Source organism: Peribacillus sp. S4 (assembly GCF_046715815.1).
GTDB classification, from domain to species: domain Bacteria; phylum Bacillota; class Bacilli; order Bacillales; family DSM-1321; genus Peribacillus; species Peribacillus frigoritolerans.
Window position 1 is genome coordinate 934,387 of the sequence record NZ_CP175708.1, and the last position, 922,746, is coordinate 1,857,132.

Consider the following 922,746-nt stretch of genomic DNA (forward strand, 5'->3'; position numbering starts at 1 on the left):
TCATTCTAATAGGAATCCTGATTTCCCTTATCTTTTCCAGACAGCTCACCATACTTAGCTTAAGTGAAGAAGTGGCCGTAGGCTTAGGGCAAAAGACAACACAAATAAAGGCGGTTCTCTTCGTGGTCATCATCCTCCTGGCAGGGGCTGCCGTTGCGCTTGTCGGAAATATGGTGTTCATCGGGTTAATGGTCCCACATATCGTTAGGGCTATCGTGGGTACGGATTATCGATTCATCCTCCCTATGTCTGCGATTTTGGGAGCCACTTTCATGCTGCTTGCCGATACGATCGGCCGTACGATCAATTCTCCATATGAAACACCTGTGGTAGCGGTTGTTGCGATGATAGGTTTACCTTTCTTCCTCCTAATCGTGCGTAAAGGAGGTAAAGCATTTTCATGATCCAGTCAGCTTTAGTCAAAAAACAGCGTTGGATAATAGGTGCATTGAGTGTACTCATCATCATTACGATCATTATAGGGACGTGTTCGGGATATTCCAATCTTTCTATAGGACGACTGTTTCCAACGCTCTTCGGGCAAGGGACGTTTAAAGAGGAATTCATATTATTTTCCGTCCGCTTACCGCGTATCATCATCACCCTTTTAGCAGGCATGGCCCTTGCACTGTCGGGAGCCATTCTACAAGGGATCACACGTAATGATTTAGCCGATCCCGGAATCATCGGGATCAACTCAGGAGCAGGTGTTGCCATTGCCGCATTCTTTCTGTTTTTCCCGCTTGACGCTGGTTCTTTTGTTTATATGGTTCCCCTTGTTGGTTTTATCGGAGCGTTACTGACGGCCTGTTTAATATATATCCTCTCATACAAGAGGAAGAGTGGACTTGAACCCGTCCGGTTAGTGTTGATCGGCGTAGGTTTTTCAATGGCGCTTTCAGGCCTGATGATTGTCCTCATTTCGTCAGCGGAACGAGCGAAGGTCGATTTCATCGCAAAATGGTTGGCAGGAAATATATGGGGCACGGATTGGCCTTTCATTTGGGCAATCATTCCATGGTTAATCATCCTCATTCCATTCACCTTATATAAAGCAAATCGTTTGAATCTGCTTGGTTTAAGTGAACCGGTCGCAATTGGGGTCGGTGTATCGATTGAAAAGGAGCGGATCGTACTGCTGATCACGGCTGTGGCACTGGCAGCGGCTGCCGTTTCTGTTACAGGCGGGATTGCATTCATTGGACTTATGTCCCCGCATATAGCAAAATCCTTGGTAGGACCTCGAAATCAACTATTCATTCCGGTTGCCATTTTAATCGGTGGATGGCTATTGCTGCTTGCCGATACGATAGGCCGAAATATAATTGAACCCGAGGGGATTCCCGCAGGTATCATGGTTGCATTGATCGGTGCACCTTATTTCATGTATTTATTGTTGAAAAAATAAGATATTGTTAAAATCCCTTGAAATCATTCAGGGGATTTTATGTTTTTTGGTTCTTCCGTAATTTTTCGTATTTAATCATGTATTATCTATATCTATTTATTTCATCAGGATTCAATCGTTTCGCTTCGAAATAAAATACTTGAATAAACTTTTTTGTATTTACCCGGGTAGGTGTAAGAACGATTTTTGAATCATTTTGCAGTTCTTTCATCTTTTGGCGAACGACTGTGAAATCAAAAAATTTGGAAGCGTAATTTTCAAACTTCGGATTCGAAAAATCCGTTAAACCTAGCGAAGCGAAATGATTTAACGAATGGTTAATCGTTCTGCGTATTCTCTGTTCGGCAGCTTTTATTTCCCGATTGATATCAACCGGCAAAGCTGCTGTTCCGAGCTTTTTTTTGGTGATTTCTACAAAGATTTCTTTAAGGGTGGGGAATTGCTTTCCAAAAGTAAAAGTCCGTTCATACATAAATAAATACTGAAGCATTTCCATTAAATCTTTTGCGCCATTTTCTCCAACGACCCCTAATTCCGATAAAAGGAATTCACCCACCTCCCGTATACTTTTTTCATTAAAACTATTGGAATTATCAACTTTTAGCTGTTCAAAGTTCAATACACTATTTAAAGAGGCTTGGATATTAGTGATCGATCTTTCTAAATGGATGCGTTCCATGACTTTTCGAATGACTGTCAATATCTCAATCCGATTGATTGGTTTAGTAATATAATAATCAATTCCGAGCGAGTAAGCCTCGCCAATCAACTCCTTGGATTCTACCTGCGAAATCATTATTATTTTCCCGTTAAATGTACTTTTTATATGACGAAGTGTCTCAATACCATCCCGGATGGGCATTAATAAATCAATAAATAATATATCAATTTGTTTTAAATTCAAAATATGCCCTTCCAATAGACTGCCATCTTCCGCTTCCTCCACCACTTCACCTAAATCTTCGTTTTCTATAATTTGGCTTAAGTTTGAACGTATGGCACAATCATCATCTGTTATAAAAAAACGCATGGAATCACCCTTTCTGAATCAACTTCTGGATTGGTAACTTTATTGAAAAAACAGCGCCATTAAAACTATTCTCAAATAGGATTTCCCCTCCCAGTTCTTTCACGACTTCTTTAACATATGAGAGTCCAATCCCTGTTGAAGGTGTCCCGAACTGATCATACTTTGATGTAAAACCAGGTTTGAATATGACAGTCTGGTATTTTTGAGGAATTCCAGGTCCGGTATCAGCAACTTTAAATTCTACATTGTCACTAATTTCAAACAAACTTAAACGGACGATTCCCTTTTCTTTAATTGCTTCCACTGCATTGGCGACTAAATTATTGAAAAGAGATAACACGGTATATACATGATAAGGTGAATCGTTTTTTCCTTCCAATGAGTATTCAAATTGAATGTCCTTTCCTAATGATAAGGCATATTTTTCATTAATTCGGATAATTAAATAAAAAAGTTCAGCAGCATTCATATAATCTTTAAAACTCTCATTGGAGATCAATTTGGAGAGACCAGCAAAAATCCGTTGATTATCTTTCTTGACTTCATGCATTTCACCCGCGATGCGTAATGCTTTTTGACTATATGGCTCTGTAAGATCATGAAGTTGCTTTTCCCGTTTTTCCAATGCTTTTAATTCGCGATACAAATCATATGATTTCTTTGTAATATTCTCAGCATTTTTTAATGTTTTTTTTAAATGAATCGTTTCCTCGTATAAATTGGAAATGAGCATCAGCATATGTTCATTTTGTTTTCTGATTTGCCTCTCCCTTGATTGTGCTTCATAAAGTTTCATCATATTAAAAAAGCTCAAAACGATAAAACTGTGGCCGAATGCGATCACGATCATCTCATTTAGTGAACCAAACGTAATCGTTGTTTCCAACACAATATATTGAAAGATTAATTCTACGGAGTCGGACAATATTTCGATAATGAGACCAATAAATCCAATAATCAAAGTTCGGCTTTGAAAGCGGTTGATTTTCGCAAAATAGAATAGAACGGAATAGGTAAAATAAAAGAAAAAACTAGGATAATGAGCGTGAAATGCGGAAATCCAGGAGAAATTATCCTGCATGAAAAAGTCGATTAGAATGCGAAATATCACAACCATTGTTCCTGTCAAGATGCCCGAAAATATGGCAGGCGTTTTTTGTAATAATAGTAAAAAGAAGAAAAATGCAGGCACACCAAAACTTACCCGAAACGTTTCATTGAAAGGATAAAAACTCAATTCGCCTGCTAATGGCACAGTTAACAACATCAAAGCAAGGACATAGACCTCTTTTTTCATTAACGTACTGAGATACAAGTCGTCACCTCCTAATTTGTTTAAAAAATCAGTATACAGTTTCATCGGCTTCAATACAACGCTTACTTTTTCCTGAATAGAACGGCTTATAATCAATTATGGCAAAACCAAATTGTTTTTCTATCCACAAAAAATGGTAACGGGACATGTGAGATGATCACGTTTTTTTAGTGGATTTTTATTTTTTAGATTTTGTAGGTTTTTGTATGATTATGTAGTTCCCAATTTAAAATTAAGCAGAAAGAAATTTTTGAAAGCGCTTAACAATTTTTAGAATATTCATTATTTTTTCATCGAATCTAGTAATGGCATTCGGTAAAACGCTCATATTGAAAATATAATGATACAACAACTGAAGAGGTGGAAGAATGTGATTGAAGAATTGTCAAAAGAGTATGACATTCACGTTAATAGTCAAAGAAAATCCGACTTAGATGAATGGGTAGCATATTACAGATCCTTTGCTATTGAAGGACAAACCGCTAATTATATACCGGCATTGAGAAATGCACATTTATCGCAATTGGGCATTACCATACTGGAGCCGGGTGGAACAATGATCAAGTCAGGGGATTGGGAAGTTCCTTTCACGCTGCAAAGTATTTCAAAAGTGCTTAGCTTTATAGCCGCATGTTTGGGTCGCGGCATTTCTTATGTGTTAGAGAGGGTCGATGTGGAACCGACTGGGGATGCTTTCAATTCAATTATTCGTTTAGAAATGCATAAGCCGGGAAAGCCGTTCAATCCTATGATAAATGCCGGGGCGATTACAGTAGCTTCGCTTCTCCCAGGGGATTCTTCACAAAATAAATTGGAATTTCTCTATGAGCTATTTGAAAATTTGTTAGGGAAGCGCCCGACAATCAATGAGGAAGTGTATCAATCTGAGTGGTTAACCTCTCATAGAAATAGAGCTTTGGCTCACTATTTGAAAGAGACGAATTATTTGGAATCGGAAGTAGAGGAAGCTTTAGAGGTTTACCTCATGCAATGTTCCATAGAAGTGACCACAGAAGACATAGCCCTCCTTGGACTGATTCTTGCTCAAGATGGTTACCATCCCGTTCGTAAAGAACAAGTAATCCCTAAAAAATTGGCTAAGCTTGCCAAAGCATTAATGCTTACTTGCGGTATGTACAATGCTTCGGGGAAATTTGCGGCTTTTATTGGGGTGCCGGCCAAAAGCGGAGTATCTGGCGGGATTATGGCACTAGTTCCTCCAAGTGCCAGAAGCGAAATGCCTTTTCAAGATGGATGTGGCATTGGTATTTATGGACCAGCCATCGATGAATATGGGAATAGCGTAGCAGGTAGTCTGTTATTGAAACAAATGGCACAAGAATGGGATTTAAGCATTTTCTGAAATGCAGAAAAATTTGGTTCCGGTGTAATTAATAGAAGCAATAAGGGGAGATCCTTAAGGTTTCCTCATCAATTTTCAAACTTTTACAAGAGGTGATGTAAATGCAGCAATTACTTTAAGATGTAATTGGGCGCACTACACGAATCATTAATCCAGTTACTTTTAAACGTAAAGAATAATTTTAGAAAGCATGGTGAAAAATGTATGAATAATATGCAGCGAAAGATGGGAACATTTTCGTTAATGATGGTGGGACTCGGGTCAATTATTGGCTCAGGTTGGTTATTCGGAGCTTGGAGAGCGGCACAGATTGCAGGACCCGCTGCCATTATCTCTTGGATTATCGGGATGGTTGTTATTTTATTTATCGCACTATCTTACAGTGAATTAGGGTCTATGTTTCCTGAAGCTGGGGGAATGGTAAAATACACGCAGTACTCTCATGGTTCTTTTTTAGGGTTTATTGCAGGCTGGGCAAACTGGATTGCAATCGTTTCCGTAATTCCAGTTGAAGCGATTGCTTCTGTTCAATATATGAGCTCATGGCCATGGGAATGGGCACGGTGGACACATGGTTTAGTAGAAAATGGAAGTCTTACTGGGGGAGGCTTAGCAATTGCCTCTGTATTGCTGATCGTCTACTTTTTATTAAATTACTGGACAGTCAGTTTGTTTTCGAAAGCTAATTCATTCATTACAGTCTTTAAGGTTATTATTCCTGGACTTACGATTGGCTCACTTTTATTTGCCGGGTTTCATGCATCCAATTTTACATCTGCAGGAAGTATCGCTCCTAATGGATGGGCAAGTGTACTTACTGCTGTAGCAACTTCTGGTATCATCTTTGCATTTAACGGTTTTCAAAGTCCAATTAACATGGCAGGTGAGGCAAAGAATCCTGGACGTTCGATCCCAATTGCAGTAATTGGCTCCATTTTAATTGCAACGGTCATCTACGTTCTATTACAGGTTGCATTTATTGGAGCCGTTGACCCGTCCATGATTGTGAATGGATGGCAACATTTGAATTTCAATTCACCGTTTGCTGACTTAGCAATTGTTTTAGGCATAAACTGGTTGGTTATTTTACTATACGTAGATGCTTTTATTTCTCCTTCGGGGACAGGAATAACATACACGGCGACAACGTCACGAATGCTTTATGGAATGGAAAAGAATAAATATTTACCAAGCGTGTTTGGAAAACTGCATCCTCTTTATGGTATCCCGCGTCAAGCCATGTTTTTTAATCTAGGCGTATCTTTCTTATTTTTATTCATGTTTAGAGGCTGGGGCGTATTGGCAGAGGTTATTTCAGTTGCGACTTTAGTCTCTTATATTACAGGTCCAGTTACTGTAATGACATTAAGACGCACAGGTCAGAACTTGTACAGACCATTACGTTTAAAAGGATTAAGCATCATTGCACCACTGGGCTTTGTTTTTGCTTCTTTGGTTCTATATTGGGCAAGATGGCCGCTTACAGGTCAAGTATTATTTATCATTATGGCTGGTCTTCCCGTTTATTTCTATTATCAATCAAAAATAAAATGGAAGGGATTCCGCCAAAACTTTTCAGCAGGGCTTTGGATGGTTGTTTACTTACTCTGTATGATGACCATTTCATACTTAGGCAGTGAAAAGTTTGGTGGACTAAATATAATCCCATTTGGTTTTGATATGGTCATCATTACATGTTTATCACTAATGTTTTATAGTTGGGCATTAAAGAGTGGTTTCCAAACGGAATATTTGGAACAAGGACAAAAAGTAAATGAAGACTTGAGATCGATGGAGAACAACGTTTCAGCTCAAACTGATAAAAAGAACGCTGTATAAATGATGAAGCTTATTCGTTTGGCATGCTCAATAAGCCATTCGTGAATGACTTCGAAAGTGCTTCTATATTTATATAGATGAGGAATAAAAAAAGGGACGGCAAATTTAATTTGCTGTCCCTTTTTTTGGAGTTTTGGAAAAGGCTGTTATTTTTTATTTCACACCTGGTTTATCGTCATACCCGGCAGTGAAGATAGCGGCTAAAAATGTTAAAGCAACTCCAACGATAATAACTGTGCCCATGTTGTGACCTCCCTTTACCCATATTGTCCCACTTAAGTATAGGCTTAGTATACCCTAATTTTTAGCAGGAGTGCACACAAATTTTCTTGCCAGCATATTTGTCATCAATTCTCAATGATTAAGCCCTTTTCGATACATGGAGAGTCAAGGGGGATTCGAAACAATGCCCGTCCACTTTTTAAAGTCTGACATGTTTGTCAGACTTGGAGCATAGATTTAAGTATTCTCTGAAAGTGACAGGGGGAGGTTCCTTAATGGATATTTTAAAGAAAATCGAAAAATTTAGAGAAGATGAACAGAAGCTGAAGTGGGAAGGCACCTTCGCAGAGTACTTAGAAATATTGAAAGAAACGCCTTTAGTTGCTCAATCTGCTCATTCACGTGTATACAACATGATCAGAGATGCAGGGATAGAAGAAGTAAATGGGACAAAGAAATACAATTTTTTCAGCGGTCAGTTATTTGGCCTTGAAGATTCACTGGAAAGGCTCATCGAGGAATATTTCCATCCGGCAGCAAAACGGCTGGATGTCCGTAAGCGGATATTGCTTCTCATGGGTCCGGTGTCAGGTGGGAAGTCCACACTCGTTTCTTTACTGAAGCGTGGACTTGAAAATTATTCGTTAAAAGACTCTGGTGCGATTTATGCAATAAAAGGATGCCCGATGCATGAAGATCCACTGCATCTCATCCCGCAGTATTTACGGGATGATTTCTTTGAAGAATATGGCATCAGGATTGAAGGAAATCTTTCGCCGCTGAATGTAATGAGATTAGAACAGGAGTATGGAAGCAGGATTGAAGATGTTATGGTCGAACGTATTTTCCTTTCGGAGGATAAGCGTGTTGGAATTGGAACATTCAGTCCTTCTGATCCTAAGTCACAGGATATTGCTGATTTGACGGGCAGCATCGATTTTTCGACCATTGCCGAATACGGTTCTGAATCAGATCCGCGTGCCTATCGCTTTGATGGCGAGCTGAACAAGGCGAACCGCGGGATGATGGAGTTCCAGGAGATGCTGAAATGTGATGAGAAATTCTTATGGCATTTGCTATCATTAACACAAGAGGGGAATTTTAAAGCTGGCCGTTTTGCATTGATCAGTGCAGATGAACTCATTGTGGCTCATACGAATGAAACGGAGTATAAAGCGTTCATTTCCAACAAGAAAAATGAAGCATTGCATTCCCGTATCATTGTCATGCCTATTCCATATAACTTGAAGGTTACCGAGGAAGAGAAGATTTATGAAAAAATGATTCGTGAAAGTGATGTCTCGGATGTTCATATAGCCCCGCATACATTGAGGGTGGCGGCAATCTTCAGCATCATGACCCGCCTGAAAGATCCCAAAAAGGGCGATATCGATTTAGTGAAAAAGATGAGGCTTTATGATGGGGAAAATGTTGAAGGATTTAATTCCGCAGACATCAATGAATTGAAAAAAGAATATCAGGACGAAGGCATGAGCGGAATCGACCCGCGTTACGTAATTAACCGGATTTCCTCTACGATCATACGTAAGGAGAATCCGTCCATTAATGCATTGGATGTACTTATGTCATTAAAAGCAGGTCTTGACCAGCATCCGTCCATTACGAACGAACTCCGGGAGCGGTATTTAAATTTCATTTCACTGGCACGTAAAGAATACGATGCCATTGCAAAAAATGAAGTGCAAAAAGCTTTTGTATATTCATATGAAGAGTCGGCGAAAATCCTCATGGATAATTATCTGGATAATGTCGAAGCATACTGCAATAAATCAAGGCTGCGCGATCCATTGACTGGAGAAGAAATCAACCCAGATGAAAAATTGATGCGCTCGATAGAAGAGCAAATTGGAATTTCCGAGAATGCAAAAAAAGCATTCCGCGAAGAAATATTGATTCGAATTTCAGCATATGCCCGTAAAGGGAAGCGATTTGATTATAATTCCCACGATCGTTTACGGGAAGCGATCCAGAAAAAACTATTCGCTGATTTGAAGGATGTCGTTAAGATCACCACTTCAACGAAGACACCAGACGAAAGGCAACTGAAGAAAGTGAACGAGGTCATCACGAGACTTATAGACGAGCACGGATATAATTCGACTTCAGCCAATGATTTGCTGCGCTATGTGGGCAGCTTGTTAAATCGGTAATCCATAGTTTTTTTGCTCCTGCCCCCTCATCGGGCAGGGGTTTATTACCGTTTACGGTAGGTTGGATGGATGAAAGGTGGATTAGAGGAAATCCAGAATTTCTATTGAAATCATGAATCTTTTGAAAACGGTGATTATAGTAGGCATGGGAGATTATAACTCAACAAAGCATCGGGCCCTTCTGAATGAAGGAAACCCGGTGCTATTGATTTCTATTTAGTTACATTCAAGCCATACTGTTCAATAAGTGTAATAAGTTGATTCGGTGAGAGTTTTTCTTCGCTATGGTCGATTTTAATTTCCCCATCATCAACATCGATGATCGCACGTTCCACACCTTCCGTTTTCAAAAGTATGGACTCCAGATTTAAAATAGGGCCTTCTGACGTTGCTTCCTTTACATAAAGGGTTGTTGTTTGCATAGATCTTGCACCTCCTTACATTTGCTCATAATGTTTTATCTATACCCCATATTTCCATTAGATATGTTACGTTTCGGATTTGGTAAAATTGGGTATCAATAAGTAGAGGTGATGGCAAATGAGCAAAGAGGAACTGAAAAAAGAACATGTACCGGAAAATAGCTCCATGGCTAAGGATTATGAAGAGATGAAAGAACTTGGAAAGCAGATGGAAAATCAAAGGACGAATGAAGAATTGAAAGAGTGGGATAAACGCCCAGGTACAGTTCAACATGAAATAGAGGAAGAGAAGGATTGACGAATACCACAACCAGAATCATTCTATCTGTGTAAAAGGGGTGTCCAGAAAAACTGCTGGGACACCCTTTTTGTTGTGTTCCATTGCTTTTTTTAAATGTCCTTGGAAGTCTTTTGCTGCTCCATTACTTCTGGCTTAAAGCGATCTATTACGAATGAATGAAAAAACGAACAGACCTGAAAATCATCAGGTCTGTTCGTTTTGTTAAATTCCTTATTTAGAAATAACCTTAAAGGGCTTTAACGCCCCTGTCAGGACTTGTCTAGTTCATGGGCAAACATCCATTATTAATTTTGTTGTAAATTATCCTGCGTCGCTGCATAAGATAGAGTAATACTTTTCTTTTCATCCGTTTTTTCGCACTGTATTTTTCAATGGAAAACCGGAATGATGTGGGCATTCCCACACTAACTTATTATATGAAGGAATGATGAAAAGCGTGCAAACATTTTTAAGGGGGGAAGAGAATGTCGGAAGAGAATAATCAACAGTATGTAATCTCACAGGAAAATTGGACCCTCCATCGGAAAGGCTATGATGATCAACAACGTCATCAGGAAAAGGTGCAGGAAGCGATCAAGAATAATTTGCCTGATCTAATTTCAGAAGAAAGCATCGTAATGTCCAATGGCCGGGATGTCATCAAGATCCCCATTCGCTCCTTGGATGAATACAAAATTCGTTATAACTATGATAAGAACAAACATGTAGGGCAAGGCGATGGAGACAGTAAAGTAGGGGATGTAGTCGCAAGGGATGGCTCACCGTCCGATGCCGGAGCCGGTAAGGGTCAAGGTGCAGGTGACAAGGCCGGCGAGGATTATTATGAAGCCGAAGTGTCGATGATGGAATTGGAGGAGGCCCTGTTCAGTCAACTGGAACTCCCTAATCTTCAGAAGAAAGAACATGCGGAGCACACTCTCGAACATATTGAATTCAACGACATCCGCAAGACAGGCCTAATGGGAAATATCGATAAAAAGAAAACGATGATATCCGCTTTCAAACGGAACGCCTTAAGGGGGCACCCCGGTTTTCACCCTATTTATAAGGAAGACTTTAAATTCAAAACCTGGAATGAGGTTCAGAAACCTGATTCCAAAGCAGTTGTACTGGCAATGATGGATACTTCCGGAAGTATGGGGTTATGGGAAAAATATATGGCTCGAAGCTTTTTCTTTTGGATGAACCGTTTCTTGCGGACAAAATATGAAACCGTGGAAATCGAGTTCATTGCCCATCATACAGAAGCGAAAGTCGTTCCGGAAGAGGATTTCTTTTCAAAAGGGGAAAGCGGCGGTACGATTTGTTCGTCCGTATACCGAAAAGCATTAGAACTTATTGATCATAAATATGACCCTGCGAAGTTTAATATCTATCCGTTTCACTTTTCCGATGGTGATAACCTAACATCCGATAACGTCCGATGCGTTAAGCTTGTTGAAGAACTCATGAAGGTTTCCAATATGTTCGGATACGGGGAAGTCAATCAATACAATCGCCATTCGACATTGATGACAGCTTATAAGAACATCGATAATGAAAAATTCAGGTACTATATCCTTAAGCAAAAGGCTGATGTTTTCCATGCAATGAAGAGCTTTTTTAAAGATGAGGAAAGTAAGAAGTATGCTTAAAATAGGAAGAGTGGAGAGTAATTTTTTTTCAATTCAATATAGTTGAAGGTAAAAAGGCGTACGGTTCACATCGGACGCCCTTTTCGGAATATTCGGTTTTATTTCGCGTTAAGGAAATACACAAAGGCCATTGCTCAACACTAAGCAATGGCTTTTTCGCATGCACATCATTCGGATATTGAGCGAGGATCCAAAGAATGTAAATGAGTTATCGGAATCACTTTGTACTTTAACCCAATGATAATGAACCATAATATGCAGCAACCTCCTCTAAGTATAGGTCATTTCTTTTTCTCCAAATGGAGAAGGTGAAACTTTCTTATCTGACAGAGTTTGAGGTTGATAATTTTTACTAAAGATAAGGGAGCCGCGAAATGACCGAAACGAGAAGCGAGAACGCCATATATTCCTTCTCTATTTAAACCAAAGACCACTCTCTACTTATTCGAAATTAAAATCACGGAATAGGAACCTGTCGTAACGCTATCAGTGGCTGGTATGTAAATGGCCCCGGTACAATACCGGGGCCATTGCCGTTTAGAACCTTTTATACCTTTACTGGCTTTATTGAGTCGTTACATATTCATTATTTCCTGCACGCATTCCAACAATGAAAATAAGTGCCGATATAGCGGCCAACATCAGTAAGGGAAGAGTCCAGCTGTGTGTAATGTCATGAAGCAATCCGAATAATACCGGTCCAATGGCAGCTAAAAGGTACCCGAATGATTGTGCCATTCCTGATAATTCCGTCGCTTCATGGGTGCTTTGTGTTCGAAGACTAAAGAACATCATCGATAAACTGAATATGGTTCCGACTCCAATCCCAATCAATATCATGCATACTGGGATGAAGAGAGTGCTTCCGGATAATATTCCGAATATCCCTGATATAAGGAAGATGACAGGCGGGACCACTAACAGACGCTGACTTTGTAAGCGCCCTGCTAAAATTGGCACAAGGAATGTTATGGGAATGACTGCAAGCTGCATGATGGAAAGCATCCAGCCAGCTTCATCAGCATTCAGGCCTTTTTGCTCCAGGATTTCAGGCATCCAGGTAATTACTGTATAGAAAATAAACGATTGCAAACCCATAAAAAATGTAATTTGCCAGGCTAAACCAGAACGCCATAAGTTAATCTTTTTATCCTCTTGCGCCGTTTGTACATCCTTACCTGAGTTGAATGGCCGTCTTAATTGCGGCATCCATAAGAAAACTGTAATAAGTGATAAAATCCCCCAACATCCAAGGGCACCAGCCCATCCCAATCCGGATGAAGAAGCAAGGGGAATGCTGATCCCAGAACCTATTGCGCCGCATAAATTCATGGAAACAGCATAGGTTCCTGTCATCAAACCGATGTTCCTGGCAAAGTTATGTTTAATCAGACTGGGTAACAAAACATTGCCTATTGCAATGGCTAACCCGATTAAAATGGTCCCTATGAACAATGTCGGCACTCCGCCAACTGAGCGTATCCCAATTCCGATCGTTAATAATACCAAGGAAAGGAAAAGTGTGAGCTCCATTCCAAAACGCCGTGCTATCCTAGGTGCAAACGGTGATAATAAAGCGAAGGAAAGCAAAGGCAATGTCGTTAATGAACCTGATAATGTATTGGAAATCCCCAAGGTATCACGGATCGAAGTGACAAGGGGTCCAACCGATGTTAAGGGAGCCCTCAGATTTGCCCCAAGAAGAATGATTCCGATGATGAGCAGTCCTAATCTAGGTTTAATATCCACTTTTCTTTGTTCTAGTTGATTTGCCGCTTGATGAATGCCCATAATCTCCTCCTTACTTACTCTAAAGATTTTTTGAATTGTGCAATGTATTCATTCACTGTTTCGATTGCCCGGTTCACATCTTGTTCGATGATGGCATCCACAAGTTTGCAATGAATGTTCAAATGAAAGTTCACATCAGAACTCATCACCACTATCTGATGGATGGATTCATGCAGGGAGTGTTCCATATGTTCGTACAAATCAATCAATAAATCATTATGTGATGAAACCATAATCGATTTATGTAACTGTATATCCGCTTCTTCGTAGGCCTTGATATCCTTTGCTTCGGCAGCTCTACTGCAGGCTGATATATGAAACCGTAATTGTTCTATATCTTCTTGATTACGTCTTAATGCCGCCAACTGGGCTCCTTCTCTTTCAAGGGCATGACGGACCTCTAACGTTTCTAATATACTTGACTGCTGGATCCTTCTTTCAAATGCTGCCCCCAAGGCACTTGATGACCTTACGAATGTCCCCTTTCCTTGTTTCGTTACTAAAAGCCCTGCATAAACAAGTGATCGTACAGCTTCCCTTAATGTATTTCTGCTTACATCGAACTGTTGGATCAAATCCATTTCAGGGGGAATTTGATTTCCTATTTTCCATTCACCTGATTCGATTAACGATTCGATTTGGGAAACCACCTGCTCTACAAGTGATAAGCGATTTGTTTTGGATATGGTCAAGATACACACCTCAAATTTGTAGGATGATTGGTTCATTGGTTATTTTAACATATGTATGTTGAAAATGGGTGTAAGGAGTATTTTAAATCCAAATTTGTTTCCCTTTTATTCTTCAGAAAAAATTGCAGTTGATTTCAGAAATCCGCTCCCTTTCCGCCGACTGTCTGCCAAGCCGCATCCAAGCAAGCGCCTGCGGGGTCTCGGCTAGCCAGTTATTCGGCAGGAGTGTCGCAAATATCTTCAATCCAATAAGGATTACAAGAAAAAAACATGAAGGATAAATCGGGATGAGACCAACTCTCAGTTTTTCTTTGAAAAAATTGCAGTTGATTTCAGAAATCCGTTTCCTTTCCATCGTCGGTGTTAGAGTATTCCGATTCTCCTTTATTATTAGTTTGTAGACAAAAGGTGTTATTTCTTTTAAAACAAAGTTGATTGGAGCGGGTGTTCGAGACTCCTGCGGTAAAAGCGAGTCCATGGAGACCCCACAGGCGCAAAAGCGCCGAGGGCGGACCGCCTGCGGAGCGAGTTTCTTGAGTGGAACGTCCAATCTGTACTGACACTAAAAAGACTGAAGGCAAACCCGATTTTCATCGAGTTTGCTTTCAGTCTGAAATCCCTAATAAAATTCAGGGGGATAATATTTCTATTTTTTTTGTTTGACAATAAATGAGAGAAGGATGAATATCACTAACGTGACAAGACATACTGTAGTCCCGATGATGTTTTGCTTATTAAAGAGAAATGCCAAAAAGATAATGCTTAAAGCCGTGATGGCTAATATAGTTGTATATGGATACCATTTTACCCGGAATCCTGGTTTGCCAGTGTATTGCTTACGCAGTTTCAATTGCGCGGAACAAATACTGATCCACAATAATAAAATCGTGAATCCAGGAATGGCCATAAGGTAGCTTAAAATCAGGTCGGGATACAAATAGGATAAAAACACACCAGCCAATATGCATAATGTAGTTAAAAATATACCATTAAGCGGAATACCCTTTTTCGTTGTTTTTAAAAATGCCTTGGGCGCTTCCCCGTTCTGGGAAAGAGTGAACAGTGTTCTTGAGGTAGCGTATATACCTGAATTTGCAGCTGATAAGACAGCGGTTAACAGAACGAAATTCATGATATCGGCGGCTCCGGGAAGACCCGATAAGCTGAAAACCTGAACGAAAGGACTTACTTCGGTGCTGTTCCTTTTATGATTTTTGGTATGACTCGCTGACTATCTTTTGTTTCCGTGACGGCTACACCAATTAATTCTGCACCCCCATATGAAAACATGACCACTAAAAGTGCACTTAACATTCCGTCAATTCCTTTTGGAAAAAAACCGCCATGTTCCGTGTAATTAGAAAATGAAGCCGAACTAGGAAAAAGTCCTAGCATGATCAAAGCTCCTAAAATGATAAAAGCAATTAAGGTTATTATTTTAATTCCTGCGAACCAAAATTCGAGTTCTCCATAGTATTTTACTTGAAACAAATTAATTCCTATTATTACTGAAGCGCAAAGTATGCTTAACAGCCATAATGGTACTGTAGGAAACCAATATTGTAGAAAACTGCCGGCTGCAACTATTTCTACAATGATTACGATAATCCAATTGAACCAATAGAGCCATCCGACAATGAAGGATAGTTGAAACCCAAAAGCTTTATTAATGAGATGTTGGACGTTCATATTAGGAAAAGCGGTTGCCATCTCCCCTAGTGCGGCCATTACAATGAATAACAATAGCCCCCCTATTAAATAGGCTATTACAACACTTGGGCCTGCCATATTTAAATTTATGAAATGAATCAAAGCAAAAAACTGCTAGGTGATTTTTTAAGGGATGAATTAACAATTCTTCATTCTTTAAAATACATATTGAAAAGAGAGAAATATAATCCTGTTTAATTGCATTATTACTGTCATTTGTTTCGTAGTAAATAAGTTGATGGAATCAGTTTCAATCCTTAATAGTTGAAGTCTCTTAGTTTTCCTATCAGGTTTGTCGCAGCCAGCATTTGGGGCTGCGGGGGCCAGGGTTATGGAACATACTGCAGAATTACAAAAAACCGACCTTTCAAGGTCGGTTTTTCTTTAATAATAGGTACGAAGCGGGAAACTATCCGTTCCCATTTGAAAATGGGAGCGGCGCCTGTAGGTACTCGGTTTCTTGTTTCGGTTCAATTTCGCTTAAAAATTGCAGATAACCGGTATATACCTGTGAAGCCATTCCTAAATAGTGCAATTCAGTGTGGATGATTCCCTTTCGTGGTGAATGGAGCAAATACATTTTTTCATCCCTCCTTTTAAAAGGGTAGGCCAGTTAGTACAACGATATTTATTAGGGGAAAAACCCCCTATTACTAAAAATTGGATGCACCAGGTTCAAAGGCTTCTGCAGCTCTTTCTTCTAACACCATGCGCAGTCCATTCTTGGGTCTGAGTGTAAGGGAGGGAAGGGGAGTTACATCATGATGGTCAGGTGCAAGCTTTATCCTATATCTCTTTGCAATGCAGGCCAGGACAAACACCGCTTCCATCATGGCAAAGTGATTGCCAATACAAACCCGCGGCCCTCCGCCAAATGGAAAGTAAGCGAACGCAGGTAGGCTTTTCATAAAGTTATTTTCAAATCGCTCAGGGATAAATGATTCCGGTTGATCAAAATACTCTGGATTATGCTGCATCACATAAGAACTTATTAGTATCATATCGCCTTTTTTAAAGCGATATCCTCCTATTGTGACATCCTCCGTCACATCACGGGATAAGATATACAGTGGCGGGTAAAAGCGAAGTGTTTCATGAATGATATTTTGAGTGTATTGTAATTTCATGAAATCTTCAGGCTTGGGTGTCCGTTGACCGATTATGCTATGGACTTCATTGAAAAGCTTGACTTGAATTTCCGGATGCTTCGAAATTGCATACAGTGCCCAGGAAAGAGCATTTGCTGTCGTTTCATGACCGGCAAGAAAAATAGTCATTAATTCATCACGGACCTGATGGCTTGACATGCCTAACCCGTCGTCGGCATCACGGGCGTCCATCAAGATCCCTAGCATGTCTTCATGTTTTACTGTGTCGTTCTTCCGTTTTTCAATAATTCCGTATATCACTTTATCAAGCCTTTGTATCGCCTTTTTATATTCACGGTTGATTTTAGTCGGTACCCATAATGGCATACGGAAAATCTTTCTCATCCTTTTGACTGTTATTCTCAATGCAGTTTCCAGAGGTTTCCCAACGATTTCATATCCATCCTTGAATTCCATGCTGAACATGGTCTTGCTGATTATCCCGAGAGTGATGTTCATCATATCCTTCGTTATACTCCGTTCATCATCATGTTGCCAAGTTGATATATAATCCATTGTGACATCAATCATATCCTTGGCATATTGGCTAATATGAGTCTTTTTGAAAGAGGGTTGGATAAGCCTTCTCTGTCGCATATGAAAGTCTTTTTCGCTTGTAAGCAGACCTTCGCCGATAAGCGGTTTTAATAGATTGAAGTCACTGGATTTGACGAAAGATTGTTGTTTTGTTACAAGTATTTGTTTGATTAAATCAGGATTTAAAACGTGATAAACAGTTTGGAATGGTCCTAAACGGAATTTAGCAACTTCCCCATATTCCTTGGACAATCGGGTCAGGAACCCAATCGGATCTGTTTGGAACTCTTTTGTATGTCCGGAAACCAGCCTTCCTTTTGGAACCATTTGAGAAGTGCGGAAGACATCATCAGCGTGGCTCAATGAAGTTTTTCCCCTTTCTTTAAAATACTTACATGTAATCATTGTATGAGGATAAGCTAAATTGGTTTGGACAAGTCGTTAAAGAAAGGGCTGATAATTCTATTGAAGAAATAAAGTTACAGCGAAAAAACCCTGGATGAATATAGCCAGAGTTTTTCATGAGAGCTTTAGATTAATGATGGGGGGATTCAATTCAACTTCTTTCATCATCGCCCCTATGTTGGAAACGATCATTTTTTTCATTGATGGGCCCGCCAAATTGTGCATTGATCTCCTTAACCACTTTTTCTAAAAATTCATCAGATATTATTGGATTATTTGCTTTATTGTGCATGTGTTTCTCTACAATCCTTTCTGGATATCGTGTATTAGGAACAATCATGAAGGATATGTTATCAACATAACCTCACTTATAGAAAACTATTCTTTCTCTGTTCAACTTTTTCTGCTGTAACATTTTACGGAAGCATAAACAGTTATATTTTACTTAGAGGATTATGGTAAGTGGATCATTTTACAACCAAAGGGGTCAATCCGATGTGGAAATGGCCCAATCACCTCTTTTTGGTAATTGGGCATGGTCTATATTAACTTCATTAAGGAAACAACTGCCTTAAATATTTTATTAGCTGATCACGAAGTTCAGGTCGTTTCATGGCGAAATCTATTGAAGCTTGAAGGAAGCCGAATTTATCGCCGACGTCATAACGATTTCCCTCGATGATATACGAATATAATGGTTCCTTTTCTAACAAAAGGTCTAAAGCTTCGGTAAGCTGGATCTCCCCCTTACGATCAGGCTGTACGTTTTCAAGGATTTCAAAAATCGCAGGTGATAAAATATATCGGCCAATTATCGCCTGTGTTGATGGTGCATCCTCCACTTTTGGCTTTTCCACCAAGTTTCTTACCAGAAATAAATCCTCATATCGTTCTTGGAAGTTTACGATCCCATACTTGGAGACATCGGCTGGTGATACTTCCTTACATCCGATAATGCTCGCTCGAACCTTGTTATACCGTTCCATTAACTGCTTCAAGGCTGGAACCTGGCTATCCACGATATCATCCCCTAACAGGACGGCAAAAGGTTCGTCTCCGATAAAAGTTTTGGCACATAAAACTGCATGACCCAGACCTAAAGGTTCCTTTTGCCTTACATAGTGGATATCGACCATGTTGGAAATGTTCTCCACGATCTTAAGCAGATCATTTTGACCTTTCATTTGCAGAAGCATTTCAAGCTCAATCGATTTATCGAAATGATCTTCGATGGCACGTTTGTTTTTACCCGTAACGATGATAATATCCGTAATCCCTGATTGTACCGCTTCTTCGATAATATATTGAATGGTCGGCTTATCGACAATCGGCAGCATTTCCTTTGGTTGAGCTTTCGTAGCAGGCAAAAATCGTGTTCCTAAACCGGCTGCTGGAATCACCGCTTTCCTTATCATAGCCCAGCCCCTTTTTAAGGTTCTTTTATATGCTTATTGCATTTTATGTGGTCATTGGTTGACCTATATCAAAATAGGTTAAAATAAATCCCTTAAAAAGAATAGATTTACCTCCGAAGCCAAATATTATGGATATATGAATTTAATCAAGAGGTGGATATTTTGCCAATTGAAAATAAAGAGAGAAAACAAATCCTTTTTGCCTTACTCGTCATTGTTTTATATCTTTCGCCCTTAATCATCCTTGGAGAAAATGCGCATATTCGCGTACATGATAATTTGGATTCCAACCTTGCCTGGTATAAAGTCCTTTCAGAAAGCGGTGAGTTATTCGGTGCAATTGACGCCAGAATTCCTCAGATTATGAATGGGCTGCCCCGTAATGCTTTTGGCAGTGAGTTCAGTATTATCGTGTGGCTTCATGCTCTTTTTCCGACAATGGTCGCATATGCAATAAGCCAGGCATTAACAAGGTTTATTGCATTCTTTGGTATGTATATCTTATTGAAGGAACATTTGGTTACAGGAAGACAATCAGGTTGGATTAGGGTTGGAACATCCTTAGCCTTTGCCCTTACCCCATTTTGGCCATCGGGAATGCTCAGTACACTTGGGATGCCTTTAGCCCTTTGGGCTTTTTTGAATATCCGCAGCAAGGATCATTCTTGGAAGAATTATTTGGTCCTTACACTTTTACCGCTTTATTCAAGCATCGTGCTTGGCTTTTTCTTTTTCCTTGTTGCAATGGGCTTTCTTTGGCTAACAGATGTAATCAGGGGAAAAGGATGGAATATAACGTTTCTTCTTTCAATCGTTTATATGACCGTCATTTTTGGTTTGGTGGAGTATCGTTTAGTCGCTTCATTCATTTTTGATTCGGAGCCAAACAGCAGAGATGAATATTTTCACGCAAGGCTGCCGCTCGATTGGGTCATTAAGCTTACTTTCAAAAGTTTCGTTCTTGGACATACGCATGTCATGACTGTACATGCGCTTATCATCCTGCCGATTACAGTCTTTGCTCTTTATATTATTCTGACAAAAAAATTGTGGAGACAGGAAAAGGTATATGTTTTTTTATTCGGCTTGAATTTCATGCTCTCAGCGTGGTACGCATTTTGGTTTTATAAAGGCTGGCTTCCTTTAACGGAAAGGTTCCACACACTGGATACTTTTAACTTTGCCAGATTTCACTTTTTAAGGCCGATGATCATTTACTTGGGGTTTGCCCTTGCGATAAAAATCATTTGGGAATACAGCGACTATGCTAAGAAAACCCTTTCTATTTTCATCGCCGTTCAAATACTGATTTTAATCGGTTTCAATGAGGAAATCACTCACAATGAAAAGCCAACTTTTAAAGAGTTCTATTCAGAAAGCCTTTTTCAGGAAATAAAAGATCATATTGACCGTCCACAAGAAGAATATCGTGTTGCCAGCATTGGGCTGCATCCCGCAATCGCTCAATATAATGGATTTTACACGCTCGATAGCTATAACAATTTTTATCCGCTTTCTTACAAACATCAATTTCGTCAAATAATTGAAAACGAATTGGCTAAGAATAAAAACATCAGAATCTATTTTGATGAATGGGGAGGACGTTGTTACCTATTTACCGATGAGCTTGGGAAGCATTATATGTTCAAGAAAGGCTCGAAGAAAGAGCTGAAAAATTTGGACCTCAACATGGATGCGTTTAAAGGATTAGGCGGAACGTATATATTTTCTGCCATCCCAATCAACAACGCGAAGGAAAACGGATTGGTGCTGGATAGGGTTTTCACTAAAAAAGGAAGCGTATGGAAAATTCATTTATACAGAGTCATGTGAAAAGGGGGGAATAGAATGAATTCACCGATTGTAACGATTGTTGTACCTTGTTATAACGAAGAAGGCGTTTTGCAGGAAACCATTTCCCAGCTTTGTGGATTGATGAGGGGGTTGGTCGATGAAAACGTTGTTTCCGGTCAAAGTAAAATTTTGTTTGTCGATGATGGGAGCAAGGATCAAACTTGGAAGATCATTTACAAAGAAACGATTAATAATGAATATGTTCGCGGGCTAAAGCTTTCCCGGAATGCTGGACATCAAAATGCACTTCTGGCTGGGTTGTTTACAGCCAAGGAAGCCTCAGATTGTGTGATTTCCATTGATGCAGATTTACAGGATGATATTCAAGTCATCCCGGAATTCATTCGTAAATTCAATGAAGGATGTGAAATCGTATATGGTGTCCGCCAGAAAAGGGACCTTGATTCATTCTTTAAACGAACATCTGCAACAGGTTTTTATAAATTGATGAACAAGATGGGGGTTAACCTTGTCTATAATCATGCCGATTTCCGGCTAATGAGCAAGAGGGCGATCATGGAGTTGGAACGCTTTGATGAAACGAATCTTTTTTTACGGGGGATTGTACCGCTCATTGGGTTTAAGACGGACTCTGTTTATTATGACCGTAAAGAAAGATTGGCCGGGGAAACGAAATATCCATTTAAGAAGATGGTTGCTTTTGCACTTGATGGCATTACTTCCTTTTCAGTTACACCGATCCGGCTTGTATTATGGCTAGGATGTCTTTCCTTTTTCATTAGCTTACTCTTTGGGTCTTACTTTTTATGGTTGAAATTTTATGGGCAGACCGAAACTGGCTGGACCTCATTGATCACCTCCATATGGTTGATCGGTGGACTACAGTTGATTGCTGTCGGGTTGATTGGGGAGTATATCGGAAAAATCTATAATGAATCCAAACGCCGGCCTAAATATATTGTTGATCTTGATCTATTTAATCCGCTCGATTTAAAAAAACGGGAGCAACTAGACAATGAACGGAACAGTATTGAAAAACTATCTAAAACAAACTAACTCCTTTATCCGCTTTTTATTGGTTGGAATAGTCAATACAGCGGTTGGACTTTCCATCATGCTTTTTCTCATGAATGCTCTTGAATTATCTTACTGGATCTCCACCTTTATCGGCAATGGTACGGGAGCTGTAACGAGTTTTCTTTTGAACAGGACTTTTACCTTTAAAAGCGATATAGAATGGCGGCGAGGAGTTGCCCGTTTCTTTTGCGTCATCCTGATTTGTTATTCCGCCGCTTATTCTATAGGCCAAGCCATTGCAGAATCACTGGAAGGAACCGTTCATTTATCCATACAACAAAATTTGGCTGTTCTGATAGGAACAATCTTTTATACAGTGCTTAACTATCTTGGCCAGAAATACTTTGTCTTTAAAAAAAGCAATTTGAGGCCAATTCAAGAAGGAAGGAACTAATTGGCGTAGATCAGTGGAATAATGCCCCCGAATGGACGGGAATTAAAAATGGAATCGGAAAGCGAAATTCTGATTTTATGACTATCCAAGCTGGGGCAGATCTGTTTTACTTAATCCACCACGTTACTTCATTTTTCCTTTTGGGGAATCTATCTTTTGTTCATTGTCTTCTTGAATATCTTCCTTTCAGACGTTTACTTTCCTTCTTTCCTACCATCGAATCATGTGTTTGCATGACTTTTGTTATATAAGTCAAGAATAAAACCTCGCTTATAAATAATAATTCTATTTCTGTGCAAAATTTTCATTTACTTTTCCATTTCACGGGAGTATGATAATCAACAGTTTCATATTTCTAAATCGCTTAAACCTTATGGTGCGGGGGACCCGTTATTGGGATTGTCTTTAACAATCCAAGGGGTGAATCCTTTATAAGGTAGGGCTACTCTTAGGTCCGAATCCGACAGCTAACCTCGTAAGCGTTATATGAGAAGGAAGGTGGAGCTTGTTAGACAAAAAAAATTGATGTCTACAGGTCTATTTAGCTATGACTTGTAGGCATTTTTCTATTTAGTCTCGTTTTTTTTAGACAGCTGGGAAATATAAACTTATAAATTACATGGTGGTGAATTCTTGATGTTATCTTCTATAAAGAGGTTCTTGATTGGGAGACCTTTAAAATCAAATGCACTTGGTGAACAAAAGCTTAACAAAACAAAGGCGTTGGCGATATTATCTTCAGATGCATTGTCTTCGGTTGCATATGGGCCGGAGCAAATATTGATTGTCCTGATCACGGTCGGTGCTGCGGCATTCTGGTATTCAATCCCTATCGCGATTGGAGTATTGATCCTGTTAACCGCTTTGATTTTGTCCTACAGACAAATCATTTTCGCTTATCCACATGGCGGGGGAGCCTATGTGGTTTCAAAAAACAATTTAGGTGTCAATCCAGGGTTGATAGCTGGAGGATCCTTATTGGTCGATTATATATTAACTGTCGCGGTAAGTGTTTCCGCTGGTACGGATGCCATCACGTCCGCTTTTCCCGGCCTGCATGATTATAATGTCCTCATAGCCATTATTTTCGTCATCCTACTTACTATCTTGAACCTTAGGGGGGTTACGGAATCGGCATCTGTCTTGGCCTATCCGGTGTACCTATTCGTTTTAGCCTTGTTCATCTTGATTGGGGTTGGAATTTACAAAATTCTGACGGGAGGAGTCTCACCGGAATTGCATGCATCAATCGGGACTCCGGTAGCAGGCATCAGTTTATTTATACTGCTAAGAGCATTTGCATCAGGAAGCTCCGCATTGACAGGAGTCGAAGCGATTTCAAATGCAATCCCGAACTTTAAAGATCCAGCACCGAATAATGCTGCGAAAACATTAATAGCGATGGGTTCCTTACTAGCTGTTTTGTTTTCGGGAATCGTATACTTAGCCTATTATTTAAGCATTGTTCCTAGCGCAGAGGTAACGGTCGTCTCCCAGATTGCTGAAGAGATCTTTGGACGGAATTTCATGTATTTCTTCATTCAAGGTACAACTGCATTGATCTTGATACTTGCGGCAAATACTGGATATTCGGCTTTCCCTTTGCTTGCGGTAAATCTGGCGAAGGATAAATTCATACCAAGGGCGTTTACGATCAGAGGGGACCGTTTAGGGTATTCCAATGGAATTATCATACTTGGACTTGCATCCATCATCTTGATAGTCGCAGTTGAAGGACATACGGAAAATCTCATTCCGCTTTATGCGGTTGGTGTATTCATCCCATTTACGTTATCCCAGACCGGGATGATTGTTAAATGGATTCGCGAAAAGCCAAAAGGCTGGATGATGAAATTAACCATTAATTCAATTGGTGCCATAATTAGCTTTATCGTCACGATGATATTCTTTTTAACCAAATTTATTCAGGTTTGGCCTGTTTTGATTTTTTTACCTATCATCATTTTAATTTTTCATCGAATTAGAAAGCATTATGAAGCAGTTGGAGACCAACTAAGGATTACAACTTGTGAGCCGATCTTGCCAATTGAAGGAAATATCATTATCGTACCTGTGGCCGGTATAACTCATGTGGTTGAGAACTCTTTAAATTATGCAAAATCTCTATCTGCACATCAGGTCATTGCCGTTTATGTCGCTTTTGAAAGAGAAGATGAAAAGAAATTCGAAGAAAAATGGAAAAAATGGCAGCCGGATGTAAGGCTCGTTACACTGAATTCGTATTACAGAAGTATCATTCAGCCACTAACTAAATTTGTGGACACAGTAGAACATAAGGCTAGTGAATCCAACTATAAAGTTACGGTAATAATCCCCCAATTCATTCCGAAGAAGGGCTGGCACAATATTCTTCATAACCAATCAAGTTTACTGATTAAGGCCTACTTGCTTTATAGAAGAAATGTGGTTGTTACGACAGTGCCCTATCATTTGAAGAAGTAAGTTCCATATCTAAGAAATATAGAAGCAGAATGTAGACAAATTCGATTTTCATCGAGTTTGTCTACATTTTTTTATGGCTTATACAATTTGGACGTGGATTTCCGCTCAAGAAACTCGCTATCCGCGGGCGGTGGGCGAGCCTCCTCGGCTTGCGCCTACGGGGTCTCCCAAGACGCGCTTTCCCGCAGGAGTCTCGTACACCCGCTCCACTCAACCTTGTTATAGTATGTAGTAAGGAACCATACTTGAGGGGTTGAAGTTGTGTTGGTTTGGGACCATCATTTGATGAAAGATAAATTTTCCGTCTACAAATAATGTGGGTCCCGGTTTACATGATTGGGCCTACGTATTTTTAATGGATTATACAATTGGACGTTGATTGGAACGTAGGGCACTCGCTTTCCGCGGGCGGTCCGCGAGCCTCCTCGTCTAACGCCTGCGGGGTCTCCCAAGACGCGCTTTTCCCGCAGGAGTCTCGTACCTTCCGCTCTACAATCAGCTTTGTTATAGCATTTAGTTAGAAACCATACATGAGGAGTTTGGGAACATCATTTGATAAAAGATAAGTTTTCCGAACCCCTTTTGTCTCAAACTGGAGGAGCAAGCCTACATAAGGTTTGCTTTCTTATAATCTTAGAATTAAAAAGACTGCCCCTACATCGGTCTTTCAACAAGCGTCCCCGATGGTTGAAGAATAACATTAATTAAAAACTCATTAAATTTGCCATCACGATCATTGCTGATGAAGCCCATACAAGAAAAAGGATTGCAGTGAGATGTGGGGATACTTCATCTTTTATAGCTTTAATTAAGGTAAATATAAAACTATAGCCAAAAATGAAAAATAAAATTACATATAAGTAAACCAATATATACATTCCTTTCGTAACATAGAGGCTAAAAACTGGATTTGACTAGAACATTTTACCATATATTTCAGTATTCTTGACCAATAGTTAAACAAGAGCTTTTTCTCAGAGCCTTTTATTTTCACCGAAGGTAAAAGAGAACCCAAGTGTTCTGTAAGTTGGGTATTGTTTTAAATCTTTCAGTCAAAAGGGATTTGGAAATACTTGTCGAAAATTATAAAAACAACGCTCATATGGATAATGGCCAGGGGTGGGAAGATTGATGAACGGCTCTCCCGCCAAATGTAGTGATGCGGATGACCACTCATCCCAAACGATTACTGTAGTAATTGTGCAAGCTTATTGCAGTGGTAAAAAGGCTTTGGTGACAGTGTAATATAAAAGGAGCGTGATGGTAGCTGAGCATCATTCAGGGTTTCAATAACTTCGACTATTTTCCATTTCAACCGGAATTCGAGATTCTATCAGATTATTATATAGAATATAAACAAAGAAATTCTGACCATTCCACTACATTGTTCTATCAATTTAAAATCAATCGGGATTTAATGAATCCAATGTCCGTCATTCCGGATGGGTGTATCGACATATTATTTTATTGCGATCCCGAAAGACCTTCCGCAGATGTGTACGGGACTGTCCTCAAGTACAAAACGATAAACTTTCAGGCTAATTGTGAATATTTCGGTGTGAGGTTTATGCCTAAGCAGGAAACCCAGCATTTTAAATATTCCATGAAGGAGGTAATCGATCGCCAAATCCCTTTAGCTGATATGTTAAAAATTGAACCTACCATTATGGAAAGGTTAATAACTGAACGGGATTTTCATGGAAGAATAAAGCTGTTCAAAGAAGAAATAGGGATTAATATTTTTACGTGTAACGGTTTGCCGGCAATTATAGAATATTCCTTGAACAAAATATATTCTTCTAAAGGAAATGTAAATATGAATCAATTAGCTGCTGAGACCGGATACTCTACAAGATACTTGCGAAAGCAATTCGATGCCCATGTAGGGATGCCGCCCAAATTATTCAGCCAAATAGTGAGGTTCCAAAACTCCCTGCATATGTTATTGAATAAACAGGCCTTTACAGTTTGGGATGTGATTAATGAGAATGGGTATTTTGATCAATCACATTTAATTAATGAATTTAAAAAATTTGGTTATCTGACTCCTACTGAATTCATCGATGCTGTTTCAAAGAAATTTTCAAACCCAATATAACGTTCTTGTTTTATAGTGATTACATTTGAAGGATCCCGTTCATGGTGACGAGGATCTTTTTTTTGGTTTTAATGCATACAAAAATATTCTGAATGTTCCGTTTTTTACAATAAAAAAATAGTGACCAGCCTTATTGTGTTAATAGATATGTGATTGTTGTTTTGATTGTCCAATAGAAAGGGGAAACGATGATGGGGAAAAAATATCGATTGTTCATTGATGGGAGATGGGTTGATTCAATATCTGGAAGAACATTTGAATCATTTAATCCTGCAACTGATGAAGTGAATGCTATAGTTGCCGAGGCAGGTCCGGAAGATGTTGATTTAGCGGTAAAAGCTGCACGAAGGGCGTTTGAATCTGGCCCGTGGGCTGAAATGGCACCGGGGGATAGAGGGAGGTTATTGAATAAAGTCGCACAGGCACTGTGGGAGAATGCCGATATGCTGGCCGAAGTCGAATCAAAAGATAACGGGCTGCCAATCAATGAAACAAAATTCATTGCGATGCCAGCCATGATTGATGTACTCGAATTTTATGCGGGATTAGCCAATAAAGTCCAGGGAAGTACCCTTGCCTCACCCAATAACCGGTTCAATTTTACTTTGAAGGAGCCAATCGGTGTCATAGGGGCCATAGTCCCTTGGAACTTTCCGCTTATGCTGACGATGTGGAAGCTTGCCCCTGCTTTAGCGGCAGGCAATACGATTGTGATAAAACCAGCTGAGCAAACTCCTGTTAGCATTCTGGAATTGGTTAAAATCTTTCAAGAAGTCGGAATTCCAGATGGAGTCATCAATGTCATTCCGGGATACGGGAAGATAGCGGGTGATGCCCTCTCCTCCCATCCTGACGTCGATAAAATCGCTTTTACGGGTTCAACGAATACTGGCCGCCTAATCATGCAGGCAGCAAGTAAGAACTTAAAACCAATTAGCCTTGAATTAGGGGGGAAATCACCAAATATAGTTTTTGATGATGCTTCAATTGATAATGCAGTGAATGGATCCATGTTTGGTATCTTCTTCGCACAAGGTCAAGTATGCGCCTCGGGTACAAGACTTTTTGTGCAGGAAAGCATATATGATCGATTCATGGAATCATTCGTGAAGAAAGCGCGATCCATCCGTGTAGGGAATCCCTTAGACCATACGACCCAAATGGGACCGCAGGTTTCCTTGCAGCAACTTGACAAAATTCAACAATATGTAGCGGCCGGTCTGGAACAGGGAGCTAATCTTGTCATGGGAGGAGAAAGAAACACGGAGGCAGGAAATGGCTATTTCTTCACGCCTACTGTTTTTGAGAACGTTACCAATGAAATGACAATTGCCCGCGAAGAAATTTTTGGGCCGGTTTTGTCGGTTATCAAGTTCAAAGATGAAGAGGATGCATTGAACAAGGCGAATGACAGCTTGTATGGATTGGCTTCAGGTTTATGGACCAATGATTTAAAACGGGCGCACCGGATGGTAAGGGGGTTAAAAGCGGGGACGGTATATGTGAACACGTTTAGCATGCTTGATAGTGCAGCACCTTTTGGCGGCAGGAAGCAAAGCGGTTTCGGAAGGGAACTGGGTATCCAAGCGATGGATATGTACACGGAAACAAAAAATGTGTGGATCGATTTGAATGAGCAGGGTTTGAACTGGTATGGAGTTTAAGGGCAGGGAAGCGTCCTCATGGGCAGCTTGATTGAGTTGGATTTCCTGCTATCAGCTTGATAAATCGGTATGAGTGGGATGTGTTTTCTGATATTGGCTATCTTCATCATATTGAGTATTGTTGGGCCAAAGAGTCGACACCAGTTTCCGGGGAAGATGATGAGGTAGGCAAATGAAATTTTGCACTTTATGAACGAGGCACTTCGAGGAAAGTTTACTTAATGGATAGAATGATATTTTACCAAAAAGGGAGAGGTTAAGATGGAAAAAACTTCTAGCATGAAAGTAACGAGGGAAAATCACCCGCTTGATCCATTAACGGCAGAAGAACTTAAACTTACGGTCCAGATTTTAAAACGTGATAAAGGATTGGATGACCATTACCGCTTCGCTAACATCAGCTTACTTGAACCTGCAAAATCCATTGTTCTGGATTATCGTGATGATGAACAAATCAAGAGAGAAGCATTCTGCATCATTCTTCATAATAAAGAGGGAAAAACATATGAGGCTGTTGTTTCCATAACGGAAGGAAGCATAACGTCATGGAAACTGATTCCTGGAGTGCAGCCATCCATAATGGCCGATGAATTCATGGAGTGTCAGGAAGTTGTGAAAAGCCACCCTGAGATGATAAAAGCCTTTGCCAAAAGGGGGCTTACGAATATGGACAATATCATGGTCGACCCATGGTCAGCAGGGAATTTTGGAATTGAAGAGGAAATGGATGTACGAATCGTCAGGGCTTTATGTTATTACCGTTCATCATTATATGATAATGGGTATGCACGTCCCATTTCGGGATTATATGTCCTTGTCGATTTAAATAAGATGGAAGTCATCAAGATTGTGGATAAAGGTGTCATACCATTTCCGCCGCTTGATGGAAATTATACACCCGATCAAGTAGGTAACATGAGGCAGGATGTTAAGCCTTTGGAAATTGTTCAGCCTAAAGGACCAAGTTTCACGACGGAAGGACATGTGATCGATTGGCAGAAATGGAATATCCGCTTTGGTTTCAACTCCCGTGAGGGTCTTGTTCTTCATACGATCAGTTACAATGATGATGGAGTGCAACGGCCAATCCTGTATAGAGCTTCTTTATCTGAGATGGTGGTGCCTTATGGTGATCCGACTGATCCGGTTAATAGGAACAATGCTTTTGATGCAGGGGAATACGGCATTGGCATGTTGGCGAATTCACTTGAACTTGGGTGTGACTGCCTAGGTGAGATCAAGTACTTTGACGCGAACCTGGTGGATAGTAAAGGGAATGTAATTCAAATTAAAAATGCAATTTGTCTGCATGAGGAAGATTTTGGAATTGGGTGGAAACATACGGATTGGAGGACAGGTCATGTTGAAGTCCGCCGTTCAAGAAGATTGGTCTTATCGAGCATTTCGACAGTTGGAAATTACGAATACGGATTTTATTGGTATTTCTTTCAGGATGGGACTATACAGTTTGAAGTGAAATTGACAGGCATATTGCATACACAAGCCATCGAACCTAACCGGAAGCACCCGCATGGCAATCTAGTCGCACCTCAATTATTTGCTGCACATCACCAGCATTTCTTTAATATGAGGCTTGATATGATGGTTGATGGAATGAATAATTCAGTTTATGAAGTCAATACAAAAAGCATGGAAAAGGGGCCGGACAACCCATATGGAAATGGTTTTTATCCGGTTTCTACTTTGCTTAAAAATGAATCCGAGGCTGTCCGGGACCTTGATTTGCATACTGCGCGCTTCTGGAAAATCGTCAATCCCTCAAAAACGAATATATTGGGGGAACCGGTTGGTTATAAATTGTTTGCTGGGGAGAATTGTTTCCCGTTCGCCCATGATGATTCGCCTTTATTAAAACGGGCTGGATTTTTAAAACACCATTTTTGGGTGACGCCATTCGATCCTGAAGAACAGTTTGCTTCAGGGCGATACCCAAATCAACATGCAGGGGGAGAAGGGTTGGAAGATTGGGTTAAAGCCGATCGCTCCATTGAAAATGAAGATGTTGTGGTCTGGTATAACATGGGACACCATCATATAACACGACCTGAAGATTGGCCAGTCATGCCGACCGCTTATATAAGCTTTATTTTAAAACCGACGGGCTTTTTCAATCGGAATCCAGCTCTTGACGTGCCTCCATCAAAAACAAAGAATTCAGCTTGCCAGATGGACGGTCATTCTTCCTGTCATTAAAATCAGTCGTTTCACTAACTATTGCTCGAAAAGGGGGAAACGAATCGAATGCTGCTGCTGACCAGTTTTATGATAGTCGTGGCTTATACAATTTACTTTTCTAAAATAGCCCATCGGAAAAAAGAGAATATTGGTGTTGGCCTAGGTAAATGCATGGTCATGATGTTAAGCATGACGACAAGTTTAACCTTAAGTTTAATGCTGTCATTCCTGATGCCCGGCAAGCTGGCGGTTTTAACCGTTCTAGCCATCGCAATATGTGCAGTGGCAGGCTTCATCATCGGAAAACCATTCGGTCTAACAGCGGTTATGGAGTCTCTGTCAACAACTCTGATGGGGGCAATGATGGGAGCCATGCTTGGGGTCATGCTGCCTCTTGATTCACAAACTTTCATGCTCGTTTCGATGGATCTAATTTACCTATGCAGTATATTCTTTGTGACTTTTTATATAAAAAGAGAGGATGTAAAAGAGACAAAATGTGGGAGGGGGGTTGCTCCTTTCTTTCTGACCCTCTTGTTCTCCATCATCATTATCGGAACGTCGGCTGTTTGGGAACGTGATTATTTCAAGGTTGGTGGAGATTCGGAAATGGACATGCAACATCATCAACATGGCGGGTAGCTGTTACAAGAATATCAATATCATCAAAAGGGCTGCTTCTGCAGCTCTTTTTGTGTTGAACAATTCTTTTAGGGAAACACTTCATAAAATTACCAAGGGTCATTTCAAATAATGCGAACATATTAAAAGAATACAAAATGAAATATCCTGCTTAGTTTTGTACTTACATATATGGGGGTTGAAAATGGATATACTATTAGCTCTCTTGCCAGCATTATTCTGGGGAAGCATCGTTTTATTTAATGTGAAACTCGGGGGTGGACCCTATAGTCAAACACTAGGTACAACGATTGGCGCCTTGATTTTTTCAATTGGTGTTTATATTTTTGCCGATATTAAGCTGTCACTTTTGGTGTTTGGTGTCGGAGTCGTATCTGGATTGTTTTGGGCCGTTGGACAAGCTAATCAGCTTAAGAGCATTGATTTAATGGGAGTTTCTAAAACAATGCCGATTTCAACAGGATTGCAGCTCATTTCAACCACTTTATTCGGGGTCATAGTTTTTAACGAATGGTCTACAATGAAGGCGATTATTTTAGGCGTATTGGCATTGATCTTCATTATTATAGGAATCATCTTGACCTCCTTGGAAGATAAAGAATCGAAAGAGGGCAAGTCGGGAAACTTGAAGAAAGGAATTGTTATTCTCCTCATCTCGACATTCGGTTATTTGGTTTATGTGGTCGTGGCCCGTCTTTTTGATGTTGACGGGTGGTCAGCGTTGTTCCCTCAAGCGATTGGGATGGTGATAGGCGGTCTGTTATTGACTTTTAAGCATAAACCGTTTAACAAATATACGATTCGTAATATCATTCCGGGATTGATATGGGCTGCAGGGAACATGTTTTTATTCATTTCCCAGCCACGTGTGGGAGTGGCCACTAGTTTTTCACTTTCGCAGATGGGCATAGTCATCTCAACCCTTGGCGGGATCTTCATTTTACGTGAAAAGAAAACGAAGCGCCAACTAATTGGAATTGTAATTGGGATTATCTTGATCATCATAGCTGGGATTATGCTGGGATTGGCAAAAAGTTAATTGGAGGGTGATTACATGTATACAGATTTAGAAGGTAAAGTCGTTGTTATTACCGGATCATCCACTGGTTTAGGAAAAGCGATGGCCATTCGCTTTGCTAAGGAAAAGGCAAAAGTCGTGGTTAATTATCGCACCAAATCAGAGGAAGCGGATAGTGTAATGGAAGAAATCAAAACAAATGGCGGGGAAGCCATTGCCGTAAAAGGCGATGTCACCAGTGAACAAGATGTCATTAACCTTGTTCAATCAGCGATAAAGAATTTCGGGAAACTCGATATATTCATCAATAATGCTGGAATTGAAAATCCGGTTCCATCTCACGAGATGCCGTTAAGCGACTGGAATAGGGTAATCAATACTAACTTAACCGGAAATTTCCTAGGCTGCCGTGAAGCTATCAAGTATTTTGTCGAGAACGGTATTAAAGGGAATGTTATAAACATGTCCAGTGTACATGAGATGATTCCCTGGCCTTTATTCGTTCACTATGCAGCTAGCAAGGGCGGGGTGAAGCTGCTTACGGAAACCCTAGCTCTTGAATATGCACCAAAAGGGATCCGTGTGAACAGCATTGGTCCTGGAGCCATCGCCACGCCAATAAATGCCGACAAGCTTGAAGATCCCGAAAAGAAAAAAGACCTTGAAAGCATGATTCCGATGGGGTATATCGGAAAGCCTGAAGAAATTGCTGCGGTTGCTGCATGGCTGGCATCTTCAGAGTCCAGCTATGTAACGGGCATCACTCTATTCGCTGACGGAGGAATGACAAAATACCCTGCATTCCAAGCGGGAAGAGGATGAAATGAGTTTAATTCCTCTTTTATGATGCAACAAGAATCCCAGCAGGATCATTCCTGCTGGGATTCTTGTGTAAAGCATTAACGAGTATGATGATTATACCAGCTAATGAAATTATCGACGACCGTATCGATAAACTGGACAGTTGACTCATGTGTAAGCCTGCCTTCGTTATCGATTTTGTCATGCACTGCACCAACATATACTTCATTCCCAGGAAGGAGTGGGGAGGAGATGCCTATTGCGAATAAGATTTCACGCAAATGCAATTGAGCTTTTACCGTCCCTAATTGCCCCATTGACGCACCCATGATCCATGATGGTTTGCCGATCAAGACTTTATCGACACGTGATAACCAATCAATTGCATTGCCCAATACACCTGGAATCGTCCCGTTGTATTCAGGTGTTACCCACAAGACTGCATCTGCTTCGGCCACTTTGCTTTTAAATTCTTTTACAACCAATGGAGGATCATTTTCAATATCTTGATCATAAAAAGGTAAATCCCGAATGTTCAAGATTTCGAGATCAAAACGATCTTGATATTTAGTTTGAATATATTTGGCTAGCTTAAGGTTGTATGACTCTTTACGGATACTTCCCACTATGGCAACAACTTTCATCTCCAATACCCCCAATGATTTTATAATGGATAATCATGTAAATATGTTCCACTTCCCTATTATAATTGGAATGTAATTGAAAGGGAAAAAGGATGCTTGGGAAATAATCATTCGGCGGATGGCCCTTCAATCACACCACGATGAAAATGTCTTTCCATGACATACCCAAAAAAGGAGGCAAGCATTTGTTGAAACAGCATGCCAAGTACAACGGGTACCGCAACGGCAGCAGGGAAATAGGTGGTTGCAAGAACGGCTCCAGCACTGATGTTTCGCATACCGCCTGTAAATGTCAAGGTGATGATATCCGCCTTTTCCCATCTTAAACATGCACCGACCATCCAAGAAAGGGCATAACCTGAAGCGGCTATGAACAAAACCAAGAAGGCCATGATCATTATTTTCTTATCGAAATGGGTTAAGAAAGGCGCTATTTTTGAACTGTTCAATATGACTACGATTCCAACGCTTATCTTGGAGAATGGAGCTAATCGGGGAGTTAGTGAATATTGAATCTTTCCTTTTGTAGCCTGATTCAAGAACATGGCAAGCATGGAGGGCAGAACGACCATTCCGATTAATCCTTTCACTATCGACCCCAAATCCATTTCGATCGAACCGCCTCCGAAAAAGGAAATGCTGTAAGGGACGATGAATGGCGAGAGTAGGGTGTCGATTAAGATGATGGTTAGGGCAAGTATGGCATTACCCTTATAAATGGATACCCAGATCATACTGGTGACACCGGTTGGAATCACTACTGCGAGGACTAGGCCGGTAATTGTGAAAGCATCACCATGAAACACTAAATGACCTAGGCCAAAAGCCCAAATTGGCATAAGCATATGAAGGATGATCAATACGATGAAAACGGGTAAAGGGTGGGTGACTGCCTGTTGCAGAGATTTAAAGTTAGAGCCTAAACTCCCGGAAAATGTAATGAAGGCAAATATCCATGGAACAAGAAAGGTGTATTCCATTAGATGTTCGGACAATAATACCCCAATAATCACGCTTATCGGCGTGATGAGAGGCATGACTTTATCGAGTTGTTCATTTATTGTTTTCAGCATCATTCATCCACTTCCTCATCCATTCTATTAAGTAAGTTTACCATATTCCAAAACATATAATTTGTAAGACAAGAATTTTGTCAATTTATTTTTGAAGATGGTGAAATGCATTTAATGTAAGACTATATAAAATAGGCCAAGTGGGATGCTAATATATCCATTCTTTTTGTGTTCTCCATTACTTTCGCTGCTATGAAACAAAAAGGGCTGCAAGCTTTCCCTGATGGATGGTTTTATAAGGAGGTTTTTAGGCAGGAATGTTCGATGTAACGTTGTATATTCAATGAAAAATAGTTTAAAGTAGAGGAGAGAGGTGAAAGAAATGGCAGAAAAGGTTTCCAGTATAATGTGGTTTAGTCTTGCAGTACAAGCCCTGCTTGTTCTTGCTGATCATGATGGATTATGCAATAGTAATAAATTGGCCGTTAAGCTTGATTCGGAGTCAGGTTTTCTTAGAAAAATATTAAGTAATTTAGTGAAGGCAGGGCTGATTCAAGCGAAGGAAGGAAGAGATGGGGGATATTCACTTGCCAAAAATCCCGAACAAATCATTCTTGCAGATATATACTCTGCAATTAAATCCGAACCTTTTTCAAAAGGCTTTCTTGATGTGAATGCTAAAAAATGCTTTCAACCATCTTCCCGCGAAGCTTTATGCGGCTTGAAAAACGAGATGGAGAGCTGGATTATACAAGGCTTGGAACAAAAGACGATTGCTGATTTACTTTCAAAATCCTGATTTGAAAAACGAAACTGCCAGGGTTTCGTTTTTCTTAAACTGTATTTGACAAAAGAACAGTATGCGTTATATACTGTTCCTGTAATGATTACAGTTAAATGGAGGTCATTATCAATGACAAAAAATATAATGAGTAAAGAAGAGTACCTGAATAAAGCTAAAGAATTGAATGTACCGCTTGAAAAGCCGAAAGTCCTTAATGATACGGATTTCATTACGGTAGCAAAAGAACGGAGATCTGTTCGCCAGTACGACGCTGAATACGTGATGACTGAAGAGGAAATTCGTGAAATCTTGGAGATTGCGATTCAAGCGCCGTCTTCTTCCAACTTACAGCCATGGAGATTCCTTGTGATTCAAGATAAGCAAACCCAACAAGAATTGCTACCCATCGCAAATAACCAACAACAAATCGTCGATGCATCTGCTGTCATTGCCGTTTTAGCTGATATAGAAGGTTACAAAAATGCAGAACGGATTTATGGTGAATTAGTCAATAAAGGGATCATGAAGAATGAAATCAAAGAGCCATATGTAGCCTCTATTCTGCATAATTACGGCAACTTTTCCGCTGAGAAGGCTTTAAGCGTAGCCATGATTGACGGTGGCTTGGTTTCCATGCAGATCATGTTGGCTGCAAAAGCAAAAGGATACGATACAGTCCCAATGGGAGGGTTCGATGAAGCCAAATTTGTGGATGCGTTCAATGTACCGGAAAACTTCAAACCTGTCATGTTGATTTCCCTTGGAAAAGGAACTAAAGCAGGCTTTGAAAAAGTCCGTTTGCCACTCGATGATATATTGACTTGGAATAAATTCTGAGGAACAAACTAAGAAAAAGGATAGCTAAAATCGCTATCCTTTTTCTCATGGTTTGAGATTTGCTCTGAAAAATCATTTATTCTCGCGAGCAATAAATGAATGTGTTACAATTTTTCCAGATATTTCTTTGGAATGTTTCCTCTAAAAATCACCGACCGGCAAATTAAGCTAATGAATTCTTTTTGGCGCTGCTAGCCAAAATACAGCAATTATCGTGGGTTTAGCCGTTGACAATGGATGGGAGGGAGTCCGTGTGAAGAATATGAAAAGTGAAGTGTTTTCGTGGTTGAAAGCTATCTTATTCGCTTTAATGATCGTGTTCATTTGCCAACAGTTTTTATTTACGCCAGTCACGGTAAAAGGTGAATCAATGGAGCCGACTTATGAAAATGATGACCGGATCGTGGTAGCTAAAATCGGAAAGCCGGAGCGTTTCGATATGGTCGTATTTTATGCTCCGGACGCGGAAGAGAATTATATAAAAAGGGTGATCGGTTTACCAGGGGACAGCGTCGAAATGAAAGATGATGTCTTATATATCAATGGGAAAAAGTATACAGAACCATATTTGAATACAAAAAAAGGAGAAATTCCACCTGAAGAGAACCTGACGGAGAATTTCACCCTAAGTGATTTACTCGGGAAATCCAAGGTACCTGTCGGTCATTTGTTTGTCATGGGGGATAATCGAAGGAATAGTTGGGATGGAAGAAGATTTGGTTTTATTTCTGAAAAATCACTTGTGGGCAAGGTGAAATTTCGCATCTACCCTTTAAAGGAAATGGGAGTGCCGAAGTGAAACGACCACAGTGAATATAAGTGAAAGCTTGGATGATAATGATATGGACTAAGTTGTATTTATAGCAGATGATGGATAAGAACCTTTTCCTATGGTTAAGGTTTTTATTTTGGATTGTGGGGGATTAATATGAAGAATGGTTTATCTGCCATTTCCATCCCGATGCTGGATGAAGAAATGGGACGTCAGGTTAAAGGACATGTCGATTCGCTGACGGTTCCTCAGGGAAGCTTAGGACGGCTGGAAGAATGGATAATTGAACTGGCCAAGATGACAGGGGAGGCATTTCCGGACATTTCGAAACCGGGGGTGATCGTGTTTGCAGCCGACCACGGAATTACGGAAGAAGGGATTTCCGCGTATCCAAAAGAAGTGACGGAACAAATGGCACTTAATTTCCTGAATGACGGTGCTGCCATCAATGTATTAAGCCGTGCGATAGATGCTTACTTGGACATTGTCGATATAGGGATCGATGCAGATATCGAAGCACCGGGGTTAACTTCCAGAAAAGTCCGTAATGGAACTAGAAACTTTTATAAGGAAGAGGCTATGACAAAGGAAGAAGTAAATCAAGCGCTTGACATTGGGTATGACCGTGCAGAGAAAATGATTGCCCGTGGGGTGAACTGCCTGATTCTTGGTGAAATGGGAATCGGAAATACGACATCCAGTACCGCCATCATCTCCATCATAAGCGGGAAAAGCGTCGAATCACTAGTGGGGCAGGGAACAGGATTGAAGTCAGAAGGCATTTTACATAAGCGAAGAATAATTGAAGAAGCGATTTTATTAAGAAATCCTAATCCTGATGATCCAATCAACATTTTGATGAATATCGGTGGATTCGAAATTGCAGGTATGGCAGGGGCCATGCTTGCTGCAGCGAATAACCGTATACCCATTCTTGTTGATGGTTTCATTACAACAACGGCTGCTGTATTGGCAAACCTGATTTCCGGCCGTGCAGCCGATTATATGTTTGTTGGACATCGATCTGCAGAACCTGGTCATAGAGCGGCCATAGAACTGCTTGGCAAGGAACCGATCCTCGACCTGGGAATGAGAATCGGGGAAGGAACAGGGGCTGCCCTATCATACCCCATTCTCAAGGCGGCGACATTGGTCATTAAAGAAATGGCAACATTTGAATCTGCGGGCGTGTCAAATAAGTAAGAAAAAGGAGACCTCGATAACGCTGGTCTCCTTTTTATACAGGTAAAAAATTGGATACTGCATTGAAACATTCTTCTATTCCGCTGTTATTTAATAGGCAGATGATCTTTATATTTCTTCATTTTCCTGACGACGGAAGGCTGGCTGATACCTAAGAATTTAGCCATTTCATATGTGGACTTGCATTGTTTACTCGCTTTCATCAACATCCATTTTTCGACTTGTTCGAGAGCAGTATTGAGATCACTATCATCAACCATCATATTGTCGATCATTAGGGTATCATCTATTTTCTCCAAAGATTCTTGTCCATGGAAATGGGAGGGGAGAAAGCCTGGGAAAATGATGGAGTCTTCCGAGGTCAAAATGAGCCGTTCGATCAGGTTTTCCAATTCACGCACGTTTCCTGACCATTTATGCTGAATCAGTATTTCGTAAGTGGAAGGGTGCAATTTCTTATCCGACTTGTATTTCTTATTGATGATTTCGAGATTATGATTGATTAAGATGGCAATGTCTTCTTTTCTTTCTCGTAACGGCGGTATTTGGATGGGAATCACATTTAAGCGATAATACAAATCGAGCCTGAATGTTCCCTTCTCCACCATTTCCTCAAGGTTTTGATTGGTTGCCGTCACAAGCCGGAAATCAATTTTATGCTCTTTTTTTCCTCCCACTCTTTTAAAGGTCTTCTCTTGCAGGACATTTAATAACTTCACTTGCATATCGAGGGGAAGCTCCCCGATTTCATCCAGAAATAAGGTTCCGTTATCTGCTTGTTCGATCAGCCCTTGCTTCCCCTGCTTCTGCGCTCCGGTGAAGGATCCCGCTTCATATCCAAACATTTCGGATTCAAAGAGACTTTCTGGGATGGTACTGCAGTTGACTTCGATGAATGGCTCTTTGCTGCGGTAACTCTGATTGTGCAGCCGGCGGGCGAAGACGCTCTTTCCCACACCGGATTCCCCAAGTAGCATGACTGTCGCATCCGTTTTGGAAACACGGTGTATCGTTTTGGCGATTTGCCGCATTTCCTTGCTGCGATAGATCAACTCCTCCTGTTCCCTTAGTTCCTCGACCTCCGATTGGTATTCTTGAATCTTTTTCTCCAATTGACCGTACTGATCCTGGAGGTTCCTGATTTCAGTTTGATCTTGGGCATAGCTGACGACACGAATCAATTCACCATCATCATCAAAGATGGGATAGGCAGTCGACATGACGATTTTTCCCGTCTTCGTTTGCTGCATGATCTGGATAGGCGTTTTCTCTTTCAATACCATGGCGGAAATCGAAGGTGAAAGGATTCCTTCCGTTTCGAGCTGGTAAACGGATTTTCCAAGGTAATGTTCTGGTTCGATTCCATATATCCACCAATGGTTAGGATTCGTGAATAAAATGAATCCTTTTTCATCGGTCACGGTAATATTATTATTGGATGTGTTGATAATGCATTCCAAAACTCTTTTGACGTTGTTATCACTCATCATTTTCCCCCTTATCACTGTGCCGGTGATTCAAATATAAATCAAAAACAGAAGCGAAATCAAGAATTTTCAGATATTTCGATTTGGAATTGAATCATTTTTTATAAGAATCATGCCTGAGATAGTCTCACTCACTTCATTCATCAAGCTAAAACTAGAATAATAGAGACGCCACCTACATTAAAGCAAATGGATACTTATACGGTTAACCTACTTATGTTTGGGTATAAATAAAGTAGAGAGTAATCGATTGAAGGAGTGATTGACTTGGCTGAAAACACAACCTTGGGACAATATTTATACGACTGCTTAAAAGCAGAAGGCATTACAGAGATTTTTGGTGTGCCTGGAGACTATAATTTCTCATTGCTAGATACTTTGGAAGATTACGATGGGATTGAGTTTATTAATGGACGAAATGAACTCAATGCTGGTTACGCAGCGGACGCATATGCCCGGGTGAAGGGCATGTCGGCACTGATAACCACCTTTGGTGTCGGTGAAATGAGCGCATGTAATGCAATCGCTGGAGCGTACAGTGAAAATGTGCCGCTCATCCATATTGTCGGCTCGCCAAAGACCATGATGCAGCAGGAAAAGGAGCTTGCCCACCATACGTTAATGGATGGAGATTTTGATGTTTTCCGTAAGGTTTATGAGCATATTACCGGTTATACAGCAATACTTACACCAGAAAACGCGGCTAGGGAGATACCGGCTGCAATCAAAATCGCGAAAGAAAAGAAAAAGCCCGTTTATTTGGTAGTGGCTATCGATCTCGTTGAAAAACCATTGCTTTCTCTCGGTAAGACATCAGAAAACATGACAAAAACGAATGTCGATGCTTTGCAGTCAGCAGTGAAGCATATAAAAGGCATGTTAGAACATGTAAATAAAGCCGTTCTGCTTGTCGACGTGAAAACACTTCGTTATAACTTGCAGAAACCCGTACTGCAGCTCGCTGAGAGGTTAAATGTTCCAGTTGCTTCATTGATGCAGGGGAAAAGCGGGTTTGATGAGAGTCATCCCCAGTATATTGGTGTATACGGCGGAGCTTTCGGAAGCAAGGATGTAACAGAGACTGTTGAAGAAGCGGATTTGATCATAGCCGTTGGTACTGTTTGGTCAGACGTCAATACTTCCAAAGGTACAGCAAAGCTTAACCCGTTGAAAATGGTGGAAATTCAACCTGACACATTAAAAGTGGGGGAAGCCAGCTATATGAATGTCAAGGCGGAGGAAATACTAAAAGCGCTCCAGGACATTGGCTACCGTCAGAACGAATCTGTCGGAAACATCTCGTTTCCGTTTGACACAATGGTGGAAGACCCATCTGCACCACTGAAAGCGACTTCCTATTATCCTCGAATTCAGCAAATGTTGAAGGAAAATGACATTGTGGTCACGGAAACAGGAACATTCTCTTATGGCATGTCACAGGTCAGATTGCCGAAAGGGGCGACCTACATAGCCCAGGGAGGCTGGCAAAGCATTGGTTATGCGACGCCTGCAGCTTTCGGTGCTTGTATAGCGGATAGAAACCGGCGTGTCCTTTTGTTTACCGGGGACGGATCGATACAGCTGACAGCACAGGAAATAAGCTCGATGCTGGAGAACGGCTGTAAGCCCATCGTGTTTATCCTCAACAATAACGGCTATACGATAGAAAAATTCTTAAACGTAAAAGTCGATATAGAAAAACAGAAATACAACGAGATACCAGAGTGGAATTATACAAAACTGGCTGAAGCATTTGGTCAAGAGGCATTCACAGCAAGAGTCGAGACGAATGGTGAACTGGATGAAGCCATTACAAATGCCCAAGATATGAACGCCGATAAACTTTGCCTTATAGAACTGGTCGTGAAAGATCAGATGGATGCACCGGATTATTTGAAAAAAATAAGGCAGTACCTTGAAGAGCAAGAGAAACTAAAGTAATTCCATGATCGAAATGCAATCACACCTGATTAAACACTAGAATATACTTTAATGTTTTGTTTATAAACCTCATTAGATTGAAAAATTATGAAAATACTCCTGCCGAATAACCGGTCTAGCCGAGACACCACAGGCGTTTGCTTTGAGGTGGATTGGCAGAAAGCCGGCGGAAAGGGAGCGGATTTCTGGAATCGACTGAAATCAAATTTAAGAAAAACCGTAGTCTAGGCTCATCCCGAACCAAGTTTAAGACGAGGTGATCCTTGAGTTTTTTTTACATTAGTCCTTAAAGGATGGAAGAAATTTGCGACACTCCTGCCGAGTAACTGGCTAGCCGAGACCCCGGAGACGTTTACGTCGAGGAGGCTTGGCAGACAGTCGGCGGAAAGGGAGCGGATTTCTGGAATCGACTGGAACTTTTTTGAAATAAAAAAGCTCAGGCAAACTTACTCTTCTTATTAGTATACTTTCTGAAAAGGTCTTCTGTGATGAAGGCCTTTTTTTGTTGGAAATGTAGATAATGTACTTACTTATATCTGCACGGCCCGATCAAGGACAAGAATGCTAGTTGAAAAAGTGAACAGGATATACCCAGAATGACAATACCGATATTGGTAACGGTCATTTCAAAATTGAAACCAAGAATTTTTAAACTAAGAGTATTATGAAAATATCATGAAGTAATAGGAAAAATATTCTTCCTTAGCAGAGAAAACCATTCTTTTTCCTGCTAGCAATTTCTGTAGAGAAGGAGGTCCAAAAAATGCGTAAAAATGTATCATTAGCGCGGTTAATAGAGTCTAATAAAGAAAATCTCAACAATAATCAGATGTTCATAGATCTTATAGAAGAAAAAGTCCATAGAAAGCAGGTTGAAATGCAGGAAAGACAAGGAAGGATGAAATAGGCCACGAAAGGAATTATTAAGCTTGTATCAGTAATCAACTGAATTATGCGATTGTGGAAATGCAAGGTTAATGCGCCAGGTATGAGGAAAGAGAGGATAAAAAAGGTTAGCTTAACTTTATATTTTATTCTACCTATTGATAAAGAGTAATTATTGGTATTATAAAATATTTTTAACGGGTGTGTTTATCATTGCTGCGAGTATCTATTATACATTTGGGTTTACTAGTGAAGGTTTAGTTTATTTTGTATATTTTAATGTGTTTTGAGTATTTTTAATCGTAAAATCAATTATAAAAAAAGACTTAATACTTTAACGAATTATAAGCATATTTTAATGCGAGAGTTAGGATGGCTTCAAAAAGAAGGGGTATAAGCCATAACACCAGTTGGCGGCTAGTTAACATTATCATAAGCAAAAAAGCGTGTATGATCATTTATCGAAACACGCTTTTTTGCTTTTTATCGTATACTGCCACCATCATTTAGTTTAGGACTCGGACTGCCTTCACAAAGCTTGGTCCCCAGTAGGAATTGTTAATGTTAGCGTAGGATACACCTTTAGATGTCGAAGCATTCAGCATTTGACCGTTACCGGCATAAATTCCTACATGATTGATTACTCCATCGTTATTGGTATCGAAAAATACTAAATCCCCTTTTTGCAGGGCCTTTGAGGATACAGCTTTACCAACGTGTGATTGGGCCACTGAATTTCGAGGCAAGGAAATACCTGCACTTTGGAATGCTCTTAATGTGAATGAAGAGCAATCAAATACATCAGTGCGTGAAGTGCTCGCACCGTAAACATACTTGGCTCCCAAGTATTTAGCGCCAGCTGCCAAAACTTGATCTGCCTTGTTGGATTTGGACGGTTTATTAATTGCAGATGCCGAGGCCTTCCCTGAAACCCGGATGGTTTGGCCGATACGAATACGATCTGAATTGGAAATGTTAGGGTTTATTTTAAGTAAGGCACTAAGGGAAAGGTTATATCTTTTAGCGATTGTTGATAAGGAATCCCCTAATTTAACGACATAAACGCCTGTTGTATTTTTACCTTTATCCGGATTGCTGGTAATGGCATTAACCTTCAAGACCTGACCTGGAAAAATCAGAGTGCTAGTCAAATGATTCATAGACTTTAATTGTTGGACAGTCATATTATTGACTCTGGCAATTTTGCCCAGGGTATCCCCGGATTTGACTTTATATGTAGCATTTGAACGATTTTTAGCCGTAGAGCTGGATCCGGCCGTTTGTCCGGAAACCCGGATGGTTTGGCCAATATATATCCGGTCCGAACTAGAAATATTAGGGTTTAATTTAAGTAGGGCACTAACGGATACATTATATTTATTGGCAATTTTAGATAAAGAATCCCCAAGTTTAACCACATATTTTTCGGTTTTATCTTTACTTTTATCTGTATGGTTGTTAAGGGTATTAAATTTCAAGACTTGGCCGGGAAAAATAAGGTTACTAGTCAAATGGTTTTGAGATTTTAAGTGCTGGACAGTTGTATTATTGGCTTTAGAGATTTTATCCAGGGTGTCCCCTGATTTAACTTGATAAGAACCAGCATAAGCAGAAGTGCCGGCGATTAGGGTACCTATAATGGTCCCCGCAAGAATGAAAGAGTTTTTAGAATTGTTCATTTAGGAAAGTTCCTCCTGATGTGGTAAAAAAATATCTAGCATTTATATTATAAAGGTATGGAATATAAAAAACATGACCCATATAAATAAAATTCAACTTTTTCGTCATTTTTCGGGTAATCTTGCTACAGGGAAATGGGCATTTATGGGATTTAGGTGGAGTGTAAGAGGGCCATACTGTAATTTCGCATAAATGGATAAAAAGGGCATTTCATAAAAATGGAGGTTTTAGGTGATTAAAAAGAAAGGTAAGGATGGCATATCCTTACCTTTCCATGATTCATTTTTTTAATATTGTCTATAAACGTAGGGATCATCCGGTTCAGCGATTTTACTATGTGATGATACTTTGAGCAGGGGAATGGTTTTCTTGAATGGCTGATAATAAATGGATTCCAATTCACCTGTCACGGAATACCACTCATCATTTTTAGGATGCATTCCTTCAGGAAATTCGATTAACATACCGAATACCCCAGAGTCAGCGACACAGTGAATGACCCCAAAACGAAACAGGAATACCTGGTTTTTGGCTAGCTCATCTGAATTGTACGAAAATCCGGTTAACGTTATTTGTTTGCCAGTGAACTTTCCAGGAGAGTAATAGATGGCTTCTAAATCGTTTAGATAGTTTTCATCTGTTAATTGGAGACTATCACGATCGACCAGGCCTTTGAGAGAGTTATCCATTAAAGTTAAATAGTCATCCTTGCCATAATAAAGACTCGTATCCGGCTGCAGGAATTGATGCTGGCTATATTCATCCGAGTCTTCATATACAGGGAAATGAAAACCTTTTTTTTCTACAATATTGGAGTCCATAGTGGCAACAGGTAAAAAGAGACCGGTTAAAATGGGAATGAAGTATAGGAAGTAAGTAAGGTTGCTTTTCCATTTCTTATTTTCCCGGGAGTGATCATGTCCGCACTGACAATCAACACCTTCTTCTTGATTACCTTCCTTAAAATATAAGTAAGATCCCATTAAAGTGAATATTGCCAGTATATAGATAGCAATCTGTGAAACATATGAATATTCCATATTAATGTATTTCGATATATTCCCTGAGGCGTGTAAATGCATGAATAAAAAAGTAAGTCCAAGTAATATGAATAATCTTCCCATATAAAACACCCTCTTTAAGAAATAAACAATAAAGTTAGGCCTAAGACGGAAATAAATATATAGGCCATCAAACATAAAACGAATTTTGTTTTGAAGGTACCTAAAAGCATGATCGTATTTTTAATATCAAACATGGCCCCAAATACAAGAAAAGCAACTAGTGAAGAGGGAGAGAAGGTACTTCTAAAAGAACTTGCAACAAAGGCGTCCGCTTGGGAACACAAGGACATGACATAGGATAAAGCCATCATGACTGCATTCCCTGATAGTTTTCCTTGACCGATTTCAAGCAATAGGGATGTTTTCAAAAAGGTTTGAATGGCAGCCGCCAGCAATGCGCCAATGATTAAGTATTTTCCAACAGAAAAGAACTCTTCAATCGAATGTTTGAACATCCCCGTTATTTTGTCATTAAATGTAAGTTTATGGTGATGTATATGTTCGATATGTTCCTGTTTAAGCTGATTTGTCTTAAATTGAAAAGACAGGATGAATGCAATGATCAGGACGACCGCGAATGCAATTCCGCCACGATAGAAAACCATGCTCCAGCTATTGCCAAACGCTATATAGGTGGAAAACAGGACGATCGGATTGAGAATGGGTGCAGAAAGCATAAAGGCAATGGCCGCTGAAAGAGGAACCCCTTTAGCGATCAAACGGCGGGTGATCGGGACGATTCCGCACTCGCAGGCAAGAAAAAAGACTCCTGCACCTATTGCGGATAGAACAGATAAGATCGGATTTTTCGGAATGATTTTTGCAATCATCTCTTCCGACACAAAAATTTGGATGATTCCAGATATAAGGACTCCCAGTAAAATGAAGGGAAGGGATTCAATTAGGATACTAATAAAAATTGTATTCATTTGCAAAAGGGCCTGAACGTTCATCATAAACCACCTTCCATATTGCTGACTTAACTATATTAGGTTCGTAATAGAAGGAAGTCAATTTATTATTACTGGGAAAATAGGCTGGAAGATGAATGGGTAAGGAAATTTTGGAAATTGAATTATGGGATATTGAGGGGACTTGAATAATCTAATGTATAAGTTTGGCAGAAATTAAACTTCAATTAAAGTCTTGTTCCTTTTGAGGCTAGGGCTGTCATTAGCTTTATTCATAATACTTTCATATACGATACTTGATATGGATTTCGGGATGCTTACCGACAAAGCAAAATCCCCTCTAAGTTGTGTAACATACACAGAATTACAATGTTCGCTTAGAGGGGAATAACATCATGGAGACTATTTTGGTCCCCTTTTATTAATTAAGTTCTTACGGGATATAAATGGATTGTCGGTAACCCAGAAACGCCAAGGGTAATCCTTTGCTTCCCTGGAGTTGTCGATTCCGACGCGGGGACCGCTGGATATGTGGCCAGGCTTTTTTCCGGCAGCCAGATATAGCGGGGGATCGGTAAAGGATCGGCCATAATCATCCATGGTGATGCCTAGTGCCTTTGTTAGCTTCCCTGGTCCATCGGTCCATTTACGAATATCGGCAATTCCGCGTCTTTCATGCATTAACTCGAGCCCTGAATACGGTTCAATCGCACGAATTAAAATGGCTTCCGGATTTTCAGGTCCGCCGCTTACGACATTGACCAGTGTATGTGTGTGCATGACGTATGTATAGATCAAACCGGAATTTCCGAACATCACTTCCGTCCGTTTTGTCCGTCTATTTCCAAAACTATGTGCGGCCCTGTCCCCAGGTCCCATGTAGGCTTCTGTTTCAACAATGAATCCAGAAGCGGTTCCTTCCGCTGTTTCTTTTACGATCAGGCAGCCAAGAAGCGATTTCGCCAGTTCAAGTGTGGGCTGCTGATAAAAATCAGCAGGCAAAATTGAATCGTTTATCTTGTCCATAGTATCACCCCATTTAGTCTCATACAGGTAAAATGCCCTTATCAAATGAAAAAGAAACATAGGATTGAAGGGATGAAAAAGGCCGGCTGATTATATCAGCCGGTCCCGAGCCTATTTTAGCTTAATTCTTTTTCCGTTTCTTGATCTCTTTTGATTCGGCCCGAACCCACGGAAAGTGCCACTAATATCCCTGCGGAAACGAAAAAGATACCGGTGATGAAAACACTGGAGAATGCATCGATCCAAGCATTTTCTATCGTTTTAACAAGGACATTGCTGACTTCTGCGGGCATTTTTAGGTTTTCGGGATAAAGCATGATGTTGAATAACGTATCCGTTTTATCGGCTAATGCTTTCAGTGCCTCATGCAATATAGGGTTCTTTTGACTTACGACCGCATCATCCATATTTTGCTGGAGATTGTGATTCATGACAGCATTCAAAATCGTGATGCCCATCGTTCCACCTATTGAGCGGAAGAAGGTTGAAGCCGCTGTAACCGACCCTAGCTGCGATTTTGGAAATTCGTTTTGAACGGCAATCATCAATGTCGGCATGACAAGCCCCATACCTATCCCAAGGATGGCCATGAATGAGTACGCAGTGAATATAGTCGTACTGCCGTCCATCATACTCATTAGGAAAAAGCCAAGCGTCGCAAAGGCCATTCCAAAGGTAAGCACGGTACGAAAACGGAATTTCAAAAGTAACCGCCCGCCAATGATGCTGGAAAGAATCATACCAATCATCATCGGAGTCATGGTCGATCCCGCTTTTGTTGGTGAAACTCCCAAAACGCCTTGCATGAACAGCGGGACGAACATGATTGCCCCAAACATGCCAAGGCCAAGCAGGAATCCTAAAATATTCGTGGTGGAAAAAACTCTATTTTTAAAAAGGGATAAATCAAGGATCGGTTCGACCGCTCTTCTTTCAAAAATGATGAATAGGACAATGAAGACAATGGTGCTGCCGAAAATCAAGATAGATTCCAGTGATAACCATTCGAATTTATCACCACCGAAGGTCAAGCCAAGCAATAACAGGACAATACCAGGAATCAAAGTGAAGATTCCTAGATAATCGATATTCACTTTCTCAGTTTTCCTTATCGCTTCATGTTTCAATCCTACATAAATCAAAATGGCCGATAGTAAGCCCGTCGGTACATTGATCAAAAAGATCCAATGCCAGCTGATATGGTCAACGATCAGGCCGCCCAGAAAAGGGCCGATGACAGAACTTAATCCAAAAAGGGCTCCGAATACACCCTGCCATTTGGCTCTTTGTTCCGCAGAGAATATATCGCCAATGATCGTTTGGGATAAAGGCATGATCATTCCGCCGCCGATTCCCTGCAGACCTCTGTAGATGATCAATTGCTCCATCGAAGTGGCTGTGGCACATAAAAACGAACCGATCGTAAATATGATTGTGCCAAGCAGATAAAGGGAACGCCTGCCATATAAATCAGATAGCTTTCCAACAATGGGTACAACAGTCGTTGAGGCTATTAAATAGGCAGTCGTTACCCATGCAAAGATGGTGAAACCATTCAATTCCCCGATAATTGTCGGCATGGCCGTACCGACGATCGTCTGTTCCAATGAACTGAAAAACATTCCTATGATCAATCCTGTTAAGACAAGCTTGGTATTGACCGCTTTTTTTTCCATTTGCATAGCATTTCTCCATTTCTATAACTGTATTTCTTATTCGTTTGTGACTAATAGGTCAAAATTATAAATCTCTAATGACCAATTAGTCAACATTTTTTTTGCAAAAGAATTCAATTACTTGACTATAGTGGGTAAAGGTGAATATACAAATTCATCCATATCACTTTAAGTAATTCGACCAGAAACCACCAAATCCTTCCTGTTTAATATCTCCAACGTGTTTCCATTTATCATATCCGATATAATAAAGTGGGAACATAGATGAACTTATGATTGGAAGTGTAAGATATGAATAAAAAAATCGGGTTTATTGGATGCGGCAAAATGGGTGAGGCAATGCTTGAGGGCATGCTGCATGCAGAGGTCATTTCACCTGAAGGAATAATGGTCAGTACTTCGAGTGCGGAGACCAAAACTAAAATCACCACGAAATATAACGTTAGAGGTACTTTGGATAATAAAGAGGTTGCCGGTTTTGCCGATTTTCTCTTTCTGGGGATCCAACCTGCCATGCATAAGCAAGTACTTGAAGAAGTGAAGAATCATGTTAAAGAAGACACCGTTATCATTACTATGGCAGCAGGGATCACTGTATCTCTAGTTGAGAACAGCTTCGAAAAAAGAGTGAAGGTAGTCCGGACGATGCCAAACACTCCTTCGCTTGTCGGTGAAGGCATGACTGCTATGTGCATCAATGATGAAATTACCGATGCTGATATAGAGGATGTGACTGCACTGCTGAATAGTTTCGGTAAAACGGAAATCCTGCATGAAGATTTGATGGACGCAGTTCCGGCCATCAGCGGTTCGTCGCCTGCTTATGTTTATATGTTCATCGAGGCGCTGGCTGATGGAGGGGTCCGTGATGGCATTCCACGAAAGCAAGCATACCGAATGGCAGCACAAGCTGTAATGGGAGCTGCTAAAATGGTACTGGAAACGGAAAGACATCCTGCTGCTTTAAAGGATGATGTCTGCACGCCGGGCGGATCAACGATTTCTGCGGTAGCGGCTTTAGAAGAGAATCAGCTAAGATCCAGCATTCTGCAAGCAATGAAGGCCTGCACGGATAAAACGAAAGGTTTCAGTAAATGAAGAAAGATGGATTGCCTATTAGCGGGCAATCTCATTCGCGAACCATTTTCAGAATGTTTGGAGAAAAGAGGAGGCTGTAATAATGAAAGGCTATATAGAAGAATTAAGGAAGATACTTTCGGAAGAACAAGTAACGGTGAATGAAACTTTATTGGAACAGCACAGCCATGATGAATCATATCACAGCCCGCATTTACCGGATATGGTCATATATCCAAGGGATACTGCAGAAGTAAGCGCAGTCATGTGTTATGCGAATGAGCGTGAAATACCAGTCATTCCTTTTGGGTTAGGATCAAGTTTGGAGGGACATGTCGTTCCAGTCAAAGGGGGTATTTCCCTGGATTTGTCCTTGATGAATCAAATATTGGAAATCAGGGAAAATGATTTCCTTGTTAAGGTCCAACCGGGTGTGACAAGGACGCAACTTAATAAAGAATTAAAAAAATACGGTTTGTTCTTTTCCGTCGATCCTGGCGCCGATGCTACATTGGGTGGGATGGCAGCTACGAATGCAAGTGGGACGACCTCGGTCAAATATGGGATAATGCGCGATCAAGTCAGGGATTTGGAAGTGGTTTTAGCAAACGGTGAAGTGATTCATTCCGGAAGCTTAGCGACAAAATCATCTTCAGGCATTCATTTGAATGGCTTGTTTGTCGGCTCTGAAGGTACGCTGGGTGTATTTACTGAACTGACATTGAAGGTATATGGCATCCCTGAAGTCACAATGGCCGGAAGAGCCTCATTTCCAACCGTCGAACAGGCTGTATCTGCGGTTAATGGGATCATGCTTGCTGGAATCCCGATTGCACGAATTGAATTGGTGGATGCCGAGTCCATAAAAAAAGTTAATCAATTCATGGACAAATCCTATGATGTCCGACCAACTCTATTCCTCGAGTTTCATGGGAATTTTGCCGGACTGGAACAGGACGTCAAATTTGCCAAGGAAATCGTAAATGATTTTGGCTGTGGAGATATCCAGTTTGAAACCGATTCAAAAGCACGGAACGCCTTATGGGAAGCGCGCCATAATCTCGCGTACGCTTTCATTCATAGTGCACCCGGAAAAAAGCTGATGGTGACCGACGTAAGTGTGCCACTACATGCATTATCGAATGCCATACTGGATACAAGGAAGAAAGTCGAACAATCCAAAGTGGAGGGTGCGATTGTAGGACATGTAGGTGACGGGAATTATCACGTATTGTTCATGATTGATTTGAAAAATCCTGAAGAAGTTAAAGAAGCGAAGAGGTTAAATGAAGAAATCGTCGAATATGCATTAACAAAAGGCGGTACATGTACGGGTGAACATGGGGTAGGACTTGGAAAATCGAAGTATCAGCGAAGGGAGCACGGAGCTGCTTATGAAGTGATGAAAACAATCAAACAGGCTTTGGATCCGAAAGGAATAATGAATCCAGGAAAGATTTTCATAGATTAAGAGGAATATTCAATTTTGTATGATTAGTAAGAACATCAACCGGGGAAAGGGCAGACTTGATCAAGAAGTGGCATATCTTATATCTCCGGAAAAATCGCCCGTCCGAGCAGATAATCCAACCCATATGAGGATAATTCGACCCTTGTGCGGAATATCCTGGCCTGATCCAGATATCATACGAAGAAGCTCAGCTTCATCGAGGCCCTCGTCCAAAAAAAATAAGACTCCAGACAAGATTCTGGAGTCTTATTTATATTAAGCGTTAATGTTATTCGGGTTTAAGGCGTTTTCAACACTTACGTAATTGTAGCCAAGGTCTGTGGCAACTGCTTCGAACGTGATTTCACCGTTAGCCACATTGACGCCTTTTGCAAGAGCATCATTTTCAAGGATCGCTTTGATGGCACCTTTATTTGCAATTTGAAGTGCAAATGGGACTGTTACGTTAGTTAAAGCTACTGTAGAAGTTTGAGGCACTGCCCCTGGCATATTCGCCACTGCATAATGAACTACTCCATGTTTAACATAAGTAGGGTTATCATGTGTTGTTATGTGGTCGACAGTTTCAAAGATACCGCCTTGGTCGATTGCAACATCGACAATGACTGAGCCTGGAGACATCGTTTTAACCATTTCTTCAGTAACGAGCTTAGGAGCTTTAGCACCTGGAATCAATACGGCACCGATTACTAAATCGGCATCTTTGACTGCTTCTGCAATATTATAAGGGTTGGAGATGAGTGTAGTCAGTTCATTTCCGAAAATATCATCAAGCTGACGCAGGCGGTCAGGGCTTAAGTCAAGAATGGTAACATCTGCGCCTAAACCAATAGCGATTTTAGCAGCATTCGTTCCAACCATTCCTCCGCCGATTACAGCGACTTTACCGCGTTTAACTCCAGGAACTCCGCTTAAGAGTATTCCTTTACCGCCGTTATTTTTTTCAAGGAACTGAGCACCGATTTGTGCAGCCATGCGGCCTGCAACTTCACTCATTGGTGTCAATAATGGAAGTGTGCGGTTTACTGCAACCGTTTCATAAGCAATGGCCAAGACACCGCTTTCTTTTAGTGCCTGGGCTAGTGCCGGTTCTGCCGCAAGATGTAAATATGTGAAAAGGATTAAATCTTTTCTGAAATATTTATATTCAGATGAGATAGGTTCTTTTACTTTCATGATCATTTCTGTACTTGCCCAAACGCTAGCAGCGTCCTCGACTATAACAGCACCAGCTTCTTGATATGCTTCATTTGTGAAACTGCTTCCTAGACCTGCGTTCATTTCGATTAATACTTCATGTCCTGCATTGACTAATGCCACGACCCCAGCTGGAGTGATAGCTACACGATTTTCATTGTTTTTAATCTCTTTTGGAATTCCTATTCTCATCTTAATCCCTCCAATAATATGTTTTACTATTTGTATCACAAGTATAGTTGGAAAAAGAAACAGTTAGTATGTGGAAATCAGAAAAATGAAAAAGGTGTATTTGTGAAATTCCACAAACGCAGTTTCAAAAACCATGGACTTGCGAGGATCAAGACCTTTGTAAAGCTGAAATCAATTCTTTGCAATAGGTTCTTGAATGCGCTCTAAAATCCTTCTTTTCTTGTAAAGCATGATTCCCGTATCGGCGATATCGGCAATCATCGAACGATTTGTAATGGCGCCAAATATTATTCCGGCAACAGGAACCATTTGCAAAAGCTTTTTCCAGCCAAACTGATCGCGGTATGTATAAACGACTTCTCGCCATCCCTGGAGTTCGGATGCTATTTCCCTTTTTGGTTGGGAATCAGTCTGGTTCATTTTCGACAATTCATTTAATAGAGCCTTTTTGCCGACAACATCCGATGTTGTAAATTGCAGACATTTGACGATGAAAATACGTTCTTGGCGGTCTCTAGGATTGAAGCCATATGTGATGGCGATATCCTGAAGGGTTTTGATGGACATCCCGAGAAGAAGTGGGATGTCGATGGCCAAGGTGAAGATTCCGCCAATCCCGGTAGTGGCACCTTGAACCGTTGCCAATTTTCTGCCAGAAGTTTTAATATCCTGACTCACGCTATCCATGATATGGAGGGGGATGCTTGAAACATCTTCCAGGTCATTAATATTCAACTCGGGAACCTTGGCTTGCAGCTGACTAAGAATATGGGCTTCTTTCGTTAAATATTTTCCGCCATTCTGAATGTAGCTGCCGATTTCATCAAGCATGACACCCAATTTTTTTTGAATGAAATCTGGTGTCAACTTATCCAATAGCTTGAAGGGGATGCGCCCAATCCGTTCCCAAAACCATAGTCCTTTCTGATCTTTCTCCCATTTTTCAATGATTGTTAATTCTTTTTCAAGTTCTTCTTTTGTTTCTAATTTCATATGATCAACCTTTCCACACTTCTTTTAGTATTCCATATCTGGGAATATATCATTAATTTTTTTTGAAAAATTCATCATATTGATTAAGTTTAATGTTAAGAAAGAGGGACATTTTTTGAATTGGATCTTTTAATCGAATATTTCCCACTTCAGAGATTCTTTTTAATCGGTAATTCAATGTATTTACATGAATATGAAGATTTTTTGAAGCTTCATTTGGGTTGCAGTCTTTCTCTAGATAGACGGTGAGTGTTTGCAGCAATTCCGTCTGGTTTTTCATATCGTATGCTTTAAGTTTAAGGATGGAAGGATGAACACGACGCTGTTTGTTGCTTGCGAGTGATTCAATCATTTGAAACATGCCAAGTTCTTCATAATGTAAAATGAGTACCATGTCATCAGGGAATATATTCTTCATTTTTAGGGTGTATAGAGCTTCTTCGTAACTTGATTTAACATCCATTAAGTTTTTATACATATTGCCAGCCGTTCCAAGGATATGCTCAACACCGAAACGCCGTTTCATCTCCAGAATGAAAAAAGGAATGAACTCATAAATCGATGAAGTGAAAGAAGGGCTGTTTTCCTGGTTGGCTCCCGCGAAAAGAATGAGCTTGTTATGGTCAATGGCAAATAAGGAACTGTTTATCTTTTGAGTGGTCGTTAACATGTATGAAATGTAGCGCTCCACTTCGCGATTGATCTCTTTAGGAAATTCGAATACCAATATGGAAAAAACCACTGGAACATGGATTGAGAATTTCTTGTAATTTTCAATTATTTCCGATTCTTCTTGGTAGTGCCCGGTCAACATGCGCCATAGGAACTCTTGATGACCTGCTTCTTTCCTTTTCTTTTTCAATTGCAATTGCTGTAACTGGTTCTTTGCCTCCTTGGCAGCGAATTGCAGAAATTTCATATCTTCTTCGGTGAAAGGTTCATTTACTTCCAAGGCCCAAATGAATCCAAGTACTTCATTATTTTTCCGGATGGAAACCGCAACCCTGTTACCAAGACCGACATCATTGATGGCCCCGATTTTAATGGGGGCATCTTCCTTCAATAACGCAGGGATGAAGCCATCTTTCCATAAACTGTTGATGACCTTTTCAGGGACACGTCTTCCGATTATGGTCATGATACGGGCCTGATCCGTAGTATCATCGTGAGTGCTATATGCAAGTAAGCGGTGGTTACCGTCCTCGATTGTAATGGGGCAACCTAAAACAGAACTGATTCTATCGGCAAACTCCATCATATCTCCATAAAGGTCTTTAAAAATATCTCTATTTTTTTCGAATTCCTTCATTTTTATTTTGCCCCTCGCTAAAAAAAATTCCTTCTCCTTGAATTTTAAACGATTTCCTATTGATAAGCATAGATAAATCCTTGTAAAACAGAAAATCCCTACCGATGGAAACCGGAAGGGATTTTATTTTAGAATAAGAAGTTAATTAAAAGATAAAGCAAACCAGCTAATGTTGCCGAGATGGGAATGGTAATGAACCAAGTGATGATCATTCTTTTTGCCGTTCCCCATTTTACGCCCTTGACACGATGCGCAGACCCAACACCAAGGATTGAAGACGAAATAACATGGGTTGTACTGACTGGCATGTGTATTACAGTCGCGCCGAAAATGATAAAGGCTCCGGTTATATCGGCTGCAACACCATTGACCGGGCGGATTTTCATGATTTTGCCGCCAACGGTTTTAATGATTTTCCATCCGCCGACGGAAGTTCCAAGTCCCATTGCGAGAGCACAGGAGAACTGAACCCATAAGGCGATATCGGTACTTGATGCATAACCATTTGCAATAAGGGCCATCGTGATGATACCCATCGCTTTTTGTGCGTCGTTCGTTCCGTGGGTATACGATTGAAGTGCTGCAGTAGCAATCTGTATAGTCCGGAATTTTTGGTTTGTTTTTGTCAGGTTATTGTTTTTAAAGACAACTTTAAAGATGCTGTATACGATAAACCCGATTACAAAAGCAATTAACGGGGAGAAGATCAAAGCTTGAAGAATTTTCATGAAACCTTCCCATTTAATTCCAGCGAATCCCGCTGCAGCAATGGCTGCACCAGCAATCGAACCGATCAATGCATGGGAGGAACTGCTTGGTATTCCGTAATACCAGGTTAGAAGGTTCCATATGATAGCGGCAAGTAGAGCAGCCATAATTACATATGAACCATTCGGAAGCGTGAACGGATCCACGATATCCTTCGTTATGGTCTTCGCCACTCCAGTAAATGTCATGGCACCGACGAAATTCATGACGGCTGCCATGATGATGGCATGCCTCGGCTTCAAGGCCTTTGTTGAAACGGCAGTCGCTATTGCATTGGCTGTATCATGAAAACCATTAATGAAGTCAAATGCTAAAGCAAAGAAAACGATTAATATTGTTATAATTAATAAAGTATCCATTTATTGGGGTACTCCTTAGGCGTTTTTCATTATGATTGTTTCAAGTGTATTGGCCACCGCTTGACAGTGATCGGCAATCTCTTCAAGGCTTTCGTAAATTTCTTTATATTGAATGATCCTGATTGGATCTTTTTCAACTGTAAACAAGTTTTTGATTGATTGACGTTGGATTCCGTCACAAACGGATTCAAGATCTTTAATTTTGATTGCATGTTCACGTATCAATGGCAATTTTTTAGTGGATAGTGTATCGACAGCATTTTCAATCTCATAAGTACACTGCTTGATTGCATCCACAAACTTAAGCATATACTCATCTGCATTTACAATTGAGTACATTTCGAATAATGCCGCACAGTGTTCCAAACCGTCTATGACATCATCCATTCTCATGGTTAATTCAAGGATATCCTCCCGTTCGATAGGAGTGATGAAAGCATTGTTCAGCTCTTTGATCACATTATGAACCATTGAATCGCCTTTATGCTCATAGTCTTTCATCGTATCTGAAAATACTTTTAGATCGGAGATATTTTTGAGTTTATAATCCGCGAAATAGTCAGCACCTTCTTTAAGGTTTTGAGCGATGTTAAAAAGCATTACAGCGAATTTGTCTTTTTTTGATTTAAAAGCCATGTTAAAGCCTCCCAATTAGTCATGCAAATTTACGCACTTTAGTCGTACGCTTAGTATTAACAAATTGATTGTAACGAATTCATGTAGGATCCGGGAAGGTTTTTCGACGAAAATTTACAAAATCTTAATAAAACTTTACATAAAAAAACAAGGAAAATTAAAAAAAGGGAAAAACCTGCATTTATAAGGGGGTATTTGTAAAAAAAAAGCCTTTCCGATATGGAAAGGCAAAAGGTTCTATAAAAATAAAGCAATCAAATAGTAAATGACTCCAGCTAAGGAAGCAGAAATTGGCAATGTAATGAACCAAGTGACCAACATGTTTTTTGCGGTTCCCCATTTTACCCCTTTGATGCGGTGCGCAGAACCGACCCCAAGTATTGAAGAGGAAATGACATGAGTCGTGCTGACCGGCATATGCAGGAAGGTTGCACCGAAAATGATCGCTGCTCCAGTCATATCGGCAGCCACACCATTAACCGGGCGGATTTTCATGATTTTACCGCCAACGGTTTTGATGATCTTCCAACCTCCGATCGATGTACCAAGCGCCATGGCTATTGCGCAAGATAATTGTACCCAGAAAGGAACTTCAGAGGTAGAGGCATATCCGTTAGCGATCAAAGCCATCGTGATGATACCCATGGATTTTTGAGCATCATTCGTCCCATGTGTATAAGACTGGATGGCCGCCGTGACAATTTGTATTCTCCTGAATCGTGTATTGGTTTTTCCTAAATTATTATTTTTGAATACTACCTTGAAGATACTGTAAACAATGAATCCAAGCGTAAAGGCAAGGATGGGAGATAGGATCAATGCTTGTACAATTTTAGTGAATCCATTCCATTTAATAGCATCGAATCCACTGGCCACGATGGCCGCTCCAGCTATTGAACCAATGATCGCATGGGAGGAACTGCTTGGAATGCCAAAATACCAAGTGATTAAATTCCATATTATTGCCGAAATTAGTGCAGCAAGGATAACATAAGAACCATTATTCAATGTGAAAGGATCGACGATATCCTTTGTAATGGTATGCGCTACACCGGTAAAGGTCAGTGCTCCCAATAAATTCATGACCGCAGCCATGATGATTGCATGACGTGGTTTAAGTGCCTTGGTTGATACGGCTGTAGCGATGGCATTAGCCGTATCATGGAAACCATTGATAAAGTCAAAGACCAAAGCAAAAATAATAATTAGCGCGGTTAAGATGAGAATGCTATTCATACATGGAGGACTCCCTTGATTTCAAGTATGTAAAGTGTATCTAGATTATGGCCGATGAATGGGCACAGGACAGCTTGCACTCCTCAATATATAGCATGGGAGTTTTAGTTTTGATTATTCTTAAAAGATGGCACCTTCTTTTTTACATGGTTTAAAGTCGAACTATACTATTGTAACGAATTACATACCTATTAGGATAGATGTTTCGTCATTTTTTTACAAAATATTTAACTTAATGAATGATTAAAAGGTAAAAATGTATCCTTTAATACATTAAATGGTATTTAAGTGTTGTTTTCGCGCTCAAGGGACTTTATAAATCCCGATGCTTATGGTTAGAAATAGAAGGTGGAGGGATGTATAATTGGTAAATAAAAGTAAGGGGGAATGATGGAATGATTTCGAATATTGGGGAAACGATCACCTTACATAATGGAGTTAAAATGCCACAGTTGGGTTTCGGTGTATTTAAAGTGAAAAACGGCAATGAAACGGTTGAGTCCGTCAAAAAAGCGGTCGAAGTCGGTTATCGTGCGATTGATACAGCGGCCATTTATGAAAATGAAGAAGGTGTAGGCCAAGCGATACGGGAATGCGGAGTGCCACGTGAAGAATTGTTCATAACCTCCAAAGTGTGGAATACCGAGCAAGGATATGATACGACGCTCAAGGCATTTGAAGATAGTTTAAATCGACTTGGATTGGAATATTTGGATTTATACCTGATCCACTGGCCGGGAAAAGATAAATATCTGGAAACCTGGAGGGCCTTGGAGAAGCTTTATAAGGATGGAAAGGTGAAATCAATCGGTGTAAGTAATTTCCATATTCATCATTTGGAAAATTTACTTGCAAACAGTGAAGTGAAGCCGGTCGTCAATCAAATTGAATTGCATCCACTTTTGACTCAAGCCGAAATTCGTGATTACTGTGCAAAACATGAAATAAAGGTAGAATCTTGGAGCCCGCTAGGCAGAGGGAACCTTTTGGAAGAGCCGACAATTAATCATATAGCAAAGAAGCACGGGAAAAGTCCAGCACAAGTGTTGATTAGATGGCATTTGCAACATGATCTAGTTGTAATACCTAAATCGATTACGCCATCCCGTATCAAGGAAAATGCACAGGTATTTGATTTTTCATTGAGTTTAAATGAAATGAATCAAATAGATGCCTTGAACAAAAATGAACGTTTCGGCAGCAATCCCGATGAACTTTTGTTCTAAAAAGAATACTGCAAATGATAGGAGGGTGTCCCGAAAATGGGGCATCCTTTTTCTTTTTGCTTTATGAACATAATTGAGACGAATGCTGCTTATACTAACTATGTGACAAAGTTAAGCCTATGGTATACCCGTTTAATATATCTGATAATCCTGTTTTTATTGCCAAATATTTTTAAAAAAAATTAGGTTTTAGATTAATTAAACGGGGAAAATAATGAGTACAGCAGCAAACAAAAAGAAAAAATTCACTAACATGAGGATTGTTCAATCAGTTACTCAAGGGCTATAGCTAGCTAACACTACCCAATAACTAAACATTCACATTCATTAGATATTGTGCGAATCGGCATCATACCATTTGAATGTAAAGGTTAAAAGTACTGAAAAAAAGCATGACAATATGGAAGTGATTTAATTTCTTGGAGTCTGCTGCAGAAAATCAAAAAATAACTAATTTGAAGGAGGAAATATATTATGGGATTTTTATGGTCATTAATTATCGGAGGTATCATCGGTTGGTTAGCAGGTATGATTGTTGGACGTGACGTACCATTTGGAATTATCGGTAACATTATCGCTGGTTTTGTTGGTGCATGGTTAGGTTCATTAATTCTTGGGAACTGGGGACCTTCAGTGGCAGATTTCGCTATAATTCCAGCATTGATTGGTGCAATCGTATTTGTCTTCATCTTAAGCCTTATCTTAAAAGGCATGAGAAAAGCTTCATAAATACAAAAATAAAGCTGGCCCAAGTGGCCAGCTATTTTTTTATGCCAAAATGAACGGATTTCGTCCCAACATGTGTATATTTCGGCCGTGTAGCGTAAAAAAAACTCGACCCAACATGCAGAAAATCTGTCCGCTGAAAAAAAGTATGAGCGACAATTGGGATAATATTAATGAAGAAATAAGAACACCGTCCCGGTATGTTACGATATTTCAGACTGTCACAAATTCGAAATTAATGGAGTTTGCAAAAAAGTGTTGATCTCCACTTCAGGCACTCGCTTTCCGCGGGCGGTCCGGGAAGCCTCCTCGGCGCACTTGCGCCTGCGGTGTCTCCCCTGGACACGTATTCCCGCAGGAGTCTCGTACCTTACGCTCCAATCAACTTTGTTTTACCTTTTAGATAGAGCTCCATTTGACTAAAAACTCGATAATAATTGATTTTTCCTACAGCACATTTTTGAGTATTTATATAATTGAAATGTTGATTTCCTCTCCAGGCACTCGCTTTCCGCGGGCGGTCCGGGAAGCCTCCTCGGCACTTTGCGCCTGCGGTGTCTCCCCTGGACACGTATTCCCGCAGGAGTCTCGTACCATACGCTCCAATCAACTTTGTTTTACCTTTTAGATAGAGCTCCATTTGACTAAAACTCGATAATAAATGATTTTTCCTACAGTATTTTTGAGTGTTTATAGAATTGAAATGTTGATTTCCTCTCCAGGCACCCGCTTTCCGCGGGCGGTCCGGGAAGCCTCCTCGGCGCACTTGCGCCTGTGAGGTCTCCCCTGGACACGATTTCCCGCAGGAGTCTCGTACCATACGCTCCAATCAACTTTGTTTTGAAATTTAGCTAGATCTCTTTTGTACAAGCTCGAACAACGTCCGAAATGGCACGGTGTTTTATTTCTGTTTAAATGTTGAGATTGAATATTTCAGGTCTATCAATGAAAGGAGCTTCAACGATCATTTTTTCTTCTGAAATGGGATGGATGAATTCGATTTTCCTTGCATGCAGGGCTTGACGTGGAAATGTCTTTTTTCCGCCATACAATGTATCTCCGGCCAAGGGATGGTTCAAATGACTGAAATGCACCCTGATCTGGTGGGTTCGGCCGCTTTCCAGGGTGCAGCTGACGAGGGTCAAGTTTTTCTTGGAATCACGGTTAAGCACCCGATAATGGGTGACTGCCGTCTGGCCAGTAGGGGAAACCCTTCGTCTAGTGGCATGGTGGCGGTCACGTCCAATTTTTTCTTTAATTTCTCCTTCATCCTTTTTAATGTTTCCTTCGACTAAAGCTAGGTAAGTCCGCTTGATTTCCCTTTCTTCCAACATTCTATCCAGCATGGACCCAATGAGGCGGTTTTTGGCAAAAAGGACCGCACCGGTGGTATCTTTATCAAGCCTATGAATATGCTTGATCATACAGGTCTGGCTGGTTTTTTGAAGATGGTGTGCGACTCCATTGAGGAGGGAGTGTGCGTCACCCGGTTGAGAAGGGTGGGTTTCCATTCCAGCCGGCTTATTGGCTATCAACAACACATCATCTTCATATAAGATGGTAATTCCTAAGTCTGCGGCTTGAACTGTTTCATTTTCAGCGTGATCCAATAAGGGGATGCTGATCGTATCTCCTTCATTGAGGATAGTTGACCAGGTGACGTAATTCCCGTTCATTGACACTTCTTTACTCATCCTCCATTCATGCACTAATTTTTTCGGGGCCTTCCATCGCTCCCTGAAAAGCTTTTCCAATGTTAATCCATTCCAACTTTGGAGAACATCAATTATTAAATGTTGGTTAGTTATTTTGAAATTTTCCAATTTAACTCCTACTTTCGACTCGTTTGGTTGTGCTTGAATGAAAAAAATCTATAATAATTATGGATATGGTATAAAAAAGTAACCTTGGGCCTATTGCTAAGATTTTCAGTGGTGGAAATTACCACATATTTTTTACAATATTTATGTTATTCTATGGGGAAAGAAATCCCTTGTCCTAGAATATACATATAATAGATAGGTCTAACGGATCTGAAAAAAGGTGGTTTTTTTAGTGAAGACGGTCTTTTCTTCAACGGAAGAACAAGAGCAAGAAATAGCGAGTCTCGTGTCTCGTTTCTACGAATCTGTATTTCCAAAGTACTTTACGGAAAGTGAAATCCTTCATTTTCGTGAGATTGGCGTTTTAGAGCCCAATCAAAGTTCTTTTACTTACTTGGCAACATTAAGAGACGCATTTCAAGTAATGACATGTCTTCAAGTCCTTATGTCGATATTAGACAAACAAAAGAGGGTGATGGAACCTAAGTCTGAAGAATTGTTCCAACATAACATCACTCTATTGAATGAATGCGGAATATTCTTCCCCTTTTATTATGACCATTTTTCAAGTATAAACCTTGAAGCGAATAATGAAATGCAGATGATGGACATCCAGGTGGCGAATCAATATTTAGTATAAGGCAAAAAAAATGAGCCGGCTATAACGGGAGAAGCATTTCCGTTAGGGCCGGCTCATTTTTTCATCCTTAATTAATATCGTGGTCCTCGAACCATTTCTCGAACGTTACTTCATCTTTAAATCCGACGATTCGTTCTTGTTCTTTGCCATTTTTATAATGAACGATGGTAGGAGTCTTTTTGATGCCATAGTCGCTCCATCCTTGTTCAAACTCCAAAAGATTGAATTGAACAAGATCAATACCCAATTTCTCTGCCAAAGGTGCCACGACTGGTGTGGTTTTTTGACTGATTGAGTTCGTAGGACTATAGAAATAAACGGTCATGTCTTTACTATCTTGGAGGTCCTGCTCCAACTCTACAGGAAGAATCAAATTTTGATAATTGGGGTCATCCAGCTGATCGACAGTAGCGGGTTTAAGCTTATCCTTGCCGTATGGATTTCCTTTTGATTTTTCTTCTTTTTTCAAGTTTGTAAAAACGCCCAGCAGGACAAAAAGGGCGACGATTATCACTAAAAATATAGCCATTTTCTTCATTAAGCTGCAACCTCCTTGGATCTTGTCCATACGATGTAAAAATAATGACGAATGCAGTCAAGGCTAGAACGTGATGGTGATGAAACCAATACGTTTATATATTGTCCTGTACCTGGAACCCTTCTCATGCAAGGGTGTGGTCGGGAAAGAATGAATCCTTTTTTATCAAGTAATGGTACGTGGAAATGAATGCACCGATAGCGGACGATATCATGGTATAAAAACTGATCCAATAATCTTTTCGAATGATTGCAATTCCTGATATGACCGTAAAAGGATACATGATGATCCGCTGATACCAACAGAGTGCACAAGGTTCGTATTGCTTAATTTCAGAAAAATATAAGCTTCCAAACATCGCAATGATGGAAGCAGCCCAGGCTGCAAATAATAAGTTTTCCACACTGCGTTTTGTATTGTTCATGGTTCCTCTTCCCCATCTCTTTTTACTCTCATGAAAAGTATAGTATGTAAGGACCGCGTCTGTAAAATATATATTCTTTTAACGGACATTCAGAATGTTATTATTTGAAATCAATGGGTAGGTTCGGTTGTTTTAATTTTTGAATAAGGGGTATAATTCTTATGGAAGAGATTAAAGGAGTCTGAGGAAAATGCCTAATTTGGACCTGCATAAATATGAAAAAATAATGGAAATACGTAATACGAGGCTAGGAGACATAGATGAAATAATTGCTTTGCAGTCGAGTTGCTTTCCGGGAATGGTTCCCTGGAAGCGAGATCAGCTTGAGAGCCATCTGGCAATTTTTCCAGAAGGGCAGTTTGTGGCTGAATATGATGGAAAAGTGATTGGTTCATGTTCCAGCCTCATTATTAATTTTGACGAATATGATGACCGCCATACATGGGATGATGTAACCGATAATGGGTACATCACGAATCATAATCCGGACGGTTATAATTTATATGGAATCGAGGTCATGGTCCATCCTGAGTTCCGCAGGATGAAAATTGGTCAAAGACTATATGATTCAAGGAAAGAACTTGTTGCCCACTTGAATTTAAAAAGCATCATTATCGGGGGCAGGATTCCCAATTACCATAAACATGCGGAGGAACTCTTACCAAGGGAGTATGTAAAAGAAGTTCAATTGCACAAAATATATGATCCGGTTCTTTCGTTCCAGCTTTTAAATGGGTTCACGCTTATGAGGATCAATCCGAATTATTTGCCGGACGATCTGCAATCCAATAAGTATGCTACGCTCATGGAGTGGAATAACGTTGATTATCAGCCGAAAACAAAACGTTATTATAAAACATCGGAACCGGTACGGATTTGCGTCGTGCAATACATGCTGCGTAAAATCGATTCATTCGATGACTTCGCTAACCAAGTCGAGTATTTCACCGACGTTGCTTCGGATGCCAATGCGGATTTCGCCGTGTTCCCGGAATTGTTCACAACCCAGCTGATGTCTTTCTTGAATGAAAGATCACCAAGCTTGGCTGTCAGGAAACTGTCGGATTTCACGGAGCAGTACATTGAATTGTTTACCACTTTGGCTGTAAGGTATAACGTCAATATCATCGGCGGTTCCCATTTCGTTAAAGAAGATGATGATAATATCTATAATATCGCTTATTTATTCCGTCGCGATGGAACGATTGAAAAGCAATATAAAATTCATATTACACCGAATGAAAGAAAATGGTGGGGTATTAACGCAGGTGACCGCGTTCGTGTCTTTGATACGGATTGTGGTAAGATCGCCATACAAATTTGTTATGATATTGAGTTCCCGGAACTCGCCCGGATTGCTACCGACATGGGAGCCAAAATCATATTCACTCCATTTTGTACAGAAGACAGGCAAGGCTACCTGCGAGTTCGCTATTGTGCCCAGGCACGTGCCGTGGAAAACCAAATTTATACCGTCATTTCCGGAACGGTTGGAAATCTCCCGCAAACGGAAAATATGGATATCCAATATGCCCAATCGGGAATCTTCTCTCCTTCGGATTTCGAATTTGCACGTGACGGCATAGTCGGGGAAACAAGCCCGAACCTTGAGATGGTCCTGATTGGCGATGTCGATTTGGAGATTTTAAGGCGGGAGCGTCAGTCCGGTACTGTAAAGCAATTGAAAGATCGCCGTCATGATATTTACCATCTGCATTACAAAGATGGCGGGAAATAAATAGGAAGAAAACAGCTCGTGATGTGAAGAACACTGGATTAGGTTCTTTTCATTACGAGCCTTTACTTCATTTATTGGAATAAATATGATAATTTTGTATATGTAAGGCAGATACATAATAATTACAAATAAGGCGTTTGGGAGGAGATGTTGGAGATGGATTGGAAATCTTTATACACTACTTGGGCAGGGTACCAGAATTTAAATGGGGAATTACGTGTCCTCCTTGAGGAAATGCAGCGGGATGAAGCACAACTCGAAGATGCCTTTTATAAAAATTTAGAGTTTGGCACAGGCGGAATGCGTGGGGAAATCGGAGCGGGAACGAACCGGATGAATCTTTATACTGTAAGGAAGGCAACGGTTGGGTTAGCTCAATATATCTCTTCGTTTGGGGAAGAAGCAAAAGGAAGAGGGGCTGTGATTGCTTATGATTCGAGACATAAGTCCCCGGAATTTGCACTCGAAGCGGCTAAAACCTTGGCTACATTTGGGGTGAAGGCTTATTTATTCGATGAATTGCGTCCAACTCCAGAATTGTCATTTGCGGTTCGCGAGCTGAATGCTTTTGCTGGAATCGTCATCACGGCGAGCCACAATCCGCCTGAATATAATGGTTACAAGGTTTATGGGTCAGATGGGGCACAATTGCCGCCGGAAGCAGCGGATCAGGTGATCGGCTATGTGAATGCCATTGAAAGTGAGCTTGAAATTCAGGTTGAAGAAGCTGAAGTCCTTAAAGGGCAGGGCCTCATCGAAATGATTGGGGAGGAATTGGACGCTGCCTATAATCGTGAGCTGCTGACGGTTCCCGAGAACCCGCAGCTTGCCGAGGAAATAGATGTGTCAATCGTCTTTACGCCGCTTCATGGAACGGCAAATAAATCCGTCAGGCGGGCACTTCAAAGCTTAGGATATCAAAATTTGCATATCGTTAAGGAACAGGAATTGCCGGATCCGGATTTTTCGACAGTTCAGTCTCCAAATCCAGAGGAACCAGCTGCATTTGAAATGGCCATTGAGCTTGGAAACAAGGTGGAGGCGGACTTATTGATAGCAACGGACCCAGATGCCGATCGGCTTGGAATTGCCGTTAAAAACGAGATGGGTCAATATGTTGTCCTGACTGGAAATCAAACAGGTGCACTTTTCCTGGACTATTTACTGTCCCAGAAAAAAGAGAAAGGAAAGATTCCCCAAAATGGAGTCGTCTTAAAAACCATCGTCACTTCGGAAATCGGTCGGACGATTGCCGAGTCATATGGCTTGAAGACGGTTGATGTACTTACCGGGTTTAAGTTCATCGCCGAGAAAATAAATCAGTATCATGAAAGCGGGGAAAGTAGCTTCTTGTTCGGATATGAAGAAAGCTACGGTTATCTGATTAAAGACTTTGCACGTGACAAGGATGCCATTCAAGCTGCAGTGCTTGCTGTCGAGGTCTGTGCCCATTATAAAAAGCAGGGATTGACACTATATGAAGGGTTGCTGAATGTGTTTGAAAAGTACGGCTTTTACTTGGAAGGTTTACGTTCATTGACTTTAAAGGGCATTGAGGGAGCGAAACAGATTCAAGGAATATTGAATCAAATCCGTCAAAATCCTCCTTCCCGAATAGCTGGCATTCCGGTAGTCATTGAAGAAGATTACCAAAGCAGCAAGAAGCGGACATTACTTTCAAATGATGAAGAATTGATCGAGCTTCCGAAATCAAATGTATTAAAGTATTTCCTTGAGGATGGTACATGGGTTTGCCTGCGTCCTTCAGGCACCGAACCGAAAATTAAATTCTATTTCGGTGTCCAAGGCAAATCAATGCAAGAAGCTGAGTCCAAGTTATCGGGAGTCATGGAAGATTTCATGAGCAAGATTGAAGCATTGGTTTAAATGTATGAAAGCTAAACGAAAGACTTCTTCGGTCTTTCGTTTTTTTTGATTTTTAGTTGAATGAAAAATCAAAATTCTAGGAAATTCCGTTTCGGTTTTGGTATACTGTATTGGCGACTGATCTCGGAAACATCGGGAATAATGGAGGTTTAATTCATGAAATTAGTAATCATTAATGGTTCACCACGTAAACAAGGGCGTACAGGGATTGCTTCACGCTACATATCCAAGAAATACGGAGCGGAACTTATTGATTTAAGCAATAGCGAAATCCCTTTATATTCAGGTGAAGGTGAGCAATATCAATTGGAAGTGATTCAAGGGCTCCGGAAAAGCATCGAGGAAGCTGATGGCGTAATTCTTACCACCCCGGAATATCATGGTTCCATGAGCGGAGCCTTGAAAAATGCCTTGGATTTTTTAAGCAGTGAACAATTCACGCATAAACCTGTCGCCCTATTGGCTGTCTCCGGGGGAGGAAAAGGCGGGATCAATGCCTTGAATTCCATGAGGACAGTGGGTCGAAGCCTTTATGCAAATGTGATCGCCAAACAATTGGTTCTGGATCCGCATTGCTTCGATTACGAAAATGATGGTTTATTTGAAGAGTCTGCGGTACTTGTTGAAGGTATGATCGAAGAGCTTAAAATGTATTCAACTGCATATGCTACAATGAAAAAGTGATGAAATGAGGGTCAGGTATTCAATACCTGACCCTTCCTTGTTTTTATAGGGTTTCACCAGCCAAAGTTATATCCCCGATAATTAATCCTCTTGTATAAATTTTCCCGATTTGCAAAAACTATAGTTGATTTTAGCTTGGAAGTTCACTTAAATAATCACTTGTTTTTTCTGCCGCATGATCCAGATAACGAAGCAGTGCATACAGCTGGGATTGAACGATTTGATAATCATGCTCAAACCTGTAAGCGTGCAAGAAATGTTCTATTTTTTTCGAAAGAAAGTGATCTTTCGTCCGAACCATCAATACTAACAAGCTGTCCCAATCAGAACGGTGTGTGTGAAACAATGCCTGATCATAATCCGCAATCCTCATGTTCTTCTCCCCCTTAATAAGGAGCTATTTGTATTTTGTTCAGATCTGACAGAACATTTCCTTACAATAAGTGGCGATGTATTTGGACCGCGGTTGTTGCTTTTTACCTGAATAAAAATAAAAGGTGAGTACATGAGAAAAATAATGGTAATTGGAATATTAGTGCTTCTTTTTTTCACTGAACCATCGCTGGCAGCAGAAGTGTATTCCCCTGAACAGATGGAAATGGATTTGCAAGGAATCCAAAAGCAGTATGAATTGGACGTTCGAATAATCGGACAAACTGAAAAGGGGAAAAATATAAAGGCAGTCAAGTTAGGGAAAGGAAAAAAATCGATTTTGCTGGTGGGATCACATCATGGACGGGAATGGCTCAGTTCCATACTTTTAATGCGTATGCTTGAAGAGTATGCAGCCGCCTATCGAGCGGGCAAACCTATTGGAGAATTTCCGTCGGAATCATTGGATGAAGTGAGCATCTGGTTCATCCCGATGCTTAATCCAGATGGCGTGAGCATCCAGCAAGGAGATTTATCCAATTTAAATGTTCTTGAAAAGGCTGCAGTATGGAAAATGAACCGATATAGCAGGAATTGGTCCAGGTGGAAAGCCAACGCTAAAGGCATTGATTTGAATAGGCAATATCCGGCTGGATGGAAAGAAGTAATGAGTCATGAAACAAAACCGACGTATCAATTTTATAAAGGCCGACAACCACTGGAAGCAGCCGAAGTAAAAGCGCTTACGGATTTCACGAAGGAGATCGATCCACTTATTGCTGTTTCCTATCATACCTCAGGAAGGGAAATCTTTTGGCATTACAAAAATAAACGGAAAAATATGGTGAGGGATTATGGGATTGCCAAAAAGACTGCCGAAATGACGGGGTATGAACTGACCTTTCCGGAGAAAGAAGCGGTAGGAAGCGGATTTACTGATTGGTTCATAACTGAATTCAGCCGCCCGGGAATGACGATCGAACTTAGTTATTTAGTGGATGAAACCAATCCGCCGTTGACTGTGTTTCCTGAGGAATGGAAGAGGAATCGATTAGTTGGCATCATGCTTGTAAAAGAAGCGGAGCAGCTGCATAACAACTGAACATTTTTACATAATAATACTAAGCGGAAAGTATGAGGAGGAAAAGATTTTGAAAAAAGTCATCGTGATGCTAATGGGGATTTTTTTAATCATACAAGCAGGATCCATTTCAGCACAGGCCCAAAAACCCGATTACGAAAAATACGGAAAGATTGCGATTACGGTAGTGCAGGCAGATTATCCTGAAGTTGAGATTACTGACTACGAATATAAAGGCAGAAAAACTGTAGCGAAAAATCTCGTCGAAGACGATTTCAGATTTTTGGTCGAAGATAAAGGTCAGGACTTCAATGTCATCGTGACCGTACAACATGATTTGAAAAATGAAAAATTACTTAGTTTGAAGGTTACGGAGCAAAGAGGAAAATGAGATCAGGACAAAAACCGAAATTCCAGGTAGGCATCTTACCGAACATCTTCACCTCGAGAAGATGTTTTTTTCTGATTTCTTTTAAAAGTAGTCCGGAAAAGGGGGATATCGGATTCGTAGTTATTCCAATACGGTCAGCTGCCATGAAGTTTTCATTGCATTTATGGGCAGCTAACCAGTATAGTTAGTATCAGATTGAAACAATAAGCTTGATTGTAGGGGTATTAGAAAATGAGAAAGTTTAAGAAAGTTTATGTGGAAATTACGAATATATGTAATTTGAAGTGTAATTTTTGCCCAAGTTCCAGCTTGCAAAGGACCCTTAAATTCATGGATCCCGAAGGGTTTACGGATGTTATCAAGAAAATCAAACCACACACCGATCATATTTATTTTCATCTGATGGGTGAACCGTTTTTAAATAAAAATTTGGGTACATTCCTGGATATCAGTGCTGAAAATGACCTGAAGGTTAATATTACAACGAACGGTACTTTGATTCAAAAGGTCAAAGACAAACTGCTCTCCAAAAAAGCCCTCCGGCAGGTGAATATTTCACTTCATAGCTTTGAGGCAAACGATACGACCAATAGTCTTGACTCTTATGTCAGTAATATTGCCGATTTTATAAATGAAGCAAATGAAAAAAGTGAAGTGATCTGTGCCATTCGTTTATGGAATATGGATACGGCTGAATTAAAAGCGAGTAATGGCCTGAACGATGATATTCTGAGCATGCTGGAGGAGAAGCTTTCATTGGACATTCGCTTAAGTGAAGCTCTTCAGCAAAAGAATAATATTAAGTTAAGGGACCGGGTTTATATAAACATGGCCGAAAAATTCGAGTGGCCGGAATTGGACCGTGACATTATCGATGAAAATATTTTCTGCTATGCTCTTAGAGATCAGTTAGGTATCTTGGTGGATGGTACAGTCGTACCTTGTTGTTTGGATAGTGAAGGGAAAATACCGCTTGGAAATATATTCGAAACATCACTTGAAGACATTTTAAATGGTGAACGGGCTAAAAATATGTATGATGGTTTCTCAAGAAGATGTGCAGTTGAAGAATTATGTAAACGATGTGGCTACGCAAAGCGTCATAAAAAATAAATGAAGGAAAATTACGGAGTTCACCTTCGTGGTTTCAGACTGCAGGCAAACTCGATGAAAAATCAGTTTGCCTGCAGTTTTTTTATTAAAGTTCAGGTGATTGCAGAAATCCGCTCCCTTTTCGCCGACTGAAAAAACCATCCTCGTACTCCGAACCCCATCTTATTTCGCCAAACTGAAACTATGGAGTCCATCTCTGTTTTTTTGTGCTTGAAGGACATTGCCACCATCTTATTATAAAAATTCAGAATATTATTGTTTTATTAAAAGTCCCGTGATAAAATACTCACTATTATTAATGAAGTTTATACTTCATATTGTCATATAAAAAGTATCAGATTCATATCTTGCTTCAGAGGGGATGTTTTATGGATTTACAGCAAAAAGTTAAAGAAGTATTCCCTGGTTTATCTACTGGTCAAAAAAAGGTAGCAAAATACTTGTTGGTGCATTCACATACATTTGCAGTCACTTCAGCGCAAAATCTCGGAAAAGACATTGGGGTGAGTGAAACGACCATCATCCGCTTTTGCTATTCATTGGGGTTAAGCGGATATGCAGAGCTTCAAAACCTTATACGAAATCAGTTGATATACGAGAGCAGCAGTTTGAATGAATATCATTCTTCAAAACTTGAAGCCGCGAGTCAGCCAAACTTCATGGCTCAGGTGATGGGGCAGGATATCATCAGCATCGAAAAGACCATGAAAAATTTATCAACTGAAGATTTCGCCAAAACAGTCGATAAATTGGCGGCAGCTGACAATGTTTTGATTTCCGGACACCGTTTATCATTTTCGGCAGCACATTGGTTAACCTTTACGCTTAGGCTTGTTAGGGAAGAGGTTCATTTATATCGGCCTGATACTGATGATATATTTTTAATGTTGAATAAAATGACTGAAAATTCCGTTTTTGTAGCCATTTCATTTCATCGCTATGTTAAAGAGACTGTGAAAATAACCGAAATGGCCAAAAAAGCGGGTGCATTTGTAATTGGGGTTACGGATTCCGAACTGGCTCCGATTGCGGAATACACTGACATTTTATTGCCTATTTCAACACCAAGGACTTCCACGATCGATACGGCACCAGTGTTATTCTCTTTATTGAATAGTTTAGTCGCTGGTGTAACGATTAAGGATGAACAAGGGTTCAAAGAAAGAAAAGCTATATATGATGGGTTCAATCAAGACGATTATTTCTTTTGAGATAAAACATCCATCAGTTGGTGAACATGCCCATTAAACCGGTAAGGGGGAGACAGAAATGGATATCACACAAACTATCGAAAAATTAAGACCGCGTATACTCGATATTTTTGACCATTTACACGCAAATCCAGAAACGAGTTGGAATGAGGTGAATACGACAGCTTTCATTTCAAGTATTTTAACGGGGAATCAGTGTACGGTAAAAACATTCGAGGACTGTACAGGTGTGGTAGGCGAAATCGGGGATGGGGATTTCACGGTCGGATTACGATCGGATATCGATGCACTTTGGCAGGAGGTGCAAGGGACGTTTCAAGCCAATCATTCCTGTGGACACGATGGTCATATGACCTTGGCACTGGGAGTATTCCTTGTATTGAAGGAAATGGGCTTTCGTCCAAGAGGCAAGCTGAAATTCATTTTCCAACCTGCTGAAGAAAAAGGTACGGGCGCCTTGAAGATGATTGAAGAAAAAGTATTGGATAATGTCGATTTCCTTTATGGAGTGCATCTAAGACCGGTTGAGGAAGTGAAAGATGGGCAAGCGGCGCCAGCCATTGTGCATGGAGCCGCTCAGTTCATTAAAGGTGAAATAGCGGGAACTGATGCGCATGGGGCCAGACCGCATCAAGGGCAGAATGCCATCGAGATAGGAGCGGCATTCATCACTTTGTTAAATGGAATCCATCTAAATCCGTCCATCCCTTATTCCGTAAAAATGACGCAGTTTTTTGCTGGCGGTGAAAGTTCCAATATCATCCCGGGGAGAGCCACTTTTTCATTGGATTTACGGGCACAGGATAATGCAGTGATGAACGAGCTCACCAAAAAGGTGGAAAAGGTTGCAGAATCTTTGGCCATTGTCCATGGAGTCGAAGTGAAACTCGAACCGGGAACCTGTGTTGCTGCAGCAACCGTGAACGATCAAGCCCAGGAAATAATGTCTGAAGCGATAGCCGATACACTTGGAGAAGAAAATTTGGTAGCGCCTGTCATTACAACAGGAGGAGAGGATTTTCATTTTTATACGTTGAAAAGACCTGAACTCAAAGCGACGATGCTTGGATTGGGCTGTGATTTGGCACCAGGGCTCCATCATCCGAACATGACATTCAACAAGGAAGCTTTGTTATCGGGAATTGAAATCCTGGCCAAAGCCATCATACTCACTTTCGAGAAATATGGAGGGGAGGGCCACTTACATGACTGAAGAATTCATCATAAAATCCCTTTCCGGACTAGAGGATCTACAAGAAGTGCAGCGGCTGGAAGCCCTTGTATGGGGCATGGATTGCGTTCCCATCCATCAGACGATTACGGCTGTCAAAAACGGCGGGCTTGTATTAGGCGGCTATATCAATGGCCAGTTAGTCGGGTTTCAATACAGTTTCCCGGGATTCAAGGACGGAAGGGGATATCTTTGTTCACATATGTTAGCCATCCATCCGGCCCATCAAAAGAAGGGCTACGGCAGATTACTTAAACTTGCACAAAAAGAAGAAGCACTTAAAAAGGGCTACGACTTGATCACATGGACATATGATCCATTGGAAAGTGTGAATGCAAACTTGAATATCGGTAAGCTAAAAGCTGTTTGCTCTACATATATGGAAGATTGTTATGGAAATATGAAGGATACCCTCAATGAAGGACTTTCCACTGATCGATTCATGGTGGAATGGAATATACGGCAGGAAGCAAAGGAAGAGACTCCGCTTCTTGATAAAGCCATACACATCGTAACGACAGGAATGAATGACCAAGGCTTTCCTTACATCAAGGATTATCATTTCGAAACCAATGCCGAGGTGATCGCAATCCCCATTCCGACGGATATTCAACAAATCAAAAAATCTGATCTTCGCCTTGCGATTGATTGGCGGTTAAAAACCGGTGAATTATTCAAAGTTCTTTTTGCCAAAGGATATGTTGCAGCCGGGATTGAACGGGAACAAGGTGAAAACATTCAAAACTATTTATTAAAAAAACAAGAATAAGAGGGGAATCGGGATGAAAATAACGGAAGTGCGTTTACGTCATTTAAATATGGATTTGGTAGCTCCCTTTACAACAAGCTTTGGAACGTTTTTGGATAAGGAGTTCATTCTTGTGGAAGTGAAAAATGGAGAGGGACTTTCAGGCTGGGCTGAATCTGTGGCATTTTCAGCACCTTGGTATAACGAAGAAACGATAAAAACCAATTGGACCATGCTGGAGGATTTCCTGATTCCGCTTGTATTGGATAAAGAAATAGAGCATCCTCGTGATGTATCGGATATGTTTTCGCATATCCGTAAAAATAATATGGCAAAATCGGCTATCGAGGGAGCCATCTGGGATTTATACGCAAAAGAAAAGAATATCCCTTTAAGTATGGCTTTAGGCGGGGAGCTGGAAAAAATCGATGTTGGGATCAGTATCGGCATCCAAAAAACGGTACCTGAATTACTGGCAAAGATAGAAGCTGGATTGAGGGATGGATATAAAAGAATCAAAATGAAAATTCAACCAGGTTGGGATGTAGACGTAATCAAGGAAGTGCGCAATCGATATCCCGATATCCCGATCATGGCAGATGCAAACTCCGCTTACCGGCTGAAAGACATTGAATTACTCAAACAACTTGATCAATTTGATTTAATGATGATCGAGCAACCTTTGTCATCGGATGATATTGTCGATCATGCCACATTACAAGCGGAAATCAAAACACCGATTTGCTTGGATGAAAGTATACATTCCGTCGAAGATGCTAGAAAAGCCCTTGAATTGGGAAGCTGTAAAATCATTAATATTAAGATTGGCAGGGTTGGCGGTTTAACGGAAGCAATGAAAATACATGAATTATGTAAAGAAAGGAATGTACCGGTTTGGTGCGGTGGCATGTTGGAATCTGGTGTGGGTCGTGCCCATAATATCGCATTGACAACACTTGATAACTTCACGATGCCTGGTGATACGGCAGCATCCGCGAATTATTGGCATAAAGACATCATCCAACCAGAGGTTACAGTGAATGATGGGGTCATAACCGTTCCAAAAGCGGCAGGCATTGGCTATGAAGTCGATTACACAGCGGTCGATGAATTCACTTCCTATAGTAAAAGATATACCAATAAATAAGAGTTGGAATTAAAGGACCTTCCGGCTTCATGGGCAATTGCCCCTGAAGCCGGAAGGATAATGAAGAAAAGAAAGATATTCTCATAACTTGAATTGTCAGAATAATCATATAATTAGGGTGGTATTTGATATGAAAAACAGTATAAATCTTGCGGGAGCATATATTGGAATCATCATTGGAGCAGGTTTTGCTTCAGGACAAGAAGTGTTACAGTTCTTCACGAGTTTTGGAATCTACAGTGTATTGGGTATTGTGGTGGCGACAGTTTTATTCGCGTTTTTGGGCATGCAAGTTACCCAGTTGGGGAGCACTCTCCAGACACGTTCCCATAAAAGCATCATCGATCATATTTGCGGCCGCTTTATAGGCAGGGTGGTCGATATTATCATCACGTTTTTCTTGTTTGGCGTTACGGTCATCATGATTGCCGGCTCCGGAACGATTTTTGAGGAACAATTCGGGATTCCAAGCATGGTCGGTGCAATCGTCATGACGGTGCTCACGATTGGTACACTTTTACTTAATGTTAATAAAATAATGTCCATCATTAGTGCCGTCACACCGTTTTTATTCGTTATCATGATCATTATTTCAGGTTATTCATTTTTCACATCCAATCTAAGTTTCAATCAAATCATTTCATCTTCAAGTAAAGGAACGGCTGCTACCGGAAATTGGTTGATGGGTTCATTACTTTATATTTCATATAATATGACTGCCGGAATTGCAATGCTGGCCGTAATGGGCGGGACCTTCAAGAATAAGAAACAGGCTGGAATGGGTGGAATCCTGGGGGGGATCGGATTGGGGATCCTGTTATTTTTAATCAATTTGGGGATGATGTCCGACTTGAAGGGCATAGAAGGCTCTGGTATGCCTACCCTTCATTTAGCGAATCAGATTTCTCCATGGTTGGGATATATCCTATCAATCATCCTTTTAGGAATGATTTATAATACAGCTGTCGGGATGCTGTATGCATTCACCGCCAGGCTGGTGCCTGCGGAAACGAAACGATTTAAATTATCCGTGATTATAGTCGGGATTATCGCCTTCCTTGCAAGTTTCGTTGGCTTTATTAAATTGGTTGGGACGGTATACCCAATCACAGGATACTTAGGTTTTGTCATCATTGCAGCGCTCATCATTTCCTGGATCCGTTCAAAAATGAAAAAAGAGGCTGTGAATCCGGAATTAGCAAAATTTTAATATCAAAGGGATTGAGTGCAGAACTGCATGAAACATTTGGCCTGACATCTTCTTCATGGAGGTGTTTTTTTTCTGTTATCGAGGACCTTTACTCATGATCACGGCATTTTTCCTCCTTTTTTTCATACATTAGTTTAAAGGCGGAAGACAAGGGGGATATCGGATGAATGAAGCGGAGCAAAAGGCTCTGGAATATGCCATTAGTGAAATTACAGAAATAGCAACGGGGTTCGGGTTGGATTTTTACCCGATGCGCTATGAAATTTGCCCTTCAGAAATCATTTATACATTTGGTGCCTACGGGATGCCGACCCGTTTTTCTCATTGGAGCTTTGGAAAGCAATTTCATAAAATGAAGCTGCAGTACGACTTTGGATTAAGTAAAATCTATGAACTGGTCATTAACTCTGATCCTTGTTACGCTTTTCTGCTGGACTCCAATTCACTTGTACAAAATAAATTGATTGTTGCCCACGTTTTGGCGCATTGTGACTTCTTTAAGAATAATGTACGTTTCAATAATACCAAGAGGGATATGGTAGAAAGTATGTCGGCAACGGCAGAAAGAATCCGTGAATATGAAATCCTTCATGGCAAAAAGGAAGTGGAAACCTTCCTGGATGCACTTTTAGCCATTGAAGAACATATCGATCCGTCGCTGATGAGACCGAAGCTTGCCTGGACGATGGAAGATGAGGAAGAAGAAGAGGAAATAAAACCGACAGCCACACAATACGATGATTTATGGAATCTTGATAATAAGGATAAACCGCAGAAATCCAACATTAAAAAAAGAAAGAAATTCCCGCCAAGGCCAGAAAAGGATATTATGCTTTTCATAGAACAGTACAGCAGGGATTTAACCGATTGGCAGCGGGATATCATGACGATGATCAGGGAAGAGATGCTGTATTTCTGGCCGCAGCTGGAAACGAAAATCATGAACGAAGGCTGGGCATCCTACTGGCATCAGCGCATTATCCGTGAATTGGATCTATCCTCAGGGGAAGCCATTGAATTCGCGAAACTGAACGCAGGTGTCGTGCAGCCTTCACGGACCAGCATCAATCCTTATTATCTTGGATTGAAAGTGCTTGAAGATATTGAAGAACGCTATGATAATCCGACCGAAGAAATGATCAGGCTCGGCGTCAAGCCAGGATCTGGCCGGGAAAAGATGTTCGAGGTCAGGGAAATCGAATCGGATATTTCCTTTCTCCGCAATTATTTGACGAAGGACCTGGTCATGCGGGAGGATATGTACCTATTCCAAAAGCAGGGCAAGGATTATAAAATCGTCGATAAGGCATGGGAACATGTTCGTGATCAACTCGTGAGCATGAGGGTTAACGGAGGTTTCCCTTATATCACAGTTAACGATGGGGACTTCATGCGTAATGGGGAACTTTATCTAAAACATTGGTATGAAGATATTGAGCTGGATCTGAAATATCTCGAAAAAGTCATGCCATATATCCATCAGCTTTGGGGCCGCTCCGTGCATATGGAATCAGTCATAGAAGGAAAAGAAGTCCTGTTTTCCTATGATGGCAAAGGCATTCACCGTAAATATTTATAAAGCTGATAAAACTGCCGGTCATTCGGCAGTTTTCTTGTTTCAAGCACTTTTATTCGTATAGTGATCCTGTAAAAAACAAAATATTTGCAACTTGCAACTATTGATGTTATAAATCAACTAAGAATATTAAAGAAATCATTTGGCAAACGAAAGGAGAAAGGCATGTTATGATCATTCGTGAAGCGATTGAAGCAGACTTGGACTCGGTCAAAGATATATACAATCAGGGGATTGAGGATAGAATTGCCACGTTGGAAACGGAAACGAAGGATCAAGCCTACATGGAGGAATGGTTTGCCAAGCATATCGGGCGATATAAGCTGATTGTCGCCGAGCAAGATGGGGAAATTGTCGGTTGGGCTTCCTTGAATCAATATAACAGCCGTAATGCTTATAAAGGGGTTGCCGATTTATCCGTATATATCTCGAGAGATCATCGAGGAAAAGGGATTGGCGGTTTATTGCTGCAATCAATCGAAAAGCACGCAAAAGAAAATGACTTCAATAAGATTGTGTTATTCACTTTCCCCTTTAACCAGATTGGGCAAGGATTGTACAGAAAACGGGGGTATAGAGAAGTGGGAGTGTTTAAGAACCAGGGAATATTAGACGGTGAATTTGTCGATGTGATGGCTATGGAGAAATTACTGTAAACAATTAGGGGGTAGGAGTATTATGACAGTGAACCATTCAAGCATATTGTCTGTCAGTTATTTTGATGCCTATTTCAATCTTGTTTTAGCATTGCGTGAACCTGTGGCGGATAATGCAAAGAAATACATCGAAAAGAACTTTTTCAAAGGAGAAGCGTGCTATTACGGCGAGCAAACTCACCGAAATTTCATGACGGCTTTTAATAAGCTAAAAGGATCAACATAAAAATAGTTGAATCGAATAGTTGCAAAATGCAAATAATTAGCGTATAAATAAAGTGAGGTGAAAGTAATGGAAAATGAAAACCTTAGAGGTCTCTTCCAACTCTTGACTAGACGTTTTGGATTATTGAATAAAAATTGTTGCAGCGCTGATGGAATTGAGATATCCCTCGTTCAAAGCCATATTCTGTACGAAATAAACCGACAAAATAAGGCTTCCATCCAGCAAATTGCAGAAACCCTGGGAACGGATATTACGACGTTCAGTCGACAAATCCAATCCCTAATAAAATTGAATTTGGTCACAAAAACGCAAGATGCTGAAGATCGGAGAATTTTCATCCTTTCTTTGACCGATGAAGGCGTGAAAGTCAATCAAACCATCGATCAGCAAATGAATGATTACTTGAATGAGATTTTCAAGACGATGAATGAGTTTGAAAAGGAATCCGTCGTGCGTTCCCTGAAATTGCTTAATGATAAAATGCTGAAGTCTTCCGTATGTTGTACTACTCCTTGGGGGTAGTATAATTTTTCGACAATACTTGCAAACTACAACCTTTTTTAAGAAATGAAAATATAGGAGGGAATAATGATGGGTCAATTCGATAAAAGTGCATTACCAGTAGCAATTATAGGTGGAGGTCCTGTGGGGCTGGCCGCTGCCGCTCATTTACTAAAAGAAGGGGAGAAGTTTATCGTATTGGAAGCGGGCGAATCGGTTGGTTCCAGCATGTTGGGGTGGGGACACGTTCGCATGTTTTCTCCATGGCAATATAACATCGATAAAGCAGCAAAGGATTTACTGGAGAACGCTGGCTGGATGTCACCTGACGAAAATGCTTTGCCAACAGGTCGTGAACTGGTTGAAGAGTACCTTCTGCCGCTAAGTAACCTTCCAGAAATAAAAGAACGGATTATGTTACAGGCAAAAGTAGTCGGTGTTGCCAAAAAGACTCACGATAAATTAAAAACAGGAAAACGAGACACAGTTCCCTTTCAACTCTATTTAGAAGTGAATGGTGACACAAAAGTCATTGAAGCAAAAGCAGTGATTGATTCCTCAGGTACCTGGACCAATCCAAACCCGATCCTTTCAAATGGAATTTGGACGAATGCGGAGAGACAATTACACAATCAAATCCACTATGGCATTCCTAACGTCGAACAACTGGAAAACCGATATCAAAATAAAACCACCATGGTGATTGGAAGCGGTCATTCTGCCATAAATGCTCTATTGGATTTGGCCACTTTACAGCAAAAATATTCGGATACAAAGATCTACTGGGTTCTTCGTAAAAAACAGATTCATGAAGTGTCCGGTGGGCAAGAAAACGACGGGTTGGCGGCTCGTGGAGAGTTGGGCATAAGAATTCAGCAATTAGTGGAGTCTGGACGAATCAATATTCTTACTCCCTTTCATATTAATGAAGTGTATCCAACAAACGATAAAATCACGGTAGTAGGAGAACTAAACGGAGAAGAATTCACAATCGGTGACATCGATGAAATGGTGGTGAGTACGGGTTTCAGGCCCGATACAAGCTTTTTAAAAGAAATAAGGATAAACCTTGATTCAGCTGTGGAAAGCATAGACACGCTTGCTCCGCTAATTGATCCCAATATTCATAGCTGTGGAACGGTGAGACCGCATGGTGAACAGGAATTACGGCACCCTGAAAAGAACTTCTACATTGTTGGGATGAAGAGTTATGGAAGAGCACCTACATTCTTACTGGCAACAGGCTACGAACAAGTCCGTTCCGTGGTGGCTTATCTCACAGGGGATGTAGAGGGGGCAAAAGAAGGACACTTGGAACTGCCTGAAACAGGAGTTTGCAGTGTGAATCTTGCATCTAATTCCTGCGATTCTGATATTCCTGCAACTGAAACAAACGATCGTTCTTGCTGTGGCAGCCACGTTCTAGCGAGATTGGAAATGAAAAATAATTCCTGTTGTGAATAAACCAAAAGACCAGTCAGATGAATCAGGCTGGTCTTTTTATAGGCCTTGTTAAACATTTTTTTTTGAACAAATAGAAGAGAAAACTTATTGTGGGCTTTTTTCGTGCCCTATGGATGTTAGGATTTCCTGAATAGAGTTAATAAAACAAACCACTTAAGGGGATTTCTTTATGTATAGTTTTTACTTTTAGTTACAAAATGAAGAATGGTTGTTAACGAAACTCTTGTGTTCCAATCAATAATTATTCTTTATCAATAGGGGAATGAATATGATCCCTAAATGTATCAACATACAAATTACCATTGGCAGCCAGTACTGCATAAACAACATCATGTTTTAATAAATTACGTTTTATTAACTCTGATTCTAACCATGAAAACGTTATATTATTTTGTTCTAAATTCTCTTTAATTATTTCTCCATCCATAATAAGTTCAATAGGTAACTTCTGTTCAGGCATTACTGGAACCATCAAATCCTGTTTTGTAACGTTCCTAAATTGCGGCTTTTTTAGTACTGTTAACGTTCCATTTGTTTCAACTATGGCAAATAGAACCTCTTCAATGTTAAAAATATCCCTTTCCCTTAGTTGTTGATTTAAATAATCCAATGTATATCGCATTTTATTCATGTTTCCTTCTAAAATTTTTCCATTTTGCATCACAATTGTGGGATCTCCAGCCAGAAATTTTCTTCCTTTACTATTTTTTAATGAAATAAGTGCCATCAGGAAAATAATTGCTATATATATAGTAAATGCAATGATTGTATGATGTACCTTAATAGAAGTATTGAAGGCTAAATTCGCTGCAATAGCTCCTAGCGAAATTGTTGCAACAAAATCAAACATTGTCATTTGAGATATCGTTTGTTTACCTAATATTTTTGTTCCTACTAGTAATAAACTGAAAGAAGTAATTGACCTCAAAATTACTTCGATATGTTCAGGCATTTTCCCACCCCGATTTTATCTATTGTTAGTTATATTATATCCTTGATTTTTTTTATTTATTTCACATTGTATTAACCGCTTTCTAGATAAATAAGAAAAAGACAGGTTTCCCTGTCCTCAATATTAGTATATTTCATATTAACTTTTCGATATATTCATTATTAATAACAATTTCTATTTGTGATCGGTTCACCATGATAATTCTGATTCTACCCGTGGTCTTTAAAAGGGCTAAGGGAACTGTCCTCAGCTTGCATCATAATAGTTTTCACTCTATTTATACATATTTTTGCTTTGCTGAAGAAGTTTGGATTCTCCTGTACGTTCCCATTCCTCTACTGTTTCATATGCTCTTTCAGGAGAATATCCTTTCCCTACAAGAACTCCCATTAGAATAAATTCTTGAAGAATGTGCGTGGAATTTATTCCTCTTTTAACATCCTCTAATCCTTCCTTTACCAAAAATTCCGTGTACTGTATCCATTCATCTGGGGTCATACCAACTGTTTTTCCATTGCCATTTCCGTCTTCCGCAGCAAATGCATCTGCTTTGGTAACATGAACAGTACCAAATGGATGGTTAGGAGGAGCATATATTGCGTAAAGTTTAAGAGGAATATTACCTGTATTGATTAGATTATGCCATGTACCAGCAGGTATCATTATTGCAGAATCATCATAGACATTTCTTTCAAAGTTTAAATTTTCTTTAGTCGTGCCCATTTGAACAATGCCCTGGCCTTGTTCAATGCGTAAGAATTGGTCAACATTAGGATGTATTTCCAAACCGATATCTTCGCCAACGTTCAGACTCATCAAAGTAACTTGTGAATGTGTTCCTGTCCATAAAGCAGTACGATAGGTATTGTTTTGCTTCGTTGCTTCATTGATATTAACGACAAATGGATCTGGTCCATAATCTGTTAAAAAAACACTTCCATTACTGTTGGAAGAGCGAAAAGAATCATATCTGTTTGCATACTCTAACTCATTAGGAAAATTCCAGTAAACAGACGGTCTTCCATAGTTATACATTGGTACATTGACATAATCAAGATATTGATACGGATACATATAGGGAACATAGTACATTTTTCTCAATCCCTTCACAGTTTATAAAATTACCCTATGCAATTGGTAAGGGAATGTACTTATCATTCAGGTCATATTAACTAAAATCCACTGTTTTATTAAATAGCCCGATTGTTGAACAAAGACCAAACATTATTATTCAACTATAAACTTTCCCTTTAGTTGAACCTACTTCCTTAAGGGGAATTTTGGCGGTGTTGAACTGTCGTAATTTTTACATTTGAAGAAGAATATACACAATGATAATTTACTTTGTTCTCACGCCTCTTTTTGTTAATACATTTGTTAATTTGTCAATTTGCTGTTGCATTTTTTCAAGCTTCTCATCTAATTCTTTTTGATCTTGTTTTTCTTTTTCTGAATCAATGATTGCCTCATCCATAGCAGTTAAAATTGCTAATGCTGACAGACCGTCTGCAATAGTGGTAAGAATAGCAGCTGTTAGCCCAAGTCTGAGACTAGGACTTATTGGCGATTGTTCATTTTGTTCTGATTTTGAATAGGTGTTATTCATACAATTGCTCCCTCATTCAACAATGTTAGAAAAGTTAAAATTTAACTTATGTTCAAGGGTTTTTGGTAATACATTTTCTTGCAATCAGACTTTATTCGTTCTCTTCTTATTTCAGAATGAGCTAAATATGGCCTCTGTCAACGGTACCGAACCGAAGGGAGGATAAGGAGTTGACAGATTCACTGCACCAATTCCCTCTTGGTGTCTAAAAAACACTCTAACTACTCCTTTAAAAAACAGCTACAACATGAGTTCGTTTTTTTAAAATGCACTATTTCCGTAGGGTGTGGCAAATCCAGCGCTATAACCATAAACACCCGCATAAGCGATTACTAGGCAGAACCTTCATCAAATCCCCCACAATCGCCAGTAACACGAGACATACAATTACTCCTTATAAGTTTTAAGGAGGGTTACTTACATTAAGTTATGTTCCACATAGGTAAATGACACAATTTTTTTAAGAGTAGCTTTGCAGTACTCTAACGTATGCCTGCAACTATCCTGCTCCGTTAGTTCATCAAGAAAATCAACAACACCCTTTATGAAACATCTTTTTAGCATACTATAAATTATTTTGTTAAATATTTAATGGTTGATTAAATAAGAATATGCTTATAAAATAATGTTGAATAATCACATAAGCATATACTTATTTAATTTGGGCCAGGAGGGGGGAAGGCAATGAATGGGGCGTTGGATATAGAAACCACGGCAAACATTCTTAAATTATTAGGAGATAAAACCCGTTTGACCATGATTAAGATCATGTCTGAGCATGAATGCTGTGTCTGTGAATTTGTGGATCTATTCGAGATGAGCCAGCCGGCTATAAGCCAACATTTACGAAAGTTGAAAGATAGCGGAATTGTGAATGAAGCGAGAAGGGGACAATGGATATTCTACTCGTTAAACCAATCATCCTCGTATTACTCATTTATTCAAACGGTCATCAAGGACTTGCCGAGTCAAAACTTTAAATTAGAAGAATTAACAGCACAAGGAAAACGGATTTGTTGTGACTAACGAGGAGGAGAACATCAGTGGGTACAGTTATATTAGCTAGTATCATCTTTTTGCTGACGTTGACATTCGTCATCTGGCAACCCAAGGGATTGTCAATCGGCTGGTCAGCATGCGGGGGGGCGGTACTTGCCTTACTATTTGGGGTTGTTGACTTCAACGATGTAATTACTGTTACAGGTATTGTATGGAACGCGACGTTGGCGTTCATTGCTATTATCATTATTTCTTTGATTTTAGATGAAATTGGTTTCTTTGAATGGGCTGCCTTGCATATGGCTAGAGCGGCTAAGGGAAATGGAGTAAGGATGTTTGTGTATGTGAGCATTCTCGGTGCTCTAGTTGCTGCGCTCTTTGCAAATGACGGAGCCGCTCTCATTTTAACTCCGATTGTATTGGCGATGGTTCGAAACTTGAAGTTAGAAGAGAGAATGATCTTCCCATTTATCATCGCGAGTGGGTTTATTGCAGACACTACATCCTTACCGCTTGTGGTAAGTAATCTGGTCAACATTGTTTCTGCGGACTTTTTTGATATCGGGTTTATTGAGTTCGCATCTAGAATGATCGTTCCCAACCTGTTTTCATTAGCAGCAAGCATCCTGGTATTATATTTGTACTTCAGAAAGAGCATTCCGAAGAATTATGATATGGCTCAATTGAAGAAGCCAGTCGATGCCATTCGGGATGTGAAAATGTTTCGCCTGTCTGGGATTGTTTTAGGCATTCTTTTGGTAGGCTATTTTATCAGTGAATTTTTCAACATTCCTGTATCCATCATTGCAGGTGTTATCGCCATTTTCTTCTTGTTTATGGCAAGACGGAGTCCAGCGGTCAACACAAAAACCGTTATCAAAGGTGCACCATGGGCGATTGTGTTTTTCTCCATTGGAATGTATGTCGTGGTGTATGGATTGAGAAACGTTGGATTGACGAACATTTTAGCTGACCTTATACAAGTAACAGCTGATCAAGGATTATTCGCTGCTACTGTCGGGATGGGCTTCATCGCAGCTATCCTTTCATCACTTATGAATAACATGCCAACCGTAATGATTGATGCACTGGCGATATCAGATACGAATACAACTGGGGCAATAAGAGAAGCCCTGATTTATGCAAATGTCATCGGTTCGGACTTGGGCCCGAAAATTACACCGATTGGTTCTTTGGCTACGTTATTGTGGCTGCATGTCCTTTCATTAAAAGGCGTGAAAATCTCATGGGGAACTTACTTTAAAACGGGAATCATCTTAACCATCCCAACATTGTTCATCACATTGGCCGGCTTATATATATGGCTGCAAATTATTCATTAAACCTTACTTTACAATCAAAGGAGAGAAACCGCATGGCTAAGAAAACGCTATACTTTTTATGTACTGGCAATTCTTGCAGAAGCCAAATGGCAGAAGCATGGGGGAAGAAATATTTAGGTGACGAATGGCAAGTGCTTAGTGCAGGAATCGAGGCCCATGGGTTAAATCCCAAAGCAGTAAAAGCAATGAATGAAGTTGGATTGGACATCTCCAATCAAACATCGGATATCATTGACCCAGATATATTGAATAATGCTGATTTTGTCGTTACATTATGTGGCGATGCGGCTGACAAATGTCCTATGACACCACCGCATGTTAAACGTGAACATTGGGGCTTTGATGACCCGGCAAAAGCGGAAGGAACAGATGAAGAGAAATGGGCAACCTTCCAACGTGTTCGAGATGAAATAGGTGAAAGAATTGCTCGTTTCTCTAGAACTGGTGAATAAATAATTGAAAAAGCGTGGATGTTAGCAGGGGGACCAAAGACCATAAAGAAAGAGCTGCCAAATTCGGCAGCTCTTTTCATCATTAAATCTTAATATCGACTTTAGCATTTTTCTGAAGTTCTTCGACATGCTTCACAAGCTTTTCTTGTTTCTTTTGCTGCTCTAGTTGTTCCTTGATTTGCGGCTTCATTTCTTCGAGTTTCTGTACCTTCTGTCCGCTTGTTTTAGCTTGCTCCGCAACCTGGTCGTAATACTTTTGGATTTCTTCATCAGTTGCTTCTTCTACTTTAATCTCTTTTTCAACGTACTTCGTATATGGGATGTTCTCTGCGATCTGCGCATTCAGCATTTCCGAATTCAGACCTGCTTGCTTCAATGCCGCCTTGAATTTCTCTTCACTCTCATATTGCTTCTTGATTTCGGCAAGTTGCTTTTCAATTTCAGCCTTGGAAGCTGTGTAGCCCTTTTTATCAGCTGCTTGAAGCAGCAATTTTTGTCCCACTAAAGAGGTGAGCGTTTGCTCTTTAATTTGTTTGGCGCCCTCCTTGGATGTTGGGTCTTGTCCGAATTGCTGCATCTGCATTTGTGTGGTGGATAACACGGTATTATATTCCGCACCTGAAATTTTTTCGTCATTGACGATGGCTACCGTTTTCTTTTCATCAACCTTTTGCTTGTCTAGTTTCTTTTGCATTTCTTCCATCTGTTTTTGCTGTTCCTCAGTTGCTTTAGCCGTTTCTTTCTCAGTTGTTTTAGTCTCTTTCTCGTCATTTTTCTTATCAGCTTCATCGTTCGAACCACAAGCCGTTAGAACAACTGCCAATAATCCAATGATGATTGGGTACAATAGTTTCTTCATATTTCAGTCTCCTCTCGAATTCAATGCTAAAAAATCATCTAATGCGCATTATAAAGGAATTTCCCATTAAAACACAATAAATTCATTCTTTTTTCCAGAAAACAGGAAGATAGTATAGGCATCATCTCATTATATAAGTGTAACATTCGCGGAAATGAACCCATTTACCCTTCGTCATGCAAAATTCTTAATGGGAATGCGAAGGCTTGATACCTGGTGGGCAGTCAGAAACTTGTAATCAATCTCTTAATCACAAAACGTAACTACTGTAAATTGGTTTAGTAAAAGAAAGACTCGTCAGAAAATTCTTTGTTACTCTTCTAGGAATTAAGCGGTTTAAATCTCTACTTAATTTCCACATGTGTGTTTTCATCATCGATCCATATCAGCGGTTACGCCAGCATTTTGACAAAAAACCTAGTCGACAGAACCCTTGTATAAGTAGTTTATTATAAATATACATTTGATTGAAGCTTCCTGTAGGAGATTTTAGAGATAAGTAAATCCCTCGATGAATCTCTTTTGAAAAGAAGGGAATATGTTCTCTTCCAGGTTAGTATTCAAAACATACAAAAACACATTTCCTTTTTCCTACAGAAAGCGGCTAACAATTTTACACGCAAGTTATTAATATAAAGACAAGGAAAAAATTGCAATTTAATAAGAGACTATCTGTTGATTTGTCGGCGCTTCCATTACAGTTTGGTCCTAATAAAGGAGGGTACAATTCATGGACTTGGTTGAGTAAGAGTGTAGATTAAGTAAGCGTTCAAATAAATCAATACATCCTATGGGTTATTATAAAAATATTCTAGGAGGATAATTGAATGAGAATAAAAAAGGCTCCCTTTCTTTCTTTACTAATGGTTGGTATTCTTGCTGTTGCTACTCCACTTGCTAGTGCAGCTGACAACAAGGCTAAAATGTTAGAAGTCCCTATTAAGGATCCTTCTGTTAATTTAATTTCAGATGTTGTTTACTCTCAGCAACCTATTTATGGTGATTCCAATGTTCCACTAGAAATGGATATATTACAGCCTGAAGGTGAAAAACCACTTCCTGCAGTTGTATTTGTACCAGGAGGTGGATTCATGTCAGCTAATAACGATAAGTCTGTACAACAAAGAATGACCATTTCAAAGGCAGGTTACGTTGTCGCTAGTATTGAATATCGGGTTACGCCTCAGAGTACCTTCCCTTCACCACTTGAAGATGTGAAAGCGGGTATTCGCTACCTGCGTGCCAATGCTGAAAAATTTAATATCGACCCTGAGAATATCGTTGTAATGGGTAGTTCAGCTGGCGGATATCTTGCTGCGTTTGCTGGAATAACAAATGGTTTGGCGGAATTCGATAAAGGGGAAAATCTAGATCAAAGCAGTGATGTGAAAGCGGTTATCGATTTATATGGGCTTTCTGACTTAACGAGAGTTGGAGAGGGCTTTTCAGAAGAGATTCAGACCCTTCACAAATCTCCTTCCGCACCAGAAGGTATGTGGGTAAATGGTCCTTCCGTAATGAGCCCTGGTGGTTCGATTTTTGATGATCTTGAAAAAGCAGCCAAAGCAAACCCCATAACATATATCACTAAGGATGCACCCCCGTTCTTAATCATGCACGGAGATAAAGATACACTTGTTTCACCAAATCAAACTGAAATATTACACGAAAATTTAATTAACAAAGGGGTTGATTCAACTTATTATGTTGTAAAAGGTGCTGGCCATGGTGGAACTCACTGGGTGCAACCAAAAGTCATGAAAATCTTGATTAACTTCTTAGATAAACACGTAAAAGGTAAAGAAAATAAAAAGAACTAAACTAAAGAGAGAAAAATGAATTGAAGCCAAATCCTTCCGTGAATCATACGGAAGGATTTCTTAGTGTGCAGTGGATTCCAATGGAAATACGAAATTTTTATCTCAGTAAAACAAGAAACGAAAAAGTAGAAAGAAAAAACTCTACATAAACATCAATACGAAACTAACAAGCAAATTTTCAAATGAATAGTAGACTCGGTAGAAGATACTGATAAGGCCATAACAAACAAGGCTAGTAGCCATAGGGGGCTCGCCCTTTATAAATTGTTAAGGAATCGAAAAAGATCAATATCAAGGGAGATTTGAAAACGGAGTTCCTTGCTTTTCTAAAACAATATAAATATTAGTCGAATGATTGAAGTCTAAGAAGAAAACTGTGCAAATTAAATTAGCGAACGTCTTCTTTCTTATATATCACTAAGCTGTTTTACTAGTTAGGATAGGTTGCACTATCCGAATAGACTACATAATAACTGAAAATAAACTTCTTTTTTCCTACATTAAGTGGCTAACAATCCTTACCGCCAGCTAATAAAATTAGATTACGGAAAAGTCAGATACTAAAAAAGGAGGGAACAGAGGTTGCAAAAAAAATGAAAGCGTTTCCTATTGGGGCAGGGTACGATTTGTTAAATGAAATCTAAATTTAAAGGGGGGCAATAATAATGAAGTTGATTAACCCAATGAAAGTAATTGACGGAAGCCGCATCCATTCATTCCATATTTGGCTTGTTTTCTGGCTTTTTCTCGTCATTTTGTTTGATGGATATGATGTTGTCATTTACGGGGCTGTCGTTCCATCCCTTATTAAGGAATGGGGAATATCGGATGTGACAGCAGGTGCAATTGGTAGTTATACGGTAATGGGTACAGCGGCCGGCGCGATCATATTCGGGTTACTTGCAGACAAATTGGGCAGGAAGAAAATTATCTTGTTGACCATTTTCCTCTTCAGCTTTTTCACACTGCTATCTGGGTTCGCCAATGGACCGACAATGTTTATAATTTTTCGGGTCATTGCAGGTATTGGCCTAGGGGGAGTCATGCCAAATGTTATTGCCTTGACCACTGAATTTGCACCTAAGCACATCCGTTCTGCTCTCGTGTCATTCGTTTTTTGTGGTTATTCGGTTGGAGCTATAGCGGCTGCACTTACAAGCCGGTCGCTTCTGCCGACTGTTGGCTGGGAGCCCGTTTTCTGGCTCGCGGGAATCCCTCTTTTGTTCTTTCCATTGTTAATCAAAATCATACCGGAATCTGTTAGCTTCCTAATTCAAACTGGTAGAGTGGAAGAAGCCAAGAGCGTTCTTGCCAAGATTGATCCAACAATAAACTTGAAAGAGGCAATAGAACTTAAGAAACCTGATGAGAGAACACCAGGTTCACCTGTTATAAAATTGTTTGAACAAAAACGTGCAATAAGCACCGTAATGTTCTGGATTTCCTGCTTCAGCGCATTTATTTTGATTTACTCGATGAATACTTGGCTTCCACGCCTTATGATGCAGGCTGGTTATGACCTTAAATCAAGCCTCACCTTTATTGCGGTCATGCAAATCGGAGCTATTGTAGGGACCATCGTATTTGGCCGATTGGTGGATAAACTGGGCTTTAAGAAAGTACTTGTTCCCCTGTTCTTCTGTGGTGCGATTGCCCTATCGCTCATCGGCTTCACGAACAGGCCATTTATCGCATATGGCCTTATTTCAGTAATAGGTGCTGCATCGGTGGGTGTACAGAATATGTCAAATGCATTTGTTTCCCAGTATTATCCTACGGAAATGCGTTCCACGGCTCTAGGCAGTACCATGGCTTTTGGACGTATGGGGGGGATAGTGGCTCCAACATTCGTAGGTATTCTTCTTACAATGAACTTGCAGCCCCAGTATAACTTCGCGGCAATTGCAAGCGCCGCTGTGCTTGGGGGATTCGCGATGCTGTTCGTTCAGGAGAAGCATGGTAATTATAATAAGGAAACGGACAAACCTGAATCGGCAGAAGATCGTTTGAATGCCGCTAAATAATAGTCGTAAATCCCGATGAGATACTCTCTTCGGGATTTACGACTGAGAGGAAGGGGAAGAGGAAATGAGCATAAACCTGAAGCATATTTTTACGGCAAACATACATGTGGACGATCCTATTGAAGTAGGGGATGTGGGAACGGGTATAAGAAGAGTCATTCCTATAATGGGTGGAACGTTTTCCGGGCCTGGGATAAAAGGAATTGTTTTACCGGGTGGCGCGGATTACCAGATGATTCGATATGACGGCATGACGGAGGCACTTGCCCATTATACGATTCAAACAGAGGAGGGGGTGCTTATTTATGTTGTGAACAAAGGTTACCGGCATGGTCCTAAAGAAATTATTGACCGTATCATCCAAGGGGAAGAGGTTCCAATTGGATCTTATTATTTTAAAACGGCTCCCCTGTTTGAGACAGGGAGTAAAGAATATGCTTTTTTAAATCGAAATATTTTTGTAGGAGAAGGCATAAGAAGACCTTCTGATGTGCAGATGAAATTTTATCAGGTACTATGATTTTTGTTTTTCCCTCTTTCATTATGTTTTTCTTCATTTACAATAGGATTAGGGAGAATTAGGAAGGGGGGATGGGTTTTGTCTAGCAGTAAAAGAGAGAAATTAATGAGAAAAGTAGATAACCATTTGCGAAAGACATCACGTTATCTGATTAAGATTGACACCGAAGAAGAGGCACTGCAGTACTTGACCGATTCCTTTCGTTCTGAACTATACTGCGATTTTGTTGGTGTCGTGTTAGAAGAGGGCGGGCAGCTTTTACCGAAAGCGTGGAGCGGCAACATACCTTCTGTAACCGAGGCCTTTCCATTTTCCACAGATGACTGTTCCTCCAAATTATTTCGTCAAAGTATGACGTATAAAACAGCGGAAGTGCCGGAAAAATGCCAGATGGCAAAAGTATTGAAGAAGGCCAACATTAAAACATGGTTTACTGTCCCCCTCAAAGACGACATTCACCATTTTGGCTTCTGCATAGTTGGTTTCTTAAGCTTCGTCCCGCTTTTGGATATGGAAGTTCACTTCGAGGAATTTGGAAAGGACATGGCAGTTGCCATGGCAATGGCGAGGGAAAAGGAAACACAGCTGAAAAAAATAGAAGGTATTGAATGGATTAGCAAAAACCTCTCACTCGATGCACCTCTTGAACAGCATATCGCCGAACTGACGTCTAGGGCAGGAAAAGGGACCAATGCCGATTTTGCGTGCATTTATTTATATAATGAAAAAGAAAACTGTTTTGTTTTCCAACAACCTGCTTACGGGAAGATGGAATACGCACACAAAATCATGATCCAAGACAATTATATGCTGAAAGACTACTTTCCCTTTCTGGAAACACCTGGTGGGAATCAGCTAACGATTCCTCTTTTCAATGATCTGAAACCAATAGGAGTCCTGCATGTTGGGAACGAAGGGACAGGTGTATTTTCAGAAGATGATTTGAGAATGTTGGAGCTGTTGTCCAAACACGTTGCTGCTTTGCTCGAAAATGCTCGTTTATATCATAGCGAAAGAGATCATAAACACAGGCTTCAATTTCTTTTGGATTCTCAGCAAGCGCTTGTAAAAGAAACCGTTGAAGTTGACAATTTTGATGGCATCACAACCATGCTCGGCGGAATATTTCAAAGTTCGGTCATCCTATTTGACCGGTTCATGCGGGAGTTATCATTTCTCGACTATGGACATGAAGGTGGTCCGCTATATACAAATCAGCTGGCTGAAAGAGCAAAGGAAGAACTCGGTAATCAAAAAGGGAACGAGCTTATCACTATGCAAGATCCCACTAGCACAGACTATTATTTTTCATTCTGGCCAGTTAGTGGCGGTGGCAATTTACTGGGCTACCTAGCCATTCGCAGGTCTGGTGTTGAAATGGATGAGTTCGACCGTCTGACGGTCGATTTGGCTCGGAATATTTGCTCAATCCAGTTTATAAAGCAAAAGCTCGTCCTGGATGCAAAAGAACAGGCAAAGGATAGCTTCATTAGCAAATTGCTGACAGAAAAAATTGATAATGAAGAAAGCATTATCCAATATGCAAACTTATTTCAATGGGACCTGTTCAGCCGCCATCGGTTGGCTGTATTGTCCATAGAGCTTGATGGAAGTGAAATGGAAGGAAGCAATCTTCTTGAACAGCAGACGAAAAAAACGCTTGTTTGGGATTCGATAAAGTCTCATCTTTCGGAGCTCGATCGTACTTTTATATCTGCATCACATGACGAAAAGTTTGTTCTACTTGTTTCAACTGAATTGGAAGGGGATAAGCCTAAAAAGTTTTGGGCCACGCTTTTTGAAAGTATTCAGCGCTGGGCCGCGAAGGGATCTATCGAATGTAAAGTACTGATGGGGATCGGGAGTGAAACGGAGAATATCCAGGATTATTATGTGAGCTATCAGCAGGCCGTTCAGGCATTGAATATAGTAAGTAGTCGGTTCGAAAACACTGGTTATTCACTTTTTAAAGACCTCGGTTCCTATACCATTCTCCATCATTTGGGTCATTCAACTGCCATTGATTTATTTGTGAAGAGTCAACTAGGGCCTCTTATCAAATATTCAGAAGGGAAAAACATCGATTTGTTCAATACTCTCCATGTTTTCCTTCAAAATAACGGGAATGTAAAAGGCACGGCTGAAGAACTCTATATTCATCGGAGTTCCCTCATATACCGGCTTGAAAGGATCGAATTGCTTCTGGATGCCGAATTAAATGACGCTGAGGTCCGGTTCAATTTGATGATGGCTTTAAAGCTTTATGATATGAATGGTGGACTTATCTGAAACAGCCTTTATAGGCTGTTTTTTTATCCTACAAAATAGCTTAAGTAATTATAGTTTTTTCCCTCATTTTGTAGGTACAAACCTAAGATTACCAAGGTTATAATTAATTTACAGAATATTTATAATTTTATATAGTCGGGAGATGGAGAGATGGCAATTCAAACAATCGGGGTAGTTGGTGCAGGTTCAATGGGTTCAGGTATAGCGAATCTAGCGGCAATGAATGGGTTTACCGTTATCTTGTGTGACATTGAAGACAGCTATTTGGAAAATGCAATAAAACGTATTGGAAAGTTTATGGATAAAAGTGTTTCAAGGGGAAAAATGACCGAAAACCAAAAACAGGAAACACTTGGACGCATTCAAACCACGACGCGCCTCGAAGAAATGAAAGACGCCGACGTCGTGATTGAAGCCGTTCTGGAAGACCTTAATCTAAAAAAGGAAGTGTTCTCTGCACTCGACCAAATCGTCCGTGAAGGCGTGATTCTGGCAACTAACACATCATCGATGTCGATTACAGAAATTGCAGCAGCGACACAACATCCGGAACGGGTGGCCGGTATGCATTTTTTTAATCCGGCACAATTAATGAAACTTGTAGAGGTGGTTCGTGGATATCAGACAAGCGATGAAACTGTAGAGGAATTGAAAGCGCTCTCTAAACAGCTGACCAAAGAGCCGGTGGAGGTGAAAAAAGATACGCCGGGATTCATTGTCAACCGGATCATGATTCCACAGTTTATCGAGGCGATCAAGCTGCTTGAAGAAGGCGTGGCTTCTGCTGAAGATATCGATAAGGCCGTTACGCTAGGCCTGAACTATCCTATGGGTCCATTCACACTGCAGGACTTTGCGGGTGTGGATATTGGTTACCATGTGATGGAGTATTTCAAAGAGGAATTCAACGATGATCATTTTGCTCCCCCTCTTCTTCTGAAACAGCTAGTCAGGGCGGGGAGACACGGTAAGAAGACAGGCGCTGGGTTTTACGACTACGAATAATAAGAATGGGGTTGAATTGAATGTATAAATTTTTATTGTGTGAAATCGAAGATAAAATCGCGGTTGTAACCATTAACCGGCCGCCCGTCAATCCATTGAATACAAAGGTATTCCAAGAACTTTCAATCGTATTTGATGAGCTTGAAGCCAATGAAGATGTTCGAGCGATTGTCCTTACTGGCAGCGGAGAGAGAGCATTCGTTGCAGGAGCTGACATCAATGAAATGGCAAGTCTTGATCTTGTCGGAATCAATATGATGAACAAGACATCCAGAACGGTATTTACGAAAATTGAGAATGTGACAAAGCCGGTCATTGCTGCGTTGAATGGAATGGCGCTGGGTGGTGGTCTCGAGCTCGCGCTTGCCTGTGACCTGCGTATAAGTTCCGATCGTGCGAAGTTTGCTTTTCCGGAAGTTGGCCTCGGTATCATTCCAGGGGGAGGCGGTACCCAGCGGCTACAGAAGATCGTCGGACAGGGTGTTGCCAAAGAACTGCTTTATTTCGGCGATATGATCGATGCGCAACGGGCATTGGATTTGCATATCGTCAATAAATTGGTCCCAGCTGGTGAGGTGCTGGAGACAGCGAAGGAATGGGCCGGGAACTTGGCAAAAAAACCACCAGTTGCTCTTCAAATGGTGAAGACTGCAGTCAATGCAGGAGGAAATACTGACCTTGAATCGGGTTTGATTATCGAAAGCGTTTGCTTTGGCAATGCATTTTCAACGGAAGATCGGAAGGAAGGACTTAAGGCTTTCGTTGAAAAAAGAGAACCAATTTATTCAGGAAGATAAATAGTGAAGCAACACTAGATAAGTAAAACCCATAAACGTAGATATGAAGGCAATTAAAGAAGTTTTCAACTGTAGATTCCAGGACATTTAATGGTGGTAGCTAGGAACATGAGGCAAATGATACGCCCAAAACTACGAGTATTGATTATCAGGTTTAAAATGAAAAATTAAAATGAGGTGAATGAAGTGAAGGAAATCTTATTGTTAGAAGGAGCAAGGACGCCATTTGCTGAAATTTCCGGATCATTCCGTGATATCACAGCAACGGACTTAGGCGTCTTTGCCGCAAAAGAAGCCATACGGCGAGCCAAAATTTCTGGTGAAGATATCGATCAAGTTGTATTCGGGAATGTGCAGCAATCAAGCAAAGATGCCCATTTGCTGGCGAGACATGTTGGGTTAAAATCTGGCACCCCGATTCACGTCCCTGCATTGACCATTAATAGACTGTGTGGAACGGGTGTTGAATCTATTTTAACAGCGGCGCGTTACATTTTAACAGGGGAAGCGAATGTCATATTAGCAGGTGGAACTGAAAGCATGAGTCAGGTACCGCATGTAATTCGCGGAATGAGATGGGGAAGTCAACTAGGGGCGCCTGTTGTAGAAGACTGGGTATGGGACGGCCTATACGATACTTATGGAGAATGTACAATGGGTGAAACCGCTGAAAACTTGGCTGCTAAATATAATCTGTCCAGGGAAGAAGTCGATCAGCACGCTCTTGCAAGCCATGAACGTGCCCTTGCTGCAAGAGAAAAAGGCTATTTAAATGAAGAAATCGTACCTGTGAACGTGAAAGGCAGAAAGGGCGATAAAGTCATAGAAGACGATGAACACATTCGGGAAACTAGCATGGCACAGCTTGGGAAACTGAAGGCGAGATTTGTTGAAAACGGGGTAGTTACACCTGGTAATGCGAGTGGCATGGTTGACGGAGCGGCGGCAGTCATTGTCGCCTCAAGTGACTATGCAGAAGTAAAAGGACTGAAGCCGATTGCTCGACTTGTTTCCTGGGACGTAGTCGGAGTAGAGCCAAAGTACATGGGGATTGGACCTGTTCAGGCCATTCAAAGTGCATTAAAAAAAGCTAACTTAACAATCGCGGACTTAGATCTGATTGAAATCAATGAAGCATTTTCAGCTCAGTACCTTGCTTGTCAAAAAGAATTAGGCTTTGACCTTGAAATAGGAAATGTAAACGGTGGGGCAGTTGCAATGGGACATCCGCTAGCGGCGAGCGGAACAAGAATCGTAACCGCACTCATTTATGAATTGAGAAGACGCAATAAAAATTATGGGGCAACAGCTGTTTGCATTGGCGGGGGTCAGGGAATTGCGGCAATTTGGGAAGCATTATAAGGTTGTGATTTATAGAACCGTATAATCAAAGTTTAATGTAGTCCTTTTCCAGGGATTGAAAGGATTTTGTGTACAAATGACGAAATAACTGATGAAAATGCAGGGATTCATGGTCATTGGGATTAGGATTCCATAACGAGGCGTTCATGCTGAAAATAGAAGTTAATGTAGGCTAAAGTTAAAAGGGAAAACAAGTTTCTGGTTAAAAAAATCACATTTAGAGGCAGGAAAAATGGCGAGATTTTTAGAAACATACGGGAGCGAGTGAGTATATGGAAAATGATCGGAATCTTTTGACAATTTACGGCTTATTGGAGCGTGCTGTTTCAGCTAATGGGGATAAAGAAGCGATATATGATTTGAAGAGGCGGGTCTCCTACCATGAAATGAAAAAGGATGTGGAACGGTTTGCCGGGACACTCTACAATCTGGGCATAAAAAAAATGGACCGGATTGCTGTCTCATTGCCCAACTGGTATGAAACAGCGGTTATATTTTTTGCTGCAGCCAAAATTGGGGCGGTGATCGTCCCCTTTAACCATAAATATCGAACACATGAAGTCGAATACATCTTAAAGAATTCCGAGCCGAAAGCGTTGATAGTGACGGAAGAATTTGATCAAAACTTTGGGTTAAAAGAAGCGCAGTCGATTGTGCCGTCATTGATCTCTGTACGGTTCACACGGGATGGCCTCCATCAATATGAGGACCAAACCGATGGTGATGTCATGGAAGCAGAAATTGATGTGAATAACGATCTATTTTGTATTTTATATACGTCCGGGACAACCGGCGTGCCAAAAGGCGTTATGATCACGCATAGAGGTGTGGTGCAATCCGCGAATACTTTGGCAGGGGAACTTAGATGTACTGAAGAGGACGTTTTTGTTGTATCAGCGCCGCTGTTTCATATCTTTGGCATGGCATGCAACTTGTTTTGCGGCGTATCCGCCGGGGCACGAATGGTGTTACAGGAAAAATATCATCCCCGTGAAACTCTTAAACTGATTGAACAAGAAAAAGTTACGATAAAGATGGGTGTTCCGACAATGTTCATTAAAGAAATGGAACTGGAGGATTTTGATAGTTACGACTTGTCGACATTGCGTACAGGCATGGTGGGATCTGCTCCAATTCCACCAAGTAAAGTTAAGGAAATACGAGATCGCATGGGCATAAAACTTTGTCAATCATTTGGGATAACGGAAACGGTTACGGTTACATTGACTCCTTATGATGATGACGAACAGAAAATAACGAAGACACTGGGAAAACCGATTCCTGGGGTTGAGTTGAAAATTGTTGATGAAAACCGACTTGAAATCCCATTAGGGCAAACAGGAGAGATAGCCCTCAAAAGCTTTGGGATAATGAAAGGCTATTACAAAATGCCAGAACATACGGAAGATGTTCTCGATCGGGAAGGCTGGTTCTATACCGGTGATCTAGGTGTCCAGGATGAAGAAGGATATCTGCATTTTGTAGGCAGAAAAAAAGAAATGATAATCCGTGGGGGCTATAACATATATCCCCAGGAAATTGAAAGTGTGCTGACCAAACATCCAAACATAATGGTTGCTGCAGTCGTGGGCATTCCAGATGAAGTGCTTGGTGAAGTGGTGTGCGCGTTCATTCAGCTAAAAAAAGGAACAGAAATTTCAGAAGGTGAAATTAAATCCTTTGTAAAGAAACAAATAGCAAATTATAAAGTCCCTGAAAAACTCATGTTCATTGAGGATTTTCCAATGACGGCTAGCGGAAAAATCCAAAAATCGAGACTTGTTGATCAGATGGATGCGAAGGTCAGTCGTCCCGTCTGAAATTGAAAGGAGCATATCTAACATGATAGCAGAATATTCGTTCCAGGTAAGATGGGGTGACACGGACGCAGCAGGAATAGTGTTTTATCCCAACTTTTATAAATGGATGGATGAAGCCACTCATGAATATTTGTCAGCCCTAGGGTTTCCATCCTCCAAACTTTATGCAGAACAGCAAATTGGTGTCCCTTTATTAGAAGCTAACTGCATTTTCAAATGTCCTCTTTTCTTTGAGGATAGCGTGGTTGTACAAAGTACAGTTGAAGAATTACAAAACAAAGTATTTAAATTGCGGCATGCTTTTATTAGAGGCGAACAAATAGTAGCTGAAGGGTATGAATTACGTGCCTGGACATCATTTGAGGGTAAACCGAAGGCGCTACCGGTTCCTGAAGATATCCGGAAAAAAATGATGCCGAAAACCCACCAGTCTATGAAGAGGTGAATACATGCTTACGGAAAAAAAGGAAATCAAATATTTTTTGAATACTGACATCCTTCCTGACGAAATTTTCACACCCGAAGACTTTAGTGATGAACATATTATGCTGGAAGAGATGACCGGGAAATTTGTGAAGAACAGAGTTTATCCTGCATTAGGAAACATAGAAAACCAGGAGTTTGATGAAACAGTGCGTCTTATCAAAGAGGCAGGTGAACTCGGGCTGATCAGCGCAGATATTCCAAAGCAAGATGGCGGGCTAGAACTTGGCAAAGTCAGTGCGTCCATCATATCTGAAAAAATGGCGCTTGGACGTTCGTTTTCCATTACATTTGGAGGACAAACCGGAATTGGGGCGTTGCCAATTGCCTATTTTGGAACTGTGCAACAAAAGGCGATGTATCTCCCAAAAATGTTATCTGGTGAGACTATAGCTGCATATGCATTAACCGAACCTTCATCCGGCACGGATGCAATGAGTGCAAAGACAACAGCGGCACTTTCAAAATGTGGGAAATATTACATTCTAAATGGAGAAAAACAGTGGATTACCAACTCTTCTATCGCTGGCCTATTTATTGTGTATGCAAAAGTGAACGATGAAAAGTTTACTGCTTTCATTATTGAAAGAGATTACGAAGGAGTCTCCATTAGTCCTGAAGAAAAGAAAATGGGATTGCGGGGGTCTTCCACATGTTCTCTTATTTTGGATAATGTAAGAGTACCTTCTGAAAATGTTATTGGAGAAGTAGGGCGTGGGCATATTATTGCGTTTAACGTATTGAATATCGGCCGCCATAAGCTTTCAGCCACTTCATTGGGAACTGCAAAGAGATCGATTGAGCTAGCAGTTAGCTATGCCAATGAAAGGAAGCAATTTGGCCAGCCTATTTCCAGCTTCAACTTAATCAAAAATAAACTGGCTGATATGGCTATAAAAACATACGCTAATGAAAGTTCCGTGTATAGAACTGCAGGCGCGATGCAGGAAGGGTTTGCAAATATGAAACAAACTGGCCCCGATGACTTTTGTGAAACGATTTCCCGTTATACTTTAGCATGTTCGATCAACAAAGTTATGTCCACGGAAGTTCTTGACTTTATCGTAGATGAAGCCTTGCAGATCCACGGTGGATATGGATATATGGAAGATTATGAAATAGAGTCACTATATCGTGATTCCAGGGTAAATCGGATTTTTGAAGGTACGAATGAAATTAATAGAACCCTGATTGCTTCAACATTACTAAAAACCTATGAATTGCCAAGTAAGAAAGGAAATGTTGACGAAGGTACGCTGCTACGTGAAAAGCAGACACTTCAGCTGATGAAAAAGCTTTATCATTCTACAATAGAGTCTGTTCGGAAGAACGGCCTGATAAATCTAAATCAAGAACAGGAAACAGCTGCATTTATCGCGGACCTAGTCATCGGAATTTATTCGGCGGAAAGCTCCATTTTACGAACGGAAAAAGCAGTACAGATAACAGGGAAAGATAAAAACAGCCAAAAAATTGCTTATACGAAAGTATTTATACATGAAACATCCCAAATGGTCGCCATCAGAGCCTTAAATATTCTAAATCATCTCGGTGATGATGAAGCATTTTCGCGGATTGCCGGCCGTCTTATCATGAGTTGCCCGGAAGATATTGTGGAAGTGAAGCGTAAAATAGCGGATGTAATTATTGAAGCTGAAAAATATGTTTCTTAGATATTAGTGCAGATACCAGATCAGCTACCGAGATAATTGGGAGCGGTAAATAAAGTTCGATTATTAGATTTAATTATGGAATCGCTTTCAAATCATGAATTTATTTTAAAAGGAGTGAATTGAGTGCCTAAAAGTGAAGTTTATACACAGGAAAAGCTAGATCAGTATTATGAAGGAATGAAGAAAGGAAATCTTGGCCCTCTATGGTACGACCTTGGCCATATGGTAACGAAAGAGCCGGTACATGATGTAGAGCCGTATTTATGGAAGTGGAAATCCATCCGTGAATATGTGCTGACTGCAGGGGAATTGCTGGAGCCGGGGAAAGACGCAGAACGCCGTGTAGTGTATCTTCAAAATCCGAGCCTGCTGAAGCGAGGTCTTGTTGGCTATGGGACACATACTTTATATGCAGGCATTCAGCTACTGTTACCTGGTGAGAGCGCCCCCTCCCATCATCACTCGCAATCCGCGATCCGTTTTGTTATTGAAGGGGACGGGGCATACACGGCGGTTAATGGAGAGAAAACGTATATGGAACGTGGAGACATGATTTTGACGCCGGCCTGGACTTGGCATGAGCACAAGCATGAAGGGACAGAGCCGATGTTTTGGATGGATGGGCTAGATGTCGGTCTCGTCCGCACGATGGCTGCATCGTTTTTTGAACCGTATGAGGAAGAGTCTTACCCGATGGAAGCACCAGAAAACTATGCTAATCAGCAATTTTCAATGGGAGCGTTTAAAAAGCTAAATGAAAAATCAAACCCTGATTATCCATCACCTATTTTCGGTTACAAATTCGATCGTGTTAAATATTTGCTTAATCAGATGACAGAAGCAGATTTTGACCTGTTTGACGGCTATGCGATTGAATATATTAACCCAACCACAGGTGGCTCTGCCGATTCCCGCATTGGCACAATGATGCAAAAGCTGAAACCTGGTCAGCAAACGAAAGCGCACCGACATGTTCACAGCGCAATTTTTCATGTTCTTGAAGGTACAGGCTATACGGTCATTGATGGTCAGAAGTTTGAATGGGAAAAAGGGGATTTCTTTATTCTGCCGCCATGGAGCAATCATGAGCATGTGAACACGGGATCAGAAGATGTGTTCCTATTCTCCTTCAATGACAAACCCGTCATGGAAAAATTAGAGCTTGAATTCAGCGAGGGATACCAAGAAAATGATGGACACCAGGTAGTGGAAAAAGTCTTTATTCCTGACGGAACCGTTTGAAAAGAGAAGGGGGAGGCATTGTGAAGATTGCTATTTTTAATGACGATTTACTTGGAGTGGTAATGGGAGACCGTGTAACAGATGTATCAAAAGTAGCAGGGTGGGATAAAGCTGACCCGAATTCTTCTTTCCTCAAGCTCGTTGAAAATTATAATGAACTAAAAGAGGAAATGAATCGGGAAGCGGAAACAGGAACTTCTTATTCATTGAACGAGGTGACATTGAAGTCCCCTGTACCAAGTACACGGAAAATTTGGGCTGCACCTGTGAACTATCGAAAACATCAAGAAGAAATGAATGAAATATTCAACAACGCACCTAGGACAATCGAAGAAATTGCCTTGTTTCTGAAATCACCTGAGTCCTTATCTGGCCCCTCCGATCCCATTTTACTTCCTTATAAGGATCGTCGTACTGACCATGAGGCTGAGCTTGGATATGTGGTCGGTAAAAAGGCGAAAAATATAAAGGTGGAAGAGGCAAAAGATTATATCTTTGGTTACTTTGCCTTATTGGATATTTCCATTCGGGGCAATGAAGAGCGGACCTGGCGAAAGTCGTTTGATTCATTTACTCCGATTGGACCATGGATTGTGACTTCCGATGAAATCGAAGATCCAAATGACTTGGCCATGACATTATGGGTCAACGATGAAGTGCGTCAGGATGGAAGTACAAAACATCTCATATACGATTGTTACAAATGTTTTGAAGTGGCATGCGATAATATGACGCTCCTTCCTGGAGATATTGTGGCAACGGGTACCCCTGAAGGAGTTGGTCCGATTGAAGAGGGGGATTGTGTCCGCATTAAAATTGACAAAATTGGTGAATTCACCGTAGATGTTAAACTGGCCGGTGAAGTTTAAGGAATTGTAAAACTGAAAATGTCTATTTTGCCTTATAATTCTAACCACAAATAATCATAAAATATTAAATAAGGAGAATCTCATCTATGGAAAAAATAAATAAATGCGATGTAATAGTTGTTGGCGCTGGCCCGGTTGGTTTAGTTGCAGGTCTTGCATTGAAGCAAAAAGGAATTTCTTCTGTAGTTATAGAAGCCGATCCGCACGGACGTCCTCGTCCGGGTAGCCGGGCGATCTATATGCACAGTGCAACTCTAAAACTTTTGGAAGAAATTTCGAAAGGACTGGGGTTCACACTGGGGCGCAATGGGATCATTTGGCCTGTTAAGCGAACACTTTATAAAGGAAAAGAAGTATATGTCCGTAATTATGGATTTACGGATAATACCGATCAAAATAAATTACCCCATTTCACGGCATTGCACCAAGATGATATCGAAAATCACATTTATGATGCCTGTCTTGACGCTGGTGTTGAGTTCGTTTGGGATTCACCAGTGAAAAAATTGGATATAACCGGTGCTGGGGTGAGATTGACTACAAAATCCGGTGAAGTGTGGGAAGCACAATACATTATTGGCAGTGACGGATCACATTCAGTTGTAAGAGAACAGGCTGGTTTAAAATTTGAAGGACCGCGAACGGCAGATACATTCCTTGTAGTTGATGTAAAAGAGGATGAGGAAAATCCCCTGCCGCTTGAGCGTACATTTCATTATCAACATCCAGCAATGGGAGGAAGGAATGTGATGTTTGTTCCGTTTAAAGGTGGCTGGCGGGTGGACCTTCAGCTTTTAGAAGGTGACAATCCGAATGACTATACAAATATTGAGGGTGTCAAAAAGTGGCTTCCAAAAGTGATGGATGCTAAATATGCTGAGCGTATTACATGGGTATCAACATACCGTTTCCATCAGGTCGTTGCCAATTCTTTTACAGATGAAAAAAGGCGAGTTCTTCTCGCCGGTGAAGCAGCCCATTTATTTGCACCTTTTGGTGCCCGTGGATTGAACTCCGGAGTTCCGGATGCAATTATTTCTGTACGGGGGATTAAGAAAGCGCTTCAATCTAACTCTGAAACGGAGCGAAAAGAAGCAATTGATGCAGCTGCCACCGAAAGACGTATTGCCGCAAAGTGGAACCGTGACGGATCAACCACTGCATTACATCACCTTCAAGGAGATGCCCCTGAAATGAACCTAAAGCGTGAACTTGCAGCATCCCTCGTATCCATAGTTCCAAGACTGGGACGCTGGCTCGATGAAGGCCCATATGGACCGAAATTTGGTCCTCCAGAACTGACAACAAAATATTAACAGACATTGGTCGACAGGGAAATCCCAGTCAGCCTGATAAAACGGAAGGTATGAAAGGAGCGGACTAATATGGCTTTAGTCGGAATAATCAATGAAGAAAAGTACGGTACGGACGCACGGCCTGCCAATGAAATGATTGTGCGACTTACTTCCATAGACTGGTATTCACAAGTCGGGGTGAAGTGTAATGAAGCAGAGAGAAAAGTAGATCAGTTTATGAACGCAATTGGCGTCAGTGAATATAAAATAAAGTGGCTTTCGGCAACTCAGGTTTCAGAGGCAATCAGCTGTCTTTCGTTTGAAAGAAGTACACTTTGGGAAGTTCTAAAGGAATTACCAGATCAACTTAAGGAAAAGATCGATGCCGCTGGAAATGAAAAACTGCTTGCAGATATCGTGGACAAAGTGCCGGAGGCCGTTTTTCATGGAGCATATAAACATGCATTCAACGCATTTAGGGATGAAAAAGCAATAAAGTTCCTCGTTGGACATGCCATGTATATAAGTGTTCTTGCTTGTACAGCTGAACTTGCTGGTGAAGAAAACCCATTTTCCTTTATTGTAGAATTGCTTGAAGATGGACATCTGCCGCTCGGTCCTGAAGGAAATACATTTTATCTTCTATAATTTAAGAAGCAAACATGATAGGATGTTTGCTTGCTAATATCACCTACTCACACATACCGGATAACACATATAGTAGTGTTAAGATACTATTGCAAACAAAGACTTTTGAAGACTACCATCTTCCAATAAGAAAACAAGGTAGCCAGAAACGGAAAATCTGGTGCAGCCTTGTTTTCGTTTCAGTTTTATATACGAATAGTTATTTGCCTAAGAACAACTTGTTAGATTTCGGATTATAACTTATTTCTATTAAAGTAATAAAAGACTGCGATTACCAGAATCAACAGTATCAAAACAATCCTTAAATCGTCCGATGCCTTCATTACCTGTGTTACCGAATAGGCCTCGACAAGGAGGGCGGGCAGTTTTCCGATGGATGTCGCGAGGAAGAAAATCATCATTCCCGTCTTGCTTAATGCTGCTGTAAGGTTGATTGCGCCGGATGGTATAAAGGGAAGGAGCCTAAGTATCAGGATCATCCAAAATGCATGAAACCCTTGTGACTTTTGCAGCTTCTTGACCCACCGGTGCTTCATGAACTTGGGTTTGAGTGTTTGAAAGCCCTTTCGATATAACCAAAAGCTAACCACTGCACCTGCAATTTCTCCCATGTAAGAAAGGATCAATCCCTTTTCAAATCCAAATACGCTGATATTGGCGGCCGTGATGAATACACTTGGAATAATACCAAGCACGCTGATCAATATATTGAATACTAAACTTACAGCAATGGAGAAAGGGCCGCTGGATAGTAATGCCTCAGAAATGAAATCCATATCAATCCCCAGAACTCCATTTATACCCGATGCCCCAGACTGTTTTCAAATGTTGATCTGCTGGAAAACCGGCATGACGCAATTTCTCTCTAATATTTCGAATATGGGAATCGATTGTCCGATCTTCGGTATCCGTTTTAAATCCCCATATGGTCGAAAGCAGGTGGTCTCTGGAATACACTTGATCTGGGGATTTTAAAAACAAGCACAGCAGTGAGAACTCTTTCGGTGTAAATGGAATTGTTTTGGTATCATAATGTGCTTCATAAGCGGATTCATTTAATTTTAGCCCCCTAAAGGTCAAAGAATCATCCTGATTATGCACCCGCCGCGTCACTGTTTCTATTCTGGCAAGTAAAACATCTTCATGAAAGGGTTTCGTAATATAATCATCTGCACCCTTTTTCAACCCTTTCACCATATCTTGTGCAGCATCCCGGGCGGTGAGCATGATTATGGGAATGCTGGAAAACGCACGGATCCTTTCGCACGTTTCCCACCCATCCATCTCAGGCATCATTACATCAAGAAGTACTATGTCCGCATGTTCATGCGCTAAGAACTGTAAGGCTTCATGTCCAGATTTCATCTTCAGGCATGTATATCCGTGAGGTTTAATGTATAGCTCTAATAGATCAAGCATTCTCTGTTCATCATCAACCAGAACTACTGTCTTCATTTGTTATCTCCTTAAATGTGATAGTGAAGCACGTTCCTTGCTCCAAGTTGCTTTTAACCGAAATGATTCCACCTTGTATCTCCACTAATTGCTTGACAATGGAGAGCCCCAATCCGAATCCGCCGGTATCTCTGGCACGTGATTTCTCGACACGATATAAACGATCAAAGATATGGGGGACATCTTCAGGTGGAATGCCAACCCCTTGATCGATTATGGAGATGGAAATCCAGCCATTGCATTCAGTGGCTTTGATGGTGGTGACTGTATATTCGTTCGAGTACTTCAGCGCATTATCCAACAGGTTAAGAATGACTTGCTCAAACCGTGAGGGATCTATATCTATAAATAAATCATCCTTGCATTCCAGATTCAATTGAATTCTTTCATTTGCAAAAGCCGGTAACACTTTTTCATGAATGTTTTGCAGGAATGAAGAGAGCTGAACGATTTCTTTTGATATGGTGAATGTATTTACATCCATTCTAGCCATATTGAATAGTTCGTCCAATAATTTGTTTAATCGTTCGGATTCATCATGGATGATCTCTAAGTATCTTGTTCGTTCGGATGCATCCAACTCTTTCCGGCGGGTTATATCAGCGTATCCCTTGATATAAGTTAGCGGCGTGCGCAGTTCATGGGAGATACTTGCCAAAAATTCATTGCGTTCCTTCTTTAAATAGTTCAATTCATTAGCCAAGCTTTGAATGGATTGGGCAAGCTCCCCGAGTTCATCATGTGATCGTACAGGCACAGCCACTGAAAAATTCCCTTTGCTGAGTTTGGTTGTCGCTTCCTTCATCGAAATAAGCGGTCTAGTCAAAGCCTTTGATAGAAAATAGATGGTGATAAGCATGAATAAAAGGAGCAATGCAGTCGCAAAAAGGAAATGCCTATTCAATTGTGCGATTAAATCCTCAACATCTCTAGTATCTTTGAACATATAAACATAGCCTTTATTTTCTTTATCACTGATAAATGGCGTTACGGTGGCTATATATCTTTCATCCTTCCAACTTGATTGGAGGACCATACCTTTTCGGGGTACTTGCGGGATCTTTTTTGCCAAGATTTTGTTCATTCCCCCATTTACCTTTGCGGAAGATATCAGAATATCTCCTCTAGTGTTCGTAATCACGACATCTGTATCGGTATGGTATTCCATCAGTCCGATATGCTTAAGGGTAGAGTCGGAATACGTGATTTCCAACACATCACGATGACTATTTCCACGGGCCTTCAGTGATTCCAATTCTTGATTGATACGGGAATGGATCACTTTATTATGCAAGTAAATCATGGAGACGGTTTCCATCAAAAAAATGCAAATAAATATAGATAGTCCGAGTTTAAAGGAGATTTTCAGGATTATTCACCTTCTTATTGAATAAAGTCAGTTTAGCGAAAAAGTATGAAGAAAGTATGCAGATTTTTTCAATTTCTTTGCATCTATTAAACAACGATAATCCGAATGGTGACTTGTTGCAAGAGAGACAATAGGTTAATGGGCCAAAACTGTCACTTTTTTAAGTCCTGTGCAGGGGGAATCAGGTAGTATTTAGCCACTCCTCCCAATGAACATATACGTAAGATTATGCGGCAACCGTGGAAAAACATAAGTTTCCACGCGAAACCATTAAACATAACACTTTTCGAAGTTGTTACTAATTATTGATATAGAACTTATTTTAAGTACACCTCTAACGAATGGAAACTGCCGGGAAATGGACCGTTTCTTTACTTAGTTTATACAAAATGTTTTGTATTAAGGAAACATTTTGTCGTGAATGAATACTATGTAAAAAAGGAGCTGATCCATATGAATTGTACAAACCGTACGCAGAAAAAAATAATGGCATATTCCGCATTATTCAAAAAAATGGGCATTATCAATGATGAGGAATACAAAAATATCGCAAAGACCTTTCAATCAAAGGGTTGAGGAAGTGCCCCTTGGATATTCATAAACTTTTAACCTGCAGTATACGGTCTGTAAAACCCCCGCCTTTCAATCTTAGAAAAGGAGGGGGACTGCAGACTATTAGGATATCAAGGAAGTGTGGGCGATGTTGTCAATTTGTCGGGCTCTAAGTCTATCGATCTTTTTGGCGGCTGCACCCAGCTGGTTGAATTGATGCACCTTAAGTTTGAAAACTACATAAACGATGGACATTTCTTGGCAAATAGGAGGGAGTTCATTGAAAAGGGATACGAAAAAATTTCTTGCGTTAAGAGAAGTGAAAAGGAAGATTGTTGTGATCCGATGGTGTTCTCTGCGATAATGGAGTAAAGAAATTGAAAAGGAGTTACGTAAGATGGCGGAGGACTTTAAGATTCCCAGCTTGAAAGTTGATGAGATCGATAAGAAAATCATATCGGTTTTACATGAAGATGCACGAATTTCATATACCGACTTAGCGAAGAAAGTGGAGCTTTCCAGAGTTGCGGTTCAGATGAGGATTAATCATCTAGTTGAAAACGGTGTGATCGAGAGGTTCACTGCGGTCATAAATCCAGCTAAGGTCGGCATCCATGTTTCGGCATTCTTTAACGTGGAGGTTGAGCCAAAATATCTGGAATCGGTCGCGCAGCAATTAGAAAGTGAACCGGCTGTTACGAGTTTATATCATATGACCGGTCCGAGTAAACTCCATATGCACGGAATCTTTACTGATAATCAAGAGATGGAACGCTTTCTTAATGAGAAACTGTATGCGGTCGTCGGTGTTGTCAGCGTTGATTGCCAAATTCTCATTAAACGTTATAAAAGCCGGATGGGCATGAAGCTTTAATAAAAAAATCCCCCTAAATAGGCGGATTTTTTATTTATGTGAGCGGGATGATAAAGCCGCCATACGCAAAGGCAAGAATGATTACGAATGCAGGGTGGATCTTGAATTTACCTAAAGCCAAGAAGGCCAATCCAGCGATGAAGATTGAATGGATGTAGCCGATGGACCCGACCGCGTCCGCGGCCATATTCCAGGTGAGCAATAACATCATGATCGCGATCACGGGCTGTACAAGTAGTGACATGCCTTTTACGATAGGCGATTGCTTGTATTTTCGCAGGATTTTTAATAGATATATCAAAGCCACGGCTGAAGGGATGATCGTGCCTGCCAATGCAGCTAGAAATCCTGGCCAGCCATATACATCATATCCGACATATGCGGCTATTTTCGTGGCGATGGGTCCAGGGAGTGAATTTCCTAACGCGAGCATTTGTGAGAACTCGGTATTATCTAGCCAGCCATAACGGGTGACGATTTGATCATACATAAGCGGAATCGAAGCTGGACCTCCGCCGTAACCAAGAATATTGGCAATGAAAAACGCTAGAAAAACAGTAACTCCTATTGGGATAATAATACCCATTAAGAGGATTCCTCCTTCCTATCAGTCTTTTTATTTTTCAATCTATCCTTTAATTTATAATGAAACGCCCCATATAAAAGAAACATCATAATGACGATACCCGGATGCAGGGAAATGACCTGCAGAAGCAAAAAGGAAATCGCAAAAAAGGTGATTCCGAGCACCTTTCCTAACCCTTTTACCGCCTTTTCGCCAAACTCATAAGCCATTTGACCAAGCATGACAGCGACAACCGGCATGACAGCAGCAATCATATTACTGATCATTGCCGAATTACTTAGAACATTAATGAACGCAATCAAGAAAACCATTGCAATGCATGAAGGTAACACGTGAGCGGCCACACTTACGATGGCTCCCGGCCAGCCTTTTAATTTATAACCAAGATATGCTGCCATCTTCGTGGCAATCGGTCCAGGGAGTGTATTGGCAATCGCCAATGTGTCCCCGAATTCATCATCGTCAAGCCAGTGATAACGGGAAACTGCTTCGTGGCGGATGAGCGGGATGACAGAGGGCCCGCCGCCGAATCCTAATATCCCCGTTCTCATCATTCCAATCGTCAATTCCGTATATGGATTTTTCAAAAACGATTCCTCCTTTGTTATAAAATTCAGCATTCATTTCCAAGATTATGAATTAATGATAACAAAAATTCTTTCGAAATGTACATGAAATTATGATAATAATTACGTAATGAATGTATTTTAAGGGATTTTCGATATAATGGGTTGAAATAAACAAAAGAAAGTATCTTTTTGCCTTGAGGAAGGAAGTTTGGATTACATTAGACAAACAAGCTAGTATAATGCTATTCACTCTAGTGCGATGGGTTATTGGATTCCGCCTTATTAAAGGGGGATAAGAAGGAGAAAATATAAACAAAAAACAACTTTTCTGCAAGCCCCCTTTTTTAAACCTAAAAAAGAACCCTATAGGCAGCCTGTTTCAGAGTGACTGCTCTATAAGGTACATTTTTTAATATATAATTCTAATAAACTTAATGTGGGTCATTCTTCCCGAATGACTAATAGCACACCGGTAAAAATTAAGATTGTACCGATCCAAAAGGACAAGCCGATTTGTTCACCTAGTATTAACCAACCTAAAAAAGTACCGACTATAGGCTGTAAAAAGAAAAATAGTCCGCCACTTGAAGCGGTAAGCATTTGCAGTCCGCGATTCCACAGTAAAAAGGCACATGCTGTTGAAATAACGCCCAAGTATAGAAGGCCGCCCCATATGGATGGATGCATGATGGCTTGAAAATCAAGCTCACCCAATCGACTAATCGTTAAAGGGGTTAAAAGGACAATTGCCACAAGCACGGCATAGGTCGTTATAACAATTTGTGAATATTGTCCTGGTACACGTTTGATTAGAACAGACATAAGGGCCCAAGTTAACGCAGCAATAAGCAGTGATACGCCTCCAAGTTGGTGAGATGAGCCAATATGGGCATTTCCGACAATGATACCGACACCGATTGTCGCTAAAATAACAGAAATTGATTTTTTTAAAGTGATCTTTTCTTTTAAAACGATACGTGCAAATATCACCATGAATGCAGGTGTTGTTGAAGTGATGATGGCTCCCATTTGCGCAGAAGAAAGTAGTGTACCAACTTCCTGGGTTACGATGGAAATGGTGTTCCCAACAAGTCCTATAATGAAAACCAAAAGCCAGTCCCGTTTGTCGATCCGCCAAGATTGTTTTGTTATTAAACCAATTGTCAGCAATGCTAAAATCGCAATTACATATCGTAATAATACTAATTCAAGCGGCGGAACAACGTCTACCACAACTTTTACCACAACATACATCCCGCCCCAAATGCTGGCAGCGAGTGATAAATATAAAGAACCTATTATCGTGTTTTTCATTTTTGTACCCTCCGTTTTAACTTAACATTTCCAGTCCTTAACGGAGATGCAGTTTTTCTGCCGTTAAGGAAGAAAAACTGCAGGTACATCATTTTCGAATAGTGGTGACCACAACATCAGCTTTCAGCTCACTTTCCAAAAATATTTATTTTCAATGATGTTAGCTAATTAAAAAGCTATTCGGAGCTGCTACCGATCATTCGTTTCAAACGTCAGTAAGTTATTACCATACTCATTTAAATATACAAGATTTTAGATTAATAAAACAACAAATTATAGTATTTAACCTAGCGTACCATTAAGATCATTCGCATTATACTAAAACTTAAAACACAGGAAAAACCCCAACCTTAAAAACTGGTCGGGTTTCTTTTGGTTCATGGATTCTAGTTGGAATAGAAAGAGGGAATTTTAGGGAAGGGAATCAAATGGTACAGTAATTATGCTGATCAAATTGCCGGCAGCGGTAATGATGTAAATAATAATCTGGAAAGAAAAGGTGGATTAGGATTAATAGTCCCTTTAAGAGTTTAATCCTGATCCACCGTTAAGGTGAATTTAGTGTATGTCCTTTCCGGAAGCATCACTATCCGTTATATTTTCTTTCGATTTTCCTGAACTCATCTGATAGTTCAAATAACGTGTGTAAGACGGCTGTTTGAATATATAGATTCATATAATTATCATTGCTCTTCTTTTGAAAAGATAAATCATGTTTTTCATTGATTTTCCGAGTTATACATTCATTAATTTCGCTCCACATTTCTTTCGTTCCTTCTTTAAATTTAGTCTCCATAATCTCCCACTCCTTTTTTATTAGTTTATCCAATCTATTACATTCTTATACTTATTTTTTGGCCAAACTGGTAAATTTTTTATCTTAAAATTAATGTATTCAGTTTTTTTGGGTATCCTTCTGTTTGAGTGCACACTCGAAAAATAGGAGAGGTCATCACCCAAAAGGAACGCTTCGCTCAGTTTTTAGACAAAAGGGCTCTATCTAAAAGTTAAAAAAGTTGATTGGAACGGATGGCTGCCCCCGCGGAAAGCGAGTGCCTGGAGGCAACGTTCGAATTGTACAATCCCTAAAAGGGGGCAGGGTGTCACTATCGCATTCCTTCTCTATAGTTACTTTAATTGAGCCATATTCTTGAGTGATGTATTGTACAAATGACAGGAGTTTGGAATAATTAGCATAATGATATTAAAGAACATGTAAACCTTTATCGATTCATGAATAGGAGATCGTTATGTTTAAAATTATGATAGTTGAAGATGATGAAAAAATTAGAAAAATTGTGGCTGATACGCTAACAAAGTGGAAATACGACGTTGTGGGTATTGAAAGATAAGGAATAAATTCAAATTTTCTACAAAGAATACTTCTATTAATTACAAATTAGGAGTGTGGATATGGAACAAACACTTTATGAAAAAGTCGGCGGAGAAGAAGCGATAGCAAAAGTTGTGGACTATTTTTACTCCGAATTGGTCCTTAAAGATGAGACAGTTAATCATTTTTTTGAAAAAACGGATATAGAAAAGCAACGAAGTCATCAGACAAAATTTATTAGTTTTGCATTAGGCGGCCCAAAACAATATTCTGGACAATCCATGGCAAAGGCGCACCAAGGATTGAATCTGCAACCTGCCCATTTTAATGCCATTGTCAAACATCTTAATGATGCACTTGCTCACTTTGGAGTGAATGAAGCTGACAGAGATACAGCTTTGACTAAAGTTGCTTCACTAAAAGATGATATTTTGAATAAATAAATAGTGAGTTAACAGATGCTTTACCAGGAGTTGCTTGGCAACTCCTTTTTGTATGAAAACACAATAGTAAAAAAGCCATGCTAAAATAAACCCTCCATATTCTCATTTTTTTGATGGGGGTAAATGTACTATGTTGTTATTTAAGTTATGCAGTTTGTTGTTCAGATGGAGCGATTGTATAGCCTTTCTTTTTTAGGTATTCGATCATTTTTAATTCTTTGTTATTTTGTTTTTCTTCAAGGTAATTTGAGCCTAGTTCATGATAAGGTTCTCCTGTTTTTAAGATGTTGTAAGTAATCGTTAATAGTAAATGGGCAGATGCGATTCGTCCCTTCATTTTCCCCTGTCGTTTAGTAATCCTTTTTCGATGTGAAGCAATTCGATTATTTTGCCTTGATGTTGCTAATACACATTCTACGGCCATTGTTTTTAAAGCTTTATTTCCTTGTGTGGTTTTACTCGTTTTTTTTTACCAGCACTTTCGTAATTTCCAGGACTCACACCAGCCCAAGAGGCAAGATGTTTAGCTGACTTAAATACGGACATATCAACACCCATCTCCGCAATAAAAGTGGCTGCGGCAGCTTTGTTCACACCAGGTATACCATCCAATAATTCTACTTCCTTACGATAGGGGGACAGGAGTTGATCGATTTGTTTTTCCAATTCTTCTATGGTTTGTTCTAAATAACCCATATGATCCCAATGGTAACGCAACATATCACGATGATGACGGCGAATACGACCATTAATTGCACTGGCAATGTCAGTTATACTTGCTTTTGTTCGCCAATCCACCATTTTTCGAAGACCATCGGTCTCTATTTTTTCACCATTTAGAATCGCTTCAAGGATACGACGTCCCGATAAACCAAAAATGTCTGATAGAACGGATGTTAGCTTGATATTAGCATCTTGAAGGATTTTGTGAATGCGATTCTGCTCTGATGTGCGATGATGAATCAATTTTTTTCGATAACGAGTAAGATCTCGTAAATCACGAATATCCTCTGGTGGGACAAAATTGTTTTCAATAAGTCCGCATCTTAGAAGCTTGGCAAGCCATTCGGCATCTTTCACATCAGTTTTACGCCCTGGAACATTTTTGACATGTCTGGCATTGGCAAGAACAAGGTGAAAAGAACCTTCGAGTATATTCCATATTGGTTTCCAGTAGACTCCGGTACTTTCCATCACAACATCGGATACCTGAAGGGTAGCGAGCCAATCACTTAAAGCCAAGAGTCCTGTTGTTGTAGTTGAAAAAGTTTCAATAGAGGTCTTTGGCTTTTTATCTAATGGACCAAATAATACACAGGCTACTACAGTTTCTTGGTGTACATCTAGGCCAGCACACCGTTCAATCATTGCTTCCATAGGAGAAATCACCTCAAAAAAGATTAACAATACATATGACAGGGGATTTGTTACAAAAATTTTTGTATACGTACTAGCAGTACACTAAATGGTTCTTCCATACTGTCACAACCAGTTTCTTATACAGGGTATCTTCCTTAAGATCCACCAAAAAAAGTTCAGCCTGGTTGTATTGTTATTTTCAATTATTGTCAAGGGGTTAATGGGTTAGACTCTATTTTGAATTTAGATTTTCGTAGTAGATGGTGGCGGCGGAGCGCCGCCATAGGAGTTTCTTATGGAACTAAACGGGCAGTTTAGTTGTATAAGAAATTATTTAAATATATCCTTATCTGAATTTTTCATGTTAAACTTATGCTTTGTTATACCAAAAGAATTAAACCTAAAAAGCTACTCCAGATTGTATCTCTGGAGTAGCTTCTACTTTATAACTTTCTATACTTTTCCGGTACTCTGGAATCGAATATGGGAACATCTTTCCTTATTTGAGGTACTTTTTCTAAATTTAAAGTTGCCTTTAATTCACCAACTTCTTGATCTAATTTTTGAACAATGTCTCCCCATGGATCTACAATTTGTGAGCAACCTGCGAATTCCACTCCTAACTTTGTTCCCGTTACATTTGATGCAACAACATACATTTGGTTCTCAATTGCGCGCGCACGAAGTAACGTATTCCAATGTGTCTCCCTTGCGAGTGGCCATTCTGCTACGATATGTAACACTTGAATACCTTGTAATGCTAAGTCACGAATAATTTCAGGGAATCGTAAATCATAACAAATAATAATCCCCATTTTCACACCTTCAAGTTCAAATACTTCCACTTGATTATGACCGCCTGTTAAAAACTTGGGTTCATCTAACATCGGAACAAGGTGCATCTTGTCATATGTATGAACAATCTCACCCATTCGATTTACAATAACTGCACGATTAAAGATATCTTGTCCTTCTAGTACGGCAATCGAGCCACCCACCAAGTTTACAGTAAACTTCTTAGCCAGTGATTGTAAAAATTCAATTGATTGATTACCATCCACTTTGCAGATTTCTTTCAATTCTTCTAACGCATAACCCGTAGACCACATTTCAGGAAGTACTACAACGTCCAAATCATCACTGTAGTTAGCTTCTAACCAGCGTTCAATGATTTTCCTATTCTCTTCTGGATTCCCAACTTCTAATTCCATTTGAAATACCAAATAATTCACATTATTCCCTCCTCAATATTATTTAGTAATGAAGTATCTGGTTTTACAAACAACCATAATATAGCTGCAATAAACACAGGGTTTACAGTTACTCCCAGTGTGATATTCCATCCGAAATTTTCTGCTAACCATCCACATAATAACGGTGATACAAATGCGCCTAGATTTCCCCATAAGTTCATCCAACCTGAAACGGAACCTGAAAAGTTTCTGCCTAAGTCTGTAGCAGAAGCCCATGAACACACTACTGTGAATCCTAGTGAACCTAAGCATAATGATAACCATAAAACATTCATATAGGGTGAAATTGTCATAACAGCAAAGTACATTGAAATAATAAATACTATTAAACCTGATATGACTAAAGAGGATCTAGATATTTGTTTTGAAAAAACTTTACGTACTAAGTAGTCAGAAAGGATACCACCAGTCATTACAGTTATCAGTATTGCTAACCAAGGTAGGCTTGCAGCAAATCCCATTTTACTTAATGAGAATCCTCTATCTTCCAGTAGATAGGTAGGTAACCAAACTAAAAAGAAAGTAATAATATATAAAACAACAAAATATTGCAATCCTAACGCCCAAAATCTATATCTTTTCAGAAAAGTATTTCATAGTGCTCTATCTTTGGCAGTATCAACAATTTCTCTGTCTTCAAGTATATATTCTTTTTCTTGATTATTCACTAATTTGTGAATTTCAGGATAGTCTCGGGCTAAAACGTACCATACACCCGCAATGATTATTCCGATTAATCCAAAAATATAAAATACAGCTTGCCAACCAAAATATTGATATATATAAACCGTAACGATTGGGGCTATAACTGGTCCAACATATGAACCTGCCAATAAAGCACTAGATGCTCTGGCCTTTTCATCTCTTCTAAACCAGTTTGTATTAAATGTGGCGTTAGCTGGAAACATCTGGCCTTCACCTATTCCAAATAAGAATCTCACCATATACATTAGGCCGTGAGATTTAACTACAGCCGTCAATCCTGTAAATACTGACCACCATACTAGAGCAAAAGTGATCATTTTTCTTGGACCAAACTTCTCTGCCATAAGCCCTGCTGGAATTTGAACTAACGGGTAACCTAATGAGAATAATGATGCAAGCATACCAAACTAAACTTTATCTAAGCCTAAATCATCCATCATTGGTTTTGCTATTATTGAAATATTTGACCTATCCATGTAAGCGATTATACCGATTGTGAAGAAAAAGAATGCTAGTCCCCATCTAACTTTTGTAGGAACTATGCGCTTGATTAAAGTAGAAGTACCCGACACTGAGAACCGGATAGAAGAAATAAAAGAAGAGATAAATAAAGTTATCCAAAGTGAAGAATTAGATTCCTACAAAATTGAAATCGATAAAATTAACTTGAATTAGGGAACAAGAATTTTCTTATAGAGCTAATGTAGCATTTAGTCCGATTCCTTAGTGTTTTAAGAAATTTGTTTTTCATTTGGGATTATCAAAGTCACCATTGATCAATGGGAGATAGAATCAAATATGGGAGAAATCATAATAGAACTATGCTTTTGAGGCACCATAAAATGAAAAGAAATAAAAAGGATGCAAAGCGAGGAATTTTATGAAAAAGGTTGTAATGTTTTTCTTATGTCTTCTTATCTTAATTCTTCCATCACAAGTTTTTGCTCAACGAAAAGTACCTATTTTAATTTATCACTCGATTGACGATTTTACTGGGCAGGGTTCTAAGGAGCTATATGTAACTCCTGATAATTTCCAGAAACAAATGATTTATTTAAAAGACCATGGCTACACATTATTAACTTTTGATCGTTGGCAAGACATTTATAAAGAAAATAAACCCATTTTCATTACCTTTGATGACGGATACAAAAACAATCTGAATGCATTTGCTATCTTTCAAAAACTTGAAAACGAACGTTTTAAACCAAGTGGTACCATTTTTGTTATTTCTGACTTTATCGGTCGTTCAAACCGATTATCGAAATCGGATTTAAAAATGATGGCTGATTCGGGTATAATCTCAATCCAGTCTCATACGGCTACACATCCTGATTTGACGGAAATAAAAAATTATGAATATGAACTGAAAGGGTCCAAAGATAAAATTCAAAAAATAACAGGCAAACCAGTTAATGCTCTTGCGTATCCATACGGAAATTTCAATGACAAAGTCGTAGAAGAAACGAAGAAATATTATTTGTTTGGACTTACGACAACTCCTGAACTATTTTCTGAGAAGGGCATTAAAGACGAACTTTATCTTTTACCACGAATTTATATCAAGTATTCAACTACTCTTGATGACTTTGCAAAGATAGTTGAAGGCGGTTCCTATACCAGGTAATCGCTTTTTCTTTTGGAACCAAGGGAAAAGTACTTAATATTGTATATAAGTAAATGGGTACGGAAAAGGAAAACATCAATTATAACTCAAAAGTTAAAGGGATTGAAGTTCTTTAAAAACAATGGAGTTGATGAATACCACCTTCGTGTGTCACCAAGTAACAAGCAAGCAATAGTTTTTTTTAAAAAAGCAATGCTAGAACTTAAATCTGAGTTAGGTGTGAAAGTAATTAGAATGAAAGGTACAATTTAACTTTTAAATGACTTTATTGTTGCTGACTTTGATAAGTTAAACACCGTCCGTTAATAGGACGGTGTTATGTGTGCATTTTGATTCCTTCATCAACTTTTTCCCTGAATCCTTAATGCAGCGAGGGCATTAGTAAAATAATAAACGGCCCAGCTAATTTTTTTTCCTTAATATATGACCTAATGAATAGAATTTCTTACATATACGATAGTGAGCGCCGAGGACGGCTAGCTGAAGAAGAAAAGTATTGAATAATGGGTTGCCATATCCCGTCACAGGACGACTGATTATGCAATATTTAATAATTGATGTAGAATTGCATAAACCTTTTAATTAATCAAATAATCTGTATATTGCAATTGTTGGGAAAATGACATTAATACCCACTTGGTATGGTATTTGCATATAAATTAATTAATCACGAATAAGGGTGGAGTGATACATGGAGAATGCAAAATTAAGACGTTCGTTAACAGTATTTCCCTTAGTGCTATTTGGATTGGCTTATATGGCACCTACAACAGTTTTTTCAACTTATGGGGTTGTTGCGGAAATAACGAAAGGGATGGTGCCGGCTGCTTATATCATAGCTTTGGTAGGTATGTTGTTTACAGCCTATAGTTATGGTCAAATGGTCAAGGCCTACCCTGTTGCCGGTTCTGCTTATACATTTACTCAAAAGGCCCTTAATCCTCACCTTGGATTCTTAGTGGGATGGGTCATCCTATTGGACTATTTATTTTTGCCAATGATCAATGGATTATTGATCGCCATTTACTTAAACGCGTATTTTCCATCCGTTCCCTTTTCCGTCTGGTTAATTGCCTTTGTCATTTTAATCACCGCTGTAAATATAATTGGAGTGAAAATAGCAACAAAAATAAATCTATTATTAGTTGCCTTTCAATTCTTAATAATCGTTATATTTACATTCCTCTCGATTAAAGGGTTACTGTACGGAATGGGTTCAGGAACATTATTCATGAGTTCTCCATTCGTGAATGGCGATATACCGCTATCTTTAGTATTGGCAGGATCCTCCATTTTATGTTTATCTTTTTTAGGATTTGACGCTGTTACCACATTTTCGGAGGAGACCATTAATCCGAAAAAAATGATACCAAAGGCCATTTTTCTCGTCGCATTAATAGGAGGAGGTCTGTTTGTCGCCATCTCATACATCAGTCACCTTGTTTACCCGAATTTCCAAGCCTTTAAAGATCCAGATTCCGCTTCCTTGGAAATTGCCATGTACATCGGGGGGCATTTATTTCAATCTATTTTTCTAGCAGGATACATTACCGGGGGGCTGGCTTCCGGTTTATCAGCTCATGCAAGTGTTTCGCGGCTTTTGTATGCGATGGGGAGAGATGGAGTTCTTCCAAAGAAAATATTTGGTCATATTCATCCGAAATTTCAAACTCCAACATACAACATCATCTTGGTGGGTATTTTTGCTTTATCTGCTTTATTTGTTGATTTAGTGACAGCCTCATCCTTTATTAACTTTGGGGCGCTTGTTGCATTTACTTTTGTAAATCTTTCGGTTATCTCCCATTATTTTATTAGAGAAAAACAGCGAAAAGGAATTAATGCACTTAAATATCTAATACTTCCAATTATTGGTACGAGTTTCACAATTTGGTTATGGACCAGTCTTGATTCAAAGGCACTTTTACTCGGACTAGGATGGTTCGGAATTGGTGTCATCATGCTGCTTTCAAATACGAAAATGTTTAGTAAGCGGCCGCCAGAGCTTTCTATTGATAGTGCGATTGAAAAAGAAATTCAAGCATAAAAGCTTTATGCATCAAGGAGGATAATAATGGTAAATGCAGATATCATTCTTTCTGGTCAACATGTTTTTACTGGATTACAAGATGAGCCTATACAGGCAGCTATCGCTATTAAAGATAATAAAATGATTAAAATCGGTTCTAAAGAAGATATAATGTCATTCCTTGGAGATCAAACAAAGGTGTATGACTTCGAAGAAGGGCTGATCATTCCGGGATTTCATGATTTTCATATGCACATTATGATGGGAAGCATTTTACAGAAGGATAGTGCCAAATTATTTGATGCAGCTTCAGAAGAAGATGCAGCCAAAATAGTAGCCGAATTTGCAGAAACGAGACCAAATGATGAGTGGATATTCGGTGTTGGCTGGGATCATACCAATTGGAAGAATAAAGTGCTGCCGCATAGAACGACACTGGATAAATATATTTGTGATCGTCCCGTTTTATTATTCAATGCGGAAGTGCATTACGCATGGATCAATAGTAAAGCGATGGAAATGATCCAATTAACGAAGGATACCCCAAATCCGGAATATGGGGAAATTGGAAAAGATGAAAATGGGGAACTGACAGGCCTTCTATTTGAACAGGCAATTGGATATGCATCAGAACATGCATACAAATTACCGAAAGAAAAACGTGTAAGCCTATTCCAAGATTTTCTTAATGAAACAAAAAGGTTGGGAATCACATCCGTAAATGATTTATACGGAGCTAAAATTGCTCCGAATCCATTAGACGACCTTGAAATTTTTAAGGAATTTGAGAGAGAAGGGTTACTAACAACCAGAATTCACTTTTCGCCGGAGTTAAAAATGGATGTAGCTGCCGCCAAGGAATTACAAAAAAATTATCAGTCAGACAAGCTTACCTTTTCTGGATTAAAACAATTTATAGATGGTGTCGTGACTAGTCATACTGCTTTTTTATTGGATCATTACAAAGACCGTCCTGAAACAAAAGGCGGGACCACTTTTCCAGCTGAAACAATTAAACAATTAGTAAAAAAGGCAGATAAGGAAAAATTTCAAATTCGTTTCCATGCTATTGGCAACGGTGCTGTCCGCTTAGCATTGGATGCATTTGAAGAAGCGAGAAACGTAAATGGGGAAAGAGACGCCAGACATGTCATTGAACATGTGGAGGTATTGCATCCAGACGATGTTCATCGCTTTAAGGAATTAAATGTAATCGCCTCATTTCAACCTAAACATATTGAATTAATGGAAAGTGAGGCATATACGGCCAGAATCAGTGAAAAACAACAACCACTCTATTATCCTATCAAAACACTCATGGATACTGGTGCAAAAATTGCCTTTGGTACAGATTTTCCTGTAGTGCCCTTAAATCCCATGATGGGCATTTATCAGGCAATCACGAGAAAAGATTTAACCGGGAAGGCATGGCAAGAGTCGGAAGGAGTAACATTAGCAGAAGCGTTAAAGTATTACACGGCTACACCGGCATTCGGGTCTTTCAGAGAAAAGGAATTAGGCACATTGGAAGCAGGGAAGATAGCGGATATCGCAGTATTAAATAAAAATTTATTTAGCATATCAACAGAGGAAATTCTTGAAACAGAAGTAAAGATGACGATCATGGATGGAAAGATCGTATATGAAAACCAGGTCGTCACAACCGTATAAGATAAAAAATGATAAGGTAGTGAGAAAATGTCAAAAGTGAAAGTTGGGCTTATTCAAATTCATTGCGGGGAATTCATTGCGGAAAATATTCAAAAAACGATAGGGAAAATAAAAGAAACAGTAAATAAAGGCGCACAAATCGTTTGCTTGCAGGAATTATTTTCTTCGCAATATTTTCCGCAAACGGTTAGTGTGAAAAATTATGATTTAGCAGAAGATGTAGATAGCGGTACATTGGCCGCAATGGGTGAATTGGCTAAGGAATTGGCCATTGTCTTGATTGTCCCTTTTTACGAAAGAGCAGGTGCTGGTATTTATTTTAATAGTGCAGCTGTATTTGATGCTGATGGGGAATGTTTAGGGATTACAAGAAAAAATCATATTCCGGATGGTCCCCAGTATCATGAAAAATATTATTTCGTTCCAGGCAATACTGGATATCCTGTCTATGAAACGGCTTATGGAAAAATAGGAGTCGGGATTTGCTGGGATGAGTGGTATCCAGAAGTTGCCCGAATTTTGAGCTTACAAGGTGCAGAAATATTATTCTATCCTTCTGCTATTGGTTCAGAGCCAGATCATCCCGAGATATCAACAAGATCATCCTGGGAAAAGGCAATTTCCGCTCATGGCATTTCTAATGGTGTATTCGTTGCTGCGACAAATCGAGTGGGCCAGGAAAAGGACATGAATTTTTACGGCGGTACATTCATTAGCGATACATTCGGGAATATTTTAGCTTCACTTGATGAGGAAGAAGGAATTATTGTCCAAGAAATTGATTTAAAAGAAATAGAAGAGACCAGAAAAATTCTGCAATTCTTTAGAGACCGTCGTGTCGATACATACGGTCCTATATTACAAAAAGAAATACTCCCGACCCCATCCCCTTCAAAAAAGGGAACAAACAAAGCGCTGTTTAGTTGATATGTAAGAAATAGCAGGCCGGAGTACCTGCTCAGACTGTAGGCAAACCTGATAATCATCGAGTTTGCCGAAATCAATTCATTTTCCACTCTAGACACTCGTTTTCCGCGGGCGGTCCGGGAGCCTTCTAGGCACGGCGCCTGTGGAGTCTCCCTTGGAGAGGCTAAATTTTAGGCGAAGCTATTAGTGGCAGAACTAAATACACTGTGCTTGCAGCAGTTACAAATAATGACTGACTGCATTGCTTGGATAATCTATCGTTGAAATGATAAAAACCAATTTTCCTATATGGAGAGTTGGTTTTTTACGTTATTCATCGGTCGTTAATGTAACAGGCATTCTATTTCTTGCTTTATGATCGGAGCTGTCGCTAAGGCGGCTTTTTCTTATAAGACGGTTAGCTAAGAACAATATGGGAAATACTAAGAGAATGAAATTCTTACCGAATTTTCAGAAAAATACATTGACGGGAAAACAAGGTTGTTATATATTATTAATAAGTTAAATTTATTGTTATATAACAGAAGGAGGAATCTAGATGATGAACATTTATGACAAAGCTTATGAAAGTTATTTAAAGATTTGTGAAAGGTATGAAATCGAGTCGATAAACATTGACCATTTCATCAAAAATTTAACTAAAGATCAGTTGGATGAATACAGTAAATTAGCCGTTTAAACGAAAGGACGTGATTGCAAAGATGGACCTCCCGGTTGATGTAGATGTAGAAGCCAGTTAGAAACCCCACCAGTTGCTATGGGAACCAGGTGGGGTTTTGTCATATGTTTTAAGAGCTTATTTTTAATAGGATAACTCGGCATGTTGCATAGATGTTGCTGGCGATTTATACCAACGATGGCCCTCTTTATTTGTTGTTGAGCACTTTAATAGCTCGCCCGATGACAAAGGTAACTATCAATATGTTCATCGTATTCATAGTCATGTTTGCGAAAGAACCTTCTATTGTTCGAGGACGTGTATAGGGTAAAGCCAGTATTATTGTAATTGCTGGTGTTTTATTAGTTCATCTGATCTTATAAAATCAAAGCAATAAAATATCAATTACTATTACATTACTAGTAAAAGAGAAAGGCTGTGTCATAAACTTTAGGGGGGAAGGATGTAAAATTCAGAATTTTCTTGAAAGTGGTTCATGCACATGTTAGAATTCATTTCAGGTAAGAATATTATAAATAAGATGATTTTGATTTTTTGTTGAAACTATGTTTCCTAATAAGCAACGATAACTGATAATGAAGGGACTAAAGAATCTATCTAGGAAATAAAGTCTATGGCGACGCCTTCTTGCCTAGTACTTTAAAACAAAAAATCAGTACAATGATTGTTATACAGTTCGACATAACTAATCATTCTTTTTATACAAAATTTTTTGGTTATAGAAAGGAACAGTGTTGCTTATTAGGAAACCGGAAGTGTTGATTAAACATCTTCAGTTTTAATATTCTTCAAATCTATTTATAAGGGGGGAGAAAGATGATTTGAAGTGCTTCATTGGACGGGAAATAATAGGTAATAAAATTAGTTTACAGCACCGGTAAAAAGTTATGGCGATGTATGTTAATGATTTATTTTGTGGAATGGAAGAAATGTAAGCGCTTGTATAAAGGTTATCAGTTGGTAATGTACCGTGTTTTTACTGTAACACCGTAACTAGTTTAGAAAAGGCACAACTTTACATGATGGAAATGAAATCATTCAGGAGGTTTTTGTTTAATGAACAAACAACTGCAGCTGAAAAAGAAATCTAAATGGAAAGTTCGTTATACTGTCTTATTCGTATTATGGTTATGTTGGCTGTTTTCTTTCCTGGACCGAATGGTAATCACTATTGCATTGCCATATATTGGTGAAGATCTTAATCTTACGGCAACAGCTCAAGGGTTACTGTTAAGTATTTTCTTTGCGGGGTATGCACTGTTCCAAATTCCAGGCGGGATGTTATCAGATAAATTTGGCTTTCGTCGTGTGATGAGCATTGCGATTGTTTGGTGGTCAATTTTCACATCATTGACTGGTTTTATTTTTTCTTATCCACTTATGTTACTTATTCGATTCGTTTTCGGTTTAGGTGAGGCATGTTTACCAGGTGCTGCTTATAAAGGAATAGCTAACTACTTTCCCAGTAAACAACGAGGAACAGCTACTGGAATTCAGTCAACAGTTAATACTTTAGGACCGGCTATTGCTGCTATTGCTGCTGCAGCAATTATTGGGGCATTTGGATGGCGTACCGTTTTTATCGTAATGGGTATTCCGGGCATTATACTCGGTCTGTATATCTGGTTTAAATTCAAAGATAATCCGAAAGATCATCCTAAAATGACGAAAGAAGAGCTTGCAGAATTAGAGGAAGACATTGAGAATGAAAAATCGAATGAAGAAAAAAACTCAGGAGTTTCCTTTAAGGAACTATTTAAAAAACCGATTTTATGGCAAATGGCGTTCATTTGGTTCTTCTTTGATATTACTTTCTGGGGCTTCACTTCTTGGCTTCCATCTTATCTGATAAATGTTAGGGGGCTTTCTTTAATGGATACTGGCATTTTCAGTGCCTTACCGTATTTAGTAGGTACAGTCTCCATTATTCTTGGTGGGTACTTGTCAGATAAAGTAAAAGGAAAGAGGAAATGGGTGTTTATCCCTAATGCTGTAATTAGTGGGCTGGCATTATTATTAATGCTTCAATCTACTTCCACTGCAGTGGTCATTACGTATCAATGTGTTGCTGCATTCTTCATGTTCTTAGCTCAAGGAGCATTCTGGGGACTGGTTGTTGACACGCTTCCTGCGAAAATAATGGCTGCAGGTTCATCTACTGTTAACTGTTTCGGATCGATTGCAGGATTTATCTCCCCGTTATTAATGGGTTATATGATTGAAAGCAGCGGTGGTTCTTACAATTCAACTTTCATATTAATGATTGCAGCCATCATTGTAGCAGCAATTATTGCCCTTACGATTGGCAATAATACCGAAAAAGAAAATTCATTAAAGTCAGGAACAATAGTGGAAGCCTAATTTGAATTGCTAATTTAGTAAGTAAATGGATTCATTTATCTTTGTTGAGAATGTTTTTTTACGTGGTAATAGCATTATATTTAGAAAACCCTTGTTGAAAAGAGGCTGTCAGATGCCGAATCCTGTACATTGAAATACAGACGCTTTTTTTCAGATAGTGGGTAAGAAAGAGGGGGAAATGTTGGATTTTCAGAAAAGTATTTAAAATCAAAAGGGAACACTGTTGCTTATTAGGTAACTTAAAGGGCGTGAATGAACGAAATAAGTTAAATCATCTTTAAGGGAGTTTGAATGAATGAAAGTAAATATAAAACCAAACAATGTTAGTTCATTAACAAAGGTACTTGCAGTAGCTACGCAAAATCAATTTGCTGTCGGTTCGTTTACCCCTAGAGCTACAAAGATGGTAGCTCCTATACTTAGAGCGGCCCAAGAAAAGAAATCTGCGGTTATTGTTCAAACTTCTGAGAGGGAGCAGGAACGATATGGAATTAATTTAGCGGAATTTAGCCGAGAGTTTTATCGTGTGATCCAAGAGGAGAATATTACGATCCCTGCTGTGTTACATTTAGACCATACGAAGGATTTCAATGTAATTGCAGAAGCCATCGAAGTTGGTTTTACATCCGTTATGATTGATGCATCAGAGCAACCATTCAATAAAAATATTGAGATAACAAAAAAGGTTGTTGAGTATGCACATTCAAAAGGCGTAACTGTAGAAGCTGAATTAGGCAAGATAGGGACAACCGACTTTATTGAAACCGACGTTGATGAAGAGCTATTTACAGAGCCTGAAGAAGCAAAACAGTTTGTTGAAGAGACCTGTATTGATGCATTAGCGATTTCTATCGGAACTTCACATGGGGTTTATCTCGTTAAAGATCCAAAAATTGATATTGATCGATTAATGGAAATTCGTGCATTAACATCTGTACCTTTAGTGTTACATGGCGGTTCAGGCACTCCTTCAGAGATGATAAAGAATGCAATTCAAATTCCTAATGGTGGAATCAGTAAAGTGAATATTGCAACAGATTTAGAACATATGATGATAAAAACTCTTAATCGAGAAATTCATGTTACAGAAAAAGAGTGGTCGGAACTACCGACTGAAACATTGACTTTAGTCCAAAACGCAGTTCAGAACGTAGTAAAAGAAAAAATTGAAAACTTTTTAATAAGTAGTGATAGTGCTTCTTACTATGATTAAGGAGTAATATGATACGAACCTTTGAACAGTACCCCATATATTAGATACATGCATAAACCCTTTAACCACATAATTTATGGCTATACTACTTATCGTTGAAGATAACTTTTTTTAGAAGAATTGCTAAGGTAATAGGAGGAAAAATAATATGTCTATAGAAAGATCAAGTATAGTAACATTTGCTGGAAATCCAGTTACGTTGATTGGGAGTGAAATTCGTGTTGGGGATAAAGCGCCAAATTTTGAAGTGTTAGCAAACGATCTCTCAAAAGTTACACTTGAAGATTCAAAAGGGAAAGTCCGCCTAATCTCATGTGTTCCCTCTCTTGATACAGGAGTATGCGACGCACAAACACGGCAATTTAACCAATCAGCTAGCAATCTAGGAAATGATGTAGAAGTGTTAACAATTAGTGTAGATCTTCCATTTGCACAAAAAAGATGGTGTGGAGCAGCAGGAATAGAAGAAGTCCAAACCCTTTCAGATCATTTTAAGATGTCATTTGGAACAGCTTATGGCACATATATAAAGGAACATCGTTTAGAATGCCGTGCAGTATTCGTTGTAGATGAAAATGATATCGTACAGTATGTTGAATACGTTCCGGAAATTACGGAACATCCGAACTATGAAGCAGCTATAAAAGCAATTAAATCATTTATAAAAGTTAAAAAGTGATATAAGTAAGGAATATACACCATGTTTAAAGATCCTAAGAAGTAAAATGTTACTGCATTAAAATCTTTTTTCTCAGTAGATAGGCTGCCTTTCAAAAGGTCAGCCTTCTTCTCCTATATGGTTATTAATAATGGGGTGGTGAGGTGCAAAAGTTGTTATTACCTTAAAGAAATAGTCTTAAGTAGAAAAATTGCATCCTGCTATAATAGTATTTATTTTATGTAAATAAGGAGATAAAAATATTCTGAATTTTGAATTTTTTTGTTGAAAAACTAAATTAGTGGTGATAGTATAAAAAATGTGAAATATAGAATAAAATGTTATATTTTACTCACTTATTGAAACGATGTTGCTTATTGAGGGACAGGAAGGGCAGCTAGATCTTTTGAGATTTGGCAATGTTCTTTGAAAACAGACAGATTGAAGCAACTTAAACAACTTAATTTAAATGATCAATCATATAAAATTTAGTACAATAATCCAGTTCAAATTTTTTTACCCAGTATTGTATACAATACTGCATTCAATTTTGAATTCTTCATTGAGGGGAGGTATAAAGTGTTGAATAGTTTAGAAATGGATATCTATAAAAAAATCAAGCAAGCTATTATCCAGCAAAAGCTTCGGCCAAATATGCAACTCATAGAAAAGGATCTTGCTGAATCGTTTGGCGTAAGCCGTACCCCTGTTCGAAATGTTCTGCGCAGATTGGAATATGAAAAATTAGTGAAAATTAAAGAGCATAAAGGTACCTTTGTCTCCTGTTCAACAATTGAAGAAGCAAAAGAAGTATTTGAAATGAGGAGAATCTTAGAAGGGGAAGCAGTGCGAAGAGCATGCAGACTCTATAATGAGGAACAATTAAAAGAACTAGAGACTCTGGTAGAAGAAGAACGACATATTTATGGTAGTCTGGATTTTTATGAATCTTTAAAAGTCTCTGGGGATTTTCATTTGAAAATAGCTGAAATCGCAGGGAATTCGTATTTTTATCAATATCTGGAAGACTTGATTTCCCTAACTTATGTGATTATAGCAATCTATGGAAGAGGTAAAATGGAAACATGTGGTTCTCACGATCATTTGCAAATTTTTAATGCCATTAAGCAAAGGGATGGTGATCTTGCAGAACGCTTATCTCTCATTCATCTTAGTGAAATTGAGTCGAATCTTCATTTTAATGAGGAATTACAGATTTCTTCTTCCTTGTCAGATATATTTCTTTAATTGTAATTTGATATACAGTTAATGAAAGCGTTTACCATTAGAGTTTTTAAGGAGGTGATACAGCCCTTCGAAAGCATTTTCAGATTTAAAGTGTTGTCATGTGTTTTTTTTTTTGCAAATTCAAAGAAACTACGTTGCTTAATACGCGACAATACATCGAGTGATGGAAAATAGTACTTTTAACAAAACAAATTCGTATTTTAATTCCTGTGAATGATGACGGAAAAGACCACTTAGAAGGAAGTTTGTAACATATCATAGCCTTGGCAAACATCTAAGACCTAACTTGTTAACCAATGCATTAAAATGCGGCAAACAATAAAAAAGGGGTTGGATGTATTATGTCTACAAATTTAGAAAGTTACGTTCCACAAGAAACGCAGATCCAACATGATACGGGTGTGGATGAATCACTTAATCCGAAAACCGAGGAAGGTAGGACGGTAAGTCCGGTAGACTATATTTTCATGTGGGTTGGTGACGGTGTTAATCTAGGTAATATGACGCTTGGAGCCAGTATGATTGTAGCGGGAATCGCTACGTTAAACATCTTTCAGACATTTGCCGCAGCTATCATGGCAATTGGTATCATTTCAACTGTTTTTGCTTTAAATGATAGGCTCGGATACAGAACGGGTATCCCATATGTTGTACAGCTTAGAATGTCCTTTGGCCTGAAAGGTTCCGTAATATCATCACTGATGCGCGGTATTCCCGCCATCGTTTGGTACGGTTTTCAAAGTTGGATTGGCGGTACTGCCTTGAATGAAATTGCGAAGATTATGACGGGGGGAGCCTTTGATAATGTTGCCATTTGCTTTGTCGTGCTGCAGTTAGTGCAAATTGGACTTTCGCTGTATGGATTCCATGCCATTAAATGGGTGGAAACGCTTGCGTCTATTGTTATTGTACTTGCGCTTCTCTATGTATTTGGCGTTCTACTAACCTCCTATAGCGATGTTATTGCAGAAAAATGGGTTCATGCAGAAGGATCATGGGGCTTACCTTTCTTTGCATTGATCATGATGTTTATGGGGAATTATGCGGCTATCTTTTTAAGTGCAGCGGACTATTCAAGAGAGCTAAAAACCGGTATTAGCGACAAAAAACGCGGGTTTTTGTACTTTCTTCCTATTTTAACAGCGTACGGCTTGACACTTACAATCGGTGGAATGCTTGCTTCCGCAACCGGCATCAACAATCCTGTCAAAGCATTTGCGGTCGTGGTGGATAACTCGTATATTACCCTCTTTGTATCCGCATTTATTGTTTTGGGTGCGGTGGCAGTAAACATGGTTGCCAATATCATTCCGCCAACCTATGTTATTACATTGCTTACAAAAATGAAATATAAACCTGCAGTTACCATAACCGGACTGCTTGCATTTTGTTCATTCCCTTGGGTTCTTGTGCAGGATTCTTCGGCAAAGGGTCTTGGAATCTTCATTCTTATATATTCGGCATTTTTAGGACCGATTGTTTCTATATTATTAGTCGAATATTATATATTAAGAAAGCAGAAGGTGAATGTTGCAGATTTGTATAAGGAAGACGGTCCATTTGCCGGGTATAATCCAGCAGCGGTGCTTGCATTGCTAATCGGCGCCGGTGCAGCCTGTTTGAAAGTGGAGCTGGCATGGATTATCGGCGTTGTTGTGGGAGGCAGTGCATATTTGCTTTTGATGAAATTTGCATTTAAAGATTCAAAATTCAAAAAGGGTACAATTTTTGAAAAGTAGACTTGTATTTCTATGTTTCCGGGGGCTATTCTCTCTGTCTATTTATAATGGATTGATGCAATCTGAGGAGGAAATGAACAAGGCAATTGAACAATGTCAATATACTGAAAATTGCAAAAAGGGGTTGGGAGAATGAAGTTTGATTTAGTTATAAAGAACGGAAATGTAGTAATTGAAAATACAGTGGAACAACTAGATATCGGTATACTTCATGGTAAGATTGCAGAAATTTCAATAGAAATAACCGGAGAATCTGCTGAAATCATAGATGCTGCTCATCAATATGTCATGCCTGGGATGATAGATGCCCATGTCCATATTTGCGAGCCAGGCAGAACGGAGTGGGAAGGGTTTGTAACAGGAACTCAAGCACTGGCTGCAGGAGGAACAACATCATTTGTAGATATGCCATTAAACGCTTTGCCGGCAACGACTACAAAGAGTTCACTGCATTTAAAATTAAGATCTGCTGAAAATAAGGCGTATGTTGATTATGCTTTGTATGGTGGATTAGTTCCTGATAATCTCCAAGATTTAGAGGACCTTTCTAACGAAGGCGTTGTGGCTTTCAAATGTTTTATGGCAACATGTGGCAGTGAGGAAATTGGAGATTTTAAAAATGTTGATGATTTTACTTTATATCAAGGTATGAAAAAACTATCGGAATTGGGGCATATTTTATCTATACATGCTGAGAATGCAGAGCTTACCGATAAACTGGCAATTGAAAAGAAAAAACAAGGGAAGACAACAGCAAGGGATTATGTAGAGTCCCGCCCCATTTTTACTGAGGTTGATGCTGTAAAACGTGCTTTGTTATTGGGGAAAGAGACTGGATGCAAATTGCATTTTGTTCATATTAGCAGTGAAGAGGCTATTGAAGAAATCCTTAAAGCACGTAAACTAGGCCAAGAGGTTACGATAGAATCGTGTCCTCACTATTTCACGTTGGATATGGAAACCTTTGAAAGGATAGGACCTGTTGCGAAATGCGCCCCGCCGCTTCGTACTAAAGCAGAACAAGATAAATTATGGGAAGCTCTTAAGGAAGGGAAAATTGATATCCTGGCCTCAGACCATTCCCCATGTCCTCCAGAAATGAAGCAGAGCAACACGAATAATATGTTTGATGTGTGGGGAGGGATTAGTGGCTGCCAAAATAATGTTGATTTAATGTTTGACGAGGCTGTTAAGAAACGTGGTGTTTCTGTAAGTGATTTCTCAAAGATGATTGCGACTAAACCTGCAGAAATATTTAACTTAAGAAATAAAGGAAGCATTAAAGTTTCCTATGACGCTGATATCATTCTTCTTGATCCAAATAAATCATACACCATTCAGCCAGAAGATTTGTATTACCGTCATCAACAAAGCCCTTATGTTGGAAGAAAGATTAACTGTCGAGTGACGAAAACGTTTGTAAGAGGACAACTAGTATTTGATTTTGAGAAAGGGATTGTAAGTCATCCAATTGGGAAGTTCATTTCGGCAAAAAATAGTTTCGTACAAGCATAAAGTTATGTAAAGAAGGTTGACCCAAAAGGGCACTTTAGTTGCCCTTAATGGCGTCATACCTTCTTTTTTGGTTTATTTTTTGACTGGTATTATGTCTGGGTATTGCTCTTGTGGTAAGATAAAGACAGGATCAGTAATATAGGATTTAATCGGAGGTTAATATAAATGGTTAAGTCAGTAGATAGGGCATTAACAATTATTTCATTAGTGAGCAAGCGTAAAGAAGGGATTGGGGTTACTGAGCTGGCCTCCAACCTAGATTTAAATAAAAGCTCTATATTCAGACTATTAAGTACTCTTGTAGATCATGGATTCATCGAACAAAATCCTGAAACTAAAAAATATAGATTAGGCTATAAATATTTAGAATTAAGTTCGATGCTGCTTGAATCTATTGACTTGAGAACTCAAGCTAAACCATTTCTGGAAGAGTTAGAATCACATATTAATGAAGTGATCCACTTGACCGTATATGATCAAGGAGAGGTAGTCTATATTGAAAAACTTGAGGGAAGTGAAACCCTTAGAACACATTCACAAGTAGGGAGACGTGCCCCAATGCATTGTACGGCAGTTGGGAAGGTAATCTTGGCCCATCTGCCATTAAATGAGATCGTAGATATAATTGACAAGCATGGTTTACCAAAACATACTGAACAAACGATTACCGATAAAGAATCCTTTTTTAAAGAATTGGGAAAAATAAGGAATGAAGGTATTGGTAGGGAAATTGAAGAAAATGAACAAGGAATCACCTGTATTGCAGCGCCAATTTTTGATAATCGTAAGAAAATAACAGCTGCTGTTAGTATATCAGGACCAAGCATCCGAATGACTGAAGAAAGATTAACTGAAATTAAACCAATTATAATGGATATTGGTAAAAAGATTTCCAAGAGGCTTGGTTACACGGATAATTAAATAATGTGAAAAAGAATTGGTATAATGCCAATTCTTTTTTTGTGAACAAAAGGGGTTCGGGATTTTTCCTTCCTTATCAAATTTATCAGGTGGAAAAGGCTTCTTTCCATGGTTTGTCCAATCCTTGATTTAATTCATTTGAAGGCATCCTACCTCTTAATACAAACCTTTCACCAAGTCATAAATGAAAGTGAAATCAATGGCAGCCTCCATTTTACGACTAATGGTTCGGTGGCACCAGTTGATCTAAATAATCATTTCAAGTTGATCTCGCTGAATGGAATCATGTTTGGAAAGCATCCTCATCACCTCAAGTATTAATACTTCTATTTTAAAACAAATATGACTCTAGGCAAAAGTGTTCTATCTAAAAGGTAAGACAAAGTTGATTGGAGCGGGTGTACGAGACTCCTGCTTAGAAAAGCGCGTCTAGGGGAGACCCCGCAGGCGAAAGCCGAGGGCCGACCGCCCGCGGAAAGCGAGTGCCCGGAGAGGAGAACGTTCAAATTGTCTACAGTCTGAAAGAATGTATAAGACCAATTCTTTTTTTGTGGAAGTTTATTGAATCAAGTTTATCTTTGAATAGGAACTTTGGTGTTTTGCCCTGCGAAAATTTTTATAAAAAATTTAATGGTAAAATACTTGAAATATTCAAAAAACGATGATAATATCAAAATAAGAAACAAGGTTAGTTAATAAGCAACAGATTACTTATTTTTATTTTTTTAATCATTTAATGAAACGACGTTGCTTATTGTGCGACTAAAAGGAGGAGTAAATAGTGGATTTTTCTAAAGAGAAAGGCGAATTTTATAATAATCTAACGAAAACGATTCGCCGGCACATAGTTAAAATGACGAACCATGCTGGAAGTGGTCATCCTGGTGGTTCTTTATCGGCAACTGAATTAATGTCCGTCCTATTTTTTGAACACATGAATGTTGATCCTGACAACCCAGATTGGCAAGACCGAGATTGTTTCTTCTTATCTAAGGGGCATTGTACACCTGTATTTTATTCAGTATTAGCTGAAAAAGGTTTCTTCCCGGTCGAAGAATTAATGACATTTAGGGATGTTGACGGTAGGTTACATGGACATCCATGTGGAGAGCATATTCCAGGTGTAGACATATCTTCAGGATCACTTGGTCAAGGATTATCGGTAGCTAATGGCGTTGGATTAATTGCAAAACTGGATGGCAGCAATAGAAGATCCTATTGCATGATAGGTGATGGAGAATTACAAGAAGGTCAAGTTTGGGAAGCGGCAATGACAACAGCACATTACAATCTAGATAACGTTTGTGCGATTATCGACTGGAACAAAATTCAACTTGATGATTTTGTTGAAAATGTAAAAGGTGTAAAAAATCTTGGTGATAAATTTAGAGCTTTCGGTTGGCACGTTGTTGAAATTGATGGTCATGATATTCATGCAGTTAATGAAGCGTATAAAGAAGCTAAACGCACTAAAGGCAGACCTACTGCAATTCTAGCTCATACGGTTAAAGGCAAGGGAGTTTCATTTATGGAAGATACCCATGATTGGCATGGAATGGCTCCGAATGATGAGCAATTAGAAATCGCTTTAAAGGAGTTGGCTTAAGATGGCAAATCAAGAAGCACCACGTAAAGGTTTTGCTGATGCACTAATTAGACTTGGAGAAAAACATGACAATTTAGTGGTACTTGACGCGGACTGCGCAAAATCGAATATGACAAATCTATATAAAAATAGATTTCCAGAACGCTTTTTCAACATCGGTATTTCTGAATGTGATTTAGTAGGTACCGCAGCCGGTATGGCAGTGGCGGGTAAAGTACCATTTGCCAATGCTTATGCAAACTTCCTTACTGGGCGCGCATTTGATCAAATGAGAATTTCAGTATGTTATTCAAATAACAATGTGAAAATTGTCGGTCATAACGCTGGTACATCAGCTGCACAAGAAGGTGCAACACATTTACCGCTTGAAGATATTTCTTTAATGCGCTCACTTCCACGTATGACGGTAATTGTTCCAGCTGATGCGGTTGAAATGGAAAAAGCAGTAGAAGCTGCTTATTACCATGAAGGACCAATTTATCTCCGTGTTGGCAAATTACCAGTACCGATCGTTACCAAAAAAGAAGAACCATTCAAAATAGGCAAAGCAATTAAATATCGTGAAGGAACAGATATAACAATCATCAGTACTGGGATAATGCTTGATGAATCACTAAAAGCAGCAGGTGAATTGGAAAAGCAAGGTGTAAGCGCCGAACTTTTACACATCCATACAATTAAACCTATTGATAAAGAAGCCATTATTGCCTCTGCTGCGAAAACAAAACATGTCATCACAGTTGAAGAGCATTCAATTATAGGTGGATTAGGTAGTGCTGTTGCTGAAGTATTATCGGAAAACCAACCAGCTAAATTAAGAAGAATCGGTACAAATGACCGTTTTGGGGTTTCTGGAAAAATGGATGAATTACTTGATTTATTTGAATTAAGAGCACACCGAATTATTTCTACTGCAAATGAATTATTAGGGCATAGAGTAACTAGCTAATCACATTTTTAGATAATGAAAGGGGGAGGGTTTTTGTCAAACGCAACCCAATATCTAAGTTTAAAGGATACTTTAGACCTCTTCTCTAAATCGGATGACAGCCTTCGTGCTGAAATCAAAGCTCATTTAAATCAAACAAAACATAAGTTTATCGTTTTAGATGATGATCCAACCGGTGTCCAAACGGTACATGATATTTTTGTCATCACGGACTGGGGAAAAGACTGGATTAAAAAAGGATTATCTGATGAGAGAAGTGTACTTTATATTTTAACAAACACAAGAAGTTATAATGCAGAAAAGACGGAAAACATCAATAGGGAGATTGTCCAAAACATTGTTGACGTTACTAAGGAAATGGGAATCAATTATTCAATTATCAGTAGAAGTGACTCAACATTAAGAGGGCATTATCCACTTGAAATTAATGTGCTCCAAGATGAATTATTAAAAACTGCTGATGTACAAATTTCAGGTCATTTAATCATTCCGGCTTTTTTTGAAGCACACCGTTACACCATAGATAATATTCATTATTTAGGTGTGGACGGCCAGCTTGTACCAGTAAATGAAACAGAATTCGCGAATGATTCCGTTTTCGGTTTCAAAACCGCTAATTTGCCAAGATGGATTGAAGAAAAGACAAATGGAAGCGTAGCTTCAGAGTCAGCATTGATCATTTCACTGGAAGATATTCATAATGGCGGCATTGATAGAGTTTATGAGATATTACTATCTGCTAACAATAATGCTCCTATTATAGTAAATGCTAAATCTTATTATGATTTGGACATCGTTTCATTAGCTGTTCTTAAAGCAATTGATTCTGGCAAGCAATTCTTGTTTAGAACTGCAGCATCTATTGTAAAATCGATTGCGGGAATTCAGGATCGTCCATATTTATCAGCTAATGAGATTGTTTCAAATGATGAAAGCCAAAACAATGGTGGCTTTATTATAGTAGGTTCTCACACGAATAAAACTACGGAACAAATTAAGGAACTAATGAGTAAATACCCGATTGAACAAATCGAAATGAGTGTTGTGAAAGTTCTAAATAAAGAAACAAGAATTGAAGAGCTAACACGAGTATGTCAATTAGTAGATCAAAATATTTCTTCTAATCGCGATACGCTTGTATATACGAGTAGAGATTTAATTAGTGCGGAAGATAAGGAAGAAAACTTAAAGATTAGTCAAACTGTTTCAAGTTCTTTAGTTAAAGTTATTCGCTCACTAAAAGTAAAGCCGAAATTCATCATCGCAAAAGGTGGTATAACTTCGAGTGATGTGGCAACTGACGGCTTAGATATTAAATATGCAAAAATTTTAGGGCAAGCGATCGCCGGTGTTCCAGTATGGTTAACCGGAAGTGAAGCTAAGTTCAAAGATACACCTTATATCGTATTTCCGGGCAACGTTGGGGATAAAGATTCAATTGCTCAAATCTTTGAAAATATAAAAAAGGATCAAAAGGGAGAGATATAAATGGCTAAACAAAAAATGACAGCTGCTGAGTTAATTGCCTTGTATTTAGAAAAAAGAGGGGTGAAACATGTTTATGGTGTACCGGGAGCTGCGATTTTACCATTCTATGATGCAGTAAAAGAATTAACTAAAATTGAATCATATATTGTTCGTCACGAACAAACGGGTGCTTTCATGGCTGATGGATATTCAAGAGCAACTGGTGAAGTAGGCGTATGTGCTGCCACATCAGGTCCTGGCGGAACTAACTTCTTAACTGGCCTTTACGGTGCATGGATGGATTCCATTCCAATGATAGCCATTACCGGTCAACAAAAAAATAGTTTAATTGGAACCATGCAATTCCAAGAAGCGCCTATCGTTGAAATGGCAAAGCCTGTAACGAAAGCTGCATACCGTTTAACTGACGGTTCGAAAGCTGCTGAATTTATCCATGAAGCATGGGTAACAGCTACTACTGGCAGAAAGGGTCCAGTTCTTCTTGATTTACCAGTTGATCAACAAAAAGTTGAAATAGAAGTCGACTTAGATGTACTTATCGGTTCTACTCCAGTCGATAACTTACCACAAGCTTCTGACGCTGATATAGAGAAAACATTGGAATTATTAAAAGATGCTAAAAGACCGGTCTTACTATCTGGTGGAGGGGTCAACATTGCAAACGCTACCATTGAATTGAAAGCGTTAGCTGAAGAATTGCAAATCCCTGTAGTAACTTCTGGCATGGGGATGGATACCTTCCCTAACGATCACCCTTTATTCGCTGGACGTATGGGAACGATGCTTGATACTCCATTCGGTAACAAAACAATTGTTGAAGCTGACTTAGTAATCAACCTTGCCGGACGTTTCGCTGATCGTTCAACTGGTAATGTTTCTGTATTCACACAAAACGGTAAGAAAATTATCCACGTAAATCTTGATAATAAGGAAATTGGTAAAGTTGTACCAACGATTTTAGGTATCGTTTCTGATGTTAAAACATTTATGGTTAAACTTGCAGAAGCCCATAAAGCACTTGGTGCTCAAGTAGCTGCAACTGCCGAAGTAGGTACTAGAGTCAACTTAACTGAAGAGCGTAAGAAATGGGCACGAAAAACAGATTACACAACACTTCCAATCAGACAAGAACGTGCATTGCGAGAACTTCGTGAATTCTTAGATCGAGATGCCTTCGTATCACATGACTGCGGTATCAGCCAAATCTGGTCTTCTCAATTATTTGAAACGTATGTACCAAGAACTTACTTATTAACTGGTGGTGCGGGGACAATGGGTTGGGGCCTTGGTGCAGCAATGGCAGCGAAACTTGCATTTCCTGAAAGACAAAGTGTAAACATCCTTGGTGATGGAAGCTTGGGGATGTCATTACAAGATATTGCTACAGCTGCAAAGCATGATATTCCGGTCATTATTTTCTGTATGAATAACTCATTAATGGGATTAATTCGTCAACAACAAAACTGGTTCTATAATGGACGTCAAATTTCTACGGACTTAATTTACAAAAATGAATTATGTGATAATGAAGAGCGCGGAATCGACTTTGTTAAAACGGCTGAAGGTATGGGTGTTCGTGGTGAGCTTGTTACACATTATGATGATATCAAACCAGCTCTGCAACGTGCAGTTGACTCAGGTAAACCATATTTAATCGAAGTTATAGTTGATCCAGATCCTAAGAACGCATGCGAATTCTCTAATAACGGTGCACTTAACGGCTTCAAATACTCCGAAAAGATTGATTATTCTAAATAATAATCACTCTCGATGGAAGTGTTTTTTGAAGCAATGGGATATAACCTATTGCTTCAAAAAATATATTAGTAATGAAAAGCAGTCTTGACTGTACTTAAATAATGGGTTCATTAAAGGAGGGAAGCCGAAAAATCGGCGAAACAATGTCAGCAAATCTTCATAATTCTATGAAAGTCGGAATTGTTCACTTCATGGCTTATCCGGAAACAATGGGTGGAGATGGCCCAGCTGTTGAAACAATTAAGAAAATTGTACAAGATGATTTTTTCTCTGGAATTGAAATTACATCTATTAACAATCCTGAAGAACGTAAAGAGGCTGCTCAAATTTTACAATCCGGTGGAATGAATGTAGGATTTGGTGCACAACCGATTCTATTAAGAAACAAAGGTAACCTTAATTCTTTTGATGAAGCTGAGCGTAGAAGGGCTATCGATTTAGTAAAAGGCGGAATTGACCAGGCTTACGAAGTAAATGCTGCTAAACTTGGTTTCTTAAGTGGGGCTAAACCAGATACTCAACAAGATGTTGCCTTACAATTACTAACGAATTCTATCAAAGAATTATGCGATTATGCAAAATCTAAAGGTGATTTAGTACTCTCACTTGAAACATTTGATGATGAGACTGATAAGAAATGTTTAATCGGTTCGAATAAACTTGCTGTTGAAGTTGCAAAAGAAGTTCGTAAAGTAGATCCCACTTTCGGTTTAATGCTTGATTTAAGTCATTTACCAATGCAGCGTGAAACGTCTCATGATGCATTAACGTTAGCTCGTGATTATATTAACCATGCCCATATCGGAAATTGCTATATTAAAGATGCTTCTGATCCTGCTTACGGCGATCAGCATCCGCGTTTCGGATATCCAGGAAGTGAAGTTGATGTTCCTGAATTAGCGGAGTATTTACGATCTCTATTAGAAATTGGTTACATCGGTGAAGGTATAAAGAATATAGTCGCTTTTGAAGTAAAACCTGTCGGTACAGAATCATCTGATATTGTAATTGCACAGTCAAAACGTACTCTCGTTGATGCATGGTCATTATTACATTCAAAAAAAGGGCGTTTAGTTAGTTAGCCTATATATATGTACGATATGTATTAAACGGTGACAAGTGCTTTTGCTTGTCACCGTTTAATCTAACTTTTAATTAGCTTATCATGTAGAATTCCTATTGAGCAAAGACTAAATAAAGTGTTAATATGACTTTGCATATTAAGTAACTGGATTTAAATAACAAAATTTTTACTTAGAGATTAAATTGGCAGGGAAGTGATCGATTGGTTAAACTTCAGAAGGATGTTGATGCTATAAGAATCAACACTAGAACCGAAGAACTTGCTGCTTGTTCATCCACAACTGTTGGTGTCACTAGACTACCTTTCACAGTGGAAAGTTTAAAAGCAGAAAGTCTAGTTGAAGAGTGGATGAAAGCAGCTGGGATGACGGTAAGAAAAGATGCTCTTAATAATATAATCGGACGTTATGAAGGGAAAGATCCTACAGCTCCAGTTTTAATGATTGGTTCACATTTAGATAGCGTGATTGAAGCAGGTAAATATGATGGGATTCTAGGAGTTATAACTGGAATAGAAGTTGTTCAAACTCTTAAGGATAATGGCATTATATTATGCAATCCAATCGAAGTGGTAGGTTTTTGTGATGAGGAAGGAGTAAGGTTTCACTCAACTTTCCTTGGTAGTAAAGCGATTGCAGGAACTTTTACTGCTGAAGATTTAGAAAGAGCAGATGAACAAGGAATAACAATTGCTGAAGCGTTAAAAGGAATTGGTATTGCTGACCCATATGCTTATAAAGACGCTAGTCGTACTCCAGAAGAACTTCTCGCTTATTTGGAACTTCATATCGAACAGGGGCCTGTGCTTGAGAAGGAGAATGAACCTGTCGGCATAGTTCGTGGGATTGCTGGTGCTACAAGATTTTATTTTGAAATTATCGGGAAACCTGGACATGCAGGGACAGTTCCTGTTGCCCTTAGACAAGATGCGCTTTTAGGAGCTAGTGATCTCATTTCCTACATTGAGAACATCGCTATCCAAAATGAACCATTAGTGGCGACCATCGGAAAACTTACTGTAAGTCCGGGTGCTAGTAATGTAATACCTGGCCTTGTAACAGGAACGCTGGATATCCGTGATTTAAATGTGGATCGTAAGAAAAAAGCCATTGATGCCATATTAACTGAAGGTGAAAGAGTAGCAAAAGCTAGAGGACTCCAAATTCATTTTGAACAGGTCATGGAAGCCGATCCTGTATACTGTGATGAACAATTGATTAAAGTAATCGAGGAGTCCATTAGCGAATTGGATGGCAGTCCTATCAGTCTTGTAAGCGGTGCTGGTCACGATGCAATGGCTATGGCGGAGGTAACGAATGTTGCAATGATTTTCGTTCGTTGTAAAGATGGTCTTAGTCATCACCCAGATGAATTCGTGACTGTAGAAGATATGGGTGCAGGAGCTAGAGTCCTTTACTCTACAGTGATTAAGATAGCCACAAAACAATATTGAGGAACTTATAAGTTTTAGCTATCAACTAAAAGAGAACTTACAAAAAAACTCGTGATCCGACTGTATCGGAACACGAGTTTTTTCAAAATGAATACATTTCAATTATAGGACAAAGATCCTTCATTCGATGAAACAGTCATGCGTATCGACAATGATCCAATGTAATTTAAAAAAGCCACTGAAATTCCTGGATTCCTCCATAATCCAAGACACTTCCAGAAAATAAAGTCGAGATTTACTCTTTATATTGATCTCTGTCTGCGTGGAGCAGTTTACCTTCAGTCAATATCTGCTTTAGTAGTGATTACAATAACTTATTAATCACTATTACCCCTGAAAATTGAACTCATGAGTAAAGCTATCCGTAAATGAAGTGAGTTTTTTGCATCATGAACTGAATAATTCAACATGTCCTCACATTTGGCAATTCGGTATTTAACGGTATTACGGTGAACAAACAGTTTCCTGGATGTAATAGCAAGTTCACAATTATTATCCAAATATACCAATAAGGTATTAACTAAGTCTTTTTCATCTTTATTTTTCGGGTAGGATAAAGAACGTAAAGTATTTTCATAAAATTTTTTTAAATCTTTTTCGGGAATTAACCGAATCAGTTCGATTAATTGCTTGGTCTCGTAAAAGTTGATAAATTTATTTTGAAACAGTTCAGCCCCATTTGTCCATGCTTCCACTGCCTCTTCGTATGTAAGGTGGATATAGGTAAGGTCATTAGAAAAGTTACCAACTCCAAACGACAACGAAATTTTTAGATTTGAATAAGCCTCATTCTGGAACTCCTTCAGCCTTTCTTCTATTATGCTTTTAATCGAATCATTAATATTCAGAGGAGCTTGCATCAAAATAACAAAATATCCATCTTTCATAAAAACGATGTTGTTAGTATCTATTTTTAAAAATGATTTATGTAAAAATTTATATAAATAGTCGTATAATCTATTCATTATGTCTGCACTTTTTTGTAAAGCGTTTTGTTTATCATCATCAATCTTACATACAATGCATACATATTTCATATTGTCGATTAAGCCATGCTGTTTTCCCCTATGAATAATTTCTTGTTTGTTAGAAATCTTTCCATCAACAAGGGAAGCAAAAAAGTTATTTTCTAACAAACGACTGTTTTCTCTAATAGCCTCGTTTTTAAGCAGCGTGAATGAAATGACTGTTGATGCTTGTTCTATAGCTAATTGTGAAGATGGGTATGAAAGCTTATCAGGGTGAAGAATTAATAGAAAATAGGGATAGGGACGCATTGTTTTCACCCGAAACATTTTTATAGAAATGTCCGTATTTTGGATGTCGATAGTAAGCTGGTTTTTCTCTAGGTATGTTTCTATATCACGTTTAATTTGTTCTTGAACATTTTTCATAACGATTTTCATATTTCCTGTACGAAAATGATGAGAAAAGGATGTCACATCACCAATAGGATCAAGTAGGAGAACAGGACATTTTAATAGGGAGCCAAGATTTTCAATTAAAGAATTCAGACTGTAGCCTTTTATCATCATATTGGTAAATTCCTTGTGAATATGCATCGCATAGAATAACTCTTCAATTTGGTTATCCCATATAAAGCTTAATAATTGATGAGCAACCGCACCTAATGTTAATGTCTCTGGAATTTGAATAATTGGAAATTCTAATGAATCGGCCAATTCGATTACATCCTGCGGGATCTCATCAATGAATCTTTTAAGTTTAATGGCAATCCCTGCACATGGAAGTTCATTAATTTGGGAAATGAGATTGCATAATGCATGGGGGTCGTTTTTAAAAGCGTATCCTGTTGTCAATAATAGGGAGTTCTTAGCTAAAAAATTGATGGCATCTGGTGTTTCTGAAATCTCAATTGATTCTACTTTCCTTTTAAGTCCGGCATGTCCAGCAATAATTTTGGCTTCTTGAAACACATCAACGATAAATAAATCTTCTACCTTTTTCATCATACACCTTCTAATTCTACATTTTGTCAGTTTTTATTACTAGAAAGGGAAGCAAACGAATCTTGTTAAATTTGGACAAAAATTTAAATGGAAATTGTTTACATCGCATAATGATTTTGTGAATGAATCCGCTTATAATCAATTGTATAGAGGATTGAAGGTTAATGAAACTGTTTTCAAAATTTTTTTTACATTCCATAAATCCCAAGTTTTTATTATATTTAGAAACTATATTTATATTTTGAAGCGTATACAATCCGCCAGTTCTCTATCATTTTTCTCAGGTACGATGCTCGCATTCGTTCATCTATATTGTTTTTGCTTAAGGCTGTTCGCCGCATACTTTGTTGCTATTTACGAAGTAGTGCAGTGTGGTTGATTTCCCCTCCAGGTGCTCGCTTTCCGCGGGGCGGGCGGTGAGCCTCCTCGGCGTAAACGCCTGTGGGGTCTCACCTGTCCCGCTGCTCCCGCAGGAGTCTCGCACTTCCGCTCCAATCAACCTAAAATAGTTTCGTTTTAAAAACAACAATCTTTACGAAAGAACCTTGTTTAAAAAGCGCAACAGAAACGAGAGGATGTGGTTAAAGGGGCTTAATTGATGGAAACGTGAAATAGTCAGGAAAAGAGTCCGAATATTTAAAAAAATGATCGGTGTTGACGGCCTTGGTGAGGGTGCCGTACAAAACCAGATAACAGCCAAGGCTGCGCATCTCGCTTCCTGTCTTCATAAAGGTGGATGCGATTAAGTTGGGAAAATGGATTGTAAGTTTCATTCCAAAATTGCTTGATAGAAGTTTTAGCGGAATCTACTAAATCTCAAAACGATGTTCAGAAAGTAATAGTTGTATTTAATTCGGAATATATACGATTTCAGTTGTAGAAAGCAAGATGTTCGTTTCTTCATTATGCAACTTGTAAAAGAGGATTCTCCTTAAAAGTTTTTATAAAATTTGATTTCCCACAGAAAGGAATGAACCTATGGCTACATATGATTTAATCATTAGAAATGGAAATCTTGTAATGTTTGATTCGATTGTTCAAGGAGATATTGCAATTAAGGAAGGGAAAATTAAAGAAGTGACTATTGGCAAAAATATTGATGCTTTAGCAACAAGAGAAATTAATGCTGAGGGGCAGCACATCCTCCCAGGATTAATTGATACTCATGTTCATTTCAACGAGCCAGGCAGAACTGAGTGGGAAGGTGTTCAAACTGGTAGCAGAAGTTTAGCGGCAGGTGGGGTGACAACCTATTTTGATATGCCATTGAACAGTACACCACCAACAATCAATAAAGAATATTTGGCATTAAAGAGAGCTTGCTCCGAAGAAAAGTCGGTAGTCAATTGCCGCTTTTGGGGTGGACTTATACCGGAAAATATTGAGAATATTAAGGAACTTGATGAAAATGGAGTAATTGGATTTAAAGCTTTTATGTCACCGAGCGGAATTGTCGATTTCAATCATGTCGATGATAGTACGATTTTTAAAGGGATGAGAGAAATTGCCTCTGTTGGTTCACTTTTAGCCGTTCATGCTGAAAGTACAGTGATTTGTGATCAGCTTGCACAAGAAAAACAAAGACAAAAAAAGACGACTGCAAAGGACTTCGTCGAATCAAGACCGATAATTTCCGAAATTGAAGCGGTAAGAAGAATAATTTCATATGCAGAAGCTACAGGGTGTAAACTGCATATTGTTCATGCGAGCAGCCGCAAAGTAGTGGAAGTCATCAATCAGGCAAAACAAAGAGGCCTGGATATTACGGTAGAAACATGCCCTCATTATTTATCTTTGACATTAAAAGACTTAGAGGAAAAAGGCGGGTTGGCAAAATGCTGCCCTCCACTGCGTGATGATGAAGAAGTAGAACAATTATGGGAAGCTGTAGCAAACGGTGAAATTGACGTAATAGCATCCGACCATTCACCAGCACCTGCCTCTATGAAAGAAGTAATAAATGATGACTTTTTCAGTGCCTGGGGCGGGATTTCCGGTGCCCAATCTACGCTCAATATTATGTTGACAGAGGGGCATTTCAACCGTAATCTTCCTCTGGGGAAAATTGTTGAATTAACATCAACGAATCCAGCTAAGTTATTTGGCCTTTATCCCCATAAAGGGATAATAGCCGTTGATAGCGACGCTGATCTGGCGATAGTTAATCTGAACAAAAGCTTCGAGCTGAAAAAGGAAGATTTGTTCTACCGCCATCAGCAGTCGCCTTATGTTGGCAGGACATTCAAAGGGCAAGTAACAACAACGATTGTCAATGGGGATATTGTTTTTGAAAATGGAAGCATTACCACTGTGGAAAAAATTAAAATCTAGGATTGTTAAGCATAAAGGACTGGAGAAAATCTTTTTATCTATAATGAACAAAAATATAAAACGTTTTTATCAATTAGACATAAAGACTAATTAAATGAAAGCGGTTAATATTTATATAAGGGACTTAATTGTTTCTAACACAAGCTAATAATATATGAAAAGAAGCTACAATTATAAGTTGATTTATAGCGGGAAATGGGCACACCATGAGTCACATATTTCAAATAAAATACGATTAAAAGGAGAGATTAAAAGATGGGTTATCCTAAAGATTTATTAGCAAGCAGATCAATAATTGAGCACGGTAAATATGCGTTAATTGCACCTGAAGGATTGGTTAATAATGTTATTCCGGGATTTGAGAATTGTATCATTTCCATTTTGGGTTCTCCAAAGCTTGGAGCAAGCTTTGTCGATTACATTGTGACAATGCAAAAGGATGGAAAGAACAGCGAGGGGTTTGGTGGACAAGAAGATGTTGAGACATTTGTCTATGTTATTGAAGGGAAAATAAAAGCTGCTGCAGGTGAACAAGAGTTTGTCCTCGATGAAAGCGGTTATTTATATTGTCCGCCAGGAACAAAGATGTATTTAGAAAACCAATCGGATGGAGATTCTAAACTTTTCCTATATAAGCAAAAGTATCGTCCGCTTGAAGGACGGAGGCCATGGGTTCATTCAAACCATGCGAACAACATCGAATTCAGGATTTATGATGATATGCATAATGTCCATCTTAAGGATCTTTTGCCTGCTGATATAGATTTTGATATGAATTTTCATATTCTTTCCTTTGATCCTGCTGCATCTCATCCATTCATCGAAACACATGTGCAAGAACATGGAGCCTACTTACTCTCGGGAGAAGGGATGTATAATCTGGATAATCAGTGGGTTCCTGTAAAGAAAGGAGATTACATTTTTATGGGTCCATATGTACATCAAGCAGCCTATGCGGTAGGCAGAGAAAGTTTAACATATGTTTACTCTAAAGATTGTAATCGTGATGCATCCTTGTAAAAGGTCACATCATATAGAAGAAGTGAGTAGATGACAACTTCAAGAGATTTAATGCGGGCAGAATTGTATTTTAGGGAGATCCGGTAAGTGTAATTCAAAACCATTAAATATAAAAGAGGTGCTGAGGTATGGACCAGAATGTAATTATGAACAAAAAGTCGATAATAGAGGAAAGAGTTTTTGAAATCGATAAAATAGCAAAATTCGATTCTAATGCACCACAAAAAAATTATTTCTATGAAACGGATAAAACTGTTGGGGCAGTTTGGTGTCTTGAACCTGAGCAGGAAGTATATTTACATTCCCATTCGAATGTTGATGATATTTGGGTCTGCATTGAGGGGGAAGGAACATACTTCCCTGACCTAGAGAATGAGATCACGATCAGAAAAGGAATGGTAGTATTGGCCAAGCCTAATCAAATTCATGGAATGCGTAATACAGGAAACAGCCGATTCATGTTTGTAGGCTTTGCTGCAGGGGCATTGCCTATGGATATAACAAGATATTAAAAAAATGCTAAGTTTATTAAACATTACAAAATAATTTAAGTTTCTTCTTTTAAAAAACAAAAAAGTGATTAAGGCGAAGCGATTGTAGTGAAGACAGCGCTTCGCTTATATTTTTATTGTTTTGTAATTTCTACGATTGGCTTCCTTAAAAACTAGCAAACAGATTTTATAAAAATCCAGAAATCGGAAATGGTGATGATTAAGATGAAACAGCAAGGAGTTACTGTAACATTATTCTCCTCTTTACAGTGGCTTTTTTTTATTTTTGCCAATACGGTTGTCGTACCAATTTCTGTAGGAGCAGCATTCCAGCTTCCTACAGAAACGATTGAAATGACGATAAGGTGCTCCTTTATCTTTACCGGAATATCCTGTATTCTGCAGGCATGGGTTGGGCATCGTTATCCATTATTGGACAGCCATTCAGGGCTAATGTGGGGTCTGATGATAAATATGGGCATCTCTGCATCTGCACTCGGATTGGATTTTGAAACCGTAGGGGGAGGTATTGCAACAGGTATTTTGCTGGCTGGAGCTGTAACCGTACTGCTTGCGGCATTTAACCTGATTTATATCATACAAAAAGTAATTAAGCCGATGGTGATAAGTGTTTATATATTTTTACTGACCTTTCAGCTCATCTTTATTTTCTTCAAAGGTATGTTTAAAATAACCGAAAGTGGAACAATTGATCTTCCTGTCAGTTTGTTTTCAATCTTGATTGTCATCTTCGTCGGCTTTTTAAGGATTAAAGGAGGGAAAATACTAGGCAATTTCTCAATCCTGATCGGAATTATCGTAGGGTGGTCATTATATCGAATTATTTTCCCTTCAGATCTTCCGACGGCTAGCTCTTCAGGTATGGCATTCACTTTCTTTCCCCTTGGAACTCCAAACTTGAATATTGGTATTATTTTTGTTTCCTTTTTTGCTGTCCTTCTGAATTTAACGAATTCTTTCGCTTCTATTCAAGCTGTTGCAGATGTTTACAAGGAAAAGGTGGAACATAGTCAATACAGGAGATCTATTTTTGTAACAGGTATTTTTGCGTTTATCACTTCGATTTTTGGCTTGGTCCCTTTTACACCATTTACATCTACGATTGGTTTTTTACAAAGTACCAAGTTATTCAAACGAAAGCCATTCATTATAAGCGGATTTTTGTTTACTCTCCTTGGAGTTATTCCTCCATTAGGGAGATTCTTAGGAACAATACCATTAACAATAGGTAACGCTGTTTTATTTGTCGCATACCTTCAATTGTTCGGGACCGCATTAAACAGTCTGAAAGGAACGTTATTCAACTCTGAAACGATACTCCGTTTAGCAGGGCCGGTCCTAGTTGGAGTTAGCATTATGAACATCCCGCCAGCATTATTCGGCAGTATACCTGTCCTCTTGCAGCCTTTCATTACAAATGGTCTCATTATGGGTGTCATTATATCGATCTTTTTGGAGAAATTCATTAATTGGAATAAATTAATGAATAAGTTGGAGGTCGGGCAGTAACCGATCTATCTACCTGGAAATGGAAACACAAAGTGATTATTTTTTAAAAAATGGGCTTTCATTTTGCGAGTGAAGAAAAAAAGGTGTTCATACCATACTGACTATATTTGACATCTCTAACGATAAACTTGAAATTGATTATAAGAAAACAAAACAATAAATTTGAGAACTTGAAATCGAAAACAAACTAAGTATTGAACCCGTTCAAAGGGAGGAGAGATCACCTGGTTTAAGAAAATTATCTCGGCGTATGCCGGGAGTCAAACTAATTTTTAGAGGAGGAATACATCATGGGAGAATATGTGAAAGTAGGTAATCTTCAAGTGGCTTCGGTACTTTTTGAATTTATCAATAAAGATGGGCTGCCTGGAAGCGGACTGAATCAGGAACAATTTTGGGTTGATTTTGAAAAATTGGTACATGACATGTCTCCAAAAAACAAAAAATTATTAGCTCGTCGTGATGAAATTCAAACCAATATCAATACATGGCACAGGGAAAATAAAGAGATGGACTTTGCTGAATATAAAACATTTTTACAAGAAATTGGCTATCTCGAACCTGAAGGAGAAGACTTTCATATTACCACAGAAGGGGTAGATGATGAAATTGCCTTCCAAGCCGGTCCGCAGCTAGTTGTCCCGGTTGATAATGCTCGTTATGCTATTAACGCTTCAAATGCAAGGTGGGGAAGCCTTTATAATGCCCTATATGGTACAGATGTTATTAGCGAAAAAGAAGGAGCCTACCGAGAAGGGAGCTACAATGAAGTACGCGGTGGAGAAGTCATTTCATTTGCAAAGGATTTTCTTGATCAAGTAACTCCTTTAAAGGATCATTCACATAAAGACGCCGTGAAATATACAGTAGTAGATGGAAAATTAGCTGTTACACTCAGAAATGGAGAAATTACGAGTTTAGTAGAGGAATCTAAGCTAGTTGGCAATCAAGGTGAATACGGAAATCCATCGGCGATATTATTAAAAAATAATGGGTTGCATTTTGAAATTCAGATTGATAGAAGTCACCCGATCGGTAAAAAAGATAAAGCAGGCGTTAAGGACATTCTAATGGAATCTACTCTTACGACAATTATGGATTGTGAGGATTCTGTTGCAGCAGTGGATGCTGATGATAAAGTCCTGGTCTATCGAAATTGGTTAGGTCTTATGAGGGGGGATCTGGCTGTAACCTTCAAAAAGGATAATAAAATGATGACACGTACAATGAACCCGGATCGTTTATACAGGGCACCAAATGGAGAAGAATTCTCTTTACCTGGTCGTTCACTTATGTTTGTCCGTAACGTGGGACATTTAATGACCACAAACGCAGTCCTGGATGCAAATGGTGAGGAGATTCCTGAAGGGATTATGGATACGGTCATGACTAGTTTACTTGCCAAACATTCCTTGTTGGGGAATGGTAAATATCAAAATTCATCTAAAGGATCAGTTTATATCGTTAAGCCAAAAATGCATGGATCCGAAGAGGTGGCTTTTGCCAATGAGCTCTTTGATCGTGTGGAAGACATGATTGGTCTACAGCGAAATACACTGAAAATTGGTGTTATGGACGAAGAACGTCGAACTTCATTGAACTTGAAAGCTTGTATCCGCCAAGTTAAAGAAAGGGTGGCATTTATTAATACAGGGTTCTTAGATCGAACGGGAGACGAAATTCATACTTCTATGGAAGCTGGACCTATGATCCTCAAAAATAACATGAAAGGATCAAAATGGCTACAAGGTTATGAAAAATCGAATGTCAATGTAGGTCTGGCAACCGGTTTTCAAGGTCGAGCTCAAATTGGTAAGGGAATGTGGGCAATACCTGACATGATGGCGGAAATGCTAACGCAAAAGATTGGCCATCTGAAAGCGGGGGCGAATACAGCATGGGTGCCTTCACCGACTGCAGCGACATTGCATGCTCTTCATTATCATCAAGTGGATGTAAAAAAGGTGCAAGATGAGTTGAAAAAGAATCCAGTAAATTTACGTGATGATATTTTGGAAATCCCGGTGGCTCAAAACCCCGAATGGAGTCCGGAAGAAATTCAGCAAGAGCTGGATAACAATGCCCAAGGTATCCTCGGTTATGTTGTACGTTGGGTAGAACAAGGAATTGGTTGTTCCAAAGTACCAGATATCAACAATGTAGGGTTGATGGAAGAGCGTGCCACACTAAGAATTTCGAGTCAGCATATCGCTAACTGGCTTCACCACGGAATTTGTACAAAAGGACAGGTTTTGGAAACTTTACAACGAATGGCTAAAGTAGTGGATGAACAAAACCGTGGAGATTCAGCCTATCAATGTATCGCGGATAATTACGACAGCTCAGTGGCGTTTCAAGCGGCATGCGACCTAGTGTTTCAAGGCTATAACCAACCAAGTGGGTATACTGAGCCTATCCTGCATCGACGACGCATTGAAGCGAAGAAAAATAAGTGTAAACATTAAGTGAATTCTGGGGCATCAGACCAACCAGGATGCAATGTTTAGCATAGTGCCATATCTTAACTTCTACCAGTGATTCATACGGGGCTTCGGATTAAAATAAGTGATTAATCGATAAAATGGGGGAACAAGTGATTACGATTACTTGTTCCCCATTTTGGTCTAATTCTTTATAAAAAGAAAAAGCAAATAAAACATATGTGAATTAGATGTAACAAGATTAGACATCATCTTTTTAGGTTCGCAGTCCATCAAAAGTTAATTTGGCCGGAATAAGTAGAACTAGTATCTTAATTTATCAAAAATACCAGTCAATATGATGAGGAGCTGCCTATAACAAAAGCTCTTTTGATCATAGAAATCTGTATATATACACATTATTGGTTGTCTTTCAGTTGGTTATTTTGCACAAAAAAGCATCGAAATACTAACAGAATTGTCAATGAAGTTAAATGCGAAAGCAAGTAAAATAATAGATGACATAAATTTTGTGAATGTTCATGACATCAAAGGCTAATGCGAAGGGAAGCGATATGATGGGCAATCATAACGAAAAATTAATAGATGAAAAGGATGATGTTACGTTCGCTGATAGAAGGGTTAGCATTTTTCGGGGCAACAGAGAGTAATGGAGTGACCCGGATATTATATTCCAAGGAAAGGATGAGCGCTCAGCAGGCAATGAAAGCTGAGGATGGGAAAAAACTTACTACATATTTTGATAGTGTATGCTTTAGGGCGTCCCTCCGGTGGAATCAATCTGACCAGTTCCCATATGGAAACGGACAAGGATGGGGCGTCACCGCCTTTATACGGTGAAAATCATTGGTAAGAGTGATCATGCGGGCACCACTCCCATTCATAAAGGAAGGATGCTGTCGTCTGGCTTCGGAATTCAATGTTCTGAATGGCATCGGTGAGGAAGAGGTTTTTGAAAGGTTTTGTAAGGACACTTACCGGCTCTCGATTCCCTGGCAAAGAAAGCGGAAATAAAGCTGGGATTTCACAATGGATGGATTCAAACCTGTTGCGATGGATATGGATCAGGGAATCGGATTTTTGAATGAAATATTTTATAAAATAGCCTATTGAAGGAGTTGGTAAAAATGGCATATACAGAATTGAATGCACCGATGAGAACGATCATGACACCAGGACCGGTCGAAGTTGACCCGCGTGTTTTAAGGGCGATGAGCACACCGATATTAGGGCAATTCGATCCTGCATTCACCACTATCATGAATGAAGTGATGGAAATGCTGCGTTTGGTTTTTCAAACGAAAAATAAATGGGCGTTCCCGATAGATGGCACCTCAAGATCCGGTAATGAAGCGATTCTATGCAGCATCATTGAGCCGGGGGATAAGGTCCTGGTTCCTATATTCGGAAGGTTCGGTCATTTATTGGTGGAAATCTGTGAGCGATACGGAGCTGAAGTCCATACGATGGAATGTCCTTGGGGAGAAGTGTTCGAACCGCAAGCAGTCATTGCGGAAATCAAGAAAGTCTCCCCAAAAATAACAGCAATCGTGCATGGGGAAACCTCCACTGGTTGTATGCAGCCTTTGAAGGAAATCGGGCGGGCCTGCCGTGAATTGGGTGTCCTGCTTGTTGTGGATGCGGTTGCCTCCATCGGGGGCACCGATGTTAAGGTGGATGAATGGTGTATTGATGGATTGATAGGAGGGACACAAAAATGCTTGTCCGTTCCTTCCGGTATGGCACCGATTACGTATAATGAGCGAATAGAAGAAATCATCCAGTCCCGCAAAAAGGTGGAACGTGGTATTGCCACAGATGAAGACAACCAACAGGTTTCGCTCAGCCGTCCGATCGCCAGTAACTATTTCGATTTAAGCATGCTGCAGGATTATTGGGGACCGCGTCGTTTGAATCATCATACAGAAGCAACTTCCATGATTTATGCGTTACGTGAAGGATTGCGCCTTGTGCTCGAAGAAGGTCTGGAAACTCGCTTTGCTCGTCATGAACTCCACGAAGCTGCTCTCGTTGAAGGGATCAAGGCAATGGGACTAATGTTATTCGGGGATGGGAAAAACAAACTTCCGTGTGTAACTTGCATTGAAATTCCAAAAGGAATCGATGGTGAAGCTGTAAGAGACATGCTGTTGAATGAATTTGGCATCGAAATCGCTTCCTCATTTGGTCCGCTTCACGGGAAAATCTGGAGAATCGGGACCATGGGATTCAGTTGCAGGAAAGAAAACATCCTGTTTGTATTGGCCTCCTTGGAAGCTGTCCTATTGCGCCAGGGGTTTCAAGTTAATCGGGGAGAGGCTTTGCAGGCTGCGCTTGATGTATATGTAGGAAAGAAGGAGAAAATGGTAGCATCACAAGGGTCTCTTTGAATAATGGATGTCCATGTGGATTTCAGCAAATCCGGCCATGATCATCGGGAAGGCAAAGAGAGAAAATCGCTTATCAGACGGATGGGGTAAGTGAACGGGAGTGCGGCGAGTCGTTAATCGTGATAGGTAACAGTATTACGGTCAATAACTAAAAGAAGGGTTATAAAATAGGGGAGGGGGATTCCAATCGGGAATCCCCCTTTTTTTTCTATGCGTACGTATCCTTGGCAAATCAAGGGAAACGAAACCGGACAAATGGGTTGCATGTCCGCTTTCAAACGTTACTTATTCAACTTGGTCGACGAAATATTGATTTTTCCTGAATACCATCGCTTCCATGGTTGCAATCAATTCCCTTTCATTTAACACGTCTATTTTATACCAGGCCAGTTTATGGTTTTTCTTGATCTCTTCCGCTCTGGCAGTTAAAGTCTCACCCCGTTTGCCAGCTGATAAGAAATTGATGTTGTTTGAAACGCCAACCGCTACTTTGCCATATGAATTGCTGGCTGCTGCGAACACGTAATCAGCAAGTGAAAAGATAATGGCACCATGAACCGTTCCGTGGCTATTTAGCATGTGGTCACTTGGAATCAATTCTGCTTCCGCTGTGCCGGGACCGAGTTTCGTCAATCTCATCCCTAGAAAAGAAGCATATGGTTCGTCGACCAGTACTTGTTTGATTTGATCGTAATGCAATTCGTGAATATCCTTATCTAAATGTGCGGTCATCGAAATCCCCCTTATTAATGGTCTTTTGCTGAATTTATCCCATATCCAGTGTTTGATTTGAACAGTACTTCAGCAAACCTGTTTTCCTCATCTTTTGCCTTTGACAAGATTGTGCCTAAATAAGCTCCAATAAAGCCGAGCGGCACGGTGAAAATGGTCGGGTTGCTCATCGTGAAGAGGGGATCGCCCGTGAAAATCCCCATTCCAGGTTCCGGATTCCATACATTGGGGCTAAGCATGACCAGTATGATGGAGCTGAGTAAACCGAATGACATTCCTGTGATCGCTCCGGTAGAGTTGAAGCGTTTCCAATATATTGTGCAAAGGATGATCGGTAAATTGGCACTGGCAGCAATCCCAAGCGCGAGGACTGAAAGAAAAGCGACATTCATTGATTGTGCGAATAAAGCAAGTAGAATCGAAATGACCGCTACGCCGACAGAAGCCAATCGGGCGACGAGTACTTGCTGTACTCCCGTAATATTTCCATCCTTGATGATTTCACCATATATATCATGTGCAAAAGCGGATGCCGACGTTAAAACAAGGCCTGATACAACCAGTAAAATCGTGGCAAATGCTACAGCAGAAACGAATGCGAATAAAAATTCACCGCCTATGGTTAATGCAAGTAGTGGAGCGGCCATGTTTCCAGCTGGGTTTGCATCGACGATCCGCTCAAACCCGACGAAAGATGCAGCCCCGAAACCAAGGAAAATCGTCATGATGAAAAATACCCCTATAAACCATGTGGAATATACGACGGATTTCCTTGCAGTAGCTGCGTCCTTTACTGTAAAGAAGCGGACGAGTAAATGCGGAAGGCCGGCTGCTCCAAGGACAAGCGACATATTGAATGAAATCATGTCGAGTCCATCGGTGTATTTATTTCCTGGATCCAAAAAATCCTTTCCGAGCGGTGTTGCAGTTTGGACATGATGAAACATTTCTGAAATGTTGAAATTAAAACGCGAAAATACGATGAACGTCAACACGCTAGAACCGCCTAGCAAGAGCACTGCTTTGGTGATCTGCACCCAGCTTGTCGCTGTCATCCCTCCGAAAATCACATAAATCGTCATCAGTACACCGACAAGCAGAACGGATAGCCAATAATCGATGCCGAGCAAGAGTTTAATTAATCCTCCTGCACCGACAAGTTGGGCAATCATGTAAAAGATTGAAATGACAAGTGTGTTAGCCGCAGCTATCCCTCGCACTTTTTTTGATTTGAAGCGTGCTGAAATCATATCTGCCAGCGTAAACTTACCTAGATTGCGTAGTGGTTCCGACACTAGATACAATAAGACAAGAAAGGCAACAAGGTTCCCGATGCTCATGTAAAAGCCATCAAAACCAATCAGTGCGATTGCCCCCGTAATTCCGAGGAAAGATGCGGCTGACATAAAATCACCTGCCACGGCTAATCCATTCTGCCATGCTGTCAATCCGCCGCCGGCCATATAAAAATCACTGGTATTTTTCGTCTTCTTAGAAGAGTAATAGGTTATAGTAAGCGTTAACAAGATGATGCCCAAAAAAAGCGTGAGGGATAAAAGGCTCATTCGCCAAGCTCCTTCTCATATTTATTCAAGATTTTTTTTGCCATCTTGTCGTACTTCGCTGCTTTTTTTATCCATACGACGGCAGGAGGAGTGCGTATACCCAAGCCCAAGTAATATAGAAGAAGGCTTCGCCTTTCAGCACTTCGCTATAAGCAGCTAAAATTGGCAGAACAAAATAAAAAGCAAGAAAGAGGAGAGTGACAGGTACATGAAAGCTTTTTCCTTTGGATTAGTTCCTTGAATTCTTCCGTTTCAATTAATTTACGATACTTATTTTCTCTGTCATGTCCTGATGGTGAATGCCCAGTTTTTAGCCTGTGATTCCATAGTAATCCCCCCTTTTAATATAGTACGTTTTTAAAACGAGTGTTTGATAAAATGATATATCATTGTTAAAATTAACATAGTCTGAAAATTTAGTAAATTGGTATTTTGTCTATTCAGTCATTTTAGCTGAATTATAAAAACATGATTGACAACGTAGAAATGACGTATTAATCTTGAACTAAATCATAACAATAATTTATTCTCCGTTTTATTACTGTTATGAATGTCGGTGGGACAATAGTAAAATTGAGGGGGACTGAAAAAATGTACAATCCGGAAGTTGAAACGGCTTCGCGTGCTGAAATGGAAAGTTTACAAATGGCACGCCTTAAAAAAACGATTAGCCATGTTTATGAAAATGTACCTTATTACAGAGAAAAGTTTAGGGAGATGGGCCTGGAACCAGAAGATATTCAAACTCTAAACGATGTGATAAAGCTTCCCTTTACAAAAAAACAGACGCTTCGTGATCAGTATCCATTCGGTTTATTTGCCGTTCCGATGGAGGATGTAACACGCATTCATGGTTCATCCGGAACGAGCGGAAAGCCTACAATTGTCGGGTATACGAAAAATGATTTGGAAATCTGGGCAACAATCGTCGCACGTGGAATTGTAGCTGCAGGAGGCCGCAAGTCAGATATTTTCCATAACGCATATGGATATGGTCTGTTTACAGGGGGGCTGGGCTTGCATTGTGGGGCAGAAAAGCTAGGGGTTGCGACAGTACCCATTTCAGGGGGGAATACCGATAGGCAGATTACGATCATCAATGACTTTAAACCGCGAGGCATTTGCGGAACCCCTACTTATATTTTGAATATCGCTGAAAAGATGGAAGAGATGGGAATTGATCCTGCTGATAATGGGCTTGAGTACGGAATTTTCGGAGCTGAGCCATGGTCGGAGGCAATGAGGGCAACACTTGAGAGGAAACTGAAATTGAAAGCCATCGATATTTACGGATTGAGTGAAATCATGGGGCCGGGAGTGGCGATTGAATGTCATGAAGCACAGGATGGACTGCATATCGCAGAAGACCATTTTCTTGTCGAGGTCATTAACCCGGACACGCTTGAACCGGTTGAGGACGGCGAAGATGGGGAACTTGTATTCACCAGCCTTACAAAGGAAGCGCTCCCAATCATTCGTTACCGTACAGGGGACATCGCCTCAATTACACATGAACCGTGTAAATGCGGGCGTACGACAACTAGAATGTCCCGTGTTAAGGGCAGAACGGATGATATGATCATAGTCAGGGGAGTGAATGTATTTCCATCTGAAATAGAGCGTGTGTTATTCCAAATGGAGGGAATTGTGGCGCACTATCAGATTCATCTCGTTAAGAAGGGGAATATGGATGGTGTTGAACTGCACATTGAAATTGAAAGCGGTTTCTACAAAGAGATTGAAGAAGACTTAACGCATGGGAATGTAGAGATATTAAGGAAAACGATTCAGCATCATTTGAAATCCGCATGTCTTGTCACGATGGATATTGTTGTCAACATCCCAAAAAGCATTCCCCGTTCAGAAGGAAAAGCGATTCGTGTCGTTGATAAGCGGAAGGATGAAGTCATTCGTTTGTAAATTCCATGCTCATGAATATGGATGTGGAAACCGGACGATTCTGTCGTTCAGTTCTTTCCAGCTGAAGTATCGATTGGAATAAGTGGAGCTGAAGAAATCGAACAAGTAAACGCCATACATAAAGCGGATGCAATCGTGTTTAAATATGGGTTTATCTCTTAATGGAAGAGAAGATGGAGCCAATCATGAAATGGAGAAGGAGGAGGGCCTCTTGTCAAAATATACAGTTGTGGATCAAGAAACCTGCATTGCATGCGGTGCGGCTGCACCAGAAATCTTTGATTACAATGATGAGGGAGTGGCATTTGTCATCCTGGATGAAAATGAAGGAACTGCAGAGGTCCCGGAAGGTTTCTTTGATGATCTGGATGATGCGGTGGAGGGTTGTCCGACAGATTCTATCAAAGTGGAAACTTCGCCCTTTAAAGTTTTAGTGGATTAAAAGATTCAAAGAAACCCAGAAAATTTCCTTTTATTTAAAAAAAGACAGAATAGTCTTGCATTAAGTATAACAGTAAAATATAATAACGTTATATAAACGTTATATTTAAAAAAAGAGGTGATTTGGATGAACGTTCTTTTAAATGATATGGCAGGGGAAGAAAAGCTAAATCAATTCATTGCCAGAATCGAAGCGGGAGAAAAGATAGAGGCGGATGATTGGATGCCGGAAGAATACCGGGGCACTTTAATCAAATTAATATCTATGCATGGAATCAGTGAAATCATGGGGGCGCTTCCAGAAAAGGAATGGGTACCTAAAGCCCCGACCTTAAATAGGAAACTTGGAATCATGGCAAAGGTGCAGGATGAAATGGGGCATGGGCAATTATTGCTTCGCGTCGCCGAGGATTTGCTAAAGCCTTACAGTAAAAAACGGGATGACCTCATGCAAGATTTGTTTAAAGGAGATTTAAAGTTTCATAATGTTTTCCATATGGAAGCCAAATCATGGGGCGATGCTGGATTGATTGGCTGGCTGGTTGATGGTGCAGCCATCATTTCCCAGACGAACATGCTTGGTGCCTCATATGGCCCTTATGCCCGGGCATTACAGAGGATTTGTGCGGAAGAAGTTTTTCACGCGCAGCATGGTGAAGCGATAATCATGGCTTTGGCTGAAGGGACGGAAGAACAAAGGAAATTGGTTCAAGACTCCATCAATTATTGGTGGGAATCTTTATTACTTTTCTTTGGACCTCCCAGTAAGAATGAAGTGGGCACATCCAAACAGGATATAACGATTAAGTACAAAATCAGAACCAGTACGAATGAAGAACTTCGACAAGCTTTTTTTTCCAAATATGTGAAGCGGATCCTTTCGCTTGGCTTCAGCATTCCAGATGAATCGCTTAGGTTTGACAAAGAGTCTGAAACCTGGATTTACCAACAACCCGATTGGGGGAAATTGAAGGTGTTCGCAAGGAATGAAGGTCCCCGTTCGCAGGATCGCTTAAGTCTTCGAAGAAATTCTTACGAAAAAAATAAATGGGTACGCGAGGCATTGGCGCCAAAGGTCATTTAAGGGAGGGGGAAGGACGATATGGAAACTAGACAAGGAAATTACTTTGAAGAATTTGAAGTGTTCAGCCGTAAAACGCAATCATCACCCGTTCAATACCACTTCAGCCTGCTCGCCCCGAATGAGGATATCGCCATCATGATGGCACAAGAAAATTTCATGAGACGTGAAGCGGTTGATGATATCTGGGTCGTGAAAAGACGGAATATACGGAAAATGACGGCCGAGGAAAAGAAAACGCTTCAACGTATCGATAATAAAGACTACAGGACCACAAAAGGGTACGGGTATTTAAAGAAAAAATGGCGGAAGTATGAGCAGGGAATGCTCGATGAAAAAGAGATAATGTCTTGGGCTGGAGGTGTGAAAAATGAGGAATGAATCATTGAAGGACATCGCAATCAAGGAATTGCTGCTTCAACTGGCGGACGATGACTTCATCCATTCATACCGTGGTGCAGAATGGTTGGGACTCGCACCGCATATCGAAGAAGATGTTGCATCCGCCTCGATATCCCAAGACACGATGGGGCATGCAGCCATTTATTATAAGTTACTTGATGAACTCGGTGAAGGGGATGCGGATAAGCTGGCTCATGACCGTCCCGCCAAGGAACGGCGCAATGCGATCATTCTCGAATTGGTCAATGGTCCTGGTCACTATATGAAAGACCCGGATTATGATTGGGCGTTTGCGGTAGTGCGGAATTATTTTTATACCCAAGCCAAAGCAATTAAGGTTCAATCCCTTCATTCATGTTCGTATGAACCGCTTGCTGAAGTGGCACAAAAGGTACAGATGGAACTTTACTATCATTTGATGCACTGGAAAACCTGGTTCGTCCAATTGCTGGGATCTGGTCACTTGGAAGCGGTTTCGAGAATGAAAGCGGCGATTGGTAAAACAATGCCCGATTTTGCTGGCGTATTTTCACTTGGACAATATGGGGAGGAAATGGTGGAGCTCGGCTTGATAGAGGGCGAAGCTGTTTTACAGAAAAAGTGGATCGAGGCCATCACACCAATTTTTGAAAGTGTCGGCTTGGCAGCAACGATTCAAATAGGGATGGCAAGAGGTGATGGCCGCAATGGCCAGCATACGGAAGATTTGGAAAAGGCGCTAGAAACGTTAAGCGAAGTATACGCAAGCGATAAAGCAGCTTCATGGTGAATCAATAGAAAGGGGAGGGGTACCATGGCGACCGTACAGTTAAACACAGAAGAAATATATAGGCTCCTGGAAGACGTTAAAGATCCCGAAATCGATACAGTAAGTATTCTGGATTTAGGGATGGTCCAAGACGTGACGGTTTCGGGCCAGGACGTTTCGGTAAAAATGCTGCCAACTTTTCTTGGGTGCCCGGCATTGTCGATCATTCAAAAAAATGTGGAAACAGCCCTTAAACAGCTGCCTGCCGTAAAAAATGTAAGTGTGGAATTTTTACGTTCCCCTTCCTGGACATCCGATCGAATTACGGAAAAGGGGAAAGCTGGATTGAAGGTTTTCGGAATCTCCCCTCCTCCTCGACAAATGAAAAGTGATGGATCATGGCATGTGGATTGCCCATATTGTGAATCGACATATGTCACGATGGAAAATATCTTCGGTCCAACGGCCTGCCGCAGCATTTTATATTGTAAGGCATGCAAAAATCCGTTCGAAGCGATGAAACCGATGATAAAAATAATCTAATAAAATGGAGGTTTTCTAAAATGGTAAAACTAATCGCCCTTTATAAACAACCTGAAAACAAGGAAGAATTCGATGAGCACTACTTCAATGTACATGGTCCGATAACGGAAAAAATTCCTGGTCTTCAAAAAATGGAGGTCACTAAAATTGTAGGGACCCCAATGGGCAAAGACTCTGAGTACTACATTCTTTGTGAAATGTATTATGAAGACCATGATGCATTGCAACAAGGAATGCGTTCCCCGGAAGGAAAAGCATCAGGGAAAGACCTAATGGGCTTTGCCGGGAAACTTGTAACGATGATGATCGGTGAAGAAATAAAATGAATGCGCTTCAATTCATCGAAACGTCAATCTCGGATGGAATTGGTTATATCTCTTTAAATCGGCCTAAGCAACTTAATGCCCTTAACAGGATAATGGTTAGGGAAATAGTTTCAACCATGGAAGAATTCGACCGGGACCCGCAAGTGAAGGTTATTTTGCTATCGGGCAATGGAAAAGCATTTTCCGCTGGAGCTGATATTGACGAGATGGTGAACGATGATCCAATCAGTATGGAGTTAACGAACCAATTTGCCGATTGGGACCGAATAAGCCTAGTCAAGAAGCCTGTGATTGGTGCGGTGAAAAGTTTTGTATTCGGCGGCGGTTTTGAACTTGCTTTATCCTGTGATTTCCTGATTGCCGCCAGCGATACCCAGTTTTCCTTTCCTGAAGTGACACTAGGGGTCATGCCTGGTGCAGGAGGAACCCAAAGGTTGACGAAATTGGTAGGCAAGACGAAGGCACTTGAATGGATATTGACGGCTGAAAGGATAAAGGCAAAGACAGCCCTGCAATATGGTTTCATTAATAAGATCGTCGCACCTGAATTGTTAATGGAAGAATCGGTTGACTTTGCTAGAAAGATAGCAAAGCAACCCCCGTTAGCTGTAAGGCTGATCAAAGAATCCATCAATAAGGCCGTTGATTATCCCTTAAATGAGGGCATGCAATTTGAACGGAAGAATTTCTATATCCTTTTCGCATCAGAGGACCAAAAAGAAGGAATGAAAGCATTTGTTGAAAAAAGGGAGCCAAAATTCACAGGCGGATAAGGGGTGCTCTATGTACGAAACGATCAAATTTAGGGTTGAAAATGGAGTTGCTTGGCTTACTTTGAACCGTCCTGATAAACTAAATGCCTTTACGTCCCAAATGAATAAGGAAATACAGAAAGCGATCAAAATATCCGCGGGGGCAGATGAAGTCCGGGCCATTATCATTACTGGGGAAGGCAGGGCATTTTGTTCGGGGCAGGATTTATCGGATGTTGATGAGGGCATGAATTTAGGCCAGAAGCTACGTGAGGATTACGGTCCGATGATGGAGCAAATAGCAAACTGTGAAAAACCGATCATTGCAGGAGTCAATGGGGTGGCTGCAGGTGCTGGCTTCAGCCTGGCGCTGGCGTGCGATTTTCGGCTTGTTTCTGAAAAAGCCAGTTTTTTAAATGCTTTTGTCAATATTGGATTGATTCCTGATTCGGGGAATCTGTATTACCTTTCGCGAATCGTTGGTCATGCGAAAGCCCTGGAATTATCTTTATTGGGCGAAAAGGTTACGGCTGGCGAGGCGAAAAATATCGGGCTCGCTACAAAAGTGATCGGTTTGGATGAGTGGAACGAGCAATTGAAAGCCTTTGCAGAGAATATCGCAAACAAACCAACGAAGGCAATCGGATTAATCAAAAGATACTTAGAGGCGTCCTATCATCTTTCATTGGAAGAATACTTAAAAGAAGAAGCGGAGGGTCAGCGCATTGCTGGCTTAACGAAGGATTATGCAGAAGGTGTGACAGCATTCACTGAAAAAAGGAAAGCTCAATTCATAGGCAAGTAATATAGAAAAGGGAGTGGGATTACATGGTTAGAGTACAAGAGGCGGCATTTGAAAAAGCGGAAATGAAGCGTGATTATTATCATCTGATCATTAATGGAGAAAGAGTGGAAAGCTCGGATGGTTCCACGATTGATGCGTACAATCCTGCGACTGGTGAAATCATTGCCAAGGTTGCAAAGGCGACCAAGGAAGATGCAGAAAAGGCTGTTCAAGCTGCACGTGAAGCATTTGATAACGGGAAATGGAAGAGGACTCCGATTAACAAACGGTCTCGTGTTTTGAACAAAATTGCAGCGATCATGCGTTCACGCTTTAATGAATTGGTTGAATTGGAAGTCCTGAACAGCGGCAAATCCATTTCTGCAGCGCAAGGCCAAGTCATGCAGGCAATTGAAGATTTCGAGTTTTATGCAGGAGCGTTAGTTGCACACCGCGGATCTGTGAATAATGTGCCTGGTCAATTCCATAACTATACGGAAAAAGAGCCAGTAGGCGTTTGTGCCCAAATCATCCCATGGAATTACCCTATGATGATGGCTGCGTGGAAAATTGCACCTGCAATCGCGGTCGGCTGTTCAGTGATCGTTAAGCCAGCCTCGTTAACGCCGCTGACGGCCATTGTTTTAGGGGAAATCTGTTTAGAAGCAGGTGTTCCTTCAGGCGTGGTCAATATCATTCCAGGTCCTGGATCGGACGTAGGGAATTACCTTGTTCAGCATCCGAAAGTGAATAAGGTGGCCTTCACGGGTTCTACGCCAATCGGCAGAGATCTTATGGGCAAGGCTTCACAGACATTAAAAAGGGTCACATTGGAGCTTGGCGGCAAGTCCCCTAATATTGTTTTTGAAGATGCAGACCTTGAAGCAGCCATCGATGGATCATTATATGGAATTTTCTATAATACTGGGCAGTCTTGCGAAGCTAGATCCCGTTTATACGTTCACGAAGACATATACGATGAGTTCGTTGCCAGATTCGTAGAAAAGACGAAAAAATTGAAATTGGGCAATCCGCTCGACAAAGAAACACACATCGGTGCAGTCATAGATCAAGGGCAATTGGATGTCATCGACAATTATGTCCAATCTGCCATTACTGATGGAGCGAAGATCCTGACGGGAGGAAAGCCAGCGGTCATTGAAGGTTTCGAAAACGGTTATTGGTATGAGCCGACGGTCATAGCGGATGTCAATCATGAAATGGATGTAGTGAAAGAGGAAATATTCGGGCCGGTCGTTGTCATAATGAAATTCAAAGATGAAAAAGAAGCTGTGAGGCTCGCGAATGATACGGAATTCGGTTTAGGTTCAGCCCTTTGGACAAAAGATGGCGGGCGTGCGACTAGAGTGGCCAATCAAATAGAAGCGGGAATCGTCATGGTGAATTGCCCATTCTCCGCATTTCCTGGAACACCTTTCGGAGGGTATAAACAGTCAGGATTCGGCCGGGAACTTTGCATTGAGACACTTGATCTTTATACAGAAACGAAAAGCATCATTTCCTATCATGGAAGCCGTCCGTTAAATCCATTTGGAATTCAATAAAACAATAAAATAGACGGCTGGCTGAACGGTATGTCGGAAAAGTAATTCAGGTATGGTTGAATGCTTATCTGATTCACCCACAGCCAGCCCTATTTATTTTTGAAGGAGGAATGAACGAATGATTAGTAATCTAGTGGTCGTCGGATCTGGTGTCATGGGCAGGGGAATAGCATATGTAGGAGCAATAGGGGGCTTTAATGTAATATTGGTGGATGTGAATCAGGATGCTTTGGAAAGTGCTAGAAACGAAATCGATTCCATTTTTGAAAAGGGTTTGCGCTACCAAAAGATTACCGAGGAAGAAGCGGCAGCTGCAAAAAGCAGATTTACCTATTCTGCCAATCTGAAAGAATCAGCAGCATATGCCGACTTGATCATAGAGGCAGTTCCGGAAAAGGCGGAAATCAAGAGGGCAGTCTTCGAAACGATTGAAATCCATGCAAAAGTAGATTGTTACTTTGCAACCAATACTTCCACGATGAGTCCGACGGAAATTGGTTCTTATGGAAAGCGTCCCGAAAAAACGATTGCCATGCATTTTTTCAATCCTGTACAAAAAATGCCACTCGTTGAAATTGTACGTGGTCTTGAAACAAGCGATGAAACGGCAGCCATAATAAAAGAGGTAGCCGAAAAAATGGGGAAAGAGACCGTGGTCATAAATGAATTCCCTGGGTTTGTTACAAGCAGGATCAGCTGTTTGGTAGGTAATGAAGCGTTCTTTATGCTTCAAGAAGGCTTAGGAACACCAGAAGAAATCGATAAGGCAATAAAGTTAGGGCTGAATTACCCAATGGGACCATTTGAGCTAGGTGATTTGGTGGGATTGGATGCCCGCTTGAATAATTTAAAATATTTACATAGTAAACTGGGTGAGAAATACCGCCCGGCTCCCCTCCTTGAACAGTATGTAAAAGCTGGCAGGCTCGGCCGTAAGTCTGGTAAAGGTGTGTACGATTATACAAAAGACGGCGAGCTGGTGAGGAAATGAAGGATGTTGTGATCATTGATGCTGTGAGAACACCAATCGGAAGATATAAAGGCGCATTGAAAAGCGTTCGCCCGGATGACCTCGGCGCAATTGTAATCAAGGCGCTGATAGATCGCAATCCAGAGCTGCCGCCTGATCAAATTGAGGATGTCATCTTCGGGAATGCAAATCAAGCGGGAGAGGATAATCGCGACGTGGCCCGGATGTCCGCCCTCTTAGCTGGTCTTCCGGTAAATGTAGCTGGAACGACAATAAATCGTTTATGTGGATCCGGATTGGATGCCGTCATGTATGCTGCACGCTCCATTGCAGTCGGTGAAGGCGATATTTATATCGCAGGGGGTACTGAAAGCATGACAAGGGCGCCGTACGTCATGGCCAAACCTGAAAGTGAATTTCCGCGGGGGGCAATGGAGCTTCAGGATACAACGATCGGATGGCGTTTCACGAATGAGAAACTTAAAGAAATGTATGGTGCGGATTCCATGCCTCAAACGGCTGAAAACGTCGCCCTGCGTTTTTCTGTTTCAAGGGAGGACCAAGATCAATTCGCTTATCAAAGCCAGCAAAGGGCGAAAAACGCAGTGGAAAATGAGCGTTTCATTAATGAAATCGTACCTGTTCGATATACGGATCGAAAAGGGAATGAGGTCATTATCGAGAAGGATGAACACCCTCGTCCTGACACGACCATCGAAAAGCTGGAAAAAATCAAACCGATCTTTAAAGGCGGCACTGTAACCGCCGGTAATGCTTCAGGTGTAAATGATGGAGCCTCGGCACTGCTTTTGATGAGTGCAGAAAAAGCACGGGAGCTTGGGTTGAAGCCTCTGGCCAAATATGTTGTAGGGGCGGTAGCGGGCTTGGAACCGTCCATTATGGGCCTTGGCCCGATTCATGCCACTAAAAAAGCATTGGAGAGGGCAAGTTTGACGATTGAAGACATCGGGCTGGTGGAATTGAATGAAGCATTCGCTTCTCAATCCTTGGAGTGCATCCGCCAATTGAAATTGGATCAGGAGAAAGTGAATGTCAACGGCGGAGCAATAGCTTTTGGCCATCCGCTCGGTGCAAGCGGGGCGCGTATTTTAACAACACTCGTCCACGAAATGAAAAAGCGGAAAGTACGCTATGGCCTTGCGACGATGTGTGTAGGCGTCGGCCAAGGCATATCCGCCATTATAGAAAATATCGATAAAGAATGATTAAGCGTATGGCCCTTATTAATTTTATCTGCATAAGGGTCATTTTTTCAAAAAGGGGAGGAGACTCATGTCCAAGGTTATTTATAAAGTGATAAATCAAATCGGCTATATAACAGTGAATCGGCCCGACGTATTGAACTGCTTCGACTATGAGACACTTTGTGAACTGCAGCAAGTCATCGATGCCGTTTATTATGACGGCGATATCCGTGTCGTCATTTTCACCGGTGCAGGGGAAAAAGCATTCAGCGCGGGAGCGGATTTGAAAGAAAGGAAGTCTTTGAATGATGCCGAAGTAAGAAGGAACGTTAAAGCGATTCGCGATGTTTTTAATAGTATCACAGGGCTTCCGCAGCCGACAATGGCTGCCGTCAATGGATATGCATTGGGGGGAGGATTTGAATGGCTGCTTTCATGTGACTTTGCAATTGCTGCGGAAGGTGTTTCTTTGGGGCTCACTGAAACTAGCTGGGCCATTATTCCGGGAGCAGGCGGTACACAGCGGCTGCCGAGGTTGATTGGGGAAATGAAGGCCAAGGAATTGATCTTCACCGCTAAAAAATTGACTGCGGAAGAAGCATGTCAATTAGGGATCCTTTTGAAGGTCGTACCAAGGGATCGTCTAATGTCAGCCTGTGAGGAATTGGCAGCCAATATCATGAAGAATGGGCCGATTGCAGTCAAACAAGCCAAATATGCGATTGACCAAGGAATGAATACGGACTTGCAAACGGGAATGGCCATAGAAGGAAAAGCCTATGAATTGACCATTCCGACTCAAGATAGATCGGAAGCGCTCCTGGCATTTAGTGAACGGAGAAAAGCGCGATTTACTGGTGAATAATATTGCGCTTTCATTTTAAAAAGATATAATAATTATTATGTCTTCCGTGTGAAAATAGTAACAATGTTAGGACGAGGTGAGAAAGATAGGTACTAATACACAATCCATGATTTTTACGATATACGGCGATTATATCCGTAACTATGGAAGTAAAATCTGGATAGGCAGTTTAATTCGTTTGTTAAAGGAATTCGGCCATAATGAGCAGGGCGTTCGTGTAGCCGTTTCACGAATGGTCAAGCAAGGGTGGATTCAGTCAGAGAAGCAGGGAAATAAAAGCTATTATTTTTTGACTGATCGCGGTGTGCAGAGAATGGATGAAGCGGCCAATCGCATATATAAGATGAAACCGAATGAATGGGATGGTAAATGGCGCATCTTAATGTACACGATCCCTGAAGATAAGCGGCAATTACGGGATGATCTCCGCAAAGAATTATTATGGAGCGGGTTTGGCAGTTTTTCAAGTGGTTGCTGGATTTCCCCCAATGATTTGGAAAAGCAAATCAATCGCTTGATCGAGAAATATGACATAGATGAATATGTAGATTTTTTCATCTCGGAGTACAAAGGTCCAAAAGAAAACCAATCGCTTGTAGAGAAGAGCTGGCAATTAGAAGAGATTGAAAATAAATATGAAGAATTCATCGAGAAATACAGTAAACAATTCATCGTTCATCAAAGCATCATTAGCAGGGACGAAATGTCCGATGCAGATTGTTTTGTGGAACGAACGAACTTGGTGCATGAATACCGTAAATTTTTATTCATCGATCCGGGCCTGCCAAAGGAACTTCTGCCTTCTAAGTGGAATGGGAATCATGCTGCTCTTTTATTTAGCCAATATTATCAAGTCTTGGCTGAACCAGCAAGCCGTTTCTTTGAAAGCGTATTTCAGGAAAACAATGATTTATGCCGGAAAGATGAAACCTATGATGCCAAGGACCATCCACTCATCATTAAGTGAAAAAGAGCTTCAGCCAGCAGTTAACGACGACTGGCCGGAGCTCTTTTCAAATTCCTTGCAATAATTAATCGAGTATCCCTTTGAAGTCTTTCCCTTTTTGAACATATGTATCGATGGAAAGTTGGATCAATTCAAGATCTTTATCATTCAAACGGCGAACCACTTTTCCCGGGGAACCAATGACCAGTGAACGTGGAGGTATGATTTTGCCAGAGGAAATCAATGTGTTCGCTCCGACGATGCATTCTTCGCCGATCTCTACATTATCCAATATCGTTGAACCCATACCGATAATGGAGCGTTTGCCTATTTTACAGCCATGCAGGATGACATTGTGACCGACCGTCACTTCATCTTCAATGACAACCGGGCATCCTTCAAATAAATGAATGGTGGAATTATCCTGAATACTGCATTTTTCTCCTATTGTAATTGAATCTTCATCACCCCGCAGTACGGAATTAAACCAAATGGTCGAGTCTTTCCCAATCGAAACATCACCGATTAAATGAGCGCCTGGTGCCACGAAAACGGTATCATCAATGGATGGTTTTTTATTATTGTACGGAATAATCATAGTCTCGCTCCTTTTTTTAAAAAGTCAGAATTGTTTTTCTAATGAATATAGTATAACATTAAATTGACTGGGAGGGATGAAAGTGAAATATATTTGTGAACTTTTTGAGATAAAATATCCAATTATTCAAGGCGGCATGGGGAATATAAGCAATGCAAGTCTTGCGGCTGCAGTATCCAATGCAGGGGGCCTGGGAACAATAGGGTGCGGTACCATGACTCCTGAACAGGTAGAAGCCATCATTCTCGAAACCAAAGATAAAACCAATAACAATTTTGCGTTGAACATTCCAATAAACGTTAGTCCATATACAGATGAATTAGTGAATCTTGTCCTGAAGCATGATATACCTGTAGTTTCCTTATCTGCAGGGAATCCTGCCCCTTTCATTCCACTATTGAAAAAAAAGAATATAAAAGTGATTGCCATCGTTGCGTCGGTCAAGCACGCACAAAAAGCGCAAGAAGCAGGGGCAGATGTGCTGGTCGCGGAAGGGTTTGAAGCCGCCGGCATCAACTCGAACCTGGAAATGACGACGTTTACACTCATTCCGCAAATCAGCAAGCATGTGACGCTTCCCGTTCTGGCCGCTGGAGGAATAGGCAATGGGCAGGGGGTGGCAGCTGCATTGATGCTGGGAGCTTCAGGCGTCCAATTGGGAACCAGGCTGATTGCTACACAAGAAGCACCGTTCCATCCGTCATATAAGCAGAAACTAATCGAAGCGATGGGCAATGATACAGTAATTTTGGGCAGATCATTTGGACAGGTCAGAAGGGTATTGAAGGACCCATATACCGAGAAAGTGCTGGATCTGGAGAAACAGGGTCTGTCTCCTGTGAATTATCGTGAAATGACCTCTGAAGTCCATCATATTAATGGAGCGATGAATGGGGATGTTACCAATGGTTTTATGAACAGCGGCCAGGTTGCCGGATTGATAGACGATATACTCACGGTAAAGGAATTACTTGATGGCATGATGAAAGATGCCAAAAAACAAATGGAGGATGGATTGAGCAGGCTCTCTGCCCCTTTTATGATTTGAGAACTAAGGGTACCGATCTTGTTATGTGTACATATCTACCTATTTAGGGGCTATTCACTTGGTTAACTATATCGAATGCTTGAGGTCAATTCGTCCTCAAGTTTTTTTCGTTTCGGGGCCATCTGATATTCTATTATCGTTCTTCATACAAGCATAGTTCTGTAGTAAATAGCCCGATAACAAAACATGGACTCCATAAGAACATTGTTTTAGGATAACATTATGGAAAAATTGCGGGTTAACTTGTGATACAATGTAAAATGTCCTTTTTGACATCATGGGTGCCCGGATTCATTTTGGTGCACTCCTTTTTATATGTAATAAAAGTTAGAAAAGGGGAAACCTCAATGGAAACTTTAATAATGGATATGATTGAAGCGTTTAAATCTTTATCTTATTTCGGTGTTTTACTAGCTTTGACTTTTGAATTCATTCCTGCTGAAATAGTTTTGCCACTGGCAGGATACTGGGTTTATCAAGGTGATTTGAATTTATACTTGACTATCCTTGCCGGTTCGCTTGGTGGGGTAACGGGACCATTGACGCTTTATGCCTTAGGCAAGTATGGCGGGAGGCCGCTTGTATTAAAGTTCGGAAAATACTTTTTAATCAAAGATGAGCAGTTGAACAAAGCTGACCGCTTCTTTGAAAGGTATGGTGGGGGAATTGCCTTCTTTGGACGGTTTGTACCAGGTATTCGTACCGCCGTGTCGCTGCCATGTGGAATATTGAAAATGAATATTTGGAAATTCATCTTATATACCTATATGGCGATGCTTCCTGTTACAAGCGTTTATGTTTATTTAGGGTTTAAGTTAGGACCTAGATGGGAGCAGGCGGGAGCCATCTTTTCACAATATGCGAATTTCTTGCTTATCCCCATTGCACTTATAGTCATTTGGTTCATTATGAAGACTCGAAAACAAAAGCAAAGAGAAAAAATAAAAGTCAATCCATAACAAAAAAGGCGCCATGAACAGGCGCCTTTTTGATTTATGTCATTATTAGCAGCATCCGCCGAAGCCGCCGCCGAATCCCCAACTGCATCCAATGATGATCAGCAAGATGAATAATACGATCAGCAATGCGAATCCGTTATCGAAACCGCCGCCACAACATTCGTTACCATTTCCACCCATTTGATTTCCTCCTCATATATATTATGAATTACATACCTAGCAAAACATCTTTACCGGGAATACTTCATACTATGTATTCTAGGCCGAAGTGTTTGCTTATTCATAAAAAATGGGCGTGGGCAAACCAAGGGATTAAGCCCGAATATTTTTTTGATTTCGTTTTGAATGTTATAATATACCATGTGGATTGTGGAGGAAGGGAGCTGAATTAAGTCATGAAAGTTGCCATTATAACGGATGTGCATGGTAATGCTTCAGCGTTAAAAGCCGTCCTTAGGGATATTGATCAAAGGGAAGAAATAGATCGTCTCTATTGTTTGGGAGATATGGTTGGGATTGGCCCGGATACAAATGAAGTCCTTGAACTTTTATTTTCAAGAAATGATTTATCGATGATAACTGGAAATCATGATGAAGCTGTCCTGGCCATCATTAACGGGGAGCCGCATCCGGACGGACATATTCATGTTAAGGAGCATCATGAATGGATAGCTGAAAGGATGCAGCGGAAATTCATAAATGAATTGGAAAAATTGCCTCGAACCATACATCATATCATTAATGATCACTCCGTTTACTTCACCCATTATCACATGGAACCGAAGAAATTGGATGAGCACATAAGCCAAAATCCATATAGTAAAATCGTTGAACCGAGTTTAAATAACTTGGAAATGCTTTTCAAAGATCAGCATCACGATTTAATAGGATTCGGACACCATCATCCTATCCACCTTTATAAAAATGACCGAACGATATTCCTGAACCCTGGTTCTCTTGGCTGTAATGGTGAACCAGTTGCTCCTTATGCCATTGTTTCAATTGAAAATGCGGGTATTCAGGTAAAGCTTGAAAAAGTGGCCTATGATAATACATCGTTCCTGTCATCGTACCAAAGCTTACAAGTTCCAGAGCATGAATTCATTATACGTGCCTTCCATGGCGGGCAGCAGGCCTAAGACGTTTATAAAAGATGAAGGTTGGGGAAATGTTGAGCATAAAGGTACATGCCTGCGGATACGCTAATAGGCAAACAATATGAAGCTGGAGGTAGGTCATGAAGGAAAATGAACAGGTAATTCAAGAGCAGGAAGAGATGGAACGGCATAGTCTTGTCTGTAATGATGAATTGTTTAATAAGGATCTGTATGCCATTGTCGATGATACGATGCAAGAGGAAAAATAAACGGGGAAGACGCTGCAGGAAATGTCTGTAGCGTTTATTTTTACTTTGAATTGGTTGAAGTCCGATTTTTATTTTTAGTAAAAAATCACTTCCTGCCCGTTTGATCGCTCTTTTTGCAGCCAGTGAAATCCCTGAAGTGAATCATTTGAAACCATTCTGGATTTATCCCATACTATATATAAGTTTCAAATCGAGAGGAGGGATGGCATGGGACATCATCATGGTCACTCCCATGATCATGGGCACGGACACCACCATTCTAACAATAAAAAAGCATTGTTGGCATCTTTCTTATTAATCTCCACATTTATGATAGTAGAGGTCATTGGGGGATTCTTGACAAATAGTCTGGCTTTACTGTCGGATGCAGGTCACATGCTTAGCGATGCGGCAGCATTAGGGCTTAGTTATACAGCGATAAGGTTGGGGGAAAGGAAAGCGACATCGTCCAAGTCGTTTGGGTATAAACGGTTTGAGATCATTGCTGCTTGCTTGAATGGATTGACATTGATCGTCATATCCGTATTCATTTTCTTTGAGGCAATTAAGAGGTTCCTGGATCCTCCTGAGGTTCAAAGCATGGGAATGCTAATGATTTCAATCATTGGCTTACTTGTTAATGTCATTGCCGCCTGGATTTTAATGAGCGGAGATAAGGAAGACAATCTGAATGTGCGAAGTGCTTTTTTACATGTCATTGGTGATATGCTTGGATCTGTGGGTGCCATTGCGGCCGCACTCTTGATTTATTTTTTCGATTGGGGAATTGCAGATCCGATTGCGAGCGTCATAGTCGCGATTTTAATTATTATCAGCGGTTTTAGGGTAATGAGGGATTCTTTCCATATCTTGATGGAGGGCACACCAGATCAAGTCGATATGGATGAAGTGAAAGCATCCTTGGTAAAATTGGACGGTGTATCCGATGTCCATGATCTCCATATCTGGACGATCACTTCTGGTTTTTTGACAATGAGCTGCCATGTTGTCATAGATGAGAACGGTAATCACGATTCAGTTTTAGCAGAAGCGCAAAAACTACTTCATGATCAGTTTGGAATTGAACATAGTACGATCCAAGTGGAAAGGCAGGAAGCGGGCTGTCCCAATCCACACGAGACATGTAATTGAAAAGGCTGGCTCAGTTTAGAGCCAGCCTCTTTAGAGTGTAATGAGGAGCTCATGATTTTTCTGTATGATTTTTACGATCACATAGCGGCATTCCTGTTAAAATGAATCGAGATCACTTACACAAAGTTACGAAGTGAAAACACCGGTTAATTTTACTGAGAACATAATCCTGACACATAAAAAGGGTAAAATTGAGGGAAAAGGCTTGGTGTTTTTTTATAGTTAGCATATACAAAATAATTCCACTATAATTCAGGAAGGAGGAATCCATATATGAAAAAAATTCTTGTAGTAGAAGATGAAATTGCCATATCGATGGTATTGAAAGCATATTTGGAGCGGGAAGGTTTTGATGTAGTCCAAGTTTACGATGGGCTAAAGGCCATTCCAGTGTTTGAAGAAACAAAGCCAGATCTTGTCCTGTTGGATGTCATGCTGCCGGGTAAGGAAGGCTGGGATATATTGAAGGAAATTCGGGAGGGCGATACATGTCCGGTTATCATGTTGACTGCACTGACAGATGTCGATTACAGATTATCGGGATTTAAGTCAGGTGCGGATGATTACATCTCCAAACCCTTCGTTGCTGAAGAAGTCGTGGCCCGGGTGCATGCCGTTTTAAGAAGATCATCATCGGTTGTTACGGAAGATGGTCATGTACACGAGTTTGGGAGTTTAATCATCGATGATCTGTCATATATGGTGCATTTGAATGGGGAAGAGATAAACTTGACGCCGCGTGATTTGTCTCTTCTCGTTTTTTTCGCTAAGCACCCTAATCAAATTTTCACGAGGGAACAGCTGCTCGACCAGGTGTGGGGCATGGATTATGACGGCAGTGACCGTGCGGTGGACCTGGCGATCAAACGTATCAGGAAGGCGATAGATGCATGGCCGGTAACTGAGGGGGAAATAAAAACATTGCGTGGATTGGGGTATCAATTGAGTGTCTATGAAAACTAAAAAAAGAACCACTTTACAACGCTATTGGACAAAGAGATACGTATTGACCTTGATTTCCGGTTTGATATTATTATCTGTTTTTTCCTTATGGTGGATGGAAAAAACGGCTTTGGAATATAGGCTCAGCCTTCTAAAGTACTTAGCGGATGAAACATCCGATCGGGCAATAAAGGAAAATGGCCAGATTGTCGTTGGCCCGATCCTTTCGGAAATTGTTGAGGAACGGGAGAAAATCCTCCATCTGAATCAACAGCCAATCATCTATATCGTCGATCCCGATGCCACCATCATATATACGATGCCGCAGTTGTATATCGATCCGGATGAAAATAAACTGCCGGACGTCATCATGAAAAATACGGAGTTGGTCCAGAAAGTCAAGATTTCCGACAACAAAGTATATGTCGTCAAATCCCCCATTACATTCAATGATGAGACGAGAGGCTGGGTGGTCATTGCCCAGGAAGAAGGGGCATTGAAGGAAATCAACCAAGATCATGGTTTGTTGGCGATAATGATTGGAGGACTTCTGATTCTCGGAACGGGCGTCATTTATTTTCTTTCCAGGCAGATTTCGCGCCCCATCCAAGACGTAGCTAACGCCGCGGTCCAGGTTCGTGAAGGCAACTATGATATCCATTTCAAAGAGGAAGAGGAAATCAAGGAAGAAGAAATCTATGAACTGATAGAATCATTTAAGGAAATGACCAATCGATTGAAGGTCATGGAGAAGTTGCGGGCGGAATTGCTCGCGGGCGTAACCCATGATTTGAAAACGCCAGTCACTTCCATTAGCGGACTGATACAAGCGGTGAAAGATGATGTCGTCAAGGGAGAGCAAAGTAAGGAATTCCTCGATATTTCATTAAAGGAAACTCAGCGTTTACAAGGTATGATAGAGGATTTACTCAATTATAATGCCATATCGGCAGGCGCTTTTAAAATCCGGGTGCAAAAAGAGAATATCAATATATTCATCAAGGAAATCGCTTATCGCTGGCAGGTGACCCAAGATGATGATCAAGCGTTCGCTTTGGAGATAAGCGTTCCTGATGAACCGGTCTTTGGTCAAATTGATTCTTTGCGGATGCAGCAAATCGTCATTAACCTTTTGAATAATGCCAGACATGCACTTGACGGCAAAGGCAAAATAGCGATTCATCTTTATGAAAAGGATGAAGAACGAATCTGCATTGATGTTCTGGACAGCGGGCGGGGGATTCCAAAGCATGAACAGCAATATGTGTTCGAACCATTTTATCGAGGCGAAAACAAAAAGTTGAAGGTACGCGGTTTAGGTTTGGGACTGCCATTCAGTAAGATGCTCGCAAAAGCGCAAAAGGGAGATCTTGTGCTTAAGGATAGCAATGAACAAGGCACCATCTTCACGATTGTCATAGAAAAAGCGGATCAAATATAAAAAAGGGTTGTCCTGGTAATGGACAACCCTTTTATTATGCAGAATGCTAACTAATTAAGCTAATTGGCTGATTGCCCGCCATAATTGTACATGACGGACCTTCCTTGGAAGGAAGCGTCCCATTTCCTCTTCATTATATCCTGCATGCAAGTTCTTATGATCGAAAATGATTGGCCGGCGAAGTAAATCCGGGTTATCTTGAATAAGCTTGCAAAGATCATTAAGCGGTGTATTATTTATATCGATATTCAGGCTTTTGAATTTTTTGGAACGGGTAGAGATGATTTCATCTGTCCCGCCTTCCGTTTTACGTAAAATCTCTTTTATTTCTTCTATAGAAAGAGGCTGGGAATATAGGTTACGTTCATTAAAGGAAATTTCGTTCTTCTTAAGCCAAGCTTTTGCTTTACGACAGGCTAAACTGCTTGGAGTAGTATAAATTGTTACCATTAAAATCGACTCCTTCAAAGTTTTCAAGTTTATTGGAATGAAATTATTTTTATATTTGTGATACTCTTACTTTAACGTTTCTTTGTGTCAGCAAGATGTCAAGAAAAATAAACTTAAATGTTATTTTAAAAGGAAAGGGAGAAAATGAAATGAAATCTGCCTTTAATGAAAAAGAAACGGTTTGGGTAATGAAACCGAATAAGGACCTGCATATGCCGATATTTAATAGTGATGTGAGAGAAGTATCATGACAGGGGATTTTTGGTCACCAGTCAGGCTATCGATACAAGTAGCGGGACTGGCGGGTATCCTTGTTTTCATTTTAGGAATTTTCCTTGCGCGAATGATGGCTAAAAAGCAATTCAGGGGAAGAGTCCTGTTGGAAACAGCGTTTTTATTGCCGCTTGTTTTGCCGCCGTCCGTCGTTGGTTTTTTATTGATCGTGATTTTTGGCAAGAATGGACTGCCGGGACAATTCATTGAAAGGGTTTTTGACCAGCCCTTGATGTTCACGTGGTGGGCTGCGGTCATTGCATCTACCGTGGTAGCTTTTCCTCTAATGTACCAATCCGCTAAAACGGGCTTTGAAGGTATAGATGAAGAAATTGAAAATGCAGCAAGGGTTGACGGGGCCGGGGAGTGGAGGTTATTCCTGTTTGTAACCCTCCCATTGGCGGTCAAATCAATCGTTACAGGTGCCATCTTAAGTTCAGCGCGTGCGTTGGGGGAATTCGGGGCCACACTCATGTTTGCCGGAAACATTCCCGGACAGACACAAACCATACCGACCGCGATTTATATCGCCATGGACTCCGGGAATATGACATTGGCCTGGCTATGGGTTGCCGTAATCATTGTCATTTCATTCATTATGCTTTTTATCGTGACATACATAAAATGAATGCTGTTTTTCGTATATGCTTATGAATAAGCGAGGTGCGGCTTCTACGTCCTCTTTATGGGTGAATCCGTTTTTTTCGTAAAGGTTTCGTGCGGGCAGGTTCATTTTACCGGTCGAAACGGATATCTTTTCCCAGTCGACGTGTAATTGAAGAGCATGCAACAATGCGTCCGCAATACCCTGCCGAAAATAATCAGGATGGACGATCATTCGACAAATCAGCATTTGGCCATTTTCTTTTGTATAAGATATGGCACCAGCTAAGGCGTCACCCTTTAAATAGCATAAAAACGTTTCTTGGCAATGTATGAATTGTTCATATGTTTCCAATAGAGGAGGTATATCGGCAAAACCGATCATTTCCGCTTCCACCTTATAGGCTTCTTTCTGCAGTTTAAATAGCTGCTGGCCATAGTCTGATTCCAGGTCCCGAATTCTCATGATCAAATCCTATCACTCCTTTTCATTACATTATAATGGAAGAGGGGGATTATTGTTTCTAATCAGTCTGTGTTATAATCGACAAACAATATGAACTAATGAAATGAGGAAGAAATTTGTTAACATTTGAAGAAAAATTGAGCATCATTGAAACTTTTCCGGAATTACAGCGAAAAGACGTTTCATTGGGACGTGTGAACTTCCATTATCCAGATAGCGTCCAGGAGAAAAAGATCGTCGTTCAGCACTTGCATCCCAATGGAAATGGGTTCGTTTACGCAGGGCATATGAGAAAAAAAGACACTGACCGTAAAGGGTTTATCAATATACGTGACTATAATGAAGCGGAATTAAAAGAATTGATCCAAAGAAGCGTGGATTACCTATCTGAACCTCCGGCTGAAATCGAAGAAGAGGAAAACGAGTTCGCTAGGTTGGAAGGGGCATGGATTGGCCCTGAAAAGCAAGAGCTTACACTTCAAAAGGAAGACCTGCTTTGGAATGTTTATTCAGGGTCGAATCTTGAGGAATGTTTCGAAAGTCCGGTTGAGGCGGAGCGCTACTTATTGGACGAAGGCTTCCGACAAAGCAAGAAGAGGAATATGTAGAATTTTAGGATAATTTGTCGGTTGATTTACGGCGATAATCTTGTTTTTTTTGGATTTTCCATGATATAATATGAGTAATTATTTTTGTTCGGAAAAGTTTGATAGAAGGATTTACTGTAATAGGATTCCTCTTGAAACATTATCCAGAACCAAAAATAGTAATAAAATGGATTTTTCCAAACACAGGAGGAACTATCATGGTACAAGGTAAAGTAAAATGGTTTAACGCAGAAAAAGGTTTCGGTTTCATCGAAGTTGAAGGCCAAGACGATGTATTCGTACATTTCTCAGCTATCCAAGGTGAAGGCTTCAAAACGCTTGAAGAAGGCCAAGAAGTTTCTTTCGAAATCGAGCAAGGCGCTCGTGGACCACAAGCTGCTAACGTTCAAAAATAATTGAACGCATATAAAAAAAAGACTCCGATTTTGGAGTCTTTTTATTTTTCCTTTTTTTCGGCGATTTCCATTAATGCTTTGTCCAATTTTTCCTCGATCCGTTTAGTACGATTAAAATGCCCTGACAGAAAAAACACGATGAATATAACGAATGCGACAAGCACTAGCATGAAAAGGATAGGGAGGAACTGGGTTATATTCTCAGTCATTGGATATCATCTCCTTTTTTCTCCATTATACTTCATGCTTACCGTTGCTATGCTTGAGGGTGCCAAGTTTTAAAAAAAACACTGAAAGAGGATATGCGAAAACGCAATCCCCTTTCAGTCAGTTCTGGAAGAGCGAAGCGAACTTTTGAAGTCTGTGCAGGTCTGATTCTTGATACATCTGTTCTATCTTCAATGTCACCAATAACTGGCTCTTCGCAAATAACATATCCCGGAAATGATCGACCGCCCCACAAAAATGATTATAATTGGTTTCGCCAGTGCCGAAGACTCCCGTTTTCAGGCGAGCAATAGGCAACTGTTCCAGTTCTTTATAAAAGGCTGCTGATTTAGCGGGAAGCTCCCCATTGCCCCATGTATAGGTGCCGACGATCAAGGCATCGTAATCCGGCAATGTACGTAAATCGAATTCATTCATTCGATATAAGAAAGCCTCAGGTAAAAGGGCAGCGAGGGCTTCGGCAAGCGCTTTTGTATTGCCGCCGGCAGAATGATAGACAATGGCGATTTTACAGCTCATCGAACCCATTGCTGGCATTTACTTGACTGTATGTCCTTGACTTCTGTTCGAAGAAATCGGTTTTGGTAAGGCCGATGGATTCATCATCGAACGTCTTGATCCATGGCATCGGGTTCTCGCCATACTCTTTATACAAATTTTCAAGGCCTAGCATACGTAACCGTTTGTTGGCGATATATTCGATGTACTCATTGAATTCTTCCAAATCGAGATCGGCTTTCGTTTGGATATCTTCGAGCATATATTCAGACCATTCCTTTTCGAGTTCGACTGCTTTTTCAATCGTTGTATAGATGAACTTCGTGTTTTCTTCATTATTTAACTCAGGATATTCATACATCAAGATTTGAACGAGCATGCCAATGAAATCGAAATGGACCATTTCATCGCGATGAATATAGGATATCATCGTAGCTGAACCGGTCATTAGATTTTGGCGTCCTAGATTATAATAAAAGGCGAAAGCCAAATAGAAATAAATCCCTTCAAGGTTCGTTGAATGGATCAGTGCCTCGAATAAATGCTGAGGGCTGGGATCGTCCACGAACGTTTGATAAGCATCAACGATCGGTTGGTTACGCTTAATCACTTCAGGATGTTCTTTGATGCGGTCGAAAAGCTGTTTTTGCTTGCCTACCGGAATCAAGGAAGCAAGGATATAGGAATAAGACTCATTATGGATCGATTCCTGCTGGGCCATGTTGGCCAGGATAGCTTTTGCCGCCGGATCTTTTATGTACCGAAGGATCTCTACTAAAGTGGGCGTTTGAAGACTGTCCATTCCAGCAATCATCGTAAGGATATCGAGAAAAGCGTCCTGGATATCTTCATCCAATTCGCCCCACTGCTTTTTATCCTGAATCATGTTCACGCTCGAAGGCTTCCAAAAGTTATTGATGAGCTGTGTATAGGTATCATAGAATTTTTCATACTGTATATCGTTCCAAAGAAGGAAGCCTGAAGCTTCTCCTTTGAAAACACCGGTTGCCTTTGTTGGATGCGTCGGTTCGAGCATCCGAATTTTTTTTATATGATTGGTCATTCGTGAAAACTCCTTTAAGAATAGATTACTGGGTCATGATTGACGTTAACTTGAACAGCTTTCGCAGGCATTGTCATATTCGGAAGACGTCGAACGAACATAATACGTTGATTTCAACCCGCTTTCCCATGCCGTTAAATGGATGTCCAAAAGGACCTTCGCTTTGATTGTATTGTGTACATACAGATTAAAGCTGATTGCTTGGTCAATATGGCGTTGGCGGGCTGCATTTTGCCTGATGCTTTCCAGTTGATCCAAATTGAATCGCGTCTTTCTATAATATTCATACGTATTTGGCGTCAAGCCTGGTGCGGTCACCTTGAATTTGAAGTTTTTCTTTTCTTCGTAAAATTCAATTTCATACAAAGGATCGATTCCATCCGTGGAATTACCGATTTTGGCTGTCGATGAATTGGGGGCAATCGCCATTAAATAGCCATTACGGGTTCCGTGCTCCTGCACGTCTGCTTTTAAATCCAGCCATTTTTGATCTGTATAGTCACGCAGTTCGAAATAGTCCCCTGTATGCCAATCAGAACCTTCAAAGTATGGGTAAGATCCTTTTTCCTTGGCCAGTTCGTTGGATGCCTTGATAGTTAAGTAAGCGATCTTTTCGTATAAAGCATCTGCATAGTGAACAGCCTCATCGGATTCCCAATAAATATTCTGTGTGGCAAGTAAATGATGCCATCCAAACGTTCCTAAACCAATTGCCCGGTACCGTTTGTTCGAGATGGATGCTTGTTTGACAGGAAGATTATTCACATCAATGACATTGTCCAGCATACGGATCTGAATGGGAATCAATCTTTCCAGAACATCGCTGCCCACCGCTCGGGGCAAGTTAATGGATGAAAGGTTGCAGACAACGAAATCGCCGCTTTTACGAACCACAACAACGTCTCCATCTTCTGTTTCATATTCATCCGTGATCGTCGAAGGGCTTAGGTTTTGGGCAATCTCCGTGCAAAGGTTAGAACAATAAATCATACCTTTATGTTTATTCGGATTCTTCCGATTCACTTCATCGCGGTAGAACATATACGGTACGCCTTCTTCTAATTGAGAAATCATGATGCTTTTCATGATGTCCATCGCATTGATTTTTTCAAAGCTATAGTTTGGAAGCGTGCCATTTTCTGCGGCCTCGACAGCAAGTGCATAATGATTCCTGAAGCTTCCTTCGCCTTTCTTTTCGTCATAAAGATCTTCAAGTGAAAATCCAAGGGTTTGCTTAACGGTATGCGGATCGAAAAGATACCATTCTTTTCTGTCGCGTACAGCCTCCATGAATAAATCCGGTATGCATACACCTGTAAAAATATCATGTGCTTTTAATCTGTCATCCCCGTTTTGAGTCTTCAAATCGAGGAAGCTCATGATATCTTTATGCCAGGCATCCAAGTAAATCGCGATGGCACCTTTACGTTGTCCCAATTGATCGACACTTACAGCTGTCTGGTTGAATAGTCGAATCCAGGGCGTCGTGCCGGAACTATTTCCAGAGAAACCGCGGATATCGGAACCAAGCGAGCGAACCTTACCGACGTAAAGACCAACACCGCCGCCGAATTTAGATACTTTTGCCGCATCGTAGTTTGATAGGTAAATTCCGTCGATGGAATCTTCAATTGCGTCGATAAAGCAGGAGCTTAACTGTCCATGTGTTTTACCTGCATTGGAGAGTGTAGGAGTCGCAACGGTCATATAAAGGTTGGACATGGCCCAGTATGCTTCTTTTATCAGTTGCAGGCGGTGCTCCGTTTTTTCCATTCGCATGATTTCCATCGCGATGATCATGAAACGTTCTTGCGGCAGTTCGAAGACCTTGTCCTTTTTTGGGCGGGCCAGATAACGGTCATTCAATAAGTAGATGCCTATGTAAGAGAATAATTTATCTTTTTCCGGGTCGATCACCGATCCCAATTCCTCAATTTCCGCTTTTGTATATGAAGATAGCAGTTCTGGTTTATAAATGGGATAACGCTGACCTTCCGATAGCTGGGAGAGTTCTGTGATCAGCTCATAGAATGGGCCATAACTCTTGCCCTCATAACCTCGATTGGCTTGTGCATCCCTATACATTGTATTCAACAGTTCTGCTGCAGCAACGAAAGTCCAATCCGGGGCATCGATATCCACGCCTTCAAGAGCGAGCTGAATCAGTTTTTTTGAAGCCTGTTCTTCGGTTGAGTCACTTTTGCGATCAAGCCATTTTGTAAAACGCTTTTTGAACTTTTCCATATCGAGACGGCCTTCGAATTCCTTCGATAACATCTCAAGCTGGATGGATTTCGCTTCTGTGTCATTTTCACTTATGGTAGAGTTATATGTTTGAGTCATTAATAATCCTCCTTGTTAACTTCCGCTAAAATAAAAAAACCGCCCAAAGAATTGAGCGGATCAAACGATAGAATAAAAGAGGCATGAAAAAATAGCCGTTATACTATCGTTTCATCATCTCAATCCCCGAAGAATAAGAAACGTGAAAAATTCAAGGCAGGTCTCCTGACTCATGATCATCCTACTTTGAGTCCTTCCCGTATAGAGATCTATACAGTGGTTTTCTCATTTCGTCACATTTACAGTTGCGGGGACAGTTCCGGGTTTACACCGGATTCCCTTTTCAGCCATCACTGGCACCTTGGATTATAAAAATTCTATATATAGTTATTGGAATTGTTTATGTAATCAATATCTAGTATTTCTGCTTATATTATCGTAAGCCATATACGATGATAATTCAACTAATATATTTCAAAAAAACCAACCCTTATCTATTGACAAAGTGATGGAAGAGGGTGGGGGAATGAAAGATTTTATGGGGGAATGGATAAATCAAGCGCTGATTTTACGGGATTTTGTGTTAAAATAAAGTGTCTAGTAAAGGTGGCTCTCCGTTATTGCACTGAGGGGATTCGCGGAAAAATATTTATGAAAAAGGGGATAAAATCTTGGAAAAAGTATTAGTTTTTGGACATAAAAACCCGGATACAGACACAATCTGTTCAGCAATCGCTTATGCAGATCTTAAAAAACAGCTAGGTATCAACGCTGAACCAGTTCGTCTGGGTGAAGTGAATGGTGAAACTCAATATGCATTGGACCAATTCAAATTCGATGCTCCCCGTCTTGTGGAAAAAGTTGCAGGGGAAGCTGATGGCGTAATCCTGGTCGATCATAACGAACGCCAGCAAAGCGCTGAAGATATTGACCAAGTCCGTGTGTTGGAAGTTATCGACCATCACCGTATCGCTAACTTTGAAACAAGCGATCCATTATATTACCGTGCTGAACCAGTTGGCTGTACGGCAACCATCTTAAATAAAATTTATAAAGAAAACGGCATTGAAGTCCCTAAAGCAATCGCAGGTCTTATGCTTTCTGCCATCATTTCCGATTCTTTATTGTTCAAATCGCCGACTTGCACGGAGCAGGACGTTGCAGCAGCAATGGAACTCGCTGCCATTGCTGGAGTCGACGCTGAAAAATATGGCTTGGAAATGTTGAAAGCGGGAGCTGACTTAAGCGACAAAACGATTGCCCAGCTCATCACTCTTGATGCCAAGGAATTCTCCATGGGAATGGCTAAAGTGGAAATAGCACAGGTCAATGCCGTTGATCCGAACGAAGTCCTTGCTAAGCAAGCAGAATTGGAAGCAGCGATTGAAGCGGTCATCGCAGTGAAGGAATTGGACTTGTTCCTATTCGTCGTTACGGATATCCTGACTAATGATTCCGTTGCCTTGGCCCTTGGTAAAGCGGCATATGCGGTTGAAAAGGCATATGACGTTTCATTAAACAATAACATCGCCGTCTTGGAAGGCGTTGTATCGCGTAAAAAACAAATCGTTCCGGTCTTAACCGACGTATTCAGCAAATAATTCAGGAAAAGGGTTGCTCATTAAAACTTGGGCAGCCTTTTTTTGTACATTCAAAAAAAGACTCAACCATCCATTAAGGGTGTTTGAGTCTTTTTTCTTAATTTAAAGATTCCTTTTCTTTTTCATAGGCGATGACAATCAATTCTTTATTGGCTTCCTCGCCAAGTTTGCTTTCAAAGCTTTTCAGTTCATTCAATAAATCCGGTGACAGATTTGCTGCCGTATAATCCTGCTCGGGTGTCATGCTTTTCGCTCCTTTCAAAAGGAAATGATTCATGTTATCTATTTTGTCGGTTTGAAAAGTTTCTATTCAGCAGAATTTTACTTCTTTAAGATATTTTACTTTCTGAGGTGGCGAGTTTTTCAAGCAATGTCGAACTTTCTTCATCGAGTCCTTGGACTTGGACAGGTATTCCCAAGAGCTGATATTTAAGAATAACCGTATCGACAGCACCGACTGCTGAAGCATCCCAGATCTTGGAATGGGAGAAGTCGATGACGATTGCATCGGCTTTTTCCTTGAAGTCGAACTTTGAAACAAAGTCCTGGACAGAAGCGAAAAATATTTGTCCGCTGATACGATAAGTGATTTTCTTAGCCTGGATGTCTGCCGTTTTCTCTACTGCCACTTTAGAAATTTTAGCCGAGAAGAAAATCATGCTCAAAAGCACTCCGGCAAATACGCCTTTTGATAAGTCATGTGTATAAAGGACAATGAGGACCGTCACGATCATCACGGCTGCATCCGACTTAGGAGCTCTAGTGAGCCTCTTTAGGGAAGACCAGTCAAATGTCCCGATTGAAACCATGATCATGACTGCGACAAGTGCAGCCATCGGTATTTTGATAAGGACATCATTCAATACCACGATTAATACCATAAGGAATGCGCCCGCTACAAATGTCGATAGCCGGCCCCTTCCACCAGATTTAATGTTGATACCGGATTGGCCGATCATCGCACATCCTGCCATGCCGCCAAAACATCCGGCGACGATATTCGCAATCCCCTGGCCTTTGGCTTCCTTATTCTTATTACTGTCCGTGTCAGTCATCTCATCGACAATTTGAGCCGTCAATAACGATTCAAGCAGTCCAACAAACGCAAGGGCAATGGAATAAGGGAAAATGATCGCCAAAGTTTCGAAGGTCAAAGGGATGTCTGGAAGCATGAACATCGGAAGCGCTTCGGTCAATTGCCCCATATCCCCAACCGTCCGCACCGTAGCCCCCGTGGTAACTGCAACGATCGTCATGAATATGATGGCGACAAGTGGTGAAGGTATGACTTTCGTGATCAGCGGAAAAAGATAAATGATAGCTAATGAAACGGCTGTCATAACATACATGATCCATGTTTCGCCCACGAAATGGGTGAGCTGTGCCGTGAAAATCAAGATGGCTAAAGAATTCACAAAACCAGTCATGACTGGCTTCGGAATGAACTTCATTAATTTCCCGATTTTTAAAACCCCTAGTAAAATTTGCAGCAAACCAGTCAATATGGTTGCAGCAAGTAAATAGTTCAAGCCATGATCTTTAACAAGGTCGACCATGACGAGTGCCATTGCGCCAGTGGCAGCCGATATCATTCCCGGCCTTCCGCCGACAAAGGAGATGACGATGGCAATGCAGAATGAGGCATATAGACCAACCATTGGGTCAACGCCAGCAATGATCGAAAAGGCAATCGCCTCTGGAATCAATGCCAAGGCAACGACAATACCCGAAAGAACATCTCCTCTAACGTTGCCGAACCATTCCTTTTTGTAAGCAGATGTATTCAAAGAAACACTCCTTCTTTTATATATGTGTGTTCATTTCTTTTTTAACGCACTAAATTATAGCATGAGTCCTTTTTTCTATCTATATGGATAATATAAACGACAAATCGAGGGCTATTCATTTCTTATCTTACGAAGGAAAATGCTTTAAGAGAGAATAATTGGTATAAAAGGTGATTGAGCTATCATGTGAGGGAAGTCAATTATATCGAGGTAGGCGAATGCATACAGGTAAAGCTTGTAATAAAGTCAGTCGAATGGGATTTCCGTTAATGGCTTGGCCATTTTTGACGTAAGGGGCCCCTATAGGCTTTTGTGAAATTCCCGCTAAGGGGGAGTGGAGTAAAACGGTAGAGATCTATTTCATAATTAAAAATCAAAAACATGGATATCCCTTTCCTGCTAGCTTTACGCCACCGATTGGAACCGATTCATGACATTCTACGCTTACTTGATTTATATCTTATCGAGCCCTATAGGGTGACCGTACCTTTACCATTCATATAATGAAAAAAAGATCGTGCTCTAACTGTGTCAATATGTGGGCAGGAAGTAAGAGAGTTTTTTTACCGGAATGATATTTTCCCGTTTTACCATATATGGAAGTGGTGAGGATGAAAAGCCAGCTCTATCAAAGTTTGGGAGTATGAACCGTCCTTGTGTTAAGAGGCTATTCCTCATCAATGATACTGGATTTACATAAAGGACATGTTACTTCTTTATAATGCTTGAACCTGATCTTTCGAAGGTCGCTTCTGGATAACATTGCGAATGCATTATATCTTGTGCCGCATGCACAAGTATTTTTATCTTTAACTATGTGTCTCTCATCCGTAGTAGCTGAATAAATGGTTGGAAAGAACATATATAACCCTCCTTGTTTTAATTTTAGGCAAATTAAAAAGGGGCAAGAAAATTAATTATAAAGTGATCCATTCAAGAAAAATCTTGGCAACCCGGCTGCCGTGACAACTAAGTTGTTGGTTTAGGCCCGTGGCTTTGCGTCTTTTACTTTCATAAAATTTGCCTGAATTAATCTTAACATAAAGTTCGATGTGTTATGAAGTGCTGGAAAAATACTTATCAGTTTGTGGGTGTGTCATAAGGGTTGGTGGACTTTACGGATAGGCATGAACGTGACCCCTTCAAATCTCTTTTCCTTGATTTCTCTTCGATCATTCCCCATATAAAAAAGCTCCAGAAGTATCGAGCACTACAGCTGTATGAGCATTAAACAGGAAAAGCCTGCTTAAAGATGGAAGCAGGCTTCCTTGCCAAAAATGTGATTAATGTGATCTGGCCAACTCCGGATTGCGGTGCATCGCGAAATAGAGGACAAGTCCGGCTATGAGGAGTAACGTGCTGGTCGTGATGAAGACGGCAGAGAATCCGTAGAAACCAGCAACCATTCCGCCCATTGCGGGTCCGATGATATTGCCTAAAAAGCGCAGGCTCGTATTGTACCCAAGCACTTCCCCCTGCATTGCGACAGGCGCTTCTTGGCGAATGTAGGCAATCCTTACAGGGATGATGCCGCCTATTGCCATGCCTAGTATGAAACGTACAAAGACAAGCTGCCAAAAATGATTGATGAAGGCACCGGGCAAGTAGACAAGAGCTGTCAGAAAAAGAAGCAGCACAAGTATCTTCACATGTCCATGCCGATCACCTATCTTGCCCCAGTGACGCGCCATCAATAAATTCCCCAGGCCTGCTGCAGAAAAGGCGATTCCTGAATAAAAACCAAGATTGGAAGTTCCATGCAGCTCACCAACGTATAATGAAAGAATGGGCTGGATGCTGAAGTGGGCAACTTGGACAAGCGTGGAGATGAGCATGACATTCACCAGGATGGGATTCCTTAAGATATGTGAGAGAACCTCCCTGCTTGTATAGCTCGACTTCGTTCCCTTCTGCCGCTCCATTCGGTACTCCTTGGTTGCAAAAACAAGAAGACCAGAGATGAAAATGGTGATGGAGGTGAATTTAAAGGCGGTTGAATAGCCGAGTGTGTCTGCAAGGACGCCGCCAAGCAATGGTCCGAAAAGGGAACCGGTTATATTTCCCGTTTGTATGGTTCCCAGTACACGTCCGGCAATTTCTTTTGGTGTTTGCGTTGATATGAAGGCCTGGGACATGGAAATGAAGCCGGTGAATATTCCTGTGAACATCCTTAGGACGAATAGCTGCCAAACATTTTCGACGAATCCCATCAGGAAGATGGACAGGCCCATCCCAAACGCGCAGGCAATCAAGATTTTCTTTCTGCCATACCGGTCACCAATCCGTCCCCAAATGGGGGAAAATAAAAAGGCTGTCACAAAAGTGATTCCAAAAGTCCATCCGGACCAATGCTGGATATATTGAGTCGAATAATCTCCGAATGTACCAATGTATAAGGATATGAATGGGAGAACCATCGTCATGCTCCCGCCTATGAAGAAATTGGCGAACCACATGATGAAAAGGTTCCGTTTAGCTATTTTATGAGCGTTCATTTTACATACAACACTTCTTTCCTCCAAAAAAACTTCGGGTTCCTAAATAATAGTATACAGAAATTAATTAATTTATTAAACGAATTTGTTTAACAGGTTTTTTAATGAATGGGCAAATGGTATAATGTGAAAATACTGATTTTTCAGAAAAATTAAATAAACAAAAGGTATTCATTTTTCCAATTAAAGGAGTTTTAAACATGTTGACGATTTTAGGGTTTTGTATGATTTTAACGTTTCTGGTCTTGGTCATCACGAAGCGGTTATCAGTGGTTGTCGCTTTTATCTTCACGGCAATAGCTTTTGGTCTGATTGGTGGGTTTGCCTCGGAAATGGGAGATATGATGGTTGCGGGTATTTTAAAGGTGACACCGACAGCAGTCATGATCGTTTTTGCTATTCTGTATTTTGGTTTAATGATTGACGTTGGTTTATTCGAGCCCATGATCGCTAAAATACTGAGTTTTGTAAAAGGAGATCCGCTAAAGGTTGTCATGGCAACCGCCATTATAACCATATTGGTAGGTTTGGACGGAGACGGTTCTTCTACATTCATGATCACTGTTTCGGCCATGCTGCCGCTTTATATCAAATTAGGGATGAACAGGCTCGTATTGGCCTGTGTCGTTGGTTTGGCCGCTGGCGTCATGAACATGATTCCATGGGGCGGTCCTTTGGTCAGGGCGGCCGCGAGCCTTCAGGTTGAAGTTTCGGAGTTATTCATTCCTCTTATTCCGGTCATGGTTTGCGGTCTTTTATGGACGCTTTTTTCGGCATATGTACTTGGCAAAAAGGAAAGGGAGAGATTGGGAGTCGGCTCCTTGGAGACGAACATCCAACCTGGTATGGGCGAACAGGCTGCAGCTGTTGAAACCGCACCTCAAGGAACATCCAGGCTTTTTTGGTTTAATTGGTTCTTGACGATTTTACTGATGGTATTGCTGGTGATGGAAGTGCTGCCGATCCAAATCTTATTTGCCTCCGCTTTTGCGATTGCACTATTCGTTAACTTTCCGAACCCAAAAGAACAGCAGGAAAGGATTTTAAGTCATGCCAATAGTTTCGTGATGATTTGTACACTCATTTTCGCAGCTGGGATTTTTACGGGTGTATTCACGGAAACAAAGATGATGGACTCGATGGCTGCTTCAATCGTAACTGTCATTCCGGAGTGGCTCGGGGCACATTTGCCACTGGTGGTAGCGCTGACGAGCATACCGATGGGGTTCATTTTCTCACCTGATGCCTATTATTTTGGCATTCTGCCAATCATAAGTGAAACGGCATCGAACTTCGGCATTGCCCCTGTAGAAATCGGAAGGGCGGCATTATTAGGTCATTCGACCGCAGGGTTCCCCTTATCGCCATTGGTGCCTGCAACATTCATATTGATTGGCCTTGTAGGCGTGGATTTTGGGGATCATCAAAAATTCCTGTTTAAATGGGCGTTTGGGACAACCATCATCATGACGATCGCAGCCATTACTTTCGGGGTCATCACTTTGTAAAAATGTGAGCCCATTAAGCTATAGTGTAATATCCTTGTCTGTGAATTTAGTAAGGTGTTCACTCTCATTGGTGTAATCTATTTTCCTATTTATGCCGCTATCTGTTTATTCTTCCATAATAGTGGAAAGTAATAAGAGGAAGATACATATAAGAGAGTGGAGGGAAGTTATCATGAACTATAAACAAAAGCTTATACTGCCTATGTGTGCTGCCTTTTTACTGTATGGATGCAATTCAGCGGATGATTCAAATCAGGCCGATAATAATGCCGAGGACATGACTACAGCGGGACAAGGAACAGATACAGAGGTTGATCCGCAGGTGAAAGCGGAAGTTAAAGATGTAGAAGGTAAAACACTTGGAACGGTGAACTTTACCGCTGAAGAGAATTCTGTAGTGATCGAGACCGCTTTGGAAGGTCTTGAGCCAGGCTACCATGGATTCCATGTGCACGAGAACGCAGCATGTGAGCCGGATGCCAAGGATGGCCCTTTCACTACAGCGGGAGGACACTTCAACCCAACTGATGAAACGCATTCTAAACACGCAGGTGATATGCCCCCTTTATATGTAAAAGAAGATGGGACAGCAAAATATACGGCAACATTGGATAACATGACAATAGACCAACTGAAGAAAGAAGAGCTGGCTGTAATCGTTCATGCTAACCCAGACAACTTTGCCAATATTCCTGACCGCTATGAAGCCAATGGGAAAAAAGGACCGGATGCAGATACTTTGAAAACTGGTGATGCAGGCGATAGACAAGCTTGCGGGATTGTTGTAAGTGCAGATGCAAAATAACATGAATGAAGAGCGATTCCTCTAAAGAGGAATCGCTCTTTTCATGCAGGTAAGACTGATGACCGCTATAATCTAAAAGCGGAAACCATTCTTTTTACGTATTAAGAAGGTTTTTTCTATTGTGATATAGAAGTAAGAATGGAAGTAATATTGCAGTAAAAGCAGATGGCATTAAAGATCAAAGTTAATTCTTACAGTGGAATGAAGTCCAAGGCATAAGTTTAATATAGAAAAATAAGATTTGGTTTAATCGATAAAAAAACCCGAACAGGGATCATGTCCACTGATTCGGGTTTGCTAAAATCATTTTGCCATAATGGAATCTTCGATTAGCTGTAATCTCTCAGCCACTTCTTCTTCAGAAAGGTTATGCTCAACTACATAGCGATTACGCGGATGCACTCGGCATTCATGGGTACAGCTGCGCATATGTTTGTGTTCATTCTCTTCGCTGCAAAGGATTTTCTTGTTGCATTCAGGATTAGCGCAATTGACATAGCGTTCACAAGGTTCGCCGGAATAAATATCGCGTCCGACGATTACATGTTCCTTTTGATTGATAGGTACGGCAATCCTTTCATCGAAAACATACATTTGGCCATCCCATAGCTCACCTTGGACCTCGGGATCCTTCCCGTATGTTGCGATGCCGCCGTGCAGCTGGCTTACATCTTCAAAGCCTTCCTCGACAAGCCAGCCGGAGAATTTCTCACAGCGGATACCGCCAGTGCAATACGTTAGGATTTTTTTGCCTTCGAACATTTCTTTATTTTCCCGTACCCATTCCGGAAGTTCACGGAAATTCGTGATTTCTGGCTTGATTGCACCCCTGAAATGTCCTAAATCAAATTCATAGTCATTTCTGGCATCAAGGACGATGGTGTTTTCATCTTGCATTTGCTCGAAGAATTCCTTCGGGCTCAAGTATTTGCCTGTCGTCTTGTTCGGGTTGATGTCGTCTTCCAAGCGAAGCGTTACAAGTTCATTGCGTGGACGAACATGCATTTTTTTGAAAGCATGGCCTTCAGCTTCATCTATTTTAAACACGATATCGGCAAAGCGGGGATCGCTTTTCATCATGTCCATATATTTGTCGGTTTGTTCGATCGTACCTGAAACCGTTCCGTTGATACCTTCTGAAGCCACCAAGATACGGCCTTTCAATTCAAGGGCTTTACATGCCGCAAGATGCTCGGCTGCGAATACTTCGTGATTCTCGATAGGTACATACAAATAATAAAGTAATACTCTATATGGTTTTGTTTCCATTTTTTATTTACCACCTATGTTTTATATTTGCAAGATATAAAGGGTGATCATTTAGACACTTTTCTCTTACAGATAATCATTATACCAAGAAAACGTAAAAATGATAAGGGCATGAAGAAAAATCAAGAGGAGTTGTATCGAATGTTGAAAGAGTTAATGAGATACCCAATCATTCAGGCACCGATGGCAGGAGGAGCTTCCACTCCGAAGCTTGCGGCTTCTGTATCCAATGCAGGAGGATTGGGCTTTCTCGCAGCTGGCTATAAGACTGCGGAAGAGATGATGGACGAGATAGGGCAGACCCGTCAGTTGACTGAACGCCCTTTTGGCGTGAATGTATTTGTGCCAGGCAACGAGCCGGCGGATGAAAATATATTATCTGGCTATCGTGAAAAGATCGAAAAAGAGGCCGAGAGCGTTGGGGCTGAGATTGGAAAAGCCGATAGTGATGACGATGATTGGGGTAATAAACTAGATGTATTGAAGGAGGCTGGGGTCGCGGTCGTCAGTTTTACGTTTGGATGTCCAACGGAAGATGTAATAAGGGAGCTCCAAGATGTCGGTTCCCTTATAGCCGTGACAGTAACCAACCTTCAGGAAGCAAAAAAGGCGGCGGGAGCAGGCGCGGACGTTCTATGTGTGCAGGGGTTTGAAGCAGGGGGGCACCGGGCCAGTTTTGATGACCGCACAGAAGATGATTACGGCCTTTTAGTATTGATTCGGATGATAGGGGCTGAGCTGGACTTACCGATCATTGCCGCGGGCGGACTGATGCATGGAAAGGATATCGCAGCCGTGCTCGAAGCGGGAGCAACAGCGGCGCAATTGGGTACCGCTTTCCTTCGCTGTCCCGAAAGCGGGGCTAGTCCGGTCCATAAGGCGGCGCTGGGAAATCCCCGATTTACTAAGACTGCTGTTACCCGAGCCTTCAGCGGCCGGAGGGCACGCGGGTTGGTGAATCACTTTTTAACGGAATATGATAGCGTTGCACCGGTCGCCTATCCTTATGTCCATCACATGACCAAACAAATGCGAAAAGCAGCCGGACAAAAGAACAATCCTGAATTGATGGCTTTGTGGGCAGGACAGGGTTATAAGTTGAGCAGGGAACTTCCTGCATCGGAATTGGTTGAACTGCTTGTGGATGAATTAAACTGAGGAGGGTTTGGATGCTGATGGAGATAAGGGAATTATTCTTGGATGAGCCACCCCCGATGCATTTATTGCTTTTGGCAGATCCTTCAAGGAAATTGGTCGAGGAATATTTGGGAAGCGGAACGTGCTTTGTTGCCATGGGTGATAACCGGATGATCGGCGTTTGTGTTTTACTGCAAAAAGGCCCGGAACTGATAGAGATAATGAACATCGCGGTCGATGAACAGTACCATGGAAGAGGAATCGGCAGGCAATTGATTGAGCATGCGATAGGCCATGCAAGGGAACAGGGATATAAAATGATTGAAATCGGAACGGGGAATTCGGGGATAGGGCAGCTTGCCCTTTACCAAAAATGCTGTTTTAGAATAACTGGGGTCGATCGGGATTTTTTTACTAGAAACTATTCCGAGGCCATTTATGAAAATGGGATTCAGTGCCAGGATATGATTCGCTTGTCACAAAGCTTGGACTAAGCAGGAATCATTCAAGTCTGACGGAAAAGCTTTACAGACAAAAGTGTGCGTCGAATTGGCTTAGGGGGTAATGAACTTGTTCTTTGGTGATATGATTTATCTTCTTTTTGCTTTACTAATGCCATTTTTATTTGCGATTGGTGTTTTCATATTCATTCGATCAACGAAAAGGCAAAAGGATTCTTTATCGGAAATTCGTAAAGACTCACATGAAAAATAGCAGTAAGAGAAAAGAGTGCAAAACAATGGCACTCTTTTTCTCATTTTCACCTTTCTAAAAAAGCTTCCAAATTCCTTTTCACACTGGGCCATTCATGCTCGAGAATACTATAGACCACCGTATTCCTGATCCTCCCATCTTGCAGCTTTTTCTCCATCCTCAAAATCCCTTCTTCAAGGGCGCCGAGCCTGGTTATTGCGGCACGTGATCTTTTGTTGCATTCGTCCGTCCTGAATTCAACCCGTTTCATTTGCCACTTTTCAAAAGCATGCTGCAATAACAAGTACTTACATTCAGTGTTAATGGCTGTTCGCCATTTGTCGGGATGATACCAAGTCGCGCCGATTTCCAGCGATTGATTATGAAAGTGAATATTCCTTAAGCTCGTGCTGCCAACTACCGAATCATCTGTCCGATCGATAACGACAAATGGATGATGAAGTTCCTGTTCCCTTGCTCGAATGCCTTCCTTTACATAGGAGATCGCCTCTTCATATGACAAAATCTTTGTTGCACTCCATTTCCATATTTCAGATGGCAGGGAAGCGGCGTAAAGCGGTTTGATATGATGTTCCATCATCGGGGTGAGTATCACGTGTTTACCGTATAATTCGAAATGCTCCATAGTTTCCTCCTCTTGATTGATATCTTCATTATAAAAATATTCTGGTTCTGCAATAAGGACCAATGCTGATATAATTTATGGAACCAGTTTGAAGGAGGACCAAATGTTTGAAATCACTTTAACCCTAGATAAAACGAACAAAGAAGCTTTATATGTGCAATTGTATAAATACTTTATAAAGGAAATCCAGAATGGACAAATAAAGGCCGGAATGAAACTGCCTTCTAAACGAAAACTGGCCTTGCATTTAGGGATAGGCCTGAATACAGTTGATACGGCTTATCAGCAGTTGATGGCAGAAGGATATGTGGAAAGTCAATTAAGGAAAGGGTACTACGTAGCCGATTTAGAACCGATTTCAGCTTTGAATGAGCCATTGCCTGTAACAGAAGGGATAATGGACCCTCTGAATGAAAGAAATGAGATAGATTACAATCATGGCCGGGTGGACGTGGATTCTTTCCCGCATGCCGTATGGAAAAAGTGCTTGAATAATACGTTGTATCTACAGGAAAGGGAAATGTTCATGAGCGGTGATCCACAAGGGGAATGGGGGCTTAGGGCTGAGATTTCATCCTATCTATTCCAATCAAGAGGAGTTCGCTGCGGGGCTGATCAAATCATCATTGGGGCAGGTACCCAGTATTTCATCCATCTTCTGCGGTTACTACTTGGAAATGAGCGGGTATTTGGGTTAGAAGATCCTGGCTTTCATCGGGTAAGGGAGGTACTGAGGCTGGAGGGGGCGGTGACGGAATTCATACCTTTGGATGAAAGTGGAATGAGTGTGGACTCATTGAAAGAGAGTACAGCGGATGTAGCCTATGTCACACCTTCCCATCAATTTCCTTCCGGTATGATCATGCCGATAACTAGACGGGTGGAATTATTGAATTGGGCGGTGGAAAAAAAAGGTTATATTATTGAGGATGATTATGACGGGGAATTCCGACATGCAGGCAAACCGATTCCGTCGTTGCAGGGGTTGGACACAAATGGAAGGGTCGTCTACCTAGGCACGTTTTCAAAGTCGTTCATCCCATCGATCAGGGTGGGATTTATGGTGTTACCCATGGAGTTGTCTTGCCGATTTCAGCAGAAGTTAATCGGATATAAACAGACCGTTTCCAGACTGATTCAGGAAACGCTCTGTCTTTTTATGAAAAATGGACATTGGGAACGCCATCTGAATAAAATGCGAACGATTTATCGTAAAAAGAATAAGGTGCTGCTGAACGCAATGGAAGAGAGCTTCCATGATCGTGTAGCCATAATCGGTGAAAAGTCAGGATTGCACGTTCTTTTAAACGTAAAAAACGGCAGCAGTGAGGCAGAGCTCATCCAAAGGGCTGCCAGTGTAGGGGTTAAAGTCCACCCAACATCGATTTATCATTCAAAGAAAGTGAAAGATCCGACTATTTTGATTGGGTACGGTGGTTTAACCGAAAGGGAAATCGAAGCTGGAATCCGGCTTTTAAAAAAGGCATGGATATAGCTTGGTGTGAAAGTAAGGAAACTCCTTGCTTCACACTTATTCTAAAATGATACAAGCTACCCATTTTAGTTTCTTATATTATTGAGGATTTTAAGGACCGTCTGGAAAAATACTTCCTGTTCTTCTTCAGTAATGCCTTCCAAGGCCTTTCCTTCGATTTTTTCTGCAATCTTAAGACATTTTGTATGTACCTCTTTGCCCCGGGGGGTCAGTTCGATTCGTTTTTCCTGTTCATCTTTACCAGGAACTTGTTTAATCATATTATTCTGTTCCATGCTGTTGACCGAACGTGTGATGATCACACTGTCTACATCCAGGTAACTGCAAATATCGGGGATTGTGGAATAGCCACAGTTCTTTAAGTAATTCAGGATTGTCCACTGATTATGGTAAATTTCAAGGGCTGTAATTTGTTCATTCATTTTGCTGACTAATGATCTCGATACTTGTAAATATTGATGAAATAATTGAGTAGGGTTCGTCATATGATTCTCCTTTATAATGGTCGACCAGTCCATTATATTCTTTAATTCTTAAAAGTCTATTGTAAAGAATCATTTATTTCAGTCAATGTTTATTTTTGGAAGCAAAGCGGGGAAGGGTGAAATTCTGGCAATAGGAATGAATTGAGGGAAAGCTCAGTCTTCCCAAATCTCAAACAACAAAGGGGGAAGCATCTGCACAATCACAAGAAGAACATCAATCATGATGGAATATATTTCAGCCTAGAGACAAAGTCGAGAATTCACGTTTACCTACAGTTTTTTTGTGGTTTGTCCATTTGGGCGTTTATTTCCGTTCCAGGCACTCGCTTTCCGCGGGCGGTCCGGGGAGCCTCCTCGGCTTGCACCTGCAGGGTCTCCCTTGGAGGCGCTTTTCCCGCAGGAGTCCCGAACACCCGCTCCAATCAACTTTGTTATAAGATTTAGTTAGAAACCATACCTGAGAGGTTGAAGGTGCTGCCGGTACATCAATTAAAGATAGATACACTTTCCGGACCCCTTTTAGTCTACTGCTTGTAATATATGATGGGAAGAATATATTACTCTTTGAAATGGTCCGTAAGTGCCGACGAAATTGGTAAAAGTATAAAACGCGCTGAATGCAGTATATCCTGCAAACAAAAACCAGCCTCTAAAAAGTGGCTGGTTTTTGTTTAAAACTTCTCGCTGGTGGAGCGGTGCTTTGTTTCTTTTTTATTTCGTTCTTCTTGATGTTCATATTTAATTTCATCAATTGGTAAATCATCAATGGGCATGACCACTTGATCACGTTCCAGCTGTTTCTCCTGATTTTTCTTGAAGGCCTTGGATTTATCATTACGCTCCTCAAGATACTTTTCTTTATCTTTATTATCCAATGTAAATCCCTCCATCTCTTTGTATCTCTTTTTCCCCTTATTGAGAAAATAAAACGTATAAGCGAAATATATGTGTCCCCGTTTCATAAATATAAGGAGAACAGGAAGGTGCAAGGAGGGTTTGTTCAGTGAATGTCGCCGTCTTTTTTCGCTGGTTTTGGAGGGGAATACTCCTTCTAGTCATATTAATCGTCATTCCGTATTCATGGGCGTTGATTTTAGCGCTGCTCACCGCCGTTCTTTTGGATGGATTGGTCCGCATGATTGGTGAAACGGCAAAGCTGCATCGTTTTTGGGCAGTGTTAATTTCATTTGTTTTATATGTAGGCGGGCTTATGAGCATCACTTATTATTCTTTTTCGGTATTAATCAAGAAGGTCATTGTCTATTCGGAAGAATTTCCCGGTTTCATACGTGAAGTGTATTTGACGGCTATATTGCCAGTCATTAGGCAATGGGAACGGTATTCGCAAACTTTGCCGACAAACCTCATTCAATCGGTAGAACAGACGATGGAAAAGGGAGTCATGGCTCTGGAGGGGTTCACAGAGGGCTTTGTTCAGGATATGGTCCAGTTCGTGACACTCATTCCTGGACTTTTCATTGACTTTTTAATTTACTTAATCGCTTTATTCTTATTCAGTCTTGAATTGCCTAAATTAAGAAAAAAGGCAGTCCTTTATTTAAAGACATCCACCTATCAAAAAATTTCGCTAGTTTATCAAGATTTAAGTATGGCAGCCGTAGGCTTCATAAAGGCACAAATCCTGTTGAGTTTAATAACGTTCATCATGGCTTATGGAGGACTATGGTTGTTAAATGTGAAGTATATGATTCCATTGGCACTGTTAATAGTGGTGGTGGACATTCTTCCTATCTTGGGGACGGGATCTGTGCTGGTTCCTTGGGCAGCGATTGTTTGGGCTCAAGGAAATCATCATCTTGGTGTTGGCCTCATCATTCTATTCCTGGTCATTACCATCATAAGAAGGACCATCGAACCAAAAATCTATTCAGCAAATATGGGGTTGAGCCCATTGGCATCGTTGGTCAGTCTTTATTTAGGGTTTAAGATGCTTGGTTTCCTTGGGCTTTTCCTTGGACCTTCGATACTGATTGTTTATGATACGCTAAAGAGGGCAGGTGTCATTAAAACCAACTTCAAAATATGAAAGATTATTAGATGTTTTTGGCCTGATTTCTTAAATTTGACATATCTTTTACCGCTTTACCTTGACCGTTGCAATGATTGCAGTCCCGGGAAAAGAATTGAAGATAACGGGTTTTCCCTTTCCCTTTGCAGTGCTGGCAAATGGTTATGAGTTTCATGATTCTTCACTCCTTCAAAAAGTATCGCTTTTTTAACAGTATGAAACAATAAAGGTAGAACTATACTTCATGTAATCATCCAATGTTAAATGAAGCAGGTTTTATATAATATGTATTTATTTTATTTCATGTACCAGTTGAAAAAAAAATAACCCCCGCTCCTATTGTATTAGGAACGGGGGTTATTATCATGAAACGATTTCGGTTTGTGATATGATCGGGAATTCTTTCACTTCGCTTACGACTTTTGCCTGTTTATATATTTCAATATAACGAATATGGTGATCTTCCATTTCCTTTATCCTGAAGTTATAGGGACCATAAGTCAGGATATCACCTTGTTTGGCCTCATAATCCTCTGTAAGGATCCATCCGCCCATCGTATCAATATCTTCATCATTGATATCCAATCCGAGTAAATCATTCACTTCACTTACTAATACCTTGGCATCGATGATGTAGTGATCTTCTTTTAATTTGCGGACATCGGGAACTTCATCCAGGTCGAATTCATCGCGGATATCGCCAACGATTTCTTCAAGGATATCTTCAACGGTAACCAAACCTGAGGTACCGCCGTATTCATCCATGAGGATGGCCATGTGGATCCGTTCCTTTTGCATTTTTAAAAGTAAATCGTGAATCGGGATACTGTCAATGACACGGATGATCGGACGAACATATCGGTCGATCGTTGACGCTGCCTGATTGTTTCTGTCTATCATTTCAGTGAATAGCTCTTTGATATTGACCATTCCGATAACATGATCCTTATCACCATCAATGACAGGATATCGCGTAAAATTCTCTTCCGCCATTACGGTGAAAAACTGCTGGATCGTATCATCTTTGGATACCGTTGCAATTTCTGTACGTGGAACCATGATTTCTTTTGCGATCCGATCATCGAATTCAAAAATCTTATTCACATATTTAAACTCTGATTGGTTAATTTCGCCACTTTTGTAGCTTTCGGAAACAATGATTCGAAGCTCTTCTTCTGTATGAGCCAAATCATGTTCGGAAACCGCTTTTAATCCTAGCATTCTTGTAAGCGTCCTTGCAGAGCCATTCAGTACCCAGATGAATGGATACATGACTTTGTTAAAGGCAATTAAAGGTTTCGAAACCAATAATGTTACTTGCTCCGCTTTTTGAATCGCCAATGTTTTCGGTGCCAATTCTCCAACAACGACATGTATGAACGTAATGAAAGAAAAGGCAATTGCAACCGAGAGTGCATGTGAAGCTGAATTTGGAAGATTCAATTGATTAAAGAGTGGGTGCAAAATTTTTTCAACTGTCGGTTCCCCAAGGAATCCAAGCCCTAGGGCTGTAACGGTAATTCCGAGCTGACAAGTTGAGAGGTATTCATCCAGGTTGGAGATGACCTTCTTTGCTGAAATGGCATTCCTCGTTCCTTCTTCAATTAATTGATCGACCCTCGTGCTTCTCACTTTAACAATCGCAAACTCCGTAGCTACAAAAAATGCTGTTAAAGCAATTAAAATGGCAATAAGAACCAAGTTTATTATGTCCAAATAGTCTCCCTTAACTCGCCTTCGAGACGAATAAGGAGTACACCTCCTACATTTTTAAAATATACAAGTATATTTTTTTTGCCGTGCTGAGTATTTTCGGGATTGCTTCTGTGGCCATAGATGTGCAGCCGCTTGAACTCCCATTTCTTTTAGTGATGAAGAGAATAATAGTATATGCCGATTAGCGATGCGTAGACGGGAAATAGAAGAATTTCTGTCTGAAGGAGTGCAGCCATTTTCCAAAAGGATACATATCCGTTACGCAAAGCAGCGCCTGTCCGTCACAACGAACATTCTTTAATGCCCCATCAAATCACCTCAATCTAATTAATTTAAATACTTTCATTATAGAAAGAGTTAATCATTCAGTCAAACAGCTTACGGCACCTTAAATCCGGTAAATTGCTTGTAAAGGATCAGTTTGAGCTAATAAATAGCTGTTTTTGACTGTTTTCTCTACTTTATTGTAACATATTATAGAATATTCAGAAAAATGAGGGCCGTTTCATAAAAAATTGCTCAGTTTCATTATTTTTTTGATGGTACAAACATATTCTATAGAAACCAAGACAAGTTTTAAATGCAAGAATTAAAGGGGGTGGCGGCCATGAAAATCATGGAACGGATGGCAGCGATCATTGCCGGCAGCATGCTTGTAGGTGTGGGAATCAATTTTTTTCTGATACCTTATCATTTATTGGATGGCGGCATGATAGGGATTGGGCTGATTTTTCATTACTATATAGGACTTCCGACAGGACTGGGTGTGATTTTGAGCAGCATTCCATTATATATATATGCTTGGTACTTTGAAAAAAAATTATTCCTGAACAGCTTGCATGGCTTGCTTTTTTCCTCTTTATGCATCGATATTTTTTCCGACGCTGTCACAGGATGGAACCTCCCCATTTATGTAAGTGCGATAATCGGGGGAGGGTTGATTGGACTTGGAATCGGTTTAATGCTTCGGTATGGGACCTCTACAGGCGGAACAGATATGTTGGCACAGATCCTTTCCAGGAAAAGTGGACTCAATGTAGGTCTGCTGATTTTTTTCATTGATGGGTGTGTACTGCTTTGCGGATTGAGCGTTGTGGGGACTTCAATCTTTTTATATTCATTTTTAACGATCATCGCGGTAGGCATGCTGACTTCAGTCACCGTAATGCGAACCATTTGATGTGAAATTATGTATAAAAATCTGAAAAAAGGAAAGGATGGGCAATATGAAGAGGACAGAGTTTTAGTCTAATAAATAGTAAAGGGAAGTTCATATGAAAAAAATTTATATGTGTACTGCGTTGTTAGTTATGCTGGCAGGGTGTCAAGAGTCTGAAATGCCAGAGGATAAGGAAGTGAACAGTGCTGTTCCAGTATCGATGGATGCATCAATTGTCATTAAAGGGAAAGTGGAGCCTGGAAAAGAAGTCATTCTTGAAACGGCAGTGAAACAGGGAAGCCAATTGGTGAATGAAGCTGATGAGGTGCTGTTTGAAGTGAGAAAGTCCGGACAGGATAAACGGGAAATGCTTGAAGCAAAGAATACTGGAAGTGGCATGTATCAAGTGATGCATACTTTTGAGGAACAAGGCAAATATATTGTAGTGTCCCATGTAACGGCTAAAGGCCTTCATGTAATGCCTGAAAAGGAAGTTGTCGTTCCAGGACATGAAAGTGAAGATGCATCGGTTCACCCTAGTACGGATGTATCTATCGGGTTTCATAGTAACCCTGTAAAGGCAGGAAACAGTTCGAACTTTGAAGCGACGGTTGAATTGAATGGGAAGCCGCTGACAAATGCAGATGTGAATTTCGAGGTGTGGAAGGAAGGCAGCGAAGAGAGTCATTTCACCAAGGCTGAAGAAGATGGGAATGGAACATATCTAAATAAGGTATCTTTCGAAGAAGCTGGAACCTATAAGGTCCAGGTCCATGTTGAAAAAGACGAAGTGCATGAACACCAACTGCAAACTATTCATGTCAATTGATTGTTTTTTGGATCGAATCGTTTAAACAGGTTTTATTACTTCGTTAAATGGGAAGTTAAAGGATAACGGTACAGCAGAAAGGAGGGTAAGCATGAATAATCAAATAATCAACAAGTATAAAGATCTCGGGATTCATATTGAAAAAACGAAATCACGGCAGGAGATTTTCACTAATGTTTCACAAAATGATTCATCCTTACTCACTGCCGCTGTTTTTTCTCAAATTTCCCAAAAAGGGGAGCTAAAAGAATATTGATGTAAAGAGACCGGAGTACATAGCAGCTGGTCTTTTTTTGTGCAATCCTGAATGTGGTGCATTGTGAAACTGGATATGAAAAATCGAATAGAACGTTATGAGCTGAATAGGATAGAAGGACAAACAATTTGAAATTAGCGGTAAGGGGAGTCCAATAGCATGATATCACAGCTTATTATGACGATATTGAATTGGTTTGCGGAAATGGGCTATATGGGGATTTTATTGGGGCTGATGGTTGAAATCATACCGAGTGAGCTTGTTCTTGGATACGGTGGTTATGTGGTAGGCCTGGGGAAAATGAATTTTTGGGGAGCTGTTCTTGCCGGTGTGGCAGGCGGGACGATGGCACAATTATTTCTCTATTGGGCGGGGTATTATGGAGGAAGGCCCTTTCTCTTGAAATATGGAAAATATATTCTAATTAAAGAAAATCATATTGTACATGCTGAAGAGTGGTTTAAGCGGTATGGCGTGGGCGTGGTTTTTACGGCTCGATTCATTCCGGTTGTTCGCCATGCCATTTCCATCCCTGCCGGAATTGCGAGGATGTCAGTATGGAAGTTTATATTTTATACGGTTGCGGCTGTCATACCTTGGACCATATTGTTCCTGACCTTAGGAAGGATCCTCGGCGAGAATTGGCAGCAAATCCGGGAAATAACTGAACCTTATCTAATACCGGCTGCTGGTTTTTCCTTTATCCTCATCATGATGTATATCTTATGGAAAAAAAAGAGCACACCTCCAATCGTAACGGTCAAAAAAATGGGACGGTTTCCCGATAAATGAACAAATCGTTAAAAAACAGCCACGTAAAATAACCTTTTACGTGGCTGTTTTTGATCCATTAACCTTGGGTACCTTCAAGAGGAAGATGTATGACCTTTTTTGTGACCTCGATGGAACGGATGGCGTGATCTTCCATTTCAATCACTTTAAAGCAGAATCCGTCTTTTTCCATGATGTCCCCTACCTTCACATCATAGTTTTCAGTAAGGACCCATCCGCCTATAGTATCGACATCATCTTCTTCCAAGTGAATGCCAAGAAGATCATTCACTTCCTTTACAAGAAGTTTAGAGTCCAAAATATAATGTCCTTCTTTAATTTTCCTGATTGAGGCAACTTCATCGATATCGAATTCATCACGAATTTCCCCAACGATTTCCTCGAGGATATCCTCGACTGTGACAAGTCCGGAAGTTCCGCCGTATTCATCCATCAAAATAGCCATATGAATGCGTTCTTTTTGCATTTTTAACAGCAAATCGTGAATTGGTATATTTTCCATTACCCGAATGATCGGACGAGCGTAATTTTCAATCGCTTTGATATGGATTTCCCGGTTCTTGATAAGATCCGAGAAAACTTCCTTTAAGTTCACTAGGCCGATGACATGGTCTTTATCACCTTCGACAACAGGATATCTAGTATATTTTTCCAATTTGGCCACATCGACGAATTCCTGTACCGTTTCATCCTTGGATATGGTCATGATTTCTGTCCGTGGAACCATGATTTCCTTGGCAACTCGATCATCGAATTCAAAGATGTTATTTACATATTTAAATTCCGACTGGTTAATCTCCCCGCTTTTATAGCTATCTGACAGGATGAAACGCAATTCTTCTTCCGTATGGGCTATTTCGCTTTCGGATGCTGGCTTAAAGCCAAATAATCCGACAACGAATCGGGAAGAATGGTTCAAGGCCCAGATGAAGGGAAAGGCTATCTTATGGAAAAAAATCAGCGGGCCGGCAATTGCCAAGGTCACTTGCTCAGCCTTTTGGATGGCAACAGTCTTTGGAGCCAATTCACCTACAACCACATTCAGGAACGTAATCAGGGAAAATGAAATGACAAATGTCAGAATGCTTGTAACTTCCTGTGGGATATTCAAGGCATTGAATAAGGGCCCAACCAATTTGAGGACGGTCGGTTGTCCTAGCCACCCCAGTCCAAGGGCAGTAACGGTAATTCCTAGCTGTGTAGCGGATAGGTATTCATCAAGATCGGATGTAACCTTTTTTACCGCAATGGCTTTTTTGTTTCCTTCTTCAATCAGTTGATCGATCCTGGAGCTGCGAACCCTTATGATCGAAAATTCCGAAGCTACAAAAAAGGCTGTTAAAGCAATTAAAATAATGACAAATAAAAAACTTAATATGTCCAATTAGTGTGGGACTTTATTGAATCGCCAGATGTGCCGAACGATTTAATTATCCCAGTCACCTCCCAAAACCAATAATGAATGAAATGATATTAGTATATAAAATGTTAGATGGAAAAATAATTCGCTATCTTGTATGAAATCTGGTTTTTATTTTCAATCTATAGGATCATTCACCTCGATCAGAAGTGGAACCTTCCTATTAGTATAAGTAACTGGACGTCAATCAGTCAAAAATTTCACACTAAAACCCTAAGGAAAAAAGGATATTTATCCATTATTTAGTTTTTAATTGTATGGAAAAGGTCGTTAGGAAATCGGTAGAGTGACAGGATAATGTTCCTTGATGCTTTAAAACGATTTCTTTACAGACGAATAATCCCAATCCCGTTCCTCTTTTTTTTGTGGTGATGAATGGCTCAAAAATATTCGGCAGGACGTCGTCAGGTATCTTCGGCCCATTATTCGATATATTTAAAGTAAGAATGCCGGGTGGCGATTCAGAGCCTGAAATGTAAATGGATGGGGAAGGCATCCCTGCAACCACATCAAGAGCATTTAATATAATATTTAGTAAAACTTGACGGAATTCTTCTTTAGAACCCGAAATTACGGCATCCTCGGCAATATTGCATGTAATGGAAGCATTAACTTCCAAAATGCTGGGATATAAAAATTCGATCACCTCATTCACAAGCTGAGCAATGGAAAAAAGATCAGGTTGTGTTGTTGAAGTCTCCTTTTTGGAAATATTAAGAAATTGCGTGATCCGGTAATTGAGCTGATCCAATTCCTTTGAAATGATATCAAGGTACTTTATCTCAGGTTGTTCTGCCTGTAATAATTGTATGAATCCCATGATGGAAGTCAGTGGATTTCTGAATTCATGGACAAAGCTTGAGGTCATTTGGCCAAGGAGCGTCAAACGGTCTTTATGGTTTGGGCTTATGAATTGATAGCGTTCTTCAAGTTCCATCGTTTTCAATTCGGTATAATGGGATAATGCAAAATGAATGAGTTTATCGAAGTAAACGTTTACCCGTTTTATTAGAGCCGATATTTCTTCTTTGTGTGCTCCGGAATTCAAAATGTGCTCTATGATGACGGATCTCCCGATGGTTGCAGTGGAAAAGAAATTTTCCATATCCAATTGCTTAGTAACGCGATCAGCCGCAATTTTTTCCCCTACGACCTTCAGTACATCGTCTATGTCAGTATCCGATTTTCCAACCTGCTCCATTAGCAAATTAAAAATATTTTCGACTTCTCCTTTGAAATACCCCAGATATCCGTCCGGTAAATGCAGCAACTCATCTTTCCATTTGGAAATGATACTGTTTTTTTGAGAAGATAAAAAGTGAATGGTCATTTCTCGATTAGATACCATTTTGCCCTCCATACTGTAGGAAAATGAATTTACTTTTGACCCAGAAAGTGCTTTATTTGAATAAAATTACAAAATATCAAAATAATTACAACTTGTTTTCATGATAACAGATTACTGTTCCTTTAACATGTGTCAATTGGATAAATATTCGGCAATCAATCAATAAATACCTTTTTTTGACACAGTTTTATTACAGTAATTACAGGAATAAATAACAAAAAAAGGTATCCGTAAAGTTAATGACGGTTACCTTTTTTATGAAATGCATATGGTTCGATGTGTACGATAACATGCTGGATATTATATTCCTTCAAAAGATTTTCTTCGATTCTAACTGTAATATCATGACCTTGAATGACGGTCAAAAGAGGGTTGACATGAACGGTAGTTTCGAGCAGGATTTCACTTCCGTGCATCCGTGCTTTAATTTCACTCATGTCTTTAACACCCTCTGTCAATATAATCGTTTGTCCGATCTTTTGCAGGAGCTGCTCGTCGAAACCATCGGTTAAAGAGATGGACGCATCACGAAAGATATCCCAGGCCGTTTTGCATATGATGACCCCAACGACTGCTGCAGCTATCGCATCCAGCCAAGGGATTCCCAACTTAGTACCGATGATTCCAATGAAAGCACCAACACTGACAAGGGCATCGGAACGATTATCCTGGGCAACGGCATAGATGGAAGAGCTGTTGATTTTTTTACTTAATGTAAGGTTATAACGGTAGATTCCGTACATGAAGATGGCAGAGAATAGAGCGACATAACCGGTCAGCATACTGGGTACGGTTGTTGAATCTTGGTGAAAGAAGGATTCAATGGCACTGTATACAACCTGAAGGCCCACAGTGATCATGATGAAGGCAGCTACCAATGACGCTACGGTTTCCGCCCGTAAATGACCATATGAATGATTATCATCAGGAGGTCTCTTTGAAATTTTCAAACCAATCAAAACGGCTATGGAAGCGATGATGTCGGTCGTATTATTTAAACCATCAGCCCAAAGCCCTTTAGAATCACCGAAATAACCAAATGACAATTTAAGAGCAGACAAGAATATGTAAGCGGCAATGCTTATGTAGGCGCCTTTTTCAGCTGATATCGAATGTTTATCCATGTCCATTCCCTCCCCAAATGTAAATTAGGCTTAATGAAATCAAACCTTAGTGAGTCAATAGAAAAATTGTCGTATTCTAACTTGGTTATCGGCAGGTCTATTGAAAGTCTGTAAAGAAGTTGGATAAACGAAATGATATTTACATGAAATGGTAAAAAGGTGAGTTTCGATGACATGTACAGTTTTTCTTTAATTGGCATTTAAAGAAACTAATAGATATTCTAACCGATGATCGAAAATTAAATACTTCCACAAGGGGAGCCTAAAGGCTGGGAGTGAACGGTTCTGGTTCAGCCATTTTGAACCTGATAGTCAGCACTGATGCTGGATGTGATTTTGGGCAGCAATTAGCAACCCGGTGTTTTTCGGCTGCTCCGAATGTAATACTGAAAAAACCCTATTAACAAAAAGGCAGGATTCTATATGAATCCGGCCTTTTTCGGAGAATGTATGACTCGAACCAATAGGGAAAAACCCGCTCATTCTTCATTTTGCAATGAATACCGAACATGGTGCGTTTTTCGCAATGGAACTACTTGTACTGCCAAGGAAGAATTTTTCCAAACCGCTTTTATCGCTATTGCCGACAACGATAAGATCAGCTGAATTTCTCGCTGCAAAGTCACATACGCTTTCTGGCGCATATCCTTCCAATAGTTCGAATTTCCCCGTCACTTGACATTCACTTAACAATCTCAACGTATTACTTTCTGCGTTCTGAATACTATTCTCGAGGGCGGAGGGGGTGTCATTTACCTTTTGATTTCTTGGCTGGTCAACCTCAACAACAGGATGTGTCTGGACTGGATCCACATAAAATCCGGCAGAGGGCACGAACCCCGGCGCGGAGGCGTTACCCATGATACGCTGTTCAACCTTATCATTTAGGACATGAACGACGGTCAACTCAGCTTTTGGAAAGGCCTTTTTCAATGTTGCTCCATATTCGACGGCCCCTTTACTTTCTTCATTTCCATCAAAAGCGACGACAATATGTTTTAAGTCTTTCATTACTATCATCTCTCCCCTGTATAAGACCTTAATAGTGTTATACCCGCTTTTAAATGGCTTCACGCCTTTAATCGGTATATAGATTGCCTTTTACGGGTAAAGGATAGATATGAGCATAGTTAAAATGGTAGGATGAAAATTGGTACTTCAGTTAATTGGCAGGCACAGACGATGAAGGGATATCATCGGTAAGGATGCCGATTCACGTGTAAAGTGCTACAAGAAAAGAGCGCCTTTTATTCAATCGACGAGTTTTCTTTAACAAAAAGGGTAAAATATTTTTAATGAAACATGTCGCAGATGGGAAATTGGGGGTACAAATGAGAGGGTTAGTGAAATTAGGTCTAATTATAATATTGGCGATTGCAGTTGTAGGCGCCGGTTCACTATTGTATTTCAGGCAGGGTGCTGATATAAGTCATCTTGAAAATAGTCTTCAGCAACCGACAGGGATCTATGATCTGGATGGGAATCTAGCCAGTACGATCACGGCAAATAAATCCGAGGGCGTGGCGATAGATGAAATACCGGAACATATGAAACAAGCGGTGGTTTCCATTGAGGATCACCGTTTTTATGAACATCACGGCATAGATTATCAAGGGATCATGCGGGCTTTGGTTAAAAATGCGAAGGCTGGAAGTGTTGTTGAAGGCGGGAGCACGCTCACCCAGCAGCTTGTGAAAATCACGATGCTGGAATCGGAACGAACATTGAAGAGGAAGATAGAAGAGTTTTTTCTAGCCCAGGAAGTTGAAAATCAATATACAAAAGATGAAATCCTGGAAATGTACCTGAATCAAGTTTATTTTGGCCATGGGGCATGGGGGATCAAAAAGGCTGCAAATATTTATTTTTCCAAAGAGGTCTCTGAATTGACCGTTGCCGAGGCAGCTTTGCTGGCGGGAGTCATTAACTTGCCATCCAAACTTGATCCATACAAGAATTTGGACGGTGCAGTGAAGCGGCGTGATTTGGTTCTTTCGCGAATGGCGGAACATGGTTATTTGACGAAAGATGAAGAAGCGGCCGCAAAAAAAGATTCGGTGACACTTCTTATGGGGGAGAAGGAAACCGATCCATTAAGAGGTAAGTATCCTTATTATGTCGATCATGTTTTATCGGAAGCATCGAGTAAATATGGAATTAAGCTTGAGGAGCTGCTTTCAAAGGGGTATAAAATTTACACGACCCTGGACCAGTCCATGCAGCAGGCTACAGAAAGCGTGTATGAGAATTCAGCCAATTTTCCGGTTGGAACGAGTACAGAGGAACTGGTTCAAAGCGGGTCTGTCCTTCTTGATCCTGAAACAGGCGGCATAAAAGCACTTGTCGGCGGGAGGGGTGAACACCAATTCATGGGATATAACCGGGCAACCCAACTGACAAGGTCTCCTGGTTCATCCATTAAACCGCTTGTCGTTTACACGCCGGCTGTTGAAGAGGGATATGATATCACTGACCCTTTAAAGGATGAAAAAATGAGCTTCGGTGAATATGAGCCAACAAACCTGAGTGGTCAATATAAAGGAGAAGTCCCCATGTATGAAGCGGTGATGAATTCCTTGAATGTACCGACGGTTTGGCTATTGAATGAGATTGGCATCGATAGGGGGCTTGATTCACTTAAGCGGTTTGGGATTCCATATGACAAGGATGATCGAAACCTGTCTATCGCTTTAGGAGGGATGAAAAAAGGTGTGTCCCCGCTGCAGATGGCAGGAGCCTTTTCTGCTTTCGCCAACGAAGGGGAACGGATGGAAACCCACGCCATTGTAAGGATAGAAAATGCCGATGGAAAAGAGGTTGCCGCCTGGAAAGAGAAAAGCACCAAAGTGACCTCTGTAGCCGCCGTCGACAAAATGAATGCCATGCTGCTTGGAACAGTGGAATATGGCACAGCGAAAAACGCGGCTGTTTCCGGTTATGAAATAGCAGGTAAAACAGGATCTACACAAGTTCCCATCGAAGGAGTATCGGGGGTTAAAGATCAATGGTTCATCGGTTATTCACCTTCGCTGGTCGGTGCTGTTTGGGCGGGATATGATAAGACGGACGCAAAACATTATCTAACGACACACAGCAGTCAGGGAAGTGCACTCATCTTTCAAAAAATAATGTCGAAAGCCTTACAGAATCAAGCTGCTCAATCTTTTAAAGCTCAAGATATCGGTCCGCTTATAGCAGAACAACAGGCACTTATAGCTGAGCAACAGGAGAAGGAAGAAGAGGAGAAGAGGAGACAATATTGGATTGACAAAGGAAATGAAATACGGGAAGGCTTGAATAAATGGAGGGACTGGGAGGTTCCGTGGTGATTCCCAGGTCCGGGAGCATGATCAAGCCTTTCTCAATCAAATCATCAAAAAAAAAAAGACTGTCAATCATTGACAGTCTTTCATCATTCTTAAAAAATAAGATTTGCTATTATGCCGATTACGACGATTGCGCCTATCACCATTAAAATGGTTCTCATATAAATACACCCTCTTCAAACGTAGTTGGAATCATTTAAATATTTACGGTTTGGTTCGATTGGAAACGAAATGCACTTTCATCATTTTCTTTACAAATAGCCTGTACTTTTTCAAGCATGGCGTGTACATTCTCGCCTTCAAGTATGACTTTCATCGTTGCACACTCTTGAAGAATGAGCACGAAGGATACGAAAGTCGAAAGTTTCTTGGCATCGACCAATTTATGGTTGCAGATAAAATATATATTCCCTTTAAATTCTTTTGTAACTTGATATAGGTTCATGATTTGTCGCATGGATAATCTTTTATTTGTTTGAATGTCAGAAGAAATCACTTTATTCATGTCGTTTACTCCTTTTGTTTTTATACTTTTGGGAAAAGCATAATCAAGATGTCAATTCAGCTACAACGTTTAAAAATGAACAAGTATGTTTGGACTTTTTTTATGTAATTGTTAGCGGGTCATGTTGTATATTTACCCGCGTGAAAGATTTTGAAACCTATTTGAAAATTTCAATTTTTGGAGGGGGAATGAACAATGCTCACGCTTATTAAAAATGGGGAGCTTTATGGACCGGAATATATGGGCCAAAAAGATATCCTCTTGGTTGGAAAGCAAATTGGCTTCATTGAGGACCAGATTGATGTACCTGCCAATTTCGTTGAAATGAAAGTGATTGATGCGAGTGGTCAAATTGTGGCTCCGGGTTTTATAGATGCCCACGTACATATTATCGGCGGAGGCGGGGAGGGGGGTTTTAAAACGAGGACACCTGAAATCCAATTAACAGATGCCACTTTAGCCGGTATAACGACTTTGGTAGGGGTCATCGGCACAGATGGTACGACAAGGACGATGCCTGCACTGCTCGCTAAAGCGAGAGCGCTTGAAGAAGAAGGAATTAGCTGCTTCGTTCAGACTGGTTCGTATCAAGTTCCAGTCAAGACGTTAACCGGCAAGATCGAGGATGATTTGATTCTTGTGGATAAAATTATCGGTGTTGGCGAAATAGCCATTGCCGATCATCGTTCTTCTCAGCCGACTGCAGCCGAACTCGCTAAACTGGCCTCGCAGGCACGTAATGGAGGTCTGTTATCCGGGAAAAGCGGTATCGTCAATATTCATGTCGGCGACAGTCTAGATCATTTGCACGTAATTGAAGAAGTTGTCGAGACAACGGAAATTCCGATCACTCAGTTCTACCCTACACATATAAACCGAAATCCGCATTTATTCAATGCAGGGGTGGAATATGCAAAAAAAGGGGGGTATATAGATTTTACGACAAGTACAATCCAGAAATTCCTTGAAGAAGGCGAGGTCAAAGCAAGTACAGCAATTAAAATGGCACTAGAAGAAGGCGTTGAAATCGGGCAGATCACCATAACTTCAGATGGGCAAGCCAGCCTGCCTGACTTCGATGGAAGCGGTAACCTGCGCGGTTTGAACATTGGTACATGCATGTCGTTATATGATTGTGTTGTCGATGCGGTCCTCGAGGATGGAGTGGCAATTGCCGATGCCCTACGAGTTGTGACGGAAAACCCGGCAAACATTTTAAAGCTTTCTGCAAAGGGAAAGCTTTCGGTAGGTAAGGACGCCGATATCATCCTGATGAATCAACGAACTTTAGAAATAAATAGTGTTATCGCGATGGGGCAGATGATGGTCAAAGATGGCCATGCTGTCGTTAAAGGAACATTTGAAAAATAGACCTTTTCTACCTTTGGGTGCAATTCCCGTTGCGGGTCCTACCCCATCCTGAAATGCAAAAAGGGTAACATTGATCTAATTTCGGATTTCTGAAAGAGGGTATGTGTAATGATTTCAACTTCATGCACTCACTTTCCGCAGGGTCTCCCTTGACGCGCTTTTCCCGCAGGCAGGAGTCTCTTACCTTCCGTTCCAATCACCTTTGTAGATAGAGCCCTTTTGTTTACAAACTAGATAATAATTGTTTGCCGACAGCTTTTTTGTGGGTTTGTAAAATGGGAACGTTGATTTCCACTCCAGGCACTCGCTTTCCGCGGGCGGGCGGAAGCCTCCTCGGCGCGCCTGCGGGGTCTCCCATGCCACGCTTTTCCCGCAGGAGTCTCGCGCCTTTCGTTCCAATCAACTATGTGTTATTGAAAAAAACTGCAGGCTGGTCTATTCCGAACCAAGTTTTAGACTAGTTTATCCTTCATGTTTTTTCTTGAACTCCTTAATGGATGGAAGAAATATGCGACACTCCTGCCGAAAAACTGGCTAGCCGGGACCCCGCAGACGCTTGCGTCGAGGAGGCTTGGCAGACAGTCGGCGGAAAGGGAGCGGATTTCTGAAATCAACTGGAATTTTTAAAGAAAAACTGCAGGTTCGTCTTATTCCGAACCCTATTTAAGACTAGTTTATCTTTCATGTTTTTCCCTGTACTCCTTAATGGATGGAAAAAATATGCGACACTCTTGCCGAAAAACTAGCCGAGACCCCGCAGACGCTTGGCAGGCAGTCGGCTCAAAGGGATGCGGATTTCTGAAATCAACTGTCTGTTGAAAAAACGTAGGCAACTGATTTCTTGGAGTTTTTATACAGGCTAAGACCCATATATTAATATAATGGGTCTTTTTTGTGCTGGATTTTTTTTTGATGAAGGTTCTAAATCTGTCGGGAGCATATCACATTTTGAAGGTAATCATTATGAAATTCCCCATTAAAGGTTCTCATTTTCAAAATGAAGGCGAAGTATCAGAAAACATCTTCTAAATAAAGGTAATATGTAAAAAATTCATTCTATTTAACATATTATTAAAAACATGGATGTATTATCCTTTTATATAAGGAAATGTAGTTTATGAAACAGCATTTAATCACAGACAGAAAGACCAATAAAAACATTTTGGGCTGTTATTTCATGACTGTTCAAAACCTAGGTAAGTTTGCGAAACAAATCTATCTTAAGGGGAGAAATGAAATGGAAAAGACGGGAAACCCAATAATGAAAGCGCATTCAAGCGGAGTTGAGCCGGAAATGTTTCGTGTATTGACTCCTGATGGGGAAATAATTGAAGCGATTGATGGAAAAATCGATAAATCACTTATGTTAAAGATGTATGAGAGCATGCTCCTGCTCAGAACATTTGACCGAAAATCAATAAATCTCCAGCGCCAAGGCAGGATTGGGACTTATGCACCTTTCGAAGGGCAGGAAGCGTCCCAAGCTGGAAGCGCTTTAGCATTGTCGGCAGGGGACTGGATGTTTCCCACATACCGTGATCATGGAGCGGCAATCATTCATGGACAGGAATTATACCGTGTTTTCCTGTACTGGATGGCGCATTTTGATGGTTCGATTTGTCCAGAAGGAAAAAGGATATTGCCTCCAAGTGTTCCAATTGCCACTCAAATGGTTCATGCAGTTGGAACGGCTTGGGCAAGTAAGCTTAAAGGCGAAAAGAATGTTAGCATCGCCTATTTTGGCGATGGTGCGACTTCTGAAGGGGACTTTCATGAAGCACTGAATTTTGCCGGCGTTTATAAAACCCCGACAATCTTTTTCTGCCAAAATAATGGCTACGCAATCAGTGTCCCTTTTGAAAAGCAATCGGCATCAAAAACAATATCCCAGCGTGCTGCTGCTTATGACATCCATGGGGTGCGGGTGGATGGAAATGATATTTTTGCCGTATGGATGACTGTAAAGGAAGCTGTCGAAAGAGCGCTTAAAGGGGAAGGGCCTACATTAATCGAAGCCATTACCTTTCGCTATGGCGCCCATACTACTGCAGACAATCCGAACATATATCGCGATCAGGACGAAATTTCAACGTTCTGGAGGGAAAACCGCGATCCTATTACACGCCTTAGAAAGTATTTGAATAAAGAGGGTCATTGGAATGAAGAGCAGGAAGAATTGGTGTTAAAGCAATTCAACGAACTGATCGATGCTCACCTTAAAAGGGCCGAAGCGTATCCGAAATCCGACCCGCTCGAAATGTTTAACCATGTATATGCTGAGGAGACATGGCATCTTAAGGAACAGAAGCAGGAATTGAACCAAATCTTAAGGAAAGGCGGGAGGAAATGATGGGCAAAAATTTAACGATGCTCCAGGCTATTACGGAAGCGCTGGACCAAATGCTGGATCATGATGATCGCGTGATGATCTTGGGTGAGGACATTGGTGTGAATGGCGGGGTTTTTCGAGCGACGGAAGGACTTTATGAGAAGTATGGAAAAGATCGAGTTGTGGATACGCCATTAGCTGAATCCGGAATCATCGGCTCTGCCATTGGTTTGGCTCTTAACGGAATGCTGCCCATAGTGGAGATCCAGTTTCTCGCCTTTATTTATCCGGGGTTCGAGCAGCTCATTTCCCATGCTGCCCGTATGAGGTATCGTACTCGTGGGCAATTTGGGGTGCCCCTCGTAATCCGTACGCCATATGGTGCCGGAATCAGGGGTCCTGAACTTCATTCCGAAAGTGTCGAAACCTTCTTTGCCCATACTCCGGGTTTAAAGGTGGTTGCACCCAGTAATCCATATGACGCAAAAGGGCTGCTCATTTCAGCGCTCGAAGATCCAGATCCAGTGATTTTTTTGGAACCGACTAAATTGTATCGGGCCTTCAAGGAAGAAGTTCCCGATGAAATGTACCGAATACCAATCGGTCAGGCAAAAGTGGTCCAGGAGGGAAGCGACCTGACCATTTTTGCATGGGGGGCCATGTTAAGGGAGGCATTGAATGCCGCGAAAAAGATTGAAGCAGAAAAAGGCTGGAAGTGTGAAGTGGTCGATCTTAGAACTTTATACCCTTTAGATAGGGATGCGATCGTGCAATCCATTAAAAAGACAGGTCGTGCATTGATCGTCCATGAAGCCCATAAGACGGCCGGATTAGGTGCGGAAATTATCTCCATCATTAATGATGAAGCTCTTATTTACCTGAAAGCGCCGATTAAGCGTGTAACAGGATTTGATGTACCGGTTCCGCCGTTTACAATAGAAGATCATTATTTACCGACTGTTGACCGTGTAAAACAAGGAATTGTCGAAACGTTATCATTTTAATTGATTTAGGGAGAAAGAGAAGGAGGATGACGCATGATGGAATTTAAACTTCCTGATGTAGGGGAAGGGATGCATGAAGGGGAAATTATCCAATGGCTCATCAAAGAAGGGGATGCGGTAAAACAGGACCAACCCATTGTTGAGGTGCAAACGGATAAAGTCAATGCGGAATTGACAGCCCCGGCAGCGGGAGTGGTCAAGAAAATATTTTTTTCCGTTGGGGATATCGTGGAAGTGGGAACCACTATATTCACAATACAGGAAGAGAACGATGTGCCAGTTCCGGATACAAACATTAGTGAAGAGGAAAACCAAGTCGGGCAATCCGGTGATGTAAAAGTAAATGAGGAGCATATTACGACTAAACAGCACCATCAGGCAGTGCGTGCGTTGGCAACCCCATTCGTGCGTCAAATGGCCAGGGAAATGAAGATTGATATCGAGAAGGTTAAAGGTTCCGGTCCGGCTGGGCGAATTACCGAAAGTGACCTGAAGCAGTTTAAAGAAAATGATTCGATTACACGGGAAGATGCCAAACAGCATGATGACAAGACTGGTCAAGAGATGGCGCCGATGAAGGATGCCGTACTGGCAAATGGTTTGGAAAATGAGCGGGAAGAGCGGATTCCGCTTAAAGGCATTCGTAAAAAAATCGCTGAACATATGGTAAAGTCCGTTTCGACCATTCCTCATGTAACGCATGTAGATGAATTGGAAATGGACCGATTGAAGGAATTTAAAAGTCAATTAAAGGAGTACTCAGATGATAAGGATATAAAATTGACTTTTTTGCCGTTTTTCGTTAAAGCCATTGTCATCGCTTTAAAGGAGTTCAAAACATTAAATGCTTCAATTGATGAAAGAACCAATGAAATCATCCTGAAAAATTATTATCATATTGGGATTGCGACGAATACAAAAGAGGGTCTCATTGTTCCTGTGATCAAACATGCCGATCAAAAAACCATTTTCCAACTGGCTGATGAAATCAGGCAATTGGCAACCCAAGCCCGTGAAGGGAAGTTGAGTATAAACCAAATCACAGGCAGTACATTTACCATCAGCAATGTAGGACCGATCGGAGGGATGCACGCTACCCCGATCATTAACTATCCGGAAGCTGCCATATTAGCTTTGCATAAAATGGAACATCGCATGGTCGTTCGCGATTTGGAAGGTGTTATCCGTTTAATGATGAATATGTCTCTTTCTTTCGATCATCGTTTGATTGATGGGGTAACAGCGGTGCACTTTACCAATAAAATCAAGGAATTGCTGGAAAATCCAATTCGTTTAGTTGTGGAGATGAGATAAATGGTAGTAGGGGAAGTTGCTGTTGAGACGGATGTTGTCATCATGGGAGGAGGTCCGGGAGGATATGCTGCGGCTATCCGTCTCGGCCAGTTAGGTAAATCTGTCGTGCTGGTTGAAAAGGATAAGTTGGGCGGGGTCTGCCTTAATCGGGGCTGTATACCTTCAAAAGCATTGATTCACGCAGCTGATCAATACCATGGGCTTAACGATTTAGGGAAAATGGGAATCCGGCTGCCTCAGGAAAGAACCACTATGAACTTGGGGGTTTGGCAGGATTGGAAAGGGGGCATCATATCCCAGTTGGGGCATGGTATTGCCCATTTGTGTAAGGAAAACGGAGTGACGGTGGTTAAAGGCCAAGCAACTTTTTTATCTGATGACCGCATTGGAGTTGAAACCGGTGGCGATTTTGAAACCTACAAGTTTGAACAGGCAATTATTGCGACAGGGTCCAGGCCTTTCATTCCATCCTTCATAAAAGTCGATGGAGAATATATATTGGATTCAACATCATCTTTGCAGCTGAATGAAGTTCCAGCGAGCTTGTCGATCATTGGCGGAGGATATATTGGAATCGAGCTGGGTATGGCATTTGCAAAGTTAGGGACTAAAGTGACCATCATTGAGATGGCCAATCGCATACTCCCTCAAGTTGCTGAAAACCTGGTAAAGGACGTCACCCGGAATGCCAAGAAGCTCGGGATCAATATCAAAACATCCTCGAGGGTAGAGAAAGCGAGTGTAGTGGATGGTCAAGTGCACCTTCTTGTTTCCTCGGAAGAACAGGGTGCGGAAGCGGTCGTGAGCGAAAAGACCCTGGTTACAATTGGAAGGATTCCTAACACGGAAGAAATTGGCCTGAATCGGGCTGGAGTGACGGTTGGTGAGAAAGGCCATATAGCAGTGGATATGGAATGCCGTACAAATGTGCCGCACATCTTTGCCATCGGTGATACTACGCCTGGTCCGGCACTTGCCCATCGAGCGTCCAAACAGGGAATCGTGGCAGCTGAAGTGATAGCGGGGCTGCCAAGTGCCGTTGACTCGCCTTATATTCCCTATGTAATCTTCTCGGAACCACAAATAGCTGGTGTTGGTTTAAGCCGTGAAGAAGCTGAACAACAGGGATACAGCGTAAAGGTTGGCAAATTTCCGTTCAGTGCCAACGGAAGGGCGCTTGTAACGAATGAAACGGAGGGGTTTGTAGAAGTCATCGTGGATGCCAATAGTCATATATTGCTTGGAATGCATATGGTAGGTGCTGATGCTTCCAACCTTATAGGTGAAGGGGTCCTTGCCCTTGAGCTGGCGGCTCGGGTCGAAGATATAGCCCTCAGCATGCATCCTCATCCGACCTTGACCGAGGGGTGGCTGGAAGCGGCTGAAGCAGTTTTGGGACATGCAATTCACATCGTAAATAAATAGGAAAAGGTAAATTCATGGGGATTACCAATGTAGTCCCCGATTAGAATGTTTTATCTTAATGGAGTCAAAGACCCGAAAGGCAAGGCTATCAGTAAATTCACTCCATTTGGAATTATGTCCCGGCGTTTGACCAAACAGGGGCTGTATTGGCCTGCAATGATTCCCTCTTGTAAAACCATCGGCATATTGATATCATTTTTACTTTGGGAAGTATAGAGTTTTCAATAAGCTTTGGATCCTTCCACTCCTAAACCATAACGGTTGATGAGATAACAAATCTATTCGCCATTCAACGATTAAATGGGTTTAATTTATACGAGAAAATTATGGAATGAAGGAGGCAAATGTAATGGAGTCAAATGGTGGGTCATTGCAAAAGAAATTATTGCCGAGGCATATTAGCATGATGGCAATGGGAGGGGCAATAGGTACTGGGATTTTTAAAGGAAGTGCCGAAACCATATCGTTAGCAGGGCCAGGAGTCATATTCACTTATATTTTTGCAGGATTGTTATTGCTAGTAGTCATGGGTGCCATAGCGGAAATGGCAATTGTCTATCCAAATACGAATATGAAAGGCTTCGTTCAGAAAGCATTCGGTAAGCGCCTTTCCTTCATCGTAGGCTGGATGTATTGTTTTATGTGGCTGTCCGTTTGTGTCATTGAGGTAGTGGTGGCAGGAAGCTTTTTGCAGTATTGGCTCCCTGCAATCCCGCTATGGATATTAAGTTTAGGGTGTGCGGCCTTCATCATTGGGATTAACATGATGAATGTCAAAAATTATGGTGAATTCGAATTTTGGTTTGCCGGCATTAAAATTACAATGATCATCTTATTCATCATATTGGGAGCCTGTATTTTATTTGGTGTGATCCCAAGCGGCGGATCTAATTATCTGCAAAACTTCACAGGGCATGGAGGATTTTTCCCGAATGGGTGGATGTCCATCTTTTCGGCATTACTGATCGTCATGTTCTCCTATGGCGGTTCCGAGTTAATAGGGGTGACGGTAACGGAAGCAAAGGATGCAGAACGCATTTTACCTAAGGTCATTAAAAACTATATTTGGAGAGTTGTATTATTCTTCACCTTACCGATACTTGTAATCTGCGGTTTGATTCCGTGGAATGAAATTGGCGACCAGGCAAGTCCGTTTGTACAGGTTTTGTCAATGTCAGGTTTTCAGGAATCTGCACATATCATGAATTTCATTTTGATTACGGCCGTCTTATCAGCCGCTAACTCTGGAATATATGGGTGTACCCGAATGCTGCATTCTTTAGCTGCAGAAGGGGAAGCTCCCAAGTCGTTCTCTTATGTATCAAAAAATGGCGTTCCCTTGTACAGTTTGCTATTAAGTGCAGGTGTATTGGTCGTCGGCTCCATGATTACTTTCGTTGCCCAGGACAAGGCATTTACTCTATTAATGGCGTTTCCGGGTTTTGTAGTATCACTTGTATGGATCAGCATCTGTTTAGCGCAGCTTAAACTTCGCAATTCATATCCCAAAGCTCCCAGTTTTAAATTGTGGGGATTTCCATATATAACCTTGTTTACCGTAATTACGTTAAGCATCATTTGTGTCACGTTCGTATTCAGTGATCAGAATCGAATCAGTATCATTACTTGCCTGATTGTGTTGGCTGCCTTAATCTTGATTTCAATTTTTAAATTTAAAAGAGTGGACAAACAGGAAACACCTATAATAGAAAAAAATATCGCTAAATAAATCCGCATAAAAGATACGACATGGCAAAGGCGTCCATGTCGTATCTTTCATTACTGATCACTGATATTCTGCAACTTCATTTCGATTGGTCATCTCCAGATGTTTTCTTGATTATTTGTTGTAAGGATGCTATGAATCTCTCGTTCTCAAGCGGAGTGCCGATTGTCACGCGGATGGTATTTTCATAGCCTAGCAAATGACCTGAACGGATGATGACACCCTGAATTAATAACTTCTCAAAAATGTCCTTGCCAGGCTGGTTCAATTTAACCATCAAGAAGTTGGCATGTGAAGGGAAGAATGTCAAACCCATCTTGCTTAGTTCATTTTCTAAATATCTTCTTCCTTCCTCATTCTTACGAACACAATTCTCAACAAATGGATGGTCGTCGAGGGAAGCGAATGCCGCAGCCTGTGCCAAACGATTGGTATTGAAGGGTTCCTTCACTTTAACTAGCTCTTGTATGATGGAAGCATCCATTAAACCGTATCCGATCCTTAAAGCAGCCAGTCCATAAATCTTTGAAAAAGTGCGTAAGATAACCAGATTTGAATGCATATTGAGAAGCGGTAAGGTTTCTAAATATTCTGCATCATCGACATATTCATAGTATGCTTCATCAACGATCAGTAAAATATGCTTCGGCACCTTCTCGATGAAGGAGCGTAACTTTTCTTTTTGAACGATCGTTCCTGTCGGATTATTGGGATTACAGACGAATATCATTCTCGTTTTTTCTGTTATGGCTTCATACATACCCTGAAGGTCATGTACACCATTGGTAAGAGGAATCTTTACAGGTGTGCCGCCGTCAATCAATACATTCGTTTCATAGCGTGGAAATGTCACATCAGCCATGATGACTTCATCATTTTGTTGGATATAGGTTCGTGTCAACAAACGTATCACTTCATCAGATCCATTGCCCAAAATGATATGATCTTTATTGATATTCAAGTTTCTTGCCAGTTTTTCAGCTAATGCAGGCGCCATGCCTTCAGGGTAAAAGGAGGTTTGCTCCATTTCGTTAAGCATGGCTTCTTTTGCTAGAGGTGAGTAACCGAATGGGTTCTCATTGGATGCCAATTTAACGATCGTTTCAAGACCAAGTTCACGTTGAACTTCTTCAATTGGTTTGCCGGAAACATATGGGCTAATGCTTTCGATGTTTTGTCGAACCGGGATTTTCGTAAAGGTCAATGCAGGTTCCTCCCTTTGGTAAAGTTCTGAATTTTCTTTTTCTATTTGATTATTTTAATGATAGAATATTAACTGTTAAAATTACATACAAAAAAGAACGTATTTTTCGCTATCCATACAACATTTTAAAGAAATATATGCTTATATTCCTTCATTATGAAAGGCGGTTGCTTCATGGATGAAATAGATGTCAGTTTACTGGAACTTTTACAAAAAGATGGACGTATTACGATTAGTGAACTATCGAAGAAATTGGCTCTCAGTCGACCTAGCATCTCTGAACGAATGTACCGACTTCAAGAAAAGGGGATCATTGAGGGGTTCAGCGCAAGGGTTTCCCCTTTGGCAATAGGAAGGGGTGTACTTGTGTTCATTCAGGTGAGTGAACTTAAGGTTCCTGTTTCCGATTTTGAGCAATTAGTGAAAAATGATTTAGACATTATCGAGTGCCACCGTGTAACAGGAACAGTTGGATATTTTTTGAAAGCGGCTTTAGCTGATATGGACAGCATGAGATTACTGATAGATCGATTAATACCCTATGGACATCTGAATACATCTGTGGTTTTGACATCCCCGGTACCTTCCCGCTCCATTCTTCCAAGGATCAATGAAATGGAGGATCATGGTGCGAAATCCTAGGCGGTCATTCAACTGATGCTGGTAAAGGGGTTCGGTATCGTTCAAACTAATGAAGGGTAGAATGCAGGTTTTTTACAGAAAGGAACGAGGCGGAAGGCCTGTTCCTTTTTTTGTGTTATTTTAAATCCATCAAAGCCCCGAAATATTGCTGGGCGGTTGTAAAACAAATGAATGCCAATAGTTCAGAAATTTCTTCATCACTGAACACTTCCTTCAATACTTGGAAAAACTTTTCCTCCGTTTTTTCACGTTGCAAGAGAAATACTTCCGCAAAGGCAATTGCATAGCTTTCTTTCATATCTTCCGGCTTTAGCGGAGTCCCTTTTGCCTGGCAGTATGAGCAGCCATTACCGTATGCCAGCACCCTTCTGACGTTTTCCTTCAATTTCTCCGAAAGTTTCCCATCTGCAGATATGCAATCTGAGAGGTCCGACCATTTATGCGAAATCTCTTCAGAATGAAATAATCTTTGAAATGGACTGGAGCCCTGTGATGATTTTTTTATTCTTGTCATGAACATCTCTCCTTTGAGATAATCCTAATATAAAAATCCAGGAATTTTAATTCCGTTTGTAAAGAAATTTGGTTTAATAATGAACGAATGTAAAGAGAAAAAGGGGAATAATTTAAAAATGAAAATAGATGAGAAAGACCAGAGCATCCTTGCCGAATTAACGTTGAATAGCCGAATCTCCATGAGGGAATTGGCAAAGAAAGTAAACCTCTCGGCCCCCACTGTTGCCGATCGGGTTCGGCAAATGGAGTCGTTCGGGATCATTAAAGGGTATGTTGCCGAGATTGATCATAAAAAGATCGGTTTTCCAATTGAGTGTATCGTGGAAGCTACGATAAAAAATGGGGAATATGAGAAATTCAAAAAGTATATCTCCAAGGTGCCGAATGTGGACTTTTGTTATCGCATTGCCGGGCAGGCTTGCTTTATGCTGAAAATCCACACTCGGAGCCTTGAAGAAGTGGAGGAATTCATCAATCGGACCATTCCTTTTGCAGCAACGGTTACCCATGTGATCCTTTCACAGGTGGAGCCGGAACAGGAATGAGTATTTTTATAGTGGAAGTAAAAGAGATCTGTATATGCCGATCATTTTGAATGTTTCTAGAATTAAAGGATAAAATCACGTGTCCATATAGATATGACATATGTTTGCAGCGCCAGGTGTTTTTTTTGCAATCAATGCTTTCGGTGATTCAAGAAAGAATAAGCTAATGGAATATGGGGTACATGTAATAATGGATAATAATCTGAAAAGGTGGGGTGAGTATCATGGAAGGAACCGACGACTACAAACCTGAACTGGCCAGGGAAGCAGTAAATGTGATTGAAAATGTAGCAGGAACACATCCTGGTTATCGGCGTGTGCATGCAAGGGGATATGTTTATGAGGGGGTTTTTACCCCAAACGGAAAAGCGTCCCCATTAACGGTGGCTTCGCATCTACAGGATGAAGCCGTGCCGGTGATCATTCGGTTTTCAAATAGCTCACCGATTCCAAGCCATCCTGATGCCATTTCCCCTGTAAAGGGCATGGCAGTCAAGTTTCATTTGCCGAATGGAAAGGTGTCAGATCTTATTACTGTGACCATTCCGTTATTCTTTGCGAAAACACCGCAAGCGTTTGTTGATATTGCTGGCTTTTTCCAATCTGCAAAGGAAGGTTTCCCCAATCTGAAAGAGCTTGCAAAAATCCTGTGGAAATACCCTGAAAGCAAGGCAAGCCTGCAAATGCTTAAAGAAATGCGTTCTCCAGCCAGTTTTTCAACGTGCCAATATTACTCCATTCACGCATTCTATTTCATTAACAAGGAAGGAAGGCGGCAGGCAATCAAGTATGAGTGGGTGCCAGATGCCGGCCTTAGTATGTTAGAAAAAGGGGAGGTGGCCGAGCATTCGCCGGAGTATCTGGATGAAGAAATGGAAAAGAGGCTTAAAGAAGGACCGGTGGGCTTTAAATTGAACATCCAAATAGGTGGGGAAAATGACCCGACTGACGATCCGACTACAGCTTGGTCGGAAGATAAACAGGTAATCACGATAGGGCATTTAATGATCTCCAAAAAATCGGAAGTGTGTAAAGATACATTATTGTTTGATCCAACCAATATTCCTGAAGGAATCGAATGCTCGGAAGACCGGATCTTGCATTTTCGCCATAGTGCGTATGCCGTTTCATATGAACGTCGGATAAATAACCAATGAATCAAATCAAGAAAAACCCCCTATTCCAAAGGGGTTCCCTTGAATGTAGACAAACTCGATGAAAATCGGGTTTGTCTACATTTTTTTTGCTTGTACATTGACTTTCATTCAATATGGCTTCGGAATTCGTTCAATGCGTAAAACAACTAAAGATGTTGAAACAAATATGGCTTACCGTTGGTTCTTAGGCTATGGTTTCCAGTGCCTCCTACTCCACGTTCGGGATGAGACCAATCTGAATCCCGTTTTAAGTGTGTTACATTTTTCCGGATCTGAAAATAGTGTAGAGCATGAGTAAGAACATCAGGGTTGCAACGACAAAACCAATTTCGATAACCGGTATCTTCCAAAGGATCAAGGTTTCCCCGCCTATTGCAGAACCGATAATGAGACCGACCATGATTATGCTGAATGCAAGCAGGATGATACTGAACGACAGCCGGTTCGAGATTTGATCAAGCTTATGTAAAAAAACTTGAAGTTCGGGGATGTTGATATCGAGCCGCAATTTCCCTTTTTTAATGATACCTGTCACTTCCCTGATATCCTTGGGCAGTTCGGCAATGGCTTCAGCAGACTCGATGAATTGATTCCAGGCGTTCTTCGCAATGTTTTTTGGGTTGTAGCGTTCTTTAAAAAGCCTTTCCCCAAAAGGTTCAGCTGCCTTCATGATGCTGAAATTCGGATCTAATCCTTCGACAATTGCCTCCATGGTAAGAAGAGCCTTGCCGAGCATCGTGAATTCGGGTGGGATTTGGACCTGGTGACGATTGGCAACCGTGAACAGGTCATTGACTGCTCCGCCTAAGCTGATTTGGCTCAATGGGATATCATAATATTTATTTCGCAGTTCATCAATATCCTCCCTTAATGGGGCCATATCGATTTCGTCCGTCAAGAGACCCATATCTGAAAGCGTCTTGATCAATCCATTGGTGCTTCCGCGTTTCAGATTGATGACAAGCGAGGCGAACTGATATTTCGTTTCTTCCTCAAGACGTCCCACCATTCCAAAATCCATGAGTGCGACGACATTTCCAGGCAATATGATGATATTGCCTGGGTGGGGATCACCGTGGTAAAAGCCATCGATCAATATTTGATGAAGCATGGAGTTCGCTAATCTTTCCGCGATTTGCCGGCGATCATAACCTTCATCATCAAGCTGTTTATAATGATTGATCTTAATTCCCTGAATGAAATCCATTGTCAGGACCCTTTTTGTGGAAAACTCCCAATGAATCCTTGGTACCTTAAACCCTTGATCATCGATGAATTGCTTGGCTATTCTTTCCCCGTTTCGACCCTCGGAGTTATAATCAAGTTCTGCGCGGAGTGATTTAGCGAATTCATCGATCATTTTTCTGATTTGGTAGCGTCTTGCCCAAGATATGCGTGCTTCCATAAGTCTTGCCAAATCATCGAGAATTTCCAAATCCGTTTCCACAGTCGGAAGAATATCTGGCCGCTGCACTTTGATTGCTACGACTTCCAGTGATGGAAGCCGAGCTGTATGGACCTGTCCAATCGAAGCGGTTGCCAGTGGGGTTTCATTAAATTCAAGGAAAATGTTTTCCAAAGAATCACCCAATTCGGCCTCGACAATTTTACGGACCCTATCAAATGGAAAGGGGGTGACCTGGTCCTGTAACTTTTCAAGCTCGCGGACGATTTCTTCAGGAACGAAATCACGCCTCGTACTTGCAATCTGCCCAAGTTTAATGAATGTAGGTCCCAAGCTTTGTAATATCGTATGCAGCCGCTCTCCGATTGAGCGGAGGTTCAGGTTTTCATCGGTTTGGAGTTTCGATCCCGCTTTACTCTCGGATAATCCCAGGCGATAGATGAAGTAACCAAACCCATTTTTCAAAAAGGCATTAATGATTTCTTGGTAACGATGTGCGTGTTTCAGTCGCTTGCGAAACATTCAAGTACCTCCTGTCACGGTTGTAAGTTTTGGTTCTGTTTCTCCAAAATTACGATGCGGCGCTCCAATTCCTCGACTTCTTCTTTAGTTGCCAAGTTTAGGCCATTGAGCGCTTGATTGACTTTGGCCTTGACGGAATCGTCCAGCTGCTTTTGGGCTTGCTCCCCTTTTTCGACCCATTGCTTAATAAGGATCTTGGAGTCTTCTTTGCTGATATCGCCTTTTTTGACAAGAGAGTCCACCGCTTTTTCAATTTGCTCTTTTGTAGCAGCGGCTGCACCTAATCCTAAAGAAAACACATTTTTTAATAAGTCCATTTTTACATTCCTCCAATATAAATTTTTACACTGTAAGAAAGATAATAGCGGATGCCTTTCACTCTAGTTCATTCTTGTTGTTACCATCTATCATACATCACTTTAGGGCAGCTACAAAAATATAAGGGTCCTGCGATTATTGATGGGAAGAAAAGGATTTTTAGATAGCTCAAAATTGTTTGAAGTGGAGCGGATTGGATATTATGATAGGGAAAAGCGGCTGTGAAAGTGAGGTTGGAATAATGGGTTTCAAAAATAAAACGGTGATTGTAACAGGTGCTTCGAATGGGATAGGGAGAGGCGTGGCAAAGGGATATGCAGAAAGCGGCGCATCAGTAGTTCTCGCAGATTTGGACGAGCGGGAAGGGCTTCTGTGTGTGGAAGAGCTCAAAAGTAACGGTCATGAAGCCATGTTCGTTAAAACGGATGTACGCAAGGAAGCTGACATTCAACAATTGATGGATGTAACTCTAAAAACATATAAGACCATTGATATATTAATCAATAATGCAGGAAAGGCATTATTCAAATCGCTTTATGATCTGACGATAGGGGAATGGGACGATATGATGAATACGAATTTGCGCAGTGTTTTCCTTTGTTCCCGGGCCGCGGCAGAATCGATGCGGAAAAATGAAATGGGAGGTGCGATCATCAATATAGCCTCAACCAGAGCGATGATGTCTGAGCCTGATTCGGAATCCTATGCAGCAACCAAAGGAGGGATCAAAGCACTGACACATGCACTTGCCGCTTCTTTGGGCAAAGAGAAAATTACGGTCAATTCGATTTCACCGGGGTGGATTGAAACGGGAGATTATGAATCGCTGAGGGATGAAGATCACCTGCAGCATTTTTCCAATCGGGTTGGCAAACCGGACGATATTGCAAGGGCCTGTCTTTATTTGACGGCAACGGAAAATAATTTCGTTACGGGTGAGGATCTTATCGTCGATGGAGGCATGACAAGAAAAATGATGTACGAGGAGTAACTCATTTTTTTCGGTAGAGATATTGCAGTTCAGTCCCGAGCTCACGGTTGAGCAGCTGTTCCATTTCTTCAAGCTCTTTTATGCCGATAGGGGCATCGGCAGCTGTCCAGTGAACGGTATAAACAAAATAGTAATCTCTTATTTTTCGGAAAATAACAGGCGAATTCGGGAATCTATCAAAAATTGCCCTGATATTATAGCGTCTCATGTAGGACCACTTAACAAGCTGCATGTAGCTACCCATCCTTTTCAAAAGAGATCAATGACTGCCAGGGTGGCAGCCATTGGTCCGGTTCTTATTTATCGTTGAATAAATTGAATAAGCCTCTAGCTACGCTGCCTTCTTCGGATGATCCTCCATTTTGCGGCGCTGCAGCAAATACACGACTGGCAAGCCGGCTGAATGGCAAAGATTGCACCCAGACTGTTCCGGGTCCTTTTAATGTTGCAAAGAATAAACCTTCGCCGCCGAACAAAGCGGTTTTCACACCCTTTACAGTTTCAATATTATAATCTACCCCGCTAGTCATTGCCACTAAACACCCTGTATCGACGCGTAAAATCTCCCCTGCTGCCAATTCCTTTTTATGGATCGTGCCACCTGCATGAACGAAGGTCATTCCATCTCCTTCTAGTTTTTGCATGATGAAGCCTTCACCGCCAAAGAAGCCTGCCCCTATTTTTCTCTGAAACTCAATTCCGACCGAAACGCCTTTTGCGGCCGCCAGGAATGCGTCTTTTTGACATATGATTTTCCCGCCCAGCTCGCTTAAATCCATCGGGATGATTTTACCTGGATATGGCGATGCGAATGAAACGTGTTTTTTATCTCGTCCTTCATTCGTAAAAGCCGTCATGAAAAGACTCTCACCAGTAAGTAGCCGTTTCCCGGCCCCGAATAGCTTACCCATCATTCCGCTGTCACCATTTGAAGACCCATCACCAAAGATGGTTTCCATCTTGATTTGATCTTCCATCATCATTAAGCTTCCAGCCTCGGCAATCACCGTTTCCTGAGGGTCCAATTCCACTTCAACAAACTGCATGTCATCTCCATATACCTTAAAATCTATTTCATGATTATTCAATTTCCATTCCTCCTATCCGCTTATTTTCATTGTAAAAGATAAACTCTTAACCTGCCAATATTATTCAGTTTTCTGCTGTAGTTTATATATTTTTTGTTTTCACGGGTATATCTAGTAAAATGTAGAAAGAAAAAACAGCATGACACTTAAGCTGAAATGAACCTTTTCTTAAGTGCAGGAGGAGACAGCCGTGGAGACTTACATACTATCATTGGACCAGGGAACGACAAGTTCCCGGGCCATTTTATTTAATAAAAGCGGGAAAGTTTTGCATATTGCCCAAAAGGAATTCACCCAGCACTTCCCGAATCCAGGATGGGTGGAGCATAACGCCAATGAAATTTGGGGCTCCATCTTATCGGTAATCGCTTCCTGTCTATCGGAAATGAATGTAAGGCCTGAACAGATCGCTGGAATTGGCATAACGAATCAACGGGAGACGACCGTGGTATGGGACAAGGAAACAGGTCAGCCGATTCATCATGCCATCGTCTGGCAATCCCGGCAGACAAGCGAAATTTGTATGCAATTGAAGGATGAAGGCCTCGATGGCTTATTCTTGCAGAAAACCGGATTATTGATTGATGCATATTTTTCCGGTACAAAGGTGAAATGGATTCTCGACCATGTAGATGGGGCACGGGAAAAGGCTGAAAACGGAGACTTATTGTTTGGTACGATCGATACGTGGCTGATATGGAAACTTTCGGGTGGTAAATCACATGTAACAGACTATTCGAATGCTTCAAGGACGCTGATGTATAACATTCATGACCTGAAGTGGGACGAAGAGCTGCTGGAAATCCTGCAAGTGCCGCAATCGATGCTCCCTGACGTTCGTTCTTCATCGGAGATATACGGGAAAACAGCGCCACATCATTTCTTTGGGCATGAAATCCCGATTGCCGGAGCGGCGGGAGATCAACAGGCCGCATTGTTCGGCCAAGAATGCTTTGAAAAAGGAATGGCTAAGAATACGTATGGCACCGGATGCTTCATGCTGATGAACACAGGAGAAAAGGCAGTGAAATCAGAGCATGGCCTGTTGACCACGATTGCATGGGGGCTGAATGGAAAAGTCGAATATGCCTTGGAAGGAAGTATTTTTGTCGCAGGTTCGGCCATACAATGGTTAAGGGATGGACTGAAACTCTTGCATGATCCGAAAGACAGTGAAAAGTATGCTTTGCGGGTCACTTCAGCCGATGGTGTCTATGTAGTTCCCGCATTTGTAGGATTAGGCACCCCTTATTGGGATAGTGATGTCAGGGGAGCTGTATTCGGACTGACAAGGGGGACATCGAAGGAGCATTTCGTCCGGGCAACATTGGAAGCATTGGCCTACCAGACAAAAGATGTCCTTAGCGCCATGGAGATTGATTCAGGGATTAACCTAAAGGCATTAAGGGTTGATGGCGGGGTTGTCAAAAACAACTTCTTGATGGAATTCCAAAGCGGCCTCCTGAATGTACCAGTCGAAAGACCTGTTATTAGTGAAACGACAGCGTTAGGAGCGGCGTATTTGGCTGGGCTCGCTGTCGGATATTGGGAAAGTCAGGAAGAGATTTCAAAGCTATGGGCGGTCGATAAGAAATTCGAACCCGAGATGGAAGAACAGGAACGGAAGGATTTATATAATGGCTGGAAAAAGGCAGTTCAGGCGGCAAGGGTTTTTAAATAGAGTAAGTAAGGGTATTGATAGGGAGAGATGAATACAGAACGTACAAACTTAAAAAAGGGGTGGTATTATGTTAGTTAAGGATTTCATGATAAGGGAAGTCTTTGTAGCCCGTCCTGATTTTACATTAAAGGAAATTCTGCGGATCTTGATCGAAAATAAAGTGGGCGGGGTCCCCGTTGTGGATGAACAGGATAAGCTATTGGGAATGGTGACGGACGGGGATATCCTTCGTTACTTGACACCTGCAGAGGAAGCCATCATGGGGTATTTCACCTACATTACGGTTCTTCCCGGTGAAGAGTTGGATGAAAAGGTTACATCCAAAATGAATGATAAAGTCTCACAAATCATTAAAAATAAAAGGATTACAAAGCTATCTCCCGAAGATCCGCTAGATGAATTGATAAAGGTCCTTTCCAAGCATCATTTCAAGAAAATCCCCGTCGTGGACAAAAATGATAAAGTCGTCGGCATTATCAGCAGGGGAGATGCCCTTAGGGCCCTTTATAAGGAATTCGTTCAAAAGCTGGAATGAATGGGCATCATAAAAAGGCCTGCTCGATTACGAGCAGGCCTTTTTTGTATTCATCATTGAGTGCTTTCTACTGCTTTATCTGCATCAGATTCACCTTTTGCTCTTTTTTCCTTCAATTTAAAGTAGGCGTCCATTACGTCCCGCCCGATCCGTTTGTTAATATCATCAGAGGGCTTGCCTTGATACACCCATGGCACGACGACAGAAAATGCCACTTCCGGATTATTGTGAGGTGCATAACCTACAAGCGTCAAATTGATAGTCGGGACTGGCGCGCTATATTGATTCCTCCGCGGTCCGTCATAAAAGGCCTCGGCAGTACCCGTTTTTGCTGCCGCACGGTAAGACTTCCCGCCGAAATATTTATATGCCGTCCCGCCTGGCTCCTGTGCGACCTGCCTGAATCCTTCCTGGACACGCTGCATCCAAACGTCTTTTCCGCCTAAGTCGTTTAACACTTTAGGACTCATCGTTTTAAAGACGCTGCCCAATTCATTGTGTTCGTTGGATGGATTCCTGATTTCCCTGACCATATGGGGCTCAAGCCTTTTTCCGCCATTTGCAATCGTCGATACATACTGTGCCAATTGCATAGGGGTATATGTATCATACTGGCCAATCGATAAATCCAGCAGCAATCCGTCTGTTGACATATCGACGCCTTTAAACCCTACGGATTCATTTGGCAGGTCGATTCCGGTACGGACACCCAATCCAAATTGGGCATAATGATTCCGCATGATGGCATAAGCTTCCCGATTGATTCCTAACGGCCGGTTAGGGATATAATGCCCGCCGGCAATTCTGATCGCCGTCATGAACATATAGACATTCGACGATTTCTTTAACGCAGAGACATCGGTTACATAACCCAAATCACTATAAGATCCTTTCGGAGGAGCTCCTGCTAAATGGAGTTTCCTGTCAAAAAAAGCTGACCCTGGTGCGATGGCTCCTGTCTGAAAGCCCGTATAGACAGTGGCCCCTTTGACAGATGACCCCATCGTATAGGATGTCGTTATGTTTCCAAGGGCAAAATCGTTCATTTCGGTCAATCCAGTTTTACTGTTACGGCCGTATTGCCTGCCAGCCATCGTGAGCACCTCGCCTGTATTCGGGTCCATTAAAACGACGAAGGCACGATCCAAAAGGTAGGTATTTCCCTTAGCCTTGGTTTTGCGCAATTCGTTCTCGATGATTTTTTCAACCTGCTGCTGCAGCTCCATATCAATTGTAAGGACCAAGTCTTTTCCGCTTTGCCCTTCAGTGAGGGTATTCGTTTTGATGACTTCCCCTTTGCTCAGCACATTTTCAATCCGCGTCTTTTGACCGCGGAGGACATCTTCATATTGTTTTTCGATATAACTTTTTCCGACCCGGTCATTCCTGGTATAGTCGCGTGCCAGGTAATAGTCGATATTTTCACTGGGAATGCCTTCTTCGGAAGAAGAGACCTTGCCAAGAACCGAGCGGAGAGTCTCGTCATACTTATAGGTCCTTTCCCAATCCGTCGTTACATCCACACCTGGCATTTCATCCAAATGTTCGCTGACCCTGGCGAATTCCTTAGTGGTGACATCTTTATTCTTCACGATCGAAGGTGCGAGGGCATAGCCGCTATTGAATTCCCGGAAGATGGCGATCACTTCCAATTCATCTTTGGAGAATTCCTTGATATTCTCATCGGTTACCCGCTCCATTTGAAGTTTGTATAAATCTTTTTGCTCCAGTTTCTTTTCGATGACTTTCTTCTTCTCGGCCTTGGTGATCAAGGCTTCGGCTTCTTTCGGATGCTTTAAAATCCAAAAATCCTTTTTATCCGGAAGGGTTACCTTTTTGGTATCTTTTTCTATCAAGGTGGCAAGGACCTCTGCCGTCTTCACCATATCTGCCGTTTTCGTATTCGGGTATTTCGTATAGGTGATGGCATTACGCGGCTCATTATCAACGACCGGATTCAAGTTCCGGTCATACATCTTGCCCCGGGGAACGGGGGTATTGGCCACATCGTTTTCCGTTCGGTCGACTTCGCGGAGGTAATCATCCCCATACACGATTTGGACGATGCCAAGCCGGATTATTAAGCTTGAAAATAAAATGAATATTAAAAAGAACATAAAGTTCAGTCGGAAAGGAATTGGGGTTTTTTTCTTTTTTTCTTTGGCCATCATTAACATTCCTTTCTAGTAAAAGTAAAAAATAAGAAAATTCCTATCTCCAATGATATATAAAATTAACTTATTTTTCTATGCTTTATCCGTAAATTTATCTATATTTCCAAAAGAATGTTTTGTAGTTATATAATTCCTAGTAATCTTATAATTAGGAAAATTGATATAATAGATAAATAGAGGAAGAAGCGGTACAGCGGCAATCATTAGTAGGGATGCGTGGTTGGGGGGCTCCATAAAAAAAGGGGAACATAAACCAAGGTACTTGGAAAGAACTCTTTTACATGAACGATTAATGACTATAACCCTAATTCACTACAGAGACTTAAGTACCATGATTTTATTTTGCTTCATGTTTCCTAACGGGAGTTTGAGTCGTGACAGTGATAATCCCATTGAAGTATCCGCATAGCTCAAGCCATTTTTCAGGATAAATATAGTTGAAACGTTCAATGGTTTCCAGGGAGTGAAGCACAAGGCAATCGATTTGCCCCGTTTTTTTACTTTGTAAATTGGATAGCAGCTCATGCGGGATGGTGTAATAAGGGTGGATTTGATACGGATTGAGTATGACCGGGGAAATATTATTCTCTTCCATATACTTGTCCGTCACGATCTTTTGGATTGCAAAGCTTTCCTCCGTATGTAAATCCCCGATTTTGTAATTTGGATTCAAAAGTACAATGCCCCTCATTTGATTCACCCATTCTTTTTGCTAACCATTCTTGCCAAATGGGGGATGGGATATTCAAAGTAAGAGGCATCATGTTAGAAAATGGCTTTCATTCCGTTAAGGGTTTTGAGCTGCTTGACATTTTCGAGCACCTCGTTGGTCAGGTCCTCCTTTTTAATGATTGGTAAACTTCGTAAATCTTCCATGTAGCTTTCATTCGTGAACCAATCAAAGGAATGGGGAGGAAAGAATAGTTGATCTTTCCATGCATCATGAAGAGTGGGGCTGTAGATTTTATCATCTTTTGACGTGGATCCATCAGAGGTATATATGCTTGCCCAATAATCCTCTCTGGAACCCGTGTGGGGAATCTCTTTTGTAAAATGGCCGACTCCGCGAAAAACCACCGGATGCTGAAAAAGAAGCCCATATAATAATTTTCCCGTTTCAATGCGCTGTTTCGGGTCGGCAAAGCGTTCGACGGTAAGTCCTGTCAAGGAATGAAGTCCTTTTTGCTTGTTTGCATAAGGGAAGATCACTTTCATGAAGCCTAAGTATTCCTGAAGCTGAAAATCAAGCCTGCGGAGGATTTCACCATGATGGGTGCGTTTTAATATCCTTTCCTGAAGCATTCTTTGTTCATTAATGATAAGGGCCGTTGTCAAAAGGGGTGAATGGGGCTCTTCGATGAAAGATTCCCAAATCGGGGCCATGAATCTTGAAATGCGGAATACTGGTAAATACCTTCTTAGCGGAAGTTCTTTTTGTTTAGAATGTTCATATAAAAGAAGCTGGGGGAAGGCATCTGCAAATATGGCTGAATTGGCACGCTCAAGGAAAAGGAAAAATTTTTGCCGTTCCGCTCTGTCAAGTAGATGGGTCATGTTTGAACTTTTCAAGTCAGTCATATGGTATCCTCCATTCCTCGAAACCATATGTGCTAAAAAGGCCCAGTGAACCTCTGGATTGCGATTGTAAAAGGCAAGATAGGCTTGAGTTCTTGTGATATTGTTCCGGTTCAAGGCAGCCGTTTCGGTTCGAATGCTTTTTATCAGGGCGGCTTCCTCGGGGAAAAAAGCTTTTGACTCATCAACAGGCTGAAAGAGCTCTTTTTGTAAACGGGATTTTAGCGTGTCAAATCTTTCAGCATCGATGATCGGTTTTGTTTTGGCAGGGTGTTTACTCAACAGCTTTTGCAAATATTGGGAAAGCATACATTTCACCACGAATGTTTTTCGATCATTATATGCATAGCCATCAAGAAAGGGGCGTTGCATTTGCAACCCCCCAAGGTGATGTCATCTTTTTTTCTTCTTTTCCCGGTACAATAAAATATAATAAACTATCCAGAAAAGAAACACAGGAATGAAGGATAAAAATCTATATTGGACCGGTACGGCAAATAAGATGAAAATGGCAGATAATAAAAAGGGAACCGCCAGGAGTATATATTTTCTCCATTGCATAAGCTGAACCTCCTTAGGTTGCGTCATTCTTATTAGAATATAGGATTATCCATCAATAATCTAGAAAAGTCATAATTGACAAAAATATGCAAACGTAGTAACCTTTAAAAATAAGTTAAAAATTACCATTAATCAATGGAAAAGGAGGCGAACGTCATGACTAAATCAGTTAAGCACAGTGATGTCACAATTGAATATCATACGTCCGCCTGCCCTGATACCTTGTCTTTCCAGACATAGGATTCCTCGCTTCCATTCATGATTTTAAAGCGCAGGTTGTGGAATTTTCGCGGCCTGCGCTTTTATATGTGTTATTACGCATCTAAAAAAGCCTCCGCTAATTGGCGGGGGCTTTTTGGCATTTTGGATCCAGGTGCATTAGCACCCTTTCCATATAAAGGATAGGAGGAACTATAAATGAGACAAAAGACATTTGAAATCTTATTGCAGCCGGGAGATCCAGAAAGCGGTTAGCGAGTGAAAGGTTTGACCAAAAGGGAGGGGAATTCATGTTTGCGATTTTTAAAAAACTGTCCTGGTTCTTTAAAGAACAGTGGCAGCGTTACACCTTGGCGATTTTATTTCTATGTCTAGTGAATATCTTGGAGGTTATCCCGCCAAAACTTGTCGGGAATGCCATCGATGATATGAACAATGGCAGCATGACGCAGGAAGGGGTCATGAAATACGTTATTTATTTGCTCATGGTACTGATCGGCAGTTACCTATTTGGTTACTTATGGAGTTATCTGTTATTCGGCGGCGGAAACTTGGTCGAACGGAAACTAAGGTCAGGGTTTATGGGCCATTTGCTTAAAATGACGCCAAGTTTTTATGAAAAAAACCGTACAGGAGATTTAATGGCAAGGGCAACCAATGATTTAAAGGCCATATCCCTCACAGCTGGTTTCGGGATATTGACCCTCGTAGACGCGGTGCTGTTCACCATCACGGTAGTGGTCATGATGGGAGCCACGATCAGCTGGCAGTTGACGATTGCGGCGGTGCTGCCGCTTCCGATCATGGCAGTGCTAATGCAAATTTACGTGAAGAAAATTTACAAACGTTTTACGGATGCACAAGCAGCCTTTGGCACTTTAAATGACAAGGTCCTGGAATCCATTTCCGGTGTCCGTGTTATCCGGGCCTATGTCCAGGAACGGGAAGATGAAAAGCGATTTGAGGAAATGACCGAGGATGTATATAGCAAAAACCTAGCCGTGGCAAGGATCGACGCCCTCTTTGATCCGACAATCAGCATTATCATTGGCATCAGTTATTTAATCGGGTTGGGCTATGGGGCTTATCTTGTGTTTCAACAAGCCATAACGCTTGGCGGACTTGTTTCGTTCAATGTGTACCTAGGCATGTTAATCTGGCCGATGATCGCGGTGGGTGAACTGATCAATGTCATGCAAAGGGGAAATGCTTCGCTAGACCGTGTTCAGGATACCCTTTCGTATGAAGCGGATGTGAAGAATTCAATGGGGATGGAGAGTATTACGAACCCGGGGAATATCCAATTCAATTCAGTGCATTTTACATACCCGTCCTCAACGGTTGTGAATCTATCCGATATTTCCGTTCAGCTTAAGCGCGGTCAAACATTGGGGATAGTGGGGAAAACAGGTAGTGGAAAAACGACATTCGTGAAGCAATTGCTGCGGGAATATCCTTTAGGAACAGGTGAAATCGCTTTTGCAGGCATGCCGCTGGAGCAACTGCACCTTGAAGATATCCGTAAATGGATCGGATATGTTCCACAGGACCATTTTTTATTCTCGAAGACTGTTAGGGAAAATATCTTATTCGGTAAAATGGATGCAACGGAAGGTGAACTGGCTGAAGCCATCCGGCTTGCGGATTTTGAGAAGGATTTAATGATGCTGCCAAACCGATTAGAGACACTCGTCGGTGAGAAGGGTGTCGCTCTGTCTGGTGGGCAAAAGCAGAGGATCTCGATTGCCAGGGCATTGATCAAAAATCCGGAAATCCTTATATTGGATGATTCCTTATCCGCTGTCGATGCAAAAACGGAAACGACAATCATCGAAAATATCCAAAATGAACGGGCAGGGAAAACGACCATCATCACAACCCACCGCTTATCAGCCGTTCAGCACGCGGACAGGATTATCGTATTGGACAGCGGAAAGATCATCGAAGAGGGGACTCATGCGGATTTACTGCTGAATGATGGCTGGTATAGGGAGCAATATGAACGACAGCAGGTTGACGAAGGAACGGAGGTGAAAGCATGAAGGTCGTAAAGAAACTTTTTAATTATGCTGCCCTTTATAAAAAATTGATCATTGGCGCCCTGATCATGCTTGCTCTTTCGGTAGCGGCCGATTTAACGGGTCCTTTCGTTGCCAAGAAAATCATCGATTCACATATACTTGGCATCGAATCTTCCTGGCATGAAGCAGGTAAAGGAAAAGATGCAGTTAAGTATGATGGAAATTGGTATAAACGGGCTGATTACTTTTCAAAAGGTGAGAAGAAAGGCAGGGAAGTCCATGTTCTGCAGGTTGGCAATCAATTTGTCTTCGTAGATGAAGCTGTCCCTATCGATGGGCGCAGAACCTTGGAGAACCAATCATTGATCATCAGGAAAGACGGGAAAGAGCAACGTGCGCAAGCAGTGAAATTGACGAGTCAGGAAGTGATGGGATTTTATCAACCGGAAATCCCGCGGATCATTAAGCTTGTGGCTTTTTATTTTAGCCTTGTCATCCTTTCCTCCATTTTTCAATATGGCCAGAGTTTTTATTTACAGAAAGCGGCGAACCGAATCATACAGAAGATGCGAAATGATATTTTTAGGCATATTTCCCGTCTGCCGATACGTTATTTTGATAATATGCCAGCGGGTAAAATTGTAGCCAGGGTCACTAATGATACGGAAGCGATCCGGGAATTATATGTAACCGTGCTCGCCAACTTCTTCTCGAGTACCATTAATATTTTCGGCGTTCTAATTGCTTTGTTTATTCTGGATCCACGAGTCGGTACCATTGGCCTTCTACTTATTCCGATCATCGTTATCTGGACGATGGTATACCGTAAATTCGCCTCGAAATATAATCACATCATTCGGGAACGGGTCAGCGATATTAATGGAATGATTAATGAATCCATTTCTGGTATGAGCATCATTCAGGCATTTGGACGTGAAAAGGAGACGAAGCAATCTTTTGAAAATCTGAACCGGGAGCATTTTTCCTATCAAAATAAAATGCTCCATTTGAATTCGTTGACGGGTGGAAACTTGATTGGCGTCATTAAGCTTTTGGCGCTGATGGCCTTCGTCTGGTATTTCGGCGGGATTTCCCTTACAGCGGGTTCGGCCATTTCCTTAGGGATGATGTATGCAATTGTTGATTTGATCAGCCGCCTGCTACATCCGCTTCACGGAATCGTCAATCAGTTCGCTAATCTTGAACAGGCGCTTGTTGCAGGGGAGAGGACGTTCAGCTTATTGGATGAGAAGGGATTGGCAGTCAGCGATGAAAACATATCCAGATACAAAGGAAACGTACAATTCGAAAATGTTTCTTTTGGTTATAAGGATAAAGAATATGTGTTAAGGGACATTTCCTTCTCCGCTAAGCAGGGGGAAACGGTGGCTTTAGTTGGCCACACCGGTTCAGGAAAAAGCTCCATAATGAATTTATTATTCCGCTTTTATGACAGAAGTGAAGGTCAGATCAAAATCGATGGCAGAAATATATTGGATATCCCCCATCAGACGCTTAGGGAGCATATGGGGATTGTCCTTCAGGACCCCTATTTATTTACAGGCACCATCGCCTCCAATATCAGTCTCAATCATAAAGGCATCACAAGGGAAATGGTTGAAACAGCATTAAGAGATGTCGGGGGGGACAAAGTGCTGAAGCATCTTCCTTTAGGGCTTGACGAGCCCGTGATTGAAAAAGGCGGAACGCTGTCTTCCGGACAGCGTCAGCTAATCTCTTTTGCCCGTGCCCTTGCATTCAATCCGGCCATATTGATCTTGGATGAAGCGACAGCAAGCATCGACACCGAAACCGAGGCAATTATCCAGGAGGGTATGGAAGTGCTGAAAAAAGGGAGAACGACCTTCATCATTGCACATAGGCTTTCCACGATAAAAAATGCCGACCAAATTCTTGTACTAGAAAAAGGGCGGATTGCTGAGCAAGGTACACATGAGGAATTAATGGAACTGAAAGGGAAGTACTATCAAATGTATGAACTGCAGGCAGGTCCGCATAAAGGCATGGCTGGCTGAACACAATGGAATAAGGGTAGATCATCTAGATTAAACTATATTGAAGGTACCGACTTTTGGTACCTTCAAGCATAATGGTTGATAATAGTAATCATTACGTTTAAGATATACCTATACTGACGATGAGGTGATAATAGTGAAACAAGAAATTCATCCCGATTATCAACAAGTGGTATTCATGGATACCAACAGTGGGTATAAATTTTTGACAGGCTCCACTAAGACGTCCAATGAAACAATCGTTTGGGAAGACGGCCAAACATATCCTTTATTAAAAGTGGAAATCAGCTCGGATACGCACCCTTATTATACAGGAAAGCAGAAGTTTGCTGAAAAAGGCGGACGGGTCGATCGCTTCCTGGATAAATATAATATGAAGAAATGAGAGTTAGGCCATCGGGAAATCGATGGTCTTCTTTTATTGATGGAATAAAAAAGGTGCCCATAAAATATGAGGCACCCACTACTTTAATCATTTTGCAGCAATTGCTTCCCCTTTGGCAATATTGACGAGGGCAGCTTCGAAGTCCTTGATTAAATCGTCCGGATTTTCCAGTCCGACAGAGAGGCGGAGCAAGCTATTCGTAATGCCTCGCTTTTCCCTTTCATCAGCAGGCATGGCCGCATGGGACATTTTGGCCGGGTAGGATAATATGGATTCTACCGCTCCTAGGCTTACGGCAAAAACAGGGAGCTCGACAGTGTTCACGAAGGAACGGAAGATTTCCTCACTTTCCAATTCAAATGAAAGGACCGCCCCTGCTCCGAGTGACTGGCCTTTCTGGATGGCGTGCTGTGGATGATCGGCTAGGCCGGGATAATATACTTTTTTCACCAAGGGCTGCTCCTTTAAGTAGGCTGCAATCTTTTCGGCCCCTTTTTGTGAATGTTCCATTCTAACTGACAAGGTTTTCAAGCCTCTCATTACGAGCCAGGCATCCTGAACACCAAGGACCGCTCCAAAGGAGTTTTGAAGCGAACCGAGTCTTGCCGCCAAATCCGGATCTTTCACGACCGCAAGCCCAGCTACCACATCACTATGTCCGGATAAAAACTTCGTCGCGCTATGAAGGACAACATCAGCGCCCAAATTCAGCGGTTTTTGCAATGCGGGCGTCAAGAATGTATTATCAACAAAACTTAAGGCACCGGCTTTTTTTGCGATATCACATATAGCTTGAATATCGGTCACTTTAAGTAAAGGATTTGAAGGCGTTTCAATGTATATGGCCCTGGTATTTGGCTGAACCGCCGCTTTGACACTTTCAAGGTCCGTCATGTCAACGAAGGTGTGCTCAATATTGAAACGGTTTAAAACGCTTGTGACCATCCTGAACGTTCCGCCATACACATCTTCGGAAATGACGATATGATCCCCGGCAGACAATAGCAGGAAGGCTGTTGAAATGGCAGCCATACCTGATGAAAAGGCAAAGCCGTGAGTGCCTTCCTCAAGTTCGGCAATGATGTCTTCAAGTGCCTCGCGGGTTGGGTTCCCGCTTCTGCTGTAGTCATATTTGCCGAATTGATCGATATTGGATTGATGGAAAGTCGATGCATGCTGGATGGGGACGCTCACACCGCCCGTTGCCGGATCGAATTTATGTTGATTATGAAGTAATTTTGTTTCAAAGCTAAAATCATGATCTGTCATCGTAGTGCCTCCCTTTTTACATGTGCGAATGCTTGCTGCAAGTCACCAATCAAATCGTCGCTATCCTCGATGCCAACGGAGAAGCGGAGCAGTCGATTACAAACACCGTTTGCCGTTCTGACCTCAAGCGGTATATCGGCATGTGTTTGTGTGGCAGGATAGGTGATGAAGCTTTCAACCCCTCCCAGGCTTTCTGCAAAGGAAATTAATGAGAGCGATTGTAAAAATGGGTTGACCGCCGCTTCATCAATGATGCGGAAAGAAATCATGCCGCCTCGGCCCGGATACAATACGTCCGTAACACAATCATGCTCCGATAAGTAATCTACAAGTATCTTGGCATTCTTTTCATGACGCTCCATCCGCAATGCCAGGGTTTTCATTCCGCGCATCAACAGCCATGAATCAAATGGGCTCAAGACAGCTCCAGTGCCATTATGATGGAAGGCAAGTGCATCACATAATTCAGCGCCGCTAGCAACGATCAGTCCGGCGAGCACATCATTATGACCACCGAGATACTTGGTTGCACTGTGGATCACAATATCAGCTCCAAGCAAGATTGGTTGTTGAATAAGAGGCGTGTAAAAAGTGTTATCAACGATTAGCAATAAATTATATCGTTTAGCCAATGCGGCAACGGCGCTAATATCCGTTTGCTGCATAAGAGGGTTAGTGGGAGTTTCGATGAAGATGGCTTTCGTGTGAGGAGTGATGGCTTTTTCGATATCCTCCAAACAACAAGTGTTTACATAGTCACACTGCAATCCCCATTTTTTAAAACCTTGTTCTAACAGCCGATATGTACCGCCATAAAGATCTTCACTGACAATCCACGCATCCCCGGATTTAAAAAGGGCGAGTATAGTGGAGATGGCGGCCATTCCTGAACTGCAGGCATAGCCTTGGTCTCCTTTTTCCAGATCGGCGATGGATCGCTCCAATAGCTGGCGGGTAGGGTTACCTGTCCTTGTGTAGTCGAATCCCGTCGATTGACCGATTCCTTCGTGGCGAAAAGCTGTTGAAAAGTATACCGGCGGATTGACTGTTCCTGTCGCCGTTTCACTGCGATTTCCTAATTGAGCAAGATATGTTTCAGGTTTATACATGGTTTTCACTGCTCCTTTGAGTTAAATAAAATAAAAAAAAGTCTTCTTTAAGAAGAAGACTTTGATTAAGTAGGGACGAGTCATTCTTCTTATCTTCCAAGTTCATAAACTTGTGGAATTAGCACCTTTTCATTGGTTTGAAACAAATGAAGGTTGCTGAGGTGTCATCGGGCCATTCCCTCTACCTCTCTCGATAAGAGTTTAGATTATTCAATTTCTTTTGAATTTACTATATATACAAAACACTGTCAAGGACATTTTGGGGATGATGATGTGTTGGTGTTCATGGCCAGGTCAATTGAAGCCTAGCGGTGCCTACACTTTATGTGTCAAAAAAGAATATCCAAATTTTCATCTAAATATGAATGGCCTAGGATTTTTCAGAAATATGGAAAGGGTCAGCGGGATATTTTTGCTTTAAAATAATAAAGTTTGTACAATGTATGGAGAGAAAGAATAATCCGACATTATTCATTTCATATGCAAAAATTCTTCAATGAATAGTGCAAACTTAGGAGGAGAACACATGGAATACAGAATCGAACGTGATACGATGGGTGAAGTGAAAGTTCCTGCTGATAAATATTGGGGAGCACAAACTGAGAGAAGCCGTAACAATTTCAAAATCGGTAACGAAAAAATGCCGATAGAATTGGTTCGTGCATTTGCATACGTTAAACAAGCTGCTGCAAAGGTGAACTATGATCTTGGCGATCTTTCCGAAGTTAAAAAGAACGCCATCGTCAAGATTTGCGGCGAAATCCTTGAAGGTACGCTTGATGAACATTTCCCGCTTGTAGTTTGGCAAACGGGAAGCGGTACGCAAAGTAATATGAATGTGAATGAAGTGGTCGCTAACAAAGGGAATGAATGGTTAAAAGAAAATGGTGAATCGGAAATCCTTCACCCGAATGATGATGTTAACAAGGCACAAAGCTCAAATGATACTTTCCCGACTGCCATGCATATTGCAGCCTTTATGGAAGTCGCTGAAAAATTGGTTCCTGCCATCAAAGCACTTCGTGATACATTCAATACAAAAGAAAAAGAATTTTGGGATGTCGTGAAAATCGGCCGGACACATCTTCAAGATGCTACACCCTTAACATTAGGACAAGAAATTTCCGGTTGGAAAGCGATGCTCGATAAAGATTTGGCGATGATTGAGGAAAGCAGCCAAAAACTATTGAACCTTGCTCTAGGCGGAACGGCTGTAGGAACCGGAATCAATACAAAGAAAGAATTCCCGGGACTTTCTGCCAAACAAATTGCAGCGGATACAGGATATCCTTTTGTCACATCTGATAATAAGTTCCATGCATTGACTAGCCATAACGAAATCGTCTACGCACACGGTGCTTTGAAAGCATTGGCGGCAGATTTAATGAAAATTGCGAACGATGTCAGATGGCTTGCAAGTGGACCGAGAAGCGGAATCGGAGAAATTGCCATTCCGGAAAACGAGCCGGGCAGCTCCATCATGCCAGGTAAAGTCAATCCGACCCAAAGTGAAGCGCTTACCATGATTGCGACACAAATCGTGGGTAACGATGCTACAATTGGCTTTGCAGCAAGCCAAGGTAACTTTGAATTGAATGTATTCAAACCAGTCATCATCTATAACTTCCTGCAAACGGTCAAATTATTGACGGAAGGCATTCATTCCTTCAACGATAATTGTGCGGTTGGCATCACTGCAAATGAAGATAAGATCAAAGAAAATGTAGAGCGTTCCCTTATGCTGGTAACAGCATTGAACCCGCATATCGGTTATGAAAAAGCAGCCAAGATCGCCAAAACTGCCTTCAAGGACAACTCCACGTTAAAAGAAGCGGCATTGAAACTGGAGTTCCTGACGGAAGATGAATTCAAAGCATGGGTCGATCCTGCTAACATGGTTAATAAATAATTGGTTGGAAGCACCCTCCCTCTAACATTAGGGAGGGTGTTTCCATGTGTTAAAATACTGGAATCGACAAATACTGAAATCATAAGTATCTGGAACAGGAGGAAAAACAATGTCTATATGCCCGCTTTGCAACGGTCTAAGAAAAATTCATGTGGATTGCCCGGAATGCGGCAGTGAACTTGAGGATAAAGGGAAATTCATGGATTATGCTGATGATTACAGTGCTTATATGGATATCGACATACTTAAAGAAAACGACGGATACCCTCAATCCCTTCAAAAAGGGCAATGTCCCCATCTCATGAAATGCCCTGAATGCGGACATGATGAAGTGGTATTGGTCCAGGAATGAATCGCCCTTTATTTTAATAAACGTAAAAAGACCCATAATGAATGGGTCTTTTCATGTTTAATTGGCAGATAACTTCATGCTTTCCTGCATCTGTTCATCTTCTTCAACTAAAATGCGATGTTCGGTCCCTTTATCAAAAAAGTGCGCTTTATTCATGTCGAGGGCAAGTTCGATCTTTTCGCCTGCCTGGATAATGTTATTGGCATCGACCCTTGCAACGAAGTCCTGCCCCTCTAAAGTGGAGTAGAGCATGATCTCCGCGCCCATGAGTTCGGCTACATCAATTTGGGTCGTGAATGTAGTGTTAGGGGACTCCGTGAAATAAGCTCCTTCATTATGGAAATCTTCCGGACGGATTCCAAGGATTACATCTTTTCCGACATATCCTTGATCACGTAGCATTTTCATCTTAAATTCAGGTATTTCAAGCGTTTGTTCGCCTATTTTGATTGTGCCTTCTTTTAATGTTCCGGTAAAGAAGTTCATGGCAGGCGATCCGATAAAGCCGCCGACAAACACGTTTATTGGTTTCTCATAAACATCCTTTGGAGCACCGACCTGTTGGATGATACCATCTTTCATTACAACAAGACGTGTCGCCATGGTCATTGCCTCTGTTTGGTCATGTGTGACATATATCGTTGTGGTGTCGAGCCGTTTATGCAGTTTAGCTATTTCCGCGCGCATTTGAACCCGCAGTTTTGCGTCGAGATTGGATAATGGCTCATCCATCAAGAAAACTTTTGCGTCCCTTACAATTGCACGGCCAAGTGCAACACGCTGGCGCTGACCACCTGAAAGCGCTTTAGGTTTCCTGTTTAGCAGCTCTTCAAGTCCGAGAATCCTTGCCGCTTCATTTACTCTTTGCTTGATTTCAGCTTTTGGCGTTTTCCTGAGCTTTAATCCGAATGCCATATTGTCAAATACAGACATATGAGGATATAAGGCATAGTTCTGGAAAACCATCGCAATATCGCGATCTTTAGGGGGGACATCATTGACTCGCTTGCCGTCTATGTATAAATCCCCTTGGGAAATGTCTTCCAGTCCGGCAATCATCCTTAATGTCGTTGATTTACCGCAACCTGAAGGTCCCACAAAAACGATGAATTCCTTATCGGCAACACGAAGGTTGAAGTCTTTAACAGCCGTCACCTTTTTATCATAAATCTTGAATATATGATCTAATACTAACTCTGCCATGAAAAATCCCCCTTTTAAACTCTTAGATTACTTGTACCAATTAGCTATAGTCTAAGCTATAGGTTTTGAAAAAAGTATGGGCATATTGCACAAAAAAGTGTTTACATTGGAAATTAATCATTTAGTAAAAGTATCAAGTATGCAGTAAGGGCATGACGGAAGTTTCTAATATCGAGACCAGTTTTTTCAGAGAATCTATCGATTCGGTATTGTAAGCTGTTCCGATGTATATAAAGCTGTTTGGCGGCATATGTGGCATTGGAGTTACATTCGATATATGTTTTAACCGTTTTGATAAGCTCAGTATCCTGCTTGGTCTTGCCAAGAATTTCATTGATAAACCAATTTGCATTCTTAAAGGATGGATCATTTATTAATGAGTATGGGATGATGTCTGCCAAATCAGTCACTTTTATATCCGGCAGATGCACCTGTGCCACTTCAAAACACTTTTTCTCCTGAGTCCAGTGATGACGAAGGTCTTGATCTACAGGGTGAAATCGCCCGGTGAACATACGGGTCTTTACATAAAAGTCACTTTCAAGTGTGGAAGTAATGGCGATCAGTTCTTTATTTGATAATGGTTCATCCTTGTCCGGTTCAATTAAGACGCCTGCCGTTTCATTTTCCCAAATAATAGCTGCGTCAGATGGAACGAAAGCGAGGAAGGCCCCTTCAAAATCGGAGTTGGAAAAATCAGCATGAGTCAACTTGAAATGAAGGAATCGAACATTCTCCCAGCTCGTTAAAGGCAATGGTGCATTCGGTTCGGATAAAAAATTTTTCCATGATGAGCCTGGATGTGCATTGAGGTTATTTGGGTTTATGGAAGGAACAAAAAGCAGTTCCAATAAACGGATTTCTTCTGCTGTGATTTCTGAACGGGGAATACCAAGTATACTTCTGAAGTCTTCGAACCAAACATAATTAGAAATATCATCAGTATCCTTTTTATTGGTAAGAGCGTTCGGGAATTTTTGTTTAAGATTTTCAAGCATCGGTTCCACCTTCTTTCTCCCTTTCCATATCATTATAGCGAAAAAGAATAAAGTTCAAAAGATTAGGATATCTTTAGTTTTTCCGAGAAGGGAAAACCAAAGAAAAGTTGCAAGTATTATTAATTTCAGGAGAGGGTATTGCGTATGCTTTATGGAATATCGGTTAAGAGGAGGAGATCCATGAACATTTTAATATTGGGCGGTACACGGTTTTTAGGCCGATATATAGCAAAAGCTGCAATAGAGAAGGGGCATGATGTCACACTTTTTAATCGTGGAAATGACCCTTATGTTTTCCCTGAAATAGAACAATTAAAAGGGGATCGCGACGGTGATCTTGAAATGCTGAAAGGAAGACAATGGGATGCAGTCATTGATACATCAGGCTTTATCCCTCGAACTGTATCAAAATCTTGCAGGTTGCTTAATCAAGTTAAACATTATACATATATTTCAAGCATCTCAGTTTATAGTGATCCAACCGAACCAGGTATTGATGAAAGTGGAGAGGTTCATGCACTAAATGAAGATAAAGCAGAAGAAATAACCCGCGGAACGGCTGGACCGATATACGGTGAATATTATGGACCGTTAAAATCATTAAGCGAAAAAGCAGCTGAAAAAGAACTGCCGGGGAAAGTCTTGTCAATTCGTGCCGGGCAAATAGTAGGTCCATATGATTACACTGACCGATTGCCGTACTGGCTTAAAAGAATAGCGGAAGGGGGAGAAGTTTTAGCGCCTGGACGCCCTGGACGTCCAATCCAAATTATCGATGCAAGGGACTTGGCTCAATGGATCATCCAAATGATGGAAAAGGGCGTGACAGGTACGTATAATGCCGTTGGGCCAGAATACACACTGACTATGGGGCAAATACTAGAAGACTGCAAAAAGGTAACAAGAAGTAATGCTGCCTTTACATGGGTCTCTGAAAAATTTTTAAATGACAATAAAGTAGAGCCGTGGGGAGAAATGCCTTTATGGATACCGGAAGAATTCCCTTTACCAGGAGGTAAGGAACCTTTGAATGGGTTTTTGGCTGTCGACAACGATAAAGCAATCAAAAATGGACTGACATTCCGTCCCCTATCAGAAACTCTCGAAGATATATGGAATTGGGAAAAGGGCCGTCCGGAATCCGCCGATAGAAAAGCAGGCATGCACAGACAACATGAAAGTGATCTTCTTGGATTATGGAAACAGACAATAGGTTGAGACCTTCTTTTATTATACTGAAGTATTAATGGAACATTATGTATGCTTGGTGGAAAGGATGATTTTATACAATGAGGAATCAAAAAAACGATGGGGACAAAACCCCATCGCTTTTTTTCACAAGCTGGACTAAAATGCCATATGCCACTTTTTCCCCGTGAAGTAAATGATGAGCTTGGGTGACGGAAGTCATGCCATTATGAATGGAGTGGGCACAGGCAACGCGCAAATACTGGCCGCCAAACCCGCCAACAAGACCACTTGTGATGATGTTCGTTTCAATTACACGCTGCAGCGCATCTGTCCATTTCCCTTTTTCAAATCAGCTAAGGCTTCCTCGCCATATGTCAATAAAACTTCCTGGCATTGCCTTGCGGCCAGATGGGCCAATTCAATACAAACGGACTTGGTGGCAAGCTTTTCGGCCAGTGCATTGCCCTCGTACCATTTCGCCAATGTATCGCCGATTCCAGCACGTAAATAGTTAATCGGCGAATTAAGAAGAATTCCTGGTTCGATCAATAACATCCAAGTGCTTTTTTCATGAATATCATAACGGACATATGAACCATTATCATCATAAATGACACTCAACGGTGTCCAGGCAGCGCAGGTGGAAGCCAAGGTTGGAATGAGGATGATTTCCTTTTGAAGCGAGTTTCCGGCCGATTTGGCGAGGTCGAGCAACTTACCGCCGCCAATGCCAATTAAGGCATCTGCACCATGTTCAAGAGCTGCCTTCTTGACGCGTTCAATTTCCGGGTCACTGCATTCCCCGCCGTATGTGAAAAAAATCGTCTCAATATTTTCTAAGGAAGGAAAGAAGGGTTCAGTAACTTCCCAGGACTTTTGTCCATGAATAACGAGCACTTTACGAATGTTCCCTCTATTCAGTTTCACTTCCAGGTTTTCAAGGACATTTGCTTTACAGGCGTAATAAGCGGGGCCGCTGCGGACCTCCAGTAGGGTATTCATATTTTCTCTCCTTAATGAAAGGCCTGTTCCCGGTAAAGGGGAAGCAGGCCTTGATTATTTGATCAATTCATCCAGTCTGGTTTTCCGAATCCGGCAAATTTGTCATCGATCACTTTTTCAAACTGGTCGGATTCCACTACAGATTTAATATCCTTGGCAAATTGAGCGTCTACATCTTTTGTATTCACTGCAACAACGTTTCGATACATATCCGGCATGTTTTCTAAAACTAGGGCATCCTTGAGGTCCATTTTCGCTGCAAGAGCAAAGTTGCCAGGGACCGCCGATAGGTCGACGCTGTCTGTTGCGCGGGGCAACTGAGCGGATTCCAATGGTTTTAGCTGGATGTTTTTTGGATTTTTCGTTACATCCTTTTCAGATACTTTTAAAGGGTCGACATTTGGATCGACTTCAATCAACCCTTCATCCACCAGCACTTTTAGTGCACGTGCCAGGTTAACCGGATCATTGGGCACTGCAAGGGATGTACCGTCTTTCACTTCTTTCAATGAATTATACTTATTAGAATATATGCCCATTGGCGCTGTTGGAACTATGATAAGGTCGGAAAGCTTTAAATCATTTTCTTTAGCGAAGTTATCCATGTACACTTTATGCTGGAAAAGGTTGGCGTCGATCGAGTTGTTGCCAAGCGACTTATTCGGCTGGATATAGTCGGTGAATTCGACGATCTCTATTTTGTATCCGAGATCTTCCAGACCTGGTTTGATGGCCTCCTTAACCATATCGGCGTACGGCCCGGTAGTCGCCCCAATCTTCAATTCTTTTTTGTCTTCTGTATTTGGGGATGCATCATCGCTCCCGCAAGCTGCCAAGCCGAGTGCAAGTGCACAGACTGATAATAACGAAGCTATTTTCTTCATTTGAAATTCCTCCTGAGTAATGAAATGTATTGAGTCATTAAAAAAAGTGATTGAACCTATCGCTTGTTAACTATGTATGAAACTTTGTCACCAACCATTTGAATGAGTTGCACAAGGCAGATCAGCACGACGATCGTCGTGATCATGACTGTGTTGTCATATCGGTAATATCCGTACCGGATGGCCAGGTCGCCAATTCCGCCACCGCCGATTGTCCCAGCCATTGCTGAGTAACCGATTAGCGATATGGTCGTTAATGTCAGTCCTTGAATGATTCCCGGTTTTGCCTCTGGAAGAAGTACATCCTTAATGATCATCCATGGAGTGGCACCTACGGCAATTGCAGCTTCAATCACTCCTCTGTCTATTTCACGTAATGCCGTTTCAACAATCCTTGCAAAAAAAGGGATTGCGGATACGGACAGGGAAACAGAAGCTGCTCTTGGCCCTATCGTCGATCCTGTAAGTAGGTCCGTTAAAGGAAGGAGGGCGACCAAAAGAATGATGAACGGGATTGAACGGACAATATTGACTGCGAAACCGAGAGATCGATTCACGATGCCATTTTCAAAAAATAAATTCCTGGTTGTTGAAAATAGCAATACTCCAAGCGGTAAACCGATCAGCAGGGCTACTGCAAGAGAAACGCCAACCATATAAATCGTTTCAAGAAAGGCTTTATTAAGATCAGGTAAAATATTGACGATGGGATTAAGCAGTGACATGTTTTAACACCTCCACAGAACTGGAACGATCTTTTATATATTCCAATGCCGAATGAATTTGGACGGCATCGCCAATTAACTCGATGATTAAAATGCCTAAAGGAACATCCTGGATATACTCAATTTTACCGTGTAAAATATTTCCCTTTACTGCATGGGATTGGAGAGTATCCGAAAGAATCGATTCACCGGCGGTTTGCCCTTCGAATTGGATCTTAATAATCGTACCTTCACTTTCTTCAATCAAGTGCGAAGGGAGTTCGAAATCCAGTACACTGCTAATGAATTGCTTCGTTAACTCCTGTTTGGGCTGTGAAAATATTTCATAAACGGGTCCTTCTTCAATTACCCGGCCATCCTGCATCACGGCGACTCGGTGGCATAGTTCTTTGACCACTTCCATTTCATGTGTAATCAACACGATGGTGATACCAAGCTCACTGCTTATCTTTTTCAATAACTGTAAAATCGCTTTTGTAGTTGTTGGATCAAGGGCTGAAGTCGCTTCATCACATAATAGTACAGTGGGTTCATTTGCTAACGCGCGAGCTATGCCGACCCGTTGCTTCTGTCCACCGCTAAGCTGTGCAGGATAGACATCTTTCTTATCGCTGAGCCCTACTATTTCCAACAATTCCAATACACGTAACTTAGTCGCGTCCTTCGATCGATGCGCGGCCCTTAAGGCGAAAGCGACATTTTCATAAACGGTTTTTGAACTGACCAGGGAAAAGTGCTGGAATATCATTCCGATTTTTTGCCGTTGTTTACGAAGCTCTTTGCTAGATAAAGAGGTTAAATCAATGCCGTCGATAATGATATTTCCACCTGTCGGACGTTCAAGCAAATTCAAGCAGCGGAGCAATGAGCTTTTTCCAGCTCCGCTGTAGCCGACAATTCCATATATTTCACCAGTTTGAATGGTTAAAGTTACGTTATCCACTCCGATAACTCGGTTTTTCTTCGAGACGTATTCCTTTCGGACTGAACGGATTTCAATCATGAGCTTTCCCCCTTAAACATTAAAAAAGCTGCCTCTATCATTCAGAAAGAGGCAGCGAAATCATATCTCGGCTTATCTTTCAGAATGCAATCATTCTGCAGGAATTGGCACCGTTCCCTAAGGGCGGTTGCCGGACATCACAGGGCCTGATCCCTCCGTCACTCTTGATAAGTAAATTATTATTTTAGAATATTTCAAGTTTTGTAATATAATCTATATTATTTGTAAAATCCGGCATTGTCAATCGTTTCTTTTATTTTTTTGTCATTAAATCTGGTACAGTCCGTTAAAACGATTCATGGAAAATGGGCTATTATGCAATAATCCAGCATTTTCATCGAGGCTATTCATTCCAATATTTCCTTGTCAAAAAGGTAAAGTGGTACTACAGTTATTATAGTAAAGTTAAAAAAAGGAAGATGAAACTATATTTATACAATGATGGGGAGGAAACCGAATGATAGAGATCAAGACGATAAATGATGTGGTTTGCGTGCATGGGACTCCTGGCGGGAACAAGGCGGGGATGAGTGTGTATGTCTTTTTAACGGATGGCCTATTGATAGATACTGGCGCACAGATTTTATTGGAAGAGCTTATTCCATTCTATGAATCCGCAGACTTCGACTCAGTGGCCCTGACTCACTATCATGAAGACCATACGGGGGGTGCTGCCTGGATACAGGAACATAAAAAGGTCCCTCTTTTCATTCACCCGATGTCGGTTGAGGTTTGTGCAAAGGATGCTGAATATCCTGAATATCGCAAAATTTTCTGGGGAAAGAGAGACGCCTTTAAAGCTGAGCCGCTAGGGAAGGGCATTCATTCCCGTACCGAAACGTGGGAGCCGATTTTTACCCCAGGTCATGCAAAGGACCATATGGTGTATTTGAATCACAATAATGGCGTGCTCTTTTCAGGAGACCTTTTCGTAACCCCAAAAACAAAGCTTGTTTTACGGGAAGAGTCCGTCCCGGTAATCATCGATTCGATAAAAAGATTGCTTCAATATGACTTCGGGGAAGTGTTTTGCTGTCATGCTGGGCATGTCCCTGATGGGAAGGAGATGTTTCGAAAAAAACTGGATTATCTGGAAAACCTCCAAGGGGAAATTTTACGCTTGCATTCTCAAGGGCTGACCGTTCATGAAATCCAGCAGGTCGTTTTACCGAATCGCTATCCCCTTATCGAGATATCTGGGCATGAATGGGATTCAGAGCATATCATTACATCGATATTAAACGAAAATATTTTAAGTGCGAGGGAGAATGGGACTATTTGATTGCTATCCGTTTAACGGTCTGACTGATATAAAAGAGAGCTCTCCATAAGAGAGCCCACCTTATTCATTTATTGACATTGGGATCTGTTTCATCATAAAAATCATGTGCTTCTTCGATGTTCTGAAGGTTAGCGACTTCATACACATTTCCTCCCGCCATTCCTTCATTGATGATACGGTCGATATCCAGGTAAACGGAGTCCTTGCCATCATATTCGGTATCCTTCAAAAATGTCATTTTTTCTTTATCCAAAAGAAATCCCTCCTAGCCTTTTCTTTAGTTTTAGGCAAAGGAGTTTTTTTTATTCTGTTTAGCGATTTCATGAATGTAAAGGGGTTTCATTCATAAACATGGAAGATCATTAAATCATGTATCATGCTTTTGAGTTGGGTTTCATCTGTTTCGGAAGGCGGATTGGCTGTCCACTCGATGGATCCATCTTTATGATACAAGGCTTTGACTGCCTGCTTGTTGAAATAAAAGGAAATTTTCCATCCAGGCAGATTCTTATGCAATGGCTCCCATTGAAAATGAGTGATCATATGTATTACCTCCATATATACTGTTTCTCATTCGATTATAATGGAAAACGGCAGCTGGAGGTGTTATTTTCTTTTCAGGTTGGGAAAAGTTAATTCAATGAAAAGATTTTTTAAATGCAAAAGCCTGTTTGTTTCAATTTCTTCTTCATCGAATTGCATCGGCTTTGAGTTCACTTCGTATATGAAAAGCAAGCCCGATTCGTCTTCCCCTATATCAATGGAAAACTCACCGAGAAATCCGATCTTTTTTGAAAGTATCTCTCCGCATTTTTGGGCGACATTCGCTAATTTCAGATCCAGGTTTTTTGATTTAAGGTCCTGATAAGGAAAAAGCTTTCCGCCTCGGGGAGTGTGGGTGGTGATTTCCTGGGTTTGCGACATCCTTACCGCTTTGCCGGTCACTTTATAAAAACCTTTTTCATAATGGACGAGAATCCGGTAATCATAACGATGCCCAAAGAGTTTTTTTGGTATGATCGCCTGTTGAGCAAGATAGCTCCTTTTTAATAAATCCCTTTTTTTTGTATCCCAGAAGGAAGGAAAATCAGGGAAGGACTCACTATGCTTTAAGCTATTGAACAATAGGGTATCATCATCATTTTTGATAATGGTATAAATGCCCTTCCCTTGGCTTCCTTTGCATGGCTTAAGGTATATATGCCTGTATGTCTCCAGGAAAGAATCAAGGCAACCGCTGTTTCGTAAGACTATGGTGGGCGGAAGGTGGTTGGTGAGGGATCCATCTTCAGTTAATGCTTCGAACATCACATATTTATCTATAAAACAGGGGTTGAATAGAGTCATTCGGTTATCTTTAAAATGTGTGATAAGATGTTGGAATTCCTCTGACGCCTCATAGCTCCTCCAGGGGACACGGTTATAGACGATGTCAGGGAAGGGCACTTTACATTCAATCCACTTGTTTGAAATGGAGGAAAAAAGATACCCTTTCATCGACTCGGAATGAAGGGCATTTCCTGTGAATACATACGCCAATATTCCATGTTTCAATAAATATAATAATAAGTCCCGAAAAAGGGTCAGGTTTCCACCCAAACCTGATTCCTTTTTGGGATTGGAAACAGTTAAAATTCCGACGGTAAGCATCCGGTTACCCGGAAATATTGTGATTGGAATTAGAGGTTGATTCGAATGGTTCTTTTTATAGCTGATTTCTTCTTCGGCAGAGCCGGCGAAAAGTTCCGCATTCTCATGAGTGTGGTGCCAATTTTCAGTGGGGATATCATAAAAAATGTTCATTGCGGCACTCTGATTGATTTTGTAATTGTCTGTTCCGTAAGATAAATGGCATAATCAAGGCTTAGCTTTCTGGTCAGCAATTCGAAATCCTTGAGTTTTGGATGGGAAAATATGGAACGTCCAGGCTTGGAATTGGCTTCAAACATCCAAACCTGCCCTTTTTTATCCAATCCAAAATCGAATCCTATTTCTGCGATGATGCCGTCCAAGTTCTTTTCTATACTGTCACTTAAAATCAGTGCGGCTTCCGAAAGCTTTCGTTCGACTTCTGTCGCCTCATCGTCATCTCCAAACAGTTCGGCAACCGTTTTGATGACACCCCCGCTTTTAATATGGGTCGTGACGCTGCCGGCGCCGGCGATTTTTGCGGCAATCGCGGTCACCTGCCATTTTCCATTACTGTCCTTGTTCGTATGGACCCGAAAATCCACTGGACGTTTTTCAGATCGAATTAATGGGATGCCCTGCTGCACGATCAGATTCTCGAGCGGGCGGTCGTGAAAAATGTGTTTAACGATGGATTCCAATGTTGAAAACCGTTGCAGTTTATTTTCTTTTGCTTCGTTTGTATAGCGGCAATAATAAACATTCTCATGCTTATCATAAAGAATTTGGTGAATCCCTAGACCGAGGCTGCCGTGAATGGGCTTTATATAAACTTGACGGTAATGGGAAAGAAGGGTTTCCACCACGGATATGGATTGAAATGGATACGTTTCCGGCAAATAAGGCAGTGCCCGCTCATCTGCACATAACCTTTCATTTACATCCCATTTATTGAAAAATCCGGGGTTATACCATGGTATGGTATATATTTTTTGGAATTTCTGCTTCACTTCTTTAGGTCCTTCACGGTTTTCCGTCAACCGATTTGGTAGCCGGTCATAGATGACATTAGGAAAAGGAAATTCATAAATGTTCCAGTCATCTTTATCAAATACATAGCCTTTGATTGTCTCCTCATCCCAATTGATTACATTCTCTCCAAAAACAAAGGGAATACAGCCTGTGGTCTTGCTAAGCGAAAGGAGCTTTGCGAAAAATTCAGATCTCTCCCCTAAAGGTTTGTTTGAAAGGCCCGTGAAGCCTGAGGAAAAGATTCCGACAAGCGGTCCGATATGGATGCTCTTGCCGTATATGAATAAATGAAGGGGAATATCGGTATGATCGAATAGTAGAGCTTCCGCAAGACTTTTCGATAGCACGATTGTTTGATTGACGGCCGGGTTTTGTTTGACGATGGCAGGACATGAATGCCGTCCGAAATAAATTAATTCAATCTCTGCCAAATCTCCAAGCTCTGAAGGGTAGTAGAGAACATTGCCAGGGATAGCGGCAATTTCGGCAGGATAAGTCTTTCTCACTTCCTATTCACCTGCTTTCTGAAGCTGTTCGGCTAAATACTGGCTATACTGAAACGGTGCTCGATGAATATCTTTCATGGTCTCCGGCTGTAGTGCCTGAATGATTTTCCTACCAGGCTTCGAGTTAATGTCCATTATCCATATTTGGCCTTTTTTATCGATGCCTAGATCAATTCCCAACTCGAATAATCTTTCAAAGACAGCTTCGGTTTCAACGGGCAGGGTGCGAAGGATATGATGAATCTTTTGTTCGACTGCAATCGAAATCGTTTCCGGGTTTCTTTTGTTGAAGGTATCCAATGAAATGGCTTCCCCGCCTGTGGCAAGATTTGAAGTAATTCCGTCTTTTTGTCCCGTACGAATTCCGCGGCCCCGTTCCATCCATTGATTCTTCTCGTTTTTTTGAAGTAAAATCCGTAAATCGAATGGCTCATTATTTTGGGTGCAAAGTTCTAAATATGGCTGGCAAAGATAACGGTATCGATTTAATAAATGCTGCAGCCATTTGTTAAGCTGAGATTTGGAGGAGAATGGGCGGTCATATTTGGTGCCCTTTTTCGTCATGGAAACCAAAGTCCCGTCTTCGGTTTTTGAAAGGAGATAGATTCCTGTACCGCCTGCACCGAATTCAGGTTTGATGATGATTTTATCCAGGCGTTCCAAATGTCCTATAATATCTTCAGGTGTCGTCACTTGTACGGTTTCTGGAAAAAATGCCTGTAGGTGTGGATGGTTTTTTAGGATTTGGTACACTTCCCACTTACCAGGAAGGCCCAGTCCTAAGAAATTCGAGTTATCTTTTAACCACTCGATTTTGTGTCGTGTTTCCGTTGACTCACGGACTAAACCGTGATAACAGCGATCATATACAAAATCAGGTAAATCAAAAGATGTGGCGATCCAAGTTTCGTTCTCGGCATCAAAACGCTCGCCCCTCACTTTTTTCAGATCCATATCAATATTTTCCGGTGAGAATTTGCAAACTTTCATATTAAATGATTTAGCGGTTTTGGCTATTTCGGTGAAGTAGTTGTTTTCATGAGTATCCGACGCGGCCATTAATCCTATTAACACGTGCTAGCAACTCCTTTTATGGATGGTTTTCGCGGTTAAGGGCAAGCATGAAATCTATGATTGATTTTACTGATGGACGAAAGGTTTCATAGTTGCCTTGAAATTTTTTCGAAGGTTTTGAATTCACTTCGATGATCCATGGATGGGTATCGGTATCCAGTGCTAAATCGATCCCTAGCTCACCGAATGAATCGTCAAGGTTTTCGACTAAAGCCTGGGCAGTGTTTTTAGCCAGCCGTACGAGCTTTTGATATATGCGGCTGGCGTCCTGAAGTTCAAATGCTTCTTTTAGAAAATCCGGCCCATTTTTCATCAATCCGCCTTGTGCAAGATTGGAAACAATAGTACCAGGGTCCCCAATCCGGGCAACCATTGATGTTACTTTCCATTCAAGCTGTTCGTTCCGGTGAAGCAGTATGCGGAAATCAACCTTTCTCTGATCGGTTTCGAATAGGGAAATCCCTTTTTGAAGAATGAAGGATCGTTTTCCGGAAAAATTTTTTAAGGTTTCAAACAACTTTTCATCCGTATCAGCAAAATGTACATTCTGGAAATGTCCGGATTGCTCGATTTTCCATTTTCCAGCTACTTGCGTTAATCTGCAAATATTCCTGCCTTGGCTGCCTGATGCGGGTTTAAAGTAGATAACCGAATGCTTTTCTATAAATGTCAAGAAAGGTTCCTTTTCGTTAAACAGTATCGTCTCTGGTAAATTTGGCAACAGCTCATCTTCTAAGATCAGTAGTTCGTGTACATCATGTTTGGAGAGGAACCTTCCGTTGAACATCGGAATCGACCGTTCCTCCAGTTCAGTTTTAAACAGCTTGAAAGAAGGCGATTGCTCAAGTTTGCGCGAATGTATCCGGTTATAAAATACATCAGGGATGGGGAGGGGCAAGGCTTTCCAGTCACCTTGCCCTGGCAGGTAGCCTTCCACAACCCCATCTTGAAGAGACTGCAGTTTAACTAAATAGAAGGGGATGCCTTGCTGATTACAATATGATTTCATTTCCTGATAAAATTTTTCCATCTCGCCGAATGTCCCGTCTTGCAAGGGAGTCTGGTTCATGAGTGAAGCGAAGAATGGGCCTATTTTAATTGACCTATCATCCGCATGGTATGAGACGGAGATTGGATCGGTAAAAACGGGTAAGGATAAAATTTGGTTCATATCATATGAAAGTTTCAATGTAGGCTGGGATGACGGGAATGGCTGGACAAGTACCGGGACGGAACGGCATCCAGCCATTATCGTTACGGGTTCTCCAAATTGAAGGTCCCATTCCTCAAATAATTTTTCTTCGATAAACAATAGCGCCTTCTTTCTAGTCTCTGCGGGATTTACCGTAATGTAAACTTTCTGATGGTCAAGGTTCATAATAATTCCCCGTTTGCACTAAGTTTGATATCCTTTAATAATTAAATGATGGGCAAATGTGGATAACACATTCTATGATTTTTTAATTAGAAGGTGTCATCAAGCCTTTATTTCAAGCAATAAAAGAAGTAATTTCATGGGTGAGTTTTGGGTAAACATACTGTTTATGGTCGTCGTTGTTGCAGTAATAGGTGGTTCACTAATTTATTGGCTATCAGAATGCTATTCAGACCGTATAAGCCAATCCATATTTTGGAAGCGCCAGGGTTGATTCCGAAGCGGCAGGATGAGTTAGCTAAACAATTAGGTAAATTGGTGGTCGATCACTTAATCACACCAGGGAGCATTCAAAGTAAAGTCATCAATGATGCCTCTATACAGAATATGAAAATTTTCGTCCAGGCAGAAGTAAAGAAAGCATTGTCCACACAAAAAAGTACTGCTCAATTGCTTGATCAATTGGGAATGAAGAATTCTTCATTTACGCTAGAACAGCGGTTACAAACATTCATTCTCGGTAAATATGAAATATGGTCGGAAGAGAACATGAGCAAGAGCTTGAAAGATATCGTCCCCCCGCACCTTCAGCAAAAAGCCCTCGACTCGATTCCTGCTTTGTCACATTTCATCGTGAAAAAGGGAAAAGAATATTTTTATAGTGCGGAAGGCAAACGCCATCTTGAAGACATGTTGGATGATTTTTTCAAGGAACGGGGCAAGCTGATCAATTTAATTCAGCTGTTCATTGGAAACGAAAAGTTAATTGATAAGATTCAGCCGGAAATCATTAAATTTTTTGAACAATCGAGAACGATTGATATATTGTCAGTGATGTTGGTGAAAGAGTGGGGAAATCTCGAGAAATGGGATATAGAGAAAATCGAGGGAATGATCGGGAGAGAAACGATAAAACAATGGATTAGAATTGACTGCCGATTTCTCGGACATTATCGTGGAAAGGGCGTTCCGATTTTAGTGGAAAAAGTTGCCGAGTACGTAATCAATCATTTCCAGCCGCTATAACTGCATTTGGACGATATCGTGGAAGAACAGGTTTCGACCTTTTCGGTGTCTTGTCTAGAGGAAATGGTCGTTTCCATCACTAAGAAGGAATTGTCGATGATCACATGCATTGGGGCTTTGCTTGGTGGAATCATCGGTTTATTTCAAGGTTTCGTAACTGTTTTAATAGGATGACGTGTAATTCTCAATCGGATTTGTTATAGTGGAAAAGGTGTAGGAATACAATGATTACCGGGAGGGGAAATAAATGAGTAACGTATATGATGCAGCGTATGAAATGGAAAAGGCGATTAGGGCAAGTAATGAATATGCCGATTTGCAACGCTTATATGATCTTGTGAATTCTGATGAAGCAACAAAAGGAATGTTTGAAAACTTCCGTAATCTGCAAATGTCATTGCAGCAAAAGCAAATGATGGGACAGGAGATTGCACCGGAAGAGGTTGAGCAAGCACAAAAGACGGTACAGCTTGTCCAACAAAACCCAACCATTTCACAATTGATGGAAGCTGAACAACGGATGAGCATGGTCATCGCAGACCTCAATAAAATTATCATGAAGCCGCTTGAAGATTTATATGGCTTGCCTGAGCAACAGCAATAAGCAGTTGGAGACTCCCTACTTTAATGGTTGGGGGTTTTTTTGTTCCCTGAAAACACAAGTACAAGGGTCGGGAACCACTATTTGTTCTATTCTCGAAATTTTAGTCATAAATTTTGAAAGAGGATACAACAGATGGGAGAGATCAGCATGGTATATCGACTACTTGCGGTCAATATCGACGGGACATTGCTCCAGTCGAATGGCCGTTTAAATAAATCGACTAAAGAAGCAATAGATTATGTTCACCAAAAAGGTGTCCATGTTGCACTTGTGACGTCAAGAAACTATCACTCAGCAAAAAAAGTGGCCAAAGCCCTCAAAATAAATCCGATGATCGTTGCTCAGCAAGGAGCCTTTGTCGGAGCTTCCATGGAAAAGCCGATAATGGTAAAAAGAATATCAGAAGAACTGACTGCAGAGCTCGTGCAAATGCTTGAAAAGACCACGTGCCAAATATTGCTCATTCATGAAAAATACTCGCTGGGCAATCGGGTGAACCTCCCGGAGAATTTGCTTGGTAAATCGGTTATGTATTTGAATGACCAAAATATTTATGCTCAAAATTATGTGGATGATATCAGTGAAGAGCTTATTGATCAGCCGATGGCCCCGACGAAGATGGACATTATATTTCCAGAAAAAAATGCTCGAAATGATATGTTGAAATTGATAAAGGAAATGTTCCCTGAGGTAGATGCAGTCTTACACCCAGGACATAAACTGACAATCGTTCCGAAGGGTGTATCTAAATGGAGTGGTGTATTGTATTTAGCGGACCATTTAAAGGTGAAAAGAACGGAGATCGTCTCGATTGGCGATGGATTGGATGATATGGAGATGATTGCCGGTTCTGGTCTGGGAGTTGCCATGGGCAATGCGGATGAGGAAGTACGGAAAGTGGCAAAATGGGTGACGCGCTCCAATGATCAAGATGGTGTTGCCTATATGCTTAGGGAGTTTTTCCGGAAACAGCATCCGATCGAATTTTTACAAAAAATGAATATGCTTAAGTGAATGGCGGGGTTCCTTCTGTTGAAGGGGCCCCATTCAGATAACGCCGCTTGCGAGGTCTGTCATCTTTCATAAATAATTATAAGTTTCTTTCCATAAACTAAAGGAAAATCAGTAATGGAAAGGAAGAATTCAATGGGTGTAATCAATGCAAAAGAAGTGCAGGTCGGTGACGAGGTGTTTGTGATTTATAATAATCCCCATGTCCCTACAGTTTCGAATATCAGGGCAGCGGAAATTGTTCCGCACCCCAAAGATCCCAATGCAGTTGCCTTGTTCCTGAATGATACATTTCATACGATCGAGGATGATGATGCTTTGTTCACTTCGGAAGCCTCAGCGGAAAAAGCATACAGTGATTATATGGATAACCAGGACCAGATGACTTGAGAGGCGTTTACTCAGCTTTACGGGTGAACAGACGAAAGCCCACGCTATAAAAAGCGGGGGCTTTTTTTAATTTTATTCACGAGTATTTGCTGCAAACTCACGGGTAAAAGCTTAAAATCCACGAGTATTTGCTGCAAACTCACGAGTAAAAGCGTAAAATTCACGAGTATTTGCACTAAACTCACGAGTAAAAGCATAAAATTCACGAGTATTTGCACTAAACTCACGAGTAAAAGATGGAAACTCACGAGTAACGCTCCGAATTCACGAATTAAAGCTCCGAATTACCGAGTAACGCTAGAATTTTATGAGTAAAAGCTAAAAACTCACGAGCATATGCTCCAAACGTACGTGCAAACGCACCAAAACTGTAATTTTTCGTCCTAAATAAAAGAACTGCCACTCCCACTTCAAGAAAAACAGGGTGACAGTTACTTACTCTTAGTTATTATTGGATTCTATGAATAATTTCATTGCGTGAATTTGGCCTATATGATTGGTTTCGTGCAAGACTACAAAATTAATGAATTCTCCCACTGTTTCCATTCCGTTGAAAGGCTGTGCTGTTTTTTCGGTCAATCGTTCTTCCGGAATTTCAAGAAGTCGATCAAGTTGTTCATGCAACTGTTGCTTTAATACTTCAACGGTAGGTACATCTCCGGTCCAGTCGGCAGGTTTTGAACCATATCCGAATAGCTGCCCGTAATTCTCTGGCAAATTGCTGCTGGAGTTCAATAAAAATTTTTCCGATGCAGAAAGTACATGTCCAATGTGCCAATGGATTGTATTATTAAAACCTTCAGGCTGCACATCCATGAACTCTGGATTGATTCCCTCAATTTCTTTTAAAAGATTGCTGCGCATGGCTGTCAGTTGGTTTTTAACATAATTCATTTTACATTCCCCTTTCAATCTTGTATTGCTTACCGCTACTCATGAAAATTATAGCAAGTATATTTCAATATTATCAAATTTTAGATAAGTCTTTTCAAAAGGGGAAGGCTTATCAATTTACAATTTATTTCATTTTAAGGGTTGTAATTGTCAGATAGTTTAATATAATTAAAATAGTGTTAGGTAATCTTACACTATTATGTAAAGTTAAGTACGGAAAGAGAAACAAGATGTCGGTGATTAAAGTAAGTATATGCATTTATAGCGAGGGAAGAGTGCACCCGATTTAATGGGGATACTTGGAATTGATTGGCGGGATAGTTTGGCAAAAGGAGAGAGGGTATGCGTTTAACAGCAAGGGAACAGGAAAAGTTAATGGTTGTAGTGGCGGCAGATTTGGCAAGAAGGAGAAAAGATCGCGGCTTGAAATTGAACTATCCGGAATCCATTGCCTTGATTACCTATGAAATAGTCGAAGGGGCCAGAGATGGGAAATCAGTATCGGAACTGATGCAATTTGGCAGGACTATTCTTTCAAGTGAAGATGTTATGGATGGAATTCCTGAGATTATTCTTGATATTAAAGTTGAGGCAACGTTTCCGGACGGTACAAAGCTTGTGACTGTTCATAATCCGATTCAGTAAGGAGGAGGAGGCCATGATACCAGGTGAATATATCTTGAAAAAAGAACCGGTCGTATGTAACGAGGGAAAGATCTCAACGGTCATAACGGTCATCAACAGGGGAGACCGTCCGATACAGATTGGCTCACACTTTCACTTTTATGAAGTGAATCTTGGACTGGAGTTCATTCGTGAGAATGCTTTTGGGAAAAGACTTAACATTCCTGCTGGTACAGCTGTCCGTTTTGAGCCGGGCGATGCGAAGGAAATCGAACTGGTCCCATTCAGCGGCAAGAGGGAAGTTTATGGATTAAGTAACAAAACGAATGGTCCGCTTGATAAGGAGTGAAAATATGAGTCATGAAATGTCACGTAAGCAATATGCCGACATGTTTGGTCCCACAACAGGGGATTTAATTAGATTGGCAGATACCGAGCTTTTCATAGAAGTGGAAAAGGATTTTACAAAGTATGGGGATGAAGTGAAATTTGGCGGTGGTAAAGTGATCCGTGATGGTATGGGGCAACACCCAACCGCTTCAAGAGATGAGGTGATGGATCTTGTTTTCACCAACGCGATCATCATCGATTATACAGGCATTTATAAAGCGGACGTTGGCGTGAAGGATGGAAATATTGCAGCTATAGGAAAAGCGGGAAATCCCTTATTGATGGATGGGGTGACAATGGTGATAGGAGCAGCTACTGAAATAATTGCAGCTGAAGGAAAGATCGTTACAGCTGGTGGTATTGATGCTCACATCCATTTCATTGCCCCGCAGCAAATAGAGACTGCACTGTCAAGCGGGATCACGACAATGATCGGTGGGGGAACCGGACCTGCAACGGGAACGAACGCCACGACGTGTACTCCGGGAGCTTGGAATATACATAAAATGCTCGAAGCAGCAGATCATTTCCCCATGAATCTCGGTTTTTTGGGTAAAGGCAATTCCTCTGCCAAAGAACCGCTTGCTGAGCAAATAGAGGCTGGTGCCATCGGGCTGAAGTTACATGAAGATTGGGGTACGACAGCTGCAGCCATCGATACTAGTTTAATGGTGGCTGACGAATACGATGTTCAAGTGGCGATTCATTCCGACACGCTTAATGAAGGTGGTTTCGTCGAGGATACGATCAGAGCGATAGACGGCCGTGTCATTCATACATATCATACCGAAGGAGCGGGCGGAGGGCATGCCCCTGATATCATCAAGGCGGCTAGTTATCCGAATATTCTCCCGTCCTCGACGAACCCTACCCGTCCATACACCATCAATACGTTGGAAGAGCATTTGGATATGCTGATGGTATGCCATCATTTGGATCCATCCGTTCCGGAAGATATCGCTTTTGCTGATTCCCGAATAAGAAAAGAGACCATTGCAGCTGAAGACATTCTTCATGACCTGGGCGTCTTTAGCATGATCAGCTCCGATTCCCAAGCGATGGGGCGTGTAGGAGAAGTTATTCTGCGAACATGGCAGACGGCCGATAAGATGAAAAAGCAGCGTGGCAAAATGCTGGAGGATACAGGGGAAGGGGACAATTTTCGCGTTAAGCGTTATATTGCCAAATATACGATAAATCCTGCAATTACACATGGGATTTCTGATGTCGTCGGATCTGTGGAAGAAGGGAAATTCGCTGACTTGGTGCTATGGGATCCTGCCTTTTTCGGGGTTAAACCGGACATGATTCTAAAAGGAGGCATGATCGCGCACAGTATGATGGGCGATCCGAATGCTTCGATTCCAACTCCTCAACCGGTGTTATACCGCCCGATGTTTGCAAGTTTTGGAAAGGCCGTTGAGAGTACGTCGATTACGTTCCTATCAAAAGCGTCATATGAAGCGGGAATTCATGATGACCTGGGTTTGAAAAAAATAGTGAAGACTGTCTCGAATATTCGCAATCTTACAAAAAAAGATATGAAGTTAAACGGGGAGACCCCCGTCATAGAAGTTGATCCGCAAACATATGAAGTGACGGTGGATGGTGATTTAATTACGTGCGAGCCAGCGGAAATCCTGCCGATGGCGCAACGATACTTTTTATTCTGAGGTGATGACATGATAGTTGAAGAAGTATTGGGAAATATAGAGTTTATTGAAAAAAAAGCGAAACATATGGAAAGGATTTATCTGGAAAGCGATGCATTAAGAAAACGGATACTAAGGGTTAAAACGGATCATGGAAATGAAATTGGGATACGCCTTAAAGAAAACAAGGATTTGATGGATGGCGACATCCTTTATATGGATGAGAATAATATGATTGTGATCCATACGATAGATGACGATATTTTGACGATCTTGCCTACAACTCTAGGGCAGATGGGCGATATTGCGCATCAATTGGGAAATCGCCACTTACCTGCCCAGTTTGATGGGGATGAAATGCTTGTTCAATATGATTACCTGGTGGAAGAGCTTTTAATGGAACTTGATATACCGTTTCGTCGTGAAAAGAGGAAGGTGAAGCAGGCATTCCGTCATATCGGACATTCACATGATTGAACGTTTGTTTCCGTTGATCCAGCTTTGTGATTCCAATTTTCCTTCTGGTTCGTTCTCCCATTCATTCGGGATGGAGACTTACATTCAAGAAGGGAAGGTACATGATGCAACTTCTTTAAAGGCGTTTTTGAAGGTATACATTTCTAAATCGTTAACCTATACAGATGGACTGGGGTGCCGGCTTGCATATGAATTCGTAAGTAGTCAAAGGGTTGAAAAAATATGGGATCTGGATGAGTTGCTTTATGCCGCATGTTCCGCCCGGGAATCCAGGGAAGCCTCGAAAAGAATTGGACAGCAGATGGCTAAACTATGCTCGAACTTATATCCATCCGAAGAGTTATTGGCATACTTGAAGAAAATCCAAGGAAAACAATGCTATGGACATCCGGCCATTGTATTTGCGCTTGTGTGTACCAAACTGAACCTTACCGTAGAAATGGCCATTCATGCCTGTTTGTATGCAGCTGTATCCTCGCTTATCCAAAATGCAGTAAGAGGAATCCCTTTGGGTCAGACAGCTGGACAATCCTTGTTATTATGGTCACATGAGGTCATCCAGACAGCCGTTGCATTCATTAAAGGACTTCCGGAGGATGAACTCGGACGGACACTGCCGGGATTGGAAATCGCCCAAATGAGGCATGAGAATTTACATGTAAGACTATTTATGAGTTAACCAGAAAAGAGGTGAAAGGTTTGCCTTAAAGAGGTAAATCGATAATAGATGAAACAAGTAGTCAAAATAGGAGTAGGCGGCCCAGTTGGTGCCGGAAAAACAATGCTTGTCGAGAAGTTGACACGGGTAATGGAAAATGACTTCAGCATGGCAGTTGTAACGAATGATATATATACCAAAGAAGATGCGCTGTTTTTAATGAAAAATGGCGTACTTCCTGAAAATCGGATCATTGGTGTGGAAACTGGCGGCTGTCCACATACAGCGATACGTGAGGACGCCTCGATGAATTTTGCAGCCATTGATGAGTTGAGGGAACTCCATCCGGAACTGGATTTGATTTTTGTGGAGAGCGGCGGTGATAATTTAGCGGCGACCTTCAGCCCTGAACTCGTTGACTTTTCAATCTATATCATTGATGTCGCACAAGGGGAGAAAATCCCCCGGAAAGGTGGCCAGGGAATGATTAAATCGGATTTATTCATCATTAATAAAACGGACTTGGCCCCGTATGTAGGAGCAAGCCTGGAAGTGATGGAGAGGGATACATTAACGACCCGAGGGGATAAACCTTTCTTTTTTACTAACTTAAAAGAAGAAAAGGGTTTGACTGATGTCGTGAACTGGATAAAGTCAGAGGCGTTTCTAGTGGGTCTTGAGCAGTGAGTTGGACAGGCAGCATTCGCTTAAAGGCGGAACTGAAAAATGCTCGAACGATAGTGAGTGATACTTATTATGACGGGGCATTCAAATTGTCCCGTCCTGTGTTTTTTGATGAACTTTCACCTACCTATTTTCTCATTCATGTTGGAGGAGGCTATGTAGGTGGTGACAAGTACCATCAGCTTTTTTGTTTGGAAGAAGGGGCAACAATAACATTGACGACGCAGTCTGCGACAAAGATATACAAGACGATGGATGAGCCGGCAGTGCAGAAAACCGAGTTAGTACTGAAAAAGGAAAGTTTCCTTACCTATGTGCAGGACCCCGTAATTGCCTATGAATCTGCTCGATATATTCAGGATACGACGATACATATGGAAAGCGGAGCGGGATTGTTCATGACTGATATATTTACACCAGGATGGTCAGAGAGTAGGGGGGCATTCACATATGATTGGATCCGCTCCAAAACGAACGTGTTTCAAGATGGTAAAAGGCTGTTGATGGACCACTTGTTTCTGAATCCTTCAGACGAGATGGACTCTGTACTATTATTGGAAGGATATAGTCATCTTGGCTCGCTATTATTGATTTATCATGAGGTGGATGGGGCATTCATTACCGAACTCGATGAAATGCTTTCCCCGTTAGGAAGCAAAGTTAGAATAGGTTTTTCCCGGCTGCCAATACGTGGTCTGATGCTGCGGGTATTGGCAAATCAAACTCAACATATAGAAAAGGTATTTTCAGTTTGTGAGGATTTCTTCCGAAGGAGGATCCTACGGGAGGATCCGATTTTTTATCGTAAATATTAGTAAAGGGAAAGGCGGTGTATTATGGAAATGAGTCTATTGCTTGTTTTAGCGATTGGATTTGTATTAGGCATTAAGCATGCTCTGGAACCCGATCATATCATTGCCGTTTCTACGATTGCGAGCCAAAGCAAGAAAATATGGAAATCTTCACTTGCAGGCGTATTTTGGGGAATCGGTCATACACTTACTCTTTTAGTGTTCGGTGTCATCCTAATCCTTTTGAAAAACGAAATTCCGGAAGCTTGGGCAATGTCATTGGAATTTCTTGTGGGAATCATGCTGGTATATTTAGGTATCACGACGATTTTTTCTTGGAAGCAAACGAAGCGGCATGACCATACAGGCCGGGCTACATATCTGAAATCGATGTTAGTGGGAATTGTCCACGGACTTGCAGGCAGTGCTGCAATGGTCCTTCTTACTTTAAGTACGATAGATGCAGCGTGGCAGGGGGCAATCTACATTATCATATTTGGTGTAGGTACTTGTATGGGCATGCTTCTGTTCACTACGATTTTAAGCATCCCCTTTGTCACAAGCTCTTCCTCCAAAAAAGTCAATCACTCACTCATCCGATTGACAGGTGTGATAAGCACGCTTTTCGGAATCTATTATATGTACAATCTCGGCATCAACGAGGAACTATTTTCTGTATGGTTTGGTTGAATGCAAGACATATGCCCAAGGGATAAAGGTTAAAAAACCCTCAAGTTATAAACTTGAGGGTTTTTTACTACTAAATCGACAAACAATCCTATTACTCTTTTGCGAGGACTAGTATAATGATAGCTATTGGATAATTAATCCATTTGGGTATGAGGAGATGACATGTAATGAAAAGGAAAGCGCCCCTGGTAGGACTTTGCTTAATAGCAATAACGTTGGCTTCAGGTTGCACAACAAAGCAAGAACATATTTCCGTTCAAAAATATGAAGGTAAACACTACAAATTCGAAGCATATAAAGAAAAGATAGAATTGGGGAAAACAGAAAAAACCAAAGAAATAATAAAGAATGCCGATTGGGAAGAATTCGCGCTGGAGAAGGATCATCCTAAGGCGGACTTCATCTTTTATTTTAATGATGAGAAAAACGAAGGTGAAATTTCCGTATATTATGCCTGGGTTAATACGGATGAAAATAGTGTAGAATTGACGAAGGACGAACATAGCCAGTATGTACAGTTAAATAGAAAGGATTCTGAAATTATATTAAGACTGCTTAATTGATGTATAGAGGAGATCCTTGCTTTCAAAAACTTCCGGACAAGCATTTTTTGAACTCTCATGTGCCCGACTATCATCAGAGTTATATATGCAGCCAGCCTTTTTAAGGGGTGGTCGCAAATTCCATTGAAAATTAATGTTTGACAACAATAAGGTGAAAGAAACCGGACTTCCATAAAAGTCCGGTTTCTTCCATTCTGCTCAGGCTGAATCAGTCCTCTTTTTTGTTGTCCTCAATAGTGGCATGGTGCAACAACGGAACGAGCCACCGGACTTGATGATTTCGCTTATATCGACTTCAATGACTTCATATCCGCGTTCACGAAGCTGACTATTTACCTGTTTATTACAGGGTAGACTGAATAATTTTTTATTCCCAATCGAAAGCACGTTGGTACCTAAAGTGAATTGTTCTTCTTTCGTCACTTCAATCATGTCATAACGTGAAGCTAATAAATCCATCTCTTTTTTTGTAAAGGACTCTGGAAAAATAAGCGCCTCTGTCGGTGATATGATATTGAAAACACAGTCTAAATGAAGGAATGTTTCAATGAAAGGAACCGCTATGACCTCGTATTCCGGTAATAAGGATTGAAGATGCTTGACGGATGTTTCATCCGTTCTTTCACTGATTCCAATATAGATGGTTTTTCCGTCAATAAGGACATCCCCGCCCTCAATATGATTTTTGAGGAGGTTGAAATATGAAATACCATTCGTTTCGAGCCAGGATTTCAATATTTGTTCTTCACCCTGCCTGATACCTGTTGCCAACTCAGCTACGTAAACGGTTTCGCCAAGAGTGAAACCGATATCTCTCGTAAAGACTTGTTCCGGATATGTAAATTGAGGCGGAAGTTTTATGACTTCAATCCCTTCATGTTCTAGAGCCTTTGTAAATTGTGCGTGCTGCTCCAAGGCGAGTGCTTGATCGATATTTTCTTCTTGAAACTCTTTTTGTGTTTCGTTAATGATCTCTCTGATCTCCATATAATGAGGTTCACAAACAATTACCCGTGATAGCTTTGAATATTCACTCGCACAATAAGCTTCTAGTTCTTCGTTTATTTTATTTACCATAAATGAGCTCCCTCTAAATATAATTGTATCTTTACTATTTCCTCTTTTTTCTAGAAAGAAACATAAAAAATTGTCATGGAACTGCACCACAGATTTAGATGGTTTAAAAAAACTTTTCAGATTCCGCTCTTAATAAGTGTTTCTGCTTGATTTCAGAAATCCGCTCCCTTTCCGCTGACTGTCTGCCAAGCCTCCTTGACGCAAACGCCTGTGGGGTCTCGGCCAGCCAGTAATTCGGCAGGAGTGTCGCAAATTTCTTCCATCCATTAAGGATTACAGAAAAAAATATGAAGAATAACCTAATCTAAAATTTTTTCGGAATGAGTCCAGCCTACGTTTTTTCTTGAATTACATTCCAGTTGATTTCAGAAATCCGCTCCCTTTCCGCCGACTGCCTGCCAAGCCTCCTCGGCGCAAACGCCTGTGGGGTCTCGGCCAGCCAGTAATTCGGCAGGAGTGTCGCAAATTTCTTCCATCCATTAAAGATTACAGAAAAAAACATGAAGAATAACCTAATCTGAAATTTTTTCGGAATGAGTCCATCCTACATTTTTTTCTTAAATTACATTCCAGTTGATTTCAAAAATTTGCTTCCTTTCTGAATCTGCTTTTTGCCGTCAAACTGATATGAAAATATCATCAAAATAAAGACAGATTCAAAATAATATAAAAGGTACCTAGGGAAAAAGGATTATTTTTTTTCTGGTCGAATATATAATGAGCATGCTTTTAATATAAGGGGGAGATTGTAATGATGGATACTCCATTGATCATGACTCAAATCATTGAGAGAGCTGAAAAATATTTTCCGAAGAAAGAGGTAGTTTCGCGTACGGATGGTGGCATTCACACATTTACATATGCTGAGATTGCTGAGCGTACAAGAAGGCTGACCAGTAATCTTGAAAAATTCGGTATTCAAACAGGTGACCGTATTGGAACGCTTGCCTGGAATCATCATCGGCATTTAGAAGCTTATTTTGCGATTCCTTGTCATGGTGCTGTCTTACATACAATCAATATGCGTTTGTCCCCTCAACATGTTTCTTATATCGTCAATAGTGCGGAGGATCGATTATTATTGATAGATCCGGATGTCATCCCCCTTTTGGAAGCAATTAAAGATGAGTTAACGACAGTGGAAGGGTATATCATTATGACGGATAAAGATGAGCTGCCTGAAACGACCCTTTCACCTATTTATCATTATGAAAAATTATTAGCCGAAGGAAATCCGAAACAGCCATTCATCCAAACCTTGGATGAAAATGCACCTGCCGGCATATGTTATACGTCCGCCACGACCGGGAACCCCAAAGGTGTGGTTTATTCGCATCGCGGAATTTTACTGCATGCGATTGCACTGGGGCTTGCCGATTCTACAGCAATAAGTGAGCGTGATGTGGCCCTTCCTGTCGTGCCGATGTTTCACGTGAATGCCTGGGGCATGCCTTTTGCCAGTGTTTGGTTTGGAACGAAGATGGTTTTGCCAGGGCCCTATTTCACCCCAAAGATTTTGGCGGAGCTTATAGAGACGGAGAAGGTTACTATCGCAGCAGGGGTTCCGACGATATGGCTGGGCTTATTGAAGGAGCTGGAAGAAGGCAGCCATGATACGAGCAGTATTCGTGCCGTTTTATGCGGAGGGTCGGCTGCTCCGAAAAGCATGATTAAAACCTTTGAACAAAAGTATGGGATACCATTCCTGCATGCATATGGAATGACGGAAACAAGCCCGCTCGTATTTATATCGAAACCCAAAAGCTATCAGGAAGACCTCCCTGAAGAAGAACTTTATGAGTTGAAGGCCAAGCAGGGCCTTGTTTCGCCAATGATAGAAATTAAAGTGATCGGTAAGGATGGCGAAGTGAAGCCTGATGGAAAAGAAATGGGAGAATTGCTGATCAGGGGTCCTTGGATTGCCAATGAGTATTTTAAGGATGAGCGGTCAGGGGATACGTTTAAAGATGGCTGGCTTTATACAGGAGATGTAGTCACGATTGATGGAGAAGGATTCGTGAAAATCGTTGACCGGACTAAAGATTTGATTAAAAGCGGCGGTGAATGGATATCTTCCGTTGATATAGAGAATGCCTTAATGGCCCATGAAGGAATCTTTGAGGCGGCGGTAATTGCAGTGCCTCACGAAAAGTGGCAGGAACGGCCGATCGCCTGTGTTGTCTTGAAGGAGGCATACAAGGGACCAGTGTCCCAGGAAGACATCATCGAATTTTTAAAACCGCAGTTTGCAAAATGGTGGCTGCCGGATGAAGTGGTCTTTTTGGAAGAAATCCCAAAAACCGGCGTTGGGAAGTTTTTGAAAAGGGCATTGCGTGATCAGCTTCAGGATAAATATATCAATAAATAATGCAATATTTGTTTAATTATAACTTTTCACCCTATTCTCATAATGGTTGATGAATATATAATAGATTCATAGAACGAAAGAGGAGGAAATAAATTGAGTATTGAATCGACATCACCTGCAGGCACGGTCTTAGTCACATATTCGGACAGGACGGCCACTGTTGCAATGAACCGTCCAGAGGCAATGAATTCTCTAAATCCGAAAATGCTGCATGATTTCATTAATGCCCTGAAGGAAGTGAGCGAGAATGATGAAGTGGACGTCGTCATTTTAAAAGGGAATGGGAAAGCGTTTTCCGCTGGTGGTGACATTAAGATGATGCTCTCGCCTGGAAAAGAAAACGCTTTCGATGAGCTGATGGATGGAATCAGTGAATTGGTAACCACCCTATACTTCATGCCTAAATTGACCATCAGTGCCATTCATGGTGCAGCTGCAGGGCTAGGGTTGAGTATAGCTCTTGCAACGGATCATCTTATTGCCGATTCGGAAAGTAAGGTTGCGATGAATTTCATCGGGATTGGATTAATCCCTGATGGCGGCGGACACTTCTTCCTTGAACGCCGTCTTGGTGAAGTGGGTGCGAAAGAATTGATCTGGGAAGGTAAAGTGCTTACAGCGCTTGAAGCCAAAGAAAAGGGCCTCATTCATGAAGTGGCAGACGGAACCTTGGAACATGCGGTAGAGAAAAAAGTGCAATCTTGGCTGCAAAGTCCGGTGCAGGCCATGATTAAAACGAAAAAGATCCTTAGTGAAAAAAATCGCCCGCTATTAATTAAGATGCTTGAGATTGAAAAAGCTGCTCAGATGAAAATGCGCCAAACAGCGGATCACCAAGAGGGAATAAAAGCGTTCGTGGAAAAAAGGAAACCGAACTTCATTGGAAAATGAATAAGAAAGGCCGTCACTTTCCAGTGACGGCCTTTTTTTATATAAGGAAAGTATGGAAAAGTTGATCATATTTTTAGTGATTGCGCTTCCATTTTCAATCAGCGATGAAAAAGCAATAAAGCGCCTGAAGGCGATGTACAGCGATGTGTTTGATCTTGATAGTTTTTTTCCTTCAATAGATTTTGTCCCAATTCTTTTGCTTGTTCATCATTCTCGGCTGTAAATGATTCATCCAATAGTTTTTCCCCTGACGGTTCAAAAACGGTTAATTTGTATATTCTGCTCATTTTCAAAAACTCCCTTATCAAAAATGTTATAAACTGTTATAAAAATTTTATCATTTTCTGTCAATTTTGACTATTGTTATGTGAGTGAATCTATTAAGACAAGGAATATTGATACATAGCTGAATATCTTGAAAAAGTAACTATATCGAACTAACTTCTCGTTTTTTTTCCTTTAAGCTTGGAAAGAATGAAAACAAAACCTATTTATACTAGAGGAATTCTCTCTTTAAAATGAAAAATCATAAATGATATAATAAACTTGAGTGAAAGTGCATGTTGGAAGTGTATGGATCGAAGGGGGTTTTTTTGAATGACGGTAAAAATCGTTAATAATATCACTGAATTGATAGGAGATACACCTGTTGTTAGGATTAATCATTTAACAGCGGAGGATGACGCTGAGGTATTCGTGAAACTTGAGTATTTCAATCCGAGCCGCAGTGTAAAAGATCGGGCTGCCTTCAATTTAATTAGGCAGGCAGAATTGGATGGTATCATTCAAGCCGGGGCTACGATCATAGAACCAACATCAGGGAATACAGGTATTGGGCTTGCCATGAATGCCGCGGCTAAGGGATATCGGGCGATTATGGTCATGCCGGATAATATGTCGAAAGAAAGAATCAATATATTAAAGGCATACGGAGCGGAAGTTGTCCTCACCCCTGCATCAGAGCGGATGCCGGGAGCCATTCGTAAAGCCGAGGAGCTCGCAGCAGAGATTCCTAATAGCTTTATTCCGCAGCAATTCGAAAACCAAGCCAATCCTGATATTCACAGAGTGACGACAGCAGTCGAGATTCTGGATCAGATGGATGGAGACCTGGATGTTTTTGTCGCTACTGCCGGAACGGGAGGAACGATAACCGGTACAGGTGAAGCCTTGAAAGAACATCTGCCGGATTTAAGGGTTGTCGTTGTCGAGCCTAAGGGTTCCCCAGTTCTTTCCGGAGGAAAGCCTGGTCCCCACAAGTTAGTGGGTACGAGCCCTGGTTTTATCCCTAGCATCTTAAATACAGAGGTATTTGATGAAATCGTTCAAGCGGCTGATGAAGATGCGATTTCCACCATGAAGGATATGGCTTCGAAGGAAGGGATATTGATTGGGCCTTCGGGAGGTGCCTCTGTCTGGACTGCCCTGCAGGAAGCCCGTCGTCTTGGAAGCGGAAAACGAGTATTATGCATTGCACCGGATAATGGTGAACGCTATTTAAGTATGGATATCTTTAATTGATGAAAAAGACCGAATGCCGTGAATGAAACAATGTTCACCATTCGGTCTTTTTCCTGTTGAATTTGCCCATACTGGATGATGACGTATTAAAATAATAATGTATGGGAAAGTATGTTCTGCTCATGTTAAAATTGAATATGAAATATTGAAAGAAATCGAGGTGACACTTTTGAGCGGTGTGAAGTTCATTCATGCGGCAGATCTCCATCTGGATAGTCCCTTTTCAGGGTTGAAGGATATGCCGTCATCTATATTAAAGGAATTAAGGGAAAGTCCGTTTAAAGCTTTTCAAACTATCATTAATGAGGCAATTACCCGTCAGGTTGACTTTATCGTGTTATCGGGGGATCTATTTGATGGGGAAAATCGGAGTCTCCGAACACAGGTCCGCTTTCGGACCGAGATGGAAAAACTCCAGCAACATCAAATCCCTGCCTATATCATTCATGGTAACCATGATCACCTTAGCGGCTCATGGATTACTGTGGGGCTGCCGGATAATGTCCACGTATTTTCAGGGCAAACCGAAATGAAACGATTTGAAAAAATCGATGGGACGACTGTCCACCTTTATGGATTCAGTTATCCGCGCCGTCAAGTAAGGGAGAGAATGATCGAAACCTACATAAAAGCTGAAGGGGCCGATTATCATATAGGTCTGCTTCATGGGAATTTGGAAGGCAATTCCGAACATAGCCCGTACGCCCCTTTTTCATTGAAGGAACTTGCTGCCAAAGATTTCGATTACTGGGCATTAGGCCATATTCATAAACATCAGGTTGTTTCGGAAGATCCGCTTGTGATATATCCAGGAAATATTCAAGGCAGGAACAGAAAGGAGTCAGGCGTCAAAGGGTGCATGCTTATAGAATTCGATGGGGACATGAAGCGCCATTCTTTTATTGAAACCTCTGAGGTGATATGGGAAAGCGAAACAATTGAATTATCTGCAGAAGGTGGATTTGATGCCCTGTTCAAGCAATGCAAGGAAGAAATTGAACGGAAGGGTTTCGATGGGAGAAGCTTTCTTTTGGAGTTGAAACTGGATGCAGGTGATGCAGCAGGAGTTTCCGGGGAATATCTTGAAGAATTGACCCGGATTTTGCAGGAAGAGGACCAAGGGGAATCATTTGTCTGGGTGTATAAAATCAAACTCATCCAGTCCATTCCTATGAATAGGTCAAATGAAAGTATATCGCCATTTCTGGCTGAGGTATCCAGGCTTGCTTCTGAATTTGATGATACGGAGGCTGCTCTTGCCCCGCTATACATTCATCCGGGAGCAAGAAGGTTTCTTGATTCAATAGAGCCGGATGAGAAGAGGGAACTGTTGGATGAAGCGGAAAGATGGCTTTTGCACGTTTTTGAAGCGAATAAATGAGTGTAGGGAGGAGGAACGGATTTGATTATTAAAGACCTCCATGTTTATGGTTACGGCAAACTGGAAAATCAGCGTTTTCCTGAATTGGGACAGCTGCAGATTTTCTTTGGGGAAAATGAATCGGGCAAGTCAACCCTCATGTCTTTCATTCATAGTATGCTGTTTGGTTTTCCGACAAAGGTTCAAATCGAACCGCGTTACGAGCCCAAAATGCATGCCAAATATGGGGGAAGGCTCAGCCTCATAACAAAAAAAGACGGGGAAATCGTTATTGAACGTGTGAAGGGAAAAGCTACTGGTGATGTGAAATTGACCTTCGAGGATGGAAGGGTCGGCGGCGAGGAAGAATTGAATGAGATTCTTCATGGCGTTGATAAAAACTATTACCAAGCCATTTTTTCTTTCGACCTTCAAGGTCTGCAGGGATTACATACACTAAGTGAAGGTACGATGAGTAAATATCTGCTTTCAGCCGGGCTGATCGGGAATGATAAACTTCTTGAAGCCGAAACGAAATTGCAAAAAGAGCTCGATTCAAGGTTCAAGCCATCAGGCCAAAAACCTTTACTGAATGTGAAAATGAAAGAACTTAAGGAATTGCAGAAAAAGGTGAAAGCATCTGAAGAAGAACAGCAGTCATATACGGCATTACTTCAGGAAGAAGCAAAACTTAAGGCGGAGCTCTCTAAAGTCACGGTGGATATTCAAGAGATTGAAGAAAATCTTGTTAACGTAAGTGCTTTTTTGCGAATTAAACCCTTGGTTGAAGAACAGGGGGAACTAGAGGCTGAAATAAGTAAAATTCCGGATGTGAATTTTCCTGTTGATGGTTTAAAAAGACTTGAACAGCTACAGGCAGTTGGTATCCCCATGAAAGCCCAACTTGCTGCATTGACTGAGAAAATGAACAAACTTGAGGGGAAACTCACGGAAATCAAAATCAATCCATTCATCAAGGAGCATAAAGAGCAAATTGAACATGCAATCGATCAAGGAACATTGTTGGAGAAGCTCGAGCTGGATATTAGAAAAGCGGAACACGAAAGGCTGTTGGAAGAAAAGAATATCGAAAAGGTGAAGCAGGAATTATTTTTGGATGTTTCTGATGAGGAAATAAGAAAACTGGATATCAGTACATTCATGAAGGAAAAGGTGAAAAGGGCCGAAAGGGAAAAGCATCAGCTCCAAAATGATAAAAAACAGCTCGATGAGAAATATGAACTGCAAAAGGGAAGTCTGGAAACGACAGAAGCCCGTTTGAAGGAGATTAAGGCCCAGTTACTGCCAGATGAAAAAAGAATCGAGCTGGAGTCCTTATACAACAAGCAGAATAACATCGAATTTGAAGCAGCACAATCCCTTATTCTTGATGAACAAATACTTGAACTTGAAAAGCAATTGGGATTACAGAGGAAGAAGGAAGCGGATAATCACAAACGTTCAAATATCATGAATGGCAGTTTAATAGTGCTACTATGTTTAGGTGCAATCGGAAGTTATTTCAGTGAACAGATTTTGTTGGGGGTGACACTTCTAGCCGTAGCTGTTCTGTTTGCGGTTTCCAGGTATCTCTTTAAAGGTGATGATATATCGTCCGGGTATATCAGGCAATTGGATGAGATGAAAAGGAAAAGGGCTGCAATTGGGAGTGAAACCAATAAAGGGAGTGAAGGAGAGTCGATGGGGAGGCTGCTTGAACTGGACCAACGTCTCCAAAGGCGCTTTGAAAGTGAAAGTTTCAAATATGAAGAAAGGGAGGAAGCGTTTGAATCGACGATTCAGGAGTATGCCGATTGGGAAGCTAGCAGGGACCGGTTGGATAAAGAATTGAGGAACATCTTAAGCGGTTGGGGTCTGTCTTATCCTGGAATGGAAATTAATCTTGAATCTGTATTTGAACTTCTTGAGAAATGGAAGGAAACCGTTGATAGAAAATATGAAACAATCAAGAGGCATGATTTTCTCCAGGCAGAATTTGAGAGTAAATCAAAGGCTTTATTTCATTTTGCAAATAGCCTTGATTTTGAAACATCCACATGGAGGGAAGCGATTGGCCAATTGAAACGGGAGTTGAATAAAGCGGTTGAATTCTCCGTTCAGTTAACGCAATGGATGCAGGAAAAAAGTCGTTTGACGAACGAAATCGAGCAGCTGACGATGGAAAATGGCTATCTTGATGCAGAAATGGAAATGCTTTTTAAGTTAGCGAAGGTCAAGGACGAGGAAGAATTCAGGCATGTCGCTGCATTGTCCGAAAAGAAATTCACCTTACAAAAGCAGCTTGATTTGATTACCATTCAAATTGGGCAATCCAGAATGCTGCCTGATCAAATCCAATCTTATTTAAAACAGGGGATCAATACTTATACATTTGAGAATTTAGAACAGAAACGGAAGGATTCTGTAAAGGTGAAATCCCTTTTGTTAGAGAAGCGGTCGGATGCGAAGCATAAGATAAAACAGCTTGAGGTTTCAGGGATTTATGATGATTTACTTCATCGTTTTCATGAAGAAAAAGCTGCTTTTAACGAAGAGGCGAAGGAATGGGCGAAATTGGCAATAGCCAAAAGCTTATTGAATAAAACATTGGACCGATATAAAAGGGAGCGCCTGCCGAAGGTGATCGCTGATGCCGAGCGGCATTTTTCCTTTTTAACGAATGGAAACTATCGGAAAATCATTCTTGATCAGTCGGGAGAAGGGATTTTGGTACAGCGCAGTGATGGTTTGAGTTTCAGGGTTGAAGAGGTCAGCCGCGGGACAGCTGAGCAAATTTATGTTTCCTTAAGGCTCGCACTTGCTGATCATACTTTTGAAAATGATTCATTCCCTCTCATCATTGATGATAGTTTCGTCAATTTTGATGCGGAAAGGACAAAACGGATGCTTGAGTTATTGAAAAAAGTTTCGGAAAAGCGGCAAATCTTATTTTTTACATGCCACCGATATATAATGGAGCACTTTAGTGAAAATCAAGTGATTCGTCTATCCAGCCCCGTATTGCGCCAAAATATGAATGATTTGATCATCCCCGAAATATAATGGGTCTTAAACTATAGATAAAGAGAGTGAAGTCATTGAATAGGAATGAGTTTGTAAGCCGCCATGATTCTTCTTTGGAGTTAATCATCGAAAAGGAGTTTCCTGGTAAACGATGTGTTGGGGGAAAATATTCTGCCATAGGTCATCGCATCACTTTATATGAGAGAGATATTGAAATTCAGTGTGAACGCTCCCTAGGCTCGCTTGCAAGGCTTGAGGAATATACATGGGTGATTCTCACACATGAGATGGGGCACGCATTAGACCCCGATCTTGCTGTGCTTAGTGAGGAGCTGCACCGTACAGGAAAATCAGAAATCCTTTATCAAATAGAGGTCAATGCATGGAATATTGCAGAAGGAATCATTCCTTTTATCGATCATGATTTATTTACCTTCATTAGGGATGAATCCCTGGAACATTGTACAAATCGCCTGCTTGTCGGTTAAAAGGCTCTCCATATGGAGGGCTTTTTTTATTTTCCGCTAAATGGAGTTTGGAAATTCCGATAGTGATTCGCAGAGGGGGAGAATGGACTATCGTTCGGAAGCTACAGGCAGTGATGAATGAAAGTATAATGTGCTGTTTTTTTTAGATTAATGTTTCCAAAGGAAGCTTCATATCTTTAAAGGAGCATTCACTTTAATGAATCATTTAAGAGGAATGGGACTTGGAGTTATGGTTTATATTCCTTTTTAAGATTGACAGTGAGAATCATTTTCATTAAAATGGTATTATTAGACTAAAAGGGGAGTATTTTAATGCGACCAGCTATTAACACTCAGTCTTTATCGCTCGGTTATGGTGATAAATTAATAATAAATGATATGAATATAGAAATACCCAAAGGGGAGATCACCGTATTCATCGGTGCTAATGGATGTGGAAAATCAACACTTCTAAGGTCTGTAGCCCGATTGTTAAAACCTCAATCCGGCTCGGTCTTGCTCGAAGGCAAAGCGATCTCAACCATGCCATCGAAGGATGTAGCGAGAAAGATGGCGATTCTTCCGCAATCCCCGGTTGCTCCTGAAGGGCTTACCGTCTATCAACTTGTTAAACAAGGAAGATATCCTTATCAAAGTTGGTTGAAACAGTGGAGTTCCGTGGATGAAGAAAAAGTTCAAAAGGCGATTGAAGCAACGAATCTGACCGATTTAAAGGATCAGGCAGTCGATGAATTATCGGGAGGGCAGAAGCAACGGGCATGGATAGCCATGACGCTTGCTCAGGATACTGATGTCATTTTGTTGGATGAACCGACTACATATCTTGATATGACCCATCAAATCGAGATTTTGGACTTATTGTTCGACTTGAATGAGTTTGAGAACCGAACGATCGTTATGGTGCTTCATGATTTGAATTTAGCTTGCCGTTATGCGGATAATCTGGTGGCACTTAAAAATGGGGCGATACATGCTCAAGGCCGGCCGGAGGATATCATCACGCCTGAATTGGTACAGCATGTATTCAGCATGGAATGTCAAATATCCTTTGATCCAATTTTCGGCAGTCCCATGTGCGTCCCGTTTGGTAAAGGGCGCTACGCACAAACTCAGATAAAAGCGCTGGCCAATGCATAACCTCACACCAGCCATTGAAAAAGAACTTCAGGGATACCGGATATCCTTTCGAGATGTAGCCCAAGTTTCCAAGACCTTCAATCATGCTGATGAGCTTATTCAGTATGCAAAAGCCCGGACTGGGGCGGAAACGTCAAGGATAGCCATTTCAATGTGGTTCAGACGCTATGCTTTTTTTGTCACGGCACAATTGTACATGTTAGGCAAACATCGGCTTATCTGGGAAGGTACACTTCAGGACTTTGGTGTTTTGGATGATCCGGAAGATGAGCATTGGCTCCCGAATTTTTTGCTGAAAACCAACAGGTGGAGCCATGTCACGGAAAAGGAAAGCCCTTCTGCCCTCCATTCCATATTGAACAGATTTGGTGCTGATGCCATTCGCTTCTTTTCCGGAACTGCTAAAATATCGAAACTAGTTCTCTGGGAAAATATTTGGAGCTATACGGTATGGATGTATAGTGAGTTATTGAAGCAAACTGATATAAAGACGCGAGTTGAAAAGGACATTGAAATGCTTCTTGAAGATGAGGTATGGCTTAATATTGAAACGCGTTCCCCCTTTAAACGATTCATTGGGGAAACAAGTGTTCCGGAGTCAATGAACCCTTATAAACGGGTGACATGCTGTTTATATTACCGAATTGATGGCCAGGAGAAGTGCGCGTATTGTCCGAACAAAAACTGTTGAAATAGATTTGATTGGAGAGCCAGGCTTGGGGTCAAGCCTGGTTTTCTTGTGGAGTGATAAGAGACGGCAAAGCTTTAGTTTTTCCTGTCCAATGTCTATCACTTATTAACGAAAACTAAACGCACTAACGAGATTGGTATGTTATAATGTTGATATTTAATTGAACGGAGGCAGTCGCATGGGAAATGGGATCATACACTACGGAATTGGTGAAGTAGTAGATATATATATGTACATTAAAACGAGTACAAAAGCGGTGGCAAGTAATGGAAAGCCTTTTTTAACATTGATTTTGTGCGATAAAACCGGCGAGATAGAGGCAAAGCTATGGGATGTTTCCGAGGCTGATGAGAAAACATACTGTGCGGAAGCAACAGTGAAAGTTCAAGGGGAAGTCCAGAATTATCGAGGACGCAGCCAATTGAAAATCCGTAATATTAGAATTACTTCAGATACTGACGGGGTCACGAAAGCCGATTTAATTCAAACGGCGCCTTTAAGTCAGGAAGAAATGATGGAAACCATCACTCAATTTATTTTTGAAATGAGGAATCCGAATATCCAAAGGGTGACTAGGCATCTCATAAAAAAATATCAGAATGAATTCCTGACGTTCCCTGCTGCCACCAAGAACCATCATGAGTATATGTCGGGACTGGCCTATCACGTTGTATCGATGCTAGGGCTGGCTAAGGCCATTTCAACCCTATATCCTTCCCTCAATAAGGATCTTTTGTATGCAGGGGTCATTCTGCATGACCTTGGAAAGGTGCATGAGCTATCTGGACCTGTTTCGACTGTTTATACAGTGGAAGGGAACTTGTTGGGGCATATCACCATCATGGTGAATGAAGTCGGTAAAGCTGCAGAGGAATTGGGCATTGAAGCGGAAGAAATCATGATTCTCAAGCACTTGATATTAAGCCACCATGGTAAAGCTGAGTGGGGCAGTCCCAAGCCGCCGATGGTTAGGGAAGCGGAAGTGCTGCATTATATTGATAATATGGATGCCAAGATAAATATGATGGACCGCGCCTTGGAAAAAGTGAAGCCGGGTGAATTTACGGAAAGAGTCTTCGCGCTCGATAATCGTTCATTCTATAAACCGACATTTTAATGAAATATGCTTCTTTCTCGATGGAGAAAGAAGCATATTTTTTTTTGTTCGAGCATATTCTCTAGTAAATGAATAGTAGATTTTTTGGGAGGGAAAGGACATGCCAATTTGGATTTGGTTCGTGTTTATTGGAATAATTGTCAGTGCAATCATGTCAATTTGGACAGCTAGGCAGGAACGCCTCATAGATGATGCTTGGATTGAAAAGGAAGGCCAGAAATACATTGACCGCATGGAAGAAGAGCGTGAGAGGCGTAAAAAGGATATAAATCAGGGAGCATAGCCCGAATGATGAAAAAAAGCGACAGGTAAAGTCCTGTCGCTTTTTACTATTCAATTATTTTTCAGCTTTGGCTGCGTCACCAGAAGTGATGGCATCTTTTAAATCTTTATCTTTAATCTTCACGTCCGCTTTTTTGACTTCTGAATTCAGAATGTCCTGAACTTTAGTTTGGTCAATTTGAGCGACTTTCAAATCATATTCAAGATCTTTTTTCATATCTTTGTATGATTCTTTTTCTTTTGTATCAAGAAGTTGGATGATGTGGTAGCCATAATCGGATTTAATCGGCTTGCTGATTTCATCTTTCTTCATTTTGTAAGCTTGCTCTTCAAATGCAGGAACCATTTCACCTTGTCCGAACCAGCCTAGCTCCCCGCCTTTTTCAGCTGTGCCTGTGTCCGTTGAATATTCTTTGGCAAGTTTGGCGAAGTCTTCACCTTTGTCCAATTTAGCTTTAACTTCATTGGCCGTTTTTTCATCTTTCACGAGAATATGTCTCGCTTTGATTTGTGGTTTATAGTCTTCATAAGCTTTTTTCACATCAGCTTCTTTAACTTTTATATCGGCAACGGCTGCTTTTTCTTGAAGCATGCCGATTTTAAGTGCACGTTTAAGATCAGCTTCGCTCTTATATCCGGAAGAGGCCAGGGCCGTTTCGAAATTTTCACCCATTTGCGCTTTAAGTTCGTCCGTTTTAGCTTTAACTTCTTTATCCGTTACTGTATATTTTTCAGAAAGAACTTTTTCATAAACAAGTTCTTGAAGAACGGTTTCACCATAACGGTCTTTCATTACATTGTAAAACTCTTCTTTCGTTATATCCCCCGCTTTAGTTTCCACGACTGCTTCCTTGTCGCTGTTGCATGCTGTAAGTCCGATCAGCCCTGCAGTAACAGCAATCGATAATGCCCACTTCTTCATAAAAACAACTCCTAGTTATAAGTTTCTGGTTTGCTATTTTTTCGTATTTCCACAAAATTAACTATAACATATTCTGGTTACTTTACAAAAAATAATATATTGGTGCATGAATAAGATTTTTTTGAAAAATGGGTGTACGCCTACCCGGATATAAATCCATTACATATGATAAATCGAGGATAACAAAAGGGGGTAGCATAATGGGTAATGGATTTAACGGAGGCTTCGCTTTGTTAGTGGTGTTATTCATTTTATTAATAATTGTAGGATCAGCCTGTTTCTAATCGGCTGCAAAATTACTAATGGAAAGAGCCCACTCCTTTTGCCATGGAGTTGAATAGGATAGGGTAGCCGCTCAACAAAAAGATTTAAGTGATTTTCAAGCTATGAAAGGAATGGATTCCTTTTGGCGGATTTAAGAGTGTGCATGAAATTACAATTACTTAAGAATGGAAGGGAGGAAGATCAATGTCTGGAGGAATAGGTGGAGGCTTTGCTCTAATTGTCGTTCTTTTCATCCTGTTAGTCATCATTGGAGCTTCTTGGTGCTAAACTCATAAACAAAAGGCGAAGCTTTTGCTTCGCCCTTTTTCTTTATGTGGATAATGCCCCGGGTATCACCAATGTATGTAACAAATGATGGACATCATTTGTTGCTCATCTCTACGTATACAAAATTTCAATATAGGAGGATAATAACATAATAGTAATTAATACATTAATGGTCCTGAATACTTTAGGCTGCCGGTCTTCAGCAATTTCCTTTTGAATGCATAAAGAGTTTGTCATTCTATTAATATTATAAAGGATCAAAATAGCAAAAATAATAAACCAGAACGAGATCAAAACCTAAAATCCCTCCTTGCAAAACATCATGTATAAATACGATACCAAATTATAATGAAAAAAGATACCTAAAAATCTTAGCAGTCATCATTATGAATGAATAAGGAATCACTTTTGAATAAGTATATCGTATCCTTCGAGATGTTCCTCGATAAAAGAATGCCTTGGGGAACCAACAAGGTTTTTTATATAAATAAAATCCGATACGCATAAGCCGGTGTGCAGGGATAATAAAATAGTGAAATAATGGATGTAATGCGGAAAACTAAGGGCACAACCAATCAAAGTGACAGACATAATGACGAAAGGCAACACAAGGGTCAAGAGATAAAGATGCTTTCGAATCGGATCATGCACATTGACTCTGCATGTCAACACCAGGTTCCACTTCAAGGACCATGAAGTTTTCACTTTTTTACATAATAATAGTAAAGGTAAATAGTGTAATAGTTTGTGAACAGGATATAATAAGAGCAATAGGCTAAAAAATACCATTGTTTGATCGCCATACAAAATAACATGTGTTGAAAAGACACTTAATAATGTATAGATCAGAACAAAAGACATCAATATAGTAAAAACTGAAAAAAAGAGCAGACGGCAATTCCCATATTGTTTTGCCACGTCAATTGTTTTCCACGAATTCATTTCGAAATCAGCCCTCCAAAGCTGTTGAATATACTTACATACATTACGATGAATGGGTGGAAAAAGCAATGGAATTCTTGGATTATGTTTAAGAAGAAATCACTTTGGTGAGTAAGCATGCAATGGGCAGGTTCTGAAATGGAGATCAGGCGGATTACCGAGTGTGAAAAATCAAAAATTGGTTATAAGTCTTTTATGTTAAATTGAATGATTGAATGGGGATTAGTGATGTATGAAAAATATAAATGAAGAAATGGAAATACTCCGTTTTCATCAACGGCTTTTATTAAACCTTATACGCAATCCGGAGGCCAAGTTGGACTATCTATTTGTGGAAAAAAATTTCACGAAGAAGGAAGCGGAAGAATTATTGGAAACATGTGATATCTTGAGCAAACGCTATGAAATAGAAAAAGCGGAAGGGTATATGAACTTTCGACCGCTTTTTAATCAATTTGAAAGAAAGGTTAATCCAAAAATAACTACAAAGGAATGCATTGATGCATGCATCTCACAAGGTTTATATGTATCATTCATGAAGGAAATGGATAGAGTATGAGATTAAACTGGCTCAGTTTCTTTCTCTATCTTTTTTTTGATTTTACCCTCCACGTCCGTAAACTCCTGATCGATGTTATCGAAGGATCGTTCAAAGATTTGCATGAAGTCTTCACCGTATATATTTCGGATGATGGCCATCATTTCAATCATATCCGGAAACTTGCCATAAAGCTCACGCAATGGAAGTGCACCCGAGAAAGCGGAGTTCTTACTTGGGTCGTATGTCTCCATTAAATCAAGGAGAATTTTTTCACCTTCCGCTGTGATCTCTATATACGTATTCCTTTTGTCATTTTCCTTTTTTGAAAATGTTAAGTATCCGCGTTCCTCTAATTTTTTTGAAAAGTTAAATGCGGTAGAAACATGCATGACCCCAAATTTTGCAACATCTGAAATGGAAGATCCATTAAGATGGTAAGCAATCCAAAGAATATGGTGCTCATTGATGTTTAAATCATAGGGCTTGATCCATTGCTGCCAATCTTTTTCAATCGATTTCCATAATGCTTTGCTTAATTGTGCAATTCGTTGACTAAAAATCATTGCTTCTTTCATAGAATAATTTTTATTCTGCATATTATGGGCTCACCTACTTATAAGATTCTATATATTTATTATGACAATAAAATAAAAATTAATAAAGAAAAATATTTGCAAAATTTTTAGAAAATTTTAGTTTTTTAATGAATTCTCCATTCTTCTCCAATAAATCATGTAATTTACTGGGAAAAATGGAGAATCAAGATTGTGTGACGATGTCAGCTATTTTTAGAAGTAGGGGCGGCCGCTTCCAATTCTTTCAATGAATTTTCAATTTCCTGAACGTTCTTCAATAATTCATTCTTATTGGGTTCGATTTCCCGCTTCCAGTTCTCGATGACGACCTGAACATCCGAAATGAATGTTTTTACCGTTTCTTTGCTGATTTGTGAAGCTTCCATCGTGTCATCTTTAATATTCTGCATTTTTACCTTTAATTCATCAATTGTAGCCTTAATTTCGTCGGTATTCGTCTTGATGCGGGTCCGTAGGTCTTTACCTGAACTTGGTGTCGAAAGTAAGGTTGCCGCACCAGCTACTACTGTTCCGGTCAAAAAGCCAATTAGTAATGATTTTGCTTTCATTAGGATCACCTCATTTTATAATATGTTTTCGCTTTCCATGGTCTTAATCCCTGCTGCATCAATTGGAAATTATGATAAATAGGGAGAGAAATACTATTGATATCAAAATACCATAATTTTCATCCTTATGGAAGAGAATCGACCATTTTATCTTTATATCACAAAAATATTTTTTTAAACTTAGAGAGTAAATATATAATATTTAAAAATAACTTGAAGCTTTAATAATAATGCTTCATATAAAGGGAAGAGCGGCATATAGATAATAAAAACAAGCTGTCGGAACTTGGATGGCACTGGTGGGTTAATAATGAAAATCATTTTTTTATTAGGCCTGGTATGTCTGTGCGGAATGGGGTATTTTCTAAGGCAAGCTAAATCTCCTGGCATCTATCCGCCTAGGAGGGTGCTCCAGGCTAGAGCCTTCGCTATGGGTCTCCCCGGGGTTTTACTGCTTTTCATTTGGTTTATGTGGATATTGATTCATTGACCATTGGAGGATGATTCTGACTAGAATTCCAGATTCATATGATTGGAAAAAAAAGCACCGGACTCTCCGGTGCTTTTTTAGGTATGATGATCCTGCTGCTTAAGCATTAATGGGTATATTTGATTTTCTTACGATGCCGTTCACAATTGGATAAATGATGACCATCGCAACTGTATTTAACAATACGGCAGGAAGCACAACAGCTCCGAAAAGTGCAACGAAAGGCCCTGGAAGGGAAACGATATAATAAGCCGAACCAAGGAAGACAGCGCCGGAAATCAATGTTCCAACGGCAGTCAAGATACTGACGGTGACAACGGATGTTGAAAACTTCTTTAGACTGATGAATAAAAGGTAAAACAGAAAGGCTGTTGCCAATTTGTCTATGATATTTGGGATCTGTCCTGCTGGAAATGTAGTTGTCATGGCAGAGATGGCTCCTGCTGCCAGGGCGACAATGAATACATTCTTCTTAGCGGGAAACAGGGTAATCGCCAAAAACATCATCAACAGCATCATATCCGGTTTCATTCCAAGGAAGAATCCAGGTATGATAAAATGCAGGGCAGCCCCAATCCCGATTAATAGGGACAGTGACACAAGGGTTTTCGTTTTCATTTACTCATCTCTCCTATTCTCATCTCAACTAACAGCTTTTCTTCAACAATGCACTATTGCTTGTTGCAAGAAGTTTAAAATAGTATATCATAAGACCTATTTTTTTAGAAGTTATATTTGTTTGAATTAAAGAGTTTGTGCTTCCTTCGCTTTATACGATTCCTGGAATTTCTTCATGAAATCAGCAAGGTCCTGGCAATGGGATAGAGGGATCGCATTATAGATGGATGCTCTGCAGCCGCCGATGGAACGGTGACCGTTCAGTCCTACGAATCCGGCTTCCTTCACTTCTTTAAGGAATTGCACTTCAGCTTCTTCAGACGGAAGCGTGAACGTTACGTTCATTAATGAACGGCTGTCCGGTAGGGCATGGCCTTTATAAAAACCATCACTGCCGTCGATGGCATCGTAAATGACTTTTGCTTTTTCTTCGTTGATTTCAGCAATCTTTTCCACTCCGCCCTGATCTTTTGCCCAATCCAGCACAAGGGACAATAAGTAAATGGCCAATGTCGGAGGAGTGTTGTATAAAGAATTATTTTTCGAATGGATCGAATAGTTCATCATGGATGGGATTTTGTCATTATCCGTTATTAAATCTTTACGGATGATAACGACTGTGATTCCCGACGGACCTAGATTCTTTTGTGCACCAGCATAGATGATGCCGAATTTACTAATATCAATCTTTTTGCTGAGAATATCACTCGACATATCGGCTACTAGAGGAATGTTGCCTGTTTCCGGGAAATCCTTCCACTGTGTTCCGTAAATCGTATTATTGCTTGTGATATGAAGATAGGCAGCATCGTCATTCAATTTGATATCTTCCACTTTAGGGATGAACGTATATTTTTCATCTTTGGATGAAGCGACTACGGCCGTTTCACCAACCTTTTTGGCTTCTTTTAATGCTTTTTCCGACCAAGAACCAGTGAGGACATAATCTGCCCTTTTTCCATCTTTCAAAATGTTCATGGGAATCATGGAAAATTGTAGACTTGCCCCTCCTTGCAGCAGGAGAACTTCATAATTTTCAGGAATTTCCATAAGTTCTTTTAATGATTGAATGGCATGGTTATGAATCTTTTCGAATTCGGAACTTCTATGGCTTAATTCCATGACAGACATACCGGAATCCTCAATATTCAACCATTCGTTTTGGGCTCTTTGTAAAACTTCTAAAGGAAGGGCGGCTGGCCCAGCGTTAAAATTACGTGCACGTTTCAATTTTTTTCCTCCTATGCGACTATGTGATAAAGTATTTGAGACTATTCATATATCCTACCAGAAAACTAAATTCAATTGGAGGAAAATTTAGAATTTTAAATCCGTTTTTTAATAACAGACCAAAGTAAAAAGGTCCTGCACTTTAAAGTGAGGACCAACTCGGGATCATTTTTTCAAGCAACGAAAGGAGAAAGAAACCTTCTTAACAGGCTATTGCAGTCTCATTGTATATGCTGTGCAATGGAGTCAGCGATTTGTTTCAGGTCATCCGGTGTATAGTCGCTGGTATTTGTTTTCCAAACTGCACCAAAGCCGTCACCTTCCCCATGCCGAGGAATTAAATGCATATGAAAATGGAAAACGGACTGCCCTGCAGCTTCACCGTTATTATTTAAAAGGTTCAGGCCTACAGGTTGGAATTCCTGCTTCATGGCGCGGGCAATTTCCGGCACCACTTCAAAAAGGTTCTTGGCAATCTCTGGTGTCAACTCATAAAGATTTTCCTTATGTACTTTAGGTATTACCAGCGTATGGCCTTTCGTTACTTGACTGATATCGAGAAAGGCCAAAACATGTTCATTTTCGAAAACTTTACTACTTGGAATTTCCCCATCGATTATTTTGCAAAAAATGCAATCACTCATGAATAACGCTCCTTTAAAAGTTAATGTATTTGGTTAATCGTACCATAGCTTGAATCGTTGAGAAAAGGAAAAATATAAAAACAGGATGCAACATTAAGTTGCACCCTGCCTGTCGAAAAAGGGGGTTTTGCTTCAAAATTCGCATTAGCATAAATTCTCTGCGACAAACACCTCATCTACATTGTAGTAAAATATGGTTATTATCTAAATAGAGATTTTCCATTCAAAGCAACCATCTCCTATATCTTTAAAGTTTCATCAACTTTTAAAGCATAATTGATAATTATTGAATGATTTTTCTGCTTTTACGTGCAAGAGAACCATCTCCTTGCTCGAAACGATTTTTGTTATGAAGCTTCTGGTTTAATTCAGTTTATACGTCTTTAACTGACACCTCATTTACAATATGATGTAAATCATTTGTAATAAACCTAATGGGTATTTCAGTATAATACGTCTTTAACTGACACCTCATTTACAATATGATGTGAATCACACGTAATGACTAACCCCTTCTTCCTTAATTATGATGGCCATCAAGCAGGAAAAATATAATTAGTTATTTATGGAAATTTTGTTCCGGAACACTCGACTATATAAAAGCAGGAGAATTTGATAAAATGGAAATAAGAACCTCTATATAGAAAGGATCGTTTATATGTCCTTATTGGAAATAAAGCAGTTAGTGGGCGGATACACGAAAACGCCCGTTTTAAAAGGAATAAGTTTTGACATTCAGCCAAATGAGCTGGTTGGGTTAATTGGGCTTAATGGGGCTGGGAAAAGTACGACGATTAAACATATCATCGGACTAATGGAGCCGAAAGGCGGAAGCGTCTCGATTCATGGTAAAACACTAGCTCAGGACCCGGATACATATCGAAAACAATTCACTTATGTTCCAGAAACGCCCATTTTGTATGATGAGCTTACACTTGAGGAGCATTTAAAGCTTACAGCCATGGCACATGGTTTGGCGGAAGCCACATTTAAAGAAAGGATGGACGTTCTGTTAAAGGAATTCCATATGGAGAAAAGGCTTAAATGGTTCCCGGCCCATTTTTCAAAGGGAATGAAGCAAAAGGTCATGATAATGTGCGCCTTTTTAGTTCAGCCGTCTTTATATATCGTCGATGAACCCTTCGTAGGTCTTGATCCACTAGGCATTCAATCCCTGCTTGATTTGATGAGGAAGATGAAAGAGAGCGGAGCGGGAATTTTAATGTCTACACACATTCTGGCGACAGCCGAGAGGTATTGTGATTCTTTCATCATACTGCATAATGGAGAGATTCGGGCGAAAGGCAATCTTGAGCAGCTTCGTGAACAATTTTCCATGCCAGGGGCAACTCTGGACGATTTATATATCCAATTGACGAAAGAAGAAATCGGTCATGAATAGTCAAAATCTCTGGAAGGAAAGATATTTAGGCTATATAAATGAAACGCAAAAATATCTTCGTTATATTTTTAATGGCCATCTTGTTTTTGTCATGGTTTTGGTTCTGGGTGGGTTGGCTTATTATTACAGTGATTGGGTGAAGACGTTAAACAATGATTTTCCTGCTGCATTGATCATGGCCTTTGTTTTATCGATCATTGTAACCAGAAGCCCGATAAATACTTTCTTGAAAGAACCCGATACGGTATTCCTGCTTCCGCTTGAAACGAAGTTGAGAAGTTATTTCAAGAATTCATTGATATTAAGCTGGGCCATGCAGGGCTTTATTCTTCTGGTTGTCCTGATTGCATCGATACCGATGTATGCGAAGGTTACGGGTGCAGGAGGTAAGGACCTTGGAATCATCCTGGCCGTTTTGCTTATTTTGAAGTTTTTGAATTTGACCATGCGCTGGCTGGTATTGAAATATCAGGATACATCAGTGAGCCATTGGGACTCTCTCATCCGCTTTTTACTTAATGATGTGATTCTTTATTTCATCTGTTCAAGGGCAAATATACTGTTTGCACTTATAACCTTCTTATTATTGTTAGCACTTTACATGTATTACCGAAGCGCGACTAAAGGTTTCGTGTTAAAGTGGGAACGGCTGGTGGAACTGGAAAACAAACGGATGAATTCCTTCTATCGAATAGCGAACATGTTTACTGATGTTCCTCATTTAAAAGGGAAGGTAGCGAGAAGGAAATGGATGGACTGGCTATTAGCACTCATTCCGTATGGTGATAAGTCAACTTATACCTATCTTTACGCCCGTACCCTTCTGCGATCCAATGATTATGTGGGACTTTGTTTTCGTTTAACGATCATGGGATCCGTGATTTTAAGTGTATTCACTAACATATTTGCACATTTGATTGTTACGTTCATGTTCTTATTCATGACAGCCCTGCAACTGCTGCCGGTTTGGAAGGCACATGAGTGGAAAGTATGGGTCTCATTGTATCCATTGCCAGCAAAAATGAGAGAATCTGCAGTAATAAAACTAATTTCCTATTTCCTATTATTTGAGGACCTTGTCTTCAGTTTGGTCCTGCTAGTGAAAGGGGAATGGATGTCCGCTTTAGCCGCCTTGGCAATGGGGCTTGTTTTCATATTCGGTTTTAAAATTTATGCTACAAAGAAAATAAAAAACTTTTAAGCAGAAGCTGATTTTTCATAAAATCAGCTTTTTCTTTATTAATGTTAAAGTTGATTTCAGAAATTCGCACCCTTTCCGCCGACGGTCTGCCAAGCCTCCTCGACGCAAGCCTCCTCGACGCAAGCGTCTGTGGGGTCCCGGCTAGCCAGTTTTTCGGCAGGGTGCCGCAAATTTCTTCCATCCGTTAAGGATGACAGTAAAAATATCAAGGATCACCTATTCTAAAATTTGGTTCGAAATGGACCAGTCTGGAGTGGAAAACAATATTGGATACTTTTACAACCCCCAAAAAACGTTTTAGTTATTTTATTCTTTTAAGAAGTGAAAATTGAAACTAAAAGCCTCATAGGGGGTATATACATATTTAACGGAGGTGTTGAATAATGGATGAATATGAACAAAAGGCATTATCTGAACTAGTATCATGGAAAAAGAAAGTAGCCAAGAAACCCGGCAGGCTTGAGCGGATGTCCAAAAAGGCGCAAATCAAATTGAATAGTTATATTCCAGACCGAGTGCACAAAGTAATTACTGATAGTATTAAAGGGATGATAGAGGCCGTATTATCAGGTTCTAAATATATGTCTAAAGAAAAAAATGTAGTGCTCCTAACCTTGCAGCAAAAAGAAGAGTGGGTTGCGGAAACTGTAACGGCATATCGGAAAACGGCCGTTATAGAAGGTGTGGGAACCGGAGCGGCAGGGCTTTTAATTGGATTGGCTGATTTCCCATTACTGCTTAGCATCAAGATGAAATTATTATTCGAACTATCCCGTATATACGGTTTCGATCCAAATAAATATGAGGAACGTTTATTCATTCTCCATATCTTCCAGATGGCATTTTCAAGCGAGGAGAAGAAATTTGAAACATTACGGGTAATAGAGGAATGGGATTCAGGGAAATGGCCGGAAATAGACTGGCAAGAATTTCAGCAGGAATATCGCGATCACATAGATGTCATCAAAATGTTCCAGCTCGTTCCAGGTATTGGGGCAGCTGTCGGTGGATATGCCAACCATCATTTGTTGGAACATCTTGGGGAAACGGCTGTCCATTGTTTCCGAATCAGACTTCTTAAACAGTAAGGGACGGGGATAACCCGTCCCTTCACTATTACCGCAATAAAGATTCATTAACCATTTGGGATGATTGTTTTTTATTGTGATAGGTCACCGCTGCAGTGCCTAATATTTTGGCTGCAATGAGCATCGCATTTTCATCAATGTCAAACAAAGGATGATGATGTGGATATGTATGTTCATTTTTCGGCCTGGCTCCCGTAAAGAAGAATGTACCTTTTACATTTTGTAAATAATAAGAAAAATCTTCACCTGTCATATCCGGGTCAATTTCCTCTGTAACCAAAACTTCCTTGACTGACTTAGTACTTTCGATGAGGAATTTAGTTTCCTCGACATGTGGAATAACTGCTGGATAGCCTTGAAAGTATTGATATTCATAGGTACAGTCCGCAGCTATGCAGGTTCCTTTAACAATCCGCTCCATTTCTTCGCTAATGAATGAACGGACATCTTCCTTGAATGTACGGACGGTCCCGATTATTTTAGCCTTATCTGCAATGACGTTAAAGGCATTATCTGCTACAAAGGATCCGACGGTAATGACTGCCGAATCTATTGGGTTTAGGCGGCGGCTTACGATTTGCTGCAGGGCCATGACGAGCTGAGAGCCGACTAAGATTGCATCACGGGTTTTATGCGGCTGGGCTCCATGCCCGCCCTGCCCTTGAATGGTGATTTCAAAACGGTCAGCAGCGGCCATAAGGGGTCCATAAGCGTATTGGACTGTTCCGGTTGGGGCCGTTGCCCATAAATGGGTGCCGAAAATTACATCCACTCCATCAAGGCAGCCAGCCTCAATCATCGGTTTGGCACCCCCTGGAGCATATTCTTCAGCATGCTGGTGGATAAATATATATTCACCTTCGAGCTCATCCTTCAGTTCATTCAGGTTTTTAGCAAGGACAAGGAGTGTCGCTGTATGGCCATCGTGTCCACACGCATGCATGACCCCGGGTACGGAAGATTTATAGTGAACTTCTTTTTCATCTTGAATGGGTAAGGCGTCGAAATCAGCGCGCAATGCTACGGTTTTACCAGGCTTACTGCCTGTGACCTTGGCGATAACACCATTACCGCCTACATTCGTCCGGTGTTCGATTCCAAGTTTTTCATAATATCCAGCGATGAAGGCCGCCGTTTGGGTTTCTTGAAAAGAAAGCTCGGGGTGTTGATGAAGATAACGCCTGATGGAAACCATTTCTTCATATGAACCATCCAGAAGATCGTGTAATCGCTGTATCATTTTGCACCTCCCAATGATTGGATTAATTGTAAGTAGTATATCATATTCTGAATGATCCAAAGTGTATTAAATACCTTCAGGAGAGATATATAATGATTAAATATTTCTGGATTGCTTTGGTTTTGCTTTGCGTGTTGCTATTCTTTTTTTGGTGCATGAAGTCCAAAGGGAGGAGGCTTTAGCGTTCGATACATATATTACGGAACTTTTTTCCGTAGGGGAAAATACTTTTTCGCTCACTTTCTTCAAGTCCATTACCTATCTTGGGAAATCCAAATTCATTGGTTTTGGAAGCATATTATGTGTTCTATATTTGTGGATAATGAAGAAGGACTATTGGAACATGGCCGTCTTCTCTATCGGAATTGATGAGGGTGATGTGTTAAACGGGTGGATAAAAAATTATGTTAAAAGAGTGCGCCCTGAAAATCAAAGCATCTAGATCCCAGGAATTTATACAATTTAAACAAGATTAAACTATATGCCGCCCCTAATGCAAAACCTGCCAAGATATTAGTTGGAAAGTGAACTTTCATAACGATCCTGCTGACACCGATCAGCAGGACCAGACAAACGAAACCAATTCCCATTGCCCATTTCAATGAGTTTCCTTTAATTTCATTCATGATTAAATAAGCTACCATACTGAAGAAAATAATGCCCACCATTGCGTGGCCACTTGATCTGATGAAATATATGTAAATATCGGTTGCATTTCCCCGGAAATAAAGAAGGAATTTGTCGGATTGTTATAGGGTTATATGATTTTTAGCGTCCAAATAACGTTCTGCATTACTATGAAGGGGCCCATCCTTTAGGATGGGCCTCTTATTAAGCATTTAATAGTCTATTCCTCAGAATCTTTCACCAATGTATACTGCGTTACAAAGGCTTCACCTGAAAACAACTTCTGGCTGGAATTCGTAACAGGAGGTTTGGAGTCACTGTTATGCGCCTGCTGGAATGAACTGGATTTCTTCCAGTTCATAAAGTCCGATTGTTTTTCCCAAATCGTTAAGATTACATATGTTTCAGAGTTGATTGGACGCAGGATACGAAGGGCAACGAAGCCTGGTTCATTTTCAATGAATCCGGCCCTGTTTTTAAAACGGTGTTCAAATACCGGCCGTCCTTCCTCACTGACAGGGATATTGTTCATGACCACATATCCATGATCTTGAAGAGTTCCCTTCCCATCGACTACCTCATATTTTCGTGGCGAGCTGAAGAGCGTTTTACCTGTAGTTTCATGTAAAAGGACTGTGTTTTGAGCATTCTGCATAAGTAATATTTTTTCATTCGGGTGTTTATCTTTTTTTAATTTCAAAAAATCATAAGTACCTGAAGTGATGAATACATTCATAAATTCCCCTCCAATTTCTATATAGTACCTGTATACCCATTTTACCCAATGAATAGAGCTTTTACCATTTCCAAACTAACCATTAAGCTGGCAAACCGGTAAGATACATTTATAAAAGTCGATTTTTTGACAAATATATTATAGAAAAAGCTATAGTTTAAGGAGATTCGATTTGAAATTCAACATCCTTCTGATATTCTATGTAGGTAATGAATAAAAATAGAAACGTGATTGCTTGAAAGGTGGATATTAATGTCTAAGGAAATTACGAATGATACATTTTTAAAAGCTGCAAGAGGAGAGGAAACGGATCATGTGCCTGTTTGGTATATGCGTCAGGCTGGCCGTTCACAGCCGGAATACCGTAAATTGAAAGAGAAGTACTCACTTTTTGAAATTACTCATCAGCCGGAATTATGCGCTTATGTAACTAGATTGCCAGTTGAGCAATATGATGTAGACGCTGCGATTTTATATAAAGATATAATGACACCGCTACCAGCCATTGGTGTCGATGTTGAGATTAAGTCCGGAATCGGTCCAGTCATAGCCAATCCGATCCAATCGGTGACAGATGTTGAAAAATTAGGTGAATTGAACCCAGAGAAAGACATCCCATATGTGTTGGACACGATTAAATTATTGACCACGGAGCAATTGTCCGTTCCTTTGATCGGTTTCTCAGGGGCTCCTTTCACCATTGCTTCATACATGATTGAAGGCGGCCCCTCCAAAAACTACAATAAGACGAAAGCTTTCATGTATTCCGAGCCAAAGGCCTGGTTTGCATTAATGGATAAGTTAGCGGATATGATCATCATCTATGTCAAGTCGCAAATCAAAGCCGGCGTCAAAGCCATCCAAATCTTTGATTCCTGGGTGGGTGCTTTGAATGTTGAAGATTACCGCGTATTCATCAAGCCGATCATGACTCGTATCTTTTCATCATTGCGTGAAGAAAATGTACCGCTAATCATGTTCGGGGTCGGCGCAAGTCACTTGGCACTTGAGTGGAATGATCTTCCGATTGATGTAGTCGGGCTTGATTGGAGACTGCCAATTACAGAAGCAAGACAAATGGGAATCCAGAAAACGGTACAAGGTAATCTAGATCCTGCCCTGCTATTATCATCATGGGATGTTATAGAAGAACGGACGAAAAGGATCCTCGATCAGGGCATGGAGCAGGACGGCTACATCTTTAACCTTGGTCATGGGGTTTTCCCTTCCGTAAATCCGGAAACACTGAAGAGGCTGACCGCTTTCATTCATGAATATTCATCAAAAATGAAGTAAGGTGAGCGAACCATTTGCTAAAACTCCTTAATTGGATGCACAATAAAAGAACGAAATCTTTAAAAGAGGTGTAACTTCATGTCAAGAAAAAAAATGGGCCTTTTAGTCATGGCTTATGGTACTCCATACACTGAAGAGGATATTGAAAGGTATTATACACATATTCGTCATGGGAGACGGCCAAGCGACGAATTGATTGCCGACCTAAAGGGCAGATATGAAGCGATCGGTGGATTATCCCCGCTTGCAAAAATAACGGCAGGACAAGCTGAAGCGCTTGAAAAGAAATTGAATTCCGTTCAGGAGGAAGTTGAATTCAAGGCATATCTTGGCCTGAAGCATATTGAACCTTTTGTTGAAGACGCAGTGAAACAAATGCATGAAGATGGAATCAAAGAAGCGGTCAGTATCGTATTGGCACCGCATTTTTCAACATTCAGCGTGAAGTCTTATAATGGACGTGCCCAGGATGAAGCCGCTAAATTGGGGGATCTGACCATCACTTCCGTTGAAAGCTGGTATGATGAGCCAAAATTCATCCAATATTGGGTAGACCAGGTAAAAGAAGTGATTGGGAAAATGACCTCGGAAGAACGCGATAATTTCGCTTTGATTGTGTCGGCACATAGCCTCCCGGAAAAAATCTTGCAATCGGGAGATCCGTATCCAAATCAACTGAAAGAAACGGCAGACATGATCGCTGAAGGCGCAGGGGTTACCAATTATGCAGTAGGCTGGCAAAGCGCTGGACAAACTCCTGAACCATGGTTGGGACCCGATGTACAGGATTTAACCAGAGATCTTCATCAAGCAAAAGGTTATAAAGCTTTCATATATATTCCTGTCGGCTTTGTTGCCGAGCACCTTGAAGTCCTCTATGATAACGATTATGAATGTAAGGTTGTGACGGAAGAGATTGGCGCAGGCTACTATAGGCCGGATATGCCCAATGTTAAACCTGAATTCATCGATGCTTTGGCCACGATCATTTTAAACAGATTACAGGAAAAATGATCAGTCAATAGGGGAAAATTAGTTTAACCATGCTTGCTATGTGCTATACATATTTTCATTTGAAGTTATGTTATTCACTGGAAAGCGACGCTGCCTTTGGCCTTGCAGATTTAAATAAATATGTATTTTCGAAAAGTGGCTGTCCAGTAACGGGGATGGCCATTGTTTCTCTTGGGAATTGAAAATATAATTGAAAAAACTGAAAATTTTTGGTATGATATCGTTGAACATAATGACTGTTTTGTTCGTCTGGTCAGAATTGAGGTGGGAAATGTCTGTTGATCGTAAAAAATTAATTTTGGAAGCTGCGACCAAGTCGTTTTCACTTTTTGGCTATAAGGCAACGACGATGGATCAAGTCGCTAAAATTGCCAATGTGGGAAAAGGGACCATTTATACCTTTTATAAAAATAAAGAAGAGCTGTTTAAAGAAATCGTTCAGCGGATGATAGAGGAAATGAAATATGAGGCGGAACAATCTTTGGATGACCAACTCTCCTTTTTTGAAAACCTGCATCGGGCCGTTTATCGAATTCTGGAGTTCAGGCAGGAACATCAATTATCATTAAAACTTTTTCAGGAAGAGCGGGAAATTGGTACGCCGGCCGTTCAGGAAATGGTTAATGAAATGGAAGAAGCCATTGTATCCTACATTAAGGAAAAACTAAAAATAGCGATTGATAAGGGCCATATACAACCTTGCGATCCGGAGATAACAGCTTTCCTGATGCTAAAGATGTACCTTGCCCTGATCTTTGATTGGGAAAGGAACCATGCCCCATTAGAGAAAGAGGAAATTGCTGAACTATTTAAAATATATTTGTTCAAAGGATTATCCGTTACGTGATCATTCTATTTTTTTGCTGAAAGACAATGAACCCCAATAAAAGCAGAGATGCCGATGATCGGCATCTCTGCTTTTATTGGGGTTTTTTTCAGCTGCGAAACCGAAACATCTATGAATTCATCCTGCTATTTGGGATAGGATGGTGAAACATAAAGACTACTACTCTCCAGAAAGGCAATGATCACAGTGGTTTCCATAACATTCGTGCTGTTCTTCAATTTTTTTTCCGCATTCCGTGCATTGTTTCGGTGGCAGATTTTTAAAGAACTCAACGCTACTTTGAATCATGAACATCATCTCCTGAATTTTTTTATTATTCGCTTTTCTATGGTTTTATTGTATTATAACAGATTATAGATGTCAATGAATGTTTTATAACATAAGTAAAAAAGGTGAAATAAGGGCAAGAATAGTTTATATTAATGGGGAAGTCATTGAGAGAAAAAAAGGAGTGCCTAAGCATGAAAATCACCGTAATTGGGTGCTGGGGCGGTTATCCAGCTAAAAATGAGGCAAGTTCCGGCTATTTGCTTGAATATGAAGATTTTCGCATTCTGCTTGATTGTGGCAGCGGTGTACTATCACAGCTTCAAAACCATATGAAGCCGGAGGATCTTGGTGCAGTTGTATTATCCCACTATCATCCTGATCATGTAGCGGATATTGGTGTCCTGCAGCACGCTGCGTTCATACAGCAGATATTGGGCAGCGAAAAAAGGACGATTCCTATATATGGTCATGATTTGGACAAAGTCGAATTTGGTAAGTTAACATACAAAGACGTGACAAAGGGGATAGCCATCTCTGCTGATCAGCCCTTAACCATTGGACCGTGTAAATTTACGTTCATGAAAACAAAACATCCAGTCCCTTGTTTTGCAATGAGGATCGAAGCTGAAAATCATTCGATAGTATACACAGGTGACAGTTCATATATGGATGAGCTTGCAGATTTCGCTAAAGACGCAAATGTTTTATTATGTGAAAGTAACTTTTACAGTGATATGGATGGTTCAAAGGCGGGGCATATGACGGCAAGGGAAGCGGGCCTGCTGGCAGAGAAGGCTGACGTCCAGCTGTTGCTGTTAACTCACCTCCCTCATTATGGGAATCTCGATCAACTGAAAAAAGAAGCATCCGAGGTATTCAAAAGGGAAATAGCTGTAGCCAAAACCAATCTCGAGTTCCAACTATAAATGAAACATCAGTGATATGAAGTCTACAAGGAGGAACAACTGTGCTTTTTATTGATAATAAGGGAATTACAGATCCAAGAATTAACCTGGCCATCGAAGAATATGCGCTTAAACATTTAAATATAGATGAAACATATCTTTTATTTTACATTAATCGACCTTCAATCATCATAGGCAGAAATCAAAATACGATCGAAGAAATCAATTCCGATTATGTAGATGAAAAGGGCATTACAGTTGTTCGCCGCCTTTCCGGGGGTGGAGCGGTTTATCATGACCTAGGGAATCTCAATTTCAGTTTCATTACGAAAGACGATGGGGATAGTTTCCATAACTTCAAGAAATTCACCCAGCCTGTCGTGGAAACGCTCGAGAAACTAGGAATACATGCTGAATTGAGCGGTCGTAACGATATTCTGGCTGAAGGAAAGAAAATTTCGGGAAACGCGATGTTTTCAACGAAGGGCAGAATGTTCAGTCATGGAACATTGCTGTTTCAATCAGAAATGGATCACATTGTATCCGCTTTAAAAGTGAAAAAAGAAAAAATCGAGTCCAAAGGGATTAAATCAATAAGAAGCCGTGTCGGTAATATCGCCGATTTTCTAAAAGAACCGATGTCTGTTGAAGAATTCCGTTCATTCCTTCTGCAAAATATTTTCAAAGAAACCGGAAAGGTTACAGAGTATGTTTTAACAGAAACGGATTGGGAGAAAATTCACGAAATCTCGGAAGATAGGTATCAAAATTGGGAGTGGAATTACGGAAAATCACCTAAATTCAACTTGCAAAACTCACATAGATTTCCTGTGGGATCTGTTGATATCCGCCTTGAAGTGAACAGGGGAATCATTGAAAACTGCAAGATTTACGGTGATTTCTTCGGGGTCGGAGAGGTCGCGGATATTGAGCGAAAGCTTACTGGAACACGCTATGAAAAGGAAGCAATCAGCAGAGTACTGGATGAGATCGATGTTCGTCATTATTTTGGCAATGTAACAAAAGAAGAAATATTGGCTTTAATATATTAAGCCTGAAAGCCGTCCCGACTTATTAGGACGGCTTTTGTGACTAATAATGACAGTAATTGCTTGAATATGGATAAAATGGTTGCTGTGATCGCATTCTTTTAATATAATAAAAATGTATTTAGTTCACCATAAAAATGAATGACCATTCATTCATGTTATTTGCAGGGGAGGGAGAAAGATGAATTTATCTGAACAGCTTCATCAAATGGCTTTAAAAAAGGCGGATAAGCCAGCATATTACTTTTTGGATCAATCCACTTCATATGGGGAATTGGATAAAGCCGTTACGAAGTTCGCGGACGAATTACATAGGCTTGGTGTTTCAAAAGGTGATAACATTGCGCTGTTATTAGGCAACTCTCCACATTTCATCATTTCATTGTATGGAGCTATGCGAGCAGGGGCGACCGTAATTCCCGTCAATCCAATATACACACCTGACGAGATTGGTTATATCCTGAATAATGGCGATGTAAAGGTTGTTGTGGCATTAGATAAGCTTTTACCCTTACTGGAGAAAATGAACCCTATCCTTTCAAGCGTAGAACAATATGTAATTTGTGAAATGCAGCCGGATAATGGGGATAGTAGCGAATTTAACATCTGCAATAAAATGAAATCGTTTACAAAAATGGTCAAATCGGGGGATGAAGGCTTTAAAGGTCCTGAACTGGAACCTGAAGATACGGCAATCATACTTTATACTTCCGGGACAACGGGGAAACCAAAGGGGGCCATGCTCACACATACCAATATCTACTCCAATGCACATGATATTGGTGAATATTTAAATATCACGGAAAGTGACCGTGTCATTACGACATTGCCAATGTTCCATGTTTTCAGTTTAACGGTAGTTGTGAATGCCCCGTTGATAAGCGGAGGTACGCTTTTAATTGTCCCGCAATTCAGTCCAAAGGAAATATTCAGGCAAATCAAAAAATATGATGCAACCGTTTTTGCTGGCGTACCTACGATGTATAACTTTCTTTTTCAATATCCAGATGCGAAAGAGGATGCTTTGAAGTCTTTGCGGATATGCATATCTGGCGGATCCGCCATGCCAGTGTCCCTGCTTGAATCATTCGAGCGGAAATTTAATGTTAGGGTTTCAGAAGGATATGGCTTATCCGAAGCTTCCCCTGTTACCTGCTTCAATCCTTTGGACCGTCCAAGGAAGGCGGGTTCCATCGGAACATCCATCCTTAGGGTGGAAAACAAAGTGGTCAATGAGCTTGGAGAAGAAGTGCCGATCAATGGTGTAGGAGAATTGATTGTCAGGGGTCCGAATGTAATGAAAGGTTATTATAAAATGCCTGAAGAATCAGCCGCTGTCTTGAAAAATGGCTGGTTATATACAGGCGATTTAGCCAGGATGGATGATGAAGGTTACTTTTTCATTGTAGATCGTAAAAAGGAGCTTATCCTCGTCGGTGGCTATAATGTCTATCCACGTGAAGTGGAGGAGGTTTTGTATACCCATCCTGAAGTAGTTGAGGCAGCAGCCATTGGCGTTCCCGATCCCAATCAGGGGGAAGTGGTTAAATGCTTTGTGGTAAAGAAAAACAATGCATTGACCGAGGAAGAACTGCTTGCCCATTGCATGGAACACTTGGCCAAATATAAGGTGCCGGCAAAAATTGAGTTTTTGGATGAACTTCCAAAAAACGCGACTGGTAAAATTTTACGACGTTCCTTGAAAAACCATGTACTGCAAAACTGAATTACATTGATCATGAGGAGATCATTGCCTATAACCGGCAATGGTCCTTTTTTGTACAACCAAAGTGTATGAGGTTGCATAAAATATATTGAAGAATCTTAAAACCTTGATTCTTGTTTCGAAAAGAGTTATGATTGTCATTAAAAATTTCCACAATATTGTAAGGAGGGGTTAGATGAGAGATGTAAAACTTTTGGATATTTTTACACATCCCATTGCTCAAAAATACTTGAACCGTTCAGGTCTGGCACATGCGATTGCGGTAGCATACCATGCGTTTCACTTAGCAAATGAATATAATGTCGACCCTGATATTGCCGCTAAAGCTGGGCTATTGCATGATATGGGTCATTTCACCTGGTATCGCAATGGTAAATGGGATTATGATCTTTATAAACAAAATGATATTCACCCCATCAAAGGTGCCGAACGAGCACATAAACTGTTAATCCGCTTGGGAGAAAACCCGATCAAGGCAAAGACCATTTCCCTCGCCATTTTATTTCATACCGATTCGTTCTTACCTTCGAATGATATTATTCGTACACCGCTTCAGCAAGTCGTCAAATGGGCCGACGAAAAAGATGAAGAAGAAGGCGGAAAACACCATTATCGCAAAATTGATTTTCCCCGGGCAAAGGAAAGCATCATGAAACTTGATACGCTCATAGATGAGGAACAAAGAAAAAGGCTATCATCCTGAAGTCAAACGGGTTGATAGCCTTTTTTATTGTCAGGAGGAACACAATTATTAAAATTATTTTTTACAGTTTAAATTTGTTAACAGGTGAATTAATGATGTAAAATATAGACCATTAGAACTATTCCATGGCGAACAATTATAAAAAACTATCGGATTAATAACAAATAAAGAAAGTAACAGGTGAGGTTATGAAGTCGATTAAGCTAATGATATATGGTGGTCAGGGAGGAATTGAGGGAATCATCAAACAAGAAGGTGACACTAAGGTCATGGGGATGACTGGAAATGAAAGGGACCTTCTTGATTCTGATCATCCATCAGTCATACCAGATGTCATTATTATTGATGCCCGCTCATCAGGGAAGTATGGACAGGAAGTCATGCAAGTCCTTAAGGAAAAACACCCATCCACTCCTTTCGTCGTTTTTACTGACTATTCAGAAAATCACTATCTTATTGAAGCAATAGGCCATGGTGCAGCAGGTTATGTGTTACAGGATGGCGGAATGAAACAGGTGTTGTCGGCAATCCGTCAATGTGCCAACGGTCAGATCGTTTATCCTGCCTCATTCAAATCAATTTTAATGAAAAGGCTGGAGCGGGATGTTGAAAGATCACCAGTAACTTTGGAAAAGGCAATCGGAAAATTGGGGGCTTTTTCTAAACGCGAGCATGAACTGCTTATCCTGCTAACCCAAGGCGAAACGAATCAGCAAATTTCCAAAAACTTTTTCTATCGATCGGCACGGTAAAAAACTATATAAGCCGTATTTACAAAAAACTGAATGTTAATAATCGACCGGAGCTTATGGCACTTTTGTATGGTTTGCAAAATAGCGGGATGAAGGGATGACCAATCATGCCCGCCGTTCCGTTAATCGGTCTCATTCATTATAAATCAAATTCACATTTAAAATCCTTTGATGAAACGATTTCATCTTAGCAAATAGGCAAAAGAATAAATTCGTCGTTGCCTTAAAACTCCCATCCCGGAAGTGCATGTTTGACTGATGGAGTATTCTGTGAAATATTCAACAAAATGATGGGAACTGTAAGAAGTGAATAATAAGGGAAATCCGGTTCTAACCTGTCCATTTTGGATTAAACTATTAAGAGGGAGATTCGTTTTAAGGAGGGGCATCATGGTTAGAAAATGGGCTGGAAGAGCGATTATATTATATATCCTTTATGCAGCAGCGATGTATTGGTATATTTTTTATGGAGCGGATACGACCATTCCCGAAGCTTTGCGTGGAACGGCAGCAGATCCTGCAACATTCCTGAATGCAAGGGAACTAAAGCTTAGTGAAGAGTATTCAGGACTGCGGAATTTTATTTTTTTCGTATCGACGCCATATGAATGGCTTCTGTATTTCTTCATATTATTATTCGGTTTTTCAAAGGCATTTGAAAAATCGTCAATGGCAGTCTCGAGACGGAAAGCGATCAGAACGGGCATTTACTTATTCTGGCTTTCCGTTATTTCATACCTGGCTCTATTTCCAATCAGTTTCATTGGATATCGGATGAGCAAGAGTTACCACATAAGTACACAAAGTTTCACCTCGTGGATGAAGGATGGAGTCATCGAATTTTGGGTGAATTTTGGGATGATGTTCATCATCGTTTCCGTTTTATATTGGTTAATGAAGAAAAGTGTGAAGAAGTGGTGGCTCTATGCTTGGATGTTGTCCATTCCTTTTTCCTTGTTCCTGATGTTCGTTCAGCCTGTATTGATTGATCCGCTGTACAATGAATTCTATCCTCTCAAAAATAAAGAGCTGGAAACGGAAATATTGGCACTAGCCTCACAGGCTGAGATCCCGGCTGAACACGTGTATGAAGTAAATATGGCGGAAAAGACAAATGCCTTGAATGCATATGTTACCGGCATAGGTTCCAACTCAAGAATAGTTCTTTGGGATACGACCCTGAACAAACTGAAGGAAGATGAAATCCTTTTTATCATGGCACATGAAATGGCTCATTATGTGGAAAAGCACATTTATATAGGGATTGCAGGTTATTTAGGACTGACATTAATCGGTTTGTGGCTGACTTCGAAAATCATGAACTTTATCATTGGTCGCTGGGGCCATCAGTTAAAGGTCCGTTCGGTTGACAGCATATCATCTCTTCCGTTATTTCTCTTGATAACGTCTGTGCTGCTCTTTGCTTCGAGTCCGCTGTCCAATTATGTTTCCAGATATCAGGAAACAAGGGCTGACCGTTATGCCATTGAAATGACCGGGGACAAAGAATCAGCAATCACGACTTTCCAGGAACTCACGAGGTCGGGTTTGAGTCAGGTCAACCCGCCATTCCTGGTTAAATGGCTGCGGTATTCCCATCCGACCATGCTCGAACGGATTTCAACGGTTGAAAATGCAGATACAAAGGGTGAGTGAAAGCCAGCTGAAAACCAGCTGGCTTTTTTTCTTCGGAAAGTGGAAGTTTGTAGTCGTTTTCAGAAAAAACTATTATTTTAAAAAATCTTAGGTTCTCTACTATAATAAATTAAATTCCCAGTTCGTTTTAAGGAGATCGGATATGTATAATGTACTTTTGATCACTGTAGGCTCAGTGCTTGTGGCAGTGGCCTACAACTTATTTTTGATACCACATTTAATTTTAAGCAGCGGACTTAGTGGACTTGCGATCATGTTCGGAATCATCACCCCAGTCAACACAGGGATATTGAATTTTCTGATGAACCTGCCATTGCTGATTCTTGGTTACCTGAAATTAGGGAGACGCTTTATCACCTATACGATATTATCAGTTGTCGTGATTTCCATCAGTTTATACCTCATTCCAGTTCACGGTATTTCCACTGAACCGATTTTGTCTTCTTTATTTGGCGGAATCATATCGGGAATCGGTATAGGCATCGTCTTTCGCGCTTCGGGGTCTTCTGGCGGCTTTGATATCATTGCCATGCTATTGGCTAAGAAGAGCGACTTTCCGCTTGGTACATTGCTTTCGGTGATGAATGCTGTTGTGGTGGTAATCTCAGGCTTCATCTTCGGTTGGGATGCCGCATTATATACGCTGATTTCCATTTATGCAGCAGGAAAGGTGATCGATACGATCCATTCCAATCACATTAAATTAACATTGATGATCGTTACCAAAAAGAGTGACGAAATGAAAACGAAGCTCCTGACCAACCTATATCGTGGAATTACAGTCATGGATGGTGAAGGTGCATATTCAGGAGAAAAGAGCAAAGTAATGATGACAGTCATTACACGTTATCAGTTAACCGATGTAAAAACGATGATAAAAGAAGTGGATCCGAATGCTTTTGTTAATATAACCGAAACTGCTGAGGTCATGGGTATGTTTCATAAAGAGTGATGATAATGAAAAAAAGCCTCCCGACATTATGGGAGGCTTTTTTGATCATGAATGTTAATTTCCAAATTGTTTTAGTAAAACGTTCATTTCAGAACTTAGTTTTAAGAATAAAGGTTTGTTTTTCATATCCAAGGCATCATCGATCTGTTTTGCAAGGAGATTTTTTTTGGTAGAAAGGACGGCTTCCTGAATAATCATATCAATTAACATTTCCTGAACCACGGCATCGTTTTTCATTTCGCTCATTGATAAGGACTTCACTGACTCTGAATAAGATTTTTCATTTTTCAAAGTTACCACCCCTGACCCTTTTTATTATTATATGGATTTGAGCGGATAAAATCAACTGAAAATTTAAAAAATTTAAATTATGATAGAGAATGTGTCGTTTAGATGACGAAAAAGCCACTATATAAAAGAATTTCAAATTTTTTGTGAACTTGCTTTATATGTTTAAGGTCTATGCTATTATAGTGAGTAATTTAACATACATTTACTATCCCCCTTCACTCTTCTTGTACAGGAATGGAAGGGTACAAGCAATTAAGAATATAAGCTTTGGAAAGTGATAGCGATGTTTAGCAATGAGGAAGAGGTGGATTAAAAATGAAGGAAAACAATCAGGGAATCATCGAGGAATATGAAATCACGCCACATACACTAATGGTTGCGCCAATTAATTACGGCAGTAAAATATATGCCCGTATCATTGAAATGGAGGACGAGTTCATCTCCCCGTTTAAACCTATGGAAATAATAAAGAAAAGCTGCGAGTTCTTCGGATCAAGTTATGAAGGACGCAAGCAAGGCACGAAACAGCTCATAAACATCACACATAAAGCACCGATCGCGATTGATCCGACCAGTTCGATATTCTTCTTTCCAACTACATCTCCGTTACGTCCTCAATGCATCTGGTTATCACATGAACATGTGGTATCCTATGAGCGCCTGGATTCCAAACATACAACCATCACATTCAGGAATAGACAAACCATCGATATAGCAGTGTCATGCAGCTCTTTCGAAAACCAGCTGCACCGGACCTCTTTTTTAAAAACGAAATTGATCCAGAGGATTGAGGAAACAAAGAGGAAATCCTTTTATCTGTTCACTGATGCTAATGGAGTCAAGGCTTCAGAGGTAATCTCAAAGTATATACCGCGATAAGAGGGGGTTCAGGGGAAAAATCAGAGAAGAATGCAAACGGGAATAATCAAATTTAAAGCAAGCCCTTCTTATTTAAAGAAGGGCCCTGGAATCAATCTTCAAATAATTCATCCATTAAATCGTCAATTTCTTTTCTTAATTTTTCAGTTCCTTCTTTGGAAATGGTGATGGTATCACCATCGATAATCAGCATATCTCCTACTTTTGCTCCCTTGGGAAGAGCACTTTTAGGGAAATCCTTCATGTCACCACCATCGATTTCCACGACAGCTATCTTTCCTTCGAAGCGATCAATAATTCCTTGTACCAATTATTTCACCGTCTTTACAGTAATTTTCTGACCTGTAGAAGTAAAAATAATGTTACCTGATTTATCTGTGCGATAAGTTTTGGCTTTCACTGAATTCAACCGTTTTATAACAGTGGAAGTAGGGTGCCCATAGCCATTTTTCCCTACACTGATTACAGCATATTTCGGTTTTGTTTTGTTAATGAAAGCTGAACTTGTCGATGTTTTTGCACCATGATGGCCTACTTTAAGTACATCCACACTTGGTACCAGTTTTTTAGCCAGCATATCCTTCTCTGCTTTTTCTTCGGCATCACCTGTAAACAAGAATGTTTTTTTGCTGTGTTTAAGCAACAAGACAGCACTCCAATTATTTAAGTCAGACTTAGCATAGTCCTTAACTGGTGCAATGAATTTAAGGGAATTATCCTTTGCTTTAGTGTTGATTTCCACGCCCGTCTTCGCTTTTTTTATTGTAAGCTTCTTCTTCTTGACAGCCGTTAAAAAGTCTTTGTATGCCTGGGTAGTATGTGAAACTTTAGGGGCGTACACAGATTTTACATTAAGCGATTTAATCACATGAGCAAGACCGCCAACATGATCCGCATCTGGGTGAGTGGAAACTAATGCAGTAAGTGTTTTTACATTTTGTTTTTTTAGGTAGGCAACAACCTCGTCGCCCTTTCCTTTACCGCCGCCATCGATTAAAACGTTTTCATTACCGGTTTGTATCAGGATTGAATCTCCTTGTCCAACGTTGATGAAATGTACCTTTACATTTGAGGCTGCCTCAGTTGTTTTAAGTCCAGTGAATAAAGACAAAACAAGAACAGCCACCAGTAGAATATTTATTTTCTTCATTTTTCCCCTCCAGTTAATAATTTACCATGTGTAACCGGAAAAATGGGAATATGGACGCGGTTTTTATTTGTGGTAAAAAAAGGAAGATGCCGTCTGGATTTATGGTTAGGGAAAATGACTCTGGGTATTTATGATTAATCTCTTGAATGAAAATGTAATGCCATTATTTTAAAGAATCAATCAATAAAAAATCTATTTCTCTCAGAAAAGAGTGTGAAGTTGGCATATATTCAAGGAGCAGGCTGCGTAGAAAGTTAGGATTACCAACAAAATATTTTGTTAAAGAGATTGTTTCTGTTTTTTTAGGATTGTACAATTTAAACGTTTATTACCCTCCAGGCACTCGCTTTCCGCGGGCGGTCCGTGAGCCTCCTCGGCGCGTTTGCACCTTTCGTTCCAAGCAACTTTGGTTTAAAATTTAGATAGGAACCCTTTTGGCTACAAATTAAACCATGCAAATAAAATATTGAATGGTTATCATAAGAAATTAGGGATGAGTATAAGTTTCCTTAATGATTGACTCCTTAATACATAATATAATAGACACCGATGATGTATCTTTTGTTCAGTATTTCACAAAAGATTTTGTTTTTCTGGAAATTCTTTTTGCTTTATACATTTAATATAAAGAGGTTGTTACTAGTAGATAATACTAGGTATGGATATGCAATTAACATCTTTCCTAATAACATTGTACTGACACTAAAATGATAGTTTAGACGTATAGTTATAATAGATGAATGGAAATTAAATGTCGCTTAATAATGAACAAACGGGCCAGACCTTTTAATCGTTAAGGACAATTTCGTCGAAACTGTTGCCTTAATCAGTGAGCAGTAATTGTGCAAACCGCTTGTGTAACAAGAAGTGGAGAAGCGGCTATTGGCAGTCCTCGGTTCCTTTAATAGGGAAGAGGGTAATATACCAGAAGGATGCAGCGTCGACATTCCTCCGTTTAATCACCAAGAACAAAGGCGATGCTATGCATACAGCAAACTTTTAATGAAGGATGCCATTACAAGGGAACTTGAAGTAACGCAGTTAAATGTAAAAGGTATTTTTGGAAGAAGATATTAACTATCTGAAATCCATGGCAGACATTTCATTCGACATGCGAGGGCTTGATCCAACAAAGGATAACATGGGCTTTTTAAGCGTCCCATCGTCCTAAAGGAATTTCCATTCTTTCGATGCAGGGAATGGTTGACGGCAATCGATCAGGGCAAATCATGAATACGTGTTACATTCTGCGGCGGATCATGATATTGGTTACTTTTACATCGATTTGTCGAAGCTGACTGTTTTCCTATCCTTTTCTTCAATATGATGAGTCGATCATAACGGGTGCCACTCCAACCTTTGTCATGGAGCATGTAATTAACTTTCATTTAATGAGACTTAAAACTTAAATGTTAAAAGGATATTCAGTATGCACTTGATTACATAGGTTATGCCTTGGTTTGAACTAGCCAATTAAATTATGATGTTATGGAATATTCAAACAGGGGGAATGGAGGTAAGCGAGTCTAATCGATCTTGATCATGAAAGACTCCCTTACCTTTATGCCAGGAAAGATGCGATGCTTTTTTATGGTCAACCTTTTTACATCCAAGGGAATTTGTATCCTTCCGGAAGGCTCCCTTTTAACCCGTTAATCCCTTGAGGGTTTTTTTTCGAAAAAGTAATAACATAACAAGTCTTCGGTTTTGTTGCGAAGGCGGGGATTGAAATAATTATGATGTTCCTCGTATCCTTTATATAAAAAACAATACATCGTGAAGGATTCATCGCGTTTGATTTCACTAACTTTAATATTCTCTTTGCGCAAATAGCGCCGTACTTCGGCAAGTTCGTCTTGAACCACTTTTAAAATATGTTCCACCAGCTCCGAATAGGGCCTTTTTAATTTAAACGGACTAATTTCGATGACCTTGAGATCCCGGTTTAAGACTGTAATAACCATAGGGAGGTAGATGGCTTTTTCAATCATATTTCGGTCACCTTCTGGAATGCGGGTCATCATGACCGCCCCTTTCTAAATAGCGCGTTTTTAATACTAATATGTATATCCTGAAAAATAAGAACATCTGTTCCGTTTTTATCCTAATGTATTTTCAGTGGTTATGCAAGCAGTTTTGATAAATCTAGAAATATTCGTTAACAAGATTATGTTTTCCGGAGATAGGGAAAGTATGAAGATATATGGATAATAATTCTTGCAATTTCGGGGGAAAGTGATATATCTAAAATAAACGGTTTTTAATAAGTTTATGCTGCTTTGATGGCAGCATGTCGAGGGAGATAATTATGGATTTGGATACTATACGTGAGTGGTTTACACTTGATCATATATCGGCACTTATTCAGCAATATCGCTCATTCGGTCCAATTCCCGGAATCTTACTGCCGATGCTGGAAGCTTTTTTGCCTTTTTTGCCCTTAGTGGTGTTCGTGCTTGCCAATGCAACGGCATTTGGTCTCTGGTGGGGGTTTTTATTTTCTTGGATTGGTGCGGTAGCGGGGTCCTTTTTGATCTTTTGGATTATTAGAAGATATGGTCAAATGAGGTTTTTCCGATTTTTGCAAAGACATAAACAGGTGCAGAGGTTGATGGTATGGGTTGAGAGCCATGGATTCGGTCCTTTGTTCATATTGCTCTGCTTCCCTTTTACACCTTCGGCTATCGTTAATATCGTGGCAGGACTTTCAAAAGTCAGTACCCTGCAATATGGACTTGCAGTAGTTGGAGGGAAGGCGGTGATGATTTTTACGATCAGCTTCGTAGGTTACGATTTAGTATCATTGATTCATAAACCTGTGCGAACGATCATTATCGGAATCGTCATCTTTATCCTATGGTATGTGGGGAAAAGGCTGGAAGTCCGGTTAAATAAAAGCATGAAGAGAGAAGAAGGGCAATAAATTAATATATAAATGCAGTAGGGGTTGAACTAGATGGAAAAAACAAACAAGAATTCTTTATCCGATTGGATAAAACCAGCGATGATAGCTTTTGTTATTTACATCTTAATCCGTACATTTCTCTTTTCAAGCTATGATGTTGAAGGAAAGTCGATGCAGCCGACCCTTGAAGATGGAAATAAACTTGTCGTGAATAAAATCAATTACCAGATTCATGATATCAACCGTTTTGACATTATTGTTTTTCATGCGAATTCACAAGAAGATTATGTTAAGCGGGTTATAGGGGTTGCAGGTGACCGTATTCGTTATAAAGATGATTGGCTTTACGTAAATGGTAAGAAAGTGGATGAGCCTTATCTTGAGAAATTCAAGGAAGGTTTCCCAGGACAGGATTTTACAGGTGATTTTACATTAAAAGAATTGACGGATATGACTAAAGTTCCGGAGGGCAAGCTTTTTGTCATGGGTGATAATCGTCTTGAAAGTGCTGACAGCCGTCACTTTGGTTATATACCGGTAGAAAATGTTGTCGGTAAAGTGGATGTTCGATATTGGCCGGTCAATGATTTCAATTTTAAGTTTACAGGTGAGTGATTGTGGAAGCCCGAGTAAGATGCGGGCTTTTTCTTTTGGGGGAAACGCGAACGTACGATTGGTGTTTTTTTAAGGGAGACGGTAAAATAATAGAAAGTAAATCTAATTGGAAACAGAAACCTAGTCATAAAGACGAAAGTATTTCTGGTATGATGGATCTAGATATTATGTTGTAAGGGGGAAAAGAGATGTCACTCCGTTTTTTACTGGGAAGATCGGGTACAGGGAAAACTTCGAATATATTGGACGAAATCCGCTCTAAATTGGCAGAAGATCCCGAAGGAAATCCAATTATCTACCTCGTTCCTGATCAGATGACGTTTCTATCTGAATATAAATTAATTAAAACACCAGGCCTTGCCGGAATGATCCGGACACAGGTTTTCAGTTTTAGCAGGCTTGCTTGGCGCGTTCTTCAGGAAACCGGGGGGATGAGCCGGCTGCATCTGGACAGTGTTGGCGTTAATATGCTGATACGGAAGATCATGGATGATAAAAAGGAAGAGTTAAAGATGTTCAGTCGATCTGCTGATAAGCAGGGGTTCATTGCACAGATGGAGCTGATGCTGGCTGAGTTCAAGCAGTATTGCATCCAACCTGATGACATTCAAAACTATTTGGCTGAAACCTCACAGGCCGGCAGCGGCATTCAGGATAAACTGCATGATCTTGAATTGGTCTATCAGGCTTTTGAGGATGAAATGGTCAATAAATATTTAGACTCCGAAGATTATTTCACTTTGCTGATCGAAAAAATGTCAGAGTCTTCATATATAAGGAATGCGGATATATATATCGATGGTTTTTATAGCTTGACTCCACAGGAATTATTGATTGTTGAAGAAATGATGAAGCTGTGCAGGAGTGTAACGGTCTCGCTGACGTTAGATCAGCCCTACAGGCAATATGCTCCGGATGATTTGCAATTGTTCAGGCAAACGGGAAACCTTTATCATCACCTATATCAGGCTGGATTGAGGAATGGCATACCGATTTCAGAAGATCGAATCTTAAAAAGATCGGAAAGGTTTGGAAAGAGTCCGGGGCTGAATCATCTGGAAACTTATTTTTCCATTCGTCCTGCACGAACGTTTGAGCAGCAGTCACCTGATGTAACGATCGCCCAGGCAGTTAACCGCAGAGCTGAGATTGAAGGAGTTGCCCGGGATATCTTGTCGCTGGTCAGACAGAAACAGCACCGTTTCCGTGATATTGCGATTTTAGTCCGTAACGGGGAAGCATACGCAGATATTTTACAAACCGTTTTTCGGGATTATCAAATTCCCTTGTTCGTCGATTCCAAACGGACGATGCTGAATCATCCTCTGATTGAACTGATTCGTTCGACTTTGGAGATCATCAATGGCTATTGGCGTTATGAACCGGTATTTCGGGCAATCAAGACGGAGCTTCTATTTCCGTTGCAAAAAAACCACGACCGGATGCGTGAACAGGTAGATAAGCTGGAAAACTATGTGCTGGCCCGCGGCATTAAAGGAAGCGGGTGGACGTCCAAAGATCGTTGGACCTACCGGCGCTTCCGCGGTCTGGAACTCGAGGACCGGAACCAAACGGATAAGGAAATGATGCTTGAGCAAGAGCTGAATGAAATGAAGCAATTATTTACCGAGCCCATCTTGAGGCTCTCAAAACGGGCTAAAAAGGCTGCTAATGGCAGGGAATTGTGTGAAGCCCTTTATCTATATCTTGAAGAATTGCATATACCGGAAAAATTGGAAAAGCTGAAACTGGAGGCAGAAGAAGCAGGTGATTTGGTATCGGCAAGAGAGCATGAGCAAACATGGAATGCGGTTGTCGACCTATTGGACCAATTCGTTGAACTGCTGAGCGGGGAAGAGCTTTCCATGAAACAGTTTGCGGTAATCATTGAAGCTGGTTTGGAGTCTCTTGAATTTTCTTTGGTACCGCCGGCAATTGACCAAGTATTAGTCGCTAATCTAGATTTATCCCGCCTGGATGATGTGAAGACAGCTTTTGTTATCGGATTGAACGAAGGGGTTCTGCCGGGAAAAGCAGTATCTGACGGGATATTTTCAGATAGTGATCGTGATGTGCTGCTGGCTGGTGGACTTGATGTTGCCCCAAGTTCGAAAGTGCGCCTGCTGGATGAGGAGTTCACAGCGTACAAAGCATTCACTACGCCTGCCGAGGCCCTTTATTTATCATATCCGCTTGCCGATGAGGAAGGGAAGGCGCTTTTACCTTCATCCTATTTGAAACGGGTAAGGGACGTATTGCCTAATGTTTCCGATGTGTATTATATGAACGATCCGTCCGATCTGTCTGCAGAGGAACAGGTGAAATATGCAGCGAATCATGATGTTGCCCTTTCGTACCTGGCTGCCCAATTGCAGCTGAAGAAAAGGAACTATCCAATCCATTCACTATGGTGGGATGTATATAATTCCATTATTGATGATGAAATGGCCGGTCCTTCAGCAACTAAGGTTTTATCGAGCCTTTTTTATCAAAATAGGACAAAGAAATTAACTGAGGAAACAAGTAAGCAATTATACGGTGAGAGCATTCTTACGAGTGTATCCAGGATGGAAATGTTCAATAGCTGCCCGTTTTCCCATTATGCGGCTCATGGCTTGAAATTGAGGGAAAGGCAGATTTTCCGTTTGGATGCCCCGGATATAGGCGAGATGTTCCATGGAGCGTTGAAAATGATTTCCGATTACTTGAAGGAACATGATATTCCTTGGTCTACATTGACCCCGGAACAATGCTTGGAGCTGGCCAGAATTGCTGTGGAGAGACTTGCTCCTAAACTCCAAAATCAGATTTTGTTAAGTACGAACCGCCATCACTATTTACGCAGGAAACTCGAACACGTGATTGGACGTGCCTCGATCGTATTAAGTGAACATGCAAAGGCGAGCGGTTTTGCTCCGATTGGATTAGAACTTGGATTCGGAAAAAATGGCGAGCTGCCGCCACTTTCTTTCACATTGAAAAACGGTACGAAGATGGAATTGATCGGGCGGATCGACCGCGTGGATAAAGCGGAAGAAGATGAGGGTGTCTATTTGCGTGTGCTCGATTATAAGTCGAGTGAAAAGGAACTGAACATGAGTGAAGTATATTATGGACTAGCGCTGCAAATGTTGACATACCTAGATATCGTTGTCACCCATTCCAAGTCGCTGATTGGAAAAGAAGCGATTCCAGCCGGAGTTTTGTATTTTCATGTGCATAATCCCGTTGTCAAATCAAAGGGAATGCTCAGTTTGGATAAAATTGAAGAAGAAATTTATAAAAGCTTTAAAATGAATGGACTTGTACTGGACCATTCAAATGTCATTCAGTTGATGGATACCTCGCTTGATATTGAAAATTCGGGTAAGTCGGATATCATTCCAGCTGGATTTAAAAAGGACGGATCGCTCCTGGCGGCTTCCAAAGTTGCCAGCAGGGAGGAGTTTTCGCTTCTGAATCATCATGTGCGCCGTATTTATCAGGAGGCTGGAGATCGAATGGTCGATGGTGATGTGGATATTACTCCATACAAATTAAAGGAAAAAACGCCGTGTACCTTCTGTTCCTTTAAATCTGTATGCCAATTCGACCAGTCACTGGAGGAGAACCAATTCAGGAATTTGGCACAGAAGAAACAAAATGACGTTCTTGAGCTATTAAGGGGAGAGGGGGAGAGCGATGAGTAAAACGAAAATTCCTGCTCTGCCGGGAGACGTGACTTGGACGGAAGATCAATGGAAGGCAATATGGGCTAAAGATCAGGACATCCTGGTTGCGGCCGCTGCGGGTTCAGGGAAAACAGCGGTACTGGTCAATCGGATCATTCAAAAAGTCATTTCAGAAGAAGATCCAATCGATGTTGATGAACTGCTCGTGGTTACATTCACCAATGCCTCGGCTGCCGAAATGCGCCATCGGGTAAGTGAGGCATTAGAAAAAGCGATCGATGATAATCCGCATTCACAGCATTTACGTAAGCAGTTGAGCTTGATTAATCGTGCTTCGATTTCCACACTCCATTCGTTTTGTCTAGAGGTGATCAGGAAGTATTATTATCTTACGGATATCGACCCGGGCTTCCGGATTGCAGATTCAACGGAGATCCAGCTGCTCCGTGATGAAGTGATGGAAGAGCTTTTCGAGGAGCAGTATGGCCAAAGTGATAACGAACAGTTCTTTAATTTGGTCGATGCTTTCACAAGCGATCGAAATGATGATGCACTTCAGAATATCGTTCGGTCGCTGCATGATTTTTCGCAATCGAATCCAAACCCGGACCGATGGCTCGATGGTGCCGCCAGCATGTATGAGCTGGCAGATGATGATGGGATTGATGATCTTTCGTTTATCGATTCATTGAAGTTCGATATTGGTTTACAATTGGACACGGCCAGGGATTTATTGGAACGCTCGCTTGCGTTGACAAAAATCCCTGGGGGGCCGGCTCCAAGGGCTGAGAACTATCTAGCCGATCTTGCAATGGTTACTAAACTTTCGGAAGTGAAGGACCAATCCTGGAATGCACTTTATGAGGAAATCCAAAACGTGAAATTCGGGACGGCAAAACGCCTTACCGGTGCAGATTTTATCAAGGAAGTGGCTGATGAGGCTACCAAGTACCGGGATAAGGCCAAGAAGATCATCAAATCGTTACAGGAAGAGTTATTTTCCCGGAAACCGGAAAGCTACCTGCGGGATATAAGGGAGCTTAAGGGTTATGTCGATACACTTGTAATGCTTGTTAAACGGTTTGACGAAAGATTCTTTGCTGCAAAAGCAGAAAAGAATTTGGTGGATTTCGCCGATTTGGAACATTATTGTCTTCAAATTTTGACAAGGGAAACGGTGGATGGTGAACGAAAACCTTCAGCGGCAGCCATCGAATACAGGAACCAGTTCAAAGAGGTACTAGTGGATGAATACCAGGACACGAACCTGGTTCAGGAATCGATCTTAAAATTGGTGACGGCTGACGGAGAATATGATGGGAATCTTTTCATGGTAGGCGATGTCAAGCAGTCCATTTACCGGTTCAGGCTTGCAGAACCGAATCTCTTCCTTGGAAAATACACACGATTTACCCATGACGGTGTTGATTCCGGACTGAAAATTGATTTAAACCGCAATTTCCGGAGCCGAAAGGAAGTTCTTGATGGGACCAATTTCTTGTTTCAACAGTTGATGGGCATTACAGTCGGTGAGATTGATTATGATGAAGATGCCCAATTGAAAAAAGGTGCCCCATATCCCGAAGACGATCCATACCCGATCGAACTCCATTTAATTGATGGAGCAGCCGATCCTGAAGCTCATTCGGAAATGGAAGGATATGATGGCGGATTTGAGGCCGAGGAGCTTGAAAAAGCGCAGCTCGAAGCAAGGCAGATGGCCAAGCTCATTAAAAAGGCTATAAGCGAAAAGCATCGGATATATGATACGAAAACCAAAAGGTACCGATCTGCCACTTATCGGGACATGGTCATTCTTCTTCGTTCAATGCCATGGGCACCGCAAATCATGGAGGAATTTAAAAAGCAGGGAATACCAGTATATGCTAATTTATCCACGGGGTATTTTGAAGCGACCGAAGTGGCCATCATGATTTCCTTATTGAAGGTGATTGATAATCCGCAACAGGATATCCCATTGGCTTCCGTTCTCCGTTCACCTATCGTCGGGTTGGATGAAGAAGAGATGTCAAAGGTGCGTTTATTCCATACAGGAAGCTATTACGAAGCACTAGCTGATTTTTACAGAAAGAGTGACCCTGAAGAACATCCGGGGCTTTATGAAAAAGCCTCTGCATTTTATAAAAAACTTGTGAAGTGGCGGAAGCTTGCCAGGCAGGAGGCATTATCAGATCTAATCTGGCTCCTATACCGCGAAACGCATTTTTATGATTTTGCAGGTGGGATGCCGGGCGGCAAACAGCGTCAGGCCAATTTACGAGCGCTGTATGACAGGGCAAGGCAATATGAAGCAAGTTCTTTCCGCGGTCTGTTCCGTTTCTTGCGGTTCATAGAAAGGATGCAAGAACGTGGAGATGATTTAGGGGCAGCTCGGGCTTTAGGGGAACAGGAAGATGTAGTCCGGCTGATGACAATTCACTCGTCAAAGGGGCTTGAGTTCCCGATCGTGTTCATTGCCGGTCTTTCCAAGCAATTCAATATGATGGATTTACGAAAGTCCTATTTACTGGATAAAGATTATGGCTTTGCGGCAAAGTACGTGAATTCCGAATTACGGATAACTTATCCATCCCTCCCTCAATTGGCTTTTAAGAAAAAAAAGCAGCTTGAATTAATTGCCGAGGAGATGCGTGTCCTCTACGTGGCGCTAACAAGGGCTAAGGAAAAGCTTTATTTGATTGCCAGTATCAATGATGCAGAAAAAACGCAGCAGAACTGGGAAAGTAATGCGGCACATGGAGATTGGCTATTGAAGGACTATGTACGGGCAGGTGCAAAAAGTTATCTTGATTGGATTGGTCCATCCCTTGTCCGACATCGGGATTCTCTTGGTGCTGCAGGTCTTGGCCTGGAAATGGAGTCGCATCCATCGAATTGGTCCATTTCCGTCATTCCAAGTGAAGAGCTTGCTGTTCTGGATGAGGAAGAGGCACTGGTTCAAGAGCAAATGCTTGAACATGTCCAGAAATCGGAGAAGGTCGGCATCGTTTCCGAGTTTTATGATGATATCAAGGAACAGCTGGAATGGGAGTACCCCGAGCATGAGGCGACAATGTATCGTTCCAAGCAATCCGTTTCTGAATTAAAACGTCAATATGAACTTAAGGACGAGCAAAGCTCCACAGAGCTGTTGCGTAAATTTAAGCGGCCTATCACGAAGCGGCCGACTTTCATGCAAGAAAAGTCACTGACTCCTGCTGAAAGGGGTACGATTACACATTTAGTCATGCAGCATATTGATCTATCTAAAGAGATTACCATTCAATCGATTCAGCAACTGATCATTGATCTGATTCAACGTGAGCTGTTGACGGAGGAACAGAAAGAAGCTGTGGATCCGGAGACGATCGTCGATTTCTTCGAGAGTGAAATCGGCCAAAGAATGCAGAGGGCCGAAAGCATTCGCCGTGAAGTGCCATTTACGATGTCGCTGCCTGCAAAGGAAGCTTACAGCGATTGGACAGCTGGAGATGAAGAAGTCCTTATCCAAGGGGTGATTGATTGTATCTTTGAGGATGAACAAGGTCTTGTGCTTCTCGACTATAAAACGGATACGATCACCGGCCGTTTTGCAAGCGGGTTCGAAGGGGCTAAAGGGATTCTTGCCGATCGATACCAGATGCAGCTTCAGCTTTATACGAGGGCTGTTGAGGGAATAATGAATAAGAAGGTAACCGGCCGTTACTTGTTTTTCTTTGACGGCTCGCATTTATTGGAAGTATAAGAGAGAAGAAGTGTCCCATTGATGTGGGACGCTTCTTTTCGGTTGAATAAACAGAATAGTTTGAAAAGGTGTAAATGCTTACTATATACTAGTGGAGAAAAATACCTTTTTAAAGGAGTAGAGAAGAGTATGACGAGTGAGATCAAGAGCAAGGGATACTTTGGTGAGTTCGGTGGAAGCTTTATACCGGGTGAACTTCAGGAAGTTATGGATATTTTAGAAACGGAATTCCTGAAATATAAGGATGACCCGGAATTCATTGAGGAGTTCCGATATTATCTGAAAGAATATGTCGGACGCGAAAACCCGTTAACACTTGCAAAGAATTTAACGGAAAAGGTTGGCGGGGCAAAAATATACTTGAAGCGTGAAGATCTGAACCATACAGGTGCTCATAAAATTAATAATGCGATCGGACAAATCCTGCTCGCTAAACGAAGGGGTGCTAAACGCATCATCGCAGAAACAGGAGCAGGACAGCATGGTGTGGCGACTGCGACAGCATGTGCGATGTTTGGCATGGAGTGTGTGATCTATATGGGTAAGCTGGATACGGAGAGGCAGGCATTGAATGTCTTTCGGATGGAATTGCTGGGGGCAAAAGTCGTAGCTGTCGAAAAGGGACAGGGTCGATTGAAGGATGCTGTTGATGAGGCATTGAATGACTTGGTGCAAAACTATGAAAATACTTTTTACTTGCTTGGTTCAGCAGTGGGGCCACACCCATATCCAACGATCGTTAAACATTTCCAATCAATCATAAGTGAAGAATCAAAACGCCAAATCCTTGAAAAGGAAGGAAAACTGCCAACTGCCATCATTGCTTGTGCAGGAGGGGGAAGTAATGCGATCGGTGCTTTTGCTCATTATCTCGATGAAGAAAATGTCCGTTTAATTGGTGTAGAACCGATTGAAGCCCCAAGTATTTCGCAAGGTGTCCCGGCAGTATTGCATGGATTCAAAAGTTTGACGTTAGTGGATGAACAAGGAGAACCAAAACCAACATTCTCTATAGCTGCAGGTTTGGATTACCCGAGCGTGGGGCCCGAGCATAGTTTTTTGAAAGAAAGCGGACGAGCGGAGTATGTGACGGTAAAAGGGGAAGAAGCTCTTGAGGCTTTTCAGGTATTATCCAAAACAGAGGGAATCATTCCGGCTCTCGAAAGCTCACATGCCCTAGCTCACGCCATGAAGCTCGCTAAAGAGTTAACAAGGGATGATATACTGATCGTTAATTTATCAGGCAGGGGAGACAAAGATGTCGAGCAAGTATTCAACATGTTAGAAAAATAGGCCGAAATTAAAAGCCTCCCTGGAGATGGGAGGCTTTTTCCTTTGACTAATTATTCCCTGTAATGGGCTGGTCGACCCCATTGACATCAAGGACATTGCTACCGTTCAGACCATTGGCCGTAAAAACGATTGCAGCCGTGTTCCCTGAGCCGGATCCGGTAACCGATTTGGAGGAAGACTTAGGGGAAATGACGGCGCAATCACCGAATAACAGGTTTCCTTGAGCGACATTAAATACTTGAACCGGGCCGATAATGGCGGGCATATGAACCCCTCCTTTAAAAGTTTAAGTGTTGTTGGTTGAATCCTCGATTGGCGTCTCTTCGTTTTCTTTAGGCACCACCCGAATATGCTTCACTCTTGATTCCATACGTGCATGGCCTACGTTCCCCACACCAACCACAGATGAGGCTGATACCCCGATTATATTGATATTGCCGACCCGTATGAAGGGATTCGGATTTGAAAAACTTGATATGACTGGTTCATTCAACCTTGGGATATAAAATGGTCTCTTAAAAATGTCATAGTCTTCGAAATGAATATCGACTGAGTCGTAAGTTTCACTTTTCATTTGAACGGCTAAAGCCAGGGAATTCCCGTCAATATATGAGGTATCCCCGATTTGCATGGAGGAGCTGAAAGATACCGTGTCGGAAAATATAGATTTTACTTTTGATATTCTTGAAAACATGTTTTTTTACCCTTCTGGAGTAAGCGGTACGAATGGCCCGATGATCAGAGATTCCGGCGGGGTATCGAATGCTGAGGATAGTTGGACCGTTTGTACATCCCCAATGAGAAATAAAGCAGAGCTTGCTACACCGGTAATTTTGATATCTCCTACACAAAGCTGATGATTGGTTACATTAAACTCCATTTGGATTTCCTCCTGTCTCGGCTTGTGAATGGGTAATGAATTGTAATAATGCAGTTTGAATATCGGATTTCACCTTTTCCCTGATCTTTTCCTTGATATTCTCCCTTTGCTGCGGAGCGCGTTCCGCGTAAGAAAGGTTATCGAAATACATATTGATGCGTTGATGGAGCTGGCGTTCGACATCTTGCTTAATGAAGTCATGATATGAGGGTTCCAATGATGTTTTCAGTTGGTTTTCAGCATCGGTGATCATATTTTCCAAGTCTGAAAGGATATCGTTGTGAATTTCCTGGACGACGATTTCCCTGCCTGGAAATAGGTTAGGGGCAGGCTGAACAGGTTGGTTGTTGACGGCAAATTCATCTATGTTGTTAAGGTCAGTTGGATTTAAACCGATATTCAATGTTCCATCCAAAGATTCGACTTTTAACTGATCGAATTTATATTCAATTTTATCAACATGGATTGGCGGTTTATTTTTCAGCTCGGCAAGTTCATCTGTCAGGCGTTTGAGTTCGTGTTCAAGTTTCATGATCCGTTTATCCTGGGCTTCAAGATAACGCTGCATTTGTATGGAATATGAATATAGATCCTGATTCACGATTCAACACCTCACCTTCACAATATGTTAATTTCATATATGACAGTATATGAAAAAGTTGGATGTAGGTGAATGCCTATGAACTAGGAGGATGTAAATGGGACGAAACTGGGTAATGGGGTTACATCAGCTTCAAGTTGGGGAGCAGGCTCTGTGAATCCACCGGTATTGGCTAATGTGGAATATGGTTTAATCACTCCGGCACTTCCTATTTGAAAAACGGATGAATTGGCGATGCTTTCAATTTTTATCATATTGATTTGTATGGTCTGGTGAATATTGAAGATCATGCTGACTCCTTTCTTAAAAACATTAGAGATTTAGGACCAGTGGCTGATCGACACCATCAGTATCATTTGTATTCGTGGTGCTATAGGCATTATAGAGGGATATGGATTCACCTGTATTGAAAGAGCCAGCACCTGCAAACGTTTTTGATGTGGAATATGGACTAATTTTAAAGACGTCACCAATATGGACAATTCCACTGCTACCGACGTTGATGACTTGAACGACTCCTACGATGGCCGGCAAGAAAATCACCCTTTTTTATTCTGGTTTTCCCCATGTATCTCAGGCCATGAGCCTATCACTGAAGGGAGTTTCACTGTATTGTATGTTGGCTCATGATTGATGTGATTCATCTGCCTATTAATATATTGTTATATAACAACAGCTGATATTATTGGAATGTTGGTAACAGATATGGTAATATAATGCTAATTCAGAATTTTCAAATAAAAATAGAGGTGAGGAAATGAATGTACCATTAGTATTATCGCATTTCTTAGATCGAGCAGCCTTACTATATGGAGATAAGAAAGCCATCATTGGAGATGACAAGGTTTTAACATACTTAGAGCTGAATGGCCGTGTAAACCAGCTTTCAAATGGCTTAAGGGATATCGGTGTCAAAAAGGGTGATAAGGTGGCATATTTGGCACCTAACTCAATTGAAATGCTTGAAGGCTTTTATGGGGTATTTCAACTTGGTGCTGTAATCGTTCCCTTGAATATTCGTTTAAAGCCTGCAGATTATGTTTTCATTTTGAACCATAGCGAGTCCAAGGTCCTTTTCGTAGATCAGGAATTGTATCATCTAATTTCCCCTGTCAAGGACGAACTTGAATCGGTGGAGCACATAATCGTTCATTATAAGGATGAGGAGATAAATGAAACCGATTACAGCCATTGGCTGGAACGTTATGATAACAAGTGTTTTAACCGGGAGTCAGTGGATGAAAATGATGTTTCGAGCCTTCTTTATACGAGCGGGACCACAGGAAATCCCAAAGGGGTGATGCTGACTCACCGCAACAACTATTTACATGCCCTGGGTGCGATGCATCATTTCAGGGTCAATGACCGCGATACATATTTGCACGTACTGCCGATGTTCCACGTGAATGGGTGGGGGGCGCCATTTTATTATACGGCAAATGGTGCCACTCAAGTTTGTTTGAGGAAAACCAGCCCAGAAATGATATTTGATGCACTGCAAAAGCATAAGGTTTCAATCATGCATATGGCACCGACGGTTCTGAATTCACTGTTCCAATATCATGAACGGAATGTTCCGTATATCGAGCAGGATATCCGAATCGTCGTTGCAGGCTCCGCTCCGCCTCCTGCATTCGTTACAAGGGTGGAAAAAGAGTTAGGCTGGGAGTTCATTCAAATTTACGGAATGACAGAATCAACACCTGTCAGTCTGATATCGCTGATTCGTTCTGAATTCGATGATCTTCCGGAAAAAGAAAAATACAGAATGAAGGCGAAAGCCGGATATCCCATCATAGGCAGTGAGGTAAAGGTTATCCATGAAGATGGTGAGGAAGTTGCCCATGATGGCGTGGATATCGGCGAGCTTATCGTCCGCAGCCATGGAGTGATGTTAGGTTATTGGAAAAATGAAGAAGCGACCAGCCAGACACTGATAAATGGATGGCTGCATACAGGGGATATGGCCACAATCGATGAAAACGGGAACGTGGATATAGTAGACCGCAAAAAGGATATAATCATTAGTGGCGGAGAAAATATCTCTTCAATAGAAGTGGAAGGAATACTCTACGAACATCCGGACATTCTTGAAGCGGCGGTCATTGCCGTTCCGCATGAAAAGTGGGGAGAGACACCGCATGCCTTCATCGTGCCAAAAATGGGCGTGGAATTAACGGTGGATGATATAAAGGCCTTCACACGGGAAAAATTAGCTCATTTTAAATCAGTTACCAGTGTGTCGTTCGTCGATGAGCTTCCAAAAACGGCATCGGGGAAAATACAAAAAATCCATCTCCGTAATGATTATTGGGAATCTAAGGGGAAAACAGGCAGATTCGTTAATTGAAGCTCGCTAACGCTGTTCAGAAATGAACAGCATTTTTTTGTTGCCGTTTAAATTCGGTTTCATATTAAGCTATGCAGATATCGATCCTGATGAAAGGAGGATCGAGGTGGACACTGATATGTAAGGCGCTAACTCAAGCTATTGTTGGATAAGGGAAGGTCAATCAGGAACACTGGAATTTGTTTTGAAAAAAGCTTCTTGTTTAACGATAAAGTGTTACTATTATAAAATATTTCAAATTATTATAATTTTTCTTTTTCATTATGTTGATTTTAACAGTTTTGGATTGTGGGGGAGATCATTGAAACGTATTCATTATAGCTGGGTCATTTTAATCATAACATTCTTCTCGATTATTGTAGCCGGAATCGTTAGGTCATCATCGGGAGTATTCATCGTACCATTTGAAAATGAGTTCGGGTGGGACCGGTCCGTCATTTCTTTAGCCTTTGCCATAAGTCTTTTTCTTTATGGATTATCGGGTCCATTCATGGCCGCACTAATTGAAGTGCTTGGATTGAAGAAAATGATGGTATCGGCCATGTCCACTTTATTGGCAGGGATTCTCCTCACTTTTTTCATGCAGCATGAGTGGCAGCTCATTTTAATTTGGGGAATTATCATTGGATTGGGTTCTGGAGTGTTTTTAACGGTATTGAGCCCATATGTGGCAAATCGTTGGTTCGAGAAGAGGCGGGGGCTGGCGGTCGGAATACTGACGGCAAGTACGGCCACGGGCCAGCTCATTTTACTTCCGGTTTTAGCCATCATCATTGAGAGTTATTCGTGGAGATGGGCGATTGGATTAATTTTGGTCCTTAGCTTGATCATGCTGGCAATCATCCTTTTATTCATGAAAAACAATCCGAAGGAAGTCGGGACTCTTCCATATGGATTGGAAGAGGAAAAGCAGGAGACTGTTACAGTCCAAAATAAGAATCCCATCGCCATGGCTTTTCAGTCGTTGATTGAAGCAGTGAGAGTGAAGGAATTCTGGTTATTGGCAGGTAGCTTTTTTATATGCGGACTTTCAACGAGCGGGTTGATCGGGACACATTTCATTTCTTACTGCATTAGTTTTGGTTTACCGGTTGTGACGGCAGCATCTCTGCTATCTTTCATGGGAATCTTTGATTTGATTGGTACGACTGTATCCGGATGGCTATCAGATCGTTTTGATAACCGTTGGCTGTTGTTTTGGTATTATGCTTTAAGGGGTGCTTCCCTCGTATTACTTCCTTTTGCATTAAATGAAGGTTCTATCGGTCTATTGATTATCTTTTCCGTTTTCTATGGCTTGGATTGGATAGCGACCGTTCCTCCGACCATAAGCATTTCAAGGCAAGTATTTGGCATGGAGAAAAGCGGGATCGTATACGGGTGGATATTCGCGGCCCATCAGGTGGGTGCAGCAGTGGCGGCGTACGGTGGAGGGCTTATCTTCAAAATATTCAACTCCTATACATGGGCATTCTTCCTTGCAGGAATCTTTTGCTTATTGGGCAGCTTGTTTGTCATATTGATAAAAAAGCACAAAGCGGTCACGAAAGTTAAAGGTGATGCAATGGAGATATAGAAAAGATGTTAAATCTGTATGAATGAAAGAGGGTGTACCTATGAAGGGCGCAATGGTACCATTGCAGGAAAGTAAACGGATCGTAAGCATCGATATTTTACGTGGATTAGCCATTTTAGGGATATTTTTAGTGAATATGCCTTCTTTCCACTCCCCGCTCTTGTACATAGATGGTGCAGAGCGGTGGGCAGGAGGATGGGATGGGATTTTGTACAGATTCAGTGATATAGTCGCACAGGCCAGCTTTTATCCGTTATTTGCCTTTCTGTTCGGTTTCGGGGCAATCATTTTGGCAGTAAGGAGTGAAGAAAAGGGTATTTCATTTCCGTTACTATATATCAAAAGGCTAAGTTTCCTGCTGATACTGGGCTGTATTCATGCTTTCTTCATCTGGCATGGGGACATCCTCATTAATTATGCTGTATTTGGGTTTGCACTTTTGTTTTTTTATAAGATGAAGGGGCGGAATTTAATTCTGCTTGGCTCGGTTTGTTATGTCCTGCCTTTTGCAATATTAGGTTCTCTATTTCTTATAATGGGCACTTTTGATAGTGAAGGGATGGCGATCACGACTGATTCGGCGATGATGAAACAGTCTTTGGAAGTTTATCAATCTGGTACATTTACGGAACTGATGAGTCAAAGGGCGTTGGATTGGTATATGGTGAACAACCCATTAAATGCCATTATCCTTTTTTTATCGATTTTTCCGTTTTTTTTAATGGGAGCAGGCGTGGCAAAACAAGGCTTTCTCCAAAATCCAACCCAATATAAACGACAATTGAAAGCGATATCGATCGTAAGCTTGCTATTGGGCATGTCAATTAAGATGCTGCCATATGTGACGGTATACCATTTTGGAACGATATTCGTCCAGGATTATTTGGGAGGACCGTTACTTACGATTTTTTATATCACGGCAATCACGCTTTTGGCGGAACGGGCAGGGGCTTCCCGCCTGTTACATCCGCTTTCGTATATCGGAAGGATGTCGATGAGCAATTACTTGTTCCAATCGATGGTATGTACGGGCATTTTTTATTCATATGGCCTTGGTTTATATGGATCAGTCTCATATACGACAGGATTTGTTTTTCTAATAGCCCTGTTTTGCCTGCAAATCCTGCTTTCCTTATTGTGGATGGGCCTTTATGAATACGGACCGGTTGAATATATATGGCGTTTTTTTACGTATGGTAAAAAGCCGGTCATGCGCAGGTAGGGACCAGTTAAGAAGAAATGTAAATGATGTTCATTAAATTGTTGGTTTTACCCATTCAGGTGGATACTTAGCTTTGTTTTTTTGTAAAAGCCTATGATATGATGAAATGGAAACTGAACGAGGGGGCAAAAAAATGACACATATGCATATTACAGCTTGGGTTATCGGAATCATTCTTTTCTTTGTCACATATTCGATGCTTAAAGGTGCAAACCCGAAAGCGAAAATGCTACATATGATAACACGGTTGTTCTATCTATTGATTTTCCTTACTGGCGGCATGCTGATCACTGATTTTGGTGCTTACGCAGTAAAAATGATTGTTGGAATCATCGTGATTGCGGCGATGGAAATGGTGCTGGTCCGTACGAAAAAAAGAAAAAGTACAGGTGCCATGTGGATATTGTTCATCGTAGCGCTTGTATTCGTCCTTTATTTAGGACTTTCACTGCCACAAGGAATGGACTTTTTTTAATACAGAATTAAAGACGGGTAAATGAGGAAATCTCATTTACCCGTTTTCTTTTACCCGTTATTGTGAATTCACTTTCTCAATGACGATCCTTTTTCCGGTGTTCAGGGTGAATTCAAAACGATCATGATCCTTTTTCCCGTAAGAAAAATGGTGCTGAACGAGACAAATTTGGCTCTCGTTATCAAAGGTGAAGAAATTCACGCCGGACTGGTTTGGGACGGCCCTTAAAAAAGTGAGCTGGTTATAGCTATATATACAATCATAAATAGAAAAATCAAGTGAATTCAATGTCGTTACAAATTGGAAAAAGGAATCATCGTTCAATTCTTCCAATAAACGTTCAAAAGAGTAGAGCAGTTTTTTGCGTATCCGAATGGGCTCATTTTCCCTTAAGAAGGTGATTTCCCGATGAAGCAGGATCTTTCCCTCTTCTTCAATAACTCCTTGCTGCCAGCGCCCGCCCCTGTACACTTCGATGATGCTGTCAACGTGGTCTTCAATGGAGCAGGCCTCATCTGTTTCATCATCGAAAAAAATCCATTGTTGATTGATATTTTCCACTGTTCCTTCGGTAAAAGCTCTTGTTTGCCTATTCATTAACTTAGTTCGTTGTTGCTGACTCATACATATACCTCCAATAGTGGAATCCTCACCTACTTTTTAGTCAAAATCCAATGAAAATATAACTGTATATTTTAAAATATTATGGACAAATAACCATCTTTCCGTCTTTGCATAGGCTATGTTTAACACGGGATGCTTTGCTCAACAATTCATTAACGACGCCGGGCGTTGTTGGCAGGTGGCCCTACGGAATGATGCTGAGCGATACTTAGGGACTGTAAATCTTTTTAAGACAGGGAGCCAATATATTTTTGATAGTCCGGATAGAAAGGATGAAGTGTAAAATGTGTGGGATAACAGGCTGGGTGCATTTTCAAAAAGATTTACGGACAAAAACGAAAACGCTGGAAAACATGACAAAAACGTTGGCAAAGCGGGGGCCTGACGAAGATAATGTTTGGAGCGAAGCCCATGTTGCCTTTGGTCATAAACGGTTAACGGTTGTCGATGCGGAAGGCGGAAAACAGCCGATGACGAAAAATCATGAAAACGGCAGATATACGCTTTGTTATAATGGTGAGCTATATAACACCGAGGATATTCGTAAACAGCTATTATTAAAAGGATATTCCTTTAACGGTCATTCTGATACAGAAGTTTTGCTAACTTCTTATATAGAATGGAAAGAAAAATGCATTGACTTGTTCAATGGGATTTTTGCGTTTGCGATTTGGGATGAAAAGGAACAGAAATTATTCGTCGGAAGAGATCGCATGGGGGTAAAACCATTCTTTTATGCGGAAAGGGACGGCGGGTTCATTTTCGGATCGGAGCTGAAGGCGATTCTGGCCCATCCGGATGTTAAAACGGAGATTGACCGCGAAGGGTTGTCTGAAGTTTTTGGTGTTGGTCCATCCCGGAAGCCAGGTTCAGGCGTATTTCATGATATCCAGGAATTAAGGCCCGCCCATGCGCTTACTTTATCAAGGAAAGGCCTCCGGATTTGGAGATATTGGAATGTGAAAAGCGAAGAACATCGGGATACTCTTGATGAGACGGCCGAGAGGGTTCGCTTCCTTGTCGAAGATGCAGTGACGCGGCAACTTGTATCTGATGTTCCGCTTTGTACCTTCTTATCAGGAGGGCTTGACTCAAGCGCAATTACGGCCATTGCTGCAAATGCCTATCAAAAAGAAGGGAAAGGCCAGCTTCATACGTATTCCATTGATTATGAGGATAATGAGCGTTATTTCAAGGCAAATGATTTTCAGCCAAACTCCGATGGGTATTGGATTAAAAAGATGTCGGATAGTTTTAACACGGTTCACCATTCATCGGTCATCTCTCAAGAGCAGCTGACAAATTATTTAACGGAAGCTGTCCTTGTAAGGGACCTCCCAGGCATGGCGGATGTCGATTCTTCTTTACTTTGGTTTTGTAAGGAAATCAAGCGGGATTTTGTCGTAGGCCTGTCCGGCGAATGTGCGGACGAAATTTTTGGAGGTTATCCTTGGTTTCACCGTGAGGATGATTTGAATCGTGCTGGTTTTCCATGGATGAGATCTACGGATGAACGGGTATCTTTATTGAAAACGGGATGGCGCGAGAAATTGAAGCTGGAGGAATATGCCCAGGAAGCTTATTTGGCCACCCTTGCCGAAACGCCTAAATTGGAAGGGGAAAGCGGTATAGCGGCAAAGCGGAGAGAGCTTTTCTATGTGAATTTATTATGGTTCATGACGACGCTCCTTGACCGGAAGGATCGGATGAGTATGGGGGCAAGTCTAGAGGTGCGCGTGCCATTTGCCGATCATCGCCTTGTTGAATATGCATGGAACATTCCTTGGGAAATGAAAATGGAAGGCAACCGTGAAAAGGGTATTCTTAGGAAGGCTTTGGAGGGGTTATTACCGGATGAAGTATTGTATCGTAAAAAAAGTCCATATCCCAAAACTCATAACCCTATATATACAGACAGTGTGCAGGCGTGGTTGAAAGACTTACTGACGGATAATAATTCGATCCTGCATGAATTTTTCGATAAACAGAAGCTAACCGATATAGTAGATTCCAAGGGTGCGGCTTTTAAAGTGCCATGGTTCGGCCAATTGATGTCAGGGCCACAATTGCTCGCGCATTTGGCACAGACCCATGTATGGTTCAAAGAATATGATATCCAAATAATCGAGTGAAAAAAACGGGGCGGATGATTATCAACGCCCCGTTTCCATTTGCCTCAATGATTGATTGCGAGAATTTTATATTGATAACCATCCAATTCAAATTTGCCAACTTGTGTGGTTTCCTTCGTTCTTAAATCCGTTAGTGTACGTCCTTTCAAATCAACAGGAAGGGTAAAGGATTGCTTGACATCGGTCGGATTGATGAGGATCACGACAGAACGTTTTTCATTATACTTTTGGTAAGCCACGATATTTTCGTTTCCGGCTGTATCAAGGAATTTGAACTCCCCGTCATTGGCAAGTAACCGTTCTTCTTTTCGCAAGTGGATCAATGCCTTAATTTCATTGAGTAGCTCGGTGTTTTGTTTTTCTTCTTCCCAGACCATGCATTTTCGGCATCCTGGATCCATGCCGCCGGTTAAGCCGATTTCATCTCCATAATAAATACAAGGGCTGCCATTGAATGTAAGCAGGATTGCGTGAATGAGCTTGGCTCTAGCTAGATTTTCCCCGCAATCCGTGAAAATCCGCGGTGTATCATGGCTTCCAAGAAGGTTGAATGTCACGTCAAAAACATTGGTAGGATAACTGTTATAGATGGCTGTCATTTCTTCAGTGAACTCGCGTGCATTGATGGTTTGTGAGGCGACCAGGCGAAAGACTTGGTTGGTGAAAGGGTAATTCATGACGGCATCGAACTGATCGCCGCGAAGCCATGGCATGGAGTCATGCCAAATTTCCCCAAGAATATAAAGGTCAGGCTTTATATTTTTCACCGTTGTTCGAAATTCACGCCAGAATGGCTGATCGACTTCATTTGCGACATCGAGCCGCCAGGCGTCTATATCGAACTCCTTGATCCAATAAGCCGAGACTTCGAGCAGATATTCTTTCACCTCCGGATTTGCCGTATTCAATTTTGGCATCGATTCAAAGAAACCGAATGTTTCATAATTGGGCCTTTCCCCTCCCTTAAGAGGGAAGCTGTGAGGGTGGAACCAATCCTTATATTTCGATTTCTCCCCTTTTTCGAGTAAATCCTGGAAAGGGGGGAAATAGTAGCCGCTATGGTTAAAAACGGCATCCAGCATGACCCGTATATTCCGTTTATGGCATTCGGCTATTAGTGTTTTCAATGTTTCCTTCGTTCCGAATTGCGGATCGATACTCCGATAATCAATCGTATCGTATTTATGATTGGAGTAGGCATGGAAGATTGGCGTGAAATAGATTCCGTTGATGCCGAGATTCTCAAGGTAATCCAAATGTTCAATGATTCCTTCGAAGTCCCCGCCAAAAAAATTATCCACCGCCGGTTCTTCACTTCCCCAGGGTTTCACACCTTCGGGGTCGTTGGCGGGGTTTCCGTTCGCGAATCGTTCAGGGAAAATTTGGTACCAAATTGTATCTTTGACCCATTCCGGTGCCCCGAAAACTTCATTTTGATGGAGATAGGGAATCGCGAAATAGCATCCGGGATCTCGGGGAGGCTCTTTGAAGAAGCCCTTTTCCGTGTAAATGGAGCATTCTTCTTCTGCCGATACCTTGAACCCATATCGAATTCTTCGGTAGGGAGGCTTCACATAGATATGCCAATAATCATAACGGGTATCGCTGCCCGACAGACTCATGGGAAGTTCCTCGTACTGCCATTGACCATTATTTGAAATGTAAGGATCCCCAAAAATCAATCCAACTGAGGAGATATCTTGTTTTTTCGTACGTAAGCGGATATGTAGGGTTTCAGTGTTGATAGGATAGCCGTAATTGTCATTAGGTCTATGGTGTATGGATGAAAATTCCATGAAAACCACTCCGATTCTATAAGTTTTGGGACTGTGAAAAAGGAAACTTCCGGCTGTTACGAGGAGGGTCTCTATGAAGTGGTACTAAGCCAGGTAAAGTGCTTTTTCATTTTGGTTATATACCCAATTTCAATTGAAAAAAGCACTTATTAACTAAAAAATAACAAAAATTGTTCATCACTACAAGGAAATAAATACGCCAAGGAAAATGTTGTAAAAATCAAAGCCGTTCATATAATGATAACAATAGCTTTGGTATCGCTTTCATCAATTGGCTTTATTTGAAGTACTGAACTGAAAAACAGTATTATTTGGTGCTTTTGGACATGATAGAATAAACATTGCAAAAAGGAGAATGAAAGTGAAGAAGCTGATTTTTCATTTGTTCATGTCCATATTATTGATTGTTAGTGTAAGTGCTTGCGGATCCAGTTCAGATTTAGAAAATAAAAATAAAGCAGTGAAAGAAGATAAGAAAAAAGAAGACGAAGCCAGCAATGAAGCGAAGCCGGAAAAATTGATCATTTGGGAGGAAGAAGGTAAAGCGGAGGCCCTAAAGCCGGTGATTGAAGCCTTTGAAAAAGAATATGGAATCAAAGTTGAGCATGAAGGGGTTGAAATGGCTACCGGGATGTATGAACGACTTCGTCGAGATGGGCCAATCGGAAATGGAAAGGCACCGGATGTCGTAACTTTTTCCCATGAAAAGGTCGGGCAAATCGTGAAGGAAGGCTTAATTCAGGAAGTGAAGGTGAAAGATGAGGTATTGAATGCATTCATTGAACCTTCAATTAGGGGGGAGATGTATCAAGATAAGGTTTTTGGATTGCCAAAGTCCGTAACCACCTCCGTCTTCATTTATAATAAAAAATTGATGGCTAAGGCTCCTGAGACGATGAATGACCTTTATAAAATGACGAAGGAATTAAGAAAGCGTAACTTGTATGGTTACTATGCCAAGTGGAATGATTTCCATGATTCGTATGGAGTAATGGCTGGAATGGGAGGTTATATATTTAAAGATAAGAATGGAAAGTTAGACCCTTCCGACATTGGTTTGAATAATAAGGGTTCCATAAAAGGGGCTGGGTACATCCAAAAATGGTATAGGGCGGGTTTGATTCCTAAAGGCGGCAAGGCAGGAATCGAGAAGTTGTTTTTACAAGGTAAATTGGCTTCTATCATGAGTGACGGGAACTCATTTACCGAGCGAAAGGATACAGGAATTGCCCCCATGCCAGAATTGCCCAATGGTCAGCCAATGAAAACGTTCATGGAAATCAAAGGCTGGCATGTAACAGCATTCACAAAACACCCTTATTGGTCTACGAAGTTAGTTGAATATTTGACTAATGATGATAATGCAATGAAGCGTTTTGATTTAACAGGGGAAATCCCACCTAATAAATCAATTAAACACAATGCCGCAATCAAAGAAAATGAAAGGGCACAAGCCTTAAGCATACAATTACAATACGCCGAACCAGTGCCGAATATTCCGGAAATGAATAAAGTATGGGGACCGATGAATTCAGCCATGGATGAAATGACCACTCAAAAAGCAAAACCAAAAAGGGCTTTGGATAAAGCGGTCAAGAAGATAAAAAAAGAACGTTAACCGTGTTCGGCTCTTTTCCAATTCAGTAACCATAACCAGTATCCCCAGTTTGTCCCTTAAGTGTAAAGTTTTTTATAAATTGGATTTGACGTTAAGGGGTCAAAAGGCTAATCTTAAAGGCGTAAAGAGATAGCTAGGAGGAGAACGGATATGAGAAAAAGAGCGTTATCACTCGCTTTAATTCCGTTGCTTCTTTTTTACGCCATTCCAGTAGGAGCAGCTGAAAAAGAACAACGAACTTGGAAGGATGAAATCGTATATTCATTATTGGTCGACAGATTTTTCGATGGGGATACCCAAAATAATGGAGATGCGAACGTGAATGATCCTTCCACGTTTAATGGCGGGGATTTCGAAGGTGTCACGAAGAAACTGAATTATTTAAAAGATATGGGTTATACCGCTATCATCCTTTCACCGATTTTCGCTAATGATGCAAATGGTTATCATGGCGATTGGGTGGCCGATTTTTATAAAACGGATAAACACTATGGGACAATGGAAGAGTTTAAAAAACTCGTGAATGAGGCACATAAACGCGATATGAAGGTGATCATTGATTTTCAAGCAAATAATGTAGGGCCTGAATCCGCGTGGCTGACCGATCCAAAAAAACAAGATTGGTTCCATGAAGAAAAAAAGATTTCCAAGGACGGTAGCCAAACGGATTTGGAAACAGGGTGGGTTGATGGTCTTCCCGATTTGAATCAAGATAATGAGGAAACAAGGAAATATTTACTTGATGCTGCCAAATGGTGGATAACGGAAACCGATATTGATGGATACCGTATAAATAAAGTCCAATACGTAGCAAAAGGTTTTTGGAAGGAATTTGTGGATGCAGTCAAATCTGAAAAATCAAATTTCTATACAATCGGCGATGTTCAAGGTGATGCGAAATTGATCTCAAGCTACAAGGAGACGGGTATCGATGCTTTTATGGCTTATCCGCAGAATGCTGAGCTACGTGAAGCATTTGCTGCGCCCGATAAGGAATTGAGTCCTGTTTTTAATGCGTTTGCAAAAAGCGAAGATGAATTAGGGGGCAATGCCCATCAGGCATTGTTCATGGACACACAGGAAATGCCCCGTTTTACAAAGGATGCAGCCGATCATAACGAAAATCCAGGCTCCAGATGGAGAATGGCTCTGTCGTATCTTTATACGATGCCAGGGGTGCCTATCGTATTTTATGGATCGGAAATTGCCTTAAATGGCGATATTGCCCCGGATAATCATAAGTTGATGAATTTTAAGACAGAACAGGAATTGGTGGAATATATAACAAAGCTTTCTGATCTCAGAGACATGTACCCAGCATTGGTAAAAGGGGATATGGAGCTTTTATATGAAGAAGGCGGAGCTTCGGTATTCAAGCGTGTGTATGGTGATGAAACGATCGTCGTCGCCATGAACAATACGACTGAAACTCAAACGATAAACCTTGCTGATAAGGAACTTGAAAGTAATAAAGAGTTGAGAGGTATGCTGAATGGGGATCTGGTCCGCAGTAAGGACAACAGCTACTCTATCGTAATCGACAGGGAGACGACAGAAGTCTATACGCTGTCACCTAAGTCGATTATTAATATTCCTTACCTGTTAGTCATAGGATTGGTTCTTCTCATTTTTGGTATATTCATTGCTTTGGTTATTAAACGTTCAAAACGGAATCAACCAAAATAATCATATACCTCTCGATTGTCGGTAGCCGCCAAACATTGTCCCTAAGGCTTTGTGGAAAACAGGATCGGGAGGTTACAGCATGAATAAGACCTGGTGGAAAGAAGCGGTTTGCTATCAAATTTACCCGCGCAGTTTCATGGATAGTAATGGTGATGGGGTCGGAGACATAAAAGGTTTGATTTCAAAGCTCGACTATCTGCAGGAATTAGGGATAGATGTCATTTGGATTTGTCCTTTTTATAAATCGCCCAATGCGGATAATGGCTATGATATTAGTGATTATCAAGCAATTTCCGATGAATTCGGTTCAATCGAAGATATTGATCTGTTATTGAAAGATGTTCATGGGCGTGGGATGAAGGTGATACTCGACCTTGTTTTGAATCATACAAGTGATGAGCACCCCTGGTTCGTCGAATCAAGTTCTTCCCGCGATAATCCGAAACGGGATTGGTATATTTGGAGGGATGGTCAGGATGGCCGTGAGCCTAATAATTGGGAAAGCATCTTTTCCGGAAGTGCCTGGAAATTCGATGAAAGGACCAATCAATACTATTTACATCTATTTGCCGAAAAGCAGCCGGACTTAAACTGGAAAAACACTGATGTGCGAAAGGCATTATATGAAATGGTCAATTGGTGGCTCGATAAGGGAATCGATGGCTTCCGGATTGATGCGATCACGCATATTCATAAGCGTGAAGGCCTTCCGGATATGCCCAATCCTTATTGGCATCAGTATGTACCTGCTTTTGAAATGCATACGAATCAGGACGGGATTCTGGATTACCTTCAGGAGTTGAAAGAAGAGACTTTCTCTAAGTATGATATCATGACGGTCGGTGAGGCCAATGGCGTCAGGATAGAGCAGGCGGAAGAATGGGTCGGGGAATCGAATGGGAAGTTCAATATGATCTTTCAATTTGAACATCTTGGTCTATGGAATAGGGGACAGAATCACGCTGTTGATGTTCAAGGGTTAAAGCGAACGATGACGAAATGGCAAAAGGGGCTGAAAAACAAAGGATGGAATGCTTTGTTTTTTGAAAATCATGACCAGCCGAGAAGTGTATCCACCTGGGGAAATGATCATCAATATTGGTTGGAAAGCGCAAAAATGATTGGGGCCCTTTACTTTTTCATGCAAGGGACACCTTTTATTTATCAAGGTCAGGAAATTGGCATGACAAATGTCCAATTTGATTCGATTGATGATTATGATGATGTCGGAATGAAAAACTTTTATAGGATAGAGACCTCGAAAGGGCGGCCTCATGATGAGATCATGAACATTATATGGCATAGCGGCCGTGATAACTCACGAACACCGATGCAATGGAATGAGCTTGAAAATGGCGGATTCACTCATGGAACCCCTTGGATGAGGGTTAATCCAAATTATCGCGCCATTAATGTAGAACAGCAGAAAAATGACCCGTCATCCATTTATCATTTTTATAAAAAGATGATTGAACTTCGAAAAAAACATCAGGTCCTTGTTTATGGGGAATATGAGTTATTATGGGAAGATCACCCTGAACTTTATATTTATACAAGAAGTATGAATGAAAATTCAGTTATGGTAGTATGTAACTATAGTATGAATCACCATCAAATCGACCTTTCTTATTGGGGGGAAATGGAACTCTTGCTGGCTAATTATGAGGATTGTCCTGAGGTCCCCCTTATTGATTTACGTCCATATGAAACGAGGATTTATCGTTATTGATTCTATGGACTTGATTGGGAATTAGCCTAAAACCTATGTAGTTAGTCGTCTGACTTCTTAATTTCCAATAGACCTGTCGTTTTTCAAGAAGCTGATCATCCATCAGCTTCTTTTTGAATTTTAAACTTAGGTTAAAAAACGGAAAAGTGAGTATTTTCTGAAAAATTAAATAAACATTAAAAAAAGTATGGATATAACTATTGAACTGAGTGTATTATGAATACATACAAAATGTATAAATATAAAACGAATATTAGAGAAGTGTTTATTGGTATTCACCTTTTTTTAAATGAAGTCAATAAAGGCTAAGAAAGGAGAGGGGAAATGCATGGCCATCACAATAAAAGATGTGGCACAGCTAGCGAATGTTGCTCCTTCAACAGTTTCTCGAGTGATTGCAAATAATCCTCGGATAAGTGAAAAAACAAAGGTAAGGGTACGTAAGGCGATGACGAAATTAGGATACCATCCAAACTTCATTGCACGTAGTCTTGCCAATCAATCGACCAGGATCATTGGCTTGGTAATGCCAAGTTCGTCAAATGATTATTATCAAAATCCCTTTTTTCCTACGATCCTCCAGGGTCTAAGTGAGGGGGCTCAGGAAAATCATTATTCCCTGTTGTTAAGCACGGGAAAAACAGAAGATGAAATCTACGAAGGAGTAGTGAATATGGTGCAGGGGGGGATGGTGGATGGAATAATCCTGATGTATTCAAGGATGAACGATCACATTCTGACCTATTTGAGGGAAAGGGATTTTCCATTTGTGATCATTGGGAAACCCTATGATTACATCGGGGAGATAACATATGTTGATAACGATAATGTCTTGGCTGCCGAACAGGCAACGGATTACCTCATAAAGCTAGGACATGAAAGGGTTGGATTCATCGGAGGTGATGAATCCCTCATGATGACCATTGATCGCTTATCAGGATATGAACGGGCATTGGAGAGGGCTGGAATCGATCGAAGGATGGAATATACCCTGCATGAAGATTTTTTGCATGAAGGGGGACAAGCCGCTGCAAAAAGGTTACTATCCATCGATGAACCACCTACCGCTTTGGTGGTCAGTGATGATCTCATGGCACTTGGCATCGTGCATTCACTTCGCGAAATGGGCGTGCGCACTCCTGAAGAAATGTCTATCGTCAGCTTCAATAACGTTCTTTTCTCTGAACTGTCATTACCAGCTCTGACCTCCGTAGATATTAATATTTTTGATTTGGGATATCAGGCCGCTAAGGGCATCATTCATATGCTGCAGACTGGAGATGCTCCTGCCGGGACCATCATTCCACATCATTTCGTGGAAAGGCATTCCTGCAGATCGATCAAGCAAGGTGCAATGGCCATGACTTTTTGAACGAGAGGGCATTGCGTAAAAGCAATGCCTTTTTTATCTAGAAATGTACACTGAAACTTTTGAATGCATGTACACCCGTTCCGTGTCTGACCAAATGATTCTCTTTAAGATATTGAATGGCTGCAAGGACTTCTTCAAGGATCTTTGGTTCGAGGCCAAGTTGGTTGTGACCGCCATAGATTTTGGAGACTGCCTTGATCTTTGCGATTTTTTCTAACGAATTAACAAGGTCTTCAGGGCTTGTCGAGGAATAAAAGGCATAAACGGGAGTATCTGAATAAAGCAGGTCGCCAGTAAATAAATAACCTGTTTCATCATCCAAAATTGAAATGTGGCCAGGCGAATGACCAGGTGTATGATAAATGCTTAAACTTCGGTTTCCAAGATCAATCGTGTCCCCGTCCGATAAAAGTCTATCGGGGTACCCCTGGTATGGCTTGTATGTATCAGGATTGAATGAATCGGGTATGGGTAATGTGATATCCCGGGCCATTGTTCCAAGGGCAAACCTTCAATGCCGTTAATCAGCCAATTGGCATCATCACCATGAACATAAATCGTTTCATAATCACCGTGACCGCCAATATGATCCGCATGAACGTGTGTGGTCAGAACGATGATCGGAAGGTCGGTAAGCTGGTCTGTAATCCGCTTAATCGAATCGATGCCTAATCCTGTGTCGATTAACGCAGCCCGGGTCTCACCAAGTAATAAAAAGGAATGAACTTTCTCCCAATGACCATATTCACTGATTGCAAACGTTTTTGAGTCCAATCCCTGAACGGTGAACCATGGATCTACAATATTTTTCAAAAATGACTCCACTCCTTCCCAGTCATATATTCCGCGTTATCCGGAAATATCCTGCCTGAAAGAGTAAAAGCAGTGGATTTCAATTTATGAAATCCACTGCTTTTGGAAAAAAGGTAAGGCCTTATCCGTTAACAACGGTCCCGCCGTTTACATGGATGACTTGTCCGCTGACATAGGATGAATCATCACTTGCCAAATATACATAGGCTGGTGCCAATTCCTCAGGCTGACCTGCACGGCCCATTGGAGTATCCTGTCCGAATTTGGCAACATCCTCTTCGCCAAATGAGGCAGGAATCAGCGGTGTCCAAATCGGGCCTGGAGCCACACCGTTCACTCTGATGCCATCTTTTGAAATGGAGTTCGACAGGGCTCTTGTAAATGCAAGTATTGCACCTTTAGTTGAAGAGTAATCGATTAGTTTTGGGTTGCCCTGATAGGCTGTGATAGAGGTTGTATTAATGATGCTGCTTCCTTTTTTCAGGTGCTTCAATGCAGCTTTAGTTAAGTGGAACATCGAGAAAATATTCGTGCGGAACGTTTTTTCCAATTGTTCAGCTGAAATGTCCAGGATACTTGTCTGCACATGCTGTTCTCCGGCGTTGTTGACTAGAATGTCCAAACCGCCAAATTCATCAACCGTTTTTTTGACGACTTCCTGGCAGAAGGCTTCATCACCGATATCACCGGAAATGAGTAAACATTTCTGGCCTTCTTTTTCGATCAATTCTTTTGTCGCTTTGGCATCCTCGTGTTCATCCAAGTATGCAACTGTCACATTCGCTCCTTCTTTAGCGTAGTAAATGGCAACTGATTTTCCGATTCCGCTGTCCCCTCCCGTTATGATTGCCGTTTTACCTTTTAATTTGCCGCTTCCTTTGTAGGCAGCATTAACTGAATCAGGGTTCGGTTCCATTTTTGTTTCCAATCCAGGTTGATGCTGCTGATGTTGTGGTGGAAATCCTTGTTTTTTCTGATTTTGGTTTTGAGTAGTCAAGATATAAACGCCTCCCATTTAATGATCTACGCTTTTTCTATTCCTTCTTTTAGGAAAAAGAAAACATGGAAAAAATACCCATAAAAATTCGGTTTATGTGTTTTAACTGAAGGGAACATGACTAGTCTTTCCATGTTCCATGAAGGCGATTCATAAGAAACTCCTATGGCGGCGCTCCTCGCCGCCACCATCTACTACGAAAATCTAAACTCAAAATAGAGTCTAACCCATTAACCCCTTGACAATAATGGAAAATAACAATACAACCAGGCTGAACTTTTTTTGGTGGATCTTAAGGAAGATACCCTGTATAAGAAACTGGTTGTGACAGTATGGAAGAACCATTTAGTGTACTGCTAGTACGTATACAAAAATTTTTGTAACAAATCCCCTGTCATATGTATTGTTAATCTTTTTTGAGGTGATTTCTCCTATGGAAGCAATGATTGAACGGTGTGCTGGCCTAGATGTACACCAAGAAACAGTAGTAGCCTGTGTATTATTTGGTCCATTAGATAAAAAGCCAAAGACCTCTATTGAAACTTTTTCAACTACAACAACGGGACTCTTGGCTTTAAGTGATTGGCTCGCTACCCTTCAGGTATCCGATGTTGTGATGGAAAGTACCGGAGTCTACTGGAAACCAATATGGAATATACTCGAAGGTTCTTTTCACCTTGTTCTTGCCAATGCCAGACATGTCAAAAATGTTCCAGGGCGTAAAACTGATGTGAAAGATGCCGAATGGCTTGCCAAGCTTCTAAGATGCGGACTTATTGAAAACAATTTTGTCCCACCAGAGGATATTCGTGATTTACGAGATCTTACTCGTTATCGAAAAAAATTGATTCATCATCGCACATCAGAGCAGAATCGCATTCACAAAATCCTTCAAGATGCTAATATCAAGCTAACATCCGTTCTATCAGACATTTTTGGTTTATCGGGACGTCGTATCCTTGAAGCGATTCTAAATGGTGAAAAAATAGAGACCGATGGTCTTCGAAAAATGGTGGATTGGCGAACAAAAGCAAGTATAACTGACATTGCCAGTGCAATTAATGGTCGTATTCGCCGTCATCATCGTGATATGTTGCGTTACCATTGGGATCATATGGGTTATTTAGAACAAACCATAGAAGAATTGGAAAAACAAATCGATCAACTCCTGTCCCCCTATCGTAAGGAAGTAGAATTATTGGATGGTATACCTGGTGTGAACAAAGCTGCCGCAGCCACTTTTATTGCGGAGATGGGTGTTGATATGTCCGTATTTAAGTCAGCTAAACATCTTGCCTCTTGGGCTGGTGTGAGTCCTGGAAATTACGAAAGTGCTGGTAAAAAAAAACGAGTAAAACCACACAAGGAAATAAAGCTTTAAAAACAATGGCCGTAGAATGTGTATTAGCAACATCAAGGCAAAATAATCGAATTGCTTCACATCGAAAAAGGATTACTAAACGACAGGGGAAAATGAAGGGACGAATCGCATCTGCCCATTTACTATTAACGATTACTTACAACATCTTAAAAACAGGAGAACCTTATCATGAACTAGGCTCAAATTACCTTGAAGAAAAACAAAATAACAAAGAATTAAAAATGATCGAATACCTAAAAAAGAAAGGCTATACAATCGCTCCATCTGAACAACAAACTGCATAACCAGTTAAATAACAACATAGTACATTTACCCCCATCAAAAAAATGAGAATATGGAGGGTTTATTTTAGCATGGCTTTTTTACTATTGTGTTTTCATACAAAAAAGAGGAGGATGAGCGCTGATGGGGGCAGTTGAAACAAATGAAAAAAGGCCCACCCAAAGCAGGTGAGGCCTTCATAATTACCTTCATAATTAGCGGTAATTTAAGAATTGTACATCAATGGACAGATCAGCGCCCCGAATCGCGGAAATGATTCCTTGTAAATCATCCCGGTTCTTACCGGTAACCCGGATTTGATCATCCTGGATCTGGCTTTTCACTTTAAGGCCGCTGTTTTTAATGATGGTATTGATCTTTTTTGCTTGCTCCTTATCGATGCCTTGAATTAACTTGGCCCGTTGGCGAACGGTCCCGCCAGAAGCTCCTTCCAATTTTCCATAATCCAGGTTCTTAACGGGTACGTCACGTTTAATGAGTTTACTGATGAGAACATCCTTCAGCTGTTCGAGCTTATATTCATCGTCGGATACCAAAACCAAGTCTTCTTTATCAATGGTGATGCTGCTTATGCTCCCTTTAAAATCATATCGTGTCTGTATTTCCTTCATAGCCATGGTAACTGCATTCGTTACCTCTGAAAAGTCTACTTTCGAAACAATATCAAATGAATTTTCCTTTGCCATCACTTACCTCCAGCAGGGTTTATTTCCTTTATTATAGAGAAAGTATGATAGGAAGACAACTATCTAAACGATAATTAAAAAAGCGAGGGGACAAGCCCCGCGCTTCATTTATGGTCCGTTTTCTTTGAATAGGAGTGCTTACCTGCAGTAAGGTTTTCCTGATAAGCGATATTTTTTTCAGCATTTCTCGCTTGGTTATCTTTTGGCCTTTTATTGTCATCGGTTGTTTTGGACATAGTGAAAACTCCCTTCCATTATCTGATCAATATATATTGTTCACAATTATGGAAGGGAGTATGTATGTTTATGATTTCTCAGGGGTATCGTTTAAGAAGAAGAGGGCAATTGTGCCAGGGCCGGCATGCGCGCCGATGACGGAGCCAATTGTATGGATCATGAAGTCGGTTGTCCCGAATTCATTTTGGATGGCTTCCTTCCATTCCAGGGCCGTTGCTTCATCATCACCATGACTGATGGCAATCGTTTGGGTAGTTAAGTTTTTGCCTCTTTCGTGCATTAATTCGATTACACGTTTGATCAATTTCTTTTTGCCGCGTATCTTTTCAAGCGGAACAAGCTTCCCATCTTCAACATGCAATAACGGTTTAATGTTTAATAAACCGCCAACAAGGGCAGATGTCTTGGAGATGCGGCCGCCACGGGCCAGATATTCAAGGTTGTCTACAGTGAATAGATGCTCCATATGCCGGGTTTGGAATTCTATGGCAGCCAGAATTTCTTCTTTAGTGGCACCGTTTGCTGCCAGATCGGCTGCTTTCTTTACAATTAAACCGACGCCCATCGAAGCGCATTTCGTATTTACGATTTCAATGTCAACGTCAGGGTACTCTTCCTTCACCTGATTAAGAATCATGACTGCCGTTTGATATGTTCCTGATAACTCGGAGGAAAAGGCGATATATATCCCTTGTTTTTTCTCTTTGGCAAACTGTGTGAAAAGTTCTATAAAGTATTCTGGAGAAGCTTGCGATGTTTTCGGGGCTTTTCCTTCAAGCATCGCCTGATAGACTTCGTGAGAATTAATGGTAAGTAAATCTTCATAAGTTTCCCCGTCAAGATGGACTTGTAAAGGGATTAATGAAACATTGTTTTCCTTATAGAAAGACAACGGCAAATCACATGCACTATCTGCAAGAATTGTGATAGCCATAATACACCTGCTTTCTTTTTACAATTTTTAGAAAATGAGTGGTCACTCTACTTTTTAGTGTAGCACGTAACGGTAAAAATTCAATCTCTACGTAAATAGAATAAATAATTAAGGGTAAAAAGATAATAGAATAAGGGTGAAATGGAGGTTTTTAGGATGTACAGTGGTGAAATGAAGAAAATTATCATAGTTGTGGTCGGGGCATTGCTTAATGCCATCGCAATGAACTTTTTTCTAATACCGGCAAACGTATATGCAAGCGGATTTACCGGAGTGGCCCAGCTTCTATCGAGGATGATTGGATCTTTTGCTCCTATTAATGTATCGACAGGTATTCTCTTGCTTTTATTGAACATTCCAGTAACGATCATTGCTTGGCGAAAGGTAGGAAAGTCTTTCACTTTTTATAGTTTCCTCAGCGTTGCCTTGATGTCCTTCTTTATGGAAATCATCCCGATTACACGCTGGTCACCTGACATATTATTGAATGCAGTATTTGGCGGAGTCATAGCTGCAGTTGGTGTGGGGATCACCTTGAAATACGGTGCATCGACTGGCGGAATGGATATTATCGCCATGCTTCTTTCACGGAAGAAGGATAAACCTGTAGGGACTTATTTATTTCTGCTGAATGGTGTGATCATTGTAACGGCAGGTGCTGTTTATGGACCGGAAAAAGCTTTGTATACACTTGTTACCCTTTATACATCGACCCGTGTCGTGGACGCGATACATACACGTCATGAAAAGCTTACGGCAATGATCATTACAAAGAAAAGCGAAGAGCTTAAACAGGCAATCCATGCTAAATTAGTCCGCGGAATTACAAGGGTTCCCGCAAAAGGTGCATTCACTAACGAAACTAAGGAAATGTTATTGATTGTCATTACAAGGTATGAACTGTATGACCTTGAAAAGATCATCAAGGAAGTGGATCCACACGCATTCACAAACATCATAGAAACGTCAGGAATTGTTGGGACTTTCCGCAGGGAATGATGTTAATGAAAAATCAAGGCCATTACACTTCTATTACAAAAGGAAGTATTTCGGCGTAATAAGTTTATTGCCTGTACAAAACGGCTAATTCTTATATTGTAGCGCCAATTTAAAATCTTATGAAGGAGTGATTAAAATGGCTAACGACGAAAAAATGAGCAGGCAGGAAGCAGGCCGTAAAGGCGGGGAAGCCACTTCTAAAAATCACGACAAGGATTTTTACCGGGAAATTGGGCAAAAGGGCGGAGAAGCCACTTCGGATAATCATGATAAGGAATTCTATCAGGAAATTGGACAAAAGGGCGGGGAAGCCACTGCTGACTCCCATGGTAAAGATTTTTATAAAGAGATCGGTGAAAAAGGCGGTAAGGCACGAAATAACAATTGATGAAAAACAAAGCGAAAGCCTCCAGGAATCCCTGGAGGCTTTCACATTATTTAGAGTGATTTTCCAGCTCTTGCTGGAGTTCTCGCAATTGTTCTTTTTCAGCCTCGTTCGTATTGGCAAAGGCTGATGAAAGAGCGTTTTTAGCGATTTCCTCTGTCTTATGCTGGTCACCGTCATGCTCAGAGTGGAGAGCTTCTTCAACAAATTCCTCTGTTTTATGCTGATCACCGTCATGCTCAGAGTGAAGAGCTTCTTCAACAAATTCCCTAGCCTTTTGGAATAATTTGTTTCCCATTAGAAGCCACCATAGCTTTGTTCAGACATAATTCTTAACCTGTCTTTTTCTGCCTCTTCAAACGTAGTGTGATAAGGGATTTTTTCGGCATGCCTGGCAACACTTTCTTTGCCCTGCTGTACAAATCGTTTAGATTTACTGCTTTTACCCATTCTTATCTCCTCCGATTCTGAGCGTTGTCGACAACGGAATAGATCTGTTGTCCATATTAGTTTGGCTTGAAAGTTGAATATTATGAAGGTAAAAAATGACGAATTAGGCTTTCAAATTGAATTTTTCTTCGAGGAAGACGGCTATACCATCTTCTTCATTCGTCAATGTCGTCGTATTTGCTACCGTTTTTACTGGTGAGATCGCATTTCCCATGGCCACCCCGGTTCCCGCATATTCGAGCATTTCCAAATCATTATCTTCATCACCGAAAGCGATTATCCTGTTTTGAGGAATTTCCAGATAGTTGGATACGCGTTTTAGCCCCACGGCTTTACTTAACCCGCTTTTTATTATTTCGATGATATGAAAAGGCTCTGCCCAGCGGCGGTGATCGACCAATTCTGCATGGACATCGGATAGATGCTGGCGAATCTGCCCTACGAATTCACTATCTGTGTGAATCAGCATCGAAGTTGGGGAATCCTGAAGGTAATTGCGTAAATCACCTGTCTTCATGATCGGATTTCCTAGATTGAACATGTTCATCAACTTTTCATCATGATAATGGACATAAACTTCGTCCCGGACTTCAGCGATGATGTTATGATATGTAAACTGATCACACGCTTCGACAATTTCTTTCGCAACATTTATATCCAGTGGAGAGTGGTATACCCCCCAGCTTGTATGTAATGGGTGATGGACGAAAGCGCCATTGAAATTAACGATTGGTGTAGTCAGCCCCAGTTCCCGGTAATAAAGTTCACTTGAGCGAAAGGGGCGCCCGGTGGCGATCATAACCTCGTGTCCATCTTCTTTAAGTTTTAGGAGTGTTTTTTTAGTCCTTGAAGAAATTGTTTTGTTATCTGTAAGTAAAGTGCCATCAAGATCCAATACGATTAAATGTTTCTCAGTCATGTACACACCTTCTGTTCTTTTTGATTTCATTATATGCAAATATTGTTAAGCCTATTTTAAAGTAAATGTAAATCTTTTTCATTCTTTATGCATTCCTGTATGATATTACTATATTCAGGATTATGATAATTAAAGCGAAGCTCAGATTTAAAGATAATGAATTCCATTTTGATAATGGATTGAAAAGACCGGAACAAATTATTCGGAGGGGTTAACTTGATAATAATTGAAAAAGAACGAATTGGACAAATTCCTGTCTTGCATTTAGGGAAACAAACCACTTTCAATCAGGAATTGCCGCTTATTATTTTTATACATGGTTTTCAAAGTGCAAAAGAACATAATCTCCACTATGCTTATTTATTGGCTGAAAAGGGGTTTCGTGTGCTTCTACCCGATGTGATTCATCATGGGGAAAGGGAAGCCGGTTTAAGTGATTCTCAAATGATGCCCCGTTTTTGGGAAATGGTTTTACAAACAATCCAGGATTTATCTTTGCTGAAGGATGATTTATTATCCCGAAAATTGATTGATCCCGACAGAATTGGCGTGGCAGGTACTTCAATGGGGGGAATAGTTACTAATGGGGCCCTTGCTGCATATGAATGGATTTCCGCCGGAGTCAGTTTAATGGGGAACCCATCATATGTCGCGTATGCAGAGCTCCAAATGGAGGAGATTAAGAAAAGGAAAGTTGATTTCCCAGTTACTGATGAGGAAGTTGCGAAGGTGATTGAACAACTCAAGCCATTTGATTTGAGTCTAAATCAGGATAAGCTTTGCGACCGACCGCTTCTTTTTTGGCATGGTGCCAAAGATCCGGTTGTACCTTATCAGCATGCATACCGTTTTTATGAGGGGGTCAAAGCAGGGTATGGCAAGGCAGATGAAAAAATTGATTTTATCCTTGACCCTAAGGCTGGACATAAGGTCAGCAGAGAAGGAGTGCTTAAGACAGCGGACTGGTTCGCGAAACATTTACTGTCTGCTGTGCAAAATGCTTAAGTACTCACTCGAAATCTGTTATGATGCTTATACGGACATAATGATGAAAGCGAAAAACTAGAAATTTTCCATAAAAGGAGTGATTGAAGTGGATCAAGATACAAAAGACATTATTCTTGGAGCTTTGGAGCAGGTCATTGACCCTGAGCTTGGTATAGATATCGTTAATTTAGGCTTGGTATATGATGTGGATATGGATGAGGAAGGTCTGACCACCGTTACGATGACATTGACAGCAATGGGCTGTCCGATGGCTGGGACGATCGTCGATCAAGTTAAATTGGTTCTGGAAGATATCCCCGAGGTCAAGGAAACGGACGTGAAGATAGTCTGGAGTCCGCCATGGACGAAAGACAAAATGTCCAGATATGCTAAAATTGCATTAGGTATAAAATAATAACTCGGTAATAGAAATGAAAAGCCAGTCAAAAAAAGTGAACCCATTCAAGGAGCCACTTTTTATGGTCTGGTTTTTTTCTAATACTTTCGGCTAGGAGTGGTTAATTGAACAGTCAAATTAAAGATTCATTGGACAGGCCACTAAGGGATTTAAGGATTTCAGTCATAGATCGCTGTAACTTTCGCTGCCAGTATTGCATGCCTGCTGAAATTTTTCACGAGAATTTTCAGTTCCTGCCTAAAAGTGAGCTATTATCTTATGAGGAAATTGTAAGGCTTTCTAAAATCTTCGCAGGCTTAGGGGTAAAAAAACTAAGGTTGACTGGCGGGGAACCATTACTCCGAAGAGATTTTACCACTCTGATTTCAAATCTCGTTAAAATTGAAGGTATTGAAGATATTGGACTGACCACGAATGGGGTCTTCTTGAAAAAACATGCCGTAAATTTGAAGGAAGCTGGTTTGCAGAGGGTGAATATCAGCTTGGACAGCCTCGATGACGATCTTTTCAAGAAGATGAACGGCAGGGATATCGGCATAAAGCCCGTAATTGAAGGCATCGCTGCTGCTAAAGAAGCAGGGCTTGGCGTTAAAGTGAATATGGTAGTCAAAAAAGAAACCAATGAATCTCAAATCCTGCCGATGGCCCGATTTTGTAAAGATGAGGGCCTTCAATTACGCTATATAGAATTCATGGATGTCGGACATACAAATGGCTGGCAGTTAAAGAATGTCATTACGAAAAAAGAACTGCTTGCAATGCTCCAAACCGAATTCGATCTCGAACCAGTTGAAGAAGATTATTTTGGAGAGGTCGCAAAACGCTTCCGCTATAAGGGCACTACTGCAGAAGTAGGCTTCATTACCTCGGTTTCCGAGTCTTTTTGTTCAAGTTGTACACGTGCACGTCTTTCTGCTAATGGAAGTTTATATACATGCCTGTTTAATGGAAAGGGACATGACTTGAAGTCATTGCTCCGTTCCGACATGACCGATGAAGAATTGACAGGGTTCATCATTTCACTTTGGAACCGTAGGGACGACCGCTATTCGGATGAGCGTGCAGCGGGAACTGTGAAGAAACAGGAAAAAATCGAAATGTCATTCATTGGCGGATAATCCGTCCGAATGAAAAATTAAGGGATGGCAGCTATGCCATCCCTTTTTTGTATAGTTGTCAGGACCTGATGCCGGTCAATGGCGAAATCCATGTTTATACTTTTTTTATGCATTTTTATTTAGGATACAGGTAATGAAAATGATTCAATGGTCCTAGGGTTGGATTAGTCTGAAATAAATTCCATTCATTATTAAGATATTAAGGTTATATGTATTGCTGCTTTTTATGGAAAAGGATTCAATCGATTGTACAGATTTCTATTGGACAGTTTTCACAGTCGATTTCCTGTTTCAAATAGTCAAAGTCAAGAATCGTAATGCGGCCCTTTTTAATGGAGATGACATTGTTTTTCCTTAATTGAGCGAGCATTCGATTGACTACTTCGCGGGATGTGCCGCAAAAATTGGCGAGTTCTTGGTTTGTAAAGGGAAGATTGATAACTTTGCCGTCTTCCGCTTCAGTGCCATAGCTATTTGATAAACGGATGAGGGTGGAGTAAAATGCACCTTTCTTACCGTGCAGGAGCATATCGCGGAATTTAGCCTGATTTTTACGGTTTTGAGCGGATAACCATGTCATCATCTCGACTGCGAGATGGCTATCGGCGGCGATTTTTTCTTCTAATGCTTCTTTGGAAATAACCGCGACAGTACCATCTTCCATCATTTTTGCATTCATCATATATTTAGGATTTTGAGAAAATAAGACTGTCTCCCCAACCAAATCATTCTCCGAACTAATGCGTATAGTTAATTCCCGACCGTCTGGGACAACCTTACTCACTTCTACTTTCCCATTTATAATGTAATACAAATCACTTGCTGGGGTGCTCTCATGAAAAAGGTAGCGCCCTTTTTCCATATGTTTAATTTGTTGTTTATTATCTAAAATTGCTTGCATCCGATTGGATAACGATAATTCATTCATGCATATGACCACCTTTCAGAAACCGTCATTACTCAATTACTACCTTTGATTTAAACGGAAAAAACCCTAGTAGTCAACAGGTTTGGATAATTCTAGGAATTTTGTTGGATAATATTTCATTTAAAATTTATGTTTATAATTTTATAAAAATACATTTGATTTTATTTTTATTCAGTCTTATAATAATAGAATCAAAGATTGACAGAGGGACCTGAAATTATAGGAGATGGTTTTATGAACGTATCAATAGTAGGTGCAACGGGTTATGGAGGAATGGAACTAATAAGGTTTTTGAATAATCATCCGCAATTTAAAATAAAATCATTGCATACTTCATCCCAATTTGGTCGAAATTTATATGAAGAAAATGCACATTTAATGCATATGAAAGATACATTAGAAGAAATTGACCCGGAAGCGATTGCAAAAAAATCCGATATTGTATTTCTTGCAACTCCTTCGGGCGTTTCATCGCAATTGATTTCGGAATTTTCTGACCTTGACATTAAAGTGATCGACCTATCAGGAGACCTTAGGCTTCAAACTCCAGGTGAATACGAAAACTGGTATAAAAAGCCGGCAGCGCCTCAGCATATTATTGAAGAAGCCGTATACGGATTGGCTGAATGGAATGCCGGAGCTATAAAAAAAGCGAAGATCATTGCAAATCCTGGGTGCTACCCAACCGCATCACTATTAGGTCTTGCCCCTTTATTCACTGAAGGATTGGCCGGAGCCGATGCCGATGTGATCATCGATGCAAAATCCGGGGTTTCAGGGGCGGGTAAATCACCTTCCGCAGTCACCCATTTTAGTGAAATGAATGAGAACTTTAAGATATATAAGGTGAATCAACATCAACACATACCTGAAATCGAGCAACAGCTTGGGCGATGGTCATCAGGTTTACAGCCCATTTCCTTCAATACCCATCTTGTCCCAATGACAAGAGGGATTATGGCAACGATGTATATAAAGGTAAATCGGGAAACCTCAAATGTTGAATTAAAGGATTTGTACGAAACGGTTTACGAGAGACACCCATTTGTGCGGGTACAGCCCCTTGATCGCTTTCCATCCACGAAACAAGTATACGGATCGAACTTTTGCGACATTGGCGTCGATTATGATGAAAGAACAGGTAAGGTAACGGTGGTTTCGGTTATTGATAATTTAGTGAAGGGTGCCGCAGGGCAGGCCATTCAAAATGCAAATATATTAATGGGACTAGAAGAAACGGCAGGACTATGGAACAGTCCGTTATATCCGTAAACTATGGAGGGAACCAATGAATACACTACAGCCAGTTGAAGAAATCAAACAAATTCAAGAAGGAAACATTTTAATGCCCCAAGGGTTCAAAGCGTCAGGTGTCCATGCAGGATTACGCTATTCTAAAAAGGACGTTGGCATCATTTTTACAGATGTCCCAGCATCAGCCGCGGCCGTATATACACAAAATGTCGTTCAAGCCGCTCCAATCAATGTAACGAAAGACAGTATTGCCGTTACTGGAAAACTTCACGGCATTGTAGTGAATAGTGCTTGTGCGAATGCTTGTACAGGTGAACAAGGTTTAAAAGATGCAAATGAAATGAGGAAGCTTGCGGCTCAAAAGTTCGGTTTGGAGGACCATTCATTTGCAGTGGCTTCAACGGGAGTCATAGGGGAATTCATGGAAATGGAGAAAGTAAGAAACGGCATAGAGGCATTGCAGCCAGAAAATACACCTGAAGCTGCTGAAGCTTTCGGTACCGCCATTTTAACAACGGATATTGTAACGAAGAGTTGTGGTTATGAAACAATCATCGACGGTAAAACCGTGAAAATGGGCGGTGCTGCCAAGGGTTCGGGAATGATTCATCCGAACATGGCCACAATGCTAGGTTTCATTACGACGGATGCCGTCATTGAACCACATGATTTACAGCAAGCATTATCCTCGATTACCAATGATACATTCAATCAAATCACGGTTGATGGCGACTGTTCAACGAACGACATGGTGTTAGTGCTCGCGAATGGAGAAGCGAACAATGAACCTTTGACACCTGACCATCCAGAATGGTCCATCTTCCTGGAATTATTAAAACAAACTTCCGAAAACCTCGCCAAACAAATTGCGAAAGACGGAGAAGGTGCGACTAAACTGATAGAAGTGAATGTTCATGGCATGCATACGAAACAAGATTCACAGATGATGGCGAAGACGATCGTCGGTTCAAATCTTGTGAAAACGGCAGCTTTTGGAGCGGATGCAAACTGGGGACGAATCATAGCTGCTATGGGAAGAAGCGGAGTGGGATTCAATCCGGATCAAACAACAATCGTTTTTGGTGATATCGTCGTACTTAAAGACGGTGAGCCGATTATGTTTTCTGAGGAAGAAGCCAAAGCATACTTGGAAAATGAAAGTATCATCATTCATGTTTATTTGAAAGATGGTAATGAATCTGGCACGGCATGGGGCTGCGATTTAACCTATGATTATGTGAAAATAAACGGAAGCTATCGTTCGTAAGAGGTGAAAAGTATGAACATATTAGTCATAAAGTGCGGCGGCAGCATCATCAATGAGTTATCGGAGTCGTTTTTCAATAGTATTAAAGAGTTACAAAACCGCGGATACCATATTGTCTTTGTGCATGGGGGCGGCCCTGATATAAATTCAATGCTTGAAAAATTTGAAATTGAACCAGTGTTTGAAGATGGGTTAAGAAAAACGACCACAGAAGTGCTGGAAATTGTGGAACTTATGCTGGCAGGAAAATCGAACCGCAGCCTCGTTCATAAATTGGAAGCCCATGGCATCAAGGCAGTCGGTTTAAATGGCTCGGACGGCGGGATTCTCACAGGTGATTATATCGATGAACAGAAACTTGGGGCTGTTGGTAAAATACAACAAGTCAATACGGAATTATTCGGACTTTTATTCGAAAAAGGCTATTGTCCGGTATTGACGCCCATCTCATCTACAGAAGAGGGCAATAAACTAAATGTGAATGCCGATATGGCTGCCGGGTCTGTAGCTAAGGCACTATCGGCTGACATGTGTTTATTTGTGACCGATGTTCAAGGGGTCTTGAAGAATGGGCAGATCATTGAGAAATTGAATGAAACGGAAACGAAGAATTTGATCATGGATGGAAGTATCCATGGCGGAATGATCCCGAAAGTCAATACAGCCTTGTCGGTGCTGAATAAAGGGATTGAAGAAGTGATGATCGTTAGTGGGAAAGATCATTTTTATCAAGGCGGACAATTCATCGGTACAAAATTTCTTCAGGAAGAAGGGGTATTTCAATGAGTTCTTTATTTCCTACATACGCTAGGTGGGACATTGAGCCAAGAAAAGCGTCAGGATTGAAGATTACGAGTGAAACAGGTAAAGAGTATCTGGATTTCACATCCGGAATCGGGGTTTTGAATCTTGGACATTGTCATGAGTTGGTAAAAATGGCCGTGACGGAACAACTTAATAAATATTGGCATGTATCGAACATGTTTCAAAGTTCCATACAGGAACGGACAGCAAAAATGTTGGCTGATGCCTCTGGTTTAAGTCAGGTGTTCTTTGCCAACAGCGGTGCCGAGGCGAATGAGGCGGCCATCAAACTAGCACGTAAAGCTACCGGGAAAAGCAAGATTGTCACGTGTCAGCAGTCTTTCCATGGCCGTACGTTTGCAACGATGGCTGCAACGGGACAGGAAAAAATCAAGACTGGTTTCGGACCGATGCTAGCTTCGTTCGAATATGTCCCATTTAATGATCAAGATGCCATGAAAGCGGCCATCGATGAAAATACGGCAGCTGTAATGATTGAAATCGTTCAAGGAGAAGGCGGCATCCATGTTGTACAGCAATCATATCTGGACGCGATTCAAACTAAATGCCAAGAACACGGAGCTCTCCTTATCATAGATGAAATTCAGACTGGGATAGGACGTACAGGAAAGCCATTTGCATTCCAGCATTTCAATATCCTGCCGGACATCATCACTTCGGCAAAGGGGTTGGGAAATGGCCTGCCAATCGGGGCGATGATTGGGAAGGAAGAGTTGTCTGTATTCTTTGACCCTGGAAGTCATGGATCCACTTTTGGAGGGAATCCAGTTAGTGTCTCAGCAGCCGAAGCTGTATTAAAGGAAATTTTCCAATCAGGGTTTTTAAAAGAAACCGTTAAAAAGGCGGAATACCTTGAGAGCGAATTGGCAAAAGCATTGAAAGGCATCGAAGAAGTGAAAGAGATTCGCGGTCTGGGAATGATGGTCGGAATTGAATGTAAACAAGATGTTCAAGTGTTTTTAATGGAATTGCAAGAAGAGGGCTTACTTGTATTGAGTGCAGGTCCTAAAGTACTTCGTTTACTCCCATCCCTGACTGTTTCCGAATCGGAGATCGATACGGCGATAAATAAAATTAAAAAAGTATTGGCAATAAAACAAACTGTCTAAATTAATTGAATTTTTATAGAATAAAATGAATAATTATGCTATTGTATATATAAATATACATCATCTAAAGAGGTGAAAATCATGAAAAGCTATCTACATTTAGAGAATGGTTCCGTCTTTGAAGGGGAACTGCTGACTACATCGACAAAAAAAACAATCGCTGGAGAGATTGTCTTTTTTACAGGAATGACCGGATATCAAGAAGTGTTGACAGATCCTTCATATAAGGACCAGATTGTCATCTTCACATACCCACTAATCGGAAATTACGGAATCAATGAACATGATTTTGAAAGTAAAAAGCCGCATGTTGCCGGTGTGATTGTATATGAAGGAAATATGAGCCATTCCCATTATCAGGCTAAATATTCAATTGGTGAATATTTAGACAAGTGGAACATTCCTCTTTTAAGCCATGTGGACACAAGAGCGGTCGTTAAGAATATAAGACAGGAAGGTTCCATGCAGGCAGTCATCACAGCTGATGAAAAATACACTGTCGTACCCAGCCTGAATGGCTTATCAGCACATGTAGCTGAGGTATCCACAAAGGTTGTCGAGAAATTTGGTGAAGGCGGCAAGCACGTTGTGATGATGGATTTCGGTTATAAAAAATCAATCTTGGATTCATTGGTCGCTCAAGGCTGCCGAGTCTCTGTCGTACCATTCGATACGGAATTCGAGCAAATCAAGGACTTGAAGCCAGATGGTATTTTGCTTTCAAATGGGCCTGGGGATCCAAAACAGCTTGAATACCTTTTAGGAAACATAAAAAAGATCATTACGAGTTTTCCAACGATGGGCATCTGCCTCGGTCATCAATTAACGGCCCTTGCCTTAGGTGGAAATACAAAAAAAATGCTGTTTGGACATCGTGGTGCGAATCAGCCCGTGGTCGATTTGAAAACGAAACAGGTGTATATGAGTTCGCAGAATCATAGTTATGAGGTTGATGAACCGAGCTTGCAAGGAACATCGCTTCAAGTGAGATTCAGAAACGTGAATGATAACACGGTTGAGGGACTCATGCATGAAGACTTGCCAATCTTCACTACCCAGTACCACCCAGAGGCAAATCCAGGACCTATCGAGAGTTCATTACTATTCAAAGACTTTTTACAAATGATAAATGATTATAGCGGGAGAGAAAAAGCTTATGCCTAAGGACGACACGATACAGACCATTTTAGTGATTGGTTCGGGGCCGATTGTCATCGGGCAGGCCGCCGAATTCGATTATGCAGGTACACAGGCCTGCCTCGCTTTAAAGGAAGAAGGGTATAAAGTCATACTGGTCAATAACAATCCGGCAACGATCATGACTGATGATATGAATGCGGATGCTGTTTATTTCGAACCTTTAACGGTTGATGTACTGGAAAAGATCATTTCCAAAGAAAAGCCGGATGGCCTGCTAGCTACATTAGGCGGTCAAACAGGATTGAACCTAGCTTATCAGTTGGATGATGCTGGAATACTTGAAAAATATAAGGTCAAATTATTGGGAACTCCGATCGACTCCATCAAAAAAGGGGAGGATCGTGAGCTGTTCCGTGAGTTGATGTTTGAAATAGGTGAACCCGTTCCCGACAGTACGATTGTCCATACTCTTGAAGAAGCGCTGGCTTTTGCCGACAAAATCGGTTTCCCCATCATCGTTCGTCCCGCTTATACACTCGGCGGAACTGGCGGCGGTATTGCCGATTCACCGGAAACCTTTAAGGAACTTGTACGGGGCGGCCTGCAAGAAAGCCCAATTACACAATGCTTGATTGAAAGAAGCATTGCTGGTTTTAAGGAAGTCGAATATGAGGTTATGCGAGATGGCAACAATACGTGCATCACTATCTGTAATATGGAAAATATCGATCCGGTAGGGATCCATACAGGTGATTCGATCGTCGTGGCACCATCACAGACTTTATCGGACGATGAGTTTCAGATGCTGCGTGCCGCATCCATTAAAATCATCTCTGCTTTAGGGATCATAGGCGGCTGCAACATTCAATTTGCACTTGATCCGAATAGCAAGCAATATTATTTAATCGAAGTAAACCCGCGCGTCAGCCGTTCATCGGCACTAGCCTCAAAAGCAACAGGATATCCCATAGCCCGTATAGCGGCAAAGCTCGCTGTCGGCTACGATTTATCGGAACTCATCAATCCTGTAACGAAAAGCACATATTCAAGCTTCGAACCTGCGCTTGACTATGTAGCGGTGAAGTTCCCGAGGTGGCCATTCGATAAATTCACGACCGCCGACCGCAAATTGGGAACACAGATGAAGGCAACTGGTGAAGTCATGGCTTTACACCGCAGCTTTGAGGGGGGAGTCCAAAAGGCCGTCGATTCTTTGGAATTGAAAACGATTGGGCTGCAGCTATCATCACTGAAAAATAAAACCGTTCCTGAACTTTGGGGAAAGCTTGCCGAAAAATCGGATGAACGAATCTTTGTCATTTTTGAAATGCTCAGAAAAGGCGTGACGATTGAAGAAATTCATGAAGCGACAGCCATAGATTATTTCTTCCTTAAATCCTTTGCTTCATTGATCCAAAGCGAAATGGAGATTGAAGCTAAGGCAATCGATCATGTAACAAGGGAAGAACTTCAGTCATACAAGGAAAAGGGCTTTTCAGACCGCTATCTTGCTTCCGTATGGAAAGTAAATGAGATGGAAGTCAGAGCACACAGGAAATCACTAAGTGTTACGGCGGTCTACAAAACGGTTGATACATGTGCAGCCGAGTTCGAATCACATACAAACTATCACTATTCAACATATTTTGGTGAGAACGAACAGCAAAAAACGGATAAAAAGAAAGTCTTGATGATTGGCAGCGGCCCGATCCGCATCGGACAGGGAATAGAGTTTGATTACTGTTCAGTTCACGGTGTTTATGCACTCCAGGATGAAAATGTTGAAACGATCATGATCAATAATAATCCGGAAACGGTAAGCACGGATTTTGCGACAGCAGATCGCCTTTATTTCGAACCGTTGACCCTTGAATATGTTCTTAATGTGATAGAAGCGGAAGACATAAAAGATGTTATCGTCCAATTTGGCGGGCAGACTGCGATAAACCTTGCTAAAGGCCTTGAAGAATACGGTGTCAATTTGTTGGGGACATCCTTCGATACACTTGATCAATTAGAAGATCGTGATCGTTTTTATCAGCTTCTTCAAAAACTTGATATCCCCCATGTACCAGGTTCAATGGCTAATGGAGAAGAACAATTAATTTCCCGGGCAGAGGCCATCGGCTTTCCGGTACTCTTACGCCCATCCTATGTAATTGGCGGCCAGGGAATGGAAATCATCGGCTCTAAAGAAAGCTTGTTGAATAGAATGGCTAATGGAACGGCACTAGTCTATCCCGTGTTGATCGATTCCTATATTCCAGGGAAGGAAGCCGAAATCGATTTGATTGCTGATGGAAATGATGTTTATATTCCCATCATTGCCGAACATATAGAAAAAGCAGGCGTCCATTCAGGAGATAGCATGGCCTTATTGCCAGCTCAATCCTTAACGGATGATATTAAAGATAAAATGACCCATTATGCTAAAAAACTAGTTAGTGAACTTGGTTATAAAGGTCTTATGAACATCCAATTCGTGATCGAAGGAAATAGTGTATATGTATTGGAAGTGAATCCTCGTGCAAGCCGAACAATTCCAATCATCAGTAAAGTGACCGATGTAGCTTTGGTGCAAATAGCGACAAAAATATTGCTTGGGAAATATTCATTGTCGAATGCTTTCGAAAAAACGGGCTTAATGGATGAAATTCCATATGCAGTTGTCAAATATCCCGTATTCTCTACTTTTGCACTAAGCGGACTTGATTCGAAGGTAGGTCCGGAAATGAAATCGACAGGTGAAGGAATCGCCATCGGGGAAACGGTAAATGAAGCGTTGACAAAAGTGTTCCATGCTCAAAAAGCTAATCATACCACAGGCGTTTATCAATCAGAATCAGTTCAATTAAGTGAAGACCTGTTAGTGCAAATCAAAGAAGCAGGTTTGACATTGGGGAATTCAGATTTTGATGAATGGTTAAATGAAGGAAATGCGGCGGTCGTTTTGGCATATGGAACAACGGAGGAAGATAAGCAGCTAAGGTTACTTGCAGCGAAATACCGACTGCTTGCTTTTACGGAAGAAGAGACGTTCAAGGCCTATTTGCAATCGGTGGAGAATGCCGATCCAGGGGTTACCTCGCTTCAGGAATGGCTTATACCATATTCGAAAGGAGTGTCACACGTATGAGTTCAATGACGGCACCGACACAAGCGAAGATTTTAAATGGAAAAGATTTTTTGACCATGAAAGAGTCCACACCAACGGCAATTGCAGATTTGTTAAAGCTAGCGCAGACCATTAAAGGCAAATTGCAAGCAGGTGAAGAATATACGCCTTTAAAAGGGAAAACGCTGGGGATGATCTTTGAAAAATCGTCTACCCGTACCCGTGTTTCTTTTGAAGTGGGCATGATGCAACTTGGCGGGCACGCTTTGTTCCTAAGTGGCAATGACTTGCAAATTGGACGTGGTGAAACGATTTCCGATACAGCAAAAGTTCTTTCTGAATACATTGATGGCATCATGATTCGTACCTTCGAGCATGAAAAAATCCTGGAATTGTCGGAAAATGCCTCTATCCCAGTCATCAATGGGTTAACAGATCTTGCACATCCTTGTCAGGTACTTGCAGACTTCTTGACGATCATCGAGATAAAAGGGCAGTTAAAAGGCTTGAAGATGAGTTATATCGGTGATGGCAATAATGTTGCAAATTCATTGATGGTAGGCTGTGCAAAAATGGGAATGGATTTTTCCATTGGGTGTCCTGACGCCTACAAACCTGATGAAAAGGTCGTCGCCTATGCTAAAAAAGTGGCAGAAGAGACTGGCAGTGAAATTTTGGTGACAACCTCAGCTTCGGAGGCCATAAAAGATGCGGATATCGTCTATTCGGATGTTTGGACTTCCATGGGGCAGGAAATCGAGAATGGTATTCGCTTAGAAGCTTTTAAAGATTATCAAATTAATGGTGAGCTAGTAAAACTTGCTAAAGAAGATTATTTATTCATGCATTGCCTGCCTGCACATCGGGAGGAAGAGGTTACGGCTGAAGTCATCGATGGTCCTAATTCCGTCGTTTTCCACCAAGCCGGAAATCGCCTTCATGCCCAAAAGGCGGTCCTGGTGGACTTAATGTCTTAACCAAAAAAGCTTACTTCAGAGAGCAGTCACTCAGTTTGTAGAAAAAAGGTTTCGGAATTCCGAAACCTTTTTGATTTGTATCAGTTAGAGAATAATAACTGGATAAATACTTGGGCACCCTACCTCTAAAACATATCTCCCATCAAGTTTAAATGAAAAAGACACCAATTGTGGTTCTATGGTACCGGTTGATCTGAAGTAATCATTTCAAATTGATCTCGCTAAAATAGAACCATGGTTAGAAAAGCATCCCTATACCTCGAGTTTTAATCCATCTATATTAAAACAAAAAAGACTGCAGGTAAAAGGCTCTATCCTTAATATTAAAACAAAGTTGATTGGAGCGGGTGTTCGAAGCGCGTCCAAGGGAGACCCCGCAGTCGCAATGGCGCCGAGGGCGGACCGCCCCGGAAAGCGAGTGCCCTACGTTCCAATCGGCGGTCAATTTTTAAAAACTTAAAAAGACGTCTGCTCAGAGTACAGACGCTTTTTAATTCAGCCGAATTTCCTGTATGTTCCAAATTTTTCTGACATGAAAGGTAGGAACCTGGTAATAATAACAGGGAAAGCATGTAAAGGGGTGAAATCTATGGGGCAAAATCGTCAATTTAAGCCAGGTCAGAAGGCACCGAATAATGGGACCTACGTAGAAATCGGTGAAACGGGCAGCACGGTAGTGAATCCGAAAATGGTAAAGCTGGATGCAGGGGATTCTTTTCCTGAAACATCCAATCATAATCGGATATGGACCTATAAGCGGAAGCCATGAAACATCAAAAAGCAGGAAAAAGGAATGGTCGCCATCCTTCTTCCTGCTTTTTTTTCTATTCAGCGGAATAACCGAATATATTCGAGATTTCCAAACAGCTTTTCCTTAAATAGACGCTTAAAGGATCTTCATAATGATCAGGAATGTTTTCGGTGAACCCAACGGCAGTGATTGCTCCCAACAATTCCGAATTATAATTAAAAACCGGAATGGACATGGAGGAAACCGATGGTACAAGAGGCTCTTTGGCAAAGGCTATTTTGTATGTCCGAATTTCATCATATTCATTTGTTTCATTAAGGAACGAGCCCGTAACATTACGATCTTTTTCAATCCATTCCGCCGTCAAGGAAGGATCCTGAAATACAGTGAATACCTTTCCGGAAGAGGATGATGGCGGAAGTCGTGTACCTAACTGTGCCCCTATGTTTAAGTTTTGATTGGAATTCCATATTTTTGCCGTGATTGGTCCATCATATGTCCAAACGGAAAAAAGGACCGTGCAGGAAGTATGGTGACTGATTTCCTGTAAATAAGGAGTTATTCTGCTCGTTATATCCTCATTTCCTATCGCTGCCATTCCGTATTGAATCAATTTGCTCCCAAGGTGATACATACCGGTTGTCTTATCGCGATATAGTAACTCAAGTTGAGTCAAAGTATTCAAATACTTATAGAGGTTACTTTTCGTTATCTCCGTTAATTCCTGAATATCAGAGAATCTTAAAGGAGTTCTGTGGGAAGCAAGTAAATCTATGATGCTCATCCCTATTTGTAATGATTGAATCGTCGAACCGGATTTTACGATTTCCATAAATCAATCTCCCTAATCTGTTTTAATTTAGGTCTAGTATATCAGAATATGTAAAATATACATGAAAATCAACAGAAAAACCGCCGGATGCTTGAAGCTATCAATATACGTTCCTATTAAATGAATAACGAACTTTTTGATTCCGCGGTACTGATAATGGTGTAGATGATAACATTTGCACAAAAATTTGCAATACTTTCTTGACAGTATTCCGAAAATTAAGTTATCATTTATATAAATAGTGAACAATGTTATCTATAAGTGAAATAGATAAGGTGTACGTCATTCAAATTCTGGTTTGCGAAGCGAATCCAGCAGAATTAGGATGTTGGCATCAAAAAGAGGTTTTAAAAAAATCCAAATTAATAAAGGAGAATGAATATGAAATTAGTAACGTTCAGCAGTCAAGGATTTAAACGCATCGGTGCAATTTACCCGGAAAATGTAGTCGTTGACTTGAACTATGCCTATCAAGCGCTACTTGAAAGCGAAGGGAAACTTCGCAGTGAACAAATTGCTGACGCTTATGTCCCTGCAACAATGGAGGAGTTTTTACAGGGAGGGAATGAAAGCCTTTCCATCGCGCAAAAGGCTGCGGACTACGCTATTAGAAATCGTGATTCCTTCAGACATCAATTGGTACATGAAATTGAAAATATAAAGCTTGAGGCCCCTGTCCAAAAGCCAAGCAAAATTATTTGTGTCGGCCATAATTACCGTGAACACATTGCTGAAATGGGCCGTGAACTGCCGCCATTCCCTGTAGTATTCGCAAAGTTCGCCAATACAGTTATCGGTCCCCAGGATGATATACCGTTTTTCCCAATCTCGGAACAACTGGATTATGAAGCGGAATTCGCTTTTGTTGTCGGACAAAGGGCACGTAATGTTTCAAAAGAAGATGCTCTTGATTATGTAGCTGGTTATACAATTGCGAATGATGTCACTTACCGTGATATCCAACGGCGTACACTTGAGTGGCTACAAGGGAAAACGGTTGAAGGAAGTGCTCCGATGGGGCCTTGGTTAGTCACTTCCGATGAACTGTCCGATCCATCGGGCTTGAATGTCCGATTAACGGTAAATGGTGAAGAACGCCAAAAAACGAATACATCCAATTTCGTATTCGATGTGAAGTATCTAGTTGAATTCTTATCGAACTTAATGACTCTTGAACCAGGTGACATCGTACTAACAGGAACACCGGGTGGGGTAGGAGTAGCCCGTGATCCGCAAGTGTTCTTGAAAGATGGTGACGTTGTCAAAATCGAAATCGACAAAATAGGGTATCTTGAAAACCGTGTGAGACGTGTCGGGGAGGGAAAATAAAATGACTTATCAGGAAATCGGGACATCAATCCAATCAGTGCAACAATCCATTGACCATATTCTTGAGACAACGGCAAACCTACCGGAAGAAACGATCCGATTTAAACCGGCAGAGGATGAATGGTCGATCATGCAGATACTTTCCCATTTAGCTGAAGCCATTCCTTATTGGTTAGGTGAAGTGGAAACTGTAATAGCGATGCCTGGAGCCGAATGGGGGCGTGGATTGCAAGATCCAGCCCGATTGGCGGCGGTTACCGATACTGACAAACTTGCTGTGGATGATGTCATGAAGCAAGTGGAGGAGCTTAAATATAAAGTGGAGAGCGGTCTCGGGAATTTAGATGAAGAAACACTATCAAAAGAATCGCCACACCGGAATTTCGCTAAATTCGGAAACAAACCAGTTTCTTATATAGTCGATCACTTCATCGATGAGCATGTTTCAGGACATTATGATCAAATTAAGCGAAATCTTTCTAAAATCCAGTGAGGCAAGATAAAAAAGAAAGTAGGGATTAATATGGCTGAAAAATCGGAATACATGAATAGTACAATCGTAAAAGATTTTACAAAGGATATTCAGCAGTATAACCTTGGGCCGCTGTGGGAAGCCATTCCCGCTCTGATGGACCATGAACCTAAACCTCATGCACATGCTTATTTATGGAAAGAAGAGCTTTTGACAAAAAAATTGATGGAAGCGGCTGAAATCTTCACACCTGACCGAGGCGGGGAGCGCAGGGCGATTTATTTTCAAAATCCTGGCCTTACTTATCGCCAGCCTTGGGGATGGGCTTCGACAACACAAACGCTTTATGCTGCGGTCCAGCTGTTGTTGCCAGGTGAAGTGGCCCCTTCCCACCGTCATTCCCAAAGTGCACTTCGTTTCATTACGGATGGTGAAGGTGCCTACTCCATCGTGCAGGGAGAAAGGATCTTCATGGAAGAAGGCGATTTTTTGATCACGCCTAAAAACTTATGGCATGGTCATGGCCATGTTGGGGAAAAACCAATGATTTGGATGGATGCCCTTGATATCCCAACCATCTATTCCATAGGCGGCACTTTCTTTGAACCATATCCAGATCGGATTGAAACGCCTAAGCGGCCGGATAATTTTTCAGAGCTCCGTTATCAAGGCGGAATGGTTCGTCCAGTATCCGACCGTTATTCACAAGTGGCACCGCTTGCCAACTACAAGTGGAAAGGCACCAAAGCAGCGATAGAAGGATTGATGAATTTTGAACCGGATCCATATGAAGGTTTTGCCGTGGAATATATCAATCCATCAAATGGCCAGACGGCCAATCCGACGATGGGGGCATGGATGCAGAAACTTCCTAAAGGTTTCCATACGAAAGCCCATCGGCATACCCATTCCACGATTTATCAAGTGCACCAAGGATCAGGATATACGGTCATTAATGGTGTGCGTTTTGACTGGTCCAAGGGAGATTATTTCGTCGTTCCGAATTGGGCATGGCATGAGCACGTTGCAGAAGCTGATTCTTACTTATTCTCGGTAAACGACCTACCAATAATGGAAAGATTCGATTTGGAACAGCAACAAGCATTAGACACAAACAATGGGTACCAAAAGGTTGAAAGTGAATTCAAGCCTGTTTTGGTTTGAAAATAATCGGTTTGGAATCTTCAGCTAAGATACTAGTGAATAGATGAATGCCATTCGAATGAAAACGCTTACTGTGGTAGTGGTCCGCAACTTTGGCTAAAAGCAACTAATATAGGGGGAATTGATGATGAACACAGAAAAAAAACCATTCATCGTTATCGGTGGGGGAATTGGCGGATTGGCAACTGCTTTAGGAATCGCAGAAACAAAACGGTATGTAAAAGTCCTGGAACAAGCTCCCGAATTTGGGGAAATTGGTGCAGGGATTCAGCTTGCAGCAAATGCCACCAACGTATTGCAGCGTTTAGGTGTCATGGATAAAATCAATGATATTGCAGTATTTCCAAAAAGATTGGTGCTGATGGACGCCTTTTCCGGAAAAGAGCTTTCCGCTTTGGATTTAGGTGATGTTTATAAAGAAAGATATGGAGCTCCGTATGTTGTTTTGCATCGTTCCGATTTGCATAAAGTATTGGCTGAAGCCTGTGAAAAGAACCCATATATCGAACTGGTCACGAATCAAACCATTATTGAGACAGTAGAGTATGAAGGTGAAGTGACGGTTACTGCTGCCAACGGGTCCCAACATTCAGGAACTGCTGTAATTGGAGCCGATGGATTATGGTCCAAGGCACGGAAACTTTTTGTGGAAGATCAGCCGGTCTGCTCTCAATATGTTGCATACAGGGGAGCGATCCCGATGGAGGAGGTTACGAGCCATGGGGATTTAGATGATGTATACATGTGGATTGGGCCAGACCTTCATCTTGTTCAATATCCGGTTAGAAGGGGAGAACTTTATAACCAAGTAGTGGTTTTCAAAAGTTCTCAATATACAGAAGAAAACGAAAAAACAGATCAATGGGGAACACCGGAAGAAATGGACCGTGTATTTGCCGGAACTTGTGAGCTTGTTCAGAATGCGATTTCATTCATTCAAAGACAACGCCGTTGGCCGATGTATGACCGTTTTCCAATTGATAATTGGACAAAAGGAAGAATTACGCTTATGGGCGATGCGGCACATCCGATGCTTCAATACTTGGCACAAGGCGCTTGCCAGGCTTTAGAAGATGCAGCTTATTTGTCTGATATGCTCCATAAGCATGGGAATGACATCGAACAGGCATTTTTGGAATACCAGGAGGAACGCATTCCACGTACGGCTAATGTTCAAACGAGTGCAAGAATGTGGGGGGAAATCATCCACAATACGACCGATGCAGGCATTCTGCTCCGAGATACGATCCTTGCAGGTCGGACGGATAGGGATTTCCAATTCGTCGATGAATTTCATGGTTACAATAAAACGGCCGTGAAAGCATAAACCATTTTGTTTCATCCATAAAGGAATGTATCCATGTTACAAACTGAGCCTTTCTTCTATATGAAGAAAGGCTCAGTTTGTAGACAAAAGGGGTTCAGAATTAAAAAATTTCCGAACCCCTTTTAAAATTCCCTTGAAATTTTGACCAAAGGATAAGAGATTTGGGCTCTCGAGCCATTATGATAAGCCATTTTAGGACCTTACCATGTCCAAGTGGATCATCTGCGTCATCATCAAGATGTAAAACCTATATATGCGAAACGCAAAGAAACGATTGAGCTTGTATTCGCAGATGCAAAAGAAAAGCATGGTATGCGTTGGACTACTTTAAGGGGACCCTGAAAAATTGTCGATGCAAGCGATGCTTACTTTCGCTGCCATTCATTTAAAGAAGATGGATCCTTATCACCTCAAGTTTTAATAGTTCTATTTTAAAACAAAAAAGACTGTAGGCTAAAGGAGTTCTATTTGAAATTTTAAACATAGTTGATTGGAGCGGGTGTTCGAGACTCCTGCGGGAATAGCGAGTCCAAGGGAGATCCCACAGGCGCAAGTGCGCCGAGGGGGCTCCCGGAACGCCCGCGGAAAGCGAGTGCCCTACGTTCCAATCAACGTCCAAATTTGTACAGTCTGAGCCTTTCTTCTATATGAAGAAAGGCTTTTTGCGTTTATTTTCCAAACTACTGCATTTCTTATAACTTTCCTTTACATGGGGAGAATTAGAAGTATAATAAAAATATAAAGGTCAAAATTGGTCAAACCCAGTGGGGATTCGTTCATGATATAGATGAATGGGAGGTTTCAAGATGGATATTAATAAAATGACGGAGAGAACCCAACAGGCATTCACTGGCGGTCAGGAACTAGCCAATGAAAGAGGGAATCCCGAGCTGACAGAGCTTCATTTATTAATGGCCTTAATGGAGCAGGATGAAAGTTTATTAATCAGGATTTTATCGGAATCTGGTAAATCGGTGAATCTATTTGATATAGAGCTGAATAAGGAATTGGATAGATTACCGGAAGTGAGCGGGGGTGTTTCCCAGGTTTACATGTCATCCTCCCTACAGCAAATTCTGACGGCTGCCGAAAAGGAAATGCAGAAGTGGGAGGATGAATACTTATCTGTCGAACATATACTGCTTGCGTCTTTGCAAGTCAATAGAACGAATGTAAACAGGCTATTTTCATCATATGGAATTGATTATGATAAAGCAAAACGGGTTATAAGCGATATAAGGGGGAATCAGCGAGTGACTAGTCAAAATCCTGAAAGCACTTATGAAGTACTGAAAAAATACGGCAGAGATCTCGTTGCTGAGGTTAAATCGGGTAAGGTCGATCCAGTAATCGGTCGAGATACGGAAATCCGTAACGTCATCCGGATCCTTTCACGGAAAACGAAAAATAATCCTGTATTAATAGGAGAACCTGGAGTAGGTAAAACAGCGATTGTCGAGGGGTTGGCTCAAAGGATCGTCAGGAAGGATGTGCCGGAAGGTTTAAAGGATAAGACCGTTTTTTCACTCGATATGAGTGCACTTGTCGCAGGGGCCAAATTCCGAGGTGAATTTGAGGAACGCCTAAAAGCGGTGTTGAATGAGATCAAGAAGAGTGATGGGAAGATTCTCTTATTCATTGATGAATTGCATACAATTGTCGGTGCAGGAAGAACAGATGGCGCCCTTGATGCCGGAAATATGTTAAAGCCGATGCTTGCGCGCGGTGAGCTGCATTGCATCGGTGCAACGACCCTTGATGAATATCGGCAATATATTGAAAAGGATCCGGCTTTGGAACGCCGTTTCCAACAGGTTCTGGTTCCTGAACCGGATGTTGAAGATACGATTTCAATTTTGCGGGGATTAAAGGAACGGTTTGAAATTCATCATGGCGTCAGGATACATGATCGGGCGATCGTTGCAGCCTCTGTCCTTTCGAACCGATATATAACGGAGCGATTTTTACCGGATAAAGCGATCGATCTAGTGGATGAAGCTTGTGCGATGATCCGCATGGAAATCGACTCCATGCCATCCGAGTTGGATGAAATCACGAGAAAAGTCATGCAACTTGAAATTGAAGAAGCGGCCCTGAAAAATGAAGACGACCCTCAAAGCAAAGCAAGGCTGGAAGGGCTTCAAAAAGAACTATCAGAACTTCAGGATCAAGCGAATAGCATGAAATCAAAGTGGCAAATGGAGAAATCAGCGCTTCAAAAGGTGCAGGACAAACGTGAAGAGCTTGAGAAACTGCGTCATGAACTGGAACAGGCAGAGAATGACTATGACCTTAACCGGGCAGCTGAACTTCGGCATGGAAGGATTCCGCAGCTTCAAAAAGAATTGGAAGCAATGGAAGACGAATTGGAAAAGGAAAAACAGGAATCACGATTGCTTCGCCAGGAAGTGACGGAGGAGGAAATTGCCTCGATTGTGGCAAGGTGGACAGGGATTCCGGTAAGCAAGCTGGTGGAAAGTGAAAGGGAGAAGCTGCTTCGCCTATCAGATATCCTGCATGAACGGGTAATCGGTCAAGGAGAAGCGGTGGAACTCGTATCCGATGCTGTTTTAAGAGCAAGGGCTGGAATAAAAGATCCAAACAGACCAATCGGTTCATTCATTTTTCTAGGGCCGACTGGTGTCGGTAAAACCGAATTGGTAAAAGCTTTGGCAGAAACATTATTCGATAGTGAGGAACATATGATTCGAATTGATATGTCGGAATATATGGAGAAACATTCCGTGTCCCGACTTGTTGGTGCACCTCCCGGTTATGTTGGATTTGAGGAAGGCGGCCAGCTTACGGAGGCTGTTAGGAGAAACCCCTACTCAGTCATATTATTGGACGAAATTGAAAAGGCGCATCCGGAAGTCTTCAATATTTTACTGCAAATGTTGGATGATGGAAGAATAACAGACTCCCAAGGCAGAACAATCAACTGTAAAAATACGGTGATCATCATGACTTCCAATATCGGTTCCCATTTCTTATTGCAATCCAACCGAGTGGATGGTGGCATTGAAGAAGAAATAAAAAATCAGGTCTTTAAAGAATTAAGAGGGCATTTCCGTCCGGAATTTTTGAATCGAGTTGATGATATTGTTTTATTCAAGCCTCTGACAAAACAAGAAATCGTTGAAATCGTAGATAAAATGGTTCATCAATTACAAGTGAGGTTAACTGAACAAAATATAGTTCTCAACGTCACAAAAGCGGCTAAGGAATTCATTGCGGACCAGGGATATGATCCGGTATATGGGGCAAGACCGCTGAAGCGATTCATCCAAAAGCATCTCGAAACGAAAATCGCCCGTAAAATCATAGCCGGGACTGTTGAGCTTAAAGAAGGAATCACGATTGATTGTGATCATGATGAATTGGTCCTCATATAAAAACGTCGCCATGCAGTTTACCCGTAAGCAAAGTATGGTATAACAAAAAGGACATCCTAAAAAGGATGTCCTCTTTTGCTTCTTAATGTTGATGGGAGTCTTTAGCTGGCCCAGCAGGCAAGATAGCAGGGATGATAAGAATCAGGATAGCAGCAGCCAATCCTAAAATCGTTCCCTGCGCAGCATCGTATGAAACTCCGATCATGGAAGAAACAACATATACAGTCATATGCACTAATAAGAATGTCCAAAAAATTGTCCAAGCATAACGCATCGAATTTCACCTCATTCCACTACATTCATTTTTATCTTACCATAATTAATATACAGTTAAAACGTGTTTTTAATAATAACCTTTAAATTATTCAATACATTAAATCATAAGAGAATTTTTTTTGGCATACAAGTTGGTTCAAAACTTCAAAAAGGAAATTATAGGGGAAAATAAACACAAAAGTCGTCCCTGCTTGGTTAATTTAAGATAAGAAGTTAGGCGTTTCCACTGACCCTTTCTATTTTTCGTCATAAATTAATATAGTAGTAGTAATATTCCTTAAAGGAGTTAGAACGATGGAACAACGAACTTTTCAAATTGATGACCAGTGGAATATCATCTATTATCCAGAGCGGCCCAGTGGTTTTTCCGTAATGGTAATTGGAGACCGCAGTCATTTTGTCGAAAAAGACAGCAGCTTTTGGCTGCAGCATCCTGGGAGGCTGCAGATATTGGAATATTTAAAGGAATACGGATACACGCTGTTTTCATCCAATTTTCACGGAGCCAACTGGGGCAGTCCTAAAGCACTGGACCTTTCCCTTAACCTATATATTCTTTTCATGAAAAAAGAAATAGTCAATCAAAGGGTTCATATATTGGCAGAGGGGACAGGCGCACTACTTGCCCTAAAGCTAATGAATGAACTTGGAAATAAAATTCGGTCTGTCGTATTGATTGATCCGGTTTTTTCCTTGAAAGCACAATTGGAGAAAGAAAAGGAAAATAAGTTCTTCTATAAAAAGTGGCTGTCCGAGGTTGCTGCTGCATATGAGCTTGAGCCTGCGGAATGTGAGCAGCATATCCTGGACACTGAAGATTCAGTAATCGCAGAGAATATCCCCATGAAAGTGATTCAGGTTTTTGGAAGCTTACGGAAAGAGCAAGCCTCCCTTTATCGGCAAATCCAGCTGGCAAGAAAAGCAGAACTGCAGCTGACGTATATATTGCCCGAAAAACGTTATAAAATCCCCTATCAAATACAAAAGTTTTTCAATGAGAATGAAGAGATTTTATGAGAAGAGATATATTTTTACAATAGTTTGCATACGATACAGCATCTAAAAAAACTAGACGTGCCGGGTGAAGTGGGCTTGATGGCATACGAGGAGGCTGTATTTATGCAAACAAACATTGTCATTGGCACTTATCGATTTGTGGGATTCTATGTGACTCAATATTTTTTGAACCAAGGGAAAGAAGTAATTGGAATCGATTGGGATGATTCCGAAGCAAATCAATATATTATGGAAGAAAAAGAACTTGAAATAGGAAGGAATTCAAATTTTATATACTTTCCGATAAATAAACTTAAATTATTGGATATTTCACAGGAGGACACGGTGTTCATCTCTTGCTACGATATTCAAAGCGGCAAAATGGGGAAAATCGATTTTCTGATAGGCGAAATCGTTTCCTTTATTGAGAAATTCAAAAATGGCAAGAATGAAACGCCCAATTTCGTTCTTTTCATGCCCATTGAAAAAGATGTCAGTATTTTTCATTCCATATTAAACTCGATTCGTGAAATCGATTCCGCAAAAATCATATTTTTACCTACGATTTATGGACCTTGGCAATCGGAAGGCATGAGCTTTGAAGCTGGAATCAATCAGCTTGGGCAGTCTGATATCAAAGCGGCAATAGCTGCCGAATATACCTTTGATGCTCTCTATATCACTGATTTTGTTAATGCTTTGGAAGCGGTGCTAACCTCAGGTTCCGATAGGGACATCCAATTGTGCAGCTCTATTGATGATCATTGGAATGAATGTGCCAAGCTAATATTTGATGAAAGCATGGATTCATTCACTCCCCAACAATCAACAACTAAAATCAATAAAGGAACAATATTTGAAGTGCAATGCAAAATGGAACCGGAAGAAGGCATTGCATTACAAAAAAAACATAATAAACGATTAAACTTACTTAAAAAGTGGAGAAAGCGTGATTAAAAAAATATTTTCGTTATTTGAGAAGAACAAAACGGTATATTTGCCTCTAATCTATATGTCTTGTACTATAATGTACAAGGATAGGAAGAACATCAAAAGATATCCATGATTTTATATGTGCGCCCTTTACGAAAGGGTTATGTGGAATTATGATATTATTGAGCTTTATTTTGGCATCACAAATCAATTGATGAATATTCAAAAGATAGGGGGGAAACGCGAATGAGTTCAGATAAAACTCTTGAATTTATGGGAATCGCCATGAAATACTTCCCAGAGGCTAAAGCGAAGCTTGAGGCAAGCGGGATTCCATTTTCAATGGAGATGGCAGAGCCATTCATGGAGCTCTTTAAAAGCGTAATGCAAGAAGCTTATGAGCTTGGCAAACAAGATGCTCAGCGTTAATTAAAGGCAGGCTGTCCCGATAAAGGGCAGCCTTAATTTTTTTATTCTTTTTTCAAGAACTTGGCAATCAATGGATCCAGATTGATTTTATCAATGGTCGGTTTGTATTGACTGTACAAGCCCATCAATGTTTCAACGCTCGCCATCAATTGCAAGTAATCAACCTTCGATTCCTCTTGCTCCGGTTCGGGTTTCCTGCCAAACATCAAATTCGAAAAATGATCATCCGGGTTTCTTTCGCGGTTGCGATTGAAAATGTCCACAATGAGTCCTCCTTTACTCCTTTTATTTATAATGTATGTCCCTGAATTCCCCTGGCATAGGCGCTTGACCGACTTCCGAAGGAGATTTCTTTAGCCTTTCAAATTGTTAACTCTTGCAAGGAAGTCTTTTTTTATATAAAATTAGTACCAGGTAATAATAGATGATTATAATAACTCATTAAAATATAAGGGGATGGCAAGATGAATGCTGGAATACTAGGGCTTGGCCGCTACTTACCCGACAAAATCGTTACAAATGCGGATTTAGAAAAAATTATGGACACTTCTGACGAGTGGATCCGGACCAGGACGGGTATCGAAGAAAGAAGAATTGCAAATGATGATATTGATACATCGGATATGGCTTATGAAGCCGCAAAGGCTGCATTGAAAAATGCGGAAATTTCGGCTGAAGAGATAGATATGATTCTTGTGGCTACCGTTACACCTGATCAGTCGTTTCCTTCTGTCGCTTGCATGATTCAAGAGAAATTGGGAGCGATGAAGGCAGCTGCAATGGATGTAAGTGCGGCATGTGCCGGATTTATGTATGCAATGATCACGGCACAGCAATTTATTAAGACAGGTGCATATAAGCATGTGTTGATTGTCGGTGTTGAAAAACTTTCGAAAGTAACCAATTGGGAAGACCGTAATACTGCTGTCCTTTTTGGTGACGGAGCGGGTGCAGCTGTACTTGGACCTGTATCTGATGGCAAAGGGGTCCTTTCCTTTGAATTAGGCGCAGATGGAACTGGCGGGAAACACTTATTACAGGAAGGAGATTTCATTCATATGAATGGACGTGAAGTATTTAAATTTGCTGTCCGTCAGATGGGGGAATCCAGCCTGGGTGTATTGGACAAAGCTGGTTTGACAAAGGAAGATGTGGATCTGCTTGTTCCGCATCAAGCAAACATACGCATAATGGAAGCCTCAAGGGAACGCCTGGGTCTCCCGCTTGAGAAAATGACAAAAACGGTTCATAAATATGGAAATACTTCATCAGCGTCCATTCCAATGGCCCTTGTGGAAGAAATGGAAGCTGGAAGAATCAAGGACAATGACTTAATCGTCATGGTCGGTTTTGGTGGTGGCCTTACATGGGGAGCGATCGCTCTTAGGTGGGGTAAATAAAAGAAGAAACAAATCGTAAGAGCTTTAAAAATAGGAAGGAGCCATTTTCAATGACTAATCGTCGTGTAGTTGTAACAGGTATTGGAGCAATCTCTCCAGTTGGTAATGATGCAGAAACTGGATGGAAGAATATAATCGAGGGGAAATCGGGAATAGGGCCTTTAACTCGTTTGAATGCTGAAGAATATCCCGTTAAAGTGGCTGCTGAAATCAAGGACTTTGATATAGAAACATATATAAATCGTAAAGAAGCTCGCAAAATGGACCGTTTTACGCATTATGCAATTGCAGCTTCCGTTATGGCATATAATGATAGCAAGCTGGAAATAACCGATGAAAATGCTGCACGTGTCGGGGTCTGGATCGGTTCGGGTATCGGCGGGCTGGAGACACTTGAAACACAGCATGAAAACTTTTTAAACAGGGGATATAAACGGGTTAGCCCATTTTTCGTTCCAATGATGATACCGGACATGGCAGCCGGCCAGGTTTCTATCTTACTGGGTGCAAAAGGAATCAATTCATGTACGGTAACAGCCTGTGCAACAGGAACAAACTCAATTGGTGATGCGTTTAAAGCCATTCAACGGGGCGATGCCGATGTCATGATTACAGGCGGGGCCGAAGCGCCAATCACAAAAATGTCGGTTGCAGGCTTCTGTGCAAATACGGCTTTATCGACAAATCCTGATCCACAAACCGCTAGCCGTCCTTTCGATCTTAACCGTGATGGTTTCGTAATAGGTGAAGGAGCTGGAATCATCGTTCTGGAAGACCTTGAACATGCATTGAATAGAGGAGCCAATATTTATGCTGAAATAGCTGGTTATGGCTCAACTGGAGATGCCTTCCATATTACCGCTCCGGCACCAGGTGGAGAGGGCGGTGCAAGAGCCATGAAAATTGCAATTGAGGATGCAGGTTTGAATCCGGAAGACATCCAATATGTGAATGCCCATGGAACGAGTACGCCTTACAATGACAAATACGAAACGATGGCAGTCAAAGAAGTCTTTGGCGACCATGCTAATAAACTTGCGATAAGTTCCACTAAATCAATGACAGGCCATATGTTAGGTGCAGCAGGCGGTGTGGAAGCAATATTCACGATTCAGGCAATCAGGGACAGCATTTTGCCTCCAACCATCAATATTGAAACACCAGACCCTGAGTGTGATTTGGACTATGTCCCGAATCAAGCAAGGAAGGGCGAAATCAATGCAGCCATCAGCAATTCACTTGGATTCGGTGGACATAACGCAACGATTCTTTTCAAGAAATATCAATAAGTTTTGAAGGAAGAGCAGATCTTTTTGGGATCTGCTCTTTTTTAGGTTAAAGGGAAAAGGGATATATTGTGTCATCCGCCTTCATTAAATCATACGATAGTCAATAGAAGCGGAGGTGTTTGGGGAAATGGGAGTCATTTCAACCAATGAATGGATGAGGAAGGATTTCAACCGGCCGATCCAGATGATGGAAAGACTTAAAAGCAATTTCAACGATACCCTTGATGCTGAAATGATGTATCATCATTTATTGAAGCATGGCATGTATTCGCCGAATCAAAAAACAAAACTCACATGGGAAGACTTACAGGAAAACGATGTATGGGAAAAAACACAAAGCTTGTTTACGGCTTATAAGAAGCTATGGGGAGGGCCTGATGTTCCCATATATATTTTCCCGCTCATGTCTACAGGGATATGGAATAAAAAAGTTGAAACGAAGTCAGGGTTGGCCTTTAAAGATAAACTATTCCTTTTTTACGGAAAGGGGATAGCCGAAAAGGAAATGGAGGCCCTGTTGATTCATGAATACCATCATGTTTGCCGTCTGCATCATTTGAAAAAGGACCAAAAAGAATTCACTCTCCTTGATACGATGATCATGGAAGGACTGGCGGAAAGAACGGTGGGAAAATATTTAGGAACAAAATATTTAGCGAATTGGACTAAGTTATATCAGGAAGATAAACTACGAGAATATTGGAGAAAGCATTTAGAGGAAAAGCACACAATAAAACGTACAGATCCTCTGCATGATGTACTTCTGCTTGGGACAAAAGGATATCCATATATGCTTGGATACTGTAGTGGCTATTACCTGGTGAAAAATTTTGAAAAACTCTCTGTGAAAAGATCATTCATTATTCAATCTGAAGAATTCTTATCAAAATAGAGCTAATATATACGTTCTTTTTTTCTCAATCTGTTTTCTAGAATAGGAATAAATTGTATGGTTCCTGCCTATACTGATTGACAAACAGAAATTTGTTTAAGTGAGGGATGAATGATGCTATATCTTCATGATGTATGGGTTAACTGGTTTGAAGGAGAAGAAAACGGCTATAATATTTGTCATTTTCATGAATGGAGGAAAGATGACGGGATCGAACTACTAGATCAAGTTCCTTTGTTGAAAGTGTCATCAACATTGTTCCACTACATAGAAAACGACTTGTCAGAATTACCTAAGCCATTGTTGAATGATGTTTATCAAAAAGCATATGCAAGGAAAAATCATGAGCGAATTCAGCTTGACTATTGTTTTATCGTGACTGACGGAAATGGAATTTTAGCTGTTGATACGATAGGTTATCATATTCCGATTAGGAAAAGCAGAATAATTCCCCGGCAGGAACAAATTGTTTATGACATGATAGAAAACCATGATGAGATGGATTACACCTTTACTGAAAAACCTACATCTGAGAAAGAATATCATATTTTGTCGCCGTCTCCCTTATTCATGAACGGTTTGACAAGAAAAGAAAGACAGCTTAAGCAATTGCTATTCATGGCCATGGACCAATTATTCACGGCGAAAAACACTGCTGAAATCCGGTATTGGTACACAGAATGGGCCCCTGAGAAATATGAAAGCATTCAAGAAATGGATTTTCAGATAGCTTGGCTTGAGTTATATGAGGAAATGAAGGAAGGCTGGTCAGAGAAGCACCTTCAACTTTGTGAAAACCTTGTGAAGGGGCAGCCTTTTTTTGAAAAGCTTTGGCAAGTGGAGGCTGGCGATAGCCCATCGATATTATGAACAAAAAAGACGATCCGTTGAGGATAAGTCTCAGACTGTAGACAGACTTGATGAAAATCGAATTGAACTGCCCCGTAAATGTTAGACACCAAACTAACATTTACGGGGTGTTTTTTATGGCTAATTTTTCTGCCGAACAGAAAATATTCATTACACGACTTTACCTTGAAGGAAAGCACAGCTATATGGATCTTCAAAAAATATTTGAAGTTTCGTATCAAGTGATTCAAGGATGGGTTCGTTTATACCAAATTCAAGGAGCCGATGGATTTAAGAAATCCTATACAAGTTATTCTACGGAGTTTAAAATGGATGTACTTAATTATATGAATGAAACGGGTATATCTTCTTACGACGCAGCCGCAAGGTTTAATATTTCATCTCCAGCACTAATTCGGACGTGGAGAATAAATGTTAATGCCTATGGATTAGATGCCCTAATTTCTAAGAAAAAGGGGAGACCATCCATGAAAAAAGATATCAATCCATCCAAACAAATTGAAGGTTCGGTTAAAGAGCTTGAAGAACGAATTAAACAACTAGAAATGGAGAATGCGTATTTAAAAAAGTTAAATACTTTAGTTCAAATGCAGGAAAAATTACAACCCAAATCAAAGCGCAAGTAATTTATGAACTAAAGTCCATTTATGAGGTTGTGGCCTTAATTAAAGTCGCTGATATTCCACGTAGCACGTACTATTATTGGGAAAAACGCTTGAATCGAGAAGATAAGTATTCGAAGGTAAAAGCCACTATTCAGTCTATCTATCATGAACATAAAGGACGTTACGGTTATCGTCGTATCACAAAAGAGTTAAAAAAATATGGGTTTTCTCACAATCCAAAGACCATCAACCGCCTCATGAATGAAATGGGCGTAAAATGTTTAGTCCGTATGAAAAAGTATCGTTCGTATAAGGGGCGTGTTGGTCGAATTGCCCCCCATATTTTACAACGTGATTTTCAAGCCGAGAAAATGAATCAAAAATGGGTAACAGACGTAACGGAATTTCATTTATTTGGGGAGAAACGTTACCTATCCCCTATCCTTGATTTATGTAATGGTGAAATTATTGCCTACAAAGTGATGAAACGCCCTGTTTATAAACTTGTTGGAGATATGTTAGATGAGGCGATTAAACACCTAAAACCAGAAGATACGGTCATCCTCCATTCGGATCAAGGGTGGCATTATCAAATGAAGAAGTATCAAAAAACCTTAAAAGATTCCCGCATTATACAAAGCATGTCCCGTAAGGGAAATTGTTTAGATAACGCAGTCATTGAAAACTTTTTTGGCTTGTTAAAGTCTGAATTGCTTTATCTCCAAGAGTTTGAAAGTATGGAGCACTTTGAAAAGGAATTAGATGATTATATACATTACTATAACCACAAACGAATGAAGGTAAAATTAAAAGACCTGAGTCCGATAGAATACCGAACTCAGGTCTTAGAAGCTGCTTAAATTATATGTCTAACTTTATTGGGTCAGATCAAATCTGTCTACAGTTTTTTATGTGCAATTTGAAAATTTGCCTGAGCCCGCGGAGGAGTGACATATTTGGCAAGAATGTGAAAAGAATCACGAGAGGTCAACTTCTCCAAACAAACAAAAGGTTTCGGAATGATACCATTCCGAAACCTTTTGTTTACACACTGAGACGATTTTTGTTGAGAATCGTCTTCTTTTATCTCTTTCTGCCAAGTCCCATGCCATTATACATTTTTCTGATCATTTTATTGGCTTCAATATTCGCCTTTTCTGCACCGCGGTCCAGAATTTCATCCAATTCAGGTGAATCGATCAATGCATTATAGCGTTCTTGGATTGGTAGGATTTCTCCAAGAACCACCTCAGCCAAATCACTTTTAAAGTCACCATAGCCTTTGCCCTCATACATCTCTTCAATTTCTGAATAGGATTTTCCACTGAAAATGGAGTATATGGACATCAGGTTGGAAACACCTGCTTTGTTTTCCTTATCGTAACGGACAATTCCTTCCGAATCGGTAACTGCGCTCTTGATGTTTTTTTCGATTTGCTTCGGATCATCCAATAAGGCAATCGTCGCCTTTTTATTAGGATCGGATTTGCTCATTTTCTTGGTTGGTTCCTGAAGGGACATGATACGTGCCCCTTCTGTAGGGAGGCTAATTTCCGGGATTTTGAATATGTCATTATGCTTTTTATTGAATCGTTCAGCCAGATCGCGTGTCAATTCAAGATGCTGTCTTTGATCTTCCCCGACAGGGACCACATCTGTACTATAAAGGAGAATATCGGCAGCCATTAACGGCGGGTAAGTGAGCAGTGCTGCGGATACCCCTTCTTTGCCAGCGGATTTGTCCTTGAATTGTGTCATTCTCTCAAGTTCCCCGATATAGGATATACTCTGTAAAATCCAGCCTGCCTGTGCATGCGCTGGTACTTCTGATTGAATGAAGATGATATTCTTTTCAGGATCCAGGCCAATGGCCAGATATAAAGCAGCCAATGTTTTAATGTTTTTCCTTAACTTGATGCGGTCTTGTGGAACTGTAATTGCATGTTGGTCAACAATACAAAAGAAACATTCATATTCATTTTGTAAGTTAACGAATTGTTTCATGGCTCCGATGTAATTTCCTAAAGTAACGGAACCGGATGGCTGAATGCCGGAGAAAATCCTTTTCAACTGCTAGTCACTCCTCTAAATACGTTTATTGATAAATGGATATTCGCTCTTCATTATTGTAAGGATAAATAGAAAATGAATCCACATTCTTTGAAAGAAATGTGCATGTTCCTGTGTGAGGAAACGCTCATTTGAATCTTGTGGAGGGCCGTTTTGTCCTGTATCGATGCCATTCTGAGAATACGAAATGTCCACTATACTGTATTTTAGCATTTATTCATATTAAATGTATAATCGAAACGGAAATCAAGCCATTAGAAAGGATTTCCGTTTCTTTTTTTGACATGGAAGAAATGAAGGGTTCGAGGAAAATCAAACCGTTTAACATATACCACAATGAGCAGACCATTTTAGGGAAGGATACTCACAAGGGAATACAGGATTGTGAACGTATTCTTAAGCTGAAACTTTGTAAAGCAGTTTTTTTAATTATTTATCATATATAGGAGTAAAGTTAATTGTTTGTGGTATTAAAGAAAGGGGTTTATTATATTTGTTGAATATTGATGACTGATGGCGAATGAGGTGGAGAAAATGAAACCAATGTGTAAATGGTTGATGACAGGTATGTGCATATTCCTGATTCAACAGCCAGTTCATGCGCAAGGCATGAACGAAACGAGGCAGGTAGCATTAGAAAATAAAGAATTGCCTGCGAGCGTACCGCGTTTTGTTTTTGATTCGGGGTTGAAATTCGACTATCCGGATGCTGTACGCGGAATATATGTGACAGGGCCTGCAGCGGGTGGCAATAAACTGAATGAACTTATCAAATATGTAGATGAAACCGATTTGAATGCGATGGTCATTGACATTAAGGATGACAAGGGGAACGTAACGTATAAAACGGAAGATCCCGACTCTCCATATGCTGGGATTGGTAAAGACTACATAAAAAACCCAAGGGCAATGCTGAAAAAATTTGAGGATAAACAGATTTATCCGATTGCAAGGGTTGTCGTCTTTAAAGACTCCCTTTTGGCCAAAGAGAAACCTGAGTTGTCTTTTTTAGATGGTGAAAAGGTATGGAAGAATGGTCGAGGGGAAGCCTTCGTTAACCCATTCTTAAAAGAAGTGTGGGATTATAATGTCGGTATTGCCATTGAAGCGGCAAAGATGGGCTTTAAAGAAATTCAATTTGACTATGTCCGTTTTCCCGAAGGATTCGAAAATAAAGAAGATGATTTGAAATATGATGTCGGTGAATATGATGAAGCGAAAATGAGTCATACAGCCAAAAGGGTTCAGGCAGTTACTGATTTCGTAAGTTATGCGAGGAAACAACTGGAACCATACGATGTCAAAGTGTCGGTGGATATTTTTGGATATGCGGCTACATTGCCTGAAGCTCCCGGAATTGGGCAAAACTTCACAAAAATCTCTGAGAATGTTGATGTAATTTCCTCGATGATCTATCCGAGCCACTGGACATCTTATTTTGGTATCGAAAAGCCTGATTTGGAGCCTTATAATCTCGTTAAGGAATATGCGAAATTGGAGAACGGGAAGCTGAAGGAACTAAAAACACCACCTACTTCAAGACCTTGGCTCCAAGATTTTACTGCTTCATATTTAGGTGATGGTAATTACCAAAGGTATGGTAAGGAAGAAGTGGAAGCCCAAATAAAAGCATTGAATGATAATGGTATTGATGAATACCTATTGTGGAATGCAGCAAATCGATATACAAAGGGAGTAGACTATACCCCATGAAAAAAAGGATGACCTAGGAAGTTCCTTCCGGTCATCCAAAATTCTCTCTGAATTACCGCTTTTTATTCCCGCCAACTTGACTCCACCCTGACTGAATTCGTTTCGATTGATCGAAAATATGAGAGTGACGTTTCCCGCCAAACCATTTTTCGCCGATGCCATTCGTCACAACGCCATTCACAGCCGTAATGCCAATAACGCAAGCGGCGACTAAAAAAAAGTCCAAAAAGTAGCTGATCATCAAAACCCTCCTAATATTTTCAAGCTATTCAAGTTCCATTGTAGTGGATAAGAAAAAATCTGGAAAGTATAAACTAGCAAATGAGGAGATTAAATTATGAATTGGTATGAAAAGCTAAACCAGTATTTCCCTATTGAAGAAATGAAGTCAAAAGAACACATAGAAGTTCTTTTAGAAGATAAGCAGGAAATATATAAAAAGGATGAAGGTCCCGACCATGTTTTATTATATGTGGAAGGGGACGAGTTTATATTCGTTGATTACCTTTTTGTATCAAAGAAATCAAGGGGGCAGGGACTTGGAAGAAAATTAATTCAAAAGTTGCAAAAAAAGCAGAAAACGATCTTGCTGGAAGTAGAACCAGTACAAGAAAATGATGATGATACATTTAAAAGGCTGAAATTTTATAAAAGGGAAGGATTCAAGCACGCCTCTTCGATTTCCTACAGCAGAAAATCGCTTGCCACCAAGGAGAATACGCCTATGGAAATCTTGTATTGGCCGGCAAATCCATCTGTCGATGAAGAAGATGTATTTGATTTCATGAAAGAGATTTATTCTGAAATCCATACTTACAAAGATGATGATCTTTATGGGAAATCTTATCAAGATGTAGATGATGTACTTAGCTTGAATGCAGGTCAGGAAGCCGATATTTTTAAAGAGATGGAAGTTTGAGTAAAAAGGGCCGGTTGTTAACCTGCCCTTTTTAGTTTGTCGAGATCATGTTTTTTAAAAGGATAATTTGGTTAATATTCAATAAAGTCATATTGGTTGTAACCTCCAATATATTGAGAAATATGCGACACACCTGCCGAGATGCTGGCTAGCCGAGACCCCACAGACGCTTGCGTCAAGGAGGCTTGGCAGACAGTCGGCGAAAAGGGAGCGGATTTCTGGAATCAACTGGAATGAAGTTTTAAGAAAAAACCGTAGGCTAGACTCATCCCGAACCAAATTTAAGACTAGGTGATCCTTGATGTTCTTACTGTAATCCTTTGAGGATGGAAGAAATATGCGACACACCTGCCGAGAAGCTGGCTAGCCGAGACCCCACAGACGCTTGCGTCAAGGAGGCTTGGCAGACAGTCGGCGAAAAGGGAACGGATTTCTGGAATCAACTGGAATGAAATTTTAAGAAAAAACCGTAGGCTAGATTCATCTCGAACCAAATTTAAGACTAGGTGATCCTTGATGTTCTTACTGTAATCCTTTGAGGATGGAAGAAATATGCGACACACCTGTCGAGAAGCTGGCTAGCCGAGACCCCGCAGATGCTTGCGTCGAGGAGGCTTGGCAGACAGTCGGCGAAAAGGGAACGGATTTCTGGAATCAACTGGAATGAAATTTTAAGAAAAACCGTAGGCTAGACTCCTCCCGAACCGAATTTAAGACTAGGTGATCCTTGATGTTCTTACTGTAATCCTTAGAGGATGGAAGAAATATGCGACACACCTGCCGAGATGCTGGCTGGCCGAGACCCCGCAGATGCTTACGTCAAGGGGGCTTGGCAGACAGTCGGAGGAAAGGGAGCGGATTTCTGGAATCAACTGGAATGAAATTTTAAGAAAAAACCGTAGGCTAGACTCCTCCCGAACCAAATATAAGATAAGGTGATCCTTGATGTTTTTTTTACTGTAATCCTTAAAGGATGGAAGAAATATGCGACAAACCTGCCGAGAAGCTGGCTAGCCGAGACCCCGCAGATGCTTGCGTCGAGGAGGCTTGGGAGACAGTCGGAGGAAAGGGAGCGGATTTCTGGAATCAACTGAAATGTAATTAACAGAAAAAACCTTAGGCTAGACTCATCCCGAACCAAATTTAAGACTAGGTGATCCTTGATGTTCTTACTGTAATCCTTAGAGGATGGAAGAAATATGCGATACACCTGCCGAGATGCTGGCTAGCCGAGACCCCGCAGATGCTTGCGTCAAGGAGGCTTGGCAGACAGTCGGCGGAAAGGGAGTGGGGTTTCTGGAAACAAATGGAATGAAATTTTAAGAAAAAACCGTAGGCTAGACTCATCCCGAACCAAATTTAAGATAAGGTGATCCTTGATGTTTTTTTTACTGTAATCCTTAAAGGATGGAAGAAATATGCGACACTCCTGCCGAGAAGCTGGCTAGCCGAGACCCCGCAGACGCTTGCGTCGAGGAGGCTTGGCAGACAGTCGGCGGAAAGGGAGCGGATTTCTGGAATCAACTGAATCGTTTTTTAGACTGAAGACTAACTGTCTTTTACTGGCATATTCTGCAGGGAAATGAATATCTATAACTTCTTGGATGGTAGATTACTCCCTTATTGCGGATTCTTTCGAATTACCTTTTTTACTTTTGGAAATATATGTGCTAAAAGAATGGTTTTTCTTGTAAAAGGAGGAATTTGCTTTTTATTAAAGAAAATATATTAACATGATCTTGTTTATTGACAAGGATTGGGGGTAAATAAAAGTAACGAGATAATTAAATAATCATGAGGGCAGAATTGAGAGTTAAATGAGAATGGCAGGTATGTTTTTTCAATTAGAAAATGTGGTCTTAATGTATTACATAAAAAAATGAAATAGCTATAGTACAGCCTGAACAGGAAGTTTTAAAGGATTTTTTCAAATATCAAAAAGGGTATTCATTTTAAAAAAATTAGTGTATAATAAGGAACATGAAATACTTATTTAAAATTATTTCAAATTAGAGTGGTACTTATGAATACTAATAGTAGATTTCCCCTCATAGATCACCGATTCTATATTTAGGGAGTGTGAGTAAGCATGGTAACATTATATACATCACCTAGTTGTACTTCATGCAGAAAAGCAAAAGCATGGTTAGAGGAACATGAGATTGGATATAAAGAAAGAAACATTTTTTCAGAACCGTTAACGATTGATGAGATTAAAGAAATTCTTCGAATGACAGAAGATGGAACCGATGAAATCATTTCAACACGGTCAAAAACTTTCCAAAAGTTAAACGTAAATTTAGAGAGCCTGCCTCTTCAAGAATTATATAAATTGATCAAGGAGAATCCTGGACTGTTGAGACGTCCAATTATCCTTGACGAGAAACGGCTTCAAGTTGGTTATAATGAAGATGAGATAAGACGATTTTTACCACGTAAAGTTCGTACCTTCCAATTACGGGAAGCACAACGTATGGTCAACTAATAAGGTCTTTCAAGCTCTGCCAGGAAATGTGCAGGGCTTTTTCTTTATACATATCCGATTTTCCGCTGATTTTTTTAACTTAATGACGGGGAACATAAAAGGATTGATAGGCGACAGCGGTCGTTTCTTAGCTGCAACAGGTCCCTTGAACCGGTCATCATTTAAAGAAAAAATAAGAATGCAGCTCATCATGCCATGTATATAATATGACATTGACGGCAGTAAGAGTGAAATTTAATAAAGCATTATGATAGTTGCATGCGGATGTATTTTTTTATAGAATGAATGGAATATTAGGCAAACAATTGTTTTTTAGATAAGTAATGTTTTTTATTTCCCTTCTTCAAGGTTTTGTCATAAAATGATGTAAAATAGTCTGTTTTAATGACTATCATGATTTACAGTATTCACTTACGGGTAAAGAGCTTTTAAGAGCAATTTTCGCTTGGGGGTTATTATCCCTTCAAAATGAGAAAGGAAGGGAGAGGGGAATCATGGAAATCGAACGCATTAATGACGATACAGTAAAATTTTATATTTCCTATATAGATATTGAGGAAAGAGGCTTTGATCGCGAAGAAATTTGGTACAGCCGCGAGCGAAGTGAGGAACTTTTTTGGGAAATGATGGATGAAGTGCATCAGGAAGAAGAATTCATGATTGAAGGACCTTTATGGATTCAAGTTCAAGCCCTTGAAAAAGGCTTGGAAGTTTTGGTCACAAAAGCCCAGCTTGCCAAAGATGGTCAGAAACTCGAGCTGCCTCTTTCAGATGATAAGTTAAGGGATTTGAATGTATCAGACAAGATGGATACGCTTCTTGATCAACATTTTCATGGCAAAGATGAAGAAAGCGGTATGACATTCGAAGATGGTATGATTGAATTCATCACGACTTTCGAGGATTTCGAAGATGTCATTTCATTAAGCAAACGTCATGGCTTGGATGATTGGACGACTAAACTTTATGTTTATCAGAATAAATATTATCTTTATATCGAATTTTCCGAAGCGGAGATTGATGAGGAAGAAATCGATAATGTTCTAAGTCTTTTATTGGAATATAGCCAGGAGTCGCCTATAACGGTGCACATGCTTGAAGAGTACGGAAAGATAGTTATCGAAAATGATGTATTCACAACGGTCGATAAATATTTCGCATAGACTGTTGAGGCCGATTTCAGTAGAAATCGGCCTTTTCGTCTAAGGGGGTTTTTTTAGTGTTCCTGTGTTTGTTAATTGGAGGGAGTCTAGGTGAAGAATATAGTTGGCATCGGTCTGCTTATTCTCATGTTGTTCAGCACTTGGCATTTTCTATTAAATGACGTTGATGGCGGGCTGATTTTTTATTCTAGCCTTATTTTGACCATTTTCTTGGTGATAATTGGATTCAACATCTTCCTCGAAAATCGAGATCCCATCCAGACCATAACATGGCTAGTTATTTTTTGCGCTTTCCCATTCATCGGTTTCATTTTTTACTTTTTGTTTGGCCGTAATTTTCGGAAAGATAGGATATTTCGCAAGAAGTACTTTTTGGATAAACATACTTTCGTGAAAATAAGCGGCGAAGCGGGATATAATGAACGAATTATGGAAATGGGCGAGCACCCTCAGCAGTTAATCACTCTTGCAAATAGGCTGGGGAATAGCCCTGTATCATTTACGACCGAAACCAGGGTTTTACGGAATGGTGAGGAGACATTTTCCAATATCATCGAAGAATTAAAAAAAGCAAGACATCATATTCATTTAGAATATTATATTGTTAGGGATGACCGCATTGGCGGACTGCTAAAAGACATCTTGATACAAAAAGTAAAAGAAGGGGTAAAGGTCCGTTTTCTCTATGATGCGGTTGGTTCCTGGAAGTTAGCCCGATCTTATATCGATGAACTGAAGAATGCGGGAGCCGAAATGGTGGCCTTTGGTCCGTTGCATCTCCCTTTATTAAATAATAAATTCAACTTTCGCAACCATCGTAAAATAATTGTGATAGATGGCTCTGTCGGTTTCATCGGCGGCCTCAATATAGGGGATGAATATTTGGGACAAGACCAGAAATTCGGTTCTTGGCGGGATACGCATCTCATCATAAAGGGGGAAGCGGTCAGGACGTTACAGCTCATATTTCTGCAGGATTGGTATTATAGCACCAACAATAGTTTTTTAAGCGATGAATATCTCATGACCGGAATGCCGAACCATCACGGATATGGCGGAGTTCAATTGATTGGCGGAGGGCCGGATAGTGAATGGACGATCATTAAAAGCATTTTTTTTAAGATGATCACTTCAGCAGAAAAGTCCGTCTGGATTGCCTCCCCGTATTTCGTTCCTGATGACAATATCTTACAAGCGTTAAAGGTGGCTGCTTTAAGTGGTTTGGATGTCAGGCTTCTCGTCCCGAAGAACCCCGATAAACGTATCGTATTTCATGCTTCGAGAACTTATTTTCCCGAATTGCTTGCTTCTGGAGTTCGTATATTTCAATATAATGAAGGCTTCATGCATAGTAAAATCATCATAGTGGATGACCAAATGGCATCAATTGGGACAACCAATATCGATATGAGAAGCTTTCACCTGAATTTCGAGGTCAATGCATTTCTTTACCGGACGGAAAGTGCTCAGCAGCTTGTGAATGATTACATGGAAGATATAAAGGTATCCAAGGAAGTGGAGATTGATGAGTTTTCCAAACGGAATTTCGGTTTAAAATTATTGGAGTCCACTTGCCGATTGCTTTCACCTCTTCTTTAGATAGTAACTCTCTTTTATGCCGTTCAGGCATTTTTTTTTTCACATTAAAAGGAATCCTAAGCGAACCAGGCGAATGTAGTGGGTGAGGAGGAGATGTATGCTAACTGCGATAAATAAAGAAGGGACTTGGATTACCCTCCCTGAAAAGATACCGGCAAACATGATTGATGACTGGAGAAAGTCAGCAGATTATTACTGTCCATGCTGCAAGATGGAATTGACCATCAAAGCGGGCAGTGTAAGGGTTCCGCATTTCGCCCATAAAAATAGTTCTTCATGCCGTGCTTCTTCAGAACCGGAATCCGCCTATCATTTAATGGGAAAAAGAAAATTGTTTCAGTGGTTTTTATCACATGGTTATCAAGTGGATCTAGAAGCCTACCTTCCCGAAATTAAGAAAAGAACTGATATTTTAGTGAGGATAGGAGGTAATCGTTATGCGATAGAATTTCAATGCTCAGTTATCCCCGAGGCGGAATTCATGGAAAGGTCAAGAGCCTATCAAAGCATAGGCATTAAACCAATCTGGATCCTCGCTGCAAAAAGCTTAAAAAGGAAAAGCTTTTATGAATTCAGTATATCCCGCTTCCAATGGCTCTTCGTCACCGGCAGCTTCCATCATCCGTTTCTTTGGATGTATTGCCCGGAAACTGATCATTTATCAGTATTGAAGAACCTCACTCCTTTTACCCCTAGAACCGTCTTTGCCGAATTGACAACAGCTTCTCTAAAGCTCCTTCCCCCGAGTCGGGCAGTGCCCCAAAACTGCTTTCGTTTCCCTTTCCTGCCTGTATGGAGATATAAACGAAATGGCTGGTCGCTCCATCGAGTGAAAACAGCACGCAGATGCGATCCTTTTTTCGAAGCCCTATATTTACATCATATTTCACCTGCGACACTTCCAATTGAAGTGGGTGTTCCCGTCAGAGGGATGCTGTTGATCGAAACTGCCTCAATCGAATGGCAGGCATGGTTATACATGGATGCGTTTCAAGAGAAAAGAACAGGGGAAAAGATTTATATGGCTGATATTATCCGCATTTTTAGAAAGCGTTCAAAAAAAGGGGAAATAAAGTTCAGACCGTTGCCATTGCTTCATGAAAAAACCATCGAGTATCCTATTGATCAATATATCATGCTTTTGGAACAATTGGGTTATCTATCAAAGCTGGAAGAAGGGGTTTTTAAAATTGAAAAGGAATTTACCCTTCCCTTCACCAGTGATCAAGCTCAAATTTTGGAAAAAGATTTCTATGATAAGCATAAATTGATGATGGAAAAGGGGAATATCCAGTATAATCAGTGATGACATCTCAATTTATCTTGAATTCAGATGAAATGGCAGGATTATTTTTGTAAATGGAGAAATAGTAATAAGAACTGGGAATTAAACAGAATGAAGCATGGCAGTGTTCAATCCGGTTTAATGAGTTAGCCCAATGGCAAGTTTCTATAGAATGGGGAGGAATTTTTATGGCACAGGAAACAAAAACGAATACATTACCTTCAAGAAGTGAAATAGCTCCTGAAGATACTTGGAGACTGGAAGATATCTTCGCAACCGAGGAAGATTGGGAAGCTGCCTTCAAAGCGGTAAAGGAAGACCTCAAGAAAGCGGAGGCGCATAAAGGGACGTTGGGAGAAAGCGCAGAAAAGCTATTTGCGGCCCTCCAACTTCAAGATGAGGTTTTCGAGAAGCTAGGGAAAGTTTATTCTTATTCACATATGCGCAATGATCAAGATACAACCAATCCATTTTATCAAGGGATGGAGGATCGGGCAAAAGCTTTATACGCACAGGCAGCGGCTGCGTTTTCATATATGGTTCCTGAACTATTGAGTATTGACGAAAGTAAAGTGGAAGGGTTTTTGGAAGAAAAAGAAGAATTGAAATTATATAAACATTCTTTAGAGGAAATTAATCTTCAGAGACCCCATATCCTATCAGCAGAGCAGGAAGAACTATTGGCACAGGCATCAGAAGTACTCGATGCATCGGGTAATACTTTCGGTATGCTTAACAATGCCGATCTGAAATTCCCGACCATCAAGGATGAAGAGGGAAATGAAGTGGAAATTACTCACGGAAGGTATATCAGATTTCTTGAGAGTGAAGATCGCCGTGTACGTGAGGAGGCATTTAAAGGGGTATACAGCAAGTACGGGGAGTTCCGTAATACATTTGCTTCAACACTGTCAGGTGAGGTGAAAAACCACAACTTCAATGCCACGGTTCGAAAATATGATTCAGCACGCCAAGCGGCTTTAAGTAATAATAACATTCCGGAGACCGTATACGATAATCTCGTTAAAACGGTCAACGACAACTTGCCATTACTGCACCGTTATCTTGATTTACGTAAAAAGGTACTGGAATTAGATGAACTTCATATGTATGATTTATTCACTCCTCTTGTTAAAGAAGTGAAGATGAAAGTGACATATGACGAGGCCAAAGATTATGTCCTTAAAGGTCTTGCTCCGCTAGGGGAGGACTATTTGAACGTTTTGAAAGAGGGATTTGAAAACCGTTGGGTCGATGTGCATGAGAACAAAGGGAAACGAAGCGGTGCCTATTCTTCGGGGACATACGGGACGAACCCTTATATTCTAATGAACTGGCAAAATAACGTCAATAACTTATTCACGCTCGTTCATGAGTTTGGGCATTCGGTCCATAGCTACTATACACGTAAACATCAGCCATATCCATACGGGAATTATTCAATTTTTGTAGCGGAAGTTGCATCCACTTGTAATGAAAACCTGTTGAATGATTATTTACTGAATTCAATCGAAGATGAAAAGAAACGCATCTATTTACTGAACCATTACCTGGAAGGCTTCCGTGGCACATTGTTCCGACAAACGATGTTTGCTGAGTTTGAACATACCATTCATTTAAAAGCTCAAAATGGAGAAGCGTTGACGGCGGATATGCTAACTAAGGAATATTATGGGCTGAACAAGAAATACTTTGGCGAGAACGTGACCATTGATGAAGAAATCGGTTTGGAATGGGCTCGTATTCCACACTTCTACTATAATTACTATGTTTATCAATATGCAACTGGAATCAGTGCAGCAACAGCATTGAGCAAGCAAATCCTTGAAGAAGGAGAGCCTGCTGTCAAAAGGTATCTGGAGTTCCTGAAATCAGGAAGTTCCGATTATCCGATTGAAGTACTCAAAAAGGCCGGCGTCGATATGACAAAAGCCGAGCCTGTACAAGAAGCCATGAATGTATTCGAAGAAAAATTAAATGAGTTGGAAGAACTTTTGAATAAATAGGATGTGGATAGGACCCGAACACTTCGGGTCCTTTTCATCTTTATCTGGATATCCGTCATAATCCTTTAAAACGATTTCTCTGATTTAAGCTATGAAGAATTATGAACAAAACAAAAAATAAAATAGGGGAGGTAAAATACAGAGGAATGAGGTCCATGATACCGAGTAGCTGGACAAATAGCGACCCCATCAAGAGTATGAGTAGAATAAAGCCTTTCAATTTGGTCACCTCCAACCTGGCAGCAGTAAAAACTCATCTGCTCATTATTAGATAGTATGTTTTAGAATAAGCAGTATTCTAAGAATATGACAATAATGTGAAGTCGCGCACAAAGTTCTTGCAAATAAGGTGTGTAATCTGCTATAGTACAGATATAGAAGTTATCACATCCCAAACATATACCCCTTTGTTTGTTCGTCGTGAAATTTCTCCTATCCCCTTAATCGTATAAATAGGTGAAAACCCCAGCAAATTTCGTGATTTGCCGGGGTTTTTCATGTCCATGAAATATAATGGTACCGGTAGTAATAAAAGTTGAACGTTAGCTGAATGAATAAAAAGAAATGTTTAGCCATTTTTGTGATTCATTTCACAAATAGACTCAATCCCATACTAAATCAGCTATCAAAACACGTATGGCCTAAAAATTAAAACCGTCTCTTATTTAGCTATATATACTAGAAAGGATAATAAAAGACGAACAATATATATTGTGAACAATTTGTGAAAAGTTACACATATGGTTGAAACATAAATGGGTTATCTGTTATATTGTATATTGTGAAGTGAATCACAAACAAACTTATACCCCTTTGTTTGATCGTGAAAAATTTCTCCCATCCCCTTATTTCTTATAATAAAAAAACCATGCAATCTTTTGATTTGCATGGTTTTTCCCTTTTTATAACAAAGAAGCAGTCAAATTCATGACTGTTTCTTTGTGTATCTCCAAAACGTTCCGTATTTAGCAGGAATTTTCTCTGCCAACTGTTTTAAAACAAGCTTTTTCATTTCCAACTCGACGGTATTCTTACTCATATTATAAACCGTTTCAATCTCCTTTGTGGCCACTAGTTTGAAACAGCTTAGAAATTCTTCGAGAGAGGGAGGGGGTGCGGGGGCTGGAAGACCATTCAGCATATCTTCTAAAATTTGAACATATACCTCGTAAGAATAGACACCTGAAACCTTTATTCCCTCTTCTTCAATATTTTGATTGAAAAAGACAAGGGAAGGTATTTCAGTCACTTCCATTTCACCTGTGATTTTCATGTCACATTGAAAGCCTTTTGCTGCACTGGAAGAATTGATGTCATAAAGGAATTCCTCCACATCCAAACCGACCATTTTGGCACATTCGGTCAAGACCTCGATATTGGATATATCCTTTTTACCTATGAATACAAATTCTTGAAGCTGCCTTAAAAAACGAATGGCCAATTTACGGCCCTGCAATTCCGCTGCCTTTATTGCGATGGAAGCTGTATATGGAGAAGAGATTGGGTTTTCAGACCAAAGGCTCCCGTCGCAGGACATTCCCGAGCGGCTGGCTGTCTTTTCCCAAACTTGAGCAAGGTTTTCATAATTTTTATTTTTCCCCATATTAAGAGAATCGATTTTACCGCTTAAAACATGGCGTAAACTGAACAGTTGGCCATATTCTATCTGTAATTTCCTAATAATTGGTTCTAAGCCCCAGCATTCGGGACAAAGCGGATCAACAAAAACATAAATTTCAATTGGCTTTTTTCCTATTTCATAGCAATGCTGCGTCTTGATCCAATCGGAAATATTGAAAACTGGTTTTTGTGCGCTCAACTGTCTTCTCCTTTCCCGTCAGTTCCGGATGTATTGATCATATGCTGTGCCGTCAAATAGAGGCGGTGATAGAAAAACTCCCTAATCTCACCTTCAAGGCCAACTTCGTCCATGGCTTGATACATGCATGAGAGCCATGCTTTCGCACGTTCTGGTGTAATTTCAAAAGGTATATGTCGAGCCCGCAACATAGGATGGCCATGCTCTTCGGTATATAAAGAGGGACCGCCTAAATATTGAGTCATAAATTGTTTTTGCTTACGGACCGTTTCAGTTAAATCGTCAGGGAATATTGGCTGCAGATCCGGGTGTTGACTAACGTTGGAGTAAAACACATCAATTAATTTGTGTAATTGCCCTTCTCCAATTAATTCATATGGTGTAGGGTTCCCTTGCATCATGTTGATTACTCCTTTTAAAGAAAGATGGTTGATATTTATTCATATTTTATCAATGACGTACTGATATAACAAATATATAGCTTAAAGAAAATTTTACATCTGTAGTATGACACAGGGAAATGATCGAAGATGACAGCATTTGAGGAGCTTTACCATTTGTTCAAGGTGCGTGGAAGAAGCATATATAGACATGAAAAAACTGACCCATCATAAAAAAACAGGGTCAGCTTGCTTTAGCTTGAAAATGTGCCATAAACTTTTTGGACATAGTTCTGAGTTTCTTTAAAAGGAGGGATGCCGTTATATTTATCGACATTTCCTGGCCCAGCATTATATGCAGCAAGGGCAACCTGAATGTCCCCGTCATAACGAGCCATCATTTGACTTAAATATTTACTCCCGCCCATGATGTTTTGTTCTGGATCGGTTGCATCATCCACCCCAAGGCTTTTTGCAGTTGCTGGCATTAACTGCATAAGGCCGGTTGCACCCGCATAACTGGCGGCTTCAGGGTTGAAGTTCGATTCTTGTTTAATGACAGACTTAATCAATTTTTCCGGGAGATTATATAAACTTGCCGCCCGGCTGATGATATGATCATAGTTTGTTGCGTTTCCGCTGCTCTGATTGTTAGCATGGGCAGCGGAAATCGGGTTGATCTTCATGGATGTCAGGCCGATGGGTTGAAGAAAGGACTTCTTCGCTTCCGTTTCCACATTGGATAATAAGGAACCCAATGTCTGCGAAGTGCCTTCTAGAGCATCACCCGAAACCAATGCCGAGAGCATGTCCTGGAAAACGGAGCGAGATGAATTTGTATTTTTGATGTTGCCGTTCGTGAATTGCTCGATTGCCTGCAATTCCATAAACGTTTTGAAATCTTGGATTTTCAAACTCTCCACCTCCGAATGGGTTCAAACAGGATTATTTTTGGAATTTGGCACGATAAAACCTCTTAACCTTATTTTCGGTTTCCCTTACCGGAATTTTAAGGGTTTCAAGGAGGGTCAGGAAGTTTTCTTTCCCGGCTTTTGCATCCGACACTTCATATTCAAGCTCAAAGTCTTCCTGATTCAAATACGAACTATGGTCTAAAACGAGCAGACCCTCTTTGTAAGGAAATTCAAAACGGTCTGTCTGTAGTGTCCCAAAGCAGGTAAAGTCTTTTGGATCAATTCCGCACTCGAGGATAAGATGTCGGATCTCGCCATCAGGGAATATGTTATGTTTCAGGAAGCCATATGCGGTTTCTTCAGGAATATCTTGATTCGTTTCCAATAATCCTTCTTTAGCGGGCTGTTTTAAAGTCAGCTCGTATCGCCCATTTTTCTCCCTGATCCTAAGTGCAGAGTCTTGCTGTTTCAAAGAGAATCCAAGTGTATCGAAGTAATGGTTTTTCTGTGTTTTAAAGTTCGATGCCCCGACATGAAAGTATTCGATCAGTTGACGAAATTCTTTTTCGCTTAAGAGGTTTTTAAATTCAATTTCAATATGCTGGTTCATGTGTCCCATCCTTTCTCGCTGATTCTTAGGTTAATCATATAAGAACCATTCCAGCTGTCAAATTGAATTCAATAATTTTTTGCTATTGTACTTGAATTTTTAGGAATCAATTGCAGGATATGATAAAATATAAACGTTGAGCACGAGAATTGGTCAATCGTATATATAGAAATTTAATACATATTCTTTGCTAGAGAAAGATTTAATAGGAACCAGTGGTGAATTGGCATAAAGTCATTTGGCTGCTGGGTTTAGGAGAGCGTTCTGCCCATACCAGAGTTGAACAGGCGCTTTTTAGATAGATATAGGTGGTGTGGCAATGGAGAGTTGGGACGATTTCTTGGCGCCTTATACTCAGGCTGTCGAAGAATTGAAGGTTAAGCTAAAGGGTTTAAGGAAACAGTTTGAGAGAGAGAATATTCACTCACCGATCGAATTTGTAACAGGCAGGGTAAAGCCGATTGTCAGCATATTGGATAAGGCGAGCCTAAAGGACATTCCCATTGATAAATTGGGAACTGAGATCCAGGATATTGCAGGGCTTCGCATGATGTGCCAGTTCGTGGATGATATCGAACAGGTGGTTGAACTTTTACGAGGTCGAAATGACTTCGAGATAGTCGAGGAGAGGAACTATATTTCCCATAAAAAAGCTAGCGGCTATCGTTCTTATCATGTTGTAATCCGCTATCCGGTCCAGACGATCCATGGCGAAAAGAATATCCTTGCCGAAATTCAAATCAGGACTCTTGCGATGAATTTTTGGGCGACGATTGAACATTCTTTAAATTATAAATATAAAGGCATTTTCCCGGAAGATATTCAACTGCGACTCAAACGTGCAGCTGAAGCTGCCTTCCTGCTTGATGCAGAGATGTCGCAAATCCGTACGGAAATCCAGGAAGCCCAGCGTCTTTTTTCCCGGAAGAAAGATTCTTGAACAAATAAATGGGTAAACGAGAAGAAATCTAAATTGAAGGTGGGATTACATGAAATTTGCGATTACGTCAAAAGGAGATGCGAAATCGAATACTTTAATGCAAAGGATGCGAACGTATCTTCAGGACTTTCATTTGGAATATGACGAAGATCAGCCGGATATTGTCATTTCTGTCGGTGGTGATGGCACTTTATTATATGCTTTTCACCGTTATAAGAATCGATTGGATAAAACTGCCTTTGTTGGAGTACATACAGGACATCTTGGGTTTTATGCAGATTGGACCCCTGATGAAATTGAAAAATTGGTGATAGCTTTAGCCAAAACCCCATTTCAAATAGTGGAATATCCACTGCTCGAAACGATTGTCCGTTATCAGCATGGAGGACGGGAAAACAGATTTTTGGCTTTGAATGAATCGACAGTCAAAAGTGTTGAAGGGACGCTCGTAATGGACGTTGAAATACGCGGCCAGCATTTCGAGACGTTCCGTGGAGATGGTTTATGCATTGCGACGCCATCTGGAAGCACGGCGTATAATAAGGCGCTTGGCGGGGCCATCGTCCATCCATCAATCGATGCCATCCAGATTACCGAATTGGCATCCATTAATAACCGGGTGTTTAGAACGGTAGGATCTCCACTTCTGCTGCCGGCACATCATACATGTATGTTCAGGCCGGTCAATGCGGTCAATTTTCAAATTACGGTCGACCATTTGTCCTTGCTTCAGGAAAATGTAAAGTCGATACAGTGCCGGGTGGCAGATGAAAAGATCCGATTTGCCAGATTCCGCCCTTTTCCTTTCTGGAAAAGAGTGCATGATTCATTTATTGCTAATTAAGGAGATAGACTCACCTCATGTCAAATCAAAACTTTTCTTTGACCTGGTCGGTTTCTGAAGAGGATTCTGGCTCTTTATTGCGAGAGTTTCTCAGCAAATGCGATATTTCAAAACGAGCATTAACGGATATTAAGTTTAAAGGTGGATATATCCGGTTGAACGGCGTAGAAGTAACCGTAAGGGAACGGATTGAAACAGGTGACACCGTTACCGTCATATTCCCGCCGGAGCAGGCAAGCGAAGGCCTTTTACCGGAACCGATCCCCCTGGATGTCAGGTATGAAGATGAGTTTGTATTGGTGGTGGCCAAACCCCCTTTCATGAATACCATTCCTTCCCGCGAGCATCCCAACGGCAGTCTGGCGAATGGCTTGGCGGGTTATTATAGGAAGACGGGAGTACAGGCGACGATCCATATAGTTACACGTCTTGACCGGGACACATCAGGTCTGGTTTTAATTGCCAAGCACCGGCATATCCATCACCTATTAAGTGAACAGCAAAAATCAGGACAGGTTAAACGGAGATACCAAGCCATAGCTGAGGGGATCGTTGAAGGACCTGTAGGAGAGATAGTGGCGCCAATCGGACGAAAATCGACCAGCATCATCGAACGGGAAGTTAGGGAAGATGGCCGGCATGCCTGTACCCTATTTAAGGTATTGGCACACACAGAGTCCCATACATTCCTTGATTTGGAACTCCAAACAGGGCGTACGCATCAAATCAGGGTCCATATGGCTCATATTGGTCACCCGCTGGCTGGTGATGATTTATATGGAGGGAACAGGAGAGGTATACCTCGCCAAGCCCTGCATTGTTTTGAGCTGAAATTTTTACATCCTTTCACAAAGAAGATGATGTTGTTTCAAGAAGAGTTGCCAGAAGATATGTCCCGTTTGCTCGATGGAAGTAAAGGATGGCATTCCTGATTTTATAACGGGGCACATTAAAACGAACGATTCAGGATTTTAAAAAAAATCATGGACGCAAAAAAACTCACCAAGATGGCGAGTTTTTTTGGTTAATCAAAAGATGTCCTGAATTTTTCCGCTATATATGGCATGGTTGAAGGCACTTCTTGAAGATCCATTTCGGGATAACGGACAGCCGTCAGTTTTCCACCGAAGACGCAGCCTGTATCAATATTGTATGTATGATTGACTTGTCTAGCTTCAGGGACAGGTGTGTGGCCATATACGATCCAAGATTCCCCTTTGTATGATTTGGCCCAGTCTTTCCTGACCGGAGACCCATCCGGATGTTTGGAGCCATTTATATCACCATAGAGGACAAAGGTTTTTACTTTACTGCTATATTGACCAATATAGTCACTGCGAATTCCTGCATGGGCAATGATCAATCGCCCTTCATCCATGATTTGATAAAGTGGGGAGCGTTCATATAGATCCATGAATTTTTTTCGGATTTTCTTCTGCTCCCGACTGTTCAGTGATTCATATTCAGCTACAGTAGTTTCTAAACCGTGTGATATTTGTACTTTATTGCCTGAAAAATAACGATACAATTTATTGCAGTGGTTACCTGGGGCATACCTTGCTATATTTTGGTTAATGACTAATTCATGGACAACCTCGATTACTTGAAGGGAATTGGGGCCGCGATCGGTTAAATCCCCTACAAAGCCGAGAATCCTTCCAGAGGGATGTACAGGAACCCCAGTCTCCCATGTATAGCCCATTTTTTCGGTCAGCTGCCTGAATTCAGCGAAACATCCATGAATGTCCCCTATGATATCGATGTTCATTTGACACATCCTTTGTTTGTTTTGTATATGTTTATGGTATTAGTATAGTATTATTTAAAAAATAAAATATAAACGAAGAAATGAAAAATTTGTTTTAGGAGGTGTATGGTTATGGAGGAGATGAAGGACCGGGAGAGGGAGCGGGAGAGTAGTCAAGTGAATAACGAGTTTTTGCTTGAAGCGCTTAAAACGGAAAATCTAGATCAGTTCCGTACGGAGTTCCTCGAAATGCATCCTTATGATCAGGCTCAATTTTATACAAGCTTGTCAGATGAATTCAGATCCGTCATTTACACATATTTGTCACCGGAAGAAATGGCGGACCTTTTTGAGAATATAGAAATAGATGAAGAGGATTATGAAAGCCTGTTGGCTGAAATGAATCCTTCTTACGCAGCCGATATGCTTTCCCATATGTATGCGGATGATGCTGCTGACGTCCTGAATGAAATCAATGATGAGCAGGCCGTCAGCTATTTGACCATCATGGATGATGAAGCGGCAAGCGAAATCCAGGAACTTCTGAATTACGAGGAATCTACGGCAGGAAGTATCATGACGACAGAGTTCATTGCCATTGAAGCAAATGAAACGGCTCGATCAGCCATGCAGATCTTAAAAAGGGAAGCTCCGGATGCGGAAACGATATATTATGTGTTCGTTACCGATCAGGAAAAGAAGCTGCTTGGTGTTTTATCGCTGAGGACTTTGATCATTGCAGATGAAGATGCTTTAATTGGTGAGTTAATGGATGACAGGGTAGTTTCCGTACCTGTATCTGAAGACCAGGAAGAGGTGGCACGAAAAATAAGGGACTATAACTTCCTTGCCGTGCCGGTCGTCGATTTCCAGAACCATTTGTTAGGGATAATTACGGTTGATGATATCATTGATGTCATGGATGAAGAGGCATCCGATGATTATTCTAAACTCGCCGGTATATCTGATCTGGATCATGTTGATAAGAGTCCATTTTCAGCTGCAAAAAAACGGCTGCCATGGTTGGTCATCCTCTTGTTCTTAGGCTTGCTGACTGCGAGTTTGATTGGGCGATTCGAAGAGACACTAAGCCAAAAAGCGATTCTGGCTGTATTTATTCCATTGATTGGCGGCATGGCTGGAAATACAGGAACACAAGCATTGGCAGTGGCGGTCAGAGGAATCGCAACAGGTGAATTAGAACAGGAAAGCAAGTGGAAACTAGTCCTTCGAGAGGCTGGAACTGGCCTTATTATTGGTCTGACATGCGGAATTGCCATCATTTTCATCGTCTATTTTTGGCAAAAAGATTTAATGCTGGGGTTATTGGTCGGTATTTCGATTTTCATAACTCTGATCGTTGCCACACTTGCCGGTTCAATCGTCCCGCTTCTCATGCATAAAATGAAAATCGATCCAGCAGTAGCTTCAGGTCCTTTCATTACAACTATAAATGACCTTATCAGTATTCTTATTTATTTCGGATTAGCAACATTATTAATGGGCTATTTACTATAAGTCAAAGATGGCCCTCCTGGAGGGTCATTCCCAGAGGACTTTAGAAAACGGTGTTTTTATCAAAGGAAATTTGATATACTGTCATTAGTAGCAGGTACTAATAACTTGTATTAAAAATAGGAGGTCACATACGATGACTTTTTCATTAGAGGGAAAAACGTTTGTCATAATGGGTGTTGCGAATAAAAGAAGTATTGCTTGGGGAGTTGCCCGTTCCTTACATAAAGCAGGTGCAAAGATGATTTTCACTTACGGAAAAGACCGTACGGAAAAAAGCGTTAGGGAACTATCTTCTACATTGGAAGGGGAGCCCTCCATCATTTTACAATGTGATGTAACGAAGGATGAAAGCATTGAAAAATGTTTTGCGACGATTAAGGAAGAAACAGGTATCATTCATGGCGTGGTACACAGTGTCGCATTCGCTAACAAGGAAGAACTGGACGGTGAGTTCGTCAATACGAGCCGTGAAGGGTTCTTGCTTGCCCATAATATCAGTTCATTTTCTTTAACGGCTGTAGCTAAAGCGGCGAAAGAAATCATGCCGGAAGGCGGCAGCATCGTCACAATGACGTATCTTGGCGGTGAACGGGTCATGCCTAATTATAATGTAATGGGAGTGGCTAAAGCTTCACTTGAAGCCAATGTCCGTTACCTGTCAAGTGATCTTGGCAAAGATAACATTCGAGTGAATGCTATTTCAGCGGGACCTATCCGTACCCTATCCGCAAAAGGTGTTCGCGACTTCAATACCATTTTAAAGAAGATTGAAGAAGAAGCACCGCTTCGTCGTACAACGACACCAGAAGAAGTAGGGGATACGGCAGTATTTTTATTAAGTGACATGTCCCGCGGGATTACCGGGGAAAATATCCATGTGGATTCTGGTTACCATATAATCGGATGACAGTAAAAGAAGGGGACCGATATCGGTCCCCTTTTTTATTGATTTTCCACTCCTCAGGAATCCTTAATTGCTGCATCCTCATTTGAAATCTATCCGGTTTTTTTCCATCTTCAAATGTTTTAGTTTTTTTTCATAAATGCCCAGCATATCCAAGCTTGGTTGATGTCCTTTTTTGAAGGAGTGTCACATCTCCAGCATAAAGAAGGGTGAGTTTCATATAAATGATACATAGAGCGGATATTCATTGTTTCGAGAATCGGCATAAAGCTGCTTTCAACCCTATTCGAGAAAAAGAAGGAGGGGTATCATGGACGTGGAAAAAGTTGGTGTGCCTTGTGCTGATGGAAAACAAACTATACAAAATACGCTGAAGAGACATATCAATTTACATGGAAAAAATATCAGTACTTCATATACCGCCGAGGAATTGGTGGAGCTATTGTCCCGACTTCCAGCCTTTGCACCTAAGCCTGTTTGTAAGTTCATTATCAATGACCGTACACTATTCGGGAAATTGGAACAAAAAAAAGAATCCAGTTTGTTCATAAGGCATAAATTCGGGAAAAAAGTTGTCCAATACCAAATGGAACAGCTGCAGTCCGTGGATATTCTGAAATATTAAGGAGGGTTTTCATGTCAGGGAAAAATGGCGATAAGGAATCCAAACCACTTATATATGTCGATCAAGCAAAAATATCAGATCTGCGTGGAAATATGCAAAGTGATTTTCGAACGAAAAAGGCTAAACCTCAAGACAGCGCTGAGCCGGAACTTCAGGAAGAAGCCGAGCATAAAGAAGAAAAAATCGAACAGGTCAAACGCGAATTTGGCGTTTATGATGCCATGATGGAAATTGAAAAAGAGATTACGGGATTAAGGAAAATCACGGAAGAATATGTCCCTGAGCAAGCTCCGGTTGAAAAAATGGAACATCCTGAACAAATAGAACAGGAAAATGAAAAGCCAGTTAAGAGAAAAAGGAAAAAGGCGGAGAAGAAAGAATCTTCACATGACATCATTTCCCGCCTATCCAATCATCAAGGTTTTCCAAAACCATTATGTGAGGCTGTAATTAACGGAGAAAAGCTTCGGTTTCATGTGTTGGGCATGAGAGGGGAATCAGTGAAAATTAAAAGAGGGAACCATATCCGTTTCGTGGGTCTGCCGGATATCATCGATGCCAAAATAATTGAAGAATCCAAGTGAAGGAGCAATATTAAATGTTTCCCCCACAAAGTGAATTTACCTTATTTATCATATTAGGCTTGGCTTCCTTCAGGCTGACACGCTTGATCGTTTTCGATAAAATCATGGAGCCGCTGCGCAGCCCCTTTTTTAAAGAGATAGAGGAAAAAAATGAAGAAGGAATTGTGGAAATATTTTTAATGCCCAAGGAAAAGGGTCTGCTGGGGTGGATTGGTCAATTGCTAAGTTGTTTTTGGTGTGTGGGTGTCTGGGTCAGTCTTTTTCTGGTTTTCCTTTATATCCAACATTGGTTTATAGGCGACGTACTGATATTGATCCTTGCCGTTGCAGCAGTAGGAGCGATAATTGAGGTCATAATCAGCAAAATTATGGACATTTGATTGGAAACAACTTGTCTAATCATTCATATAGTATGATATAGATCTTAAAGGAGGAGTCATGAATTGAATCAGAAACAGAATAATCCATGGGCATATGCAAAACCGATAAAAAAAGATCAGCCAATCAAAATCAAGAAAGATTGTGGCTGTAATAATAACAATAAAAATAAAGGCTATTGAGTGAAAAAACCCTTCCATTTTGGAAGGGTTTTTTATTTCCTAATCCTACCATTCATAAAAAAACCGTTAAACAAGAAAATAACAATAGAACGATAAATTAGGATGTGATTCTATGTTCAGACAAGGAAGATATTTTAAGGGAAGCTGGCTGATTTTTATAGTTGTTTTGTGTGTGCTTACGGCGTGCAGCAATCAGAATGATGGAAAAACGGAGAATTTCGCGATGATTAAACGTACGAATCCTGAACCGATGGATATCATTAATGGAATGGATGAGAAGGATGAAAAGGGACTGATCTCAAAGGTAAAGGATACAGTTGCTAATGAAGACACAATCTATGACGTGATCGTCGTGAAAAACGGGAAAAAGATTATCGTCGCTTATAAAGTTAAGCACTTACAACGTTTTCATATGAAGAAAATCGAAAAGACTGTGACTGAAAATCTGGAAGAAAAGTTTCCCGAGAATGATTTTATTGTTTCAAGCGATTATAAAATCTTTTTGGAATCAGTAAGGTTGAACGAGTTACTCAAGGAAAAGGATGTTCCCGAGAAAAAGGCAAGGAAGAAGTTCAAGGAAATCGAAGAACTTCAAAAAGAATTAATTTAGAAGAGAGGTTCAACACATGAGCGGCAAGGATAAAACGACCCCAATACAGGATGCGTATCAAGAGCTTCAAGGGAAGCATGAAATTAAAAGACCAATAGTGAAGAATTGTTTGAAGGCCTTTTTAGTAGGTGGCATTTTCTGTATAGTGGGACAAGCCATTTCCTACTTCTATATTTATTTTTTCAACTTTACGGAGCAGACAGCTGGAGGTCCGACAACGGCTACCATGGTGTTTCTGGCCCTTTTGATGACCGGTTTCGGATTTTACGACCGCATTGGCCAGTTTGCTGGGGCAGGGAGTGCCGTCCCTGTCACTGGGTTCGGTAACGCAGTCATTTCTGCAGCAATCGAGCATCGGACGGAAGGTTTTGTACTTGGAGTTGGATCCAATATGTTTAAATTGGCCGGATCGGTTATTTTATTCGGAGTATTTTCAGCCTTTGTCGTGGCGTTGATAAAAACGATTTACCTAATGAGTGGGGGCTAAGCGGTGTTAAAGGGAAAACAAACATGGATGTTCACCAATAAACCGGTCATCTTGGAAACAGGGGTAACAGGGGGGCCATTTGAAGCTAATGGAGAAATCGCGGGAGATTTCGATATTCTTTACGACGATTTATGGATGGAGCAGGATTCATATGAGAAGGCTCATCGCCATTTGATGGAGAAAGCGGTAGAGCTTGCTTTGGAGAAAGGGGAGATTGACAAGGAGCAGGTACAGTTTTTCTTGGCTGGTGATTTAATCAATCAGGTTACACCGACAAGCTTTGCGGCAAGAACCAATGGAATTCCATATTTCGGCTTGTTTGGAGCCTGTTCCACATCGATGGAAGGTCTTGCTCTAGCTGCCTTCATCACTAATTATGGCGGGGCTAACTATGTGTTGACAGGTGCATCGAGCCACAATGCAGCTGTTGAAAAACAATTTCGCTATCCAACTGAATATGGCGGGCAAAAGCCACCTACAGCCCAATGGACGATAACAGGAGCAGGGGTGGCGCTGGTTGCTCCTAATGGAAGCAAGCAAGGGGAATATCCACATATTGTCTCGGCCACTATTGGTAAGGTCATTGACATGGGATTGAAAGATCCTTTCAACATGGGGGGAGCAATGGCCCCGGCTGCAGTCGATACGATACTTGCCCATTTCAAAGATACTGGTTTGACCCCGGATGATTATGATTTCATCATTACTGGGGATTTAGGTCAAATAGGGAGTGAGGCAGCCCATGACTTATTGAAACAAAAGGGCTGTAATATCAATCAGGAAAAATTCAAGGATTGCGGATTGATGATTTTTAAAAAGGACCAGCCTGTTTTGGCTGGCGGGAGCGGTGCGGGATGTTCGGCAGTCGTTTTATACGGTCATATATTAAATGAAATGATTTCCGGTAAATATAAAAAAATCCTGCTTGTCGCAACAGGAGCGTTATTGTCGCCGCTTTCTGTCCAGCAAAAAGATACGATTCCGTGCATCGCCCATGCAGTGTCCATTGAGTATGGGATGAATTCATGAAAAAGGAGAGATTTCGATGTTAGCAATGTTTTTTTGGGCCTTTGTCATCGGTGGCTTGATTTGTGTAGTAGGCCAGCTGCTTTTTGATGTTGCTAAGCTGACCCCAGCACATACGTTAAGCTTATTCGTTGTAATAGGAGCTGTTCTTGGCGGATTTGATTTATATGAGCCGCTGGTTGACTTTGCCGGTGCAGGAGCAACCATACCGATCGTTTCGTTTGGGAACTCGCTGGTGAACGGGGCGATGATGGAATCGGAAAAACATGGGCTCGTTGGCGTACTGACAGGTATGTTTGAAATTACGAGTTCCGGTATCTCTGCAGCAATCGTTTTTGGATTCATCGGAGCATTGGTTTTCAGGCCAAAAGGATAAAATTAGCGAAATAGGCAGCCTTGGAATGGGACATGGCCTATACATATTTGTCCAGACCTACATATGTTATCAGTAAGCTTTAGCGAGAGCGAGGTGATATGTATGTTTGGTTTTGGTGGCTACGGTTGTTGTGGCGGCGGCGGTTATGGATACGGCGGCGGATATGGCGGAGGATACGGCGGCGGTTCTACTTTCGCGATAATCGTTGTATTGTTCATCCTATTGATCATTGTAGGGGCTTCTTTCTGCTAAGGCGTAAAAGGAATAGGCAGAAGAAGCCTATTCCTTTTATTTTTTTTGTATGGGCCTAGCACTTTTTTCTGATAATGCCATAGGATAGGTACAGAAAAGGGAGGGGCTTAAGTATGGATAATAACTTTTTTAAAAACATAGAAGGTAAAACCGGCGTAAATATGAAAGATGTATTAGAATTGGCAAACTCGCTGCAAGGAGCCAACTTCAAAGATGAAACAACGGTTAGAAACGTCATTAAGCGTGTTTCAAAAATAGCGAATAAACCGGTCAATAAGGAAACTGAGGATAAAATCGTTCATTCCATCGTAGCTGAAGGGAATAAACTTGATTTCGGGACGATATCCAATATGATAAATAAAAAATGAAAAAGGGCCTGCTATTATGCAGGCCTTCAGACTGCAGACAAACTTGAAAGAAAGCGAGTTTGCCTGCAGTTTTTTAAACTAAAAAAGTCCATTTGCAAGATTCGGCTTTTGGTCAAAGCTTCAGAAAACGTGATGGATGGGCAGTCCGTCCGCGTCTAGTTTGCAGGATGGAAAGGTAAAGGTCCTTTTTAGCCCTGGTTGCCGCTACATAGAGCAATCGTCTTTCCTCTTCAAGAGGGGATAGTTCCCCTTTTCGGTAAGATTCAAGTGCGAAATCATGAGGAATGCTGCCATCGACAGCAGCAAGGACATATACGGTTTGATATTCAAGCCCTTTGGAACGATGTATGGTGGTAAGCTGTATGGCGTCCTTAAAGTGTTTCGATAGCTGTTTAATCTCTTGGACCATCGCAGTCATATGATCGACATGTTCAATGAAAGCGGCGACGGTTGGAAAACGATTTGCCGCCACCTTTAAGTCACGGATGTCATCGGATCCTTTTTCCAGGTTCGCATCATTACCGCGTTTTTTTACATATTCCTGGTATCCTAAATCTTTCTCGATGATCTCTAACGCTACGAGTGGCGACATAATTTTTAAAGACCGAATCTGTTCAGGAATCGTTTTTAATTTTCGTTCTTGAAAAGCATGTCCAGTCTTAACAAAAGCAAATGCATCGATGAAGTCACAATCCTGCAATATTGTCATTGCTTTTAACTCTTGTAATATACTTTGCTTTAAGAATAGGCAGGAAAGGACTTCAGATGCTGCCTTGCTGTCATGCGGGAACAAACTCAAGCGCATAAAGGCAAGCATGCCGCGAATGACCTTGCGCTGATAAAACGAATCCGCATCCTTTTCAATGACGAATGGCAGATTGGAAGCGGCAAGCCGTTCAAAAATGGCCCTGGACATCGTGTGTGTCCTGTACAATACTGCAAAGTCCCCAGGGTTTGCTCCCTTGGATATTTTCTCTTGGATATCGGATACGATCATCGTCGCTTCCAATTCTTCATCATAAGGATAAAATAAAACAGGTGGATTTCCTGAATCATGCTGTGCCCTCATCTTTTTCTCCATCCGGTTCTGGTTTCGCTTGATCAAGCGGTTCGCAGTAGCGACAATTTCATGGGAAGAGCGGTAATTCTCCGTCAGCTTCACCACTTGGGATCGAGGGAAGTCATGATTGAAATTCAAAATATACTTCGGATCGCTTCCGCGGAATGAATAGATGGATTGGTCATCATCTCCAACCGCACATACATTTTTTGATTCAGCAGAGAGGAGTTTTATCAATTCATATTGAACTTTATTGATATCCTGAAACTCATCTACCAAAAAATAGTTAAACCTTTGCTGATATTTCTTTAAAAAATCTGGGTGATTTTTTAAAAATACATAACAGCCTACAAGCATATCATCAAAATCATACTTCCCTGTTTGCTGTTTATATTCTTCATATTTCTTATATAAAAATAAACACGATTTCTCCCAATCGTCCTTAGGTTGAATATCTTCTGGAAAGGCCAAAGAGTTTTTCCAAAGCCCGATTTGTTGAAGGGCCTGATCATATGCAAATTCCTTATCATCAAGTTCCAATTCCCTGCCAGCCTGTTTCAATACCTTTTCTTTTTCCCACTCCCACTTCAATAGGAAATCGCGCTGCCATTTGGCTGGTTCGTGGAAAATCAGGATTTTATAAAAGATGCTATGAAAGGTCCCGCTAACGATTTGAGAAACAAGGGAGGGCGTCATATAGGGATAACCGAGCAGACGCTGCTGCATTTCCTTTGCGGATTTCGCCGTAAATGTTACAAGCATGATACTCTTGGGATCAATCTTTTTCACTGTGAGCATATAGGCAGTGCGTACCGTCAATACGCGGGTTTTCCCGCTGCCTGCTCCTGAAAGGACAAGGATGGGTCCATCGATCGTCATTACCGCCTTGAGTTGCTCTGCATCGAGAACAACCCCTGAAGAGGATAATTCTTGAAAGTATGGTTCCTCTGATTGTGCCATGTCATATGGTTTATCTGAATATTTCGGATTGCCGGTTATGGGGCGGCTTTTAAGGAAAGGTTCGGTAATGGTTTTCGTTTCAGTAATGGTTCGTGATGTTGGAATCCTAAATCCATTCTGTTCCATATATTCTAAGGGCTTATCTTCATTTATGGATTCTGAAATTGGCATTTCACAGGGTCCCTGCGATGGGTCGCTATGATAAAAATAAGGTGTCTCATGGATTCCAATAAATAATTTCACTGGTTTATGACAAATGATACAAGAAAGCTGATCACGTTTTCCTTTTTCAAAAAGTGTCTGCAGCTCACCAGCTGAAACGGTATGTAAATGTACGATTTCATTGCCAGATTTTGCTTGATTCATATAAATGGATACCTCTAATCTATTAAAAATATCGGCAATACTCATCATACCAGAAGATTAGGAAAAAAGAATATGGAAATCATGTTTAAATATTGTTCTGGCAGGGGAATTAAATGACAACATAACTATTTCAATATAAGGAGGGGTTACTATGGGATATATAGCACCTGTCACACAATTTGATTATATTCAATATGCCAACCGGACGGTCGAAGCTGCAGGGAAAGTGAGAATTGTTAAAGGAGCGGCACCCATTCAACCCATCCGTTTTGATCAGGTGTTGGAAAGGGAAAGGGAAAGGGAAAGCGTTGAAGGATTAAATCAAATTCAAGATAATGTTCGGGTAAGTGCATATGGAGCAGGCACATATCAACATGAAATGGGCAGGAGCGTCAGGAAAGATTTAACGGCTGGAATGACAGGAAAAGGCAGGTTCATCAACGAAATTGTCTAGTTCCTCCAGAAAGACAAAAGAGGACACGTGAAGTGTCCTTTTTGTGCTGACTTCTTAAAGAATGTCTATTTCCACGATTAGGGCTAACAATAGTTGCAATAAAAGTTGGATGTTTAGAGCGATTTGTGCATCAGTTGTTGTAATGTCGATATCACGGCTGTTTTCAACAATTGTTTTTTGGCGCGTGATTTGTTTAACATTAGAAGATTGGATTAATTGTTGAGTGATCTTATCAGCATTATCAGCATCTGCAACGGAAATGCTTACGATGACCGCAATTGCAGCTTGTAGAGCAGCTTGTAGTGAGAGGGCCGCTTTAACATCCGTTGAAGTGATATTTACATTACAAGAATCTTTAATGTAAATAAGTTCTTCAGAAAGCTGAACTTGATTATTATCCTGTCTTGCGTCTTGGTCAATCTTTGTGTCATCGTCGTTACAGAATCCTGAAAGGGGATGCCTGGAAGCGGAATCTAGAGCCGACCATGACCTTTCAGAGTCATCATGTGTGTTACAATTGCTACGATATACATTTTGGTTCATGTTGTTTTTTCCTCCTTAGGTTTTATTCCCTATTAAAATATGCTTTGATGGTTAATCGGGTTGGACGAATAAATCAGTTCATTCGTCTATTTTTTAAATACTTAGAGAAAGTATTAGTGTGTGGGGGATGAATAATAAAGAAGCTGGAGCTTTAGGAATGAAATGTAAGTGCTGCTATGTCTCGGTTTACTTATTTCTCGCCAGCAAGTAAGGTGATTAGGTGATATGGTGCGTCATTTATTTTTGGAATCCGTGAATTTGTTGTGAATGGAATTGGTAACTGGATTAACATCATGTTCCGTGATGTTCTTTTCTTGGTTTATGATTTTCAGTGATTGCTCTTGTAAATAACGAACGGTTTCTTTAAGGTTGTTTCTCTCTTTTTCAGTTAGATCGACCTTTTCCTTTTTGAAACCATGTTTTCTCAAAGTCCTCGAAACCAGCAGCTCCATCAGTCTTTTTTGAGACTCATCCAGGTTAAAATCATTGTTACCCATAAAATTTTCCCTCCTTCTTGCTTTCTATATATAGACTATGTATTTTTGATGAGATTGCCATTGAACGGAAATGGTTTTTTTCATAAAACGATAATTTAAGTCCATGAACGAACAAAAAAAGCTGTCCAATCAGAAGACTGAAAGGACAGCTTTTTTATATCAAAAAATGGTTTTCTTCATCGTTTTATGAGGAATGCCAGCATCCATGAATTCGTCGGAAACGATCTCATAACCTAATTTTGAATAAAAAGGGATGGCATGCACTTGGGAATCAAGCTTTAATTGAGGCACTTCCTGCTGGATTGCGTATTCCTCAATAGCATTCATGATCATGGCGCCGGCACCATTCTTACGGCCCGATGACAGTACACAAATGCGCTGTACTTTACCGATGTTGTCAATGACCCTGAAGCGGCCAGCACCGATTGGCTGATGCTGCTCATCATATAAAACGAAATGTGTGGAATCTTTTTCATATTCATCGATCTCTTCTTCAAGAGGGACGTTTTGTTCTTGGACGAACACTTTTCTTCGAATCATATATGCGTTTTCAAGCTCTTGGCTGTTCTCTGCGATTTTTACAAACACGAAATCATTCAGCTCCTAATCTAAATGTTTCATAAACGGTCCATGCCCCATCTTCAAGTTGATACAGCAAGTGAACTCGTTTCACCTCTTCTTCATGGCTGATGTCAAGCATGCTTAATTGGCCTAAAACATCAGAATGCTCATTATCGGATAAATCTTGAGCGATTGTAATATGCGGGACAAATGCATGTTCACTTTCACTTTTTATGAAATCCTCATTGTTAAGCGCATCATGCAGCTCTTGAAGCCCTTCGGATAATTCTACTTTGAAATAAATCGTATTGCTTACGGGTTGGAAAGACTTCGTTTTGGTTACGCTCATCGTAAAAGGTCTGCACTTTTGAGCGATGCCTTTTAATTGTTCCGCGATTGTTGAAATTTCCATATCCGTCGCTTCGAACGTTGGTTTAAGCGTTAGATGCGGTGGTATGAAAGCATACTTCGTATCATACCGTTTGCGATAGGAGTTAGCTAAATCTTGAAGTTTTTTTGAAGGGAAAATTGCAACACCATATTTCATAAATAAAACCTCCTGATATTTTTTATTGTTGTATTATAGTTGGACATGTTTTTTTCTTGAAACCATCCCAAACAGATGATTTCGAGTAATTAGAACATTTCCAATAGTGCTCGTTTCAAATCTGCCTGCCAGTATTTCCAGGTATGATTACCTTCAAATTCTTCATAGAAGCAAGGAAATCCTTTTTGGTTTATTAATTTATGCAATTCCCTATTTGGTTCTATGAAGTTTGCCTTATTGCCATCCGTCGTCGGTACATCCGTTTCACCGGTCCCGATCACATGGTAAAGTTCGAGGAGATGCGGATCCTCAAAATTACGTACAGCATCCATTACTGCTTCATTGGCAAGCGGGGACTGCATGATGCATTTACCGAATGTATGCGGATACTGCAAAGCGGCCAATAGAGAAACTGTACCGCCAAGAGAGTCACCGATCAAAGTTCGACCATGTCCCATTTGATAGGTTGGGAATTCATCATCTAAAAACGGAACTAGTTCATGGGCAAGAAAACGTATGTATGCAATATGCTGTTCCCCGTCCGGATGATATTTGCGCCTGCGGTCAAAGCGGTCTTTATAAGGAATGCCGACAATGATGATATTCTCGATCTCATCGTTCCCTAACAGTTCATCTGCTACCCGACCGATTCGGCCCATTTGAAAATAATCACGGCCATCCTGAGCAATCACAAGCGAATATTTATACAATGGCGAATAATTAGCAGGCAAGTAGACAAGCAATTCCAATTCTTCTGCTAAAGCTTCGCTTTTAAACATGTACTCTTTAATTGTGCCTTTGCGTAAACTCATTCTCCCGCACCTCAATGATAATTAATAATGAAAAACAACTTACTTGATTATTTTAGCATAGCCTTGCAACTTTTTCCCGCGACAAGAATTTGGAATATAAAATTTTCGTTATATTTTCTAAAAATTTAAATTATAAGGTGCTATAATACAAGGATATAGAAAAATAATACAAAAAAAGGTGGCGAATAAAATGGCAGATGTACACGTGCACAGCAGGGAAGTGACAAAGGCGGCTAAACGAACATTATTGGAGCGTGGTGTCAGTGTGGAGGCAATTGCAAAAATCGTTTATGAATTGCAGTTCCCGTACAAGGCTGATCTTAAGCTGGAGGAATGCATCCACAGCGTTGAGCGTGTCCTGTTGAAAAGGGAAATTCAACATGCCATTTTAGTCGGTGTGGAGCTGGATAAACTGGCAGAGCAAAAAAAACTATCAGAACCCCTGCAATCGATTGTTGAATCGGATGAAGGGCTATTCGGAGTGGATGAAACGATTGCCTTTGGTGCAGTACTCGGTTATGGAAGCATTGCTGTAACAACCTTTGGCCATTTGGATAAAAATAAAATAGGCGTCATACACGAACTTGATAAGAAGCAAGAAGGAATCGTGCATACCTTCCTGGATGACATCGTTGCAAGCATTGCCGCGAGTGCCGCCTCAAGGTTAGCTCATCGTCTGAGAGATGAAGAGGAATCGTTAACTGAACAGGAAAAGGACATCCAGGAAGAAGAAGAGTTAATAGGTTGAACCTTGAAGAGCAATGTTCAGCCAGACCTGTAAAACCTGGCCTTAATGAGGCGGGCAGAAAGGATGTTGGCTACTTTAAATGTCCGTTTTGTCTGCCTTAGAAAACAGAATGCGTGAATATGGCCTGGATAAATTTCAAGCACCTGGATTTTCCGTTGTGTAATCTTACCTTGTTCGGAGAGATAAATTATTTCTAATGGAGCATTTTCTTCCATATGTTTACGAAGTATATATTTCATTCCCGGTCACTCCTTTGCTGACTTGCTTGCTATCATTATATGCGAACGTACGTTTTATATGCAAGTGAAAAGCGAATGTTCGTTCTGTCTTGTTGTGAGGGTGAATGGAAGAAGATGAAATTATAACCTTTTTAATATTATATGTAGAGTTTTTAACAAAAAAACAATTTATGTACTCAATTTCTGACCTTTCTTCTAACAGTCCTCTTAGAATCTCAGTAGCTAGGTTCTTCATCAACCAAAACTGAAGTGCGATTATACCTCACCTCATTTTCAGATTGAGAATAAAGAATCTGTTTCCCCGATTATATCCACAAAAATACCTTCCTTATTGTTAACGACCACCTTCTTAATAAGATATATAATCCAGTAGATTTTTGCTGTTTAAGTTAGATTTATTTTCAAATTTGTAACATATGTACAAACATCTTTTCTTTTAATGAATAAAATAACCCGAAAATAAAAAAGAAAAAGGTGATTATAATTAAAAATCATAATTCCATTTCACATTGTAATTCCTTTATAGACACCACATATCTTAATAAGAAATGTGTGCAAAAGAAACCGGATGATTGTCATAGCTGCCATAAGAAACACAATGACTGTATATGTCACCAAAAGAAACCGGATGATTGTCATAGCTGCCATAAGAAACACAATGTCTGTATTTGCCACCAAAAGAAATCGGATGATTGTCATAGCTGTCATAAGAAACACAATGACTGTATTTGTCATCAAAAGAAACCGGATGATTGTCACTGTTGTCATAAGAAACACAATGACTGTATTTGTCATCAAAAGAAACCGGATGATTGTCACTGCTGTCATAAGAAACACAATGACTGTATTTGTGAGCAAAAGAAAGATGATGACTGTCATTTGTGCCATAAGAAACATAATGACTGTATTTGTCATCAAAAGAAACCGGATGATTGTCATTGTTGTCATAAAAAACACAGTGACTGTATTTGTGAGCAAAAGAAAACCGATGACTGTCATTTGTGCCATAAGAAACATAAAGACTGTCACTGTGACAATAAGAAACATAATCTAGTAAGAGCATCTGCGTTCAGGGCTAATAAGAATACACCACAACTATACGAAGCAGCGTTAACTCCCTCTGTAAAAGTTTTATTCCAAACTGAACAGTTTGATTTAGCGGATGAATATAATCCGCACATATCAACATTTATTCCAACTAAGGATGGAATTTATGAGATAACAGCAAAAGTCTCGTTTTGTCCGTCAAAAAGTAAAAGCAATGATTCCTCAAAAAACAAAAAAGATAATTGCAAATGTGATTATTGCAGTAAAAATAGTTGCAACTGTGATTATTGCAGAAAACATCATTCTTCAAAAGACAAAAAAAGGAGTTCTTCAAAAGAAGGATATGTCGCATCCATTTCCATTAACGTAAACGGAGATAATTTAGATATTGTTAATGACTTCTTGGAGAAATCAAGACCTATTGGACTATCGGTTACTACAATCCTTCAGTTACAAGCAGGAGATCGGGTACAAGTATTATTTAGCGCAGATGCAAACGGAGAAATTTTAGCAGAAGCATCTTTAACAAACTTTCAGGCTGCTAGATTCCCTTCTCCAATGTAAAGATCTTTCTGCTTTAGTCTTAGATTGAGTAAATGGACATCATATTTGTTAATTAAAGTCGAGTAAACGTATGATTAGGAGCCCTGGATTCTCCTTGAAAAAGGTGAGGTAGATTCTATTCCGAGAAATTTTGGGGGTCAGATCGTACTTTCAGGGATTAACGCCTAAGACCACACTTTACGGAAAAAAACTTTTTTAGCAAAACTACTTGTTTTATTTTGAATACCACTATATAATAAATCTTGTTCAGAAAAGAAGTCAGCAACTAAGTAAGTTTTAAACCAAGCTCTATAGAGCTTGATTACATACGACTTGTTAGCTCAGTGGGAGAGCACTTCCTTGACAGGGAAGGGGTCGTGGGTTCGAATCCCTCACAGGTCATCAACTAACAAAGGCTCAAATCCTTGATATCACAAGGGTTTGGGTCTTTTTTTGTTTTTAAAGATATAGTTCATTATGTATTATTTACTGGATTGGTGGCGGATAGAGAAGGATTAAAAGACATTAAAGGACAACTATTTGTAATAATTAATATTTTAAGGAACTGTGGGTAAAGCCTTTTGCTTATTCGGCTAGCGATGGAGGTCTTCTTTTTGGCTTTTCTTTAAAAGGTACATAATCATATTCTTCGGTAAAATCCACTTTACTATAATGTGTTGGATTACTCACTACTAAATACCATGCACGGGAATACTTCCTGGAAGCCCTGAACATGACGCATGAAGACTATGCAAAATATCAGCAAACGATGTTTCTTGGCTTGAAAAGTATAATACAATGACTTCACTTAAAATGATGGTAGAACAATATAGAGAAGAATTACAACCCTTACCCTCCACTTCAGTATTATATAGTAAATATTCCCTTTGTTTTTAACGGATGATTTTAATACCTCAACAGTTTATTATATTGATAAAGGATGAAGTATTTAATCTACTACTACAATTTGGTAAGTCTTTAAAAGGGAAGTGATTGTTAAATGCTTTATATAAGCGATATCGGAAAGATAATTAATAACACATTAAATGAGCACAATTTGGATATTATTTATGAATTTGACAATAACCTAAGTGCACCTATGAGTTATAACGTATCGACCAATACTATAAAATTCAATTACCTTCAAGTTAACGGTTATAAAGGGAAAATTAGAATAAAAGAGACAGAGGAAGATTTTGTTAAAATTATTCTTTATCGTATGATTGGTTATTATTTAGATTTTAAGAAAAACAAACATGATCTAAGGATTTTAATGTATGGTCACGAAGAAGAAAAAGAAAAGCTGAAATCTGAAATAGAAACTAATGCTTGGGATTATGGGAGAACATTAATACCGGAACACCTAATGGAGTCATATGATAAAGTTCGTGAATTGGATAAAATGTTAATAAATTAATGTACTCTAAGAAAATGAGGCTCCACTTTAAACTAAAACAAGAAAAAGAAGCCTCCTTGGAGAATCTCTCTGGCTGAATTTTTGAGTGAGAAATTAAACTGATATCCAATAAGACAAGACCCAGAGAAAGAGGAGTTGTCTTAGAAAGATTGATGAATAAACAAAGAGAAAATCAAGTTCAAAGTTCGTGCTCGACTTTTAAGAGATATCGATTGCTTGACAAAAGAAATACACTGGACTGAACATACCTCTGAAGAGAGGTTTTAATGAACAACATATACTAGATAAAGAGGAAAGAGATTATTGGTCAAGCGGCTCCAGAGTACGATTGCGTAGATAAGTATTATGACCTGCTCATCCAACGATTTGTTCATGGCAGTAATTTAGATACAGCAGACCATAATTACGATGTTTTTATCCAGCCAAACTTGAAGCAATTTAATCGAGACCAATTTCTTGCTATATAAGATGGTATTAACAGAACAATGTTATGGGCATAGATTTGGATGCTTAGTGTTATCATTGTAATTTCGGTTTTATTAATATTTCCTTTTGTATATTTGATTTTAGGAACTGAGATATTTGGTGTTTAAGTTTTTGATAATACTGATGATCTTTCTTCGATTAACAGGAGCTTTAGTACTATAGGTGTAATAAAAGAGATTACAAGAAGTAGTCTCTTTTATTTATACATAATTAACATTAATGTTTCAAAAGCCTAAATAAATGGACAGTCAAAGGGGACACCCATAAATGAGGTCCCCCTTTCATAATGTATTACGGTAATGAAGTTTTATATTGTTCCATTAAATCACCTGCATATAAGCTTGTTATCATTAAGAAAATGGCAAGCCCAATGTATAATGAGAACCAGATGACTTTTGTTTTGAGCCTCGATGAGTAATAGGATTTCTCTTTATCCCTAATTTCAGTTTGTTCTTGCACTTCTTTAAAGAACTTTGCTGCTATTCGTTCATAGGTGCCTATATTTTCAAAATCGGTCGGTCCGTTCTGGTATTCATTCGTATTAGCAGCATCCATTAAGGATCTATACATATTTAATTTCACCTCGGTCAGCTGTTTTTCTTTTAGTTTATTATTATCAAATAGCGGGATATGCCAACTCTTCATGTTGTTAAACTTTTCATATTGTTGGCTCGATTCCATATTCCAAATATTAACCAGGCGAATTTTTTCTTCATCTGTTGCAGCTGCATATTGTTCTATTTGCCTTAATCCAAATTGATTCAATTCTATGATGATGTCTCTTTGATTTCTGGTAATCTCGCTACGAATTTCTTTCCACCACTTAGAAATGCCCAATAATAAGAAAAGAATTAAGAATGGATTTGGATGGAGAAATAAATATACAACCATCCCGATAATCCCTACTACCCAAAGCTTTGTGGAGATGACTCCCACTATACGTCCTCCATCAAGAGGGTGCACAGGCATTAGATTAAATAGGTTAATCATGGCTCCAAGTGTAATAACTAAAAGCCAAAATGGATTTTCCGTCATCATAAATAAGGGGATGGCTGGTAGAAATGCTAATGTACCTAATAAAGGACCTCCGAAGGCAAGATAAGCTTCTTGGTTAGCATTCTTGGGTTCTTCCTTAAGGGCAATTAATGCTCCGACAAAAGGGATGAAAATGGCATTGGATGTTTTGATGCCTTTTCTCTTTGCAGCAAGTAAATGCCCCATTTCATGGATATAAATTAGATAGACTAGGGCTACGGCAAATTTCCAACCGTAAACCAAGGCATACGCTCCTAATGAAACGAAAATAGAAATCAGGGAACCTACTTTTGCTAATTTCAATAGCGCAAACAACCATTTCATTTTTCCAAGGAAAAATAACCCGATTGCCCCCAAACCTACCCATCCTTTTTTCGATTTAGATTCTTTCAAAATGTACCTCCTAGAGTAAATGGGAAAACAGATGACCCGAGTGACACTATGTCTATCTGAGCTCCTTCTTGATTTATCATCTTGCTAATATCCTTATTATATTGTATTGGATAATCCATTTATTATCATCTTAGTGATATATTTCTAGAATATTAACTTTCAAGTATTACATTTTTTTATAATTAAGATAGAGTTCTGTCCTTAATATTTAGGGCCCTAACAGGTCATCAACTAACAAAGGCTCAAATCCTTGATGTCACAGCATATCCAAATATCATTCCTGTGTGTTTTTATGCATTGCACAAAGTTGCACAGAAAATGCATGTGAAGGTGAATCGTTCGTTGCATGACGCTAGCCACTTTGGTACACTATGCAGAAGTGCATTTCAGCTAGGATTGACTATCGAATGATAGATAAGATGCTGTCACCTTTACATAATTCATGGTCTTTGTAAGCGGTGGGGTGCTCCCGAACGAAATATGGTACAAAACCTTAACAATATAAAAGTTTTTCTAAGAAGACCATCTGTTCCCTCATACAGCAGGAGTTGTATGGGGGCTTGTATTTTATTGAGAATTTTCTGTTTAGATGAAATAAGGAGGAAGCAATGAACAATTATAAATTGACCATTCAATATGATGGCGGGCGCTATAAAGGCTGGCAGCGACTTGGTAATAGTGATGATACGATCCAAGGGAAAATAGAAAATGTATTAACGGAAATGGCAGGGGAAAAAATCGAGATCATCGGATGCAGCAGAACGGATGCCGGTGTACACGCCCTTGCTCAAATCGCCAATTTTAAGATCGGTGAAAATCTGACTGAAGTTGAAATCATGGATTATTTGAATAGATATTTACCAAGAGATATCAGCATTGTCGAGGTTACGTTAGTCCCTGAACGTTTTCATGCACGTTATAATGCTAAGGATAAAACCTATTTGTATAAGATCTGGAACGAGCCATACACAAATCCTTTCATGAGAAAGTACAGTATGCATGTAGAGGAAAAGCTGGATATCACTAGAATGAAAAAAGCATGTCAACATTTTATAGGTGAACATGATTTCACTGCTTTTTCAAATGCAAAATCCAAGAAAAAATCCATGGTGCGTGAAATATATACCATTGATATAGAAGAGAATGCCGGCTTCATCGAAATTACGGTGCGAGGCGATGGATTTCTTTATAATATGGTTAGGAAGATTGTCGGGACGTTGATAGAAGTAGGGTTAAATGAAATAGATGCTGAAAATATACCAAGTATTATAGAGTCAAAAGAAAGAATCCAAACGGGCCGTATGGCGGAGGCAGCTGGGCTGTACTTGGTAAAGGTTGATTTTTAGACCGGCCTTTGATGCATCGGTAATTGTATATTAAGTGTAAAGGCAGTAGAAAAAGGGAAGTAATAGGGAAGAATGGTAAAGCGGAAAGTACGAAAGAAGGAGAGATTTTCATGAGATTAGCAGGAAAGAAAATAATCAGTCTTGTGCACCATGATTTTGAAGATTTAGAACTCTGGTATCCGATTTTACGTTTAAAAGAAGAAGGGGCGATTGTTCATCTCGCCGGAGAAAAGGCGAATGAAACATACATTGGAAAATATGGTGTACCAGCCATATCTGATTATGAGTATGGCAGTATCAAGGCTGAAGAATATGATGCCATCCTTGTACCGGGCGGTTGGGCACCCGACAAAATTCGCCGGTTTCCTGAAGTGATATCACTTATCCAAAGCATGGAAGAAAATAAAAAACCCATTGGGCAAATTTGTCACGCTGGTTGGGTGTTGATATCCGCGAAAATTTTACAGGGGAAGAATGTAACGAGTACACCTGGCATTAAAGATGATATGGAAAACGCAGGGGCAACTTGGATAGATGAGCCCGTCGTCGTAGATGGAAACCTTGTGTCAAGCAGGCGTCCGCCTGATCTGCCGGATTATTTAAGGGAATTGATAAACGTGATTGAAAAGGGTTAAATCCATAGTACGGTGAAAAAGTGTTTTTTCCTTCTGGAAAAAACACTTTTTTTATCCATACCCAAATTTATTTTAATAGTGATTATGATAAAGATCATTCCCTTGATTGATCCTTAATCAAATCAATATATAAATTTCCTTTTGTCCCTACGACAGCATACGAGATATCAAAAACAACAAGGTTCCTTTTTTTGAGTTCAGCCATCAACCATCCTTCATTGTAGGTGTGTGTGGTTAGGTTATCATATAAGATTTTTCCGTCATAGACCAGTTCAATCGGTACAGAACCTGCTGGGGGCAGTATTGGTAAATCCTGCTTGGTGGCATTTTGGTATTGTTCTTTTTTTAATACAGAGAGTGAACCATTTATCTCTAAAATGGCACATTCAACTTCATCTAGGTTGAAGATTTCTTTTCCCCGCAAAGCCTGTTTAAGAGAATCCATTGAATACCCCATCCGTTCCATTGACTCTTCAAGAATTCTTCCTTTTTGAATTAAAGTGGCAGGTTCTCCGGCAATCCATTTCCCGAAACGCGGATTTCGAACCGCTAGAAGATTGAGCATGAAAACGACGGTACCCATAATAATTATGGAAATGATGAAATACAGGAATTTAATTTTAATATTGAATGCTAGATTTCCTGCAATTGTCCCCATCGTCATGGAAGCGATATAAAGGTGATAGGTCTTCTGGGCAATTGTCTGTTTACCGAGAAGTTGGACAAATACCCATAATAAAATAAAAGAGGTAAAGGTTCGAAAGATGATTTCAACAGATTCCGACATGACGATTTCTCCCTTACAAAACTCCCGACAGTTCGTTTGAGATAGTATGTTCTTACACCTTGCCATTTATTCTGTAAAGGAAACAGACAAGAAACCGTCTTTGATTTGGGAACCCCTCTTGAATTAATAGATTTAAACGATTGGTGCGATACATAAAAAAATGAATTATGAAACAACATTCAATAAACCAGGCATTCATATTAGTGAAATATCATGAAGCAAGCCGCTCAATACTTGCTTCTTTTTTATTTGATGAATCGATGGATATGTTTACTTAGTATCGATTAAGAAATTTCTACGAATAATAGTATCAAAATACATTTGCACGGGGGTATGTTTTGAGAAATATTCAGGAAATTTTCATTGACGATTTAAAAAGCATTTATAAAAATTTCTTTGTTTGTATCGTAGTCGTCTTTCTCATGTTCATCCCTTCCATTTATGCGTGGTTTAATATTGTTGCATCATGGGACCCGTATGCAAACACGGAAGGAATTCTTGTCGGTGTTGCCAATAATGATAAAGGTGCGGAGTTAAATGGCAAAGCCGTGAACATAGGCAAGGAAGTAATGGAAGGGTTAAAGGAGAATAAGGATCTGGGCTGGAGGTTCACATCGGAAAAAGAAGCGATAGAAAAGGTGGAAAAGGGTGATTATTATGCATCCATCATCATTCCGGAGAACTTTTCCGAACATATTGCGACGATCATGACCGATGACCCTAAGAAGGCGGGGATTGATTACTATGTTAATGAAAAAATCAATTCCATTGCTCCTAAAATTACGGCAGCGGGTGCCAACAGCATTGTGGACAATGTGAGCAAAACCTTTATCAAATCAGCCAGTGGGAGTATCCTTGCAATTTTTAATGAACTGGGAATCACCTTGCAAAACGAGTTGCCGACGATTCAAAAAATGAAGAATATGGTTTATTTATTAGAGGCTGAACTGCCTGAGCTTGAACAAAATATCAAAACCGTTCAAACACATGTCAAAAAGGCTGAAGATATCATTAAGAGGGTCAATGATGGCCTGAATTCGATAGAAGGAATAACATCACAGAAGGACAAATTGGTATCGGACGTTTCTAGTTATGTAGATTCAACAAGGCAGGCATTCGAAGGAATCAATCCCCTCTTAAAAAATGATATTGCGAACATAAGGAGCGATAATGAATCCATTTTAGTGCTGGCAAACCGGTTAACGGGTCAGGATTTACCTGACAATGAGTCGGATCAGCTAGTGGAACAAGGTGTAACGAGGATAAATAAAGAGTTGTACCTTTTGGACAGTATGTATAATTTATTGGTGAGAGTCAATCAATTTAATGAGAAAAACGTGCTTCAGCCAGAAATACAGCTGGTTGATGAACTAAGGGATAATGCTTCGAACCAACTTCAAGCGCTGAATGACCGAGCATACGGCAATCTTATCGAACTTGGCAGGAACAATGATCAAGTCTTGGCAAGCTTCCAGGAGAGCTATTCAAAGGAAACGGGGCCAAAATTCAATGAAATCTGGAATGAAACAGAAGCAATATTGAATAATGTCCAGCTTACGATGGAGGAGGGAACCAAGGTTCTTCCTGAGGTGAGGACGCTGTTGAATGAGACCAATCGAACATTGGAAACACGTACAGTGGATATTAATAAGTTACAGAATAAGTTTCCGGAAATCGAAACGAAAATAAAGGCTCTGGCTTCTAAAATGAGGGAAATTGATAAGTCTTATAATATGGAAGAAGTGATCGATTTCCTAAGGAATGATATTGAACAAGAAAGTGAATTTTTTTCAGAACCAGTTCTGCTCAATAAACACAGTCTCTTTCCGATTCCGAACTATGGATCCGCCATGTCTCCTTTCTTTACGGCACTTTCCCTTTGGGTCGGCGGTACAATATTGATTTCCATGCTTAGCGTGGGTGTTTCTCAAAAGGTCTACAGCCCGTATCAAATTTATATCGGGCGGTATCTAATATTTTTTATCATTGGGGTGATGCAGGCCCTTAGTGTTTCTATTGGGAACATCTTCCTTATCGGTGTTTATGTAGCGGATAAATTTGAGTACATCCTGTTTTCCGTTCTGATAAGTACGGTATTTACACTCATTGTTTACACCTTCGTTTCCGTTCTTGGAAATGTTGGAAAAGGGATAAGCGTCGTCTTGATGGTCCTTCAAATATCAAGTTCAGGAGGCACCTTCCCCATTCAAGTCACACCGCCCTTTTTTCAGCATATTAACCCTTTCTTGCCATTCACCTATGCTGTGGGTTTGCTTCGTGAATCTGTTGGGGGAATAACCTGGAGTGTAGCTGGCAAGGACATTTTTATCTTGATTCTCTTTTTAATAATCACGTTCATCTTAGGTGTCATTTTGAAAAAGCCTCTGCATGCAAGGACACAAAAGATGAAGGATAAATTGTATGGAAGCAGGATTTTTTAAGGTAATTGAAAGAGTGCTGTGACCGCGGTTAACTGAAGTTGAAAATTATGGTTATATTCAGCCTGAACCCTTAAAAGGGGCTCGGGTTTTTTTATTTGCTGAATGGTATTTATAGATATGTATTTTTATGTAGGTTTGGAATATTCATCAATACATTGACAGTTGAATAGAAAAATACCGATAAATTAGAATTTTTGCATTTTTATAGTTGACAAAAACCATTGGATTAATCATTATTAAGAAATAATGTTTAGTAAATCGATGCGATATAAAAGTGGGGTGACTTTATGTATTTAACAATAGATGGCATTGAAAAAAGTTTTAAGAATGAAAAGAAAGAAAGCATAAAGGTGCTCGATAAGATAAACATAGAGGTCGAGAAAGGAAGCTTCGTTTCAATCGTCGGCCCTTCAGGATGTGGTAAATCCACGCTTCTTTATCTGATTGCCGGCCTTGATAAAGCAGATGTGGGTGAAATACGTGTAGCTGGGAAAAAAGTGGTGAAGCCAGGTCCGGAACGGGTTGTCGTGTTTCAGGAGGCGGGTTTATTTCCTTGGCTGACAGTACTTGAAAATGTTACATACGGATTGAAGATAAAGAAAATGCCCAAAGAAGAGGCAAAAGCCAAGGCATTGGACATTTTAAAGATGGTTCACCTCAGCCGATATGTTGACTCCTATCCTCATCAACTCTCAGGAGGAATGAAACAGAGGGTAGCCATCGCAAGAGCGTTGGTGATGGAACCGGATATCCTGTTGATGGATGAACCATTCTCCGCACTTGATGAGCAAACGAGGATGGTTTTGCATAAAGAGCTGCTCGAAATCTGGAGAAAAACTAAAGTGACGATCTTTTTCGTTACCCATAATATTCGCGAGGCTGTTCAGCTTTCCGAAAAAATTATCGTCTTTGCTACCCGTCCCGGGAAAATCAAAGAGACGATTTCCGTTCCTTCCATGAAAGATGGAGTTATGCCGGATAGTGTAACTTTGCATACAGAACAAAGGGTTCTATCGATTTTGCAGGAGGAAATTGAAAAAGTGCTGAAGGAGGAAATGGGGAATGATTACAGCTTTAAGACGAATCATATTCATCGCGATGATAGCGGGGATATGGGAAGTCACATCTAGACTTTCCAGTCTTCCGGATTTCATGTTCCCAAGCCTGACTCAGGTTTTGGAAACTCTGTTTAAGGGACTGATGAGCGGACAAATAACCGAAGCCATCGGAAAAAGCCTTGGCCGTATTCTGATCGGCTTTATGATTGCCATTATAGTAGGTCTGATATTAGGATATTTCATTTGGCGCTTTAAATTGGTCGAAGACACTTTAGGATTCGTCGTGACGGCTTTACAGTCCATTCCGAGTATCGTTTGGTTCCCTTTAGCGATCATTTGGTTTGGATTGAATGATTTTTCGATCCTTTTCATCGTCACCATCGGAGCAACTTGGACGATGACGGTTAATGCAACAAGTGGCTTCCGGAATGTACCCCAGTTGTATCAGCGGGTTGCCAAAACATATGGATCGACCGGATTTCATTTTCTTCGCACGGTGATTTTACCAGCATCCGTCCCGCAAATAATATCCGGTCTCCGAATTGCATGGGCCTTTTCCTGGCGTGCATTGATGGCAGGTGAATTACTTGGCGGGGGAGGCGGTCTTGGCCAATTGCTGGAAATGGGCAGATCACTTGGACAAATGGATTTGGTCATCTCCGTGATGATCATCATCGCAATCATCGGAACAATCGTGGATAATGTCGTCTTCTCCCGTCTTGAACGTAATGTTCAACTGAAATGGGGAGTGAAGTAACGGTAGTTTAATAAAATAATAGTTTTAAAGGAGAGAAAAATATGCTGAAAAAATCATTCTTTGCCCTTATTCTGTCTGTTTTGTTAATCGGAATAGTAAGCGGATGCACTCAATCCAGCAGTAATGATGAAGAAGGGAAAGGGTCCGGGGGGAAATCCGTGAAAATTGGTTATTTTCCTAACCTAACCCACAGTGCAACGATCATTGCACTTGAAAAAGGCTTTTTCGAAGAAGAGTTCGGTAAAGATGTCAAGATTGAAACCAAAACAGTGGCCAATGGAGGATTATTCATGGAAGCAATGGCCACAAACGCCATTGATGTCGGAACGGTCGGGCCTGGTCCATTGCTTAACTTTTACGTGAAAAACCCTGAATACCACCTGATCTCCGGGGCTGTTAATGGAGGTGCCGTACTTGTGGCTAGCGAAGGCAGCAAGGTTACGGATTTAAAAGATCTGGCCGGTAAAAAGGTAGCGATTCCCGTTATTGGAAGCACACAGGATGTCATGCTTAGGAAGGCCCTTCAAGATGTAGATTTAAAACCGACTACAAATGGGGGCACAGTTGAACTGTATGCGGCAGCACCTGCTGACACAACCGCCCTTTTTGTTCAAAAGTCTGTCGATGCAGCAGCGACCCAGGAACCATGGGGGTATGTATTGGAAAACCAGGCAAAAGGAAAGCTGGTGCTTGACTGGGATCAATTTGCATGGGGAAAAGATTCACCTAACACGGTAGTGGCTGCAAGCCAGAAGTTCTTGGATAAAAAGGGGTTCGCTGCTTCCTATTTGAAAGCGCATGAAAAAGCGGTGAAGTTCATACAGGAAAATCCTGAAGAAAGCCAAGAACTGGTTATTAAGCATTTGAAGGAACTGACTGGAAAAGAATTAAGCAAAGAAGAAGTGGCTTCAGCATTTTCACGCCTTGAAGTGACAACTGAAGTTAATGAGCAAGTCATTCAAGAAATGGCCGACATAAGCAAGGAAGCCGGTTATATCCCTAGCAGTGATATAAAAGGCATGATCGATTTATCAATTCTTGAAGAAGTGTCCAAATAACAAGCAAGCGCCTCAGCCATCCTGGCTTTGGCGCTTTTTTTAAAAGGCCGGATTAATCCATTTTATTTAAGCGGGGAAATAATCCTCCATATAAACACCTCAGGTCATGAACTTCCTTTATGGACAGATTTGATCCAATGCTTGGATAACATGATCAACCTCCTCCCAGGAATGGATGGTAGCGCCTGAAGCCAGTGAATGTCCTCCACCATTGAATTGACGTGCGACTGATGCGATGGGAATATTCCGTGAACGTATCCTGACACGGATTTCAGAAGGGTATTCGATGAAGAAAGCCCAGATTTTATTGTCCCTGACACTTGATAGCGTATTGACTAAATTCGAAGCTTCGAGTCGATCCACCCCATACATATTTAAAAGCTCGTCCGTAATAATGAAGTAAGCTACCCCTTTATCAGTTACCTTGAAGCTCATGAGAATGTCTTTTTGAAGTCGGGAAGCGTTTTTCGGCTTAACATTAAGGCTGTTATGGATTCTTTCTGGCTGAATATTATAGGTTCTTAAGTGCGAAACCATTTTTAATGTCCTGGGAGTTGTATTCCCATTCGTGAAATTCCCTGTATCACTAAGTATTCCTGCATAAAAAGATTTAGCCGCTTCTTTATTCATGATGAACCCTTCTGGAAATTCCAAGAATAAATCAACAAGCATTTCACTTGCAGAGCTATAAGAAGGGTCGACCCAAGAAATGTCCCCGAATTGTTCGTATTCGGGGTGGTGGTCAATTTTGATCAGCATGTCTCCATGATCATATCGGGAATCACTGATCCGTGAAATGTTGGCAGTATCACAAACAATCACTAAGGCACCTTTATATTTGTTATCGGAAATGACATCCATATCACCTATGAATAGAAGCTTGTCCACTTCCTCGCCTACCGCATAGACTTCTTTAGAAGGGCAGGAGTCCTTCAATAGCTTCTTTAAACCGAGTTGTGATCCCAATGCATCCGGGTCCGGATTTACATGACGATGAATGATGATTGTGTGGTATTTCTTGATCGCTTCGATTATTTCCATTTTTTTATTGTCCATAGCGCCATCCCCTTTTTAAGCTTTCCTTGTATGCAGTGCGACGATTGATAATATGTAAAATTCATATATTGACAGTTATATCTATTCAATCATCACATGCCAAACGAGTAAAGGCAATTCCGATTACTTTGGATGGGGGGGAGTCCTGAGGCATACGGAAAGTATACGGAACAGATGTAATAAAACACTCAAACAAAATTATTGCAAAATTCAAAAAATACAACTATACTTAATTTACCAAACCGATGACAACAAGTTACCTTGTTGCATGGCCGGCTTGACATAAAAAACTGGAATCCATAAAAATTGACTTGGTTCACTTGATCTTCCTTTGCAGGAAGACAGTTCGTGGATAAGGGTCAGTGAAACATTCAATGTAATGACATTGTTGGTTTTACTGGCTCTTTTTTGTGTATCCACGACAGTTTGAAAGGGGTGATGATATGAATGGAGCTTTGGAGGGAGTCAGGATTATCGATGTATCCCGTGTTTTGGCGGGGCCGTTTTGTTCAATGATTCTCGGCGATTTGGGTGCCGATGTCATTAAAATCGAGCATCATGAATCAGGGGATGAAACGAGAGGGTGGGGGCCGCCATTCGCCGAAGGGGAAAGCGCTTACTATTTATGTGCAAATCGAAATAAGCAAAGCATGACCTTGAATTTAAAATCTGAGGAAGGAAAAGAGATTTTCCGGAAGTTGGTGGCTTCAGGGGATATAGTGATTCAAAATTTCAAGACAGGCACATTGGGAAAACTGGGGTTGGGTTATGAGGATTTAAAGGAAATCAACCCCAAACTGATCATGGCTTCGATTACAGGATTTGGTTTAACCGGTCCTTATAAAGATTTGCCAGGCTATGATTATATCATTCAAGCGATGAGTGGTTTGATGAGCATCACCGGAGAGAAAAATGGGAGTCCCGTGAAGGTCGGAGTGGCCATAGCTGACATATTGACTGGCTTGTATACATGCATTGGCATTTTATCCGCTTTACATCATAGGGATAAATTGGGGGAAGGCCAGGAAATTGATATTTCATTGATGGATTGTCAGGTTTCTTCATTGGTGAATGTCGCCAGCAACTATTTATTCAGTGGCTTGACCCCTGAAAGAATGGGGAACCAACATCCAAATATCGTTCCATACCAGACGTTCGGGACAAGGGATGGAGAGCTTGTCGTGGCTGTGGGAAATGATGATCAGTTCAGGAGATTTTCAACCGTTATAGGCAGACCTGATTTAGCGGAACAGGAACAGTTTAAACATAATGAAAAACGTTTGCAAAACAAGGAAGAATTAATACCGATAATAGAGGATTCGTTGAGAGGTAAGACAAAGAAGGAATGGAAAAGGCTGTTTGATGATGCAGGGATACCGAATGGTCCGATTAATGATATAGCAGAGATGTTCGAGGATCCGCAAATCATCGCAAGAGGCATGTTGGTGAGTATGGAACATCCCACAATCGAAGATCTTAAAGTGACGGGATCTCCCCTGAACCTTTCAAAAACACCGGTTACCATGAGAAAGCATCCGCCTCTCTATGGCGAGCATACCGATTCCATTTTGGCTGAAATAGGATATAGTCCAGATCAAATAAGCAAATTCAAGGAAAATAAAATTATTTAGGAGGAATTTTAATGATGAATTTCGAATTAACAGAAGAGCAGCAAAGTGTGAAGAAAGTGGTTAGGAAATTTGTGGATAAGGAAATTATTCCATATATTCAAGAGTGGGATAGGCAAGGTCAATTCCAGCCGCATATTTTAAAAAGGTTAGCTGAATTGCAGTTGATGGGCGTGTGTATACCCGAAGAGTATGGCGGGGTCGGAATGGATTATAATACCCTAGCCATCGTTTGTGAAGAGCTGGAGCGAGGAGATACGGCTTACCGAACTGCAGTTTCTGTACATACAGGGTTGAATAGCATGACCCTGCTTCAATGGGGGACGGAAGAACAAAAACAGAAATATTTAGTACCCCAGGCAAAAGGAATCAAGATTGGTGCTTTTGGGCTGACTGAACCGAATGCAGGGTCTGATGTAGCGGCAATGAAATCAACGGCAAAACGTGTTGGGGACCATTATATCTTAAACGGGTCAAAAACATGGATTTCGCTCTGTGATCATGCAGATCATTTCCTCATTTTCGCCAAGACGGATCATGATGCCGGTTCAAGGGGAATCACTGCCTTTATCGTGGAACGGACTTTCGAGGGAGTGGAGTCGAAAGCCATTAAAGGAAAATTAGGAATTCGTGCAGGGAATACAGGCGAGATCTTTTTAACGGATGTAAAAGTTCCGGTGGAGAATAGGCTTGGTGAAGAAGGTGAGGGCTTTAAAATTTCCATGTCGGCATTGGACAGCGGCCGGTTTACAGTGGCCGCAGGTGCTGTAGGGTTAATAGAAGCAAGCCTGGAAGCAAGCTTGAAGTATTGCCATGAACGAAGCACATTCGGAAAAGAGATTGGCAGGCATCAGCTCGTTCAACAGATGATTGCCAAGATGACAGCAAATTTAGAGATTTCCAGATTGCTGGTCTTTAAAGCGGGCACCTTGAAAAATCAAGGAAAAAGGAATACGAAGGAAACATCACTTGCCAAGTGGATATCATGTAATGCTGCTAATGAAGCGGCCAATGATGCTGTTCAAATTCATGGTGCCTATGGCTACTCGGATGAATATCCAGTCGAACGTTTTCTGCGGAATTCAAAAGCTCCGGTCATTTACGAAGGAACCCGTGAGATTCATACTGTAATGCAGGGTGAATACGCACTTGGCTATAGACAAGATAAAGAGCTTCGCAAGCAATTGCCTGCATGGCCCTTCGAGCAAGTTTCCGTACATTAACTATAGATAGAGGAGATCAAATCAGATGATGAACACATACTTTATTGCAGGGCATGCAAAACTTCCACAAGGGATGGCAGCGAGAAATATATATGATTCAATCACGATCACGGTGGAGCTTGACTTTAAATATGGAGTAATAGTCGAGGCTTCCTGTACGCTTGCTACAGAGCATGGCAGGGAATTCATCCGTCAACTGCTGCGCGGTTATTGCCTGAAAGATGGTATCGAAGAATTGATTGATCGTGTGCAAATTCATTATCGTGGGAAGGCTGGTCAAGCCATTCAAGCAGGGCTGAAGGATGTGTATGCACAGTTCGAATTGGTCTCCGTTAAATAAGTGAAACCGAAAAGGGTCCTACCGTATGTAAGAGGGTAGGATCCTTTTTTATAGGTTCAGGTACATGGCAAATAAGTCCACTGTCACTATAAATGGCAGTGTTTTATTGTTTAAGGAACGGGACATTTGAATGGATATAACGATCGTGATAATTTTAAAAACACAAAACTCGCCCCTATAGGACGAGTTTTGTGTTTTTTTATAGAATTTGGACTTTAAAGTAAAGCTTAATATCCAGCAAAAAAATATTAGTTATACATTAAAACGGTACCATGAAACTAGAAGCACCTTTTCCGTTTATTGCGAAAGTTATTGCCGCAAAGCCAACTGCAGTGGTTGGACGAACACCGGTTTCTGTTGGAGCGCCGTTGTCTGCTGCATATGGAACACCGGTTTCTGCTGGTGCGCCTTTGTGTGCTGCAAGTGGACCTCCTTCTGCTGGTGCGCCTTTGTGTGCTGCAAGTGGACCTCCTCCTGCTAGTGCGCCTTTGTGTGCTGCATGTAGATCTCCGTTTCCAGCAAGAGCGCCTTTGCGTGCCGGAAGTGGACCGATTCCTGCTCGTGCAACGTTTAGTGCTTCTGCGGGAAGTTCGCCTGTTATTGTTGTTTTTACGTGAAGAACGGCCTTTTGAACATGGGTCATTATGCATGAAATCGCTTAACCCGAAGGAATTAGCTCTATCCACCGCATTTTGTATATCACGATTGATGTCAGACATATTTATATATCCCCCTTTCTATACGTTAAACTATGCGCTTGTACGTAATATGCCAGGGATAATAGCACATTTTTATTAAATATTTGTTTTTGGTGACACCCCTCGCCTTTTTTCCATAATTTAATAGGAAAGTGAAAGGGAAGGGTTAGGTTATATGAATGCTGACAAGAAGCTGCCTGTGTATCAGCTTTTTATTCCACCAGTTAATTTAATGGAGCTTCGCAGAGATATATGGTGCAATGATCCTTTACCTGCAAAGTTAACGATCAACAAAAAAAAACTTGATATTGATATTGTTTACCGTGGCTCACATATCCGAAGTTTTCGGAAAAAATCCTATAATGTAGTCTTTTATAAACCTAATACTTTTAAGAATGCCAAGGAAGTTCATTTAAATGCCGAATATAAAGATAAATCTTTACTAAGAAATAAATTATCTTTAGATTTTTTTGCAGATATAGGGACTTTATCACCGAAAGCCCAGTTCGTTTTCCTAAATCTAAACGGAAAGGACGAGGGAATATATCTGGAATTGGAATCAGTGGATGAATATTATTTGAAGAAAAGGGGGCTCCCCAATGGGTCCATTTTCTATGCAGTGGATGGTGATGCCAATTTCTCATTGATGAGCGATTTGGATAAAGGAATCAAAAAATCATTGGAGATGGGCTATCAAAAAAAATGCGGGACAGAAAAGGAGGAATTATATTTACAAGAGCTGATCCTCCAAATCAATACAATTTCAAGAGTGGATTTTGAAAAGGAAATCGTAAAATATGTCGATGTGGAAAAGTATCTGCGCTGGCTGGCCGGTGTCATATTCACGCAAAACTATGATGGGTTCGTTCATAACTATGCTTTGTATCGAAATGGAGATACCGGTCTATTTGAAATAATTCCATGGGATTATGATGCGACATGGGGCAGGGATGTTAACGGGAAAGTGATGGAAGAGGATTATGTGGGAATCGGGGGGTTCAATACATTGACTGCTAGAATCCTTGATGTAAGGGGATTTCGTGTCAGGTACCAAGAACTTCTTAAGGAGATTTTGAACAATCATTATACCGTGGCCTATATGAAACCTATCATTCAGGAAATGCATGATCAATTAAGGCCATATGTATCAAAAGATCCATATATCAAGGGGAATAAGGAGAAATTTGATGATGAGCCCGAATTCATCCTGAAATTCATTGAGGCCCGTGCGAAGTATATAAATAGCCACCTGTATAAATTGGATTAATAATTCCTTTCGTTTAGAGATGGAACAATGAAAAATATAGTGGCAGGAATGCTGAATAAAAAGCATTCCTGTTTTTTTCTGCACGATTCCATTTGCTTTTCTATACTATTACAGCTATGTTTGATAGAAAGGTATAATCTAAAGTAATGAAGGATGGGAATGGATTGACTAATCATAGCCGCAAACCGGCATATATATATACATTTACATGCACCCCTGACGAACGCTCATTATCTAAAATGGAGATGCGTTCTTTCTTTGGCTTTGAGACTTCAGGGGATATTTTGAAAAGTGATATAGCCATTGAACCGAGCAGGAGCCCTTTTATAAAAGGGCGGGTCGACATCATGTTTGAAGGGGAAAGCATATCCGAAATCGTTGAGCAAGTAAAAGGTATTCATTTGCCTGACTCGACATTCAAAGTATTATTCGTGAAAATTAATGATTTGAATAAAGAAGCAAAGATCGATTATGATGGACAGCGTGAAATTGAACGTCAGATTGGCTGGCACATTCAGGGAAATGCCGATGTGCGTAACCCTGATCAGGTCTTTGGAATCGTGACGCTTGGCGGTCGTTGGTATTTTGGGAAGTATGTCAAACCTGAAGCGGTTTGGTTAAAACATATGAAGAAGCCCCGTGAATATTCAACAGCGCTTAGCACGAGAGTGGCGAGGGCCATTGCCAACATTGCCGTTCCACATCCGGATGGGGTGAAGGCAATTGATCCATGCTGCGGAATTGGAACGGTATTGGTGGAAGCCCTTTCGATGGGGATCAATATTGATGGCCGGGATATCAACCCGCTTGTTACCGACGGTTCAAGGGAGAACATTGCCTATTTCGGACTCGAAGGTGATGTAACTACAGGTCCGATTTCGGAGGTCACCAGTAAATATGATGTAGCGATTATCGATATGCCTTATAATCTATATACACATGCGACGCCGGAGGATCAGCTATCAATCCTTAAGCACGCAAGGAGCTTTGCTGATAAGGTCGTTGTCGTAACGATCGATACGATGGATCATATGATTGAAGAAGCTGGATTTGAGATTGCTGATCGATGTGTTGCCAGGAAAGGCATTTTTTCCAGAGAGATTGTCGTGTGCGTGTAAGTATCTTCAGCAAGAAAAGGCTGAAATTTCAGTGTCAATTAGACAAATAAAAAGGGCTTTGCTGCCATCTGGCTTCGATATTCAACCGATGCCAGATGGCGGACAAGTCCCCTTTACAATTAAGTTTCAAAATCGACTAGATTCCGGGTGTAGATGAACTTTCAGGAATTTTTTCATAGTCTGATGGATTAAGATTATGAACCGATCCATCTGTTACGCCATTGATAATACCCATTAGCCCCGTTTCAACCGTTTTTACGAGCTGGCCATTCTTTTTTTGCCCAAAGTTTTGTGTTTGACCACTAACTTCAAATAGAACCGTCCCACTTCCGTTTAAAGCAAACGTCCCTAAAGCAGTTCCTGGCAGGTCAATGGATTGATCATATAATGAAATATTTGTGAAAACTGAATTCCCCTTTGCTTGCAGTGCATTATACGCAGTAAGTGTTAACTGACGGGAGAAATCATATTTGAAATCATCTGCATACTCTGCATATTTAGCACCTTCTGGAGTGCTTGGGTTAGGAACGAATTTACCCGATATTGACATAGTTGCACGCTCATCAGTTCCTTCGAGATATGGGAATCCTTGATGATGAAGATCGATAAAAACATCCACTTTCCCGAATTTCGATTTTAACCCTTTATATGTGTCACGGAGCGTTTGCGCTTCGGGGGTAATAAACCAGCCTGGCTTTTCAGATGCCCCCGGGAAGTCTTGAGGTTTTGGTACATAATTTAGGTCTGGATTGAAGTCACGATTAACATCAAATCCCGGTTTGCTAGCATAGTCGTCTCCTGATCTGGGAGTAGTGTAATAGTTCCAAGTAGGTTTTGCATTAGAAAGTTGGGGGAATTTACCTACAACTTCAGACCATTTCATCTCATTTCCACGACGATCAAGCTCTGAGCCGTCTACGTTCATCATTGGAATGGCAACAATTGTTAGTTCATCAAGAACTTTCTTTACCTCAGGCGAGTTACTTTGACCAAGGTTTTTAAGAATGTTCAATAACGCGACAGTTCCTGTTTTTTCATTTCCATGAATTTCACTTTGAATAAGAACGACTTTGTCACCATGACCGACAGTCACTTTTTGAATGGAACGGCCCTGATTCGTTTTTCCGGCCACTTCTACATTGACTATCCCTGCACTCGCTTGCTCAAGTTGATTTAATTCTTTTACAAGTTCGTCATAATTTAGGAATGCTTCGGTAGAAAGGTTCGTTCCACCTGTCGGATTTGGTCCTCTTTCAGCTAAGCTGACATTTGGGCCAAGTAATGTTGCGGCTACTACTGTTGAACTTAAAACCTTTAAAAATTTTCTTTTCACAGCAAATCCCCTATTCTGAAAATATTTAATATTCAGATAATAAATTCTTCACATTCTAATCGATTTCCTGTTAGATTCATTAAAACACCCAAAAAGGCCTAGTATTTCAGATTCAATTATTTTGTACATTTTCCATGAAAAAGTCCCTGCTAAGAGGGGACTTTTTCAATTCAGCCTTTTTTGATGTGATTTAGCTTGATAATGAACTACATTTCCAACGAGTTGTTTCGTGACCTTCCCCTGATATTCCAAATAATCCAAATGGCCGATGATTTCTGACATGACGAGCGGGAATTCTGCTATATACTTTTGTTTGTAAAACTCCTTTGCCAGTTCATTGCCTGTAGAAATTCCGGATTCTATCAAGGCCAGGATCTTTTGTGATTTCCTCTCTATGCTGTTGAGTCTTTTTTCAATCAGATGACCGGGTTGTTCAATCACGTTACCATGACCAGGAAATAGGAGATTCACCTGTAATGCTGAACATCGTTTTAATGAATCGATATGATCTACAAGAGTCAGCATTCTATTACCGTTTTCATCAGGTTCGATCAAGGCATTGCTTGAGATATGTTCAATCAATAAATCACCGGCAAGAAGCCGTTTCCCTTCTCGGTCAAGGAAAGCAATTTGATCCGGGGCATGCCCGGGAAATTCGACCACTTCAAAATTCAGCCAGTGTTTTTCCGTGATTGCGATGATGTCACCATTCAGTTTTTGATCTTTATTATTATCGACCGCGTTGAATAGGTAAGCCACTTGTTTATCTCCAAGTTCACCACAGCCCATCTCAAGGTATAGCTGTTTATAAAATTCAATTCTCATACTTAAGAAATCAGGGTCCCTTTTTAAACGGGGAATGGATTTAGAATGGGCATAAACTGGAATCGGATGGAGTTCGGTAATCCGGTTGACCAAACCAACATGGTCTCCATGGTGATGGGTCAACAAAATTTCCGTGATGTCCCCAACTGTAAATCCATTTTCGTTTAATGTTTGCTGCAGTGCATTCCAGCAAACGTCATCATTCATACCTGCATCGACTAATGTTAAAGATTCATCCTGTTTAACTAAATAAAAGTTTATACTTTTTAAAGATAAAGCGCTTGGAGCTATAATTGGATAAATTTTAAATGTTGTATTCGTTTTCATGAACGTCCCATATCCTCCTAAATCGAGATAAACTTTATCTGGAAAATTGCGATATTACTAATGACCGAATAGATGTAAATGGTTATTATTCCATGATTGGTTGAATGAATTGAAACTGTCAAGCGGAAGCTTCCAGGCAATCAAGAAATTTAATAGTAAAATTGATTGGAAATGGATGGTCTATTTATCTAGTTTATTTTAAAATTGAATAAACAAGCTAGTCATTTAGCCAATATTCTTTAAATTTAATTATTGTAATGAAAACTGAATGTGTTCCATGGAACGAAACGGAATAGGAGGTTTTGGTTTGAAGCCAAAAATTTATATTACAAGGAAATTGCCAGAACAAATCATCGAAGGTCTTAGTCGGAATTATGATGTCAGGATGTGGGATCAAGAGGATATACCGGTCCCTAGAAAAGTCCTTGTAGAAGAAATGAAAGAAGTCGAGGGGCTGCTTTGCTTATTGACGGAACAAATCGATGAGTCACTGATTGAACAGGCACCCAATCTGAAAATCATCGCGAATATGGCAGTGGGCCATAATAATATTGACGTTCAAAGTGCAACAAAACGGGGCATCATGGTAACGAACACACCGGGGGTTTTAACGGAAACAACAGCTGATTTAACCTTCGGCTTACTGCTTGCAACGGCAAGGAGGATGATGGAGGCAGAAGATTATTTAAGGAGTGGAAAGTGGGAAACATGGTCGCCGATGCAGCTGACAGGACAAGATGTACACGGTGCAACGCTGGGTATCATCGGGTTAGGCAGAATTGGGGAAGCTCTTGCAAAAAGAGCTAAGGGATTTGATATGAACTTAGTTTATTTTAATCGAAGCCGTAAATATGAACAGGAAAAAGAGTTAGGAATCGAATATCAGCCCCTTGAAAAATTGCTCCAAATCTCGGATTTCGTTTGTGTCATGCTGCCGCTCACAGCGGAAACGGCTTATATGATTGGCAAGGAGCAGCTGGAATTGATGAAAGGGACGGCTGTGCTCATTAATACCGCAAGAGGCGGAATTATCGATGAAAAAGCGTTGTACCAGGCGCTGGAAAATCGAGAGATTTGGGCGGCTGGATTGGATGTATTCGAAGAAGAGCCCGTCCCTCTGGACCACCCGCTGCTAACTTTGCCCAATGTGGTTACATTACCGCATATCGGGAGTGCTAGCATTGCCACAAGAATGAAAATGGCAACTCTTGCTGTACAAAACTTGGTGGACGGATTAACTGGTGATACTCCCCGTAATTTAGTATTGTTGAATAAATCAAAATGACGCTAAAAGGGGGTTCGGATTGGTTTCATCCCGAACAAAGATTCTAAAACAAGAATAGACTATCCTTCATGTTTTTTTACTATAACCCTTATTGGATTGAAGAAATTTGCGACACTCCTGCCGAATAACTGGCTTGCCGAGACCCCACAGACGCATGCGTCAAGGAGGCTTGGCAGACAGTCGGCGGAAAGGGAGCGGATTTCTGAAATCACCGGCAACCTTTTTTAAATAAAAAAGCGCAGGCAATCTCTCTTCACTTCAAGTTTGTCTACAATCTGAAATGACCCCAAAAATGGGGTCATTTTTTTATGGGGAATGTAATAGTGTTTCTTTGGTTCGTAGTATTCTCAAATGATATTTTCTGAAATATGATTTGTCCTTTTTAGAAGATTTCAGAGTTTTGATGCACCTGTGCTTACCTGAGTGCCGAAAGGAAGAATCCCATTCAAGTGGAGCATACTTATCGTAAATTGTGCCGATCTTTTGTAAAATAAAGAAAGTCGAGTTTATTAGGAAGAACAATTAGTTGAAAGGGATAGGGTTAATAATGATTGAAATGAAGGAAACGATATCATCAGGCAACGAAATGACTAAATCCAAAAGGCTGTTGATGGCTCTTATGCTAGGGTCTTTTGCAGCGATTGGACCACTGTCACTTGATATGTATTTACCGGGTCTCCCCACACTGGCAGAGGATCTGAAAAGCAGTACGTCGTTAGCGCAGCTAAGCTTGACTGCCTGCTTGTTAGGGTTGGCTTTGGGTCAAATTTATTTAGGGCCTCTAAGTGATGCAAAAGGTAGGCGTTCACCGTTAATCATATCTTTATCCATTTATTGCATTTCATCTCTGTTATGCGCTTTTGCTCCAACCATTGAATTGCTTTTATTATTACGTTTTATCCAAGGTATTGCGGGAGCGGGAGGCATTGTCATTTCAAGGGCCATAGTTCGTGACCTTTTTTCAGGAACGGATTTGACCAAGTTCTTCTCCATGTTAATGCTGGTGAATGGGGCGGCACCGATATTGGCTCCGGTTTTTGGCGGTCAACTTTTGCAGTTCACTTCTTGGCGGGGCGTTTTCATTGTCATTTCAGTATTAAGTATCATTATGGTTGCGGCTGCATTTTTTGGGATAAAGGAAACTTTATCGTCCAATCACAGGAGTGCTGGCGGGGTAAATGATACGATCAGGACTTTTGGGAACTTATTGAAGGATCGTGTGTTTATGGGCTATGCTTTTGCACAAGGATTCATAAGTGCTGCAATGTTCGCTTATATTTCCGGATCGCCTTTTGTTCTCCAGAACATTTATGGGGTTTCCCCACAGACCTTCAGCCTGATTTTTGCAATAAACGGGGTTGGGATCATCATCGCTTCACAAGTTGCCGGGAAGCTGGCTGGCAAGGTTAAAGAAGAAAGATTGCTTCAAATGGGGTTATGCCTAGCTTTGTTTGGGGGAATATTACTTCTGGCCTCAGTCCTTCTCGAAATGGGCTTGGCCGGAATCTTGGCGGCTTTATTCCTCTCCGTCTCCAGCGTCGGTATTGTCGGTACAACGAGTTTTTCTTTAGCGATGCAAAATCAGAAAAAAACGGCAGGCAGTGCCTCGGCTTTAATTGGCTTGCTTCCCTTCATATTAGGATCGCTAATGGCTCCCCTGGTGGGGTTAGGTTCAGGTGAGTCTCCCTTGCCGATGGGAATTGTGATGGTAAGTTGTCATGTCATCGCCATGTGCGCTTATTTACTCCTTGCCCGTCGCGGGTTAAGGCGAGTTGCTTAAAAAGAAAAGCTGAAATCCTGTTGTGGATTTCAGCTTTTTGCCTTTTTGATTCATAATAGTGATTCCGCTCCATCGATATAAACTTCCGTGCCCGTAACATGGGAGGACATGTCTGATGCTAGGAACAATACGAGATCACCAGCTTGTTCGGCAGTCCCCGCTTTCCTTGCCAGGGGCTGGGAGCCTTCGGGATATTCAATGGGAATCCTGATTTTTTTAAGGTTTTCTTCTTCCGGGAATGTGTTATTGTCAATGTTCGTATCGATGGAACCGGGACAAATGGTATTTACCCTGATTTTATATCTTGCCAATTCGAGTGCGGCCATTTTACCGAAAGCGACTTGACCGGCTTTGGATGAACTATAAGCGGAAAAACCAAAATTCTTGAAATATCGGTTTCCGTTGATGGAGCTGTTGATCACGATGCTGCCACCCGTTTCCTTCATGTAAGGAATGGCGTATTTGATGGTGAGAAAGGTGCCTTTGAGGTTGATGGTATGTGTCTTATCCCAATCTTCTGGCTTTATGTCTTCTATAGGGGCAATCACTCCGTTGATGCCTGCGTTTGCAAATACAAAATCAATTTTCCCAAAATGTTCATGGGCTGTTTTGTAGGCAAGTTCAACTTGCTCAGCCTTGGAAACATCCGTTTTAATGATTAAAGCCTCTCGACCAAGGTTCTCGACTTCTTCCTTCACTTTTTCGGCATTTTCGACTGTACGGTCAAAAAAGATGATGTTCGCGCCGTTTTCAGCTAGTTTCAGTGCGGCACCCCGGCCAATTCCCGATCCCCCACCGGTAATGATGGCAACTTTGTTTTTCATTAATTCTGTCATAAACTTCACACGCTCCTTTTAAGTCTTCTATTCCCAATTTGGGAGTATGTAGAAACATCATGGCAGTGGTAATATAGAAAAATTATAAACGAATATTGCCTAAAAAATCCAATTTAAGCAATTGCGAGTGTTCAATATACTTTGTTTTTCAGTGAAATGTCTGTATATTGAGGACATGATAAAGTTAGCTTGAAAGGGGATAGGTTGTTGATAAGATTAGGGGTAATAGGTACAAATTGGATCACGGAACGATTTTTGGAGGCTGCAAAGCATGTAGAGAGTTTATCCTTAACCGCCGTGTATTCACGTACAGAGGAGAAAGCGAAGGAATTTGCCAATAAATACGAAGTACATACGACTTTTACGAATTTAGAAGCAATGGCCAGCAGCGATGAAATCGACGCTGTGTATATAGCAAGCCCTAACTCTCATCATTGCAGGCAAGCCGTGTTATTTTTACAAAATAAAAAACATGTATTATGTGAAAAACCAATGGCCTCAAATGCGGCTGAAGTAAGGGAAATGATTGAGGCTGCAAAACAAAATGATGTGCTATTGATGGAAGCGATGAAATCGACCATCATGCCGAATTTCGAAAGTATAAAGGGCAATCTGGATAAAATCGGGAAGATTAGGCGTTTCTCGGGAAGCTTTTGCCAATATTCATCACGCTATGATTCATATAAACAAGGAACTGTGCTGAATGCATTCAATCCGGAATTCTCCAGTGGCTCTTTAATGGATTTAGGCATTTACGTCCTCTATCCACTTGTTGTACTGTTCGGTAAACCGAATAAGGTGCAGGCATCAGGAACGATGCTTGAATCAGGAGTTGATGGGCAAGGTACGATTCTGCTTTCCTATGATGAAATGGAGGCAGTCGTCATGTTTTCCAAAATTACTGAGTCCAATTTGCCATCGGAAATTCAAGGAGAACTTGGAAGCATCATCATTCAGAAAATTTCAGGACCGCAAGCGGTGGATATTCAGTATCGGAATGGAACCACTGAAAATATTTCCGTTAAACAGGATATGCCTACCATGTATTATGAAGCGAAGGAATTTGTTGATTTGATACAGCAGGGGAAAATGGAATCCGAAATAAATACATATTCGAATTCACTGTTGACTATGGAAATCATGGATGAAGCAAGAAGGCAAATCGGCATCGTCTTTCCTTCAGACCGCGGATAAGGCCAATCATGAAGGGGAAAAATGGATGTTACTGATAACCCTTAATTGGGTAGAACTCAGTTCAGGGATAATTTTATTGTTGGAGGAATGGACATGAATTGTAAAATAAATCGCAATGCAGCAAAGGTCTTACAAAAAATGCTCAGCACTGAAGAAGCCGAAGGGAAAATGATTCGTGTATATATCACCCATATGCATGGTGATCATGCCCATTATGACATGAAGCTTGATACACCGGCAGAATATGATGAAATCGTAAAAACAGATAAAGATATCGATATTTTGCTTGATTCACGTGAAGAATTTCTGGATGGTGTCTGGATTAAATATTTTTATGTTCCAGAAGAAGGCTTTGAAATCACGAATCCTTCTAAAGAACCGCATGGACATCATCACCACTAATAGTAAAGGGGGAGGATTGGCATGAATCAAAAATACGAAAAGATCTTTCAACCATATATATTTCCATCAGGGGTAGAAGTGAAAAATCGTATCATGATGGCTCCTATGACCACTTATTCTTCGGATGACCAAGGGGTTGTAACCGATGATGAACTGGCCTATTACGCTGAGCGCTCGGCTGGTGTAGGTGCGGTTGTCACGGCATGTGCCTATGTATCTGCTGGAGGCAAGGGATTCCCAGGCCAACTAGGTGCAGATGACGATTCCTTTATCCCATCCTTGCGAAAACTAGCTGAAACCATTCAGTCCAACGGGGCAAAAGCGATCCTGCAAATATATCATGGAGGCCGTCAAAGTCCGCCGGAATTATTGTCTGATAACCAACCTGTTTCTGCAAGTGCCATTGCTTCCAGCGAGGAAGCACCTGTACCGCGGGAAATGAATGAAGATGAAATACAAGACGTTATTAAGGCATTTGGCGAAGCAACAAGAAGGGCCATCGAAGCAGGTTTCGATGGTGTGGAAATCCATGGTGCCAATACTTACTTGCTTCAACAATTCTTCTCGCCACACTCGAACCGCCGTACAGATAAATGGGGCGGAACATTGGGAAAACGATTGATTTTCCCGCTTACCATTGTGAATGAAGTCGAGAGAACGGTTGCCGAGCATGCAGAAAAGCCGTTTATAATTGGCTACCGCCTTTCTCCTGAAGAAGGCAGCAATCCTGGAATCACTTTAGATGATACGATCCAATTCGTTGATAGATTAGCGAATCAAAACCTGGATTATCTACATATATCGGTAGGTCACTTCTGGAATGGCTCATTCCGTGAGAGTGATAGGACAAAGTCGCGCATCGTTAAAATTTACGATAAAGTAGGTAATCGTATCCCGGTGGTCGGTGTAGGTTCACTGCATACACCCGATGAAGTTGCAGAAGCCATGGAAACGGGGGTCCCTTTTATCGCCCTTGGCCGTGAACTTCTTATGGAACCGCATTGGATTGAAAAAATCAGGTCTGGAAAAGAAGCGGATATACGGACTACCCTCTCAAAAAAAGATCAGGATGAACTGGTCATTCCAGATCCGCTTTGGGAAAAGTTGATTGGGATAAAAGGTTGGCTCCCGGTAGTGGAATGATGATCCGATATCTTGAATAATAGGTTACCCATCCTTCATTTTATTGGAGGGCGGGATGTTAGTTTCCAATAAGGCTAAGGTCCATGACTAAAAAAGCCTGCATTTGTTATTTTAAAATAACAAATGCAGGCTTTTTATTATTTTAAAAATCAAATTTCAGCTACGGAATCTTGGATGATGTTTTCAGTTGGAATGATGGTATGTGGTATCTGATCTTGATTACCCTTTATCTTTGTAAAGAGAACCTGTACAGCGATGTCCCCTAATTTTTTTACGGGAATTTCTTTACAAGTCAAAGAGGGAGCGAGAAAAGGATGTAAATTTGAATTACTGTAGCCTACGATGGATAGGTCCCCCGGTATGGAGATTCCATTTTCTGCTGCCATCTTATAGATACTCATCACCTTAAGGTCATCAGTTGCAAAAACCGCTGTCGGCCCGTTATTTCCCAATAGTTGTTTTGCTGATTGATGTGCGGCATCAATCGTATACCCACTGTTGATGATCCATTCATTCTTTAGTGGGAGCCCATTGTACTTCATGCATGATTTATATCCTTCCAAGCGATCGATCGAAACATGATAATCGAGTGGAGAATGTAAGCAGGCGATTTCACGGTGTCCCTTATCTATCAAATATTGCGTCAAATCATAACTATCCTTGTAATTATTTGTGTCTACGGAAAAAACGTTTTTGTAATGACCTTCGACCTTTCCGATGACTACTATAGGTATATTAAATTTATCTATTTGTTGAAAGAAGTTTTCATCAGCAGGGGAACTTAGCATTATGATCCCTTTTATTAATTTTTCTTTTATTTTCCTGATGCACTTTTGAAGTTCATCCTGACTGTTTTTCGCAGTTTGTAATATCACATCGAAGTTTTCGTCTTCAGCATTGGTTGATATTGTATGAATGATCTCTGAGAAAAATGGGTTATTTTCGGTAGTTTTGGCAGAACGAGATAATACCATGATCGCATCAAAGCCGGAAGATAGGGCCCGAGCTAATTTACTAGGTTGATAGTTTAATTGTTCAATTGCTTTTAACACGCGCTCTCGCGATTCAACAGAGATGTTGCTTTGATTGTTTAGCACGCGAGATACGGTGGATTTTGAAACCATTGCAACACGGGCGATATCGTAGATGGTGTGTCCCAATAAAGTTCTCTCCCTCCTACTATGTTATCTGGATGATCATTACTTCTGAATTGTATTGGGTCTTTATGCACCACAGGAAAAATGGATTTAATTCCTTACTGATGGTTTTATTATAGGTTGATCTTAAATTTAGAGAGCGGTTTCATAGGGTAAATTATATGGATGAATCAGGATAGTGGCAATAGAAATTTTTAAAGTGATAGGCAATGTTGCAGAGAAAGTCGTTTCTATACTTCATACAAAAGCAGGTAATCCCACTAAAATAAAAGCGTGATTCTTAATTTTTGGTTCTTGTTGACAGAGAACGCTTACTGTATTATATTTTGTTTGTGGGAGCGGTTCCACGAAAAAAAATAATTCTATTAATTAATGGAAACGGTTCCAAGAAGGGGGCGTATATGGAAAACATTAAACAGAGATTGTCTGCAATTTATGGAGAATCGGATACAGAAAAGATGTGGCCTGAACTAAAAGGGAAGCTTGTGGAAGCAAAAGAAACACCTTATAAAGAAAGAAAACAAGAATGGGATGAGAAGGATATCGTCCTGATTACATATTCGGATCAATTTCAGGAGGAAGGACAGCCTACACTGGCGACTTTTGAGAAGGTATTTGATCGTTATTTAGCAGACAAATTTGAAATTGTCCATCTGCTGCCTTTTTATCCATATTCGTCGGATGATGGCTTTTCGGTAGTGGATTATAAGAAGGTCAATCCAATTGCAGGAGATTGGGAAGATGTTGAAAAACTATCGAAGAAAACGAGAATCATGTTTGATTATGTGTGCAATCATATTTCAGCAAAGAGTGATTGGTTTATAGAGTACAAAAAAGGAAACCCTGAATATTCCGGCTTCTTTACAGAGATGGATCCAAATGTAGATCTGAGTTCAGTAACAAGACCGAGATCCACACCTGTCCTAACCAGGTTTAAAATGGAGGATGGATCGGAAAAGCATATTTGGACGACATTTAGTGAAGACCAAATTGATTTGAATTTCAAAAACCCAAAAGTTTTATTAAGAATGATTGATATTCTATTATTCTATATTGAGCAAGGTGCGGAATATATCAGGCTGGATGCGGTAGGGTTCATGTGGAAAGAAGTCGGAGGGACTTGCATCCACCTTGAAAAAACGCATCAAATCATAAAATTGTTCCGTGATATTGTTGAGGAAGTTGCTAAAGGAACTGTCATCATCACTGAAACGAATGTACCTCATAAAGATAATATTTCATATTTCGGCAATGGAAGCGATGAGGCGCATATGGTTTATCAATTCCCTTTACCGCCGCTTGTGCTTTACTCCATTAATCGCGGAAATGGGAGCGCTCTCACAGAGTGGGCAAAAAATCTACAGCCAGCAGGGGAGAATACAACATTCTTTAATTTCCTTGCCTCACACGACGGTATTGGATTGAATCCTATTCGCGGCATTATCTCAGAAGAAGAAATTCTCGATATGGTAACAGACCTGAAAAGGGAAGGCGCAAAAGTAAACTACAAAAAAAATCCAGATGGCACGGAAAGTCCGTATGAAATCAATGTGACATACTTGGACGCTTTGAATAAACTGTCGGATAATGATGAATTAAGGGTGAAACGCTTTTTAACGGCACATTCTATTTTATTATCACTTCAGGGAGTGCCTGCGGTTTATATCCAGAGTATATTAGGATCCAGAAATGATTATGAAGGTGCTGCCAAAACAGGAATGAACCGTTCAATTAACCGCCAGAAGTATAGTTTGGATAAAATTGAAACTGAACTTGAGAAATCAGGTTCTTTACGAAGCAGGATATATGGGGAGTTAACGGACATTATCCAAATTAGAAAAGCAGAAGCATTATTTCATCCGGATGTACCGATGGAAATTTTGGATAAAGGTGAAAAAGTATTTGCACTTAAAAGAGGAAATGATCCCCAGAAAAGCCTGGTCAATATTCATAATATTGCGAATGAACCTGTTGATTTCAATATTTCAGGAGATTTTATAAATATTATAACGGGGGAAGAAATGGCTTTCGACGGTTCTATTATACTAAGTCCCTATCAATTCCTTTGGTTGAAAGCGATTTAACTAGGAGGTAAAAAGATGAAATTCAACATCCTAAGTTTGGTGGTTATCTTAGTTTTAAGCATTACTTTGTCAGCCTGCGGCGGGAATGGAAAGACAGGAGAAGATGCAAAAACGACGATTGAGTTCATGCATTCCTCTGTAGAACAAGAGCGTCTAGCCGTCATCAACAAGCTGGTAAAAAAGTTCGAGAAAGATAATCCCACTATTGAAATCAAGCAGGTTCCAGTTCAAGAAGATTCATATAATACAAAAATCATCACTTTAGCAAGTGCCGGAAAACTCCCTGCGGTCCTTGAAGTGGGACATGATTATGCCAAAGTCATGGATAAAGAACAACTTATCGACAAAGAGGCAGTCAGTAATACGCTTGATAAAGCTGGTAGCCAAAACTTCTATGATGGTGCCTTAAAATTATTAACACCAGAAGATGGGAAAGGACACACTGGTGTCCCTATCAGTGGCTGGGTTCAAGGCATTTGGTTTAATAAAGAAATGCTGGCATCTAAAGGATTTGAAGAGCCGAAAACCTGGGAAGATGTAATGTCGATCGCAAAGGCATTTACTGACAGCGGCAATAAAAAGTATGGTATTGGTTTGCCGACTGTTGAAGGGGGATTTTCAGAGCAGGCATTTTCACAATTCGCTCTTTCGAACAATGCGAATGTACTTGATGGCAAAGGACAGTTGGATTTTAATAAACAGGCGATGAAAGAAGCGCTGACTTATTATAAAAAATTGGCCCGATACACGATGCCTGGTTCAAATGATACCACTGAAGTGAAAGATGCATTCATGAATGGCACAACTCCAATGGCGGTATATTCGACATATATCCTGCCTTCTGTTTATGAAGAAGGGGATGCAGGAAATATTGGGTTTGCAATTCCGGAGAAAAAAACTAAAGCGGTGTTTGGAACGGTTTCTGCAATCACGATTTCTTCTGGATTGGATGAAGATCAAAAAGAAGCAGCGCAGAAATTCACAACATTTTTGTCCAAACCAGAAAATATGACCGAGTGGGTGTTAATGTCCCCAGGCGGTGCACAACCAGTTAGTAAAGCGGTTACAGAAAATGCCGCATATCAGGCAAATGAAGTTGTAAAAGCCTTCGGAGACTTATCAACCGAAATCGCAGCATCATTCAATGATATCCAAGTGTTTGGTTTGGTTGGTGAAAAAAACTACTTGAAAATGGGAGATATATCGAGTTCAGGCACTATTCCCAAATTAGTGAATGATATAACAGTCGGTGAAAAAAGCGTTGATATCGAACTTGAAAACGCAGAACGGAAAATGAAAGAGATCTTAAAGAAATAAGGCACAACAGAAGGTGATTAAGGCCCTCAATTTTTAGAAATATGTCCAAGGTCTACGCCTAACGATATAGTTAGAAAATCCCTTATTGGTTTGTATGATTTAAAAAATGTGATTATTTAGGGGGACCGTGAAAATGGAGCAAAGAGGGAAATCAGATTTGAAATTGGCAGTGGTGCTACTTTTCCCAAGTGTCTTTTTAGTGCTTTTGCTTGTTGCATACCCAATGATATCTAACATAAAGATCAGCTTTTTTGATCTTCCAATCAACCCAAGGCTAAGTGCAACCTTTGTCGGGTTAAAAAACTATACAGATATACTGACGGATATCGAATTTTTAAAATCATTGGGAATTACCCTTTTATACATGATTTTAGCGGTGGCAGGGAGTACAGCCTTGGGATTGGTTGTGGCTATCTTTTTTAACCGTCCATTCAAATTCCGTAAGGCTGCCCGTTCATTAATTATCCTGTCATATGTTACACCTTCAATTTCTTTGGTTTTTGCTTGGAAATACATGTTCAATAATGGCTATGGTGTCATAAACCATTTAGGGGTTGACGTGTTTCATTTATTTGAAAAGGCACCACTCTGGTTTGACAACCCTGTCAGCAGCTTCATTCTAGTCGTTCTTTTTGCAATATGGAGATACTTTCCTTATGCGTTCATCTCATTCCTGGCGATATTGCAGACGGTGGATAAAAGTTTATATGAGGCGGCAGAAATTGATGGGGCTTCCACATGGGAAAAGTTCAAAAACGTTACCATCCCGGCAATTATGCCGGTGCTGATAACCATTATAACTCTACGGTCCATCTGGTTGTTCTATATGTTCACAGATGTATATCTGTTAACAAACAAAGTGAATATTATTGGGATTTACCTATATGAAACGGCATTTGCTTTTAATGATCTCGGTAAAGCAGCATCCATCTCTGTAATTCTTTTTATTATTCTTTCTATCGTTATAATAGCATCAAGAAAGCGGGTGAAATTAAATGGCAATGGCTAGCAGTAAAAAGAATAAAGCAGCAAGAAAGATCGGGTTTTATCTTGGGCTGATCATCCTGTTGACTATTTCCCTATTCCCTTTCTTCATCATGTTGATGACTTCCTTTAAAAGTTCGAAGGAAGCGGTTGCTACTAACCCATCCTTTTTTCCAAAGAATTGGACATTCCAGCATTATGTAGATATTTTTAATCCCGACATCTTCCCCTATTTAGCTTATTTTAAGAATAGTTTAATAGTGGCCCTTACTGCAGCATTGCTGTCCGTTGTAATAGGCATTTTCGGGGCTTATGCCCTTTCGAAATTGAAGTTTATCGGAAAAACCACCATAAATGCCAGTTTTTATACGGTGTATATGTTGTCTGGGATTTTACTTGTCGTTCCTTTATTTAAGATCATCTCCGGACTTGGGTTATATGATACGAAAACGGCACTGATTATCACCATGATTGTTCAAACGCTTCCAACCTCGATATTCATGTTAAAAAGTTATTTTGACACTATCCCGGAGGATCTGGAGGAAGCGGCGATGATTGATGGGTTGAACCGTGTGCAGATCATTTTCTATATTATCATTCCACTAGCCATATCAGGTATCATTTCCGTTTTTGTATATTCCTTTATGGTCGCTTGGAATGATTACCTATTTGCATCCATTTTCTTGTCGGATTCCGCAAACTTCACGCTTCCAATCGGCTTAAATGCATTGTTCAGTACACCTGACTATATATGGGGCAGAATGATGGCCGCTTCACTTATAACGGCGCTGCCTGTGGTAGGGATGTACGCAATCTCCGAGCACTTCATAAAAGGAAACTTGACTGAAGGCGGAGTGAAAGGATAAACGGAATAACAAATAATTGAGAGAAGGTAATTTATTATGAAAAAACTAGTTGCAGTAAAACCAAGGGTAGCGGAATTGCTGGAATATGAAGACAGGTCCATAAGTCCAAATGAAGTGAAAATAGAAGTGCAGTTCGCCTCTCCTAAACATGGCACGGAAGTTATAGACTTTCGCGGGATGACTCCTTTTATGGATGAGGACTTTTCTGAAGAATGGCGCATGTTTATGCCACGGGAAGAAGATACAACTAAAGGAATCGTCTTTGGTGAATTCCAGCTTGGAAATATGGTTGTAGGTCAAATAATCGAAGTTGGTTCCGAAGTAACGGGATTCCAGGTGGGGGAGACTGTTTGTACATATGGACCAATCAGGGAAACCGTTATTGTAAATGCAGTTGATAATCACCGTTTACGTAAAATGCCAGAAGGTTCAAAATGGCAAAATGCCGTATGTTATGATCCCGCACAATTTGCAATGAGCGGTGTACGCGATGCCAATGTCCGTGCAGGTGATTACGTAGTTGTGGTTGGACTGGGTGCAATTGGACAACTGGCTATCCAGCTGGCTAAAAAAGCGGGTGCGAGTATAGTTGTCGGCATTGATCCTTTGAACCAGCGCCGGGATATTGCACTACGTAACGGGGCGGATATTTGTTTTGATCCAACCGTTTGCGATGTTGGTTTTGAAGTGAAAAAGCTGACAAACAAAATAGGCGCTGATTCAATCATCGAAACAAGTGGCAATGCCGCAGCTTTGCAGGCAGCACTAAAGGGTATTGCATATGGCGGGACCATCTCATATGTAGCCTTTGGAAAGGCTTTTCCTGAAGGCTTGAATTTTGGCCGCGAAGCACATTTCAATAATGCTAAGATCGTGTTCTCCCGCGCAGCAAGCGAACCTAATCCAGATTATCCACGATGGAATAGAAAGCGGATAGAGGAGACATGCTGGGAGTTGCTGATGAACGGGTATCTGAATTGTGAAGACATCATCGAACCAATCGTTACGTTTGAAAAGAGTGCAGAAGCGTACATGGAATATGTAGATCAGCATCCTGAACTAAGTATTAAAATGGGTATCGAGTATAAAAAATAAAAATGTTATAGACCAGCTGTAGCGGTTTCCTTACAATTTGAAAAATTGTAATTCTGCTTATATAGGTGAATTTTTCATTTTAATACATGTGTTTGGGGGAGTTATTAATGAAAATCGGCACACAGGACCAGGAGTTTTTCCCTAGGGATATCAAAGAAAAATTCCATTTTTTAAAAGAGGCTGGCTTTGAAGGGTTTGAAATTGATGGCAGACTTCTAGTTGACCATCTAGACGAAATAAAAGAAGCCATAGCCGAAACAGGATTCCCTGTTACGACTGCCTGTGGGGGCTATACAGGCTGGATTGGTGACTTTATCGAAGAACGCAGACTAAATGGTTTAGGGGAAATAAAAAAAATCCTGGAAGCGTTACAAGAAGTAGGTGGGAAGGGGATCGTCGTTCCAGCTGCATGGGGCATGTTCACTTACCGTCTGCCCCCAATGGTTTCTCCAAGAAGCCGGGAGGGGGATAAACAGTCCATAAGCAATTCCCTTCTCTACCTGGACACAATCGCAAAAGAGACGGGGACGACAATTTTCCTGGAACCACTGAATCGCTATCAGGATCATATGATCAACACACTAGCCGACGCAAGAGGCTATATAGAAGAAAATGATTTGACCCATGTAAAAATCATTGCGGACTTCTATCATATGAATATTGAAGAAGATGGTATTTCTGAGGCATTGCACAAAAATCGGGACTTGATTGGGCACATTCACTTGGCAGATAATCATCGTTTTCAGCCAGGTAGCGGCTCATTGGATTTCAAGACCCCTTTTAATCAACTAAAAGAAGATGGATATGATGGCTTTTTAACACTTGAATGCCGTGTAAGGGGAAATGATCCAAAAGAAGAATATTTAAAAGCATTGCGTCACCTCCAACAATCATTAGGCTTTAGAGGGGCTGAACAAGGATGAAGAAGAAAGTTGCGATAATTGGTGGAGGCCAAACGGCAGAAAAAGTGCATGTTCCCTACTATCTTACACGTGAAGAAGTAGAAATCGTCGCAGTCGTTGGACGAAATATGGAGCGGACAAAAAACTTTGCGATACGGAACGGAATTGCTAGCTCATATACGGATGCAAATCAGATGTTTCAGGCAGAACAGCCAGACATCGTTAGTGTCTGCACGCCGAATCGATATCATTATGAAAATGTGATAAAGGCTTTGGAATATGGCTGTCATGTAATGTGCGAGAAACCACCGGCTATATCCGCTGTAGAAGCAAAGCATATGTATGAAGTTGCTAATGAAAACAATCTTATTCTTGCCTATAATTTTCATCACCGATTTGCTGATGATGTTAACATCTTGCGAAAAAAAGTGACAGAAGGTGTGCTGGGGGATATTTATGTCGTAAAAGCAAAAGCCCTGCGCCGCAGCGGTGTACCTGGGTGGGGGGATTTTATAAATAAAGAAGCGCAAGGAGGGGGCCCGCTAATAGATTTGGGTGTCCACATGCTTGATGCCGCCCTCTATGTTTTGGGGTATCCAAATGTGGAGAAGGTAACGGCCAAGATGTTTCAAAAAATTGGCCCCAAAAAATCACATGGCTCATTTGGGGAATGGGATCCAAAAAAGTTTGAAGTCGAAGATTCCCTATTTGGCTTTATTGAGCTTGAAGGCGGCTGCTTGCTGCAACTCGAGACTTCATTTGCTTTAAATATTAAAGAAACTTCGATCATGAATGTGGAATTCTGTGGAGATGAGGCGGGAGCAACACTTTTTCCTGCCAGTATTTATACTGATCAAAAAGGTGAGTTAGTGACGATTTTGGACAGAAAGACAGCTGATCCAGACAGGCTTCAGAAAGGAATGGCTGCCTTTGTTGATAAATGTTTGGGCAAAGAAGTCATGGTGGCTAATGGTAGAGAAGGTCACTTGATCTTGCAGCTTATCGAAGCTCTCTATCAATCTGCTGAAAAAGGTGAAAGTGTAACCATATGAAAAAATTAGAGGAAAACGAATTTGACCTGCGTTATATAAATAAATTTGCTAGTTTAATGACAATAGGGAATGGTTACTGTGGTCTGCGAGCCACTCATGAAGAAAACTATGCAGACCAAACAAGGGGTATGTATGTAGCCGGTATTTATAATAAAGCTACGGCAAATGAACCGTCCGAATTAGTCAACTTGCCAGATATGATAGGGATGCATATTGAGGTCGATGGAGAAACCTTTTCACTGCAAACGGGAGAAGTCCTTTCATATAGTCGCCAGCTAAACTTTGAGACCGGGGAATTAAACCGTGAAATATTATGGAAAAGCAATTCAGGTGCACGTTACCGCTTTACTTTTCAACGTTTTACAGCAAAAAATGACCTCCATGTCCTTGGTACAAAATTAACGGTCATTTCTTTAGACAAAAAGACTCAAATAAAAATAGTTACAGGAATCAATGCGCAGCAAACTAACTTTGGAAGGCAGCATCTTATTGAAGAAAAGGTTCGTGTAATTGAAGGGGACCTGATACAGGGGATCTATAAAACGACTGAATCAGGGCATGCGATTGCACTAGCGGCGTGTTTTACGTGTTCAGGAGAAAATGATATATCTCATTCAGCAAAAAATAGGCAGCTGCTATCCACGATCAAGCAGGATCTTCTGACTGGTACCCCTTTTACTCTAGAAAAAATCGGTACCATTTATACGTCACTGGATGCAGATATTATGGGGAAAAGCCCTGAAGTGGCCGGTGTTGTGGCACTAAGAAAATACTCTTTAGATGGATATGATGCTTTACTTGAAAAGTCAGCAGAGAGGTGGGCACAATTTTGGAAGCAAAATCGCATCAAAATAACGTCAACCAAGGATTTTGATCAGCTTGCTGTTGATTTTTCTATATATCAAATAGAAGTCATGACACCAGCCCATGATGAACGTTTCAGTGTCGGCGCTAAGGGTTTGACGGGAGAAGGCTATAAAGGTCATGTTTTTTGGGATACTGAAATGTTCATTTTACCGTTCCATCTGTTTACAGATCCTGAAAAGGCGAGAAAACTATTACGTTACCGTTATTTAAAACTGGAACATGCAAAAGCAAAAGCTGCAGCCAATGGATTTGAAGGTGCTTTATTCCCTTGGGAAAGTGCTTTAACCGGAGAAGAGGAAACACCTGAATTTGCGGCCATCAATATTAAAACCGGAAAGCGGCAGAAAGTCGCATCCGCTATAGCTGAACATCATATCGTAGCTGACATTGCTTATACTGTCGTGGAATATTACCAAAATACTTTGGATGATGCTTTTATGAGAAAAGAAGGGCTTGAGCTGCTTAAAGAAACGAGCCGGTTTTGGATCAGCAGGGCTGTAGAAGAAAAGGGACAGTTGTTTATCAAAGATGTCATCGGGCCGGATGAATACACTGAACACGTTGATAATAATGCATTTACAAACTATATGGCTTGGTACAATGTTGAGCAGGCACTTTATTATATGGACAAGTACGGGGATTCAGATATGGTGTTAATGAAACGAGGACAAGAATTTCTAATGCGTTTATATTTACCAAAGGCCAATGATCATAAAATCATTCCCCAGGATGATACGTTCCTCAGCAAGCCTGAAATTGATCTATCCCGTTATAAAGAATCTCAGGGCAGTCAAGGGATTCTTATGGATTATTCACGTCAAGAAGTAAATGAAATGCAAATTTTAAAACAAGCGGATGTCGTTATGCTTCTTTATCTGTTTCCGGACCTATTTCCAATTGATGTAGTCTCTGAAAATTTGGATTATTATGAGGAGCACACCATCCACGATTCTTCACTGAGCAAAGCGATTCATGCCATCGTAGCAGCGAGAGCGGGTGAAAAAGCGAAATCATACAAATTTTTCCACGAGGCGTCTTTAATCGATTTGGGACCGAACCCATCATCATCGGATGAAGGAGTTCATGCTGCATCCCTTGGTGCCATCTGGATGGCAACAATGTTCGGTTTTGCGAATGTCTCGATCAAGGATCATCGCTTAAGTTTAAAACCTAACATGCCATCGGAATGGACGGAACTTGCTTTTCCAGTAATTTTCCGAGGGTCGCGCTTACATATCAACCTTACACATGATAAAGCCGTAATAACGAAGGTTGCGGGTGACGATGTACCAATAGAACTAAACGGTGCTGAATATTTGCTTACAAACAAAGTTGAAGTCAGCCTCCAATAGCAGAAGATAGCTTCGCTCTAAAAGACTTGCACTTGCAAGGAGATCATTTGAATGGATTTTACTTGCTTGCTTTCACGATTATTCATAAGAAGAACTCATCAGGCATCATTCAGGAGGTAAACATGAAAATTGTAATTGCACCAGATTCATTTAAAGAGAGTTTACCATCAGACCAGGTCGCAAGAGCCATTCAATCCGGTTTTCAGTCCATTTTTCCAAAAGCGGAGTATCATTTGCTTCCAATTGCAGACGGCGGTGAAGGCACTGTTCAAGCTTTGGTATCCGCTCACGGGGGAAAAGTCGAAAGCATTTCCGTTACCGGTCCACTGGGACTGCCGGTTAAAGCGAAAATAGCTTTCTCTAATGATGGTGAAACAGCATTTATCGAAATGGCGGAAGCATGCGGATTACATCTTGTACCTCTAGATCAACGAAATCCCTTAAATACTACTTCTTTTGGTGTGGGTGAGCTGATGCTTCACGCTATGAACCAAGGTGCTTCAGAATTGATCATTGGAGTTGGCGGGAGTTCGACCAATGATGGAGGGGTAGGTATGGCTTCCGCGCTTGGTTATGAATTTTTTGATGTTGAAAGAAAAGCAGTAAAGGGTGTCGGCAAGGATCTTTTTAATATTGCTTCAATGTCTGATAGTAACCGTGACCGGCGATTAGATCTTGTCAATATTACGATTGCAGCAGATGTGGAAAATCCCTTAACGGGCAATAACGGCGCAACCTATATTTATGGTCCGCAAAAAGGGCTTCCAGAAGATATGCTGGGTGAAATGGATAAAGCCATGTACAGGTTTTATCAAATGGCAGGAAATTACTTAGGGATGGATGTCTCCTGCTTACCAGGGAGTGGTGCAGGGGGAGGGATTGGCGCCGGTCTGGTGTTATTTACAGGGGCAAAACTAAAAAAGGGCATTGAACTTATGTTAGAGTACCTAAAGGTAAAAGAAATTTGCAAAGATGCAGATATAGTGATTGTGGGAGAAGGGAAAATGGACCGCCAAACAATATTTGGAAAAGCACCCTCAGGTGTAGCGAAATGCGCACCACCAAAAGCGAAAGTAGTAGCGATTTGCGGAAGTGTGGGTGAGGGATCTGAAGTTCTTTACGATCATGGGTTTGATGCCATATTCCCGACCATTCCTGCAATACTTCCAATCGAAAACATTCTAGGCGGCGCATTTAAAAATATAGAGAGAACATCTCGAAATGTTGCAGCACTTCTTCGATAAGAGAGGGTCGATTATAATGGAAGAAAGATTTATTGATGCAGTTGTATTTGACCTTGATGGAGTCATAACTGATTCCGCGCATTATCATTTCCTGGCTTGGCAAGAACTGGCTCGTGAACTGGGTATTGGCATTGACGAGGTCTTTAACGAGAGGCTAAAAGGGGTAAGCCGCATGGATTCCCTTGAGTTGATTTTACAAGAAGGGAATCAGCAACATGACTTTACTTTAAGCCAAAAAGAAACAATGGCTGAAAAAAAGAACCTTCACTACTGTGAGTTTCTGAATGAATTGACGCCTCAAGATATACTGCCAGGGATTTTGGAGCTGATTACCCATATTAAATTCGAAGGAATTTCCATTGGTCTTGCTTCTGTTTCCAGAAATGCAAGCACTGTATTAAAGGCACTCCAGTTAGAGGAAACTTTTGATTACGTTGTAGATGCTGCAAAAGTGAAAAAATCGAAGCCTGATCCAGAAATTTTCTTGACGGCATGTAAACAACTCGATGCGAATCCAAAACGATCAATCGGAATTGAGGATGCTTCTGCAGGGATTGACGCCATCAAGGCAAGCGGGATGTTCGCTGTAGGTGTGGGAAAGACTCTTTTTAAAGCCGATTATCAGGTACATGCAACGAAAGAACTTCAATGGGAAATGATAAAGTCTGAATATATGAAATGGAGAGAAAGATAGTTCTCCAAGATACCTTTTAAGTGGATGGTAATACATTGGTGCCGTACTTCATTGAGTCTTTTATTTCAGAAAAGACTTACCTGCACATCCTCCAGTTAATTGCCGACATCTTGAAAGATATGAACCCGTCCCCTTAAGGTGGACGGTTTTTTCATATGTTCATATGAAACTAACAACTAGATGTATATCATTCATCTCTTACTAAAAAAGGAAAATTGATTCACCAGAACTAACGTCTTTTTTTTTATCTTGATTTATTCATTCCTTCACAGTAAATACTATCTTTTATGCTTAAAGTTCATGCAGTCAAATATGAATTAAAGCCAAATAATCAAATTAATATTTGTACCAATGAATAAAATATATTATTATCAATTTAATAAGCAGGTATGAAAAGGGAGGATTTTTAATGAAATTTCCACACGATTTTTTATTCGGAGCAGCTTCTGCTTCTTTTCAAATAGAAGGAGCATGGGATGAAGATGGTAAAGGTATAACGAATTGGGATGTTTTTTCAAAGATTCCGGGGAAAACTTTTGAAGGTACAAATGGGGATGTAGCGATAGACCATTATCATCGTTACAAGGAAGATATTAAATTAATGGCAGAGATGGGACTTGAATCATATCGCTTCTCCATTTCATGGGCCCGTATTTTGCCAACAGGTGATGGGGAAGTCAATGTAAAAGGCTTGGAATTTTATAATAATGTGATTAATGAATGCTTAAAATATGGGATTGTCCCATTTGTTACGCTGTATCATTGGGATTTGCCTTTGACGCTTGAACAATTTGGGGGATGGACGAATAAGCGAACAGCTGAAGCATTCGTCAAGTATGCGGAGATTTGTTTTCGCGCATTCGGAGATCGAGTCAAACATTGGATTACGTTTAATGAAACGGTTATGTTTTGCGGTTTAGGGTATTTAAAAGGAGCGCACCCGCCTGGAATCCAAAACGATGAAAATAAATACTTTCAAGCAACACATTATGTATTTTATGCACATGCCAAAGCGGTAGAGGTATACAAGGCACTGAATCATTACGGTGAAATTGGGATTACCCATGTATTCCTGCCAGCTTATAGTATTGATGACAAACATGAAAATGTATTAGCTGCTCGGCATGCCAATGAATATGAAACCTTTTGGTATTATGATCCAATTTTAAAAGGTGAATATCCAGCTTATGTGGTTGAGCAATTAAAGGAGAGAGGTTGGACACCAAGTTGGACAGAAGAAGAACTGGATACGCTAAAAAGGAATGCGGAGAAAAATGATTTTATTGGACTCAATTATTACCAGCCCATTCGGGTGGAAAAATACCTGGAAGCCGTTTCAAACATGGAGCATTCAAGAGAAACATCTACTCTGGCTCCAGGGAACCCGTCTTTTGATGGCTTTTATCGGACTGTAAAAATGGAAGATAAAACCTATACAAAATGGGGTTGGGAAATCTCACCTGAAGGATTTTTAGATGGGCTGCATATGTTAAAAGAACGTTACGGCGATATTAAAATGTATGTTACAGAAAACGGACTTGGTGATGAGGATCCGATTATCGATGGTGAAGTAGTAGATGTTCCGCGCATTAAGTATATTGAGGAACACTTAAAAGTGATTAAACGTGCAATCAAAGAAGGTATCCATTTAAAAGGATATTACGCATGGTCTGTCATTGACCTTTTAAGTTGGTTAAACGGGTATAAGAAGCAATACGGATTTATTTACGTGGATCATCATGATCAGTTAAAACGGAAAAAGAAGCTGTCGTTTCATTGGTATAAGCATATTATCGAGACGAGAGGAGAAGAGCTGTAAATTGAAAGGAAACCTCTTGATCTTAATCAAGGGGTTTGTCAGACTGTAGACAAACTCAATGAAAATCGAGTATGTCTACGATTTTTTATTGGTTTTTAGACTTTGGACGTTGATTTCCGCTCCAGGCACTCGCTTTCCGCGGGCGGTCCGCGAGCCTCCTCGGCTTGCGCCTGTGGGGTCTCCCAAGACGCGCTATTCCCGCAGGAGTCTCGTACCTTTCTCTCCAATCAACTTTGTTATAGCATATAATTAGAAACCAAACATGAAGAGTTGAAGGTGTTGGTTTGGGAATATCATTTGATGAAAGATAAGTTTTCCGTCTACAAACTGTGGGTCCCGGTCTACATGATTGGGCCTATAGTTTTTTTATGGCTTGCACAATTTGGACGTTGATTTCCGCTCCAGGCACTCGCTTTCCGCTTGCGGTCCGCCCTTGGCTTGCGCCTGCGGGGCCCTTACGCGCTATTCCCGCTGGAGTCTCGCACACCCGCTCCAATCAACTTAACTTTAGATAGAACTACTTTTGTCTACAAACTTAGAAAACCACTTTATTTTAATCAAGAGGTTTTGTGTATAGGGCAGAGCATGTTTTGAGCAATCTTTCTCAAAACATGCTTTTTTCCATTGTTCACTGATCAAGTTTCCGGTATGGGGAATTAGACCAAAGTTCAAACCTCCTGATTCGTAGTCTGAATCTCCGGCTTCAAATTAACTAGACTGGAAAAATGGTCCCGGATTGTAATATTAATGTAAAAATATTCAAAAAGTTGTAAACAAATGTTAACGTTTCTAACAATGTACAGTTTTACGTTTTACTGTATAATGTTGAAGCATGGTCGAAACCATGTAAAATAACCTTACAAAAGGAGATTATATATGACGATTATTTCTTAGTTTTGAAAAGTCCCCCGCTTGGTTTGTCCCGTTGAAAAATGCCTACAATAATTTGATTAATTTCAAACAAGTAACTCCCTCTAAAATGAAAGAATGTCATTTTCATGATGATGCTAGATTCCAATCTTAAAAAACGATTAAGGATGTGAGTTTGAAAAAGATGATAAAAGATTCTAGATTTCAAGGATATAACATGAAGGGTTTTCAAAAAGACGTAACGGCAGGATTGGTCGTAGGGGTTGTAGCCATTCCTTTAGGACTGGCTTTTGCAATTGCTTCAGGCGTCGAACCGATATACGGGTTATATACGACCATCATCGCAGGAATCCTCATTTCGATTTTGGGTGGCTCCAAGTATCAAATTGGCGGGCCGACCGGGGCGTTCGTTCCTTTATTATTTGGAATCGTTATGCAATATGGGTATGAAAGCCTGCTTATTGCCGGGTTTTTAGCGGGGATAATGTTAGTCCTGATGGGTCTGCTTAAGTTAGGTAATTTGATGAAGTTCATTCCCCGTCCTGTCATCATTGGATTTACAACAGGAATTGCGATAATAATCTTTTCAGGGCAAATTGCTAACTTCCTTGGTATGAAAGTGGAAAAACATGAAGCTTTCATGGATAACATGAAGGAACTGGTGATTAAAGCAGACACGATCAATCTATATAGTGTGATTGTTGCAATTATATGTTTGGTCGTCATACTGCTGGCACCTAGACTTTTGCCACGAGTGCCAGGACCGCTTCTGGGTCTGCTGATTTCCACAATTGCAGCTTACTTTTTATTTCCCGATAAGGTGGCTACGATTGGTTCTACGTATGGAGCGATTCCGAAAGGTTTTCCGGAATTCCAAGTGCCGGAGCTATCAGTGGAAGTCATTATCACACTCCTTCCAGTTGCTTTTACGATTGCCTTGTTAGGCGGTGTCGAGTCATTGTTATCCGCTACCGTTGCGGATAACATGGGGGGTACCAAGCATGATAGTAATAAAGAGTTGGTTGGTCAAGGAATCGCGAACATCGCGACGCCATTCTTCGGCGGGATACCTGCAACAGGCGCAATAGCCAGGACAGCTACCAATATAAAAAGCGGGGCAGCCTCCCCGATGTCCGGAGTCATTCACGGAATTGTCGTTTTACTGGTTTTGCTGGTGCTTTCCCCATTTGCAGCGCATATACCTTTGGCTAGCATGGCACCCATATTGATGTTTGTTGCCTGGAATATGAGTGAAAGAAAGGAATTCGCTCATGTATTGAAAACGAAGACGGCGGATTCTGCGGTTTTGCTAGTCACCTTCCTCATCACTGTCTTCACTGATTTAATCATGGGAGTGGGAATCGGCTTATTGATTGCATTCATCACCTTCATTGCAAAAATGAGCCACACGTTAAAGGTTAGGGAAAGAAGTCATGAGATTACCGAGATTGTTCCAATTGATAATTCGGATTCGAAGATCAATGTGTATAACTTGGAAGGACCTCTTTTCTTTGGTTCGATAGACGTCCTGGAGTCATCGATATTGGAGAACTTGGATAATAAGACGAAAGTGTTGGTATTAAGCATGCGCCGGGTAACATATATGGACACTTCAGCAGAGGCAGCACTATTGGCGATCGTTAATCGCATCGGAAAATATAAGGGGAAATTGATCATTTCCGGAATTCAGAAGCAACCAAAGGAATTGTTACTCAGCACTGGATTGTATCATAAAATAGAAAAACAGCACTTTTTTAAATCGAAGGAAGATGCCCTGTATTTTGCCAAGAAGCAGCTGAAGGGCAATTCGGATAAAGTAGTCTAATAGTTTCATCTTGAAGTCACCTTTTCGGATAGATATGTTATAGTATCGTTAACAGTAGATTTTTTAAAGAAGGTGACTATCTGGATGAATGTATATCGGATTGGCCAGCTTGCTGAACTTGCGAATGTTTCGAGAAGAACCATTGACTATTACACACAATTAGGAATGCTGAACTATGAAAAAACGGGGTCAAGATATCGGTATTACACAGAAGATGCTTTAAATCGTCTTCAAATGATTAATCGGTTTAAAGAACAGAATATGCCTTTGACTGAAATCAAGGAACGGTTACAAGTCTTGTCTGAAACCACTGTTGATTCTGAGCAGGTGCTCTTGATGGTGGACAAGCTATCTACAGACCTTAGAGGACTGGAGAATGAATTGCTGGAATTAAAGCCTTTATTGGAACAGCTCGATGAACAGCAATTAACATATGCTGCACAGCAGCTTTCCGTTCGGGGCAGCTCTTTATTGAGTATCCTTGCCATGCTTGCCTAAGATTTTTGCCGAGTTCAACAAAAAAAGACCTGATTGGGTCTTTTTTTTGTTGAACGGGTCAATGAAAACCATTATTTAAAATAACAATTCAAACTCCTGAGTATAACCGGAGCTTTATATACGATAGCATTCCTTTATTTTGGCTGAACTGACAATATAGATCTTTTTTCGATAAAGATGAAGGATATAAGGGAATGGAAAAAGAAGAACTTACATATCTACTACTATATGAAGAGGTGATTGGGAATGATTGGATCAATAGTTACGACGGTAAAAGGACATCTTCAAGGTACTATGGAAAACGATATATGCGTTTGGCGTGGAGTCAGGTATGCGAAAGCGCCGATTGATGGACTGCGTTTCCGTTCTCCGGAGCCAGTTGATAATTGGAGCGGTGTCATGGACGCAGTGGATTTTGGTCCCGTTCCCCCGCAGCCGATGGATCGTGCGGTAAGAACAGGGATGAGCACAAATGAAAAAATGGATGAGGATTGCTTGTTCCTGAATATTTGGTCGCCTAGAGCTGATGATAAAAAACGCCCGGTCATGGTATGGATTCCTGGGGGAGCATATATAACGGGAGCTGGATCCCTTGATATGTACAATGGACACTTACTTTCTAAAAATGGAGATGTAGTCGTGGTAAGCATCAACTATAGGCTGGGGGCACTGGGATATCTGGATTTTACCGAGTTGGCAGGTGAAGGGGAAATATTTGAAAACAATTTAGGTTTACGTGACCAAGTTGCTTCTTTGAAATGGGTTAAAGAAAATATAGAAGCTTTTGGCGGCGACCCTGATAATGTTACGATATTTGGTGAATCAGCTGGTGGTAATGCGGTGACGACTTTACTTACTGTACCTTCAGCAAGGGGTCTTTTTAAGCAGGCCATTGCAGAAAGTCCTGCTCCGACATCTGTTTACGGAAAAGGATTTGCGCGCCAATTGAGTGAAAAGTTCCTTGAGATATTGGGCATTGGAAAGGGTGAAAGCCACCGGCTAAAAACCCTTCCGGTTCAAGAGATTGTCGCTGCCTCCCACCAACTTTTACAGGAAAATTCACAGGAAATGCCGGGCTCCCTAGCATTTGGACCAGTCGTTGATGGTGACTTCCTGCCCGATTATCCACTAGATTCGATTCGATCGGGAAGAACAGGGGGTATACCCTTGCTTATAGGAACAAATAGGGACGAAGCGACATTATTCGATCAGATGGCCCCCCCTCTAATCCCAACTAATACGGCGATGATTCATAAAATGTTCGAAAATACTGATCCGAAGGCGAAAGAGCGAATTACGAACGCTTATACAAACTACCCAGAAAAGGAAGCTGTACTAGGCATTGGCCGTGATGCGACTTTCCATATTCCCTCGGTTTGGTATGCGGAGGCATACAGCCGCTTTGAAAAAACATGGATGTATCGTTTTGATTATAAAACGGCGGCCATGCGCATAAGTAAATTAGGGGCGACGCATGGTATGGAAATCCCTTTTGCTTTCCAGACCTTCGACTCGGCATTCGGGAAACGGATTGTTTCATATGGTTCAAGGTCAGCTGCCCTAAAGGTATCCCATAGAATGCAGGGCCATTGGGTCAACTTTGCGAAATATGGAAACCCCAACCCCCCGGAAGGTGAAATTTGGCCGAAATATGATGAAACCAACCACTACACAATGATTTTTGATAAAAAGGATTATATTGAAAAAGATCCTGACGGAATGATAAGGTTGGCATGGGAAGGGATAGGGATTTACAAATGAAAAAAAGTGGATTGGAAGGAAGCGGGGGGGGGGGAAGGAACAAGTTCAAAAGAAATCCTTGAGGCTGACTCAATATCTTATGGATTTAATACAATTGGAATTAACGGGATATGGATTTGAAATTGGGAGCCCAAGGCATGAATCAAAAAGGGGCGGTCATATCATCCTTGAACATCAAGAAGCTGCGAGAATATGTAAAGCATTGAAACAAGAGGCCATCATTCCCGATTATCGTGAACCGAATATGATTCGTTTAACACCTGTCGCTCTTTATACCTCTTTTCAGGAAGTCTACGAAACTGTACAGGTACTAAAGAAGGTCATGGACGGCAATTTATATGAAAACTATGAAAATAAAAGGGGAATCATTGCCTAGAATGGGAGCAACATATGGAGAAAAGTAAGCTTCAACGTGAATTATCATCGAATCAAATCACTATGATAGCCATGGGGTGTGCAATTGGCACCGGGTTATTTTTGGGCAGCGGCCTTGCGATTTCAACGGCTGGTCCAAGTGTACTTATCAGCTATGCAATAGGTGCATTCATTGTCCTTCTGCTGATGGGATGTTTGGCGGAAATGACTGTAGCCCATCCAACATCGGGATCCTTTGGAACCATTGCGGAAAAATATATAAGTCCATTTGCGGGTTTTGTTGTGAGGTATTCCTATTGGATAGCGAATGTTCTTGCCATTGGTGTCGAAGTGAGTGCCATCGCTGTTTATATGAAATATTGGTTTCCGGCTGTGCCTGGGAGCATTTGGATTGTCCTTTTTGCTGCACTGCTAATCTATGTAAATGCGACGAGTGTCAATACATTCGGCAATTTTGAGTATGTATTTTCAATGATCAAGATAAGCGCCATTGTCATATTCATTCTACTGGGGGCCTATGTGGTGATTGGCGCCGAACCTTCAAGCGGGATCGGTGTAGAGAACTATGCCAGTGATGGAGGTTTTATGCCTTTCGGATTTTGGGGGCTCTGGGTCGCCATATTCATTTCGCTCTTCAGCTTTTTAGGAACTGAGCTGATTGCGGTGACGGCGGGGGAAGCAAAGGACCCGGATATAGCCGTACCTAAAGCTTTGAAGGCAACTGTCTTCAGGCTTGCCACTTTTTATGTACTGACTATCGGGATCATGTTAATGATTGTTCCCTGGCAAGCTGCCGGTATTGATAAGAGCCCATTTGTCAAGGTAATGGAAATCCTGAATGTTCCCGGGGCATCTGGGATAATGAATTTCATTATTTTAACCGCTGCTTTATCTGCAATGAATAGTCAATTATATGCCTCCACCAGAATGATATTTTCATTATCCGAGCAACATCAGGCTCCAGCCCTATTTCAAAAAGTGAGCAGGAAAGGTGTCCCGCTAAGGGCCCTTCTCATATCCACTTTAGGAATATTTCTTGCTGCAGGAGTAAAAGTCCTGCTTCCGGATACTTCATATGCATTCATGATGGGGATATCGATGTTCGGAGCCATTCTAACCTGGTTCATGGTGTTTATTTCCCATTTGTATTTCAGGAAGAGGTGGGAGAAATCAGGGGGCCGCAAATTACCGGTTAAAATGTATGGATTTCCATATCTAACGATTCTGGGTGCATTTCTTTTGTTTGCTTTGACGGTATCCACCTGGTTCACTGGCCCATTTAAAATCGTACTCCAGTTCGGGGTTCCTTGGCTGATCTTTCTTTGCATCGTTTACTTATTGATGTCGAAATTCAAAAGAAAGTAAAGGGAAAGAGGGATGGTATGGATAAGGATCCAAGGGATGAACATCGTTTGGAAGAAAATATGGTAACTGATTTTGAAAAAGATATGTCCTATGGGGACTATCTGCATTTAAATCAAATTTTATCAAGTCAGCATCGGCTTTCCGGCCATCACGATGAAATGCTGTTCATCATCATTCATCAAACAAGTGAATTATGGATGAAATTGATCCTCCATGAATTGACTGCGGCAACTGATCATATTGTGGCAGGACATTTGGAGCCGTCCTTTAAGATGCTATCCAGAGTGGCCAGAATTCAACAGCAACTAGTTCAATCCTGGAATGTGCTTTCGACATTGACGCCATCCGATTATATGGAATTCCGGGAGAAACTAGGAAACTCTTCAGGGTTTCAATCATTTCAGAACAGGTTGATAGAATTTGCGATGGGTCAAAAGAATTCGCAAATATTGGCCGTTTTCCGTCATCAGCCCGAGCTTTATGAGTCGATGATGGCAGCCTTGAATAAACCTAGTATTTATGATGCGGCTATAGGGGCTTTGGCTGCAAGGGGACTTCCCATTGATCAATCGGTATTGAACAGGGACTGGTCTGTCATTTATCAGGAAAATGCAAGTGTTGAAAGCGCGTGGCTGACCGTTTACCGTGATGTGCATAACTACTGGGATTTGTATGAGCTGGCCGAAAAACTCGTTGATATTGGTAGTCAACAACAATTCTGGAGGTTCAATCATATGAGCACCGTAGAACGTATCATCGGCAATAAAAAGGGAACTGGCGGATCGTCCGGTGTAAGTTATCTGAAGAAAGTGGTCGAACAGCCATTTTTTTCTGAACTTTGGACATTAAGGACCAAACTGTAAGGAGGGGTGAACACATGAATCAATGGTTAGATATTTCTCAGCGCCTCAATGAAAATACGCCATATTGGCCAGGAGATACGCAATATTCATATCGGCTGAATCCATCAATGGCTGAAGGGTCTTCCGTCAATGTAGGGGAAATCCGGATGAGTACACATTTAGGAACTCATATTGATGCTCCCTATCATTTTGATGAGAATGGAAAAAAAATCATCGAACTCGATCTTGATTTATATATTGGCACTGCTACTGTAATAAAGGTGGATTCAGCTGAAAGCATGGGCATTAAAGCTTTTGAAGGCATCGAATTGACAGGGGTCCGGAGGTTGTTGGTGGCAACAGGTCAATGGAAGGACCTTAGCGGTTTTCCGGAATGGATTCCACCGGTTGAACCAGATTTAGCTCCCTTCCTTGCAAATAAAGGGGTTAGGCTCCTTGGGCTTGATTTACCTTCAGTCGACTGTCTCGACAGCAAAGAATTACCTGCCCACAATAAACTGTCAGGCTGTGGAATTCATATACTCGAAGGGCTGGTCCTTGATGGACTGGAGCCTGGGCTGTACGATTTGGCTGCATTGCCGCTGGCATTGGAAGCAGGGGACGGGAGCCCGGTCAGGGCCGTGGTGAAGAAGAAAGGCTGATGAGGGGGATAAAATGATGGGTAAAATTGGGGTTTACGGATCTTCCTTCGATCCGGTCACGAATGTGCATTTATGGACAGCATCCACCATTGCGCATCGTGCTAAGCTGGACAAGGTGATTTTTTTACCTTGCGCAAATGGCCGTATCGATAAACAGATGAAAACAAGCAATGAACACCGTTGGCAAATGCTCGAGCTGGCAATAGGGGGCAACCCGATATTCGAAGTCAGTGATTATGAAATTAATGAACGTGCCGGAACGAGTAAACAATATACTTGGTATACGATGGAATATTTTAAATCTCGATTTCCAAAAGACGAAGTTTACTTCATAATGGGTGCAGATTTACTTGAAGATATTGATAATCAGGAGCTGCCGGTACACTTACGATGGAAATTCAGGGAAAAATTGATTGCCAATCATAAATTCATCGTCATGGCCCGTGATGGAATCGATATGCTGAAAATCATATCCAAAAGTCCATTGCTAAGGAATTATGATGATGGCAATACATTTCACCTTATTGATAAAGGCCTTTCCATGGAAATCAGTTCTACATATATAAGGGATGAATTTGCAATGGGCGGGGAACCACGATATTTACTGCCCGATCAGTGTTATCAGTATATCGTGGAAAATAAGCTTTATCAAAAATCATCAAATTCATAATTGTTGGCAAGGTATTAAAAAGGGCTCGATCTCCCGGTGGATCGAGCCCTTTTCGTATAGGGAATTTTTCAACCTGCAAAATGTGAATGAATTTAATTAAAGGGACATGCAATACCTAGTTGACAACTTGGTAAACTTTACTTTATGGTAAGGATATACAAAAATCAAAATAATTGCTGATCAGAGAACTGAAGGCATACTATCTCCCGAAAAATAATTGAAGGGAAATAGAATGCCTTTTTTGCTGTAAAAAGAGGGGGAAGCTCATGAAAAAGTTGATGTTATTGACAAGTTTGATTTTAGCCTTCGGTGTACTTGCTGGATGCAACTCGGAAAATACGAAAGGGGACGGAACATCGAAGTCAGTAGAGCTTTTGAATGTGTCGTATGATCCGACAAGGGAATTGTACCAGGAATTCAATGAAGCGTTCGTGAAGCACTGGAAAGAAGAATCAGGTCAGGATGTAACGATACAACAATCACATGGCGGATCTGGTAAACAGGGCAGGGCTGTCATTGACGGATTGGAGGCGGATGTCGTTACATTGGCATTGGCTTATGATATTGATGCCATTTATGAAGCTAGTAACCTATTAGCGAAGGATTGGCAAAAACGCTTACCGGATAACTCGACACCATATACATCAACGATTGTGTTTTTGGTGAAAAAGGATAACCCTAAAGGCATTAAAGATTGGGATGATCTGATTAAAAAGGATGTATCCGTCATTACGCCAAACCCAAAGACAAGCGGAGGGGCAAGGTGGAATTACCTGGCTGCCTGGGCTTATGCGGAGAAAAATTTCGATAATGACGAAACAAAAGTGAAGGATTTCATGAAAAAACTTTATCAGAATGTTGAAGTCCTGGATTCAGGGGCCCGCGGTGCAACGACCACTTTTGTGGAAAGGGGAATCGGTGACGTACTGATCGCTTGGGAGAATGAAGCCTATTTAACACTGGAAGAATTCGGTGATGACAAATATGAAATCGTCAACCCTTCAATCAGTATATTAGCAGAGCCACCGGTAGCTGTTATCGATGAAGTGGTCGAGAAAAAAGGAACAAAGGAAGTGGCCGAAGCCTACCTGAAATATCTGTATACGGATGCCGGTCAGGAAATTGCCGCGAAAAACTTCTATCGTCCAAGGGATGAGAAGGTCCTCGCTGAATATGGAGACCAATTTGCCAATATCGATATGGTGACTGTTGATGATATATTTGGCGGTTGGAAAAAAGCCCAGGAAACACATTTTAATGATGGCGGCACATTTGACGAGATTTACCAACAGCAGTAAGCATGAAGGAGAAGGTGTGGCTTTAACATCTTCTCCTTCATAAATCAGAAAAAGGGTTGAGGCGAAGCGATGAATATAGTGACTGAAGGTAAACAGACGAAAAAGAGGACCATACCCGGTTTTGGATTGACGATGGGTTTTACGCTGCTGTATCTCACCATCATCGTTTTGATCCCGTTATCGATGGTTTTTCTAAACACATTTTCAATGGGGTTCCAGGATTTTTGGGCGACCATAACTGAACCGAGGGTTCTCGCTTCTTATAAATTGAGTTTCTTGACAGCGTTAACTGCGGCCTTTGTTAACGCAGTTTTTGGTGTATTGATTGCCTGGGTGCTTACTCGTTATGAGTTTCCCGGCAAAAGGATCATCGATGGACTGGTTGATTTGCCTTTTGCCCTCCCGACTGCCGTTGCAGGAATCACGTTGACCACCTTGTATTCACCTAACGGATGGATCGGGCAATTTTTCAGCTTTAAAGTCGCTTTCACTCCCGCAGGGATCATCATCGCCCTTATATTTATCGGTCTGCCATTCGTGGTGCGGATGGTTCAACCGGTGCTTGAAAATATCGAAAAAGGGATGGAAGAAGCATCTGCCTCTTTAGGGGCGAATCGAATGCAGACATTCATTAAAATCATCTTCCCGGAATTGATTCCAGCGATATTGACGGGTTTTGCCCTTTCTTTTGCGAGGGCACTTGGAGAGTATGGATCCGTTGTCTTCATTGCCGGAAATATGCCATTTAAAACGGAAATTTCCCCGCTGATCATCATGACAAAGCTTGAACAGTATGATTATGAAGGTGCAACAGCTGTTGCAGCCGTCATGCTCATTATTACATTTTTAATTTTGTTGACCATCAATATCTTACAATGGTGGACCGGCAAAAGATATTCAGGGAAGTAGGGGGGATATGATGGAACATGATCATTCAGTGGTTGCAAAAGCGAATCACCCAGTCATTATTACGAGAAACGCAACTAAAGAGCCTAAATCCATACAGTGGATCCTCATTTCCATTGTATTGCTATTTCTCACTTTGTTTTTAGTAGTCCCATTAATCGCAATCTTTGTAAAAGCCTTTGAAAAAGGTGCCGAAGCTTATTTTGCGGCCATCGCCCATCCTGATGCCGTGGCTGCGATTAAGTTAACATTGATCGTTGTCCTCATCACCTTGCCGCTCAATGCCATATTTGGAGTGGTTGCTGCGTGGACGATAACAAAATATGATTTCAAGGGAAAAAACTTCTTAATAACATTGATAGATTTGCCTTTTTCCGTTTCACCGGTCATTGCCGGGTTGATTTTTGTCCTTCTGTTCGGCTTACATGGAACACTTGGTCCACTGCTGCAATCACTTGACATTAAAGTGATCTTTTCAATACCAGGGATTGTCATCGCCTCCATTTTCATTACCTTCCCATTCATTGCGCGCGAATTGATCCCGCTCATGCAAAGTCAGGGGACGTCTGAAGAAGAGGCCTCACTCACGCTGGGTGCGGGAGGGTTCAAGACATTTTGGTATGTGACGCTTCCCAATATAAAATGGGGACTTTTATATGGAATCATCCTTTGTAATGCCAGAATAATTGGGGAGTTTGGAGCTGTATCGGTCGTATCAGGCCATATACGGGGCATGACCAATACGATGCCGCTTCATATTGAAATCTTATACAATGAATATCAATTTTCGGCCGCTTTTGCGGTTGCATCCCTGATGTCCATCTTTGCAATCATAACGTTGATCATTAAAAGCTTCATAGAATGGAAAACGGACTTTAAATCGACCAAAGCGAGATAGGAGGAATGAAATGAGTATCATCATTGAAAATGTTACAAAATATTACGGGTCCTATCAAGCACTCCAAAACATCGATCTGGAAATAAAGAGCGGTGAACTCGTAGCCCTGCTTGGCCCTTCCGGATCGGGAAAAACGTCATTACTGCGTATCATCGCAGGCCTTGAACAGGCTGAGAACGGAAAAATCCTTTTTAATGAAGAGAATTACACGCATAAGCATGTAAAAGATCGAAATGTGGGTTTCGTCTTTCAGCATTATGCCCTTTTTCGTAATATGACCATTTTTGATAATATCGCCTATGGATTAAAGGTTCGCCCAAGAAAAACAAGGCCCAGTAAAGAAGTTATCGAACAAAAGGTTACCGAATTGCTTCAACTCGTCAAGCTGGAAGGATATAAAGATCGTTATCCATCGCAATTATCAGGCGGCCAGCGCCAGCGTGTCGCATTGGCAAGGGCACTTGCCGTTGAACCGAATATCCTCTTGCTTGATGAACCATTCGGGGCATTGGATGCCAAGGTGCGCAAAGAACTTCGTCGTTGGCTAAGAAGACTTCATGATGAATTCAATGTTACGAGCGTGTTCGTGACTCATGATCAAGAAGAGGCGATGGATGTTGCTGATCGGGTCGTAATCATGAATGAAGGGAAAATTGAACAGATTGGAACCCCGGAAGAAGTATATGATCACCCTGAAAATCCCTTTGTTTATGATTTTCTAGGCAGTGTCAATCTATTCAAGGGCAACGTGCATAAAGGGAAATTGGTTACTGGCAATGTAGAAATGAATGCCCCGGGCAGTGAAGATGGAGCGGGCACTGGTTATGTAAGGGCCCATAACTTTATCATAGAAAGAGAACCAGCGGAAAAGGATTCGATCGCATCCATAGTTGACCACATCCATACAATTGGCCCCATCGTCCGGATAGAAGTCATTCGTCAGGATACAAACGAACCGCTGGAAATCGAACTGACGAAAGAACAATATTTGAATCTGGAAATAAGCAAAGGGGAAAGGGTATTCGTCCGACCGAAAGAATTGAAAGTTTTTGTCGACTTTATGGCTGGAATTTAAGAGTGGGTCGAATCTTGACGAAAAAACCGCTGAAAGCGGTTTTTTTTAATAGACTTTCAGAAAACCTTCCTCCATGATTGGTAAATGAGCTGAAATCTGTTCCAAAAGGGCTACCGTGCCTTCACAGGTGGTGAGTTTTTGTCTGCCAATAGTCCATGGTCCCTTGGTGCTAAACACTAGATAGAAAGTCTTGCATCGAAATGTGAAGGTGATTATGTAAGATATTGGATGTTTTATCACGTGAAAAAGTCGAATCTTTATGTTTAATGTTAAAATTGAAATATAATTGTAATATTGTTATTACGTATTTGACAAAATCTGATGATATACTACGACTTAGATGAAAACATAGTAGAGTTTAAGAAATGTATTTAATATTATCTCAACCTTAGAAGATTACATAAAGAGTAAAAAAAATAGAGAAGAGTTCCCAGCAAATTGTTTTGACTAATCATTTTTCATAGAGAAAAAGAAGTGGGTCGATGGAAATGCAAGGGGAGGAAAGCAGGGGAAATGAGTTTGAAGAAAAAACTTATCGTATTGAACACGACAATTATGCTTGGATTAGGAAGCGCTTTTGCCATACCGTCTGTAAAAGCTGAATCTATCACGGATATTCAATCGCAACGTACTGGAATACAATCAGATATTTCAGAGGCAGAACAAGTTATTCAGCAATTGAAAAAAGAACAATCGAAAATGAATGCCCAAATTGCCCAGATCGAATCGGCAATGAAAGAAAATGACCAAAAAATCAAAGATACTAAACAAGAAATTAATGACACCGAAAAAGACATAGAATCTTTAAAGAAAGAAATTAAAGCGTTGGAAGAAAGAATCGCAAAACGCGAGGAAGTCTTGAAAGAGCGCGCACTTTCTTTCCAAGAGAGCGGCGGGGACGTTGAGTACCTAGAAGTTGTTTTAGGTTCTAAAAGCTTTGGTGAATTCGTTAATCGTGTTGGGGCGGTAGCCACTATCGTGGAAGCTGACCAACAGATTCTTAGCGAGCAGGAAGCGGATAAAGCTGACTTAGAGAAAAAACAAGCGACCGTTGAGAAGAAATTGCAAAGCCTTAAGGATATGGAAGTAGAGCTTAAAGGCATGCAATCTCAAATTGAAGATCAAAAAGCTGAAACTGTCAACATGAAGGCTAAGATCGAAAAGAAAGAATCGGAAACAGAAGCGCTTAAACAATCTTTAGAGAATAAAGATGCTGGTCTAGAAGCACAAATAGCTTCTATTCGTGAAAATATCAAAAAAGAGGAAGAACGTAAAGCATCGGAAAAAGCAGATCTTGACCGTGCTGCTGAAGAAGTGAATTCTTCAAATGCTTCCAGTGAAGGATCTTCAAGTTCTTCTAGCGAAGAATCATCAAGTTCGTCTAAAGGAGAGGCTTCTGTAAAAAGTTCTTCTAAAGCTGAATCATCTTCAAATTCATCTAAAAACAGTTCTGATAAACCTGCGGCAGCTAGTAAGCCTGCAGCCAGTAAAACCGTAACATCTAGCAAGCCAAGCAGTGCAAATACAGGCTCTGCCATTACTGCAGGTTATAAATATATCGGTAACTCCACATATAAATTTGGTGGCGGAAGAACGGCATCCGATATTGCTAACGGTCTTTTCGATTGTTCAGCATTCGTTGCATGGGCTTATAAACAAGCTGGTGTGAACCTTCCAGCCAGTACGGATGCATTGAAAAATGCGGGACGTCAAGTATCTGATAGTCAAAAACAACCTGGAGATTTAGTATTTTTCAATACCTATAAAACGGATGGGCATGTCGGGATTTATGTCGGCGGCGGCAAGTTTATCGGTTCCCAAAGTTCAACAGGTGTTGCAATTGCCAATATGGATAGTGGATATTGGGCAGGTGTATACAACGGCCGTGTCGTTCGTGTAAACTAATAGTTCAATAATAAGCAGGGGAGAAAATGCCCCTGCTTATTTTTTTTTAAAAAAAGTCAAAAAAAATGAAACTTATTTTGATATTCAACGTAAATACTATAAGATAAAATAAGGATAGGTGATGTGGACTTTCAGTAATCTGGGTAAAGATATAATGAAACAACATTCCATACTATTAAACGGAGGCAAAAAACATGATGAAAAAATTTATGGCTGCATTACTTACAATTACACTAGCATTCTCGCCAGTCGGCACTTATGTATTCCAGGATCATACGGAGTCAGTCGATGCAAGGGGTTACAAGTCCGGAAAAAGAAGCTTTAACAGCAACAACAATAATAATTCGAATTTCCAAAATAAACAAACGAAGAAATCCGATGCCACTACTGCCAATAAAGCCAAGAGTGGAAACACATTCGCAAAAGGCGGCTTAATGAAAGGACTTATGCTAGGAGGATTGGCAGGTTTACTTTTTGGTAGCCTATTTGCCAATATGGGAGCCCTTGGTTCTATACTTGGTCTATTAATCAACGTGATGGCGGTTGTAGTATTAATCGTTGTAATCCGTAAAATATTCACATATTTCAAAGATAAGAAGAAGAAAGAAGATCCAAACCCATGGAGAGGCTAAAGATTTCCGAACAAGATATCATCAATGCGGTTTGTGTTTACATTGCCCGTAAAAAGCAGGTACAACCTAATGAGGTGGAAGTGGAGTTAATGTATGATGATGATTATGGCTTTTCGGCGGAAGCGTTTGTCGATGGCCGGAAACAAGTGTTAATCACCATCAACTTGATAGAAGCGCTTCGTTTATGGCTGGATGAATATATGAATAAAGATCCATACTCAGGTATTGAACTTGTTTTGGATGATGATGAAGGTATAGTGGCTTTGGTAAGTGAAAGTAATAGATGAGTAAAAAAGGATGCCGTAACGGCATCTTTTTTTTATTTGAAAAGTTACAAGTCGTCCGGAAGAAGGAAAGGGAAAAAAAGAAAATAGAAAAATAGCAAAGTAAATTAAGCAAAATCCTCGATTATATATACTATTTCAAACTTAGAAAGAGTAAGGACGAAATATATTTTCCATTTGTTGCAATAAATGGTCCGTGGAAGTAGGATGGATATATGTTCAAGTCAAAGGAGGAGAAAAAGTGAAAGGGTATATAGAAGATATCACTTTTTTAAATGAAAAGGCCATTAAGTTCGGTAATGAAAAAGTGGAAGCGATCCTTGTACCATCTTTAGGAAACAATCTGCTTTCATTGAAATACAAGCATAAGGATATTGAGTTGCTGCGAACTCCGGATAGTGTGGAGGAGTATAAAAAAGCTTCCATTTTATACGGAATGCCAATCCTGTTTCCTCCTAATCGAATAGAAGATGGTCAATTTACATATAAGGGGACTTCGTATAAGTTTCCAATCAATGAAATGGAAAAATCCAATCATATTCATGGGTTTTTGCATGACATGCCGTGGAAAGTCCGCAAAAAGGAAGTGAACGGGAAAGAAATCGTGATTAATACTGAATTCTCAAGCAGTGATTTTGATCTAAAAGGTAGCTTTCCACAAGATATCACTGTGAATATGTCTTTATCTTTAAGGGATGAAACATTGGAAATACAATTGGAAATCACCAACAAGGGCATTGAACCATTTCCGTGGGGAGCAGGTTATCATACTGTATTCAATTTTCCATTTGGACCAGTGAGTAAATGGGAGGATTGCAGAATATCTCTTCCCGTCAATAAACATTGGGAGTTGAATGAAAGATCATTGCCCACAGGTGCAATACATGAAACTGCCAATACATTGGAAATCCAAAACGGTATTAGCTTGGACGGCCGGCAATTTGATGACTTATTTGGCTATGATAAGGAAAGAAATCCGGAAAACGAGTGCATTCTCACTGATCAAGAGGCTGGCATACAAGTCATCTATCAAGGCGATCAACATTTTAAGTTTTGGGTATTGTTCAATCAGGAAGGGTTCGTCTGTCCTGAACCATATACTTGGGTAACGAATGCTCCTAATTTGGATTTGCCTGCAAAATTGACTGGATTGAGGGAGTTATGCTCAGGGGAAACGGTACAGCTGAAAACCAGATTGATTGTGAAAGATATATAAAAAACACCTAGGCATTTAAAAATGCCTAGGTGTTTAAGGTTATGCTTTTTTTCTCATCCAGAGTGGGTATAGGATGATTCCGAATACATATAAGGCTATGCCTAGTATGAATGTATTCATATCCGCTGTACCTGTCTTGATGACCCAGATCGAGTAGATTAACGCCAAGATTGTAATAATGCCATCACGTACCCTTGAGCCTTTCATGATGTCATAGGTTTCCCCGGTCATCACAAGTTTCAATTGATACAGAACGGATGCAAGGTACGGGATCAAGTAAGCGAGTGTAGCGACGATCATCGAAAATTTATAAGCCTCCAAAATCGTACCTGAAATAGTGGAGAATAAGAATATCTGTGTCATGATATTTGTTATTGTCATAGAACGGACAGGTGTGCCATTTTTGTTTGCTTTCGCAAAATAGGCCGGGAACAAATCCGATTTCGCTGCCTGGTAAGGAACTTCCGAGGCAACGACAATCCAACCGATCGTCGATCCCAATAAGGAAATGACGGCTAGAGCAGCCATTATATACGTGCCGCTTGAACCAACTACTGCTTGTAGTGCGTCAACAAGCGGTTTTTGTGATATTTTCAACTCGTCTTGTGATATGGCACCCATCGTCAATAAAGTAATGCCGATATAAATGGCAACAGCGATAAGTAAACCAAGAATCGTCGCTTTCTTTACATCATTTTGTGACTTGGCACGGTTTGAAAGCATGACGGCAGCTTCGATACCGATGAAGGCCCATAATGTTGAAATGGCAGCAGCGTTCACTTGATCACCTAGGGAGATTGCAGTTCCCGCCTTATCATAAAATTCAGCTCCGTTTCCTAGATTGGAAGTATCGAAGATGAATATCGTGATAATGATGAAAAATAAGAATCCAAGCACTTTGGTAACTGTAGCAAAAAGATTCATTTTCCCGGCACTGTTAAAACTTCTTACCAAGATTGCCTGAATCCCCCAAAGGGCAACAGAACATACCGCAAACGTTAATGTTTTACCTAGTTCAAGTTGAAACGAACCCGCTGTATAAATCACTTTTGGACTATGCATCACAGGGAAAAACGTTGAAAGGTAACCAGCAAATGAAATGATGACAGAAGCTGTCGCAGCCCAATTCGCAGCCCAATACCCCCAAGCCATGCTATACCCTGAAACCCTTCCTTTAACAGGAGATTTAAATAATGACTGAGCATAACTTTGAGGTCCAGCCTTCAAATCAGGTTTCCGGACTGCCAGGTTACCAAACACCAAAGCTATTAGAAAAACTCCTAGTCCAGTAACGATCCATGCTAATGTGGACCCTAACGGACTGGATACCTGTGCTAATTGAGCAGGGAGCATGAAAATTCCGCCGCCGACCATATTTCCAATTACGAAAGTGGTCAAAATCAATAAACCCCATTTTTTATTTACCATTTATATCGAACCTTTCTTATATACAAAGTGTGTGTTTATACCGACAACTTATACTAAAATAGTATATCTCAAATAGTTTAGTTTGGTAAAGTGGTAAATAAGTAAAATGTAAAAGGCGGACTAATCAGAAAATTTAAACACAGGATTGACAAAAGGATAAAATTGGATTATAGTAGTAAATACCAAGTTAGTTGGTAAGAATAATGTGGTTTGCCACATTAAATCGTATTTTTCTATATCATTTGCCATTCCCGAATATTGCCGATTAGTCAACTAAAGGCACCCTTACATCTAATCTGTTAGATGGCGGGTGCCTTTTATTTTTTATAGGGAAGGGAGGGAATATGGAGTTCCTATTAACTGGTTATTCTTATACGGAAAGTTAAGTGATGAGGATATGATAGGTAAACCAAGTTCCCAAGAAAACATTGAAAGTGGGAAGCGCACATGTGCTTGTCGTGCGAACCTTTTTTACATTAGGTGAAAACGAAGCTTTATTACCAGTAGTGAAGGGGAGATATTATGGAAAAGAAAGAAGAATTGAAAATCAGGCATATCATTTCAAGCTTGGAGGATCTGCAATATGGATCGGTTTTAATTACCGTACATGATGGTGAAATCACTCAAGTGGATACCACCGAGAAGAAACGATTCCCATTAGTGAAGGGCCGTGCCGTTAAAGCTAGATGAATGACAGGTATTAAGGGAGCCTTCAATATGAAGGCTCCTGTTTGTAGACTTATGGGGTTCGGAATCAGTTTAACTAAAATAACTGGATTAATACTTGGGCTTCCTACCTTCGAATACATATCTTTCACCAAATCATAAATGAAAGTGAAGTCAATGGAAGCCTGCATTTTACGAACCAAATGGTTCGCCTGCACCAGTTGATCTAAAGTAATCAATTCAAGTTGATCTCGTTGAATAGAATGATGTTTCGAAAGCATCCTCATCACCTCAAGTTTTAATAAATTTATTTTAAAACAAAAAAGATTGTAGGCAAAAGGAGTTCTATCTAAATTTTTAATAGTTGACTGGAGCGGGTGTGCGAGACTCCTGCGGGAATAGCGAGTCCAAGGGAGACCCCACAGGCCAAGTGCGCCGAGGGCGGACCGTCCGCGGAAAGCGAGTGCCTACGTTCCAATCAACGTCCAAATTTGTACAAGCAAAAAAACTGTAGACTTCAAATATGAAGGCTATTTTTTTATACAAAAATTTATTCAATTTGGAATTTCTAATAAGATTGTACTGCTTTTAACATGGTAGAATAAGTTAGGGTATAAGGGAGTTTTTTATAGGGGTTTAAATGATATCTAAGGGAGGAACAGGGAGTAGATGACCTTACAAACTATAGAACATGATATTTTGGCATTAGTTGAAACATTTAATGGGAGAATCGCATATAAAATTGAAAATGGTCTTGGGGACACGATTGGATATCACGAGAATGAATCCTTTCAATCAGCGAGTTTGATCAAAATACCAATGATCATCGAAGGTTATCGTCAAAGTGAACAAAAGAAAATCTATTTGAACCAACCAGTGACCATCCCGCCTAGTGAAGTGACTGGGGGATCTGGGGTCCTGCATGTCTTATCGAATAAGGTATTTTTGACCGTAGAGGATTTACTGACATTGATGATAACTGTTTCCGACAATACATCCACGAATATGATGATGAACCTGTTGGGCTTTGAAGAAATCAATCAATGCATCAAGGAACTTGGTTTGAAAAATACTGTCCTTGAACGGAAAATGCAGGATTTTAAGGCATTAAAAGAAGGGCGCGACAATACCATTTCGGCAGAAGATACGATTACCTGCTTAAAAGCCATACATACAGGCAACTTTTTAACGAAAGAAAGCCGGGAAAAAATATTGCATGTATTTGACAATCAGCAATTAAGGGATAAACTTCCATCTCTGATGGGCAGAGGAGTCAAGGTCGCAAGCAAAACGGGCGGAATTCGGGGAGTTGCCCATGATTGTGCAATCATTCGGTCAGAAACACAAACTGTTTATGCTGCAGTTCTTACTGAAGATATGAAATCAGAGGAAGAAAGCCGTCAAGTAATCAGTAAAATTGGAAAATTGATATATGATGATATGGTCGCAGAATAAACTGTCCGATTGAGAAGAGAGGGAAGTCTTTCATGATTTCCCTCTCTTCGATCTTAGTTATATAGGAGTTAATGGTAATGAAAGTTATATATGATAAGAAACTGAAGCGGGGAAAAAATTTGAAAAAGACGATGAAACTTTTTTATGTAATATGTGTCATTGCGGTACTTGGGTATTTTGGATTTTTGCACATGAAAATTCAGGAAAGCATTCACCAGCAAATTCCGGAAAATGCCGATTACCTCATGATTCTTGGAGCAAGGGTCAAAGGTTCGGTTCCATCATTATCCTTACAATACCGGATTGATAAAGCTGCAGAATATTTATCGGCGAATAAACATACAGTGGTCATTGTATCTGGCGGCAAATGACCGGGAGAAGATATATCGGAAGCAAAAGCAATGCAACAGGGGCTAATCGCCCAAGGAATTGAAGAAGCACGCATCATGATGGAAGACAAGTCTACAACAACTCACGAAAATATTGTTTTCTCAAAAGAGCTCATTCCTGATACAGCAACTTTAGGGTTAATCGTTAGCAATGACTTTCATATCTACCGGGCAGTCGAAATAGCAAAAAAAGAAGGCTTGGACATGAAGGGATTGCCGGCAAAGACACCAAAAGTGTCACTGTTGAAGTCATATACCCGTGAATATCTGGCAATTACCAAATACTATTTGACCGGGTTGATTGGGAGGTAACTTCGAATTCTCCTAAAAGGTGGGGTGATTCATTATTCGACTTCCACGACAACATTAGGAACTTGCCAAAAATCTTTCTCTTGATATAGCTCCTTAAGTGTCTTATAAACGGGATAACCGGTATAGGAAATCTCGACTCGATCATCAGCATCCACTTCTTCTACATCTATATCATCAACAAAACCAAGTTGATCATCGATTTCCATTAAATAATACCCGAGTGCCTCATACCCGCTATAGGCTACAATGACCTTACTGTCAAAACCGCTATTAGAAACTTTGTAATATTTCATTGAGTGTCCTCCTTGTTGATAATTCTTTAAGTGAACATCGTACTGTTTCTTATTACTCTGATATACCCATTAATTACTATCTGAATCATTAAATTGGATAAATAAAGAAAATAAGAAGGCAAAAAGAATGTGGCCATCTTTAAATTATCACTGGAAAATTTGCTATCTGCATCAATTCATGTTAATCTAATAAAGAATTGTTTTTGGTTGTGGAAGAGGATACTCGTTATTTTCCAAATGATTAAAAATAGTAATACAATGTGTGTTATGCACTAGGAGGCAACAACAATGGAACAAGGTACAGTTAAATGGTTTAATGCAGAAAAAGGTTTTGGATTTATCGAACGCGAAAACGGAGACGATGTATTCGTACATTTCTCAGCTATCCAAAGCGAAGGTTTCAAATCTTTAGACGAAGGTCAAAAAGTAACTTTCGAAGTTGAGCAAGGTGCACGTGGAGCTCAAGCTGCTAACGTTCAAAAAGCTTAATTTTAAAATTAAATCGTAACCTATATGAACAGACTTCCTCGATGGGAGTCTGTTTTTTATTGTGCAATAAAATGAAAGCAAAAAAAATCCCACTCTGACTGAGTAGGTTTTTAGTGACTTGTCATTAAGCTTTTTTAAATTCTTCTTCAAAGAAAAAAGTAGTCGGATGTTCTTTAACAGTATAAGAATATCTCTTCATGTTTTTAACATATGCCCATTTATTAATGGTTACTGATTCATTAGTATCCTGAATGGTTACTGTTTCACCAGTATTATACTTATTGCTTTTCAATTTAGCCACCCTCTTTACTAATAGTATAACATATTTGGCAATGAAAGATGTGTTCAACATATTCCAATAATACATTGCGTATAAAAAACTGACTAAGCATATGGCAATGAGCCTAATAATTTTGAATGTTGTATAGAAAAAGTTAATGGGTCATGTTTTAGGTTGAACAAGGAGTGGATGTCACAATATGGGACTAAGCGGGGGCAGGCCAAGTTATAGCGAATGAACTTACTCGAAAGCAAGGAGTCGATATTACTATGGGCTTGTCCACCTTTTTGGGCATGAAAAAACAGCCACATGTTCCCGGGTACTGCAGAAATCACGTGGCTGAAGGTTTTCAAGTGATGGAAGGGGCTTAAAGCCGGTTAATTAAAACGCCCAGTCCCCATTACGGAAGACAGGTTCTGAAGTGCCGTCCTGTTTGATGCCGTCGATGTTCATTTTCTCAGATCCAATCATGAAATCGACATGTGTAAGGCTTTCATTCAGTCCATTTTCTGCAAGTTCTTCTGGACCCATGTTTTTTCCGCCTTCAATACAGAAAGCATAGGAGCTGCCGATAGCGAGATGGTTTGATGCATTTTCATCAAATAATGTGTTGAAGAATAAAACATTCGATTGGGAAATCGGTGAGTTGAATGGAACAAGCGCGACTTCACCAAGGTAGTGTGAACCTTCATCCGTTTCAACCAATTGCTTTAGGATTTCTTCTCCTTCTTCTGCTTTTACTTCAATGATCCGTCCTTCTTTAAACGTCACGGAAAAATTATTGATGATGTTTCCGCCGTAACTAAGTGGTTTCGTACTGGAAACCGTACCGTTAACGCCTGTTTTCAATGGAACTGTAAACACTTCTTCGGTTGGCATATTAGCCATGAATTCATGCCCCTGTACGTTAACGCTTCCTGCCCCTACCCATAGATGTTTGTCGGGTAATTCGATTGTCAGGTCGGTTCCGGGAGCCGTATAATGCAATTTTTGGTAATGCTTATCATTTAAATAATCAACCTTTTCATGCAGGGTATCATCGTGTTTTTTCCAGGCTTCCACAGGATCTTTCACATCAACACGAACTGCTTTGAAAATGGCTTCCCATAGGAGGTCAACACGTTTTCCTTCTGCTTCTTCAGGGAATACTTTATCGGCCCAAGCCTTTGAAGGGACGGCAACTATGGACCAGCTCACTTTATCGGATTGCATATACTGACGCCACTTCTTCAGTGCTGTCCCGGATGCTTTTTGGTAGTTGGCAATCCTTTCAGGTTTTACACCTTTTAATAAGTCAGGGCTGGAGGAGATGACGGAAAGATAAGCAGCTCCGTTTTCTGCGAGTTCAATCGTTTCTTCTGCGCGCCACTTTGGATATTCGTGGAACACTTCATCTGGAGCCAATTCATATTTGGTACGTGAAACGATATCGTCATTCCAATTAACGATGACATTGCGCGCACCGTTCTCATATGCCTTTTTTACAATGAGACGCACAAGGTCAGCACCCTCTAATGTTGTGTTTACGACCAAGGTTTGATCTTGTTGGATGTTTACGCCGACTTTTACGGCAAGTTCTGCATATTTTTCTAAATTCGTTTGAAAATCACTCATCATTTAAAACTCCTCTTTTCCATTTTCTACATTTTTAATTGTACTTTTTGTCATATAAAAAAGAAACTATTTACATCGTTTGTGAAAACTACTCGTATACGAAGGAGTTCATTATAACCGGCAGGGAGCTGCTCCAGCAGCTATTTTGTCTATCTTGCATTTTACCAAAACTAAAGAAGGAAAGACTATTGAAAAGGTTTGAATAGTTGAATAATTTGATGATTTGGTGCAGTGAATCAATGGACTGAAAGAAAGAGGGCCTCTTTGAGACCCTCTTTCTTAATAGTCAGTAAATCATTTACCCAAATTAATCCAGACACTTTTCACTTCCGAATAGTTGTCCAGTGCATAAGATCCCATTTCACGTCCGATTCCGGATTGTTTGTAGCCGCCGAACGGAGAAGCTGCGTCGAACGCGTTATAACAGTTCACCCATACGGTACCGGCACGGAGTTTTCCTGCAACATAATGGGCATTGGCTATATCGCTTGTCCATAAGCCGGCAGCCAAACCATATTCACTGGCATTTGCACGGTTAATGACATCATCTAAATCCTCGAATGGCATTGCCGCTATGACCGGTCCGAAAATCTCTTCTTTAGCAATCGTCATATCCTCTTCAACACCAGCGAATATAGTAGGAGAAACAAAGTAGCCCTGTTCACCCGGTTTATTTCCGCCGACAAGAACTTCCGCACCCTCGTTTTTCCCTTTTTCAATATAGCCCATTACCCGATTTTGCTGCTCCTCGGAAACAAGCGGCCCAATTTGGGTACTTGGATCCAGGCCTATCCCTTGTTTGATGTTTTTTGCATGGCTAGCCATATCGGCAACAACATTATCATAATGTTTCTTTTGGATATAAACCCTTGAACCGGCACAGCATACCTGGCCTTGGTTAAACATGACCCCATTCAAAGCTCCAGGGATGGCTTTTGAGAAATCCGCATCAGGCAGGATGATGTTTGGCGATTTCCCTCCAAGTTCCAATGTGACCCGTTTCAATGAATATGAAGCGGAACGCATGATCAATTTTCCAACTTCGGTCGAGCCGGTAAATGCGATTTTATTTACTTGCGGGTGGTCGACAAGCGCTTGTCCAGCCGTTTCACCAAAACCGGGAACGATATTGACGACCCCATCAGGAAAACCGGCTTCAGCCAATAATTCAGCCAGGTAAAGAGCGGAAAGCGGTGTTTGCTCAGCGGGCTTTAATATGACCGTACAACCTGTAGCAAGTGCCGCTCCCAGTTTCCACATCGCCATAAGAAGCGGAAAGTTCCATGGGATGATTTGGCCGACAACACCAACAGCCTCGTGTTTCGTGTAGTTAAAGTAATTTCCGCTTACCGGGATGGTCTGTCCAACAATCTTGGTGGACCAGCCAGCAAAATATCTCATATGTTCAATTGCTAAAGGAATGTCGGCATTTGTAGTTTCACTGATTGGTTTCCCATTATCCAACGTTTCCAATTGAGCAAGTTCAGTTTTATTTTCTTCCATTAAATCGGCTAGTTTATACATCAGTCTACTGCGTGCAGCTGCGCTCATTCTTGACCAAGGACCTTCATCGAATGCTTTGCGTGCAGCTTTGACGGCTAAGTCGATATCTTCTTTATCAGCTTCATAAACATCGGCAAGTTTTTGTCCTGTAGCAGGATTAGGAGTGGAGAAGGTTTTTTTTGAAGCACTTTCTACAAACTGACCATTAATATAGAGCTTTTTTGGTCCTGTTAAAAATTTTTGCAGCTTTCCACTTACTTCTAACGTTAGATTTGTCATTAATTACCCTCCTGAATAAAATGTTTATCTTGGGCAAAACATGATGACTTATTGTTAACGCTATGATTGCCAATTTTTATGATAAATGAAAAAAAGGGAATATTCAATCTATAACATTCGACAGAATATCCAAGATTTCTTCATCTATTAAAAAAATGTAGTATTATTTTGTCAAGACATGTGTAATTACTATAGCAAAAATGAAAGTTAATAGTTAAAATGAAAAAGGATAAAATAACAAGAAGGTCTAAAGTTCTTCAGGAGGAATATATGGGAAATAATGCGAAAATGATATCGCAGCGTAAGTTACTTGGTGTTGCGGGTCTTGGATGGATGTTCGATGCACTTGATGTCGGTATGCTTTCTTTCATCATTGTTGCATTAAAGCAGGATTGGAACTTAACCAGTGAGCAGGTTGGCTGGATTGGGAGCATAAACTCCATAGGAATGGCTGTTGGCGCCGTATTCTTTGGTGCGATGGCCGACAGGGTCGGACGAAAGAATGTCTTTATCATTACTTTATTATTGTTTTCGATCGCAAGTGGCCTGTCTGCAGCAGTCAGTACACTCAGCCTGTTCTTGATATTGCGTTTTTTGATTGGAATGGGACTTGGGGGAGAACTTCCGGTTGCCTCGACATTGGTCTCTGAAAGTGTTGAAGCGAGTAAAAGGGGAAGGGTTGTCGTCCTTCTTGAAAGCTTTTGGGCGGTTGGCTGGATTTTGGCAGCACTCATATCCTATTTCATCATACCGGCTTATGGTTGGCGGGTTGCATTATTATTGAGCGCAGCTCCAGCTTTATATGCGCTGTATCTACGCTTGAAACTGCCGGATTCACCAAAGTATACGGAACTTGAAAAAAAGCAAAGACCATCTGTATTAAGCAATATGAAAAGTGTCTGGAAAAAGGATTACTCCCGTCAGACCCTTGTATTGTGGATTCTATGGTTTTGCGTGGTCTTTTCCTATTATGGGATGTTTTTATGGCTGCCAAGTGTGATGGTCCTTAAAGGCTTCAGCATGATTCAAAGCTTTGAATATGTTTTGATCATGACGCTTGCACAGCTTCCGGGTTATTTTTCAGCTGCATGGCTGATAGAGAAGATGGGACGTAAATTCGTTTTGATCACATACTTAATTGGAACGGCCGTCAGTGCCTTTTTCTTTGGATCGGCAGAGGGGCTGGCACTGCTGATAGCTTCCGGAATGTTCCTCTCTTTCTTCAACCTAGGGGCATGGGGGGCACTTTATGCGTATACACCTGAACAGTATCCAACATCAGTTCGCGGTACAGGGGCTGGGTTAGCTGCAGGGATCGGGAGGATTGGCGGTGTTCTGGGACCTTTGCTTGTAGGGTATTTAGTTGCCGCAGACACCCCGATTTCTTCGATTTTCACCATTTTTACAATTGCTATTTTAGTCGGGGCAGTTGCCGTGGCTTTTGGGAAGGAAACAAAGAATACCGTTTTGACATAAACAAAGGATGTGGACTGCATGCAGTCCCCATCCTTTTGTTATTTAAAGTCTTTTATTATTTTTAAAAGGGATTCGGAGGCAGTCTTCGGATTATCTGCATTCATGATGGCCGATACGACTGCGGTACCTGATAGTCCGCTATCAGAAAGAGCGGAAATGTTATCGGCAGTGATACCCCCGATGGCTACTGCGGGAATGGATACGCCGCGGCAAATTTCCCCCAGATCCTCAAGTGCCATTAAGGTTGCATCTTGTTTGGTCTTGGTGGGGAAAACGGAACCGACTCCGATATAATCCGCTCCATTTCGTTCGGCTTCGAGAGCTTCTTCAAGAGTGGAGACAGATACACCGACAATCATATCTACAGGAACCATTTTTTTGACGACAGGCAGTGGAAGGTCATCTTGCCCAATATGAATTCCGTCCGCTCCAACCGCAAGTGCTATATCCACCCGGTCATTGATGATAAGGGGAATGGAAAGCTCATTCAATAACTGTTTTAATGCAGATGCTTTTTCATAAAAGGAGAGGGAGGAATTGTTTTTCTCTCTAAGTTGTACGATCGAGACTCCTCCTGAAACCGATTGTGCAATGATTTTGGTCAATTCTTCTATTGCTATGGACTCTTCCGTAACTAAATACAGGCTTAAATCAATTTGGGACTTCTTCACTTATTTTCACCTCATGCATCCAGATTTCCTTATCCATTCTTGATATGGCATCGATTAATCGCACACGGAAAGTACCTGCTCCTTCATCCTTTTGAAGGGTTGAGGCTGCCAGTTCCCCTGATATGCTCATTGTTGAGATACCGGCAATTGCGGCAGAATAGAAATCATCGGTGACTCCGGAAAAAGTTCCGATAAGAGCAGTGGACATGCAACCGGTACCTGTAACATTAGTTAAAAGGAGGTTCCCGTTATCGATGATGGACGTATGCTTTCCATCGCTGACCGCATCCTTAGCTCCGCTGACCACGATGATGCAATTCAGTTCATTTGCCGCTCGTGCAGCCAGCTCTGCATTGCTAATCGCAAGTTCCCCCGAATCCACCCCGCGTGTAACGGTATCCCCACCCATCAATGACAGGATTTCACTCGCATTTCCGCGAATGATTTGGAAAGTAACCTTACTTAGGAGCTCTTTGACTTGCTCTGAACGATAGGAGGTGGCACCAACTCCCACCGGGTCCAAAATGACCGGGATGTCCAGGGCATTTGCCGTTTTACCGGCAATCTCCATTGCTTCCAAGGCTTTATCATCGATCGTTCCGAAATTCAGGACCAATGCATCTGCTAATTTGACCATATCCGCCACTTCTCTTGGGCTCGATGTCATTACTGGTGAACCTCCGATGGCAAGGGTGGCATTTGCACAGTCATTGACCGTAACAAAGTTGGTGATTTGGTGAACGAGTGGTTTCCTTTCTCTTACCTTCATAAATAAATCGGCTGAAGAAACCTTCATAACAAGTCACTCCGTTCTTTTTTTGAATATGAATGAAAATGATGGACAGGTCCATGACCTTTACCGATTGAAAAGCTATTGCGTATCGCTTCGGAAATATAGGTCTTGGCATGTTCGATCGACACTTGCAATGGCAGTCCATTTGCCAGGTTAGATGTAATGGCGGATGATAGGGTACAGCCCGTACCATGAGTGTTTTTTGTATGAATGCGCTCTCCCTTGATCCAGTGGAAGTCAGTCCCATCATAAAAAAGATCATTTGGATTTCCTGCTGCATGGCCGCCTTTAAGTAAAACGGCTTTGGAACCCATTTCTTGTATCGAAATGCATGCCCTGTAGAAATCTTGTTTCGTCCGAATCGGGAAGCCAGTAAGTACTTCCGCTTCTGGTACATTGGGTGTTACAAGATTTGCAAGCGGAAGCAATTCCATTTTTAAGGCAGAGATGGCCTTTTCGTCGAGCAAATGATGGCCGCTTTTGGAAATCATGACAGGGTCAAGGATAACGATGGCAGGCATGAAGGTTTTAAGGGACGCAGCGACCGTTTCCACGATTTCTTTTGATCCAAGCATGCCTATTTTTACTGCATCGACAGGAATATCTTCAAAGATAGCTGCAATTTGATCCGATATGATAGCTGTTTCAATGGGCTGTACAGAACGGACTTCCATTGTGTTTTGGGCAGTTACGGCTGTGATGGCAGACATTCCAAATACACCATGTGCAGAAAACGTTTTTAAATCCGCTTGTATTCCAGCACCGCCCCCTGAATCAGAGCCTGCGATCGTTAATGCTGTTTTCATAAAAAAACCCCTTCATATAATTATTTTTTAGCAGTATTTTAAGTAATATGAAAGCTAAAATCGCCCCTGCGAATGAACTGAACATAAAAGCCGGTAAAAAACCAAAAAGAGCAGCTTTTTCTCCCAATAGGAGGGTGGCAAGCGGATAACAGGCCAGGGAACCGAGAAAGCCGGTCCCGATCACTTCCCCTAAACAGGCGAATTTTAAGCTTTGTGTTTTTCGGTAAAGGATGGCGGCCAAAAGTGCACCAATCATGCTGCCGGGAAAGGCGAAAATTGAACCGGTACCAGACATGTTTCTAATGATGGAAACTAAAAAAGCTTGTGTCACCGCATATGCAGGCCCCAATAGAACCGCCGTCAGGACATTTGCCAGATGTTGAATAGGAAAGATTTTTGCAAATCCTGCAGGGATGAAAATAAATGAACTGGTAAGCGTCGTTAAAGCCGTGATCATGGCAGTCAATGTCAGTTTCTTGATAGGGTTCATCCTCATGTCAACCACCTACAGAGGCCAATCCTGCTCATTTTGAACCATGTCCCAGAATAAATATTCATATCGGGAAGTAACCAAAAAGTGCTTTTCTAATCTAAGAAGTTCCTTTTCAGGCATGCCTTCCGTCAATTCTTCCAACAAAGCGATCAGCCACTTGTGTGCTTCCCCGAATTCAGGAGATGAATAGGACCTTATCCAATCTGCGTAGCGATTGTTTTCCAGTGCTGCTCCATTTTGTTCTTTTAATAGCAAACCGATTTCATAATAATCCCAAGCGCAGGGAAGGAGACAGGCGATCAAGTCTGCCAAAGTTCCATGCTGAGCTGCATTTAGCATGTAACCTGTATAGGCTAGAGTGGTTGGAGTAGGTTCTGTATTTTCCAATTCCTTGGAGCTGATCCCGAATTCGGAAGCATAATGCCGATGAATATCCATTTCCACTTGAAGGGTTTCATTTAAAATACACGCAAATTTTGCCATGGTTTCGATGTTATGGGCTTTGATGACACCTAAAGCAAAGAGCTTGGAATAATCCATGAGATAGACATAGTCCTGCTTCAGGTAATAGGCAAATTTCTTTTCAGGAAGTGTGCCGTTTCCAATTGCCTGGACAAAGGGATGTGAATGGTTCCTTTTCCAAATCTCTTTTGCCCGTGCATGCAGTCTATCACTGAATGTTTCTAATTTTGTATTCTCCATTGTTCATCCTCCTATAGAATGGCTCCCTTTGCCTTTGTTAAATAAAAAACCCCGTTCCTGAATACGGAACGGGGTAGATGGATATAGTCTGTAAAATGGACGATATCATCCACTTCCCTCCGCCGGTATGAGCCGGTTCAGGTTCAAAGGGTCCGGAACTAATTCCATCTCAGTCTTAAAAAAGACTCCCCTAGTGGTGTGAATTGTATGTAATTACTGACATCATATCAGAAAGACAAGAAAATGCAACCCGTATTTGAAAGAGGAATCACTTTATGTCCAGGAAAAAAGGGAGAACCAGGTAATTGACTTTTGAAGATTATTAGGATAGAATCATTTCTACATCATTATATATTGAATTCTTATCCAGAGAGGTGGAGGGACTTGGCCCTAAGAAACCTCGGCAGCGGACCCGTTTAGGGAACTGTGCTAAATCCAACAAGCATATGCTTGGAAGATAAGAAGAGCCGAACGGACACTGTCAGCCTCTTCTTAAATTAGAAGGGGCTTTTATTTTTGGGAAATAACGTTTAGTGACATACTAGAAAAGGTATATATAATTTGGTGAAATCAAACAAGTTGATAAAGTTTAGCTAACTAGAATCAGGCACTAGGACGGAAAGGAGCCATTTACATGGCAGAATTATTTAAGAGGATTGAACAGAGGAAGGCAAAACTCATTGAAGAGCTATTGGCCAATGGAGTATACAAAACCTCTGATGAAAGGCACCTTTATGATGCCCCATTAAAAGTACTTGAAGATGAATATAAGATTGTTATAAATAGACCTAATAACGAGTCACCTTCTGAATGGATGACATAGTAATCGGAATACAATATTTGGGTTTTTGGATAAGGGATATGATGTAAGCATTCGCAGTCTACACTAGTGGATGCTTTTTTTGCGTTTATTAGAAAACGACACAAATTATACATAATTAAATAACAAAATAGGTGTTTTGTCACATTTGACCTATAAAATAACACATTTAATTTCTGGAAAATAGTTGATTTTAACTAGTGATTTCATTATGATAAAAGTGTAAAAATATTGAATAAATGGGAGGTGGCTATGATGCATTGCCGTAAGGTAACTATAGAAAAAGTAGAAGAGAAGAGACAGGAAATGATAAAGTTGGGAGCGATTTACGGCTTAACAAGTCTGCTGACTGTACAAGCCAGCCAAGAATTGGATACGCTATTGAATGCGTTAGCAAGTAAAAGAGATTCTGAATATTTTTCCCTTCAAGAAGCATATAGGTATTTTTAAATTAGCAATTCGACCTGTATTAATCTAAAAAAGCTACTGCTCAAGGCAATAGCTCTAAAGAATTATATTTAAATATCGACACGTTTACCTAGAATGATCAAATCCCGCTCAATGCCATCCATCTCGGCAACTTGAGGTAAATGTGCCCATTCTTCAAACCCGAATTTAGAAAAAAGCTTAAGGCTTGGTGTATTATGGGCGAAAATGAAACCCAATAAAGTCTTAACACCTAATTTTGGACTCAATTCAATTGCCTTTCGAATCGAAATTTGTCCAATTCCTTTTCCCCGGAAATAATCATCAATGTAAATGCTGATTTCGGCAGTGGAATTATATGCCGGTCGGCCATAAAAGGATTGAAAGCTCATCCATCCAGCGGTTTTCCCTTCTATAGTAATGATATATAGCGGTCTACTTTCTGAATGATGTTCCTCAAACCATTTAACCCTCGATTGGACGGATACAGGTTCCGTATCTGCCGTGACCATCCTTGAAGCAATTGTCGAATTATATATTTCAACAATTCTGGGTAGATCAGATAGTTCTGCCTCTCTAAACTCTATGTGTTCTTCCATGATTTAAACTCCTAACTATCATTTATTCAATCTCCAGAATGAAGGGTAATCCCGTTTTTGGTTTTAGGGACGTTGAATGAAACCCAATCCATTGAAAGTTTTATATTATCATACACTCTTTATTCTTTATCTGACAATTCTTTTTTATGTTAGTACTGCAGATTTTTTGGGTATGAAAAAGATTAAATACTTCTAGTAAATAGACAAGAGGAGAACCAAATGAAAAAATTGGCAGGTATATTGATTATCGTACTGGTTATATGTTTTGCTGCATATGAATTTCAGGCCTCGGAGTCGGAAGATGTGCAAAGGGTCATGGCTTTTGGAGATTCATTAACCTATGGAAAAGGGGATAAGGACGGGGAAGGATATATAGATGGCCTTGAAGATGAATTGAATAATCCCCAATCGGAGCAAAAAGTGAGTTTTTGGAATTACGGTATTAAAGGCCAGGAAACGGATGGGGTGATGAAACAGCTAGATGATTACCGAATTAAAACGAAACTTGATGAAGCCGATACTTTCATTGTTTTTATTGGAACGAATGACTTGATCAATAGTAATGGCGGGAACTTGGAGAAAATAAGTGACCGAAAAATCAATGAGGGTAAACGGGAATATATCAACCATCTGAAAAAGATTACATCAACACTGATAGAGGCAAACGATAAAGCGGATATTCTGGTAATAGGACTATATAACCCAATTAAAGACAATCAAAAACTTGAAAAGCACATTCGCGATTATAACGAGTCAATAAAGGGATTAGCCGATAAAGGTGAAAGGATGTTATTCATTCCTACAAATGATCTTTTTGAAGATGAAAAGAAAACAAAGTATTTCAGTGATAAGTTACATCCGAATGAAAAAGGGTATCAGCTCATTGCGAATCGGGTTTTGGAAAGTTATGATTTCAAATGAAACCAAACATGCACAGAAAGGCTTTCTGTGCATGTTTGCCTGCTAAGTTGCTAGGTATTTGATATCGCTTAGTTGAGGGAACTGTAAGTCATGGAGCTGCTTGTGTCGGCCGTCGTTTTGCATTAACTGGTCATGTGTTCCTTTTTCAAGAACCTGCCCTTTTTCCAGAACAATGATTTGATCGGCGTCATGAATGGTCGATAAACGATGTGCAATGACTATTGAAGTCCGTTTTTTCATTAAACGTGACAAGGCTTGCTGGATCAAATGTTCAGATTCTGTATCCAAGGCAGCCGTTGCTTCATCGAGAATGATGATTTGCGGATTTTTCAAAAGTGCCCTGGCAATGGCAATGCGCTGTTTTTGTCCGCCTGAAAGCTTGACTCCGCGCTCTCCAATCTGAGAATCATAACCATCAGGAAAGGCACAGATAAAGTCATGCGCATTTGCCGCTTTGGCGGATTCGATGATTTCATAATCTGTAGCATTAAGTTTGCCATACACGATGTTATCACGGATGGAACCATTGAATAGAATGATATCCTGAGAAACAATTCCCATTTGTCCCCGTAATGACTTCAGTGACACATCTTTGATATTATGTCCATCCATTTTAATCGTTCCATTTTGCGGATCATAAAATCGGATCAGTAGGCTCGTGATGGTCGATTTTCCTGCGCCGGAGGAGCCGACCAAAGCGGTTACTTGACCAGCTTTCATGGTCAGGTTTAGATTGCCGAGAACAGGAACAGTCTCATCATAAGCAAAGTCAACACTTTTAAACTCAATTTTCTTTTTTATGGCATGGAGTTCAATGGCATTTCCCTTGTCACTTATTTCAGGTTGGGTTTCCAATATTTCAGTTATCCGCTCAAAGGCGGCGGCTGATTGCTGGACAATGCTGATTACCCGGCTAAAATTGCGAACGGGACTCTGCAGCAACCTCAAATAGGCAAGAAAGGCCACGATTAATCCTATTGTGAATTCACCTTCCATCACTTGCCAAGCTCCGAACACGATGACTGCTACAAGACCGATATTGTTCAATAAATCAATAATCGGCCCGAACATGGAACGCAGCCGAACGGACTTAAGGTTTGCAGTCATATTTTCCTGATTACGCTCCGCAAACCGCCTTGATTCGAATTCTTCATTTGTAAAAGATTGAATGAGCCGCATTCCTGAAATCGAATCCTGTAACTGGTTGCTGACATCTCCTGCGGAACTTTGTACAGACCTAAATGACATCCTGATGCGTTTCCCGAATACCCTTGTGATATAGAACATGAAAGGGAATGTAATAAGAAGGACAATGGTAAGCTTCCAGTTAATGAAAAGCATATATACCGCTACGGCAATGAAGGTCACCGTGTCAGTCAAAACCTGAAGCATGCTCGAAGAGATGAGCTGCTGCAGTAAATTGACATCATTGGTCAACCGCGACATTAAGTCACCAGTCCGGTTTTTATCAAAGAATTTCATATCCAGTGTTTGAATATGTTCATACATGCTATTGCGTATATCCATGATGGCCTTTTGACCGACTTTGGAAACGATATAGCTGTTAAAGTAGTTCAGTATAGCCAATAAGATTGCAGCACAAAGAATTCCTGCACCAATCCAGATCAACGAGTCATATCTTTTTTCGGGAATGATTTTATCAATCGTAAACTGTGTCAATTGGGGGATGGAGAACTCAAGCAATGAAATGAAAAGCATGATACATAAAACCAAAGAGCAAAACTTCCATTTCGACGGGACCCGATTGAACATTTGTTTAAGCATCAACCATATGCTTCCTTTTGAGGGTATTGCATGTATTGCACTGCGCCCTTTGTGGCTGAATGGAATATGTCCTCCACTCATAACGATCACTCCTATTTTACTGTCCTAGATGATTTTTGCCTTTATGACTATCATAGGGCTTTTCGAAAAATAGACAACTTTTAATCGGTTCGTTTTGTCAAAAAAGAATTATTATTTTACACTTTCCTATAGGACATGGAATAATTAAAGGAGATTAGCGAGGCTGATAAGAGGAGATGCTAAAATGAATGAAAATGAAAAAATCAGGGGAGAACTTTTAAATGCGGTCAACGGACTATCGGATGAACAGCTGAACGCCCAACCTGAAACAGGAAGATGGAGCATTATCCAGGTTTTGGATCATTTATATTTAATGGAGAGGGCCATAACAAAGAGCATTTCCGATAAATTGAAAAGCGATGAAAGCATTCCTGCTGTGGATAAACCGATAGAACTTACGTTAAATCGTAAAATGAAGGTCCAGGCCCCGCCATTTGTCACTCCATCGGAATCATACCAAACTTTGAGTGAAGTTAAGGAGAAGTTGTCCGAATCCCGAAAAGCTTTTGTACATGTCGTTGACCATGCAAAGGAAATTGATCTCGAACAAAAGTCTTTTCCGCATCCTTTGTTCAAAGATTTAAGCCTGAAGCAATGGATTCCGTTCGTGGGACTGCATGAAAAGCGGCATTTATTGCAAATTAAAGAATTAAAAGCAAAGTTATAATAGAAGAAAAACTCATCCGTCTCTGGTTGAGTTTTTCATTTTCAGATAGATATTTTCGTAAAGGAAGGATTTTTTAAGTGAAAGCCACTTGGATAAGGACATGTTTGGTATTGGGCTTTTTCGGATTGCTGCTGTGGCTCTTGTTCAAGTATATGCTTCCGCCTGATCTAGACGAAATCGAACTGACTGACGAGCTGAATCCGATCGTAGCCGAAAAAAAAGACGAGCTCATTCAACTGACTAAGGACAAAGGCATCCCGGTAATCATTACGGCCGGATTCCGGTCTTTAGCCGAGCAAAATGAACTCTATGAAAAGGGCCGATCAGACCCGGGCAACATCGTAACGAATGCAAGAGGTGGCGAGTCGCTGCATAATTTCGGTTTGGCGATAGATTTTGCCCTCATTAACAAACAAGGCGAGGCCATTTGGGATATGAGTTATGACGGTAACGATAATGGAAAGTCAGACTGGATGGAAGTCGTAACAATCGCTAAAGGGTTAGGTTTCGATTGGGGAGGGGATTGGGCAGGGTTCAAGGATTATCCGCATTTACAAATGACATTTGGCTTAAGCCTGCGTGAGCTGCAGCAAGGCAAGCAGCCAAAAGGGCAGTGAAAGTGGTTGGCTTCATCATAAGCCGCATAATTTTGACTAAAAGCAGGAAAATAAGCATGTGAATTGCTTTACAGGTAAGAATTCGATAAAGTGAACTAGTGAGAAATCAGACATAAAGGAGTGCAGTCACCATGGAAGAAACAAAAAATTGCCGGGACTCTTTGGTCATAAAAACAAGCCTGGTCCTCCCGCCGGATACAAATAATATTGGTACGATGTTCGGAGGCAAATTAATGGCATACATTGATGATGTAGCGGCTATATCAGCCATGCGTCATGCGCGAAGCAACGTCGTTACGGCATCAACTGATTCCGTCGATTTCCTGCACCCTATTCACGAAGGAAATGCAGTTTGCCTTGAAAGCTTCGTGACTTATACGGGCAGAACATCAATGGAAATCATCGTAAAGGTGATTGCAGAGGATTTAGTTACAGGAGCCCGAAATTTATGCGTCATTTCCTTCCTGACATTTGTTGCCATTAATGAAGAAGGTAAACCAATTCCTGTTCCCCGTTTGGTTCCGGAAACGGAGATGGAAATGAATTTAAATGAATCAGCAAAACAACGGGCCCAAATAAGGAAAAAAAGAAGGGAAGATACACAGTTCATTGCAAGTACTTTCGGTGTGAAACTTCCATGGACCGATCAATCAAATCCAGGATTATATAAATAAGATAGGCATCCCTTCAGCCGTTCTTATTGATGATCGAGACATTAAGTGAAAAGACGCTTGGATAATTCCAAGCGTCTTGTTTATGTTCCCTTGTTAGGTCTTTTAGTCATCGCTAGCTAAAATACCAAAGAAACGCAAGATGTTAATGAAAAGGTTAATGAAATCAAGATATAGATTCAACGCCATGAGCGGTACTTCTTCGGCTGTTACCCCGTAATGCTTCATTCGATTGAAATCATATAAAATATAACCGCTGAAAACTAAAATCCCTATAAATGAAAAGACCAGCATGGCTGTAGAACTTAATGGAAAGAAAATGTTGAAAATGCTAATGACGACTAAAGCTAGCAAGGCCGCAAATAACATCCCCCCCAAGAATGAAAGGTCCCTTTTGGTGGTTGTGGCATAAACCGCCAGTCCTCCAAATACGACTGTCGTCGTAACACCTGCCAGGATCACCACATTTGCCCCTGCTGCGGCTAGGTAGTGGGCAATGATCGGATAGGTCGTAATTCCGGAAATCAACGTGAAAATATACAAAAATGTGTAACCGATGGCTTTTTTCCTTCGCAATATGAATGCTCCAATCAACATGGCAATCTCAAGTATCGCCAAGGGAAGAAACAAGGATGGCGGAACAAGAGTGCCGAGAGCCATACCTAAAACGGAAACGGCAAGAGATAAAGCGAACGTCCGCATGACGGACGGCATATATGTTTGTACAGTTTGTGAATACATTCAATCACCCCATCATTTATTTTCTACCGTTTTCTACGAATCTGTTTTAAAAAGGTTTCATTGCATACAATGAAAATTTGGTGTTTTTTTAAAAGTATTGAAATATATATGAAGTAATTACCTTTTCTATGATATTCTTACAAATATACTAATTTTTCTGAAATATTAAAATACTTTAAACGAAACCTTTCCGCGGTAAGTAAAGCGCTAAGGTCAATAAATAGACATAAACTTCAAAAAAAGCTATCTCGAAATAATAAATCCGAAATTATTGATTCTATATATTTAATAGGACTTCAAAACTTTACTGTATAACAGTTATAAAGGAAACGTTTTTATGTTGCAGAAAATTATTCCTAAAGTTATAAATTATGAAAAAAATGTGATTATTTTCTATAAAAACTATTGTATAATTGTAAAAAAATGATTAAAATTTTAAATAATTATCAGAAGATTAATTATTTTCCCGATAAAATAGTTTAGGGGGAGCAAGGATGAAGAAAGCTATTTTACAAATAGAAAACCTAACTACCTCATTCCGAATCGGTAACAAATATCATGCAGCGGTGGATGATGTTTCGTTTACGGTGAATGAAAATGAAATTGTAGCAGTTGTTGGAGAATCAGGGTGTGGTAAGAGTGCATTGGCCTTATCCATCATGCAATTACATAATAAGCAGAGAACGAAATCCGAAGGAAACATCCATTATAAAGGCCAAAATCTCCTTAAGTTGAATGATGTACAAATGAATAAAGTCCGTGGTAAAGAATTGGGTATGATATTCCAGGAACCTTTAACGGCTTTGAACCCTCTCATGACCATCGGAAAACAGATCGAGGAGAATCTTGATTACCATACTGAACTCTCCAGTGCTGAAAAAAAGAACAGGACGATCGAACTTTTGACACAAGTGGGAATTCCATACCCTGAACGGACGTACAAGCAATATCCGCATGAGCTCTCGGGCGGAATGCGGCAAAGGGCAATGATCTCGATTGCCATTGCTTGCAACCCTGCACTGGTCATCGCCGATGAACCCACGACGGCTTTGGATGTTACGATCCAAGCGCAAATACTTGATCTGCTGAAGGATATCCAAAGCAGGACAAAAATGGGGATCATCTTAATTACACATGATCTGAGCGTTGTAGCAGAGGTCGCTGACAGGATCGTTGTCATGTATGCAGGTCAGGTAGTGGAAACGGGAAGTGTTAAAGAGATATTCAGCAATCCGCTGCATCCATATACAAGGTCATTATTGAATTCGATTCCTTCGGCCGCAAACGAGAAAAACCGTTTGCATGTTATCGAGGGAATCGTTCCATCTATAGCCAAAATGGATCGGATCGGATGCCGCTTCCAAGATAGGATTCCATGGATACCAAAACATGCGCATGAAGAGACACCCCGGCTTCACGAAGTGGGCAAAGGTCATTTTGTCCGCTGTACCTGCTATAAAGCATTCTATTTTCAAGCTGAAGGAGATGCATCGGCTCATGACATTACTAAAATTAGATAATCTAAAAGTGCATTTTCCAATAAGGGGCGGTTTTTTTCGAAGGGTGGTCGATCACGTAAAGGCGGTTGACGGTGTCTCCTTTGAGTTGCAGCAAGGGGAAACATATGGTTTGGTCGGGGAATCCGGAAGCGGCAAGTCCACGACAGGCAAGGCAGTGGTCAAACTGAATGAAGTGACATCCGGACAAATCCTGTTTGAAGGCAGGGATTTAGCATCTTTAAGTAGAAGAGAAATTAAACCGTTCAGAAAAGATATCCAAATGATTTTCCAGGACCCGTATTCATCATTGAATCCCAAGAAGAGGGTACTTGACATCATTGCCGAACCGCTGAGGAACTTCGAACGGTTATCCCCTTCAGAGGAAAAGAAAATCGTACAGGACTTCTTGGACAAAGTCGGACTGAGTCCGGAATCGATTCACAAGTATCCTCATGAATTTTCTGGGGGGCAGCGCCAGCGAATCGGGATTGCCCGATCATTGACATTGAAACCTAAACTGATCATTGCGGATGAACCGGTGTCAGCACTGGATGTTTCCGTTCAGGCACAAGTATTGAATTTTCTTCAGGATCTCCAACAGGAGTTCAATTTGACTTATTTATTTGTCGGGCATGATTTAGGTGTAATCCGGCATATGTGTGACCGGATGGGTGTTATGTATCGAGGTAGATTGGTAGAGGAAGGCAAAAGCGAGGAAATCTATGAAAATCCCCAACATATATACACGAAGCGCCTGATTGCCGCCATTCCTGATTTAGAGCCGGAAGTCCGCGAAGATAAAGTGCAGCTTAGAAAAAAACTCACCTCGGAATATGAGTCTACCTATTCAAAATATTTCGATGAGAACGGACGTGCTTACGATTTGAAGCCAATCTCATCGACACATAGAGTCGCATTACAATAAGGAGGTGGAAGGTATATGTGGAAATTTATCCTAAGACGATTATTAGTAATGATCCCGCAGCTCTTTTTATTGAGCATCATCGTTTTCATGATGGCAAAAGCAATGCCGGGAGATGCCCTGTCCGGCCAGGAAATAAACCCTAGGGCCAATCCAGCCGAGCTTGATAGGATCAGGGAAGAGCTGGGTTTGAATGACCCTTGGTACCAACAATATCTAAGGTGGGCATCCAATGCAGTACAGGGGGATTTCGGTGTTTCCTATACACATAAGACGCCCGTTATGGATGTGATCGAAGACAGGCTTTGGAATACGGTGTTCCTCGCGTTGGTCACGCTGATCTTTACATATATGCTTGCGATACCATTAGGCATACTTAGTGGAAGGTATAACGATACCTGGGTGGATAAAACCGTTACGGGTTATAGCTATTTAGGGTTTGGCACGCCAATTTTCATTTTTGCTTTAATCATGTTATTCGTTTTCGGATTTGCCCTTGATTGGTTCCCTTCTGGAGGCAGTGTCGATTCAAAAGTGGATGAAGGAACATTCGCCTATGTTGTAAGCAAGATCAATCATTTGATTTTACCAGCTTTAAGTACAGCTTTAATTGCAACAACAAGTACGATCCAATATTTGCGAAATGAAATCATCGATAATAAAATCAAGGATTTCGTAAGGACAGCGCGTTCGAAGGGAGTGCCCGAATCAAAAGTGTATTCACGGCATATCCTGAGAAATTCTTTTTTACCGATAGCAGCATTCTTAGGTTATGAAATTACTGGATTGGTCGGCGGCGCGGTCATAATCGAGACCATTTTCAGTTATCCGGGACTTGGGCAGCTTTTCCTTAGTTCAGTCAGTCTGCGGGACTTCAGTGTTGTCACGGCCATCGTCATGATGACGGGATTTGCCACTCTGCTTGGCACCCTTCTTTCGGACATCATACTTAGTGCGGTCGATCCGCGCATACGGATAGAATAGGAGCGGGGTGAGTCGTATGGAAATGAAAGTGGAAACCGGTAAGAACATACAAGTTAATGATGTGAGCCCTTCAGGTATCAAGATCATCTGGCAGGAAATCAAGAAAGACAAGCTTGCCATGGGCTCATTGATTATATTAGCAGCCATATTGCTATTTGTTTACGGTGCGTCGTTTTTCATGGACGCCAAGGAAATAGCCAAGGTCGATTTTCTCTCCATTTATTTGGAACCATCCTCAGACTATTGGCTTGGAACCGATTATGGCGGCCGGGATGTATTCGGCCAACTGATAATCGGTACCAGAAATTCATTCACGATCAGTTTATTCATTACATTATTCACGGCTATCATCGGTTTATCATTAGGGCTTCTGGCGGGCTACTTCGGCGGGGCAACCGATAATGTGATCATGCGTGTCATCGATTTCGTGATTGCCCTGCCGCAATTGATGTTCATCATCGTTGTGGTCACGATTGTGCCGATCTTCAATGTATATGTTTTCATTTTAATCATGACGATGTTTTTATGGACAGGAAAGGCCCGGCTGATTCGTTCAAAGGCTTTGTCAGAGCGTGAGCTGGATTATATCCATGCCTCACAGACACTCGGGACGCCACATTGGAAAATCATCCTGTTTCAACTGCTGCCCAATGTCAGTTCACTGATCATCGTCAACTTCATTTTGAACCTTGCAGGCAATATTGGCTTAGAATCCAGTTTGACTTTCTTAGGGTTCGGCCTTCCGGAGAGCACCCCGAGTTTAGGGACGCTCATCAGTTATGCTCGAAATCCAGATGTTCTGGAAAACAAGTGGTGGATATGGGTACCCGCATCACTCATGATTTTAGTGTTGATGCTGAGTATAAATTTCGTTGGTCAGGCGTTAAAACGCGCAGCCGATGCAAGACAAAGAAGAGGATAATAAAAGGGGAGTGTATGATATGAAAATCAAAAGCTACAGTAAGGTATTAAGTGCATTGGCCATTTCGTCTCTACTGCTTGCTGCATGTTCGAATGATACGGAGAAATCGTCAACGAAAGAGAAAAAAGGGAAAGATGTAGAACAGGTCGATACCTCTAAATTCCCGACAAAGACGACAAATCAAGGAGAGCCGATTAAAGGCGGCCATTTGACATATGGTTTGGTATCAGATACCCCGTTTGAAGGGATATTAAACAAGGTTTTCTATCAAGGCGAACCCGATAACCAAGTTATCACATTCTTTGATGAGGATTTATTGGATACAGACGAAAACTATGTATATACGAATGAAGGTGCCGCTTCATATGAGATTTCAGACGATCATAAAACGGTTACGCTGACGATTAAGGATAATGTAAATTGGCAAGATGGAAAACCTGTGACAGGTGCTGATTTAGAATATGCATATCTTGTCATGGGAAGCAAAGATTACAAAGGTGTCCGCTATGATGAACAAATGGCTTTAATCGAGGGTATGGAAGAGTATCATGAAGGGAAAGCGGATAAGATTTCAGGCATTAAAGTCGACGGCAAAAAAATCATATTCACATTCAAAAAAGCGAATCCTTCCGTCACGACCGGATTATGGACATACCCGCTTCATAAAGAATACTTAAAAGATGTTCCGATTGCAGAGTTGGAATCTTCGGATAAAATCCGTAAAAATCCGATTGGGTTTGGACCATTCAAAGTGAAGAAAATCGTTCAAGGGGAAGCGGTGGAATTTGAAGCGAATAAAGATTATTACCGCGGTGCACCAAAATTGGACAGTATCACATTGAAAGTCGTGAATCCGTCTGTTGTCGTCAAGTCACTTGAAAATGGTGACCTCGATGTAGCGGAGGTCTTGGCTGAACAATATGATCAGGCCAAGGAATTGGATAATGTCGAATTATTGGGGAAAGTTGAATTGGCCTATTCCTATATTGGATTCAATTTCGGCTACTATGATAAAGAAAAAGAAGAAAATATTATGGATGAGAATCCGAAATTCGGGGACAAACGCCTTCGTCAGGCGATGGCATATGCCATCAATAATGAAGAAGTTGGCGAAAAGATGTACAAGGGCCTTCGCTTCCCTGCCAACTCTGTCATTACCCCGAACTTTAAATATAATAACAAAGATGTAAAACCATATGAATATAATCCTGAAAAGGCTAAGGAACTTTTGGATGAAGCAGGGTTTGTAGATACGAATAATGATGGCATTCGTGAAGATGCTGATGGAAAAGAGTTCAAAATCAACTTTGCTTCCATGAGCGGTTCCGATGTTTCTGAGCCACTGGCAAGATATTATATCCAGCAATGGGAACAAGTAGGGTTGGACGTCGAATTGCAGGATGGAAGGCTGCATGAGTTCAATTCATTCTACGACCTCCTGAAAAAGGATAATGACGAAGTTGATGTTTATTCAGCAGCATGGGGCGTCGCTTCAGATCCGGATCCATCAGGAATATGGTCCAGGTCTGCAGAATTTAACTATACCCGCTGGGTGAGTGAAAAAAATGATGAGCTTCTTGCTAAAGGGATTTCAGAGGAAGCCTTCGATGATCAATATCGAATCGATACGTATAATGAGTGGCAAGAATTGATTCATGAAGAGGTTCCGGTCATTCCGACATTATTCCGTTATCAATTGGCTGGAGTGAATGAACGCGTTACAGGTTACGATTATCTCGCAGGCCGTCAATATCAATGGCATAATGTTGGGGTAACGAAATAATTTAAGCTGACTATCGGCTGCCCTTATGGCGGTCGATTTTTTGCGTTTCAATGAAGTGGATAAAGGTTATATAGATAATAGTAAGTAATTGGAAGGGTGATATTGATGGAAGTGAGAAATCCTAATGAAACAAAGAGAGAGTTAGAAATATTGTTTACTGAATCGGTTGGCCGTTTACTGAAACCTCTCGAAGAGGAAATCATTGCAGACATTGTAGCCTATCCAGACGAAAAGAGAATTGCCTTCTTGGAATATATGAAGGAAATGTCCAACAAACAAAGACAATTGAAGTGAAGTTGAACTTTCATCATGAAGGAGGTTTTTTTATGAGAAACGAAGATATGGACAGATACAAGGTATGGCGCGATAAGTGGAAAAGAAGAGTGAATATGGATAATTTAGCGTTATATGGAATTGCAACATTAGCTATGGCCATCTTGCCTGTCATGGCTTTTATGAGGTAAATCTATTAAAGGGCCGCCTTTTGGCGGTCTTTTAATATGTTAAAAGTTGCCATGAAAAGATATAATGAACAAAGAGGAAAGGAGAGATATGCATGAGCGTGATCGAAGAAAAAGAAATCGTATCTTACATAAAAGAATTGGTGTCCATACCCAGCCCCTCCGGCTATACTGAACAAGCCATTAAATACGCGGCCGATTTCATGGAGCAGAGGAAGGTTTCATATAACATCACGAATAAAGGGGCATTGCTTGCTACATTAAAAGGCGAAGATGATAACAAACATCGCTTGCTGACTGCCCATGTCGATACATTGGGGGCCATGGTAAAGGAAATCAAAGCGAATGGCCGCCTTAAATTGACGATGATCGGCGGATTCCGCTGGAACTCGGTGGAAGGGGAATATTGTAAAATCCATACAGCTGACGGAGCCATTATCACCGGGACCATTTTAATCAACCAGACCTCTGTCCACGTATATAAAAATGCCGGCGATGCGAAGCGTGATGATGAGACAATAGAGGTCCGGATAGATGCTGTCGTGAAAACCAAAGCGGAAACCGAGGCCATTGGCATTTCTGTTGGAGATTTTGTCTCCTTTGAACCGAGAGTGGAAGTGACGGATACAGGCTTTTTGAAATCAAGGCATTTGGATGATAAAGCTAGCGTGGGCATCCTCCTACATATCATTGACCTCATTTCCACAGGAAAGATAAAATTGGCATATACGACCCATTTCCTGATTTCCAACAATGAAGAAATCGGCTATGGAGGAAATTCCAATATCCCTGAGAAAACAGTCGAATATCTTGCTGTCGATATGGGCGCGATCGGTGATGGACAAACGACGGATGAATTCAGCGTTTCCATTTGCGCAAAAGACTCCTCGGGTCCTTATCATTATAAACTGCGTCAGCATCTGGTCTCACTTGCCCAAGCAAATGCCGTGGACTACCGCGTCGATATTTATCCATTTTACGGATCGGACGCTTCCGCTGCCATCCGGGCAGGATATGATGTCGTCCATGGCCTGATCGGACCGGGAATCGATGCATCACATGCCTTCGAGCGGACACATGTCTCTTCATTAAAGCATACAGCCAATCTAATTTTGCATTATATCCAATCAGAGTTGGTATAATCGTGAGAAAAGCCCGCACTCCTATCATAGAAGTGCGGGCTTTTACTTGTTTTTTAGGATATTTCATTAAAGTCGTGAGTTTGGTGCGTAATACTCGTGAGTTTTGGTGTTTTACTGGTGAATGTCGCTCAAATACTCGTGAATGACAAATTATAATGATAATTCTTGTGGAGGTTCACCATTGTTGTTCATCAACCGTATGCTTTCCGGCTTAATTTGCAGAATTAAATAATTTGGATCTTTCGGACCTTCGAACCACATTTCAAAAGATTCATTCCATAATTTATCTTTCAGTTCCTGTGAATCGTTTATTTTCGAGGTACCTGAGATTTCCAGGTAAGAATCGCCCAATCCTTCATTATCATAGCCGATCAGGATATGAACATTAGGGTTCTTTTCAATTTCATCGATTTTTTCCGTCTTTCCGCTCGTTGGTGTGTATAAAGTTAATTCATCGTTAAAAAATGTCATATAGCGTGAATGTGGTTTGTTGTTTTCAACTGAAGATAAAACTCCTATTTTATGATCACGGATGATGTTCAATACTTTTTCTTTTATTTGGTTTTGGCTCATTTTTATACACTCCTTTTATTTTTTACTCTATTACTTTTCCTCTTTTTTCATTAAGTTAAACAAAATTATGCAGTTTGCATTTTTATGAATGAATAATGAAAGAAGTTGCCATACTAGTCATTATGTGTTCTGTTTAGAGCAATTTCATGATGTGAATCCATTTGTAAAGGTGAGTATGATGAATGAATTGTGGTGAATTACTTATCATTGGCGGGGCAGAGGATAAGTGCCTTGAAGGTGAAGTATTAAATAAATTTGTAGAGCTTGCAACCCATAGCGAAGGCGGAATAGGAATATTGCCTACAGCGAGTGAAATTCCTGAGGAAGTGAGTACAGAGTATATCAAGATTTTCAGGGATTTAGGTGTGGACAGGGTGGAAGTGATCAAGCTGGATTCAAGGCAGGATGCAGACGATCCGGCAATTTGTGAACAGCTTGCATCTTTTTCCGCCATCTTCATTTCAGGGGGAAACCAAAGCCGATTGTCTGAACTGATTGGAAAAACAAAGTTCCACGATGCCCTTTCTAAAGCCTGGCATGAAGGAATGGTGATAGCAGGGACAAGTGCTGGTGCTTCGATTTTAGGAAAGTATATGATCGTTGCTGCTGACACGATGCTGAATGACAATAAGTTAAAGGTTGAAATTGGCGTAGGTTTCGGCTTCCTGGACGGACTGATAATCGATCAACATTTTTCCCAGCGTGGCCGTTTTGATCGTCTGTTAAGTGCAATAGCAGGGAAAAAAGAAATTATGGGTATTGGCATTGATGAAAATACAGCAATTTTAGTTAAAGACGGTCATTTTGAAGTTGTCGGCCAACATCAAGTATTGGTTCTTGATGGCAGCACCAGTGATTATATCAATATCACATCTTCTGATAATGGCAGTGAAGAGTTGACTCTTTCGGGATTCAACCTTCATGCACTAACCAGGGGATACCGTTTTGACCTGCTTACAAGGAAATTGTTGATGAAAAAGGGGATCCAACAATGAAGATCAATCGAGTCCGTTATTTAAAAGGACCAAATTATTTTGCTTATACACCTACGATTTGCATTGAATTGGATATAGGGGAACTGGAACAGAAACCATCTGATTCAATACCTGGATTCAATGAAAAATTGTTAAAGGTGCTCCCGAACTTGGGAAGCCATACATGTTCAAAAGGGTATCGAGGCGGATTCGCCGAAAGGCTGAGAAAAGGAACATGGATGGGACATATATTGGAGCATATGACGATTGAGCTTCAAAACTTGGCCGGAATCGAAGCCATTCGGGGAAAAACGATAATGATGGAAAAGAAGGGTTTTTATTATGTTACCTTTGACTATCAGGAGCCTCACTCAGGTCTTCAAGCTTTTTTAGCAGCAAAAGATATCGCGGAGGCCATCCTGAATGGTGAAAAACTTATAAATGTACAATCTTATGTAAAACAAATAGAGCAGTTATATTATAAAAATAAACTGGGGCCAAGTACCGAAGCCATTTTTAAGGCAGCGCAAGCAAAAGATATCCCTGTCGAGCGAATGGGTGATGAAAGCTTACTGCGTTTAGGAACAGGTGCAAGGCAGAAGTATGTCCAGGCGACAATCTCTAGCCAGACTTCGAATATTGCGGTTGAGAATTCATGTGACAAAGCATTGACCAAATCCATTTTAAGAGGATGTGGCCTCCCTGTACCTGAAGGGGAAGTTGCCCATTCCATTGAAGATATCTTTGCCTCGGCGGACAGGCTGGGTTTTCCACTGGTCATAAAACCGTATAATGGGAGACAGGGTCAGGGTGTCATCACCCATATCAAAAATAAGGATGAGCTATTCAATGTGATCAATTGTTTGGAGTTGCATGTGGAGAAGTATATTATCGAACGGCATATTGAAGGACATGATTATCGGTTACTGATAGTTAATGGAGAACTTATCGCCGCCAGTTTGAGGCTTCCACCCTATGTTATTGGCAATGGCAAGGAAACGATACGCAGTTTGATAGAAAAGGAAAATTGTAATGATTTGCGGGGAGAAGGTCATGAAAAGCCGATGTCAAAAATCCCACTTACACATACCGTGACGTGTTACTTGGAAAAATCGAATCGGACGCTCGATACGATTCCGAATCAAGGTGAATTGGTTCAAGTTGTCGGCAATGCAAATCTTTCGACTGGCGGAAAGGCAATCGATGTAACGGACCAGGTTCATCCGACCATTAAGAATATGTCTGTTGCAGCTGCGAAAGCGATCGGTTTGGATATCGCCGGAATAGATTTTATTTGTGAGGATATATCAAAACCGATCGAACATTCAAAGACTGCAATTATTGAAGTGAATGCTGCACCGGGAATTCGAATGCATCATTATCCGAGTGAAGGGAAAAAAAGGGATGTAGGCAAAGCCATTGTCGATTATTTATTTCCGACCAGGGAAGAGGCGGCTATACCGATCATTGCAGTGACCGGAACAAATGGCAAGACGACAACAACCCGATTGATTCATTATTTTCTTACTAATGAAAAAACAAAAGTTGGGATGACAAATTCTGATGGAGTATATATCGGCGATGAGGTATTGGATCACGGTGACTGCAGTGGCCCTGTCAGTGCAAGAATGGTATTGGCCCATCCTGAAGTCGATATTGCCGTATTGGAAACGGCCCGGGGCGGGATTCTGCGTGAAGGTCTTGCTTTTCGTAAATGTGATGTGGGGATCATCACCAATGTAAGTGAGGATCACCTCGGCCGTGATGGAATCGATACATTGGATGATCTCATTAAATTAAAGAGGCTGGTAGCTGAAGTCGTAATGAAAACAGGCTATTGTGTACTGAATGCAGATGATCCGAATGTAGCTGCCATGAACGCTTATACAGATGGGGAGGTCATTTACACCTCTACAGATGCCACCCAGCCTCACGTGCAAGCTGCGATAGATAAGGGATGTAAAGTTTGGTACGTCAATGAAAACGGCGTCATTTGTCATTCAGCTGATGGAGTCATCCATCCATTTATGGATTGCACCATGGTTCCAATTACGATTTCCGGCATGGCACGTCATAATATCGCCAATTTACTTCAGGCGTTAGCCGCAGCCGAAACACAAGGCATTTCCATGGAAGAACTAAGAAGGAAGGCTGCCACATTTATGCCTGATACGAATTTGTCCAAAGGACGGTTCAATTTGAAAAAGTTGAAAGAGCGCACGATCATCATCGACTATGCTCATAATGAAGCGGGATTGAAGGCCATATTCGAAACGGTCAGTGCCTATAACAAAAATCATCTTATCACTGTTTTGGCAGGGCCGGGGGATCGTATTGATGAAGAACTTATCAGACTCTCCAAGGTAGCGGCCATTAATTCCGATCTGTTCATCATTAAAGAAGACGATGATTTGCGGGGGAGGGAGCCGTTAGAAGTAGCCGGGCTGCTTCAGGATGCTGCGGTAGAAGCTGGGTTACAAAAAGATCGGACATTCATCGAACCTAATGAATTGGACGCATTCATAAAAGCCTGGGAGAAATCACAACCGGGTGACCTATTATTGTTCTTTTACACGGATTTCGAATATGTAGAGAGATTTTTCGAAAAGGTTTCTACAAATCCGTTGCCGAAGAAATAAAACAAAGTGATCTCACCCAGGAAATCGCTTCACTTTCCAGCGTAAGTGGAAAATGAATGTAAGAAAAAAGCTAATCCAAATGGATTAGCTTTTTTTCATGACCGTTTCATTTGCAGCCGGGACAGCGGCATGGTCTTTTTTATATATTCGCTTAAGCACGATTGACTGAACAATCATGAATATACCTCCGATAGACCAATATAGTGGCAATGCAGCAGGAGCAGAGAAAGAAATGAATAAAATCATTGCTGGTGAGAGCAAGCTCATCATCTTCATTTGTTTCTGCTGTTCTTCCGGCATTTGTCTCACGGAAATGGCCGATTGGAAGTAATAAATGACACCAGCGATTATCGCCATGGCAATATTCGGCTGACCTAGGCTGTACCAAAGGAAACTATGGGTCGCAATTTCATGGGAACCTTGAATCGCATAATAAAAGCCCATTAGGATCGGCATTTGAATTAAGAGCGGCAGACAGCCCATGTTTAAAGGGTTGACTCCATGTTTTTGGTAAAGCTGCATCATTTCCTGCTGAAGGGCCTTTTGTTTAGCAGGATCTTTCGTCTCTTTGATTTTCTGCTGGATTGCTGTCATTTCCGGTTTCAGGCCATTCATCTTCGTCTTCATGCTAAGCTGTGTTTTGTATTGTTTGGCAGTCAGAGGTAGCAAAACAAGGCGAATCAAAAATGTCATCATGATGATGCTTAAACCATAGTTGCCATTAAATAAACCAGCATTGAATTCCAGCATTTTTGTCATGGGGTTAACCAATGCAGTATGAAATGGTCCGCTCGTTGCTGCTGAGCAACCAGTCAAAAGGGTCGTTGCCAAAAATAGGACGGCAATTAAAAACATGTTTTTCTTCTTCAATATAATTTCCTCCTCGAATTGTTAATGTTTAAACAACTAGAAGGAGGCTTGGCTCATCGGAATCATCTGGTGAATCTTTTTGCCGGATAAAGGTGAAAAAGCGCTGTGCACCGCGCCAGTCAAAGGTGCTGCCTGTATGAACAGGGGATTTACTTTTATCTGTATGAACGGAAGCTTGATATTTGTCATTCAAGAGCGATTGCTTTTTATTTAAGAAGTAAAACGCGGCCAGTGGAAAGACAAAGGTAAATAAGTAACCTGCCCATACCGCATGGCGAACGGTTTGATAATCGAATTCTAATAATAATTCCCACATAGGAATCCCTCGTTTTTTCTAAGATAAGAAAATTTGTCCAAAAATGATTTAGGGCCTGACATGACTTTTGACCACATTTAAATCATTACCAACACTATATCAATTCTAGGGCAAGAAAGCTAAAAAATATAGGGGTTTTTTCAAAAAATAAACAGGGAATATTTTCTGATGCATTAATTTCAAAAATAGATCAAATGGAAATCAAATTCGAGACTGTTCAGAGCAAAGGTTGCACAAATGGTCATTCGTCTACATACGGATAAATGGAGGTTCAAATTATGAGGTGAAATGGTATGAAACCATACGATTCATTCAATCAACAGAACGACCATAACGGTAATGAACGAAATGCACATCTCCGAAATAAGGGCAATCATTTCATGGCAGGGGCATATCCATTAGAGAATAAGATGATGGAAGTAAGGACTCCTCCTGTCCCGCCTGGTCCGTCCTATGGAGGGGGCCAGCCACCGCCTCGGCCGCCGCACGGAGGAGGACCGCCTCATATAGCTCCGCTATTATTCACTCCACAACTTCATGAAGGAATGTATAAGGCAATGGACACTGGGTCAATGAAAGGGTGCTTATACAAACATACGTATATTTGGCTTAAGAATGGGCGTTCATTTTGGTTTTACCCAACATATGTCGGATATAATTCAGTGGCAGGTTATCGTTGGAGACGAAGTCAACAGCGATGGGCCTATTATGGGACGGACGCGCATGAAATACAATACTTTCATTGTTATTAAAAAACAAAAAACAATCCGCATTTGCGGATTGTTCAGAATGTAGACAAACTCGATGAAAACCGAGTTTGTCTACATTTTTTTTTCTTGTACAAATTTGGACGTTGATTGGAACGTAGGGCACTCGCTTTCCGCGGTCGGTCCGGACTCGGCGCACTTGCGCCTGTGGGGTCTCCCTTGGACCCGCTATTCCCGCAGGAGTCTCGCACACCCGCTCCAATCAACTATGTTTTTGCCTACAGTCTTTTGTTCTTAACCTTTAATCAAAATTTCAAAGGGAATTTTAAAAGGGATTCGGAGTGGTCTCACCCTGAACCGTGTAAAGAACTAGTTATCACTTATCATTCAAAGTTTCAATCCAAAAAATAATCTGGAAAATCGGAAATGATCCCATCTACCTGCATCATTTTGAACATGTGTATTTGTTTTTTATTGTTGACGGTCCATGTAAATACTTTCATCCCGTGCTTTTGGATTCGCTTTTGCAGCTTCGTACTCAAAATCGTTTGTTTTGGATTCAAAAATGATGCGAACTCGGCAATCTCTTTTATTTTTTGGTCATTGATTCGCCGTTTTATCAAAACGCCCACTTGTATGTCCGGCATTAATTGATGAAACCTTTTCATGGATTCCATATCGAACGAATGAACCATTATCTTATTTTTACTTGTTGAACATTCTTGGAATTTACCTAATTCTTCGGCAAGTTTCTCTTCTATGCTGGGATAAGCAGAGGGATGTTTCAATTCGACTAAAATTCCGACCTCAGACCCGAAATTCTCCAATACCTCACTTAGTAAAGGTATCCTTTCATTTTTATAGCGAGAATGATACCAGCTTCCTGCATCCAGTTCCTTTAATTCGGCTGCCGTGTAATCACGGAGGTTCCCTTTGCCGTTTGTGGTTCGATCCAAGGTGGGATCATGATGAACCACAAGGACATCATCTTTACTGAGATGGATATCCACTTCCAGGAAATCAGCACCCAATTCAATGGCTTTTTTATAAGATGCCATTGTATTCTCGGGGCAATATCCAGATGCACCTCGATGTCCAATTTTAATGGGGGAATGCTGCTTTATTAAGCTTTCAGGGAAATCACTTTTTGATCTTTTAGCGTAGAGAGCGAACAGGACAAGCATGGTTATCACGATAATAAGAAAAAATGCGGTCATCTTTCACACTCCTATCAGGCACAATGATTAAAAATTAGCAGGACAGTCTCATTTCATAATATTACATGTTAGGCAGGAAAAAATCATGTTTTACACAATGTTATAATCCGACTTAAAGGATTTATTGGAAAGGTATGGAATACATATAATTTAAGTATCAATAAGGAGGGAAAGCAGATGGAATTGCAGGTGAAACCGAAGTCTAAAAAATGGAAGGGGAATTTTGGTTTATATTTTTCCCTTCCCATTCTCTCTTGGGCGTTTTACGATTTTGCCAATACGATATTTTCTTCTAATATTAATACGATTTTCTTTCCGTTCTTCCTCCAGGAACAGATTGGGGAAAATGCCGTTCTTGATCAGATTGCGAGTACCTTCATCTCCTACGCTAATGCGATTGCCAGTTTGTTTCTCGTTTTGTTTTCCCCGCTGTTCGGTGTCATGATCGATCGAACGGGAAAAATGAAAAAATACATTATGATTTTCACCCTCATTTCCGTCATATGTACATTTTTAATGGGGGTATTCGGGGGGACGCCGTTGGATGGAAAGATTCTGGGCATTCCCGTTTCCTTGGCGATCGTCATTCTTTTATTTGTGATAGCAAAGTTTTTCTATCATTCGAGTCTGGTTTTCTATGATACGATGATGAGTGATTTAGGCACGAAACAGCAATTGCCGCTAATATCAGGATTTGGCGTGGCGGTAGGCTACCTTGGAACGTTAGTGGGACTGTCAATCTATCCATTCATAAGTAAAGGGAGTTCACATGAAGCCTTCATACCCACGGCCATTTTATTTCTGGTTTTTTCCCTTCCCTTATTCTTTTTTTTAAAAGAGTCTCCAAAACAGCAAAAAGCGAAAGAACCTTTTTTATCAGGTTATAAGGAAATTAAATCAACATTTAAAGAGATGCGCTCCTACCGATCGGTTTTTACATTCATGATTGCTTATTTCTTTTTAAATGATGCAATTGCGACCACTATCGGCATGATGGCCGTATATGCCAAGACTGTTGTTGGATTTTCCTCCAGCGGATTCATTTTGCTATACCTGGTATCGACAGTATCGAGCATTGCCGGATCGTTTCTGTTTGGATACATCACGCAGTCGAAGGGACCGCGGCTGGCTGTGACGTATGTGGGGGTTCTGCTCTTGGTTGCTTTATTTATAGCGGTCTTCGCACAAACCGCCCTTTGGTTCTGGGTTGCAGGGAGTATGTTCGGAATTTCGCTAGGTTCGATGTGGGTGACATCACGGACCTATATCATTGAATTGACTCCGGATGAGAAGAGGGGGCAATTTTTTGGACTATTTGCATTCTCTGGAAAAGTCTCTTCAATAATCGGTCCGCTATTATATGGAACGATAACGTTGATATTCCATGACCTCGGTACATTGGCGAGCAGGATGGCACTAGGGTCTTTAATCATCATGGCGATAATAGGTCTTGGCTTTCTTTTGAAACTGAAGGGATTGGAAGAAGTGAAATAAGAAAAAGGGACTGGAGCCGGCCTTAATGCCGTATCCAGTCCCTTGCAAAAACTTTATACCAAAATCAAGGTGACATCGACGTTTCCGCGTGTTGCTTTTGAATAGGGGCAGGTCATGTGTGCTTTTTTGGCGAAGTCTTCGGCTTCTTCCCTGCTTAGGTCGGGAATCGAAACATCCAACCTTACAGCCAATTTAAAACCGCCGTCTTCCTCATCTTTACCGATCGTTACATTTGCCGTCACGGATGTATCGGCTTTTTTCTTTTCCTTTTGCAGAACAAGATTCAAGGCACTGTCAAAACATGCCGCGTAACCGGCTGCGAATAACTGTTCAGGGTTTGTGGCGCGCTCACCGGAACCACCTAATTCCTTCGGTGACCTCACATCGAAATCCAGAATCCCGTCCTCTGATTTAATATGTCCTTCACGACCACCGTGTACGGTAACTGTAGCTGTATATAATGGTTTCAATGAAAACAACTCCTTTATTCATTCTTACTATCATTACTTCCCTGCTGTAAGTCTTGTTAAACAAAATGAAAGCGAGTATTGTTTGAAAATGGTATTAAATTGGTTTTAAATTGGAAGATATTGTTTTATAATGTACTGTACTAGGAGATGTAATACACCCATTGCAAGGAGGGTTCATGATGATTGAGTTGGATGTTCAAAGTGGAAAGCCGGTATATGAGCAATTGATGGATAAGATAAAGGAACTAATGATCAATGAAGTTTTACAGGAACATAATCAGCTCCCATCCATCCGAATATTGGCTCAGGAGTTGACCATCAATCCAAATACGATCCAGAAAGCGTACAAGCAGCTTGAGTTTGACGGGTTTATATATACCTTACCAGGCAAAGGGAATTTCGTGGCACCTCCTAACTTCAAAAATTCATTGAAAGAAGAAGAGATCAGAAACGAGCTTTCAAAGGTACTCGCTGAAGCTCTGTATATCGGAATCGATAAACGTGAAATTTATAGAATAATAAAGGAAATCAGTCCATTGGCAAAGGGGGGGGATTCATGATTGAAATAAAACAGGTGAGTAAATTATATGAAGGAAAAGAAGCAATCAAAAACGTCACCTTGGTTATACCAAAAGGCTCCATATTCGGGTTATTAGGTTCAAATGGAGCGGGGAAAACGACTCTATTAAAAATGCTTTCAGGCAACCTGATACAGGATGCAGGTGAAGTTCTTATTGATGGATCATATGTGTTTGAAAACCGTGAAGTGAAAAATCGTTGTTTCTTCCTTCCTGACACGCCTTATTTCCTGGCTAACTATACGATCACGCAAATGGCAGGTTTTTATAGCCATATTTATAGCGAGTGGAATCATGAACGTTTCTATCAATTACAGGAAGTATTCCCGATACCCGTCCAAAATAAAATACATAAACTATCGAAGGGGATGCAGAGACAGGTTGCTTTTTGGCTAGCACTCTCGACGATGCCGGAAGTTCTAATATTGGATGAACCGTTTGATGGATTAGATCCGGTCATGCGAAAAAATGTGAGACAGTTGTTGATTCAGGATGTATCGGAAAGGAATATGACGATTTTACTATCGTCCCATAATCTCCGGGAAATTGAAGATTTAGCCGATCATGTAGGGATTTTGCATAAGGGTGAGCTTGTTATCCAAAAGGTTTTGAATGACTTGAAAGCTGATGTACATAAAGTGCAAATTGCCTTTAAGCACAAAATTCCCCATGGTTTATACCGCGGAATTCAAATCCTTAACAAGGAAAGACGCGGCAGCGTGATCGTTTGTATCGTTAAAGGTAGTGAAGCCATGATTAAATCGCATTTTAATCAGTTTCAGCCGGAAATATTAGATATTCTCCCCCTTACTCTTGAGGAGATATTCATTTATGAAATGGGGGATATCGGTTATGTCATCCAGAATAACCTGGTTTAATAGGGAACTGATTATCTATATTTTCAGAAGCACTGGCTGGGTTGGTTTCCTATATCTTGTAGGCCTCATATTTGCGCTGCCTCTGGAAATGTTAGCGATTATCTTGAATGGGAACAATGAATATGTGGAATTCGAAAACCTTTTTTCCTGTCAGCAGATGATACAGTTTGTCTTGGTCATCGTTATTCCAGTATTACTTGCCATCTTCCTTTTTCGGTTTTTACAAATGAAACAAGCCTCAGACTTCATTCATAGTTTACCGATTACGAGACGCAGCATCTACGTTCATATGATTGGAACGGGAATTGGTTTCATGGGTTTGCCGATTTTACTTACAGGTTCAATATTGATATTATTTCACTCGGCAATTGATATAGAACGGCTATATACCATGACGGATATATGGTCTTGGATGGGGACTACATTTATTTTGGAAGCTTTGATCTTTTCCGTTGCCGTTTTACTTGGAATGGTTACAGGATTATCAGCCTTTCAAGGAGTGCTGACCTATATTTTTCTTACTTTGCCGGTGGGGCTTTTTGTTTTGTTTGCAGCTAATGTGAAATTTTTGATAACAGGATTTTCTGCAGATTATTATCTAGGTGCCAATATAAATGGCATCTCCCCATTATTAGCAGCAACGGAGATGGAAAAAATCACTTTCTTCTCTATTAATACATTAATTTATAGTATATTAACCTCTCTTTTTCTAATTAGCTCTCTTTTTCTCTATGAGAGGAGAAAGCTGGAGCATGTGTCGCAGGCATTTGTTTACCCGAAGATTAAGCCAGTGTTTAAATTCGGCCTGACATTATGCATGATGCTGTTTACAGGGCTTTATTTTAGCGAAACGACAGGCGAACCTGGGTGGATTTTTTTTGGATATGCCGTCGGTTCTTTGCTTGGATATTATTTAGGGGAAATCGTCCTGCAAAAGACTTGGCGAATACGGGTCAACCTGAAAGGTTATGTAGCGTTTATAGTGGCTGTCATTGTGCTGGGACTCATTATAAAAATAGATCCCCTTCAGTATAAGACCAAGATTCCTGATGAAAAGATGATTAGACAAACTTATATTGGTGATTCTCCTATATTTTTTGAAGGCGATGACACGTCGAATAATGCTTCCAATTATCTTAAAGAGAAGGAAAATATTGAAGCGATCAGGTTATTGCATCGGGAAATCATCGATAAGGGTAAAAAGGTTTCCATTGGTGAATGGAATGATGGTCAATCCGTATTTCTGAAGTATAAACTCAAGAATGGAAAACGGTTAGCAAGAGAGTATCATTTGCAGAATTACGACTCATACATGCCACTGTTGGCGAAAATATATGAGTCGAATGAATATAAAAAAATGGTTAATCAGGTATTGAATGTTTCCGCTCAAGACGTTTCTAAAATCAAGATAACGGCGAGCGGCCAAGTGGACAAATCCATAACGATCACGGACCGTCAACAGCTGGAAGCTGCAGTGAAGGCATTGTCGGAGGACCTGAATAATCAATCGTTCGCACAAATGACTTCTTCTTTTGGTGATTATGCCTCCATAGAGATTCTTTTGAATAATAACAAAACCATTTATATGAATTGGGACTCTTCATATCCTCAGTTTTCAGAATGGATGGTAAGTACCGGACAATCGGAACAAGCGCGGTTAATGGCTGATGATATTTCTTATATCCTGGTTGCAAAGTCCGATTCGAAAATTTATCACACGAATTCTGAAAGTGAACTTGCACAGCAGATTGAACAACAGCCAAATCGCTTGAAAATTAAGACCGCTTCTGAAATCGAGACAGCGATTGATAATGCCCAAATTGATTGGAGCGGGGAGTATTCAGCTGCCTTTTATTATAAAGAAAGCAGAGATGTGGACATCAAGAGTTTTTCTGGCGAACATGTTCCCGATTTCATTTTGGATCATTTTAATGAAAAATAACGTGAATATTTCGCATGTTCATATAAAGGAAAGGATGCCGCCCGATATGGGCGGCATCCTTTTGCATTGCCTATCAATTATGTTTGTGTATCTATGCTTTAGAGTTTTACGACGTTTTTAGCTTGAGGTCCGCGGTTTCCTTCTTCGATCTCAAATTCAACTTCTTGACCTTCATCAAGGCTTTTGAAACCCTCTCCTTGAATGGCGGAAAAATGTACAAAAACATCATCCCCGTTTGGTACTTCGATGAAACCAAATCCTTTGTCACTATTGAACCATTTTACTTTACCTGTTACTGTCATTCGATGAATCCTCCTAAAAAGTTAAAAAATATTAATGGTGATGATTTTACCTAGAGGGAAAAATCAATTTCACACATTATCCAGCACCCTCATTCAAGTTAAAATTATCATACGACGATGCTTGATAATATGTGAAAGCCTACAGGAAAAATTACCACAATAACCTCTGGAGCAATTTCCAGTTTTTTAGTATATACCCACCTTTATAAAGGATAAAACAAATGGAAGTAATTTATACATTCCCATTTGGGGAAAATAATATTAGACAGGTTTTATATGGGGAAATATAACGATATTGTCGCGCGAGATTTTCCTTGATTGAAATTTGACTTGGGATTCCATGTCAAATATGAAATGGCTTTATGGTGAAAACAGGAAAACAAGTTGGCATTAAAGTTTTCTGCGAAAATAATCGGGTATAGGATAAGAAAGAAAGGACTGATGAAAAATGAAGAAATTATTAAAAAGAGCTCTCATTTTTGCTGCTCCAATCATATTCAAGGAAGTAAAAAAACGCTGGAAGAACAAGCGGAATCAAAAACCGTTAAAAACTGCAAGGTAAATAAATAAACCATGAATAAATGAACGGTAATCATATGGATCAAGATAAGGGGCGCTGATTAAGCGTCCTTTGTTTTGCATCTGAATAAATCCCCTATTGGGTGTTTCATTCACCTCTACATCTTTCCTTCATATCGTGTTAAAATAGAAAGGTTGATTGAAATGAATGCTGAGTAGCCAATGCTTAAGCCTTATGATATATTTCTTCTTACATATATTGTGTATGATCAGGATTTTTGCATACAAAGAAAGGTTGCCATTCCAATGTAAAAAATACAGTAAACCTCCTATAAATTTTTTATTGATAACTCCAATAATGAAAGGAACATATTATGACTAATTTAAAAGACGAGGTCCAATCCCGACGGACCTTCGCAATCATCTCTCACCCCGATGCCGGGAAAACGACTTTGACAGAAAAATTACTGCTGTTTGGCGGCGCGATCCGCGATGCCGGAACAGTTAAAGCTAGAAAAACAGGGAAGTATGCAACCAGTGACTGGATGGAAATTGAAAAGCAACGGGGAATTTCCGTTACATCCTCAGTCATGCAATTCGATTATGATGACTTCCGTGTCAATATTCTCGATACACCGGGCCACCAAGATTTCAGTGAAGACACATATCGTACACTGATGGCTGTTGATAGCGCCGTGATGATCATCGACTCGGCAAAAGGTATCGAGGATCAAACGGTTAAATTATTCAAAGTATGCCGGATGAGGGGTATACCGATTTTCACTTTTATCAATAAAATGGACCGACAAGGTAAAACGCCGCTAGAATTGCTTGCCGAACTTGAAGAGGTATTAGGAATAGAAACATATCCAATGAACTGGCCGATCGGGATGGGAAAAGACTTCGTGGGCATTTACGACAGGTTCAACAATCGGATTGAACAGTTCAAAACTGAAGGGGAAGAGCGTTTCCTTCCGTTGAATGAAGATGGTGAACTCGAAGTGGATCATAAACTTAAGGATTCCCAGCTATATGAGCAAACTTTGGAAGAAATCATGCTGTTGACGGAAGCGGGTAACCAATTCTCTGAAGAAAACATTGCGAATGGAAAACTTAGTCCTGTATTTTTCGGAAGTGCTTTAACGACATTCGGTGTTCAGACATTTTTGGATGCTTATCTGAAGTTTGCACCAGCTCCACAAGCACGGATGACAACATCAGGTGAAATGGATCCTGTCAGCAATGATTTTTCCGGTTTCATTTTCAAGATCCAGGCGAACATGAACCCAAAACACCGTGACCGAATCGCCTTCCTTCGCATTTGCTCCGGTAAATTCGAACGTGGAATGAGCGTCAACTTGAGCAGGACAGGGAAACCGATCAACCTTTCTTCCTCTACCCAATTCATGGCTGATGATCGAAACACTGTAAATGAAGCGGTAAGCGGAGATATCATCGGTTTATATGATACTGGTAATTATCAAATTGGCGATACGATTACCACAAGCAAAGACATGTTTCAGTTTGAAAGGCTGCCTCAGTTTACGCCGGAACTATTCATGAGGGTAACAGCTAAAAACGTCATGAAACAGAAACATTTCCATAAGGGTATTAACCAACTTGTACAAGAAGGGGCAATTCAGCTCTTCAAAACGGTTAGGATGGAAGAATATCTGCTTGGTGCGGTTGGGCAGCTTCAATTTGAAGTATTCGAGCATCGAATGAGGAACGAGTACAATGTTGAAGTCGTGATGGAGCGCATGGGCAGCAAGATTACACGCTGGGCTGAAGATGAAAAGCTTGATGAAAATCTTCATAGCTCAAGAAGCATCCTTGTTAAGGACCGGTTTGATAAATATGCATTCTTATTTGAAAATGAGTTTGCACTTCGTTGGTTCCAAGATAAAAATCCTGACGTGGAATTATATAATCCAATGGATTTGAAATAAAGAAGAAAGCCCGTGTTTTATACACGGGCTTTCAGTTTATAGACAAAAGGGGTTCGGAATTAAAAAATTCTGAACCCCTTTTGAAATTCCCTTTGAATTTTCGCCTAAAGTTAAGAGATTGCGGCTCTACGAGCTCACATGTTAGGCCATTTATGGACCTCGCCATGTCCAATTGGCCATCTTCTTTAAATTAATGGCAGCGAAAGTAAGCATCGCCTGCATTGACAATTTTTTATGTCCCCTTAAAGTAGTCCAACGCATACCATGCTTTTCTTTTGCATCTTCGAATACACGCTCAATCGTTTCTTTACGCTTTGATACTTCTATTTTAAGACAAAAATGACTCTAGGCAAAAGTGTTCTGTCTAAAAGGTAAGACAAAGTTGATTGGAGCGGGTGTTCGAGACTCCTGCGGGAAAAGCGCGTCTAGGGGAGACCCCGCAGGCGAAAGCCGAGGAGGCTCCCCGACCGCCCGCGGAAAGCGAGTGCCTGTAGTGGAAATCAACGTCCAAATTGTACAGGCCATAAAAATAGACAAACTCGATTTTCATCGAGTTTGTCTACAGTCTGAAAGCCCGTGTTTTATACACGGGCTTTTTACTTTATCTGGGGCATTGTTTAAATATCGAAAGGGTTTTTTGATAATACCTTAAACATGTTTCCATACTAGGGAAAATGACGACCCTTAATGGTCAAAAAGTCTAGATAGGGTAGAAGATTCTTGAGTACTCTCTTTATTACTTTGTTGATTTTGAAATCTGTTGAAAATGCGTGTATTTTAATCATTCCTCCTGTTTTAAACATGTCGATTTTAGATATACGGAAACATGGAGATAGAAGATGGTATACAGCTGTATTTTTGAAAATTAAATAGTAACTAATTGGAAAGGTTAAATAAGAAACTCATAGTAACTTCGAGCATTGTAAGAATTGCTGGGATATTCCGCTAAATTCTTATGAACCGCATAATACTAATAGAAAACTTGTGGATTTAACCTTGGTGCAGGAGGAGAATGGGCAAAAATTACTTTTATTGAACTATCGAGGTAAGTTGGGGTCAACCGCAATATTTTCCAAATAATAAAACAGACTATACCTTCGTAGGCTTGGATATAAATTAATTATTCCCCTTTAATGTCTGAAATCAGTGTTTTTAAGGATACCATTAGCAAATGGTTAGGTTATATATATCTTCTCTTAATTGATTTAAATCACTTGGCTACCTTTTTGAACTTGATACAGTACCGAATAATTGTATGATGTAAGCAAAATGAACATACTTAGCATAAAAGTATCCCTTAAAGTTAATAGAGTTTTTAGACCAAAGAGGTGTGTAGAAGTGAAGAAAGGTAAATGGAGTCTACAGTTTACTATTATGATACTGGTGTGTGGGGTGGTAGCCCTCTCATTATTCATTACAGATATTCTCATTAGCCAAACAGTTGCAGATACTATAGAAAAGAGCCAGACTGAAAAAGCAGTAAACGTGGCACGCATGGCAGCACAAACCCCGCTTGTAATCGAAGCGTTAAGTGGAAGTGAAAACAATCAGGAAGTTCAGCAATTTACCAATAGGATTAAAAAATCGACAGATGTAGAATTTGTAGTAATAATCGATAATAATGGAATCCGGAAAACTCACCCCGATCCAAGTAAAATAGGAAAAAAATTTGTTGGAGGGGATGAGAAAGATGTATTACGAGGTAGAGAGCACATCTCTATCTCCAAAGGAACTTTAGGCAGGTCTTTGCGTTCTTTCACCCCTGTTTATGATTCAGAGGATAATCAAATTGGAGCCGTGGTGGTCGGTATTTCCCTTCAAAAAGTTAATGATGCTGTTTTAAAAAGCCGTTTTAATATTTATGTAGGAACCGTTTTTGGAATATTGACCGGAATTGCCGGCGCAATACTTTTTGCAAGGTATATTAAGAAAATATTATTTGGGCTGGAACCTTTTGCTATTGCGAAGGTTCTAAAAGAGCGAAATGCCATTTTACAATCAGTTCGAGAGGGAATCATAGCGGTAGATCAGAGTTCAACCATTACTCTCGTAAACAAAGCAGCTTTAAAGATATTTAAGAAAGCGGGCATTAATGAAAATCCAACGGGTAAAAAGGTAACTAGTTATATGCCTGACTCAAACCTGGATAGAATCCTGGAGACCGGAATAGTCGAATTAGATAAAGAGCAGGATTTAAAAGATAGTGTCTTACTAGTAAATAGGGTACCGGTATTTGTGAAGGATGAAATCGTAGGGGCCGTGGCTACATTTCGTGATAAAACAGAAATACATCTGCTGGCGGAACAGCTGACTGGAGTCCGCTTATATGCTGAATCGTTAAGGGCCCAGTCGCACGAATTCATGAACAAACTTCATGTAATACTTGGTATGGTGCATATGCATTATTATGATCAGCTTGCAGCATATATTAGTGATCTTGTTGACCACAGAGAAAACGAGATTGGCTTTATTACCAAAACCGTTAAAGATCCAGTACTAGCCGGTTTTTTAATTGGAAAACTAAGTTATGCAAGGGAAGCAGGTGCTAAGCTGGCATTATCCTCTGACTTTCAATTGCCCGAACCAGAAAATGCAGCTATTACTCATGAGCTAATTACGATAATAGGAAATTTGATTGACAATGCTATAGAAGCAGTAGAAAAAAGGCCCGTTAAACGAATTGAATTAAAGTTTGATTATGCAGATGATATTTTAACTATTGAAGTTCATGATACTGGACAGGGAATATCTGATGCCAATCTTAATCATATCCTTCAAAAAGGATATACAACAAAAGGAGAGGACAGGGGGATTGGTTTATATTTAGTTAAGGCAAGCCTGGATAAGCTAGGAGGAGATCTCAATATTAGTTCAAAAGAAGGTCAAGAAACAACGTTTGTGGTTTATATACCATACAAAGCAAGGATGATGTAGGATGATTAAGGTAATGATCGTAGAAGATGACCCGATGGTTGCAGAGTTCAATAAGCGCTATTTGAATCAAGTCGATGGCTACGAATTAGCTGCTGTCTGTTCCTCAGTGGATCAAGCTCTGAATGTATTGGAAGTTCAAAGAATAGGGTTAGTTCTATTAGACATTTTCATGCCTGGGAAAAATGGACTCGATTTACTCTCGCAAATTCGAGAAAGTGAAAAAGAGATAGATGTTATTGTCATTTCTGCTGCGTCGGACATTGAGAGGATTCAGAAAGCATTAAGACTAGGTGCTGTTGATTATTTAATTAAGCCGTTTGAATTTGACCGTTTTAACGCGGCCTTATCAGCGTATCGGAACAAATCAGATTTTATTCAAGATAAAAATATGCTAAATCAAGAAGAATTGGATTATCGAATTTTGCATCAAGAAGAAATTCATTTACCAGAGGAATTACCGAAAGGATTAGCACAAGATACCTTAAAGATTATATGGAATGTGATACAGGTATTTAAAAATTCTCCCTTTTCAACAGAGGAAGTCGTAAATGTGGCGGGTATATCCAGGGTATCAGTAAGGAAATATTTAAAATTCATGAAGGATATCGGTGTCCTTGATGTTAAGGTAATCTATGGAACGGTAGGCCGACCAGTCTCCCAACACAAATTTAATGATGAAAAGAGCCATATTATTCAACGTTATCTGTAAGCAGCCAAAGTGCTGCTTACTTTTTTTAATTACATAATACTAAAATTAGTTAAATAAGCTAGTGTCCTCCGTAAATGACTACTAAGATATAGACTGGCGATTGAGTTATTTATAAATTTTTAACAAGATTGAACAAATACGCAGTAATGAGGAAATATTATTTTTGTGCTGTATATTTATTTTCCTTTTTACAGTTTTCTTTTAGTAATTACACTTCCCCAGGGAAGAATATACTCTATTGCCTGGTAATGATCATTTTTAAATATACATTTTTAGGAAGAGGGAACGTCTATGACAGCTTATGAAAAGACAAAAACGGGTTTGGATACAACTTTAAGAGGAAAAGGTGTTCTGTCAAACCCATTTATTAATAAAGGGGTCGCTTTCACTAAGGAAGAAAGAAAGGAGCTAGGATTGGTAGGCTTGCTACCATCCCAGGTGCTTACTCTTGAGGAACAAGTAAAAAGAGCTTATGAACAATTCTCCACTCAACCGAGCAATATTCGGAAGAATGGAATGTTATATGATTTATTTAATAGGAATGTGGTCCTGTTTTACCGTCTACTTAAAGACCATCTAAGTGAAATACTGCCGATCATTTACACACCTACTGTAGGAGAGGCTATTCAACAGTACTCCCAGGAATATCACCGTCCAGGAGGTCTTTACCTATCTATTGATAATATGGAGGGAATGGAAGATGCATTTAATAACCTGGACCTTTCATCTGATGATATCGATTTAATAGTTGTTACAGATTCTGAAAGTATTCTTGGAATCGGTGATCAGGGAGTTGGTGGAATTAACATAGCCATTGGCAAATTGGCAGTCTACACAGCAGCTGCGGGAATTGATCCAAGCAGGGTGCTACCTATTGTCCTGGATGTTGGGACAGACAATGAAAGCCTGATTAGTGATCCACTGTATATTGGTAACAGGTTTGGGCGTGTTCGCGGTGATGAATACACCGAATTCATTGATTTATTTGTTAAAATGTCTCAAGCCTTCTTCCCAAGGGCATTACTTCACTGGGAAGACTTGGGAAATATAAATGCACGAAATATAATCGATAATTATGGCGAGAAAATTCTCACTTTTAATGATGATATACAAGGTACAGGTGCAGTAACACTAGCCGCCGTAATGTCTGCCTTACAAGTAACTGGTGTTCCTTTAAAGGAACAAAGGGTGGTTGTTTTTGGTCCAGGTGCAGCAGGAATCGGTAATGCTGATCAAATGGTTGAAGCCATGATCCTAGATGGCGTTTCCAGAGAAGAGGCATATGGTAACTTTTGGGCCGTCGATTATCGTGGATTGTTGATAGATGACATTCCAGATGTTTTGAAATTCCAAAAGTCGTATTGCCGGAAAGCTGAGGAAGTCGAGGACTGGGAGCGGAATGAAGTCGGAATTATTCCATTATTAGAGGTAATAAAAAAGGTTAAACCAACCATCTTAATCGGCACTTCTGGTCAAACAGGGGCTTTCTCAGAAGAAGTTGTAAAAGAAATGGCAAAGCACGTGGAACATCCTATAATTATGCCGATGTCAAATCCGACTTCCTTAGCGGAAGCTGTTCCTGAAGACCTGATAAAGTGGACTCAAGGTAAAGCCTTAATAGCGACAGGAAGCCCGTTTGATGATGTTGACTTTAATGATGTGATTTATTCAATCGGACAATCTAATAATGCATATATTTTCCCAGGACTTGGACTTGGTGCAATTGTCGCAGAAGCAACAAAAGTCTCTAAGGGAATGCTTGCAGCAGCCTCATCTGCTGTTTCAAGATTATCGGATAGCAGTAAGCCTGGTGCTTCTTTACTCCCTTCAATCAAACAATTGCAAGAGGTTTCTAAATCTGTAGCCATTGAAGTGGCAAAGACTGCCATTGAAGAAGGCATTGCGAAAGCGGATATAACAGATATTGAAAAAGCAATAACAGAATCCATGTGGAAGCCGGAGTACAAAACTATTCGTGGGAAATAAATCCAGATCATTTTGTTGTCTCAAAAGAAAGGGGATCCGTTTTAGGGAAATCTCCGTATAAGTCAGTCATAGTAATCTTTTAAATCGGACAATTTTTTGGAAAGAGAAGTGCATCTCGAGTGAATATTGGGAATATATTTTTAACATTAATACCAATCTTTTTTACAATTATTATTGGTTATTTGGGTGGGTATTTTAAAGTTTTTAATTCAGAATCATCCAAAGGGCTTAACACGTTAGTTACAAAATTTGCATTACCTGCACACTTATTCATTGGGATCACAACAACCTCAAAACAAACCTTAATTAATCAATGGTCATTTTTCTTAACTATGACCATAGGTGTTATTGGCTTTTACATTATCCTTTTAATAGTGGCTCGTTTGGTGTTTAAATTCGATTTAACTAAAGCATCTATGTTTTCATTAAACGCAACTCAGCCAGCCTTTGCATTTATGGGGATATCTGTATTAGGCAGCTTGTTTGGGGCGCAAGAGATAGCTATACCTATTGCGATTACCGGTATTGTGGTGAATGCCCTTCTGGATCCATTAGCAACAATAGTTGGTACGGTCGGACAATCCGGATTGGGTAAATCTAAAGATGAAAAAACAAACATTCTGGGTATCGTTTTGCATGGTCTTAGCGAACCGCTTGCATGTATTCCATTACTTGCTGTTGTATTAACACTATTAGGGTTCCAGGCACCGGATATCATAAAAAATGCGCTCGATCAAATTGGGTCAGTGACATCTGGGGTTGCATTATTTGCTGTTGGTGTAACCGTGGGTATCCGTAAGATTAGCTTACGACCAATTGCTTTTGGTATTTCCATTTTAAAAGTTGTGGCTATTCCATTATATATGATTCTGGTTGCTCATCTAATTGGCCTTGATCATGCAGATACAATTAAAGCCATTTTGCTAGTATCATTTCCGGGATCTGCTGTAGCGGCAATGATTTCAACTAGATTTGATTCGTTATCAACTGAAACAGCATCTTCATTTGTAATTAGTACCATTCTTTCTTTAATTACATTACCTATCTATATATCCTTGTTAATGTAGCCTTCTAAGTATCCATCCTTCTTGGATGGATACTTTTCAACGGAAGTTTGTGAAATACTTAACAAACTTATTGTATAACATTAACCTTTTTTTGAAAAGAGGAGATGTGTTGGCTATTTTTATTTAAGGCTATTAAAGGTAAAGGTAAAGGTAAAATAATAAAATAGATAGTTTAAAAGGTGTGGATGGCGTTTTAATAAAGGTATAAGCCCGGAAAATGCGTCGCAAAAAGTATCAATTGCAAAAATTCGCTAGTAATCAAAATAAGATTTTAATTACACATTCGAATGCAGCAGTTGATGAAATTTTAAATCTAAATCTTCGGCGTACAGGAATCATAGTTAAAAGCCAAATTATCTATGATCAGGAACGGTTTGCTGTTCATTTAGGTGGGGCTATGACATAACTGAAAGAATTTTAGGGACATCGGTATTGGATTAAGACAGGGCCTTATTTGGGGGCAAAGCAAAGAAGAGGACTTATATCTTAGGGTATACTAGGCTGAGCCTATACGAAGCAAAGTATGGGTTTTCGTTTTGTGATAAAAAGGAATGAAGAATCGAATTCTACTAAAATAGATTATTATTCCTTTGACAATCACCTGAAACTCCTTTATATTTAGCTAGTAACTTTAGTGCTTAAAAGCGTTTCAGTAATTATGAGGAGTGAAAAGGTCCGATCCTTACCTCAGTGAATACACAACATGAAAGCGGGGAAATACATCATGCGTCTTGAAGATGCAAAGCTAAAACTCTCCTTACCTGAAGCAATCGGGGTTTTGGCAGTTCTTTTCTTAATCATTGCAACTGGCATCATTCATTATGGACTTGCCCCCCATATTCCAATTATAGCGGCAATCCTATTTCTATTTGTTTATGGAAAGTTCAAGAAGCTGCCATTTTCGATTATGGAGGCAGCTATCGTCAAAGGTGCAGGCACTGGTATGGGAGCCATCTATATATTCTTTTTCATTGGAATGCTGATTTCGATCTGGATGGCAAGCGGGACAATCCCTACCATCATGTTCTATGGGTTTGACTGGATTTCTGGTGAATATTTCTATGCAATCACATTTCTGGTGTGTTCGCTAATTGGGCTCTGTATCGGGAGTTCACTTACAACATCAGCAACAATCGGCGTTGCTTTGATAGGGATGGCGGCGGCGATGGATTTATCGTTGGCGATTACAGCAGGTGCTATCATTTCCGGTGCTTTTCTTGGCGATAAAATGTCTCCATTATCCGACTCTACCAACCTTGCATCAGGAACGGTTGGAGCACCATTATTTGAACATATTAATAATATGCTTTGGACTACGATTCCAGGTTTTTTCATATCGCTTATCATCTTTTACTTCCTTTCACCGAATGTCAAAGTTGCTCGCGTTGAGGAAATCGAAGCCATGACCAAAGCCCTGGAAATGGAAACGAATATAAGCATATGGAGTTTGATTCCGTTTGTCATCGTTCTAATCATGGCTTTGAAAAAGGTGTCAGCGATTCCGACATTGTCAGCAGGAATCATTTCGGCGGCTGTCATTGCTTTCATACAAACCCCAAGTTTGACGGTTGCAAAACTAGCGGATATCTTATACGGCGGTTTTGTACTGAAGAGTGGAATGGAACAACTTGACTCAATCCTATCGCGGGGCGGAATTGAAAGTATGATGTTCTCCGTTTCGATGGTGTTGCTGGCATTGGCGATGGGCGGATTATTGTTTGAATTGGGAGTCATTCCTTCTATTTTAAATGCAATCCAGGATTCATTGACGAGTGTAGCGAAAGTGATTTCCGCTACTGTATTTGCAGGAATCAGCGTGAATTTCCTAGTGGGTGAACAGTATTTGTCAGTTATACTGCCTGGGAAAGCTTTTCAGCAGAAATATGAAGATTTAGGCCTGCAGCCCAAAACGCTTGCGAGGGTACTTGAAGATGCGGGAACAGTTGTGAATCCTTTAGTTCCTTGGGGTGTCTGCGGTGTATTCCTGACACAGGTATTGGGTGTTTCAACCCTTGAATATGCTCCGTTTGCATTTTTCTGCCTACTTTGTCCTTTGCTTAGCCTGATTTCTGGCTTTACTAAAATCGGTATCCATTATAAATGAAAAAACAGGCGGTCGGATTCGACTGCCTGTTTTTTTTGTGATAACTTCCATAACCTTATTGAGAAGGGAAACCCCTGCCATGAACAGAAATGCCAGGGGTATTTGATCGTTTATTTTGAAGATGCGATCTCATCTTTTGGGATGGATACGACTTTTTCTTTCTGTTCAAGTAAATTCATTCGCATGACGACATTTTGGAATATGCCCATTGAAAGCATGAGCAGCAGTAAGGAAGATCCTCCATAACTGATGAAGGGAAGGGTGATCCCTGTTATAGGGATAAGTCCGGTCACTCCGCCGACGTTGATACCGACTTGAATGCCGATCATGGATGAGATGCCGATCAATAAAAGACTTCCAAATGGATCTTTGCATTTGGCTGAAAGTACAAATCCCCTCAGGACGATAAAACCCAGTGTCAATAGAACGAATCCCACTCCGAATATCCCGAGCTCTTCTGCAATGACGGCCATGATGAAATCAGTATGTGATTCAGGCAGGTACCCGTATTTTTGTACACTGTCACCAAGTCCCACTCCAGTAAGGCCGCCGGATCCTATTGCGAATAAGGAATTCACGAGTTGATACCCGCTTTCTCCTGCCTTTCCGAAAGGGTCTGCAAACCCGGTAAAACGGGATAACTTATTTTCAGAAAGAACGGCTGAGAAATTTCCTGTCACGAGCACCCCCAATGCAAATATGGCAACGAATATCGCAGTGATCAAAGAGAGTTTGAATATACTCTTAAAAGACATCCCGGATGAAATGATCATGGTACTTGAAATCAGGAAAATGACCGCTGCCGTTCCATAATCAGGCTGTATTCCGATTAAAAAGCAGATGAATACCAGAAAGAAAATCGGCGGGATGACGGCTTTATCAATACTATTGATTCGATCCTGCCTTTTTCCGTAAATGGCTGCCAGATAAATGATCATGGCTAACTTGGAAAATTCCGCAGGTTGTATCGATGCTGTCCCTAACTTGAACCAGCTTGTGGCATTTCCTGCTGTATGGCCGAAGACAAACAACAGGAAAAGGATACCGGCCATGCCAAACATCATAGACATCAAGAACATTTTGTTTTTGTACATCTTATAAGGAAGAATCATCGTGACGATCATTGCCACGAATGAAATGAGAAAGGCCGTTTTTTGTTTCTCAAAGAAGAAATCCATGGACTGGCCGTATCGAGCGACAGCAGTGATCATGCTCGAACTGTAAATCATGACTAAACCAAACAAACAGAGTAATACGACAGCGATGAAAATAGGGAAGTCGTATGCTTTAATTATTCTTTTCACTTGTGCGCTCACCTCAAATATGTATGCGCGAAAAAATCGCCTTCTTATATAGTAACGGAAAATCGGTTATATAGATAATAATTTTTATTCGATAATATGAATTTATCCTCCATTACCCAGTATTAAACACTAAAACCGATAAACTTGTCTGCCGGATTATCAGAATTTCGATTCTTATATACATTACCTTCGATAAAAAAGTGAATATTCCTTTTTATAACGAAGAATTTTTACTATAAATTCCATTTTGAAGTACTATCATGTCTGGAAGATTAAGTTAATGGTATTTGCGATGGAGATGGATTTATGGAGCTTCACCAATTGAGTTGTAAAACGTGATGTGATGCAGTGGCTACTGTAAACTGTAAACGAATTTGTTAGTGTAATTCATCTTAAGGAGAATACACCGATTAAGCGGCAGGGAGTCGGTCAGGAATCTTATGAAGAGAAAGAACCGGTTGTGAAGTTGGTTCCAAGCGCTTATATTATACAGGCTGCTTTGTCTCTGGCATTATATAAAGAGGGTTCAGGGGAGAATTTTCGTACGTTTTGTGAAGGATAAGAACGTATATCTGTTCAAGAAAAGTGCTCAGGCGCTCTAATCAATTCTTCCAGGCATCCTAATTTCACTGCTGTGCAGCCGATAAGTTTTGCTGCATTTCAGAGGAGGTGTTCCTCCTCGGTCGATCTTTATTTAAAGTATAAAAATGATATGGAGTACGATAAAAAAAGTTAAAGCAAGGGGAGTAGTTATGGAAGAAATACATGACAAGTTGGAAGTGTTTTCTCCGGCAACAGGTGAGAAGATTGCAGAAATCGTCCCAACACCATTGAATTCGATTCCTCATATATATATGAAATCAAGACATGCGTTCCAATCATGGTCGAACCTTCCCATCAAGGAACGGCTGCACTATTTAAAACGGCTCCGTTTATTGATGGTTGAAAGGATGGATGAAATAGCAGAAGTCATTTCAAAAGATGCGGGAAAAGTGAAAATTGAAGCGCTGGTTGCTGACATCATGCCAACGATCGATGCAATCAAGCATATCGAGAAACATGCAGTGAAAACTCTTTCCGGGCGGAAGGTCACCACTCCACTCTTGTTAATTGGTAAAAAATCTTATGTCCATTATATGCCCCGTGGAACGATTCTCGTCATTTCACCATGGAATTATCCGCTGCAGCTTTCCATGGTTCCCATTCTTAATGCCCTAGCGGCTGGAAATACTGTCATCGCCAAACCATCAGAGGTAACTCCTTTAGTTGGGGCGTGCATCGAAAATCTGTTTCTTGAAGCTGGTTTCCCAGAAGGAACTATACAGTTTGCCCATGGAGGGAAAGAATTGGGTGCGGCATTAACTGAGCAAAAACCAGATTATATATTTTTTACTGGATCTGTAAGGACCGGAAAAATGATTGGTGAGGTTGCAGCAAGAGACCTGATCCCAACGACTTTGGAGCTTGGCGGTAAGGATCCGATGATCGTTCTGCGTGATGCTAACCTGGAACGGGCTGTGAACGGGGCTCTTTGGGGGGCTTTCACAAATAGTGGGCAGGTGTGCATGAGTGTTGAAAGGGTTTATGTGGAACGTCCTGTTTATAAGGAATTCCTGATGCTTCTTAAAGAAAAAACGAAGTCCATGAGGCAGGGGGTGCAATCGCAGGATGATATCGGTTCAATGACTTTCCCTAAACAAGTCGATATTGTGGCTGGCCAACTGGAGGATGCACTGAATAAAGGGGCCGTACTTGAAACCGGAACACCTCCGAAAGAGTGGAAAACGGGGCAGACCCATTTCATTCCGCCGACGATTCTTTCCAATGTCGATCATTCCATGAAAATCATGAAAGAAGAAACGTTCGGACCCGTGTTGCCTGTTGTGCCTTTCGATACGGAGGAAGAAGTGATCGCCCTGGCAAATGAAAGTGAATATGGACTAAATTCCAGCGTTTGGACAATGGATAGGGAAAAAGCAAGTCGGATTGCGTCACGGTTAGTAACCGGTGCGGTGACGATCAACGATGTGCTCATTACGGTTGCTAATCATCATTTACCATTTGGCGGTGCCAAACAAAGCGGGGTTGGCCGCTATCATGGCGAGCATGGATTGAAGATTTTCTGCCATGAAAAAGCAATCATGATCGATAAAGGTAAAAACGATACAGAAATACAATGGTATCCATATGAAGGGAAATACACGAGTTTTTTATCGCTGTTTCAGAACTATTTTTCTGCCAAACCGAACTGGATTCGTTTCGGCAAAGAATATTTATCACTGGTGAAATTATCCAAAAGGAACAGAAAATGAGATCTATTTTAAAAAAAGATTGTTATTTTCATAACGAGCGCGTATACTATTAATATACTTAATAACTGATTTTCCTTTTCAAAGGGGAGTAGCGTTAGGGTTCGCCCTAAAACAAAGTCGTCATTACGTGAATGTTAAACATTCATCGGCTTTGTTGACATGATTTCATGTTCAGCAAGACCTTTGCCTATACGGCAGAGGTCTTTTTCTTTTTGCCAATGCCAATAGGAAGGAAATACCACTATTGGAGGTTGAATGGATGGAAGCATCAATGTTATTGGAATATGGCTGGGTCCTACTTATCTTGGTTGGATTAGAAGGGATACTGGCTGCAGATAATGCAGTCGTCATGGCTGTCATGGTTAAGCATTTGCCAAAAGAACAACAGCGGAAAGCCTTGTTTTATGGTCTGATGGGAGCTTTTGTTTTCCGTTTTGCCAGTCTATTCCTTATTTCCTTTCTTGTCGAGGTGTGGCAAGTTCAAGCAATCGGTGCGATTTATTTACTTTTCATCGCTTTTCAGCACATTTACAAAAAATACGCTGGTAAAGGTGAGAAGGAAATCACGAAACCTAAAAAGCAATCCGGCTTCTGGATGACCGTGGTAAAGGTTGAAGCGGCTGATATCGCTTTCGCAATCGATTCCATGTTGGCTGCCGTCGCGCTGGCTGTTACACTTCCTGCAACAGGCTGGATGAAAGTCGGCGGTATTGACGGAGGGCAATTCGCTGTCATGTTCCTCGGCGGCATGATCGGGTTGATCATTATGCGATTTGCAGCAAATGCGTTCGTTAAGCTGCTTCATCGGCGTCCTTCACTTGAAACGGCAGCATTTTTGATTGTGGGTTGGGTTGGTGTGAAATTGGCGGTACACACACTTGCACACCCTTCACTTGCTTTCATTGATCATCATTTCCCTGAATCAACTCTTTGGAAATCGATTTTCTGGACTGTATTGATTGGAATTGCAGCAGGTGCATGGATCATTTCAAGCAAAAAAGAAAAAAAAGAGAAAGAAGAGAAAAAAATACAGGAAGCGTAAAAAAACAGGCGTGCCGGTCACGCCTATTTTTTTTGCTTCTTAAAGTATTTATGGAGATGACCCTCAAAAGCGCAGGTATGTTTACGAATGATATGTTAAAAGATGTGAATATTAAATTCCGGTTATAAAAATGACAATTGTCCCATTGTATTGGGCAAAAAACGGAAAAAGATATTTTACTGTAATTGCACTGTAACAAACGAGAAAAAACTAAGTATTTTATCATGTTGATAAATTGTGTGATTTCATTTTTATCGCAAAAATAGTTCTTTTGGTACTGTCTTTTAGACTCCCTCCGCTTAAGATAAGTATGTTGATGCGTATTTTATGTTCAACAGGAGCGAGGTGAGCAAATGCTTGGTTTGTTGTTTACAGCATTCAAAAAAAAGCGTTCTTTAGAAGAAACCGTATTGAAAATTCAACAAGGCGATAATAGCCTTCGTAATGATACTATAGAGTCATTCAAACCTTTTATTGCAAAAACAGTCTCATCGGTTTGCAAACGTTACATATACGAATCAGATGATGAATTCAGTATTGGAATGATTGCTTTTAACGAGGCAATTGAAAAATACTCCCCGGAAAAAGGCCGTTCTTTATTGGCATTTGCCGAAACCCTCGTTAAACGAAGGGTTATAGATTATTTAAGAAGCCAGTCCAAACATAAAGAAATCCTATTGGATTTAACACTGAATGATGAGAATGATCAAAGCCAAATATATATCGATAATGAAAATTCCATCAATGAATACGAGATGCAGAAGGAATCGGAAAGAAGAAAAGAAGAAATTCAGCTTTATATAAGCCATCTAGAGGATTTTGGTCTGTCATTTGAGGATTTAGTTGAAAACTCTCCCAAACATGCAGATGCCAGGAAGGGAGCTATTATGATCGCTAAATTGTTAATGGAAGATGACGAACTGAAGGAAATCCTGTTTGCAAAAAAGCGGCTGCCCGTAAAACAGCTTGAGGGAAAAGTGGAAGTTAGCAGAAAAACGATTGAACGGAACAGAAAATACATCATTGCCGTGGCAATCATAATAAACGGAGATTTTTTGTATTTGAATGATTATATAAAAGGGGCTATCGATGAATGAAAAAAGGAGTTATTCTTTCAGTTAATAAACGATTTGTAACCCTATTGACCCCCGAGGGTGAATTTCTGAAAACCAAAAGGCAGGAAAGGGAATATGAAGTGGGTGAGGAAATCACTTTTTCACCTGCAAAACAAAAATTCACTTTAGCCTTTTCCAATATTCATTCATCTTTCAAAAAAACGGCGGTGCTAAGCATTGCCTCCACCTTCCTGATTCTCTTTTCAATTCTTCCTTCTTATTTCTCTGGTCCTGTGTCGGCATATATGACGATAGATGTGAATCCAAGCATTGAATTGGAGCTTGACGATGATTTAGAAGTTCTTAAGCTTACAGGATTAAATGAAGACGGAAAGCTTGTGATCGGTCAGCTGAAGGACTGGAAAGGCAAGGATATAAAGGCTGTTACAAACCGAATCGTTGAAACGACGAAGCAACTTGGTTATTTGAAAGGAAATAAACAAATAGTCGTTTCTACAACGTTAATGGAAAAAAATAAAGAACTGGATAAGAATTTAAAAGCGGAGATAAAAGAAATATCTGAGCAAGATAATGTTTCCAAAACAAAGATGAAAGTGATCCAGGCAACAAAAAGCGATCGGAAGCAAGCTAGGGAACAAGGCATATCCACGGGTAAGTATCTTGAAAAGAAGTTGAATGAAGATAAAGATAAGATAAAGGTCAATAAGAGGGAGCCTGCCCCAGCGCCAGTTAAAAAAGTCGAGGAAAACGTTGTTATTCCGAAAGAAAAGGGCGTAATGCTAAGTGCGGAAAACAAATCGGATGGAGAAAAGAAAAAAGAGAATAATGAAAATGAAATAAAACAAAAGCCGGCCAATGAAGCCAAACCGACTGAACGGAAAAACGCGGGAGTTACCGAAATTAAGGAACAAGCCGAACGGGAAGATACAAGTGGAAAACGGAATGCGATAAATGGATATAAGGAAAAAAGCAACGAGTCAAAAGGGAAATCGGATAGATATCACAGCAACCAATCAAAGGACGAGCAGAAAAATGAACAGAATGATAAAAAGTTCGATGAAAAAAAAGTTTCATCACTCAAAGAAAAGAATAGTGATGATTCTATAAAGCCCGACAATAAAAATAAGCAAAATAAACAGGGTAGGCATGATAGACAAGATAAACAGGATAGGCAGGAAAAACAAGGTAAACAAGGTAAACAAGGTAAACAGGGTGAGCAGTATAAACAAGATAGGAAAGATTGGGATAAGTCGAAAAGGGGTAAAGGCAATAATGGAAACGGAAATGGACATAATCATTAAAAAGAGTCCAGCATGCAGCTGGACTCTTAGCCATGGATATTTAATTGTGAATTATTGACCTTTAAGTTGAGATTGTGCTTGTTGTACAAGACGTTTCGTGATTTCTCCGCCAACTGAACCATTGGCACGTGCTGAAGTATCGGAACCTAATTGTACACCGAATTCAGATGCAATTTCATATTTGATTTGTTCTAATGCTTGTTCGATTCCTGGAACAAGAAGGTTGTTACTGCTGTTAGCCATTTGAATCTCCCCTTTACTTTTTCAACGGCTTTTGCCGCTGTAATGATAGTATAAGTAGAATGTGGAGTTTTACTTATGCGAGCAGCATCAAACTTATTGGTAAACCTGCCTTTTTGTTGTAAGTAAGTCAGTTTTAAAAGAGAATGGAAAAAAGAATGAAAAAAGGGTAAACTAGATTTTTAATGGTTATGTGATTTGCATAACTATAAAGGAGCAAGAAAGGAAACTCTTTATGTTTGCTATCAAAAAATTATTATCAAAGTTAACACCAGCTCAGCTTATCGTCGGTTATTATGTTTTGGCAGTCAGCATCTCGACCGTACTGTTGAGTCTGCCAGTCGCTCTTAAGCCAGGCGTGGAATTTGGATTCATGGATGCTTTATTCACAGCCGTAAGTGCAGTTAGTGTAACAGGTCTAACAGTTGTAAGTTTGCCCGAAGTGTATAATGAGGTAGGCTATTTCATTCTCATGTTCGTTCTCCAATTTGGCGGTATTGGCATCATGACACTCGGAACCTTTTTCTGGCTTATAGTGGGCAAGAAAATCGGCTTGAAGGAAAGACAATTGATTATGACAGATCAAAACCAATCGAATCTTTCCGGTCTTGTTAAATTATTGATCCAAATCATTCAGATATTTGTCGTAATTGAAATGATAGGGGCTCTCGTTTTAGGCATTTACTTTCTGAATTATTTTCCAAACGGGAAAGAAGCCTTTTTAAATGGTTTATTTTTAGCCGTAAGTGCCACCACGAATGCTGGTTTTGATATTACCGGTATATCGATGATTCCATTTAAAGACGATTATTTTGTACAGTTCATAACGATTATCCTGCTTACCCTTGGAGCCATTGGGTTTCCTGTCTTGATTGAGCTGAGGGAGTTTTTGTCCAATAAGGCACGTACTTATAAGTTTCATTTTTCTTTGTTCACGAAGCTGACCTCAGTCACTTTCTTTTCCCTTATCGTTGGGGGAACGATCCTGATTTATCTTCTGGAAATTAATGGGTTCTTTAAAAATAAGAACTGGCATGAATCGTTCTTTTACTCATTATTTATGTCCTCCAATACGCGGAGCGGCGGGTTGGCAACCATGAATGTGAGTGACTTTTCGGAACCGACCCTTTTGTTGTTGAGCATATTGATGTTCATTGGAGCCTCCCCAAGTTCAGTCGGGGGAGGGATCCGGACAACTACACTGGCCATCATGATTCTATTTTTATGGAATTTCATGAGAGGAAGGCGTTCCATAAAAGTTTTCAAACGGGAGATTCATCCCGATGATATCCGAAAAGCGACAGCGGTTATGATCATGGGATCGCTTCTTTGCATAATGGCGGTCTTCATATTATCCATTACCGAAAATTTCACTTTGATGCAAATCATTTTTGAAGTATGTTCGGCTTTCGGTTCAGTCGGCCTTTCGATGGGAATTACACCTGACCTCAGCAATACCGGTAAAATTGTCATTATGATCATTATGTTCATTGGCCGTGTTGGGATAACCTCCCTCCTGTATATCATAGGCCATAAAGAAGTTACGGAAAATTTCCATTATCCAAAAGAACGCGTCATCATTGGGTAAATGATTTAAGTTGAACAGTGACCTTTCCACCCGTGGGAAGGTTTTTTGTGTTGTTTGCAGGAATCATGGATAAAATGTTGAAATTTACCTATAAGTGAGTGTCCTACCATTTCAAATATGCATAATTTGATCCCTTTCTTGGAATTCGATCGGATGAAGTATAAATCATTTTGGTAAGGAGGTGGAGAATGTGAAGAAATATACTGGAAGGATCATTGTCCCTGTTCTTTTTTTTGTATTGATATTACCCTATTTAGGGTGGCTGGGTCATGAAGAACGCAGGTTTTCTTCCGCCTTTGCAGGAATATATTTAGTCGTAATTTTAACCATAGCCTGGTGTTTGGGTGCCATCTATGATCATAAACGGAAAACGATAGCTTTATTGCAGGATAGTGAAGGGCGTTATCGCATTTTCTCCAATTACTCTAAAGAATTGGTCAATAGCTTCAATGAGGTTATTTTCCAAACGGATGATAAAGGAAAATGGTTGTACTTAAACCCGGCATGGAAATCGATGAGTGGTGCAACCGTGAATGAATCCCTGGGGCTTCACTTTTCTAAACATATGGATAACAATTCTTACCAAGACGTATTAAAGGCCTTTGCGGACTCCTTTCATCGAGGGGATAAATATTTTCGTGCGGACATTAAACTAAATGCGAAAAAGGGAACAAGCTGGGTGGAGGCATTCGTTAAACTTATTTACGATGACGCTGGGAAATTCATCGGGACGGCGGGCATATTATCGGAAATTAATGAACGTAAACATGCGGAGGAAAAGCTTGTGAGCCTAAACGAACATTTGGCAATCACATCAAGCAAGTTATCAACGGCCGCCCAACTTGCGGCTGGGATTGCACATGAAGTCAGGAATCCGATGACGGCGATAATGGGATTCGTGAAGCTGATTAAAGATGGCGGTGCCGAAAAGGAGGAATACTACGATATTATTTTTTCGGAAATAAATCGAATCGAGAAAGTGCTGAATGAACTCTTGCTGCTATCGAAACCCACTGGGGCGGTATTCCTTGAGAAGGATATAAAGGAAAGCTGCAACCATGCCGTAACGCTGTTGGAGACAAATGCTGTACTGAACAATATTCAAATTCATAAAAATTATGATTCAGAACCAATTTTTATGTACTTTGATGAAAACCAAATCAAGCAAGTGCTAATAAACATGATAAAAAATTCCATAGAATCGATGCCGAATGGCGGAAATATTTTTGTGAGCATAAATGAAAAAAATGGGGAAGTTTTTTTGAGCATTTTGGATGAAGGGGATGGTATTCCGGAAAACTCCCTTCAAAAAGTAGGAGAACCATTTTTCACTACAAAAACATCAGGAACGGGTTTGGGTCTTTCCGTTTGTTTTAGAATCATCGAAAAGCATGGAGGAAAAGTATTTATCACAAGTGAACTGAAAAAAGGTACGAAAATCGTTTGTATATTTCCAACCGTGCAACAAAAGCAATATAGTGAGAACGAAAAGGTCAAGATGCGGGATCTTGAATGACAAGAAAACAAAAGATTGAATTATTTGAAAAAATCAGAATCTTGTGTATATAATTTAAAAGTAATAACATACTAACCGGTTAGTAAGTTTAAAAGGAGGAATTCAATTTGCACTTTGAACATACTGAAAAGGTGAAAAATCTGGAAATGAAGTTAACGGAATTCATGGAGAAGCACGTTTACCCAAATGAATCGACCTACAAAAAGCAGCTCGAAGCACAGAAAAGCCGCTGGAGTGAAATTCCCCCGATTTTATCTGAATTGACGGCAAAAGCAAAAGAAGAAGGATTATGGAATTTATTTTTACCTGATAGCGGTTATGGCGCGGGTTTAACAAATCTAGAATATGCCCCGCTTTGCGAGATCATGGGTAGGTCGACGATAGGACCTGAAATCTTCAACTGTAATGCGCCGGACACTGGTAATATGGAAGTGTTGGTGAGATATGGCTCGGATGAACATAAAGAACGCTGGCTGAAGCCCTTGCTTGCTGGGGAAATCCGTTCATGCTTCTCGATGACGGAACCGGAAGTGGCGTCTTCCGATGCGACCAATATCGAATGCAGGATTGAAAGGATGGGTAATGAGTATGTCATCAACGGCCGAAAATGGTGGTCTTCAGGAGCAGGCGATCCCCGATGCAAGATTGCCATCGTCATGGGTAAGACAGATCCTGAGGCGGCCAAGCATGAACAACAGTCAATGATTCTTGTCCCGCTCGATACACCTGGTGTCAAAATCGAAAGAATGCTCCCTGTGTTTGGTTATGATCATGCCCCGCATGGCCATGCCGAAATCACGTTTGAAAATGTAAGGGTCCCGGCAACGAATATTCTATGGGGTGAAGGAAAAGGATTTGCGATTGCCCAAGGAAGGCTCGGACCGGGAAGGATACATCATTGCATGAGGCTGATCGGCGCTGCTGAAAGAGCACTTGAAGAATTATGTAAGCGCATTCAAGAGCGTGTCGCTTTTGGTAAAACATTGGCGAGACAAGGTGTAATCATGGAGTGGGTTGCTGATTCACGGATTGAAATCGAACAAGCAAGACTTCTGACCTTAAAAGCTGCCTATATGATGGATACCGTCGGGAACAAGGAAGCGAAGGCGGAGATTGCGATGATAAAAGTGGTGGCGCCAAATATGGCATTGAATGTGCTGGACAGGGCCATCCAAGGCTTTGGAGCCGCCGGGATTTCCGATGATTTCCCTTTTGCTGCTCATTGGGCCAATGCACGGACTTTAAGGCTTGCTGATGGTCCCGATGAAGTTCACCGCTCACAAGTTGCTAAAATAGAACTTCGAAAGTACCAACAAAAGCATGAGGTGAAAATATGAAAGTTACCGACTTATTCGATCTAACTGGCAAGACGGCGATCATAACCGGTGGAGGGAGAGGATTGGGAGCACAAATAGCGACCGGCTTTGCCGAAGCTGGGGCAAATGTCGTACTTTGTTCAAGGAAGAAGGAAGCATGTGACGAAGTTGCCTCGCAAATCGAAAAGCTTGGAGTCAAGGCGCTTTCCTTCAAGTGTGATATCACCAATCCGTCAGATGTCCAGGAAGTCGTTAACAAAACTTACCGTGAATTTGGAGCCATCGACATATTAGTGAACAATAGCGGGGCATCCTGGGGGGCACCAGCCGTCGACATGCCCCTTGAAGCGTGGCAGAAGGTGATGAATGTCAATGTAACCGGAACCTTTATCATGAGCCAGACAACAGGCAGGGTCATGATTGAGCAGGGACATGGGAAAATCATAAACATCGCTTCCGTTGCCGGATTAGGGGGTACCGACCCGAGGGTGCTCGATACGGTCGGATATAATACGAGTAAAGGGGCGGTCATTACTTTAACGAAGGATTTAGCCGTTAAATGGGGTCAGCATAATATCAATGTTAATGCAATCGCACCTGGTTTCTTTCCGACAAAAATGACGAAAGGGGTTCTTGAGCAAGGAAAGAATCCTATCTTGGATTCCACGCCGCTAAAAAGGTTAGGGAGTGATGATGATTTGAAAGGGGCAGCGGTTTTCCTGGCCTCAAAGGCATCTGATTTTGTGACTGGTAATATTTTGATCGTCGATGGGGGTTCACATGCAAAGTAATGAAAGGTAAGTAAATATGGCTGGAGGGTATGAAATGATGAATGAAAAAAAATGGCTTTCCGTTTATCCTGATTCAATTTCAAAGGAAATAAAAGTCCCTGAGTTCCCGATGCAAAGAATCCTTCAAAATGCATGTGAGTCCCATCCAAACAATACAGCTATTACTTTTTATGACCGGAAGATATCTTATCAGGAACTTTTTCATGCGTCGCGAGCCTTTGCTTCAGCCTTGCAAAAAAAAGGTGTTCAAAAAGGTGATCGTGTCGCCATCATGCTGCCTAACTGTCCGCAGTACGTCATAGCTTATTATGGATCATTGACAACAGGAGTCATTATCACCCAAATCAACCCAATGCTGGTTGAAAGGGAGCTGCAGCATATTTTACAGGACTCCGGTGCAGAAACGATCGTTGTATTGGATGGATTATACCCGAAAGTGAAAAGTGTGCAGCAACATTCAAATTTGAAAAATATTATCGTCGTAAGCCTGCAGACTTCGGATGCAGATTTTCAGCCTGATGCGTCTTTTGATCAATTCATGAAGACAGGAGACGGAAAAATCAATCCCGTATCAATCGATCCGGAAAATGATATAGCCGTTCTTCAGTATACAGGAGGAACGACTGGCCGTTCAAAAGGGGCGATGCTGACACACAGCAATATTCTGGCCAATGTCGTTCAAACGTATGAATTCTTCAAGCATGAATTAAAAATAGGTACTGAAAGAACGCTGTCGGTCATCCCGCTTTTTCATGTTTTTGGAATGTCGTCCGCAATGAATTTATCCGTGTATATCGCGGGTGACGCCATCATGCTGCCACGATTTGAAATAGAAGAAGTGCTGGAAACGATTAAGCGTGAACAGCCGACCACTTTTCCTGGTGTACCGACCATGTATGTAGCGTTGACGAATCATCCGAAGGCAGAAGAATATGGAATGGGCTCCATTCAGGTCTGTAACAGCGGAAGTGCACCGATGCCCGTGGAACTGCTGCGTGAGTTCGAACGAAAATCAGGTGCGAAGATATTGGAAGGCTACGGTCTTACGGAAGCTTCGCCAACAACGCATTGTAATCCGGCATTTGCAAAAAGGAAACCTGGGAGCGTGGGGATTGGTGTCCCTTCGACTGAATATAAAGTGATGGACCTGGGAGACGGAACAAAAGAAGTGGGATCTGGCGAATTGGGGGAATTGGTCGTCAAAGGGCCTCAAGTGATGAAAGGTTACTGGAATATGCCAGAGGAAACGGCGGTTACCCTAAGAGATGGTTGGCTTTATACGGGTGATATCGCCAAAGTTGATGAAGATGGATACCTCTATATTGTCGACAGGAAAAAAGATTTGATCATCGCAAGTGGTTATAATATATATCCGCGAGATGTCGAGGAAGTTCTCTATGAACATCCAGCTGTCCAGGAAGCCGTTGTCATCGGAGTTCCAGATGCTTACCGAGGGGAGTCGGTAAAAGCGGTGCTTGTACTTAAAGATAATAAAACGGCCAATGAACGGGAAATCATCGATTACTGCCGTGCAAACCTATCGGCTTATAAAGTTCCGCATTTCGTTGAATTTCGTGAAGAGTTACCGAAAACAAATGTCGGAAAGATTTTAAGGAGGGCTTTAAGAGAAGAACTCTCCAGGAAATAAAAGGGCTTTGTTGGCACGAAAGCGTATGATATCAATTCAGCTGAAATTTTAACAGATTGCGAGGATGCATACATGAAAGAAAAAATGACAGAACATAGCATACGCTTATTTGAAAAGAAGGGCTTTAGTGAAACGTCGATTTCTGATATCGTCGAATCGGTCGGGGTGACGAAGGGAACGTTTTATTATTACTTTACGAGCAAAGAGCAGTTGCTAATGGATATTCATCTAGCTTATATCGACGAGTTGCTTAGTGAGCAGGAAAGAATCATGTTGGAACCTGGGAAAAGCTGCAAGGATAAACTTTTCGATATGGTCTTGATGCTTTTAAAGAGCATTAAAACCAAAAAATCCAGCGCAACGGTCTTTTTCCGTGAAATGAAGAATCTAAGTGACGATAAGCTTGCACAAATCCTTCCTAAGCGGGATGAGTTCCGTAATAAAATCGAGCAAGTTCTGATTAGTGGCATCGAGTGCGGAGAACTGCGTTCCAATCTCGATGCATCGATCATTTCTTTTGCTATTTTGGGTGTGGCCAATTGGAGCTATCATTGGTTCGACCCAGAAGGTGAAAAAACCGAACAGGAAGTTGCAGCCATTTTTATGGGGATGATTCTGCAGGGAATTGAAGCGTGACCAGGTTACATACTAACCGGTTAGTCGAAGGGAGATAGAAGGCATGGCCAACAAGCAAATCCAATCAATTACCGTTATTGGGGCTGGGCAGATGGGGCATCAAATTGCGATGCTTGCTGCACTGGGAGGTTACGAAACGATTCTTCAGGATGTTCATGAAAACGCGTTGAATGCAGCCAAAGAAAAATTGGACGTCATTTTGACTAAATGGGTTCAAAAAGGAAAATTGTCTGAAGATCGTAAATTGGCTGCTTTTAGCCGTCTTCAATATACCACCGATCTTGAGAAAGCGGCTAGTGGGGCTGATTTGATCATTGAAGCGGTAGTTGAAAAACTTGATGTGAAGCAGGAGGTTTTCGCCAAACTTGAAGAACTGGCCCCAGCAGAAACCATCTTTGCCACGAATAGTTCAACGATTGTCAATAGCCTGATTGCGAGTGTAACGAATCGTCCGGATAAGTTCATTAATATGCATTTCTTTTTCCCGCCTCTAGTAATGGATTGTGTTGAGGTTGTAATGAGTGACCAAACATCCGAGGAAACAGCGAAGCTTGCAATGGAAGTCACAGAGAATATGAATAGGACAGGAGTTTTGTTGAGGAAAGAGATATCGGGATTCGTAGCCAACCGAATTTTGGGAGCGTTGCAGCGTGAGGCCTTATATTTGTATGAAAAAGGAATTGTTGACTATAAGGATATCGATTTGATTTGCAGGAAAGCTTTAGGCCATCCCATTGGTCCTTTTGAACTGATGGATCTATCAGGTATCGATGTAGGGTATTTTGTCATGCAGCAGCGTTTCAATGAAACTGGAAATCAAGAAGACAAGCCAAATGCTTGTATAGAAGAAAAGGTGAATAAAGGACATTTAGGCAGGAAAACAGGAAAAGGCTGGTATGATTATCCAAACCAAGGAGTGAAGAATTGATGCCAAAATTAATTAAAGTGGTTAAGGAAAATAAGCTTGCGGTCATCACCATCGATAATCCTCCATTAAATGTAATCAGTAAACAAGTATTCAGAGAATTGGGAGAATCTTTCGATGAACTTTCAAAAGATACTGAAACTGTTGCGGTACTCATAACCGGTGCAGGCAATATCGCATTTGCGGCCGGGGCTGATATAAAAGAATTCCCTAGCATGATGGGGAACCCGAATATGAAAGAAATGGTTAAGGAAAGTCATGCCGTCCTAACTAAAATCGAACAGTTTCCTAAACCTACGATGGCTGTATTAAACGGCCTGACCTTGGGCGGCGGATGCGAACTGGCACTGGCCTGTGATTTGCGAGTAGCTGAAACACAAGTTCAAATCGGACTGCCGGAAGTGAAATTAGGCTTATTCCCTGGAGCTGGCGGTACACAGCGTTTGTCAAGACTTGTAGGAAATGCAAAGGCAAAAGAGATTATATTTACCGGTGATCCGCTTGGTGCCGCGGAAGCGGAAAAGATCGGGCTTGTCAATAAAGTCGTTGAGCAAGGCAGCGGCTTATCGGAAGCGAAAATCTTGGCCTCACGAATAACAAGGCACTCACTTCAGTCACTTTCGAGAATCAAGAAGGCGATTAATGAAGGAAGTGAGGCAACACTTGAACAAGGTCTAGAGATTGAAACGAATCTTTTTGAGGAAATCTTCCAAACTGAAGATGTTAAAGAAGGGGTTTCCGCTTTCTTGGATAAACGTAAACCTGCTTTCGTACATCGTTAATCAAGGAGGGGTCTTATGCATGAATTGGAAGTCAACGTCCGTTTTTCCGAAACGGATGCTTTGGGCCACGTCAATAACACAAGCTATTTCGTATACCTCGAAGAAGCACGCCTGAAATTTTTTGAAGCTTTAGGCCTAGCGACAAATGTAGAATCTTGGAATTTTTTGTTAGCCTCCACTAAATGCGACTTTATTGCTCAGGGATATTTCAATCAACTCTTGACCATTCGTACATCTTTGACAAAGGTAGGTACGAAAAGCTGTGATATGGTCCATGATATCCTCTGTTCACAAACTGGGGAAGTGATTGCTAAAGGAAGTGCAGTTTTAGTCTGTTTTAATTTTTTGAAACAAAAAAGTGAACCTATTCCTGAATTTATTAAAGAAAAGCTCATTTCACATCTTGTTCATAATTAGAATGACAAAGTCTAAAGGAGTGGAAGAACATGGTTGACGATACGATTCCTGTTCGGCCCGGCGAGGAATTGAATATTGGTGCATTAGAAGGTTTCCTAAGAAAAAATGTATTGGACCTTCCAAATGAACCGTTGGAATTACAACAATTTTCTATGGGCTATTCCAATTTGACCTATCAGCTGAAAGTTGGTGAGTGGGAGGCTGTTCTCAGAAGGCCGCCACTTGGCCCTGTTGCTCCAAAGGCACATGATATGAAGCGTGAACATCATATCCTTTCCTCAATCAACCCATATTTCCAAGCAGCTCCCGAGCCTATTCTGTACTCGGATGATGAATCGGTTGCGGGTGCCCCTTTTTTCCTAATGGAAAGGAAACATGGAGTTGTAATAGATACTGAATTTCCGAAGGGAATCGAGCCTGCTGTTGAAAAGTGCCGACAGCTTTCATATGTGATGGTGAATCGGCTTGCTGATCTTCACTCGATTCCCTATGAGAAAACGGGTTTGGTCGAAATATCCAAACCTGAAGGGTTCATTGAAAGACAAGTACACGGATGGATTTCCCGCTATGAGAGAGCAAAGACTGATGAAATAAAGGAAATACGTCCGCTTATTAATTATTTTCAACAGAATATCCCGAAGTATAGCCAGACTTCAATAATCCATTATGACTATAAGATCAATAATGCCATGTTCAATCAGGACCTTACAGAGATGGTTGGTTTATTTGATTGGGAAATGTCCACGGTTGGTGATCCGCTGGCCGATCTAGGAGTGGCATTAAGCTACTGGACTGAAAGCGGTGACCCGGAACTTATCAAAATCGGTGTGGGTCAAGCATCCGTCACGACTTTAACTGGTTTCCTGACTCGAAGGGAGTTTATCGAGACGTATGCAGCAAGAAGTGGCAGGGATGTTACCAACGTCGATTTTTATTTAACCTTTGGTTATTTTAAGTTAGCTGTCATCCTTCAGCAAATCTATTATCGATATAAAAAAGGCCAGACTGATGATCCCCGTTTTTCCAATCTTGGAAAAACGGTGAAAAGCTTACTCACTCATGCTGCAAATGTAGCTGCGAAGGAAGTTTAATAAAATGGAATATATTCAAAACATTCATTTACTACTAAAAAAAGAAGAGATAGATATGGAAAAGCTTCAAGAAGGGGAGAAAGTTGCGGTCATCCTGGATGTGTTATTAGCGACTACCACGATTATTTCAGCACTTCATGATGGAGCACGCCAGGTAATACCTGTCATGGATCCACTGGATGCCTTGGTGAAAAGCCAGGAATTGGACCATGGGGATTTTGTAGTGGCAGGAGAACTAAAAGCAAAGCCGGTTGATGATTTAATGTATCCAAGTCCAACGCTATTGAGTAAGTTGGTACGCGGCAAAACTTTAATATTGTCCACTACTAATGGAACGGTTGCGTTGAGGAATTCAGCCGCTGCCAAAAGGGTTTATATTGCTTCTTTGTTGAATAATCCGTCTGTTGCGGAAAAAATAAAAAAGTATCATAAAACAGAAACGATCCTCATCGTTTGTTCGGGAAATTCAGGTGAATTCAGTCTGGAAGACTTTTACGGTGCAGGCCATTTGATAGATTGCCTGATTGCTGGATCACAAGGTACGTTCATACTCAACGATGCAGCAAAGGGTGCCAATGCGCTTTATCGCACGAATAGCGAAAATGCCTTTGATATCCTGAAATCATCGTATGTCGGACAGTTGTTTGACAAACATAGTTTGATCGCCGATTTGGAATTGGCGGCGCAAAAAGGTTCGTTGGATCTTGTCCCAGAGTTGGTGGATGGAAGGATCGAGGCGGAATTGAAAAGGCAGGAATCGTAGTTCAAAAATAAAGATAAGGAGTGAAGGGGATGAGGTTTTCGCAGTCAATAGCGGTGGTGACAGGTGCAGGCTCTGGTATTGGGAAAGCTACGGCGATGCGCTTGTCGGACGAAGGGGCAAAAGTGCTGTTGGTAGGGCGGACGAAAGGAAAGCTGGAGGAAGCAGCTGCAGAAATCAATGCCAGGCACCCGATTCCGGTTGCTGATATTTTCCCTGCAGATGTTACCGTCGAGGAAGAGGTAATGGAGCTGGCCAAGTTTGTGAAGGAAAAATATCGTGACCTTCACATTTTAATCAATAACGCAGGTGGTTCAAAGTCCTCGAAGCTCCTGGATACATCTGCAGCTGATTGGGATATGATTCAACATGTCAATTTGAAAAGTGTCTTTCTAGTTTCCAAGTATTTGGGGAAATTGATGGAAGAAGGAGCTAGTGGCGGAAATGAAGGTTCCAGCAATCGGGCAATCGTGAATGTTGCTTCACTGTCAGGACATCAGGCAGGAGCGTTCATCCCGCATTACAGCTCTGCTAAAGCCGGAGTCATCAGTTTAACGAAATCTTTGGCACTGGAACTCGCTGCTGTCGGCATTCGGGTCAATTCCATATCACCGGGATTCATTGAAACGCCATTGACGGAGGATGGACTGCAAAATGAAAAATTCGTAAAGTCCATTCAACGGAACACGGCACTGGAAAGAGTGGGGAAAGCGGAGGAAATAAGTAATGTCATTACCTTTGCTGCTTCCCCGGAGGCTTCCTATATGACTGGTACGGATTTATTGGTGGATGGCGGCTGGTTGATCAAATAGAAAAAGGGGATGGGTAAATGTTAAAAGAACACTTATTGAAAGAAGTAACCGATAATGTAATGATCCTGACTTTGAATCGCCCTGAAAGCTTGAATGCATTTAGTCCGGATATGATTGCAAGCTTAACGAAAGCGATTAAGGATGTTAAACAAACACCGCATATAAGGGCAGTCATCATCAAAGGTGCGGGAAGGTCATTCACTGCAGGAGGCGATGTGAAGTCAATGGGGCAGGCCTCTGCAAGTCAATTGTATGATCATGTTGGCAGAATGAATGAATGCATATTGGCTCTGGATGCTTCCGAGGTTCCTGTAATCGCTGCCGTCCATGGATTTGCTGCTGGTGCCGGATTCAATTTGGCACTGGCCTGTGATCTGATCGTGGCTTCCGATGATAGTCAATTTGCCATGAGTTTTTCACAGGTAGGCCTGATCTCTGATGGAGGGGGTTCGTATTTTTTACCTAAATTAGTAGGGCCCCACCTTGCAAAGCAGCTCTTCTTTTCGGCCGAGCCAATTTCTGGGGAACGCTTATATCAGCTAGGTGTCATTAATTATTTATATCCACTCAATCAACTTGAAGAGGAATCATTGAAACTTGCGGTAAAACTGGCAAATGGACCGACAAAAGCATATGGGATGATGAAAAAGCTCGTCAGCCATTCGTTTACGGCTACACTTGATGAAATACTGGAACAGGAACGTATTACGCAAACCTTGATGGCTTCCACGGAAGATCATCTGGAGGGGGTAACGGCATTCAAAGAAAAAAGAAAGCCGGAATTTACAGGAAATTAATAAGGGAGGGATAAAGATGAAAGCTATTCATTTTGAAGAATACGGCGGACCGGAAGTACTGAAATTGACTGAAATGGAAAGACCTGTGCCAACAGGGCATGAAGTTCTGATTGAAATCGATTGTGTAGGCGTCAATTATGCAGATACAGCCAGAAGGGAAGGGCAATATGTAGTTCCTACGCCGCTTCCGTTCATTCCCGGTGCGGAAGTGGCTGGCGTAGTGGTGGAAGTTGGTGGAAAGGTGACCAAAATCAAACCTGGTACAAGGGTCGTCAGTTTAATTGAATCTGGTGGATATTCAGAATATGCCCTTTCTGATGAATTCTCGGCCATTCCGCTTCCTGATGCCATTCAGTTCCATGAAGCTGTTGCCTTGCCCCTCCAAGGTCTGAGCGCCTATCATATTCTTAAGACAATGGGACGCATGCAACAGGGCGAAACGGTATTGGTCCATGCTGCTGCTGGGGGAGTGGGATCGATTGCCGTACAGTTAGCCAAAATCTTCGGGGCTGGAAAAGTGATTGCCACCGCCAGTACAGTGGAAAAGTTGGAACTGGCTAAAGAGATGGGGGCAGATGAACTCATTGATTACACGCAAGAAGGATGGGAAATGAAAGTCCGTGAGGTCACGGGAGGAAAGGGAGTAGACGTTGCGCTGGAAATGGCTGGAGGGGATATTTTCAATAAAACGTTGAAATGTTTGGCTCCCTTTGGACGTCTTGTTGTTTTTGGCAATGCAAGTCGTAAGCCTTATACGATGAACCCGCAGCAATTAATGAGGCGCAATCAATCCGTCGTGGGATTTTTCCTGCCACAGATCATGAAACACCCGGATTTGCTGTTGCCTAGCATTCAAGACCTTTTTGCATACGTTGCGTCTGGGGAGCTTAAGTTAACTATCGGGGGCATCTTCCCAATTGAAAAGGCAGCAGCCGTTCATGAGGAAATGAACGCCCGGCAAACGAAAGGGAAGTTGATTTTGCAGGTTAAATGAGAATAAGGGGTGTATGATGCACCCCTTCTAGGATTTCACTTGTTCCTTTGACCCTAAAGAAAGCACGCCTCAATCCGTATTAGTGCTAACATCTTTATCTGGATGCATGAAAGGCGGCTGCGGCGCTATTTTAGACTCTAATAGTTGGCGGTTTTCAGTTGAATTCCAGCCTATATCATTGGTGGGGTGTACCCATTCGTCTCCAGCCATGATTTCCGGGTCTGTATCTTCGCTCCAGTTTTCGAGTGGTGAGTTTTCAGAGGCATATTTACTGTCGCCAATGACGACTCCATAATCATTGACGAATGGAGCCTGTGGTTTTATGCCGGTCCCTTTAAAGCTTGGTGCGTTAATTTGGTGTGGCTGTGTATCGTTGACAATTGGTGAATCCAATTTCTTTTTCATGTAGTGTCTCCCTTTTCGTTTTACGGTTATTTTTCTCGTCTGTCCCTATATTATCCCTGAATAATTTCCGGCATTTTTACCCCATTCTAAAAGGTAAACTATATTAAAAAGGGTGGATGAAAATGAAACGGAAAGCCAATGTGGATGGAGCTGTAAAAGCAAGTAAAACGCCAAAAAGAAATCAAGCTGAAAATGAATTTTCCAATGAGTTCGCAATGGAGGAAAATGCAATGAAAGGTGCCAACCGCAATTCAAAGCAAGGCAGAAAAGGAAGAAGTAATGGATAAAGAAAAACGGAACAGCGGGGAAAAGCTGGGTGAACATGTACGAACTGAATTTGGAATCGAATTCAGCGGCGATATGAACGCAACTAAAATTTATGAAATTTTGGCAAAAGAAAATAAAAAACGTGAAAGTGATAAGTAAAAAAGGACGGACCCAGCCTTGGGTCCGTCCTTTTTATTAAAGCATGATGCTACCGGATTTTGAAAGAGGGAAAATCGTTGATCCCTTACCACTCGGATCAAAATAGGCAAGCATGAATGAAGGTTTATCGACGATTGTTCCCTCAGCTAAATACGTTTCCAAATCAAAGGGAAGTGCCTCGAGCAACGTGTGTTTGTGTATTTCTTTTTCATTCAGGGCCAAAGCAGTGAAAGAGGAACCAAGCTGTTCAGGCTTATTGAGAATATATTCATATATCTCTTTCCGACCACTTTTATCTAATGAAGCTTCCCACCAAGGTTTACGTGGTTTGTATTTTTGATTCATGAAATAATCCAATTTCATGAGTCCGATAATGTTTTTCAGTTCGGCAGATTCCCGGGAAGCCAAAAACTGCTGTAAACGTCTGAACAAGTCTTCAAGCTGATGGCCGATTCGTGACCACCCTTGTTCATCCCAATAGGTACCGAAATCTTGAAAGAAGTCGAACGGTGATTGAAATACCGTTTTGACAAGATATTCCGTAGTATGATCCATTCTATGATCGTTCCAGTATTTTTCAAGTACATCTTCAACTTGTTTAATGCGGACAATGTCATCGAAGGATAAAACATTATTCCCCAATATTTCATAAGGAGCATGTTCGCTGTATATATATTGGTGTTCATCGGCTCGTATCCGTAAGCCGGTTCCACGAAGCATCTTTAAGAAACCAAGCTGCATCTCTTCGGGTCTAAGCTCGAAAACATCATTGAAGGTCTTTCGGAAAGAATGATAATCTTCTTCCGGTAAACCGGCAATAAGGTCTAAATGCTGATCAATTTTCTGACCATCTTTTACCATGGTTACGGTCCTGGTCAGTTTTTCGAAATTCTGTCTTCTCATTACTAGATCATTCGTATGATCATTCGTCGATTGTACCCCTATTTCAAAGCGGAACAGTCCTGCAGGGGCATTGTCGTTCAAGAACTGGATAACTTCCGGACGCATGATGTCCGCCGTGATCTCGAACTGGAAAACCACACCGGGAAGATGCTCATCGATTAAGAATTGAAACATCTCCATGGCATAGCTTCGGCTGATATTGAAGGTTCGGTCAACGAACTTAATGGTCTTTGCACCATTAGCCATAAGGTACCTGATATCTTCTTTAATCTTTTCACGATCAAAATACCTGACACCCACTTCAATCGATGAAAGGCAAAATTGGCAGCTGAACGGGCAACCTCGGCTAGTTTCGATATAGGTGACACGTTTAGATAGGTCGCCGCGGTCTTCCTCCAAACGATATGGAGAAGGGAGGGATTTTAAATCAACCTTGCCGTTCTGAGGCTGGATGATTTTTTTTCCATCCTGTCGGTACGCAATGCCGCCGATCTTCTTATAGTCATTCGAACCTTCAATTTCAGATAAAAGGGCCTTGAAGGTGACTTCACCTTCACCGATTACGATGAAATCAGCCCCGGGAATCTGATCAAGCCATTCCCCAACATCATAGGTGACTTCAGGTCCGCCGAGAATGATGACCAATTCCGGGTTGATTTTTTTAAGCATGGCTACGACTTTCATTGTTTCCTCGATGTTCCAAATATAGCAGCTGAACCCTATGACATCAGGTTTTTTGGAATGAAGGTCACCAACGATGTTCATAATTGGATCTTTTATCGTATATTCTGCCAGCTGGACATCATAATCAGGCTGGGCGTAAGCTTTTAAATATCGGATGGATAGCGATGTATGGATATATTTTGCGTTAAGAGTACTGATTATTATATTCATGTTAAAGGGCGTAAAAGAAACGCCTGGCTCCTTTCGTGTACATGTCTTTTTAAGCCAACAAGCACTAACGAGTTATTTTACCATAGCGTGCTCCATTTGAAAAATGAGTTATGGTATTGAAGGGGAATCTTTTCTGCTTGAAAGTCGGATAAGAAATCGAATTTGAAAAAACGGATAAAGCAGGAAATGCTTCATCCGTTTTATTTAAAACGCTTGTTTAATATAGTCTTTCGTTTTAGTCATGAATCGTTTTGTTTTGGTCGCCTTCAATTCGATGATCGGCTGTGCCATGGAAGCGATCATTTCACTTGATAATAACACGGTAATCAAGAAAGAGAGTCCGGCGAGCATTATAAAGCTCTCTGTATTGCTGAAGTATTCCTGTATGGTGCTTTCGCGGAAGAAACGAATGAAGAAACCATGCAGCAGATACACATAAAGGGTTTGTTTACCCCAATTCGTAAAGAAAAATTGTCTGCGTGGGATGAACGAAAGGAAGCTGAACACTGAAATAATGCTCAATCCATAAAATCCCAGGCGTTTAAACATGGACACGATTGTCGCATCTTCAAGTTCGGCATATGGTTTCGAACCGAGCAGCCATTTATAATTAATATCGGTATTTAAATAAAAACCGATAAAAATCACTAACATGACAATAAGTGATGCCAAACGAACTTTGGGAGTGAATAGTTTTTTTAAATGTTCCTTGCTTAAATGGTACCCAATCAAAAACATCGGGAAAAAAACGAATGTCCTGGAGAGACTAAGGTAATTGGAAATATTGTCTATATAACCAATCAATAATGCGATTATTAAAGATAAACCTATGCCTACTGATGGCTTTAGCTTTGAGAAACCAAGCAGCATGATGTTCCAACAGAATAAACTGATCAAGAACCATAGCGACCATTGGGGGTCAAGCAGGTCTACAGTGATGGCAGAACGTTCATATAAGAAATAATAGTAAACGGTATATATCAATTGGAAAATGATGTAGGGTAAAATCAGCTTTTTAGTAATTTTACCTAAATACCCTTTTTGATAAAAACCTTTCGCAAAGAATCCTGAAACAAGGATAAAGGCAGGCATGTGAAAGGAATAAATGGTTTTATATAAAGCATATATCGTTTCACTGTCATGTATATACGTATTCAGCAAATGACCAAAGACGACAAATGCCATGAGAATGAACTTGGCGTTATCGAAGAAAAAATCACGTTGTTTCATTTATTGCCTCCATTTAATAAATTTTAAGGTAGCTAGAAAGCATTGTTATTTCTTATTCCCTAAATACCTTGTACTAAATCATTATTTATTAAATTTATTATAAAAACCTTAAATTAAGCTTAACGCTAAGTTTTACAGCATTCAATATACTATCATTTGATATATAGGTTAATTTTGGATAAAGGTGTTTGTCCTGATTTTCGAAAAATACCGAGGAAAATCAAGATGGATGTCGAATAAAGTTGGGTAGGTATGGGTTTTGATGAGGGGGGTTAATATGAATATCGGTTATGAGAATGAAACGGAATATAAACAGGAAATTTTAAAATTGAATAAACAGATCGAAGGGTTTCTGAATATGTTCGATTCAATGTCAGAGCCTTATATCAGGGTTGATGAGGAACTGCGTCTCACTTATGCCAATGATGCCGCTTGTGCCCTGCTGGAAACACCTAAAGATCAACTGGAGTCCATGAGGATAACTGATTTTCTCGATGTCATCCCTTTAAATAACCAGGAAGTGTCAAGCACCCTAAAAACCTCGAATGAAAGTGAAAGGCAAATTATCCAGCTACATACCGGAGCCCTTAAGCAAATAGAGTTTATACGAATGGGATCACTTTCCGAAGGACAGCAGTTCTATCGTTTGGGGGATGTGACATTGGATGTTTCTTCGTCAAGGGAATCAGGGATGTCAAGACAGATGTTTTTGGACATTTTCGATACAGCCATAGAAAGCATCGTTCTATTTGACAGTTCAGGAATAATAATGGAAGTGAACCATGCCTTTATCTATGCCTTGGGCATTCCGAAAAAAGAGATTGTCGGTAAGAATATGAGGGACCTCATCTCCCCAGATTATCGGGGATATTGGGATGAGAGCATACAAAGAGCCTTTGATGAGTCAAACTATAAAGGGGAGGTAGAGATAAAGGTCGGGGATGAACTGCATCATTTTACTTTTTCGATAAGTTCAACGGTGGGAAATGAACTATATATGTCTGTGCTTGGAAGAATTACAGAATCAAATATAATAGAAAAAAAGTTAGAGACGAGCGAACGGATTTTTGCGGAATTATTCGACCAGTCCATGGATGCAATCATATTCTGGAATGATGATGGGATCATTTTTCGGGTCAATCATTCAGCATGTAAAATATTCGAATCCAGCAGGGAGGATTTGATTGGCAGTTATATCTGGAAATACGTTTACAGCAACAATCACCATTTTAGTCAGATGATGGAAAGGTTTGAAAGAGACACTCAGGTGCGTGGTGAGCTGATTTATAAAATGCCTAATAACCAAATTAAATTGCTGGAATTGACTGCAAAAAAACATGAAGGTGACGGATATAACGTAACGATCTTTCGAAATGTCAGTGAGCGCTGGCTGATTGAGAAGGAATTAAGGGATAGTGAGAAGAAGTTCAGGAAGATTTTTGAGGGAACATTAGACGGCCTGATTTTATGGAATCATGAAGGGTTCACGGATATTAATGAAGCGGGTCAGAAAATATTGGAGATTTCGAAGCGCAAACTGCTTTCTTTATCTGTTAAGGGGTTCATCGAAAAAATTCCTGAAAATGCTCCAGAATTGAACTCTCACATTGAAAATGTTTATAAGCATGAGGTATACTCCTCCATCATTCCGATAACATTCGAAGATGGAAGAGTTAAGCATATTGAATTTTTGACGAGGAAAAATTTATATTCGAATCTGAATTTAAGCATTTTCCGTGATGTGAGTAAAAATCTCGAAATGCAGGAACAAATCCGTAAATCGGATACTTTGAATGTCGTTGGTGAATTGGCGGCAGGTATTGCTCACGAAATCAGGAATCCAATGACAGCTTTAAAAGGTTTTATCCAGTTGCTTGAGGATGGTGTTAAAGGGGAGTTTTCCACATATTTTCATGTGATTACATCCGAAATTAAGCGAATCGAAACCATTATCACGGAATTTTTGGTTCTGGCAAAGCCGCAGGCGCTAAAAGTTTTCAAACAGGACGTTCATACCATATTGAGAGAGACACTGGAATTACTGGCCGCTCAGGCACTGTTGGAAAATATTCAATTCGAGACAAACTTTGAAGAAGATGAATGTAAGGTTTTATGTGAAGCGAACCAGTTAAAGCAAGTGTTCATTAATATCATCAAAAATGCATTGGAAGTCATGCCGGATGGCGGATCTGTTCACATTAAAACAAGCCGATTTTCAGAGAAATACGTTTGCATTTCAATTACTGATAAAGGCATGGGGATTTCAACGGAAATGCTAAAAAAATTGGGTGAACCTTTTTATACGACGAAGGATAGGGGAACAGGACTGGGGCTCATGGTCAGCTATAAAATCATTGAAGAACACAATGGCTATATAGAAGTGGAAAGCGAAGTGGGAAAAGGGACGAGCTTTCATATTTATTTGCCATTCGAGTAATGTAGAAGGGGATGCTCTATACCTTTCTTAAGTTAACGGAAAGCATGGATACTTCATTAGGGATCCTTTATCGGATTCCTTTTTTGTTTCATCATCATTATCCTGGGATTTCAAATGAGGGTTGTAATAATGATAAACATTTTTGCTTCACTTAAGGGGCTGTCCTGCTTTTAAATCATTGAGAAATTATTTGCTCGAATTGAATAAGCGAAAACTAATAATAGCATCCAAATAGGGGAATCTTTCAAAGCGATTTTCGGAGCTGTCTTCATATGAAATCTTCCTGATCAATATATGATGCTTATGCTTAGGAATTTCCGTCATATCCTGTCTGCTGATGGACCAAGCCATATCGCAATTTAAGAAGTTTTGTCTTTTTTTGCGAATCTATTTACATATAAGGCATATTTTGTAATACTTCTTTATTATAATGTAACTTTAAAAGGGCAGGAGTAGTGAATGTAGTTATGAATTCTAGGTGTGCAACGGAAATTTGTTCTGAGATTCGAATGAAGCGTTGGGAAATGATGGAGTTGGCGAAAATGTATGGACTTGGCCATGAGTATACCCTTCGCCAAAGCGAGCAGCTTGACAAACTTATAAATGAGTATCTGATCCTTCAACATCATCCATCAGTGGAAGTGAGAAATAAGCGAGATGAAATGGTTGTTATTGTACAGCAGCCCTTTAATGAAGACATTTCCTTTTAGAAGGAACTGAATGCCCATGACTTTTTATATTAGCAGGCAAGAGACAATCAACTTTGTGTGATTTCTGGTGAAATGAATCATATCTGAAAACAAAAAAAGAAAGACATATGTAAACAATAATATATCTTTTGAATTTCCTTTGGATTTGGGGTATATATCGAGGGGAGGTCACCAGAAGGTGTCCTTCGTGCATCGGATTGGTTTAGAAGTCTTAATTTTTCTGAATGGATTACACTGATAAATAAAAAGTAAGAGCTGACTCACTTGATGGAGCCAGCCATGGAAGTACCGCAATTATAAAATTTCCAATAATATGACCATGAACAAAAGGCCGATAATGAAGGAATAGGTGGATGTGCGTTCATTACCATCCCCATGGCTTTCGGGAATCAGTTCCTTATAAACGATGAAAAGCATGGCCCCGGCGGCGAAAGCTAGGCCGTATGGAACCAGGAACCCAATGTAAGAGGTTAAATAATAACCCAGTAAGCCTGTAATTATTTCGATGGTGCCGGTTAAGGTTGCAATCAGGAATGCTGTGAGTTTACCGATTTTTTGATTAATTAAAAACAAGGCGACCAGTAAGCCTTCCGGAGCATTTTGCAGGCCGATGGCAAAAGCGATCAAGTTACCTGTATCAGCTGTATCAGAGGCGTAACTGACCCCGACAGAAAGCCCCTCAGGAATATTATGGAGTGTAATGGCAGTGATGATGAGCAAGGCCTTTTCATCGAACTGAATACCACTTTTCGTATGGCTGAGATCGATATGAGGAATGTTTTGTTCCATGACCGTTAATGTCATTACCCCGAGAAAAACCCCAATTACCAGCTGAATATACCCTCCGGTGGCCAGAGACTCCGGGATCAGGCTCAATAACGAAGCAGCCATCATGATTCCAGCGGTAAATGCCAGTAGCGTGTCTCTGAATCGATGTGTGATTGAACCTTGAATGAACAAGATCGGTAACGCACCAAACCCTGTAGACATAGCAGATAGGATGCTTCCTAATAAAACTCCACTCATAAATTTCTCCTTTGTAAGGTACTTATCGTTACTTCTTTGCGGATTTTTGGGTGAAACAATAATTCATTGTATTTAGACATAAAGAATATGTTCCTGGAAAAAACCATTTTGCATCAATCTTCTGCATACCATTTTTTCAATGTTAGATCAGACGGTAGCAATATGCTGATGATTCCCAGTAATGGCAGGAATCCCACTAGTTTAATCATGGATTCAATTCCAATTATATCTGCAATGGCTCCCAATGAAACGGATCCAATGGCACCCATTCCGAAGGCTAAACCTACGGTCAAGCCTGCCATCGTACCGACTTTTCCCGGGACCAATTCCTGTGCGTATATTACCGTGACGGAAAAACTGCTCATTATAATGAATCCCGCTATCAATAATAAGATAAAAGCGGCTGTAGGAGGTACGAATGGTAAAAGTGCGGTTATTGGCATGCTGGCAGCGAAAGAAAAGAAAATGATGTTTTTACGTCCGAATCTATCAGCAAGCGGGCCTCCGAAAAAAGTACCAACAGCACCAGCTGCCAAAAAGGCAAATAGGAAAAATTGAGCGGCTTTTATCGTGAATGAATACTGTTCGATCAAATAAAAACTATAAAAATTCGTCATGCACGATACATACCAGGAACGGGCAAAGATTATGAATAAAATCAATACCAGGGCTTTGGCCACTTTATGGGACCGCTCTTTATTGATTATTTTTGCAGCAAGCTTTTTAGGCTGGAAGTGAACTAATTTTTGGGAATACCAATTGGCAATATACAGCAATAGGATAACGGCCATTAAGGCAACCAGGGCAAACCAGAGTGCGCCCTTTTGACCAAATGGAACAAGTACGATGGCTGTGATGAGTGGGGCAAGTGCCTGCCCGCTATTCCCGCCGACCTGATAAATGGATTGTGCCAGGCCTCTCTTTGGTCCGCCTGCCATGTAGGCAACCCTGGAGCCTTCCGGATGGAATATGGCCGACCCTAAGCCCATCAGGATGACTGCACCAAGGATAATGGTATAGTTTGGGGCAATTGCGAGAATGATGACCCCGATTAAAGTACTGGTCAACCCAATGGGCAATGCATATGGAAACGGTTTTTTATCCGTATAAAACCCAACTGCCGGTTGCAGGAGCGATGAGACGATATTCAGGCAGAATGCAATCATTCCTAGCTGTGTATATGAAAGCGACATTGATTTTTCGAGGATTGGGAACATGGCCGGTACGACGGCCTGAAGAGAATCATTCATTAAATGGCATATGCCTATGATGATCATGATTTTCAGAGTCATATCTTGTTTTTGCGTTTTTGTTTTAATGGCAGCGATACTTCCCATCTGTATATATCCTTCTTCCTTATTAAGATTTTTACCTATTCCATAAATAGATTCAATAAGCATGCACCGTATGCATGACACCTTTAAATAAATCGGGATCGTTACTAGCCTTTATGAAAAAATCGATAACTCTTCAAAGTATTGCTAAGTGTGGTCTTTTATAAGCGGCAAGCGGATTGTAACGGTTGTACCGATCAGAGGTTTACTTGAAAACTCGATGGTGCCGTTAAAAGATTCAATGATTCGTTTACACACAAATAGCCCTAATCCCGTTCCTTCTTTTTTCGATGTATAGAAGGGATCGAACACTTTCCCTATATCTTTTTCAGTCAGTCCTTGCCCGTTATCGATGATCATGATTTTAGCCGATTCATTTTCATGGTGAATTCGAATCCTTAACTTTTTCCCAACTTCCATGGCCTCGAAACCGTTTTTGGCAATGTTGAGAATGACTTGTTTGAGTTGGTCCTTTGTACAATGAACCAGGATTGGTTCCTTTATGATATTCCATTCCACTTCAATATTGAAGTGACGTGCTTCTGATTCTATTATTGGTCTCAATTCAGCAATGATACCGCGAATATCATATAAGGATAAAGTTTGTACCATTGGCTTTCCTAAAATCAAAAATTCGCTGACGATGCTATTGATCCGTTCAATTTCCTTCATGATGACAGAGTAATAGAACTGATCTTGCTCCTCAGGGTGTTTTTCTACCAGTAACTGAACTAGCCCCTTTATGCCGGTAAGTGGGTTTTTTATTTCATGTGCAGTACTTGCAGCCAATGTACCGACAAAATCTATTTTTTGGCTTTCGTTTAGTAATTTTTGGTTTTTGGCATGCCTGCGAACGATCAGTTCCTCCATGATGATATAAATCATGTGAGTAATAAAGAAGGTGAAAAAGACAAGCATTAAAAAAACATTCATGTTATTTGTGTTAATCTTGTCGGGCACTTTGACGGACAGTTTCCAATCGACTTCGGTCAAAGGAACATCCACCCATGTTGAATGTCCATTGAATCCCTCGGCATTTATATCTAAAATTCGGGTTTTGTCCTTTGTTTCCAATATAAAGGTATGACCAGGGCTGAGCATTTTCAATATTTTTTCCATATGATCCAGCCTGATATGTGCCAATAAAAACCCTTGCACTTTTTTATCTTGATCCAGTATGGGAGCAAAAATGGAAAAATAATTAAAATGAGTGTTATAAAGCTCCTTTGTTCCTGCTACAACTGCTTTTTGAGTTTTTACTGCACGTTCTATATCATTTTGTTCGATTAAATGGTAATGATGGAAATTCTTATTCGTACCCGAAATGGAAACACCGTCGCGATTTAGCCAATATACTCCGGCATACCTGGAATCTGTATCTTTGATCCAGTTCATAAGAAGTTCGGTTTTTTTATCATCCATATAAAGCACGGAACTGCTAAGGCTAAGCAGTTCAAGGTTTTCCTTCGTTTCCCTTATAACTTGATCTATGTATTCTTGATAAACCGTTCCCGCCCATTCAGCTTGCACCTGTCTTTCTTTTTGAAGGGAACGTTCTAAATGCATCCAATAAATGATAGAGAGAAAAATTAATGGTAAAATAACAATAAGTAGGTATGTGGTGAATTTATGCCTCGTTTTCATGTTTGTCACTACTTTAGCTTTTTTTTCAAGTATATCAAAATGATTGATTAAACAATAGTGCATACTAACAGGGCAGATTGACAAAAAATCCTTAATGTCATATAATAACTTTTAATTCAAGATATTTTAATTAAAAATTTTTAAGGTTGTGAAGTTATGGAGAATAATAACATCCAACAGTCTTTGAAACTGTTCATTGTGATGTCTAGAGCTCATCGATCCATTAATGATGTGGTTAATAAACATATAGCTGAAGAGGGTTTGAATCCAACTGAGTTTGCAGTACTGGAATTGCTTTATCATAAAGGGGATCAGCCTCTTCAGCAAATAGGCGGAAAAATCCTGCTAGCCAGCGGCAGCATTACCTATGTCGTGGATAAACTTGAACAGAAGGAATATCTGCAGCGCATAGCATGTAAAGAGGATCGCCGTGTAACCTTTGCAAAGATAACCGATAAAGGAAAGGCCTTTATTGAAGGAGTATTTCCTGAGCATGAAAAAAGAATCGATGATATCATGAGTGTACTTACGCAAGATGAAAAGGCGACCGTGATCGAATTGCTTAAAAAGATTGGGTATTCCGCTCAAAATTAGCTAAAGAACCAGCACCTGGATTTGACTACAGGTGCTGGTTTTTCATGTCTGATAAAACATGAATTTGTTTTAGCGACATAAAAAGGTTTTTAATAAGCTATGGCGAATTAAATTACATTACGACAACCGTGATAATGGTGAATGTTACTTGGAAACGAATTCGATTGGATAACGTCACACTGGTTATACAGAAAAAATGTTTTATATTCGAAAGGGAGTTTACATATGAAATTTAATGAGTATAAATATAAGCGGCCTGAAATGGATGAAATTAAAACCCGGTTCATGAAAGCTTTGGAAAAGTTTACGGATGCTGCAAATGCCGATGCACAAATAAAAGCCATGGAAGAAATAAACGGAATACGAAATTATGTAGGTACGATGTTTAATTTAGTCTATATCCGGCATTCCATAGATACCAATGATGTTTTTTATAAAGCGGAGAATGATTACTTAGATGACTTCTCCCCTGAAATGGAAGAATTGACCTCGAAATTTTACAATGATCTCGTTCGCTCGAAATTCCGTAAGGAGCTTGAGGAGAAATGGGGAACTCAACTATTTGACCTGGCAGAGGCCCAACTCAAAACCTTTTCGCCCGAAATCATACCACAGCTGCAAAAAGAAAATAAATTATCAAGTGAGTATTCACAATTAATTGCCTCTGCAAAAATTCGCTTTGATGGAAAAGAATTAACGCTTGCGCAGCTTCAGCCTTTTATGGAGTCCTCGGACCGTGAGTTAAGGAAAAATGCAAGTGAGGCATATTACGGTTTCTTTGAAGAAAAGCAGGAGGAATTGGATCGTATATTCGATGAACTTGTCAAGGTGAGGAATGGGATTTCGACAGCGCTGGGTTATGGGAATTTCGTGGAACTTGGGTATTATCGAATGACAAGGACTGATTATGATGCTGATATGGTTGCTGCATTCCGCAAGCAGGTGAAAGAGGAAGTGGTACCGCTTGTCACCCGGCTGAAGGAACGGCAGCGGGAACGTCTTGGATTGGAGAAGCTGAACTATTATGATGAGAATTTTCATTTCAGAACGGGTAATGCCATTCCAAAAGGCGATGCTGAGTGGATCATCGGAAATGGGAAAAGGATGTACCAGGAACTATCGCCTGAAACGAATCAGTTTTTCAACTATATGATTGATAATGACCTGATGGACCTTGTGGCGAAAAAAGGAAAAGAAAGCGGTGGCTACTGTACTTTTATAGAAGACTATAAAGCTCCATTCATCTTTTCTAATTTCAATGGCACTTCCGGGGATATTGATGTTTTGACACATGAGGCAGGTCATGCATTCCAAGTGTATCGCAGCCGTGATCTTGGTATTCCTGAATATTATTGGCCTACATATGAAGCATGTGAAATCCATTCGATGAGCATGGAATTTCTAACTTGGCCATGGATGGAGCTATTTTTCAAGGAAGATACGGAAAAATATAAGTTTTCCCATTTAAGCGGTGCCCTCATATTCCTCCCGTATGGGGTAGCTGTTGATGAATTTCAGCATTTTGTCTATGAAAATCCTAATGCCTCCCCCGTTGAAAGAAAGCAGGCTTGGCGTAAGATCGAGATGGAATATTTGCCGCATCGCGATTATGAAGGAAATGAATTCTTGGAGCATGGCGGGTATTGGCAGCGGCAAAGCCACATTTATCAATCACCCTTTTATTATATCGACTATACATTGGCCCAGATTTGTGCTTTCCAATTCTGGAAAAGGTCGACTGAAAAAGATGAAACGGCTTGGGAGGATTATTTGAATCTGTGCCAACTTGGAGGCAGCAAGTCCTTCCTTGATCTCGTTGAATCTGCGAATCTGAAATCACCGTTTGTAGACGGTACTGTACAGTCCGTTGTGAAGGTGATAGACGAATGGCTCTCCACTGTTGATGATAAGGCATTATGAAATGGTCTAACTCTGAACCATGATTATAAAAGAAGATTTGGTTATCCTTCATGAACACTTTTTTATATAGAAAGAAACCTTATTGGATTGAAGAAATTTGCCACACTCCTGCCGAGGTGCTTGCAATGATGCGGCATGAAAGACAATCGGCGGAAAGGGAGCGAATTTCTGGAATCAACTGGTACGTTTATTAATTAGTATACAGTCTGAACGCTTGGAGATTATTCCAAGCGTTTTTTTTAATTTTCATGCATTCGGAATGATGCTTCAAAGTGAAATGCATAGGGGGTTTCAGACTGCACTGTGAGAGAAATGAAACCGAGGAAAAAAACAGCCGACGAAAGGAATATCGCCCGGCTTGTCTTAAATATCTCTTCCTTACATATAAATGTAAGGAGGAGGGGAGAGTATGCTGTCAAGGTGGTCAGGGAGTTTTCAGATTGCAGCGGTTTATGTAGGCACAGTCGTCGGTGCAGGATTTGCAACTGGAAAAGAGATTGTCGAGTTTTTTACCCGTTATGGTTTTTATGGCTTTATCGGGATTTTAATAGCAGGTTATATTTTCATATTCACCGGGACGAAAATCATGCTCATTTCCGCAAGGATCAGAGCATCTTCGTATGAGGAGTTCAATCAATTTCTTTTTGGGAAGAAAATAGCAGGAATCATCAACTTCTTTTTCCTAATCATGCTGTTAGGGGTGACGGCTGTCATGATTTCGGGTTCTGGAGCCGTTTTTGAAGAACAACTTGGCGTGCCTAAAAGTATAGGAAGTTGGTCTACGATCATCCTGGCATCCTTGGTCCTGATGATGGGCATGCGCGGTGTTTTCACTGTGAACTCGTTTGTTGTACCAATCATGATCTGCTTTAGCGTGATTCTTTTTTTCTCGACTTTAGGTAATGGGGATTTCTTTAAGACCCTTACAAAAGTTCCGGATGAAGTGATCACCGTGAAAATGATTTTGTCCCCCTTTGCCTACACAGCCTTTAATCTTGCTTTGGCACAGGCTGTGCTGGTTCCGGTTGCGTATGAAGTTCGAGATGAGAAGGTCATTAAGCATGGAGCAATTCTTGGAGGGATATTCCTGACCATCATTTTATTGACGGGGCATTTTTCACTTATGACACTTCCTGACGTGAATCGTTATGAAATCCCTTCAGCAGTTATTATGAGAACTGCGGCCGGTCAGTTGTATTGGATGTTCATTTTGGTGATATACGGAGAGATATTCACATCGGTCATCGGAAACATATATGGCTTACAGAGGCAAATCAGCAGTTATATTAAATTGCCAAGCATGCTGATCATAGCGGTGATCTTTTTAATAGCTTTAGTCATTAGTGAATTCGGATATGGAAGGTTACTAGGATATATTTATCCGGTTTTTGGATACATAAGCCTCCTTTTTTTAGTGCTGGTCTGGAAGAGCAAGGCAGGCAAGGAGTAATTGAGAACGGGGGGCCTCTTAAGCCCTCCGTACCATGGGGAAATCAATGGTCACCCTTTCATCAGCGTCTTAGCCATCTCTAGAAAAGCATCCCGGTAATCTTTATCTTTTTTCGTGAACATCGTTAAGCGGACGGGGGCTTTTTCATCCTTGAGCAAAATGGAAGTGATGACATCATCCCCACTTTCCACTTCAAATCCTGTGCCGCTCTCGATATCGAGTGAAGGATCCCTAATCGTTTCTGAAATGCTTTTCAGCTGGTCTTGAACATTTTCTTCCACCTCATCCCAACTGACATCGGCCTTCAACAATTCGATTCTCATATAAATGGATTCATCTTCAATCAGGAACACAATATCTTTTCCAGGTTCTTCGGCACTTAACCTGAATTGTTGCAAAACATAGAGGCTGAACGGTTGATTATCGCTTTTTTTTAGGAATGCTGTTTTTTCTTTTGCTTCCCCGTTCATTGTATACTGCAGGTTTTGCTCCATCAGTCTTATTTTATTACGATTGCCTCTTTGAGAAGTGTTGCCTCCGTTCTCCTCTTTTATTGAATCTTCCTGTGGCTCATCTGCATTTTCGTCTGTGGCCGTACCACAGCCAGTCAGCAGAAAAGCGGCGAATGTGACACAGCCAATATAACGTGTCCAACAAGTCATGTGTTTCCCTCCTCTTTCTGATAGAAATTTCAAACTGGATATTCCTGCATCACATACAGGTGCTTTTCCCTTTAATGAATTAGACGGCATGAAATGGAAATGGTTACAAAAAGCGGGGGAATCGAATGGGGCGATTGCTAAAAAGTGAAAAACGGAATGGTCATCTAGTAACCATCCCGTTTGATAAATTGAATTATCCTATGATTTTATAATTTTTATGGTTTACGACTGTTTTTTGTTCAAGCTCCAAATCACGATAATTTTCCATATACGTGACGTCCACGATTACTGAGTTCTCGTTCACTTTCTCGACGATTCCTTTTAAGCCTTCTCTAAATTCAATGATATTTCCAACTTCCGCTTTCTTCATGGTAATCATCCTTTCCCATTTTGTTTCCAATGATCAAAAAGTAACAATGGAGTAATTGGATTATTCGAACATCTTGCCGTTTAGATTTTGACGTGGGAAGTGCTAGTAAGAGAATTAGTTATCTCTTATGTCGGTACAGTAAGCTAAACTTTTAAAAGGAGGTACGATTCTTGTAATGGAGCATTGTAAAGATGTGGCATAATTTGGTATATCTTGCAAACACAGTTATGCGTACCAGTATGTAATTATATGTACAAAAAATGCCAATCATTTTACATTATGATATTTTAATATACAGTTTGCACTATTTTAAAGCATTCGTAAAGAATAATGTAGTAAGTGGGCAACAAAAAATTCCGATTTATATTAAGTGGCAAGTTTATGTTAAAATGAAAGCGGAATTTCTCCTGTCTGAAAATGATGGAACATTCGATAATTAAGGAGGATAATATATGAATGCAGAGGAAGCAAAAGAAGTACTCGATAAATTGGCAAATCGGGAAATGGAAGAGTTCCTGATAACAAAAGAAGAATTTTTAGCTTTTCGTGAGGTTCTTGTTAAAAGGGATGACTTTAAACATTTTCGGGGGAATGCTCAACATAACGGTGTGATAATTTATACGTATTTAGAAGAAGCGAGAAGTTGATGGATGTATAGTTTGGGGTGGCTCATGATTGAGCCACCCCAAATTATTTATAATGGAAAAATCAATTGTTTCCTTAATTTATTTAAGGCGGACTTTCTCCATGACTTGACGGCTGCAGCAGTAACTTGATATATCTCAGCTATTTCAGTCACGGTTTTATTTTCAAGGTATGTCTGTAAAAGCCAGCGTTGCTGATTCAGTGTCAATCCTTCCGTATAGGTTAATATATTTTCGATGGCAAAGGCCTCTTCATGCATTGAAAAAGGATCTTTAATCATCTCTAATAGGAAGGAATCAAAGGGTTCGGTACGGATTTCATATTTATGATGATGCTTTAATTCGTTCAGAATTTTGCCTTTGATTACCGTATAGGCATAGTTGGAGAATTGTCCGGATTCCTCATTGTAATTCCCTAATGACTCCCATAAAGCGATCAAGCCTACTTGAAAATATTCTTCCTTATTTTTATAGATGGAAAGTGAGCGGATAATATGATGGATCATCGGTGTGAATTCTTCCGTTAGCGCTGAGAAATCTTTCATTAAGCAAGTCACCTTTAGAAAGTGCACTTTCCTGTATTCCCGGGTGCTTCTACCATAAATAAATCGATCGGATAAAGCCAAATGGCATAACCGAAAAATGGCGGTAATAACAAGTGGGTTTTAAAGGAGCTAAGAGAACCTTTTTGATGAGAAAAGGATAATTAAGGAAATATTGAGTGGTGGGACCAAATGAAAAAACACATCCTAAGATTGGATGTGCCGAAACATCATGTTCCGTTTGTCGACAAGGGTAGTTTGGAATGGCCTCATTTAAAACAAGGATATATTTTATAGTTCAACTTTGATTTCCACTTTAGGCGCTCGCTTTCCGCGGGCGGTCAGGGAACCTCCTCGGCGCGCCTGCGGGGGTCCCCCTTAGACCGCTTTTCCTGCAGGAGTCTCGAACACCCGCTCCAATCAACTTTGTTTTAAAACATAGAAATCCTTTTGTCCGCAGATTTTTTGAGGCGGTGTAAAATTTAGATTTCCACTTCAGGCGCTCGCTTTCCGCGGGCGGTCAGGGAGCCTCCTCGGCACGCCTGCGGGGGTCCCCCTTGCCACTCTTTTTCCGCAGGAGTCTCGTACCTTCCGTTCCAATCAACTTTGTGTTATTTAAAAAAACAGCTGGCTCGTCTAATTCCGAACCATGTTTAATTGACTAGTTTATCCTTCATGTTTTTTCTTGTACTCCTTAATGGATGGAAGAAATTTGCGACACTCCTGCCGAATAACTGGCTAGCCGAGACCCCACAGACGCTTGCGTCGAGGAGGCTTGGCAGACAGTCGGCGGAAAGGGAGCGGATTTCTGAAATCAACTGGAATTTTTAAAAGAAAAACAGCTGGCTCGTCTTATTCCGAACCCTATATAAGACTAGTATATCCATCATGTTTTTTTCCTGTAATCCTAATGGATGGAAGAAATTTGGACACTCCTGCCGAATAACTGGCTGGCCGAGACCCCGCAGGCGCTTACGTCGAGGAGGCTTGGCAGACAGCCGGCGGAAGGGGAGCGAATTTTTGAAATCAACTCGATCTTTTTTTAATAAAACCAATGTATTTGTTAACTTTGCGATTTTCTGAATCCAGCATCCTGGGCGTCTTTTTCAGTACAAAACATTTCTTCTGGTTTAGTTATTTCGTAATATTGGCCCGAAGGAATGTGATAAATTTTATTGCCTTTGGAATTTATATTCCCTTTAATTTGCGGGTTATTGCAAGACCCAATGGGCTTTTCCGTGGATGCTTCTTTTGACTTCGAATCATCGAACCCTTTTGAAGTTGCATAGTTTTCAATTGACCAAATACCGATTTCGTCTTGTTGGGCTTGTTTTTGAATATTTTCCAATTCATCAAGGTATTTCGTGTTCGGTGCATAAACATAAGCTACCCTCGCCAGTCCTTTTTCCAGCAGGAGTTTATTCACCATTTTACCATCCACATAAAAATAGGCCAGCAGCCGGCCGTATTTATCTCTTTCACCTATGCCGGTTTCTACTTCCACTTTAGAGCCCGAAGGCATGAGTTCCTTGGCGAACTTGCTTGCTTCAGGCCCAAAAGGCTGAACGGGCTTGGATGGGTGCACGGTTTCTGGAGTATCTATCAACAGGAGCCTGACCGTTTCTTGATTTCCATTAGTCATTTTGATTTTTACTGTATCTCCGTCAATAACTTTGATGATCTCGGCTGTGAATGTCTTGCCTTTCTCTTCATTTGAAGAATCCGCACTGGAACGGGTGTCTTCGTTGGAAAGTGAATCTTCCTGTTTGGATTGATTGATCACGTTATCTGAAGCTGCCTGGCAGCCAGACAACGTGATCAGGCAAAGTGCAGTAAGGAGAAAAACATTCAGGTAAGAATGTAAAAAGGAATTTCCGTTCATGATAAGTCCCTCCATTTATTAAGGTGTTTTCCACGTCTTCATGGATATATTCGGCAGGAATAATACTAACCTATAAAAATGCGAAAGAAAATGAAAATCTTTACATGCATCGCTACCCCATATCAGGATAGTTTCTTATAATGATATCGTGGAGTAAGGGAGGCAGGCGGATAAAATGATATTCAGGCTAGAAAATATTAAATATAAAGGGATTTTGAATATTGATGATTTGGAAATACCGGCGTGTATGGTTACTTGTTTGACTGGGGAAAGCGGTTCAGGAAAAACTTCACTGCTACGGTTATTGAACAGGATGGATGACCCGGATAGCGGTTCGATTTATTATCAGGATCAGTTGCTGGATGAATTCAACCCGATAGAGCTCCGGCGTAAAGTCACAATGCTTTCTCAGGCACCATTCACTTTACCGGGTACGATTGAAGAAAATCTTCAGATTGGCCTGGAATTGACGGAACGGGAAAAAAAGGATAAAGAAGAATTGGTTAAAGCACTTGAAACGGTCCAGTTACAGAAGTCCTTAGACGAGGGTGCGGAATATCTTTCTGGCGGGGAGAAACAGAGGCTGGCACTGGCGAGGTTACTTTTATTGAACCCCGACGTGTATTTATTGGATGAGCCGACTTCAGCTCTTGATGAGGAAGCCGAGCTGACGGTCATGGGGCGTTTTTTAGAAGGAGTGAAGCGGGAAAAAGGAACGGTCATCATGATAACCCATTCAAAACAGCTGGCGGACATGTGTGCTGAACATAGGATCGTTCTGAAAAAGGCGAAGGAGAGTGACTATTAATGGAGTCGAATGGGATAATAGATATTGAGTTCTGGCGTCTTTGTGCGGCCTACGTGTTTGTAGTGATTCTGCTCATAATCGTGAAGTGGCGCGGGATTACACGGGAAAAGCAAATCATGCTGGCCACAGTGCGGATGACTGTCCAACTCATTCTCGCAGGATATGTTTTGACATATATCTTTGAAAATCCCCACCCATTACTTTCTTTAGGATTTTTATGTGCGATGGCCCTATTTTCCATCCATAATATTTTTAAGCAAGTGTCCCATACTCTTAATAAGAAAATCAAAAGGATCGTTATCTTAAGTATGTTGTCAGGTCCCATGGCTGCCTTGTTTTATTTTAATGTGGTCGTGATTCATTTCACGCCATGGTATGAGCCGAGGTACTTCATTCCAATTGCAGGGATGATCGTGGGGAATGCCATGACCGGAGTTACATTGGCGCTTAAGAACCTCCATGAAGGGATAAGCGGTAATCGTGAAAGGGTAGAAGCGATGTTGATGCTTGGAGCGACTCCAGCGAGGGCTGTGAAGAAATATGTGGATGCTGCATTCGACTCGGCTGTGCTCCCGACTTTGAACAATATGCTCGGGATGGGGATTATCTTCCTTCCAGGAATGATGACAGGGCAAATCATTTCGGGGATAAGCCCGCTAATTGCTATTGAGTACCAGATTGCGATTCTGATTGGAATTCTCGGAAGTGTTTCATTAACGGTGGTCCTTTTCATTATGCTGAGTTTCAGGGCTTTTTTTACCAAAAATGCACAGCTGTCCATTTAATCATTGAAGAATCTGAAAAGTAATAGTTGCAGTTCCATCTATATTTTTGTACTATTTTGTAGGTACCAATAGTTTTGGTTTGTTTGTTGGGAATGATAATGCTATCCTGATAAGGAAAAGGGCATTTCTTTTTTCATTTGGATAGAGAAAACCCCTTACATAACCTATTTTTGTTAATTTATCTTAAAGGAGATTGATCTATATGGTAGAAAAAACATTTACAGTAACTGCAGAAACAGGAATTCACGCGCGTCCGGCAACATTGCTAGTACAAGCTGCAGGAAAATTTGATTCAGAAATAAACCTTGCATATAAAGAGAAAAAAGTGAACCTTAAGTCCATTATGGGTGTAATGTCCCTAGGTATCGGCAAAGGTGCGGAAATTACGATTTCTGCTGAAGGAAGCGATGAAAATGATGCACTGAACACACTTGCTGAAACGTTGAACAGAGAAGGATTAGCAGAATAATGTCCACTTTAATTAGTGGAATAGCAGCTTCAAACGGAATAGCCATCGCTAAAGCCTATCGACTGACTGAGCCAGATTTATCGATTGTAAAAAGAAGCATAGAAGATGTTGGGGCTGAAATATCCCGTTTTAAGGAAGCTATTCAAAAGTCAATAAATGAATTGGAAATAATCAGGGATAAAGCCGAAAAGGATCTAGGGGCCGATAAAGCCGCAATCTTTGACGCGCACCTGCTTGTTTTGGCTGATCCGGAACTTATCACTCCAATTCAGGATAAAATACAATCAGAAAACGTCAACGCCGAGTTTTCCTTAAATGAAACCGCAAGCATGTTCATTACGATGTTTGAACAAATGGATAATGAATACATGAAGGAACGAGCAGCGGATATCCGTGACGTCACGAAACGGGTGCTGTCACATCTTTTAGGTGTTCATATTCCTAATCCGAGCATGATTGCTGAAGAAGTGATCATCATTGCGGAGGATTTGACTCCATCCGATACAGCACAGTTGAATCCGGCATATGTTAAAGGATTTACGACCGATATCGGTGGACGTACATCCCATTCAGCCATAATGGCCCGTTCATTGGAAATTCCAGCAGTCGTTGGAGCGAAGTCAGTGACCTCTTCCATTGAAAATGGTGACTTGGTCATAATTGACGGGTTAAAGGGTGAAGTCCACATCAATCCCACTCCTGAACTCGTGAAGCGCTACGAAGAGGAGCAGGAAGCCTATGCCAGGCAAAAAGCTGAGTGGGCGAAACTTGTTCATGAAAAAACCGTTACGAATGATGGCCACCATGTGGAATTGGCAGCCAATATTGGCACGCCGAAAGATCTGGAGGGCGTACATCAAAATGGCGGTGAAGGCATCGGGTTATATCGTACGGAATTTCTTTATATGGGCAGAAATGACTTTCCAAGTGAAGAAGAACAGTTCGAGGCATACAAAGCTGTGCTGGAAGGAATGTCAGGGAAGCCTGTAGTCGTCAGAACGCTTGATATAGGCGGAGACAAGGAGTTGCCTTATTTAGAGCTTCCTAAGGAAATGAACCCTTTCCTTGGCTACCGTGCGATTCGCCTTTGCTTAAATGAGCAGGAGATTTTCCGGACCCAGCTCCGTGCCCTGCTTCGTGCAAGCATTTACGGGGATTTGAAGATCATGTTCCCGATGATTGCAACACTGGCTGAATTCCGCGAAGCTAAAGCCGTCTTGGCTGAAGTCAGGCAGGAATTGCTTGATAATGGTATTCAAGTTGCCGAAAAGATTGAAGTCGGAATCATGGTTGAAATCCCTTCAACTGCAGTGATGGCGGATATATTTGCTAAGGAAGTCGATTTCTTCAGCATAGGCACTAATGACTTGATTCAGTATACGATGGCCGCTGACCGAATGAATGAGAGAGTATCTTATTTATATCAACCATACAATCCTGCGATTTTACGCTTGGTTAAAATGGTCATAGATGCAGCTCATAAAGAAGGGAAATGGGCCGGAATGTGCGGGGAAATGGCTGGAGATGAAGTGGCCATCCCGATTTTAATCGGATTGGGCCTTGATGAATTCTCAATGAGTGCCACTTCGATTTTAAAAGCACGTTCTTTAATTAGCCAACTTTCACTTGAAGAGATGAAAAAATTATCTCAGGAAGTTCTGGGGCTGGACACGAATGATAATGTGAAAGAAGCGGTTGTTAACGCTTTGAAGAAATAATTAAAATCAGGAAAACAGCACCCCATCCATTAGAACCTTCGGATGGGGTGCTGTCCTGTAATTCTTGTATACTTTAAAGAAAAAATGTTTATTGCACCAAAAAAGGGGTAAATAAAAAGCAAGCACAGTTGTTTAGCTCTTTTAGGGCAGCTGACATTCTCATTTCCCCCTTTGAAGCCGGTTGGTTATCCAGCCGGCTATTTTTTTTGCAAATAAAAAATCACAAGAATGATTATTCAGATTTTTCACTTTACGGTTATAACGATATAATGGAATTATATTTTTAAGAAGATGGAGGTTAGGTATAATATGGAATTACATTTGGAAAAGAAAAACGCCTTGATTTTAGCTTCAAGTCAAGGTTTGGGGATGGCTATGGCAGCCGAATTGGTTAAAGAAGGAGCAAATGTCATGCTAGCCAGCCGTGATGGGGAAAAGCTAGCCGCCGTACAAACGGAATTATCACAGCTTGGGACGGGTAAAGTTTCTTATAAGGTAACGGATATAACAAAAGCTGAAGATATTAAAAGCCTGGTTGCGCAGACCGCTGAAGAATTCGGCGGTATCGATATTCTTATTAATAATGCCGGAGGTCCTCCAGGAGGTTCTTTTTCAGATTTCAATGATGAAGAATGGCAACAATCTTTTGAACTTAATTTACTAAGCTTCATAAGGACGATTCGTGAGAGCTTGCCACATTTAAAAAAACAAGGCGGGAAAATCGTTAATATTGCTTCTTCATCCATTAAGGAACCGATTCCAGGACTGATATTATCGAATACATTCCGGACGGCAATCGTTGGTTTGTCGAAGACGTTAGCTTCAGAATTAGCACCAGACAGGATTTTGATCAATACAGTCGGTCCAGGAAGAATCGCAACGGATCGTGTTCAGCACCTTGATAAGATGAATGCAGAGAAACAAGGCGTCACTCCTGAGGAGATGACTGAACTATCCATTAATAAAATCCCTCTTGGGCGTTATGGGGAACCCGAGGAATTTGCAAAGTTCGTTACTTTCCTTGTTTCAGGTGCTAATACATATATAACGGGGCAGTCCTATTTAGTTGACGGAGGTATGATAAAGTCCATTTAAGTTCTGTTTAAAACAAAATGATTGGGAGGAATCTGCATTGATGCAATCGAACAAAGTGATCGGCTTCATTGGTTTAGGAGTTATGGGAAAAAGCATGGCCGCACATCTGCTTAAGGCGGGGTTTGAGGTATTTGTTTATACAAGGACGAAAGATAAGTCAAGTGAACTGCTCTCACAGGGAGCGAAGTGGGCAGCTGCTCCAAAGGAAATTGCGCAAAAAGCTAATGTGATCATTTCCATGGTGGGATACCCTAGTGATGTGGAGGAAATCTATCTTGGGGAAAATGGGCTTATCGAGAACGGGAAACAAGGAACCTATTTAATCGATATGACGACCTCGACTCCAACTTTGGCAGTGAAGATAGCAGAGGAAGCGAAGAAAAGGGGCATGGAATCCTTGGATGCACCGGTTTCCGGAGGAGATATCGGTGCTCGTGATGCAAAGCTCACGATCATGGTCGGCGGGTCTAGTGAGGCATTTGAAGCGGTCCGGCCCATTTTTGAAATCCTTGGCAGCAATGTTGTCCATCAAGGCCCCGCTGGTTCAGGACAGCATACGAAAATGTGCAATCAAATCGCCATTGCATCCAATATGATCGGAGTGACTGAAGCGATTTCCTATGCCAAAAAGGCGGGGTTGGATCCGGACCGGGTATTAAGAAGCATATCATCGGGGTCTGCCGGGAGCTGGTCATTGTCCAATCTCGTACCGCGGATGGTTGAAGGGGATTTTGAACCTGGTTTTTATATCAAGCATTTTATCAAGGATATGAAGATTGCACTCGATGAAGCGGAAAGAATGGGAATGGACGCTCCTGGATTAAGCCTGAGCAAATCCCTGTATGAGGGGCTGGCAGAAGCTGGCGAAGAAAATAGCGGTACACAGGCATTATATAAACATTATAATTAAGTGCTAGCATTTCTTTATCATGAATAAGCTGATAGCGACAGCCTTTACAAAAAGGAGTGAAAGCTATGGGCGAATTCGATGATATCAATATGAAATTCCAGGAATTAGAAGATGGTCGATATATTGTAAGGATTGAAGGTTTTAAACGAGAAAAAACCATTCATCAAACAAAGCCCATTCGTTGGGATCTGAAATTAATGAATGAAAGTCCGCTAATCTTGCCGGTGAAATTCAGTCATATCGAAACGAATGCCGGTTTTCAGATACTGATGCGCGAATTGAAGAGCTTAGGCTTTTCAAAGCCGCGCTCCGCAAAGGAATTTGAAGAAGTGATGGCTGATTTACTTGGGTCCATCGTTGAAGTGAGCCTTACCACGACAAATAAGGAAGAAGGATATCGGGAAATTCGTTTTTTACGAAGATTGTATTAGTTGGCGGCAAGGTGAAAAACCTTAGGTAGCCTGACATCCTTGAAAATTGGAAAGTGGCCTTCAATTGAAGGCCACTATTTTTTGCGATTACTTTTTAGCTAAAAAAGCTTCAATACGGTCCAAGGCCTTTTCCAGGGTCTCCATGGAATAGGCATAAGATATCCTGAAGTACCCTTCGCCAAGGGGAGAGAAGGCATCTCCAGGGACCACTGCCACTTTTTCCTGTTGAACAAGCTTAAGGCAAAAGTCAAGGGAAGAGTCATAGCCTTCAGGCAGCTTTATAAAGAAGTAAAAGGCACCATTTGGTTTGACTATTTCCAGTTTCATCGCTTGTAAGCGACTGTACACGTATTCCCGTCTCCGTGCATACTCAGTCTTCATGGGTATTGCATCATTTCTGCCTGCCGTCAATGCTTCCAAGGCAGCTCTCTGCGATATGGATGCGGCACATGTCACATTGTATTGGTGAACCTTCAGGAGATGCTGAGAGATGGCTGCAGGCGCAAACAGAAGGCCAATTCTCCACCCGGTCATGGAATGGGACTTGGACAATCCGTTCAAGACGATGGTTTGTTCTTTTAAGAAAGTGGCAATCGAAACATGCTCCTGATCGAATACCAGCTCACTGTATATCTCATCAGCCAATATGAAGATGTCCTTGCCCCTAACAAGTTCGGCAATGTCCAATAATTCTTCGGCAGTTAATGTAACCCCGGTCGGATTCGATGGATAGGGCAGAACGATGCACCGAGTGTTTTCAGTTATGTACTTTTCAAGTATATCTGCCGTCAAACGAAATCCATTTTTTGTTGTATCGGCATAAACAGGTGTTGCGCCGCACATCTTAATGATGGGTTCGTATCCCGGATATACCGGACCAGGTAATATTACTTCGTTCCCTGGGATGAGAATCGTCCGAAAGGCAATGTCTATGCCTTCGCTGGCACCAGAGGTCACGATCACTTCATTCGCGGGATCATACTCAAGCTTGTATTTATCTTTTACATAATTTGAAGCGGCTTCCCTTAATTCCAGATAGCCGGCATTGTGAGTATAAACGGTATAGTCATTATTGATGGCTTGTTTTGCCGCTTCTTTAATATGCGTTGGAGTTGGAAAGTCAGGCTGTCCTATCGTTAAGGAAATGGTGCCTTCGATATCAGCGACCATATTGTAGAATTTGCGGATTCCTGATATTTGTACGTCTTTTACTAGAGGGTTTATTAAATGTTCCATCTATGAATATCCTCCCTTATCTACCTACATGAATTTATGTACTATGTTTGACTCATTCATCCTATTTTATCATTTAGTTTGGAGGGGGAGAAAACTTTTTGAGATTAATGAAATAAAGGTATAATGTATGATAAGAAAATTTTGAGGGTTGATACATTTGATAAGGACTTGCGCAATTACTTCTAATCAAGAAATCAGTTTTGATTTACCGCTAACGGAAATGAATAATCCGGATATCGAGTGGTACTGGGTGGATTTTTCCAATCCCACAAACAAGGAAATCGAACTTTTAACCAATCATTTTCACTTTCATCCGCTGGCAATTGAAGATTGCCTGGATGATTTTAATCAACGTCCCAAAATGGATTTTTATGAAGGCTACCAATTTCTTGTGATTCATGCTTTAAGGGAGAAGGTATTTAAAGCAGTGGAATTGGATATGTTTGTTGGTGAAAAATGGATAGTCAGTTTTCATAAGGAAGATATGCTTGAACTGGAAAAGGTATGGGAAGAAATTGCCGGTAATAAAATGTTGAAGCAAAGTCCCTTTTTCTTGATGCATAGGATAATTGACAGGATCGTCGATGAATTCTTCCCGCCTGTTTATAAAATTGAAAGCGAATTGGCTAGCATTGAGGAAAATACTGAAAATGACACGATTAACGAATTGATGGATCAGCTTTTCGATTTACGTACAGATATGTCCAGGCTCCGTCGGACCATATTGCCGATGCGTGATTTATTGTACAGAATGATTTCATCGGAGCGTCTGAATTACTTGAAAGATCAGCATCTATATTTTAATGATGTGTACGATCATCTTCTTAAATTGACTGAAATGCTTGAATCGTATCGAGATTTTTCGTCCGATATCCGTGATAGCTATTTGTCTGTGAACTCTAATAATATGAATTCAACGATGATGACATTGACTGTCATCACTACCATTTTCATGCCGCTGACCTTCATAGTGGGCGTATATGGGATGAACTTTGAATATATGCCGGAATTAAATTGGCATTATGGCTATTTCCTCATTCTTGGAACGATGGGCGGTATTGCCTTGATGATGTTTTTATTCTTTGTAAAAAAAGGTTGGCTCAATCCAAAGAAAAAGTCGCGAAAGAGATAGAAACATTTCAGAAATTGGTGAGTATGCATTATTTTGTTTGCGCTGCGGGGGTTTATATCGAAGGGATAGGCTCACGAACGATATGGTGGCGGAATGACAGTGGTGAAAATGAGCTTGGAATAAGGGGGACTCAGATGGGTCCCTTTTTTGTTTGGGCTTTAATAAAGGCTCTTTTCGTAAAGATTGTTGTTTTTAAAACGAAACTATTTAAGGTTGATTGGAGCGGAAGTGCGAGACTCCTGCGGGAGCAGCGGGACAGGTGAGACCCCACAGGCGTTTTCGCCGAGGAGGCTCACCGCCCGCCCGCGGAAAGCGAGCATCTGGAGGGGAAATCAACCACAACTCACTACCTGGTAAATAGCAACAAAGTATGTGAAAACAGCCTTAATAAATGATCACTTCTGGATTTTTTTTATCCATGCTCTAAACAAAAGAAATATTTAACCGAATTATTAGGTATGAGTTCATTGATGAAACCATGATATTTTTCCTAGCGGTTTAATGATTTATGGAATTTTGAAATGAAAAAGCAGAAGGGCGAGATGAAACAGTGGAAGCAAATAAAGGTATATTACTGGAAAGTGGAACGAATGAGCTTGAGATAGTGGAATTCGGTCTCGGAAAGAATAAATTCGGCATTAACGTAATTAAGGTGAAGGAAATCATCAATCCTGTCCCCATCACGCTTGTCCCTCATTCCCATCCAAATGTGGAGGGGATCATCGAGCTTCGCGGAGAAGTACTGCCAGTTGTGAATGTCGCGGATGCTTTAGGGTTTCCTCCATCTGAAACTCCTGAGCAGGATAAATTCATAGTGGCTGAATTCAATCAGCAAAAAGTGGTTTTCCATGTCCATACCGTAACACAGATCCACCGTATTTCCTGGTCCCAAATCGAAAAGCCTTCGGATATGTATCAGGGCCTTGAAAGTCAGATTATCGGAGTAATAAAATTAAATAGTGAAATGTTACTGTTACTCGATTTTGAAAAAATAGTGGTCGAAATCAATCCAGAATCAGGAATAAACATCCAACAGGTAAAAAAGCTTGGTATCCGGCAAAATTCTGACAAGAGGATCCTGATTGCTGAAGATTCACCATTACTGAGAAAGCTGCTGTTCGATACATTGTCAGAAGCAGGATTCAAGTACTTGGAGTTTTATGAGAATGGACTTGATGCATTTAATTATCTTGAGAATTTGATTGAATCAGGAAAAGTTGTTGAAGATGAAGTGCAACTGGTGATTACCGATATTGAGATGCCTCAGATGGATGGACATCATTTGACTAGAAGAATAAAGGAAAACGGAGAACTCGCTGGGCTGCCGGTGATTATTTTCTCTTCTTTGATTACTGACAGCCTGCGTCATAAAGGTCAGGTCGTAGGGGCTGACGCGCAAATCAGCAAGCCTGAAATTGCAGAGCTTATACAGTTGATAGACAGATTGGTATTATGAATGTGAAAAAGGGCCGATGAGGCGTTACCTCACGGCCCTATTGATTTATCAATGATCAATACTTGGAACCTTTTCCTAAAAAGGAGGATGGGAATGGATTGTGAAAAGGTTGCTTGACCGACTTGCGCCCGTGAGCCCTTTTCTCGGTATTGGTTGTGTTCGGTTGTTTTTCACCTGCTTGTCCAACGTAAGATTGCAGGATCTGTTTGGCTTTTGATAATGACAACGCGGCTTTAGGGTTCCGTATGGAGGCTGCCCTGCTGCCGAGGTGGGGTAGTTTTTTCAAATCTTCCTTAGTGGGAGGTAAATGAAAAACATATGATCCGCATTCGACAATGACATCGGATTGTTGTGCTGCAAAGCGAGGGTTATCAGAGAAATGAAGTCCAATCTTCTTCGCTTTTCCTTCTTGCATAAGCTTGCTTAATGCGAGCCGTTTTAAATTATATAAATTCTTTGGCTCCAATGCAGTCTTTGCATGTTTATTGACAATAAACACGGCTTGGGCAAGGGAGTTTATCGAAAACTCATCCCTTTCAGAATGTCCTTTCGTTTGGTTCATTAGTGGAAACTCCTTTTCTTAATAAGGTTAGAAGGACGTTACATACAGACTTCCTTCAGGAAAAACCTGTTTTATATATTGGTTGAAATAGGGACGTATGTGCAACTAGGCAGAAAATAGTGAAATAATTAAGCATGTACATCTCTAGGGTATGACCATCATTTCCCAACACTTTACCATCTATTCATTTTCATATTATACCACTTCAAAATATATAGGGAAGTAAAATTCAATCCGACTCCCTTTTGGTCCAAGAAAAAGAAGGCGTTTATGTCGCCTTCTGTCCAACTCTTATTGAGTGTAGATATTGATATTTTCAGATACCCCAGCCTGTGCGCCGAATTGTTGTTGCTGGTAACCCTGAAAGCCTTGATAGGGAGGGTACGCTGGATAAGCAGGGTAAGGAGGGTAGGCGGGCGGGTATGGAGGAGGATATGGAGGATAGACAGGTGGACGGTTATTGAATAGCAACGGTCCAATTGCCAATCCTGCAACAAAAGCTACAGGAGCCAATAGCGGAAAGAAAGGAAAGAAGCGCTCGTCATTCCAATATTCAGGTCCATATTCATTCCCATATGCATTTCTGTAATCGTTCTGCAGCATTATGGTCTGTGGATAGTGGTAGTAAGGTAAATAATGTGTTTGCATAATTAGCCTCCTTTTCTCAAATTCTTTACATAGTATGGATTTTTTAAAGAAAAGAGCCTGTTTCATCTTAATCTGTTATAATGAAGCTAATTATGATAAAAATTTGGGGTGTCCTGGATGGAAAGGTTTAAAAACATTTTTGCAGTCGGTTTTGGAGGAGCGGCTGGAGCGATATTGCGTTATTGCGTAATCTTGTCTGCTGGCCATACCTTCTTCCCGCTTGGAACCCTCTTAATAAATATAGTAGGCAGCTTTTTACTTGGAATGATAAATGGGTATTTCGCCTCAAAAAAGAAATCGTTTGTTTTTTTTGCCCTGGGCAGCGGGTTTTGCGGCGGTTTTACCACAATGTCCACATTTTCTCAGGAAGTGGTGAATCTCCTGCAGACTTCTCTGCCATTGGCGGGAATGTATCTTGGAGCCACGCTTTTATTTGGTTTGGCCGCTGGTTTCCTTGGACTGGGCCTGTTTGAAAAAAGGAGAGGTGAGACTCTTTGATTGAGGTCCTTTCAGTTTTTATAGGAGGCTTTTTTGGGGCAACTTCTAGATATGTCTTGCAGATTATTTTTAATAGGCTATTGCCAGCCGTCTCGATACCCGTTAGCATTTTACTGATTAATCTTATAGGATCCTTTGGGCTGGGAATGGTGTTGCCACAGAAAGAAAGCTGGGCTTTATCTTTGCAGGTTTTTCTGACTATAGGTTTCCTTGGCGCTTTTACGACCTTTTCAACATTCAGTATGGAAACACTTGAACTTATAAGAAAACACCGTTATATAGATTGCCTTATCTATATAACGGTGTCTGTTTTAGGTTGTATCGGCACTTTCCTATGTGGCTATTTAAGTATGGTATAACCTTTATGGTAATTACCATGGGTACTGGTAAAAAAAACCTGGTTTTCTCAGATATACATCTAATGCTATAATTCATAGGAGTCGATTACAAATGATTCATGGCAACAAGTTGTTTTATCCGCACAGGTTTTGTTAATAAGTGTGGCGGTTTTCCCCTGTGTTCTTTTTCTATCATTTTTCGGCTTGGAATTCGTAAACAGTTAACTCCGGACGTGAAAGAAAACGATAGGGGAGACGGGTAGTGCCAAGGCCTCGATTAACATGTAACGTTAATGAATCGATTTCATATGTGCCTTCCCGGTACTTTTCAGCGTATGGGGGAGTTACCAGGGCACCGGCAAAGGGGATTTGCACTTGACCTCCATGACTGTGACCGCTTATTTGATACTGGATGTCGTAAGTCCTTGATATGTCGGCAAGGTCAGGGGCATGTGAAAGCATGATGGTGAACACTTCTTTCGGGATGCCGAAAAGGGCTTTTTCAAAATCCGGCTTTCCTAGCATGGCATCATCAACACCGGCAATGATTATTTCTTCAGCCGTTAATAAGGTTATCTTAGCTGAGGTATTTTGCAACATGGTAAAATGGGATTTTTCCATGATATCGCTGTAAATTTCTGAGCCATATCCCCCATGATCATGGTTACCGTAGATGCTGAATTTTCCAAGCGGCGCTTTGAGCTGATTCAAAACGAGAGGGATTTTTTGGTGAGCCTTGTATTTATTAGGCTGGTCCATTAAATCTCCAGTAAATAAAATAACATCAGGGTCCAGTTCGTTTATCTTATTGACAATTGCTTGTAAATCCTTAAGCTGAAATTGAAAGCCTAAATGCGTATCGCTGAATTGGACCATTTTCATGCCATGAAAACCTTTTGGGATAAGCGGATTGCTGATGATTTTATGCTTGGTTTCCAACCATTTCGGCTCCAAATTATGGGCATAAAAGTTTCCGCCAATACCTAAACCGGTTAAGGTAGCCAAAGTACCAAGACTTTTCTTTAAGAATGTTCTTCTGGAAATGGGTTTATTCAAATTAATCAACCTATCTAATATAAAAATGTTACTTCCTCATACTAACAAACAATATACATAAATTGAAGAAAATATCTTCTATAAGCTTATGAAAAACATGTAAACTGGGGTTTGATGAAACCGTATCCGGTTTGAAATTGAACATCTATACGGAGGTAACATGATGACCGAACCAATGTTTATTACACTGATTATACTTCTATGCGCGATTGCGCTTTTTATACAAGGAAAATTTCGAGCAGATTTAATTGCACTTAGTGCGCTATCCATTCTTGGGTTACTGGGGATTCTTTCATTGGATGAACTAGTGGCCGGTTTTGCGAATCAAGTGGTCATCATGCTGGCTGGGCTATTCATAGTCGGTGCCGGCCTGTTAAATACAGGAATCGTGGAAAAGGCAGGAAACAAGTTGTTGGGTTTATGTGGGGGCAGTGAATGGAAATCGCTGCTTATCGTCATGCTGACAGCAGGAATATTAAGTGCTTTTTTAAGCGGAACCGGAATTGTTTCCATACTGCTGCCGCTCGTCATGAGCATGGCCTTACAACAAAAAACAAGTCCGACAAGGTATTTATTGCCCCTTGCCTATGCAAGCAGTATTGGAGGGCTATTAACACTTACGGGTACTCCCTCCAATATGATCGTCGCTGATGTATTACGGCAAAATGGAATAGGGAATTTATCATTTTTTGACTTTACACCTGTGGGCTTAGTCGCCTTTGCAGCAGGGTTATTCTTCATGTTGACACTCGGACGCCTGTTGCTTCCCGAGAAGACCATTGCAGCGAACAATAGTGTAAAGGGACTGTCGGCAGGGGAGCTTGCCGGCATGTACAAAGTATATGACCGATTGCATTATCTGCATATACCCGCTACTTCCGATATTGTTGGGGAAAGGCTGTCGGACCTCCAGCTTCCTATTCAGTATGAATTGACTTTAATTGAAATCCAGCGGAAGCCAAAGGATAAGCAACTGCCGCTGTTGCAAAGGCAGCAGACGATTTCAGCCAGGGCGGATGAGGTTCTTCACCCTGAAGATATCATTTTGGTGTTTGGAGAAGAAGAGGCAGTTGAGAGATTGGCACTTAACTATGAACTGGAATTTAAACATTTCAATACCGAACAAATAAAGAAACATTTTCTTAGCAGTAGATTTGGATTGACGGAAATATTGATCGTCCCGAACTCGGATTATGAAAATCAAACTTTGATAGATGTCCATTTTCGTGAGAAATACCAATGTAATGTACTGGCAATCAATCGGAATGGCGAATATATTCAAGCGGATGTCGGAACGGAACGCCTGAAACCGGGGGATGCAATCCTGATACATGGAGAATGGGAGAACATTGAAAGGATTTCCTCGGATTTGCAGGATGTCATCGTTATTGGGAGTACATCAGAAGATGGCTCACCGGTGAATTCCAAGGGCAAAGCGTGGATTGCCTTGGGAATCACTGCTTTGATGGTCATTCTTTTATCGATGGAATCCGTCCCTGCTGTACTGTCGGTATTGACGGCTGCATTGTTGATGGTGGTTACTGGCTGTGTTCGTTCGATGGAGGATGCTTACCAAAAGATTAACTGGGAACCTGTGCTATTGATAGCTGCCATGTTCGGAATTACGGCTGCATTGGATAATACGGGTGGAGTGAGAATGATAAGTGATTGGCTTGCCGTTTTATTCAGTAATATCGGAGCACACGGCATATTAGCGGTCTTTTACCTCCTGACACTGATCCTGAGCCAATTCATCCCGTATGGAGCCGCGACGGTTATCATGACGCCCATCGCCCTGACATCTGCGGTTAATCAAGGAATCGATCCACTTCCTGTATTTCTATGCCTTGCCGTTGCTGGCAGTTTGGCGTTATCCACTCCAAGGGTTGCCACTACCAACGCGCTTGTCATGACGGCAGGTGATTACAAGCATAAAGATTTTATCATGATCGGGATATCCATACAGATTTTCATTGGCGTTATCATGGTGATCACGATACCATGGTTCTTCCCTTTTTGATCAGACTGAAGGCATTGTTCCATTTATGGACAATGCCTTCAGTTTCTTTAAATTAATCGCAGCGAAAGTAAGCATCGCAGCAATCGACAATTTTTTAAGTCCCCTTAAAGTATTCCATGCATACCATGCTTTTCTTTTGCATCTGCGGATACAAGCTCAATCGTTTCTTTACGTTAGCATATATAGGTTTTATATCTTGATGATGACACAGATATGCATCCTGTCATATCTAGTTTTATTAATTCTATTTAAAACCATGAAGACTTTAGGCAAAGGGTTCTATCTAAAAGTTAAAGAAAGTTGATTGGAGCGGGTGTTCGAGACTCCTGCGTGAAAAGCGAGGCCAGGGGAGACCCCGCAGGCGCAAAGACGCCGAGGAGGCTCCCGGACCGCCTGCGGAAAGCGAGTGCCTGGAGAGGAAATCAGCGTTCATTTACAAACCATAAAAAATGGTAGGCATTGTTCCGGACAATGCCTTTTCAATGTATTTCTTTTCAAAACGATAGGATGAATGGGGAATTTTAGTGTATTGAAAAAAGAGTTATGCAGTAGGAATTAAAATTATTTATTATCAATGCAAGAAACTAATGGTATAATTTTGGCATATTGGTGTTTTCGTAATTAGGGGGAAGATGCATCATGGATACAGAAAAGATATTAAAGAATTTAGACAGGGTGACACCATTCTTTCAACCGATTTTCAGTGCAGATCAACATCAGGTAATCGGGTATGAAATTCTAGGGCGCTATGAGGAACAATCTGAATATAAAAGCCTTGGCCCATTTTTTCACGATTCTGCAGTGCCGGAAGAGTATAGGGTGGAAGTGGATAATTACGTACTTGAAATTGCCTTGGAGAGAATAAAGGACTATGGTGAAGATTTTCTTATCTTTATCAACAGAGATCCTAATTTGCTTATGCTGGATCATGGCGAAGAATTCATGGAGATTTTACACCGTCATTTTCAACCGGAGGAAATGCACCGGATCGTTTTGGAATTATCAGACACGATCAGTCCGGAAAACATAGATCCTCTGCAGCATGTGCTTGCTTACTTTAAAACATATGGGATTAAGATAGCTTTAGATCATTTAGGACAAGATACGCAACTGGACCGAATCGCACAGATTTCTCCGAATATTTTAAAAGTTAACCTGGACCAGCTTCGCATCTCAGGTGGGGATGCCTATCAGGTCATCCTGTTTTCTTTAAGCATGCTAGCACGTAAAATCGGCGCCAACTTACTATTTGAGAACATTGAGTCCGAATACCAGCTTCGCTTTGCATGGAAGAATGGGGGACGATATTATCAAGGGTATTTCTTGGCGAAACCGGAAGGCGAATTCATTAATAAAGATTTACTTCGTGAAAAATTCCATCAAGAATGCCAGTCCTTCATTTCTTTAGAGACCAAGAAGCTTGAAGCCGTTTATCAAAAGACTTTGCAATTCAACGAGAATATGCATAACTTCTTAAAACAGCACAAGCGGGCCGGCTCACATGAAGAGTTTCTCGGAGTTTTGGCGAAAAAATTGGATTCAATATGTTTTCGTCTATATATATGTGATGAAGCGGGGTATCAAAAATCCCCCAATATCCTCCATAAGGACGGACAATGGATGGTCCAACCGAGTTATATGAATAAAAATTGGAGCTGGAGACCTTATTTCCTCGAAAATATTGTAAAGATGCGTAACGAGAAAAAAGGAAGGTTATCCGATTTATACAGTGATATTGAAACCGGGGAAACCATTCGGACCTTTTCCTATCCACTGAATAATAAGGAATATATTTTCTGTGATCTTTCTTATAGTTATTTATATGAAAATGAAGCACTATTATAAAAAACGATTCATGAATATAATCGCTTTAAATGTGTAACGATAAGCAGAAATGATGCGCTTGGAGGAGACATATTTTGAGCACGTACATCTGGATTCTAATCATTATCGTTACAGTCATGGCGTTATATCTGCTCTTTTATACTTATTCTGTAGCAAGGGCACAGAAAGTGAAAGCCGGTTATGATTCGACTATCGATGATTCAGTTAAGGAACATCCTTATTTAAAGAACCCGATATTCGTTTCTCTTTTTATTGGGACGATTTTGGTTGCCGGTTTTATTTTTTACTATGCTTTTCGATAGTTGTAAGAAGAAGATTTCAATATCATGAAATCTTCTTTTTTATTGTGAAAAATGGGCGATGGTTTCAAGGTCTAACGGAGAATGTGATTTTGTAGTTTGGCTTTGATCTGGACGGGTATTGAAAGACATAGGCAAAAAATCCGAATCATTAGGAGAAATTCTATAACGAGGAGATGATTGTAATGAGTAAATATTTAGTTGCATGTCTTGCCAGCGTCCTTTTATTTTTAAGTGGGGGGGTCACTGCTTCAGCGGAGGGCTTACATAGAGAGGAAGTACTATCTTTAATACATGATGCCATGGAGAATCAGGTTTCGATCAGTGAGGAAGTACGTTCTAAGGAAGCGATTGAAGGGAAGTTGGAAAAACATTTCACTGGTGATTTCATCGAGAAGTTCGTCCACGCGAATGTAGTGAAAGTCGATGGCGGTTATACCGCATTTGGTTCAGATTTCGCTCCGTATTATATCCCTTTCTTCAGTTACGATAAGAATACGGAAATTGTATATGGGAAAAAAGGTGATGTCATTTATGTTCAGGAAGAATTCCAGGACAATGGGGACGGACCTGTAACGATGGAAAAACATGTAGAAGCAGTTACTTTGAAAAAGGAAAATGGCGCTTGGAAGGTAAAGGATGTAAAGTATGAAAGCAGAAAATAGAATGGGGGATTTTAAAGGAAGCTGAAATGAAAAAGTCTAGAGAAGGCCACAGCCTTCTCTAGACTTTTTATTATATATTCAATTCCTTTTTTATTTCGTCCAATTCAAAACCAATAATGGCTTTCCCATCGATGACGACCGTTGGTGTGGAATAAGCCCCATATTTATTGGTTAGTTCTTTACGTGCATGCCCATCTGCTTTAATATCTTTTTCTTTGTATACTATATTATTATCATCAAAGAACATTTTCATGATTTTGCAGGGAGGGCAATCAGGTTGGGTATAGAGTGTAACGTCTTTCATTTCATTCCTCCATATATGCTTTAGTAAGGTACTTTTTCATTATAGAGAATGCCAAGACATTTGAATAGGGATAAACCTCAAGGATCGTTTTACCGATCTTTCTCCTGTTTTACAAGATAGTCTATCAATCCCATGGAACAAACGTTCAAGTCCATGGCAATGATTTCAAAAACTGGATGATCAGCAGTGATTCCTTTTTCGCCTAAATGAACAGCGACTTCCGTGAAAATATTTTTACTGGTTGCTGCCACTTGATCCTCGAAGCTAGCATATTCCCTATATGCCGATTTGGCAGTCTCCACAAATTTAGGCAGCCAGTAATGAAGTTGTTTATATACTTCCTTAGGGTTTTCCGATACGCCGTAATGGCCAAAATATATACGTTCGACGCCAATGCTTTCATACAATTCCGCTGCAGCAAGCATCGCGTCGGGATTAAATTGGTTTGGCGATGTGGACGGTAAGTAAAATTCCAAACCTTCTTCATCGAGTTCACGATAATAGATGCCTACGGTGTCACCTGAAAACATCCCTTTTGAAACCGAATCGTATATGCTTAAATGATGGTTCGCGTGTCCTGGCGTATCATAAAAGGTCAACGTGGAAGTATCACTTGTTTTTAGGGATTCCCTATCTTGTTTAATCAGCATTCTTTCAAAAGGTATAGGTAATATCGGATCGAAAAGCTTGTTGAATTCTTCACCATAGACTGCTTTAGCCCCAGCGATCAAACGCGTTGGATCTTCTAGATGCCTTGCGCCTTTTGGGTGGACGATCACTTTGGCATTCGGACAATGCTGTAAAAAAAGTCCAGCTCCACCTGCATGGTCCAAATGAATATGGGTAAGAATGATATATGTAATATCTTCGAGGGCGATTCCCAAATGTTCGAGCCCCTTCATTAAGTGGGGGATGGAAGGGCTGGCGGAAGTTTCGACTAAGGTGATGTCCTCATCGGCAATTACATATGTTCCTGTACGATTTCTTCTATCCAAATCAAAACCATCAATCAATGAAATTCGAAAACCAAGCTCACTAATGTTTTGCAACAGAATCTACCCCCAGAAAATTTTTCATGTACAAAATCCATTCCTTATTTTATTCTGTTAATAGTGCCATGTAAAGAATGAAGTTTTAAATTATTCTGAATTTATTTCCGCGTGGCTACTGGATAGAAAAGTATGGTATAGTGAAACCTATCGAAAAGGTTTTATTCAGAAAGGAGAGGGAGTATGTCTCAATTACAGGGCATCCTTACCAGATTGAAAAGTCTTCAAGAGCAAGCGAAGGAATCTGAATCTGCTCAACGTTTTTTTGAAATAGATGGTGTGAAAAAGTGCCAGGTTACATATTTCAGCAAAACAGAAATGTTCGAGCTTGAAGTATACAGTGATAAAGGGAAATCATCAAAATATCAATTTGATAATATTGATATGATTACCATTGAAATCTTTGATCTTCTTCAATCTTAAAAACACACAAAAAGCCGCCTTCCATTGGAAGCGGCTTTTTTATTGTGAAAAACCGGTCAATTTTTACTGAATGAAGTAGTGATTTTTACGACATCTTATTAGTTGGAGGGATGTAAATGAAAAATCCGATGGTAATATGCCCGGAATGCGGTGAGGAAAGGGAAATGGAAAATGTATTAACGGCACAATCCAACCAAAATGTGATTTATCAATGCCCGGAATGCGGTTTTAAACAGGTTAACATCAAAACTAGTAAGGGCTAAGGGTCTCTCACGAATCCCGCCAATTGGGATTTTATTGGTCTAGGAATGAGCCTTTTCTGCTTACATATGTTAAACTATAGAAAGAGCTGTTTATAAAAACATATGGTAAGGGGTTTTAACATGATCGGTACTCATGATGGGGATTTATTGGAATCCAGCGTTAAAGATTTAATGATTTCTTCTGAACGCGTGGCCCACGTGCAGGTAACCAATAACTTAGAACATGCACTATTGGTATTAACAAAGAGCGGTTATACGGCCATTCCTGTGTTAGATCCGATGTATAAACTGCATGGTTTAATTAGCACACCAGTCATTCTCGATTCAATCTTGGGACTGGAACGAATTGAATTTGATAATCTTGAGCATAAAAAAGTTTCCGAAATAATGAATATAGAAATACCTCGCCTGCATATTGAAGATACATTGACCAAGGGTGTGGAATTGTTGATTGATCATCCGTTTGTCTGTGTGGAGAATGACGAACATGTATTTGAAGGCATCTTAACAAGAAGGGCAATCTTGAAAAAAGTATTTAAACAAAATACACCTGATAAATAAGCAAGGCATAAAATGACGGTTAACCCCAAGACTCGCCAGTTGGCGAGTTTTCTTGTTTTTTACATATTTGATCCAGTTAGTGGTGAAGTCTATTAACAGGTAGGATCTATTAGGAGAGGATGCAAAAATTGGGCCATGCAATGGATAGTGCAAACGTGCAGAATAAAAAATTGAAACGTCCCTTCATATTGGCTGCCATCATGTTAGCGATGTTTATGAATGCTATTGAAGGAACGATCGTTTCGACGGCAATGCCGGCCATTGTAAGTGATTTAGGTGGTTTTTCACTATACAGCTGGGTGTTTTCAGGCTATTTGTTAATGAACGCCGTAACAGTTTTAATCTACGGAAAGCTATCGGACATACTCGGGAGAAAACCCGTCTTATTATTTGGAATCGTTGTCTTTTTAATCGGCTCTCTTCTTTGCGGCTTTTCCAATTCAATGACGGAACTCATCATTTATCGCTTTGTACAAGGTTTTGGGGCGGGAGCTGTAGCGCCTGTAGCCTCGACAATTATTGGTGATATCTATAAAAATGAAGAGAGGGCACGCGTTCAAGGGTATCTTTCGAGCGTTTGGGGGATTTCTGCGGTAATGGGACCAGTATTGGGCGGCTTGCTCGTTGAATCCCTGACTTGGAAACTTGTCTTTTGGGTCAATATTCCTTTGGGCGTACTATCTTTTATTGGAATTTGGTTATTCCTTCATGAAAATATCGAAAAGAAAAAACGTGATATCGATTACCTAGGTGCAACGCTATTAACTTTGTCCATATCCACTCTTATGGTGCTGCTCGTAGAAGGAGGAGTGAAATGGTCATGGACTTCAGCTCCGGTCATATCCTTGGCATTAGTGGCCATCATCACCTTTATCCTATTCATTCTTCAGGAAAAGAAAGCAGCCGAACCGATGATGCCATTTGAAATCTGGCAGGAGCGTTCCATTCTGATTGCGAACCTAGTATCCTTGACGACAGGGGTGATGATGATTGGATTATCAAGTTTCCTCCCCACATTCGTTCAGGGCGTGATGGAGCGCTCGCCTACGGTAGCTGGTTTTACATTGACAGCCATGTCAATTGGCTGGCCGATCGCATCTATGGTGTCAGGCAAGTTATTGTTGAAAATAGGATTTAAATCAACCTCCCTTCTTGGAGGGTGCTCATTGATCCTTGGGAGTCTGATCCTAGTATGGATGAAGCCGGAAGCTGGGCCCATTATTGCCGCCATGGGTTCCTTCTTTGTCGGTGTAGGCATGGGCTTGACTTCTACTTCATTCATTGTCGTCATTCAAAAAACCGTCAGCTGGGAACGAAGGGGTATTGCGACAGCTTCCAATATGTTCATGCGTAATTTAGGTAATACTGTAGGTGCTGCATTACTTGGAGGAATCATGAATATGAGACTTCACGCTTATCTGAACGAGCATGTGCCGGCCGGATCGGGAGTGACGATAGATACGGCAAATAAATTGTTGAACAGTGAAGAACGCACGTCGCTTCCTGAAAATGTGGTAAATGTTTTACAGGAAGGACTTACATTGTCTTTACAGACGATTTATCTCATTGTTCTAGTCTTCTCTGTAATCAGCTTTCTGTTTCTAACGAGACTAAGAAAGAATAAGGAAGAATAAGAAGGCATAGGAAAAAGGCAGACTCGTTAATGTAGTTTGCCTTTGTTTTAAGGAAATGCAACTCTGATGACCAATTGAATCGATAATGCGATCGTGACCGAATGTAAAATGAATCTCAACTGTCCAGTGGAGATTTTTTGAGCCACACGCAAGGCCAGCCGTAATCCGATCAGGGAACCGAACGTGTAATAAATGGCAATCCAATTTACCGGCCATGAATAGGTAATGAATGCAGCTCTACAGCTAATGAAAGTTTGGAATCTAGTAAAGGCCAGGGATTGAAGGTAGGTGGCGCCATTTCTTAAAAAGGTATACATGAGCATGGTCGCCTGTCCCGGTCCGAACATTCCGTCATAGACACTGATTCCGAATAGGATGGATAAACTTTTTTTGGGAGATGCCAATCCGATTCATCGGAAGGTTGCGGTTTTTTGATGAAATTCATGATCAAAGCGACAGTCAAAAGGCAGATGGCTAACAAATTCATTGCCTTCCCGGAGAATGAATTAGCAAGCAGACCGCCGTATAAGCCACCAAAAAGGGCAAATGGGATTAACTGGAGGGCATCCTTCAATTTTAGCTGCTTTTTCTTGAGTAAAATATAAAAGCTAGAAAAAGAAGAAAACATTGGGGAATTTGACTGATCCAATAACCTGGTGAATGGGTGGGCCTATCAAAAGAAGGGACGGCATGCCGTTGAGACCGCCGCTCCGGGCCAATGTCCCGACAAAGGATGCTGCAAAACTGATGGCAAGCAATAAATGATCGTCAAAGGATATTCACTCCGTTCCTTTTCTCTTGTATTATAAGCGGACTTTGTTGATAATAAAATTTAAATAAATTAAATCATCATGATAAGATTTAATTATCAAGAGGTTGGTGTGTATGTCATTTTCAGAATTTCATTTATTATCAGTGCTTGCTCAGGAAATGAATATGAGAAAAGCAGCTGAGCGGTTGTTCGTTTCCCAGCCGGCTTTATCCCAGCGTTTACAATCAATAGAAAAGGATTGGGGCTCGAAACTGTTTCTGCGTTCACAAAAAGGGCTGTCACTGACGCCTGCAGGTGAAGCGGTAATTCGTTTGGCCAATGAGGTTATAGAAAAAGAAGAGAAGGTCAGGGAAAGTATTCAAGCCATGGACCATGAAGTATATGGCACTTTGAAAATAGCCTGTGCCTCGATTGTCGGTCAAAATTGGCTGCCGCAAGTATTGAAAAAGTTCGTCCGAAAATATCCGTATGCAAAAATTTCCTTGATCACTGGCTGGAGCAGTGAGATTTTAAAGTCTTTGTATGAAGGGCAAGTGCATATTGGCATCATAAGGGGAGCACCGGATTGGAAAGGCGTAAAACAGCATTTATTCACGGATATGCTGTATTTGGTGGATACTGAAATGAAGGAACTGAATCAAGTGTTCGAAACGGACCGTCCATTCATTCAGTTTAAGAGCGATTCGAATTATTATCAGGAAATTCAAGATTGGTGGCATCGGCAATTTCAAACGACACCAAAAAACACCATAGTCGTTGATCAAATCGAAACATGCAAACAAATGGTGTTTAATGGTATTGGATATGCGATCCTGCCAGCCATCACTTTACATGATAAAGATACGAATGTATTTAAAATCCCTCTACTGGATGGGCATAACCACTCAATCGAACGTGATACATGGCTTTGCGGCTATGAATCTGCCTTCCAGTTAAAGCAAGTCCAGGCATTCACGGAAGTGGTTAAAGAGCATATTCGCGACCAAGGAATGTTATAGGTCCGCCGACGAAAATGTCAATAGGGCAGAATAATATATATGAGTGACATTCAACTTGTCTTGCCGGCAGTTGTCTGGTAAATTTAAAACGAGTAATGATACATATTTAGGAGGTTTACCCGGAATGAATAAAATGGATGCAAACGAAATTATTTCTTTTATCTCGAATAGTAAAAAATCCACACCTGTAAAGGTATATGTCAAAGGCGATTTAGAAGGCCTGGATTTTGGTCCAGCTTCTAAAACTTTCATAACAGGAAATACAGGGGTTGTATTCGGTGAGTGGTCTGAAATCGAAGAAGCGATCAAGGCAGCAGGAACAAAAATCGAGGATTATGTAGTTGAAAATGATCGTCGTAACTCTGCCATTCCTTTATTGGATCTAAAAGGCATCAAAGCCCGTATCGAGCCAGGCGCAATAATCCGTGACCAAGTTTCCATTGGAGATAACGCAGTCATCATGATGGGTGCATCAATCAATATTGGATCTGTCATCGGTGAAGGTACAATGATCGACATGAACGCAATACTGGGCGGACGTGCAACAGTGGGCAAAAACTGTCACGTAGGTGCTGGTGCCGTTTTAGCAGGTGTCATCGAGCCGCCTTCCGCACAGCCGGTCATTTTGGAAGATGATGTATTGATCGGAGCCAATGCGGTCGTACTGGAAGGTGTCAAAATCGGAGAAGGTTCCGTTGTCGCTGCTGGTGCCGTCGTAACGAAAGACGTTCCTCCATACTCCGTGGCTGCTGGTATCCCGGCGAGGGTCATTAAACAAATTGACGAAAAAACAAAATCAAAAACAGAAATCATGCAAGAACTTCGTCAACTTTAATTTCTTTAGTGAATATTGCCTGAAGCGTGGATAACTATATCCACGCTTTCTGTATAGGGAGGGAATAATGTGAAAATAAACCCTTTTGCCAAGATCCGGCGTGATCTGCATCAAATACCGGAGATAGGGTTCAAAGAATTTAAGACGCAGCAATACCTACTGAATTACATAACGAATCTGGCCCAGGAGCGAATGGAAATAGAAACATGGCGAACTGGGATATTCGTGAAAGTGAAGGGAATGAACCCGCGAAAAACCATAGGCTACAGGGCTGATATAGACGGTTTGCCGATAAAAGAGGAAACCGGATTGCCGTTTGCATCCAACCACGAGGAATATATGCATGCCTGCGGTCATGATTTTCATATGAGCATAGGTTTGGGATTATTGACATATTTCACGGAAAATCCGATCGATGATGACTTGCTATTCATCTTCCAGCCTGCAGAAGAGGGTCCTGGCGGAGCTGAACCAATGCTTAAATCGGAAACGATGAAAAAATGGAAGCCTGATATGATCCTTGCTTTACATATTGCTCCGGAGTATCCAGTTGGGACGATTGCCGTTAAAGAAGGGCTTCTATTTGCCAATACATCTGAATTATTCATCGATTTGAGGGGGAAGGGAGGGCATGCAGCCTACCCGCACGAAACAAATGATATGGTCATTGCGGCCTGCTCGCTTGTAGGGCAGCTTCAAACAATCGTATCCAGGAATGTCAATCCGCTAGATTCAGCTGTCATTACAGTTGGGAAGATCACTGGAGGCACCGTTCAAAACATTATTGCGGAGACAGCGCGGTTAGAGGGCACAATACGCACTCTTAACCCCGAATCGATGGTAAAGGTCAAGTCTAGGATAAAAGCGCTTGTGGATGGTATACAAGTAGGATATGAGTGCTTGGCTGAAATCGACTATGGCGCGATGTATCATCAGGTATATAATGAAGAGCGGTTGACCCGGGAATTCATGGATTTCACAGAGAAGTCAACTGCTGTTCATTTGCATGAATGTACTGAAGCAATGACTGGCGAAGATTTTGGTTATATGTTAAAGGAGATTCCAGGATTCATGTTCTGGCTGGGGGTTTCATCGGAATACGGATTGCATCACGCCAAGTTAAGCCCGGACGAAAAAGCCATTGAACTCGCGATCGATCACTTAACGGATTATATAACGTTTAAAGGAAGCAAAGCATAAAAATGATTTTCAGTGCAGAACATGCTCTAAAGAAAGAACGAATGACGTTGGAGGGCTTATTGTGAAAAAAGAATTTGCGGTGATTGGACTTGGCCGTTTTGGCGGCAGCATAGTCAAGACATTAGCTGAAGAAGGATTAGGGGTTCTGGCTATCGATGCCGACGAAGATCGAGTGAATGAATTTGCCAGAATAGCTTCACATGCCGTAGTAGGGGATACGACAGATGAAAATGTACTAAGGAATATAGGGATTAGAAATTTTGATCACGTCATTGTAGCGATTGGCGAGAATATTCAAGCCAGTATATTGACGACTCTCATGCTTAAGGAATTGGGTGTCGGAAATGTTACGGTTAAAGCGCAAAATGATTATCACGAGAAGGTTCTTCGTAAAATCGGGGCCGACTATGTCGTGCACCCCGAACGGGATATGGGGAGAAGGATTGCCCATAATATCGTCTCCAATAATATTCTCGATTATTTGGAGCTTTCTGATGAACACTCCATCGTCGAAATTGTTGCAAGCCAAAAGATGAATGGAAACTCGATAATTGACCTTGATATCCGTGCCCACTATGGACTGAATATAGTCGCAATCAAAAGAGGGAACGAAATTAATGTTTCCCCACAGGCGAGCGATTTAATACATAAAGGTGATATATTAATCGTCATCGGCGCGGATTCGGACATCAATCGCTTTGAAAAAAAAATTGTGGAATAAGTAAGCGTCCTGCTAAAATCGAGCAGCGCTTTTATCAAAGGAAAACCAAAAAGGTTTCGGAATGGCCTCATTCCGAAACCTTTTTGGTTTTTAATTGGATCTTAAGGAGTTATAGGGAATAGCTTCATCGACAATTTTTCAATTCCCTTTTTATTTTTGCGTACATGATAAACTCGTATTTCCGGCACTTCGACAGTGTGGAATCAACAAAATAGGCTTCTTATCAGTTTACTTTCGGAAGCTTTCCATTTTTAAAACAAGAAAGACTGTTGACAAAAGGAGTTCTATCTAACTTTTAAAAGAAAATTGATTGGAGCGGGTATTCGAGATCCTGCGGGAGACGTGTAAGGGAGCCCCACAGGCTTCTAAGGCGCCGGGGAAAGTGAGTGCCTGGAGTGGAATTCAAGGTGGGGGGATTTACAAACCTAAACAAAAAAAGCCCAGCCAAATGATGGCTGGGCTTCTATTATTTATTGCACTTCCATGATGATCGGCAGGATCATCGGACGGCGTTTCGTTTTTTCATATAGGAATGGAGATAGAGTGTCTGTAATTTCATTTTTGATTTCAGACCATTGAGTAGTTTTGCGATCCATCACCTTATTTAAATGCTTTGTGATCAAGGATTGAGCATCGCTGATAAGGTCTCCTGATTCTCTCATATAAACAAATCCGCGTGAGATGATGTCAGGACCGGATGCAATTTTGAATTCCTTCATATTGATGCTGACCACAACAACGACAAGGCCTTCCTCGGAAAGAATCCGACGATCACGGAGAACGATATTACCGATATCCCCAATGCCGCTTCCATCGATATAAACCGAACCTGAAGGGATTTTACCAGCGATTTGAGCTGTGTTCTCACTTAAGGAAAGAACTTCGCCATTATCCATGATAAAACAATTTTCTTCGGGAACGCCGCAATCGACTGCATGGCGGGCATGCAGTTTTTGCATACGGTATTCACCGTGGATTGGCATGAAGAATTTTGGTTTTATCAAACGGAGCATAAGCTTTTGTTCCTGCTGTCCGCCATGTCCTGAAGTATGAATGTCATTAAGAGGACCTGAAATGACGTCTGCTCCTGCACGATATAATTGATTGATCGTTCTGGAAACACTGATTGTGTTACCTGGGATGGGTGAAGATGAAAATACTACCGTATCACCAGGGATGATTTGAATTTGACGGTGAGTGCCGTTCGCTATGCGCGACAGTGCTGCCATTGGTTCACCTTGGCTGCCTGTACAAAGGATGGTTACTTTATTCGCAGGCATACGATTCAATTGCTGTACATCAATAAATGTATCTTTAGGCGCTACGATATAACCAAGATCTTGTCCGATTGATATGGCTGAATCCATGCTTCGGCCAAAAACGGCTATTTTACGGCCGTTGGCCACGGCTGCTTCCACAACTTGCTGAAGGCGATGGATGTTCGATGCAAACGTTGCAAAAATAATCCGGCCGTCAACCTTGCGGAAAATATCTTGAATGGTATCACCGACACGGCTTTCGGACATAGTAAAGTTCTGCACTTCACTATTTGTGCTATCTGAGAGTAAGCACAATACACCTTCTTTACCGATTTCAGCCATCTTGGTCAGGTTTGCAGGCTCACCCACTGGGGTGAAGTCGAATTTAAAATCACCAGTATGGACAATTTGTCCAGGTGGGGTTTTTACGACGATTCCATATGAGTCAGGGATACTGTGAGTTGTACGGAAGAAAGAGACGGACGTTTTCCGGAACTTGATCACTTCATCTTCACTGATTTCAATCATGGTTGTCTGACGTAAAAGGCCGTGTTCTTCCAATTTATTACGAAGCAGTCCAAGTGCAAGCTTCCCGCCGTATACAGGGACATTCACTTTTCTAAGTAAATAAGGAATCCCGCCAATGTGATCTTCATGACCATGGGTAATGAAGACACCTTTGATTTTATCTACATTTTTCTCTAAATAGCTGTAATCTGGAATCACATAGTCAATACCGAGGAGTTCATCTTCAGGAAATTTAATTCCAGCATCAATGATGATGATTTCATCTTGAAACTGAACAGCATATGTGTTCTTACCGATTTCGCCTAAACCGCCCAGGGCGAATACAGCTGTTTGATCGTTTTTTACGAATTTCATAAATTATAGCTCCAATACTTTGTAATCTTCATTTTGTTTTTCATATTCTAAATATGCTCCGGTTACGGGTAGTACGATTTCTACGTTATAAGGTTCTTTTTTTAATTTTAAACGAACGTCACGAACGGATTCACCTTCGACAAACATTGTTTTAGTATTCTCCCTGATGGGAACCTCTGATATGGTTACTTGATAGTATACCTTAAAAACCATTTTAATCTCTCCTCACTAGTTTGCATTGCTTTTTTCATTATATATAAAAACAACAATTTTTTCATGTTTTTCAACATCATGTAAAAATAAACCCAGCTCCGCCATAAAAACGGAAGGGGTTTGATGAATTAAATATACCAATGTCTAAAAGTATATAAAAAAATAGATGGCCGAATCTGGTATCAATCCAATTGTAGCTTCCTCTATCTTATATCCTATCCGTTTTTGCCATGTGTAAAACTTAAATCATGGGATCTTTTTTTAAACGATTTCTTTCTAAATTAATACAGTACCACTGTGTGCAGCGTTTCATGAAAACACAGCGACTCATATTTTGATTGAAATATGTATTCACCAGACCATATAAAAGCCAAGATAGAAAGAATGCCTAACAAGAACTTTACAACAAGGAAGAAGCCCTCCGCAAGTTTTTGAAGGGCTGTCCGAAAAAAATTCGCATATGGATGACGGCCAAGGCAGGAATGAGTGGCAAATCATGCGATAGATTTTTTTCTTAAAAGATCATTCCACTGTTTAACAAGCTTTTTACGAAGCTTTTTTAACATGGCGATCACGCTCCCTTAATTATTATTGTATAGGATTATTCAATAATGTAAATACGTCTTTACAGGTACATGGCCCATTTTTGAAAAAAAAGGCTCTTTCAAACAAGCAACTGGTTTGAGAGGCAGAAGGATGGGAGAAGTGTAATCTGGAAAGCCTGAGTTGGTTTCAATTAAGAATAGTATATGCCCATTCCTGAATAAAAAACGTAACTTTGAGTTGGGTCCGGTAGAGTTACTTGACTTATCTTGATGACAATTATTAAATGGTTACATATTAAAAAGGAAAAAATGAATGAATTGGAAGTGAATCGCAAGTGAAAATCGTATTTTTTGATATTGACGGAACATTGCTTGATCATGAAAAAAAGTTACCTGCTTCAACAAAAGAAGCCATTAAGCAACTGCAGGATAGCGGGGTTTTTGTAGCGATTGCCACAGGAAGGGCTCCGTTCATGTTCGAGTCTTTAAGGGAAGAGCTTGGCATCGATACATTCGTAAGTTTCAATGGACAATACGTTGTTTTTGAAGGGAAAGTCGTTTATAAAAACCCTTTGAGCAAATCTGAGATAAAACGCCTTCACGAACATGCTGAAAAAAATGAAATACCGATCGTGTTCATGAATGAGGAGACAATGAAATCGAGTGTTCCGCATCATAGCAGAATTGAAGAAGCATTGAGCAGCCTTAAGTTTCCCCACCCTGAACATGTGGCGGATTTTTATGAGGACCATGATATATACCAAGCCTTATTATTCTGTTCGGAAGCTGAAGAAGGGAACTTTGTTGGGAAATATGATGATTTTCACTTCATTAGATGGCATGAGTATTCGACGGATGTACTTCCATTCGGGGGTTCAAAGGCTGAAGGCATTAAAATATTAATGGAAAAAGTCGGGTTTGCTCTTGAGGATGTTTACGCCTTTGGAGATGGCTTAAACGATATAGAGATGTTAAAAGTAGCGGGATATGGCGTGGCTATGGGGAATGCCGGTCAGCTTGTGAAGCAAGAGGCCGACTTTGTAACGAAGGATGTCGATGATGATGGCATACTTTTTGGTTTGAAGGAACTTGAACTGATATAAAAAATAAAACCCCCGTCAACCAACAGACGGGGGTTTTGCCTATTACGTTACCTTTCCACCGCAATTGAATTTTCCGGAATGGCATAGGGGTCTTCCGGATTGATATGATCATAAAACATGATACCATTAAGGTGGTCGATTTCATGTTGAAAGCAAATGGCTGCGATGCCTTTCAGGCGGAGTTGAACCGATTTCCCTTCCAGGTCCGTACCCGCAACCGTTATTCGGGCATAACGTGGCACATAGCCGGAAACGGGACGATTTACGGAAAGACAGCCTTCTCCGGATGTCAAGTATGCTTTTTCGACTGAATGGCTAACGAGTTTAGGGTTGAAAAGTGCATAGCTATAAAGTTGATCATCCTTTTCTTTTAAATGAACCGCAATCATCCTTTTTGAAACATTAACCTGTGGTGCAGCCAAGCCAATTCCTGCCCTTAACCCGTATAGAGCAGCAATATCAGGTTTCTGGCTGTTTTGGACATATTCCATCAAGCTGGCTAAAAGTTGCTTATCTTCATTTGATGCCGGAAGCGGAACCTCTACCGCGACTTGCCTTAAGATTGGATCGTCTTCATTAACAAAATCATCCATGGTAAGCATAATCTTTCACCCCATAAAAATTCTTATAATATGTATAGGGTTATTTTAACAAAAAAGAGGCTGAAAGTTAATGAATGGTTTAATGAAAGAAAAATGGAGGGGATGGAATCAAGTCGATGATTTCCTATCCCTGCCATTATTTTATTTGCATGTTGGTCTATTTAAAAAATATTATCATTTTTTGCGAATCAGGGTAAATCGTTAACATTTTCGGGTAAAGGTAATAGTAATTACCTGGTTAGCATAAGCACGCGCCGACGATGATTAACAGAATGAACAGGACAATGATCAGGGCAAAGCCGCTTCCAAAGCCGCAGCCTCCACCATCGCCATATCCATAGCTGGGTGCAGCGGAAACCGGATAACAACATTCTTGGTTGAAACCTCCATACATAATTTCATACCTCCGTTTTTGTATTTATTAAAATGCTGACCATTCAAATTTGAAACGGTCCCTACAGCCTATGCAGTATGGTTTAAAGGGTGTAGGCTAGCGCCCAGTAATGAAAAAAACCTGCTCGGAATATGATTGTAACAAATGTCTGCGGCTTAAGAATGAATTGAGGAACATGAATCTTCAAAGAACTATCAGAAGGAGTTGTCTATGTTGAAACGTTTTGGTCCATTTGTTATCTTACTTCTTTCTTTAGTGACCTTGACTGGTTGTTTTAATGGTTCACCGGAAGAAAGAATCCACAAAATCCTGGAGAAAACTGCAGAAAAGGAAAGTGATTTCACCGCGACTCAAGAGCCGCTTAATGATTTGGAGAAAAAAGAAAAAGAAAAATATGAGAAAATCATTAAACTTGGATTGGATGATTATGAACAGATCGTCGAGCTTTCAGATGAAGCAACCAAGAATATCGACGAAAGGGAAAAAATAATTGAAAAGGAACAAAGCAGTATGCAATCCTCAAAAGAACAATTCAATCAAATAGATGAACAAATCGGGAAAATAGAGGATGAAAAGATAAAAGAAGAAGCGACTGAAATGAAAAAGATCATGAGTGAGCGCTATAGCACCTATGATGATTTATATGAAGCCTATCAACAAAGTCTCGCTTATGATCGTGAATTATATGAGCTTTTCAAAAAAGAGGATTTGAAAATGGATGAATTACAAGTGCAAATCGAGAAAATAAATACCTCTTATACAAAAGTTTTGAAAGCGAATGAGGAATTTAATGCATTAACGGAAAAATCAAATCAAAAAAAAGAAAGTTTTTATGATAGTTCCGGCATAGAAATCGCGGATTCAACAAATTAATATAAATAATGATGGGCTGTGATCCTCACTCACAGCCCCTATTTTTTTCAATCCAGTTCTTTTTGGAATAAAAAAAAATTTTAGAATGGTCTTTTTTTTGTGCAACCAGCCTGATTTAAATTTTCATACCTGTACTAAAAAAAAACGATAATTAAAAATCTAACAGCAGACTTAGATGAAAGCGTTTGAATATTTTTTCGGTATATTATTTTACAGGCTCAAATGCCTTTAGTTAAAGCGGTTTTGGAATCGATGGGATATGCTGGGGAATTGAAATGTTATCCTTGGCCATCCTTAAATTGATAAATAAGGGAAATTTAATAGTACAGTTGTAAATTGAAAACTAATACAGAGAAGAAGTATGAGTATTGGAAATTCTATTAAATCAAAATTATTAGGAACTCCAAGTGATTGACTTGATGTTAATTCATCTTGTAAACTTAATCTATAAAAATTCTTGTATCATTTTCCTTGATTTTTTTTATGGTACAGAATAAGATTGAGACATATTAAGCATATCCACGTTTGAGGATTGGTCTTAAGGGAAAAATAAAAGAATGTATTGTTGCAGAAACTAAAAAGCAAACTATTTTTGCTTTATAGAATAATAATAGCAAACCTTTTTAATGAAAGGATGAGGTGCCAAATGGCTCAAAAAACTAAACAAGCTAAAATTAATGTTCAGGATCAGCTTAAGAAAGTAGAAGAACAATTTGAAACTTTTCAAATTTTAAATGAAGAGGGAGAAGTCGTGAATGAAGCGGCTATGCCTGATTTAAGTGATGAACAATTGCAAGAATTAATGCGCCGTATGGTTTATACACGCATCTTGGATCAACGTTCCATATCACTGAACCGTCAAGGCAGATTAGGTTTCTATGCACCGACTGCCGGTCAAGAAGCTTCTCAAATCGCTTCCCAGTATGCTTTGGAAAAAGAAGATTTCATTTTGCCTGGTTATCGTGATGTTCCGCAAATCGTTTGGCATGGCCTGCCGCTTTGGCAAGCATTCTTATTCTCCCGGGGTCATTTTAAGGGAAATCAAATTCCTGAAGACGTCAATGTAATTTCTCCTCAAATCATTATCGGCGCTCAATATATCCAAGCTGCCGGAGTTGCTCTTGGGTTGAAGAAACGCGGGAAAAAAGCTGTTGCCATTACATATACGGGTGACGGTGGAACCTCACAAGGTGACTTCTATGAGGGAATTAACTTTGCAGGTGCCTTTAAAGCGCCAGCTATCTTCATCGTGCAAAATAACCGTTTCGCAATCTCTACACCAGTTGATTTGCAGTCAGCATCGAAAACATTGGCCCAAAAGGGTGTGGCTGCAGGTATTCCTGGAATCCAGGTTGATGGTATGGATGCGTTGGCCGTTTATACAGCCGTTAAAGAAGCTCGTGAACGTGCAATCAATGGTGAAGGCCCTACATTGATTGAAACATTAACTTACCGTTATGGACCACATACGATGGCTGGGGATGACCCGACACGTTACCGTACTTCCGAAATGGATAACGAGTGGGAACTGAAAGATCCATTGGTTCGTTTCCGCAAGTTCTTGGAAAGCAAAAAACTTTGGAATGAAGAATTAGAAAACGAAACGATAGAGAAAGCCAAAGACGATATTAAAGAAGCAATCAAATTGGCTGATGCAGAACCTAAACAAAAGGTTACAGACCTAATTGAAATCATGTATGAAGAAATGCCTTATAACTTAAAAGAACAATATGAAATTTATAAAGAGAAGGAGTCGAAGTAAGCCATGGCTCAATTGACGATGATTCAAGCAATTACAGAAGCATTACGTACAGAACTTAAAAATGACGAGAATGTACTCGTTTTTGGGGAAGATGTAGGTCTTAATGGAGGAGTTTTCCGTGCAACGGAAAATCTTCAAAAAGAATTCGGTGAAGATCGTGTATTCGATACACCTCTTGCTGAATCTGGAATCGGTGGATTAGCGGTCGGTCTTTCTTTACAAGGTTTCCGTCCTGTTCCTGAAATTCAATTCTTTGGGTTTGTATATGAAGTAATGGATTCCGTAAGCGGTCAGCTTGCTCGTATGCGCTACCGTTCAGGCGGACGTTACAGTGCACCGGTTACAATTCGCTCACCTTTTGGGGGCGGAGTCCATACTCCGGAAATGCATGCTGATAGCTTAGAAGGTTTAATGGCCCAGCAACCAGGGTTAAAGGTAGTTATCCCTTCCACCCCTTACGATGCAAAAGGCTTATTGATTTCAGCGATTCGTGATAATGACCCTGTCATTTTCCTTGAGCACATGAAATTGTACCGTTCTTTCCGTCAGGAAGTTCCTGAAGAAGAATACACAATTCCATTAGGAAAAGCGGATGTGAAAAGAGAAGGAACGGATTTATCCATTATTACTTATGGTGCGATGGTGCAGGAATCCATCAAGGCAGCTGAAGAATTGGCTAAGGATGGCCATTCCGTCGAAGTGGTCGACTTACGGACTGTATCACCATTGGATATCGATACAATCATTGCTTCTGTAGAAAAAACAGGACGCGCTATCGTTGTTCAAGAAGCACAAAAGCAAGCTGGTATAGCAGCGAATGTCGTAGCGGAAATTAACGAACGTGCCATTTTGAGCTTGGATGCTCCAGTACTGCGCGTGGCGGCAGCTGATACGGTATTCCCGTTTTCACAAGCTGAAACAGTATGGCTCCCTAATTATAAAGACATTATTGAAACGGCGACTAAAGTCTTGAAGTTTTAACAATCTTAAGTAATGGAATGAATGTCCTGCTCGGGAAAGTGATTTTGCATTAACGGTAATGCAAGATAAAGGACTTTATTCAAAGCACTAAGTATGATTTAATATAGGAGGTTGAACTCAGTGGCATTCCAATTTAGACTCCCTGATATCGGAGAAGGTATACACGAAGGTGAAATAGTGAAATGGTTTGTAAAGCCAGGAGATAAGATACAAGAAGATGACGTGCTTTGCGAGGTTCAAAACGATAAGGCCGTTGTTGAAATCCCATCACCGGTGGAAGGTACCGTTGAAGAAATCCTTGTTCAAGAAGGAACGGTTGCCGTTGTTGGCGATGTACTTGTAACATTCGATGCTCCAGGTTATGAAAATCTTCAGTTTAAAGGGGATCATGGAGAAGAAGCGAAGGCAGAAGGCGAGAAGAATACGGAGGCCCAGGTTCAAGCAACTGCTGAAGCTGGACAGGAAGTCAAGAAAGAGGCTGCTCCGGTTCAAGAAAATAGCGGAGTAACGGGCGCGGGAGCACAACCACAGGTTGAGGCAGATCCTTCACGCCGTATTATCGCCATGCCTTCTGTCAGGAAATATGCACGCGAACAAGGGGTAAATATTCGTGAGATCACTGGTTCTGGGGATAACGGCCGCATCATGAAGGAAGACATTGATGCTTTCAAAAACGGCAAAACCGCTCCACAGCAACCAGCAGCTCAAAGTGAAGCTTCACAACAAAATGATACGGAAACAACCGAAAAACAAAAAGTTTCAATTCCAGAAGGGCAATATCCTGAAACTCGTGAGAAAATGAGCGGTATGAGAAAAGCGATCGCAAAAGCAATGGTTAAGTCCAAGCAGACAGCTCCGCATGTTACATTAATGGATGAAGTCGATGTGACGCTATTGGTTGCTCACCGTAAGAAATTCAAGGAAATTGCTGCACAAAAAGGAATCAAGCTTACATTCCTACCTTATGTTGTTAAAGCGTTAACAAGTGCATTGCGTGAATTCCCTATGCTTAACACATCATTTGATGATGAAGCTAGTGAGATTATCCATAAACACTATTACAATATCGGAATTGCGGCAGACACAGACAAAGGACTGCTCGTTCCAGTTGTAAAAGATGCAGATCGTAAATCAACTTTCGCTATTTCACAAGAAATTAACGAATTAGCGACGAAAGCCCGTGACGGCAAATTGGCTCCTAACGAAATGAAAGGTGCTTCTTGCTCCATTACGAATATCGGTTCCGCAGGCGGTCAATGGTTCACACCTGTTATCAATCATCCAGAAGTTGCCATTCTAGGGATTGGACGCATTGCCGAAAAAGCAATTGTACGCGACGGGGAAATTATCGCCGCTCCAGTTCTGGCATTATCACTGAGCTTTGATCACCGCATGATTGATGGAGCAACAGCTCAACATGCATTGAATCATATCAAAAAGTTATTGAACGACCCAGAATTATTGTTAATGGAGGCGTAAACAATGGTAGTAGGAGATTTTCCAATCGAAACAGATACTTTAGTAATCGGTTCAGGCCCAGGGGGATATGTTGCCGCAATTCGCGCAGCACAGCTTGGACAGAAAGTAACGGTCGTTGAAAAAGGAACAATCGGCGGAGTTTGTTTGAATGTAGGCTGTATTCCATCGAAAGCTTTAATTTCGGCTGGACACCGTTTCCATGAAGCTCAGCATTCAGAAGATATGGGTATCTTTGCAGAAAAAGTTACTGTTGATTTTTCTAAAGTACAAGCTTGGAAAGGTACTGTTGTAAAAAAATTAACTGGCGGTGTAAGCAGCCTGTTAAAAGGCAATAATGTTGATGTTGTAACTGGCGAAGCTTATTTCGTTGATGAAAACAGCATCCGTGTTATGAATGAAGACTCTGCCCAAACATATACTTTTAAAAACGCAATCATCGCTACTGGTTCATCGCCAATCGAGATTCCGTCATTTAAATATACGAAACGCGTACTTAATTCAACTGGCGCTCTTGCTTTGGAAGAAGTTCCAAGTTCGATCGTGGTAATCGGCGGAGGTTACATCGGAACTGAGCTTGGCGGAGCATTCGCTAGCTTTGGCACTAAAGTGACGATCCTTGAAGGTACCGAAGAAATCCTTTCTGCAGGCTTTGAAAAACAAATGGCAGCACTTGTTAAGCGTAACCTTAAAAACAAAGGTGCTGAAATTGTTACTAAAGCAAATGCTAAAGGCGTGGAAGAAACTGATACAGGTGTAACCGTTACTTATGAAGTAAAAGGCGAAGAGAAAAAAGTTGAAGCCGATTACGTTTTAGTAACAGTTGGACGTCGTCCAAACACTGCTGAAATCGGCCTGGAACAAGTCGGAATCAAAATGACTGACCGCGGTTTGATCGAAACGGATAAACAATGCCGTACTAGCGTGAAAAACATCTACGCAATCGGTGATATCGTTTCTGGACCTCAGTTAGCTCATAAAGCTTCTTATGAAGGTAAAATTGCAGCTGAAGCCATTGCTGGACATTCATCTGAAATCGACTATCTTGCTATTCCGGCTGTTGTATTCTCTGAACCGGAACTTGCTTCTGTCGGTTATAATGAAAAAGAAGCGAAGGAAGCTGGAATCGAAGCGCTTGCTTCTAAATTCCCATTCGCTGCAAATGGACGTGCTCTTTCATTAAATAATACGGACGGATTTGTGAAGCTTATCACTCGCAAAGAAGACGGATTGGTTATTGGAGCACAAATTGCAGGACCAAACGCTTCTGATATGATTGCAGAACTAGGTTTGGCTATCGAAGCAGGAATGACTGCCGAAGATATTGCGATGACAATCCATGCACATCCAACTTTAGGGGAAATCACAATGGAAGCAGCTGAAGTTGCCCTTGGAACTCCTATCCACATCATTAAGTAATTGAGATTTATAAAAGCGTACTGCTAAATGCAGTACGCTTTTTTTATTGGCCGGATTAAAAAAATGAAGGATGACTCCCCATTCATGAATTTCTTCTCACTAGTTAAATGAAATGGACAAAAAGGGCATAAGCTATAAAAAGGACTTCTTACTTTTTTCCTTGAAAGGGTTTGAAAAAGGCCATAAAGGATAAAAAATAAGATGAGCGATTTGTTAAAGAATATTTTTTGCCAATAAAAGGATCATGGCTGATATATTCATATTAAAATGGGGTGGATCACTTGAAAAATTATCTGGTAATCCTCTTTCAACTAATCGTTTGGAGCGGGTATACATTAGTTGAATGGCTGTCTGTTAACGATCGATTCGTTTTCAAAGTATTCATGTTTCTGGTCTTTTCTTATCTAGCCATTTACATTGGTAAAATGATTTTAAAATCCAATAGACGAACCATGCTTGTTACCGTGATAAGTCTATTATGTTACGGGATTTTGCAAATCCTTTTGGAAACGCTGGTACCCGTATATTGAATTTTCACGTAAGCTTCGATGACATATAAAACCACGGAGGTATCATGTTTAACAAAGTAGTGGCATTATTTACATTAGTATCATTTTTATTGATGGCTTGTAATGACCCGAGTTCCGATCAAACTGAAAATGAGAGTGAAAAAAGTGTCGAAACGACGACAACGGTCCAAGATGAAAGTCAGCAAGAGAAAGATTTGGAAACAGAAACGTCACAAACGATTGGCGAAGGGAATGTAAAGGCAGAATATCGGGTGGATAAAGAGAATTGGTCATTTAAACCGATTGGGGATGCAAATCCGAAAGTTGTGTTGTTGACATTTGATGATGCACCTGATAAATATTCCCTGGCAATCGCCCAAACCCTGAAGCGACTAGAAGTACCTGCGATATTTTTCGTGAACGGTCACTTTCTTGAAAATGATGAAAATAAAGCGATGCTGAAAGAAATTCATGAAATGGGTTTTTCCATAGGAAATCATACGTATTCCCATGTAAATTTAAAAGAGTTGAACGAAAAGGAACAAGAGCGGGAAATCGTAAAATTGAACAATTTGGTTGAGGGAATAATAGGGGTACGCCCTAAGTACTTCAGGGCGCCATTTGGTTCGAATACCGAGCATTCAAAAAAAGTCGCTGAGAAAGAAAAAATGTTGGTCATGAATTGGACTTACGGCTATGACTGGGAAAAAGAGTATCAAGATAAAAAAGCTTTAACGGAAATCATGTTGAACAGCCCTTATTTGGGAAATGGGGCGAACTTACTGATGCATGACCGGAAATGGACGAGTGAAGCGATAGAGGATATCGTGAAAGGTTTTCAAAAGAAAGGCTATGAGTTCCTTGATCCAAAATTAATTGAAACGCCTGCATGAGCCAATTTCGGCATTCGCAGGTTTTTTTATTTCCTCGGATAATAATACATCACCCGTTTATTGAAGAGATGCAGCTGTGCCCGTAATTTCTTTGCAAGGAATTTGCACAATTCATTAGCTTTTCCCTTATCACCGAAAGTTGCTGTGTCAGGGAGGGTGAATTGGATATAGGATTGGATCCGATCTGATCCATCTTCATCTTTTACGACTTCTTGGTCAACTCCTATCAATATCATGTGATATCGATCTTCTTTGGCTTGGAGATATAAGGCCTTATCCTTCATTCTTTCCGGTTCTTTCATTTCATAAGGAAATGCTTTCTTATCATAGTCCCAATCCAATTGCTTTCCGGTTTTCGCTGTAATCATTTGATAATAGTTCAGCAATTCTTTCACGTCTTCGATGGTTACAGTTCCTTTCACGGACTCGGGAACGAGTTTGATATAGGCATTTTCAGACATGTAGATCCCCCTTCAATTGATAAGATGTAAGAATATTTTAACATTTTATGGATGTATTATATACCTATCTATATGTAAATGAAAAGGCGAAATTCCTTTTTCACCTTGCCATCCCAAAGCAAGGAGTGTGATGCACTGAGTCCAGGGCCCTTTATAAATAAATTCCCGTGTTTTAAAAAAGGCTGTTTTCGCATACTTTATTGCTATTTACCAAGTAGTGCGGTGTGGTTGATTTCCCCTCCAGATGCTCGCTTTCCTTGGTGCGGGCGGTGAGCCTCCTCGGCGTAAACGCCTGTGGGGTCTCATCTGTCCCGCTGCTCCCGCAGGAGTCTCGCACTTCCGCTCCAATCAACCTTAAATAGTTTCGTTTTAAAAACAACAATCTTTATGAAAAGAGCCTAGAAAAAAGAATCAGTCTAACGAACGATTGGAATCCATTTCTTTCAACATGATCGTTCATTAAGTGAGAAAAAGTATATATGTTATACTTTTTAGCTTGAAATAATAAATGTGTTATATTATAATTCATTTAAAGCGGTTACATTATATCAATGATGCATACAATATAGGGGAAGGGGTTGTAAAAATGGGAACTATCGTATGTCAAACTTGCAATAGCACGATTGAACATTTTGAAGATGAGAAAGTAAGTGTATTATACACACACAATCACAACTGCCAATGCTGTGATACAGCTGCCTCTGAAAAATAAATGGAAAAAAGATTTCAAGATTAATAGAATGTAAGGGTGTTTCAGGGTTGTAACCTGGAGCACCCTTTTTATAGAAGCCAGTGCTTAATAATAAAAGGTTAAAAAAACCAGAGCAGTACTCTGCTCTGGTTTGATGGGATAATCAATTTTTTATGATGCGTAAATGTTTTATTTCTGGGTCCTCAGGGCCTTGAACCGGAAGTCCGGCCTCGATGTTTTTCCGGATGTAATTGATATTATCTTCAGTAATCAATTCTCCTGGAATGAAGATCGGAATACCAGGCGGGTAAACCATGATGAATTCAGCGCTGATTTTGCCGACAGATTCCTCAATGGGAACCACTTCGGTTTCTGCATAAAATGCCTCCCTGGGTGATAAAGCCAGCGGTGGTGTATCAGGAAGCAGGACTTCGATCTTTTCATGTTCAGCCGCCATTTCCTTAAACTCATCCGCTAAGTCTTTAAGGGCAGCGATCAGCAGGTCCGCTTCTGTTTTTGTGTCTCCAGGTGTTATCAGGCAAAGGATATTGTACAAGTCGGAAAGTTCCACTTCGATATTATGCTTTTCACGAAGCCATTTCTCAACGTCGTATCCGGTAATATTCAATTCCTTGATGGATATGATCAATTTTGTCGGATCATAACTAAAGGCTGCCTCGCTCTCGAGAATTTCGCTGCCGACACAGTAAAGATAAGGAATCTCATTAACGGCCTCACGGATATACCCTGCGAGATTGATCGCTTCATCGATCATTTCCCTGCCTACAGTCGCAAGTTGTCTTCTAGCCGTATCCAGGGAAGCCAGAAGGATATAGGAGGTTGAGGTGGTTGTAAGCATGCTCAATATGGCTTGAACACGATTTGCGGAAACCAATCCAGTCTTAACATTCAATATGGAACTTCCCGTTAGTGAACCGCCCAGTTTATGAACACTAGTAGCAGCCATATCCGCTCCAGCCTGCATGGCTGACATCGGCAAGTCTTCATGGAAGTGTATATGGACACCATGTGCTTCATCTACGAGTACTGGGATTTGGTGGGAATGGGCAACTTCCACTATTTTTTGCAAATCAGCCGAAATGCCGAAATACGTGGGATTGATGACAAGCAATCCTTTTGCATCGCTATGTTCCCTTAAAGTTTTTTCAACGGCATCAACGGTGATTCCGTGTGAAATGCCCAAATCCTTATCTATTTCAGGATTGATGAAAATGGGAACAGCTCCGGAAAATACAATGGCAGACATTACGGATTTATGTACATTCCTTGGGACGATGATTTTGTCCCCAGGTCCGCAGACTGTCATGACCATGGTCATGATTGCTCCACTTGTTCCTTGAACGGAAAAGAATGTGTGATCTGCCCCAAAAGCTTCAGCGGCAAGATCCTGAGCTTGTTTGATGATCCCCTTTGGCTGATGGAGATCATCGAGTGGAGCGATATTGATTAAATCTATCGATAATGCATTTTCTCCAATGAAATTACGGAAATCAGCGTCCATTCCTTTTCCTTTTTTATGACCTGGAATATGAAATTGAACGGGATTTCTTTTTGCATGCTGCAATAAGGCAGTGTATAAGGGTGTTTCATTCTGTGACAATTCTTTGTGGCCCCTTTTCAGTAAAATAGGTACGAAATATGGGAGGTTTTACTCCCTTTCTATTAATGATCGTATGTTTCTCCGATTCCATTTGTATGGTTAGTAAGCTTGTGGATAGACATAAAACATATGAATTATAGCACGTCTTATAATAAATGCCTAGAGTGATTTAATGTCCTGACTTAAACAATTTATATATGTCTTTGTCTTTAAAGAGCCCAATAAAATTATCAGCAGTTTATAAATATCCATTTTTCTAGTATTAACTTGATTTACTCAAGAATTCTTCTTTTTTTATATTGTATGTGTGAGTTAAAAATTGAACGGGTAAACAATATTTGCCATAATGAAGCTAATGATTTGGATTCAGCTAAATAAACAATCCAGCAAATGAAAAGGGAGATGAGGAGTTTGAAGTGGGAAACGCGTGTGACCGATTTGTTAGGTATTCAATACCCAATTATACAGGGGGGATTGGCCCATTTAGCATATGCCGACCTGGCTGCGGCAGTGTCGAATGCAGGCGGGCTAGGGCAGGTGACGGCCATGTCCTTGGACACTCCGGAGCAGCTGATAGAAGAAATAAGAAAAACAAAATCATTGACGGATAAACCGTTTGGTGTGAACTTTGCGATCGGCCAGCATGGGAGGCCTTATGAACACATGCTTGAAGCAGCCTTGAAAGAGGGAATTGCAGCTGTTTCCGTAACCGGTGGCAACCCTGGCCCTTTTCTTGATTACGTTAAAGGCACTCAAGTGAAAAAACTGGTGCTTGTTGCTGCAAGAAGGCAGGCAATGAAGGCTGAACAGCTTGGTGCAGATGCAGTGATGGTAGTTGGTCAGGAGGGCGGAGGACATTTAGGGCGTGATGATATTGGAACCTCCGTGTTAATTCCTCAAGTTGTGGACTCCGTTAAAATTCCAGTCATCGCGTCTGGAGGTTTTGGCGATGGACGAGGTTTGATGGCAGCGTTGGCGCTTGGTGCCGAAGGAATCGAGATGGGAACACGTTTCATAGCTGTCAAGGAGTGTGTTCATGCACATGAATTATATAAAAATGCCTTGGTTTCCGGCACGGAAAATGATACCGTTATCATCAAGCGGTCCATTGGTGCACCAGCCAGGGTAATTGCAAACAGCTGGACCGATAAGATTCTTGATATTGAAAAAGAAAACGGCGGATATGAACAATTGAAGGAATACATAAGTGGAAAAGCGAATCAGCGTTATATTCATGACGGTGTCGAAGGTGAAGGCTTTGCCTGGGCTGGACAAGTGATGGGGCTGATTCATGATGTACCATCGACTGCTGAACTATTCAGTCGGATTATCGACCAGGCGGAAGCAATTCGTTCAAAATGGGCAGACTGATGATGCATGGTCCGCCGGACAACATGAAAAACTATCTAGAAGGAGCGTGTTTAGGATATGGATTATCAATATCCAATGGATCTTGATTGGTCTACTGACGAAATCGTAGATGTGATTAAATTCTTTGAAGCAGTAGAAAAGGCTTATGAAAATAAGATACAAAAGGAAGAATTCATGAAGGCTTACCGAAGATTCAAGGAAATAGTCCCCGGTAAGGCGGATGAAAAAAAGTATACGGATGAGTTCGAGTCAGTCAGCACCTATTCAGCCTATCTTGTCATTAAGAAGGCAAAAGGAATCGATGACGGGGAATGGATAAAAATGAAACATTAAAAATATAATTTTTCGAAAACTCCATTGACTTACTGAAAAGATTGTTTTAACATAATAATCAAGAAAAAGATAAAGGCAGTGACGAAGAAGAGTACCTTAATGATGTTCTGCAGAGAGCCAGTGGTTGCTGAAAACTGGTGAACGAAATTAAGCGAATGGACTTCCGAGCCCCAAACCGAAACGGATGAACGGAGTAGGCTTTGGCGATTATCTCATCGTTAATGGAGATAGGCATGTTAATGCCGTAAAGTGAGCTAATTTAGCTAATTAAGGTGGTACCACGGGTTCCTCGTCCTTTGGATGAGGGCCCTTTTTGCGTTTTTTTGAAAATGATAATTAAATCTATGAATGAGAGTAGTAATCTTTTTAGATGCGTCACAGAGAGCCGGAATAGGTGGAAACCGGTACGATATAAGAAGATGAATGGACTTATGAGTGGTTTCTTGAAAATAAGTAGGGAAACTCGGCTGCCACCGTTAAAGGGTAATCGCAAGAATTCAATTCTTGCTTGAGAGGGAAAAATGATGCATTTTTCCAACTTGAGGTGGCACCGCGGTATACCGTCCTCTGCAGACACATATTTGTGTTTGCAGGGGATTTTTTTATTGGAATTTCAATATATATACCTTTTAAAGAAAATATCCAGAGGAAATGAAGACCTGGTCATTTGGCCAAAAGGGTTTTCCCTCCGGGGGATTATAAGAGCGCATAAGAATCGGGAGGGAATCAAGAGATGAATAATTTGGATGAAAAAAAAGTACTCCGTTTCAAAATGGATACAATTGAAGGGGATATCCATACACCCATTGCCATATTTCAGAAATTAGATGGTGACCAGAAGTTTTTATTGGAAAGTTCGAATTCGCATCATGACAACGGCCGCTACTCATATCTAGGTTCAAAACCTTATTTGGAGGTGACATCGCTTGCTGACCGAGTAAATGTGAAAGACATTGAAACAGGTGATCAAATCGTTAAGGACATCAATATCATCGAGTTTCTAAAAAAAGAATTATTAGTGGAAATAGAAGAGGTTCCCACACATCTTCCGCCATTTAACGGTGGCGCAATCGGATATATGGGCTATGATATCATTCGTCTTTATGAAAATATTGGTCCGATTCCTCCTGATTCATTGCAAATGCCTGATGCTCACTTTCTTTTTTATAAAGAACTGTATATATTCGATCATGTTCTGCAGAAGATCCATCTTTTGACTGCTGAAGAAGATAGTGAAAAAAGTTTATTGGGAATGAAGGATAAAATAAATCAGGCAAGCAAGCCGTCAAAGGAAATATCGTCGGAATATTTGGAATTCAATTCGAATTTCAGTCAGGATGAATTCGAGAAAATGGTCCTTGAAGCTAAATCGGCGATCATAGCTGGTGAAGTGTTCCAAGTTGTTTTATCACAAAGGTTTAAAGCGGACTTTGATGGGGAGCCTTTCGACGCCTATCGTCGTTTGCGATTAGCCAACCCCTCTCCTTATATGTTTTATATAGAATTTGGTGAATATACAATCATTGGGTCTTCTCCAGAAAGTTTAATCAGTGTTTCATCAGGAATGGTTCATGTTAATCCCATTGCCGGCACAAGGCCGAGAGGGAAAACGGATGAAGAAGATAAGGGCTTCGAAAAAAGCCTGCTGATGGATGAGAAGGAACTTGCCGAGCATAAGATGCTAGTTGATTTAGGTAGAAATGATCTTGGCAGGGTTTGCGAAATCGGTTCAATCCACCTTACCGAGGAAATGGAAATTCAAAGATATCAGCATGTCATGCATATTGCTTCGAAGGTTAGCGGAAAGCTTAGGGAAGGGTACACGAGTTTAGATGCACTGACGGTCTGCCTTCCTGCCGGAACAGTTTCAGGTGCTCCTAAAATCAGGGCAATGGAGCTGATCAATGAACTGGAAAATTGTAAACGGGGGATGTATTCGGGCTCGATAGGCTACATAGGTTTTGGAGGGGATCTTGATATGGCTTTAGCCATTCGGACGATGATCATTAAAGGTGGCAAGGCCTATGTACAGGCAGGGGCTGGAATCGTATATGATTCAGATCCAAAAACGGAATATGAAGAAACACAAAATAAAGCACGCGCTTTAATGGAGGTTCACACTAGATGATTTTATTAATTGATAACTATGACTCGTTCACATACAACCTTTATCAATATTTAGGTGAAGTGGAAAAAGAAATCGTAGTAAAAAGGAATGACGAAATCACCCTTGCGGAAATTGAGGAACTGAATCCAATGGCAATCGTCATTTCCCCGGGACCGGGCAGGCCCGAAGATGCTGGAATCAGTATGGAGATCATCCGCAATTTTTATGAGAAGGTTCCGCTATTAGGCATTTGTTTGGGGCACCAGGCCATTGGGGCGGTTTTTGGAGCGAATGTTGTTGGGGCGAAACAAATCATGCATGGAAAAACATCGGTAATCGAACACGATGGAACAGGTGTTTTTGCCAAACAGGACTTACAATTCCCGGTAATGCGCTACCATTCCCTTGTGGTTGAAAGGGCGAGTTTGCCAGAAGAACTGACTGTGACGGCAGTGGCACTGGATGATGGGGAAATCATGGCCCTTAAACATCAGGAATTCCCTCTCTACGGTTTACAGTTCCACCCTGAATCAATAGGGACGAAAATCGGCAAGGAATTATTACATCAATTTTATGAGATTGCCGGTACCTTTCAATCAGAAAAGGAACAATCCATTCTATAAAACAAAAAACGACTGGGGGAGTTAGCGGTGAAGGAGTATTTAGCGAAGTTAGCAGAGCGTCAAACATTGACGGAAGAAGAGATGAGCAGAGCAGCCCAATCGTTATTTTCTAAAGATATCTCCGAAAGCGAGATGGCAGCATTCATCATTGCCTTAAAAGCCAAAGGGGAAACGGCAGGTGAAATAGCAAGCCTTGTCAGAGTCATGAGAAAGGAAGCAAGAAGTGTACAAACAAGCTCCCTTAATGTAATGGATAATTGCGGAACGGGAGGAGATGGGTCACAAAGCTTCAATATAAGCACAGCATCGGCCTTCGTGCTTGCTGGGGCCGGTGTCAAGGTTGCCAAACATGGAAATCGCAGCATTTCAAGCAAAACGGGAAGTGCGGATGTATTGGAAGCATTAGGCGTTAATTTGTACTTGGAGCCTGACATGTTAAAGGAACTGTTGGAAGAAAATGGGATCACATTCTTATTTGCCCCATCTGTTCACCCTAATATTGCAAGGATAATGAAAGTGAGAAAAGAACTGAAAATCCCGACGATATTTAATCTTATCGGTCCTCTGACAAATCCAGTCCAGCTCGACACGCAATTAATGGGAATCAATCGACGCGATATGCTTGAGCTTTTTGCGGAAGTTCTGCATAAATTGGGCAGAAAACGCGCAGTCGTGATAAACGGTGCCGGGTTCATGGATGAAGCGAGCCTGCAGGGTGAAAACTCACTCGTCCTTTTGGAGCAAGGAGATATTATCCCATTTACGCTGCATCCTGAAGAAGTGGATCTGCCGGTTTACGGAAATGATGCCATCCGTGGTGGTGACGCCAAACAAAATGCCGATATCATGCTTAGGCTTCTCAAAGGGGAAAAAGGTGCATATCGTGATACCGTTTTATTGAATGCCGGATTGGGATTATACGCACATGGTACGGCAGCAACGATCAAAAAAGGAATCTCCATGGCCAAAGAAAGCATTGATAGCGGATCGGCTCTTGCAAAGTTAGAAAATCTGATTGCTTATGGCAATAGAAATAAGGTGGTCATGTAATGGAAAATATCTTAACGAAAATCATCGAACAGAAAAAGGTGGAAGTCGCAAAATTAAAAGAAAGGGCCTTAGATGATTCGGTCATGATCAACATAGTCAGACCATCTTTGGTGGAAAATTTGAAAACGGCTAAATCGATGGCGGTCATCGCGGAAATAAAACGGGCTTCCCCTTCAAAGGGGGACATTAAAATCAATGTAAATCCGATCGAGCAGGCCCTTTCATATGAAAGTGGCGGAGCTGCAGCGATATCCGTATTGACGGATGAGGTTTTCTTTAAAGGATCCATTGCAGATTTGAGAAACGTAAGCGAGGCTATACAAATTCCCAGGTTGTGCAAAGATTTCATCATCGATGAAATCCAAATCGATCGGGCCCATCGAGCAGGTGCGACTATCATTCTATTGATTGTGGCAGCACTTTCTAAAGAACGCCTTCATGAATTATATCAATATGCAAAAAAGAAAGGGCTTGAAGTATTGACGGAAGTCCATGATGAAGCCGAACTGGAACGTGCTCTAGAGCTAAATGCAGAGCTCATAGGGATTAACAATCGGAATTTAAAGACCTTCAAAGTGGATTTGGCTGTAACGGAACGACTGGCGAAGTTGCTTGATCCCAAACGCCATATCATTATCAGTGAAAGTGGGATCAAAACAAAAGAAGATGTGATGCGTGTAAAGGATGCTGGTGCAAAAGCGGTTTTGGTCGGGGAGACACTCATGACTGCATCAAATCTACCGCACAAGATGGCCGAACTGCAAATGAGTATATAAGGAGATTAATATGTTAGTGAAAATCTGTGGGATAAAGACTTTGGCAGCTGCTCAGACTGCTGTTAGTTCCGGGGCAGACTTCATTGGTTTCATTTTTGCCGAGAGCAGCAGGAAGGTTGAGCCGGAGATAGTAGGAGATTTCGGAGCGAATCTAGCTGGCCATGTTAAAAAGGTCGGAGTGTTTGCCAATCAAACTGAACAAGAAGTGATAAAAAGTGCTGAAATTGCGGGATTGGATTATATTCAGCTTCATGGTAACGAGTCTGCCAGCTTTGCCCGCAGAATGCCCCTGCCGGTGATCAAGGCCTTTGCCATCCATACAGAGAAAGACTTTGAAAACCTGCATGAATACCCAGCGGATTATCTATTGGTCGATCTTCCTAAGAGAGCATCCGGCAAGGGATTGACTTTGGATTGGGATATGATTCGAAAAGCTGATCTGCCACTGGAGAAGGTAATTCTAGCCGGTGGGCTGACTCCGGAAAATGTCGGAAAAGCGATAAATGCCGTTTCACCATTCGCAGTTGACGTAGCAAGTGGCGTTGAAACAAACGGATTAAAAGATGCTGTAAAAATGAAAGCATTTATCAATGAGGCAAAAAATACAGCCGGAAAAGAGGAATGAATAGATGAATACTTATACACAGCCTGATAAAACTGGACATTTTGGAGCATATGGAGGCCGCTTCGTTCCAGAAACTTTAATGGCGGCGATTACGGAGCTTGAAGAAGTATATGAACAATCTAAAAATGATCCAGAATTCCAAAGGCAGCTAAGTTATTACCTGAAACAATATATCGGTCGGGAAACCCCTCTTTATTTTGCGGAGAACTTAACGAGACTGGCTGGCGGTGCAGACATTTATCTGAAGCGCGAAGACTTGAATCATACCGGAGCCCACAAAATAAATAATACGATCGGCCAGGCTTTGCTGACTCAGAAAATGGGCAAGAAAAAAGTGATTGCCGAAACGGGTGCAGGACAGCACGGGGTTGCAACGGCGACTGTGTGTGCTTTGCTAAAGTTGGAATGCATCATCTTTATGGGGGAAGAAGATATCAGGAGACAGAAATTGAATGTATTCAGGATGGAGCTTTTGGGAGCCAAGGTCATATCTGTATCACAAGGAAGCGGGACACTGAAGGATGCAGTAAATGAAGCGTTACGATATTGGGTGGCTAATGTGGATGACACCCATTATATAATGGGATCAGTTCTTGGTCCGCACCCATTCCCCGTAATTGTCCGTGATTTTCAAAGTGTGATAGGGAATGAAACAAAACGTCAATATTCTGAGGCGGTTCATTCCCTGCCGGATGCAGTAGTTGCATGCATAGGCGGAGGAAGTAATGCAATGGGGATGTTTTATCCCTTCATTGAGGACCAAACGGTAAAGTTATACGGAGTGGAAGCGGCAGGGCATGGGCTTAATACACCGTTGCATGCTTCAAGTTTGACTAAAGGGAAACCTGGGGTGCTCCACGGGGCATTCATGTATGTTTTGCAGAACGAGGACGGTCAGATCCAGGAGGCACATTCTATTTCGGCAGGGCTGGATTATCCAGGGGTAGGGCCTGAACATAGTTACTTAAAAGATACGAATCGGGTGGAATATACTTCAGTAACCGATGATGAAGCCTTGGAAGCCCTAGCGATGCTTTCAAGGGAGGAGGGGATCATCCCCGCTTTAGAAAGTTCACATGCCATTTCCTATGGTTTAAAGCTTGCTAAAGAAATGGAGAAAGGAACAGGACTGGTGATTTGCCTGTCCGGCCGTGGTGATAAGGATGTTGAAACGGTCCAATCATTGATGGGGGGTAGTGAACATGAATAAATTAACAAATGCGCTTGAAGAATGCCAAACAAAGCAGGAAAAAGCATTCATACCATATATCATGGCAGGTGATGGAGGTCTTGATCGGTTAAAGAGCCAGCTTCTTTTCCTTGAAAACAGCGGGGCGACTGCCGTTGAACTAGGAATACCTTTCTCTGACCCTGTCGCTGATGGACCCGTTATCCAACAAGCTGGAATCCGTTCTTTGAAAAATGGAACAACTTTAAAAGATGTCCTGAAAAAAGTAATGGAAATCAAAAATGATGTGAACATCCCCATTATTTTAATGGGATATACGAATTCAATCCTGGCTTATGGACTTAAAGAGTTTACGGCTGACTGTCTTCAAGCAGGAATTTCCGGGTGCATCATCCCCGATTTACCGATTGAAGAAGAAGCCATCTTTTCATCAATCAAAACTGCAGGGATCGTTCTTATCCGACTTGTGACACTCACGTCTCCGCAAGAGCGCATCACTGAGATAACCGCAGGGGCGGAGGGCTTCATCTACGCAGTTACAGTCAAAGGCATCACAGGTGCCCGTGATGCCTTCGGAGAAGAACTTGGAGGCTATTTAAAGAAAGTAAAAGAGATAAGTCCGGTTCCCGTTCTTGCCGGGTTCGGCATATCGACTCCAGAACATATCCGTGATGCCATACAATACTGCGATGGAGTCATTGTCGGCAGCAAGATCATCGAATGCTTCGAGACAGGCAAGGAAGACCGAATTAGAGACTTGATTCAAGCAAGCAAAGGTTTAGTGCAAAAATAGGGATGGAGAGACTCCCAGGCTGCCCTTAGTTTATAGGCAAAAGGAGTTCTAATTTAAACATAGTTGATTGGGACGGGTGTACGAGACTCTGGCGGAAAAGCGAGTCCTGGAGGCAACGGTCAAATTATTAAAAACCTAAAAAAACTGTAGACAAACCCAATGATTATCGAGTTGAACTGCCCCGTAAATGTTAGACACCAAACTAACATTTACGGGGTGTTTTTTATGGCTAATTTTTCTGCCGAACAGAAAATATTCATTACACGACTTTACCTTGAAGGAAAGCACAGCTATATGGATCTTCAAAAAATATTTGAAGTTTCGTATCAAGTGATTCAAGGATGGGTTCGTTTATACCAAATTCAAGGAGCCGATGGATTTAAGAAATCCTATACAAGTTATTCTACGGAGTTTAAAATGGATGTACTTAATTATATGAATGAAACGGGTATATCTTCTTACGACGCAGCCGCAAGGTTTAATATTTCATCTCCAGCACTAATTCGGACGTGGAGAATAAATGTTAATGCCTATGGATTAGATGCCCTAATTTCTAAGAAAAAGGGGAGACCATCCATGAAAAAAGATATCAATCCATCCAAACAAATTGAAGGTTCGGTTAAAGAGCTTGAAGAACGAATTAAACAACTAGAAATGGAGAATGCGTATTTAAAAAAGTTAAATACTTTAGTTCAAATGCAGGAAAAATTACAACCCAAATCAAAGCGCAAGTAATTTATGAACTAAAGTCCATTTATGAGGTTGTGGCCTTAATTAAAGTCGCTGATATTCCACGTAGCACGTACTATTATTGGGAAAAACGCTTGAATCGAGAAGATAAGTATTCGAAGGTAAAAGCCACTATTCAGTCTATCTATCATGAACATAAAGGACGTTACGGTTATCGTCGTATCACAAAAGAGTTAAAAAAATATGGGTTTTCTCACAATCCAAAGACCATCAACCGCCTCATGAATGAAATGGGCGTAAAATGTTTAGTCCGTATGAAAAAGTATCGTTCGTATAAGGGGCGTGTTGGTCGAATTGCCCCCCATATTTTACAACGTGATTTTCAAGCCGAGAAAATGAATCAAAAATGGGTAACAGACGTAACGGAATTTCATTTATTTGGGGAGAAACGTTACCTATCCCCTATCCTTGATTTATGTAATGGTGAAATTATTGCCTACAAAGTGATGAAACGCCCTGTTTATAAACTTGTTGGAGATATGTTAGATGAGGCGATTAAACACCTAAAACCAGAAGATACGGTCATCCTCCATTCGGATCAAGGGTGGCATTATCAAATGAAGAAGTATCAAAAAACCTTAAAAGATTCCCGCATTATACAAAGCATGTCCCGTAAGGGAAATTGTTTAGATAACGCAGTCATTGAAAACTTTTTTGGCTTGTTAAAGTCTGAATTGCTTTATCTCCAAGAGTTTGAAAGTATGGAGCACTTTGAAAAGGAATTAGATGATTATATTCATTACTATAACCACAAACGAATGAAGGTAAAATTAAAAGACCTGAGTCCGATAGAATACCGAACTCAGGTCTTAGAAGCTGCTTAAATTATATGTCTAACTTTATTGGGTCAGATCAAGTTTGCCTACAGTCTGAGGAGAGCTCTTTGGCTCTCCTTTTATATTATCCAGTTATTGTTGGATCCGAATAGGAATCAATGTGTTTAATTTAATTGATATAAGGGTAAAAGATGTTCAAACGCATCTTGAATGGTTTCAATGAAATCATCATCTTTTAACTTAATAGCGTCATCACGGGAAATTTTTATACCGCATAGGATTTCGGCTTTCTTTACCGTTTGCAAACGGGTGAACATTGAATTCAAATCATCTACTCCAAGACCATCATGAGGGATGACATCAGGTTTTGTATGGTCCATTGACCAAACATAATGGGAGGGAATGCTATTCACCAATCGATCTGCCTGCTGCTCCAGATGCTTTCCGATTTCCATTTTATTAGGGGCTTCGTAAATGACGGCATACCAGATGAACATATGCGTTTCCCATAACCCGATTTGGAAATGCGGCATCATTTTATAACCTCTGCTATTGGCAGCAAAAGCAACCCATGTATCATTAGGGGGATTCACTGTCCGTCTAGCATGCTTTGCAACATGAGGGTGCATTTCATCGCCGGTCATAACTGAGAGCTTTTGAGAAAAGTGCTCTCCTAGGGCTTGCAATTTAGGCTGGATCCGTTCTTTTAAAGCATCCATGCGCGGTTCCAATCCATCAATTTTAAAAACATCAAAATCATCTGCTGTAAAACTTGCTATATTCATTTTCATCTCTCCTACCGTAATATCTGCACATATTGTAGCATAAGTAAAAGTAAAATTTAAAAAATACGATTCGGGTTGGCAATGTAAAATTCCTTATAGGTTATAACACAAATTAGTTGCTATTTGAGGTAGGAAGTCATATGATAATATAAATTCAGAAAATTACGTTAATTAACGAAGGGAGAATGTTAATTATGAAACAAGTCATGAACCAAGCATTAAAAGCTAAAGAAGTTGAAAGACATAGAGCTGCAGTGTTAAGAATGGAAATGGACTATGAATTAGCAACCCTTTTTGAAGCAATCGGTGAAGAGAATGACCAAAAGAGGTCACAATGCAAGCAAAGACTAGAACGAATCCGCTTGGAATTGTTGAAACTGAAAGCCTTGTAAATGATTGGCTGCAGAGACCTTGAAGGAGAATGAATTAAGGAAATGAATCAATTTCAATACAAGGAATTTTATTATAGATAACGGACACTTTATTTTATTAAAAAATAATGTGTCCGTTTTTCATTAAATGTCCAATATATATAAGGTGGAATTTCATTTTGTCTCGAGTCCCTTTAATAAGGAAGGGGAACGTCAAGTAAGGGAGAATATTCTTGCTGGCTAAATCATGATTACGATTAATGGATGGGCAGTCAAGGAAACTTCTTTCCTCATCAGTTAAAAAAATGGAAAATTTAAGATGTTAAAAGCTTGAAGGCAAGCTATATTTGCTTTAATCTTTAAAAGAGGATCATTTTAATGTAGTTTCTGATCATAAAGGACGGGGATATTATAATGGCATCGGTCAAGGAAATGGATACATATGCGAAGTTATGGATGAAAGAAGCCGGTAATAGGCTAAGGGCGTCCTTCAAAACCAAGTTGAATATTGAAATGAAAACGAATCCGAATGATTTGGTAACTAATATGGATAAGGGGATAGAAAAGTTTTTTTGCGAAAAAATCGGTGAAGCTTTTCCAGAACACCGCATTTTTGGTGAAGAGGGAATGGGCAATGATATTAAAGACCTAAAAGGTACGGTGTGGATCATCGATCCAATTGATGGAACTTTGAACTTCATTCATCAACAGAGGAATTTTGCGATTTCTCTTGGGGTTTATGTGGATGGCATCGGAAAGATTGGCATGGTTTATGATGTCTTTAGTGATGAATTATATCATGCGATTAAGGGACAAGGAGCATTTCTGAATGATCAAAGGCTCCCATCTCTTGAAGAGGCATCGGTAAGCAAAGCGATCATTTCCATTAATGCAAGCTGGGTAACGGAAAACCGGAGGATCGACCCGAGTCTTTTGGCACCGCTGGTCCGGGATGCAAGAGGAACACGTTCTTATGGCTCGGCAGCGTTGGAGCTGGCATTCGTGGCCGCTGGGAGGATTGATGCATACATAACCATGAGACTCATGCCTTGGGACTTTGCCGGGGGAGTTTTACTGGTCGAGGAAGTGGGCGGGGAAGTTAGTAATATGAAAGGTGACAAATTGGATTTTTTAAAAGGCGACTCACTTTTCGTATCAAAACCAGGGCTGCACAAAGAAGTATTTGACAAATACTTATCAGGAAACTCCAGCTGTTAGTATCAAGGACTTATTGCGGCCATGATAAAAGTCCCAGATAGAAATAATTAACAAAAAAAACTCGCTGTCTGCCAGCGAGTTTTTTATATTATAACTTCCCGGCTTCACGTAATTTCTTCTTCTGGGTGAAACCGAACCCCATGATTCCGCAAAGAATAACGATTGCAGCTAATATTCCAATCAAGCTTTTTTCAGCAATGAAGATGCCAATGGAGCCAATGCATGATGTTGCCAATACCGCTAATATTAAGAAATTCCATTTAATGTTCATGAATATCACCCCTAATATATCTATTGTACATAATTTCTGTATTTGTTTCTAGTATGTTTGTGATATAATATGTAAGTTAATACTAGTGATACGTTTTACACAAACTTTTTTAGGAGTGAATTTTTTGAAATTAAGAGAAAATATTCGTAATATAGCCATCATTGCTCACGTTGACCATGGTAAAACGACGTTAGTGGATCAGTTGCTAAAGCAATCTGGTACTTTCCGTGAAAATGAACATGTGGAAGAACGTGCGATGGATTCTAATGCGATTGAAAAAGAACGCGGAATTACGATTCTTGCGAAAAATACAGCAGTTCAATACCAAGATACAAGAATCAATATTTTGGATACACCTGGTCATGCCGACTTTGGTGGTGAAGTGGAACGGATCATGAAAATGGTCGATGGCGTTCTTCTTGTTGTTGATGCATATGAAGGCTGTATGCCGCAAACTCGCTTCGTGTTGAAAAAAGCATTGGAACAAAAGATCACGCCAATCGTTGTCGTGAACAAAATCGATAAAGATTCTGCACGTCCAAATGAAGTGGTCGATGAAGTAATTGACTTATTCATCGAACTAGGAGCTGAAGAAGAACAATTAGACTTCCCAGTTGTCTTCACTTCAGGTATCGCTGGTACTGCGAGCTTGGATTCAGATCCTGCTAAACAAGAAGAAGACATGACCCCACTTTTCGAAACAATCGTCGAAACGATCCCTGCACCAATTGATAACTCAGATGAACCGCTTCAATTCCAAGTGGCTTTACTTGACTATAATGATTATGTAGGACGTATTGGCGTTGGCCGTGTATTCCGCGGTAAAATGCATGTAGGTCAACAAGTTTCATTAATGAAACTTGATGGGAAGGTTAAACAATTCCGTGTAACGAAAATCTTTGGTTATATTGGCTTGAAGAAAGTTGAAATCCAAGAAGCCGTTGCCGGTGATTTAATTGCCGTTTCTGGTATGGAGGATATTAACGTAGGGGAAACGGTTTGTCCGACCGAGCACCCTGAAGCTCTACCTATCCTGCGTATTGACGAGCCAACATTACAAATGACTTTCCTTGTAAATAACAGCCCATTCGCAGGCCGTGAAGGTAAATTCGTTACAGCTCGTAAAATTGAAGAGCGTTTGAGAAACCAATTGCAGACTGATGTCAGCTTAAGAGTCGAAAATACTGATTCTCCGGATGTCTGGATTGTTTCAGGTCGTGGGGAGCTTCACCTTTCCATCCTGATCGAAAACATGAGACGTGAAGGTTATGAACTGCAAGTTTCTAAACCGGAAGTTATCGTTCGTTTGATTGATGGTGTCCGTTGTGAGCCGGTTGAACGTGTACAAATCGACGTACCTGAGGAGCACACTGGTTCGATCATGGAATCAATGGGAGCCCGTAAAGGTGAATTATTGGATATGATCAACAGCGGAAGCGGTCAAGTTCGTTTACTGTTCACGATCCCAGCTCGCGGACTTATTGGCTATTCAACTGAGTTCTTAACGATTACACGCGGATATGGTATCATGAACCATTCATTTGACAGCTATCAACCAATGGCACAAGGTCAAGTCGGCGGAAGACGCCAAGGTGTACTTGTATCCATGGAATCAGGAAAAACTACACAATACGGTATTATGCAAGTAGAAGACCGCGGTGTTATTTTCGTTGAGCCAGGTACGGATATTTATGAAGGCATGATCGTCGGGGAACATAACCGTGATAGCGATTTGACTGTTAATATCGTTAAAGCGAAACAAATGACCAATATGCGTTCAGCAAATAAAGACCAAACTTCTTCCATGAAAAAACCAAGAATCATGTCCCTTGAAGAAGCTCTGGAATATTTGAACGATGACGAGTACTGTGAAGTAACTCCGGATTCAATCCGCCTTCGTAAAAAAATTCTAGATAAAAACGAGCGTGAAAGAGCAGCTAAAAGAAAAAAAGTTGCTATTGAAGAAAAATAAATAGCAAGAGGAGGAGAAAAGATTGGATATCCAAGAGCGATTATCATTTTTTGCAGCATTGTACAGAGTGGATGAAAATCCTGAAGCAGGAATGTGGTATTTATATTTGACGGTCTTTGGATTATGCATCCTTGTCTATCAGTTAGGTTTTGCCAAAAAGTTACCATTGCTAAAAAATGTGGTCATTTATGTGGTAATGGCACTTGGATGTACCCTTCTTTCTTTCTTTGCGGTGTTTCTCCCTATGGGGGAGGCATTAGTCATCGCTTCGCTTGTTCTGGGGATTTATAGGATCCGTCTTCATAATTCGAGAAAAGAAGAACAGGCTTAAGATGATGAAATCATTACAGGATGCTTTATACAATTGGTTGACTATCAAAGTTGTCTGTGATGCAAGGCCTGATGATTCAGCTGCACGCGATACAGAAATGTTTTTCATGCAGATGCTGAAAGACGATCATCAGGTGATAATCGATTCGGTTACAAAAACAGAACCTTTTTATTTCGTCGAGTACCTTTTGGGAGACGAAATGAAAAAGCAGCGTTATCCGATTGAATTGATTGATATCATGTTAGACCAAATTCAGTTAGAGCCAGAAAAGTATAAAAATATCGAGTAATGATAAAAAGAACCGTGCGATTTACGCACGGTTCTTTTTATATTGCTTTAGGGAGGGAAAGTCCATAAAAAAGATGTAAGATTGTCCACAAAAAGAAAGCTGTCAAATCAGAAGGAAGGACAACTTCTGTTTTTGACAGCGCCGATAATGGGAAGTAAAGCATGATCGCTGGAATGATCGCGATAAAAGCAAGTGCGTATTTGTTCCACTTCCTGAAAACTTTCAAAGGATGTAGAAAATAAACGTAACTATACGTAATTGCCAGTGAGAAAAGGAGGTGGAAAAAGAATAATGATTCCACACTCCAGGAAACCGCTCCCATTAGGGGGAGGAAATCCACATTCAATAAAAGCTTATACACTTGTTTACCGGATAGCATTTCGACCCACTTCATTATCCATCCAAGCAGAAGTCCATTGATCAGGCCAATCAGAGTAACTTTATGAAATGTTCTACCACTCATCTTCATTTTTGATCGTCCGATAAAGACGGAAGTTACCGGTAGCAATCCGCTCGTTCGTACGCTCTTCTATGCGTTGGTTGCATGTATTGCACATATAGGTATGTATAGGACGGTTTCGAAGTTTCTTCGCTTCTGGGCTATCGTCAGGTATAGATTCAATTTGATCGCATATTACACATTTAACCTTCATATTAGTTGAACCTCACTTCAATTTGAATATGCTTTTAAGTATACCAATATTTTTATGGTAAAACGAGGATAAAGTGAAACTAACAGTTGAAGTTGATTGTTGGATATGAAAAAGACCCGAAGATTCATTTCGGGTCGGGTAAATTCATTCTTTAAAGTGATTGGATTGATCATTTTGCTCTTTATCGAGTTCTTTTCTTTCCGTATCATCATCAAGTTTATTTTTTTCCTTTTCGATGTTCTTAGATGGCGTTGGGCTTAAAATATCACCAGGAACCTCCGGGATGACTCGGCTTGTGATGTCAGCGAGTTCATTTAGGATCCCGGTTACCGGTTTGCCGTCTTTAATATCTTTGGCTACCTCCCTGATCCGCTCATTTAAATCCGGGTCAGCGACGATGATGGCACTAGCACCGTCAGGATCATGTTTTAAAGTTTCTCCGACTGAGTACTTTATCGTTCCAACCTGTGAACGCTCAATATCTTGGTCGATATCTATTCCGACGATGGCGTATTTGCCAAGTACGACTGCGGTGGCATCGTTCACCTCTGGAATGGACTTAGCCAAACCGGTGAGTCTTTCCGCAGTTTGCTGACCTGTATTCCTGTCTGCTTCCTTAATGGTCGTATTATTGACTTTCGTTATATTGTTTTGCGCATTATTTTCAGACACTTCATTTTTATTATCCGTTGCGCAACCTGACATCAACAGAACAGCAGCGAGCGACAATATGATTTTTTGCAATGTACAACCTCCTTAAATGTTCTTTGGTTCCAGCCTGTCCGCCACCGACCAAGTCTGTTGTCATTATTACATGCAGTGAAACATGGTGTAATCAATGTTGGGGATGGCATTCTTTGCTGGAAGTTTTCTTTATAGTCTGTAAATGTTCTTCTATCTTTATGCAAAGTAACATATATTTTATCAACAGTCTCGTCCGCTACATAACTGCTGAGTGTAGTAAATGGTAAGACATATCCTATAGAGCAGGCAGGAGGCGTCATATTGGGGAAAAAAATCTATGTTTTAGATACGAATGTCCTGTTGCAGGATCCGTATTCGATTTATTCATTCGAAGATAATGAAGTTGTCATTCCAGCAGTCGTATTAGAAGAATTGGATTCAAAAAAAAGGTATATGGATGAAATCGGAAGGAATGCCAGGCAAGTATCGAAATTGATCGATAGTTTTCGTGAAAAAGGAAAGCTGCATCAGAGCATTCCGCTTCATAATGGAGGCAGCATAAGGATTGAACTCAACCACCGTTCATTTCACAAACTTCAGGAAATTTTTGTTGAGAAAACGAATGATAACAGGATATTGGCAGTCGCGAAAAATTTATCTTTGGAAGAAGAGACGAAGGAAGATGGAAAAACGGTCATTCTGGTTAGCAAAGATACTCTCGTCAGGGTTAAAGCTGACGCCATCGGTCTAGAGGCAGAGGATTTTTTAAATGATCGCGTTGTAGAACTGGATCATATATACGCTGGGCACAAAGAAGTGTATGTATCGATTGATAACCTGAATAAGTTTTATGAAAAAAGCTTTCTTTTACTGGAAGAATTGACAAAAGATGCATATTACCCAAATCAATTCCTGTTGATGAAGGACACGCTGGGCAGTTCAGCTTCGGCGATCGGGATAGTGGATGAGAACTGCAGGCTAGTCAAGAAACTGATGTATGAAGGGGAGCATATTTGGGGAATTAAACCGAGAAATGTCCAGCAGACCATGGCCCTTGATTTGTTGCTTCGTTCGGATATCCAGCTTGTGACGCTCATTGGTAAGGCGGGGACAGGCAAGACTTTATTGGCATTGGCAACAGGATTGATGCAAACTGAAGATTTGTCACAATATAAGAAACTTTTGGTTGCCAGGCCCATTGTTCCGGTCGGTAAAGATATTGGTTATCTGCCTGGGGAAAAAGAAGAAAAATTAAGACCATGGATGCAGCCTATTTTTGATAATCTCCAATTTCTGTTCAATACGAAAAAACCTGGGGAATTGGATGCGATTTTAGCAGGAATGAGTTCGATCGAAGTTGAAGCCCTCACCTATATCAGGGGAAGGAGCATACCGGATCAGTTCATCATCATCGATGAAGCGCAGAACTTAACGAAACATGAGGTCAAGACAATCTTGACGAGGGTCGGGGAACGGAGCAAAATTGTCTTGATGGGGGACCCGGAGCAAATAGATCATCCTTATTTAGATGAATATAATAATGGTTTGACCTATGTTGTGGAAAAATTCAAGACCGAGCGTATAGCCGGCCATGTTAAATTGATAAAAGGGGAAAGATCGGGATTGGCACAACTGGCAGCTACACTTTTATAATGCAATCGGCAAGGGGTTTCCCTTGCCGATTGCCAAAGTTTTTGGCAAGGATGAACGAAGTCTTATTTAACGGTGAAAGACCGTACATTTTTTATCGGATCATTGATGTTGGAAGCGTCTCCGAAAAAAATTTCCAGAGGGCCGCCTTCGGATATTTTAAGCGGCTTTCCATCCTTGGAAAAGCCCAGGAAAAATTCAAGTGCCGTTGCCAACGGGAATGTAAGCTCCTCATCATCGGTTGTAACGATGACTTCGGTCACCCCATTTTCAGGTTCGGCATTTTTTAAAAACGGTTCAAAAGGGATGCCGAAAGTCCCTTCCAGCAATCTTTGCTTCTCGAACTTTCGTTCCGTTTTTATTGTGGGTGGCATTATTGCTCCTTCCTGTATTTCTTTTTGCCAATGTTTGGAGGCGGCAATCGTATATTCTTCTAATTCATTGACTTGGACTCTTTCAGCGTGGAAATATGTATCGATTTCAACTTTACGGTCATCAAAAATCCATACTCCAGGATCTAGCGTAATTGGATATTTCACTTTTCCATTTATAAATACGATGGGTTCCAAATATCTCATTCCTTTCTGTTGCTCTTTAATGATTATAATCAATTATAATAGAAATGTCACATCTTCAAGATGGTGAACAAATTCCATGGCTGGGTATATCCATTTGAGAGGTGATCGTGATATTTCAATGGCAAATTGTTCGTCAATGTCCTTGCTTTTTCACAAAACTAAAGGTAGAATTTAGAGATAAGATTTAATCGCTCTGAGCGGGGGGATTTAACATGGCATCTGATATGCTTGTCAATCATCGAGAAAAAGCTTATGCTTTATTAAAAGCAGATGCTGACAAGATTCTAAAACTGATTAAAGTTCAAATGGAAAATCTCACTATGCCTCAATGTCCTTTATATGAAGAGGTACTTGATACGCAAATGTTCGGCCTATCACGAGAAATTGATTTTGCCGTACGCTTAGGTTTGGTAGAGGAGACCGAGGGTAAATCCCTTTTGGAAACCCTTGAACAGGAATTGTCAGTTTTGCATGAAGCATCGTTAAAAAAATAATAGATAAAACATACTAACTCAAACAAATCTCGATGATTGTTTGAGTTTTTTATTTATATACACAATTAATGAATAATGTTATACTATATTTAATAGTGACATACTAATTAGTTCGCGAAGTTCAATTTGAGTTATCTTATTCTTTTGAATTCTTTCTAAGTTCAATGGTCATCTTCCGATTTTAAAATATTCCCTGTGGGATTTTCCGGTCATATGGCTTTGATCAATAATGGATCGATAGTAGGGGAGTCAGATCTAATTCCCTGTTTTTTTATACGAATATATGTAATTTTTTATTTTTTTATTGTATTCAGTTAATTTTAGTATTATTGTTATATTAATTGAATGTTAAATCAAATTGATAATATATTATTATAGCTAAATTTTAATTTGTTAATGATATATGGCTCTTTTTTGTCTTTATCGGATGTGAAAAACGAAAATATAAAATATATCGAAATAATTACATCAGCGATAAAATGAGCCTAAACAGATTGGACTCCTTATTTGGGAAATCAATTCATGAATAAAAAGTGGTGGAAATCTTTCACGCTTTTTTTCTATATATTCAATAAAAATACATATTGATTAGGGTGGTAGCAATGGGGAAACGTATAGAAAAAGTACTTGCGGCAAATCGCGGGGAAATAGCGATAAGGATTTTTCGGGCTTGTACGGAATTAGACATTCACACAGTTGCAATCTATTCAAAGGAAGATTATGGTTCTTATCACAGATATAAAGCGGATGAGGCATATTTGGTCGGGGAAGGCAAAAAGCCGATTGATGCATACCTGGATATTGAAGGCATAATTGCGATTGCCAAAATGAGTGGCGTCGATGCGATTCATCCCGGTTATGGTTTCCTTTCAGAAAATATTGAATTTGCGAAACGTTGTGAGGAAGAGGGCATAATCTTCATCGGACCAGAATCAAGACACCTAGATATGTTTGGTGACAAAGTAAAAGCCAGAACACAAGCTGAACTGGCGGATATTCCGGTTATCCCTGGTAGCGATGGACCGGTGACCAGTGTTGAAGAAGTCAAGGAATTTGGTGAACGATACGGTTTTCCAATTATTATAAAAGCCTCATTAGGCGGCGGCGGACGCGGAATGCGAATTGTCGGAAAAATCGAAGAAGTTGAAGAGGCTTATGATCGCGCAAAATCGGAAGCTAAAGCAGCTTTTGGTAATGATGAAGTCTATGTAGAGAGATTCATACAAAATCCGAAGCATATCGAAGTTCAGATTTTGGCTGATACTCATGGGAATATCGTCCATTTATATGAGCGTGACTGTTCCGTTCAGAGACGGCATCAAAAAGTTGTGGAAGTGGCACCTTCCGTTTCCCTTTCCGAAGATTTAAGGGAAAGGATTTGTGAAGCAGCTGTCAAGTTGGCTAAAAATATTGATTATGTAAACGCTGGTACGGTCGAGTTCCTTGTCGCAAATGGCGAGTTTTACTTTATTGAAGTCAATCCACGGGTACAGGTTGAGCATACGATCACTGAAATGATTACGGGCATTGATATCGTCCAATCTCAAATCATGGTGGCTGAAGGGCATGAGCTCCATGGCAAGAAGATCGGGATTCCCGAACAAGCAGGAATTAAAACTCATGGATATGCGATTCAATCAAGGGTGACGACCGAGGATCCATTGAATAATTTCATGCCTGATACCGGGAAAATGATGGTGTACCGTTCTGGTGGGGGATTCGGTGTCCGCCTGGACGCAGGGAATGGGTTCCAAGGTGCGGTCATCACACCATATTATGATTCCCTTCTCGTTAAACTTTCTACTCATGCGCTTACATTTGAGCAGGCAGCTTCCAAAATGGTTCGTAACCTTAAGGAGTTCAGGATTCGTGGTATTAAAACAAATATCCCCTTCCTTGAAAATGTTGTAAAACATGAAAAATTCATAAATGGGGAATATGATACATCATTCATTGATTCAACACCGGAATTATTTAGCTTCCCAATTAGAAAAGACCGTGGGACAAAAATGCTTTCATATATCGGAAATGTGACCGTGAATGGATTCCCGGGAGTCGAGAAAAAGAAAAAACCTGTTTTTGATCCAGCACCGATTCCGAATGTTGGTGGCTTGCCGCTTATCTCGGGTACAAAAAATATACTTGAAGAGCAAGGAGCAGAGGGGCTGGTCAATTGGATCAAAGAACAGAAAGAGGTATTGATCACCGATACGACTTTCCGTGATGCACATCAATCTTTATTGGCGACGAGAATCAGGTCGAAAGATATCCTTGATATCGCAGAACCTACAGCAAAACTGCTTCCTGATTTATTTTCAATGGAAATGTGGGGCGGGGCAACTTTCGATGTCGCCTATCGTTTCTTGAAAGAAGATCCGTGGGACAGGCTGTTAAGTTTCAGGAAAAAAGCACCGAATGTCCTATTACAAATGCTTTTAAGGGCTTCAAATGCAGTTGGTTATAAAAATTATCCTGATAATGTCATTCGTGAATTCGTCGAGAAATCAGCGGATGCAGGCGTTGATGTTTTCCGTATCTTCGATAGTTTAAACTGGGTTAAAGGGATGGAATTGGCTATTGATGCAGTCCGTCAATCCGGCAAAATTGCAGAAGCTGCCATTTGTTATACAGGGGACTTGAATGATCCAACACGCAGCAAGTATAATATCGACTACTATAAAAATATGGCGGTGGAATTGGAACAAGCTGGTGCCCATATTTTAGCGATCAAGGATATGGCCGGGCTCTTGAAGCCTGATGCTGCTTACCGCCTTGTCTCGGAACTGAAAGAATCGACATCCCTTCCGATTCATCTGCATACTCATGATACAAGCGGAAATGGCATTTACATGTATTCTAAAGCGATTGAAGCCGGTGTGGATATCGTTGATACGGCGATTGGTTCTTTAGCTGGACTGACTTCTCAGCCAAGTGTACAAACACTTCATTATGCATTGGAGGGTTCAAGCAGACAGCCTAAGTTGGAAGTCGATTCACTAGAGCGTTTAGGAGAATACTGGGGTGAGGTCAGGAAATTCTATCATGACTTCGAGAGCGGAATGAATGCACCTCATACCGAGGTTTACAAACACGAAATGCCGGGCGGTCAATATAGTAATCTGCAGCAGCAAGCCAAAGCAGTTGGGCTGGGAGACCGCTGGCATGAAGTGAAAGAGATGTATCAGCGCGTCAATGTAATGTTCGGTGATATCGTTAAAGTGACTCCGTCATCCAAAGTTGTTGGGGACATGGCTTTATTCATGGTACAAAATAACCTGTCTGAAGAGGATGTTCTGACAAAAGGTAAATCCATCGATTTCCCTGATTCAGTCATAGAGTTATTCGAAGGCTATCTAGGTCAGCCAGTTGGGGGATTCCCTAAAGAGCTTCAGGAAGTTATCCTGAAAGGGAAGAAACCTATAACAGTAAGACCGGGTGAGTTATTGGAAGAAGTGGACTTTGCAGCACTTAAAGAAGAATTATTCAAGGAATTGGGACGGGCAGTCACTGATTTCGATGTGCTTGCATATGCCCTATATCCAAAAGTATTCCTGGACTACAATAAAACGATTGAGCTGTTTGGAGATGTTTCCAACCTCGATACCGCGACTTTCTTATATGGTATGAGGCTAGGGGAAGAAATCGAAGTTGAAATCGAAAAGGGTAAAACGCTTATCGTAAAATTGGTTTCAATCGGCCAGCCATTGGCTGATGGAACACGGGTTGTGTATTTTGAGTTGAATGGTCAATCACGTGAAGTGATCATCAAGGATGAAAACATTAAATCTTCCGTTGTATCAAAAGTAAAAGCTGATCCAAAAAATAAAGAACAAATCGGTGCGACAATGCCAGGTACGGTAATTCGTGTAGTGGTCGAGAAAGGAGATCAGGTCAAGCAGGGTGATCACCTGATCATTACGGAAGCGATGAAAATGGAAACCACCGTGCAAGCACCATTCTCCGGGACCATCAAAGATATTTATGTAAAAGATGGAGAAGCGATCAGTACTGGGGACTTATTGATTGAAATAACTAAGTAATATCGCTGACTGTGACCTTCTGAATGATTTAGGGTATATGGGGTATGCTTGAGGTTTCAAGCTGCCCTACACCCTCATTCAAGGCAATCCACGGTATCTTAAGACAAAACAAGAACCACCATTCCCCAGGGAATGGTGGTTCTTGTTTTGTCTTATTATATTATTGATTGAACAATCAGAAATTAACGGGCGGGTACTGTTGGTGTTATGTCCTTTTCATCCTGTCCTTTGACTGTGTGCGTGGAGTTTCTTTTTTGCTTGGCCAGTGCATTTTTTTTGCTTCTTGATGTCAATAGCATCAAATAGCTCATTACACCAAAAAAGCAGGCAATGAATAATGCGTGTGTCAATGCGATATATAAGTTTTGCCTTGAGAAAATGATGAAGGCTCCAGCGGTAACCTGTAAAAATACGAGAATGAATGCAGCCATCCAACCGCCATATAACACTTTTTGATTTTTGTAATGTTTTTTTGCGATATAAGCCACATACGATACCCAAATGAAAATGGCGCCTGCGATTGCACGGTGTCCCATCTGAATCCATTCATAAAGGTTAGAGGGGAGTGCAAGGCTGTCATTTACACATAAAGGCCAATCCTTACAGATAAGACTTGATTCTGTATGCCTTACAAGAGCACCTGTATAAACGACTACGAGACAAAAAATCAATACGCCAATGATATGGAATTTCATTCGTTTGTCAACTATAAGTTTTTCGGCTTCGAACTTCTTGTCTACTTCAAAAATCAACAATGTCAGTAAAAAGACGGCAGCAAAGGAAATGAGCGATATGCCGAAATGAAGGGCAAGGACAAAATCGGATTGTGACCAAATGACGGCAGCGGCCCCGATTAACCCTTGTAGTAACAGAAAACCAAAAGAAAGGACGGATAAGAAACGTGCTTCACGGATATGGCCGATTTTTTTCCAAGACATATACGATAAAATTAAAACCAAGAATCCTCCAGCACCTGAAACGAGACGATGGGAAAGTTCAATGACCAATTCAATCGTGATTTTGTCCGGGATCAATTGGCCATTGCACAATGGCCAGGACCTGCCGCATCCCATGCCGGAATCCGTCTTCGTGACTAAAGCGCCGCCAAGTAAGATGAAAAGCATTACAATCGTTGTTAAAACAGCAAACCATTTAAGAGACGATTTCACTAGTAGTCCCACCTTTTTCTCTGTAGCAAATTAGGATTGTTCCATAAAATTAATAATAGCATAAGATTTTTCATAATATTTGTCGAACTTCCTCGATATTACACAAAATAGAATGATTTTACAAGTTCAGTTAATATTATAACTATTAATTAAAATGCCTGAAATAGTTGAAAGTTACAAAAGACTTTGATAGAAATAAAGGGAGTGTAAACCTACAAGTAGGAGCAAAATAGGGATAGAGCCTAGGGGATGATGATAAAAGCATACTATTCATGTTCTTGATGAACATCTTACAAGAGCAGTAAATTATTGAGACACAAATTGGTCAAAAATATCCGAAAAATTTTCACAAAAGCTTCCAAAAATGTGTTTTAATATATTGAAGAAATGATTTTACTAAATTTTACTGTTATTAAGCATGATATTAAGAATGATAGCTCTCGATGGATTCCATTGACGACAGTCATTGGTAAATAATTTACTTTTTGTTTACGCTTCCTTGGTTACAAATATCAAAAAGTATGAAATAATGTTCTATAGCATATGTAAGTATTTTTTTGCATTTGCGTCTGTGCTGAATGATTTAAAGGAGGAAAACAAATGTCAGAAACAAGGGGTTTGTCAGAAGCTGTCATGGAGGACAGTAAAGCCGCCCTTCAATCGGATATACCTGAAACAACAGCTTGGAAGGATTTTCTCGCACTTATAAAAGTGGGGATCGTCAATTCAAATATAATTACAGCTTTTACCGGCGTGTGGTTAGCTCTTCATTTTTCGGGGCTTAGCTTCTTAAGCAATCTAGATGTAGTGTTTTATACACTTGCTGGTTCGGCGCTCATAATGGCGGGATCTTGCAGTTTCAATAATTATTATGACCGTGATATCGATCATTTAATGGAAAGAACGAAAAACCGTCCAACGGTAACCGGGAAAGTACAGCCTTCAAAGGTATTGGCGTTAAGTTTCGGCTTAATTGCTGCAGGGCTGATTTTACTTGCATTGACTAATATGACAACTGCCATACTTGGAGCATTCGGCGTCTTCGCCTATGTTGTTTTATATACTATGGTTTTCAAACGTAGATTTGTCTCGAATACGATAATAGGCAGTATATCCGGAGCGGTGCCTCCGCTTATCGGGTGGGCTGCGGTCGACCCGGGCCTTGATAAGATCGCCTGGGTCCTGTTCGCGATCATGTTCTTGTGGCAGCCTCCTCATTTTTATGCACTTGCAATGAGGCGTGTCGAAGAATATCGTGCAGCTGGAGTACCTATGCTTCCGGTCGTAAAAGGGTTCAAGGCTGCAAAAAGATCGATTATGCTGTGGATCATCTGTTTAATGTTCATTCCTTTCTTTTTAACTCCATTAGGAACACCGCTAGTTATTCTTGCTGCATTATTGAGCACAGGCTGGCTTATTTTGGGGATTAAGGGGTATAAAAAGAAAGACGATGTTAAATGGGCAACATCCATGTTTGTATATTCTCTAAATTATATGACCATTTTATTTGTAGCGATGGTTATTGTCACACTGATCTAGTTTTGGTTTAAATAAACTGGCGGCCTGTTCTTTTACAGGCCTCCAGTTTACTGATAAATAAAGCACTGACCGCCATTCATACATATTAACGGAACCAACAGGGGCATACATAAGAGCGGTTACATGAATCAACTTAATAATTCCTTAGATTAGGGATTCTTTCTTTTTAGAAATTGACATAGAGAGAATATTCGCAATTGCGCCCATTTTTATTTTTGTGAGAAAATTTTGACGAAAGAGGGGTTTCTGAAGCTATGAAAAAAAGGCTGCACAAATGGCGCCTAATTGCTCTGCTGGGAATTGTAGGACTTGTCCTTTCGGGCTGCGGCGAACCATTTCTATCCGCACTGAAGCCAGCTGGCGATGTTGCGCAATCTCAGTATGACTTACTGATATTGAGTACACTAATCATGGTACTGGTTATTATTGTTGTGATTATTTTGTTTGTTGTAGTTATACTACGCTTCCGTCGGAAGGAAGGCGACGAAACAATACCGAAACAAATTGAAGGAAGTCATAAACTCGAAATTATCTGGACTGTTATTCCTATCCTTCTTTTAATTGTTCTGGCTGTTCCAACCGTCGTCACGACTTTTGACTTAGCCGACACAAAGGCAATGGATAAGAAAGATAAGGATGGAAAGACGAAGGATGCACTTGTCGTGAATGTTAGGGCAAACCTTTATTGGTGGGAGTTTGAATATCCAGACCTTGGCGTCGTAACAAGTCAGGATTTGGTTGTGCCGACAGATCGAAAAGTGTACTTCAATCTAACTGCTTCAGATGTTAAGCACTCATTCTGGGTACCGTCTGTCGGAGGAAAGATGGATACAAATACAGAAGGGGTCAATCAGTTTTTCTTAGAATTCGATGGTGAAAAGGCAGAAGATTCGAACAACGTATTCTACGGAAAATGTGCTGAGCTTTGCGGTCCTTCACATGCTTTGATGGATTTTAAGGTCATAACGAAGTCTAAAAGTGATTTTGAAGCATGGACTAAAGATATGAAAGCCTCGAAGGAACCTGTCGTTGAAGGCGATCTGGCCAAACAGGGTGAAGATGTCTTTAATCAAAGTTGTATTGGCTGCCATGCGGTGACGCCGAATGACAGCAGGCCTGAAGCTGCTCGTCAGGCTCCGAATCTGGCTACATTCGGTGAGCGTGAAAAAGTTGCTGGCGTATTGGATCATACGGAAGAGAATGTGAAGAAATGGATCAAGGATCCTGAGAAGTATAAACCGGGCAACACGATGACCGGTACTTACGGTGAACTTTCGGATTCAGATATTAATGCACTGGCAGCTTATCTATTAGAGCTTAAGGTGGAAGACAAATAGAACATTGATTAAGGAGGTTAAATCGTGAGTACCTACGCTAATAAAAAAGGATTTGGCGCTACGCTTTGGGATTATCTGACGACGGTAGACCATAAGAAAATCGCCATTCTATATCTTATCTCTGGCGGGTTATTCTTTGTAATCGGCGGTTTGGAAGCGATGTTTATCCGTATCCAGCTTGCAATCCCAAATAATGACTTCGTTAGTGCCGGATTTTATAATGAAATTTTGACCATGCACGGTACGACAATGATATTCCTGGCGGCCATGCCATTGGTATTTGCTGTTATGAATGCGGTTGTGCCATTACAGATAGGAGCACGTGATGTTGCGTTCCCATTTTTGAACTCATTAGGTTTTTGGCTGTTTTTCTTTGGGGGAGTCTTTTTAAATCTTTCCTGGTTTTTAGGGGGGGCTCCCGATGCAGGCTGGACATCGTATGCATCACTATCCCTTCACTCGGAAGGCCATGGTATTGATTTTTACGTCCTTGGACTACAAATATCAGGTTTTGGAACACTAATGGCAGGGATCAATTTCCTAGTAACCATCATTAATATGCGAGCGCCAGGTATGACATATATGCGTATGCCGCTGTTTACCTGGTCAACTTTCGTTGTTTCTGCATTGATATTATTCGCTTTTCCTCCGCTTACCGTGGGATTGGTGTTAATGATGTTCGATCGGATGTTTGGTGCGAATTTCTTTGATGTAGCGGCAGGGGGAAATACGATCATTTGGGAGCATTTATTCTGGATATTCGGTCACCCGGAAGTGTATATCCTGATTCTTCCAGCGTTCGGTATTTTTTCTGAAATTTTCGCTACCTTCTCCAGAAAAAGATTGTTTGGTTATTCATCGATGGTATTTGCAACCGTTTTAATCGGTTTCTTAGGTTTCATGGTGTGGGCGCACCATATGTTTACCACTGGTCTAGGTCCGATCGCAAATGCAATCTTTGCCGTGGCGACCATGGCTATCGCTGTACCGACAGGTATTAAGATATTCAACTGGATTTTTACGATGTGGGGAGGAAGCGTCAAGTTCACGGTTCCGATGCTTTATGCAGTTGCCTTTATTCCTACATTTACAATGGGCGGCGTGACTGGTATCATGCTCGCATCTGCACCAGCTGATTATCAATACCATGATAGTTATTTCGTTGTTGCCCATTTCCACTATGTAATCGTCGGTGGGGTTGTATTAGGTTTATTGGCAGGGATCAATTTCTATTGGCCGAAGATGTTTGGAACAATGTTAAGCGAAAAATTGGGGCAAATCACATTTTGGACGTTCTTGATCGGTTTCCATTTAACATTCTTCATTCAACATTTCTTAGGTTTGATGGGGATGCCTCGTCGCGTATTTACATTCTTGGACGATCAAGGCTTTAATACAGGTAATATGATTAGTACTGTGGGAGCCTTTTTGATGGCATTTGGTGTCTTGGTTATGGTCATCAATATCATCATTACATCTGTGAAGAATGAAAAGGTCGGCAATGATCCTTGGGGAGATGGCCGTACGCTAGAATGGGCCATTCCATCACCACCGCCTTTTTATAATTTTAAACAACTGCCGTTAGTCCGCGGATTAGACCCATACTGGGTTGAAAAAATGGAAGGGAAAAAGGAAATGACTCCTGCAGAACCACTTGGGGATATCCATATGCCAAATTCATCTATTCTTCCATTAACGATTGCTTCAGGTTTATTTATCGCTGCATTCGGCGCTTTATACCATATGGATGATAAGACATGGACCCTGCCTATAATGATAGTAGGACTTTTGGTGACATTTGGTTCAATGTTTATCCGTTCAGTTAAAGACGATCATGGATACCATATTCATAAAGCAGACCTTATGGACGATAAAGACAAGGGAGGTAAGGCATAATGCAAACAGATGAAAGATTCACGGATGCCACTTGGCCTGCTTCTCCCGAGAAAGCGACTTTAGAAGGTAAAAATAAGTATTTAGGTTTCTGGTTGTTTCTTGGTGGAGAGACTGTTTTATTCGCCTCACTATTTGCAACTTACCTAGCATTGAAGGATAAAGTTCCAAATGGTGATGCAGCCTTAGCTAAAGATTTATTCGAATTACCACTTACTTTTGTAGCAACCATGCTGTTACTGACCAGTTCATTGACTAGTGTGTATGCAATGTACCATATGAAAAATAACCACTTTAAACAAATGCAAGCTTGGCTTGTGATTACGGTTGCACTTGGTTTTGGTTTTCTTGGACTCGAGATTTATGAATTTAATCACTATGTTCATGAATTCCATCATACCTTTACGAGCAGTGCCTTCGGCTCCGCGTTTTATACGTTAGTTGGTTTTCATGGAGGACACGTTGCTTTCGGTTTGGTTTGGATAATATCTCTTATGGTTCGTAATGCAGGAAGGGGCTTGAATTTGTATAACGCTCCTAAATTTTTTGTTGCGAGTCTATATTGGCATTTCATTGACGTAGTCTGGGTATTTATTTTTACTGTCGTATACTTAATGGGAATGGTGGGATAACTGATGGCGAATGAACAATCAAATTCAGCGAACCCGAATGTCGATTTAAAATATCGCCGTAAGAAAAATGCTGAAGAGATGAAACACCAAGTAATATCATTTACACTAATGATTTTCTTTACATTACTTGCTTTTGCTGCAGTAGGAATTGAGGGTTTTTCACATTGGTTCATTAAACCGGTCATTTTGCTGCTGGCAGTTGTACAAGTGATTTTCCAATTGTATTATTTCATGCACATGAAGCATAAAGGGCATGGCACCATTGCATTGTTCTTATTTTCCGGCCTTGCAGTGGGCTTGATAACGGTCCTAGTGTTCCTAACGATTGTTTGGATATAAACCATAAAGAAAATCGGCTATTGAATGATAGCCGGTTTTTCTTTATGTGGTGATTCTCATCCAAGTTTATCTATATTTGTTAAAATGTTTCATTTTAGGTATAATGGATAGTAAGAAAAAGTTCATGAACGAGGTGATTTTTTTGTCTATTGATATTTTTGGATTTCGCGCTTTGTGGAGTCCTTATTATTTTGCCGCCCTCGTACTTATTACCGTTGGCTATTTTTGGCTGGTGACAAAAAAAAGGGGGAAGTTTCCGGGCAGCTCACCGCTTTCCGTCAAACAGGCAACTTATTTTTTGATAGCCATGTTCCTTCTTTATGTGGTAAAAGGATCGCCGCTGGATTTATTGAGCCATATCATGTTCAGTGCCCACATGTTTCAAATGGCACTGCTCTATCTCGTGATTCCGCCATTATTTATCATTGCGATTCCAGATTGGCTTATGAGAACACTCATAAATTCAAGGGGAGTGAAGCCGTTATTTCAGTTTTTCACGAGACCTCTTATCGCCCTTTTATTATTTAACGTTCTTTTCTCGTTGTACCATATCCCGTTAGTATTCGACTTTATCAAAACGGGGATGTGGATTCATGCCGGATACACGGTCCTTTTATTTACGACCGCTGTTTTGATGTGGTTCCCGCTTGTCAATCAACTGCCCGAACGTGAAAGTCTATCAGGTGTGAAAAAAGTAGCTTATATATTCGGCAGTGGCATTCTAATGACCCCTGCCTGTGCTTTAATCATATTTGCTAATGATCCAATGTATGATACATTCACCAATGCGGAATCTTGGGCCAGTGCCATGGAACTTTGCGTTCCGGCTTCCGCACTATCCGGTTTAACGCTCAGTGGTCCGGAAATGTTCAATGGACTGCCATTGCTTGAGGATCAACAGCTTGGCGGGGTTCTGATGAAAGTGATTCAAGAAATCGTATTAGGCTATGTATTGGGTGTCATTTTCTTTGCTTGGTTCAAAAAGGAGAATGGCGGCCAAAAAGATATCGATCCTATACCTTCGGATTTTCAGACTGCAGAATAATTGTACGATAAAAGACTTGTCTTGGGGCGGACAAGTCTTTTATCTGACTTTACCTGATTTTCGAATTAAAGCAAATAGCCAGTAATTTGACTTGGGTATTCTATAAAAGTGAGCATTCTGTTAATAATCCTTGATTTTATTGAATTTTATGATTGCCTCTTATAAAATGGTAGTTGATTAATAAATATAGAGAGGACTACATTTCATATGTCTTTACCAATCCTTCCAACGATAAGTACAGCCTTCATTGTATTAAGTGCCATCACTGTTGCAATAGGCTGGTATCAAATTAAACAGCGCAAAATCGAGACACATAAAAAAACCATGATGGCAGCTGCGGTTTTTGCGGTGATCTTTTTCACTATATATCTTTCTCGGACGGTCTTCATTGGTAGTACGTCGTTTGGCGGACCCGATGACATAAAAATTTATTATACGATTTTTTTGATTTTCCATATAACGCTTGCAACAACTGGAGCTGTTTTGGGGATCATCATGCTTACCACTGGGTTTAAAGGTAAATTCACCATTCATAAAAAAATCGGGCCGGCGACAAGCATCATTTGGTTTTTCACTGGGATTACTGGAGTAGCTGTTTACATCCTGCTTTATGTGATTTATCATGGCGGCGAAACAACATCTTTAATAAAGGCGATCCTAGGATTTTAAAATGACAAAAAAGCCTGGTGCAAAAAAAGCATCAGGCTTTTGTATTGGATACAAAAAAGAGAGCATCAAACATGATTCTCTCTCTTTGTACCACTTTTCGCTGACGGCTTTTATAGGCCGTTGAATTGCGTAAGTTCTTCTTTGATTTGAGCGAGGATTTTTTCACTTTGTTTAACTAGTGATGCAGGAAAATCCTCCCCTTCACCATATTCAACTCCGTGTGGATAATAATGTTTTCCTAATAGAGGAACCATTAATTTGATGACGGCCCTGTGAGCGCCAACATCGCCCTCTGTAGCATAGCCAAGTATTCTCAGGTAAAACGTGCCTTCTTTTAATTCGAACTTACGATCGTAACTTACTCTTTCGTAATCCCATTGTTCTGCTCGTATTAAACCATATTGCGGCATTAGGTCATCTAATCGGTTTAAGTCGGCTGTGATGTTTTCGATTCCAAAGCTTTCAAATTTCACGAGTAGTACCTCCTATGTTTACTATTGAGAATTAAAATGACATACCGGGAAAATATTATGTACATGAATATATTAAAAATCTCCAAGTATGTTTATAATATACCATTTTATCCTATATTTTATAATAGTACGAAATGGTGGAAGTTGCAATGAACTCAACCATGGTATTTTAATCATTCACAAAAGTTCCATTTTTAAAATAAATTTAATGAAGGGGCAGTCTAACGTAAATTAGAAAAATATGATTGAACAGTGATATAATCAGGAAAGAAAGGTTTTTGCATTGGATACATAAATTAGATAGAGAGAGGGAGTGTTCCTCTGCGCAGTTTAGGTAAGGTGTTGGTGTTAATCATTATTTTTTTCGTAATCGGTATTTATCTTAATATCGGCGATGAAGATGAAGGGAACCCCCTTATTGATGGTAACAAAGGTGTTAACCCCAATGGACATATAAATGAAAGAAGCACTTCCTCTGAAAAGGAAGGGGTTACTGAAGTGACAGAAGGTCTGGCAGTAACGATCGGGAAAAATGTAAAAGAGATAGAAAGGGAATACGGTAAGCCGGATCGAATTGATTTGTCTGCCTATGGATATGAATGGTGGGTTTATAAAAAGGACTACAATAATTATTTCCAATTAGCCGTTGAAAATGAAAAAGTGGTATCTGCTTATGGAATCGGTGATGAGGTCAATGTCGCTCCTTTTAAAATTGGAGAATCGATTGATGCCATCTATTCCAGTTTATATGTGGAACCAACTGTTGATATTGAAGTTGGTCACAGTTCCTATCGTTTTGAATTGTCGGAGGAAGATATGAACATGAGGCCGTTAATTGATTTAGGGAATATTAATGTTCAGCTTTATTTGGATAAGTTCACTGGTACTGTTTCAAGCGTCCGATTCTTAAATGATTCCGCCCTATTGAAACAAAAGCCGTATGAGTTGACCTATCATGGTGAACTTGTGACAGTTAAGGACCTTTCAGATGAGGACATGGCGAAAGTGGAAGATGGAAATGAGCAGCAAATATTCGATATTACGAATATCATGCGCAGCAGATTTGATTTGAAGCCTTTAGAATGGGATGCCGCTACTGCGGAGGTTGCTTACCTTCATAGCCGGGAAATGAAGGACACCCCTGAAGGAACCCATGTTTCTGAAACAAAGGGGGATTTGGAAAATCGTCTTGATGCAGGTCATGTGAAATACAGGGCGGCAGGTGAAAATATAGCAGCCCATTATGTGGATGCAGCTGCTGTCATGGAAGGTTGGCTAAATAGCAAAGGACATCGGGATGCGATGCTGAACGAGGAATTTACAGGTCTGGGCGTCGGGGTATATAAAAATTATTACACCCAGAATTTCATAAAGAGATAAAATATGGCCCTTTGGGTCCGTTCAGAATGTAGACAAACTTGATAAAAATCGAGTTTGTCTATTTTTATGGCTTGTACAATTTGGACGTTGATTGGAACGTAGGGCACTCGCTTTCCGCGGTCGGTGAGCCTCCTCGGCTTTCGCCTGTGGGGTCTCCCCTAGACGCGCTTTTCCCGCAGGAGTCTCGTACCTTCCGCTCCAATCAACTTTGTCTTACCGTTTAGATAGAACACTTTTGCCTAGATTCATTTTTGTATTAAAATAGAAGTATTAATGAGGATGCTTTCTAAACATGATTCTATTCAGCGAGATCAACTTGAAATGATTACTTTAGATCAACTGGTGCCACCGAACCATTTGGTTCGTAAAATGGAGGCTTCCATTGACTTCACTTTCATTTATGACTTGATGAAAGATATGTATTTAGAGGTAGGACGCCCAAGTATTGATCCAGTTATTTTAGTTAAACTGACATTCATTCAATATACCTTTGGTATTCGTTCCATGCGTAAAACGATTGAAGAAGCGGAAACAAATATGGCTTACCGGTTCTTAGGCTGTGGTTTTCATGATAAAGCACCTCCTACTCCACGGTCGGGAAAAATTATGAGCGACGCTTTAAAGATACAGACCTGATTGAACAGATTTTCTATCGCATGTTAATGACAGCTGCTAATAAAAAGTTAATAAGTGCTGAACACGTTTTCGTGGATTCCACACATGTGAAAGCCAGTGCGAATAAACGGAAATTTGAAAAGAAAATCGTTCGTAAAGAAACACGAGCGTATCAAGGACGTCTTCAAGAAGAAGTCAATCAAGATCGTGAAAACCATGGAAAAATGCCTTTTCCACCAGATAAATTTGATAAAGAAGAGACCAAAGAGATTAAATTCCACGCGGCCGCAGACCGCAACGGTTTTGTATTGGGAATGATTGTAACACCTGGAAATACACATGTCAGTATTAGAGCCACTAGTTGGTGATTGAGAAAGTTGGAAAACCGGAAGCCGTTGCCGCAGATGCAGCTTATAAAACACCAGCGATTACAAGCTACCTATTTAACAAAAAAATCATACCCGCTTTACCTTATTCACGTCCTCGCACCAAAGAAGGATTTTTTTTCGCAAAAAGGACTATGTATACGATGAACATTTTGATTGTTACCTTTGCCCTTCGGGAGAGCTATTAAAGTATTCAACAACAAATAAAGAGGGCTATCGCGAGTATAAATCCCCAAAACACATCTGTGCAACATGCTCAATTTTATCTCGGTGTACAGAACCAAATACTGTCAAAAAGTGGTGACACGGCATATTTGGCAAACACATGTGGAAAAAGCAGATCATCTGCGTCATCATCAAGATGTAATACTATATATGCGAAGCGTAAAGAAACGATTGGTGTATTCGCAGATGCAAAAGAAAAGCATGGTATGCGTTGGACTACTTTAAGGGGACTTAAAAAAATTGTCGATGCAGGCGATGCTTACTTTCGCTGCCAATAATTTAAAGTAGATGGCCAATTGGACATGGCAAGGTCCAAAAATGGCCTAACATAGTGGGCTCGTAGAGCCCCAATCTCTGAACATTAGGGGTAAATTCAAAGGGGATTTCAAAAAGGGGTTCGGAATTTTTTAATTCCGAACCCCTTTTGTCTACAAACTGAACGGACCCGGTTTGGGTCCGTTTTCTTGTTGTGGCTCATATTTTAAAAGGTCCCAACCATTTGCATTCCCCTCGATGAGGATCGTTTGCCAATGGAGGTTTTTACATAACGAACTTGTATTCCGCAGTCACGCCCCTTTACATTAGTAAAGGAATTTATGCACTTTTTATCTCCCTTTAGCATATGGTGCAATAGGCGATGTCTAAGTGTGAGGTGAGAGTAATGGCAAAAAGAAAGCGGCCCTCCGTGGATGGATTTCGGGAGTTTGTAAAGGAACATCCTCATTTAGTGAATGAAGTGAGAAGCAAACAAGCAACATGGCAGGAACTTTTTGAAGAGTGGTATTTACTCGGAGAAGATCATCCACGCTGGCAGGCTGACGGCAGTGTGGGTGAGCCCAAAGAGAATACAGGATCTCAATCACCGCCGGTTGAAAAGGGAGACCAAAGCACTGAGTTGATCGGTTCGTTAATGAATGCCGTTAAAAACATGGATATGGGGCAGATTCAACAATATATTACGAATGCCAATCAGGCCATCGGTGCAATCCAAGGAGTGCTATCTGCTTTCCAAGGGAATAAATCAGGTGATACCAGTCCTCCCCCAAAAGAAAAAGAGCAGAGAGCTAACCCTTTTTTATTCACCAAAGATTAAGGAGGGTTTTTCATGCGCCAGAATATATATGAATTCATTCAAACAAACGAAGATATGCGAAATTATTTGAGGGTTCAGCCTGCATGGTACAAAAGATTAATGCGTAATCCACATGAAGTGGATGTGTTTGAAACCGAAGCTAAATATTATTTTGAGAAGTCGATTCCACATCGGGTCTCTAAATTTTCGGAAAGCGTTCAGGTTGCCTCAATGATGCTTCATATGTTTCAAGCAATGAATGCTCCAAGTGAATGAAGAAAGTAAGAGTAAATTACTCCTTTTGGCGAACAATAAAGGCAAAAGGGGGACGATGGAATGAGAAAGTTGATATTGGCTCTAACAGTGTTGATGGCAGCGACGGGTTGTGGCAAGAAAATACCTGAACCTGAAAACTCAGGAGTAGCCATACAAGGTGTTTCTACACTAGAAGCTGCCACCACTGTATCGAGCATCCAAAACTCAGATGAGGACTTTCGGGTAAAAACATTTGTAAAAGGCAACTCCGTCTATGTTGAGTGCTACTTGAAAAACTATGGTTTTTCTGAATCAAATCCTGAACAATTGGCAACTGTGTCCGTATTTATTGATAATCAAAAGAAAGTCGATATGAAAACGGCAGCATTTATCGTAAAGGATGTCCCGAATGGCATGCATAAAATAAAGCTGGAGATTTTGAACGGTGCAGGTGAAAAAACAGGGCTGCAAAAAGAGCTTGAGGTACATATCACTTCCTCGATTTAATCAAACCATTAGCATCTAAAAGGGAGAAATGGTAAAATGGTTGTGGAGGTGAGCTTGTTAATGCTTGCTACTATGGAAATCATCGACATTTTACATCAGGCTGATGGATTAGCTGAAATGATCCTTCATTCTGAAATAGGAGAAGAATATCTCCTTAGTTTATATAAATTACAAAACGACAAAGAGGCCCAGGGGATTATTTCTAAGTTTACTTCGCTCAAGGATCTATTTGAAGATGTTCAAAGGTTCGGTAAATATCACCCGGATTATAAACGCATCAATTTAGAAACGAGACAAGCTAAACGGGACATGGATATGCATCCTGCCGTTGCAAGGTTTAAGCGGGCGGAGACAGAATTGCAATCCGTTCTTGATGAAATAAGCGGAAGAATTGGCCGAGCGGTTTCTGAACAGGTAAAAACCCCGGCTGGGAATCCATTTTTTGTTTCATCCGGCGGATGTTCGACGGGAAGCTGCGGAACCGGGGGAAGTTGCGGGTGCTCTGCTTAGGGTAATGGCCAGATTGGAAGCATTCAGGGCCGGTATATAACATGCAGCCATCGAAATTCGACATTACTACGGAGTTCGGTGGCTGTGTCATGTTTGGAACCTCGCCGAGACATGGTCATGAACCGATGCATGAACTATCATCTTACATATTTCGGTTACGTGGCAAAAAGCGATTAACTGCGATATAAAATACAATCCGGACAAAGGTTGCCGCAGCAAAACATCTTTTTCTGCGGCACATAAAAACGATGCCGGAATACATATAAATGTTCTTCCTGCCGTACGAAAATGGTTTCACAATGAAGCTGCTTGCCACGCATTGAAAGGCTTGCGGCTTTTTTTATTAAGAGGGAAAGCTTACCATCATCATTTGGTGCCGGATGATAATGGATATATATAAAGGGGATTCCTGTGAACTTTTTTATCGATGCTTGGGTAATTTCATCATTATCTAATAGATGCACAATAAATTGATGCCAAATTTGGTTTAAATCCATCGTTTGTTTGGCTCCCTTCACAGTGTGTATATTCATAATAGTGAGAGAATTTTGTTTATAATCTTTTTTTCTTGGTTGAAAGTAAAGATTCTGCTATGCTACACTTAGTTAAAACCTTTATAAAAGGGAGTTATTGATATGCTTGGAGCGAGACAGGGAATCATCGTCTATTTACATACATTGAAACAAGCCAAAATGCTTAGGAAATTTGGAAATATCCATTATGTTTCAAAAAAGTTGAAATATGTCGTGCTTTATACGAATATGGATGAAGTGGAACCACTGGTGGAAAAACTGAATAATTATTCGTTCGTTAAAAAGGTGGACCTTTCTTACAAGCCTTTTTTGAAGGTGGAGTTCGAAAACTCCAAACCGGATAAAGCGAAAGAATATGATTATAAAATGGGAATTTGAAAAAAGCTGACTCATGCGGAGTCAGCTTTTTCATTTTCAGGGCAGCAACATTTTTCAGCCTAATGGCGGCAGATATCTATTCATTCGCAAAATGCCGATTAAGTGCTGGTAGTACAACTCGCTTTCTGCAAAGAGCACCGAAGGTTTCACTTCGATTTCAATAATTGGCCTATCCAGTTCCTCAGCCAAGTTCTCAAAAAGCTCATAGCGTTTGTTTTTGGTTGCATGTGGGTTAGGGATACCTTCACGGCAAATATAAAGCGGCTGGAATTTCCCGGGATCTGTGGGCTCCATGACGATGACCAATGACGTTACCTTTTTATCATTTATGGTAGTATGCATGGCCAATAGCCTTGCAACTCGATGTTTCTGATTGCGGCCTACTTCCAGCAACTCATATATATCGGAATATCCTTGTCCAATTTCAATAAAACGTTGAATCAATTAAACCTCTCCTAACTAACTTATTATTCATTACTTTATCATTATCCCTCATAAAAGAGAAGGACAACTTCATTGACGAATGATGACAAAGGGAATTGGGGATAAGTGGTTTATCAATGAAAAAAAGCCCTGCAAAAATATGCAGGGTCCTTCTATGTCTAACTAAGGACCAGAAGGCAAAGGGAGAGGAGAAACCGGAGGAAGAACTTATGGGGAAACGTAAGCCTTCTCCGCGGTTGGCAACAACACCTAAAAAGGAATGTTGTTATTCACATTATTGCCAAAAACCATTTTATTATTCAAGATGTAAAAGATTTATAAAAAGAATGGATATCTTCTATCCATGGTACGAAATGATATGTTCTTTTCATCATGGAAATGAAGGCAAATGGGTTTAAATATTGGCTAGCTTTTTCTAATATGTTAGGATAGGAAAGTAACAGAAATTTGTCATAAAATGTGGTGAGAATGATGAGGGTCGTATCCGGAATTTGCAAAGGAAGACCACTTAAGGCTGTACCGGGTACAGGAACCCGGCCGACTACTGATAAAGTCAAGGAATCCATTTTCAACATGATTGGTCCTTATTTCGAAGGAGGGCTGGTCCTCGACTTGTTTGCCGGAAGCGGTGGACTGGGAATTGAAGCGTTAAGCAGAGGCATGGATAAAGCCATATTTGTCGACCGGGATTTTAAAGCAAATCAAACGGTTAAGGCTAATTTGGAACTATGCAAGTTTTCAGACCGTGCAGAAGTTTATAAAAATGATTCAGAACGTGCATTAAAGGCTTTGGTGAAAAGGGAAATGACTTTTGAATTGATATTTCTTGATCCACCTTATAAGAAACAAAAGCTAGTCGAGATTCTTGAAGAAATACATAAATACCGATTGCTGAACGATATGGGATACATTGTTTGTGAGCATGGCCATGATGTTACTTTGCCAGAAAAAGTTGGTGACTTTACCGTTAAGAGAAAAGAAGTTTATGGCGTCATTGCCGTTACGATTTATCAATGGGGAAACGTACACGAACAGGGGGAACTATGAATGTCCAAAATAGCGATTTGTCCGGGGAGTTTTGATCCAATAACATTTGGTCATCTTGATATCATTCAAAGGGGAGCGAATGTTTTTGATGAGGTATATGTGGTCATCGTGAACAATTCAGCGAAAAATTCTCTTTTTACAGTGGAAGAGAGACTGGAACTGATTACTGAAGCGACTGCCCATATGCCGAATGTTAAAGTGGATTTCTATCAGGGATTGACGGTCGACTATGCTGAAAGCGTTTCCGCGAATGCCATCATCAGGGGATTGAGGGCGACTTCTGACTTTGAATATGAAATGCAGGGAACTTCGATGAACCGATTCCTTAACAATAAAATAGAGTCATTCTTTATCATGACGAAAAATCAATATTCTTTCTTGAGTTCAAGTATCGTGAAAGAGGTTGCGAAGTATGGCGGGGATATTTCTGAACTAGTGCCAAGTGTCGTCCAGAAAGCTCTGGCCAAAAAATACGAGGAACTGAAAGGATAGAAAAAAGAGCATTGCCAACGGGCAATGCTCTTTTTTGGTTTACGAAATGCCTTTGAATAGCCTTTTGGTAAATATGATGATGTATAGGATCAAAAACACGAGTGTTAGAATGGGACCTATATCAAGCATGCTTTGATATAGGGAATTCGCGTGTTCACCGGATCCGCTGACCGGGAATGCGTTTATCGGGCTGCCGCTGTACATTTTGCCTTTATAGAAAGGTTCCCAAAGCAGGATGGTGATAATGGATGCAAGAAGGCCATGTGCAATCCTGGCCAGAAAAAAGGGAGTGAAACGAATGTCCGTTGCGGCAATGATGCTGGCAACTTGCGCTTGGATGCTGAACCCGTTGAAAGCTAAGATGAAACTTGTCATCACGGTTTGCTGAAAGAGTGTCGCCTCTTCGACCGTGCTGGTTAATTTTGAACCTAGAGTCATTTCAAACATGCCTGATATGAAGGGAAGGCTTAAGGAGTCCGGGAAATTAAAAATATGTAGAATTCCTCCGACCCCAGATGCTAGCAATCCGGTGATGTTCATATGAAATAAAAGCTTGTTCACCACAGAAAAGAGAATGATGAACCCCCCGATCATCAATAGGGTTTGGATGGATGAGAGTACCGCATCTCCAAGTAAACTGCCAAATGGCCTTGTTTCTTTTATTCTGGTACGATGCATTTGACCAAAGGCTTGTCTTATGGAGGGGAGCTTGGTCATTACTTTTGCATGGGATTTTTCTTCTTTCCAACGGTAAAAACGCATGATGATGCCTACACAAATATTTCCTAGGTAGTGGGAAAGGGCAAGGATGATCCCTAAATGAGGGTTGTGGAAAAAACCAACGGCAACGGCAACGAATAGGAACAATGGATTGGATGAATTAGTAAAACAAACGAGTCTTTCAGCTTCAATGCGGGTCAATTGTTCTTCTTGACGAAGCCTTACAGTGAATTTCGCCCCGGCTGGAAACCCTGATGCAAGTCCCATCGCCCAAACGAAACCTCCCACTCCTGGTACACGGAATAGGGGACGCATAAATGGTTCGAGCATGACACCAATGAACCTGACAACCCCAAAACTGATTAATAACTCCGAGAAAATCAAGAAAGGCAGAAGTGAAGGGAAAACAATTGTCCACCAAATATTCAGTCCGCCTTTGGAAGCTTCAAAGGATTCTTGGGGGAAGATGATCAAGCCAACTGCCATCATCGTGACGGAGGTAGCTAACAGTACTGTTTTAGATTTTGATTTTAGCAAAATTCAGCCTCCTCTTGAAGGTTACTAAATAAGGGCAGTTCGTTTCGTATATAATAAAATATGAACTTCTTTTTCTCGAAAAGTAAGCGCATGATGGAATAAGGATTGTACCGACATGTAAAGAGGGATGATCCGCTCCATGGAATATATCTGCCATGCTTGTTTCACTGTCAATATAAATAATATGCTTCTATAAATCCGTTTAAGACCATAACTTTGAATGAGTGTTATTTCAATATTTTGCACTAGTTAAAGCGGGAGGGATATCTTTGTCGAAACCAAAAGTCGGGCTTGCACTTGGGTCAGGAGGAGCTAGGGGGTTTGCACATATTGGCGTGATAAAGGTATTGCAGCAAGAAGGCATTCCGATAGATATGATTGCTGGAAGCAGCATGGGAGCAATGGTTGCAGCCTTTTATGGAGCGGGGTCGGATATCGAGAGGCTGTATAAGTTGTCCCGTGCATTTAAGCGGAAGTATTATTTGGACTTCACCATACCTAAGATGGGCTTCATTTCGGGTAAGCGGACAAAGGATTTAATCAGGGTATTTACATATGGCAAGAAATTTGAAGAACTTGATATTCCTGTGGCGGTGGTAGCCACTGATATAAAAACGGGGGAAAAGGTCATTTTTCAGGAAGGTCCCATCGCACCGGCTGTAAGGGCAAGCATCTCCATTCCCGGGATTTTCATTCCCGAAAGAATCGGAAACAGACTGCTTGTTGATGGCGGCGTAGTTGACAGGGTTCCAGTTTCAGTTGTGAAGGATATGGGAGCAGACATCATAATTGGTGTGGATGTAGCTCACGTGAAACAGGATATGGAGATAAACTCCATATATGACGTCATCATGCAAAGCCTCGATATCCTGCAAATGGAGCTGGTTAAAAGCAGGGAGTTTGCTTCAGACGTCATGATACGCCCCAGGGTTGAGAAATACAGCTCGAAATCATTTACAAACGTACAGGAAATAATTAGTATTGGAGAAGAAGCAGCAAGAGGTAAGATTGATCAAATTAAGCAGAGCATTGTTACTTGGAAGGAGTCCTTTGAAGATGAGCCGTAAAACGTATGTACGCACTTTCCTGGTGGTGGCTATACTTCTCATAGCATCAGCCCTTTATTCCCTACCTTTTTATGTATCGAAACCAGGAATGGCTAAAGAATTGGAGCCAATCATTGAGGTATCCGGGGGAGATGAAGCAAAAGGAAGCTTTATGTTAACCACTGTAAGGATGGGCCGGGCAAATATATATTCCTACATGATGGCGAAGTGGAGCAAATATCAGGAGCTTTATCCGGAATCCTCCATCAGAAGCGAAGATGAAACAGATGAAGAATATAATATCAGGCAGCTCCACTTAATGGATGGTTCTAAAAATAATGCCATTAAGATCGCATATGAAAAAGCAGGGAAAGAAGTCGAATACGAGTACCTGGGTGTATATGTTTTGGACGTGCTAAAAGGAATGCCTGCAGCAAAAGAGCTGAAAGCGGGCGATCAAATCATTCAAGTTGATGATGTTAAATTCAAGTCTGCACAGGAATTCATGGATTATATTAACGAAAAGAAGGCCGGAGATGAAGTTAAAATCGTTTATAAGCGGGAAGAGACGGAGAAAACGGCCGTTCTTTCATTGCAGCCTTTTAAAAATGATCCAAATAGGGTAGGAATCGGCATTTCGCTGGATGACAATCGAAGAGTGAACACAAAACCGGCAATTGCCATAGATTCAGAACATATAGGCGGTCCTTCGGCTGGTTTAATGTTTTCGTTGGAAATTTATAATCAATTAACGAAAGGCGATCTTACAAGTGGATATGACATAGCGGGTACGGGCACGATGTCTGATGATGGGACAGTCGGTCCAATTGGCGGAATCCAACAGAAAATTGTTGCAGCCGATAAGTCTGGAGCCGAGATATTCTTTGCCCCGAATGAAAACGGAGCAGCGGGTTCGAATTATGAAGATGCACTCATTGCAGCAAAGGATATTGACACTGACATGAAGATCGTGCCGGTTGACAACTTTGAAGATGCAGTAGCCTATTTAACGAAGCTAAATGGAAAAGGAAAATGAAAAAAAGCGCAGGCAGTCATCTACTGTCTGCGCTTTTTTTCATGATTAGCTTTTTACACTTAAGGATGAAACGGCCAAGCTTGAATCCTTCTTCATTTGAAAATGATGGGAGATTCATATTCACGTTTCATCAATGCAGCTTGATGCGGCTCGGGCAAGCCCAGGGCATACACCTGTGCTGCTCGCAAGTCCGAATCGATGTCCTGCTTCCGATAGGACGAAAGTTTAGAGATGAGAGGGAGGGGCAAGCCTTTTTTTACAGAACGAAGATATTCTTGCCCCCGGCCATTCATGCCAAGAAGTCTGATATAGGCCGGTTGGTCATTATAAATTACCTGTTCCTTGAATGTATGCGTCAATATATGGACACACATCCGCTGCAGCCGTGTCCATGTGTAGCGTTTTGTCTTCAGCGCTGCCATGAATCCAGAAAAGCTCGAAGATTGTTTGGCCATCTCCTTCATTCGGTGCTCTATGCCTTCCTCAACTTCGTATATTCCTGCCAATTCGGTTAAAGAGGAAGAAAGGATACGGTATTTCAACATGGACCAATACATTTCCCAGTCATGCAAGGCATGGTAGCGCGTTAAATATTGCTCAAGGCCACTCATTGTCGCTTGAGGAATATAACTGGAAACAGAATGTAATTCCTGGTGTTCATGGATGGCTTTACGTATCCCCGTTGCGCTGGCAATAGGGTCTTTGGACAACTTTGTTTCATGGTACCCTGCAGCGACCCTTTGAATCGTATAAGGGCGAATGGAGTAGCCGTTTGAAAGGGCAGCACTTACATATTCTTTTCCAAGGATATTATTCGGCTTCGTCAAATCCAATGCCGCATCACCATGGATGATTGAACGATAAGCCTGGGCAGCACTTGACGGATAACTATTACCGGCATCCATGGCCGATTTGATTGCGGCATCGAATGCAGCGGAATTTTCCGAAAGGATTTTGTGGGCGATGATGAATGGTTCAATTTTGCCATCCTCGCTTCCGAAGCAAAAAGAGTCACAGCCTAGCGATTCCAAAAGAGCAATAGATCCTTTTGCAAATATTTCTGCCTTCTGTGTCGCGAAAGCATATGGCAGCTCAATGACAAGATCAATGCCGCCATTCAAGGCCATTTCGGCGCGTGTCCACTTGCTGACGATAGCTGGCTCGCCACGCTGTAAGAAGGGCCCGCTCATAACAGCGACAACGACATCTGCCCCTGTTTTTTCTCTACTTTCTCTTGCATGTAAAACATGTCCATTGTGAAAAGGGTTATATTCGACTACTAAACCGCAAGCTTTCATTCGTTCACCTCAGAGAAAAACTTTGTATTTTATCAACTTAGTGCTAAAATAGTATTTCAAGTAAAATTACTATAAGTAATCGTCTGGATTTTTTGTTAGAAATGATTCATAAAACTTAGACAATCAGTTAGGATGACTACATTATAGTGTAAAGAAAAAATATTGACAAACTTATAATTGAAAGCTATAATTATTTTTGTTGCCTTGAGGTGATTTCATTTGAAATGGACGATTAGTCAACTTCAAAAAATTCGGGACAAAGATTTACGGTTTGATGAACTGGTGGATGTCTTGGACATTAGAGAAAGAGACCCGCAAATTCGCGATGTTTCTCCGATCAGAGTAGAAGGAAGAGCTGATATCAGCTCGACCGAGATTACTTTTCACTTGCATCTTTCAGGTGAATTAACATTACCTTGCTCCCGTACACTGGTAGACGTTAAATATCCGATTGATATTGATACAAAGGAAACCTTTCTTTTAAAGGCAGATGGCACAGATTTCTACGGAGATGATGTCACTGTTGTGGAAGGCGACGTTGTAGACCTAATACCGGTAATTAAAGAAAATTTATTGCTAGAAATTCCGATGCAGGTTTTTTGTGAGGATGTCGATTCGAATGAAGCTGCTCCTCAATCTGGGAAAGACTGGGCTGTTATTTCCGAAGAGGAAAATGAGCATAAGGTTGATCCGAGATTTGCAAAGCTTGCCGACTTTTTTGACAACAATAAAGAATCTTGATTGGAACGAAAAATCGTTAATCCGATTTTTCCAGCTTTTTTATATTTTTTAAGGAGGTGGGAATAATGGCTGTACCTTTTAGAAGAACGTCGAAAACTGTAAAAAGAAAACGTCGTACACACTTCAAGCTTCAAGTACCTGGTATGGTAGAATGCCCGAGCTGTGGTGGAATGACTCTTTCACATCACGTTTGTAAAGAATGTGGAACATATAAAGGAAAAGAAGTTGTCGCAAAATAATTTCTTGACCTACTTGAGAGCTTAGCTCTCTTGATGCAACACGCTAATCAAAGCGCAGGGATTTTTCTCTGTGCTTTTTTTACAAATTTATTTGGCAGAATATTTTGAATCATTCGCGTTTGCCGATGATTTTGGAGAAGGTGTTTACATGGATCAGGTGATTGAAGTTGAAAAGGGTAAACGCGGTTTCATGAAGCTCCTATTTAATAGACCGGAGAAAAGGAATGCCGTGAATTATCAGCTGATGGACGAACTTGAGTCGATATTATCGGAAGCTGCATGCGATGATGAAGTTAAGTTGCTGGTCCTGACCGGGGCGGGCTCTGAGGCGTTCTGTTCAGGCGGGGATCTAAGGGAATTTCAGGATTTGCATACAGAAGAAGAGGCCTTTGCTATGTTATCGAAAATGGGTGAAATTCTGTATAAACTAGCAGTTTTCCCAAAACCGACAATAGCGCTAATCAATGGAAGTGCTTTCGGCGGCGGATGCGAAATAGCGACAGCTTGTGATTTCAGGTTAGCAAAGAGGGAAGCTAGGCTAGGGTTTGTACAAGGTACTCTAGGAATAACGACTGGCTGGGGCGGAGCTTCGCTTTTACTTGAAAAAATACCAGAGCAAAAAGCGCTAAAGCTATTATTGGATGCAAAAGTACATAAAGCTGAGGAAGCGAAGGAACTTGGTTTCGTAGATGAGATAGTCGGAGAAGGTACGGATGGATGGGAATGGTTTGCGGAAGATTTTCTTCGCCATGAGACAGGGGTATTGATGGCCTATAAACGATTGCTGGTACATAAATGGCAGGATAGCGGGCTTAAAGGAAGAATGGATGCGGAAATCCGGGAATGTTCCAAACTGTGGGCGAGTGATGAGCATCATGCTGCAGTCGAGCGTTTTCTAAATAAGAAAAAATAAATATTACACGCTCTATATATCTTCTATCTTTCCTAGCATGTGCATATTATGAATTAAAACTTGCTAAGGAGGTAGAGAGATGACGATTGCGAGACAAGATGCATGGACTCATGATGAGGATCTGTTGTTGGCTGAAGTGGTACTGAGGCATATACGGGAAGGCAGTACACAATTAAAGGCGTTTGAAGAAGTGGGGAAACAGTTATCGAGGACATCTGCTGCTTGTGGGTTCCGTTGGAATTCATTTGTTAGGAAGCAATATAAATCAGGGATAGAGCTGGCGAAAAAACAAAGGAAAGAACAGGTAGTCAATAATCCTGAAGTGGAAAGGGATTCGATAGCAACGGTCGAAAATGTCACGATTGAAGAAATAACGCCCGAGCATGAAGATAAAGAATCTATTACCCTTCAGGAAGTTATATTATATTTAACCAAAATGGATGAATTCTTTCAGCTTGATAATAAGGAAAAAGAACGGATTTCTGAGCGTTCCCTATTTCTTGAACGGGAAAATGTCCGATTACTGGAAGAGAATGTCCTGCTTAAGGAAAACCTGAAAGCTGTTGAGGAAGATTATCGTGCGTTAATGCAGATCATGGAGCGCGCAAGAAAACTTAGTGTCCAGGAGGACGAAAAGGCGAATCCGAAGGTGAGTTTCCAAATGGATAAGAATGGTAATTTGGAAAGGGTCAATAAATAAAAAATGCGGGTGGGAAAATCCGCCCGCATTTTCTTGATGCTTCCTTATTCTTGTGTATCTATTTCTTTCTTATCTTGTACGTCAAATGGGCTCCAAATCAGAGGGTTTTCTCCGAGGTCCCTGTCCAAATCATAGGAAACAGCAGAAAAACCCATCTTTTTCCAAAAGTCTTGTGAATGGACTCTTGGGTTAGTTTTGATAGGCATGTTCAGGCTTTTGGCGAATTCGACCAAAGCTCTTCCATACCCTTTTTTCTGATAGTTAGGCAGGACTTCAAGTTTCCAAAGAACAAGGAAATCCCTGGAATTGTCAAAATACTGGTCGAATTTAGCGCTTCTTTTATAAAGGCTCATTCGAGCTACAAGTTTATCGCCATAAAAGATTCCGTAAAAAGGTGATTGGCTGTCATTTTCAATGATGTTACCTTCTAAATCATCTAGCATGGACAGTTCCTGTATCCCGTATTCTTTGAATTTTTTGAATTCCTCAAGCGTTTTAAAATTTACAAGTAATCGTTCAACCTTGTATTCCATAAAAAAGCTCCCCCTTAATTCTGATAAACCTCTTCCGATAGTACCCTTTGAAAGTCATCCCACTGATCTTTGCCGTGTGGAATTTCAACTTAGGTTAAATCTAGTATGACATCATCGACTTATCCTAGCTTACTAAATGCTTATAGCCTTTTATTCCCCGCCCTTTTCCCTTCAATTTCTTTTGGGGTGAGTTTGGAGTTATCTTTTGTTTCTGTAAAGTCTTCAAAATGGCTAAGCTTTTCGTATCTAATATACCATTAAATTAACACTTAAAGAAGAAAATATTATATCTTCAATGGCGTATTAATCATTCTTTCCATTGGTATTTTATGACGAGCCATCGTTAATGGCAGTTCCGTCGTTTCATTCAATCGGAATGGCTGTGTTTTCCAACGATGGGAAAATTCGTGCAGGCTAAAAAAGATAATGTGATAAAATAGTAAATATATTTCAAAAAGTAAGGAAGGTTATCATGAGAATTGGAATCATTGGCGGAGGGGCCATAGGGCTGCTGTTTGCGTCCCGTTTAAGTGAAAAGCATAATGTGACTCTCTATACCCATACTGCGGATCAGGCGTCCATCATCCAACGTGATGGAATCCGTCTTATTGCGGATGGTGAAAGCCGACTGCAGACGGGCATCATGTCCAAGGGGCTGGATGAAGGGATATCGGATGTGGATCTTCTTATAGTGGCCGTCAAGCAATATCACCTGCCGCAAATACTGCCTAGGATCAAAGATTTTCAGGTTCCATTGCTATTCTTGCAGAATGGCTATGGGCATATTTCTTATTTAAAGCAGCTTCAATCCCCGACCATATATGTGGGGGTAGTGGAGCATGGAGCAATGAAACATGATGGGAATACCGTGGAGCATACGGGACTGGGCATGACAAGAATCGCTTCCTTTAGCGGGGAACTTGAGCAACTATCGCTAGTGAATGAAAGGATCGATCATTTTCCTTTTACGAAGAGTGAAGATTTTCACTCGATGCTGATGGATAAGCTTGTCGTCAATGCGGTGATAAATCCATTAACGGCGATACTTGGTGTGGAAAATGGCGGTTTAATCACTAACTCTTTTTACTACCAATTATTTCAAGAGCTTTTTGAAGAAATCTCCGGTATTTTGGAAGTTCAAAATAAGGATGAGTCATTTGAACATGTTAAAGCCGTTTGCATCGCAACTGCGGAAAATCGATCTTCCATGCTAAAAGATTTAGAAAATGGCCGTAAAACGGAAATTGATGCCATTTTGGGTCATATCCTCTCGGAGGCAAAGAGTAAAGGGAAAAGTGATTGCCTGACGTCTTCTCTATATAAGATGGTCAAAGGAAAAGAGTCTCAGGGGGGATGAGGATGTGCCGTACGTAGTTTCAAGCCTTGCCGCGATATTTATTACCTTGCCTTTCGTAGGGTATATACTTTTTTTTATAGGTGCCAAACAATTCACTGGAAACCATCGGCGCTCCGTTCAATTTGCAATGGACATGAGTACGCTGCTGTTCGTATTGTCCGTCCATTATTTGATCATTACGATCTGGGATATGCAAATTATTTGGGTGATCATGCTCATCATGCTCATCAACGCATTCGTGGTGGTTCTTGTCCATTACAAGGTAAAAGAAGAAATCATTTTCCATAAGGTATTAAAGGGTTTTTGGAGAGTGAACTTCGCCTTTTTTTTCGTGGCTTACCTTCTATTGTTTTCCATTGGAATAATTACAAGTATCACGAAGATATTGACTACATAACATAGAACATCGCATCAATTTTCTGCTGCTGGGCAACTTCTTTTGTTTTCTTAAACCGGAATGTTATACTCTAAAAAGAATTGTAGTTGCAGAGAAAGGGAGAACAGAAATGGAGATGAAAGATCTCGCGTTACCATCTTTAAACCGTTTTGCATCGGACTATTTACAAAACCGTCTTGAAACGGAGGATTATTTTCACTATGACTTGTCTAAGCCTGACATTTATCACAATAGATATGAAGAATTGATGAACCGCTCTTTTTCACGTGATGAATTGTCGGATTACATACAACAATACATGTCTCGTCTTTCATTCAGTGAGGAAGTTAAGGGTAATATTGGAAGGCTGCGCAGGGATGATTCCGTTGTTGTGATTGGAGGACAGCAGGCTGGGTTATTATCAGGGCCGCTGTATACCATTCATAAAGTGATATCGATCATTAAGCTTGCGGAAGAACAGGAAAAAAAACTGGGGCAGCCAGTCATTCCGGTTTTTTGGATAGCTGGAGAAGATCATGATTTGGCTGAGGTCAATCATGTTTATGTTATGAAAAACGGAAAACCCGATAAAAAAACCTATCCTTCCTACCAGCCATATAAAACAATGGTTTCTGATGTGGAGCTGGAAACGGAAAAGGCAGAGAAGTGGCTTGAGGAAATCATTGAAACTTATGGAGAAACGGAATTTACGAACAAACTCCTGATTGATATGAAGGAAACCATTAAGAGATCGAATACCTTCGTCGATTTCTTCGCCGAGCTGATTCATGAATGGTTCAAAGAATATGGCCTTTTACTAGTCGATGCCGGAGATCCGGATTTAAGGCGAATTGAGAAGGCATACTTTGAATCGATGGTCAATGAAAGTGGACGGATTGCTGAAGTGGTCGAGGAACAGCAATCATTCATGCATGCGAAAGGGTATGCAAAAATGATTGAAATGGATAAACGCGCCGCTAATTTATTTTATTATGATCCAGAAAAAAAAGATCGATGTTTACTCGAACGTGTAGAAGGCGGTTTCAGCGGAAAAAACGGTGAGGTATCATTTACCGGGGAAGAACTCCTGCAGATAGCCAGAAATCATCCAGAACGATTAAGCAACAATGTCATTACACGCCCGCTCATGCAGGAAATGCTTTTCCCTGTATTGGCATTCGTTTCTGGGCCAGGTGAAATAGCCTATTGGGCAGAATTAAAAAAAGTGTTTGAGTTGTTTTCCATGAAGATGCCGCCAATCATTCCTAGGTTGAATATCACGCTGGTGGAGCGGAGTATCCAAAGCGACCTTGAAGAAATGGAACTCAGTTTGGAAACTGTTCTGACTGAAGGAACCGCTAATGCTGTGGAAAGTTACCTTGATTCCGTTAAAGATGAAACGATTGACACCCTGTTCGGGACGCTGAAATCACAGCTTGAAGAGAACCATGAAAAGCTTTTTGTCCACGCTGTCTCTTTGGATAGGGGGCTCGAGCCGATGTTGAACAAGAACATTGAATTCATTCAAAAGCAATTGAATTTCATGTATGGCAAAATCGGTGACCGTACAAAGGAACGACATTCGGTCATCTTGAAAAAATATGATCGGGTAGCAAATTCGCTGTACCCTCTCGAATCACCCCAGGAGAGGATTTGGAATGTGTTTTATTACTTGAATCAATATGGGCCAGAGCTCGTAAGGGATATGATGAAACTGGACTATCGCTTCAATAATCAGCATAAATTGATTTTCATTTAGAAAAACCATCCGTTTTGGGGGAAAGTGGCGGGTAGATCATTTTGAATACGGTTGCCACAAACCAATCCTGATGGAGGGATTGAAATGTGAAAAAAGACAGGTGCTAAAGCCTGTCTTTTTTTCTGTCTCCTGAGTACTTGTCAGGCGGGGCTTCGACAGTAATGGTGGGCCTGCGTCTTAGTTTGAGTGCATTCGAGGGAAATGCACGTTTCTTTGAATAATTTGGCTAAATAAACTTAATAAGAAAAGAAGGTAATTTTTACTTGGAAGGAGAAAGTAAAAACAAGTGGAGAAAGGTGGGGGAATGTGGTACATTGAGATTAGAATGTGGGGGTAGTGGGTATGTTCATGGGAGAGTACCATCATAACATCGATATAAAGGGCCGTTTGATAGTCCCGGTGAAATTCAGGGAAAATCTCGGGGAGCAATTTGTCCTTACCCGCGGACTCGATCAATGTTTATTTGGTTACCCTATGGAAGAGTGGAAGCTGCTAGAAGAAAAGCTGAAAGCCCTGCCTTTAACAAAAAAAGATGCCCGAGCCTTTACCCGTTTTTTCTTTTCTGCAGCTACAGAATGCGAAATTGATAAACAAGGGCGAATTAATATCCCCACGCCGCTTACTTCATATGGCCAATTGGAAAAAGAATGTGTAATTCTTGGTGTTACCAATCGTATTGAGATTTGGAGCAAATCCCTTTGGGAAAACTATTTTTCAGCTTCGGAGGATTCTTTCGCTGAGATAGCAGAAAATATGATTGGCTTTGATATTTAAGGCTGCCCTCAGAAATAGAGTCACTCAATAACCGATTGGAAGGATGTCTAGCATGTTTCAACATACAACAGTGTTATTAAAAGAGACGGTTGATGGATTGAACATCAAACCTGATGGAATTTATGTGGATTGTACTTTAGGAGGAGCCGGTCACAGCGAATACTTACTTTCACAGCTCTCTGACAAGGGCAGGCTTTATGCTTTTGATCAGGACGAAACGGCGATTCGGAATGCTAAGGAAAAATTGGAAAGCTATGGCGAACGTATTGTCCTTGTTCCTAATAATTTTAAATACTTAAAAGAAGAGTTGAATGCCCGGGGAATCGAGAAAGTGGACGGGATCCTTTATGATTTAGGTGTGTCATCCCCGCAATTGGATACACCGGAGCGTGGTTTCAGCTATAACCATGATGCACCATTGGATATGAGGATGGACCAAAGTGCAGCCATTTCTGCCTATGATGTCGTGAATACTTGGTCATTCCATGATTTACTGAGAATTTTCTTCCAATATGGAGAAGAAAAGTTTTCGAAACAAATTGCCAGGAAAATTGAAGCGGCACGTGAAATAAAACCGATTGAAACGACGTTCGAACTTGTGGAATTAATTAAGGATGGGATACCGGCCCCGGCAAGACGTAAAGGCGGACACCCTGCGAAACGAGTGTTCCAAGCAATAAGGATCGCTGTGAATGACGAACTTGGTGTCTTTGAAGACTCCCTGGAGCAGGCCATTTCGCTTTTGGATAAAGAGGGAAGAATATCTGTCATTACATTCCATTCGCTCGAAGATAGAATTTGTAAAACAGTATTTAAAAAGGCCAGTAGCATGCCGGATCTTCCGCCTGGACTTCCAGTTATCCCGGATGAATTCAAGCCAACTATGAAAATAATTACGAGAAAACCGATTTTACCTTCAGAAGAAGAATTGGAAGGGAATAATCGTTCCCGGTCGGCTAAGCTAAGAATCGCCGAAAAGCAATGATTACAGAAAAAAATCAGTGAGGGGGAACATGAATGAGTTCCATAGCCAAAAAAGTACAAGAACAGCAATATGAAGACCAACAGCAGCAACAGGCACAGCAAACAGTGGTCATCCGTAAAGCGAAGATATCCATTGGTGAAGTTTTCTTACTCTGTGCCCTTGCTATCATGGTTACCTTCATGGGAGTGAAAATAGTCTCTAATCAAGCGGCCATCTATGAAACGAATAAAGAGATCCAGCTAGTGGAAACGTCGATTGAAGAACAGGGTAAAGTGAATGATGATTTGAAAGTGCAGGTTGCTGAACTTAGTACATACGAGAGAATTTGGAAAAAAGCTGCAGCGCTAGGGTTCAAGTTAAATGAGAATAATGTGAAGGGTGTGCAGTGATAATGCAGAAACAAAAAAATATGAAGCATGGGGCAGCCGGATTATTCTTCTTATTCGGCCTGCTCTTTTTTGTTTTAGTCTGCCGATTTTTGTATATTCAGGTGACTGGTACAGCTGGCGGGGAGGTACTGGCTTCGAAAATCGACAAGAAATATGAAAAAAAACAGATCATAGAAGCAAAAAGGGGAAGCATACTCGATACAAAAGGTGAAGTCATCGCCGAAGATACTTCCTCCTATATCTTAAGGGCGGTACTTAGTGAAAAGGAGCCGGAGCATGTCAAGGATCCGGAGATGACCGCGAAAAAGCTTTCTAAATATATCGACATGGATGAACAGGACATCTATGAAAGACTTACGAAAAAAAAGGCATACCAAGTGGAATTTGGCAGTGCCGGCAAGGATTTGACTCAGGTCGTCAAGCAGAAAATAGAAAATTTGGAACTGCCGGGAATTACATTCGGAAGGACGAATAAACGTTTTTATCCGAATGGGATTTTCGCCTCCCATCTGATTGGCTATGTAGAAAAGGATGAAGAAACGGAAGAAATGGCTGGTAAGTTCGGCATTGAAAAGTACCTCAATAAAGAATTGCAGGAAACGGATGGGAAGCTGACATATGACAGTGACTCATGGGGCTTCCTCTTACCGGATAAGAAAGAAAAGGTCGTTGCACCTGATAATGGCAATGATGTCATGCTTACGATCGACAAGAAAATACAAACATTCTTGGAAGACTCGATGAGCAAAGTGCAGGAAAAATATGATCCCGAACAAATCATAGCGATTGTCTCCAATCCCAAAACGGGGGAGATTGTGGCGATGGGGCAAAGGCCCACCTTCCATCCGACAACGAAAGTCGGGCTAACGGATACATGGCGTAACCTGGCAATTGAAGAAACCTTCGAACCGGGTTCAACCATGAAAACATTCACCCTTGCCGCGGCTGTTGAGGAAGGGGTCTTTAATCCGAATGAAAGCTTTGTTGCAGGAACCTACAAAGCCGGATCGGGTAAAATCGGGGATCATAGCGGAATCGAAAGAGGAAAGAGCATGACCTTTCTGGAAGGGGTTCAACGTTCCTCGAACGTCGCTTTTGCCACACTTGCAATGGATAAAATAGGAGCCGATACGTTCCGTGAGTATTTGACTAAGTTCGGATTTGATAAAAAAACGGGAATTGACCTGCCAAACGAGATAACCGGTAAAATTCAATACAAGTATAAGCTTGAAAAAGTGACTACCTCCTTTGGACAGGGTTCGACCGTTACACCGATTCAACAAATCCAAGCTGCATCCGCAATAGCCAATGACGGAAAAATGATGCGGCCGTACGTGATAAAAAGCATTTCCGATCAGGATACCGGAAAAATTTTGAAAACGACCAAGCCGAAAGTGACAGGGCAACCGATTTCGGAAGAAACTGCAAAACAAGTACGTGATTATTTGGAAACGGTAATTTCCGCGAAAAAAGGAACAGGGAAAAAATATGCCATTGATGGATATCAAGTAGCGGGGAAAACCGGTACTGCACAAATTGCGGGTCCGACAGGTAGATATTTAGAAGGGAAAAATAACTATGTGTTCTCCTTTTTAGGAATGGCTCCAAAAGATGATCCGCAGTTGGTCATGTATGTGGCGGTCAAGCAGCCCAAGTTAGGTGTATCTTATGTTGGGGCTGATCCATTGTCAGAGATATTTAATCCTGTCATGCAAAATAGCCTGCAATATCTAAACATAAAACCTTCTGAAGTTAAAAAACAAAAAGCAAATAAAATCAAAGACTATACGAATCAAACCGAGAGTTCAGCTGTTACAGAACTGAAGGAACTTGGTTATGATGTAAGTATGATCGGAAGTGGACGTAAAGTGCTCGACCAATCCCCGAAAGCGGGGAGTGTACTCTTACAAGGTGAAAAGATAATCCTCAGGACGGAAGGCGAAATGAAAGTTCCTGACATGAAGGGATGGTCCTTGCGCGATGTCATGAAATTGGCTAAGGTTGCAAAACTGGATCTGAAAACCGAAGGTACTGGATACGTGAGTAAACAGAGTCTTAAGGCCGGGAAAAAGGTAAATGAAGGCGAAACCTTCAATATTGAATTATCCCAGCCTGATGGGGCTGGTGAAGATATACCGACAAAAGAGAAAACAGAGTGAAGATAAAGAGGGGATCCAAATGGATTCCCTCTTTATTTCTTTCAAAGTTTCTAGTCTAGCATCGAGTAGACAAGCATATATTGAAGCATGTATGAAATGGAGGTGCCTGTTTTTGCGTGTTTCGAATGTTACTGTCCGAAAACGGCTGGCAATCGCATTGGCGATCGGTATCGTTGTTTTTTTTATCATTGATATCCGATTGGGAATTGTACAGTTTTATCTAGGGGATAAGTTGACGGGGCTGGCTAAAGATTCCTGGAGCAGGAATATTCCTTTTGAAGCCAAACGAGGAGAAATCCTTGATCGGAATGGTGTCGAGCTGGCAACGAATATATCTGCGCCAACAGTCTATGTCATCCCTAGACAGATTGAGAATCCTGGGGAGACGGCGGAACAGCTTGCTTCAATATTGGATATGACAAAGGAAAAGGCTTATCAATGGTTAACGAAACAGGCGATGAGCGTCAGAATTCCGGAAGGCAGAAAGATATCTCACGAAAAGGCGAAGGAAATTAAAGCATTGGGGATAAAGGGCGTATACATCGCTGAAGATTCAAAGCGCCATTACCCATTTGGTGAATACCTTTCACATGTTCTTGGCTTTACAGGCTCTGACAATCAAGGGTTGATGGGTATTGAATTGTCTTATGATAAGGAACTAAGCGGGGAAAAAGGATTCGTTAAATTTTACTCCGATGCGAAAGGGAAAAGGCTTGAGAATATGGCCGATGACTATAAGCCCCCTGTTGATGGTGATAATTTGAAGCTGACCATCGATAGCAAAATCCAGACAATTGTGGAGAGGGAGCTCGATAATGCGGAGGCGACATATGATCCTGATGGTATAATTGCCATTGCAATGGACCCGAACACTGGGGAAATCTTGGCAATGTCCAGCAGGCCAACCTTCGACCCTGCCAATTTTCAAAATGTCCCCTCGGAAGTGTATAATCGTAATTTACCAGTTTGGAGTATATATGAACCAGGATCGACTTTTAAGATCATCACGCTTGCTGCGGCGCTTGAGGAAGGGAAGGTCGACTTACAAAAGGAACATTTTTATGATTCCGGACATGTGGAAGTGTCAGGATCAACGCTGCATTGCTGGAAAAGCGGAGGACATGGGGATCAAACTTATCTTGAAGTGGTCGAGAACTCATGTAACCCGGGTTTTGTAGAATTAGGGAACCGGCTTGGTAAAGACAAGCTGTTTAAATATATAAATGATTTCGGTTTTGGGCAAAAGACGGGAATTGATTTAACCGGAGAAGGAAAAGGAATCATGTTCAACATGGATCGAGTGGGTCCGGTAGAGCAGGCAACTACTGCGTTTGGACAAGGTGTAGCCGTAACGCCCATTCAGCAGGTGACAGCGGTATCGGCAGCCGTGAATGGCGGGACTTTGTATACACCATATATCGCGAAGGAACTCGTGAATCCAAAAAATGGGGAAGTGCTGATGCGAAAGACCCCTCAGGCGAAGAAAAAGGTGATTTCAGAAGCAACCTCGAAGAAAGTCCGGGAAGCGCTTGAATCCGTTGTCGCCCAAGGAAGCGGTAAAGGAGCATTCGTGGAGTCGTACCGCGTCGGCGGGAAAACGGGTACAGCCCAAAAAGCTGAAAATGGCAGATACCTTGAAAATAATTATATTCTCTCATTCATTGGTGTCGCTCCAGCGGATGATCCGCAAATCGTCGTTTATATAGCTGTGGATAATCCGAAAGGAACGGTACAATTCGGCGGGGTCGTTGCCGCACCGATCGTTGGGAATATCATGGAGGATTCACTTAGGGCCATGGGCGTCAAGCCAAGGAAAAACCAGATTGAGAAGGAGACGGTCTGGACGGATCCCGTCATGGTCGAGGTACCAGACGTCGTGGGTCTCAGCAAAAAAGAGTTGCAAACCCAGCTCATCGACCTTAAGCTTGATATTGCCGGAAATGGGGATAAAGTCATAAATCAAGCCCCAGATCCAGGTGTTAAAGTAAAACAAGGCTCTACAATAAGAATTTATCTTGGCGAAAATACAGAATAAGTATAATATAATATATGAATAGTTAAAGCGGCTGAAGATTCATCAGCCGCTTTGTTTACGGAGTCGGGATAACCCCGTATAATTGAAATTGGTTTCTCGACAAGCCAAGGCTAATCACATATAATGAATCCTCAAATTAAGTTGAGAGGGATGGAAAAATGAAGCTTCACAAATTACTATCTTATTTACACTCCTTATTTACGTATGAAGGAGAAAATCCTGAAATCACCTCCATTGAAAATGATAACCGTAAAGTCATAGACGGAAGTTTATTTGTTTGTATAAAAGGTTATACAGTCGATGGTCATGATTTTGCCCAACTTGCTGTAGAGCATGGAGCTGCAGCAGTCATTGCCGAAAGGCCGCTTGACCTCGATGTTCCCGTGATCGTAGTCAGGGATTCGAGCAGGGCGATGGCGGTTCTTGCCGATGCATTTTATGGCCATCCGACTCAAAAGATGCGCTTGATCGGAATTACAGGAACGAATGGAAAGACGACGACCAGTCACTTACTGGAAAAGATTTTCGAGGATCGACATGAAAAAACAGGCTTGATTGGCACGATGTATACAAAAATCGCCGATACGGTATATGAAACCAAGAATACGACGCCAGATAGCGTTACACTGCAGAAGGCTTTTCATGAAATGGCCGAAACATCCGTCTCCACGGCCATTATGGAGGTTTCATCGCATGCACTTGAGCTTGGGCGCGTCCATGGCTGTGATTATGATATTGCCGTCTTTACGAATCTCACACAGGATCATTTGGATTTTCATAAAACCATGGACAGATACAGGCAGGCAAAATCCTTATTTTTCTCACAGCTTGGCAATGCTTACATAGAAAATCGCCCTAAATATGCTGTGCTTAATGCTGATGATGAGGCAACTGCCGATTTCATTAAGGCGACTGCCGCTACAGTCGTTACATACGGCATAGACAATGAAGCGGATATCAGGGCCAAAGATATAAAAATTGATGCAAATGGCACCTCGTTCACCTTGACAGCAGGTAAAGAAGAGCGATACATTCAGCTGAAGCTAATTGGTAAATTCAGTGTTTATAATGTACTCTCTGCCATCTCTGCTGCTTTGTGCGCCGGTAACGATCTGGATGAGACAATTAGATCCATCGAGGATATAAAAGGTGTTGCAGGCCGTTTTGAGCTCATTTCAGCGAATCAGGACTTCCCAGTCATTGTTGACTATGCCCATACTCCGGACAGTTTGGAAAATGTTCTGAAGACTGTTGGTGAGTTTGCTAGAAAGAAAATTTACGTGATAGTGGGCTGCGGCGGGGACCGAGACAAGACAAAGCGTCCAATCATGGCGCAAATTGCATGCAGCTTGGCGACTGACCCGATCTTCACTTCGGATAATCCACGCAGTGAAAATGCTGCCCAGATCCTCCGGGATATGGAAGCTGGTGTAGCAGGCAAAGAATATACGGTTATTGAAGACCGCAGGCAGGCGATAGCTTACGCAGTTTCCAAGGCGGAAGAGGGCGACGTTATATTAATTGCTGGAAAAGGTCATGAAACCTATCAATTGGTCGGTGACGAAGTGCTTCACTTCGATGACCGTGAGGAAGCGGAAAAGGCGATTCAAAGTCGTTTGGGTTCAGTTTGAACCAATGCTGAAATTGCCCTGCAACAAAAAAAAGACATCAAGCAGAATTTAATATTTGAATTGTGTTAGGAATGAGGGAATAAGGAATGTTGGAACAAGTGATTTTTTATACGATTTTGGTGGCGTTTTTAGTAACCGTTCTTCTTTCGCCGATTTTCATCCCGTTTTTAAGAAGATTGAAATTCGGGCAAAGTATTAGGGAAGAAGGCCCGCAATCGCATTTGAAAAAAACGGGAACACCCACCATGGGCGGTTTGGTCATATTATTATCTGTTACCATCGCTACACTAGTCATGACTTTGAAATTTTCGGCACCTTCAACCGAAACGTATTTATTATTATTCGTTACTTTAGGTTTTGGTTTATTAGGTTTCCTTGATGATTTCATCAAAGTGGTCATGAAGCGTAACCTGGGACTGACTTCCAAGCAAAAACTGCTTGGACAAATTGTGATTTCGGTCATCTTTTACTTCGTCTTCAAGCAGACAGACCGTTTTAATCCTGAATTGACGATTCCAGGCACTGACTTTTCTTTTGATTTTGGCTGGTTTTATCTGTTCATCGTTATATTCTGGCTGGTAGGCTTTTCGAATGCCGTCAATTTGACGGATGGGCTTGATGGACTTGTCTCAGGGACATCAGCCATTGCCTTTGGTGCTTTTGCCATTTTGGCCTGGAGTCAGTCACAATATGATGTCGCCATTTTTTCGGTGGCGGTTGTCGGTGCAGTACTCGGATTTTTGGTATTCAATGCACACCCGGCAAAGGTTTTCATGGGGGATACGGGCTCCTTGGCCCTTGGGGGAGCGATCGCAACCATCGCCTTGTTAACGAAGCTTGAAATCCTCCTGGTAATCATTGGCGGAGTCTTCGTCATTGAAACGCTCTCGGTCATCCTTCAGGTAGGATCTTTTAAAACGACTGGTAAACGTATATTTAAAATGAGTCCGCTTCACCACCATTATGAGCTTTCCGGCTGGTCGGAATGGCGTGTCGTCGTCACTTTCTGGACAGTGGGGCTGCTGTGTGCGGTACTCGGAATCTATTTAGAGGTGTGGATATAATTGAAAGAGACTGCAAAGTATTCAGAGAAAAAGATATTAGTATTGGGTTTGGCAAAAAGCGGAGTGATGGCAGCTTCGCTTCTACATAAATTAGGTGCTTTCGTGACGGTTAATGACATGAAGCCATTATCGGAAAATCCTGAGGCTCAAGGACTTCTTGAACAGGGAATCAAAGTCATCTGCGGCAGTCATCCAATCGAGCTTCTGGATGAGGGGTTCGAGCTGATCGTGAAAAATCCGGGAATCCCCTATCGGAACCCTATCGTAAAAGGGGCATTGGAAAAGGGGATTCCTGTTATCACGGAAGTTGAACTGGCCTACCAGATAAGTGAAGCACCTTTCATAGGAATCACTGGTACAAATGGGAAAACGACCACGACAACATTGATATACGAAATGTTGAAGTCCGGTGAAAAATCCCCGCTGATTGCCGGTAATATCGGGACAGTGGCTTCTGGTGTTGCTGAACATGCAAAACCAGATGACTCGATCGTCATAGAATTATCATCGTTTCAGTTAATGGGAATAGACGAATTTCGTCCTGAAATCTCAATCGTGACAAATTTGTATGATGCACATTTGGATTATCACAGTTCCAAACAGGAATATGTCGAAGCAAAAGCTGCCATCACGAAAAATCAAATAGCATCAGATTTCATGATTTATAATGCAGATCAAAATCTTGTTTTATCCATGGCGAAAGAGACCAAGGCTCAACTTGTACCTTTTTCAGCTGAAGTGAAACATGAGAATGGAGCCTATGTGGAAGATGGTGCCGCCTGTTTCCGAGGGGAAAAAATCATTGAAGTTTCAGAGATAGCCCTTCCCGGGAAGCATAATTTGGAAAATGTACTAGCCGCAATTTCAGCGGCCAAGCTTAAGGGTGTAGCTAATGAAGCCATTCAGACTGTATTGAAAACATTTTATGGTGTGGAGCACCGTCTGCAGTTCGTGGCAACAATCGATAACCGTAAATTTTATAATGATTCGAAAGCGACGAACATTCTTGCAGCATCCAAAGCGTTAACATCCTTTACGGAACCGGTCATCTTATTGGCAGGCGGTCTGGATCGCGGAAATGAATTTGATGAGTTGAAACCGGCGATGAAAAATGTCAAAGCCGTGATAACTTTTGGCGAAACGGCGGAAAAAATTGAACGGGTAGCCAAAGAAATAGGAATAGCGAATATAAAACGTGTCGATAATGTAGAAAAGGCCGTACCGGCTGCATTTGAATTATCAAATGAAGGCGACTGTATTCTTCTCTCCCCGGCTTGTGCAAGCTGGGATCAATATAAAACTTTTGAGCAAAGAGGAGACATGTTTATGGAGGCCGTGCATAAACTTAAGTAAGAGCTTTCGCAGAGAGAAGTGAACCTGCTTCTACGTTGACACCATGAAAAAAGCGATAATGAGCCGTTATCGCTTTTTTTTTGACTAAAGTGCTGACAAGCAATCAGCACTGATGTTTATATTCGTAGGCTAAAAACTTCCTAGAGGTGGATGTCCGTGCCATTAAAAAAATCGAATCCTGATCTCATTCTCATTATCGTCACCTTAAGTCTTTTGACTGTTGGATTAATCATGGTTTACAGCGCGAGTGCCATTTGGGCAACATATAAATTTGATGATTCGTTTTATTTTGCTAAAAGGCAGTTGCTTTTTGCCTGCGTCGGTGTCATAGCCATGTTTTTCATCATGAATGTGGATTACTGGACGTGGCGGACATGGGCCAAAATCCTTATCATCATTTGTTTCATTATGTTACTGGCTGTGCTTGTACCAGGTATAGGGATGGCGAGAAATGGTTCGAGGAGCTGGATTGGTGTAGGTGCTTTTTCGGTCCAACCCTCTGAGTTCATGAAGCTGGCGATGATCGCTTTTTTAGCTAAGTTTTTATCAGAACGGCAAAAGCTGATCACCTCCTTTAAAAAAGGGATGCTTCCATCCTTGGGTTTAGTGTTTTTGGCATTTGGTTTGATCATGTTACAGCCAGACCTTGGAACGGGAACGGTAATGGTTGGAACGTGCATTGTCATGATTTTTATTTCCGGGGCAAGAATCAGTCATTTTGTCGGCTTGGGGCTAATTGGGGTAGCAGGTTTTATCGGTCTGATTTTGTCAGCGCCCTACCGGATAAAAAGGATCACGTCTTTTCTGGATCCATGGGAAGACCCTTTGGGCAGTGGATTTCAGATGATTCAATCGTTTTATGCAATCGGGCCAGGGGGGTTGTTCGGATTGGGACTCGGGCAAAGCCGCCAAAAGTTTTTCTATTTACCCGAACCGCAGACTGATTTCATTTTTGCCATACTCTCCGAGGAACTTGGCTTCATCGGGGGCTCTCTTGTCATTTTATTATTTGCGCTAATGCTTTGGCGGGGCATTCGGATCGCACTTGGTGCCCCTGATTTATACGGGAGCCTTGTAGCGGTAGGAATCATTGCAATGGTCGCCATTCAAGTGATGATCAATATAGGGGTGGTAACGGGACTTATGCCGGTTACGGGTATCACCTTGCCCCTCTTAAGTTATGGCGGTTCATCGCTGACGCTCATGTTGATGGCGATTGGGGTGCTCCTGAATATTAGCCGATATTCGAGGTTCTGAAATAAGAAAAAAATGTGGTTTGGCAAAAGGGAAGTCCTGTTGAACGCAGGGCTTCCTTTTTTTACGTTGAAAACCCTTCCAGGAAAAACGATTTTTTTGGGGGGCTTGCCGAAAATTAGAAATAAATGAAATGCCGCTTAAATATTACCATGTATGAATGTTGGGGAATCCACAATAAATATTGGCAATACGTCTTTGTTTAGACTATAGTATAAGAGGGTTAGGCCGTACTGGGGCTTGCTTCTGTTCATTTTTCTGCTAAAAAGGCGTTATTAATCTTGTAATAAAAGTGACCTCATGGAAGAGGAAATGAAAATTATAACTTGGAATTTTGGAACAACAAGGAGGTTTATCATGGATAATGTGATAAAGCAATTAACTGAAATGAAAATCGGCAAAGTTCTTGAACAGGAACCGCTTGCAAATCATACAACTATGAAAATTGGGGGGCCTGCTGATTTATTCATCGTGCCGTCATCCATTGAAAATATAGAAAAAACGATGCAGGTCATCAAAGAAAATGGGATGCCGTGGAGGGTGATCGGCAGGGGCTCGAACCTGCTGGTCAGTGATGGCGGAATTGAAGGTGCCGTGCTTAAATTGGGCAGAGGACTTGATCATCTCGAGATAAATGGGACGGAGATCAAAGCAGGAGCTGGGGTATCACTTGTCAGCCTCTCCGTACAAATCAGTAAAAAAGGATATGCAGGATTGGAATTTGCCAGTGGGATTCCTGGTTCTGTCGGCGGAGCGGTCTATATGAACGCTGGTGCACATGGTTCCGATATGAGTGAAATACTCAAGCAGGCACATGTTCTTTTTGAAGATGGAACTCTAGCTTGGCTTTCGAAAGAGGAAATGGAGTTTTCTTATCGAACTTCTCTGCTTCAGAAGAAAAGACCCGGTATCGTACTGGAAGCAATTTTTCAATTGACAGAGGGGGATAAAACCGAAATCGTTGAAAGAATGCAAAATAACAAGAATTATCGTAAAGATACCCAGCCGTATAATCTTCCATGTGCCGGGAGCATATTTAGGAATCCACTTCCACACCATGCTGGTAAATTGGTCGAGAATGCAGGCCTGAAGGGACATTCTATTGGCGGAGCTCAGATTTCACCGATGCACGGGAACTTCATCGTTAACACAGGTAATGGAAGTGCAGCGGATGTTCAAGCCTTGATACAGCATGTGAAGGATACTGTATATGATAAATTTGAAGTTGAAATGGAAACAGAAGTGGAAATTATCGGAAGAAAATAACGGGATTCATTATATCCAAATATTGTGATATAATGTGTTACCTTTAAAGTTTGTTAAGAACATAATATTGAGTTTGTCTTGATTTCGCACTGTCAAGAACCATCCATTTTTTTCAGGAAGAGGTGAAGGGGATGGAAAAGGGAAAAATCGTTTCCATTGAGGACCGCATCCCGAAATTAAAACAATTAAGAAAAAGCAAAGCAAACAGGCGACTTGTTCTTTTGCTGTCCCTTTTCTTCATTCTTGTTGCTTGTGTGCTATATTTCCTATCCCCGTTGAGCTATGTGAAATCCGTGCAGGTAGAGGGGAATCGTTATATTACTTCCAAACAGATCATTAAATTGAGTAAGGTGAAGAAGGATCGAAGCATCTGGAAGGTTGATACAGGGACAGCGGCAGCCAATATCAAAAAAAATCAAGAAATAAAAAGCGTTAAGGTGACACCGGTATTTCCTAATTCCATTAAAATTACGGTTTCGGAACATAACAGGATGGCATATCTGTCCAATAATGGAAAGTTTGCACCCATTTTGGAAAACGGGTCCGTTTTAGAGGAGTTAGCAACAGGAGAAATTCCAGTATTTGCCCCTGTTTTAATTGGTTTCAAAGAGGGTAAAGCATTAAAGTTGCTTTTAGAAGAGCTGGACAAGCTTCCTGACGAGATTCAGAATGCCATTTCGGAAATTCATTATGCTCCTACAAAAACCGATGAATACCATATCGTCATGTTCATGAACGATGGGTTTGAAGTAAGTGCGACAAGCCGGACTTTATACGAGAAAATGATTCACTATCCATCGATAGTCAGCCAGCTGGATCCAAATGTAAAGGGAGTCATCGATCTGGAAGTGGGTTCTTATTTTAAAGCATATGAAGACGCTGAACAAAAGGAAGACACCAATGAGGAAAATTAATGGCAACCGGGTGGTTTTACCCCTGGTTTGCGTGGTTCTCGGATTCATGATTGCCTTCTCTTACAATCTGACCAAAGAAGGTGAAGGTGCAGGGAAGGACAAAGCCTGGGACCAGGAATATGAGCTCAGGCAGCAGCTGATCGAACAAGAGAAGCAGAACCGGGAACTTCAGAAGGAACTCCTCCAGAAGCAAGAAAATGTATCCCAAATAGAAAAAGACCTAGCTCAGGAAAAGCAGCTTTTTTTCAATTTGGCAAAGGAAACGGAAAAATACCGAATGTTTCTCGGAAAAGTGAAAGTGAAAGGCTCAGGCCTTCAGGTGACGCTTGAAGATGGTACAGATATGGAATCAGAAGCCAATGTTAATAATTACCTCGTCCATGAACAGCATGTCTTCAAGGTCGTCAATGAATTATACATATCAGGTGCAGAGGCTGTTGCGATTAACGGCCAAAGGTTAAATCATGATTCATACATAATCTGTAATGGGCCTGTGATTACAATCGATGGCCATCAGCATCCTGCTCCCTTCATCATATCTGCGATAGGGGACCCGGAAGTCCTGGGTGCTTCACTGGATTTACCGGGTGGCATCAAGGAACAGCTGGTTAATGAGAATATTATCTTTACAGTGGAAAAGCAAAAGAATATCATTTTTGATCCAATTATTGGAGGGTGATCGTGACCGCCGGATTCGATGAAAGATTGGTGAGAAACTGGAAATGAAAAAAAAGCTTTCTTTTAGTTTGGTTACGTTGATTGCTGGCTTCATGCTCGCTATTCAATTCAATTTGGTGAATCAGCCTGTCGTATCCGATACAAGGGATATGTGGGAACTGAAAAATGATTTATTGAAAGAACAGCAGACCCAGGCGGAATTAATAGAGGGTATAAGTAAGCTTGAGGGAAAAATAGCATCTTATGAAACAAAGAAAAATGAGAGTAAAGAAGAAGTCTTGCGTGACACCCTGACCGAATTGAAGACTGACGCAGGTTTGACCGAAATAAGAGGTAATGGGGTAATCGTATCTATACAGCCTATCAAAGCCGATATCCTTCTTGGTGAGAAGGTCGAGTATATTTCACCAGTATTGATCATTCGGCTCATTAATGAAATGTATAGATATGGCGCTGACGAAATTTCCATTTCAGGACAAAGGTATATATCAACATCGGTTATTCGTGATATTAATGGGCAGCCGAAAATGGACGGATATCCTCTGGTTCATTACCCGGTCGAAATGCAGGCAATAACCGTTAATCCAAAGAAACTGAAGCAGCGCATTGAAGGTTCCGAACTTATGGATGATTTCTTTATAGACAATTTTGAAGTGCAGATTAAGGTGCCTTCCGGCAAGTTGACATTGCCGGCTTACCAAAATGCTATTAACGTGGAACATATGGAGCCCATTATGGATGGGGGGGAATCGTGATGTGGCTTTCAGTTTTTGGTCTGTTGATTGGAATCACCCTTGGTTTTTTGGTGGATTTTGATATTCCCCATGAATATTCAAATTATCTCTCCATAGCCGTGCTTGCTGCTTTTGATACCTTATTTGGGGGGATACGGGCTCATTTGCAAAATCTTTATGATGAAGTTGTATTTGTAACAGGATTCTTCTTTAATATTATTTTAGCCGCAGGTTTGGCTTTTCTAGGTGTACATCTTGGTGTAGACTTATATTTAGCCGCAATCTTTGTATTCGGTGTCAGGCTCTTTCAAAATATTGCCCTGATCAGAAGGATCCTGATTGAAAAATGGTCCATTTCCCGGAAAAAGCAGAAAAAAAATCTATAATTTTAAAGGGAATTAAGTTATAAATGACGAATAGTTTATGGCAGTATCTAGTTTTTTTAGTAAATCAGTCACGTAGAGAAGCGAACAATATGCACCATAAAGTACGAGTTTTGTTCGGGAAATACAAAATGAAACGCTTATCTATGTAATTCGTCAGTTGTTGTAAACAGTTCTGTTATTCTATAATGTATAAGTCTTCGATATAAAAATGTTATTCTACTAATACATGTATAAACTGAAGGAGGTGCCATGGAATGAACAGCAACGAAATATACGTAAGTCTTGACATCGGTACATCCAGTGTAAAAGTTATCATTGGGGAAATGGTCAATGACACATTAAATATAATCGGTGTAGGAAATGTTAAATCAGAAGGGCTCAAAAAGGGTTCGATCGTCGGTATAGATGAAACCGTCCAATCCATTCAAAAGGCTATAGAGCAAGCAGAACGGATGATAGGGATGGAGATAACAAAGGTAATCGTCGGCATAAGTGGAAATCATGTGACGCTTCAGCCGTGTCATGGGGTAGTAGCGGTATCCAGTGACAATAAAGAGATTACCGAGCATGACGTTTTCCGTGTCAGGGAAGCAGCTGAGTTAATAACGATACCATCCGACAGGGAAATCATCGACGTGGTGCCGATTCACTACAAAGTTGATGAACTTGATGAAATCAGTGATCCACGGGGCATGATAGGTGTCCGGTTGGAAATGAGAGGGATTTTAATCACAGGTCTTCGGACAATTTTACATAATACGCTGCGCTGCGTGGAAAGGGCAGGATTGGAAATAACCGATATCGCCCTTCAGCCTTTAGCCGCAGGTTCCCTTGTTTTATCAAAGGATGAAAAAGAACTTGGTGTGGCACTTGTCGATATTGGCGGAGGTTCCACGACCCTGGCAATTTTCGAACAAGGCTATTTACAATATACGTCTGTGATACCTATAGGCGGGGAAACACTTACGAAGGACCTTTCCATCGTTCTAAGGACGACTATGGAAGAAGCTGAGAAAATAAAAGTAAAGCATGGACATGCCTATTATGATGACGCGTCTGAAGATGAAGTATTCCAAATACCGATCATCGGCAGCGATCAGCAACAGACCTGCAACCAGTTAATGCTTTCGGATATCATTGAAGCGCGGGTGACCGAAATATTCGAGTTGATTCAAGATGATTTGAAGAGACTTGGCTTCCAGGATATACCGGGTGGTTTCGTGTTGACCGGGGGCGTCGTCAAGATGCCGGGTGTCCTGGAGCTAGCTCAATATGTGTTCCAAAACCGAGTAAGGACAGCTGAACCCAATTACATCGGTGTTAGGGAACCCCAATACACCACGGCTGTTGGTTTGATTAAACACGCATGCAAGAAAGAGAGAATGCAAAAAAACACCGCTAATAAAACTCCTGTAGCAGCTGGACAAGCTCAAGAAGATAACGACCAGCGCGGCCAGAAGGTTTCTCAGAAAAATAAAGAGAACACGGCTAAAAAACAAGGTGAAAAAGGTGAATCTAAATTCAAAAAAATCCTGGGTTACTTTTTTGAATAACAATCATTAAGAATCGGGAATTTCGTCAAAATAGGAGGATTGTCATGTTGGAGTTTGATTCTAATCTAGAACAATTAGCAACGATAAAAGTAATAGGTGTTGGCGGCGGCGGAAACAATGCGGTAAACAGAATGATCGAGCATGGTGTACAGGGCGTTGAGTTTATTTCTGTCAATACTGACGCACAGGCTCTTAATCTATCAAAAGCAGAAATCAAAATGCAAATCGGTGGGAAGCTTACACGCGGTTTGGGTGCAGGTGCCAATCCAGAGGTAGGAAAAAAAGCTGCTGAAGAAAGCAAAGAGCAGATTGAAGAAGCGCTTAAAGGTGCCGATATGGTATTCGTAACGGCTGGAATGGGCGGCGGTACGGGAACGGGGGCAGCTCCTGTCATAGCGGGCATTGCTAAAGATCTAGGGGCCCTTACAGTGGGTGTAGTTACCCGTCCATTTACTTTCGAAGGCCGAAAACGTGCAACACAGGCACAAGGCGGCATTTCATCCATGAAGGAATCGGTTGACACACTCATCGTCATTCCGAACGACCGCCTCCTTGAAATCGTCGATAAAAGCACGCCAATGCTTGAAGCATTCCGTGAAGCGGATAATGTACTTCGCCAGGGTGTACAAGGGATTTCAGATTTAATTGCTGTTCCAGGTCTTATTAACTTGGACTTTGCCGATGTGAAGACGATCATGTCCAACAAAGGTTCCGCTCTTATGGGAATCGGGATTTCCTCCGGGGAAAACCGTGCAGCGGAAGCGGCGAAAAAAGCCATTTCCAGTCCGTTGCTTGAAACATCGATTGATGGCGCCCAAGGTGTACTGATGAATATTACCGGTGGTACGAACCTAAGTCTTTTTGAAGTCCAGGAAGCGGCCGATATCGTGGCTACAGCATCCGATCAAGACGTCAACATGATTTTTGGTTCTGTTATCAATGAAAACCTTAAAGATGAAATCGTCGTTACGGTAATTGCTACAGGCTTTAACGAGGTTGAAGCTTCAATTCGGCCTACTGGACGTCCAACACTCGGACAGCAGCAGCAATCAAGACCTCAGACACAACAAACGCCACAGTCTAACGTGAAGCGTGAAGTGAAGAGGGAAGAAGTCAATGAACAGCCTGCACGTAATGCCAATCAAGGCGATGAGGCTTTGGATATTCCAACCTTCCTCCGTAACCGTAATAGACGCCGTTAATAACGACGTCATATGCCGTTCCCATTTGGGGACGGTTTTTTGTCGTTAATAAAATGCATCCCTACGGAATTGTGCTGGATGTTGCCTAGGCAGAAGGGAGCTTCCATCTTTTGCTCACTTCCATTCATTAATGTAAAAAGATGAGAGAAATTATTAAACGTTTATAACATAAATCGACAGCAGTAAAAGGGAGCAGGATAGTCTCTAAGACAGTATTGAAAATATCAATAGCTGATTTTCTACAAAAAGGGTAAAAATGACTGAAAAACTCTTAAGTTTTCAGTACAAAAAGTGACACACTTTCTTAGGGCAGGTACGCTATACTTTTTGCTAGTGGAAGGTTAGTTCATATAAGGAGGGGAGGGTGTTTGACTTTATATTTAGATGTGATCTGGTTATTGAATTGGTTATTTGACTGCCTCCTTTTATATTGGACCGCAATCATTCTCAAACGAAGGGTAGCTCTTTGGCGGGTGTGCATCGGCGGACTGATTGGTTCCTTCATTATCGTATTGGCATTCACTCCTTTTTATGCAATTGCCGACCGGGTATACATGAAGATTTTAGTATCCATGGTCATGGTGCTGGCAACCTTTGGGTTTAATAGGCTAAAACTTTTCGTGAAATCGGTGGGCACTTTATATTTTGTGACATTTTTATCGGGAGGAATCCTTCTGGGACTTCACTACCTATTTGAATTCCAAATCGTGTCCAAGGACCCTGGTCAATATGCCGGAATCAATCGTTTTGGCGACCCTGTCAGCTGGATATTCGTCATGATCGGGTTCCCGCTCGCATGGCAATTTTCCAAGCGAACATTAGAAGGGATGGAAATGACCAAGCTTACACATGAACGAATGGTTTCGGTCTCGGTTAAAATTTCTGACTTTGAAGGAACGTTTCATGGATTGGTGGATAGCGGCAATCAACTATATGACCCGATTACACGTTCCCCAGTAATGATCATTTCTCTTTCAGGCTCGGAAACGGGAATTCCGAATGATATGCTAGAGCTCTTTAAAAACCCCGATACCCTGATTAGCCAGGAAGTGCAGCCCGAATATTCATGGACAGGAAGAATGCGTGTCATCCCTTATAAAGTCGTAGGTCATGAACATCAGCTGTTAACCGCAATCAAACCGGATTATATTAAAATCGTTCAAGGAGAAAAAGAATTTCATGTCAAGCAGGGTCTCATTTCGTTTACCTTTCAACAACTCTCTCCCGACAATAGCTATCAATCTATCGTTCACCCGAAGATGTTAACCGGCATACCGGTGCAAACTGCCTCCTGAACCATCGATTCACTCTTGAATTTGACCCATAATCCGTTTATTAGAAGGGAGAATTATTTTGAAGAAATTCATTCTTCGGCTTACTTACTTTTGGTACAAACTATTGTTCAAGCTCGGATTGAAAACGGACGAAATATTTTATATAGGAGGGAGTGAGGCACTGCCGCCGCCCCTTTCAAAGGAAGAAGAGGCAATACTGATTAATAAATTACCAAATGGCGATGAAGCTGCACGCTCGATCTTGATTGAACGTAATTTAAGGCTGGTTGTTTATATTGCCAGGAAATTCGAAAATACAGGCATCAACATTGAAGATTTAATCAGCATAGGTACCATAGGTTTGATCAAGGCTGTGAATACATTCAATCCAGAGAAGAAAATAAAACTGGCTACATATGCATCGAGATGCATCGAGAATGAAATATTGATGTATTTACGCAGAAATAACAAAATCCGCTCTGAAGTTTCTTTTGATGAACCTCTGAATATTGATTGGGATGGAAATGAACTACTGTTATCCGATGTACTTGGAACGGATGATGACATTATCACGAAAGACCTTGAGGCAAACGTTGACCGTAAGTTGCTAACAAAAGCACTTACACAGTTATCGGAACGTGAAAAACAGATAATGGAACTCCGTTTTGGACTTGCAGGAGGAGAAGAAAAAACCCAAAAGGACGTTGCCGACATGCTGGGGATTTCCCAATCTTACATTTCGCGTTTGGAAAAACGGATTATTAAGAGGCTTCGTAAAGAATTTAATAAAATGGTGTAAAAAAATAAAGTGCTTAAATGTCAATCAAATCAATACTTCGGTAGTAATATTGAAAAATAATCGGGATTTTCTGTTCTAGCCATGTGCATATTTTTTCCTCCCGCGGAAATACTGTTTTTTGTACAGCGCTCCTGTGAGGAGGGAATAATTTTGTCTCGTAATAAGGTTGAAATCTGCGGTGTGGATACATCAAAATTACCGGTTTTAAAGAATGAAGAAATGAGAAAACTCTTTAAAGAACTGCAAGATGGCGATATTTCAGCAAGAGAGAAACTGGTAAACGGGAATCTTCGACTCGTTCTAAGCGTCATTCAACGCTTCAACAATCGGGGAGAGTATGTAGATGATCTATTTCAGGTAGGCTGTATAGGGTTGATGAAGTCGATAGATAACTTTGACCTAGGTCAAAATGTTAAGTTTTCAACGTATGCTGTACCGATGATTATTGGAGAAATCAGAAGATATCTTCGTGACAATAATCCGATTCGGGTATCCCGTTCTTTAAGAGACATCGCTTACAAAGCTTTGCAGGTAAAAGAAAAGCTCATAAGCCAGACCCTTCGTGAGCCGACAGCTGAAGAAATCGCCAAGGTGTTGGAAGTACCTCATGAAGAAATTGTTTTTGCACTAGATGCTATACAAGATCCAGTTTCACTTTTTGAACCGATTTATAATGATGGCGGGGATCCGATTTATGTACTCGACCAACTGAGTGATGAAAAAAATAAAGATAGTACCTGGATTGATGAAATAGCTATAAATGAAGGCATGAGACGGTTGAATGACCGGGAAAAAATGATCCTTCGCAAACGGTTTTTCCAAGGGAAGACGCAAATGGAGGTAGCCGAGGAAATCGGCATTTCACAAGCACAGGTCTCCCGCTTGGAAAAAGCGGCAATCAAGCAAATGAATAAAAATATCCAACAGTAGAAGCTGAGCATGAGAAAAAGTTAGCTGAAGCGGGCAGGGCAAAAATGTCGATACCCGCTTCATAGCTACTTATCCATTGCGGCTTTTTTATTTTGTTGAAAATCCCTTCCGGAAGGGATCGTGAATCGGGGACGTTTATTTATCGTAATCTTCATCCTTGAGCGCATCTTGTCATATACATAGGAATAGGACCTTCATCTATGATGAATTTTTGAGGAGCTGAGTGATGTGACCAGGATTTCAGAATTTCAAATAAAGGATATCGTCAATATAGCGGATGGGAAGAAGTTGGGTAATATGTCAGACCTTGAAATAAATACGGCCACGGGGAAAATAGAGGCCATCGTCGTTTCAAATGGCACCCGATTAATGGGCTTTTTTGGAAGAGAACAGGACATTGTGATTCCATGGCGCAAAATAAAAAAGATCGGTGCGGATGTCATACTTGTTGAACATCAGACGGTATTTCAAGGAGAACTGAAAGATGAACGTTTTTAAAGGTGCATGGCGCAAATATATGATACACTAGACTAAAAATAAAGAGGTTTATTGCATGAAAGAGCCATTTGTTTTAATAAAAGACCAATATATGCTCATTGACAGCTGGAGACAAAAAAATCTCCAGCTCGTAGCGGGCTTCACCACAAAAAATGGTGGAGTCAGTACAGGTGATTTTCAAACATTGAATACCGGTTTTCATGTCGGGGATAAACTTGGTGATGTCCAGGGAAACCGCAGGATTATAGCCGATAAGCTGATGTTTCCGCTTAATGAATGGATAGGGGCCGAGCAGACACATGAAACGAATATCCATCAGGTTACCAGCCGCGATTGCGGGAGAGGTGCTGCGGATTATGATTCAGCCTTTAAAGCGACAGATGGATTCTATACGAAGGACCCAAACGTTCTATTGACCCTTTGCTATGCTGACTGCGTGCCCTTATACTTTCTTGCTCCGGCACATGGTATGATTGGGGTGGCACATGCTGGCTGGAAGGGCACGGTTAATGGGATTGCACGAAAGATGGTTGAGGCATGGCTGAATGAGGGTATAAAAGCAAGTGAGATATTTGCTGTTATTGGACCTTCGATTTGTTCAAAATGCTATGTAGTTGATGATTATGTCATGGATTTAGTGCAGAATTTGCTGGTAGATATTGACGAAAAGCCCTATAATTTAATCAGTGAAGGACAATATCAGTTAGATCTTAAGCAACTTAATGCATTGATTCTTCAAAAATCAGGAATTCCAAATAGTCAGATCGACGTTACATCATACTGTACAAGCTGTGATCATGAATTGTTTTTTTCACATCGCCGTGATAACGGGAAGACAGGCAGATTGATGAGTTTTATCGGTTGGAAGGAGGATTAGAGTAACAGTGAAAGTAGTGGACAATTTAAAAAACATCGAAGAAAAAATAAATATAGCATGTGAAAATAGTGGAAGGGACCGTGAAGCGATAAAGTTGATCGCAGTGACGAAATATGTTTCGGTCGAGAGAGCGAATGAAGCATTGGAAGCGGGAATACTTGATTTGGGCGAAAACCGTGACGAAGGGCTATTGGCTAAATATGAAGTGCTGAAGGACAAGCCAAACTGGCATTATATTGGTTCCATGCAAACACGCAAAGTTAAGAATGTCATCGATAAAATTTCATATATCCATTCATTGGATCGCATTTCTTTGGCAGAAGAAATTCAAAAACGCGCTAATGAGCCGATAAACTGTTTAGTGCAGGTGAATGTATCTGGTGAGGAATCAAAACATGGTCTGAATCCAGAAGCGACTATTGATTTCATAAAAGGGTTATCTGCTTTTGATAAGGTGAATGTTGCAGGATTGATGACGATGGCTCCATTGACCGATGATGAACGGATTTTGCGGGAATGCTTCCGGAAACTGAAAGGCATCCAGGCTGAAATACAAGCTTTGGAGTTGAAGCATGCCCCCTGTACTGAATTGTCCATGGGTATGTCCAATGATTTCATGATTGCCATTGAGGAAGGCGCTACAATGATCCGGATTGGTACAGCACTTGTAGGCGAATAATTTTAAGGAGGTACGCTATAGATGTCGTTCGTATCAAAATTTAAATCTTATTTCGCGCTGGATGATGAGTATGAGTACAGGGAAGAAGTGGTGGAAGAAGAGGAGGCTGAACCAAAAGTCGTGAAGTCAGCTAAACAGCAGCAGTCCGCTTCTGCAGGGAATAATACCAATCAGAATATCGTAAGTTTGCAAAGCGTACAAAAATCTTCTAAAGTAGTATTATTGGAGCCGCGTGCTTATGCAGAAGCCCAGGAGGTAGCTGATCATTTGAAAAACAGGCGCGCAGTAGTCGTGAACCTTCAACGGATCCAGCATGACCAAGGAAAGCGAATCATCGATTTTCTAAGTGGGACTGTCTATGCAATCAGCGGGGATATCCAAAAAATCGGAACAGATATATTCTTATGTACCCCGGACAACGTCGATGTTTCCGGTAATATTACCGGCTTCGCCGCCGAAGAGGAGTACGAAGAAGCGAGGTGGTAATGGTTAATGGGTCTAGTGCTTCAGGGTTTATATTATTTAATTGAAATTTATTCAATGGCATTAATCGTTTACATATTGATGTCATGGTTCCCCAATGCAAGGGAGACATCAATCGGTCAGTTTTTGGAAAAAATTTGCGAACCGTATTTAGAACCGTTCAGAAAGTTCATTCCGCCACTTGGCATGATTGATCTTTCACCTCTTGTGGCCTTGCTGGTTCTTAATTTTGCCAGCGGTTATGGAATCTATTACTTACAGACATTAATTGGATGATCAACAATTAACCTGACATGCATATTACTACACAGTCGGAACATTTTCCGCTGTGTAGTTGCAACGCAGAATGAGTTCAATCAATTCCAGATGATCGACCATTAATTTGATAACTAAGGAGCATTTATTCAATCATGAGTATTTATCAGCATTTCAGGCCGGAGGAAAAAGATTTTATCGACCAGGCCATGAATTGGATTGATCAGGTTAAACATTCCTACGCTCCGAAACTATCTGATTTTCTTGATCCGCGTCAGCAGGAAATCCTTACTTCCGTAATAGGGAATGATCCGGAAGCGAAACTGCAATTCAATGGCGGGAGCGATTTCGTAGAGCGAAAACGTGTGCTCATTTACCCTGATTATTACTCTCCTGAACCATCTGATTTCAATATCTCCTTATACGATATCTCCTATCCAAAAAAATTTGTAACGCTTGAACATAGGCAAATACTTGGAACCTTGATGTCACTAGGGGTAAAACGTGAAAAATTTGGTGATATAATAGTGACGGAAGAGGATATTCAATTTATAGCTGCCGAAGAGATGGATTCATATCTCACTGGAAATCTGGAGAAAATAGGTAATGCTTCCGTTTCCATCAAACGGCTTCCAATCGGGAATATCGTTCAAGTTAAGGAAAAATGGGAAGAGCAAGTAACCACCGTCAGTTCTCTTAGGCTTGACAGTGTACTATCGGCCGTCCTGAATTTGTCCCGTCAAAAAACCCAGTCCTTGATAACGTCAGGAAAAGTAAAGGTGAATTTCAAGCAAACGGAAAACGTCTCGGAAGAATGCCGTGAGGGTGACACACTTTCCATCAGAGGTTTTGGCAGATGTAAAATAGCTTCAATCGATGGGAAAACCAAGAAGGATAAGTGGAGAATCTCGTTAGGCAGACAAAAATAATTCAAGAAAAAGCAGGAATCATAAATTTATTGTCGAATATAGAGTTTTAACATACTAGAGTAGAAACCGTTCTGGAGGTGCCGTAATGCCCTTAACCCCGATAGATATACATAACAAGGAATTTAACAAAGTATTTCGAGGGTATGATGAAGATGAAGTAAATGAATTTCTCGACCAGGTCATTAAAGATTATGAACTGATTTTGAGGGAGAAGAAGGAACTTGAAGATAAACTGAACGAGACTTTTGATCGTTTGGGACATTTTACGACAATTGAGGGTACACTTAACAAGTCGATTATTGTCGCACAGGAAGCAGCCGAAGAATTAAGGCGCAATGCCCAAAAAGAAGCGAAACTGATCATAAAGGAAGCAGAGAAAAATGCTGACAGGATCGTAAATGAGTCACTTGTGAAAGCAAGGAAAATAGCGATGGATATTGAAGATTTGAAAAAGCAATCCAAAGTATTCCGGACACGTTTCAAAATGCTTGTCGGTGCACAGCTGGATTTGCTGGACAATGACGATTGGGATCATCTTCTGGATTATGAAGTGGATGCGACTGAAATAGAATTAAATGAGAGAGTGGAAGAGGAAATTTAAACGATTCCTTGACTTTGAACACTTTTTTCGCATATAATTTTTTAACAATACAATTCATTATGAAATTAGACGATGACAGGGAAAGTAAATTCTTCACACACTTATTTTTAGCGAACCGGGGATGGTGAAAGCCCGGAATAAGCGAAGAATTGAAGATCACCCTTGAGTTCTGAGTTGAACCTGCTTTTGCAGTAAGTAAATGAAGCGTTTCATTCACGTTACGAATGCTCGAGAGGTTGGATTCACTTTTGTGAATCTTTCTAGCCAGGGTGGTACCGCGGGAAGCAAAGCTTTCTCGTCCCTTTTTTAGGGATGAGAGGGCTTTTTATTTTGGCCGGATATCAAGTCATCGGTTCGAATGAATTTTTTAAAAGACGGATGGAGGATTTTATGATGGAATACAAAGATACCTTATTGATGCCTAAAACTGAATTTCCAATGCGGGGGAATTTGCCGAAGCGTGAACCGGAAATCCAAGAAAAATGGAAAGAAATGAACATCTATAAAAAAGTGCAAGAGCAAACGGAAGGACGTCCTTTATTCATTTTGCATGATGGACCTCCATATGCCAACGGCGATATCCACATGGGCCATGCAATGAATAAGGTTTTAAAGGATTTCATTGTCCGATTTAAATCGATGAGCGGTTTTCAAGCACCGTATGTACCTGGCTGGGATACACATGGGCTTCCAATCGAAACGGCATTGACGAAAAAAGGCGTGAAACGGAAAGAAATGAGCGTTGCCGAATTCAGAAAGCTTTGTGAAGAGTATGCTTATGGCCAGATTGACAATCAACGGGAGCAGTTTAAGAGAATAGGGGTCCGTGGTGATTGGGAAAATCCTTATATCACATTGAAGCCTGAATATGAAGCACAGCAAATCAAGGTATTCGGTGAAATGGCGAAAAAAGGCTACATTTATAAAGGGAAAAAACCTGTTTACTGGTCCCCTTCAAGTGAATCGGCGCTAGCCGAAGCTGAAATTGAATATCAAGACAAACGCTCTGCGTCGATCTATGTTGCTTTTGAAGTCACAGATGGCAAAGGTGTGATAGATGAAGGCGTCAAGATCATCATCTGGACGACAACTCCATGGACGATTCCAGCTAATCTTGGTATCTCATTGCATCCGCAATTAAATTATGTAGTAGTGGCTGTCGAAAATGAAAAATTCTTAATTGCTGAGGCACTGCTTGAATCGGTTACGGAAACATTAGGCTGGGAAAATCCGTCCATCCAAAAAACAGTAAAAGGGAGCGAGTTGGACCGTGCTGTTGCCAAACACCCTCTTTATGACCGTGAATCTTTAGTGATGTTAGGTGAGCACGTAACGACTGAAGCTGGAACGGGTTGTGTTCACACTGCGCCAGGCCATGGTGAAGACGACTTTATCATTGGGCAAAAATATGGCTTGGACGTACTTTGTCCTGTAGATGAAAAAGGGGTCATGACGGAAGAAGCAGGGGAATTTGCCGGATTATTTTATGATCAAGCGAATAAACCGATTACCGAAAAATTAACTGAAGCAGGCGCGTTATTGAACTTGACGTTCATCACACACTCTTATCCACATGACTGGCGGACGAAGAAGCCAACGATCTTCCGTGCAACAGCACAATGGTTCGCGTCAATCAAGGACTTCCGCAATGAACTTCTGGAAGCGATTGAAGAAACGAAATGGGTTCCTGCTTGGGGCGAAACGCGTCTATTCAATATGGTCCGTGACCGTGGGGATTGGTGTATTTCCCGCCAACGCGCTTGGGGCGTACCAATTCCAGTGTTTTATGCAGAAAATGGCGAGCCGATCATTACGGATGAAACCATCGACCATATTTCAAACCTATTCCGCGAACACGGTTCAAACATCTGGTTTGAGCGTGAAGCGAAAGATCTTCTGCCTGAAGGCTATGCACATGAAGGCAGCCCGAATGGTATCTTCACGAAAGAAACGGATATCATGGACGTATGGTTCGATTCCGGTTCTTCTCATCAAGCGGTACTTGAAGAAAGAGACGACTTGCAACGCCCTGCTGACCTTTATTTAGAAGGGTCCGATCAATATCGCGGCTGGTTTAACTCATCACTTTCAACAAGCGTTGCCGTTACAGGCAAAGCACCATATAAAGGTGTACTTAGCCACGGGTTCGCATTGGATGGCGAAGGCCGTAAAATGAGTAAGTCGATTGGGAACGTCGTACTGCCATCCAAGGTCATGAATCAACTTGGTGCAGATATCTTACGTCTTTGGGTAGCTTCGGTGGATTACCAATCGGATGTCAGGGTTTCCGATCCTATTTTAAAACAAGTTTCGGAAGTTTACCGCAAGATCCGTAATACATTCCGCTTCCTGTTAGGGAACTTGGATGGATTCAATCCTAAGACCGATAAAGTGGCTGTTCAAGAATTGCCTGAAGTCGATCGATTCATGCTGGTTAAATTAAATAAGCTGATCAAACAGTCGAAGCTAAGTTATGAAAATTATGAGTTTGCTACCATTTATAATATGGTCAATAATTTCTGTACACAGGATTTAAGTTCGTTCTACCTTGATTATGCAAAAGACATTCTTTATTGTGAAGCACCAAATGGGAAAGAGCGTATGGCCATTCAAACGGTCCTTTACGAATCATTGGTCAGCTTGACCAAATTGGTATCACCGATCCTCTCTCATACAGCTGATGAAGTATGGGCGTTCATTCCGGGTGTAACGGAAGAAAGCGTACAGTTGACATTGATGCCTGAAGAAATTTCCATTGAAGATGCTGAAGTCATTGAAGCAAAATGGACGGCGTTCATGGATGTCCGGGATAATGTTCTGAAAGCATTGGAAGAAGCCCGGAACCAGAAGGTCATCGGAAAATCACTGAATGCTAAAGTGACGGTATATGTTAATGAAGAAACGAAAAATCTGCTTGATGGCATCAAGGAAAGCTTTGAACAGCTATTCATAGTATCCGAATTTGAAATCGCTGGAGATGTGGCAAGTGCCCCAGCCGAAGCGGTTAAACTTGAGGATATAGCGATCCTTGTTACAAAAGCAGAAGGTGAAACGTGTGAACGTTGCTGGAATGTTTCGAAGGAAGTAGGTCAAGTGGAGGATCATCCAACACTTTGCCCGCGTTGTGCTACAGTTGTGAAAGAACATTACGTGAATCAATAATTCCTGCAAAAATGCCGGTCCCTATATGAAGGGCCGGCTTTTTTGTGTGAATGAAAGCTAAAACCCCAATCGTAGAATTTTGCCTTTATCCAATCTTCCCGATATTCTTAAGGAGCAGTTAGCGGACTTCTGTTTTTCGGATTAGTCATTATTTCTAGTTTATGCTACAATTCAAAAGTGAAGATTTGATTAGTTTGGGGGAAAAAATGTGTTTTATTATTTGATTGCCCTTTTGGTCATAGCTCTCGATCAGCTGACAAAATGGATGATTGTGAAAAAAATGGAGTACGGAGAAAGCATTGAAATTATTGAAAACCTTCTATATATCACCTCGCATCGTAATCGTGGGGCAGCATGGGGAATTCTACAAGGTCAAATGTGGTTTTTCTACATCATCACCATCGCTGTCATCATTGGACTTGTCTATTATATTCAGAAAATGGCGAAGGAAAGCATTTTACTTGGAGTTGCACTTGGTCTCATGCTAGGCGGTGCGATTGGTAATTTCATCGATCGTGTTGCTCGTCAGGAAGTAGTGGATTTCGTTCATACCTATATTTTCAGCTACAGTTTCCCGGTATTTAATGTTGCTGATGCTGCGCTTTCAATTGGTGTCGGACTGCTCGTGATTCATATGTTTTTAGAAGAAAAAAACGCTAAGGAGAAAGATAATGGATAAAAGGTTATACAGCATCGATGAAACACTAAAAGGAGTTAGGATTGATAAGGCCCTTTCCACTTTGAATGAGGAATGGTCTCGCACTCAGGTCCAGCAATGGATCAAGGAAGATCATGTTTTGGTAAATGGCGCGGTTATTAAAACGAATTACAAAGCTGTTCCTGGCGATACAATCGAAGTGACGATTCCAGAACTTGAGGTATTGGATGCGGTAGCAGAGGAAATGGATTTGGATATCTATTATGAAGATGCAGATGTACTCGTGGTTAATAAACCGAGCGGTATGGTCGTCCATCCGGCACCGGGACATGTATCTGGCACGCTTGTAAATGGATTGATGGCTCACTGCAAGGATCTTTCTGGAATCAACGGTGTCATGCGTCCTGGAATCGTCCATCGGATCGACAAAGATACATCAGGTCTATTGATGGTTGCCAAAAATGATATGGCACATGAGAAACTGGTACAGCAGCTTGTTGACAAAACGGTTACCCGTAAGTATCAAGCTGTAGTTCATGGTGTGATCCCTCATGATTTCGGAACGATCGATGCACCGATCGGCCGCGATAAAAAAGATCGCCAAAGCATGACTGTCACAGATTCGAATGCCAAAAATGCCGTCACGCATTTCCGTGTCATCGAACGCTTCAAAGATTTCACTTTGGTGGAATGCCAGCTTGAAACGGGAAGGACACATCAAATCCGTGTTCATATGAAATACATTGGCTTCCCACTGGCGGGAGATCCGAAATATGGTCCGAAAAAGACCCTGAAATTGGATGGACAAGCGTTGCACGCCGGTCTTCTAGGTTTCATTCATCCACGTACTAATGAGTATATGGAATTCGAAGCTCCGATTCCGGAGGAGTTTGAAAATCTAATTAATCAATTACGTAGAAGTAAGGATTGACACATTCACTTTTTTGATATATTATAATAACAACTTAATAAGAACCTTTAACACAGTTCAGAGAGACTGAGAAGGAAACGGATACGCAAAGTGGGATAATTATGCCCACCGCGGTAAAATCCTCATGCCTTCTTGGCATGAGGATTTTTTTGTTGAAATGGACTTATCAGAAAAAAGAATCGGGGTGGCCGACGTGTTGAATGAGAAAGCCATAGTACTTGATGAGCAGGCCATTAGCAGAGCCTTGACGAGGATTGCCCATGAAATCATTGAGAAAAATAAGGGGATTGAGGATTGCGTCTTAATCGGGATACGTACACGCGGGATTTTCCTCGCTGACCGACTTGCGAAGCGCATCAATCAAATAGAAGGCAAGGAAATAGAGCTGGGTGAACTGGATATTACGCTTTATCGCGACGACCTTTCGAAAAAGAGCAATGATGGGGAACCCATCGTAAAAGGCTCTGACATTCCGGTCAATATCACTGACAAGAAAGTGATTTTAGTGGATGATGTTCTTTTCACAGGCAGAACCGTTAGAGCCGCAATGGATGCTCTGGTGGATTTGGGAAGACCTTCGCAGATCCAGCTTGCCGTATTAGTGGATAGGGGACATAGGGAATTGCCGATTCGCGCGGATTTCGTCGGTAAAAACGTTCCGACTTCACAATCTGAAAAAATTACAGTTACTTTAACAGAAGTAGATCAAGTAGATCAAGTTACTATATTAGAAAACTAAACACCATGAAAATTTCATATTACCCTTTTAAAGACAGTCCAGAGAGGCTGGCAAAGGGGAGTCAATCGGAAGAGCTGTGCCCTATGTATAGGCATTTACCTTCTGAGAAACCCTCTTTGTATATAGCAAAGAGGGTTTTTACAGTTTTGATGGAATTTTCATGAGGGGGATACGGAAATGGAAGAAACGAAAAGGGACATCGTACTGGATGTCGAGGACGTGCCAAAGGCTGGACAGTGGATTACGTTAAGCATCCAGCATTTGTTCGCCATGTTCGGTGCAACGGTGCTGGTGCCATTCCTGGTAGGTTTAAGCCCGGCGGTAGCACTGGTATCAAGCGGGTTGGGAACACTTTCATACTTACTGATAACGAAAGGTCAGATACCAGCTTATCTCGGTTCATCTTTCGCTTTCATTACGCCAATTATCGCGGCTAAGGCTTTGGGAGGTCCGGAAGCGGCCATGATCGGTTGTTTTGCGGCAGGGTTCATATATGGGATTGTAGCTTTGATCATCCAGAAAGTCGGTTTGCGCTGGTTAATGAATATACTTCCTCCGGTTGTGGTGGGACCGGTGATTATCGTAATCGGATTAAGCCTTGCCGGAACGGCAGTGGACATGGCAATGTATGATCCGCAAGATAAATATAGCGTCACTTATATAATTATAGCGCTGATCACTTTAGCGGTAACCATCATCTGCAACGTGTTCTTTAAGGGATTCATTAACTTGATCCCCATTTTAATGGGAATCATAGTGGGCTACGGCTGTTCGGCTGTAGCAGGAATAATAGATTATGAACCGATCAAGGCAGCAAAATGGTGGGAAATGCCTGAATTCATGTTTCCGTATGTAACATATACACCTACCTTCTCATGGGAAGTCATTGCCATCATGGTACCGGTTGCCATCGTAACTTTATCAGAACATATCGGACATCAGATGGTACTGAGCAAAGTAGTCGGCAGAAACTTTTTGGAAAAGCCAGGCTTGCATCGCTCGATTTTAGGAGATGGCGCAGGAATCATGATTGGGTCCTTCATCGGTGGGCCGCCGCTGACTTCGTATGGTGAAAATATTGGGGTCCTGACCATGACGAAGGCTTACAGTGTCTATATCATAGGAGGGGCAGCATTGACTGCAATCATCTTTGGCTTTAACGGTAAGATTTCAGCAGTCATCAGCTCGATACCTACAGCTGTGATGGGCGGCATTTCCATCTTGCTCTTCGGTATCATCGCCTCAAGTGGATTGAGGATGCTTATTGATAATAAGGTAGACTTTGACAAAAAAAGAAACTTGATGATAGCTTCAGTCATCCTGGTGTTAGGAATCGGAGGAGCGTTCGTACAACTATCGGAAACGGTATCGCTTTCCGGAATGGCACTTTCAGCCATCGTCGGAATCCTTCTTAACTTGATTCTTCCTGACCGGGAAAAAATATCCGGAGATATATTTGGAAAATAAGATATTGCATCAAAACAATAGATCACCTTTTAAAAGAAGTCCAGAGAGGCTTAAAAGGGTGTTGCTGTAAAGATGAATGAGAACGGGGAAAAGTGTAAACCAATCCGTGTCCTCACAATCTTTATGACCTACACCCTGTCCTTAATGGCGGGGTGTTTTTTATGCCCCGCATCACAAATGTGAGAGGAGCAGGATCGATGAAAAAATTATTGACCATGAATGAATTGACAATAAGTGAAATTGAAAGGATTTTACATGAGGCAGAGTGTTTTGCCAACGGAGCCAGCTGGATTCCAAAGCAGCTGACCACAGTTGCCAATCTCTTCTTTGAACCAAGTACACGTACAAAATCAAGCTTTGAAATGGCTGAAAGAAAATTGGGACTTGAGGTCATTCCTTTTGATGCGGGTACATCATCCGTGTTAAAAGGCGAAACCTTATATGACACAGTTAAAACTTTAGAAGCGATAGGTGTAAATGCCTTGATCATCCGTCATGAACAGGATAATTATTTTGACGAATTGAATGAGAAGATCGGAATTCCAATAATCAATGCAGGGGATGGCTGCGGAAATCACCCAACCCAATCATTACTGGACTTATTGACGATTAAACAAGAGTTTAAAAGTTTCAAAGGTCTTAAGATTGCGATAATCGGTGATGTAAGGCATAGTCGGGTTGCGAAATCGAATGCAGAAGCACTGACTCGTTTAGGAGCGAATGTCGTATTTTCGGGCCCGCCTGAATGGTTTGACAGATCAAACAGTTTAGGAAGATATGAAGACATCGATCATGCGGTAGCTACATCGGATGTGGTCATGCTGCTTAGAATACAGCATGAAAGGCATATTGATAAATACGATCAGGCAAATGGAGATTACCTGGAAAAATTTGGCCTGACCAAACAACGTGAAAAAAATATGAAACCGGATGCGATCATCATGCATCCTGCACCAATAAACCGCGGTGTTGAAATAGACAGTGATTTAGTCGAATGCAGCCGCTCGAGAATTTTTAAACAAATGGAAAATGGCGTATTCATTAGAATGGCCGTATTAAAAAATGTGCTTGAACAAACCGAAGGGGGAAACATTCATGAAAACAGTAATCAAAAATGGAGTATTGCTAGATAATCAAAACTCATTCAAAAAAGCGGACATTGAGATAGAAGGCAAGGTCATCACAAAGATCGGCGAGAACTTGGAGACGGAAAATTGTAACGTAGTTGACGCTAGAGGATTACTGATTACACCCGGGCTTGTTGACCTGCATGTCCATTTACGCGAACCGGGCGGCGAACATAAGGAAACAATCGCTAGCGGGACGCTTGCAGCGGCAAGAGGCGGTTTCACTACGGTAGCGGCGATGCCTAATACAAGGCCAGTTCCTGATACAGTGGAGAACCTAGAAGCGCTTAACAGGAAAATTGAAGAAACGGCTCATGTCAGGGTACTCCCATATGCATCCATCACGATTAGGGAAGCTGGCAAGGAGCTGACCGACTTTGCTTCACTAAAACAAACGGGTGCTTTCGCCTTTACGGACGATGGCGTAGGAATTCAAGAAGCCGGGATGATGCTGGAAGCGATGAAACGGGCAGCCGCTCAAGATATGGCCATTGTTGCTCATTGTGAAGACAATAGCTTAATCAATAAAGGCTCCGTCCATGAAGGAAGATTCTCAAAAGAACAGGGAATCAATGGGATTCCGTCGGTATGTGAAGCTGTACATATCGCCCGGGATATCCTTCTTGCCGAAGCGGCGGACTGCCATTATCACGTTTGCCATATTTCCACGAAGGAATCGGTAAGGACGGTAAGGGATGCCAAACGCGCCGGTATCCGTGTCACCGCCGAAGTTACACCGCATCACTTATTATTGTGTGAAGATGATATACCGGGACTTGATACGAATTATAAAATGAACCCGCCATTAAGGGGCCGTGAAGATCGGGATGCGTTGATAGAAGGATTGCTTGACGGAACCATCGATTTTATAGCAACAGACCATGCCCCGCATGCGGCAGAGGAAAAGGCGCAGGGAATGCAGCTGGCTCCTTTCGGAATAGTAGGATTGGAAACGGCATTCCCGCTGCTTTACACCGAATTGGTTAAAAAGGGCATCATAACATTAAAGCAATTGATCGATTTCATGACAATCAAACCATCCGAAAGCTTCTCCCTTCCTTATGGAGAGCTAAAAGAAGGTGCTACTGCGGATATCGTACTCATCGATTTGGAAACGGAAAAAGAAATCAATGCTGAAGAGTTTGCTTCAAAAGGGAAAAATACACCTTTTAATGAAAAGAAATGTTATGGCTGGCCAGTCATGACGATTGCAGAAGGAAAAATAGCTTGGGAAAAAGGACGTGTTCAAGGATGAAAAGACAGCTAATTTTAGAAGATGGGACAGTATTCCTTGGGGAAGCATTCGGAGGGGACGTAGAAAAAATAGGTGAAGTCGTTTTTAACACAGGAATGACGGGTTACCAAGAGATTCTATCCGATCCATCGTATTGCGGTCAAATCGTTACACTTACGTATCCATTAATCGGGAATTACGGGATAAACCGCGATGACTTTGAATCCATCAATCCAGCGATAGCAGGATTTGTCGTTAAGGAAACAGCAGAACTTCCTTCCAACTGGCGAAACCAACTATCACTAGATGAATATCTGAAAATGAAGAACATACCTGGAATAAGCGGAATCGATACGAGAAAGCTGACAAGAATCATCAGGAAATCAGGTGCACTGAAAGGGGCGCTTTGCAATATCAATAAAGATGCAAATGAAGTGGTTTCCCAATTGAAGGCAACGGTGATTCCTTCTAATCAGGTAAAACAGGTTTCAACAAAAGCACCTTATTCCAGCCCGGGCAGAGGCCCGCGGGTTGTTCTTGTAGACTACGGCATGAAGCATGGGATTTTACGTGAGTTGACGAAGCGCGGCTGTGATGTCGTGGTTGTGCCTTATAACGTCACGGCCGAAGAAGTGATGCAATACCATCCGGATGGCGTAATGCTTTCAAACGGCCCTGGAGATCCGAAAAGTGTTCTTGAGACGCTCGAAATGATCCGTACAATCCAAACGCAAGTACCGTTATTCGGAATCTGTTTAGGACATCAATTATTCGCACTTGCAAACGGGGCGGATACGGCAAAATTAAAATTCGGCCATCGAGGTTCGAATCATCCGGTCAGGGACCTTCGTACCGGAAAGGTATCCATCACATCTCAAAATCATGGATATACAGTTGAAGAGCTTTCCATTGAAAGTACAGATCTTATTGTGACACATACAGCATTGAATGACGATACGATTGAAGGCCTGCGCCATAAAAAGTATCCGGCTTTCACCGTACAATATCACCCGGAAGCATCACCAGGTCCGGAAGATGCCAACTACTTATTCAATGAATTCTTACAAATGATTGAAGCTGCAACCAACAAGGGGGAAAAAACATGCCAAAACGCAATGATATAAAAAGCATCTTAGTAATTGGTTCCGGTCCGATCGTCATCGGACAGGCCGCCGAGTTCGATTATGCAGGAACCCAAGCGTGTATAGCCTTAAAAGAAGAAGGCTATCGAGTGATCCTGATTAACTCTAACCCTGCGACAATCATGACAGACACTGAAATGGCTGACGCGGTTTATATCGAACCGATCACATTGGAATTTGTCAGCAAAATCATTCGTAAAGAGCGCCCGGATGCACTGTTACCTACCTTGGGCGGACAGACTGGCTTGAACATGGCAGTTGAGCTTGCCGAATCAGGAATTCTGGAAGAATGCAATGTCCAAATTCTTGGGACCAAACTTTCGGCTATACAACAAGCGGAAGACCGTGACCTTTTCCGTACGCTAATGAACGATCTTGGGGAACCGGTGCCTGACAGCGACATTATTCATAACCTGGAAGAAGCTTATACATTCGTTGAACGAGTCGGCTACCCGGTCATTGTTCGTCCAGCCTTCACGCTTGGCGGAACAGGCGGTGGGATTTGTGATAACGAAGAGCAGCTTATCGAGATCGTTGAGGGTGGCCTGAAAAGCAGCCCGGTTCACCAATGTCTGCTTGAGAAGAGCATTGCCGGTTTCAAAGAAGTGGAATATGAAGTGATGCGTGATTCCAATGATAATGCAATAGTCGTTTGTAATATGGAAAACTTCGATCCTGTCGGTGTCCATACAGGCGATTCAATCGTTGCGGCACCAAGCCAAACATTAAGTGACAGAGAGTATCAAATGCTTCGAAATACGTCTTTGAAGATTATCCGCGCCTTGAAAATTGAAGGTGGATGTAATGTTCAGCTTGCGCTAGATCCAAACAGCTATCAATATTATGTCATTGAAGTGAACCCAAGGGTCAGCCGTTCTTCGGCACTTGCTTCAAAAGCGACTGGTTATCCAATTGCAAAGCTAGCAGCAAAGATAGCCGTTGGTTTGACGCTCGATGAGATGATGAACCCTGTCACTGGCAAAACCTATGCCAGCTTTGAACCTGCACTGGACTATGTCGTTACGAAAATTCCGCGCTGGCCTTTCGATAAGTTCGAAAGCGCCAACCGTAGGCTCGGTACCCAAATGAAAGCGACCGGAGAAGTCATGGCAATCGGCCGTACATTCGAGGAATCAATCTTAAAAGCTGTCCGTTCCCTTGAAGCGGGTATATTCCACCTTAATTTGAATGACGAGTTTGAGGATGGAAAGATAGAGAAACGGATCAGAAAAGCCGGAGATGAACGGTTATTCTATATCGGTGAAGCGTTAAGAAGGGGAAAAACGATCGAAACCATCCACGAATGGAGCCAGATCGATTTATTCTTCTTGCATAAGTTGAAAAAGATAATCGACTTTGAAAAGCAGCTTAAAGAACATTCTTTTGATTGTGAAGTATTGCAAAAGGCTAAAGAACTAGGGTTTTCTGACAAAACGATCGCGGAAATATGGGAAGTTCCCGAAATTGATGTCTATGAATACCGGAAACAGCAAGGAATCATCCCTGTTTACAAAATGGTTGATACATGTGCTGCCGAATTCGAATCGGAAACTCCGTATTTTTATGGGACATATGAAGATGAGAATGAATCCATCGTCACTGACAAGAAAAGTGTCATTGTTCTGGGATCAGGCCCAATTCGGATCGGGCAAGGAGTAGAGTTTGATTATGCGACCGTACACTCGGTATGGGCCATCAAGGAAGCGGGATATGAAGCGATCATCATCAACAACAATCCCGAAACAGTTTCGACGGATTTCAGTATCTCCGACAAACTTTATTTCGAACCATTGACTATTGAAGATGTCATGCATGTCATCGATTTGGAAAAACCGGAAGGGGTCATCGTCCAGTTTGGCGGACAGACAGCAATCAACCTTGCAGATGGTCTGGTTGAAAGAGGAGTGAAAATCCTAGGTACTTCACTTGAAGACCTGGATAGGGCGGAAAATCGCAATAAATTCGAAAAAGCACTTCAGGATTTAGGCATTCCTCAGCCAAAGGGTAAAACTGCAACATCGGTTGATGAAGCGATCGTCATCGCTGAAGATATCGGGTACCCGGTTCTAGTAAGGCCATCGTATGTCCTCGGAGGAAGAGCGATGGAAATCGTCTATAAACAAGAAGAATTGCTGCATTACATGAAAAATGCCGTGAAAATTAATCCGGATCACCCTGTCCTGATAGACCGCTACTTAACAGGTAAGGAAATCGAAGTGGATGGTATTTCCGATGGCGAAACGGTCGTTATCCCTGGGATCATGGAGCATATTGAGCGCGCCGGCGTCCATTCAGGTGACTCGATTGCAGTCTATCCGCCACAAAACTTAACGGAAAAACAAAAAGAAGTAATCATTGATTATACGACCCGGTTGGCAAAAGGCTTGAATATAATCGGTCTCTTGAACATCCAATATGTCATCAGCAATGAAGAAGTGTATGTGATTGAAGTAAATCCACGTTCCAGCCGAACCGTTCCATTCTTAAGTAAAATTACGAATGTGCCGATGGCTAACTTAGCCACGAAGGTCATCTTGGGTCACACACTTGAAAGCCAAGGTTACAAATCGGGGTTAGTGCCAGAACAAACGGGGGTCTATGTGAAAGTGCCGGTCTTCTCATTTGCGAAATTAAGAGGTGTGGACATTTCACTCGGACCTGAAATGAAATCGACTGGTGAAGTAATGGGGAAAGATACCACCCTTGAAAAAGCTTTATATAAAGGGCTGGTCGCTTCCGGTTTCAAGATCAAGGGGCATGGTTCGGTGTTATTGACGATATCGGATAAAGATAAGCAGGAAGCGCTGCTTTTAGCAAGGCGTTTCCATAATATCGGCTTCAAGCTGATAGCCACCAGCGGAACTGCTGCCCTATTGGAGCAATCAGGAATTCCGACTGCGATTGTCGGAAAAATTGGCGAAGAAGGTACAAACCTGCTGGATGTCATCCGGAACGGGGAAGCGCAATTTGTTATAAATACTTTGACAAAAGGTAAGCAGCCGGCACGGGATGGTTTCAGAATCCGACGTGAATCGGTTGAAAATGGAGTGACATGCCTAACATCACTTGATACGGCAGAAGCCATTTTAAGAGTGATAGAATCCATGACCTTCTCGGCAGAAGCAATGGGAAAAACGGAAAAAAGTCGTGAGGTGAGCTATATATGATCAAGAAGGAAAGAATGAAGGTGTTAAATCATAAGGAACTGGCCCCGTCCATCTTTGAACTTACCCTGCAAGGTGAATTGGTTTCAGAGATGAATCAACCAGGCCAGTTTGTCCAAGTCAAGACAACAGAAGGCACTGAGCCATTGTTAAGACGCCCGATTTCGATTTCTTCTTACAACAGCAGTGAAAAACAGTTCACGATGATATACCGGGCTGAAGGTAAAGGAACGACACTGTTATCGCAGCGTAAAGAGGCGGAAGCGGTCGATATCCTTGGACCCCTTGGCAACGGATTTCCCGTTCATGAGGCTAAACAGGGTGAAACGGCATTATTGGTTGGCGGCGGGATTGGTGTCCCGCCCCTGTATCAATTATCACAAATGTTGGTTGCGAAAGGTGTTACGGTAATCCATGTATTGGGCTTCCAGACCAAGTCAGCCATCTTTTACGAAAAAGAATTCAGTGAATTAGGTGATACCTATATTGCCACGGTGGATGGTTCATACGGGACAAAAGGATTTGTTACGACGGTAATAGACAATCTGGAGCAAGAGTTTGCAACGATCTTTTCATGCGGGCCTACACCAATGTTAAGAGCCTTGGAATCGGGCTATCGTGAGAAAAAGCTTTTCCTGTCCCTTGAGGAAAGGATGGGATGCGGCATCGGTGCCTGCTTTGCTTGCGTGTGTCATACAGGGGATGACCCAACTGGTTTCAGTTATAAAAAGGTTTGCAGCGATGGACCCGTATTCCGGGCAGGAGAGGTGGTATTATGAGCAGGCTTTCAGTTGAATTACCAGGATTACACTTGAAAAACCCGGTCATGCCAGCATCTGGATGCTTTGGATTCGGCCGTGAATACAGTCAATTTTTCGACTTGGATATTCTTGGGGCGATCATGATCAAAGCGACCACTCCTGAGCCAAGGTTCGGCAACCCGACTCCGCGTGTTGCGGAAACCTCTTCGGGAATGCTGAACGCCATCGGTCTGCAGAATCCAGGCTTGGAAAAGGTCATCAGTGAAGAGCTGGCCTGGCTAAGTAGGTATGATGTTCCCATCATTGCCAACGTTGCAGGTTCGCAAATAGAAGACTATGTAAAAGTTGCCAGTGAAATAAGCAAGGCGGGGAATGTGAAAGCACTTGAATTGAATATCTCTTGTCCGAATGTAAAAGAAGGAGGCATAGCTTTCGGTACGGTACCGGAAGTTGCCAAAGAGGTAACCAAGGCGGTAAAGGAAGTATCTTCCGTCCCAGTCTATGTGAAGCTTTCACCGAATGTCAGTAATATTGTGGATATGGCCAAAGCAGTTGAAGATGGCGGGGCCGACGGGTTGACCATGATAAATACATTAGTCGGCATGCGACTGGATTTAAAAACGGGCAAACCGATCCTTTCTAACAGAACGGGTGGATTATCTGGTCCTGCAATAAAACCTGTAGCGCTCCGGATGATTTATGAGGTTAGCCAGCAAGTTTCTATTCCAATAATCGGAATGGGCGGCATCGCTACGGCGGAAGACGTCATTGAATTTTTCTATGCGGGTGCCAGTGCTGTTGCAGTGGGAACCGCGAACTTCGTGGATCCCTTTGTATGCCCGACCATCATCGAAGAATTACCGAAATTGTTGGATGAGCTGGGATTTGACCATATTTCAGAATGTACCGGAAGGAGCTGGAAGCAAAATGAAACAGTCACTAATAATCGCTCTTGATTTCCCTGACCTCCTTCAAACGGAGACATTCCTAAAACAGTTCCATTCGGAAAAACTGGCTGTAAAAGTGGGGATGGAATTATTTTATCAGAATGGTCCATCAATCGTTTCTTTCGTAAAGGAGCAAGGCCACGATGTGTTTTTGGACTTGAAGCTTCATGATATTCCAAATACCGTTAAAATGGCCATGACCGGATTGGCAGCTTTAGGAGCTGACATGGTCAATGTACATGCGGCAGGTGGACAAAAGATGATGGAAGCAGCCATGGAAGGTCTGGATAAGGGTACGTCCGCTGGTAAAAAACGTCCATTATGCATTGGGGTTACCCAACTGACGAGTACGTCACAAGAACAAATGAATGCTGAGCAAAACATTGCCGGGTCTCTGGAAGATTCGGTCCTCCATTATGCAAAACTTACTAGACAGGCAGGATTGGATGGCGTCGTCTGTTCTACCCATGAAGTAAAGAAAATACATGAACGCATCGGTCATGAATTCTTGACCGTAACACCTGGAATCCGAAGTGCAGGTGGACAGACGCATGATCAAAAGAGAATTGCCACGCCTGAACAAGCTAGGGATTTTGGAGCGGATGCCATCGTTGTAGGGAGAGCCATAACGGGGGCGGCAGATCCATTAAGGGCGTATTTGGATATGAAAGCAGCTTGGGAGGGAATATCATGTTAAATAATAAGATAGCTGAACATCTATTGGAAATAAAAGCAGTGTACCTACAGCCGAATGACCCCTTTACTTGGGCATCTGGAATTAAATCACCCATTTATTGTGATAATCGCTTGACCCTTTCATACCCAGAGGTTCGCAATGAAATAGCGGAAGGATTGAAAGGTTTGATTGAACAGCATTTCCCTGAGGCTGAACTGATTGCAGGCACAGCAACTGCCGGCATTCCGCATGCAGCTTGGGTGAGTGACAAATTAAATGCACCGATGTGCTATGTTCGATCCAAAGCCAAGGAGCACGGTAAGGGCAATCAAATCGAAGGCCGCGCAGTTCCAGGACAAAAAGTGGTCGTTGTAGAAGACTTGATTTCAACCGGCGGAAGTGTGATTACTGCTGTTAACGCGCTGAAAGAGGCTGGATGTGATGTTCTAGGAGTCGTTTCGATCTTTACTTACGAATTGGAAAAGGGAAAAGAAAAATTCGAAGCTGAGGGCATTATTAACCATTCGTTGAGTGACTACTCTACTTTGATAAAAGTCGCTAATGATAAAGGGTACATCACGGCAGAAGAATTGGAAAAGCTAAAAAAATGGCGGGAGAATCCGGCTGATACAGCTTGGATTTCGGCATGAAAATAGAGGGGGCCCAATCACTCAGGACTGGGCCCCCTCTATTTTTTTACTCCTTTACCGCTTCCTTTAAGCGTATGACAGTATCGGCATCCGGTGTAATATAAACGGTCTGCTGCTGGTCATAGATTACGAACCCGGGCTTGGAACCATTCGGTTTCTTAACATGGCGAACCTGTGTGAAATCAACGGGCACTGAACTCGATTGCTTTGCTTTACTGAAGAAAGCTGCTAATACGGCGGCCTCTTTTATTGTTTTTTCACTTGGCGATTCATTTCGAATCACAACATGTGAGCCGGGTATATCTTTTGTATGAAGCCATATTTCATCACGGCGTGCAAACTTGTTCGTTAAATAATCATTTTGTTTATTATTCTTCCCGACAAAAATGAGATCTCCATCCGTAGCATAATATGTTTCAAGCTGCGGTTTTGCATTTGCAGGCTTTTTCATGCCTTTTTTCTTTTTTTGCCTAATGTATCCTTCTTCCTGAAGTTCTTCCCGAATCTCCTCTATATCCCTGGGTGACGCTGATTGGAGCTGCTGATGCAAGGCTTCGAAGTAGGCCAATTCCAATTTTGTCTTTTCGATTTGTTCTTGGACGACTCCGACTGCATTTTTGGACTTTTGGTATCTTGAGAAGTACTTTTGTGCATTATCTGACGGATTTTTTAATGGGTCAAGCGGGATGGTGACCATAATTTGTTCTTCATCATAATAATTGACGACTTCTATTTCCTTCATGCCTTTTTTCATTTGATATAGATTAGCTGTAAGCAGCTCACCGAACAACTGATACTGTTCACCGCGTTCCGTATCTTTCAATGTACGTTCGAGCTTGCCGATTTTTTTTGAGTTCTTTTCGATTTCATTAGTAATGAAACGTTCTACATCCTGGCTCTTTTGCTTAACCCGATCTCTTTCTGCCTTTCCGAAGTAATAGCGGTCGAGCATCTCGCTCAATGAAGAAAACGTACGTTGATTCCCAGACAGATGCTCTAGTGAAAGCATATAAAAAACTTCTTTATTTCCATCTTGTTTGATCGTGGCAGCATATTTCCGTTCCGAGATTTCCTGGATAATCTTTAAAAAGGCTGTTGGAAGGGTCGTGCTGTTGGCAAGTCCGGCCCGGTAGACGGCTTCCTTTGCAACTAATGGTGAAACCCCTGAAAAATGGGCAACAAGCTGTCGATCCAGCTTTCCTGCATTGAAGTCAATATTCTTCCTGATATCGTCCTCGGTAGCCTTGAAGGGATCATTCTTTTCCTGTGCGGGTGGAGCCTTATACTCCTGGCCGGGCAATATCGCCCGATAACTATTGACGGCATGTGAAACATGCTTAATGCTGTCCAAAATCATATTTCGTTCTTTATCTACTAAAACAATGTTGCTGTGTCGCCCCATGATTTCGATGATTAACTGCTTTTGAGAGACATCGCCAAGCTCATTACGGCCCTTCACTTCAAAAATGATCATCCTATCAAGTTCATATTGATAAATGTTTTCTATCGTATAGCCTTCGAGGTGCTTCCTAAGAAGCATGCAGAACATGGGTGCCTCTTTGGGATTTTCATAACTTTCTTCGGTCATTTGCACCCTCGAATAACTTGGATGGGCTGATAATAAGAGCTTATGGTTCTTACCTCCAGCACGAACAACCAGTATTACTTCATTTTTATAAGGCTGATGTACCTTATTGATTCGTCCACCTTCTAATAAAGAAGCGATTTCTTCCGTCATCGCTTTCGTAAATAATCCATCAAATGACATTCTATTTTTACTTCCTTTACATAAGATTTTCTAAGAACTCATTTTTGCCGGGCGTTATAAATGCATCACGTCTGCCCATTTTAGTAAATCACAATTTTTTTAGCCAACTGGGTGAAAGCAGCAGTTCAGGTACAGTGAATGGATGTATTTTTATTTCCTGATAGTGAATACAAAAATTGGTCCATTCATCATGATTACAGTTCGTTCATTCAAAAAATTATCCGGATCGTTCTTCTTTCCGCAATTCTGTTTAATTATAGCATTATTTTGGACGAGTCTGAATAATCATGGAAGAAGAGCAGGTTGTTTTATGTATCGGTAAGCAGGCAGGTGTTGGAAGAGTAAAGCAAAAAGCGCCTGTTGAGATGTATACAGGAGCCTATTTCATTCTATTCAAAGGGATGTGTGATACTTGATGGAGTTCAGGGAAATGAATAATCAAGAAATGGAGAAAGCGCTTCAAACAAACGTTACACACGGTTTGGACGATGATGTAGTAAAGGACAGGCTGCGAAAGAATGGTTTTAACGAATTGAAGGAAGGAGAAAAACAGTCAGCCATTCTTTTATTTTTCGCCCAATTCAAAGATTTCATGGTCATAGTTTTACTTGCCGCGACATTGGTTTCGGGGATATTGGGTGAATATATCGATGCGATTGCCATCATGGCGATTGTTTTTTTGAATGGATTACTTGGTTTTTTCCAAGAACGGAAGGCAGAAAAATCCTTGGATGCCTTAAAGGAAATGGCTGCACCGCAAGTTAACGTGCTTCGAGATGGCCAGTGGATGAAAATCCCATCGAGAGAAGTGGTTGTTGGGGATATCCTGAAGTTTTCGAGCGGTGACCGTATTGGTGCCGATTTACGGATCATCGACCATTCAAGCCTTGAAATAGAAGAGTCGGCACTTACCGGCGAGTCACTCCCGGCCGTTAAATGTTCTGATCCATTGATGAATGAGGTTGAAGGTATCGGTGATCAGGAAAATATGGCGTTTATGGGAACGATGGTTACAAGAGGGAATGGAGTCGGAATCGTGATCGCTACTGGAATGAATACGGCGATGGGAAAGATTGCGGATCTCCTGCAGACTGCGGAAACAAAAGAAACACCGCTTCAACGGAGGTTGGAGCAGCTAGGCAAAATTTTGATCGTCACGGCCTTAATATTAACTGTAATCGTAGTCCTGACTGGTGTCATTCAAGGACATGACCTTTATACGATGTTTTTGGCCGGGGTATCTCTGGCTGTTGCGGCGATTCCCGAAGGCTTGCCGGCCATTGTGACCGTAGCCTTGTCTTTAGGTGTTCAGCGTATGATCAAACAAAAAGCGATTGTCCGTAAGCTTCCTGCCGTAGAAACGCTTGGCTGTGCAACAGTGATTTGCTCAGATAAAACAGGTACACTGACACAAAACAAAATGACGGTGACGAAGGTTTGGAGTGGAGGGAAAACTTGGGATGTCGGCGGTACTGGTTACAATCCGGTCGGAGAATTTTCTTTAGATGGAGTTTCAGTTGCCCCGAAAAACCATAATGCCTTGCTTCAAATAATTACATTCGGCATGCTCTGTAATAAAGCTGAGTTAAAGGAAAATGGGAAGCAATATATTCTAGACGGTGATCCGACAGAAGGGGCGATGTTGGTCGCGGCAATGAAAGCTGGATTGACGAGGGCACACCTATCTAAGAGGTTTACGATAGTAAAGGAGTTTCCATTTGACTCGAGCCGCAAAATGATGAGTGTCATAGTGAAGGATGATAAAGATAATCATTTCGTTATCGTAAAAGGTGCCCCGGACGTATTGATTGCCCAGTCCGACACGATCCTTTGGGAAGGAAGGTCGGAAATATTAAATCGGGAGAGCAAGGAAAGGGTGCAACATGACATGAATGGGCTTGCTTCGCAGGCACTTAGAATGATTGCAGTAGGTTATAAACCTCTTTCAAAAGGAACGATTTTGCTGCATGAAACCGAAGCTGAGCGTAATTTGACCTTCATGGGACTTCAGGGCATGATCGATCCCCCGCGTCCGGAGGTGAAACAGGCAGTTAAGGAATGCAGGGACGCCGGGATCAAAACTGTCATGATTACAGGCGACCATGTGATAACTGCAAAGGCAATTGCTAAAGAGCTTGGAATTTTAAAAGGAAAAGACCGTGTACTTGAAGGACGGCAATTGGCGGACATGGAAGTCGGGGAACTTGAGGAAGTTGTTGAAACTGTTTCGGTATTTGCCCGAGTTTCCCCGGAACATAAGTTAAAAATCGTAAAAGCCTTGCAAAATAAAGGACATGTCGTTGCAATGACAGGGGATGGTGTCAATGATGCCCCGGCGATAAAATCAGCGGATATTGGTATATCCATGGGCATCACGGGGACTGATGTTGCTAAAGAAGCTTCTTCCTTAATATTGGTTGACGATAACTTTGCCACAATAAAATCGGCCATTAAAGAAGGCAGGAATATTTACGAAAACATCAGGAAGTTCATCCGTTACCTGCTTGCCTCCAATGTTGGGGAGATTTTGGTCATGTTTTTTGCGATGCTATGTGCCTTGCCATTACCATTGATACCAATCCAGATCTTATTCGTGAACCTTGTAACCGACGGACTGCCCGCGATGGCATTGGGCCTGGATGCTGCAGAAGAAGATGTAATGAAAAGAAATCCGAGAAATGCCAATGAAGGTGTTTTTGGAAGGGGGCTTGGCTGGAAGATCATCTCACGCGGTTTTCTGATAGGGGTTTCCACATTGATCGCATTTTATGTTGTATATCGTGCAAATCCGGATAATCTTGCTTATGCACAAACGATTGCTTTCGCTACCTTGGTCTTGGCTCAGCTTATACATGTATTCGATTGCCGAAGTGAACGTTCGATCTTCTCGAGAAATCCATTCGGTAACCTTTATCTAGTGGGGGCGGTACTATCCTCCCTATTATTGATGGTAGCCGTCATGTATGTACAGCCTTTACAAACCATCTTTCATACGGTACCGATTTCGGGAAGGGATTGGCTATTAGTAATAGGAATGGCATCCATACCAACTTTTTTACTGGCTGGAACCTTTTTAGCAAGAAAAGCACAGTGATATATGGTATAATCTTTAAGGTGGTAGAGTCTTGCTCTATTGCCTTTTTATTTTTATGGTATTTTATTTGTAAGCTAATGTTTCCGTACTTTAGCTAATATATAATGAATGTCAAAAGGCCAAATTACTACATTATGTTTTGATAGGATGTGGAACCATGGTTACCAGTATGACGGGCTATGGAAGAGAAGAAGCGGAAAACGAACAGGTCAGGGTTTTTGCTGAAATCAAGACCGTTAACCATCGTTTTTGTGAATATACGATTCGAATGCCGCGCCAGCTTTTGGTTTTGGAAGAAAAGGTGAAAAAGAAGGCGAATCAATACATAAGAAGGGGACGGGTGGAAATCTTCATTACAGTGGAAGGTGAGAGCCTGGTTTCCAAAAAGGTGAAGATCGATTGGGATCTTGCTGATCAATATGTGGGATTGATGGATGAAGTCAAGGGAAAATACAATCTGGAAAGTTCAATTACATTACAGGATATGCTGCAACTTGAATCGATTTTCATGACGGAAGAAGTACCTGCGGTTCCTGCCGATTTGGAATCCCTTTTAATGAAGGCCGTCACGGGGGCATTGGAAAATCTGAAAAAAATGCGGGATCTCGAAGGTCAGGAACTTGCCTCGGACATGAAACGCCAGCTTGAAAAGTTTGGTGAGATTGTAGCAGGAGTCAAAATGCATGCACCTTCAGTCGTCGAAAAATATAAAGCCCGATTGGAAATCAAACTGGCCGAGTTGACTGATGGTTTGATTGAAGATAGCCGTATTGTGACAGAAGCGGCCATTTTTGCTGATAAATGTGATATAAATGAAGAACTGACCAGACTCGATAGTCATTTACAGCAATTCTCAAGGACCCTTACCCATAGTGAACCAATTGGAAGGAAACTTGACTTCCTTGTCCAGGAAATGAATAGGGAAGTCAATACGATTGGATCAAAGGCAAATGATTCGGCCATTACGAAAGATGTGGTGGAAATGAAAAGTTTGCTTGAAAAATTAAAGGAACAGGTTCAAAATATCGAGTAGTCGGTTTATGATGAACCTAACAAGGTGACAATAGATATGAATGGGGGACAAAAATGTCAATTAAGCTCATTAATATTGGTTTTGGGAATATCGTTTCCGCGAACCGGATCGTATCCATCGTGAGCCCTGAATCGGCTCCGATAAAAAGGATCATCCAAGACGCCCGAGATCGCGGATCCTTAATAGATGCTACATATGGCAGAAGAACCAGGGCCGTTATAATTACAGACAGCGACCATGTTATCTTATCTGCCGTTCAACCTGAAACGGTTGCTGCACGGCTACAAGATAGAGATGACAGCGTAGAAGAGGGGTAACTGAAACAATATGAGAGAAAAAGGTTTATTAATCGTTTTGTCCGGACCATCCGGTGTTGGTAAAGGAACTGTTAGGAAGGCGATTTTTTCTCAGCCAGGAACGGCATTCGAATATTCAATTTCGATGACGACAAGGCTGCCTCGCCATGGTGAAGTGGACGGAGTGGACTATTTCTTCAAAAAACGCGAGGAATTCGAAGCACTGATCGAAGAAGGCAAATTGCTGGAATATGCTGAGTTCGTCGGTAATTATTATGGAACACCCGTGGATTATGTCCGTGAAACAATCGATTCCGGAAAAGATGTATTTCTGGAAATAGAAGTTCAAGGAGCTAAACAGGTCCGGGAGAAGTTCCCTGAAGGACTTTTCATTTTCCTTGCTCCTCCGAGTTTGACTGAACTCGAAAGCCGCATCGTTACTCGCGGAACCGAGACGGAGGAAGCGATAAAAGGCCGGATGAAAGTGGCCAAGGAAGAAATAGAACTTATGGATCTGTACGATTATGTTGTTGAAAATGATCATGTGGATGCAGCATGTGCTAGAATTAATGCAATTGTAATTGCCGAGCATTGCCGTCGGGAAAGAGTTGCAGTTTTATATAAAAAAATGTTGGAGGCGGAATAAATCATGTTATATCCATCAATTGATTCTCTATTACTTAAAATCGATTCTAAATACTCACTTGTATCGGTGGCAGCTAAACGCGCCAGGGAAATGCAGATTAAAGATAATTGCCTTATAAAACCGGTTTCCCATAAATCGGTAGGTCGTGCCCTTGAAGAAATTCATTCCGGTAAATTGACTTACGATAATTCTTACGAGGAAAACTAAGAGAACACAGAGCTTGACCTATCGGGCCTGACACCCTAAAGCAAACAGGAGCGTTACATTTAGAAAGTGCTTCCTTCCTGCGGCCAAGGTGTCAGGCCTGTTTGTTTTGATTTTTTTTAAAGTAATGTTTGGGGGAATCCATAGGTTATTGCGCATTTCAAATGAAATTTCTTCGGTTTTCCGTCATAATTAGAAAGAATAGAATGTATAGTTAGGGGAAATTTGCATGCTTATCGATAAAAAAGTACTTCTTTGTGTCACCGGCGGGATTGCTGTATATAAGGCTGCTGCCCTGACAAGTAAATTAACTCAGGAAGGTGCGCATGTTAAAGTGATCATGAGTGAATCGGCACGTAAGTTCGTAACGCCGCTCACCTTTCAAGCACTTTCGAGAAATGATGTGTACACAGATACTTTTGATGAGAAGGATTCTTCAGTCATTGCCCACATCGACTTGGCTGATTGGGCTGATATCATCCTGTTGGCTCCAGCTACAGCCAATGTCATTGGCAAAGTAGCCAATGGAATCGCGGATGATATGATCACGACCACCCTATTGGCAACGGAAGCACCTGTTTGGGTTGCGCCGGCAATGAACGTGCACATGTACGCACATCCAGCGGTTCAGAAAAATATGGAGACACTTCGGTCGTTTGGATATCAATTCATTGAACCGGGTGAAGGGTATTTGGCCTGCGGATATGTAGGGAAAGGGCGATTGGAGGAACCTGAAACAATCGTAGAACATCTTAATCGATATTTCAATGAACGCAAATTACAGCAACAGCCTCTTAAAGGAAAGAAATATTTAATCACGGCAGGACCGACACGTGAAGCGATTGATCCGGTGCGTTTTGTGACGAACCATTCCAGCGGCAAAATGGGCTATGCCTTAGCCGAAGCGGCAATTGAAATGGGCGCTGAGGTGACATTGATTACCGGCCCAGTGAACTTGATGCCACCTCCCAAGGCCAGAGTAATATCAGTGGAATCAGCAGCAGATATGTATGATGCGGTATTCGATCAGTTCGCTGCCAGTGATGTCGTAATCATGACGGCTGCAGTGGCGGATTATAAACCGAAGGTCTATCATACTCGAAAGATGAAAAAGCAGCCAGGGGAAAATGTGATTGAATTTGAACGGACAAAGGATATTCTAAAGGAACTCGGTGAAAATAAAACGCATCAGATTTTGGTGGGCTTTGCGGCTGAAACGAACAACGTTGAAGAATACGCAAGAGGAAAATTGGTCAAAAAGAATGCAGATATGATCGTTGCCAATAATGTTACCGTTGCAGGGGCAGGATTTGGAACGGATACGAACATCGTGACCATTTACGATAAAGATGGAAGTGCGACCGAACTTCCAAAAATGAGTAAAGCGGATATAGCTAAAAGCATCCTGTCAGAAGTATCTCGCAAGCAAAAGGAATGATGTCTTATGGATATAGCATCCGTCATCGTGGATGTACCTGCTAAACAAACGGATCGAGAATTCGACTATCGCATCCCTGAAAAGTGGAACCAAGTCATCAAGCCCGGAATGAGAGTCATCGTCCCATTCGGTCCAAGAATGGTGCAGGGGTTCGTCACAGGCTTAAAAGCTAAAAGCGACTTTGCGAAATTACGCTTTATAAAGGAACCAATGGATTTGGAGCCCATCATCAATGATGAATTGCTTCAGCTAGGTGACTGGTTGACCAAGGAGGCGATGTGTTTTAAAATTTCAGCGCTACAGGCCATGCTTCCGGCAGCGATGAAAGCAAAGTATGAAAAAGTCATTAAAGTCGTTGAAGATAAAAAGGACCAGATCCCTCCCTCCATTCAAAACCTTTTCGGAAAAAGTGATTCATTATCTTGGAAAGACGTGATTGAAGGAGAGAATGCCTCCCTGGTCCAAAAGGAAATGCAAAATGGCAATCTTGAGCTCGAATACAATGTGAAAAACCGACTTAACAAGAAGACGGTCCGAGTCATTAAATCTTTGCTTTCCCCTATGGAACTGAAAGAAATGGCATCAGCCATATCCAGCCATGCAAAAAAACAACAGGAACTCCTTCAATACTTTATTGAACATCAAGAACCCATCCCGTTAAAGGAATTGCTTGAATTGATGAACACATCAAGCGGTACCGTCAAATCCCTAGTTTCAAAAGGGGCCTTGGCTGAAATGGATCAAGAAGTATACCGTGATCCTTATGAAAACCGTGTGTTCGAAAAATCCATTCCCTTTACACTGACAGCTGAACAAGCCGCTGCATTAAAGCCGATCCAAGAGAAAATACATCATGATGAACATGATGTATTCCTTTTATATGGTGTAACCGGCAGCGGGAAGACGGAAGTGTATTTACAGGCAATTGCCTCTGTTATTGAAAAAGGGAAGGAAGCCATCATGCTTGTACCTGAAATCTCCTTGACGCCACAGACGGTGAAGAGGTTTAAGGAACGATTTGGGGAGCAGGTAGCTGTCATGCATAGCGGTTTATCCGTAGGTGAAAAATATGATGAATGGCGTAAAATTCACCGCAAAGAAGTAAAAGTGGTGGTCGGGGCGCGTTCTGCTGTGTTTGCTCCTTTTGAAAGCCTGGGGCTGGTCATCATTGACGAAGAGCATGAATCCAGTTATAAGCAAGAAGAAACACCAAGGTACCATGCTAGGGATGTTGCCATTGAAAGAGCAAAATCATATGGTTGTCCGGTTATTCTTGGCAGCGCCACACCTACACTTGAATCTTTTGCTCGAGCCAAGAAAAATGTCTATAAATTATTGACCCTTAGCCAGAGGATGAATAAAAATGCTTTGCCAGCAGTGGATATTGTAGATATGAGGGAAGAACTAAGAACGGGAAATCGTTCCATGTTTTCGGAGCTGCTCTTTACCAAGCTGAAAGACCGGCTTGAGAAGGGGGAGCAAACTGTCCTGATGCTAAATAAAAGGGGGCATTCTTCCTTTGTGATGTGTCGAAGCTGCGGATTGGTCATCAACTGCCCTAATTGTGACATTTCACTTACATATCATCGCTTTAATGATATAATGAAATGCCATTATTGTGGGTTTGAAGAGGGAATGCCTTCCGTTTGCCCTGAATGTGAAAGTGAACATATAAGGTTCTTTGGTACAGGAACTCAAAAGGTTGAAGAAGAGCTTGCAAAAATCCTGCCTGAAGCAAGGGTCATACGAATGGATGTTGACACGACGAGTAAGAAGGGTTCACATGAGCGATTGCTGAATGCCTTTGGTGAAGGAAAAGCGGATATATTGCTAGGCACCCAAATGATAGCCAAGGGCCTTGATTTTCCTAATATCACTCTTGTTGGAGTCCTTTCAGCCGATACGATGCTACATCTGCCTGATTTCCGTTCTTCGGAAAAGACATTTCAGTTGCTGACGCAGGTCAGCGGAAGGGCGGGACGTCATCAGCTTCCGGGAGAAGTGGTCATCCAAACCTATACGCCTGAGCACTACAGCATCGAGCTTTCTGCCCTGCAGGATTATGATGCTTTTTATGAACGGGAGATGTATCTAAGGAGGCAAAGTCATTACCCTCCATATTATTATGTTGTCCTTATAACCGTTTCACATGAAGATTTAATGAAGACGGTGAGTGTTACTGAGAAAATCACCAATTATTTAGGCTCGCGATTGAATCGGGATTCTGTCGTACTAGGTCCGGTTGCTTCGCCCATTAGTCGAATCAACAATAGATATCGCTATCAATGTCTGATAAAATACAAACGAGAGCCGGACCTGAATCAGCATTTACGCACACTTTTAGAGCATTACCAAAAAGAAACCGCTCAAAATCATCTGCAGATTTCAATAGATTTAAATCCACAGATCATGATGTAATTATTTTAGAGATGGATGATTACCGCGAGCTGTAACAGCTTGCGTTTTTATATAATGAAGTGTTGTTTTTCATATCTAGGAGGGTACCTTTAATTTTGGCTATTTTACCGATTGTTTTGTTTCCTGAAAAAATTTTACAACAAAAATGCGATAAAGTAACAAGTTTTGATAAAAAGTTGGCAAAGCTGTTAAATAACATGTATGAAACGATGGTGGAGGCGGATGGCGTTGGACTTGCAGCACCTCAAGTTGGCGTGAAAAAGCAAGTGGCCGTCGTTGAAATAGAGGAAGGATCAGGTGCAATCGAACTGATTAATCCGGAAGTGCTGGAATTGGAAGGAGAACAGACAGGTGTTGAAGGATGCTTGAGCTTCCCGAGTTTATATGGTGAAGTAGTGCGTCCTTACCGTGTCAAAGTCCGGGCACAAGACCGAAAAGGATCTTATTTCGAGATAGAAGCGGAGGATTTCCTTGCAAGGGCCCTTCTACACGAAATCGATCATCTGCAAGGAGTCTTATTTACAAGTAAGGTTTCCCGGTATATTTCGGAAGAAGAGTTAGAAAGGTATGGAGAAGAATGACAAAAATAATTTTTATGGGTACACCGGACTTTTCGGTGCCGGTATTGAAAAGAATCATTGATGAAGGGTATGATGTGATCGCTGTTGTCACACAGCCAGATCGTCCAGTGGGCCGCAAAAAGGTGCTTACGCCGCCGCCAGTTAAAGTCGAAGCCGAAAAGCATGGGATACCCGTTTATCAGCCTGAAAAAATCCGGGAAAAAGAAGAACTTGAAAAAATCATTGCATTGAATGCTGATTTAGTGGTGACGGCGGCATTCGGACAAATTCTTCCGAATGAATTGTTGGATGCCCCTAAGTACGGTTGTATTAATGTACATGCCTCCCTGCTTCCTGAACTGCGTGGAGGGGCGCCAATTCATTATTCCATTTTACAGGGGAAAGAAAAGACAGGGATAACCATCATGTATATGGCAGAAAAATTGGATGCCGGTGATATATTGACTCAGGCGGAAGTTACTATAGAGGAAGAAGACAATGTTGGTACACTGCATGATAAATTAAGCAAGGTAGGATCGGATTTACTTGCGGAGACACTTCCGAAACTTATAAATGAAGAGTTACAGGCAATCAAGCAAGATGATGCTAAAGCATCTTTTGCGCCTAACATCAAACGGTCGGAGGAAAAAATCGACTGGTCGAAATCAGGGGAAGACATCTATAACCATGTACGCGGCCTGAATCCTTGGCCTGTTGCTTATACAACCTTAGACGGTTCCATTATGAAAATATGGCAAGTAAAGAAATTGGAAGCTGGCAAGCAGGCCTTGCCGGGCACGATCGTTGAGGTACAAAATGATGGTTTCATCGTTTCGACAGGCAATGAGAAGGCAATACTAGTAACAGAACTGCAGCCTTCAGGAAAGAAAAAAATGCCGGCGAAAGATTACTTGCGCGGAGCCGGATCGTTCATTAAAGCAGGCATGAAGTTAGGAGAACAGAATGAAGCAAACTAAAAAGGGAGTACGTGAAATCGCTCTCGATATTTTGGAATCTGTAGAGAAAAACCAATCCTACAGTAACCTATTATTGAACAACTTGATTAAAAAGCACCAGTTATCCGCCGTGGACAGCGGTTTGCTTACAGAGATAAGCTACGGTACCATCCAGAGGAAAATGACTTTGGATTATTTTTTGAACCCGTTTATTAAACAACCTAAAAAAACGCAAAGCTGGGTCATCAATTTACTTAGACTTTCCGTTTACCAAATGGTCTATTTAGATAAAGTGCCTGATCATGCAATCATTTTCGAGGCCGTAGAAATTTCCAAAAAGCGCGGACACAAGGGCACCTCTTCGATGGTCAATGGTGTGCTTCGTAATATTCAAAGAAATGGTGTTCCTTCTTTAGAGGAAATTAAAAATGATCTGGAACGGCTTTCCATAGAAGTGAGTCATCCTATTTGGCTGGTCCAGCGTTGGGTAGAGCAATTTGGCTATGAAAAAACCAAGGAAATGTGTGAAATCAACTTAACTGCGCCATTACAGACAGGACGTGTTAACTTAAAAAAGATCTCACGCCGTGAACTGATCAGCATATTAACGGAAGAAGGATATGATGTTGAAGCGAGTGAAGTCGTTCCCGAAGCAATCATCAGCTATAAAGGGAATCTTGCTCATTCAGAAAGCTATAAAATGGGGTATTTATCGATTCAGGACGAGAGTTCAATGCTAGTTGCCCATGCATTGGGTGCGAATGAAAATGATGCTGTGCTCGATTGCTGTGCTGCACCTGGAGGGAAAACGACCCATATCGCAGAAGGCTTGACCACAGGACAAGTATATGCACTCGACCTTCATGAACATAAGGTCAAGCTAATTAAAGAGCAGGCGGAGCGCCTAAAACTCAGAAACAATATTAAGACAATGGCCCTTGATAGCAGAAAAGTGCAAGAGCACTTTAATAAGGAAGGGTTTGACAGGGTCCTGATCGATGCACCATGTTCCGGGTTGGGAGTCATGCGCCGGAAACCTGATGTAAAGTATACTAAAACAAAAGATGATATAATGAAACTCTCAAGTATACAACAACAATTATTGGAATCGGCTGCCCCGCTTGTTAAGCAAGGAGGACGGTTAGTATATAGTACCTGTACGGTGGATAAAGAAGAAAATGACAAAGTCGCTGCAGCATTTTTGGAAAGCCATCCGGATTTTGAAAGCGATGCAACCTTGTCCACAAGAATGCCTGAAAGCGTTCAGCCATATATCGAGGGTCATACGCTGCAAGTTTTTCCGCAATATTTTAGCAGTGACGGATTCTTTATTGCGAGTTTTAGAAAGAAGGTGCTGTAATGGCAGAAATCACTAAATCATCTAGAGTAAGAAAAGACACGACACCAGAAAAACCATCAATCTACTCATTGGAGCTTCACCAAATTAAAGAATGGCTTCTTCAAAATGGAGAGAAGGCATTCCGGGCCGAGCAAGTATATGACTGGCTTTATAAAAAGCGTGTCTCCAGTTTTGAAGATATGTCCAACCTTTCGAAATCATTACGGGATAAGTTGGAGTCGCAATTCACCTTCACAACATTGAAGACTTTGATTCAGCAAACGTCCAATGACGGAACGATGAAGTTTTTATTTGAACTCCAAGATGGATATTCGATTGAAACGGTGCTGATGCGTCATGAATACGGAAACTCCATTTGCGTGACAACGCAGGTAGGATGCAGAATTGGCTGTACATTCTGTGCTTCGACACTTGGCGGTTTAAAGCGGAATCTTGAATCAGGGGAAATTGTTGCCCAGGTCGTTAAAGTTCAGCAAGCACTTGATGAGTCGGAAGAGCGTGTTAGTTCCGTCGTTATCATGGGAATCGGTGAACCGTTTGATAACTACGATAATATGATGTCATTCTTGAAGAATATAAACCATGAAAAGGGCTTGAACATCGGGGCGCGTCATATTACCGTTTCCACAAGTGGAATCATTCCTAAAATCTATAAGTTTGCCGAAGAAAGCATGCAAATAAACTTTGCTGTTTCCCTTCATGCACCGAATACGGAATTGAGAAGTAAATTGATGCCGATCAATAAGGCCTACAAACTTCCAGACCTGATTGAGGCCATCAAATACTATACAGAAAAAACAGGCCGCCGTGTAAGTTTTGAATATGGTCTATTCGGTGGCGAAAATGATTCAGTGGAGCACGCTGAAGAATTAGCAGCTTTAATAAAAGGGATAAAATGCCATGTGAACTTAATACCGGTTAACTATGTACCGGAACGCAACTATGTACGAACACCTCGGGACCAGATTTTTGAGTTTGAAAAAACATTGAAGAAGCGCGGCATTAATGTAACGATCCGAAGGGAACAAGGCAGTGATATTGACGCAGCCTGCGGCCAGCTTCGGGCCAAGGAGCGCAAAGAAGAGACGAGGTGACCCTATGAGGGCAATATTTAAGACAGACCGTGGAAAAGTCCGCCAGCATAATGAAGATAATGGCGGAATCTTTAAGAACTCGGAAGGCGTTCGCCTTGCCATCGTTGCAGATGGCATGGGCGGCCACCGTGCCGGGGATGTAGCCAGTGCAATGACGATAGACCTTCTGAAAAAGGGCTGGGAAGTATCCACCGGAATCGAAACGGCAAATGATGCCGAAGATTGGCTTAAGCAGCAAATCTTCACGGTCAATCAGTTGCTTTTTGAACATGCAGAAGCGAATACGGAATGTAAGGGCATGGGGACCACCATTGTTGCAGCCATTTGCACCGACAAGTTTGCTACCATTGCCAACATCGGGGACAGCCGGTGTTATTTGTATAATGAGAGTGGTTTTAAGCAGGTCACGGAAGATCATTCACTCGTTAATGAATTGGTCCGTTCCGGTCAGATTTCGAAAGAAGATGCCGAAAACCATCCACGGAAAAATGTTTTATTACGAGCCTTGGGGACAGAAATGCAAGTGGAAATGGACATTATGACGGTCATCTTCGAAGAAAATGATTTACTATTGCTTTGTTCGGACGGATTGACGAATAAAGTGAGTGAACTGGAACTGGAAGAAACGGTAACCAATGCACAGTCACTTGAAGAAAAGGCGAATTCATTAATAGATAAGGCCAATCACTACGGTGGGGAAGATAATATCACCCTTGTGCTTGTTCAATTTACTGAAGAAAGTGAAAGCAGGTGAATTGAATGTTGATTGGCAGAAGGATCAACGGCCGTTATAAACTGATCCAGATGGTCGGCGGCGGCGGTATGGCTAATGTTTACCTTGCAAGGGATATGATCTTGGATAGGGATGTTGCATTGAAAATCCTTCGCATGGATTTTAATAATGACGAAGAGTTCATCAAGCGCTTCAATCGGGAAGCCCAATCGGCCACCAGTTTGGCCCATCCCAATATCGTAAGTATTTATGATGTTGGTGAAGAAGATTCCATCTATTATATTGTTATGGAATACGTTGACGGTTTTACACTTAAGCAATACATACAAAAATATTATCCAATTCCAGTTGATGAAGCCTTGGATATCATGAGGCAAATCACGGCAGCGATTTCCCATGCCCATCATAATGGGATCATCCATCGTGACATCAAGCCACAGAACATTTTGATTGATAAGGAAGGAACCGTCAAGATTACGGACTTTGGGATTGCATTGGCCCTAAGTGCAACAAACATAACGCAGACCAACGCAGTCTTGGGTTCGGTTCATTATTTATCTCCGGAACAGGCCAGAGGCGGTATGGCCAATAAGAAATCGGACATTTATTCACTTGGCATCGTCATGTTTGAATTGTTGACGGGGAGATTGCCTTTTTCGGGTGAATCAGCCGTGTCGATAGCTCTTAAACATTTACAATCGGAAACTCCTTCGCCAAAACGCTGGAATTCTGAGATACCCCAGAGTGTGGAAAATATTATCTTGAAAGCGACAGCCAAAGATTCATATTACCGCTATGAGAGTGTGGACTCGATGGAGGATGATATACGGACGTCGCTTAATCCGGAGCGTTCAAATGAACTTCCTTTTGCGATTCCCGAAGATCATGATGCAACAAAAGCCATCCCCGTCATAACGGATGATCAGCTTTCAAGCATCGATGAGACAATCATAAGGGGTCCTGAAAAAAATACGTTAGTTTATGCGGACGATGAGGAAAGTGAATCAGAAGCAGAGAGTAATTCAAAAAAGAAACAGAAGAAACAAAAGAAACAGAAAAAACAAAAAAACAAGTCGGAACACAAAGGTAAAAAGCGAAAGAACATGCCTGCGATCTTGGTGACCACCTTTTTAGTTCTCGCACTGCTTGCTGTTTTATCTGTCACAGTTTTACCTCCCCTCCTTGTCTCGAAGGAAGTGACGATCCCTGACCTTAAAGGGGAAGAATTGGATGACGCCATTACTGAATTGCTTGAAATGGATTTGGAAATTGGAGAGACGATCGAGATTGAAGATGAAGAGGTTGAAGCTGGTCTTGTGATCAAAACCAATCCTAAGGAAGGTAAGACGGTCAAGGAAGGTGCAGTGATCGATATTTATCAAAGCGTTGGTAAAGAGACGATTTCATTGTCCAGCTATGAAGGTCGAGATTACTCTGATGTTAAATCCCTGCTTGAAAAAATGGGATTCAAAAACATAAGCGTTACTGAAAAATATGATGACAGTGCTCCCGGCACGATCATAGATCAATCTCCCTCGGGTGCCACTGAGGTCGTACCATCCGAAACGGAGCTTGAGCTGACGGTCAGTAAAGGGGCAGATCTGTTGAGCTTGAAGAACTTAACGGGGTTCAATAAAGCTGCCCTTGATGATTATTCCAGTGAAAGTGGAATAAAGATCGATGTCGAAGAAGAAATCTATGATGATTCCGTAGCGGAGGGGCTTGTCATTTCCCAGTCACCGGAACCTGCTACGAAGGTGGAAAAGGGCAGTACTGTGAAAGTGGTCATTTCAAAAGGGAAAGAAGAGATTCCGCCCAAGAGTGTAACGGAGGAAGTCAAAATCGAGTATGATCCGGTTGAGCCAGGCAAATCACAAAAAATCCAAATTTTCATCGAGGATATCGACAATAGCATGACGGAGCCTCAAGAAACATTCTATATATTGGAAGATGCGAAGAGAACGATCGAATTAATGGTTTCCCCGGATAAGAAAGCAGGATATAAAGTCATGAGGGACAATCAGGTCATCATTGACGAATCCGTCTCATATCCAGAATAAATTTAATAATTAGGAGTGTGGTTATGCCCGAAGGAAAAATTATCAAAGCATTAAGTGGATTTTATTATGTCCTTGATGGTGAAGAGGTCTATCAATGCCGTGGAAGGGGCCTGTTCAGGAAGAATAAGGTAACCCCGCTCGTTGGTGATTATGTTGTTTTTGAATCGGAAAATAAAACGGACGGGACCGTGACCGAAATAAAACCGCGAAAGAATGAATTGATACGTCCGCAAATCTCGAATGTAGACCAGGCAATCCTTGTCTTTTCGGCAGTGGAACCTGATTTCAGTCCAGCCTTGCTTGATCGATTTCTCGTATTGATCGAAGATAACGAAATCGAACCGATTATCGTCGTGACGAAACTGGACTTGGTTACAGCTGAAAATCAAAAGAAATTGTCTCAGTATATCAAGGACTATCAGAAACTTGGCTATACTGTACTGGAGACATCTTCCGTTACCGCCGGAGGGATTGAAGAACTAGTGCCGTATTTAGAAGGAAAAACCAGTGTATTTGCGGGTCAGTCCGGTGTTGGGAAATCGTCTTTGCTGAATGCGATCAATCCGGAATTGGCTTTAAAGACGGATGATATTTCTTCACACCTGGGACGCGGGAAGCATACGACCCGGCACGTTGAATTGATCCATATTGGCTCTGGACTTGTCGCGGATACTCCAGGGTTCAGTTCACTTGAATTCATGGAAATGGAAGCTGAACGGCTATCCTATTGCTTCCCGGAAATGCATAAGCATGGGGAAGACTGTAAATTCAGGGCCTGTCTCCACGATAAAGAACCGAAATGCGCAGTGAAGGAAGCGGTTGATTCCGGGGAAATTCCCCGTTATCGATACGAGCATTATATGCAATTCTTAGAAGAAATAAGAGATAGAAAGCCGAGGTATTAAAATGGTTAAAATCGCACCATCCATTTTATCAGCTGACTTTGCAAAATTGGGAGAAGAAATTCTTGATGTGGAAAGGGGCGGAGCGGATTTGATCCATGTGGATGTCATGGATGGGCATTTCGTGCCGAATATAACGATAGGCTCACTAATTGTTGATGCTATCCGCCCAGTAACGAAGCTTCCGCTTGATGTTCATTTAATGATCGAACAACCTGAACGTTATATCGAGTCCTTTGCGAAAGCGGGAGCTGATTATATAACTGTACATGTAGAGGCCTGCACACATTTGCATCGAACGGTTCAATTGATCAAATCTTTTGGTGTAAAGGCAGGCGTGGTGCTTAATCCAGCCACTCCGGCTTCCTTGATACAACCTATAATCGAAGATATTGACATGGTATTGTTGATGACGGTTAATCCGGGTTTTGGGGGGCAAAAGTTCATTAAATCCGTTCTTCCGAAAATTGCCGAAGTGAAGGCGATGGCAGGAAAGTATAATCAAAATCTCGAGATAGAGATTGATGGTGGAGTAAATGAAGAAACGGCTAAACTATGTATTCAACAAGGGGCGACAATCCTGGTGGCCGGTTCGGCAATATATGATCAGGAAGATCGACACGCAGCGATTCAAAAGATTCGGGGAAAGTGATATAAGCCGACACTATCATATTCATATGATGGTGATCGGCTTTTTTTATCAATTAAACTAAGGCACCTTGGATATGATTTTTATATGGAAAAGGATGATTTCGATGATTATCAGTATAATGGCTGGAGGTCCGGAATGTTTTTGGCCGGATTTGACATGGTATAAGGAGAAGACAGATCTTTGGGTCGGGGTTGACAGGGGAGTATGGTCTCTGCTTGAAAAAGGTATCGAACCTAAGTACGGTTTTGGGGATTTTGATTCGGTTTCGGAAGGTGAATACGAAAAGATTGAGCAAATGCTGGAAGAAATCAATCTTTATTCCTCGGAAAAGGATGAAACGGATTTAGAAATCGCATTTAAATGGGCAATGGGGCAAAAGCCAAGAGAAATTCACATTCTGGGCGCAACAGGGGGAAGAATGGACCATTTTCTCGGGAATATCCAGCTGCTCCAAAAAGAAAGTGTCCTCCCTCATCATGGTGATATGGATATATACATAGTCGATCGGCAAAATATAATCACAGTAAAGACAGCAGGTTCATATAAGGTCACTGCTTTGAATGATAAGAAATACTTGTCCTTGCTCCCAGTAAACGCTGAAGTCACCGGCATTACTCTTTCGGGTTTCAAATATCCGCTGGACGATGCAAGCTTGGAAATGGGTTCGACGCTTTGCATCAGCAATGAACTAATTTCCGAATCTGGGAATGTTTCATTTGAGAAAGGCATATTAATGGTGATAAGAAGCAGTGATTAAAATTCATGCTTAGAGCAGATTCGGATATAATTACGATCATCCTATATCCGCTTAAAAGCTTATGTTGTAATAGAAAAATTCCACTTCATCTTTAATTGTGGGATGCAAAGAGGAGGGGCATGATGAAATTTTATACGATTAAATTGCCAAAAGTTCTGGGCAGTTTGGTAAGGGCTATGCTCGGAGCGTTTAAAAAAGGCTGATACTTATCTCCATGACACCTCTCAAATTAAGGGAGGTGTTATTTTTTAGTAAAATAGGGCGGCCATCCATTAATGGGTGAAGGCATCCTTCTTGATGCAGACTGGACCTGGTCAAGGATTTGAAACCATCCCCATTAAATACCGGCCATTACAAGTAAAAAGGCATCCTAAGAGGATGCCGTAACATTATACGCGTTCTACTTTGCCCGATTTAAGAGCTCTTGCAGAAACGTATACACGTTTAGGTTTACCGTCAACTAAAATACGTACTTTTTGAAGGTTAGCGCCCCATGTACGCTTGCTAGCGTTCATTGCGTGAGAGCGGCTGTTACCAGAACGAGTTCTTCTTCCAGTGATTACACATTTACGTGCCATGTCAAATTCCCTCCTAACTACAACAAGCTTAAGTTTTTCGCAGTCGTCTTAAGTCTTTGTAAAATACTTTAATAATTTATCATACCTACCGCTAGAATGCAATACTTCAGTTAATTACTTTCAAGAAAAAAACCTTGACATACATACTTCAAAATTGAATTATATAGAGTACCGTAAGACATTTACTTTTAAAACCATAGACATTATAGTAAAATGTCTTTAGTTGATTTGATTTTTGGGAGGGAAAAGAAAATGTCTATCGAATTACAAACGAAGTATGGACAAATTGATATCTCTAATGAGGTTATCGCTACTGTAGCAGGCGGCGCAGCCGTGGATTGCTACGGAATTATAGGAATGTCTTCCAAAAAACAATTTAAAGACGGCATTGCCGAAATTTTAAGAAAAGAAAACTTTACTAAAGGTGTAATTGTCCGTCAAGAAGAGGAAGAAGTTCATATCGATATGTATATTATCGTAAGTTATGGAACGAAAATCTCGGAAGTTGCACATAATGTGCAATCAAAGGTAAAGTACACTCTGGACAAAACTGTAGGATTAGCTGTTGATTCCGTTAACATTTTTGTACAGGGAGTTCGTGTGACGAACCCTTAAGTATAGGAGGAAAGTTTTGTGTCAATTACAAGTTTGAACGGAAAGCGCTTTGCAGAAATGATCATTCAAGGTGCCAACCATTTAGCGGCTAATGCCCAAATGGTTGATGCGTTGAATGTTTTCCCTGTTCCGGATGGAGATACAGGAACGAATATGAATTTATCGATGACTTCGGGAGCTAAGGAAGTGCAAAATAACGTCCAGGAACACATCGGAAAAGTGGGTGCGTCGCTTTCAAGAGGATTGCTTATGGGCGCACGCGGCAATTCGGGAGTTATCCTTTCGCAACTGTTCCGCGGTTTTGCTAAAGCGATTGAACATAAATCGGAAATCAATAGTGAAGAATTTGCCCAAGCTTTTGAAGCAGGGGTTCAGACAGCTTATAAAGCCGTTATGAAACCTGTTGAAGGAACCATTTTAACGGTTGCAAAAGATGCAGCCAAGCAAGCGGTTTCATCAGCAGCAAAGCATATAGATCTAATTCAGGTAATGGAAGAAATCGTTACGGAGGCCAATGCTTCATTAAAACGCACACCTGATCTTCTTCCAGTCTTAAAAGAAGTGGGTGTCGTTGATAGCGGGGGGCAAGGGTTGGTGTTCGTATATGAAGGTTTCCTTGCTGAGCTGAAAGGTGAAGCCCTTCCAGTCCGATCCGCTAATGGTCCAAGCATGGATGACATGATCAGTGCCGAACATCATATGAATGTACAAGGACATATGAACACGGAAGATATCGTGTTTGGCTACTGTACGGAATTCATGGTCCGGTTGGAAAGTGAAAAACTTGCCAATCAATCATTTGATGAAGAAAAATTCAGAAATGATTTAAGTGAATACGGAGATTCTTTACTAGTCATCTCAGATGATGAAGTCGTCAAAGTACATATTCACTCTGAACAGCCTGGCACCTGCCTGAATTATGGACAGCAATATGGTAGTTTAATAAAAATGAAAATCGATAATATGCGTGAACAGCATACTGCGATTGTAGGTGAGACGAATACACCGCTTCAAACTAAACCGCCCACCAAAGAGAAGTACGCTGTAGTGTCAGTGGCGATGGGCGCTGGCATCAGCGAATTATTCAAAAGCATCGGCGCTAAGTCCGTCATCGAAGGCGGGCAAACGATGAATCCTAGTACGGAAGATATCGTTAAAGCTGTCGAAGGGGCATATGCAGATCATGTGATCATCTTGCCTAACAATAAAAATATCATCATGGCCGCCAATCAGGCTGCAGATGTACTTGGGGATCATGTGACTGTCATTCCAACGAAAACAGTACCACAGGGAATGGCTGCATTGTTGGCTTTCAACCCTTCACTTGATGCCGAAGAGAATAAAAAAGCGATGATCGAAGCCCTTTCACATGTGAAAACGGGCCAGATTACTTATGCTGTCCGGGATACCAACATTGACGGTCTTGCAATCGAGACTGGGGACTTCATGGGAATTGCTGAAGGCACCATCAAGGTGAAGGATAAAGACATGACTCAAGCGGCAAAAGATCTTCTTTCCGATATGATTGACGAAGATTCAGAAATCCTTACCATTTTATATGGTGAAGATGCCACTGCTGAAGATGTCGAAAGTCTTGTTGCGTTTTGTAATGAGAATTTCGAAGACGTTGAAGTTGAAGTCCATAATGGGAAACAACCTTTATATTCTTTCATTTTTTCAATTGAATAAGTAGAGAACATGAAAATAAGGGAAACCTATCCGTCATAATGTTTGGAGGATCCCGAAAAAAATAAAAGGCAATAAACTGCATATGTCATTAGGCTATGCAGTTTTATTTTGGCTGTTTTCACATACTTTGTTGCTATTTACCAGGTAGTGAGGGGTGGTTGATTTCCCCTCCAGATGCTCGCTTTCCTTGGTGCGGGCGGTGAGCCTCCTTGGCGTAAACGCCTGTGGGGTCTCACCTGTCCCGCTGCTCCCGCAGGAGTCTCGCACTTCCGCTCCAATCAATCTTAAATAGTTTCGTTTTAAAAACAACAATCTTTACGAAAAGAGCATTTATTTTTATGAAAAGAAGGATTACGGACAGCATAATTGTAATTACAATATATCAGGCTTTATTATTAAACTGACTCCAAGTGAATAGAAGGAGGAGCTAATCATGAAATTTAGAAGTGTATTCGATATAATTGGTCCTGTTATGATCGGCCCCTCCAGCTCCCATACAGCAGGAGCTGCAAGGATCGGTAGGGTTGCCAGGAATTTATTCGACCGGGAACCAAAATGGGCCCATATTTCTTTTTACGGATCGTTTGCCAAAACCTATAAAGGCCATGGAACCGATGTAGCCATTGTAGGAGGCTTGCTTGATTTTGATACATTTGATGAGAGAATCAAAGAATCGCTGGAAATAGCACGCAAAAAGAAAATGAAAATTACATTTCGAGAAGAAGAGGCAGTACCGGAACATCCCAATACAGCAAAAATAACAGTTGGTGATGATGATGGTGAATTGGAACTTGTCGGAATATCGATAGGCGGGGGAAAGATCGAAATCGTCGAATTGAACGGATTTAAATTGAGGCTGTCCGGGCACAACCCTGCCATACTCGTCGTTCATGATGATCGATTTGGTGCCATTGCCAATGTTTCAAACATATTAGCCAAGCATCAAATCAATATTGGCCAAATGGAAGTCTCCCGAAAAGAGAAAGGGCAGATGGCCTTGATGACGATTGAAGTGGACCAAAACCTGGAGGATCACGTCATAGCTGAAATTACAGCACTCCCCAATATCACTCAAGTAGCAAGGATTGTGGATTGATAGAGCAATCGTTTCCACTTAGGAAGGAGAAGAAATCATGTTTCGAAATGTAGCGGAATTAGTAGAATTAGCTGAATCAAAGCAGAAAAAAATTTCAACGCTGATGATCGAGCAGGAAATGGAAGTAACGGGAAAAAGCCGTGAAGAAATCATCCGCCAGATGGGAGTCAACCTGGATGTAATGGAACAGGCAGTTGAAAAAGGACTTCAAGGTGTACGGTCCGTTTCCGGCCTGACGGGAGGGGATGCAGTCCTTCTTCAGAATTACATTAAATCCGGAAACTCCTTATCCGGTGAACTGCTGTTGGATGCGGTAAGCAAAGCCGTGGCAACAAACGAAGTGAACGCAGCCATGGGGACGATTTGTGCGACACCGACTGCCGGATCTGCTGGTGTTGTGCCTGGTGCGCTTTTCGCTTTGCAAAATAAATTAAAACCGAATCGGGAACAGAAAATAGAGTTCCTATTTACAGCAGGGGCGTTTGGTTTTGTAGTAGCGAATAATGCTTCGATTTCTGGAGCCGCAGGGGGCTGTCAGGCGGAGGTCGGTTCTGCTTCGGGTATGGCAGCGGCAGCCATCGTTGAAATGGCAGGAGGGACACCGGCACAAAGTGCAGAAGCGATGGCAATCACATTAAAGAACATGCTTGGTCTTGTGTGTGATCCTGTTGCTGGGCTTGTGGAGGTGCCTTGTGTGAAGCGTAATGCCATGGGTGCAGCCAATGCCATGGTTGCAGCAGATATGGCTTTAGCGGGTATCACAAGCCGCATACCGTGTGATGAAGTAATTGATGCGATGTATAAAATCGGGCAAACGATGCCATCTGCTCTTAGGGAAACTGCACAAGGAGGTTTAGCGGCTACACCGACTGGGCGGGAGTTGGAAGCGAAAATCTTTGGCTTACCGCTAAATAAGAAGTGAACTCGACTTTACGCGAACCCATTACCGCAGTAAAAGGCATTGGGGCCGAAACGGCAGCAGCTTTGGGGGAAATGGAGATCCATACCGTCGCGGATCTCCTTGAGCACCTCCCATATCGCTATGAAGATTACCGGTTGAGGGATTTAGAAACAGTCGAGCATGATGAACGGGTTACTGTAGAAGGCAAAGTTCATACGGTACCCACGTTAGGGTACTTCGGAAAGAAAAAATCCAGGCTCACGATTAAAGTTTTGACTGGGAGATATTTAATAAATGTCATTTTTTTTAACCAGCCTTATCTGAAGCCGAAGCTTGCGATCGGCGAAACCGTAACGGTAACGGGAAAGTGGGATCGTCATCGTCAAACCATTACAGGCTCGGAATGCCATGTTGGTGACCGGAGCCGGGAGAAAGAGTTCGAACCGGTGTACTCAGTGAAGGGCAGCATTACCGTCAAAGGGCTCCGCCGCTTCATCTCCAATGCATTTTCTGAATATGGGACAATGATAGAAGAAAATCTGCCCCCGCAATTATTGGCGGCATACAAACTGATGCCGCGTAATGATGCTCTTCGTACCATGCATTTCCCTCAATCGGCCAATGAGGTGAAGAAGGCCCGACGCCGTTTTGTGTATGAAGAATTTTTATTGTTTCAACTTAAAATGCAGGCACTTCGTAAAGTACAGCGGGAGCAGTCAAAAGGAATAGGCCAGGAGTTTGACATGGAGCGGCTGGAAGCCTTTGTTGAAACCCTCCCTTTTCCTTTGACGAACGCTCAGAATAGGGTCGTCGAGGAAATAATGAATGACATGAAGTCTCCCTACAGGATGAACCGTCTGCTTCAAGGGGATGTCGGGTCTGGGAAAACGGTGGTTGCCGCCATATGCCTGAAGGCGACGATTACAGCAGGTTTCCAAGGTGCACTTATGGTCCCGACGGAAATCTTGGCTGAGCAGCATACACAATCGCTGAAAGCCATGTTGGAACCTAGTGGAGTAAAGGTCGCATTGTTGACAAGTTCGGTAAAAGGCAAAAAGCGCAAGGAACTTTTGCAAATGCTGGAATCCGGGGAGCTGGATCTTTTGATAGGAACTCATGCATTGATTCAAGATGAAGTGAATTTCCGGAACTTAGGTCTTGTCATAACGGATGAACAACATCGTTTCGGAGTGGAGCAGCGCCGCATCCTTCGTGAAAAAGGTACCAATCCAGATGTACTTTTCATGACGGCTACACCTATTCCGCGAACTCTCGCAATTACAGTGTTTGGGGAAATGGACGTCTCGACGATCGATGAAATGCCTGCCGGGCGTAAAGCGATAGAGACCTATTGGGCGAAACACCAAATGCTTGATCGGATCTTATCCTTTGTCGAAAAGGAACTAAAGAAAGGGAGACAGGCTTACGTCATCTGTCCATTGATTGAGGAGTCGGAGAAACTCGATTCTTTACAGAATGTTCTTGATGTTCATGCAATGCTGACACAATACTTTGCGAACAGGTACAAAGTGGGTCTTATGCATGGACGGCTGCCTGCGGATGAAAAGGAAGAAGTGATGCAGCAGTTCAGTGCCAATGAAGCGCAAATCCTTGTTTCCACGACGGTCGTCGAGGTTGGGGTGAATGTTCCAAATGCAACGGTAATGGTCATTTATGATGCGGAGCGCTTTGGACTTTCACAGTTGCACCAGCTGCGCGGAAGGGTTGGGCGGGGGAGCGATCAGTCCTTTTGCATCCTGCTGGCTGATCCGAAAACGGAAGTCGGCAAAGAGAGGATGAAAATCATGACTGAGACAAACGATGGTTTTGCCCTTTCCGAAAAAGATTTGGAACTCCGTGGACCTGGGGACTTCTTCGGTAAAAAACAAAGCGGCCTTCCCGAATTCAAGGTAGCCGACATGGTCCATGATTACAGGACCCTTGAAGTGGCAAGGATGGATGCAGCAAAATTGATTGCCTCCCAAAGCTTTTGGCATTCCCCGGAGTATGCACCTTTGCGGGACTATTTAGAGGGAACGGGAGTATTTACAGGAGAAAAGCTGGACTGAACTGAATAAAAAACCAATAGCAGATTGTGAGATTTTACGCAATATCTTGCAATCTGTTTTTAAAATATATATACTACTATTAGTACCTAGTCATAATACTACGGATGGTGACCTTCAAATGCGAAGAAATAAGAAGGAACGCCAGCAATTATTAATCGAAACGATTAAACAGAATCCTTTTGTAACGGATGAGGAGCTGGCTGAAAAATATTCGGTGAGCGTCCAGACCATTAGGCTTGACCGTCTTGAATTATCGATACCGGAACTGCGTGAACGGATTAAAAGCGTGGCCGAGAAAAAATTCAGTGACGAAATCAGGGCATTGCCTTTGGATGAAATCATCGGGGAAGTAATTGATCTTAATTTAGATGATAATGCAATTTCGATTTTGGATATAAATAAAGAGCATGTCTTTAAGCGGAATGGAATCGCAAGGGGACATCACCTTTTTGCCCAAGCAAACTCATTGGCTGTGGCAGTCATAAATGATGAATTGGCATTAACTGCGAAAGCATCCATTTTATTCACTCGTTCTGTAAAGGAAAATGAAAGAGTGGTAGCTAAAGCGAGGGTTAAAAACGTGGACCACACCAACGATCGTTCCGTGGTGGAGGTTAGAAGCTACGTAGGTAATGAACTGGTTTTTAAAGGCGAGTTCGAAATGTATCGCTCTTAACTTGCTAGTAAAGGATGAAAAAAATGAAGATAACGATAGATGCAATGGGTGGCGATAATGCTCCCAAGGCACAGGTTTTGGGAGCTATGAAAGCTGTCGAGGCTTTTTCCGATGTGGAAATTACCTTGATAGGCAATGAATCCGAGATTAACCAATACTTAGCGAAGCATGGCCGAATAAGGGTTATACATACTGATGAAAAAATATTAAGTACCGATGAACCTGTTCGTGCGGTTCGCCGCAAGAAAAGCGCTTCGATGGTATTGGCTGCACAGCAAGTGGCTGACGGAGAAGCGGACGCATGCATTTCTTCAGGCAATACGGGGGCGCTGATGGCTGCAGGTTTGTTTGTGGTTGGAAGGATAGAAGGCATTGAACGTCCGGCATTGGCTCCCACCCTTCCGACGATCGATGGCAAGGGTTTTGTATTACTGGATGTAGGCGCGAACTCCGATGCGAAACCGGAGCATCTCCTTCAATTCGCCATAATGGGGTCTGTTTATGCCCAAAAAGTGCGGGGAATCGAAAAGCCCCGTGTCGGATTACTTAATATCGGAACAGAAGAAAAAAAAGGGAATGAACTGACTAAGCATGCCTTTACATTACTGCAGCAATCATCGGAGATATCCTTTATAGGTAACGTAGAGGCAAGGGACCTCCTAAACGGGCCGGCGGACGTTGTCGTGACGGACGGCTTCACGGGGAATATGGTGTTAAAGACTCTTGAAGGTACTGCTATGGGCGTATTCAAAATGGTGAAAGCTGCCTTGATGAGCAACCTCAAAAGTAAGTTGGCTGCAGCAATGGTAAAGCCAGAACTAAAAGTCATAAAAAATAAAATGGATTACTCGGAGTATGGCGGTGCTGGCCTCTTCGGTTTGAAGGCACCTGTCATTAAGGCGCATGGTTCTTCAGATGCGAATGCGGTCTATAATGCTATACGCCAGACTCGCGATATGGTTGGAAATGACGTCATATCGACAATTGCGGAGACAATAGAAAAACAATAATAAATCATAGAGGCAGGGGAGTAACAGATGGGTAAAATTGCTTTTGTCTTTCCAGGACAAGGATCACAATCAATAGGAATGGGGCATGGCTTATTTAAGGAAAAAGAGCGTGCTCAGCAAATTTTTCGATCAGCAGATGAAAAACTTGATTTTCCGCTTACGGAATTGATCTTTAATGGCACACAACAAGAATTAACGGTGACTTATAATGCACAGCCAGCCTTATTGACTACGAGTTATGCTTTTGTCAAGGAGTTGGAAGAAGCGGGAATCAAACCCGATTATACTGCCGGGCACAGTTTAGGTGAATATACGGCATTAGTGGCATCTGGTGCAATTTCTTTCGAAGATGCCGTATATACAGTGCGTAAACGCGGTGAATTCATGGAAGCTGCGGTACCGAATGGTCAAGGCTCAATGGCTGCGATTTTGGGAATGGACCGTGAAGCTCTATCTGAAGTCACTTCTGAAATTACGGCCACAGGTGAATCCGTTCAATTGGCCAATATTAATTGTCCAGGGCAAATCGTCATTTCAGGCACCTCCGAAGGGGTTAAACTTGCAAGTGCAAAAGCCAAGGAAAATGGGGCTAAACGGGCTCTTCCTCTTGAAGTGAGTGGACCGTTCCATTCTGAATTAATGAAACCGGCAGCAGAAAAGTTACAGGGTGTCCTTGATGAAGTAAGCTTCAAACAGGCAGAAATTCCTGTCATTTCAAACGTAACGGCTAAGCCCATTACAGCACCTGCCGAAATAAAAGAAAAATTAATCGAACAGCTGTATTCACCGGTCCTTTGGGAGGACAGTGTGAAAAATCTACTTGAATTGGGCGTGGATACGTTCATCGAGGTTGGCCCAGGGAAAGTGTTGGGCGGATTGATAAAGAAAATTGATCGTTCCGTTCAAATTCATTCGGTATCCGATATAGACACTCTAACTAAAACAATTGAAACATTGAAGGGGGTACAAGCATGATCCTCGAAGGTAAAAAAGCGCTTGTAACGGGAGCATCACGAGGTATTGGCAGGGAAGTTGCATTGGAACTTGCCCGACAGGGAGCAGACGTTGCTATTAACTATTCCGGCAGTGAAGCTAAAGCGAATGAAGTGGTTGATGAAATCAAGGCATTGGGCCGAAAAGCATTCGCCATCCAATGCGATGTTGCAAATAGTGAATCGGTGACAAGCATGATCAAAGAGGTCGTCGAACAATTTGAAAGAGTGGATATCCTGGTTAATAATGCCGGCATCACACGTGATAACCTATTGATGCGCATGAAAGAAGATGAATGGGATTCTGTGATCAATACTAATCTTAAAGGCGTGTTCCTATGCACCAAAGCTGTCACAAGGCAAATGATGAAGCAGCGCAGCGGCAGGATCATCAATATGGCATCGATCGTCGGCGTCAGCGGAAATGCAGGGCAGGCTAATTATGTAGCGGCTAAAGCAGGTGTCATCGGTTTGACTAAAACGACGGCAAAGGAACTTGCATCAAGAGGCATTACGGTCAATGCGATTGCCCCAGGTTTCATCTCAACGGATATGACTGGGGAATTGCCTGAAGACGTCCAAAAAGCCATGCTGGACCAAATTCCGCTTGCACGTTTCGGTGACCCTAAAGATATTGCTGCAGTGGCGTCTTTCCTTGCTTCCGATGCAAGCAAATATATGACTGGGCAAACTCTTCATGTAGATGGCGGCATGGTCATGTAAGTTTTCTTTGATTTTTTTCGAAATTAATTTATAATGTCTTGAGGGGAGGTGAACACATTGGCAGATGTATTAGAAAGAGTAACTAAAATCGTTGTAGATCGTTTGAACGTAGAAGAATCAGAGGTAAAACTTGAAGCTTCTTTCAAAGAAGATCTTGGTGCCGATTCCCTTGATGTAGTTGAACTAGTCATGGAATTCGAAGACGAGTTTGATATGGAAATTTCGGACGATGACGCTGAAAAAATCGCCACAGTAGGTGATGCTGTGAATTACATACAAAGCACTATGTAATGAATTGTCATTTGACTAAAAGCTCCGTTTTTTAACGGGGCTTTCTCTTATTGCTTAAAGAAGTTGATTCAGCGGCAGATAACGGAATGAGCAGTTCACGGGTATGCTCCGCCTGCATGCAGTGTCTTTTGCCTTTAGTTTTCTTTAAGCGGATAATCATGTATGATGTTACATAGGAAAGCTTGACAGGAATTCCTGCCAGGTTTCTTTTTATATATTGGAAAAATATGCTTTTTGAACCGTGGAGGGTTTTGTGTGATGCGTAGGAACGGAAATAATCGTAAACCATCAATCAAGGAAAATAAATTCAAACAGTTGCAAGAAAATCTGGGTTTTCATTTTAAAGATGAAAATTTATTAAAACAAGCTTTTACACATTCATCTTATGTGAATGAGCATCGCCGTAAGCCTTATGAAGATAATGAAAGGCTTGAATTCTTGGGGGACGCTGTACTTGAACTGACCATCTCTAAATACTTATATCAAAAATATCCGATGATGAGCGAAGGTGAACTTACCAAACTAAGGGCAGCCATTGTGTGTGAGCCTTCACTTGTTGCTTTTGCCAATAGCCTTTCTTACGGGGAATATGTATTACTCGGAAAAGGGGAAGAAATGACAGGTGGAAGGGAACGCCCTGCCATGCTTGCGGATGTATTCGAAGCCTATATTGGTGCTTTGTACCTTGATCAAGGATTAGAGCCAGTTGTGCAGTTTTTGACGAATGTCGTGTTTCCGAAGATAGACGAGGGTGCTTTTTCTCATGTGATGGATTATAAGAGCCAGCTTCAGGAGCTGATCCAGCGCGATGCCATCGGTGTCCTGCAATATAAGATCTTGCAGGAAAAAGGACCGGCCCATAATCGGGAGTTTGTTTCGACGGTCTCTCTGAATGGGGAAGAACTTGGCTCTGGAATAGGAAAGTCCAAAAAAGAAGCGGAGCAGCATGCAGCCGAGCATGCATTGATCGTTTTAAAAGAAAAAAATCAACAAGATAGTTGAACAGTAGAGGGGGAAAGGTCATGTTCCTCAAACGTTTGGACGTTGTAGGATTTAAATCTTTCGCAGAGAAAATTTCGATAGATTTTGTACCTGGTGTCACGGCAGTGGTTGGACCAAACGGAAGCGGTAAAAGTAATGTGACCGACGCAGTCCGGTGGGTCCTTGGAGAACAGTCTGCGAAATCACTGCGTGGAGCAAAAATGGAAGATATCATCTTTTCGGGAAGTGACACGAGGAAAGCGTTGAATTTTGCGGAAGTATCATTGACCCTTGATAACGAGACCAATTCCCTGCCGATCGACTTTCATGAAGTCAGTGTGACAAGACGTGTATATCGATCGGGAGAAAGTGAATTTTTCATTAATAATCAAGGTTGCCGTCTGAAAGACATCATAGACCTTTTCATGGATTCCGGTCTTGGGAGAGAAGCGTTTTCCATCATCAGCCAAGGGAAAGTAGAAGAAATCCTTAGCAGTAAGGCTGAAGAAAGACGAGTGATTTTTGAAGAAGCGGCCGGTGTCCTGAAGTATAAAACGAGAAAGCGAAAAGCGGAATCGAAGCTGACGGAAACACAGGATAATTTAAACCGGGTCCATGATATCCTCCATGAATTGGAGGGGCAGGTGGAGCCGTTAAAAATTCAGTCTTCCCTCGCCAAGGAATTTTTGGCGAAGAAAGACGAACTAGAGCAAATAGAAGTGGCTTTAACCGTTTATGAAATTGAAGAGCTTTATGAAAAATGGGAAAAACTATCACAGGAGCTTGAAAAACATAATGAAATGGAACAGCAAATGGCAGGACAGCTTCAGGACAGGGAAGCGCATCTCAAAAAGCTAAGGGATAGTCTTGCGACGCTTGAGACATCGATCAATGGCCTTCAGGAGATTCTCCTGAATGCCAGCGAAGAACTTGAAAAGCTTGAAGGCCGTAAAGAAGTTTTGAAAGAACGGAAAAAAAATGCCGCCCAAAACAAGTCACAGCTGGAAAAAGCGATTGTGGAAGGTGAGGCTGCTGTCGAGCGTTTGTCTTTGCAAAAGGAAAGGGAAACGGAAATCCTGCATGCACTGAACTTGGAAGTGAAAGGGATATCTGAAACCTTACATGAAAAACAAAAAAGCCTCGGCCTATTCAATAGTGATATCGAAGCGGTGATCGAAGCGAAAAAGAGTGACTATATCGAGTGGCTGAACAAGCAGGCCTCGGCCAAAAACGAAAAACAATACCTGCTTCAGCAGCTTGCGCAGCAGGAACATAAAAATGCAAAACTTGATATGGAAAATGAAAAGTTCTTAACTGAAAGAATGGATATCACTGCTAAAAAAATGGAATATTCACAGCTGATGGACAATATGACCAAGCAGCTTGAAGAGCATGTCACTTATTTCCGAAATCAGCAGAATAAATTGAATGCGGCAAAAGATACGTATCAAAAACAAGAAACCACCCTTTATAAGGCCTATCAATTCCTTCAACAGGCTAAATCGCGTAAGGAACTGCTTGAAGAAATGGAAGATGATTATGCTGGCTTCTTTCAGGGTGTAAAAGAGGTTTTGAAAGCGAAAGAAACCCTTCGAGGCATTGAAGGGGCAGTTGCGGAATTGATAAAGGTTCCAAAGGAGTATGAAACGGCCATTGAAACGGCTTTGGGCGGAGCGATGCAGCATGTTGTCGTGGAACGCGAAGAGCATGCACGTGAAGCCATTTCCTTCTTGAAGAAAAATAGGTACGGGCGTGCGACTTTCTTGCCTTTATCAGTCATAAAGGCAAGAGAGATATCAGCTAACCAATTATCGATGCTGAAGAGCCATTCAGCTTTTGTAGGGACTGGTTCCTCATTGATCCAATATGATGATAGGCATGCAGCGATTGCTGAAAACCTATTAGGAACAGTGATTATCACCACAGATTTAAAAGGGGCAAATGACCTGGCGAAAATGATGCAGCACCGTTTCCGCTTCGTAACACTTGAAGGGGATATCGTCAATCCAGGTGGTTCAATGACTGGTGGAGCCTTAAAGCAAAAAACGACCTCCCTGCTTTCAAGGAAAACGGAATTGGAGGAGCTCCAACAAAAACTTGCTGCCATGGAAGTCAAAACGAATCAGCTTGAAAAGCAAGTCAAACAGCTCAAAGTGGATGTGGGTGTTCAAGAGCAAACGCTTGAACAAACCAGAAAAACGGGAGAGAGACTTCGATTACAAGAACAAACCCTTAAAGGGGAACTCCGTGAAGTGGAGCTTCAGGAAAGAAATGTGAATGAACGGCTGCATCTTTATGATTTGGATAAAAATTCATATTTAGAAGAACAACAGCAAAAAACGGCAAGACTTGAAGAGCTGGAAGAACTTTTGGAATCATGTAAATCGGAAATTGATGGTCTGGATCGGTTGATTTCCGAAATGACCGAACAAAAGCAATCACAACAATCTTCAAAAGAGAGCCTTGCTGAAGAAACGAATGAACTGAGGGTAATGCTGGCTTCCAAGCGTGGCCAGCTGCAAAACCAAAAAGAGAAGATGGAACGCATTGAATCGGACCTTTCTAAGGAATCAAGCAGGCTTGCTGAAAACAAAGATGATTTAGGGCTCCTGACCAATGAAATGACAGACAGTTCAAGCGGGGAAGAGTCCCTGGAAGATATGGCTCAGCAGAAATTGCTCGATAAAAATGGAGCAATTGAAGGAATCACCATAAAAAAACAGGAAAAAAACGAGCTTCTAATGGAAGTTGAAACGCTCGAACTGTCCTTGAAAGAAGAAAATCGACTTTATAGAGGCATTGTCGAAGTGATGAAGGATGAAGAAGTGAAATTAACTCGTCTGGATGTCGAACTGGAAAATCGCCTCGACCACTTGCGAGAAGAATATACCCTTTCCTTTGAAGGTGCTAAAGAACAGTATCCATTGATGATGCCTGCCGACGAAGCTCAAAAAAGGGTGAAGCTCATCAAGCTTGCTATCGAGGAACTGGGGACGGTGAATTTAGGTGCAATTGATGAATACGCACGTGTAGCTGAACGCTATGAATTCCTTCTTAGTCAAAAGGAAGACCTTCAACAGGCGAAAGATACATTATTCCAAGTCATCGATGAAATGGATGATGAAATGAAACGCCGCTTTGCGGATACTTTCTATTCGATCCGTAAAGAATTCGAACAAGTCTTCAAAGCTTTATTTGGCGGAGGCAGGGCGGAGCTGAAACTGACGAATCCTGATGATTTGCTAAATACAGGGGTGGATATCATTGCGCAGCCTCCCGGAAAAAAACTGCAAAACTTGAGCCTCTTATCCGGCGGAGAACGAGCATTGACAGCCATAGCCCTTTTATTCTCCATTCTAAAAGTGCGTCCTGTTCCTTTCTGTATCCTTGACGAAGTCGAGGCAGCGCTAGATGAGGCGAATGTCGTCCGGTTCAGCCAATTTTTAAGAAAGTTCAGCAGGGAAACGCAGTTCATCGTGATTACTCACCGCAAAGGCACGATGGAAGAGGCAGATGTCCTATATGGCATTACGATGCAGGAGTCAGGTGTCTCCAAACTTGTTTCCGTCCGGATGGAAGAATCAGAAAACTTTATGGAAGTTTAAAATTCATGAATTAGAGGAAGTGGGACAATGAGTTTTTTCAAAAAGTTAAAAGAGAAATTTACGACTCAGGAAGAAAAAGAAAAATCAGTTGAAGCAGAAGTATCCATTGGGGAAAAATTCAAACAAGGTTTGACAAAGACGAGGAATTCCTTTACTGGAAGGGTTAATGAACTTGTTGCCCGTTATCGGAAAGTGGATGAGGACTTCTTTGAAGAACTTGAAGAAATCCTGATTCAGGCTGATGTAGGCTTTGATACTGTGATGGAACTGATTGATCAATTAAAAATGGAAGTCAAGCTTCGCAATATCTCTGATACGAGGGAAGTGCAGTCCGTTATTTCCGAAAAGCTTGTTGAAATCTACCAAGGTGATGATGAAGCGACGTCTAGCCTGAATATACAAGAAGAAGGTTTGACGGTCATTTTGTTTGTAGGGGTTAATGGGGTAGGTAAAACGACGACCATTGGTAAACTTGCCCACAAATTCAAAACAGAAGGAAAATCTGTCGTATTGGCTGCAGGGGATACCTTCCGTGCCGGTGCGATTGAACAGCTTGAGGTTTGGGGTGAGCGTGTCGGTGTCAGTGTAATCAAACAGGGTGAAGGCTCTGACCCAGCAGCTGTCATGTTCGATGCCATTCAGGCCGCCAAGGCACGAAAAGCGGATATCCTTATCTGTGACACTGCCGGTCGCTTGCAGAATAAAGTGAATTTAATGAAGGAATTGGAAAAGGTGAAACGTGTAATTGAACGTGAAGTACCAGGTGCACCACACGAGGTGCTGCTTGCCCTTGATGCTACAACTGGACAAAATGCCCTTATCCAGGCCAAGACATTCAAGGAAGCGACGAATGTTTCCGGTATTGTTTTAACAAAGCTTGATGGCACCGCAAAAGGTGGAATTGTTTTGGCGATTCGCAATGAATTGGCCATTCCTGTTAAATTTGTCGGGCTAGGTGAAAAAATGGATGATTTACAGGAATTCGATGCCGAGAAATATGTTTATGGCCTTTTTGCTGATATCATCGATAAAGAAGAGGTTTAAGGGAAAATTGTAAGCCGGAAGAGTTCATTCTCTTCTGGTTTTTTTACCATGATAATTGGAGGACCTATTGAAGAAAGGTCCAAAAAAGAAGCGGAAAATGAAAAAAATAATGCTTTGCAAACACGTGGTAAGGAGTTTAACTTGACATCAAATAAACAAGGCTTTACAATATAAACTTGTAAAGGGTTTTCACTTAACAGCAGGGAGGCTTGCTAAGATGCTTGAAAAGACAACGCGGATTAATTATTTGTATGACTTTTACCAATCGTTGTTAACAGAGAAGCAGCAGAGCTACATGTCCCTCTACTATCTGGATGATTACTCTCTTGGCGAGATTGCCGATGAATACGAAGTCAGTAGGCAGGCAGTCTATGATAATATAAAAAGAACAGAAGCGATGCTTGAGGAATATGAAGCAAAGCTATTGTTATTTCAAAAATTTCAAGAGCGTAACCAGTGGATTGCGAATATGAAGGGACTCATAGAAAAGGAATCCTTTTCAAAAGAGAAGCTGCTAGACGCAATCACAACGCTTGAGAAGTTGGATTAGGAGGCGGCAATATGGCATTTGAAGGATTGGCCGACCGACTGCAGAGCACGATGCAAAAGATCCGTGGAAAAGGGAAGGTCAACGAAGCGGACGTTAAAGAAATGATGCGTGAAGTTCGATTGGCCCTGCTTGAAGCGGATGTTAACTTTAAAGTCGTGAAGGATTTTGTAAAACGTGTCAGTGAACGTTCGGTAGGTCAGGAAGTGCTGAAAAGCTTAACCCCCGGTCAACAGGTAATTAAAGTAGTTAAGGAAGAATTGACTGAGCTGATGGGCGGCGAACAGAGCAAGATTGCCGTTGCCTCGAAACCACCGACTGTCATTATGATGGTAGGTCTTCAGGGTGCTGGTAAAACGACGACCACCGGAAAGCTTGCCAATCTTCTTAGAAAAAAATACAACCGCAAGCCATTGCTCGTTGCGGCTGATATTTACCGTCCGGCGGCGATTAAGCAGCTCGAAACACTTGGCAAACAATTAAGCATGCCTGTTTTCTCCCTTGGGGACCAGGTCAGCCCTGTCGAAATTGCCAAACAGGCAATTGAAAAAGCTAAGGAAGAACATCATGACTATGTGTTGATTGATACCGCAGGCCGTCTTCATGTTGATGAAAACTTGATGGGCGAACTGAAGGATATCAAAGAGTTGACAAAACCTGATGAAATCTTCCTGGTTGTCGATGCGATGACAGGTCAGGATGCGGTCAATGTAGCCCAAAGCTTCAATGAACAGCTAGGCCTGACAGGAGTCGTTTTAACGAAACTTGATGGGGATACACGTGGTGGTGCGGCACTTTCAATTCGTTCAGTCACCGACACGCCGATCAAATTCGTCGGTATGGGTGAAAAATTGGATGCACTTGAAGCGTTCCATCCAGAACGGATGGCGTCAAGGATCCTCGGCATGGGTGATGTATTGACCCTTATCGAAAAAGCACAGGCCAATGTAGATGAAGAAAAAGCGAAAGAATTAGAGAAAAAGATGCGTACCGCCACTTTTACCTTTGATGATTTCCTTGATCAGCTTGGTCAGGTGCGGAATATGGGACCGCTTGATGATATTCTGAAAATGATTCCCGGTGCGAATAAAATGAAAGGGATGGACAACCTTCAGATCGATGAGAAACAGATCGGTCATGTTGAAGCTATCATCCGTTCAATGACAACGCATGAAAAGGAACATCCGGAAACCATGAATGCATCCCGCAAGAAACGGATTGCAAAAGGAAGCGGCAGATCGATTCAAGAAGTGAACCGTCTACTGAAGCAATTCGAAGAAATGAAAAAGATGATGAAACAGGTTACGAACATGCAAAAAGGAAAGAAAAAGGGATTCAAATTCCCGTTCATGTAAGGTTTATTTCAGGTTAAAACTGAGGCGAATACGGGTCGAAGCCATGTATTTCAACACTTTTTTTACCTGTTAAGAAAAAAACCTTTACAAACATGCAAGACATTTGATATTATACTATCTTGTGTGAAACTATTCGGAGGTGCTTATTTAAAATGGCAGTAAAAATTCGCTTAAAACGTATGGGAGCTAAAAAATCTCCTTTCTATCGTATTGTAGTTGCAGATTCTCGTTCACCACGTGACGGACGTTACATTGAAGTGGTAGGAACTTATAACCCGGTTACTCAACCAGCTAAAGTTGAAATCAACGAAGAGCTTGCTCTTAAATGGTTACAAGATGGAGCTAAACCATCTGATACAGTTCGTAACTTATTCTCTACACAAGGCATCATGGAAAAATTCCATGTTGCAAAAAACAGCAAGTAATCGACGGTAGTTGATGAAAGCACTTATTGAAACGATTGTTTCAGCACTTGTGGATTATCCGGAAGAGGTCATTGTGACCTCCAAGGAAGAATCCGACCGGATTGTTTATATCCTCTCCGTTCATAAAGAGGATATGGGCAAGGTTATCGGTAAACAAGGGCGTGTTGCTAAGGCGATTCGGACTGTGGTATATGCAGCAGGATCTTCACAGCAGAAGAAAATCTATTTGGAGATTTCCGAATAAGGAGGGTTAATACCCCTCCTTTTTTTGTACTTCAAGATAGTGAAATTTCGACTTGGATCCTAATTGAATAGACCCGGACTTTAAACTTTACGCCTTTTTAAGACGCATCTTTTATCGATTTACGTTATACTTAAGAGAATGACCCCCATTTCAAAAAGATTACCCCATCATACATAATTTTTGAAGGAAATAAGAAATCATAGATAATAGGAGGTGCTGGAATGAAAATTCTCCAAAATGTAATCGTTAACCAAGTATTAACGGAATCCAGCAAGAATCAGCTCCTCGAGAAATACAAGTCAAAACGCCTTCAGCTTCAAAAAGAGAGTGAACAGCTTCGCTTTGAACTGAAAAAACTTGAAAAAACAAGAACTCTCCAACCTGCTAGTCTCCGTGCTCATTTTGAAAAAGAAATAAACCAGAGGCAAGAAAAAATTAAACTGCTTGAATTTCAAATGGAGCAGTTGGAGATCCTTCCCGCAGGTAGTGAATTGAAGGAACGGGAAGTTCAAAGTATCATTGATGTGGAAATTGGGGCAGATTGGGACGAAATCATGGCAACGAAGACCATTGTCATAAAAGATGGGATCGTCTCGGAAATTCGTTAGAGGTGAAAGAATGGAAAAATGGTTTAATGTAGGTAAAATTGTCAACACACATGGTCTTTTAGGAGAAGTCCGTGTAATTTCTTCAACAGACTTTCCAGAAAAACGATACAAAGTGGGAAATACTCTGTATCTGTTTAGGGACACGGAGAAAAAACCCTTGCCCCTCATCATCAGGTCGCATCGCACCCATAAAAACTTTAACCTATTGACGTTCGAGAACTATTATAACGTCGGACAGGTCGAGGCATTTAAAAACGGGGTCCTGAAAGTGAAGGAAGCACAGCTTGGTAAATTGGACGAAGGTGAGTTCTACTTCCATGAAATCATCGGCTGTTCGGTATTTACGGATGAAGGAATGGAAGTTGGGGAAATCGTTGAGGTTCTTACGCCTGGTGCCAATGATGTTTGGGTCATTAAGAAAGCTGGCAGTAAGGACATCCTGATCCCGTATATTGAACAAATTGTTAAAGAAGTGGATATTTCCGCTAAAAAGGTCATCATTACGCCGATGGAAGGACTTTTAGACTGATGAAAATCGATGTGCTTTCGCTTTTTCCAGAAATGTTCGAAGGGGTATTTGGTTCGTCAATCTTAAAAAAGGCTGCGGAAAAGCAGGCTGTTAGCTATAAGGTGACCAATTTTCGAGATTATGCAGATAATAAGCATTCGACGGTAGACGATTATCCTTATGGAGGCGGTGCCGGAATGGTATTAAAGGCACAGCCGATCTTTGATGCTGTGGAAGCTCTTAAAGGGCAAGCTGAGCTAACCCCAAGGGTAGTCCTCCTTTGTCCCCAGGGAGAGCGTTATACGCAGAAAAAAGCCGAAGAGCTTGCTGAAGAAGAACATCTCATTTTCATTTGCGGGCATTATGAAGGGTATGATGAGCGCATCCGGGAGCATGTCGTAACGGATGAAATATCTATAGGTGACTTTGTGCTTACAGGCGGGGAATTGGGTGCAATGGTCATTATTGACAGCGTTGTTCGCTTGCTGCCGGGCGTTTTGGGGAATGTTGACTCCCCGATCCTTGATTCCTATTCTTCTGGTTTGTTAGAGCATCCCCATTATACTAGACCTGCAGATTTCCGGGGGATGAAAGTTCCCGATCCGCTAATATCCGGGAATCATAAAAAAATCGATGAATGGCGGATGAAGGAATCTCTGCGCAGAACTTGGATTCGACGTCCGGATTTACTCGATAGTTATGAACTATCGGAAGTTGAAAAAAAATTATTGTCCGAGATTAAAAAAGAAGACTGATGTCTATTGCATCGACGTTTAGAGTATGATAGGATATACCTTGTGACTTGGGCAAAATGCTCAGTCTTATAACGATGTTCCGCTGCAAACAATAAGTATTTGCAAGAGCGTCCAGGAGGAGTTGAAATCGATGCAAAATCTTATTAACGAAATCACAAAAGAACAACTTCGCTCAGATCTTCCATCATTCAGACCTGGTGACACAGTACGTGTACACGTAAAGGTTATTGAAGGAACTCGCGAACGTATCCAGTTGTTTGAAGGCGTTGTAATCAAACGTCGTGGCGGCGGAGTTAGTGAAACTTTCACAGTACGTAAGATCTCTTACGGCGTTGGAGTTGAACGTGCTTTCCCTGTTCACACACCAAAAATTGCGAAACTAGAAGTTATCCGTCACGGTAAAGTACGTCGTGCGAAACTTTATTACCTACGCGAACTTCGTGGTAAAAAAGCACGTATTAAAGAAATTCGTCGTTAATTCTTCGAATATCTTCATGCGGGTTTACCATGATCCACATAAGGTGAATAACCAAACAGTATCATGCAAAAAAAGGGAGCTTGTTTATCAGGCTCCCTTTTTGCACTTTAAGAAACGATGAATGCACATAGGGTGAAAGCTATATAGAATCCTGCTCGCTATAGCGTCTGCAACATGTTAAAATAATTGTTGATATGCTTCAAAAAGGGTGGATAAGGATGGCGAAAAAGAAAAATGAATTGTGGGAATGGACAAAGGCGGTCATAATCGCGGTTATAGCGGCGACGCTGATTCGTTATTTCCTCCTGGCTCCTATTGTTGTGGACGGCAATTCCATGATGCCGACATTAAAGGATACGGACCGCATGATCGTTAATAAAATCTCCTATTCGATTGGCGAACCCAAAAGATTCGACATTATCGTTTTCGAAGCTCCAGAAGGCAAAGATTACATAAAGCGGGTCATCGGATTGCCAGGGGAAAAAGTTGAATATAGAAATGATACTCTTTACGTGAATGGAAAAGCTTATGATGAGCCATACTTGGATGAATATAAAGAACAATTGATTGATGGCGGGGCTTTGACGGAACCTTTTACATTAAGTGATGTCATAGAACAAGGAACGGTGCCTGAAGATCACCTATTTGTCCTGGGGGATAACCGCCGTTTCAGCAAGGATAGCCGCCATATTGGTGTAGGTGTCGTTCCTTACGATAAAGTGTTAGGAAAAACTAAATTAGTTTATTGGCCGATCGAGGACTTTCGATTGGCGGAATAGTAGGAAGGTGGATTCCATTGACAATACAGTGGTTCCCTGGCCATATGGCCAAAGCAAGACGGGAAGTAACAGAGAAATTAAAACTGATCGACATTATCTTTGAACTCGTGGATGCCCGGATTCCGGCATCTTCACGAAATCCGATGATCGACGAAATCATTCAGCATAAACCGAGGGTCATCCTTTTGAATAAAGCTGATATGGCCGATCCGGCAAAAACGAAAATGTGGCTGGAACATTACAAATCGCAGGGGAAAACGGCGATTGCCATTAACTCACAGGCAGGAAACGGTTTAAACCAGATTACAGCTGCATCCAAAAATCTTTTAAAAGAAAAGTATGAGCGGATGGAATCAAGAGGAATAAAGCCGAGAGCGATCCGTGCCATGATAGTCGGCATTCCGAACGTGGGGAAATCGACTTTAATCAATAGACTTGCCAAAAAGAACATTGCCAAAACAGGAAATACACCTGGAGTCACTAAAGCGCAGCAATGGATAAAAGTGGGTAAGGAATTGGAATTGCTCGACACGCCGGGGATTCTCTGGCCGAAATTCGAGGATCAAGAAGTAGGTTTGAAGCTTGCGTTGACAGGTGCGATCAAGGATACGATTTTAAACTTGCACGAAGTCTCATTATACGGCCTTCGCTTTTTGGAAAAAGAATACCCGGAAAGACTGAAATCCCGTTATAACCTGGATGTAATTCCACAGGAAACGCTCGAATTGTTTGATGCTGTCGGAAAGTTCAGGGGCTGTTTAGCATCTGGGGGCTTCATCGATTATGACAAAACCGCAGAGTTGGTCGTACGTGAAATCCGTTCAGAAAAGATGGGCCCGCTTACGTTCGAGGTTCCTTCGGATTATGAAAAGGATGATATCCTCCCCGAATAAGATTAACATTGACTTGAGTGTTGTAATACGGAGCTGGAGTTGGATGTCGAAAAGATTTTTTCTTTTTGATGTCTCTTTTCCGCTCCGTATTTTTGTTTGAACTGTAGAAAGGAAGCAAGACTGCCGATAATTAAAATGATGGGTGATAAAAGATGATAACTGCAATGAGCATTAAGGAAATCTCCTTAAAGTTAAAGACGATAAGAGAGCCTGAAGATTTATTTTTACAGAAATGCCGGGAGGACGGTCGGAAGGGAGTAACCGACTTAGTAAACAAATGGCAAAGAACTTATGAAAAAGAACAACAGGTAAGGGATGCTTTCACGGAAATGACTGAGTTTGAAAGGCAATTAAGGAAACAGGGATTTTCCATTCTCGCTGGCATCGATGAAGTGGGAAGAGGACCTCTGGCAGGACCGGTTGTGACAAGTGCAGTCATCTTGCCTGATTCTTTTTATTTGCCAGGGCTTAATGATTCTAAAAAGATTCCGGAGTCAAAAAGGGAACAGTTTTATGAGATGATTTTTAAGGAAGCGATATCCGTAGGTGTAGGTGTTGTACATAGCGAAGTAATTGATGAAATCAATATATATCAAGCTACGAAAAAGGCAATGGTGGCTGCAGTGAACGATCTGTCAGAACTTCCGGATCATTTGTTGATCGATGCGATGGAACTGGATGTGCCGATTCCCCAGCTTTCGCTCATAAAGGGTGACGCAAGAAGCATTAGCATCTCTGCGGCATCCATAATAGCCAAGGTGACTCGTGATAGGATGATGAAGGAATATGGTGAAAAATATCCGGAATATGGTTTTGAAAAGCACATGGGTTACGGGACAAGCCAACATTTAGAAGCGCTCGACATACACGGGCTTACACCTTGGCATAGAAGAAGTTTTGCGCCAGTTAAGGAAATCGCTGCACGAACGAAGGAATAAGGGGGGGGGGATGGGTGGTGCAATCCATAGCAAGCAGTCAACCCGTAGCTTCACCCATTGAAATAAAAGGAACTGCGAGTTTGAAAAACGGGCAAATCCTTTTCGGGAAGGTAAATAAGGTTTTTCTTAACCAAACGGCCGAGGTACAGTTTGACCATCAAAAAATGGTTGCCACTCTTGATATCCCGCTTCGTACAGGAGTGAAGTATTGGTTTCAAGTGCAGCAGTCAATTGAGGGGTCTGTCGTGTTAAAAGCTTTAGATGCCCCCAATTTGAACGTTTCTGGCTTAAAGGGAACAGTTGCACAATTGATCGCTCACCTCGGCATAAAACCTGAACCGGCCGCAATCAAGCTTGCCGAATACCTGCTGGCAAACCGCCTTCCGATAACCAAGGAGACTTTTCGATCCGCTTTGCAATGGTTAAAAGCTGCTGATGCTGCAGAAGTTGGTCTGCCTGTAATAAAAACAATGTTCATTCAGCAACTGCCTTTTGTAAAAGGTGTATTTGATGCATTATTTACGCAGTCCAAAGGTGAACCTTTTCACAAACTCCTCAGTGGCTTCAGGCAGTAGCTGCAGGATGGTGGGGCAGTAACGGGGACTGCCTCCAAACTAAAGGAGGTATTGGACTCTTTACATGTTGCCAAACAGAACCAGCTTCAACAAATCGGTTTACAAAAACTTGTGACCACTTGGCTGAATTCCGATTCAACGCCAGTAATGAAATCCGGGGCATTTTCCCTGCTTCAAAAGACGGGTTTCGTTCCAAAGGGAATGACTGAATCCGTCTTTCTGGAAAGTTTAGTGGATGGAGCTGAGGTTAGGTCCGGTATTCCTAAAAATTCAGCGATTGATAAATTACACCAAGGATTGCAGCTGCTTTCCGAGGCTAAAGGCGGAGCATTTGCACATGTTGAAGAAATCGAAATGGCTATTAACCGCATATTGAATAGTCATGATCACGAGAAGGCAAAACTGCCGATCGAAATCCACTCGATGCAGAGAAAAAACATTTCTGCAGAAAAACTTACCCCTCTTGCTTTTCATTTACTCCAGAATGCTTTTGCCGAAGCGATAGCTACAAAGGCGGTAGGCGGAAAAATAGAAGTGAATGACCTTATAGGCTACTTGAATATGGACACAGAGCAAGTATCTGAGTCGAAGGGTAAAGCGGCTGAGTTACTGTTTAAGTCGCTTAATGAGCCTCCTGAGGCCCAATATGCTAGGATTAATGAGAAGCTGGTCCTTTCACATGTATTGGCAGCTGATTTTCAATCAATCGATTTTACCAATGGACCTTCTGTCGCACACCAACTGAAAGAAATGACCAAGATCCTTGGACTCCAGCTGGAACATGCACTCATTAATCTTCCAGGAGATGATTTGGCGGATTTCCGCAATGATCTAGAGACACTTAAACCGCTGCTGCTTAAATTGCTGAATGAGCAAATTCCGGCAGCTATCAAGGAGATGGCAGAACAAATCCTGAATCGGATTACAGCGCAACAGATCCTTTCACAGGAAAACGGGCCGATTCAGAATTTACTCCTTACACTTCCACTCAATCTGGGGTCTACTCAAACGGATCTGACGTTACAATGGAGCGGAAGGAAGACAAAAGAAGGCAAAATAGACCCGGATTACTGGCGAGTCCTATTTTATTTAGAATTGGGGCGCCTTGAAGAGACGGTCATCGACATGCAGGTTCAAAACCGAATCATAAAGGTGACGGTCATCAATGGGCATGGTGCAACCCTTGAAGAGGCGGCCGGTCAATATCTTGGCATCCTGAGAGAGAATCTTGGGAAAATGGATTACAGATTATCAGGAGTTTCGTTTGTTAATCCCGTATATGAAAAAGAGCGGGACCTTAGGGGGAAAGCGATTCCTTTTTCGGAAGCGGGTTCATATAGTGGAGTGGATATTCGAATATGATAAAAGATAAACGAAAAGAAGCCATTGCTTTAAAGTATGATCAAAAGACATCCAAAGCGCCCGTCATATTGGCCAAGGGGAAAGGGAAAACGGCTGAAACTATTATGGAAAAGGCCATGAAACACGATATACCGGTCCAAAGGGACGAATCGCTTGCTGCACTTTTAGGTCAATTGGATATAAATCAAACGATTCCGGAAGAATTGTATGGAGCTGTTGCAGAGGTATTTGCATTCATTTATAAAGTTGACAAGGGCATGAATCGGTAGGAGACTAACCATTTGGTTTCTGTTGGTTTATGTAGAATATTAGGGAAATCACTGACGATTTTTCATTATATTAAAAAAATACTAAACTATTTGTTAAAGGACAAGGCCATGGCTTTGTCCTTTTGCTTTTCCTTTGAATCAAGACCAGGTTTTAACAGTAGTTTTTCATGAGGATATCTTTGGATCAAAAGATTGAAAAGGCTTTCATGGAAGTGTTTTTTGATAGAAATATGACTCTATTTGTACTAGAATTGCAGATCCGAAATAAATGGTATTAATAAGAAAAAAACACAACGACGCAGAAGGTTTTTTCTATTTCATTAAAGGGTAAGGAAGTATATTATAATAATATTTCAAAAATTATGTGAAAGAATATTATGCACGAGGGAGAATTTTGTTGTAATATGATAGAGAAAACACGCATTAAATTTCAAAGTTGTTTTTTAGTAGATAAGGAGGATGGGAAATGAATATCCATGAGTATCAGGGGAAAGAGATATTGCGACAATACGGGGTATCCGTTCCAAATGGCCGGGTTGCCTTTACTGTTGATGAAGCAGTTGAAGCAGCGAAGGAGTTAGGTACGGAAGTTGTTGTCGTCAAAGCTCAAATTCATGCGGGCGGCCGCGGTAAAGCCGGCGGAGTCAAGGTAGCGAAGAATCTTGATGAAGCACGTACATATGCAGAAGAGATTCTTGGCAAGACACTGGTGACCCATCAAACGGGACCTGAAGGCAAGGAAGTTAAGCGTTTACTTATTGAAGAAGGCTGCGACATTACTAAAGAGTATTATATCGGGCTTGTCCTTGACCGTGCTACGGACAGTGTCGTATTGATGGCTTCTGAAGAAGGCGGTACGGAAATTGAGGAAGTGGCCGAAAAGACACCAGAGAAAATATTCAAAGAAGTAATCGATCCGGTTGTCGGCCTGACTGGTTTCCAAGCACGGAGGATTGCATTCAATATCAATATTCCGGCTTCACTTATAAATAAAGCTTCTAAACTGATGATTAACCTATATACAGCTTTCGTTGATAAGGATTGCTCAATCGCAGAAATCAACCCATTAGTGGTAACGGGCGACGGCGATGTAATGGCGCTTGATGCTAAATTGAATTTCGATGATAATGCGATTTACCGCCATAAGGACATCGCGGAGTACCGTGATTTGGATGAAGAGGATGCGAAAGAAATTGAAGCATCAAAACATGGCCTAAGTTACATATCGCTTGACGGAAATATCGGATGCATGGTTAATGGTGCCGGGCTTGCTATGGCGACGATGGACATCATTAAACATTATATGGGAGATCCGGCTAACTTCCTTGATGTTGGTGGCGGCGCCACTGAGGAAAAAGTAAAAGAGGCTTTCAAAATCATCCTTTCCGATCAAAATGTTAAAGGCATCTTCGTTAATATCTTCGGAGGAATCATGAAATGTGACATCATCGCTACAGGCGTCGTGGCTGCTGCCAAAGAGCTTGGACTGGATGTCCCTCTTGTTGTTCGTCTTGAAGGAACGAATGTGGACCTTGGCAAAAAGATTCTAAAAGAGTCAGGTTTAAATATTACGGCTGCTGAATCAATGGCAGATGGAGCACAAAAAATAGTATCACTTGTAGGATAATAGGCAGGGGGGAACATAATGAGCGTTTATATTAATAAAGATACGAAAGTGATCGTTCAGGGAATCACTGGTTCAACAGCATTATTTCATACAAAACAAATGTTGGAATACGGCACGAAAATCGTAGGGGGAGTCACTCCGGGTAAAGGTGGAACAGAAGTGGAAGGGGTACCTGTATACAATACAGTTTCCGAAGCTGTCACTGAAACCGGCGCGAGTGCATCTGTTATCTATGTACCGGCACCATTTGCTGCCGATGCAATTCTTGAAGCTGTAGACGCGGAACTTGATCTTGCCATTTGTATCACGGAACATATTCCTGTACTGGATATGGTCAAGGTGAAGCGCTACATGGAAGGCAAAAAAACTCGCTTGATCGGACCGAACTGCCCGGGTGTCATTACTCCTGAAGAGTGTAAGATTGGTATCATGCCAGGGTATATCCACAAAAAAGGCCATGTAGGCGTAGTTTCCCGTTCTGGAACTTTGACGTATGAAGCTGTTCACCAATTATCGCAAGCAGGCATCGGGCAATCTTCGGCTGTCGGTATCGGTGGAGATCCCGTTAACGGAACGGATTTCATTGATGTTTTAAAAGCGTTCAATGAAGATCCGGAAACACATGCGGTGATCATGATCGGGGAAATCGGCGGAACGGCAGAAGAAGAAGCGGCAATCTGGGTGAAGGAAAACATGACTAAGCCAGTTGTTGGTTTCATTGGTGGCCGTACGGCTCCTGCCGGTAAACGCATGGGACATGCTGGTGCCATTATCTCAGGAGGAAAAGGGACGGCTGACGAGAAAATCCGCGTCATGAACGAATGTGGAATTAAAGTTGCCGAAACTCCATCCGTAATGGGAGAAACATTGATTTCCGTTTTAAAAGAAAAAGATATTTACGAACCTTGTAAAACACATTGATTTAAGCTGGGCCGACCTTTTTGTGGGTCGGTCTTTATTTCCTCGAATTTCCTCGGGAGAGACCAAGTACATCACTATCAACCTACCTTTAAAAATATCCGATTAGGGGCGTTTCCGATTGAATAAAAATGAAAAGTTAATCCATCTCCATCATTGCCGCGGAGCAGGATGGAAAACAATCCAAGCAATCATGTCCAAAGACCCATCATTATCTTCCCTGTTCACGACGAATTACGTTGAATGGGCAAAAATGCTCCCTATCCCTTCAAATAAGCTTAACCTCTTTCTCAAAGATTTACATTCACTCCATTCCATTGAAAAACTTAAAAAATACGAAGATAGCCAAATCCATTGTTTGACGATCTTCGATGATGAGTATCCTTTTTTGCTAAAGCAAATATTCGATCCTCCGTGGGTTCTTTATTTTAAAGGTGATAAGAAGCTTTTAACAAAGAAGAATACCCTAGGTGTTGTTGGAACACGCAAGCCAACCTCGTATGGGCTGGAGGCCTTAAAAACGATTCTATTACCGCTTGTACAGAAAAAGTTCGTGATCATAAGCGGAATGGCTGCTGGAATCGATGCAGAGTCACATAACATCACATTAAGGGAAGGCGGAGATACGATCGGGGTTTTAGGCGGAGGGCTTAAGCAAATATATCCGAAATCCAATTTTACCCTTGCTGAAGAAATCATGAATAAAGGCCTGCTTATATCTGAGACTCCGCCGGAAGTGAAGGCGGAACCATGGATGTTTCCACTTAGGAATCGAATCATCAGCGGATTATCACAGGGCGTATTCGTGGTGGAAGCAAAAGAAAGAAGCGGTTCCCTTATTACGGCACAAGCTGCTTTGGAACACGGCAGGGAAGTATTTGCGCTTCCTGGTAATGTTACGAGCCCTGAATCACTGGGTACCAATCAATTAATTTATGATGGTGCCAAACTTGTTTTTAGCTCCAGGCAGATCGAGGAAGAGTTTTGAACAATATAATATAGAAGATAGACGGAGAATCAAACGGGAAAATTGAAAAAATAGGTGCTTTTTTTGAAGGGTGGGTTGAATTATTAGACAAAAAGGTTGAAAATATTGTAAAACTGTTATAAGTTTTGCAAATGGCACCTCTTGTCAAAAAACTAGAAATAAATGAATCAGCATGCTTTGAAAAATAAAGAGGTGTTGACAAATGATTTTTGAATGATTAATAATAGTGAAGATTTATATTACCTCTTTGAGGAGGATTTATTGGATGTCAGAATACTTAGTGATTGTGGAATCGCCCGCAAAGGCGAAAACAATAGAACGTTACTTGGGAAAAAAATATAAAGTAAAGGCTTCCATGGGGCATGTACGCGATTTGCCTAAAAGTCAAATGGGTGTCGATGTTGAACATGAATATGAACCTAAATATATAACTATCCGCGGCAAAGGCCCGGTTTTAAAAGAATTGAAAACCGCTGCAAAAAAAGCGAAAAAAATCTATCTCGCGGCTGACCCCGACAGGGAAGGGGAAGCGATTGCCTGGCATTTGGCTCACAGTCTTGATGTTGACGTTAACTCGGATTGCCGCGTGGTATTCAACGAGATCACGAAAGAGGCTATCAAGGAATCATTTAAATCGCCTAGGCCAATAAATATGAAATTGGTTGATGCTCAGCAGGCAAGAAGGGTCTTGGACCGTTTGGTCGGATACAATATAAGCCCGTTATTGTGGAAAAAGGTGAAAAAAGGCTTAAGCGCGGGACGGGTCCAATCGGTTGCTGTACGGATGATCATTGACCGGGAGAAGGAGATCAAAGATTTTATTCCGGAAGAGTATTGGACAATCAAGGCTGATTTTGTAAAAGGGAAAGAACAGTTTGAAGGTTCTTTCTTCAGCCTTGGCGGCGAGAAGAAGGAATTAAATACCGAAGAGGACGTCAAAAAAGTGCTCGCTTCTTTAAATGGCGGCGAATTTACGATAGGAGCCGTGGCTAAAAAGGAAAGAAGGCGCAATCCAGCAGCACCTTTTACAACTTCTTCCCTGCAACAGGAAGCGGCACGTAAATTGAATTTCCGTGCGAAGAAAACCATGATGCTTGCTCAGCAGCTTTATGAAGGAATCGAGCTTGGCAAGGAAGGTACAGTCGGGTTAATCACTTATATGAGAACCGATTCGACCCGTATTTCAGATAGTGCCAAAGAGGAAGTCCATACGTTCATTCAAAATAATTATGGTAAAGAATATGTTCAGGTCGAGCAGCGCAAGGAGAAAAAACAAACTAATGCCCAGGACGCGCATGAAGCGGTCAGGCCAACAAGCACATTACGTGAACCGGGTGTAGTCAAGGAGTTCTTATCCAGAGATCAATTCCGTCTTTATAAATTGATTTGGGAACGATTCGTTTCCAGTCAAATGTCTTCGGCGGTCATGGATACGATGAGCATCGACCTGCATAACGGGGATGTCATCTTCAGGGCAAATGGTTCAAAAATTAAATTTCCGGGTTTCATGAAGGTATATGTTGAAGGATCCGATGACTCGGTGGAAGAAAAGGAAAATGCACTTCCGGATGTGAAAAAAGGAGATCAATTCTTTTCAAAAGATATCGAGCCGAAGCAGCATTTTACACAGCCTCCGCCCCGATATACTGAAGCCCGTCTGGTCAAGACCCTAGAGGAACTGGGAATAGGCCGTCCTTCTACATATGCGCCTACCTTGGATACGATCCAAAAACGGGGCTATGTTACCTTGGATAATAAACGGTTCATCCCGACAGAGCTTGGTGAGATCGTTCTCGAATTGATACGCGAATTCTTCCCGGATATTCTCGATGCAGAGTTCACTGCCAAGATGGAACAGGAATTTGACAGCGTTGAGGAAGGCAATATTGAATGGATTAAGGTCATCGATGAATTTTATAAAGAATTTGCCATTCATTTGGCCAAGGCCGAAGTCGAGATGGAGAAAATTGAAATCAAAGATGAACCTGCAGGTGAAGATTGCGTGGAGTGCGGACATGGGATGGTCTTTAAGATGGGACGTTATGGAAAGTTCATGGCATGCAGTAATTTCCCGGATTGCCGTAACACCAAACCAATCGTCAAGGAAATCGGGGTCAAATGCCCAAAATGTAAAGAAGGAAATATCATTGAAAGGAAGAGTAAAAAACGACGCATATTTTACGGGTGTGATACCTACCCTGGATGTGACTTCATATCTTGGGATAAACCGCTGCCGCGGAGTTGTCCAAAATGTGAAGGTACACTTGTTGAGAAAAAACTCAAAAAAGGAGTCCAGGTCCAGTGCATGGATTGTGATTTTAAAGAAATGCCCCAAGCATAGAAAAGGCCGTGAAATCGTTTACTTTCCTTGTGAACTATCGATAAACCCTAAATATAAATGGACTCGGCATTTGCCGGGTTTCTTTATGTTCAGGGAAGTATGATATCATGGTGATATGTGGATTTACTTCCAAGAAGAAAATGGATAACACTTGAAACTTTTTTATTTAGGCCATGTGATGTAAAATTCAGTGGACAAGTACATTCTTTTAAAGATATAATTCCTATTTGCGTCCGTTACCCTTTTAGTGAATAAGGATGGCATATCTTTAAAATAATCGTTAGCAGGAATGAGTATTTCGGGTATAAATACATAGATATCGTTAAAAATGAAACTTCTGGAAAGCAGTTTTAATGATAAATGATCCTGTCTTATCATATCTATACATGGAGGTTCGAAAAATGAAAGAAACAAAAGTAAGTGTAATCGGTGCTGGGCTTGCTGGAAGTGAAGCGGCGTGGCAGTTAGCTAAAAGAGGAATTAAAGTCGATCTATACGAAATGCGCCCTGTAAAACAAACGCCAGCCCATCATACCGATAAATTCGCTGAACTTGTTTGTTCCAATTCACTTCGGGCAAATACGTTAACAAATGCAGTTGGTGTATTAAAAGAAGAAATGCGTATACTGGATTCGGTCATCATGTCCGCAGCGGATGCTTGTGCTGTACCGGCTGGCGGTGCATTAGCTGTTGATCGTCATGAATTTGCCGGTCTTGTTACGGAAAGGGTCAAAAATCATCCAAATGTGACGGTCATTAATGAAGAAGTGACGGAAATTCCGGAAGGTCCTACCGTCATTGCAACCGGTCCGCTTACAAGTCAGTCACTATCTGATAGCTTAAAGCAAATCATGGATGAAGAATACTTGTACTTTTATGATGCTGCCGCACCAATTCTTGAAAAAGACAGCATCAATATGGATAAAGTATATTTGAAATCCCGTTATGATAAAGGGGAAGCGGCTTATTTGAACTGTCCGATGACGGAAGAAGAGTTTGACCGCTTTTATGATGCATTGATTGCTGCTGAAACAGTCCCGCTTAAAGAATTCGAAAAAGAAATCTTTTTTGAAGGCTGCATGCCGATTGAAGTGATGGCATCACGTGGGAAGAAAACGATGTTATTTGGTCCATTGAAGCCTGTTGGCCTAGAAGATCCAAAAACGGGAAAACGCCCTTTTGCTGTAGTTCAATTGCGTCAGGATGATGCGGCAGGAACACTTTACAATATTGTTGGTTTTCAGACACATTTGAAATGGGGGCCGCAAAAAGAAGTATTGCAGCTCATACCTGGATTGGAAAATGCGGAAATTGTACGTTATGGGGTCATGCATAGAAACACTTTCATAAACTCACCTAATGTTTTGAAGCCAACGTACCAATTCAAGAATCGCGATGATTTATTCTTTGCCGGTCAGATGACTGGAGTTGAAGGGTATGTTGAATCGGCTGCGTCGGGACTTGTAGCGGGTATCAATGCTGCAAGGATCGTCGAAGGTTTGGAGCCTATCATTTTCCCTGCGGAGACGACGATGGGCAGCATGGCAAGGTACATAACGTCGACTAATGGTAAGAGCTTCCAGCCGATGAATGCCAACTTTGGATTGCTTCCAGACCTTGAAGTGAGAATCAAATCCAAAAAAGAGCGGAATGAAACACATGCTAAACGCGCTTTGGACACAATTCAGAACTTTGTGAAAAATTTGTAAAATATTTGCCTGCTGTTTTAAAGTATGATACTATTTATTAGCCTTTGCGAGGTGTTTCCATGATTAATCAAAAAAAGGCATTATCATCCTTCATCGAATATTTACAAATTGAAAAGAACAGTTCACATTACACCATTGAAAATTACAAACGTGATATTCAGGAATTTTTTCTGTTCCTTAATGAACAGGGGATTGAGGACATCACGTCCGTTGAATATCTTGATGTCCGGTTATATTTAACGAATTTATATGAGAAAAAACTTTCTAAGCGCACTGTTGCAAGAAAAACTTCTTGCTTGCGGAGCCTTTATAAATTTTTACTGCGTGAAGGTGATGTGAAGGATAACCCTTTTTCCCTTGCTTCTTTACCTAAAAAGGATCAAAGACTGCCACGGTTTCTTTATGAGAAGGAAATGAATCAGTTGTTTTCTTCTTTAAAGAAAGATTCACCGATAGGAATAAGGAACAATGCCTTACTGGAATTATTGTATGCTACAGGCATTCGCGTAAGTGAATGTTGTGATATTAAACTGCAGGATATCGATCTTTCCTTGGGGACGGTACTGATCCATGGAAAAGGAAAAAAGGATCGCTACGTTCCGGTTGGTAGATATGCACAGGAAGCGATAGATTTATACATACGTACAGCCAGGATGGAATTGACTTCGTCTGACGCCAAGGCGCATGTTTATTTATTTGTTAATTTTCGTGGAGACCCTCTGACACCTAGGGGAGTTCGCTATATATTGAATGAATTGATTAAAAAGTCAGCCGCAGATGGAAGTCTTCATCCCCACATGCTAAGGCATTCGTTTGCTACACACCTATTGAATAATGGGGCGGACATTCGCACGGTTCAGGAATTGCTTGGTCATTCTAAAATTTCATCAACGCAAGTGTATACGCATGTTACAAAAGACCAATTGAAAAAAGTCTACAATGCATCACATCCGCGGCCTTAAATGTTGAAAGGGGACACTTTATGACAACGATATTTGCAGTGCATCATAAAGGTGAATGTGCCATGTCCGGTGATGGGCAGGTTACTTTAGGAAATTCAGTAGTGATGAAGCATACAGCGAGGAAAGTGAGAAAAATCTTTAATGGTAATGTTCTTGCAGGTTTTGCTGGTTCCGTTGCAGATGCATTCACTTTATTTGAGATGTTCGAAGCCAAACTTGAAGAGTATAATGGCAATCTTCAGCGTGCTGCCGTCGAAATGGCAAAGCAATGGAGAAGTGACAATGTTTTGAGAAAGCTGGAAGCAATGCTAGTCGTGATGGATAAGAACCATTTGCTGCTCGTTTCTGGTACCGGGGAAGTAATTGAACCGGATGACGGGATTCTCGCCATAGGATCGGGAGGGAATTATGCACTGGCTGCCGGCAGGGCATTGATGCGGTTTTCCAGTGACCATTTATCGGCAAAGGAAATCGCTCAATCATCTTTACAAATTGCAGCGGAAATTTGTGTATTTACGAATACGAATATAATCGTGGAAGAGTTGTAAGGAGGAGCGCAAATGTCAAAAAAAGCTAATTTAACACCGAGGCAAATCGTTGAAAAACTGGATCAGTATATCGTTGGGCAGCGTGAGGCAAAACGGGCAGTGGCAGTGGCTCTTCGGAATCGCTACCGACGTTCCCTTCTCTCGGATCAACTTCGTGATGAAGTCGTTCCGAAGAATATATTAATGATTGGACCAACAGGCGTTGGGAAAACAGAAATAGCTCGGAGAATGGCTAAATTGGTAGGTGCTCCTTTTGTAAAAGTTGAAGCAACAAAATTTACGGAAGTCGGGTATGTCGGCCGTGATGTAGAGTCCATGGTTCGTGATTTGGTTGAGACTTCCGTCCGCCTCGTGAAGGAAGAAAAGATGGCCAGCGTAAAGGAACGGGCAGAAGAAAATGCAAATCGCCGCTTAATAGAACTTTTAGTGCCATCAACAAAAAAACAGAGTAATTTCAAGAATCCTCTTGAAGTCTTTTTTGGAGGCAATAACAATCAAGACGAACAGGATTCGGAAGAAAATTCCGAAGATTTAAGTTTGCAGGAAAAAAGAAAAATCGTCGCTGAAAAGCTGGCTAATGGTGAGCTGGAAAGTGAAATGATAACGGTCGAAGTGGAAGAACAGGCTGCTTCGATGTTTGATATGCTCCAAGGTTCGGGAATGGAACAAATGGGGATGAACATGCAGGACGCTTTAGGAAGCTTGATGCCGAAAAAAAGCAAGAAGCGCAAATTGAAAGTAAGTGAAGCGAGAACCGTTTTAACAAATGAAGAAGCGGCAAAATTGATTGATATGGATGAAGTAACTTCAGATGCAGTATACGGGGCTGAGCAAAATGGGATCATCTTCATAGATGAAATAGACAAAATTGCGAGTAAGCAATCTGGAAGTTCATCAGCGGATGTATCAAGAGAGGGTGTCCAAAGGGATATCCTGCCAATTGTTGAAGGTTCGACAGTAGTGACTAAATATGGTTCAGTTAAAACAGATCATGTCTTATTCATTGCTGCAGGCGCCTTTCACATGGCTAAGCCATCCGACCTTATCCCTGAATTACAAGGTAGATTCCCAATTCGTGTAGAATTGAACAAACTGACTGTAGATGACTTTGTACGGATTCTTCATGAACCGGATAATGCCTTGTTAAAACAATATGTTGCTTTATTAGAAACTGAAGGTATAGAAATTGAATTTTCTGACGATGCTGTTCGTAAGATAGCTGAAGTGGCCTTCGAAGTAAATCAAAACACAGACAATATTGGTGCAAGAAGACTTCATACCATTTTGGAACGGTTGCTTGAAGACTTATCTTTTGAAGCTCCGGAAATAACGATGGAGAAGATTACAATTACGCCCCAGTATGTCGAAGGTAAGCTTGGTTCTATCGCCCGGAACAAAGATTTAAGCCAGTTTATCCTTTAATTAAGAGACAATCTTGGCAATGATTTGCCTAAGCAATGAACATAAAATTACGGAAATACAACTTCATAGTTATTGTGAACCATGGTATTTTTAGGAGGAACAAATCAAATGAACTTATTAGCAAAAACAAGAAAAATCAATGCAATGCTCCAAAAAGCAGCAGGTAAAGCTGTTAACTTCAAGGAAATGGCTGAAAGTTTAAGTGAAGTTATCGAAGCGAATGTATTCGTCGTCAGCCGCCGCGGGAAATTACTTGGCATAGCGGTAAGTCAGCAAATTGAAAACGAACGCATGTACAAAATGTTGGAAGATAAACAATTCCCTGAAGAGTACACAAAAAACCTGTTCAATATTCCTGAAACCTCTTCGAATCTTGATATCGAAAGCGAATATACTGCTTTTCCAGTCGAAAACAAAGAGCTTTTCGCAACTGGTTTAACGACGATCGTACCGATTATGGGTGGGGGAGAACGTTTAGGAACATTGGTTCTTGCCCGATTACAAGAAAAATTTCATGATGATGATTTAATTTTGGCTGAATATGGTGCGACTGTAGTCGGCATGGAAATCCTGCGTGAAAAATCAGAAGAGATAGAAGAAGAAGCTCGTAGTAAAGCTGTTGTTCAAATGGCAATCTCCTCGTTATCTTACAGCGAATTGGAAGCAATTGAGCACATTTTTGAGGAGCTTAAAGGTAATGAAGGTCTGCTTGTAGCATCCAAAATTGCAGACCGTGTCGGCATCACCCGTTCAGTTATCGTAAATGCCCTACGGAAACTGGAAAGTGCCGGAGTCATTGAATCCCGCTCACTAGGAATGAAAGGTACTTATATCAAAGTACTGAACGATAAATTCCTTCTTGAATTAGAAAAGCTTAAAAATAATTAACATACTAAAAAAGCAGTCCTTTAAAAAGGGCTGCTTTTTTTGTGGTATTTGGATCTGTTGCTCTCTGGGACTAATAAGCAAAAGCGGGTGAATGTCAGGAGGAGAAAGGAGAAAGAGGTAATTCGAATTAAAGGGAAATGTGTATATAGGTTTGTTTTCTATTAGAATTGAAAAACTAGTTAAACTTTTCTTAAAAAAGATAATTATACTATTATAACTGTTGTAATAGTGAAAATGAACGTTGTTTAAACTTTTGGATTACTAAAACTCTATGGATAACGGGTTTAGCCATTAGGGAATTTTGTCGAATGAATCAGCGTTTTGAAAAAAACGTTTTTTTCAAAAAAAGAAAAAAGGCAGTAAACCTTTGTTCTCTTATAAATCCTTTATTTTAAAGGGTGAAATCAACTAAATTGAAATAATTAATTGAAAGTGAATGTGAAAATTAGTTCTAAAGTATCAGTTATATAGATTTGTTTTTCGATATGATAAAAAAGCTAACAGAAGTAAAATTTGGTTAATATGTAGAATATCGTATTAAAATTTAATATTACGTAATATAACCCTGTAATCATACTAATAAAAACGACAAATTTGAGCAATTTGTGACAATTTTCGACGAGAATAGGTCTAAAGTCTATGTATTGTTTATGGACATAGTTATAATGTTTCTTTAAAATTAAAAACGTAAATACACTGGGTTAATTTGTTGATAATGTAATTATTTGTTAATTATAGAGAGAGGTGATCGATGTGGAGTTATTTTCAAATACTTTTCAATCACCGGAAAATGCCAAATGCCCTTTCTCCTTTTCGATTCTGAAGCCGATGTATCCAAAGCCATTGTGGACATTACTTCGAGATATGCAAATCATTCATTTGGGGTAGAATTGACTTTGCAAAAAAGCCATTTCCTCCAAAATATGAAGAGATATTTTTTTGGAAAGTAGGTCTCCTTTTATGGGTAAAGTTTAAAAGTGCTGATAGTGGACGATTCTGCATTTATGAGAAAGTTAATTTCAGAGTTTTTAGCAGAAGATAGCAGGGTGGAAGTCATCGGGACTGCCAGGAATGGAAGAGATGCCATTAACATTAAAACCCGATGTCGTAACTTTGGATGTGGAAATGCCGATTATGGACGTATTGGAAGCATTAAACCGGATAATGAATGTCCAACCGCTGTAGTCATGTTATCAAGCGCCACGAAAAAAGGAACGGAAAATACATTTGTCGCCATGAACAGTGGAGCCTTTGACTTTGTAGCTAAACCTTCGGGAGCCGTTTCATTGATTTACATAAAATCAAATCAAGAAAGAACTCCATAAAAAAGTTATGGTTGCCAGCAGGGCAAATGTTCACAAACTAGAAAAAAATGCGAAAAATATTGAAAGAAGCCCATTATTTTGGGAAAAATATAGTAAAATAGATTCAACTGGATTGTCAAAAAACGAAAAAAACTAAAAAAATGATCCTATGGATATAAGAAGATAATAGTCATCGGTACATCAACAGGAGGCCCGAGAGCTCTGCAGACTGTCTTGACAGGACTCCCAGTAGAAATTGATGCTCCCATACTCATTGTCCAGCATATGCCCCCCGGTTTCACGAAATCCTTGGCAACACGCCTGAATTTATTCTGCAAGATTAAAGTGAGGGAAGCATTACCTGATCCCGAATTTTTTGATATCATTTTTTCCGCCTTAGGAGTTTCACCTAATGACTGAATCCGTAAAGGTCCAGGTTGTTAAGGTTGGAATAGCGGATATGGATATAATAAAACCTCCCTATACGATTCGTACTTCAGGTTTGGGATCGTGTGTCGGTGTTGTGATTTATGATGAAAAAAAAGAAATCGCAGGTTTGGCCCATATTATGCTTCCAGACTCTTCACTCGCAAAATCGGGACAGATCAATGTTGCCAAATTTGCAGATACGGCGATAAAGGAATTAGTGCAGGTATTAGTCAAAGAAGGCGCAAGAATGCCATACCTCAAAGCGAAGCTGGCTGGAGGAGCACAAATGTTTCCATTTGCCTCCGGAGGGGATTTAATGAGAATCGGACCCCGGAATGTGGAAGCTGTCCGGAAAGAGTTATCTGACTTGCGGATTAGAATCGTTGCCGAAGATGTTGGCGGGAATAGCGGAAGAACGATTGAATTCAATTTAAATGATTGTCTGCTAAATATACGGACCGTTACAAAAGGGACTAAAAACATATAGGATCGGATTTGGCTTTTGAAAAGCCAAAAATATGACAGGTACATTTGCAACCGGATCATTATTGCATGTATGGCTTTAAGGGCCGTATTGATCACAAATCGTATAACAATGTTAGGAGGATGTCCAATGTCTCATCTGACCATCGAAGAAGAGCAGTTATGTTGGAAAAATTGGGTGGATTGCAGAGATCCGCTAGCCGGGGACATTTTGGTAAAGAAATACATACCTCTCGTATCGTACCATGTTCAACGTATTTCAGTAAGTCTTCCTAAAAATGTGAGCCGGGATGATATAAGGAGTTTAGGGATGATGGGGTTATTCGATGCCCTGGAACGTTTTGATACGAAGCGTGACCTCAAGTTTGACACATATGCATCATTTAGAATTCGTGGTGCCATTTTAGATGGATTAAGAAAAGAGGATTGGCTTCCACGGAGTGCAAGAGATAAAGCCAAGAAAATTGAATCTGCAATAGAGAAGCTGGAGCAGCAATACATGAGGAACCTTTCGCCAACTGAGATTGCCGCTGAATTGAATATTCCGGAAGATGAAGTATATGCTGCATTAAATGAGAATTTCTTTGCCAATGTACTATCGATGGATGAAAATCCCCAAGAGGACGATAAAGAAAGCGCGAATTTTCATATTAAAGATGAAAAGGCGGATTTACCTGAGGAACATGTGTTAAGGGACGAACTGTATGAGGAATTAGCCAAAGTCATTGAAACCCTAAATGAAAAAGAACAGTTGGTTTTACAGCTTTTTTATAAAGAAGAACTGACGTTAACCGAAATCGGACAAGTGATGGGTCTATCTACGTCACGGATATCCCAAATTCACTCGAAAGCGATTTATAAATTAAGAAACACGATGCAAGATCAAAAGATTTAATGAAGATACTTCCATTGAAGAGGGCTATGGAGTCTGGAAGGCATTAGGGATTCCTATTGAACGAAGAAAGCCCTGTAAATCAACTTGATAGAATTTTTGCGGATACCTGCATCAATAAATGATTCGAAATCACAGAATGTTCGAACTGTACTTTGTCAAGAAGAGAATAGGGAAAGTACTCAAGAAAAAACAACAGTGAAAAAAGATCCCCATCCGTTTAAAGGTAACAGGATTGACTATTCCGGTTAATTAGGAGGCAGTATGTCAGCATTTTTTATATTTCTGTTGTTTGTATTGAACATATTCACCATTTTTGCCATCATCGTTTTATATCTTCGTCAAAATCGTTTAAGCATGTTGGAAAAAGACCAAAAGGCCGTCATTGGAGAAATGGAACAACTTTTGTCTGGTTATTTAATGGAGATGAAAGAGGATAACGAGACACTGGTAAAGGCAATCAACAATTCGGTGGCAATGAATCCTGAGCATGGACAAAAAGGACAAGAACATAGTTCAATCAAAGAAACAAAGAAAGAAAAACAAGAACAAGAACAAAACATTCTGCTAGAGTATAAAGCGGGAAGTCGTGCCGCCGCTAAAAAGCAGGCAATTAACGCTTATAAAATAATGCCTGAAGAAAATGAGGCCAATGCTTTACCCGTAAAAGTCGAGGACAAATTGGAACTTGCATCGGCTGCCACTTCCCCTCAAAATCAAGGGAAGCCGGCTGCCAAGGAATTTTCGGACATGCTGCAGGCTTCGTTAAATGAACGTTCATTAAATGAAAAAGTGGATATGTTAGCGGATCAAGGACATTCAATAGAGGAAATCGCCAAAAAGTTAGGTTGCGGTCGAACGGAGATAGAGCTATTACTAAAGTTTCGCATGAATAGATAAACTTATCTCTTGATTGTGAAGAGTCATTATGATATATTATGAAATGGTGTTAATACACACGCCCCGTGATTCTTGCAGATGGTGCTGTTACGACAGTTTCTGTATGAAAATGATCGGTGCGGAGGAAAAACAAAACCATTTAGGAGGAACTAAAATGTCAGTCATTTCTATGAAACAATTGCTTGAAGCTGGTGTGCATTTCGGACACCAAACACGTCGCTGGAACCCAAAAATGAAGAAATATATCTTCACTGAGCGTAACGGCATCTACATCATCGACCTTCAAAAAACAGTTAAAAAGGTTGAAGAAGCTTATAACTTCGTGAAGGAACTAGCTGCTAACGGCGGTACTGTTCTATTCGTCGGAACTAAAAAACAAGCTCAAGAATCTGTTAAAGAAGAAGCTATCCGTTCTGGTATGTACTATGTAAACCAACGTTGGTTAGGCGGAACTTTAACAAACTTTGAAACAATCCAAAAACGTATCGCTCGTCTTAAAGATATCGAAAAAATGGAAGAAAACGGAACTTTCGAAGTCCTTCCTAAAAAAGAAGTTATCCAACTTAAAAAAGAATGGGATCGCTTAGAGAAATTCTTAGGCGGTATTAAAGATATGAAGACTCTTCCAGATGCGATCTTCGTTATCGACCCACGCAAAGAGCGTATTGCTGTTGCGGAAGCACACAAATTACACATTCCACTTGTTGGTATCGTTGATACAAACTGTGATCCGGATGAAATCGATGTAGTTATTCCTGCGAATGACGATGCAATCCGTGCTGTTAAATTATTAACAGGTAAAATGGCAGATGCTATCTTAGAAGCTAAACAAGGCGAAGAAACAGCAACTGAAACAACAACTGCTTAATAAGTAAAAAAGGTTGCTTATTCAGTAAGAAAAAAGGTGATAAGAGGATAATGCCTTTTATCCCTTTTTTTTGCACTAAATAAACATACATAAAATCACTGTACGGAATGTCTTTTTTAAAAGGTATGGGCGATTTTTAAGGGATGAAAATCATCAGCTGGTTTAGTTCCGTCATATTGACTGAAAAAGTGGATGTTTTTCGGAAATATTGTCAAAGCTCCTTATTTTCTTTGATGATAACAAGTATTTTTTGGCAATAATGGGTAAAGATTGAATAAACTGCATTTAATTTGAGGAGGATATATATTATGGCAATCACTGCACAATTAGTTAAAGAATTGCGTGAAAAAACTGGTGCCGGTATGATGGACTGTAAAAAGGCACTTGTACAAACAGAAGGCGATATGGAAAAGGCAATCGATTTCCTACGTGAAAAAGGAATTGCAAAAGCTGCTAATAAAGGCGACCGTATCGCTGCTGAAGGTTTAACTTCAATCGTTGTTGAAGGAAACCAAGCGGTTATTCTTGAAGTGAACTCTGAAACTGATTTCGTTGCTAAAAACGAAGGCTTCCAAATTCTTGTTAAGGAATTGGCTGGGTTCCTTCTTGCGAACAAACCTGAAAGCGTTGAAGCTGCTCTTGAGCAAACAATGGAAAATGGAGCAAAAGTTGCAGATCATATCAATGCTGCTGTTGCTAAAATTGGGGAAAAATTAACTCTTCGCCGTTTCCAAGTCGTTTCTAAAACAGATAACGACGCATTTGGTGCATACCTTCACATGGGCGGACGCATCAGCGTACTGTCAGTTCTTGAAGGTACAACTGACGAAGAGGCAGCTAAAAGCGTTTCAATGCATATTGCTGCAATTAACCCTAAATATATCTCTCGCGACCAAGTGGATGCTAGCGAATTAGAACGCGAACGCGAAGTTCTTACGCAGCAAGCTCTTAATGAAGGAAAACCTGAAAAAATCGTTGCGAAAATGGTTGAAGGACGTATCAATAAATTCTACGAAGAAATCTGTGTTAACGAACAAGCTTTCGTTAAGAACCCTGATCAAAAAGTGGGACAATTCGTTGAATCAAAAGGCGGAAAAATCCAATCATTCGTTCGTTATGAAGTAGGGGAAGGTCTTGAAAAACGTCAAGAAAACTTTGCTGAAGAAGTAATGAACCAAGTTAAAAAAGACTAATTGTCAGATAATTAATAATGGGGAACACTCTTGTGTTCCCTATTTTTTGAAATGTCATGATTTTTTGGCAGTATTGCAAGAAAGCATGATGAACGAATGAAAAGATTACATAGTTGGAGGTTCTCATGAGTAACGCTAAATATAAACGTGTCGTTCTAAAACTAAGTGGTGAAGCATTAGCCGGTGAAGAAGGATTTGGAATTAACCCTGCAGTAATTAAATCCATTGCTGAACAAGTCAAGGAAGTGGCTGAGCTTGATGTGGAAGTAGCTGTTGTTGTCGGTGGCGGAAACATCTGGCGCGGGAAAATAGGCAGTGAAATGGGCATGGATCGTGCTAATGCCGATTATATGGGGATGTTGGCTACAGTCATGAACTCATTGGCATTACAAGACAGCCTTGATCAGCTTGGAATTGAAACACGCGTGCAAACTTCCATTGAGATGAGACAAGTAGCAGAACCATACATTAGACGCCGTGCAATCAGGCATCTAGAGAAAAAGAGAGTGGTGATTTTTGCAGCTGGTACAGGTAATCCATACTTCTCAACGGATACCACTGCCGCCCTGCGTGCTGCAGAAATTGAAGCTGATGTCATCTTGATGGCGAAGAATAATGTGGATGGCGTATACAATGCAGATCCGGTTAAAGACAAAAATGCAGTGAAGTATGATAAACTTTCCTATCTTGATGTGATTAAAGAAGGGTTAGAAGTAATGGATTCAACTGCGTCCTCACTATGTATGGACAATGATATTCCATTGATCGTCTTCTCGATCATGGAAAAAGGTAATATTAAACGGGCCGTTTTAGGCGAAACGCTTGGAACTATTGTAAGGGGGAAATAAAAGATGCCGAAACAAGTTATTTCGAATGCGAAAACGAAAATGGAAAAAGCCATTGGAGCGTACACACGTGAATTAGCAAGCATCCGTGCCGGAAGGGCAAATGCCTCATTGCTTGATAGAATCTCGATTGATTATTATGGTTCGCCGACACCGGTTAATCAGGTGGCTGGTATTTCTGTCCCGGAAGCTAGACTATTAGTCATTCAACCATATGATAAAACGGTATTGGGTGAAATCGAAAAGGCGATTTTGAAATCAGACTTAGGCTTAAATCCTTCTAATGACGGATCGATCATCAGGATAGCCATCCCGGCGTTAACTGAAGAGCGCAGAAAAGAGCTTGTGAAAGTTGTGAAAAAAGAAGCGGAAGAGGCAAAAATAGCTGTCCGTAATGTGCGTCGCGATGCTAATGATGATTTGAAAAAGCTTGAAAAAAGTGGTGAAATCACTGAAGATGATTTGCGTGGCTATGCTGATGACATCCAAAAGATGACAGATGGCAATATCACGAAAATCGATGAAATTACAAAAGATAAAGAAAAAGAAATTTTGGAAGTATAATTTCCATTGAAGAATTGATTAAATAAAGAGGGCCGAATCCATACTGGGTCATGTCTTGGTGCTAACATATAGGTGTGCTTAAAGGAGAAAACTGTTATAATAAGGTTTCTCCGATAATGATTACTCCTTGAGTTAGTATGTTGCATGCAAACGTTGGAGGTGGCCTTTTTTTTGCATTTTTCATGTCAGTCATAATCGGTTTCAGAAAAAAGAAGGAATGATTTCTCCCTTTCAAGCTTCTAATGAAGAAATAATTTTCATAATAATAATATGAGAACCAGTTTTTTTTTGATATTATAATATAGATTCTTTTTAAGCGGCAGAAAGCTTGATATACATAGTGCACGAAAAACTTTGCCTTTGTAGAGAGATAAGTACAACCTGATGGGGGACTAACATATGTATTCACTTTGGAAGCGTTTCGTTAAAAAAGATGCTTCTTCCGATGTAACAAATAGGATTCAGCATATTAAACAGTTTGATGTTCCTCAGCATATCGCCATCATTATGGATGGGAACGGCCGTTGGGCCAAAAAGCGTGCATTGCCACGTGTGGCGGGTCATCATGAAGGAATGAAAACCGTTCGTAGAATTACGAAAGTTGCCAATAAATTAGGGGTCAAAACTTTGACGGTCTATGCGTTTTCCACTGAAAATTGGAAACGCCCGAAAAGTGAAGTCGACTTTTTGATGAAGCTGCCCCAGGAATTTCTTGGGACTTTTTTGCCCGAGCTCATTTCGGAAAATGTTAGAGTTGAAACGATTGGGGACTTGTCGCTCATTCCGTCACATACTCAAAGTGCCGTTAAACGGGCAATGGAAGACACGAAAGACAATGATGGGATGATTCTGAATTTTGCCCTGAACTATGGAAGCCGTGGGGAGATTGTATCTGCAGTGAATAGCATCATTCAAGATGCTAAGAATGGTATAATAAAGGAAAATGTAACGGAGGAAATGGTATCCAGTTACCTGATGACCAAACATTTGTCGGATCCCGATTTACTGATCCGTACTAGCGGTGAAATCCGTTTAAGTAATTTCATGCTTTGGCAGTCTGCTTATACGGAGCTTTGGTTTACTGAAGTGCTGTGGCCGGATTTTAGTGAAGAGCATTTATTGCAGGCAGTTGAGGAGTATCAAAAGCGTTCACGAAGATTCGGTGGCGTTTAATGTAGAAGGCGAGGAAAATGGAATAATGAAACAACGAATTATTACGGCGGTCGTAGTTGCCGCTATCTTCATTCCACTAGTCATTTTAGGGGGCACTCCCTTTTTACTGACGGTTTATCTGTTAGGTTCGATTGGTTTGTACGAACTGATGAAAATGAAAAAGTTACGTGTACTTTCTTTTGAAGCATTTCTTTCTCACATATTATTGTGGGTGCTTTTATTGCCTAATGAGCATACCGCTTTTTTGGCAGAAATTAATTATGATAAAGTTCAAGTATTCTTGATCGGGGTTTTGCTGCTGTTACTTTATACAGTCGTTTCAAAAAACCGTTTTACCTTTGATGACGCAGGCTTTCTAGTGATTTCAATCCTATACTTGGGGATAGGTTTCTACTTCCTATTTGAAACACGTGACTCTTTGGGGTTGGGGCTGATCTATATCCTGCTTACCCTATTTACGATCTGGGCAACTGATTCCGGAGCCTACTTCATTGGTAAATCGCTTGGTAAAAGAAAGCTATGGCCAGAAATAAGTCCAAACAAGACGGTGGAAGGATTTATCGGCGGGTTAATATCCGCGATGGTGGTGGGTGTTTTATTTTACTCCTTCTCCAGCCTTGATTACACGTTATTACAATTATTATTGATTTCATTAATCATTGGGGTATTCGGCCAATTGGGTGATCTCGTCCAATCCGCGTATAAACGTCATTATGGCGTTAAGGATTCAGGGAATCTCCTCCCGGGACATGGTGGAATTTTGGACAGGCTAGATAGTGTGATCTTCATTTTACCGATTTTGCATTTATTGCATGTTTTATAATATAAATATAGGCAAGCGTTATATGAATTAGGAGATGAACAATTTGAAAAATATCAGCCTTTTGGGCGCGACAGGATCGATTGGTCAACAAACGGCGGATGTAGTCAGGTCCCATCCAGATCAATTCAAGATCGTGGCGCTTTCTGCTGGAAAGAATATAGAATTGGTCAGGACTTATATACAAGAGTTTGAACCGAAACTGGTTTCAGTCCAGACGGAAGAAGATTATCATGTTTTGAAAAGTGAATTCTCCAACCGCAAAGATATCGAGTTCATGTATGGGGATAAGGGATTGACTGCTGTTGCTGTTTATGATCAGGCGACGATATTGGTCAATGCCGTCATCGGAAGCGTGGGTCTTTATCCGACACTTCAAGCAATAAAGGCAAAAAAGGATATTGCTATCGCCAACAAGGAGACGTTGGTGACGGCAGGTCATTTGGTCATGAGTGAAGCAAAAAAAGCGGGGGTCAGATTGCTGCCGGTTGACAGTGAGCATTCAGCTATTTTTCAGGCACTGCAAGGTGAAAAGGAAAAAAATATAGAACGTCTTGTCATTACTGCTTCAGGAGGCAGTTTTCGAGATCGGACCAGGGAAGAATTAAAGGATGTAACGGTGGAAGAGGCACTGAACCATCCGAATTGGTCAATGGGAGCTAAAATCACGATCGATTCAGCATCAATGATGAATAAAGGGTTGGAAGTGATCGAGGCCCATTGGCTATTCGATCTTCCCTACGATAAAATTGATGTATTGCTACATAAGGAGAGCATCATCCATTCCATGGTTGAGTTTCATGACTCCAGCGTGATAGCACAACTGGGGACACCGGATATGCGGGTGCCGATACAATATGCACTTACTTATCCAGACCGTATTCCGCTGGCAGGCCGCAAACGATTGAACCTTGCTGAAGCAGGCAAACTGCATTTTAGGGATATGGATTTCACCAGATATCCTTGTTTGCAATTCGCTTATAAAGCAGGTAAAATGGGCGGAACGATGACTACTGTATTGAATGCCGCCAATGAAGCTGCAGTCTCAGCATTCTTATCTGGAAAGGTAACCTTCCTTGAAATTGAGACGTTAATTGAAAAAGCGCTGAATCAGCATTCCGTCATAGCCCTTCCAGAATTAGAAACGATTCAGGAAGTCGATAATATGACAAGGCAGTATATAGAATCTTTAGTGAAAGATAGGTGACCGGAACATGCAGACTTTAGAAACGATTATAGCGTTCATCATCATTTTTGGAGCTCTAGTTTTTTTCCATGAGCTTGGGCACTTAGTGTTTGCAAAGCGAGCAGGAATCTTATGCCGTGAGTTCGCAATCGGTTTCGGGCCAAAAGTATTCACATATAAAAAGAAGGAAACCGTTTATACCATCCGATTGCTTCCTCTTGGCGGTTACGTGCGTATGGCCGGTGAAGACGCAGAAAATATAGAATTGAAACCCGGCTATCGGGTGGGGTTAATGTTCGATAATGATGAGAATGTTACAAAGATCATTTTGAACAATAAAGATAAATATCCTGATATTCGACTTGTGGAAGTTGAAGTGATCGACCTTGATCATAAACTGATCCTTACTGGTTATGAAGAGGGAGAGGAAGATACACTAAAAACGTTTGCCATCCATAAAGAGGCTGTGATCGTTGAAAATGGTGTAGAGAACCAGATTGCTCCTTTTGACCGGCAATTTGCCTCAAAGTCGCTTGGGCATCGTTTTCTGACGATTGTAGCTGGTCCGGCAATGAACTTCGTTTTGGCTTTTGTCATTTTTGTGCTGATCGGCCTGTTTCAAGGTGTTGTGGTGGATGAAGCGAAACTAGGTGAGTTGACTCCGGATGGTTCGGCTGTAAATGCCGGTTTAAAATCGGGAGATGTCATTCAATCCATAGAAGGTACGGAAGTCTCCACTTGGGGAGATGTTCAGGAAAGCATTCAAAAGAACCCTGGGCAAGAGATCGAGTTTGTCGTTGACAGGGACGGGAAAACACTAGAAGTACCGGTTGTTCCACAAGAAGTGGAAAGGGAAGGGAAGAAAATCGGGATTATCGGTGTTTACCCTCCGGTTGAAAAAGCACCGATTAAAGCTATACAATATGGTTTTACAGAAACGTATTTTTGGACAAAACAAATCTTCATCATCCTTGGTGATCTTGTAACGGGAGGATTTACGATCGACAGTTTATCTGGTCCTGTAGGCATATATAAATCAACTGAGGAAGTGGCGAAACAAGGTTTATTCACGTTAATGAAATGGGCAGGGCTGCTAAGCATTAACCTGGGAATCATGAACCTGCTTCCGCTGCCGGCATTGGATGGAGGAAGACTGTTATTCTTTGTGGTCGAATTCTTAAGAGGGAAACCAATTGACCGTCAAAAAGAAGGGATGGTCCACTTCATCGGCTTTGCTTTGCTGATGTTATTGATGATTGTCGTTACCTGGAATGACATCCAGCGATTCTTCCTGTAAGACATGTTTGGATAATGCAAAAACTGGCCAGCAGAATTATCTGTTGGCCGTTTTCTTATCTGAAGGGATTTCCTAGTTTTTTAATCGTTTTGGGAAAATTGTTTGTTTTCTAGGGAAATCGTAAGTATAATCGAGAATGAGTATATTAAATTAGCTTTTCTGAATGACCGGAAAGTCTTTTTTGTATGAATTGACCGTATTAAAATGTTGCGGTATCAAATTTACCGAAGCTGCAAGTAATTTAAAGGAAATATTGAAGAGGTGCAAATATGAAACAAAGTATGACGTTGATCCCTACATTGAGGGAAGTGCCTGCAGATGCTGAAATCAAAAGTCATCAGCTGCTATTGCGTGCAGGATTTATGAGACAAAATTCCAGCGGGGTTTATAGTTTTATGCCGCTTGGAAAAAAGGTGCTTCAAAAGGTTGAGGCGATCGTTAGGGAAGAACTGGAAAATGCAGGTGCAGTGGAACTGTTGATGCCGGCTTTACAACAAGCTGAATTCTGGCAGGAATCTGGACGCTGGTATACTTATGGTCCAGAGTTGATGCGGCTTAAGGATCGCAACAACCGTGAATTTGCGCTTGGTGCCACGCATGAAGAAGTGATAACCAGTTTAGTTCGCGATGAGGTGAAATCCTATAAGCGTCTTCCATTGACGGTTTACCAAATCCAAACCAAATTCCGTGATGAAAAAAGACCGCGTTTCGGATTGTTGCGTGGACGTGAGTTCATCATGAAGGATGCTTATTCTTTCCATGCTAATCAAGAAAGCCTGGATGCTGTATATAAAAATTTATTTGCGGCATATTCGAATATATTTAGCCGTTGTGGGTTGAACTTCCGTGCGGTCATTGCCGATTCTGGGGCAATGGGTGGTAAGGATACACATGAATTCATGGTCCTGTCTGAAATAGGGGAGGATACCATCGCTTATTCGGATACTTCCGAGTATGCAGCCAATATTGAAATGGCACCTGTGAATGTAAAATATGAAAAAAGCAGCGAAGAACAAATTGCACTTGAAAAAATTCATACACCGGGTCAAAAATCGATAGAAGAAGTTGCTGCATTCCTGAATACCAATGCAGCGAAACTAATAAAATCATTATTGTTTAAAGTGGATGAAAAGTATGTGCTAGTTTTGGTACGAGGAGATCATGAAGTCAATGATATCAAGCTGAAGAACTTCTATAACGCTTCAATCGTTGATTTGGTCGATCCAAATGAGACGAAGGAAGTCTTGGGATGTGCAATTGGATCTCTTGGACCAATAAATGTCACTTCTGATGTGGAAGTGATTGCGGATCTTGCCGTCGAAGCCATGGTTAATGGAGTTTGTGGTGCAAATGAGGAAGACCACCATTATGTGAACGTCAATCCCGCTCGTGATTTTAACGTGGCCAATTATATAGATCTTCGTTTCATCCAAGAGGGCGACCCATCGCCCGACGGAAACGGAAAAATTAAATTTGCCAAAGGAATTGAGGTAGGCCACGTATTCAAGCTGGGAACAAAATATTCCGAAGCTATGAATGCGACATTCCTGGATGAGAATGGACGGTCGCAGCCAATGATCATGGGATGTTATGGTATTGGGGTTTCCCGTACACTTGCAGCTGTCGCTGAACAATTCAACGATGAAAAAGGATTGGTCTGGCCAAAGAATTTAGCGCCATACCAAGTCCATTTGATTCCAATCAATATGAAGGATGAGGCTCAGGCTGCCCTGGCAGAAGATTTATATAAAGATTTAAAGGCACAAGGCATGGAAGTTCTAATGGATGATCGTCAAGAACGTGCAGGCGTAAAATTCGCAGACTCCGACTTGATCGGTCTCCCTGTCAGGGTGACTGTTGGTAAAAAGGCATCCGACGGAATTGTCGAAGTGAAAATTCGCAAAACGGGTGAGGTTCTTGAACTTGAAAGAGCTGAACTAACTCAAAAGCTTCACGAAATACTGGGATAATTTAAAAATGGGGGAACTAGGCATCATTCAATTGGATGATGCCTTTCCTTTTCATGGATTTGGATACTAGTGAAACATTCATGATATGTTATAATAGCCTCTGATATCAAAACGAAAATGCTAGTGAATAATATCTAAAGAGATAGTAGATAGGGGAGAGAGGGAATGGATCAAAATCCAAATAGCGGTAGAGAGAGATTTCAACTCTTGCTCCAGCAAATGGACTTGACCGAGGATGCCTTTGTGAATTATTTCATAGGTGCCGAAATTGATAAACTCTCAATCGAGAGGGAGTCCAAAACATGGCATTTTGCCTTTAATATACCTGCATTGATTCCTTGCAGTGTTCATACAAGACTTGCTACTCATCTGGCAAGTACGTTTTCCCATATTGCAAAGGTCACATTCAACTTGAATGTGGCCAATCCGCAAGTGACCGAACAATTGGTAAAAGAGTATTGGAAAAACTGCATTGGCGAGCTTGAAGGCATGTCTCCGGCACTGTTATCGCTTCTGAATGAACAAGTGCCAACGGTAAATGGATATAAGCTTATCGTAAGCGCCCGTAATGATACGGAAGCTGGTCAGCTGAAACGAAAATACTCCGGCATCATTTCGAATATCTACCAAACATTCGGTTTTCCTCCGTTGACACTTGAAGCGGAAGTGAAGGAAACGGTGTCGAATCCTGATTACCAAAAGTTTTTGGAAGAGAAACAAAAGGAAGACGCGGAAAAGGGACTTGCTGCGCTAGTGGAAATGCAGAAGAAAGAATCGGAAAAAGGCGGCGACGATGGCGTCTACGAAGGACCGGTTAAAATTGGCTACACGATTAAAGAAGATGCGGATTTCCGCAGAATCGAACAAATTATCGATGAAGAGCGCAGGATTGCTATCGAAGGCTTCGTATTTGATGCAGAAGTGCGTGAGTTGCGAAGCGGACGAAGCCTGTTGACATTTAAAGTCACGGATTATACGAGCTCGATATTGGTCAAAATGTTTTCGCGTGATAAAGAAGATGCTGCCATACTTGCCCGAGTGAAAAAAGGGATGTGGGTACGTGCCCAAGGCAGCATTCAAAATGATACATTCGTACGTGACCTTGTAATGATCGCAAATGATATTAATGAAATTTCTAAACAAGGACGGCAGGATAAGGCACCGGAAGGAGAAAAGCGTGTAGAACTGCATATGCATACCCCAATGAGCTCGATGGATGCAGTGACACCTACTTCAGCGCTTGTTGCCCAAGCTGCAAAGTGGGGGCATAAGGCTGTTGCCATTACAGATCATGCGGGAGCACAATCATTCCCTGAAGCTTATAGTGCCGGGAAAAAGAATGGTATCAAAATCCTTTATGGCGTCGAAGTGAATCTTGTAAATGATGGTGTACCCATCGTTTATAATGAGGCGCATATCGCTTTGGCAGATGCAACCTATGTTGTGTTTGACGTAGAGACGACGGGTCTGTCAGCTGTTTATGATACGATCATTGAATTTGCTGCAGTCAAAATCCGTGACGGGGACATCATTGATCGCTTCGAGTCATTTGCTAATCCGCATCACCCACTATCCAATACGACGATAGAATTGACTGGAATCACTGATGATCTTGTAGAAAATGCTCCAGAAGTCTCGGAAGTGCTGGAAAAGTTCAAGGAATGGGCGGGCGATGCGATCCTGGTTGCCCACAACGCAGCCTTCGATATGGGGTTTTTGAATATAGGTTATAAAAACTTGGGTTATCCTAAAGCTTCCAATCCTGTGCTTGATACTTTGGAACTTGCCCGTTTCTTATATCCGGAGTTTAAAAATCACCGGTTAAATACACTATGTAAAAAGTTCGATATTGATTTGACCCAGCATCATAGGGCCATTTATGACGCCGAAGCTACAGGTTACCTTATGCTGAAGATGCTGAAGGATGCAATGGAAAAGGAGATTACCCATCATGATCAACTTAATGACAATATGGGTAAAGGAAATGCTTACCAGCGTTCCCGGCCGTCCCATTGTACGTTGATCGCGCAAACACAGGCGGGGTTAAAAAACCTTTTTAAATTAATTTCAATATCACACATCGATTATTTCTATCGTGTGCCCCGATTACCGCGCTCACAACTTAAAAAGTATCGTGAAGGAATCCTGGTCGGATCGGGATGTGATAAAGGGGAAGTTTTTGAAGGGATGATGCAGAAGGGTTTTGAGGAAGTCGTCGATATCGCCGAATTCTACGATTATCTTGAAATCCATCCGAAGGAAGTGTATCAGCATTTGATTGAGCTTGAATATGTACGGGATGATAAATCATTAGAAACGATCATCTCCAATATCGTCAAGCTTGGTGAAAAGCTGGACAAGCCAGTCGTAGCCACGGGAAATGTGCATTATTTGGATCCGAATGATAAAATTTACCGTAAAATCCTTGTGAATTCACAAGGCGGCGCGAACCCGCTGAATCGTCATAAGCTTCCTGACGTACATTTTCGGACAACAGATGAAATGCTGCGGGAATTCTCCTTCCTCGGTTCCGAGAAAGCCAAAGAGGTCGTGGTAACCAACACGAATAAAATCGCTGATATGATTGAAGAAATCAAGCCAATCAAGGATGAGTTATACACACCTAAAATTGAAGGTGCAGATGAAGAGATGCGTGAAATGAGTTATGGCATGGCAAGGAAGATTTATGGGGAAAACCTGCCGGAAATCGTGGAGGCCCGTCTTGAGAAAGAATTGAAAAGCATCATCGGCCACGGTTTTGCCGTTATTTATTTAATTTCCCACAAGCTTGTTAAAAAATCATTGAATGATGGTTATCTAGTTGGCTCGAGGGGATCGGTTGGATCATCTTTCGTTGCCACCATGACTGAAATTACAGAGGTGAACCCTCTTCCGCCGCATTATGTATGTCCTGAGTGCAAGAAATCCGAATTCTTCAATGACGGTTCTGTAGGTTCAGGGTTTGACCTGCCCGATAAAGACTGTCCCGATTGTGGCATCGCTTATACAAAAGACGGGCATGATATCCCGTTTGAAACTTTCCTTGGATTTAAAGGGGATAAGGTTCCGGATATCGACTTGAACTTCTCCGGTGAATATCAGCCGAAGGCCCATAACTATACGAAGGTCTTATTCGGTGAAGAATATGTATATCGTGCCGGAACGATTGGTACGGTCGCTGAAAAAACGGCTTATGGATATGTTAAAGGGTATTCCTCTGATAATAACATCCATATGCGCGGAGCCGAGACCGATCGCCTTGTAGCCGGTTGTACTGGTGTGAAAAGGACGACTGGACAGCACCCGGGCGGAATCATCGTCGTTCCGGATTATATGGATATCTATGATTTCACACCAATTCAGTTCCCTGCGGATGACCGGAATTCAGAGTGGAAAACAACTCACTTTGATTTCCATTCCATTCACGATAATATTTTGAAACTTGATATACTTGGACACGATGATCCGACAGTAATCCGGATGCTTCAAGATTTAAGTGGCATCGATCCAAAGACCGTTCCTACCGATGATCCGGAAGTAATGAAAATATTCAGCAGTACTGAATCTTTAGGAGTTACCGAAGAACAGATCATGTGTAAAACGGGTACGCTTGGCATCCCGGAATTTGGTACGCGTTTTGTCCGGCAGATGCTTGAAGATACGAAACCTACGACTTTTTCCGAGCTTGTTCAGATTTCAGGCCTTTCCCACGGTACGGATGTATGGCTGAGCAATGCACAGGAACTGATCCACAACCGGATCTGCACACTAAGTGAGGTTATAGGCTGCCGGGATGATATTATGGTCTATCTGATCTATCAAGGTCTCGATCCTTCCCTGGCGTTTAAAATCATGGAATCTGTACGTAAAGGGAAAGGGCTCTCAGAGGAATTCGAAGAGGAAATGAGGAAAAATGAGGTGCCGGAATGGTATATCGATTCATGTAAGAAGATTAAATACATGTTCCCGAAAGCCCATGCTGCAGCTTACGTCTTAATGGCTGTCCGGATTGCCTATTTTAAAGTTCATCTGCCCTTATTATACTATGCGGCCTATTTCACAGTACGTGCCGATGATTTTGAAATCGACGCCATGACACGGGGATCGCAAGCGATCAAAGCAAAAATGGAAGAAATCATGGTAAAGGGATTGGATGCATCCACAAAGGAAAAGAATACATTGACGGTTCTTGAACTAGCTTTGGAAATGTGTGAACGAGGATATTCATTCGCTAAAGTGGACTTGTACAAATCCAGTGCAGATCAATTCCTAATTGAAGGAAATACTTTGATTCCGCCTTTCAATTCGATACCTGGTCTTGGAACGAATGCGGCGATCAATATTGTCAACGCACGGGGAAATGGTGAATTCCTCTCTAAAGAAGACCTTCAACAGCGGGGTAAGGTTTCGAAGACCATCCTTGAATACCTTGATAAACAAGGCTGTCTGGAGTCATTGCCTGAACAAAATCAGTTATCTTTATTTTAAAAGAGGAAACGGATTTCAAAAAGGAAGAAACAGACATGATATTTGCATAAATATCTTGATTATGGTATATTTTTATTGGAAATACTAAGAGGAACCAATGGCAAGAGTGGGGAAACCCACTCTTTCGTGTTGTAATGACCATTTATTTTGAATCCGAAACCAAGCGCATACAACGCACGTATGGAGGAAACAAATGAGTAAAAAGGTAACGGAAGTCGTAGAGGAATTAGCATTACCAATTCTTGAAGAATTGCAGCTTGAATTAGTCGAAGTGGAGTATGTGAAGGAAGGTAAAAGCTGGTTCCTTCGAGTGTACATTGATAAAGAAACAGGCGTAGATATTGATGATTGCGGAAATGTGAGTGAAAAACTCAGTGAAAAGCTTGATGAGGTTGATCCGATTCCACAAAATTATTTTCTCGAAGTTTCATCACCCGGAGCTGAAAGGCCTCTGAAAAAAGAGAAGGATTTCCTTAATGCTATCGGTAAAAATGTTTACATAAAAACATACGAGCCCATTTTAGATGAAAAAGAATTCGAAGGAATCTTAACCAGTTTCGATGGTGAAGAAGTGACAATCGAAGTCAGAATCAAGACAAGAAAGAAAACGATCGTCATACCATTCGAAAAGGTAGCCAAAGCAAGATTGGCGATTACCTTCGCTTAAGTCAAGCAAATCATTAATTTAAATATCCGTAAGGGGGATCACCATGGGCAATGAGTTATTGGATGCTCTCTATATTTTAGAAAACGAAAAAGGAATTTCCAGGGAGGTTTTGATCGACGCGATTGAATCTGCCCTTATATCGGCATATCGCCGTAACTTTAACCAAGCACAAAATGTACGTATCGACTTGAATCTTGGTAAAGGAACAATGCGTGTATTTGCCAGAAAAGACGTTGTTGACGAAGTGTTCGATTCGCGTCTGGAAATTTCTGTTGAAGAAGCAAGAGCAATTGATCCCAACTATCAGTTAGATGATGTTGTCGAAATGGAAGTAACACCTAAGGATTTCGGCCGTATTGCTGCACAAACAGCAAAACAAGTCGTCACTCAAAGGGTGCGTGAAGCGGAACGGGGCATCATTTATGCCGAATTCATCGATCGTGAAGAGGATATCATGACTGGTATCGTTCAACGCCAGGATTCCCGATTCATTTATGTGAGCTTAGGTAAAATCGAGGCTTTGCTCCCGGTGAATGAGCAAATGCCGAATGAACAATATAAACCGCATGACCGCATTAAAGTTTTCATCACTAAAGTTGAAAAGACTTCCAAGGGTCCGCAAATTTTTGTATCCCGTTCACATCCTGGCCTTTTAAAACGTTTATTCGAAATCGAAGTGCCTGAAATTTTCGATGGAACAGTCGAGATCAAGTCAGTTGCCCGCGAAGCAGGCGACCGTTCAAAAATCTCCGTGCACTCCGATAACGAAGAAGTCGATCCTGTCGGTTCCTGTGTAGGCCAAAAAGGCCAGCGTGTTCAGGCCATCGTCAACGAATTGAAAGGTGAAAAGATCGATATCGTCAAATGGTCGGAGAATCCGGTCATTTTCGTTGCGAATGCTTTAAGCCCTTCAAAAGTACTTGAGGTCATTGTTAAAGAAGAGGAAAAGGCGACGACTGTAATCGTACCGGATTATCAACTCTCCCTGGCAATTGGTAAGCGTGGACAAAATGCCCGTTTAGCTGCAAAGCTTACAGGCTGGAAAATAGATATCAAGAGTGAAACGGAAGCCCGCGAAGCTGGTATATATCCTGTGGAAGAACAGGAATTCCTTTTGAGCAGAGATAGTTATGTTACTGAAGAGGAAACAGATTTCGAAGAGGATAACGAGTAATTCGAGGTGAAAAAAGATGAATAACCGAAAAAAAATCCCGATGCGTAAATGTGTGGCGACAGGCGAAATGAAGCCGAAGAAAGAACTCATTCGCATCGTTCGATCTAAAGAAGGGGAAGTCAGCCTGGATCCGACCGGTAAGAAATCTGGAAGGGGAGCTTATTTGACTCTTGATCGGGATGTTATCGAGCTGGCCAAAAAGAAAAATGTGCTGGCTAATCACCTTAGTACCCAAATCGATTCTTCCCTTTATGAACAATTGCTCGAATTAGTGAATAAGGAGAAAAACTAACACCATGACCCAACAACAACAATGGATGTCTCTATTAGGTTTGGCCAATCGAGCACGCAAGCTAATTTCGGGTGAAGAATTAGTGGTTAAAGAGATTAGAAGCGGTAATGCCAAAGTTGTTATTTTATCCGCGGACGCTTCAAAAAACACTGAAAAAAAAATATCTGATAAGTGCGCATTTTATCAGGTTCCTTTAAAAAGAGTCGAAAGCAGGTCATTGCTCGGCCATGCGATAGGTAAGGATGCTAGAGTTGCCGTCGCAGTTCTGGATGAAGGTTTTGCACAAAAACTCCGAACGCTGCTCGATTAAATTTTACGGGGGTGAACGTATGACAAAATTGCGTGTATATGAATATGCAAAACAAAAGAACGTTTCAAGCAAGGATGTAATAAATAAACTTAAAGAAATGAATATAGAGGTAACAAACCATATGACAGCATTAGACGATTCAACTGTAAATAAATTAAACGATTCAATCAAACCTAAAAACGAAGATAAAAGCCAAGAGCCAAAAGCTAACGCTACGGTTGCGAAGTACGAAGCCGAAGCGGATGAAAAGAGCACTGTCAATAAAGAAAAACTGAAGAAGAAACCACCAGTTAAACCTGTAGGGACGAAAAAACCAACTGGCGGCCAGTTCAACAAGGGTCGCAATAACAAGAATAAAAATAATAAACAAAGACAACAAGCGCCTCAGGCACCTGTTACAAAACGTAAAGAAAGAGAACTTCCAGAGAAAATTACGTTTTATGAGTCTTTGACGGTTATGGAACTTGGAAAAAAACTTCACCGTGAACCTTCTGAAATCATTAAAAAGCTCTTTATGCTTGGTGTTATGGCAACTATCAACCAAACTTTGGATAAAGATGCAATTGAAATGATTTGTGCGGAATACGGTGTAGTGGCCGAAGAAGAGATTCGTGTCGATCTAACAGACCTTGAATCACTTGTCACTGAGGATGCTTCTGAAGATTTGATTGAACGTCCGGCTGTCGTGACGATCATGGGTCACGTTGACCATGGTAAAACGACATTGCTTGATTCTATACGCCATACAAAAGTCACTGAAGGCGAAGCGGGCGGAATCACTCAGCATATCGGTGCTTATCAAGTTAAAGTTAACGATAAGAAAATAACATTCCTTGATACACCAGGTCATGCTGCGTTTACAACAATGCGTGCCCGCGGTGCACAAGTTACCGATATCACCATTCTTGTCGTCGCTGCGGATGATGGCGTCATGCCTCAAACGATTGAAGCGATCAACCATGCTAAAGCGGCAGAAGTTCCAATTATCGTTGCTGTAAATAAGATGGATAAAGAAGCTGCCAATCCGGACCGTGTCATGCAAGAATTGACAGAACATGGTTTAGTTTCTGAAGCATGGGGCGGAGACACAATTTTCGTACCAATTTCAGCTAAGAACGGTGAGGGTATCGATAGCTTGCTTGAAATGATTCTTCTTGTCAGTGAAGTGGAGGAGTATAAAGCGAATCCATCTCGTAAAGCAAATGGAACGGTTATCGAAGCACGTTTGGATAAAGGGCGCGGATCGGTTGCCACATTGCTTGTTCAAAACGGAACGTTGAAAATTGGGGATCCGATTGTTATCGGTAATACATTCGGACGTGTTCGTGCGATGGTCAACGATCTTGGACGCCGTGTTAAGGATGCAGGTCCTTCAACACCGGTTGAAATCACTGGATTGAACGAAGTGCCGCAAGCCGGCGATCGCTTCATCGTCTTTGAAGATGAGAAAACGGCCCGTCAAGTTGGGGAAGTGCGTGCACAGAGACAACTTGCTTCACAACGTAATGAGAAATCCCGTGTAACCCTGGATACTTTGTTCGAACAAATGAAAGAAGGGGAAATAAAAGAATTGAACATCATTCTAAAAGCTGATGTTCAAGGTTCTGCAGAAGCAGTAGCCGCTTCCCTGAATAAAATAGAAGTGGAAGGCGCTAAAGTGAAAATCATTCACATAGGCGTTGGTGCCATTACAGAGTCTGACATCATCCTAGCTACTGCTTCGAATGCGATCGTCATCGGATTTAACGTCCGTCCTGACGTGAATGCGAAGCGTGCAGCTGAATCAGAAAATGTTGATGTCCGTCTACACCGCATCATCTATAAAGCGATCGAAGAGATCGAGTCGGCTATGAAAGGGATGCTTGACCCTGAATTCGAAGAAAAAATTATCGGTCAGGCTGAGGTTCGTACGACTTTCAAAGTATCTAAGGTTGGTACGATTGCCGGTTCTTACGTTACAGAAGGAAAAATTACACGTGATAGCGGAATTCGCTTAATTCGTGAAGGTGTCGTCATTTACGAAGGTGAAATTGATGCATTGAAACGTTTTAAAGATGATGTTAAAGAAGTGGCAACGAACTATGAGTGCGGTATTACGATTAAAAATTACAACGACCTTAAAGAAGGCGATGTAATTGAAGCGTATGTAATGGAAGAGATCGAACGTAAATGATCGTTGGCTCCGTCCAATGTGAATGCATCATCCATGACACCCATTCTTTAAAAGAAAAAAGGGCCGTGCTTCAGCGTGTCATGACACGGCTTAAGCAGAAGTTCAATATTTCTGTAGCAGAGACCGATTTTCAGGATTTATGGCAGCGGACAAAGATTTCAATCGTAACCGTAACATCCTCAAGGAAGGCTACTGAACGGGAACTTCAAAATGCCCTTAAATTTCTAGATTCTTTTCCGGAACTAGAGCGAACAATAACAGATATAGACTGGCTTTAGGCTATCGAGGTGATATTATGAGCCTTCGTTCAAATCGTGTTGGCGAACAAATGAAAAAAGAGCTGAGTGAAATTATCGGCCGAAAAATTAAAGATCCAAGAATCGGATTTGTTACAGTGACGGATGTCGCGGTTACAGGCGATTTACAACAGGCAACAGTTTATATTTCCGTTTTGGGTGACCAGGAACAAAGGGAGAAAACCCTGCAAGGTCTAGCTAAGGCAAAAGGATTCATGCGTTCAGAAATTGGGCAGCGAATCCGCCTGCGCAAAACCCCTGAGCTGTTTTTTGAATTTGATGAATCGGTCGATTATGGTAATCGTATCGAGTCGTTGATTTCCCAAATCAATTCAGAGGATAAACCGGCTGAAAAAGACGAGGAATAAGCAAGCAGTAAAAGGAGGCCGACTCAATAAGTGCTTTGCACTTCTTGAAGTCGGTCTCTTTTTTTTGAAACCGAATATAAAAAAAGGAAAGACACCTTTCGGGACGGGGTTCATAATCGTTTAAGGTGTTTTATAAAAGATGAGGTGAAAGCGTGAACGGTATTCTTCCATTATGGAAACCCAAGGGATTGACATCCCATGATTGTGTTTTTAAATTAAGAAAGATTTTAAAGACAAAAAAGGTTGGTCACACAGGTACTTTAGATCCTGATGTAACAGGGGTTTTACCTATTTGTATTGGCAGGGCAACAAAGATAGCCGAATATCTGACAGAAGCCGGTAAAGCTTATGAAGGAGAAGTGACCCTTGGTTTTTCAACGACAACTGAAGACGCAAGCGGAGAAAAAGTCGAAGAGAAAAAGGTTGATCAAGTGATTCAGCGTAAACGGATTCTGGAGATGCTTGAATCATTGACTGGAAAAATTGAACAGACGCCGCCGATGTTTTCAGCGGTAAAGGTGAACGGGAAGAAATTATATGAATATGCCCGTGCAGGGATAGATGTGGAGAGGCCGACAAGGGAGGTCACCATCTATGATATTACCCTTCTCGATGATCGTTCTGAATTTAAAGGGGAAACCATATCTTTTCGTTTTCGCGTAAATTGCAGCAAAGGAACGTATATTCGGACACTTGCAGTCATGATGGGGGAAGAACTGGGTTTTCCTGCTCATATGTCAGACTTGACGCGTATTGAATCAGCAGGTTTTAAGCAGGAGGACTGTTTCACATTTTCTGAAGTGGAAGAGTTCATGGAAAATGGTCAAACGGATGAATTTCTGTTGCCTTTGGAGCGGGGATTATTTCATTTGCCCAAATTTCAGATTAGTGATAAAGTAGCAAAGAAAGTACTTAACGGGGCGGTATTGGAACAAACAAAGGATGTTGTTGTTGAAAAAGGAATGCCATTTGTGATGGTCGATCCAGCAGATAAGGCCATTGCCATTTATCAAATACATCCGACAAAAGAGGGATTAATTAAACCTGTAAAAGTATTGGCACAAGAAATATAGACCGTTTTACCGCCGGAAAGAGGAGATTGAAAGGTGAAAGTGATCGCAATAGAGCATCCTCATCAATTTAATACGGATGATTTTCCCGAGCTTGTAATGGCGCTTGGATTTTTTGATGGCATACATAAAGGCCATCAAATTGTCATTCAAACCGCCAAGCAAAAAGCCGATGAAATGAATCTTAAGTCAGCAGTCATGACATTTGACCCGCATCCTTCTGCAGTACTGGGTAGGAAAACGGAAAATATCCGCTATATCACTCCACTTGAAGATAAGGTGGATATCATAGAGTCGATGGGGATCGATTATTTATTCATTGTCCATTTCAGCAAGGAATTTGCTTCGGTACTGCCGGAACGGTTCGTTGACGAATACATTGCCGGGCTGAATGTCCGTCATGTAGTTGCAGGCTTTGATTATTCATACGGTCGCTATGGTCAAGGGTCGATGGAAGATTTGCCTGTTTACGCACAGGGCAGATTTTCGCAGACAGTCGTTGCAAAACAGACACTTGAAGATGAAAAGGTTAGCTCGACGAGAATCAGGGAAACTCTCGGTAATGGCAACTTCTCCGACTTTTATCATTTGGCTGGGCGACGCTATTTAACGAAAGGTCATGTCGTTCACGGTGAAAAGCGGGGCAGGAAGTTGGGTTTCCCCACCGCTAATATTGAAGTAAGTGACGATTATATCTTCCCTGCTGCAGGCGTGTATGCCGTCAGGATCAAAATAAGCGGTAAATGGTATAACGGGGTTTGCAATGTCGGATACAAACCTACGTTCCACGAGGAAAAACCTAAATATCCCACTGTAGAGGTCCATGCCTTGGAGTTCTCGGGAGATATTTATGGCAACCAGGTTTCGGTTGAATGGCATACAAGGCTTCGTAGTGAGCAGAAATTTCCCGGACTTGAAGCATTGGTCGCACAGATCGAAACGGATAAGCAAAATGCAATAGCCTATTTTGCAAAGCTTGAAGCATAAAAGACAAGACTTGCAATTTTGACGAAAAACATGTATTCTATTGTATGTATGAAAATAACCATTGCTTGGCTAGTCGAGACTCCGACGCTGGCTCGGTAATTGGTGATTTTACAGAATTTTAGGAGGAATAATAACATGGCAATTACACAAGTACGCAAAAACGAACTTATCGCAGAATTCAGAACTCACGATACTGACACTGGATCTCCAGAAGTTCAAATCGCAGTATTAACAGAAGAAATCAACAACTTGAACGATCACTTACGCACACACAAAAAAGACCACCATTCACGTCGCGGTCTTCTAAAAATGGTAGGTAAACGTCGTAATCTTTTAACTTACCTACGTAACAAAGACGTTACTCGTTACCGTACACTAATTAACAAATTAGGTCTACGTAGATAATTTTTTCAGGAAGGCGGGAAATTTCCCGCTTTTTTGGTGTTAATCAAATGATTTGGACGTGTTCTACTTAAGGCTGGGCCTTCGTCCTTGGGACTCGGCAGGAGCCGGGTCCTTTTCCATTTATAAATGATCAGGATATACATAATCAAATGAATGAAATTTTTATTCATTTTACTGTTAATGCTTGTTTTTTTCGTGCATAATAGGAATAGTTTGGTTTTAACTCGAGTTTAGTTACTTTCACATATAAATGATTTAATCCAATACAGGTTTAGGTAAACTAAGCCTCTAAGTGAAGATTCAGAGAGGGGTTTAATAAATGGGACAGGAAAAACATACGTATTCATTTGACTGGGCCGGCCGTAATGTAACGGTAGAGATAGGGCAATTAGCCAAACAAGCGAACGGGGCAGTTTTAGTCCGTTATGGAGAAACTGCTGTATTAAGTACTGCGACAGCTTCGAAGGAACCTAGAAATGTTGACTTTTTCCCTTTGACAGTCAACTACGAAGAAAGACTTTATGCAGTCGGTAAAATTCCGGGAGGCTTCATCAAACGTGAAGGACGACCGAGTGAAAGGGCAATTCTTGCAAGCCGTTTAATCGATCGTCCAATCCGTCCGCTTTTCGCCGATGGCTTCAGGAACGATGTTCAGATCATCAGCATGGTCATGAGTGTCGATCAAGATTGCTCTACGGAAATGGCAGCCATGCTAGGTTCTTCCCTTGCACTTTCAGTTTCCGATATTCCGTTCGAAGGTCCGATTGCTGGAGTTGTAGTGGGGAGAATCAATAATGAATTCATTATTAACCCTACTGTTGACCAACTAGCTAAAAGTGACATCAATCTGACGGTTGCCGGCACTAAAGATGCCATCAACATGGTTGAAGCCGGAGCGAATGAAGTACCAGAGGAAACAATGCTTGAAGCAATCATGTTCGGACATGATGAAATCAAGAAGATCATTGCATTCCAAGAGAAAATCGTTGCTGAAATCGGCAAGGAAAAAATGCAGGTCACTTTATACCAAGTGGATGCTGAACTGGAAGCAGAAGTGAAAGGCCTATGTGAAGCAGACTTGAACAAAGCTGTACAAGTTCAGGAAAAACATGCTCGTGAAGACGCGATCAAAGCAGTAAAAGATCGTGTATTGGTTCATTATGAAGAAGAAACTGATGAAGAAAAATTAAAGCAAATTAAAGAAATCCTTAATAAATTGGTTAAATCCGAAGTCCGCCGTTTGATCACGGAAGAAAAAGTGCGCCCGGATGGCCGTAATCCTGACGAAATCAGACCATTATCATCTGAAGTCACCATTCTGCCCCGTACACATGGTTCCGGATTGTTCACACGCGGACAAACCCAAGCACTATCCATCTGTACATTAGGTGCACTTGGTGATGTGCAGATTCTGGACGGACTTGGGACCGAAGAGTCAAAACGTTTTATGCATCACTATAATTTCCCGCATTTCAGTGTAGGTGAAACTGGTCCTATCCGTGGGGCAGGACGCCGTGAAATCGGTCACGGTGCACTTGGTGAAAGAGCATTGGAGCCTGTCATTCCAAACGATAAAGACTTCCCATATACAATCAGACTTGTATCTGAAGTCCTTGAATCGAACGGATCAACATCACAAGCAAGTATCTGTGCAAGCACTTTGGCAATGATGGATGCCGGAGTTCCATTGAAAGCTCCAGTTGCCGGTATTGCCATGGGCCTAGTCAAATCAGGTGAGCACTATACAATCTTAACGGATATTCAAGGTATGGAAGATCATCTGGGAGACATGGACTTTAAAGTCGCAGGGACTTCAAAAGGTGTTACTGCCCTACAAATGGATATTAAGATTGAAGGACTTTCAAGAGAGATTCTTGAAGAAGCTTTACTTCAAGCCAAACATGGCCGGATGCACATTTTGGAATCAATGATGTCAACGATCAATCAACCGCGTGAGCAGTTATCCAAATATGCTCCAAAAATCGTTACAATGTCCATAAATCCGGATAAGATCCGTGATGTCATTGGACCGAGCGGAAAACATATCAACAAAATCATTGAAGAAACTGGCGTGAAAATCGACATCGAACAAGATGGAACGGTATTCATATCTTCTACTGATGAACCAATGATTCAAAAAGCGAAGAAAATCATTGAAGATATCGTACGTGAAGTCGTAGTGGGCGAACTATACTTAGGTAAAGTTAAACGTATCGAAAAGTTCGGTGCCTTCGTTGAAATCTTCAATGGTAAAGACGGTTTGGTACATATTTCTGAACTGGCTGAAGAAAGAGTCGGAAAAGTGGAAGATGTCGTTTCACTTGGCGATGAATTATTGGTCAAAGTCACTGAGATCGATAAGCAAGGAAGGGTTAACCTTTCCCGTAAAGCAGTCTTGAAAGAGCAAAAAGAGGCAGCCAACCCTTCTCAATCGTAATGAAAAATAGAAATCCGGCATGCGATTCCTTGTGAATCTGCATGCTTTTTTTGTTTAAAGGTATTGGAATATCCATGGGGAGAATGGCGTCAAAAGGATGTCATGTTCTACCTTGTCCGTTTTCTTCATACATTTTGGTATGAAGGGGGCGTAAAAAATGAATAATAAATGGAAGCAGATAGTTGCGATAAGTGCCATTGCAGGTATATCATGGTTATTAGTGCAAAATCCATATACACAAATTTATTTGACCCAATTAACCGATGATTCAGTTGCTTCTATGAAGCAAGAAGACGAGCTTCTTTTACAAATAAAAGAATCAACAAAAAAATATGAGATTGCACCACAGGATGCACGAATAGATTCTGTTTGGAAAACCGTTCCTGCATATAACGGCCTGAAGGTAAATATTGATGATTCGTATAAAGCCATGAAGAAGGAGGGCGTGTTCGATAAGAATAAGCTGGTATTTCAGCAGGTCCCTGCAAAGATACATATGGAGGATCTGGAGCCGGCGCCCATTTACCGGGCCCATCCCGAAAAGCCAGTGGTATCATTTTTAATCAATGTGGCCTGGGGGAATGAATACCTACAAGATATGTTGGCCGTGTTAAAAAAGAATAATGTTAAGGCCACGTTTTTCCTTGAAGGTAATTGGACCAAGAAAAATCCAGAATTGGCCAAGATGATTAAGGGTGGCGGGCACGAAATTGGAAATCATTCTTATTCACATCCAGATATGAAAAACATATCCGCACAAGCTACACGTGAGGAAATTCGAAAAACGAATGAAGTCATTGAAGCTGTGACAGGTTTGAAAATGAAATGGTTCGCACCGCCAAGTGGAAGCTACCGGGATGAAACGGTGAAAATCGCGGATTCTTTCGGTATGGAGACCGCCATGTGGAGTGTGGATACGATCGACTGGCAAAAGCCAAGCCCTGAAGTCCTTCAACAAAGAGTGCTTTCTAAGGTACACCCTGGAGCATTTATATTGATGCATCCGACTGAATCTACTGCAAAATCATTGGAAACGTTAATAATTGAAATAAAAAAGAAAGATTTAGATGTTGTTACCGTTTCGGAAGCAGTAGATGAAGAGCGATCGAATCCATAATGTATTGGTAACGATATCAGCATAGAATGATTGGGAGGAATGTTAGTTGATTAAGAAATACACGTGTCAAAATGGAGTTAGAATTGTATTGGAAAATATTCCAACTGTACGTTCAGCGGCAATTGGAGTATGGATCAAAACAGGTTCAAGAAATGAAACGCCAGAATTGAATGGGGTTTCACATTTTCTGGAGCATATGTTCTTTAAAGGGACAACTAAGAGAAATGCGCGTGAAATTGCCGAATCGTTCGATAGTATCGGTGGACAGGTGAATGCATTCACTTCAAAAGAATATACATGCTATTATGCTAAAGTAATGGATAACCATGCAAGCTATGCGCTTGAAATCCTGGCTGATATGTTCTTCAACTCAACATTTGATGGGGAAGAATTGAAAAAAGAAAAAAATGTCGTCTATGAAGAAATAAAAATGTACGAAGACACACCAGATGATATTGTCCATGACCTCTTAAGCAAGGCTGTATATGAAACTCACCCCCTTGGTTATCCAATACTAGGGACGGAAAATACGCTTGAAACCTTCAATAGTGATACATTAAAAAAATACGTCCATGACATGTATACACCCGATAAGGTAGTCGTGTCCATTGCCGGAAATGTGGATGAAAAATTGATCAAGGAAGTCGAAAGCTACTTTGGCTCTTATCAAGGAGGGGATGACCGTCTTGAATTGGTCAAACCTTCCTTCCACGAAAATAGGATCACCCGTAAAAAAGATACGGAACAAGCCCACTTATGCCTTGGTTACAACGGATTGGAAATCGGCAATGATAAAACATACAGCCTGATTACCTTGAATAATATCCTTGGGGGAAGCATGAGCAGCCGTCTATTCCAGGACGTCAGGGAGCAGCGCGGCCTTGCCTATTCCGTTTACTCTTATCATTCCAGCTATCAAGATAGCGGTATGGTGACAGTATATGGGGGGACAGGCACAAATCAGCTTGACAGCCTGTATGAAACCATTCAGGAAACATTGGATACTTTAAAAAGGGATGGCATTACGGAAAAGGAATTACGGAATAGCAAAGAGCAACTTAAAGGAAGCTTGATGCTCAGCCTTGAAAGCACGAATAGCCGCATGAGCCGGAACGGAAAAAATGAGCTTATGTTGGGTGAGCACCGTTCCCTTGATGATATCATCATCAAGATTGACGAAGTGACTGAGGATACCGTCAATGAATTGGCAAATCAAATCTTTACGGAACATTCCTTGTCATTAGTGAGCCCGCTGGAAAATTGGGACAAATAATATCGAACAAGTCTGAACCTTCTTTAATGGGAGGTCAGGCTTTTTTTCTTTGAATGCGGGAGTGTCCAGTGTTATGGACAATATTTGGTTAAATGCCTTCTAAGTTTACCTTTTTCGGATATAGATTGAATAGAAGACGAAAAAGGGGGAACCAAAATTGAGGTTAAGCGAACTGAGCGGTAAGGAAATAGTCGATGTGAATAGGGCGGAAAGATTAGGAATCCTTGGTCAGACGGATTTGGAAATAGATGAAACTGGACAAATTACCTCGTTGATCATTCCATCTGTCAAATGGTTCGGCCTTTTAAGGAATGGCAGTGAAATAAGAGTGCCATGGGAACATATAAAAAAAATCGGTGCGGATATGGTCATCATTGATTTTCAGGAAGGACTTTCGCTTAAAGACGGAGAGCATATGGACGGATCATGACGCTCGCTTCATACTCCTTGGAACTTTTTGAAATACACTCTCGAAAACGCCTTAGCTGGCAATAGCTATGGCGTTTTTTCTTTTCTTATCACCGTTTTTTAAGTAAAAACATAAGATGGCAGGGTAACTAGAGAATGTAGCAAAAACCGAATTGCTTCCTGAAGGAATTGTATCATGGGGCAAGGAATGTTTAGGATCTTTTATATAAAGAAGGTGACGGTTTTAATGCTTACAGGCATGCAAATCGCTGTAATTGGTGGAGATGCGCGTCAGCTTGAAGTTGTCCGTAAACTGACAGAGCTTGATGCAAAGCTATTATTGGTAGGTTTTGAACAGCTCGACCATGCTTTTACCGGAGCTGTTAAGGAAAAAATGGAAGATATAAACTTCAAGGAATTGGATTCAGTTATTTTACCTGTCCGGGGTACGGATTCAGATGGGAAAGTAGAAACGATCTTTTCCAGTGAAGAGGTTGTTTTGACTGAAGAAATGATAAAAAATACCCCGGAACATTGCACTTTTTATGCAGGAATCAGTAACGATTACCTCGATGAGATATTCAAGAAGGTGGATCGCAAACTTGTTCTATTGTTCGAACGTGATGATGTCGCTATTTATAATTCGATTCCCACTGTTGAGGGTGCGATCATGATGGCCATTCAACATACGGATTTTACTATCCATGGATCAAATGTAGCCGTTCTAGGACTGGGAAGGGTCGGTATGAGTGTAGCCCGGTCATTCCAGGCGCTTGGAGCAAAAGTAAAGGTGGGGGCAAGAAAAAGCGAAGATATAGCAAGGATCAGTGAAATGGCATTAGCCCCTTTTCATTTAAATGATCTTGCTGCAGAAATGAAAAATGTTGATATATGTATCAATACGATCCCTTTTCCTATAATTACCGCAAAAGTCATCGCTAATATGCCCGTTCATACATTAATCATCGACCTTGCTTCAAAACCGGGGGGGACGGATTTTCGTTACGCTGAAAAAAGGGGAATTAAGGCGCTGTTGGCACCGAGCCTGCCGGGGATAGTCGCTCCGAAAACAGCTGGTCAGATATTAGCGAATGCACTGGGACTATTGATTCAAGGCGAGTTCTTGAAAAGGAAGGGGAAAATGATATGAGTCTCAAAGGTAAACGGATTGGTTTCGGATTAACAGGATCACATTGCACATATGATGAAGTGTTTCCGGAAATAGAAAAACTTGTAAATGAAGGGGCGGAAGTCATCCCAATCGTAACATCGACTGTTCAAAACACGGAAACCCGTTTTGGAAAGGGCGAAGACTGGGTCGAAAGAATAGAAAAATTGACGGGGAATCACGTCGTTGATACAATCGTCAAAGCGGAGCCTTTAGGACCTAAATTGCCACTCGATTGTATGGTGATCGCTCCTTTAACGGGTAACTCAATGAGTAAAATGGCAAATGCACTTACCGATTCGCCTGTACTTATGGCTGCAAAAGCGACGATGAGGAATCACCGTCCAGTCGTGGTCGCGATATCAACAAATGATGCACTTGGGTTAAATGGTGTCAATCTAATGAGGCTGATGGCAGCAAAAGATATTTATTTTGTTCCATATGGCCAGGATAATCCCACAGGCAAACCAAGTTCCATGGTTGCAAGGATGAGCATGATAAGGGATACGATCATATCGGCACTGGAGAGGGAACAGATTCAACCAGTCATCGTCGAAAGGTTCAAGGATGATTTAGCCTGAACAAGTTTTTGCCACGGATCTGCTTTCAACGACTGACATATATGCATAAATTTGTGGGTTGAAGTTATAAAAAACCACTCCACTACCAGAATATTTTGTTAAAGTCCGACCCTTTGGAATGTTAATGTGATAAAATAAATGATATTCTGAACATGAAGTAATAAATCCAACAAATAACTAATTTAAGAGATAGAAAAGGAGTATGTATAAATGACTGAGACACAGGGATTGCGTATTGCAGTTGTGGGAGCAACTGGAGCAGTAGGACAACAAATGATTTCAACACTCGAACAAAGGGACTTACCGATTAAGAAAATCATCTTTTTATCATCGGCTCGTTCCGCAGGCATCAAACTTACGTTTAAGGGCGAAGAAATCGAAGTGCAGGAAGCAAAACCTGAAAGCTTTGAAGGCATCGATATCGCTTTATTCAGTGCTGGAGGAAGCGTGTCTAAGGAATTGGCTCCAGAAGCAGTGAAACGCGGTGCGATAGTGGTGGATAATACGAGCGCTTTTCGCATGGATGAAAATGTGCCGCTAGTCGTTCCTGAAGTAAATGAAGAAGACTTGAAGCAGCATAATGGGATCATTGCAAACCCGAATTGTTCAACTATCCAAATGGTTGTGGCATTAGAGCCTATCCGCCAGACATATGGCTTATCAAAAATTGTCGTTTCTACCTACCAGGCTGTTTCTGGTGCAGGTGCAGCAGCGATAAATGAATTAAAGGAACAGGCTCGCGACTTGCTTGATGAAAAAGAGATCGATCCGAAAATATTACCGGTAAAAGGGGACGAAAAGCATTATCAAATCGCATTTAACGTCATTCCCCAAATCGATAAATTCCAAGATAATGGGTACACATTCGAAGAGATGAAAATGATTAATGAAACAAAGAAAATCATGCATATGCAAGACCTGCCAGTGGCTGCAACTTGCGTGAGGCTTCCTGTTGTAACAGGTCATTCGGAATCTGTATACATTGAAGTTGAAAAAGAAGGCATAGCGGCTTCTCAAATCAAGGATTTAATGAGAACGGCACCTGGAATAGTGTTGGAAGACGAACCGGAACAACAAGTTTACCCAACACCTGCTTCATCCGTCGGCAAGAATGATGTATTCGTCGGTCGAATTCGCAAAGATTTGGATGAAGATAAAGGCTTCCATTTATGGGTGGTTTCCGATAATCTATTAAAAGGTGCAGCTTGGAATTCCGTTCAAATTGCTGAAAGCCTTTTGAAATTAGGTTTGGTTACCGTTAAGTAATAATTTATTCTTAATGAACTCGACAGAAAAATAAATTCCAATAGGATAGAGAGTTTTTGTCAGCTTCCCGGATCGGGGAGCTGGCTTATATTTGGGGTGCATATTATGAAAATTATCGTCCAGAAATACGGTGGGACATCCGTTCGTGATGAGGAAAGCCGTTCATTTGCCAAGGGGCATATCGAAAAAGCGATTAAAGAAGGATATAAAGTAGTGGTTGTGGTATCAGCAATGGGAAGAAAAGGGGATCCTTATGCAACGGATACCTTACTTTCCCTTGTAAATGGAGCCAAAGCCAGCCTTTCAAAGCGAGAACAGGATTTACTTATGTCTGTCGGAGAAACGATATCATCTGTAGTATTTACTAACATGCTCTTGGAACATGGTATTGATGCGGTTGCTTATACTGGAGCTCAAGCAGGATTCATGACGAATACCGACTATTCCAGTGCGAAAATAATCGAAATGAAATGCGATCGCCTCATGAAAGAACTTGAGGTGAAGGATGTTGTCGTTGTAGCAGGTTTCCAGGGAGCTGCTAAAAATGGTGACATCACGACCATCGGCCGTGGTGGAAGTGATACTTCAGCAGCTGCATTAGGTGCCGCATTGCAAGCTGAACGGGTCGATATTTTTACGGATGTGGAAGGAATCATGACAGCAGATCCGCGGATTGCCGATCAAGCTCGTCCATTATCAATCGTTTCATATACGGAAGTTTGCAACATGGCATATCAAGGGGCGAAGGTCATTCATCCGAGAGCTGTTGAAATTGCGATGCAGGCGAAAGTCCCGATTCGGATAAGGTCAACATACAGCGAAGGTTTGGGAACCCTTGTTACAGGCATGAACAAGGGAAGCCAGGGCAGTGACATACGTGAAAGGCTTGTGACCGGGATTGCCCATGTACCAAAGATCACTCAAATCAAGGTCCGTGCGAAAAAAGATCAATATAATCTACAGGCTGAAGTTTTCAAAGCGATGGCAAATGCCTCCATTTCAGTTGACTTTATAAATATATATCCAAGTGGTGTAGTTTATACCGTATCGGAAGAGATGACAGAACTTGCCCTCTCGATTTTGGCCGAGCTTGGTCATGAACCGGTCATTGAAAGGAATTGTGCCAAGGTATCGGTAGTCGGTGCAGGCATCAATGGAGTACCTGGCGTGGCAGCGAAGATTGTCACAGCGCTTTCCGAAAAGGAAATTGCCATTCTCCAGTCAGCGGACAGCCATACGACAATTTGGGTACTCGTAAAAGAAGAAGATTTAATAGAAGCCGTTAATTCCCTGCACTATGCATTTCAATTGCATGAAGGGGAAGTCCAATAATCAGGTTTTTTATTAAGTAATGTTTTAAAAATTAAAGAGGTGTTAGATGATGATATTTGGTAGAGTATCAACCGCGATGGTCACCCCTTTCGATAGCAAGGGAAATATTGATTTTCAAAAGACGACTTCATTGGTTAATTACTTATTAACGAATGGAACCGATTCGCTTGTGCTGTCGGGAACGACAGGGGAATCTCCAACTTTATCTTCGGAGGAGAAAATCGCGTTATTGCGTCATGTTTCTAAGGTTGTTGAAAAACGTGTGCCCATCATCATGGGTACAGGAAGCAACAATACGTATGCTTCCATCGAGTTGACAAAAAAGGCGGAACAAAATGGCGCCGATGCGATAATGCTGGTTGCCCCATATTATAGTAAAACGAATCAAGAAGGGCTGTACCAGCATTTTAAGGCTATTGCAGCCAGTACGAAGCTCCCTGTTATGGTATATAATATCCCTGGGAGGGCTTCAGTTAACATTGAACCGGAAACGATCATCCGCCTTTCGAAAATTCCTAATATCGTAGCCGTTAAGGAAGCGAGCGGGGATTTAAACGCTATGACCCAAATCATAGCCGGCACGGATGAAGATTTTGCATTATATAGCGGGGACGATGCTTTAACACTACCGGTGTTGGCGATTGGTGGTGTGGGTGTAGTATCGGTTGCTTCACATATTGCTGGCAAGGAGCTGCAGAAAATAGTGGAGGCCTTCATCAGTGGGAACTTGAAAGAGGCAGCCCGTCTGCATCAGGAACTGTTACCGCTTATAAAAGGTTTGTTTGCAGCGCCAAGCCCTGCACCTGTCAAAACAGCTCTTCAGTTATATGGAATTGACGTTGGATCGGTGAGACTCCCAATCGTGCCATTGACGGAGCAGGAACGCCTGGCATTAACCAAGGTATTAAAAAAATAAAAAGACACGGAACAAGCTGATCGTTGAAGATTGGCTTGTTTTTACATAATGATCTATATGAACGGGATATACTTTCCGATTTCGGGATGATAGTATTGGAATTTTTTATGATCAATTGAAACATCTCTTACATAATAGGTTGTTTTTTTGAATTATATGAAAAAGTACCTCTGAAAATGGTAAGTGTTGTCATGTTTTTTGAACATCGGTTATAATGAAATCATTGGGAAATTATGAACGGGATTTTTTAAGGAGGATATTCGATTGGGTAAAGATAAAAATAATGGAATAAAAGTGATTTCTCTTGGAGGACAAGGGGAGCTTGGTAAAAATATGTACGTCGTTGAGGTGAACGAGGACATCTATCTTCTTGATGCAGGATTAATGCTGCCGGAAGACGAAATGCTCGGAATCGATGCGGTCATCCCAGATATTTCTTATTTGATGGATAATAAGGAACGGGTGCAGGGGATATTCATTACCCATGGTCATGAAGACCATATGGGAGCGCTTGCTTATGTCTTGAAATATTTACCGGCTCCTGTTTATGGGACTAAGCTTACACTTGCTTTAATCAAAACGAAATTAAAGGAAGATGGCTTTAACGGCAGGGCAACTTTCACTGAAATCGATTCGGATTCCCTTTTAAGTTTCCCTCAAGCAGCCGTGTCCTTTTTCCGGACTAACCATAGCATTCCCGATTCTGTCGGAGTCGTGATCCACACTCGTGAAGGTGCAATCGTTTATACAGGGGATTTCAAATTCGACCAGGCAGCAACGGATCTATATAAACCGGAAATCGGTAAGATGGCCAGTATCGGTGAAGAAGGTGTCCTATGCCTGCTTTCGGATAGCACCGGTGCCGAGAGGCCAGGTTATACGACTTCAGAAGCAGTTGTGGCCAAAGATATTACAGAGGCTTTCCATGCTGCCTCCGGAAGGATCATCGTTGCGTGCTTCGCTTCGAACATCAACCGGATTCAACATGTTTTCAATGCAGCGGCAGCAAGTCGCAGAAAAGTGGCAGTTGTAGGAAAAAGCCTTCAACGCGTTTATGAAACAGCCTTGAATCTTGGCTACTTAAAGGTCGAAGAAGAGCTGATAATCCCGATTAATGAAATTGGCCAGTATGACGACCGTGAAATCGTCGTGTTATCGACAGGTCATCAGGGCGAACCCATTGCAGCACTTCAAAAAATGGCAAAGCAGACCCACAAGCAGGTAACGATCAAAAAGGGAGACACCGTTTTGATCAGTGCATCACCCCTGCAGGGCGGTGAACTTATTTTATCCAAAACCGTCGATTTACTATACAGGGTAGGTGCTGAAGTGGTATCTGCCAATAAATATAAAGTGCATGTAACAGGGCATGGCAGCCAGGAAGAGCTAAAAATGATGATCAATTTGATGAATCCTAAATTCTTAATCCCTGTACATGGGGAATATCGCCATTTATATGCCCATCAAAAAGTTGGGGTTGCTGCGGGAATTAAGCGTGAAAACATCATAATTGCCGAAAAAGGGGATGTCATCGAACTTAAGGGCAATAAAATGGGGCTTTCCGGCAAAGTCTCTGCAGGAAATATCTTGATAGATGGCAGCGGTGTTGGAGATGTGGGTAATATCGTTCTTCGTGATCGGCGCTTGTTATCACAAGATGGCATTTTGATTGTAGTTGTCACGTTGAACCGTCAGGATAAAAGCATTGCAGCAGGCCCTGAAATCATTTCAAGGGGCTTCGTATATGTTCGCGAATCAGAAAAAATGATTGCGGAAGCAACTGAAATAGTAAGTGAAATCGTAAAGAAAAATGGGTCGCGCCAGCCTTTTGATTGGTCCACGCTGAAGCAGGAAATGCGTGATGCGTTAAACCAATTCTTCTATGAAAAAACGAAACGCCGCCCAATGATTTTACCGATCATAATGGAATATTAAGTATGGAACCCCTGATTTGAACAGTCAGGGGTTCTTTTTTCTGACTCTTATATCTTGAAGAATGAAGTCCGAGGCTCGAGACATAATAAAGCTATAGGCTAAAAGAGAAAGGGGTTGGCATAGTGGATAATGCACCATTACCAAATGAAAATGAAGGCAAGCAGGAAGGTAAGAATTCAACTTTAATCGAAAAGATCCAGCAGCTGGGGGCTACTAATGTTCCGCAACTATCTCAAGACTCAAAAATCCATTGTTTGACGATCATTGGACAAATTGAAGGACATATGCAGCTGCCGCCTCAAAATAAAACGACCAAATATGAACATGTTATTCCGCAAATTGTGGCAATTGAACAAAATCCCAATATAGAGGGGCTGCTTGTCATATTAAATACAGTCGGAGGAGATGTCGAAGCGGGACTGGCAATCGCAGAAATGCTGGCTTCCCTATCAAAGCCATCCGTCTCGATTGTACTTGGGGGAGGGCACTCGATCGGTGTGCCGATTGCGGTTTCGTGTGACCATAGCTATATAGCAGAAACAGCAACGATGACGATTCATCCAATTCGTTTGACGGGGCTAGTCATTGGCGTGCCTCAAACCTTTGAATACTTGGATAAAATGCAGGAAAGAGTGATTAAATTTGTTACGCGCCACTCCAACGTTACGGAAGAAAGTTTTAAGGATTTAATGTTTGCCAAAGGAAACTTGACACGTGATATCGGTACGAATGTTATCGGGGCCGAGGCAGTTGAAATCGGTATGATCGATGATGTAGGAGGAGTGGGCCAGGCCATGAGAAAACTAAATAGCTTCATGGAAGAAAGAAGGCCAAAAATTGCCGGGGAAGAGGAGGGGCTTCTGCAATGACGCTTTATACGATCGTTCCTGAAGAAATAATTTACCCTCATCACCATGAGAAGACGGCAAATTTAATAGAAATGATCTACAATGGTGTACATGTGATGGTTGAACATGACGGTGGCCGTACGTTTCGCATTGATCGAATCGTCAGCACCGATCCTGAAGATTATATGAATGTACACATTCAGCCGGGAGCTGTCATAAATGTGTTCGAACATATGAACCATTAGTAAATACGACTAACTGAGGTAAATTATGATATACTGGAATGAAATTCAGCAGCCGCTTGGCTGCTTTATTCATTATATGGGAAAAATGTCCGCCTAAAGAATGAATGGTATATATATCAAGGACAGGGTCATATTTATTTGGTATAATCAGTAGCGAACGTTTGTTTCGTGAAGGGAAATCAAGTAGTGATGTTGAATAGGAAAGTTAGAATAGTTTCATGAAGAATCAGGTGATATTATGGCAAAGAAGAAACGCAGAAAAAAGAATAGTACAGAGAAGTTAAAACTAACGCTTAAATATGAATTGATTGGCCTCACCATAATAGGTTTGGCCATCATTGCCATTGCCAAGCTTGGAGCAGTGGGAAACGGGACGGTCTTTTTAATCCGCTTCTTCATGGGGGAATGGTATATCCTCTTTTTGTTGGGAGCAATTGCAGCTGGTTTCTATTTGATGATAAAGAGAGAGGTCCCGTACCTGTTGAAACGGCAATTGGTCGGGATGTACTTCCTTGTTGCGAGCATGCTCCTGCTAAGTCATGTTACCCTGTTTAACATGCTTGCAGATGGGGGACCATTTACGAAGCCCAGCGTCATTTCGAATACATGGGAACTATTCTGGATGGAAGTGACCGGCAAGGCCAGCTCAAAGGACCTTGGGGGAGGTATGATTGGAGCGATATTATTTGCCGCTTCATACTTTTTATTCGACGAAGCTGGATCGAAAATCGTTTCATTCCTCTTTATCATTGTAGGTGCCGTCCTATTGACCGGGAAAACGTTAGGTGAAACCCTCGGGAAGTTTTTCAGGGGTCTTGGAGGCTTTTTCATAAAGCAATGGTCAGCATTCAGAGATGATGTGAAAACGTGGAATGAAGACAAAAAAGAAAAGAAAAAGAATCCCGTAAAAAAGAAGAAACGGCAAAACGAACCGGTGGAAGATACGGATCAGGCCCCTCTAGAAGAGGAAACACAGGAAATGGCGACGGAACGAATCATTTCCAGCTTTGCTGATAAAGCCTATAATGACGAAAACGAAATAATTCCCGCTGTTCCGGAAACTGCAGCTGAAAATGCAGGGGACCAGGATGATGCCGTTCCGCCTATGAATTTTACGGAAGTGGAGAATAAAGAATATCTTTTACCGCCTCTTTCTTTGTTATTGCAGCCTAAAAAAAACGACCAAAGCGGAGAGTACCAATTGATTCATGAAAATGCGGCAAAACTTGAGCGCACCTTTCATAGCTTTGGAGTGAAAGCGAGGGTCACTCAAGTTCATTTAGGTCCTGCCGTAACCAAATACGAAGTACATCCGGATGTAGGGGTGAAGGTAAGTAAAATTGTCAGCCTATCCGATGACTTGGCCCTTGCACTTGCCGCAAAGGATATTAGGATCGAAGCGCCGATTCCCGGAAAATCGGCAATCGGAATAGAAGTGCCTAACTCCGAAGTGGCGATGGTGTCATTAAGGGAAGTTTTAGAGGCCAAAGAAGTTGACAAGCCTGACGCAAAACTGCAAATAGGCTTAGGGAGGAATATTTCCGGTGAAGCGGTTAAGGCGGAGCTCAATAAAATGCCGCATTTACTAGTGGCTGGTGCTACGGGCAGCGGGAAATCCGTTTGTATCAATGGGATTATTACGAGTATTCTGATGCGGGCAAAACCGCATGAAGTGAAAATGATGATGATCGATCCAAAAATGGTCGAGTTGAATGTCTATAATGGAATTCCCCACTTACTCGCACCTGTAGTGACCAATCCGAAGAAAGCTGCACAGGCTCTGCAAAAAGTGGTCAGTGAAATGGAAAGGCGCTATGAGCTATTTTCTCATTCCGGTACGCGAAATATTGAAGGCTACAATGATTACATTAACCGGTATAACATTGAAGAAGACGCCAAACAACCGCTCTTGCCTTATATCGTGGTCATTGTCGATGAGCTGGCAGATTTGATGATGGTCGCTTCTAACGATGTAGAGGATGCCATCACAAGGCTTGCACAAATGGCACGTGCCGCTGGCATCCACTTGATAATTGCCACTCAGCGGCCATCCGTAGATGTAATTACAGGGGTCATTAAAGCGAACATCCCATCTAGGATTGCCTTTAGTGTCTCATCAATGACCGATTCGAGAACGATCCTCGACATGGGCGGGGCCGAAAAACTGTTAGGCCGGGGTGACATGCTCTTCCTGCCTTCAGGAGCTTCAAAACCGGTCCGCGTCCAAGGGGCCTTTTTATCCGACAATGAAGTCGAGGAAGTTGTCACATATGTCATCTCACAGCAAAAAGCACAATACAACGAAGAAATGATACCCGATGAAATTGCAGAAACCTCAAATGGTGAAGTCGAAGATGATTTATATGGGGATGCGGTATCCTTGATCGTAGAAATGCAGACTGCATCCGTTTCCATGCTGCAGCGCCGTTTCCGGATTGGCTATACCCGGGCAGCCAGATTGATTGATGAAATGGAGGCTAGGGGAATTGTCGGTCCATATGAAGGCAGTAAACCACGAAATGTATTGGTTACAAAAGATGAACAAGATGAAGCGCATTCATCATAGGTAAAGAAAAAACCGGGCAGCTGCCCGGTTTTTTAAATATTCATCGCCTCGTCTAAATGTTGAAGGCAGAAGTCGGTAATCATCGCTTCTTCATCTTCTTCTAAATCGAATTCGAGTGCGCCTTCGTTCCCTTTTTCAAAAATATCATATTTAATCAATTTGCCTTTTTGTTCTTCTACAGCAAAAAGCACCCGGATATATAAACCATTTTCTGAAAAGAGCTCATCCTCTTCAGGCACTTCAATATCCAAGAACAACTCGTAACGTTCCCCGGACAAAATACCAAATGGATCATTCAATTTTTCGATTGTGTATTCTGTAATCTTTAACATCTTGTGTACATCCCTTCAAAGAAGATAAATCCTATTATACAGGAAAAAAGCATCTTGAACATAGCTGCATGCATCTTGCATTTTTTTATAAATTTATCTGATTTAGGAGAATAATCGTACAAATTCCGCGGCCACATCTAGATTGAAAGACACAGGGAAGGGTAATTTCTCCTAAATTCTTTTAAAGTAAATAGTAAAACACTATTTATTTATATTAAAAAAAATGTTATATTATTTTCGATTAGTAGGAATGATTCAACATCAGAGGTCTGATGTCTTAAGAAATTAGCTGGGGGAAACTGTATGTCAATAAAATCAGATAGTCGACATTTATATTTGCAGGTCATTGATTACCTGAAGCAGGATATTGAAGCTGGAGTCTATCAGGAAAATGAAAAATTCCCTTCAGAATTCGATCTTGCGAAAAAATTGGGAGTTAGTAGGGCGACACTTCGAGAAGCGCTGCGAATTTTGGAAGAAGAAAACATTATCATTCGCCGCCATGGAGTTGGGACTTTCGTCAATCCGAAACCTCGGTTCACTTCAGGTATCGAGCAATTAAAAAGTGTCACGAACATGATTGAAGAGGCAGGGATGAAGCCGGGTACGATTTTCTTAAGCTCGACGGCCCAAGAACCTACAGAAGAGGATATACGCAGGTTTTCTTGTTCAACAGACGAACGCATCGTCAGCATCGAACGAGTAAGGACAGCGAATGGGGAGCCAGTCGTCTACTGTATTGACAAAATTCCTGAATCTATTCTTTCAGAAAATTTTGACCGTAATGATGAGTCTCTTTTTGATATTTTGGAAAGAGATGCGCATCGGAAAATTACGCATGCCGTAGCGGAGATTGAGCCCATTGGATATCATGAGAAAGTTTCTCCTATCCTTAAATGCTCGCCAGAAGCCGCGCTACTCGTTTTAAAGCAGATGCATCTGGATGATTGGGACCAGCCTATCCTGTATTCTGTTAACTACTTTAAAGCCAATATGTTCAGCTTTCATGTTCTTCGTAAACGTGTGTAGGCCTTGACTCTGCAAACGGATGAATGCAAGCGATTGTTTCGATTCCAAAAAAAGTCGATCAAAACGTATGCAAAAAAAATTAACGAGAAGTGAAAACGCAAACATGAATGACTTTTCAGAACATTCCTGCTCAAAAAACTATGTAAATTAGGGGGATAAAAATTGAAAAAGCGCAAATTAGGACTAGCTCTTTCACTTGTTCTTGCAGCCGGTACGCTACTGGGAGCATGTGGTAATTCAGAGAATGATGATAAAGAATCTTCAAATGGGAAAAACAAAGATAACTTCACTGTTGCGATGGTAACTGATACTGGAGGCGTGGATGACGAGTCGTTCAACCAATCCGCTTGGAAGGGCATTCAGGAATTCGGTAAGGATAATGGTCTGGAAAAAGGTAAAGATGGCTACAACTACCTGCAATCTAAATCTGATGCCGATTACGCTAAGAACCTGAATACGCTTGTACGTGAAGATTACCAACTAATCTATGGTATCGGTTTTCTTTTAGCGGAAGCTGTTGGTGAAGTGGCTGACCAACGTCCGGATTCACACTTTGCTATCGTGGATACAGTTGTAGACAAAAAGAATGTAGCCAGCATTAATTTTAAAGAGCAGCAAGGTTCTTTCCTAGTAGGTGTAATTGCCGGAATGCAAACGAAAACAAACAAAGTCGGTTTTATCGGCGGAGTTGAATCTGAGTTAATCAAGAAATTCGAAGTTGGCTTTAAGGCTGGGGTTTTATCTGTAAATCCGGATGCAAAAGTTGAAGTTAAATATGCCGGGGATTTCAATAAAGCTGACATCGGTAAATCAACTGCAGGCTCCATGTATTCTTCAGGTATCGATATCATTTATCATGCTGCTGGCGGAACTGGAAAAGGTGTATTCACTGAAGCAGTAGAGCAAAAGCAAAAAGATCCTAAGAGAGAAATCTATGTTATCGGTGTAGATAGCGACCAAGCTAAATTGGGAGCAGTTCCTGGAACAGACGACAACATCACTCTGACTTCTATGCTAAAACGTGTTGACGTGGCAGTTAAAGACCTTTCCGAGAAAGCGAAAGAAGGAAACTTCCCAGGCGGAAAAGTAATTGAGTACGGTATCGAAGAAAATGGTGTAGGCATTTCCGAAACAAAAGATAACGTAACAGAAGAATCTTTAAAAGCGGTCGAAGAATGGACAGAAAAAATTAAATCAGGTGAATTCGTCGTTCCGGGTACGGATGAAGAATTCGAAAAACTTGATTTATAAGCTGTAATGCCAGAAAGAATAGGGAGGCAGAATTGCCCTCTATTCTTTCTTTTCCCAATCACGCTTTGAAACTGAAAAAATATCGAATGAAAAACTATGAAAGAATCGTAGTTTTTCATTTGGTTTTTTTAAAAAAATCAATAAGCTAGTAAAAGCAATTAAATGATTTAAGAATATTTACACTCATTTTAGGAGTTGATAATACGTGGAATATGTAATTGAGATGCTTAATATCCGTAAGGAATTCCCCGGCATCGTCGCAAATGATAACGTTACACTTCAGGTTAAAAAAGGGGAGATTCACGCATTATTAGGTGAAAATGGCGCGGGTAAATCCACTTTGATGAATGTTTTATTTGGCTTATACCAGCCTGAGCAGGGAGAAATCCGTGTGAATGGCAAGCCAGTCAAGATTACCAGTCCCAACATTGCCAATGATTTAGGAATTGGGATGGTCCATCAGCATTTTATGCTCGTTGACCCTTTTACAGTAACGGAAAATATCATTTTAGGAAAAGAACCATCCAAAGCGGGTAAGATCGATTTAAAAGAAGCGAGCGAGGAAGTTAGGAAACTATCAGAACAATATCAGCTTCGTGTTGACCCCTATGCGAAAATTGCCGATATTTCAATAGGGATGCAGCAGCGTGTCGAGATTCTTAAGACGCTTTACCGTGGTGCGGAAATATTGATTTTTGATGAACCGACCGCTGTATTGACTCCTCAAGAAATCAAGGAATTGATTTATATTATGAAAGCCCTTATCAAAGAGGGTAAATCTATCATTTTAATCACACACAAACTTAAGGAAATCATGGAGGTTTGTGACCGGGTAACGGTTATCCGCAAAGGGCAAGGAATTGGTACAGTGAACGTCAACGAAACGAATCCTAACGAATTGGCGAGCTTGATGGTCGGTAGGGAAGTTCTATTCAAGACGGAAAAAACGGCCGCTACTCCTTCGGATGTAGTTCTCGAGGTTCAGGAACTGGAAGTCAAGGATTCCCGGGGCGTTTCAGCTGTTCGGAACTTGGATTTAACAGTCCGTGCAGGAGAAATTGTCGGTATTGCCGGTGTAGATGGAAACGGTCAATCCGAACTGATTGAGGCATTGGCTGGCCTAAGGAAGACAACAGCTGGTTCGATCATGCTAAATGGAAAAGAAATCAGGAATCTGAAGCCGCGTAAAATCACTGAAGCAGGTGTCGGCCATATTCCAGAAGACAGGCATAAGCATGGCTTGGTTCTCGATTACAGCATTGGGGAAAATATTGTCTTGCAAACCTACTATCAAAGGCCTTTTTCAAAAGCCGGTATCTTGAACTCAAAGAAAATATTTGAAAAAGCCCGTTCATTGATCAAAAGCTATGATGTTCGGACTCCGAGTGAATATACCCCGGCAAGGGCTCTTTCTGGCGGGAATCAGCAAAAAGCGATCATCGGCCGGGAAGTTGATAGGAACCCGGATTTATTGATTGCCGCACAGCCAACACGCGGGCTTGATGTAGGCGCGATCGAGTTTATCCATAAACGGCTCATTGAACAGCGTGATGCAGGAAAAGCAGTACTTCTCATTTCATTTGAATTGGAAGAAATCATGAATGTGAGCGATAGGATTGCCGTTATATACGAAGGGGAAATCGTCGCAATTGTCAATCCGAAAGAAACGACTGAACAGGAGCTTGGCCTTCTAATGGCCGGCAGTAAACGGACGGAAGCAGGTGGAAAACAAAATGTCTAAGTATTTATCTAAATTAACGAGTCCGTTAATAGCAGTTATCCTCGGCTTAGTCGTTGGGGCCATAATCATGTTGGTAAGCGGCTATGACCCAGTTGCCGGCTATGGCTCCATGGTAAATGGAATTATCGGGGATTCTTATTATGTAGGGGAATCCGTCAGGACAATCATCCCTTATATCCTTGCCGGTTTGGCAGTGGCTTTTGCTTTTCGCACGGGCCTTTTCAATATCGGTGTAGAAGGGCAATTAATTGTAGGCTGGCTGGCTGCAGTTTGGGTCGGAATCGCTTTTGATCTTCCAAGGATCATCCATTTGCCATTGGCCATATTAGCTGGTGCAGCTGCTGGGGCATTGTGGGCTTTTATCCCTGGTTATTTAAAAGCTAAGTTCCGTGTACATGAAGTAATCGTTTCCATCATGTTGAATTATACAGCTTTATATGTGACGAATTATTTAATTAGGAATGTAATGACTGACAAGCTGGATAAAACAGAAAGAATTGCTGATACAGCATCACTGCGGTCTCCTTTTTTTGAAAGCATTACGGATTTTTCCCGGATGCATTGGGGAATAGTGGTAGCGATTATTTGCGTAATCATCATGTGGTTCCTGCTTGAAAGGACCAAAACCGGCTTTGAACTGAAAGCGGTAGGTTTCAATCAGCACGCGTCCGAGTATGCAGGGATGAGTGTCAATAAGAACATTATACTTTCCATGGTTATTTCAGGTGCTTTTGCAGGACTTGCGGGTGCGATGGAAGGCCTTGGAACTTTCGGTTATGCCGCGGTCAAAGGCGGGTTCACAGGTATGGGCTTTGATGGGATTGCAGTAGCCTTATTAGGGGCGAATACGGCTATTGGTGTTGTGCTTGCAGCCTTATTATTTGGGGGACTGAAAGCCGGGGCCTTAAATATGCCGCTAGAAACCGGAATACCTAGTGAAATTGTGGATATTGTCATAGCATTGATCATTTTCTTCGTAGCATCCAGTTATTTTATTCGTTGGATTGCCGCTCGATTTAAGAAAGGGGTGAAATAAGTGGATTTTTTCCAAGTATTACAAATTATTATTCCATCTATGATAGCTCTAGCTGCTCCACTTATTTTTACTTCACTCGGAGGAGTGTTTTCTGAGCGGGCTGGTGTCATAAACATCGGTTTAGAAGGTTTGATGGTCATTGGTGCCTTTACAGGGATTGTTTTTAACTTAATGTTTGCTGATGTATTTGGGGAATGGACTCCTTGGCTCGCAGTCTTAGCGGCAATGATTGCCGGCTTGCTGTTTTCCATTCTGCACGCTGTGGCATGCATTACGTTCAGGGCGGACCAAACGGTTAGTGGGGTTGCCATCAACTTGTTGGCAGTAGGTCTGACCATGTTTTTGGTGAAGCTGATTTTTGACAAAGGTCAAACTGATAGAATCACAGAAACATTCCCAAGGATTGATGTTCCATTATTAAGTGATATTCCATTTATTGGGCCCATCTTTTTCGCAAATGGTTATTACATCGTATATATAGCGATTCTCATATCTTTTGTCGTTTGGTATGTTCTTTATAAAACACCTTTCGGGTTAAGGATTCGTGCAGTGGGAGAACATCCCATGGCTGCTGATACGATGGGTGTCAATGTTACGAAAATCCGATATGCCGCCGTTTTATTATCAGGTGCTTTTGGAGGTATCGGCGGAGCGATTTATGCTACCATCTTTTCAAATGAATTCAATCATGCGACAATAAATGGTCAAGGTTTCATGGCCATTGCCGCCATGATTTTTGGTAAGTGGCACCCGATCGGGGCAATGGGAGCAGCTTTATTCTTTGGTTTGGCTCAAAGTTTAAGTATCGTTGGCTCGAGCCTTCCCTTCTTCAAGGATATTCCATCAGTTTACCTCTTGATCGCTCCATATGTTCTGACGATCATTGCGCTAACTGGTTTCATTGGACGTGCTGATGCTCCAAAAGCATCCGGACAGCCATACATCAAAGGGAAAAGATAAGTGTCTAACCGGTCAGCAAACTGTGCTGGCCGGTTTTTTCTTTAGAGATTGAGCCATAAATGATGGTGAGCTGGTGAAAAACCAAAAAAAGTAGCTGTAACTTGCATGATTTTTCCTTTCACATGTATATTTTAAGTAGATGTTTAAAAGGGTTCCAATCTACAAACAATAAGCTAATAAAGGTGATTTATATTATGAGGAGGATTATTCATGTCTATTGCTTCCGATACAATTACGGAAAAAAGCGGCTACAAGCTTCATGTGGTCCGGACGGATAAATATAAAACGAACACTCTCGTGCTGAAGATGAAGGCCGCTTTGACAAAAGAGGACGTTACATATCGTGCACTGCTGCCATATGTGTTACAAAGCAATACAAGTAAATATCCTACAACACCCGAGCTTCGATCTTATCTTGATGATTTATATGGAGCAGGGTTTTATGTCGATGTAGCTAAAAAAGGAGAATATCAAATCATAAGTTTTACGATTGATATCGTCAATGAAAAATTCCTTAGTGATTCAACCCCGCTTCTCGAAAAGGCTTTTGGGTTGTTATCAGAGGTGATCTTCAATCCGAAGAAAAACGGCGAAGCCTTTGACTCTAAAACGGTTTCCAATGAAATCCGTTCCTTAAAACAGCGGATTCAATCCATTTCCGATGACAAAATGCGATATTCAGCTACACGTCTAGTAGAGGAAATGTGCAAAAACGAACCATATGCTTTAGAAGCGAGCGGTAATCTTCAAGACTTGGAAACGATAACTCCAGAGTCCCTATTCGCCTACTATAAAAAAATGCTGTCGGAAGATGAAATCGATTTATATGTAATCGGCGACATCGATGGATCGGAAGTGGAGGCACTTGCTGACAAGTATGTGTCGTTGCAAGAACGTGAGCCTGTTAGACTGCCGAGGGATACGGGCAAGGCAGTGGAGAAGGAAAAAGAAATCATCGAGAATTCGGATGTGAAACAAGGGAAATTGAATATCGGTTATCGAACCCAAGTTGCATACGGTGATCCGGATTATTATGCTCTTCAGCTTTTCAATGGGATTTTTGGTGGCTTTTCACATTCAAAACTTTTCATTAATGTCAGGGAGAAAGCCAGCCTTGCTTATTATGCAGCTTCAAGGCTTGAAAGTCATAAAGGACTATTGATGGTCATGGCTGGCATTGAAAATGCCAACTACAAGCAGGCATTGGATATCATTCATGCACAAATGAAGGAAATGAAGCAAGGTAACTTTTCCGATGAAGAACTTGCACAGACAAAGGCGGTCGTTAAGAACCAGCTCCTTGAAACCATTGACGTTTCGAGAGGGCTTGTGGAAATTTTATATCATAATGTGATTTCCGGGCAGGATATATCACTCGACGAGTGGTTTACAAAAACAGAGCGGACGACAAAGGAAGAAATCATTGCAGTTGGTCAAAAGATCCAGCTTGATACGATTTATTTCCTAACGGAAGCGGAGGTGCAAGGGTAATGGAAAAAATAGCATTCACTCAATTGAAAGAAGAGCTTTTCCATGAAAAAATGGATAATGGTCTCGAAGTATATATTCTTCCGAAAAGCGGGTTCAATAAATCATTTGCGACTTTCACGACGAATTATGGTTCAATCGACAACCATTTCAAACCATTGAATGAAACGGAATTCTCTAAAGTACCAGATGGGATTGCCCATTTTCTTGAACATAAGCTATTTGAAAAGGAAGATGGTGATGTTTTTCAGCAATTTTCAAAGCAGGGAGCATCTGCAAATGCCTTTACCTCTTTTACCCGTACAGCTTATTTATTTTCCAGCACGTCTGATTTCGAGAGGAATCTTACTACCTTAATTGACTTTGTCCAGGACCCTTACTTTTCGGAAAAGACGGTAGAAAAGGAAAAAGGAATCATTGGGCAGGAAATCAACATGTATGATGATAATTCAGACTGGCGGTTATATTTTGGGACGATTGCCAATATGTATCATCAGCATCCAGTGAAAATCGATATTGCCGGTACTGTGGAATCGATTGCAGGTATTACGAAAGATATGCTTTATGAATGTTATAATACGTTTTACCATCCTAGCAACATGCTCCTATTTGTTGTAGGACCGGTAGAGGTCGAAAGTACCATGAAACTGATTCGGGATAACCAAACTGATAAAGGGTACAACGAACAACCAGCAGTGGAACGTAAATTTGACGAAGAGCCGGAAATCGTTGCCAAGGATAAGGAAGTCTTAAGGATGAATGTCCAGACACCAAAAGTGATGCTGGGCATCAAGGCCATCAATGTAAACCAATCCGGTTTACAGCTTTTGAAAAGGGAATTGGCGACCAATATTTATTTGGAAATGCTGTTTGGCAAAAGTTCGCCTTTGCATGAGGAGCTGTATGAGGAAGGGTTGATCGATCAAAGCTTCTCATATGATTACACACAGGAACAAGGTTTTGGGTTTGCGTTAATTGGCGGGGACAGTGCCAAACCTGATGAGTTGATGGAGTCTTTATTCGGTATCCTGCAAAAATCAAAAGCCGGAACCGGCCTGAATGAAGAAAGCCTGCAAAGGACTATCAAGAAAAAAATCGGTTCTTTCCTTCGTTCCTTGAATTCGCCGGAATATATAGCGAATCAATTCACCAGATATGCATTCAATGATATGAACTTGTTCGATGTTGTATCGGTATTGGAAAAACTAACTATCGAAGATATCAGGGAGGTCGCCAAGGACTTAATATCCGATGAACGGATGACAGTCTGTCAGGTACTTCCGAAATAATATAAAGGGGGCGTGAAAGTGGGGAAACGTTTTGCCCTTATTACAGGAGCCAGTGGAGGAATCGGCAGGGAAATCGCTATAAAGCTCGCCGAGGAGAATTACTCACTTTATTTACATTATAACAGCAATGAAGAAGCGATACTTGCCCTGATTGAAGAACTGAAGCCTCATCAAGTCGAACTTATTCCGATACAAGCGGATTTGGCTGCACCGGACGGCTATAAGAAATTGGCGGAAAATATTTTTGCCCTTCATGCAATCGTCCTTAATAGTGGCAATAGCTATTATGGGCTTATATCTGATATGGATGAGACTATCGTTACTGAAATGGTTCAGCTGCATGTAACGAGCCCTTTCCAATTAACAAAGGAACTGCTTCCAAAGCTTATGTACCAAGAACAGGCTGCCATCGTTGCCGTCACATCAATTTGGGGGCAGACAGGTGCATCTTGTGAAGTATTATATTCAATGGTCAAAGGCAGTCAAAATGCTTTTATCAAGGCGCTTAGCAAAGAAGTATCGCTTAATGGAATCCGGGTGAATGCCGTTGCCCCCGGTGCGATTTCCACTTCCATGCTCGAATCTTTCAGTGCAGAAGATCTGGAAATCATCAAAGGCGATATCCCGATGGGCAGGATGGGGCATTCCAAAGAAGTCGCGGAGGCCGTATACTATTTGCTTTCCGACAAGTCGTCCTATATAACCGGGCAGATTTTAGGCGTAAATGGCGGATGGTACACATGATTTTTTTTAAAAGACATGAATAATTTCCTCAATTTCTTCACAAAATATCTTTGTACTATTTTGAAGGAAAGGGTGACCATTCATGTCTGTATTGGACAATTGGGATCAATGGAAAAACTTCTTAGGCGACAGATTACATCAAGGTGAACAACAAGGCTTGTCAGAAGGCGCTGTTACCAACTTGGCTTACGAAATCGGTGATTACCTAGCTAATCAGGTTGAGCCCCAGAATGATCAAGAGAAAGTGCTTGCTGATCTTTGGTCAGTGGCAAGCGATCAAGAAAAACATGCCATGGCAAGTGTCATGGTCAAGTTAGTCGAGAACAATGGAACGAAGTAAAATATCAATCCAAAAGGCCCTGTTATTAATTAACAGGGCCTTTTGGATTCGAGGGGGATGACTATTTGCCCTCTTATATAAAAATGAATACTTTTATAGGGTTTTTCCTTTTAACTTATCACGAAATGCTATATTATAGAAGCTAGACAATTAATATTAAAGTGTTCAGACCTTGAAATTTACGATGGATAAGTTTTTTGCCCATGATTAGGGTAAAAGCTTTTAGGCTTAAGGAGTGTTATCGTGGATAATAAAGAATGGTATTTTGAATATGAAATTCAAGTCAACCGTCCTGGTTTATTAGGGGATATTTCATCCCTTCTGGGTATGCTTTCCATTAATATCATCACCATTAACGGGGTCGATGAAGGCAGGCGTGGGTTACTTTTGTTGGCCAAAGACAGCCGTAATATAGAAAGATTCGAGTCGATTCTCCGTACGATGGATACGATAAAGGTCATTAAGCTTAGGGAACCTAAATTACGTGATCGCCTCGCAGTCAGGCATGGACGCTATATTCAGCGCGATGCCGATGAGAAAAACACTTTTAGGTTTGTTCGTGATGAACTAGGCTTGCTTGTCGATTTCCTGGCCGAGCTATTTAAACAGGAAGGTCATAAATTAATCGGGATCCGAGGGATGCCCCGTGTCGGAAAAACTGAATCTATCGTGGCATCGAGTGTTTGTGCTAATAAGAGATGGTTGTTTGTGTCCTCGACCCTTTTAAAGCAGACTATCCGCAGCCAGCTTATTGAGGATGAATATAATAATGATAATTTGTTCATTTTAGATGGAATTGTTTCCACTCGCCGTGCAAATGAGCGTCATTGGCAGTTGATTCGTGAAATAATGAGGCTTGATGCTGTCAAAGTAATCGAACATCCGGATGTTTTTGTCCAAAATACGGAGTATACCCTCGAAGACTTTGATTATATTATTGAATTGCGAAACAATCCTGAAGAAGAAATAACATATGAAGTTGTCGACCAAAAAGACCAGTTTTCAGGGTCCGATTTTGGTTCCTTTGACTTTTAAAATGGCAGGTGTTTTATTTGACTGAGTTGGGTAATCGATTAAAGGAAGCTAGGGAAGCCAAAGGTCTTAGCCTAGAAGATTTGCAGGAATTAACGAAGATCCAAAAGCGTTACCTCATTGGCATTGAAGAGGGAAATTACAGTATGATGCCAGGAAAGTTCTATGTACGGGCATTCATAAAGCAATATTGTGAAGCGGTCGGACTGGATTCAGAAGAGATTTTCGAACAATATAAGAGTGAAATACCATCGGTCTATAGTGAGGAATTGCCAGAACAGCTTTCACGGGTCCAATCCCGGAAAACCATTCCGGCAGGAGATTCAAAGGTAGTGGAATTGTTACCGAAGATCTTGGCTGCGGTTTTAGTCATTGGTGCGGCCGTATTGATTTGGGTTCTGGTATTGAACTATATGAGTAATCCGGATAACGAGGACAAAAAGGACGCGAAACAAAGCGATGCCGTGGGTTACAATAAAAGTGAAGAGTTTAACAAAGAAGAAGAGAATGCAGACCAAAAACAGAATGAAGAAAAATCAGATTCATCTGAAAAGAAGAATGAAGATGATACAGCAGTCAAAGATGAAGAGAAAGAGCAAAATCTTGCCGTCACAAGTTCCAGCGGTAAAAATAGTACGTATGAATTAAAAAATACCGATACTTTTAAATTAAAGGTGACCTCCAAAGGCTCACCATGGGTCGGCATAAAAAATGGTGAAGGTAAATTACTTTTCCAAGGCACTATCGAAAAGGACAAAAGCCAGGAAATTGATTTCACCAATGAAAAAGAAGCTGTCATCAATATAGGCAGGGCATATGAAACAGAGATTTATGTGAATGATGAGAAGCTGGAGTATTCCATTTCACCGACTGAAGTGAATACGCAATTGGTTACGATACAATTTACGAAAGCCGAATAGTCATCTTATAGATGACTATTTTTGCTCTATTTAATGGTAAGGCGGCGGGGAATGGTCCACTCGGCATATAAGATTGGATTTTGAGTTAAATTATACATATAAGCATTATTTTAGATCTAAGACGCAGGCCCGAATGGCAGGCGTAAATTTTGGAGGTAAAAGTTTTGAATCTGCCTAATAAGATTACAGTAGCAAGAATCTGTTTAATACCAGTATTTTTAATCATCATGCTCGTTCCTTTTTCATGGGGGACTCTGACTTGGGGAGAATACAGTTTGCCAGTGGCACACCTGGCTGGAGCCATCCTCTTTATAATCGCTTCCACTACGGATTGGATCGATGGCCATTTTGCCAGAAAATATAATATGATTACTGATTTAGGGAAATTTTTAGATCCATTGGCAGATAAACTTCTTGTTTCGGCTGCCTTAATCGTTTTGGTTGATCTGGATTTAATGTACGGTCAATCTTGGATTGCCATCGTGATCATAAGTCGCGAGTTTGCAGTCACTGGATTGCGTTTGGTGTTAGCGGGTACAGGGGAAGTGGTTGCAGCGAACCAGCTAGGTAAAATTAAAACATGGGCACAAATTGTTTCTATTTCGGCTTTATTGCTGCATAACCTTCCATTCGCCCTCATTTCACTTCCATTTGCCAATATCGCATTATGGATTGCATTAATCTTTACAATCTGGTCAGGTTTGGATTATTTTATAAAAAACAAAGAAGTATTTGTTAATTCAAAGTAAAAACGAATGGTGGTTTTGAAAAGATGGATGCAGAAATCATTGCAGTGGGCTCAGAGCTTCTTTTAGGTCAAATCAATAACACTAATGGAAGATTCTTATCGCAGCAGTTTGCGGAAATGGGGATCAACGTTTTTTACCATACTGTGGTCGGGGATAACGACCGTCGATTACAACAAGCTATAGAAATCGCTGAATCGAGGGCGAACTTGATTGTTTTTACCGGTGGGCTTGGTCCTACCAAAGATGACTTAACGAAAGAAACGATTGCTCGCCATATCGGGAAAAAGCTCGTTTTTAATGATGAAGCTTTGCAATCCATTGAAGCTTACTTCCAAAAACGGGAACGGCCGATGACGGAAAACAACAAAAAGCAGGCCCTTGTCTTAGAAGGCAGTGAAGTGTTGGCAAACGATCATGGCATGGCCCCAGGAATGGTTTTGTCCAAATCCGGGATTACATATATGCTCCTGCCTGGTCCACCAAGTGAAATGGAGCCAATGTTTTTAAGTTATGGTTATGAAAAGATCATGAATAAATTGGAAAAGCATGAACGGATCGATTCCAAGGTTTTACGGTTCTATGGTATAGGTGAAGCCGAACTGGAAACGGTGATTGAAGATCTCCTTGTCAATCAAACGAATCCGACAATCGCTCCGCTGGCAGCCGAAGGGGAAGTGACGTTAAGGATCACCGCCAAAGGCCCTTCCAAAGAAAAATGCGAAGAACTTATTTTAGAAACGGAAAAAGAAATTCTTGGCAGGGTCGGCAAGTTCCATTATGGAAGTGATAATACTTCGCTAATAAAGGAACTTGTAAAAGAATTAACGGTCCGCAAGCTTTCAATCGCGGCAGCTGAAAGCTTGACCGGGGGGATGTTCCAAGAACAGCTGACAACCATCCCGGGCGCCGGTAAAGTCTTTAAGGGCGGAATGGTCTGCTATACGAATGATGCGAAGTCCAATGTCCTCGGCGTCAGTGATGATACCATATCTGAGTATGGGGTGGTCAGCGGTGAGTGTGCAATGGAAATGGCCTCTAATGTCCGGAGTAAGCTCGATGCGGATGTAGGCATAAGTTTTACGGGTGTTGCAGGGCCGGATGAACAAGAAGGCAAGCCTGTTGGAACAGTATTTATTGGCATTTCCTATCGCGATGGAAACACTCATTTCAAGGAGTTGAATCTTTCCGGTAGCAGGGCGCAAAACCGTATTCGGAGTGTGAAATACGGCTGTCATTACCTATTAAGGGATTTATAAACGCCATAAGCAGAGCTTTAATACAGCTCTGCTTTTTATTTGGTTTTAGAAGTTTGTTTCTTGAAAAATAGGGAAAAAAGAAAAAAGTTAATTCAATAAAAATGTATTTTTTAGGGAGTAAGTGAAGCGAAATGGAAATTTCCTTAAGCTAAAACGCTTTTTTACAAAGAATATCCCGAAAGAAAAAAACGAATGAATGTTCGACTTTTTGCTTGGCAAAATAGTAAAAAGAGTATATAGTAAAGATAGGTTTTGAGACAGGGTACAAACCTTGAACTCGAATAATTGCTAACGTAAGTACACCTTTAATCGGACAGCCGATTAGTTGAATATAGAGGAGGAAATTAAGTGAGTGATCGTCAAGCGGCTTTAGATATGGCGTTAAAACAAATTGAGAAACAATTTGGTAAAGGTTCGATTATGAAACTTGGGGAACAGACTGATCGTAGGATTTCAACGATCTCAAGCGGTTCTTTAGCATTGGACGTAGCGTTGGGAGTAGGCGGATATCCAAGAGGCCGGGTCATTGAGATATATGGACCTGAAAGCTCCGGTAAAACGACTGTAGCATTACATGCCATTGCAGAGGTACAAAAGACTGGCGGGACGGCTGCATTCATTGATGCCGAGCATGCTTTAGATCCAGCATATTCAGAAAAACTTGGTGTGAATATCGATGAGTTACTGCTTTCACAGCCTGATACGGGTGAACAAGCCCTAGAGATCGCTGAAGCGTTAGTTCGAAGCGGAGCGGTAGATATCATTGTCATTGACTCGGTGGCGGCACTTGTACCAAAAGCTGAAATCGAAGGCGAAATGGGAGATTCCCATATGGGTCTCCAAGCCCGGATGATGTCTCAGGCACTTAGAAAACTGTCTGGTTCCATTAATAAATCAAATACCATTGCCATTTTCATTAACCAAGTCCGTGAAAAAATCGGTGTTATGTTTGGGAATCCAGAAACGACTCCGGGAGGCCGGGCATTGAAGTTCTATTCAACTGTTCGTCTGGAAGTGCGCCGTGCGGAGCAATTAAAACAAGGTAATGAAATCGTGGGTAATAAAACGAAAATCAAAGTTGTAAAAAACAAAGTTGCTCCACCATTCCGCCAAGCAGAAGTTGACATCATGTATGGTCAAGGGATTTCACAGGAAGGTGAAATCATCGATATGGGTGCAGACCTTGATATCGTCCTTAAAAGCGGCTCATGGTATTCATACAATGAAGAGCGTGTCGGACAAGGCCGTGAAAATGCGAAGCTTTTCCTGAAAGAAAATCAGGATATCGCTCAGGAAATTTCTCAGAAAATCAGAGATCACTATAATCTTGATGGAGAGCATGAATTACCACCAGAAGAAAATGAAACAGAAGAGCATTTTGAATTGCTTGATTAATGATATTTGGAAAGGCCTAAGCTTATTCGCTTAGGCCTTTTATGTATATTTTAAGAAAAATGCGAAATTTTCAGTGGATTAAATGGCATTGTAATCAGATTTACAGACTGCTTCCATAATGAATGCTGTACATTATGATGGTTGATATTAAGAAAACTTGAATAAACATTGATACATAAGGGACAAACGCTTGACAATAAAAATTCTCAACTATACAATTAATATGTATATTTTACAATTTTTCAAACTAAAATTTTGAAAATTAAGTGCTGTATATTGAATTTATGTGCAATGTACTTGCCGACAGTTCAACATTTTATGTAAAAAGTTCATAGCAAGGGGAGGTGAAACGATGGAACCCATGACAATCATCTTCACTTTGCTTGGCCTAATCGTCGGTGCAGTTGTTGGTTATTTTATTCACAAATCAAAATTTGAGAGTAGAATAGCAGGGGCAAAGGGCTCTGCAGAACACATCCTTGAGGATGCAAAACGTGAAGCGGAAGCACTTAAGAAAGAAGCCTTGTTGGAAGCAAAAGATGAAATTCATAAAGTTCGTGCCGATTCGGATCGGGAAGCCCGTGAAAGAAGGAACGAATTACAAAAACAAGAAAATCGGTTATTGCAAAGAGAAGAGAATCTGGACCGTAAGGATGAAACGTTAGACAAACGTGAGAGCCTTTTGGAGAAAAAAGAAGATTCTCTAAACCAAAGACAACAGCATATTGAAGAGATGGAAAGCAAAGTGGAAGAGATGGTTCGTAAGCAGCAAACAGAGCTTGAACGTGTTTCCGGTTTAACTCGTGAAGAGGCTAAAGCAATCATTATAGACCGAATGGAAAACGAGCTTGCTCACGATGTAGCGCTTATGATTAAAGAAAGTGATACCCGTGCCAAAGAAGAAGCTGATAAAAAAGCAAAAGAAGTCCTTTCTCTTGCCATTCAGCGTTGTGCGGCTGATCATGTTGCAGAGACCACCGTTTCTGTAGTAAATCTTCCAAACGATGAAATGAAAGGACGGATAATCGGACGTGAAGGACGAAATATCCGGACGTTAGAAACGCTAACAGGTATTGACCTTATTATTGATGATACTCCTGAAGCTGTCATTTTATCTGGATTCGATCCAATTAGACGGGAAACGGCACGCTTGGCTCTTGAGAAACTTGTTCAGGACGGACGGATCCATCCGGCTCGCATTGAAGAAATGGTTGACAAAGCAAGACGTGAGGTAGATGAACATATTCGTGAAATTGGTGAACAGACTACTTTTGAAGTTGGAGTTCACGGTCTCCATCCAGATCTCATCAAAATACTAGGACGTTTGAAATTCCGTACCAGTTATGGGCAAAACGTACTTAAACATTCAATTGAAGTGGCCCAGCTTTCAGGTTTACTGGCCGCTGAGCTCGGTGAGGATGAAGTTCTTGCCCGCCGTGCAGGTTTATTGCATGATATTGGGAAAGCGATCGATCATGAAGTGGAAGGCAGTCACGTTGAAATTGGCGTTGAATTAGCAACCAAATATAAAGAGCATCCAACTGTCATTAACAGCATCGCTTCACATCATGGCGATACGGAACCAACTTCCATCATTTCAGTGCTTGTGGCTGCCGCTGATGCATTATCAGCTGCAAGACCGGGAGCAAGAAGTGAAACGCTTGAAAATTACATTAGAAGACTTGAAAAGCTTGAGGAAATTTCCGAGTCCTATGATGGAGTGGAGAAATCTTTTGCGATTCAAGCCGGACGAGAAGTGCGGATTCTAGTGAAACCAGAACAAATCGATGACCTTTCGGCACATCGACTCGCACGTGATATCCGGAAAAGGATTGAAGAAGAGCTCGATTACCCAGGTCATATAAAAGTCACGGTCATCCGTGAAACAAGAGCAGTCGAATATGCCAAATAATTGTTAGTGAAAGACGAAGTGGTGCAAACCACTTCGTTTTTTCTTTTTCCGATATGAATCGTAAGCATAATTCTTATAATTACCCCCAATTATGTTACAATACATACTTGAATAATTCATATAATCAGGTGAATCCAGAAAGGGTTTTACAATGAAATTGCTATTTATAGGGGATGTAGTGGGATCTCCAGGTCGTGACATGATTCAAGAATACCTTCCTAAGTTAAAAGAAAAGTATCGTCCGCATATCACGGTCATCAATGGCGAGAATGCAGCAAGTGGCCGGGGGATTACAGAAAAGATTTACCGCAGTTTTTTAGAGTGGGGAGCGCAGGCAGTGACCATGGGAAACCATACATGGGATAATCGTGATATTTTCAACTTTATTGATGAAGCGAAATATCTTGTCCGTCCAGCAAACTTTCCAGACGGGGTTCCCGGAGAAGGTATGAAATTTTTAAAATTGAACCAGCATGAAATAGCGGTCATCAATTTGCAAGCGAGAACGTTCATGCCGGATTTGGACTGTCCGTTCAAAAAGGCGGAAGAACTAGTGGCGGAGGCTCGAAAAAAGACACCGATCATCTTTGTCGATTTTCATGGTGAAGCGACAAGTGAAAAGCAAGCCATGGGTTGGTTCCTGGATGGTAAGGTTACAGCAGTCGTTGGTACACACACACACGTCCAGACAGCAGATAACCGTATATTACCTGCAGGCACCGCTTACATATCAGATGTAGGCATGACAGGACCATATGATGCCATCCTTGGTATGGAAAGAGAGGCAGTCATCCATCGGTTCCTGACCAGCCTTCCAGTTCGTTTCGAAGTCCCAAAAGAGGGACGTACCCTATTAAGCGGGGTTCTCCTTGAAATTGATGAGAAAACTGGCAAGGCAAAGAAGATAGAAAGGATCCTGATTAACGAAGATCATCCCTTTTACCATTGATTCGAACGGATGGACAGTCAAACTGCCATCCGTTTTTCCATTCTTTAATAAATGGTGTACAATCCCGGTTTTCTTTGTCATACAAGTTTTACTTGATGAATATAGTAGCAGTGGAAAGTGTTATAACTATTTAGCCAAGTTAGAATCGGCAGGGAAAACAAGGAGGACTAGGAATGGAAATATTAAAAGTTTCAGCAAAATCTAATCCTAATTCTGTAGCAGGCGCACTAGCGGGAGTGCTCAGGGAAAGAGGAGCAGCCGAAATTCAAGCAATCGGTGCAGGTGCGTTAAATCAAGCCGTCAAGGCAGTAGCAATCGCAAGAGGGTTTGTCGCACCTAGTGGAGTTGACTTGATTTGTATTCCTGCCTTTACAGATATACTTATTGATGGCGAAGAGAGAACGGCAATAAAACTAATCATTGAACCAAGATAATTGCAAGTTTGGGTGTCCTGTTTGTCGGATGGCGAGCAGGCACTTTTTTGTCGTGACTTCCAAATGACGAAAGGCCCGTGTCGCCTTATAATGGTATATATAATCATAAAAAAGTACAGGAAGGGGGATTACATTGGAGATTTTTGATGCACATTGTGATGTGCTGATGAAGATGTTCATCGATCCGGATATTTCTTTTACAAATAGTGATAAATTACATATAACAAAGCGGGGTTTATTGGACGAAGGGGGAAAAGTCCAATGTTTTGCCATATATATACCTGAAAAAGTCCACCCTGATATGAGATTTCAAGCGGCTTTGGCGATGGTGGATATTTTTCATGAAAAGATTTTGTCGGAGCCGGAAATGAAATTTATTAAGACCAAGGCAGATATCGAATCTTTAAAAGAAAAGGAAATCGGTGCAATGCTAACTTTGGAGGGGTGCGATTGCATTGGGAATGATTTGTTGAAACTGAAAACCCTTATTCATCTTGGAGTATCCTCCGTAGGTTTGACTTGGAATCACGCTAACTTGGTAGCGGATGGGGCATTGGAAACAAGAGGGGGAGGCTTGACCGGGTTTGGAACGGAAGTGGTCGCGCTACTGAATGAGAAGTCAATTTGGTGTGATTTATCCCATTTATCTGAAGCTGGATTTTGGGACACCCTAAAGTTGGCGAAATTCCCGATCGCCTCCCATTCGAATGCTTATCAGCTTTGTCCGCATCCGCGAAATTTAAAGGACGGGCAGATAAAAGCCCTTTTACAGAAAAATGGGATGATCGGAGTAACCTTTGTCCCGCAATTTCTAGCAAATGGCCCGGTTACGATAAAGGATATCTTGAAACATATAGAGCATATATGCAGTTTGGGCGGGGAAAGACAAATTGGATTAGGGTCCGACTTCGATGGAATCGATCATATGGTAGAGAAGTTAACGTCATATAAGGATTATCATAACTTAATAAATGAATTGAACAGGCTTTATTCCAGTGAGTTTGTAAAAGGTCTCCTTTTTGATAATTTCACTCGTAATTTTCCGCTTGAAAAGGAAATATCTTAAGTGATTTTCAATTCTTACTATATAGATATGAATAAATATTCTGAAAATATAAAAAATAAAAGCAAAAAGGTTGCAATTTGATGATTTAACCGATAGAATTGAAAGCGTTTAGTACACCTTTCCTAAATTAGAACGATAATTATACATAGTTGAATGTTCTAAGAGAGGTGCGGTTAAATGCATTTATATACGAACGTCCTAAAGGAGTGTAAGACATGATCAATCAACTTTCATGGAAAGTTGGCGGACAACAAGGTGAAGGTATTGAAAGTACAGGAGAAATATTCTGTATTGCCCTCAATCGCTTAGGTTATTACTTGTATGGCTACCGTCATTTCTCATCCCGAATCAAGGGTGGACACACGAATAACAAAATTCGTGTAAGTACTACGGAAACTCGTGCTATCTCTGATGATTTAGACATCTTAGTTGCTTTTGACCAAGAAACAATTGACGTCAATTATAAAGAATTACATGAGGGTGGCATCATAATTGCAGATGCAAAATTCAAACCTGTCTGCCCAGAAGATACAAAGGCAGAATTATATATTGTTCCTTTTACGGAAATAGCAGCCGAATTAGGAACATCATTAATGAAAAATATGGTTGCCATCGGTGCAACATGTGCTGTTCTCGGAATGGAAATTTCCGTATTCAACGATGTGGTTGATGAAATATTCGGCCGTAAAGGTGAAGAAATCGTTAAGAAGAATATGGATGCCATTACTGCCGGCTATAAGGCAATGGAAGTATTGCTTGGAGAAAAACTGGGCGCGATGGAGCTGGAAAAGGCAGACGGCCAAAAACGAATGTTCATGATCGGAAACGATGCTATCGCTTTAGGCGCAGTTGCAGGAGGTTGCCGCTTCATGGCAGCTTACCCGATTACTCCGGCTTCGGAAATCATGGAATACTTAATTAAGAAACTTCCTCAATTTGGCGGGACGGTCATACAGACTGAAGATGAAATCGCGGCAGCCACAATGGCTATCGGTGCGAACTATGGCGGTGTACGTGCCATCACAGCTTCAGCTGGACCTGGGCTTTCCTTGAAAATGGAGGCGATAGGTTTAGCGGGCATTACCGAAACGCCAATTGTCATCGTCGATACTCAACGTGGCGGTCCATCTACGGGACTTCCTACAAAACAGGAGCAATCCGATTTAATGGCCATGATTTATGGTACACATGGTGAAATACCTAAAATCGTCATGGCTCCGAGTACTGTTGAGGAAGCTTTTTATGATACGGCAGAAGCATTCAACCTTGCAGAGGAATATCAATGTCCGGTTATCGTTTTATCCGACTTACAGCTATCATTAGGTAAACAGACGGTTCAGCCGCTTGATTACGGCAAAGTGGAGATAAGACGCGGAAAATTGGTTGACTTTGAAATTGAAGAGCCAGAAAACAAATCTTACTTCAAGCGTTATGAAGTAACGGAAGACGGAGTCTCACCACGGGTAGTGCCTGGTATGAAAAATGGAATTCACCATGTTACGGGTGTTGAACATGATGAAACGGGCAGACCTTCCGAGACGGCCTTGAATCGCAAATTGCAAATGGATAAACGGATGCGTAAGCTGAATAATTTAACTAACACATTCCAAACACCAGTATACAAAAACACACCGCATGAAGAAGCGGATTTATTAATTCTTGGTTTTAACTCAACACGCGGGACGATTGATGAAGCGATCGGCCGTTTAGAAACGGATGGAGTGAAAGTGAATCATGCGCAAATCCGCTTGATTCATCCTTTCCCAGCTGATGAAGTCCTTTCATTGGTGCAAAGTGCTAAGAAAGTAGTAGTTATTGAAAATAATGCGACTGGACAATTGGCTAATATTATCAAGATGAATGTCGGACATGTTAATAAAATAAAAAGCATCCTAAAATATGATGGCAACCCATTCCTCCCGCATGAAATTCACACACAATGCAAGGAGATGTTCGAATATGGCAACGTTTAAAGAGTTTCGGAATGATGTAAAACCTAACTGGTGTCCTGGCTGCGGAGATTTCTCCGTTCAGGCTGCCATGCAGCGTGCGGCAGCCAATGTGGGATTGGAGCCGGAGAATTTGGCCGTTGTTTCCGGTATCGGCTGTTCAGGGCGTATATCCGGTTACATCAAGTCATATGGTTTCCACGGCATCCATGGGCGCTCACTGCCAATTGCCCAAGGAGTAAAAATGGCCAACCGTGAATTGACGGTTATAGCTTCAGGCGGTGACGGGGATGGTTTTGCAATCGGGATGGGACACACCATCCATGCGATCCGCCGTAATATCGACATTACGTATATTGTCATGGATAACCAAATTTATGGATTGACTAAAGGCCAGACTTCTCCTAGATCAGCTGCTGGATTTAAAACGAAATCCACTCCAGAAGGATCAATAGAACAGGCTGTTTCACCTATGGAATTAGCATTGTCAGCTGGCGCTACGTTTGTCGCCCAAAGCTTTTCCACTGACTTGAAAGACCTTACGGCGATCATTGAAGCAGGGATAAACCATAAAGGGTTCTCCTTTATCAATGTTTTCTCTCCTTGCGTAACATATAATAAGATCAATACGTATGATTGGTTTAAACAAAACTTAACTAAATTGAACACGATTGAAGGGTATGATTCATCAAATAAAGAACAGGCCATGCAGACTTTGATGCAGCATGACAGCCTTGTGACAGGGATCATTTATCAAGATTCTTCACGCCCTTCGTACCAGGAATTAGTGCCAGGGTATGCTGAAAAAGCGCTAAACAAATCAGATTTGACACTGGATCAAGCGCACTTTGATAAGCTTGTTGCTGAATTTATGTAAAAGTTAAAAGGTTCACCCCTTAAGATGGGGTGAACCTTTTTTTTTGTGATTAACTGGAAAGCTCAGTAGAGAGAATCACTAGCCTCCCTAGATTAGCTTACCACCAACCGTTATTGCATCCACAGAAGAAATTGCAACGATTCCTTCTTCTGCAACAATTGTGATGGCGGTTGTGGTCGCGATCGCGGTCCCGATCTCTGTCCCGATCGTGGTCCCGATCGTGGTCCCGATCGTGGTCCCGATCCCGGTCGCGGTCGCGCCTATTGCAGCCCCTCACAGCACGACAAAAATCGTCTGCGATTCTCTTGTTATCTCTGTCCCGATCTCTATCCCGATCTCTGTCCCGATCTCTGTCCCGATCGCGATCCCGATCATGATTATTGCATCCACATGACATATAAGTCACTCCTTCATTGTTTTTGTTTTTTGTTGTACAAGATATCTTATTCGAGAGCGGACAAGATGCTATAGAAACATGACCCATTTAACAAAAATGTATGAATGCCTAAAAATCATCATTATTAATGTGAAAATGCCGGTACAAAAGTGATTATGGTATTTTTGTGATTGATTTTTCATATCTTTACATATTAAGGTAGATGAAAAAGCACAGCCCTATTTCAGGGGGAATGTACATGTTGAGAGGTAAAATGAAAGCGATCGTCAAACATCACCGAGGTTATGGGGCACAATTACTAGTTGTCGATATACCGGACATTCGTGATGACGAGGTCTTGATTCGAGTGAAGATGACCTCGATCTGCGGAACGGATATTCATATTTTCACCTGGGATGAATGGTCACAAGGAAGGGTGAGCCCGCCATACGTATTTGGGCACGAATTTGCAGGGGAAGTAATCAAGATAGGAGCAAGTGTCAGTAATGTTTCAGTTGGTGATTGTGTATCTGCCGAAACACATATAGTTTGCGGTACATGCAGGCAATGCTTAACCGGACAATTCCATATCTGTAAAAAAACAAACATTATCGGTGTGGATAAACAAGGGTGCTTTGCAGAGTACATAGCTCTGCCAGCCAAGAATTTATGGAAAAATCCAAGTGATATGCCACTCGATATAGCTACCATCCAAGAACCGATGGGGAATGCCGTCCATTCAGTGCTAGCTGGCGAGGTGCTGGGTAAAACGGTGGCAATAATCGGTTGTGGTCCAATTGGGCTTATGGCGATTGCTGTAGCAAAGGCCGCAGGTGCTGATAAAGTAATCGCTCTTGATATTAATGATTATCGACTTCAGCTAGCCAAAAAGATGGGTGCCACACACCTCATTCATTCAATGAATCAGGATCCAGTGGAAATCACGAAAAACATTACAAGTGGGGACGGGGTGGATGTTGTTTGTGAAATGAGCGGGAATCCAGCAGCTATCCAACAAGGGTTCAAGATGTCGACCAATGGTGGAAGAATATCCATTCTAAGTCTGCCTTCTAAGCCCGTCACGATTAATATAACAGAGGATATCGTATTCAAGGGTCTTACTGTCCAAGGGATAACTGGAAGGAAGATGTTTTCAACCTGGCAACAGGTTTCAAGTCTGCTTGAAAGTGGCAAGGTTGATGTAAAACCAATGATTACCCATCGGTTCTCACTCAGTGATTTTGAAAAGGGATTTGAACTGATGATCAAAGGCCAGTGTGGTAAGGTTCTCCTTATACCTTGAACACCTAAAAAGGTGGAAATTGCATGCTCTGCATTTGAAAAATAATGAAAGGGGAAAGCGTCATCCAAAAATGATAAGAAGAGGCTAAATTCGTCATAGCCTCTTCTTTCATGTTCTTATTTTCAATATTTGTGAAAAATTTCTTACAATTGAAGAAGCCACGACAGAATAATTGTTTCTTGCTGTTAAAAGCTTTATACTATGATAATGTGGATATATCACACTTAATAGCTAATATTTACTGGAAATTCTTAAAAAGGAATCCGTATAAATCCATTTGATGATAGGTCTTGAAATAGTTGGTGAAAGAAATAAACTAACTATTTTGAAAGGAGATTAACTATGAACGAGAAACAACGATTAGAATCACAACAAGTACAGGCTGAGAATCCAGCGGACAAAAAATCCGAAAAGGACTTCAGTAAGTACTTTCAAGCCGTTTATATTCCACCTTCCTTAAAGGATGCGAAAAAGCGGGGAAAAGAAGAAGTAGAATATCATGATGACTTTGCCATTCCTGAAGGTTTCCGCGGAATGGGAGAAGGTAAAAAGTTTTACATTCGCACTTTTGGCTGTCAAATGAACGAACATGATACAGAAGTCATGGCGGGCATCTTTATGGCACTTGGTTATCAGGCGACAGACTCGGTGGATGATGCTAACGTCATTTTACTTAACACTTGTGCGATTCGGGAAGGCGCAGAGAATAAAGTGTTCGGTGAATTGGGGCATTTAAAATCATTGAAATTGGAAAAGCCGGATCTATTGCTTGGGGTTTGCGGCTGTATGTCACAAGAGGAGACAGTTGTAAAGCGGATTCTAGAGAAGCACCATTTTGTAGATATGATTTTCGGAACGCATAACATCCACCGCCTGCCGCAAATTCTTAATGAAGCGTATCTTTCCAAGGAAATGGTCATTGAGGTTTGGTCTAAAGAAGGTGATGTAATCGAGAACCTTCCGAAAGTGCGTAAAGGAAAAACCAAGGCATGGGTCAATATCATGTATGGCTGCGATAAGTTTTGTACATACTGCATCGTACCGTATACGAGAGGGAAAGAAAGAAGCCGCAGGCCTGGAGATATCATCCAGGAAGTCCGTCATTTAGCGGCACAGGGTTACAAGGAAATAACCCTGCTTGGACAGAATGTGAATGCTTACGGTAAAGATTTTACGGATATCGATTATCGTTTCGGCGATTTGATGGATGAAATCCGCAAAATCGACATTCCGCGTATTCGTTTTACGACAAGCCATCCCCGTGATTTTGATGATCATTTGATTGAAGTACTGGCTAAAGGCGGAAATCTCGTTGACCATATCCATCTTCCAGTTCAATCGGGAAGTACGGAAACACTTAAAATCATGGCCCGTAAGTATACACGCGAACAATATTTAGAGCTAGTTAAAAAAATCAAGGAAGCTATCCCAAGTGCATCGCTAACCACGGACATCATTGTAGGTTATCCGAATGAAACGGAAGAGCACTTTGAAGAAACGATGTCATTATACCGTGAAGTTGGTTTCGATGCAGCATATACTTACATCTATTCACCACGTGAGGGAACACCGGCTGCGAAAATGCAGGATAATGTACCGATGGAAGTTAAAAAGGAACGTCTACAACGCTTGAATGCCCTTGTAAATGAAACGTGCGCATTGAAAATGAAAGAGTATGATGGACAGATTGTTGAAGTGCTCGTTGAAGGCGAAAGCAAGAAGAATGCGGAAGTATTAGCAGGTTATACAACGAAAAATAAGCTCGTGAACTTCAAAGGACCAAAATCCGCTATTGGCAAAATCGTAAAAGTGAAAATCACCGGAACGAAAACATGGTCATTAAATGGGGATATGGTTGAAGAAGCAACGGCGATTGAGGTGGAGTAATATGACTAAATATACTAAAGATGACATTCTGAATAAAGCGGCCGAGCTTGCTGAAATGATCGCCAGCACGGAAGAAGTCGATTTCTTTAAACGGGCAGAAGCTCACATCAATGAAAATCAGAAAATCCGTGAAATGATCGCCAGCATCAAGAGTTTGCAAAAACAGGCTGTAAACTTCCAACATTACGGCAAAGAGAAAGCATACAGTCAAGTGCAGGCCAAAATTGATGCACTGGAAAAACAATTGGATGAACTTCCGATCGTGCAAGAATTCAAACAATCCCAAGTGGATGTAAATGATCTTTTACAAATGGTCTCATCACAGGTATCGAATAAGGTGACGGACCTGATTATTGAATCGACCGAAGGCGATGTCCTTCGCGGTGAGACAGGTTCACAGGTACAAGCAGGCGGCGGAAGCTGCTCATGAATATTAAAAAAGCCCTTCTGGTTTCAGAAGGGCTTTTTTAATATGCGGAAATCCTTATACAGTGCCCATTCGTGACACATATCCCAAAACATGCGCATAAAATAACCTAGGTTTAAAACATTACAGCAGTTTTCAAACAATTAAAATTCTACGCACAATAGACTTTTACCACGCATAGGATGAATGGAAACTGTATGAGGAGGGTTCGCTAGCATGTCACAATATAGAGAGATAATTACTAAAGCGGTGGTGGCAAAAGGACGTAAATTCACAAAGTCCTCTCACACCATTTGCCCGGCTCATCATCCTTCTAGCATTCTAGGTTGTTGGATCATCAACCATAAATACGATGCAAAGAAAGTCGGCAAAAAGGTAGAAATTCACGGCAGCTACGAAATCAACGTCTGGTATTCTTATAACCATAATTCGAAGACGGAAGTTGTAACTGAAAAAGTGCAATATACCGACGTTATTTCGCTGAAATACCGTGATCCCGATTATCTTGATGACCATGAAATCGCTGCAAAAGCTGTCCAACAGCCGAATTGTTTAGAAGCATGCATCTCCCCATGTGGACAAAAAATCATTGTCCATGTGGAAAGGGAATTCTTTGTGGAAGTCGTCGGCGAAACGAAAATTTGTGTCGCTGTAAGTCCAGATGGCCGCTGTGAGGATGACTGGGGCTCTGATTTCGATGATGAGGATTTCGAAGATTTAGATCCGGATTTCCTTGATGAATTCGAAGACGAATAGAATATAGAAATTAATACCGGATGACATTCCCTTCATCCGGTTTTATTTAATTTGAAGCGGGACAAGTCCCTATGGCTTTACAGATACAGCTAACTTACTATGTAAAGGATAATTGATTTACCATGCAATTTCGAATACAGGCCATGTTGCATTTTCGTATGTTATAATGAAGGACATAAATGTGTAATAGATTTTAGTTTGGAAAGGTTTTGAAGGAATGGCTGGATATACTCCAATGATACAGCAATATTTAAAAATTAAGGCAGAGTATCAGGATGCCTTTTTATTTTTTCGTTTAGGCGATTTTTATGAAATGTTTTTTGATGATGCACTGAATGCATCACAAGAGCTCGAAATCACATTAACGAGCCGAGAAGGCGGTAGTGAAGAGCGAATTCCGATGTGCGGCATTCCGTATCACTCGGCTGCTAATTATATTGATATATTGATAGAAAAAGGTTTTAAAGTAGCTATTTGTGAACAGACCGAAGATCCGAAGCAAGCCAAAGGTGTGGTACGCAGGGAAGTTGTCCAGCTGATTACCCCGGGAACGAAAATGGATAGTAAGGGTCTTCGTGAAAAGGAAAATAATTATATTGCCACCATCACTTATTTTACGGATGGTCAGTTTGGCTTTGGATACAATGATTTATCGACAGGGGAAAATAAGGTTACATTGATTGAGAGTTTCGAGGAAGTTCTGAATGAATTTGCCATCCTTGGTGCGAGTGAAGTGGTCATTGCCGAGGATTTCAATGAAGAATGGAGAAAAATGCTTCAAGAACGGGGCGCAGCCGCCCTATCCCTAGAGAGTAATTTGGTCCAAAGCGAGTCATTCGCTCCATTGCTTCATTTGTTAAAAGACCAGAAACTGGCGACAACGACCTCACGTTTATTGAATTATCTATACCGTACCCAAAAACGCAGCCTGGATCATTTACAGCCAGTGCTTGCATATGAAACATCACAATATATGAAAATTGATTATTATAGCAAACGTAATTTGGAATTAACTGAAACTATTCGTTCCAAAGGTAAAAAAGGCTCATTACTATGGCTGCTTGATGAAACAAAAACAGCCATGGGCGGAAGGATGTTGAAGCAATGGATTGATAGACCGCTCATTAATAAAAAACAGATCGAGCGGAGACAAAGCCTTGTTGAAACCCTGAAAAATCAATACTTCGAACGACAAGACTTACGTGAACGCCTGAAGGAAGTGTACGACTTGGAGCGGCTTGCCGGAAGGGTGGCCTTCGGGAATGTAAACGCTCGGGACTTGATTCAACTGAAACGTTCCTTGCAACAGGTGCCGGTCATTCGTGAAATCGTGAAGTCAATGGCTTCCAATCAGGATATTTCAATCCTGGCCGATAAATTGGATCCTTGTGAAGAAGTGACGGATTTACTTGAAACGGCGCTTGTAGAAAACCCTCCATTGTCCGTGAAGGAAGGGAATATCATTCAGGATGGTTTCCATACGGAGCTGGATACATACAGGGATGCCAGCAGAAACGGAAAAACTTGGATTGCACAGCTTGAACGCGAAGAGCGGGAACGCACCGGGATCAAATCCTTGAAAATCGGATATAATCGTGTATTTGGCTATTACATTGAAGTCACACGAGCAAATTTGCATCTGCTTGAAGAAGGCCGTTATGAACGGAAGCAGACTTTAACGAATGCCGAACGTTATATCACACCTGAATTGAAAGAAAAGGAAGCTTTGATTTTACAAGCAGAAGAAAAAAGCATCAGTTTGGAGTATGACTTATTCCTCAATCTTCGTGAAGAGGTCAAAAGCTATATCCCTCGCTTACAGGATTTGGCGAAAGGCGTCAGTGAACTGGATGTCCTGCAGTGCTTTGCGACGATTAGTGAAGAACGCCATTATGTGAAGCCTGTCTTTTCCGATGATCGAAGAATCGTACTGAAGGAAGGCAGGCATCCAGTGGTCGAGAAAGTCCTTCAATCACAGGAATATGTCCCCAATGACTGCTTTATGGATGGAGATCGGGAGTTACTCTTGATCACAGGGCCCAATATGTCGGGTAAAAGTACGTATATGCGTCAAATAGCGTTAACATCGATTTTAGCGCAAATTGGATGCTTCGTATCCGCAAGTATAGCTGAATTACCTATTTTTGATAAGGTATTTACCAGGATAGGCGCGGCAGATGATTTGATTTCCGGTCAAAGTACATTCATGGTCGAGATGCTTGAAGCAAGAAATGCCATCATGAATGCGACAGAAAACAGTTTGATATTATTCGATGAAATAGGCCGGGGAACATCAACTTATGATGGGATGGCGCTTGCTCAGGCCATCATTGAATATATTCATGAGGAAATTGGGGCAAAGACACTCTTTTCGACTCATTATCACGAATTGACTGTATTGGCAACGGAACTCCCAAAATTGAAAAATATCCATGTAAGTGCCATTGAGCAAAATGGAAATGTCGTTTTCCTTCATAAAATTAAAGAAGGGCCAGCAGATAAAAGCTATGGAATTCATGTGGCTAAGCTTGCTGATTTACCGGAGCAGTTAATAGATCGGGCGGCTGCTATTTTAGCCCAGCTAGAGAATGAAAATGGACAGGCAAAGGCGATTCCTGAACAGCCTGCTGCTGAAAAAGCATCTATTGCCGAAGCTGCCCCTGTTACATCCGTCAATGAGGCACAGCTTTCCTTCTTTGGAGAAGAAGCTCCTAAAGGAAGGGTGAATTCTTCACCAAAGGAAAAAAAGGTGCTGGATGACATAAAATCACTGGATATCCTTGAAATGACGCCGCTTGAGGCAATGAATACCCTTTATAAATTACAAAAGAAACTTAAATGAGAATTAAAGCGAGGCGATAAAAATGGGAAAAATCATACAGCTTGATGAGGCTTTATCTAATAAAATCGCAGCTGGCGAAGTTGTTGAACGCCCAGCCTCAGTCGTTAAGGAACTTGTGGAAAACGCAATAGATGCAAACAGTACCATTATAGAGATTGAATTGGTGGAGGCTGGACTTGGTTCCATTCGGATCGTGGATAATGGCGATGGGATTTTACCTGATGACATAGAAGCGGCATTTAAACGTCACGCCACTAGTAAAATTAAAGATGAAAATGATCTCTTCCGAATCCGAACACTTGGCTTCCGCGGTGAAGCCATGCCCAGTATTGCTTCAGTTTCCCGTTTTGAAATGAAAAGCAGCACTGGCGAAGGGGTAGGAACGCGCATACTTCTTGAAGGAGGCTTGGTTAAGGAACTTGAGGCTTCATCCAGCCGTAAAGGAACGGATATCCTGGTTTCCGACTTGTTTTTTAATACCCCTGCACGGTTGAAATATATGAAAACCATTCATACCGAGCTAGGAAATATTACGGATGTCGCTAACAGGCTCGCACTTTCACATCCGGATGTTTCTATACGGTTAACACACAATGAGAAGCGTATCCTCCATACGAATGGTAACGGTGATGTCAGGCAGGTGCTAGCGGCAATCTATGGTACGAATATTGCCAAAAAGATGATTCCGGTTCAGGCAAGCTCCTTGGATTTCAAATTATCCGGATATATCGTCATGCCCGAGATCACCCGGGCATCAAGGAATTACATTTCAACCATGATAAACGGGCGCTTCATTAAAAACTATGCGCTCGTGAAAGCAATCCTGGATGGGTATCATACACTTCTTCCAATTGGACGTTTTCCAATCGCTTTGCTGAATATCGAAATGGATCCGATTCTTGTCGATGTCAATGTACATCCATCCAAAATGGAGGTAAGGCTCAGCAAGGAACAGGAATTGTACAGTCTTGTATCGGAAACGATTAAATCTTCGTTTAAAAAGATGTCTCTAATACCAAGTGGATATACACCAGCAGCAAAGCCGGAACAGGTGAAAAGTGAGCAAACCACTTTGGAATTGGACCATGTTGTGGAAAGCGGCAAGCGGGTCCTGGAAGAAGCCAAGAAAGAAGCTTCCCTCTTGAAGGATACCTTGATACGGGAAAAGCAGGAACAAAAGAATTACGTGGATCATAATGAAGATTTCAATCTTGAACCAATAAAGGAAATAATCTATAGCACTGAACAGCAGCAAATGGAAGATGTCTATGTACCGGTCTTACTAGATGATGAAAGCAAATCATATTTCGAGTCAGCTGAAAAGTTTACAACCTACACAGTCGAACAAGAGGAGGAAATCGAGGCGAATGAACCGGAAAGCCGCATCCCTCCGATGTACCCGATTGGGCAAATGCATGGAACATATATTTTCGCCCAAAACGAAAAGGGCTTGTATATCATAGACCAGCATGCTGCCCAGGAACGGATCAAATACGAATACTTTAAAGAAAAAGTCGGTCGGGTTGAAAACGAGCTACAGGATATGCTGGTCCCCATCACCCTTGAATTTTCAACGGACCAATGTATCCGGATAAATGAATATCGGAATGAGTTGGAAAAAGTCGGCGTCTTTTTAGAGGAGTTTGGCTATAATGCCTATATTGTCCGATCGCATCCACAATGGTTCCCTAAAGGAATTGAACAGGAAATCCTTGAGGAAATGATAGAACAATTGCTATCGATGAAAAAGGTCGACATCAAAAAATTACGCGAAGAAGCAGCCATCATGATGAGCTGTAAAGCCTCCATAAAGGCAAACCGTCATCTGCGCAATGATGAAATCCAAGCACTACTGGATGAACTGAGGCGGACAACAGATCCCTTCACATGCCCTCATGGAAGACCTATCATCATCTCATATTCCATATATGAAATGGAAAAAATGTTCAAACGGATCATGTAATTAAAAGCAATGGAGAACCCTTATGTAATGGGGTTCTCCATTGCTTTTTTAGTTAAATGACCACATTTATTGGTCCATGCTCTTTATTCCTAGAGCTTTTGAATGTGTTGAGTGGGGCAGTTCCTCCTGACCAAATTACAGTATTTGTGTCAGTATTAGCTTCCCTTACTAATAATATGGGTAGTCCAAATTGAAAAGACATTGTGGGTTCAATTTGTAAAAAAACGGAGCCTTCCCAGAAAGGAGTGGATGATGGATGTTGTCCTACTTTAGTATCAGTAATCTCAACGAGGAAGCGATGAAAGTTGATTGCTAACATTCCATAGCTTGATGAAACCAAGCGGTGAATGCTTGTTAAAATGGGTATTGTTCACTTACAGGCAATGTACGTGGAAAAAGCAATGCGTTCCCAATCTCCAAAATAAGTTGGTTTTGAAACTGTAGTTGAATTGGATTTAACGTATTTGTTGTACTTAGAAATATGCGAATACGAAAGGCACGATCAACACATTTCTTATTTCAATGATGGATATTCTTCTTTCTTAAAGGTTCATTTTTAGATTTGCTTAAGGAATCTGATACTTTAAGATCTTTATTTTTATTTTTATTACTACTCACTTTTCTTATCTCCTTTTTAAATTGGGTAAGAACCATCGTGTTTGATATTGAATTAATCGAAGATACTTCCAAAAATTTCACATAAAGCGTATCAATATGTTTGGAAGCATCAGCCAATCCGAATTATATGTAAAGAAAGATAAAAGGATTGTGAAGAACGAATGTATAAGCGCAATCGCATAAATGCCAGACCAAACCTAAACATGCCGAAATATGATCTCCGTGATAGACCACTTATTTTAACAACGCATTTATCCAGTCAGAATCCTAAATAGTCTAACTAGTTAATGTAGATTGTCTATACCATTTTAAAAAATATGCATAACGTAATAATAGGGTTTTTTATATGAACAAATTTAATAAGAATGGAGAATGTTGATGGCTAATGGATGTAACCAAAATCCAATAGGGGCGTGTTCTGAAGCGGAAGGAATCAATACTACTGCTAATGGGACAGCCTCCCATGCCGAAGGAATGAATACAATTGCAAACGGGGCTGCTTCTCATGCGGAGGGAAGTACCACAATTGCCGGGGGTAACGCTTCACACACTGAAGGGTATGATACCGAAACAACAGCTGATACGGCACATGCAGAGGGATCTACTACGATAGCAAGCGGTGTTGCCTCCCACGCGGAGGGATATCTAACTAACGCTATTGCAAATACTTCCCATGCGGAAGGAAGTGAAACAATTGCTACGGGAAACTCCTCCCATGCGGAAGGGTTTCGGACAGCGGCGACAGCAGGTACAGCACATGCAGAGGGATCTTCTACCACAGCAAGCGGGATGGCTTCCCATGCGGAAGGTTTTGAAACTAATGCAATTGGAGCTCAATCGCATGCAGAGGGGAACAACACAACAGCAGCCGGAGCTAATTCGCACACAGAAGGAATGAATACGCAAACAACGATCAGCGGTGTAAACGCGCATGCGGAAGGAGAAGGGAATACAGCAAGTGGCAGGGCTTCCCATGCGGAAGGGGGTGGAGTAGATCAAATGGGTAATCCATTACCTACCTTAGCAAGCGGAGATGGTGCTCACGCAGAAGGCGTAGGGACAACCGCGAGTGGACCTGCATCTCATGCCGAGGGCTTCAATACATCTGCCGGTAATCCTGCTGCCCATGCAGAAGGAATAGGTACAATCTCCAATGGACTTGCTTCCCATGCCGAAGGTGTCAATACAAATGCGAGTGGATTTGCTGCCCACGCGGAAGGGTTAGGAACAAATGCGGGTGGGGATTCCTCCCATGCCGAAGGGGAGGGTTCTGTCTCCAGTGGGCCACGTTCAAACGCGGAAGGGCAAAGTACAACCGCAAGTGGGGAAGCTTCTCATACTGAGGGTAGCAATACAAACGCTACTGCAACAGATTCTCATGCCGAAGGATTTCAGACTACGTCCAGTGGATTTGCGTCCCATGCTGAAGGGAACAATACAACAGCAGCCGGAGCTAATTCGCACACCGAAGGATTGAGTACGCAAACAACGATCAGCGGTTTTAACGCGCATGCTGAAGGAGAAGGTAATACAGCTAGTGGAAGAGCCTCCCATGTGGAAGGCGGCGGCTTAGATCCATTGGGTAATCCAGCTCCTAACTTGGCGAGTGGAGATAGTTCCCATGCGGAAGGCATCGGTACAACTGCAAGTGGTTTTGCTGCTCATGCGGAAGGGGGAACCCAAGATATTACGTCCCAATCTGGTCCGCAAGCTTTGGGGGATTTCTCTCATGCAGAAGGAATGAATACAATTGCAAATGGAAACTTTGGTGCTCATGCCGAGGGGCAACGAACAATCGCTAGTGGATCAGCTTCCCATGCTGAGGGTTTTCAAACTACCGCCGTTGGACCTTCCGCCCATGCCGAAGGGGCAAATACAATTGCCAGCGGGGCCTTCTCCCATGCAGAAGGTATCGGTACAACCGCTAATGGGATTTACTCTCATTCTGAAGGGGCAGATACAACTGCCAGTGGGCAAGCATCTCATGCGGAAGGACTAGGAACGATTGCAAATGCTGACTTCTCACATACTGAAGGGTTGAATACTACAGCAAGTGGTCTGAATGGAGTTCACGTAATGGGGCAAAATGGTGGACCAGCTGTAGGAGACTTACCTTTTTCATGGTACCTAGTAAACGGTGCGTTAGGTGGAGTCGTTGCCAAAATACTAAACGATGGATCGGCCTGTTTTGAAGGAGATGTATCTGCCAACATCGTTGCACCCGTGGCCTGTGACTTTGCTGAAATGTTTGAAACGTCCAACGGTAAACCGATTGATGTTGGTTATTTTGTCACGTTTGACGGGGAAACTGAAAAAATTCGTACAGCAAATTCATTCGATGATTTTATCGTAGGAATTACTAGTTCGAATCCTGCTGTACTTGCTGATATTCAAGACCCTGAATGTAGTAAATATTTACTGGATGAATGGAACCGGCCTGTCTACGAAGAAGTCATAATTCCGGACGTAACTGATAATGAAGGAAACATTCTAATAGAAGAGCACGAGCTATCAAGAAAGAAACTAAATCCTTTGTGGGATCCATCCAACCAATGCGGTTCAAGGTTAGAAAAACCTGAATGGGTGGCGGTAGGACTAGTCGGGAAGCTTCTCGTTCGCGATGACGGTACATGTAAGGCAGGGGGTTACTGTCGTCCTTTTAAAGAAGGTATTGCTACAGCTGCAGATCAAGGTTTCAGGGTAATGAAACGTACTGGGCAAAATCAAGTATTAATACTGCTTAACTCAATTCCTTCAATAAAAGAGATTGATATTGTTGAAAAGTTAGAAAAACTAGCAAAATTAAAAGAACAAGGATTTCTAACAGATGAAGAGTTTCAGATTCAAAAACAAAAATTATTATCGTTATAAGAAGCCTTTTCTATTTTAAAAAAACAGCCTGTTCGCATAACTTTGCTGTTTTTTTTAATAGTAAACAAAATTTAGTCCTAACCTTCTTAACTAACTCAGTAATATCAACATCATCATTATAAATCACTTGATCTATTCGGAAATCTTCACTAGCTGTGCAGCTACTTTTAATTTGTTTAATCCAATAGTAGGCTGCAATGGCTGCAGTCCAGTCAGCTTCCTTCTTAAAGTCTGAACTTAAAACAGGGAAGCTGTCACTTTGTAAAAAGGTAGCCTTTGTAAAGTTTTCTGCTGAAGAGTCCTGATTTTGAATGTGCTAATCTTTCTGATACCATTTTAGCATTTTCTCCGAACTCCAACATTATAGTTGCAAATTATGGAATTGGATTGAACACTTTGATATCTGTAGGTACCTTTATAGAAGAAAAGCTCTGAGCCAACCGCAAAATTGAAATGAATCATCTGTTGTTTTAGATGGGGGTCCATTTGAGATTTCTTATATTATAAGAAGAAACTCGGTAGAATATAAAGAGAAGTATAACTGATTGTATCCAAGCGTACCCTGGATTTTTAATGCCCATAAACCACATTAGGTGACCAACATAATATAAGATGTGGCGTGAAAAACGGATCATGTAATTAAAGGCAATGGAGAACCCTTATGTAATAGGGTTCTCCATTGCTTTTTCGATTCCGATTTATTAGTTGAAAACCCTCGAACAGGGGGAATCATGCTCCCAATATCTATCTTCAATAATAATAATATGGGGGATTGGGCTGATATTGATAGTTGTAATCCGGGGCAGTATACATTTTGTTATCATGGTGATTAATATATTGAGGATATTGCTGCATGTCTTCTTCGGCCGCTCGATGGCAGTTGGCTGGCGGACCGATGAATGTTGATGGCTGAACTGGTGCAATTGCTTTTTTCCATTGGTTTTCATCCATGCAATAAGTATGAGCCATAATATTTGCAGGTGTCAATTTCAAGATATCTGAACCGAGGATCACCTCAGGTGTTGGTGCATTAAAAATGGCGAGCAAGTGGGTATTATTAGCATTAGCCACTTCATAATGCCACCAACCTTGTGGGACGTTGGCTACTTGACCGGGTTTAATGGGGTAATTTTGAATTTGCTTTGTAAATGGATTCAGTAAGGAAACGGTTGCCGCTCCAGAAATGCAATACACTAACTCCGCTGCATTTTGGTGATAATGCGGTTCTACGACATTGTCTGTACTAAGGTAAATATCTAATAATGAAACATTTTCGAGGGTATTTAATTGTTTAACACCTAATGAATTAATATAGTTTTGATTGTCTTTTTTCATGAAATTGCTTTTATTGACATCGAAAAAGAATTGTGTGGATGGTGAAGTATAGTCCATATAGGAGACCATGAATTTATCATTCCTTTTTTAAGACTTGATTTTTCAGGATATGTTAAATCTCATTCTAATGTGCACTTACCCAGTGGTTATGTGCCTATCGAGGTGATAAGGGTTGCTGATGATACTGTCATTGAATGAATGATAGACAGTGACTTCGGGTAACGTATTAGTCATGGTTATTATATCAATATTATTTTATATATTTTATAACCGAAACTACTAATCTGATTATTGGATATAATCAAACTTTTAATAAGCAGAATTTCCCCATTGCGTGACTTTAAATTACAGTGATATAATGTTCTCTGTGATTTTAAAGTTTAACATAGGAAGTGGCTAAATTGTCGAACAATTCAAAAGAGAGTAAATTCGTCCCGTACGTTTCTGCATCTAAATCTCTACCGGAATTGACTGCAACTGCAATCATTCTAGGGATCATTCTTGCAATCGTATTCGGGGCGGCAAATGCATACTTAGGCCTACTTATTGGTTTAACTGTCTCTGCTTCTATACCCGCGGCGGTAATTTCAATGGCCATATTAAGAGGGGTTTTTCGCAGGGATTCAATATTAGAAAACAATATTGTGCAAACGATGACCACGGCAGGTGAGGCTATTGGTGCCGGTGCTGTATTTACCATTCCGGCATTATTCATGTGGGACATGGACGTGAGTCAAGCATTCATCATTTTCGTAGTATTAACTGGGGGATTTTTAGGGGTCTTCATGATGGTTCCCCTTCGCCAGCTTTTGATTGTAAGGGAGCATGAAACATTGCCTTATCCAGAAGGTACGGCATGTGCCGAGGTCCTGAAGTCAGGAGAAAAGGGCGGTACAAGCGCCAAGCTAATCGGAGCCGGTTTGGTAATTGGCGGTGTTGTTAAAGGGCTTGGTGATGGATTTAAGCTTTTCAAGACAGAGGTTGAAACAGGGATCACTAATTTTAAAAATGCAGTGGTTGGTCTTGATGCCTTTCCTTCCCTTTTGGGTGTAGGGTACATTATTGGACCGCGTGTTGCAGGACAAATGCTAGGTGGGGGTTTATTAGCCTGGGTCGTTTTAATACCGGCCATCAGCTTTTTTGGCGGAAACAATGGGACAGCCATTTTCCCTTCTGATGTACCAATCGGTGAATTGGATGCATGGGGAATTTGGGATAATTATATTCGCTATATTGGTGCTGGTGCCGTTGCAACGGGCGGATTGATCACTTTGATCAAAACATTACCAATACTTTTCAGTTCAGTTATTGATACTCTTAAAGGCGTAAAAGCCAATAAAGGACAACTAAAATCGGGTTCTATCCGTACAGAACAAGACATACCGGCTAAATACGTTTGGTTGGGTACGATCATCTTAATTTTAATCATTGCTTTCACACCTATAACGGATGTAGGAATCATCGGTGCGATTGCAATCGCGATTTTTGGATTTTTATTCGTGACAGTGGCTTCAAGGGTTGTTGGAATCGTCGGAAGTTCGTCTTCCCCTGTTTCTGGAATGACAATCGCCACTCTATTGATTGTTGCGATTGTCTATAAGGCAACTGGTTTTACTGGTACGACTGGAATGGTAGCCGCTTTAACCGTCGCTGCAATCATTTGTACAGCGCTTGCGGTTTCAGGTGATGTTTCTCAGGATCTAAAAACAGGATATATAGTCGGCGGAACACCATGGAAACAACAAGTTGCCATGATGATCGGTGTTGTTGCATCCGCTTCTGTCATTGGTTTTATCCTGGTTCTTATGGATAACGCATATACGATGGGTTCTGCAGAACTGCCTGCACCTAAAGCGGCTCTTATGAAAATACTTGCCGAAGGTGTTTTAGGGGGAGATTTACCTTGGACTCTGATCTTTATCGGTGCGGCTATTTCTATTACATTAGAGTTTTTCGGTTTGAATTCACTTGTTGTTGCAGTGGGCATATACTTGCCGGTTCATACTAGTGCGCCAATCATGATCGGTGGATTTATTCGATTCTTCGTTGAGTTCTTCTCGAAAACAAAAGAAGCGCTTAAAGCACGGGTTGACAGAGGTGTATTATTTGCCTCTGGTTTAATAGCGGGTGAATCATTGATTGGTGTTCTTATTGCCATATTGATCGCAGCAGGTGTCCAAGTTCCGGCTGCGGCTAAATTAGCCAGCAATTTGCTGCCATTCTTATTATTCCTTGCTCTAGCTGGATTGCTTTGGTTCGTATCCAGCAAAGGGAAAAAAGAAGATGCTTCGTAAACGCCAATCAAAAAAGAGGAACCTGCTAACCATGGTTCCCCTTTTGGAAAGACGCGTCACTATGGTGCAAGAATCTTCGGAAGCCACTTTTTTGGTCATTCAAAGGACCAATTTTGTGGAAAGAATGACCATTCGTTTCTTAAAACAGCCATCAGTCCGTAAAATCAAGCTTGATAAGTTTGGAGCATATGCTATTAAACAGATGGAGTTCCAAAGGAATGTAAATCAGATCTCTGAAGCGATGAGTGAACATTTTGGTGAGGAAGCGGAACCAGCCTTACCGAGGTTGATGAAATTCCTGGAAATTCTAGAGGTTCATGATTGGATCATATGGGATGATGAAGAAGAAAAATGAAAAAAAGCTGAAGCACTTCTGGGTGCTTCAGCTTTTTCTGTATTGGTACAAAATTTACCACATCTGCATTTTACGAAATTAGACTATAGGGATAATTATTTGTAACTTTATATGCGTTGTATTCTTGTACTGTTAGTCATGATTAATAAAGCAAAACTATTCATATTTTGAAGAGCAGGTGGTTTATCATGGGGAGAGTACAAGGTAAAGTTAGTGAAAGGTGGAGCTTCAGGCATTGGGTTATCCATATCGACACTAATGGCTAAAGAAAGCGCAAAAGTCGTGATTGCTGATTTTAATGAAGCAGGAGTAAAAGAAGCGGCCGAAAACATTAAAAAAACAAGGTGGGGAAGCAGCTGGAGTATTTTTGGATGCTGGACAAGCAGACTCCATACAGGCAGCAGTCGACTTTACCATTGAACAATATGGAACGGTTACGGTACTCGTTAATAATGTGGGTTTAACTAACCTGCATAAAGATCTGGATGTCGTGAACTTAGATTTGGAAGAATGGGATCGACTTATGGACGTGAATTTAAAAAGTGTGCTATTGGGAAGCTGGTTTGCGATTCCTCACATGATTAAAGCTGGAGGAGGTTCAATTATCAATACGGCCTCAATGGCCGGATTTACAGGTGACTCCGTACGATCCGCATATGGTGCGTCCAAGCGGGTGTAGTGAATTTGACTCGTTATATCGCTGCACAGTATGGTAAAGATCATATTCGTTGTAATGGAGTGGCACCAGGTCTCATTTTAACTCCTGCAGCGAAAAATAATATGCCTCAGGCCGTACTCGATATTTTTGGCGAATTCAAAGCATTGCCATATCATGGTGAAGCGGATGATATCGGTTATACCGTACTATTCCTTGCATCTGACGAGTCCAAATTCATTACAGGGTCAGACGATCCAAGTGGAAGGCGGTCATCATATAGCCAACCCAAGCATCTCTGATTTTAATGATTATGTAACGAGAGCAAAATCCAATTAATTGTCTGGACATTCATATAACAAAACATTACCCTGGATAAGATCAACGCTTTCCGGGGTTTTTAGTTAGGACGCCCTTTATTAAAAAACATGAAGCAGGTGCATATAACAATGGAAGTAAAAAATTATGATGAAATACTGAACATCAGGACGGAAGGTGAACAAAAAAAATTCAATGATTCTTTGCATTATCATCGATATGAACCTACGCCATACAGCGCATTAGAACATTTATTCAAAGAATATCCACTGAAAAGAAATGATCGCATTGTGGATTTTGGATGCGGTAAAGGACGCTTGAATTTTTTCATCCATCACTTCTATCAATCATCTGTGGTTGGCGTGGAAATGAATGAAAATTTCTATAAAGAAGCGATCGAGAATCTGAATGGCTACATGAAAAAAAGGAAAAACGACAATAACGATATAGAATTCCACTGTTGCTTGGCAGAAGAATATGATATTGATAAGCAGGACAATAATTTTTATTTCTTTAATCCGTTCTCGGTACAGATTTTCATGAAAATCATCAATAACATTTTGCTTTCCTTTGAAAAAGAACCGCGCCAAATCGAACTGATATTATATTATGCTTCACAAGATTATACTTTTTTCCTCGAAAATCAAACCGCTTTCGAGCTGAAAAACGAAGTGATATTACCTGGCTTGACTGAATCTAATCCTTTTGAGAAATTCGTCATATACCAATTGTTATATTGAATGGATACTCGTTTTTCGGTGATAAAAAAACCCAAGCAATCTTTCATGGATGCTTGGGTGCAAAGAGTGAAGCCAATAAAGGTGTTTAATATAAAGCGGATTGTAAAATCCTTATTACTTTTTTTTGCATGCTCCTATTCCATTTTTTATCTTTTAATTTTATGCCCTTTTTTTCTAAGGATGAATCACTTTGTATATGGAGAGCGAGGTTCTAGTTTATAGTTTGTAAGCCATAGTGAACATAAAAAAATTAATTCAAATGCATTGGTAACAGCCGAACTTTCTATGGGAATAGGAATGGCACTTCCAACTATCATGACTATAACCCCTAAAAGCATCCAAATCCAACGTGTTCTTATAAATATGTAGATGCTAATCACCAATAATATAAAGGTGACAATAAGCACCATTAAAGGTGGGCCCGAAGATTCCTCACTAACATATCTTAAAACTCCATACTCGTAGATTGGTACAAATGTCTTATGCATATTTTCAATAAATTCATATATGATAAGCCCAGCTGTAAGGAAAAGGAAAAAGTAGGGTGCTATCGTTTTTTTTGTAAAAGGAATATGTATCCTTTTTGCCATTCCCCATCCAAACAAGATCAATGTAGGAGTGATAAATCCATGACTCCAGAAACGTAATGCATTTAATGACTTTAACAAAGGCCCATCACCAATGAACTTTCCCGAGGCAATAATTAAGTTATCCACGATAAGCCCGAAAGTAACTAGAAGAAGAAAGCTTGAATACGAAAAGAGTTTGCGATCCTGTCGAAGTAACACCATTCCCATGATAAAAAGAATCATATAAACGATTGAATAACAAAAATATAAAATAGTATCCAACTACATCACCCCCTATATTGTTTTTTCCGTACTATAATAGAACAAAACAAAAAGTGCCCTTTTAAATATAATTTTAGTTTAATGTTAAATTGTTCAAGAAAGATTGTAAATACCTATATCAGAGAATATAATGGGTAGGTTTTATATGTGGTTTTTATAAAGTATCAAAGGTCTACATAAGAAACTTTATATTTAAACAAGGATGGGAAGCATTGCATCAAAAATGCATATAAATAGCGATATTACTGTTAAGCAGCCATTGAAATACGTGGTAACCACCTTCTTTCGCGCCTTGATTCTTTTTTAGATTAGGTAGAGATGACTTATCCGTCTACATGAGGAAAATGACATAAGCTATTAGAAGGAAGTTAGAAGTAATGTTCGTTTTATATAGCCCATAAGGAAATGAAGAGAAATACCAGTATCTATGTGCGTTAGTAAAAGTACTTAGAAATAAATTTTAGGGATAGTGAGGTATAAAATGAAAAAAGTCATTAAATATATTCTCGTTAGTATAATTCTATTAATGATTATCGCTTTCGGCACCTTTTATATATGGTCAGAACAAACATACAAACCATCAGATGAATTGTATGCGTTAGTTGGAAAGGGGGATATAAAAAAGGAAAATGGGTTTGTCACATTTGAACCAACAAAAACTAAGAAAGTGGGCATTGTCCTGTATCCAGGTGCCAAGGTTGAGCCGGAAGCATACGGATATTATGCAAAAGAATTATCAAAAGAGGGATATACAGTCGTTATCCCAAATGTGAGGTTCAATTTCGCTTTGTTTGATAAAAATAAAGCGATGGAAGCTAAAGATACATATCCAGAAGTGGAGAAATGGTATGTTGCTGGACACTCGTTGGGAGGAGTAGCCGCCTCCGCATATGCTTATGAAAATCCAAAAGAGGTGGAAGGGGTTATCCTCCTCGGTTCATATCCCAGTGACTCGAATGACTTTTCAAAAATGAAAGTTCCTATGCTATCGTTATATGCAGAACATGATGGGCTATCTACAGTAGAGAAGATTTTGAAGACAAAGCACTTACTATCTAAAGAGTCAAACATGCATAAGATAGCGGGAGGAAACCACGGTCAATTTGGTGTATATGGAAAGCAAAAGGGAGATAATGAAGCGACTATCTCAGCTAAGAAACAACAAGAAGAGATGATAGCTGTCACAAAAAAATGGCTTAATCAGAATGGGGATTAAGCCTTATTAAATGCCCTCAAAATTGAGGGCATTTTAATACCGAAATATATTTTGACTTGGAAAGAAAGACAAAAGAACCAGTTGATCTAAAGTAATTACTTCAAGTTGATCTCGTTGAATAGAATCATGTTTAGAAAGCATCCTCATCACCTCAAGTTTTAATACTTCTATATTAAAGCAAAAATGACTCTAGGCAAAAGTGTTCTATCTAAAAGGTAAGCCGAAGTTGATTGGAACGGAAGGTACGAGACTCCTGCGGGAAAAGCGCGTCTAGGGGAGACCCCCGCAGGCGAAAGCCGAGGAGGCTCCCCGACCGCCCGCGGAAAGCGAGTGCCTGGAGTGGAAATAAACGTCCAAATTGTACAAGCGATAAAAATAGACAAACTCGATTTTCATCGGGTTTGTCTACAGTCTGAACCCCCGTTATGACGGGGTTCAGTTTATCGCAAAAGTCCTTCGGGATTAAAGAGCCGCGCCAAATCGAACTAAGTTTATTTTATGCTTAATAAGCACTTAAGCAATATTCCCTTTTTTAATGGATGTTTAATTTACAACATATTGTGAATTCTTTTGGGGCTCATATCGTTTTTCTATATAAATTTGATGCCAGGTCATAAACGTCAAAATGGTCCAGAGCTTCCGGCTGTTGTCCGCTTTATTATTTACATGGTTTTCAAGTAATTCTATAATTTGCGCTTTATTAAAAAGGTAGTCAGTCGGGCTTTCCTGGATTAACCTTACTGCCCAATCGTATAACTCATCCTTCAGCCAATGTCGTATCGGAACAGGAAAGCCTAGCTTTTTTCTGCTCCATACATGTTCCGGCACTATCCCGCGGGCAGCTTTTCGGAGCATGTATTTGGTCGTTCCATTTCTCACTTTTTGATCCATATTAAGTTTTGAAGCCGTATTGAAAACGCATTTATCCAAAAAGGGAACTCTCACCTCTAAAGAATTCGCCATGGACATTTTATCTGCCTTCAATAAAATATCACCTTTTAGCCAAGTTTGAATATCAATGTTTTGCATTTGGGTTATAGGATCATACCCTAAAGAACTTGAATAGATGGGATTTGTCACTTTCTCATTTTCTAGTCCGTTGAGATAATTCACAAGTAGTCGTTTTTTCTCTTTCTCGCCGAATATGTTTGCGTTCCCGATATATCGGTTTTCTAAAGGTGTCACTCCACGCTCTATAAAACTCTTTCCTCTAACACCTTCTGGCAAAACAGAGGAAATCGTCTTCAACACTTTGTTCAATGATGTTGGAAAATAGGAAAACATGCGCAGAGAATGGGGCTCCCGGTATATATTATATCCGCCGAATAACTCATCTGCCCCCTCACCGGACAAAGCGACCTTGACGTGTTTTTTAGCTTCCCGGGCGACAAAATATAGTGGAACGGCAGCGGGGTCCGCTAAAGGGTCATCCATATGCCAGATGATCTTCGGCAGTTCCGCCAAGAATTCTTCAGGACTAATGATATAACTTATATTTTCTACATTAAGTGCGGCTGCTGTTTCCTGTGCAACGTTTATTTCACTATATCCATCTCTTTCGAACCCAACAGAAAAAGTTTTGATCTTAGGGTTAATCTCTTTTGCGATGGAGCAGATAAATGATGAATCAATCCCGCCCGATAAAAAAGATCCAACTGGAACATCACTTCTCATATGGACGTTTACGGAATCCATCAGAGTGTCTTGTATTTCTTTTAGGACCTTTGAATCGTCTATATTGGAAGGGTGAAAAATAGGTTTCCAGAACCTTTTTATATCCATTTTCTTTCCTGGTTCTTTAGTGAAGTAATGTCCAGGTAATAACTTTTCAATATTCTTGGATAGGGTCGCTGGTTCGGGAACATATTGAAAACTAAGAAAATACTGTAATGAATTCGCATCCAGCTCGTCATTCATGGCTGTCAAAATACTCTTTTTTTCTGATGCAAAAAAAGTAACATCATCTTGCTCACAATAGAAAAAAGGCTTGATTCCAAAGTGGTCCCTTGCACCAAAAAGCTTTAGCTCGATTTTATCCCAAATGACAAAAGAGAACATGCCTCGCAATTTCTGGACAGTTTGCTCTTTTTGGCTACTAAAGAGGGCCAATATTACTTCCGTATCAGAATCTGTCGTAAACTCATATCCTTCATCAATGAGTTCTTTTCTTAGTTCAATATAATTATAGATTTCGCCATTGAAAATGATCCAATATCTTTCATTTTCATATGAAAGGGGTTGGTTTCCATTATCTATATCGATTATGCTTAATCTCCTAAATCCAAAATTCACAAATTCATCAAAGAAATATCCTTCATCATCCGGCCCCCTATGGGTAATGATCGTGTTCATCTTCTGAATCGTTTCTTTCATATTTGAATTTATGGCTTTCGGATATTCGTGAATACATCCAACAAAACCGCACATAAAATCCACCTGCCTAATTTATTAATAGTAAGAGATTTCCTAATATCTTTTATTAATATTTTCAAAAAATAGGTACAAAGTTGAATGCCAATGTAAATAGAATGGAATCTCCTAGTCTTCTAGATTAGGTGATTATGATATATTTGTCAATTTTACTCATGAAATGAATGTATTTGCAATTATGTAAAAATATATAAGATGCGCAACAAAAAGAGGCAATCGTTATGATTGCCTCTAAAAGAAAATTAAGTTTGCATGCAGTTTTTATTAAAAAAACGTTCCAGTTGATTGGAGGGGGGCCCTGGTGTGGAATTCAACGTTCCAATCTTACAAACACTAAAAAAAATCGAGTTTGTCTTCAGACTATGATGCCTTAATTAATAAGGCATCCGTCTTATTTCAATAGTTCCGCTCGATGACAAAGTGAGCACGATCGCCTCTAAAGAGAGTTTTAGAGAATTCAATGACCGATCCGTCATTCTCATATGTGTAAGTTTCCAATGAAAAACAAGGTGAGCCGTTCGGTACGTCCAACTTGTCAGAAATGGAATCGTCGGCAAGTGAAAACTCCAAGTGTTCGACCGTTTTTTTTACTTTTAAATTGAATTGTGTCTCAAGTACTTTAAAGAGTGATTTTTCACAGGCTTCGATATTAAGCCCGGGTGTTTTATACCAAGGGAGAAAGGCAATTTCATATTGAAGGGGGATATCGTTTACGTAACGTATCCGTTCCAGTTTATTTACGGGGTCTCCAATATTTTGTTTGAAAAGCTTGGCAAGGGTAGCGTTTGCTTCAATCACCTTTAAGCTAATGACCTTTGTTGAAGGGTTTTTACCTTGCATCGTGACTTGCTCAGAGAATTTTTCAACCGTGCTTGTAAGAAATTGCTTCACTTTATTCTCCGAAACGAAAGTACCTTTGCCTTGGACACGGTAAATATAGCCTTCGACGTTCAATTGCTGTAAGGCCGTGCGAACTGTTGTCCTGCTTACTCCGTATATTTTACAAAATTCAGCCTCAGTCGGTAATTTTGTATTTGTTTGATATTCGCCATTTTTTATGAGATCGATAATCGATTCCTTAACTATGGAATGCAATGCCGCTTCTTTATTCATGGTCTCCACAGTGATTCCTCCTATGCTCATTCCCAATATATACATATAGATTATCTCGGATAAGTACAATAATCAACTTTAATTCACAAATTTGTAGTAACAAATTTAAATTTGTGTTGATATTTTTTCGATTTGTAACTACAATATATGTATGGAGGCAATAATACCCATTTCATCCAAGGGAAGTGATAAAAAAGTAACATCGGTTATTTATAAGAAAGAAAACGGTTTCAACTCACTTGAAAATACTGAATAATCAATCATTAAAAAGGGGGGTAATTTCAATGAATATCTTATTATGTTGTTCTGCAGGGATGTCTACTAGTTTATTAGTTACCAAGATGGAGGAAAGTGCTAAAAACCAAGGGGTAGAGTGTCATATATGGGCAGTTGGTTCTACAGAAGTTAACAATGAAATAGATAAGGCCGATGTTATTTTATTAGGGCCGCAGGTTAGATATCTTCTTTCCAAGCTACAGGAAGCGGGGAAAGAAAAGGGAATTCCAGTCGCAACCATCAATCCGATGTTCTATGGACTATGTAATGGTGAAGAAGTGCTAAAACAAGCCACTACTTTAATAAAAGGAGAATAAGGATATGATGACTTTTATTGATAAGTATATTATGCCTGGGGCGGTAAAGGTAGGAAATAACCGGCATTTGCTTGCGATTCGTGACGCATTGATTGGAATGATAGCGATTACAATGATCGGGTCATTCGCCGTCCTGTTTAATAATCTAGGGCAAGTCATCAAGCCATACGGAAGAATGATGGAGGCCATCTTCGGTCCAGCATGGAATACGCTCGGCGGTGATATTTGGTTTGGAACCTTTGCATTCATGACGGTATTCGCTGTATTCGGCATCTCTTATAAATTGGCACGGTCATACGGTGACGATGGTTTTGAAGCGATGTTGGTTTCCGCAGCCTGTTTCTTTTTATTATTACCTCAAATCGGAAATGTCACTTTAACCATCGATGAAAGGGATGTTACTGGCGGGGCCTGGGGTTTTGTAAGCGTAAACTATTTTAATGCTACAGCCCTATTTACAGGAATTGTCGTTGCCTTAATAGCAACTGAAATCTTCGTAAGACTTTCCCGGGTAAAATATTTAGTCATCAAGCTTCCAGATGGAGTACCTCCAGCGGTAGCCCGTTCATTTGCAAAGTTAGTGCCGGGTATGGCAACGATCTTTATCGCTGGCGTATTCGGACTGCTATTCCGTAAAGCTACGGATGGGCAGGTACTGAATGACTGGCTGAGTAAAGTGATTGTATCTCCGTTACAAAGTGCAGTAGATTCATTGCCATTCGCTATTTTACTAGTTTTTCTTGTTCATTTATTATGGATGATCGGTTTGCATGGACCTAATATCCTTGGCGGGATAACGACACCGCTCTTTGAAAGTTCGGGTGTGAAAAATATCGATTTATATGCAAAAGGCGTCAAAGAAATGGACCAATACGGCGTATTGGCGGGTTCTTTCCTGGATGCATTTGTATATTTAGGCGGATCTGGTGCAACATTGGGCCTTATCATTGCAATGATCATTGCCGGTCGGAAACGGTATAAACAGATGATTGCACTCGGAGGGGCGCCAGGAGTGTTCCAGATAAACGAACCCATTCTTTTCGGATTGCCTATCGTTCTGAATCCAATGTGGTTCATCCCATTTGTTCTCGGCCCGGTAATTACAACGGTGATATCTTATATCGCAGTAAGCAGCGGAATGGTTTTCCCGATCGTTGCTAAGATTCCATGGGTAACCCCTCCGATTGTGGGTGGATTCCTGGCCACAGGCGGGCATGTGTCTGGAGCGGTCCTGGCTGCAATCAACTTAGTCATTTCAACAGCGATTTATTTACCATTCGTTTATGCTCAAGTGAAGATAGACACAAAAAATGAAACAAAGCTTACAAAAGATTCAGAAACGCTAAGCCTTTAAGAAAGTAGTGATGAAAAATGGAAAAAGAAGAATTATACCAGCTATCCTTTCAATTGATTTTATATAGCGGGAATGCGAGAAGCTTTGCAATGGAAGCGTTGCAGGAGGCAAAGAAGAAGGATTTTGATTCTGCCCGTTTGAAAATCGCCGAGGCGGAAACGGAATTACTGCAAGCCCATAAATACCAAACCCAATTAATCCATGCTGAGGCAGGCGGGGACTCTTTTGATCTTCCCATTATCCTGGTGCATGCACAAGATCATTTAATGACAGCGATGACTATGAAGGATCTTGCAATTGAAATGATCGATCTACGCGAAGAATTCTTACATGCAGATGCTGTGAAGGAGAGGACTGCTGAATGAGCAAGGGGTTGAAGATCGTCACGATTGGCGGAGGTTCGAGCTATACGCCTGAACTGATCGAAGGTTTCATCAAATATCATGAAGAACTTCCTGTGAGTGAAATTTGGCTCGTGGACATCGAAGCCGGAAAGGAAAAGCTTGAAATTGTCGGGAATTTGGCAAGAAGGATGATTGAAAAGGCTGGTGTGAATATTGAAGTCCATCTCACGCTGGATAGGAAGAAAGCGCTTAAAGGCGCTGATTATGTAACAACCCAGCTGCGGGTTGGCCAGCTCGCAGCCAGGGCTCTTGATGAAAAGATTCCATTGAAACACGGAGTGATCGGACAGGAGACGAATGGACCAGGCGGGCTTTTCAAGGCCTTTAGAACGATTCCCGTCATTCTGGATATTGCTCATGAGATGGAGGAATTATGTCCGGAAGCATGGCTGATTAACTTCACGAATCCTGCAGGAATGGTAACGGAAGCAGTTCTGCGTCACAGTAATATTTCCAAAATCATCGGACTCTGCAATGTGCCGATTGGGATGGAACGAGGTGTTGCGGATTTGATGGGTGTAGAACCATCAAGGGTCCGTATCGACTTTGCTGGGTTGAACCATATGGTTTACGGCTTGGATGTATTCGTTGATGGCGAGAGTGTCAAAGATCAAATCATCCAGTTGATTACTGATCCAGCTAAAGCTGTCACGATGAAGAATATCCATGCAATGGGCTGGGAGCCGGAATTCCTTAGAGCGTTGAACCTGTTTCCGTGTCCATACCACAATTACTATTATAAAACGGGTGATGTGCTGGCCCAAGAATTGAAGGATGCGGAAAAAGGGGAAACACGCGCAGAGGTCGTTCAAAGACTTGAAGCGGGTTTATTCGAGCTATACAAAGACCAGGATCTGGCTATCAAGCCGCCGCAGCTTGAAGAGCGCGGAGGTGCGTACTACAGTGATGCGGCTGTGCGGTTGATTTGCTCGATGCATACGGATAAGCGAGATATTCAAGCGGTGAATACGGTCAACCATGGTGCAATTGAAGGCATCCCGTACGGATCGGCGATTGAAACCAGTTGCGTGATAACTAAGGATGGACCTAAACCAATCAATGTAGGAGAGCTTCCTGTCGCTGTCCGCGGATTAATTCAGCAAATCAAATCCTTTGAAAGGGTAGCCATCGAAGCTGCAATTTCGGGGGACTATGATACTGCGTTGCTTGCCATGACGATCAATCCACTCGTTCCAAGCGACCGGGTTGCAAAACTTATCTTGGACGAAATGCTGGAGGCACATAAAGATTATTTGCCGCAGTTTTTTGAAAAAAAGGAGTTGCAGGATAATTTATCATGATTGAAGTCCTTGTAAATGCAGATGATTTTGGGTTAACTAAAGCGGTGAATTATGGGATTTTGGATAGCCACAAATATGGAATTGTCAATTCGGCAACAATCATGATGAATGCGAAAGCAACGGAGCATGCGATTGAAATCGCCAAGAAAACACCCTCGTTGAAGGTAGGTATTCACTTAGTCCTGACATGGGGTAAACCTTTGTTGAGTGATGTTCCGAGTTTGGTTGACGAATCTGGTTTCTTTAAGAAGCAAGGTACGGTATATGGGGATCCTGCCGGCATTTCCTTGAGCGAATTGGAGAGGGAGTGGTCAGCGCAAATCGAAAGATTTTTGGAATTTGGCCTATTCCCGACTCATTTCGACAGCCACCATCATGTACACGGGATCAAAGCATTTCTACCGGTTATTAAAAAGCTGTCAGATAAATATGGATTGCCAGTCCGTAATGCCGGAAGCCACCTTGCAGGGATTCAAACCGTTACAGATGTATTCCTGGATGATTTTTATGGAGAAATGGTGGTTGAAGATTACTTTCAAAACTTGAAAGGGAGAGTAATGGATGGGGAGAGTGTGGAGATAATGACCCATCCTGCTTATATGGATGAAGAATTGATGGAGGTCTCCTCTTATAATGATATACGCTTGAAAGAAACCAGGATATTGACAAAGGCTAAATTACCTGAGGGATTTTCCCTTAGATTCAGCATCAACCAAGTAAAGATTTGATTTTAAAAGAGGACCATTCATCAAAAGATGAATGGTCCTCTTTTATTGTGCTCTATCTTAGAATTAATAAGCCAGGCTGAATAGGGCTTTGATGTGTGATAGGTAACGAACATTACTTGCTTCCTTCATCAATGTAGCCGGAAGGCCTTTAAGGGACGTGTTATTGGCCCCAACGGTTGCCACTGCATCCTTACGGCCAAGGCTCGCAAGTGTACCTGAGTTTACAGGTGAGAATTCTTCAAGCTTCTTGCCTTCAAATGCTGCATATAGGTTGTATCCAACAAGCTCACCCATTTGCCAAGCATTTTGTGCAGTAGGAGCATATGGACGGCCGCCTTCTGGAGGGAAAGCAACGGCACTGTCGCCGACAACGAATACGTCTTTATGGGATTTGGATTGCAAATACTCATTGACGGTTGCTTTGCCGCGATCCACTTCAAGGCCTGATTCGCCTACGATAGGAAGAGCCGCAACTCCGCCTGTCCAAACAAGCGTATTGGCCGTTATCGTTTGTCCGTCTTTCAATTCGATTTGATTTCCTTTAACACCCGTTACAGGCAGACCTGTCAGGAATTCAACGCCGCGTGCTTCCAAGCTTGTCATGGCACGTTCGATTAAGTGATCAGGCAGTACCGGAAGGATTTTTGGCCCAGCTTCCACAAGCTTGATTTTCAAGTCCTTGAAGTCCACTCCGAACTTTTTGGCGATTTTAGGGAAATGATCCACGATTTCACCGATTAACTCAACGCCCGTCAATCCGCCGCCGCCAATCACGATGGTTGCGTCCGCTTCATTATTCGTTTGAGAATATTCGCGGATGCGATCTTCGATATGTTTGTAAATCTTGTTAGCATCATTTACGGATTTCAAGACCATGCTGTTTTCCTCAAGTCCCGGAATGCCGAAGAATCCTGTTTGGCTTCCCAAAGCAACAACCAGGGCATCATAAGATAATGTGGAACCATTGGCAAGTTTCACTTCTTTATTATCGACCGAGAATGACTCCACTTTGGAAATGACAAGGTCGATATCTTTTCCTTTGAAAAGCTTTTCCAAAGGAATGGAAACGGCTTGTTCAGAAATGGATCCGCCTGCAAGACGGTGCAATTCAGTGATGATTTGGTGCGTTGGAAATTGGTTCACCACTGTAACCTGCACTTCATCCTTTTTGTAATATTCACGTACGGATAAGGCAGATAGTAATCCTGCGTAACCTGCACCTAAGATGACGATTTGTTTTGACATAGTTAATCCCCCGTCCTTACTGATTGAAAGTTATCAAATTATTTTTGGTTTTTACGTTCTGAAGAAACTTCAAGAAAAGCTTGGGCGAAACGGAAAAGCTTTTGTGCTTGCGGATCTTTCAACATTTTTAACAGACCAAAAAGACCGATCACATCATTATTCGCTTCTGCACGATCCTTAGCTTCGATGGCATTTGCCGCAAGCCCTTTCACTGAATGGACTACAGGTGTCGCGATCTCCGAAATGGCGCTGACCGTATCATTTTTCAACACATCATCAGTCGCAACCGATTGAGCGAAATCATAAGACTTTGTTAAAATATTCACTAACTCAGTCAGTTTTGGTAACTGCTCGACTAAAGTGTTCAATGATTCCTGAACCTCAGGCTTTAAAAGCTGATCTAAGATATCCAATTGCTCTTGGTTTGCAGAAATATTAAGTGTTTCATGTTCAGGTTTTGAGATTACATCTACCATATCTAATTCCCCTTTAAACTTAATTATTTTGATTTATGTTTTTTCCGCCGATACTACTAATCATACGACTCTAATCTCTTAATTTCAAATATTTCTTTTGTGATACGAATATAATTTTATCGTAATAATTAAGAGTTATTTGGTGGTTTTTTTGATTTATCTTAATATTCCAAAAGAGTATTAAGATTATTCTGGTTATAATACCTTAAATAAAGAGGGGATTAGAGGCATTCTACCTTGTCATTTCCTATAATAATAAATCTATAGCAGACACCTTTTTGTTTTGCTATAATGTCCATAATCTTTGACGGAATGGGATTCGAGAATATTTTATCTGATTTAGGGTACATACTATTATCGGAATTGGAGTTGATGCCCTTGGTAGAACGCAGGATGTTAAAGGTACGTGGTGAGATTATCGAAATATCCTCTAGGTATAATGAAAAATATAGTAAATGGAATTGTACAGCTAAAGTTCCTAATAGTTCCATCATTGCTTATTGTCGTGACAAGAATAAGCTTCGTGCTGAAACAGTTTCTATGAGCAGGTTATTAATTACGTATGAAGACTATAAAATTGTTTGATAAATAGAGAAAAGGCGCCCAATCTTGAAGACGAAGTTTGGCGCCTTTTTTATAGAATAATATTTTATCTGCGAAATCGGGAATATATCTTCGAAAATGGAGATATACCATCGGAAACTTCTGAATTATCTGTGAAAGTATACGATTTATCGATTTTTCGACAAAACTTCGATTAAAAAAAGGTATTTTCTTAGTGAAAAGCAACGAAATTGTCAAAAAATATATCAGAAAATACTGAAATGGATAGTAAAATTATGTTAATATATTTAAAAAAAGTATTATTTTCTAAAGTAATAATGAATAATTTATATTTAAAGGATCTCCATTAAGAAAAGGTATTTCTAAACAGCAATTAGTTCAATTGATTTTAATACAATAAAATGAAATGGAGTCGATACAATGGTGAGTATTACTGGATATGGGAAAGCGAGAGAAGAAGCAGTGAATAATTTTCAGGAATTTGTGGGTTTTGAAATTCCTGAAGATTATAAACAATTTCTCCTTAAGCATAATGGCGGCACAACTACGGTTCAAAACTGTAAGTTTTATGTGGATGGATTAGACACACTTGTATGCTTACATGCACTTTATGGATTAGAGCTTCTAGATAAAGAACTGGATTTACAGAAATGGCATGAAGAAAACAGAGAAGACTTACATAAGAATTGCATTATAATAGGTAATGATACATGTGCAGGTAAAATTTTGCTGATAAATAATGAAGAAGAAAAGGGAGTTTACTTCTGGGATCAAGGTTGGTATTCGGATCCATCAAGCCAGGATGAAAACATTTATAAAGTTGCATCGAGTTTTCAATCCTTCATTGAGGGATTGAAAGTCCCGGAGGAAATCTAATTTTATTGTAATCCCCTTGATTGGCTCATGCCATTCAAGGTTTTTTATTGTCAGGTTAATGAGGAGATAAAAATGTATAAAATATTATTGGTTGAAGACGATCTCAAAATAGCTGGAATCTTGGTCAATTATTTAAAAAGGTACGGGTATGAGGTTTTTGAAGTGAAGCAACTGGACCAAGTTTTTGCGGAGTTCCAAGATACAAAGCCAGATTTGGTTTTATTGGATATTAATCTGCCCTATTATGATGGGTTCCATTGGTGCCGGCTAATAAGGACGGTTTCGAAGGTTCCTGTCATATTCATCTCTGCAAGGACAGATGAACTGAACCAAGTCATGGCCATTGAATATGGGGGAGATGACTATTTAACAAAACCGTTTCATTTGGAAGTGGTATTAGCGAAAATAAAGAGTGTCCTGCGTAGGGTGTATGGTGAATATGCGGATATATCTTCATTCCACCAGCAAGTAAAGGAAATGGAGGGATTAACGCTTTATACGGAAAAAGCGATGATCGAATATCAAGACAATCAGGTAGCGTTAACTCAAAATGAGTTGAAATTATTGAGTTGTTTACTACGACAGTATGACACTATCGTCTCGCGTGAAGAGTTACTTGAAGCATTATGGAATGATGATTCATTTGTTGATGACAATACATTGACCGTCAATGTCACAAGGGTACGGAGAAAACTTGAGGATATTGGCATCAAGCATGCCATAACAACTAGCAGGGGAAAAGGATACCGACTAAAAATAGTGCAAGGTGAAGAAAAGTGAAGCTGAAATCCATTATTAAAGACCGTCTTTATTTTATTTTTTATACCGTTCTATTGGTAAGCCTGCTTATTATTGCTTATACATTATCCGTTCTGGAAGCGGGGAATCACATATCGATTTCAAATATCATCTATTTAATTATTCTCGCGTTGTTTATGATGCTTCTATTTTTAGCGGCCGATTACATAAGGCATTACCGTTTTCTTAATCAATTAGCAAGAATGAAGCAAGAAACGAGCTTGTCATTTGAATATGTCGAAGCCTTTAGGGAACCTTTGACAAATGAACAAAAGTTGTGGATGGAACTTTTTCAACAAATGAACAAGGTAACCATTGGTCAATTACAAGAACAAATCAAACAGAAGGAGCAATATGAGCTGTTGATTCATCAATGGGTTCATCAAATGAAGACACCTGTTTCAGTCATTTCCTTACTGATTCAAGAAGGCAAAAGGACATTTTCGAATGAGCCGATGAAGGATTATCTTAAAGAGATAGAAGAAGAAAATGATCGATTTCGCAGAGGGCTGGAAATTATATTGCACGGGGCAAGGCTGCAGCGTTTTTCGGAGGATGTAAAATCGGAGCGGGTTGACTTAATTAATCTAGTCAAGCAAGTGATTAACGAGGAAAAGAAACAGTTCATCAAACGGTTCATATATCCCAGGCTTGAAACGGAGCTTGAGAATGTATATGTGCATTCGGATCGTAAGTGGCTCCACTTCGCCATTAGTCAGGTGGTCTTTAATGCACTGAAGTATTCAAGGCAGGAAGAGCATGACAGCATAACGTTCAATATCATTGAAAAAGAGTCGGAGATTTTCCTTAGGATAACAGATCAGGGAATTGGAATCGTCCCACATGATGTAAAACGGGTGTTTGATCCATTCTTTACTGGTGAGAACGGGCGAGTCAAACAAGAGTCAACCGGGATGGGACTATATCTTGTGAAGGAAATCGTTAATAGACTTGGGCATGTCGTTACCATCCAATCGACTGTATCCGAAGGGACTACTGTGGAGTTTCTCTTTAAGACAAATATCTTACATGAAAGGTGACAGAATTGTAAGGGTGCTAAACGATTATGTAATAAACTTCGATGGGAGCCTCCCGCTTTATTCATTATACTTACGGTAAGAAAGGGAGGTATTTTCGGATGTCGATTTTAAAAGCAGAACAACTATCCAAAACTTATTTTCAAAAACAGGGGAATTTATTTCATAAGGCGTTACATAATTTCACCATGAATGTACAGAAAGGGGAATTTGTCGGAGTGATGGGTCCATCCGGCAGCGGGAAAACCACCCTGCTTAACTTAATGGCCACGATTGATAAGCCAACCACAGGTAAAGTCATTCTAAATGATCAAAATCCTAATGAATTAAACAATCAGGACCTGGCATTGTTTCGCAGGAGGGAAATTGGATTTGTTTTTCAAGACTTCAACCTTCTTGATACACTTACCGTTCGCGAAAATATCCTCCTTCCTCTAGCGTTAGATCGTTATAAACTGCAGGAAATGGAAAATAGGGTGAATCAGTTGGCGAGCCTTCTTGGTATAGAATGGATTTTAGAAAAGCGGACTTATGAAATTTCCGGAGGTCAGCAGCAACGAACGGCTTGTGCAAGAGCGATGATTCATGAGCCTTCCATTATTTTAGCGGATGAACCTACTGGTAATTTGGATTCCAAATCTGCCAAGCAGGTAATGGATACCCTCACGACACTTCAGGAGAAAAAGGGAGCAACCATCCTTATGGTCACTCATGACCCGACTGCCGCCAGCTTCTGTGACCGGATTCTATTCATAAAGGATGGCAAGTTCTTTTCAGAGGTGCACAGCGGAGGGGAAAGACAGAGTTTCCATCAAAGGATTTTAGATACGTTAAGCGTTTTGGGAGGAGTCTATCATGAACATCCGACTTCTCGCTAAGAGAAATATCCAAGGAAATGCACAACGTTATCTAGCTTATTTTTTCAGTATTGTCCTATCCGTCTCAATCTTTTTTATTTACGCATCATTTATCTTTCATCCTGATGTGGTCCATGCGGATATCCCGGGGGGAAAGCTAATAAGCAGGGGACTCATTGCAGCAGAAATAGTGATCATCATATTTTCGGTTTTCTTTATCGCTTATTCGAATGCAGCATTTATACAGCCGCGAAAAAAAGAGTTTGGGCTGCTGACACTGCTTGGAATGTCCAAATCCCAACTTAGAAAACTGATTTACCTGGAGCAAACGATGGTTTCCCTCATATCTATCCTAATTGGAGTTGGCTTAGGGTTTTTGTTCTCAAAGTTATTCTTAATGGCAATTTCTTGGTTATTGGCTGTAGAGCAACCAATATCGTTTGTCTTTGTCCCTGAGGCCTTTATTTATACCATTGTTGGTTTCATTTTGCTATTTCAGCTATTATCGCTCTTTTCATTGTTCCACATAGGAAATGCGGAGGTAGTCGATTTACTCAAAGATAAACAAAAACCCAAAAAGACTCCCTTCGTTTCAAAGTGGTTAGTTGCATTATCAGCAGTTTGCTTAAGCATTTCTTATTATTTGGCATGTACGCTGTCGTTGAACAATTCTTATATTCGAGTATTGCCCATAGTGTTTTTCGTACTGATCGGCACCTATTTTTTATTCAGCCAATGCATTGTCGCTCTATGCAGCAGGCTTTACCGGAAGAAGAAAAGCTTATATGGCGGAACGAATTTAATTACTCAAACAAACCTGATCTTCAATATTAAGGACTATTCCAGGTTATTCTTTTTGACCTCGATCATTACAGCCGTGATTTTGACAGCTGCAGGAACACTTTTCATGTTCAGTGCAGATTTAAAAAAGCAAGGGATGGATAACATTCCGCAATCAATTGGCTGGATTGAAAATGATGCTTCCGTTAATTCAGTTATTGAACCATCCGCAGTGGAGAAAATATTAAAGGAAGATGGATTCAAGCTCCTTTACGAAGTAAATATGACTGGAGTGCCCATCACCCACATGTTACCCCATATGAGAACGGGAGAACCCAATGAAAATAGGTCATTATTAATCTCGGAAAGTGATTATAACAATGCGGCTGCATTGCGAAAAATTGAACCAGCAAAGTTATCAGGAAAAGAAGCGTTATATATTTTTCCTTATGGGGGACTGGACTATCAATTCGTCCACAAGGGAGAACAAAAGGAGCTGCACTTTGGCAATGGAACCATTCAGGTAACAATGGTTGGTCAGCGAAATCAATCGATAGTCGCACCCATAAAAGCAGCAACGACTCTGATGGTGGTCGATGATCAGCTGTATCATGAAATCACAGCTGATGTGCCTTTAAAAGAGAAGGCAAGAGTACGAGGGTATGAAATTAAAGACTGGGAAGAATCAATGGAAACAGCTGCTAAAATCGAAAAAATGTCTAATAATCCTGACCATAATCAACTGCAAACAAGAGCTCCGATTTATCAAGAAATGAAACAGGGAAGCATATTGATTCTTTTTATCGGCTTGTTTGTCAGTCTATTATTCTTTATCGTCCAAGGGAGCATGATGTATCTGCGAGTTTTTACGAATTTAGAAGATAAAAAAATTCAAATCCATGCCCTTCATCGATTGGGGTTGACAAAAAAAGAAATACGGCAAATTTTAAGCGCCGAAATACGCATCCTCTTTTTCGCTCCGTTTCTGATAGGGGTGATTCATGCCATAGTCGCCTACGTGGCATTAAGCAATTTATTGGAATCGAATTTGTTTGCCTACTCGGCCATGGTCATCGCAACGTATTTTCTTTTTCAACTGCTATACTATCAAGTAACTAAAAAGATGTATGAGCGGGCAGTCATCAATTCGATTAAATAGAAGCTATCATATGTAAATGGAATCTGGGGTTCAGTCCCTGATTCCATTTTTTTATTCAGGGTTCCTCTCACTGAAACGGCATTTTCATTGATGAAAAATTAGTCAATATGCACTATTGAAAGAGGAGTGATCCGCTATTTTGCACGAATATATGAAATATGGTGTGATTTTACAGATTAATCCTTTACAATATTGTAATATTTTCATATAAAGGGTAAAATTATTTATTTGAAGCGAGAATATCGAACCCCGCATCATTTATTTTTACCATTTTCACATACATAATTATACTAAAATAATTACTTTTGGGAATAAAATGATTTATTGGAAAGTATTAATAATTGATGTGGTTTATATTAAACATAAAAAGTCATATGATCAAAAAATGGTGGGTAATCTGTCAATTACTTGATTTATTATAGTATTATATGCCTGGGGTTATAGAGAATATTAGATTTTTCCCTATTTCTTTATCCCTTAATATAGTAAACTCAGAATAGGTTCGTTAACTTTTAGCTGCTAGAGATGAGGTAAGTTTAATCCTATGAAAAATAAAAAGTTAAGGGCACTTCTTTATTTGACCATACTTTTATTGATTGTTTTCATTCTTCTAAATATGTTTTCAACATATTTAAGCATTAAAAATTCTGTGCAAAAATCCGTTGCCAATCAAAACTTGGTAGCTGCCAGATCTATAGCCGACTCGATGGATATGGAGGCTTATCAACGATTTCTCAATAACCAAGTAAAGAGCCAGGATTATTTGGATATAAAAGCTTACTTAGAGGATGCCCGTGAAAAAATAGGAGCATTATATGTTTATACCATCCTGATTGATAATCCCACAGTATCCAAGTGCATGATTACTGGGTTTTCTAAAGATCATAAAGGGGATTTTCCTATCGGTGGTGCATGTACTGTTCCGCCGGAGCAGGTCAAACAGGGGTATGAAGGCAAAAGCTTCATTACCGGGATTCTAGAAGATCCGGAATATGGTGAGTATTTGACTGTGGGAGTGCCAATGAAAAATCAAGATGGCGACATTATTGGTTTTTTGGGCATTGATGTGAGCGCGGAAGATATTAATGCCATTAACGGCAAGGTATTGAAAAGCAGCATTGCCATTCTTGTTTATAATGGTGGATTTGTCATCATGCTGCTGGTTACCTTTTTTGTCATTCAAAAATGGTATCAAAAGGAACTGACACGTGAAGTGGGGGATACGGAAGATACGTATCAATCGGAATTCCAATCTCTATTTGCTTCAGTCCGCTCATTAAGGCATGATTTTTCCAATCATATTCAGGTGATACATGGACTGCTTAAATTAGAAGAGAACGCAAAAGCACTCGAATATTTAACAGGGCTTTCAAAAGAAGTGCATTCAATTGAATCGATGAAATTGGATGTGATTCATCCGGGCTTGTCTGTCCTGTTGGAGACCAAAAGGCTCTCGGCCCAGAATTATAATATCGATATCGAAATTGATGTTTCACCCAAATCCTTCAATCGGATCAAAACAATCGATTTGATAAAATTATTATCAAATGTTATCGACAATGCTATTGAGGCAACAATTGAATTGCCAGAGCAAGAACGCCGAATGGATATTGCCTGCAAAGCTGATGATGAAAAGTATTCGTTTATGGTCACGAACACCGGACCAATGATTTCGGAATTAGATCTGGAGAATATATTCGCCAGCGGTTTTTCAACCAAAAAGGCACAAAAGGGCAAAGTTCGCGGACAAGGATTGTTCATCGTCAAAGACTTAGTGAACAGATATGATGGAGAGATTCATGTACAATCCTCTGAAAATGAAACGACCGTTACGATGATCATTCCCGTAAATGGAAAAATGGGCTGAATTGATCCAAAGGAAACACATTTGATAAGAAGGTATGACCCTGAAAGGGATCATACCTTTTTTATATAAAGATGATGATTATTGCAGGTGAAAAATTGAATAAAAGTGCCTCAATTGGACATAATGGGTAGATGTTTAGCTGCTCTCAACGAGATTATGATAAGATAGGGAAAAAATCATTTAAGGCAGTGAGATTGTGAAACAACAAAAAGGAAAACTTCTCGTTATCATTGGACCGACTGCTGTTGGGAAGACAAAGATGAGCATTGAGATGGCAAAGTTATTTAATGGTGAAATTATTAGCGGAGACTCCATGCAGGTTTATAAGGGGATGGATATTGGTACTGCAAAAATCAAGAGGGAAGAAACAGAAGGAATCCCTCATTATTTACTTGATATTAAAGAACCTGATGAACCATTTAGTGCGGCAGAGTTCCAGGAGCGAGCCAATGCTTATATCGAGGATATCCAAAGCAGAGGTAAACTTCCCATTATCGTCGGTGGAACAGGATTATACATACAATCAGTCATCTATGATTATCAATTTTCGGAGGCGCCATCCGACCCTGTTTATAGGGAGGGACTTGAAAAACAGGTAAGGGAGTCAGGAATCGATCCTGTTTTTGAACAATTACGCAGCATTGACCCGGAAAGCGCGAATCGGATTCATCCTAATAATGTAAGAAGGGTGATCAGGGCACTTGAGATTTATCATTGTACTGGTAAAACGATGAGTGAGCAGCTGAATGAACAGCCTACAGAATTCAAATATGATACGTGCATCATTGGATTGACAATGGAACGTGAAAAGTTATATCAACGCATCGATCAACGTGTTGATGTTATGGTAGAAGAAGGGCTGATTCAAGAGGTGGAGTCATTTCATGAAAAAGGTTTGAGGGATTGCCAATCGATCCAGGCTATAGGCTATAAAGAAATCTATGATTATTTTGATGGAAGGGCTTCATTGGATGAAGCCGTTGAGACATTAAAGCAAAACTCCCGTCGATACGCAAAAAGGCAATTGACCTGGTTCCGGAATAAAATGGATGTAATTTGGTTTGATATGACCGATCTCGAGGGTTTTCCAAAAAAAATACATGAAATATCTGGATTTATAGCAGGAAAGCTTTTCGGTGAAGGCGAATACATAAATTTAGAGAGAAAAGAGGAGGACTAATACATGAAACAATCAGTAAATATTCAAGATCAGTTTCTTAATCAATTACGTAAAGATGGTACGTATGTGACGGTATTTTTATTAAACGGGTTCCAGATTAGAGGACAAGTGAAAGGGTTCGATAATTTTACCGTTTTATTTGAATCGGAGGGCAAGCAGCAATTAGTCTATAAACATGCGATTTCTACATTTGCTCCACAACGTAATGTTCAGATCGATTACGAAGTGAAGGAATAATCATATATATGAATGTAAAAAACAGGTTTAGCTTATAGCGACCTGTTTTTTTTTTTGCATGCCCTTCTCTGTCCTTTTTCAAAGAATCGATAATTTTACGTACCTTATTTGAATATATATCAAGGGACGGATTATTTTCCGGGAAACCGCAGGAAATGACATTACCCCTAATATATTGGTGAATGGGAATGGGATTTGTCGTAATAAATCCTCTAATGAAAAAATCCTGTCAGAATAAGTCGCTTTTCAAGAAGGGAATGGGGCTTAATCACGAAAGTAATAAACGGATTTTCCGATGGGGTAATTTTGGCTATGCAGCATTTGCCATGCCATCATAAAAAATTGTGGTGTTAGAGTCAGGGTCCAAGATGGAGAGGTGAATGAAATGGAACAACCGATCCGTATGAAAAATAACGGGCAAATCAATATTGTGTTTAATGCGGAAAACAGAAAAGCGCTACAAAAGGATCTGCCGATAAAAGAAATTTTGGTGCAGGAAATCCCCCACCAGCATGTGGCATTGAAAGAGATTGAAGATGAACTGAAATCGCTGGTTGGAATGGAAGAAATGAAACGGATGATAAAAGAGATATATGCCTGGATTTACATCAATAAACAACGTGAGGCAAAGGGGCTGAAGACTGGCCGGCAAGCGCTGCATATGATGTTTAAAGGGAATCCGGGAACAGGGAAAACAACGGTAGCACGTTTAATCGGGAAGTTGTTTCAAAAAATGAATGTACTTTCGAAAGGGCATTTAATTGAAGCGGAGAGGGCAGATTTAGTCGGGGAATACATTGGCCATACTGCCCAAAAAACCAGGGATTTGATTAAGAAGGCCATTGGCGGAATCTTATTTATTGATGAAGCCTATTCCTTGGGAAGAGGCGGCGAAAAGGATTTTGGAAAAGAAGCCATAGATACCCTTGTCAAGCATATGGAGGATCGGCAGCATGAATTCATTTTGATCCTTGCTGGATATTCGAGGGAAATGGAATATTTCCTAAGTCTTAATCCTGGCCTTCATTCGAGGTTCCCGCTTGTTATTGATTTTCCGGATTATACGATTGAACAGTTAATGGAAATAGCCGATCGGATGCTGCAGGAAAAGGAGTATCTTATGAATCGGGATGCCGAAAGGAAATTAAGGGAACATTTAATCATATTACGTTCTTTCCGGGGACCTATTTCATTCTCTAACGGTCGTTATATCCGCAATATAATAGAAAAGTCAATTAGGGCGCAGGCGATGCGGCTTTTACTGGAAGATTCATTTGAAAAATCCGATTTATTGACGCTTACCAGCCAAGATTTGATTTTCGAGGATGAAGAGAAAGAATGACATGGAAAAGCCCACCAGGATGGCGGGCTTTTCAAATTTATGTTTTAGGCACCCATTTTTTATTAGGAAGATGCCAATTATTGGTGTAAGAAAGGACTCGCAATATCGTGATGACGGCAAAGAGCGAATAAAGCTGCCATGATTGGGATAATACACCACTGCCTAAAGCCAAGCCTGCAATGATGGCCCATACTGCGTAGATTTCTTTTCTGAAGACCAATGGCTTTCTTCCGGCCAGCACGTCACGGAGTATCCCGCCGCCGCATCCGGTTAATGCAGCTGATACTATGATGGCGCTTATTGGATGATTAAGTTCCACGGCATACATCGCCCCTTGGATGGCAAAGGCTGAGAGGCCAATGGCATCACTGAGATTTCCCCATCTGTCCCAGTGCTTTGATAGGTTTGTAGGAAAAACAAAAACGATGGTGATGGATACTAAAGCGATGACAAAATAGAAACTTTGATCCCATAAAGCTGAAACGGGGACGCCGATCAACAGATTGCGGATTGCCCCGCCGCCAAAGGCGGTTACGATTCCTAAAATATAAACTCCTAAAATATCATACTCTTCTTCCATGGCGATGATGGTTCCGCTTATAGCGAATGCAATCGTACCTATGAAGCTTAATACTTCCCATGTCATATGAATGTCCCTCTATGTCTTTTCGATTTTGATGGTAAAGCCAAATTTGATTTTAGCACGGTATCGTAATTTTTAAAACGGTTAAAAGCTTCGTTTTGAGGAAATTTTTATATATTCAATTTTTTTGTTATGATTAAGTTAAATTTACCAGAAGGTGGTGCGTGTGATTTGGAAGAAGCAATAAAGGAAACGGCTGTCTTGATTGGGTGTCAAACAACTGAGACAAGTGAACATTTTGAATATTCACTCGATGAACTGTCTTCTTTGGCGAAGACGGCGAATGCTGAGGTTTTAATGACCATCTCCCAGAAAAGGGAAAGCGTCGATCCGGCTACATATATAGGAAAAGGAAAAGTGGAAGAACTCCGGAATCTGGAAGAGGAGCTGGAGCCGGATTTATTTATCTTTAATGATGAATTATCCCCGAGCCAGATTCGGAACCTTTCGAAACAATTGGAGGCAAGGGTCATAGACCGGACACAGCTAATATTGGATATATTTGCTCAGCGGGCTCGATCCAGGGAAGGGAAGCTGCAGGTTGAACTTGCTCAGCTCCAATATTTATTGCCGCGTTTGGTTGGACAGGGGACGGCAATGTCCAGGCTAGGAGGCGGAATCGGCACAAGGGGACCAGGGGAGACGAAGCTGGAAAGCGACCGCCGCCACATCCGTGGAAAAATAGATGAAATCAAGCAGCAATTAAGTGGAATAGTGAAGCATCGTGAACGCTATCGTGATAGAAGGAAACGTAATAAGACCTTTCAAATAGCACTAGTGGGATACACGAATGCAGGTAAATCAACGCTGTTCAACCGTTTGACGGAGGCGGATTCATATGAAGAGAACCAATTATTCGCTACGCTGGATCCCATGACACGAAAGGCGATTCTTCCTAGCGGATTTACCGTGCTTCTGACGGATACGGTTGGATTCATACAAGATTTGCCGACATCTTTAATTGCCGCATTCCGCTCTACCTTGGAAGAGGTGAAAGAAGCGGATCTGCTGTTACATGTGGTCGATTCCTCAAGTACCGATTACTTTAATCATCAGAAAACGGTGCAGGATTTGCTAAATGACTTAGATGTCCCTTCCATTCCACAGCTAACGTTGTATAATAAGAAAGATAAGGTTCACGCTGATTTTGTGAGATCAGCCAGTCGTGCTTCATTAATGATCAGTGCCTATGAACAATCGGATCTGAATGAAATCATGGAAGAAATTGAAAAGTACGTGATTGAAGAAATGATCCCGTATCATGTTTTCCTGCCATCGAGTGAGGGTAAACTATTATCACAGCTGAAAAATGAAACCATATTGCGCACTCTCTCCTTTAATGAAGAATCGGAAAGATATGAATGCAAAGGTTTTTGTCTAGCTGATCATCCAATAACCGGGCAGCTGGAGAAATATTCATTATAAAGGGGAATTTTGATGTATCAGCAGTTAACAAATGGAGAAGTGTTGAAAAACATTGCCCAGGAAGTGGAAGCAATGATTTCTCCATTACATAAGCAAGTGGACGAACGAATCGAAGAAAATCAATTTCGCGTATTACAAAGTTATCAAGCACATAAAGTGAGTGATTCCCACTTCATCCCGACTACTGGGTATGGATACGATGATATGGGCCGCGATACGCTGGAATTGATATACGCAGATGTTTTTGGAGCGGAAGCTGGATTGGTGCGCCCCCAAATTATATCAGGCACACACGCCATCTCCACCGCTCTTTTTGGCATTTTGCGCCCAGGGGATGAATTGTTATACATAACAGGAAAGCCGTATGATACTTTGGAAGAAATCGTCGGTATCCGGGGGACGGGTATTGGATCTTTACGTGATTTTCAGATCAGCTATAAGGCCGTTCCGTTGGCGGAAACTGGAACCGTTGATTTCGAAGCCGTCAAACATGCCATTCAACCGAATACGAAGATGATCGGTATACAAAGATCAAAAGGGTATGCTACACGTCCTTCCTTTACGATCGATGAAATAAAGGAAATGATTGCCTTCGTTAAAGGCATTAACCCGGAAATCGTCGTGTTCGTGGATAATTGTTATGGAGAGTTTGTTGAGACACAAGAACCATGTCATGTCGGAGCGGATTTAATGGCTGGTTCACTCATTAAAAATCCTGGCGGCGGGATAGTGAAAACCGGTGGATACATTGTTGGTAAAAAGGACCTGGTTGAAGCCTGCTCTTATCGGTTAACATCACCAGGAATAGGGGCTGAAGCAGGTGCTTCGCTTTATAGTCTGCAGGAAATGTACCAAGGATTCTTCCTAGCACCGCATGTCGTGGGCCAAGCTGTTAAAGGAGCCATGTTCACAGCTGCCTTTTTAGAAAAGCTCGGTATGAATACATCCCCAAAATGGGATGCGAAACGAACTGACTTGATTCAATCCGTTCAATTTGATGAACGGGATAAGATGGTTGCCTTCTGTCAGGCCATCCAATATGCATCACCAATCAATTCACATGTGACACCGTATCCTGCCTATATGCCGGGATATGAGGACGATGTAATCATGGCTGCAGGCACCTTTATACAGGGGGCCAGCATTGAACTGACGGCAGATGGTCCGACAAGGGCTCCATATGTTGCTTATGTTCAAGGCGGATTGACATACGCCCATGTTAAAATGGCTGTATTGACTGCTGTGAATGCGCTAATGGACAAAAAGCTGATCCAATTGTAATTGAAATTAAATAAGGTATGTTATGGAATCTAGATACAATTGGATTCCAGTAAGAGTAATAGTCATAATATTTGCGTATTAACAAATCATTTAATTTTTCTGAGAAAAATCACGTCATAAAATGTAACATCATATTGACAAGTTTAATAACATGATATAAGATTATTTTAAGATAAACAAAAGGAGGATGCTAAGAATGAGCGGCAACAACATTCGGCGTTCGATGCCTCTTTTTTCCATCGGAATCGTCATGCAGTTAACTGAGTTGTCTGCACGCCAAATTCGGTATTACGAAGAGCATCAACTTATTACTCCTATGAGAACAGATGGAAATCGTCGGGTCTTTTCATTAAATGACATCGATCGACTGCTTGAGATTAAAGATTTAATCGAACAAGGAGTCAATCTGGCTGGCATTAAAAAGATTTTCACTGTAAAGGAACAGAATTTACCTAAAACCCAAGAATTAGAACAAGCGGAAAAAATAAGGCATGACCTTAGTGACGAGGATCTTCGCAAGCTTCTGCGTGCCGAGCTTTTACAAGGAAGCAAGCATCGAACATCTCTTAGACAAGGGGATATGTCCCGTTTTTTCCAATAAAAAATATGATTTATGAATTATTAGGGGGAATAGAAATTGGCAAAGTTCACACGTGAAGACATCACTCGTTTAGCGAAAGAAGAAAATGTTAAGTACATTCGTTTACAATTCACTGACATTTTAGGGACAATTAAAAACGTTGAAATCCCAGTCAGTCAATTAGAAAAAGCACTTGATAATAAAATGATGTTTGATGGATCTTCCATTGAAGGCTTCGTTCGTATCGAAGAGTCTGATATGTACTTATATCCTGATCTAAATACATGGGTTATCTTCCCTTGGACTTCCGAAAAAGGTAAAGTTGCACGCTTGATCTGTGATATTTACAATACGGATGGAACTCCTTTTGATGGGGATCCACGTGCAAACCTAAAACGTGTTCTTGCAGAAGCAAGAGAAATGGGCTTCACAGATTTCAATCTTGGACCTGAACCTGAATTCTTCCTATTCAAACTGGATGCAGCAGGCGAGCCGACGCTGGAATTGAACGATAAAGGCGGATACTTTGACCTTGCACCTACTGACCTAGGAGAAAACTGCCGTCGTGATATCGTTCTTGAGCTTGAAGAAATGGGATTTGAAATCGAAGCATCCCACCATGAAGTAGCTCCAGGACAACACGAAATTGACTTTAAATATGCAGATGCGATTTCAGCTTGTGATAACATCCAAACATTTAAATTGGTTGTTAAAACGATTGCCCGCAAACATGGTTTACACGCAACATTCATGCCAAAACCATTGTTCGGTGTTAACGGATCTGGAATGCATTGTAACGTTTCTCTATTCAAAGGCAACGAAAACGCATTTTATGATAAAGAAGGTAAATTGGAATTAAGCAAAACAGCTGAGCAATTTATCGCGGGTATCATTAAGCATGCTCCAAGCTTCACTGCGGTAACAAACCCAACTGTTAACTCATACAAACGTCTAGTTCCTGGTTACGAAGCTCCTTGTTATGTAGCATGGTCTGCTAAAAACCGTAGCCCGCTAATCCGTATCCCAGCTTCACGCGGAGTAAGTACTCGCGTAGAGGTACGTAGTGTCGATCCAGCAGCAAACCCATACTTGGCACTTGCCGTTCTGCTAAAAGCTGGTCTTGACGGTATCAAGAACGACTTGACTCCTCCAGCTCCAGTTGATCGCAACATCTATGTAATGAATAAAGAAGAACGTGAAGAAGTAGGTATCGTTGATCTACCAGCTACTTTATATGCTGCATTGGAAACATTAAAATCTGATGAAGTCATTAAAGAAGCATTAGGTGAACATTTACTTGAACACTTCGTCGAAGCAAAAGAAATCGAGTGGGATATGTTCCGTACACAAGTTCACCCATGGGAACGCGAACAATATATGTCAATGTATTAATAACTTTAAAGCCTTGGTATTACTGAGTTTCTCAGTTGCCAAGGCTTTTTTTATTTTTATAAAATGAAAGGGAACTGGCTGGCTGACCACATTTTGACCACACTTCAAACTATTTCATATTCAACTGGGGATAATGTGGATGACATTCCGGGACCTAAAACTAAGTCAGTTCTTATCAAAGCCTTATAAATAGAACTTAATAACCTACAATAAGAAATTAGTTGTGGATGAAAAATGGGGACCTAAGACTAGAGCAGCCATTGTCACTGTCAAAAAAGGTGCAAAAGGCAATCTTACATGGATTCTACAGGCTGCACTTTATACTGAAGGATATAGCCCTGAATCACTCGATTCTATCTTTGGAAAAGGTAGTGAAACTGCATTAGCTAACCAGGAAGTAGGTGATATTTCAGTTGATAGGAAGGCGGGGAAAGCTACTTTCACTGAATTGGTTGCTGGATAAAGAAAATTTTAACTTTTAAATAGTCTTTCTGGACGATTCTTTTCTTTAAATAAATTCTGGTACCAAGTAATAATATAAAACTCATGAAAAATGCAGTACCTTTTTTAAAATTCATCGCCTTCATTCCTTCCTTTTAAATATATGTACATGTACATATATAAACCTACCATAAAAAAGGGAAATAGGAATAAATGTTCATAATATTTCAACTTTTTTCTATTGTCATTTTGCTATTTACTTATATATGAATAAATAGAAAAACATAAAATCAAAATGAAAGCTAAAAAAAGTATTATGCCTATAAGAAAATTAATAGTTAAATAAATTGCCGAGATATTTAAAAGCGCAATTAAAATAAATATATTTATCTTATCTTTAATTTTTAAGAAACATATAAAAATTAAAGATAAAATGAATAAGGAACTTGCTAAATAAAATATTGAATCATATTCTAAGTTATCGCTATACGTTAATAAAACAATCCAGTATAAAACTATAAGTGTTACTATACTAATTATTTTTTTCATAGATTCACCCTCCTTTTTAAATGTAAACATATCAAGGTTAAAATATCATATATTATCCTAAAATATTAGTTTTTGTGGTTTTGAACAATTGATGGCCGGCCATATGTTCCGTTATTAGTGACTGCACAGAAATTGGGAATGACCGTTACCTATGATCCAAAGATTTACAGAACCTTTATTCAGTCAAACACGCTAGATGTGAATAAGCCAATCGCTTACGAAAAAGCCCAAACAACCAAACAGCAAATTGCATTATCTTTTGATGACGGTCCTGACAAACTTATTACACCCCCAATTTTAGATATATTAAAAGAAAAAGGTGTTCCTGCCACATTTTTCTTTGTTGGGGAGCAAGTTTCCTATTTTCCACAATTGGAAAAACGAATGGTAGACGAGGGACATACCATTGCAAATCACTCTTGGGATCATTCGGAACTTTCCAAACTATACACGTCCCAGGTTATTCAACAACTAAAATCTACTAACGAAATAATTGAAAAAGTAACAGGAGTAAAAGCTACATTAATTAGGCCTCCATATGGCGACGTTACACCCGCAGTGCCCTTGTATTTGAAAAACTAGGATTTAAAAATATCCATTGGTCAGTAGATACACTCGATTGGAGTGGTACATCCGCAGAGGAAATTATGACGATTTTGAATAGGGATAAATCACCCGGTGGAATTGTGTCTTGCAGCACAATTTCCAAAATCCGGAATTAGAAGAACAGTGAAGAGGCACTGCCCCAAATGATTGACCAATTAAGAGCAGAAGGCTATGAATTTGTAACAGTTGATGCTTTATTAAGTAGTAACTAAAAATAAAATTTGTTTATTAAAATGGACCATTATTTATTGAACCTATTTTTAAAAATGAAAAACCAAAATCAATCATTGATTTTGGTTTTTTCTTATGCAACTGACGGGGCAGATTAGCTCCATAATGAACAAGTGATTTATTTATTAATCATATATGTTAATATACGATTACTTCACAATAATTCCCCCCTAATTTTATTCCAAAAGTAATGTTAGCACAGATTTCCAATAGTTCAATCGCCCTCATATAAATCATCGACCTTCACATTAAATATTTTGGCTACTTTAAACGCCTTATCAATTGTGGGGTAATTCCCTATATTTATCCATTACGTTTATCGGATGCACCATTTGGAACCATTTGAATTCTTGTTTAGGTAAGATCCGCATTAGAAAATTTTTTTCTATGTTAGTTACAGTTATATGGACAAACAGCCACGCAATATTAAAAAACAAAAATATATTATTTAAAAGGAGTGAATTATATGTCAACTAATTCCAATTTTTGCTGTCCACGCTGTTTCAATAGGATCTGTTGTTGTCCCCCTGTTCATCAAGCATTCAAAGGAGATAAAGGAGATAAAGGATTTCCAGGAGCTCCAGGTCCCCGAGGTCCTCAAGGACCCCAAGGACCCCAAGGACTCCAAGGACCCCAAGGACCCCAAGGACCCCAAGGATTCCCAGGACCTCCAGGACCCGCAGGACCCCAAGGACCCGCAGGACCTCCAGGACCCGCAGGACCTCCAGGGGCTGGTGCGATCATTCCATTCGCATCCGGTATTACTCCTGCAGCATTAACTATTCTTGTAGGTGGACTCGTTGGTACTTCAAGTGCTATTGGGTTTGGAACTGCTATTCCTGGTCTTACTATTCTTGGAGGCACAGTAGACCTAACAGGCCTTCTTAATGAGGCATTTACGGTTCCGCGTGCTGGAACCATTACCTCGATAGCTGCAACCTTCAGCACTACAGTTGGATTAACTCTTCCTGTTGGTACAGCAACGATCACAGCACAATTATTTCGAGCACCGGCAGGAAGTAACATTTTCACTGCAATTCCAGGTGCTACTGTAGTATTAGCTCCACCTCTCACAGGTATAGTTTCTATTGGTACTATTAGTCAAGGGATTACTGCAGGATTGGCAATACCAGTAAGTCCGGGAGAGCGTCTAATGATGGTTTTCTCTGTAGTAGGCACTGGAATTACTCTTGCTACTGCCGTGGTTGGTGCTGCCAGTGCGGGGGTTGCAATCAGTTAATTTCGCTGCATTGCCATTAGTCGACACTCCCGTTATAAGAGCCTTAATCTTGTCGGCGATGGTTTTACTCACATTATTTAAAGGCTGCTGTAAAAGTAAATCTAGGGATTTCGTTTAGAATAAACTAATAAAGGCCTTCTCTATATAGAGAAGGCTTTGTTAGTCAAGACTAAAACTAACTCAACACCGTCATTTATGGAGCAGGAAGAGTATTAGTTGTTGGAGTAGTTGTAGTTTCACAACGACGTTCATTTACGTCGCAAATACCACCATGTGAATCTACAATAACTTGTCGAGTCACTGTAATTGTAGTGCGTAGTACAATCTTGACTAAAATAGCATTGGCAGTAACAAGTCCTGTAGGGCCGATGACTGGAACGCCTGGTTGAGCAAAGATCCCTTCTATTACTAATGGGGGTTCTATTACTGTATCCTCAGGGCAGGCACCTGGAAAATCTGTATGCTCCTGGAATGGTAAACTAGTTGCAAGTGTGGCTGTTAAAACAGGAGTGGTTGTTCCTGGTGCCGTAAACGTTACCGTAACAGTTACAGGAATAAGCCCGATGTTAACAACTTTGTCCCTAATAATTGTCGTGTTACGGGTAATACCAGCTAGATTTGGTACAACAGATACTGTTCTAATTGTGGATCCAGCTGGTATAACAGGAGCAAACGCGGTAAAAGGAAGTGTTGTTTCTGCAACCTTTTGTACCGCTTTTGAGCCTACAACTGAATTAACTAGGACACAGTCGCTGTTTAATGGTGCAGCGAGCTCGCGTGCTGGAGCTTTAAAATCGCATTGGCAAGCAGAATCGCAAGACCCACAAGACTTACATTTATTTTCCTGCTTGAATTTTGAATGATTGTCAATTCTTGATTTTTTGCCAAAACAGTCGCTGTCGTTAAAACAGACAGAACCCCAGTGGCTGTTTAATGGGTTTTGATTACCGAAATTTCCCACAAAATCACAATCCTTTCTTGTACCTTATTTTTTTTGAAAATGAAATGGAGTTTAGTATCGAATCTAACTAAAGTACTACAAAAAGTATTTTCGCAGTAGTAATTACAATGTATTAAGAAAATAAACGATTTGCTTGGGCAATTACTTATTTATCTAGACTGACTATAAAAATATAGGCAATTAAGTATTATGCTCTAAGGTATCTTTAGTGGGGCTATATATTGGCCCCAGTAAATAAAAACGAACTTTTTACAGTTCGACATAAATGTAATGAGACGTTTTTAAATTAGTGAGTACTTCTAATTAATCACTCCAATTAAGGATTTGCCTCGGTTATTTTTTAAAGACGATATTGTAAACCGTAAGAGTATATGGATGAAAAAAGGGAAACATCATCATAAAAGATGGTGCTTTTTTTTGTGGAGAAGGAAGGTTAGCAATTTGAAGTTAACTGACCATATTTCTAAATCAGACATCCAGAAGTTTAGAGGCAGCAATCCGAGTAAACCTGATTCCAAGCCAAAGAAAAAAGAAGGATTAAACCAGTTGGTGGGTCTGTGAGGAGAAATAAAAAAGCACCAATAAGGTGCAGGTGCTCAGTTAAATATCTTTTTAAAGTAATGGATATTCATTATGTTAATAGCAATTCCGATTATCGTAAACATAATAATATCAATTAGATTAGTTTCATCCATAGAATGATAAGGAGCGAAAAGTTCAATATATGTATAATCAATGATAATTAAAGGTATTGACCATACGAAGGTACGCAAGAATAGAGGAATCGTTAAGCTAAAGAATGGTAAGAAAAAATCTAAATCTTTACTACTTCTCTTTTTTATAATTAACGATTAAAAGATAGATTGCAATTACATCGATAATTGAAGTCAAAATTAAATCTATAACATCCATTCATAGTTGAAGGGTTATAAACTACAGGATATGCAAGTACTTAAAGAGTAAATATCACCCAGAAGAATATACGGTATCTTTTCTTTTGTTTGTTGGTTATTGTTCCTTCCTGTAAAGCTATGACGAGTTTGTTAATATTCCAGATATACATTGTTGTCCCCTTATGTAGTACAGTATCAGACTAATTATAGGTTAGGTTACTGCAAAGCCATCTATATTAAGATAGTAAGGGAAGTCTAGGGTCTATTATAATTGTGTTAATTCATGGGTAAGTAGCTCACAATAACAAATAAAAGCCTGATAAGCTAAGAAGTTCTATAAGTAAATGAAACGGTTTACGAGCGAATGACTAGGAGTTGTTGCTTAGCTTGGCAGAGTACAAGACAGATGAGCAGCAGGAGAAGTTTTTAGGTCACATGTATGGAACAAGATAAGACATGTTCAACTAAGCTCATTCACGACTAACAGTTTTATTTGTTGAACATTAAGACTATTTAGTTTACTAAGTTTTGTAGGTAATATATACCAGGAAAAACCATTAGGGGTTGACTTTATGCTTAATCAGTTTCGAAATAAATTGATTCCCACACAAGAAACGACAGAAGAAGTAGATAATATCTACGCTATTTTCCCCCCCGCCAGGAACCATTATTGATGAGGCAACTGATGAAGAAATGGAAAAGGTAGCCGAGCTTGAAATTAGACATATGGCTTTCATGAGGTTGCAGGATATGATTATACAATTTGACGGTGCATCTTATAAAGAACTATTAAAAGAGTTTCAAGACTTTGAAGCCGATTCATGTAATTTTTGGAGAGGTGTGGCTAGACGTATATCTGTTCCGTATGAATGGCCAATAGGAATTGATCATGCAAACGGTCCTATTTATGTTGGTGGTCACGATTTATATGAGGGATAGAATAGAGAAAGAAGAGTGTGATGTATGGCTTAACTCATAGTCGGAAAGGTTCATATATGAGTTGGTAAGGTATTATTAATAGATTTAGAGCGTTAGCCAAAAGGGTTAACGCTCTTTGTGTTTACAAAATAGCTAGTCATATAAGTATTTCAGGCCCTCTCCAGAATCGGATTGGTGGGAGTAGATAATCCCGTTACCTTTCACTATAAGACAGGAACCCTATATCATATCTAAATGAGTTATTTCCCAATGTTTATTCTTAATAAGTTGCTCTAAATTCTCTTTATCTCTTTTTTTAAAATAATTGGTAATTTCTTTATGATCTTCATTCATTTCCTCTAATACGGCAAAAAGCTTTTCTTCATTATTACTTAAATAAATTTGTCTAACAAAACTATTTTGTAAAGAATCAAGAAGATCTATTAATGTAGGATTATTGCATTTATCAATATATACTTTATGGAATTGATTTTGGTATTTTTGATAATCTAAATAATTTTTTGTTGAAATTGAAAATTCAATTTTCTTAACCAAATCTTCCATACGTTCAATATCACTTTCCGTGATATGCTCTAAAGATAAAGAGGCTGCTAAAGAATCCAATACACTAACAATTCGAAATACATCTAGCTTTTTCTTGGTATCAAGTTCTTTTACAATAAATCCTTTTCTAGGAAGATACTCGAGTAAATTGTCTGAAGCTAGTTGTATCAAAGCTTCCCTTACAGGAGTTCTACTTACTCCTAATTTTTCGCATAATACCGATTCATTTATCTTATGCTTAGGAAGTAAGGTTCCGTTCTGAATTCTTTCAGTTATATAATCATATACGAGATCTTTTAATGATTGATATCTATTTTTGATAGCGTTTCCTCCTAAGCCAAAAGTTAATATATATAGTATACAATATATAATTCGAAATTCTTGTCTTTTATATTAGCTTAGCACCATCTTTTACAGACTTCAATATCTCCATTATTTATTATTATATTTAAGATATAAAACGACTCCTACTTCCATTTTTTTATGAATTGTTGTTTTTCAAGTTGATATAGCTTATAGCATTAGAAATAATGCAGTTTTTTTAAAAGAATTTTTAAGAATAAAATAATAAAGCATTGAAAAATAGATTAGTTAATTATATAATTCGATATGTAAAATATTTTCAGACTATTCTGTACTATATACAATATACAATATAAAGTATATTTTTAGCGTTTGTTTTAATTTTTTTAACTATTTGTATTAGATACCTTAATGTCAAGAAATAAACCCAAGAAAACACTAGGTAAAAACTGTAATGTGGAAGGGGGTGGAGTATAAAATATACAATATATTATATACAAAATAAAATTCATGTTTCAACAAGACCATTTTTACAAAGTAATTAAATTAGAGGTGGAAAAATATGAGTGAGAATAACTTTAAAGATGTGCAAGATGGAACAAAAGCGGTATGGGCAGGAGAAAAAGAATCTCTTGCATATAATGCAACCCAAGTTCCAGTAGTTCTTAGTGTAGCCTACAATTACGATGACGTGGATGAATGGCAAGAAGTTGCCCTTGGAAATAAACCTGGTTATACCTATAATCGAATGGCAAATCCGACTGTTCAAGCCCTGGAAGAAAAATTGAGGATACTCGAGGGGGCAGAGGAAGCTGTAGGTTTTTCTTCAGGAATGGCTGCTATTAGTAGTACATTATATACATTTCTAAGACCGGGAGATCGGGTTGTATCAGTTAAAGATACTTATGGAGGAACCAATAAAATTTTTACTGAATTCTTGCCCAATCTTGATGTCGATGTGACATTGTGTAATACCGGAAACCATAAAGAAATTGAAGCTGAAGTGGCCAAAGGGTGTAAAGTGCTATATTTAGAGTCTCCTACTAACCCTACTATGAAAGTTACTGATATTGAGAGGCTAGCAAGAGTCGGAAAATCAGTGGGTGCATTAGTTATCATAGATAATACGTTTGCTACTCCAATTAATCAAAATCCTCTTCAATTAGGAGTTGATATTGTAGTCCATAGTGCAACTAAATTCTTAAGTGGACATGCAGATGCATTAGGTGGCATAGTATGTGGCTCTGAAAAATTAATGAAAAAAGTCTATCATTTTCGTGAAATTAATGGAGCAACTATGGACCCGTGGTCAGCCTACCTTATTTTAAGAGGGATGAAAACGTTAAAGCTTCGTGTACGGCAACAAGAAAAAAGTGCAATGGAAATTGCAAAGTATCTTCAAGAGAAAAAGCTTGTTGACGCAGTTTATTACCCGGGATTGGAAGCGCATCCACATCATGATATCGCAAAGAAACAAATGAGAGGGTTCGGTGGGATATTAAGTTTTGTATTAAAAGATGAAATGAAAGCTATCAAAATTTTATTATCAAAATTAAAATATGCAAACAAAGCTGGGAACCTTGGAGCCGTTGAAACGATATATGGGCCTGCAAGAACGACCAGCCATGTTGAATGTACTATTGAAGAGCGTAAAGCCCTTGGTATCCCAGAAGGTTTAGTTCGTATCTCTGTAGGTATCGAGGATACAGAAGATCTTATAGCAGATTTAGAGCAAGCTTTTTCTTACTTAGAATCCAATTACCCTGTTAGCTGTAGTTGAAAGCATAAAATATTACTAATGGAAGAGGTATTGAAATATGACACATAGGATAGCATTACTTGGATTTGGTGTAGTTGGACAAGGGTTAGCTGAAATTTTACAAGATAAAAGTGAGTCACTACGTAGTGGGTTTAACTTTGATGCAAAAATCGTTGCTATTTCTGATGTTATGAAAGGTTCCCTTTATGATCCAAAGGGGTTGGATCTTTCTTTAGCGTTACAAGCTGTAAAGGAAACAGGAAAATTAGATAGTTACCCTGAAACCTCTAGCTTGGTAAGAGGGTGGGATAGTTTTCAAACAATACGTGAGAGTAATGCAGACACTGTTGTTGAAATTACCTTTACTGATGTAAAAACAGGACAACCTGCCATTGATCATTGTAAAGCAGCATTTGAAAGCAAAAAGAACGTAGTAATGAGTAATAAAGGTCCGGTTTCTCTAGCTTATCAAGAGTTAGCTGAATTAGCAAAAAAAAATGATGTTCGTTGGGGCTTTGAAGGAACAGTTATGAGTGGAACCCCAGCATTAAGAATGCCTCTGAGTTCATTGGCAGGGAACAGCATTTTTGAAATACGGGGGATTTTGAATGGAACAACTAATTATATCCTAACTAAAATGGAAGAAGGATTGAGTTATCAAGATGCATTGTCAGAGGCACAAGCTCTTGGTTATGCAGAGGCAGATTCTACTAGCGACGTTGAGGGATATGATGCTCAATATAAAGCTACCATTCTTGCTAACATTGTAATGGGTATTCCAATGAAACGAGAAGAAGTAGAATGTGAAGGGATTAGTCATCTTACGGAAGAGGACATTGAGTGGGCAAAATCTGAAGGGAAGAGATGGAAGTTAATTGCTAAATGTATAAAGGATGGCGATAAAGTTATTGCAAAGGTAGGACCTGAAGCTATACCTCTTACAGATCCTCTAGCTGGAGTTTTAGGTGCACAAAATGCTATTACTTATGATTGTGATTTAGCGGGCCCGATTACCTTAATTGGAGCCGGAGCTGGACGTAAAGAAACAGGATTCTCGATTCTTATTGATTTAATCAATATTAACCGTGATCAATTATAATTATAATTCGTTTCAGTCTTAAAGTTATAAGTTAAAAATTACTTATCTTGAGGTGATTTTGTATGATATTTACTGACAAATTAATAAATGAAAATAAGATGTTTCTTGCTGGGGAATGGGTATCTCGTGATAAATGCATTGAAGTCTTGGATCCACAGGATCATAGTTTAATCACAACAGTTCCTGCTGCTAATGAAAGAGACGTCATATATACAATAGAAGAAGCAAAAAAAGGAGTTAAATTAGCAGCAGATATGCCAACACACGATAGAATTGCTATTCTTCATCGTGCTGCGGACTGGATCCTTGAAAATAAGGAAAGATATGCAACTACTATTGCTCGTGAGGGAAGTAAAACAATTAAAGAAGCAAGAAAAGAAGTACTACGTTGTATTGAAACACTTCGTATAAGTGCTGAAGAAGCAAGGAGAATTAATGGAGAAACCATTTCGTTTGATCAAATGCCCGGAAGCGAAGATCGCATAGGTTACTATTATCGTTTTCCTATTGGCATTATTGTAGCTATAACACCTTTTAACGATCCATTAAATCTTGTTGCACATAAAGTGGGTCCTGCTATTGCTGCTGGGAACGCTATTATTGTAAAACCAGCAACTGTAACACCATTAAGTGCTCTCTTATTGGCAGAAGCTTTTGAAAAAGCCGGTTTGCCACCGAAAATTTTATCCGTCATTACTGGTCATCCAGGTGACATGGGAGATAGCCTAATTACTCATTCAGCTATACGAATGATTTCTTTTACAGGAGGACTTGCCACTGGCAAAGCAATTATTCAAAAAGCAGGTTTGAAAAAGATATGTATGGAGCTTGGATCAAACTCACCCGTTATTGTATTGAAAGATGCTGATTTAGAAGAAGCTGTGAAATCAACTGTTTCTGGAGCATTTTGGGCAGCAGGACAAAATTGTTTAGGGGTACAAAGAATATATGTCCAAGAAGGTGTTTATCATGATTTTATTGGTAAATTTATAGATCGTACTCAACAATATCGAGTAGGTGATAAATTATTAGAAGAAACAGATATGGGACCAATGATCTCCGAAAAAGAAGCAAAACGTGTTGAAAGTTGGGTAAATGAAGCTGTTGAGAAAGGTGCAAAGTTGCTTTGTGGTGGAAAACGTGAAGGGTCTTTTTATCAACCTACCGTTCTAGTTAACGTACCAGAAAATTGTAAATTGGCAACTGAAGAGGTTTTTGGCCCAGTTGTTACCATTTATAATGTTCCTGATCTTGATACAGCTATCTCCCAATCTAATCGTGTAGATTTCGGACTGCAAGCAGGTATATTCACTCGTGATTTAGATAAGGCATTTAGAGCAATACGTAAACTTGATGTAGGTGGAGTTATGGTAAATGATAGCTCAGATTATCGCATTGATGCGATGCCTTTCGGAGGTGTAAAAGGTTCTGGTTTAGGTCGTGAAGGAATTAAGTTTGCACTTCAAGAAATGACTGAACCAAAAGTTGTTTGTTTTAAAGTTAATAATAAAACAATATGATGATATAAAGACTGACCTGTGCAGGTCAGTCTTTATATTAAAGATTCTGATTTTTCTGTAACAATATAAACTTTGTATATTGTTATCTATTAAAATAAGTACTTGTAGAGTAGTAAACGAGGAGGAGACTAGATGCCAAACACAAATGATACCAATGAAAACCAGTTGAAACGTTCAATGAAAAGCAGGCATTTGTTCATGATTTCGCTAGGTGGTGTAATTGGAACGGGTCTTTTTCTGAGCAGTGGATATACAATTAGCCAAGCTGGACCAGGAGGTACGATTCTCGCTTACTTAGTAGGCGGATTAATCATGTACCTTGTCATGTTATGCCTAGGTGAACTAACTGTTGCTATGCCAGTAACAGGTTCATTTCAAACTTACGCTACCAAATATATCGGTCCTGCTACTGGATTTACTATTGGTTTAATGTACTGGCTTACTTGGGTGGTAACGGTAGGTTCCGAATTTACTGCCTCTGGACTGTTGATGCAGAGGTGGTTTCCTAACACTTCTGTTTGGATGTGGAGCGCAGTCTTTGCGATTCTAATTTTTTTACTTAATTCCTTTTCAGTAAAAATATTTGCAGAAACCGAATTTTGGTTTTCAGGTATTAAAATAATTACTATTATCTTATTTATTGTACTTGGAGGATCTGCAATGCTTGGATTTATTCCAATGGATGATAGAGCCTCTGCCCCCATGCTTTCTAATTTCACTGCAGATGGGGGTCTTTTCCCAAATGGCCTGCTTCCAGTTTTTATGGCCATGATTTCCGTTAATTTTGCCTTTTCAGGAACAGAACTTATTGGCATTGCTGCTGGAGAAAGCGAAAATCCAGAAAAAGACGTTCCTAGATCTATTAGAAATGTAATTTGGCGAACAATGTTTTTCTTTGTTGGTGCAATTTTTGTGTTATCTGGTTTAATCTCTTGGGAAGAAGCAGGAGTCATTGAAAGTCCATTTGTGATGGTTTTTGACAACATTGGAATTCCTTATGCAGCTGATATTATGAACTTTGTTATTATTACAGCTTTACTCTCAGTAGCAAACTCTGGTCTATACGCATCTACTCGTATGTTATGGTCTCTTTCAAATGAGAAAATGATAAGTTCATTTTTTGGAAAGATAACGTCAAATGGAGTACCATTAAATGCTTTAGTTATAAGTATGGCAGTAGCTTGTTTATCTCTATTATCTAGTGTATTTGCACCTGATACAGTTTATGTAGTACTTGTGGCTATATCAGGATTTGCAGTAGTAGTAGTTTGGATAGGGATTGTTTTATCTCAATACATGTTCCGTAAACATTTTTTGAAAATGGGTGGAGATATTAAAAATTTAAAATTCCGTACACCATTTTATCCTTTTGTACCCATTGCTGCTTGTGTTTTGTGTCTTGCTTCTTGTATAGGTCTTGCTTTTGATGCGAGCCAAAGAATTGCTCTGTATTGTGGAGTACCTTTTATTATTTTATGCTATCTCTTCTACTATATGAAAAATCGAGGAAATACGAATCAGATAAATTCTTATAATGAAACGGATGATTATATTAGGAATATTAAGTAAAGAGTTTTTTTGCTAATGGGTGCGTTAGCTGAAATTTGAACTTCCCTAAGGGCTGTTGTTTCTTTATACAACTAGGACAATTTAGTTCAACTTAGTACAAAAATAAATAAAAGCATACGTTGGTGATTCATACCATCGTATGCTTTAAATTTCATTCACTTTTAGTTAATCTAGAAATTTCTAATTTTAATGATTAATATTCGTTGAAAAATTGCTGAATTTCTTTTGGATCATCTGTTTTTGTTAATGCAAGCATCGTCAAAATACGTGCTTTTTGAGGATTAAGTGAGTCCGCTGTAACAAAATTATTTTCATCGTCAATCTTTTCTCTCGTAACAATACCATTTCCTACACGGCTAGAGCGAGTAATAATCAAGCCTTTTTTGACAGCGTCTTTAGCACCCTCAAAAGCAGTATCAGAAGTTAAACCGTTTCCTTCACCTGCTATTATAATCCCTTTAGCTCCTGCTTTCACAGATGCATCGTAAAAATATCTACTATCATTTTGATAGCTATAAATAATGTCCACTTGAGGAAGTTTATCTAGTTTTGATACATCAAACACCGATTTGGTTGTATGTTTACGAGTAGGTTCATTGTAGAAAAGTATTTTATTACCTGCGATTGCTCCTAAATAGCCTTGTTCCTCCGATTGGAATGTATCTGTCATGGTTGTATTGGTTTTTGTTATATAACGTGCAGAACCTATCCGATCATTTAATGAGATTAAAACACCTTTGTTCTTAGCATCTTTACTAGCAGCAATTTTTACAGCATTATATAAGTTTAAAGGTCCATCTGCACTTATAGCTGTAGCCGGTCTCATTGACCCAACAATCACGACAGGTTTGTTGCTTTTTACGACCAGATTCAGAAAGTAAGCAGTTTCTTCTAAGGTATCTGTTCCATGCGTTACGACAATACCATCAACGTCTTTAGATTTTAATAACTCATTAATTCGTTTCGCCAACTTTAATAAAGTTTTATTATCCATATTGTTACTGCCAATATTGGCGATTTGTTCACCACTCACATTTGCTACTTGTTTTAGTTCAGGAACAGCTTTAATTAGTGTTTCAACACCAAGTGCACCTGCTTGATAACCAGTTGTGTCAGTATTGGACGTAGCAGAACCTGCAATCGTTCCACCAGTAGCTAAAATTTTCACATTGTTTAACTTTGGATTTGTTGAAGTTGCTTCTACTCTCTCTTCTTTTGGATTACTATTTGCTGAGCTATGGATAACAGTGATAGATCCAAAAAGTAATAGTGTAACTGATAGAAACGTGATTCCTAGATATTTTTTTATGTTCATGTCTAGTTAGCTCCTTCTTTATTAATTATTAAATTATGTATGACATAGAAAATACTATCATATTTTGATATTTCTTACATGATTTTTATTCAGTTGGAAAAAACCATAGAAATTCAGAATGTTAGCTTCCTTGTAGAATCGTCATACGGCGGCATTCCTGTATTAACTGAAATACTAAAAAGGATGTGAAGAAATCTACTAAAACTAACGGGTGCATTAGCTGAAGCTCTGAGTTGTCTTTAAGGCAGCTTTTTTGGGGCAGGACAGTAACGTCCCATAAGACATATAGTGAACAAATAAAAAAAGACAGTGTACCACGCTGCCTCATTTTGTATGAATTAAAGAAAACGAAGAATTATTTAATCTTATCTAGTGAAATTATTCTATGTTTTAATTCTGAATTCATATCTAAAACACCTATCACAATTTGATTATCTTCCGTCAATGTTATGTATCTGAAATAATCATCATCAGAAATCAACAAATCGGTGTCATTCGTCGTTTTTTCCATTTTGGCAAATACATCTACTGTGTACTCAAGGTGAAAAAAATCGTCAAATCCCTTGCTGGAGCTACCTACCCAGGTATACAGAAAATCTTTCAGTGTGATTTGTTCAATCACCGATAATTGTTTCTTGAACTTTAACTTATCTACTGTTACGCTGATCATCTTTCATCACTCCTTAACGAATATTAATTAGAAGTCTCCTTCAACAATGCTATTTGCGTATCAATCCGTTTACAGTTTAGTTCATAAAGGACAAATGAAAGTTTATGTCGAAATTCAAGTAAGAGATTTAATTAATTCTAAAAGTGGATTTGAGTCAATATTTTGACACTAAAAGGTTGATCTTAGAGAGTTAATTAGTTTTACAGCTTGAACGAGCCTTATACAGAGAATTGACTAATAAGGAACAAGATAGTATGGGTTAAAAAACAAAGCAAAGAATTACAGTTTAAAGCATATACTAATTAGTTACTCCTACCTTTTTGATCGATAAGGGGTAGACCTCTTCTCTTCAATTCCTCTTCTAGAACGAGGATGAATTTTTTTTCTAAGTCTAATTCAATTGCTTTAAGGTATGAGTCTATCAATAGTTGATCATTTAATTTTTTCATATCTTCCCTCTTTTATTTCTTTAAACCCCCGTTTAAACATACAATATAAGTATTTAATATTAAGTGATAAATAAAAATATAATAACTCAAGTAAGACAAATTATAGTAATTAATAATTAACGAAGATAGTCTCCAACTTAACATATAGAGTGAACTTTTTTGTAACAAATAGGGTTCATATTTATTCTATATTTCAATCTACATAAAACAACATATACCGACATCATTAAACACAATATATTTAACTTTCCTGGTTTACAAATACAAATTATTAACATAAAGGTTAAAAATCACCGATTAAAATAATAATTTATTTTATCAATAGACGGTTTTCAATTAAGTGGTTTATTTTTGAAGATCGTAGCTTTCATTATCGTAGCTTATATTATCCAACTAAAGGGGATTTACTTCATAAGGGGGTGCTGCGCAACCCCTTATTGAAGTAAAGGTAGGATTTAATATGAATATTGGTGATTTGATATTTCAACTAGTTTTCCTTATTTTTATATTTGGGATTTTTTCTGGTGTGTTTTTTTCTTTTTCTTTCTCTCGTTATTAAACAGCCAAGCAAATCAGAAAGCATTGAACAAAAGTTGTAGAATAATTGATTTACTTGAAAAGGATAAGAAAAAGTAATCTTTTTTGTCCTTTTTAACTTAATTTTCACCTCACAGTTTGTGTCAACCCAACAAACCTGTATGAACTAACGGGTGCGTTAGCACCATAAGAAGGCCGCCAATTGGCGGCCTTTTGAACGTATGATCGCTTTTTTTGCGTGATATTTTTAAGGATACTGTATGTTTAAATCTGGACAGACGGTATATTATCCGACATGGGATAAAATCAATTGTCCCCTAATTAAAGATTTTAATAAAAACTATAATATTCTCATTGACAACATATAAACAAGTTGATGTATATGAGTTTTTAGGCTTAATTTCATCTAAGTTGTAATTAAGTATCTTAATGAAATAATCATCTTTTTGATATTTGTAATAACTCAGCTCAGATTCAGGAAGCAAACACCATTCTGTGGATTCAAAAAGTGGAGGAAGTTTACGGAAATTGAATATTTTTATCTTGAATTATTATATTTATGTTACTATAATTACATGGAAAGTGCGCGAATCGAATAAACATACGCGAATTGAATACTTTCTTTTAAAAAACTTATTGTAAAAAAGAGATAGAGGAGCCATTATCATTGAAAAAATTAATGTTGTTTACGACTGGTGGAACAGTAGCCTCACTTGAAGGAGAAAACGGACTTGTACCTGAACTGCATGCCGATGATCTATTAAGTTACATACCTGAATTAAATGTACGTTGCCGTATTGATACGAAAGAGTTAATGAACATTGATAGCACCAACATGCAACCAGAGTTTTGGGTAGATATGGCGAATGCTATTTACGAACATTACGATCAATACGATGGCTTTATTATTACTCATGGTACCGATACAATGGCTTACACATCAGCTGCACTTTCTTATATGTTACAAGATGCATCAAAACCGATTGTTGTTACAGGTTCGCAAATTCCTATTTCGTATAGTAAAACGGATGCAAAACGAAACATTTCAGATGCCATTCGTTTTGCTTGTGAAGATATAGGTGGGGTATATATTGTATTTGACGGCAAAGTCATTCAAGGGACAAGAGCGATTAAACTTAGAACGAAAAGCTATGATGCCTTTGAAAGTATTAATTATCCGTATGTTGCATCGATGCATGATGACCATATTGAATATAATGAATCGATTCATATTCAAAAAAAGAAACACATTCAATTAGATACATCACTTTGTACAGATGTAGCGGTTGTGAAATTACATCCTGGGATAAAGCCAGAATTTTTTGACTGCCTAAAAGATTTGTATAAAGGAGTGGTTGTGGAGAGCTATGGAAGTGGTGGTGTTCCTTTTCAAGTGCGCAACATTTTGGCGAAATTAATTGAATTAATAGAGCACGGTGTATCGGTTGTCATTACGACTCAATGTCTAGAAGAAGGAGAAGACATGGGGATATATGAAGTCGGTCGGAAAATTGACCATAATCGTGTAGTACGTTCTAAAAATATGAACACAGAAGCAATCGTGCCGAAATTGATGTGGGTGCTAGGAAAAACAACAGATCCTAAAAAGGTAAAAGAAATGATGGAAACATCGATTGCAGCAGATATTACATTATATTTTTGAGATATTGCCATCAAGGCTATTAATTCAAATATTTGGGGCTATATAACTCCTGACCTTGGACAGAATTCATCAGTTGATGAAGTTGATATTTTTACAGTGAAAAAACTAGGTATCTTCTAAGTTAGTAAATTTTTTATAAGAGGTGATAGAATGCAACAATTATTACATGATGTAGTCGGCGTAACAAATGAATTCCTTTGGTCAAAATTATTAGTTATTATGCTTGTTTCTTGTGGGATTTATTTCACATTTAAATTGAAATTTGTACAGGTTCGAATGTTAAAGGAAATGGTCCGTGTTTTAATGGAAGGGAGAACTAGTTCTAAAGACAGCGTTTCCCCATTTCAAGCTTTCTGTATTGGTATGGCCGCTCGCGTTGGAACAGGTAATATCACAGGAATTGCGATTGCGATTGCATTAGGCGGTCCTGGAGCGATATTTTGGATGTGGATTATTGCTATTATTAGCTCAGCAACCAGCTTTATTGAAAGTACGTTAGCGCAAGTATATAAAGTGAAAGATAAAACTGGTTTCCGAGGCGGCCCATCCTATTATATGGAAAAAGGATTGAACAAACGTTGGATGGGAGTATTATTCTCTATTTTAATTACGCTTTCTTTCGGTCTTGTATTCAATTCTGTACAATCAAATACCGTTACAATTGCTTTTGAGAACTCATTTGGTACAGATCGTTTAACTGTAGGGATTCTCATGACACTTGCTTTCGCTGTGATTATCTTTGGCGGGGTGAAGCGTATTGCAAAAATTGCTGAATACAAGGTTATGATTCTAGGTGTGTTATACCTTGGAATGGCATTATTTGTCGTAGCAATGAATATAACCAAAATGCCGGAAATTCTTTCTCTTATTATTAATAACGCGTTTGGCTTTGAACAAATAGCAGGCGGTTCAATAGGCGCTGCGTTCATGAATGGAGTTAAACGTGGTTTATTCTCGAATGAAGCTGGTATGGGGAGTGCGCCAAACGTTGCCGCAACGGCAAAAACAAGTCATCCGGTGAAACAGGGACTTATTCAAGCATTTGGCGTATTAACGGATACACTGATCATCTGCACAAGTACAGCATTTATTATTTTACTTTCTGATGCTTATAAACAACCAGGGCTAACTGGCATTGCACTTACACAAACGTCATTAAGTGAACACATCGGTTCCTGGGCATCAGGTTGTCTTGCTATCTTTGTTTTCCTATTTGCATTCGGTTCGTTAATTGGTAACTATTATTATGGGGAAACAAATATTCGATTTTTACACAAAAGTAAAGTGTGGTTGATTCTATATCGAATAGGCGCGTTCGCCATGATTGTATTCGGTTCGGTTGCAAAGGTCGAGCTTGTATGGGATTTAGCAGATTTATTTATGGGCTTGATGGTTATCGTAAACTTAATTGCCGTTCTCTTATTATCAAAAGTAGCTTTTGCAGCATTAAGTGATTATATGAAACAGAAAAAGGCTGGTCAAGATCCAGTTTTTTATAAAAACAGCATTAAAGGTCTTGAAAATCTTGAATGTTGGGAGCACTCTCAAGATGCTACCAATATAAAAAAAGAAAACATCATGTAATAAACAAAATTTTCAGACATAAGGGTTTGGTATTATCCCCTACAGGGGGCTTGTTTGTGATTATGAGGAGAGCCGAATTTTATATTATCTGAGGTAAGTATATCTTACTCATCGAAGGAGTTTATTCATAATGCATGTGCTACAAAAAACACAAAAAATAGTTCGCTATCAGAATCAACACGGCAAAATACATTACGGTATTGTTGAGGATGAGATGATATTACAACTGTCTAGCAGTTTTGCGGAACTTGTCAAAAAGGAAATAAAGTATGACGGGGTAGAGCTGAAATATAGTGACGTGAAAATTTTGGAACCTGTAAAACCTTCTAAGGTGGTTAATTTCGGCTGGACATATGCAGATCATGCGAAGGAAACAGGAGGAGAGGCAAACCTTGTAGAACCATTTCTATTTTTAAAGCCATTATCTGCGCTTATTCCAGACAAGGAGAAAATTATCCTTCCTCCAAACGATCTATCCAACCAAGTGGAACTTGAAGGGGAAGTAGCCCTGGTCATTGGAAAGCGAGGAAAAAACATTAAAGAAGAAGATGCGCTTGATTATGTGTTTGGTTGCACGATATTTAATGACGTCACAGCAAGAGATCTTACAAAAAAAGATCCACAGTTTACGCGGGGCAAAGGATTTGATACGTTCGGACCTTTAGGGCCGTGCATCGTTACCGGGGTAGATCCTACAAATTTAAGGATTGTGACCACTTTAAACGGCCGCGTTGTCCAAGACGGGAATACCAATGAAATGTCTCTAAGCATTCCATTTTTAATCAGCTGGCTTTCACAGGTAATGACACTGGAGCCAGGTGACATTTTGGCCACGGGTTCACCATCTGGCAGCTGCCCGATCAAGTCGGGGGATGTGGTGGTTGTTGAAGTCGAGAATATAGGTCGGTTGTGTAATGAGGTTCAGTAGGATGTGCCTGAATTGTTAATACCAAAAATGAAAATATTCATAAATGTATGAGCCGACTTTTTAAAATGTTACAGGGGACATCGCGATAAAAAGAAAGAAGAGTTTCTTTGTACGTGCATTCGCATGTGTTGCTTGAGAAACGGCAGTATTAAAGAGCTTGGTGTCAATTTATTTGAGATAAATGATAAACCTGATGGTCAATGGCTAAATATAGTTGAGTATTGAATCAATTCCTTAATGAACTCCCTCAGTTTAATAGATAATGCTCACGAATACTCGCTTATTCGCAGGATTTCAAACCACATGGTATAGGTTGCTTTAGATGAACGAAAGAGATAGGACCGTTTTGATAAGATGAGGGCAGATTGAAATAGGGGATCTGTTTAAAATCCCATATTATTACATATACTGCACGCATTCTCCACGCTGCCCCTGGAGGCTTTCCCTCCCATGTCTCAACGGGTCATAATCCTATGCCCTTTCATTCCTTCGTCATGCCTATCCAAGGGGTGAAGGCCGGTTTTGCTAACGGAACGGGTCATTGCCCTTTTGTTCATTACATCCAGTACTTCGTGCTTTCTTTGAAATCCTACGGATAAGCCAACTTTCGTTAAATAACAATGTGAATGTAAATTTACGCTGCTAGTTGTTCAAGTGGGAAGATCATTTCCGGTTTATAGACAGAGCCATTACGAGCTATCCCTACTAGGATACGGGCGAGTTTTCCACAAAGTTTCATGATGGATTTCATTTTCTTAATCTTCTTCACTTTAACATTATTCGAGTGTAGGGCTTTAAACTCAGGGTTATTCATCACCATACTCATGGTCGCAAGGAAGAGGTAACGCCGCAGGCGTGATCTTCCACGTTTGGAAAGAACAATTTGGCCTTTCCACTTCCCAGAGCTTGCTTCAGCGAGATGCAATCCTGCATGACGAATGAGCGCATTCCCGTGAGCGAACCCACTCAGATCTCCAGCTTCTCCTAAGATTCCCGCCAGGGAAATCTCGCTGATGCCTTTAATGGCAAGTATTTGCTTAACGAATGGAATCTGTTCCAAGACGTTTGTGACTTCTTGCGTCACTCTTTCGAGTTGGGATGAAGCGAGATCATATTCCTCTAATAACTGTCCCAAGTGAAGTTTATACGCATCTAGGGCTTGTTTCGTCCCAATTGAACGCTTGGCCAATACAAGCAGGGAACGGGCTTTTTTATGCCCGGAATGTCGCTTCATACATGATTTCCATCCGGTTACGATATCTTGAGGCTGTAAGGAACATAATTCATTTGGGGTAGGAAAGAGGCGTAGGGTTGCGATTGCCCCTTTACATGATACGTCTTTAAACACTTGCCGGAGCTCGGGAAAGACAACATCCACCCAGCGATTAATTTGGTTGATGGAGCTAACAAGACGCTTAACGATCACATCTCGGTTAGCCATAAGGACACGAAGTTTTTCAAATGATTCTGAAGTGGAACGAACGAAGGCATAGTAGCCATTCTTCACCATATCAGCGATGACAAGGGCATCTTTTTTATCACTTTTGGATTGCGTATTATCACGATTTTCTTTGTTTCTTTTGACATGGTGAGGATTGACGGTGACGACATCCATGTTTTGTTTGACTAGCCACTTTGAAAGGTTTATCCAATAATGACCGGTAGGTTCCATACCCACTATCGTTGTGTCTAGATTTTTCATTTGTTTTAGTTCCTGGATCCAGTTTAGTAAGCTAGTAAAACCCTCCTCGTTATTTTCAAAAGACAGGGGTTTCCCGACCACAATGCCCCGAAAGTTTACAGCACGGGCCACGTGTACGTGTTGGGCAATATCCACACCAACAACTAGATGTTGATCCGTAATTCTCTCAATTAGTTGATTTTGTTTGTTTTGCATTTTAAAATTCATAGTAGGGCTTCTCCTTAAGACTTTGAGTTAGATTGGTCTCTATACTCGTATCTTACTGAGGGGTTCTATTTTTTTCAAACCTGATATTTAACGATCTACAGGAATGCTCCCATGAAAATTAAAAAAGCTCAAAATCTAGAAAAGACCACAACAAAATAGACCCAGTAAAAACGCTTTTAAAAAAAGGTGAGCCTTATGAGTAATCTGATTGAGTTTGGTCAATCGTTAAACAAAAACCTCCAATCATAGCATATTAAGTAGAGGCTAGCGCGACGACAAAAAAAGGATTAATCTCCCATGAGTGCTACCCATAAAGGGCGCGACAATCGGTGGTACACCGTGGTCGTCGGAGTCAGACTAACGGATGGGCTCAAAGGCACCATAGTTCAAAGACCTTCTTCGCCAGCCATAAAAACATTATCGACATAGAGGCCAATTTTCATTCTCTGTGGTGAAGCGCTGATTTTTGCGCTTCATGGATTGCTAACGGGGCAGCTATGGCGAAATTAGAGTTGAGAGCTTTACTAGAGAAGTATGATTTTACTCAAATGAAATTCGAAGAAATAGATCATCAATTAGATCAGTTATTAGACCATATCCCAGGTGTCACACAGATGTTAGAGGTGTCAGGGATCGGTCGAGATACAGTAGCAGGGTTTTCCGCAGAGGTCGGAGACCTCAGAGACTATCAACATCCTCGCCAAATCGTAAAATTAGCAGGTTTAAGTTTAAAAGAAAACAGCCATGATACTGGTGGCAAAGAACAAGGCTTTTAAAGCTCTTTATATATATTACACAACACGTTCCCACAATCCCTTAAAGAAAATGCAATCTCTGATAGCCTTGTGTAACAAGCTTATTCGCATTCTGTTTTCAATCGGTAAAAAACAATTTACGTTTCAAGAAGACAAGATGTTAAAGGATATCCCTCATATGGCAACATTTTTAGTACATCAAACAGTCGCATAATTCATTGAATTTTAAGGTTACACGGTCATTTAATTAACACTCATTTAAAAGTGAAGCACGGATTAGTCGGCAAAGCAACTAACGTAAGGACTTAGATCCTGTGGGGCAGCATGACCGACATCCACCTCATGGAAAGGTTGAACGAAGGAATGTAGGAGCATCGACTCTGTGAGACATGGGAGGGTTGACCTCCATGAGACATGTGGATATCCTAAAGTGCGATCATAACCTTGCTTAAACCAATTTTTTCCTATGATTAGCTAGTTTAGCATGCACTTTTTTCGGTAAATCCCTATTCTTGAGGCGTAATGCCGAGCTTACATAGATAACGGTTAATGATATGACTATGAAATCCTAAGAATTCTAGAGCAATCGTGAGATTGTGTTTAGTTTATTGAGGGAGGTTAGTTCCATAAGTTTTTCCACATACTAATCAAACCTTGATATAATCCGTTTTAAGGAGGATGTTTAGCGAGAGGATGCTTCAATATAAGTACCCATTTGTGAACTAAATGGAAGTGTCCAAGCGAATGGTCTCGTCTTTGAATCTAGTTCCATCCTCAGCCTTTCGGTACACATTAATCAAAGATACGTTGTCGTCTTGCCACTTAACCTCGAAGTTATCGATGGTTGCTAAATCAAACCCATCAAATTCCTTATATTTCTCCAACTTGCTACCGTATTCTCCGTAATAAATTCGTAAGAATGAAGTTAATGGAAATTCAGTCCGTTATCAGAAAGAAATGGAGATATTTTGGCAAGAAGGGATCCAAAGTGTATCCTAACTTGGTTAACAGGGAGTTTAAAGACAGAGAGAAAAACGAAGTTCTGGTAACCGATATTACATACATACCTTTCCAGAATAAATTTTACTATCTATCAGTTATTCAAGATTTGTATAATAACGAGATAGTTTCTTGGGAAATCCCAGACAGAAACAACTTGAAATTAGTTTTAGATACTATTGAGGACCTTAATACAAAAAGAAACGTGCACGGAACTATCCTCCATTCAGATCAAGGATTCAAATACACGTCTAAGAAATACAGCAAACGATTAAACAAATACGGCATAAGGGGCAGCCACTCTCGCAAAGGAAACTGCCTCGATAATGCCTGTGTAGAATAGTTTTTTTCACATTTCAAAACAGAAATGTTGTATCAAACTGATTGTAAAACAGAGGAAGAGTTAATACAAGCTATAGAAACATAGATGTATCATTACAATTATAAGAGATTCCAAAAACGACTAAACCACCGTGCTCCAGTAGAATACCGAATCACGGTGGCTGCATAGTCTTTTTTAGCACTGTCTACTTGACAGAGGTGCGGTCTTTTCTGGGTTATAAACCCTCACGTTGATGATTCATGTTCCATCTTGCTAGATCGCCAAAAAAAGCTGGTTAAATGAACATAGACAAACCAACAGATCCTTCTGTCCTGGTGGTTGTTTAGTTGCCTTTACTCCTCTTCATAGAGCGTAAGAAAGGAATCCGGCTCGGCACGTCCCTCTGCGATCGCGTTTACCCTGTCGACGAACTCCGGTCGAATCAAATGACGCAACGGCTGGTCTACTTGATTCAATTGTTTGAATGCCTCCCTAGCCAACTCATCCCATTCCTTGTAGCGATACAGATAATCATCCGGCATCACTACGGTGCTAGAAGTCCCTTCTTCCGGTTCACACTCAAAAGGTTCGTCCAACCCGAGCGTAGCATAGTCGCATGTGATTTGCTCTCCGGGAAGAATATCCCTCGACGCCAATTCAATCTCATAGACCGTCGATACCACATTTGGACTGAAGCTGTGATTCATGTATCTGGCATGATCCCAGCACAGCACGTAGTAATCGTCATCGTTGAGGTAGGCATATTTATAGACAATTTCCCTTCGTACGAGATCAAGCGATTCAATTTCATCTTCCTCGAGAATGATGTCCAAATCATCCAATGCCCAGATGATCGTTCCTTTGGGGATCATTTTTGTGGCAAAAACGCCCACACCAATCTTTTCATTGACAAACCGAATCTCGGTATCTGGATGTATCATCGATCCTATTCACCCTTTCTCAAAACTTACTATTACTATATACAGCAGTTTCGTTTAAGTGACAGTTCGTTCGCGTATTTTATCCAAGTTCAATCAGCGGAATGTCCCCCCTGGAAAACGAGAAAGCTCTTTTATTTTTGTTCCACAATCGGAAGCATTTTTACATTCAAAAATCATCCTGCCATAAATGGATATCTTTTGAATGCCGAATACACCTTCAATCAGATATGTTTCTTCAATGGTATAACCCCTTTCTATAAACTACTGCCACCTTAGTTGAAAAAGCACTTATTCTAAATCTCATATTATTAATTCTAACACCTCTCTTATTCATAGACAGAAGCACATACGTAACGATCATTAGAATCATATATTGTTTAAGAAATCATTGCACATGTTTCACGTACAGCATAAATTGGCGAAAGGAGTGATGAAATGTTAAATGGGACAAGTTCATTTTCCATTTCTATATTAGGCAGCAGTGGAGGTGTTGCAAAAGCGGTATTGGCCATTCTAAATCAATCCGCCCAAGATAAAAATGACCCTATGTACCCCATCATTAGCATTTCCCAGCTTCACCTAATTGATATTAAACAAAAGGATAAAGAGTATTACGACCAATTATTCCCAAACCTTGCAGATAAAATCAAAATTTCCCAGCTTGATCTCACGGATGTAAGTCACTTTCAGAGACATTTAAAAAAGACAAAAACGAAAGTAGTCATTGATGTTTCATGGGCTGATACAATTGAGATGATGAAATGCTGTAACGAATTAGGTGTTTTTTACATCAATTCAGCCCTCGAGAACACTGAGGTCGATGAGGACGAAAGTCTATATGGTTTCCCATTGACCGAGCGATATATTAGATTTGAAGGTAGCAAAAAAAACCTTACCAATATGAAGGCGATTGTTGGCTCGGGTATGAATCCTGGTGTAGTGCAATGGATGGCCATAAAACTCATAAACGAAAATCCGGATCGAAAACCATTAGCCTGCTACATTGTGGAGCATGACGATTCCTTTTTTAAAGACAAAACGTTAATCAAACCTAACACACTCTATACTTCTTGGTCGGTCGAATGCTTCCTGGATGAAGCGATATTATGCTACCCTATGTTTGTCCAACATCATTTGCCACAATATTTTTATGAAGAAGTATATGCAATGGAGTATAAAGTAAGGTTAGGGCAAAAAGAGTTTTATGGTTGTCTAATGCCACATGAAGAAGTGATTACATTAGGTAAATTATTTGATATGCAATTGGGGTTTATTTATCGTGTTAATGAATATACAACGGAATCAATCCGAAATAATTTGGCTAATGTAGACGTTCTCTGGGATTGGAATCAACAATTACTTGATCCGGATGTAGGTGAAATTGAAGGTGAAGACCTAGTTGGTGTCCTATTAGTTTACGAGGATAGCGAAAAGTATATATATAATGTGATGAAAAGTAGTGAAATATATCCGAAATTCAAAACAAACGCCACGTACTTCCAAGTTGCTTGTGGCATTTATGCTGCTATGGCCAGCATAATCCTGGATGACCTTTCTTTAGGTATCTATTATGTTGATGAGCTTTTGCTCAACACCAAGAGCAAGTACGGAGGGTATTTAACCTACCATATGACTGACTTTGTCACAGGAGAAAATAAAGGCTCCGATGGATTATTGCATCAAAGACTCAAATGGATTGAATAGGCTGATTAATGATAAGCAGAGACACTGCATTCATTTGTTTTCTAAAGCATCCTAATAAGTTGATGCACTGCTAGTTAGTTTGTTATTGACTTCCCTCTTTCATTTACAAAATCTATTTAGTTAGGAGATTAGAATGGGAAAAGCACTTATTATTGTTTGTGGTGGGGTAGCTTCAGTAGCCATTCATAAATGTTGCCCATGATTGAAATCGTTCACATGAAGGGTTATTGAACTAACAGGTGCAATATTCGTCAGAAAAGAGGAATACACGGAGCAGCACTCTTTAATGAGTTATTCCGCAATAGGGCGCTCTTCCTAAGTAAAGAAAGGGTCCTTTTCTTTGTGTTTCAAGGTTTCTCATAGTTTGGTAATTAGTTGTTTGTCTGCGATTGTTGAATAACTTGTGTATGAAAATTCCTCTCTTTGAACATAATAGAATCTAGATTAATAGATTTAAATAGTAGGAAAGTGAAAGAGTCATGTTATTATCAGAAGCGTGGAAAAAGTATCAACAAGATAAAAAAATTGAGGGATATTCACCACTTACATTAAAAACATATTGTTTTCAATATAATCTCTTGTTACGATTTTTTGTTGATATTGACATGAGTGAAATTACTACTGAGAAACTAAAAGAATATCTAATACAGGTAGGGGATCACTTAAAGCCATCTAGTTTAGGGCATAGGGTTCGTTGCATTAAATCACTATTCAAATGGACACATGAAGAAGGCTATATCCCTAAAAATCCTGCTGCTAAATTAAAAGAGCCGAAATTAGGTAAAAGAATTCCAAAGTTCCTTTCAGAACTAGAGATAGAACATCTAAGAGAGGCTTGTCATACAACGATGGAGAATGCGCTGTTTGAGTTTATGTATTCGACCGGATGCCGTATTGGGGAAGTTGTAAAATTAAATCGTGATGATATTAATTTCTCTACGAATTCAGTCATTGTACATGGGCAAGGTGATAAAGAAAGGGAAGTGTACTTTAATACTCGTTGCTCCATTTGGATAAAAAGGTATCTAGATGAGCGAGATGATGAGGATCCCTGTTTGTTTATTACGGAAAGAAGGCCAAACAGGCGTATGAGTATTGATAATCTGAGATATATTATCAAACGGAATGGGACTTCTAAATAAAACTGGATCTTCATGTTAATATCGGTATGAGATTGTGAAGAAATGTACTTAAACTAAAGGGGCAGGTTAGTTCATCAAGGTGGAAATATTTTCAGGTATGAAATTGAATTTTTTTCGCTTATGTTGAAAAAATGTGATTATAGGCGGAAAGAAGTGAATTTATGGATAAAAAATCGTTTATATCAATATTTATTATCTATGTTGTTTTGGACTCTATGAAAGATGTAGAAATATCGAATATGTGGATACTTAACCAATTAATTAAATTAATTGTCTGTTTCACAGTGTTTTATATTTTTGCATTTATTTGCAACCTTATTACTAAAGAAAAATTTTAAAAGATTAAATCATTTACCTAATACTGTTAAAAGCAATTTTTATTTTGGAGGGTTCGAACATAATGAATAGTTCATCAATAAATGTAGGAGACGTTATATTTCAGCTAATAAATTTGGTTTTTTTTAGCATTAGCCATTATAATAGTCGTTTCATTTTTCCGTTCTAATAAGAAACGAAGCAATCAACTTATCAGGATTGAAGAAAAATTGAACATATTAACTGAGGAAATTAAGAAATTCAACAAATAAATGAACCACTTGTTAGGTTTAGCCCTTCTTGTGCTTATTAAAGTAACGGGTGCGTTAGCTGAAGATCGGAGCTGTCTTTTAGGCAGCTTTTTCTAATGGAACTATCAGGATTGTTGAAGAAGGAAAATAGTTATAAAAGGAGGTTTTTGAAATGAAGATAAAGAGAAAATTTTTTTTATTACATCCGTTATCATTTTATCATTTCTTGTAGTAGCTATTATTTTAAACTCTATCTCGCTTGAATACACCAAAAATGCTTGTATTGATAACAATAAGACACCAAAAATCGAGCAAGATTTTTTAACATTAAATTGGTCTGTTTCTTGTGAATAACACATACTACCTTGTTTCGTTAACGGGTGCAAGAGTTGAACAACGATGCTGTTATTTTGGCAGCTTTTCTCATGGTGAAGCGGAGGTGAAAATTGGTTGGCAAATCTGAAGTAAATCAAAAAGGACACAAAGCTAAAAGACACCAAGTTTAAAGATACAGGGTGTCTTTTATTTTCTCAGATTGTTATCTTTGTCCCATCAAATTTTGTGAGAGAGAATCCTTTGAAAAACTCGTTATAGGTTTTTCTGTAATCCCTCATTATCCCAATGGCCATAGATTCTCCGAGCATAATTCCATCGAAATAATCGTTGCGGTAGTGAATACCACCGAACGACCGGCCGATGGAAATATTTGATGCAAGTTTATTTAGTTCCCCGCCTATCGTAAGCGGCGGACCTTCGTAAGGTATAAGGGAAAGACCATCGGAACTAGCAACAACCGGATCGGGGATTACAAACGATTCATTAAAGTAGGCCTTCAGTATTGTTACCATTGCTCCAATAAGTGCTGCATGACCGGAAACATAGGATGGATGCGCAGGAGCTCCTTCTGCATATGCCTGAGGTAGCAAATAGGTGCCGAATTTATTAAAAGTTTCGGCAATTGCTTCCGAATTCAGAACTACCGGATTGATCGGGTAATCAACACCCGATTTCCGATTTTGAATTCGGCCGCCGAATTCCTCCGGACGGAGACTGCGATGGACCAGCCATTTTTGGAACCAAACTGCCTCAAGAGCCGGACGCGAAGCTCTTGTCACAAAGTCCAAGATATGCGGTGGTCCAAAGGTAGTGAAACCAACCTGGGTTGCAGAGTTAAAGTAAGGATTGGACGGATCCAAAGCTTGTCTGCCAAAACTGAGCAAAATGTAACAAGCAATTAACCCGCCATCAATGGAACTATCCCTGTGTACCCATTCTCCCAAATCCCGGCCATTTCGAATATAGCGAGGTAGGGGGTCAAAACGATTTGGGGTAGGAGGACTGGAGCCGTTTTGTACAGCCAGCCAGGCGTCGTAAGAAGTTAGATGGTCGTCCCCAGGAACAGTGGTACGGTATCGCTGGATAATTTTAGTTGAAACAAAAGGGGCATCTTTCCATAAAAATTGTGAAATATATGGCCCATTTAAGTCGCCTTGAAGGTTCCCTCGAAATAAGGTACCTGTCGTGACTAGTCCATTCTTTTTCGGTCCCCGAAAAACAGGCAGGCTGGAAAGTTCTTTTGCAGCATCATTTGTTAATGGGTCTTGATTATATATATTGAAAGGAATATCCCGTGCCAATGCTTGCCAATAAAGCTCAACCATCTCTCCAGCTATTTCAGCACTGCTAAAGGCTGGTGGTGCAGGAATAACCAATTGGTGACTATCAGGTCCGACTAATTCGAATGCATAAGCACCCTGTGGATTTACTAGTTTAACAACGCCACCCAGTGGAATCTTCTCAAAGTCGTTAGGGTCTCCTGTTTCCAATGCTTTTAAATATTTATTATAAGCTTGGATGTTTACCTCGCCTAACTGATTATGCGGAAATGCTTTTGTATAACTGGCAATTTTATTTGGATACCTATCTTCATCCCCATTACAGGGATGGTGAACTAATGGCTGATTTTTGTAGAATCTCGCAGCATCCTTACGAATATCAAATGCCTCCTCGCGTCTTTCTGCAGGAGATAAGGGACCGAGAAGACACGAATTTTTGTCCTTAGCAATTTTGTCATTTTTCATTTTACATTCATCCATACTTTCTTCGTTATCCATTTTTAACACCTCCATTTGATAACTTATTCAAAAGTTAAATGGAGGATTGGACAAACTAACAAATAGATTGGATATGATTTGGAGTGGTTTTTGAATCATTTTGTGAATAAAAATACTTAAACTATAGGGTGCGTTAGCTGAAGATCGGAGCTGTCTTTAAGACAGCTTTTTTGTATGAAAACACAATAGTAAAAAAGCCATGCTAAAATAAACCCTCCATATTCTCATTTTTTTGATGGGGGTAAATGTACTATGTCGTTATTTAACTGGTTATGCAGTTTGTTGTTCAGATGGAGCGATTGTATAGCCTTTCTTTTTTAGGTATTCGATCATTTTTAATTCTTTGTTATTTTGTTTTTCTTCAAGGTAATTTGAGCCTAGTTCATGATAAGGTTCTCCTGTTTTTAAGATGTTGTAAGTAATCGTTAATAGTAAATGGGCAGATGCGATTCGTCCCTTCATTTTCCCCTGTCGTTTAGTAATCCTTTTTCGATGTGAAGCAATTCGATTATTTTGCCTTGATGTTGCTAATACACATTCTACGGCCATTGTTTTTAAAGCTTTATTTCCTTGTGTGGTTTTACTCGTTTTTTTTTACCAGCACTTTCGTAATTTCCAGGACTCACACCAGCCCAAGAGGCAAGATGTTTAGCTGACTTAAATACGGACATATCAACACCCATCTCCGCAATAAAAGTGGCTGCGGCAGCTTTGTTCACACCAGGTATACCATCCAATAATTCTACTTCCTTACGATAGGGGGACAGGAGTTGATCGATTTGTTTTTCCAATTCTTCTATGGTTTGTTCTAAATAACCCATATGATCCCAATGGTAACGCAACATATCACGATGATGACGGCGAATACGACCATTAATTGCACTGGCAATGTCAGTTATACTTGCTTTTGTTCGCCAATCCACCATTTTTCGAAGACCATCGGTCTCTATTTTTTCACCATTTAGAATCGCTTCAAGGATACGACGTCCCGATAAACCAAAAATGTCTGATAGAACGGATGTTAGCTTGATATTAGCATCTTGAAGGATTTTGTGAATGCGATTCTGCTCTGATGTGCGATGATGAATCAATTTTTTTCGATAACGAGTAAGATCTCGTAAATCACGAATATCCTCTGGTGGGACAAAATTGTTTTCAATAAGTCCGCATCTTAGAAGCTTGGCAAGCCATTCGGCATCTTTCACATCAGTTTTACGCCCTGGAACATTTTTGACATGTCTGGCATTGGCAAGAACAAGGTGAAAAGAACCTTCGAGTATATTCCATATTGGTTTCCAGTAGACTCCGGTACTTTCCATCACAACATCGGATACCTGAAGGGTAGCGAGCCAATCACTTAAAGCCAAGAGTCCCGTTGTTGTAGTTGAAAAAGTTTCAATAGAGGTCTTTGGCTTTTTATCTAATGGACCAAATAATACACAGGCTACTACTGTTTCTTGGTGTACATCTAGGCCAGCACACCGTTCAATCATTGCTTCCATAGGAGAAATCACCTCAAAAAAGATTAACAATACATATGACAGGAGATTTGTTACAAAAATTTTTGTATACGTACTAGCAGTACACTAAATGGTTCTTCCATACTGTCACAACCAGTTTCTTATACAGGGTATCTTCCTTAAGATCCACCAAAAAAAGTTCAGCCTGGTTGTATTGTTATTTTCCATTATTGTCAAGGGGTTAATGGGTTAGACTCTATTTTGAATTTAGATTTTCGTAGTAGATGGTGGCGGCGGAGCGCCGCCATAGGAGTTTCTTATGCAACTATAGGGGAGGGTTAGTTGCATTAGTACAATGTTTTATCGTACTGCGCAGTAACCAACTATAATAAAATTAGAATTAAAACTAAAATCAAATTGGTGGTGTGCAGGTTGAATAAAGTCCTTTTACATCTCTCCAGAATATTTTTAGGTTTTATCTTCCTTATTGCAGGTCTAAACGGTTATTTTGTCATTTTTGACTTTGAACCATTTATTGCTACTAGCCCCGAAGCGATGGCATTATTCAAATTTGAATATCTATTAATATTTGAAAAGTTTTTAGAGATTGTTTGTGGAGTTTTACTTTTAAGTAATCGATTTGTCCCATTAGCACTTGCAATATTGGCTCCAATTGTAGCCAACATTTTCTTACTTCATTTGATCCTTGATCATTCGTTACTTGTTTTAGCAGTAATAATTGTAATCATGAATAGTTATTTGTTGTTTTGTTACAGAAAAAGTTTTAAAAGTATTTTGGAGAAAAAGCCTTCTCATTAATACTTCCTTGAATTACACATTTTACGTCAAGTTTGTATCAACTCTACAATAACGCTATTGAACAACGGGTGCGTTAACTGAAGATCAGAGCTGTCTTTAAGGCAGCTCTTTCTATATGCAACTAACGGGGCAGGTTTTTTGAAGAAGGATTTTGCAATCCTTATGCAGAATAAGGTAATGCTTAAAATCTTTGTACATAAAGGGTGTGTATGTGGATGGATTGTAAGAATGTTACCGGAGAAAATGATACAGGCAAATCACAATTAAATATACTTCTTGAAATAAATGAAATTTGCTTATCACTTAATTTTAACCTGTGGCTACGAGGCGGATGGGCGATAGATTTTCTTCTTGGAAAGATTACTCGTTCACATACTGATATTGATTTAGTTACTTGGTTACATTATCGTGAGCACTTGGAACATGCTCTTGTTAATGCTGGTTTTCAAATAAAGCCTGTAGGAGAGTTTCAAACCGATTTCCTCAAAAATAATGTCGATGTGAGTTTTGTATTTGTTCGGTATTCTGATAATGGCGATATAGTCGCTAACGGTTTTCCAGAGTGGGTATGGAGGAAAGATGCCTTGCCAATGGAACTTTATAATTTAAGAGGTGTATCAATAAATGTTCTAAACCCATACCAATTACTTGAGGAAAAAAGAGTTTACGAACAAGGAACAGGAAGAACACTTCGTCCAAAGGATTTTAAAAGCATAGAAATTATTAAACAGATAATTGATGCAAAAAGTTAGAGGTTAAGTAAAATTCTTATAGAACTGAACTAACGGGGCAGGTTAGTTTAACAAGAAGTAGTAAAATAGAGTTGATAAAAGACTGGAATTCCTCAATCAACACTGTTTATGAATGGTACAATTGGAAAAAAAGAGGTGTTAGTATGAGGAAATTATTATGGAGTTTCAGTTTGCTTGTTATCATTGTGGCGTTAGGGGGATGTTCAAGTTCCTCTAAAACTTCGGGTTCTCCTGAGGCAAAAGACGTTGGCTATCAAATAGTAGAGTACGGTGGATTAAGTGATAAACGAGCTGTATTGGATAAAGATAATGTCAAAAAGATTGAAGACATTATAGCAAATGTCAAATGGGATAAAACAGTATCAGTTGATAAAAGTAGTAAAGAAGATTCTGCATTTTGGTTTATAGACCAAGAAAACAAGGAAGGGCAGAAATATAAGGTGTGGTTCAACGAAGCTGGCTCCGTAGACGTGCAGGATGAAAAGGAGGTATGGGGCGTTTTGGAAGGGAAAGACGGTGAAACATTATCCTCTATTTTCAAACTTAATGAACAGAAATAAAGAATAGAAAAATATTAAGCTAACAGGTGCGTTAGCTGAAGATTGGAGCTGCCTTTAAGGCAGCTTTTTCTTTATTCAACTACCATGAAAATAAGTTTTTTTAGAATGGAAAAATGACAATACTTAAGAAGACCCCGCTCAATCGTTTTAAAAAAAGGGAGAGCGTTAAAGATAGAAACTGAGTAGCTTTACAGAAAAATTTATGCAGTTTAGTAGCCTTTGTAAAAACAAATTTTTTTTGAAAATGGATTGTAAATTGGAAAAAAGTGATGTATCATTAATTTGTGAAATGTTTCACAAACAGTATTATCCTTTTGAAAACTTAATGAGATGAAAGGATGAAAAACCTATGACAAAAGAAAAAGTAAGCCGTGTCGCATTAATTGGAACAGGGTTTGTAGGCTCAAGCTACGCCTTTGCTCTTATGAACCAAGGAATTGTAGATGAGTTGATTATGATTGATTTAAATAAAGAAAAAGCAATTGGTGATGTGATGGATTTAAATCATGGAAAAGTTTTCGCTCCAGATCCAACAAATATTCGCTTTGGAGAGTATGAAGATTGTGCAGATGTAGATTTAGTTGTAATTTGTGCAGGAGCGAACCAAAAACCAGGAGAAACACGCCTTGACCTTGTGGATAAAAATCTGAAGATTTTTAAAACAATAGTCGAGAATGTCATGGCTAGTGGATTTGATGGCATCTTTCTTGTTGCAACCAATCCCGTTGACATCTTAACATACGCAACATCGCATTATAGTGGGTTACCTAAAGAACGAGTCATTGGATCTGGTACCATTCTTGATACAGCTCGTTTCCGTTTCCTACTAGGTGATTACTTTAAAGTCGCACCGAAAAATGTGCATGCGTATATCATCGGAGAACACGGTGACAGCGAGCTACCTGTTTATAGTTCTGCAGACGTGGGTGGTATTCCCGTTTTAAAAATGATTGAACGCCAAGAACACTATAAAAAAGAAGACTTAGATGAGATTTTTATTAATGTACGTGATGCAGCCTACAAAATCATTGAAGGAAAAGGTGCTACCTACTATGGCATCGCTATGGGACTTGTGCGAATTACAAAAGCCATTCTCCACAATGAAAATAGCGTGTTAACTGTCTCTGCTCATCTGGATGGCCAGTATGGTGAAAAGCATGTGTACATGGGTGTTCCAGCAATCATTAATCGTAGTGGAATCCGAGAAATTGTTGAATTAGAACTCAATGAAGAAGAACAACAGAAATTCCAACACAGTGCTTATGTCTTAAAAGACATTTTGGCGCCTCATTTTGAAGAATTAAAATTATAACATTAAATAGAAAGAAGGAAGCATCATGTGGATTCAAGATTATAATCCATTGAATAACACGTACTTATCAGCCTTGGTTGCTGCCTTTCCTGTCATATTCCTTTCTATTGGGTCTGACTGTATTTAAAATGAATGGCATTATCACAGCCCTTCTTACACTAATCATTAGCATAGGTGTATCGGCATTTTTATTCCAGATACTTACTAGTTGGATCGTTGTTAGAAGGCCAATATGGTCAAAGAAATGTTCATGTTGATACTCCAACTGTAATTAATCGTACAGGTGCAAAAAATATTGTGGAGCTTTCACTAAATGAGAGCGAAAAAGAAAAGTTGGCACACTCTGTTAAAATACTTAAAGATATTCAATCTCTATTTTGGGAGTATTTTAATTTCTTAAGTAAGAAATTCTTAAGTAAGAAATTCTTACATAAGGGAGCTGTTATTATGTTAGTAGAAACTATCGATCCATTTAATAATCTTGCTATTTCAGCGTTAGTTGCAGCTATACCGATCCTTTTGTTTCTCTTATGTTTGACGATCTTTAAAATGAGAGGTATTTATGCAACGCTTCTAAATTTATTTGTAACCCTTCTTATTGTACTTTTCCTCTTTAAGCTACCTTTGGGAAAGCAATCGGGAGTGTTGTACAAGGTACAATACAAGGGATATGGCCGATTGGTTATATCATTGTGATGGCCGTCTGGTTATATAAAATCTCTGTTAAATCAGGGAAATTTGATGTTTTACGCGGAAGTATTGCGGGTATTTCACAAGACCAACGTCTTCAGCTCTTACTTATTGGGTTTTGCTTTAATGCCTTTCTTGAAGGGGCAGCAGGTTTTGGTGTACCGATTGCAATCTGTGCCTTTCTAATAGTTTCATTGGGATTCAAACCTTTACAGGCAGCCATGCTCTGTCTAGTAGCAAATGGTGCTTCAGGAGTGAATAAGGGGGTGCTGCGGCAACCCCTTATTGAAAGGTTGAACGAAGGAATGTAGGAGCATCGATTCTGTGAGACATGGGAGGGGTTGACCTCCATGAAACATTGATATCCTTTAGTGCGATCATAACATTGCTTAAACTGATTTTTTCCTATAATTGGCTAGTTTAGCATACACTTTTTTCGATAAATCCCTACCCTTGAGGTGTGATGCCTAGCTTACATAAATAACTGTTAATGATATGACTATGAAATCCTAAGAATTCTAGAGCGATCGTGAGAGTGTGTTTAGTTTATTGAGGGAGGTTAGTTCAATAACAAACGTAATAAAAGTTTGGAAATGAGAAATACGGGAAGTGAAATTGAACTTGAATTTACTAAAGTTTCAGCACTAGTTGTATAATAAAAGACTATTTGTCTAAATTGGAATCGCATTAATCAATTCCCATATACTTTTCCGTTTAGGAAAATGTAACTTCATTGAAGAATAGAAAATCATTTTATATACTCTAATAATAATTCTTTGGTATCATTCCACAAACTTTGCTGCATAGAAACATCTTTTCCTGGATATATCGGATCAATTTTATCTCCAGTTCCTACATTAAAGTATCCTCCTGTCACTCTCTCATATTCGGAATCAAGTGCTAAACGAACAATGATGTCAGCCCCTCTTTTTGGATTTCCGATATTAAGGAATTCTAAGACTTTTCCCAATACAGAAGATATACGAAGTTCTCTTCCCAGGCCAGTATTATTGAAACCAGGATTTAGAGCGTTGGCATTTACCAAAGTTCCTGAAAACTGACGCACTAACTCACCAGTAAACATGATATTTAGAAGCTTTGTTTTTCCATAAATTTTAGATGAACCCCTCCATGTAAATGGAGATGTGTCCGTCAAATCATATGGTAATTTTAGTTCCCCATGATTTCGTGAGGCTTCCGAAGCGACATTAATAATTTTTGCATTTTTTGCTTTTACCAAAGAGTCCTTTAACAGATTTGTTAGTAGCCAGGGCGTTAGATAGTTTACCGCAATCATCTCGGCAAATCCTTCAGAGGTAACACGTTGCTCGAACCCATGAAGCCCAGCATTGTGGATGAGTACATCAATTTTTGAATAGTTTTGTTTTATCTCAAGTCCTATACGGCGAACATCATGCATTAACGATAAATCACCAAAATAGAAATCAACCTCCGTATTTGGTGAAGCTTCTCTAATTAATTTCTCAGTTGCTTTAGCCCGTTCTTTGTTACGAGCAGTCAGCACTAAATGTGCACCACGTTTTGCGATTTCAATTGCAGCAATCTGACCAATACCACTGGTAGCACCAGTCATTACAATTATTGGATATTCGGGCATTATACATTCTCCTTCTATAAACTTGACATAGTATTAACAATTAAATATATTTGACATATATCAATCATATTCAAGTATTTGATATATGTCAAATACATTTAGTTGCGTTGAGAAGGGAGAACTATGGATATTAATAATTCTGATTTGAGAGAAGAACTGGAGTTAGCTCTTGGTGAACAGCTCAATTCGTTGATTAGTGAGGCACATGCACTTAATGTCAGAACTGCAGCTACATTTGATACAACTTTGCAGCCAGCAGCCTTTTTGATTGTTCGCTGGTTATTTTCACATGGTCCTACTAACGCATCGACTTTAGCTGAATCAACAGCAATGGACCGTAGCTCTATTAGTAGACTTATAGGGCAATTAAAAGGTCTGGGATATGTAAAGAGTGAACCCCACCCTAAAGATCGTCGAGGGGTAATGTTATCTTTAACCGAGCTTGGTCATGACAAAACAATAAAAGCTTTAAAAGAAAAAGAATCTATTTTTTTCGAACGTATTTCAGGATTGACGGATTCAGAATTGAAGGCATATATTGAAATGCTAAAAAATCTAACGATATAACACAGTTGATAATTCTATTTGGAAATAGGAGTCTACTATTGAACTTATGACTAAATCTGAAAAGCTCGTGTGTTAGCGTGTTAGATAGTATCCACTATTCCTACGTTGAAAGTCCAAAAAAGTTTAGAGAGACTAATGTAGATTTTTGCAGTGAAAAAAATTGTATTACAATTGCAGCTCAATCCAGATTGCTTAAATAAAACTAAGTATGTGAAGAAAAATACTAAATATAAAAAATGAAGAAAACCCCTGATATCAAAATTTTCGGGGGTTTTCTTCCTATATGTTCGTTTAGTGTAACCAGAACCATCCAGCAGGGTAAAATATGATTCGGTGGAATTGGCGGAATAGTTATTTGTAGTGTTTTCAAGGGAAATGAAGTATTTTCTGGCTATGCTTCAATGTTAGGAATGATCATAGCTTTATTAAGCGCTATTTTCTTCCAATTGAATTTGATGCACCAAGATAAAGAATTAGCTAACAGCTGGGTTAGCTGAAGATCATAGCTATTTTAAGACAGCTTTTTCTTTATGGAATTATCGGGGCAATTTAGTTTAAGAGTACTGTTTGATCTTTGTTCAACAATTGGGCCATTTAATCGAATAAGTGTATATTTGAAATAAAGCTGCACTGCTTTGGAAAAACTCTGTATATAAGCGTGCGTTTGTTGAACAAGAAGTAAGAGGGGGTATACATATTAAACATGACTAATATGTATCACCCCTTTTTGTAACTTTGTATGATTTTAAGACTTGAAAAATTTCAAACCAACATAAAAATCGTTATTATTTCTCTCTAACCTGCTCCGTTAGACGGTAGGTTATTACCCAATACAAAAGGGCCAAAGCGCTGACAGAGGCACCAAATAGACATACTCCGATCCATCCGTAGTTTGCGTATATATTGGTTGAAATAATTGAACCCATGGCACTGCCGATGGAATAAAAAATCATGTAAGCAGCAGTAAGTCGGCTTCTCGCCTCAGGACGCACTGTGAAAATCATACTCTGATTGGTGACATGTACTGCTTGCACAGCCAGGTCAAGAAAGATAACGCCAATAACTAATGCGATCAGTGAGTGTTCGGTAAAGCTGATTAGGAACCATGATGCTAGCAATAAAACTAGGGCTATGCAGGTTGTTCGCTGCCCTAAACCTCGATCAGCCAGACCCCCAGCACGAGCAGCAGCTAATGCTCCGGCAACTCCAGCAAGGCCAAACACTCCAATAGCGGTATGTGAAAGAGAGTATGGTGGAGCACTGAGAGGAAGCACCAACGAAGTCCACAATGTACTAAACGCGGTAAAAATCAGCAGAGCCAGTACTCCGCGGATGCGTAGGATTCGTTCTTGCATGAACAATGTGAGCACCGAACGAAGCAGCTGCGGATAGGATAGTGACTCTCTTTCGCTTTCATCAAGCGGGAGTACTCTGATCAACACGCCAGTCATGATGAGCATCATGGCGGCAGAAACTAGATAGACCGAACGCCAACCGGCGAGATCGGTTAGTACACCAGCGAATGTTCGTGCGAGCAAAATGCCGATCACGACTCCACTTTGCACCAAGCCGACTATACGTCCACGCTCGGCTGGGGCAGCCAAAGTCGATGCGAACGCTACGAGCACCTGAGTCACCACAGCAAGCAGTCCGACCGCAGCTAACCCCGTGAAAAGCACTGTGATGATGGGGGCGATGCCAACCACAATCAGAGACAACACGGATAAAAGCATCTGGCCGATGATTAGCCGACGTCGATTCAGTAGATCACCGAGCGGTACTAGCAGTAGCAGTCCTAGCGCGTAACAAAGCTGAGTAATGGTAATGACAATGCCGATGGATGAATGGGCGATACCGAACTCGGTCGCCAGAGAGTCTAGCAACGGTTGTGCATAGTAAATGTTGGCGACAGCCATCCCACAGGCTGTTGCAAACAATAGTGCCATATAGCAAGTCATGGTTGATCCGGATACTATTTGTAACTGAACCGTTTTCGTATCATGATCTTCAATTTTAATTGTTGTTTTTTCTTTAACCTTCACCTTTACCATTACTTACACCCCCTTTTTTGTACTTAACAGTATAATATACCGATCGGTATGAAATGATTCCTTATAAGGATAACCAACAAAACGTTTTGATGTCAAGTAAGTTATGCAGTTATTTGAATGCTGTCCTTGAAAAAATGATCACAATTTGACAATAGGACTTTAATTAAATAAAATCATAATATACCGATTGGTAATTAAAAGAGGGATTAATTATCCATGAATCAAATACCGGGGAATAACGAATTAACTGAATTATCTGGGGGCGATTCACCATCTCCAAAATTCCTACAGACAAACGAACAGATTATAAAAAGTTTCTTTGAAGTTGTCAGATCAGGTTGCAATCCCGGACAAGCTAAGTTTTTTATGGCGAAGGAGGTAAGAGCACATCAAGTGAATTCAGAAAGCATGGTGACAATTAAAAGGTCACCTGAGAATTATGCTGATCATATAAGAGAAATGATAGATTCATGGGGGAAATTTAAAATTGAAATTCAAGAATTAATTTCTCAAAATCAAAAAGTTCATGTCAGATGGAAGCAGACAGGAATGCATATTGGAGAGTATGAGGGTTATCTACCTACAAATAAAGAGGTTATTGAAATAGGTAGTGCCGTATACCGATTAGAGGATCGAAAAATAGTGGAATACTGGATTCAAGTGGACAGATTCGGAATCATTGAGCAAATAAAAAAGAATCAAGAACAAGATTAATTATCTAGTGAAGAAATTTTATTCTGAAATGAGGGATTTATTATGGTTCGACAACGTGAATTTGATGAGGAAAAAGCATTGGATGATGCTATGTTGCTTTTTTGGGAGAAGGGGTACAAGGCTACTTCGTTAAGCGATTTGACTGCCAAAATGGGGATACAACGACCAAGCTTATACTCAGCTTTTGGAGACAAAGAGAAATTGTTTGAGGCTGCATTACGCAAATATACAAAGCTACATGCTTCCCATATTCGAAAAAAACTTCAAAACAATCTATCAGTAAAGGAAGCATTTCACACATTTTTTGAAGATTTGGTGGAAGAGGAATATAAAGAAAGTCCGAACAAGGGATGTTTTTGCATTAACACAATGGTGGAACTTGCCCCTCACGATGAAAAATTTGAAATCCTTACAAGGGAGCATCAGATGTATCTTTCGATCATATTTCAAGAAACGATTGTCCGAGGTATTCGCTCAGGTGAGCTCGAAAGCAGCCTTAATGCTAAAGTTTTAGCACAGACACTAGTCGTTTCATTAATCGGACTTACCGTGTTGATGAAATCTCGTCCAGAGCGTTCATTTGTAGAAAATTCTGTAGCGACGATATTATCATTATTAAAATAAACTTATCAAAATTCCAGTTTTATCAATCATGTCAGTCTCTGTGAATAAAGGGGGGGTATAAAGCCCAATCTATAAAATCGATTGCAGCTGTAATGCTAATTTTTTATTAACCAGTTTCGGCAAGTTTTTTTAATAAAAGAATGATTCATTATTATATTAAAAGCGTATTTTTATCAATCTTTTTTCAAAACACGCTTTTTCTTGGTTTATCAAGGTTATGAGTATCAATTTGATGAAACTTTATTTAAAGCAACAATACCATTGAGTTTTCACCTGATATTTTTGCAATTAGTTAACAGCAATACTAACTAGTATTAGTAAAGTATTCTTCAATTAAAGGATTCAGTTCACATGAACTGATGTTTAATTGAAGATAGCTTGCCGAAAAAAGAATTAATCTTAAAAAACTCCCTCAGTTTATTAGATAATGCGCACGAATACTCGCTAATTCGCAGGATTAAAAAATAATATTAAATAAGAGCATGTTTTGATCAATCTTTTTTCTCTAAACATGCTCATTATATTTGAACTTATATCAAAATTGAAAGCTTTAATTAAAAGCAACATGATCGTATGAATATAAGATTATGTTAGCTTGATAACGATGCTTGGTTACTAGAGTTAAAAAATTTTAGTTTTATGATGATCAATAATAACGAAAGCAGTGTAAATGTGAATCCGCTCCAGATAAGCTGGTGAATGCCTAATTGAGAAATGAACGAGCCGCCAATAGAGGTTCCTAATGCAATTCCAAGGTTGGAAAACGAGACGAATAAGCTATTGCCAAATTCCGGAGCTTCTTTTGCCTCACTTATTAACCATGTTTGACCAACAATTAAACCGCCGGAATGTACGATTCCCCAAATGAATACCATAAAAATCATTGGAATAAGATAAGACCCTAAATAATAAACCAATAAATAAACGACTGAATATAAAATTGGGAAAAATATTACGGTATTTACTATACTTTTTTGCAGAAAAACTCCAAATAAATGATTACCTAAAATCATAGTGACACCAAATATGAATAGCATGATACTGATAAGAGAGCTATTCATGTCTGTTACTTTTGCAAGGTACTCGGCAAAGTAACTGTAAACTGAAAACATGGCTGCAAAAAGAAAGGTAACAGTTGCGATATTTAACCATAATGCTGATTTACTCAATATACGAATTTGCTTGCCAAAAGACATTTTTTCTTCAACGGGCATAGAAGGAAGCAAAATCAATATTCCGGTAAATGCGAGAGCATTTACAAATGCTCCAAATAGGAACGCAATTTCTAATGAAAGCTGTTCTGCAAGGTAAGAAGTCAATGGTACACCTAAAGCAAATCCAACAGTAATTCCCGTAAAAACTTTTGTAACTGCTTGACCGCTATTTTCTGGAGGGACAAGTTTAGCAGCAGTTACAAGAGCGATTGAAAAGAAGAGTGGGTGAAGTGCTGCTGGTAGAATACGAAAAATGAGCATAATTTCAAATTGTGTTGTATAAGCGTAAATCATATTAGAGATAGCAAAAATAGATATTGCAGTTAATAAAAGTATTTTACGATTAATCCCAGATACGAGCAGTATTAAAAATGGTCCAGAAATCGCAACAACTAGAGCAAATATACTTACTAATAATCCGGCTTGTGCAGTTGAAATTCCAAATTTTTGAGTGATTTGTGGTAATACGCCGACAATACTCATCTCTGTTGTAATAATTCCAAATACACCTACTGCTAGCATAATAATAAGTAGATGGTTTACTTTTTTCATTTATAAAATTCTCCATTCTTATATTGATTTTAATAATATGTATACATAAATGCTTAAAATTTATAGGGATCCAATTCATTAACGTAAAAAATAGTTGGGTATTGTTCCAAGGGGATATCACTAAAAATGTCATTGTTCTCTTGTTTATTTAAACATACAAAAATAGATATCTGTATAATTAGATATGAAATCTTAAAAAAAAATCCTCCTTTCTATTTGCTTGCAAGAAATAGCAGTAAGGTTTGCAAAATGGTGAGGTGGAGAACCGGCTTCCTTTAAAAGCTTAATTCGAGAAGACTAAGAATCAGTGAGGGCAAAGAAAACTCCCACTGATTCAAGTTTCACTTTATATTTCGTTTTGGACATAATCGGAAAATTCTTGTATTTTTTTTTCATTTCGCCGATAATACGTCCATTTCCCAATGCGTTCGGATTCTAATAATCCTGCATTTTTCATAGTTAATAAATAACTAGAAACAACAGATTGGGCTAAGCCAGTTTTGAGCTGGATATCTCCTACACATACTCCAACTTGAAAACTAATTCCTTGTTCTAAATAAGGCTTTTCGTCAAAAAACTTTTCTGGATTCTTTAGCCATAATAAGATTTGACGTCTAGTATCGTTTGATAATGCTTTATAAATTAATGAAGGTTCCATAACAACTATTATATCTACTTTTATAGATTTGTAAATAGGACATGGAATTTCTATTCTCACATATTCGTACTAAACAAATCGACTATCTCTTCGTTTCTAAGTCGCTTGGCAGCCTCAAATGGAAAAGAAATTTTTTGTGAAAGATATTTACTTCTTATTAGTTGGTTTAGTTCCAAAGGGTATAAAGGAAGACCACAATAAGTGGTCTTCCTTTTGTTTTCCTAGCCCGAACTTATTTGGTGAAGGAATTGATATTTATCTGATGGGGACAATTCGTGATAGTGGGCTCGTTATAAGAACAGCAGAATACAGTATCACTAGGAATTTCAAACTTTTTCATAACCGGTTCCGCGATTTTTTAATGCTTATGAAAACAAAAAGAAGAGGCAAATATATAACAATGAAGCATACGAAGTAGGGATTGATTATTTTATTTAATATATATAAGGAATCGATATCATAAAAAAGTATATTCACAAGTAGTATGATTATGGACATTCCCCATAAGGGATACTTTTGCTGGACATTGAATAAGCGCTTGATCCCCCTGCTGGCAGCCCACAAAGGAATGACCATATTGGGTATGATAATGATGGTCCACCAAGAAACAGTTATGTATTCGAACCGTTGAATAAAGGGCAACTCAATAATACTGGTCAATGTTAGTGTTGTGTATAGAGTAAGGGTCAAATGTTTCTGGGAATAAAAGACTATCGATACAAAATAAAGTAATAAGCTCTATAACGTAGTGAGCACAACTCCTCCGTGAGCATACTTTTGAGATCTTTCAGCATTTTTGATGAACGGATAATACATCAGTATCATTTCAAATCCAAGCATGGATAATGAAAAACTTTTAGTTCCTTTCATTATTTCGAATAAATTATGATGGAAAATAGGAAGAAAACCGTTGAAATCAGAGTATTTAAAACCATAAAAAGGTACAAATAAAAGCCAGTATGAAACTATTACAGTTAAGAAGGCAATACCCGTAATGGTTCGGAATCCCCCTGTATTTATATAATAAATCAAGATAAGGAAAACCAAAGCAAATGCCCAAGAAGGTACCTCTTCAAACATCCAAACATGAATGACATTTATATAACCGATTATGATCGTCATTCCAAGGACAAAAAAGTAAAGAATAAATAAAAGACTGAAGAAATTACCAATCCATTTACCGAATGCATGATTATTAGTGGAGATTATATCGCCAGGAACAAAACTAAATATCTTATAGATTACCCAAATTAATATATGAACAATCAATCCAGCTAGGAGTATCGATAACCAGCCATCGGTTCCCGTCGCTTTAGCCAAATCTCTTTGAAAACTCAATACGCCTAATCCAGTTTGCATGGAATGCACTAAAAAAAACACATAAAATGGCGATACCTTATATTTTTCATTAACACCAGCTTGATTCATGTAGGACCCTCATTTGTATCACTCATATATTTTAATAATCTGGCTTTTATAAGTGAAATCTATTCAAAAAGATCGATTAAATTGTGGATGGAATTTTTGTATGGATCCTTAAGTTGAGAGCTAACATTTAATCGAAACGATTTTCATGAGGCATTAGACAAGGAACAGACACATGTGGACAGCGATGGGGATGGCTTACAATAAGGAATGTTCAAGCGTGAGCGGACAAAGAAAGGAAATAGAGAATCGGGATGCCCTTTTCCGAAAGATAGGTGGAAAGTCTTATCCCGGAACAACAGCGGGGGTATAATAGATGAGTGATAAAAAGAAATATCAACCAATAGTGAATCTTAAAGACCTTTAGGACAAAGGGCAGATTTATCATAATGATGTTCTTTTCCGCACGGGTAATAAAAAGGTTGTGGATGAACGTTTAGAGGAACTATTCTCCTTTAATAATAAGATGACAAACTGTTTGTTAATTTCTTGATGAATGGAAAAAATATATATAAGGGAACAAAAACTAATGAAGCACGAATGGAGAAAACGAGAGAAGAATTTGTATATCCCAAAACAAGAACCTGAACTTGTATCAATTTCAGGACAGAAATTTTTTTTGTTAAAGGGAAAAGGAAATCCAAATGAGCACGAATTCGCTGAAAAGATAGGTGTTCTTTATTCATTGGCTTATGCGGTCAGGATGATGCCGAAGCAAGGATACACTCCAGCTGGCTGGATATTTTGAATATACCGTATATCCATTAGAAGGGATTTGGAGTTTAACGGAAGAGGGTAAGAAACTAGATACTTTAAATAAAGATGAATTATAATATACAATCATGATTAGACAACCAGATTTTGTAACAAAGGAAATAGTGGACATAGCATTTGAAAATGTAGAAAAAAAGGAACCGCATCCATTTCTAAATGATGTAAGGTTCGGTACATTTCAAGATGGGTTATCAGTCCAAATGCTTCATGTTGGTCCATATGATGATGAACCTCAAAGTTTTAAAGTAATGAATGAATTCATAAAAAATAATAATCTGGAAAAAACGTCATTACAGCATATAGAAATATATCTTTCAGATTTTAGGAAAGTTGAACCTCCAAAATTAAGATATAAGGTTAAGCCGATAGAATAGCATAAACTTAGCTGTTAACATTATTCATTATTTTATGTAGCAAAGATTGAAGGAGTTTACATAGAGTAAAAGGTGCATTATTACCATAGGACGCAATAAAGTTATCCATAATATGGTGTTATGGTATGGCTCATAGTTTATATGAGGGTGTAAAAGAGGAACAAACACCACTCTTATTTTACTTATTTAAAAACATTAGTATCGATTATTTTCGGTGCTTTTTTTTGCAGGGAATTGGTCCCTTTTGTCAAATTAGTTAAACAAAGGGGATGAGAAAATGAATGATGATGAGAAAATCAGTATTTTATTGTCCAATATGACAAACGAATTAGTGTCGAGTAGAGTAAGGGTTAGAACTATAGTGGAATTACTGGAAGAAAAAGGTCTAATAACCCGTGAAGAGTACGAAAACAGGTTTAAAAAAGTTTTTGAACGAGATGCAATTTCGTATAGAAATGATCTACTGAAAGAAGTCAAAATTGATGAATAAAAGGAGAAGGCATCCATTGGTTTGGGTGCTTTTTTATGGCGGTGAGAACGATGAACCATGATAAGGAAAGAAAACGGTTAAGAAGCCATTGAAACTAAGTCGTGGAATCTGGAAGATCTAATGAATATGAAAGCTTTTACATATAAGGATTTTACAATACGAAATTTAAGCCTAATTTGAAAAAGAAAGAGCGTTAATCCTTGATCAACACTCCCGTTAGGCAGTAACATTCTATTATTTCTTTAGATTTGATTTCATTAATAATGAAATCTGTTGCTCATCCGTATTCGAAATTCGTTCAGTTGATCAATGATTAACTTTTGTCCTTACAATGGATGATTTTGACATAACTTAGTTTCCCTACGATTTTGTTGATTTTTATTTTGAATCCATATTCATGACTGTCGGTCTCTTTCATCTATTGGAATTCGGTTGTTCTAAATGCAGTTAGCTTTTCCCTGATACAGCTACTTTTTTTGTTACAGGAGCATTTTTGCCTAATATGACAGAAAAGACAACAATTACTGCTATTACAATGGTGAAAAATGTGATGGATTCATCTAGAAATACTGTTGCAAATACAATCATCAAAAATGGTTGTAAGTATTGAATCTGACTAACCCTTGCTATTCCGCCCATAGCCATTCCGCTATACCAAGCAACATATGCTAGAAATTGACTAACCACTGCGAGATAAATTAAGCTAACCCAAGCTTGGATAGGGGCATGGAGCATTTCAGTTGAAAGGTTTAGTCCAACTGGAATAATGAAAAATGGAGCACCGATCATAATGGCCCAAGCAATCACTTGCCAGCTGCCTAATTCTTTCGCTAATTTCCCCCCTTCTGCGTAACTAAGTCCCAGTATGATCACTGCTGCCAGTAAAGCTAAATCGGCTAATTGCAATTGGCCGAATCCAAGATGAAGTGCATACATAATGACAGCTAAAGAGCCGATGATACTTGAAACCCAGAATTTGATTGAAGGGATTTCACCTGCCCTAAATATGGCAAATCCAGCTGTTGCTAACGGTAACAGGGCTACTTCCACAGCTCCATGAGAAACAGGCAAGGATTCCATTGCCCAAGAAGTGAGGAGAGGAAATCCTAAAACTGCACCAAAAGCAACAATAAGTAGACTTTTGAATTGACTTGGAGAAGGCAGTTTTTCCTTTCGAACGATCAATACCACCGCTACTAAAATAGCAGCAACAACCGTTCTTCCTAAACCGACGACCGTAGTCCCAAAATACTCTACAGCAATACTTGTAGCGGGGAGCGTTAAGCTAAAACAAATGACACCCACCAATCCCAAAAATAATCCGAATTTTTCTCTTGTTTCCCCCAGCATCTTTTCCAACCCCAATCTTTATACTTTGTACCACATCTGTACCATTTTTCACTTATCTTAAAAACAGTTCTGATA

General features: G+C 40.8%; 866 protein-coding genes, 1 tRNA gene, 22 pseudogenes, 7 riboswitches and 3 other annotated features (1 of these 899 only partly in view). Of the genes and pseudogenes, 645 read left to right on the forward strand and 244 right to left on the reverse strand.

All coding sequences use genetic code 11. From position 1 onward, the window contains the following. Positions 1-404, forward strand: the 3' end of a protein-coding gene (locus tag ACJ9PY_RS04505) for a FecCD family ABC transporter permease (protein WP_145504877.1). 607 nt of this gene lie to the left of the window's left edge; 404 of the gene's 1,011 nt are visible here — the last part of the coding sequence; the start codon falls outside the window, past its left edge; it ends in the stop codon at positions 402-404. After that, the gene (locus ACJ9PY_RS04510) at positions 401-1,408 is read left to right on the forward strand and encodes a FecCD family ABC transporter permease (protein WP_098864969.1); all 1,008 of its coding nucleotides are present in this window, start codon (positions 401-403) and stop codon (positions 1,406-1,408) included. Before ACJ9PY_RS04505 ends, ACJ9PY_RS04510 begins: the two co-directional genes overlap by 4 nt. 82 nt (positions 1,409-1,490) lie before the next feature. Here the strand turns inward: ACJ9PY_RS04510 and ACJ9PY_RS04515 are convergent, their stop codons facing one another. Both ACJ9PY_RS04515 and ACJ9PY_RS04520 read right to left on the reverse strand, forming a co-directional pair. Continuing rightward, complete coding sequence (locus ACJ9PY_RS04515; protein WP_411739556.1) at positions 1,491-2,438, reverse strand: response regulator; 948 nt, start codon at positions 2,436-2,438, stop codon at positions 1,491-1,493. Between the two features lie 4 nt (positions 2,439-2,442). Beyond that, positions 2,443-3,705: a sensor histidine kinase gene (locus ACJ9PY_RS04520; RefSeq protein ID WP_145505152.1), complete on the reverse strand. Its 1,263-nt coding sequence runs from the start codon at positions 3,703-3,705 to the stop codon at positions 2,443-2,445. Positions 3,706-4,126: 421 nt separating this feature from the next. Here ACJ9PY_RS04520 and ACJ9PY_RS04525 point away from each other — a divergent pair, with 421 nt between their 5' ends. The 3 genes from ACJ9PY_RS04525 to ACJ9PY_RS04535 all read left to right on the forward strand — a co-directional run bounded on the left by ACJ9PY_RS04525 (position 4,127) and on the right by ACJ9PY_RS04535 (position 9,348). Further along, entirely contained in the window at positions 4,127-5,116 is a 990-nt protein-coding gene (locus tag ACJ9PY_RS04525) for a glutaminase (RefSeq protein ID WP_268564305.1), read from the forward strand. Positions 5,117-5,320: 204 nt separating this feature from the next. Then, a complete protein-coding gene (locus tag ACJ9PY_RS04530) occupies positions 5,321-6,955 on the forward strand; it encodes an APC family permease (protein ID WP_411739557.1) in 1,635 nt (544 codons plus the stop codon). 497 nt (positions 6,956-7,452) lie between these two features. Next, complete coding sequence (locus ACJ9PY_RS04535; protein ID WP_034315159.1) at positions 7,453-9,348, forward strand: PrkA family serine protein kinase; 1,896 nt, start codon at positions 7,453-7,455, stop codon at positions 9,346-9,348. Positions 9,349-9,560: 212 nt separating this feature from the next. Here the strand turns inward: ACJ9PY_RS04535 and ACJ9PY_RS04540 are convergent, their stop codons facing one another. Next, on the reverse strand, positions 9,561-9,770 hold the full coding sequence (locus ACJ9PY_RS04540; protein ID WP_034315156.1) for a metal ABC transporter ATPase: 210 nt from the start codon (positions 9,768-9,770) through the stop codon (positions 9,561-9,563). A gap of 118 nt (positions 9,771-9,888) precedes the next feature. Between ACJ9PY_RS04540 and ACJ9PY_RS04545 the strand changes: the two genes are divergently transcribed. Then, positions 9,889-10,068 (forward strand): hypothetical protein, encoded by a 180-nt coding sequence (locus ACJ9PY_RS04545; RefSeq protein WP_034315155.1) that lies wholly within the window; start codon positions 9,889-9,891, stop codon positions 10,066-10,068. A gap of 467 nt (positions 10,069-10,535) precedes the next feature. After that, complete coding sequence (yhbH, locus tag ACJ9PY_RS04550; RefSeq protein WP_057275627.1) at positions 10,536-11,705, forward strand: sporulation protein YhbH; 1,170 nt, start codon at positions 10,536-10,538, stop codon at positions 11,703-11,705. A 564-nt stretch (positions 11,706-12,269) separates the two neighbouring features. Here the strand turns inward: yhbH and ACJ9PY_RS04555 are convergent. The 8 genes and pseudogenes from ACJ9PY_RS04555 to galU all read right to left on the reverse strand — a co-directional run bounded on the left by ACJ9PY_RS04555 (position 12,270) and on the right by galU (position 19,403). Further along, positions 12,270-13,496 (reverse strand): CynX/NimT family MFS transporter, encoded by a 1,227-nt coding sequence (locus tag ACJ9PY_RS04555; protein ID WP_411739558.1) that lies wholly within the window; start codon positions 13,494-13,496, stop codon positions 12,270-12,272. Between the two features lie 14 nt (positions 13,497-13,510). Then, the gene (locus ACJ9PY_RS04560) at positions 13,511-14,188 is read right to left on the reverse strand and encodes a FadR/GntR family transcriptional regulator (RefSeq protein ID WP_063577249.1); all 678 of its coding nucleotides are present in this window, start codon (positions 14,186-14,188) and stop codon (positions 13,511-13,513) included. A gap of 112 nt (positions 14,189-14,300) precedes the next feature. Then, on the reverse strand, positions 14,301-14,666 hold the full coding sequence (locus ACJ9PY_RS04565) for a hypothetical protein (RefSeq protein WP_411739559.1): 366 nt from the start codon (positions 14,664-14,666) through the stop codon (positions 14,301-14,303). 168 nt (positions 14,667-14,834) lie between these two features. Further along, a pseudogene (locus tag ACJ9PY_RS04570) lies at positions 14,835-15,982 on the reverse strand (amino acid permease); the annotation flags it as partial. 325 nt (positions 15,983-16,307) lie between these two features. Further along, on the reverse strand, positions 16,308-16,478 hold the full coding sequence (locus tag ACJ9PY_RS04575) for a hypothetical protein (protein ID WP_156404290.1): 171 nt from the start codon (positions 16,476-16,478) through the stop codon (positions 16,308-16,310). Between the two features lie 73 nt (positions 16,479-16,551). Continuing rightward, on the reverse strand, positions 16,552-17,946 hold the full coding sequence (locus ACJ9PY_RS04580) for a cytochrome P450 (protein WP_411739560.1): 1,395 nt from the start codon (positions 17,944-17,946) through the stop codon (positions 16,552-16,554). Positions 17,947-18,139: 193 nt separating this feature from the next. After that, entirely contained in the window at positions 18,140-18,280 is a 141-nt protein-coding gene (locus ACJ9PY_RS04585; protein WP_156404291.1) for a hypothetical protein, read from the reverse strand. A gap of 262 nt (positions 18,281-18,542) precedes the next feature. Further along, complete coding sequence (galU, locus tag ACJ9PY_RS04590) at positions 18,543-19,403, reverse strand: UTP--glucose-1-phosphate uridylyltransferase GalU (protein WP_034315138.1); 861 nt, start codon at positions 19,401-19,403, stop codon at positions 18,543-18,545. 162 nt (positions 19,404-19,565) lie between these two features. On the opposite strand from galU, the gene ACJ9PY_RS04595 reads away from it, so the two are divergent. The 10 genes from ACJ9PY_RS04595 (at position 19,566) to ACJ9PY_RS04640 (ending at position 33,592) form a co-directional block, all read left to right on the forward strand. Then, entirely contained in the window at positions 19,566-21,236 is a 1,671-nt protein-coding gene (locus ACJ9PY_RS04595) for a DUF6044 family protein (RefSeq protein WP_411739561.1), read from the forward strand. A gap of 15 nt (positions 21,237-21,251) precedes the next feature. Next, a complete protein-coding gene (locus ACJ9PY_RS04600) occupies positions 21,252-22,274 on the forward strand; it encodes a glycosyltransferase family 2 protein (protein WP_411739562.1) in 1,023 nt (340 codons plus the stop codon). Then, positions 22,234-22,689: a GtrA family protein gene (locus ACJ9PY_RS04605; protein ID WP_057275632.1), complete on the forward strand. Its 456-nt coding sequence runs from the start codon at positions 22,234-22,236 to the stop codon at positions 22,687-22,689. The genes ACJ9PY_RS04600 and ACJ9PY_RS04605 overlap by 41 nt, the downstream gene beginning before the upstream one ends. A gap of 351 nt (positions 22,690-23,040) precedes the next feature. Then, a riboswitch (cyclic di-AMP (ydaO/yuaA leader) is annotated at positions 23,041-23,187 on the forward strand. 138 nt (positions 23,188-23,325) lie between these two features. Further along, positions 23,326-25,152 carry an APC family permease gene (locus ACJ9PY_RS04610; RefSeq protein ID WP_098864973.1) on the forward strand — a complete coding sequence of 609 codons (1,827 nt, stop codon included), beginning with the start codon at positions 23,326-23,328 and terminating at the stop codon, positions 25,150-25,152. Between the two features lie 1,384 nt (positions 25,153-26,536). Continuing rightward, positions 26,537-27,250: a helix-turn-helix domain-containing protein gene (locus ACJ9PY_RS04615; protein ID WP_197483719.1), complete on the forward strand. Its 714-nt coding sequence runs from the start codon at positions 26,537-26,539 to the stop codon at positions 27,248-27,250. Between the two features lie 191 nt (positions 27,251-27,441). Then, positions 27,442-28,914: an aldehyde dehydrogenase family protein gene (locus ACJ9PY_RS04620; RefSeq protein ID WP_063577244.1), complete on the forward strand. Its 1,473-nt coding sequence runs from the start codon at positions 27,442-27,444 to the stop codon at positions 28,912-28,914. Between the two features lie 261 nt (positions 28,915-29,175). After that, positions 29,176-31,128 carry a primary-amine oxidase gene (locus ACJ9PY_RS04625; RefSeq protein WP_063577243.1) on the forward strand — a complete coding sequence of 651 codons (1,953 nt, stop codon included), beginning with the start codon at positions 29,176-29,178 and terminating at the stop codon, positions 31,126-31,128. 48 nt (positions 31,129-31,176) lie between these two features. Further along, the gene (locus tag ACJ9PY_RS04630) at positions 31,177-31,752 is read left to right on the forward strand and encodes a hypothetical protein (RefSeq protein ID WP_063577242.1); all 576 of its coding nucleotides are present in this window, start codon (positions 31,177-31,179) and stop codon (positions 31,750-31,752) included. Between the two features lie 184 nt (positions 31,753-31,936). After that, positions 31,937-32,791, forward strand: coding sequence for a RhaT/GlcU family sugar-proton symporter (locus ACJ9PY_RS04635; RefSeq protein ID WP_034315121.1), 855 nt, complete (start codon positions 31,937-31,939; stop codon positions 32,789-32,791). Positions 32,792-32,806: 15 nt separating this feature from the next. After that, positions 32,807-33,592 (forward strand): SDR family oxidoreductase, encoded by a 786-nt coding sequence (locus ACJ9PY_RS04640; RefSeq protein ID WP_057275634.1) that lies wholly within the window; start codon positions 32,807-32,809, stop codon positions 33,590-33,592. 77 nt (positions 33,593-33,669) lie between these two features. Here ACJ9PY_RS04640 and ACJ9PY_RS04645 read toward each other — a convergent pair whose 3' ends face one another. Both ACJ9PY_RS04645 and ACJ9PY_RS04650 read right to left on the reverse strand, forming a co-directional pair. Next, a complete protein-coding gene (locus ACJ9PY_RS04645; protein WP_057275635.1) occupies positions 33,670-34,215 on the reverse strand; it encodes an NADPH-dependent FMN reductase in 546 nt (181 codons plus the stop codon). A 107-nt stretch (positions 34,216-34,322) separates the two neighbouring features. Beyond that, positions 34,323-35,291 carry a bile acid:sodium symporter family protein gene (locus tag ACJ9PY_RS04650; protein ID WP_411739563.1) on the reverse strand — a complete coding sequence of 323 codons (969 nt, stop codon included), beginning with the start codon at positions 35,289-35,291 and terminating at the stop codon, positions 34,323-34,325. Positions 35,292-35,610: 319 nt separating this feature from the next. Here ACJ9PY_RS04650 and ACJ9PY_RS04655 point away from each other — a divergent pair, with 319 nt between their 5' ends. The 4 genes from ACJ9PY_RS04655 to cobT all read left to right on the forward strand — a co-directional run bounded on the left by ACJ9PY_RS04655 (position 35,611) and on the right by cobT (position 38,824). Further along, positions 35,611-36,027 (forward strand): RrF2 family transcriptional regulator, encoded by a 417-nt coding sequence (locus ACJ9PY_RS04655; protein ID WP_057275636.1) that lies wholly within the window; start codon positions 35,611-35,613, stop codon positions 36,025-36,027. Positions 36,028-36,141: 114 nt separating this feature from the next. After that, the gene (locus ACJ9PY_RS04660) at positions 36,142-36,849 is read left to right on the forward strand and encodes a nitroreductase family protein (RefSeq protein ID WP_106026743.1); all 708 of its coding nucleotides are present in this window, start codon (positions 36,142-36,144) and stop codon (positions 36,847-36,849) included. Between the two features lie 262 nt (positions 36,850-37,111). Then, positions 37,112-37,648 (forward strand): signal peptidase I, encoded by a 537-nt coding sequence (lepB, locus tag ACJ9PY_RS04665; protein ID WP_106026814.1) that lies wholly within the window; start codon positions 37,112-37,114, stop codon positions 37,646-37,648. A gap of 129 nt (positions 37,649-37,777) precedes the next feature. Then, positions 37,778-38,824 carry a nicotinate-nucleotide--dimethylbenzimidazole phosphoribosyltransferase gene (cobT, locus tag ACJ9PY_RS04670; protein WP_411739564.1) on the forward strand — a complete coding sequence of 349 codons (1,047 nt, stop codon included), beginning with the start codon at positions 37,778-37,780 and terminating at the stop codon, positions 38,822-38,824. An 86-nt stretch (positions 38,825-38,910) separates the two neighbouring features. On the opposite strand, the gene ACJ9PY_RS04675 is transcribed toward cobT, so the two are convergent. Further along, the gene (locus tag ACJ9PY_RS04675) at positions 38,911-40,314 is read right to left on the reverse strand and encodes a sigma-54 interaction domain-containing protein (RefSeq protein WP_054397515.1); all 1,404 of its coding nucleotides are present in this window, start codon (positions 40,312-40,314) and stop codon (positions 38,911-38,913) included. A 264-nt stretch (positions 40,315-40,578) separates the two neighbouring features. Here ACJ9PY_RS04675 and ACJ9PY_RS04680 point away from each other — a divergent pair, with 264 nt between their 5' ends. Next, positions 40,579-42,252: an alpha-keto acid decarboxylase family protein gene (locus tag ACJ9PY_RS04680; RefSeq protein ID WP_411739565.1), complete on the forward strand. Its 1,674-nt coding sequence runs from the start codon at positions 40,579-40,581 to the stop codon at positions 42,250-42,252. A gap of 763 nt (positions 42,253-43,015) precedes the next feature. Next, positions 43,016-43,159 (forward strand): hypothetical protein, encoded by a 144-nt coding sequence (locus ACJ9PY_RS04685; protein WP_187050520.1) that lies wholly within the window; start codon positions 43,016-43,018, stop codon positions 43,157-43,159. Between the two features lie 484 nt (positions 43,160-43,643). Here the strand turns inward: ACJ9PY_RS04685 and ACJ9PY_RS04690 are convergent, their stop codons facing one another. The 5 genes from ACJ9PY_RS04690 to ACJ9PY_RS04710 form a co-directional block, all read right to left on the reverse strand. Beyond that, positions 43,644-44,816, reverse strand: a complete 1,173-nt coding sequence (locus tag ACJ9PY_RS04690) for a LysM peptidoglycan-binding domain-containing protein (protein ID WP_411739566.1) — start codon at positions 44,814-44,816, stop codon at positions 43,644-43,646. Between the two features lie 288 nt (positions 44,817-45,104). Then, positions 45,105-45,941 (reverse strand): TIGR03943 family putative permease subunit, encoded by an 837-nt coding sequence (locus ACJ9PY_RS04695; protein ID WP_098864979.1) that lies wholly within the window; start codon positions 45,939-45,941, stop codon positions 45,105-45,107. A 14-nt stretch (positions 45,942-45,955) separates the two neighbouring features. Then, positions 45,956-46,837, reverse strand: coding sequence for a permease (locus ACJ9PY_RS04700; protein ID WP_222620109.1), 882 nt, complete (start codon positions 46,835-46,837; stop codon positions 45,956-45,958). Between the two features lie 357 nt (positions 46,838-47,194). Beyond that, on the reverse strand, positions 47,195-47,818 hold the full coding sequence (locus ACJ9PY_RS04705; protein WP_106026739.1) for a DNA-3-methyladenine glycosylase: 624 nt from the start codon (positions 47,816-47,818) through the stop codon (positions 47,195-47,197). Between the two features lie 116 nt (positions 47,819-47,934). Further along, positions 47,935-49,500, reverse strand: coding sequence for an MDR family MFS transporter (locus ACJ9PY_RS04710; RefSeq protein WP_328134972.1), 1,566 nt, complete (start codon positions 49,498-49,500; stop codon positions 47,935-47,937). A 285-nt stretch (positions 49,501-49,785) separates the two neighbouring features. Here ACJ9PY_RS04710 and proC point away from each other — a divergent pair, with 285 nt between their 5' ends. Together proC and ACJ9PY_RS04720 are read left to right on the forward strand one after the other, a co-directional pair. Next, positions 49,786-50,592, forward strand: coding sequence for a pyrroline-5-carboxylate reductase (gene proC, locus ACJ9PY_RS04715; RefSeq protein ID WP_057275644.1), 807 nt, complete (start codon positions 49,786-49,788; stop codon positions 50,590-50,592). A gap of 82 nt (positions 50,593-50,674) precedes the next feature. After that, entirely contained in the window at positions 50,675-52,042 is a 1,368-nt protein-coding gene (locus ACJ9PY_RS04720) for an FAD-binding oxidoreductase (RefSeq protein ID WP_411739567.1), read from the forward strand. Positions 52,043-52,297: 255 nt separating this feature from the next. Here ACJ9PY_RS04720 and ald read toward each other — a convergent pair whose 3' ends face one another. The 6 genes from ald to ACJ9PY_RS04750 all read right to left on the reverse strand — a co-directional run bounded on the left by ald (position 52,298) and on the right by ACJ9PY_RS04750 (position 58,732). Next, positions 52,298-53,431: an alanine dehydrogenase gene (gene ald / locus ACJ9PY_RS04725; RefSeq protein WP_034315093.1), complete on the reverse strand. Its 1,134-nt coding sequence runs from the start codon at positions 53,429-53,431 to the stop codon at positions 52,298-52,300. 171 nt (positions 53,432-53,602) lie between these two features. Beyond that, positions 53,603-54,424, reverse strand: coding sequence for an EcsC family protein (locus tag ACJ9PY_RS04730; protein WP_411739568.1), 822 nt, complete (start codon positions 54,422-54,424; stop codon positions 53,603-53,605). 52 nt (positions 54,425-54,476) lie between these two features. Further along, positions 54,477-55,733, reverse strand: a complete 1,257-nt coding sequence (locus tag ACJ9PY_RS04735; protein WP_411739569.1) for a PucR family transcriptional regulator — start codon at positions 55,731-55,733, stop codon at positions 54,477-54,479. Positions 55,734-55,861: 128 nt separating this feature from the next. Then, positions 55,862-56,860: an anion permease gene (locus ACJ9PY_RS04740; protein ID WP_411739570.1), complete on the reverse strand. Its 999-nt coding sequence runs from the start codon at positions 56,858-56,860 to the stop codon at positions 55,862-55,864. Positions 56,861-56,875: 15 nt separating this feature from the next. Then, positions 56,876-57,496 carry a DUF47 domain-containing protein gene (locus tag ACJ9PY_RS04745; RefSeq protein ID WP_034315087.1) on the reverse strand — a complete coding sequence of 207 codons (621 nt, stop codon included), beginning with the start codon at positions 57,494-57,496 and terminating at the stop codon, positions 56,876-56,878. 237 nt (positions 57,497-57,733) lie between these two features. Further along, positions 57,734-58,732, reverse strand: a complete 999-nt coding sequence (locus tag ACJ9PY_RS04750) for an inorganic phosphate transporter (protein WP_278089277.1) — start codon at positions 58,730-58,732, stop codon at positions 57,734-57,736. Positions 58,733-59,127: 395 nt separating this feature from the next. Here ACJ9PY_RS04750 and ACJ9PY_RS04755 point away from each other — a divergent pair, with 395 nt between their 5' ends. Together ACJ9PY_RS04755 and ACJ9PY_RS04760 are read left to right on the forward strand one after the other, a co-directional pair. Next, positions 59,128-59,958, forward strand: a complete 831-nt coding sequence (locus tag ACJ9PY_RS04755) for an aldo/keto reductase (RefSeq protein WP_187050523.1) — start codon at positions 59,128-59,130, stop codon at positions 59,956-59,958. A 474-nt stretch (positions 59,959-60,432) separates the two neighbouring features. Next, entirely contained in the window at positions 60,433-60,687 is a 255-nt protein-coding gene (locus ACJ9PY_RS04760) for a GlsB/YeaQ/YmgE family stress response membrane protein (protein WP_170946860.1), read from the forward strand. 908 nt (positions 60,688-61,595) lie between these two features. Here the strand turns inward: ACJ9PY_RS04760 and ACJ9PY_RS04765 are convergent. Continuing rightward, positions 61,596-62,507, reverse strand: a complete 912-nt coding sequence (locus ACJ9PY_RS04765; RefSeq protein WP_377330976.1) for an RluA family pseudouridine synthase — start codon at positions 62,505-62,507, stop codon at positions 61,596-61,598. A 232-nt stretch (positions 62,508-62,739) separates the two neighbouring features. Here ACJ9PY_RS04765 and ACJ9PY_RS04770 point away from each other — a divergent pair, with 232 nt between their 5' ends. After that, positions 62,740-63,147, forward strand: a complete 408-nt coding sequence (locus ACJ9PY_RS04770) for a DUF5365 family protein (RefSeq protein WP_268564683.1) — start codon at positions 62,740-62,742, stop codon at positions 63,145-63,147. A 67-nt stretch (positions 63,148-63,214) separates the two neighbouring features. On the opposite strand, the gene ACJ9PY_RS04775 is transcribed toward ACJ9PY_RS04770, so the two are convergent. Together ACJ9PY_RS04775 and ACJ9PY_RS04780 are read right to left on the reverse strand one after the other, a co-directional pair. Then, entirely contained in the window at positions 63,215-63,685 is a 471-nt protein-coding gene (locus ACJ9PY_RS04775) for a thioredoxin family protein (protein ID WP_411739571.1), read from the reverse strand. 124 nt (positions 63,686-63,809) lie between these two features. After that, a complete protein-coding gene (locus ACJ9PY_RS04780) occupies positions 63,810-64,109 on the reverse strand; it encodes a disulfide oxidoreductase (RefSeq protein WP_222620111.1) in 300 nt (99 codons plus the stop codon). Between the two features lie 190 nt (positions 64,110-64,299). On the opposite strand from ACJ9PY_RS04780, the gene ACJ9PY_RS04785 reads away from it, so the two are divergent. The 3 genes from ACJ9PY_RS04785 (at position 64,300) to ACJ9PY_RS04795 (ending at position 68,418) form a co-directional block, all read left to right on the forward strand. After that, a complete protein-coding gene (locus ACJ9PY_RS04785) occupies positions 64,300-65,847 on the forward strand; it encodes a carbon-nitrogen hydrolase family protein (RefSeq protein WP_063577224.1) in 1,548 nt (515 codons plus the stop codon). Between the two features lie 156 nt (positions 65,848-66,003). Beyond that, complete coding sequence (locus ACJ9PY_RS04790) at positions 66,004-67,734, forward strand: phospho-sugar mutase (protein WP_187050525.1); 1,731 nt, start codon at positions 66,004-66,006, stop codon at positions 67,732-67,734. Positions 67,735-67,890: 156 nt separating this feature from the next. Further along, positions 67,891-68,418, forward strand: coding sequence for an NADPH-dependent FMN reductase (locus ACJ9PY_RS04795; RefSeq protein ID WP_057275653.1), 528 nt, complete (start codon positions 67,891-67,893; stop codon positions 68,416-68,418). A 130-nt stretch (positions 68,419-68,548) separates the two neighbouring features. On the opposite strand, the gene ACJ9PY_RS04800 is transcribed toward ACJ9PY_RS04795, so the two are convergent. Next, a complete protein-coding gene (locus ACJ9PY_RS04800; RefSeq protein WP_048689737.1) occupies positions 68,549-68,791 on the reverse strand; it encodes a YhdB family protein in 243 nt (80 codons plus the stop codon). Positions 68,792-68,923: 132 nt separating this feature from the next. On the opposite strand from ACJ9PY_RS04800, the gene ACJ9PY_RS04805 reads away from it, so the two are divergent. The 13 genes from ACJ9PY_RS04805 to ACJ9PY_RS04865 all read left to right on the forward strand — a co-directional run bounded on the left by ACJ9PY_RS04805 (position 68,924) and on the right by ACJ9PY_RS04865 (position 81,345). Beyond that, entirely contained in the window at positions 68,924-69,892 is a 969-nt protein-coding gene (locus ACJ9PY_RS04805; RefSeq protein ID WP_411739572.1) for a M14 family zinc carboxypeptidase, read from the forward strand. A gap of 49 nt (positions 69,893-69,941) precedes the next feature. Further along, the gene (locus ACJ9PY_RS04810) at positions 69,942-70,262 is read left to right on the forward strand and encodes a DUF3889 domain-containing protein (protein WP_411739573.1); all 321 of its coding nucleotides are present in this window, start codon (positions 69,942-69,944) and stop codon (positions 70,260-70,262) included. 231 nt (positions 70,263-70,493) lie between these two features. Further along, positions 70,494-71,375, forward strand: coding sequence for a radical SAM/SPASM domain-containing protein (locus ACJ9PY_RS04815; RefSeq protein ID WP_034315057.1), 882 nt, complete (start codon positions 70,494-70,496; stop codon positions 71,373-71,375). Positions 71,376-71,743: 368 nt separating this feature from the next. Continuing rightward, a complete protein-coding gene (locus tag ACJ9PY_RS04820) occupies positions 71,744-72,586 on the forward strand; it encodes a MurR/RpiR family transcriptional regulator (RefSeq protein ID WP_328129679.1) in 843 nt (280 codons plus the stop codon). Between the two features lie 64 nt (positions 72,587-72,650). Then, positions 72,651-73,799 carry a M20 peptidase aminoacylase family protein gene (locus ACJ9PY_RS04825; protein ID WP_411740236.1) on the forward strand — a complete coding sequence of 383 codons (1,149 nt, stop codon included), beginning with the start codon at positions 72,651-72,653 and terminating at the stop codon, positions 73,797-73,799. Then, entirely contained in the window at positions 73,792-74,586 is a 795-nt protein-coding gene (locus ACJ9PY_RS04830; protein ID WP_336058504.1) for a GNAT family N-acetyltransferase, read from the forward strand. Before ACJ9PY_RS04825 ends, ACJ9PY_RS04830 begins: the two co-directional genes overlap by 8 nt. A gap of 13 nt (positions 74,587-74,599) precedes the next feature. Next, the gene (menC, locus tag ACJ9PY_RS04835) at positions 74,600-75,712 is read left to right on the forward strand and encodes an o-succinylbenzoate synthase (RefSeq protein ID WP_411739574.1); all 1,113 of its coding nucleotides are present in this window, start codon (positions 74,600-74,602) and stop codon (positions 75,710-75,712) included. Between the two features lie 130 nt (positions 75,713-75,842). Next, a complete protein-coding gene (locus ACJ9PY_RS04840) occupies positions 75,843-76,922 on the forward strand; it encodes a hypothetical protein (protein WP_411739575.1) in 1,080 nt (359 codons plus the stop codon). Positions 76,923-77,085: 163 nt separating this feature from the next. Next, positions 77,086-78,501 carry a SpoVR family protein gene (locus tag ACJ9PY_RS04845; protein ID WP_063577218.1) on the forward strand — a complete coding sequence of 472 codons (1,416 nt, stop codon included), beginning with the start codon at positions 77,086-77,088 and terminating at the stop codon, positions 78,499-78,501. A 167-nt stretch (positions 78,502-78,668) separates the two neighbouring features. Then, the gene (locus ACJ9PY_RS04850) at positions 78,669-79,154 is read left to right on the forward strand and encodes an arsinothricin resistance N-acetyltransferase ArsN1 family A (protein WP_264640406.1); all 486 of its coding nucleotides are present in this window, start codon (positions 78,669-78,671) and stop codon (positions 79,152-79,154) included. Between the two features lie 22 nt (positions 79,155-79,176). Next, positions 79,177-79,380: a hypothetical protein gene (locus tag ACJ9PY_RS04855; protein ID WP_411739576.1), complete on the forward strand. Its 204-nt coding sequence runs from the start codon at positions 79,177-79,179 to the stop codon at positions 79,378-79,380. Between the two features lie 66 nt (positions 79,381-79,446). Continuing rightward, positions 79,447-79,902 (forward strand): MarR family winged helix-turn-helix transcriptional regulator, encoded by a 456-nt coding sequence (locus ACJ9PY_RS04860; protein WP_411739577.1) that lies wholly within the window; start codon positions 79,447-79,449, stop codon positions 79,900-79,902. 66 nt (positions 79,903-79,968) lie between these two features. Then, on the forward strand, positions 79,969-81,345 hold the full coding sequence (locus tag ACJ9PY_RS04865; protein ID WP_411739578.1) for an NAD(P)-binding domain-containing protein: 1,377 nt from the start codon (positions 79,969-79,971) through the stop codon (positions 81,343-81,345). Between the two features lie 241 nt (positions 81,346-81,586). Here the strand turns inward: ACJ9PY_RS04865 and ACJ9PY_RS04870 are convergent, their stop codons facing one another. The 3 genes from ACJ9PY_RS04870 to ACJ9PY_RS04880 form a co-directional block, all read right to left on the reverse strand. Next, positions 81,587-82,297, reverse strand: a complete 711-nt coding sequence (locus ACJ9PY_RS04870) for a DUF421 domain-containing protein (RefSeq protein ID WP_057275666.1) — start codon at positions 82,295-82,297, stop codon at positions 81,587-81,589. 273 nt (positions 82,298-82,570) lie between these two features. Continuing rightward, positions 82,571-83,389: a cupin domain-containing protein gene (locus tag ACJ9PY_RS04875; protein ID WP_411740237.1), complete on the reverse strand. Its 819-nt coding sequence runs from the start codon at positions 83,387-83,389 to the stop codon at positions 82,571-82,573. A 247-nt stretch (positions 83,390-83,636) separates the two neighbouring features. Then, a complete protein-coding gene (locus ACJ9PY_RS04880) occupies positions 83,637-83,903 on the reverse strand; it encodes a hypothetical protein (protein WP_057275668.1) in 267 nt (88 codons plus the stop codon). 684 nt (positions 83,904-84,587) lie between these two features. On the opposite strand from ACJ9PY_RS04880, the gene ACJ9PY_RS04885 reads away from it, so the two are divergent. The 3 genes from ACJ9PY_RS04885 to arsC are packed head-to-tail and all read left to right on the forward strand — an operon-like array spanning position 84,588 to position 86,697. Continuing rightward, a complete protein-coding gene (locus ACJ9PY_RS04885; RefSeq protein WP_057275669.1) occupies positions 84,588-84,929 on the forward strand; it encodes an ArsR/SmtB family transcription factor in 342 nt (113 codons plus the stop codon). 17 nt (positions 84,930-84,946) lie between these two features. Beyond that, entirely contained in the window at positions 84,947-86,245 is a 1,299-nt protein-coding gene (locus tag ACJ9PY_RS04890; protein ID WP_411739579.1) for an arsenic transporter, read from the forward strand. A gap of 32 nt (positions 86,246-86,277) precedes the next feature. Then, a complete protein-coding gene (gene arsC, locus ACJ9PY_RS04895; RefSeq protein WP_063596739.1) occupies positions 86,278-86,697 on the forward strand; it encodes an arsenate reductase (thioredoxin) in 420 nt (139 codons plus the stop codon). Positions 86,698-86,779: 82 nt separating this feature from the next. On the opposite strand, the gene ACJ9PY_RS04900 is transcribed toward arsC, so the two are convergent. After that, entirely contained in the window at positions 86,780-87,556 is a 777-nt protein-coding gene (locus ACJ9PY_RS04900) for a SurA N-terminal domain-containing protein (protein ID WP_411739580.1), read from the reverse strand. An 827-nt stretch (positions 87,557-88,383) separates the two neighbouring features. Between ACJ9PY_RS04900 and ACJ9PY_RS04905 the strand changes: the two genes are divergently transcribed. From ACJ9PY_RS04905 to ACJ9PY_RS04970, 14 genes are all read left to right on the forward strand, one after another. Then, positions 88,384-89,376, forward strand: coding sequence for an alpha/beta hydrolase fold domain-containing protein (locus ACJ9PY_RS04905; RefSeq protein WP_411739581.1), 993 nt, complete (start codon positions 88,384-88,386; stop codon positions 89,374-89,376). Between the two features lie 665 nt (positions 89,377-90,041). Continuing rightward, positions 90,042-91,400 (forward strand): MFS transporter, encoded by a 1,359-nt coding sequence (locus ACJ9PY_RS04910; RefSeq protein WP_411739582.1) that lies wholly within the window; start codon positions 90,042-90,044, stop codon positions 91,398-91,400. Positions 91,401-91,464: 64 nt separating this feature from the next. After that, on the forward strand, positions 91,465-91,920 hold the full coding sequence (locus tag ACJ9PY_RS04915) for a DUF3237 domain-containing protein (RefSeq protein ID WP_411739583.1): 456 nt from the start codon (positions 91,465-91,467) through the stop codon (positions 91,918-91,920). 78 nt (positions 91,921-91,998) lie between these two features. Continuing rightward, the gene (locus tag ACJ9PY_RS04920) at positions 91,999-94,209 is read left to right on the forward strand and encodes a helix-turn-helix domain-containing protein (RefSeq protein ID WP_411739584.1); all 2,211 of its coding nucleotides are present in this window, start codon (positions 91,999-92,001) and stop codon (positions 94,207-94,209) included. A gap of 150 nt (positions 94,210-94,359) precedes the next feature. Then, a complete protein-coding gene (locus ACJ9PY_RS04925) occupies positions 94,360-95,214 on the forward strand; it encodes a 3-hydroxyacyl-CoA dehydrogenase family protein (RefSeq protein ID WP_411739585.1) in 855 nt (284 codons plus the stop codon). Between the two features lie 20 nt (positions 95,215-95,234). Further along, the gene (locus tag ACJ9PY_RS04930; protein WP_411739586.1) at positions 95,235-96,011 is read left to right on the forward strand and encodes an enoyl-CoA hydratase/isomerase family protein; all 777 of its coding nucleotides are present in this window, start codon (positions 95,235-95,237) and stop codon (positions 96,009-96,011) included. A 186-nt stretch (positions 96,012-96,197) separates the two neighbouring features. After that, complete coding sequence (locus ACJ9PY_RS04935; RefSeq protein ID WP_411739587.1) at positions 96,198-97,373, forward strand: acetyl-CoA C-acetyltransferase; 1,176 nt, start codon at positions 96,198-96,200, stop codon at positions 97,371-97,373. Between the two features lie 272 nt (positions 97,374-97,645). Then, positions 97,646-99,193 (forward strand): class I adenylate-forming enzyme family protein, encoded by a 1,548-nt coding sequence (locus tag ACJ9PY_RS04940; RefSeq protein WP_411739588.1) that lies wholly within the window; start codon positions 97,646-97,648, stop codon positions 99,191-99,193. 25 nt (positions 99,194-99,218) lie between these two features. Next, positions 99,219-99,638: an acyl-CoA thioesterase gene (locus ACJ9PY_RS04945; RefSeq protein WP_411740238.1), complete on the forward strand. Its 420-nt coding sequence runs from the start codon at positions 99,219-99,221 to the stop codon at positions 99,636-99,638. 4 nt (positions 99,639-99,642) lie between these two features. Next, entirely contained in the window at positions 99,643-101,349 is a 1,707-nt protein-coding gene (locus ACJ9PY_RS04950) for an acyl-CoA dehydrogenase family protein (RefSeq protein ID WP_411739589.1), read from the forward strand. Positions 101,350-101,526: 177 nt separating this feature from the next. Then, positions 101,527-102,591, forward strand: a complete 1,065-nt coding sequence (locus tag ACJ9PY_RS04955; protein ID WP_411740239.1) for a cupin domain-containing protein — start codon at positions 101,527-101,529, stop codon at positions 102,589-102,591. 20 nt (positions 102,592-102,611) lie between these two features. Continuing rightward, positions 102,612-103,460: a fumarylacetoacetate hydrolase family protein gene (locus ACJ9PY_RS04960; protein WP_411739590.1), complete on the forward strand. Its 849-nt coding sequence runs from the start codon at positions 102,612-102,614 to the stop codon at positions 103,458-103,460. Positions 103,461-103,546: 86 nt separating this feature from the next. Beyond that, a complete protein-coding gene (locus ACJ9PY_RS04965) occupies positions 103,547-104,776 on the forward strand; it encodes an FAD-dependent oxidoreductase (protein WP_411739591.1) in 1,230 nt (409 codons plus the stop codon). Between the two features lie 69 nt (positions 104,777-104,845). Then, complete coding sequence (locus ACJ9PY_RS04970; RefSeq protein ID WP_230177227.1) at positions 104,846-105,403, forward strand: hypothetical protein; 558 nt, start codon at positions 104,846-104,848, stop codon at positions 105,401-105,403. A 233-nt stretch (positions 105,404-105,636) separates the two neighbouring features. On the opposite strand, the gene ACJ9PY_RS04975 is transcribed toward ACJ9PY_RS04970, so the two are convergent. From ACJ9PY_RS04975 to ACJ9PY_RS04985, 3 genes are read right to left on the reverse strand one after another with little or no spacing between them, the layout of a single operon-like run. Continuing rightward, a complete protein-coding gene (locus tag ACJ9PY_RS04975) occupies positions 105,637-106,179 on the reverse strand; it encodes a TVP38/TMEM64 family protein (RefSeq protein ID WP_411739592.1) in 543 nt (180 codons plus the stop codon). 1 nt (position 106,180) lies between these two features. Then, complete coding sequence (locus ACJ9PY_RS04980; protein ID WP_411739593.1) at positions 106,181-106,858, reverse strand: response regulator transcription factor; 678 nt, start codon at positions 106,856-106,858, stop codon at positions 106,181-106,183. Then, the gene (locus tag ACJ9PY_RS04985) at positions 106,836-108,161 is read right to left on the reverse strand and encodes an ATP-binding protein (protein ID WP_411739594.1); all 1,326 of its coding nucleotides are present in this window, start codon (positions 108,159-108,161) and stop codon (positions 106,836-106,838) included. The genes ACJ9PY_RS04980 and ACJ9PY_RS04985 overlap by 23 nt, the downstream gene beginning before the upstream one ends. A 1,015-nt stretch (positions 108,162-109,176) precedes the next feature. Here ACJ9PY_RS04985 and ACJ9PY_RS04990 point away from each other — a divergent pair. Then, positions 109,177-109,653, forward strand: a complete 477-nt coding sequence (locus ACJ9PY_RS04990; RefSeq protein ID WP_034315019.1) for an Lrp/AsnC family transcriptional regulator — start codon at positions 109,177-109,179, stop codon at positions 109,651-109,653. A gap of 34 nt (positions 109,654-109,687) precedes the next feature. On the opposite strand, the gene ACJ9PY_RS04995 is transcribed toward ACJ9PY_RS04990, so the two are convergent. From ACJ9PY_RS04995 to ACJ9PY_RS05010, 4 genes are all read right to left on the reverse strand, one after another. Beyond that, positions 109,688-110,239 (reverse strand): chromate transporter, encoded by a 552-nt coding sequence (locus ACJ9PY_RS04995; RefSeq protein ID WP_249596930.1) that lies wholly within the window; start codon positions 110,237-110,239, stop codon positions 109,688-109,690. Then, positions 110,239-110,826: a chromate transporter gene (locus ACJ9PY_RS05000; protein WP_411739595.1), complete on the reverse strand. Its 588-nt coding sequence runs from the start codon at positions 110,824-110,826 to the stop codon at positions 110,239-110,241. Before ACJ9PY_RS05000 ends, ACJ9PY_RS04995 begins: the two co-directional genes overlap by 1 nt. Positions 110,827-111,249: 423 nt before the next feature. Further along, a complete protein-coding gene (locus ACJ9PY_RS05005; protein WP_098936227.1) occupies positions 111,250-112,122 on the reverse strand; it encodes a DMT family transporter in 873 nt (290 codons plus the stop codon). Positions 112,123-112,708: 586 nt separating this feature from the next. Further along, positions 112,709-112,918 carry a hypothetical protein gene (locus ACJ9PY_RS05010; RefSeq protein WP_057275681.1) on the reverse strand — a complete coding sequence of 70 codons (210 nt, stop codon included), beginning with the start codon at positions 112,916-112,918 and terminating at the stop codon, positions 112,709-112,711. 617 nt (positions 112,919-113,535) lie between these two features. Here ACJ9PY_RS05010 and ACJ9PY_RS05015 point away from each other — a divergent pair. Next, the gene (locus ACJ9PY_RS05015; protein ID WP_411739596.1) at positions 113,536-113,898 is read left to right on the forward strand and encodes a group I truncated hemoglobin; all 363 of its coding nucleotides are present in this window, start codon (positions 113,536-113,538) and stop codon (positions 113,896-113,898) included. 145 nt (positions 113,899-114,043) lie between these two features. Here the strand turns inward: ACJ9PY_RS05015 and ACJ9PY_RS05020 are convergent, their stop codons facing one another. The 4 genes and pseudogenes from ACJ9PY_RS05020 to ACJ9PY_RS05035 form a co-directional block, all read right to left on the reverse strand. Beyond that, complete coding sequence (locus tag ACJ9PY_RS05020) at positions 114,044-114,235, reverse strand: hypothetical protein (RefSeq protein ID WP_101226107.1); 192 nt, start codon at positions 114,233-114,235, stop codon at positions 114,044-114,046. A gap of 92 nt (positions 114,236-114,327) precedes the next feature. Then, positions 114,328-115,275: an IS110 family transposase gene (locus ACJ9PY_RS05025; RefSeq protein WP_231892157.1), complete on the reverse strand. Its 948-nt coding sequence runs from the start codon at positions 115,273-115,275 to the stop codon at positions 114,328-114,330. 425 nt (positions 115,276-115,700) lie between these two features. After that, positions 115,701-116,489 (reverse strand): carbon-nitrogen family hydrolase, encoded by a 789-nt coding sequence (locus ACJ9PY_RS05030; RefSeq protein ID WP_411739597.1) that lies wholly within the window; start codon positions 116,487-116,489, stop codon positions 115,701-115,703. Then, positions 116,486-117,757, reverse strand: a pseudogene (locus tag ACJ9PY_RS05035) (MFS transporter). The gene ACJ9PY_RS05030 and the pseudogene ACJ9PY_RS05035 overlap by 4 nt, the downstream one beginning before the upstream one ends. Positions 117,758-118,095: 338 nt before the next feature. Between ACJ9PY_RS05035 and ACJ9PY_RS05040 the strand changes: the two are divergent. From ACJ9PY_RS05040 to ACJ9PY_RS05125, 18 genes are all read left to right on the forward strand, one after another. Next, positions 118,096-118,842, forward strand: coding sequence for a polysaccharide deacetylase family protein (locus ACJ9PY_RS05040; protein ID WP_411739598.1), 747 nt, complete (start codon positions 118,096-118,098; stop codon positions 118,840-118,842). Positions 118,843-119,533: 691 nt separating this feature from the next. Then, positions 119,534-120,889, forward strand: coding sequence for an APC family permease (locus ACJ9PY_RS05045; protein ID WP_411739599.1), 1,356 nt, complete (start codon positions 119,534-119,536; stop codon positions 120,887-120,889). Between the two features lie 27 nt (positions 120,890-120,916). Continuing rightward, complete coding sequence (locus tag ACJ9PY_RS05050) at positions 120,917-122,542, forward strand: amidohydrolase (RefSeq protein WP_249596944.1); 1,626 nt, start codon at positions 120,917-120,919, stop codon at positions 122,540-122,542. 27 nt (positions 122,543-122,569) lie between these two features. Continuing rightward, the gene (locus tag ACJ9PY_RS05055; protein WP_063577199.1) at positions 122,570-123,469 is read left to right on the forward strand and encodes a carbon-nitrogen hydrolase; all 900 of its coding nucleotides are present in this window, start codon (positions 122,570-122,572) and stop codon (positions 123,467-123,469) included. Between the two features lie 538 nt (positions 123,470-124,007). Further along, entirely contained in the window at positions 124,008-124,148 is a 141-nt protein-coding gene (locus tag ACJ9PY_RS05060; protein WP_153246179.1) for a hypothetical protein, read from the forward strand. A gap of 1,056 nt (positions 124,149-125,204) precedes the next feature. Continuing rightward, entirely contained in the window at positions 125,205-126,509 is a 1,305-nt protein-coding gene (locus tag ACJ9PY_RS05065) for an MFS transporter (RefSeq protein ID WP_057275692.1), read from the forward strand. Positions 126,510-126,804: 295 nt separating this feature from the next. After that, positions 126,805-127,722: a class II fructose-bisphosphate aldolase gene (locus ACJ9PY_RS05070; protein WP_411739600.1), complete on the forward strand. Its 918-nt coding sequence runs from the start codon at positions 126,805-126,807 to the stop codon at positions 127,720-127,722. 148 nt (positions 127,723-127,870) lie between these two features. Then, positions 127,871-128,401 (forward strand): thiol peroxidase, encoded by a 531-nt coding sequence (gene tpx / locus ACJ9PY_RS05075; protein WP_283930081.1) that lies wholly within the window; start codon positions 127,871-127,873, stop codon positions 128,399-128,401. 561 nt (positions 128,402-128,962) lie between these two features. Then, positions 128,963-129,628, forward strand: coding sequence for a GntR family transcriptional regulator (locus ACJ9PY_RS05080; RefSeq protein WP_230134720.1), 666 nt, complete (start codon positions 128,963-128,965; stop codon positions 129,626-129,628). Positions 129,629-129,969: 341 nt separating this feature from the next. After that, positions 129,970-131,367: an NCS1 family transporter gene (locus tag ACJ9PY_RS05085; RefSeq protein ID WP_057275695.1), complete on the forward strand. Its 1,398-nt coding sequence runs from the start codon at positions 129,970-129,972 to the stop codon at positions 131,365-131,367. A 132-nt stretch (positions 131,368-131,499) separates the two neighbouring features. Beyond that, a complete protein-coding gene (gene allB, locus ACJ9PY_RS05090; protein WP_411739601.1) occupies positions 131,500-132,882 on the forward strand; it encodes an allantoinase AllB in 1,383 nt (460 codons plus the stop codon). Between the two features lie 165 nt (positions 132,883-133,047). Beyond that, on the forward strand, positions 133,048-133,803 hold the full coding sequence (locus ACJ9PY_RS05095; protein WP_034314964.1) for an IclR family transcriptional regulator: 756 nt from the start codon (positions 133,048-133,050) through the stop codon (positions 133,801-133,803). A 781-nt stretch (positions 133,804-134,584) separates the two neighbouring features. After that, a complete protein-coding gene (locus ACJ9PY_RS05100; RefSeq protein ID WP_034314956.1) occupies positions 134,585-135,409 on the forward strand; it encodes a transketolase in 825 nt (274 codons plus the stop codon). A 1-nt stretch (position 135,410) separates the two neighbouring features. Next, positions 135,411-136,358: a transketolase family protein gene (locus ACJ9PY_RS05105; protein WP_411739602.1), complete on the forward strand. Its 948-nt coding sequence runs from the start codon at positions 135,411-135,413 to the stop codon at positions 136,356-136,358. Between the two features lie 33 nt (positions 136,359-136,391). Further along, positions 136,392-137,846, forward strand: coding sequence for a four-carbon acid sugar kinase family protein (locus tag ACJ9PY_RS05110; protein WP_328134938.1), 1,455 nt, complete (start codon positions 136,392-136,394; stop codon positions 137,844-137,846). Then, a complete protein-coding gene (locus tag ACJ9PY_RS05115; RefSeq protein ID WP_057275699.1) occupies positions 137,847-139,604 on the forward strand; it encodes a thiamine pyrophosphate-binding protein in 1,758 nt (585 codons plus the stop codon). Positions 139,605-139,747: 143 nt separating this feature from the next. Next, a complete protein-coding gene (locus ACJ9PY_RS05120; protein ID WP_034314946.1) occupies positions 139,748-140,686 on the forward strand; it encodes a sugar phosphate isomerase/epimerase family protein in 939 nt (312 codons plus the stop codon). A gap of 203 nt (positions 140,687-140,889) precedes the next feature. Then, the gene (locus ACJ9PY_RS05125) at positions 140,890-142,140 is read left to right on the forward strand and encodes an allantoate amidohydrolase (RefSeq protein ID WP_278089405.1); all 1,251 of its coding nucleotides are present in this window, start codon (positions 140,890-140,892) and stop codon (positions 142,138-142,140) included. A gap of 317 nt (positions 142,141-142,457) precedes the next feature. On the opposite strand, the gene ACJ9PY_RS05130 is transcribed toward ACJ9PY_RS05125, so the two are convergent. After that, positions 142,458-144,110, reverse strand: a complete 1,653-nt coding sequence (locus ACJ9PY_RS05130) for a PucR family transcriptional regulator (RefSeq protein ID WP_411739603.1) — start codon at positions 144,108-144,110, stop codon at positions 142,458-142,460. Between the two features lie 978 nt (positions 144,111-145,088). On the opposite strand from ACJ9PY_RS05130, the gene ACJ9PY_RS05135 reads away from it, so the two are divergent. From ACJ9PY_RS05135 to ACJ9PY_RS05160, 6 genes are all read left to right on the forward strand, one after another. Then, the gene (locus ACJ9PY_RS05135) at positions 145,089-146,441 is read left to right on the forward strand and encodes an allantoinase (RefSeq protein WP_057275703.1); all 1,353 of its coding nucleotides are present in this window, start codon (positions 145,089-145,091) and stop codon (positions 146,439-146,441) included. A gap of 255 nt (positions 146,442-146,696) precedes the next feature. Further along, on the forward strand, positions 146,697-147,461 hold the full coding sequence (gene allE, locus ACJ9PY_RS05140) for a (S)-ureidoglycine aminohydrolase (protein WP_063577190.1): 765 nt from the start codon (positions 146,697-146,699) through the stop codon (positions 147,459-147,461). 128 nt (positions 147,462-147,589) lie between these two features. Next, positions 147,590-147,973: a cupin domain-containing protein gene (locus ACJ9PY_RS05145; RefSeq protein WP_250161024.1), complete on the forward strand. Its 384-nt coding sequence runs from the start codon at positions 147,590-147,592 to the stop codon at positions 147,971-147,973. 204 nt (positions 147,974-148,177) lie between these two features. Next, the gene (locus ACJ9PY_RS05150) at positions 148,178-149,482 is read left to right on the forward strand and encodes a uracil/xanthine transporter (RefSeq protein WP_268564644.1); all 1,305 of its coding nucleotides are present in this window, start codon (positions 148,178-148,180) and stop codon (positions 149,480-149,482) included. 290 nt (positions 149,483-149,772) lie between these two features. Beyond that, complete coding sequence (locus tag ACJ9PY_RS05155) at positions 149,773-151,947, forward strand: malate synthase G (protein WP_411739604.1); 2,175 nt, start codon at positions 149,773-149,775, stop codon at positions 151,945-151,947. Positions 151,948-153,050: 1,103 nt separating this feature from the next. After that, complete coding sequence (locus tag ACJ9PY_RS05160; RefSeq protein ID WP_187050548.1) at positions 153,051-154,313, forward strand: pyridoxal-phosphate-dependent aminotransferase family protein; 1,263 nt, start codon at positions 153,051-153,053, stop codon at positions 154,311-154,313. Positions 154,314-154,598: 285 nt separating this feature from the next. Here ACJ9PY_RS05160 and ACJ9PY_RS05165 read toward each other — a convergent pair whose 3' ends face one another. From ACJ9PY_RS05165 to ACJ9PY_RS05175, 3 genes and pseudogenes are all read right to left on the reverse strand, one after another. Continuing rightward, positions 154,599-155,045: a PaaI family thioesterase gene (locus ACJ9PY_RS05165; RefSeq protein ID WP_063577184.1), complete on the reverse strand. Its 447-nt coding sequence runs from the start codon at positions 155,043-155,045 to the stop codon at positions 154,599-154,601. 14 nt (positions 155,046-155,059) lie between these two features. Further along, on the reverse strand, positions 155,060-156,610 hold the full coding sequence (locus ACJ9PY_RS05170; protein WP_411739605.1) for a cation acetate symporter: 1,551 nt from the start codon (positions 156,608-156,610) through the stop codon (positions 155,060-155,062). 67 nt (positions 156,611-156,677) lie between these two features. After that, a pseudogene (locus ACJ9PY_RS05175) lies at positions 156,678-156,824 on the reverse strand (hypothetical protein); the annotation flags it as partial. Between the two features lie 377 nt (positions 156,825-157,201). Here ACJ9PY_RS05175 and ACJ9PY_RS05180 point away from each other — a divergent pair. The 15 genes from ACJ9PY_RS05180 to paaX all read left to right on the forward strand — a co-directional run bounded on the left by ACJ9PY_RS05180 (position 157,202) and on the right by paaX (position 169,179). Next, positions 157,202-158,530 (forward strand): phenylacetate--CoA ligase family protein, encoded by a 1,329-nt coding sequence (locus tag ACJ9PY_RS05180; protein WP_411739606.1) that lies wholly within the window; start codon positions 157,202-157,204, stop codon positions 158,528-158,530. A gap of 21 nt (positions 158,531-158,551) precedes the next feature. Then, positions 158,552-158,692, forward strand: coding sequence for a hypothetical protein (locus tag ACJ9PY_RS05185; RefSeq protein ID WP_156404294.1), 141 nt, complete (start codon positions 158,552-158,554; stop codon positions 158,690-158,692). Positions 158,693-158,741: 49 nt separating this feature from the next. Then, the gene (locus ACJ9PY_RS05190) at positions 158,742-158,972 is read left to right on the forward strand and encodes a ferredoxin (RefSeq protein ID WP_098865933.1); all 231 of its coding nucleotides are present in this window, start codon (positions 158,742-158,744) and stop codon (positions 158,970-158,972) included. Between the two features lie 126 nt (positions 158,973-159,098). After that, positions 159,099-160,055 (forward strand): 1,2-phenylacetyl-CoA epoxidase subunit PaaA, encoded by a 957-nt coding sequence (gene paaA, locus ACJ9PY_RS05195; protein ID WP_063577181.1) that lies wholly within the window; start codon positions 159,099-159,101, stop codon positions 160,053-160,055. Between the two features lie 18 nt (positions 160,056-160,073). Beyond that, entirely contained in the window at positions 160,074-160,433 is a 360-nt protein-coding gene (paaB, locus tag ACJ9PY_RS05200) for a 1,2-phenylacetyl-CoA epoxidase subunit PaaB (protein WP_034314912.1), read from the forward strand. After that, entirely contained in the window at positions 160,423-161,223 is an 801-nt protein-coding gene (gene paaC, locus ACJ9PY_RS05205; protein ID WP_057275713.1) for a 1,2-phenylacetyl-CoA epoxidase subunit PaaC, read from the forward strand. The genes paaB and paaC overlap by 11 nt, the downstream gene beginning before the upstream one ends. A 24-nt stretch (positions 161,224-161,247) precedes the next feature. After that, positions 161,248-161,745 (forward strand): 1,2-phenylacetyl-CoA epoxidase subunit PaaD, encoded by a 498-nt coding sequence (gene paaD / locus ACJ9PY_RS05210; protein ID WP_057275714.1) that lies wholly within the window; start codon positions 161,248-161,250, stop codon positions 161,743-161,745. 20 nt (positions 161,746-161,765) lie between these two features. After that, complete coding sequence (locus tag ACJ9PY_RS05215; protein WP_034314904.1) at positions 161,766-162,071, forward strand: EthD family reductase; 306 nt, start codon at positions 161,766-161,768, stop codon at positions 162,069-162,071. Then, a complete protein-coding gene (locus ACJ9PY_RS05220; protein WP_034314902.1) occupies positions 162,068-162,844 on the forward strand; it encodes an enoyl-CoA hydratase/isomerase family protein in 777 nt (258 codons plus the stop codon). Before ACJ9PY_RS05215 ends, ACJ9PY_RS05220 begins: the two co-directional genes overlap by 4 nt. Positions 162,845-162,854: 10 nt before the next feature. Beyond that, a complete protein-coding gene (locus tag ACJ9PY_RS05225) occupies positions 162,855-163,628 on the forward strand; it encodes an enoyl-CoA hydratase-related protein (RefSeq protein WP_411739607.1) in 774 nt (257 codons plus the stop codon). 23 nt (positions 163,629-163,651) lie between these two features. Then, a complete protein-coding gene (locus tag ACJ9PY_RS05230; protein ID WP_369315889.1) occupies positions 163,652-165,172 on the forward strand; it encodes an aldehyde dehydrogenase family protein in 1,521 nt (506 codons plus the stop codon). 118 nt (positions 165,173-165,290) lie between these two features. Then, on the forward strand, positions 165,291-166,163 hold the full coding sequence (locus ACJ9PY_RS05235; protein WP_057275718.1) for a 3-hydroxyacyl-CoA dehydrogenase: 873 nt from the start codon (positions 165,291-165,293) through the stop codon (positions 166,161-166,163). Further along, positions 166,160-167,368 (forward strand): acetyl-CoA C-acyltransferase, encoded by a 1,209-nt coding sequence (locus tag ACJ9PY_RS05240; protein WP_411739608.1) that lies wholly within the window; start codon positions 166,160-166,162, stop codon positions 167,366-167,368. Before ACJ9PY_RS05235 ends, ACJ9PY_RS05240 begins: the two co-directional genes overlap by 4 nt. A gap of 67 nt (positions 167,369-167,435) precedes the next feature. Then, positions 167,436-168,212 carry an enoyl-CoA hydratase-related protein gene (locus tag ACJ9PY_RS05245; protein ID WP_411739609.1) on the forward strand — a complete coding sequence of 259 codons (777 nt, stop codon included), beginning with the start codon at positions 167,436-167,438 and terminating at the stop codon, positions 168,210-168,212. An 85-nt stretch (positions 168,213-168,297) separates the two neighbouring features. Further along, the gene (gene paaX, locus ACJ9PY_RS05250; RefSeq protein ID WP_098865949.1) at positions 168,298-169,179 is read left to right on the forward strand and encodes a phenylacetic acid degradation operon negative regulatory protein PaaX; all 882 of its coding nucleotides are present in this window, start codon (positions 168,298-168,300) and stop codon (positions 169,177-169,179) included. A gap of 64 nt (positions 169,180-169,243) precedes the next feature. Here paaX and ACJ9PY_RS05255 read toward each other — a convergent pair whose 3' ends face one another. Further along, positions 169,244-169,756, reverse strand: coding sequence for a gamma carbonic anhydrase family protein (locus ACJ9PY_RS05255; RefSeq protein ID WP_034314889.1), 513 nt, complete (start codon positions 169,754-169,756; stop codon positions 169,244-169,246). Between the two features lie 82 nt (positions 169,757-169,838). Between ACJ9PY_RS05255 and ACJ9PY_RS05260 the strand changes: the two genes are divergently transcribed. Together ACJ9PY_RS05260 and ACJ9PY_RS05265 are read left to right on the forward strand one after the other, a co-directional pair. Further along, the gene (locus tag ACJ9PY_RS05260; RefSeq protein WP_411739610.1) at positions 169,839-170,804 is read left to right on the forward strand and encodes an NAD(P)H-dependent flavin oxidoreductase; all 966 of its coding nucleotides are present in this window, start codon (positions 169,839-169,841) and stop codon (positions 170,802-170,804) included. Between the two features lie 347 nt (positions 170,805-171,151). After that, positions 171,152-171,763 (forward strand): DedA family protein, encoded by a 612-nt coding sequence (locus ACJ9PY_RS05265; RefSeq protein WP_063577173.1) that lies wholly within the window; start codon positions 171,152-171,154, stop codon positions 171,761-171,763. A 45-nt stretch (positions 171,764-171,808) separates the two neighbouring features. Here the strand turns inward: ACJ9PY_RS05265 and ACJ9PY_RS05270 are convergent, their stop codons facing one another. Beyond that, positions 171,809-171,943, reverse strand: coding sequence for a YjcZ family sporulation protein (locus ACJ9PY_RS05270; RefSeq protein WP_063577172.1), 135 nt, complete (start codon positions 171,941-171,943; stop codon positions 171,809-171,811). A 215-nt stretch (positions 171,944-172,158) separates the two neighbouring features. Here ACJ9PY_RS05270 and ACJ9PY_RS05275 point away from each other — a divergent pair, with 215 nt between their 5' ends. From ACJ9PY_RS05275 to ACJ9PY_RS05295, 5 genes are all read left to right on the forward strand, one after another. Further along, positions 172,159-172,902, forward strand: a complete 744-nt coding sequence (locus ACJ9PY_RS05275; RefSeq protein ID WP_098865927.1) for a metallophosphoesterase family protein — start codon at positions 172,159-172,161, stop codon at positions 172,900-172,902. Between the two features lie 98 nt (positions 172,903-173,000). Further along, complete coding sequence (locus tag ACJ9PY_RS05280) at positions 173,001-173,129, forward strand: hypothetical protein (RefSeq protein WP_255256801.1); 129 nt, start codon at positions 173,001-173,003, stop codon at positions 173,127-173,129. Between the two features lie 207 nt (positions 173,130-173,336). Beyond that, positions 173,337-174,260 carry a cation diffusion facilitator family transporter gene (locus ACJ9PY_RS05285; RefSeq protein WP_057275725.1) on the forward strand — a complete coding sequence of 308 codons (924 nt, stop codon included), beginning with the start codon at positions 173,337-173,339 and terminating at the stop codon, positions 174,258-174,260. A 273-nt stretch (positions 174,261-174,533) separates the two neighbouring features. After that, positions 174,534-175,223, forward strand: a complete 690-nt coding sequence (locus ACJ9PY_RS05290) for a response regulator transcription factor (protein ID WP_057275726.1) — start codon at positions 174,534-174,536, stop codon at positions 175,221-175,223. Further along, positions 175,213-176,643 (forward strand): sensor histidine kinase, encoded by a 1,431-nt coding sequence (locus ACJ9PY_RS05295; protein ID WP_223255832.1) that lies wholly within the window; start codon positions 175,213-175,215, stop codon positions 176,641-176,643. Before ACJ9PY_RS05290 ends, ACJ9PY_RS05295 begins: the two co-directional genes overlap by 11 nt. 54 nt (positions 176,644-176,697) lie before the next feature. Here ACJ9PY_RS05295 and spx read toward each other — a convergent pair whose 3' ends face one another. Next, the gene (gene spx / locus ACJ9PY_RS05300; protein ID WP_034314875.1) at positions 176,698-177,093 is read right to left on the reverse strand and encodes a transcriptional regulator Spx; all 396 of its coding nucleotides are present in this window, start codon (positions 177,091-177,093) and stop codon (positions 176,698-176,700) included. 247 nt (positions 177,094-177,340) lie between these two features. On the opposite strand from spx, the gene modB reads away from it, so the two are divergent. Further along, a complete protein-coding gene (modB, locus tag ACJ9PY_RS05305; protein ID WP_048678036.1) occupies positions 177,341-177,994 on the forward strand; it encodes a molybdate ABC transporter permease subunit in 654 nt (217 codons plus the stop codon). Here the strand turns inward: modB and ACJ9PY_RS05310 are convergent. Further along, the gene (locus ACJ9PY_RS05310; RefSeq protein ID WP_411740240.1) at positions 177,956-178,435 is read right to left on the reverse strand and encodes a GNAT family N-acetyltransferase; all 480 of its coding nucleotides are present in this window, start codon (positions 178,433-178,435) and stop codon (positions 177,956-177,958) included. The genes modB and ACJ9PY_RS05310 overlap by 39 nt on opposite strands. A 116-nt stretch (positions 178,436-178,551) precedes the next feature. Here ACJ9PY_RS05310 and ACJ9PY_RS05315 point away from each other — a divergent pair, with 116 nt between their 5' ends. Together ACJ9PY_RS05315 and ACJ9PY_RS05320 are read left to right on the forward strand one after the other, a co-directional pair. Beyond that, entirely contained in the window at positions 178,552-179,043 is a 492-nt protein-coding gene (locus ACJ9PY_RS05315; RefSeq protein WP_034314870.1) for a hypothetical protein, read from the forward strand. Positions 179,044-179,240: 197 nt separating this feature from the next. After that, positions 179,241-179,438, forward strand: a complete 198-nt coding sequence (locus tag ACJ9PY_RS05320) for a cold-shock protein (RefSeq protein WP_028393295.1) — start codon at positions 179,241-179,243, stop codon at positions 179,436-179,438. Between the two features lie 41 nt (positions 179,439-179,479). Here the strand turns inward: ACJ9PY_RS05320 and ACJ9PY_RS05325 are convergent, their stop codons facing one another. The 4 genes from ACJ9PY_RS05325 to ACJ9PY_RS05340 all read right to left on the reverse strand — a co-directional run bounded on the left by ACJ9PY_RS05325 (position 179,480) and on the right by ACJ9PY_RS05340 (position 183,570). After that, positions 179,480-179,647, reverse strand: a complete 168-nt coding sequence (locus ACJ9PY_RS05325; protein WP_411739611.1) for a hypothetical protein — start codon at positions 179,645-179,647, stop codon at positions 179,480-179,482. A 118-nt stretch (positions 179,648-179,765) separates the two neighbouring features. Then, positions 179,766-180,203 (reverse strand): flavodoxin domain-containing protein, encoded by a 438-nt coding sequence (locus ACJ9PY_RS05330; RefSeq protein ID WP_057275730.1) that lies wholly within the window; start codon positions 180,201-180,203, stop codon positions 179,766-179,768. Then, positions 180,175-181,227 (reverse strand): ribonucleotide-diphosphate reductase subunit beta, encoded by a 1,053-nt coding sequence (locus ACJ9PY_RS05335; RefSeq protein WP_034314867.1) that lies wholly within the window; start codon positions 181,225-181,227, stop codon positions 180,175-180,177. The genes ACJ9PY_RS05330 and ACJ9PY_RS05335 overlap by 29 nt, the downstream gene beginning before the upstream one ends. A 45-nt stretch (positions 181,228-181,272) precedes the next feature. Continuing rightward, the gene (locus ACJ9PY_RS05340; protein WP_411739612.1) at positions 181,273-183,570 is read right to left on the reverse strand and encodes a ribonucleoside-diphosphate reductase subunit alpha; all 2,298 of its coding nucleotides are present in this window, start codon (positions 183,568-183,570) and stop codon (positions 181,273-181,275) included. A gap of 137 nt (positions 183,571-183,707) precedes the next feature. Continuing rightward, a riboswitch (cobalamin riboswitch) is annotated at positions 183,708-183,889 on the reverse strand. 292 nt (positions 183,890-184,181) lie between these two features. Between ACJ9PY_RS05340 and ACJ9PY_RS05345 the strand changes: the two genes are divergently transcribed. After that, entirely contained in the window at positions 184,182-185,111 is a 930-nt protein-coding gene (locus tag ACJ9PY_RS05345) for a manganese-dependent inorganic pyrophosphatase (protein ID WP_034314865.1), read from the forward strand. 97 nt (positions 185,112-185,208) lie between these two features. Here ACJ9PY_RS05345 and ACJ9PY_RS05350 read toward each other — a convergent pair whose 3' ends face one another. The 3 genes from ACJ9PY_RS05350 to ACJ9PY_RS05360 form a co-directional block, all read right to left on the reverse strand. Next, on the reverse strand, positions 185,209-185,355 hold the full coding sequence (locus ACJ9PY_RS05350; protein WP_153246080.1) for a hypothetical protein: 147 nt from the start codon (positions 185,353-185,355) through the stop codon (positions 185,209-185,211). Positions 185,356-185,440: 85 nt separating this feature from the next. After that, positions 185,441-186,898: a SulP family inorganic anion transporter gene (locus tag ACJ9PY_RS05355; protein ID WP_187050557.1), complete on the reverse strand. Its 1,458-nt coding sequence runs from the start codon at positions 186,896-186,898 to the stop codon at positions 185,441-185,443. A gap of 944 nt (positions 186,899-187,842) precedes the next feature. Then, positions 187,843-187,933: riboswitch (cyclic di-GMP riboswitch) on the reverse strand. Positions 187,934-188,181: 248 nt separating this feature from the next. Beyond that, complete coding sequence (locus ACJ9PY_RS05360; RefSeq protein ID WP_411739613.1) at positions 188,182-189,393, reverse strand: MFS transporter; 1,212 nt, start codon at positions 189,391-189,393, stop codon at positions 188,182-188,184. Positions 189,394-189,593: 200 nt separating this feature from the next. On the opposite strand from ACJ9PY_RS05360, the gene ACJ9PY_RS05365 reads away from it, so the two are divergent. Both ACJ9PY_RS05365 and ACJ9PY_RS05370 read left to right on the forward strand, forming a co-directional pair. Next, on the forward strand, positions 189,594-190,901 hold the full coding sequence (locus tag ACJ9PY_RS05365; RefSeq protein WP_057275735.1) for a CitMHS family transporter: 1,308 nt from the start codon (positions 189,594-189,596) through the stop codon (positions 190,899-190,901). 172 nt (positions 190,902-191,073) lie between these two features. Continuing rightward, positions 191,074-191,706 (forward strand): superoxide dismutase family protein, encoded by a 633-nt coding sequence (locus tag ACJ9PY_RS05370; protein WP_283930102.1) that lies wholly within the window; start codon positions 191,074-191,076, stop codon positions 191,704-191,706. A gap of 303 nt (positions 191,707-192,009) precedes the next feature. Here the strand turns inward: ACJ9PY_RS05370 and ACJ9PY_RS05375 are convergent, their stop codons facing one another. Next, entirely contained in the window at positions 192,010-192,975 is a 966-nt protein-coding gene (locus ACJ9PY_RS05375) for a rhodanese-related sulfurtransferase (protein WP_063577162.1), read from the reverse strand. Positions 192,976-193,119: 144 nt separating this feature from the next. Here ACJ9PY_RS05375 and ACJ9PY_RS05380 point away from each other — a divergent pair, with 144 nt between their 5' ends. From ACJ9PY_RS05380 to ACJ9PY_RS05390, 3 genes are all read left to right on the forward strand, one after another. Continuing rightward, positions 193,120-194,133 (forward strand): nitronate monooxygenase, encoded by a 1,014-nt coding sequence (locus tag ACJ9PY_RS05380; RefSeq protein ID WP_403187335.1) that lies wholly within the window; start codon positions 193,120-193,122, stop codon positions 194,131-194,133. A 17-nt stretch (positions 194,134-194,150) separates the two neighbouring features. Further along, entirely contained in the window at positions 194,151-194,606 is a 456-nt protein-coding gene (locus ACJ9PY_RS05385) for a GNAT family N-acetyltransferase (RefSeq protein WP_411740241.1), read from the forward strand. Between the two features lie 76 nt (positions 194,607-194,682). Beyond that, a complete protein-coding gene (locus tag ACJ9PY_RS05390) occupies positions 194,683-194,826 on the forward strand; it encodes a hypothetical protein (protein ID WP_156500373.1) in 144 nt (47 codons plus the stop codon). 46 nt (positions 194,827-194,872) lie between these two features. Here ACJ9PY_RS05390 and ACJ9PY_RS05395 read toward each other — a convergent pair whose 3' ends face one another. After that, a complete protein-coding gene (locus ACJ9PY_RS05395) occupies positions 194,873-195,451 on the reverse strand; it encodes a GNAT family N-acetyltransferase (RefSeq protein WP_411739614.1) in 579 nt (192 codons plus the stop codon). A gap of 103 nt (positions 195,452-195,554) precedes the next feature. Here ACJ9PY_RS05395 and ACJ9PY_RS05400 point away from each other — a divergent pair, with 103 nt between their 5' ends. Beyond that, complete coding sequence (locus tag ACJ9PY_RS05400) at positions 195,555-196,946, forward strand: PLP-dependent aminotransferase family protein (protein ID WP_145504893.1); 1,392 nt, start codon at positions 195,555-195,557, stop codon at positions 196,944-196,946. A 65-nt stretch (positions 196,947-197,011) separates the two neighbouring features. On the opposite strand, the gene ACJ9PY_RS05405 is transcribed toward ACJ9PY_RS05400, so the two are convergent. Together ACJ9PY_RS05405 and ACJ9PY_RS05410 are read right to left on the reverse strand one after the other, a co-directional pair. Next, positions 197,012-197,431 carry a MarR family winged helix-turn-helix transcriptional regulator gene (locus tag ACJ9PY_RS05405; protein WP_034314851.1) on the reverse strand — a complete coding sequence of 140 codons (420 nt, stop codon included), beginning with the start codon at positions 197,429-197,431 and terminating at the stop codon, positions 197,012-197,014. Between the two features lie 671 nt (positions 197,432-198,102). Then, positions 198,103-198,306 carry a hypothetical protein gene (locus tag ACJ9PY_RS05410; RefSeq protein WP_057275739.1) on the reverse strand — a complete coding sequence of 68 codons (204 nt, stop codon included), beginning with the start codon at positions 198,304-198,306 and terminating at the stop codon, positions 198,103-198,105. Between the two features lie 128 nt (positions 198,307-198,434). Between ACJ9PY_RS05410 and ytvI the strand changes: the two genes are divergently transcribed. Beyond that, entirely contained in the window at positions 198,435-199,478 is a 1,044-nt protein-coding gene (ytvI, locus tag ACJ9PY_RS05415; protein ID WP_411739615.1) for a sporulation integral membrane protein YtvI, read from the forward strand. Between the two features lie 345 nt (positions 199,479-199,823). Here ytvI and ACJ9PY_RS05420 read toward each other — a convergent pair whose 3' ends face one another. Then, the gene (locus ACJ9PY_RS05420; RefSeq protein WP_063577158.1) at positions 199,824-201,176 is read right to left on the reverse strand and encodes a hemolysin family protein; all 1,353 of its coding nucleotides are present in this window, start codon (positions 201,174-201,176) and stop codon (positions 199,824-199,826) included. Between the two features lie 607 nt (positions 201,177-201,783). Between ACJ9PY_RS05420 and ACJ9PY_RS05425 the strand changes: the two genes are divergently transcribed. From ACJ9PY_RS05425 to ACJ9PY_RS05440, 4 genes are all read left to right on the forward strand, one after another. Then, the gene (locus ACJ9PY_RS05425; RefSeq protein ID WP_222620123.1) at positions 201,784-202,356 is read left to right on the forward strand and encodes a YitT family protein; all 573 of its coding nucleotides are present in this window, start codon (positions 201,784-201,786) and stop codon (positions 202,354-202,356) included. 94 nt (positions 202,357-202,450) lie between these two features. Continuing rightward, on the forward strand, positions 202,451-203,164 hold the full coding sequence (locus ACJ9PY_RS05430) for a FixH family protein (RefSeq protein ID WP_145504894.1): 714 nt from the start codon (positions 202,451-202,453) through the stop codon (positions 203,162-203,164). Between the two features lie 91 nt (positions 203,165-203,255). Continuing rightward, positions 203,256-203,420, forward strand: a complete 165-nt coding sequence (locus ACJ9PY_RS05435) for a hypothetical protein (protein WP_153246081.1) — start codon at positions 203,256-203,258, stop codon at positions 203,418-203,420. 162 nt (positions 203,421-203,582) lie between these two features. After that, positions 203,583-204,212: a DedA family protein gene (locus ACJ9PY_RS05440; protein ID WP_063577829.1), complete on the forward strand. Its 630-nt coding sequence runs from the start codon at positions 203,583-203,585 to the stop codon at positions 204,210-204,212. Between the two features lie 58 nt (positions 204,213-204,270). On the opposite strand, the gene ACJ9PY_RS05445 is transcribed toward ACJ9PY_RS05440, so the two are convergent. From ACJ9PY_RS05445 to ACJ9PY_RS05460, 4 genes are all read right to left on the reverse strand, one after another. Further along, positions 204,271-205,596 carry a hemolysin family protein gene (locus ACJ9PY_RS05445; protein ID WP_411739616.1) on the reverse strand — a complete coding sequence of 442 codons (1,326 nt, stop codon included), beginning with the start codon at positions 205,594-205,596 and terminating at the stop codon, positions 204,271-204,273. Between the two features lie 274 nt (positions 205,597-205,870). Next, positions 205,871-206,980, reverse strand: a complete 1,110-nt coding sequence (locus ACJ9PY_RS05450) for a sensor histidine kinase (protein WP_057275745.1) — start codon at positions 206,978-206,980, stop codon at positions 205,871-205,873. A gap of 236 nt (positions 206,981-207,216) precedes the next feature. Then, positions 207,217-208,104, reverse strand: a complete 888-nt coding sequence (locus ACJ9PY_RS05455) for a cation diffusion facilitator family transporter (protein ID WP_095678222.1) — start codon at positions 208,102-208,104, stop codon at positions 207,217-207,219. 486 nt (positions 208,105-208,590) lie between these two features. Continuing rightward, the gene (locus tag ACJ9PY_RS05460; protein WP_411739617.1) at positions 208,591-209,115 is read right to left on the reverse strand and encodes a universal stress protein; all 525 of its coding nucleotides are present in this window, start codon (positions 209,113-209,115) and stop codon (positions 208,591-208,593) included. Between the two features lie 320 nt (positions 209,116-209,435). Between ACJ9PY_RS05460 and ACJ9PY_RS05465 the strand changes: the two genes are divergently transcribed. Next, a complete protein-coding gene (locus ACJ9PY_RS05465) occupies positions 209,436-211,433 on the forward strand; it encodes a transglycosylase domain-containing protein (protein ID WP_411739618.1) in 1,998 nt (665 codons plus the stop codon). A 193-nt stretch (positions 211,434-211,626) separates the two neighbouring features. On the opposite strand, the gene ACJ9PY_RS05470 is transcribed toward ACJ9PY_RS05465, so the two are convergent. Beyond that, positions 211,627-211,935 (reverse strand): hypothetical protein, encoded by a 309-nt coding sequence (locus ACJ9PY_RS05470; protein WP_034314818.1) that lies wholly within the window; start codon positions 211,933-211,935, stop codon positions 211,627-211,629. Positions 211,936-212,130: 195 nt separating this feature from the next. On the opposite strand from ACJ9PY_RS05470, the gene iadA reads away from it, so the two are divergent. The 6 genes from iadA (at position 212,131) to ACJ9PY_RS05500 (ending at position 221,107) form a co-directional block, all read left to right on the forward strand. Further along, complete coding sequence (gene iadA / locus ACJ9PY_RS05475; RefSeq protein WP_098865913.1) at positions 212,131-213,306, forward strand: beta-aspartyl-peptidase; 1,176 nt, start codon at positions 212,131-212,133, stop codon at positions 213,304-213,306. Between the two features lie 1,237 nt (positions 213,307-214,543). Further along, positions 214,544-215,656, forward strand: a complete 1,113-nt coding sequence (gene pdhA, locus ACJ9PY_RS05480; protein WP_231892220.1) for a pyruvate dehydrogenase (acetyl-transferring) E1 component subunit alpha — start codon at positions 214,544-214,546, stop codon at positions 215,654-215,656. Next, positions 215,656-216,639: an alpha-ketoacid dehydrogenase subunit beta gene (locus ACJ9PY_RS05485; RefSeq protein ID WP_057275753.1), complete on the forward strand. Its 984-nt coding sequence runs from the start codon at positions 215,656-215,658 to the stop codon at positions 216,637-216,639. The genes pdhA (ACJ9PY_RS05480) and ACJ9PY_RS05485 overlap by 1 nt, the downstream gene beginning before the upstream one ends. A gap of 33 nt (positions 216,640-216,672) precedes the next feature. Then, positions 216,673-217,953 carry a dihydrolipoamide acetyltransferase family protein gene (locus ACJ9PY_RS05490; protein ID WP_411739619.1) on the forward strand — a complete coding sequence of 427 codons (1,281 nt, stop codon included), beginning with the start codon at positions 216,673-216,675 and terminating at the stop codon, positions 217,951-217,953. Continuing rightward, positions 217,954-219,378 (forward strand): dihydrolipoyl dehydrogenase, encoded by a 1,425-nt coding sequence (gene lpdA / locus ACJ9PY_RS05495; RefSeq protein WP_411739620.1) that lies wholly within the window; start codon positions 217,954-217,956, stop codon positions 219,376-219,378. 349 nt (positions 219,379-219,727) lie between these two features. Then, a complete protein-coding gene (locus ACJ9PY_RS05500; RefSeq protein ID WP_411739621.1) occupies positions 219,728-221,107 on the forward strand; it encodes an amino acid permease in 1,380 nt (459 codons plus the stop codon). A 76-nt stretch (positions 221,108-221,183) separates the two neighbouring features. Here ACJ9PY_RS05500 and hisC read toward each other — a convergent pair whose 3' ends face one another. Continuing rightward, the gene (gene hisC, locus ACJ9PY_RS05505) at positions 221,184-222,308 is read right to left on the reverse strand and encodes a histidinol-phosphate transaminase (protein ID WP_106026670.1); all 1,125 of its coding nucleotides are present in this window, start codon (positions 222,306-222,308) and stop codon (positions 221,184-221,186) included. A 174-nt stretch (positions 222,309-222,482) separates the two neighbouring features. Here hisC and ACJ9PY_RS05510 point away from each other — a divergent pair, with 174 nt between their 5' ends. Continuing rightward, a complete protein-coding gene (locus ACJ9PY_RS05510) occupies positions 222,483-222,950 on the forward strand; it encodes an Lrp/AsnC family transcriptional regulator (RefSeq protein WP_034314805.1) in 468 nt (155 codons plus the stop codon). 115 nt (positions 222,951-223,065) lie between these two features. Here the strand turns inward: ACJ9PY_RS05510 and ACJ9PY_RS05515 are convergent, their stop codons facing one another. Next, on the reverse strand, positions 223,066-223,464 hold the full coding sequence (locus ACJ9PY_RS05515) for a hypothetical protein (RefSeq protein ID WP_057275758.1): 399 nt from the start codon (positions 223,462-223,464) through the stop codon (positions 223,066-223,068). Between the two features lie 118 nt (positions 223,465-223,582). Here ACJ9PY_RS05515 and ACJ9PY_RS05520 point away from each other — a divergent pair, with 118 nt between their 5' ends. From ACJ9PY_RS05520 to ACJ9PY_RS05530, 3 genes and pseudogenes are all read left to right on the forward strand, one after another. Next, on the forward strand, positions 223,583-224,011 hold the full coding sequence (locus ACJ9PY_RS05520) for an Lrp/AsnC family transcriptional regulator (RefSeq protein ID WP_098187564.1): 429 nt from the start codon (positions 223,583-223,585) through the stop codon (positions 224,009-224,011). Positions 224,012-224,235: 224 nt separating this feature from the next. After that, positions 224,236-225,168, forward strand: coding sequence for a catalase family peroxidase (locus ACJ9PY_RS05525; RefSeq protein WP_095392762.1), 933 nt, complete (start codon positions 224,236-224,238; stop codon positions 225,166-225,168). A 97-nt stretch (positions 225,169-225,265) separates the two neighbouring features. After that, positions 225,266-225,385: pseudogene (locus ACJ9PY_RS05530) on the forward strand (transposase); the annotation flags it as partial. A 39-nt stretch (positions 225,386-225,424) separates the two neighbouring features. On the opposite strand, the gene ACJ9PY_RS05535 reads toward ACJ9PY_RS05530, so the two are convergent. Further along, a complete protein-coding gene (locus ACJ9PY_RS05535; RefSeq protein WP_411739622.1) occupies positions 225,425-227,095 on the reverse strand; it encodes an ABC1 kinase family protein in 1,671 nt (556 codons plus the stop codon). Positions 227,096-227,109: 14 nt separating this feature from the next. Beyond that, positions 227,110-227,412 (reverse strand): phasin family protein, encoded by a 303-nt coding sequence (locus ACJ9PY_RS05540; RefSeq protein WP_098187558.1) that lies wholly within the window; start codon positions 227,410-227,412, stop codon positions 227,110-227,112. 242 nt (positions 227,413-227,654) lie between these two features. Here ACJ9PY_RS05540 and ACJ9PY_RS05545 point away from each other — a divergent pair, with 242 nt between their 5' ends. Further along, complete coding sequence (locus tag ACJ9PY_RS05545) at positions 227,655-228,404, forward strand: glucose 1-dehydrogenase (RefSeq protein ID WP_400450729.1); 750 nt, start codon at positions 227,655-227,657, stop codon at positions 228,402-228,404. A gap of 1 nt (position 228,405) precedes the next feature. On the opposite strand, the gene ACJ9PY_RS05550 is transcribed toward ACJ9PY_RS05545, so the two are convergent. Further along, positions 228,406-228,612, reverse strand: a complete 207-nt coding sequence (locus tag ACJ9PY_RS05550) for a hypothetical protein (protein WP_231892219.1) — start codon at positions 228,610-228,612, stop codon at positions 228,406-228,408. An 88-nt stretch (positions 228,613-228,700) separates the two neighbouring features. Further along, positions 228,701-229,492: a TIGR00266 family protein gene (locus ACJ9PY_RS05555; RefSeq protein ID WP_057275762.1), complete on the reverse strand. Its 792-nt coding sequence runs from the start codon at positions 229,490-229,492 to the stop codon at positions 228,701-228,703. A gap of 190 nt (positions 229,493-229,682) precedes the next feature. Between ACJ9PY_RS05555 and glpK the strand changes: the two genes are divergently transcribed. Then, positions 229,683-231,173 carry a glycerol kinase GlpK gene (gene glpK, locus ACJ9PY_RS05560; protein WP_411739623.1) on the forward strand — a complete coding sequence of 497 codons (1,491 nt, stop codon included), beginning with the start codon at positions 229,683-229,685 and terminating at the stop codon, positions 231,171-231,173. Positions 231,174-231,240: 67 nt separating this feature from the next. After that, positions 231,241-231,708, forward strand: a complete 468-nt coding sequence (locus ACJ9PY_RS05565; RefSeq protein WP_053534045.1) for a CBS domain-containing protein — start codon at positions 231,241-231,243, stop codon at positions 231,706-231,708. A gap of 53 nt (positions 231,709-231,761) precedes the next feature. Here the strand turns inward: ACJ9PY_RS05565 and ACJ9PY_RS05570 are convergent, their stop codons facing one another. The 4 genes from ACJ9PY_RS05570 to ACJ9PY_RS05585 form a co-directional block, all read right to left on the reverse strand. Then, positions 231,762-233,876: a penicillin-binding protein 2 gene (locus tag ACJ9PY_RS05570; protein WP_336059052.1), complete on the reverse strand. Its 2,115-nt coding sequence runs from the start codon at positions 233,874-233,876 to the stop codon at positions 231,762-231,764. Positions 233,877-234,219: 343 nt separating this feature from the next. Further along, positions 234,220-234,573 (reverse strand): hypothetical protein, encoded by a 354-nt coding sequence (locus ACJ9PY_RS05575; RefSeq protein WP_057275766.1) that lies wholly within the window; start codon positions 234,571-234,573, stop codon positions 234,220-234,222. A gap of 74 nt (positions 234,574-234,647) precedes the next feature. Further along, positions 234,648-235,829 (reverse strand): DUF2515 family protein, encoded by a 1,182-nt coding sequence (locus tag ACJ9PY_RS05580; protein WP_411739624.1) that lies wholly within the window; start codon positions 235,827-235,829, stop codon positions 234,648-234,650. A 21-nt stretch (positions 235,830-235,850) separates the two neighbouring features. Further along, positions 235,851-236,018: a hypothetical protein gene (locus tag ACJ9PY_RS05585; RefSeq protein ID WP_153246154.1), complete on the reverse strand. Its 168-nt coding sequence runs from the start codon at positions 236,016-236,018 to the stop codon at positions 235,851-235,853. Positions 236,019-236,527: 509 nt separating this feature from the next. Here ACJ9PY_RS05585 and ACJ9PY_RS05590 point away from each other — a divergent pair. The 3 genes from ACJ9PY_RS05590 (at position 236,528) to ACJ9PY_RS05600 (ending at position 240,679) form a co-directional block, all read left to right on the forward strand. Further along, the gene (locus ACJ9PY_RS05590; RefSeq protein ID WP_411739625.1) at positions 236,528-238,279 is read left to right on the forward strand and encodes an ABC transporter ATP-binding protein; all 1,752 of its coding nucleotides are present in this window, start codon (positions 236,528-236,530) and stop codon (positions 238,277-238,279) included. Next, positions 238,276-240,294, forward strand: a complete 2,019-nt coding sequence (locus ACJ9PY_RS05595) for an ABC transporter ATP-binding protein (RefSeq protein WP_411739626.1) — start codon at positions 238,276-238,278, stop codon at positions 240,292-240,294. The genes ACJ9PY_RS05590 and ACJ9PY_RS05595 overlap by 4 nt, the downstream gene beginning before the upstream one ends. A 136-nt stretch (positions 240,295-240,430) precedes the next feature. After that, entirely contained in the window at positions 240,431-240,679 is a 249-nt protein-coding gene (locus tag ACJ9PY_RS05600) for a type B 50S ribosomal protein L31 (RefSeq protein WP_034314776.1), read from the forward strand. Positions 240,680-240,766: 87 nt separating this feature from the next. On the opposite strand, the gene metC is transcribed toward ACJ9PY_RS05600, so the two are convergent. Together metC and ACJ9PY_RS05610 are read right to left on the reverse strand one after the other, a co-directional pair. After that, positions 240,767-241,948, reverse strand: coding sequence for a cystathionine beta-lyase (gene metC, locus ACJ9PY_RS05605; RefSeq protein WP_411739627.1), 1,182 nt, complete (start codon positions 241,946-241,948; stop codon positions 240,767-240,769). Next, a complete protein-coding gene (locus ACJ9PY_RS05610; RefSeq protein ID WP_034314771.1) occupies positions 241,945-243,057 on the reverse strand; it encodes a methionine biosynthesis PLP-dependent protein in 1,113 nt (370 codons plus the stop codon). Before ACJ9PY_RS05610 ends, metC begins: the two co-directional genes overlap by 4 nt. A gap of 86 nt (positions 243,058-243,143) precedes the next feature. Continuing rightward, positions 243,144-243,257, reverse strand: a riboswitch (SAM riboswitch). A 326-nt stretch (positions 243,258-243,583) separates the two neighbouring features. Between ACJ9PY_RS05610 and fumC the strand changes: the two genes are divergently transcribed. Further along, complete coding sequence (gene fumC, locus ACJ9PY_RS05615) at positions 243,584-244,966, forward strand: class II fumarate hydratase (RefSeq protein WP_411739628.1); 1,383 nt, start codon at positions 243,584-243,586, stop codon at positions 244,964-244,966. Between the two features lie 109 nt (positions 244,967-245,075). Then, positions 245,076-245,318, forward strand: coding sequence for a hypothetical protein (locus tag ACJ9PY_RS05620; RefSeq protein WP_034314767.1), 243 nt, complete (start codon positions 245,076-245,078; stop codon positions 245,316-245,318). Positions 245,319-245,375: 57 nt separating this feature from the next. Here the strand turns inward: ACJ9PY_RS05620 and ACJ9PY_RS05625 are convergent, their stop codons facing one another. Further along, entirely contained in the window at positions 245,376-246,521 is a 1,146-nt protein-coding gene (locus ACJ9PY_RS05625) for an ABC transporter ATP-binding protein (protein WP_098185206.1), read from the reverse strand. Positions 246,522-246,634: 113 nt separating this feature from the next. Next, entirely contained in the window at positions 246,635-247,519 is an 885-nt protein-coding gene (locus tag ACJ9PY_RS05630) for a PucR family transcriptional regulator (RefSeq protein ID WP_057275772.1), read from the reverse strand. 180 nt (positions 247,520-247,699) lie between these two features. Here ACJ9PY_RS05630 and ACJ9PY_RS05635 point away from each other — a divergent pair, with 180 nt between their 5' ends. Beyond that, complete coding sequence (locus ACJ9PY_RS05635; RefSeq protein ID WP_369315903.1) at positions 247,700-248,737, forward strand: NAD-dependent epimerase/dehydratase family protein; 1,038 nt, start codon at positions 247,700-247,702, stop codon at positions 248,735-248,737. Positions 248,738-249,019: 282 nt separating this feature from the next. Here the strand turns inward: ACJ9PY_RS05635 and ACJ9PY_RS05640 are convergent, their stop codons facing one another. The 4 genes from ACJ9PY_RS05640 to ACJ9PY_RS05655 all read right to left on the reverse strand — a co-directional run bounded on the left by ACJ9PY_RS05640 (position 249,020) and on the right by ACJ9PY_RS05655 (position 252,324). Next, complete coding sequence (locus tag ACJ9PY_RS05640) at positions 249,020-249,712, reverse strand: iron-containing alcohol dehydrogenase family protein (RefSeq protein WP_411739629.1); 693 nt, start codon at positions 249,710-249,712, stop codon at positions 249,020-249,022. A gap of 62 nt (positions 249,713-249,774) precedes the next feature. Continuing rightward, a complete protein-coding gene (locus tag ACJ9PY_RS05645; protein ID WP_187050583.1) occupies positions 249,775-250,596 on the reverse strand; it encodes a MetQ/NlpA family ABC transporter substrate-binding protein in 822 nt (273 codons plus the stop codon). Positions 250,597-250,652: 56 nt separating this feature from the next. After that, positions 250,653-251,321 (reverse strand): methionine ABC transporter permease, encoded by a 669-nt coding sequence (locus ACJ9PY_RS05650; protein ID WP_057275776.1) that lies wholly within the window; start codon positions 251,319-251,321, stop codon positions 250,653-250,655. After that, positions 251,308-252,324, reverse strand: coding sequence for a methionine ABC transporter ATP-binding protein (locus ACJ9PY_RS05655; protein ID WP_187050584.1), 1,017 nt, complete (start codon positions 252,322-252,324; stop codon positions 251,308-251,310). Before ACJ9PY_RS05655 ends, ACJ9PY_RS05650 begins: the two co-directional genes overlap by 14 nt. Before the next feature lie 69 nt (positions 252,325-252,393). Then, a riboswitch (SAM riboswitch) is annotated at positions 252,394-252,498 on the reverse strand. Positions 252,499-252,781: 283 nt separating this feature from the next. On the opposite strand from ACJ9PY_RS05655, the gene ACJ9PY_RS05660 reads away from it, so the two are divergent. Continuing rightward, entirely contained in the window at positions 252,782-253,606 is an 825-nt protein-coding gene (locus ACJ9PY_RS05660) for an MBL fold metallo-hydrolase (RefSeq protein ID WP_411739630.1), read from the forward strand. A gap of 64 nt (positions 253,607-253,670) precedes the next feature. On the opposite strand, the gene ACJ9PY_RS05665 is transcribed toward ACJ9PY_RS05660, so the two are convergent. The 6 genes from ACJ9PY_RS05665 to ACJ9PY_RS05690 all read right to left on the reverse strand — a co-directional run bounded on the left by ACJ9PY_RS05665 (position 253,671) and on the right by ACJ9PY_RS05690 (position 258,877). Further along, positions 253,671-253,859: a hypothetical protein gene (locus tag ACJ9PY_RS05665; protein ID WP_034314753.1), complete on the reverse strand. Its 189-nt coding sequence runs from the start codon at positions 253,857-253,859 to the stop codon at positions 253,671-253,673. An 86-nt stretch (positions 253,860-253,945) separates the two neighbouring features. After that, a complete protein-coding gene (locus tag ACJ9PY_RS05670; RefSeq protein WP_057275779.1) occupies positions 253,946-254,149 on the reverse strand; it encodes a YheE family protein in 204 nt (67 codons plus the stop codon). A gap of 63 nt (positions 254,150-254,212) precedes the next feature. Then, the gene (locus tag ACJ9PY_RS05675; protein ID WP_411739631.1) at positions 254,213-255,409 is read right to left on the reverse strand and encodes a YheC/YheD family protein; all 1,197 of its coding nucleotides are present in this window, start codon (positions 255,407-255,409) and stop codon (positions 254,213-254,215) included. Further along, positions 255,406-256,773, reverse strand: a complete 1,368-nt coding sequence (locus tag ACJ9PY_RS05680; protein WP_095678207.1) for a YheC/YheD family protein — start codon at positions 256,771-256,773, stop codon at positions 255,406-255,408. The genes ACJ9PY_RS05675 and ACJ9PY_RS05680 overlap by 4 nt, the downstream gene beginning before the upstream one ends. Before the next feature lie 3 nt (positions 256,774-256,776). Continuing rightward, positions 256,777-257,847: a YheC/YheD family protein gene (locus ACJ9PY_RS05685; protein WP_098865891.1), complete on the reverse strand. Its 1,071-nt coding sequence runs from the start codon at positions 257,845-257,847 to the stop codon at positions 256,777-256,779. Between the two features lie 16 nt (positions 257,848-257,863). Beyond that, positions 257,864-258,877: a YheC/YheD family protein gene (locus ACJ9PY_RS05690; protein ID WP_411739632.1), complete on the reverse strand. Its 1,014-nt coding sequence runs from the start codon at positions 258,875-258,877 to the stop codon at positions 257,864-257,866. A gap of 37 nt (positions 258,878-258,914) precedes the next feature. On the opposite strand from ACJ9PY_RS05690, the gene ACJ9PY_RS05695 reads away from it, so the two are divergent. The 6 genes from ACJ9PY_RS05695 to ACJ9PY_RS05720 all read left to right on the forward strand — a co-directional run bounded on the left by ACJ9PY_RS05695 (position 258,915) and on the right by ACJ9PY_RS05720 (position 262,253). Continuing rightward, a complete protein-coding gene (locus ACJ9PY_RS05695; protein ID WP_411739633.1) occupies positions 258,915-259,121 on the forward strand; it encodes a hypothetical protein in 207 nt (68 codons plus the stop codon). Between the two features lie 311 nt (positions 259,122-259,432). Continuing rightward, the gene (locus tag ACJ9PY_RS05700) at positions 259,433-260,248 is read left to right on the forward strand and encodes a DUF445 family protein (RefSeq protein WP_411739634.1); all 816 of its coding nucleotides are present in this window, start codon (positions 259,433-259,435) and stop codon (positions 260,246-260,248) included. 6 nt (positions 260,249-260,254) lie between these two features. Continuing rightward, entirely contained in the window at positions 260,255-260,422 is a 168-nt protein-coding gene (locus ACJ9PY_RS05705; RefSeq protein WP_411739635.1) for a DUF445 family protein, read from the forward strand. A 73-nt stretch (positions 260,423-260,495) separates the two neighbouring features. After that, positions 260,496-260,852 carry a YlbF family regulator gene (locus ACJ9PY_RS05710; protein ID WP_034314741.1) on the forward strand — a complete coding sequence of 119 codons (357 nt, stop codon included), beginning with the start codon at positions 260,496-260,498 and terminating at the stop codon, positions 260,850-260,852. A gap of 147 nt (positions 260,853-260,999) precedes the next feature. Next, complete coding sequence (locus tag ACJ9PY_RS05715) at positions 261,000-261,866, forward strand: Cof-type HAD-IIB family hydrolase (protein ID WP_057275891.1); 867 nt, start codon at positions 261,000-261,002, stop codon at positions 261,864-261,866. A 114-nt stretch (positions 261,867-261,980) separates the two neighbouring features. Then, complete coding sequence (locus ACJ9PY_RS05720; protein WP_222620128.1) at positions 261,981-262,253, forward strand: transcriptional regulator SplA domain-containing protein; 273 nt, start codon at positions 261,981-261,983, stop codon at positions 262,251-262,253. Positions 262,254-262,694: 441 nt separating this feature from the next. Here ACJ9PY_RS05720 and ACJ9PY_RS05725 read toward each other — a convergent pair whose 3' ends face one another. Beyond that, complete coding sequence (locus ACJ9PY_RS05725) at positions 262,695-263,147, reverse strand: DinB family protein (protein WP_411739636.1); 453 nt, start codon at positions 263,145-263,147, stop codon at positions 262,695-262,697. Between the two features lie 342 nt (positions 263,148-263,489). Between ACJ9PY_RS05725 and ACJ9PY_RS05730 the strand changes: the two genes are divergently transcribed. The 9 genes from ACJ9PY_RS05730 to ACJ9PY_RS05770 all read left to right on the forward strand — a co-directional run bounded on the left by ACJ9PY_RS05730 (position 263,490) and on the right by ACJ9PY_RS05770 (position 269,676). After that, positions 263,490-263,792, forward strand: a complete 303-nt coding sequence (locus ACJ9PY_RS05730) for an urease subunit gamma (protein ID WP_411739637.1) — start codon at positions 263,490-263,492, stop codon at positions 263,790-263,792. 13 nt (positions 263,793-263,805) lie between these two features. Next, positions 263,806-264,120, forward strand: a complete 315-nt coding sequence (locus ACJ9PY_RS05735; RefSeq protein WP_063577125.1) for an urease subunit beta — start codon at positions 263,806-263,808, stop codon at positions 264,118-264,120. Positions 264,121-264,124: 4 nt separating this feature from the next. Further along, positions 264,125-265,834 (forward strand): urease subunit alpha, encoded by a 1,710-nt coding sequence (gene ureC / locus ACJ9PY_RS05740; protein WP_137017056.1) that lies wholly within the window; start codon positions 264,125-264,127, stop codon positions 265,832-265,834. Between the two features lie 9 nt (positions 265,835-265,843). Then, positions 265,844-266,290 carry an urease accessory protein UreE gene (gene ureE / locus ACJ9PY_RS05745; protein ID WP_411739638.1) on the forward strand — a complete coding sequence of 149 codons (447 nt, stop codon included), beginning with the start codon at positions 265,844-265,846 and terminating at the stop codon, positions 266,288-266,290. Next, the gene (locus tag ACJ9PY_RS05750; protein WP_176526321.1) at positions 266,283-266,969 is read left to right on the forward strand and encodes an urease accessory protein UreF; all 687 of its coding nucleotides are present in this window, start codon (positions 266,283-266,285) and stop codon (positions 266,967-266,969) included. The genes ureE and ACJ9PY_RS05750 overlap by 8 nt, the downstream gene beginning before the upstream one ends. 48 nt (positions 266,970-267,017) lie before the next feature. Next, positions 267,018-267,635: an urease accessory protein UreG gene (gene ureG, locus ACJ9PY_RS05755; protein ID WP_063577122.1), complete on the forward strand. Its 618-nt coding sequence runs from the start codon at positions 267,018-267,020 to the stop codon at positions 267,633-267,635. Further along, on the forward strand, positions 267,632-268,447 hold the full coding sequence (locus ACJ9PY_RS05760; RefSeq protein WP_063577121.1) for an urease accessory protein UreD: 816 nt from the start codon (positions 267,632-267,634) through the stop codon (positions 268,445-268,447). Before ureG ends, ACJ9PY_RS05760 begins: the two co-directional genes overlap by 4 nt. A gap of 21 nt (positions 268,448-268,468) precedes the next feature. Continuing rightward, the gene (locus ACJ9PY_RS05765) at positions 268,469-269,113 is read left to right on the forward strand and encodes a sulfite exporter TauE/SafE family protein (protein ID WP_063577120.1); all 645 of its coding nucleotides are present in this window, start codon (positions 268,469-268,471) and stop codon (positions 269,111-269,113) included. Between the two features lie 167 nt (positions 269,114-269,280). Next, entirely contained in the window at positions 269,281-269,676 is a 396-nt protein-coding gene (locus ACJ9PY_RS05770) for a hypothetical protein (RefSeq protein WP_411739639.1), read from the forward strand. Between the two features lie 198 nt (positions 269,677-269,874). On the opposite strand, the gene ACJ9PY_RS05775 is transcribed toward ACJ9PY_RS05770, so the two are convergent. Further along, positions 269,875-270,753 carry a dimethylarginine dimethylaminohydrolase family protein gene (locus ACJ9PY_RS05775; protein WP_187050594.1) on the reverse strand — a complete coding sequence of 293 codons (879 nt, stop codon included), beginning with the start codon at positions 270,751-270,753 and terminating at the stop codon, positions 269,875-269,877. 751 nt (positions 270,754-271,504) lie between these two features. Here ACJ9PY_RS05775 and ACJ9PY_RS05780 point away from each other — a divergent pair. Beyond that, positions 271,505-273,121 (forward strand): long-chain fatty acid--CoA ligase, encoded by a 1,617-nt coding sequence (locus tag ACJ9PY_RS05780; protein WP_278088783.1) that lies wholly within the window; start codon positions 271,505-271,507, stop codon positions 273,119-273,121. 93 nt (positions 273,122-273,214) lie between these two features. Further along, positions 273,215-274,012, forward strand: coding sequence for an enoyl-CoA hydratase (locus ACJ9PY_RS05785; RefSeq protein WP_034314728.1), 798 nt, complete (start codon positions 273,215-273,217; stop codon positions 274,010-274,012). Positions 274,013-274,110: 98 nt separating this feature from the next. On the opposite strand, the gene ACJ9PY_RS05790 is transcribed toward ACJ9PY_RS05785, so the two are convergent. Beyond that, positions 274,111-274,299: a YhzD family protein gene (locus ACJ9PY_RS05790; protein WP_048677954.1), complete on the reverse strand. Its 189-nt coding sequence runs from the start codon at positions 274,297-274,299 to the stop codon at positions 274,111-274,113. 310 nt (positions 274,300-274,609) lie between these two features. On the opposite strand from ACJ9PY_RS05790, the gene cysK reads away from it, so the two are divergent. The 8 genes from cysK to ACJ9PY_RS05830 all read left to right on the forward strand — a co-directional run bounded on the left by cysK (position 274,610) and on the right by ACJ9PY_RS05830 (position 283,633). After that, positions 274,610-275,533: a cysteine synthase A gene (gene cysK / locus ACJ9PY_RS05795; protein WP_034314721.1), complete on the forward strand. Its 924-nt coding sequence runs from the start codon at positions 274,610-274,612 to the stop codon at positions 275,531-275,533. A 178-nt stretch (positions 275,534-275,711) separates the two neighbouring features. Beyond that, positions 275,712-276,914 (forward strand): metallophosphoesterase family protein, encoded by a 1,203-nt coding sequence (locus ACJ9PY_RS05800; protein ID WP_411740242.1) that lies wholly within the window; start codon positions 275,712-275,714, stop codon positions 276,912-276,914. A gap of 21 nt (positions 276,915-276,935) precedes the next feature. After that, the gene (locus ACJ9PY_RS05805) at positions 276,936-279,956 is read left to right on the forward strand and encodes an AAA family ATPase (protein WP_411739640.1); all 3,021 of its coding nucleotides are present in this window, start codon (positions 276,936-276,938) and stop codon (positions 279,954-279,956) included. Positions 279,957-279,991: 35 nt separating this feature from the next. Beyond that, the gene (locus tag ACJ9PY_RS05810) at positions 279,992-280,405 is read left to right on the forward strand and encodes a hypothetical protein (RefSeq protein ID WP_034314717.1); all 414 of its coding nucleotides are present in this window, start codon (positions 279,992-279,994) and stop codon (positions 280,403-280,405) included. 312 nt (positions 280,406-280,717) lie between these two features. Next, positions 280,718-281,542 carry an ABC transporter ATP-binding protein gene (locus tag ACJ9PY_RS05815; protein ID WP_053534077.1) on the forward strand — a complete coding sequence of 275 codons (825 nt, stop codon included), beginning with the start codon at positions 280,718-280,720 and terminating at the stop codon, positions 281,540-281,542. Beyond that, entirely contained in the window at positions 281,535-282,233 is a 699-nt protein-coding gene (locus tag ACJ9PY_RS05820) for a (2Fe-2S)-binding protein (protein WP_411739641.1), read from the forward strand. Before ACJ9PY_RS05815 ends, ACJ9PY_RS05820 begins: the two co-directional genes overlap by 8 nt. A 178-nt stretch (positions 282,234-282,411) precedes the next feature. Beyond that, positions 282,412-283,350: a 3'-5' exoribonuclease YhaM gene (gene yhaM / locus ACJ9PY_RS05825; protein WP_034314712.1), complete on the forward strand. Its 939-nt coding sequence runs from the start codon at positions 282,412-282,414 to the stop codon at positions 283,348-283,350. Between the two features lie 100 nt (positions 283,351-283,450). Continuing rightward, positions 283,451-283,633 (forward strand): sporulation YhaL family protein, encoded by a 183-nt coding sequence (locus ACJ9PY_RS05830; protein ID WP_057275795.1) that lies wholly within the window; start codon positions 283,451-283,453, stop codon positions 283,631-283,633. 54 nt (positions 283,634-283,687) lie between these two features. Here the strand turns inward: ACJ9PY_RS05830 and ACJ9PY_RS05835 are convergent, their stop codons facing one another. Beyond that, a complete protein-coding gene (locus ACJ9PY_RS05835; RefSeq protein WP_057275796.1) occupies positions 283,688-284,554 on the reverse strand; it encodes a peptidylprolyl isomerase in 867 nt (288 codons plus the stop codon). 200 nt (positions 284,555-284,754) lie between these two features. Between ACJ9PY_RS05835 and ACJ9PY_RS05840 the strand changes: the two genes are divergently transcribed. After that, complete coding sequence (locus ACJ9PY_RS05840; RefSeq protein ID WP_141242671.1) at positions 284,755-284,838, forward strand: YjcZ family sporulation protein; 84 nt, start codon at positions 284,755-284,757, stop codon at positions 284,836-284,838. Between the two features lie 184 nt (positions 284,839-285,022). Then, a complete protein-coding gene (locus tag ACJ9PY_RS05845; RefSeq protein ID WP_057275797.1) occupies positions 285,023-285,106 on the forward strand; it encodes a YjcZ family sporulation protein in 84 nt (27 codons plus the stop codon). 111 nt (positions 285,107-285,217) lie between these two features. On the opposite strand, the gene ACJ9PY_RS05850 is transcribed toward ACJ9PY_RS05845, so the two are convergent. Together ACJ9PY_RS05850 and ACJ9PY_RS05855 are read right to left on the reverse strand one after the other, a co-directional pair. Next, complete coding sequence (locus ACJ9PY_RS05850) at positions 285,218-285,400, reverse strand: hypothetical protein (protein ID WP_034314696.1); 183 nt, start codon at positions 285,398-285,400, stop codon at positions 285,218-285,220. Between the two features lie 108 nt (positions 285,401-285,508). Then, positions 285,509-286,048 carry a DUF3267 domain-containing protein gene (locus ACJ9PY_RS05855; RefSeq protein WP_411739642.1) on the reverse strand — a complete coding sequence of 180 codons (540 nt, stop codon included), beginning with the start codon at positions 286,046-286,048 and terminating at the stop codon, positions 285,509-285,511. A gap of 232 nt (positions 286,049-286,280) precedes the next feature. On the opposite strand from ACJ9PY_RS05855, the gene ACJ9PY_RS05860 reads away from it, so the two are divergent. Next, positions 286,281-286,607 (forward strand): DUF1878 family protein, encoded by a 327-nt coding sequence (locus ACJ9PY_RS05860; RefSeq protein WP_053534080.1) that lies wholly within the window; start codon positions 286,281-286,283, stop codon positions 286,605-286,607. Positions 286,608-286,609: 2 nt separating this feature from the next. On the opposite strand, the gene ACJ9PY_RS05865 is transcribed toward ACJ9PY_RS05860, so the two are convergent. From ACJ9PY_RS05865 to ACJ9PY_RS05885, 5 genes are all read right to left on the reverse strand, one after another. Beyond that, entirely contained in the window at positions 286,610-287,185 is a 576-nt protein-coding gene (locus ACJ9PY_RS05865; protein ID WP_411739643.1) for an HTH-type transcriptional regulator Hpr, read from the reverse strand. A gap of 182 nt (positions 287,186-287,367) precedes the next feature. Further along, a complete protein-coding gene (locus ACJ9PY_RS05870; protein ID WP_057275799.1) occupies positions 287,368-287,733 on the reverse strand; it encodes a YtxH domain-containing protein in 366 nt (121 codons plus the stop codon). Between the two features lie 589 nt (positions 287,734-288,322). Continuing rightward, on the reverse strand, positions 288,323-288,841 hold the full coding sequence (locus tag ACJ9PY_RS05875; protein WP_063577111.1) for a tryptophan transporter: 519 nt from the start codon (positions 288,839-288,841) through the stop codon (positions 288,323-288,325). A gap of 126 nt (positions 288,842-288,967) precedes the next feature. Continuing rightward, entirely contained in the window at positions 288,968-290,071 is a 1,104-nt protein-coding gene (gene serC, locus ACJ9PY_RS05880; protein ID WP_187050599.1) for a 3-phosphoserine/phosphohydroxythreonine transaminase, read from the reverse strand. A 221-nt stretch (positions 290,072-290,292) separates the two neighbouring features. After that, positions 290,293-290,715, reverse strand: a complete 423-nt coding sequence (locus ACJ9PY_RS05885) for an HIT family protein (protein WP_057275801.1) — start codon at positions 290,713-290,715, stop codon at positions 290,293-290,295. Positions 290,716-291,373: 658 nt separating this feature from the next. Here ACJ9PY_RS05885 and ACJ9PY_RS05890 point away from each other — a divergent pair. The 3 genes from ACJ9PY_RS05890 (at position 291,374) to ACJ9PY_RS05900 (ending at position 294,406) form a co-directional block, all read left to right on the forward strand. Continuing rightward, a complete protein-coding gene (locus ACJ9PY_RS05890; protein WP_048677969.1) occupies positions 291,374-292,117 on the forward strand; it encodes an ABC transporter ATP-binding protein in 744 nt (247 codons plus the stop codon). Next, on the forward strand, positions 292,110-293,318 hold the full coding sequence (locus ACJ9PY_RS05895; protein ID WP_411739644.1) for an ABC transporter permease: 1,209 nt from the start codon (positions 292,110-292,112) through the stop codon (positions 293,316-293,318). The genes ACJ9PY_RS05890 and ACJ9PY_RS05895 overlap by 8 nt, the downstream gene beginning before the upstream one ends. A gap of 383 nt (positions 293,319-293,701) precedes the next feature. Further along, positions 293,702-294,406 carry an EcsC family protein gene (locus ACJ9PY_RS05900; RefSeq protein WP_411739645.1) on the forward strand — a complete coding sequence of 235 codons (705 nt, stop codon included), beginning with the start codon at positions 293,702-293,704 and terminating at the stop codon, positions 294,404-294,406. A gap of 28 nt (positions 294,407-294,434) precedes the next feature. On the opposite strand, the gene ACJ9PY_RS05905 is transcribed toward ACJ9PY_RS05900, so the two are convergent. The 3 genes from ACJ9PY_RS05905 to ACJ9PY_RS05915 all read right to left on the reverse strand — a co-directional run bounded on the left by ACJ9PY_RS05905 (position 294,435) and on the right by ACJ9PY_RS05915 (position 297,009). Next, on the reverse strand, positions 294,435-295,646 hold the full coding sequence (locus tag ACJ9PY_RS05905) for a M20 family metallopeptidase (protein WP_098864182.1): 1,212 nt from the start codon (positions 295,644-295,646) through the stop codon (positions 294,435-294,437). Between the two features lie 407 nt (positions 295,647-296,053). After that, a complete protein-coding gene (locus ACJ9PY_RS05910; protein ID WP_411740243.1) occupies positions 296,054-296,350 on the reverse strand; it encodes a phosphatase PAP2 family protein in 297 nt (98 codons plus the stop codon). Between the two features lie 143 nt (positions 296,351-296,493). Beyond that, complete coding sequence (locus ACJ9PY_RS05915) at positions 296,494-297,009, reverse strand: antibiotic biosynthesis monooxygenase family protein (protein ID WP_057275807.1); 516 nt, start codon at positions 297,007-297,009, stop codon at positions 296,494-296,496. 252 nt (positions 297,010-297,261) lie between these two features. On the opposite strand from ACJ9PY_RS05915, the gene hemE reads away from it, so the two are divergent. The 3 genes from hemE (at position 297,262) to ACJ9PY_RS05930 (ending at position 300,166) form a co-directional block, all read left to right on the forward strand. After that, on the forward strand, positions 297,262-298,305 hold the full coding sequence (hemE, locus tag ACJ9PY_RS05920; protein WP_411739646.1) for a uroporphyrinogen decarboxylase: 1,044 nt from the start codon (positions 297,262-297,264) through the stop codon (positions 298,303-298,305). Between the two features lie 78 nt (positions 298,306-298,383). After that, positions 298,384-299,319, forward strand: coding sequence for a ferrochelatase (gene hemH / locus ACJ9PY_RS05925; RefSeq protein WP_034314663.1), 936 nt, complete (start codon positions 298,384-298,386; stop codon positions 299,317-299,319). Between the two features lie 271 nt (positions 299,320-299,590). After that, positions 299,591-300,166, forward strand: coding sequence for a TetR/AcrR family transcriptional regulator (locus ACJ9PY_RS05930; RefSeq protein ID WP_096339854.1), 576 nt, complete (start codon positions 299,591-299,593; stop codon positions 300,164-300,166). Between the two features lie 159 nt (positions 300,167-300,325). Here ACJ9PY_RS05930 and yhfH read toward each other — a convergent pair whose 3' ends face one another. Beyond that, a complete protein-coding gene (yhfH, locus tag ACJ9PY_RS05935; RefSeq protein WP_065310849.1) occupies positions 300,326-300,454 on the reverse strand; it encodes a protein YhfH in 129 nt (42 codons plus the stop codon). Positions 300,455-300,627: 173 nt separating this feature from the next. Between yhfH and ACJ9PY_RS05940 the strand changes: the two genes are divergently transcribed. The 8 genes from ACJ9PY_RS05940 to ACJ9PY_RS05975 all read left to right on the forward strand — a co-directional run bounded on the left by ACJ9PY_RS05940 (position 300,628) and on the right by ACJ9PY_RS05975 (position 308,179). Further along, positions 300,628-301,362 (forward strand): MBL fold metallo-hydrolase, encoded by a 735-nt coding sequence (locus ACJ9PY_RS05940; RefSeq protein ID WP_057275810.1) that lies wholly within the window; start codon positions 300,628-300,630, stop codon positions 301,360-301,362. Positions 301,363-301,403: 41 nt separating this feature from the next. Next, positions 301,404-302,393: a lipoate--protein ligase gene (locus ACJ9PY_RS05945; protein ID WP_411739647.1), complete on the forward strand. Its 990-nt coding sequence runs from the start codon at positions 301,404-301,406 to the stop codon at positions 302,391-302,393. Positions 302,394-302,571: 178 nt separating this feature from the next. Next, a complete protein-coding gene (locus ACJ9PY_RS05950; RefSeq protein ID WP_145504915.1) occupies positions 302,572-304,116 on the forward strand; it encodes a fatty acid--CoA ligase family protein in 1,545 nt (514 codons plus the stop codon). 175 nt (positions 304,117-304,291) lie between these two features. Next, positions 304,292-304,819, forward strand: a complete 528-nt coding sequence (locus ACJ9PY_RS05955) for an HD domain-containing protein (RefSeq protein WP_034314654.1) — start codon at positions 304,292-304,294, stop codon at positions 304,817-304,819. Positions 304,820-305,007: 188 nt separating this feature from the next. Further along, the gene (locus tag ACJ9PY_RS05960; protein ID WP_411739648.1) at positions 305,008-305,571 is read left to right on the forward strand and encodes a response regulator; all 564 of its coding nucleotides are present in this window, start codon (positions 305,008-305,010) and stop codon (positions 305,569-305,571) included. A gap of 8 nt (positions 305,572-305,579) precedes the next feature. Continuing rightward, positions 305,580-305,672 (forward strand): hypothetical protein, encoded by a 93-nt coding sequence (locus ACJ9PY_RS05965; protein WP_411740244.1) that lies wholly within the window; start codon positions 305,580-305,582, stop codon positions 305,670-305,672. Between the two features lie 289 nt (positions 305,673-305,961). Further along, a complete protein-coding gene (locus ACJ9PY_RS05970) occupies positions 305,962-307,227 on the forward strand; it encodes a M48 family metallopeptidase (protein WP_063577101.1) in 1,266 nt (421 codons plus the stop codon). Positions 307,228-307,369: 142 nt separating this feature from the next. Next, complete coding sequence (locus ACJ9PY_RS05975) at positions 307,370-308,179, forward strand: YitT family protein (RefSeq protein WP_063577100.1); 810 nt, start codon at positions 307,370-307,372, stop codon at positions 308,177-308,179. Between the two features lie 54 nt (positions 308,180-308,233). Here the strand turns inward: ACJ9PY_RS05975 and ACJ9PY_RS05980 are convergent, their stop codons facing one another. Continuing rightward, the gene (locus ACJ9PY_RS05980) at positions 308,234-308,470 is read right to left on the reverse strand and encodes an IDEAL domain-containing protein (RefSeq protein WP_411739649.1); all 237 of its coding nucleotides are present in this window, start codon (positions 308,468-308,470) and stop codon (positions 308,234-308,236) included. Between the two features lie 315 nt (positions 308,471-308,785). On the opposite strand from ACJ9PY_RS05980, the gene ACJ9PY_RS05985 reads away from it, so the two are divergent. Continuing rightward, positions 308,786-309,349, forward strand: a complete 564-nt coding sequence (locus tag ACJ9PY_RS05985; protein WP_063577099.1) for a competence protein ComK — start codon at positions 308,786-308,788, stop codon at positions 309,347-309,349. 91 nt (positions 309,350-309,440) lie between these two features. Here the strand turns inward: ACJ9PY_RS05985 and ACJ9PY_RS05990 are convergent, their stop codons facing one another. Together ACJ9PY_RS05990 and ACJ9PY_RS05995 are read right to left on the reverse strand one after the other, a co-directional pair. Beyond that, positions 309,441-309,659, reverse strand: a complete 219-nt coding sequence (locus tag ACJ9PY_RS05990; protein ID WP_057275817.1) for a DUF3006 domain-containing protein — start codon at positions 309,657-309,659, stop codon at positions 309,441-309,443. Further along, a complete protein-coding gene (locus tag ACJ9PY_RS05995; RefSeq protein WP_411739650.1) occupies positions 309,660-310,499 on the reverse strand; it encodes a ComEC/Rec2 family competence protein in 840 nt (279 codons plus the stop codon). An 882-nt stretch (positions 310,500-311,381) separates the two neighbouring features. On the opposite strand from ACJ9PY_RS05995, the gene ACJ9PY_RS06000 reads away from it, so the two are divergent. Continuing rightward, positions 311,382-311,576 (forward strand): hypothetical protein, encoded by a 195-nt coding sequence (locus ACJ9PY_RS06000; protein WP_098864175.1) that lies wholly within the window; start codon positions 311,382-311,384, stop codon positions 311,574-311,576. A 575-nt stretch (positions 311,577-312,151) separates the two neighbouring features. On the opposite strand, the gene ACJ9PY_RS06005 is transcribed toward ACJ9PY_RS06000, so the two are convergent. Then, positions 312,152-312,520 (reverse strand): hypothetical protein, encoded by a 369-nt coding sequence (locus ACJ9PY_RS06005; RefSeq protein ID WP_034314629.1) that lies wholly within the window; start codon positions 312,518-312,520, stop codon positions 312,152-312,154. Positions 312,521-312,807: 287 nt separating this feature from the next. Here ACJ9PY_RS06005 and ACJ9PY_RS06010 point away from each other — a divergent pair, with 287 nt between their 5' ends. The 5 genes from ACJ9PY_RS06010 to trpB (ACJ9PY_RS06030) all read left to right on the forward strand — a co-directional run bounded on the left by ACJ9PY_RS06010 (position 312,808) and on the right by trpB (ACJ9PY_RS06030) (position 322,728). After that, positions 312,808-313,422 (forward strand): TVP38/TMEM64 family protein, encoded by a 615-nt coding sequence (locus ACJ9PY_RS06010; RefSeq protein WP_034314626.1) that lies wholly within the window; start codon positions 312,808-312,810, stop codon positions 313,420-313,422. A 33-nt stretch (positions 313,423-313,455) separates the two neighbouring features. Then, entirely contained in the window at positions 313,456-314,019 is a 564-nt protein-coding gene (lepB, locus tag ACJ9PY_RS06015; protein ID WP_053534099.1) for a signal peptidase I, read from the forward strand. Between the two features lie 188 nt (positions 314,020-314,207). Continuing rightward, a complete protein-coding gene (gene addB, locus ACJ9PY_RS06020) occupies positions 314,208-317,708 on the forward strand; it encodes a helicase-exonuclease AddAB subunit AddB (protein ID WP_369315917.1) in 3,501 nt (1,166 codons plus the stop codon). Further along, positions 317,701-321,435 carry a helicase-exonuclease AddAB subunit AddA gene (addA, locus tag ACJ9PY_RS06025; RefSeq protein WP_411739651.1) on the forward strand — a complete coding sequence of 1,245 codons (3,735 nt, stop codon included), beginning with the start codon at positions 317,701-317,703 and terminating at the stop codon, positions 321,433-321,435. Before addB ends, addA begins: the two co-directional genes overlap by 8 nt. 129 nt (positions 321,436-321,564) lie before the next feature. Beyond that, complete coding sequence (trpB, locus tag ACJ9PY_RS06030) at positions 321,565-322,728, forward strand: tryptophan synthase subunit beta (protein WP_057275822.1); 1,164 nt, start codon at positions 321,565-321,567, stop codon at positions 322,726-322,728. 46 nt (positions 322,729-322,774) lie between these two features. Here trpB (ACJ9PY_RS06030) and ACJ9PY_RS06035 read toward each other — a convergent pair whose 3' ends face one another. From ACJ9PY_RS06035 to ACJ9PY_RS06060, 6 genes are all read right to left on the reverse strand, one after another. Next, positions 322,775-322,993 (reverse strand): spore germination protein, encoded by a 219-nt coding sequence (locus ACJ9PY_RS06035; RefSeq protein ID WP_411739652.1) that lies wholly within the window; start codon positions 322,991-322,993, stop codon positions 322,775-322,777. 21 nt (positions 322,994-323,014) lie between these two features. Continuing rightward, on the reverse strand, positions 323,015-323,422 hold the full coding sequence (locus ACJ9PY_RS06040) for a spore germination protein GerPE (RefSeq protein ID WP_411739653.1): 408 nt from the start codon (positions 323,420-323,422) through the stop codon (positions 323,015-323,017). A 6-nt stretch (positions 323,423-323,428) separates the two neighbouring features. Beyond that, the gene (locus tag ACJ9PY_RS06045; RefSeq protein ID WP_063577092.1) at positions 323,429-323,608 is read right to left on the reverse strand and encodes a hypothetical protein; all 180 of its coding nucleotides are present in this window, start codon (positions 323,606-323,608) and stop codon (positions 323,429-323,431) included. Then, complete coding sequence (gene gerPC / locus ACJ9PY_RS06050; protein ID WP_063577091.1) at positions 323,598-324,209, reverse strand: spore germination protein GerPC; 612 nt, start codon at positions 324,207-324,209, stop codon at positions 323,598-323,600. Before gerPC ends, ACJ9PY_RS06045 begins: the two co-directional genes overlap by 11 nt. A gap of 83 nt (positions 324,210-324,292) precedes the next feature. After that, on the reverse strand, positions 324,293-324,499 hold the full coding sequence (locus ACJ9PY_RS06055) for a spore germination protein GerPB (RefSeq protein WP_063577090.1): 207 nt from the start codon (positions 324,497-324,499) through the stop codon (positions 324,293-324,295). A 22-nt stretch (positions 324,500-324,521) separates the two neighbouring features. Then, complete coding sequence (locus ACJ9PY_RS06060; RefSeq protein WP_063577089.1) at positions 324,522-324,743, reverse strand: spore germination protein; 222 nt, start codon at positions 324,741-324,743, stop codon at positions 324,522-324,524. Between the two features lie 223 nt (positions 324,744-324,966). Between ACJ9PY_RS06060 and ACJ9PY_RS06065 the strand changes: the two genes are divergently transcribed. The 4 genes from ACJ9PY_RS06065 to ACJ9PY_RS06080 all read left to right on the forward strand — a co-directional run bounded on the left by ACJ9PY_RS06065 (position 324,967) and on the right by ACJ9PY_RS06080 (position 329,832). Continuing rightward, positions 324,967-326,559, forward strand: coding sequence for a long-chain-fatty-acid--CoA ligase (locus tag ACJ9PY_RS06065; protein WP_411739654.1), 1,593 nt, complete (start codon positions 324,967-324,969; stop codon positions 326,557-326,559). 301 nt (positions 326,560-326,860) lie between these two features. Further along, positions 326,861-328,135, forward strand: a complete 1,275-nt coding sequence (locus tag ACJ9PY_RS06070) for an MFS transporter (protein ID WP_411739655.1) — start codon at positions 326,861-326,863, stop codon at positions 328,133-328,135. Positions 328,136-328,175: 40 nt separating this feature from the next. After that, positions 328,176-329,357, forward strand: a complete 1,182-nt coding sequence (locus tag ACJ9PY_RS06075; protein ID WP_098864166.1) for a DUF418 domain-containing protein — start codon at positions 328,176-328,178, stop codon at positions 329,355-329,357. 133 nt (positions 329,358-329,490) lie between these two features. Continuing rightward, positions 329,491-329,832, forward strand: a complete 342-nt coding sequence (locus ACJ9PY_RS06080; protein WP_048686864.1) for a YisL family protein — start codon at positions 329,491-329,493, stop codon at positions 329,830-329,832. A gap of 57 nt (positions 329,833-329,889) precedes the next feature. Here ACJ9PY_RS06080 and ACJ9PY_RS06085 read toward each other — a convergent pair whose 3' ends face one another. Next, positions 329,890-330,456 (reverse strand): DUF2777 domain-containing protein, encoded by a 567-nt coding sequence (locus ACJ9PY_RS06085; RefSeq protein ID WP_020018810.1) that lies wholly within the window; start codon positions 330,454-330,456, stop codon positions 329,890-329,892. A 284-nt stretch (positions 330,457-330,740) separates the two neighbouring features. Here ACJ9PY_RS06085 and asnB (ACJ9PY_RS06090) point away from each other — a divergent pair, with 284 nt between their 5' ends. After that, on the forward strand, positions 330,741-332,588 hold the full coding sequence (gene asnB, locus ACJ9PY_RS06090) for an asparagine synthase (glutamine-hydrolyzing) (RefSeq protein ID WP_057275829.1): 1,848 nt from the start codon (positions 330,741-330,743) through the stop codon (positions 332,586-332,588). Between the two features lie 44 nt (positions 332,589-332,632). Here the strand turns inward: asnB (ACJ9PY_RS06090) and ACJ9PY_RS06095 are convergent, their stop codons facing one another. Further along, positions 332,633-334,384, reverse strand: a complete 1,752-nt coding sequence (locus ACJ9PY_RS06095) for a glycoside hydrolase family 13 protein (protein WP_411739656.1) — start codon at positions 334,382-334,384, stop codon at positions 332,633-332,635. Between the two features lie 355 nt (positions 334,385-334,739). Here ACJ9PY_RS06095 and ACJ9PY_RS06100 point away from each other — a divergent pair, with 355 nt between their 5' ends. The 4 genes from ACJ9PY_RS06100 (at position 334,740) to ACJ9PY_RS06115 (ending at position 340,789) form a co-directional block, all read left to right on the forward strand. Then, positions 334,740-336,002 (forward strand): extracellular solute-binding protein, encoded by a 1,263-nt coding sequence (locus ACJ9PY_RS06100; protein ID WP_411739657.1) that lies wholly within the window; start codon positions 334,740-334,742, stop codon positions 336,000-336,002. 150 nt (positions 336,003-336,152) lie between these two features. After that, the gene (locus ACJ9PY_RS06105; protein ID WP_411739658.1) at positions 336,153-337,688 is read left to right on the forward strand and encodes an alpha-amylase family glycosyl hydrolase; all 1,536 of its coding nucleotides are present in this window, start codon (positions 336,153-336,155) and stop codon (positions 337,686-337,688) included. Positions 337,689-337,767: 79 nt separating this feature from the next. Next, positions 337,768-339,417 carry a glycoside hydrolase family 13 protein gene (locus ACJ9PY_RS06110; protein WP_411739659.1) on the forward strand — a complete coding sequence of 550 codons (1,650 nt, stop codon included), beginning with the start codon at positions 337,768-337,770 and terminating at the stop codon, positions 339,415-339,417. Positions 339,418-339,745: 328 nt separating this feature from the next. Beyond that, entirely contained in the window at positions 339,746-340,789 is a 1,044-nt protein-coding gene (locus ACJ9PY_RS06115) for a LacI family DNA-binding transcriptional regulator (RefSeq protein WP_063577081.1), read from the forward strand. Positions 340,790-340,826: 37 nt separating this feature from the next. On the opposite strand, the pseudogene ACJ9PY_RS06120 reads toward ACJ9PY_RS06115, so the two are convergent. Both ACJ9PY_RS06120 and ACJ9PY_RS06125 read right to left on the reverse strand, forming a co-directional pair. After that, positions 340,827-341,602 (reverse strand): annotated as a pseudogene (locus ACJ9PY_RS06120) (MBL fold metallo-hydrolase). A gap of 121 nt (positions 341,603-341,723) precedes the next feature. Next, positions 341,724-342,599, reverse strand: coding sequence for an SDR family oxidoreductase (locus ACJ9PY_RS06125; protein ID WP_411739660.1), 876 nt, complete (start codon positions 342,597-342,599; stop codon positions 341,724-341,726). A gap of 433 nt (positions 342,600-343,032) precedes the next feature. On the opposite strand from ACJ9PY_RS06125, the gene ACJ9PY_RS06130 reads away from it, so the two are divergent. Both ACJ9PY_RS06130 and ACJ9PY_RS06135 read left to right on the forward strand, forming a co-directional pair. Next, on the forward strand, positions 343,033-343,980 hold the full coding sequence (locus tag ACJ9PY_RS06130; RefSeq protein WP_231892157.1) for an IS110 family transposase: 948 nt from the start codon (positions 343,033-343,035) through the stop codon (positions 343,978-343,980). Between the two features lie 92 nt (positions 343,981-344,072). Further along, positions 344,073-344,264 (forward strand): hypothetical protein, encoded by a 192-nt coding sequence (locus ACJ9PY_RS06135; protein ID WP_101226107.1) that lies wholly within the window; start codon positions 344,073-344,075, stop codon positions 344,262-344,264. Between the two features lie 192 nt (positions 344,265-344,456). On the opposite strand, the gene ACJ9PY_RS06140 is transcribed toward ACJ9PY_RS06135, so the two are convergent. The 3 genes from ACJ9PY_RS06140 to ACJ9PY_RS06150 form a co-directional block, all read right to left on the reverse strand. Next, positions 344,457-344,948, reverse strand: coding sequence for a YajQ family cyclic di-GMP-binding protein (locus ACJ9PY_RS06140; protein ID WP_034314577.1), 492 nt, complete (start codon positions 344,946-344,948; stop codon positions 344,457-344,459). A 104-nt stretch (positions 344,949-345,052) separates the two neighbouring features. Further along, on the reverse strand, positions 345,053-345,184 hold the full coding sequence (locus ACJ9PY_RS06145; protein ID WP_082196697.1) for a DUF3941 domain-containing protein: 132 nt from the start codon (positions 345,182-345,184) through the stop codon (positions 345,053-345,055). A 68-nt stretch (positions 345,185-345,252) separates the two neighbouring features. Then, positions 345,253-346,119 carry a DegV family protein gene (locus tag ACJ9PY_RS06150; protein WP_063577078.1) on the reverse strand — a complete coding sequence of 289 codons (867 nt, stop codon included), beginning with the start codon at positions 346,117-346,119 and terminating at the stop codon, positions 345,253-345,255. A 156-nt stretch (positions 346,120-346,275) separates the two neighbouring features. On the opposite strand from ACJ9PY_RS06150, the gene ACJ9PY_RS06155 reads away from it, so the two are divergent. Then, positions 346,276-347,118: a YitT family protein gene (locus ACJ9PY_RS06155; protein ID WP_034314573.1), complete on the forward strand. Its 843-nt coding sequence runs from the start codon at positions 346,276-346,278 to the stop codon at positions 347,116-347,118. 136 nt (positions 347,119-347,254) lie between these two features. After that, positions 347,255-347,503 (forward strand): annotated as a pseudogene (locus ACJ9PY_RS06160) (KGG domain-containing protein); the annotation flags it as partial. Positions 347,504-347,552: 49 nt separating this feature from the next. Here the strand turns inward: ACJ9PY_RS06160 and ACJ9PY_RS06165 are convergent. From ACJ9PY_RS06165 to ACJ9PY_RS06175, 3 genes are all read right to left on the reverse strand, one after another. Continuing rightward, a complete protein-coding gene (locus ACJ9PY_RS06165; protein WP_057275840.1) occupies positions 347,553-347,801 on the reverse strand; it encodes a DUF3813 domain-containing protein in 249 nt (82 codons plus the stop codon). Next, on the reverse strand, positions 347,801-347,953 hold the full coding sequence (locus ACJ9PY_RS06170; protein WP_164468789.1) for a hypothetical protein: 153 nt from the start codon (positions 347,951-347,953) through the stop codon (positions 347,801-347,803). The genes ACJ9PY_RS06165 and ACJ9PY_RS06170 overlap by 1 nt, the downstream gene beginning before the upstream one ends. Positions 347,954-348,056: 103 nt before the next feature. Beyond that, positions 348,057-348,872, reverse strand: a complete 816-nt coding sequence (locus ACJ9PY_RS06175; RefSeq protein ID WP_034314568.1) for a Cof-type HAD-IIB family hydrolase — start codon at positions 348,870-348,872, stop codon at positions 348,057-348,059. 216 nt (positions 348,873-349,088) lie between these two features. Here ACJ9PY_RS06175 and ACJ9PY_RS06180 point away from each other — a divergent pair, with 216 nt between their 5' ends. From ACJ9PY_RS06180 to moaA, 3 genes are all read left to right on the forward strand, one after another. Further along, positions 349,089-349,877: an alpha/beta fold hydrolase gene (locus tag ACJ9PY_RS06180; protein ID WP_063577076.1), complete on the forward strand. Its 789-nt coding sequence runs from the start codon at positions 349,089-349,091 to the stop codon at positions 349,875-349,877. Positions 349,878-349,965: 88 nt separating this feature from the next. Next, positions 349,966-350,274, forward strand: coding sequence for a metal-sulfur cluster assembly factor (locus tag ACJ9PY_RS06185; protein WP_034314562.1), 309 nt, complete (start codon positions 349,966-349,968; stop codon positions 350,272-350,274). Positions 350,275-350,381: 107 nt separating this feature from the next. Further along, complete coding sequence (gene moaA, locus ACJ9PY_RS06190) at positions 350,382-351,395, forward strand: GTP 3',8-cyclase MoaA (RefSeq protein WP_411739661.1); 1,014 nt, start codon at positions 350,382-350,384, stop codon at positions 351,393-351,395. A gap of 238 nt (positions 351,396-351,633) precedes the next feature. Here moaA and ACJ9PY_RS06195 read toward each other — a convergent pair whose 3' ends face one another. After that, positions 351,634-352,323, reverse strand: coding sequence for a Crp/Fnr family transcriptional regulator (locus ACJ9PY_RS06195; RefSeq protein ID WP_063577074.1), 690 nt, complete (start codon positions 352,321-352,323; stop codon positions 351,634-351,636). A 234-nt stretch (positions 352,324-352,557) separates the two neighbouring features. Between ACJ9PY_RS06195 and argC the strand changes: the two genes are divergently transcribed. The 8 genes from argC (at position 352,558) to ACJ9PY_RS06235 (ending at position 362,779) form a co-directional block, all read left to right on the forward strand. Further along, complete coding sequence (gene argC, locus ACJ9PY_RS06200; RefSeq protein WP_364282056.1) at positions 352,558-353,595, forward strand: N-acetyl-gamma-glutamyl-phosphate reductase; 1,038 nt, start codon at positions 352,558-352,560, stop codon at positions 353,593-353,595. Between the two features lie 16 nt (positions 353,596-353,611). Continuing rightward, positions 353,612-354,844, forward strand: a complete 1,233-nt coding sequence (gene argJ / locus ACJ9PY_RS06205; RefSeq protein WP_057275845.1) for a bifunctional ornithine acetyltransferase/N-acetylglutamate synthase — start codon at positions 353,612-353,614, stop codon at positions 354,842-354,844. 12 nt (positions 354,845-354,856) lie between these two features. After that, positions 354,857-355,630, forward strand: coding sequence for an acetylglutamate kinase (argB, locus tag ACJ9PY_RS06210; protein WP_063577071.1), 774 nt, complete (start codon positions 354,857-354,859; stop codon positions 355,628-355,630). Further along, entirely contained in the window at positions 355,627-356,778 is a 1,152-nt protein-coding gene (locus ACJ9PY_RS06215; protein ID WP_098185150.1) for an acetylornithine transaminase, read from the forward strand. Before argB ends, ACJ9PY_RS06215 begins: the two co-directional genes overlap by 4 nt. 81 nt (positions 356,779-356,859) lie before the next feature. Further along, positions 356,860-357,942 carry a carbamoyl phosphate synthase small subunit gene (locus ACJ9PY_RS06220; RefSeq protein ID WP_411739662.1) on the forward strand — a complete coding sequence of 361 codons (1,083 nt, stop codon included), beginning with the start codon at positions 356,860-356,862 and terminating at the stop codon, positions 357,940-357,942. Next, a complete protein-coding gene (locus tag ACJ9PY_RS06225; RefSeq protein WP_411739663.1) occupies positions 357,935-361,054 on the forward strand; it encodes a carbamoyl phosphate synthase large subunit in 3,120 nt (1,039 codons plus the stop codon). Before ACJ9PY_RS06220 ends, ACJ9PY_RS06225 begins: the two co-directional genes overlap by 8 nt. After that, the gene (argF, locus tag ACJ9PY_RS06230; protein WP_048686903.1) at positions 361,051-362,010 is read left to right on the forward strand and encodes an ornithine carbamoyltransferase; all 960 of its coding nucleotides are present in this window, start codon (positions 361,051-361,053) and stop codon (positions 362,008-362,010) included. The genes ACJ9PY_RS06225 and argF overlap by 4 nt, the downstream gene beginning before the upstream one ends. Positions 362,011-362,599: 589 nt before the next feature. Beyond that, entirely contained in the window at positions 362,600-362,779 is a 180-nt protein-coding gene (locus ACJ9PY_RS06235; protein ID WP_034314546.1) for a YjzC family protein, read from the forward strand. Positions 362,780-362,834: 55 nt separating this feature from the next. Here the strand turns inward: ACJ9PY_RS06235 and ACJ9PY_RS06240 are convergent, their stop codons facing one another. Then, the gene (locus tag ACJ9PY_RS06240) at positions 362,835-363,593 is read right to left on the reverse strand and encodes an IclR family transcriptional regulator (protein ID WP_034314544.1); all 759 of its coding nucleotides are present in this window, start codon (positions 363,591-363,593) and stop codon (positions 362,835-362,837) included. Positions 363,594-363,974: 381 nt separating this feature from the next. On the opposite strand from ACJ9PY_RS06240, the gene ACJ9PY_RS06245 reads away from it, so the two are divergent. From ACJ9PY_RS06245 to clpB, 6 genes and pseudogenes are all read left to right on the forward strand, one after another. Next, positions 363,975-364,922, forward strand: coding sequence for a fumarylacetoacetate hydrolase family protein (locus ACJ9PY_RS06245; RefSeq protein WP_098185147.1), 948 nt, complete (start codon positions 363,975-363,977; stop codon positions 364,920-364,922). Position 364,923: 1 nt separating this feature from the next. Beyond that, a complete protein-coding gene (locus ACJ9PY_RS06250) occupies positions 364,924-365,415 on the forward strand; it encodes a DinB family protein (RefSeq protein WP_098185146.1) in 492 nt (163 codons plus the stop codon). A gap of 30 nt (positions 365,416-365,445) precedes the next feature. Beyond that, a complete protein-coding gene (locus tag ACJ9PY_RS06255; RefSeq protein ID WP_057275854.1) occupies positions 365,446-366,558 on the forward strand; it encodes a cupin domain-containing protein in 1,113 nt (370 codons plus the stop codon). Between the two features lie 124 nt (positions 366,559-366,682). After that, a complete protein-coding gene (locus tag ACJ9PY_RS06260; RefSeq protein ID WP_411739664.1) occupies positions 366,683-367,885 on the forward strand; it encodes an FAD-dependent monooxygenase in 1,203 nt (400 codons plus the stop codon). 216 nt (positions 367,886-368,101) lie between these two features. Next, a pseudogene (locus tag ACJ9PY_RS06265) lies at positions 368,102-368,306 on the forward strand (transposase); the annotation flags it as partial. 385 nt (positions 368,307-368,691) lie between these two features. Then, on the forward strand, positions 368,692-371,280 hold the full coding sequence (clpB, locus tag ACJ9PY_RS06270) for an ATP-dependent chaperone ClpB (protein WP_411739665.1): 2,589 nt from the start codon (positions 368,692-368,694) through the stop codon (positions 371,278-371,280). Between the two features lie 82 nt (positions 371,281-371,362). Here the strand turns inward: clpB and ACJ9PY_RS06275 are convergent, their stop codons facing one another. Next, complete coding sequence (locus ACJ9PY_RS06275) at positions 371,363-371,554, reverse strand: YjzD family protein (RefSeq protein WP_034314532.1); 192 nt, start codon at positions 371,552-371,554, stop codon at positions 371,363-371,365. A 296-nt stretch (positions 371,555-371,850) separates the two neighbouring features. On the opposite strand from ACJ9PY_RS06275, the gene ACJ9PY_RS06280 reads away from it, so the two are divergent. The 3 genes from ACJ9PY_RS06280 to ACJ9PY_RS06290 all read left to right on the forward strand — a co-directional run bounded on the left by ACJ9PY_RS06280 (position 371,851) and on the right by ACJ9PY_RS06290 (position 373,914). Continuing rightward, positions 371,851-372,573 (forward strand): alpha/beta hydrolase, encoded by a 723-nt coding sequence (locus tag ACJ9PY_RS06280; RefSeq protein ID WP_098936955.1) that lies wholly within the window; start codon positions 371,851-371,853, stop codon positions 372,571-372,573. 102 nt (positions 372,574-372,675) lie between these two features. After that, positions 372,676-373,509 carry a hypothetical protein gene (locus tag ACJ9PY_RS06285; protein ID WP_098185142.1) on the forward strand — a complete coding sequence of 278 codons (834 nt, stop codon included), beginning with the start codon at positions 372,676-372,678 and terminating at the stop codon, positions 373,507-373,509. A gap of 222 nt (positions 373,510-373,731) precedes the next feature. After that, on the forward strand, positions 373,732-373,914 hold the full coding sequence (locus ACJ9PY_RS06290) for a ComZ family protein (RefSeq protein ID WP_034314525.1): 183 nt from the start codon (positions 373,732-373,734) through the stop codon (positions 373,912-373,914). Positions 373,915-373,955: 41 nt separating this feature from the next. Here the strand turns inward: ACJ9PY_RS06290 and ACJ9PY_RS06295 are convergent, their stop codons facing one another. Further along, entirely contained in the window at positions 373,956-374,177 is a 222-nt protein-coding gene (locus tag ACJ9PY_RS06295) for a hypothetical protein (RefSeq protein ID WP_063577060.1), read from the reverse strand. Positions 374,178-374,378: 201 nt separating this feature from the next. On the opposite strand from ACJ9PY_RS06295, the gene ACJ9PY_RS06300 reads away from it, so the two are divergent. From ACJ9PY_RS06300 to ACJ9PY_RS06320, 5 genes are all read left to right on the forward strand, one after another. After that, entirely contained in the window at positions 374,379-375,314 is a 936-nt protein-coding gene (locus tag ACJ9PY_RS06300) for a beta-ketoacyl-ACP synthase III (protein ID WP_034314519.1), read from the forward strand. A gap of 50 nt (positions 375,315-375,364) precedes the next feature. Then, entirely contained in the window at positions 375,365-376,603 is a 1,239-nt protein-coding gene (gene fabF / locus ACJ9PY_RS06305) for a beta-ketoacyl-ACP synthase II (RefSeq protein ID WP_057275861.1), read from the forward strand. Between the two features lie 127 nt (positions 376,604-376,730). Beyond that, entirely contained in the window at positions 376,731-377,495 is a 765-nt protein-coding gene (locus ACJ9PY_RS06310; protein ID WP_098864138.1) for a DUF2268 domain-containing protein, read from the forward strand. A 114-nt stretch (positions 377,496-377,609) separates the two neighbouring features. After that, positions 377,610-378,365, forward strand: a complete 756-nt coding sequence (locus ACJ9PY_RS06315) for a YjbA family protein (RefSeq protein ID WP_034314514.1) — start codon at positions 377,610-377,612, stop codon at positions 378,363-378,365. Positions 378,366-378,481: 116 nt separating this feature from the next. Next, positions 378,482-379,830, forward strand: a protein-coding gene (locus ACJ9PY_RS06320) for an IS3 family transposase (protein WP_411738344.1) whose coding sequence is annotated in 2 segments (ribosomal slippage) — positions 378,482-378,941 and positions 378,941-379,830 — 1,350 coding nt in all. Because the reading frame shifts where the segments join, the coding sequence is not laid out codon by codon here. Positions 379,831-380,053: 223 nt separating this feature from the next. On the opposite strand, the gene trpS is transcribed toward ACJ9PY_RS06320, so the two are convergent. Continuing rightward, on the reverse strand, positions 380,054-381,040 hold the full coding sequence (gene trpS, locus ACJ9PY_RS06325) for a tryptophan--tRNA ligase (RefSeq protein ID WP_057278886.1): 987 nt from the start codon (positions 381,038-381,040) through the stop codon (positions 380,054-380,056). 567 nt (positions 381,041-381,607) lie between these two features. On the opposite strand from trpS, the gene ACJ9PY_RS06330 reads away from it, so the two are divergent. Further along, positions 381,608-382,753, forward strand: coding sequence for a putative glycoside hydrolase (locus ACJ9PY_RS06330; protein ID WP_057279035.1), 1,146 nt, complete (start codon positions 381,608-381,610; stop codon positions 382,751-382,753). A gap of 52 nt (positions 382,754-382,805) precedes the next feature. On the opposite strand, the gene ACJ9PY_RS06335 is transcribed toward ACJ9PY_RS06330, so the two are convergent. Next, positions 382,806-382,994 (reverse strand): hypothetical protein, encoded by a 189-nt coding sequence (locus ACJ9PY_RS06335; RefSeq protein WP_034314508.1) that lies wholly within the window; start codon positions 382,992-382,994, stop codon positions 382,806-382,808. A 96-nt stretch (positions 382,995-383,090) separates the two neighbouring features. Between ACJ9PY_RS06335 and ACJ9PY_RS06340 the strand changes: the two genes are divergently transcribed. The 6 genes from ACJ9PY_RS06340 (at position 383,091) to pepF (ending at position 392,210) form a co-directional block, all read left to right on the forward strand. Further along, a complete protein-coding gene (locus tag ACJ9PY_RS06340; RefSeq protein WP_063577057.1) occupies positions 383,091-383,672 on the forward strand; it encodes a GNAT family N-acetyltransferase in 582 nt (193 codons plus the stop codon). A gap of 2,089 nt (positions 383,673-385,761) precedes the next feature. Next, positions 385,762-386,157, forward strand: a complete 396-nt coding sequence (spxA, locus tag ACJ9PY_RS06345) for a transcriptional regulator SpxA (RefSeq protein WP_034314502.1) — start codon at positions 385,762-385,764, stop codon at positions 386,155-386,157. Between the two features lie 494 nt (positions 386,158-386,651). Then, positions 386,652-387,320, forward strand: coding sequence for an adaptor protein MecA (mecA, locus tag ACJ9PY_RS06350; protein WP_034314498.1), 669 nt, complete (start codon positions 386,652-386,654; stop codon positions 387,318-387,320). 90 nt (positions 387,321-387,410) lie between these two features. Further along, the gene (cls, locus tag ACJ9PY_RS06355) at positions 387,411-388,919 is read left to right on the forward strand and encodes a cardiolipin synthase (RefSeq protein ID WP_411739666.1); all 1,509 of its coding nucleotides are present in this window, start codon (positions 387,411-387,413) and stop codon (positions 388,917-388,919) included. A gap of 97 nt (positions 388,920-389,016) precedes the next feature. Continuing rightward, the gene (locus tag ACJ9PY_RS06360) at positions 389,017-390,225 is read left to right on the forward strand and encodes a competence protein CoiA (protein WP_411739667.1); all 1,209 of its coding nucleotides are present in this window, start codon (positions 389,017-389,019) and stop codon (positions 390,223-390,225) included. A 167-nt stretch (positions 390,226-390,392) separates the two neighbouring features. Next, complete coding sequence (pepF, locus tag ACJ9PY_RS06365; protein ID WP_411739668.1) at positions 390,393-392,210, forward strand: oligoendopeptidase F; 1,818 nt, start codon at positions 390,393-390,395, stop codon at positions 392,208-392,210. 925 nt (positions 392,211-393,135) lie between these two features. Here pepF and ACJ9PY_RS06370 read toward each other — a convergent pair. The 4 genes from ACJ9PY_RS06370 to ACJ9PY_RS06385 all read right to left on the reverse strand — a co-directional run bounded on the left by ACJ9PY_RS06370 (position 393,136) and on the right by ACJ9PY_RS06385 (position 395,933). Continuing rightward, positions 393,136-394,029 carry a ClpXP adapter SpxH family protein gene (locus ACJ9PY_RS06370; RefSeq protein ID WP_411739669.1) on the reverse strand — a complete coding sequence of 298 codons (894 nt, stop codon included), beginning with the start codon at positions 394,027-394,029 and terminating at the stop codon, positions 393,136-393,138. Further along, positions 394,026-394,430, reverse strand: coding sequence for a globin (locus ACJ9PY_RS06375; RefSeq protein WP_053534150.1), 405 nt, complete (start codon positions 394,428-394,430; stop codon positions 394,026-394,028). The genes ACJ9PY_RS06370 and ACJ9PY_RS06375 overlap by 4 nt, the downstream gene beginning before the upstream one ends. A gap of 233 nt (positions 394,431-394,663) precedes the next feature. Next, the gene (locus ACJ9PY_RS06380) at positions 394,664-395,332 is read right to left on the reverse strand and encodes a lytic transglycosylase domain-containing protein (protein WP_411739670.1); all 669 of its coding nucleotides are present in this window, start codon (positions 395,330-395,332) and stop codon (positions 394,664-394,666) included. A 22-nt stretch (positions 395,333-395,354) separates the two neighbouring features. Further along, positions 395,355-395,933: a CYTH domain-containing protein gene (locus ACJ9PY_RS06385; protein WP_268590588.1), complete on the reverse strand. Its 579-nt coding sequence runs from the start codon at positions 395,931-395,933 to the stop codon at positions 395,355-395,357. A gap of 319 nt (positions 395,934-396,252) precedes the next feature. Here ACJ9PY_RS06385 and ACJ9PY_RS06390 point away from each other — a divergent pair, with 319 nt between their 5' ends. The 3 genes from ACJ9PY_RS06390 to ACJ9PY_RS06400 are packed head-to-tail and all read left to right on the forward strand — an operon-like array spanning position 396,253 to position 398,649. Further along, a complete protein-coding gene (locus ACJ9PY_RS06390) occupies positions 396,253-396,873 on the forward strand; it encodes a GTP pyrophosphokinase family protein (RefSeq protein ID WP_034314484.1) in 621 nt (206 codons plus the stop codon). A 49-nt stretch (positions 396,874-396,922) separates the two neighbouring features. Next, entirely contained in the window at positions 396,923-397,717 is a 795-nt protein-coding gene (locus ACJ9PY_RS06395) for an NAD kinase (protein ID WP_034314482.1), read from the forward strand. Between the two features lie 17 nt (positions 397,718-397,734). Then, positions 397,735-398,649, forward strand: coding sequence for an RluA family pseudouridine synthase (locus ACJ9PY_RS06400; protein WP_336058898.1), 915 nt, complete (start codon positions 397,735-397,737; stop codon positions 398,647-398,649). A gap of 92 nt (positions 398,650-398,741) precedes the next feature. Here ACJ9PY_RS06400 and prpE read toward each other — a convergent pair whose 3' ends face one another. After that, the gene (gene prpE, locus ACJ9PY_RS06405) at positions 398,742-399,485 is read right to left on the reverse strand and encodes a bis(5'-nucleosyl)-tetraphosphatase PrpE (protein ID WP_057278897.1); all 744 of its coding nucleotides are present in this window, start codon (positions 399,483-399,485) and stop codon (positions 398,742-398,744) included. Between the two features lie 120 nt (positions 399,486-399,605). On the opposite strand from prpE, the gene mgtE reads away from it, so the two are divergent. From mgtE to ACJ9PY_RS06460, 11 genes are all read left to right on the forward strand, one after another. Then, entirely contained in the window at positions 399,606-400,982 is a 1,377-nt protein-coding gene (gene mgtE, locus ACJ9PY_RS06410; RefSeq protein ID WP_063577822.1) for a magnesium transporter, read from the forward strand. Positions 400,983-401,115: 133 nt separating this feature from the next. Continuing rightward, positions 401,116-401,889, forward strand: coding sequence for an enoyl-ACP reductase FabI (fabI, locus tag ACJ9PY_RS06415; RefSeq protein WP_034314473.1), 774 nt, complete (start codon positions 401,116-401,118; stop codon positions 401,887-401,889). A gap of 307 nt (positions 401,890-402,196) precedes the next feature. Continuing rightward, on the forward strand, positions 402,197-402,511 hold the full coding sequence (locus ACJ9PY_RS06420) for a hypothetical protein (protein ID WP_034314470.1): 315 nt from the start codon (positions 402,197-402,199) through the stop codon (positions 402,509-402,511). Between the two features lie 11 nt (positions 402,512-402,522). Beyond that, positions 402,523-403,095 (forward strand): hypothetical protein, encoded by a 573-nt coding sequence (locus ACJ9PY_RS06425; protein WP_411739671.1) that lies wholly within the window; start codon positions 402,523-402,525, stop codon positions 403,093-403,095. Between the two features lie 14 nt (positions 403,096-403,109). After that, positions 403,110-403,475, forward strand: coding sequence for a DUF1360 domain-containing protein (locus ACJ9PY_RS06430; protein WP_034314467.1), 366 nt, complete (start codon positions 403,110-403,112; stop codon positions 403,473-403,475). Positions 403,476-403,767: 292 nt separating this feature from the next. Continuing rightward, positions 403,768-404,265 carry a YhcN/YlaJ family sporulation lipoprotein gene (locus tag ACJ9PY_RS06435; protein ID WP_141554872.1) on the forward strand — a complete coding sequence of 166 codons (498 nt, stop codon included), beginning with the start codon at positions 403,768-403,770 and terminating at the stop codon, positions 404,263-404,265. Positions 404,266-404,281: 16 nt separating this feature from the next. After that, the gene (spoVAC, locus tag ACJ9PY_RS06440) at positions 404,282-404,752 is read left to right on the forward strand and encodes a stage V sporulation protein AC (protein WP_063577048.1); all 471 of its coding nucleotides are present in this window, start codon (positions 404,282-404,284) and stop codon (positions 404,750-404,752) included. Positions 404,753-404,755: 3 nt separating this feature from the next. Next, entirely contained in the window at positions 404,756-405,781 is a 1,026-nt protein-coding gene (spoVAD, locus tag ACJ9PY_RS06445; RefSeq protein WP_063577047.1) for a stage V sporulation protein AD, read from the forward strand. A gap of 16 nt (positions 405,782-405,797) precedes the next feature. Continuing rightward, on the forward strand, positions 405,798-406,154 hold the full coding sequence (spoVAE, locus tag ACJ9PY_RS06450; protein WP_063577046.1) for a stage V sporulation protein AE: 357 nt from the start codon (positions 405,798-405,800) through the stop codon (positions 406,152-406,154). A 102-nt stretch (positions 406,155-406,256) separates the two neighbouring features. Further along, the gene (locus ACJ9PY_RS06455; RefSeq protein ID WP_082609450.1) at positions 406,257-406,406 is read left to right on the forward strand and encodes a YjcZ family sporulation protein; all 150 of its coding nucleotides are present in this window, start codon (positions 406,257-406,259) and stop codon (positions 406,404-406,406) included. A gap of 113 nt (positions 406,407-406,519) precedes the next feature. Further along, a complete protein-coding gene (locus ACJ9PY_RS06460; protein WP_034314458.1) occupies positions 406,520-406,774 on the forward strand; it encodes a stage VI sporulation protein F in 255 nt (84 codons plus the stop codon). 112 nt (positions 406,775-406,886) lie between these two features. On the opposite strand, the gene ACJ9PY_RS06465 is transcribed toward ACJ9PY_RS06460, so the two are convergent. After that, the gene (locus ACJ9PY_RS06465; protein ID WP_400450740.1) at positions 406,887-409,160 is read right to left on the reverse strand and encodes an ATP-dependent helicase; all 2,274 of its coding nucleotides are present in this window, start codon (positions 409,158-409,160) and stop codon (positions 406,887-406,889) included. 151 nt (positions 409,161-409,311) lie between these two features. Here ACJ9PY_RS06465 and ACJ9PY_RS06470 point away from each other — a divergent pair, with 151 nt between their 5' ends. After that, entirely contained in the window at positions 409,312-409,614 is a 303-nt protein-coding gene (locus tag ACJ9PY_RS06470; protein ID WP_278089581.1) for a hypothetical protein, read from the forward strand. Positions 409,615-409,668: 54 nt separating this feature from the next. On the opposite strand, the gene ACJ9PY_RS06475 is transcribed toward ACJ9PY_RS06470, so the two are convergent. From ACJ9PY_RS06475 to ACJ9PY_RS06495, 5 genes are all read right to left on the reverse strand, one after another. After that, complete coding sequence (locus ACJ9PY_RS06475) at positions 409,669-410,157, reverse strand: spore coat protein (protein ID WP_063577043.1); 489 nt, start codon at positions 410,155-410,157, stop codon at positions 409,669-409,671. A gap of 233 nt (positions 410,158-410,390) precedes the next feature. Then, positions 410,391-410,654 carry a hypothetical protein gene (locus ACJ9PY_RS06480; RefSeq protein ID WP_034314453.1) on the reverse strand — a complete coding sequence of 88 codons (264 nt, stop codon included), beginning with the start codon at positions 410,652-410,654 and terminating at the stop codon, positions 410,391-410,393. 159 nt (positions 410,655-410,813) lie between these two features. Then, positions 410,814-411,242, reverse strand: coding sequence for a GNAT family N-acetyltransferase (locus tag ACJ9PY_RS06485; protein ID WP_034314452.1), 429 nt, complete (start codon positions 411,240-411,242; stop codon positions 410,814-410,816). A gap of 4 nt (positions 411,243-411,246) precedes the next feature. After that, positions 411,247-411,762, reverse strand: a complete 516-nt coding sequence (locus ACJ9PY_RS06490; RefSeq protein WP_034314450.1) for a YjcG family protein — start codon at positions 411,760-411,762, stop codon at positions 411,247-411,249. A gap of 89 nt (positions 411,763-411,851) precedes the next feature. Beyond that, positions 411,852-412,574, reverse strand: coding sequence for an alpha/beta hydrolase (locus ACJ9PY_RS06495; RefSeq protein ID WP_054397157.1), 723 nt, complete (start codon positions 412,572-412,574; stop codon positions 411,852-411,854). Positions 412,575-412,764: 190 nt separating this feature from the next. On the opposite strand from ACJ9PY_RS06495, the gene ACJ9PY_RS06500 reads away from it, so the two are divergent. Further along, the gene (locus ACJ9PY_RS06500; protein ID WP_034314446.1) at positions 412,765-413,322 is read left to right on the forward strand and encodes a phosphatidylglycerophosphatase A; all 558 of its coding nucleotides are present in this window, start codon (positions 412,765-412,767) and stop codon (positions 413,320-413,322) included. A 17-nt stretch (positions 413,323-413,339) separates the two neighbouring features. Here the strand turns inward: ACJ9PY_RS06500 and ACJ9PY_RS06505 are convergent, their stop codons facing one another. Further along, positions 413,340-413,561, reverse strand: a complete 222-nt coding sequence (locus tag ACJ9PY_RS06505; RefSeq protein ID WP_034314444.1) for a hypothetical protein — start codon at positions 413,559-413,561, stop codon at positions 413,340-413,342. A gap of 504 nt (positions 413,562-414,065) precedes the next feature. Next, positions 414,066-414,509 carry a hypothetical protein gene (locus ACJ9PY_RS06510; protein ID WP_411739672.1) on the reverse strand — a complete coding sequence of 148 codons (444 nt, stop codon included), beginning with the start codon at positions 414,507-414,509 and terminating at the stop codon, positions 414,066-414,068. 51 nt (positions 414,510-414,560) lie between these two features. Between ACJ9PY_RS06510 and ACJ9PY_RS06515 the strand changes: the two genes are divergently transcribed. The 3 genes from ACJ9PY_RS06515 (at position 414,561) to ACJ9PY_RS06525 (ending at position 416,568) form a co-directional block, all read left to right on the forward strand. Continuing rightward, positions 414,561-415,172, forward strand: a complete 612-nt coding sequence (locus ACJ9PY_RS06515; protein WP_411739673.1) for a hypothetical protein — start codon at positions 414,561-414,563, stop codon at positions 415,170-415,172. 309 nt (positions 415,173-415,481) lie between these two features. After that, positions 415,482-415,553, forward strand: a tRNA-Val gene (locus tag ACJ9PY_RS06520). A gap of 598 nt (positions 415,554-416,151) precedes the next feature. Beyond that, positions 416,152-416,568, forward strand: a complete 417-nt coding sequence (locus tag ACJ9PY_RS06525) for a hypothetical protein (RefSeq protein ID WP_411739674.1) — start codon at positions 416,152-416,154, stop codon at positions 416,566-416,568. A gap of 777 nt (positions 416,569-417,345) precedes the next feature. Here ACJ9PY_RS06525 and ACJ9PY_RS06530 read toward each other — a convergent pair. Beyond that, positions 417,346-418,482: a site-2 protease family protein gene (locus tag ACJ9PY_RS06530; protein ID WP_411739675.1), complete on the reverse strand. Its 1,137-nt coding sequence runs from the start codon at positions 418,480-418,482 to the stop codon at positions 417,346-417,348. 608 nt (positions 418,483-419,090) lie between these two features. On the opposite strand from ACJ9PY_RS06530, the gene truA reads away from it, so the two are divergent. Further along, complete coding sequence (truA, locus tag ACJ9PY_RS06535) at positions 419,091-419,828, forward strand: tRNA pseudouridine(38-40) synthase TruA (RefSeq protein WP_369315625.1); 738 nt, start codon at positions 419,091-419,093, stop codon at positions 419,826-419,828. A gap of 110 nt (positions 419,829-419,938) precedes the next feature. Next, a complete protein-coding gene (locus ACJ9PY_RS06540; protein WP_063596564.1) occupies positions 419,939-420,463 on the forward strand; it encodes a type 1 glutamine amidotransferase domain-containing protein in 525 nt (174 codons plus the stop codon). 94 nt (positions 420,464-420,557) lie between these two features. Here ACJ9PY_RS06540 and ACJ9PY_RS06545 read toward each other — a convergent pair whose 3' ends face one another. Continuing rightward, the gene (locus ACJ9PY_RS06545; protein ID WP_411739676.1) at positions 420,558-421,250 is read right to left on the reverse strand and encodes a DUF421 domain-containing protein; all 693 of its coding nucleotides are present in this window, start codon (positions 421,248-421,250) and stop codon (positions 420,558-420,560) included. 338 nt (positions 421,251-421,588) lie between these two features. Between ACJ9PY_RS06545 and ACJ9PY_RS06550 the strand changes: the two genes are divergently transcribed. The 4 genes from ACJ9PY_RS06550 to ACJ9PY_RS06565 all read left to right on the forward strand — a co-directional run bounded on the left by ACJ9PY_RS06550 (position 421,589) and on the right by ACJ9PY_RS06565 (position 426,564). Continuing rightward, positions 421,589-423,691, forward strand: coding sequence for a YhgE/Pip family protein (locus ACJ9PY_RS06550; RefSeq protein ID WP_411739677.1), 2,103 nt, complete (start codon positions 421,589-421,591; stop codon positions 423,689-423,691). A gap of 287 nt (positions 423,692-423,978) precedes the next feature. After that, positions 423,979-424,821, forward strand: a complete 843-nt coding sequence (locus ACJ9PY_RS06555) for an ABC transporter ATP-binding protein (protein ID WP_057278916.1) — start codon at positions 423,979-423,981, stop codon at positions 424,819-424,821. Then, positions 424,754-425,506, forward strand: coding sequence for an ABC transporter permease (locus ACJ9PY_RS06560; RefSeq protein WP_034314377.1), 753 nt, complete (start codon positions 424,754-424,756; stop codon positions 425,504-425,506). Before ACJ9PY_RS06555 ends, ACJ9PY_RS06560 begins: the two co-directional genes overlap by 68 nt. A 41-nt stretch (positions 425,507-425,547) precedes the next feature. Next, positions 425,548-426,564: an aliphatic sulfonate ABC transporter substrate-binding protein gene (locus ACJ9PY_RS06565; RefSeq protein WP_098864075.1), complete on the forward strand. Its 1,017-nt coding sequence runs from the start codon at positions 425,548-425,550 to the stop codon at positions 426,562-426,564. 117 nt (positions 426,565-426,681) lie between these two features. Here the strand turns inward: ACJ9PY_RS06565 and ACJ9PY_RS06570 are convergent, their stop codons facing one another. Beyond that, positions 426,682-427,620: a DHH family phosphoesterase gene (locus ACJ9PY_RS06570; RefSeq protein ID WP_283930203.1), complete on the reverse strand. Its 939-nt coding sequence runs from the start codon at positions 427,618-427,620 to the stop codon at positions 426,682-426,684. A gap of 443 nt (positions 427,621-428,063) precedes the next feature. Here ACJ9PY_RS06570 and ACJ9PY_RS06575 point away from each other — a divergent pair, with 443 nt between their 5' ends. The 3 genes from ACJ9PY_RS06575 to ACJ9PY_RS06585 are packed head-to-tail and all read left to right on the forward strand — an operon-like array spanning position 428,064 to position 430,811. Then, positions 428,064-429,251, forward strand: coding sequence for a CaiB/BaiF CoA transferase family protein (locus ACJ9PY_RS06575; RefSeq protein ID WP_278088984.1), 1,188 nt, complete (start codon positions 428,064-428,066; stop codon positions 429,249-429,251). A 14-nt stretch (positions 429,252-429,265) separates the two neighbouring features. Beyond that, positions 429,266-430,471, forward strand: a complete 1,206-nt coding sequence (locus tag ACJ9PY_RS06580; RefSeq protein ID WP_283930826.1) for an acyl-CoA dehydrogenase family protein — start codon at positions 429,266-429,268, stop codon at positions 430,469-430,471. A 28-nt stretch (positions 430,472-430,499) separates the two neighbouring features. Continuing rightward, entirely contained in the window at positions 430,500-430,811 is a 312-nt protein-coding gene (locus tag ACJ9PY_RS06585; protein ID WP_034315474.1) for a DUF3870 domain-containing protein, read from the forward strand. 259 nt (positions 430,812-431,070) lie between these two features. Here the strand turns inward: ACJ9PY_RS06585 and ACJ9PY_RS06590 are convergent, their stop codons facing one another. Together ACJ9PY_RS06590 and ACJ9PY_RS06595 are read right to left on the reverse strand one after the other, a co-directional pair. After that, positions 431,071-431,454 (reverse strand): hypothetical protein, encoded by a 384-nt coding sequence (locus tag ACJ9PY_RS06590; RefSeq protein ID WP_411740339.1) that lies wholly within the window; start codon positions 431,452-431,454, stop codon positions 431,071-431,073. A 22-nt stretch (positions 431,455-431,476) separates the two neighbouring features. Next, positions 431,477-431,530, reverse strand: a pseudogene (locus ACJ9PY_RS06595) (hypothetical protein); the annotation flags it as partial. Between the two features lie 154 nt (positions 431,531-431,684). Here ACJ9PY_RS06595 and ACJ9PY_RS06600 point away from each other — a divergent pair. Beyond that, the gene (locus tag ACJ9PY_RS06600; protein ID WP_278088982.1) at positions 431,685-432,776 is read left to right on the forward strand and encodes a CotH kinase family protein; all 1,092 of its coding nucleotides are present in this window, start codon (positions 431,685-431,687) and stop codon (positions 432,774-432,776) included. Positions 432,777-432,922: 146 nt separating this feature from the next. Then, positions 432,923-433,894 (forward strand): TRM11 family SAM-dependent methyltransferase, encoded by a 972-nt coding sequence (locus tag ACJ9PY_RS06605; protein WP_098864065.1) that lies wholly within the window; start codon positions 432,923-432,925, stop codon positions 433,892-433,894. Between the two features lie 136 nt (positions 433,895-434,030). Here ACJ9PY_RS06605 and ACJ9PY_RS06610 read toward each other — a convergent pair whose 3' ends face one another. Both ACJ9PY_RS06610 and ACJ9PY_RS06615 read right to left on the reverse strand, forming a co-directional pair. Next, entirely contained in the window at positions 434,031-435,227 is a 1,197-nt protein-coding gene (locus ACJ9PY_RS06610; RefSeq protein WP_063577030.1) for a M14 family metallopeptidase, read from the reverse strand. Positions 435,228-435,392: 165 nt separating this feature from the next. Further along, positions 435,393-436,379 (reverse strand): MBL fold metallo-hydrolase, encoded by a 987-nt coding sequence (locus ACJ9PY_RS06615; RefSeq protein WP_411739678.1) that lies wholly within the window; start codon positions 436,377-436,379, stop codon positions 435,393-435,395. A 307-nt stretch (positions 436,380-436,686) separates the two neighbouring features. Between ACJ9PY_RS06615 and ACJ9PY_RS06620 the strand changes: the two genes are divergently transcribed. Both ACJ9PY_RS06620 and ACJ9PY_RS06625 read left to right on the forward strand, forming a co-directional pair. Next, entirely contained in the window at positions 436,687-437,664 is a 978-nt protein-coding gene (locus ACJ9PY_RS06620) for a 2-hydroxyacid dehydrogenase (protein WP_239860565.1), read from the forward strand. 547 nt (positions 437,665-438,211) lie between these two features. Beyond that, the gene (locus ACJ9PY_RS06625) at positions 438,212-439,444 is read left to right on the forward strand and encodes a multidrug effflux MFS transporter (RefSeq protein ID WP_371748519.1); all 1,233 of its coding nucleotides are present in this window, start codon (positions 438,212-438,214) and stop codon (positions 439,442-439,444) included. A gap of 50 nt (positions 439,445-439,494) precedes the next feature. On the opposite strand, the gene ACJ9PY_RS06630 is transcribed toward ACJ9PY_RS06625, so the two are convergent. Then, on the reverse strand, positions 439,495-440,280 hold the full coding sequence (locus ACJ9PY_RS06630; protein WP_034314352.1) for an SDR family oxidoreductase: 786 nt from the start codon (positions 440,278-440,280) through the stop codon (positions 439,495-439,497). A gap of 207 nt (positions 440,281-440,487) precedes the next feature. Here ACJ9PY_RS06630 and ACJ9PY_RS06635 point away from each other — a divergent pair, with 207 nt between their 5' ends. From ACJ9PY_RS06635 to ACJ9PY_RS06645, 3 genes are all read left to right on the forward strand, one after another. Then, on the forward strand, positions 440,488-441,474 hold the full coding sequence (locus ACJ9PY_RS06635; protein ID WP_411739679.1) for a Gfo/Idh/MocA family protein: 987 nt from the start codon (positions 440,488-440,490) through the stop codon (positions 441,472-441,474). 93 nt (positions 441,475-441,567) lie between these two features. Further along, positions 441,568-441,876, forward strand: coding sequence for a hypothetical protein (locus tag ACJ9PY_RS06640; protein ID WP_057278928.1), 309 nt, complete (start codon positions 441,568-441,570; stop codon positions 441,874-441,876). A gap of 21 nt (positions 441,877-441,897) precedes the next feature. Next, positions 441,898-443,019: an NADH-dependent flavin oxidoreductase gene (locus tag ACJ9PY_RS06645; RefSeq protein ID WP_411739680.1), complete on the forward strand. Its 1,122-nt coding sequence runs from the start codon at positions 441,898-441,900 to the stop codon at positions 443,017-443,019. Between the two features lie 149 nt (positions 443,020-443,168). Here the strand turns inward: ACJ9PY_RS06645 and ACJ9PY_RS06650 are convergent. Further along, positions 443,169-444,203, reverse strand: a pseudogene (locus tag ACJ9PY_RS06650) (LacI family DNA-binding transcriptional regulator); the annotation flags it as partial. Between the two features lie 374 nt (positions 444,204-444,577). Between ACJ9PY_RS06650 and ACJ9PY_RS06655 the strand changes: the two are divergent. From ACJ9PY_RS06655 to ACJ9PY_RS06785, 27 genes are all read left to right on the forward strand, one after another. Next, a complete protein-coding gene (locus ACJ9PY_RS06655; protein ID WP_098864379.1) occupies positions 444,578-446,260 on the forward strand; it encodes a sugar phosphorylase in 1,683 nt (560 codons plus the stop codon). A 15-nt stretch (positions 446,261-446,275) separates the two neighbouring features. Beyond that, positions 446,276-447,577: an ABC transporter substrate-binding protein gene (locus ACJ9PY_RS06660; RefSeq protein WP_063577024.1), complete on the forward strand. Its 1,302-nt coding sequence runs from the start codon at positions 446,276-446,278 to the stop codon at positions 447,575-447,577. A 133-nt stretch (positions 447,578-447,710) separates the two neighbouring features. Beyond that, complete coding sequence (locus tag ACJ9PY_RS06665) at positions 447,711-448,586, forward strand: carbohydrate ABC transporter permease (RefSeq protein ID WP_063596427.1); 876 nt, start codon at positions 447,711-447,713, stop codon at positions 448,584-448,586. Next, positions 448,579-449,427, forward strand: coding sequence for a carbohydrate ABC transporter permease (locus tag ACJ9PY_RS06670; RefSeq protein ID WP_063596559.1), 849 nt, complete (start codon positions 448,579-448,581; stop codon positions 449,425-449,427). The genes ACJ9PY_RS06665 and ACJ9PY_RS06670 overlap by 8 nt, the downstream gene beginning before the upstream one ends. A gap of 36 nt (positions 449,428-449,463) precedes the next feature. Then, positions 449,464-450,522 (forward strand): zinc-dependent alcohol dehydrogenase, encoded by a 1,059-nt coding sequence (locus tag ACJ9PY_RS06675; RefSeq protein WP_187050655.1) that lies wholly within the window; start codon positions 449,464-449,466, stop codon positions 450,520-450,522. Positions 450,523-450,629: 107 nt separating this feature from the next. After that, positions 450,630-451,445 carry a sugar phosphate isomerase/epimerase family protein gene (locus ACJ9PY_RS06680; RefSeq protein ID WP_098864382.1) on the forward strand — a complete coding sequence of 272 codons (816 nt, stop codon included), beginning with the start codon at positions 450,630-450,632 and terminating at the stop codon, positions 451,443-451,445. After that, complete coding sequence (locus ACJ9PY_RS06685; protein WP_411739681.1) at positions 451,442-452,476, forward strand: Gfo/Idh/MocA family protein; 1,035 nt, start codon at positions 451,442-451,444, stop codon at positions 452,474-452,476. The genes ACJ9PY_RS06680 and ACJ9PY_RS06685 overlap by 4 nt, the downstream gene beginning before the upstream one ends. After that, a complete protein-coding gene (locus ACJ9PY_RS06690; protein WP_411739682.1) occupies positions 452,473-454,695 on the forward strand; it encodes a glycoside hydrolase family 65 protein in 2,223 nt (740 codons plus the stop codon). Before ACJ9PY_RS06685 ends, ACJ9PY_RS06690 begins: the two co-directional genes overlap by 4 nt. 122 nt (positions 454,696-454,817) lie before the next feature. Then, positions 454,818-455,939 carry a glycerate kinase gene (locus ACJ9PY_RS06695; protein WP_411739683.1) on the forward strand — a complete coding sequence of 374 codons (1,122 nt, stop codon included), beginning with the start codon at positions 454,818-454,820 and terminating at the stop codon, positions 455,937-455,939. Positions 455,940-455,955: 16 nt separating this feature from the next. Next, a complete protein-coding gene (pgmB, locus tag ACJ9PY_RS06700; protein WP_098864384.1) occupies positions 455,956-456,633 on the forward strand; it encodes a beta-phosphoglucomutase in 678 nt (225 codons plus the stop codon). A gap of 409 nt (positions 456,634-457,042) precedes the next feature. Continuing rightward, a complete protein-coding gene (locus tag ACJ9PY_RS06705; RefSeq protein WP_411739684.1) occupies positions 457,043-458,452 on the forward strand; it encodes a glycoside hydrolase family 1 protein in 1,410 nt (469 codons plus the stop codon). 1,054 nt (positions 458,453-459,506) lie between these two features. After that, the gene (locus tag ACJ9PY_RS06710; protein WP_411740245.1) at positions 459,507-461,147 is read left to right on the forward strand and encodes a SulP family inorganic anion transporter; all 1,641 of its coding nucleotides are present in this window, start codon (positions 459,507-459,509) and stop codon (positions 461,145-461,147) included. Positions 461,148-461,231: 84 nt separating this feature from the next. Further along, positions 461,232-461,645, forward strand: a complete 414-nt coding sequence (locus ACJ9PY_RS06715; RefSeq protein ID WP_057278932.1) for a MerR family transcriptional regulator — start codon at positions 461,232-461,234, stop codon at positions 461,643-461,645. Positions 461,646-461,891: 246 nt separating this feature from the next. Then, positions 461,892-463,406 (forward strand): carboxylesterase/lipase family protein, encoded by a 1,515-nt coding sequence (locus ACJ9PY_RS06720; RefSeq protein ID WP_411739685.1) that lies wholly within the window; start codon positions 461,892-461,894, stop codon positions 463,404-463,406. A 10-nt stretch (positions 463,407-463,416) separates the two neighbouring features. After that, complete coding sequence (locus tag ACJ9PY_RS06725; RefSeq protein ID WP_411740246.1) at positions 463,417-463,782, forward strand: hypothetical protein; 366 nt, start codon at positions 463,417-463,419, stop codon at positions 463,780-463,782. A 14-nt stretch (positions 463,783-463,796) separates the two neighbouring features. Continuing rightward, entirely contained in the window at positions 463,797-465,146 is a 1,350-nt protein-coding gene (locus tag ACJ9PY_RS06730; RefSeq protein ID WP_057278934.1) for an amino acid permease, read from the forward strand. 17 nt (positions 465,147-465,163) lie between these two features. Continuing rightward, the gene (kynA, locus tag ACJ9PY_RS06735) at positions 465,164-466,009 is read left to right on the forward strand and encodes a tryptophan 2,3-dioxygenase (protein WP_411739686.1); all 846 of its coding nucleotides are present in this window, start codon (positions 465,164-465,166) and stop codon (positions 466,007-466,009) included. Positions 466,010-466,023: 14 nt separating this feature from the next. Further along, entirely contained in the window at positions 466,024-466,650 is a 627-nt protein-coding gene (gene kynB / locus ACJ9PY_RS06740) for an arylformamidase (RefSeq protein WP_411739687.1), read from the forward strand. A 16-nt stretch (positions 466,651-466,666) separates the two neighbouring features. After that, positions 466,667-467,320, forward strand: coding sequence for a nicotinate (nicotinamide) nucleotide adenylyltransferase (gene nadD / locus ACJ9PY_RS06745; RefSeq protein ID WP_063596417.1), 654 nt, complete (start codon positions 466,667-466,669; stop codon positions 467,318-467,320). Between the two features lie 266 nt (positions 467,321-467,586). Further along, entirely contained in the window at positions 467,587-468,618 is a 1,032-nt protein-coding gene (locus ACJ9PY_RS06750; protein ID WP_411739688.1) for a sulfate ABC transporter substrate-binding protein, read from the forward strand. 69 nt (positions 468,619-468,687) lie between these two features. Then, on the forward strand, positions 468,688-469,527 hold the full coding sequence (cysT, locus tag ACJ9PY_RS06755) for a sulfate ABC transporter permease subunit CysT (RefSeq protein WP_400449540.1): 840 nt from the start codon (positions 468,688-468,690) through the stop codon (positions 469,525-469,527). A gap of 10 nt (positions 469,528-469,537) precedes the next feature. Continuing rightward, positions 469,538-470,422 carry a sulfate ABC transporter permease subunit CysW gene (gene cysW / locus ACJ9PY_RS06760; protein WP_095390066.1) on the forward strand — a complete coding sequence of 295 codons (885 nt, stop codon included), beginning with the start codon at positions 469,538-469,540 and terminating at the stop codon, positions 470,420-470,422. Positions 470,423-470,432: 10 nt separating this feature from the next. Beyond that, positions 470,433-471,497 carry a sulfate/molybdate ABC transporter ATP-binding protein gene (locus tag ACJ9PY_RS06765; RefSeq protein ID WP_034314325.1) on the forward strand — a complete coding sequence of 355 codons (1,065 nt, stop codon included), beginning with the start codon at positions 470,433-470,435 and terminating at the stop codon, positions 471,495-471,497. 513 nt (positions 471,498-472,010) lie between these two features. Continuing rightward, the gene (locus ACJ9PY_RS06770; RefSeq protein WP_307730045.1) at positions 472,011-473,402 is read left to right on the forward strand and encodes an NlpC/P60 family protein; all 1,392 of its coding nucleotides are present in this window, start codon (positions 472,011-472,013) and stop codon (positions 473,400-473,402) included. A 197-nt stretch (positions 473,403-473,599) separates the two neighbouring features. Further along, complete coding sequence (locus ACJ9PY_RS06775) at positions 473,600-474,034, forward strand: hypothetical protein (protein ID WP_063577813.1); 435 nt, start codon at positions 473,600-473,602, stop codon at positions 474,032-474,034. After that, positions 474,022-474,321 (forward strand): YxcD family protein, encoded by a 300-nt coding sequence (locus tag ACJ9PY_RS06780; protein WP_034314323.1) that lies wholly within the window; start codon positions 474,022-474,024, stop codon positions 474,319-474,321. The genes ACJ9PY_RS06775 and ACJ9PY_RS06780 overlap by 13 nt, the downstream gene beginning before the upstream one ends. A 238-nt stretch (positions 474,322-474,559) precedes the next feature. Further along, a complete protein-coding gene (locus tag ACJ9PY_RS06785; protein ID WP_411739689.1) occupies positions 474,560-475,534 on the forward strand; it encodes an aldose 1-epimerase in 975 nt (324 codons plus the stop codon). Positions 475,535-475,573: 39 nt separating this feature from the next. On the opposite strand, the gene ACJ9PY_RS06790 is transcribed toward ACJ9PY_RS06785, so the two are convergent. Then, complete coding sequence (locus ACJ9PY_RS06790; RefSeq protein WP_063577009.1) at positions 475,574-476,962, reverse strand: amino acid permease; 1,389 nt, start codon at positions 476,960-476,962, stop codon at positions 475,574-475,576. 522 nt (positions 476,963-477,484) lie between these two features. Between ACJ9PY_RS06790 and ACJ9PY_RS06795 the strand changes: the two genes are divergently transcribed. Continuing rightward, complete coding sequence (locus ACJ9PY_RS06795) at positions 477,485-477,652, forward strand: YezD family protein (protein ID WP_065311211.1); 168 nt, start codon at positions 477,485-477,487, stop codon at positions 477,650-477,652. 65 nt (positions 477,653-477,717) lie between these two features. Here the strand turns inward: ACJ9PY_RS06795 and ACJ9PY_RS06800 are convergent. Then, a pseudogene (locus ACJ9PY_RS06800) lies at positions 477,718-477,909 on the reverse strand (IS5/IS1182 family transposase); the annotation flags it as partial. A gap of 388 nt (positions 477,910-478,297) precedes the next feature. Here ACJ9PY_RS06800 and ACJ9PY_RS06805 point away from each other — a divergent pair. Next, positions 478,298-479,083 carry a serine hydrolase gene (locus ACJ9PY_RS06805; protein ID WP_048687307.1) on the forward strand — a complete coding sequence of 262 codons (786 nt, stop codon included), beginning with the start codon at positions 478,298-478,300 and terminating at the stop codon, positions 479,081-479,083. Between the two features lie 119 nt (positions 479,084-479,202). Beyond that, positions 479,203-479,784, forward strand: a pseudogene (locus tag ACJ9PY_RS06810) (YdcF family protein). A gap of 32 nt (positions 479,785-479,816) precedes the next feature. Here the strand turns inward: ACJ9PY_RS06810 and ACJ9PY_RS06815 are convergent. After that, entirely contained in the window at positions 479,817-480,077 is a 261-nt protein-coding gene (locus tag ACJ9PY_RS06815) for a hypothetical protein (protein ID WP_048687304.1), read from the reverse strand. A gap of 288 nt (positions 480,078-480,365) precedes the next feature. Here ACJ9PY_RS06815 and cspC point away from each other — a divergent pair, with 288 nt between their 5' ends. Continuing rightward, positions 480,366-480,566 (forward strand): cold shock protein CspC, encoded by a 201-nt coding sequence (cspC, locus tag ACJ9PY_RS06820; RefSeq protein ID WP_034314312.1) that lies wholly within the window; start codon positions 480,366-480,368, stop codon positions 480,564-480,566. Positions 480,567-480,690: 124 nt separating this feature from the next. Here the strand turns inward: cspC and ACJ9PY_RS06825 are convergent, their stop codons facing one another. The 3 genes from ACJ9PY_RS06825 to ACJ9PY_RS06835 form a co-directional block, all read right to left on the reverse strand. Beyond that, complete coding sequence (locus ACJ9PY_RS06825; RefSeq protein WP_164468809.1) at positions 480,691-480,858, reverse strand: hypothetical protein; 168 nt, start codon at positions 480,856-480,858, stop codon at positions 480,691-480,693. Positions 480,859-481,227: 369 nt separating this feature from the next. Next, positions 481,228-482,460 carry an aminopeptidase gene (locus tag ACJ9PY_RS06830; RefSeq protein ID WP_098864395.1) on the reverse strand — a complete coding sequence of 411 codons (1,233 nt, stop codon included), beginning with the start codon at positions 482,458-482,460 and terminating at the stop codon, positions 481,228-481,230. A 294-nt stretch (positions 482,461-482,754) separates the two neighbouring features. Continuing rightward, on the reverse strand, positions 482,755-484,242 hold the full coding sequence (locus tag ACJ9PY_RS06835; RefSeq protein ID WP_034314306.1) for an aldehyde dehydrogenase family protein: 1,488 nt from the start codon (positions 484,240-484,242) through the stop codon (positions 482,755-482,757). Between the two features lie 270 nt (positions 484,243-484,512). Here ACJ9PY_RS06835 and ACJ9PY_RS06840 point away from each other — a divergent pair, with 270 nt between their 5' ends. After that, the gene (locus ACJ9PY_RS06840; protein ID WP_411739690.1) at positions 484,513-485,718 is read left to right on the forward strand and encodes an MFS transporter; all 1,206 of its coding nucleotides are present in this window, start codon (positions 484,513-484,515) and stop codon (positions 485,716-485,718) included. A 38-nt stretch (positions 485,719-485,756) separates the two neighbouring features. On the opposite strand, the gene thiE is transcribed toward ACJ9PY_RS06840, so the two are convergent. From thiE to tenA, 5 genes are read right to left on the reverse strand one after another with little or no spacing between them, the layout of a single operon-like run. Then, positions 485,757-486,389, reverse strand: a complete 633-nt coding sequence (gene thiE / locus ACJ9PY_RS06845; RefSeq protein ID WP_268590546.1) for a thiamine phosphate synthase — start codon at positions 486,387-486,389, stop codon at positions 485,757-485,759. After that, the gene (gene thiM, locus ACJ9PY_RS06850) at positions 486,370-487,185 is read right to left on the reverse strand and encodes a hydroxyethylthiazole kinase (protein WP_264640591.1); all 816 of its coding nucleotides are present in this window, start codon (positions 487,183-487,185) and stop codon (positions 486,370-486,372) included. Before thiM ends, thiE begins: the two co-directional genes overlap by 20 nt. Next, the gene (thiD, locus tag ACJ9PY_RS06855; protein ID WP_095679415.1) at positions 487,182-487,988 is read right to left on the reverse strand and encodes a bifunctional hydroxymethylpyrimidine kinase/phosphomethylpyrimidine kinase; all 807 of its coding nucleotides are present in this window, start codon (positions 487,986-487,988) and stop codon (positions 487,182-487,184) included. Before thiD ends, thiM begins: the two co-directional genes overlap by 4 nt. Further along, the gene (thiW, locus tag ACJ9PY_RS06860; RefSeq protein WP_095679446.1) at positions 487,957-488,478 is read right to left on the reverse strand and encodes an energy coupling factor transporter S component ThiW; all 522 of its coding nucleotides are present in this window, start codon (positions 488,476-488,478) and stop codon (positions 487,957-487,959) included. The genes thiD and thiW overlap by 32 nt, the downstream gene beginning before the upstream one ends. Positions 488,479-488,493: 15 nt before the next feature. Next, positions 488,494-489,183, reverse strand: coding sequence for a thiaminase II (gene tenA, locus ACJ9PY_RS06865; protein WP_411739691.1), 690 nt, complete (start codon positions 489,181-489,183; stop codon positions 488,494-488,496). Positions 489,184-489,280: 97 nt separating this feature from the next. Then, a riboswitch (TPP riboswitch) is annotated at positions 489,281-489,385 on the reverse strand. Positions 489,386-489,542: 157 nt separating this feature from the next. Further along, positions 489,543-489,647, forward strand: a riboswitch (SAM riboswitch). Positions 489,648-489,817: 170 nt separating this feature from the next. Between tenA and ACJ9PY_RS06870 the strand changes: the two genes are divergently transcribed. Then, positions 489,818-490,006, forward strand: coding sequence for a Fur-regulated basic protein FbpA (locus ACJ9PY_RS06870; protein ID WP_034314291.1), 189 nt, complete (start codon positions 489,818-489,820; stop codon positions 490,004-490,006). Between the two features lie 249 nt (positions 490,007-490,255). Further along, positions 490,256-490,453 carry an aspartyl-phosphate phosphatase Spo0E family protein gene (locus ACJ9PY_RS06875; RefSeq protein ID WP_098864399.1) on the forward strand — a complete coding sequence of 66 codons (198 nt, stop codon included), beginning with the start codon at positions 490,256-490,258 and terminating at the stop codon, positions 490,451-490,453. A 68-nt stretch (positions 490,454-490,521) separates the two neighbouring features. On the opposite strand, the gene ACJ9PY_RS06880 is transcribed toward ACJ9PY_RS06875, so the two are convergent. Continuing rightward, positions 490,522-491,028, reverse strand: coding sequence for a GNAT family N-acetyltransferase (locus tag ACJ9PY_RS06880; protein ID WP_034314287.1), 507 nt, complete (start codon positions 491,026-491,028; stop codon positions 490,522-490,524). A gap of 219 nt (positions 491,029-491,247) precedes the next feature. Here ACJ9PY_RS06880 and ACJ9PY_RS06885 point away from each other — a divergent pair, with 219 nt between their 5' ends. After that, on the forward strand, positions 491,248-491,949 hold the full coding sequence (locus ACJ9PY_RS06885) for a GDSL-type esterase/lipase family protein (RefSeq protein WP_063577000.1): 702 nt from the start codon (positions 491,248-491,250) through the stop codon (positions 491,947-491,949). Positions 491,950-491,991: 42 nt separating this feature from the next. Here the strand turns inward: ACJ9PY_RS06885 and ACJ9PY_RS06890 are convergent, their stop codons facing one another. After that, positions 491,992-493,815 (reverse strand): ABC transporter ATP-binding protein, encoded by a 1,824-nt coding sequence (locus ACJ9PY_RS06890; protein ID WP_411739692.1) that lies wholly within the window; start codon positions 493,813-493,815, stop codon positions 491,992-491,994. A gap of 184 nt (positions 493,816-493,999) precedes the next feature. On the opposite strand from ACJ9PY_RS06890, the gene ACJ9PY_RS06895 reads away from it, so the two are divergent. The 3 genes from ACJ9PY_RS06895 (at position 494,000) to ACJ9PY_RS06905 (ending at position 495,773) form a co-directional block, all read left to right on the forward strand. Next, positions 494,000-494,482 carry a DinB family protein gene (locus ACJ9PY_RS06895; protein ID WP_187050677.1) on the forward strand — a complete coding sequence of 161 codons (483 nt, stop codon included), beginning with the start codon at positions 494,000-494,002 and terminating at the stop codon, positions 494,480-494,482. 152 nt (positions 494,483-494,634) lie between these two features. After that, the gene (locus tag ACJ9PY_RS06900) at positions 494,635-495,099 is read left to right on the forward strand and encodes a M15 family metallopeptidase (RefSeq protein ID WP_411740247.1); all 465 of its coding nucleotides are present in this window, start codon (positions 494,635-494,637) and stop codon (positions 495,097-495,099) included. Positions 495,100-495,230: 131 nt separating this feature from the next. Then, complete coding sequence (locus ACJ9PY_RS06905; protein WP_034314279.1) at positions 495,231-495,773, forward strand: acyl-CoA thioesterase; 543 nt, start codon at positions 495,231-495,233, stop codon at positions 495,771-495,773. Between the two features lie 102 nt (positions 495,774-495,875). On the opposite strand, the gene ACJ9PY_RS06910 is transcribed toward ACJ9PY_RS06905, so the two are convergent. Further along, positions 495,876-496,511 (reverse strand): Bax inhibitor-1 family protein, encoded by a 636-nt coding sequence (locus tag ACJ9PY_RS06910; RefSeq protein WP_034314277.1) that lies wholly within the window; start codon positions 496,509-496,511, stop codon positions 495,876-495,878. A gap of 494 nt (positions 496,512-497,005) precedes the next feature. Here ACJ9PY_RS06910 and ACJ9PY_RS06915 point away from each other — a divergent pair, with 494 nt between their 5' ends. The 8 genes from ACJ9PY_RS06915 to ACJ9PY_RS06950 all read left to right on the forward strand — a co-directional run bounded on the left by ACJ9PY_RS06915 (position 497,006) and on the right by ACJ9PY_RS06950 (position 504,224). Further along, positions 497,006-498,031 (forward strand): ABC transporter ATP-binding protein, encoded by a 1,026-nt coding sequence (locus ACJ9PY_RS06915; RefSeq protein ID WP_411739693.1) that lies wholly within the window; start codon positions 497,006-497,008, stop codon positions 498,029-498,031. Further along, positions 498,009-498,935, forward strand: a complete 927-nt coding sequence (locus tag ACJ9PY_RS06920; protein ID WP_053534228.1) for an ABC transporter ATP-binding protein — start codon at positions 498,009-498,011, stop codon at positions 498,933-498,935. The genes ACJ9PY_RS06915 and ACJ9PY_RS06920 overlap by 23 nt, the downstream gene beginning before the upstream one ends. 15 nt (positions 498,936-498,950) lie before the next feature. Beyond that, a complete protein-coding gene (opp4B, locus tag ACJ9PY_RS06925) occupies positions 498,951-499,916 on the forward strand; it encodes an oligopeptide ABC transporter permease (RefSeq protein ID WP_095679419.1) in 966 nt (321 codons plus the stop codon). Positions 499,917-499,938: 22 nt separating this feature from the next. Beyond that, on the forward strand, positions 499,939-500,838 hold the full coding sequence (locus tag ACJ9PY_RS06930; RefSeq protein ID WP_057279040.1) for an ABC transporter permease: 900 nt from the start codon (positions 499,939-499,941) through the stop codon (positions 500,836-500,838). 19 nt (positions 500,839-500,857) lie between these two features. Further along, entirely contained in the window at positions 500,858-502,621 is a 1,764-nt protein-coding gene (opp4A, locus tag ACJ9PY_RS06935) for an oligopeptide ABC transporter substrate-binding protein (protein WP_098866665.1), read from the forward strand. Positions 502,622-502,726: 105 nt separating this feature from the next. After that, positions 502,727-502,915: a hypothetical protein gene (locus tag ACJ9PY_RS06940; RefSeq protein WP_034314269.1), complete on the forward strand. Its 189-nt coding sequence runs from the start codon at positions 502,727-502,729 to the stop codon at positions 502,913-502,915. A gap of 32 nt (positions 502,916-502,947) precedes the next feature. After that, on the forward strand, positions 502,948-503,085 hold the full coding sequence (locus ACJ9PY_RS06945; RefSeq protein ID WP_411739694.1) for a hypothetical protein: 138 nt from the start codon (positions 502,948-502,950) through the stop codon (positions 503,083-503,085). A gap of 92 nt (positions 503,086-503,177) precedes the next feature. Next, a complete protein-coding gene (locus tag ACJ9PY_RS06950) occupies positions 503,178-504,224 on the forward strand; it encodes a M42 family metallopeptidase (RefSeq protein WP_239860598.1) in 1,047 nt (348 codons plus the stop codon). Between the two features lie 150 nt (positions 504,225-504,374). Here ACJ9PY_RS06950 and ACJ9PY_RS06955 read toward each other — a convergent pair whose 3' ends face one another. Further along, complete coding sequence (locus tag ACJ9PY_RS06955) at positions 504,375-504,797, reverse strand: pyridoxamine 5'-phosphate oxidase family protein (protein WP_063576994.1); 423 nt, start codon at positions 504,795-504,797, stop codon at positions 504,375-504,377. A gap of 182 nt (positions 504,798-504,979) precedes the next feature. Between ACJ9PY_RS06955 and ACJ9PY_RS06960 the strand changes: the two genes are divergently transcribed. Then, complete coding sequence (locus ACJ9PY_RS06960) at positions 504,980-505,792, forward strand: cyanophycinase (RefSeq protein ID WP_053534232.1); 813 nt, start codon at positions 504,980-504,982, stop codon at positions 505,790-505,792. Beyond that, positions 505,789-508,410: a cyanophycin synthetase gene (gene cphA / locus ACJ9PY_RS06965; protein WP_411739695.1), complete on the forward strand. Its 2,622-nt coding sequence runs from the start codon at positions 505,789-505,791 to the stop codon at positions 508,408-508,410. The genes ACJ9PY_RS06960 and cphA overlap by 4 nt, the downstream gene beginning before the upstream one ends. Positions 508,411-508,494: 84 nt before the next feature. Here the strand turns inward: cphA and yidC are convergent, their stop codons facing one another. Both yidC and ACJ9PY_RS06975 read right to left on the reverse strand, forming a co-directional pair. Further along, on the reverse strand, positions 508,495-509,280 hold the full coding sequence (yidC, locus tag ACJ9PY_RS06970; protein WP_222620141.1) for a membrane protein insertase YidC: 786 nt from the start codon (positions 509,278-509,280) through the stop codon (positions 508,495-508,497). Positions 509,281-509,308: 28 nt separating this feature from the next. Continuing rightward, a complete protein-coding gene (locus ACJ9PY_RS06975) occupies positions 509,309-509,596 on the reverse strand; it encodes a hypothetical protein (RefSeq protein ID WP_034314256.1) in 288 nt (95 codons plus the stop codon). A gap of 293 nt (positions 509,597-509,889) precedes the next feature. Between ACJ9PY_RS06975 and ACJ9PY_RS06980 the strand changes: the two genes are divergently transcribed. After that, positions 509,890-510,348, forward strand: a complete 459-nt coding sequence (locus ACJ9PY_RS06980; protein WP_411739696.1) for a hypothetical protein — start codon at positions 509,890-509,892, stop codon at positions 510,346-510,348. 350 nt (positions 510,349-510,698) lie between these two features. Here ACJ9PY_RS06980 and ACJ9PY_RS06985 read toward each other — a convergent pair whose 3' ends face one another. Continuing rightward, the gene (locus ACJ9PY_RS06985; RefSeq protein WP_411739697.1) at positions 510,699-511,520 is read right to left on the reverse strand and encodes a glycerophosphodiester phosphodiesterase; all 822 of its coding nucleotides are present in this window, start codon (positions 511,518-511,520) and stop codon (positions 510,699-510,701) included. A 177-nt stretch (positions 511,521-511,697) separates the two neighbouring features. Here ACJ9PY_RS06985 and ACJ9PY_RS06990 point away from each other — a divergent pair, with 177 nt between their 5' ends. Beyond that, positions 511,698-513,014 (forward strand): MFS transporter, encoded by a 1,317-nt coding sequence (locus tag ACJ9PY_RS06990; protein ID WP_411739698.1) that lies wholly within the window; start codon positions 511,698-511,700, stop codon positions 513,012-513,014. 53 nt (positions 513,015-513,067) lie between these two features. On the opposite strand, the gene ACJ9PY_RS06995 is transcribed toward ACJ9PY_RS06990, so the two are convergent. Continuing rightward, on the reverse strand, positions 513,068-513,484 hold the full coding sequence (locus ACJ9PY_RS06995) for an organic hydroperoxide resistance protein (RefSeq protein WP_306804760.1): 417 nt from the start codon (positions 513,482-513,484) through the stop codon (positions 513,068-513,070). Between the two features lie 176 nt (positions 513,485-513,660). Between ACJ9PY_RS06995 and ACJ9PY_RS07000 the strand changes: the two genes are divergently transcribed. Genes ACJ9PY_RS07000 through ACJ9PY_RS07010 form a run of 3 tightly spaced genes read left to right on the forward strand, consistent with a single transcriptional unit; the run spans position 513,661 to position 516,882 of the window. Beyond that, the gene (locus tag ACJ9PY_RS07000) at positions 513,661-514,044 is read left to right on the forward strand and encodes a GntR family transcriptional regulator (RefSeq protein WP_411739699.1); all 384 of its coding nucleotides are present in this window, start codon (positions 513,661-513,663) and stop codon (positions 514,042-514,044) included. Continuing rightward, complete coding sequence (locus ACJ9PY_RS07005; RefSeq protein WP_268590532.1) at positions 514,041-514,940, forward strand: ABC transporter ATP-binding protein; 900 nt, start codon at positions 514,041-514,043, stop codon at positions 514,938-514,940. Before ACJ9PY_RS07000 ends, ACJ9PY_RS07005 begins: the two co-directional genes overlap by 4 nt. Further along, a complete protein-coding gene (locus ACJ9PY_RS07010) occupies positions 514,915-516,882 on the forward strand; it encodes a DUF6449 domain-containing protein (protein WP_411739700.1) in 1,968 nt (655 codons plus the stop codon). Before ACJ9PY_RS07005 ends, ACJ9PY_RS07010 begins: the two co-directional genes overlap by 26 nt. 98 nt (positions 516,883-516,980) lie before the next feature. On the opposite strand, the gene cspD is transcribed toward ACJ9PY_RS07010, so the two are convergent. Further along, positions 516,981-517,184 (reverse strand): cold-shock protein CspD, encoded by a 204-nt coding sequence (gene cspD / locus ACJ9PY_RS07015; RefSeq protein ID WP_034314240.1) that lies wholly within the window; start codon positions 517,182-517,184, stop codon positions 516,981-516,983. Positions 517,185-517,625: 441 nt separating this feature from the next. Here cspD and ACJ9PY_RS07020 point away from each other — a divergent pair, with 441 nt between their 5' ends. Both ACJ9PY_RS07020 and ACJ9PY_RS07025 read left to right on the forward strand, forming a co-directional pair. Further along, entirely contained in the window at positions 517,626-517,754 is a 129-nt protein-coding gene (locus ACJ9PY_RS07020) for a hypothetical protein (protein ID WP_411739701.1), read from the forward strand. Positions 517,755-518,077: 323 nt separating this feature from the next. Beyond that, a complete protein-coding gene (locus ACJ9PY_RS07025) occupies positions 518,078-519,652 on the forward strand; it encodes a peptide chain release factor 3 (RefSeq protein WP_034314233.1) in 1,575 nt (524 codons plus the stop codon). Between the two features lie 150 nt (positions 519,653-519,802). Here ACJ9PY_RS07025 and ACJ9PY_RS07030 read toward each other — a convergent pair. Continuing rightward, positions 519,803-519,970, reverse strand: a pseudogene (locus ACJ9PY_RS07030) (transposase); the annotation flags it as partial. Between the two features lie 1,020 nt (positions 519,971-520,990). On the opposite strand from ACJ9PY_RS07030, the gene dcuS reads away from it, so the two are divergent. The 5 genes from dcuS to nhaC all read left to right on the forward strand — a co-directional run bounded on the left by dcuS (position 520,991) and on the right by nhaC (position 528,452). Further along, on the forward strand, positions 520,991-522,586 hold the full coding sequence (dcuS, locus tag ACJ9PY_RS07035) for a DcuS/MalK family sensor histidine kinase (RefSeq protein WP_411739702.1): 1,596 nt from the start codon (positions 520,991-520,993) through the stop codon (positions 522,584-522,586). Between the two features lies 1 nt (position 522,587). Further along, positions 522,588-523,295, forward strand: a complete 708-nt coding sequence (locus ACJ9PY_RS07040; RefSeq protein ID WP_034314228.1) for a response regulator — start codon at positions 522,588-522,590, stop codon at positions 523,293-523,295. A 291-nt stretch (positions 523,296-523,586) separates the two neighbouring features. Further along, positions 523,587-525,281 (forward strand): NAD-dependent malic enzyme, encoded by a 1,695-nt coding sequence (locus ACJ9PY_RS07045; protein ID WP_411739703.1) that lies wholly within the window; start codon positions 523,587-523,589, stop codon positions 525,279-525,281. Between the two features lie 119 nt (positions 525,282-525,400). Beyond that, the gene (locus tag ACJ9PY_RS07050; protein ID WP_034314223.1) at positions 525,401-526,348 is read left to right on the forward strand and encodes an AEC family transporter; all 948 of its coding nucleotides are present in this window, start codon (positions 525,401-525,403) and stop codon (positions 526,346-526,348) included. Positions 526,349-527,072: 724 nt separating this feature from the next. Next, a complete protein-coding gene (gene nhaC, locus ACJ9PY_RS07055) occupies positions 527,073-528,452 on the forward strand; it encodes a Na+/H+ antiporter NhaC (protein ID WP_098865239.1) in 1,380 nt (459 codons plus the stop codon). 110 nt (positions 528,453-528,562) lie between these two features. On the opposite strand, the gene ACJ9PY_RS07060 is transcribed toward nhaC, so the two are convergent. Next, entirely contained in the window at positions 528,563-529,756 is a 1,194-nt protein-coding gene (locus ACJ9PY_RS07060) for an FtsW/RodA/SpoVE family cell cycle protein (protein ID WP_240520677.1), read from the reverse strand. Positions 529,757-530,508: 752 nt separating this feature from the next. On the opposite strand from ACJ9PY_RS07060, the gene ACJ9PY_RS07065 reads away from it, so the two are divergent. The 4 genes from ACJ9PY_RS07065 (at position 530,509) to ACJ9PY_RS07080 (ending at position 535,487) form a co-directional block, all read left to right on the forward strand. After that, positions 530,509-532,068: an aldehyde dehydrogenase family protein gene (locus tag ACJ9PY_RS07065; protein WP_278088823.1), complete on the forward strand. Its 1,560-nt coding sequence runs from the start codon at positions 530,509-530,511 to the stop codon at positions 532,066-532,068. Between the two features lie 259 nt (positions 532,069-532,327). Continuing rightward, positions 532,328-533,110, forward strand: a complete 783-nt coding sequence (locus ACJ9PY_RS07070; protein ID WP_048689105.1) for a TerC family protein — start codon at positions 532,328-532,330, stop codon at positions 533,108-533,110. Between the two features lie 353 nt (positions 533,111-533,463). After that, a complete protein-coding gene (gene sigI / locus ACJ9PY_RS07075; RefSeq protein WP_054397036.1) occupies positions 533,464-534,207 on the forward strand; it encodes an RNA polymerase sigma factor SigI in 744 nt (247 codons plus the stop codon). Then, positions 534,204-535,487 carry an anti-sigma factor domain-containing protein gene (locus tag ACJ9PY_RS07080; RefSeq protein WP_411739704.1) on the forward strand — a complete coding sequence of 428 codons (1,284 nt, stop codon included), beginning with the start codon at positions 534,204-534,206 and terminating at the stop codon, positions 535,485-535,487. Before sigI ends, ACJ9PY_RS07080 begins: the two co-directional genes overlap by 4 nt. 51 nt (positions 535,488-535,538) lie before the next feature. On the opposite strand, the gene ACJ9PY_RS07085 is transcribed toward ACJ9PY_RS07080, so the two are convergent. After that, positions 535,539-535,730 carry an alpha/beta-type small acid-soluble spore protein gene (locus ACJ9PY_RS07085; protein ID WP_034314196.1) on the reverse strand — a complete coding sequence of 64 codons (192 nt, stop codon included), beginning with the start codon at positions 535,728-535,730 and terminating at the stop codon, positions 535,539-535,541. 190 nt (positions 535,731-535,920) lie between these two features. Here ACJ9PY_RS07085 and ACJ9PY_RS07090 point away from each other — a divergent pair, with 190 nt between their 5' ends. From ACJ9PY_RS07090 to ACJ9PY_RS07155, 14 genes are all read left to right on the forward strand, one after another. Beyond that, complete coding sequence (locus ACJ9PY_RS07090) at positions 535,921-537,315, forward strand: TrkH family potassium uptake protein (RefSeq protein ID WP_306804762.1); 1,395 nt, start codon at positions 535,921-535,923, stop codon at positions 537,313-537,315. A 190-nt stretch (positions 537,316-537,505) separates the two neighbouring features. Next, positions 537,506-538,831, forward strand: coding sequence for an ATP-binding protein (locus tag ACJ9PY_RS07095; RefSeq protein ID WP_411739705.1), 1,326 nt, complete (start codon positions 537,506-537,508; stop codon positions 538,829-538,831). A gap of 107 nt (positions 538,832-538,938) precedes the next feature. Then, positions 538,939-540,168, forward strand: coding sequence for an acyl-CoA dehydrogenase family protein (locus tag ACJ9PY_RS07100; protein WP_411739706.1), 1,230 nt, complete (start codon positions 538,939-538,941; stop codon positions 540,166-540,168). Further along, complete coding sequence (locus tag ACJ9PY_RS07105) at positions 540,165-540,938, forward strand: SDR family oxidoreductase (protein WP_411739707.1); 774 nt, start codon at positions 540,165-540,167, stop codon at positions 540,936-540,938. Before ACJ9PY_RS07100 ends, ACJ9PY_RS07105 begins: the two co-directional genes overlap by 4 nt. A 37-nt stretch (positions 540,939-540,975) precedes the next feature. Then, positions 540,976-542,586 (forward strand): long-chain-fatty-acid--CoA ligase, encoded by a 1,611-nt coding sequence (locus ACJ9PY_RS07110; protein WP_411740248.1) that lies wholly within the window; start codon positions 540,976-540,978, stop codon positions 542,584-542,586. Between the two features lie 72 nt (positions 542,587-542,658). Then, positions 542,659-543,222 (forward strand): TetR/AcrR family transcriptional regulator, encoded by a 564-nt coding sequence (locus ACJ9PY_RS07115; protein WP_145504946.1) that lies wholly within the window; start codon positions 542,659-542,661, stop codon positions 543,220-543,222. Between the two features lie 43 nt (positions 543,223-543,265). Next, positions 543,266-544,150 carry a 3-hydroxyacyl-CoA dehydrogenase family protein gene (locus tag ACJ9PY_RS07120; protein ID WP_063576975.1) on the forward strand — a complete coding sequence of 295 codons (885 nt, stop codon included), beginning with the start codon at positions 543,266-543,268 and terminating at the stop codon, positions 544,148-544,150. Continuing rightward, positions 544,150-544,929 (forward strand): enoyl-CoA hydratase/isomerase family protein, encoded by a 780-nt coding sequence (locus ACJ9PY_RS07125; protein ID WP_411739708.1) that lies wholly within the window; start codon positions 544,150-544,152, stop codon positions 544,927-544,929. The genes ACJ9PY_RS07120 and ACJ9PY_RS07125 overlap by 1 nt, the downstream gene beginning before the upstream one ends. A gap of 15 nt (positions 544,930-544,944) precedes the next feature. After that, positions 544,945-545,346 carry an acyl-CoA thioesterase gene (locus tag ACJ9PY_RS07130; RefSeq protein WP_411739709.1) on the forward strand — a complete coding sequence of 134 codons (402 nt, stop codon included), beginning with the start codon at positions 544,945-544,947 and terminating at the stop codon, positions 545,344-545,346. A gap of 29 nt (positions 545,347-545,375) precedes the next feature. Further along, complete coding sequence (locus tag ACJ9PY_RS07135) at positions 545,376-546,437, forward strand: phosphotransferase family protein (protein WP_098184728.1); 1,062 nt, start codon at positions 545,376-545,378, stop codon at positions 546,435-546,437. A 4-nt stretch (positions 546,438-546,441) separates the two neighbouring features. Next, positions 546,442-547,200 (forward strand): 2-phosphosulfolactate phosphatase, encoded by a 759-nt coding sequence (locus ACJ9PY_RS07140; RefSeq protein ID WP_411739710.1) that lies wholly within the window; start codon positions 546,442-546,444, stop codon positions 547,198-547,200. Between the two features lie 29 nt (positions 547,201-547,229). Continuing rightward, on the forward strand, positions 547,230-548,009 hold the full coding sequence (locus ACJ9PY_RS07145) for an SDR family NAD(P)-dependent oxidoreductase (protein WP_400449566.1): 780 nt from the start codon (positions 547,230-547,232) through the stop codon (positions 548,007-548,009). Positions 548,010-548,026: 17 nt separating this feature from the next. Beyond that, positions 548,027-548,806: an enoyl-CoA hydratase/isomerase family protein gene (locus tag ACJ9PY_RS07150; protein WP_411739711.1), complete on the forward strand. Its 780-nt coding sequence runs from the start codon at positions 548,027-548,029 to the stop codon at positions 548,804-548,806. A gap of 16 nt (positions 548,807-548,822) precedes the next feature. Next, positions 548,823-549,800 carry a quinone oxidoreductase family protein gene (locus ACJ9PY_RS07155; protein WP_411739712.1) on the forward strand — a complete coding sequence of 326 codons (978 nt, stop codon included), beginning with the start codon at positions 548,823-548,825 and terminating at the stop codon, positions 549,798-549,800. 69 nt (positions 549,801-549,869) lie between these two features. On the opposite strand, the gene ACJ9PY_RS07160 is transcribed toward ACJ9PY_RS07155, so the two are convergent. Continuing rightward, positions 549,870-550,205 carry a DUF3905 domain-containing protein gene (locus tag ACJ9PY_RS07160; RefSeq protein ID WP_336058391.1) on the reverse strand — a complete coding sequence of 112 codons (336 nt, stop codon included), beginning with the start codon at positions 550,203-550,205 and terminating at the stop codon, positions 549,870-549,872. A gap of 122 nt (positions 550,206-550,327) precedes the next feature. On the opposite strand from ACJ9PY_RS07160, the gene ACJ9PY_RS07165 reads away from it, so the two are divergent. Beyond that, positions 550,328-550,492, forward strand: coding sequence for a hypothetical protein (locus ACJ9PY_RS07165; protein WP_057278994.1), 165 nt, complete (start codon positions 550,328-550,330; stop codon positions 550,490-550,492). After that, positions 550,485-550,631, forward strand: a complete 147-nt coding sequence (locus ACJ9PY_RS07170) for a hypothetical protein (RefSeq protein WP_411739713.1) — start codon at positions 550,485-550,487, stop codon at positions 550,629-550,631. Before ACJ9PY_RS07165 ends, ACJ9PY_RS07170 begins: the two co-directional genes overlap by 8 nt. Positions 550,632-550,667: 36 nt before the next feature. Here the strand turns inward: ACJ9PY_RS07170 and ACJ9PY_RS07175 are convergent, their stop codons facing one another. Beyond that, on the reverse strand, positions 550,668-552,428 hold the full coding sequence (locus ACJ9PY_RS07175) for a B12-binding domain-containing radical SAM protein (RefSeq protein WP_095391730.1): 1,761 nt from the start codon (positions 552,426-552,428) through the stop codon (positions 550,668-550,670). A 204-nt stretch (positions 552,429-552,632) separates the two neighbouring features. Continuing rightward, positions 552,633-553,658, reverse strand: a complete 1,026-nt coding sequence (locus tag ACJ9PY_RS07180) for an acyltransferase family protein (RefSeq protein WP_063576967.1) — start codon at positions 553,656-553,658, stop codon at positions 552,633-552,635. Between the two features lie 277 nt (positions 553,659-553,935). On the opposite strand from ACJ9PY_RS07180, the gene ACJ9PY_RS07185 reads away from it, so the two are divergent. After that, the gene (locus tag ACJ9PY_RS07185) at positions 553,936-556,095 is read left to right on the forward strand and encodes a PAS domain S-box protein (protein ID WP_411739714.1); all 2,160 of its coding nucleotides are present in this window, start codon (positions 553,936-553,938) and stop codon (positions 556,093-556,095) included. A gap of 455 nt (positions 556,096-556,550) precedes the next feature. Continuing rightward, positions 556,551-556,805 (forward strand): aspartyl-phosphate phosphatase Spo0E family protein, encoded by a 255-nt coding sequence (locus tag ACJ9PY_RS07190; RefSeq protein WP_411739715.1) that lies wholly within the window; start codon positions 556,551-556,553, stop codon positions 556,803-556,805. A 294-nt stretch (positions 556,806-557,099) separates the two neighbouring features. On the opposite strand, the gene ACJ9PY_RS07195 is transcribed toward ACJ9PY_RS07190, so the two are convergent. The 3 genes from ACJ9PY_RS07195 to ACJ9PY_RS07205 all read right to left on the reverse strand — a co-directional run bounded on the left by ACJ9PY_RS07195 (position 557,100) and on the right by ACJ9PY_RS07205 (position 560,809). Continuing rightward, on the reverse strand, positions 557,100-557,831 hold the full coding sequence (locus tag ACJ9PY_RS07195; RefSeq protein WP_057278998.1) for a ZIP family metal transporter: 732 nt from the start codon (positions 557,829-557,831) through the stop codon (positions 557,100-557,102). Between the two features lie 113 nt (positions 557,832-557,944). Continuing rightward, complete coding sequence (locus ACJ9PY_RS07200; protein ID WP_063577806.1) at positions 557,945-559,168, reverse strand: MFS transporter; 1,224 nt, start codon at positions 559,166-559,168, stop codon at positions 557,945-557,947. A 144-nt stretch (positions 559,169-559,312) separates the two neighbouring features. Next, positions 559,313-560,809: an ATP-binding protein gene (locus ACJ9PY_RS07205; RefSeq protein ID WP_411739716.1), complete on the reverse strand. Its 1,497-nt coding sequence runs from the start codon at positions 560,807-560,809 to the stop codon at positions 559,313-559,315. Between the two features lie 156 nt (positions 560,810-560,965). Here ACJ9PY_RS07205 and ACJ9PY_RS07210 point away from each other — a divergent pair, with 156 nt between their 5' ends. The 3 genes from ACJ9PY_RS07210 to ACJ9PY_RS07220 all read left to right on the forward strand — a co-directional run bounded on the left by ACJ9PY_RS07210 (position 560,966) and on the right by ACJ9PY_RS07220 (position 564,773). Next, positions 560,966-561,403 carry a MarR family winged helix-turn-helix transcriptional regulator gene (locus tag ACJ9PY_RS07210; RefSeq protein ID WP_034314147.1) on the forward strand — a complete coding sequence of 146 codons (438 nt, stop codon included), beginning with the start codon at positions 560,966-560,968 and terminating at the stop codon, positions 561,401-561,403. A gap of 225 nt (positions 561,404-561,628) precedes the next feature. After that, positions 561,629-563,323 carry a M3 family oligoendopeptidase gene (locus ACJ9PY_RS07215; protein ID WP_411739717.1) on the forward strand — a complete coding sequence of 565 codons (1,695 nt, stop codon included), beginning with the start codon at positions 561,629-561,631 and terminating at the stop codon, positions 563,321-563,323. Positions 563,324-563,732: 409 nt separating this feature from the next. Beyond that, positions 563,733-564,773 carry a hypothetical protein gene (locus ACJ9PY_RS07220; protein WP_063576963.1) on the forward strand — a complete coding sequence of 347 codons (1,041 nt, stop codon included), beginning with the start codon at positions 563,733-563,735 and terminating at the stop codon, positions 564,771-564,773. A gap of 50 nt (positions 564,774-564,823) precedes the next feature. Here the strand turns inward: ACJ9PY_RS07220 and ACJ9PY_RS07225 are convergent, their stop codons facing one another. Then, positions 564,824-565,435: a hypothetical protein gene (locus ACJ9PY_RS07225; protein ID WP_278088832.1), complete on the reverse strand. Its 612-nt coding sequence runs from the start codon at positions 565,433-565,435 to the stop codon at positions 564,824-564,826. 193 nt (positions 565,436-565,628) lie between these two features. Further along, positions 565,629-565,805, reverse strand: a complete 177-nt coding sequence (locus ACJ9PY_RS07230) for a YkvS family protein (RefSeq protein WP_064505160.1) — start codon at positions 565,803-565,805, stop codon at positions 565,629-565,631. A gap of 452 nt (positions 565,806-566,257) precedes the next feature. On the opposite strand from ACJ9PY_RS07230, the gene ACJ9PY_RS07235 reads away from it, so the two are divergent. Next, positions 566,258-566,452 (forward strand): abortive phage infection protein, encoded by a 195-nt coding sequence (locus tag ACJ9PY_RS07235; RefSeq protein ID WP_411739718.1) that lies wholly within the window; start codon positions 566,258-566,260, stop codon positions 566,450-566,452. Positions 566,453-566,499: 47 nt separating this feature from the next. On the opposite strand, the gene ACJ9PY_RS07240 is transcribed toward ACJ9PY_RS07235, so the two are convergent. Both ACJ9PY_RS07240 and ACJ9PY_RS07245 read right to left on the reverse strand, forming a co-directional pair. Beyond that, positions 566,500-566,994 (reverse strand): sigma-70 family RNA polymerase sigma factor, encoded by a 495-nt coding sequence (locus ACJ9PY_RS07240; RefSeq protein WP_411739719.1) that lies wholly within the window; start codon positions 566,992-566,994, stop codon positions 566,500-566,502. 1,060 nt (positions 566,995-568,054) lie between these two features. Next, entirely contained in the window at positions 568,055-568,873 is an 819-nt protein-coding gene (locus ACJ9PY_RS07245; protein WP_411739720.1) for a thermonuclease family protein, read from the reverse strand. 178 nt (positions 568,874-569,051) lie between these two features. On the opposite strand from ACJ9PY_RS07245, the gene ACJ9PY_RS07250 reads away from it, so the two are divergent. From ACJ9PY_RS07250 to ACJ9PY_RS07280, 7 genes and pseudogenes are all read left to right on the forward strand, one after another. After that, positions 569,052-569,681, forward strand: coding sequence for an ATP-binding cassette domain-containing protein (locus ACJ9PY_RS07250; protein WP_098936706.1), 630 nt, complete (start codon positions 569,052-569,054; stop codon positions 569,679-569,681). After that, a complete protein-coding gene (locus ACJ9PY_RS07255) occupies positions 569,681-570,466 on the forward strand; it encodes an ABC transporter permease (RefSeq protein ID WP_057279005.1) in 786 nt (261 codons plus the stop codon). Before ACJ9PY_RS07250 ends, ACJ9PY_RS07255 begins: the two co-directional genes overlap by 1 nt. A gap of 202 nt (positions 570,467-570,668) precedes the next feature. Then, complete coding sequence (locus ACJ9PY_RS07260; RefSeq protein ID WP_034314127.1) at positions 570,669-570,935, forward strand: phosphocarrier protein HPr; 267 nt, start codon at positions 570,669-570,671, stop codon at positions 570,933-570,935. Continuing rightward, positions 570,935-572,653, forward strand: a complete 1,719-nt coding sequence (gene ptsP / locus ACJ9PY_RS07265; protein ID WP_034314124.1) for a phosphoenolpyruvate--protein phosphotransferase — start codon at positions 570,935-570,937, stop codon at positions 572,651-572,653. Before ACJ9PY_RS07260 ends, ptsP begins: the two co-directional genes overlap by 1 nt. 309 nt (positions 572,654-572,962) lie before the next feature. After that, the gene (locus ACJ9PY_RS07270) at positions 572,963-573,748 is read left to right on the forward strand and encodes an SDR family oxidoreductase (protein WP_411739722.1); all 786 of its coding nucleotides are present in this window, start codon (positions 572,963-572,965) and stop codon (positions 573,746-573,748) included. A 22-nt stretch (positions 573,749-573,770) separates the two neighbouring features. Continuing rightward, positions 573,771-574,658, forward strand: a pseudogene (locus tag ACJ9PY_RS07275) (NAD(P)-dependent oxidoreductase); the annotation flags it as partial. 65 nt (positions 574,659-574,723) lie between these two features. Next, positions 574,724-575,089 carry a hypothetical protein gene (locus tag ACJ9PY_RS07280; RefSeq protein ID WP_034314117.1) on the forward strand — a complete coding sequence of 122 codons (366 nt, stop codon included), beginning with the start codon at positions 574,724-574,726 and terminating at the stop codon, positions 575,087-575,089. Between the two features lie 87 nt (positions 575,090-575,176). On the opposite strand, the gene ACJ9PY_RS07285 is transcribed toward ACJ9PY_RS07280, so the two are convergent. Beyond that, complete coding sequence (locus ACJ9PY_RS07285) at positions 575,177-576,325, reverse strand: aminotransferase A (protein WP_411739723.1); 1,149 nt, start codon at positions 576,323-576,325, stop codon at positions 575,177-575,179. A 148-nt stretch (positions 576,326-576,473) separates the two neighbouring features. Between ACJ9PY_RS07285 and corA the strand changes: the two genes are divergently transcribed. Both corA and ACJ9PY_RS07295 read left to right on the forward strand, forming a co-directional pair. Then, a complete protein-coding gene (gene corA / locus ACJ9PY_RS07290) occupies positions 576,474-577,457 on the forward strand; it encodes a magnesium/cobalt transporter CorA (protein WP_187050703.1) in 984 nt (327 codons plus the stop codon). Between the two features lie 550 nt (positions 577,458-578,007). Further along, positions 578,008-578,913, forward strand: coding sequence for a chemotaxis protein (locus ACJ9PY_RS07295; protein WP_063576953.1), 906 nt, complete (start codon positions 578,008-578,010; stop codon positions 578,911-578,913). Between the two features lie 55 nt (positions 578,914-578,968). Here the strand turns inward: ACJ9PY_RS07295 and ACJ9PY_RS07300 are convergent, their stop codons facing one another. Both ACJ9PY_RS07300 and ACJ9PY_RS07305 read right to left on the reverse strand, forming a co-directional pair. Continuing rightward, positions 578,969-579,475, reverse strand: a complete 507-nt coding sequence (locus tag ACJ9PY_RS07300; RefSeq protein WP_052137475.1) for a YkyB family protein — start codon at positions 579,473-579,475, stop codon at positions 578,969-578,971. Positions 579,476-579,766: 291 nt separating this feature from the next. Then, on the reverse strand, positions 579,767-580,078 hold the full coding sequence (locus tag ACJ9PY_RS07305) for a hypothetical protein (RefSeq protein ID WP_370028936.1): 312 nt from the start codon (positions 580,076-580,078) through the stop codon (positions 579,767-579,769). Between the two features lie 162 nt (positions 580,079-580,240). Here ACJ9PY_RS07305 and ACJ9PY_RS07310 point away from each other — a divergent pair, with 162 nt between their 5' ends. Together ACJ9PY_RS07310 and crcB are read left to right on the forward strand one after the other, a co-directional pair. Then, the gene (locus ACJ9PY_RS07310; RefSeq protein WP_411739724.1) at positions 580,241-580,621 is read left to right on the forward strand and encodes a fluoride efflux transporter FluC; all 381 of its coding nucleotides are present in this window, start codon (positions 580,241-580,243) and stop codon (positions 580,619-580,621) included. Further along, complete coding sequence (crcB, locus tag ACJ9PY_RS07315; protein WP_411739725.1) at positions 580,618-580,980, forward strand: fluoride efflux transporter CrcB; 363 nt, start codon at positions 580,618-580,620, stop codon at positions 580,978-580,980. The genes ACJ9PY_RS07310 and crcB overlap by 4 nt, the downstream gene beginning before the upstream one ends. Before the next feature lie 171 nt (positions 580,981-581,151). Here crcB and ACJ9PY_RS07320 read toward each other — a convergent pair whose 3' ends face one another. After that, positions 581,152-582,015: a metallophosphoesterase gene (locus ACJ9PY_RS07320; RefSeq protein WP_057279013.1), complete on the reverse strand. Its 864-nt coding sequence runs from the start codon at positions 582,013-582,015 to the stop codon at positions 581,152-581,154. A 160-nt stretch (positions 582,016-582,175) separates the two neighbouring features. Here ACJ9PY_RS07320 and ACJ9PY_RS07325 point away from each other — a divergent pair, with 160 nt between their 5' ends. Further along, positions 582,176-584,035 carry an SLC13 family permease gene (locus ACJ9PY_RS07325; RefSeq protein ID WP_057279014.1) on the forward strand — a complete coding sequence of 620 codons (1,860 nt, stop codon included), beginning with the start codon at positions 582,176-582,178 and terminating at the stop codon, positions 584,033-584,035. On the opposite strand, the pseudogene ACJ9PY_RS07330 reads toward ACJ9PY_RS07325, so the two are convergent. Beyond that, positions 584,036-584,208: pseudogene (locus ACJ9PY_RS07330) on the reverse strand (transposase); the annotation flags it as partial. 466 nt (positions 584,209-584,674) lie between these two features. On the opposite strand from ACJ9PY_RS07330, the gene ACJ9PY_RS07335 reads away from it, so the two are divergent. The 3 genes from ACJ9PY_RS07335 (at position 584,675) to ACJ9PY_RS07345 (ending at position 586,844) form a co-directional block, all read left to right on the forward strand. Next, positions 584,675-585,880, forward strand: coding sequence for an EAL domain-containing protein (locus tag ACJ9PY_RS07335; protein ID WP_057279015.1), 1,206 nt, complete (start codon positions 584,675-584,677; stop codon positions 585,878-585,880). Positions 585,881-585,954: 74 nt separating this feature from the next. After that, positions 585,955-586,182: a hypothetical protein gene (locus tag ACJ9PY_RS07340; RefSeq protein WP_057279016.1), complete on the forward strand. Its 228-nt coding sequence runs from the start codon at positions 585,955-585,957 to the stop codon at positions 586,180-586,182. A gap of 182 nt (positions 586,183-586,364) precedes the next feature. Next, entirely contained in the window at positions 586,365-586,844 is a 480-nt protein-coding gene (locus ACJ9PY_RS07345; protein WP_411739726.1) for a DUF3993 domain-containing protein, read from the forward strand. A 70-nt stretch (positions 586,845-586,914) separates the two neighbouring features. Here ACJ9PY_RS07345 and ACJ9PY_RS07350 read toward each other — a convergent pair whose 3' ends face one another. Together ACJ9PY_RS07350 and ACJ9PY_RS07355 are read right to left on the reverse strand one after the other, a co-directional pair. Further along, the gene (locus ACJ9PY_RS07350; protein WP_034314090.1) at positions 586,915-587,148 is read right to left on the reverse strand and encodes a glutaredoxin family protein; all 234 of its coding nucleotides are present in this window, start codon (positions 587,146-587,148) and stop codon (positions 586,915-586,917) included. An 89-nt stretch (positions 587,149-587,237) separates the two neighbouring features. Then, positions 587,238-588,197: an MBL fold metallo-hydrolase gene (locus ACJ9PY_RS07355; RefSeq protein ID WP_095679443.1), complete on the reverse strand. Its 960-nt coding sequence runs from the start codon at positions 588,195-588,197 to the stop codon at positions 587,238-587,240. 183 nt (positions 588,198-588,380) lie between these two features. On the opposite strand from ACJ9PY_RS07355, the gene ACJ9PY_RS07360 reads away from it, so the two are divergent. The 4 genes from ACJ9PY_RS07360 (at position 588,381) to ACJ9PY_RS07375 (ending at position 591,078) form a co-directional block, all read left to right on the forward strand. After that, positions 588,381-588,620 carry a YkuJ family protein gene (locus ACJ9PY_RS07360; RefSeq protein WP_034314086.1) on the forward strand — a complete coding sequence of 80 codons (240 nt, stop codon included), beginning with the start codon at positions 588,381-588,383 and terminating at the stop codon, positions 588,618-588,620. Between the two features lie 116 nt (positions 588,621-588,736). Then, the gene (locus tag ACJ9PY_RS07365; protein ID WP_094246583.1) at positions 588,737-588,883 is read left to right on the forward strand and encodes a hypothetical protein; all 147 of its coding nucleotides are present in this window, start codon (positions 588,737-588,739) and stop codon (positions 588,881-588,883) included. A 120-nt stretch (positions 588,884-589,003) separates the two neighbouring features. Then, positions 589,004-589,444: a cyclic-di-AMP-binding protein CbpB gene (gene cbpB / locus ACJ9PY_RS07370; RefSeq protein WP_034314084.1), complete on the forward strand. Its 441-nt coding sequence runs from the start codon at positions 589,004-589,006 to the stop codon at positions 589,442-589,444. 119 nt (positions 589,445-589,563) lie between these two features. Continuing rightward, positions 589,564-591,078, forward strand: coding sequence for an MDR family MFS transporter (locus tag ACJ9PY_RS07375; protein ID WP_411739727.1), 1,515 nt, complete (start codon positions 589,564-589,566; stop codon positions 591,076-591,078). A gap of 47 nt (positions 591,079-591,125) precedes the next feature. Here ACJ9PY_RS07375 and ACJ9PY_RS07380 read toward each other — a convergent pair whose 3' ends face one another. Together ACJ9PY_RS07380 and ACJ9PY_RS07385 are read right to left on the reverse strand one after the other, a co-directional pair. Next, complete coding sequence (locus ACJ9PY_RS07380; protein ID WP_411739728.1) at positions 591,126-591,482, reverse strand: TSUP family transporter; 357 nt, start codon at positions 591,480-591,482, stop codon at positions 591,126-591,128. Beyond that, entirely contained in the window at positions 591,380-591,706 is a 327-nt protein-coding gene (locus ACJ9PY_RS07385) for a TSUP family transporter (protein WP_411740249.1), read from the reverse strand. The genes ACJ9PY_RS07380 and ACJ9PY_RS07385 overlap by 103 nt, the downstream gene beginning before the upstream one ends. 257 nt (positions 591,707-591,963) lie before the next feature. On the opposite strand from ACJ9PY_RS07385, the gene ACJ9PY_RS07390 reads away from it, so the two are divergent. The 4 genes from ACJ9PY_RS07390 to ACJ9PY_RS07405 all read left to right on the forward strand — a co-directional run bounded on the left by ACJ9PY_RS07390 (position 591,964) and on the right by ACJ9PY_RS07405 (position 595,604). Beyond that, a complete protein-coding gene (locus tag ACJ9PY_RS07390; protein WP_034314080.1) occupies positions 591,964-592,848 on the forward strand; it encodes a LysR family transcriptional regulator in 885 nt (294 codons plus the stop codon). A 124-nt stretch (positions 592,849-592,972) separates the two neighbouring features. Further along, entirely contained in the window at positions 592,973-593,683 is a 711-nt protein-coding gene (gene dapD / locus ACJ9PY_RS07395) for a 2,3,4,5-tetrahydropyridine-2,6-dicarboxylate N-acetyltransferase (RefSeq protein WP_034314078.1), read from the forward strand. Between the two features lie 75 nt (positions 593,684-593,758). Continuing rightward, a complete protein-coding gene (locus tag ACJ9PY_RS07400) occupies positions 593,759-594,883 on the forward strand; it encodes an N-acetyldiaminopimelate deacetylase (protein ID WP_187050814.1) in 1,125 nt (374 codons plus the stop codon). A 61-nt stretch (positions 594,884-594,944) separates the two neighbouring features. Next, positions 594,945-595,604 (forward strand): potassium channel family protein, encoded by a 660-nt coding sequence (locus ACJ9PY_RS07405; RefSeq protein ID WP_057279020.1) that lies wholly within the window; start codon positions 594,945-594,947, stop codon positions 595,602-595,604. Between the two features lie 470 nt (positions 595,605-596,074). On the opposite strand, the gene rnjA is transcribed toward ACJ9PY_RS07405, so the two are convergent. Together rnjA and ACJ9PY_RS07415 are read right to left on the reverse strand one after the other, a co-directional pair. Then, entirely contained in the window at positions 596,075-597,745 is a 1,671-nt protein-coding gene (gene rnjA / locus ACJ9PY_RS07410; protein ID WP_034314071.1) for a ribonuclease J1, read from the reverse strand. Positions 597,746-597,748: 3 nt separating this feature from the next. Beyond that, positions 597,749-597,958 (reverse strand): DNA-dependent RNA polymerase subunit epsilon, encoded by a 210-nt coding sequence (locus ACJ9PY_RS07415; protein ID WP_034314070.1) that lies wholly within the window; start codon positions 597,956-597,958, stop codon positions 597,749-597,751. Between the two features lie 880 nt (positions 597,959-598,838). On the opposite strand from ACJ9PY_RS07415, the gene ACJ9PY_RS07420 reads away from it, so the two are divergent. Beyond that, the gene (locus ACJ9PY_RS07420) at positions 598,839-599,606 is read left to right on the forward strand and encodes a Cof-type HAD-IIB family hydrolase (protein WP_411739729.1); all 768 of its coding nucleotides are present in this window, start codon (positions 598,839-598,841) and stop codon (positions 599,604-599,606) included. A gap of 47 nt (positions 599,607-599,653) precedes the next feature. On the opposite strand, the gene def (ACJ9PY_RS07425) is transcribed toward ACJ9PY_RS07420, so the two are convergent. Both def (ACJ9PY_RS07425) and ACJ9PY_RS07430 read right to left on the reverse strand, forming a co-directional pair. After that, complete coding sequence (def, locus tag ACJ9PY_RS07425) at positions 599,654-600,208, reverse strand: peptide deformylase (protein ID WP_053534293.1); 555 nt, start codon at positions 600,206-600,208, stop codon at positions 599,654-599,656. Between the two features lie 238 nt (positions 600,209-600,446). Then, positions 600,447-600,602 (reverse strand): YjcZ family sporulation protein, encoded by a 156-nt coding sequence (locus tag ACJ9PY_RS07430; RefSeq protein ID WP_063576945.1) that lies wholly within the window; start codon positions 600,600-600,602, stop codon positions 600,447-600,449. Between the two features lie 210 nt (positions 600,603-600,812). On the opposite strand from ACJ9PY_RS07430, the gene ACJ9PY_RS07435 reads away from it, so the two are divergent. The 7 genes from ACJ9PY_RS07435 (at position 600,813) to ACJ9PY_RS07465 (ending at position 608,515) form a co-directional block, all read left to right on the forward strand. Further along, entirely contained in the window at positions 600,813-601,475 is a 663-nt protein-coding gene (locus tag ACJ9PY_RS07435) for a YkyA family protein (RefSeq protein WP_411739730.1), read from the forward strand. Positions 601,476-602,121: 646 nt separating this feature from the next. Beyond that, complete coding sequence (gene pdhA, locus ACJ9PY_RS07440; RefSeq protein ID WP_034314064.1) at positions 602,122-603,237, forward strand: pyruvate dehydrogenase (acetyl-transferring) E1 component subunit alpha; 1,116 nt, start codon at positions 602,122-602,124, stop codon at positions 603,235-603,237. A 3-nt stretch (positions 603,238-603,240) separates the two neighbouring features. Beyond that, complete coding sequence (locus ACJ9PY_RS07445; protein WP_034314063.1) at positions 603,241-604,218, forward strand: alpha-ketoacid dehydrogenase subunit beta; 978 nt, start codon at positions 603,241-603,243, stop codon at positions 604,216-604,218. Between the two features lie 120 nt (positions 604,219-604,338). Beyond that, positions 604,339-605,697, forward strand: a complete 1,359-nt coding sequence (locus ACJ9PY_RS07450; protein ID WP_034314061.1) for a dihydrolipoamide acetyltransferase family protein — start codon at positions 604,339-604,341, stop codon at positions 605,695-605,697. A gap of 3 nt (positions 605,698-605,700) precedes the next feature. Then, a complete protein-coding gene (gene lpdA / locus ACJ9PY_RS07455; protein WP_057279024.1) occupies positions 605,701-607,113 on the forward strand; it encodes a dihydrolipoyl dehydrogenase in 1,413 nt (470 codons plus the stop codon). Positions 607,114-607,385: 272 nt separating this feature from the next. Beyond that, complete coding sequence (locus tag ACJ9PY_RS07460) at positions 607,386-607,643, forward strand: hypothetical protein (protein WP_306804763.1); 258 nt, start codon at positions 607,386-607,388, stop codon at positions 607,641-607,643. A 44-nt stretch (positions 607,644-607,687) separates the two neighbouring features. Continuing rightward, entirely contained in the window at positions 607,688-608,515 is an 828-nt protein-coding gene (locus ACJ9PY_RS07465; RefSeq protein ID WP_145504963.1) for a polysaccharide deacetylase family protein, read from the forward strand. Positions 608,516-608,541: 26 nt separating this feature from the next. Here the strand turns inward: ACJ9PY_RS07465 and ACJ9PY_RS07470 are convergent, their stop codons facing one another. Then, entirely contained in the window at positions 608,542-608,976 is a 435-nt protein-coding gene (locus ACJ9PY_RS07470) for a DUF1885 family protein (RefSeq protein ID WP_187050710.1), read from the reverse strand. 586 nt (positions 608,977-609,562) lie between these two features. Here ACJ9PY_RS07470 and ACJ9PY_RS07475 point away from each other — a divergent pair. Next, on the forward strand, positions 609,563-609,688 hold the full coding sequence (locus ACJ9PY_RS07475; RefSeq protein WP_081108747.1) for a GapA-binding peptide SR1P: 126 nt from the start codon (positions 609,563-609,565) through the stop codon (positions 609,686-609,688). Positions 609,689-609,830: 142 nt separating this feature from the next. On the opposite strand, the gene ACJ9PY_RS07480 is transcribed toward ACJ9PY_RS07475, so the two are convergent. Continuing rightward, a complete protein-coding gene (locus ACJ9PY_RS07480) occupies positions 609,831-611,288 on the reverse strand; it encodes an aminotransferase class I/II-fold pyridoxal phosphate-dependent enzyme (protein WP_096338298.1) in 1,458 nt (485 codons plus the stop codon). 411 nt (positions 611,289-611,699) lie between these two features. Between ACJ9PY_RS07480 and ACJ9PY_RS07485 the strand changes: the two genes are divergently transcribed. The 10 genes from ACJ9PY_RS07485 to ACJ9PY_RS07530 all read left to right on the forward strand — a co-directional run bounded on the left by ACJ9PY_RS07485 (position 611,700) and on the right by ACJ9PY_RS07530 (position 621,729). Further along, positions 611,700-612,659, forward strand: coding sequence for an NAD(P)H-dependent flavin oxidoreductase (locus ACJ9PY_RS07485; RefSeq protein WP_063576938.1), 960 nt, complete (start codon positions 611,700-611,702; stop codon positions 612,657-612,659). 57 nt (positions 612,660-612,716) lie between these two features. Continuing rightward, complete coding sequence (locus tag ACJ9PY_RS07490) at positions 612,717-612,992, forward strand: UPF0223 family protein (RefSeq protein ID WP_048687073.1); 276 nt, start codon at positions 612,717-612,719, stop codon at positions 612,990-612,992. Positions 612,993-613,061: 69 nt separating this feature from the next. Next, positions 613,062-613,292 (forward strand) — a binding site (T-box leader). Between the two features lie 35 nt (positions 613,293-613,327). After that, positions 613,328-613,563 (forward strand) — a binding site (T-box leader). Positions 613,564-613,725: 162 nt separating this feature from the next. Continuing rightward, positions 613,726-615,120 (forward strand): anthranilate synthase component I, encoded by a 1,395-nt coding sequence (trpE, locus tag ACJ9PY_RS07495; protein ID WP_187050711.1) that lies wholly within the window; start codon positions 613,726-613,728, stop codon positions 615,118-615,120. Then, on the forward strand, positions 615,117-615,722 hold the full coding sequence (locus tag ACJ9PY_RS07500; protein WP_063576936.1) for an anthranilate synthase component II: 606 nt from the start codon (positions 615,117-615,119) through the stop codon (positions 615,720-615,722). The genes trpE and ACJ9PY_RS07500 overlap by 4 nt, the downstream gene beginning before the upstream one ends. A gap of 27 nt (positions 615,723-615,749) precedes the next feature. Then, on the forward strand, positions 615,750-616,772 hold the full coding sequence (gene trpD, locus ACJ9PY_RS07505; RefSeq protein ID WP_048687068.1) for an anthranilate phosphoribosyltransferase: 1,023 nt from the start codon (positions 615,750-615,752) through the stop codon (positions 616,770-616,772). Continuing rightward, complete coding sequence (trpC, locus tag ACJ9PY_RS07510; protein WP_034314029.1) at positions 616,772-617,548, forward strand: indole-3-glycerol phosphate synthase TrpC; 777 nt, start codon at positions 616,772-616,774, stop codon at positions 617,546-617,548. The genes trpD and trpC overlap by 1 nt, the downstream gene beginning before the upstream one ends. Before the next feature lie 10 nt (positions 617,549-617,558). Continuing rightward, a complete protein-coding gene (locus ACJ9PY_RS07515) occupies positions 617,559-618,173 on the forward strand; it encodes a phosphoribosylanthranilate isomerase (RefSeq protein ID WP_411739731.1) in 615 nt (204 codons plus the stop codon). Between the two features lie 4 nt (positions 618,174-618,177). Beyond that, the gene (trpB, locus tag ACJ9PY_RS07520) at positions 618,178-619,383 is read left to right on the forward strand and encodes a tryptophan synthase subunit beta (RefSeq protein WP_411739732.1); all 1,206 of its coding nucleotides are present in this window, start codon (positions 618,178-618,180) and stop codon (positions 619,381-619,383) included. Further along, entirely contained in the window at positions 619,376-620,155 is a 780-nt protein-coding gene (gene trpA, locus ACJ9PY_RS07525) for a tryptophan synthase subunit alpha (RefSeq protein ID WP_098865207.1), read from the forward strand. The genes trpB (ACJ9PY_RS07520) and trpA overlap by 8 nt, the downstream gene beginning before the upstream one ends. A gap of 225 nt (positions 620,156-620,380) precedes the next feature. Beyond that, positions 620,381-621,729 (forward strand): IS3 family transposase gene (locus ACJ9PY_RS07530; protein WP_411738344.1). Its coding sequence is split into 2 segments (ribosomal slippage): positions 620,381-620,840 and positions 620,840-621,729, totalling 1,350 coding nucleotides; the frame shifts between segments, so codons are not numbered across the junction. Between the two features lie 116 nt (positions 621,730-621,845). On the opposite strand, the gene ACJ9PY_RS07535 is transcribed toward ACJ9PY_RS07530, so the two are convergent. Then, positions 621,846-622,466: a YktB family protein gene (locus ACJ9PY_RS07535; RefSeq protein ID WP_096338294.1), complete on the reverse strand. Its 621-nt coding sequence runs from the start codon at positions 622,464-622,466 to the stop codon at positions 621,846-621,848. Between the two features lie 194 nt (positions 622,467-622,660). Here ACJ9PY_RS07535 and ACJ9PY_RS07540 point away from each other — a divergent pair, with 194 nt between their 5' ends. Both ACJ9PY_RS07540 and ACJ9PY_RS07545 read left to right on the forward strand, forming a co-directional pair. Then, positions 622,661-622,858 (forward strand): hypothetical protein, encoded by a 198-nt coding sequence (locus ACJ9PY_RS07540; protein ID WP_034314018.1) that lies wholly within the window; start codon positions 622,661-622,663, stop codon positions 622,856-622,858. A gap of 393 nt (positions 622,859-623,251) precedes the next feature. Next, positions 623,252-624,055, forward strand: a complete 804-nt coding sequence (locus tag ACJ9PY_RS07545) for an inositol monophosphatase family protein (RefSeq protein ID WP_400449588.1) — start codon at positions 623,252-623,254, stop codon at positions 624,053-624,055. An 88-nt stretch (positions 624,056-624,143) separates the two neighbouring features. On the opposite strand, the gene ACJ9PY_RS07550 is transcribed toward ACJ9PY_RS07545, so the two are convergent. Continuing rightward, entirely contained in the window at positions 624,144-624,326 is a 183-nt protein-coding gene (locus ACJ9PY_RS07550; RefSeq protein ID WP_057278468.1) for a YlaF family protein, read from the reverse strand. Positions 624,327-624,450: 124 nt separating this feature from the next. Here ACJ9PY_RS07550 and typA point away from each other — a divergent pair, with 124 nt between their 5' ends. Genes typA through ACJ9PY_RS07565 form a run of 3 tightly spaced genes read left to right on the forward strand, consistent with a single transcriptional unit; the run spans position 624,451 to position 626,918 of the window. Beyond that, complete coding sequence (typA, locus tag ACJ9PY_RS07555) at positions 624,451-626,298, forward strand: translational GTPase TypA (protein WP_034314011.1); 1,848 nt, start codon at positions 624,451-624,453, stop codon at positions 626,296-626,298. A 22-nt stretch (positions 626,299-626,320) separates the two neighbouring features. Further along, the gene (locus tag ACJ9PY_RS07560; protein WP_034314008.1) at positions 626,321-626,629 is read left to right on the forward strand and encodes a YlaH-like family protein; all 309 of its coding nucleotides are present in this window, start codon (positions 626,321-626,323) and stop codon (positions 626,627-626,629) included. Between the two features lie 4 nt (positions 626,630-626,633). After that, positions 626,634-626,918 carry a hypothetical protein gene (locus ACJ9PY_RS07565; protein WP_034315418.1) on the forward strand — a complete coding sequence of 95 codons (285 nt, stop codon included), beginning with the start codon at positions 626,634-626,636 and terminating at the stop codon, positions 626,916-626,918. 37 nt (positions 626,919-626,955) lie between these two features. On the opposite strand, the gene ACJ9PY_RS07570 is transcribed toward ACJ9PY_RS07565, so the two are convergent. The 3 genes from ACJ9PY_RS07570 to ACJ9PY_RS07580 all read right to left on the reverse strand — a co-directional run bounded on the left by ACJ9PY_RS07570 (position 626,956) and on the right by ACJ9PY_RS07580 (position 628,315). Beyond that, positions 626,956-627,387, reverse strand: coding sequence for a hypothetical protein (locus ACJ9PY_RS07570; RefSeq protein ID WP_098865204.1), 432 nt, complete (start codon positions 627,385-627,387; stop codon positions 626,956-626,958). Then, complete coding sequence (locus tag ACJ9PY_RS07575; RefSeq protein WP_072272690.1) at positions 627,371-627,571, reverse strand: YlaI family protein; 201 nt, start codon at positions 627,569-627,571, stop codon at positions 627,371-627,373. Before ACJ9PY_RS07575 ends, ACJ9PY_RS07570 begins: the two co-directional genes overlap by 17 nt. Before the next feature lie 144 nt (positions 627,572-627,715). Then, positions 627,716-628,315: a YhcN/YlaJ family sporulation lipoprotein gene (locus ACJ9PY_RS07580; RefSeq protein ID WP_411739733.1), complete on the reverse strand. Its 600-nt coding sequence runs from the start codon at positions 628,313-628,315 to the stop codon at positions 627,716-627,718. 261 nt (positions 628,316-628,576) lie between these two features. On the opposite strand from ACJ9PY_RS07580, the gene ACJ9PY_RS07585 reads away from it, so the two are divergent. Next, positions 628,577-629,908, forward strand: coding sequence for a PhoH family protein (locus ACJ9PY_RS07585; protein WP_145504970.1), 1,332 nt, complete (start codon positions 628,577-628,579; stop codon positions 629,906-629,908). 62 nt (positions 629,909-629,970) lie between these two features. On the opposite strand, the gene ACJ9PY_RS07590 is transcribed toward ACJ9PY_RS07585, so the two are convergent. Then, entirely contained in the window at positions 629,971-630,474 is a 504-nt protein-coding gene (locus ACJ9PY_RS07590; protein WP_145504971.1) for a peptidyl-prolyl cis-trans isomerase, read from the reverse strand. A gap of 221 nt (positions 630,475-630,695) precedes the next feature. Here ACJ9PY_RS07590 and ACJ9PY_RS07595 point away from each other — a divergent pair, with 221 nt between their 5' ends. Then, positions 630,696-630,977, forward strand: coding sequence for a YlaN family protein (locus ACJ9PY_RS07595; RefSeq protein ID WP_034313996.1), 282 nt, complete (start codon positions 630,696-630,698; stop codon positions 630,975-630,977). Between the two features lie 602 nt (positions 630,978-631,579). Beyond that, complete coding sequence (gene pyc / locus ACJ9PY_RS07600) at positions 631,580-635,017, forward strand: pyruvate carboxylase (RefSeq protein ID WP_063576930.1); 3,438 nt, start codon at positions 631,580-631,582, stop codon at positions 635,015-635,017. 182 nt (positions 635,018-635,199) lie between these two features. On the opposite strand, the gene ACJ9PY_RS07605 is transcribed toward pyc, so the two are convergent. After that, on the reverse strand, positions 635,200-636,186 hold the full coding sequence (locus tag ACJ9PY_RS07605; protein WP_034313992.1) for a COX15/CtaA family protein: 987 nt from the start codon (positions 636,184-636,186) through the stop codon (positions 635,200-635,202). Between the two features lie 600 nt (positions 636,187-636,786). Here ACJ9PY_RS07605 and cyoE point away from each other — a divergent pair. From cyoE to ACJ9PY_RS07640, 7 genes are all read left to right on the forward strand, one after another. Next, complete coding sequence (gene cyoE / locus ACJ9PY_RS07610) at positions 636,787-637,725, forward strand: heme o synthase (RefSeq protein WP_034313989.1); 939 nt, start codon at positions 636,787-636,789, stop codon at positions 637,723-637,725. Between the two features lie 254 nt (positions 637,726-637,979). Continuing rightward, on the forward strand, positions 637,980-639,062 hold the full coding sequence (gene coxB, locus ACJ9PY_RS07615) for a cytochrome c oxidase subunit II (protein WP_034313987.1): 1,083 nt from the start codon (positions 637,980-637,982) through the stop codon (positions 639,060-639,062). Positions 639,063-639,086: 24 nt separating this feature from the next. Then, positions 639,087-640,958, forward strand: coding sequence for a cytochrome c oxidase subunit I (gene ctaD / locus ACJ9PY_RS07620; protein WP_106027286.1), 1,872 nt, complete (start codon positions 639,087-639,089; stop codon positions 640,956-640,958). Continuing rightward, complete coding sequence (locus ACJ9PY_RS07625; protein ID WP_034313980.1) at positions 640,958-641,587, forward strand: cytochrome (ubi)quinol oxidase subunit III; 630 nt, start codon at positions 640,958-640,960, stop codon at positions 641,585-641,587. The genes ctaD and ACJ9PY_RS07625 overlap by 1 nt, the downstream gene beginning before the upstream one ends. 3 nt (positions 641,588-641,590) lie before the next feature. Further along, positions 641,591-641,926 (forward strand): cytochrome c oxidase subunit IVB, encoded by a 336-nt coding sequence (gene ctaF / locus ACJ9PY_RS07630; protein WP_034313978.1) that lies wholly within the window; start codon positions 641,591-641,593, stop codon positions 641,924-641,926. 142 nt (positions 641,927-642,068) lie between these two features. Continuing rightward, positions 642,069-642,971 (forward strand): cytochrome c oxidase assembly factor CtaG, encoded by a 903-nt coding sequence (gene ctaG / locus ACJ9PY_RS07635; protein WP_411739734.1) that lies wholly within the window; start codon positions 642,069-642,071, stop codon positions 642,969-642,971. Positions 642,972-643,178: 207 nt separating this feature from the next. Then, complete coding sequence (locus tag ACJ9PY_RS07640; RefSeq protein ID WP_411739735.1) at positions 643,179-643,640, forward strand: DUF420 domain-containing protein; 462 nt, start codon at positions 643,179-643,181, stop codon at positions 643,638-643,640. A 110-nt stretch (positions 643,641-643,750) separates the two neighbouring features. Here the strand turns inward: ACJ9PY_RS07640 and ACJ9PY_RS07645 are convergent, their stop codons facing one another. Further along, on the reverse strand, positions 643,751-644,113 hold the full coding sequence (locus tag ACJ9PY_RS07645; RefSeq protein WP_034313973.1) for a YugN family protein: 363 nt from the start codon (positions 644,111-644,113) through the stop codon (positions 643,751-643,753). A gap of 345 nt (positions 644,114-644,458) precedes the next feature. Here ACJ9PY_RS07645 and ACJ9PY_RS07650 point away from each other — a divergent pair, with 345 nt between their 5' ends. The 6 genes and pseudogenes from ACJ9PY_RS07650 to ACJ9PY_RS07675 all read left to right on the forward strand — a co-directional run bounded on the left by ACJ9PY_RS07650 (position 644,459) and on the right by ACJ9PY_RS07675 (position 649,063). Further along, positions 644,459-645,493, forward strand: coding sequence for a CAP domain-containing protein (locus ACJ9PY_RS07650; RefSeq protein ID WP_411739736.1), 1,035 nt, complete (start codon positions 644,459-644,461; stop codon positions 645,491-645,493). Between the two features lie 279 nt (positions 645,494-645,772). Next, a pseudogene (locus tag ACJ9PY_RS07655) lies at positions 645,773-647,007 on the forward strand (transposase). 373 nt (positions 647,008-647,380) lie between these two features. Further along, entirely contained in the window at positions 647,381-647,812 is a 432-nt protein-coding gene (locus ACJ9PY_RS07660; RefSeq protein ID WP_034313961.1) for a YlbD family protein, read from the forward strand. Between the two features lie 12 nt (positions 647,813-647,824). Then, a complete protein-coding gene (locus tag ACJ9PY_RS07665) occupies positions 647,825-648,067 on the forward strand; it encodes a YlbE-like family protein (RefSeq protein ID WP_034313959.1) in 243 nt (80 codons plus the stop codon). A gap of 60 nt (positions 648,068-648,127) precedes the next feature. Then, positions 648,128-648,553 carry a hypothetical protein gene (locus ACJ9PY_RS07670; RefSeq protein ID WP_057278458.1) on the forward strand — a complete coding sequence of 142 codons (426 nt, stop codon included), beginning with the start codon at positions 648,128-648,130 and terminating at the stop codon, positions 648,551-648,553. Positions 648,554-648,613: 60 nt separating this feature from the next. Then, entirely contained in the window at positions 648,614-649,063 is a 450-nt protein-coding gene (locus ACJ9PY_RS07675; RefSeq protein ID WP_057278483.1) for a YlbF family regulator, read from the forward strand. A 173-nt stretch (positions 649,064-649,236) separates the two neighbouring features. On the opposite strand, the gene ACJ9PY_RS07680 is transcribed toward ACJ9PY_RS07675, so the two are convergent. Beyond that, the gene (locus ACJ9PY_RS07680) at positions 649,237-649,560 is read right to left on the reverse strand and encodes a hypothetical protein (RefSeq protein ID WP_034313954.1); all 324 of its coding nucleotides are present in this window, start codon (positions 649,558-649,560) and stop codon (positions 649,237-649,239) included. Between the two features lie 138 nt (positions 649,561-649,698). Between ACJ9PY_RS07680 and ACJ9PY_RS07685 the strand changes: the two genes are divergently transcribed. Continuing rightward, entirely contained in the window at positions 649,699-649,974 is a 276-nt protein-coding gene (locus ACJ9PY_RS07685) for a YlbG family protein (RefSeq protein ID WP_048684554.1), read from the forward strand. 54 nt (positions 649,975-650,028) lie between these two features. On the opposite strand, the gene ACJ9PY_RS07690 is transcribed toward ACJ9PY_RS07685, so the two are convergent. Next, a complete protein-coding gene (locus ACJ9PY_RS07690; protein ID WP_063576924.1) occupies positions 650,029-650,418 on the reverse strand; it encodes a hypothetical protein in 390 nt (129 codons plus the stop codon). A 471-nt stretch (positions 650,419-650,889) separates the two neighbouring features. Here ACJ9PY_RS07690 and rsmD point away from each other — a divergent pair, with 471 nt between their 5' ends. Both rsmD and coaD read left to right on the forward strand, forming a co-directional pair. Next, entirely contained in the window at positions 650,890-651,465 is a 576-nt protein-coding gene (gene rsmD, locus ACJ9PY_RS07695; RefSeq protein ID WP_034313946.1) for a 16S rRNA (guanine(966)-N(2))-methyltransferase RsmD, read from the forward strand. Then, on the forward strand, positions 651,466-651,957 hold the full coding sequence (coaD, locus tag ACJ9PY_RS07700; RefSeq protein ID WP_034313942.1) for a pantetheine-phosphate adenylyltransferase: 492 nt from the start codon (positions 651,466-651,468) through the stop codon (positions 651,955-651,957). A 39-nt stretch (positions 651,958-651,996) separates the two neighbouring features. Here coaD and ylbJ read toward each other — a convergent pair whose 3' ends face one another. Then, a complete protein-coding gene (ylbJ, locus tag ACJ9PY_RS07705; RefSeq protein ID WP_411739737.1) occupies positions 651,997-653,214 on the reverse strand; it encodes a sporulation integral membrane protein YlbJ in 1,218 nt (405 codons plus the stop codon). Between the two features lie 269 nt (positions 653,215-653,483). On the opposite strand from ylbJ, the gene ACJ9PY_RS07710 reads away from it, so the two are divergent. Beyond that, positions 653,484-654,281, forward strand: coding sequence for a patatin-like phospholipase family protein (locus tag ACJ9PY_RS07710; protein WP_034313939.1), 798 nt, complete (start codon positions 653,484-653,486; stop codon positions 654,279-654,281). Further along, positions 654,271-655,296 (forward strand): SepM family pheromone-processing serine protease, encoded by a 1,026-nt coding sequence (locus ACJ9PY_RS07715; protein WP_057278455.1) that lies wholly within the window; start codon positions 654,271-654,273, stop codon positions 655,294-655,296. The genes ACJ9PY_RS07710 and ACJ9PY_RS07715 overlap by 11 nt, the downstream gene beginning before the upstream one ends. Before the next feature lie 92 nt (positions 655,297-655,388). Here ACJ9PY_RS07715 and ACJ9PY_RS07720 read toward each other — a convergent pair whose 3' ends face one another. Continuing rightward, entirely contained in the window at positions 655,389-656,594 is a 1,206-nt protein-coding gene (locus ACJ9PY_RS07720; protein WP_411739738.1) for a nucleotidyltransferase, read from the reverse strand. Positions 656,595-656,813: 219 nt separating this feature from the next. On the opposite strand from ACJ9PY_RS07720, the gene ACJ9PY_RS07725 reads away from it, so the two are divergent. From ACJ9PY_RS07725 to ACJ9PY_RS07740, 4 genes are all read left to right on the forward strand, one after another. Next, the gene (locus tag ACJ9PY_RS07725; RefSeq protein WP_034313932.1) at positions 656,814-657,335 is read left to right on the forward strand and encodes a YceD family protein; all 522 of its coding nucleotides are present in this window, start codon (positions 656,814-656,816) and stop codon (positions 657,333-657,335) included. A gap of 65 nt (positions 657,336-657,400) precedes the next feature. Further along, complete coding sequence (gene rpmF, locus ACJ9PY_RS07730) at positions 657,401-657,574, forward strand: 50S ribosomal protein L32 (RefSeq protein WP_034313929.1); 174 nt, start codon at positions 657,401-657,403, stop codon at positions 657,572-657,574. Between the two features lie 70 nt (positions 657,575-657,644). After that, on the forward strand, positions 657,645-658,487 hold the full coding sequence (locus ACJ9PY_RS07735) for an enoyl-CoA hydratase/isomerase family protein (protein ID WP_328118700.1): 843 nt from the start codon (positions 657,645-657,647) through the stop codon (positions 658,485-658,487). Between the two features lie 79 nt (positions 658,488-658,566). Further along, positions 658,567-659,187, forward strand: a complete 621-nt coding sequence (locus tag ACJ9PY_RS07740) for an RsfA family transcriptional regulator (protein ID WP_034313926.1) — start codon at positions 658,567-658,569, stop codon at positions 659,185-659,187. 44 nt (positions 659,188-659,231) lie between these two features. Here ACJ9PY_RS07740 and ACJ9PY_RS07745 read toward each other — a convergent pair whose 3' ends face one another. Further along, positions 659,232-659,720, reverse strand: coding sequence for an N-acetyltransferase (locus ACJ9PY_RS07745; RefSeq protein WP_034313924.1), 489 nt, complete (start codon positions 659,718-659,720; stop codon positions 659,232-659,234). Positions 659,721-660,192: 472 nt separating this feature from the next. Here ACJ9PY_RS07745 and ACJ9PY_RS07750 point away from each other — a divergent pair, with 472 nt between their 5' ends. The 42 genes from ACJ9PY_RS07750 to pyrE all read left to right on the forward strand — a co-directional run bounded on the left by ACJ9PY_RS07750 (position 660,193) and on the right by pyrE (position 705,572). Further along, a complete protein-coding gene (locus ACJ9PY_RS07750; RefSeq protein WP_411739739.1) occupies positions 660,193-661,077 on the forward strand; it encodes a 2-dehydropantoate 2-reductase in 885 nt (294 codons plus the stop codon). A 4-nt stretch (positions 661,078-661,081) separates the two neighbouring features. After that, positions 661,082-661,474, forward strand: a complete 393-nt coding sequence (locus ACJ9PY_RS07755) for a DUF3397 domain-containing protein (RefSeq protein ID WP_034313918.1) — start codon at positions 661,082-661,084, stop codon at positions 661,472-661,474. Between the two features lie 109 nt (positions 661,475-661,583). After that, positions 661,584-663,212 carry a bacillithiol biosynthesis cysteine-adding enzyme BshC gene (bshC, locus tag ACJ9PY_RS07760; protein WP_411739740.1) on the forward strand — a complete coding sequence of 543 codons (1,629 nt, stop codon included), beginning with the start codon at positions 661,584-661,586 and terminating at the stop codon, positions 663,210-663,212. A 342-nt stretch (positions 663,213-663,554) separates the two neighbouring features. Further along, positions 663,555-663,986 carry a division/cell wall cluster transcriptional repressor MraZ gene (gene mraZ, locus ACJ9PY_RS07765; protein WP_034313914.1) on the forward strand — a complete coding sequence of 144 codons (432 nt, stop codon included), beginning with the start codon at positions 663,555-663,557 and terminating at the stop codon, positions 663,984-663,986. A 52-nt stretch (positions 663,987-664,038) separates the two neighbouring features. After that, a complete protein-coding gene (gene rsmH, locus ACJ9PY_RS07770; protein WP_034313911.1) occupies positions 664,039-664,971 on the forward strand; it encodes a 16S rRNA (cytosine(1402)-N(4))-methyltransferase RsmH in 933 nt (310 codons plus the stop codon). Positions 664,972-665,003: 32 nt separating this feature from the next. Continuing rightward, the gene (ftsL, locus tag ACJ9PY_RS07775) at positions 665,004-665,360 is read left to right on the forward strand and encodes a cell division protein FtsL (RefSeq protein WP_063576915.1); all 357 of its coding nucleotides are present in this window, start codon (positions 665,004-665,006) and stop codon (positions 665,358-665,360) included. Positions 665,361-665,362: 2 nt separating this feature from the next. Next, the gene (locus ACJ9PY_RS07780; protein ID WP_145504977.1) at positions 665,363-667,519 is read left to right on the forward strand and encodes a penicillin-binding protein; all 2,157 of its coding nucleotides are present in this window, start codon (positions 665,363-665,365) and stop codon (positions 667,517-667,519) included. Positions 667,520-667,631: 112 nt separating this feature from the next. Further along, positions 667,632-669,554, forward strand: a complete 1,923-nt coding sequence (locus ACJ9PY_RS07785; RefSeq protein WP_411739741.1) for a stage V sporulation protein D — start codon at positions 667,632-667,634, stop codon at positions 669,552-669,554. Positions 669,555-669,712: 158 nt separating this feature from the next. Continuing rightward, positions 669,713-671,185 (forward strand): UDP-N-acetylmuramoyl-L-alanyl-D-glutamate--2,6-diaminopimelate ligase, encoded by a 1,473-nt coding sequence (locus ACJ9PY_RS07790; RefSeq protein WP_411739742.1) that lies wholly within the window; start codon positions 669,713-669,715, stop codon positions 671,183-671,185. Positions 671,186-671,271: 86 nt separating this feature from the next. Continuing rightward, the gene (gene mraY / locus ACJ9PY_RS07795; RefSeq protein ID WP_057278446.1) at positions 671,272-672,249 is read left to right on the forward strand and encodes a phospho-N-acetylmuramoyl-pentapeptide-transferase; all 978 of its coding nucleotides are present in this window, start codon (positions 671,272-671,274) and stop codon (positions 672,247-672,249) included. After that, positions 672,250-673,602 carry a UDP-N-acetylmuramoyl-L-alanine--D-glutamate ligase gene (gene murD, locus ACJ9PY_RS07800; RefSeq protein WP_411739743.1) on the forward strand — a complete coding sequence of 451 codons (1,353 nt, stop codon included), beginning with the start codon at positions 672,250-672,252 and terminating at the stop codon, positions 673,600-673,602. Between the two features lie 150 nt (positions 673,603-673,752). Further along, the gene (gene spoVE, locus ACJ9PY_RS07805) at positions 673,753-674,859 is read left to right on the forward strand and encodes a stage V sporulation protein E (protein WP_034313896.1); all 1,107 of its coding nucleotides are present in this window, start codon (positions 673,753-673,755) and stop codon (positions 674,857-674,859) included. Positions 674,860-675,213: 354 nt separating this feature from the next. Continuing rightward, positions 675,214-676,122, forward strand: a complete 909-nt coding sequence (gene murB / locus ACJ9PY_RS07810; protein WP_063576912.1) for a UDP-N-acetylmuramate dehydrogenase — start codon at positions 675,214-675,216, stop codon at positions 676,120-676,122. A 131-nt stretch (positions 676,123-676,253) separates the two neighbouring features. Then, positions 676,254-677,036, forward strand: a complete 783-nt coding sequence (locus ACJ9PY_RS07815) for a cell division protein FtsQ/DivIB (RefSeq protein ID WP_063576911.1) — start codon at positions 676,254-676,256, stop codon at positions 677,034-677,036. Next, on the forward strand, positions 677,023-677,715 hold the full coding sequence (locus ACJ9PY_RS07820; RefSeq protein ID WP_057278443.1) for a DUF881 domain-containing protein: 693 nt from the start codon (positions 677,023-677,025) through the stop codon (positions 677,713-677,715). The genes ACJ9PY_RS07815 and ACJ9PY_RS07820 overlap by 14 nt, the downstream gene beginning before the upstream one ends. A gap of 43 nt (positions 677,716-677,758) precedes the next feature. After that, complete coding sequence (locus tag ACJ9PY_RS07825; protein WP_052137467.1) at positions 677,759-678,469, forward strand: DUF881 domain-containing protein; 711 nt, start codon at positions 677,759-677,761, stop codon at positions 678,467-678,469. Continuing rightward, the gene (locus tag ACJ9PY_RS07830; RefSeq protein WP_034313884.1) at positions 678,469-678,834 is read left to right on the forward strand and encodes a small basic family protein; all 366 of its coding nucleotides are present in this window, start codon (positions 678,469-678,471) and stop codon (positions 678,832-678,834) included. The genes ACJ9PY_RS07825 and ACJ9PY_RS07830 overlap by 1 nt, the downstream gene beginning before the upstream one ends. A 254-nt stretch (positions 678,835-679,088) precedes the next feature. Continuing rightward, positions 679,089-680,387, forward strand: coding sequence for a cell division protein FtsA (ftsA, locus tag ACJ9PY_RS07835; protein ID WP_411739744.1), 1,299 nt, complete (start codon positions 679,089-679,091; stop codon positions 680,385-680,387). A gap of 44 nt (positions 680,388-680,431) precedes the next feature. Then, positions 680,432-681,589, forward strand: a complete 1,158-nt coding sequence (gene ftsZ, locus ACJ9PY_RS07840) for a cell division protein FtsZ (RefSeq protein WP_034313879.1) — start codon at positions 680,432-680,434, stop codon at positions 681,587-681,589. 368 nt (positions 681,590-681,957) lie between these two features. Further along, the gene (spoIIGA, locus tag ACJ9PY_RS07845) at positions 681,958-682,884 is read left to right on the forward strand and encodes a sigma-E processing peptidase SpoIIGA (RefSeq protein WP_411739745.1); all 927 of its coding nucleotides are present in this window, start codon (positions 681,958-681,960) and stop codon (positions 682,882-682,884) included. Between the two features lie 58 nt (positions 682,885-682,942). Beyond that, positions 682,943-683,662, forward strand: a complete 720-nt coding sequence (sigE, locus tag ACJ9PY_RS07850; protein WP_034313874.1) for an RNA polymerase sporulation sigma factor SigE — start codon at positions 682,943-682,945, stop codon at positions 683,660-683,662. Positions 683,663-683,812: 150 nt separating this feature from the next. Then, on the forward strand, positions 683,813-684,592 hold the full coding sequence (sigG, locus tag ACJ9PY_RS07855; protein WP_034313871.1) for an RNA polymerase sporulation sigma factor SigG: 780 nt from the start codon (positions 683,813-683,815) through the stop codon (positions 684,590-684,592). Between the two features lie 228 nt (positions 684,593-684,820). Beyond that, positions 684,821-685,090 (forward strand): YlmC/YmxH family sporulation protein, encoded by a 270-nt coding sequence (locus tag ACJ9PY_RS07860; protein WP_034313870.1) that lies wholly within the window; start codon positions 684,821-684,823, stop codon positions 685,088-685,090. A 55-nt stretch (positions 685,091-685,145) separates the two neighbouring features. After that, a complete protein-coding gene (gene pgeF, locus ACJ9PY_RS07865; RefSeq protein ID WP_411739746.1) occupies positions 685,146-685,967 on the forward strand; it encodes a peptidoglycan editing factor PgeF in 822 nt (273 codons plus the stop codon). Between the two features lie 7 nt (positions 685,968-685,974). Continuing rightward, the gene (locus ACJ9PY_RS07870; protein ID WP_098184672.1) at positions 685,975-686,646 is read left to right on the forward strand and encodes a YggS family pyridoxal phosphate-dependent enzyme; all 672 of its coding nucleotides are present in this window, start codon (positions 685,975-685,977) and stop codon (positions 686,644-686,646) included. Positions 686,647-686,667: 21 nt separating this feature from the next. Then, positions 686,668-687,132 (forward strand): cell division protein SepF, encoded by a 465-nt coding sequence (locus ACJ9PY_RS07875; RefSeq protein WP_057278438.1) that lies wholly within the window; start codon positions 686,668-686,670, stop codon positions 687,130-687,132. A gap of 6 nt (positions 687,133-687,138) precedes the next feature. Then, positions 687,139-687,405 carry a YggT family protein gene (locus ACJ9PY_RS07880; RefSeq protein WP_034313862.1) on the forward strand — a complete coding sequence of 89 codons (267 nt, stop codon included), beginning with the start codon at positions 687,139-687,141 and terminating at the stop codon, positions 687,403-687,405. A 134-nt stretch (positions 687,406-687,539) separates the two neighbouring features. Continuing rightward, positions 687,540-688,313: an RNA-binding protein gene (locus ACJ9PY_RS07885; RefSeq protein ID WP_411739747.1), complete on the forward strand. Its 774-nt coding sequence runs from the start codon at positions 687,540-687,542 to the stop codon at positions 688,311-688,313. 85 nt (positions 688,314-688,398) lie between these two features. Beyond that, positions 688,399-688,914, forward strand: a complete 516-nt coding sequence (locus ACJ9PY_RS07890; protein WP_034313857.1) for a DivIVA domain-containing protein — start codon at positions 688,399-688,401, stop codon at positions 688,912-688,914. Positions 688,915-688,977: 63 nt separating this feature from the next. Further along, positions 688,978-689,220, forward strand: a binding site (T-box leader). 87 nt (positions 689,221-689,307) lie between these two features. Beyond that, complete coding sequence (ileS, locus tag ACJ9PY_RS07895) at positions 689,308-692,076, forward strand: isoleucine--tRNA ligase (protein WP_063577797.1); 2,769 nt, start codon at positions 689,308-689,310, stop codon at positions 692,074-692,076. 208 nt (positions 692,077-692,284) lie between these two features. Further along, positions 692,285-692,755: a signal peptidase II gene (gene lspA / locus ACJ9PY_RS07900; protein ID WP_034313851.1), complete on the forward strand. Its 471-nt coding sequence runs from the start codon at positions 692,285-692,287 to the stop codon at positions 692,753-692,755. Beyond that, a complete protein-coding gene (locus ACJ9PY_RS07905) occupies positions 692,748-693,665 on the forward strand; it encodes an RluA family pseudouridine synthase (RefSeq protein ID WP_063576908.1) in 918 nt (305 codons plus the stop codon). Before lspA ends, ACJ9PY_RS07905 begins: the two co-directional genes overlap by 8 nt. A gap of 157 nt (positions 693,666-693,822) precedes the next feature. After that, entirely contained in the window at positions 693,823-694,404 is a 582-nt protein-coding gene (gene pyrR / locus ACJ9PY_RS07910) for a bifunctional pyr operon transcriptional regulator/uracil phosphoribosyltransferase PyrR (RefSeq protein WP_057278480.1), read from the forward strand. A 177-nt stretch (positions 694,405-694,581) separates the two neighbouring features. Beyond that, positions 694,582-695,871, forward strand: a complete 1,290-nt coding sequence (locus ACJ9PY_RS07915; protein WP_057278435.1) for a solute carrier family 23 protein — start codon at positions 694,582-694,584, stop codon at positions 695,869-695,871. 197 nt (positions 695,872-696,068) lie between these two features. Next, positions 696,069-697,004, forward strand: coding sequence for an aspartate carbamoyltransferase catalytic subunit (locus ACJ9PY_RS07920; RefSeq protein WP_063576907.1), 936 nt, complete (start codon positions 696,069-696,071; stop codon positions 697,002-697,004). Next, on the forward strand, positions 696,967-698,253 hold the full coding sequence (locus ACJ9PY_RS07925) for a dihydroorotase (RefSeq protein WP_411739748.1): 1,287 nt from the start codon (positions 696,967-696,969) through the stop codon (positions 698,251-698,253). The genes ACJ9PY_RS07920 and ACJ9PY_RS07925 overlap by 38 nt, the downstream gene beginning before the upstream one ends. Beyond that, on the forward strand, positions 698,250-699,356 hold the full coding sequence (locus tag ACJ9PY_RS07930; RefSeq protein WP_057278432.1) for a carbamoyl phosphate synthase small subunit: 1,107 nt from the start codon (positions 698,250-698,252) through the stop codon (positions 699,354-699,356). Before ACJ9PY_RS07925 ends, ACJ9PY_RS07930 begins: the two co-directional genes overlap by 4 nt. After that, complete coding sequence (gene carB / locus ACJ9PY_RS07935) at positions 699,335-702,541, forward strand: carbamoyl-phosphate synthase large subunit (protein ID WP_268936717.1); 3,207 nt, start codon at positions 699,335-699,337, stop codon at positions 702,539-702,541. Before ACJ9PY_RS07930 ends, carB begins: the two co-directional genes overlap by 22 nt. Next, positions 702,538-703,317, forward strand: a complete 780-nt coding sequence (locus tag ACJ9PY_RS07940) for a dihydroorotate dehydrogenase electron transfer subunit (protein WP_054396938.1) — start codon at positions 702,538-702,540, stop codon at positions 703,315-703,317. Before carB ends, ACJ9PY_RS07940 begins: the two co-directional genes overlap by 4 nt. Then, positions 703,314-704,255 carry a dihydroorotate dehydrogenase gene (locus ACJ9PY_RS07945; RefSeq protein ID WP_034313828.1) on the forward strand — a complete coding sequence of 314 codons (942 nt, stop codon included), beginning with the start codon at positions 703,314-703,316 and terminating at the stop codon, positions 704,253-704,255. The genes ACJ9PY_RS07940 and ACJ9PY_RS07945 overlap by 4 nt, the downstream gene beginning before the upstream one ends. Beyond that, positions 704,227-704,943 (forward strand): orotidine-5'-phosphate decarboxylase, encoded by a 717-nt coding sequence (gene pyrF / locus ACJ9PY_RS07950; RefSeq protein WP_369315567.1) that lies wholly within the window; start codon positions 704,227-704,229, stop codon positions 704,941-704,943. Before ACJ9PY_RS07945 ends, pyrF begins: the two co-directional genes overlap by 29 nt. Then, positions 704,937-705,572: an orotate phosphoribosyltransferase gene (pyrE, locus tag ACJ9PY_RS07955; protein ID WP_411739749.1), complete on the forward strand. Its 636-nt coding sequence runs from the start codon at positions 704,937-704,939 to the stop codon at positions 705,570-705,572. Before pyrF ends, pyrE begins: the two co-directional genes overlap by 7 nt. 46 nt (positions 705,573-705,618) lie before the next feature. On the opposite strand, the gene ACJ9PY_RS07960 is transcribed toward pyrE, so the two are convergent. Then, positions 705,619-707,340 (reverse strand): NFACT family protein, encoded by a 1,722-nt coding sequence (locus ACJ9PY_RS07960; RefSeq protein ID WP_411739750.1) that lies wholly within the window; start codon positions 707,338-707,340, stop codon positions 705,619-705,621. A gap of 287 nt (positions 707,341-707,627) precedes the next feature. Here ACJ9PY_RS07960 and ACJ9PY_RS07965 point away from each other — a divergent pair, with 287 nt between their 5' ends. From ACJ9PY_RS07965 to spoVM, 18 genes are all read left to right on the forward strand, one after another. Next, positions 707,628-707,756: a hypothetical protein gene (locus ACJ9PY_RS07965; RefSeq protein WP_262869245.1), complete on the forward strand. Its 129-nt coding sequence runs from the start codon at positions 707,628-707,630 to the stop codon at positions 707,754-707,756. Further along, positions 707,756-710,434: a calcium-translocating P-type ATPase, SERCA-type gene (locus tag ACJ9PY_RS07970; protein WP_411740250.1), complete on the forward strand. Its 2,679-nt coding sequence runs from the start codon at positions 707,756-707,758 to the stop codon at positions 710,432-710,434. The genes ACJ9PY_RS07965 and ACJ9PY_RS07970 overlap by 1 nt, the downstream gene beginning before the upstream one ends. 157 nt (positions 710,435-710,591) lie before the next feature. After that, positions 710,592-711,467 (forward strand): YicC/YloC family endoribonuclease, encoded by an 876-nt coding sequence (locus tag ACJ9PY_RS07975; protein ID WP_057278429.1) that lies wholly within the window; start codon positions 710,592-710,594, stop codon positions 711,465-711,467. 53 nt (positions 711,468-711,520) lie between these two features. Then, positions 711,521-711,784, forward strand: coding sequence for an extracellular matrix/biofilm regulator RemA (remA, locus tag ACJ9PY_RS07980; protein WP_034313813.1), 264 nt, complete (start codon positions 711,521-711,523; stop codon positions 711,782-711,784). A 10-nt stretch (positions 711,785-711,794) separates the two neighbouring features. Continuing rightward, positions 711,795-712,409 (forward strand): guanylate kinase, encoded by a 615-nt coding sequence (gmk, locus tag ACJ9PY_RS07985; RefSeq protein ID WP_034313809.1) that lies wholly within the window; start codon positions 711,795-711,797, stop codon positions 712,407-712,409. 3 nt (positions 712,410-712,412) lie between these two features. Continuing rightward, complete coding sequence (gene rpoZ / locus ACJ9PY_RS07990; protein WP_034313807.1) at positions 712,413-712,616, forward strand: DNA-directed RNA polymerase subunit omega; 204 nt, start codon at positions 712,413-712,415, stop codon at positions 712,614-712,616. 226 nt (positions 712,617-712,842) lie between these two features. Next, entirely contained in the window at positions 712,843-714,051 is a 1,209-nt protein-coding gene (gene coaBC, locus ACJ9PY_RS07995; protein WP_411739751.1) for a bifunctional phosphopantothenoylcysteine decarboxylase/phosphopantothenate--cysteine ligase CoaBC, read from the forward strand. A 6-nt stretch (positions 714,052-714,057) separates the two neighbouring features. Then, positions 714,058-716,469, forward strand: coding sequence for a primosomal protein N' (gene priA, locus ACJ9PY_RS08000; protein ID WP_411739752.1), 2,412 nt, complete (start codon positions 714,058-714,060; stop codon positions 716,467-716,469). A gap of 95 nt (positions 716,470-716,564) precedes the next feature. After that, complete coding sequence (gene def, locus ACJ9PY_RS08005) at positions 716,565-717,050, forward strand: peptide deformylase (protein WP_034313798.1); 486 nt, start codon at positions 716,565-716,567, stop codon at positions 717,048-717,050. Next, positions 717,047-718,006 (forward strand): methionyl-tRNA formyltransferase, encoded by a 960-nt coding sequence (gene fmt / locus ACJ9PY_RS08010; protein ID WP_411739753.1) that lies wholly within the window; start codon positions 717,047-717,049, stop codon positions 718,004-718,006. Before def (ACJ9PY_RS08005) ends, fmt begins: the two co-directional genes overlap by 4 nt. Further along, entirely contained in the window at positions 717,993-719,345 is a 1,353-nt protein-coding gene (gene rsmB, locus ACJ9PY_RS08015) for a 16S rRNA (cytosine(967)-C(5))-methyltransferase RsmB (protein WP_096338243.1), read from the forward strand. The genes fmt and rsmB overlap by 14 nt, the downstream gene beginning before the upstream one ends. After that, entirely contained in the window at positions 719,345-720,439 is a 1,095-nt protein-coding gene (gene rlmN, locus ACJ9PY_RS08020; protein WP_034313788.1) for a 23S rRNA (adenine(2503)-C(2))-methyltransferase RlmN, read from the forward strand. Before rsmB ends, rlmN begins: the two co-directional genes overlap by 1 nt. A gap of 4 nt (positions 720,440-720,443) precedes the next feature. Further along, positions 720,444-721,193 (forward strand): Stp1/IreP family PP2C-type Ser/Thr phosphatase, encoded by a 750-nt coding sequence (locus ACJ9PY_RS08025; protein ID WP_034313784.1) that lies wholly within the window; start codon positions 720,444-720,446, stop codon positions 721,191-721,193. Between the two features lie 5 nt (positions 721,194-721,198). Further along, on the forward strand, positions 721,199-723,232 hold the full coding sequence (gene pknB / locus ACJ9PY_RS08030) for a Stk1 family PASTA domain-containing Ser/Thr kinase (protein ID WP_063576900.1): 2,034 nt from the start codon (positions 721,199-721,201) through the stop codon (positions 723,230-723,232). 23 nt (positions 723,233-723,255) lie between these two features. Continuing rightward, positions 723,256-724,137 carry a ribosome small subunit-dependent GTPase A gene (gene rsgA, locus ACJ9PY_RS08035; RefSeq protein WP_268936709.1) on the forward strand — a complete coding sequence of 294 codons (882 nt, stop codon included), beginning with the start codon at positions 723,256-723,258 and terminating at the stop codon, positions 724,135-724,137. A 1-nt stretch (position 724,138) separates the two neighbouring features. Continuing rightward, the gene (gene rpe, locus ACJ9PY_RS08040; RefSeq protein WP_411739754.1) at positions 724,139-724,786 is read left to right on the forward strand and encodes a ribulose-phosphate 3-epimerase; all 648 of its coding nucleotides are present in this window, start codon (positions 724,139-724,141) and stop codon (positions 724,784-724,786) included. A 103-nt stretch (positions 724,787-724,889) separates the two neighbouring features. Continuing rightward, complete coding sequence (locus ACJ9PY_RS08045; protein WP_063576898.1) at positions 724,890-725,543, forward strand: thiamine diphosphokinase; 654 nt, start codon at positions 724,890-724,892, stop codon at positions 725,541-725,543. A gap of 122 nt (positions 725,544-725,665) precedes the next feature. Further along, positions 725,666-725,746, forward strand: a complete 81-nt coding sequence (spoVM, locus tag ACJ9PY_RS08050) for a stage V sporulation protein SpoVM (protein ID WP_034313769.1) — start codon at positions 725,666-725,668, stop codon at positions 725,744-725,746. A gap of 186 nt (positions 725,747-725,932) precedes the next feature. Here spoVM and rpmB read toward each other — a convergent pair whose 3' ends face one another. Next, positions 725,933-726,121: a 50S ribosomal protein L28 gene (gene rpmB, locus ACJ9PY_RS08055; protein WP_034313767.1), complete on the reverse strand. Its 189-nt coding sequence runs from the start codon at positions 726,119-726,121 to the stop codon at positions 725,933-725,935. Between the two features lie 252 nt (positions 726,122-726,373). On the opposite strand from rpmB, the gene ACJ9PY_RS08060 reads away from it, so the two are divergent. The 74 genes from ACJ9PY_RS08060 (at position 726,374) to ACJ9PY_RS08425 (ending at position 805,198) form a co-directional block, all read left to right on the forward strand. Further along, positions 726,374-726,736, forward strand: a complete 363-nt coding sequence (locus tag ACJ9PY_RS08060) for an Asp23/Gls24 family envelope stress response protein (protein ID WP_034313762.1) — start codon at positions 726,374-726,376, stop codon at positions 726,734-726,736. A gap of 18 nt (positions 726,737-726,754) precedes the next feature. Then, positions 726,755-728,425, forward strand: coding sequence for a DAK2 domain-containing protein (locus ACJ9PY_RS08065; RefSeq protein ID WP_034313758.1), 1,671 nt, complete (start codon positions 726,755-726,757; stop codon positions 728,423-728,425). Positions 728,426-728,858: 433 nt separating this feature from the next. Next, positions 728,859-729,521 (forward strand): L-serine ammonia-lyase, iron-sulfur-dependent subunit beta, encoded by a 663-nt coding sequence (gene sdaAB / locus ACJ9PY_RS08070; protein WP_034313754.1) that lies wholly within the window; start codon positions 728,859-728,861, stop codon positions 729,519-729,521. 37 nt (positions 729,522-729,558) lie between these two features. Beyond that, on the forward strand, positions 729,559-730,443 hold the full coding sequence (gene sdaAA / locus ACJ9PY_RS08075; RefSeq protein WP_063576897.1) for an L-serine ammonia-lyase, iron-sulfur-dependent, subunit alpha: 885 nt from the start codon (positions 729,559-729,561) through the stop codon (positions 730,441-730,443). After that, complete coding sequence (gene recG, locus ACJ9PY_RS08080) at positions 730,440-732,491, forward strand: ATP-dependent DNA helicase RecG (RefSeq protein ID WP_054396921.1); 2,052 nt, start codon at positions 730,440-730,442, stop codon at positions 732,489-732,491. Before sdaAA ends, recG begins: the two co-directional genes overlap by 4 nt. Before the next feature lie 118 nt (positions 732,492-732,609). Continuing rightward, positions 732,610-733,167, forward strand: a complete 558-nt coding sequence (gene fapR / locus ACJ9PY_RS08085) for a transcription factor FapR (RefSeq protein WP_034313744.1) — start codon at positions 732,610-732,612, stop codon at positions 733,165-733,167. A 23-nt stretch (positions 733,168-733,190) separates the two neighbouring features. Further along, complete coding sequence (gene plsX / locus ACJ9PY_RS08090; RefSeq protein ID WP_034313740.1) at positions 733,191-734,177, forward strand: phosphate acyltransferase PlsX; 987 nt, start codon at positions 733,191-733,193, stop codon at positions 734,175-734,177. Between the two features lie 27 nt (positions 734,178-734,204). Continuing rightward, positions 734,205-735,152, forward strand: coding sequence for an ACP S-malonyltransferase (gene fabD / locus ACJ9PY_RS08095; protein WP_328135787.1), 948 nt, complete (start codon positions 734,205-734,207; stop codon positions 735,150-735,152). Then, positions 735,149-735,892, forward strand: a complete 744-nt coding sequence (gene fabG, locus ACJ9PY_RS08100) for a 3-oxoacyl-[acyl-carrier-protein] reductase (RefSeq protein ID WP_034313733.1) — start codon at positions 735,149-735,151, stop codon at positions 735,890-735,892. Before fabD ends, fabG begins: the two co-directional genes overlap by 4 nt. A gap of 57 nt (positions 735,893-735,949) precedes the next feature. Continuing rightward, entirely contained in the window at positions 735,950-736,183 is a 234-nt protein-coding gene (locus ACJ9PY_RS08105; RefSeq protein ID WP_034313729.1) for an acyl carrier protein, read from the forward strand. Positions 736,184-736,441: 258 nt separating this feature from the next. Then, positions 736,442-737,185 carry a ribonuclease III gene (gene rnc, locus ACJ9PY_RS08110; protein ID WP_034313726.1) on the forward strand — a complete coding sequence of 248 codons (744 nt, stop codon included), beginning with the start codon at positions 736,442-736,444 and terminating at the stop codon, positions 737,183-737,185. Between the two features lie 20 nt (positions 737,186-737,205). Then, positions 737,206-740,769, forward strand: coding sequence for a chromosome segregation protein SMC (gene smc / locus ACJ9PY_RS08115; protein WP_063576894.1), 3,564 nt, complete (start codon positions 737,206-737,208; stop codon positions 740,767-740,769). A 27-nt stretch (positions 740,770-740,796) separates the two neighbouring features. After that, complete coding sequence (gene ftsY, locus ACJ9PY_RS08120; RefSeq protein ID WP_034313721.1) at positions 740,797-741,813, forward strand: signal recognition particle-docking protein FtsY; 1,017 nt, start codon at positions 740,797-740,799, stop codon at positions 741,811-741,813. A gap of 217 nt (positions 741,814-742,030) precedes the next feature. Then, positions 742,031-742,363 (forward strand): putative DNA-binding protein, encoded by a 333-nt coding sequence (locus ACJ9PY_RS08125; RefSeq protein ID WP_034313718.1) that lies wholly within the window; start codon positions 742,031-742,033, stop codon positions 742,361-742,363. Positions 742,364-742,374: 11 nt separating this feature from the next. Further along, positions 742,375-743,715, forward strand: coding sequence for a signal recognition particle protein (gene ffh / locus ACJ9PY_RS08130; protein WP_034313716.1), 1,341 nt, complete (start codon positions 742,375-742,377; stop codon positions 743,713-743,715). Between the two features lie 152 nt (positions 743,716-743,867). After that, on the forward strand, positions 743,868-744,140 hold the full coding sequence (gene rpsP, locus ACJ9PY_RS08135) for a 30S ribosomal protein S16 (protein ID WP_034313715.1): 273 nt from the start codon (positions 743,868-743,870) through the stop codon (positions 744,138-744,140). Positions 744,141-744,153: 13 nt separating this feature from the next. Continuing rightward, the gene (locus ACJ9PY_RS08140) at positions 744,154-744,384 is read left to right on the forward strand and encodes a KH domain-containing protein (protein ID WP_048684915.1); all 231 of its coding nucleotides are present in this window, start codon (positions 744,154-744,156) and stop codon (positions 744,382-744,384) included. A gap of 221 nt (positions 744,385-744,605) precedes the next feature. After that, positions 744,606-744,992 (forward strand): YlqD family protein, encoded by a 387-nt coding sequence (locus ACJ9PY_RS08145; protein ID WP_034313711.1) that lies wholly within the window; start codon positions 744,606-744,608, stop codon positions 744,990-744,992. 10 nt (positions 744,993-745,002) lie between these two features. After that, entirely contained in the window at positions 745,003-745,521 is a 519-nt protein-coding gene (gene rimM / locus ACJ9PY_RS08150; protein WP_034313708.1) for a ribosome maturation factor RimM, read from the forward strand. After that, complete coding sequence (gene trmD, locus ACJ9PY_RS08155) at positions 745,521-746,255, forward strand: tRNA (guanosine(37)-N1)-methyltransferase TrmD (RefSeq protein WP_098865182.1); 735 nt, start codon at positions 745,521-745,523, stop codon at positions 746,253-746,255. The genes rimM and trmD overlap by 1 nt, the downstream gene beginning before the upstream one ends. A 130-nt stretch (positions 746,256-746,385) precedes the next feature. Continuing rightward, positions 746,386-746,733 carry a 50S ribosomal protein L19 gene (gene rplS / locus ACJ9PY_RS08160; protein WP_034313702.1) on the forward strand — a complete coding sequence of 116 codons (348 nt, stop codon included), beginning with the start codon at positions 746,386-746,388 and terminating at the stop codon, positions 746,731-746,733. 218 nt (positions 746,734-746,951) lie between these two features. Continuing rightward, on the forward strand, positions 746,952-747,512 hold the full coding sequence (gene lepB / locus ACJ9PY_RS08165; protein WP_034313700.1) for a signal peptidase I: 561 nt from the start codon (positions 746,952-746,954) through the stop codon (positions 747,510-747,512). 17 nt (positions 747,513-747,529) lie between these two features. Beyond that, the gene (gene ylqF / locus ACJ9PY_RS08170) at positions 747,530-748,405 is read left to right on the forward strand and encodes a ribosome biogenesis GTPase YlqF (protein WP_411739755.1); all 876 of its coding nucleotides are present in this window, start codon (positions 747,530-747,532) and stop codon (positions 748,403-748,405) included. 155 nt (positions 748,406-748,560) lie between these two features. Further along, complete coding sequence (locus ACJ9PY_RS08175) at positions 748,561-749,343, forward strand: ribonuclease HII (RefSeq protein WP_223255880.1); 783 nt, start codon at positions 748,561-748,563, stop codon at positions 749,341-749,343. Positions 749,344-749,357: 14 nt separating this feature from the next. Then, positions 749,358-749,918: a hypothetical protein gene (locus ACJ9PY_RS08180; protein WP_411739756.1), complete on the forward strand. Its 561-nt coding sequence runs from the start codon at positions 749,358-749,360 to the stop codon at positions 749,916-749,918. Positions 749,919-749,969: 51 nt separating this feature from the next. Continuing rightward, positions 749,970-751,280 carry a hypothetical protein gene (locus ACJ9PY_RS08185; protein ID WP_411739757.1) on the forward strand — a complete coding sequence of 437 codons (1,311 nt, stop codon included), beginning with the start codon at positions 749,970-749,972 and terminating at the stop codon, positions 751,278-751,280. Continuing rightward, positions 751,277-751,549, forward strand: coding sequence for an EscU/YscU/HrcU family type III secretion system export apparatus switch protein (locus ACJ9PY_RS08190; RefSeq protein ID WP_057278413.1), 273 nt, complete (start codon positions 751,277-751,279; stop codon positions 751,547-751,549). The genes ACJ9PY_RS08185 and ACJ9PY_RS08190 overlap by 4 nt, the downstream gene beginning before the upstream one ends. A 466-nt stretch (positions 751,550-752,015) precedes the next feature. Then, positions 752,016-753,176: an ADP-forming succinate--CoA ligase subunit beta gene (sucC, locus tag ACJ9PY_RS08195; protein ID WP_034313681.1), complete on the forward strand. Its 1,161-nt coding sequence runs from the start codon at positions 752,016-752,018 to the stop codon at positions 753,174-753,176. 18 nt (positions 753,177-753,194) lie between these two features. After that, a complete protein-coding gene (sucD, locus tag ACJ9PY_RS08200; protein WP_057278412.1) occupies positions 753,195-754,097 on the forward strand; it encodes a succinate--CoA ligase subunit alpha in 903 nt (300 codons plus the stop codon). A 118-nt stretch (positions 754,098-754,215) separates the two neighbouring features. Beyond that, positions 754,216-755,082, forward strand: coding sequence for a DNA-processing protein DprA (gene dprA / locus ACJ9PY_RS08205; protein ID WP_411739758.1), 867 nt, complete (start codon positions 754,216-754,218; stop codon positions 755,080-755,082). A gap of 265 nt (positions 755,083-755,347) precedes the next feature. Next, positions 755,348-757,423 (forward strand): type I DNA topoisomerase, encoded by a 2,076-nt coding sequence (topA, locus tag ACJ9PY_RS08210; protein ID WP_034313673.1) that lies wholly within the window; start codon positions 755,348-755,350, stop codon positions 757,421-757,423. Between the two features lie 401 nt (positions 757,424-757,824). After that, positions 757,825-759,132, forward strand: a complete 1,308-nt coding sequence (gene trmFO / locus ACJ9PY_RS08215) for an FADH(2)-oxidizing methylenetetrahydrofolate--tRNA-(uracil(54)-C(5))-methyltransferase TrmFO (protein ID WP_048684880.1) — start codon at positions 757,825-757,827, stop codon at positions 759,130-759,132. Between the two features lie 59 nt (positions 759,133-759,191). After that, positions 759,192-760,094, forward strand: coding sequence for a tyrosine recombinase XerC (gene xerC / locus ACJ9PY_RS08220; RefSeq protein ID WP_411739759.1), 903 nt, complete (start codon positions 759,192-759,194; stop codon positions 760,092-760,094). A gap of 20 nt (positions 760,095-760,114) precedes the next feature. Beyond that, positions 760,115-760,642 carry an HslVU peptidase proteolytic subunit gene (gene hslV, locus ACJ9PY_RS08225; RefSeq protein WP_048684874.1) on the forward strand — a complete coding sequence of 176 codons (528 nt, stop codon included), beginning with the start codon at positions 760,115-760,117 and terminating at the stop codon, positions 760,640-760,642. A gap of 12 nt (positions 760,643-760,654) precedes the next feature. Next, complete coding sequence (gene hslU / locus ACJ9PY_RS08230; protein ID WP_076366543.1) at positions 760,655-762,064, forward strand: HslU--HslV peptidase ATPase subunit; 1,410 nt, start codon at positions 760,655-760,657, stop codon at positions 762,062-762,064. A gap of 108 nt (positions 762,065-762,172) precedes the next feature. Beyond that, on the forward strand, positions 762,173-762,952 hold the full coding sequence (gene codY, locus ACJ9PY_RS08235) for a GTP-sensing pleiotropic transcriptional regulator CodY (protein WP_057278408.1): 780 nt from the start codon (positions 762,173-762,175) through the stop codon (positions 762,950-762,952). A gap of 1,004 nt (positions 762,953-763,956) precedes the next feature. Next, on the forward strand, positions 763,957-764,277 hold the full coding sequence (locus ACJ9PY_RS08240; RefSeq protein WP_411739760.1) for a response regulator: 321 nt from the start codon (positions 763,957-763,959) through the stop codon (positions 764,275-764,277). Positions 764,278-764,448: 171 nt separating this feature from the next. After that, positions 764,449-764,676, forward strand: a complete 228-nt coding sequence (locus ACJ9PY_RS08245; protein WP_223255881.1) for a chemotaxis protein CheB — start codon at positions 764,449-764,451, stop codon at positions 764,674-764,676. Next, positions 764,669-765,172 (forward strand): chemotaxis protein CheD, encoded by a 504-nt coding sequence (locus ACJ9PY_RS08250; RefSeq protein ID WP_411739761.1) that lies wholly within the window; start codon positions 764,669-764,671, stop codon positions 765,170-765,172. The genes ACJ9PY_RS08245 and ACJ9PY_RS08250 overlap by 8 nt, the downstream gene beginning before the upstream one ends. Before the next feature lie 126 nt (positions 765,173-765,298). Then, positions 765,299-766,063: a FliA/WhiG family RNA polymerase sigma factor gene (locus ACJ9PY_RS08255; RefSeq protein WP_411739762.1), complete on the forward strand. Its 765-nt coding sequence runs from the start codon at positions 765,299-765,301 to the stop codon at positions 766,061-766,063. Between the two features lie 261 nt (positions 766,064-766,324). Further along, positions 766,325-766,960, forward strand: a complete 636-nt coding sequence (locus ACJ9PY_RS08260) for a hypothetical protein (protein WP_268936697.1) — start codon at positions 766,325-766,327, stop codon at positions 766,958-766,960. A 154-nt stretch (positions 766,961-767,114) separates the two neighbouring features. Then, complete coding sequence (gene rpsB, locus ACJ9PY_RS08265) at positions 767,115-767,828, forward strand: 30S ribosomal protein S2 (RefSeq protein ID WP_034313644.1); 714 nt, start codon at positions 767,115-767,117, stop codon at positions 767,826-767,828. 308 nt (positions 767,829-768,136) lie between these two features. Next, the gene (gene tsf, locus ACJ9PY_RS08270) at positions 768,137-769,021 is read left to right on the forward strand and encodes a translation elongation factor Ts (RefSeq protein WP_034313641.1); all 885 of its coding nucleotides are present in this window, start codon (positions 768,137-768,139) and stop codon (positions 769,019-769,021) included. Positions 769,022-769,146: 125 nt separating this feature from the next. Continuing rightward, complete coding sequence (pyrH, locus tag ACJ9PY_RS08275) at positions 769,147-769,869, forward strand: UMP kinase (RefSeq protein WP_034313639.1); 723 nt, start codon at positions 769,147-769,149, stop codon at positions 769,867-769,869. Between the two features lie 3 nt (positions 769,870-769,872). Further along, positions 769,873-770,430 (forward strand): ribosome recycling factor, encoded by a 558-nt coding sequence (frr, locus tag ACJ9PY_RS08280; protein WP_034313637.1) that lies wholly within the window; start codon positions 769,873-769,875, stop codon positions 770,428-770,430. A gap of 399 nt (positions 770,431-770,829) precedes the next feature. Continuing rightward, the gene (locus ACJ9PY_RS08285) at positions 770,830-771,603 is read left to right on the forward strand and encodes an isoprenyl transferase (protein WP_034313634.1); all 774 of its coding nucleotides are present in this window, start codon (positions 770,830-770,832) and stop codon (positions 771,601-771,603) included. Positions 771,604-771,628: 25 nt separating this feature from the next. Continuing rightward, the gene (locus tag ACJ9PY_RS08290; protein WP_411739763.1) at positions 771,629-772,426 is read left to right on the forward strand and encodes a phosphatidate cytidylyltransferase; all 798 of its coding nucleotides are present in this window, start codon (positions 771,629-771,631) and stop codon (positions 772,424-772,426) included. Positions 772,427-772,469: 43 nt separating this feature from the next. Further along, on the forward strand, positions 772,470-773,630 hold the full coding sequence (gene dxr / locus ACJ9PY_RS08295; RefSeq protein ID WP_411739764.1) for a 1-deoxy-D-xylulose-5-phosphate reductoisomerase: 1,161 nt from the start codon (positions 772,470-772,472) through the stop codon (positions 773,628-773,630). Between the two features lie 7 nt (positions 773,631-773,637). Then, the gene (gene rseP, locus ACJ9PY_RS08300; protein WP_034313629.1) at positions 773,638-774,906 is read left to right on the forward strand and encodes an RIP metalloprotease RseP; all 1,269 of its coding nucleotides are present in this window, start codon (positions 773,638-773,640) and stop codon (positions 774,904-774,906) included. Positions 774,907-775,175: 269 nt separating this feature from the next. Further along, complete coding sequence (locus ACJ9PY_RS08305; RefSeq protein WP_411739765.1) at positions 775,176-776,876, forward strand: proline--tRNA ligase; 1,701 nt, start codon at positions 775,176-775,178, stop codon at positions 776,874-776,876. Positions 776,877-777,041: 165 nt separating this feature from the next. Further along, positions 777,042-781,364, forward strand: coding sequence for a PolC-type DNA polymerase III (locus ACJ9PY_RS08310; protein ID WP_057278400.1), 4,323 nt, complete (start codon positions 777,042-777,044; stop codon positions 781,362-781,364). A gap of 193 nt (positions 781,365-781,557) precedes the next feature. Continuing rightward, positions 781,558-782,031 (forward strand): ribosome maturation factor RimP, encoded by a 474-nt coding sequence (gene rimP / locus ACJ9PY_RS08315; RefSeq protein WP_057278399.1) that lies wholly within the window; start codon positions 781,558-781,560, stop codon positions 782,029-782,031. Between the two features lie 43 nt (positions 782,032-782,074). Then, positions 782,075-783,205, forward strand: coding sequence for a transcription termination factor NusA (gene nusA / locus ACJ9PY_RS08320; protein ID WP_057278398.1), 1,131 nt, complete (start codon positions 782,075-782,077; stop codon positions 783,203-783,205). A 16-nt stretch (positions 783,206-783,221) separates the two neighbouring features. Continuing rightward, positions 783,222-783,497, forward strand: coding sequence for an RNase P modulator RnpM (gene rnpM / locus ACJ9PY_RS08325; protein ID WP_034313617.1), 276 nt, complete (start codon positions 783,222-783,224; stop codon positions 783,495-783,497). 4 nt (positions 783,498-783,501) lie between these two features. After that, positions 783,502-783,807 carry a YlxQ family RNA-binding protein gene (locus ACJ9PY_RS08330; protein WP_034313614.1) on the forward strand — a complete coding sequence of 102 codons (306 nt, stop codon included), beginning with the start codon at positions 783,502-783,504 and terminating at the stop codon, positions 783,805-783,807. Between the two features lie 19 nt (positions 783,808-783,826). After that, positions 783,827-785,980, forward strand: a complete 2,154-nt coding sequence (gene infB, locus ACJ9PY_RS08335; protein ID WP_411739766.1) for a translation initiation factor IF-2 — start codon at positions 783,827-783,829, stop codon at positions 785,978-785,980. Beyond that, on the forward strand, positions 785,977-786,258 hold the full coding sequence (locus tag ACJ9PY_RS08340; protein ID WP_034313609.1) for a DUF503 domain-containing protein: 282 nt from the start codon (positions 785,977-785,979) through the stop codon (positions 786,256-786,258). The genes infB and ACJ9PY_RS08340 overlap by 4 nt, the downstream gene beginning before the upstream one ends. A gap of 17 nt (positions 786,259-786,275) precedes the next feature. After that, entirely contained in the window at positions 786,276-786,644 is a 369-nt protein-coding gene (gene rbfA / locus ACJ9PY_RS08345) for a 30S ribosome-binding factor RbfA (protein WP_034313607.1), read from the forward strand. Positions 786,645-786,796: 152 nt separating this feature from the next. Then, positions 786,797-787,717 (forward strand): tRNA pseudouridine(55) synthase TruB, encoded by a 921-nt coding sequence (gene truB / locus ACJ9PY_RS08350; RefSeq protein WP_411739767.1) that lies wholly within the window; start codon positions 786,797-786,799, stop codon positions 787,715-787,717. A gap of 33 nt (positions 787,718-787,750) precedes the next feature. Beyond that, positions 787,751-788,701, forward strand: coding sequence for a bifunctional riboflavin kinase/FAD synthetase (ribF, locus tag ACJ9PY_RS08355; RefSeq protein WP_411739768.1), 951 nt, complete (start codon positions 787,751-787,753; stop codon positions 788,699-788,701). A gap of 135 nt (positions 788,702-788,836) precedes the next feature. Next, positions 788,837-789,106, forward strand: coding sequence for a 30S ribosomal protein S15 (gene rpsO / locus ACJ9PY_RS08360; RefSeq protein WP_034313598.1), 270 nt, complete (start codon positions 788,837-788,839; stop codon positions 789,104-789,106). Positions 789,107-789,425: 319 nt separating this feature from the next. Next, positions 789,426-791,543, forward strand: a complete 2,118-nt coding sequence (gene pnp, locus ACJ9PY_RS08365) for a polyribonucleotide nucleotidyltransferase (protein ID WP_034313594.1) — start codon at positions 789,426-789,428, stop codon at positions 791,541-791,543. Positions 791,544-791,700: 157 nt separating this feature from the next. Beyond that, positions 791,701-792,660: a polysaccharide deacetylase family protein gene (locus ACJ9PY_RS08370; protein WP_034313591.1), complete on the forward strand. Its 960-nt coding sequence runs from the start codon at positions 791,701-791,703 to the stop codon at positions 792,658-792,660. Between the two features lie 46 nt (positions 792,661-792,706). Continuing rightward, on the forward strand, positions 792,707-793,933 hold the full coding sequence (locus ACJ9PY_RS08375) for a M16 family metallopeptidase (protein ID WP_411739769.1): 1,227 nt from the start codon (positions 792,707-792,709) through the stop codon (positions 793,931-793,933). A gap of 157 nt (positions 793,934-794,090) precedes the next feature. Beyond that, on the forward strand, positions 794,091-794,363 hold the full coding sequence (locus tag ACJ9PY_RS08380) for a YlmC/YmxH family sporulation protein (RefSeq protein WP_411739770.1): 273 nt from the start codon (positions 794,091-794,093) through the stop codon (positions 794,361-794,363). Positions 794,364-794,588: 225 nt separating this feature from the next. Next, the gene (dpaA, locus tag ACJ9PY_RS08385; RefSeq protein ID WP_048684752.1) at positions 794,589-795,491 is read left to right on the forward strand and encodes a dipicolinic acid synthetase subunit A; all 903 of its coding nucleotides are present in this window, start codon (positions 794,589-794,591) and stop codon (positions 795,489-795,491) included. Further along, positions 795,488-796,090, forward strand: a complete 603-nt coding sequence (locus ACJ9PY_RS08390) for a dipicolinate synthase subunit B (RefSeq protein WP_034313581.1) — start codon at positions 795,488-795,490, stop codon at positions 796,088-796,090. The genes dpaA and ACJ9PY_RS08390 overlap by 4 nt, the downstream gene beginning before the upstream one ends. 210 nt (positions 796,091-796,300) lie before the next feature. Further along, positions 796,301-797,356 carry an aspartate-semialdehyde dehydrogenase gene (asd, locus tag ACJ9PY_RS08395; RefSeq protein WP_053534389.1) on the forward strand — a complete coding sequence of 352 codons (1,056 nt, stop codon included), beginning with the start codon at positions 796,301-796,303 and terminating at the stop codon, positions 797,354-797,356. Between the two features lie 105 nt (positions 797,357-797,461). Then, positions 797,462-798,688: an aspartate kinase gene (gene dapG, locus ACJ9PY_RS08400; protein ID WP_057278394.1), complete on the forward strand. Its 1,227-nt coding sequence runs from the start codon at positions 797,462-797,464 to the stop codon at positions 798,686-798,688. A gap of 46 nt (positions 798,689-798,734) precedes the next feature. Beyond that, positions 798,735-799,604, forward strand: a complete 870-nt coding sequence (gene dapA / locus ACJ9PY_RS08405; protein ID WP_063576877.1) for a 4-hydroxy-tetrahydrodipicolinate synthase — start codon at positions 798,735-798,737, stop codon at positions 799,602-799,604. 264 nt (positions 799,605-799,868) lie between these two features. Further along, on the forward strand, positions 799,869-801,539 hold the full coding sequence (locus tag ACJ9PY_RS08410; RefSeq protein ID WP_054396876.1) for a ribonuclease J: 1,671 nt from the start codon (positions 799,869-799,871) through the stop codon (positions 801,537-801,539). 122 nt (positions 801,540-801,661) lie between these two features. Then, entirely contained in the window at positions 801,662-802,408 is a 747-nt protein-coding gene (locus ACJ9PY_RS08415) for a ClpP family protease (RefSeq protein ID WP_034313566.1), read from the forward strand. Then, positions 802,405-802,632 carry a YlzJ-like family protein gene (locus ACJ9PY_RS08420; RefSeq protein WP_411739771.1) on the forward strand — a complete coding sequence of 76 codons (228 nt, stop codon included), beginning with the start codon at positions 802,405-802,407 and terminating at the stop codon, positions 802,630-802,632. The genes ACJ9PY_RS08415 and ACJ9PY_RS08420 overlap by 4 nt, the downstream gene beginning before the upstream one ends. A gap of 238 nt (positions 802,633-802,870) precedes the next feature. Beyond that, positions 802,871-805,198 carry a DNA translocase FtsK gene (locus ACJ9PY_RS08425; protein WP_411739772.1) on the forward strand — a complete coding sequence of 776 codons (2,328 nt, stop codon included), beginning with the start codon at positions 802,871-802,873 and terminating at the stop codon, positions 805,196-805,198. A 32-nt stretch (positions 805,199-805,230) separates the two neighbouring features. Here ACJ9PY_RS08425 and ACJ9PY_RS08430 read toward each other — a convergent pair whose 3' ends face one another. Beyond that, positions 805,231-805,530: a DUF6509 family protein gene (locus ACJ9PY_RS08430; RefSeq protein WP_057278391.1), complete on the reverse strand. Its 300-nt coding sequence runs from the start codon at positions 805,528-805,530 to the stop codon at positions 805,231-805,233. A gap of 303 nt (positions 805,531-805,833) precedes the next feature. On the opposite strand from ACJ9PY_RS08430, the gene ACJ9PY_RS08435 reads away from it, so the two are divergent. From ACJ9PY_RS08435 to ACJ9PY_RS08565, 27 genes are all read left to right on the forward strand, one after another. Next, complete coding sequence (locus ACJ9PY_RS08435; RefSeq protein WP_034313556.1) at positions 805,834-806,559, forward strand: GntR family transcriptional regulator; 726 nt, start codon at positions 805,834-805,836, stop codon at positions 806,557-806,559. A 162-nt stretch (positions 806,560-806,721) separates the two neighbouring features. Beyond that, positions 806,722-807,810 carry a BMP family protein gene (locus tag ACJ9PY_RS08440; protein WP_048684735.1) on the forward strand — a complete coding sequence of 363 codons (1,089 nt, stop codon included), beginning with the start codon at positions 806,722-806,724 and terminating at the stop codon, positions 807,808-807,810. A 205-nt stretch (positions 807,811-808,015) separates the two neighbouring features. Beyond that, the gene (locus tag ACJ9PY_RS08445) at positions 808,016-809,551 is read left to right on the forward strand and encodes an ABC transporter ATP-binding protein (protein ID WP_268936690.1); all 1,536 of its coding nucleotides are present in this window, start codon (positions 808,016-808,018) and stop codon (positions 809,549-809,551) included. Further along, positions 809,544-810,587 (forward strand): ABC transporter permease, encoded by a 1,044-nt coding sequence (locus ACJ9PY_RS08450; protein ID WP_034313547.1) that lies wholly within the window; start codon positions 809,544-809,546, stop codon positions 810,585-810,587. The genes ACJ9PY_RS08445 and ACJ9PY_RS08450 overlap by 8 nt, the downstream gene beginning before the upstream one ends. A gap of 39 nt (positions 810,588-810,626) precedes the next feature. Then, a complete protein-coding gene (locus tag ACJ9PY_RS08455) occupies positions 810,627-811,547 on the forward strand; it encodes an ABC transporter permease (RefSeq protein ID WP_048684941.1) in 921 nt (306 codons plus the stop codon). Positions 811,548-811,757: 210 nt separating this feature from the next. Further along, positions 811,758-813,038: an EF-P 5-aminopentanol modification-associated protein YfmF gene (yfmF, locus tag ACJ9PY_RS08460; protein WP_057278388.1), complete on the forward strand. Its 1,281-nt coding sequence runs from the start codon at positions 811,758-811,760 to the stop codon at positions 813,036-813,038. After that, entirely contained in the window at positions 813,038-814,324 is a 1,287-nt protein-coding gene (gene yfmH, locus ACJ9PY_RS08465) for an EF-P 5-aminopentanol modification-associated protein YfmH (protein ID WP_411739773.1), read from the forward strand. The genes yfmF and yfmH overlap by 1 nt, the downstream gene beginning before the upstream one ends. A gap of 18 nt (positions 814,325-814,342) precedes the next feature. Next, a complete protein-coding gene (gene ymfI / locus ACJ9PY_RS08470) occupies positions 814,343-815,068 on the forward strand; it encodes an elongation factor P 5-aminopentanone reductase (protein ID WP_048684725.1) in 726 nt (241 codons plus the stop codon). Between the two features lie 82 nt (positions 815,069-815,150). Further along, positions 815,151-815,408 carry a DUF3243 domain-containing protein gene (locus ACJ9PY_RS08475; RefSeq protein WP_057278386.1) on the forward strand — a complete coding sequence of 86 codons (258 nt, stop codon included), beginning with the start codon at positions 815,151-815,153 and terminating at the stop codon, positions 815,406-815,408. Positions 815,409-815,651: 243 nt separating this feature from the next. Then, complete coding sequence (locus ACJ9PY_RS08480) at positions 815,652-816,443, forward strand: DUF3388 domain-containing protein (RefSeq protein WP_034313530.1); 792 nt, start codon at positions 815,652-815,654, stop codon at positions 816,441-816,443. A gap of 17 nt (positions 816,444-816,460) precedes the next feature. After that, positions 816,461-817,360: a helix-turn-helix domain-containing protein gene (locus ACJ9PY_RS08485; RefSeq protein ID WP_057278385.1), complete on the forward strand. Its 900-nt coding sequence runs from the start codon at positions 816,461-816,463 to the stop codon at positions 817,358-817,360. Between the two features lie 164 nt (positions 817,361-817,524). After that, positions 817,525-818,109: a CDP-diacylglycerol--glycerol-3-phosphate 3-phosphatidyltransferase gene (gene pgsA, locus ACJ9PY_RS08490; RefSeq protein ID WP_034313524.1), complete on the forward strand. Its 585-nt coding sequence runs from the start codon at positions 817,525-817,527 to the stop codon at positions 818,107-818,109. A gap of 23 nt (positions 818,110-818,132) precedes the next feature. Then, positions 818,133-819,365: a competence/damage-inducible protein A gene (locus tag ACJ9PY_RS08495; protein WP_057278384.1), complete on the forward strand. Its 1,233-nt coding sequence runs from the start codon at positions 818,133-818,135 to the stop codon at positions 819,363-819,365. Positions 819,366-819,713: 348 nt separating this feature from the next. Beyond that, positions 819,714-820,760 (forward strand): recombinase RecA, encoded by a 1,047-nt coding sequence (gene recA / locus ACJ9PY_RS08500; protein ID WP_034313522.1) that lies wholly within the window; start codon positions 819,714-819,716, stop codon positions 820,758-820,760. A gap of 352 nt (positions 820,761-821,112) precedes the next feature. Further along, a complete protein-coding gene (gene rny, locus ACJ9PY_RS08505; protein ID WP_057278383.1) occupies positions 821,113-822,672 on the forward strand; it encodes a ribonuclease Y in 1,560 nt (519 codons plus the stop codon). A gap of 151 nt (positions 822,673-822,823) precedes the next feature. Further along, complete coding sequence (locus ACJ9PY_RS08510; RefSeq protein WP_063591644.1) at positions 822,824-823,621, forward strand: TIGR00282 family metallophosphoesterase; 798 nt, start codon at positions 822,824-822,826, stop codon at positions 823,619-823,621. Between the two features lie 173 nt (positions 823,622-823,794). Next, complete coding sequence (gene spoVS, locus ACJ9PY_RS08515) at positions 823,795-824,055, forward strand: stage V sporulation protein SpoVS (protein ID WP_029281188.1); 261 nt, start codon at positions 823,795-823,797, stop codon at positions 824,053-824,055. 133 nt (positions 824,056-824,188) lie between these two features. Further along, the gene (locus tag ACJ9PY_RS08520) at positions 824,189-825,121 is read left to right on the forward strand and encodes a dipeptidase (protein WP_411739775.1); all 933 of its coding nucleotides are present in this window, start codon (positions 824,189-824,191) and stop codon (positions 825,119-825,121) included. Positions 825,122-825,336: 215 nt separating this feature from the next. Then, positions 825,337-827,094 (forward strand): 2-oxoacid:acceptor oxidoreductase subunit alpha, encoded by a 1,758-nt coding sequence (locus tag ACJ9PY_RS08525; protein ID WP_053534401.1) that lies wholly within the window; start codon positions 825,337-825,339, stop codon positions 827,092-827,094. Then, the gene (locus ACJ9PY_RS08530) at positions 827,081-827,947 is read left to right on the forward strand and encodes a 2-oxoacid:ferredoxin oxidoreductase subunit beta (RefSeq protein WP_057278380.1); all 867 of its coding nucleotides are present in this window, start codon (positions 827,081-827,083) and stop codon (positions 827,945-827,947) included. Before ACJ9PY_RS08525 ends, ACJ9PY_RS08530 begins: the two co-directional genes overlap by 14 nt. A gap of 638 nt (positions 827,948-828,585) precedes the next feature. After that, entirely contained in the window at positions 828,586-829,626 is a 1,041-nt protein-coding gene (gene tdh / locus ACJ9PY_RS08535) for an L-threonine 3-dehydrogenase (protein ID WP_411740251.1), read from the forward strand. Positions 829,627-829,968: 342 nt separating this feature from the next. Beyond that, complete coding sequence (gene miaB, locus ACJ9PY_RS08540) at positions 829,969-831,513, forward strand: tRNA (N6-isopentenyl adenosine(37)-C2)-methylthiotransferase MiaB (RefSeq protein ID WP_048684706.1); 1,545 nt, start codon at positions 829,969-829,971, stop codon at positions 831,511-831,513. 1 nt (position 831,514) lies between these two features. Continuing rightward, entirely contained in the window at positions 831,515-831,943 is a 429-nt protein-coding gene (locus ACJ9PY_RS08545; protein ID WP_034313499.1) for a RicAFT regulatory complex protein RicA family protein, read from the forward strand. A 213-nt stretch (positions 831,944-832,156) separates the two neighbouring features. Continuing rightward, entirely contained in the window at positions 832,157-832,696 is a 540-nt protein-coding gene (locus ACJ9PY_RS08550) for an outer spore coat protein CotE (RefSeq protein ID WP_057278378.1), read from the forward strand. Positions 832,697-832,913: 217 nt separating this feature from the next. Then, positions 832,914-835,538, forward strand: a complete 2,625-nt coding sequence (gene mutS / locus ACJ9PY_RS08555) for a DNA mismatch repair protein MutS (protein ID WP_400449645.1) — start codon at positions 832,914-832,916, stop codon at positions 835,536-835,538. A 22-nt stretch (positions 835,539-835,560) separates the two neighbouring features. After that, a complete protein-coding gene (mutL, locus tag ACJ9PY_RS08560) occupies positions 835,561-837,501 on the forward strand; it encodes a DNA mismatch repair endonuclease MutL (protein WP_063576870.1) in 1,941 nt (646 codons plus the stop codon). A gap of 996 nt (positions 837,502-838,497) precedes the next feature. Then, the gene (locus ACJ9PY_RS08565) at positions 838,498-840,990 is read left to right on the forward strand and encodes a peptidase G2 autoproteolytic cleavage domain-containing protein (protein WP_411739776.1); all 2,493 of its coding nucleotides are present in this window, start codon (positions 838,498-838,500) and stop codon (positions 840,988-840,990) included. 750 nt (positions 840,991-841,740) lie between these two features. On the opposite strand, the gene ACJ9PY_RS08570 is transcribed toward ACJ9PY_RS08565, so the two are convergent. After that, positions 841,741-842,394 (reverse strand): cupin domain-containing protein, encoded by a 654-nt coding sequence (locus tag ACJ9PY_RS08570; protein ID WP_278089268.1) that lies wholly within the window; start codon positions 842,392-842,394, stop codon positions 841,741-841,743. Positions 842,395-842,726: 332 nt separating this feature from the next. Between ACJ9PY_RS08570 and ACJ9PY_RS08575 the strand changes: the two genes are divergently transcribed. The 4 genes and pseudogenes from ACJ9PY_RS08575 (at position 842,727) to ACJ9PY_RS08590 (ending at position 846,687) form a co-directional block, all read left to right on the forward strand. Further along, positions 842,727-844,619, forward strand: a complete 1,893-nt coding sequence (locus tag ACJ9PY_RS08575; RefSeq protein ID WP_063576869.1) for an OPT family oligopeptide transporter — start codon at positions 842,727-842,729, stop codon at positions 844,617-844,619. Beyond that, positions 844,609-844,974, forward strand: a complete 366-nt coding sequence (locus ACJ9PY_RS08580) for a PqqD family protein (RefSeq protein ID WP_054396857.1) — start codon at positions 844,609-844,611, stop codon at positions 844,972-844,974. The genes ACJ9PY_RS08575 and ACJ9PY_RS08580 overlap by 11 nt, the downstream gene beginning before the upstream one ends. Positions 844,975-845,187: 213 nt before the next feature. Next, positions 845,188-845,968, forward strand: a pseudogene (locus ACJ9PY_RS08585) (SDR family NAD(P)-dependent oxidoreductase). 110 nt (positions 845,969-846,078) lie between these two features. Then, positions 846,079-846,687 (forward strand): methyltransferase, encoded by a 609-nt coding sequence (locus ACJ9PY_RS08590; RefSeq protein ID WP_411739777.1) that lies wholly within the window; start codon positions 846,079-846,081, stop codon positions 846,685-846,687. Between the two features lie 185 nt (positions 846,688-846,872). Here the strand turns inward: ACJ9PY_RS08590 and ACJ9PY_RS08595 are convergent, their stop codons facing one another. Next, complete coding sequence (locus ACJ9PY_RS08595; RefSeq protein WP_222619689.1) at positions 846,873-847,538, reverse strand: hypothetical protein; 666 nt, start codon at positions 847,536-847,538, stop codon at positions 846,873-846,875. Between the two features lie 481 nt (positions 847,539-848,019). Here ACJ9PY_RS08595 and ACJ9PY_RS08600 point away from each other — a divergent pair, with 481 nt between their 5' ends. Further along, positions 848,020-848,754 carry an alpha/beta fold hydrolase gene (locus ACJ9PY_RS08600; protein WP_411739778.1) on the forward strand — a complete coding sequence of 245 codons (735 nt, stop codon included), beginning with the start codon at positions 848,020-848,022 and terminating at the stop codon, positions 848,752-848,754. A 543-nt stretch (positions 848,755-849,297) separates the two neighbouring features. Here the strand turns inward: ACJ9PY_RS08600 and asnB (ACJ9PY_RS08605) are convergent. Both asnB (ACJ9PY_RS08605) and ACJ9PY_RS08610 read right to left on the reverse strand, forming a co-directional pair. Continuing rightward, positions 849,298-851,181, reverse strand: a complete 1,884-nt coding sequence (asnB, locus tag ACJ9PY_RS08605; RefSeq protein WP_411739779.1) for an asparagine synthase (glutamine-hydrolyzing) — start codon at positions 851,179-851,181, stop codon at positions 849,298-849,300. A 399-nt stretch (positions 851,182-851,580) separates the two neighbouring features. After that, positions 851,581-852,297: a GntR family transcriptional regulator gene (locus ACJ9PY_RS08610; RefSeq protein WP_057278475.1), complete on the reverse strand. Its 717-nt coding sequence runs from the start codon at positions 852,295-852,297 to the stop codon at positions 851,581-851,583. A gap of 284 nt (positions 852,298-852,581) precedes the next feature. Here ACJ9PY_RS08610 and ACJ9PY_RS08615 point away from each other — a divergent pair, with 284 nt between their 5' ends. From ACJ9PY_RS08615 to chbG, 5 genes are read left to right on the forward strand one after another with little or no spacing between them, the layout of a single operon-like run. Beyond that, the gene (locus tag ACJ9PY_RS08615) at positions 852,582-852,890 is read left to right on the forward strand and encodes a PTS sugar transporter subunit IIB (protein ID WP_063576866.1); all 309 of its coding nucleotides are present in this window, start codon (positions 852,582-852,584) and stop codon (positions 852,888-852,890) included. A 4-nt stretch (positions 852,891-852,894) separates the two neighbouring features. After that, complete coding sequence (locus tag ACJ9PY_RS08620) at positions 852,895-854,244, forward strand: PTS sugar transporter subunit IIC (RefSeq protein WP_411739780.1); 1,350 nt, start codon at positions 852,895-852,897, stop codon at positions 854,242-854,244. Positions 854,245-854,261: 17 nt separating this feature from the next. Continuing rightward, complete coding sequence (locus ACJ9PY_RS08625) at positions 854,262-854,609, forward strand: PTS lactose/cellobiose transporter subunit IIA (RefSeq protein WP_095678825.1); 348 nt, start codon at positions 854,262-854,264, stop codon at positions 854,607-854,609. Continuing rightward, positions 854,606-855,949, forward strand: a complete 1,344-nt coding sequence (locus tag ACJ9PY_RS08630) for a 6-phospho-beta-glucosidase (protein ID WP_098865156.1) — start codon at positions 854,606-854,608, stop codon at positions 855,947-855,949. Before ACJ9PY_RS08625 ends, ACJ9PY_RS08630 begins: the two co-directional genes overlap by 4 nt. Beyond that, entirely contained in the window at positions 855,946-856,677 is a 732-nt protein-coding gene (gene chbG, locus ACJ9PY_RS08635) for a chitin disaccharide deacetylase (protein WP_098865155.1), read from the forward strand. The genes ACJ9PY_RS08630 and chbG overlap by 4 nt, the downstream gene beginning before the upstream one ends. A 63-nt stretch (positions 856,678-856,740) precedes the next feature. Here chbG and ACJ9PY_RS08640 read toward each other — a convergent pair whose 3' ends face one another. Both ACJ9PY_RS08640 and ACJ9PY_RS08645 read right to left on the reverse strand, forming a co-directional pair. Further along, positions 856,741-857,922, reverse strand: a complete 1,182-nt coding sequence (locus ACJ9PY_RS08640) for an NAD(P)/FAD-dependent oxidoreductase (protein ID WP_063575153.1) — start codon at positions 857,920-857,922, stop codon at positions 856,741-856,743. A 38-nt stretch (positions 857,923-857,960) separates the two neighbouring features. Next, positions 857,961-858,398: a DUF1641 domain-containing protein gene (locus ACJ9PY_RS08645; RefSeq protein ID WP_057276363.1), complete on the reverse strand. Its 438-nt coding sequence runs from the start codon at positions 858,396-858,398 to the stop codon at positions 857,961-857,963. 291 nt (positions 858,399-858,689) lie between these two features. Between ACJ9PY_RS08645 and ACJ9PY_RS08650 the strand changes: the two genes are divergently transcribed. The 10 genes from ACJ9PY_RS08650 to spoVK all read left to right on the forward strand — a co-directional run bounded on the left by ACJ9PY_RS08650 (position 858,690) and on the right by spoVK (position 869,095). Further along, positions 858,690-858,983: a hypothetical protein gene (locus ACJ9PY_RS08650; protein WP_134402162.1), complete on the forward strand. Its 294-nt coding sequence runs from the start codon at positions 858,690-858,692 to the stop codon at positions 858,981-858,983. 399 nt (positions 858,984-859,382) lie between these two features. Further along, a complete protein-coding gene (locus ACJ9PY_RS08655) occupies positions 859,383-859,838 on the forward strand; it encodes an SMI1/KNR4 family protein (RefSeq protein ID WP_052137464.1) in 456 nt (151 codons plus the stop codon). 72 nt (positions 859,839-859,910) lie between these two features. Beyond that, entirely contained in the window at positions 859,911-860,618 is a 708-nt protein-coding gene (locus ACJ9PY_RS08660; protein WP_411739781.1) for a response regulator transcription factor, read from the forward strand. Next, positions 860,615-861,676: a sensor histidine kinase gene (locus ACJ9PY_RS08665; protein WP_411739782.1), complete on the forward strand. Its 1,062-nt coding sequence runs from the start codon at positions 860,615-860,617 to the stop codon at positions 861,674-861,676. Before ACJ9PY_RS08660 ends, ACJ9PY_RS08665 begins: the two co-directional genes overlap by 4 nt. A 98-nt stretch (positions 861,677-861,774) precedes the next feature. Beyond that, positions 861,775-862,551 (forward strand): ABC transporter ATP-binding protein, encoded by a 777-nt coding sequence (locus tag ACJ9PY_RS08670; RefSeq protein WP_411739783.1) that lies wholly within the window; start codon positions 861,775-861,777, stop codon positions 862,549-862,551. Then, on the forward strand, positions 862,529-864,469 hold the full coding sequence (locus tag ACJ9PY_RS08675; RefSeq protein WP_411739784.1) for an FtsX-like permease family protein: 1,941 nt from the start codon (positions 862,529-862,531) through the stop codon (positions 864,467-864,469). Before ACJ9PY_RS08670 ends, ACJ9PY_RS08675 begins: the two co-directional genes overlap by 23 nt. 544 nt (positions 864,470-865,013) lie before the next feature. Further along, positions 865,014-866,336, forward strand: a complete 1,323-nt coding sequence (locus tag ACJ9PY_RS08680) for a sensor histidine kinase (protein ID WP_411739785.1) — start codon at positions 865,014-865,016, stop codon at positions 866,334-866,336. A gap of 259 nt (positions 866,337-866,595) precedes the next feature. Then, a complete protein-coding gene (miaA, locus tag ACJ9PY_RS08685) occupies positions 866,596-867,516 on the forward strand; it encodes a tRNA (adenosine(37)-N6)-dimethylallyltransferase MiaA (RefSeq protein ID WP_411740252.1) in 921 nt (306 codons plus the stop codon). Between the two features lie 3 nt (positions 867,517-867,519). Next, positions 867,520-867,753, forward strand: coding sequence for an RNA chaperone Hfq (gene hfq / locus ACJ9PY_RS08690; RefSeq protein ID WP_034313436.1), 234 nt, complete (start codon positions 867,520-867,522; stop codon positions 867,751-867,753). 385 nt (positions 867,754-868,138) lie between these two features. Continuing rightward, positions 868,139-869,095, forward strand: a complete 957-nt coding sequence (spoVK, locus tag ACJ9PY_RS08695) for a stage V sporulation protein K (protein WP_034313433.1) — start codon at positions 868,139-868,141, stop codon at positions 869,093-869,095. A 37-nt stretch (positions 869,096-869,132) separates the two neighbouring features. Here spoVK and ACJ9PY_RS08700 read toward each other — a convergent pair whose 3' ends face one another. Then, complete coding sequence (locus ACJ9PY_RS08700; protein ID WP_034313431.1) at positions 869,133-869,741, reverse strand: trimeric intracellular cation channel family protein; 609 nt, start codon at positions 869,739-869,741, stop codon at positions 869,133-869,135. Between the two features lie 168 nt (positions 869,742-869,909). On the opposite strand from ACJ9PY_RS08700, the gene hflX reads away from it, so the two are divergent. From hflX to ACJ9PY_RS08725, 5 genes are all read left to right on the forward strand, one after another. Next, positions 869,910-871,163 (forward strand): GTPase HflX, encoded by a 1,254-nt coding sequence (gene hflX / locus ACJ9PY_RS08705; RefSeq protein WP_057276372.1) that lies wholly within the window; start codon positions 869,910-869,912, stop codon positions 871,161-871,163. Between the two features lie 12 nt (positions 871,164-871,175). Then, positions 871,176-872,444, forward strand: a complete 1,269-nt coding sequence (locus tag ACJ9PY_RS08710; protein WP_098184609.1) for an aminotransferase class I/II-fold pyridoxal phosphate-dependent enzyme — start codon at positions 871,176-871,178, stop codon at positions 872,442-872,444. 196 nt (positions 872,445-872,640) lie between these two features. Next, positions 872,641-873,045, forward strand: a complete 405-nt coding sequence (locus ACJ9PY_RS08715; protein WP_034313425.1) for a MerR family transcriptional regulator — start codon at positions 872,641-872,643, stop codon at positions 873,043-873,045. 36 nt (positions 873,046-873,081) lie between these two features. Then, a complete protein-coding gene (gene glnA / locus ACJ9PY_RS08720) occupies positions 873,082-874,416 on the forward strand; it encodes a type I glutamate--ammonia ligase (protein ID WP_034313424.1) in 1,335 nt (444 codons plus the stop codon). A gap of 223 nt (positions 874,417-874,639) precedes the next feature. Continuing rightward, complete coding sequence (locus ACJ9PY_RS08725; RefSeq protein WP_411739786.1) at positions 874,640-874,879, forward strand: peptidoglycan-binding domain-containing protein; 240 nt, start codon at positions 874,640-874,642, stop codon at positions 874,877-874,879. 230 nt (positions 874,880-875,109) lie between these two features. Here ACJ9PY_RS08725 and ACJ9PY_RS08730 read toward each other — a convergent pair whose 3' ends face one another. Beyond that, positions 875,110-875,406: a hypothetical protein gene (locus ACJ9PY_RS08730; RefSeq protein ID WP_411739787.1), complete on the reverse strand. Its 297-nt coding sequence runs from the start codon at positions 875,404-875,406 to the stop codon at positions 875,110-875,112. A gap of 117 nt (positions 875,407-875,523) precedes the next feature. Between ACJ9PY_RS08730 and ACJ9PY_RS08735 the strand changes: the two genes are divergently transcribed. Both ACJ9PY_RS08735 and ACJ9PY_RS08740 read left to right on the forward strand, forming a co-directional pair. Beyond that, the gene (locus tag ACJ9PY_RS08735; RefSeq protein WP_411739788.1) at positions 875,524-875,988 is read left to right on the forward strand and encodes a polysaccharide deacetylase family protein; all 465 of its coding nucleotides are present in this window, start codon (positions 875,524-875,526) and stop codon (positions 875,986-875,988) included. 721 nt (positions 875,989-876,709) lie between these two features. After that, positions 876,710-877,483 carry an exosporium glycoprotein BclB-related protein gene (locus ACJ9PY_RS08740; protein WP_411739789.1) on the forward strand — a complete coding sequence of 258 codons (774 nt, stop codon included), beginning with the start codon at positions 876,710-876,712 and terminating at the stop codon, positions 877,481-877,483. A gap of 193 nt (positions 877,484-877,676) precedes the next feature. On the opposite strand, the gene ACJ9PY_RS08745 is transcribed toward ACJ9PY_RS08740, so the two are convergent. Continuing rightward, positions 877,677-878,444 carry a hypothetical protein gene (locus ACJ9PY_RS08745; protein ID WP_411739790.1) on the reverse strand — a complete coding sequence of 256 codons (768 nt, stop codon included), beginning with the start codon at positions 878,442-878,444 and terminating at the stop codon, positions 877,677-877,679. A gap of 1,586 nt (positions 878,445-880,030) precedes the next feature. Between ACJ9PY_RS08745 and ACJ9PY_RS08750 the strand changes: the two genes are divergently transcribed. After that, positions 880,031-880,276: a hypothetical protein gene (locus tag ACJ9PY_RS08750; RefSeq protein ID WP_411739791.1), complete on the forward strand. Its 246-nt coding sequence runs from the start codon at positions 880,031-880,033 to the stop codon at positions 880,274-880,276. 219 nt (positions 880,277-880,495) lie between these two features. Here the strand turns inward: ACJ9PY_RS08750 and ACJ9PY_RS08755 are convergent, their stop codons facing one another. Then, the gene (locus ACJ9PY_RS08755; RefSeq protein ID WP_318264012.1) at positions 880,496-881,191 is read right to left on the reverse strand and encodes a GntR family transcriptional regulator; all 696 of its coding nucleotides are present in this window, start codon (positions 881,189-881,191) and stop codon (positions 880,496-880,498) included. A 493-nt stretch (positions 881,192-881,684) separates the two neighbouring features. Between ACJ9PY_RS08755 and ACJ9PY_RS08760 the strand changes: the two genes are divergently transcribed. From ACJ9PY_RS08760 to ACJ9PY_RS08775, 4 genes are all read left to right on the forward strand, one after another. After that, the gene (locus ACJ9PY_RS08760; RefSeq protein WP_328135747.1) at positions 881,685-882,902 is read left to right on the forward strand and encodes a cystathionine gamma-synthase family protein; all 1,218 of its coding nucleotides are present in this window, start codon (positions 881,685-881,687) and stop codon (positions 882,900-882,902) included. A 37-nt stretch (positions 882,903-882,939) separates the two neighbouring features. After that, positions 882,940-883,980, forward strand: a complete 1,041-nt coding sequence (locus ACJ9PY_RS08765; protein ID WP_411739792.1) for a homoserine dehydrogenase — start codon at positions 882,940-882,942, stop codon at positions 883,978-883,980. A gap of 62 nt (positions 883,981-884,042) precedes the next feature. Continuing rightward, entirely contained in the window at positions 884,043-885,500 is a 1,458-nt protein-coding gene (locus ACJ9PY_RS08770; RefSeq protein WP_411739793.1) for an aldehyde dehydrogenase family protein, read from the forward strand. A gap of 132 nt (positions 885,501-885,632) precedes the next feature. Further along, positions 885,633-887,069 (forward strand): amino acid permease, encoded by a 1,437-nt coding sequence (locus ACJ9PY_RS08775; RefSeq protein WP_411739794.1) that lies wholly within the window; start codon positions 885,633-885,635, stop codon positions 887,067-887,069. 193 nt (positions 887,070-887,262) lie between these two features. Here ACJ9PY_RS08775 and ACJ9PY_RS08780 read toward each other — a convergent pair whose 3' ends face one another. The 3 genes from ACJ9PY_RS08780 to sda all read right to left on the reverse strand — a co-directional run bounded on the left by ACJ9PY_RS08780 (position 887,263) and on the right by sda (position 889,503). Further along, positions 887,263-888,384: a type II asparaginase gene (locus tag ACJ9PY_RS08780; protein ID WP_411739795.1), complete on the reverse strand. Its 1,122-nt coding sequence runs from the start codon at positions 888,382-888,384 to the stop codon at positions 887,263-887,265. A 355-nt stretch (positions 888,385-888,739) separates the two neighbouring features. Then, positions 888,740-889,054 carry a hypothetical protein gene (locus ACJ9PY_RS08785; protein WP_034313398.1) on the reverse strand — a complete coding sequence of 105 codons (315 nt, stop codon included), beginning with the start codon at positions 889,052-889,054 and terminating at the stop codon, positions 888,740-888,742. 302 nt (positions 889,055-889,356) lie between these two features. Continuing rightward, the gene (gene sda, locus ACJ9PY_RS08790) at positions 889,357-889,503 is read right to left on the reverse strand and encodes a sporulation histidine kinase inhibitor Sda (RefSeq protein ID WP_106028533.1); all 147 of its coding nucleotides are present in this window, start codon (positions 889,501-889,503) and stop codon (positions 889,357-889,359) included. 1,204 nt (positions 889,504-890,707) lie between these two features. On the opposite strand from sda, the gene ACJ9PY_RS08795 reads away from it, so the two are divergent. The 3 genes from ACJ9PY_RS08795 to ACJ9PY_RS08805 all read left to right on the forward strand — a co-directional run bounded on the left by ACJ9PY_RS08795 (position 890,708) and on the right by ACJ9PY_RS08805 (position 894,215). Next, a complete protein-coding gene (locus ACJ9PY_RS08795; protein ID WP_106028534.1) occupies positions 890,708-891,703 on the forward strand; it encodes an asparaginase in 996 nt (331 codons plus the stop codon). Between the two features lie 150 nt (positions 891,704-891,853). Then, positions 891,854-893,287: an alanine/glycine:cation symporter family protein gene (locus ACJ9PY_RS08800; RefSeq protein WP_411739796.1), complete on the forward strand. Its 1,434-nt coding sequence runs from the start codon at positions 891,854-891,856 to the stop codon at positions 893,285-893,287. A 130-nt stretch (positions 893,288-893,417) separates the two neighbouring features. After that, positions 893,418-894,215, forward strand: coding sequence for a fumarylacetoacetate hydrolase family protein (locus tag ACJ9PY_RS08805; RefSeq protein WP_411739797.1), 798 nt, complete (start codon positions 893,418-893,420; stop codon positions 894,213-894,215). Positions 894,216-894,849: 634 nt separating this feature from the next. On the opposite strand, the gene ACJ9PY_RS08810 is transcribed toward ACJ9PY_RS08805, so the two are convergent. Beyond that, positions 894,850-896,124, reverse strand: a complete 1,275-nt coding sequence (locus ACJ9PY_RS08810) for an IS110 family transposase (RefSeq protein WP_411739798.1) — start codon at positions 896,122-896,124, stop codon at positions 894,850-894,852. A gap of 488 nt (positions 896,125-896,612) precedes the next feature. On the opposite strand from ACJ9PY_RS08810, the pseudogene ACJ9PY_RS08815 reads away from it, so the two are divergent. The 3 genes and pseudogenes from ACJ9PY_RS08815 to ACJ9PY_RS08825 all read left to right on the forward strand — a co-directional run. Further along, a pseudogene (locus tag ACJ9PY_RS08815) lies at positions 896,613-897,093 on the forward strand (transposase); the annotation flags it as partial. Positions 897,094-897,807: 714 nt separating this feature from the next. After that, complete coding sequence (locus ACJ9PY_RS08820) at positions 897,808-898,221, forward strand: DDE-type integrase/transposase/recombinase (protein WP_158226195.1); 414 nt, start codon at positions 897,808-897,810, stop codon at positions 898,219-898,221. A gap of 12 nt (positions 898,222-898,233) precedes the next feature. Beyond that, positions 898,234-898,305, forward strand: a pseudogene (locus ACJ9PY_RS08825) (hypothetical protein); the annotation flags it as partial. Between the two features lie 248 nt (positions 898,306-898,553). Here ACJ9PY_RS08825 and ACJ9PY_RS08830 read toward each other — a convergent pair. Then, positions 898,554-899,141 carry an SET domain-containing protein gene (locus ACJ9PY_RS08830; protein ID WP_096340642.1) on the reverse strand — a complete coding sequence of 196 codons (588 nt, stop codon included), beginning with the start codon at positions 899,139-899,141 and terminating at the stop codon, positions 898,554-898,556. 435 nt (positions 899,142-899,576) lie between these two features. On the opposite strand from ACJ9PY_RS08830, the gene ACJ9PY_RS08835 reads away from it, so the two are divergent. Beyond that, complete coding sequence (locus ACJ9PY_RS08835; RefSeq protein WP_328176011.1) at positions 899,577-900,845, forward strand: saccharopine dehydrogenase NADP-binding domain-containing protein; 1,269 nt, start codon at positions 899,577-899,579, stop codon at positions 900,843-900,845. A gap of 479 nt (positions 900,846-901,324) precedes the next feature. Beyond that, positions 901,325-901,969: pseudogene (locus ACJ9PY_RS08840) on the forward strand (tyrosine-type recombinase/integrase); the annotation flags it as partial. Positions 901,970-903,083: 1,114 nt separating this feature from the next. Here the strand turns inward: ACJ9PY_RS08840 and ACJ9PY_RS08845 are convergent. From ACJ9PY_RS08845 to ACJ9PY_RS08855, 3 genes are all read right to left on the reverse strand, one after another. Next, positions 903,084-904,667, reverse strand: coding sequence for a vanadium-dependent haloperoxidase (locus ACJ9PY_RS08845; protein ID WP_411739799.1), 1,584 nt, complete (start codon positions 904,665-904,667; stop codon positions 903,084-903,086). Between the two features lie 270 nt (positions 904,668-904,937). Next, positions 904,938-905,129, reverse strand: a complete 192-nt coding sequence (locus ACJ9PY_RS08850) for a hypothetical protein (protein WP_101226107.1) — start codon at positions 905,127-905,129, stop codon at positions 904,938-904,940. A gap of 92 nt (positions 905,130-905,221) precedes the next feature. Further along, positions 905,222-906,169, reverse strand: a complete 948-nt coding sequence (locus ACJ9PY_RS08855) for an IS110 family transposase (protein WP_231892157.1) — start codon at positions 906,167-906,169, stop codon at positions 905,222-905,224. A gap of 390 nt (positions 906,170-906,559) precedes the next feature. On the opposite strand from ACJ9PY_RS08855, the gene ACJ9PY_RS08860 reads away from it, so the two are divergent. The 6 genes and pseudogenes from ACJ9PY_RS08860 to ACJ9PY_RS08885 all read left to right on the forward strand — a co-directional run. Then, complete coding sequence (locus ACJ9PY_RS08860; RefSeq protein WP_411739800.1) at positions 906,560-906,946, forward strand: DoxX family membrane protein; 387 nt, start codon at positions 906,560-906,562, stop codon at positions 906,944-906,946. A gap of 215 nt (positions 906,947-907,161) precedes the next feature. Then, on the forward strand, positions 907,162-907,698 hold the full coding sequence (locus ACJ9PY_RS08865) for a nucleotidyltransferase domain-containing protein (RefSeq protein WP_411739801.1): 537 nt from the start codon (positions 907,162-907,164) through the stop codon (positions 907,696-907,698). 143 nt (positions 907,699-907,841) lie between these two features. Beyond that, positions 907,842-908,258, forward strand: coding sequence for a hypothetical protein (locus ACJ9PY_RS08870; RefSeq protein WP_411739802.1), 417 nt, complete (start codon positions 907,842-907,844; stop codon positions 908,256-908,258). Between the two features lie 349 nt (positions 908,259-908,607). Then, the gene (locus ACJ9PY_RS08875; RefSeq protein WP_098865043.1) at positions 908,608-909,570 is read left to right on the forward strand and encodes an L-lactate dehydrogenase; all 963 of its coding nucleotides are present in this window, start codon (positions 908,608-908,610) and stop codon (positions 909,568-909,570) included. Positions 909,571-909,744: 174 nt separating this feature from the next. Beyond that, positions 909,745-909,924: pseudogene (locus ACJ9PY_RS08880) on the forward strand (L-lactate dehydrogenase); the annotation flags it as partial. A 93-nt stretch (positions 909,925-910,017) separates the two neighbouring features. After that, positions 910,018-910,514, forward strand: a pseudogene (locus ACJ9PY_RS08885) (L-lactate permease); the annotation flags it as partial. A 494-nt stretch (positions 910,515-911,008) separates the two neighbouring features. On the opposite strand, the gene ACJ9PY_RS08890 reads toward ACJ9PY_RS08885, so the two are convergent. Continuing rightward, on the reverse strand, positions 911,009-911,878 hold the full coding sequence (locus ACJ9PY_RS08890; RefSeq protein ID WP_411739803.1) for an SDR family NAD(P)-dependent oxidoreductase: 870 nt from the start codon (positions 911,876-911,878) through the stop codon (positions 911,009-911,011). A 123-nt stretch (positions 911,879-912,001) separates the two neighbouring features. Here ACJ9PY_RS08890 and ACJ9PY_RS08895 point away from each other — a divergent pair, with 123 nt between their 5' ends. Continuing rightward, entirely contained in the window at positions 912,002-912,445 is a 444-nt protein-coding gene (locus ACJ9PY_RS08895; protein ID WP_034313372.1) for a MarR family winged helix-turn-helix transcriptional regulator, read from the forward strand. Positions 912,446-913,230: 785 nt separating this feature from the next. Here the strand turns inward: ACJ9PY_RS08895 and ACJ9PY_RS08900 are convergent. Then, positions 913,231-914,403 carry an MFS transporter gene (locus ACJ9PY_RS08900; protein WP_411740253.1) on the reverse strand — a complete coding sequence of 391 codons (1,173 nt, stop codon included), beginning with the start codon at positions 914,401-914,403 and terminating at the stop codon, positions 913,231-913,233. Between the two features lie 309 nt (positions 914,404-914,712). Between ACJ9PY_RS08900 and ACJ9PY_RS08905 the strand changes: the two genes are divergently transcribed. Continuing rightward, positions 914,713-915,210, forward strand: a complete 498-nt coding sequence (locus ACJ9PY_RS08905) for an ester cyclase (RefSeq protein ID WP_411739804.1) — start codon at positions 914,713-914,715, stop codon at positions 915,208-915,210. Positions 915,211-915,252: 42 nt separating this feature from the next. Beyond that, a complete protein-coding gene (locus ACJ9PY_RS08910; protein WP_098865038.1) occupies positions 915,253-915,834 on the forward strand; it encodes a TetR/AcrR family transcriptional regulator in 582 nt (193 codons plus the stop codon). A 590-nt stretch (positions 915,835-916,424) separates the two neighbouring features. On the opposite strand, the gene ACJ9PY_RS08915 is transcribed toward ACJ9PY_RS08910, so the two are convergent. The 3 genes and pseudogenes from ACJ9PY_RS08915 to ACJ9PY_RS08925 all read right to left on the reverse strand — a co-directional run bounded on the left by ACJ9PY_RS08915 (position 916,425) and on the right by ACJ9PY_RS08925 (position 919,686). Next, positions 916,425-917,600: an MFS transporter gene (locus tag ACJ9PY_RS08915; protein WP_411739805.1), complete on the reverse strand. Its 1,176-nt coding sequence runs from the start codon at positions 917,598-917,600 to the stop codon at positions 916,425-916,427. 346 nt (positions 917,601-917,946) lie between these two features. Continuing rightward, complete coding sequence (locus tag ACJ9PY_RS08920) at positions 917,947-918,258, reverse strand: ArsR/SmtB family transcription factor (protein WP_034315369.1); 312 nt, start codon at positions 918,256-918,258, stop codon at positions 917,947-917,949. Positions 918,259-918,594: 336 nt separating this feature from the next. Beyond that, positions 918,595-919,686: pseudogene (locus ACJ9PY_RS08925) on the reverse strand (GerAB/ArcD/ProY family transporter). Between the two features lie 526 nt (positions 919,687-920,212). On the opposite strand from ACJ9PY_RS08925, the gene ACJ9PY_RS08930 reads away from it, so the two are divergent. From ACJ9PY_RS08930 to ACJ9PY_RS08940, 3 genes are all read left to right on the forward strand, one after another. Then, positions 920,213-920,431 (forward strand): hypothetical protein, encoded by a 219-nt coding sequence (locus ACJ9PY_RS08930; RefSeq protein WP_411739806.1) that lies wholly within the window; start codon positions 920,213-920,215, stop codon positions 920,429-920,431. Between the two features lie 94 nt (positions 920,432-920,525). After that, positions 920,526-920,831, forward strand: a complete 306-nt coding sequence (locus ACJ9PY_RS08935; RefSeq protein ID WP_411739807.1) for a GyrI-like domain-containing protein — start codon at positions 920,526-920,528, stop codon at positions 920,829-920,831. Between the two features lie 277 nt (positions 920,832-921,108). Next, positions 921,109-921,321, forward strand: a complete 213-nt coding sequence (locus ACJ9PY_RS08940) for a hypothetical protein (RefSeq protein ID WP_098865036.1) — start codon at positions 921,109-921,111, stop codon at positions 921,319-921,321. 447 nt (positions 921,322-921,768) lie between these two features. Here ACJ9PY_RS08940 and ACJ9PY_RS08945 read toward each other — a convergent pair whose 3' ends face one another. Then, positions 921,769-922,671, reverse strand: coding sequence for a DMT family transporter (locus ACJ9PY_RS08945; protein WP_187049139.1), 903 nt, complete (start codon positions 922,669-922,671; stop codon positions 921,769-921,771). Positions 922,672-922,746 lie beyond the last annotated feature (75 nt).

Bases quoted from the DNA above. Each gene is read 5' to 3' on its own strand.
- ACJ9PY_RS04510 (WP_098864969.1), top strand. From the start codon at position 401: ATGATCCAGTCAGCTTTAGTCAAAAAACAGCGTTGGATAATAGGTGCA.
- ACJ9PY_RS04515 (WP_411739556.1), bottom strand. From the start codon at position 2,438: ATGCGTTTTTTTATAACAGATGATGATTGTGCCATACGTTCAAACTTA.
- ACJ9PY_RS04520 (WP_145505152.1), bottom strand. From the start codon at position 3,705: ATGTTGTTAACTGTGCCATTAGCAGGCGAATTGAGTTTTTATCCTTTC.
- ACJ9PY_RS04530 (WP_411739557.1), top strand. From the start codon at position 5,321: ATGAATAATATGCAGCGAAAGATGGGAACATTTTCGTTAATGATGGTG.
- ACJ9PY_RS04535 (WP_034315159.1), top strand. From the start codon at position 7,453: ATGGATATTTTAAAGAAAATCGAAAAATTTAGAGAAGATGAACAGAAG.
- ACJ9PY_RS04540 (WP_034315156.1), bottom strand. From the start codon at position 9,770: ATGCAAACAACAACCCTTTATGTAAAGGAAGCAACGTCAGAAGGCCCT.
- ACJ9PY_RS04545 (WP_034315155.1), top strand. From the start codon at position 9,889: ATGAGCAAAGAGGAACTGAAAAAAGAACATGTACCGGAAAATAGCTCC.
- yhbH (WP_057275627.1), top strand. From the start codon at position 10,536: ATGTCGGAAGAGAATAATCAACAGTATGTAATCTCACAGGAAAATTGG.
- ACJ9PY_RS04555 (WP_411739558.1), bottom strand. From the start codon at position 13,496: ATGGGCATTCATCAAGCGGCAAATCAACTAGAACAAAGAAAAGTGGAT.
- ACJ9PY_RS04565 (WP_411739559.1), bottom strand. From the start codon at position 14,666: ATGGACTCGCTTTTACCGCAGGAGTCTCGAACACCCGCTCCAATCAAC.
- ACJ9PY_RS04575 (WP_156404290.1), bottom strand. From the start codon at position 16,478: ATGTATTTGCTCCATTCACCACGAAAGGGAATCATCCACACTGAATTG.
- ACJ9PY_RS04585 (WP_156404291.1), bottom strand. From the start codon at position 18,280: ATGCACAATAAAGCAAATAATCCAATAATATCTGATGAATTTTTAGAA.
- galU (WP_034315138.1), bottom strand. From the start codon at position 19,403: ATGATAAGGAAAGCGGTGATTCCAGCAGCCGGTTTAGGAACACGATTT.
- ACJ9PY_RS04600 (WP_411739562.1), top strand. From the start codon at position 21,252: ATGAATTCACCGATTGTAACGATTGTTGTACCTTGTTATAACGAAGAA.
- ACJ9PY_RS04605 (WP_057275632.1), top strand. From the start codon at position 22,234: ATGAACGGAACAGTATTGAAAAACTATCTAAAACAAACTAACTCCTTT.
- ACJ9PY_RS04610 (WP_098864973.1), top strand. From the start codon at position 23,326: ATGTTATCTTCTATAAAGAGGTTCTTGATTGGGAGACCTTTAAAATCA.
- ACJ9PY_RS04620 (WP_063577244.1), top strand. From the start codon at position 27,442: ATGGGGAAAAAATATCGATTGTTCATTGATGGGAGATGGGTTGATTCA.
- ACJ9PY_RS04625 (WP_063577243.1), top strand. From the start codon at position 29,176: ATGGAAAAAACTTCTAGCATGAAAGTAACGAGGGAAAATCACCCGCTT.
- ACJ9PY_RS04630 (WP_063577242.1), top strand. From the start codon at position 31,177: ATGCTGCTGCTGACCAGTTTTATGATAGTCGTGGCTTATACAATTTAC.
- ACJ9PY_RS04635 (WP_034315121.1), top strand. From the start codon at position 31,937: ATGGATATACTATTAGCTCTCTTGCCAGCATTATTCTGGGGAAGCATC.
- ACJ9PY_RS04640 (WP_057275634.1), top strand. From the start codon at position 32,807: ATGTATACAGATTTAGAAGGTAAAGTCGTTGTTATTACCGGATCATCC.
- ACJ9PY_RS04645 (WP_057275635.1), bottom strand. From the start codon at position 34,215: ATGAAAGTTGTTGCCATAGTGGGAAGTATCCGTAAAGAGTCATACAAC.
- ACJ9PY_RS04650 (WP_411739563.1), bottom strand. From the start codon at position 35,291: ATGATGCTGAAAACAATAAATGAACAACTCGATAAAGTCATGCCTCTC.
- ACJ9PY_RS04655 (WP_057275636.1), top strand. From the start codon at position 35,611: ATGGCAGAAAAGGTTTCCAGTATAATGTGGTTTAGTCTTGCAGTACAA.
- ACJ9PY_RS04660 (WP_106026743.1), top strand. From the start codon at position 36,142: ATGACAAAAAATATAATGAGTAAAGAAGAGTACCTGAATAAAGCTAAA.
- lepB (WP_106026814.1), top strand. From the start codon at position 37,112: ATGAAAAGTGAAGTGTTTTCGTGGTTGAAAGCTATCTTATTCGCTTTA.
- cobT (WP_411739564.1), top strand. From the start codon at position 37,778: ATGAAGAATGGTTTATCTGCCATTTCCATCCCGATGCTGGATGAAGAA.
- ACJ9PY_RS04675 (WP_054397515.1), bottom strand. From the start codon at position 40,314: ATGATGAGTGATAACAACGTCAAAAGAGTTTTGGAATGCATTATCAAC.
- ACJ9PY_RS04685 (WP_187050520.1), top strand. From the start codon at position 43,016: ATGCGTAAAAATGTATCATTAGCGCGGTTAATAGAGTCTAATAAAGAA.
- ACJ9PY_RS04690 (WP_411739566.1), bottom strand. From the start codon at position 44,816: ATGAACAATTCTAAAAACTCTTTCATTCTTGCGGGGACCATTATAGGT.
- ACJ9PY_RS04695 (WP_098864979.1), bottom strand. From the start codon at position 45,941: ATGGGAAGATTATTCATATTACTTGGACTTACTTTTTTATTCATGCAT.
- ACJ9PY_RS04700 (WP_222620109.1), bottom strand. From the start codon at position 46,837: ATGATGAACGTTCAGGCCCTTTTGCAAATGAATACAATTTTTATTAGT.
- ACJ9PY_RS04705 (WP_106026739.1), bottom strand. From the start codon at position 47,818: ATGGACAAGATAAACGATTCAATTTTGCCTGCTGATTTTTATCAGCAG.
- ACJ9PY_RS04710 (WP_328134972.1), bottom strand. From the start codon at position 49,500: ATGCAAATGGAAAAAAAAGCGGTCAATACCAAGCTTGTCTTAACAGGA.
- proC (WP_057275644.1), top strand. From the start codon at position 49,786: ATGAATAAAAAAATCGGGTTTATTGGATGCGGCAAAATGGGTGAGGCA.
- ACJ9PY_RS04720 (WP_411739567.1), top strand. From the start codon at position 50,675: ATGAAAGGCTATATAGAAGAATTAAGGAAGATACTTTCGGAAGAACAA.
- ald (WP_034315093.1), bottom strand. From the start codon at position 53,431: ATGAGAATAGGAATTCCAAAAGAGATTAAAAACAATGAAAATCGTGTA.
- ACJ9PY_RS04730 (WP_411739568.1), bottom strand. From the start codon at position 54,424: ATGAAATTAGAAACAAAAGAAGAACTTGAAAAAGAATTAACAATCATT.
- ACJ9PY_RS04735 (WP_411739569.1), bottom strand. From the start codon at position 55,733: ATGAAGGAATTCGAAAAAAATAGAGATATTTTTAAAGACCTTTATGGA.
- ACJ9PY_RS04740 (WP_411739570.1), bottom strand. From the start codon at position 56,860: ATGGATACTTTATTAATTATAACAATATTAATCGTTTTCTTTGCTTTA.
- ACJ9PY_RS04745 (WP_034315087.1), bottom strand. From the start codon at position 57,496: ATGGCTTTTAAATCAAAAAAAGACAAATTCGCTGTAATGCTTTTTAAC.
- ACJ9PY_RS04750 (WP_278089277.1), bottom strand. From the start codon at position 58,732: ATGAATAGCATTCTCATCTTAACCGCGCTAATTATTATTTTTGCTTTG.
- ACJ9PY_RS04755 (WP_187050523.1), top strand. From the start codon at position 59,128: ATGATTTCGAATATTGGGGAAACGATCACCTTACATAATGGAGTTAAA.
- ACJ9PY_RS04760 (WP_170946860.1), top strand. From the start codon at position 60,433: ATGGGATTTTTATGGTCATTAATTATCGGAGGTATCATCGGTTGGTTA.
- ACJ9PY_RS04775 (WP_411739571.1), bottom strand. From the start codon at position 63,685: ATGAAGAAAATGGCTATATTTTTAGTGATAATCGTCGCCCTTTTTGTC.
- ACJ9PY_RS04780 (WP_222620111.1), bottom strand. From the start codon at position 64,109: ATGAACAATACAAAACGCAGTGTGGAAAACTTATTATTTGCAGCCTGG.
- ACJ9PY_RS04785 (WP_063577224.1), top strand. From the start codon at position 64,300: ATGCCTAATTTGGACCTGCATAAATATGAAAAAATAATGGAAATACGT.
- ACJ9PY_RS04790 (WP_187050525.1), top strand. From the start codon at position 66,004: ATGGATTGGAAATCTTTATACACTACTTGGGCAGGGTACCAGAATTTA.
- ACJ9PY_RS04795 (WP_057275653.1), top strand. From the start codon at position 67,891: ATGAAATTAGTAATCATTAATGGTTCACCACGTAAACAAGGGCGTACA.
- ACJ9PY_RS04800 (WP_048689737.1), bottom strand. From the start codon at position 68,791: ATGAGGATTGCGGATTATGATCAGGCATTGTTTCACACACACCGTTCT.
- ACJ9PY_RS04805 (WP_411739572.1), top strand. From the start codon at position 68,924: ATGAGAAAAATAATGGTAATTGGAATATTAGTGCTTCTTTTTTTCACT.
- ACJ9PY_RS04815 (WP_034315057.1), top strand. From the start codon at position 70,494: ATGAGAAAGTTTAAGAAAGTTTATGTGGAAATTACGAATATATGTAAT.
- ACJ9PY_RS04820 (WP_328129679.1), top strand. From the start codon at position 71,744: ATGGATTTACAGCAAAAAGTTAAAGAAGTATTCCCTGGTTTATCTACT.
- ACJ9PY_RS04830 (WP_336058504.1), top strand. From the start codon at position 73,792: ATGACTGAAGAATTCATCATAAAATCCCTTTCCGGACTAGAGGATCTA.
- menC (WP_411739574.1), top strand. From the start codon at position 74,600: ATGAAAATAACGGAAGTGCGTTTACGTCATTTAAATATGGATTTGGTA.
- ACJ9PY_RS04840 (WP_411739575.1), top strand. From the start codon at position 75,843: ATGAAAAACAGTATAAATCTTGCGGGAGCATATATTGGAATCATCATT.
- ACJ9PY_RS04845 (WP_063577218.1), top strand. From the start codon at position 77,086: ATGAATGAAGCGGAGCAAAAGGCTCTGGAATATGCCATTAGTGAAATT.
- ACJ9PY_RS04850 (WP_264640406.1), top strand. From the start codon at position 78,669: ATGATCATTCGTGAAGCGATTGAAGCAGACTTGGACTCGGTCAAAGAT.
- ACJ9PY_RS04855 (WP_411739576.1), top strand. From the start codon at position 79,177: ATGACAGTGAACCATTCAAGCATATTGTCTGTCAGTTATTTTGATGCC.
- ACJ9PY_RS04860 (WP_411739577.1), top strand. From the start codon at position 79,447: ATGGAAAATGAAAACCTTAGAGGTCTCTTCCAACTCTTGACTAGACGT.
- ACJ9PY_RS04865 (WP_411739578.1), top strand. From the start codon at position 79,969: ATGATGGGTCAATTCGATAAAAGTGCATTACCAGTAGCAATTATAGGT.
- ACJ9PY_RS04870 (WP_057275666.1), bottom strand. From the start codon at position 82,297: ATGCCTGAACATATCGAAGTAATTTTGAGGTCAATTACTTCTTTCAGT.
- ACJ9PY_RS04875 (WP_411740237.1), bottom strand. From the start codon at position 83,389: ATGTACTATGTTCCCTATATGTATCCGTATCAATATCTTGATTATGTC.
- ACJ9PY_RS04880 (WP_057275668.1), bottom strand. From the start codon at position 83,903: ATGAATAACACCTATTCAAAATCAGAACAAAATGAACAATCGCCAATA.
- ACJ9PY_RS04885 (WP_057275669.1), top strand. From the start codon at position 84,588: ATGAATGGGGCGTTGGATATAGAAACCACGGCAAACATTCTTAAATTA.
- arsC (WP_063596739.1), top strand. From the start codon at position 86,278: ATGGCTAAGAAAACGCTATACTTTTTATGTACTGGCAATTCTTGCAGA.
- ACJ9PY_RS04900 (WP_411739580.1), bottom strand. From the start codon at position 87,556: ATGAAGAAACTATTGTACCCAATCATCATTGGATTATTGGCAGTTGTT.
- ACJ9PY_RS04905 (WP_411739581.1), top strand. From the start codon at position 88,384: ATGAGAATAAAAAAGGCTCCCTTTCTTTCTTTACTAATGGTTGGTATT.
- ACJ9PY_RS04910 (WP_411739582.1), top strand. From the start codon at position 90,042: ATGAAGTTGATTAACCCAATGAAAGTAATTGACGGAAGCCGCATCCAT.
- ACJ9PY_RS04915 (WP_411739583.1), top strand. From the start codon at position 91,465: ATGAGCATAAACCTGAAGCATATTTTTACGGCAAACATACATGTGGAC.
- ACJ9PY_RS04925 (WP_411739585.1), top strand. From the start codon at position 94,360: ATGGCAATTCAAACAATCGGGGTAGTTGGTGCAGGTTCAATGGGTTCA.
- ACJ9PY_RS04930 (WP_411739586.1), top strand. From the start codon at position 95,235: ATGTATAAATTTTTATTGTGTGAAATCGAAGATAAAATCGCGGTTGTA.
- ACJ9PY_RS04940 (WP_411739588.1), top strand. From the start codon at position 97,646: ATGGAAAATGATCGGAATCTTTTGACAATTTACGGCTTATTGGAGCGT.
- ACJ9PY_RS04950 (WP_411739589.1), top strand. From the start codon at position 99,643: ATGCTTACGGAAAAAAAGGAAATCAAATATTTTTTGAATACTGACATC.
- ACJ9PY_RS04955 (WP_411740239.1), top strand. From the start codon at position 101,527: ATGAAGAAAGGAAATCTTGGCCCTCTATGGTACGACCTTGGCCATATG.
- ACJ9PY_RS04965 (WP_411739591.1), top strand. From the start codon at position 103,547: ATGGAAAAAATAAATAAATGCGATGTAATAGTTGTTGGCGCTGGCCCG.
- ACJ9PY_RS04970 (WP_230177227.1), top strand. From the start codon at position 104,846: ATGGCTTTAGTCGGAATAATCAATGAAGAAAAGTACGGTACGGACGCA.
- ACJ9PY_RS04975 (WP_411739592.1), bottom strand. From the start codon at position 106,179: ATGGATTTCATTTCTGAGGCATTACTATCCAGCGGCCCTTTCTCCATT.
- ACJ9PY_RS04980 (WP_411739593.1), bottom strand. From the start codon at position 106,858: ATGAAGACAGTAGTTCTGGTTGATGATGAACAGAGAATGCTTGATCTA.
- ACJ9PY_RS04985 (WP_411739594.1), bottom strand. From the start codon at position 108,161: ATGATTTACTTGCATAATAAAGTGATCCATTCCCGTATCAATCAAGAA.
- ACJ9PY_RS04990 (WP_034315019.1), top strand. From the start codon at position 109,177: ATGGCGGAGGACTTTAAGATTCCCAGCTTGAAAGTTGATGAGATCGAT.
- ACJ9PY_RS04995 (WP_249596930.1), bottom strand. From the start codon at position 110,239: ATGGGTATTATTATCCCAATAGGAGTTACTGTTTTTCTAGCGTTTTTC.
- ACJ9PY_RS05005 (WP_098936227.1), bottom strand. From the start codon at position 112,122: ATGAAAAACACGATAATAGGTTCTTTATATTTATCACTCGCTGCCAGC.
- ACJ9PY_RS05010 (WP_057275681.1), bottom strand. From the start codon at position 112,918: ATGGAGACTAAATTTAAAGAAGGAACGAAAGAAATGTGGAGCGAAATT.
- ACJ9PY_RS05015 (WP_411739596.1), top strand. From the start codon at position 113,536: ATGGAACAAACACTTTATGAAAAAGTCGGCGGAGAAGAAGCGATAGCA.
- ACJ9PY_RS05020 (WP_101226107.1), bottom strand. From the start codon at position 114,235: ATGAAGGGACGAATCGCATCTGCCCATTTACTATTAACGATTACTTAC.
- ACJ9PY_RS05025 (WP_231892157.1), bottom strand. From the start codon at position 115,275: ATGGAAGCAATGATTGAACGGTGTGCTGGCCTAGATGTACACCAAGAA.
- ACJ9PY_RS05040 (WP_411739598.1), top strand. From the start codon at position 118,096: ATGAAAAAGGTTGTAATGTTTTTCTTATGTCTTCTTATCTTAATTCTT.
- ACJ9PY_RS05045 (WP_411739599.1), top strand. From the start codon at position 119,534: ATGGAGAATGCAAAATTAAGACGTTCGTTAACAGTATTTCCCTTAGTG.
- ACJ9PY_RS05050 (WP_249596944.1), top strand. From the start codon at position 120,917: ATGGTAAATGCAGATATCATTCTTTCTGGTCAACATGTTTTTACTGGA.
- ACJ9PY_RS05055 (WP_063577199.1), top strand. From the start codon at position 122,570: ATGTCAAAAGTGAAAGTTGGGCTTATTCAAATTCATTGCGGGGAATTC.
- ACJ9PY_RS05060 (WP_153246179.1), top strand. From the start codon at position 124,008: ATGATGAACATTTATGACAAAGCTTATGAAAGTTATTTAAAGATTTGT.
- ACJ9PY_RS05065 (WP_057275692.1), top strand. From the start codon at position 125,205: ATGAACAAACAACTGCAGCTGAAAAAGAAATCTAAATGGAAAGTTCGT.
- ACJ9PY_RS05070 (WP_411739600.1), top strand. From the start codon at position 126,805: ATGAAAGTAAATATAAAACCAAACAATGTTAGTTCATTAACAAAGGTA.
- tpx (WP_283930081.1), top strand. From the start codon at position 127,871: ATGTCTATAGAAAGATCAAGTATAGTAACATTTGCTGGAAATCCAGTT.
- ACJ9PY_RS05085 (WP_057275695.1), top strand. From the start codon at position 129,970: ATGTCTACAAATTTAGAAAGTTACGTTCCACAAGAAACGCAGATCCAA.
- allB (WP_411739601.1), top strand. From the start codon at position 131,500: ATGAAGTTTGATTTAGTTATAAAGAACGGAAATGTAGTAATTGAAAAT.
- ACJ9PY_RS05095 (WP_034314964.1), top strand. From the start codon at position 133,048: ATGGTTAAGTCAGTAGATAGGGCATTAACAATTATTTCATTAGTGAGC.
- ACJ9PY_RS05105 (WP_411739602.1), top strand. From the start codon at position 135,411: ATGGCAAATCAAGAAGCACCACGTAAAGGTTTTGCTGATGCACTAATT.
- ACJ9PY_RS05115 (WP_057275699.1), top strand. From the start codon at position 137,847: ATGGCTAAACAAAAAATGACAGCTGCTGAGTTAATTGCCTTGTATTTA.
- ACJ9PY_RS05120 (WP_034314946.1), top strand. From the start codon at position 139,748: ATGTCAGCAAATCTTCATAATTCTATGAAAGTCGGAATTGTTCACTTC.
- ACJ9PY_RS05130 (WP_411739603.1), bottom strand. From the start codon at position 144,110: ATGAAAAAGGTAGAAGATTTATTTATCGTTGATGTGTTTCAAGAAGCC.
- ACJ9PY_RS05135 (WP_057275703.1), top strand. From the start codon at position 145,089: ATGGCTACATATGATTTAATCATTAGAAATGGAAATCTTGTAATGTTT.
- allE (WP_063577190.1), top strand. From the start codon at position 146,697: ATGGGTTATCCTAAAGATTTATTAGCAAGCAGATCAATAATTGAGCAC.
- ACJ9PY_RS05145 (WP_250161024.1), top strand. From the start codon at position 147,590: ATGGACCAGAATGTAATTATGAACAAAAAGTCGATAATAGAGGAAAGA.
- ACJ9PY_RS05150 (WP_268564644.1), top strand. From the start codon at position 148,178: ATGAAACAGCAAGGAGTTACTGTAACATTATTCTCCTCTTTACAGTGG.
- ACJ9PY_RS05155 (WP_411739604.1), top strand. From the start codon at position 149,773: ATGGGAGAATATGTGAAAGTAGGTAATCTTCAAGTGGCTTCGGTACTT.
- ACJ9PY_RS05160 (WP_187050548.1), top strand. From the start codon at position 153,051: ATGGCATATACAGAATTGAATGCACCGATGAGAACGATCATGACACCA.
- ACJ9PY_RS05165 (WP_063577184.1), bottom strand. From the start codon at position 155,045: ATGACCGCACATTTAGATAAGGATATTCACGAATTGCATTACGATCAA.
- ACJ9PY_RS05170 (WP_411739605.1), bottom strand. From the start codon at position 156,610: ATGAGCCTTTTATCCCTCACGCTTTTTTTGGGCATCATCTTGTTAACG.
- ACJ9PY_RS05180 (WP_411739606.1), top strand. From the start codon at position 157,202: ATGTACAATCCGGAAGTTGAAACGGCTTCGCGTGCTGAAATGGAAAGT.
- ACJ9PY_RS05185 (WP_156404294.1), top strand. From the start codon at position 158,552: ATGTGGAAACCGGACGATTCTGTCGTTCAGTTCTTTCCAGCTGAAGTA.
- paaA (WP_063577181.1), top strand. From the start codon at position 159,099: ATGAACGTTCTTTTAAATGATATGGCAGGGGAAGAAAAGCTAAATCAA.
- paaB (WP_034314912.1), top strand. From the start codon at position 160,074: ATGGAAACTAGACAAGGAAATTACTTTGAAGAATTTGAAGTGTTCAGC.
- paaC (WP_057275713.1), top strand. From the start codon at position 160,423: ATGAGGAATGAATCATTGAAGGACATCGCAATCAAGGAATTGCTGCTT.
- paaD (WP_057275714.1), top strand. From the start codon at position 161,248: ATGGCGACCGTACAGTTAAACACAGAAGAAATATATAGGCTCCTGGAA.
- ACJ9PY_RS05215 (WP_034314904.1), top strand. From the start codon at position 161,766: ATGGTAAAACTAATCGCCCTTTATAAACAACCTGAAAACAAGGAAGAA.
- ACJ9PY_RS05220 (WP_034314902.1), top strand. From the start codon at position 162,068: ATGAATGCGCTTCAATTCATCGAAACGTCAATCTCGGATGGAATTGGT.
- ACJ9PY_RS05225 (WP_411739607.1), top strand. From the start codon at position 162,855: ATGTACGAAACGATCAAATTTAGGGTTGAAAATGGAGTTGCTTGGCTT.
- ACJ9PY_RS05230 (WP_369315889.1), top strand. From the start codon at position 163,652: ATGGTTAGAGTACAAGAGGCGGCATTTGAAAAAGCGGAAATGAAGCGT.
- ACJ9PY_RS05235 (WP_057275718.1), top strand. From the start codon at position 165,291: ATGATTAGTAATCTAGTGGTCGTCGGATCTGGTGTCATGGGCAGGGGA.
- ACJ9PY_RS05240 (WP_411739608.1), top strand. From the start codon at position 166,160: ATGAAGGATGTTGTGATCATTGATGCTGTGAGAACACCAATCGGAAGA.
- ACJ9PY_RS05245 (WP_411739609.1), top strand. From the start codon at position 167,436: ATGTCCAAGGTTATTTATAAAGTGATAAATCAAATCGGCTATATAACA.
- ACJ9PY_RS05255 (WP_034314889.1), bottom strand. From the start codon at position 169,756: ATGATTATTCCGTACAATAATAAAAAACCATCCATTGATGATACCGTT.
- ACJ9PY_RS05265 (WP_063577173.1), top strand. From the start codon at position 171,152: ATGGAAACTTTAATAATGGATATGATTGAAGCGTTTAAATCTTTATCT.
- ACJ9PY_RS05270 (WP_063577172.1), bottom strand. From the start codon at position 171,943: ATGGGTGGAAATGGTAACGAATGTTGTGGCGGCGGTTTCGATAACGGA.
- ACJ9PY_RS05275 (WP_098865927.1), top strand. From the start codon at position 172,159: ATGAAAGTTGCCATTATAACGGATGTGCATGGTAATGCTTCAGCGTTA.
- ACJ9PY_RS05280 (WP_255256801.1), top strand. From the start codon at position 173,001: ATGAAGGAAAATGAACAGGTAATTCAAGAGCAGGAAGAGATGGAACGG.
- ACJ9PY_RS05285 (WP_057275725.1), top strand. From the start codon at position 173,337: ATGGGACATCATCATGGTCACTCCCATGATCATGGGCACGGACACCAC.
- ACJ9PY_RS05290 (WP_057275726.1), top strand. From the start codon at position 174,534: ATGAAAAAAATTCTTGTAGTAGAAGATGAAATTGCCATATCGATGGTA.
- ACJ9PY_RS05295 (WP_223255832.1), top strand. From the start codon at position 175,213: ATGAAAACTAAAAAAAGAACCACTTTACAACGCTATTGGACAAAGAGA.
- spx (WP_034314875.1), bottom strand. From the start codon at position 177,093: ATGGTAACAATTTATACTACTCCAAGCAGTTTAGCCTGTCGTAAAGCA.
- modB (WP_048678036.1), top strand. From the start codon at position 177,341: ATGACAGGGGATTTTTGGTCACCAGTCAGGCTATCGATACAAGTAGCG.
- ACJ9PY_RS05310 (WP_411740240.1), bottom strand. From the start codon at position 178,435: ATGAGAATTCGGGACCTGGAATCAGACTATGGCCAGCAGCTATTTAAA.
- ACJ9PY_RS05320 (WP_028393295.1), top strand. From the start codon at position 179,241: ATGGTACAAGGTAAAGTAAAATGGTTTAACGCAGAAAAAGGTTTCGGT.
- ACJ9PY_RS05325 (WP_411739611.1), bottom strand. From the start codon at position 179,647: ATGACTGAGAATATAACCCAGTTCCTCCCTATCCTTTTCATGCTAGTG.
- ACJ9PY_RS05330 (WP_057275730.1), bottom strand. From the start codon at position 180,203: ATGCCAGCAATGGGTTCGATGAGCTGTAAAATCGCCATTGTCTATCAT.
- ACJ9PY_RS05335 (WP_034314867.1), bottom strand. From the start codon at position 181,227: ATGACCAATCATATAAAAAAAATTCGGATGCTCGAACCGACGCATCCA.
- ACJ9PY_RS05340 (WP_411739612.1), bottom strand. From the start codon at position 183,570: ATGACTCAAACATATAACTCTACCATAAGTGAAAATGACACAGAAGCG.
- ACJ9PY_RS05350 (WP_153246080.1), bottom strand. From the start codon at position 185,355: ATGACACCCGAGCAGGATTATACGGCAGCAAATCTGTCACCGGATTTA.
- ACJ9PY_RS05360 (WP_411739613.1), bottom strand. From the start codon at position 189,393: ATGAACGCTCATAAAATAGCTAAACGGAACCTTTTCATCATGTGGTTC.
- ACJ9PY_RS05365 (WP_057275735.1), top strand. From the start codon at position 189,594: ATGTTGACGATTTTAGGGTTTTGTATGATTTTAACGTTTCTGGTCTTG.
- ACJ9PY_RS05370 (WP_283930102.1), top strand. From the start codon at position 191,074: ATGAACTATAAACAAAAGCTTATACTGCCTATGTGTGCTGCCTTTTTA.
- ACJ9PY_RS05375 (WP_063577162.1), bottom strand. From the start codon at position 192,975: ATGGAAACAAAACCATATAGAGTATTACTTTATTATTTGTATGTACCT.
- ACJ9PY_RS05385 (WP_411740241.1), top strand. From the start codon at position 194,151: ATGGAGATAAGGGAATTATTCTTGGATGAGCCACCCCCGATGCATTTA.
- ACJ9PY_RS05395 (WP_411739614.1), bottom strand. From the start codon at position 195,451: ATGGAGCATTTCGAATTATACGGTAAACACGTGATACTCACCCCGATG.
- ACJ9PY_RS05400 (WP_145504893.1), top strand. From the start codon at position 195,555: ATGTTTGAAATCACTTTAACCCTAGATAAAACGAACAAAGAAGCTTTA.
- ACJ9PY_RS05405 (WP_034314851.1), bottom strand. From the start codon at position 197,431: ATGACGAACCCTACTCAATTATTTCATCAATATTTACAAGTATCGAGA.
- ACJ9PY_RS05425 (WP_222620123.1), top strand. From the start codon at position 201,784: ATGAAAATCATGGAACGGATGGCAGCGATCATTGCCGGCAGCATGCTT.
- ACJ9PY_RS05430 (WP_145504894.1), top strand. From the start codon at position 202,451: ATGAAAAAAATTTATATGTGTACTGCGTTGTTAGTTATGCTGGCAGGG.
- ACJ9PY_RS05435 (WP_153246081.1), top strand. From the start codon at position 203,256: ATGAATAATCAAATAATCAACAAGTATAAAGATCTCGGGATTCATATT.
- ACJ9PY_RS05450 (WP_057275745.1), bottom strand. From the start codon at position 206,980: ATGGTATCTAATCGAGAAATGACCATTCACTTTTTATCTTCTCAAAAA.
- ACJ9PY_RS05455 (WP_095678222.1), bottom strand. From the start codon at position 208,104: ATGGATAAACATTCGATATCAGCTGAAAAAGGCGCCTACATAAGCATT.
- ACJ9PY_RS05460 (WP_411739617.1), bottom strand. From the start codon at position 209,115: ATGAAAGACTTAAAACATATTGTCGTCGCTTTTGATGGAAATGAAGAA.
- ACJ9PY_RS05465 (WP_411739618.1), top strand. From the start codon at position 209,436: ATGAGAGGGTTAGTGAAATTAGGTCTAATTATAATATTGGCGATTGCA.
- ACJ9PY_RS05470 (WP_034314818.1), bottom strand. From the start codon at position 211,935: ATGAATAAAGTGATTTCTTCTGACATTCAAACAAATAAAAGATTATCC.
- iadA (WP_098865913.1), top strand. From the start codon at position 212,131: ATGCTCACGCTTATTAAAAATGGGGAGCTTTATGGACCGGAATATATG.
- pdhA (WP_231892220.1), top strand. From the start codon at position 214,544: ATGGAAAAGACGGGAAACCCAATAATGAAAGCGCATTCAAGCGGAGTT.
- ACJ9PY_RS05485 (WP_057275753.1), top strand. From the start codon at position 215,656: ATGGGCAAAAATTTAACGATGCTCCAGGCTATTACGGAAGCGCTGGAC.
- ACJ9PY_RS05490 (WP_411739619.1), top strand. From the start codon at position 216,673: ATGATGGAATTTAAACTTCCTGATGTAGGGGAAGGGATGCATGAAGGG.
- lpdA (WP_411739620.1), top strand. From the start codon at position 217,954: ATGGTAGTAGGGGAAGTTGCTGTTGAGACGGATGTTGTCATCATGGGA.
- ACJ9PY_RS05500 (WP_411739621.1), top strand. From the start codon at position 219,728: ATGGAGTCAAATGGTGGGTCATTGCAAAAGAAATTATTGCCGAGGCAT.
- ACJ9PY_RS05510 (WP_034314805.1), top strand. From the start codon at position 222,483: ATGGATGAAATAGATGTCAGTTTACTGGAACTTTTACAAAAAGATGGA.
- ACJ9PY_RS05515 (WP_057275758.1), bottom strand. From the start codon at position 223,464: ATGACAAGAATAAAAAAATCATCACAGGGCTCCAGTCCATTTCAAAGA.
- ACJ9PY_RS05520 (WP_098187564.1), top strand. From the start codon at position 223,583: ATGAAAATAGATGAGAAAGACCAGAGCATCCTTGCCGAATTAACGTTG.
- ACJ9PY_RS05525 (WP_095392762.1), top strand. From the start codon at position 224,236: ATGGAAGGAACCGACGACTACAAACCTGAACTGGCCAGGGAAGCAGTA.
- ACJ9PY_RS05535 (WP_411739622.1), bottom strand. From the start codon at position 227,095: ATGTTTCGCAAGCGACTGAAACACGCACATCGTTACCAAGAAATCATT.
- ACJ9PY_RS05540 (WP_098187558.1), bottom strand. From the start codon at position 227,412: ATGGACTTATTAAAAAATGTGTTTTCTTTAGGATTAGGTGCAGCCGCT.
- ACJ9PY_RS05545 (WP_400450729.1), top strand. From the start codon at position 227,655: ATGGGTTTCAAAAATAAAACGGTGATTGTAACAGGTGCTTCGAATGGG.
- ACJ9PY_RS05550 (WP_231892219.1), bottom strand. From the start codon at position 228,612: ATGAGACGCTATAATATCAGGGCAATTTTTGATAGATTCCCGAATTCG.
- ACJ9PY_RS05565 (WP_053534045.1), top strand. From the start codon at position 231,241: ATGTTAGTTAAGGATTTCATGATAAGGGAAGTCTTTGTAGCCCGTCCT.
- ACJ9PY_RS05570 (WP_336059052.1), bottom strand. From the start codon at position 233,876: ATGGCCAAAGAAAAAAAGAAAAAAACCCCAATTCCTTTCCGACTGAAC.
- ACJ9PY_RS05575 (WP_057275766.1), bottom strand. From the start codon at position 234,573: ATGAGGGGCATTGTACTTTTGAATCCAAATTACAAAATCGGGGATTTA.
- ACJ9PY_RS05580 (WP_411739624.1), bottom strand. From the start codon at position 235,829: ATGCAACGCCCCTTTCTTGATGGCTATGCATATAATGATCGAAAAACA.
- ACJ9PY_RS05585 (WP_153246154.1), bottom strand. From the start codon at position 236,018: ATGCAATGGAGAAAATATATACTCCTGGCGGTTCCCTTTTTATTATCT.
- ACJ9PY_RS05590 (WP_411739625.1), top strand. From the start codon at position 236,528: ATGTTTGCGATTTTTAAAAAACTGTCCTGGTTCTTTAAAGAACAGTGG.
- ACJ9PY_RS05595 (WP_411739626.1), top strand. From the start codon at position 238,276: ATGAAGGTCGTAAAGAAACTTTTTAATTATGCTGCCCTTTATAAAAAA.
- metC (WP_411739627.1), bottom strand. From the start codon at position 241,948: ATGACAGATCATGATTTTAGCTTTGAAACAAAATTACTTCATAATCAA.
- ACJ9PY_RS05610 (WP_034314771.1), bottom strand. From the start codon at position 243,057: ATGTATAAACCTGAAACATATCTTGCTCAATTAGGAAATCGCAGTGAA.
- fumC (WP_411739628.1), top strand. From the start codon at position 243,584: ATGGAATACAGAATCGAACGTGATACGATGGGTGAAGTGAAAGTTCCT.
- ACJ9PY_RS05620 (WP_034314767.1), top strand. From the start codon at position 245,076: ATGTCTATATGCCCGCTTTGCAACGGTCTAAGAAAAATTCATGTGGAT.
- ACJ9PY_RS05625 (WP_098185206.1), bottom strand. From the start codon at position 246,521: ATGGCAGAGTTAGTATTAGATCATATATTCAAGATTTATGATAAAAAG.
- ACJ9PY_RS05630 (WP_057275772.1), bottom strand. From the start codon at position 247,519: ATGCTTGAAAATCTTAAACAAAAATTCCCGAACGCTCTTACCAATAAA.
- ACJ9PY_RS05635 (WP_369315903.1), top strand. From the start codon at position 247,700: ATGAACATTTTAATATTGGGCGGTACACGGTTTTTAGGCCGATATATA.
- ACJ9PY_RS05640 (WP_411739629.1), bottom strand. From the start codon at position 249,712: ATGAATACCCTACTGGAGGTCCGCAGCGGCCCCGCTTATTACGCCTGT.
- ACJ9PY_RS05645 (WP_187050583.1), bottom strand. From the start codon at position 250,596: ATGAAGAAAATAGCTTCGTTATTATCAGTCTGTGCACTTGCACTCGGC.
- ACJ9PY_RS05650 (WP_057275776.1), bottom strand. From the start codon at position 251,321: ATGTCACTGCTTAATCCCATCGTCAATATTTTACCTGATCTTAATAAA.
- ACJ9PY_RS05655 (WP_187050584.1), bottom strand. From the start codon at position 252,324: ATGATTGAAATCCGTTCAGTCCGAAAGGAATACGTCTCGAAGAAAAAC.
- ACJ9PY_RS05660 (WP_411739630.1), top strand. From the start codon at position 252,782: ATGATAGAGATCAAGACGATAAATGATGTGGTTTGCGTGCATGGGACT.
- ACJ9PY_RS05670 (WP_057275779.1), bottom strand. From the start codon at position 254,149: ATGATCACTCATTTTCAATGGGAGCCATTGCATAAGAATCTGCCTGGA.
- ACJ9PY_RS05675 (WP_411739631.1), bottom strand. From the start codon at position 255,409: ATGAACATTTTTTATGATATCCCCACTGAAAATTGGCACCACACTCAT.
- ACJ9PY_RS05690 (WP_411739632.1), bottom strand. From the start codon at position 258,877: ATGGAAAAATTTTATCAGGAAATGAAATCATATTGTAATCAGCAAGGC.
- ACJ9PY_RS05695 (WP_411739633.1), top strand. From the start codon at position 258,915: ATGAGTGAAGCGAAGAATGGGCCTATTTTAATTGACCTATCATCCGCA.
- ACJ9PY_RS05710 (WP_034314741.1), top strand. From the start codon at position 260,496: ATGAGTAACGTATATGATGCAGCGTATGAAATGGAAAAGGCGATTAGG.
- ACJ9PY_RS05715 (WP_057275891.1), top strand. From the start codon at position 261,000: ATGGTATATCGACTACTTGCGGTCAATATCGACGGGACATTGCTCCAG.
- ACJ9PY_RS05720 (WP_222620128.1), top strand. From the start codon at position 261,981: ATGGAAAGGAAGAATTCAATGGGTGTAATCAATGCAAAAGAAGTGCAG.
- ACJ9PY_RS05725 (WP_411739636.1), bottom strand. From the start codon at position 263,147: ATGAATTATGTTAAAAACCAACTGACAGCCATGCGCAGCAATCTTTTA.
- ACJ9PY_RS05730 (WP_411739637.1), top strand. From the start codon at position 263,490: ATGCGTTTAACAGCAAGGGAACAGGAAAAGTTAATGGTTGTAGTGGCG.
- ACJ9PY_RS05735 (WP_063577125.1), top strand. From the start codon at position 263,806: ATGATACCAGGTGAATATATCTTGAAAAAAGAACCGGTCGTATGTAAC.
- ureC (WP_137017056.1), top strand. From the start codon at position 264,125: ATGAGTCATGAAATGTCACGTAAGCAATATGCCGACATGTTTGGTCCC.
- ureE (WP_411739638.1), top strand. From the start codon at position 265,844: ATGATAGTTGAAGAAGTATTGGGAAATATAGAGTTTATTGAAAAAAAA.
- ACJ9PY_RS05750 (WP_176526321.1), top strand. From the start codon at position 266,283: ATGATTGAACGTTTGTTTCCGTTGATCCAGCTTTGTGATTCCAATTTT.
- ureG (WP_063577122.1), top strand. From the start codon at position 267,018: ATGAAACAAGTAGTCAAAATAGGAGTAGGCGGCCCAGTTGGTGCCGGA.
- ACJ9PY_RS05765 (WP_063577120.1), top strand. From the start codon at position 268,469: ATGGAAATGAGTCTATTGCTTGTTTTAGCGATTGGATTTGTATTAGGC.
- ACJ9PY_RS05770 (WP_411739639.1), top strand. From the start codon at position 269,281: ATGAAAAGGAAAGCGCCCCTGGTAGGACTTTGCTTAATAGCAATAACG.
- ACJ9PY_RS05775 (WP_187050594.1), bottom strand. From the start codon at position 270,753: ATGGTAAATAAAATAAACGAAGAACTAGAAGCTTATTGTGCGAGTGAA.
- ACJ9PY_RS05780 (WP_278088783.1), top strand. From the start codon at position 271,505: ATGATGGATACTCCATTGATCATGACTCAAATCATTGAGAGAGCTGAA.
- ACJ9PY_RS05790 (WP_048677954.1), bottom strand. From the start codon at position 274,299: ATGAGCAGAATATACAAATTAACCGTTTTTGAACCGTCAGGGGAAAAA.
- cysK (WP_034314721.1), top strand. From the start codon at position 274,610: ATGACGGTAAAAATCGTTAATAATATCACTGAATTGATAGGAGATACA.
- ACJ9PY_RS05815 (WP_053534077.1), top strand. From the start codon at position 280,718: ATGCGACCAGCTATTAACACTCAGTCTTTATCGCTCGGTTATGGTGAT.
- ACJ9PY_RS05820 (WP_411739641.1), top strand. From the start codon at position 281,535: ATGCATAACCTCACACCAGCCATTGAAAAAGAACTTCAGGGATACCGG.
- yhaM (WP_034314712.1), top strand. From the start codon at position 282,412: ATGGGAAATGGGATCATACACTACGGAATTGGTGAAGTAGTAGATATA.
- ACJ9PY_RS05830 (WP_057275795.1), top strand. From the start codon at position 283,451: ATGCCAATTTGGATTTGGTTCGTGTTTATTGGAATAATTGTCAGTGCA.
- ACJ9PY_RS05835 (WP_057275796.1), bottom strand. From the start codon at position 284,554: ATGAAGAAGTGGGCATTATCGATTGCTGTTACTGCAGGGCTGATCGGA.
- ACJ9PY_RS05840 (WP_141242671.1), top strand. From the start codon at position 284,755: ATGGGTAATGGATTTAACGGAGGCTTCGCTTTGTTAGTGGTGTTATTC.
- ACJ9PY_RS05845 (WP_057275797.1), top strand. From the start codon at position 285,023: ATGTCTGGAGGAATAGGTGGAGGCTTTGCTCTAATTGTCGTTCTTTTC.
- ACJ9PY_RS05855 (WP_411739642.1), bottom strand. From the start codon at position 286,048: ATGAATTCGTGGAAAACAATTGACGTGGCAAAACAATATGGGAATTGC.
- ACJ9PY_RS05860 (WP_053534080.1), top strand. From the start codon at position 286,281: ATGAAAAATATAAATGAAGAAATGGAAATACTCCGTTTTCATCAACGG.
- ACJ9PY_RS05865 (WP_411739643.1), bottom strand. From the start codon at position 287,185: ATGCAGAATAAAAATTATTCTATGAAAGAAGCAATGATTTTTAGTCAA.
- ACJ9PY_RS05870 (WP_057275799.1), bottom strand. From the start codon at position 287,733: ATGAAAGCAAAATCATTACTAATTGGCTTTTTGACCGGAACAGTAGTA.
- ACJ9PY_RS05875 (WP_063577111.1), bottom strand. From the start codon at position 288,841: ATGAAAACGAAAACCCTTGTGTCACTGTCCCTATTAATCGGGATTGGG.
- ACJ9PY_RS05885 (WP_057275801.1), bottom strand. From the start codon at position 290,715: ATGAGTGATTGCATTTTTTGCAAAATAATCGATGGGGAAATTCCAAGT.
- ACJ9PY_RS05890 (WP_048677969.1), top strand. From the start codon at position 291,374: ATGTCCTTATTGGAAATAAAGCAGTTAGTGGGCGGATACACGAAAACG.
- ACJ9PY_RS05895 (WP_411739644.1), top strand. From the start codon at position 292,110: ATGAATAGTCAAAATCTCTGGAAGGAAAGATATTTAGGCTATATAAAT.
- ACJ9PY_RS05900 (WP_411739645.1), top strand. From the start codon at position 293,702: ATGGATGAATATGAACAAAAGGCATTATCTGAACTAGTATCATGGAAA.
- ACJ9PY_RS05905 (WP_098864182.1), bottom strand. From the start codon at position 295,646: ATGATACAGCGATTACACGATCTTCTGGATGGTTCATATGAAGAAATG.
- ACJ9PY_RS05915 (WP_057275807.1), bottom strand. From the start codon at position 297,009: ATGAATGTATTCATCACTTCAGGTACTTATGATTTTTTGAAATTAAAA.
- hemE (WP_411739646.1), top strand. From the start codon at position 297,262: ATGTCTAAGGAAATTACGAATGATACATTTTTAAAAGCTGCAAGAGGA.
- hemH (WP_034314663.1), top strand. From the start codon at position 298,384: ATGTCAAGAAAAAAAATGGGCCTTTTAGTCATGGCTTATGGTACTCCA.
- ACJ9PY_RS05930 (WP_096339854.1), top strand. From the start codon at position 299,591: ATGTCTGTTGATCGTAAAAAATTAATTTTGGAAGCTGCGACCAAGTCG.
- yhfH (WP_065310849.1), bottom strand. From the start codon at position 300,454: ATGATTCAAAGTAGCGTTGAGTTCTTTAAAAATCTGCCACCGAAACAA.
- ACJ9PY_RS05940 (WP_057275810.1), top strand. From the start codon at position 300,628: ATGAAAATCACCGTAATTGGGTGCTGGGGCGGTTATCCAGCTAAAAAT.
- ACJ9PY_RS05950 (WP_145504915.1), top strand. From the start codon at position 302,572: ATGAATTTATCTGAACAGCTTCATCAAATGGCTTTAAAAAAGGCGGAT.
- ACJ9PY_RS05955 (WP_034314654.1), top strand. From the start codon at position 304,292: ATGAGAGATGTAAAACTTTTGGATATTTTTACACATCCCATTGCTCAA.
- ACJ9PY_RS05960 (WP_411739648.1), top strand. From the start codon at position 305,008: ATGAAGTCGATTAAGCTAATGATATATGGTGGTCAGGGAGGAATTGAG.
- ACJ9PY_RS05970 (WP_063577101.1), top strand. From the start codon at position 305,962: ATGGTTAGAAAATGGGCTGGAAGAGCGATTATATTATATATCCTTTAT.
- ACJ9PY_RS05975 (WP_063577100.1), top strand. From the start codon at position 307,370: ATGTATAATGTACTTTTGATCACTGTAGGCTCAGTGCTTGTGGCAGTG.
- ACJ9PY_RS05985 (WP_063577099.1), top strand. From the start codon at position 308,786: ATGAAGGAAAACAATCAGGGAATCATCGAGGAATATGAAATCACGCCA.
- ACJ9PY_RS05995 (WP_411739650.1), bottom strand. From the start codon at position 310,499: ATGAAGAAAATAAATATTCTACTGGTGGCTGTTCTTGTTTTGTCTTTA.
- ACJ9PY_RS06005 (WP_034314629.1), bottom strand. From the start codon at position 312,520: ATGACCCGCATTCCAGAAGGTGACCGAAATATGATTGAAAAAGCCATC.
- ACJ9PY_RS06010 (WP_034314626.1), top strand. From the start codon at position 312,808: ATGGATTTGGATACTATACGTGAGTGGTTTACACTTGATCATATATCG.
- lepB (WP_053534099.1), top strand. From the start codon at position 313,456: ATGGAAAAAACAAACAAGAATTCTTTATCCGATTGGATAAAACCAGCG.
- addB (WP_369315917.1), top strand. From the start codon at position 314,208: ATGTCACTCCGTTTTTTACTGGGAAGATCGGGTACAGGGAAAACTTCG.
- addA (WP_411739651.1), top strand. From the start codon at position 317,701: ATGAGTAAAACGAAAATTCCTGCTCTGCCGGGAGACGTGACTTGGACG.
- trpB (WP_057275822.1), top strand. From the start codon at position 321,565: ATGACGAGTGAGATCAAGAGCAAGGGATACTTTGGTGAGTTCGGTGGA.
- ACJ9PY_RS06035 (WP_411739652.1), bottom strand. From the start codon at position 322,993: ATGCCCGCCATTATCGGCCCGGTTCAAGTATTTAATGTCGCTCAAGGA.
- ACJ9PY_RS06040 (WP_411739653.1), bottom strand. From the start codon at position 323,422: ATGTTTTCAAGAATATCAAAAGTAAAATCTATATTTTCCGACACGGTA.
- ACJ9PY_RS06045 (WP_063577092.1), bottom strand. From the start codon at position 323,608: ATGGAGTTTAATGTAACCAATCATCAGCTTTGTGTAGGAGATATCAAA.
- ACJ9PY_RS06055 (WP_063577090.1), bottom strand. From the start codon at position 324,499: ATGATCTTCAATATTCACCAGACCATACAAATCAATATGATAAAAATT.
- ACJ9PY_RS06065 (WP_411739654.1), top strand. From the start codon at position 324,967: ATGAATGTACCATTAGTATTATCGCATTTCTTAGATCGAGCAGCCTTA.
- ACJ9PY_RS06075 (WP_098864166.1), top strand. From the start codon at position 328,176: ATGAAGGGCGCAATGGTACCATTGCAGGAAAGTAAACGGATCGTAAGC.
- ACJ9PY_RS06080 (WP_048686864.1), top strand. From the start codon at position 329,491: ATGACACATATGCATATTACAGCTTGGGTTATCGGAATCATTCTTTTC.
- ACJ9PY_RS06085 (WP_020018810.1), bottom strand. From the start codon at position 330,456: ATGAGTCAGCAACAACGAACTAAGTTAATGAATAGGCAAACAAGAGCT.
- asnB (WP_057275829.1), top strand. From the start codon at position 330,741: ATGTGTGGGATAACAGGCTGGGTGCATTTTCAAAAAGATTTACGGACA.
- ACJ9PY_RS06095 (WP_411739656.1), bottom strand. From the start codon at position 334,384: ATGGAATTTTCATCCATACACCATAGACCTAATGACAATTACGGCTAT.
- ACJ9PY_RS06100 (WP_411739657.1), top strand. From the start codon at position 334,740: ATGAAAGTGAAGAAGCTGATTTTTCATTTGTTCATGTCCATATTATTG.
- ACJ9PY_RS06105 (WP_411739658.1), top strand. From the start codon at position 336,153: ATGAGAAAAAGAGCGTTATCACTCGCTTTAATTCCGTTGCTTCTTTTT.
- ACJ9PY_RS06110 (WP_411739659.1), top strand. From the start codon at position 337,768: ATGAATAAGACCTGGTGGAAAGAAGCGGTTTGCTATCAAATTTACCCG.
- ACJ9PY_RS06115 (WP_063577081.1), top strand. From the start codon at position 339,746: ATGGCCATCACAATAAAAGATGTGGCACAGCTAGCGAATGTTGCTCCT.
- ACJ9PY_RS06130 (WP_231892157.1), top strand. From the start codon at position 343,033: ATGGAAGCAATGATTGAACGGTGTGCTGGCCTAGATGTACACCAAGAA.
- ACJ9PY_RS06135 (WP_101226107.1), top strand. From the start codon at position 344,073: ATGAAGGGACGAATCGCATCTGCCCATTTACTATTAACGATTACTTAC.
- ACJ9PY_RS06140 (WP_034314577.1), bottom strand. From the start codon at position 344,948: ATGGCAAAGGAAAATTCATTTGATATTGTTTCGAAAGTAGACTTTTCA.
- ACJ9PY_RS06145 (WP_082196697.1), bottom strand. From the start codon at position 345,184: ATGTCCAAAACAACCGATGACAATAAAAGGCCAAAAGATAACCAAGCG.
- ACJ9PY_RS06150 (WP_063577078.1), bottom strand. From the start codon at position 346,119: ATGGCTATCACAATTCTTGCAGATAGTGCATGTGATTTGCCGTTGTCT.
- ACJ9PY_RS06155 (WP_034314573.1), top strand. From the start codon at position 346,276: ATGTACAGTGGTGAAATGAAGAAAATTATCATAGTTGTGGTCGGGGCA.
- ACJ9PY_RS06165 (WP_057275840.1), bottom strand. From the start codon at position 347,801: ATGGGAAACAAATTATTCCAAAAGGCTAGGGAATTTGTTGAAGAAGCT.
- ACJ9PY_RS06170 (WP_164468789.1), bottom strand. From the start codon at position 347,953: ATGGGTAAAAGCAGTAAATCTAAACGATTTGTACAGCAGGGCAAAGAA.
- ACJ9PY_RS06175 (WP_034314568.1), bottom strand. From the start codon at position 348,872: ATGACTGAGAAACATTTAATCGTATTGGATCTTGATGGCACTTTACTT.
- ACJ9PY_RS06195 (WP_063577074.1), bottom strand. From the start codon at position 352,323: ATGAATGAATTATCGTTATCCAATCGGATGCAAGCAATTTTAGATAAT.
- argC (WP_364282056.1), top strand. From the start codon at position 352,558: ATGAACGTATCAATAGTAGGTGCAACGGGTTATGGAGGAATGGAACTA.
- argJ (WP_057275845.1), top strand. From the start codon at position 353,612: ATGAATACACTACAGCCAGTTGAAGAAATCAAACAAATTCAAGAAGGA.
- argB (WP_063577071.1), top strand. From the start codon at position 354,857: ATGAACATATTAGTCATAAAGTGCGGCGGCAGCATCATCAATGAGTTA.
- ACJ9PY_RS06215 (WP_098185150.1), top strand. From the start codon at position 355,627: ATGAGTTCTTTATTTCCTACATACGCTAGGTGGGACATTGAGCCAAGA.
- ACJ9PY_RS06220 (WP_411739662.1), top strand. From the start codon at position 356,860: ATGAAAAGCTATCTACATTTAGAGAATGGTTCCGTCTTTGAAGGGGAA.
- ACJ9PY_RS06225 (WP_411739663.1), top strand. From the start codon at position 357,935: ATGCCTAAGGACGACACGATACAGACCATTTTAGTGATTGGTTCGGGG.
- argF (WP_048686903.1), top strand. From the start codon at position 361,051: ATGAGTTCAATGACGGCACCGACACAAGCGAAGATTTTAAATGGAAAA.
- ACJ9PY_RS06235 (WP_034314546.1), top strand. From the start codon at position 362,600: ATGGGGCAAAATCGTCAATTTAAGCCAGGTCAGAAGGCACCGAATAAT.
- ACJ9PY_RS06240 (WP_034314544.1), bottom strand. From the start codon at position 363,593: ATGGAAATCGTAAAATCCGGTTCGACGATTCAATCATTACAAATAGGG.
- ACJ9PY_RS06245 (WP_098185147.1), top strand. From the start codon at position 363,975: ATGAAATTAGTAACGTTCAGCAGTCAAGGATTTAAACGCATCGGTGCA.
- ACJ9PY_RS06250 (WP_098185146.1), top strand. From the start codon at position 364,924: ATGACTTATCAGGAAATCGGGACATCAATCCAATCAGTGCAACAATCC.
- ACJ9PY_RS06255 (WP_057275854.1), top strand. From the start codon at position 365,446: ATGGCTGAAAAATCGGAATACATGAATAGTACAATCGTAAAAGATTTT.
- ACJ9PY_RS06260 (WP_411739664.1), top strand. From the start codon at position 366,683: ATGATGAACACAGAAAAAAAACCATTCATCGTTATCGGTGGGGGAATT.
- clpB (WP_411739665.1), top strand. From the start codon at position 368,692: ATGGATATTAATAAAATGACGGAGAGAACCCAACAGGCATTCACTGGC.
- ACJ9PY_RS06275 (WP_034314532.1), bottom strand. From the start codon at position 371,554: ATGCGTTATGCTTGGACAATTTTTTGGACATTCTTATTAGTGCATATG.
- ACJ9PY_RS06280 (WP_098936955.1), top strand. From the start codon at position 371,851: ATGGAACAACGAACTTTTCAAATTGATGACCAGTGGAATATCATCTAT.
- ACJ9PY_RS06285 (WP_098185142.1), top strand. From the start codon at position 372,676: ATGCAAACAAACATTGTCATTGGCACTTATCGATTTGTGGGATTCTAT.
- ACJ9PY_RS06290 (WP_034314525.1), top strand. From the start codon at position 373,732: ATGAGTTCAGATAAAACTCTTGAATTTATGGGAATCGCCATGAAATAC.
- ACJ9PY_RS06300 (WP_034314519.1), top strand. From the start codon at position 374,379: ATGAATGCTGGAATACTAGGGCTTGGCCGCTACTTACCCGACAAAATC.
- fabF (WP_057275861.1), top strand. From the start codon at position 375,365: ATGACTAATCGTCGTGTAGTTGTAACAGGTATTGGAGCAATCTCTCCA.
- ACJ9PY_RS06310 (WP_098864138.1), top strand. From the start codon at position 376,731: ATGGGAGTCATTTCAACCAATGAATGGATGAGGAAGGATTTCAACCGG.
- ACJ9PY_RS06315 (WP_034314514.1), top strand. From the start codon at position 377,610: ATGCTATATCTTCATGATGTATGGGTTAACTGGTTTGAAGGAGAAGAA.
- ACJ9PY_RS06330 (WP_057279035.1), top strand. From the start codon at position 381,608: ATGTGCATATTCCTGATTCAACAGCCAGTTCATGCGCAAGGCATGAAC.
- ACJ9PY_RS06335 (WP_034314508.1), bottom strand. From the start codon at position 382,994: ATGATCAGCTACTTTTTGGACTTTTTTTTAGTCGCCGCTTGCGTTATT.
- ACJ9PY_RS06340 (WP_063577057.1), top strand. From the start codon at position 383,091: ATGAATTGGTATGAAAAGCTAAACCAGTATTTCCCTATTGAAGAAATG.
- spxA (WP_034314502.1), top strand. From the start codon at position 385,762: ATGGTAACATTATATACATCACCTAGTTGTACTTCATGCAGAAAAGCA.
- mecA (WP_034314498.1), top strand. From the start codon at position 386,652: ATGGAAATCGAACGCATTAATGACGATACAGTAAAATTTTATATTTCC.
- ACJ9PY_RS06360 (WP_411739667.1), top strand. From the start codon at position 389,017: ATGCTAACTGCGATAAATAAAGAAGGGACTTGGATTACCCTCCCTGAA.
- pepF (WP_411739668.1), top strand. From the start codon at position 390,393: ATGGCACAGGAAACAAAAACGAATACATTACCTTCAAGAAGTGAAATA.
- ACJ9PY_RS06375 (WP_053534150.1), bottom strand. From the start codon at position 394,430: ATGATGCAAGGGAACCCTACACCATATGAATTAATTGGAGAAGGGCAA.
- ACJ9PY_RS06385 (WP_268590588.1), bottom strand. From the start codon at position 395,933: ATGAACCAGCATATTGAAATTGAATTTAAAAACCTCTTAAGCGAAAAA.
- ACJ9PY_RS06390 (WP_034314484.1), top strand. From the start codon at position 396,253: ATGGAGAGTTGGGACGATTTCTTGGCGCCTTATACTCAGGCTGTCGAA.
- ACJ9PY_RS06395 (WP_034314482.1), top strand. From the start codon at position 396,923: ATGAAATTTGCGATTACGTCAAAAGGAGATGCGAAATCGAATACTTTA.
- ACJ9PY_RS06400 (WP_336058898.1), top strand. From the start codon at position 397,735: ATGTCAAATCAAAACTTTTCTTTGACCTGGTCGGTTTCTGAAGAGGAT.
- prpE (WP_057278897.1), bottom strand. From the start codon at position 399,485: ATGAACATCGATATCATAGGGGACATTCATGGATGTTTCGCTGAATTC.
- mgtE (WP_063577822.1), top strand. From the start codon at position 399,606: ATGAAGGACCGGGAGAGGGAGCGGGAGAGTAGTCAAGTGAATAACGAG.
- fabI (WP_034314473.1), top strand. From the start codon at position 401,116: ATGACTTTTTCATTAGAGGGAAAAACGTTTGTCATAATGGGTGTTGCG.
- ACJ9PY_RS06420 (WP_034314470.1), top strand. From the start codon at position 402,197: ATGGACGTGGAAAAAGTTGGTGTGCCTTGTGCTGATGGAAAACAAACT.
- ACJ9PY_RS06425 (WP_411739671.1), top strand. From the start codon at position 402,523: ATGTCAGGGAAAAATGGCGATAAGGAATCCAAACCACTTATATATGTC.
- ACJ9PY_RS06430 (WP_034314467.1), top strand. From the start codon at position 403,110: ATGTTTCCCCCACAAAGTGAATTTACCTTATTTATCATATTAGGCTTG.
- ACJ9PY_RS06435 (WP_141554872.1), top strand. From the start codon at position 403,768: ATGTTCAGACAAGGAAGATATTTTAAGGGAAGCTGGCTGATTTTTATA.
- spoVAC (WP_063577048.1), top strand. From the start codon at position 404,282: ATGAGCGGCAAGGATAAAACGACCCCAATACAGGATGCGTATCAAGAG.
- spoVAE (WP_063577046.1), top strand. From the start codon at position 405,798: ATGTTAGCAATGTTTTTTTGGGCCTTTGTCATCGGTGGCTTGATTTGT.
- ACJ9PY_RS06455 (WP_082609450.1), top strand. From the start codon at position 406,257: ATGTTTGGTTTTGGTGGCTACGGTTGTTGTGGCGGCGGCGGTTATGGA.
- ACJ9PY_RS06460 (WP_034314458.1), top strand. From the start codon at position 406,520: ATGGATAATAACTTTTTTAAAAACATAGAAGGTAAAACCGGCGTAAAT.
- ACJ9PY_RS06465 (WP_400450740.1), bottom strand. From the start codon at position 409,160: ATGAATCAAGCAAAATCTGGCAATGAAATCGTACATTTACATACCGTT.
- ACJ9PY_RS06470 (WP_278089581.1), top strand. From the start codon at position 409,312: ATGGGATATATAGCACCTGTCACACAATTTGATTATATTCAATATGCC.
- ACJ9PY_RS06475 (WP_063577043.1), bottom strand. From the start codon at position 410,157: ATGAACCAAAATGTATATCGTAGCAATTGTAACACACATGATGACTCT.
- ACJ9PY_RS06480 (WP_034314453.1), bottom strand. From the start codon at position 410,654: ATGGGTAACAATGATTTTAACCTGGATGAGTCTCAAAAAAGACTGATG.
- ACJ9PY_RS06490 (WP_034314450.1), bottom strand. From the start codon at position 411,762: ATGAAATATGGTGTTGCAATTTTCCCTTCAAAAAAACTTCAAGATTTA.
- ACJ9PY_RS06495 (WP_054397157.1), bottom strand. From the start codon at position 412,574: ATGAGTTTACGCAAAGGCACAATTAAAGAGTACATGTTTAAAAGCGAA.
- ACJ9PY_RS06500 (WP_034314446.1), top strand. From the start codon at position 412,765: ATGGCAGATGTACACGTGCACAGCAGGGAAGTGACAAAGGCGGCTAAA.
- ACJ9PY_RS06505 (WP_034314444.1), bottom strand. From the start codon at position 413,561: ATGAAATATATACTTCGTAAACATATGGAAGAAAATGCTCCATTAGAA.
- ACJ9PY_RS06510 (WP_411739672.1), bottom strand. From the start codon at position 414,509: ATGACAACAATGACAATCATCCGGTTTCTTTTGATGACAAATACAGTC.
- ACJ9PY_RS06525 (WP_411739674.1), top strand. From the start codon at position 416,152: ATGCTTTATATAAGCGATATCGGAAAGATAATTAATAACACATTAAAT.
- truA (WP_369315625.1), top strand. From the start codon at position 419,091: ATGAACAATTATAAATTGACCATTCAATATGATGGCGGGCGCTATAAA.
- ACJ9PY_RS06540 (WP_063596564.1), top strand. From the start codon at position 419,939: ATGAGATTAGCAGGAAAGAAAATAATCAGTCTTGTGCACCATGATTTT.
- ACJ9PY_RS06545 (WP_411739676.1), bottom strand. From the start codon at position 421,250: ATGTCGGAATCTGTTGAAATCATCTTTCGAACCTTTACCTCTTTTATT.
- ACJ9PY_RS06555 (WP_057278916.1), top strand. From the start codon at position 423,979: ATGTATTTAACAATAGATGGCATTGAAAAAAGTTTTAAGAATGAAAAG.
- ACJ9PY_RS06560 (WP_034314377.1), top strand. From the start codon at position 424,754: ATGATTACAGCTTTAAGACGAATCATATTCATCGCGATGATAGCGGGG.
- ACJ9PY_RS06565 (WP_098864075.1), top strand. From the start codon at position 425,548: ATGCTGAAAAAATCATTCTTTGCCCTTATTCTGTCTGTTTTGTTAATC.
- ACJ9PY_RS06570 (WP_283930203.1), bottom strand. From the start codon at position 427,620: ATGGACAATAAAAAAATGGAAATAATCGAAGCGATCAAGAAATACCAC.
- ACJ9PY_RS06575 (WP_278088984.1), top strand. From the start codon at position 428,064: ATGAATGGAGCTTTGGAGGGAGTCAGGATTATCGATGTATCCCGTGTT.
- ACJ9PY_RS06580 (WP_283930826.1), top strand. From the start codon at position 429,266: ATGAATTTCGAATTAACAGAAGAGCAGCAAAGTGTGAAGAAAGTGGTT.
- ACJ9PY_RS06585 (WP_034315474.1), top strand. From the start codon at position 430,500: ATGAACACATACTTTATTGCAGGGCATGCAAAACTTCCACAAGGGATG.
- ACJ9PY_RS06590 (WP_411740339.1), bottom strand. From the start codon at position 431,454: ATGACCCATGTTCAAAAGGCCGTTCTTCACGTAAAAACAACAATAACA.
- ACJ9PY_RS06600 (WP_278088982.1), top strand. From the start codon at position 431,685: ATGAATGCTGACAAGAAGCTGCCTGTGTATCAGCTTTTTATTCCACCA.
- ACJ9PY_RS06605 (WP_098864065.1), top strand. From the start codon at position 432,923: ATGAAGGATGGGAATGGATTGACTAATCATAGCCGCAAACCGGCATAT.
- ACJ9PY_RS06615 (WP_411739678.1), bottom strand. From the start codon at position 436,379: ATGAAAACGAATACAACATTTAAAATTTATCCAATTATAGCTCCAAGC.
- ACJ9PY_RS06625 (WP_371748519.1), top strand. From the start codon at position 438,212: ATGATTGAAATGAAGGAAACGATATCATCAGGCAACGAAATGACTAAA.
- ACJ9PY_RS06630 (WP_034314352.1), bottom strand. From the start codon at position 440,280: ATGACAGAATTAATGAAAAACAAAGTTGCCATCATTACCGGTGGGGGA.
- ACJ9PY_RS06640 (WP_057278928.1), top strand. From the start codon at position 441,568: ATGAATTGTAAAATAAATCGCAATGCAGCAAAGGTCTTACAAAAAATG.
- ACJ9PY_RS06645 (WP_411739680.1), top strand. From the start codon at position 441,898: ATGAATCAAAAATACGAAAAGATCTTTCAACCATATATATTTCCATCA.
- ACJ9PY_RS06655 (WP_098864379.1), top strand. From the start codon at position 444,578: ATGGAAAACATTAAACAGAGATTGTCTGCAATTTATGGAGAATCGGAT.
- ACJ9PY_RS06660 (WP_063577024.1), top strand. From the start codon at position 446,276: ATGAAATTCAACATCCTAAGTTTGGTGGTTATCTTAGTTTTAAGCATT.
- ACJ9PY_RS06665 (WP_063596427.1), top strand. From the start codon at position 447,711: ATGGAGCAAAGAGGGAAATCAGATTTGAAATTGGCAGTGGTGCTACTT.
- ACJ9PY_RS06670 (WP_063596559.1), top strand. From the start codon at position 448,579: ATGGCTAGCAGTAAAAAGAATAAAGCAGCAAGAAAGATCGGGTTTTAT.
- ACJ9PY_RS06675 (WP_187050655.1), top strand. From the start codon at position 449,464: ATGAAAAAACTAGTTGCAGTAAAACCAAGGGTAGCGGAATTGCTGGAA.
- ACJ9PY_RS06680 (WP_098864382.1), top strand. From the start codon at position 450,630: ATGAAAATCGGCACACAGGACCAGGAGTTTTTCCCTAGGGATATCAAA.
- ACJ9PY_RS06685 (WP_411739681.1), top strand. From the start codon at position 451,442: ATGAAGAAGAAAGTTGCGATAATTGGTGGAGGCCAAACGGCAGAAAAA.
- ACJ9PY_RS06690 (WP_411739682.1), top strand. From the start codon at position 452,473: ATGAAAAAATTAGAGGAAAACGAATTTGACCTGCGTTATATAAATAAA.
- ACJ9PY_RS06695 (WP_411739683.1), top strand. From the start codon at position 454,818: ATGAAAATTGTAATTGCACCAGATTCATTTAAAGAGAGTTTACCATCA.
- pgmB (WP_098864384.1), top strand. From the start codon at position 455,956: ATGGAAGAAAGATTTATTGATGCAGTTGTATTTGACCTTGATGGAGTC.
- ACJ9PY_RS06705 (WP_411739684.1), top strand. From the start codon at position 457,043: ATGAAATTTCCACACGATTTTTTATTCGGAGCAGCTTCTGCTTCTTTT.
- ACJ9PY_RS06710 (WP_411740245.1), top strand. From the start codon at position 459,507: ATGATAAAAGATTCTAGATTTCAAGGATATAACATGAAGGGTTTTCAA.
- ACJ9PY_RS06715 (WP_057278932.1), top strand. From the start codon at position 461,232: ATGAATGTATATCGGATTGGCCAGCTTGCTGAACTTGCGAATGTTTCG.
- ACJ9PY_RS06720 (WP_411739685.1), top strand. From the start codon at position 461,892: ATGATTGGATCAATAGTTACGACGGTAAAAGGACATCTTCAAGGTACT.
- ACJ9PY_RS06730 (WP_057278934.1), top strand. From the start codon at position 463,797: ATGGAGAAAAGTAAGCTTCAACGTGAATTATCATCGAATCAAATCACT.
- kynA (WP_411739686.1), top strand. From the start codon at position 465,164: ATGGATAAGGATCCAAGGGATGAACATCGTTTGGAAGAAAATATGGTA.
- kynB (WP_411739687.1), top strand. From the start codon at position 466,024: ATGAATCAATGGTTAGATATTTCTCAGCGCCTCAATGAAAATACGCCA.
- nadD (WP_063596417.1), top strand. From the start codon at position 466,667: ATGGGTAAAATTGGGGTTTACGGATCTTCCTTCGATCCGGTCACGAAT.
- ACJ9PY_RS06750 (WP_411739688.1), top strand. From the start codon at position 467,587: ATGAAAAAGTTGATGTTATTGACAAGTTTGATTTTAGCCTTCGGTGTA.
- cysT (WP_400449540.1), top strand. From the start codon at position 468,688: ATGAATATAGTGACTGAAGGTAAACAGACGAAAAAGAGGACCATACCC.
- cysW (WP_095390066.1), top strand. From the start codon at position 469,538: ATGGAACATGATCATTCAGTGGTTGCAAAAGCGAATCACCCAGTCATT.
- ACJ9PY_RS06765 (WP_034314325.1), top strand. From the start codon at position 470,433: ATGAGTATCATCATTGAAAATGTTACAAAATATTACGGGTCCTATCAA.
- ACJ9PY_RS06770 (WP_307730045.1), top strand. From the start codon at position 472,011: ATGAGTTTGAAGAAAAAACTTATCGTATTGAACACGACAATTATGCTT.
- ACJ9PY_RS06775 (WP_063577813.1), top strand. From the start codon at position 473,600: ATGAAAAAATTTATGGCTGCATTACTTACAATTACACTAGCATTCTCG.
- ACJ9PY_RS06780 (WP_034314323.1), top strand. From the start codon at position 474,022: ATGGAGAGGCTAAAGATTTCCGAACAAGATATCATCAATGCGGTTTGT.
- ACJ9PY_RS06790 (WP_063577009.1), bottom strand. From the start codon at position 476,962: ATGGTAAATAAAAAATGGGGTTTATTGATTTTGACCACTTTCGTAATT.
- ACJ9PY_RS06795 (WP_065311211.1), top strand. From the start codon at position 477,485: ATGGAAAAGAAAGAAGAATTGAAAATCAGGCATATCATTTCAAGCTTG.
- ACJ9PY_RS06805 (WP_048687307.1), top strand. From the start codon at position 478,298: ATGACCTTACAAACTATAGAACATGATATTTTGGCATTAGTTGAAACA.
- ACJ9PY_RS06815 (WP_048687304.1), bottom strand. From the start codon at position 480,077: ATGAAATATTACAAAGTTTCTAATAGCGGTTTTGACAGTAAGGTCATT.
- cspC (WP_034314312.1), top strand. From the start codon at position 480,366: ATGGAACAAGGTACAGTTAAATGGTTTAATGCAGAAAAAGGTTTTGGA.
- ACJ9PY_RS06830 (WP_098864395.1), bottom strand. From the start codon at position 482,460: ATGAGTGATTTTCAAACGAATTTAGAAAAATATGCAGAACTTGCCGTA.
- ACJ9PY_RS06835 (WP_034314306.1), bottom strand. From the start codon at position 484,242: ATGACAAATCTAACGTTAGAAGTAAGTGGAAAGCTGCAAAAATTTTTA.
- ACJ9PY_RS06840 (WP_411739690.1), top strand. From the start codon at position 484,513: ATGGGAAATAATGCGAAAATGATATCGCAGCGTAAGTTACTTGGTGTT.
- thiM (WP_264640591.1), bottom strand. From the start codon at position 487,185: ATGAAGGTTTCTTCAGCCGATTTATTTATGAAGGTAAGAGAAAGGAAA.
- thiD (WP_095679415.1), bottom strand. From the start codon at position 487,988: ATGAAAACAGCATTAACGATCGCAGGCTCTGATTCAGGGGGCGGTGCT.
- thiW (WP_095679446.1), bottom strand. From the start codon at position 488,478: ATGAACCCTATCAAGAAACTGACATTGACTGCCATGATCACGGCTTTA.
- tenA (WP_411739691.1), bottom strand. From the start codon at position 489,183: ATGGAGAATACAAAATTAGAAACATTCAGTGATAGACTGCATGCACGG.
- ACJ9PY_RS06870 (WP_034314291.1), top strand. From the start codon at position 489,818: ATGGCAGAATTATTTAAGAGGATTGAACAGAGGAAGGCAAAACTCATT.
- ACJ9PY_RS06875 (WP_098864399.1), top strand. From the start codon at position 490,256: ATGATGCATTGCCGTAAGGTAACTATAGAAAAAGTAGAAGAGAAGAGA.
- ACJ9PY_RS06880 (WP_034314287.1), bottom strand. From the start codon at position 491,028: ATGGAAGAACACATAGAGTTTAGAGAGGCAGAACTATCTGATCTACCC.
- ACJ9PY_RS06885 (WP_063577000.1), top strand. From the start codon at position 491,248: ATGAAAAAATTGGCAGGTATATTGATTATCGTACTGGTTATATGTTTT.
- ACJ9PY_RS06890 (WP_411739692.1), bottom strand. From the start codon at position 493,815: ATGAGTGGAGGACATATTCCATTCAGCCACAAAGGGCGCAGTGCAATA.
- ACJ9PY_RS06895 (WP_187050677.1), top strand. From the start codon at position 494,000: ATGAATGAAAATGAAAAAATCAGGGGAGAACTTTTAAATGCGGTCAAC.
- ACJ9PY_RS06900 (WP_411740247.1), top strand. From the start codon at position 494,635: ATGCTTCCGCCTGATCTAGACGAAATCGAACTGACTGACGAGCTGAAT.
- ACJ9PY_RS06905 (WP_034314279.1), top strand. From the start codon at position 495,231: ATGGAAGAAACAAAAAATTGCCGGGACTCTTTGGTCATAAAAACAAGC.
- ACJ9PY_RS06910 (WP_034314277.1), bottom strand. From the start codon at position 496,511: ATGTATTCACAAACTGTACAAACATATATGCCGTCCGTCATGCGGACG.
- ACJ9PY_RS06915 (WP_411739693.1), top strand. From the start codon at position 497,006: ATGAAGAAAGCTATTTTACAAATAGAAAACCTAACTACCTCATTCCGA.
- ACJ9PY_RS06920 (WP_053534228.1), top strand. From the start codon at position 498,009: ATGACATTACTAAAATTAGATAATCTAAAAGTGCATTTTCCAATAAGG.
- opp4B (WP_095679419.1), top strand. From the start codon at position 498,951: ATGTGGAAATTTATCCTAAGACGATTATTAGTAATGATCCCGCAGCTC.
- ACJ9PY_RS06930 (WP_057279040.1), top strand. From the start codon at position 499,939: ATGAAAGTGGAAACCGGTAAGAACATACAAGTTAATGATGTGAGCCCT.
- opp4A (WP_098866665.1), top strand. From the start codon at position 500,858: ATGAAAATCAAAAGCTACAGTAAGGTATTAAGTGCATTGGCCATTTCG.
- ACJ9PY_RS06940 (WP_034314269.1), top strand. From the start codon at position 502,727: ATGGAAGTGAGAAATCCTAATGAAACAAAGAGAGAGTTAGAAATATTG.
- ACJ9PY_RS06945 (WP_411739694.1), top strand. From the start codon at position 502,948: ATGAGAAACGAAGATATGGACAGATACAAGGTATGGCGCGATAAGTGG.
- ACJ9PY_RS06950 (WP_239860598.1), top strand. From the start codon at position 503,178: ATGAGCGTGATCGAAGAAAAAGAAATCGTATCTTACATAAAAGAATTG.
- ACJ9PY_RS06955 (WP_063576994.1), bottom strand. From the start codon at position 504,797: ATGAGCCAAAACCAAATAAAAGAAAAAGTATTGAACATCATCCGTGAT.
- ACJ9PY_RS06960 (WP_053534232.1), top strand. From the start codon at position 504,980: ATGAATTGTGGTGAATTACTTATCATTGGCGGGGCAGAGGATAAGTGC.
- cphA (WP_411739695.1), top strand. From the start codon at position 505,789: ATGAAGATCAATCGAGTCCGTTATTTAAAAGGACCAAATTATTTTGCT.
- ACJ9PY_RS06975 (WP_034314256.1), bottom strand. From the start codon at position 509,596: ATGTGGGAATTATTATTAGAATTCGATTATCAAACCGTTCGCCATGCG.
- ACJ9PY_RS06980 (WP_411739696.1), top strand. From the start codon at position 509,890: ATGAAACCATACGATTCATTCAATCAACAGAACGACCATAACGGTAAT.
- ACJ9PY_RS06985 (WP_411739697.1), bottom strand. From the start codon at position 511,520: ATGACCGCATTTTTTCTTATTATCGTGATAACCATGCTTGTCCTGTTC.
- ACJ9PY_RS06990 (WP_411739698.1), top strand. From the start codon at position 511,698: ATGGAATTGCAGGTGAAACCGAAGTCTAAAAAATGGAAGGGGAATTTT.
- ACJ9PY_RS07000 (WP_411739699.1), top strand. From the start codon at position 513,661: ATGATGATTGAGTTGGATGTTCAAAGTGGAAAGCCGGTATATGAGCAA.
- ACJ9PY_RS07005 (WP_268590532.1), top strand. From the start codon at position 514,041: ATGATTGAAATAAAACAGGTGAGTAAATTATATGAAGGAAAAGAAGCA.
- ACJ9PY_RS07010 (WP_411739700.1), top strand. From the start codon at position 514,915: ATGTCATCCAGAATAACCTGGTTTAATAGGGAACTGATTATCTATATT.
- cspD (WP_034314240.1), bottom strand. From the start codon at position 517,184: ATGACAGTAACAGGTAAAGTAAAATGGTTCAATAGTGACAAAGGATTT.
- ACJ9PY_RS07020 (WP_411739701.1), top strand. From the start codon at position 517,626: ATGAAAAATGAAGAAATTATTAAAAAGAGCTCTCATTTTTGCTGCTCC.
- ACJ9PY_RS07025 (WP_034314233.1), top strand. From the start codon at position 518,078: ATGACTAATTTAAAAGACGAGGTCCAATCCCGACGGACCTTCGCAATC.
- ACJ9PY_RS07040 (WP_034314228.1), top strand. From the start codon at position 522,588: ATGATTAAGGTAATGATCGTAGAAGATGACCCGATGGTTGCAGAGTTC.
- ACJ9PY_RS07045 (WP_411739703.1), top strand. From the start codon at position 523,587: ATGACAGCTTATGAAAAGACAAAAACGGGTTTGGATACAACTTTAAGA.
- nhaC (WP_098865239.1), top strand. From the start codon at position 527,073: ATGCGTCTTGAAGATGCAAAGCTAAAACTCTCCTTACCTGAAGCAATC.
- ACJ9PY_RS07065 (WP_278088823.1), top strand. From the start codon at position 530,509: ATGGAAGAAATACATGACAAGTTGGAAGTGTTTTCTCCGGCAACAGGT.
- ACJ9PY_RS07070 (WP_048689105.1), top strand. From the start codon at position 532,328: ATGGAAGCATCAATGTTATTGGAATATGGCTGGGTCCTACTTATCTTG.
- sigI (WP_054397036.1), top strand. From the start codon at position 533,464: ATGCTTGGTTTGTTGTTTACAGCATTCAAAAAAAAGCGTTCTTTAGAA.
- ACJ9PY_RS07080 (WP_411739704.1), top strand. From the start codon at position 534,204: ATGAAAAAAGGAGTTATTCTTTCAGTTAATAAACGATTTGTAACCCTA.
- ACJ9PY_RS07085 (WP_034314196.1), bottom strand. From the start codon at position 535,730: ATGGCTAACAGCAGTAACAACCTTCTTGTTCCAGGAATCGAACAAGCA.
- ACJ9PY_RS07105 (WP_411739707.1), top strand. From the start codon at position 540,165: ATGAAAGTTACCGACTTATTCGATCTAACTGGCAAGACGGCGATCATA.
- ACJ9PY_RS07110 (WP_411740248.1), top strand. From the start codon at position 540,976: ATGAATGAAAAAAAATGGCTTTCCGTTTATCCTGATTCAATTTCAAAG.
- ACJ9PY_RS07115 (WP_145504946.1), top strand. From the start codon at position 542,659: ATGAAAGAAAAAATGACAGAACATAGCATACGCTTATTTGAAAAGAAG.
- ACJ9PY_RS07120 (WP_063576975.1), top strand. From the start codon at position 543,266: ATGGCCAACAAGCAAATCCAATCAATTACCGTTATTGGGGCTGGGCAG.
- ACJ9PY_RS07125 (WP_411739708.1), top strand. From the start codon at position 544,150: ATGCCAAAATTAATTAAAGTGGTTAAGGAAAATAAGCTTGCGGTCATC.
- ACJ9PY_RS07130 (WP_411739709.1), top strand. From the start codon at position 544,945: ATGCATGAATTGGAAGTCAACGTCCGTTTTTCCGAAACGGATGCTTTG.
- ACJ9PY_RS07135 (WP_098184728.1), top strand. From the start codon at position 545,376: ATGGTTGACGATACGATTCCTGTTCGGCCCGGCGAGGAATTGAATATT.
- ACJ9PY_RS07140 (WP_411739710.1), top strand. From the start codon at position 546,442: ATGGAATATATTCAAAACATTCATTTACTACTAAAAAAAGAAGAGATA.
- ACJ9PY_RS07145 (WP_400449566.1), top strand. From the start codon at position 547,230: ATGAGGTTTTCGCAGTCAATAGCGGTGGTGACAGGTGCAGGCTCTGGT.
- ACJ9PY_RS07150 (WP_411739711.1), top strand. From the start codon at position 548,027: ATGTTAAAAGAACACTTATTGAAAGAAGTAACCGATAATGTAATGATC.
- ACJ9PY_RS07155 (WP_411739712.1), top strand. From the start codon at position 548,823: ATGAAAGCTATTCATTTTGAAGAATACGGCGGACCGGAAGTACTGAAA.
- ACJ9PY_RS07160 (WP_336058391.1), bottom strand. From the start codon at position 550,205: ATGAAAAAGAAATTGGATTCACCAATTGTCAACGATACACAGCCACAC.
- ACJ9PY_RS07165 (WP_057278994.1), top strand. From the start codon at position 550,328: ATGAAACGGAAAGCCAATGTGGATGGAGCTGTAAAAGCAAGTAAAACG.
- ACJ9PY_RS07170 (WP_411739713.1), top strand. From the start codon at position 550,485: ATGGATAAAGAAAAACGGAACAGCGGGGAAAAGCTGGGTGAACATGTA.
- ACJ9PY_RS07175 (WP_095391730.1), bottom strand. From the start codon at position 552,428: ATGAATATAATAATCAGTACTCTTAACGCAAAATATATCCATACATCG.
- ACJ9PY_RS07180 (WP_063576967.1), bottom strand. From the start codon at position 553,658: ATGAAACAACGTGATTTTTTCTTCGATAACGCCAAGTTCATTCTCATG.
- ACJ9PY_RS07185 (WP_411739714.1), top strand. From the start codon at position 553,936: ATGAATATCGGTTATGAGAATGAAACGGAATATAAACAGGAAATTTTA.
- ACJ9PY_RS07195 (WP_057278998.1), bottom strand. From the start codon at position 557,831: ATGAGTGGAGTTTTATTAGGAAGCATCCTATCTGCTATGTCTACAGGG.
- ACJ9PY_RS07200 (WP_063577806.1), bottom strand. From the start codon at position 559,168: ATGGGAAGTATCGCTGCCATTAAAACAAAAACGCAAAAACAAGATATG.
- ACJ9PY_RS07205 (WP_411739716.1), bottom strand. From the start codon at position 560,809: ATGAAAACGAGGCATAAATTCACCACATACCTACTTATTGTTATTTTA.
- ACJ9PY_RS07210 (WP_034314147.1), top strand. From the start codon at position 560,966: ATGGAGAATAATAACATCCAACAGTCTTTGAAACTGTTCATTGTGATG.
- ACJ9PY_RS07215 (WP_411739717.1), top strand. From the start codon at position 561,629: ATGAAATTTAATGAGTATAAATATAAGCGGCCTGAAATGGATGAAATT.
- ACJ9PY_RS07220 (WP_063576963.1), top strand. From the start codon at position 563,733: ATGCTGTCAAGGTGGTCAGGGAGTTTTCAGATTGCAGCGGTTTATGTA.
- ACJ9PY_RS07225 (WP_278088832.1), bottom strand. From the start codon at position 565,435: ATGACTTGTTGGACACGTTATATTGGCTGTGTCACATTCGCCGCTTTT.
- ACJ9PY_RS07230 (WP_064505160.1), bottom strand. From the start codon at position 565,805: ATGAAGAAAGCGGAAGTTGGAAATATCATTGAATTTAGAGAAGGCTTA.
- ACJ9PY_RS07235 (WP_411739718.1), top strand. From the start codon at position 566,258: ATGAATGCAGAGGAAGCAAAAGAAGTACTCGATAAATTGGCAAATCGG.
- ACJ9PY_RS07240 (WP_411739719.1), bottom strand. From the start codon at position 566,994: ATGAAAGATTTCTCAGCGCTAACGGAAGAATTCACACCGATGATCCAT.
- ACJ9PY_RS07245 (WP_411739720.1), bottom strand. From the start codon at position 568,873: ATGAACGGAAATTCCTTTTTACATTCTTACCTGAATGTTTTTCTCCTT.
- ACJ9PY_RS07255 (WP_057279005.1), top strand. From the start codon at position 569,681: ATGGAGTCGAATGGGATAATAGATATTGAGTTCTGGCGTCTTTGTGCG.
- ACJ9PY_RS07260 (WP_034314127.1), top strand. From the start codon at position 570,669: ATGGTAGAAAAAACATTTACAGTAACTGCAGAAACAGGAATTCACGCG.
- ptsP (WP_034314124.1), top strand. From the start codon at position 570,935: ATGTCCACTTTAATTAGTGGAATAGCAGCTTCAAACGGAATAGCCATC.
- ACJ9PY_RS07270 (WP_411739722.1), top strand. From the start codon at position 572,963: ATGGAATTACATTTGGAAAAGAAAAACGCCTTGATTTTAGCTTCAAGT.
- ACJ9PY_RS07280 (WP_034314117.1), top strand. From the start codon at position 574,724: ATGGGCGAATTCGATGATATCAATATGAAATTCCAGGAATTAGAAGAT.
- ACJ9PY_RS07285 (WP_411739723.1), bottom strand. From the start codon at position 576,325: ATGGAACATTTAATAAACCCTCTAGTAAAAGACGTACAAATATCAGGA.
- ACJ9PY_RS07300 (WP_052137475.1), bottom strand. From the start codon at position 579,475: ATGAACCAAACGAAAGGACATTCTGAAAGGGATGAGTTTTCGATAAAC.
- ACJ9PY_RS07305 (WP_370028936.1), bottom strand. From the start codon at position 580,078: ATGCTGCAGAACGATTACAGAAATGCATATGGGAATGAATATGGACCT.
- ACJ9PY_RS07310 (WP_411739724.1), top strand. From the start codon at position 580,241: ATGGAAAGGTTTAAAAACATTTTTGCAGTCGGTTTTGGAGGAGCGGCT.
- ACJ9PY_RS07325 (WP_057279014.1), top strand. From the start codon at position 582,176: ATGATGACCGAACCAATGTTTATTACACTGATTATACTTCTATGCGCG.
- ACJ9PY_RS07335 (WP_057279015.1), top strand. From the start codon at position 584,675: ATGGATACAGAAAAGATATTAAAGAATTTAGACAGGGTGACACCATTC.
- ACJ9PY_RS07345 (WP_411739726.1), top strand. From the start codon at position 586,365: ATGAGTAAATATTTAGTTGCATGTCTTGCCAGCGTCCTTTTATTTTTA.
- ACJ9PY_RS07350 (WP_034314090.1), bottom strand. From the start codon at position 587,148: ATGAAAGACGTTACACTCTATACCCAACCTGATTGCCCTCCCTGCAAA.
- ACJ9PY_RS07360 (WP_034314086.1), top strand. From the start codon at position 588,381: ATGTCTCAATTACAGGGCATCCTTACCAGATTGAAAAGTCTTCAAGAG.
- ACJ9PY_RS07365 (WP_094246583.1), top strand. From the start codon at position 588,737: ATGAAAAATCCGATGGTAATATGCCCGGAATGCGGTGAGGAAAGGGAA.
- cbpB (WP_034314084.1), top strand. From the start codon at position 589,004: ATGATCGGTACTCATGATGGGGATTTATTGGAATCCAGCGTTAAAGAT.
- ACJ9PY_RS07375 (WP_411739727.1), top strand. From the start codon at position 589,564: ATGCAAAAATTGGGCCATGCAATGGATAGTGCAAACGTGCAGAATAAA.
- ACJ9PY_RS07385 (WP_411740249.1), bottom strand. From the start codon at position 591,706: ATGTTTTCTTCTTTTTCTAGCTTTTATATTTTACTCAAGAAAAAGCAG.
- ACJ9PY_RS07390 (WP_034314080.1), top strand. From the start codon at position 591,964: ATGTCATTTTCAGAATTTCATTTATTATCAGTGCTTGCTCAGGAAATG.
- dapD (WP_034314078.1), top strand. From the start codon at position 592,973: ATGAATAAAATGGATGCAAACGAAATTATTTCTTTTATCTCGAATAGT.
- rnjA (WP_034314071.1), bottom strand. From the start codon at position 597,745: ATGAAATTCGTAAAAAACGATCAAACAGCTGTATTCGCCCTGGGCGGT.
- ACJ9PY_RS07415 (WP_034314070.1), bottom strand. From the start codon at position 597,958: ATGGTTTTTAAGGTATACTATCAAGTAACCATATCAGAGGTTCCCATC.
- def (WP_053534293.1), bottom strand. From the start codon at position 600,208: ATGCTTACCATGGATGATTTTGTTAATGAAGACGATCCAATCTTAAGG.
- ACJ9PY_RS07430 (WP_063576945.1), bottom strand. From the start codon at position 600,602: ATGTATGGAGGTTTCAACCAAGAATGTTGTTATCCGGTTTCCGCTGCA.
- ACJ9PY_RS07435 (WP_411739730.1), top strand. From the start codon at position 600,813: ATGTTGAAACGTTTTGGTCCATTTGTTATCTTACTTCTTTCTTTAGTG.
- pdhA (WP_034314064.1), top strand. From the start codon at position 602,122: ATGGCTCAAAAAACTAAACAAGCTAAAATTAATGTTCAGGATCAGCTT.
- ACJ9PY_RS07445 (WP_034314063.1), top strand. From the start codon at position 603,241: ATGGCTCAATTGACGATGATTCAAGCAATTACAGAAGCATTACGTACA.
- lpdA (WP_057279024.1), top strand. From the start codon at position 605,701: ATGGTAGTAGGAGATTTTCCAATCGAAACAGATACTTTAGTAATCGGT.
- ACJ9PY_RS07465 (WP_145504963.1), top strand. From the start codon at position 607,688: ATGTTTAACAAAGTAGTGGCATTATTTACATTAGTATCATTTTTATTG.
- ACJ9PY_RS07470 (WP_187050710.1), bottom strand. From the start codon at position 608,976: ATGTCTGAAAATGCCTATATCAAACTCGTTCCCGAGTCCGTGAAAGGA.
- ACJ9PY_RS07475 (WP_081108747.1), top strand. From the start codon at position 609,563: ATGGGAACTATCGTATGTCAAACTTGCAATAGCACGATTGAACATTTT.
- ACJ9PY_RS07490 (WP_048687073.1), top strand. From the start codon at position 612,717: ATGGATTATCAATATCCAATGGATCTTGATTGGTCTACTGACGAAATC.
- trpE (WP_187050711.1), top strand. From the start codon at position 613,726: ATGAATAATTTGGATGAAAAAAAAGTACTCCGTTTCAAAATGGATACA.
- ACJ9PY_RS07500 (WP_063576936.1), top strand. From the start codon at position 615,117: ATGATTTTATTAATTGATAACTATGACTCGTTCACATACAACCTTTAT.
- trpC (WP_034314029.1), top strand. From the start codon at position 616,772: ATGGAAAATATCTTAACGAAAATCATCGAACAGAAAAAGGTGGAAGTC.
- ACJ9PY_RS07515 (WP_411739731.1), top strand. From the start codon at position 617,559: ATGTTAGTGAAAATCTGTGGGATAAAGACTTTGGCAGCTGCTCAGACT.
- trpB (WP_411739732.1), top strand. From the start codon at position 618,178: ATGAATACTTATACACAGCCTGATAAAACTGGACATTTTGGAGCATAT.
- trpA (WP_098865207.1), top strand. From the start codon at position 619,376: ATGAATAAATTAACAAATGCGCTTGAAGAATGCCAAACAAAGCAGGAA.
- ACJ9PY_RS07535 (WP_096338294.1), bottom strand. From the start codon at position 622,466: ATGAATATAGCAAGTTTTACAGCAGATGATTTTGATGTTTTTAAAATT.
- ACJ9PY_RS07540 (WP_034314018.1), top strand. From the start codon at position 622,661: ATGAAACAAGTCATGAACCAAGCATTAAAAGCTAAAGAAGTTGAAAGA.
- ACJ9PY_RS07545 (WP_400449588.1), top strand. From the start codon at position 623,252: ATGGCATCGGTCAAGGAAATGGATACATATGCGAAGTTATGGATGAAA.
- ACJ9PY_RS07550 (WP_057278468.1), bottom strand. From the start codon at position 624,326: ATGAACATTAAATGGAATTTCTTAATATTAGCGGTATTGGCAACATCA.
- ACJ9PY_RS07565 (WP_034315418.1), top strand. From the start codon at position 626,634: ATGAAATCATTACAGGATGCTTTATACAATTGGTTGACTATCAAAGTT.
- ACJ9PY_RS07570 (WP_098865204.1), bottom strand. From the start codon at position 627,387: ATGAAGATGAGTGGTAGAACATTTCATAAAGTTACTCTGATTGGCCTG.
- ACJ9PY_RS07575 (WP_072272690.1), bottom strand. From the start codon at position 627,571: ATGAAGGTTAAATGTGTAATATGCGATCAAATTGAATCTATACCTGAC.
- ACJ9PY_RS07595 (WP_034313996.1), top strand. From the start codon at position 630,696: ATGGCATCTGATATGCTTGTCAATCATCGAGAAAAAGCTTATGCTTTA.
- pyc (WP_063576930.1), top strand. From the start codon at position 631,580: ATGGGGAAACGTATAGAAAAAGTACTTGCGGCAAATCGCGGGGAAATA.
- cyoE (WP_034313989.1), top strand. From the start codon at position 636,787: ATGTCAGAAACAAGGGGTTTGTCAGAAGCTGTCATGGAGGACAGTAAA.
- coxB (WP_034313987.1), top strand. From the start codon at position 637,980: ATGAAAAAAAGGCTGCACAAATGGCGCCTAATTGCTCTGCTGGGAATT.
- ACJ9PY_RS07625 (WP_034313980.1), top strand. From the start codon at position 640,958: ATGCAAACAGATGAAAGATTCACGGATGCCACTTGGCCTGCTTCTCCC.
- ctaF (WP_034313978.1), top strand. From the start codon at position 641,591: ATGGCGAATGAACAATCAAATTCAGCGAACCCGAATGTCGATTTAAAA.
- ACJ9PY_RS07640 (WP_411739735.1), top strand. From the start codon at position 643,179: ATGTCTTTACCAATCCTTCCAACGATAAGTACAGCCTTCATTGTATTA.
- ACJ9PY_RS07660 (WP_034313961.1), top strand. From the start codon at position 647,381: ATGGCAAAAAGAAAGCGGCCCTCCGTGGATGGATTTCGGGAGTTTGTA.
- ACJ9PY_RS07665 (WP_034313959.1), top strand. From the start codon at position 647,825: ATGCGCCAGAATATATATGAATTCATTCAAACAAACGAAGATATGCGA.
- ACJ9PY_RS07670 (WP_057278458.1), top strand. From the start codon at position 648,128: ATGAGAAAGTTGATATTGGCTCTAACAGTGTTGATGGCAGCGACGGGT.
- ACJ9PY_RS07675 (WP_057278483.1), top strand. From the start codon at position 648,614: ATGCTTGCTACTATGGAAATCATCGACATTTTACATCAGGCTGATGGA.
- ACJ9PY_RS07680 (WP_034313954.1), bottom strand. From the start codon at position 649,560: ATGGATTTAAACCAAATTTGGCATCAATTTATTGTGCATCTATTAGAT.
- ACJ9PY_RS07685 (WP_048684554.1), top strand. From the start codon at position 649,699: ATGCTTGGAGCGAGACAGGGAATCATCGTCTATTTACATACATTGAAA.
- rsmD (WP_034313946.1), top strand. From the start codon at position 650,890: ATGAGGGTCGTATCCGGAATTTGCAAAGGAAGACCACTTAAGGCTGTA.
- coaD (WP_034313942.1), top strand. From the start codon at position 651,466: ATGTCCAAAATAGCGATTTGTCCGGGGAGTTTTGATCCAATAACATTT.
- ACJ9PY_RS07715 (WP_057278455.1), top strand. From the start codon at position 654,271: ATGAGCCGTAAAACGTATGTACGCACTTTCCTGGTGGTGGCTATACTT.
- ACJ9PY_RS07720 (WP_411739738.1), bottom strand. From the start codon at position 656,594: ATGAAAGCTTGCGGTTTAGTAGTCGAATATAACCCTTTTCACAATGGA.
- rpmF (WP_034313929.1), top strand. From the start codon at position 657,401: ATGGCTGTACCTTTTAGAAGAACGTCGAAAACTGTAAAAAGAAAACGT.
- ACJ9PY_RS07740 (WP_034313926.1), top strand. From the start codon at position 658,567: ATGACGATTGCGAGACAAGATGCATGGACTCATGATGAGGATCTGTTG.
- ACJ9PY_RS07745 (WP_034313924.1), bottom strand. From the start codon at position 659,720: ATGGAATACAAGGTTGAACGATTACTTGTAAATTTTAAAACGCTTGAG.
- ACJ9PY_RS07750 (WP_411739739.1), top strand. From the start codon at position 660,193: ATGAGAATTGGAATCATTGGCGGAGGGGCCATAGGGCTGCTGTTTGCG.
- bshC (WP_411739740.1), top strand. From the start codon at position 661,584: ATGGAGATGAAAGATCTCGCGTTACCATCTTTAAACCGTTTTGCATCG.
- mraZ (WP_034313914.1), top strand. From the start codon at position 663,555: ATGTTCATGGGAGAGTACCATCATAACATCGATATAAAGGGCCGTTTG.
- rsmH (WP_034313911.1), top strand. From the start codon at position 664,039: ATGTTTCAACATACAACAGTGTTATTAAAAGAGACGGTTGATGGATTG.
- ftsL (WP_063576915.1), top strand. From the start codon at position 665,004: ATGAGTTCCATAGCCAAAAAAGTACAAGAACAGCAATATGAAGACCAA.
- ACJ9PY_RS07780 (WP_145504977.1), top strand. From the start codon at position 665,363: ATGCAGAAACAAAAAAATATGAAGCATGGGGCAGCCGGATTATTCTTC.
- ACJ9PY_RS07790 (WP_411739742.1), top strand. From the start codon at position 669,713: ATGAAGCTTCACAAATTACTATCTTATTTACACTCCTTATTTACGTAT.
- mraY (WP_057278446.1), top strand. From the start codon at position 671,272: ATGTTGGAACAAGTGATTTTTTATACGATTTTGGTGGCGTTTTTAGTA.
- spoVE (WP_034313896.1), top strand. From the start codon at position 673,753: ATGTCCGTGCCATTAAAAAAATCGAATCCTGATCTCATTCTCATTATC.
- murB (WP_063576912.1), top strand. From the start codon at position 675,214: ATGGATAATGTGATAAAGCAATTAACTGAAATGAAAATCGGCAAAGTT.
- ACJ9PY_RS07815 (WP_063576911.1), top strand. From the start codon at position 676,254: ATGGAAAAGGGAAAAATCGTTTCCATTGAGGACCGCATCCCGAAATTA.
- ACJ9PY_RS07820 (WP_057278443.1), top strand. From the start codon at position 677,023: ATGAGGAAAATTAATGGCAACCGGGTGGTTTTACCCCTGGTTTGCGTG.
- ACJ9PY_RS07825 (WP_052137467.1), top strand. From the start codon at position 677,759: ATGAAAAAAAAGCTTTCTTTTAGTTTGGTTACGTTGATTGCTGGCTTC.
- ACJ9PY_RS07830 (WP_034313884.1), top strand. From the start codon at position 678,469: ATGTGGCTTTCAGTTTTTGGTCTGTTGATTGGAATCACCCTTGGTTTT.
- ftsA (WP_411739744.1), top strand. From the start codon at position 679,089: ATGAACAGCAACGAAATATACGTAAGTCTTGACATCGGTACATCCAGT.
- ftsZ (WP_034313879.1), top strand. From the start codon at position 680,432: ATGTTGGAGTTTGATTCTAATCTAGAACAATTAGCAACGATAAAAGTA.
- pgeF (WP_411739746.1), top strand. From the start codon at position 685,146: ATGAAAGAGCCATTTGTTTTAATAAAAGACCAATATATGCTCATTGAC.
- ACJ9PY_RS07875 (WP_057278438.1), top strand. From the start codon at position 686,668: ATGTCGTTCGTATCAAAATTTAAATCTTATTTCGCGCTGGATGATGAG.
- ACJ9PY_RS07880 (WP_034313862.1), top strand. From the start codon at position 687,139: ATGGGTCTAGTGCTTCAGGGTTTATATTATTTAATTGAAATTTATTCA.
- ACJ9PY_RS07885 (WP_411739747.1), top strand. From the start codon at position 687,540: ATGAGTATTTATCAGCATTTCAGGCCGGAGGAAAAAGATTTTATCGAC.
- ACJ9PY_RS07890 (WP_034313857.1), top strand. From the start codon at position 688,399: ATGCCCTTAACCCCGATAGATATACATAACAAGGAATTTAACAAAGTA.
- ileS (WP_063577797.1), top strand. From the start codon at position 689,308: ATGGAATACAAAGATACCTTATTGATGCCTAAAACTGAATTTCCAATG.
- ACJ9PY_RS07905 (WP_063576908.1), top strand. From the start codon at position 692,748: ATGGATAAAAGGTTATACAGCATCGATGAAACACTAAAAGGAGTTAGG.
- pyrR (WP_057278480.1), top strand. From the start codon at position 693,823: ATGGACTTATCAGAAAAAAGAATCGGGGTGGCCGACGTGTTGAATGAG.
- ACJ9PY_RS07915 (WP_057278435.1), top strand. From the start codon at position 694,582: ATGGAAGAAACGAAAAGGGACATCGTACTGGATGTCGAGGACGTGCCA.
- ACJ9PY_RS07920 (WP_063576907.1), top strand. From the start codon at position 696,069: ATGAAAAAATTATTGACCATGAATGAATTGACAATAAGTGAAATTGAA.
- ACJ9PY_RS07925 (WP_411739748.1), top strand. From the start codon at position 696,967: ATGAAAACAGTAATCAAAAATGGAGTATTGCTAGATAATCAAAACTCA.
- ACJ9PY_RS07930 (WP_057278432.1), top strand. From the start codon at position 698,250: ATGAAAAGACAGCTAATTTTAGAAGATGGGACAGTATTCCTTGGGGAA.
- carB (WP_268936717.1), top strand. From the start codon at position 699,335: ATGCCAAAACGCAATGATATAAAAAGCATCTTAGTAATTGGTTCCGGT.
- ACJ9PY_RS07940 (WP_054396938.1), top strand. From the start codon at position 702,538: ATGATCAAGAAGGAAAGAATGAAGGTGTTAAATCATAAGGAACTGGCC.
- ACJ9PY_RS07945 (WP_034313828.1), top strand. From the start codon at position 703,314: ATGAGCAGGCTTTCAGTTGAATTACCAGGATTACACTTGAAAAACCCG.
- pyrF (WP_369315567.1), top strand. From the start codon at position 704,227: ATGAAACAGTCACTAATAATCGCTCTTGATTTCCCTGACCTCCTTCAA.
- pyrE (WP_411739749.1), top strand. From the start codon at position 704,937: ATGTTAAATAATAAGATAGCTGAACATCTATTGGAAATAAAAGCAGTG.
- ACJ9PY_RS07960 (WP_411739750.1), bottom strand. From the start codon at position 707,340: ATGTCATTTGATGGATTATTTACGAAAGCGATGACGGAAGAAATCGCT.
- ACJ9PY_RS07965 (WP_262869245.1), top strand. From the start codon at position 707,628: ATGGAAGAAGAGCAGGTTGTTTTATGTATCGGTAAGCAGGCAGGTGTT.
- ACJ9PY_RS07970 (WP_411740250.1), top strand. From the start codon at position 707,756: ATGGAGTTCAGGGAAATGAATAATCAAGAAATGGAGAAAGCGCTTCAA.
- ACJ9PY_RS07975 (WP_057278429.1), top strand. From the start codon at position 710,592: ATGGTTACCAGTATGACGGGCTATGGAAGAGAAGAAGCGGAAAACGAA.
- remA (WP_034313813.1), top strand. From the start codon at position 711,521: ATGTCAATTAAGCTCATTAATATTGGTTTTGGGAATATCGTTTCCGCG.
- gmk (WP_034313809.1), top strand. From the start codon at position 711,795: ATGAGAGAAAAAGGTTTATTAATCGTTTTGTCCGGACCATCCGGTGTT.
- rpoZ (WP_034313807.1), top strand. From the start codon at position 712,413: ATGTTATATCCATCAATTGATTCTCTATTACTTAAAATCGATTCTAAA.
- coaBC (WP_411739751.1), top strand. From the start codon at position 712,843: ATGCTTATCGATAAAAAAGTACTTCTTTGTGTCACCGGCGGGATTGCT.
- priA (WP_411739752.1), top strand. From the start codon at position 714,058: ATGGATATAGCATCCGTCATCGTGGATGTACCTGCTAAACAAACGGAT.
- fmt (WP_411739753.1), top strand. From the start codon at position 717,047: ATGACAAAAATAATTTTTATGGGTACACCGGACTTTTCGGTGCCGGTA.
- rsmB (WP_096338243.1), top strand. From the start codon at position 717,993: ATGAAGCAAACTAAAAAGGGAGTACGTGAAATCGCTCTCGATATTTTG.
- rlmN (WP_034313788.1), top strand. From the start codon at position 719,345: ATGGCAGAAATCACTAAATCATCTAGAGTAAGAAAAGACACGACACCA.
- ACJ9PY_RS08025 (WP_034313784.1), top strand. From the start codon at position 720,444: ATGAGGGCAATATTTAAGACAGACCGTGGAAAAGTCCGCCAGCATAAT.
- pknB (WP_063576900.1), top strand. From the start codon at position 721,199: ATGTTGATTGGCAGAAGGATCAACGGCCGTTATAAACTGATCCAGATG.
- rsgA (WP_268936709.1), top strand. From the start codon at position 723,256: ATGCCCGAAGGAAAAATTATCAAAGCATTAAGTGGATTTTATTATGTC.
- rpe (WP_411739754.1), top strand. From the start codon at position 724,139: ATGGTTAAAATCGCACCATCCATTTTATCAGCTGACTTTGCAAAATTG.
- ACJ9PY_RS08045 (WP_063576898.1), top strand. From the start codon at position 724,890: ATGATTATCAGTATAATGGCTGGAGGTCCGGAATGTTTTTGGCCGGAT.
- spoVM (WP_034313769.1), top strand. From the start codon at position 725,666: ATGAAATTTTATACGATTAAATTGCCAAAAGTTCTGGGCAGTTTGGTA.
- rpmB (WP_034313767.1), bottom strand. From the start codon at position 726,121: ATGGCACGTAAATGTGTAATCACTGGAAGAAGAACTCGTTCTGGTAAC.
- ACJ9PY_RS08060 (WP_034313762.1), top strand. From the start codon at position 726,374: ATGTCTATCGAATTACAAACGAAGTATGGACAAATTGATATCTCTAAT.
- sdaAB (WP_034313754.1), top strand. From the start codon at position 728,859: ATGAAATTTAGAAGTGTATTCGATATAATTGGTCCTGTTATGATCGGC.
- sdaAA (WP_063576897.1), top strand. From the start codon at position 729,559: ATGTTTCGAAATGTAGCGGAATTAGTAGAATTAGCTGAATCAAAGCAG.
- fapR (WP_034313744.1), top strand. From the start codon at position 732,610: ATGCGAAGAAATAAGAAGGAACGCCAGCAATTATTAATCGAAACGATT.
- plsX (WP_034313740.1), top strand. From the start codon at position 733,191: ATGAAGATAACGATAGATGCAATGGGTGGCGATAATGCTCCCAAGGCA.
- fabD (WP_328135787.1), top strand. From the start codon at position 734,205: ATGGGTAAAATTGCTTTTGTCTTTCCAGGACAAGGATCACAATCAATA.
- fabG (WP_034313733.1), top strand. From the start codon at position 735,149: ATGATCCTCGAAGGTAAAAAAGCGCTTGTAACGGGAGCATCACGAGGT.
- rnc (WP_034313726.1), top strand. From the start codon at position 736,442: ATGCGTAGGAACGGAAATAATCGTAAACCATCAATCAAGGAAAATAAA.
- smc (WP_063576894.1), top strand. From the start codon at position 737,206: ATGTTCCTCAAACGTTTGGACGTTGTAGGATTTAAATCTTTCGCAGAG.
- ftsY (WP_034313721.1), top strand. From the start codon at position 740,797: ATGAGTTTTTTCAAAAAGTTAAAAGAGAAATTTACGACTCAGGAAGAA.
- ACJ9PY_RS08125 (WP_034313718.1), top strand. From the start codon at position 742,031: ATGCTTGAAAAGACAACGCGGATTAATTATTTGTATGACTTTTACCAA.
- ffh (WP_034313716.1), top strand. From the start codon at position 742,375: ATGGCATTTGAAGGATTGGCCGACCGACTGCAGAGCACGATGCAAAAG.
- rpsP (WP_034313715.1), top strand. From the start codon at position 743,868: ATGGCAGTAAAAATTCGCTTAAAACGTATGGGAGCTAAAAAATCTCCT.
- ACJ9PY_RS08140 (WP_048684915.1), top strand. From the start codon at position 744,154: ATGAAAGCACTTATTGAAACGATTGTTTCAGCACTTGTGGATTATCCG.
- ACJ9PY_RS08145 (WP_034313711.1), top strand. From the start codon at position 744,606: ATGAAAATTCTCCAAAATGTAATCGTTAACCAAGTATTAACGGAATCC.
- rimM (WP_034313708.1), top strand. From the start codon at position 745,003: ATGGAAAAATGGTTTAATGTAGGTAAAATTGTCAACACACATGGTCTT.
- trmD (WP_098865182.1), top strand. From the start codon at position 745,521: ATGAAAATCGATGTGCTTTCGCTTTTTCCAGAAATGTTCGAAGGGGTA.
- rplS (WP_034313702.1), top strand. From the start codon at position 746,386: ATGCAAAATCTTATTAACGAAATCACAAAAGAACAACTTCGCTCAGAT.
- lepB (WP_034313700.1), top strand. From the start codon at position 746,952: ATGGCGAAAAAGAAAAATGAATTGTGGGAATGGACAAAGGCGGTCATA.
- ACJ9PY_RS08190 (WP_057278413.1), top strand. From the start codon at position 751,277: ATGATAAAAGATAAACGAAAAGAAGCCATTGCTTTAAAGTATGATCAA.
- sucC (WP_034313681.1), top strand. From the start codon at position 752,016: ATGAATATCCATGAGTATCAGGGGAAAGAGATATTGCGACAATACGGG.
- sucD (WP_057278412.1), top strand. From the start codon at position 753,195: ATGAGCGTTTATATTAATAAAGATACGAAAGTGATCGTTCAGGGAATC.
- topA (WP_034313673.1), top strand. From the start codon at position 755,348: ATGTCAGAATACTTAGTGATTGTGGAATCGCCCGCAAAGGCGAAAACA.
- trmFO (WP_048684880.1), top strand. From the start codon at position 757,825: ATGAAAGAAACAAAAGTAAGTGTAATCGGTGCTGGGCTTGCTGGAAGT.
- xerC (WP_411739759.1), top strand. From the start codon at position 759,192: ATGATTAATCAAAAAAAGGCATTATCATCCTTCATCGAATATTTACAA.
- hslV (WP_048684874.1), top strand. From the start codon at position 760,115: ATGACAACGATATTTGCAGTGCATCATAAAGGTGAATGTGCCATGTCC.
- hslU (WP_076366543.1), top strand. From the start codon at position 760,655: ATGTCAAAAAAAGCTAATTTAACACCGAGGCAAATCGTTGAAAAACTG.
- codY (WP_057278408.1), top strand. From the start codon at position 762,173: ATGAACTTATTAGCAAAAACAAGAAAAATCAATGCAATGCTCCAAAAA.
- ACJ9PY_RS08240 (WP_411739760.1), top strand. From the start codon at position 763,957: ATGAGAAAGTTAATTTCAGAGTTTTTAGCAGAAGATAGCAGGGTGGAA.
- ACJ9PY_RS08250 (WP_411739761.1), top strand. From the start codon at position 764,669: ATGACTGAATCCGTAAAGGTCCAGGTTGTTAAGGTTGGAATAGCGGAT.
- ACJ9PY_RS08255 (WP_411739762.1), top strand. From the start codon at position 765,299: ATGTCTCATCTGACCATCGAAGAAGAGCAGTTATGTTGGAAAAATTGG.
- ACJ9PY_RS08260 (WP_268936697.1), top strand. From the start codon at position 766,325: ATGTCAGCATTTTTTATATTTCTGTTGTTTGTATTGAACATATTCACC.
- rpsB (WP_034313644.1), top strand. From the start codon at position 767,115: ATGTCAGTCATTTCTATGAAACAATTGCTTGAAGCTGGTGTGCATTTC.
- tsf (WP_034313641.1), top strand. From the start codon at position 768,137: ATGGCAATCACTGCACAATTAGTTAAAGAATTGCGTGAAAAAACTGGT.
- pyrH (WP_034313639.1), top strand. From the start codon at position 769,147: ATGAGTAACGCTAAATATAAACGTGTCGTTCTAAAACTAAGTGGTGAA.
- frr (WP_034313637.1), top strand. From the start codon at position 769,873: ATGCCGAAACAAGTTATTTCGAATGCGAAAACGAAAATGGAAAAAGCC.
- ACJ9PY_RS08285 (WP_034313634.1), top strand. From the start codon at position 770,830: ATGTATTCACTTTGGAAGCGTTTCGTTAAAAAAGATGCTTCTTCCGAT.
- ACJ9PY_RS08290 (WP_411739763.1), top strand. From the start codon at position 771,629: ATGAAACAACGAATTATTACGGCGGTCGTAGTTGCCGCTATCTTCATT.
- rseP (WP_034313629.1), top strand. From the start codon at position 773,638: ATGCAGACTTTAGAAACGATTATAGCGTTCATCATCATTTTTGGAGCT.
- ACJ9PY_RS08305 (WP_411739765.1), top strand. From the start codon at position 775,176: ATGAAACAAAGTATGACGTTGATCCCTACATTGAGGGAAGTGCCTGCA.
- ACJ9PY_RS08310 (WP_057278400.1), top strand. From the start codon at position 777,042: ATGGATCAAAATCCAAATAGCGGTAGAGAGAGATTTCAACTCTTGCTC.
- rimP (WP_057278399.1), top strand. From the start codon at position 781,558: ATGAGTAAAAAGGTAACGGAAGTCGTAGAGGAATTAGCATTACCAATT.
- nusA (WP_057278398.1), top strand. From the start codon at position 782,075: ATGGGCAATGAGTTATTGGATGCTCTCTATATTTTAGAAAACGAAAAA.
- rnpM (WP_034313617.1), top strand. From the start codon at position 783,222: ATGAATAACCGAAAAAAAATCCCGATGCGTAAATGTGTGGCGACAGGC.
- ACJ9PY_RS08330 (WP_034313614.1), top strand. From the start codon at position 783,502: ATGACCCAACAACAACAATGGATGTCTCTATTAGGTTTGGCCAATCGA.
- infB (WP_411739766.1), top strand. From the start codon at position 783,827: ATGACAAAATTGCGTGTATATGAATATGCAAAACAAAAGAACGTTTCA.
- ACJ9PY_RS08340 (WP_034313609.1), top strand. From the start codon at position 785,977: ATGATCGTTGGCTCCGTCCAATGTGAATGCATCATCCATGACACCCAT.
- rbfA (WP_034313607.1), top strand. From the start codon at position 786,276: ATGAGCCTTCGTTCAAATCGTGTTGGCGAACAAATGAAAAAAGAGCTG.
- rpsO (WP_034313598.1), top strand. From the start codon at position 788,837: ATGGCAATTACACAAGTACGCAAAAACGAACTTATCGCAGAATTCAGA.
- pnp (WP_034313594.1), top strand. From the start codon at position 789,426: ATGGGACAGGAAAAACATACGTATTCATTTGACTGGGCCGGCCGTAAT.
- ACJ9PY_RS08370 (WP_034313591.1), top strand. From the start codon at position 791,701: ATGAATAATAAATGGAAGCAGATAGTTGCGATAAGTGCCATTGCAGGT.
- dpaA (WP_048684752.1), top strand. From the start codon at position 794,589: ATGCTTACAGGCATGCAAATCGCTGTAATTGGTGGAGATGCGCGTCAG.
- ACJ9PY_RS08390 (WP_034313581.1), top strand. From the start codon at position 795,488: ATGAGTCTCAAAGGTAAACGGATTGGTTTCGGATTAACAGGATCACAT.
- asd (WP_053534389.1), top strand. From the start codon at position 796,301: ATGACTGAGACACAGGGATTGCGTATTGCAGTTGTGGGAGCAACTGGA.
- dapG (WP_057278394.1), top strand. From the start codon at position 797,462: ATGAAAATTATCGTCCAGAAATACGGTGGGACATCCGTTCGTGATGAG.
- dapA (WP_063576877.1), top strand. From the start codon at position 798,735: ATGATGATATTTGGTAGAGTATCAACCGCGATGGTCACCCCTTTCGAT.
- ACJ9PY_RS08420 (WP_411739771.1), top strand. From the start codon at position 802,405: ATGACGCTTTATACGATCGTTCCTGAAGAAATAATTTACCCTCATCAC.
- ACJ9PY_RS08425 (WP_411739772.1), top strand. From the start codon at position 802,871: ATGGCAAAGAAGAAACGCAGAAAAAAGAATAGTACAGAGAAGTTAAAA.
- ACJ9PY_RS08430 (WP_057278391.1), bottom strand. From the start codon at position 805,530: ATGTTAAAGATTACAGAATACACAATCGAAAAATTGAATGATCCATTT.
- ACJ9PY_RS08435 (WP_034313556.1), top strand. From the start codon at position 805,834: ATGTCAATAAAATCAGATAGTCGACATTTATATTTGCAGGTCATTGAT.
- ACJ9PY_RS08450 (WP_034313547.1), top strand. From the start codon at position 809,544: ATGTCTAAGTATTTATCTAAATTAACGAGTCCGTTAATAGCAGTTATC.
- ACJ9PY_RS08455 (WP_048684941.1), top strand. From the start codon at position 810,627: ATGATAGCTCTAGCTGCTCCACTTATTTTTACTTCACTCGGAGGAGTG.
- yfmF (WP_057278388.1), top strand. From the start codon at position 811,758: ATGTCTATTGCTTCCGATACAATTACGGAAAAAAGCGGCTACAAGCTT.
- yfmH (WP_411739773.1), top strand. From the start codon at position 813,038: ATGGAAAAAATAGCATTCACTCAATTGAAAGAAGAGCTTTTCCATGAA.
- ACJ9PY_RS08475 (WP_057278386.1), top strand. From the start codon at position 815,151: ATGTCTGTATTGGACAATTGGGATCAATGGAAAAACTTCTTAGGCGAC.
- ACJ9PY_RS08495 (WP_057278384.1), top strand. From the start codon at position 818,133: ATGGATGCAGAAATCATTGCAGTGGGCTCAGAGCTTCTTTTAGGTCAA.
- rny (WP_057278383.1), top strand. From the start codon at position 821,113: ATGGAACCCATGACAATCATCTTCACTTTGCTTGGCCTAATCGTCGGT.
- ACJ9PY_RS08510 (WP_063591644.1), top strand. From the start codon at position 822,824: ATGAAATTGCTATTTATAGGGGATGTAGTGGGATCTCCAGGTCGTGAC.
- spoVS (WP_029281188.1), top strand. From the start codon at position 823,795: ATGGAAATATTAAAAGTTTCAGCAAAATCTAATCCTAATTCTGTAGCA.
- ACJ9PY_RS08525 (WP_053534401.1), top strand. From the start codon at position 825,337: ATGATCAATCAACTTTCATGGAAAGTTGGCGGACAACAAGGTGAAGGT.
- ACJ9PY_RS08530 (WP_057278380.1), top strand. From the start codon at position 827,081: ATGGCAACGTTTAAAGAGTTTCGGAATGATGTAAAACCTAACTGGTGT.
- miaB (WP_048684706.1), top strand. From the start codon at position 829,969: ATGAACGAGAAACAACGATTAGAATCACAACAAGTACAGGCTGAGAAT.
- ACJ9PY_RS08545 (WP_034313499.1), top strand. From the start codon at position 831,515: ATGACTAAATATACTAAAGATGACATTCTGAATAAAGCGGCCGAGCTT.
- ACJ9PY_RS08550 (WP_057278378.1), top strand. From the start codon at position 832,157: ATGTCACAATATAGAGAGATAATTACTAAAGCGGTGGTGGCAAAAGGA.
- mutS (WP_400449645.1), top strand. From the start codon at position 832,914: ATGGCTGGATATACTCCAATGATACAGCAATATTTAAAAATTAAGGCA.
- mutL (WP_063576870.1), top strand. From the start codon at position 835,561: ATGGGAAAAATCATACAGCTTGATGAGGCTTTATCTAATAAAATCGCA.
- ACJ9PY_RS08565 (WP_411739776.1), top strand. From the start codon at position 838,498: ATGGCTAATGGATGTAACCAAAATCCAATAGGGGCGTGTTCTGAAGCG.
- ACJ9PY_RS08570 (WP_278089268.1), bottom strand. From the start codon at position 842,394: ATGGTCTCCTATATGGACTATACTTCACCATCCACACAATTCTTTTTC.
- ACJ9PY_RS08580 (WP_054396857.1), top strand. From the start codon at position 844,609: ATGCTTCGTAAACGCCAATCAAAAAAGAGGAACCTGCTAACCATGGTT.
- ACJ9PY_RS08590 (WP_411739777.1), top strand. From the start codon at position 846,079: ATGGAAGTAAAAAATTATGATGAAATACTGAACATCAGGACGGAAGGT.
- ACJ9PY_RS08600 (WP_411739778.1), top strand. From the start codon at position 848,020: ATGAAAAAAGTCATTAAATATATTCTCGTTAGTATAATTCTATTAATG.
- asnB (WP_411739779.1), bottom strand. From the start codon at position 851,181: ATGTGCGGTTTTGTTGGATGTATTCACGAATATCCGAAAGCCATAAAT.
- ACJ9PY_RS08610 (WP_057278475.1), bottom strand. From the start codon at position 852,297: ATGAATAAAGAAGCGGCATTGCATTCCATAGTTAAGGAATCGATTATC.
- ACJ9PY_RS08615 (WP_063576866.1), top strand. From the start codon at position 852,582: ATGAATATCTTATTATGTTGTTCTGCAGGGATGTCTACTAGTTTATTA.
- ACJ9PY_RS08620 (WP_411739780.1), top strand. From the start codon at position 852,895: ATGATGACTTTTATTGATAAGTATATTATGCCTGGGGCGGTAAAGGTA.
- ACJ9PY_RS08625 (WP_095678825.1), top strand. From the start codon at position 854,262: ATGGAAAAAGAAGAATTATACCAGCTATCCTTTCAATTGATTTTATAT.
- ACJ9PY_RS08630 (WP_098865156.1), top strand. From the start codon at position 854,606: ATGAGCAAGGGGTTGAAGATCGTCACGATTGGCGGAGGTTCGAGCTAT.
- chbG (WP_098865155.1), top strand. From the start codon at position 855,946: ATGATTGAAGTCCTTGTAAATGCAGATGATTTTGGGTTAACTAAAGCG.
- ACJ9PY_RS08640 (WP_063575153.1), bottom strand. From the start codon at position 857,922: ATGTCAAAACAAATCGTCATCTTAGGTGCAGGTTACGCAGGATTACTA.
- ACJ9PY_RS08645 (WP_057276363.1), bottom strand. From the start codon at position 858,398: ATGGTAGATGTAATCTCAAAACCTGAACATGAAACACTTAATATTTCT.
- ACJ9PY_RS08650 (WP_134402162.1), top strand. From the start codon at position 858,690: ATGTCCATAATCTTTGACGGAATGGGATTCGAGAATATTTTATCTGAT.
- ACJ9PY_RS08655 (WP_052137464.1), top strand. From the start codon at position 859,383: ATGGTGAGTATTACTGGATATGGGAAAGCGAGAGAAGAAGCAGTGAAT.
- ACJ9PY_RS08660 (WP_411739781.1), top strand. From the start codon at position 859,911: ATGTATAAAATATTATTGGTTGAAGACGATCTCAAAATAGCTGGAATC.
- ACJ9PY_RS08670 (WP_411739783.1), top strand. From the start codon at position 861,775: ATGTCGATTTTAAAAGCAGAACAACTATCCAAAACTTATTTTCAAAAA.
- ACJ9PY_RS08675 (WP_411739784.1), top strand. From the start codon at position 862,529: ATGAACATCCGACTTCTCGCTAAGAGAAATATCCAAGGAAATGCACAA.
- ACJ9PY_RS08680 (WP_411739785.1), top strand. From the start codon at position 865,014: ATGAAAAATAAAAAGTTAAGGGCACTTCTTTATTTGACCATACTTTTA.
- miaA (WP_411740252.1), top strand. From the start codon at position 866,596: ATGAGCATTGAGATGGCAAAGTTATTTAATGGTGAAATTATTAGCGGA.
- hfq (WP_034313436.1), top strand. From the start codon at position 867,520: ATGAAACAATCAGTAAATATTCAAGATCAGTTTCTTAATCAATTACGT.
- spoVK (WP_034313433.1), top strand. From the start codon at position 868,139: ATGGAACAACCGATCCGTATGAAAAATAACGGGCAAATCAATATTGTG.
- ACJ9PY_RS08700 (WP_034313431.1), bottom strand. From the start codon at position 869,741: ATGACATGGGAAGTATTAAGCTTCATAGGTACGATTGCATTCGCTATA.
- ACJ9PY_RS08710 (WP_098184609.1), top strand. From the start codon at position 871,176: ATGTATCAGCAGTTAACAAATGGAGAAGTGTTGAAAAACATTGCCCAG.
- ACJ9PY_RS08715 (WP_034313425.1), top strand. From the start codon at position 872,641: ATGAGCGGCAACAACATTCGGCGTTCGATGCCTCTTTTTTCCATCGGA.
- ACJ9PY_RS08730 (WP_411739787.1), bottom strand. From the start codon at position 875,406: ATGAAAAAAATAATTAGTATAGTAACACTTATAGTTTTATACTGGATT.
- ACJ9PY_RS08740 (WP_411739789.1), top strand. From the start codon at position 876,710: ATGTCAACTAATTCCAATTTTTGCTGTCCACGCTGTTTCAATAGGATC.
- ACJ9PY_RS08750 (WP_411739791.1), top strand. From the start codon at position 880,031: ATGGAAAAGGTAGCCGAGCTTGAAATTAGACATATGGCTTTCATGAGG.
- ACJ9PY_RS08760 (WP_328135747.1), top strand. From the start codon at position 881,685: ATGAGTGAGAATAACTTTAAAGATGTGCAAGATGGAACAAAAGCGGTA.
- ACJ9PY_RS08765 (WP_411739792.1), top strand. From the start codon at position 882,940: ATGACACATAGGATAGCATTACTTGGATTTGGTGTAGTTGGACAAGGG.
- ACJ9PY_RS08770 (WP_411739793.1), top strand. From the start codon at position 884,043: ATGATATTTACTGACAAATTAATAAATGAAAATAAGATGTTTCTTGCT.
- ACJ9PY_RS08775 (WP_411739794.1), top strand. From the start codon at position 885,633: ATGCCAAACACAAATGATACCAATGAAAACCAGTTGAAACGTTCAATG.
- ACJ9PY_RS08780 (WP_411739795.1), bottom strand. From the start codon at position 888,384: ATGAACATAAAAAAATATCTAGGAATCACGTTTCTATCAGTTACACTA.
- ACJ9PY_RS08785 (WP_034313398.1), bottom strand. From the start codon at position 889,054: ATGATCAGCGTAACAGTAGATAAGTTAAAGTTCAAGAAACAATTATCG.
- sda (WP_106028533.1), bottom strand. From the start codon at position 889,503: ATGAAAAAATTAAATGATCAACTATTGATAGACTCATACCTTAAAGCA.
- ACJ9PY_RS08800 (WP_411739796.1), top strand. From the start codon at position 891,854: ATGCAACAATTATTACATGATGTAGTCGGCGTAACAAATGAATTCCTT.
- ACJ9PY_RS08805 (WP_411739797.1), top strand. From the start codon at position 893,418: ATGCATGTGCTACAAAAAACACAAAAAATAGTTCGCTATCAGAATCAA.
- ACJ9PY_RS08810 (WP_411739798.1), bottom strand. From the start codon at position 896,124: ATGAATTTTAAAATGCAAAACAAACAAAATCAACTAATTGAGAGAATT.
- ACJ9PY_RS08820 (WP_158226195.1), top strand. From the start codon at position 897,808: ATGGAAATTCAGTCCGTTATCAGAAAGAAATGGAGATATTTTGGCAAG.
- ACJ9PY_RS08830 (WP_096340642.1), bottom strand. From the start codon at position 899,141: ATGATACATCCAGATACCGAGATTCGGTTTGTCAATGAAAAGATTGGT.
- ACJ9PY_RS08835 (WP_328176011.1), top strand. From the start codon at position 899,577: ATGTTAAATGGGACAAGTTCATTTTCCATTTCTATATTAGGCAGCAGT.
- ACJ9PY_RS08845 (WP_411739799.1), bottom strand. From the start codon at position 904,667: ATGGATAACGAAGAAAGTATGGATGAATGTAAAATGAAAAATGACAAA.
- ACJ9PY_RS08850 (WP_101226107.1), bottom strand. From the start codon at position 905,129: ATGAAGGGACGAATCGCATCTGCCCATTTACTATTAACGATTACTTAC.
- ACJ9PY_RS08855 (WP_231892157.1), bottom strand. From the start codon at position 906,169: ATGGAAGCAATGATTGAACGGTGTGCTGGCCTAGATGTACACCAAGAA.
- ACJ9PY_RS08865 (WP_411739801.1), top strand. From the start codon at position 907,162: ATGGATTGTAAGAATGTTACCGGAGAAAATGATACAGGCAAATCACAA.
- ACJ9PY_RS08870 (WP_411739802.1), top strand. From the start codon at position 907,842: ATGAGGAAATTATTATGGAGTTTCAGTTTGCTTGTTATCATTGTGGCG.
- ACJ9PY_RS08875 (WP_098865043.1), top strand. From the start codon at position 908,608: ATGACAAAAGAAAAAGTAAGCCGTGTCGCATTAATTGGAACAGGGTTT.
- ACJ9PY_RS08890 (WP_411739803.1), bottom strand. From the start codon at position 911,878: ATGCCCGAATATCCAATAATTGTAATGACTGGTGCTACCAGTGGTATT.
- ACJ9PY_RS08895 (WP_034313372.1), top strand. From the start codon at position 912,002: ATGGATATTAATAATTCTGATTTGAGAGAAGAACTGGAGTTAGCTCTT.
- ACJ9PY_RS08900 (WP_411740253.1), bottom strand. From the start codon at position 914,403: ATGACTTGCTATATGGCACTATTGTTTGCAACAGCCTGTGGGATGGCT.
- ACJ9PY_RS08905 (WP_411739804.1), top strand. From the start codon at position 914,713: ATGAATCAAATACCGGGGAATAACGAATTAACTGAATTATCTGGGGGC.
- ACJ9PY_RS08910 (WP_098865038.1), top strand. From the start codon at position 915,253: ATGGTTCGACAACGTGAATTTGATGAGGAAAAAGCATTGGATGATGCT.
- ACJ9PY_RS08915 (WP_411739805.1), bottom strand. From the start codon at position 917,600: ATGAAAAAAGTAAACCATCTACTTATTATTATGCTAGCAGTAGGTGTA.
- ACJ9PY_RS08920 (WP_034315369.1), bottom strand. From the start codon at position 918,258: ATGGAACCTTCATTAATTTATAAAGCATTATCAAACGATACTAGACGT.
- ACJ9PY_RS08930 (WP_411739806.1), top strand. From the start codon at position 920,213: ATGAAGCACGAATGGAGAAAACGAGAGAAGAATTTGTATATCCCAAAA.
- ACJ9PY_RS08935 (WP_411739807.1), top strand. From the start codon at position 920,526: ATGATTAGACAACCAGATTTTGTAACAAAGGAAATAGTGGACATAGCA.
- ACJ9PY_RS08940 (WP_098865036.1), top strand. From the start codon at position 921,109: ATGAATGATGATGAGAAAATCAGTATTTTATTGTCCAATATGACAAAC.
- ACJ9PY_RS08945 (WP_187049139.1), bottom strand. From the start codon at position 922,671: ATGCTGGGGGAAACAAGAGAAAAATTCGGATTATTTTTGGGATTGGTG.